This is a genomic window from Nocardiopsis sp. LDBS0036 (assembly GCF_041228755.1).
Classification (GTDB): Bacteria; Actinomycetota; Actinomycetes; order Streptosporangiales; family Streptosporangiaceae; genus Nocardiopsis; species Nocardiopsis dassonvillei.
Genome location: NZ_CP141103.1, coordinates 3,556,027 through 4,478,772 on the forward strand (window position 1 = coordinate 3,556,027; position 922,746 = coordinate 4,478,772).

Annotated in this window: 782 protein-coding genes, 16 tRNA genes, 6 rRNA genes, 1 other RNA gene, 4 pseudogenes and 1 CRISPR repeat array (2 of these 810 cut by a window edge); of the genes and pseudogenes, 380 read left to right on the forward strand and 429 right to left on the reverse strand. The window is 72.2% G+C overall.

Annotated elements, in window-relative coordinates; all coding sequences use genetic code 11:
- Positions 1-52 carry the beginning of an ABC transporter ATP-binding protein gene (locus UIS43_RS14940; protein WP_370010388.1) on the reverse strand. 1,154 nt of this gene lie to the left of the window's left edge, so 52 of the gene's 1,206 nt are visible here — the first part of the coding sequence; it begins with the start codon at positions 50-52; its stop codon lies beyond the left edge, outside the window.
- A 207-nt stretch (positions 53-259) separates the two neighbouring features.
- On the opposite strand from UIS43_RS14940, the gene UIS43_RS14945 reads away from it, so the two are divergent.
- Positions 260-454 carry a DUF1918 domain-containing protein gene (locus tag UIS43_RS14945; protein WP_013155254.1) on the forward strand — a complete coding sequence of 65 codons (195 nt, stop codon included), beginning with the start codon at positions 260-262 and terminating at the stop codon, positions 452-454.
- Between the two features lie 311 nt (positions 455-765).
- On the opposite strand, the gene UIS43_RS14950 is transcribed toward UIS43_RS14945, so the two are convergent.
- The 4 genes from UIS43_RS14950 to UIS43_RS14965 form a co-directional block, all read right to left on the reverse strand.
- Positions 766-1,257 (reverse strand): FBP domain-containing protein, encoded by a 492-nt coding sequence (locus tag UIS43_RS14950; RefSeq protein ID WP_370010391.1) that lies wholly within the window; start codon positions 1,255-1,257, stop codon positions 766-768.
- Between the two features lie 225 nt (positions 1,258-1,482).
- A complete protein-coding gene (locus UIS43_RS14955; protein ID WP_071622840.1) occupies positions 1,483-2,064 on the reverse strand; it encodes a GNAT family N-acetyltransferase in 582 nt (193 codons plus the stop codon).
- 303 nt (positions 2,065-2,367) lie between these two features.
- Entirely contained in the window at positions 2,368-2,571 is a 204-nt protein-coding gene (locus UIS43_RS14960; RefSeq protein WP_013155257.1) for a hypothetical protein, read from the reverse strand.
- A gap of 62 nt (positions 2,572-2,633) precedes the next feature.
- On the reverse strand, positions 2,634-3,002 hold the full coding sequence (locus tag UIS43_RS14965; protein WP_013155258.1) for a multidrug efflux SMR transporter: 369 nt from the start codon (positions 3,000-3,002) through the stop codon (positions 2,634-2,636).
- Positions 3,003-3,173: 171 nt separating this feature from the next.
- Between UIS43_RS14965 and UIS43_RS14970 the strand changes: the two genes are divergently transcribed.
- The 4 genes from UIS43_RS14970 (at position 3,174) to UIS43_RS14985 (ending at position 5,669) form a co-directional block, all read left to right on the forward strand.
- Complete coding sequence (locus UIS43_RS14970) at positions 3,174-3,500, forward strand: multidrug efflux SMR transporter (RefSeq protein ID WP_370010394.1); 327 nt, start codon at positions 3,174-3,176, stop codon at positions 3,498-3,500.
- 81 nt (positions 3,501-3,581) lie between these two features.
- A complete protein-coding gene (locus UIS43_RS14975) occupies positions 3,582-4,151 on the forward strand; it encodes a TetR/AcrR family transcriptional regulator (protein ID WP_013155260.1) in 570 nt (189 codons plus the stop codon).
- Between the two features lie 212 nt (positions 4,152-4,363).
- Entirely contained in the window at positions 4,364-5,230 is an 867-nt protein-coding gene (locus UIS43_RS14980) for an LLM class F420-dependent oxidoreductase (protein WP_370010396.1), read from the forward strand.
- Positions 5,231-5,321: 91 nt separating this feature from the next.
- The gene (locus UIS43_RS14985) at positions 5,322-5,669 is read left to right on the forward strand and encodes a hypothetical protein (protein ID WP_370010398.1); all 348 of its coding nucleotides are present in this window, start codon (positions 5,322-5,324) and stop codon (positions 5,667-5,669) included.
- 117 nt (positions 5,670-5,786) lie between these two features.
- Here UIS43_RS14985 and UIS43_RS14990 read toward each other — a convergent pair whose 3' ends face one another.
- The 8 genes from UIS43_RS14990 to UIS43_RS15025 all read right to left on the reverse strand — a co-directional run bounded on the left by UIS43_RS14990 (position 5,787) and on the right by UIS43_RS15025 (position 12,202).
- Entirely contained in the window at positions 5,787-6,191 is a 405-nt protein-coding gene (locus UIS43_RS14990; RefSeq protein ID WP_370010401.1) for a four-helix bundle copper-binding protein, read from the reverse strand.
- Between the two features lie 151 nt (positions 6,192-6,342).
- Entirely contained in the window at positions 6,343-6,996 is a 654-nt protein-coding gene (locus tag UIS43_RS14995) for a DUF305 domain-containing protein (RefSeq protein WP_370010403.1), read from the reverse strand.
- Positions 6,997-7,113: 117 nt separating this feature from the next.
- A complete protein-coding gene (locus tag UIS43_RS15000) occupies positions 7,114-7,611 on the reverse strand; it encodes a DUF6153 family protein (protein WP_117198564.1) in 498 nt (165 codons plus the stop codon).
- A gap of 288 nt (positions 7,612-7,899) precedes the next feature.
- Entirely contained in the window at positions 7,900-8,373 is a 474-nt protein-coding gene (locus tag UIS43_RS15005; RefSeq protein ID WP_013155266.1) for an SRPBCC family protein, read from the reverse strand.
- A gap of 4 nt (positions 8,374-8,377) precedes the next feature.
- The gene (locus UIS43_RS15010) at positions 8,378-8,638 is read right to left on the reverse strand and encodes an acyl carrier protein (protein ID WP_013155267.1); all 261 of its coding nucleotides are present in this window, start codon (positions 8,636-8,638) and stop codon (positions 8,378-8,380) included.
- Positions 8,639-8,758: 120 nt separating this feature from the next.
- Positions 8,759-9,970 (reverse strand): beta-ketoacyl synthase N-terminal-like domain-containing protein, encoded by a 1,212-nt coding sequence (locus tag UIS43_RS15015; RefSeq protein ID WP_071622845.1) that lies wholly within the window; start codon positions 9,968-9,970, stop codon positions 8,759-8,761.
- Positions 9,967-11,235 (reverse strand): beta-ketoacyl synthase, encoded by a 1,269-nt coding sequence (locus UIS43_RS15020; protein ID WP_370010408.1) that lies wholly within the window; start codon positions 11,233-11,235, stop codon positions 9,967-9,969. Before UIS43_RS15020 ends, UIS43_RS15015 begins: the two co-directional genes overlap by 4 nt.
- A 301-nt stretch (positions 11,236-11,536) precedes the next feature.
- The gene (locus UIS43_RS15025; RefSeq protein ID WP_370010411.1) at positions 11,537-12,202 is read right to left on the reverse strand and encodes an HNH endonuclease family protein; all 666 of its coding nucleotides are present in this window, start codon (positions 12,200-12,202) and stop codon (positions 11,537-11,539) included.
- Positions 12,203-12,698: 496 nt separating this feature from the next.
- Here UIS43_RS15025 and UIS43_RS15030 point away from each other — a divergent pair, with 496 nt between their 5' ends.
- From UIS43_RS15030 to UIS43_RS15040, 3 genes are read left to right on the forward strand one after another with little or no spacing between them, the layout of a single operon-like run.
- Positions 12,699-13,805: an iron ABC transporter permease gene (locus UIS43_RS15030; protein WP_013155272.1), complete on the forward strand. Its 1,107-nt coding sequence runs from the start codon at positions 12,699-12,701 to the stop codon at positions 13,803-13,805.
- Positions 13,805-14,593 (forward strand): ABC transporter ATP-binding protein, encoded by a 789-nt coding sequence (locus UIS43_RS15035; RefSeq protein ID WP_117197876.1) that lies wholly within the window; start codon positions 13,805-13,807, stop codon positions 14,591-14,593. The genes UIS43_RS15030 and UIS43_RS15035 overlap by 1 nt, the downstream gene beginning before the upstream one ends.
- Positions 14,590-15,609, forward strand: a complete 1,020-nt coding sequence (locus UIS43_RS15040; protein WP_370010415.1) for an ABC transporter substrate-binding protein — start codon at positions 14,590-14,592, stop codon at positions 15,607-15,609. Before UIS43_RS15035 ends, UIS43_RS15040 begins: the two co-directional genes overlap by 4 nt.
- A 174-nt stretch (positions 15,610-15,783) precedes the next feature.
- Here UIS43_RS15040 and UIS43_RS15045 read toward each other — a convergent pair whose 3' ends face one another.
- Both UIS43_RS15045 and betT read right to left on the reverse strand, forming a co-directional pair.
- Positions 15,784-17,940 carry a discoidin domain-containing protein gene (locus UIS43_RS15045; protein WP_370010418.1) on the reverse strand — a complete coding sequence of 719 codons (2,157 nt, stop codon included), beginning with the start codon at positions 17,938-17,940 and terminating at the stop codon, positions 15,784-15,786.
- A gap of 299 nt (positions 17,941-18,239) precedes the next feature.
- A complete protein-coding gene (betT, locus tag UIS43_RS15050) occupies positions 18,240-20,402 on the reverse strand; it encodes a choline BCCT transporter BetT (RefSeq protein ID WP_370010421.1) in 2,163 nt (720 codons plus the stop codon).
- Between the two features lie 748 nt (positions 20,403-21,150).
- On the opposite strand from betT, the gene UIS43_RS15055 reads away from it, so the two are divergent.
- Positions 21,151-21,702: a lytic polysaccharide monooxygenase auxiliary activity family 9 protein gene (locus UIS43_RS15055; protein WP_013155277.1), complete on the forward strand. Its 552-nt coding sequence runs from the start codon at positions 21,151-21,153 to the stop codon at positions 21,700-21,702.
- 179 nt (positions 21,703-21,881) lie between these two features.
- Here UIS43_RS15055 and UIS43_RS15060 read toward each other — a convergent pair whose 3' ends face one another.
- From UIS43_RS15060 to UIS43_RS15070, 3 genes are all read right to left on the reverse strand, one after another.
- A complete protein-coding gene (locus UIS43_RS15060) occupies positions 21,882-22,820 on the reverse strand; it encodes a MerR family transcriptional regulator (protein WP_370013252.1) in 939 nt (312 codons plus the stop codon).
- Positions 22,821-23,029: 209 nt separating this feature from the next.
- Positions 23,030-23,572 (reverse strand): dihydrofolate reductase family protein, encoded by a 543-nt coding sequence (locus tag UIS43_RS15065; RefSeq protein WP_071622850.1) that lies wholly within the window; start codon positions 23,570-23,572, stop codon positions 23,030-23,032.
- 234 nt (positions 23,573-23,806) lie between these two features.
- Positions 23,807-24,478, reverse strand: coding sequence for a TetR/AcrR family transcriptional regulator C-terminal domain-containing protein (locus tag UIS43_RS15070; protein ID WP_013155280.1), 672 nt, complete (start codon positions 24,476-24,478; stop codon positions 23,807-23,809).
- Between the two features lie 51 nt (positions 24,479-24,529).
- Between UIS43_RS15070 and UIS43_RS15075 the strand changes: the two genes are divergently transcribed.
- Positions 24,530-25,423, forward strand: a complete 894-nt coding sequence (locus UIS43_RS15075; RefSeq protein ID WP_370010424.1) for a CPBP family intramembrane glutamic endopeptidase — start codon at positions 24,530-24,532, stop codon at positions 25,421-25,423.
- Between the two features lie 130 nt (positions 25,424-25,553).
- Here the strand turns inward: UIS43_RS15075 and UIS43_RS15080 are convergent, their stop codons facing one another.
- A complete protein-coding gene (locus UIS43_RS15080) occupies positions 25,554-26,186 on the reverse strand; it encodes an NAD(P)H-dependent oxidoreductase (protein ID WP_013155282.1) in 633 nt (210 codons plus the stop codon).
- 141 nt (positions 26,187-26,327) lie between these two features.
- Between UIS43_RS15080 and UIS43_RS15085 the strand changes: the two genes are divergently transcribed.
- Entirely contained in the window at positions 26,328-26,945 is a 618-nt protein-coding gene (locus UIS43_RS15085) for a TetR/AcrR family transcriptional regulator (protein WP_013155283.1), read from the forward strand.
- 11 nt (positions 26,946-26,956) lie between these two features.
- On the opposite strand, the gene UIS43_RS15090 is transcribed toward UIS43_RS15085, so the two are convergent.
- Together UIS43_RS15090 and UIS43_RS15095 are read right to left on the reverse strand one after the other, a co-directional pair.
- Positions 26,957-28,054, reverse strand: a complete 1,098-nt coding sequence (locus UIS43_RS15090; RefSeq protein WP_370010426.1) for a lysostaphin resistance A-like protein — start codon at positions 28,052-28,054, stop codon at positions 26,957-26,959.
- A 261-nt stretch (positions 28,055-28,315) separates the two neighbouring features.
- A complete protein-coding gene (locus UIS43_RS15095; RefSeq protein WP_370010428.1) occupies positions 28,316-29,419 on the reverse strand; it encodes an alkene reductase in 1,104 nt (367 codons plus the stop codon).
- Between the two features lie 61 nt (positions 29,420-29,480).
- Here UIS43_RS15095 and UIS43_RS15100 point away from each other — a divergent pair, with 61 nt between their 5' ends.
- Positions 29,481-29,873: a MerR family transcriptional regulator gene (locus UIS43_RS15100; protein WP_071622857.1), complete on the forward strand. Its 393-nt coding sequence runs from the start codon at positions 29,481-29,483 to the stop codon at positions 29,871-29,873.
- Between the two features lie 182 nt (positions 29,874-30,055).
- Here the strand turns inward: UIS43_RS15100 and UIS43_RS15105 are convergent, their stop codons facing one another.
- Positions 30,056-30,943, reverse strand: a complete 888-nt coding sequence (locus UIS43_RS15105; RefSeq protein ID WP_370010430.1) for a LysR family transcriptional regulator — start codon at positions 30,941-30,943, stop codon at positions 30,056-30,058.
- Positions 30,944-31,051: 108 nt separating this feature from the next.
- Between UIS43_RS15105 and UIS43_RS15110 the strand changes: the two genes are divergently transcribed.
- Positions 31,052-31,507, forward strand: a complete 456-nt coding sequence (locus tag UIS43_RS15110) for a PACE efflux transporter (protein WP_232238533.1) — start codon at positions 31,052-31,054, stop codon at positions 31,505-31,507.
- A gap of 143 nt (positions 31,508-31,650) precedes the next feature.
- Here the strand turns inward: UIS43_RS15110 and UIS43_RS15115 are convergent, their stop codons facing one another.
- Positions 31,651-32,820, reverse strand: a complete 1,170-nt coding sequence (locus UIS43_RS15115; protein WP_370010432.1) for a DUF418 domain-containing protein — start codon at positions 32,818-32,820, stop codon at positions 31,651-31,653.
- A 288-nt stretch (positions 32,821-33,108) separates the two neighbouring features.
- On the opposite strand from UIS43_RS15115, the gene UIS43_RS15120 reads away from it, so the two are divergent.
- The 3 genes from UIS43_RS15120 (at position 33,109) to UIS43_RS15130 (ending at position 35,674) form a co-directional block, all read left to right on the forward strand.
- Positions 33,109-34,140, forward strand: coding sequence for a GntR family transcriptional regulator (locus UIS43_RS15120; protein WP_370010434.1), 1,032 nt, complete (start codon positions 33,109-33,111; stop codon positions 34,138-34,140).
- 325 nt (positions 34,141-34,465) lie between these two features.
- Positions 34,466-35,170: an AAA family ATPase gene (locus tag UIS43_RS15125; protein WP_071622864.1), complete on the forward strand. Its 705-nt coding sequence runs from the start codon at positions 34,466-34,468 to the stop codon at positions 35,168-35,170.
- 156 nt (positions 35,171-35,326) lie between these two features.
- Entirely contained in the window at positions 35,327-35,674 is a 348-nt protein-coding gene (locus UIS43_RS15130) for a VOC family protein (RefSeq protein WP_117199162.1), read from the forward strand.
- On the opposite strand, the gene UIS43_RS15135 is transcribed toward UIS43_RS15130, so the two are convergent.
- From UIS43_RS15135 to UIS43_RS15150, 4 genes are all read right to left on the reverse strand, one after another.
- Positions 35,652-36,320, reverse strand: coding sequence for a hypothetical protein (locus tag UIS43_RS15135; protein WP_370010437.1), 669 nt, complete (start codon positions 36,318-36,320; stop codon positions 35,652-35,654). The genes UIS43_RS15130 and UIS43_RS15135 overlap by 23 nt on opposite strands.
- 418 nt (positions 36,321-36,738) lie before the next feature.
- Positions 36,739-37,452, reverse strand: a complete 714-nt coding sequence (locus UIS43_RS15140; RefSeq protein WP_013155294.1) for a hypothetical protein — start codon at positions 37,450-37,452, stop codon at positions 36,739-36,741.
- A 620-nt stretch (positions 37,453-38,072) separates the two neighbouring features.
- Positions 38,073-39,008: an NADP-dependent oxidoreductase gene (locus UIS43_RS15145; protein WP_370010439.1), complete on the reverse strand. Its 936-nt coding sequence runs from the start codon at positions 39,006-39,008 to the stop codon at positions 38,073-38,075.
- An 81-nt stretch (positions 39,009-39,089) separates the two neighbouring features.
- Complete coding sequence (locus tag UIS43_RS15150) at positions 39,090-39,968, reverse strand: class III extradiol ring-cleavage dioxygenase (protein ID WP_370010441.1); 879 nt, start codon at positions 39,966-39,968, stop codon at positions 39,090-39,092.
- Positions 39,969-40,090: 122 nt separating this feature from the next.
- Between UIS43_RS15150 and UIS43_RS15155 the strand changes: the two genes are divergently transcribed.
- Entirely contained in the window at positions 40,091-40,561 is a 471-nt protein-coding gene (locus UIS43_RS15155) for a MarR family winged helix-turn-helix transcriptional regulator (RefSeq protein ID WP_370010443.1), read from the forward strand.
- Positions 40,562-40,972: 411 nt separating this feature from the next.
- Here UIS43_RS15155 and UIS43_RS15160 read toward each other — a convergent pair.
- A tRNA-Thr gene (locus tag UIS43_RS15160) sits at positions 40,973-41,045 on the reverse strand.
- A 264-nt stretch (positions 41,046-41,309) separates the two neighbouring features.
- Here UIS43_RS15160 and fdhA point away from each other — a divergent pair.
- Complete coding sequence (fdhA, locus tag UIS43_RS15165) at positions 41,310-42,530, forward strand: formaldehyde dehydrogenase, glutathione-independent (RefSeq protein ID WP_013155298.1); 1,221 nt, start codon at positions 41,310-41,312, stop codon at positions 42,528-42,530.
- A 102-nt stretch (positions 42,531-42,632) separates the two neighbouring features.
- Here the strand turns inward: fdhA and UIS43_RS15170 are convergent, their stop codons facing one another.
- Positions 42,633-43,976, reverse strand: coding sequence for an MFS transporter (locus UIS43_RS15170; RefSeq protein WP_358453805.1), 1,344 nt, complete (start codon positions 43,974-43,976; stop codon positions 42,633-42,635).
- A 138-nt stretch (positions 43,977-44,114) separates the two neighbouring features.
- Between UIS43_RS15170 and UIS43_RS15175 the strand changes: the two genes are divergently transcribed.
- The 3 genes from UIS43_RS15175 to UIS43_RS15185 all read left to right on the forward strand — a co-directional run bounded on the left by UIS43_RS15175 (position 44,115) and on the right by UIS43_RS15185 (position 46,395).
- Positions 44,115-44,678, forward strand: coding sequence for a TetR/AcrR family transcriptional regulator (locus tag UIS43_RS15175; RefSeq protein WP_370010446.1), 564 nt, complete (start codon positions 44,115-44,117; stop codon positions 44,676-44,678).
- Between the two features lie 140 nt (positions 44,679-44,818).
- Positions 44,819-45,427 (forward strand): DUF3887 domain-containing protein, encoded by a 609-nt coding sequence (locus UIS43_RS15180; protein ID WP_049800322.1) that lies wholly within the window; start codon positions 44,819-44,821, stop codon positions 45,425-45,427.
- A gap of 53 nt (positions 45,428-45,480) precedes the next feature.
- Positions 45,481-46,395, forward strand: coding sequence for a lysostaphin resistance A-like protein (locus UIS43_RS15185; protein WP_370010449.1), 915 nt, complete (start codon positions 45,481-45,483; stop codon positions 46,393-46,395).
- A 92-nt stretch (positions 46,396-46,487) separates the two neighbouring features.
- Here UIS43_RS15185 and UIS43_RS15190 read toward each other — a convergent pair whose 3' ends face one another.
- Positions 46,488-56,231 (reverse strand): amino acid adenylation domain-containing protein, encoded by a 9,744-nt coding sequence (locus tag UIS43_RS15190; protein ID WP_370010452.1) that lies wholly within the window; start codon positions 56,229-56,231, stop codon positions 46,488-46,490.
- A gap of 1,187 nt (positions 56,232-57,418) precedes the next feature.
- Between UIS43_RS15190 and UIS43_RS15195 the strand changes: the two genes are divergently transcribed.
- Genes UIS43_RS15195 through UIS43_RS15205 form a run of 3 tightly spaced genes read left to right on the forward strand, consistent with a single transcriptional unit; the run spans position 57,419 to position 66,802 of the window.
- On the forward strand, positions 57,419-58,768 hold the full coding sequence (locus UIS43_RS15195) for a serine hydrolase domain-containing protein (RefSeq protein WP_370010455.1): 1,350 nt from the start codon (positions 57,419-57,421) through the stop codon (positions 58,766-58,768).
- 37 nt (positions 58,769-58,805) lie between these two features.
- Complete coding sequence (locus UIS43_RS15200) at positions 58,806-66,539, forward strand: amino acid adenylation domain-containing protein (protein WP_370010457.1); 7,734 nt, start codon at positions 58,806-58,808, stop codon at positions 66,537-66,539.
- Between the two features lie 53 nt (positions 66,540-66,592).
- Positions 66,593-66,802, forward strand: a complete 210-nt coding sequence (locus UIS43_RS15205; RefSeq protein WP_013155306.1) for an MbtH family protein — start codon at positions 66,593-66,595, stop codon at positions 66,800-66,802.
- Between the two features lie 39 nt (positions 66,803-66,841).
- Here UIS43_RS15205 and UIS43_RS15210 read toward each other — a convergent pair whose 3' ends face one another.
- From UIS43_RS15210 to cysS, 4 genes are all read right to left on the reverse strand, one after another.
- Entirely contained in the window at positions 66,842-67,864 is a 1,023-nt protein-coding gene (locus tag UIS43_RS15210) for a DNA topoisomerase IB (protein WP_370010460.1), read from the reverse strand.
- A 52-nt stretch (positions 67,865-67,916) separates the two neighbouring features.
- Entirely contained in the window at positions 67,917-68,207 is a 291-nt protein-coding gene (locus UIS43_RS15215) for a hypothetical protein (protein ID WP_358453787.1), read from the reverse strand.
- Between the two features lie 133 nt (positions 68,208-68,340).
- Positions 68,341-69,303, reverse strand: a complete 963-nt coding sequence (gene rlmB, locus UIS43_RS15220) for a 23S rRNA (guanosine(2251)-2'-O)-methyltransferase RlmB (protein WP_013155309.1) — start codon at positions 69,301-69,303, stop codon at positions 68,341-68,343.
- A 133-nt stretch (positions 69,304-69,436) separates the two neighbouring features.
- Complete coding sequence (cysS, locus tag UIS43_RS15225) at positions 69,437-70,840, reverse strand: cysteine--tRNA ligase (RefSeq protein WP_013155310.1); 1,404 nt, start codon at positions 70,838-70,840, stop codon at positions 69,437-69,439.
- Between the two features lie 292 nt (positions 70,841-71,132).
- Between cysS and UIS43_RS15230 the strand changes: the two genes are divergently transcribed.
- Positions 71,133-73,334, forward strand: coding sequence for a DUF2637 domain-containing protein (locus UIS43_RS15230; protein WP_370010464.1), 2,202 nt, complete (start codon positions 71,133-71,135; stop codon positions 73,332-73,334).
- 276 nt (positions 73,335-73,610) lie between these two features.
- Here the strand turns inward: UIS43_RS15230 and UIS43_RS15235 are convergent, their stop codons facing one another.
- Positions 73,611-74,414: an SDR family oxidoreductase gene (locus UIS43_RS15235; protein ID WP_370010466.1), complete on the reverse strand. Its 804-nt coding sequence runs from the start codon at positions 74,412-74,414 to the stop codon at positions 73,611-73,613.
- Positions 74,415-74,500: 86 nt separating this feature from the next.
- Between UIS43_RS15235 and UIS43_RS15240 the strand changes: the two genes are divergently transcribed.
- A complete protein-coding gene (locus UIS43_RS15240; RefSeq protein WP_117198532.1) occupies positions 74,501-75,274 on the forward strand; it encodes a helix-turn-helix transcriptional regulator in 774 nt (257 codons plus the stop codon).
- A 16-nt stretch (positions 75,275-75,290) separates the two neighbouring features.
- Here UIS43_RS15240 and ispF read toward each other — a convergent pair whose 3' ends face one another.
- The 3 genes from ispF to phoU form a co-directional block, all read right to left on the reverse strand.
- Complete coding sequence (gene ispF / locus UIS43_RS15245; RefSeq protein WP_013155314.1) at positions 75,291-75,761, reverse strand: 2-C-methyl-D-erythritol 2,4-cyclodiphosphate synthase; 471 nt, start codon at positions 75,759-75,761, stop codon at positions 75,291-75,293.
- A gap of 33 nt (positions 75,762-75,794) precedes the next feature.
- Entirely contained in the window at positions 75,795-76,277 is a 483-nt protein-coding gene (locus tag UIS43_RS15250; protein ID WP_013155315.1) for a CarD family transcriptional regulator, read from the reverse strand.
- 591 nt (positions 76,278-76,868) lie between these two features.
- Positions 76,869-77,531 carry a phosphate signaling complex protein PhoU gene (gene phoU, locus UIS43_RS15255; RefSeq protein ID WP_013155316.1) on the reverse strand — a complete coding sequence of 221 codons (663 nt, stop codon included), beginning with the start codon at positions 77,529-77,531 and terminating at the stop codon, positions 76,869-76,871.
- A 124-nt stretch (positions 77,532-77,655) separates the two neighbouring features.
- Between phoU and UIS43_RS15260 the strand changes: the two genes are divergently transcribed.
- Positions 77,656-78,855: a cell wall metabolism sensor histidine kinase WalK gene (locus tag UIS43_RS15260; RefSeq protein ID WP_041552912.1), complete on the forward strand. Its 1,200-nt coding sequence runs from the start codon at positions 77,656-77,658 to the stop codon at positions 78,853-78,855.
- Positions 78,852-79,547 (forward strand): response regulator transcription factor, encoded by a 696-nt coding sequence (locus tag UIS43_RS15265; protein ID WP_013155318.1) that lies wholly within the window; start codon positions 78,852-78,854, stop codon positions 79,545-79,547. Before UIS43_RS15260 ends, UIS43_RS15265 begins: the two co-directional genes overlap by 4 nt.
- 84 nt (positions 79,548-79,631) lie before the next feature.
- Here UIS43_RS15265 and dtd read toward each other — a convergent pair whose 3' ends face one another.
- Positions 79,632-80,057 carry a D-aminoacyl-tRNA deacylase gene (dtd, locus tag UIS43_RS15270; RefSeq protein ID WP_013155319.1) on the reverse strand — a complete coding sequence of 142 codons (426 nt, stop codon included), beginning with the start codon at positions 80,055-80,057 and terminating at the stop codon, positions 79,632-79,634.
- Between the two features lie 29 nt (positions 80,058-80,086).
- A complete protein-coding gene (locus UIS43_RS15275) occupies positions 80,087-81,928 on the reverse strand; it encodes a DUF2207 domain-containing protein (RefSeq protein ID WP_071622902.1) in 1,842 nt (613 codons plus the stop codon).
- A gap of 153 nt (positions 81,929-82,081) precedes the next feature.
- Between UIS43_RS15275 and UIS43_RS15280 the strand changes: the two genes are divergently transcribed.
- Positions 82,082-82,975, forward strand: coding sequence for a neutral zinc metallopeptidase (locus UIS43_RS15280; protein WP_071623280.1), 894 nt, complete (start codon positions 82,082-82,084; stop codon positions 82,973-82,975).
- Between the two features lie 75 nt (positions 82,976-83,050).
- The gene (locus UIS43_RS15285) at positions 83,051-84,046 is read left to right on the forward strand and encodes a neutral zinc metallopeptidase (protein ID WP_370010473.1); all 996 of its coding nucleotides are present in this window, start codon (positions 83,051-83,053) and stop codon (positions 84,044-84,046) included.
- A 188-nt stretch (positions 84,047-84,234) separates the two neighbouring features.
- Here the strand turns inward: UIS43_RS15285 and UIS43_RS15290 are convergent, their stop codons facing one another.
- The gene (locus UIS43_RS15290) at positions 84,235-85,194 is read right to left on the reverse strand and encodes a hypothetical protein (protein WP_019607739.1); all 960 of its coding nucleotides are present in this window, start codon (positions 85,192-85,194) and stop codon (positions 84,235-84,237) included.
- 165 nt (positions 85,195-85,359) lie between these two features.
- On the opposite strand from UIS43_RS15290, the gene UIS43_RS15295 reads away from it, so the two are divergent.
- The gene (locus UIS43_RS15295; protein ID WP_370010476.1) at positions 85,360-85,953 is read left to right on the forward strand and encodes a TetR/AcrR family transcriptional regulator; all 594 of its coding nucleotides are present in this window, start codon (positions 85,360-85,362) and stop codon (positions 85,951-85,953) included.
- 199 nt (positions 85,954-86,152) lie between these two features.
- On the forward strand, positions 86,153-88,651 hold the full coding sequence (locus UIS43_RS15300) for a hypothetical protein (protein ID WP_370013253.1): 2,499 nt from the start codon (positions 86,153-86,155) through the stop codon (positions 88,649-88,651).
- A 13-nt stretch (positions 88,652-88,664) separates the two neighbouring features.
- Here the strand turns inward: UIS43_RS15300 and UIS43_RS15305 are convergent, their stop codons facing one another.
- The 4 genes from UIS43_RS15305 to UIS43_RS15320 form a co-directional block, all read right to left on the reverse strand.
- Positions 88,665-88,964 carry a DUF2516 family protein gene (locus UIS43_RS15305; RefSeq protein ID WP_013155326.1) on the reverse strand — a complete coding sequence of 100 codons (300 nt, stop codon included), beginning with the start codon at positions 88,962-88,964 and terminating at the stop codon, positions 88,665-88,667.
- Between the two features lie 166 nt (positions 88,965-89,130).
- Positions 89,131-90,075, reverse strand: a complete 945-nt coding sequence (locus UIS43_RS15310; protein ID WP_013155327.1) for a M56 family metallopeptidase — start codon at positions 90,073-90,075, stop codon at positions 89,131-89,133.
- A gap of 5 nt (positions 90,076-90,080) precedes the next feature.
- Positions 90,081-90,443 (reverse strand): BlaI/MecI/CopY family transcriptional regulator, encoded by a 363-nt coding sequence (locus UIS43_RS15315; RefSeq protein ID WP_013155328.1) that lies wholly within the window; start codon positions 90,441-90,443, stop codon positions 90,081-90,083.
- A 332-nt stretch (positions 90,444-90,775) separates the two neighbouring features.
- The gene (locus tag UIS43_RS15320; RefSeq protein ID WP_370010481.1) at positions 90,776-92,083 is read right to left on the reverse strand and encodes a deoxyribodipyrimidine photo-lyase; all 1,308 of its coding nucleotides are present in this window, start codon (positions 92,081-92,083) and stop codon (positions 90,776-90,778) included.
- A 93-nt stretch (positions 92,084-92,176) separates the two neighbouring features.
- Between UIS43_RS15320 and UIS43_RS15325 the strand changes: the two genes are divergently transcribed.
- From UIS43_RS15325 to UIS43_RS15345, 5 genes are all read left to right on the forward strand, one after another.
- Positions 92,177-93,160: a DUF523 and DUF1722 domain-containing protein gene (locus tag UIS43_RS15325; RefSeq protein ID WP_013155330.1), complete on the forward strand. Its 984-nt coding sequence runs from the start codon at positions 92,177-92,179 to the stop codon at positions 93,158-93,160.
- Positions 93,161-93,280: 120 nt separating this feature from the next.
- Positions 93,281-94,267, forward strand: a complete 987-nt coding sequence (locus tag UIS43_RS15330; protein WP_013155331.1) for an alpha/beta hydrolase family protein — start codon at positions 93,281-93,283, stop codon at positions 94,265-94,267.
- A 118-nt stretch (positions 94,268-94,385) separates the two neighbouring features.
- Positions 94,386-95,666 carry a D-inositol-3-phosphate glycosyltransferase gene (gene mshA, locus UIS43_RS15335; protein WP_370013254.1) on the forward strand — a complete coding sequence of 427 codons (1,281 nt, stop codon included), beginning with the start codon at positions 94,386-94,388 and terminating at the stop codon, positions 95,664-95,666.
- Entirely contained in the window at positions 95,657-96,202 is a 546-nt protein-coding gene (locus UIS43_RS15340; RefSeq protein WP_232051598.1) for a YbjN domain-containing protein, read from the forward strand. Before mshA ends, UIS43_RS15340 begins: the two co-directional genes overlap by 10 nt.
- A gap of 80 nt (positions 96,203-96,282) precedes the next feature.
- Complete coding sequence (locus tag UIS43_RS15345) at positions 96,283-97,029, forward strand: phosphoglyceromutase (RefSeq protein ID WP_013155334.1); 747 nt, start codon at positions 96,283-96,285, stop codon at positions 97,027-97,029.
- A gap of 301 nt (positions 97,030-97,330) precedes the next feature.
- Here UIS43_RS15345 and UIS43_RS15350 read toward each other — a convergent pair whose 3' ends face one another.
- Together UIS43_RS15350 and UIS43_RS15355 are read right to left on the reverse strand one after the other, a co-directional pair.
- Complete coding sequence (locus UIS43_RS15350; RefSeq protein ID WP_026338071.1) at positions 97,331-97,693, reverse strand: DsrE family protein; 363 nt, start codon at positions 97,691-97,693, stop codon at positions 97,331-97,333.
- A gap of 14 nt (positions 97,694-97,707) precedes the next feature.
- The gene (locus UIS43_RS15355) at positions 97,708-98,481 is read right to left on the reverse strand and encodes a GIDE domain-containing protein (protein WP_117198279.1); all 774 of its coding nucleotides are present in this window, start codon (positions 98,479-98,481) and stop codon (positions 97,708-97,710) included.
- Between the two features lie 209 nt (positions 98,482-98,690).
- Between UIS43_RS15355 and UIS43_RS15360 the strand changes: the two genes are divergently transcribed.
- Together UIS43_RS15360 and UIS43_RS15365 are read left to right on the forward strand one after the other, a co-directional pair.
- A complete protein-coding gene (locus tag UIS43_RS15360) occupies positions 98,691-99,227 on the forward strand; it encodes an FABP family protein (RefSeq protein WP_013155337.1) in 537 nt (178 codons plus the stop codon).
- Positions 99,228-99,561: 334 nt separating this feature from the next.
- Positions 99,562-100,584, forward strand: a complete 1,023-nt coding sequence (locus UIS43_RS15365; protein ID WP_013155338.1) for a folate-binding protein YgfZ — start codon at positions 99,562-99,564, stop codon at positions 100,582-100,584.
- Here UIS43_RS15365 and UIS43_RS15370 read toward each other — a convergent pair.
- The gene (locus tag UIS43_RS15370) at positions 100,581-101,285 is read right to left on the reverse strand and encodes a DUF4352 domain-containing protein (protein ID WP_370010487.1); all 705 of its coding nucleotides are present in this window, start codon (positions 101,283-101,285) and stop codon (positions 100,581-100,583) included. The genes UIS43_RS15365 and UIS43_RS15370 overlap by 4 nt on opposite strands.
- Positions 101,286-101,424: 139 nt before the next feature.
- On the opposite strand from UIS43_RS15370, the gene UIS43_RS15375 reads away from it, so the two are divergent.
- Positions 101,425-101,793: a type II toxin-antitoxin system RelE/ParE family toxin gene (locus tag UIS43_RS15375; RefSeq protein WP_358412333.1), complete on the forward strand. Its 369-nt coding sequence runs from the start codon at positions 101,425-101,427 to the stop codon at positions 101,791-101,793.
- Positions 101,790-102,197 (forward strand): helix-turn-helix domain-containing protein, encoded by a 408-nt coding sequence (locus tag UIS43_RS15380; protein ID WP_358412331.1) that lies wholly within the window; start codon positions 101,790-101,792, stop codon positions 102,195-102,197. Before UIS43_RS15375 ends, UIS43_RS15380 begins: the two co-directional genes overlap by 4 nt.
- Before the next feature lie 44 nt (positions 102,198-102,241).
- Here the strand turns inward: UIS43_RS15380 and UIS43_RS15385 are convergent, their stop codons facing one another.
- The 10 genes from UIS43_RS15385 to UIS43_RS15430 form a co-directional block, all read right to left on the reverse strand.
- Positions 102,242-103,162 carry an NADP-dependent oxidoreductase gene (locus tag UIS43_RS15385; protein ID WP_071622910.1) on the reverse strand — a complete coding sequence of 307 codons (921 nt, stop codon included), beginning with the start codon at positions 103,160-103,162 and terminating at the stop codon, positions 102,242-102,244.
- 95 nt (positions 103,163-103,257) lie between these two features.
- Positions 103,258-103,968, reverse strand: coding sequence for a type 1 glutamine amidotransferase (locus UIS43_RS15390; protein ID WP_013155343.1), 711 nt, complete (start codon positions 103,966-103,968; stop codon positions 103,258-103,260).
- A gap of 10 nt (positions 103,969-103,978) precedes the next feature.
- On the reverse strand, positions 103,979-105,235 hold the full coding sequence (locus UIS43_RS15395) for a MurT ligase domain-containing protein (protein WP_013155344.1): 1,257 nt from the start codon (positions 105,233-105,235) through the stop codon (positions 103,979-103,981).
- 91 nt (positions 105,236-105,326) lie between these two features.
- Positions 105,327-107,477 (reverse strand): hypothetical protein, encoded by a 2,151-nt coding sequence (locus UIS43_RS15400; protein WP_013155345.1) that lies wholly within the window; start codon positions 107,475-107,477, stop codon positions 105,327-105,329.
- 812 nt (positions 107,478-108,289) lie between these two features.
- The gene (locus tag UIS43_RS15405) at positions 108,290-108,595 is read right to left on the reverse strand and encodes a DUF1416 domain-containing protein (protein WP_013155346.1); all 306 of its coding nucleotides are present in this window, start codon (positions 108,593-108,595) and stop codon (positions 108,290-108,292) included.
- On the reverse strand, positions 108,592-109,437 hold the full coding sequence (locus tag UIS43_RS15410) for a sulfurtransferase (protein WP_013155347.1): 846 nt from the start codon (positions 109,435-109,437) through the stop codon (positions 108,592-108,594). The genes UIS43_RS15405 and UIS43_RS15410 overlap by 4 nt, the downstream gene beginning before the upstream one ends.
- Before the next feature lie 435 nt (positions 109,438-109,872).
- Positions 109,873-109,959 (reverse strand): putative leader peptide, encoded by an 87-nt coding sequence (locus UIS43_RS15415; protein ID WP_352231633.1) that lies wholly within the window; start codon positions 109,957-109,959, stop codon positions 109,873-109,875.
- A gap of 96 nt (positions 109,960-110,055) precedes the next feature.
- On the reverse strand, positions 110,056-110,394 hold the full coding sequence (locus tag UIS43_RS15420; RefSeq protein ID WP_370010493.1) for a TlpA family protein disulfide reductase: 339 nt from the start codon (positions 110,392-110,394) through the stop codon (positions 110,056-110,058).
- A 180-nt stretch (positions 110,395-110,574) separates the two neighbouring features.
- Positions 110,575-111,273: a DUF2993 domain-containing protein gene (locus UIS43_RS15425; RefSeq protein ID WP_013155349.1), complete on the reverse strand. Its 699-nt coding sequence runs from the start codon at positions 111,271-111,273 to the stop codon at positions 110,575-110,577.
- Between the two features lie 251 nt (positions 111,274-111,524).
- The gene (locus UIS43_RS15430) at positions 111,525-112,670 is read right to left on the reverse strand and encodes a putative quinol monooxygenase (protein ID WP_370010496.1); all 1,146 of its coding nucleotides are present in this window, start codon (positions 112,668-112,670) and stop codon (positions 111,525-111,527) included.
- Between the two features lie 247 nt (positions 112,671-112,917).
- On the opposite strand from UIS43_RS15430, the gene UIS43_RS15435 reads away from it, so the two are divergent.
- Positions 112,918-113,706: an HAD family phosphatase gene (locus UIS43_RS15435; protein ID WP_013155351.1), complete on the forward strand. Its 789-nt coding sequence runs from the start codon at positions 112,918-112,920 to the stop codon at positions 113,704-113,706.
- A gap of 291 nt (positions 113,707-113,997) precedes the next feature.
- On the opposite strand, the gene UIS43_RS15440 is transcribed toward UIS43_RS15435, so the two are convergent.
- The 7 genes from UIS43_RS15440 to UIS43_RS15470 all read right to left on the reverse strand — a co-directional run bounded on the left by UIS43_RS15440 (position 113,998) and on the right by UIS43_RS15470 (position 120,391).
- Positions 113,998-114,936: an NAD-dependent epimerase/dehydratase family protein gene (locus UIS43_RS15440; RefSeq protein WP_013155352.1), complete on the reverse strand. Its 939-nt coding sequence runs from the start codon at positions 114,934-114,936 to the stop codon at positions 113,998-114,000.
- Between the two features lie 226 nt (positions 114,937-115,162).
- A complete protein-coding gene (locus tag UIS43_RS15445) occupies positions 115,163-115,261 on the reverse strand; it encodes a 30S ribosomal protein bS22 (RefSeq protein ID WP_013155353.1) in 99 nt (32 codons plus the stop codon).
- Between the two features lie 223 nt (positions 115,262-115,484).
- On the reverse strand, positions 115,485-116,120 hold the full coding sequence (locus tag UIS43_RS15450; protein ID WP_013155354.1) for a histidine phosphatase family protein: 636 nt from the start codon (positions 116,118-116,120) through the stop codon (positions 115,485-115,487).
- Between the two features lie 55 nt (positions 116,121-116,175).
- Positions 116,176-117,471 carry a glutamate-1-semialdehyde 2,1-aminomutase gene (hemL, locus tag UIS43_RS15455; protein ID WP_071622913.1) on the reverse strand — a complete coding sequence of 432 codons (1,296 nt, stop codon included), beginning with the start codon at positions 117,469-117,471 and terminating at the stop codon, positions 116,176-116,178.
- 111 nt (positions 117,472-117,582) lie between these two features.
- A complete protein-coding gene (locus UIS43_RS15460) occupies positions 117,583-118,155 on the reverse strand; it encodes an RloB family protein (protein ID WP_370010499.1) in 573 nt (190 codons plus the stop codon).
- The gene (locus UIS43_RS15465) at positions 118,152-119,558 is read right to left on the reverse strand and encodes an ATP/GTP-binding protein (RefSeq protein WP_370010500.1); all 1,407 of its coding nucleotides are present in this window, start codon (positions 119,556-119,558) and stop codon (positions 118,152-118,154) included. The genes UIS43_RS15460 and UIS43_RS15465 overlap by 4 nt, the downstream gene beginning before the upstream one ends.
- Positions 119,559-119,701: 143 nt before the next feature.
- Entirely contained in the window at positions 119,702-120,391 is a 690-nt protein-coding gene (locus UIS43_RS15470) for a phosphatase PAP2 family protein (protein ID WP_094804989.1), read from the reverse strand.
- Positions 120,392-120,679: 288 nt separating this feature from the next.
- Here UIS43_RS15470 and rraA point away from each other — a divergent pair, with 288 nt between their 5' ends.
- Positions 120,680-121,168, forward strand: a complete 489-nt coding sequence (rraA, locus tag UIS43_RS15475; protein ID WP_013155359.1) for a ribonuclease E activity regulator RraA — start codon at positions 120,680-120,682, stop codon at positions 121,166-121,168.
- 172 nt (positions 121,169-121,340) lie between these two features.
- Here the strand turns inward: rraA and UIS43_RS15480 are convergent, their stop codons facing one another.
- Positions 121,341-122,045 carry a hypothetical protein gene (locus UIS43_RS15480; protein ID WP_117199178.1) on the reverse strand — a complete coding sequence of 235 codons (705 nt, stop codon included), beginning with the start codon at positions 122,043-122,045 and terminating at the stop codon, positions 121,341-121,343.
- A gap of 198 nt (positions 122,046-122,243) precedes the next feature.
- On the opposite strand from UIS43_RS15480, the gene UIS43_RS15485 reads away from it, so the two are divergent.
- The 3 genes from UIS43_RS15485 (at position 122,244) to map (ending at position 125,255) form a co-directional block, all read left to right on the forward strand.
- Complete coding sequence (locus UIS43_RS15485) at positions 122,244-123,587, forward strand: sensor histidine kinase (RefSeq protein WP_041552918.1); 1,344 nt, start codon at positions 122,244-122,246, stop codon at positions 123,585-123,587.
- On the forward strand, positions 123,584-124,261 hold the full coding sequence (locus UIS43_RS15490; protein WP_370010506.1) for a response regulator: 678 nt from the start codon (positions 123,584-123,586) through the stop codon (positions 124,259-124,261). Before UIS43_RS15485 ends, UIS43_RS15490 begins: the two co-directional genes overlap by 4 nt.
- A gap of 223 nt (positions 124,262-124,484) precedes the next feature.
- A complete protein-coding gene (gene map / locus UIS43_RS15495; protein ID WP_370010508.1) occupies positions 124,485-125,255 on the forward strand; it encodes a type I methionyl aminopeptidase in 771 nt (256 codons plus the stop codon).
- 64 nt (positions 125,256-125,319) lie between these two features.
- Here map and UIS43_RS15500 read toward each other — a convergent pair whose 3' ends face one another.
- The 8 genes from UIS43_RS15500 to UIS43_RS15535 form a co-directional block, all read right to left on the reverse strand.
- Positions 125,320-125,973, reverse strand: coding sequence for a bifunctional DNA primase/polymerase (locus UIS43_RS15500; protein ID WP_013155364.1), 654 nt, complete (start codon positions 125,971-125,973; stop codon positions 125,320-125,322).
- Positions 125,974-126,072: 99 nt separating this feature from the next.
- The gene (gene hemB, locus UIS43_RS15505; protein WP_013155365.1) at positions 126,073-127,071 is read right to left on the reverse strand and encodes a porphobilinogen synthase; all 999 of its coding nucleotides are present in this window, start codon (positions 127,069-127,071) and stop codon (positions 126,073-126,075) included.
- A 47-nt stretch (positions 127,072-127,118) separates the two neighbouring features.
- Positions 127,119-128,807, reverse strand: coding sequence for a bifunctional uroporphyrinogen-III C-methyltransferase/uroporphyrinogen-III synthase (locus UIS43_RS15510; protein ID WP_013155366.1), 1,689 nt, complete (start codon positions 128,805-128,807; stop codon positions 127,119-127,121).
- A 99-nt stretch (positions 128,808-128,906) separates the two neighbouring features.
- Positions 128,907-129,914, reverse strand: coding sequence for a hydroxymethylbilane synthase (gene hemC / locus UIS43_RS15515; RefSeq protein WP_013155367.1), 1,008 nt, complete (start codon positions 129,912-129,914; stop codon positions 128,907-128,909).
- On the reverse strand, positions 129,911-131,416 hold the full coding sequence (locus tag UIS43_RS15520) for a glutamyl-tRNA reductase (protein ID WP_013155368.1): 1,506 nt from the start codon (positions 131,414-131,416) through the stop codon (positions 129,911-129,913). The genes hemC and UIS43_RS15520 overlap by 4 nt, the downstream gene beginning before the upstream one ends.
- Positions 131,417-131,554: 138 nt before the next feature.
- The gene (locus UIS43_RS15525) at positions 131,555-132,250 is read right to left on the reverse strand and encodes a redox-sensing transcriptional repressor Rex (protein ID WP_013155369.1); all 696 of its coding nucleotides are present in this window, start codon (positions 132,248-132,250) and stop codon (positions 131,555-131,557) included.
- A 414-nt stretch (positions 132,251-132,664) separates the two neighbouring features.
- Positions 132,665-132,931: a glutaredoxin family protein gene (locus UIS43_RS15530; protein ID WP_013155370.1), complete on the reverse strand. Its 267-nt coding sequence runs from the start codon at positions 132,929-132,931 to the stop codon at positions 132,665-132,667.
- A 33-nt stretch (positions 132,932-132,964) separates the two neighbouring features.
- Entirely contained in the window at positions 132,965-133,222 is a 258-nt protein-coding gene (locus tag UIS43_RS15535) for a MoaD/ThiS family protein (protein ID WP_013155371.1), read from the reverse strand.
- A 107-nt stretch (positions 133,223-133,329) separates the two neighbouring features.
- Between UIS43_RS15535 and UIS43_RS15540 the strand changes: the two genes are divergently transcribed.
- The 9 genes from UIS43_RS15540 to UIS43_RS15580 all read left to right on the forward strand — a co-directional run bounded on the left by UIS43_RS15540 (position 133,330) and on the right by UIS43_RS15580 (position 141,911).
- Positions 133,330-134,097, forward strand: a complete 768-nt coding sequence (locus UIS43_RS15540) for a response regulator transcription factor (protein WP_013155372.1) — start codon at positions 133,330-133,332, stop codon at positions 134,095-134,097.
- Between the two features lie 323 nt (positions 134,098-134,420).
- On the forward strand, positions 134,421-135,485 hold the full coding sequence (locus UIS43_RS15545; protein WP_071622919.1) for a hypothetical protein: 1,065 nt from the start codon (positions 134,421-134,423) through the stop codon (positions 135,483-135,485).
- 143 nt (positions 135,486-135,628) lie between these two features.
- Positions 135,629-136,621 carry a mycothiol synthase gene (gene mshD / locus UIS43_RS15550; protein WP_358169663.1) on the forward strand — a complete coding sequence of 331 codons (993 nt, stop codon included), beginning with the start codon at positions 135,629-135,631 and terminating at the stop codon, positions 136,619-136,621.
- Positions 136,622-136,949: 328 nt separating this feature from the next.
- A complete protein-coding gene (gene pstC / locus UIS43_RS15555; RefSeq protein WP_013155375.1) occupies positions 136,950-137,912 on the forward strand; it encodes a phosphate ABC transporter permease subunit PstC in 963 nt (320 codons plus the stop codon).
- Positions 137,912-138,991, forward strand: a complete 1,080-nt coding sequence (pstA, locus tag UIS43_RS15560) for a phosphate ABC transporter permease PstA (RefSeq protein ID WP_013155376.1) — start codon at positions 137,912-137,914, stop codon at positions 138,989-138,991. Before pstC ends, pstA begins: the two co-directional genes overlap by 1 nt.
- Positions 138,992-139,047: 56 nt before the next feature.
- Entirely contained in the window at positions 139,048-139,827 is a 780-nt protein-coding gene (gene pstB / locus UIS43_RS15565; protein WP_370010515.1) for a phosphate ABC transporter ATP-binding protein PstB, read from the forward strand.
- 323 nt (positions 139,828-140,150) lie between these two features.
- A complete protein-coding gene (locus tag UIS43_RS15570; protein WP_013155378.1) occupies positions 140,151-141,116 on the forward strand; it encodes a nucleoside hydrolase in 966 nt (321 codons plus the stop codon).
- Between the two features lie 118 nt (positions 141,117-141,234).
- On the forward strand, positions 141,235-141,585 hold the full coding sequence (locus tag UIS43_RS15575) for a type II toxin-antitoxin system RelE/ParE family toxin (RefSeq protein ID WP_370010518.1): 351 nt from the start codon (positions 141,235-141,237) through the stop codon (positions 141,583-141,585).
- Entirely contained in the window at positions 141,585-141,911 is a 327-nt protein-coding gene (locus UIS43_RS15580; RefSeq protein ID WP_013155380.1) for a helix-turn-helix domain-containing protein, read from the forward strand. The genes UIS43_RS15575 and UIS43_RS15580 overlap by 1 nt, the downstream gene beginning before the upstream one ends.
- Before the next feature lie 190 nt (positions 141,912-142,101).
- Here the strand turns inward: UIS43_RS15580 and UIS43_RS15585 are convergent, their stop codons facing one another.
- Entirely contained in the window at positions 142,102-142,719 is a 618-nt protein-coding gene (locus tag UIS43_RS15585; protein WP_013155381.1) for a DUF47 domain-containing protein, read from the reverse strand.
- A 424-nt stretch (positions 142,720-143,143) separates the two neighbouring features.
- Between UIS43_RS15585 and UIS43_RS15590 the strand changes: the two genes are divergently transcribed.
- The 3 genes from UIS43_RS15590 to purM all read left to right on the forward strand — a co-directional run bounded on the left by UIS43_RS15590 (position 143,144) and on the right by purM (position 146,293).
- Positions 143,144-143,620, forward strand: a complete 477-nt coding sequence (locus tag UIS43_RS15590; protein WP_013155382.1) for a sterol carrier family protein — start codon at positions 143,144-143,146, stop codon at positions 143,618-143,620.
- A 9-nt stretch (positions 143,621-143,629) separates the two neighbouring features.
- On the forward strand, positions 143,630-145,126 hold the full coding sequence (purF, locus tag UIS43_RS15595) for an amidophosphoribosyltransferase (protein ID WP_071622923.1): 1,497 nt from the start codon (positions 143,630-143,632) through the stop codon (positions 145,124-145,126).
- Positions 145,127-145,228: 102 nt separating this feature from the next.
- Positions 145,229-146,293 carry a phosphoribosylformylglycinamidine cyclo-ligase gene (purM, locus tag UIS43_RS15600; RefSeq protein ID WP_358169667.1) on the forward strand — a complete coding sequence of 355 codons (1,065 nt, stop codon included), beginning with the start codon at positions 145,229-145,231 and terminating at the stop codon, positions 146,291-146,293.
- Between the two features lie 210 nt (positions 146,294-146,503).
- On the opposite strand, the gene UIS43_RS15605 is transcribed toward purM, so the two are convergent.
- Positions 146,504-146,731, reverse strand: a complete 228-nt coding sequence (locus UIS43_RS15605) for a DUF3073 domain-containing protein (protein WP_013155385.1) — start codon at positions 146,729-146,731, stop codon at positions 146,504-146,506.
- 233 nt (positions 146,732-146,964) lie between these two features.
- Here UIS43_RS15605 and UIS43_RS15610 point away from each other — a divergent pair, with 233 nt between their 5' ends.
- Both UIS43_RS15610 and bldC read left to right on the forward strand, forming a co-directional pair.
- Positions 146,965-147,816 (forward strand): hypothetical protein, encoded by an 852-nt coding sequence (locus UIS43_RS15610; RefSeq protein ID WP_036552281.1) that lies wholly within the window; start codon positions 146,965-146,967, stop codon positions 147,814-147,816.
- 704 nt (positions 147,817-148,520) lie between these two features.
- Positions 148,521-148,724: a developmental transcriptional regulator BldC gene (gene bldC / locus UIS43_RS15615; RefSeq protein WP_013155387.1), complete on the forward strand. Its 204-nt coding sequence runs from the start codon at positions 148,521-148,523 to the stop codon at positions 148,722-148,724.
- 257 nt (positions 148,725-148,981) lie between these two features.
- Here the strand turns inward: bldC and UIS43_RS15620 are convergent, their stop codons facing one another.
- Positions 148,982-150,367, reverse strand: coding sequence for a hypothetical protein (locus UIS43_RS15620; RefSeq protein WP_232238544.1), 1,386 nt, complete (start codon positions 150,365-150,367; stop codon positions 148,982-148,984).
- Between the two features lie 409 nt (positions 150,368-150,776).
- A complete protein-coding gene (locus tag UIS43_RS15625) occupies positions 150,777-152,003 on the reverse strand; it encodes an LPXTG cell wall anchor domain-containing protein (protein ID WP_370010524.1) in 1,227 nt (408 codons plus the stop codon).
- Between the two features lie 558 nt (positions 152,004-152,561).
- Here UIS43_RS15625 and UIS43_RS15630 point away from each other — a divergent pair.
- The 4 genes from UIS43_RS15630 (at position 152,562) to UIS43_RS15645 (ending at position 155,766) form a co-directional block, all read left to right on the forward strand.
- Complete coding sequence (locus tag UIS43_RS15630) at positions 152,562-153,452, forward strand: N-acetylmuramoyl-L-alanine amidase (RefSeq protein ID WP_013155390.1); 891 nt, start codon at positions 152,562-152,564, stop codon at positions 153,450-153,452.
- A 100-nt stretch (positions 153,453-153,552) separates the two neighbouring features.
- On the forward strand, positions 153,553-153,879 hold the full coding sequence (locus tag UIS43_RS15635; protein WP_013155391.1) for a hypothetical protein: 327 nt from the start codon (positions 153,553-153,555) through the stop codon (positions 153,877-153,879).
- A gap of 30 nt (positions 153,880-153,909) precedes the next feature.
- Positions 153,910-154,611, forward strand: coding sequence for a DivIVA domain-containing protein (locus tag UIS43_RS15640; protein ID WP_013155392.1), 702 nt, complete (start codon positions 153,910-153,912; stop codon positions 154,609-154,611).
- 237 nt (positions 154,612-154,848) lie between these two features.
- Positions 154,849-155,766 carry a M48 family metallopeptidase gene (locus UIS43_RS15645; protein WP_013155393.1) on the forward strand — a complete coding sequence of 306 codons (918 nt, stop codon included), beginning with the start codon at positions 154,849-154,851 and terminating at the stop codon, positions 155,764-155,766.
- Between the two features lie 70 nt (positions 155,767-155,836).
- On the opposite strand, the gene UIS43_RS15650 is transcribed toward UIS43_RS15645, so the two are convergent.
- From UIS43_RS15650 to UIS43_RS15720, 15 genes are all read right to left on the reverse strand, one after another.
- Positions 155,837-156,097, reverse strand: coding sequence for a DUF6504 family protein (locus UIS43_RS15650; protein WP_013155394.1), 261 nt, complete (start codon positions 156,095-156,097; stop codon positions 155,837-155,839).
- 80 nt (positions 156,098-156,177) lie between these two features.
- Positions 156,178-156,507, reverse strand: a complete 330-nt coding sequence (locus UIS43_RS15655) for a DUF6221 family protein (RefSeq protein ID WP_013155395.1) — start codon at positions 156,505-156,507, stop codon at positions 156,178-156,180.
- A gap of 199 nt (positions 156,508-156,706) precedes the next feature.
- Complete coding sequence (locus tag UIS43_RS15660) at positions 156,707-157,552, reverse strand: glutamate ABC transporter substrate-binding protein (RefSeq protein WP_013155396.1); 846 nt, start codon at positions 157,550-157,552, stop codon at positions 156,707-156,709.
- Positions 157,553-157,620: 68 nt separating this feature from the next.
- Entirely contained in the window at positions 157,621-159,222 is a 1,602-nt protein-coding gene (locus UIS43_RS15665) for a hypothetical protein (protein ID WP_071622926.1), read from the reverse strand.
- A gap of 6 nt (positions 159,223-159,228) precedes the next feature.
- Positions 159,229-159,939 carry an FHA domain-containing protein gene (locus UIS43_RS15670; RefSeq protein ID WP_013155398.1) on the reverse strand — a complete coding sequence of 237 codons (711 nt, stop codon included), beginning with the start codon at positions 159,937-159,939 and terminating at the stop codon, positions 159,229-159,231.
- Between the two features lie 9 nt (positions 159,940-159,948).
- Entirely contained in the window at positions 159,949-161,301 is a 1,353-nt protein-coding gene (locus UIS43_RS15675) for a VWA domain-containing protein (protein WP_370010529.1), read from the reverse strand.
- Positions 161,285-162,697 (reverse strand): PP2C family serine/threonine-protein phosphatase, encoded by a 1,413-nt coding sequence (locus UIS43_RS15680; protein ID WP_013155400.1) that lies wholly within the window; start codon positions 162,695-162,697, stop codon positions 161,285-161,287. The genes UIS43_RS15675 and UIS43_RS15680 overlap by 17 nt, the downstream gene beginning before the upstream one ends.
- A 17-nt stretch (positions 162,698-162,714) precedes the next feature.
- Positions 162,715-165,060 (reverse strand): serine/threonine-protein kinase, encoded by a 2,346-nt coding sequence (locus UIS43_RS15685; protein WP_071622929.1) that lies wholly within the window; start codon positions 165,058-165,060, stop codon positions 162,715-162,717.
- Positions 165,057-166,325, reverse strand: a complete 1,269-nt coding sequence (locus UIS43_RS15690) for a hypothetical protein (RefSeq protein ID WP_370013255.1) — start codon at positions 166,323-166,325, stop codon at positions 165,057-165,059. Before UIS43_RS15690 ends, UIS43_RS15685 begins: the two co-directional genes overlap by 4 nt.
- Before the next feature lie 275 nt (positions 166,326-166,600).
- Positions 166,601-167,140 carry an AAA family ATPase gene (locus UIS43_RS15695; protein WP_358453725.1) on the reverse strand — a complete coding sequence of 180 codons (540 nt, stop codon included), beginning with the start codon at positions 167,138-167,140 and terminating at the stop codon, positions 166,601-166,603.
- 256 nt (positions 167,141-167,396) lie between these two features.
- Positions 167,397-168,542: a macrolide family glycosyltransferase gene (locus UIS43_RS15700; protein WP_197724925.1), complete on the reverse strand. Its 1,146-nt coding sequence runs from the start codon at positions 168,540-168,542 to the stop codon at positions 167,397-167,399.
- A gap of 461 nt (positions 168,543-169,003) precedes the next feature.
- Positions 169,004-169,855 carry an HdeD family acid-resistance protein gene (locus UIS43_RS15705; RefSeq protein WP_013155405.1) on the reverse strand — a complete coding sequence of 284 codons (852 nt, stop codon included), beginning with the start codon at positions 169,853-169,855 and terminating at the stop codon, positions 169,004-169,006.
- A gap of 231 nt (positions 169,856-170,086) precedes the next feature.
- Positions 170,087-171,376: a citrate synthase gene (locus UIS43_RS15710; protein WP_013155406.1), complete on the reverse strand. Its 1,290-nt coding sequence runs from the start codon at positions 171,374-171,376 to the stop codon at positions 170,087-170,089.
- An 807-nt stretch (positions 171,377-172,183) separates the two neighbouring features.
- Positions 172,184-173,809: a peptide chain release factor 3 gene (locus tag UIS43_RS15715; RefSeq protein ID WP_013155407.1), complete on the reverse strand. Its 1,626-nt coding sequence runs from the start codon at positions 173,807-173,809 to the stop codon at positions 172,184-172,186.
- A 104-nt stretch (positions 173,810-173,913) separates the two neighbouring features.
- Positions 173,914-174,672 carry a TetR/AcrR family transcriptional regulator gene (locus tag UIS43_RS15720; protein ID WP_071622931.1) on the reverse strand — a complete coding sequence of 253 codons (759 nt, stop codon included), beginning with the start codon at positions 174,670-174,672 and terminating at the stop codon, positions 173,914-173,916.
- 147 nt (positions 174,673-174,819) lie between these two features.
- Between UIS43_RS15720 and UIS43_RS15725 the strand changes: the two genes are divergently transcribed.
- Complete coding sequence (locus UIS43_RS15725) at positions 174,820-175,974, forward strand: acyl-CoA dehydrogenase family protein (protein ID WP_370010531.1); 1,155 nt, start codon at positions 174,820-174,822, stop codon at positions 175,972-175,974.
- 226 nt (positions 175,975-176,200) lie between these two features.
- Here UIS43_RS15725 and UIS43_RS15730 read toward each other — a convergent pair whose 3' ends face one another.
- Positions 176,201-177,013 carry an NAD-dependent epimerase/dehydratase family protein gene (locus UIS43_RS15730; protein ID WP_013155410.1) on the reverse strand — a complete coding sequence of 271 codons (813 nt, stop codon included), beginning with the start codon at positions 177,011-177,013 and terminating at the stop codon, positions 176,201-176,203.
- Between the two features lie 88 nt (positions 177,014-177,101).
- Entirely contained in the window at positions 177,102-177,341 is a 240-nt protein-coding gene (locus UIS43_RS15735; protein ID WP_041552921.1) for a hypothetical protein, read from the reverse strand.
- A 161-nt stretch (positions 177,342-177,502) separates the two neighbouring features.
- Between UIS43_RS15735 and UIS43_RS15740 the strand changes: the two genes are divergently transcribed.
- From UIS43_RS15740 to UIS43_RS15750, 3 genes are all read left to right on the forward strand, one after another.
- The gene (locus tag UIS43_RS15740; protein ID WP_041552923.1) at positions 177,503-178,654 is read left to right on the forward strand and encodes a sensor histidine kinase; all 1,152 of its coding nucleotides are present in this window, start codon (positions 177,503-177,505) and stop codon (positions 178,652-178,654) included.
- Positions 178,633-179,331: a response regulator transcription factor gene (locus UIS43_RS15745; protein WP_026338057.1), complete on the forward strand. Its 699-nt coding sequence runs from the start codon at positions 178,633-178,635 to the stop codon at positions 179,329-179,331. The genes UIS43_RS15740 and UIS43_RS15745 overlap by 22 nt, the downstream gene beginning before the upstream one ends.
- A 145-nt stretch (positions 179,332-179,476) precedes the next feature.
- On the forward strand, positions 179,477-180,403 hold the full coding sequence (locus UIS43_RS15750) for a glutaminase (protein ID WP_013155414.1): 927 nt from the start codon (positions 179,477-179,479) through the stop codon (positions 180,401-180,403).
- 13 nt (positions 180,404-180,416) lie between these two features.
- Here UIS43_RS15750 and UIS43_RS15755 read toward each other — a convergent pair whose 3' ends face one another.
- The 11 genes from UIS43_RS15755 to UIS43_RS15805 form a co-directional block, all read right to left on the reverse strand.
- Positions 180,417-182,108: a serine/threonine-protein kinase gene (locus tag UIS43_RS15755; RefSeq protein ID WP_071622932.1), complete on the reverse strand. Its 1,692-nt coding sequence runs from the start codon at positions 182,106-182,108 to the stop codon at positions 180,417-180,419.
- Between the two features lie 330 nt (positions 182,109-182,438).
- Positions 182,439-183,698, reverse strand: coding sequence for a cytochrome P450 (locus UIS43_RS15760; RefSeq protein WP_370013256.1), 1,260 nt, complete (start codon positions 183,696-183,698; stop codon positions 182,439-182,441).
- 374 nt (positions 183,699-184,072) lie between these two features.
- Positions 184,073-186,361: a heavy metal translocating P-type ATPase gene (locus UIS43_RS15765; RefSeq protein WP_370010534.1), complete on the reverse strand. Its 2,289-nt coding sequence runs from the start codon at positions 186,359-186,361 to the stop codon at positions 184,073-184,075.
- 178 nt (positions 186,362-186,539) lie between these two features.
- On the reverse strand, positions 186,540-186,755 hold the full coding sequence (locus tag UIS43_RS15770) for a heavy-metal-associated domain-containing protein (RefSeq protein WP_013155418.1): 216 nt from the start codon (positions 186,753-186,755) through the stop codon (positions 186,540-186,542).
- A 370-nt stretch (positions 186,756-187,125) separates the two neighbouring features.
- Entirely contained in the window at positions 187,126-187,725 is a 600-nt protein-coding gene (locus UIS43_RS15775) for a GNAT family N-acetyltransferase (protein ID WP_013155419.1), read from the reverse strand.
- Positions 187,726-187,978: 253 nt separating this feature from the next.
- The gene (locus tag UIS43_RS15780; RefSeq protein WP_013155420.1) at positions 187,979-189,472 is read right to left on the reverse strand and encodes a sodium:alanine symporter family protein; all 1,494 of its coding nucleotides are present in this window, start codon (positions 189,470-189,472) and stop codon (positions 187,979-187,981) included.
- A gap of 162 nt (positions 189,473-189,634) precedes the next feature.
- Positions 189,635-189,922, reverse strand: a complete 288-nt coding sequence (locus UIS43_RS15785) for a GNAT family N-acetyltransferase (protein ID WP_013155421.1) — start codon at positions 189,920-189,922, stop codon at positions 189,635-189,637.
- Positions 189,923-190,212: 290 nt separating this feature from the next.
- Positions 190,213-190,965 carry a respiratory nitrate reductase subunit gamma gene (narI, locus tag UIS43_RS15790; protein WP_013155422.1) on the reverse strand — a complete coding sequence of 251 codons (753 nt, stop codon included), beginning with the start codon at positions 190,963-190,965 and terminating at the stop codon, positions 190,213-190,215.
- The gene (gene narJ / locus UIS43_RS15795; protein ID WP_013155423.1) at positions 190,962-191,696 is read right to left on the reverse strand and encodes a nitrate reductase molybdenum cofactor assembly chaperone; all 735 of its coding nucleotides are present in this window, start codon (positions 191,694-191,696) and stop codon (positions 190,962-190,964) included. The genes narI and narJ overlap by 4 nt, the downstream gene beginning before the upstream one ends.
- Positions 191,693-193,459, reverse strand: a complete 1,767-nt coding sequence (gene narH, locus UIS43_RS15800; RefSeq protein ID WP_370010539.1) for a nitrate reductase subunit beta — start codon at positions 193,457-193,459, stop codon at positions 191,693-191,695. Before narH ends, narJ begins: the two co-directional genes overlap by 4 nt.
- Complete coding sequence (locus UIS43_RS15805) at positions 193,459-197,136, reverse strand: nitrate reductase subunit alpha (protein WP_370010542.1); 3,678 nt, start codon at positions 197,134-197,136, stop codon at positions 193,459-193,461. Before UIS43_RS15805 ends, narH begins: the two co-directional genes overlap by 1 nt.
- A 162-nt stretch (positions 197,137-197,298) precedes the next feature.
- Here UIS43_RS15805 and UIS43_RS15810 point away from each other — a divergent pair, with 162 nt between their 5' ends.
- Positions 197,299-198,495: a nitrate/nitrite transporter gene (locus UIS43_RS15810; protein ID WP_071622936.1), complete on the forward strand. Its 1,197-nt coding sequence runs from the start codon at positions 197,299-197,301 to the stop codon at positions 198,493-198,495.
- 332 nt (positions 198,496-198,827) lie between these two features.
- Here UIS43_RS15810 and UIS43_RS15815 read toward each other — a convergent pair whose 3' ends face one another.
- Positions 198,828-199,559 carry an rRNA methyltransferase gene (locus UIS43_RS15815; RefSeq protein WP_013155427.1) on the reverse strand — a complete coding sequence of 244 codons (732 nt, stop codon included), beginning with the start codon at positions 199,557-199,559 and terminating at the stop codon, positions 198,828-198,830.
- An 82-nt stretch (positions 199,560-199,641) separates the two neighbouring features.
- Positions 199,642-199,716: transfer RNA gene (locus UIS43_RS15820), tRNA-Asp, on the reverse strand.
- 96 nt (positions 199,717-199,812) lie between these two features.
- Between UIS43_RS15820 and UIS43_RS15825 the strand changes: the two genes are divergently transcribed.
- Positions 199,813-200,229 (forward strand): RNA-binding S4 domain-containing protein, encoded by a 417-nt coding sequence (locus UIS43_RS15825; RefSeq protein WP_370010546.1) that lies wholly within the window; start codon positions 199,813-199,815, stop codon positions 200,227-200,229.
- A gap of 183 nt (positions 200,230-200,412) precedes the next feature.
- Here the strand turns inward: UIS43_RS15825 and UIS43_RS15830 are convergent, their stop codons facing one another.
- The 6 genes from UIS43_RS15830 to UIS43_RS15855 form a co-directional block, all read right to left on the reverse strand.
- Positions 200,413-201,222, reverse strand: a complete 810-nt coding sequence (locus UIS43_RS15830; RefSeq protein ID WP_174546463.1) for an alpha/beta fold hydrolase — start codon at positions 201,220-201,222, stop codon at positions 200,413-200,415.
- A gap of 133 nt (positions 201,223-201,355) precedes the next feature.
- Positions 201,356-201,571 carry a hypothetical protein gene (locus UIS43_RS15835; protein WP_013155430.1) on the reverse strand — a complete coding sequence of 72 codons (216 nt, stop codon included), beginning with the start codon at positions 201,569-201,571 and terminating at the stop codon, positions 201,356-201,358.
- Positions 201,572-201,817: 246 nt separating this feature from the next.
- Positions 201,818-201,891: transfer RNA gene (locus UIS43_RS15840), tRNA-Phe, on the reverse strand.
- A 25-nt stretch (positions 201,892-201,916) separates the two neighbouring features.
- Positions 201,917-201,991: transfer RNA gene (locus UIS43_RS15845), tRNA-Asp, on the reverse strand.
- An 88-nt stretch (positions 201,992-202,079) separates the two neighbouring features.
- Positions 202,080-202,152: transfer RNA gene (locus UIS43_RS15850), tRNA-Glu, on the reverse strand.
- 96 nt (positions 202,153-202,248) lie between these two features.
- Positions 202,249-203,793, reverse strand: a complete 1,545-nt coding sequence (locus tag UIS43_RS15855; protein WP_013155454.1) for a metallophosphoesterase — start codon at positions 203,791-203,793, stop codon at positions 202,249-202,251.
- Between the two features lie 97 nt (positions 203,794-203,890).
- On the opposite strand from UIS43_RS15855, the gene UIS43_RS15860 reads away from it, so the two are divergent.
- Both UIS43_RS15860 and UIS43_RS15865 read left to right on the forward strand, forming a co-directional pair.
- On the forward strand, positions 203,891-204,241 hold the full coding sequence (locus UIS43_RS15860) for a metallopeptidase family protein (protein ID WP_013155455.1): 351 nt from the start codon (positions 203,891-203,893) through the stop codon (positions 204,239-204,241).
- 334 nt (positions 204,242-204,575) lie between these two features.
- Positions 204,576-205,880: an MFS transporter gene (locus UIS43_RS15865; protein ID WP_013155456.1), complete on the forward strand. Its 1,305-nt coding sequence runs from the start codon at positions 204,576-204,578 to the stop codon at positions 205,878-205,880.
- A 137-nt stretch (positions 205,881-206,017) separates the two neighbouring features.
- Here the strand turns inward: UIS43_RS15865 and UIS43_RS15870 are convergent, their stop codons facing one another.
- The 3 genes from UIS43_RS15870 to UIS43_RS15880 form a co-directional block, all read right to left on the reverse strand.
- Positions 206,018-206,278 (reverse strand): PspC domain-containing protein, encoded by a 261-nt coding sequence (locus UIS43_RS15870; protein ID WP_013155458.1) that lies wholly within the window; start codon positions 206,276-206,278, stop codon positions 206,018-206,020.
- A 289-nt stretch (positions 206,279-206,567) separates the two neighbouring features.
- Positions 206,568-207,182, reverse strand: a complete 615-nt coding sequence (locus UIS43_RS15875; RefSeq protein ID WP_013155459.1) for a TetR/AcrR family transcriptional regulator — start codon at positions 207,180-207,182, stop codon at positions 206,568-206,570.
- Positions 207,183-207,370: 188 nt separating this feature from the next.
- Positions 207,371-207,757, reverse strand: coding sequence for a PPOX class F420-dependent oxidoreductase (locus UIS43_RS15880; RefSeq protein ID WP_013155460.1), 387 nt, complete (start codon positions 207,755-207,757; stop codon positions 207,371-207,373).
- A gap of 271 nt (positions 207,758-208,028) precedes the next feature.
- On the opposite strand from UIS43_RS15880, the gene UIS43_RS15885 reads away from it, so the two are divergent.
- Together UIS43_RS15885 and UIS43_RS15890 are read left to right on the forward strand one after the other, a co-directional pair.
- Positions 208,029-208,523, forward strand: a complete 495-nt coding sequence (locus UIS43_RS15885) for a GbsR/MarR family transcriptional regulator (protein ID WP_013155461.1) — start codon at positions 208,029-208,031, stop codon at positions 208,521-208,523.
- Positions 208,520-209,392: an alpha/beta fold hydrolase gene (locus UIS43_RS15890; protein ID WP_013155462.1), complete on the forward strand. Its 873-nt coding sequence runs from the start codon at positions 208,520-208,522 to the stop codon at positions 209,390-209,392. The genes UIS43_RS15885 and UIS43_RS15890 overlap by 4 nt, the downstream gene beginning before the upstream one ends.
- Before the next feature lie 220 nt (positions 209,393-209,612).
- Here the strand turns inward: UIS43_RS15890 and UIS43_RS15895 are convergent, their stop codons facing one another.
- The 3 genes from UIS43_RS15895 to UIS43_RS15905 form a co-directional block, all read right to left on the reverse strand.
- The gene (locus UIS43_RS15895) at positions 209,613-210,884 is read right to left on the reverse strand and encodes a pyroglutamyl peptidase (RefSeq protein WP_370010554.1); all 1,272 of its coding nucleotides are present in this window, start codon (positions 210,882-210,884) and stop codon (positions 209,613-209,615) included.
- Positions 210,885-211,156: 272 nt separating this feature from the next.
- A complete protein-coding gene (locus UIS43_RS15900; RefSeq protein ID WP_358169701.1) occupies positions 211,157-211,723 on the reverse strand; it encodes an NAD(P)H-dependent oxidoreductase in 567 nt (188 codons plus the stop codon).
- A 126-nt stretch (positions 211,724-211,849) separates the two neighbouring features.
- Positions 211,850-212,458 carry a TetR/AcrR family transcriptional regulator gene (locus UIS43_RS15905; RefSeq protein ID WP_013155465.1) on the reverse strand — a complete coding sequence of 203 codons (609 nt, stop codon included), beginning with the start codon at positions 212,456-212,458 and terminating at the stop codon, positions 211,850-211,852.
- A 227-nt stretch (positions 212,459-212,685) separates the two neighbouring features.
- Here UIS43_RS15905 and UIS43_RS15910 point away from each other — a divergent pair, with 227 nt between their 5' ends.
- Positions 212,686-213,801: an FAD-dependent monooxygenase gene (locus UIS43_RS15910; RefSeq protein ID WP_358169703.1), complete on the forward strand. Its 1,116-nt coding sequence runs from the start codon at positions 212,686-212,688 to the stop codon at positions 213,799-213,801.
- A 62-nt stretch (positions 213,802-213,863) separates the two neighbouring features.
- Positions 213,864-215,327, forward strand: a complete 1,464-nt coding sequence (locus UIS43_RS15915) for an MFS transporter (RefSeq protein ID WP_071622955.1) — start codon at positions 213,864-213,866, stop codon at positions 215,325-215,327.
- 168 nt (positions 215,328-215,495) lie between these two features.
- Here the strand turns inward: UIS43_RS15915 and UIS43_RS15920 are convergent, their stop codons facing one another.
- Complete coding sequence (locus tag UIS43_RS15920; RefSeq protein WP_370010559.1) at positions 215,496-215,984, reverse strand: MarR family winged helix-turn-helix transcriptional regulator; 489 nt, start codon at positions 215,982-215,984, stop codon at positions 215,496-215,498.
- A 145-nt stretch (positions 215,985-216,129) separates the two neighbouring features.
- Here UIS43_RS15920 and UIS43_RS15925 point away from each other — a divergent pair, with 145 nt between their 5' ends.
- Entirely contained in the window at positions 216,130-216,555 is a 426-nt protein-coding gene (locus UIS43_RS15925) for a Rid family hydrolase (protein WP_013155469.1), read from the forward strand.
- Between the two features lie 480 nt (positions 216,556-217,035).
- Here UIS43_RS15925 and UIS43_RS15930 read toward each other — a convergent pair whose 3' ends face one another.
- The gene (locus UIS43_RS15930) at positions 217,036-217,896 is read right to left on the reverse strand and encodes an enoyl-CoA hydratase/isomerase family protein (protein WP_013155470.1); all 861 of its coding nucleotides are present in this window, start codon (positions 217,894-217,896) and stop codon (positions 217,036-217,038) included.
- 156 nt (positions 217,897-218,052) lie between these two features.
- On the opposite strand from UIS43_RS15930, the gene UIS43_RS15935 reads away from it, so the two are divergent.
- Positions 218,053-218,670, forward strand: coding sequence for a TetR family transcriptional regulator (locus tag UIS43_RS15935; protein WP_013155471.1), 618 nt, complete (start codon positions 218,053-218,055; stop codon positions 218,668-218,670).
- A gap of 411 nt (positions 218,671-219,081) precedes the next feature.
- Here UIS43_RS15935 and UIS43_RS15940 read toward each other — a convergent pair whose 3' ends face one another.
- The 3 genes from UIS43_RS15940 to UIS43_RS15950 all read right to left on the reverse strand — a co-directional run bounded on the left by UIS43_RS15940 (position 219,082) and on the right by UIS43_RS15950 (position 222,012).
- On the reverse strand, positions 219,082-220,470 hold the full coding sequence (locus UIS43_RS15940; protein WP_358453699.1) for a DEAD/DEAH box helicase: 1,389 nt from the start codon (positions 220,468-220,470) through the stop codon (positions 219,082-219,084).
- 241 nt (positions 220,471-220,711) lie between these two features.
- Positions 220,712-220,915: a cold-shock protein gene (locus UIS43_RS15945; RefSeq protein ID WP_013155473.1), complete on the reverse strand. Its 204-nt coding sequence runs from the start codon at positions 220,913-220,915 to the stop codon at positions 220,712-220,714.
- Between the two features lie 461 nt (positions 220,916-221,376).
- The gene (locus tag UIS43_RS15950; protein WP_013155474.1) at positions 221,377-222,012 is read right to left on the reverse strand and encodes a TetR/AcrR family transcriptional regulator; all 636 of its coding nucleotides are present in this window, start codon (positions 222,010-222,012) and stop codon (positions 221,377-221,379) included.
- A gap of 109 nt (positions 222,013-222,121) precedes the next feature.
- On the opposite strand from UIS43_RS15950, the gene UIS43_RS15955 reads away from it, so the two are divergent.
- The 5 genes from UIS43_RS15955 (at position 222,122) to UIS43_RS15975 (ending at position 226,866) form a co-directional block, all read left to right on the forward strand.
- Positions 222,122-222,904, forward strand: coding sequence for an SDR family NAD(P)-dependent oxidoreductase (locus UIS43_RS15955; RefSeq protein WP_013155475.1), 783 nt, complete (start codon positions 222,122-222,124; stop codon positions 222,902-222,904).
- 276 nt (positions 222,905-223,180) lie between these two features.
- A complete protein-coding gene (locus tag UIS43_RS15960; protein ID WP_370010567.1) occupies positions 223,181-223,615 on the forward strand; it encodes a lasso peptide biosynthesis B2 protein in 435 nt (144 codons plus the stop codon).
- Positions 223,612-224,187 (forward strand): GNAT family N-acetyltransferase, encoded by a 576-nt coding sequence (locus UIS43_RS15965; protein ID WP_370010570.1) that lies wholly within the window; start codon positions 223,612-223,614, stop codon positions 224,185-224,187. Before UIS43_RS15960 ends, UIS43_RS15965 begins: the two co-directional genes overlap by 4 nt.
- A 667-nt stretch (positions 224,188-224,854) precedes the next feature.
- Positions 224,855-226,393: a pentapeptide repeat-containing protein gene (locus UIS43_RS15970; RefSeq protein WP_370010573.1), complete on the forward strand. Its 1,539-nt coding sequence runs from the start codon at positions 224,855-224,857 to the stop codon at positions 226,391-226,393.
- Between the two features lie 212 nt (positions 226,394-226,605).
- Positions 226,606-226,866, forward strand: a complete 261-nt coding sequence (locus tag UIS43_RS15975) for a hypothetical protein (protein ID WP_370010576.1) — start codon at positions 226,606-226,608, stop codon at positions 226,864-226,866.
- A 353-nt stretch (positions 226,867-227,219) separates the two neighbouring features.
- Here the strand turns inward: UIS43_RS15975 and UIS43_RS15980 are convergent, their stop codons facing one another.
- The 3 genes from UIS43_RS15980 to UIS43_RS15990 form a co-directional block, all read right to left on the reverse strand.
- The gene (locus UIS43_RS15980) at positions 227,220-227,837 is read right to left on the reverse strand and encodes a hypothetical protein (protein WP_370010579.1); all 618 of its coding nucleotides are present in this window, start codon (positions 227,835-227,837) and stop codon (positions 227,220-227,222) included.
- A gap of 309 nt (positions 227,838-228,146) precedes the next feature.
- Positions 228,147-228,329 (reverse strand): DUF397 domain-containing protein, encoded by a 183-nt coding sequence (locus UIS43_RS15985; protein ID WP_370010581.1) that lies wholly within the window; start codon positions 228,327-228,329, stop codon positions 228,147-228,149.
- Complete coding sequence (locus UIS43_RS15990) at positions 228,322-229,149, reverse strand: helix-turn-helix domain-containing protein (RefSeq protein WP_370010584.1); 828 nt, start codon at positions 229,147-229,149, stop codon at positions 228,322-228,324. Before UIS43_RS15990 ends, UIS43_RS15985 begins: the two co-directional genes overlap by 8 nt.
- 181 nt (positions 229,150-229,330) lie before the next feature.
- Here UIS43_RS15990 and UIS43_RS15995 point away from each other — a divergent pair, with 181 nt between their 5' ends.
- From UIS43_RS15995 to UIS43_RS16030, 8 genes are all read left to right on the forward strand, one after another.
- Positions 229,331-229,834 carry an ATP-binding protein gene (locus tag UIS43_RS15995; protein ID WP_370010586.1) on the forward strand — a complete coding sequence of 168 codons (504 nt, stop codon included), beginning with the start codon at positions 229,331-229,333 and terminating at the stop codon, positions 229,832-229,834.
- Between the two features lie 1,003 nt (positions 229,835-230,837).
- Positions 230,838-231,677 carry a replication-relaxation family protein gene (locus UIS43_RS16000; RefSeq protein ID WP_370010588.1) on the forward strand — a complete coding sequence of 280 codons (840 nt, stop codon included), beginning with the start codon at positions 230,838-230,840 and terminating at the stop codon, positions 231,675-231,677.
- Positions 231,678-233,005: 1,328 nt separating this feature from the next.
- Positions 233,006-234,478 (forward strand): tyrosine-type recombinase/integrase, encoded by a 1,473-nt coding sequence (locus UIS43_RS16005; RefSeq protein WP_370010590.1) that lies wholly within the window; start codon positions 233,006-233,008, stop codon positions 234,476-234,478.
- Positions 234,479-234,757: 279 nt separating this feature from the next.
- Positions 234,758-234,830: transfer RNA gene (locus tag UIS43_RS16010), tRNA-Lys, on the forward strand.
- A gap of 911 nt (positions 234,831-235,741) precedes the next feature.
- Positions 235,742-236,038: a lactococcin 972 family bacteriocin gene (locus UIS43_RS16015; protein WP_370010592.1), complete on the forward strand. Its 297-nt coding sequence runs from the start codon at positions 235,742-235,744 to the stop codon at positions 236,036-236,038.
- A gap of 124 nt (positions 236,039-236,162) precedes the next feature.
- Positions 236,163-238,232, forward strand: coding sequence for a bacteriocin-associated integral membrane family protein (locus tag UIS43_RS16020; protein WP_370010594.1), 2,070 nt, complete (start codon positions 236,163-236,165; stop codon positions 238,230-238,232).
- A gap of 30 nt (positions 238,233-238,262) precedes the next feature.
- On the forward strand, positions 238,263-238,931 hold the full coding sequence (locus UIS43_RS16025) for an ATP-binding cassette domain-containing protein (protein WP_370010596.1): 669 nt from the start codon (positions 238,263-238,265) through the stop codon (positions 238,929-238,931).
- 568 nt (positions 238,932-239,499) lie between these two features.
- Positions 239,500-241,587 (forward strand): hypothetical protein, encoded by a 2,088-nt coding sequence (locus tag UIS43_RS16030; RefSeq protein WP_370010598.1) that lies wholly within the window; start codon positions 239,500-239,502, stop codon positions 241,585-241,587.
- Between the two features lie 550 nt (positions 241,588-242,137).
- Here the strand turns inward: UIS43_RS16030 and UIS43_RS16035 are convergent.
- Positions 242,138-243,046, reverse strand: coding sequence for a metalloregulator ArsR/SmtB family transcription factor (locus UIS43_RS16035; protein WP_083555326.1), 909 nt, complete (start codon positions 243,044-243,046; stop codon positions 242,138-242,140).
- Positions 243,047-243,134: 88 nt separating this feature from the next.
- Here UIS43_RS16035 and UIS43_RS16040 point away from each other — a divergent pair, with 88 nt between their 5' ends.
- Positions 243,135-244,463 carry an FAD-dependent oxidoreductase gene (locus tag UIS43_RS16040; RefSeq protein WP_370010601.1) on the forward strand — a complete coding sequence of 443 codons (1,329 nt, stop codon included), beginning with the start codon at positions 243,135-243,137 and terminating at the stop codon, positions 244,461-244,463.
- Between the two features lie 7 nt (positions 244,464-244,470).
- On the opposite strand, the gene arsB is transcribed toward UIS43_RS16040, so the two are convergent.
- Entirely contained in the window at positions 244,471-245,553 is a 1,083-nt protein-coding gene (arsB, locus tag UIS43_RS16045; protein WP_071622971.1) for an ACR3 family arsenite efflux transporter, read from the reverse strand.
- Entirely contained in the window at positions 245,553-245,837 is a 285-nt protein-coding gene (locus UIS43_RS16050; RefSeq protein ID WP_197724927.1) for a helix-turn-helix transcriptional regulator, read from the reverse strand. The genes arsB and UIS43_RS16050 overlap by 1 nt, the downstream gene beginning before the upstream one ends.
- A 233-nt stretch (positions 245,838-246,070) precedes the next feature.
- On the opposite strand from UIS43_RS16050, the gene UIS43_RS16055 reads away from it, so the two are divergent.
- Together UIS43_RS16055 and UIS43_RS16060 are read left to right on the forward strand one after the other, a co-directional pair.
- Positions 246,071-246,490: an arsenate reductase ArsC gene (locus UIS43_RS16055; protein WP_370010605.1), complete on the forward strand. Its 420-nt coding sequence runs from the start codon at positions 246,071-246,073 to the stop codon at positions 246,488-246,490.
- A gap of 581 nt (positions 246,491-247,071) precedes the next feature.
- Positions 247,072-248,232, forward strand: a complete 1,161-nt coding sequence (locus UIS43_RS16060; protein WP_013155495.1) for an undecaprenyl-diphosphate phosphatase — start codon at positions 247,072-247,074, stop codon at positions 248,230-248,232.
- Positions 248,233-248,365: 133 nt separating this feature from the next.
- Here the strand turns inward: UIS43_RS16060 and UIS43_RS16065 are convergent, their stop codons facing one another.
- Positions 248,366-248,620: a hypothetical protein gene (locus UIS43_RS16065; protein ID WP_013155496.1), complete on the reverse strand. Its 255-nt coding sequence runs from the start codon at positions 248,618-248,620 to the stop codon at positions 248,366-248,368.
- A gap of 479 nt (positions 248,621-249,099) precedes the next feature.
- Between UIS43_RS16065 and UIS43_RS16070 the strand changes: the two genes are divergently transcribed.
- The 9 genes from UIS43_RS16070 to nhaA all read left to right on the forward strand — a co-directional run bounded on the left by UIS43_RS16070 (position 249,100) and on the right by nhaA (position 259,401).
- Positions 249,100-249,537 (forward strand): hypothetical protein, encoded by a 438-nt coding sequence (locus UIS43_RS16070; protein ID WP_013155497.1) that lies wholly within the window; start codon positions 249,100-249,102, stop codon positions 249,535-249,537.
- A 505-nt stretch (positions 249,538-250,042) separates the two neighbouring features.
- On the forward strand, positions 250,043-250,846 hold the full coding sequence (locus UIS43_RS16075; RefSeq protein WP_013155498.1) for an ABC transporter ATP-binding protein: 804 nt from the start codon (positions 250,043-250,045) through the stop codon (positions 250,844-250,846).
- Positions 250,847-250,860: 14 nt separating this feature from the next.
- A complete protein-coding gene (locus UIS43_RS16080) occupies positions 250,861-251,706 on the forward strand; it encodes an ABC transporter permease (RefSeq protein WP_013155499.1) in 846 nt (281 codons plus the stop codon).
- Positions 251,707-251,716: 10 nt separating this feature from the next.
- Positions 251,717-252,826: an ABC transporter substrate-binding protein gene (locus UIS43_RS16085; RefSeq protein WP_013155500.1), complete on the forward strand. Its 1,110-nt coding sequence runs from the start codon at positions 251,717-251,719 to the stop codon at positions 252,824-252,826.
- 141 nt (positions 252,827-252,967) lie between these two features.
- A complete protein-coding gene (locus UIS43_RS16090) occupies positions 252,968-254,062 on the forward strand; it encodes an LLM class flavin-dependent oxidoreductase (protein WP_071622972.1) in 1,095 nt (364 codons plus the stop codon).
- A gap of 264 nt (positions 254,063-254,326) precedes the next feature.
- Positions 254,327-254,662 carry a DUF2795 domain-containing protein gene (locus tag UIS43_RS16095; protein ID WP_013155502.1) on the forward strand — a complete coding sequence of 112 codons (336 nt, stop codon included), beginning with the start codon at positions 254,327-254,329 and terminating at the stop codon, positions 254,660-254,662.
- Positions 254,663-254,810: 148 nt separating this feature from the next.
- Positions 254,811-256,265, forward strand: a complete 1,455-nt coding sequence (locus tag UIS43_RS16100; RefSeq protein ID WP_370010609.1) for a PucR family transcriptional regulator — start codon at positions 254,811-254,813, stop codon at positions 256,263-256,265.
- Between the two features lie 343 nt (positions 256,266-256,608).
- Entirely contained in the window at positions 256,609-257,925 is a 1,317-nt protein-coding gene (locus tag UIS43_RS16105) for an MFS transporter (protein WP_013155504.1), read from the forward strand.
- Positions 257,926-258,132: 207 nt separating this feature from the next.
- Positions 258,133-259,401: a Na+/H+ antiporter NhaA gene (nhaA, locus tag UIS43_RS16110; protein ID WP_117199597.1), complete on the forward strand. Its 1,269-nt coding sequence runs from the start codon at positions 258,133-258,135 to the stop codon at positions 259,399-259,401.
- 161 nt (positions 259,402-259,562) lie between these two features.
- On the opposite strand, the gene UIS43_RS16115 is transcribed toward nhaA, so the two are convergent.
- A complete protein-coding gene (locus UIS43_RS16115; protein ID WP_013155506.1) occupies positions 259,563-261,113 on the reverse strand; it encodes a DASS family sodium-coupled anion symporter in 1,551 nt (516 codons plus the stop codon).
- 246 nt (positions 261,114-261,359) lie between these two features.
- Between UIS43_RS16115 and UIS43_RS16120 the strand changes: the two genes are divergently transcribed.
- Positions 261,360-262,304: a TAXI family TRAP transporter solute-binding subunit gene (locus tag UIS43_RS16120; protein ID WP_049800327.1), complete on the forward strand. Its 945-nt coding sequence runs from the start codon at positions 261,360-261,362 to the stop codon at positions 262,302-262,304.
- Between the two features lie 19 nt (positions 262,305-262,323).
- Here the strand turns inward: UIS43_RS16120 and UIS43_RS16125 are convergent, their stop codons facing one another.
- Together UIS43_RS16125 and UIS43_RS16130 are read right to left on the reverse strand one after the other, a co-directional pair.
- The gene (locus tag UIS43_RS16125; protein WP_071622975.1) at positions 262,324-263,709 is read right to left on the reverse strand and encodes a HAMP domain-containing sensor histidine kinase; all 1,386 of its coding nucleotides are present in this window, start codon (positions 263,707-263,709) and stop codon (positions 262,324-262,326) included.
- A 4-nt stretch (positions 263,710-263,713) separates the two neighbouring features.
- Complete coding sequence (locus UIS43_RS16130; RefSeq protein WP_013155509.1) at positions 263,714-264,391, reverse strand: response regulator transcription factor; 678 nt, start codon at positions 264,389-264,391, stop codon at positions 263,714-263,716.
- A gap of 820 nt (positions 264,392-265,211) precedes the next feature.
- On the opposite strand from UIS43_RS16130, the gene UIS43_RS16135 reads away from it, so the two are divergent.
- Positions 265,212-265,409 (forward strand): DUF397 domain-containing protein, encoded by a 198-nt coding sequence (locus UIS43_RS16135; protein ID WP_019607629.1) that lies wholly within the window; start codon positions 265,212-265,214, stop codon positions 265,407-265,409.
- Positions 265,410-265,453: 44 nt separating this feature from the next.
- On the opposite strand, the gene fxsT (UIS43_RS16140) is transcribed toward UIS43_RS16135, so the two are convergent.
- From fxsT (UIS43_RS16140) to UIS43_RS16165, 6 genes are all read right to left on the reverse strand, one after another.
- Complete coding sequence (fxsT, locus tag UIS43_RS16140) at positions 265,454-269,983, reverse strand: FxSxx-COOH system tetratricopeptide repeat protein (RefSeq protein WP_370010616.1); 4,530 nt, start codon at positions 269,981-269,983, stop codon at positions 265,454-265,456.
- Complete coding sequence (locus UIS43_RS16145; RefSeq protein ID WP_013155512.1) at positions 269,980-271,158, reverse strand: AAA family ATPase; 1,179 nt, start codon at positions 271,156-271,158, stop codon at positions 269,980-269,982. Before UIS43_RS16145 ends, fxsT (UIS43_RS16140) begins: the two co-directional genes overlap by 4 nt.
- Entirely contained in the window at positions 271,155-272,774 is a 1,620-nt protein-coding gene (locus tag UIS43_RS16150) for a hypothetical protein (protein ID WP_013155513.1), read from the reverse strand. Before UIS43_RS16150 ends, UIS43_RS16145 begins: the two co-directional genes overlap by 4 nt.
- Positions 272,771-273,706: a serine protease gene (locus tag UIS43_RS16155; protein WP_370010619.1), complete on the reverse strand. Its 936-nt coding sequence runs from the start codon at positions 273,704-273,706 to the stop codon at positions 272,771-272,773. Before UIS43_RS16155 ends, UIS43_RS16150 begins: the two co-directional genes overlap by 4 nt.
- Before the next feature lie 241 nt (positions 273,707-273,947).
- Positions 273,948-274,388, reverse strand: coding sequence for a DoxX family protein (locus tag UIS43_RS16160; protein ID WP_013155515.1), 441 nt, complete (start codon positions 274,386-274,388; stop codon positions 273,948-273,950).
- Positions 274,389-274,576: 188 nt separating this feature from the next.
- The gene (locus UIS43_RS16165; RefSeq protein WP_013155516.1) at positions 274,577-275,083 is read right to left on the reverse strand and encodes a MarR family winged helix-turn-helix transcriptional regulator; all 507 of its coding nucleotides are present in this window, start codon (positions 275,081-275,083) and stop codon (positions 274,577-274,579) included.
- A 430-nt stretch (positions 275,084-275,513) separates the two neighbouring features.
- Here UIS43_RS16165 and UIS43_RS16170 point away from each other — a divergent pair, with 430 nt between their 5' ends.
- The 3 genes from UIS43_RS16170 to UIS43_RS16180 all read left to right on the forward strand — a co-directional run bounded on the left by UIS43_RS16170 (position 275,514) and on the right by UIS43_RS16180 (position 278,055).
- Positions 275,514-276,083, forward strand: a complete 570-nt coding sequence (locus UIS43_RS16170; protein ID WP_370010623.1) for an NADAR family protein — start codon at positions 275,514-275,516, stop codon at positions 276,081-276,083.
- 669 nt (positions 276,084-276,752) lie between these two features.
- Positions 276,753-276,995, forward strand: a complete 243-nt coding sequence (locus UIS43_RS16175; RefSeq protein WP_013155518.1) for a hypothetical protein — start codon at positions 276,753-276,755, stop codon at positions 276,993-276,995.
- A gap of 409 nt (positions 276,996-277,404) precedes the next feature.
- Positions 277,405-278,055, forward strand: coding sequence for a TetR/AcrR family transcriptional regulator (locus UIS43_RS16180; RefSeq protein ID WP_117199598.1), 651 nt, complete (start codon positions 277,405-277,407; stop codon positions 278,053-278,055).
- Positions 278,056-278,165: 110 nt separating this feature from the next.
- Here the strand turns inward: UIS43_RS16180 and UIS43_RS16185 are convergent, their stop codons facing one another.
- The gene (locus UIS43_RS16185) at positions 278,166-279,470 is read right to left on the reverse strand and encodes an Ig-like domain-containing protein (RefSeq protein ID WP_013155520.1); all 1,305 of its coding nucleotides are present in this window, start codon (positions 279,468-279,470) and stop codon (positions 278,166-278,168) included.
- Between the two features lie 310 nt (positions 279,471-279,780).
- Between UIS43_RS16185 and UIS43_RS16190 the strand changes: the two genes are divergently transcribed.
- Both UIS43_RS16190 and UIS43_RS16195 read left to right on the forward strand, forming a co-directional pair.
- On the forward strand, positions 279,781-280,104 hold the full coding sequence (locus tag UIS43_RS16190; protein WP_013155521.1) for a multidrug efflux SMR transporter: 324 nt from the start codon (positions 279,781-279,783) through the stop codon (positions 280,102-280,104).
- Between the two features lie 32 nt (positions 280,105-280,136).
- Positions 280,137-280,715, forward strand: a complete 579-nt coding sequence (locus tag UIS43_RS16195; protein WP_370013257.1) for a TetR/AcrR family transcriptional regulator — start codon at positions 280,137-280,139, stop codon at positions 280,713-280,715.
- On the opposite strand, the gene UIS43_RS16200 is transcribed toward UIS43_RS16195, so the two are convergent.
- Positions 280,654-281,508 carry a helix-turn-helix domain-containing protein gene (locus UIS43_RS16200; protein ID WP_232051602.1) on the reverse strand — a complete coding sequence of 285 codons (855 nt, stop codon included), beginning with the start codon at positions 281,506-281,508 and terminating at the stop codon, positions 280,654-280,656. The two genes, UIS43_RS16195 and UIS43_RS16200, sit on opposite strands and share 62 nt — an antisense overlap.
- A 121-nt stretch (positions 281,509-281,629) precedes the next feature.
- Between UIS43_RS16200 and UIS43_RS16205 the strand changes: the two genes are divergently transcribed.
- Entirely contained in the window at positions 281,630-282,181 is a 552-nt protein-coding gene (locus UIS43_RS16205; RefSeq protein ID WP_013155524.1) for a TIGR03086 family metal-binding protein, read from the forward strand.
- Positions 282,182-282,641: 460 nt separating this feature from the next.
- On the opposite strand, the gene dacB is transcribed toward UIS43_RS16205, so the two are convergent.
- The 5 genes from dacB to UIS43_RS16230 all read right to left on the reverse strand — a co-directional run bounded on the left by dacB (position 282,642) and on the right by UIS43_RS16230 (position 290,572).
- Positions 282,642-284,180: a D-alanyl-D-alanine carboxypeptidase/D-alanyl-D-alanine-endopeptidase gene (gene dacB, locus UIS43_RS16210; RefSeq protein WP_041552938.1), complete on the reverse strand. Its 1,539-nt coding sequence runs from the start codon at positions 284,178-284,180 to the stop codon at positions 282,642-282,644.
- Positions 284,181-284,652: 472 nt separating this feature from the next.
- Entirely contained in the window at positions 284,653-286,863 is a 2,211-nt protein-coding gene (locus tag UIS43_RS16215) for an ABC transporter ATP-binding protein (protein WP_013155526.1), read from the reverse strand.
- The gene (locus tag UIS43_RS16220; RefSeq protein ID WP_013155527.1) at positions 286,860-287,780 is read right to left on the reverse strand and encodes an ABC transporter permease; all 921 of its coding nucleotides are present in this window, start codon (positions 287,778-287,780) and stop codon (positions 286,860-286,862) included. The genes UIS43_RS16215 and UIS43_RS16220 overlap by 4 nt, the downstream gene beginning before the upstream one ends.
- A complete protein-coding gene (locus UIS43_RS16225) occupies positions 287,773-288,783 on the reverse strand; it encodes an ABC transporter permease (protein ID WP_013155528.1) in 1,011 nt (336 codons plus the stop codon). The genes UIS43_RS16220 and UIS43_RS16225 overlap by 8 nt, the downstream gene beginning before the upstream one ends.
- Positions 288,784-288,868: 85 nt before the next feature.
- The gene (locus UIS43_RS16230) at positions 288,869-290,572 is read right to left on the reverse strand and encodes an ABC transporter family substrate-binding protein (RefSeq protein ID WP_013155529.1); all 1,704 of its coding nucleotides are present in this window, start codon (positions 290,570-290,572) and stop codon (positions 288,869-288,871) included.
- A gap of 665 nt (positions 290,573-291,237) precedes the next feature.
- Here UIS43_RS16230 and UIS43_RS16235 point away from each other — a divergent pair.
- Both UIS43_RS16235 and UIS43_RS16240 read left to right on the forward strand, forming a co-directional pair.
- Positions 291,238-291,711: a hypothetical protein gene (locus tag UIS43_RS16235; RefSeq protein WP_013155530.1), complete on the forward strand. Its 474-nt coding sequence runs from the start codon at positions 291,238-291,240 to the stop codon at positions 291,709-291,711.
- A gap of 199 nt (positions 291,712-291,910) precedes the next feature.
- A complete protein-coding gene (locus tag UIS43_RS16240) occupies positions 291,911-292,525 on the forward strand; it encodes a rhomboid family intramembrane serine protease (protein WP_026338049.1) in 615 nt (204 codons plus the stop codon).
- 141 nt (positions 292,526-292,666) lie between these two features.
- Here the strand turns inward: UIS43_RS16240 and UIS43_RS16245 are convergent, their stop codons facing one another.
- The 4 genes from UIS43_RS16245 to dcd form a co-directional block, all read right to left on the reverse strand.
- On the reverse strand, positions 292,667-293,599 hold the full coding sequence (locus UIS43_RS16245; protein ID WP_013155532.1) for a glycine betaine ABC transporter substrate-binding protein: 933 nt from the start codon (positions 293,597-293,599) through the stop codon (positions 292,667-292,669).
- A gap of 60 nt (positions 293,600-293,659) precedes the next feature.
- Positions 293,660-294,889 (reverse strand): proline/glycine betaine ABC transporter permease, encoded by a 1,230-nt coding sequence (locus UIS43_RS16250; protein WP_013155533.1) that lies wholly within the window; start codon positions 294,887-294,889, stop codon positions 293,660-293,662.
- On the reverse strand, positions 294,886-295,884 hold the full coding sequence (locus UIS43_RS16255) for a glycine betaine/L-proline ABC transporter ATP-binding protein (protein WP_041552940.1): 999 nt from the start codon (positions 295,882-295,884) through the stop codon (positions 294,886-294,888). The genes UIS43_RS16250 and UIS43_RS16255 overlap by 4 nt, the downstream gene beginning before the upstream one ends.
- A gap of 433 nt (positions 295,885-296,317) precedes the next feature.
- Positions 296,318-296,908: a dCTP deaminase gene (dcd, locus tag UIS43_RS16260; protein ID WP_013155535.1), complete on the reverse strand. Its 591-nt coding sequence runs from the start codon at positions 296,906-296,908 to the stop codon at positions 296,318-296,320.
- A gap of 139 nt (positions 296,909-297,047) precedes the next feature.
- Between dcd and UIS43_RS16265 the strand changes: the two genes are divergently transcribed.
- Positions 297,048-297,121, forward strand: a tRNA-Gly gene (locus UIS43_RS16265).
- Between the two features lie 135 nt (positions 297,122-297,256).
- On the opposite strand, the gene UIS43_RS16270 is transcribed toward UIS43_RS16265, so the two are convergent.
- The 8 genes from UIS43_RS16270 to UIS43_RS16305 form a co-directional block, all read right to left on the reverse strand.
- Entirely contained in the window at positions 297,257-297,751 is a 495-nt protein-coding gene (locus UIS43_RS16270) for a Pycsar system effector family protein (protein ID WP_157983579.1), read from the reverse strand.
- Between the two features lie 68 nt (positions 297,752-297,819).
- Positions 297,820-298,935 carry a hypothetical protein gene (locus UIS43_RS16275; RefSeq protein WP_370010632.1) on the reverse strand — a complete coding sequence of 372 codons (1,116 nt, stop codon included), beginning with the start codon at positions 298,933-298,935 and terminating at the stop codon, positions 297,820-297,822.
- The gene (locus tag UIS43_RS16280; protein WP_370010635.1) at positions 298,925-300,280 is read right to left on the reverse strand and encodes a hypothetical protein; all 1,356 of its coding nucleotides are present in this window, start codon (positions 300,278-300,280) and stop codon (positions 298,925-298,927) included. Before UIS43_RS16280 ends, UIS43_RS16275 begins: the two co-directional genes overlap by 11 nt.
- Positions 300,277-301,551, reverse strand: coding sequence for an OmpA family protein (locus tag UIS43_RS16285; RefSeq protein ID WP_370010638.1), 1,275 nt, complete (start codon positions 301,549-301,551; stop codon positions 300,277-300,279). The genes UIS43_RS16280 and UIS43_RS16285 overlap by 4 nt, the downstream gene beginning before the upstream one ends.
- A gap of 57 nt (positions 301,552-301,608) precedes the next feature.
- Complete coding sequence (locus UIS43_RS16290; RefSeq protein ID WP_370010641.1) at positions 301,609-302,646, reverse strand: hypothetical protein; 1,038 nt, start codon at positions 302,644-302,646, stop codon at positions 301,609-301,611.
- Between the two features lie 31 nt (positions 302,647-302,677).
- Entirely contained in the window at positions 302,678-305,053 is a 2,376-nt protein-coding gene (locus UIS43_RS16295) for a hypothetical protein (RefSeq protein ID WP_370010643.1), read from the reverse strand.
- 11 nt (positions 305,054-305,064) lie between these two features.
- Positions 305,065-305,790, reverse strand: a complete 726-nt coding sequence (locus UIS43_RS16300) for a hypothetical protein (protein WP_117199483.1) — start codon at positions 305,788-305,790, stop codon at positions 305,065-305,067.
- 121 nt (positions 305,791-305,911) lie between these two features.
- Positions 305,912-306,607, reverse strand: coding sequence for a Crp/Fnr family transcriptional regulator (locus UIS43_RS16305; protein WP_198662552.1), 696 nt, complete (start codon positions 306,605-306,607; stop codon positions 305,912-305,914).
- Positions 306,608-307,091: 484 nt separating this feature from the next.
- Here UIS43_RS16305 and UIS43_RS16310 point away from each other — a divergent pair, with 484 nt between their 5' ends.
- Together UIS43_RS16310 and UIS43_RS16315 are read left to right on the forward strand one after the other, a co-directional pair.
- Entirely contained in the window at positions 307,092-307,319 is a 228-nt protein-coding gene (locus tag UIS43_RS16310) for a hypothetical protein (RefSeq protein WP_071622992.1), read from the forward strand.
- Positions 307,320-307,372: 53 nt separating this feature from the next.
- Positions 307,373-307,681, forward strand: a complete 309-nt coding sequence (locus tag UIS43_RS16315; protein WP_370010646.1) for a hypothetical protein — start codon at positions 307,373-307,375, stop codon at positions 307,679-307,681.
- Between the two features lie 106 nt (positions 307,682-307,787).
- On the opposite strand, the gene UIS43_RS16320 is transcribed toward UIS43_RS16315, so the two are convergent.
- The 3 genes from UIS43_RS16320 to UIS43_RS16330 all read right to left on the reverse strand — a co-directional run bounded on the left by UIS43_RS16320 (position 307,788) and on the right by UIS43_RS16330 (position 310,852).
- Positions 307,788-308,774, reverse strand: a complete 987-nt coding sequence (locus tag UIS43_RS16320; protein ID WP_013155540.1) for a hypothetical protein — start codon at positions 308,772-308,774, stop codon at positions 307,788-307,790.
- Positions 308,775-308,920: 146 nt separating this feature from the next.
- Positions 308,921-309,886, reverse strand: a complete 966-nt coding sequence (locus tag UIS43_RS16325; RefSeq protein ID WP_370010649.1) for a response regulator transcription factor — start codon at positions 309,884-309,886, stop codon at positions 308,921-308,923.
- Between the two features lie 237 nt (positions 309,887-310,123).
- A complete protein-coding gene (locus tag UIS43_RS16330) occupies positions 310,124-310,852 on the reverse strand; it encodes a PepSY domain-containing protein (protein WP_370013258.1) in 729 nt (242 codons plus the stop codon).
- A gap of 172 nt (positions 310,853-311,024) precedes the next feature.
- On the opposite strand from UIS43_RS16330, the gene UIS43_RS16335 reads away from it, so the two are divergent.
- The 4 genes from UIS43_RS16335 (at position 311,025) to UIS43_RS16350 (ending at position 314,759) form a co-directional block, all read left to right on the forward strand.
- Positions 311,025-311,690 (forward strand): response regulator transcription factor, encoded by a 666-nt coding sequence (locus tag UIS43_RS16335; RefSeq protein ID WP_013155543.1) that lies wholly within the window; start codon positions 311,025-311,027, stop codon positions 311,688-311,690.
- The gene (locus tag UIS43_RS16340) at positions 311,687-313,060 is read left to right on the forward strand and encodes an ATP-binding protein (RefSeq protein ID WP_370010652.1); all 1,374 of its coding nucleotides are present in this window, start codon (positions 311,687-311,689) and stop codon (positions 313,058-313,060) included. Before UIS43_RS16335 ends, UIS43_RS16340 begins: the two co-directional genes overlap by 4 nt.
- A 359-nt stretch (positions 313,061-313,419) precedes the next feature.
- The gene (locus UIS43_RS16345; RefSeq protein WP_013155545.1) at positions 313,420-314,127 is read left to right on the forward strand and encodes a hypothetical protein; all 708 of its coding nucleotides are present in this window, start codon (positions 313,420-313,422) and stop codon (positions 314,125-314,127) included.
- Positions 314,128-314,177: 50 nt separating this feature from the next.
- Positions 314,178-314,759, forward strand: coding sequence for a hypothetical protein (locus UIS43_RS16350; RefSeq protein WP_370010655.1), 582 nt, complete (start codon positions 314,178-314,180; stop codon positions 314,757-314,759).
- A 173-nt stretch (positions 314,760-314,932) separates the two neighbouring features.
- Here UIS43_RS16350 and UIS43_RS16355 read toward each other — a convergent pair whose 3' ends face one another.
- Positions 314,933-315,589, reverse strand: a complete 657-nt coding sequence (locus UIS43_RS16355; protein ID WP_370010657.1) for an NAD(P)H oxidoreductase — start codon at positions 315,587-315,589, stop codon at positions 314,933-314,935.
- A gap of 81 nt (positions 315,590-315,670) precedes the next feature.
- Between UIS43_RS16355 and UIS43_RS16360 the strand changes: the two genes are divergently transcribed.
- A complete protein-coding gene (locus UIS43_RS16360) occupies positions 315,671-316,726 on the forward strand; it encodes an AraC family transcriptional regulator (RefSeq protein ID WP_370010659.1) in 1,056 nt (351 codons plus the stop codon).
- Positions 316,727-316,909: 183 nt separating this feature from the next.
- On the opposite strand, the gene UIS43_RS16365 is transcribed toward UIS43_RS16360, so the two are convergent.
- Both UIS43_RS16365 and UIS43_RS16370 read right to left on the reverse strand, forming a co-directional pair.
- Positions 316,910-318,010 (reverse strand): cytochrome P450, encoded by a 1,101-nt coding sequence (locus tag UIS43_RS16365; RefSeq protein ID WP_071622996.1) that lies wholly within the window; start codon positions 318,008-318,010, stop codon positions 316,910-316,912.
- Complete coding sequence (locus tag UIS43_RS16370; protein ID WP_370010662.1) at positions 317,992-319,320, reverse strand: cytochrome P450; 1,329 nt, start codon at positions 319,318-319,320, stop codon at positions 317,992-317,994. The genes UIS43_RS16365 and UIS43_RS16370 overlap by 19 nt, the downstream gene beginning before the upstream one ends.
- 259 nt (positions 319,321-319,579) lie before the next feature.
- Between UIS43_RS16370 and UIS43_RS16375 the strand changes: the two genes are divergently transcribed.
- Both UIS43_RS16375 and UIS43_RS16380 read left to right on the forward strand, forming a co-directional pair.
- Positions 319,580-320,329 (forward strand): hypothetical protein, encoded by a 750-nt coding sequence (locus UIS43_RS16375; RefSeq protein ID WP_013155551.1) that lies wholly within the window; start codon positions 319,580-319,582, stop codon positions 320,327-320,329.
- A 223-nt stretch (positions 320,330-320,552) separates the two neighbouring features.
- Positions 320,553-323,147: a glycoside hydrolase family 9 protein gene (locus UIS43_RS16380; RefSeq protein ID WP_370010664.1), complete on the forward strand. Its 2,595-nt coding sequence runs from the start codon at positions 320,553-320,555 to the stop codon at positions 323,145-323,147.
- A 147-nt stretch (positions 323,148-323,294) separates the two neighbouring features.
- On the opposite strand, the gene UIS43_RS16385 is transcribed toward UIS43_RS16380, so the two are convergent.
- The 4 genes from UIS43_RS16385 to UIS43_RS16400 form a co-directional block, all read right to left on the reverse strand.
- Positions 323,295-324,146, reverse strand: coding sequence for a DUF1206 domain-containing protein (locus UIS43_RS16385; protein ID WP_370010666.1), 852 nt, complete (start codon positions 324,144-324,146; stop codon positions 323,295-323,297).
- A gap of 291 nt (positions 324,147-324,437) precedes the next feature.
- Positions 324,438-325,556, reverse strand: coding sequence for a sorbosone dehydrogenase family protein (locus UIS43_RS16390; RefSeq protein ID WP_370010668.1), 1,119 nt, complete (start codon positions 325,554-325,556; stop codon positions 324,438-324,440).
- 31 nt (positions 325,557-325,587) lie between these two features.
- Complete coding sequence (locus UIS43_RS16395; protein ID WP_071623000.1) at positions 325,588-326,763, reverse strand: aromatic acid exporter family protein; 1,176 nt, start codon at positions 326,761-326,763, stop codon at positions 325,588-325,590.
- Complete coding sequence (locus UIS43_RS16400) at positions 326,745-327,527, reverse strand: alpha/beta fold hydrolase (RefSeq protein WP_013155556.1); 783 nt, start codon at positions 327,525-327,527, stop codon at positions 326,745-326,747. Before UIS43_RS16400 ends, UIS43_RS16395 begins: the two co-directional genes overlap by 19 nt.
- 234 nt (positions 327,528-327,761) lie before the next feature.
- On the opposite strand from UIS43_RS16400, the gene UIS43_RS16405 reads away from it, so the two are divergent.
- On the forward strand, positions 327,762-328,388 hold the full coding sequence (locus UIS43_RS16405) for a hypothetical protein (RefSeq protein WP_370010670.1): 627 nt from the start codon (positions 327,762-327,764) through the stop codon (positions 328,386-328,388).
- A 106-nt stretch (positions 328,389-328,494) separates the two neighbouring features.
- Here the strand turns inward: UIS43_RS16405 and UIS43_RS16410 are convergent, their stop codons facing one another.
- Both UIS43_RS16410 and UIS43_RS16415 read right to left on the reverse strand, forming a co-directional pair.
- A complete protein-coding gene (locus UIS43_RS16410) occupies positions 328,495-329,025 on the reverse strand; it encodes a DUF1360 domain-containing protein (RefSeq protein ID WP_013155558.1) in 531 nt (176 codons plus the stop codon).
- Positions 329,018-330,889 (reverse strand): glycoside hydrolase family 15 protein, encoded by a 1,872-nt coding sequence (locus tag UIS43_RS16415; RefSeq protein WP_370010673.1) that lies wholly within the window; start codon positions 330,887-330,889, stop codon positions 329,018-329,020. Before UIS43_RS16415 ends, UIS43_RS16410 begins: the two co-directional genes overlap by 8 nt.
- A gap of 155 nt (positions 330,890-331,044) precedes the next feature.
- Between UIS43_RS16415 and UIS43_RS16420 the strand changes: the two genes are divergently transcribed.
- Entirely contained in the window at positions 331,045-332,097 is a 1,053-nt protein-coding gene (locus tag UIS43_RS16420; RefSeq protein ID WP_013155560.1) for an SDR family oxidoreductase, read from the forward strand.
- Positions 332,098-332,130: 33 nt separating this feature from the next.
- Positions 332,131-332,496 carry a DUF3140 domain-containing protein gene (locus UIS43_RS16425; protein ID WP_013155561.1) on the forward strand — a complete coding sequence of 122 codons (366 nt, stop codon included), beginning with the start codon at positions 332,131-332,133 and terminating at the stop codon, positions 332,494-332,496.
- 94 nt (positions 332,497-332,590) lie between these two features.
- On the opposite strand, the gene UIS43_RS16430 is transcribed toward UIS43_RS16425, so the two are convergent.
- Entirely contained in the window at positions 332,591-333,976 is a 1,386-nt protein-coding gene (locus UIS43_RS16430; protein WP_370010676.1) for an MFS transporter, read from the reverse strand.
- A gap of 346 nt (positions 333,977-334,322) precedes the next feature.
- On the opposite strand from UIS43_RS16430, the gene UIS43_RS16435 reads away from it, so the two are divergent.
- Together UIS43_RS16435 and UIS43_RS16440 are read left to right on the forward strand one after the other, a co-directional pair.
- Complete coding sequence (locus tag UIS43_RS16435) at positions 334,323-334,910, forward strand: hypothetical protein (protein ID WP_370010678.1); 588 nt, start codon at positions 334,323-334,325, stop codon at positions 334,908-334,910.
- On the forward strand, positions 334,907-335,149 hold the full coding sequence (locus UIS43_RS16440; RefSeq protein ID WP_370010681.1) for a hypothetical protein: 243 nt from the start codon (positions 334,907-334,909) through the stop codon (positions 335,147-335,149). The genes UIS43_RS16435 and UIS43_RS16440 overlap by 4 nt, the downstream gene beginning before the upstream one ends.
- A 6-nt stretch (positions 335,150-335,155) precedes the next feature.
- Here UIS43_RS16440 and UIS43_RS16445 read toward each other — a convergent pair whose 3' ends face one another.
- The 13 genes from UIS43_RS16445 to UIS43_RS16505 form a co-directional block, all read right to left on the reverse strand.
- Positions 335,156-335,809, reverse strand: coding sequence for a hypothetical protein (locus UIS43_RS16445; RefSeq protein WP_370010683.1), 654 nt, complete (start codon positions 335,807-335,809; stop codon positions 335,156-335,158).
- A gap of 101 nt (positions 335,810-335,910) precedes the next feature.
- Positions 335,911-336,492, reverse strand: a complete 582-nt coding sequence (locus tag UIS43_RS16450; protein ID WP_370010685.1) for a pentapeptide repeat-containing protein — start codon at positions 336,490-336,492, stop codon at positions 335,911-335,913.
- 57 nt (positions 336,493-336,549) lie between these two features.
- Entirely contained in the window at positions 336,550-337,506 is a 957-nt protein-coding gene (locus tag UIS43_RS16455) for a hypothetical protein (protein ID WP_370010688.1), read from the reverse strand.
- 30 nt (positions 337,507-337,536) lie between these two features.
- A complete protein-coding gene (locus UIS43_RS16460; RefSeq protein ID WP_370010691.1) occupies positions 337,537-337,971 on the reverse strand; it encodes a hypothetical protein in 435 nt (144 codons plus the stop codon).
- A 139-nt stretch (positions 337,972-338,110) separates the two neighbouring features.
- Complete coding sequence (locus UIS43_RS16465; protein ID WP_370010693.1) at positions 338,111-340,939, reverse strand: hypothetical protein; 2,829 nt, start codon at positions 340,937-340,939, stop codon at positions 338,111-338,113.
- Positions 340,940-340,996: 57 nt separating this feature from the next.
- The gene (locus UIS43_RS16470; protein ID WP_013155569.1) at positions 340,997-341,332 is read right to left on the reverse strand and encodes a DUF6507 family protein; all 336 of its coding nucleotides are present in this window, start codon (positions 341,330-341,332) and stop codon (positions 340,997-340,999) included.
- Complete coding sequence (locus UIS43_RS16475; protein ID WP_370010697.1) at positions 341,329-341,646, reverse strand: cell envelope biogenesis protein TolA; 318 nt, start codon at positions 341,644-341,646, stop codon at positions 341,329-341,331. The genes UIS43_RS16470 and UIS43_RS16475 overlap by 4 nt, the downstream gene beginning before the upstream one ends.
- A 236-nt stretch (positions 341,647-341,882) precedes the next feature.
- The gene (locus tag UIS43_RS16480; RefSeq protein WP_370010700.1) at positions 341,883-343,304 is read right to left on the reverse strand and encodes a DUF6177 family protein; all 1,422 of its coding nucleotides are present in this window, start codon (positions 343,302-343,304) and stop codon (positions 341,883-341,885) included.
- Between the two features lie 60 nt (positions 343,305-343,364).
- Complete coding sequence (locus tag UIS43_RS16485; protein ID WP_013155572.1) at positions 343,365-344,537, reverse strand: VWA domain-containing protein; 1,173 nt, start codon at positions 344,535-344,537, stop codon at positions 343,365-343,367.
- Positions 344,534-347,029, reverse strand: a complete 2,496-nt coding sequence (locus UIS43_RS16490) for a DUF5682 family protein (RefSeq protein WP_071623005.1) — start codon at positions 347,027-347,029, stop codon at positions 344,534-344,536. Before UIS43_RS16490 ends, UIS43_RS16485 begins: the two co-directional genes overlap by 4 nt.
- Entirely contained in the window at positions 347,029-348,144 is a 1,116-nt protein-coding gene (locus UIS43_RS16495; protein ID WP_013155574.1) for an AAA family ATPase, read from the reverse strand. Before UIS43_RS16495 ends, UIS43_RS16490 begins: the two co-directional genes overlap by 1 nt.
- Positions 348,141-349,643 (reverse strand): DUF5691 domain-containing protein, encoded by a 1,503-nt coding sequence (locus UIS43_RS16500; RefSeq protein ID WP_358171932.1) that lies wholly within the window; start codon positions 349,641-349,643, stop codon positions 348,141-348,143. Before UIS43_RS16500 ends, UIS43_RS16495 begins: the two co-directional genes overlap by 4 nt.
- Positions 349,640-350,887: an SWIM zinc finger family protein gene (locus tag UIS43_RS16505; RefSeq protein WP_013155576.1), complete on the reverse strand. Its 1,248-nt coding sequence runs from the start codon at positions 350,885-350,887 to the stop codon at positions 349,640-349,642. Before UIS43_RS16505 ends, UIS43_RS16500 begins: the two co-directional genes overlap by 4 nt.
- A gap of 387 nt (positions 350,888-351,274) precedes the next feature.
- Between UIS43_RS16505 and UIS43_RS16510 the strand changes: the two genes are divergently transcribed.
- Positions 351,275-352,618 (forward strand): cytochrome P450, encoded by a 1,344-nt coding sequence (locus UIS43_RS16510; protein ID WP_370010704.1) that lies wholly within the window; start codon positions 351,275-351,277, stop codon positions 352,616-352,618.
- A 237-nt stretch (positions 352,619-352,855) separates the two neighbouring features.
- On the opposite strand, the gene UIS43_RS16515 is transcribed toward UIS43_RS16510, so the two are convergent.
- Together UIS43_RS16515 and UIS43_RS16520 are read right to left on the reverse strand one after the other, a co-directional pair.
- On the reverse strand, positions 352,856-353,821 hold the full coding sequence (locus tag UIS43_RS16515; protein ID WP_013155578.1) for a TIGR03557 family F420-dependent LLM class oxidoreductase: 966 nt from the start codon (positions 353,819-353,821) through the stop codon (positions 352,856-352,858).
- Positions 353,822-353,876: 55 nt separating this feature from the next.
- The gene (locus UIS43_RS16520) at positions 353,877-355,985 is read right to left on the reverse strand and encodes a catalase (protein WP_370010706.1); all 2,109 of its coding nucleotides are present in this window, start codon (positions 355,983-355,985) and stop codon (positions 353,877-353,879) included.
- 287 nt (positions 355,986-356,272) lie between these two features.
- Here UIS43_RS16520 and UIS43_RS16525 point away from each other — a divergent pair, with 287 nt between their 5' ends.
- Complete coding sequence (locus UIS43_RS16525) at positions 356,273-357,127, forward strand: SDR family oxidoreductase (protein WP_013155580.1); 855 nt, start codon at positions 356,273-356,275, stop codon at positions 357,125-357,127.
- A 233-nt stretch (positions 357,128-357,360) separates the two neighbouring features.
- Here UIS43_RS16525 and UIS43_RS16530 read toward each other — a convergent pair whose 3' ends face one another.
- Positions 357,361-357,771, reverse strand: coding sequence for a ChaB family protein (locus UIS43_RS16530; protein ID WP_174547560.1), 411 nt, complete (start codon positions 357,769-357,771; stop codon positions 357,361-357,363).
- A gap of 438 nt (positions 357,772-358,209) precedes the next feature.
- Between UIS43_RS16530 and UIS43_RS16535 the strand changes: the two genes are divergently transcribed.
- On the forward strand, positions 358,210-359,145 hold the full coding sequence (locus tag UIS43_RS16535) for an alpha/beta hydrolase family protein (protein ID WP_370010709.1): 936 nt from the start codon (positions 358,210-358,212) through the stop codon (positions 359,143-359,145).
- A gap of 506 nt (positions 359,146-359,651) precedes the next feature.
- On the opposite strand, the gene UIS43_RS16540 is transcribed toward UIS43_RS16535, so the two are convergent.
- From UIS43_RS16540 to UIS43_RS16570, 7 genes are all read right to left on the reverse strand, one after another.
- Positions 359,652-360,947, reverse strand: a complete 1,296-nt coding sequence (locus tag UIS43_RS16540; protein WP_370010711.1) for a DUF222 domain-containing protein — start codon at positions 360,945-360,947, stop codon at positions 359,652-359,654.
- A gap of 864 nt (positions 360,948-361,811) precedes the next feature.
- Complete coding sequence (locus UIS43_RS16545; RefSeq protein WP_013155584.1) at positions 361,812-363,137, reverse strand: ABC transporter substrate-binding protein; 1,326 nt, start codon at positions 363,135-363,137, stop codon at positions 361,812-361,814.
- A gap of 65 nt (positions 363,138-363,202) precedes the next feature.
- Positions 363,203-364,294, reverse strand: a complete 1,092-nt coding sequence (locus UIS43_RS16550; RefSeq protein WP_370010714.1) for a branched-chain amino acid ABC transporter permease — start codon at positions 364,292-364,294, stop codon at positions 363,203-363,205.
- Between the two features lie 2 nt (positions 364,295-364,296).
- Positions 364,297-365,148, reverse strand: coding sequence for a branched-chain amino acid ABC transporter permease (locus UIS43_RS16555; RefSeq protein ID WP_013155586.1), 852 nt, complete (start codon positions 365,146-365,148; stop codon positions 364,297-364,299).
- Positions 365,149-365,160: 12 nt separating this feature from the next.
- Complete coding sequence (locus tag UIS43_RS16560) at positions 365,161-365,880, reverse strand: ABC transporter ATP-binding protein (RefSeq protein WP_370010716.1); 720 nt, start codon at positions 365,878-365,880, stop codon at positions 365,161-365,163.
- The gene (locus tag UIS43_RS16565) at positions 365,877-366,779 is read right to left on the reverse strand and encodes an ABC transporter ATP-binding protein (protein WP_013155588.1); all 903 of its coding nucleotides are present in this window, start codon (positions 366,777-366,779) and stop codon (positions 365,877-365,879) included. The genes UIS43_RS16560 and UIS43_RS16565 overlap by 4 nt, the downstream gene beginning before the upstream one ends.
- Before the next feature lie 85 nt (positions 366,780-366,864).
- Positions 366,865-369,747, reverse strand: a complete 2,883-nt coding sequence (locus UIS43_RS16570; protein ID WP_370013259.1) for an AAA family ATPase — start codon at positions 369,745-369,747, stop codon at positions 366,865-366,867.
- Between the two features lie 383 nt (positions 369,748-370,130).
- On the opposite strand from UIS43_RS16570, the gene UIS43_RS16575 reads away from it, so the two are divergent.
- Complete coding sequence (locus UIS43_RS16575; RefSeq protein ID WP_370010719.1) at positions 370,131-371,303, forward strand: glutamate--cysteine ligase; 1,173 nt, start codon at positions 370,131-370,133, stop codon at positions 371,301-371,303.
- 218 nt (positions 371,304-371,521) lie between these two features.
- Here the strand turns inward: UIS43_RS16575 and UIS43_RS16580 are convergent, their stop codons facing one another.
- Both UIS43_RS16580 and UIS43_RS16585 read right to left on the reverse strand, forming a co-directional pair.
- The gene (locus UIS43_RS16580) at positions 371,522-372,586 is read right to left on the reverse strand and encodes a carbohydrate kinase (RefSeq protein ID WP_117199013.1); all 1,065 of its coding nucleotides are present in this window, start codon (positions 372,584-372,586) and stop codon (positions 371,522-371,524) included.
- Positions 372,583-373,866 (reverse strand): AGE family epimerase/isomerase, encoded by a 1,284-nt coding sequence (locus tag UIS43_RS16585; protein WP_370010721.1) that lies wholly within the window; start codon positions 373,864-373,866, stop codon positions 372,583-372,585. Before UIS43_RS16585 ends, UIS43_RS16580 begins: the two co-directional genes overlap by 4 nt.
- A 270-nt stretch (positions 373,867-374,136) precedes the next feature.
- Here UIS43_RS16585 and UIS43_RS16590 point away from each other — a divergent pair, with 270 nt between their 5' ends.
- Positions 374,137-374,976, forward strand: a complete 840-nt coding sequence (locus UIS43_RS16590; RefSeq protein ID WP_071623016.1) for an SDR family oxidoreductase — start codon at positions 374,137-374,139, stop codon at positions 374,974-374,976.
- 10 nt (positions 374,977-374,986) lie between these two features.
- On the opposite strand, the gene UIS43_RS16595 is transcribed toward UIS43_RS16590, so the two are convergent.
- From UIS43_RS16595 to putP, 5 genes are all read right to left on the reverse strand, one after another.
- Positions 374,987-375,847: an alpha/beta fold hydrolase gene (locus tag UIS43_RS16595; protein ID WP_013155593.1), complete on the reverse strand. Its 861-nt coding sequence runs from the start codon at positions 375,845-375,847 to the stop codon at positions 374,987-374,989.
- Between the two features lie 113 nt (positions 375,848-375,960).
- Complete coding sequence (locus UIS43_RS16600; RefSeq protein ID WP_013155594.1) at positions 375,961-377,289, reverse strand: acyltransferase; 1,329 nt, start codon at positions 377,287-377,289, stop codon at positions 375,961-375,963.
- A gap of 694 nt (positions 377,290-377,983) precedes the next feature.
- Positions 377,984-378,814: an ammonia-dependent NAD(+) synthetase gene (gene nadE, locus UIS43_RS16605; RefSeq protein WP_013155595.1), complete on the reverse strand. Its 831-nt coding sequence runs from the start codon at positions 378,812-378,814 to the stop codon at positions 377,984-377,986.
- Between the two features lie 175 nt (positions 378,815-378,989).
- Positions 378,990-379,574: a putative glycolipid-binding domain-containing protein gene (locus tag UIS43_RS16610; RefSeq protein WP_013155596.1), complete on the reverse strand. Its 585-nt coding sequence runs from the start codon at positions 379,572-379,574 to the stop codon at positions 378,990-378,992.
- Positions 379,575-379,697: 123 nt separating this feature from the next.
- The gene (gene putP, locus UIS43_RS16615) at positions 379,698-381,260 is read right to left on the reverse strand and encodes a sodium/proline symporter PutP (RefSeq protein ID WP_013155597.1); all 1,563 of its coding nucleotides are present in this window, start codon (positions 381,258-381,260) and stop codon (positions 379,698-379,700) included.
- Positions 381,261-381,698: 438 nt separating this feature from the next.
- On the opposite strand from putP, the gene UIS43_RS16620 reads away from it, so the two are divergent.
- Together UIS43_RS16620 and fxsT (UIS43_RS16625) are read left to right on the forward strand one after the other, a co-directional pair.
- Entirely contained in the window at positions 381,699-383,579 is a 1,881-nt protein-coding gene (locus tag UIS43_RS16620) for a serine protease (protein WP_232051604.1), read from the forward strand.
- A 268-nt stretch (positions 383,580-383,847) separates the two neighbouring features.
- Entirely contained in the window at positions 383,848-387,633 is a 3,786-nt protein-coding gene (gene fxsT / locus UIS43_RS16625; protein WP_013155599.1) for an FxSxx-COOH system tetratricopeptide repeat protein, read from the forward strand.
- A gap of 202 nt (positions 387,634-387,835) precedes the next feature.
- On the opposite strand, the gene UIS43_RS16630 is transcribed toward fxsT (UIS43_RS16625), so the two are convergent.
- Entirely contained in the window at positions 387,836-388,051 is a 216-nt protein-coding gene (locus UIS43_RS16630; RefSeq protein ID WP_013155600.1) for a DUF397 domain-containing protein, read from the reverse strand.
- Between the two features lie 146 nt (positions 388,052-388,197).
- Here UIS43_RS16630 and UIS43_RS16635 point away from each other — a divergent pair, with 146 nt between their 5' ends.
- Positions 388,198-388,518 carry a CU044_2847 family protein gene (locus UIS43_RS16635; protein WP_019608803.1) on the forward strand — a complete coding sequence of 107 codons (321 nt, stop codon included), beginning with the start codon at positions 388,198-388,200 and terminating at the stop codon, positions 388,516-388,518.
- A gap of 105 nt (positions 388,519-388,623) precedes the next feature.
- Here the strand turns inward: UIS43_RS16635 and UIS43_RS16640 are convergent, their stop codons facing one another.
- From UIS43_RS16640 to UIS43_RS16660, 5 genes are all read right to left on the reverse strand, one after another.
- Positions 388,624-389,706, reverse strand: a complete 1,083-nt coding sequence (locus UIS43_RS16640; protein ID WP_013155602.1) for a ribonucleotide-diphosphate reductase subunit beta — start codon at positions 389,704-389,706, stop codon at positions 388,624-388,626.
- Positions 389,707-389,860: 154 nt separating this feature from the next.
- Entirely contained in the window at positions 389,861-392,422 is a 2,562-nt protein-coding gene (locus UIS43_RS16645) for a ribonucleoside-diphosphate reductase subunit alpha (protein WP_041552950.1), read from the reverse strand.
- A gap of 768 nt (positions 392,423-393,190) precedes the next feature.
- The gene (locus tag UIS43_RS16650) at positions 393,191-393,763 is read right to left on the reverse strand and encodes a hypothetical protein (protein ID WP_071623020.1); all 573 of its coding nucleotides are present in this window, start codon (positions 393,761-393,763) and stop codon (positions 393,191-393,193) included.
- A gap of 29 nt (positions 393,764-393,792) precedes the next feature.
- Positions 393,793-395,517: an NYN domain-containing protein gene (locus UIS43_RS16655; protein WP_013155604.1), complete on the reverse strand. Its 1,725-nt coding sequence runs from the start codon at positions 395,515-395,517 to the stop codon at positions 393,793-393,795.
- Positions 395,518-395,714: 197 nt separating this feature from the next.
- On the reverse strand, positions 395,715-398,546 hold the full coding sequence (locus UIS43_RS16660; RefSeq protein ID WP_370010729.1) for a sigma-70 family RNA polymerase sigma factor: 2,832 nt from the start codon (positions 398,544-398,546) through the stop codon (positions 395,715-395,717).
- 200 nt (positions 398,547-398,746) lie between these two features.
- Here UIS43_RS16660 and UIS43_RS16665 point away from each other — a divergent pair, with 200 nt between their 5' ends.
- Positions 398,747-399,490 carry a hypothetical protein gene (locus UIS43_RS16665; RefSeq protein WP_019608807.1) on the forward strand — a complete coding sequence of 248 codons (744 nt, stop codon included), beginning with the start codon at positions 398,747-398,749 and terminating at the stop codon, positions 399,488-399,490.
- A gap of 263 nt (positions 399,491-399,753) precedes the next feature.
- On the opposite strand, the gene UIS43_RS16670 is transcribed toward UIS43_RS16665, so the two are convergent.
- The 6 genes from UIS43_RS16670 to UIS43_RS16695 all read right to left on the reverse strand — a co-directional run bounded on the left by UIS43_RS16670 (position 399,754) and on the right by UIS43_RS16695 (position 406,427).
- The gene (locus tag UIS43_RS16670) at positions 399,754-400,866 is read right to left on the reverse strand and encodes a hypothetical protein (protein ID WP_370010733.1); all 1,113 of its coding nucleotides are present in this window, start codon (positions 400,864-400,866) and stop codon (positions 399,754-399,756) included.
- A 1,481-nt stretch (positions 400,867-402,347) separates the two neighbouring features.
- Positions 402,348-403,286 carry an ATPase gene (locus UIS43_RS16675; RefSeq protein WP_358456537.1) on the reverse strand — a complete coding sequence of 313 codons (939 nt, stop codon included), beginning with the start codon at positions 403,284-403,286 and terminating at the stop codon, positions 402,348-402,350.
- Positions 403,287-403,297: 11 nt separating this feature from the next.
- Positions 403,298-404,623, reverse strand: coding sequence for a type VII secretion integral membrane protein EccD (eccD, locus tag UIS43_RS16680; protein WP_013155610.1), 1,326 nt, complete (start codon positions 404,621-404,623; stop codon positions 403,298-403,300).
- Between the two features lie 124 nt (positions 404,624-404,747).
- The gene (locus UIS43_RS16685; protein WP_013155611.1) at positions 404,748-405,725 is read right to left on the reverse strand and encodes a TNT domain-containing protein; all 978 of its coding nucleotides are present in this window, start codon (positions 405,723-405,725) and stop codon (positions 404,748-404,750) included.
- A gap of 47 nt (positions 405,726-405,772) precedes the next feature.
- Positions 405,773-406,069, reverse strand: a complete 297-nt coding sequence (locus UIS43_RS16690) for a pore-forming ESAT-6 family protein (RefSeq protein WP_013155612.1) — start codon at positions 406,067-406,069, stop codon at positions 405,773-405,775.
- A gap of 28 nt (positions 406,070-406,097) precedes the next feature.
- Complete coding sequence (locus UIS43_RS16695) at positions 406,098-406,427, reverse strand: hypothetical protein (protein ID WP_013155613.1); 330 nt, start codon at positions 406,425-406,427, stop codon at positions 406,098-406,100.
- A gap of 626 nt (positions 406,428-407,053) precedes the next feature.
- Between UIS43_RS16695 and UIS43_RS16700 the strand changes: the two genes are divergently transcribed.
- The 7 genes from UIS43_RS16700 to UIS43_RS16730 all read left to right on the forward strand — a co-directional run bounded on the left by UIS43_RS16700 (position 407,054) and on the right by UIS43_RS16730 (position 419,041).
- On the forward strand, positions 407,054-407,431 hold the full coding sequence (locus UIS43_RS16700) for a DUF6507 family protein (RefSeq protein WP_013155614.1): 378 nt from the start codon (positions 407,054-407,056) through the stop codon (positions 407,429-407,431).
- A 260-nt stretch (positions 407,432-407,691) separates the two neighbouring features.
- Positions 407,692-410,760: a hypothetical protein gene (locus UIS43_RS16705; protein WP_370010739.1), complete on the forward strand. Its 3,069-nt coding sequence runs from the start codon at positions 407,692-407,694 to the stop codon at positions 410,758-410,760.
- Complete coding sequence (locus tag UIS43_RS16710) at positions 410,757-411,644, forward strand: immunity 49 family protein (protein ID WP_013155616.1); 888 nt, start codon at positions 410,757-410,759, stop codon at positions 411,642-411,644. Before UIS43_RS16705 ends, UIS43_RS16710 begins: the two co-directional genes overlap by 4 nt.
- A gap of 117 nt (positions 411,645-411,761) precedes the next feature.
- Positions 411,762-413,195, forward strand: coding sequence for a DUF6177 family protein (locus UIS43_RS16715; protein ID WP_117197980.1), 1,434 nt, complete (start codon positions 411,762-411,764; stop codon positions 413,193-413,195).
- Positions 413,196-413,344: 149 nt separating this feature from the next.
- Positions 413,345-417,343 (forward strand): type VII secretion protein EccC, encoded by a 3,999-nt coding sequence (locus UIS43_RS16720; RefSeq protein ID WP_013155618.1) that lies wholly within the window; start codon positions 413,345-413,347, stop codon positions 417,341-417,343.
- A 184-nt stretch (positions 417,344-417,527) separates the two neighbouring features.
- Positions 417,528-418,271, forward strand: a complete 744-nt coding sequence (locus UIS43_RS16725) for an RDD family protein (RefSeq protein WP_013155619.1) — start codon at positions 417,528-417,530, stop codon at positions 418,269-418,271.
- A gap of 173 nt (positions 418,272-418,444) precedes the next feature.
- Positions 418,445-419,041, forward strand: a complete 597-nt coding sequence (locus tag UIS43_RS16730) for a hypothetical protein (RefSeq protein WP_071623025.1) — start codon at positions 418,445-418,447, stop codon at positions 419,039-419,041.
- Between the two features lie 29 nt (positions 419,042-419,070).
- Here the strand turns inward: UIS43_RS16730 and UIS43_RS16735 are convergent, their stop codons facing one another.
- The 3 genes from UIS43_RS16735 to cutA all read right to left on the reverse strand — a co-directional run bounded on the left by UIS43_RS16735 (position 419,071) and on the right by cutA (position 420,811).
- Positions 419,071-419,727, reverse strand: coding sequence for a GNAT family N-acetyltransferase (locus tag UIS43_RS16735; protein WP_019608815.1), 657 nt, complete (start codon positions 419,725-419,727; stop codon positions 419,071-419,073).
- A 152-nt stretch (positions 419,728-419,879) separates the two neighbouring features.
- Positions 419,880-420,473, reverse strand: coding sequence for a hypothetical protein (locus UIS43_RS16740; RefSeq protein ID WP_013155622.1), 594 nt, complete (start codon positions 420,471-420,473; stop codon positions 419,880-419,882).
- Complete coding sequence (gene cutA, locus UIS43_RS16745; RefSeq protein ID WP_013155623.1) at positions 420,470-420,811, reverse strand: divalent-cation tolerance protein CutA; 342 nt, start codon at positions 420,809-420,811, stop codon at positions 420,470-420,472. Before cutA ends, UIS43_RS16740 begins: the two co-directional genes overlap by 4 nt.
- 68 nt (positions 420,812-420,879) lie before the next feature.
- On the opposite strand from cutA, the gene pyrE reads away from it, so the two are divergent.
- On the forward strand, positions 420,880-421,413 hold the full coding sequence (gene pyrE / locus UIS43_RS16750) for an orotate phosphoribosyltransferase (protein ID WP_013155624.1): 534 nt from the start codon (positions 420,880-420,882) through the stop codon (positions 421,411-421,413).
- An 86-nt stretch (positions 421,414-421,499) separates the two neighbouring features.
- Here pyrE and UIS43_RS16755 read toward each other — a convergent pair whose 3' ends face one another.
- Positions 421,500-421,886 carry a RodZ domain-containing protein gene (locus tag UIS43_RS16755; protein ID WP_041552952.1) on the reverse strand — a complete coding sequence of 129 codons (387 nt, stop codon included), beginning with the start codon at positions 421,884-421,886 and terminating at the stop codon, positions 421,500-421,502.
- A 407-nt stretch (positions 421,887-422,293) separates the two neighbouring features.
- Between UIS43_RS16755 and fbaA the strand changes: the two genes are divergently transcribed.
- From fbaA to UIS43_RS16795, 8 genes are all read left to right on the forward strand, one after another.
- On the forward strand, positions 422,294-423,316 hold the full coding sequence (gene fbaA / locus UIS43_RS16760; RefSeq protein ID WP_013155626.1) for a class II fructose-bisphosphate aldolase: 1,023 nt from the start codon (positions 422,294-422,296) through the stop codon (positions 423,314-423,316).
- A 988-nt stretch (positions 423,317-424,304) separates the two neighbouring features.
- A complete protein-coding gene (locus UIS43_RS16765; protein WP_013155627.1) occupies positions 424,305-424,721 on the forward strand; it encodes a DUF3151 domain-containing protein in 417 nt (138 codons plus the stop codon).
- Positions 424,722-424,970: 249 nt separating this feature from the next.
- Positions 424,971-426,254: an adenylosuccinate synthase gene (locus UIS43_RS16770; RefSeq protein ID WP_013155628.1), complete on the forward strand. Its 1,284-nt coding sequence runs from the start codon at positions 424,971-424,973 to the stop codon at positions 426,252-426,254.
- A 41-nt stretch (positions 426,255-426,295) separates the two neighbouring features.
- The gene (gene purD / locus UIS43_RS16775) at positions 426,296-427,546 is read left to right on the forward strand and encodes a phosphoribosylamine--glycine ligase (protein WP_013155629.1); all 1,251 of its coding nucleotides are present in this window, start codon (positions 426,296-426,298) and stop codon (positions 427,544-427,546) included.
- 175 nt (positions 427,547-427,721) lie between these two features.
- Positions 427,722-428,627, forward strand: coding sequence for a phosphoribosylaminoimidazolesuccinocarboxamide synthase (locus UIS43_RS16780; RefSeq protein ID WP_013155630.1), 906 nt, complete (start codon positions 427,722-427,724; stop codon positions 428,625-428,627).
- A gap of 376 nt (positions 428,628-429,003) precedes the next feature.
- Positions 429,004-430,299, forward strand: a complete 1,296-nt coding sequence (murA, locus tag UIS43_RS16785) for a UDP-N-acetylglucosamine 1-carboxyvinyltransferase (protein WP_013155631.1) — start codon at positions 429,004-429,006, stop codon at positions 430,297-430,299.
- A gap of 251 nt (positions 430,300-430,550) precedes the next feature.
- Positions 430,551-431,816, forward strand: a complete 1,266-nt coding sequence (locus UIS43_RS16790) for a hypothetical protein (protein ID WP_013155632.1) — start codon at positions 430,551-430,553, stop codon at positions 431,814-431,816.
- Between the two features lie 579 nt (positions 431,817-432,395).
- Positions 432,396-433,088: a hypothetical protein gene (locus UIS43_RS16795; protein WP_370010750.1), complete on the forward strand. Its 693-nt coding sequence runs from the start codon at positions 432,396-432,398 to the stop codon at positions 433,086-433,088.
- Between the two features lie 252 nt (positions 433,089-433,340).
- Here the strand turns inward: UIS43_RS16795 and UIS43_RS16800 are convergent, their stop codons facing one another.
- Both UIS43_RS16800 and hisC read right to left on the reverse strand, forming a co-directional pair.
- Positions 433,341-434,336 carry a hypothetical protein gene (locus UIS43_RS16800; RefSeq protein WP_013155634.1) on the reverse strand — a complete coding sequence of 332 codons (996 nt, stop codon included), beginning with the start codon at positions 434,334-434,336 and terminating at the stop codon, positions 433,341-433,343.
- Positions 434,337-434,391: 55 nt separating this feature from the next.
- Positions 434,392-435,471, reverse strand: coding sequence for a histidinol-phosphate transaminase (gene hisC, locus UIS43_RS16805; protein WP_013155635.1), 1,080 nt, complete (start codon positions 435,469-435,471; stop codon positions 434,392-434,394).
- 213 nt (positions 435,472-435,684) lie between these two features.
- Between hisC and UIS43_RS16810 the strand changes: the two genes are divergently transcribed.
- Positions 435,685-436,368, forward strand: a complete 684-nt coding sequence (locus UIS43_RS16810; protein ID WP_081461771.1) for a hypothetical protein — start codon at positions 435,685-435,687, stop codon at positions 436,366-436,368.
- A gap of 124 nt (positions 436,369-436,492) precedes the next feature.
- On the opposite strand, the gene UIS43_RS16815 is transcribed toward UIS43_RS16810, so the two are convergent.
- Together UIS43_RS16815 and UIS43_RS16820 are read right to left on the reverse strand one after the other, a co-directional pair.
- A complete protein-coding gene (locus UIS43_RS16815; RefSeq protein ID WP_071623026.1) occupies positions 436,493-437,641 on the reverse strand; it encodes a MauE/DoxX family redox-associated membrane protein in 1,149 nt (382 codons plus the stop codon).
- Between the two features lie 3 nt (positions 437,642-437,644).
- Positions 437,645-438,616, reverse strand: a complete 972-nt coding sequence (locus tag UIS43_RS16820; protein ID WP_036552661.1) for a hypothetical protein — start codon at positions 438,614-438,616, stop codon at positions 437,645-437,647.
- A gap of 529 nt (positions 438,617-439,145) precedes the next feature.
- Here UIS43_RS16820 and UIS43_RS16825 point away from each other — a divergent pair.
- A complete protein-coding gene (locus UIS43_RS16825) occupies positions 439,146-439,673 on the forward strand; it encodes a SigE family RNA polymerase sigma factor (protein WP_019608831.1) in 528 nt (175 codons plus the stop codon).
- 137 nt (positions 439,674-439,810) lie between these two features.
- Positions 439,811-439,899 (forward strand) — tRNA-Ser (locus tag UIS43_RS16830).
- Positions 439,900-440,084: 185 nt separating this feature from the next.
- Here the strand turns inward: UIS43_RS16830 and UIS43_RS16835 are convergent.
- Complete coding sequence (locus UIS43_RS16835) at positions 440,085-440,786, reverse strand: GntR family transcriptional regulator (protein WP_013155640.1); 702 nt, start codon at positions 440,784-440,786, stop codon at positions 440,085-440,087.
- A 115-nt stretch (positions 440,787-440,901) separates the two neighbouring features.
- On the opposite strand from UIS43_RS16835, the gene UIS43_RS16840 reads away from it, so the two are divergent.
- Positions 440,902-442,068 (forward strand): enolase C-terminal domain-like protein, encoded by a 1,167-nt coding sequence (locus tag UIS43_RS16840; protein WP_013155641.1) that lies wholly within the window; start codon positions 440,902-440,904, stop codon positions 442,066-442,068.
- 241 nt (positions 442,069-442,309) lie between these two features.
- Positions 442,310-443,983 (forward strand): DASS family sodium-coupled anion symporter, encoded by a 1,674-nt coding sequence (locus tag UIS43_RS16845; RefSeq protein ID WP_071623027.1) that lies wholly within the window; start codon positions 442,310-442,312, stop codon positions 443,981-443,983.
- 66 nt (positions 443,984-444,049) lie between these two features.
- On the opposite strand, the gene UIS43_RS16850 is transcribed toward UIS43_RS16845, so the two are convergent.
- From UIS43_RS16850 to UIS43_RS16870, 5 genes are all read right to left on the reverse strand, one after another.
- Entirely contained in the window at positions 444,050-445,114 is a 1,065-nt protein-coding gene (locus UIS43_RS16850) for a HEAT repeat domain-containing protein (protein WP_013155643.1), read from the reverse strand.
- Complete coding sequence (locus tag UIS43_RS16855) at positions 445,108-445,890, reverse strand: HEAT repeat domain-containing protein (protein WP_117198496.1); 783 nt, start codon at positions 445,888-445,890, stop codon at positions 445,108-445,110. Before UIS43_RS16855 ends, UIS43_RS16850 begins: the two co-directional genes overlap by 7 nt.
- A gap of 209 nt (positions 445,891-446,099) precedes the next feature.
- Complete coding sequence (locus tag UIS43_RS16860; RefSeq protein ID WP_013155645.1) at positions 446,100-446,759, reverse strand: response regulator transcription factor; 660 nt, start codon at positions 446,757-446,759, stop codon at positions 446,100-446,102.
- Positions 446,756-447,919: a sensor histidine kinase gene (locus UIS43_RS16865; RefSeq protein WP_013155646.1), complete on the reverse strand. Its 1,164-nt coding sequence runs from the start codon at positions 447,917-447,919 to the stop codon at positions 446,756-446,758. Before UIS43_RS16865 ends, UIS43_RS16860 begins: the two co-directional genes overlap by 4 nt.
- Positions 447,916-448,752, reverse strand: a complete 837-nt coding sequence (locus UIS43_RS16870) for a CPBP family intramembrane glutamic endopeptidase (protein ID WP_013155647.1) — start codon at positions 448,750-448,752, stop codon at positions 447,916-447,918. Before UIS43_RS16870 ends, UIS43_RS16865 begins: the two co-directional genes overlap by 4 nt.
- Positions 448,753-449,276: 524 nt before the next feature.
- Here UIS43_RS16870 and UIS43_RS16875 point away from each other — a divergent pair.
- A complete protein-coding gene (locus UIS43_RS16875) occupies positions 449,277-450,194 on the forward strand; it encodes an alpha/beta fold hydrolase (protein WP_370010762.1) in 918 nt (305 codons plus the stop codon).
- Positions 450,195-450,369: 175 nt separating this feature from the next.
- Here UIS43_RS16875 and UIS43_RS16880 read toward each other — a convergent pair whose 3' ends face one another.
- The 5 genes from UIS43_RS16880 to UIS43_RS16900 all read right to left on the reverse strand — a co-directional run bounded on the left by UIS43_RS16880 (position 450,370) and on the right by UIS43_RS16900 (position 455,574).
- On the reverse strand, positions 450,370-451,194 hold the full coding sequence (locus UIS43_RS16880; protein WP_013155649.1) for an SDR family NAD(P)-dependent oxidoreductase: 825 nt from the start codon (positions 451,192-451,194) through the stop codon (positions 450,370-450,372).
- A gap of 13 nt (positions 451,195-451,207) precedes the next feature.
- Entirely contained in the window at positions 451,208-452,530 is a 1,323-nt protein-coding gene (locus tag UIS43_RS16885; RefSeq protein WP_013155650.1) for an MFS transporter, read from the reverse strand.
- Positions 452,531-452,752: 222 nt separating this feature from the next.
- Positions 452,753-454,231 carry an FAD-dependent oxidoreductase gene (locus UIS43_RS16890; protein ID WP_370010767.1) on the reverse strand — a complete coding sequence of 493 codons (1,479 nt, stop codon included), beginning with the start codon at positions 454,229-454,231 and terminating at the stop codon, positions 452,753-452,755.
- Entirely contained in the window at positions 454,224-455,057 is an 834-nt protein-coding gene (locus tag UIS43_RS16895; protein WP_013155652.1) for an SDR family NAD(P)-dependent oxidoreductase, read from the reverse strand. The genes UIS43_RS16890 and UIS43_RS16895 overlap by 8 nt, the downstream gene beginning before the upstream one ends.
- Before the next feature lie 103 nt (positions 455,058-455,160).
- Positions 455,161-455,574: a nuclear transport factor 2 family protein gene (locus UIS43_RS16900; RefSeq protein WP_013155653.1), complete on the reverse strand. Its 414-nt coding sequence runs from the start codon at positions 455,572-455,574 to the stop codon at positions 455,161-455,163.
- Between the two features lie 120 nt (positions 455,575-455,694).
- On the opposite strand from UIS43_RS16900, the gene UIS43_RS16905 reads away from it, so the two are divergent.
- From UIS43_RS16905 to UIS43_RS16915, 3 genes are all read left to right on the forward strand, one after another.
- Entirely contained in the window at positions 455,695-456,399 is a 705-nt protein-coding gene (locus tag UIS43_RS16905; RefSeq protein ID WP_013155654.1) for an IclR family transcriptional regulator, read from the forward strand.
- Positions 456,400-456,740: 341 nt separating this feature from the next.
- Positions 456,741-459,119, forward strand: a complete 2,379-nt coding sequence (locus UIS43_RS16910; RefSeq protein ID WP_198048818.1) for a molybdopterin oxidoreductase family protein — start codon at positions 456,741-456,743, stop codon at positions 459,117-459,119.
- Positions 459,116-459,589 (forward strand): hypothetical protein, encoded by a 474-nt coding sequence (locus UIS43_RS16915; RefSeq protein ID WP_013155656.1) that lies wholly within the window; start codon positions 459,116-459,118, stop codon positions 459,587-459,589. The genes UIS43_RS16910 and UIS43_RS16915 overlap by 4 nt, the downstream gene beginning before the upstream one ends.
- 79 nt (positions 459,590-459,668) lie before the next feature.
- Here the strand turns inward: UIS43_RS16915 and UIS43_RS16920 are convergent, their stop codons facing one another.
- On the reverse strand, positions 459,669-460,925 hold the full coding sequence (locus UIS43_RS16920) for an FAD-dependent oxidoreductase (protein ID WP_370010773.1): 1,257 nt from the start codon (positions 460,923-460,925) through the stop codon (positions 459,669-459,671).
- Between the two features lie 356 nt (positions 460,926-461,281).
- Between UIS43_RS16920 and UIS43_RS16925 the strand changes: the two genes are divergently transcribed.
- Entirely contained in the window at positions 461,282-462,871 is a 1,590-nt protein-coding gene (locus tag UIS43_RS16925) for an FAD-binding oxidoreductase (protein WP_370010775.1), read from the forward strand.
- 102 nt (positions 462,872-462,973) lie between these two features.
- On the opposite strand, the gene UIS43_RS16930 is transcribed toward UIS43_RS16925, so the two are convergent.
- On the reverse strand, positions 462,974-463,633 hold the full coding sequence (locus tag UIS43_RS16930) for a hypothetical protein (protein ID WP_370010778.1): 660 nt from the start codon (positions 463,631-463,633) through the stop codon (positions 462,974-462,976).
- A 67-nt stretch (positions 463,634-463,700) separates the two neighbouring features.
- Positions 463,701-464,150, reverse strand: coding sequence for a L,D-transpeptidase (locus UIS43_RS16935; RefSeq protein WP_370010780.1), 450 nt, complete (start codon positions 464,148-464,150; stop codon positions 463,701-463,703).
- Between UIS43_RS16935 and UIS43_RS16940 the strand changes: the two genes are divergently transcribed.
- Positions 464,142-464,279 (forward strand): hypothetical protein, encoded by a 138-nt coding sequence (locus UIS43_RS16940; protein ID WP_370010783.1) that lies wholly within the window; start codon positions 464,142-464,144, stop codon positions 464,277-464,279. The genes UIS43_RS16935 and UIS43_RS16940 overlap by 9 nt on opposite strands.
- 161 nt (positions 464,280-464,440) lie before the next feature.
- On the opposite strand, the gene UIS43_RS16945 is transcribed toward UIS43_RS16940, so the two are convergent.
- Together UIS43_RS16945 and UIS43_RS16950 are read right to left on the reverse strand one after the other, a co-directional pair.
- The gene (locus tag UIS43_RS16945; protein ID WP_370010786.1) at positions 464,441-464,833 is read right to left on the reverse strand and encodes a hypothetical protein; all 393 of its coding nucleotides are present in this window, start codon (positions 464,831-464,833) and stop codon (positions 464,441-464,443) included.
- A gap of 68 nt (positions 464,834-464,901) precedes the next feature.
- A complete protein-coding gene (locus UIS43_RS16950) occupies positions 464,902-465,639 on the reverse strand; it encodes a L,D-transpeptidase (RefSeq protein ID WP_370010789.1) in 738 nt (245 codons plus the stop codon).
- A 234-nt stretch (positions 465,640-465,873) separates the two neighbouring features.
- Between UIS43_RS16950 and UIS43_RS16955 the strand changes: the two genes are divergently transcribed.
- The 5 genes from UIS43_RS16955 (at position 465,874) to UIS43_RS16975 (ending at position 470,867) form a co-directional block, all read left to right on the forward strand.
- Positions 465,874-466,578 (forward strand): response regulator transcription factor, encoded by a 705-nt coding sequence (locus tag UIS43_RS16955; protein ID WP_013155663.1) that lies wholly within the window; start codon positions 465,874-465,876, stop codon positions 466,576-466,578.
- Positions 466,562-468,757, forward strand: coding sequence for an ATP-binding protein (locus UIS43_RS16960; RefSeq protein WP_370010794.1), 2,196 nt, complete (start codon positions 466,562-466,564; stop codon positions 468,755-468,757). The genes UIS43_RS16955 and UIS43_RS16960 overlap by 17 nt, the downstream gene beginning before the upstream one ends.
- 216 nt (positions 468,758-468,973) lie before the next feature.
- On the forward strand, positions 468,974-469,648 hold the full coding sequence (locus tag UIS43_RS16965; protein WP_370010796.1) for a hypothetical protein: 675 nt from the start codon (positions 468,974-468,976) through the stop codon (positions 469,646-469,648).
- Positions 469,645-470,268 (forward strand): sensor domain-containing protein, encoded by a 624-nt coding sequence (locus UIS43_RS16970; RefSeq protein WP_370010798.1) that lies wholly within the window; start codon positions 469,645-469,647, stop codon positions 470,266-470,268. Before UIS43_RS16965 ends, UIS43_RS16970 begins: the two co-directional genes overlap by 4 nt.
- On the forward strand, positions 470,265-470,867 hold the full coding sequence (locus tag UIS43_RS16975) for a hypothetical protein (protein WP_071623042.1): 603 nt from the start codon (positions 470,265-470,267) through the stop codon (positions 470,865-470,867). The genes UIS43_RS16970 and UIS43_RS16975 overlap by 4 nt, the downstream gene beginning before the upstream one ends.
- Positions 470,868-470,871: 4 nt before the next feature.
- Here the strand turns inward: UIS43_RS16975 and UIS43_RS16980 are convergent, their stop codons facing one another.
- From UIS43_RS16980 to UIS43_RS17010, 7 genes are all read right to left on the reverse strand, one after another.
- Complete coding sequence (locus UIS43_RS16980; RefSeq protein ID WP_358169472.1) at positions 470,872-471,702, reverse strand: ABC transporter permease; 831 nt, start codon at positions 471,700-471,702, stop codon at positions 470,872-470,874.
- Complete coding sequence (locus tag UIS43_RS16985) at positions 471,699-472,889, reverse strand: ATP-binding cassette domain-containing protein (protein WP_370010800.1); 1,191 nt, start codon at positions 472,887-472,889, stop codon at positions 471,699-471,701. Before UIS43_RS16985 ends, UIS43_RS16980 begins: the two co-directional genes overlap by 4 nt.
- A 147-nt stretch (positions 472,890-473,036) precedes the next feature.
- On the reverse strand, positions 473,037-473,270 hold the full coding sequence (locus tag UIS43_RS16990; RefSeq protein WP_094805139.1) for a BldC family transcriptional regulator: 234 nt from the start codon (positions 473,268-473,270) through the stop codon (positions 473,037-473,039).
- A 110-nt stretch (positions 473,271-473,380) separates the two neighbouring features.
- Entirely contained in the window at positions 473,381-473,656 is a 276-nt protein-coding gene (locus UIS43_RS16995) for a hypothetical protein (protein ID WP_013155670.1), read from the reverse strand.
- Positions 473,653-473,901, reverse strand: coding sequence for a hypothetical protein (locus tag UIS43_RS17000; RefSeq protein WP_232238560.1), 249 nt, complete (start codon positions 473,899-473,901; stop codon positions 473,653-473,655). The genes UIS43_RS16995 and UIS43_RS17000 overlap by 4 nt, the downstream gene beginning before the upstream one ends.
- Complete coding sequence (locus UIS43_RS17005; RefSeq protein WP_370010803.1) at positions 473,901-474,062, reverse strand: hypothetical protein; 162 nt, start codon at positions 474,060-474,062, stop codon at positions 473,901-473,903. Before UIS43_RS17005 ends, UIS43_RS17000 begins: the two co-directional genes overlap by 1 nt.
- Positions 474,059-474,496 (reverse strand): hypothetical protein, encoded by a 438-nt coding sequence (locus UIS43_RS17010; protein ID WP_370010805.1) that lies wholly within the window; start codon positions 474,494-474,496, stop codon positions 474,059-474,061. Before UIS43_RS17010 ends, UIS43_RS17005 begins: the two co-directional genes overlap by 4 nt.
- 182 nt (positions 474,497-474,678) lie before the next feature.
- On the opposite strand from UIS43_RS17010, the gene UIS43_RS17015 reads away from it, so the two are divergent.
- From UIS43_RS17015 to UIS43_RS17030, 4 genes are all read left to right on the forward strand, one after another.
- Complete coding sequence (locus UIS43_RS17015; protein ID WP_174546143.1) at positions 474,679-475,515, forward strand: helix-turn-helix transcriptional regulator; 837 nt, start codon at positions 474,679-474,681, stop codon at positions 475,513-475,515.
- 6 nt (positions 475,516-475,521) lie between these two features.
- Positions 475,522-475,713 (forward strand): DUF397 domain-containing protein, encoded by a 192-nt coding sequence (locus tag UIS43_RS17020; RefSeq protein WP_174546144.1) that lies wholly within the window; start codon positions 475,522-475,524, stop codon positions 475,711-475,713.
- A gap of 68 nt (positions 475,714-475,781) precedes the next feature.
- Positions 475,782-476,299: direct repeats of the CRISPR family, unit length 27 nt; unit sequence GGACCATCCCCGCGTGCGCGGGGAGCA.
- Between the two features lie 345 nt (positions 476,300-476,644).
- The gene (locus UIS43_RS17025; RefSeq protein ID WP_370010808.1) at positions 476,645-478,411 is read left to right on the forward strand and encodes an ABC transporter ATP-binding protein; all 1,767 of its coding nucleotides are present in this window, start codon (positions 476,645-476,647) and stop codon (positions 478,409-478,411) included.
- Between the two features lie 125 nt (positions 478,412-478,536).
- Positions 478,537-480,288, forward strand: coding sequence for an ABC transporter ATP-binding protein (locus tag UIS43_RS17030; protein ID WP_370013260.1), 1,752 nt, complete (start codon positions 478,537-478,539; stop codon positions 480,286-480,288).
- A gap of 120 nt (positions 480,289-480,408) precedes the next feature.
- On the opposite strand, the gene UIS43_RS17035 is transcribed toward UIS43_RS17030, so the two are convergent.
- The 3 genes from UIS43_RS17035 to UIS43_RS17045 are packed head-to-tail and all read right to left on the reverse strand — an operon-like array spanning position 480,409 to position 482,937.
- Positions 480,409-481,200: an ABC transporter permease gene (locus UIS43_RS17035; RefSeq protein WP_370010810.1), complete on the reverse strand. Its 792-nt coding sequence runs from the start codon at positions 481,198-481,200 to the stop codon at positions 480,409-480,411.
- 10 nt (positions 481,201-481,210) lie between these two features.
- On the reverse strand, positions 481,211-481,990 hold the full coding sequence (locus tag UIS43_RS17040) for an ABC transporter permease (RefSeq protein ID WP_370010811.1): 780 nt from the start codon (positions 481,988-481,990) through the stop codon (positions 481,211-481,213).
- Positions 481,987-482,937 (reverse strand): ATP-binding cassette domain-containing protein, encoded by a 951-nt coding sequence (locus UIS43_RS17045; protein ID WP_370010813.1) that lies wholly within the window; start codon positions 482,935-482,937, stop codon positions 481,987-481,989. The genes UIS43_RS17040 and UIS43_RS17045 overlap by 4 nt, the downstream gene beginning before the upstream one ends.
- 238 nt (positions 482,938-483,175) lie before the next feature.
- On the opposite strand from UIS43_RS17045, the gene UIS43_RS17050 reads away from it, so the two are divergent.
- On the forward strand, positions 483,176-483,739 hold the full coding sequence (locus tag UIS43_RS17050; protein ID WP_071623047.1) for a DNA-3-methyladenine glycosylase I: 564 nt from the start codon (positions 483,176-483,178) through the stop codon (positions 483,737-483,739).
- A gap of 109 nt (positions 483,740-483,848) precedes the next feature.
- Here the strand turns inward: UIS43_RS17050 and UIS43_RS17055 are convergent, their stop codons facing one another.
- The gene (locus UIS43_RS17055; protein WP_370010815.1) at positions 483,849-485,459 is read right to left on the reverse strand and encodes an ABC-F family ATP-binding cassette domain-containing protein; all 1,611 of its coding nucleotides are present in this window, start codon (positions 485,457-485,459) and stop codon (positions 483,849-483,851) included.
- Between the two features lie 154 nt (positions 485,460-485,613).
- Here UIS43_RS17055 and UIS43_RS17060 point away from each other — a divergent pair, with 154 nt between their 5' ends.
- The 3 genes from UIS43_RS17060 (at position 485,614) to UIS43_RS17070 (ending at position 488,384) form a co-directional block, all read left to right on the forward strand.
- Positions 485,614-486,231 carry a TetR/AcrR family transcriptional regulator gene (locus UIS43_RS17060; RefSeq protein ID WP_370010817.1) on the forward strand — a complete coding sequence of 206 codons (618 nt, stop codon included), beginning with the start codon at positions 485,614-485,616 and terminating at the stop codon, positions 486,229-486,231.
- 260 nt (positions 486,232-486,491) lie between these two features.
- Positions 486,492-487,316 (forward strand): NAD(P)H-binding protein, encoded by an 825-nt coding sequence (locus UIS43_RS17065; protein WP_071623050.1) that lies wholly within the window; start codon positions 486,492-486,494, stop codon positions 487,314-487,316.
- A 288-nt stretch (positions 487,317-487,604) separates the two neighbouring features.
- Positions 487,605-488,384 carry a TetR/AcrR family transcriptional regulator gene (locus UIS43_RS17070; RefSeq protein WP_013155680.1) on the forward strand — a complete coding sequence of 260 codons (780 nt, stop codon included), beginning with the start codon at positions 487,605-487,607 and terminating at the stop codon, positions 488,382-488,384.
- Positions 488,385-488,481: 97 nt separating this feature from the next.
- Here the strand turns inward: UIS43_RS17070 and UIS43_RS17075 are convergent, their stop codons facing one another.
- The 3 genes from UIS43_RS17075 to UIS43_RS17085 form a co-directional block, all read right to left on the reverse strand.
- Positions 488,482-489,174 (reverse strand): LuxR C-terminal-related transcriptional regulator, encoded by a 693-nt coding sequence (locus UIS43_RS17075; protein WP_210745652.1) that lies wholly within the window; start codon positions 489,172-489,174, stop codon positions 488,482-488,484.
- A 372-nt stretch (positions 489,175-489,546) separates the two neighbouring features.
- A complete protein-coding gene (locus tag UIS43_RS17080; RefSeq protein WP_071623052.1) occupies positions 489,547-490,755 on the reverse strand; it encodes a cytochrome P450 in 1,209 nt (402 codons plus the stop codon).
- Between the two features lie 31 nt (positions 490,756-490,786).
- Positions 490,787-491,728 (reverse strand): hypothetical protein, encoded by a 942-nt coding sequence (locus tag UIS43_RS17085; RefSeq protein WP_013155683.1) that lies wholly within the window; start codon positions 491,726-491,728, stop codon positions 490,787-490,789.
- Positions 491,729-492,032: 304 nt separating this feature from the next.
- Here UIS43_RS17085 and UIS43_RS17090 point away from each other — a divergent pair, with 304 nt between their 5' ends.
- A complete protein-coding gene (locus UIS43_RS17090; protein ID WP_013155684.1) occupies positions 492,033-492,758 on the forward strand; it encodes a class I SAM-dependent methyltransferase in 726 nt (241 codons plus the stop codon).
- A 144-nt stretch (positions 492,759-492,902) separates the two neighbouring features.
- Here the strand turns inward: UIS43_RS17090 and UIS43_RS17095 are convergent, their stop codons facing one another.
- The 6 genes from UIS43_RS17095 to rfbH form a co-directional block, all read right to left on the reverse strand.
- Positions 492,903-496,559: an ABC transporter ATP-binding protein gene (locus UIS43_RS17095; protein ID WP_071623053.1), complete on the reverse strand. Its 3,657-nt coding sequence runs from the start codon at positions 496,557-496,559 to the stop codon at positions 492,903-492,905.
- The gene (locus UIS43_RS17100) at positions 496,559-497,716 is read right to left on the reverse strand and encodes a lanthionine synthetase C family protein (RefSeq protein ID WP_013155686.1); all 1,158 of its coding nucleotides are present in this window, start codon (positions 497,714-497,716) and stop codon (positions 496,559-496,561) included. The genes UIS43_RS17095 and UIS43_RS17100 overlap by 1 nt, the downstream gene beginning before the upstream one ends.
- The gene (locus UIS43_RS17105) at positions 497,713-500,676 is read right to left on the reverse strand and encodes a thiopeptide-type bacteriocin biosynthesis protein (protein WP_370010820.1); all 2,964 of its coding nucleotides are present in this window, start codon (positions 500,674-500,676) and stop codon (positions 497,713-497,715) included. The genes UIS43_RS17100 and UIS43_RS17105 overlap by 4 nt, the downstream gene beginning before the upstream one ends.
- Positions 500,673-501,701 carry an LLM class flavin-dependent oxidoreductase gene (locus UIS43_RS17110; RefSeq protein WP_370010822.1) on the reverse strand — a complete coding sequence of 343 codons (1,029 nt, stop codon included), beginning with the start codon at positions 501,699-501,701 and terminating at the stop codon, positions 500,673-500,675. Before UIS43_RS17110 ends, UIS43_RS17105 begins: the two co-directional genes overlap by 4 nt.
- 214 nt (positions 501,702-501,915) lie before the next feature.
- Positions 501,916-502,095 (reverse strand): hypothetical protein, encoded by a 180-nt coding sequence (locus UIS43_RS17115; protein WP_013155689.1) that lies wholly within the window; start codon positions 502,093-502,095, stop codon positions 501,916-501,918.
- 452 nt (positions 502,096-502,547) lie between these two features.
- Complete coding sequence (rfbH, locus tag UIS43_RS17120) at positions 502,548-503,870, reverse strand: lipopolysaccharide biosynthesis protein RfbH (protein WP_071623055.1); 1,323 nt, start codon at positions 503,868-503,870, stop codon at positions 502,548-502,550.
- 278 nt (positions 503,871-504,148) lie between these two features.
- On the opposite strand from rfbH, the gene UIS43_RS17125 reads away from it, so the two are divergent.
- Positions 504,149-505,144, forward strand: a complete 996-nt coding sequence (locus UIS43_RS17125) for a Gfo/Idh/MocA family protein (protein ID WP_013155691.1) — start codon at positions 504,149-504,151, stop codon at positions 505,142-505,144.
- Between the two features lie 18 nt (positions 505,145-505,162).
- Here the strand turns inward: UIS43_RS17125 and UIS43_RS17130 are convergent, their stop codons facing one another.
- Positions 505,163-506,416, reverse strand: a complete 1,254-nt coding sequence (locus tag UIS43_RS17130; protein WP_370010825.1) for an activator-dependent family glycosyltransferase — start codon at positions 506,414-506,416, stop codon at positions 505,163-505,165.
- Positions 506,417-506,622: 206 nt separating this feature from the next.
- On the opposite strand from UIS43_RS17130, the gene UIS43_RS17135 reads away from it, so the two are divergent.
- From UIS43_RS17135 to UIS43_RS17150, 4 genes are all read left to right on the forward strand, one after another.
- Complete coding sequence (locus tag UIS43_RS17135) at positions 506,623-507,897, forward strand: activator-dependent family glycosyltransferase (protein WP_370010828.1); 1,275 nt, start codon at positions 506,623-506,625, stop codon at positions 507,895-507,897.
- 190 nt (positions 507,898-508,087) lie between these two features.
- A complete protein-coding gene (locus tag UIS43_RS17140; protein ID WP_013155694.1) occupies positions 508,088-509,023 on the forward strand; it encodes an ABC transporter ATP-binding protein in 936 nt (311 codons plus the stop codon).
- A gap of 2 nt (positions 509,024-509,025) precedes the next feature.
- Positions 509,026-510,219 carry an ABC transporter permease subunit gene (locus UIS43_RS17145; protein WP_071623058.1) on the forward strand — a complete coding sequence of 398 codons (1,194 nt, stop codon included), beginning with the start codon at positions 509,026-509,028 and terminating at the stop codon, positions 510,217-510,219.
- Positions 510,216-511,367, forward strand: a complete 1,152-nt coding sequence (locus tag UIS43_RS17150; protein ID WP_013155696.1) for an ABC transporter permease — start codon at positions 510,216-510,218, stop codon at positions 511,365-511,367. The genes UIS43_RS17145 and UIS43_RS17150 overlap by 4 nt, the downstream gene beginning before the upstream one ends.
- 108 nt (positions 511,368-511,475) lie before the next feature.
- Here the strand turns inward: UIS43_RS17150 and UIS43_RS17155 are convergent, their stop codons facing one another.
- Positions 511,476-511,580 carry a hypothetical protein gene (locus UIS43_RS17155; RefSeq protein WP_013155697.1) on the reverse strand — a complete coding sequence of 35 codons (105 nt, stop codon included), beginning with the start codon at positions 511,578-511,580 and terminating at the stop codon, positions 511,476-511,478.
- 571 nt (positions 511,581-512,151) lie between these two features.
- Here UIS43_RS17155 and UIS43_RS17160 point away from each other — a divergent pair.
- Positions 512,152-512,583: a hypothetical protein gene (locus UIS43_RS17160; RefSeq protein ID WP_117199594.1), complete on the forward strand. Its 432-nt coding sequence runs from the start codon at positions 512,152-512,154 to the stop codon at positions 512,581-512,583.
- 40 nt (positions 512,584-512,623) lie between these two features.
- The gene (locus UIS43_RS17165; protein ID WP_013155699.1) at positions 512,624-512,908 is read left to right on the forward strand and encodes a hypothetical protein; all 285 of its coding nucleotides are present in this window, start codon (positions 512,624-512,626) and stop codon (positions 512,906-512,908) included.
- A gap of 52 nt (positions 512,909-512,960) precedes the next feature.
- Here the strand turns inward: UIS43_RS17165 and UIS43_RS17170 are convergent, their stop codons facing one another.
- The 4 genes from UIS43_RS17170 to UIS43_RS17185 all read right to left on the reverse strand — a co-directional run bounded on the left by UIS43_RS17170 (position 512,961) and on the right by UIS43_RS17185 (position 517,627).
- Entirely contained in the window at positions 512,961-514,247 is a 1,287-nt protein-coding gene (locus UIS43_RS17170; protein WP_071623060.1) for an activator-dependent family glycosyltransferase, read from the reverse strand.
- A gap of 46 nt (positions 514,248-514,293) precedes the next feature.
- A complete protein-coding gene (locus UIS43_RS17175; protein WP_117199550.1) occupies positions 514,294-515,670 on the reverse strand; it encodes an NDP-hexose 2,3-dehydratase family protein in 1,377 nt (458 codons plus the stop codon).
- A complete protein-coding gene (locus UIS43_RS17180) occupies positions 515,667-516,779 on the reverse strand; it encodes a DegT/DnrJ/EryC1/StrS aminotransferase family protein (protein ID WP_019611587.1) in 1,113 nt (370 codons plus the stop codon). The genes UIS43_RS17175 and UIS43_RS17180 overlap by 4 nt, the downstream gene beginning before the upstream one ends.
- Positions 516,780-516,973: 194 nt before the next feature.
- The gene (locus tag UIS43_RS17185) at positions 516,974-517,627 is read right to left on the reverse strand and encodes an LmbU family transcriptional regulator (RefSeq protein WP_013155703.1); all 654 of its coding nucleotides are present in this window, start codon (positions 517,625-517,627) and stop codon (positions 516,974-516,976) included.
- A gap of 649 nt (positions 517,628-518,276) precedes the next feature.
- On the opposite strand from UIS43_RS17185, the gene UIS43_RS17190 reads away from it, so the two are divergent.
- On the forward strand, positions 518,277-519,566 hold the full coding sequence (locus UIS43_RS17190) for an activator-dependent family glycosyltransferase (protein WP_370010834.1): 1,290 nt from the start codon (positions 518,277-518,279) through the stop codon (positions 519,564-519,566).
- Here the strand turns inward: UIS43_RS17190 and UIS43_RS17195 are convergent.
- From UIS43_RS17195 to UIS43_RS17205, 3 genes are all read right to left on the reverse strand, one after another.
- The gene (locus UIS43_RS17195) at positions 519,553-520,779 is read right to left on the reverse strand and encodes a class I SAM-dependent methyltransferase (protein ID WP_013155705.1); all 1,227 of its coding nucleotides are present in this window, start codon (positions 520,777-520,779) and stop codon (positions 519,553-519,555) included. The two genes, UIS43_RS17190 and UIS43_RS17195, sit on opposite strands and share 14 nt — an antisense overlap.
- A gap of 98 nt (positions 520,780-520,877) precedes the next feature.
- Entirely contained in the window at positions 520,878-521,861 is a 984-nt protein-coding gene (locus UIS43_RS17200; protein WP_013155706.1) for an NAD(P)-dependent oxidoreductase, read from the reverse strand.
- Positions 521,862-521,865: 4 nt separating this feature from the next.
- Positions 521,866-523,218, reverse strand: a complete 1,353-nt coding sequence (locus tag UIS43_RS17205) for a nucleotide sugar dehydrogenase (protein WP_013155707.1) — start codon at positions 523,216-523,218, stop codon at positions 521,866-521,868.
- 419 nt (positions 523,219-523,637) lie between these two features.
- Between UIS43_RS17205 and UIS43_RS17210 the strand changes: the two genes are divergently transcribed.
- Positions 523,638-524,897, forward strand: coding sequence for an activator-dependent family glycosyltransferase (locus UIS43_RS17210; protein ID WP_370010838.1), 1,260 nt, complete (start codon positions 523,638-523,640; stop codon positions 524,895-524,897).
- Between the two features lie 73 nt (positions 524,898-524,970).
- Here the strand turns inward: UIS43_RS17210 and UIS43_RS17215 are convergent, their stop codons facing one another.
- The gene (locus UIS43_RS17215) at positions 524,971-526,245 is read right to left on the reverse strand and encodes an activator-dependent family glycosyltransferase (RefSeq protein ID WP_071623064.1); all 1,275 of its coding nucleotides are present in this window, start codon (positions 526,243-526,245) and stop codon (positions 524,971-524,973) included.
- 337 nt (positions 526,246-526,582) lie between these two features.
- Here UIS43_RS17215 and UIS43_RS17220 point away from each other — a divergent pair, with 337 nt between their 5' ends.
- Positions 526,583-527,569, forward strand: coding sequence for an aldo/keto reductase (locus UIS43_RS17220; protein ID WP_013155710.1), 987 nt, complete (start codon positions 526,583-526,585; stop codon positions 527,567-527,569).
- 20 nt (positions 527,570-527,589) lie between these two features.
- Here UIS43_RS17220 and UIS43_RS17225 read toward each other — a convergent pair whose 3' ends face one another.
- The 8 genes from UIS43_RS17225 to rfbA all read right to left on the reverse strand — a co-directional run bounded on the left by UIS43_RS17225 (position 527,590) and on the right by rfbA (position 536,289).
- Positions 527,590-527,865, reverse strand: a complete 276-nt coding sequence (locus tag UIS43_RS17225) for a phosphopantetheine-binding protein (RefSeq protein WP_071623065.1) — start codon at positions 527,863-527,865, stop codon at positions 527,590-527,592.
- Positions 527,862-529,349: an amino acid adenylation domain-containing protein gene (locus UIS43_RS17230; RefSeq protein WP_013155712.1), complete on the reverse strand. Its 1,488-nt coding sequence runs from the start codon at positions 529,347-529,349 to the stop codon at positions 527,862-527,864. The genes UIS43_RS17225 and UIS43_RS17230 overlap by 4 nt, the downstream gene beginning before the upstream one ends.
- Entirely contained in the window at positions 529,346-530,491 is a 1,146-nt protein-coding gene (locus UIS43_RS17235; protein ID WP_358169505.1) for an acyl-CoA dehydrogenase family protein, read from the reverse strand. Before UIS43_RS17235 ends, UIS43_RS17230 begins: the two co-directional genes overlap by 4 nt.
- A 15-nt stretch (positions 530,492-530,506) precedes the next feature.
- Positions 530,507-531,547, reverse strand: a complete 1,041-nt coding sequence (locus tag UIS43_RS17240; RefSeq protein ID WP_370010843.1) for a ketoacyl-ACP synthase III family protein — start codon at positions 531,545-531,547, stop codon at positions 530,507-530,509.
- A gap of 134 nt (positions 531,548-531,681) precedes the next feature.
- Positions 531,682-533,181: an aromatic amino acid lyase gene (locus tag UIS43_RS17245; protein WP_370010846.1), complete on the reverse strand. Its 1,500-nt coding sequence runs from the start codon at positions 533,179-533,181 to the stop codon at positions 531,682-531,684.
- A complete protein-coding gene (locus UIS43_RS17250) occupies positions 533,178-534,290 on the reverse strand; it encodes a class I adenylate-forming enzyme family protein (protein WP_013155716.1) in 1,113 nt (370 codons plus the stop codon). The genes UIS43_RS17245 and UIS43_RS17250 overlap by 4 nt, the downstream gene beginning before the upstream one ends.
- Before the next feature lie 113 nt (positions 534,291-534,403).
- Positions 534,404-535,396, reverse strand: coding sequence for a dTDP-glucose 4,6-dehydratase (rfbB, locus tag UIS43_RS17255; protein ID WP_013155717.1), 993 nt, complete (start codon positions 535,394-535,396; stop codon positions 534,404-534,406).
- Complete coding sequence (gene rfbA, locus UIS43_RS17260; protein ID WP_013155718.1) at positions 535,393-536,289, reverse strand: glucose-1-phosphate thymidylyltransferase RfbA; 897 nt, start codon at positions 536,287-536,289, stop codon at positions 535,393-535,395. The genes rfbB and rfbA overlap by 4 nt, the downstream gene beginning before the upstream one ends.
- Positions 536,290-536,623: 334 nt before the next feature.
- Here rfbA and UIS43_RS17265 point away from each other — a divergent pair, with 334 nt between their 5' ends.
- Positions 536,624-537,832: a nucleotide disphospho-sugar-binding domain-containing protein gene (locus UIS43_RS17265; RefSeq protein WP_049800332.1), complete on the forward strand. Its 1,209-nt coding sequence runs from the start codon at positions 536,624-536,626 to the stop codon at positions 537,830-537,832.
- A 22-nt stretch (positions 537,833-537,854) separates the two neighbouring features.
- On the opposite strand, the gene UIS43_RS17270 is transcribed toward UIS43_RS17265, so the two are convergent.
- Together UIS43_RS17270 and UIS43_RS17275 are read right to left on the reverse strand one after the other, a co-directional pair.
- The gene (locus tag UIS43_RS17270; protein ID WP_370010851.1) at positions 537,855-539,105 is read right to left on the reverse strand and encodes an activator-dependent family glycosyltransferase; all 1,251 of its coding nucleotides are present in this window, start codon (positions 539,103-539,105) and stop codon (positions 537,855-537,857) included.
- A 43-nt stretch (positions 539,106-539,148) separates the two neighbouring features.
- Entirely contained in the window at positions 539,149-539,685 is a 537-nt protein-coding gene (locus tag UIS43_RS17275; protein ID WP_232051606.1) for an N-acetyltransferase, read from the reverse strand.
- A gap of 384 nt (positions 539,686-540,069) precedes the next feature.
- On the opposite strand from UIS43_RS17275, the gene UIS43_RS17280 reads away from it, so the two are divergent.
- From UIS43_RS17280 to UIS43_RS17290, 3 genes are all read left to right on the forward strand, one after another.
- On the forward strand, positions 540,070-540,651 hold the full coding sequence (locus tag UIS43_RS17280; protein ID WP_013155723.1) for a GNAT family N-acetyltransferase: 582 nt from the start codon (positions 540,070-540,072) through the stop codon (positions 540,649-540,651).
- Between the two features lie 62 nt (positions 540,652-540,713).
- Complete coding sequence (gene lanKC / locus UIS43_RS17285) at positions 540,714-543,233, forward strand: class III lanthionine synthetase LanKC (RefSeq protein WP_370010853.1); 2,520 nt, start codon at positions 540,714-540,716, stop codon at positions 543,231-543,233.
- 81 nt (positions 543,234-543,314) lie between these two features.
- Positions 543,315-544,040, forward strand: a complete 726-nt coding sequence (locus tag UIS43_RS17290) for a class I SAM-dependent methyltransferase (protein ID WP_013155725.1) — start codon at positions 543,315-543,317, stop codon at positions 544,038-544,040.
- Between the two features lie 6 nt (positions 544,041-544,046).
- On the opposite strand, the gene UIS43_RS17295 is transcribed toward UIS43_RS17290, so the two are convergent.
- From UIS43_RS17295 to UIS43_RS17320, 6 genes and pseudogenes are all read right to left on the reverse strand, one after another.
- Entirely contained in the window at positions 544,047-544,433 is a 387-nt protein-coding gene (locus UIS43_RS17295) for a DUF4429 domain-containing protein (protein WP_370010856.1), read from the reverse strand.
- A gap of 128 nt (positions 544,434-544,561) precedes the next feature.
- Positions 544,562-544,810 (reverse strand): annotated as a pseudogene (locus UIS43_RS17300) (DUF4429 domain-containing protein); the annotation flags it as partial.
- Between the two features lie 22 nt (positions 544,811-544,832).
- Positions 544,833-545,837, reverse strand: coding sequence for an ATP-binding cassette domain-containing protein (locus tag UIS43_RS17305; protein ID WP_358169516.1), 1,005 nt, complete (start codon positions 545,835-545,837; stop codon positions 544,833-544,835).
- A gap of 73 nt (positions 545,838-545,910) precedes the next feature.
- Positions 545,911-546,468: a GNAT family protein gene (locus UIS43_RS17310; RefSeq protein ID WP_013155728.1), complete on the reverse strand. Its 558-nt coding sequence runs from the start codon at positions 546,466-546,468 to the stop codon at positions 545,911-545,913.
- A gap of 100 nt (positions 546,469-546,568) precedes the next feature.
- Positions 546,569-546,667, reverse strand: a complete 99-nt coding sequence (locus UIS43_RS17315; RefSeq protein ID WP_232532409.1) for a SapB/AmfS family lantipeptide — start codon at positions 546,665-546,667, stop codon at positions 546,569-546,571.
- 184 nt (positions 546,668-546,851) lie between these two features.
- Entirely contained in the window at positions 546,852-546,974 is a 123-nt protein-coding gene (locus tag UIS43_RS17320) for a hypothetical protein (RefSeq protein ID WP_013155730.1), read from the reverse strand.
- 316 nt (positions 546,975-547,290) lie between these two features.
- Here UIS43_RS17320 and UIS43_RS17325 point away from each other — a divergent pair, with 316 nt between their 5' ends.
- A complete protein-coding gene (locus UIS43_RS17325; protein WP_013155731.1) occupies positions 547,291-547,893 on the forward strand; it encodes a GNAT family N-acetyltransferase in 603 nt (200 codons plus the stop codon).
- Positions 547,894-547,942: 49 nt separating this feature from the next.
- On the forward strand, positions 547,943-548,800 hold the full coding sequence (locus UIS43_RS17330; RefSeq protein WP_013155732.1) for an ABC transporter permease: 858 nt from the start codon (positions 547,943-547,945) through the stop codon (positions 548,798-548,800).
- Between the two features lie 40 nt (positions 548,801-548,840).
- On the opposite strand, the gene eda is transcribed toward UIS43_RS17330, so the two are convergent.
- The 3 genes from eda to zwf form a co-directional block, all read right to left on the reverse strand.
- Positions 548,841-549,473 (reverse strand): bifunctional 4-hydroxy-2-oxoglutarate aldolase/2-dehydro-3-deoxy-phosphogluconate aldolase, encoded by a 633-nt coding sequence (gene eda, locus UIS43_RS17335; protein ID WP_370010861.1) that lies wholly within the window; start codon positions 549,471-549,473, stop codon positions 548,841-548,843.
- A gap of 473 nt (positions 549,474-549,946) precedes the next feature.
- Positions 549,947-551,797 (reverse strand): phosphogluconate dehydratase, encoded by a 1,851-nt coding sequence (edd, locus tag UIS43_RS17340; protein WP_071623072.1) that lies wholly within the window; start codon positions 551,795-551,797, stop codon positions 549,947-549,949.
- Positions 551,794-553,272, reverse strand: coding sequence for a glucose-6-phosphate dehydrogenase (gene zwf / locus UIS43_RS17345; protein WP_013155735.1), 1,479 nt, complete (start codon positions 553,270-553,272; stop codon positions 551,794-551,796). The genes edd and zwf overlap by 4 nt, the downstream gene beginning before the upstream one ends.
- Positions 553,273-553,482: 210 nt before the next feature.
- On the opposite strand from zwf, the gene UIS43_RS17350 reads away from it, so the two are divergent.
- The 3 genes from UIS43_RS17350 (at position 553,483) to UIS43_RS17360 (ending at position 558,000) form a co-directional block, all read left to right on the forward strand.
- Positions 553,483-554,670: an ROK family protein gene (locus tag UIS43_RS17350; protein ID WP_013155736.1), complete on the forward strand. Its 1,188-nt coding sequence runs from the start codon at positions 553,483-553,485 to the stop codon at positions 554,668-554,670.
- 448 nt (positions 554,671-555,118) lie between these two features.
- A complete protein-coding gene (locus UIS43_RS17355; RefSeq protein ID WP_071623073.1) occupies positions 555,119-555,787 on the forward strand; it encodes a hypothetical protein in 669 nt (222 codons plus the stop codon).
- 458 nt (positions 555,788-556,245) lie between these two features.
- Positions 556,246-558,000, forward strand: a complete 1,755-nt coding sequence (locus UIS43_RS17360) for an LCP family protein (RefSeq protein WP_370010866.1) — start codon at positions 556,246-556,248, stop codon at positions 557,998-558,000.
- Between the two features lie 353 nt (positions 558,001-558,353).
- Here the strand turns inward: UIS43_RS17360 and UIS43_RS17365 are convergent, their stop codons facing one another.
- Positions 558,354-559,682: a hypothetical protein gene (locus UIS43_RS17365; protein WP_358169523.1), complete on the reverse strand. Its 1,329-nt coding sequence runs from the start codon at positions 559,680-559,682 to the stop codon at positions 558,354-558,356.
- Positions 559,683-560,035: 353 nt separating this feature from the next.
- On the reverse strand, positions 560,036-561,016 hold the full coding sequence (locus UIS43_RS17370; RefSeq protein WP_071623076.1) for a hypothetical protein: 981 nt from the start codon (positions 561,014-561,016) through the stop codon (positions 560,036-560,038).
- Positions 561,017-561,329: 313 nt separating this feature from the next.
- On the opposite strand from UIS43_RS17370, the gene UIS43_RS17375 reads away from it, so the two are divergent.
- The gene (locus tag UIS43_RS17375) at positions 561,330-563,075 is read left to right on the forward strand and encodes a GAF domain-containing protein (protein ID WP_370010868.1); all 1,746 of its coding nucleotides are present in this window, start codon (positions 561,330-561,332) and stop codon (positions 563,073-563,075) included.
- Between the two features lie 135 nt (positions 563,076-563,210).
- On the opposite strand, the gene UIS43_RS17380 is transcribed toward UIS43_RS17375, so the two are convergent.
- The 3 genes from UIS43_RS17380 to UIS43_RS17390 form a co-directional block, all read right to left on the reverse strand.
- Positions 563,211-563,882, reverse strand: a complete 672-nt coding sequence (locus UIS43_RS17380) for a response regulator transcription factor (protein ID WP_013155741.1) — start codon at positions 563,880-563,882, stop codon at positions 563,211-563,213.
- Positions 563,883-564,090: 208 nt separating this feature from the next.
- The gene (locus UIS43_RS17385; RefSeq protein WP_370010870.1) at positions 564,091-565,605 is read right to left on the reverse strand and encodes an amidase; all 1,515 of its coding nucleotides are present in this window, start codon (positions 565,603-565,605) and stop codon (positions 564,091-564,093) included.
- A gap of 29 nt (positions 565,606-565,634) precedes the next feature.
- Positions 565,635-566,654 (reverse strand): D-2-hydroxyacid dehydrogenase, encoded by a 1,020-nt coding sequence (locus UIS43_RS17390; protein ID WP_370010871.1) that lies wholly within the window; start codon positions 566,652-566,654, stop codon positions 565,635-565,637.
- A 302-nt stretch (positions 566,655-566,956) separates the two neighbouring features.
- Here UIS43_RS17390 and UIS43_RS17395 point away from each other — a divergent pair, with 302 nt between their 5' ends.
- The 4 genes from UIS43_RS17395 (at position 566,957) to UIS43_RS17410 (ending at position 569,877) form a co-directional block, all read left to right on the forward strand.
- The gene (locus UIS43_RS17395) at positions 566,957-567,439 is read left to right on the forward strand and encodes a DUF3830 family protein (RefSeq protein ID WP_013155744.1); all 483 of its coding nucleotides are present in this window, start codon (positions 566,957-566,959) and stop codon (positions 567,437-567,439) included.
- A gap of 116 nt (positions 567,440-567,555) precedes the next feature.
- Positions 567,556-568,356, forward strand: coding sequence for an Asp/Glu racemase (locus UIS43_RS17400; protein ID WP_370010873.1), 801 nt, complete (start codon positions 567,556-567,558; stop codon positions 568,354-568,356).
- A 30-nt stretch (positions 568,357-568,386) separates the two neighbouring features.
- A complete protein-coding gene (locus UIS43_RS17405) occupies positions 568,387-569,139 on the forward strand; it encodes a maleate cis-trans isomerase (RefSeq protein WP_370010875.1) in 753 nt (250 codons plus the stop codon).
- Between the two features lie 54 nt (positions 569,140-569,193).
- Positions 569,194-569,877 carry a GntR family transcriptional regulator gene (locus tag UIS43_RS17410; protein ID WP_013155747.1) on the forward strand — a complete coding sequence of 228 codons (684 nt, stop codon included), beginning with the start codon at positions 569,194-569,196 and terminating at the stop codon, positions 569,875-569,877.
- 237 nt (positions 569,878-570,114) lie between these two features.
- Here UIS43_RS17410 and UIS43_RS17415 read toward each other — a convergent pair whose 3' ends face one another.
- Both UIS43_RS17415 and UIS43_RS17420 read right to left on the reverse strand, forming a co-directional pair.
- Positions 570,115-570,291 (reverse strand): antitoxin VbhA family protein, encoded by a 177-nt coding sequence (locus tag UIS43_RS17415; protein WP_013155748.1) that lies wholly within the window; start codon positions 570,289-570,291, stop codon positions 570,115-570,117.
- A gap of 65 nt (positions 570,292-570,356) precedes the next feature.
- A complete protein-coding gene (locus UIS43_RS17420) occupies positions 570,357-571,820 on the reverse strand; it encodes an NAD-dependent succinate-semialdehyde dehydrogenase (RefSeq protein ID WP_013155749.1) in 1,464 nt (487 codons plus the stop codon).
- A gap of 146 nt (positions 571,821-571,966) precedes the next feature.
- Between UIS43_RS17420 and UIS43_RS17425 the strand changes: the two genes are divergently transcribed.
- From UIS43_RS17425 to UIS43_RS17445, 5 genes are all read left to right on the forward strand, one after another.
- Positions 571,967-573,223 carry an aspartate aminotransferase family protein gene (locus UIS43_RS17425; RefSeq protein WP_013155750.1) on the forward strand — a complete coding sequence of 419 codons (1,257 nt, stop codon included), beginning with the start codon at positions 571,967-571,969 and terminating at the stop codon, positions 573,221-573,223.
- Positions 573,224-573,373: 150 nt separating this feature from the next.
- The gene (locus UIS43_RS17430) at positions 573,374-574,555 is read left to right on the forward strand and encodes a hypothetical protein (protein WP_013155751.1); all 1,182 of its coding nucleotides are present in this window, start codon (positions 573,374-573,376) and stop codon (positions 574,553-574,555) included.
- Between the two features lie 384 nt (positions 574,556-574,939).
- Positions 574,940-576,121: a glycoside hydrolase family 64 protein gene (locus tag UIS43_RS17435; protein ID WP_013155752.1), complete on the forward strand. Its 1,182-nt coding sequence runs from the start codon at positions 574,940-574,942 to the stop codon at positions 576,119-576,121.
- 87 nt (positions 576,122-576,208) lie between these two features.
- Complete coding sequence (locus UIS43_RS17440) at positions 576,209-577,144, forward strand: glycoside hydrolase family 16 protein (protein WP_013155753.1); 936 nt, start codon at positions 576,209-576,211, stop codon at positions 577,142-577,144.
- Between the two features lie 201 nt (positions 577,145-577,345).
- A tRNA-Arg gene (locus UIS43_RS17445) sits at positions 577,346-577,421 on the forward strand.
- Between the two features lie 164 nt (positions 577,422-577,585).
- Here the strand turns inward: UIS43_RS17445 and UIS43_RS17450 are convergent.
- Positions 577,586-578,158, reverse strand: a complete 573-nt coding sequence (locus UIS43_RS17450; protein WP_013155754.1) for a DUF4232 domain-containing protein — start codon at positions 578,156-578,158, stop codon at positions 577,586-577,588.
- 427 nt (positions 578,159-578,585) lie between these two features.
- On the opposite strand from UIS43_RS17450, the gene UIS43_RS17455 reads away from it, so the two are divergent.
- Positions 578,586-579,842 (forward strand): FAD-binding protein, encoded by a 1,257-nt coding sequence (locus UIS43_RS17455; protein ID WP_370010879.1) that lies wholly within the window; start codon positions 578,586-578,588, stop codon positions 579,840-579,842.
- Positions 579,843-579,908: 66 nt separating this feature from the next.
- On the opposite strand, the gene UIS43_RS17460 is transcribed toward UIS43_RS17455, so the two are convergent.
- The 3 genes from UIS43_RS17460 to UIS43_RS17470 all read right to left on the reverse strand — a co-directional run bounded on the left by UIS43_RS17460 (position 579,909) and on the right by UIS43_RS17470 (position 583,691).
- Positions 579,909-581,612 (reverse strand): choice-of-anchor I family protein, encoded by a 1,704-nt coding sequence (locus tag UIS43_RS17460; protein WP_013155756.1) that lies wholly within the window; start codon positions 581,610-581,612, stop codon positions 579,909-579,911.
- A 479-nt stretch (positions 581,613-582,091) separates the two neighbouring features.
- Positions 582,092-582,505 (reverse strand): hypothetical protein, encoded by a 414-nt coding sequence (locus tag UIS43_RS17465; protein WP_013155757.1) that lies wholly within the window; start codon positions 582,503-582,505, stop codon positions 582,092-582,094.
- A gap of 427 nt (positions 582,506-582,932) precedes the next feature.
- Entirely contained in the window at positions 582,933-583,691 is a 759-nt protein-coding gene (locus UIS43_RS17470; protein ID WP_013155758.1) for a protein phosphatase 2C domain-containing protein, read from the reverse strand.
- Positions 583,692-584,100: 409 nt separating this feature from the next.
- Here UIS43_RS17470 and UIS43_RS17475 point away from each other — a divergent pair, with 409 nt between their 5' ends.
- Positions 584,101-585,645 (forward strand): stealth conserved region 3 domain-containing protein, encoded by a 1,545-nt coding sequence (locus UIS43_RS17475; RefSeq protein ID WP_370010882.1) that lies wholly within the window; start codon positions 584,101-584,103, stop codon positions 585,643-585,645.
- Positions 585,646-585,702: 57 nt separating this feature from the next.
- On the opposite strand, the gene UIS43_RS17480 is transcribed toward UIS43_RS17475, so the two are convergent.
- Entirely contained in the window at positions 585,703-586,440 is a 738-nt protein-coding gene (locus UIS43_RS17480) for a L,D-transpeptidase family protein (RefSeq protein WP_117198224.1), read from the reverse strand.
- 264 nt (positions 586,441-586,704) lie between these two features.
- Entirely contained in the window at positions 586,705-587,790 is a 1,086-nt protein-coding gene (locus tag UIS43_RS17485) for an ACT domain-containing protein (protein WP_071623082.1), read from the reverse strand.
- A gap of 349 nt (positions 587,791-588,139) precedes the next feature.
- On the opposite strand from UIS43_RS17485, the gene UIS43_RS17490 reads away from it, so the two are divergent.
- The gene (locus UIS43_RS17490) at positions 588,140-588,574 is read left to right on the forward strand and encodes a hypothetical protein (protein ID WP_370010885.1); all 435 of its coding nucleotides are present in this window, start codon (positions 588,140-588,142) and stop codon (positions 588,572-588,574) included.
- Between the two features lie 18 nt (positions 588,575-588,592).
- Here the strand turns inward: UIS43_RS17490 and UIS43_RS17495 are convergent, their stop codons facing one another.
- Both UIS43_RS17495 and UIS43_RS17500 read right to left on the reverse strand, forming a co-directional pair.
- Positions 588,593-589,150, reverse strand: coding sequence for a hypothetical protein (locus tag UIS43_RS17495; RefSeq protein WP_013155762.1), 558 nt, complete (start codon positions 589,148-589,150; stop codon positions 588,593-588,595).
- The gene (locus UIS43_RS17500; protein WP_013155763.1) at positions 589,141-589,689 is read right to left on the reverse strand and encodes an RNA polymerase sigma factor; all 549 of its coding nucleotides are present in this window, start codon (positions 589,687-589,689) and stop codon (positions 589,141-589,143) included. The genes UIS43_RS17495 and UIS43_RS17500 overlap by 10 nt, the downstream gene beginning before the upstream one ends.
- 209 nt (positions 589,690-589,898) lie before the next feature.
- On the opposite strand from UIS43_RS17500, the gene UIS43_RS17505 reads away from it, so the two are divergent.
- The 10 genes from UIS43_RS17505 (at position 589,899) to UIS43_RS17550 (ending at position 597,114) form a co-directional block, all read left to right on the forward strand.
- Positions 589,899-590,090 (forward strand): hypothetical protein, encoded by a 192-nt coding sequence (locus UIS43_RS17505; protein WP_370010888.1) that lies wholly within the window; start codon positions 589,899-589,901, stop codon positions 590,088-590,090.
- Between the two features lie 173 nt (positions 590,091-590,263).
- Positions 590,264-590,767, forward strand: coding sequence for an Asp23/Gls24 family envelope stress response protein (locus UIS43_RS17510; protein ID WP_370010890.1), 504 nt, complete (start codon positions 590,264-590,266; stop codon positions 590,765-590,767).
- 54 nt (positions 590,768-590,821) lie between these two features.
- On the forward strand, positions 590,822-591,007 hold the full coding sequence (locus tag UIS43_RS17515) for a hypothetical protein (protein WP_013155766.1): 186 nt from the start codon (positions 590,822-590,824) through the stop codon (positions 591,005-591,007).
- The gene (locus UIS43_RS17520; protein ID WP_013155767.1) at positions 591,004-591,486 is read left to right on the forward strand and encodes an Asp23/Gls24 family envelope stress response protein; all 483 of its coding nucleotides are present in this window, start codon (positions 591,004-591,006) and stop codon (positions 591,484-591,486) included. The genes UIS43_RS17515 and UIS43_RS17520 overlap by 4 nt, the downstream gene beginning before the upstream one ends.
- A 19-nt stretch (positions 591,487-591,505) precedes the next feature.
- On the forward strand, positions 591,506-592,144 hold the full coding sequence (locus UIS43_RS17525) for a DUF6286 domain-containing protein (protein WP_370010893.1): 639 nt from the start codon (positions 591,506-591,508) through the stop codon (positions 592,142-592,144).
- A 2-nt stretch (positions 592,145-592,146) separates the two neighbouring features.
- Complete coding sequence (locus tag UIS43_RS17530; protein WP_358456144.1) at positions 592,147-592,953, forward strand: hypothetical protein; 807 nt, start codon at positions 592,147-592,149, stop codon at positions 592,951-592,953.
- A gap of 483 nt (positions 592,954-593,436) precedes the next feature.
- Positions 593,437-594,237: an ABC-2 family transporter protein gene (locus UIS43_RS17535; RefSeq protein WP_013155770.1), complete on the forward strand. Its 801-nt coding sequence runs from the start codon at positions 593,437-593,439 to the stop codon at positions 594,235-594,237.
- Positions 594,230-595,066: an ABC transporter permease gene (locus UIS43_RS17540; RefSeq protein WP_013155771.1), complete on the forward strand. Its 837-nt coding sequence runs from the start codon at positions 594,230-594,232 to the stop codon at positions 595,064-595,066. Before UIS43_RS17535 ends, UIS43_RS17540 begins: the two co-directional genes overlap by 8 nt.
- Before the next feature lie 2 nt (positions 595,067-595,068).
- Complete coding sequence (locus UIS43_RS17545) at positions 595,069-596,061, forward strand: ATP-binding cassette domain-containing protein (protein ID WP_013155772.1); 993 nt, start codon at positions 595,069-595,071, stop codon at positions 596,059-596,061.
- Positions 596,062-596,205: 144 nt separating this feature from the next.
- Positions 596,206-597,114 carry a DMT family transporter gene (locus UIS43_RS17550; protein ID WP_013155773.1) on the forward strand — a complete coding sequence of 303 codons (909 nt, stop codon included), beginning with the start codon at positions 596,206-596,208 and terminating at the stop codon, positions 597,112-597,114.
- A 28-nt stretch (positions 597,115-597,142) separates the two neighbouring features.
- Here the strand turns inward: UIS43_RS17550 and UIS43_RS17555 are convergent, their stop codons facing one another.
- Both UIS43_RS17555 and UIS43_RS17560 read right to left on the reverse strand, forming a co-directional pair.
- Positions 597,143-598,357, reverse strand: coding sequence for an ATP-binding protein (locus UIS43_RS17555; protein WP_013155774.1), 1,215 nt, complete (start codon positions 598,355-598,357; stop codon positions 597,143-597,145).
- Between the two features lie 10 nt (positions 598,358-598,367).
- Complete coding sequence (locus UIS43_RS17560; protein WP_013155775.1) at positions 598,368-599,024, reverse strand: response regulator transcription factor; 657 nt, start codon at positions 599,022-599,024, stop codon at positions 598,368-598,370.
- 198 nt (positions 599,025-599,222) lie between these two features.
- Here UIS43_RS17560 and UIS43_RS17565 point away from each other — a divergent pair, with 198 nt between their 5' ends.
- The 15 genes from UIS43_RS17565 to UIS43_RS17635 all read left to right on the forward strand — a co-directional run bounded on the left by UIS43_RS17565 (position 599,223) and on the right by UIS43_RS17635 (position 614,725).
- Complete coding sequence (locus UIS43_RS17565; RefSeq protein ID WP_358169540.1) at positions 599,223-599,744, forward strand: hypothetical protein; 522 nt, start codon at positions 599,223-599,225, stop codon at positions 599,742-599,744.
- A complete protein-coding gene (locus UIS43_RS17570) occupies positions 599,741-600,871 on the forward strand; it encodes a peptidoglycan-binding protein (protein WP_013155777.1) in 1,131 nt (376 codons plus the stop codon). Before UIS43_RS17565 ends, UIS43_RS17570 begins: the two co-directional genes overlap by 4 nt.
- Entirely contained in the window at positions 600,868-601,650 is a 783-nt protein-coding gene (locus tag UIS43_RS17575) for an ABC transporter ATP-binding protein (RefSeq protein ID WP_013155778.1), read from the forward strand. The genes UIS43_RS17570 and UIS43_RS17575 overlap by 4 nt, the downstream gene beginning before the upstream one ends.
- Before the next feature lie 212 nt (positions 601,651-601,862).
- On the forward strand, positions 601,863-603,038 hold the full coding sequence (locus UIS43_RS17580) for an ABC transporter permease (protein WP_210746056.1): 1,176 nt from the start codon (positions 601,863-601,865) through the stop codon (positions 603,036-603,038).
- Positions 603,039-603,572: 534 nt separating this feature from the next.
- Positions 603,573-604,157 carry a hypothetical protein gene (locus UIS43_RS17585; RefSeq protein ID WP_013155780.1) on the forward strand — a complete coding sequence of 195 codons (585 nt, stop codon included), beginning with the start codon at positions 603,573-603,575 and terminating at the stop codon, positions 604,155-604,157.
- Between the two features lie 107 nt (positions 604,158-604,264).
- Complete coding sequence (locus UIS43_RS17590) at positions 604,265-605,734, forward strand: PepSY-associated TM helix domain-containing protein (RefSeq protein ID WP_370010900.1); 1,470 nt, start codon at positions 604,265-604,267, stop codon at positions 605,732-605,734.
- Between the two features lie 144 nt (positions 605,735-605,878).
- Positions 605,879-606,268, forward strand: coding sequence for a hypothetical protein (locus UIS43_RS17595; RefSeq protein ID WP_370010901.1), 390 nt, complete (start codon positions 605,879-605,881; stop codon positions 606,266-606,268).
- Positions 606,258-607,862 (forward strand): ATP-binding protein, encoded by a 1,605-nt coding sequence (locus UIS43_RS17600; protein ID WP_013155783.1) that lies wholly within the window; start codon positions 606,258-606,260, stop codon positions 607,860-607,862. Before UIS43_RS17595 ends, UIS43_RS17600 begins: the two co-directional genes overlap by 11 nt.
- On the forward strand, positions 607,859-608,518 hold the full coding sequence (locus tag UIS43_RS17605) for a response regulator transcription factor (RefSeq protein WP_013155784.1): 660 nt from the start codon (positions 607,859-607,861) through the stop codon (positions 608,516-608,518). Before UIS43_RS17600 ends, UIS43_RS17605 begins: the two co-directional genes overlap by 4 nt.
- Positions 608,519-608,931: 413 nt before the next feature.
- Positions 608,932-609,540, forward strand: a complete 609-nt coding sequence (locus tag UIS43_RS17610) for a DUF4956 domain-containing protein (RefSeq protein ID WP_013155785.1) — start codon at positions 608,932-608,934, stop codon at positions 609,538-609,540.
- A gap of 50 nt (positions 609,541-609,590) precedes the next feature.
- A complete protein-coding gene (locus tag UIS43_RS17615; protein ID WP_013155786.1) occupies positions 609,591-610,451 on the forward strand; it encodes a polyphosphate polymerase domain-containing protein in 861 nt (286 codons plus the stop codon).
- 160 nt (positions 610,452-610,611) lie between these two features.
- Positions 610,612-611,151, forward strand: a complete 540-nt coding sequence (locus tag UIS43_RS17620; protein ID WP_013155787.1) for an AAA family ATPase — start codon at positions 610,612-610,614, stop codon at positions 611,149-611,151.
- A 406-nt stretch (positions 611,152-611,557) separates the two neighbouring features.
- Positions 611,558-612,880, forward strand: coding sequence for a serine hydrolase (locus UIS43_RS17625; RefSeq protein ID WP_071623087.1), 1,323 nt, complete (start codon positions 611,558-611,560; stop codon positions 612,878-612,880).
- 322 nt (positions 612,881-613,202) lie between these two features.
- A complete protein-coding gene (locus tag UIS43_RS17630; RefSeq protein ID WP_370010905.1) occupies positions 613,203-613,778 on the forward strand; it encodes a hypothetical protein in 576 nt (191 codons plus the stop codon).
- A gap of 59 nt (positions 613,779-613,837) precedes the next feature.
- Positions 613,838-614,725 (forward strand): hypothetical protein, encoded by an 888-nt coding sequence (locus tag UIS43_RS17635; RefSeq protein WP_071623089.1) that lies wholly within the window; start codon positions 613,838-613,840, stop codon positions 614,723-614,725.
- A gap of 184 nt (positions 614,726-614,909) precedes the next feature.
- Here the strand turns inward: UIS43_RS17635 and UIS43_RS17640 are convergent, their stop codons facing one another.
- Entirely contained in the window at positions 614,910-616,856 is a 1,947-nt protein-coding gene (locus tag UIS43_RS17640; RefSeq protein ID WP_358169553.1) for a heavy metal translocating P-type ATPase, read from the reverse strand.
- Between the two features lie 33 nt (positions 616,857-616,889).
- On the opposite strand from UIS43_RS17640, the gene UIS43_RS17645 reads away from it, so the two are divergent.
- Together UIS43_RS17645 and UIS43_RS17650 are read left to right on the forward strand one after the other, a co-directional pair.
- Complete coding sequence (locus UIS43_RS17645; protein WP_126625023.1) at positions 616,890-617,087, forward strand: hypothetical protein; 198 nt, start codon at positions 616,890-616,892, stop codon at positions 617,085-617,087.
- A gap of 442 nt (positions 617,088-617,529) precedes the next feature.
- Positions 617,530-618,042: an SRPBCC family protein gene (locus UIS43_RS17650; RefSeq protein WP_013155792.1), complete on the forward strand. Its 513-nt coding sequence runs from the start codon at positions 617,530-617,532 to the stop codon at positions 618,040-618,042.
- A 190-nt stretch (positions 618,043-618,232) separates the two neighbouring features.
- Here UIS43_RS17650 and UIS43_RS17655 read toward each other — a convergent pair whose 3' ends face one another.
- A complete protein-coding gene (locus UIS43_RS17655) occupies positions 618,233-618,997 on the reverse strand; it encodes a phosphatase PAP2 family protein (RefSeq protein ID WP_013155793.1) in 765 nt (254 codons plus the stop codon).
- A 773-nt stretch (positions 618,998-619,770) separates the two neighbouring features.
- Here UIS43_RS17655 and UIS43_RS17660 point away from each other — a divergent pair.
- The 4 genes from UIS43_RS17660 (at position 619,771) to UIS43_RS17675 (ending at position 624,407) form a co-directional block, all read left to right on the forward strand.
- The gene (locus tag UIS43_RS17660; RefSeq protein ID WP_013155794.1) at positions 619,771-620,448 is read left to right on the forward strand and encodes a GntR family transcriptional regulator; all 678 of its coding nucleotides are present in this window, start codon (positions 619,771-619,773) and stop codon (positions 620,446-620,448) included.
- Positions 620,449-620,945: 497 nt separating this feature from the next.
- Positions 620,946-622,055, forward strand: coding sequence for a pyruvate dehydrogenase (acetyl-transferring) E1 component subunit alpha (pdhA, locus tag UIS43_RS17665; RefSeq protein WP_019609478.1), 1,110 nt, complete (start codon positions 620,946-620,948; stop codon positions 622,053-622,055).
- Between the two features lie 13 nt (positions 622,056-622,068).
- Entirely contained in the window at positions 622,069-623,082 is a 1,014-nt protein-coding gene (locus tag UIS43_RS17670) for an alpha-ketoacid dehydrogenase subunit beta (protein WP_013155796.1), read from the forward strand.
- Between the two features lie 14 nt (positions 623,083-623,096).
- Positions 623,097-624,407, forward strand: coding sequence for a dihydrolipoamide acetyltransferase family protein (locus UIS43_RS17675; RefSeq protein ID WP_013155797.1), 1,311 nt, complete (start codon positions 623,097-623,099; stop codon positions 624,405-624,407).
- Positions 624,408-624,891: 484 nt separating this feature from the next.
- Here UIS43_RS17675 and UIS43_RS17680 read toward each other — a convergent pair whose 3' ends face one another.
- Positions 624,892-625,065, reverse strand: a complete 174-nt coding sequence (locus UIS43_RS17680) for a hypothetical protein (protein ID WP_013155798.1) — start codon at positions 625,063-625,065, stop codon at positions 624,892-624,894.
- A 286-nt stretch (positions 625,066-625,351) separates the two neighbouring features.
- Between UIS43_RS17680 and UIS43_RS17685 the strand changes: the two genes are divergently transcribed.
- Positions 625,352-626,131, forward strand: coding sequence for a cupin domain-containing protein (locus UIS43_RS17685; protein WP_041552977.1), 780 nt, complete (start codon positions 625,352-625,354; stop codon positions 626,129-626,131).
- 2 nt (positions 626,132-626,133) lie between these two features.
- Here the strand turns inward: UIS43_RS17685 and UIS43_RS17690 are convergent, their stop codons facing one another.
- Positions 626,134-626,781, reverse strand: a complete 648-nt coding sequence (locus UIS43_RS17690) for a hypothetical protein (protein WP_013155800.1) — start codon at positions 626,779-626,781, stop codon at positions 626,134-626,136.
- Between the two features lie 194 nt (positions 626,782-626,975).
- Positions 626,976-627,323, reverse strand: a complete 348-nt coding sequence (locus tag UIS43_RS17695) for a PLD nuclease N-terminal domain-containing protein (protein ID WP_013155801.1) — start codon at positions 627,321-627,323, stop codon at positions 626,976-626,978.
- Between the two features lie 364 nt (positions 627,324-627,687).
- Here UIS43_RS17695 and UIS43_RS17700 point away from each other — a divergent pair, with 364 nt between their 5' ends.
- The gene (locus UIS43_RS17700) at positions 627,688-628,431 is read left to right on the forward strand and encodes a GntR family transcriptional regulator (protein ID WP_013155802.1); all 744 of its coding nucleotides are present in this window, start codon (positions 627,688-627,690) and stop codon (positions 628,429-628,431) included.
- A gap of 213 nt (positions 628,432-628,644) precedes the next feature.
- Here the strand turns inward: UIS43_RS17700 and UIS43_RS17705 are convergent, their stop codons facing one another.
- The 4 genes from UIS43_RS17705 to UIS43_RS17720 all read right to left on the reverse strand — a co-directional run bounded on the left by UIS43_RS17705 (position 628,645) and on the right by UIS43_RS17720 (position 632,365).
- Entirely contained in the window at positions 628,645-629,706 is a 1,062-nt protein-coding gene (locus UIS43_RS17705; RefSeq protein ID WP_013155803.1) for an aspartate-semialdehyde dehydrogenase, read from the reverse strand.
- Positions 629,703-630,974 carry an aspartate kinase gene (locus UIS43_RS17710; protein WP_013155804.1) on the reverse strand — a complete coding sequence of 424 codons (1,272 nt, stop codon included), beginning with the start codon at positions 630,972-630,974 and terminating at the stop codon, positions 629,703-629,705. The genes UIS43_RS17705 and UIS43_RS17710 overlap by 4 nt, the downstream gene beginning before the upstream one ends.
- Before the next feature lie 202 nt (positions 630,975-631,176).
- Positions 631,177-631,776 (reverse strand): recombination mediator RecR, encoded by a 600-nt coding sequence (recR, locus tag UIS43_RS17715; RefSeq protein WP_013155805.1) that lies wholly within the window; start codon positions 631,774-631,776, stop codon positions 631,177-631,179.
- A gap of 241 nt (positions 631,777-632,017) precedes the next feature.
- The gene (locus UIS43_RS17720) at positions 632,018-632,365 is read right to left on the reverse strand and encodes a YbaB/EbfC family nucleoid-associated protein (RefSeq protein WP_017562872.1); all 348 of its coding nucleotides are present in this window, start codon (positions 632,363-632,365) and stop codon (positions 632,018-632,020) included.
- Positions 632,366-632,784: 419 nt separating this feature from the next.
- Here UIS43_RS17720 and UIS43_RS17725 point away from each other — a divergent pair, with 419 nt between their 5' ends.
- Entirely contained in the window at positions 632,785-634,050 is a 1,266-nt protein-coding gene (locus UIS43_RS17725) for a methyltransferase domain-containing protein (RefSeq protein WP_358169583.1), read from the forward strand.
- A gap of 194 nt (positions 634,051-634,244) precedes the next feature.
- On the opposite strand, the gene UIS43_RS17730 is transcribed toward UIS43_RS17725, so the two are convergent.
- Entirely contained in the window at positions 634,245-634,460 is a 216-nt protein-coding gene (locus UIS43_RS17730; RefSeq protein ID WP_013155808.1) for a DUF6243 family protein, read from the reverse strand.
- Between the two features lie 118 nt (positions 634,461-634,578).
- Between UIS43_RS17730 and UIS43_RS17735 the strand changes: the two genes are divergently transcribed.
- A complete protein-coding gene (locus tag UIS43_RS17735; RefSeq protein WP_013155809.1) occupies positions 634,579-635,205 on the forward strand; it encodes a TetR/AcrR family transcriptional regulator in 627 nt (208 codons plus the stop codon).
- Positions 635,206-635,396: 191 nt separating this feature from the next.
- Here UIS43_RS17735 and UIS43_RS17740 read toward each other — a convergent pair whose 3' ends face one another.
- Both UIS43_RS17740 and ffs read right to left on the reverse strand, forming a co-directional pair.
- A complete protein-coding gene (locus UIS43_RS17740) occupies positions 635,397-637,595 on the reverse strand; it encodes a DNA polymerase III subunit gamma and tau (protein ID WP_013155810.1) in 2,199 nt (732 codons plus the stop codon).
- A 108-nt stretch (positions 637,596-637,703) separates the two neighbouring features.
- An RNA gene (gene ffs / locus UIS43_RS17745) (signal recognition particle sRNA small type) lies at positions 637,704-637,799 on the reverse strand.
- A 231-nt stretch (positions 637,800-638,030) separates the two neighbouring features.
- Between ffs and UIS43_RS17750 the strand changes: the two genes are divergently transcribed.
- Complete coding sequence (locus UIS43_RS17750) at positions 638,031-639,389, forward strand: DUF2252 domain-containing protein (RefSeq protein WP_370010911.1); 1,359 nt, start codon at positions 638,031-638,033, stop codon at positions 639,387-639,389.
- 102 nt (positions 639,390-639,491) lie between these two features.
- Positions 639,492-639,576, forward strand: a tRNA-Ser gene (locus tag UIS43_RS17755).
- A gap of 79 nt (positions 639,577-639,655) precedes the next feature.
- Here the strand turns inward: UIS43_RS17755 and UIS43_RS17760 are convergent.
- Positions 639,656-639,967, reverse strand: a complete 312-nt coding sequence (locus UIS43_RS17760; protein WP_041552984.1) for a tyrosine-type recombinase/integrase — start codon at positions 639,965-639,967, stop codon at positions 639,656-639,658.
- A gap of 171 nt (positions 639,968-640,138) precedes the next feature.
- Here UIS43_RS17760 and UIS43_RS17765 point away from each other — a divergent pair, with 171 nt between their 5' ends.
- From UIS43_RS17765 to UIS43_RS17775, 3 genes are all read left to right on the forward strand, one after another.
- Positions 640,139-642,148, forward strand: coding sequence for an NADPH-dependent 2,4-dienoyl-CoA reductase (locus UIS43_RS17765; RefSeq protein ID WP_013155812.1), 2,010 nt, complete (start codon positions 640,139-640,141; stop codon positions 642,146-642,148).
- Between the two features lie 120 nt (positions 642,149-642,268).
- Complete coding sequence (locus tag UIS43_RS17770; RefSeq protein WP_013155813.1) at positions 642,269-643,126, forward strand: Rieske (2Fe-2S) protein; 858 nt, start codon at positions 642,269-642,271, stop codon at positions 643,124-643,126.
- Positions 643,127-643,164: 38 nt separating this feature from the next.
- The gene (locus UIS43_RS17775; RefSeq protein WP_013155814.1) at positions 643,165-643,719 is read left to right on the forward strand and encodes a PadR family transcriptional regulator; all 555 of its coding nucleotides are present in this window, start codon (positions 643,165-643,167) and stop codon (positions 643,717-643,719) included.
- 21 nt (positions 643,720-643,740) lie between these two features.
- Here UIS43_RS17775 and UIS43_RS17780 read toward each other — a convergent pair whose 3' ends face one another.
- Both UIS43_RS17780 and UIS43_RS17785 read right to left on the reverse strand, forming a co-directional pair.
- Positions 643,741-645,006: an ROK family transcriptional regulator gene (locus UIS43_RS17780; protein ID WP_232051610.1), complete on the reverse strand. Its 1,266-nt coding sequence runs from the start codon at positions 645,004-645,006 to the stop codon at positions 643,741-643,743.
- 182 nt (positions 645,007-645,188) lie between these two features.
- The gene (locus tag UIS43_RS17785) at positions 645,189-647,372 is read right to left on the reverse strand and encodes an alpha-galactosidase (protein ID WP_081461773.1); all 2,184 of its coding nucleotides are present in this window, start codon (positions 647,370-647,372) and stop codon (positions 645,189-645,191) included.
- 172 nt (positions 647,373-647,544) lie between these two features.
- Here UIS43_RS17785 and UIS43_RS17790 point away from each other — a divergent pair, with 172 nt between their 5' ends.
- The gene (locus tag UIS43_RS17790) at positions 647,545-650,019 is read left to right on the forward strand and encodes a glycoside hydrolase family 2 protein (protein WP_013155817.1); all 2,475 of its coding nucleotides are present in this window, start codon (positions 647,545-647,547) and stop codon (positions 650,017-650,019) included.
- Positions 650,019-650,879 (forward strand): LacI family DNA-binding transcriptional regulator, encoded by an 861-nt coding sequence (locus UIS43_RS17795; RefSeq protein ID WP_013155818.1) that lies wholly within the window; start codon positions 650,019-650,021, stop codon positions 650,877-650,879. The genes UIS43_RS17790 and UIS43_RS17795 overlap by 1 nt, the downstream gene beginning before the upstream one ends.
- A 243-nt stretch (positions 650,880-651,122) precedes the next feature.
- On the opposite strand, the gene UIS43_RS17800 is transcribed toward UIS43_RS17795, so the two are convergent.
- The 4 genes from UIS43_RS17800 to UIS43_RS17815 form a co-directional block, all read right to left on the reverse strand.
- Positions 651,123-651,207: transfer RNA gene (locus UIS43_RS17800), tRNA-Ser, on the reverse strand.
- 10 nt (positions 651,208-651,217) lie between these two features.
- Positions 651,218-651,700: a nucleoside deaminase gene (locus UIS43_RS17805; protein WP_013155819.1), complete on the reverse strand. Its 483-nt coding sequence runs from the start codon at positions 651,698-651,700 to the stop codon at positions 651,218-651,220.
- Complete coding sequence (locus tag UIS43_RS17810; protein WP_013155820.1) at positions 651,697-652,185, reverse strand: tRNA adenosine deaminase-associated protein; 489 nt, start codon at positions 652,183-652,185, stop codon at positions 651,697-651,699. Before UIS43_RS17810 ends, UIS43_RS17805 begins: the two co-directional genes overlap by 4 nt.
- 44 nt (positions 652,186-652,229) lie before the next feature.
- Positions 652,230-652,730 (reverse strand): tRNA adenosine deaminase-associated protein, encoded by a 501-nt coding sequence (locus UIS43_RS17815; protein ID WP_013155821.1) that lies wholly within the window; start codon positions 652,728-652,730, stop codon positions 652,230-652,232.
- 323 nt (positions 652,731-653,053) lie between these two features.
- Between UIS43_RS17815 and upp the strand changes: the two genes are divergently transcribed.
- From upp to UIS43_RS17845, 6 genes are all read left to right on the forward strand, one after another.
- Positions 653,054-653,707, forward strand: coding sequence for a uracil phosphoribosyltransferase (gene upp / locus UIS43_RS17820; protein ID WP_013155822.1), 654 nt, complete (start codon positions 653,054-653,056; stop codon positions 653,705-653,707).
- A 412-nt stretch (positions 653,708-654,119) separates the two neighbouring features.
- Positions 654,120-654,353 carry a hypothetical protein gene (locus UIS43_RS17825; protein ID WP_013155823.1) on the forward strand — a complete coding sequence of 78 codons (234 nt, stop codon included), beginning with the start codon at positions 654,120-654,122 and terminating at the stop codon, positions 654,351-654,353.
- A 308-nt stretch (positions 654,354-654,661) separates the two neighbouring features.
- Positions 654,662-654,823, forward strand: a complete 162-nt coding sequence (locus tag UIS43_RS17830; RefSeq protein WP_013155824.1) for a hypothetical protein — start codon at positions 654,662-654,664, stop codon at positions 654,821-654,823.
- Between the two features lie 18 nt (positions 654,824-654,841).
- Positions 654,842-655,351 carry a PH domain-containing protein gene (locus UIS43_RS17835; RefSeq protein WP_013155825.1) on the forward strand — a complete coding sequence of 170 codons (510 nt, stop codon included), beginning with the start codon at positions 654,842-654,844 and terminating at the stop codon, positions 655,349-655,351.
- A gap of 439 nt (positions 655,352-655,790) precedes the next feature.
- On the forward strand, positions 655,791-656,021 hold the full coding sequence (locus tag UIS43_RS17840; protein WP_013155826.1) for a hypothetical protein: 231 nt from the start codon (positions 655,791-655,793) through the stop codon (positions 656,019-656,021).
- A gap of 623 nt (positions 656,022-656,644) precedes the next feature.
- Complete coding sequence (locus UIS43_RS17845; RefSeq protein ID WP_013155827.1) at positions 656,645-658,300, forward strand: TlrC/CarA/OleB/SrmB family ABC-F type ribosomal protection protein; 1,656 nt, start codon at positions 656,645-656,647, stop codon at positions 658,298-658,300.
- A 102-nt stretch (positions 658,301-658,402) separates the two neighbouring features.
- Here UIS43_RS17845 and dnaB read toward each other — a convergent pair whose 3' ends face one another.
- Complete coding sequence (gene dnaB / locus UIS43_RS17850) at positions 658,403-661,000, reverse strand: replicative DNA helicase (protein WP_013155828.1); 2,598 nt, start codon at positions 660,998-661,000, stop codon at positions 658,403-658,405.
- Between the two features lie 347 nt (positions 661,001-661,347).
- Between dnaB and UIS43_RS17855 the strand changes: the two genes are divergently transcribed.
- Positions 661,348-662,697 (forward strand): MATE family efflux transporter, encoded by a 1,350-nt coding sequence (locus UIS43_RS17855; protein WP_013155829.1) that lies wholly within the window; start codon positions 661,348-661,350, stop codon positions 662,695-662,697.
- Positions 662,698-662,764: 67 nt separating this feature from the next.
- Here UIS43_RS17855 and UIS43_RS17860 read toward each other — a convergent pair whose 3' ends face one another.
- The 6 genes from UIS43_RS17860 to UIS43_RS17885 all read right to left on the reverse strand — a co-directional run bounded on the left by UIS43_RS17860 (position 662,765) and on the right by UIS43_RS17885 (position 668,848).
- Positions 662,765-663,598, reverse strand: a complete 834-nt coding sequence (locus UIS43_RS17860; RefSeq protein WP_198662514.1) for a peptidoglycan recognition family protein — start codon at positions 663,596-663,598, stop codon at positions 662,765-662,767.
- Positions 663,599-663,855: 257 nt separating this feature from the next.
- The gene (gene rplI, locus UIS43_RS17865; RefSeq protein WP_013155831.1) at positions 663,856-664,302 is read right to left on the reverse strand and encodes a 50S ribosomal protein L9; all 447 of its coding nucleotides are present in this window, start codon (positions 664,300-664,302) and stop codon (positions 663,856-663,858) included.
- Positions 664,303-664,329: 27 nt separating this feature from the next.
- A complete protein-coding gene (gene rpsR, locus UIS43_RS17870) occupies positions 664,330-664,566 on the reverse strand; it encodes a 30S ribosomal protein S18 (protein WP_013155832.1) in 237 nt (78 codons plus the stop codon).
- A 99-nt stretch (positions 664,567-664,665) separates the two neighbouring features.
- The gene (locus UIS43_RS17875) at positions 664,666-665,253 is read right to left on the reverse strand and encodes a single-stranded DNA-binding protein (RefSeq protein ID WP_013155833.1); all 588 of its coding nucleotides are present in this window, start codon (positions 665,251-665,253) and stop codon (positions 664,666-664,668) included.
- 128 nt (positions 665,254-665,381) lie between these two features.
- Positions 665,382-665,672: a 30S ribosomal protein S6 gene (rpsF, locus tag UIS43_RS17880; protein WP_013155834.1), complete on the reverse strand. Its 291-nt coding sequence runs from the start codon at positions 665,670-665,672 to the stop codon at positions 665,382-665,384.
- Positions 665,673-665,911: 239 nt separating this feature from the next.
- Entirely contained in the window at positions 665,912-668,848 is a 2,937-nt protein-coding gene (locus UIS43_RS17885) for a transglycosylase domain-containing protein (protein ID WP_370010926.1), read from the reverse strand.
- A gap of 956 nt (positions 668,849-669,804) precedes the next feature.
- Between UIS43_RS17885 and UIS43_RS17890 the strand changes: the two genes are divergently transcribed.
- The 3 genes from UIS43_RS17890 (at position 669,805) to UIS43_RS17900 (ending at position 673,101) form a co-directional block, all read left to right on the forward strand.
- Positions 669,805-670,896, forward strand: coding sequence for an inositol-3-phosphate synthase (locus tag UIS43_RS17890; protein ID WP_013155836.1), 1,092 nt, complete (start codon positions 669,805-669,807; stop codon positions 670,894-670,896).
- 88 nt (positions 670,897-670,984) lie between these two features.
- On the forward strand, positions 670,985-672,280 hold the full coding sequence (locus UIS43_RS17895) for an MFS transporter (protein WP_071623099.1): 1,296 nt from the start codon (positions 670,985-670,987) through the stop codon (positions 672,278-672,280).
- A gap of 95 nt (positions 672,281-672,375) precedes the next feature.
- Positions 672,376-673,101 carry a bifunctional 2-polyprenyl-6-hydroxyphenol methylase/3-demethylubiquinol 3-O-methyltransferase UbiG gene (locus tag UIS43_RS17900; RefSeq protein ID WP_013155838.1) on the forward strand — a complete coding sequence of 242 codons (726 nt, stop codon included), beginning with the start codon at positions 672,376-672,378 and terminating at the stop codon, positions 673,099-673,101.
- Between the two features lie 3 nt (positions 673,102-673,104).
- On the opposite strand, the gene UIS43_RS17905 is transcribed toward UIS43_RS17900, so the two are convergent.
- Positions 673,105-674,604 (reverse strand): CCA tRNA nucleotidyltransferase, encoded by a 1,500-nt coding sequence (locus tag UIS43_RS17905; RefSeq protein WP_094805222.1) that lies wholly within the window; start codon positions 674,602-674,604, stop codon positions 673,105-673,107.
- 346 nt (positions 674,605-674,950) lie between these two features.
- Here UIS43_RS17905 and UIS43_RS17910 point away from each other — a divergent pair, with 346 nt between their 5' ends.
- The 6 genes from UIS43_RS17910 (at position 674,951) to UIS43_RS17935 (ending at position 684,982) form a co-directional block, all read left to right on the forward strand.
- Positions 674,951-677,563: a hypothetical protein gene (locus tag UIS43_RS17910; protein WP_370013261.1), complete on the forward strand. Its 2,613-nt coding sequence runs from the start codon at positions 674,951-674,953 to the stop codon at positions 677,561-677,563.
- 177 nt (positions 677,564-677,740) lie between these two features.
- Entirely contained in the window at positions 677,741-679,567 is a 1,827-nt protein-coding gene (murJ, locus tag UIS43_RS17915; RefSeq protein ID WP_370010930.1) for a murein biosynthesis integral membrane protein MurJ, read from the forward strand.
- A gap of 159 nt (positions 679,568-679,726) precedes the next feature.
- Positions 679,727-681,511 (forward strand): murein biosynthesis integral membrane protein MurJ, encoded by a 1,785-nt coding sequence (gene murJ / locus UIS43_RS17920; protein WP_041553282.1) that lies wholly within the window; start codon positions 679,727-679,729, stop codon positions 681,509-681,511.
- Positions 681,512-681,790: 279 nt separating this feature from the next.
- Positions 681,791-683,431, forward strand: coding sequence for a protein kinase family protein (locus tag UIS43_RS17925; RefSeq protein ID WP_370010932.1), 1,641 nt, complete (start codon positions 681,791-681,793; stop codon positions 683,429-683,431).
- A gap of 22 nt (positions 683,432-683,453) precedes the next feature.
- Positions 683,454-684,080, forward strand: coding sequence for an RNA polymerase sigma factor SigM (gene sigM, locus UIS43_RS17930; protein WP_013155845.1), 627 nt, complete (start codon positions 683,454-683,456; stop codon positions 684,078-684,080).
- Positions 684,077-684,982 (forward strand): hypothetical protein, encoded by a 906-nt coding sequence (locus UIS43_RS17935; protein WP_358169570.1) that lies wholly within the window; start codon positions 684,077-684,079, stop codon positions 684,980-684,982. Before sigM ends, UIS43_RS17935 begins: the two co-directional genes overlap by 4 nt.
- Positions 684,983-685,076: 94 nt before the next feature.
- Here the strand turns inward: UIS43_RS17935 and UIS43_RS17940 are convergent, their stop codons facing one another.
- Together UIS43_RS17940 and UIS43_RS17945 are read right to left on the reverse strand one after the other, a co-directional pair.
- Positions 685,077-685,781 carry a response regulator transcription factor gene (locus UIS43_RS17940; protein ID WP_013155847.1) on the reverse strand — a complete coding sequence of 235 codons (705 nt, stop codon included), beginning with the start codon at positions 685,779-685,781 and terminating at the stop codon, positions 685,077-685,079.
- The gene (locus UIS43_RS17945; protein WP_370010936.1) at positions 685,778-686,926 is read right to left on the reverse strand and encodes a sensor histidine kinase; all 1,149 of its coding nucleotides are present in this window, start codon (positions 686,924-686,926) and stop codon (positions 685,778-685,780) included. The genes UIS43_RS17940 and UIS43_RS17945 overlap by 4 nt, the downstream gene beginning before the upstream one ends.
- A 465-nt stretch (positions 686,927-687,391) precedes the next feature.
- Here UIS43_RS17945 and trxB point away from each other — a divergent pair, with 465 nt between their 5' ends.
- Both trxB and trxA read left to right on the forward strand, forming a co-directional pair.
- Positions 687,392-688,324, forward strand: coding sequence for a thioredoxin-disulfide reductase (gene trxB, locus UIS43_RS17950; RefSeq protein WP_013155849.1), 933 nt, complete (start codon positions 687,392-687,394; stop codon positions 688,322-688,324).
- Positions 688,325-688,415: 91 nt separating this feature from the next.
- The gene (gene trxA, locus UIS43_RS17955) at positions 688,416-688,739 is read left to right on the forward strand and encodes a thioredoxin (RefSeq protein ID WP_013155850.1); all 324 of its coding nucleotides are present in this window, start codon (positions 688,416-688,418) and stop codon (positions 688,737-688,739) included.
- Positions 688,740-688,882: 143 nt separating this feature from the next.
- On the opposite strand, the gene UIS43_RS17960 is transcribed toward trxA, so the two are convergent.
- The 8 genes from UIS43_RS17960 to rpmH all read right to left on the reverse strand — a co-directional run bounded on the left by UIS43_RS17960 (position 688,883) and on the right by rpmH (position 694,472).
- A complete protein-coding gene (locus UIS43_RS17960) occupies positions 688,883-689,821 on the reverse strand; it encodes a ParB/RepB/Spo0J family partition protein (RefSeq protein WP_041553283.1) in 939 nt (312 codons plus the stop codon).
- 28 nt (positions 689,822-689,849) lie between these two features.
- Positions 689,850-690,665, reverse strand: a complete 816-nt coding sequence (locus tag UIS43_RS17965) for a ParA family protein (protein WP_049800333.1) — start codon at positions 690,663-690,665, stop codon at positions 689,850-689,852.
- Positions 690,666-690,799: 134 nt separating this feature from the next.
- Positions 690,800-691,510, reverse strand: coding sequence for a 16S rRNA (guanine(527)-N(7))-methyltransferase RsmG (gene rsmG / locus UIS43_RS17970; protein ID WP_071623105.1), 711 nt, complete (start codon positions 691,508-691,510; stop codon positions 690,800-690,802).
- 340 nt (positions 691,511-691,850) lie between these two features.
- A complete protein-coding gene (locus UIS43_RS17975) occupies positions 691,851-692,339 on the reverse strand; it encodes a R3H domain-containing nucleic acid-binding protein (protein ID WP_013155854.1) in 489 nt (162 codons plus the stop codon).
- A 137-nt stretch (positions 692,340-692,476) separates the two neighbouring features.
- On the reverse strand, positions 692,477-693,421 hold the full coding sequence (gene yidC, locus UIS43_RS17980; RefSeq protein WP_013155855.1) for a membrane protein insertase YidC: 945 nt from the start codon (positions 693,419-693,421) through the stop codon (positions 692,477-692,479).
- 28 nt (positions 693,422-693,449) lie between these two features.
- On the reverse strand, positions 693,450-693,764 hold the full coding sequence (yidD, locus tag UIS43_RS17985) for a membrane protein insertion efficiency factor YidD (protein ID WP_026338384.1): 315 nt from the start codon (positions 693,762-693,764) through the stop codon (positions 693,450-693,452).
- Positions 693,761-694,234 (reverse strand): ribonuclease P protein component, encoded by a 474-nt coding sequence (gene rnpA, locus UIS43_RS17990; protein ID WP_071623106.1) that lies wholly within the window; start codon positions 694,232-694,234, stop codon positions 693,761-693,763. The genes yidD and rnpA overlap by 4 nt, the downstream gene beginning before the upstream one ends.
- A 94-nt stretch (positions 694,235-694,328) precedes the next feature.
- Positions 694,329-694,472: a 50S ribosomal protein L34 gene (rpmH, locus tag UIS43_RS17995; RefSeq protein ID WP_013155858.1), complete on the reverse strand. Its 144-nt coding sequence runs from the start codon at positions 694,470-694,472 to the stop codon at positions 694,329-694,331.
- A gap of 819 nt (positions 694,473-695,291) precedes the next feature.
- Here rpmH and dnaA point away from each other — a divergent pair.
- The 10 genes from dnaA to UIS43_RS18045 all read left to right on the forward strand — a co-directional run bounded on the left by dnaA (position 695,292) and on the right by UIS43_RS18045 (position 709,035).
- On the forward strand, positions 695,292-697,223 hold the full coding sequence (gene dnaA, locus UIS43_RS18000) for a chromosomal replication initiator protein DnaA (protein ID WP_041552117.1): 1,932 nt from the start codon (positions 695,292-695,294) through the stop codon (positions 697,221-697,223).
- Between the two features lie 1,114 nt (positions 697,224-698,337).
- The gene (gene dnaN, locus UIS43_RS18005; protein WP_019609535.1) at positions 698,338-699,477 is read left to right on the forward strand and encodes a DNA polymerase III subunit beta; all 1,140 of its coding nucleotides are present in this window, start codon (positions 698,338-698,340) and stop codon (positions 699,475-699,477) included.
- Between the two features lie 98 nt (positions 699,478-699,575).
- On the forward strand, positions 699,576-700,475 hold the full coding sequence (gene gnd / locus UIS43_RS18010) for a phosphogluconate dehydrogenase (NAD(+)-dependent, decarboxylating) (RefSeq protein WP_370010945.1): 900 nt from the start codon (positions 699,576-699,578) through the stop codon (positions 700,473-700,475).
- A 92-nt stretch (positions 700,476-700,567) separates the two neighbouring features.
- Positions 700,568-701,701 carry a DNA replication/repair protein RecF gene (recF, locus tag UIS43_RS18015; protein WP_013151064.1) on the forward strand — a complete coding sequence of 378 codons (1,134 nt, stop codon included), beginning with the start codon at positions 700,568-700,570 and terminating at the stop codon, positions 701,699-701,701.
- 79 nt (positions 701,702-701,780) lie between these two features.
- Positions 701,781-702,254: a DUF721 domain-containing protein gene (locus UIS43_RS18020; protein WP_174546430.1), complete on the forward strand. Its 474-nt coding sequence runs from the start codon at positions 701,781-701,783 to the stop codon at positions 702,252-702,254.
- Positions 702,255-702,721: 467 nt separating this feature from the next.
- Positions 702,722-704,659: a DNA topoisomerase (ATP-hydrolyzing) subunit B gene (gene gyrB / locus UIS43_RS18025; RefSeq protein WP_013151066.1), complete on the forward strand. Its 1,938-nt coding sequence runs from the start codon at positions 702,722-702,724 to the stop codon at positions 704,657-704,659.
- Positions 704,660-704,820: 161 nt separating this feature from the next.
- The gene (gene gyrA, locus UIS43_RS18030; RefSeq protein WP_198662471.1) at positions 704,821-707,433 is read left to right on the forward strand and encodes a DNA gyrase subunit A; all 2,613 of its coding nucleotides are present in this window, start codon (positions 704,821-704,823) and stop codon (positions 707,431-707,433) included.
- A gap of 111 nt (positions 707,434-707,544) precedes the next feature.
- Positions 707,545-708,303, forward strand: coding sequence for a DUF3566 domain-containing protein (locus UIS43_RS18035; protein ID WP_013151068.1), 759 nt, complete (start codon positions 707,545-707,547; stop codon positions 708,301-708,303).
- A 182-nt stretch (positions 708,304-708,485) separates the two neighbouring features.
- Positions 708,486-708,559: transfer RNA gene (locus UIS43_RS18040), tRNA-Ile, on the forward strand.
- 260 nt (positions 708,560-708,819) lie between these two features.
- A complete protein-coding gene (locus tag UIS43_RS18045; protein ID WP_071620927.1) occupies positions 708,820-709,035 on the forward strand; it encodes a hypothetical protein in 216 nt (71 codons plus the stop codon).
- A 285-nt stretch (positions 709,036-709,320) separates the two neighbouring features.
- Here UIS43_RS18045 and UIS43_RS18050 read toward each other — a convergent pair whose 3' ends face one another.
- The 3 genes from UIS43_RS18050 to UIS43_RS18060 are packed head-to-tail and all read right to left on the reverse strand — an operon-like array spanning position 709,321 to position 713,614.
- On the reverse strand, positions 709,321-710,742 hold the full coding sequence (locus tag UIS43_RS18050) for an extracellular solute-binding protein (RefSeq protein WP_071620928.1): 1,422 nt from the start codon (positions 710,740-710,742) through the stop codon (positions 709,321-709,323).
- Positions 710,739-713,294, reverse strand: coding sequence for a trypsin-like peptidase domain-containing protein (locus tag UIS43_RS18055; protein ID WP_370010949.1), 2,556 nt, complete (start codon positions 713,292-713,294; stop codon positions 710,739-710,741). Before UIS43_RS18055 ends, UIS43_RS18050 begins: the two co-directional genes overlap by 4 nt.
- The gene (locus tag UIS43_RS18060; RefSeq protein WP_370010951.1) at positions 713,294-713,614 is read right to left on the reverse strand and encodes a trypco2 family protein; all 321 of its coding nucleotides are present in this window, start codon (positions 713,612-713,614) and stop codon (positions 713,294-713,296) included. The genes UIS43_RS18055 and UIS43_RS18060 overlap by 1 nt, the downstream gene beginning before the upstream one ends.
- A 525-nt stretch (positions 713,615-714,139) precedes the next feature.
- Between UIS43_RS18060 and UIS43_RS18065 the strand changes: the two genes are divergently transcribed.
- The gene (locus UIS43_RS18065) at positions 714,140-715,510 is read left to right on the forward strand and encodes an MFS transporter (RefSeq protein ID WP_013151075.1); all 1,371 of its coding nucleotides are present in this window, start codon (positions 714,140-714,142) and stop codon (positions 715,508-715,510) included.
- Positions 715,511-715,830: 320 nt separating this feature from the next.
- Here the strand turns inward: UIS43_RS18065 and UIS43_RS18070 are convergent, their stop codons facing one another.
- Positions 715,831-717,630: a thiamine pyrophosphate-requiring protein gene (locus UIS43_RS18070; protein WP_013151076.1), complete on the reverse strand. Its 1,800-nt coding sequence runs from the start codon at positions 717,628-717,630 to the stop codon at positions 715,831-715,833.
- A gap of 413 nt (positions 717,631-718,043) precedes the next feature.
- On the opposite strand from UIS43_RS18070, the gene UIS43_RS18075 reads away from it, so the two are divergent.
- A complete protein-coding gene (locus tag UIS43_RS18075; protein ID WP_013151077.1) occupies positions 718,044-718,508 on the forward strand; it encodes a DUF4383 domain-containing protein in 465 nt (154 codons plus the stop codon).
- A 161-nt stretch (positions 718,509-718,669) separates the two neighbouring features.
- On the opposite strand, the gene UIS43_RS18080 is transcribed toward UIS43_RS18075, so the two are convergent.
- Both UIS43_RS18080 and UIS43_RS18085 read right to left on the reverse strand, forming a co-directional pair.
- A complete protein-coding gene (locus UIS43_RS18080; RefSeq protein WP_013151078.1) occupies positions 718,670-719,137 on the reverse strand; it encodes a hypothetical protein in 468 nt (155 codons plus the stop codon).
- A gap of 10 nt (positions 719,138-719,147) precedes the next feature.
- Positions 719,148-720,806, reverse strand: coding sequence for a catalase (locus UIS43_RS18085; protein ID WP_013151079.1), 1,659 nt, complete (start codon positions 720,804-720,806; stop codon positions 719,148-719,150).
- 364 nt (positions 720,807-721,170) lie between these two features.
- Here UIS43_RS18085 and fdh point away from each other — a divergent pair, with 364 nt between their 5' ends.
- The 3 genes from fdh to nrfD are packed head-to-tail and all read left to right on the forward strand — an operon-like array spanning position 721,171 to position 726,412.
- Positions 721,171-724,425: a formate dehydrogenase gene (gene fdh, locus UIS43_RS18090; protein WP_370010955.1), complete on the forward strand. Its 3,255-nt coding sequence runs from the start codon at positions 721,171-721,173 to the stop codon at positions 724,423-724,425.
- The gene (locus UIS43_RS18095; protein WP_019609550.1) at positions 724,422-725,312 is read left to right on the forward strand and encodes a 4Fe-4S dicluster domain-containing protein; all 891 of its coding nucleotides are present in this window, start codon (positions 724,422-724,424) and stop codon (positions 725,310-725,312) included. Before fdh ends, UIS43_RS18095 begins: the two co-directional genes overlap by 4 nt.
- Positions 725,312-726,412 carry an NrfD/PsrC family molybdoenzyme membrane anchor subunit gene (gene nrfD / locus UIS43_RS18100; protein ID WP_013151082.1) on the forward strand — a complete coding sequence of 367 codons (1,101 nt, stop codon included), beginning with the start codon at positions 725,312-725,314 and terminating at the stop codon, positions 726,410-726,412. Before UIS43_RS18095 ends, nrfD begins: the two co-directional genes overlap by 1 nt.
- Before the next feature lie 92 nt (positions 726,413-726,504).
- Here the strand turns inward: nrfD and UIS43_RS18105 are convergent, their stop codons facing one another.
- A complete protein-coding gene (locus UIS43_RS18105; RefSeq protein WP_013151083.1) occupies positions 726,505-727,002 on the reverse strand; it encodes a phosphoribosyltransferase in 498 nt (165 codons plus the stop codon).
- 281 nt (positions 727,003-727,283) lie between these two features.
- Here UIS43_RS18105 and pdhA (UIS43_RS18110) point away from each other — a divergent pair, with 281 nt between their 5' ends.
- Genes pdhA (UIS43_RS18110) through UIS43_RS18120 form a run of 3 tightly spaced genes read left to right on the forward strand, consistent with a single transcriptional unit; the run spans position 727,284 to position 730,760 of the window.
- Positions 727,284-728,369, forward strand: coding sequence for a pyruvate dehydrogenase (acetyl-transferring) E1 component subunit alpha (pdhA, locus tag UIS43_RS18110; RefSeq protein ID WP_013151084.1), 1,086 nt, complete (start codon positions 727,284-727,286; stop codon positions 728,367-728,369).
- Between the two features lies 1 nt (position 728,370).
- A complete protein-coding gene (locus UIS43_RS18115; protein ID WP_013151085.1) occupies positions 728,371-729,363 on the forward strand; it encodes an alpha-ketoacid dehydrogenase subunit beta in 993 nt (330 codons plus the stop codon).
- Positions 729,360-730,760, forward strand: coding sequence for a dihydrolipoamide acetyltransferase family protein (locus UIS43_RS18120; protein ID WP_370010960.1), 1,401 nt, complete (start codon positions 729,360-729,362; stop codon positions 730,758-730,760). The genes UIS43_RS18115 and UIS43_RS18120 overlap by 4 nt, the downstream gene beginning before the upstream one ends.
- Positions 730,761-730,947: 187 nt before the next feature.
- Here the strand turns inward: UIS43_RS18120 and UIS43_RS18125 are convergent, their stop codons facing one another.
- Together UIS43_RS18125 and UIS43_RS18130 are read right to left on the reverse strand one after the other, a co-directional pair.
- Positions 730,948-732,105, reverse strand: coding sequence for a M20 family metallopeptidase (locus tag UIS43_RS18125; RefSeq protein ID WP_370010962.1), 1,158 nt, complete (start codon positions 732,103-732,105; stop codon positions 730,948-730,950).
- A gap of 57 nt (positions 732,106-732,162) precedes the next feature.
- Positions 732,163-733,683, reverse strand: coding sequence for an AbgT family transporter (locus UIS43_RS18130; protein WP_370013262.1), 1,521 nt, complete (start codon positions 733,681-733,683; stop codon positions 732,163-732,165).
- 202 nt (positions 733,684-733,885) lie between these two features.
- Here UIS43_RS18130 and UIS43_RS18135 point away from each other — a divergent pair, with 202 nt between their 5' ends.
- Complete coding sequence (locus UIS43_RS18135; protein WP_370013263.1) at positions 733,886-734,917, forward strand: Lrp/AsnC family transcriptional regulator; 1,032 nt, start codon at positions 733,886-733,888, stop codon at positions 734,915-734,917.
- Positions 734,918-735,226: 309 nt separating this feature from the next.
- Here UIS43_RS18135 and paaZ read toward each other — a convergent pair whose 3' ends face one another.
- A complete protein-coding gene (gene paaZ, locus UIS43_RS18140) occupies positions 735,227-737,263 on the reverse strand; it encodes a phenylacetic acid degradation bifunctional protein PaaZ (RefSeq protein ID WP_013151090.1) in 2,037 nt (678 codons plus the stop codon).
- Between the two features lie 259 nt (positions 737,264-737,522).
- On the opposite strand from paaZ, the gene UIS43_RS18145 reads away from it, so the two are divergent.
- Positions 737,523-738,116: an RNA polymerase sigma factor gene (locus UIS43_RS18145; RefSeq protein ID WP_013151091.1), complete on the forward strand. Its 594-nt coding sequence runs from the start codon at positions 737,523-737,525 to the stop codon at positions 738,114-738,116.
- Positions 738,113-739,210 (forward strand): CU044_5270 family protein, encoded by a 1,098-nt coding sequence (locus tag UIS43_RS18150; protein WP_370010965.1) that lies wholly within the window; start codon positions 738,113-738,115, stop codon positions 739,208-739,210. The genes UIS43_RS18145 and UIS43_RS18150 overlap by 4 nt, the downstream gene beginning before the upstream one ends.
- 195 nt (positions 739,211-739,405) lie before the next feature.
- On the opposite strand, the gene UIS43_RS18155 is transcribed toward UIS43_RS18150, so the two are convergent.
- A complete protein-coding gene (locus UIS43_RS18155; RefSeq protein ID WP_019609561.1) occupies positions 739,406-739,924 on the reverse strand; it encodes a YbaK/EbsC family protein in 519 nt (172 codons plus the stop codon).
- A 78-nt stretch (positions 739,925-740,002) separates the two neighbouring features.
- The gene (locus tag UIS43_RS18160) at positions 740,003-740,965 is read right to left on the reverse strand and encodes an ADP-ribosylglycohydrolase family protein (RefSeq protein WP_370010969.1); all 963 of its coding nucleotides are present in this window, start codon (positions 740,963-740,965) and stop codon (positions 740,003-740,005) included.
- A gap of 121 nt (positions 740,966-741,086) precedes the next feature.
- On the opposite strand from UIS43_RS18160, the gene UIS43_RS18165 reads away from it, so the two are divergent.
- On the forward strand, positions 741,087-742,940 hold the full coding sequence (locus UIS43_RS18165; protein ID WP_370010972.1) for a PASTA domain-containing protein: 1,854 nt from the start codon (positions 741,087-741,089) through the stop codon (positions 742,938-742,940).
- Between the two features lie 108 nt (positions 742,941-743,048).
- On the opposite strand, the gene UIS43_RS18170 is transcribed toward UIS43_RS18165, so the two are convergent.
- Positions 743,049-743,891 (reverse strand): SDR family oxidoreductase, encoded by an 843-nt coding sequence (locus UIS43_RS18170; RefSeq protein WP_013151096.1) that lies wholly within the window; start codon positions 743,889-743,891, stop codon positions 743,049-743,051.
- A 288-nt stretch (positions 743,892-744,179) separates the two neighbouring features.
- Here UIS43_RS18170 and UIS43_RS18175 point away from each other — a divergent pair, with 288 nt between their 5' ends.
- The 6 genes from UIS43_RS18175 to UIS43_RS18200 are packed head-to-tail and all read left to right on the forward strand — an operon-like array spanning position 744,180 to position 749,862.
- Positions 744,180-745,361, forward strand: a complete 1,182-nt coding sequence (locus tag UIS43_RS18175; protein ID WP_370010976.1) for an ABC transporter substrate-binding protein — start codon at positions 744,180-744,182, stop codon at positions 745,359-745,361.
- 2 nt (positions 745,362-745,363) lie between these two features.
- The gene (locus tag UIS43_RS18180) at positions 745,364-746,209 is read left to right on the forward strand and encodes an ABC transporter ATP-binding protein (protein ID WP_370010979.1); all 846 of its coding nucleotides are present in this window, start codon (positions 745,364-745,366) and stop codon (positions 746,207-746,209) included.
- Positions 746,206-746,946: an ABC transporter ATP-binding protein gene (locus UIS43_RS18185; protein ID WP_013151099.1), complete on the forward strand. Its 741-nt coding sequence runs from the start codon at positions 746,206-746,208 to the stop codon at positions 746,944-746,946. Before UIS43_RS18180 ends, UIS43_RS18185 begins: the two co-directional genes overlap by 4 nt.
- A complete protein-coding gene (locus tag UIS43_RS18190) occupies positions 746,943-747,842 on the forward strand; it encodes a branched-chain amino acid ABC transporter permease (RefSeq protein ID WP_071620941.1) in 900 nt (299 codons plus the stop codon). Before UIS43_RS18185 ends, UIS43_RS18190 begins: the two co-directional genes overlap by 4 nt.
- Positions 747,842-748,966 (forward strand): branched-chain amino acid ABC transporter permease, encoded by a 1,125-nt coding sequence (locus tag UIS43_RS18195; protein ID WP_117198771.1) that lies wholly within the window; start codon positions 747,842-747,844, stop codon positions 748,964-748,966. The genes UIS43_RS18190 and UIS43_RS18195 overlap by 1 nt, the downstream gene beginning before the upstream one ends.
- Positions 748,963-749,862: an alpha/beta hydrolase gene (locus UIS43_RS18200; RefSeq protein WP_358171619.1), complete on the forward strand. Its 900-nt coding sequence runs from the start codon at positions 748,963-748,965 to the stop codon at positions 749,860-749,862. The genes UIS43_RS18195 and UIS43_RS18200 overlap by 4 nt, the downstream gene beginning before the upstream one ends.
- Positions 749,863-750,256: 394 nt before the next feature.
- Here UIS43_RS18200 and UIS43_RS18205 read toward each other — a convergent pair whose 3' ends face one another.
- Positions 750,257-751,066 (reverse strand): SDR family oxidoreductase, encoded by an 810-nt coding sequence (locus tag UIS43_RS18205; protein WP_370010985.1) that lies wholly within the window; start codon positions 751,064-751,066, stop codon positions 750,257-750,259.
- A 14-nt stretch (positions 751,067-751,080) separates the two neighbouring features.
- On the opposite strand from UIS43_RS18205, the gene UIS43_RS18210 reads away from it, so the two are divergent.
- Positions 751,081-751,509 carry a MarR family winged helix-turn-helix transcriptional regulator gene (locus UIS43_RS18210; RefSeq protein ID WP_071620944.1) on the forward strand — a complete coding sequence of 143 codons (429 nt, stop codon included), beginning with the start codon at positions 751,081-751,083 and terminating at the stop codon, positions 751,507-751,509.
- 89 nt (positions 751,510-751,598) lie between these two features.
- Here the strand turns inward: UIS43_RS18210 and UIS43_RS18215 are convergent, their stop codons facing one another.
- Entirely contained in the window at positions 751,599-753,596 is a 1,998-nt protein-coding gene (locus UIS43_RS18215; protein WP_013151105.1) for a GAF domain-containing protein, read from the reverse strand.
- The gene (locus tag UIS43_RS18220; RefSeq protein ID WP_013151106.1) at positions 753,581-754,414 is read right to left on the reverse strand and encodes a 3-hydroxybutyrate dehydrogenase; all 834 of its coding nucleotides are present in this window, start codon (positions 754,412-754,414) and stop codon (positions 753,581-753,583) included. The genes UIS43_RS18215 and UIS43_RS18220 overlap by 16 nt, the downstream gene beginning before the upstream one ends.
- 224 nt (positions 754,415-754,638) lie before the next feature.
- On the opposite strand from UIS43_RS18220, the gene UIS43_RS18225 reads away from it, so the two are divergent.
- Positions 754,639-755,892, forward strand: a complete 1,254-nt coding sequence (locus tag UIS43_RS18225) for a PHB depolymerase family esterase (RefSeq protein ID WP_370010989.1) — start codon at positions 754,639-754,641, stop codon at positions 755,890-755,892.
- Here the strand turns inward: UIS43_RS18225 and UIS43_RS18230 are convergent.
- From UIS43_RS18230 to UIS43_RS18255, 6 genes are all read right to left on the reverse strand, one after another.
- Positions 755,889-756,122 carry a hypothetical protein gene (locus tag UIS43_RS18230; RefSeq protein ID WP_019609576.1) on the reverse strand — a complete coding sequence of 78 codons (234 nt, stop codon included), beginning with the start codon at positions 756,120-756,122 and terminating at the stop codon, positions 755,889-755,891. The two genes, UIS43_RS18225 and UIS43_RS18230, sit on opposite strands and share 4 nt — an antisense overlap.
- Before the next feature lie 206 nt (positions 756,123-756,328).
- Complete coding sequence (locus UIS43_RS18235) at positions 756,329-756,823, reverse strand: MarR family winged helix-turn-helix transcriptional regulator (protein ID WP_013151109.1); 495 nt, start codon at positions 756,821-756,823, stop codon at positions 756,329-756,331.
- A gap of 435 nt (positions 756,824-757,258) precedes the next feature.
- Positions 757,259-758,899 carry an AMP-binding protein gene (locus UIS43_RS18240; protein WP_013151110.1) on the reverse strand — a complete coding sequence of 547 codons (1,641 nt, stop codon included), beginning with the start codon at positions 758,897-758,899 and terminating at the stop codon, positions 757,259-757,261.
- 257 nt (positions 758,900-759,156) lie between these two features.
- On the reverse strand, positions 759,157-759,828 hold the full coding sequence (locus UIS43_RS18245; protein ID WP_013151111.1) for a hypothetical protein: 672 nt from the start codon (positions 759,826-759,828) through the stop codon (positions 759,157-759,159).
- Positions 759,829-759,992: 164 nt separating this feature from the next.
- Positions 759,993-760,361, reverse strand: a complete 369-nt coding sequence (locus UIS43_RS18250; RefSeq protein ID WP_013151112.1) for a DUF6114 domain-containing protein — start codon at positions 760,359-760,361, stop codon at positions 759,993-759,995.
- Between the two features lie 71 nt (positions 760,362-760,432).
- Complete coding sequence (locus UIS43_RS18255; protein ID WP_013151113.1) at positions 760,433-761,053, reverse strand: DUF6230 family protein; 621 nt, start codon at positions 761,051-761,053, stop codon at positions 760,433-760,435.
- Between the two features lie 957 nt (positions 761,054-762,010).
- Here UIS43_RS18255 and UIS43_RS18260 point away from each other — a divergent pair.
- The 3 genes from UIS43_RS18260 (at position 762,011) to rrf (UIS43_RS18270) (ending at position 767,168) form a co-directional block, all read left to right on the forward strand.
- A 16S ribosomal RNA gene (locus UIS43_RS18260) occupies positions 762,011-763,543 on the forward strand.
- 317 nt (positions 763,544-763,860) lie between these two features.
- A 23S ribosomal RNA gene (locus UIS43_RS18265) occupies positions 763,861-766,956 on the forward strand.
- A 96-nt stretch (positions 766,957-767,052) separates the two neighbouring features.
- A 5S ribosomal RNA gene (gene rrf / locus UIS43_RS18270) occupies positions 767,053-767,168 on the forward strand.
- The 16S, 23S and 5S rRNA genes sit together here, the layout of an rRNA operon.
- A 999-nt stretch (positions 767,169-768,167) precedes the next feature.
- Here rrf (UIS43_RS18270) and UIS43_RS18275 read toward each other — a convergent pair.
- Positions 768,168-768,476, reverse strand: a complete 309-nt coding sequence (locus UIS43_RS18275) for a hypothetical protein (RefSeq protein WP_013156224.1) — start codon at positions 768,474-768,476, stop codon at positions 768,168-768,170.
- A gap of 777 nt (positions 768,477-769,253) precedes the next feature.
- Here UIS43_RS18275 and UIS43_RS18280 point away from each other — a divergent pair.
- From UIS43_RS18280 to UIS43_RS18300, 5 genes and pseudogenes are all read left to right on the forward strand, one after another.
- Positions 769,254-770,111: a helix-turn-helix domain-containing protein gene (locus UIS43_RS18280; protein ID WP_370010994.1), complete on the forward strand. Its 858-nt coding sequence runs from the start codon at positions 769,254-769,256 to the stop codon at positions 770,109-770,111.
- A gap of 183 nt (positions 770,112-770,294) precedes the next feature.
- The gene (locus UIS43_RS18285; RefSeq protein WP_014912962.1) at positions 770,295-770,417 is read left to right on the forward strand and encodes a DLW-39 family protein; all 123 of its coding nucleotides are present in this window, start codon (positions 770,295-770,297) and stop codon (positions 770,415-770,417) included.
- A gap of 260 nt (positions 770,418-770,677) precedes the next feature.
- Positions 770,678-770,750, forward strand: a tRNA-Ala gene (locus tag UIS43_RS18290).
- Between the two features lie 903 nt (positions 770,751-771,653).
- Positions 771,654-771,947 (forward strand): annotated as a pseudogene (locus UIS43_RS18295) (WhiB family transcriptional regulator); the annotation flags it as partial.
- A 377-nt stretch (positions 771,948-772,324) separates the two neighbouring features.
- The gene (locus tag UIS43_RS18300) at positions 772,325-772,966 is read left to right on the forward strand and encodes a DUF1707 and DUF4870 domain-containing protein (RefSeq protein ID WP_013156228.1); all 642 of its coding nucleotides are present in this window, start codon (positions 772,325-772,327) and stop codon (positions 772,964-772,966) included.
- A gap of 249 nt (positions 772,967-773,215) precedes the next feature.
- On the opposite strand, the gene UIS43_RS18305 is transcribed toward UIS43_RS18300, so the two are convergent.
- On the reverse strand, positions 773,216-773,848 hold the full coding sequence (locus UIS43_RS18305; protein WP_013156229.1) for a hypothetical protein: 633 nt from the start codon (positions 773,846-773,848) through the stop codon (positions 773,216-773,218).
- A gap of 405 nt (positions 773,849-774,253) precedes the next feature.
- Between UIS43_RS18305 and UIS43_RS18310 the strand changes: the two genes are divergently transcribed.
- Both UIS43_RS18310 and UIS43_RS18315 read left to right on the forward strand, forming a co-directional pair.
- Complete coding sequence (locus UIS43_RS18310) at positions 774,254-774,778, forward strand: peptidylprolyl isomerase (RefSeq protein ID WP_013156230.1); 525 nt, start codon at positions 774,254-774,256, stop codon at positions 774,776-774,778.
- Positions 774,779-774,815: 37 nt separating this feature from the next.
- Positions 774,816-775,736: a rhomboid family intramembrane serine protease gene (locus UIS43_RS18315; protein WP_013156231.1), complete on the forward strand. Its 921-nt coding sequence runs from the start codon at positions 774,816-774,818 to the stop codon at positions 775,734-775,736.
- Positions 775,737-776,026: 290 nt separating this feature from the next.
- Here UIS43_RS18315 and UIS43_RS18320 read toward each other — a convergent pair whose 3' ends face one another.
- The 8 genes from UIS43_RS18320 to UIS43_RS18355 form a co-directional block, all read right to left on the reverse strand.
- On the reverse strand, positions 776,027-776,281 hold the full coding sequence (locus tag UIS43_RS18320) for a cell division protein CrgA (protein WP_013156232.1): 255 nt from the start codon (positions 776,279-776,281) through the stop codon (positions 776,027-776,029).
- 350 nt (positions 776,282-776,631) lie between these two features.
- Complete coding sequence (pknB, locus tag UIS43_RS18325) at positions 776,632-778,473, reverse strand: Stk1 family PASTA domain-containing Ser/Thr kinase (RefSeq protein ID WP_370010999.1); 1,842 nt, start codon at positions 778,471-778,473, stop codon at positions 776,632-776,634.
- Positions 778,474-778,551: 78 nt separating this feature from the next.
- On the reverse strand, positions 778,552-780,063 hold the full coding sequence (locus UIS43_RS18330) for a protein kinase (RefSeq protein ID WP_370011001.1): 1,512 nt from the start codon (positions 780,061-780,063) through the stop codon (positions 778,552-778,554).
- Positions 780,063-781,517, reverse strand: a complete 1,455-nt coding sequence (locus UIS43_RS18335) for a penicillin-binding protein 2 (RefSeq protein WP_013156235.1) — start codon at positions 781,515-781,517, stop codon at positions 780,063-780,065. Before UIS43_RS18335 ends, UIS43_RS18330 begins: the two co-directional genes overlap by 1 nt.
- Entirely contained in the window at positions 781,514-782,923 is a 1,410-nt protein-coding gene (locus UIS43_RS18340) for an FtsW/RodA/SpoVE family cell cycle protein (RefSeq protein WP_117198755.1), read from the reverse strand. The genes UIS43_RS18335 and UIS43_RS18340 overlap by 4 nt, the downstream gene beginning before the upstream one ends.
- A gap of 6 nt (positions 782,924-782,929) precedes the next feature.
- Entirely contained in the window at positions 782,930-784,279 is a 1,350-nt protein-coding gene (locus UIS43_RS18345) for a Stp1/IreP family PP2C-type Ser/Thr phosphatase (RefSeq protein WP_117198754.1), read from the reverse strand.
- A complete protein-coding gene (locus UIS43_RS18350) occupies positions 784,276-784,830 on the reverse strand; it encodes an FHA domain-containing protein (RefSeq protein WP_026338579.1) in 555 nt (184 codons plus the stop codon). The genes UIS43_RS18345 and UIS43_RS18350 overlap by 4 nt, the downstream gene beginning before the upstream one ends.
- A gap of 209 nt (positions 784,831-785,039) precedes the next feature.
- A complete protein-coding gene (locus UIS43_RS18355; protein ID WP_026338580.1) occupies positions 785,040-785,801 on the reverse strand; it encodes a DUF3662 and FHA domain-containing protein in 762 nt (253 codons plus the stop codon).
- 235 nt (positions 785,802-786,036) lie between these two features.
- Here UIS43_RS18355 and UIS43_RS18360 point away from each other — a divergent pair.
- Positions 786,037-786,119, forward strand: a tRNA-Leu gene (locus UIS43_RS18360).
- 542 nt (positions 786,120-786,661) lie between these two features.
- Here the strand turns inward: UIS43_RS18360 and UIS43_RS18365 are convergent.
- From UIS43_RS18365 to UIS43_RS18405, 9 genes are all read right to left on the reverse strand, one after another.
- Positions 786,662-787,405 (reverse strand): cupin domain-containing protein, encoded by a 744-nt coding sequence (locus UIS43_RS18365; protein WP_013156240.1) that lies wholly within the window; start codon positions 787,403-787,405, stop codon positions 786,662-786,664.
- On the reverse strand, positions 787,402-788,424 hold the full coding sequence (locus tag UIS43_RS18370) for a PmoA family protein (RefSeq protein WP_013156241.1): 1,023 nt from the start codon (positions 788,422-788,424) through the stop codon (positions 787,402-787,404). Before UIS43_RS18370 ends, UIS43_RS18365 begins: the two co-directional genes overlap by 4 nt.
- A 49-nt stretch (positions 788,425-788,473) precedes the next feature.
- Positions 788,474-790,360, reverse strand: coding sequence for an ABC transporter substrate-binding protein (locus tag UIS43_RS18375; RefSeq protein ID WP_041553515.1), 1,887 nt, complete (start codon positions 790,358-790,360; stop codon positions 788,474-788,476).
- 65 nt (positions 790,361-790,425) lie between these two features.
- Positions 790,426-791,583, reverse strand: a complete 1,158-nt coding sequence (locus UIS43_RS18380) for an ABC transporter ATP-binding protein (RefSeq protein ID WP_013156243.1) — start codon at positions 791,581-791,583, stop codon at positions 790,426-790,428.
- On the reverse strand, positions 791,573-792,658 hold the full coding sequence (locus UIS43_RS18385; RefSeq protein WP_071620951.1) for an ABC transporter ATP-binding protein: 1,086 nt from the start codon (positions 792,656-792,658) through the stop codon (positions 791,573-791,575). Before UIS43_RS18385 ends, UIS43_RS18380 begins: the two co-directional genes overlap by 11 nt.
- A 5-nt stretch (positions 792,659-792,663) precedes the next feature.
- Positions 792,664-793,842, reverse strand: coding sequence for an ABC transporter permease (locus UIS43_RS18390; RefSeq protein WP_013156245.1), 1,179 nt, complete (start codon positions 793,840-793,842; stop codon positions 792,664-792,666).
- Positions 793,843-793,845: 3 nt separating this feature from the next.
- The gene (locus UIS43_RS18395; protein WP_013156246.1) at positions 793,846-794,847 is read right to left on the reverse strand and encodes an ABC transporter permease; all 1,002 of its coding nucleotides are present in this window, start codon (positions 794,845-794,847) and stop codon (positions 793,846-793,848) included.
- 76 nt (positions 794,848-794,923) lie between these two features.
- Entirely contained in the window at positions 794,924-796,039 is a 1,116-nt protein-coding gene (locus tag UIS43_RS18400) for a Gfo/Idh/MocA family protein (protein WP_013156247.1), read from the reverse strand.
- A 135-nt stretch (positions 796,040-796,174) separates the two neighbouring features.
- Positions 796,175-798,595: a beta-glucosidase gene (locus UIS43_RS18405; RefSeq protein WP_370011010.1), complete on the reverse strand. Its 2,421-nt coding sequence runs from the start codon at positions 798,593-798,595 to the stop codon at positions 796,175-796,177.
- A gap of 350 nt (positions 798,596-798,945) precedes the next feature.
- Here UIS43_RS18405 and UIS43_RS18410 point away from each other — a divergent pair, with 350 nt between their 5' ends.
- On the forward strand, positions 798,946-799,569 hold the full coding sequence (locus tag UIS43_RS18410) for a TenA family protein (protein ID WP_013156249.1): 624 nt from the start codon (positions 798,946-798,948) through the stop codon (positions 799,567-799,569).
- Positions 799,570-799,831: 262 nt separating this feature from the next.
- Here UIS43_RS18410 and UIS43_RS18415 read toward each other — a convergent pair whose 3' ends face one another.
- Complete coding sequence (locus UIS43_RS18415; protein WP_358171333.1) at positions 799,832-800,365, reverse strand: SSI family serine proteinase inhibitor; 534 nt, start codon at positions 800,363-800,365, stop codon at positions 799,832-799,834.
- A gap of 77 nt (positions 800,366-800,442) precedes the next feature.
- Between UIS43_RS18415 and UIS43_RS18420 the strand changes: the two genes are divergently transcribed.
- The 7 genes from UIS43_RS18420 to pheA all read left to right on the forward strand — a co-directional run bounded on the left by UIS43_RS18420 (position 800,443) and on the right by pheA (position 807,209).
- A complete protein-coding gene (locus UIS43_RS18420) occupies positions 800,443-800,775 on the forward strand; it encodes a rhodanese-like domain-containing protein (RefSeq protein ID WP_013156251.1) in 333 nt (110 codons plus the stop codon).
- A gap of 74 nt (positions 800,776-800,849) precedes the next feature.
- The gene (locus UIS43_RS18425; protein WP_358456577.1) at positions 800,850-802,835 is read left to right on the forward strand and encodes a PAS domain S-box protein; all 1,986 of its coding nucleotides are present in this window, start codon (positions 800,850-800,852) and stop codon (positions 802,833-802,835) included.
- Between the two features lie 124 nt (positions 802,836-802,959).
- Complete coding sequence (locus UIS43_RS18430; protein ID WP_071620956.1) at positions 802,960-803,574, forward strand: ATP-binding protein; 615 nt, start codon at positions 802,960-802,962, stop codon at positions 803,572-803,574.
- 109 nt (positions 803,575-803,683) lie between these two features.
- Positions 803,684-804,040, forward strand: a complete 357-nt coding sequence (locus tag UIS43_RS18435) for an STAS domain-containing protein (RefSeq protein WP_370011015.1) — start codon at positions 803,684-803,686, stop codon at positions 804,038-804,040.
- An 11-nt stretch (positions 804,041-804,051) separates the two neighbouring features.
- Positions 804,052-804,900 carry a glycosyltransferase gene (locus UIS43_RS18440; protein WP_370011016.1) on the forward strand — a complete coding sequence of 283 codons (849 nt, stop codon included), beginning with the start codon at positions 804,052-804,054 and terminating at the stop codon, positions 804,898-804,900.
- 36 nt (positions 804,901-804,936) lie between these two features.
- Positions 804,937-806,160 carry a DUF4446 family protein gene (locus UIS43_RS18445; protein WP_358171337.1) on the forward strand — a complete coding sequence of 408 codons (1,224 nt, stop codon included), beginning with the start codon at positions 804,937-804,939 and terminating at the stop codon, positions 806,158-806,160.
- A 101-nt stretch (positions 806,161-806,261) separates the two neighbouring features.
- The gene (gene pheA, locus UIS43_RS18450; protein WP_013156257.1) at positions 806,262-807,209 is read left to right on the forward strand and encodes a prephenate dehydratase; all 948 of its coding nucleotides are present in this window, start codon (positions 806,262-806,264) and stop codon (positions 807,207-807,209) included.
- Positions 807,210-807,354: 145 nt separating this feature from the next.
- Here pheA and UIS43_RS18455 read toward each other — a convergent pair whose 3' ends face one another.
- A complete protein-coding gene (locus UIS43_RS18455) occupies positions 807,355-807,528 on the reverse strand; it encodes a hypothetical protein (protein WP_013156258.1) in 174 nt (57 codons plus the stop codon).
- Between the two features lie 111 nt (positions 807,529-807,639).
- On the opposite strand from UIS43_RS18455, the gene serS reads away from it, so the two are divergent.
- Positions 807,640-808,911 (forward strand): serine--tRNA ligase, encoded by a 1,272-nt coding sequence (gene serS, locus UIS43_RS18460; protein ID WP_370011019.1) that lies wholly within the window; start codon positions 807,640-807,642, stop codon positions 808,909-808,911.
- A 99-nt stretch (positions 808,912-809,010) separates the two neighbouring features.
- On the opposite strand, the gene UIS43_RS18465 is transcribed toward serS, so the two are convergent.
- Both UIS43_RS18465 and UIS43_RS18470 read right to left on the reverse strand, forming a co-directional pair.
- Positions 809,011-809,556 carry a bacterial proteasome activator family protein gene (locus UIS43_RS18465; RefSeq protein WP_370011021.1) on the reverse strand — a complete coding sequence of 182 codons (546 nt, stop codon included), beginning with the start codon at positions 809,554-809,556 and terminating at the stop codon, positions 809,011-809,013.
- Between the two features lie 33 nt (positions 809,557-809,589).
- On the reverse strand, positions 809,590-810,564 hold the full coding sequence (locus tag UIS43_RS18470) for an NAD(P)H-quinone oxidoreductase (protein WP_013156261.1): 975 nt from the start codon (positions 810,562-810,564) through the stop codon (positions 809,590-809,592).
- A gap of 180 nt (positions 810,565-810,744) precedes the next feature.
- Here UIS43_RS18470 and UIS43_RS18475 point away from each other — a divergent pair, with 180 nt between their 5' ends.
- The 3 genes from UIS43_RS18475 (at position 810,745) to UIS43_RS18485 (ending at position 814,919) form a co-directional block, all read left to right on the forward strand.
- Positions 810,745-812,841, forward strand: a complete 2,097-nt coding sequence (locus UIS43_RS18475; protein ID WP_013156262.1) for a MinD/ParA family protein — start codon at positions 810,745-810,747, stop codon at positions 812,839-812,841.
- A gap of 94 nt (positions 812,842-812,935) precedes the next feature.
- The gene (locus UIS43_RS18480) at positions 812,936-813,844 is read left to right on the forward strand and encodes a universal stress protein (RefSeq protein ID WP_370011024.1); all 909 of its coding nucleotides are present in this window, start codon (positions 812,936-812,938) and stop codon (positions 813,842-813,844) included.
- Between the two features lie 148 nt (positions 813,845-813,992).
- Positions 813,993-814,919 (forward strand): universal stress protein, encoded by a 927-nt coding sequence (locus UIS43_RS18485; protein ID WP_013156264.1) that lies wholly within the window; start codon positions 813,993-813,995, stop codon positions 814,917-814,919.
- A gap of 52 nt (positions 814,920-814,971) precedes the next feature.
- On the opposite strand, the gene UIS43_RS18490 is transcribed toward UIS43_RS18485, so the two are convergent.
- Positions 814,972-815,346, reverse strand: a complete 375-nt coding sequence (locus tag UIS43_RS18490) for a VOC family protein (RefSeq protein WP_019610596.1) — start codon at positions 815,344-815,346, stop codon at positions 814,972-814,974.
- A 991-nt stretch (positions 815,347-816,337) separates the two neighbouring features.
- Between UIS43_RS18490 and UIS43_RS18495 the strand changes: the two genes are divergently transcribed.
- On the forward strand, positions 816,338-817,657 hold the full coding sequence (locus UIS43_RS18495) for a hypothetical protein (protein ID WP_370011028.1): 1,320 nt from the start codon (positions 816,338-816,340) through the stop codon (positions 817,655-817,657).
- A 36-nt stretch (positions 817,658-817,693) separates the two neighbouring features.
- Here UIS43_RS18495 and UIS43_RS18500 read toward each other — a convergent pair whose 3' ends face one another.
- The gene (locus tag UIS43_RS18500; protein WP_370011030.1) at positions 817,694-818,149 is read right to left on the reverse strand and encodes an NUDIX hydrolase; all 456 of its coding nucleotides are present in this window, start codon (positions 818,147-818,149) and stop codon (positions 817,694-817,696) included.
- Positions 818,150-818,179: 30 nt separating this feature from the next.
- Here UIS43_RS18500 and UIS43_RS18505 point away from each other — a divergent pair, with 30 nt between their 5' ends.
- The 10 genes from UIS43_RS18505 (at position 818,180) to UIS43_RS18550 (ending at position 826,898) form a co-directional block, all read left to right on the forward strand.
- Entirely contained in the window at positions 818,180-818,959 is a 780-nt protein-coding gene (locus UIS43_RS18505; protein ID WP_370011032.1) for a GntR family transcriptional regulator, read from the forward strand.
- 540 nt (positions 818,960-819,499) lie between these two features.
- Positions 819,500-819,823: a hypothetical protein gene (locus UIS43_RS18510; protein WP_370011033.1), complete on the forward strand. Its 324-nt coding sequence runs from the start codon at positions 819,500-819,502 to the stop codon at positions 819,821-819,823.
- On the forward strand, positions 819,820-820,251 hold the full coding sequence (locus tag UIS43_RS18515) for a hypothetical protein (RefSeq protein ID WP_370011036.1): 432 nt from the start codon (positions 819,820-819,822) through the stop codon (positions 820,249-820,251). Before UIS43_RS18510 ends, UIS43_RS18515 begins: the two co-directional genes overlap by 4 nt.
- A gap of 226 nt (positions 820,252-820,477) precedes the next feature.
- Positions 820,478-821,218 (forward strand): GntR family transcriptional regulator, encoded by a 741-nt coding sequence (locus UIS43_RS18520; RefSeq protein ID WP_370011038.1) that lies wholly within the window; start codon positions 820,478-820,480, stop codon positions 821,216-821,218.
- A gap of 116 nt (positions 821,219-821,334) precedes the next feature.
- A complete protein-coding gene (locus tag UIS43_RS18525; RefSeq protein ID WP_370011040.1) occupies positions 821,335-821,745 on the forward strand; it encodes a plasmid replication, integration and excision activator in 411 nt (136 codons plus the stop codon).
- Between the two features lie 95 nt (positions 821,746-821,840).
- On the forward strand, positions 821,841-822,095 hold the full coding sequence (locus tag UIS43_RS18530; protein WP_370011043.1) for a hypothetical protein: 255 nt from the start codon (positions 821,841-821,843) through the stop codon (positions 822,093-822,095).
- Entirely contained in the window at positions 822,092-823,513 is a 1,422-nt protein-coding gene (locus tag UIS43_RS18535; protein WP_370011045.1) for an FtsK/SpoIIIE domain-containing protein, read from the forward strand. The genes UIS43_RS18530 and UIS43_RS18535 overlap by 4 nt, the downstream gene beginning before the upstream one ends.
- 256 nt (positions 823,514-823,769) lie before the next feature.
- The gene (locus tag UIS43_RS18540) at positions 823,770-825,470 is read left to right on the forward strand and encodes a replication initiator (protein ID WP_370011047.1); all 1,701 of its coding nucleotides are present in this window, start codon (positions 823,770-823,772) and stop codon (positions 825,468-825,470) included.
- Entirely contained in the window at positions 825,467-825,676 is a 210-nt protein-coding gene (locus UIS43_RS18545; RefSeq protein WP_017568422.1) for an AlpA family transcriptional regulator, read from the forward strand. Before UIS43_RS18540 ends, UIS43_RS18545 begins: the two co-directional genes overlap by 4 nt.
- A gap of 22 nt (positions 825,677-825,698) precedes the next feature.
- A complete protein-coding gene (locus UIS43_RS18550) occupies positions 825,699-826,898 on the forward strand; it encodes a tyrosine-type recombinase/integrase (RefSeq protein ID WP_370011049.1) in 1,200 nt (399 codons plus the stop codon).
- 123 nt (positions 826,899-827,021) lie between these two features.
- Here the strand turns inward: UIS43_RS18550 and UIS43_RS18555 are convergent.
- Positions 827,022-827,110 (reverse strand) — tRNA-Ser (locus UIS43_RS18555).
- Positions 827,111-827,254: 144 nt separating this feature from the next.
- On the opposite strand from UIS43_RS18555, the gene UIS43_RS18560 reads away from it, so the two are divergent.
- Both UIS43_RS18560 and dnaN (UIS43_RS18565) read left to right on the forward strand, forming a co-directional pair.
- A complete protein-coding gene (locus UIS43_RS18560; RefSeq protein WP_370013264.1) occupies positions 827,255-827,713 on the forward strand; it encodes a hotdog fold domain-containing protein in 459 nt (152 codons plus the stop codon).
- Between the two features lie 259 nt (positions 827,714-827,972).
- Positions 827,973-829,115: a DNA polymerase III subunit beta gene (gene dnaN / locus UIS43_RS18565; RefSeq protein ID WP_232051733.1), complete on the forward strand. Its 1,143-nt coding sequence runs from the start codon at positions 827,973-827,975 to the stop codon at positions 829,113-829,115.
- Between the two features lie 211 nt (positions 829,116-829,326).
- Here dnaN (UIS43_RS18565) and UIS43_RS18570 read toward each other — a convergent pair whose 3' ends face one another.
- From UIS43_RS18570 to UIS43_RS18580, 3 genes are all read right to left on the reverse strand, one after another.
- Positions 829,327-830,130 carry a DUF2786 domain-containing protein gene (locus tag UIS43_RS18570; protein WP_013156283.1) on the reverse strand — a complete coding sequence of 268 codons (804 nt, stop codon included), beginning with the start codon at positions 830,128-830,130 and terminating at the stop codon, positions 829,327-829,329.
- 87 nt (positions 830,131-830,217) lie between these two features.
- Complete coding sequence (locus UIS43_RS18575; RefSeq protein ID WP_013156284.1) at positions 830,218-830,637, reverse strand: hypothetical protein; 420 nt, start codon at positions 830,635-830,637, stop codon at positions 830,218-830,220.
- 182 nt (positions 830,638-830,819) lie between these two features.
- The gene (locus tag UIS43_RS18580) at positions 830,820-831,332 is read right to left on the reverse strand and encodes an NUDIX hydrolase (protein ID WP_013156285.1); all 513 of its coding nucleotides are present in this window, start codon (positions 831,330-831,332) and stop codon (positions 830,820-830,822) included.
- Positions 831,333-832,197: 865 nt separating this feature from the next.
- Between UIS43_RS18580 and UIS43_RS18585 the strand changes: the two genes are divergently transcribed.
- Positions 832,198-832,374: a hypothetical protein gene (locus UIS43_RS18585; protein ID WP_167539520.1), complete on the forward strand. Its 177-nt coding sequence runs from the start codon at positions 832,198-832,200 to the stop codon at positions 832,372-832,374.
- Between the two features lie 132 nt (positions 832,375-832,506).
- On the forward strand, positions 832,507-835,497 hold the full coding sequence (locus tag UIS43_RS18590) for a BTAD domain-containing putative transcriptional regulator (RefSeq protein ID WP_304598500.1): 2,991 nt from the start codon (positions 832,507-832,509) through the stop codon (positions 835,495-835,497).
- Positions 835,498-835,506: 9 nt separating this feature from the next.
- Here UIS43_RS18590 and UIS43_RS18595 read toward each other — a convergent pair whose 3' ends face one another.
- Positions 835,507-836,364, reverse strand: a complete 858-nt coding sequence (locus UIS43_RS18595) for an oxygenase MpaB family protein (RefSeq protein WP_071620971.1) — start codon at positions 836,362-836,364, stop codon at positions 835,507-835,509.
- A gap of 197 nt (positions 836,365-836,561) precedes the next feature.
- On the reverse strand, positions 836,562-837,617 hold the full coding sequence (locus UIS43_RS18600) for a DUF4037 domain-containing protein (RefSeq protein ID WP_370011055.1): 1,056 nt from the start codon (positions 837,615-837,617) through the stop codon (positions 836,562-836,564).
- Between the two features lie 546 nt (positions 837,618-838,163).
- On the opposite strand from UIS43_RS18600, the gene UIS43_RS18605 reads away from it, so the two are divergent.
- Together UIS43_RS18605 and UIS43_RS18610 are read left to right on the forward strand one after the other, a co-directional pair.
- Positions 838,164-838,682 (forward strand): lytic polysaccharide monooxygenase auxiliary activity family 9 protein, encoded by a 519-nt coding sequence (locus tag UIS43_RS18605; protein WP_013156290.1) that lies wholly within the window; start codon positions 838,164-838,166, stop codon positions 838,680-838,682.
- A 252-nt stretch (positions 838,683-838,934) separates the two neighbouring features.
- Positions 838,935-840,476: a serine hydrolase domain-containing protein gene (locus UIS43_RS18610; RefSeq protein WP_358456568.1), complete on the forward strand. Its 1,542-nt coding sequence runs from the start codon at positions 838,935-838,937 to the stop codon at positions 840,474-840,476.
- Between the two features lie 230 nt (positions 840,477-840,706).
- Here UIS43_RS18610 and UIS43_RS18615 read toward each other — a convergent pair.
- Together UIS43_RS18615 and UIS43_RS18620 are read right to left on the reverse strand one after the other, a co-directional pair.
- Positions 840,707-840,780: transfer RNA gene (locus UIS43_RS18615), tRNA-Pro, on the reverse strand.
- A 73-nt stretch (positions 840,781-840,853) separates the two neighbouring features.
- Positions 840,854-841,774, reverse strand: a complete 921-nt coding sequence (locus UIS43_RS18620) for a metallophosphoesterase (protein WP_013156292.1) — start codon at positions 841,772-841,774, stop codon at positions 840,854-840,856.
- Positions 841,775-841,933: 159 nt separating this feature from the next.
- Here UIS43_RS18620 and UIS43_RS18625 point away from each other — a divergent pair, with 159 nt between their 5' ends.
- Complete coding sequence (locus tag UIS43_RS18625; RefSeq protein ID WP_013156293.1) at positions 841,934-842,389, forward strand: GatB/YqeY domain-containing protein; 456 nt, start codon at positions 841,934-841,936, stop codon at positions 842,387-842,389.
- A 113-nt stretch (positions 842,390-842,502) separates the two neighbouring features.
- On the opposite strand, the gene UIS43_RS18630 is transcribed toward UIS43_RS18625, so the two are convergent.
- A complete protein-coding gene (locus UIS43_RS18630) occupies positions 842,503-844,872 on the reverse strand; it encodes a penicillin-binding protein (protein ID WP_013156294.1) in 2,370 nt (789 codons plus the stop codon).
- Between the two features lie 439 nt (positions 844,873-845,311).
- Between UIS43_RS18630 and UIS43_RS18635 the strand changes: the two genes are divergently transcribed.
- Positions 845,312-845,635, forward strand: coding sequence for a WhiB family transcriptional regulator (locus UIS43_RS18635; protein ID WP_013156295.1), 324 nt, complete (start codon positions 845,312-845,314; stop codon positions 845,633-845,635).
- Between the two features lie 14 nt (positions 845,636-845,649).
- Here the strand turns inward: UIS43_RS18635 and UIS43_RS18640 are convergent, their stop codons facing one another.
- Positions 845,650-846,795, reverse strand: coding sequence for an ArsA family ATPase (locus UIS43_RS18640; protein ID WP_013156296.1), 1,146 nt, complete (start codon positions 846,793-846,795; stop codon positions 845,650-845,652).
- Positions 846,792-847,838 (reverse strand): ArsA-related P-loop ATPase, encoded by a 1,047-nt coding sequence (locus UIS43_RS18645; RefSeq protein WP_071620987.1) that lies wholly within the window; start codon positions 847,836-847,838, stop codon positions 846,792-846,794. Before UIS43_RS18645 ends, UIS43_RS18640 begins: the two co-directional genes overlap by 4 nt.
- 151 nt (positions 847,839-847,989) lie before the next feature.
- On the opposite strand from UIS43_RS18645, the gene UIS43_RS18650 reads away from it, so the two are divergent.
- From UIS43_RS18650 to UIS43_RS18665, 4 genes are all read left to right on the forward strand, one after another.
- Positions 847,990-848,163 carry a DUF4177 domain-containing protein gene (locus tag UIS43_RS18650; RefSeq protein ID WP_013156298.1) on the forward strand — a complete coding sequence of 58 codons (174 nt, stop codon included), beginning with the start codon at positions 847,990-847,992 and terminating at the stop codon, positions 848,161-848,163.
- A complete protein-coding gene (locus UIS43_RS18655; protein ID WP_013156299.1) occupies positions 848,163-848,624 on the forward strand; it encodes a RidA family protein in 462 nt (153 codons plus the stop codon). The genes UIS43_RS18650 and UIS43_RS18655 overlap by 1 nt, the downstream gene beginning before the upstream one ends.
- Positions 848,625-848,695: 71 nt before the next feature.
- A complete protein-coding gene (locus tag UIS43_RS18660; protein WP_013156300.1) occupies positions 848,696-849,589 on the forward strand; it encodes an NUDIX hydrolase in 894 nt (297 codons plus the stop codon).
- 81 nt (positions 849,590-849,670) lie between these two features.
- Positions 849,671-850,477 carry an MBL fold metallo-hydrolase gene (locus tag UIS43_RS18665; protein ID WP_013156301.1) on the forward strand — a complete coding sequence of 269 codons (807 nt, stop codon included), beginning with the start codon at positions 849,671-849,673 and terminating at the stop codon, positions 850,475-850,477.
- A 209-nt stretch (positions 850,478-850,686) separates the two neighbouring features.
- On the opposite strand, the gene UIS43_RS18670 is transcribed toward UIS43_RS18665, so the two are convergent.
- Positions 850,687-851,361, reverse strand: coding sequence for a Crp/Fnr family transcriptional regulator (locus UIS43_RS18670; RefSeq protein ID WP_174545788.1), 675 nt, complete (start codon positions 851,359-851,361; stop codon positions 850,687-850,689).
- A 301-nt stretch (positions 851,362-851,662) separates the two neighbouring features.
- On the opposite strand from UIS43_RS18670, the gene nth reads away from it, so the two are divergent.
- From nth to UIS43_RS18685, 3 genes are all read left to right on the forward strand, one after another.
- Entirely contained in the window at positions 851,663-852,409 is a 747-nt protein-coding gene (gene nth / locus UIS43_RS18675; protein ID WP_013156303.1) for an endonuclease III, read from the forward strand.
- Between the two features lie 369 nt (positions 852,410-852,778).
- On the forward strand, positions 852,779-853,432 hold the full coding sequence (locus UIS43_RS18680) for a CoA pyrophosphatase (RefSeq protein WP_013156304.1): 654 nt from the start codon (positions 852,779-852,781) through the stop codon (positions 853,430-853,432).
- Between the two features lie 21 nt (positions 853,433-853,453).
- Complete coding sequence (locus UIS43_RS18685) at positions 853,454-854,632, forward strand: MarP family serine protease (protein WP_013156305.1); 1,179 nt, start codon at positions 853,454-853,456, stop codon at positions 854,630-854,632.
- Positions 854,633-854,907: 275 nt separating this feature from the next.
- Here UIS43_RS18685 and UIS43_RS18690 read toward each other — a convergent pair whose 3' ends face one another.
- Complete coding sequence (locus UIS43_RS18690; protein WP_013156306.1) at positions 854,908-855,456, reverse strand: ATP-binding protein; 549 nt, start codon at positions 855,454-855,456, stop codon at positions 854,908-854,910.
- 13 nt (positions 855,457-855,469) lie between these two features.
- Positions 855,470-855,817, reverse strand: coding sequence for an STAS domain-containing protein (locus UIS43_RS18695; protein ID WP_013156307.1), 348 nt, complete (start codon positions 855,815-855,817; stop codon positions 855,470-855,472).
- Positions 855,818-856,050: 233 nt separating this feature from the next.
- On the opposite strand from UIS43_RS18695, the gene UIS43_RS18700 reads away from it, so the two are divergent.
- From UIS43_RS18700 to UIS43_RS18720, 5 genes are all read left to right on the forward strand, one after another.
- Positions 856,051-858,345, forward strand: a complete 2,295-nt coding sequence (locus tag UIS43_RS18700) for a DEAD/DEAH box helicase (RefSeq protein WP_370011063.1) — start codon at positions 856,051-856,053, stop codon at positions 858,343-858,345.
- Between the two features lie 155 nt (positions 858,346-858,500).
- Positions 858,501-858,710: a DUF4244 domain-containing protein gene (locus UIS43_RS18705; protein ID WP_358171372.1), complete on the forward strand. Its 210-nt coding sequence runs from the start codon at positions 858,501-858,503 to the stop codon at positions 858,708-858,710.
- Positions 858,688-859,038 carry a TadE family type IV pilus minor pilin gene (locus UIS43_RS18710; RefSeq protein WP_081461789.1) on the forward strand — a complete coding sequence of 117 codons (351 nt, stop codon included), beginning with the start codon at positions 858,688-858,690 and terminating at the stop codon, positions 859,036-859,038. Before UIS43_RS18705 ends, UIS43_RS18710 begins: the two co-directional genes overlap by 23 nt.
- Positions 859,039-859,043: 5 nt before the next feature.
- Complete coding sequence (locus UIS43_RS18715; protein ID WP_013156311.1) at positions 859,044-859,400, forward strand: Rv3654c family TadE-like protein; 357 nt, start codon at positions 859,044-859,046, stop codon at positions 859,398-859,400.
- 407 nt (positions 859,401-859,807) lie between these two features.
- Complete coding sequence (locus UIS43_RS18720; protein ID WP_210745552.1) at positions 859,808-860,053, forward strand: hypothetical protein; 246 nt, start codon at positions 859,808-859,810, stop codon at positions 860,051-860,053.
- Positions 860,054-860,093: 40 nt separating this feature from the next.
- Here the strand turns inward: UIS43_RS18720 and UIS43_RS18725 are convergent, their stop codons facing one another.
- The 5 genes from UIS43_RS18725 to UIS43_RS18745 all read right to left on the reverse strand — a co-directional run bounded on the left by UIS43_RS18725 (position 860,094) and on the right by UIS43_RS18745 (position 866,209).
- Positions 860,094-860,804, reverse strand: coding sequence for a type II secretion system F family protein (locus UIS43_RS18725; RefSeq protein WP_013156313.1), 711 nt, complete (start codon positions 860,802-860,804; stop codon positions 860,094-860,096).
- Between the two features lie 332 nt (positions 860,805-861,136).
- The gene (locus tag UIS43_RS18730; RefSeq protein WP_041553436.1) at positions 861,137-861,817 is read right to left on the reverse strand and encodes a type II secretion system F family protein; all 681 of its coding nucleotides are present in this window, start codon (positions 861,815-861,817) and stop codon (positions 861,137-861,139) included.
- The gene (locus UIS43_RS18735; protein WP_013156315.1) at positions 861,802-862,953 is read right to left on the reverse strand and encodes a TadA family conjugal transfer-associated ATPase; all 1,152 of its coding nucleotides are present in this window, start codon (positions 862,951-862,953) and stop codon (positions 861,802-861,804) included. The genes UIS43_RS18730 and UIS43_RS18735 overlap by 16 nt, the downstream gene beginning before the upstream one ends.
- Positions 862,950-864,323 (reverse strand): septum site-determining protein Ssd, encoded by a 1,374-nt coding sequence (gene ssd, locus UIS43_RS18740; protein WP_370011069.1) that lies wholly within the window; start codon positions 864,321-864,323, stop codon positions 862,950-862,952. The genes UIS43_RS18735 and ssd overlap by 4 nt, the downstream gene beginning before the upstream one ends.
- A gap of 1,073 nt (positions 864,324-865,396) precedes the next feature.
- The gene (locus UIS43_RS18745; protein WP_041553438.1) at positions 865,397-866,209 is read right to left on the reverse strand and encodes a hypothetical protein; all 813 of its coding nucleotides are present in this window, start codon (positions 866,207-866,209) and stop codon (positions 865,397-865,399) included.
- Between the two features lie 242 nt (positions 866,210-866,451).
- On the opposite strand from UIS43_RS18745, the gene acs reads away from it, so the two are divergent.
- From acs to rrf (UIS43_RS18790), 9 genes and pseudogenes are all read left to right on the forward strand, one after another.
- Positions 866,452-868,422 carry an acetate--CoA ligase gene (gene acs / locus UIS43_RS18750; protein ID WP_013156318.1) on the forward strand — a complete coding sequence of 657 codons (1,971 nt, stop codon included), beginning with the start codon at positions 866,452-866,454 and terminating at the stop codon, positions 868,420-868,422.
- A 238-nt stretch (positions 868,423-868,660) separates the two neighbouring features.
- Positions 868,661-869,137 (forward strand): phage holin family protein, encoded by a 477-nt coding sequence (locus UIS43_RS18755; RefSeq protein ID WP_370011073.1) that lies wholly within the window; start codon positions 868,661-868,663, stop codon positions 869,135-869,137.
- 114 nt (positions 869,138-869,251) lie between these two features.
- Positions 869,252-870,001: pseudogene (locus UIS43_RS18760) on the forward strand (alpha/beta fold hydrolase); the annotation flags it as partial.
- A 96-nt stretch (positions 870,002-870,097) separates the two neighbouring features.
- A complete protein-coding gene (locus tag UIS43_RS18765) occupies positions 870,098-870,631 on the forward strand; it encodes a DUF309 domain-containing protein (RefSeq protein ID WP_232051734.1) in 534 nt (177 codons plus the stop codon).
- Positions 870,632-871,238: 607 nt separating this feature from the next.
- On the forward strand, positions 871,239-873,659 hold the full coding sequence (locus UIS43_RS18770) for a sodium-translocating pyrophosphatase (protein WP_370011075.1): 2,421 nt from the start codon (positions 871,239-871,241) through the stop codon (positions 873,657-873,659).
- Between the two features lie 201 nt (positions 873,660-873,860).
- Complete coding sequence (locus UIS43_RS18775) at positions 873,861-874,334, forward strand: histidine phosphatase family protein (RefSeq protein ID WP_358456555.1); 474 nt, start codon at positions 873,861-873,863, stop codon at positions 874,332-874,334.
- Between the two features lie 579 nt (positions 874,335-874,913).
- Positions 874,914-876,446: ribosomal RNA gene (locus UIS43_RS18780) — 16S ribosomal RNA — on the forward strand.
- A 331-nt stretch (positions 876,447-876,777) separates the two neighbouring features.
- Positions 876,778-879,871: ribosomal RNA gene (locus tag UIS43_RS18785) — 23S ribosomal RNA — on the forward strand.
- A 103-nt stretch (positions 879,872-879,974) separates the two neighbouring features.
- Positions 879,975-880,090 (forward strand): 5S ribosomal RNA (gene rrf, locus UIS43_RS18790).
- A 283-nt stretch (positions 880,091-880,373) separates the two neighbouring features.
- On the opposite strand, the gene serB is transcribed toward rrf (UIS43_RS18790), so the two are convergent.
- Together serB and UIS43_RS18800 are read right to left on the reverse strand one after the other, a co-directional pair.
- Entirely contained in the window at positions 880,374-881,633 is a 1,260-nt protein-coding gene (gene serB / locus UIS43_RS18795) for a phosphoserine phosphatase SerB (protein WP_071623112.1), read from the reverse strand.
- 101 nt (positions 881,634-881,734) lie between these two features.
- Positions 881,735-882,388, reverse strand: a complete 654-nt coding sequence (locus UIS43_RS18800; protein WP_013156324.1) for a DUF1707 domain-containing protein — start codon at positions 882,386-882,388, stop codon at positions 881,735-881,737.
- A gap of 368 nt (positions 882,389-882,756) precedes the next feature.
- On the opposite strand from UIS43_RS18800, the gene UIS43_RS18805 reads away from it, so the two are divergent.
- Positions 882,757-884,334, forward strand: a complete 1,578-nt coding sequence (locus UIS43_RS18805) for a serine hydrolase (RefSeq protein WP_013156325.1) — start codon at positions 882,757-882,759, stop codon at positions 884,332-884,334.
- A 107-nt stretch (positions 884,335-884,441) separates the two neighbouring features.
- On the opposite strand, the gene UIS43_RS18810 is transcribed toward UIS43_RS18805, so the two are convergent.
- Positions 884,442-885,221, reverse strand: a complete 780-nt coding sequence (locus UIS43_RS18810; RefSeq protein WP_013156326.1) for a hypothetical protein — start codon at positions 885,219-885,221, stop codon at positions 884,442-884,444.
- A 56-nt stretch (positions 885,222-885,277) separates the two neighbouring features.
- Between UIS43_RS18810 and UIS43_RS18815 the strand changes: the two genes are divergently transcribed.
- From UIS43_RS18815 to UIS43_RS18825, 3 genes are all read left to right on the forward strand, one after another.
- Positions 885,278-886,063 carry an ABC transporter ATP-binding protein gene (locus UIS43_RS18815; protein WP_013156327.1) on the forward strand — a complete coding sequence of 262 codons (786 nt, stop codon included), beginning with the start codon at positions 885,278-885,280 and terminating at the stop codon, positions 886,061-886,063.
- Between the two features lie 403 nt (positions 886,064-886,466).
- Complete coding sequence (locus UIS43_RS18820) at positions 886,467-887,390, forward strand: SPFH domain-containing protein (protein WP_013156328.1); 924 nt, start codon at positions 886,467-886,469, stop codon at positions 887,388-887,390.
- A gap of 209 nt (positions 887,391-887,599) precedes the next feature.
- Positions 887,600-888,358: a sulfite exporter TauE/SafE family protein gene (locus UIS43_RS18825; RefSeq protein ID WP_013156329.1), complete on the forward strand. Its 759-nt coding sequence runs from the start codon at positions 887,600-887,602 to the stop codon at positions 888,356-888,358.
- An 82-nt stretch (positions 888,359-888,440) separates the two neighbouring features.
- Here UIS43_RS18825 and UIS43_RS18830 read toward each other — a convergent pair whose 3' ends face one another.
- From UIS43_RS18830 to UIS43_RS18840, 3 genes are all read right to left on the reverse strand, one after another.
- On the reverse strand, positions 888,441-889,064 hold the full coding sequence (locus UIS43_RS18830; protein WP_013156330.1) for an HD domain-containing protein: 624 nt from the start codon (positions 889,062-889,064) through the stop codon (positions 888,441-888,443).
- Between the two features lie 211 nt (positions 889,065-889,275).
- On the reverse strand, positions 889,276-890,145 hold the full coding sequence (locus UIS43_RS18835; RefSeq protein ID WP_013156331.1) for a S9 family peptidase: 870 nt from the start codon (positions 890,143-890,145) through the stop codon (positions 889,276-889,278).
- Positions 890,139-890,729, reverse strand: coding sequence for a TetR/AcrR family transcriptional regulator (locus tag UIS43_RS18840; protein WP_013156332.1), 591 nt, complete (start codon positions 890,727-890,729; stop codon positions 890,139-890,141). The genes UIS43_RS18835 and UIS43_RS18840 overlap by 7 nt, the downstream gene beginning before the upstream one ends.
- 402 nt (positions 890,730-891,131) lie before the next feature.
- On the opposite strand from UIS43_RS18840, the gene UIS43_RS18845 reads away from it, so the two are divergent.
- Entirely contained in the window at positions 891,132-892,589 is a 1,458-nt protein-coding gene (locus tag UIS43_RS18845) for an aldehyde dehydrogenase (NADP(+)) (protein ID WP_071620995.1), read from the forward strand.
- 235 nt (positions 892,590-892,824) lie between these two features.
- On the opposite strand, the gene UIS43_RS18850 is transcribed toward UIS43_RS18845, so the two are convergent.
- On the reverse strand, positions 892,825-893,424 hold the full coding sequence (locus UIS43_RS18850) for a hypothetical protein (RefSeq protein WP_370011085.1): 600 nt from the start codon (positions 893,422-893,424) through the stop codon (positions 892,825-892,827).
- A 145-nt stretch (positions 893,425-893,569) separates the two neighbouring features.
- Here UIS43_RS18850 and add point away from each other — a divergent pair, with 145 nt between their 5' ends.
- The 4 genes from add to UIS43_RS18870 all read left to right on the forward strand — a co-directional run bounded on the left by add (position 893,570) and on the right by UIS43_RS18870 (position 898,610).
- The gene (add, locus tag UIS43_RS18855) at positions 893,570-894,628 is read left to right on the forward strand and encodes an adenosine deaminase (RefSeq protein ID WP_071620997.1); all 1,059 of its coding nucleotides are present in this window, start codon (positions 893,570-893,572) and stop codon (positions 894,626-894,628) included.
- A 728-nt stretch (positions 894,629-895,356) separates the two neighbouring features.
- Positions 895,357-896,403, forward strand: a complete 1,047-nt coding sequence (locus UIS43_RS18860; RefSeq protein WP_013156336.1) for a chaplin — start codon at positions 895,357-895,359, stop codon at positions 896,401-896,403.
- A 211-nt stretch (positions 896,404-896,614) separates the two neighbouring features.
- Positions 896,615-897,616 (forward strand): SURF1 family protein, encoded by a 1,002-nt coding sequence (locus UIS43_RS18865; protein ID WP_041553442.1) that lies wholly within the window; start codon positions 896,615-896,617, stop codon positions 897,614-897,616.
- Between the two features lie 112 nt (positions 897,617-897,728).
- Positions 897,729-898,610: a class I SAM-dependent methyltransferase gene (locus UIS43_RS18870; RefSeq protein ID WP_013156338.1), complete on the forward strand. Its 882-nt coding sequence runs from the start codon at positions 897,729-897,731 to the stop codon at positions 898,608-898,610.
- On the opposite strand, the gene UIS43_RS18875 is transcribed toward UIS43_RS18870, so the two are convergent.
- A complete protein-coding gene (locus UIS43_RS18875) occupies positions 898,607-899,155 on the reverse strand; it encodes an RNA 2'-phosphotransferase (protein WP_013156339.1) in 549 nt (182 codons plus the stop codon). The genes UIS43_RS18870 and UIS43_RS18875 overlap by 4 nt on opposite strands.
- A 275-nt stretch (positions 899,156-899,430) precedes the next feature.
- Between UIS43_RS18875 and UIS43_RS18880 the strand changes: the two are divergent.
- The 3 genes and pseudogenes from UIS43_RS18880 to UIS43_RS18890 all read left to right on the forward strand — a co-directional run bounded on the left by UIS43_RS18880 (position 899,431) and on the right by UIS43_RS18890 (position 901,247).
- Positions 899,431-899,887, forward strand: a pseudogene (locus UIS43_RS18880) (N-acetyltransferase family protein).
- A gap of 100 nt (positions 899,888-899,987) precedes the next feature.
- On the forward strand, positions 899,988-900,239 hold the full coding sequence (locus UIS43_RS18885) for a Smr/MutS family protein (protein ID WP_013156341.1): 252 nt from the start codon (positions 899,988-899,990) through the stop codon (positions 900,237-900,239).
- A 210-nt stretch (positions 900,240-900,449) separates the two neighbouring features.
- Complete coding sequence (locus tag UIS43_RS18890) at positions 900,450-901,247, forward strand: VOC family protein (RefSeq protein ID WP_071621001.1); 798 nt, start codon at positions 900,450-900,452, stop codon at positions 901,245-901,247.
- A gap of 64 nt (positions 901,248-901,311) precedes the next feature.
- Here the strand turns inward: UIS43_RS18890 and UIS43_RS18895 are convergent, their stop codons facing one another.
- The 3 genes from UIS43_RS18895 to UIS43_RS18905 all read right to left on the reverse strand — a co-directional run bounded on the left by UIS43_RS18895 (position 901,312) and on the right by UIS43_RS18905 (position 904,905).
- Positions 901,312-902,883: a long-chain-fatty-acid--CoA ligase gene (locus tag UIS43_RS18895; protein ID WP_013156343.1), complete on the reverse strand. Its 1,572-nt coding sequence runs from the start codon at positions 902,881-902,883 to the stop codon at positions 901,312-901,314.
- Between the two features lie 135 nt (positions 902,884-903,018).
- Positions 903,019-904,020 (reverse strand): amidohydrolase family protein, encoded by a 1,002-nt coding sequence (locus UIS43_RS18900; RefSeq protein ID WP_013156344.1) that lies wholly within the window; start codon positions 904,018-904,020, stop codon positions 903,019-903,021.
- Between the two features lie 45 nt (positions 904,021-904,065).
- A complete protein-coding gene (locus UIS43_RS18905) occupies positions 904,066-904,905 on the reverse strand; it encodes an EamA family transporter (protein WP_370011091.1) in 840 nt (279 codons plus the stop codon).
- Between the two features lie 385 nt (positions 904,906-905,290).
- Between UIS43_RS18905 and UIS43_RS18910 the strand changes: the two genes are divergently transcribed.
- Positions 905,291-905,587 carry a DUF4287 domain-containing protein gene (locus tag UIS43_RS18910; RefSeq protein ID WP_013156346.1) on the forward strand — a complete coding sequence of 99 codons (297 nt, stop codon included), beginning with the start codon at positions 905,291-905,293 and terminating at the stop codon, positions 905,585-905,587.
- Positions 905,588-906,128: 541 nt separating this feature from the next.
- Complete coding sequence (locus tag UIS43_RS18915) at positions 906,129-907,421, forward strand: MFS transporter (protein WP_013156347.1); 1,293 nt, start codon at positions 906,129-906,131, stop codon at positions 907,419-907,421.
- Positions 907,422-907,576: 155 nt separating this feature from the next.
- Here the strand turns inward: UIS43_RS18915 and UIS43_RS18920 are convergent, their stop codons facing one another.
- The 4 genes from UIS43_RS18920 to UIS43_RS18935 all read right to left on the reverse strand — a co-directional run bounded on the left by UIS43_RS18920 (position 907,577) and on the right by UIS43_RS18935 (position 911,542).
- Positions 907,577-908,317 carry an anti-sigma factor domain-containing protein gene (locus UIS43_RS18920; protein ID WP_013156348.1) on the reverse strand — a complete coding sequence of 247 codons (741 nt, stop codon included), beginning with the start codon at positions 908,315-908,317 and terminating at the stop codon, positions 907,577-907,579.
- Positions 908,314-908,925 carry a sigma-70 family RNA polymerase sigma factor gene (locus UIS43_RS18925; protein ID WP_013156349.1) on the reverse strand — a complete coding sequence of 204 codons (612 nt, stop codon included), beginning with the start codon at positions 908,923-908,925 and terminating at the stop codon, positions 908,314-908,316. Before UIS43_RS18925 ends, UIS43_RS18920 begins: the two co-directional genes overlap by 4 nt.
- A 255-nt stretch (positions 908,926-909,180) precedes the next feature.
- Positions 909,181-909,828: a fasciclin domain-containing protein gene (locus UIS43_RS18930; RefSeq protein ID WP_013156350.1), complete on the reverse strand. Its 648-nt coding sequence runs from the start codon at positions 909,826-909,828 to the stop codon at positions 909,181-909,183.
- A gap of 76 nt (positions 909,829-909,904) precedes the next feature.
- Complete coding sequence (locus UIS43_RS18935) at positions 909,905-911,542, reverse strand: molybdopterin-dependent oxidoreductase (RefSeq protein ID WP_071621004.1); 1,638 nt, start codon at positions 911,540-911,542, stop codon at positions 909,905-909,907.
- Positions 911,543-911,903: 361 nt separating this feature from the next.
- Between UIS43_RS18935 and UIS43_RS18940 the strand changes: the two genes are divergently transcribed.
- The gene (locus UIS43_RS18940) at positions 911,904-913,508 is read left to right on the forward strand and encodes an OmpA family protein (RefSeq protein WP_013156352.1); all 1,605 of its coding nucleotides are present in this window, start codon (positions 911,904-911,906) and stop codon (positions 913,506-913,508) included.
- Between the two features lie 231 nt (positions 913,509-913,739).
- Here the strand turns inward: UIS43_RS18940 and UIS43_RS18945 are convergent, their stop codons facing one another.
- From UIS43_RS18945 to UIS43_RS18965, 5 genes are all read right to left on the reverse strand, one after another.
- Positions 913,740-914,453 carry a hypothetical protein gene (locus tag UIS43_RS18945; protein ID WP_013156353.1) on the reverse strand — a complete coding sequence of 238 codons (714 nt, stop codon included), beginning with the start codon at positions 914,451-914,453 and terminating at the stop codon, positions 913,740-913,742.
- Positions 914,454-914,639: 186 nt separating this feature from the next.
- Positions 914,640-916,043 carry a dihydrolipoyl dehydrogenase gene (gene lpdA / locus UIS43_RS18950; protein ID WP_013156354.1) on the reverse strand — a complete coding sequence of 468 codons (1,404 nt, stop codon included), beginning with the start codon at positions 916,041-916,043 and terminating at the stop codon, positions 914,640-914,642.
- Between the two features lie 212 nt (positions 916,044-916,255).
- Positions 916,256-917,257 (reverse strand): VTT domain-containing protein, encoded by a 1,002-nt coding sequence (locus UIS43_RS18955; RefSeq protein WP_370011098.1) that lies wholly within the window; start codon positions 917,255-917,257, stop codon positions 916,256-916,258.
- Positions 917,258-917,471: 214 nt separating this feature from the next.
- On the reverse strand, positions 917,472-919,445 hold the full coding sequence (locus UIS43_RS18960) for a hypothetical protein (protein ID WP_013156356.1): 1,974 nt from the start codon (positions 919,443-919,445) through the stop codon (positions 917,472-917,474).
- Positions 919,446-919,563: 118 nt separating this feature from the next.
- Positions 919,564-920,679 carry a winged helix DNA-binding domain-containing protein gene (locus tag UIS43_RS18965; protein ID WP_117198895.1) on the reverse strand — a complete coding sequence of 372 codons (1,116 nt, stop codon included), beginning with the start codon at positions 920,677-920,679 and terminating at the stop codon, positions 919,564-919,566.
- Between the two features lie 204 nt (positions 920,680-920,883).
- On the opposite strand from UIS43_RS18965, the gene UIS43_RS18970 reads away from it, so the two are divergent.
- Positions 920,884-921,480 carry a GNAT family N-acetyltransferase gene (locus UIS43_RS18970; RefSeq protein WP_013156358.1) on the forward strand — a complete coding sequence of 199 codons (597 nt, stop codon included), beginning with the start codon at positions 920,884-920,886 and terminating at the stop codon, positions 921,478-921,480.
- A 247-nt stretch (positions 921,481-921,727) separates the two neighbouring features.
- Positions 921,728-922,375, forward strand: a complete 648-nt coding sequence (locus UIS43_RS18975) for a hypothetical protein (RefSeq protein WP_370011102.1) — start codon at positions 921,728-921,730, stop codon at positions 922,373-922,375.
- Positions 922,376-922,487: 112 nt separating this feature from the next.
- Here UIS43_RS18975 and UIS43_RS18980 read toward each other — a convergent pair whose 3' ends face one another.
- A protein-coding gene (locus tag UIS43_RS18980) for a trehalase-like domain-containing protein (protein WP_013156360.1) crosses the window boundary here: on the reverse strand, positions 922,488-922,746 show its 3' portion. 2,102 nt of this gene lie beyond the right edge of the window; 259 of the gene's 2,361 nt are visible here — the last part of the coding sequence; its start codon lies beyond the right edge, outside the window; its stop codon occupies positions 922,488-922,490.

Genomic DNA, 922,746 nt, shown 5'->3' on the forward strand with positions numbered 1-922,746 from the left:
CCACCGCCGTCCTCCCCCCGTAGCGTTTGGTCAGTTCGCGCACCGTGAGCACGGTTTCCCCTCTCTTCCGCTCTCGTGGTGCACCACGCTAGGAAGAGGGGCCCCGGGCCCACATCTGTGGTTCGTCGGGGACCGGATACGCACTTGTGCCTACCCGGCGCCGCCGGGAGCCGTCTCGCTGGGGGCCGTTTCGCCGGACCGGCGTTTCGGGTAGGTCCCGTGGGTGACGGCCAACCGGTCGAACGGGGGGGGAGAGGTCATGCGGGCGTCCATCGGCGACTACGTGCGTACGCACGGGGTCGTGAGCACCGAGGGTCAGCACGTCGGGGAGATCGTGGAGGTACGCGGCGCCGACGACGGGCCGCCGTACGTGGTGCGGTTCCCCGACGGGGAGGAACGGCTCGTCTACCCCGGGCCGGAGACGGTGGTGGAGCCCCGGCACCCGGTGGACTGAGGGGCACCGGAGGGGCGGTCGGGTCACCCGGAACGGACGAGCCGAGGGGAAGCCCGCTGGGCTGAGGGGAACCGGAGGAGCCGACCGGACCACCAGGGACGCCCCGGGCGTCCGGCCGGGCGGGACGGCCCGCCCGTCGGACCCCTGTGAGCGACCGGGGCGGTCAGGGCCGCCGGGACGGCACAGACGCCCCGGTTCTGGGGGCCGAACCCGGTGACGGCCCGCGACACGGCGGGCACACAGGACGGCGGCGGGCGTGACGCCCGCCGCCGTGGTGTCCGTGGCCGTGGTGGCCGGGGTCTACGTGCTGGTCAGGCCGACAACCGGTCCAGGAAGCCGCCCAGGTTGGTCGAGGCGCGGGCGATCTGCTCGTCCACGGTGAGGGACTCCTCGAACCGCCCGCCCGGCTCCGGCTGCTTCTTCCCGCGGATGTACAGCGAGCAGGCGAAGTCGGTGCACATGTACAGCCCCACCGTGCTGCCGTCCTGATCGGCGCGCCTGGCCTTGGGCGCGGCCAGCAGGGCCACGCCCCGCCCGGGGTGGGTGGTCAGGCACACCGAGCACACGCTCCGGCGCAGCCCGACGCGGGCGTTCGACAGCCGGAAGGCCACGCCCACGAGCCGGTCGCCGCGCTCGGTGACCAGGTAGGCGCGTTCGTGCGCGGTGTGGTCGCGCCAGCCGAGGAAGTCCAGGTCCTCCCACGGGCGCCGGTCCAGGTCGCGCGGCAGCGAGAGCCGCTGTGCCTCCCCCTTCGAGCAGTTCACGAACGACGTGCGGATGTCCCGCTCAGTCAAAGCTCTCATGAGGGGGACGCTAACGCCGCAGGTCGGACCCGGGCAACGTTTTTACGGCGCGGCGTACCGCGCCCGCGCGGACCGGAACTCCCGCGCCGCCGGGCGTCCGGCACGCTCCGCCCCGACCGCACCGTGCTCCGCGTGACCCGTCCCACCCCCACCGACCGCTCCCCGGCGCGGTTCGGCCGTCCCGTGCCCACGGCCAGTGGGCTGGCACCTCGCGCACCCGCCGTCTCAGGGGCGTCTGATCAGGTAGAGCGCGAAGGGCTCTCCCCCGTGGCGGATCTCGCGCGCGTAGCCGAAACCGAGCCGTTCCATGACCGCGCGGGAACGGAGGTTGTGCACCTCGGTGAAGGAGACCACCTCGTCCGCGCCGAGGTCGTGGAAGGCGAATTCCAGCCCCGCGCGGCCGATCTCGCTGGCGTAGCCGAGCCCCCAGAAGCACTCGCGGACCGCCCAGCCGACCTCCAGGCACCACAGGGAGTCCACCACGGCGCGGGACAGGCCGCCGCGCCCCACCAGCTCGCCGGTCCACCGGTCGTGCGCGATCCACTTGTGGACGCCGTCGGTCTCCCAGGCCCGTTCCATGTGCAGGGCGCTCTCCCAGGCCTCCCCCCGCGTCCACCTGCCGCCGTACCAGCGGGCGACGCCGGGGTCCCGGTGCAGCCGCCACAGTTCGCGGGCGTGCTCGGGTCCGATGGGGTCCAGGCGCAGCCTCCGCGTGACGCGGACGCCGGAAGGCCCCCGAGGTCCGGCCGGGCCGTCCTGGGTCCCCGGCGGAGCGCCGCGGCGGTGTCCGCGGTCGGAGCCGGTCACGGATGCTCCAGCCGGGTGCGGGCGCCGGACGGGGCGGGGTCTCGGTCTCCGGGTCGGTCGCCGGGCGCACGGAGGAGGGCCCCGTGCGCACCGGGCGTCCTCCCAGCCGTACCGCGTGCGTCCCGGTGCACGTCGCAGGGGTTGTCCGCCGCACCGCGCACGTCCCCGTGCGCCCTCTCCGCTCCCACACGGGAAAGTCTAGGTTCCGACCCTCCCGTACGGCCGTCACCGCCGTGTACTGGGACTTTCCCGTTATCCGCGGGCACTCGGCGCGTGATGTCCCCTCCCGGCGCCGACCGGACGTCAGTCCCGCTGGAAGAGGCGCGCCGTGTACAGGACCGCGCCGGAGGCCAGCCCGGCCAGGGCCAGCGAGGCCGCGAACGAGGCGGCTTCGAGCACGAAGCCGGAGAGTTCGACCGTCTCGGCCAGGAATCGGCGCGAGGCCTGGCGTGAGAGGACGAACACGGCCACGAAGACGACGAAGGAGACGACCGAGGAGACCTTCACCGGAGTGTTCCGGGGCGTTGGAGAGGAGGCATGCGGGCCATCCTAGGACGCGCCGCCCCCGGTCACTCCCCTGGCCCGGGGGTCGGCCCCGCGGCGGCCCGCTCCCCCTCCTCCCGCCCGCCCATCTGGAGGAACGCCGTGCCGACGGTCACCAGCAGCAGACCGCCCACCCGCGGCCAGGTGAGCGCCTCCCCGAGCAGGGCCACGCCCAGGGCCGCCACGGCGGCCACGCCCAGCGCCGTCCACAGGCCGTAGGCCACCCCGACGGGCATCCCGTGCCGCAGCGCGAGGGAGAAGAGGTAGTAGGCCGCCACCACGCTGACGACCGCCAGCACCGTGGGGACCGGGGCGGTGAAGCCGTCCGAGGCACGGGTCGCGAACGCCCCGAGTACCTCGGTCACGACGGTCGCGACCAGGAAGAACCAGGCCATGGCGTACCCCTCCGCATCACGGGACCCATGCGCCCCGAATTTATATGAACGATAGTTCAACTTATATCCCATGGATCTGAAATCGATCAATGCTGCCTTGGCCGGAACTAGTTGAACTATCGTTCGTTTTGTGTGAGGCTCTGCTCCGACGCGAAACATCTGGGAGGAAGCATGCTGCTCGCCTACGCCCTCCTCGCCGGGACCGTGGCCCTGGAGGTGGTCGGAGCCCTCGCCACGCGCTACTCCGACGGGTTCACCCGGCTGCTGCCGACGGCGCTGACGGTCGCCTCTGCCCTGGGCGCCTACTACCTGTTCTCACTGGCCCTCCTCGAAGGGCTCGACCTCGGGTTCGCCTACGCCGTCTGGGCCGCCGCGGGCGTCGTCGCCGTCACGCTGGCCGGCTCCCTCCTCCTCGGCGACCGGCTGACGCGCACCCAGTCCGCGGGCATCGGACTCGCGACCCTCGGGGTGGTGTTGTTGCAGCTCGGAGCGGCCTGAGGCCCGTCGCCCGCCCGCACGCCGGGAGCGCGCGCTGCTAGACTCCAGCGAGCCGAGCAGCACGCGGCCCTGGAGGCGGAGATGACGCGAACGACCGGTGCGCGGGTCGACGGACGCCGCGCCCGGGGCGAACGCAAACGGGAGGCGATCATCGCCGCGGCCCTGCGCGTCATCGAACGCGACGGGGTCTCCGGGGCCACCCACCGCACGGTCGCCGGGGAGGCCGGGGTGCCCGCGAGTTCGGTGGCCTACTACTTCGCCACCCTGGACGACCTGCTCGTGGCCGCCCTGACCGTGGCCTCGGACTCCTACATCGCCCAGCTGCGCCGGGTCATGGACGCCGACGGCGACGACCTCGCGACCCTGGCACAGCTCATCGCCGAGGCCGCCGGGCCCGACCGCCGCCGCGCCCTGGCCGAACGGGAGCTGACGCTGCTCGCCGCGCGCCGCCCCGCGCTGCGCCCCATGGCCCTGCGCTGGCGGCAGACCCTCACCGAGATCGCCCGGCGCCACACCGACGATCCGGTCGCGGTGGAGGCCTTCCCCTCGGTGTCGGACGGGTTGTGCGCGCGCGTGCTGCTGGGAGGGGACACCCCCACCGTGGGCGAGATCGAGGCCGTCCTGCGCCACACCCTGGGCGTCCGGCGCTGACCGCGCGACCCGAACACCACGCGCCCCGGCGCCCCGATTCCGCCTTGGGCGCCACACGCACCCGAAACCGCCCGCCCGCCTCGGGCACCGCACCCCGGCGCCGTTCCGGAAGACCCCGGTCCCGGGCCGTGTCACACACAGGCACGCACGGGGCGCAGGCAGCAGACTGGGCCCGTCCGGGACCCTCCGGGCACGCGTCGAGGAGGACACGCATGGAACTCGGTATGCACGTCGCCGACTTCACCTGGGACGGCGGAACGCCCGCCATCGGCCCCGCGCTCGCCGGCACCGCCCGCGCCGCCGAGGCCGCGGGCGTCTCGCGGCTCACGGTGATGGACCACTTCTGGCAGATGGGCGGGGACATCGGCCCGCAGGAGAACGCCATGCTGGAGGCGTACACCACCCTGGGCTTCCTGGCCGCGCACACCGACCGGGTCCTCCTGCACACCCTGGTCACGGGGACCGTGTACCGCGAACCGGGTGTGCTGGCCAAGCAGATCAGCACCCTGGACACGCTGTCCGGCGGACGCGCCGGGCTGGGCATCGGGGCCGCCTGGTACGCCGACGAGGCGCACGGCCTGGGTATCCCGTTCCCGTCCACGGCGGAGCGGTTCGAGCGCCTGGAGGAGACGGTCCAGATCTGCCTCCAGATGTGGGGCGGGGACGAGGGCCCCTACCGGGGCAGGCACCACACGCTGGAGCGCACCCTCAACTCGCCGCAGAACATCTCCACACCGCACCCGTACCTGATGATCGGCGGCGGCGGGGAGCGCAAGACGCTGCGCATGGTCGCCCAGTACGCGGACGCGTGCAACATCTTCGGCGGCCCGGACGCGGCGCACAAGCTCGACGTGCTCCGGCGGCACTGCGAGGACCTGGGGCGCGACTACGACCGGATCGAGAGGACCACGACCTTCTCCGTCACCCCCGACACCACGCGGGACGCGCTGGTCCGTCGGTTGCTGGAGCTGGCCGCGACCGGGCTCTCGGTCGCCTACGTGTACGGCCAGGGGTTCTCCGACCCCCGCCGCGCGGTCGAGCTGCTCGGCTCCGTCCTGCCGGAGGTCGCGGAGGCCTGAACCGGGCGGTTCCGGCACCCGTGCCGGAAATCCGCGTGCGGAGCGGGGCCGCGGCGCGTACCGTCGGGGGCTCGACCACAGGGGGTGGCACATGGCGGACGGACCGCGCGTCTTCGAGGTCCTGGTGCCCGGATACGACAGCCTCGACGAGGTGCTCGCGCTCCAGGAGCCGGTGGCGCGGCTCCTGTGCCCCGACCCGTCGCACACGGGCCCGTGCGAGGTGCCCTGGAGTCTGGGTCCGCGCACGGAAGAGGAGCAGGACGACCCCGTGGGGACCGGCCACACGGTCGTCGCGGGCCTCCACGCCACCCGGGCCGGGGCGGAGGAGATCGCGGCGCGGATCGGGGCGGAGCTGGGGCGCACCGCCCATCTGGTCGAGGCCGATCCGGGCGACCACGAGGAACTCGTCGAGCAGTACCGGGCCCGGGGCCGCCGTTGAGCGCAGGGGCCGCGACGGCCCCAGCGGCGCGCCCTGCCCCGAAGGCCGCGACGCGCCCCCCCCACGGGCGGCCCGGCCCGCCGTCCGGACGGTCCGGAACCGCCTTCCGGGCAGGGGTCAGAGCGTGTCGATCAGCTCACGGCACGCCCGCTCGCAGTGTCGGCACGCCTCCGCGCACACCCGGCAGTGGTCGTGCATCGAGGCGTGCTGTTCGCACTCGTCGGCGCAGGTCTTGCAGGCCTGCGCGCAGGCCTCCAGGACCGCGCGGGTCAGATTGGCGTCGTAACCGGTGTGACGCGAGAGCACCCGGCCGGTGGTCTCGCACTGGTCGGCGCAGTCGAGGTCGGTGCGGACGCACTTGACGAGGTCGGCGACCCCGTCCTCGCTCAGACAGGCGTCCGCGCAGGCGGTACAGGCCTGGGCGCACTCGAAGCACGCCTCGATGCAGGCCCGCAGCCTCTCGCGGTCCACCCCGCCCAGGTCCTTGGGATAGGTCTCCAGCATCCGGCTCGCCACGCTCATGGCGTTCCCCCTCGGCGTCGTGCGGCGCCGGGGGCGGGCGCCCCCGGCCCTGGTCCGCACTCCCACTAACCGGCGGGCGCCGGGGCAAACCCGGGGGGAGGGCCGCGGCGGGCGCCGGGTGGTCCCGGCGCCCGCCGCGGGTCGGGCCGGGTCAGTGACCGCCGTGGTCCCCCTCGGCGTCCTGTCCGGAACCGCCCTGTCCGGTGCCGTCCTCCCCGGAGCCGCCACCTCGGCCGAGCATCGCCTCCATCTCCTCGATCTCGGCCTCCTGGGCGTCGACGACCTCCCGGGCCAGCTCACCGGCCTCGGGATCGACGCCGTTCTCCAGCTGGTCCTCGGCCATCCGGACCGCGCCCCGGTGGTGGGCGATCATCAGCTCCAGGAACAGCGTGTCGAAGGCCTCCCCCTCGGCCCGCTCCAGCTCCGCCATCTGCTCCTCGGTCATCATCCCGGACATGCCGTGGTGCTCCCCGTCGCCCTCGGGCTCGACCCCCCAGGCGTCCAGCATCCCCCGGAGCTGTTCGATCTCGGGCCCCTGGGCGGCCTCGATCTCGGCCGCGAGGGCCGCGACCTCCTCCCCCGCCCGGTCCTCGGCGAGCCGGGACATCTCCACGGCCTGCTCGTGGTGGGGGATCATCATCCGGGCGAACACGACGTCGGCGTCGTTGAACTCGGCCGCCGACTGCTCGGCGGACCCGGGCGCGGGGTCGGGGGCCTCCCCGCCGCCGCAGGAGGCGAGGAACAGGGCGGCGGCCAGTGCCGCCGGAGCCGCCGGGAACGCGCGGGTACGGAACTGCGTGGTCATCGTCGGTCCTTCTTCATGGCTTCTTCGCGCATGGCGCGGGGCGCCACGGCGAGGTGAACAGGGCTCGGGACCGGGTGTCGGGGCGCGTGGGGCCACCGCACCACCCGGGAGGGGCGTCTACACCCTCAGCACCTGTAACTTCGCCAGACACGGGGGTTCGGGCGGCGCGACGCGCACCGCCCGCCGGAGCGTCGGGGACGGCGGCCTCGGCAGCGCTCCCGGCCAGGGGAGGAAGACCACGGCGGCCAGCCCGACGAGGGCGGCCACCAGGGCGGCCACCGCCAGGCACATCGTCGTCGGGTCGGTGACGGGGGAGGCGGCGTGCGCGTCCGGGTCGGAGTACCCGCCCGCGGCGGCGTGCGCCTCCGGAACGGGGGCGGCGTGCGCACCGGCCTCGGACGCGGCGTGGGCCGCAGGAGCGGCCCGCTCCTCCGGAACGGGATCGGCGTGCGCCACGACCGAGGCGGTGGAGACGGGAGAGGCGTGCTCCGTGTCCGTGGACGCGTGCCCCAGGGTGTGCATTCCCGCCACACCGAGCAGCACGGACACCAGGAGCAGCATCCGCACCCAGGCCAGGCCGGGGTGCGCGGAGCGCCCGCGCGCGGCCCTGCCCACGGCTCCCACCGTGGGCGCCGCGCCACGCGGAAGGAGCGGTGGGACAAGGGCGTACGTGCTCGCCACCAGCGTCTCCTCCCCTCGCCTCCGCCGCGCACGGCGGGTTCCGTCCGGGGTCCGGGATCCCGTCCGGACCGACTCCACCAGGGTAGGGCCGCCCTCCGGAGGTCCCCGACCGCCCCCGCCCTACCCCCTTACCCCTAACGGGTGAAGGCGGCCGCGGCCGCCCCCGAGCGCTGCGCACGGGGGCGGCCGCGGTCACGGCGGGCACCGGTCAGCGGGCGCCGCTCAGGTGGTGACCTCCTCCATCCGGGCCCGCGCCGCCGCCTCGACGTTCCTCTTGATGTGCTCCATCTCGGTCGGAACGTTCTGGTTGTACTTGACGGTCATCTGCTCGTCGTCGAAGGGCGCGTCGGGCCTCATGGCGAACTGGTAGCTCCAGGTCAGCCGCACGCCCTCCGGAACCTGCTCGTAGTTCCAGTGGATCCGCACGTACTCGAAGCCCTCGGTCTGGACGCGGTGGGACCACGCCTCCCCCGCCTCGCGGTCCACGGTGCGCTCGGACACCCAGCTCCACACGCGCCCCTGCTTGTCGGGTTGCTTGGTGACGCGGAAGCGCGTGGTGTCGCCGTCCTGCTCCAGGATCTCCACCGAGGAGTGCCAGGTGAAGATCTGGGGCCAGGAGGCGACGTCGTTGGTCAGCTCCCAGACGAAGTCGTAGGGCGCGTCGATGACGACGCTGTGCTCGATGCTTCCGGGCACGGGATCACATTCCTTTCGCGGGGGCCGCGACGCCCCCGTTGACGAGGGTGGACAGCACTGCAGGGGAGGGTGACGCCTCGGCGTCCGCCCCGAGCTTGCGGCCGACACGGCGCTCGATCTCGGCGACGATGCCCATGACGCCCAGGGAGTCGATCCCCAGTTCGTCGAAGGTGCTCGCGGAGGCGGTGGCGGCGTCGGTCCGGACACCGGCGCAGGCGGACATGAGTTCCACCAGCTCCTCCATCTCGATGTGTCTGTCGGGCATGGGTCTCCTCGGAATCTCGTGTGTCGGTTCGGGTCCCGGTGCGCGTGCCGTGTCAGGTGCCGGTCCGCGTGCCGGGTGCGGGTCTGTTCGTCGGCCTGGCTCGGGTCAGACCGACGCGGGTCAGACCGGGTCGGGGCGGGTCAGGACGACGGCGGAGTTGCCGCCGCCCAGGCCGCGCGACAGGACCAGCGCGGTGCGCAGGCGCGCGGCGCGCGGCACCCGCACGACCAGGTCCAGTCCGCTGGGCGCGTCGGGGACGTTGGGTGTGGGCGGTACGACCTGGTGTTCCAGGCTCAGGACGGCGGCGGCCACGTCCAGCGCGCCCGACCCGGCGTAGGCGCGTCCGAAGCCGGTCTTGGGCGCGGTGACGGCCACCCCGCCGGGGAACAGCTCGCGCAGCACGGCGGCCTCGTCGGCGTCGGCCTTGGGCGTGCCCACCGCGTCGGCGAAGACCACGTCCACGTCCTCGGGGGCGACGGCGGCCCGGCGCATCGCCTCCCGGGCCGCGTGCAGGAGTCCGGCACCGCCCGGGTCGAACGATCCGACCCCGCCGAAGGTGCTCGCGTGCCCCGCGACCCGGGCCCGGATCCTGGCGCCGCGCGCCCGCGCGGCGGCCTCGTCCTCCACCACGGCGACGGCCGCGCCCTCGGCCGGGACGTGGCCGACCGCCCCCTCGGTGAAGGGGAGGTAGGCCGTGCGGGGGTCCTCGCCGCGGCTGAGGACCTCGGCGCCCGCGTGGCAGGCCAGTGCGAACGGGGAGCCGATCGGGGCCTCGCTTCCGCCGACCAGCATCGCGGAGGTCCCGCGCCGCAGGGCCCGTTCGCTCTGGCCCAGGGCGTCGAGCATGCCCGGCTCGTCGGTGACCAGCACCCCGCACATGCCCTTGAGGCCGTTGCTGATGGAGATCTGTCCGGTGCTCGCCGCGTAGAACCAGGCGATGGACTGGTAGGGGCCGACGTGGTCGGGGCCCCTGCTCCACAGGGCCTCGATCTCGCGCTGGCCGAACTCCACGCCGCCCGTGCAGCTGCAGATCAGCACGCCGACCGCGTAGGGGTCGGCGGCGGGGTCCAGCCCAGAGTCGCGCAGGGCCTCGCCGGCCGCGACCATCGCGAACCAGCTGAAGGCGTCGGTCTGGACGACGTAGCGGCCGTCGAGGTGGTCGTGCGGGTCGAAGCCGGGGATCTTCCCGCCCACGCGCACGTGGAAGCCGTCGGTGTCGAAGTCGGGGATCGGCGCGAGGAGCGATCGCCCCTCCCGGACCGCCTCCCAGTACTCCGGGACGCCCACCCCGGCGGGTGAGACCGTGCCGAGTCCGGTGATGACCGTGCTCATACGCGCACCTCGCTGCCCCGGTCGAGGACGACGGCGGACTGGAAGCCGCCGAAGCCGCTGCCCACGGAGAGCACCACGTCGGTGCGCCGCTCGCGCGCGGTCACCGGCACGTAGTCCAGGTCGCACTCGGGGTCGGGCGTGCTCAGGTTGGCGGTCGGCGGCACGACGCCGGTGTCCATGGTCAGCACGCAGGCGGCCAGTTCGATGGAGCCGATCGCGCCCAGCGAGTGCCCCACCATCGACTTGATGGAGGACATGGTCACCCGCCGCGCGTGCTCGCCCAGGGAGCGCTTGACGGCGTCGGTCTCGTGGCGGTCGTTCTGCACGGTGCCCGATCCGTGGGCGTTGACGTAGTCCACGTCGGTGGCCGGGCGCCGCGCCTGGTCCAGGGCGGTGGTGATGGCCCGCGCCATCTCCTGCCCCTCGCGGCGCAGGCCGGTCATGTGGAAGGCGTTGCCGTGGTTGGCGAAGCCCGCCACCCGGCAGCGGATCCGCGCGCCCCGGCGGCGGGCGATCGAGGCCTCCTCCAGGATGAGGACGGCCGCGCCCTCGCCCATGACGAAGCCGTTGCGCTCGCGGTCGAAGGGCCGGGAGGCCCGCGCGGGGTCGTCGTTGCTGTCCGAGGTCGCCCTGATGGCGTCGAAGCAGGCCATGGCGATGGGCGAGATCGGCGACTCGGCCGCTCCCGCGACGACCACGTCGGCGAGGTCGTCCTCGATGGCCTGGGCGGCGTAGCCGACGGCGTCCAGGCCGGACGTGCAGCCGGTGGAGACCGTGCGCACCGGTCCGCGCGCGCCGACCAGTTCGGCGATCTCCCCGGACAGGGCGCTGGGCGTCACCGCCCGGTACAGGTGGGGCGAGGCGGCCTCGGGGTCGACGACCCAGTCGGCGCCGCCCCGGCTCATCTGGACGTAGTCCCTCTCCAGGCGGGTGGTGCCGCCGACCGCCGTCCCCATGCTCACGCCCACGCGCCAGGGCGAGACCTCGGACAGGGGCGGGGCGCTGTCGGCCAACGCCTCGGCGGTGGCGACGGCGGCGAACTGCACGTACCTGTCCATGCGTTCGGCCTGGTGCTCGTCCAGTCCGTGCGCGGCGGGGTCGAAGTCGACCTCGGCGGCGATCCGGGAGCGGAAGTCGGACGCGTCGAACAGGGTGACGTGGCGGGTGGCTGTGCGTCCCGCGGTGAGCATCTCCCAGAACGCGGACGCGCCGATCGCTCCGGGCGCCACCACGCCGATGCCGGTGACGACGGCCTCGCGTCTCACTGCGCCTCCCCGGGGAGGTCGCGGGCCCGGCTCAGGTCCAGGGCGGAGGCCGCTCGCGCGGCCTCCGCGGGGTTGTGACAGGGCAGGGTCATGCGGTGTTTCCTCCACATGGTCTGAGGGATGCAGAGAACGCGGCTTTCCTTTTCACGTTCGGTAGCGTGTGTATCACGCTGAGCCAACCCTCTCGGCGATGAACGCGCTCCCACGCGCCACCTGGCCAGCCAGCTTCCGTCTCCCGGGCGCGCCCCGGCCCGGGCGCGCTCCGCCGGACCCCGCGCTGGCCGCCTCCGCCCCGGGCGGGTCAGGCCGCCTCCGCCTCGACCACGGCGTCGGGGCACTCCGCGGCGAGGGCGACGAGCGCCTCGTGCTCGGCCGGGTCCACCGTCAGGGCCCAGCGGACCTTGACCGTGGTCCACTCGGTGACGTACCGGCAGTGCGCCTCCGCCGAGGCGGGCAGCCACTGCGCGGGGTCCTTGTCGGCCTTGGAGCGGTTCTGCGCCGCGGTGACCGCCACCAGGGCGACCGGTTCGCCCATGTCGTTGGCGTAGTCGCGGCGGCGGTCGGTGGTCCACTCCGAGGCGCCCGAGTCCCAGGCCTCGGCCAGGGGCACCATGTGGTCGATGTCCAGGGCGCGGGCCTCGGTGTGCGCGCGCCCGTCGTAGTAGGACTCCCACTGTCCGCCGCTCAGGCGGCACCGCTCATCGACCTCGGGCATGACGACGGCCTCCTCGATCAGGACCTCGGCGCGGGTGTTGCAGCCGTCGCGGTCGGTGTCGGCCCAGTGCGGGAACAGGGAGCGGTCGTATCCCTGCCGGTTCTCGTCGGTGACGGGAAGGCCGGCGACGGCGACGGCGAGCGGGACCGCCTCGGCGGCGTGCGCGGCGGCGGGCGCCGGTGCGGTGACGGGCGCCAGCACGGCGGCGGACAGGACGGCGGCGGCGGCGGCGGTGCCCACGGTGGCGCGCACGCGAGCCTCCTTCGGGTTCGACTACGGGTCGCAATCGTTCGTTTCCGGAGAGTGCACACGGGTAACCCGCGGGCGGCCCGTCCCGCCGCTGACCGCAGGGCGCACCAGGGCGATACGGGAGAGTCCGGCGCATCGGCGCACCGGAATCGGCTCTGCCGTCCACAGCCTTCCGGTCAGGCGCTATCGACCGAACCCGAGACGGGGGCCGTTGCCGCCCGTTCCGGCCCGCGACCGGCGGCGGGACGCCCTCCGCCCACGTCGGGGCCCCGCGATCCCGCGGAGACGTCCGCAGCGCGCACCCGCCCCGGAGGACGGCCCCGCGCGCACGCCCGAGCCGGTTTCGGACAAAGGGGTCGCCGTGTGCACACATCCGCCCCCGGCCGTTCCGACGGAACCGACTTTGCCCTAATATGAAAACCATTATCGTTTTTGCTGACCCAGCGGGAGGAGAAACCAGGTGAGGCACGTGTCCCTCCCGCCTGGCAGGACGCGCCCGATGCCCGACGACGCGGCACCCGACGGCGCGGCGTCCGGGCGGACCGGCCCGGCCGGGGTCAGATGGCTGGCCACACGGGCGGGCACGGCCACCGCCGCGGTCGTCCTCGGCGTCCTCCTCGCGGTCTCCGCGGTGCTGGCCATCGGCCTGGGATCGGCGGTGGTCCCCCCGGCCGAGACGGTGCGCTACCTGTGGGCGGCCCTGAGCGGCGGCGTGATCCAGGCAGACGAGGTGGTCCGCTACCAGATCATCTGGCAGATCCGCACCCCCCGGGTCCTGCTTGCCGCCGTCGTCGGGGCCGGTCTGGGGGTCGTGGGCGTGGCCGTCCAGGCCATGGTCCGCAACGCCCTCGCCGACCCCTACATCCTGGGGGTCTCCTCGGGCGCCTCCGTCGGCGCGGTACTGGTCAGCGTGCTGGGCGCACTGTCCGCGCTCGGTATCCACGCGGTCTCCGCCGGGGCCTTCCTGGGCGCGCTGGGCGCGACGCTGCTCGTCCACCTCGTCGCCCGCTCCCCCACGGGGGTCACCCCCCTGCGCCTGGTGCTCACCGGGGTGGCGCTCTCCTTCGGCTTCCAGGCCGTGATGAGCGTGATCGTCTACCTGGCGCCGAGCAGCGAGGCCACCGCCACCGTGCTCTTCTGGACCATGGGGAGCTTCGGCGCGGCCACCTGGAGCTCCCTGCCCGTGGTGGCCGTCGTGGTGGTCCTGGGCATCCTCGTGCTGCGCGGCCTCGCGCGCCCGCTCGACGTGCTGGCCCTGGGCGACGAGACCTCGGCGAGCCTGGGAGTGGACGCGGCCGGGCAGCGCAGGGTCCTGTTCGCGGTGACCGCGGTCATGACCGGGGCCATGGTCGCCGTCAGCGGCGCGATCGGCTTCGTCGGCCTGGTCATCCCCCACATCGTGCGGATCGCGGTGGGCGCCGACCACCGGCGCGTGCTCACCGTCGCCCCGCTGCTGGGCGCGCTCCTCATGGTCTGGGTGGACCTCTTCTCCCGCGTGGTGGTGGCCCCGCGCGAACTCCCCCTGGGCGTCATCACCGCCCTGATCGGCGTACCGGTGTTCCTCGGTCTCATGCGCCGCCGCGGCTACCTGTTCGGAGGACGATGATGGACCTGCGCCTGGACGGGCTGTCCGTCGAGCTCGGCGGCGCCCGGATCGTGGAGAGCCTCTCCCTGGACGTGCCCGCGGGACAGGTCGTGGGGCTGGTGGGCCCCAACGGCTCGGGCAAGTCCACGGCCCTGCGCTGCGTCTACCGGGCGCTGCGCCCCAGCGGCGGGACCGTGTGGGTCGGGGACGAGGACCTGTCCTCCCTGAGCCTGCGCCGGAGCGCCCAGCGGGTGGCCGCCCTGACCCAGGAGAGCGGCAGCGACCTCGACTTCACGGTGGAGGAGGTCGTCGCCCTGGGGCGCGCCCCGCACCTGCGCGGCAACCAGCCGCTCGACGCGCGCGAGCGCGACCTGTGCCGCCGGGCCATGGAGCGCCTGGAGGTGGCCCACCTGGCCCACAGGGGCGTCATGGAGCTGTCCGGGGGCGAGCGCCAGCGGGTGCTGGTGGCCCGCGCCCTGGTCCAGGAGCCCAGCGTGCTGGTCCTGGACGAGCCCACCAACCACCTGGACATCCGCCACCAGATCGCGCTGCTGTCCCTGCTCCGGGACTCGGGGCTCACCGTCCTGGTGGTCCTGCACGACCTCAACCTGGCCGCGGCGGCCTGCGACCGGATCGGTGTGCTCCACGAGGGCCGACTGGTGGCCGCGGGCGCTCCCGACCAGGTCCTGACCCCCGCCCTGCTCCTGGAGGTCTTCGGCATCGAGGCCTCCGTCGTCCCCCATCCCCTGACCGGGGACCCCCAGCTGCTGTACCGGCTGCTCCCCGCCGTCGAGAAAGGCCTCCAGTGACACACCGGACACCCCTCGGGACCCGCGCGTCCCACCGCTCGCTGCTGCCCCTGACCGCTGTGGCCGTCCTGGTCGCCGGGTGCGGAGCCCAGGTCGAGGAAGGGCAGGAGGCCTCGGCCGCGGGCACGGTCACCGTGCAGCGGTGCGGCGAGGAGATGGAGTACACCACCCCGCAGCGCGTCGTGGCCTACGAGGCCGGGAGCGCCGACAAGCTGTTCGCCCTCGGCCTCACCGACCACGTGCACGGGTACGTGATGCCCCCCGCCAACCCGCCGGTGGAGGAGTCGCCCTGGGCCGAGGAGTACGCCCGGGTGGAGTTCCTCAGCGACGACCTGCTCAACCGGGAGCTCGTCGTGGACGCCGGGGCCGACCTCGTCGTCGCCGGGTGGAACTCCGGGTTCAGCGAGGAGCGGGGCATCACCCCCGAGATCCTGGACGGTCTCGGCATCCAGAGCTTCATGCACACCGAGTCCTGCTTCAACTACCCGGGGCACCCCGAGGAGGTCACCCCCTTCGAGGGCCTGTACACCGACCTGGAGCGGCTGGGCCGGATCTTCGGGGTCGAGGACCGCGCCGGGGAGCTCGTCACCGACTACCGGGCGCGGGTGGCCGCCGTGGAGGAGCAGGCCCCCGCCGGCGACCCGGTCCCCGTGTTCCTCTACGACTCGGGCACCGACCAGCCCTTCACCGCGGGCAGCCAGGTCCCGCCCAACGACATCATCAGCCGCGCGGGCGGGGAGAACATCTTCGCCGGCCTCGACGAGCGCTGGACCCAGGTCGGCTGGGAGGCGGTGGTGGAGGCCGAGCCGGAGGTCATCATCATCCTCGACTACGGCGACCAGCCCGCGCAGGAGAAGATCGACTTCCTGACCTCGTTCCCCGCGATGGCCGAGGTCCCGGCGGTGGTCGAGGAGAACTTCTTCGTCCTGGACTACAACGAGGGCATCTCCGGTCCGCGCAACATCGACGGCCTGGAGAAGTTCGCCGAGTACCTGCGCGGTCTGGAACAGGGCTGATCCGCGCCCGCCCGCGCCGCTCCCCCTGTCCCGGGACGGCGCGGGCGGGCGCGCATCGGTCTGCGGGGACCGTCTGGAGGACCTCCGCGCCCGGGGACGGCGCGGGCGGGCACGGGTCGCTCAGCGGCGGCCGCGGCGGACCGGGGCCCGGCCGGAGCCCCCGGACGCGGCGGGTCAGTCCGCGCTCTGGGTCCGGCGCACCGCCTCCCCCGCGGCGGACGTGAGGCCGCGCGGGGTGAACGCCACCTCCCGGGCGCGGGCCGGGGTGACCACCTCGCGCAGCGCGGGGTCGGTGAGCAGGACCACCGGGGCGATCCGGTTCGGCTCCAGGGGGTACCACCCGGACAGGGCCCCCTCGACGGCGGCCCAGGCCTCGTCGGTGGCGCCGCGGGCGGCCAGCTCGCGGGCCGTGTCCAGGGCGCGCTCGAAGGCGGGCGGCTCCGGCAGCCGGCGGGAGGCCAGCCACTCCCGCCGCTCGGTCCCGCCGGAGGGGATGTCGAGGCCGGGCACGGCCCCGGCCAGGGCGCGTTCGGCGTAGGCCGCGCCGCCGGGGGTGTCCAGACCGGCGCTGTGCAGGTAGAGCGGCACCGCCTCGGCCTCGATCCGCCCGGTGCCGACCTCGGCGACCACGTGGGGGCGGTGCAGCAGGCCGCGCAGCCTGTGGTGCGCCCCCCGCACGTCGAGGAAGGCCGCGAGGACGACTTCGAGGTAGGCGGCGGCGCCCGATCCCTTCTCCCTGGCCCGGCGCAGGGCGTTCAGCGCCTCCTCCACCCGGCCCTCCAGCGCGGCGCGGCGGCCCCGGGCCAGGAGTTCGAGCGCTCCCTCCGGGTGCACCGGACGCCCCTCCGCACCGAGCAGCTCCTCGAACGAGGCGCGTTCGGCGGCCACGAGGTCGGCGAAGGAGCGGTGGCGCTCCCCCGGGCCGGGGTTCCAGCTCGACCAGGTGTAGGCGGCCCACTCCCCGTCGGGGGAGACGTCGCCCGCGTCCAGCACCCAGTCCTGGGCGTCCCCTTCGGCCGAGACCAGCAGCAGCGGTCCGACGGGTCCGCCCTCCCCCGCCACGAGGGACTCGTCCACACCGCACTCGTCCTCCAGGTCGGCCGCCCAGCCGACGGCGGCGGTGGAGCGCAGGCCGTACACGAACGCGCTCGCGGGCCCCCAGCCGTCGGAGGCCTCCAGGAAGGCGCGGTAACCGGGCGGGAGCCGCCTGCCGAGCCGCTCCTCCAGCTCCGCGATCCGCTCCTCGGGTGCGCCGTCGCAGCCCAGCCAGGAGGCGGCGCGCTGCTCCGCGGTGGTCCCGGGGAGTTCCTCCTCGGTCAGGACCCGCAGCATGTCCGCGCTGTACCCGGCCAGGTAGGCCCGCCACTGCTCGGCGGTGGCCGGGACGCGGGCCGGCAGGTCCTGAGCTATCCCCCCGTACGGGGAGGGCGCGCCGCCCGCCGTGTAGCGGTGTCCGTCGAACGCCTCGTAGGTGCGGCCCTCGGAGAAGAAGCGCACCCGGTTGAGCTGGATCTCGGAGCCGCCGCAGTTGCCGGTGATCTCCAGCCGCAGGTGCCGGTAGGGGGTGTCCGCGGCCGGGTCGGTGACGTGGAAGTCGCGGGCGTGGTGGCGGCCGGGGAAGAACTCGTCGGAACGGGTGTCGAGCGTGACCCAGGTCCGGCCGTCCGCCGACCCCTTGAGCGCCCAGTTCCGGGGGTCGCGGTCGGCGAAGTCGTTGGCGGAGACCAGGACGTAGTGCCGGACGCTGACGGGTTCGGCCATGGTGAACTCCAGCCAGTCGGCGTCGCGCCAGCTCAGCCACTTGGAGGAGGTGTCGTCGAGGAGGTTGGCGGCGACCTCGCCCGCCCGCGTGTGCTCGTTGCCCGCCCGCACCTCGCGCACCCCGCCGGTGACCTCCTCCCCGCTACCGGCCTCCTCCAGGGCGATGGTGCGCAGGGCGACCGCACCGCCGCCGCCCTCGCGGTCGGCCCAGGTGACCCGCGCGGCCGGGGAGCCGCCGTCCTCGATGAGCAGCCGCAGTTCCTCCTCCCCGTCCGCGCCCTCGACGCCGAACCTGTGGACGGGGCGGTCGGTGAGCCGCTCCACCAGCCGTCCCCGCCAGGCGTGGGACGCGCCGTCCGCGGTGGTCCGCGTGCCGGTGAACGCGGTCATGCCGGGTTCGAACCCGACCACCGCCTCCGCGCCGTCGAGGTCGCGCCAGCCGAGCTGGGCCAACGGCACGGCCCCGCCGGGTTCGAACCCGACCACCAGCCGGTGGTCGGCCAGCCACTCCCCCGTCCGGGCCCGCTGCCGTTCGGTGCGGAAGACGCGGACGGTCGGGTGCTCGTGCATGAAGGCTCCTACGGTGAGGGGGTTCGGGGAGGGCGGCCGGGGGCGCCGCCCGCGGATCCGCGAAGAGGCTACGCGTGCGGCCCGACATTTCGGATGTCACTCGGACGCCTCCCGGGCACCGCTCCCAGCCGTGCGGACCGCCCCGTCCGTCGTGGTCTCGCGCCCGTGGCGGGGTCCGACCGCCCGGACTCGCTCCAGGCACAGGATCACCGCAGGTCAAAACCCTTGCGTCACACCAGCTGTGCCACACCGGCGACGCTTCCGGCCGGACCGGATCCGGTACCCGCCGGCGAACGCTCTCAGCGCTCCTCGGTGTCCTGGACGTCGGCGGTGCCCGGCCCGTGGTCGGGAAGCGCGGAGCCCGAGGTCGCCTCCCGGTGCAGCCGCAGGAACTCCAGGTGCCGCTCGTACTCGTCGAGGATGTTGCCGATGAGCTGCTCCTTGGTGTAGCCCATCACGTCGTAGCCCTGGCTGCCCTCGGTGAGGTAGACCTCGAAGCGCACGTAGGTGTCGTGCTCGGCGAGCGAGCGCATGGCGAACGCGGGGGTGGGCACCTCCATCGGCCACACCCGGTAGCTGAACTCCTCCTCCTCGCCCATCGGCGCCCGCAGCTCCAGGTAGGCGATGCCGACGGCCTCGTCCACCCCCTCGCTCACCGACGCCTCCGCGCCGTGTTCGCGCAGCTCCTCGGCGACGTCCCGGAACGCCGGGCGGCACACGTCGCGGACGAACCGCTCGGCCGCCCGCCTGCCGGGGAAGCTCACCGCCCGCTTGATCCGCTGCCGCCAGTTGCGTTCGGGCCCCCGCCGGTCGGCCGCGGTCCGGTCCGACAGCGACGAGGACAGGGTGGTCCGGAAGGCGTCCTTGCGGAACTTCTCGACCCGCAGCGCCTTGAACAGGCCCCACATGATCACGAACATCACGAACGAGAACGGCAGGCCCATGATGATGGTCGCGCTGGTCAGCGTGTCCACCCCGCCGACCAGGAGCATGGCGAGGGTGAGCAGGCCGGTGGCCGCCGACCAGAAGACGCGCAGCCACGGGGCGGCGTCGGTGAGCGGCGTCGGCAGGTGGGAGCTGAGGTTGCCCATCACCAGCGCGCCGGAGTCGGCGGAGGTGACGTAGAAGAGCAGTCCGACGACCGTGGCCAGCCCGGCGCTGAACAGGACGCCCGGGTACTGCGCGAGCAGCGCGTAGAAGCCCTGTTCGGGGTGGTTCATGGTGGTCTCGCCGAACGCGGCGCCGCCCTCGCGCACGACGCTCAGCGCGCTGTTGCCGAAGAAGGACAGGAAGGTCAGCGTGAACAGGAGGGGGACCACCAGCGTCGCCGCCACGAACTGCCGGATGGTGCGTCCGCGCGAGATCCGGGCGAGGAACATCCCCACGAACGGAGCCCAGGCGATCCACCAGGCCCAGAAGAACAGCGTCCAGGCGTTGAGCCAGTCGGTCGGCGGGTCGTAGGCGAAGGTGTTCAGCGTCATGGAGGGGAAGCGGCTGAGGTAGTCGCCGATGTTGAGGACGAGGGCGTTGAGCAGGTAGAGGGGGTCCTCGAAGACCAGCACGTACAGCATCAGGACGACGGCGAGCACGACGTTGATCTCGGACAGCCGCCGGATGCCCCGGTCCACGCCCGCCACCGCCGACATCGTGGCCACGAGCACGGCGACGATGATCAGGCCGAGCTGGGCCGCGACGCCCTCGGGGACGCCGAAGAGGAAGTTGAGCCCGTAGTTGAGCTGCACGACGCCGATGCCGAGCGACACGGAGATGCCGAAGATCGTGCCGATGACGGCCGCCAGGTCGACCGCGTCGCCGACCGGGCCGTGGATGCGCCTGCCGATCAGCGGGTACAGGGCCGAGCGGATGGCCAGGGGCAGGTGGTAGCGGAAGGAGAAGTAGCCCAGGGCCATGCCCATCAGCGCGTACATCGCCCACCCGGTCACGCCGTAGTGGAAGAGCGTCCACACCACGGCCTGCCGCGCCGCCTCGACGGTCTGCGCGTCGCCCTCGGGCGGCGCCAGGTAGTGGCTGACCGGCCCGGAGACGGAGAAGAACAGCAGGTCGATGCCGATGCCCGCCGCGAACAGCATGGCCGCCCAGGCGAACACCCCGTAGTCGGGCTTGGAGTGCTGGGGGCCGAGCTTGACCCTGCCGTAGCGGGAGAGCGCGATGACCACCACGAACCCGAGGTAGAGGGTGGTGGCGAGGAAGTAGTACCAGCCGAACACCTCGGTGATCCACGTCACGACGGCGCCGATGGTGTTCCCGGCGTGCGTGGGCGCGACGATCGCCCAGACCGAGAGCGCGACGATCAGCGCGGACGAGCCGTAGAACACGACCGGTTTGAGGCGGCTCGGACCGCGCTCCGCCTCCTCGGGGGTCTCCGGTCCGGTTTCCGGCTCCGGCTCGGCTTCCGGCTCCGGTTCGCGGTCCGGACGGTGCTGCCCTCCGTCGGTGGCCACCGTTTCACCTCTCGTTCGTGCGGTACCGGAAGTGGCTCCCCGGGGGCGGTGCCGACGGGACGCGGATCACCGGATTACGGGATTCAGACATTCCACGGCGCCATCTTCACGGATCGTCCGTCCGTGGGCGGGCACCCCACCAACGGCGGCGTGGCGCGGGCGCGGCGGCGCGCGGACGGCTGGCCGGGGGCGTCGGCGGCGGTCGGAGCGCAGGCCGGGTGCGGCGGGCGGGCCCGGGAACCGAGTCGAACGCGGTGCCGAAACCCGTGGGCGGACCCGGTTCCGGGCAAGGAGAGGGAAGGAAACAGTGGCCTCCAGGTGAGGTCTAATGCCGCCTCCCCGCCGCACCGGGATTGGTCCACCTCCGGCCGGTGCGGACCACACACGCGGCGGGGCCGGGTCCTTCCAGCTCCCGTCCCCCCGTGTTCGGCGGCCCCTCCCGTACCGCCCGCCGAACGGCCCCGACCGGTCCTGCGGCCGGTCCGGTCGGCCCCCGCACCCGGCCGCGGCCGGGAGACCCGACTCCTCGTCACGGTCCGCTTACCGGCTTCCCCTAGCGGGAAACCCCTGTTCCAGAGGGACTCCGGACGCCGCGTCCCCAGGGACTCGACGCCCGCGGCCCTCCCCCGCAGTCACGAGCGCTCGCCTTCGCCCCGGGCAGGTACCGGCCCGGGTCTCCCCCGACGGATTCCCGCTACCGTCCCGGCCCTGCGCGCCGGGGCGCGATCCATGACCGAAGGACCCGCACATGCTGAACCGCAAGTCCGACACCCCCCGCCCCCGCAACCGGCACCGGCTCCGCACCGCGGCGGCGCTGGCCGCCGCCACCACCCTGTTCCTCGGCCTCATGCCCGCGGGCACGGCCAACGCCCACGGCTACATCTCCAACCCGATGAGCCGCCAGGCCCAGTGCGCCGCGGGCATCGTCCAGTGCGGCGGCATCCAGTGGGAGCCGCAGAGCGTGGAGGGCCCCAAGGGGCTCATGCAGTGCAACGGCGGCGTCGGCCGCTTCGCCGAGCTGAACGACAACAGCCGGGGCTGGCGGGTGACCGACGTCGGCCGCGTCCAGACCTTCGAGTGGACCATCACGGCCGCGCACTCCACCTCCACCTGGGAGTACTTCATCGGCAACCACCGTGTGGCCGTGTTCAACGACCACGGCGCCCGTCCGCCGTGGTCGTTCAGCCACACCGTGGACCTGTCGGGGTACAGCGGACGGCACACGCTGCTGGCCAGGTGGAACGTCGCCGACACCGGTAACGCCTTCTACGCCTGCGTGGACGTCAACATCCGCGCCTAGCGGCGCGGAGGCCGGTGGGCCCGCCCGGTCCGGCGGATCGCACGGCGTCCGCGACGCCGCCGCCGGGCCCGGGCGGGCCGCGTTCCCCCGGTCCCGGCGGGCGGCTCAGAACCGGTGGGCCCCTTGCCGGGCGCGGTCGCGGGCCCTCTCCACCCCCGGACCGGCGTCCGGGCCGTGCCTCAGGCGGCGGGTGAGTCCCGGGCGGACAGTTCCCCGGCCAGTTCCATACAGCGCTGCCGGGCCGGGGAGAAGTCGTAGGGCATCTTGCCGAAGGCTTCGAACGCGCTCATGGAGCCCGGCTCCCGACTGCCGGAGCCGGGGTCGGCCTCGTCATCGGCGGGAGCGGGGTGCAGAGCGTCCCAGGCGTCGAAGAGGGCGTCGTCCTCCTCCCCCAGGCCCGACTCCTCGATGACGGCGTGCAGGGTGCTTTCGAAGGCGTGCCGTTCGGCGGCCACCCGGGCCACCCGCGGATCATCGACGGCGACGCTGTCGTCGAGCGCCTCCTCGGCGTCATCGAGGCGGTCGGACTCCTCCCGCAGAGCGGGACGCGTGGCCAGGGCGATGAAGCGGCCGGCCCGGACGGCCGCGCCGAGCGGGCCGAAGACCCGCTCGGTGACCAGCAGATCGTCCAGGTCCGCCTGGCGCAGGGAGCCCTCGGGCAGGCTCTTGAGGCGCTGGGTGACGAAGTCGGAGAGCAGGCCCATACGGCTGCCTTCGGTGCGCATCCGCCGCACGGCGGCCCGCTGCCGCCGCAGTTCCGCCTCCTGATCGGCGAGGCTCTCCTCCAACCGCTCCAGGATGCCCGCGATACCGTCTGCGCCGTCGGCGTCGGCGTCGGCGTCGGCGTCGGCGTCGGCGTCGGCGTCGGCGGAAGCCGTGCCGGTGGTGAAGGAGTCGCGGATGTCGTCCAGGGCGATCCCGGCGTCGGCCATCCTGCGGATCCACAGCAGGCGGATCATGTCCTCGTACCCGTAGCGGCGGCGGCCGTCGACGCCCCGCTCGGGCTCGGGGAGCAGGCCGATCTCGTGGTAGTGGCGGATCGCCCGCGGCGTGCTGCCGACGAAGGCCGCCGCGTCGCCGATCTTGACCCGGCGGGGCGGCGTGAAGGACAGGGGCATGAGCAGGGTGGCTTTCCTCAGGGGACCGGGACGTGGGTCCACCAGACCACATGCCGCTACGGAAGGTGCAACCCCGCGCACCGCCCCGCGCCGGTGCCGGGGAACACGCCCCTCCTCCGTGACGAGCGCGGGGCCGTTCGGTCACCACCGTGCGGGGCGCGCACGGGAGCCCGAACCCGGAACAGGGCCCAGCTGTCGAAGAGCCGCGCCTACTTCCGCACGCGGAAGCGCAGCGTCGTGACGGCGCCGGACTGGGTGTTGCCGAAAGGCTCCAGATCGATCCTGCCGAGGCCCGGGGGCGTGAAGCGGACGCCGTCGCCGAGCAGCACCGGCAGGACGTACACCAGGATCTCGTCGACGAGCCCGCGCCGCAGGCACTGGGCGGCCACGTCCGCGCCGAGGATCTCCAGGTTCCTGTCGCCCGCGGCACCGCGTGCCGTGGCGACGGCCTCTTCGAGTCCGCAGGTGAGGAAGGTGACGGTGGGGTCCGGCTCTTCGGGGGGCTCGTGGGTGAGGACGAACTGCGGTCCCCCGTCGTAGGCGGTGCCCTGGTCGGGCATGCGTTTGGCGACCTCGTAGGTGCCGCGGCCGACGAGCATGGCGCCCGTGGCCGCCATGACCTCCGGGACCGCGTCCGCGGTCAGGTACTCCGAGATCCAGTCCATCGCGTGGCCGGGACCGGCGATGAAGCCGTCCAGTGACATCGCCCTGTTCACGACCACTCTGCCGGTGCCGATGCCCACGTCACTCATCCGTCTTCTCCAAGGATTCCGGCGGCCCGGAGCCGAATCCTAGCCCGGGCGGCGGGAGGGGCGAGGGCGGAAGCCGCACGCGTGTCCGCGGCGGCCCGACGCGAACGGCCGGCGTCCGGCCGCGCCGGCCGCGCGGCGTCGGGGACGTGCCCGGGTACGGAGTGAACAGCACGTCGGGGGCGCCCTCGGTCCCGGGCCGCGTGGCCGGCCCGGCGACCGTTCGCGGCCACCGCGCTAGGACCCGCGCCGCGCCCTGATGCCCGCCAGGATCAGGTCCAGCGTCTGGTCGAAGTAGGTGTTCTCCACGGCCAGGGCGTCCGCCTCCGAGACCGCGGCGGCGACGGCCTCCTCGTGCTCCTGTTCGCGGTCGGACTTCATCGCGCGCATGGCGACGGCGGAGGTGGCCGCGCCGAGGATCTGGTTCGACACCGCCCGGATGGCGACCGCCTGCGCCTCCCCGCCCCCGCCGTACTCCCCCAGCGCCTCGATGATGCGCCTCGACAGGGCGACGGCGTTCGGGCCGATCAGCGGCCGGGAGCCCGCGAACTCGGCCGCCCAGGTGTGCGCGGTCAGGGCCGCGTAGAACCGCAGGGCGGTCTCCTTGAGCGCCTCGTCCCAGGGGGCGTCCGGGGGCGGCGGCACGGAGGCGGCCCCGGCCAGGATCTCGTCCACGGCCAGGTCCACCAGGTCCTCCCGGCGTTCCACGTACCAGTACAGGCTGGTGGCGTGCACCCCGAGTTCGGCGGCGACCTTGCGCATGGTCAGCGAGGACGCCCCCTCGCGGTCGAGCAGGTCGATGGTCGCGGCGACGATGCGTTCGCGGCTGAGGGCGGGCTGGGACCGGCGTCGGCGCTGCGGGCGGTGGAAGACGCTGTCGAACTGCTGGTCGGATCCTGAGGTTGCCATGTCCAACAGGATACTGGGAATCCTACGTTGTAGGTTTCTATCCAACAGTGTATGTTTCTCGGCATGGCTACCGACAGCTCCCTCACGAGCCCCCAGACCTCCGTCCCCTCCGAGTTCCACGCCGAGGCCCCCGACCGGTCCCGCACGACGGTCGCCGACCCCCGCGGCCTCACCGCCTTCCTCGTGATCGCCTTCGCCTTCTCCTGGACCGCCTGGTGGCTCGGCACGCGCCTGCTCGGCGGCGCCGACCCGATGCCCGCCGTGATCGTCGGCAGCTTCGGGCCGATGGTGGCCGCGGCCGTCGTCACCGCGGCCACCCAGGGCCGCAAGGGCGTGGGCGCGCTCTTCCGGCGCCACTCCCTCCGGCGCAGGGGCGGCGTCATGCCCTATCTGATCACCGTGCTGGTGGTCCTGGCCCTCGCGGGCTCCGCCGCGATCCAGGTGTACCTGGGCCAGTCGACCCTGGACGAGGCCCAGCTGTGGGCGGCGCTGCCGACCCTGCCCGTCCAGTTCCTGGTCATCGCGCTGGTCGGCGGCGGCAACGAGGAGCTGGGCTGGCGGGGCTTCGCGCTGCCCCGCCTCCAGGGCGTGCTCTCCCCGCTGGCCGCGAACGTGCTGCTCGGCGCGGTCTGGGCGATGTGGCACGCCCCCCTGTTCGCCATGCCCGGCACGCTCCAGGCGCAGATGTACTTCCCCGCCTACGCCCTGCTCTGCGTCGGGTTCACGGTGGTCCTCGGCCACGTCTTCAACTCCGCCCGCGGCGGCGTGGTCGCCGCGATCGTCACCCACGCCGCGATCAACGTCGTCTCGGGCGTCAAGGCCGTGGCCGTGGGCGACCCGGCGAGCGCGCCCGAGGTCGCCATGGTCGCCCTGCTCGCGGTGCTCCTCGCGGTCTGCACCCGCGGCCGCCTGGGACTGCGCCGTTCCGACGGCACCCGGGGTTAGTCCCGGCGGGAGCCCCAGCACACCTCAGGAACCCGGACGAACGCCGCCCGGGGCCGCCGAGAACACGGATCACGTGGTCGGCGGCCCCGGGCGGGCTCGGTGTCGGGGCGGTCGGTGATGACCGGGGCCCTCAGCGCGCGGCGAGCGCCCGACCGGCCTCGCTGGCGCTGACCAGGGCCCGGTCGTGCTCCTGCTGGGCGAGGTCCTTGAGGGACTCCATGCCCGGCGTGGTCGCGGCCAGGGTGAGTTCGCGCTTGATGAGGGTCAGGTCCGCCTGCCAGATGTCGCCGACGACGCGCTCCAGGTAGGGGGTGGAGTGGTCCCAGCCCTCGCGGGGGGTGCCGGGGCCGTAGCCGCCGCCCAGGGTGGTGGCCAGCACGGTGGGGGTGTCCTTCAGCAGCGGGGTGGTGGCGCCCGCGCCCGCGATGACCAGGTCGGCCCAGGCCTTGAAGTGCTGGGAGACGCCGAAGTTGTACAGCGGCACGGCCAGGACCACCGCGTCGGCCTCCTGGAGTTCGGCGGCCAGTTCGGCCGCCAGGGCCAGAGCCCGGACCTGTTCGGGCGTGCGGTCGGCCTCGTCCGTTCCGGCGCCGATGGTGGCCAGGGCCCAGGCGTCGGCGGGCAGCGGGTCGGTGCCCAGGTGGCGGCGGTTGACGGCGCCCCGCGGGTGGGCGGCGGCCCATTCGGCCTCGACCCGGTCGGCGATCTCGGCGCTGCAGGAGACGGTCGGCAGGATGCTGGCGTCCAGACGGAACAGGTTCATCGGGCTCTTCCCCCAAGGGTGTTCGGGTTCGCGGTATGCGGAGCACGGCCACACGGCCGGACGGTCCAGCTGTCCGGGTGACCCTCGCACCACTATAAACGGACTTTACCCCGCTTAGTGTTCCCGAGGTAGATTGTCCGTGTGACTTCGCCCCTGGTGCCCTTCGGGAAGGAGCGCGGCGAACGCGCGGACGCCGCGCGCAACCGCGAACGCCTGCTGGAGACAGCCCGCGCGATGATCGCCGAACACGGAACACGGCAGGTGACCATGGACGGCCTCGCCGAACGCGCGGGGCTGGGCAAGGGCACCGTCTTCCGCCGCTTCGGCAGTCGCGCGGGCATCTTCGTGGCCCTGCTCGAAGACGCCGAGCACCGCTTCCAGGAACAGGTGCTGTCCGGACCGCCGCCGCTGGGACCGGGCGCCGACCCCGCCGAGCGCCTGGTCGCCTACGGGTGCGCCCGCATCCCCTTCCTGCTGGAGCACCACGCGATCGCCCGGGCCGCCGTGGACCGCTCCCTGCCGGTACCGGCGGGCGCTGTCGGTATGACCCAGCCCCACATCCGCATGCTCCTGGGCCTGGCCGGTCTGCCCGCGGACCGGGTGTACGGCCTCTCCGTGCAGCTGACCGCCGCGTTGGAGGGTCCTCTCGTGCTGTACATGTCGACGGACGAGGTCGCCGCCCCTCCTCCGGAGCCGGACGCCCCCAACCCCCTGATCGACGGCTGGAGGTTCCTCGTCGAACGCCTCCTCGGGGACTGACCGGCCACTCCTCACCTCACGGTTGGGACCCACCCGGGCCGCGCGTCCGGCTGGACCCGGGCGGACCGCGTGTCCGGCTGGGTTCGCAAGGGCCCGGGGGTCAGGGCCGGTCCCGTCCGGCGCGTACGCAGGAACACCACGAGCGCGATCACGACGGCGGTGACGGCGGGCACGAGCATGATGGGCGACCCGGTGCCCGCCGACCGGTCCATGACGGAGGCGCCGAGGTCGATCTGCAGGACGATGCAGATGAGGAAGGTGAGCGTGTTGAGCAGCCCGTGGATGACGATCGGGATCTCGATCCCGCCGGTGCGCCAGGTGATGACGGCCAGGCTGAGGGAGAGCAGGAAGTACCAGATGTTGATCCACGGGTCACCCGCGCCGTGGATGGTCGTGAACAGCAGGCTGGAGACGACGACGGCGAGGACCAGTCCCACCCGCGGCCCGCGGCTCCAGCTCCCGGCGACCTGGAAGGCCAGCCCGCGCAGGCCGTACTCCTCACCGGCCGCCTGGAGGGGGACCAGCAGCAGGGTGAGGACGAACATGGCGACCAGATCGGCGAGGGGCCAGTCCTTCTGAACGGGGGGTGTCCAGACGTTCATGACGGTGACGGCGATCAGCCAGAAGGGGCCGATGAACAGCAGCGCCCGGCCGAGCACTCCGAATCGGAAGCGCGAGAGCACCGAGTGCTGGGAGGCCCCCCTGACTCCGTAGAGCAGCCGCTGGATGAGCATGCTCAACGGGATGAGCATGGCGAGTCCGAGCATGCCCGAGGCGTGGTAGACCGGCGTGTAGTCGGTGCCGCCCGCCGCCGGGTTGGTCCTGCCCATCTGCCCGTCCATGAACGCGGAGGCCTCGGCGAAGGCGTAGCTGATGGCGAACAGCCCCACGAGCAGGAGCACGATCGCGAGGACGCCGCGCAGGACGCGGCGCTTGTCCCCGGCGAGCATGCGGTGGTACTCCACCCCCGGCGGGACGGGACGCGGGCCCCGGCGGCGCGAACGGTGCCCGGACGGACCGGCTGACGGGTCCGCGTCCGGAGCGGGAAGGAAGGCGTCGGTCGGCGGAGGGGCCGACCAGGCGTGGTGACGGTCGTCGTTGGGGTTCATGCTCCCGAACCTAGGCCGGAGCAGTTCTGTCACTGAGTGTCACCGGTCACGGGTTTTCCGCGCACTCCGCACGGGACGGGCATGACGGATGTCATGCGCCGACGGAGTCCGTGACCCGACCAGGCGACCGGTGACGGGCGCACAGGCCCGACGGCCGCCCCGCCAAGGTCCGTCACCGTCGCGGAGCCGGGCGGTCGGGCGACTGGGCACCGGGCCAGTCGGGCGCGGGACAGCCGGACACGGGGACGGCCGGGGACAGGATCAGCCGCCCAGTGCCGGGTAGTCCGTGTAGCCGGTGGCCCCGCCCACGTACATCAGGTACCTGTCGCGCACCGGGTTGACCGGCGCCCCGGTGCGGATGCGCTCGACCAGGTCGGGGTTGGCCAGGAAGGGCCGGCCCAGGGCGACCAGGTCGGCCCCGGCCCGGAGCATGCGCTCGGCGGCGTCCCGACCGCCGTCCGCGGGAATCTCCCCGCCGGGCAGCACCGGGTTGCCGATCAGGGTGCGCGACCAGCGTGAGCGGATCCGCTTCCACACGGAACTGTCGGGGTCGGCGAAGGCCACGTGCAGGTACACGGGCCCCAACGCGTCCAGGCGGGTGGTCAGTTCCGGGTAGAGGGCGGCGATGTCCTCGTCGGTCTCCGCGATGCCGTTGGCGGTGTTGCCCGGGGAGACGCGCACGCCGACGCGGTCGGGACCGACCTCCGCGACGACGGCTTGGACCACCTCCAGGACGAAGCGCATCCGGTTCTCGGGAGCGCCGCCGTAGGCGTCCCGGCGCCGGTTGGTGCCCGGGGTCAGGAACTGGTGGAGGAGGTAGCCGTTGGCGGCGTGCACCTCCACGCCCAGGAACCCGGCCTCCACGGCCCGGCGGGCGGCGGAGGCGAAGTCGGCGACGGTGGTGGCGATGTCGTCCCGGCCCATCTGCCGGGGCGTCACCGCGGGCTGGCGTCCGCCGGGGGTGTGGATGGTCCCGGGCAGGGCGATCGGTGAGGGCGCCAGCGGGGTCAGGCCGCTGGTGTCGGGGTGGCCGACACGGCCGCCGTGCTGGATCTGGGCGAACATGCGCCCGCCCGCCTCGGCCACGCGTCGGTTGACCCGCCGCCAGCCCTCGGTGTGCTCGGGGCGGTACAGGGCGGCGATGTCGGGGTAGGTGCGCCCGACCCTGCTGGGCGTGGAGGCCTCGGCGATGATCAGACCGGCCGAGGCCCGCTGGGCGTAGTACTCGGCCATGAGCTCGCTCGGGGTACCCGAGGGCTCGGCGCGGTTGCGGGTCATGGGGGCGATCACGAGCCGGTTGGGCAGGTCGGTGCCGGCGAGGCGCGCGGGGCTGAGAAGCGGGGAGGCTGTTTCCTTGGCGTTCATGCGGATACCGTAGGAGTTGACACCAATGTCAGATTCAAGCGCGAGGAACGTGAGGTGCGTCATGCGCATCGGTGAGCTGGCCCGGCGCAGCGGGGTGAGCCCGCGTTCGCTGCGCTACTACGAGCAGCAGGGCCTGTTGGCCTCCGAGCGCACCCCGGGCGGGCACCGCGAGTACGCCGAGGCCGCGGTGGACCGGGTGGTGCGGATCCAGGAGCTGTACGCGGCGGGGCTGTGCAGCGCCAAGATCGTGACGCTGCTGCCGTGCATGCGCGACGCCGACGGCGGGCCAGCGGCCACGGCCGACGCCCACCTGGTCCGCGAGCTGAGGACCGAGCGCGAGCGCATCGACCGGATGATCGCGGACCTGCGGCGTTCCCGGGAGCTGCTCGACGACGTCATCGCCTCCGCCGAGGGCGACGAGACCGAGGAGGGTTCCCTCACCGGCCGCCGCTGACTGAACTTCCCGCCCGCGGACGCCGGAAGCTCGGCGGGGATCGGCGGGGAAGCCCGGCCCGTCGCGGTCACGGCCCGCTGGCATCGAATCCGTCCGCCCCGCCCGAGGGCTCGGCGAAGCGCTCCCCGACCACGCGCTGGAGGCGGTTCCCGTTCCCCGTGCCGGACCCCGCTTCCGGCCGGTCAGCGGTGGTCGCGGCTCATCAGCGCGACGACCTCCCCGGCGGCCCGGCGCAGCGGCCTCCTGCGCAGCCACACCAGGTGCACCGGCATCGCCAACCCGTTCTTGAGGTTGACGAACTCCAGCACCCTCACCCTCCCGGCCGCGACCGCCTGCCGCACCTCCCCCAGGGGCAGGTTGGCCCATCCCGCGCCGCGTTCCACGAGCCCCAGCGCGGCCTCCACCGAGTCCACGTGCCACCGGGCGTCGGAGACCAGGAGCCGACGATCGGCGACCGCGTCGTCGGGACCGGCGACCACGATCTGGCGGCTGGCGCCGAGGTCCTCCAGGCGCCGCAGGTCGGCGGGCAGGCCGGGGGTGTCCGCGGTGGCCGAGACCACCGCCACGAAGACCTCGTCGGTCACGTTGGTGAAGACCTCCTCCCGGTCCACGTCCGGGGCCGCGGCCAGCAGCGCCAGGTCGGCCCGCTCCCGGTGCAGCATCTCCCGGACCCCGTCCTGGGGCGCCCGGAGCAGGTTCACGCGCAGCAGGGGGTAGCGGTCGCCGACCCGGGCCAGGGCGTCCAGCAGGTCCCGGTCCGGAACACCGGCGGCCACGGCGACGGTGAGCGTGCTCTCCAGGTCCCGCGACAGCTCCACGGCGTGGACCTGCAACAGCCGCAGTCTGCTGGCGACGGACCGTGCATGGGGCACCAGGGCCAGGGCCCGCGGGGTGGGCACCGCCTCGCGGCGCGACCGGTCGAACAGGGGGTAGCCGAGTTCGGCCTCGATGTTGGCGATGCCCATGCTCACGGCGGAGGGCACCCGGCGCAGCGCGCGGGCCGCGCCGGAGAAGGAGCCGTGGTCGACCACGGCCAGGAACAGCTCGATGCCGTCGCTGGAGAGAGCCATACAATTGTCAGCTTTTCTGAAGGGACCTGACTTTTCTGTTCAGTAGTCCTGAATATAACGTCTTCCCCCGTTGACCGACGGAACGGGAGTGTGTGTGCTGTGCAAGGTGTGAAGCGCAAGCTGGTCTACGTGGGCGGATACGAGATCCTGGGGCTCGCGGTGGGCACCGCGGTGATGTCCCTGCTGACGGGCGAGTCACCGGCCACCACCGGACCCCTGGCGCTCATGATCACCTGTGTGGCGACGGTGTGGAACCTGGTCTTCAACTACCTGTTCGAGGCGTGGGAGCGGCGCCAGCGCGACCGCACGCGCACCGTGCGCCGGCGCGTCCTGCACGCGGTGGGCTTTCAGCTGACCCTGGTGTGCTTCCTGATCCCGCTCATCGCGTGGTGGCTGGAGATCACGCTGTTGCAGGCGTTCGTGCTGGACCTGGTGTTCATCGTCTACATCCCGTTCTACACCTTCGCCTACAACTGGGCGTTCGACAGGATCTTCGGCGTTCCCAGCTCGGCGGTGAACGAGGTCGGGCAGGAGGAGCGGGTCGGTTCCGGGCGTTCTGACTGAGGCACGCCCGTCGCACGCGCGCACGCGGAACCTGTACCGGTGGCCTCCTTTCGGCGAGCCGTCTTCCGGAGCCGTCGACACCGCCGCGGGGCCGGTCGGAGGAGGAATCCGCCGACCGGCCCCGCCCGGGAGGGCCGGACAGTTCAGCGCGACCCGTAGGTGAGGCGGCGCAGCGCCACCTCGGCGGGTCCGCGCACGCCCCGGCGGCGCATGAGGTCGGCGAGCAGCACCGTGGCCAGCCACACGGCCACCGCGACGCCCGCGCCGACGGCGGGCGACGTCATGTGCAGGTCGAGCGTGTAGGAGGAGAACAGCACGGCCCAGGCCACGGACTGGGCCAGGTAGAAGGTCATGGAGCGCTGTCCGAGCGCGGCCAGGGCGTCGGTCACCGGCCCCTCTCGGCCCGTGAGGCGGACCGCGACCAGGGCGATGAGCGCGGCGTAGCCCAGCGCGCCCGCGTAGCCGCTCACCTGGTGCAGTGCCGTGGCGGCGACGAGGTCCCCGGTCGTGGCGCCGGTCCACACCTCCGCCTTGTCCAGGGCCAGGGGGAGGCCGCCCAGCGCCGCCAGGGGGATGCCCGCGAACGCGGTGGCGCGCAGCAGCCGCAGGTGCTCGTGGGGCCGCTCCAGGATCCGGTGCCGGGCCGCGAGGACACCGATCAGGAACGGGACGAGCGTGCTGGCGAACATCACCACGGCCAGGACCGAGAACAGGGTCACCCGGAAGAGGAGTTCGTCCGCGAACCCGTCGGGCATCAGCGGCATGCCCTGTCCTGTCACGGTGTCCTCGGCGGCGATCAGGGCGTGCACGGCCGCGGCCACGGGCAGCCAGGCCGCCGCCAGGATCACCAGGGTCCGGTCGCGCAACCGCAGGACGCCCACCAGGGCCAGCGTCACCAGGCCGTAGACGGCCAGGATGTCGGCGGGGAAGAGCAGCACCGTGTGCGCCAGACCGAAGGCGACCATCCACAGGCCGCGTCGGCGCAGCAGGCCGCGGGTCCGGGGCCAGTCCTGCCCCTGTTGGCCGCGGCGGCGGTGGATCCGGGCCAGGCCGTACCCGAACAGGGCAGCGAACATGGGGTAGCTGCGCAGGTCGACGAACATGACCGTGGCCGCGGTGGTGAGCTGGTCGGCGGGGTTGGGAGCGCCCTGCGGGCCGCCGATGAACACGGTGAACAGGTGCGTGTGGGCGAGCGCGATGAACAGCAGCATGACGCCGCGGGCCAGGTCCGGGGCCAGGGAGCGGCGGTCGAGCGGGAGCGGGTGGTCGGGGGCCGGAGCCGTGCGGGGCTCCGGGGTGGACGTGTGGGACATGGTGGCCTCCGAAAGGGCCGTGGGCTCCGATGGACGGCGTACGCGCCGAGGCGCGCACCGGGACGCACGTCGGAGCGACGCACTGCGCGTACAACGTATACACAGCACACCCCCTGTCGCAAACCCTTCAAAGTGCAGATTTAAGACCAACAGCACTAGTGCACATGCCTAGTGCACCAGGGATCGAAAGGGGCTCCCCCGGGTCACCCCAGCGCCTTCGACGAGGCAGCCTGGACCCCGCCGTGCACTAGTACACTCGGAGTAGCGCGACAGGAGCGGAAGGGGTCAGTGGTGTCCACGACCGGAAAAAAGGAACTGCCGCCCTACGCGCGGGTCGTCACCGACATCCGCGCGCGCATCGGCTCCGGTGAGCTGCGACCGGGCGAACGGGTGCCCTCCACCCGGGAGATCATGCGCGAGTGGGGGGTGGCCATGGCCACCGCCACCAAGGCGCTGGCCGCCCTGCGCCAGGAGGGCCTGGTCGAGGCGGTGCGCGGAGTGGGCACCCTCGTGCGCGGCGCACCCGCCTCCGCACCGGAGCCGCAGAAGCCCCAGCGGCAGCGGGAACGCCCGCGTCCGGCGCGGACGGAAGACCCGGAAAGCCACCGTCCGGCCGCCGAGACCGGCGGCCTCGCCCGGGAGGCCATCGTGCGGGCCGCGATCACCATCGCCGACGCCGAGGGGATCGACGGCCTGTCCATGCGCAGGGTCGCCACCCAGCTGGGGGTGAGCACCATGGCCCTGTACCGCCACGTCGCGAACAAGGACGCACTGGTGACGGCGATGATCGACCAGGTCTACACCGAGCACGCCCTGCCCGACCCGCCGCCCGCAGACTGGCGCGAGGCGCTCGAACTGGCGCTGCTGACGGAGTGGGGCATCTACCGGGCACACCCCTGGGCCGTCCAGTTGACCCCGCTCGCCGGAGCGGTCCAGTCGCCCGGGCTGGTGCAGAACGCCGAGTGGATGATGCGGGTGATCACCGGCCAGGGGCGCTCGCCGGACGAGGCCATGGCGATCCTCACCTTCGTGTCCGCCTACACCTCCGGCATGGCCCTCCAGGGCACGCGCGCGGTAGTGGAGGGGTACGAGTCCGGGATGGACGCCGAGCACTGGTGGAGGTCCCGGGGCGAGGAGTTCCTGCGGATCGCCGAGCAGGGCGGGTTCCCCCTGACGTTCAGCGTCTCGGGGCCGACCGACGTGCACGCGATCTTCGAACTCGGCATGAAACACCTGCTGGACGGGCTCACGCCGCTGATCGAATCGGGAGGCCGACCCGCGGGCGGGGGCCTCGCGGGTCCGACGGGCACACCCCGGTGAGCCCGCGAAGGGGTCCCGACGGGCGTCCCGCGAGCGCCGCGGGGTACACCTGAACACGGGGGGATTCCTACCTGTGCGACACCGTGGACGACCGCTTCCGCCCGGCCCGCGGCGGCAACCCGGCCGACGAGAGGAACCGGAGGCGTTCCGAGGTGGCGGCATCACTACAATCACCAGCGGTCCGACAACGCGATCGGCGGTCCTCCCGCCCTCCGCGGCACCAACCTCTCAGGTAAGTGCACAGCAGCGCCATGACGTCGGTGACGCGGCCGCTGTGGAGCCGCACCCCACCGGCGCCCAGGTCGGCTTTGAGGAGCTACCGAAGATGTCCCAGGGTCTGGTGCGGTACGCACCCTCGGTGAACGACGCGAGGGTGCGCGGGGCGGTCTACCCCCGACGCTCCCTGGTGGTGGTCACCGGGGTGCCCGGCGCCGGCAAGAGCACGCTGCTGCGGCGGCTGTTCGGTCTGCGCGGGGACGAGGACCGGACCGTAATCGCCGCGGACGGTGTGCGGGTGATCGACTCGCTGCAGTCGCGCTACCGGCTCCGGGCGCTGCTCGGCCGCGCCCCCTACCCGCTGTGGCGCTGGGTGGTGCACGTACTGCACCTGGCCCGGGTGGCCGCGGCGCTGCGCGGCGGCCCCGTGGTGGTGCACGAGTGCGGGACCCGGCGCTCGGTCCGCGTGCTGCTCGCCCTGCTCTGCCGACTGCGCCGGTACGAGGTCCACGTGCTGATGATCGACGCCACCCCGCAGGAGGCCCGGAGCGGGCAGGCCGCCCGGGGCCGGCGGGTGACCGCGCGCAGCCACCGGACGCACTCGCGGCGCTGGCGGCGGCTGCGCGCGGCCACCCGGCGCGGGCCGAGGGCGTTCGCGCCGGGCGCGCGCAGCCTGCTCGCACTCGACCGGCGCCGGGCGCGGGAGCTGGCCTGGATCCGCTTCGGTTCCGGCCCGGTCGCCCGCGGTCCCCTACGCACCGCGGAGGAACCACCACCCGCCCAGATCGAACGCGTGATGTCCGGTACCCCGTGACCCCGGCCGGTCGGCTTCGCCTCCGCGCGTGCGTGGTCCGGAGGGGCGGAGCGTCCCCCGCCCCGGCCGTCACGGAAAAGCGCTTGCGGCGGTGGTTGCACCGTAGTACCTGTGGGAGCGTCCCGGAGGCAGGTTCGTTCCCACCTGGAGTCGTCGATGGCCGTTCGCCGCGTGGTGCCCGACATTCGGTCGGAGGCGCTGCGGGAGAGCCGGGAGTTCTACGGCCTGCTGGGCTTCGAGGAGGTCATGAACCACGGTTGGATCATGACGCTCGCCTCCCCGTCCTCTCCGGCCGCACAGGTCAGCTTCGTGACCGATGACAAGACCGGCCTGGTCGTCCCCGACATGAGTGTCGAGGTGGACGACGTGGACGCGGCCTACGCGGCCGTGCGGGACAGCGGCGCGGAGATCATCCACCCTCTGCAGGACGAGGAGTGGGGCGTGCGACGGTTCTTCGTCCGCGACCCCAACGGCCGGGTGGTCAACGTCCTGGACCACCACTGACAGCACCCCACACACCCGTCCGCCAGTACGGCACACCCCACTCCCGGGCGACCGTGGCCAGGGAGACGCCCTCCAGGCGGGTGCGGCCGATGATCTCGGCCTCGTCCGGGGTGATCACGTCGTGGCGGGCAGCCCGGCAGAGGACCGTGTCCGGCGTTCCGGTGGGGACGATGGCGGTGACGGGCGGTTCGGCCATGAGGAGCGGCTGACGCAGCGCGGCGGTCCGGGCCCGAAGGCCCGCGCGCTGGGCGCGGCAGCGCAGCGCCCAGTGCAGGCGGTGCCAGGCGGTGTCGGCCTCACGGACGGCGTGGACGAAGCCCGCGAGGAGCTCCTCCTCCACCTCCTCGACGGTGCGCGGGTCCAGGCCCCGGCACAGGCGGCGGGCGCAGGTGCGCAGCGCGGGCATGGCGAAGCCGATCGCGGCGACCATCCACTCCTCGCGGTCCTGTGCGCGCACGACCAGGTTCCGCCAGACGTCGTCGCGCGAGCGGCGGTCGGTGGTGCGGTCCAGGAGTGCGGCGCGCAGCTCGACCGGGGTGGTGGGAGGGGTGTCGGTGGCGGGGACGAGCTGCGCCGCGAGGTCGGCGACATCGAGGTCGAGGAGCTGGAACTCCCTCTCGGCGCGGTTGAGCGGTTCGGTCGTCATGGGTCTGTTCCCTTCGCGGGCCGTGTCGGTGATGACGCGGACCAGGAAAGGAAGCCCGGCTGACGGCGGGCGCACGGAGGGCTCACGGTCGGCGAGCGGAAGGTGGGCGGGGTGCTGGCGGGGAGCTGACACGAGGCGCGCGGATGCGGGGGTGGGGCGGGCGGACTCTTCTCAGCGGCTGTCCGCTGACAGCACCGGAAACAGGCTCCGGCCAGGGATGACAGCGTTGGCGGGAGTGCTGACAGCGGGAGCGTCAGGTGCTGTCAGCGTCCGCCTTGGCCGAACCACGACCGAATTTCCGAGAGCGGCGAATGGGCGATGCGCTGACAAGGGCACCCTGTTCTCGCCCGTGGCTGGCGCCGCGTAGCCACGTCTACTGGAGACGCTCCGGGCGCACCTCGTAAGGGGGCGGCATCGCTCAGGCCTCCCGCAACTGGTCGATCTCTCCCTGGAGTTGCTGAATCAAGGCGATCATTTCGCCGCGGCTCAGGTCGTAATTGCTCTTGATCCTCCAGGTTCGTTTCATCTGCTGCTTCGCGTCCTCCTTGGCCTCGGGGGTGGTGGCGGCTTCAGCCGCCCGCATGTATGCGGCTGCGGCGCGGTTGGCGGTCCCTCGAAGGGTCTCGAAGATCACTACCTCGGGGGTTTCCGGGTCGTTCAGGGTGGTGTTGTCCACGGTCGTCTCCTCTTGTCGGGGGGCGCGGACGCGCAGGGTCTTTCCGTCATGTGCCGCGTACTCTCCGGGCGCGATGAGTTCGCCGTCAGCCAGGGCGATGCCGGTCAGGTCGAGTTCGGTGAACGCCAGCACCGGCAGGCGGCGGATGAGGGCGGCTGCTGTGGTCTGGTCCACCAACACCGCCAGCAGGTTCTTGTGGTGCGTCAGCCCCTGGGGGCCCTCGACGGCAGCACGGGTGCGGGTCACTCCCCAATGGGCGCGAGCTTCGCGCACCCCCTGCCCTCTCACAGGTGCCAGTCCGGCCTCGGCCAGGAGGCCGGGTGGAACCAAAGCTCCGTCGGGATTCCCGCTGTCGGTGATGACGAGGATGCCGCCGGTGTCGTGCACCCATGCCATGCGGCGTCCCAGGGTGTCGCGGACTCGGTCCGACGGCAGGTACTGCGTTCGGGTGTCCATCCCGCCCCTCTATTGTGTCCCTAGCCCTACACAAAAAGTGTAGGCCCATGTACACAATTCGTCGAGGGGGAATCAACTCCGTTCTGGACCTTCGGGCTCCAGGCCACTGCGGGCGCGGTTCTGCTCTTCTGGGACCGAGCCGCCACCGGCCGGGGCCCCGACCGCGAGGCCTGCGTTGCCCGGTGAGCCGCTGGGTCCAACGCCCACTGCGGAAGCCGCTCAGCGTCCCCCCGAGATCCACAGCTCGGTCGCGGCACCTGCTGCTCGTGAGCAGCACACTCGATCTCCGCCTGCTCGGCACGGGCCTGGGCCACGTCGGCCTCGATCGCCTCTTGCTGCACACGCGCGGCCGCCGCCTGCGCCCGCTCCTGCTGGGCCGGCACCTGGACCAGCTCAGAGCTCGCGCGCGCCCACTGCTGCTCGACAGCCCCGCGGCTGGTGCCCTGGCGCAGCAGCACCCCCGGGAGGTCTGTCGCAACCAGTCGACGACTCCGGCTCCCGGCGCAGCTCCTGCGCGCGCTGGCCCGCTTCGGCCGGTGCGGCGTGCGGGTGCGGCCGCCGCCGGACTTCCGGGCCGCCCGCCGGCGGGAGCGAACGGCGGGCGGCCCGGTCGGGTGAGGTCAGCGAACGAGCACGACGGTCTTACCGGGCAGTCGCCCGGTGGCCGCGTCCTCGTGCACGGCGGCCAGCTCGGCCATCGGGCGGTGCGCGGCGACGTGGAGCCGGAGCCTCCCGGCGTCCACCTTGGCGACGAGGTCGGCCAGCTGGGTCCCGTCGCTGCGGACCCACAGGCTCGCGCTGCGCACCTTCCGGTCGGGGTCCTCGGGAACCGGGCCGGCAGTGCTGGCGGCGACCCCGCCGTCGGCCACGTAGTCCGTCAGCCGCGCGAGCTCCTCCGGGGAGAGGCGCACGTGGTTCACCACGACCTGGAACGGACCACCCGCGGCGGCCGGGCCCGCGGCGAGGTCGAGGGGGCCGACGACCCGGTCCGCGCCGTAGCTCCGAAGGCGGTCGGCGTGCTGCGGCGCGTCCACCGCGGTCACGTGCGCTCCGGCGTCGACCGCGAGCTGCACCACCAGGCTGCCCACCGCGCCCCCCGCCCCGTTGACCAGGACGCTCTGGCCGGGCTTGAGCTCGGCGAGTTCGAAGGCCGTCTGCCAGGCCGCCAGGCCGGTCAGCGGCAGCGCCGCGGCGTCGACCAGCTCGATCGTCCGGGGCGCCGGGGCCAGGGACCCGGCAGGGGCGAGGGCGTACTCGGCGGCCCCGCCGGCGGAGTCGAGGGGCAGCATCGCCACGACCCGGTCGCCGACCTCCAGGCCCGTCACGTCCGCGCCGAGTTCGGCGACGGTGCCCGCCAGGTCGATCCCCGGCACGTACGGGAGGGTCATCGGGATCATCTCGGCCAGGATGCCGGCGCGGATGTGGTCGTCGACCGGGTTGAACGACGTGGCCGCCACCCGCACCAGCACCTGCCCGGGGCCGGGGACCGGACGGTCGACGTCCTCGTGGCGCAGGACCTCGCTGCCGCCGAACTCGTGGAAACGGACTGCCTTCATGACACTTTCCTCCAGGGTGTGTTGAACGTCGTCGCCCGGGGACGGGCGAACGGGGGTGAGGGTGGAGCGCGTCGGGGGCGCTCAGGTCAGGCGCACCGACCGGGTGGAGTTGCCCATCACCATGCGGTCGATGGCGCTCACGGCGCTGCCGGGGTCGTCGGCGGCACCGACGGCGCACAGCAGAGGGACGAAGTGATCGGCCGTCGGATGGGCGACCGCGGCGCCGGGTGCCTTGACGCGGTAGTCGACGAGGGCGTCGGCGTCGCCCCGGGAGAGGGCGTCGACGGCCCATGCGTCGAAGGCCGCGGTGGCGGCGACGAGCTCCGGCTGGCGGAAGACGGCGAAACTGTGCGTCATGAAGCCCGAGCCGAGGACGAGGACGCCTTCTTCTCGCAGGGGCCGCAGGCGTGATCCGAGTTCGAGCAGGGCGCCGGGGTCCAGGCCGGGCATCGACAGCTGCACGACCGGGACGTCGGCGGCGGGGTACATGGCCATGAGCGGGATGAAGGCGCCGTGGTCGAGGCCGCGGTCGGCGAACTCGTGTACCGGTGTCGTGCCCAGCAGGCCCGTGAGCCGCCGGGCCAGGTCGGTGGCGTCCGGGGTCGCGTAGGGCAGGGTCTTGTAGCGGGGGTGGAAGCCGCTGAAGTCGTAGTGGAGCGGGACGCCCGCCGCGGCTCCGGATATCGCGACCGGTGCCTGTTCCCAGTGGGCCGAGACGACGACGATGGCCCGGGGTTTGGGCATCGACTGGGCCCAGTCGAAGAGGTCGCCGAGCCACTGCGGATCGTCGAGGGTGAACGGTGCGCCGTGGCTGACGAAGAGGCTGGGCATGGGCCCGCCGGAGGGGGTCCACACCCGCTGGCCGCGCGCCTGCGGCAGGACCCGGGCGAGGAGGTCGTCGTACGCCGCGGCCGGTGCGCGCGTCGGCGAGGGGGGACCCAGGCTGCTCTCGGTGGTCATCAGAACCAGCTCCTTCACTTGCCCAAGCAAGTGTTTTTACTTGCCTTGGCAAGTGAAAGGTAGCCCATATTGAGTTGCCTGGGCAAGTGATCCGAGTTGCCCGGGCAAGTATGATGAAGCCCATGGACACTCAACCCTGGCTCGACGACGACCAGCAGGACCTGTGGCAGGCGCTGCTCACGGTCGTCATCGCCCTCCCAGCGGCCCTCGACCGCCAACTGCAGCGGGAGGCGGGTATCTCCAACTTCGAGTACGGGGTTCTGGCCCGGTTGTCCATGGCCGACGAGGCCACCATGCGGCTCAGCGACCTGGCCCGGCTCTGCGACAGCACCCTGCCCCGCCTGTCGAAGGTGATGGACCGGTTCGAGGCACGTGACTGGGTCATGCGCCGGTCCGACCCCGGCGACGGCCGGTACACCCTCGCCACCCTGACCGGCGCCGGTCGGCAGAAGCTCGTCGAGAGCGCACCGGAACACGTCGCGCAGGTGAAGCGGCTTGTGTTCGATCCGCTCAGCGCGGCCCAGCGCCGCCACCTCGGGACCGCGCTCACCCGCATCGCCGCCACCGTGCGCCGGGAGCTCGAAGGAGGCTGAGCGTCCTCCTCGGGCGGGCCCCCGTCAGCTCCGCGACGCCGTGATGCGGTGCTCGGGGAAGGTACGGCCGTCCATAGCAGGGCGCGAATCTCGGCGGGGGCGGTGCGCGCCAGCGCGCCGGAAGCGGGCCCGTCCGCCGGACGCACGGGGGCGGGCGCCAGCTCCTGGAGCATGTCAGCGCTCTTGTCAGCGTCGTTGTCGAAGCGGACATGGATGCCCGTGGGTTGATCGCCTGTCAGCAGGTGATCGGTGGCGAACCGGAGCACGGCGCCGGTGTACGACACGAGGGGGGCGCCGTCGCGCCCGTCCTCGGACGGACGGAGGTCTGCGTGTAGGCGATCGCTCTCGGGGCGGGCAGGCCGCCCCGGCGACGCGGCTGACCGGACATCTCCCCAGGTCAGAACGTGTGAGAGCCAGCGAGGGGACTTGAACCCCTAACCTATCGCTTACAAGGCGATTGCTCTGCCAATTGAGCTACGCTGGCGGGCTGCCGCGACCGTGGTCCCGGCTGCGTCCCTGGGAAATGGTACCGGTTCAGATACCGCCCGGCCTACTCGGATACGCCGGTGCGGACGAATCGCCGCCCCGGCCGCCGCTCTGCCGGCCGACGACCCCCTCCCCCGCGCTGACTGCGCACCCCGATCCGGCAAAGAAGTCCGGATGCGGTCCGGCGCCCGGTTACCGCCCGCCCCGACCGGAAACCACAGGGGAAAGTGCCCCCTCCCGGGGGCGGAGAGGTGGGAAGGACATGACCGGCAACAGGGGTGTGGTGTACAGGGGAGCGGGCCGGGTCGAGGTCGAGGACGTCGACTACCCCGAGTTCGTCATCAAGGACGGCCCCGGGGTCAACCCGGCGAACGTCGGACGCAAGGTGCCGCACGGGGCGATCCTGAAGGTCGTCGCCACCAACATCTGCGGAAGCGACCAGCACATGGTGCGGGGGCGCACCACCGCGCCGGAAGGGCTGGTCCTGGGCCACGAGATCACCGGCGAGGTGGTCGAGACCGGACCCGGCGTGGAGTTCGTCAAGGTCGGCGACCTCGTCTCGGTCCCGTTCAACATCTCCTGCGGGCGCTGCCGCAACTGCAAGGCGCGGCGCACGGAGATCTGCCTGAACGTGAACCCGGACCGGCCGGGCTCGGCCTACGGCTACGTCGACATGGGCGGCTGGGTCGGCGGGCAGGCCAGGTACGCGCTCGTGCCCTACGCGGACTGGAACCTCCTCGTGTTCCCCGACCGCGACCAGGCGTTGGAGAAGATCCTGGACCTGACGATGCTCTCGGACATCTTCCCGACCGGCTACCACGGCTGCGTCACCGCGGGCGTGGGCGTGGGGTCGAGCGTCTACGTCGCGGGGGCCGGGCCCGTCGGGCTGGCCGCCGCCGCGTCGGCCCGACTGCTCGGCGCGGCGGTGGTGATCGTCGCGGACATGAAGGAGGAGCGGCTGGCGCAGGCCCGCAGCTTCGGGTGCGAGACGGTGAACGTGGCCGAGGGGGACCTGGCCGGGCAGATCGAGCGGATCCTGGGCGTCCCCGAGGTGGACTGCGCGGTGGACGCGGTCGGCTTCGAGGCGCACGGGACGGGAGAGGGAGCCTCGAAGGAGGCGCCCGCCAGCGTGCTCAACACCGCGATGGACGTGACCAGGGCCGGAGGGTCCATCGGGATCCCGGGCCTGTACGTGACCGGCGACCCCGGCGCGTCCGACGAGGCCGCCAAGGAGGGCTCCCTGTCGGTCCGGATCGGGTTGGGCTGGTCGAAGTCGCACGCCTTCTTCACCGGCCAGTGCCCGGTCATGAAGTACCACCGGGAGCTGATGGAGGCGATCCTCCACGACCGGGTGCGCATCGCCGAGGCGGTCAACGCCGTGGCGATCCCGCTGGAGGAGGCCCCCGAGGGGTACCGGGCCTTCGACGAGGGTGCGGCCAGCAAGTACGTGCTCGACCCGAACAACTACCTCGGCACGCGCTGACGCGCCGGGAGGTTCAGGGCCCGCGGGCGACGAGCGGGGTGAGGCCGCGCGGGCAACGAGCGGGGTGAGGCCGCGCGGGCGGCGAGCGGGGCGGGAACGGGCTCAGGCCCGTTCTGCCTCCGCACCGCCCTGCCCGGTCCCCGCGCCGTCCCGATCGGCTCCCGTACCGCTCCCTGCGGTCTCCGCACTGCCCCGATCGGTCCCCGCACCACTCCCCTCGGCTTCCGTACCGCCCCCTCCGGCTCCAGCACTGTCCTCTTCGGCCCGCGCGCCCACCGCCCGGCGCGGACGGGCCGCCGGGCTGAGGAACCCGGCGAACGCCACGAGGAGCAGGGGCACGACCAGGGCCGTACGCAACCCGTACGCCTCTCCCAGCAGGCCGAGCACGGGCGGCCCGACCAGGAACGCGACGTAGCCGAGCGTCGCCACCAGGGAGACCCGGGCCGCGGAGTCGGGCCCGGAGTCCCCGGCCGCCGACAGTGCCACGGGGAAGCCCAGCGAGGCGCCCAGTCCCCACAGGACCACGGCCGCCGCCGCCAGGGCCGGGCTGTCCGCACCGGCCACCAGCCCCATGCCCGCCACCCCGGCCAGCGCGCTCGCGCCGAGCACGCGGGCCCTGCCGAAGCGCGCCAGGAAGTAGCCCCCGGCGAAGCGCCCGACCGTCATCGACGCGGCGAAGACGGCGTAGACCATCGACCCCAGGGCCGGGGCGAAGCCGTGGCCGTCGACCATGATCAGCGGGAGCCAGTCGTTGGCGGTGCCCTCGGCCAGGGCCATCGCGAGCACGATGAGGCCGATCAGCACCAGGCGCGTGTCCTTCCACAGCGCGCGCCCGCCGCCCGTGCCCTCCTGCCCGGAGGCGCGCGGGAGCGCCCTGCCGGTGCCGGGGGGCAGGGAGCCGAAGAGCGCCGCCGCGACCGCCAGGGTCAGGACGCCCATCGCCGCCAGGTGCCACGCCACGGGGAACCCGACCGCGGTGAGCGCCATGCCGACGAGGGCGCCGATCACGGTTCCCAGGCTGAAGAAGCCGTGCATGCGCGGCAGCAGCGGCTCGGCCATGACCCGCTCGACGTCGGCTCCCTCGATGTTCATGGCGATCTCCCCTGCGCCCATGCCCAGCCCGAAGAGGAACAGGCCGAACGCGACGACGAGGGCGGTCGACAGGCCCGCGCCCAGACCGATGACGGGCAGGCTCCCCAGCATCGCGGCGGTCCCGGCCACGATGACCGGCCGTGCGCCCAGGCGGGCGACGACCGCCCCCGACCCGAGGACGCCGATCATCGAACCGATCGAGAGGCCGAACAGGACGAACCCCATCTCGGCGGTGGAGGCGCCCAGCGCGTCGCGGATGGCGGGGGTGCGCGTGACCCAGGACGAGATCCCCAGCCCGGGCAGGAGGAACAGGACGCACAGCGCGAGGCGCCGACGGCCCACGGCGGTTCCCATGAAGGGCTCCCAGTGGAGTGGCGGTCAGTAGTGTGTACAAAAGTACACACTTGTGGACCCGGGCGCCACGGGCGCGGACGGGGGCGGCCGCGTACCAGAATGGCCGTGGACGCAGGGCTCCGAGGCCGGAAGGGGAACATGGCCGGAACCAGGCGGGTGGCCAACGACCCGCGACGCAAGGAGCGCATCCTCGCCGCGGCGCTGGAGGTGATCGCCGAGCGCGGTGTGCACAGGACCACGCACCGGGCGATCGCCGAGCGCGCCTCGGTGCCTCTGGGCTCGCTCACCTACCACTTCGACGGCCTGTCCGCGATCCTGGAGCAGGCGTTCACGCACCTGGCGGGGACCATGTCGGAGTACTACGCGCACCGGCTCGCGGCGGCGCGCGACCGCGCCGAGGCGTGCGAGGCCGTGGCCGACCTCATCTGCGGGCCCGAGTACGCCACGCCCCACCAGTTCGCGCTGCTCTTCGAGATGTACTCCTACGCCAACCACGACGAGGCGGTCCGCAGGGCCGCGCGCGCGTGGATGGACGTCAGCCGCGCCTCCCTGTCCGCGCACTTTCCCCCAGAGGCGTGCCGCGCGCTGGACGCCCTGGTCGAGGGGTGGTCGCTGCACCGCCACTTCGAGCGCGACGAGGGCACACCGGACCGCGCGGTGGTCCTGGCGGCGGTGACCGCCGTCGCCGACCGGCTCGGCTGACCGGCGCCCCGGTCCTTCGGGCCGGGCGGGTGAAGGCGATGGCCTCCTCGCCCGCGCGGTGGGAGCGCGGCGGTCCGCGGTTACGGAACAGGCGGGACAGCGGCTGGCGCACGCCCCACTTGTAAAGCTATAGTTTACGAATGCAAGCTAGCTTGACAGAGGCGTTGCGGGTGTTGAAAGCGCGCACGGAGGCGTTCCTCGCGTCACGCGTCCTGACGAGGGACGACGACTGGACCGACTCGATCAGGCGCGCCGTGAGCATGCAGACGGCCGCCGATGACGTCGTGCGTGCCGTCGTACAACAGGCCCGGCAGAACGGTGCCACGTGGCAGGTCGTCGGTGACGCGCTCGGCGTGAGCCGACAGGCAGCGTTCCAGCGCTACGGCAAACCGATCGATCCAAGGACAGGAGAACCGATGAACACCACGCCGCTACCCGGCGTCGCCGAACTGGCCGCCTCGGTGATCGAGGACCTCGCGTCCGGGCGATGGTCGCGTGTCACCGAGCGGTTCGATCCGACCATGCGCGATGGCCTGTCAGAGGACGCGCTCGCCGCCGCGTGGGCGCAGATCGTCGGCCTGGCGGGAGCTTTCGAGGGGCATGGGGAGCCGGAGGTCACCCGGGCCGGCGACGTGACGATAACGAACACGCCGCTCTCGTTGGAGGCGGGCGACTACACGGCACGGATCGCGTTCCGCGACGACCGGACCATCGCCGGTCTGCACATCCTCGAAGGGCGGACGCCGTGACCGCCGCGTCCCCGCCCGGACCGAACACGCCCACGACCCGGGACGGAACCCGCATGAGCGGCCGCGACCTGCGGTCCATCGGGGTGTTCACCGCCCTGGCGTTCGCACTCGCCTGGCTCTTCGCGCTCCCGCTCTGGTTCGGTGACGGGCTCTCCGAACCCTGGTTCCCGCTCGTGGCCACCGCCACGATGACGACCCCCGCGATCGCCGCCCTCGTCGTCGTGTTCTTCGTGGAGCGGCCGCGGCGGAAGGCGTGGACGCTCGGGCTGTGGCCGTTGACGCCGGTCCGCAGACTGCTCGGCTACGCGGCGCTGGGGATCGTCGTGCCCATCGCTCTCGTCCTGGCGGCGCTCCCTGTCGGCGCGCTGCTCGGGGTCTATCCGGCCGACTTCGCGCACTTCTCGGCGTTCCGGCAGGTCCTCGACGAGCAGGCCGGAACGGCCGGAATCCCGATACCGGTCGGCGCGCTCATCGCCATCCAGCTCGCCGCACTCCCCATGGCCGCGTTCATCAACCTCATCCCGGCGCTCGGGGAGGAACTCGGATGGCGCGGATGGCTGCTCCCGAAACTGATGCCGCTCGGTACGCTCCCCGCCCTCCTGGTCATGGGAGTCGTCTGGGGCCTCTGGCACGCTCCGCTCATCCTCCTGGGGTACAACTACCCGGACGCGCCGGGCTGGGTCGGCGTGGCCGCGATGGTCGTCATGTGCGTCCTGGTCGGCGCGGTCTTCGGCTGGCTGCGGCTGCGATCGGGATCGGTGTGGCCCGCGGCCCTCGCCCACGCCGCGTTCAACGGGGCGGGCGGGACCTACCTCCTCTTCGCCGAAGCGGGCGAGCACGTCGACACCACGCAGGCCACGATCCTGGGCTGGAGCGGGTGGATCGTGCCGCTCGTACTCGTCGCGGTCCTGATCGCCACGGGACAGTTCTCCTCCGCGAAGCACCCGTCCGCCCCGCCGCCGGGGTAGCGGGCCCCCGCCGGACCGAGCCGCGCACCGGGTGACCCCGTCAGCAGAGGGACCGCCCGGGCGCCGCCGGTCGGCGGCGCCCGGGCCCCGCGTCACATCTGTTCCAGCAGCACGTCCTCCACCGCCTCGGCGTAGGCGCGCACCGTCTGGTGGTCGAACAGCAGCCGGGTGGGCACCGTGACGTCCAGCAGGCGTTCGACCTCGCGCACCACCTGGAGGCTGCGCACCGAGTCACCGCCGATGTCGAAGAAGTTGTCGTCGCGGCCGATGCGCTCCAGCCCCAGGGTGCGCCCCCACACCTCGGCCACGGCCTCCTCGGTGGGGGTGCTCGGCTCGACGTGGACGGGCGCGGCGGCGCGCGCCCAGGCGGGTTCGGGCAGGCGGGCCCGGTCCACCTTGCCGTTGGCGTTGAGCGGCAGCGCCTCCAGCGCGGTGACGGCCGCGGGCACCATGTAGGCGGGCAGTTCGCGGGACAGTCGCTCGCGCACCAGCTCCGCGTCCACCTCCCCTCCGGTGACGTAGGCGACGAGCTGGCGTCCGCCGGTGGGTGCCTCGGCCACGAGCACCACGGCCTGGGCTACCCCGGGCCCACGGAGCAGGGCGGCCTCCACCTCGCCCGTCTCGATGCGGAACCCGCGCAGCTTCACCTGGCCGTCCGCGCGTCCCACGAAGACCAGGCGCCCCTCGGCGGACCAGCGCACCAGGTCGCCGGTGCGGTAGAGCCGCCCGCCGTCTCCGAAGGGGTCGGCCACGAAGCGCTCGGCGGTCAGGCCGGGCTGGCCGTCGTAGCCGCGCGCCGTCCCCGGCCCGGACAGGTACAGCTCGCCCACCCCGCCGGGCGGGACCGGGCGCAGGGCGCCGTCCAGGACGTGGGCGCCGGTGGCGTCCATGGGGCGGCCGATCGGGCAGTGCCCGGCGTCGGCCTCCTCCGCGCTGAGCGGGGTGCACGTGGCGAAGGTGGTGGCCTCGGTGGGCCCGTACACGTGCACCAGCTTTGTGTCGGGGCACGTCCGGCGCACGCGGGCGAGGGAGGCCGGGTCGGCGGCCTCCCCGCCGGTCCACAGCTCGCGCAGCCCCGCGAAGCACTCCGGGTCCTGCTGCGCGAAGAGGTTGAACAGGGCGGTGGTGAGGAAGACCGCGCTGACCCCGTGCCGGGCGGTGTGCTCGCGCAGGGCGTCGGCGGAGACCGGCCCGTCGGCCACCACCGCGGTTCCGCCGTTGAGCAGCGGCACCCAGACCTCGTAGGTGGCGGCGTCGAAGGCGTGCGGGGAGTGGAACAGCACCCTGTCGTGGCCCTCGCGCCAGCGGGAGTCGGCGCTGAGGGCGACCACGGCCCGGTGGTCGACCACCACGCCCTTGGGCGTGCCCGTGGAGCCCGAGGTGAACATGACGTAGGCGGCGGTGTGCCCGTGCACCGGACCCCGGCGGGCACCGGCCCCGCCCCCGGCGGTCGTACTCGTACCGGCTCCGGTCCCCGCGTCGACACCAGGACCCGCGTCCCCACCGACATCAGCGGTCGCACCGACCCCGGTTCCCGCACCAGTGGTCACACCCGGGCCGCCGTCCGCACCACCGACAGCATCAGCCCCGGCACCAGCACCAGCACCAGCACCAGCACCAGCACCAGCACCAGACAGCGTGCCGTCCGCGGCGTAGCCCACCACCATCTCCATGTCCGCGCAGCGGTCGGCCATGCCGGGATCGGCCACGGCCACGCGCGCGCCCAGCGCGCGGGCCAGGGAGGCGACCCGCTCCGCCGGAACGGTCTCGTGCAGCGGCGCGTAGGCGGCCCCCGTGCGCAGGACGCCGAGCATGGCGGCCACCACCCGCGGCGAACGCGGCATGAGCAGCAGCACCCGGGATTCCGCGCCCACGCCCAGCGCGGCCAGGCGGTCGGCGACCCGGTCGGCCTCGGCGTCCAGCTCGGCGTAGGTCCACTCGCCGTCCGCGCCGGCCAGGGCGGTCGCCTCGGGGTGACGGGCGGCCCGCTCGGCGAACAGGCCGGTGACGGTGGCGGCGGGCGGCTCCTCGCCGCCCCCGTCGGCCAGGGCCAGGGAGCGGGCCGGGTCGGCCCCGGCCACCCGGCCCAGGGGGCGTTCGGGGTCCTCGGTGAGCGAGACCAGGATGCGCTCCAGGTCGCCCAGCAGGCGATCCGCGGTCCCGGCGTCGAAGCACGCCGGGTCGTGCCCCAAGACCAGGCGCAGCCCGTCGGAGGCGTAGGCGCTCAGCGCGAGCGGGTAGTTGGTGGCCTCCACCGCGTTGACGAATCGGACCCGCAGCCCGTGTTCGGCGGCGGCGGCCTCGTCCACGGGGTAGTTCTCGAACACCACGACGCTGTCGAAGAGCGGGGTGTCCCCGGGCAGGCCCGCCTCGGCCTGCACGCGCGCCAGCGACAGGTGGTCCTGGGCCCGTGAGCGCGCCTGGTCCTCCTGGAGGCGGCGCAGCCACCGCGCCACGGGCTCGGTGGGGTCCACGGCCACGCGCACGGGCAGGGTGTTGATGAACAGGCCCACCGCGGCCTCGACCCCGGGCATGTCGTCGGGGCGTCCCGAGGTGGTCGCGCCGAAGACCACGTCGGCCCGCCCCGAGTACGCGGACAGGAGCAGGGCCCACGCGCCCTGGACCACGGCGTTGACGGTCAGGCCGTGGGCGCGGGCGAAGGCGTGCACGGCCCCGGCCCGCTCCGGCGCGAGGACGGCCTGGCTCCGGGCGCTGGAGCGGGCGGCGCGCAGGGCGGCGGGCGGCCGGTCGTAGGGCAGCGGCGTGGGCTCCGTGACGCCCTCCAGCACGCCCCGCCAGAAGGCGTGCCCCTCCTCGGCGTCGCGTCCGGCCAGGCGGCGCAGGTACTCCCGGAAGTCGGGGCGCGCGGCCGGGACGCCGCCCCGGTAGGCGGCCAGGACGTCCTCCATGACCAGGGGCAGGCTCCACCCGTCCAGGACGAGGTGGTGGAAGGTCCACACCAGGCGCACGGAGGCGTCGCCGGTGCGCAGCAGGGCCACCCGCAGGAGCGGGTCGCGGACGGGGTCCACGCCCCGGGCGGCGTCCTCGGCCAGGTGGTCGGCCAGGGCACGCTCGCGCTCCTCCTCCGCCGCGCCGCGCAGGTCCAGGTGTGCCACCTCGACGGGGACGGCGCGGTGCACGAGCAGGACCGGTTCGGACAGCCCCTCCCAGGCCACGCGGGCGCGCAGGACGGGGGTGGCCGCGACCACCCGCCGCCAGGCGCGGCCCAGGGCCCCGGGGTCGTCCACGCCGCCCAGGTCCACGACCACCTGCTCCAGGTAGGAGCCGGAGTCGGGCTCCAGGGCGGAGTGGAAGAACATGCCCTGCTGCATGGGGGTGAGCGGCCACACGTCCTGGACGTCGCGGCCGTCGCCGACGAGGCGGTCCACCTCGTCCTGCTCCAGGCGCACGAGCGGGAAGTCGGAGGGGGTGGCCCCGCCGTGGGCGGGGTCCAGGCAGTGCTCCACCAGCGCGGCGAGTTCGGCGGCCATGGCCTCGGCGAGGCGGCGCACGGTGGCCGTGCCGTGGACGGTGGTGGCGTGGTACCAGTCGAAGACCAGGCGTTCGCCCTCGAAGCGGCCCACCACCTCGACCAGGTGGGCGCGCTCCTCGTCCGGGGAGTGCTCGCCGCCGGGGTTGAGCCGCATCGCGGTGTGCAGGGCGCCCCGGCCGGGGTCGGTGTCGAAGCGGCCCAGGTAGTTGAAGCTCACGCCGGGCGCGGGGTCGCGTTCCAGACGGGCCCGCTGTTCGGGCGTGCCCAGGTGGCGCAGGGCGCCGTAGCCCAGGCCGTTGCCGGGGACCGCGCGCAGCATCTCCTTGGTGGCGCGGATCCGCTCGGTCCGGTCGGGTCGGCCGGTGAGCACGACGGGGAACACGGTGGTGAACCAGCCCACGGTGCGTGAGGTGTCCAGGTCCTCGAACAGGTCCTCGCGGCCGTGCCCCTCCAGGTCCACGGGCACGCGCGCGGAGCCGGTCCACTCGCACAGCACCCGGCCCAGGGCGGACAGCAGCAGGTCGTTGACGCGGGTGCGGAAGGCCGCGGGCGCCTCGGCCAGCAGGCGGCGGGTGTCCTCCTCGGACAGCCCGGCGGTGACCACCTCCTGGTCGCGCACCAGGCCGTTGCCCCGGCCGGGGTGGTCGCGGGGCGGTTCGGCGCGGGTGGCGGCGACCTCGGCCCAGGTGTCGAGTTCGGCGTCGAAGGCCCCCTCGGCGGTGTGCCGGGCCAGGCGGTCGGCCCACACGGAGAAGGGTGTGGTGCGCGGCCCCGGGTCCACGGGCGCGCCCTCGGCGGCCTGGCGGTAGGCGGTGGCCAGGTCCTCCAGCAGCACCCTCCAGGACACCCCGTCCACGACGAGGTGGTGGGCGGTCAGCAGCAGCCGGGAGCCCTCGGGGCCGGAGTCGAGCAGGACGGCGGCGAAGACGGGGCCTCGGGCCAGGTCGAGGCCGCGGTGGGCGGCCCGGATGCTCTCCTCGGCCAGGTCGCGGGCCCGTCCGGGTTCGTGCCCGGACAGGTCGACCACGCTCAGCGGCGGGGCGGCCGTGCCGGGTTCGGCCACGCGCGGGCCGTCGCCGTCGCGGCGCAGCCGCAGCATGTCGTGGTGGTCGGCGAGGGCGGCCAGGGCGGTGCGCAGGGCGCGCGGCTCCAGGGGCCGGGCGAGGTCGAGCAGCACGGACATGGCGAAGTGGTCGGGGGCCACGGGGTGGGTGCGGTCGAACCAGCCCATGACGGGCGTGGCGGTGAGCGGGCCGCTCACCGGCCCGGTGCCGGACGCGCCGGGCCGCCGCACCCGCGCCACCTCGGCCAGGGCGGCGACGCTGGGGTGGGAGAAGACGTCGCGGCTGCTCAGCTCCACACCGGCCAGGCGGGCCCGGGAGACCATCTGGATGCTGAGGATGGAGTCGCCGCCCAGGGCGAAGAAGTCGTCGTGGACGCCCACGCGCTCCACCGCCAGGACGGAGGCGAACACCTCGGCGAGGATCCGTTCGGTGTCGGTGCGGGGGGCGGTGTGCTCCCCGCCGTGCCCGGGGTCGGGCAGGGCGCGGCGGTCGACCTTGCCGTTGGCGGTCAGGGGCAGGGCGTCCAGGGCCACGACGGCGGCGGGAACCATGTAGCCGGGTAGGACGCGGACCAGGGCGCGGCGCCACTCCTCGGCGGTCTCCTCGTCCGCCTCCCCGGCCGAGGGCACGGCGTAGGCGAGGAGTCTGCGCCCGCCGCCGGGTGCGGCGCGCACGAGGGCGACGGCCTCGGCGACGCCCTCCAGGGCGAGCAGGGCGGCCTCGACCTCGCCGGGTTCGATCCGGAAGCCCCGGATCTTGACCTGGGAGTCGGCGCGGCCGACGTACTCCAGCTCCCCGGAGCCGTTCCACAGCACGAGGTCGCCGGTGCGGTAGAACCGTTCGCCGTCTCCCGCGGGGTCGGCCACGAAGCGCTCGGCGGTCAGTCCGGGGCGGCCCAGGTAGCCGCGGGCCACTCCGGCCCCGCCCACGTAGAGCTCCCCGACCGCGCCCGGGGGCACCGGGCGCAGGAGGGTGTCGAGCACCCGCGCGCGCATGCCGTCCAGGGGTGCGCCAATGGGCACGGTGCGCACCGGTTCCGCTGTGCGCGCGGCGGTGTGGTGGGCGGCGAAGGTGGTGGTCTCGGTGGGCCCGTAGCCGTTGGCGACCGCGGTGCCGGGGCAGGCCCGCAGCACCCGGTGCACGCTCGCCGGGCTGGCGGCCTCGCCCCCCGTGATGACCTCGCGCAGCGGGGCGAAGCAGGAGGGGTCCTGTGCGGCGTAGAGGTTGAACAGCGCGGCGGTGACGAAGGTCGAGGTGATCCGGTGGCGGCGGGCCAGCGCGCCGAACTCCTCGGCGCTCATGCGCCCGGGCGGCGCGACGACCACGGCCCCGCCGCGCAGCAGCGGCGTCCAGATCTCGTAGGTGGCGGCGTCGAAGGCGTGCGAGGAGTGGAAGAGCACCCGCTCGTCGCGGCCCCCGCCCCACCGGGAGTCGCGCGCCAGGGCCACCACGTCGGCGTGGGTCACCGCCACGCCCTTGGGCTCTCCGGTGGAGCCGGAGGTGTGCATGACGTAGGCCAGCGCGCGCGGGTCGGCCTCTGGCAGGGGGTCCTCGGTCCGCACGGTCGGGTAGGGGCCGTGCCCGTCCAGGACCAGTACGCGCGCGTCGGTGCCCTCGGGCAGGCGGGAGCGCGAGGCGGTGTCGGTGACGATGACGCGCGCGCCGGTGCGGGCGAGCGTCCAGGCCACGCGTTCGGCGGGGTCGTCGGGGTGGACGGGGACGTAGGCGCCCCCGGCGCGCAGCACCGCGAGCATCGCGGTGACCACGTGCGGCCCCCGCTCCAGCAGCAGGGGCACGGCGTCCTCCGTGCCGACCCCCCAGGCCCGCAGCAGGCGGGCCAGGTCGGCGGAGCGGGCGTCGAGCTCGGCGTAGGTCAGCGCGGGGAAGTCGCCGACCAGGGCCGGGGCGCGGGGGGTGCGGGCGGCCTGCTCGGCGAACGCGGCGGTCACGGAGGCGGGCGCACCCTGGGCGGGGGCGTGCTCCCAGGAGTCCAGGAGGGCGCGTTCGGCCTCGGGCCGCAGGTCCAGGGCGGCCAGGTCCAGGCCGGGGTCGGCGACGACGGCGTCGGCCAGCCGGGACAGGGAGTCGGCCAGGGCCGCCACGCGCCCGGCGTCGTACAGGTCGGTGTTGTACTCCACCGACAGGCGCAGGGCTCCGTCGCGTTCGGCGTACTCGAAGACCAGGTCGGCCAGGGCGGCGGTGCGCGGCAGGTCGACCTCCTCGGCGCGCAGGCCCTCCAGCTCCAGCCCGCCGGTGTGGGCGTTCTGGAGGACCATCAGCGCCTGGAACAGGGGGCCGCGGGCGGGGTCGCGCTCGGTGACCAGGGCGTCGACGACCCGGTCGAAGGGCATCTCGTGGGCGAGGGCGGCGTCGGCCTCGGCGCGCACCTGCCCGACGAACTCGGCAGCGGTGGTGCCCGGCCTCAGGCGCGAGCGGAGCACGACCGGGTTGACGAAGAAGCCGACCACGTCCTCCAACTGGGGGTGGTCGCGTCCGGCGGAGGCCGCGCCCAGGGCGACGTCGGCCGAGCCCGACGCGGCCGAGAGCACGGCCTGGGTCAGGGCGGCCAGGGTCGCGAAGAGCGTGGCGCCGCACGCCCCGCCCAGCGCGCGCAGGCCCCGGAGCTGGTCGGGGGTCAGGCGGGTGCGGTGCACGGCTCCGGCTGTGGTGCGCCGGGCGGGCCGGGGGCGGTCGGTGGGCACGGCCAGCGGGGGCACGTCCTCCAGGACGCGCGCCCAGTACTCCAGGCGGCGCCGGGCCTCGGGCCCCTCCCAGCGGCCCTGCTCCCAGACGGCGAAGTCGGCGTAGTCGGTCTCCGCGCGGGTGTCGGGCTCCTCACCGCGCACGGCGGCCCGGTAGTACGCGGCGAGGTCGCGGTGGAGCAGGTCGACCGACCAGCCGTCGCAGGCGATGTGGTGGGTGCTCAGGACCAGGACGTGGTCCCGCTCGTCCAGGCGCAGCAGCAGGGCGCGGGTGGGCGGCCCCGTCACGAGGTCGAAGGGGGTGTCCACCTCGCGCAGCAGGTGCCGGTGCAGCTCCCGCCCCCGGTCGGCCGGGTCGGCGGAGGGGATCTCGCGCACGGTGAGCAGGTCGGCGCGGGGTTCGCGGACGTACTGGACGGGTTCGCCGTCGACGGTGTCGTAGGTGGTGCGCAGGGCCTCGTGGCGCTGCTGGAGCAGTTCCAGGGCGCGGCCGAGCGCGGGCACGTCGAGCGGTCCGCGCAGGCGGAAGGCGCTTCCGGTGTGGTACTCGGCGCTGTCGCCGTCGAGCTGGTGCAGGAACCACAGGCGGCGCTGGGCGGCCGACAGCGGCAGCGGTCGGCCGCGCCCGGCCGGGGCGATGGGTTCCTCGCGGCGCCCGGCGTCCTCGGCCGCGGCGATGCCCTCGGGGGTGGGATGGCGGAACAGCGCGCGCGGGTCGAGGCCGGTGCCCAGGCGCTCGCCCAGGCGCCAGGCCACGCGGGCGGCGAGGATGGAGTCGCCGCCCAGGGCGAAGAAGTCGTCGCGGGCGCCGACGCGCTCCAGGCCCAGGGCCGCGGCGAACTCCTCGGCGGCGGCGCGCTCGGCGCCCTCGCGCGGCTCGACGTGGTCGGCGGCGGAGCGGACGGCGGGCGCGGGCAGGGCGCGGTGGTCGACCTTGCCGTTGGCGGTCAGGGGCAGCGCGTCCAGGGCCACGACGGCGGTGGGAACCATGTAGCCGGGCAGGCGGTCGGCCAGGCGTTCGCGCAGGGCGCCGGTGTCGGCGGTACCGACGACGTAGCCGACCAGGACGCGCGCGCCCGGGGCGTCCTCGCGGACGGTGACCAGGGCCTGGGAGACGCCGTCCTGGGCCAGTAGCGCGGCCTCGATCTCCCCGGGTTCGATCCGAAAGCCCCGGATCTTGACCTGGGAGTCGGCGCGGCCGACGTACTCCAGCAGGCCGTCGGCGTCGCGGCGCACCAGGTCGCCGGTGCGGTAGAGCCGCTCGCCGCCGCCGAGGGGGTCGGCCACGAAGCGTTCGGCGGTCAGTCCGGGGCGGCCCAGGTAGCCGCGGGCCACCCCGGTCCCGCCCACGTAGAGCTCCCCGACCGCGCCCGGCGCGACCGGAACCAGCCGGTCGTCGAGCACCCGGGCGCGCATCCCGTCGAGGGGCGTGCCTATGGGCACCGACAGCAGCGGGGGCCGGTCGCGGTCCACGGCGAAGTGCGTGGCGAAGGTGGTGGTCTCGGTGGGCCCGTAGCCGTTGGCGACCGCCGTGCCGGGGCAGGCGTCCAGCACGGCGCGGACCGCGCCGGGCGGGACGGCCTCTCCCCCGGCGATGACCTCGCGCAGCGGGGCGAAGCAGGAGGGGTCCTGGGCGGCGAACAGGTCGAACAGGGCGGCGGTGACGAAGGTGGAGGTGATCCGGTGGCGGCGGGCCAGCGCGCCGAACTCCCCGGCGGTGAGCCGCTGCGGCGGAGCGACGACCACGGCGCCGCCGCGCAGCAGCGGTACCCAGATCTCGTAGGTGGCGGCGTCGAAGGCGTGCGAGGAGTGCAGCAGCACGCGCCGGTCACGGCCGCCGCCCCAGCGGGGGTCGCGCGCCAGCGCCACCACGTCGGCGTGCGTGACCGCCACTCCCTTGGGCTCTCCGGTGGAGCCGGACGTGTGCATGACGTAGGCCAGCGCGCGGGGGTGGGGGGCGGGCAGCTCCGGTCCGGTGACACCGTTGGCGGAGCCGTCCCCGGTGGCACGGTCCCCGGTTGAGCCGCCCCCGGCGGAGTCGCCCCTGGTGGAACCGCCCACGGCCGTGCCCTCCCCGGCGACACCGTTCCGGGCCGTGCCGCCCCGTCCGTCCACTCCGGTCTCCGGGCCGCCCTCCGCGTCCAGGTCGATGATCCGGGCCAGGTCGGCCAGGCGGGCGGGCAGGCGGGGGCCGAGCGCGCGGTCGGTGAGCACCAGGCGCGCGCCGGTGCGCTCGGCGGCGGCGAGCACCCGCTCGGCGGGTTCGTCGGGGTGGACGGGCACGTAGGCGCCCCCGGCGCGCAGCACCGCGAGCATCGCGGTGACCACGTGCGGCCCCCGCTCCAGCGCGAGCAGGACGGTGCCCTCGGGTGCGAGCCCGCGGGCCAGCAGCAGGCGCGCCAGGTCGGCGGAGCGGGCGTCGAGCTCGGCGTAGGTCACCGTGGGGAAGCCGCCGAGCAGGGCCGGGGCGTCGGGGGTGCGGGCCGCCTGCGCGGCGAAGGCATCCGGGACCGAGGAGGGCGGGGCCGTGTCCGCGGGGGCGGGGACGGGACGGGTGGACTCCTGGGAGGACAGCACGTGACGGCTCCTGGCGCGTGTTCGGGAGGGAGGACGGCGGAGGGTCGGGTGTGGGGGCGGTGTGGGGGTCCGGCCGCCCGCCGCCTCGGTGGTGACGTGGCCGTCCGGCGGCGGGCGGGCGGACGCGAATCGGACCGCCATTCCCAGCGGACCGCCGGACGTCAACAGAGCGTGCCATACCGGCTTATCCAACCGGGCACTTTACCAAAAACACCTTCATCCAGATATTCCCTTCGACGACAGATAACCCCAGACCGAGCACCTTGCACCACACGGAATACTCAAGCCCCAAATCAGACAAAATAGAGCAAAAGCCATATTCAACATATCGCGCCAGCACAAAGCCATGTAAAGCGAACAAAAGCCACACAAGAGCGGAAGGTTTAGATACCGTACGGAGTGGTTAAATTACTCAAAGTAAAGGATTGGGCAATACCTGTCCACATGCGGCCATCAGGGAAATCCCTCCTCCGCCCGCAGGTCAGCCCCGTACGCACGCCCCCGACGTACGACACCGCCGAAACCACACCCCCCACCCCGGGCCCCGACGGCCGCACCCCGACGCCGCCCCACGGGAGCACACCCGCCCGGGCGGGAACATCACCGCTGCTCAGGACCTCGACAAGGCCCATACCACACCCCGGAACCCAGTACACGGGTTACTCCACAAAAGACCGAACCGCGTTCACCCGACGATCCCTTCGGCCCCGCTCCCGCCGAAGAACCGCCGTTTCAGCGACCAAAACAGCGCATACGCGAACAGGAGCACTATTGACCGCAATCCCCTCTTCACCAGCACGAACGGGTGACAAGGAACACAATCACGCGGGTAAACCCAGGCCGTTGTCGACCGACGTCCACAACGCGACACGACCATCCCATCCAAGCCTTCACCGTCCCGACCGGAAGGCGAACCCCCTGCTAACGGCGGGGATACACCGGGAAAAACACGAAGGCCTCGGTACGGGGCTAATGTCTTCACACCCCGGAAATCTCCTGGAAGGCCCGGACCGTATTCCCCGTCACCTGGTTCCCGACATATCCGAAACCCTTGCCAAGATTCGAAGCGATATGTGAGTATCCGTGGCACGTGCGGTGTACCGCCCCGTCCCCACCGAAGCGACCGGCCGCTCCCGTCCCGAGCGCCGGCCTTTCGGGTGCCCTCCGACTCCCACGAGGAGAACGTCGTGCGCGACGCCCTGTCCGACCTGCTCCGCCGGACCTCTCACCAGGCCGGCGTCCCCGGAGCCCAACTGGCGGTCTACCACCGCGGTGAGCTGCACACCTGCGCCACCGGGGTGGAGAACATCCAGACGGGGCGCCCCGTGGCGCCCGACTCGCTCTTCCCGATGGGGTCGGTGACCAAGACCGTCACCGCCGCCCTGGTCATGCAACTGGTGGAGGACGGAGACGTCGACCTCGACGCCCCGGTCCTGGACCACCTGGGCGGGTCCTCCCCCGACCACCCGCTGCGGGGCGCCACCCCCCGCCAGCTGCTCAGCCACACCGCCGGACTGGTCTCGGAGCGCTCCGAGACCGCGCCCGCGCCCTCCCTGCGCCGCTACGTCTCCTCGCTCGCGCCCGAGGACCGCGTCGCCGAGCCGGGCACGCTGTTCTCCTACTCCAACACCGGCTACGCCGTGGCGGGCCGGCTCGTGGAGACCGTCACCGGGCAGAGCTGGTGGGAGACCGTGGAGTCGCACCTGTGCGGCTCCACCGGCATGGAACTGGCGCCGGTCCTGGCGCCGCGCCCCTTCCCCACCGCCGACCTGGTCACCGGGCACGCCGTCGACGGCGCGGGCCGGGCCCACCCAGTGGGCTTCCACATCGAGCCCGCGCTGGCCCCGGCCGGGGGCCTGGCCGCCAGCGCCACCGCCCTGGCCGCCTTCGGCCGCGCCTTCCTCGACCCCGAGCACGCCGCCCTGGACGGCGAGGTCGCCGCACCGGACGTGCTGCGCGAGATGGGCCGCTCCGTGAGCGTGGCCGACCCCTTCGGCCTGGCCGACGGCTGGGGCGCCGGGTGGTCGCTGCACCTGGCCGGTGACCGCCTGTGGTACGGCCACGACGGCACCCTGGACGGCGCCACCTGCAACCTGCGCGTGGACCCCGAGGGCGGCTCGGTGGTGGCGCTGACCACCAACGCCACCACCGGCGTGACCGCCTGGGAGCACGTGGTCCGCGGCCTGCGCGAGCTGGGGGTGGACGTGGGCCACTACCGCCAGCCCGACGCCGCGGCCGAGGGCACCGCCACCGGGCCCGGCCCGGACCGCGTCACGGGGCGCTACGGCAACGGCGGCCTGGCCGCCGAGGTCGTCCCCGGCAGGGACGGGTACCGGCTGGTCATGTCCAACGGCTTCGAGGGCGCGCTGTCCACCGGCCCGGGCGGCGCCTTCCGCGTCGTCTCCGAGCGCCACGGCGGGATCACACTCAGCGGGCGCTTCCTGGCCGACCCCGCCGAGCCCCGGCGCGCCACGGCGCTCCAGTACAACGGGCGCACCCTGCGCCTGAGCGGGCTCGCCGTGGGCCCCAACGCCTGATCCACACCCTGCGCAGACGAGGACCGGCACAGCCACCATGAGCAGCGAAGCCACCGCCGACCCCACCACCGACGCCGCCCGGGCCAGGGCACGCGAGGAGGTCCTGCGCCGCCTGCGCTCGCGCGGCGGGAGCGGCCAGGACATCCCGAGCGTGCCCCGCGACCGCCCGGCCGCGCTGTCCTTCGCCCAGCAGCGGCTGTGGGTCCTGGAGCAGATGGCTCCCGGCCGCACCGACTACAACTCCGCCCTGGTGCTGAGGCTGACCGGGGACCTGGACGCCAGGGCGCTGCGGCGCTCCCTGACCGCGCTCGTGCACCGGCACGAGTCCCTGCGCACGACCTTCACCGAGGTGGACGGCGAGGGGCGCCAGGTCATCGGCGCCCCCCGCGAGGTGGAGCTGCCGGTGACCGCCGCCGGGAGCCGCGAGGAGGCCGCCGAACTGGCGACCCGCGAGTACGCCCTGCCCTTCGACCTGGAGCGCGGCCCCCTGATGCGGGCCAGGCTGCTGGCCGAGGGACCCGGCGTCCACGTGCTGGTGCTGTGCCTGCACCACATCGTCACCGACGGCTGGTCCCTGGACCTGCTGCGCACCGAACTGGACACCCTCTACCGCGCCGCCACCGCCGACCCCGGACGCGCGCCGGAATCCCTGGCCGAGGAGCTGGGCGCGCCGCCCCTCCAGTACGCCGACTACGCCGCGTGGCAGCGCACGCGCCTGGACGGCCCCGCCCTGGACCGCTCGCTGGAGTACTGGCGCCGCAGGCTCGCCGACCCGCCCGTGCTCGAACTGCCCGCCGACCGCCCGCGCCCGGCCGTGCGCGAGGGAGCGGGCGACACCCTGCCCTTCGCGCTGTCCGCACCTCTGACGGAGCGCCTCGAACGCCTGGCCGCCGACCACGGCACCCACCTGTCCACGGTGCTGCTGGCCGCGGCCCAGGTGACCGCGGCCCGCTGGAGCCGCAACCCCGACGTGGTGCTGGGCACCGTCGCCTCCGGCCGCGAGGACCGGCGGCTGCACGCGACGGCGGGCTTCTTCGTCAACACCCTGGCCGTGCGCCAGCACGTGGACGAGGAGCTGTCCTTCGGCGCGCTGCTCGACCGGACGCGCGCCGGGTTCCTCGCCGACCTCGACCACGGTGAGGTCCCCTTCGACACGGTCGTGGACGCCGTCCTGACCGAACGCGACCCCGCCGTGCCGCCGCTGGTACAGGCCGCCGTGGTCTTCCAGAGCGCCCAGGGGCCCGCGACGGGGCTGGGCGGCCTGGAGGCCGAGCCCGTGCCGGTGCGGCGCGGCCAGTCGGTCTTCGACCTGACCCTGGAGTTCCGTCCCGGCCCCGGCGGCGTCGCCGGTTCGGCCGAGTTCGACACCGCGCTCTTCGACCGCGCCACCGTGGAGCGCCTGGTCCAGGACCTGGTGCGGGTGCTGGAGAACGCCGAGGACCCCCGGCCGCTGCGCGCCGTGGCGCTGGTCGGCCCCGAGCGGGCCGGGGAGCTGGAGCGCTCCTGGACCGGGGAGCCCGGGCCCCGGCCGCGGAGCCTGCCCGAGCTGTTCGCCGAGCGGGCGCGCCTGCGCCCCGACGACCCCGCCCTGGTCGGCGCGGACCGCACCGTCTCCTTCGCCGAGGCGGACGGGCGGGCCGCGCGCCTGGCCCGGCGGCTGCGCGAACTCGGCGTGGCGCGGGGCGACCGCGTCGGCGTGTGCGTGGAGCGCGGCCCGGCCCTGGCCGAGGCCCTGCTGGGAGTGGTGTACGCGGGGGCGGTCTACGTCCCCCTGGACCCGGAGTACCCGAAGGAGCGCCTGGCCGCGATCCTCGACGACGCCGAGCCGCGCGCGGTGGTCGCCGACGCCGCGGGCGCCCGTCGCCTCCCCGGGGGCGGTCCGCTGGTGGACGCGGCCGACCCCGACGTGGACCGCGCGGAGCCGCTGCGCGAGCGCGTCCTCCCCGAGGACCCCGCCTACCTCATCTACACCTCCGGCTCCACCGGAAGGCCCAAGGGCGTCCTGGTGGCGCACCGCGGCCTGGCCGCCCTGGCCGCCTTCCAGGGCGAGCGCATGCGCGTGGGCCCCGGCTCGCGGTTGCTCCAGTTCGCCTCCCCCAGCTTCGACGCGGCCATCGCCGAGCTGGTGGTGGCGCTGCTCAACGGCGCGGCCGCCGTGCTGCTGCCGCGGCCGTCCCTGGCGGGCGAGGGCCTGCCCCGCGCCCTGCGCGAGCACCGCGTCACCCACGTGACCCTGCCGCCCGCGCTGCTGCCCGGCCTGTCCCCCGACGAGCTGGGCCCGGTGGAGCACCTGCTCGTCGCGGGCGAGGCCTGCCCCGGCGAGCAGGTCGCCCGCTTCTGCGGCGACCGGGCCGTGTACAACGGCTACGGCCCCACCGAGTCCACCGTGTGCACCACCCTCAGCGCGCCGCTGACGGACGGCGGCATCCCTCCCCTGGGCGACCCCGCGACGGGCACCCGCGTACGGGTCCTGGACCGCTGGCTGCGCCCGGTGCCCGACGGCGTCCCCGGCGAGCTCTACATCAGCGGCGACGGGCTGGCCCACGGCTACCTCAACCTGCCCGGCACCACCGCCGCGCGCTTCGTCGCCGACCCGGACGCCGAGGGCGGGCGCATGTACCGCTCCGGCGACCTGGTCCGCCGCGTCGGCGGACGGCTGGAGTTCCTCGGCCGCACCGACGACCAGGTCAAGATCCGCGGCCACCGCGTGGAGCCGGGCGAGGTCGAGCACGCCCTCACCCGCCTGCCCGGGGTCGAACGGGCCGTGGTCGTGGTCGACGGCACCGGAGCCTCGCGCCGCCTGGTCGCCTACGCCGTCCCCTCCCCCGGGCACGCCCCGACCCCCGCCGACCTGGAGCGGGCCGCCCGTGTGCTCCCCGCCTACATGGTCCCGGCGGCCTTCGTCGTGCTGGAGAGCGTCCCGGTCACCGCCAACGGCAAGACCGACCGGCGCGCCCTGCCCGCCGTGGACTGGGCCGCGCGCTCCGGCGCCGGGCACACGGCCCCGCGCAACCGCGCGGAGCGGGAGCTGGCCCGGGTGTGGTGCTCCCTGCTGGGCCTGGAGCGCGTCGGCGTGCACGACGACTTCTTCCGCGTGGGCGGCGACTCCGTCACCGGCGTGCGCGTGCTCGCCCGCGCCGCCGAGCGGCTGGGCTACCGGCCCCCGCTGCGCGCGCTGTTCGAGCGGCCCACCATCGCGGCGCTGGCCGAGCTCTACGACGGCTCCGGCGACCGCCGCGACGCGCCCGCGCGGACGGAGCGCCAGGGCCCCGCGCCCCTGTCCGCCGCCCAGCGCCGGATGTGGTTCCTGGACCAGTACTCGCCCGGAGGGTCCGGGTACAACTCCGGCGGCGCGCTGCGCCTGACCGGTGAACTGGACACCGCGGCGCTGGAGCGGGCCCTGCACGCCCTGTCCGCGCGCCACGAGGCGCTGCGCACGGTCTTCCCCTCCCGGGACGGCACGCCGCACCAGGTCGTGCTCCCCGATTCCGGTCTGCCCGTGGAGACGGTCGAGCTGGACGGCCCGCCCGGCGCCGGACGCGAGGAGCGGCTGGACGCTCTGCTGGAGGAGTTCGCCGCGCGTCCCTTCGACCTGGCCGGTGGACCCCTGACCCGGGTCCTGCTGGTGCGCGTGGACGAGGGCGACCACGTCCTCTCCGTCGCCATGCACCACATCGTCACCGACGCCTGGTCGATGTCGGTGCTCTTCGGGGACCTGGGCGCGCTCTACGAGGCCGCCCGCGAGCGGCCCGGCGTCCCGGCCGACGCGCTGCCCGGCGCCGCGGACCTGGAGCCGGTGGGCCTGCGCGCCACCGACGTGGCCGTGTGGCAGGAGGAACGGGCCCGCTCGGGCGCCTTCGAGGAACACCTGCGGTACTGGCGCGAGCAGCTCGCCGGGGTGGAGCCCCTGGCGCTGCCGACCGACCGGCCCCGGCCCGCCCGGCGGCGCGGCCTCGGCGCCGCGCGCGCCTTCGAGGTCCCCGCGCGGGTGCGCGAGGGCGTCCGCGCGCTGGAGTCCGAGCACGGCCTGACGCTGTTCATGGTGCTGGCCGCCGCCACCGCGGTGACCCTCGCCCGCCACAGCGGCCAGCGCGACCTCGTGCTGGGCACGGTGACCTCCGGGCGCGACGACGCGGCCCTGGAGAACACGGTCGGGTTCTTCGTCGACACCGTGGCCCTGCGCCTGCGGGTGGACCCCGACGCGAGCGCGGCCTCGCTGCTCGCCGACGTGCGCGAGACCGTCCTGGCCGCGTTCGAGCACGGCGAGGTGCCCTTCGACGGCGTCGTGGACGCGACCGGGCAGGAACGCGACCCCTCCCGCCCCACCCTGGTCCAGGCGCTGGTCACCCTGCGCAACACACCGGGCGCCCCCTGGAGGGTCGGCGGACTCCGCGCGCGCCCGCACGACGTCGTCCACCGGCACACCCAGTTCGACCTGACGGTGGAGTTCGCGGAGGAGGACGGGCGGCTGCTGGGCGCGGTGGAGTACGACACCGACCTGTTCGACGCCCGCACCGCCGACCGGATCGCCCACCACCTGACCGCCGTCCTCGACCTGCTCTCCCGCGCGCCCGGGGCGCCCGTGCGCTCCCTGGCCCCCGCGCCCGCCCCGGAGGAGGCCGAGGCCCTGCGGTCCTGGGGCACCGGCGCGCCCGGCCACCCCCCGGCCTCGGTGCCCGGCGTGTTCGGCGAGCGGGCGCGCGAGAACCCCGACCACCCGGCCCTGGCGGGCCCCGGCACGGCGGTGACCTACGCCGAACTGGACCGCGCCTCCGCCGCCCTGGCGGCGCGGCTGCGCTCACTGGGGGTGGGGACCGAGACGCCCGTGCCCCTGCTGCTGGAGCGGGGGCCGCACGTGGTCACCGCGATGCTCGCGGTGCTGCGCGCCGGGGGCGCCTACGTCCCCGTGCACGCCGACGACCCCGCCGAACGCGTCCGCCTGCTGGTCGCCGAGACGGGGGCGCCCTGCGCGATCACCGACACCGCCTCCGCCGACCGGGTGCCGCCGACCTGCACGGCGGTGCTGGTCGACGCCGCCGACGCCGCACCGGCCACGGACGTCGGGGCGCGTGGACTGGACGGCGCCCGCCCCGACCAGCTCGCCTACGTCATGTACACCTCCGGTTCCAGCGGCGCGCCCAAGGGCGTGGCGGTGACCCACGCCGACGTGGTGCGCCTGGCCGCGGACCGGCGCTGGTCCGGCGGGCACGCCCGGCGCACGCTCTTCCACTCCTCACACGCCTTCGACGCCGCCACCTACGAGATCTGGGCGGCGCTGCTGACCGGCGGCACCGTCGTGGTGGCCCCGCCGGGGCGCCTGGACGCGGACGGCTTCGCCGCCCTGGTGTCGGAGCACCGGGTCAGCGCCACCTTCGTCACCGCGGCGCTGTTCAACCTCTACGCCGCGCAGGACCCCTCCTGCTTCACCGGGATGGAGCAGGTCATCACCGGGGGCGAGGCGGCCAGCCCGCACGCGGTGGAGCGGGTGCGCCGCGCCTGCCCGGACACGATCGTGGCCAACGGCTACGGGCCCACCGAGACCACGACCTTCGCCGCCCACCACGCGCTGCCCCGGGAGGGCGCCACGCCCGAACCGGTGCCGATCGGCCGCCCCCTGGACGGCACCCGGCTGCACGTGCTGGACGAGCGGCTGCGGCCGGTCCCGGTGGGCGCGGTCGGCGAGCTGTACGTGGGCGGCCGGGTCACCCGCGGCTACCACGGCCGCCCCGGGCTGACCGCCGAGCGCTTCGTGGCCGACCCCTTCGGCGACGGCGGGCGGCTCTACCGCACCGGTGACCTGGTGCGCTGGAACAACTCCGGCGAACTGGAGTACACCGGCCGCGCCGACTCCCAGGTCAAGCTGCGGGGCTTTCGCATCGAACCCGGGGAGGTGGAGGCGGCCCTGCTGCGCCTGCCCGACGTGGCGCAGGCCACCGTCCAGGTGCACCGCTCCGCCTCCGGAGCGCGCGGCCTGGTCGCCTACGCGGTCCGCGCTCCGGGAGCGGACGCGGACCTGCCGGACCTGCGCGAGCGGCTGCGCCGGACCCTGCCCGACTACATGGTCCCGGGCGCCGTGGTGTTCCTGGACGCCATCCCCCTCAACGCCAACGGCAAGGTGGACCGGGCCGCCCTGCCCGAGCCCGCCGAGCCCGGGGAGCGCGCCGCCCCGGACGCGGCCCCGCGCGGCGCCGTCGAGGAGTCGCTCGCGGATATCTGGGCGGAGCTGCTGCGGGTCGCGGACGTGGGCCGCCACGACAACTTCTTCTCGCTGGGCGGCGACTCGATCCTGAGCATCCAGATGGTCTCGCGGGTGCGCGAGGCCGGATGGAACATCACCACGCGCGACGCCTTCCTGCACCAGACCGTCGCCGACCTGGCCGCCGCGGCCGAGCGGGGCGGGGCCGCGGACGGCGCGCCCGTGCGGATCCCGGTCACCGGAACCGTCCCGCCCACGCCGGTGGAGCGCTGGTTCCTGCGCACCCGCACGCGCCGCCCCGAGCACTTCGACATGTCGCTGCTGTTCGAGGCGGCCGAGGGCACCGACCCCCGGCTGTGGGCGCGGGCCGCCGACAGCCTGCCCGCGCACCACGACATGCTGCGGCTGCGGGTCACCGACACCGCGGACGGCCCGCGCGGACACCTGGACGCCGACGCGGCGCCCGGCGCCAGGGTGGTGCGCGTGGACGGCGGCGACGGGGAGCTGGAGCGGGCGGTGGAGCGCGAGGCCCTGCGCGAGCGCCCCGCCAAACGGCTCGCGGAGGGGCCCCTGTTCGAGGCGGTGGTGTTCGACCCGGGCGGGCGCCGGGCTCCGCGCGTGCTGCTGTCGGCGCACCACCTGGTGGTCGACGCCGTGTCCTGGCGGGTGCTGCTGGAGGACCTGGCCACCGCCTACGGTCAGCTGGAGCGCGGGGAGGCGGTGGACCTGGGAGCGCCCACCACCCCCTTCCCCGAGTGGGCGCGCCGCCTCGGGGACCACACCGCCCGGGGCGCCTTCGACGGGGACGCCGGGTACTGGGCCGACCTCGCGACCCGGGCCGCGGACGCCCGCCTGCCGGTGGAGCTGGACTCGGGCCCCAACGACGTGGCCTCCCAGCGGATCGTCACGGCCTCCCTGTCGGCGGAGGAGACCGAGGCGCTGCTGCGCCGGGTGCCCGGCACGCTGCGCAGCAGCATCGACGACGTGCTGCTCGGCGCGCTGGGCCGGGTGCTGACCGACTGGAGCGGCGACCCCCGCCTGCTGGTGGCCAAGGAGGGCCACGGCCGCGAGGACCTGTTCGACGACGTGGACCTGTCCCGCACGGTGGGCTGGTTCACCGCCATCCACCCGGTGCTGCTGGAGGTCCCCCCGGGCACCGGCACGGCCGAGGCGGTGGCCGCCGCCCGGGCCCAGCGGCGGGCGGCGCCGGAGGCGATCGGGTTCGGGGCGCTGCGCGAGCTGGGCGGCGACGGGGTTCCGGCTCCGCTGGCCGCGATGCCCGAACCCCAGGTGGCCTTCAACTACCTGGGGCGGTTCGGCGACCAGGACGGCGGCCCCGTGGGGCGTCTGCTGCCCCTGCCGCCGTGCGACCACGCCCCCCAGGAGGAGCGCACCGGCCTGTTCGACGTGACCGGCGGCGTCACCGGCGGGCGGCTGGAGTTCTCCTGGACCTACTCGGCCAACCGGCACCGGCCCGAGACGGTGCGGGCCCTGGCCGACGAGTACACCGAACGGCTGCGCGGCCTCGTGCGCGAGGCCGGGCGGGGGCGCGCGCGGAACCGCCGGGCGCGCTGACCGTGCCGCGCGAACGGTGCGCGGCACCCACGACGACAAGGAGACGGAACGACGTGAGCAACCCCTTCGACGACGAGGACGCCCGCTTCCTCGTGCTGGTCAACGACGAGGGCCAGCACTCCCTGTGGCCCGCGTTCGCCGAGGTGCCCCGGGGCTGGCGGGTGGCGCAGGGCGAGACCTCCCGGGCCGAGGCACTGGAGTACGTGGAGCGCGAGTGGACCGACCTGCGCCCGGCGAGCCTGATCGCCGCGCAGGAGGGCTGAACCCGCCGGGGGCGCGCGGGTCCGGCGCGCCCCCGGCCCTCAGGCGTCGCCGTTGTCGCGCAGCATGCGCAGCACCGCCTCCTCCACCCCGCCCTGGGTGGCGAGTTCGCCCGAGGACGCCTCACCGCCCAGTTCGGGCAGCGCCCCGGCGATCGTCACACCCCGCTCGTGCAGCCGGAAGACGCGGGGGTCGATGTAGGAGTCCCGGGCCACCGCCTCCGTGTTGCCCAGGTAGTCGGCCACCTCGCGGACCACGTGGGTCCTCAGCCGGGCCAGGGACCTGTCGTCCTCGGGCGGCACGGCCACCGCCACCCCGACCGCGGCCAGGACCGTCGCGTGCCAGGTGCGGAACTCCTTGACCGTGTGCTCCTCCCCGGCGACCTCGCGCAGGTAGGAGTTGAGGTCGTCGGTGTTCACGTCGTGCCAGTCGTCGCCGACGCGGTAGGCGAACAGGTCCTGCCCCGGTGAGCGGACGCGCTGGAGGCCGGAGACCACCCGGCAGATCTCGGGTTCGGCGCACTCGACGCGCTGGTCCTGGCCGGACTTTCCGGGGAACTCGAACACCACCGTGCCGCGTCTGCGGTGGACGTGCTCGCGCAGCAGGCTCGCCACCCCGTAGGAGTCGTTGCGGGCGGCGTAGGCGTCGCCCCCCGCCCGCAGGAAGCCGAGGTCGATCAGGCGGACGGCCGCGGCCAGGACGCGCTCGCGCCGCAGTCCGCGGCGGCCCAGGTGCTCGGCCAGCGTGCCGCGGATCCTGGGGAGCAGTTCGGCGAAGTCGAGCATGCGGTCGTACTTGGCCTCCTCGCTCCGGCGCCGCCACTCGGCGTGGTAGAGGTACTGGCGGCGGCCCGCGTCGTCGGTGCCGCACGCCTGGATGTGCCCCTCGGGCGAGGGGCAGATCCACACGTCGTGCCAGCCCGGGGGCACGACGAGTTCCTTGATGCGCCGGATCTGGTCGGGGTCGGTGACCGGCCTGCCGTCCGGGCCGTGGTAGCTGTGTCCGCGACCGCGACGACGCCTGGTGATCCCCGGCTCGGCCGGGTCGCTGCGCCGCAGGCTCATACCGGGGCCTCCTCACGGACGACCATGCGCGTTCCCCGGACCGTTCGCCCGGTCAGGACGGGTCCCGGCCGGGCGGGCGCTCCGGGCTCTCGGGCACCGCCCGCGCGTCGGCGGCGTCGGCGGCGTCCTCCCCGCCCTCGGGCCCGGGGTCCCGGTGCGCCTCGTCGCCTCCCTCGGCCGAGTGCAGGCGGTCCTTCAGCAGCTCCAGCACCCGCATCCGGCCGGAGTGGCTCTCCTCGTAGGCGATCAGCTCGCGCACCCGCTCCGCGGAGAGGGAGCGGACGCGTTCGTCCAGGTCCCGGAGCGAGAGGTCCTCGTAGTCGGGTACAGGAGGAGTCGCCATGCCGCCCACCCGCTTCCTCTGCGATGGTCAGGTGCAGCAGCACAGCTACCCGCGGGGCCGGAGCGGAAAACGAAAGCGCGGACCCGCCCTTCTCCGCGTGCGCGGAGCGGGACGGGTCCGGCGCGGGGCGCTGCTACCCCTTCGCGGCGGAGCGGCGGCGGGCCACCTCGTAGAGGGACACCCCGGCGGCCACGGAGGCGTTCAGCGACTCCGCGTTGCCGATCGGGATGCTCGCGACCACGTCGCAGGCCTCGCGCACCAGGCGGGACAGGCCCTTGCCCTCGGAGCCGATCACGATGACCAGCGGGCCGGTGGCCAGCTCCAGGTCCGGGATGGGGGTGTCGCCGCCGGCGTCGAGGCCGACGACGAACACGCCCTCCTTCTTGTAGCCCTCCAGCGCGCGGGTCAGGTTGGTGGCCTGGGCCACGGGCAGCCGGGCGAGGGTGCCCGCGGAGGTCTTCCAGGCGGTGAGGTTGACCCCGGCCGAGCGGCGCTCGGGGATGAGCAGGCCGTGCGCGTTGAACGCGGCGGCCGAACGCGCGATGGCGCCGAGGTTGTGCGGGTCGGTCACCCCGTCCAGGGCCACGATCAGCGCCGGGGTGTCGGACTCCAGCGCCGTGTCCAGCAGGGCCTCGGGCGCGCGGTACTGGTAGGGGCGCACCTGGAGCGCGAGCCCCTGGTGGGCCGCGCCGGGCTGGCCGTTGCTCTCGCAGCGGCGGTCCAGCTCGGTCTTGGTGACCTCCAGCACGTCCAGGCCGCGCTCACCGGCGATCCGGGCCGCCTCGTTGACGCGCTCGTCCGGGTCGAGGCTGTTGGCCAGGAACAGGCGGGTGGCGGGCATGCCGGCGCGCAGCGCCTCCACCACCGGGTTGCGCCCCACCAGCAGGTCGGAGGCGTCCGCACGGCGGCGCTCCCCCTGCTGCGGGCCCCGGGCACCGCCTCCGGAGTCGGGGCGGCGGGCGGCCCTGGCCCGCTGCTTGCCCTCGTACCAGTGCCGCTGCTCGGCGGGCAGGGTGCCGCTCTTGCCCTCCAGCGAGCGGCGGCCCTTGCCTCCGCTGCCCTTGGTCGGGCCCTTCTTGCTCTTCTTCGCCGGCATGGTCGCCGCCTCCCCGTCAGTGTCGCGGGCATGCCGGAGGCGCGTGGCATCCGGCTGGTGGAATATGGCCTGCCAACGTGAACGCGGCGGCAAACTCCCAGACTAACGCCGCCGCGCCACCGCCCGGGCCGCCTCAGTCGCGGCGCAGGTCCCAGCGCGGGCCCTCGGGGGTGTCCTCGACCACGACGCCCGCCCCCGCGAGCTGGTCGCGGATCGCGTCGGCCGCCGCGTAGTCCTTGCGGCCGCGGGCGGCCTGGCGCTGCTCCAGGGCGACCGCCACCAGGGCGTCCACGACCTCGCGCAGCCCCTGGTCCCCGCCGGTGGCCCACTGCTCCCCGAGCGGGTCCAGGCCCAGGACGCCGAGCATGGTGCGCAGCTCACCGGCGATCTCGGCGGCCTGCTCCTTGCCGCCCGCCGCCAGCGCCGTGTTGCCCTCGCGGACGTGGCCGTGCACGACGGCGAGCGCCTGGGAGACCCCGAGGTCGTCGTTGAGCGCGGACGCGAACTCCGCGGGGACGTCCGCTGCCGGGGCGACCTCGCCCAACACCTCGACGGCGCGGGTGAGGAAGCCCTCGATGCGCTGGTAGGCGGTGGCCGCCTCCTGGAGGGCGGCGTCGGAGTAGTCGATGACCGAGCGGTAGTGCACCTGGCCCAGGTAGTACCGCAGCTCGACCGGGCGCACCTTGCGCACCATCTGCGGGATGAGCAGGGAGTTGCCGAGCGACTTGCTCATCTTCTCGCCGCCGACGACGAGGAGCCCGTTGTGCAGCCAGTACTGGGCGAAGCCGTCCCCGGCCGCGCGGGACTGGGCGAGCTCGTTCTCGTGGTGCGGGAAGACCAGGTCCAGGCCGCCGCCGTGGATGTCGAAGCTGGGGCCCAGGTACTTGGTGGCCATGGCCGAGCACTCCAGGTGCCAGCCGGGGCGTCCGCGCCCCCACGGCGTGTGCCAGCTGGGCTCGCCCGGCTTGGCGCCCTTCCACAGGGCGAAGTCGCGGGGGTCGCGCTTGTCGCGGTCCGCGTCGCAGTCGGCCGACTCCACGACCTGGTCCAGGCGCTGGTTGGACAGGCCCCCGTAGGGCGGGTAGGAGCGCACGTCGAAGTAGACGTCGCCGGAGCCGTCGGAGGCGGCGTAGGCGTGGCCCGCGTCGATGAGGCGGTGCATGAGGTCGATCATCTCGGGCACGTGCCCGGTGGCCCGCGGCTCGACGGTGGGCGGCAGGCAGCCCAGGATCTCGTACGCGTGCGTGAAGGCGCGCTGGTTGCGCTCGCTGACCTGCCACCACGGCACGCCCTCGTCCGACGCGACCCGGATGATCTTGTCGTCGATGTCGGTGACGTTGCGGCAGAAGGTGACGTCGTACCCCAGGTGCGTCAACCAGCGGCGCAGGATGTCGAAGTTCACCCCGGAGCGGATGTGCCCGATGTGCGGGGGTGCCTGCACCGTGGCACCACACAGGTACAGGGAGGCGGCCCCCTCGCGCAGCGGGACGAACTCGCGGACCTGTCGGGCACTGGTGTCGTAGAAGCGCAGACTCACGTTGTCAAGCGTATCCCCTTTCCCCTCGCGACGACGTCACAAACCAGGGACTCCCAGGTGGGAGAAGCCCTCCCGGACATCCCCAAGTGCGTATATGTGATTGGCCGTATTCGGACACACGAGGTGTGAGATAACCCTGACCGGAAGTCCGTTCCCAGGGTTCTCCCGAGCGCCACTCCCTGCATATTCCGACAGAACGACACAGAACGCCTGGGGACGGCCCGTCTGGTAGCGACCATAATCAGCCGGAATCTCGTGTTCGCGGCACCGCCTGGACTACGCTGCGAAGGCGATGGCCCCTTACAACAACGCCCCCGAGTCAGGGACACGGAACGGTAGGCCCGCAGCAGGTCGCGGCGCGGGAGCCGGTGCTCTCGTCGGCGGCGGCCTGTTCGTCGGCCTCATCGCCCTGTGCGCCCTCGTCATCTCCTACAACGGCATCTTCCAGTTCGCCGAGTACGGCGGCCACGAGGGCAGCCCCCTCGCCCACGTGTTCCCGGTGACCTACACCCTGCTGCTGATGATGGCGTGCTGGGTGAGCTACCTGCTGCGCGGAGCGCCTCCGCGCGAGCGGCTCTGGGTCGACCTGGTGCTGATCCCGGTGCTGGTCCTGTTCGCCGCGACGGCGATGCTGATGAGCAGCCTGGGACTCGTCGAGCGGGTGCACCAGGGGGTCGCCAACGTGATCGTGGCGGTGGCGCCGCTCGCGGCGCTGCTGGTGGCCTTCCTGCTGTGGATGACCCTGCGCGCGCACATGCGCAGGCGCCGCCGCTCACGGATGGCGAGGCCGCGTCCGGCGGACGACCCCACGACCGTGCTGCACGCCCGCACCGCGGTCCCCCCGCGCGGGGACACCGCTCCCCTGTCCGTCCCGGAGGGCGGCACGCTCCGGACGCGGCTGCTGCGCCTGGGCTCCGACGACCGGGACGAGGACGAGAAGGAGACCGAGGCGTTCGCGCCCGTCGGCCGCCCCGGCCGGGACGAGGGCCGCAGGGCCGGGGACGGCCGGGACGAGGACAGGTGGGACCAGGGCCGCCGGGACGACGAGGACCCGGGGTCCGCCGGGGTCCCGGAGACCTCGGGAGGGTCCGGGGAGTTCGCGCGGCCGGAGGATGCCGAGGAGCGGCGGGAGCGCCGGGGGGACCCCGAACCCGACGCCGTCTGGGACCGGGACGAGGCGGGCCGAGACGGGGACGGCTGGGACGACGAGGAGTTCGCCGCCGAGCCGCTGCCCGTGGCCGGGACCGACGCACCGCGTTCCGGCACCGGGAACGACCGGGACGGCCGGGACGACTGGGACGGGATCGAGGCGTCCGTGCCGACGGTGCGCCTGCCCCGGCGCTCGCGGGACGGGCACAACCCGATCAAGCGGGCGGCCGAGGAGACCCCGGTGGTGCCCGGCGCGGCCGCACCCGCCGACGACGAACCGGAACCGGAAACGGCGCCGGAGCCGGTCGCGGTGGGCCCCGACCACCTGGCCGACGAGGGTTTCGAGCACGAGCCGCCCTTCGGCGACCCGGTGTCGGACGAGGCCGACGCCCCGCCGGTGGCCGCGGAGCACGAGCCGGAGCCGCACGTGGAGCCCGAGCGCCATGTGCGGCCGGAGCCGGAGACCGGGGCCGCCACGGTCTTCGAACCGGAGCCCGAACCGGTGGAGGAGCCCGCGGAACCCCGGCGGGAGCCCGCCCCCGCCGTGGCGCCCGAGCCGGTGGCGGACGCACCGTCCGAGCCGGACCCCGTGGCGGGGACCGAGGACGCGCGGGCCGGGTCCGTGCCGGAGTCCGCGCCCGTGTCGGACCCGCAGAGTACGCCGTCCGGGCCGGAGCCCGACACCGAGCCCGCGGTGGAAGCCGGACCCTCGGCGGAGCCCACCCCCGAGGACACAGCGCACTGGGAGCCGCCCGCGGACGACTCGGGCGCCCACGTCCTCGCGGACTACGTGCCGCCGGTGTGGACGCCGCCGGAGGACGACGCCTCCCCCTTCGCGGAGGAGTCCCGGGAGCCGGAGCCGACCCCCGTGCTGGACCACGACACCGGCCCCACGGTGCGGGCGGCGTTCCGGATCGGCGAGGCCCCGGTGGAGGCGGCGCCCCCCTCGGACGCACCCGTGGAGCCCGCGCCGAGGCTGGAGGAGGCCTGGGCCTGGTACGAGTCCGATGAGGACCGGTTCCCTGAGAAGGATCCGCTCCAGGAGCCGGAACCGCTCGGGGATCCCGAACCCTCCGCGACCGACGCCGACCTCCCGCCCGAGGCGGAGGAGCTTCCCCCGGCGGTCCGGGAGGAGGACGAGGACGGGCGGCTCCCCTCCTCCCCGGAGCCCCCGGCCGGGCCCGCGCCCGGTGCCGGGCGTCCCGCTCCGGAGCGGCGCAGACCCCACACACCGGTGGAGAAGCGCCCCATGGTGCTCAAGCCGCCGCGTCCGCCGCTGCCGGACTTCACGTCGGGTCCGCCCTCGCGGCGCGTACGCAGCGAACCGCTCCGCCCGGACGAGTAGGAACGGCGGGTAGGCGCGCCCGGCGGACGGGTCGGGCAGACACACGACGGGGCTGTGCACAGGTTGTGCACAGCCCCGAAGCCGTTCTGGTGCCCCCGGCCGCCACGGCCTGGCCTGAAGACAAGGGGGCCCTCGGAGACCGCCGACACCGTGCTGCCCCGGATCACTCCGGCCCCTCCGGGCCCCGAACCCAAGCCCTCGAAGCCCACCGGGGAACGCCCGACGGCGGCACACCCGACCACGGCGCACCTCCCCCGCCACCGCGGGCGCCCGCCCTCAGATGATCTGCTCGGTCGGCAGGATCGTGATCTCGGTCAGGTTCACGTGCCTGGGCACGGACGCCACGAAGGAGACCGTCTCGGCGACGTCCTCGGACCGCAGCACGTCGATCTGCTCGATGAGGTCCGCCATGAGCTTCGAGGCGTCCGGGTCGGTGACGTGGTCGGGCAGCTCGGTGTCCACCATGCCGGGCTCGATGGTGCACACGCGGACCCGCTTGCGCCCCAGCTCCGTGCGCAGCAGCCGCGACAGCTGGGTGACGTAGGCCTTGGTCGCCGAGTAGACCTGGAACTTCTCCAGGACCCGCACCGCGGCGATCGAGGAGGTCGTGATCAGGTCGGCGGGCCGTCCCGCCGCGGCCGCGGCCTCCAACGAGCCGACGAAGGCCTGGATCGTGTTCATGACGCCGACCACGTTGGTGTCGAGCTGGGTGTCCCAGTCGTCCACCGCCAGGTCGGTGATCCCCGAGATGAGCTGGACCCCCGCGTTGGCGAAGACCAGGTCGACGGGCCCGAGCCCGTCCTCGATCCGCCGGGCGGCGGCCAGGACGGCCGCGCGGTCCGTGACGTCGGTCGGCAGCGCCAGGGCCGTGCCGCCGTTCGCGCGGATCCGCTCCTGGAGCGCTTCGAGCCGGTCGCCCCGGCGGGCGATCAGCGCGACCTTCGCTCCCAGCTCGGCGAACCGGAGCGCGGTCGCCTCGCCGATGCCGCTGGAGGCACCCGTGACGACGGCGACCCGGCCGGTGAGCGGCGTGCCGGAGACGACCTGTGCGGTGGGCTGAGTGTTCGCTGTGGTGTTCATGTCCACCATGCTCGGGCCGCGGCGCCGGATGAGGGAGGCTGCGACGCGGCCCCCCTCATCCGGCGCCCGGCTCCTAGACTCCACCCATGGCGAAGACGGAATTGGGCGAGTTCCTGCGCACTCGCCGCGCGAAGGTCACGCCGGACGCCCTCGGTCTCCCCTCGGGCGGCCACCGCCGGGTTCCGGGACTGCGGCGTGAGGAGGTCGCCCAGGACGCCGGGCTCAGCGTCGACTACTACCGGCGCCTCGAACAGGGCAGGGAACCCCGTCCCTCGGAGCCGGTGCTGGCGGCGCTGTCGGCGACCCTGCGGCTGAGCCGGGCCGAGGAGGGGCACCTGTACGCGCTCGCCGGTGTGGCGCGGCGGCTGGACGAGGAGGCGACGGTGCGCCCCGTCCCGACCGAGCTGCTCACCCTCCTCGACTCCTGGCAGGAGGCCGGGGCCATCGTGCTCGACCCCGTGCTCGACGTCATCGCCATGAACCACCGGGCGCGGGACCTGTTCCGCGGATTCGCCGACACCGCGAACCTGCTGGAGATGGTCATGCTCGACCCCGAGGGGCCGCGGTTCTTCGTGGAGTGGGAGGCGGCGGCGGAGGCCACCGTGGCGAACCTGCGCGCCAGCGCCGACTTCAGCCGCACACCGGCGAGGCTCACCGAACTCCTGGAGACGCTCCGCAGCGGCAGCCCCGCGTTTCCCGACCTCTGGGCCAGGCACGACGTACAGCCCAAGACCCACGAGACCAAACTGCTGCGCCACCCGGAGCGGGGACCGCTGACGGTGGACTTCCACGCCTTCAACGTCGCCAGCGCCCCCGGCTACCAGCTGCTCGTCTACCAGGAGCGCGGACGCGCGTCGTGACGGGGCCGCCCGGGTCTCAGCCCGCGGCCACGCACAGGGCCGTGGCCACGGCCGCGATGCCCTCTCCGCGGCCGGTGAGGCCCAGACCGTCGGTCGTGGTCGCCGAGATGCTCACGGGCGCTCCCACGACCTCCGAGAGCGTCTTTTCGGCCTCCGCGCGGCGCGGCGCGAACTTGGGGCGGTTGCTGATGATCTGGACGGCCACGTTGCCGATCTCGAAACCGGCCGCGCGCACGCGCGCCGCGGTCTCGGTGAGCAGGGCCGCTCCGGAGGCGCCTTTCCAGCGCGGTTCCGAAGTGCCGAAGTTGGATCCCAGATCGCCGAGTCCGCAGGCGGACAACAGCGCGTCACACGCCGCGTGGGCGGCGACATCGCCGTCGGAATGGCCGCTGACGCCATCCTCTCCCGGCCATTCCAAACCGGCCAGAAAAAGGGTGCGCCCAGGAGAAAACGGGTGGACGTCTGTTCCGACGCCCACCCGAGGCATATTCGTCATCAATTACGTGATTTCAGAACCGGTTCAGGTAGTGAGAACCTCGTCGAGGAGGGCCTCGGCCTTGTCCTCGTTGGTCTTTTCCGCGAGGGCGAGTTCGCTGACGAGGATCTGCCGCGCCTTGGCCAGCATCCGCTTCTCGCCGGCGGACAGGCCGCGCTCCTTGTCCCGGCGCCAGAGGTCCCGAACCACCTCGGCGACCTTGTTCACGTCACCCGAGGCCAGCTTCTCCAGGTTGGCCTTGTAGCGCCTGGACCAGTTGGTGGGCTCCTCGGTGTGCGGCGCGCGAAGCACCTCGAAGACCTTGTCCAGGCCCTCCTGCCCCACCACGTCGCGAACGCCGACGTCCTCGGCATTCGCGGCGGGCACGCGCACCGTCAGATCGCCCTTGTCGACCCTCAGAACGAGGTAGATTCTGTCCTCGCCCTTAATGTTGCGCGTCTCGATCGCTTCAATACGAGCAGCCCCATGATGGGGGTAGACAACAGTGTCGCCGACCTTGAAAGCCATGTGACAGGTACCCCTTCCGCTACCACAAGGATACCACGAATCTGTGACTTAACGTACCTATTAGGTTTGCGAACACGCAGGTCAGGCCCCACTTTTCAGGGCTTGACAAAGTGTACCCGAGGCCTGCTGCGCACCTGGTCAGACCCTGTACGGAAGGGCTTGCGGACGCCGTGTCCGCCCCTTCACCGGAGCTTGGGAAGGGCGTTACGGACACGCCCGAGAAGCCTTCCGGGAGGGGCCGGAGCGACGGATCTCACGGTGCCGGGTCGACTGGCGCACGTCGTCCGCGAGAGCCCCCGACGACCCGCCGGAACGGCCGCCGCGGGGTCCGCCTCCGGCCGCCGCGCAGCCCGTTCGGGCCGGTCGGCCGCCCGTGTCCCCGCCCCGGCCAGGCACCGCGCGCTCCGGCGCGGCGCCGGGGGCACCCGCGGTTCGGACGCCCGAGGGGGACGCGTCTGCGTGGCGAAGAGGCGGGCCCGGCCCGCGAGCGGCGTACGGCCCGGCAGGTCCGGGCCCGCGCGACCGCCCCGGGCGTACGGAGTGACCGTCGAGGGGACCGCGGCCGGCTTCCCGGAGGGCTCCTCTCCGGGCTCAGCCCTCGGGGTCGTAGTCCTCGCGCTTCTCCCCCGTCACCATGTAGACGAGGTTGTCGGCGACGTGCACCGCGTGGTCGCCGAAGCGCTCGTAGAACCGGCCGACCAGGGTGACGTCCATGGTGGCCTCCACCCCGTACTCCCACCCGGGGGCGAGGATGCGCTGCAGCAGCTTGCGCCGCAGCCGGTCCATCGTGTCGTCGTCCTTGTCCAGCTCCAGGGCGGTGTCGGGGTCGCGGTCCATGATGACCTCGCCCGCCTTGGTGACCAGCAGTTCCGCCTGGTGGCCCATCTCCAGCACGATCGACCGCACCGGCTTGGGGATCGCCGAGTCGGGGTGGCGGCGCCGCGCGATCTTGGCCAGGTGGACGGCGTGGTCGCCCATCCGCTCCAGGTCGCCGCGCATGTACAGGGAGGTGATGATGGTGCGCAGGTCGGAGGCGACCGGCTGCTGCCGGGCCATCAGGCTGAACGCGGTGTCCTCGATCTCCTGGTCGAGCCGGTTGATCTGCTCGTCACCGGAGATGACCTCCTGCGCCGCGTTGATGTCACTGTCCAGCAGCGCCGTGGTCGCACGAGCGACGGCGTGCCGGGCGAGCCGCGTCATCTCGACGAGGCGTTCACTCAGGCTGTCAAGGTCCTCGTGGTAGGTATCGCGCATGGCGTCAATGCTCCCAGTGGTTGATTGAAGAGTCGGCCAAGAGTTGGTGAACGATGCAAGAACCTCGGTTGTGTCGCATGCCCTGGCCGGGTAAAGCCCCAGCCAGCACGTTTACGATCGAATCGTGCAAGGGGAACTTCTCGCCGCGGTGACCGGCATCATCGGACTCGTCACGGGCGTCGTCATCGGCGTCCTGGCCGGTCCTTTCTTCCGTACGGGTACCGCCGCACGGCAGCGGCAGGCTCCGGAGCCCGCGAACCGCGACGGCGGCGTACTGCCCTCCGGCATAGCCGAGGTGCTCTCCGCGATCCCCTCCTCCGCCGTCGTGCTGGACTCCGCCGACAGGGTCCTGCGCGCCTCCTCCGCCGCACGCGCCTTCGGCATCGTGCGGGGCGAGGAACTGGTCATAGGCGAACTCCTCACCCTGGCCCGGCAGGTACGGCGGGACGGCGTCATCCGGGAGACGGACATCGAGGTCGCCGTGCGCAAGTTCGGCCCCGACGCCACGTCCTTCGCCGTGCGGGTGGCCCCCCTGGGAGGGACCGGGCTGGTGCTGGTGCTGGCCGAGGACCAGACCGAGCACCGGCGCCTGGAGGCGGTCCGCCGCGACTTCGTCGCGAACATCTCGCACGAGCTGAAGACCCCGGTGGGCGCTTTGTCCCTGTTGGCGGAAACCGTACAGGACGCCAGTGACGACCCGGAAGCGGTGCGTCGCTTCACCGAGCGCATGCAGATCGAGGCCTCCCGGCTGACCGCGGTGATCCAGGACCTCATCACGCTCTCGCGCATCCAGGGCGCCGAGCCGATGGCCGAACCCGCCCGGGTCGACCTCGGCCCCGTCGTCGAGGAGGCGCTGGACTCGGTGCGCATGCCCGCGGACGCCAAGGGGATCGAGCTGGTCGGCAGCGGAGCCGAGGGCGTCGTGGTCATGGGCGACGAGGGGCTGCTGGGCACGGCCCTGCGCAACCTGGTCGCCAACGCCGTGGCCTACAGCCCCAAGAACACCCGGGTCGCCGTGTCCGTGGTGTTGTCCAGGTCCAGCGTGGACGTCAGCGTCGCCGACCAGGGCATAGGGATCCCGCAGCAGGACCTTGAAAGGATCTTCGAGCGGTTCTACCGTGTGGACGCCGCTCGGAGCCGGGCCACCGGAGGTACCGGTCTGGGCCTGGCGATCGTCAAGCACATCATGACCCACCACCGTGGAGAAGTGACCGTGTGGAGCAAGGAGGGGTCGGGGTCGACGTTCACTCTGCGTCTGCCCCGTTCCGAGAGCCGGGGGCCCGAGGCCGCCCGGAACACCGACCGTCAGGAGGCGGCACAGTGACGCGCGTACTCGTTGTCGAGGACGAGGAATCCTACAGCGACGCCCTGTCGTACATGCTGCGCAAGGAGGGCTTCGAGGTCGCCGTGGCGCCCACCGGGACCGTGGCGTTGGAGACCTTCGACCGTACCGGGGCCGACCTGGTGCTGCTGGACCTGATGCTGCCGGGGCTGTCGGGCACCGAGGTGTGCCGGACGCTGCGGCAGAAGTCCAACGTCCCCGTGATCATGCTCACCGCCAAGGACTCCGAGATCGACAAGGTCGTCGGTCTGGAGCTGGGCGCCGACGACTACGTGACCAAGCCCTTCTCCTCCCGCGAGCTGGTGGCCCGCATCCGCGCGGTGCTGCGCCGCCGGGGCGAGGACGAGGTCGTGCTGCCCGCCGCCCTGGAGGCCGGTCCCGTCCGGATGGACGTGGAGCGGCACGTGGTGACGGTGCGCGGCGACAACGTGCAGCTCCCCCTCAAGGAGTTCGAGCTGCTGGAGGTGCTCCTGCGCAACGCCGGGCGGGTGCTCACCAGGATGCAGCTCATCGACCGCGTGTGGGGCGCCGACTACGTCGGTGACACCAAGACCCTCGACGTGCACGTCAAGAGGCTGCGCGCCAAGATCGAGGAGGACCCCGGCAGCCCGCGCTACATCGTGACCGTCCGCGGTCTGGGCTACAAGTTCGAGCCGGTGACCGTCGACGTCTGAGGGGCACGGGATCTCTCCGGGGATTCCCCCTCCTGCGTCCTTCCCGTGTCCCGGGCCGTGGCGGCGTCCACAGCCCGGGCCCCTTCATGCCTCCAGGACGACCGTGAACGGCCCCTCGTTGGTGAGGGAGACCGACATCTTCGCGCCGAACACCCCCGTGGCCACCACGGCGCCGAGTGAGCGCAGCTCCTCGACGACCGCGTCCACGAGGGGTTCGGCGACGGGGCCGGGCGCCGCGGCCTGCCACGTGGGGCGGCGGCCCTTGCGCGCGTCGCCGTAGAGCGTGAACTGGCTGACGACGAGCAGCGGGGCGCCGGTGTCGGAGCACGACCGCTCGTCCTCCAGGATCCGCAGCGTCCACAGCTTCCTGGCGATCCTGACCGCCTCGGCGGCGGTGTCGGTGTGGGTGACCCCCACCAGCGCCATCAGGCCCGGTTCGGTGACCTGCCCGACCACCTCGCCGTCCACCGTCACCGACGCGTGCGACACGCGCTGCACGACCGCGCGCATGGTGCCTCCCCCTCGTGGTCTGCGGCGGCCTACCGCCGCTGGAACTGGTTGAGCGCCCGCAGCCGCCGGGCGTTGGTGATGATGCCGGTCAGCGTCACCACGAACGTGGTGATGGAGTCCGCGAAGTCCTCGATCCGCCACTCCCTCGGCCCCGTGTACCAGGCCAGGCCGTCACCGGTCAGCTCCTCGGGGGTCAGGTCGGTGAGCGCGGCCGAGGCCAGGATGTTGGCCCAGTGGTCGACGTCGTCGAAGATCACCGCGTAGGGCAGGTAGCGCGAGTACAGCTCCACCCGCTGCCCCGGGGGCGCGGTCGCCGAGCGCGGGCTCAGCAGGTAGTCGCGGAAGCCCACCGTGTGCGCGTACACCGAGCTGCCCAGGGCGGTCTTGGCGGGCATGTACTGCGCGCCCGCCGTGACGGCGGCGCCCGCGATGATGACGGCCAGCCCGGTGAACGCCGCGCTGGTGAAGACCGCCAGGACGCCGGTCAGGAGCACGCCCGCGGCCGTCACCGCCATGCCGACGGCGCTCCAGCGGCCGCGCACCTGGCTGGGCGAGCGGGCGAACCACTTCAGCCGCACCATGTCCCGGTACAGCTCCTCGCGCACGCGGTCGATGCGCGCCGGGAAGTCCGGGGAGGTGCGGGGCGAGCCGACCTGGGACAGGCGCACGGTCGGGCGCCCGCCGAAGAGCGCGTCCAGCAGAAGCCACTCGTAGGAGCGGAGGGTGTCCTCCGGGGGGCCGTCCAGGCGCACCAGCCGCCAGTCCACGGACGTGAAGTGCTCGTGCGGCAGTTCCTCCAGGCGCACGTAGCCGCGCACCGCGAGGTCGACCACGGCACCGGTGAGGTCGGTGATGTCCACGGTCTCGTTGACGAGCGTGCCGATCTGTCCGGGGTGCACGTCGTCGGGCGGGGTGAACCGCAGGCGTCCGTGCTCGCCCTCGGCCACCGGGGCGTGGTCTCCGGCCGAGGCCTCGTCGCGCAGGGCGCGCTCGTCGCGGCCCCGGACGCGGATCAGCACCACCAGGCCGCCCAGGAGCACCGCCAGCAGCAGTCCGAACACGCTGGCGGTGGCCGGGGTGACCGCGAACGCGGAGGCCAGGGACCAGCGGCGGGTGAGGATGGGTTCGCCCTCGGCGGTGCCGGGCGGGTAGTTGACGACGATGTCGAGCCGGTCGCTGGGCTCCATGTCGGCCTGGAGGAAGTGGGCCACGCCCGCGTCGGCGCCCATGTCGGAGGCCGTGCAGTACATGGCGCTGCGCGGCTCCCCGGCCAGGCAGGACAGCGCCCCGGGCGGCAGGGGCGCGGTGACGGTCACGTCGGTGGTCTCCACGGTGTGGCTGTAGGCGCCCACGGCCCGCCACTCCATCTGGACGCCCTGGGAGACCTCGCTCACGGTTCCGCTCACCCGGTAGGAGAGCACGACCCCGGAGGTGGCCTCGGTGGGGATCTCCACGGACAGGGAGCCGTCGTCCCTGCTCACCCGGGCGTCCAGGGCGTCGCCGTCCAGGTCGGTGGCCCGCACACCGGTGACCTCGAACTTCCGGTCGTACTCGGTGTCGTAGAGCATCGTCTCGGTCAGGGAGCGGGTGAAGGTGGCCGGGGCGCCGCCGGAGAAGGAGATGGTCTCCTCGCCGTGGAGGACGCCCGCGTGGTCGAGTTCGAGGCGGACGTCGTTGGTGATGACCGGGGCCGACCGGTCGCTGGCCGCCGCCACGGAGCCCCCCGGTACTGTGGGAGCCGGTGCCGCTGGCGTCGCGGCGTGGGCCTCCCCACCCGGCCACGCGACGACAAGCGCCGTGACCAGTGAGGACAACACGAAGACGGCCGTCGCGACCGCGACGGCCGGGCGCCAGGAGCCAACCCACCACATGTCGCGAGAGCCTATCCGGTCCCCCGGTGCACCGTTCCCCCCGGGCACGGCGGCCGACGTCGTGCCCCGGTGCCGCGGGGAGCTGCCGTGGTGAGCCGCAGACCCGTCCGGGGACCGGATTTCTGGCCCGAGGACCCCGGGTTCCTCCAGCGGATGGGCCTCGGGGTCACGCTCACGCTGGGCACCGGGGCGGCCGCGGTGGGGTTCACCGGTTTCCTGGCCATCTCCGCCGCCCTGCACCCCTCCGAGCCCGCGTGGTCGCACCCGGTGGCCTCCGCGGACCTGGCGACGGGCGGGTCGGGCGGAGCCTCGGCGGCCGAGGAGCCGCTGACCGCCTCGGGCCGGGGCGACCCGCTCACCGACAACCCGCTGTACCGGATCGGCGAGCTGGGCGAGATCACCTGCGAGGTGCCCGAGCTGGACGAGAAGGACGCGGAGTCGGTGGAGGCGTTCGTCCACGAGATCGCCGACTGCCTGGACACGGCGTGGGGCTCCTACTTCGCCGAGGCGGGCCTGGAGTTCACCTCCCCCAACCGCGTGTACTGGCACACCGCCGGGAACAGCCCGTGCGGCGCGTTCCCCAGCGAGGGCACCGCGGCCTTCTACTGCCAGGCCAACCAGGGCCTGTACCTGGGCGTGGAGGACATCGTGGCGGCCTCAGGCGGCAGCGACAAGCCCGAGGCGTACACGTTCCTGCTCAGCCACGAGTACGGGCACCACGTGCAGGGGCAGTCGCGCATCCTGGCGCGGTTCCACAGCGAGCGTGCGGGCGCCGACGAGGCGGAGGCCGACGAGCTGACCAGGCGCAACGAGCTCCAGGCCAACTGCCTGGGCGGGGTCTTCCTGGGCGCCTCGCGCGAGGACCTGGGCCTCGGCGGGTCCGAGCGGGAGAATATCCTCGACGACGTCGGGCTGCGCTCCGACTGGGGTGACGAGCACACCCACGGTTCGGCCGCCAACGGCCGCCTGTGGACGGCGCACGGCATGGACCGCAGGGATCCGGCCGCGTGCAACACGTGGAACGCTCCCGAGGAGCTGGTGCGGTGAGGCGCTCCGGGGGGCACGGTCAGGTGCCGGGCGGGTCCGGCCCGGCCACGGTGACGACAGGGCGGGCGGACAGGGGTGTACGCAGGGTTCGGTAGGTCGCCGGCGTCCGCGGCTCGCCGCGCCGACCGCCGGGTGTTCGGTCTGGTGACCGCCCTCATGGTGGTGCTGCTGGCGCTGGCGCTGTTGTCGTGGACCACCGCCGGCGAGGACGGTCCCCCGCCCGGGGCCGCGCCGGACGCGACCGTCCCGCAGACGGACGCCGACTCCGACGACAAGCCCGGTCAGGCCCCCTCCGGCATGGCGGGCGGGCAGGGGCTTTCGGAGCGGTTCGGCGCCCAGGAGCGTCCGTCGGGGTACCAGGCCCTGGTCGCCAACCCGCTGTACGAGACCGGGCGGCTGAGCCCGCGCCCGTGTCCGGTGCCGGAGCTGGACGTGGAGGACCCCGAGTCGATGGAGGGCTTCCTGCACACGGTCGCGGACTGCCTGGACGACGCCTGGCGGACCCAGTTCCTGCGCGCGGGCATTCCCTTCACCCCTCCGGAGCGGGTGTTCTGGGACGAACCCGGGATCAGCCCGTGCCGCGCCTACCCGTCGCGCGCGGGCGCGTTCTACTGCCGGGCGAGCACGAGCATCTACATCGGCACCGCGGACGTGGTGGACAAGTGGAACGGCGCCACGGAGAGCGTGGTGTACGCGTCCCTGCTGGCCCATGAGTACGGCCACCACGTGCAGGGGGAGTCGGGGCTGCTGGAGTACTACCACGGGCAGCGCCAACTGGAGGACGGCGTGCTGGAGCGCAACGCGTGGACGCGCCGCGGCGAGCTCCAGGCGAACTGCCTGGCGGGCGTGTTCATGGGGTCGGTCCGGGTGAGCTACCCCCTGGACGAGGGGGACGTGGAGACGCTGCTGGACGACGCCGCCGCCACCGCCGACCGCGAGGACGGCGAGGAGGAGGAGCGCACGCACGGGTCGGTGGACAACAGCGTGGCGTGGACCCGGACCGGTCTGGAGGAGCAGAGGCCGGGGGCGTGCAACACCTGGGACGTGGCGGACGAGTCGCTGGTGCACTGAGGGGGATCCGCCCCGCAGGAACGGGGCCGCGGACTGCGCCCTCCGGGCCCGGGCGGATACGGCGGCCGGGGCCGCCGGGGCCCCGGCGCGCGTGATCCGCACCGGGCGGCCGACCACGCGCGCGTTCGGCCCCGCCGCGGCACGCACGGGTGCCGGGGGCGGGGCCCCGGGACGCGTCCCGGCCGGGCCTACCGGGACTCGACCCTTCCGAGCGGGTCGGGGCCGCCCGTCAGCGCGTCGCACGCCGCAGGCCAGGCGGGGTCCCCGGGGCGGAACCGGTCGCGCAGGTAGGCCCAGGTGAGCCGCTGGACTGCGGACACCCGCTCGGGGTTCTCGTCCGTGGTCTCGGCGACGTCGTACCCGGAGACCCCGCCGAGCCCGTGCTCCGCGCCGAACAGGGTGAACAGCGTCTTGGGGCCGGGGGCGAGGAGGTAGGGGTCGACGTGCCACTCCGGGCCGCGGACGGTCAGGTGGGCGGAGTCGTCCCTGTCCCCGGCGACCACGAGCGCGGGTGTGGTCATCGTGGAGAAGTCCGTGGTCAGGAAGAACGGCCAGTCCCGGGCCGTGGATTCGGTGAGGGAGTCGCCGCCTCCGCCGGGCGCGGCGAGGAGCACGCCCGCCGTGATCCGGGGCTCGGACAGGTCCACCACCTTTCCGTCGTGCGGGTCGGTGAGCCGGGCGCCCAGCAGCAGGCTCGCGGTGTGCCCGCCCATCGAGTGCCCGGCCACGGCGACCCTGCTCCGGTCCAGGCGTCCGGAGAGCCCGGGGACGGCGGCCTCGATCTCGTCGAGCCGGTCCAGGACGCGCGTCATGTCCTCGGCCCGCGACCGCCAGTACAGCGGCGCCTCGGGGGTGTCGGGGTCCAGGTCCAGCGTCCTCGAACTCAGGTGGGTGGGCTGGATCACCGCGAATCCGTGGGCCGCCCAGAAGTTGGCGAGGGGCGCGTAGCCGTTCAGCGAGGACAGGTGGTGGGAGGGGCCGTGGCCGTGTGAGAGGAGGACGATCGGCAGCTCGCCGCCGGTCACGGGCACGGAGACCCGCACCTCCAGGTCCACGGCGCGGTCGGGCGTCGGCAGCACGACCGGACTGACCGAGAGGACGGGTGCGGCGGGGCTGACGGCGTCGGCCGTGCGCGTCGGTGCGCTCATGGTGCGTTTTCCCTTCGGCGGCCCGCGCGGCCGGTCCTCTCGGATCGGCGGCGGGCAGGGCGGGCGGAAGTGTCCCGTCGCAGCTAGACTGCAAGCGGAGCACTGTTCCTCTTAATATACGGAGCATTGTTCCGTTTTGCAACGGCCACCGGAAGGAGAGCGTGTATGCCCAGCACAGGGGGGTCGGGAGAGGTGCCGGCCCGCGGCAGGCGGGCCGACGCGGTGCGCAACCAGCAGAAGCTGCTCACCGCCGCCGCCGCGGTGTTCGTCACCTCCGGAGTCGACGCGCCGATCCGGGAGATCGCGGCCCGGGCGGGGGTCGGGATGGGGACGATCTACCGCCACTTCCCCACACGGGCGGACCTGGTCGTCGCCGTCTACCGCCACCAGGTCGAGGCCTGCGCCGAGGCCGGCCCGAGGCTGCTGGCCGAGGCCGCGTCCCCGTTCGCCGCGCTCCGCGCGTGGGTGGACCTGTTCGTCGACTTCCTGGTCACCAAGCACGGGCTGGCCGGTGCGATGCGGTCGGACAGCGGCGGCTTCGAGGCCCTGCACGCCTACTTCCTCGACCGCCTGGTGCCCGTCTGCACGACCTTGCTCGACGCCGCGGTCGAGGCCGGGGAGATCGGGCCCGGCACGCGGGCCTACGAGCTGATGCGCGGCATCGGCAACCTCTGCGTCGGCAGCGACGACCCCCGCTACGACCCGCGCCGACTGGTCGAACTGCTCCTGCGGGGACTGCGGCAGCCACAGCCCTCCTGAGGTCGGCGGACGGCACGTGCCCGGGAGCGCCCGTGGGCCCCGTCCCGTACGCGGCGTGTCCTCACGTGCGGGTCCTCCGCGCGCCCGGGGGAGGCGCCTCCCCGGGGTGCCGCCTCCCCAGGACGGAGTTCCCCCGGCGTTGTCCACAGGTTCGAAGTACCGCTGTCGCGCGGATACGGAGCGTGGCAGGATGCTTCGTATGTCGGACCTCGCCGAACCCCTCAGCCCGTACGAGCCCGAACCGACCTCCCCCGCTCCCCACTCCCCCGAGCCCTCCCCCGACGACGCCACTCCACCGCCCGTCCCGACCGGCCCCGGCTCCCCCGCGTGCGAGCGGGTCGAGCTGCGCGTACACGGCGTCAGCGGCGGCCAGGCCGAGGAACTGCTGGACGTCGAACCCGCGATGCGCGTGGGCGGCGACCGCCTGGCGGGGTTCTTCCGCTGGCGCCGCGAGTCCGACACCAAGACCCTTCCGGGCGTGCGCCGGGAGATCTTCGCCTGGGGCAACCTCACCTCCGGACGCTCCTCCCGGGCGTTCTGGCTGCTGCTGCTGCCGTTCATGCTCGTCAACGTGGCGTACTGGATGCGGCCCGGGCGGATGGACCGCGACCCCGCGGGGGCGCGGCTGCTGGCCAACAACGCCTACGGCGGGAGCGTGCGGCTGCTGGCGCTGTCCCTGACGGTGCTCATCACCCTGGCCGCGGCGGGGATCGGCATGGACCTGGTGGCCTGGCAGTGCGCCTCCGGCCAGGGCGAGGAGTGCGTGCGGGCCCGCCCCTGGCTGGCCTTCCTGGGCTCGCCCTCCTCGGTGCTGTCCGCGCCGGGCCCGGCCCTGCTGGTGGGCACGGTGCTGCCGGTGGCGCTGATCGTGGTGCTGTGGCTGCTGTCGCGGCGCACGGCCGCCGACTACGAGGTCGTGGAGAGCCCGATACCGCCCCGCCCCAGCGCCGCCGCCCCGCTGAGCCACAAGGGTTTCTGGCGCAACAGCGAGACCATGGCCCGGCTGCGCTCGGCGCACATCTCGGCGGCCCTGGGCACGGTGGCCGCCCTGCTGGTCGTACCGGCGCTGCGGCACGACCTGGGCCCGGCGACGGCGGGTCCGCCCGACGGGTCGGGGCCGTGGATCGTCGGCGCCCTCCTGGCCGCCCTGCTGGCGGCGGTGGTCACCCTGAGCACCCTGAGCGTGCTGGTCCCGGGCACCGACCCGCGCTGGAACGCCCGGGCCGACCGGATCTGCCGCCTGCTGCGCGACGCCACCCTGGTCCTGGGGCTGGCGGTGGCCGCGTACGCGCTCTGGCCCCGCCCGGAGTGGACGGCGTCGGGGCGGCTGCCCGGCAACGGGGCGATCCTCAACACGCTGTTCGCGGTCCAGGCGGCCCTGGTGCTGGTGATGCTGGCGGCGGCGCTGTTCCTGTTCGCCGCCGACCGCTCCCACGGCGGCGCGGCGATGCGCGGCCTCGCGGGCCCGGCCACGGCGGCCCTGGGCGCCCTGCTCGGCGGCGGTTTCTCGGCCGCGCTCGTCTACCAGGGGTCGCTGGCGCTGAGCGGCTGCGGTTCCCTGGCCACCCCCGAGGTGGACTGCCTGCCGCTGTCGGTACCGGCCGCCTACTCCTGGCTCCAGCTGGCGTTCGCGTTGGAGGCGGCCATCGCGCTGGTCGTGGTGGGGGTGCTGGCGCTGCTGCTGCGCCGCGACACCCGGTCGCACCTGGCGGGGGTCACCGAGGACTACGCGCGCAGCGTGCGCGACCGCCGCACCTGGGACATCGCCCACGCGCGGGCGATGGGCCGGATGACGGAGGTGCTGCCGTGGGTGCTGGCGGCCTTCCTGCTCCCGGTGGTGGCGCTGGGCGTGCTCGTGCTGTCCTCCACGCTCTCGGGGCACCTGGCGGCGGGTCCGGCCTCGGTGACGACGGCCGTGTCGGACGCGGCCGCCGTGCCCGGCGAGGTACGGGGGTTCGCCCAGGGGACGGTGTCGGGGCTGATCGGCGTCGGCTCCCTGCTGGGCGGCGCCGCCCTGGTGGCGCTGGCGTGGATCGGACGCAGCGCCTACCGCGACCGGCCCACGCGGCAGGCGGTCGGCTCGGTGTGGGACGTGGGCACGTTCTGGCCCCGGGCGGCCCACCCGCTGGCGCCGCCCTCCTACGCGGAGCGGGCCGTGCCCCAGCTGTGCGCCCGGGTGGCCCTGCTGTGCCGGGAGGGCACCGACGTGGTGCTGTCGGGACACTCACAGGGCTCGGTGCTGGCGGCGGCCACGGTCTGGCAGCTGCCCACCGACTGCCTGGGCCGGATCGCGCTCATCACGCACGGCTCACCGCTGGACCGCCTGTACGCCCGCTACTTCCCGGCCTACTTCGGGCCGGGACCGTTCGCGGACCTGCGGGAGCGGGTGACGGACTGGCGCAACCTGTGGCGGGTCACCGACGCGATCGCCGGGCCGGTCCGGACGCTCGACTCCTCCGGCGGATCCCGGAGCACGCGCGTGGTGGAGCGGGCCGAGCCCCTGCCGGACCCGCGCTCCTACGACGCCCTGCCCGGCGAGGCCAGACGCCCGGAGATCCTGGGCCACTCCTACTACACGGGCGACCCCGCCTACTCCGCGGAGCTGCGGCGGGTGCTGGACGGCATGGAGGCGCAGGCACGGCGTGAGGCCTCCTCCGGGAGCACGGGGCACGAGGCCCCGGCCGGAAGCACGGGATGAGACCTGGGGAGGCCTACCAGGGGCCGTAGGGGCCGTTGTTGCTGTTGCCGCCCACGCCCTTGACCGCCGGACGCACGTCCAGCAGGAAGACGAGGGTGGCGACCAGGCCGAGGATGACGAACATCCCGCGGCCGGAGAACACGGCCAGCAGCGAGAGCGCCGTGGCGACACCGGTGAGGATGACCCACAGCTTCTTGGTCTGCTTGTCCATCAGTTCGAAGGCCGCGGCCGGCGTGCGGACCGCCTCGATCAGCGCGTACAGACTCGCCACGAAGGTGACTAGATAGATGGCGTGCCAGATCAGTCCGAACAAAACGCACACTCCCGACGACGTTCCGAGCGGGGAGTCCGCCCGCTCTCCACCGTAAACGGATGGGACGCGTTGATCGTGCCCGCGGAGGCGGGTGTCACACACGCGCCGGGATCGCGGTCGGCGGCGGCAGCGGGCCGCGCGCGGGCGCGACCGGCGGCCGGGAGGGTCACAGCGGGATGTGCCAGAGGCAGGTGACCGCGGCCAGCAGGAAGGCGGAACCGCCCATGATGAAGGCGCCCGCGTGGTAGGGCAGTTCGTTGTCGGGGTGCAGGAGGCGGTTGACCCGCCGCATCACCCCGGGTTCGGCGTCGGGCACGGCCGCCATCGCCCCGGCGGGCACCGGGGCCGGTCCGGCGGCGCCGAAGCGCAGCAGCGCCATGGCCAGCTCGCGCGAGGAGCTCTTGCGCCGGGCCTGGTCGTCGGCGCACATCTCGATGAGCAGCGCCACGCTCTCGTAGTAGGTGCGGACCAGGCGGAACCGCGGGAAGGCGCGCTTGAGCGAGGAGAAGGGCAGCAGCACGAGGTCGTGGCGCTGGCGCAGGTGGGCGTGCTCGTGGGCCAGGACGGCGGCCAGCTCGCGGTTGTCCAGGACCGCCAGGGCCCCGGCGCTGATGACCACCTGCGAGCGCAGCACGCCAGGAAGGCAGTACGCGGCGGCGGCCGGGTGGTCGAGCACGCGGGCGCCGGGCACGTCGGGGTGCTCGCTGGCGATGAGTTCGAGGAGGTCGTGGTGGCGTCGGCGGACGCGGACCACGTGCAGGAAGGAGGAGACCAGGCCGTAGAAGAGCACCAGGGTCAGCACGACGGCCAGGACCACGGCCACGATGTGGCTGACGCCCTCAAGTCCCTGGGAGAGTTCGGCGAGCAGCAGCTCACCGGTCACGATGTCCGTGGCCAGGGCCATGGAGCCCCCGGCCGCGCCGAGCTGGTAGGAGGAGAGCCCGAAGGCCAGCAGCGCGCCGATGGTGGACACGCCCCAGGCGAGCCCGAGTGCCTGCCAGGTGATCACGGCCGTGTAGGGCCCCCGCGAGGGCCACTTGGCCCGGTGGAGGCCTTCCATCGCGATGAGACAGCAGACCGCGACGAGGGTGAGAAGTGCGGCACTGACCATACGGACTAGTTCCTTGGCTGCTCGGTTTCCGCGAGTGCGCGCCGGAGCGCTTCAGCCTGCTCGCCGTCCATGGACTGGACGAAGGCGGCCAGGGCGGCGTCGCGGTCCCCGGTCTGTCCGAGAGCGTCGAACATCAACTCGGAGACGTATGCCTCACGGCTGGCTGCCGGGCGGTAGCGCCACGCGCGACCCTCACGTGCCCGGGTGACGACCTTCTTCTTGGCGAGCCTGTCGAGCACGGTCATGACGGTCGTGTGCGCCAGGTCGCGCTCGGCCAGAGCCTTGCCGACCTCACGAACCGTCATTGGTTCGTTCCGTGACCACAGTACATCCATCACCGCGCGCTCAAGTTCGCCAAGCCGATTCATACCCGTGATTCTACTTGGGGTCGTACTACCCGTTGTCGTACCCCCAGGTTAAATCCTCATCGCCTACGGGACAAGGGATACCGGCCCCGGAACGGGGTGGGATCGGCCTCCCCCGCACCCGGCCCGAGGCCCCCTGGGCGACGGCCCCGGAGGGTGCTCCCCGAGACCGGAGCGGCCCTGGTCACGCCCCCGCGCACGCGCCTGGAAGCGGGACCGGGCACCGCCCGCCGAACGGGGCGGAGGCGACGGTCACGCGCCCGCGCGCGCCCGGGTTCCGGCGGACCGACGGCCGATCCGGCGGGACACGTGTCCGCGCCGGGTCCGGCGGCGGGTCAGCCCCAGTGGCCGGGGTCGGCGATCGGTGCCGGGTAACCGGGGGGCGGGTGCTCCTCCCGCCAGGGCGTGTGTGCGCGCCCGCCCGGGAGATCGGCCAGTTCGGGCAGGTAGCGGCGGACGTACACGCCCTCGGGGTCGAACCTGCGGGCCTGGCGCAGCGGGTTGAACGCCCTGTTGGGCCGGGTGTCGTTGCCCGTGCCCGCGACCCACTGCCAGTTGCCGTAGTTGTTGGCCACGTCCCCGTCCACGAGGTGGGCGTGGAAGTGGTCGGCGCCCTCGCGCCAGTGCACGCGCAGGGTCCGGGTGAGGAACGCCGCGGTGATCATGCGCGCCCGGTTGTGCACGAACCCCTCGCGCAGCAGCTGGCGCATTCCTGCGTCCACGACCGGAACGCCGGTCCGCCCCCGCTTCCAGGCGTCGAGGGCGTCGGGGTCCTCGCGCCATTTCCTGTCCCGGGGCCGGTAGTCGCGGACGTTCACCGCCGGGAAGGCAGCGGTGACCTGGTGGTGGAAGTCGCGCCAGGCGAGCTGGCGGACGAACGCCCCTCCCCCGGGCAGGGGTGAGGCGGCCAGGGCGGCCTCCAGCGGTGACAGGCAGCCCAGGCGCAGGTCGGCGGACAGGTGAGAGGTGGCCGCGCCCGGCAGGTCGTCGTGCCGGTCGGGGTAGGCCGCCAGCCCGGACGACAGCCAGGCGTCCAGGCGCTCGCGGGCCGCGCGCTCCCCTCCCCGCGGCAGGTCCTCGGCGAGCGCGCCCAGACCGTCCGTCCCGCGTCCGGGCAGCTCGCCGGGCCGGACCCCCTCGGGCAGGACCACACGGTCCGGCGGCGCGGCCGGATCGCGCCACGCGGCGGCCTCCCAGGCCTTCCAGTAGGGCGTGAACACCTTGTAGTGGTCGCCGCCCGCCGGGGTGACCTCCCCCGGCGGGACCACGGTGAGCCCCGGGAAGGCCCGCACGGTCAGGCCGGTCGCGCGCAGGCGTCGCGCGCGTCGCGCGGCGAGGGAGCTGACGCCGTCGGTGACGTGGACGGTGTCGGCCCCGCTGGCCCGGGCCAGGGCGGCGACCTCACGGACGGTGTCGCCCCGGAGGAGGACCAGGTCGGCGCCGCGCTCGCGCAGTGCGGCCCTCAGGTCGGCGAGGGCTTCGGCGAGCAGGGCGGCTCGGTTGCGGGCGGACCGGCCGGCCACCGCGGGGTCCAGCACGAAGACCGGCAGGGTCGGGCCGGGGCGCTCGACCGCGGCGGCCAGGGCGGGGTGGTCGTGGACGCGGAGGTCCTGTGTGAACAGGACGATGGTGGCGGACGCCAACCGGCACTCCTTCACTGGACGTGTTCGCGTGGACACTCTAGATCCTTCGGGGAAAAGCCGGTGCTCAGGGCGCTGACCGGGTAGGAGGGTCGCATGACCACACGGCTTCCTCCGCTGCCCGACACGCCGGTCCGCCCCAGGGTCGGGGTGTCCAGCTGCCTGCTCGGCGCTCCGGTCCGCTACAACGGCGGGCACTCACGTTCGCGTTTCCTCACCGACGAGCTCGACCGGCACGTGGACTGGCTGCCGGTCTGCCCGGAGGCGGAGATCGGCCTGGGCGTCCCGCGCCCCACCCTGCGCCTGCAGCGCCGGGAGGGGCTGGACCGGGTGGTCTCCAGCGCGGACGGCGCCGACCGCACCGAGGAGCTGGCCGAGGTCGCCGACCACCACCTGGCCCAGCTGCGCCACCTGGACGGGTACGTGCTCAAGAACAAGTCGCCCAGTTGCGGCCTGTTCGCCCTGCCCGTGTTCGACCAGGGCGGCGGCCGGGTGGACGGCAGGGGCCGTGGCGCCTTCGCCCAGCGGCTCACCGAGCTGCTGCCCTCCCTTCCGGTGGAGGAGCAGGGCCGCCTGATGGACCCCGTGCTGCGCGAGCTGTTCGCCCAGCGCGTCTTCGCGCACGCGCGGCTGCGCCACCTGTGGGAGTCGGACTGGCGTCCGCGCGACCTGGTGGCGTTCCACAGCCGCCAGAAGCTCCAGCTGATGTCGCACTCCCCGGAGGGCTACCGGGAGACGGGAAGGATCGTGGCCCGCGCGGGCGCAGACGACCCCGAGGAGGTCCGGGCGGCCTACACCGACGCCTTCCACCGGGCGATGGCCGTGCGGCCGAGCCGGGGCAAGCACGTCAACGCCCTCCAGCACGCCTTCGGGATGCTGAGCGCGCTGCTGGACGACGCCCGCAGGCACGACCTGCTGGGGGCGATCGAGGACTACCGGCGGGAGCAGGTGCCGCTGAGCGTCCCGGTGGCGCTGCTGCGCCACCACTGCGCGGCGGAGGACGTCGAGTGGGCCCGCGACCAGACCTACCTGCGCCCGTACCCGGACGACCTCCGGCTGCGGCACGCCGTCACGGTCTGATCACGGGGAGAGGGGCGATTTCCCCCCGAGTTGTGCCCGAAGACACATGACCGGTTACACTCAGTGATATTCCTCCGGTCCCCCGACAGGGTGCCGCTGACCCGACCCTGAGGTTTCGGTGTGTTCGCGTCCTTCTTCCGGCGGGTCTTCGTGCTCGTCTCCTCCTGCGTGGTCGCCACGGCAGCCGCCACGCTGGCCACGGTCCCGCCCGAGGAACTGACGGAGCGGCTCGAACCCGACCCGGGCCCCGAGCCCCGACTGGCCCACAGCAGGACGCTGCTCTCCCCGATCCAGGGGCCCTCCGCGCCCCTGCCGCGTCCCGGTCAGGTCTCGGCCTGCGCCGCACCCGGCAGGGACGAGGTCGTCACCCTGCCCGACACCGGCGCCCCCGAGGGCGGCCGTCCCCTGTGGATCCGGCGCCCCTCGGGCCCCGACAGCGCGGACCTGCCCGTGCTCTACCTGCTGCACGGGTCGGCCTCCACCCACGAGACGCTCATGGACGAGGACGTCGGCGCGCTCCTGGACCGGCAGATGTGCCGTTCGGGGGTCGAGTTCGTCATCGCCGCCCCCTACGGCCAGGAGAGCGGGGGAGCCACCACCGAGTGGGGCGACGCCGCCGACGGGGGGTTCGCGCTGGAGAGCTTCGTCACCGGCGCGGCCGTGGAGGCCGTCGAGGGCGAGCACACGCGCCCCCGTGCGCTGCGCGCCGTCGGCGGGTTCTCCATGGGCGGGTACGGGGCGGCGGCGCTGGCGCTGCGCCACCCCGACCTCTACACCCAGGTGGTGTCCTGGGCCGGGTACTTCCGGGTGGACGACCCGTACGGCGTCTTCGGCGGCGACACCGGGCCGCACTCCCCCGACCGGCTGCTCGGTTCGCAGGGGGTGCGCGACCTCAGGTTCATGCTGGTGGAGGGCACCGAGGACCACACACCGCTCCAGCGGGGCAGCATCCACGGGGAGGCCGAGCGCTTCGCCGGCCTGCTCACCGAACGCGGTATGACGGTCGCCACGCTCCACCCGCACGGGGGCCACGACTTCACGACCTGGAAGCGCTCCTTCCCCGACGCCGTGGACTTCCTGGTCTCGGGCTGGAGTTCCGCACCGTAGGTCACGCGGTGTGCGCACCCGGCCCCCTCGGACGGAGCGGCGGGGAACAGTGTGTACCTTCGTCGCTGTTGACGACAGCGGCTGCGCACACGACCTGAAGGGACCCCCGGTGTCTGGAATCGTTGAGCAGACGGCGGTCCCGTCCCGGGTGGCTACCGTCAGTCTGCACACCTCCCCGCTCGACCAGCCCGGCACCGGCGACGCCGGAGGCATGAACGTGTACGTGGTCGAGGTGGCCCGGCGCATGGCCGAACGCGGCGTGGCCGTGGACGTGTTCACCCGCGCGACCCGGGCCGACCTTCCGCCGGTGGTGGAGCTGGCCCCGGGCGTGAACGTGCGGCACGTGCCCGCGGGGCCCTACGGCCGCCTGGACAAGAACACCCTCGCCGAGCACCTGTGTCCGTTCATCTTCGGGATGCTGCGGGCCGAGGCGCAGAACGAACCCGACCACTACGACCTCGTGCACGGGCACTACTGGCTGTCCGGCCAGGCCGGTGTGGTGGCCGCCCGCCGCTGGGGCGTGCCCCTGGTGCAGTCCATGCACACCATGGCCCGGGTGAAGAACGCCTCCCTGGCCGACGGCGACGAGCCCGAGCCCGAGGCCCGGTTGCGCGGGGAGGACCAGCTGGTCCGCCAGGCCGACCGGCTCATCGCCAACACCGACGACGAGGCCCGCCAGCTCCGGGAGCACTACGGCGCCCGCGACGGCCAGATCAGCGTCATCCCCCCGGGTGTGGACCTGGAGGTGTTCAGCCCCGGTTCGCGCCGGGACGCGCTGGCGCGGATCGGACTGCCCGCGGGCACCGAACTCCTGCTGTTCGTGGGGCGCGTGCAGCGGTTGAAGGCCCCCGACGTGCTCATCCGGGCCGCCGCCGCGCTGCTGGAGCGCGACCCCTCACTGCGTTCGCGCCTGGTGGTGGGCGTGGTCGGCGGCCTGTCGGGCGGCGGGATGCGCGAGCCCGGCCTGCTCACCGACCTGGCCCGCTCCCTGGGCGTGGCGGACGTGGTGCGGATCGAGCCGCCGCAGACCCGCGAGCGTCTGGCCGACTACTACCGCGCGGCCGCGGTGACCGTGGTGCCGTCCTACTCCGAGTCGTTCGGCCTGGTGGCGGTGGAGTCCCAGGCGTGCGGCACCCCGGTCCTGGCCGCGCGCGTGGGCGGCCTGACCACGGCCGTGGCCGACGGGGTGTCCGGTGTCCTGGTACGGGGGCACAACCCGGACGACTACGCGGCCGAACTGCACCGGATGATCGCCGAACCGGCGTGGCGTGCCAAGCTGGCGATGGCGGCGCCCGAGCACGCCGCCACCCTGGGCTGGTCGCGGACCGTCGACGAACTGCTGGACGTGTACCGGGCGTGCACCGCCCCCCGGGCGCTGCCCCTGGCGGCGTGCCGGTGACCGAGGAGGAGGGGAAGTACGAGGTGGACAGGGACGCTGCCCGCGACGCCGCGGCCAAGGCGGTCTCCTCGGCCGTGGCGGAGGCCGAGCTGGAGGTGGAGCGCCCCCGCGAGGGGTCGTTCCTGGTCACCCTGCCGGGGAAGGCCAAGCTCAAGACCCTGGTGTGGCTGGAGGTGGGGCCGCACAGCCTCACCCTGACGTCGTTCTTCTGCCGTCAGCCCGACGAGAACCACGCCGACTTCTACCTGTGGCTGATGCGCCGCAGCGCCGACATGTACGGGATGGCCTTCGTCGCGGACGAGGTCGGCGACGTCTACATCCGCGGCCGCCTGCCGCTGGAGGGCGTCACCCCCGACGAGGTCGACCGGCTGCTGGGGTGCGTGCTCACCTACTCGGACGAGAACTTCAACGGCGCGCTGGAGCGCGGGTTCGCGTCGGCCATCCGCAAGGAGTGGCGCTGGCGTGCCGAGCGCGGCCACGACATGCGCAATCTGCGGGCGTTCGCGCACCTGGTCGAGCCCCGGGACGAGGGATAGGGCGGCCCGGTCGCGGCCGCTCCCCCGCAAGGGGCGGGCGGACGCCCGAGCGCGGTGCCCGGGTGGCTAGGCTTGCCCCCATGGGAACTCTGGTACTGCTGCGACACGGTGAGAGCGTCTGGAACGCGAAGGGCCTGTTCACCGGCTGGGTGGACGTGGACCTGTCCGCGACGGGCGAGGAGGAGGCCCGCCGGGGCGGCGAGCTGCTCAAGGAGGCCGGCGTACGGCCGGACGTGGTCTACACCTCCCTGCTCAAGCGCGCGATCCGCACCGCGAACCTCGCCCTGGAGACCGCCGACCTGCACTGGCTGCCGGTCGAGCGCACCTGGCGCCTCAACGAGCGCCACTACGGCGCCCTGCAGGGCAAGGACAAGGCGCAGACGCGCGAGGAGTACGGCGAAGAGCAGTTCATGATCTGGCGCCGCTCCTACGACACCCCGCCGCCGCCCATCGCGGACGACGACACCTACTCGCAGGCCGGTGACGCCCGCTACGGCGAACTGCCGCCGGAGCTGCTGCCGCGCACCGAGTGCCTCAAGGACGTGCTGGACCGCGCCCTGCCGTACTGGTACGACTCGATCGTGCCGGACCTGGCCGCGGGCAAGACCGTGCTGGTCGCCGCGCACGGCAACTCGCTGCGTGCGCTGGTCAAGCACCTGGACGGCGTCAGCGACGCCGACATCGCCGGGCTGAACATCCCGACGGGCATCCCGCTGCGCTACGACCTGGACGACCAGTTCAAGCCGACCAACCCCGGCGGCACCTACCTCGACCCGGAGGCGGCCAAGTCCGCCATCGAGGCCGTCGCCAACCAGGGCAAGAAGTAACGCCCGCCCGATCCCGTCGCCGTGCCCGCGCCGCCTCCGGTGGTGCGGGCACTGTGCTGCCGGGGGCCGGGCAGGACGTGGACCGCGTGGGGCGCCGTCGGGAGTCGCGCGGGGTGTGGGCGAGTACCGCGTGGGGAGCGGACGAGGGCCGGGCGGAGCGCCTCCGGAGGCCGCGTGGGGCGCGGGCCGCGTGAGGGCATGGCGGTGCGGGCGGAGGCGCGGCCTCCCCCTTTACCACGCTAGGTCTCGGAGGAGGGGCCGCGCCAGAGCCGTTCGCGGCCTGTGGACAACGCTCCCCGCCTCAGTAGACGAGGGCCTGCGCGCCGTCCTGGACGGCCTCCTCGACGAAGGACGGCGCCCCGGCGATGCGCACGCCCCGGATCAGGTCGTCCCCGGTCAGGTCGCGTCGGGCGGCGCACTGGGTGCACACCGTCACCCGGCCCGCGGCGAGCACCGCGTCGAGCAGGTCCTTGAGGGGGGCCGCGTGCGGGAGGGAGAACCGCTCGGCGCGGCCGGGGACCGCGAACCACGCCGACTCACCGGTCAGCCAGAGGGAGACCCCGACGCCGCTGGCCAGGGCGGCGGCGGCCACCGTGAACGCCTGGTTGCACCGCTCGGGGTCGTCCTCCCCGGCGGTGACCTTGATCACCAAGGAACGAGACATGCCCGTCAGCCTACTCAGAGCGCCGCGGCGGTCAGCACGGCGCCCGCGATCGAGCAGACCGCGAGGGCGATGGTGAGCGCGAGGGCCTCGGTGCGGCGCGGGGAGACCCGCACCGGCTGGTCTTCCACACCGTGCTCGATGCTGAGCGTCCCGTCCTCGGGGGCGGCCAGGACCACGCGGCCCTCGCGCACCTGGACCCGGCCCGTGACACGGATGCGGGCGCCCGGCCGGATCACCCACTCGCGGTACTCGAACTCGATGGTCTCGCCCCGGAAGACGCCCGAGATGCGGCCGCGCACGCGGGGTAGCAGGTCGTCCGCGGGTGAGGCCACACCCGGCTGCGGACGCCCCACCACGCGCTTGAGGCACAGCTCGGCGCCGCGCGGCTCGGTGTCGCCCGGGTCGACGAAGATCCGGTCGCCGTCGCCGGGGCGACCCTCGGCGACGATGCCGAACAGGTCCTCGGAACCGTAGTCGGCGATGGAGTCGCAGGCCCGTTCGCGGACCGCGCCCTCGGACGGGTCGCGGTTGAGCGGCCAGTAGTGGCGCAGCACCTCGTGGCCGTGCCAGACGCACTCGGCACCGGCCAGGCCGGAGGAGATGGGACCGTCGGGACCGGGAGCGGCGACACCGGTGAGCGTGACCCGCTGCCCCTCCCTGGCCGCCAGCACGCCCGGGCGCAGCTGGGCCAGTCCCCGCTGACGCAGCCAGCGCCGCAGGGCGATCAGGGTCAGGGGGAGGAGGACCACCGCGGCCACGAGCAGCGCCGAACCGATCACCAGTAACACAGGCCGCCCCTTTGGAGAACACGTCGGAGGTCTAGGCGCGGTCGGCAGAACACGCCCCGTGGCCGCACCGCGCTGCTGACAATCTTTACCAGTTCTCCGGGAAAGCGGGGCCAATTGGGCATGTCCAGACCGGGGCCGGGGAGTGGCGGAGGCCACGGTGCGCCGTCGGCGGTCACCGCCGCCTCCAGCCGCCGCTACGCTCTGGGGATATGGACGCTGAGGTACACCCCGATCTGGCGAAACTGTCCTTCCTGCTCGGCCGTTGGGAGGGCGTGGGCGTCGCCGGTTACGCCGACGTGGAGGAGTTCCAGTTCGGCCAGGAGATCGAGTTCGCGCACAACGCGGGCCTGCCCTACCTGACCTTCACGAGCCGGGCCTGGCGGATGAACCCGGAGGGCACCCGCGGTGAGCTGGTCACCGAGGAGTCGGGCTACTGGCGGGTGCGGCCCGAGACGGGCGCGGAGCCCAAGGAGGGTGAGCCCGTCGTGCACCTGGAGGTGCTGATCGCGCACCCCGAGGGCTTCAACGAGGTGTACCTGGGCAACGTGTTCGCGAACCGGGTGGAGATGTCCACCGACGCGGTGGTGCACACCGAGACCGGGATCGACGCGACCGCCTCGCACCGGCTGTACGGCCTGTTCGGCGACAACCGGGAGACGCTGGGGTACGCCTGGGACCTGGCGGCGCGCGGCCACGGCCTGCGCTCGTACATGTCGGCGCAGCTCAAGAGGGTCGGCTCGAAGTAGTCGGGGCCGAGTGGCCGGGGCCGGTCCGGGCATGGGCAGACCCCGGGCTGCTCCCGCCGCTGGGGCGGGGCCGGTCGGACGAGTTCCGGCGGCCCGGGGTCCGGGTGTCCGTCTGGGATTCGCTGCGAACGACGTCGCGCGAACGCGAGCGTCGTCCTAGCGGACGGCCACCTCGCCAGTCCTAAGATCAACCATCTCTTGGACCACCTCCTTTCTTGCGTGCCTCCGACACTACGTCCCGCTCCGGAGGCGGGGCAAATGTTTTTTCTGTGCGCGAAACCGCAGGTGGGGACGGCGTTTCCGCTCCCTTGGCAGGCCGACTAGTCTCGCTGGTATGACTTCGCCGCTGCTGAGCACACCGGGCGCCGTGAGCGCCGAGTCCCCCGACACCGGAGTCGCCGCGCACTACGGCGACCCCGCGCACGAGGGACGCGCCGCCGAACGTTCGAGCGCGTGGGTCGACCGGAGCAACCGGGGCGTGGTGCGGGTGACCGGCCCCGACCGCCTGGGCTGGCTCAACGACCTCACCAGCCAGCTGACCCGGGGCCTGGCCCCGGGCACCGCCACCGAGGCGCTGGTCCTGGACACCAAGGGACACCTGCGGCACCACCTGTCGCTGGTGGACGACGGCGAGGCCACCTGGATCCACACCGAGCCGGGGGACGGCCCGGAGCTGGCGGGGTTCCTCGACTCGATGCGGTTCATGCTGCGTGTCGAGGTGGAGGACCTGAGCGGTTCCCACGCGGTGCTGAGCGTGCTCGGTCCGGACCGCGCCAAGGCCGTGGAGGCCGCGTCGCTCGGTGACGTGACCGCGCGCGCGGTCGAGGGCGAGACCGACCTGTTCGTGCCCGCCGAACGGCTCGTCGGGGCCGCGGAGGCGCTCACGGCGGCCGGGGCGCGCCCGGCGGGCATGTGGGCCTACGAGGCGAACCGGATCGCGGAGCACCGGGTGCGCGCGGGTCTGGACACCGACGACCGCACCATCCCGCACGAGGTGGACTGGGTGGGCCGCGCGGTGCACCTGGAGAAGGGCTGCTACCCGGGCCAGGAGACGGTGGCGCGGGTGCACAACCTGGGCCGTCCGCCGCGCCGTCTGGTCATGCTGCACCTGGACGGCACCGCCGAGCGCCTGCCGCAGGTGGGGGCCGCCATCGAGCTGGACGGGCGGTCCGTGGGCCGGGTGGGCACGTCGGCCCGCCACCACGAGCTGGGGCCGATCGCCCTGGGCGTGGTCAAGCGCTCGGCCCCCACCGACGCCGACCTGGTGGTGGACGGCATCGCCGCCGGTCAGGAGGTCGTGGTCGACCCGGACACGGGCGCCAACGCCAAGATCGAGCTGCGCCGCCGTCCGCGTTAATTCGGTTCGAGGAGGCTACGTCCGCCGATGTGGACCTCGGCGAACTCGGTCCCGGTCGGCGCCAGGAACAGGATGTGGGTGGTGACGCTCTCCCCGGGGTTGATCTCGTCCCAGAAGTAGTCCCACGCCACGACGATCTCGGCGTCGACGTCGTTGGCGTACTCCAGGCCCTCGGTGGTCACGCCGATGGTCCCGTAGGTGTCGAAGACCGCGGGCTCGGAGCCCTGGTTGGTGACGTCGAGCCGGTAGACGTGGTACTCGGAGTCCGGGGGCGCGACGGCGGAGGCCCCCATCCCGTCGGTGACGGTGGTGTCGGTGTAGGCCGTCTCCACCTCCACCAGGAAGGTGTCGAAGACGGCGGAGGCCCCGGTGTAGGACTCCGGCGGCACCGGCTGCGGATCGGACTCCGCCCCGCCCCCGGGCGGCTCCTCCTGCTCGGGTCCCGGGTCCGGCGGGGCCGGGTCCGGCACGGAGGGACCCGGCGCTGAGGGATCCGGTGTGGCGGGCTCCTGGGCGGTACCGGGCTCCGGCTCCGACTGTTCCAGGACCAGCCGGGCCTCGGGGAGCGGGGCGCGCTCCAGCGAGACCACGGTGGCCACGCACCCGGCTCCGGCCAGGATGACGGCGACGGGTGCGACCAGGGCCCGTACGACGGAGCCGGGCCCTCTGGACGGTGGTGGGTGACGGCCTCTACTACTCATGCTGGTGTGACGCACGGCACCCGTGGTTCATTCCACCCCGAGGCGCCTTCTCCCTGGTCAACCGCCAGGCAGCCCTGCCCAGTCAGCACTTTTCCCGTTCCACCCCACTGGACATAAGAACATCGTTATGTTCTCCTGTATGTGGAAGATCTTCATGCTGGAGCCCGTCGAAGAGTGGTTTTTCAAGATCACTCAGGATGACCCGGTCACGGCAAAGCTGGTTCTGAACGCTCTGGAGCACCTACAGAACAGGGGCCCACGAGAGGGTCGCCCCCTCGTGGACAAGATCAAGGGAAGCCGAATACACAACCTCAAAGAGCTCCGCCCAGGATCCTCCAAGAACACCGAGGTCCGCATGCTCTTCGTCTTCGACCCCGATCGACAAGCGGTGTTCCTTGTAGCGGGCGACAAGTCGGGTCAGTGGGACAGCTGGTACCGAAAGAACATCCCGCTTGCGGAGAAGCGTTACCGGGACTACTTGGACAATCGAGAGGACGATCGCCGATGAGGGCGCGCAACTGGCTGGAGATCAAAGCCGAAGCGGAACAACTCAACCCCTGGCTCACGTCGCCGGAGGCGAACGTCATCGCGGAGGAGGACACAGCCCGGATCGAAGCCGAGCGTCAGGGTTACGCGCTCTCCTCCCTGCGCAAGGAGAGCGGGAGGACCCAGAAGGAGGTCGCCCAGATCATGGGGGTGAGTCAGGCACGGATCTCCCAGATCGAGCACGGGCGGATCGACAGCCTGGAACTCCTGCGGTCCTACATCAGCGCCATCGGTGGCGAACTGCACCTGAGGGTCGACCAGGGTCCGCTGAGCGTCACGCTCGACATCCCCGGAAGCGACGCCGCTGCCGCGACTGGAACCGGGGAGGATGTCGACGCCTCCGCGGGCGAGCGAGACGCCGCGTGAGGACGACGGGCCCGGCCGGTGCGGCCGGGCCCGTCGGGGACTGGTCAGACGGTGAGGACGATCTTTCCCCGGGTGCGTCCGGCCTGGCTCAGGCGCCAGGCCTCGGCCGCCTCGGACAGCGGGAACTCGCGGTCCACGTGCACGGTGAGCCTGCCGTCGTCGGCCAGGTGTGCCAGCTCGGCGAGGTCCTCGGAGTCAGGGCGCACCCACAGCCAGTGCCCGCCCAGTTCCTGGACGCTCGGGTCCGCGATGGACACGATCCGCGTGGGACCGCCCGTCAGCGGCACCGGCTCCTGGACCACTCCCCCGCCGACGAAGTCGAGCACCGCGTCGACGCCGTCCGGGGCCAGTGCCCGGACGCGGTCGACGAGGCCGTCCCCGTAGACCACGGGTTCGGCGCCCAGGGACCGCAGGAAGTCGTGGTTGCGCTCGCTGGCGGTACCGATGACGCGTGCGCCGCGGGCGACGGCGATCTGGACGCCGAACGCTCCGACGCCGCCCGCCGCGGCGTGGACGAGCACCGTGTCACCGGAGCCGACCCCCGCCCGTTCGACGGACTGGAGGGCGGTGAGGCCCGCCAGCGGGACACCGGCGCTCTCCTGCCAGCTCAGCGACCGCGGCTTGGGCGCGAGCATGCGCACGCTGGCCGACACCAGCTCGGCGTAGGTGCCGTTCTTGGCCCAGTCCTTGCGGGCGTAGCCGTAGACCTCGTCACCGACCTGGTACTCGTGCGCGTCGGGTCCGACCGCCTCGACGACACCGGCGACGTCCCAGCCGGGGATGAGCGGGAAGTCCGTCTCGAAGAGGGCGTCCAGGCCGCCCGCCGCGAGCTTCCAGTCCACGGGGTTGACCCCCGCGGCCCGTACCCGGATGAGGACCTCGCTCGGGGCGACCTTCGGGTCGGGAAGGTCCACCAGGGCGAGGTCGTCGGCCGATCCGTACTGCTGTAGTGCGATTGCCTTCATGCACACAACAGCGGTCGCGTCCCGGAGTTCATTCCGTGCGAAAGGACACGGAGGGCCCGACGGGGCTCACCCGTCGGGCCCTCCGGGACGCGGTGTCAGCGCATCGCGGCGGCGAGGCGCTCGTCGTGCAGGCGCTCCCCCCAGGAGGGGGCGAGCGGGGCCACCTGGCCCACGCGCCAGCGCAGCAGGAGGTCGGCCAGCTGCGGGTTGCGCGGCAGGGCGGGGCCGTGCAGGTAGGTGCCCAGCACCTGGCCCTGGTAGGCGCCCTCGGTGCGGTCGTCGTTGCCGATGCCGCGCACCGTGGTGGACAGCGGCCGGGCCGAGGGGCCGATGGCCGTGCGGCCCTGGTGGTTCTCGAAGCCGGTGATCCGGCCCACACCCAGGGCCGGGTCCACGTCCGCGACGATCTCGCCGACGGCGCGGGTCTGGCCGCGGCCGCTGCGGATGTCGAGGATGCCCACGCCGGGGAGCGGGTTGGCCTCGTCGTCGCCGTAGGTCTCGCCGATGATCTGGTACCCGGCGCACACCGCGAAGACGCAGGCGCCGCGGGCGGCGGCGCGGGCCAGGCCGCCGTCGGCGCGCAGGCGCTCGGCGGCCAGGATCTGCGGCCGGTCCTCGCCGCCGCCGAGCAGGTAGATGTCGCCCTGCTCGGGGACGGAGTCGCTGGAGTGGACGTGCACGATCTCGGTGGGGATGCCGCGCAGTTCGGCGCGGCGCTTGAGGATCAGGACGTTGCCCTGGTCCCCGTAGGTGCTCAGCAGATCGGGGTAGATCCACACGATCCGCAGGGCGCTGGTGTTCGTCATGGGTGTCTCCCTACTGGACGCGGCCGTACGCCGTGCGGATCTGCTGGAAGGCGGTGTAGTTGGCGATGAGGTCGACCTTGGTGATGCCCGGCTGGTCGGCCTTGATGCGGCCCAGGACCTCGTCGACCCGGTCGGCCACCTCGAACCGCACGCCGTCGGTCTCCAGGCGCAGCGCGAGGTCGGTGCGGCGCTCGCCCATGACGAACACGCGGCGTCCGCGCAGGACGGTGTAGTCCACGTCCCACAGCCAGGAGGTGTCCTTGCCGTCGGGGACCTGCGCGTTGACCGAGAGGATCACCGGGGTGTGGGGCGGGTCGAGGACGGCGAAGGACTCCAGCCATCCGGCGGGGTTCTTGGAGAGCAGCAGCCGCACCTCGACGCCCATGGTCACCACGGAGGTGTAGCGGCCCGCGACGGAGGTGATCTCGCGCAGCCGCTCCACGGTGCGCTCGGGGTGGATGCCGTACCCGGCGGCGGTGGCCGCGGCGATCGCGGCGTTGGAGCGGTTGGCGTCACCGGGCAGGTTCAGCCGCAGCTTGATGCTCTGGCCCTCCGGGGTGAGGAGGGAGTCGGAGGCGTTGTCCACCGCCCAGGTGGTCGCGGGGCGGGCCAGTCCGCACTCGGGGCAGGCCCAGTGCGGGTCCACGTCGCGCTTGAGGTGGCCGCCGCACTCGGGGCAGCACCAGGAGTCCTCCTTCCAGCGCTGTCCCGCGGACACCCAGGTGGCGTTGGGCGCGCCCAGGCCCGCCCAGGCCACGAGCGGGTCGTCGGCGTTGGCGATGACGTGGGCGTTGCTCTTGCCCAGCGCGAGGCGCCACTTCTTGGCGAGCAGGTTGATCTCGGAGGCGCGGTCCATCTGGTCGCGGCTGAGGTTCATCAGCACCACGAACGCGGGCTGCGTGGCGAGCAGCACCTGCGGGAGGTACTTCTCGTCCACCTCCAGCACGCCGTTGACGGCGGACTGGTTGTTCGACAGAGCCGTGATGTGCCCGGTGGGCATGTTCGCGCCGTGCTCGTTGGTGGCCACGTCGCCGAACTCGCGCAGGGCGTGCGAGATGAGCCTGGTGGTGGTGGTCTTGCCGTTGGTGGCGCTGACCAGGGCGAGCCTGCGGCCCCGGGCGAGCTTGGCGAGCAGGTCGGGTTCGACCTTGAGCGCCACCCGGCCGCCGATGACGGAGCCGTCTCCGCGTCCGGTGGCACGGGACAGGCTGGCCGCGCTCCTTCCCAGAACCGATGCCAGTTGGGCGCGCAGGGGAAGCTCGCTCATCTACTCTCCAGTAAGTGCTGGACCACCCGCGCCGTTCGCTCCTGGGAGGCGGCGGGCGGTGTGTCGGGCCAAGCCTAGTGTCCACCCGGGGTCAGACCCGCCAGTCCAACCTCTCGGGCGGCGGTCCCAGGTTGGGCGGCACCCCGTCCTCCACTGCCCCCGTGGGCGCGGGAGCCCCGCCCGCGGCGGCGGTGCCGTCGGGTGTGTCGGTCAGGGCGTCGGGGTCCGCGGTCGGGACCCGGGGGCGGACGCCTCCGGTACCGCGCCCCCTCGCGGCCGCGGCCGCGGCGCCACCGCCTCCAACGCCCGGTGTGTCACCGGTGTTCCGGGAGTCGTCCACCGTGGCGAGTGTGGCTGTGGACAGGGTGAGGATACCCGGGTTGGTGTCGGCCAGCACGGGACCGTCGGCGGTCAGGACCACGGCCGCCGTGGCGGGGAGTCCGCGCAGCGACTCGGCGTCCAGGCCGCAGGGGCGCCCGGGTGCCGCGCCGTCGTCCCCGGTACCGGCGGACCCGCCGGTGCCGGCCTCCTGAAGGGTGGCCCGCCCCCACGCGGTGGCGGATCTCACATGGCGGACGAGGTCCAGGGGCGCGACCGCCGCCGCGGCGTTGCGGATCACCGCGCCGGACTCGGTGTGCGGGGAGGGGAAGAACCGGTCGTCGGCCTCCACCTCGGCGTCGGGGTCCTCCGGCTCGCCCGTGGCCGCGCCGCCCACGGCCCCGCCGACCGCCTCGGTGAGGCGGTGCACCCGCAGCCCGCCGGGGTCGTGCCCGGCGACACCGGGCGCCGCGGCCACGGAGCGTTCGACGGCCTCCGCCGAACCCCCGTCCTGACGCATCACCACCGGCAGGCAGGCGGGGTCGGCGAACCGGGCGAGCGCGGCGGGGACGGCCGTGCGGAACATCAGGACGACCTCCACCCCGCCGTCGGCCGCCGCGGCGAGGACCTGGTCGATCTCCCCCTCGGGGAGGGACTCGGCGCCGCAGACCACGACGGTGCGGGTGCGGTCCGGGCGCACGCGGGGGCGTCTGCCGTCGGCGTTCCTGGGCTCGGGCGCCTCCAGCAGCTCGCTGAGCGCGGACACGGCGTAGGTGCCGTAGACGCGCGCGGCGGTCTCACCGGAGGCCCGGTCGGTGGAGATGATCTTGACCTGCGCGTAGTCGTTGTCGTCCGCCCGGGTGCCGACGGCCTCGAAGGGGCTCAGGCGGCGCTCCAGCTCCCAGGCCCGCTCCCCGATGCGCGGCCCGTCGCCGCAGCGCTCGCGCACCCGGGCCCGCTGCCCCGGCGTGAGCAGGGCGAGCGCGGGGTCGTCCTCGGCCGCGTCCTCCTCCGGGGTGAGCAGGGCGCGCAGGCCGCCGATGAGTTCGGCGATCCCCGCGTGCGGCCCCAGGACCTCCAGGAGGCGCAGCAGGAGCGTCTCGTCGGCGTCGGCCTCCGCGGTGCCGCCGGAGGCGGACGCGACCGCGGAGAGGATGCGCGCGCGCTGGCCCGCGTCCAGGTTGGTGCCCAGGGTCATCCGGGGCAGGTCGGCGGGGAGCACCCACCTGCGCGGGGCGACGGCGCAGCGGCGGGCCAACCGGACGAGTTCGCGGGCCACGGAGTGCCCGGTGAGGTCGACCACGGTGAGGTCGCCGCCCTCGCGCAGCCGGGAGACCCCGACGGTGGCGAGCAGCGCCGACCATCCGGCGTCGTCGCCGCCCACCACGACGACGGTGCCCCTGTCGGCGGGGACGGTCACCCCGTACCAGAGCGGCTGCGCCTCGTAGGCCCGCGAGGCCGCCTGCCACTCGGTGTACCTGCGGGCGTGCTCGTGCTGTTGTTCGCGCAGGATCCGGTCGCGCTCGTCGCGTTCGGCGGCCAGGCGCTCCCTGGCCCTTTCCAACCGGGCTGCGACGACCTGGCGGCTCTGGACGAGGGCGAAGGCGATCGGCGCGGCGATGGCGGCGCAGGCGAACACGCCGCCGAGGGCGAAGCTGCCGGGAAGGATGCGCAGGGTCCACAGCAGCGGCAGCAGCAGGGTAAGGAGGCAGAGCCCGGCCAGGGCGAAGTACAGGGGCCGGTTGGTCTGGGCCTCGCTGTCGCGCTGGGCGGCGATCCACTCCTCGCTGACGGTCTCGGCGTCGGCCGGGGTCGGCCGCCGCGGGGCCGGCCCGGGAGGCGGCAGGAGCACGGCGTGCCGCCAGCCGACGTAGGTACGTCCGGCCTCTCCTCGGGACGCTCCTCCCGAACGGGGGTTGGGCACCGTCCGAACACCTCCTGACCGGCCGTCGCGGGGGGCGGCCGGGGATTCGATCACGCGGGGCTCCGGGCCGGGCCGGAGCGTGGGCGGAATGCCGTCACCCGCCCGCCGCGCTCGTCACGGCCCCGCCGGAACCGGTCACGGGCACGGGAGGGTGCCGGTGGGCGCGGGTGGAGTGGCCGTCGATCTCAGTCAAGCAGCAGCGCGCACCGCTTTCCAGCCCCGCCCCGGACCTGTGGAAAACGCGTCGCGAACCCGGTGGAGGCTGAGGGGTCACGCGACCCGGCTCCTGCTCCCGGAGGGCCGCGCGACGAGGGGCGCACGGACGGTGCGCGCCCCTTCCCGGCGCCGGTGGCGTGAGCCGCCGTGTCAGCGCCTCCCCGGGGGCAGGGGAAGGGGGACAGAAGAAGAGAGGACGCCCCCCTTCCGAGGAGTGACCCCCCATTCCCGAGGTCTACCTGTACGCCGCGCTTCTCGCCCTGATGGTCGTCGTCCTGGCCATGTTGATCGTGTCCGCGGTCATGAGCCGCCGGTGGCGCCGCCGCAACGGACGCCCGCTCTGGCCGCCCTCCGCCTCGTGCGCGGAGGAGGGGATGTGGTCCGGGGCGGACCGGGAACAGCGGCGCAGGGTCGCAAGAGCGGTGCGGCGGGGCCCCGGCCCACTCCCCCGCCCCGTCCTCCGTCAGCCCCGTGCCCGCCTCGGGAATCCGAGGGCCGCCCCCGGGACGGACGGGGTCCGCAACGGCGCGGGGCGCCGGTGCCGGACGGTCTCCCGTCGGCACCGGCGCCCCGTACGCCTGAGGTCGCCCGGCCGTCTAGGCCTGCACCTGGAGGTCGATGACCTTGCCCACCTCGGCCTGCACCGCGTACTCGCCGGTGAAGCCCTTCGAGGCGAGGACGCGCACCTTCCAGGAGCCGTCAGCGGCGAAGAAGCGGAATGTGCCCTCCTCGCCGGTGGCCACCTCTCCGACGAAGTCGTCGGAGTCGTTCAGCAGGCGGGCGTAGGCCCCGCTCAGCGGCTGTCCGTCACGGGTGACCGTGCCCTGGATGACCGCCTGGTTCCCGGCGTCGACGTCGGCGAGGGCGACCCCGCCGACCGGCGCTCCGCAGCTGTCGCTCACTTGGCCTCGGCCTCCCCCAGCTCGACCGGGACGCCCACGAGGGAGCCGTACTCGGTCCACGAGCCGTCGTAGTTCTTGACGTTCTCCAGGCCCAGGATCTCGTGCAGGGCGAACCAGGTGTGCGAGGAGCGCTCGCCGATCCGGCAGTAGGCGATGATGTCCTTGTCCAGGTCCACGCCCGCGCCGGTGTAGAGCTCGCGCAGCTCGTCGGCGGTCTTGAAGGTGCCGTCCTCGTTGGCCGTCTTGGCCCACGGGATGTTGCGCGCGGTCGGGATGTGGCCCGGGCGCTGCGAGGTCTCCTGCGGCAGGTGCGCGGGAGCGAGCAGCTTGCCGGTGAACTCGTCGGGCGAGCGCACGTCGACCAGGTCCTTGGTGCCGATGGCCTGCACGACCTCGTCGCGGAAGGCGCGGATCGAGGCGTCCTGCTCCTGGGCGGTGTACTGGGTGGCGGCCCGCTCGGGGACCTCCTTGACGAGCTCGCGGGAGTCGAGCTCCCACTTCTTGCGGCCGCCGTCCAGCAGGCGGACGTTGGTGTGGCCGTAGAGCTTGAAGTACCAGTACGCGTAGGCGGCGAACCAGTTGTTGTTGCCGCCGTACAGGATGACCTGGTCGTCGTTGCCGATGCCCTTGGCGGACAGCAGCTTCTCGAAACCGGTGCGGTCCACGAAGTCGCGGCGGACCGGGTCCTGGAGGTCCGTCTTCCAGTCGATCTTGACGGCGCCGGGGATGTGGCCCTTGTCGTACGCGGACGTGTCCTCGTCGACCTCGACCAGGACCACGTCGGCGTCGTCCAGGTGAGCTTCCACCCAGTCGGCGTCCACGAGGACGTCGGAGCGGCTCATGGGGAACCTCCTGTGTTTCTTGTGCGGTGTCGCGTGTGCGGGTCGGTGCTCCCGGGGGCTGCCGTCCCGGGAGCGGGGGATGTGGAAAGTCTGCGGAGTGGTGCGGGGCTCCCGGTTCCGGCACGGGCCGGGGCCGCCGGACGTGCTCCCACGGGTCGGGGCACGCCGGACCCCGGGCGTACGGGGAACGCGGACAGCGGGCTGCGGAGCGGTTGCCGGACCCTCCCGACCACCGCGCCCGCGCAGGACGGAGGACGGCGGCCGAGGACGCGAAGGTCGGCGGCTGCCGGGGCTCCGGCTGGTACGGAAGTGGTCAGGGCAGGCGCGAGGCGCTGCCCGTGAGGGTCGACCCGCATGTGTGCTGTCCCCAGATGCGTACACGGAAGAGGAGAACCAGTCGCACGGAGGGGGCGTGGGCTCCGGGGCCCGTCCGCCCTAGGGACACAGACAGAGCGCGGTGGCGACGCGGCAGAAGTCCACTGCCCGTCGCTTCGTCAGATACGCGCTCGTCAAAGAGGTCACACCGGAGACGCTACAGGCCCCGTTACGCGTTTGTCACTGGTGGCCTGGATCACAGAGATGTCGTCCGCGTCGGTGCGGCGTCCCCGGGGAGGCCGTTCAGAGGACGGCAGCGCCGATCGCGGCGATCACGTCCGCCTTGCGGGGCTGGCCCGCCGCCCGGCGCACCACGCGGCCGGAGGCGTCCAGGACCAGGACGGTGGGGGTGCCCGTGACGTCCATGCGGCGGACGAGGTCGAGACGGGACTCGGCGTCCACCTCCACGTGCGCGACGCCGCCGACCATGCCCGCGACCTCGTCGAGGACGCGCCGGGTGGCCCGGCAGGGCTGGCAGAAGGCGGTGGAGAACTGCACGAGGGTGGCCCGCTCCCCCAACGGGGCGCCGACCTCCTCCGCGGTGAGCACGTCGCCCGCCGCGTCCGCGTCCTGTCGCGCCATGACGCTTCCCCTCCCCTTGCGTGTCCTCTTCCCCGGTCCTCCCGCCGCCGCTCCCGGTGCGCGGGCCGCCCGTCGGCCCGGTGCGGTCCGCGCCCCGGTGGCGGGCGTGCGCTCCGGCCCCGCGGCCGTACCGTCCGGCGAGGACCGCGGCGGCGCCGCCGCGGGCGGCCGGGGCCGGCCTCAGACCGCGTCGGCGCCCATGAGCGGAACGTCCGAGCCGGTACCGGTGACCCGCAGGCCGCTGGAGGTGGCCTCCATCTCGGTGACGGTCAGGCCGAACGGCAGCTGCGGGGCCTGGGCGCTGAACGTGAGCATGGTCGCGGCCATGCCGCTGAGGTCGACGGGGGCGTCGCCCACCTGGACGTCGACGGGGGTGACGGTCACGGTGTCGCCCTCGACGGAGAACTCGCCGCCCGCGTTGACGGAGGTGCTGATGCCGAACTCGGGGAACGCCAGCTCACCGGTGATACGGGGCTGGCCGCCCTCGGTCGTGATGGTGATGCCCTCGGGGAGGTAGGCGTTGAAGAAGGAGTAGGGGACGGTGAAGGAGCCGTCCAGCTGCCCCGCCACCACGGTCGGCTGGTTGAGCAGGTCCGCGGGGGGCGCGTCGACCTCGGTGGCGGTGACGTCGATCTGCTCGACGGTGATGCTGTCCATGGTGGCCGAGGCGGCGGTGATGTTGACCTCGGAGTAGGTGCCGCCGACGGCCTGCGGCAGGAAGGCCCAGCCCTCGATGGACACCTCCGGCTCCTCGGCCATCTGGAGCCGCTGGGCCAGCTGGCTCGCGACCATGTTCTGCGCGAAGCTGCGTGCCCCGATGTCGGCCGCAACCACCGCGACCGCCAGGAGGATCAGGAGAACGACGAGAAACTTACGCATCGGAGATCCCAGCACACTTTCTTTCGTTCCGGCGCGCTCTCGGCTGGGTCATCCCGCCGGTCGTGGTCACACGCCATCGGCGCCCGACGGGCGCCGGTCATGGAAACCTGTCGGAAAGGCTACTTCACCACAGGTTGGACGCCCGGGGCCTTCCACCGGTTTGTCCCGACTGGACAACTAGACCGGTTCGAGACCTCTCGCGGGGCGAAAAGGGGCGCCACGGCCCCGTCCACGGGCCTTGCGGGCCCTGCTCAGCGGGGCATCAGCATGGCGGCGAGGCCGTCGCTGGCCGCCGCGCCCGCGAGGGAGAGTTCGATCACGTTGGTGGCGACCACGTGCTGGGGGCTGAGGCGGGCGAACTCCAGGACGTGCGGCTGCTGCTCGTGCTCCTCCTGCGCCAGCTCGTCGCGGTACATCGCGTAGACGATGCGCTGGAGCGGCGCGCTGGGCACCGTGTGGCAGGCGAACAGCAGCGTGTCCGGCTCGCTGTGGGAGACCTGGGCGACGAGGGCGTCGGCGATGCGGTCGAAACCCGGGCCCTGGCCGTCGGCGAGCGTGTAGATGGTGATGACGCCGCGCAGTTTGCTGGGCGGCGCCTGGCGGACCGGCGGACCGTCGTAGTAGTCGTCGTAGGGATCGGCTTGGCGACGCTTGCGGCGCACGGGCTCCTCCGGGAGTTCGTCGTCGGGGTCCGCGCCCCCGTCGTCGTAGTCGTCGTAGTAGTCGTCATCGTCGTCGTAGGGGTCGCGGCGCGGGCGCGCGGCCATGGCGGCGGCCCCCCACAGCGCGGCGACGGAGCCGAGCATCAGCAGCGGCCCCCCGAAGCCGAGGCCGAAACGGCCGACCACGACGGAGAGCAGTGCGGCCAGGCCGACCAGCCCCAGCACCGTCAGGTCGGTGCGGCGGTGGTCGGAGGCGCGCCTGGCGACCGCGACGAGCGCCGTGACGAGGAAGACCGCGACGAGGACCTGCGCGAGGTTGACGAGCGAGCGCGGGATGAGGTCGTAGTGGTCGCCCATGGCGGGGTAGGAGGCGTCGAAACGGGTGCCCACCCGGTCGACGGACAGCACCACCAGGGGGACGATGGTGAACGCGCTGAGGAACAGCCGCGAGGTGAACCGGCCGCGGGGCGAGCGGACGCCGTACTCCAGCGCGCCCCAGGCCATGTAGAGCGGGCCCAGGAGGCTGATGCCGATATGCAGCAGCCGGAAGGTGATCCCGCCGAAGTCGAACATCGCGCCGATCACGGCCGCGCTGAGGCCGACCGTCGTACCCAGTGCGGCGACGAGCCATCCGACCGTGGCCACACTGGGACGGCGCTGGGCGTACGCGGCGAGCGCGGCGGTGGCGCTCCAGCCCACCAACGCGCTTATGAATGCCAGTCCTACCGTCACCATCCCGACAATGATGCTGCACGTTAGCGGGTGGATGTGCACTAGATGCAGATTCGGGGGGCCAGTGCGGGCGGCGATCCCGCAGAGTGGAGGCCACAACGGGGATTTACACTGTGATCTTCATCACCGGGTTTGCCGCCGCATCCCAGGGGCCCCACCCTGCCCGCGGGTGGCCGTAGGCTCGCACTACGCGGGGAGCGCCGCCCCGACACCGAAGGGCCGCTTCCCCCACCCAAGCCAGGAGAGAACCGTGTCACACGACGCCGTGTCCCCGAACGCGCGCGGGGCCGCCTTCTTCGACGTGGACAACACCCTGATGCGGGGTGCGTCGATCTACCACTTCGCCCGGGGCCTGGCCTCCCGGGACCTGTTCACCACCCGCGACCTGATGCGGTTCGCGTGGGGGCAGACGGTGTTCCGGGTGACCGGCAGCGAGCAGCCCGAGCACATCAACGCCGCGCGTGAGGCCGCGCTGGCGTTCGTGGCCGGACACGACGTGAACGATCTGGTGGCGCTCTGCGAGGAGATCTACGACGACACCATGGCCGACAGGATCTGGGAGGGCACCCGGGCGCTCGTCCAGGGGCACCTGGACGCCGGGCGGCCGGTGTGGCTGGTGACCGCGACGCCGGTGGAGCTGGCCCAGATCATCCGGCGGCGGCTGGGCCTGACCGGTGCTCTGGGCACCGAGGCCGAGTGCGTCGACGGGGTGTACACGGGACGGTTGAACGGGGACCTGCTGCACGGTCCGGCCAAGGCCGTGGCGGTGCGCGCCCTCGCCCACAGGGAGGGGTGGGACCTGGCGTCCTGCTCCGCCTACAGCGACTCCTCCAACGACCTGCCGCTGCTGTCCCTGGTGGGGCGTCCGCACGCGGTCAACCCGGACACCGACCTGCGCAGGTACGCCCGCACGCACGGGTGGCCGGTGCACGACTTCCGGCGGCACCGGAACGCGCTGCGGGTGGCCGTCCCGGCCGCCGTGGGCGCGGTCGCCGGTGCCGTGGCGCTGCGCGCGGTCAGACAGAGACGGACCGGCTGAACCGGGCCGGAAGGGCTGGACACCGGAACCGAACGGCCGGGGCGCCCGGTCGGGTCGGGTGACCGCACGGGCGGGACGCCAGTGCCGTCGAGGGGCCGCCACATGGGGCGGGCCCGGGACCGGGGTTGTCCACAGGCCACGCGCGGGCGTGGCGCCGGCGGGCGACCGCCTGGTGGAATGGATCAAGGGGGCCCAGGGGCCCGGAACGCCTCATGCTGCCCGCAAAGCCCTCAGATGCACTTTCCGGGCGTTTTGCACTGTGGGCCGCACCCAGGGCCGACCGGAGACCCCTCAGCGTCCCAGCGTGGCCCTGGCGAGGGCGAGCACGTGGACAGGCCGCAGACCGCCTCCGCGCGAGGACGTACCGCGGCGGCTGCCCGCGTAGGTCTCGAAGGCCTCCACCGAGCTGTAGGCGGGCGACCAGTCCAGCACCCGCTCCAGGGAGTCGGTGCGCATACCCGAGGTGTTGAGGCCCGCGCGCACGGCGCGGGAGGTGCTGGAGCTCGCGTAGTCGATCCGGCCGTGCTTGGCCAGGCCGCGCAGCACCCGCAGGCCGCGCGCCGGGACGGGGAGCCGCTGGCCGCCGACGCGGCGCAGGCAGTGCGAGAGGCGGACCGAGTCCTCGCCCGCCACGTCGAAGAACCCGGTGCCGTCGCTGAGCGCCATGCGCACCAGCGCCTCGGCGCCGTCGTCCTCGTGCAGGAACTGCACGTCGGGGTCGCTGCCGAGCACGGTGGGCACGAACCGCGAGTCCAGGTAACGCGTGAGCGGGGTGCTCACGGAGGGGCCGATGAGGTTGGCGAACCGCAGAACGGCCACCGACAGGTCGGGGCGGCGGCGCTGGAGGCCGCGGGTGTGCCGCTCGACCTCGGCCGCGTCGTCGGCGTCCAGGGTGGCGCTGGACCGCACCACCAGGCGCCGGACGGTGGTGGAGCGCTGGGCCGCGCCGAGCACCCGCATGGTGCCCAGGACGTTGTCCTCGCGGTTGGGACGGCCCGCGGTGTCCAGGCCCAGGTGCAGGACGAGTTCGGCGCCGGAGTCGGCGACGATCCTGTCCAGGCTCCCGTCGTGCAGGTCGACATGGGCGTACTCGACCCCCGGCGTGTCCGTGGGCGGCGGCGAGGAGTCGGCGCCGATCACCCGGCGGACCCCGGGCTCCTCGCTCAGGGTCTGCGCGACCCTGGCGGCCAGGGGTGTGGAAACCCCGGTGACGAGTACGACACGAACCATGGCGACACGTTCCTTGGGAGGAGACGGGAGCTGTTCCGGCAGGCCCGCGGACCGTTCACCCCCGGGGGTGAACCGGCGACCGCGACCCGTGAGACACAACAGCGCCTCACCCAGAAAATTCCATTGCTCCGGCAAAGGCCGGGCAAGGACGGCGGTGTCTCCGCGTCCGGGGCGTGCCTGGAGCGCGCCCGCGCCCGCGGAGAGACGACGTTCGCCGCTACCGGTCCTACTTCTTGTTGCGACGCGCGACACGCGTGCGCTTGAGCAGCTTGCGGTGCTTCTTCTTCGCCATCCGCTTGCGGCGCTTCTTGATGACGGAACCCATGGGATCACCTTCTCGCTGACGGAGGTTACGGACATGCCGCACCGCTGGGCGGTGGAAACCGGCAAGGGGCTCGGATGCGGTCACCGGAGCCGTTCGGACACCGGCGTGCCCGGGCCCGGATCGGCCGGTGCGACCGGGGTGGTGTCCCCCGGGTCCGGCGCTGGAGAGCGCGCACCTACCGCACCCGAAGGCCCAGCTTACCGTTACGGGTGCGCGCTCCGGGTCACGCCCCGGGAAGTGCGGGCTCGTCCTTGTACAGGACGGCGGCGGGTTCCGCGTAGCTGACGCTGGTCAGCCGCTGGTCGCTGAAGGTCAGCGACGTCACGCTCGCCAGGTTGCACTCGCGCAGGTCGGGACGGTGCCAGAGGCGTTTGCCCTCGGCCGCGCGACGGGTCATCCAGATCGGCAGCTGGTGGCTGACGCACACGGCCTCGCGGCCCCACGCCGCCCGGCGGGCGATCTTGACGGCCTCCACCATGCGCGTGACGATCTCGGAGTAGGGCTCGCCCCACGACGGCAGGAACGGGTTGTACACCCGGCTGAACACACGGGGATCGCGCACCGACCGCCGCGACAGGCTCATCCCCTCGAACTTGTTGGCCGCCTCGATGAGCCGGTCGTCCAGGGTGACGGGCAGGTCCGTCGCCTTCTGGAGGGGCACGGCGGTCTCCTGGGTGCGGTCCAGCGGCGAGGAGAACAGCGCCGCGATGTCGTGGCCCTCGAACCACTCCGCGGTCATCTCCGCCATCCGCTGGCCCCGGTCGCTGAGGTGGAAGCCGGGGAGCCTTCCGTAGAGCACCTTGCCGGGGTTGTACACCTCTCCGTGTCGCAGCAGGTGCACGACGGTGGTCGTCGTCATCGTGAGTGTCTTTCCTTCGGGGTCGTGGGCGTCGGGGCTGTACCGGCCCTGGGCGTCAGCCCTGGGCCTCGGCCGCGGCGCGGGCCGCCCTGGGCAGCGCCGAGACCACCCGGTCCACGGCGGCGTCGTCGTGCGCGGCGGAGAAGAACCAGGCCTCGAAGGCGGCGGGCGGCAGGTACACGCCCTGGTCGAGCATGGCGTGGAAGAACGCGGAGAAGACCGCGGTGTCGGTGGTGCGCGCGGTGTCGAAGTCGACGGCCTCCTGGTCGGTGAAGAACACCGTGAAGAGGTTGCCGCCGTTCTGGAGCCGGTGGACGACCCCGGCCTCGCCGAGCGCCTTGGAGACCTCGGCCGCCACCCGGGCGGAGACCTCGTCGATGCGGGCGTAGACCTCGGGGGTGGCCCCCCGCAGTGTGGCCAGGCCGGCGGCGGTGGCAAGCGGGTTCCCGGACAGGGTGCCCGCCTGGTAGACGGGACCGTTCGGCGCGAGGCGGTCCATGATCTCGGCGCGTCCGCCGAACGCGGCGGCGGGCAGGCCGCCGCCCATGACCTTGCCGAAGGTCATGAGGTCGGGGGCGACGCCCTCCAGGCCGAACCAGCCCGAGGCGCTGACGCGGAAGCCGGTGAGGACCTCGTCGAGGATGAGGAGGGCGCCGTTGGCGTGCGCGATCTCCTTGATCCGGGCGTTGAACCCGTCCCGGGGTGCGACGACGCCCATGTTGGCGGGGCAGGCCTCGGCGATCACGCAGGCGATCTCGTCGCCGTGCTCGGCGAAGGCTCGCTCGACGGCCTCGGGGTCGTTGTAGGGCAGCACGAGGGTGTCGGCGGCGCTGGCCCCGGTCACGCCCGGGGAGTCGGGCAGGGCGAAGGTGGCCAGGCCCGAACCGGCGGAGGCCAGGAGGGCGTCGACGTGGCCGTGGTAGTTGCCCGCGAACTTGACGATCTTGCTGCGCCCGGTGAAGCCGCGCGCGAGGCGGATCGCGGACATGGTGGCCTCGGTGCCGGAGTTGACGAGGCGGACCTTCTCCACCGGGGTGCGCTCGACGATCAGCTCGGCCAGCTCGACCTCGCCGGGGGTCGGCGCGCCGTAGGAGGTCCCGGCGTCGACCGCGCCGTGGAGGGCCTCGACGACGGCGGGGGCCGCGTGGCCGAGGATCAGCGGCCCCCACGAGCACACGAGGTCGACGTACTGGCGGCCGTCGGCGTCGGTGAGGTAGGGGCCCTCGCCCCTGACGAAGAAGGGCGGGGTGCCGCCGACGGCGCCGAAGGCGCGGACGGGGGAGTTCACGCCACCCGGCACGACGGCGGAGGCACGCTGGAAAAGCTCTGCTGAAGTCTGTTGAGTACCCACCTCACCAGTGTGTCAGCTGTGTCCGGTACCAGGACCATGACCCGCCCCGCGTCGGCCGAGGACCCGGCGTCGGCGCCTGGACCGGTGTCGGGGTCAGGGGCGGTGTCGGGGTCAGGGGCGGATCAGAGCACGGACCAGCTGGTGGATCCGTGTGCTGGGGTCGCCCGTCGGCGGCAGGCGCTCGGCGCGCTCGCAGGCCTCCTGGAGGCCGTGGGCGAAGTCCTCGAAGCGGGTCCCGCCCTTGTTCCACCTCGGCAGGAGCGCCCTGAGCTCCTTCTCGGCACTGGCCCCGGTGACGAGTGCGGACCGGTGGTCCCTCAGGTGGAGGATGAGCCAGGTCTCGAAGGTGGGGGTGGAGGGAGCGGCCTCGACCCCCTCCCGCACGGCGGACGCCACGAGCGCGGCGACGTCCTCTCCGTCGGTGTCGAACACCGCCCAGCGCTCGGTGCAGTCGTCCCGCTCCGCCTCGGCCGCGCTCCTGACCACGATCTCGCGCTGGGGATGTTTGGCCTTGCGGGCGTGGACGGTGTGCAGCCGCACGTCCGGGTGCTTCTTCATCGTGTCGAAGTAGCGCTTCTCGGTCTCGCCCTCGCAGACCACGAGGTAGACGCGCTTCTCCTCGCGATGCGGCCTGCGGCGGTCGAGACTCGTCTCCCTCTGCTCCCTCTTGCGCCTCTTGCTCACGGGGCGGCTTCCTCCGACTCCCGTGACTGCTCTCGCCGGTGCAGGGCGTCCCGGAACAGTTCGTCGTCCACGTCCGGAACCGCGCCGTAGCGGCCCGTGAGGTAGCGCCGGGCGCGGTTGTCGTCCCCCCGGGGCTTGAAGTCGCTGAGCGGGTAGAGCGAGGTACGTCCCCGGTCGTCCTTGTCCACGAACCAGATGTGGTCGCGCTTGAGGACCTCCTCACCGCGTACACGTCCGAGCAGGGCCGCGTCGTGGCTGGTGAAGATCAGTTGGGCGCCCTTGGGATTGTGCTCCTCGTCCTGGAAGAGGGAGATGACCTTGGCGGAGAGATAGGGGTGGAGGCTGGCGTCGATCTCGTCGACCACGAGGGCTCCGCCCGTTTCCAGTACACGCTGGGCGTCGAAGCCGATCGTGGCGAACGCCCTGGTTCCCAGGGATTCCTCCTCCCAGAGGAGGGGCGTAGCGTTTTCTGTGCCCTGATGGCGGAAGAGGAGGGTGGATCGGCCGTGCCTGAGAAGGGTGCGCAGACTCGCCTCGAAGGCCGACGTTCCACTAGGGCCGAGCTTGGTCTGAGATCTGTCCCCGTCCTGGTCTCCTTTGAGCAGCCTCCGGGCCAACGCTCGCGTATATGGGTCGCGGAACCTTTCCTCATCGGAGGAGGAGTCCCTAGCAGAGGCGGTCCGTCCCATGGAGTCGAGATGGTCGTGGCTGAGTTCCACCGTTTCGATACCCGTGTCAGCGGACTTCAGAAGACGGCTGAGATCCGCCATGTGTGCCTCGGAGGCGCTTCCCTCACGCAACCACGCTGGATGGCCCGGCCCCCGCTCGGTGGCGGACACCAGACTCTCGGAGAACCAGCGGTAGACCGGTTCCACCTCCGCGTTCGAGGCGCGGGCGGCGACGGTGAGGAAGAGGACGTTCCGACCGGTGATCTCCTTGACCTGGCGCAGTTTCCCCGAGGTCTGGTCACCGAAGGAGAACTCCTCCCCCTCACGCTCGAACACGACGCGTCTGCGCTGTCTGGGGTAGCTGTACAACCACTCCTCCACGACCCGCTCGTCATCGACCCCGAATCCGTAGGTGTGGCGGACACCGTCGATCACGAGGTCGACCACGAACGTGGAGGGCTCCTCCCGGGTGTCCGCGCTCAACTTGAAGGGGTGGCGCTGGATTCCGCTCCCAGGCTCGTTGTGGCTCATCGACCACCGGACGGTGTCCCGCATGAAGGAGAGCGCGTCCAGCAGGTTCGACTTGCCCGAGGCGTTGGCCCCGAAGATCCCCGCGACCGTGGTGGCCTCCCAGCCGGCCTCCTGCGGGCGGGCGTCGTCGTAGACGGGAGTGAGCAGGAGCTGTTGTTCCTCACGGATGGACTTGTGGTTCTCGACGCGGAAACTCAGCAGCATCGCGGCACTCTCCCCGGAAGTCGAGCGGCTTCACCGCTTTTCGCGCGGAAAAACCACACGTGACAAGCATGCCATGAGGTCCTGCCCCGCACACGCGTGTGCCCCGCCCCCGGGGGACAGGGACGGGGCACACGGAAGCCGACTCAGTGCCGGGCGGCGTAACCGTCCCGGGCGGGGGCGTCGGGCGGGGGCGGCGCGCCCGCGTCCGAGGCGGCCGGGGTATCCGGCCGCTCGGCGCGCACCAGCGGGCGCAGGCGGTCGTTGCGGGCGAGCAGCTCCACGAGGGCGGTCATCGGGCGGGAGGCGGCCAGGGAGACCAGGGCCGCGACGGTGGCGCCGACGAGGAGGCCGACCGTGACGTCGTGCGGGTAGTGGGCGCCGACGAAGACCCGGGAGAAGGCCTCCAGGACGGCGAGCAGCACGGCGAGGACGGCGATGCGGCGCCAGGCCAGGATGAGCGCCGCGGCGGCGGCGCCCGCGATCGCGGCGTGGTTGCTCGGGAAGGACCAGTCGCCGAGCGGGTCGCAGGTGGCGATCGTGGTCAGGTCGGTCATGGCCTGGCAGGGGCGCATCTGCTCGAAGAACGTCTTCACCGTGCGGCTGACCATGTAGGCGACGACGGTGGCGACGGGAGCGAACAGGGCCAGGCCGACCAGACGGGAGTCCACGGAGCGGGCGCGCCACCAGGCGGCGAGGAAGAGGACGGCGAACACTCCGAGGAAGAGGTCGGTGCCCACGTAGGCGACGCTCTGCACCCAGGGGTCCAGGTCCGCCGTGAACTCGATCAGGGCCCGGGACCAGGCAGCGCTGACGGCGAGGATCTCAGAGACCATCTCTCTCCATTGGGTCGTTCAGGGGGGAGGGTCGCGCGCAGGGGGGAGGTTCTGGGCGACGCCCCGTCCGAAGGTGACGGGGATCCCATGATTCGGTGACAGGAAAGGCTTCATCCTGTCATCAACCGGGGCTTTCCGGGCCCGCGAAACGGCCGTATCGACGAAAGAGACGGAGGGCACCGACGAAGGAGACGCCGTGCCGCCCGAGAGGTCTGGCGTACCGATGAGTAGCTTGGGGGTGTCCACCCTCCCGGCGGCACCCATCCGCCCTCCCGAGACGGAGCCCCGATGACCTCGCACTTCACCACCGCGGACCTCATCGACGACCACGGCGACACCCTGCGCAGCTGCTCCACGCAGTTCCGCCAGTTCGGGGGGCGCGCGGTGTTCTCCGGCCGGATCCGCACCGTCCGCTGCCACGAGGACAACGGCCTGGTCAAGCAGGTCCTCAACACCCCGGGCGACGGCGCGGTCCTGGTGGTGGACGGCGGCGGCTCGCTGCGGTCGGCCCTGATGGGCGACATGATCGCCGAGGCGGCCGTGGCCAACGGCTGGGCCGGAACCGTGATCTTCGGCGCGGTCCGCGACACCCGCGCCCTGGGCGGGCTGGACCTGGGCGTGAAGGCGCTGGGCTCCAACCCCCGCAAGTCCCTCAAGGACGCCGCCGGTCGCCTTGACGTGCCCGTGACCTTCGGCGACGTCACGTTCGTACCGGGAGAGTGGCTCTACAGCGACGAGGACGGCGTGGTGGTGAACGCCGAGGAGATCGGGCTCTGACGCGGGGCCAAGCGGAGGAGAACGGAGGAGGTCGCGGGGATGACCTCCCCGGCGACATCCCCGGAGCCTCCCCAGTGCGCCTCCGGCACCTCCCGCCGAACCCTCGGACACCCCCGCGGGCTCCGAGGCCTTCCGCGTGCCCGGCCGCACCCGCCCCTGCCCGCCCTGCGCCTCAGGCCCGACCGCGCAGGAGCGGAAGCACCACGGCCGCGCACATCGCGGGGAGCAGCAGCAGCGGGACGAGGAGCCACGCCAGCATGTGGTCGACGAACAGGACGACCGCCGCCTGCGCCGAACCGACCAGCACGAAACCGGTTCTCATGAGGCGGTGCGCGGCCGACCACCAGCGGACGAGGGGCCTGTCGTGGTCCGCCCCGGGCTCCGGCGCGGGCAGGACGACGCCGACACCGACCAGGAACAGGCCGGTCGCCACGCCCAGCACCCGGCTGATCGGGAGGTCCCACCCGGCCTGGCCCAGGACGAGCACTCCGTGCGTCACGAGCAGGAACAGGGACAGCAGGCCCAGGAGGGCGCTCATGCCCCGCGCGGCGTTCCGTGCCTTCGGCGCCGCCGGTAGACCCAGCGCGTCCTGGAGGCCGTTCTGGAGACGGGTTCCGAAGACCACCGCGGCCGACAGCACGACCGCCAGGAGGCCGGTCGTCAGGGGCAGGGCCAGCGCGAGCACCGCCCGGGGGACCGTGTCGGGGGTGCCGTCCAGGTTGGTCCGTCCGCTGAGCACCGTCCCCGGCAGATCGGGCCAGGCCGTCCAGGAGACGAGGGCCATGAGGACGACCGAGGCCGCCGTGACGAGAATTCCCGCGAGGGGAATGCGGGGCCTTTCCACATTCTCCTCCACCGGGTTGTCCGTGCCGTTCATTCCGTTTCTTCCTCTCCCTCGCCGTTCTCGTGGCACAACAGTAGGAAAAGGAGTTTCGGAACCGCATCGACCGCGAGGCACGGTGCGGTCACTCGGTTCGCGGACACCGGACATGCCTGAGGTCATGGCGCGAACATGCCACTGACCATGACCTCCTCCGGCGGTCCGCGCGGAACCGTTCCGACTACGCTCGGAAGAATGCGCACCCCCGGCTCCCCGACCGACCCGTCCTCCTGGGTCACGCTGCACGAGAACCGTCCGCCCCGCGTTCTGGAACTGCTGTTCTGGGGCGCGGTGGCACTCACCCTCGGCCTTTACGCGCTGCTGTTCCTGAGCGGCCAGATGCGTTTCCACGGCGGCGACCCGGTCGCCAACACCGCCGTGCTCGTCAGCGTCGGCGTCCTGCTGCTCTGCTGCGCGCTGTGGCCGTTCCTGGCGTGGTCCCCGGTGTCCCCGTGGCCGCGCAGGGCCGTCAGCGCCGTCTTCCTCGCCCTCACCGTGCTCTGCATGCTCAGCAGCAACCACACGACCTTCCTGCTGTTGTGCGTGGGCACCATGAACGCGGTGGCCGTGTTCGGGCTTCCGGGCGGCGTCGGCTACGGCTCCGCCGTGCTCGTGTTCAGCGTCGGTCTGACCCTGGTGGTCCCCGACCTGCCGTTCGCGGTGGGGCTGTTCGCCGGGGTGATCCTGCTGTTCATCGTGGCGGCGTCGGGAACGGTGTTCCTCGGCCTGACCGTGGCCGCGCGGCGGGCCGAGCACACACGGGAGCTCCTGGCCGCGCTGGAGGAGGCCCACGGGGAGCTGCGACGCCGCTCCGATCGCATCCGCGAGCTCACCGTGGCGGAGGAGCGCGCCCGCATGTCCCGGGAGATGCACGACAGCACCGGCCACTACCTGACCGCGCTCACCATGTCGCTGTCGAACGCGCTGCGCTTTCGCACCGCACGGCCCGACTCGGCGTGGGAGGAGGTGCGACAGGCCCGCGAACTCGCCCGGGAGGCGCTCACCGACACCCGGCGCTGGGTGCGCGCGCTGCGCCCCCTGGGGTTGGAGGGGCGCGCGGGGCTGGCCGCGATGCGGGCGATGGCGGCCTCCTTCGACGGCGGGGGCGTCCGGATCAGGTTCGCCGTCACCGGCGACGGGGTCTGGCCCGACCTGTCGGAGGAGGCCGAGCTGGTCTGCTACCGGGCGCTCCAGGAGGGCCTGACCAACGCCATGCGCCACTCGGGCGCCGACCTGATCGAGGTGGAGGTGCTGACCCGCGCCGAGGGGGTCGCGGTCACGGTGACCGACAACGGCGGCGGCGCGGGGAAGGAGGCGGTGCGCGCGGGGTTCGGGCTGCGGGGTCTGTCCGAACGGGTCGCGGCCGTCGGCGGGACGATGCTCAGCGGCAACGTGTGCGCGGCCGACCGGGCGCGGGAGGCCGCGACACCGGGGAGCACGCCCCCGGCGGATACCCTCGGCTTCCGGCTCCGCGCGGAGGTCCCCGCGCGCGCCGGTACGCGGGAGACTGTTCCCGGCACGGCGGGGGGCACCACATGACCACTGTTTCGGTCCTGATCGTCGACGACCAGATCCTGATGCGGCAGGGCCTGCGCAAACTGCTGGAGATCGAGGAGGGCGTCGACGTCGTCGGCGACGCCGCGGACGGCGTCGAGGCCCTGGAGTTCCTCTCGGCCGCCGACCCGCTCCCGGACGTGGCCCTGGTGGACGCCCGCATGCCGCGCATGGACGGGGTGGCCCTCATCGGGCGGATGCGCGCGGAGTACCCGGACGTGCCCGCCCTGGTGCTGACCACGTTCGACGACGACGAACTGGTCTTCGGCGGTCTGCGGGCCGGAGCGCGCGGCTACCTGCTCAAGGACGTGCCGCCGGAGGAACTGGTGGCGGCGATCCGCCGCGTCGCCCGGGGTGAGACCGTTCTCGGCGGTCCGGCGGCCGAGCTCCTGGTCGCCGCGCTCGGCGAAGGCCCCTCCACCGTCCCCGCGGCGGACCCGCCCCGCCCGCCAGGGCACGGGGAGGCGCCCCGGTTGTCGGAGCGCGAGGAGGAGGTGGCCCGCCTCGTCGGCACGGGCGCCACCAACCGGGAGGTCGCGCGTGCCCTGTTCATCACCGAGGGCACCGCCAAGAACCACGTCACGAGCATCCTGCGCAAGCTGGGGCTGCGCGACCGCACCCGGCTCGCCCTGTGGGTACGGGAGCGCCGGGGCGACTAGGGCCCGTTCCCGAACGCCGAACGGACCCGGTCCCTTGAAGGCCCTCCGACGCGTGCGCCGGGCGCGGCCCGGACGTTGAGCGCCCCTCGCGGGCGCGGAAGGCCGCCGGAACGCTGTCCGCGCTCGTCCTCCGGCGAAGTGACCGGCGGTCCGGCCGTGACCCCACCCCCAGAACCGGTATAGTATGGCCGGTATAGTTATTGGTTGCGTGAGAGGCCGCCGCATGATCGAGATCCTGAAACCCGCCGAACTCGCCCGAGCCAAGGACGCGGGCGCCCTGGTCGCCCACATCCTCCGGACGGCACGGAGCCGCGCCATGGTCGGCACCAACCTCCTGGACATCGACCGGTGGGCCCGGGAGATGATCGCCGAGGCCGGAGCGCAGTCCTGCTACGTCGACTACGCGCCGTCCTTCGGGCGCGGGCCGTTCGGCCACTACATCTGCACGGCCGTCAACGACGCCGTGCTCCACGGACTGCCCCACGACTACGCGCTCGCCGACGGCGACCTGCTCACACTCGACCTCGCCGTCTCCCTGGGCGGGGTCGCCGCGGACTCCGCCGTCAGCTTCGTCGTGGGCGAGTCGAGGCCCGCCGAGAGCGTCGCGATGATCCGTGCGACCGAACGCGCGCTGGAGGCGGGGATCGCCGCCGCCCGGCCCGGGGCCCGCGTCGGCGACATCTCCCACGCCATCGGCTCGGTCCTCAGCGCGGCGGGGTACCCGATCAACACCGAGTTCGGCGGTCACGGCATCGGGTCGACGATGCACCAGGACCCGCACGTGGCCAACACCGGACAGCCCGGACGCGGCTACAAGCTGCGCCCCGGCCTGATGCTCGCCCTGGAGCCGTGGGTCATGGCGGACACCGACGAGCTGGTCACCGACGCCGACGGGTGGACGCTGCGCAGCGCGACGGGCTGCCGGACGGCGCACAGCGAGCACACGATCGCCATCACCCACGAGGGGGCCGAGATCCTCACCCTGCCCAGGTAGGAGTCCGACCGCCGCTCGCTCGCCCGAGCGGTACCGCCACCGGTACGCCCGGCGCGCCCCGGGGTCAGGCGGGGAACTCCTCGCTCGCGTCGGCGAGGATGTCGAGCACCACGATCGGGTCGGGCAGCACCACGGCCCCGTCCTCGGCGCGCGGCGGGCGGATCCAGGTGACCCGGTCGCCGGAGGGCAGCAGCGAGGGGGCTCCGAGCACGAAGCTGTCCCGGCAGTGCCAGCGCAGCCCCGGCATCTCCTCCACGGCCTCGGGCACGCAGTCCAGGTGGCAGGACCACCACTCGTCCTCGTCCACCGGCGAACGGGTGGCCACGAAGAACAGGTAGCGCGAGGACTCCACCGCCGCGACCGGGCCCGCGGGAACGCCCGAGCGGCCCATGCGCGCCAGCGCCATCACACCCGCCTCACGGGGGACGTCGAACACGTCGAAGACCCGCCCCGTGGGCAGGATGATGTTCGCGTCGGGGGTGGCCGTCCACCACCGCCGGATGGTGTCGGTGTCGGTGCTGGCCTCCACGCCCCAGGCCATCGTCACCGGGTGCGCCGCCGGGTCCGGGCAGCCCATCCGGTCGCAGCTGCACGCGCGGTCCTGCCCCGGTGAGGTGCCGCGCGCCACCGGCCAGCCCAGCTCGGCGTAGCCCAGAGCGGCGTCCAGCATGCTGGCCGCCGCATGGCGGCGCTTACGTCGGTACAGAACCTCGGCCATGGAGCCTCCCCGGTGTTCGCTCGTGTTCCAGGCGCGGCCTCGCCGTCGTGGGAGGCCCTGCGCCCGGGGACCGCGACCGGGGCGAGGGGCCTGGTCGCGCTACCGCAGCAGGCGGGCGGCCTCGGTCGCCCAGTAGGTGAGGATCTGCTCGGCCCCGGCCCTGCGGTAGGAGGTCAGTGTCTCCACGATGGCCCGCTCGCGGTCGATCCAGCCCCGCTCCGCGGCCGCCTCGATCATCGCGTACTCGCCGCTGACCTGGTAGGCCGACACGGGTACCGGGGAGGCCTCGGCCACCTTGGCCACGATGTCGAGGTAGGCCAGGCCGGGTTTGACCATCACCATGTCCGCGCCCTCGGCGACGTCCAGTGCCACCTCGCGCAGCGCCTCGCGCGCGTTGGCGGGGTCCTGCTGGTAGCCGGAGCGGTCGCCGAACTGCGGCGCGCCCTCCGCGGCCTCGCGGAAGGGGCCGTAGAACGCCGACGCGTACTTGGCGGCGTAGGCCAGGATGGGCACCTGCTGGTGCCCGGTGCGGTCCAGCCCGGCGCGGATCGCCGCGACCTGGCCGTCCATCATGCCGCTGGGCGCCACCACGGCGGCGCCCGCCTCGGCCTGGGCGGCGGCCACGGACGCGTACCGCTCCAGGGTGAGGTCGTTGTCGACGTGCCCGTCCACCTCCAGCGGGCCGCAGTGGCCGTGGTCGGTGTACTCGCACAGGCACAGGTCGGCCATCACCACGAGGTCGTCGCCGACCTCGGCGGACAGGTCGCGCAGGGCGGCCTGGACGATCCCCTCGGGGTCGTCGGCGGCCGAGCCGTGCGCGTCCTTGTGCGCGGGGATGCCGAACAGCATCAGCCCGCCCACTCCGGCGGCGGCCGCCTCGTGGGCCGCCTTGCGCAGGCTGTCACGCGTGTGCTGCACCTGGCCGGGCATCGAGGAGACGGCGACCGGCTCGGTGATGCCCTCCTTGACGAACATCGGCAGGACGAGGTTCTCGGGGCGGACCCGGGTCTCGGCGACCAGGCGGCGCAGCGCCGGACCGCGGCGCAGGCGGCGCGGCCGGACCACGGGGAAGGCGGCGTCGTTGCTGGAGGCGTTCATCACGGGGCTCCCGGGAAAGGTTCGTGCGTCGGTGGCGGTGTGGTCTCTCAGAGCTTGCGGCGGCGACCGCGTCTCTTCTGACTGGGCTTGAGGACGGGCTTGCCCGCCTCGACCGCCTCGCGCCTCTTCTCGGCACCGTACTCCGAAAGGGCCTGTGCGAGGGCGGAAACCGAGGCTTTGGGCGCCACGACGTCGACGCGCAGGCCGAACTCGATCGCGGTCCTCTCCGTCTCGGGACCGATGACGGCGATGACGGTGGTGTTGTGCGGCTTGCCCGCGATCCCCACCAGGTTGCGCACCGTGGAGGAGGACGTGAACAGCACCGCGTCGAAGCCGCCGCCCTTGATCGCCTCCCGGACGGGCGCGGGCGGGGGCGCGGCGCGCACGGTGCGGTAGGCGGTGACGTCGTCGACCTCCCAGCCGAGCTTGTCCAGCCCGGCGGACAGGGTCTCGGTGGCGATGTCGGCGCGCGGCAGCAGGACCCGCTCGATCGGGTCGATCTCGGCGTCGTAGGGCGGCCACACCGAGACCAGGCCCGAGCTGGACTGCTCCTCCTCGGGCGGGGCCAGGTCGGGCTGGATGCCGAACTCGCGCACGGCGCGCGCGGTGGCCTCGCCGACGACGGCGACCTTGACCCCGGCGAACGCGCGCGCGTCCAGGCCGTAGGACTCCAGGCGCTCCCGGATGGCGCGGACCGCGTTGACGGAGGTGAAGGCCACCCACTGGTAGCGGCCGGTGACCAGGCCGCGGACGGCGCGCTCCATCTGCTGCGGGGTGCGCGGCGGCTCCACGGAGATGGTGGGCACCTCCTCGGGCACCGCGCCGTAGCCGCGCAGCTGGTCGGACAGGGCCGCGGCCTGCTCCTTGGTGCGGGGCACCAGGACGCGCCAGCCGAACAGCGGACGGCTCTCGTACCAGGACAGCTCGGGGTGGCGGCCCGCGGCGGGGCCGACGACCATCAGCGCGGGCGCGGTGACGTGGTGGCCCTTGGCGTCCTTGGACTTGAGGTCGGCGACGAGCCGCCCCAGGGTCGAGGAGACCGTGGTCTGACGGGTGGTGCCGCCCGCGCGCACGACCGCGACCGGGGTCGAGGCGGGCCGCCCTCCGGCGATGAGGGTCTTGCACAGCACGTCGAAGCCGGGTCCCTGGTGCTCGACCGGCTCACCGGCGGGCGCGTCGCCGCCCATGACGACCAGGGTGGCGCCGCTGGCGGCGGCCTCGTGCCAGTCGACCCCTCCCCCGCCGTGCGCGCGGGCGTTGAGCACGCGCACCTCGGGGCTGTCCGCGTCCAGCAGCGGCACGCCCGCGAAGGTCGGCACGGAGGTGATCGCGGAGACGCCGGGGGCGACCTCGACCTCGACCCCGGCCTCGTGGCAGGCGGAGACCAGTTCGGCGCCGCGGCAGCCGAAGAACGGGTCGCCGGAGTAGAGGCGGACCACCCGCTGCCCGTCGCGGGCGCGCGCCACCGCCAGGGCGTTGACGTCGCCGCCGCACTCGCCCGCCTCGATCACGGAGACGTCCTCGGAGCAGTGGGAGAGGAGTTCGGCGCGAAAGCCCGAGAGCTCCTCGGCGGCGGGCTCGCGCAGGGTGATGACCACGTCGGCGTGGCTCAGCAGCTCGGCGCCGCGCAGGGTGAGCAGGTCGGCGCCGCCCGGACCGGAACCGACCAGGGCGACGTGCCCGGCCCGCGCTGCGGCGCGCGGCTCCTCCGGCTGGGGGTTGGCGTTGGCGTTCACGTACTGGCTCCTCTGTGTGGGTCGCCGCGCCCCGGTGTGCGGCGCCGGGGGCGGCGGTACGGCGGGCCCAGGCCGAGGAGGCCCGCCGACTGCTCCTGCTTAGGGCGTGTCCCTCTCGGCGAAGGCCTCGGCCACGATGCGGTCGGCTCCCTCGGCGATCATCTGGCGGGCCAGGTCCCGGCCGAGCGCGGTGGCGGCGGCCAGGTCCCCGGGCGAGGCGAGGTCGGCGGCGCGCTCGCGGCGCACGGCCTCGGCCCCGTCGGTGGCGACCACGGCGGCGCGCAGGCGCAGGCGGCCCGTCTCGGCGTCGTACTGGGCGTAGGCGCCGACCGGGGCGGCGCAACCGGCCTCCAGTTCGGAGAGCACGGTGCGCTCGGCGACGACCTCGGCGCGAGTGGCGGGGTGGTCGACCGAGGCCAGGTAGGCGAGGTCGCCGTCGAGGCGCTCGACGGAGCACTCGACGGCGAGGGCGCCCTGGCCGGGCGCAGGCAGCATCTGCTCGGGCTCGAAGACCTCGGTGACGTCCTCGGTGCGTCCCACGCGGCCGAGTCCGGCGTAGGCCAGGACGACGGCGTCCAGCTCTCCGGAGGCGACCTTGCCCAGACGGGTCTCGGCGTTGCCGCGGATCGGGACGTAGACCAGGTCCGGGCGCAGCGCGGCGAGCTGGGCGACCCGGCGCGGGGAGCCGGTGCCGATCCTGGCCCCCGCGGGCAGGTCGGCGAACTTCAGCCCGTCGCGCGCGCACAGGGCGTCGCGCGGGTCGTCGCGCTCGGGGATCGCGGCCAGCACGAGCCCCTCGGCGGGCGTGGTGGGCAGGTCCTTGAGCGAGTGGACGGCGAAGTCGACGGTGCCCGCGTGGAGCTCGTCGCGCAGGGCGTTGACGAACACGCCGGTGCCGCCGAGCTGGGTCAGGTGCGCCTTGGTGACGTCGCCGAAGCTGGTGATCAGCTCCAGCTCGATCACCCTGCCGGTGCGCGCGGTGATGGCGTCGGCGACCATGCGCGACTGGCTGGTGGCCATGGTGCTGCGGCGGGTGCCGAGCCTGGCCGGGGCGCCGTGGTCGGGTGCTCCGTCGGCGGTCGTGCCGTGGGAGGGCGTGCCGGTCATGACTTCTCCTGTGCGGTCCGTGCCGCGGTGGCGGTGCCCTCGGGGGCGGTGAGCGCCTCGGGGCTTCCGGGGTCGAGTGCGAAGAGTTCTCTCAGTGCCGCCTCGTAGGACTCCCCGTCCGGTGCGGCGGCCAGTTCCTTGACGCGCACGGTCGGTCTGTGCAGGAGCTTGTCGGCGACGCGGCGCATGGCGCGGCTGATCTCCTCGCGCGTGCGGTCGTCGAGGTCGGCGGGCAGGCGGCCGTGCAGGCGCGACAGCTCGGCGTCCACCACGTCCCTGGCCTGGGCGCGCAGGGCGACGACGGTGGGGGTCACCTGGTGGGCGCGGCGGACCGCGCGGAACTCGGTGACCTCCTCGTCGACGATGCCGCGCACGAGGGTGAGGGCGCTGTCGCGGCCGGTGTCGGCTCCGGGAGCGGTGGCGGCGGCCTGGCGCAGGTCCTCGATGTCGACCAGGCGCACGCCGGGCAGCTCGCGCACGGCCGGGTCGATGTCGCGGGGCAGCGCGAGGTCGAGGAAGACCAGGGGCCGCGTGCGCCCGGCGGTGGCGGCGGCCACGGCCTCGGCGGTCAGGACCAGGCCCTGGGCTCCGGTGCAGGAGATGACGAGGTCCACCTCGGCCAGGACCCCGGCGGCGTCGGCGAAGGGGACGGCGCGGGCCTCGACGGTGTCGTAGGCCTCGGTGAGGCACTCGGCCAGGCGCGCGGCCCGGTCGAAGGTGCGGTTGGCCACGACGACCGCCTCGGCGCCCTGGCGGGAGACGGTGTTGGCGGACAGGGCGCTCATGGATCCGGCGCCGAGGACGAGGACGCGCACGCCCGTGAGGGGGCCGTGCGCGGGCCGGGCGAGCCCGGGCGCGTCGGCGGTGTCGCCCGGGACCGCGGACATGGGGCAGCCCGCGGGGGGCAGCGAACCCACGGTCTGGGCGGTCTGGAGGGCGGTGGTCTGGGGAGCGCCGGTCGGGCCGAGCCCGAGGCCGCCGGAGGCGACGGTGAGGCCGAAGCTGACCATGTCGGCGCCCGCGTGGTCGAGGTGGGTCTCGGTGTGGGCGCGCTTGCCCACGCGCAGGGCGCGCTGGCCGAGGTCGTTGAGGACGCGGCCGACGGAACCGGTCTCCTGGCCCTCCTTGAGGGCGTCGCGCACCTGGCCGAGGATCTGTCCCTCGCCGAGGACCATGGAGTCGAGCCCGCAGGTGACGGAGAACAGGTGCTGGACCGCGCGGTCCTCGTAGTGGACGTAGAGGTGCTCGGAGAGCTCTCCGAGGGGGACGCCGGTGTGCCAGGAGAGGAGTTCGGTGATGGCCGAGACGCCGCCGTGGAAGGCCGAGACGTCGGCGTAGACCTCGGTGCGGTTGCAGGTGGAGACCACCATGACCTCGTTGACGGGCTCGGAGCCGACCATCTCGGCGACCGCGTTGGCGCGGGTCTCCCCGTTCAGCGCGACACGTTCGAGGAGCGCCACCGGCGAACTCCGATGGCTCAACCCCACGGCCAGGACACTCATCCGCACTACTCCTATGCAGGCACCACACAGCGTCTTCGTATGCCCCGGCGGCGGCCAGACCGCCGGAGGCGCGGCGCACGCTCGCTCATCGCCCACCGCTCATGCGGGCCTCGCGGCCCGGATCGTCCATCCCTCAGGTCACGTCAGCTCCAGTCCCGCGCGTTCCGCGCCGCGGCCGTCGCCATCGGCCCTGCGCTGCGCGTGGAAGGCGAGGATCTGGAGTTCGATGGACAAGTCGACCTTACGCACATCGACTCCGTCCGGCACATTGAGTACGACCGGCGCGAAGTTGAGGATGCTGGCCACCCCCGCCTCGACGAAGCGCGTCGCCACGCCCTGCGCGGAGACCGCCGGTGTCGTGATGACACCGATGGAAACCCTCTCTGAACGGACAACCTCCTCCAGGTTGTCAATATGCCTCACGTCCAGGGAGGCGACACTCTGCCCCACCATCGCCGGGTCCGCGTCGAGCAGCGCCGCGATACGGAACCCGCGGGTCCCGAACCCCCCGTAGTTGGCCAGTGCGCGGCCCAGGTTGCCTATCCCGGCGATGGCCACGGCCCAGTCCTGGGTGAGACCAAGCTCACGCGAGATCTGGTAGACGAGGTACTCCACCTCGTAACCCACGCCACGCGTCCCGTAGGACCCGAGGTGGGACAGATCCTTGCGCAGCTTGGCGGAGTTCACACCGGCGGCGGAGGCGAGGTCCTCGGAGGAGACGGTGAGGGTGCCGCGGTCCTGGAGGGTCTGGAGGGCCCGCAGGTAGACGGGGAGCCGGGCCACGGTGGCCTCCGGGATGCCCCTCTCCCGGGGCCGTGGTGGACGACTGGTCACAGGCGGGCGCTCCTGGTCGGCGGGCGGGCGCGGGAGGCGGTCCGGGCGGGAGGCGGGCCGCCGGGACCGGCGCGGGGAGCGGACGGGCTGCTGCCGCCGCGCCCCTCGGGCGTGTCTTGGAGTACCTAGATTACGCGCTTGTGAAAGCACGCACAAAGTGGGGCCCGCTGTGACGGCGGGCTCATAAGTTCCCACCGGCAAGGGCCTTGGCGCCCCCGTGGAAACCTCCGGTGCGTACGCCGGCAATTCGGGACAACCAAAGACCGTCATATGTGCATATTTGTGGGCACAGTCGTAGTTTTCGGGCTTACTCAGCTCTCCGGAGGAGCCGTCCCGTGAGAGCGGCCGGAAACGTTTTCGCCCATCGCCCGGGCCGCTGACCGCACATCCCCCGGAGAACCGACGAAAACCCCTTCAGCCGCCCAGGGCGGAGCGCAGGCGGTCCTCGCCCACCCTCCAGAAGTCGTGGCGCCGCCCGTCCACGAACGTCACCGGGATCTTGTCCCAGTACTCCTCGCGCTCGTCCGCGCCGACCTCGTCGAGCTGGCGCACCGCCCGGCTGGCGCCGAGTTCGTCCGTGACCCGCTCGATGACCCCCCAGGCGTCCTCGCACAGGTGGCATCCCGGCTTGCCGAGCATCACCACGCGCGCCTGGCCCGCCCACTGGGGTGTTTCCGCCATGTTCCCCTCCTGTTTCCGGAGCCGTACGGCCCCTCAGCCTCCCGCGAAGGGCGGTAGGACCTCGATCACAGTGCCGTCCGCGACCGGCACGTCACCGTGCGCTCTGCGCCCGACCGGCCGCTCGTCGACCAGCAGCGAGGAGGATCCGAGTACGCGCTGGAAGCGGTCGTCCGGGTGCAGCCGACACGCCGCCTCCAGAGCCTCCGCGAGCGTGGCGGCCCCGACCGTTTCCTCGGCGGTTCCGGCGGCCTCCTTGGCCGCCGCCCAGTACCTGATAGTGCACTTCGCCATCCGTTGATTATCCTTGGTGTTGCTCGGAGGCGACGAATTGGACATCTTCACCGGGGGCAATGGCGCCTTCGATCGCCCGCACAGAGCGGGGTGACGAGAAGAGACGCATGAGCCATCTGCTGCTGTTGACGAACTCGAACGAACCGTCCGACCACGTACTGCCCGCCCTCGGTCTCCTTCTGCACTCGGTGCGGGTGGCGCCGGCGGAGGCGGGGGCCCTACTGGCGTCGAACGCGGGCGGCGGCTCCGGCGCGCCGGTCGACGCCATCCTGGTGGACGCGCGGACCGACCTCGCCGCGGCCCGCAACTTCTGCCGCCTGCTCGACACCACGGGCCTGGACTGCCCGCTGATGGTGATCCTGACCGAGGGCGGCGTCGCGGCGCTGACCCCCGACTGGCAGGTGAACGACTTCATCCTGTCCACCGCCGGTCCCGCGGAGGTCGAGGCGCGCCTGCGGCTGGCCGTGGGGTCGGCCGAGGCCGGGACGGACGACCCCGACGAGATCCGCAGGGGCGATCTCGTCATCGACGAGGCCACCTACATCGCGCGGCTGCGCGGCCGCATCCTCGACCTCACCTTCAAGGAGTTCGAACTGCTCAAGTTCCTGGCGCAGCACCCCGGCCGGGTGTTCACCCGGGCGCAGCTGCTCCAGGAGGTGTGGGGCTACGACTACTTCGGCGGCACCCGCACCATCGACGTCCACGTGCGGCGCCTGCGCGCCAAGCTGGGCTCGGAGTACGAGTCGCTGATCGGCACGGTGCGCAACGTGGGCTACCGCTTCGTGCCCGACCCGGTCGCCAAGGCGCCCTCGGCCGTGCCGGAGGGGGTCGACGCGCCGCCCGCCGCGCGCTCCGCCGAGCCCAGCGCGACCTAGGGCGGCACGCGGGGAGCCGCCTCCCTCCGCCCGAGGACCACCCCGGGGCGCCCGCGCGGGCGCCCCGGAGTCGTTTCCGGACACCCGGGGACCCGGCGCTTCCGCGTCCACCGCCGCGGGCCCCACCCACCGCGTTCCAGGGGCCGACCGTCCCGCGGGCGAACGGTGTGAGAACGGGCGTCCGAACACTCGTGTTCGACGGCCCCAGGTCCTAAGATCGTGTGGGCACCCCCACGCCGGGACGTCAGGCGCGGCGAAACTCCCCGCGAGCGGGTGCGCAGAAGCTGCCTTGGCGCGCCATCCGCGAGGAGGAGAACGCCCCGATGCCCACGAACGCCGCGAGACCCCCGCTCACCCCCGGACGCCGTCGCACGGCCATCGCCCTGGGGGCCGTCTTCGTCGGTTCCAGCCTGGTCGCCGCCATGTCCCCGGCCCACGCCGAGCCGAGCCCCTCCGCGTCCGCCTCCCCGGCGCCCTCCACACCGCCGTCCTCCCCGGAGCCGGACCCGTCTGCTGTCGTCTCCTTCGAGCGGGACTCCGACGAGGTGAAGTTGGGCGACTCCGCGGTCAACCCCCTCACCGCGACCAACACCGGCGACGCCAGCGTCTGCCTGCTGGCGATGAGCGTGGACACCGGCGGGTTCGGCGTCAGGGGGTTCACGCCCCAGGAGGTCGCCCCCGGTCAGGAGGCGTCCGCCGGAGAGGTCACCGGCGCGACCCGCGAGCGGGCCGAGGTCACGGCCACCCTCACCTACGCGCTCGCGCAGGAGGGCGTCGCGTGCGCGGCCCTGGAGCCCGCGAGCACGCACACCGTCGCCACCGGCACGTGGACGGTCTCGATCGCCAGGCCCGAGCCCACCACTCCCCCGGAGCAGACCGGGGAACCCACGGACGAGCCCACCGAGACCGAGGAGCCGGACGACACCACGAGCCCCTCCGACACGCCCCGCCCCGACCCCACCCGTGACGACGACCGCGGGGGGAACTCCGGCGGCGGTTCGGGCGGTTCGGGCGGTTCGGGCGGCGGCGGGTCCGGCGGCTCCGGTGGCGCGCCCCGCTCCTCCGGCCGTGTGGACGACGTGCCCACCAGCGACGTGCCCACCACCCGCGACAGCTTCCCGGACCTGCCCAGCGACGAGGCGGCCCTGCCCGGGGTCGTGCCCGGCGCGGAGAACCTCGCCGAGCTGCCCACGGTGACCCCCGGCGCGCAGGACGACGACCTCGACGGGACCGAGGTGGCCGCCGACCACAGCGACCTGGGGCCGAACATGGCCCCGGCGGTGCTGCTCGCCGCGTTCCTCCTCGCTCTGCTGCTCGCGGCCCCGCTCGCACCGGTGCGGCGCGTCCGCGTCGGCGGCGGCTACCAGGGCAGGCGCCGCAGGAAGTAGGACGTCCCGGAGCCGTTCCCCGGCGGCCCCGCCACCGGGGACGGCACCGGCGACACGTGGATCAGGGCAGCTACCAGGACAAACATCTCACCTGCCGTGGCTGACAGAAGTCTTGCCGTCGCCCCGTCGTAGGCTTTCGGTCCATGGACACCCCGCTAGTCACCGATGACCTGGACCGGACCCTGGCCGAACAGGTGCTGACGCTCGCCGAGGCCGCGCGCGCGGCCGACGGCGTCGCACCGCTGTCGGAGCACACCCTGCTCCGCGTCAGACACGGCGCCCCCTCGGGGAGCAGCCGCTTCCACCTGGTCCTGGAGGACGGGCGCGCGGTCGGCTTCGCCTTCGTGGAGCGCGTCGCGGGCGAGCCCGACTCCGGAGAGGTCGTCGTCCACCCCGACCACCGCGGACGCGGGCACGGAACCGCCCTGCTGCACTCGGTGGACCGGGACGCCGGGCCGGACGGGGTCCGCGTGTGGGCGCACGGGCGCACCCCGCAGGCGGTGTCGGTGGCGCGGGAGGACGGCTGGACCGCCGTCCGCGAACTCCACAAGATGCGGATGCCGCTGCGCGACATCGCCGGGGACGAGCCGGGCGGCCCCTGGGAGGCGCCCGAGCTGCCCGAGCCCGAGCTGCGGCCCGAGGTGGCCGAACGGGTCCGGCTGCGCCCCTTCGTCGTGGGCCAGGACGAGCAGGCGTGGCTGGCCGCCAACGCGCGGGCGTTCGCCGACCACCCCGAGCAGGGCCAGCTCACCCTGGACGACCTGCTCCAGCGCGAGGTGGAGGACTGGTTCGACCCGGACGGCTTCTTCCTGGCCACCGCCAAGGACGGCGGGGTGGCCGCGTTCCACTGGACCAAGACCCACGCCGACGGCGCCGGGCTCACCGACGGCGAGCCGGTGGGCGAGGTCTACGTGGTGGGCGTGGACCCCGAGTGGCAGGGCAGCGGACTCGGCCGGGCCCTGACCCTGGCGGGTCTGCGGCACCTGCGCGACGCCGGTCTGCCGTGGGTCCACCTGTACGTGGACGGCGACAACGAGGCGGCGGTGCGGCTGTACGAGTCGCTCGGATTCGCCATGTGGGACACCGACGTGATGTACGCGCCGCCGAGGGACGACGCCCCCCGCCCGAACGTGTGACCTGTCACATTCACCGGGCAATCCCCGGGCCGCCACGGGAGTGCGACACCTCGTTCATCTTCCGTTCATCTTGTTTGGGACAACTGGTCACCTGTTGCACCTACCTTCACATTCGGCGCAGCACGGCCACCCTCCACCACGGACCGTGGCGCGGTGACCGGCGATCGCCCCAGTACGGGACGCGGAGGGGACCTCGGCGGGGAGACATCCCCCGACCGGCGGGAGAACCACGCGTCGCAGGGAACACACCAGGCACGCAGAAGGTGCACGGAACGCACCGCACCATCCGGGCGACCCGCCCCGAAACCTTCCGAACCGGAGCCAACCCATGACGACCACGGACGCCCCCGAGGCGGCACCGCCGCCCACGGGCAAGCGCCGGATCGGCGACGTCGCCTTCGCCGGGCTCGCCCGAGGCTCGGGCATCCTGATCCTGCTGATCCTCGCCGGTGTCGCCGCCTTCCTGCTCGTGCAGGCCTGGCCGTCCCTGACCGCGAACACGGTGAACTTCCTCACCAGCACGGAGTGGGACCCCAACGTCCGCGAGGAACCCGCGTTCGGTGTCGCCGCCCTGGCGTTCGGCACCGTCCTGGCCGCGGCCATCGCGCTGCTGCTGGCCACCCCGGTGGCGATCGGGATCGCGCTGTTCATCGTCTTCTACGCGCCGCGCAGGCTCGCCTCGGTACTCGGCTACCTGGTGGACCTGCTGGCCGCCATCCCCAGCGTCGTCTACGGCCTGTGGGGCATCGGCTTCCTCGCGCCGGAGCTGGTCCCCGTCTACCAGGCGCTGACGCGCTACCTGGGCTGGATCCCGCTGTTCCAGGGCCCCGCCTCCACCTCGGCCCGCACCATCCTCACCGCGGGCGTGGTGCTGGCCGTCATGATCCTGCCGATCATCACCGCTATGGCGCGCGACGTGTTCCACCAGACCCCGCAGGGGCACCGCGAGGCCGCCCTGGCCATGGGCGCCACCCGCTGGGAGATGATCCGCCTGGCCGTGCTGCCCTTCGGCAGATCCGGCGTGGTGGGCGGCGCCATGCTCGGCCTGGGCCGCGCCCTGGGCGAGACCATGGCCGTCGCGATGATCCTGTCCCCCTCCCTCATCGTCTCCTGGAACCTGTTGCAGAGCGGCAACCAGACCATCGCCGCGCACATCGCCCTCCAGTACCCCGAGGCCACCGGGTACGGCGTCTCCGCGCTGATCGCCGCCGGGCTGGTCCTGTTCGCGATCACCCTCGTCGTCAACATGGGCGCGCGCTACGTCGTGACCCGGGGGAGCAAGGAGTCTTGATGGACACGACGACCACGCAGCCTCCCGGCCCCGAAGCGGGCTCCACCGCGACCGACCTGCGCCGCGGCTCCCTGCCGCAGCACTTCCCCGCCGCCCTGCTGGCCTCCTCCGCCGCCGTGGTGGCCGGGGTCCTGCTGGCCTTCTCGTCCTTCGGGTTCCTGCTGTGGGGCCTGCTCACCGCCGCCGCGTACGTGGTGATCGTCGTGACGGCCTCCGCCCGCGTCGAGGGCGGCCGCAAGGCCAAGGACCGGCTGGTCACCTCGCTGGTCTACCTGTGCTTCCTGCTGGCGATGCTGCCGCTGGTGTCGGTGCTGTGGACGGTGCTGAGCAACGGCATCGTCCGGTTCGACGCCTACTTCCTCACGGTGTCCATGAACGGCGTCCTGCCGAGCATGGACGCGGGAGGCGTGTACCACGCGATCGTGGGCACCCTGGCGATCACCGGCATGGCCACGCTCATCTCGGTGCCCATCGGCGTGATGACCGCCGTGTACCTCGTGGAGTACGCCGAGGGCCGCATGAAGCGGATCATCGTGTTCTTCGTCGACGTCATGACGGGCATCCCGTCGATCGTCGCCGGACTGTTCGTGGTGGCGCTGTGGATGATCCTGTTCGGCCCGGGCCGGACCAACGGCGCGGCGGGCGCGATCGCGCTGGCGGTGCTGATGATCCCGGTCGTGGTGCGCTCCAGCGAGGAGATGCTGCGGCTGGTGCCGCAGGACCTGCGTGAGGCCTCCTACGCCCTGGGGGTGCCCAAGTGGCGGACGATCACCAAGGTGGTGCTGCCCACCTCCGCGGCCGGCCTGACCACAGGAATCATGCTCGCCATCGCCCGCGTTATCGGAGAGACGGCTCCCCTGATCCTCACCACGGGGTCGTCCGCGGTGTCGATCAACTGGAACCTGTTCGACGGGCAGATGATGAACCTCCCGGTGTTCATCTACTCGCAGGTCCGCATGGGCGGCGCCGTCAACTACGAGAGGGCCTGGGCGGCGGCGCTGACCCTGATCCTGGTGGTGATGCTGCTGTTCTTCCTGGCCCGCATGATCGGCCGCCTGTTCGCGCCGAAGGCCCGTTGACCCCTACACACACCGCCCACGCCCCGCGCGCGGAGCAGATTCACGAGGAACTTCCAGTGGCGAAACGTATCGACGTCTCCGGTCTCCACGTCTACTACGGCGACTTCAAGGCCGTGGAGGACGTGTCGATGACCATCGAGCCGCGGTCGGTGACGGCGTTCATCGGATCGTCGGGCTGCGGCAAGTCCACCTTCCTGCGGACCCTCAACCGGATGCACGAGGTGACCCCGGGAGCCCGCGTCCAGGGCAAGGTGCTCCTGGACGACCTGGACATCTACGGGCCCGACGTGGACCCGGTCATGGTGCGCAGCGAGGTCGGGATGGTCTTCCAGAAGGCCAACCCGTTCCCGACGATGTCGATCTACGACAACGTCATCGCCGGTGCCCGCCTCAACAACCGGCGGATGAACAAGTCCGAGGCGGACGAGCTGGTGGAGGGTTCGCTGCGCGGCGCGAACCTGTGGGAGGAGGTCAAGGACCGGCTGAACAAGCCCGGTTCGGGCCTCTCCGGCGGGCAGCAGCAGCGGCTGTGCATCGCCCGCGCCACCGCGGTCAAGCCGTCGGTGCTGCTGATGGACGAGCCGTGCTCGGCGCTGGACCCGATCTCGACCCTGGCGATCGAGGACCTCATCCACCAGCTCAAGGAGAACTACACGATCGTCATCGTGACGCACAACATGCAGCAGGCCGCGCGTGTGTCCGACCGGACGGCGTTCTTCAACCTGTCGGCTCCGGGCAAGCCGGGCAAGCTCATCGAGATGGGCGAGACGAACCAGATGTTCACCCGGCCGGAGAAGAAGGAGACCGAGAACTATATCACCGGTCGGTTCGGCTAAACCGCTGCTGATACCCCTCTGACCAGGGACGACCGGTGATCGGGTGGTCGCTTCGGCTAAACCGCTGCTGATACCCCTCTGACCAGGGACGACCGGTGATCGGGTGGTCGCTTCGGCTAAACCGTCACCCGGACCCTTCCCGACCAGGGACGACCGGTGATCGGGTGGTCGCTTCGGCTAAACCGTCACCCGGACCCTTCCCGACCAGGGACGACCGGTGATCGGGTGGTCGCTTCGGCTAGACCGCTGCTAGTACCCCTGGGATGACCGGTGGGCGAGTGACCGCGGGAGGCCCCCGCGGACGAGAGAACACGAGGACAGGCGTGACCACACCGCTGGTGATCGACACCGACACCGCGCAGGACGACTGCGTGGCCCTCCTCATCGGGCTGCTGGACCCTGAGGCGGACCTGCGCGCCATCACCATGGTCGCGGGGAACGTCGGCTTCGACCAGCAGGTGCGCAACGCCTTCCTGACCCTCAGCGTGGCCGGTCGCCTGGGCGAGGTGCCGGTGTACCTGGGCTGCCGCCGTCCGCTCGTGCGCCCGTGGGTGAGCGCGGAGAACGTGCACGGCGACGGGTCGGGGGGCCTGTCCATGGACGTCTCCGGGCTGGAGACCGAGCGCGAGCACGCGGCGGACGCCCTGGTCCGGCTGGCCGCGGAGAACCCCGGCGAGCTGTCGATCGTGGCGATCGGGCCGCTGACCAACATCGCGATGGCGGCCGCCAAGGACCCCGACTTCGCCCGCAACGTCGGCGCCCTCTACGTCATGGGCGGGTCCAACAACGGCCGCGGCAACATCACCGCCGCCGCGGAGTTCAACTTCTACGTGGACCCGGAGTCGGCCAAGGCCGTGTTCGCGGCGGGCTTCGAGATCACCGTGGTCCCCTGGGACCCTCTGACGCTGCGCCAGGCGGTGTTCGGCCAGGAGCGGCTGGACGCCCTCGCCGCCCTCGGCACGCCGCTGTCGGACTTCTTCGGGCGCGTGTGCGCGGCGACGCTGGAGTTCGACCGCAGCGTGGGCATCGACGGCACCACCCACCCCGACTCCCTGACCGCCGCGGTGCTGCTCCACCCGGAGCTGGTGCGCCGCTCCGCGCGCTACCACGTGGACGTGGAGACCGCCGGGGAACTGACCCGCGGCTACTCGGCCATGTCCTGGGGCGTGCACGGGCTGGAGGCGAACGCGACGGTGATCGAGGAGATCGACGCCGACGGGTTCTTCGACCACCTCGCCGGGCTGCTGTCCCGACGCACCGTTCCGAACCGGACCGTCACCGGCCTGTAGCTTCCGACCTCCGGCTGCCCGGCACCTGACGGACACCTTCTCCATGCCATGTGCCACGGATCCATAACATCCGCACGAACGCGGAACACCGCACCGCCACGCTCATAGCATCGATGCTATGAGCTGGGGTAGCATCGAACTGGAGCCGGAAGTCGAGCTGTGGCTGGAGGCGCTGTCTGACGAGGAATGGGCGCAGGCCATGTTCCACCTGGACCTCCTTGAGTCCCGCGGAGTCGGCTTGGGGTTCCCCTACACGAGCCAACTGGACGGCAAACCGCGGGAACTGCGCTTCTACTGCGGTGGGCAGCGGGTGCGCGTCACCTACTACATCGCGGGCGAGCGACGCATCATCATGCTGACCGTGTTCCGCAAGACCCGGGCGCGCGAGTCAGCCGAGGTCAGGCGGGCGACGAGGGCCATGAACGAGTGTCTGCGCGCCGGTCACACCGTCGACGGCGAGGAGGAATGATGAGTACCTCACCGAGAAGGACCCTGTCCGAACTGAAGTCGTCCGAGCGCTTCGACCGGCCCGGAGTCCGAGAGGCCTACGAACTCACCCGGCTGCGTTTCGAACTGGCTGAGACCGTCCGGCTGCGGCGGGAGCAGCTCGGCTGGTCCCAAGCCGAACTCGGGCGCCGGGCGGGCATGCCCCAGTCCAGCATCGCCCGTTTCGAGCACGGTGGCACGGAGCCGACACTGCCCACACTGGAGCGCATCGCCGAAGCCCTGGGGCTGGTTCTGCGGGTACGGATGGAAACCCCTACGGAACAGGAACCCGACTCCAGCGCCGCGTAGATCGTTCACACCACCGGGCACCGTCCCGAACCGGACCGTCACCGGCCTGTGAACCCGTCCCCTCGGCCCCGGCCGGGACGAGGGGTGTGCGCGGCAGGGCGACGGGACGCTCCAGCGGCCCCCGGGGGCTTCGGCGTGCGAGGGGGCACGCCCGCCCGCCGCCGGCCCCCACGGGGCGGTCCGGGGAGCCTCAGCCGTTCTTGACGACGATGGTCTCCACCGTGTTCGCGACGTGCTCGAACGCGTCCGCGGCGGTCTCCAGCTCCTCGATGACGTCCTTGAGCTTGAGGACCGTCAGGGCGTCGTACTCCCCGCTGAAGAGGCGGGCCAGGAGCTTGCGGTAGATGCGGTCGGCCTGGTTCTCCAGCTGGTTGATCTCGATCCAGTACCGGGTCAGGTCCTCCAGCGTGCGCAGGCGGGGCATCGCCTCGGCGGTCAGCTCGGCGGCGCGCTCCAGCACCTCGATCTGGTCGATGATCCCCTTGGGGAGGCGCTCCAGGCCGTACAGGCCGATGAGGTCGACGGCGGCCTCCATGGAATCCATCACGTCGTCCAGGTTCGAGGCCAGACGGTAGATGTCCTCCCGGTGGATGGGTGTCCCCGAGCTCTTGTTGAGGCGTCGCATGATCGCGTGGGTGGCGTCGTCACCCGCGTGCTCGCAGGCGCGCATCTTCTCGGTGATGGCCTCGCGGTCGGCGCCGTCACTCATCAGCTCCACCAGCAGGCGAGCCGCGATGACCAGGTTGTTCGCCGAGTCGGTGAACATCTCGTAGTAACTGTCATCACGCGGGCGCAAGCGCAGGCGCACGTCGTTCTCCCGATGGTGCGGTGGTGTTCCTTGGTGGATGTTAAGCGCGTCGGCCAGTTGGTCCGGCGCGGCCGGGCTGGGCGGCGCCGGTCCGGCGCCGAGGGGTTGGGCTGGCACGGGCTTAGTCACCGCTTATTCATCTGGTGGTGCCGCCGCGTGGAACACCCTGGGGGTGCGGGGTCCATCGCAATCCTCCCAATCTCGACAACACCGGGACGGTTCGGGACGCTACCGTGTCCCGCTCCCGCTGGCCAGCGTCGCGCTGAGACAGGAATCACCCAATCGAGCGGAGACCGGTGGACAGTTCCACCGGGGTTCTTCGATGTCCACCTTCGGTCTATTTGGCCGCAATAACAAGTACCCCCTCCGTTCAACGGGCCGATCACCCGGCCACGCCGCGGTTCGGGCCCGTAGGCTCACCTCCATGCCTTCCGCCCTGAGCGCGAGCGCCGTGCGGCGCCTCCGCGCGTCCCTGGACGAACAGCTCTCCGAACTGGGAGAGGCCCCCTTCGAGGGGAACGACGAGGCCGCAGTGGCCGCCTGCGCCGAGGCCGTGCTGCGCGCCGGGGAGCCCGTGCGCGCGGCCCTCAAGGCCGCGGTGCGGGGCACCCTGGCGGTGCTCGCGGACCGTGCTCCCGGTCACAGCCTGGAGGTGCGCGTACCGCCGTACGGCGCCGTGCAGGCCGTCGAGGGGCCCCGCCACACCCGCGGCACACCGCCGGGCGTCGTCGAGACCGACCCTCTCACCTGGCTGCGCGTGGCCACCGGCCGCACCCCCTGGGAACAGGCGGTGTCGGAGCACCTGGTGCGGGCCAGCGGCGTGCGCTCCGACCTGTCCGGACACCTGCCCCTGTGGCCGGTACCTCCCCCGGGTGGTGCCCGGCCGACGGCCAGGCACTAAGCTGTGGGTGTGTCGTACTCCGACGGCCGGCTCACCATGGATCTCGATCCGCTCGAACGCGGCCCGCAGGACGCCTGCGGTGTCTTCGGGGTCTGGGCGCCCGGCGAAGAAGTCAGCAAGCTCACCTACTTCGGCCTCTACGCTCTGCAACACCGCGGTCAGGAGTCCGCGGGCATAGCGTTGAGCGACGGGGAACGGATCGTCGTCTACAAGGACATGGGACTCGTCTCCCAGGTCTTCAACGAGGCGACCCTGGACTCCCTGCGCGGCCACCTCGCGATCGGCCACTGCCGCTACTCCACCACCGGGTCGCCGGTGTGGGAGAACGCACAGCCGACCTTCTACACGGCGCGCGAGGGGGGTCTGGCGCTCGGCCACAACGGCAACCTGATCAACACCCCGGAACTGGCGGCGATGCTGCCCGACACGCGCCGGGGGGCCACCACCGACACCGAGGTCCTCACCAACCTGCTGGCCGAGCGGGCCAGGAGCGGCAGTTCCGTGGAGGACGCCGCCCTCGAACTGCTCCCGCAGGTCAGGGGCGCCTTCTCCCTGGTGTTCATGGACGAGGACACCCTGTACGCGGCGCGCGATCCCCAGGGCATCCGCCCGTTCGTGCTGGGCCGCCTGGGCGAGACCTCCGGCGCGGGCGGCTGGGTGGTCGCCAGCGAGACCGCCGCCCTGGACATCGTGGGCGCCAAGGTCGTGCGCGAGATCGAACCGGGCGAGCTCCTCACCATCGACGAGCGCGGGGTCCGTTCGCGGCGCTTCGCGCCCGCACGCCGCAAGGGCTGCCTGTTCGAGTACGTCTACCTGGCCCGCCCCGACACCACCATCGCGGGCCGCAACGTCAACTCCACCCGTGTGGAGGTGGGCCGCCGCCTGGCCAAGGAGCACCCGGTGGAGGCCGACCTGGTCATCCCGGTGCCCGAGTCCGGCACGCCCGCCGCGGTCGGTTACGCCGAGGCCAGCGGCATCCCCTTCGCCCAGGGCCTGGTGAAGAACTCCTACGTGGGGCGTACCTTCATCCAGCCCAGCCAGACCCTGCGCCAGCTGGGCATCCGGCTCAAGCTCAACCCGCTGCGCGACGTCATCGAGGGCCGCCGCCTGGTGGTCGTGGACGACTCCATCGTGCGCGGCAACACCCAGCGGGCCCTGGTGCGGATGCTGCGCGACGCGGGCGCTGCCGAGGTGCACGTGCGCATCTCCAGCCCGCCCGTGCTGTGGCCCTGCTACTACGGCATCGACTTCGCCACGCGCGCCGAGCTCATCGCGGCGAACATGTCCGTGGACGAGATCGCCGCCTCGGTCAACGCCGACTCCCTGGCCTACGTGGACCTCGACGAGCTCATCGCCGCGTCGGAGGTGCCCAAGGACAACCTGTGCCGGGCCTGTTTCGACGGCGTGTACCCGATCGAGGTGCGCGACGACGCCCGGGGCAAGTACCTGCTGGAGAAGTCCTGCGGCACGCCCGAGGGATCGACGCTGGCCACCAGCGACAAGTAGTCCGCCGCCGGGCCCGCACGGGCCCGCGCGGCGGCTCCGCCGTGCCCTGGGAGGGGAGGCGGGGACCGCACCACCAAGCGACACAGCACGAGGAGAACTGGCGTGGCAGCCGAAAGCACGGGGACGTCGGGCGCGTACGCGGCCGCCGGGGTGGACATCGCCGCCGGCGAGCGCGCCGTCGACCTGATGAAGCGCCACGTGGCGCGCACCCGCAGGCCCGAGCAGGTGACCGACGCCAGCGGCTTCGCGGGCCTGTTCCGGCTCGACACGAACAAGTACAAGGACCCGGTCCTGGCGACCTCCACCGACGGCGTGGGCACCAAGGTGATGCTCGCCCAGCAGATGGACCGGCACGACACGATCGGCATCGACCTGGTGGCGATGGTCGTCGACGACCTCGTGGTCAGCGGCGCCGAGCCCCTGTTCATGACCGACTACGTCGCCTGCGGCGCGGTGGTGCCCGAGCGCATCGCCGAGATCGTCGGCGGCATCGCCGAGGGCTGCCACCAGGCGGGCTGCGCGCTGGTCGGCGGTGAGACCGCCGAGCACCCGGGCGCCATGGAGCCGGACGAGTACGACCTGGCCGGTGCGGGCACCGGCGTGGTGGAGGGCGACGCGATCCTGGGCCAGGACCGGGTCCGCGAGGGCGACGCCGTCATCGCGATGGGCTCCTCGGGCCCGCACTCCAACGGCTACTCGCTCGTCCGCAGCATCGTGGACCGGGCGGACCTGGACCTGTTCGCGCACGTCCCCGAGCTGGACGGGGTGCTGGGCGAAGTGCTGCTCACCCCGACCCGGGTGTACGCCAAGGACTGCGTGGCGCTGACCGCGGCAGTGGAGGTACACGCCTACGCGCACATCACCGGCGGCGGGCTGGCGGCCAACCTGGCGCGCTCACTGCCCGACCACCTGGACGCGGAGCTGGACCGCTCCACCTGGGCACCCGCCCCCGTGTTCGGCTACCTGGCCGACAAGGGGAGCGTGGGCCGGGAGGACATGGAGGCCACGTTCAACATGGGTGTGGGCATGGCGGCGATCGTCGCGGCGGACGACGCCGAGCGCGCCCTGCGGGTACTGTCCGACCGCGGCGTCCCGGCCTGGCGGCTGGGCACGGTGACGGCCGGTTCGGGACGGGCCGTCCTGACCGGCGAGTACCGCGGCGCGTGAGGAGCGGACGCGAACATAGCCGGTGCGAACCACCGCAGTGGTTCGCACCGGCTATATCCACCTGTCCGCTACGGCTCCCGGGTGCGGGAGCCGTGACCGCCACAGGTCAGCGGTTGTTGTCCGAGCGACCTGAAGGTCTCGGTCTGCCGGGTACCGGCCCTACCGGGTACCGGTCCTGCTGGATACCGGTGCTGCCGGGTACTCCGGGTACTACTTGTCCGAGTCCGAGTACTTGTCGGCAAGATCCGCGTAGCGGTCGACCAGGTCGTCGTGAGAATCCGCGTAGGAATCATCCGGACCCGACGGCCCGGAGGGAGACCCCTCGTCCTCAGCGACACCCAGCTCCGACCGCAGCCGCTCAAGGTCGGTCCCGCCGGAGCTGTACTTGAGCTTCCGGGCGACCTTCTGCTGCTTGGCCTTGGCTCGGCCGCGCCCCATTGGCTCGACCCCCTCAACGATTGGGTTCCGACGAACCCCAGATCACTTACAAACCCGCACTATCGGGCTGACGGCCGTCAAACGCGACTGACGACAGGCGCCAGCTTACGTACACACACAACCGTACCTGGTCGGCCCCCGTCGTGCCTACGCCACCCGGGTGTGACGGATGTGGTGAGCGCACGTAACGGCGGCCGCACAGGCTACCCGTGGTGAGTGCCACAGACAACGATATGTGCCACGATGCGTTCGTGCTGCCCTACACCGCCTATCTCCGCGTCTACCAGCCGATCAACGCCTTCTCTCCGTACGAGCGCGGTTACTGGGAGGAGTACGCCGCCTCCCCCGACCGGCCCCGGCGGATCAACGCGCTGGCGGCGGAGCACGCCGAGAGCCTGAGCCGCCTGGTGGCCACGCCCCCGGTGGTGGCGCCGGCGGAGGAGAGCCGCAACGCCTACCTGCGGCGGGTGAACGAGCGGCTGTACGTCTGCCCCTGGCAGACCCGGCTGCGCTCATGGCGGGCCTTCACGGAGTTCACCAGCACGATGCCGGTGGGGGTGAGCACGGCGTTCGTGCCCGTGGACGAGGCGGAGCGGGCGGAGGAGGAGTACCGCGAGTGGCGGGACTCGGGCGCGCTGGTGCGGCCGGGGATCCTGTCGAGCAACTGGACCGTGCCGATCCCCTGGTTCGTGCCCTTCGAGGCCCAGGAGCGGTGCCTGGTGCTGTCGGCGAACTCCACCCGGACCCTGCTGTACCTGACACGGACCTCGCTGGCCCTGAGGCGGCTGGAGCAGACGGCGGCGGTGCTGCGCGAGCACATCGGCGAGCACGCGGTGTCGGCCGCCACCGAGCAGCTGACGGACTGGCTGACGCTGACCGCGCACCCCGACTCGCTGCTGGAGCTGGACTACGGCGGGCTGCCGCACCTCCTCAGCGACGACCACCTCGGCGAGGACCACTCGGTGGCGGAGGTGGCCGGGGCGATCGAGGCCCTGGCGACGGGGGACGGTCGGCGCGTGGTGGAGCTGCGCGAGAGGCTCACGCGGCGCTGGAGGTCGGTACGCGCACTGGAGCACGCCAACTGAGGGTTACGGTGTCACCACGTTTTCGTGGACACCCACCGCCTTCTGTCGTCATCCGAAAGGGCGGACACGTGCGCGCCACGCCGGTTACCAACCTGGTACACCAGGTTTCTCGCTCTTCCTCCGCCATCTTTTCGCACGTGACAAGGGTGCGAGCCCGGACGTCGTCCGCGCACGACATCAAGAGTCGTGAAACTGGGCATAACGCCCGATAGGGATCGGCGTAGACTGTAGCCAAACGATCACAGAGCGCACCCTCAGTAACCAGGAAACCCTTGTCACGCGGGGAATCCGCGCGACCCGACCGTCAGCCGAAGCACACGGCGCCCCTCCCCCGCCGGTCCGCCTTCTCCCCCGCACGCGAACCGCCCACCGAGGGCCAAAGGCGCCGCCACGCTCCACGGAGCCGGGTTTCGGTCAGGCAGCCGTAGCACTTCGGGCACTCCGCATCGAGAAAAACGAGGCCGGAGAACGAAGTTTTGACCGAATACGCCACATGCCACTAAACGTGTCGCTAGAATCACTTAGCGTGACGCGGCCACGGGCGGCTTTCTTTGGCCTCCCACGTGCAAAGTTGCTTGGAGTGGTCGTACAATCACCTCGGGTGATGCCAATATAGACCTAGAGGGAATATTGGACATCCGGGCCAAGTGCCAGGATTAAGGCTCAAGGATCGGCACACAGATCCAGGAGGAGAGGCCGTACACATGTCAACTCGCACGCCCGAGGCGGAGCCCCTGTTGACCCCCGCCGAGGTTGCCACCATGTTCCGTGTGGACCCCAAGACCGTGACACGCTGGGCGAAGGCGGGCAAGCTGACCTCGATCCGCACCTTGGGCGGACACCGCCGCTACCGCGAGACCGAAGTCCGCGCCCTGCTGGCCGGAATCCCCAGCCAGCGTACGGAGTGATCTCCCCTGTCTGCGCCGATTCCGGGGGGAACGGTCGGACGGGCTCCGGCCGCTGACAGCGGCTGACAAAGGTCGAGGGCGGGTCTTCCCACAGGAGGCCCGCCTTCCGCGTGTCCGGGCGCCGAGGGGCGGCGGGCCCGGACGTTCCCACCGGACGGGCCCTCCGCCCGGGGCCGTGTGAGGACATCCAGCGAAGCCGGGCACACGGATGCCCGGGCACGCGGTGGAGCCGGGCGGCGGGTCCCGGAGGGCGCCGGCTAGAAGTCCTCGATCCGGTCGTCCATGGCGGTGGTGCGGTCGCGGGCCAGGAAGGTGGCGGCCGCGCCGCCGCCGACCGCCACCACCGCGGCGGTGATCAGCGCGGCGAGCGAGCTGCCCGTGGTCGCCAGGCGGTCGTCGTCCCCGGCGGCCTCCTCCGGCCGCGGCGACTCCTCCTCGGGGTCGCCCTTGTCGCCCGGGAAGGGCGGGGTGGTCGCGGCGTAGGTGGACCCGAGCGCCCACGCGTCGGCGAAGTCCACCGCGAAGCCCCTCTCCTGGCCGACCTCTCCGACCTGCACCCACACGGTCATCCAGCTTCGGCTCCCCCGCCCGTCCCAGTCCTCGTCCTGGTCCCGGAAGGTGGTCTCGTTGGCCTCGAAGCGGATGCGGACCGGCACCTCCAGGGCCACGTCCCCGTCCTCGTCGAAGACCTCCAGGACCTCCGCCACCACGGTCCCGTCGGCGTTCTTGCCCAGCGGCCCGGCGGAGACGCCGAACGCGGTCAGGTCGCCGTGCGCGAAGGTCGTCTCGGTCACGCCGTCGTACCCGGCGGTGGCCGTGGCGGTCACGTCGGCGAGGGTGAACTCCACGGCGTTGCCGTCGGTGGACACCGTCTCGGCGGCGGCCCCGTCGAGGAGGAGCACGTCCCCGGCCGCGCTCGGGGAGGAGCCGGAGGGACTGGGGGACGCGCCCTCCTGCGGTTCGTGCCGGGGGGCGTCGGAGGGCTCCTCGCTCGCCTGGGCCGCGTCCTGGTCCCCCGTGTCCGCGGGGGTGTCCCCGTCGCCCCCCGAGCCCCCGTTCGCGGTTCCCCCGTCGGCGGGGTCCCCGCCCGAGGGGGTTTTGTCGTCCGCTCCGCCACCCGTGTCGCCGCCCGTGCTGCCCGCGCCGTCCGTGCCGTCGCCGCCGGTGCCGTCTGGCGAGGGCTCGTCCCGGAAGGGGGTGCCCTCCGAGGACGGTTCGGCCTCCGGGGAGGGGGACGGCTGCGCGGAGGGCTCGGGCAGGTCCACCTCCGGCGGCACGTCGATCAGCCCCTGGGCGGCGAGGTCGGCGACCTCCATCCGGAAGGAGGCGGTCCGCACGGTGGAGGCGGCGCGCGCGCTGTCGGCGTCGACCACGGTGTGGCTCTCGCCGTCGATCTCCAGGTAGGCGGCCATCGGCCCGAAGAGGTCCTCCGCCGCGGCGCTGCCCTCGGTCTCGCCGCCGAATCCGGTGGCGGTGGAGTAGCCGGTGACCACGTCGCCGTCGGCCACCCAGGCCTGTGCGTTGCCCCAGACGAGCTGGTCGGCGGCGGCGGGGAGCGCGGGCACGGCGCCCAGCACTCCGAGAGCGACGAACAGGACGCCGCCGCGGACGAGGCGGCGCGCGGTCAGCTTGGCGGGAGACACCACAACACTCCTGTTGTATGCGGGGGATGTCCGACCCTGGGGTCGGCCCGTGACCGCCGCGAACGGCGGACAGGGTTGCCCGGCCGACCTGAGACGGCCGGTCGCGGTGTGCGGGGCGGATCGTGTCGGGGCCTTCCCACCCCGGGAAGGTGACTCTGTGTCGGGCGGTGTGTGCGGGCGCCCTACGGCGAGCCTAACCTCTGGATCACGAAACGGAAACCGTTCGCCGTGGGCCGATCGGCCGGTGCGCGGGCGCCGACCACCGGTCAACGGAGGCCGCCGCCGCGAAGTTCCGGACGCCCCGGGAGGCAGCGGAAGCGGTGCCGGGCGGAAGGCTCCGGACAACGGAAACGGCCCCGGGGAACGTGTCCCCGGGGCCGGGTCGGCTCAGCCGACGCCAAGCGCGTGCCTAGCCCTCGCTGGTCTCCGCGGCGGAGTCAGCGGTGTTCTTCCTGCGGCGCGCGAAGTACGCGGCCAGACCGCCACCGGCGGCGATCGCGGCACCGGCCGCGATCAGACCGGCGATCGGGCTGCCGGTCTGGGCCAGGGACTCGGCGTTCTCCAGCTTCTCCGGCTGCGGCTTCTTCTCGGTCTTGTCCTCGGGGTGGGTGGGCGCGGGCTTGTCGTCGCCGTCGTCACCGCCGTTGTCACCGTTGCCCTGCTCGAAGACACCGACGCTGGCGAGGCTCTCGGCCAGGTCCACGTAGTGGAAGGGGGCCTCGGCGCCGTCGACGGTGAAGGACACCGCGAAGCCGGTGTAGGCGTCGTTCCAGGTGACGCCGTTCTCCTCGTCGCTGTACTCCTCGACGTGCTCGTACGACTGGATGTCGATCAGAACGGTGATCTGCTCACCGCTGTCGAGGGTGACGACCTCCGGGTAGGAGATGTCGGCGACGTCGGCGCTGTGGGAGACCTCGCCGTCCCAGCTCTGGGTGGTCGTGGTGGTCACACCGGACAGGGTGGCGTCGAGGACGATCTCTTCCGAGCCGCTGACCAGCTCGGTGCTCTCCTCGTCCAGAACCAGGGTCTCGGGCTCGGAGACGGTCGCGGGGTCGGTTTCGGGGGCCGGGCTGGTCTCCGGCGCCTCCGGGGCGTCGGTCCCGCCGCCTGTGTCCTCGCCGCCGGTCTCACCGCCACCGGTGTTCTCGTCACCGCCGGTCTCACCGCCCTCGCCGCCGGTACCGCCGTCCTCGGGCTGGCCGTCGTCGACGCCGGGCTCGGTCTCCTCGCCCTCGGGGGCCGGGGACTCCTCGGCCTCGGTCTCCTCGGTCTCCTCCGTGACCTCGGACTCCTCGTCGAGGTTCTCCTCGACGATTTCCTCGACATCGGAGACGGTGAGCTGGACGCGGGCGGTGTCCACGGTGGCCGTGGCGGTGACGCCGTCACCGCCGACCGTGGCGCTGCTGGTGCCGGAGAAGGTCAGCCAGCTGCCGATGGAACCGGAGTAGCTGTTGGTGGTCGTGCCGTCGTAGCTGACGGCGACGCCCTCCCAGTTGCCGACGGAGGCGTAGGCCCAGCCGTAGTACTCGGTCTCGGCCGCGGCGGGGAGAGCCGTGGCGATGCTGAGCGCGCCGAGAGCGGCGAAAGCCGCTCCGCCCTGGAGAATGCGACGCGCGGTAACGCGAGTGTTCTTCAAGTCAATCCTCTTCGGATCGGCCGCAGTCCGCACTGGTCAGACTGCTCTGGATACGCGCGCCACCGGCCGACCGTGGGGGAAGTCGTGGGAACACAGGGCGCGAACCAGGATCGGATGGGGGATGGCGGGAGCACACAGAAAGCTCACTGCCAGCGGAAACAGGAGGGCGCGGTCGCGACCACCGGACGGAGGAGGCGCGGGAACCGGGCCGTGGAGTACTTCCGATTTCCTAACCCAGACCTTACATCCCCACAAAGGACGAATTCTCCCGAAGCCCATCACGAAAAGATCACAGGGAAAGAACCCCTCACTCTGAGCGACACCACAATTCTCTGCGGAAGTTTTTCTCGGAACCGGTAAACCGAACACCGTATGTCGCGTCTTACAAGGGAAGCGCGTCCCCGAGGAATGCCTTTGACCCGCCCGGGGCCGCGCCCCGGGTGACGGGCGGCACACCCCCGGGCGGGGCCCGCTCCCGTCAGCCGCGGCCTCCCCCCGCGCCCCACCGCCGCACGTCCGGGGTGACGCCCGGGCCCCCGGAGCGGCTAGGTTGTGGGCATGCCCGTCTCCGCACCGTCAGGGCCCCGGAGCCGCGCCACCCGCGCCCTGTCACTCGCCTCCGTCCTCCTCCTCACCGCCGTCGCCTGCTCGACGACGCCCGGGGCGCCCCCCGGCAGCGACCCCACCGCCGCCCTCCCCCTCCCCGGACCGCAGGACGGCGCCGACGGTGACGACCGCGAGGCACCCGGGGGCGGGGAGCAGGAGGGCCCGCCTCCGGGCCAGGGCCCCCTCGGCGACAGCGTCGTGGTCATCGACCCCGGCCACAACGGCGGCAACGCCGCCGCCCCCGACGAGATCAACGCGATGGTCCCCGCCGGACCGAACGAGAAGGCCTGCGACACCGTCGGCACCGAGACCGCGAGCGGCTACGCCGAGCACGAGTTCAACTGGCAGCTGTCCGTGCTGGTCAAGGAGAGGCTGGAGGCCGACGGCGCCACGGTCGTCCTCACCCGCGAGGACAACGGCGGGGTCGGGCCGTGCATCGACGAGCGCGCGGGCATCGGTAACGAGGAGGGGGCCGACGCGGCCGTGTCCCTGCACGCCGACGGCGGCCCCGAGACCGGTCGCGGGTTCCACGTGATCATGCCGGGCGAGGTCGAGGGCTTCACCGACGACATCACCGAGTCCTCCCGGCTGCTCGGTGAGGACATCCACCGCGCGTACCTGGAGGGGAGCGGCGTCCCCACCGCCGACTACCTCGCGGACGAGGGCCTGGACGTGCGCACCGACCTGGGCGGGCTGAACATGTCCGACGTGCCCAAGGTGTTCCTGGAGACGGGCAACATGCGCAACCCCGAGGACGCGGCGCTCATGGAGGATCCCGCGTGGCGGGAGCGGGCCGCCGACGCCATCGCGCAGGGCCTGGCCCTCTACCTCATGCGGGGCTGAGGGAGGGCGGACGGCGCGACGGCCCGCCCCGGGCGTCCACACCCGGCCACAACTCCCGCCGCTGTGGCGGAGGCCGCTCCCCCGCGGGCATAATGCGCCCATGACGTCCCCCGCCCCGCGCCCCCTCCCCTTCCCCGGTTTCGACATCGTCCTGCGCGGCTTCGACCGCCACCAGGTGGACGACCTCGTCCACCGGGCCTCCTCCACGCTGACCGCCCTCACCGGCGGCCCCGTCCTCACCGACGAGGACGGGCGGGCCCTCGACCGGCCCTCCGCGCCGGCGCCCGACCCCATCACCTCCGCGGAACTGGCCGACGCCCCGGTGGACCTGGTCCTGCGCGGGTACGACCGCTCCCAGGTGAAGGACCTCCTGTCCCGCCTCGTGGAGCTGCTGGCCGAGGCCGAATCACACACGACCCGGGGATAAGACAGCCCTGCGAACCTCGTCAACTGCACAATGGGGACCATGCCTCTGACACCGGCGGACATCCGCGAAAAGAAGTTCCACACGGTGCGTCTGCGCCCGGGGTACAACGAGGAGGACGTCGACGCGCTCCTCGACCGGATCGAGGCGACGCTCGTCGCCCTGGAGGGCGGCCCGAGCACGGGCGCGCTCATCACGGCCGACGAGGTGCGCAACTCGCGGTTCCGCACCACGAGACTCAGCCCGGGCTACCGGGAGGACGAGGTCGACGACTTCCTCGACCTCGTGGTCGCCGACCTGGCCGGCCGCGGCCTCGGCCGCGCCCGGGACCAGTCGCCGCCCCGCCCCGGCGCGGCGGGCGCCTCCGCGCGGCCGCGGCACCAGCGGCCCGGTCCCGACGCGGGCCCGGACGCGCCGTGGCGGCAGGAGGGCCCGCCCCGGCCGCCGCGGCGTTCCGGGATGACCCCGAGGGACGTCCGGGAGAAGCAGTTCGCCACCACCCGGCTGACCACGGGTTACAACGAGCAGGAGGTCGACGACTTCCTGGACCGGGCCGAGTTCACGCTGGACGTCCTCCAGCAGGGGCGGCCGGACCGGGCCACGCTCACCGCCGCCGAGGTGGAGCGGATCCAGTTCAGCACCACGCGCGCGCGGCCGGGGTACGACCCGGCGCAGGTGGACCACTTCCTGGACCTGCTCGCCGAGGAGCTGCGCGGGTACGAGCAGCCGCACTGACGGTGACTCCGGGTGAGGGACCCGGTCTGAACGGACGACCGCGGGCCGCGTACGAACCGGGCCTCGGCGACGGCCCCGGACGCGTTCGCGCCTGTCGGGCCGGGGTGGAGGGGCCACCGGCCACGGACACGCCGTAGCGCACACTCCCCATTTTCAGGACAGCGGAAAGTAATATTTGGACACAGGAAGTAGTCATCCCCCCGCTGTCCCGCAGACCGCGCCCCGAGGGGAGGCAGGATGTCCCACGCGATGCCGCCGGAGGGGCGCGCCACCGCATGTCCGGCGCACGGCGCGCCCGACCGCTGCTCCGACGCCGACGGCGGCCCCAGAACCCGTTCCAGGGAGGGGCTGCGGGTGCTCGGCGCCGACGAGGAGGTCGTCCCGGCCTCCGCCCACCCGTGGGAGGCCCCGCTCCTGGCCGCGTGCGTGGGCGCCACTCTGCTGACGGCGGCGGGACTGGCCCACGCGGTGTGGTCGCTGACGGGGTCGTGGCTGTGGGCGGCCGCCGCCCTGGCGGTGGTGCCCGCCGTGTACTGGCAGGCGCGGGGGCTGCTGTACGCCCGGCGCAGGGCGGAGTCGGTGAAGATCTCGCCCACGCAGTTCCCCGAGGCGCACCGGATGGTGGTGGCGCTGGCCGCCGAGACGGGGCTGCCCCGGACGCCGGAGGCCTACGTGCGGGTGGGGCCGCGCCGCTGGGGGACCGACGCCGCCGGGCACGGGCTGCGCCGGTACCTGGTGCTGTCGGACGACCTGTTCGGCCCGTGCGGCCGGGTCCGCGACCCCGAGGCGCTGGCCTTCCTGGTCGCGCACCAGCTGGGGCACGTGGCGGCCGGGCACACCGGTTTCTGGCGGCGGACGGCGGCGCTGGGAGGGGAACTGGTCCCGGGGCTGGGGGCCGCGCTGTCGCGGGCCATGGAGTACACGGCCGACAACCACGCCTACGCGCACGTCCCCGAGGGCGCCCACTCGGTGCGCGTCCTCGCCGGGGGCGGCAACCTGTACACGCGGGTGAACATGGGCGAGATGGCGGACCGCGCGCGCACCGACCGGGGCTGCTCGCTGCTGCTCTACCACCTGCTGACCCGCCGACCGGGCAACACCCGCCGCATGGCCGCCCTGCGCGACCGCACCCGGCGCGGCCGGGTCTTCCTCTAGACCACCCCTCCGGGCACCGGCTCCCGCCCGCCCGGCGGGGTCCGCTCGACGGCGCCGGGCGGGCTCCGGATCAGTTCCAGTGGCGGCGCATGGTCCAGCGGTCGGAGGCGAGGTCGCGGGTGATGTCGATGATGCTCGGCTCCCCCGTGTCGGACTCGGCCGAGACGCGGAGCAGGTGGATCTGCGTGGCCGGGACGCCGGGCGTGCCCGGGCGGGCGGGCCAGTCCCCGATGACCCTGCGGACCCGGTAGGCACGGCCGCGCCAGGTGAACTGGGCGGGGGTCCCGCCCTCGGTGGAACGGACGTCGATCTGCTCGTTCAGAAGACTCACCCCGCCAGCTTATCGAACACCAGTTCGAACAAGTCAAGCGTCGGCGGCCCGTGTCGGGGACCCCGCCGGCGACAGGCGGGTCAGTCCGCCCAGGACCGGTCGTACTCGGGGTGGTTCCGGTACACACCGGCGAGGTACTTGACCGCCAGCCGCCAGGCCAACAGCTCCGACCAGGGGTCGCCGCCGGCGCCGCGCCGGGCCTCGGGGAGGGGGCCCGCGCCGCCGGGGGCCACGAGGGGTTCGAGGTCGCGCATACCCGCCCGGTGCGCCTCGGCGTACCCGCGGACGATCTTGCGTTTGGCCGCGACCTCCGCCAGCGCACGGTCACGGCCGCGGGTTCCCGCGGGGACGGCCTCCGACGCGCGCTCGTCCTCGTCCAGACGCGCGTTGAGGAACTCGACGATGGTCAACGGACAACTCCCATCCTGTCCACCACTGCCCCGGTACTGGGTGCAGGACCCGTACCCGCGCCGGGCCGCCCCGGCGACGGCCCGGCGCGGAGCGGGGCTCCTCCGTCCGGTTCCGGCCACGGGCCCCCGCTCCGGCCTTTCGCCCCCCCCCCCCCCCGCGCCCCCGCACCCGCCCGCGGGCGCACCACGTTCCCGGACCTCACGTCGGATCGCAGCCCTCGAACTGGGGCACGCTCGTCACCACGAGCTGGGGGTTGATCCCGCCGAACCAGTGCTCCAGCAGCTCCTCGGCGGTGCCGTCCTGGTACATCTGGCTGATGGCCCTGTTGACGGCCTCACAGGCGCGCACGTCGCCGTGGGGCAGGCCGACGCCGTACTTCTCGTCGGTGAAGGGGTTGTTGACGAACCGGAAGGCGTCGGGCTCCTCGGCCAGGAACCCGGCCAGGATCAGGTTGTCGGTGGAGACGGCGTCCACCTCCCCCGCGCGCAGGGCGTCGATGCAGGCGCTGTAGCTGGGCGCCTCCCTCTGCTCGATGCCGATGCCCAGGCCCTCGCTGATGCGGACGGCGGAGTAGGAGCCCTCCCCCTGGCAGACGCTGCGGTCCTCCAGGTCGCGCACCCCCCGGACGTCGGTGTCCTCGGCGCGCACCAGCACGTCCTGCTTGGCGACGTAGTAGGGGCCGCCGAAGGTGACCTGGGTCTTGCGGGCGGGGGTGATGGAGTAGGTGGCCACGACCATGTCCACCTCGCCGCTGATCAGCTTCTCCTCGCGGTCGGCGGAGGTGACGCCGGTCACCTCCACGTCCTCGGCGGCGAAGCCGAGCCTGTCGGCGATGTAGAACGCCACGTCCACGTCGAAGCCGGTGATGCCGCCGCTGCCGTCCTCCAGCCCCAGGTTGGGCTGGTCGGTCTTGACGCCGACGGTCAGCGTGTCGGCGTCCAGGAGCGACTCCTCCTCGCCCAGCACCGCTGAGCAGGCGGGCAGCCCGATCACCGCCGCGGCGGCCAGGGCGGCCGCGGCGGCGCGCCCGTGTCGAAACCTCATCGGCCTGTTCCTCGTCTCTCGGGGGGTGCGGATCCGGGTGGGGGTGGACTCGGGGCGGGAGGCCGGACTCAGCGGTACTCGGCCAGACGGGGGCGGACCCCGAGGACGAGCAGGACCAGCAGCAGGGCCGTCGCGGCGGGCAGCAGCCACGTCCAGGGGGTGAGCGCCGCGTCAGCGCGTCCGATGCCCGCGTCGAACGCCTCCTCGTGCAGGTCGGTCAGCTCCGCCAGCGCGGCCTCGTAGGTCTGGAAGGCGCCGTCCTCGGAGTGCGCGACGCCCATGCGGACCCCGACGGCCCCCGCCAGGTCCCCCTCCTCGGCGGCCGAACGCAGCGCCCGGTCCTCCGCCTGGAGGGCGTTGTAGGACTCCAGCACCTCGGCGAGCGCGCCCTCCTGCCCCGGCAGCAGCGTGTCCTGGGCCCGCTGGCCCAGGTAGCCGAGCGTGCCCGGGTCCTCGGGGTCGGAGCCGTCCGATCCCGGCAGCTCCGGGTAGGCGGCGACCACGCCCTCGATCTGACCGTAGTACGCGTCCAGGTTGCTGGCCGGGCGGTACAGCACCTGCTGCGCCCGCTCCAGGTACACCAGTTCGTAGTTGTCGGCCATGTCCCGGTCGAGCAGGTAGCGGCTCTGGTCCGCCTGCATGTCGGTGGAGATGGCCCCGGCCCGGGACAGCGCCATGGCCGCGTCCAGCCCCTCCTCCTTGGCGTCGCGTTGGTGCCCGCCGCTGACGGTCAGGACGAGGACCACCCCGCCGGTGAGCAGGACTGCGACCGCCGTGGCGGCCAGCAGCGGCGCGCTGAACCGGCGCCGGAACCGCACGCGCAGGTACAGCTGGAGGCCGAGCAGCGCGGCGACGGTGACCGTGCCGACCGCGCCCACCCAGAGCATGCCGAGCGCGACGGAGGACTGCCCCTCCTCGTGGTTGGCGCGCACGTTCGCCGACGCGTCCAGCCCCAGGTTGAACGCCTTGGGCAGCAGTTCGGCGTGCATCAGCCGCGTGGCCTCGCCGTAGGCCTCCAGGGCCGCCCCGTCCACCCGGCCGGGCGGGGCCTGTGCCTCGTCGTTGAGCAGCCGCGCCTCTCTGGCGAGCTGCTCGTAGGCGCCCATCCCGTTCAGGACCGCCTCGACGTTGCGCTCCTCCACGCTGTCGCCCTCGGTCAGCGATGCCGCTTCGAGCAGGGCCTCGTTGGCCCGTGCCCGGCTCGCCTCGTACCCTTCCAGGGCGTCCTCGCGGCCCGAGCCCAGGCCGTGGTCGGTGCCCATGAGCAGCACGTCGGCCACGCGGGCGTCCATGTCCGCGAGCGCCAGGTACAGGTCGGTGGTGGCCAGTGCCTGGGGACCGGCGTCGTCCCCGAGCACGCGCAGGCCGTCGCGGGCCTGGCCGAGGGTGGCGGTCGCCGAGCCGAGCAGTCCGAGGACGGCCAGCACGCACACCGAGGACAGCAGCCACACCCGAGCCGGGGTGGTGCCGGCCCAGCGGCGGAGCCCGGAGACCCGTTCACGGGCGCCGTGCCCGCTCCGCCCGCGTCGGGGCGGGCGGGCGCCCTCGCGGTCGGGCGCCGGGGCCCGCGGGGGCTGGCCGCCCGGCACCGCCGGGAGCGCGCCGTGCGGGGCCTCCGGCGGCCTGGTCCCGGTCCCGTGCGGGGCCCGGTCGGGGGTGGGGGGCGTCAACGGGGTTCACCCCTTCTGGAGGATGATGACGGTCCATGCGCCGACGTAGATCCGGTCGCTGTCATTCAGGGGAACCTCCACGTTGGGGGCGATGGGGTTGGCGGTCCCGTTGACCGTGGTGCCGTTGGTCGAGCCCGGGTCGAGGATGGCCCAGGTGCCGCCGGGTTTGGCGACGAGGATCGCGTGGACGTGGGAGATGGCCGGGTCGCCGCCGGGACCGCCCAGGTCGATCTCGGGTGTGAAGCCGCGCGTGGCGCTGCGCCGTCCGATGTGCACCCTGTCCCCGGTGAGCGGCACCCGGCGCTGCGCGCTGCCCTTGGGGAAGGAGATCTGGTCGGGGTCGAGCATGCCCTGGTGGACCATGTACTGGTAGTAGGCGGGGTCGGCGACGACGACCGCGCGCCAGCGCGCTCCCGCCCGCCCTTCGTCGGCGCGGGCGCGCCGGTGGTCCTCGGAGCGCGAGGCGAAGTCGTATCCGCACTCCTCGCAGAACCGGCCCGCGCGGTAGGTGCCGCACTCGGGGCAGGGGCCTCCCCTGGGAGGGGTCACCGGGCGCGGCGGCGCGGGGGGCCGCGACGGGGCCACGGGGGGTGTGGGCGGTGTCGGATGGCGCTGCGACGGGGGCCGCGACGCGGGGGAGTAGGCCTGGAGGCGCAGCCCGCAGACGTCGCAGAAGTCGGTCGCCGTGGAGCGGTGCCCGGAAGGGCAACTCGGCATGGGTCCCTCCTACCCGGGTGTGGGGGCACCGCCGGCGTCCGGCCCGCTCTGCCGCGGCCGGGTCCGTACGGTCCGGGTCGAGTTGGTGTCCAGGGTCATCTCGTCGACCTTGCTGACACCGGGCTTGAGCCGGACGGTTCCGGTGACGGGGTCGGCCACGTCGACGACCCTGCCGAGGAGCCTCGCGGTCTCCTCGTTGCCCGACTCGTGGGCGAGTGCGACGGCGCGGCCGAGCCGCGTGGTGGCGGTGTCGTCGTCGCCGTCGCGACGGGCCGCGAGCCCGTCCTGGATGGCCCGGGCCAGTTCGACCTGGCCGGTGTAGTGGGCCACGCGGGGGTTGATCTCGGTGGCGCGGGCCTCGTCGGCGGTCCACTCCGCGAGGATGTTGCCCGAGGCCAGGACCTGGTCCTCGGCTCCGGCGGTCCCGGGGAGCACCACGCGCACCCATCCGGCGCGCAGCTGGCGGCCGGGGACGCCGGGCGGCACCTGGACGCACACGTGGTAGTCGCGGCTCTCGGTGCCCCAGGACCCCGTGGGGTAGTCGCCCGACTGGGGCACGCGCTCCACGCCGCGGCCGGTGAGGTCGCTGACGGTGGGGGCGACCTGCTTGACGTGGCGGACGACGGCGTTCTGGGGCGTCCACAGCCGCAGCACCACGTCGGCGACGGTCTTGCCCATGGAGGCCTGCGCCATCGCCCGGAAGTCGGCCACCATGTCGGCGGGGTCGGCGATGATGCCGGGGCCTCCGCCGAGCAGGGCGGAGTCGATCCGGCGCAGCTCCTCGACCCTCCAGCCGGTGCCCACGCCCCGGCAGTCGCAGACGAAGGAGCCCGCGACGCGGTCGAGCGCCTGCCCGAAGACCGCGGCGGGCTCGTTGTTCTGGCCGTCGGTGAGCAGGGTGGCGTGCTTGATGCCGCCCTCCACGGTCGCGAACAGCTCGGCGGCCCGGACGAGCCAGGAACCCATGCGGGTGCCGCCGTCGGCGCGCAGTCCGCCGATCGCCTCCGCGGCCTCGGCGCGGGTGACGGCGTCGGCCCGCACCATCCGCCCGCCTCCCTCGGGGAAGAGCACGGAGGCGTCGCTGTGCCCGGCGACCACCGCGAAGTGGACGCCCTCGCGCAGGACGCCCACGGCGGCGCGGGCGGCCTGCTTGGCCGCGTCGATCTTGGCGCCGTACATCGAGCCGGAGGTGTCCACGATGATCACCTCGGCGGCGCGCACCGAGTCCCCCACCACCACGGAGCCGGTGGAGGTGACGCTGACGATCGCGTGCACCTCGCGTCCGCCCACCGGCAGGAGGACGTTCTGGTCGACCTCGATCCGGAAGCCCGGTTCGGCCGCGCGCTCAGTCGTGTCGGGCACGGGGACCCCCAGCGGGCACGGGAACGATCACGACGGTGATGTTGTCCTTGCCGCCCGCCTCCAGGGCGAGGTCGACGTAGGCGCGCGCGGCCTCGTGGGGTCTGGCCCCCGCCCCCGGGACGGCGTCGGTGAGCGCCTGCGCCTCGGGGAAGTAGTTCCACAGGCCGTCGCTGCACAGCACGACCGCGCCGGGGCCGGTCGGGGTCACGGTGGAGATGTGGGCGTCGATCTCGCCGGAGTCGGCGCCCATCCACGCGACGAGGGCGTGGGCGTTGGAGGAGCGCATCGCCTCCTCGCGGGAGAGCGCCCCCATCTGCACCATCGCCTCGCTCCAGGAGTCGTCCCTGGTCAGCAGGGCCGAAGCGCTGGAAGTGGGGCCTCCGGAGAGCCAGTAGGCGCGGCTGTCGCCGACCCAGCCGACGGTGACGGTGCCCGCGGCGGGGTCGTAGACCGCCGACACGAAGGTGCACGCGGGCGCGGAGCGGGGCGAGTCGGCGATCCCGGCGACCGCCTCGGCGGCCCGGATCATCGCCGCGCCGGTGGCCTCGCGGGGGTCGGCGCCCTGGCTGACGCGCTCGGCGAGGACGGCCACTCCGGTCTCGGCGGTGACGCGGGAGGCCTCGTCCGAGCGCGGCGAGCTGGACACCCCGTCGCAGACCACGGCGCAGACCACGCCGGGTGCGCGGGGGTGGTCGGCGTCGATCACACGGATCGCCATGGCGTCCTCGTTGCGCCTGTGCCGCAGCCCGCGGTCGCTGACGCCGACGGCGGCGCGCGTGCGCACCTCGACGTGGTCGCGCCCGGTGGGCTGGAGGAGGCCGCACCGCTCGCAGTAGCCGTCGCTGACCGCTCCGGGGCACCACGCGCACAGGCCGGGGTTGGCGGGCCGCACCGGGTTGCTCCCGGTGGCGGGCGGCGGCCAGTCGGGGACGGCCTCCGGCTGGGCGGCCGGGGGCGCGGAGGACGCGAACGAGGGCAGGCTGTCCCGGCGTATCGGCTGGGTGACCATGGAGTCGGCCGCGTGCGGGGCGGAGTCGGGCAGCGCCTGCGGCGCGGGCGCGTCCCGCCCGCCCGTGTCGAGGGACCGCAGGCTCACCTGCGGAGCCGTGGGTGCGCCGTCGTCGGGCACCAGGCCGGGACGCGCGTCGGCGCCGGGCGACACGGCACCGGACGGACCCGGGGCTCCCCCGTTCCGCGCGCCGCCGTCGGCCCCGTCCCGGGACCACCCGCCGGGCGGTACCGCACCGGCCAGGCTCGCCTGCGGGGCGGTGGGCATGCTGTCGGGGTGCCCCGCGTTCTCCGCGCCCTCGGGGAGGGGGCGTCCGCACCCCTCGCAGAAGGCGTCCTCCGTGGACACCCTGTCCGAGCAGGCGGGGCAGGTCCGCACCTTGGTCATCGCCGTTCCCTCGTTCCTCACAGCAGCGTCACGGGGCGTAGGGAGTTGGCCCTGTCGACGAGCTCATAGCGTTCCGACGGCGCGACGGCGCGCTGGGCAAGCGCGCGGTAGCGGCGCTCCAGGTTGGCCCGCACACCGTTCTCGGTGAACGGGGCGCCGAGGAGCTCCTCCCCCGCCGGCGCCCCCGCACCCGCGCCGAGCCAGCCCAGGGCCGACTCCAGGACCCGTACCGCCAGGCGGTCGGCGGACTCGCCGTCCAGGCCGATCCGCTCCAGGCGCCGTCCGGCCTGCACGAAGTCGGCGGCCCCGGTGCCCTGGTGGTGCGCCGCGAGCACGGCGATCAGCGCGGTCTGGGCGTGGACGTGCAGCCGCGACAGCTCCGGGACCGTGTCCAGGACGGCGGTGGCAGCGGCACGGTCCCCCTGGACCAGGCGGATGCGGGCCAGGCCGAACGCGGCGCTGACGAAGGAGCGGTCGGTGTTCCAGACCGCCCGGAACAGGCGGGCGGCGGTCTCGTGCTCGCCGGTCCGTTCGCAGGCCAGGGCCAGTGCGAGCTTGGGCGCGAGTTCCCCGGGCAGGTGGTCGTACAGCTCGTCGAAGTGGTCGCGGGCGTCGCGGAACCGGCCGGTGCTCAGCTCGGCGACGGCCAGGTACCACATGGTGCGCCAGTCGCCCGGGACCACTTCGCTGAACCGCTGGAGGACGTCCATGGCCTCGCCCTGGCGTCCGACGGTGACGAGCGCGCGGACCAGCATCAGCAGGGTCTCGGGGGTGGGCGAGGGCATGGCGCGCAGCGCGGGGACGAGTTCCTCGGGCGGCAGGGTCTGGAAACCGCGCAGGTGCTGGGCGGCCGGGTCGGACTGGTCGATGAGGGGCGCGGGCAGCAGCGCCGCCGCGTCGGTGGGCGGGGGCGCGAGGAGCATGCGGTCGGCGTTGTGGGCGCCGGGGTCGGGTCGGGCGGCGGGGTTCTCCGCGCCGAACAGGGTCGAGGGGGCGGGGTGCGGCGTTCCCTCCAGGTCGGAGAGCACCTCGCGCAGGACGCCGGTGAGCTGGTCGGCCATGTCCTCGGCGTCGTGGAAGCGCAGTTCGGGTTCGCTGTGCGTGGCGCGGCGCAGCAGCCGGTCGAAGGACGGGTGGCGCTGGAGCAGCGGCACGGTCTCCCTCGGCGGGATGCTGTGCGGGTGGTCGCGCATGAAGCTGAAGCGGAAGCTGAGCACGGCCAGGGCGCGGCCGACCGAGTACAGGTCGGCGCTGACCGTGGGGCCGGGGCCGCGCAGCTCCTCCTCGGGCACCCGGTACCCGGGCGTGGTGTAGACGGGGCTGACGGTGTCGTCCATGCGCCGCACGCCGCCCAGGTCGATCAGCTTGATCTGCTCCTCGCTCTGGATGACGTTGTCGGGTTTGAAGTCGCAGTAGAGCAGGCCCCTGGAGTGCAGGTAGCCCAGCGCCCGCAGGACCTCCAGGCCGTAGGCGATGACCTGGTCCGGGGGCAGGACGGCGTCGGGGTCGTCCTCCCGGCGCTCGATGAGCAGCTCGCGCAGGGACTTGCCGCCCACGTACTCCATGACGATGTGGCCGCCGGGGATGCCGGTGCGCGGGTCGGGGTGCTGGGAGAAGTTGATGATCTTGACGATGTTGGGGTGCTCGACCTCGGAGAGGAACGCGCGCTCGGCGGCGGCCGCCTTGTGCGCCTCGGCGTCACCGGCGTTGAGCAGGCCCTTGAGGACCACCCAGCGGTCGTTGACGTTGCGGTCCCGGGCCAGGTAGATCCAGCCGAGGCCGCCGTGGGCCAGACAGCCGAGCACCTCGTACTGGCCGCCGACCAGGTCCCCGGGGGAGAGCTTGGGCGTGAAGGAGAACTGGGTCCCGCACTTGCGGCAGAAGCCCTCGGTGCGCCCGGGCTGGTCGCCCTGGGTGCGGCCGACCCGCTCCCCGCAGTTGCCGCAGAAGCGGTTCTTCTCCGCGACGACGGGGTTGTCCATGACGGCTTCGGAGGGGTCCCGGTAGGGGACGAGGGGCACCTGGACCATGCCCATGCCGAGCATGCCGCGGGAGGAGCGGCGGCTGCCGCGTCCGGCGCCGCTGACGCTGGCGCCCGAGGTCGCGGAGACACTGCCGGGACCGGAGCGCCCCGAGAGCCTGACGTTGCCGGAGAGGGGGTGGGAGTGGACGGGGTCGCCGCTGAGGGGGTTGGCGGAGGAGTTCGCGCCGAGGGAGGGCTGCGGGCCGGAGGTCGGCGGCGCGGGCCGCTGCCGGGGAGCGGGGCCGTCCGGAGGCCGTACGTCCGCGGGGGCCATGCCGCACACGCCGCAGAAACCGTCCTCGACCCGGCCGGGGCAGCCGGGGACCGTGCACTTCGTCATCTGTTCACACCACCATCGCTCTCGCCCTCTGACGCGTCCGGGCCCGGTGTGGTTCTGTTCACAGCGGAATCGGTTCCGCCGAGTTCCTGGAGCGCGCGCTGGTACGCGGAGAGGGCGACCGTGGCCGCGCGCAGGTCGCAGGGCGCGGTCCACAGCTCCCAGTGCGCCGTGCTGTGGAGACGGGTCAGCCGCGGGTCCTCGGCGACGCCGATCCGGACCGAGCGGGAGCGGTAGGCGTCCAGGCGTCCGCGCAGTTCGGCTCGGCGCTCCAGGAGGCCGGTGAGGTTGGCCTCGCGTTCCCGGGCGTCGTCGGCCGCCTCGCGGACGGCGCGCTGGACCTCGCCCAGGCGGGCGCCGAGTTCGCGCCACCGGCCCCGGCCGCGCAGGTCGTCCATGGCGTCGATGTGCGCCCGCAGCGCGGGGACGGGGTCGGGCACGTCGACCGCGGCGGGCGAGGAGACCTTGGCGACCACCTGTTCGCGCAGCGCGCGGGCGCGCTCCACGGCCTTGCCGACGTCGTCGATGGCGAAGCCGAGCCGCTCGACGCTCTCGCCGTAGGAGTCGCGCATGCGCAGGGCGTCGCGGAGCTCGCCGCGCACGCGTTCCAGCCGCAGGCGCAGCCGTTCGAGGGAGGACGTGTCCACACGGCCGTCCTCGACGAGCGCGAGGGGGTCGCGGCGGACGGTGGCGCCGACCGCGGCCAGGTCCACGCGCAGTGACTCGTACTCGTCCTCGGCGAGCTCCACCATGTCGGAGAGGGTGCCGATCTCGTGCCACATGGCGTCGAGTTCGCCCAGGCGCGGGTGGAGGGCGTCCCAGGCCGTCTCGGCGGCCGAGATGACCTCGGTGGCCTCCTCGTAGTCGGCGGACATGCGGGCGACGGCGGCGGCGAGGGTGACCGACTCCCGTCCGGTGTGGAGCAGCCCGCGCTCGTGCAGCGGGACCTCGCCGGCGGGCAGGGGTACGGAGCCGCCGTTGAGCAGGGAGGTCAGGGCGGCCTGGTCCTCGGGGCCCTCCGCGCGGTCCCGGATCCGACCCGCCCTGTCGACGACGCGGCGGAAGGCATCGTAGACCGTCCACAGGCTGCGGATGCGCCCGCTGGCGTGCTCCCAGCGCCGCCGGGTGCGCCCGACGAGGTCGGCCCCCTGGAGCATGCGGTGGCTGACGTGGCCGTCCAGGTCAGCGAGGTTGAGGGAGATCCTGTCGGCCTCACCGCGCACACGGTTGAGCGCGTGGTCGATGCCCTCCCAGCTCATGGGCGGCATGCTCGCCCCGGACGCCCTGGCCACCTGCCGCCTTCCTCCCCGGCGTCCACGCACGCTCCCCGCAGCCGTCTGGGGCGTGGACGGTCAATGGTCCTTTACCTAGACAAGAGTCTGGCCCCCGCTTTCGCGAACTACAAGAGAAAGCCCGGTTTACGGCCATGAACGGCCACTGGTGCCCCGTTCACGGTCCAGAAGGCGCATCGTATGACAGAGGCTTCGTTTTATCACTCCCGTCACTCCCGTCGCTTCGGGCTCTCCCGTCGCGGTTTCGGCGGTCAGGTCCCGCCCAGGGCCTCCAGGACGAAGCGGGCCCGTTCGGCGACCGGCACGCGCGGCAGCTCCACCAATTCGTAGCCGCACGCCGGGTAGGCCTCGGTCATCGCCCGGTGGGTGCGCTCGGCCTCCTCCGGGGACTGGTGGCGCTCGGCGTCTCCGGTGAAGATCTCCGGCCAGGGCGGGGCCACGAAGACCCGGCGGTGGTAGCGGAACCGGCGGGCCGCCTCGGTGACGTGTCCGGGGACCGGAAGGCCGCGCAGGCGGAGGTAGCCCACCAGGTCGGGGACGCCGCGGTCGCAGAAGACGGGGCCGGGCAGGGACGAGGCCTCGCGGTGCGAGCGCATCTCCCACGAGAGCATGAGTTCGGCGAACAGGGCGTCGTCGCGCCAGGCCAGGCCCCGGCCGCCGATCTCGCGCTGGTCGCGGATGACGGCGCGCCCCGCCTCCGGGGTGCGCGCGTAACCGAGCGAGGCCAGGTGGTCGATCAGGGTGGTCTTGCCCGATCCCGGGCCTCCGGTGACGACGACGAGGTGGTCCATGGTGCTCCGTTCGGGGACGGGGCCGGGCGGGGCCCGCCGTGTCGGCCCCGCCCGGCCCGGTGGTCGCGACGCGTCGCCGCGGTACGGGGGTGCCGGTCCCCGGCGAGGGGACCGGCCACGGCCTCGGCGTCCGCGCCGGCGCGGCCCGGGTACGCCGATCCGCTTCCGGCGGATCGGCGGGGCGCCCGGCCGGGGTGTCCCGGCCGGGGTGTCCCGGCCGGGCGCCCTCCGGGGCTGGGCGTCGGCCGGACCCGGCTCAGGCGGGCAGTTCCGCCTCGACCAGGTCGGCCGCGTAGGAGGTACCGCTGGCCTGGAGCCGGGCGCTGACCTCGGCGAGGCGGCGGGCGACCCCGGGGTCGGCGGTCAGCTCCAGCAGGGCCGAGCGCAGCCGCTCCGCGCTGGCCTCCCCGGTGTCGATCCTCCGGGCGACGCCGAGTTCCACCAGTCGGTCGGCGTTGTCGAACTGGTCGACGGCCTGCGGGACGGCGATCATCGGCACCCCCGTGTAGAGGCCCTCGCTGGAGCCGCCCATACCGGCGTGGGTGACGAAGGCGTCGGCCTGGCGCAGGACGGCCAGCTGCGGCACCCACGTGTGCACCTCGACGTTGCCCGGCACCTCCCCCAGCTCGGCGGGGTCCACGTACTTGCCGATCTGGAGCACCACGTGCCAGCCGGGCAGGTCCCCGAAGGCCTCCAGGCAGGCGCGGTAGAACCCCGGCTGGTTGGTGAACGCCGACCCCAGGGAGACCAGCAGGACGTTGTCGGCGTCCGCCGGACGGGTCCATTCGCCCTGGTCGGCCCGGTCACCCAGGCACGGCCCCACGAAGGTCACCGTCTCGGCCACGGTGTCGGCGAAGGGCTGCATCTCGCGTGGGATCAGCGCCAGCGCCCGCTCCGGCACCCCGGCGAAGGAGGAGTGGTCGAGACCGGTGACGCCGTTGTCGGCGAGCCAGGCGTCGAGCTTGGCGTAGTGCTCCTCGGCCCCGGGCTGGGCGCGCAGCCACTTCAGGACGGTGTCCTCGTAGTCGGCCCAGGCCACGTAGGTGGGCGAGAGCTGCACGGAGGGGATGTCCCAGTTGACGGAGAGGACCCGGGCGGCGAACCCCGAGATGTCGTACAGGAACAGGTCGGGACGGTCTCCGTCGTAGGCGGCGCGCAGGGCGGGCAGCTGGTTGATCGCCTCGTCCAGGAAGATGTCCATGCCCTTGACCGGGTCGTCCGGCCAGGTGCCGTCGCCGGTGGGCAGGATGGTGGAGTAGGGGACGAGTTCGGCCCCGACGCCGGTGATGGTGTCGGCCAGCAGGGGGTCGTTGGCGTAGGTGACCCGGTGGCCCCGGTCCACCAGCTCGCGGATGACCTCCAGGCTGGGCAGGACGTGGCTCACGGTGGGGGTGCCGACCATGGCGATGTGGGCGCGGCGGTTCAAGGTGTTTCTCCAGACGGGGGTGTTCACGGGTAGGGCGGAGGGCACCGGGCCCCGTGGCGGGGCGGGTGCGCCGCGGCGGCGGTGACGCCTGTCGCTAGCCGTAGATCTGGAGGTGCATGCGCGCCATGGTAGCCAGGCGTCGAGGGATCGCGCACCTGCTTTTCGGCGCGGTCCCGTGGCCCCGGCGAAGCACTCCTTTCCACGCGGTCCCGTGGATCCGGAGAAGCGCCCCGTGGCCTTGGGGCGGCTAGCGTGGCCGTCTCCGTCAGCGCCGTCCGCCTCACAGGCCCGGCGCCGAACCGCCCCGGCCGCCGGGAAGCCGCGCGGCCCGCCCGCGCCCGCACCGGGTCCGGCCCGACCACCCCGTGGACGCGGTTCCGCCTGCGGCGCCCGGTACCCGCGCGGGACCCGGCGTCCGTCCGGTGGGCCGAGGGGCCTCAGCGGAGCTCGTCGGGGCCGCCCTCGTCACCCGGGGCCCGGTGTCTGCCGCCCGGCCGGTCGTCCCAGCCGCCGCGGTCGTCCCTGTCGTCCCACCGGCCCTGATCGTCCCCCCGGTCCGCGGAGTCGCGCTCACCCCAGCGGTCCAGGTCGTCGTCGTGGGAGGCGCGGTCGGCCCGGTCGGCGCGGTCCTCCAGGAGGTCGCCGGGGCGGGTTCCGCGGTCGTACGGCTCCTCGGGTTCCTCGGGCTCGCCGAGACCGGCGAAGGCGGGCGAGTCCTCCGGGGGCAGGAAGGCCTCGGCCGCGCCCCGGAGACGGAACCCGGCCACGGCCATGACCGCGCCGAAGATGACCGCGTACATCGCGATCACGAACATGATGGCCTGCGCGCCCTCCAGCGGCCAGAACCACAGCAGGAGCCCGAAGACGACCGAGAGCGCCCCGACGAAGACCAACAGCCACTCGGAGCTGATGTGCGCCCGCAGGCGGATGGCGGTGACGATCTCGGCCACACCCGTGACCACGGCCCAGACGCCGACGACGAACACGAGCGCGACGATCGCCGCGACCGGCCAGAAGAGGGCGATCACCCCCAGGACGGCGCTGAGGACCGCCTGGACGACCAGCGGCAGCCGGGCGCCGACCGACGAGCGGTAGGCCGCGTACCCGAGGGCCGCGGCGTCGACCAGCGCGTAGACGCCGAAGACGATCGCCAGGACCACCAGCGTCTTGCCCGGCCAGACCAGCGCGACCAGACCGAAGAGGACCGCGGCGACCCCCCGTAGGACCACCAGCCACCAGTTCCGGCTCAGCTCACCGAGCAGGTCACCGGCCCACGCGTACCTGACCATCGTCGCCCCCTCCCGCACACGGCCCCGTCCGGTAACCGCACCCTGCCCCTTCCCCCGATGTCGCACACGGACGACAGCGATCCGCAAAATGCGGGAAAAGGCAGCCCGTAGCGGTCATACCCGGGCGTGCGGAGGGCCGAACAGCGCGGACACGGCTGTGGAGAACGCACGGGAGCGCCCGCCCCGTCTGACGCGGGCGGGCGCTCCTGTGTGCTCCGGGGGTGTGCCTGCTTACCCCTGGCCGGGGAGCCGGCGCTCGGCGGAGCCGACGTAGTGCTGGCGCGGGCGCGCGATCCGGAAGGCCGGGTCGCGCAGCTGCTCGCGGTAGTGGGCGATCCAGCCGGGCAGGCGGCCGATGGCGAACAACACGGTGAACATGTTGGTCGGGAAGCCCATGGTGCGGTAGATGACGCCGGTGTAGAAGTCGACGTTCGGGTAGAGCTTGCGCTCGGTGAAGTAGGAGTCGGCGAGCGCGGCGGCCTCGAGCTTGAGGGCGAGCGCGAACAGCTCGTCCGGGTTCTCGTCGCGGTCGAGGATCTGGCTGGCCAGAACCTTGATCTCCTTGCTGCGCGGGTCGAAGTTCTTGTAGACCCGGTGCCCGAAGCCCATGAGGCGCATCTCGCGGGCCTTGACCTTCTCCAGGAAGTCCTCGATGGAGATGCCCGAGTCGCGGATCTCCTCCAGCATCTCCAGGACGGCCTGGTTGGCGCCGCCGTGGGACGGGCCGGAGAGGGCGTTGATGCCCGAGGCCACGCTGGCGTAGATGTCGGCCTTCGAGGAGCCGACGACGCGTACGGTGGCGGTGGAGCAGTTGAGCTCGTGGTCGGCGTGCAGCACCAGCAGCATGCCGACGGCCTGGTTGAACAGGTCGCCCAGCTCGCTGTCGGCGTGGACGTCGCCGAAGGTCATCCGGATGAAGTTGTCGACGTAGTCGAGCGAGCTGTCCGGGCCGATCGGCTTCTCGCCGATCGAGTTGCGGTAGATGCGGGCCGCGATCGTCGGCAGCTTGGCCAACAGCCGGATCGTGGCGAGCTCCACCTGGTCCTCGTCGCCGGGGTCGACGCTGTCGTCGTAGTAGGCGGCGAGGGTGTTCACGGCGCTGGCCATGAGGGACATGGGGTGGCCGTTGCGGGGCATCGCGTCGATGAGCGCGCCCATGTCGGCCGGGATGTCGGCGTTGTCGCGCAGCTTGTCGGCGAACTCCTTGAGCTGGTCCGCGTCGGGCAGCTCGCCGTAGATCACCAGGTAGGCGACCTCGATGAAGGTCGCGCCCACGGCGAGGTCCTCGATCGGGTACCCGCGATAGCGCAGGATCCCGGCGGCCCCGTCGATGTAGGTGATCTCCGAGCTACACGAAGCGGTGTTGCCGAACCCCGGGTCCAGGGTCGTCATCCCCGTCGACCCCAGCAGGGTCTTCAGCTCGATGGTGCGCTCACCCTCGGTACCGGTGAACACCGGCAGCTTCAGCACGCCGCCCTCGTAGTGGAGCTCCACCGTGCGCTCTTTGTCGTCTTCGCTCATGCCCGAGGTCAACCTTTCCAGGCGGGGGATACGTGAGGTGCGTCATACGCGGGGCGGTCCGCCGCCACGTTCCTGCTTCACTCGTTATTGTTCTGTTTTGTTAAACGACAGTTAAGCAAAAGCATATAAGTTTCACCGATTCACGAACAGGTGACATGCAACACATACCCACACGTGCACTGAATTACCGCCAGGTGAAGATTTACAAACTTTGCCAGCCGTCGATTACTTCGTGATCGCCCTGAGACGTCGCAGACGGAACCGGGAGGTCCTCCCGGCGCCCCGCTGCCTCCTTGTACCGGTCCCCTGGGCGGTCCGACATCCGCCCGAACCCTCCCCCTTCGGCCTGTCCTTCACAGAAGTGGACAGAGCTGGACGAAGCTCGGTGCGGCCGGGTGTCCGAACACGCCCTAGTGGCCTTCCCTCAGGGTACCTTCGCGCTGTTCACGGGGCCTGAGGCGGGGTGCCCGCGCGCTGGTGATCTTGGCCTCTGCCTGGGCCCCGGGGATCACGGCGACCCCGGCGACCGCGGCGAAGCGGGCCCGTCGTGGCAACGGACTGTGCGTGCGCCACGGGAGTTCACACCCGGCGGGCGCACAGCTCCTCCGCACCGCCGGGACGCCCTCCGGGAGGCGTTCCGCGAAGCGCCCAATTTCCCCGGGATCCGGACCCCGGTAACGACAGCGGGTAACCGATATTCACCCGGGGTAAACGGCCCGGGCGTGCTTTGCCGTAAAGGGCGGCGGCCCGGACCGAAGGAACCGGTCCGGGCCGCGGCGCGGCCGGGGGGCCTCGCCGCCCGGGGCCTCACTCGGCCTCGTCGACGCCTCCGGCCAGCAACGGCTCCATGAACAGCGTCGGGTGGTCGCGCTCGATCACCCTCAGACGCCACTTGTTGTGCACCAGCACCAGAAGCTCGCCGTCGCCCCGTCGCCGCAGCACCTCCGCGCCCGACAGGGCGTGCAGGGCGGGAGCCGACTCGGCGTCGGTGCGCCGCGCCACGGAGTAGTCCAGCGGCGAGGCCTCGATCGGGGCCCGGAACTCGTGCTCCATGCGGTGCTTGACCACGTCGAACTGGAGGGGGCCCACCGCCGCGAGCACCGGCGCCTGCTCACCGCGCACGTCCGAGGACAGCACCTGCACCACGCCCTCGGCGTCCATCTGGGCGATGCCGCGCTGGAACTGCTTGTACTTGCTCGCGTCCTTGGCCCGCGCCACCACGAAGTGCTCGGGGGCGAAGCTCGGGATCGGCGGGTAGGACACCTTGGGGCCGTCGTAGAGGGTGTCGCCCACGGCCAGCGCCTGGGCGTTGACCAGCGCGATCACGTCTCCGGGGTAGGCCGTCTCGATGGTGGTGCGGTCGGATCCGAACACCGCCTGGGTGTACTTGGTGGCGAACGGACGCCCCGTGGGCGCGTGGGTGAGCACCATGCCGCGGTCGAAGCGGCCCGAGCTGATGCGCACGAAGGCCATCCGGTCCCGGTGGTTCTTGTCCATGTTGGCCTGCATCTTGAACACCTGGCCCGAGAACGGGTCGGCCACGGCGCGCGGGCGCTCGCGGTCGTCCTCCTTGGGCCCGGGGGCCGGGGCCAGGCCCACCACGGCCTCCAGCAGCTGACCGACCCCGAAGTTGGGCAGCGCGGCGCCGAAGAGCACCGGGGAGGACTCCCCCGCCAGGAAGGACTCGGCGTCGAAGTCGGCGCCCAGCGCCTCCAGCAGCTCGATCTCCTCCTGGGCCTGGACCCAGGCGTCGGCCTCCACCTCGGCGGCGCGCTCGGGCTCCAGCACCTCCTCGATGGCCTTGTGGGCCCCTCCCGGGGTGCGCGACATCTTGGTGTAGACGCCCTCGCGGCGGTCGATGAGGCCGCGGAAGTCCCCGGCGATGCCCACCGGCCAGTTCATCGGGGTGGGGCGCAGCCCGATGCGCTGCTCGATCTCGTCCAGCAGCTCCAGGGGCTCGCGGCCGGGGCGGTCCCACTTGTTGACGAAGGTGATGACCGGCATCTTCCGGGCCCGGCACACGTCGAAGAGCTTGAGCGTCTGCGGCTCCAGGCCCTTGGCCGAGTCCAGCAGCATGATCGCGCAGTCCACCGCGGACAGCACCCGGTAGGTGTCCTCGGAGAAGTCGGCGTGGCCGGGGGTGTCCACCAGGTTGAGTACCCGGTCGTCGTAGTCGATGCGCAGCGCGGCGGAGGTGATGGAGATGCCGCGGTCCTGCTCCATCTCCATCCAGTCCGAGGTCACGCCCTTGCGGTCGCCCTTGCCGTGCACGGCGCCCGCCGAGGAGATCGCGGCGGCGTGCAGCGCCAGGGCCTCGGTCAGGGTGGACTTTCCGGCGTCGGGGTGGGAGATCACCGCGAACGTCCGCCGCCGGGAGGCCTCGCGTACGACCTCAGACTCCTGCTTGGTGGCGCCCGCCGTGTCCACGCTCATTTCCGCTGTCCGATCCGCCTCGTGTGACTACCCGTTTCCCGGCCCACCAGCCTACGCTCGTCGGAGCGCCGCCCCGACCGCGCGGGCCCGGCCCCTCGGACTCCCTACGCCTTCGCGGGTCCCTCGGCCCCTTCCACCCTCTCCGGTCCCTCGGGCCCCTCGGACTCCCGGACGGCCTCGGCGACACGGCGGAGCAGCTCCTCCCGGCCGGTGCCACCGGGGTAGACCGCCACGAGCACCCGGTCGCGCCGAGGCTCCGGCGCGGTGCGCAGCATCGGCTCGGCGGCCCGGCGGACGAACTCCATGGCCTCGTCGAAGCGCGCCCACACCTCTCGGACGTCCTGTTCCGGGCCGCGCAGCCACCCGCGCAGGACGTGGTTGTGCGCCGCGATGAGCGACGCCGCCACCACCCCGGCGGCCAGCGAGCGGTCAGCGCCTCCCCCGCGCCGCGCCAGGTAGCGGCTGAAGGCGGCCTGGTAGCGGGCGGTCATCGCCACCTCCCGGTCGCGCAGGCGGGCGTGGGCGCGGACCAGGCGGTAGCGGGGCACGGTGATCTCCGGATCGCCCAGGTACCCCTGGAGCACCAGCCGGGTGGCGGAGAGGACCGACGTCAGCGGGTCGTCCGGGGAGGCCTCCAGGAAGCCCTCGACCGTGGCGAACAACTCGTCGTGCTCGGCGAAGAGGATGTCCTCCTTCGAGCCGAAGCGGCGGAACAGGCTGCGTCGGCTCACGCCCGTGGCCGCGGCGATCTGGTCCATCGTCGTGGCCTCGAAGCCGTCCCCGGTGAACAGCCGCACCGCGGCCAGCACCACAGCGCGGGTGTCCCCGCGCGCCTGACCGCCCCGGCCTCCCGAGTTCTCCATGGGCCGCACCCCCTTCGTCCGGTGTCTGGGAGGGCTGTGCGCCCCCATCTGTGTACTTCATCCCTTCCACCCCCTATCCTGGCACTGGATGCCAACGAATGGCACGCGGTGCCATCTCCCGGGACCGCCGCCAGGGGAGGAATGCAGATGAGCGACTTCGACCTGTTCAGGACCACCGAGGATCACGAGGAGCTGCGCGAGGCCGTACGCTCCGTCGCCGAGGACAAGATCGCCCCGCACGCGGCGGAGGTGGACGAGAGGAGCGCCTTCCCCCAGGACGCCCTCGACGCGCTGGTGGCCACGGACTTCCACGCCCCGCACATCGCCGAGGAGTACGACGGTGTGGGCGCCGACGCCCTGGCCACCTGCATCGTCATCGAGGAGGTCGCCCGCGTGTGCGCCTCCTCCTCCCTGATCCCCGCCGTCAACAAGCTCGGCACCATGCCGCTGATCCTGGGCGCCTCCGAGGAGGTCAAGCGGCGCTACCTGCCCGAGGTGGCCAGCGGCGAGGCGATGTTCTCCTACGGCCTGTCCGAGCGCGAGGCCGGTTCCGACACCGCGAGCATGCGCACCCAGGCCGTCGCCGACGGCGACGGCTGGATCCTCAACGGCCAGAAGTCCTGGATCACCAACGCCGGGGTCAGCAAGTACTACACGGTGCTGGCGGTGACCGACCCCGAGGGCGCGCGCGGCCGCAACGTCTCCGCCTTCGTGCTGCACGCCGACGACGAGGGCTTCACGCTGGGCGAGCCCGAGCGCAAGCTCGGCATCAAGGGCTCCCCCACCCGCGAGCTGTTCTTCGACAACGTGCGCGTCCCCGGCGACCGCATCGTCGGCGCCCCGGGCGAGGGCCTCAAGATCGCGCTGCGCACCCTGGACCACACCCGCGTCACCATCGGCGCGCAGGCCGTCGGCATCGCGCAGGGCGCGCTGGACCAGGCGGTGGCCTACGTCAAGGAGCGCAAGCAGTTCGGCAGGCACATCGCCGACTTCCAGGGCGTGCAGTTCATGCTCGCCGACATGGCGATGAAGCTGGAGACCGCGCGGCAGATGGTCTACGTGGCCGCCGCCAAGTCCGAGCGCGGCGACGACGACCTGCCGTTCTACGGCGCCGCCGCCAAGTGCTTCGCCTCCGACGCCGCCATGGAGATCACCACCGACGCCGTGCAGCTCCTGGGCGGCGCGGGCTACGTGAAGGACTTCCCCCTGGAACGCATGATGCGCGACGCCAAGATCACCCAGATCTACGAGGGCACCAACCAGATCCAGCGCATGGTGATGGCCCGCCAGCTGCTCAAGTAGAGGCCCGGGAACACGGGAAGACCCTGCTCACGGCCGGTCTCCGCGGAGACGCGGGCCGTGGGGCGGGGTCTTTCCGTGCGGTGCGCCGTGCCCTCGCGCGAGCCCGCCGGAAGCGGGCTGTTCCGGCCGTGCTCCGCCGGGAGCGCGCGGGCCCCGTCCCACCGCGCGCCGGTCGCCCGGCGCGCGGCCGGGGCCGCGTGGGGGCCCGGCTCTCAGGAGCGGGAGGTCAGAGCGTGGCCTCGCGGACGAAGCGGCCCAGCGGGATGGGGTCGCGGCCGAGCGCCGCGCGCACGTCCTCGGTGACCTCGGCCGCCCTGCCCCGGACCGCGGCGGCGAAGCGCTCGTTGAGGGTGTCGATGAAGCGGTCGTTCCACCCCCGGTCCGCGGCGCGGAAGTAGAAGCCCGCCTCGTCGACGGCCTTGAACCGCCACACCGGGCTCTCGGTGCCCCGGGTCTGCTTGACCACCTCGCGGAAGGTGAGCGGCTGCGGTCCCGTGAGCGTGTACTCCCTGCCGCTGTGGTCGTCCAGCAGGGCCGCGACGGCGGCGTCGGCCACGTCGCGGGCGTCCACGAAGCTGACCTCGGTCCTCTTCTTGACCGGCAGTTCGAGGCGGCCGTTGCGCGAGCGCGCCAGACCGGCGAACATCCCCTCGGTGAAGTCCTGGAAGAGCCAGTTGGACCGCAGCACGGTCCACCGGCCGAACAGGTCCCTGGCCCGCAGCTCGGCGACGCGCTGGTCGGAGTCCGACGGCGCGTACTCGCTGCCCATGGCGGTCAGGACCACGGCGTTGACGGCCCCGGCCGCGGCGGCCCTCTCCAGGAACCCGGCGACCCGGTCGCCCAGCGCGCTCCCGACCGGTGTCACCACGAGGACGTTCTTGACGCCGTCGAGGATCTCGTCCCAGTTGGAGGTGTCGGTCCAGTCCAGACGGGTCTTCGAGGTGCGGGACGCGCCCGTCGCGGGCAGGCCGCGACTCCTCAGCTGGGTGAGGACGCGGCGGCCCACCATTCCGGTGGCTCCGGTGACCAGAGTGCTCATCGTCTACAAGGTACCGACGCGCGGACCGGACGCGAACCGTCCTCGCCGCGTCGGGCCCGGCGCGGACCCGCGCGGACCGGTCCCGTCCTCAGGCCCGGCTCCGCGGCCGCCGCGCCTCCATCCCCAGGGCCAGGACGGCGCCGACGGCGGCCACGGCCAGGTTGGCGAGCACCTCGTGGCCCTCGAAGGCCGCCACGCGGGGCACGACGAAGCGGTTGAACGAGTTGAGGACCACACCCAGGAACGGCTGGTACCAGAGGTGGTCGACGGCGCCGCTGACACCGACGAGGACGAGCAGGACGCCGACGCCCTGGATGACCTTGCGCATACCCCCGACGCTAGAGCCAGGGCGCGCGCGGCGCATCGGCCGACCGTCCAGCCCCGACCGGGCGCGCGTCGGCCGAACGGCCGAGGGCGCTCGTCCCGCGCCCCGCCCGCTCCCGCCCTCCGGGAACGGTCCCGAACGTAGACTGCACGGCGATGAACGCTATGGCCGGGCGGTGCGGCGCGCGCGACTGGATCGTGGACTCCTCCATCTTCCTGATCGCCCTCCTCTCCGTACTGATGAACGCCGCCGAGTTCCCCCACCTGCCCGTCCGGGAACCGGTCCTGCCCGTGTGGCTCAAGGCCGCCGACGCGGCCCTCTCCCTGCTGGCCTGCCTGGCGCTGTGGTGGCGGCGGCGCTGGCCGGTCCAGATCGCCGTCGTGCTCGTCCTGTACTCCGCCGTCTCCGGTCTGGCCTCGGGCGCGATGCTCATCGCCCTGTTCTCCCTGGCCGTGCGCCGCCCGCCCCGCACCAGCCTGGCGGTGTACGGGCTGAGCGTGGGCGCCTCGCTCGTGCACGCCGCGCTGTGGCCCGACCCGCACGCCCCGTTCCTGGTGATCCTCCTGCTGGGGGCCGCCCTCCAGGGCGCCGTGACCGGCTGGGGGCTCACCGTCCAGCACCGGCGCGAGCTGGTGGAGTCGCTGCGAGACCGGGCCCTGCACGCCGAGACGGAGGCGCAGCTGCGCGCCGAGCACGCCCAGCACCAGGTCCGCGAGGCCATGGCCCGCGAGATCCACGACGTGCTCGGGCACCGGCTGTCGCTGCTGAGCGTGCACGCGGGCGCCCTGGAGTACCGGCCCGACGCCCCCGCCGAGGAGGTGGCCCGGTCGGCGAAGGTGATCCGCGAGAGCGCCCACCAGGCCCTCCAGGACCTGCGGGAGGTGATCGGCGTGCTGCGCGCGCCCGTCGGGGAGCTGCCGCAGCCGACCATGGCCGACCTGCGGCAGCTGGTGGAGGAGGCCGACGAGGCCGGGACCCGGGTGGAGTTCGTGCAGGAGTGCGCCGGGACGGTCCCCGAGCGCACCGGGCGCACCGCCTACCGGATCGTCCAGGAGGGGCTGACGAACGTGCGCAAGCACGCCCCGGGCGCCACCACGCGCGTACTGGTCCGGGGAGCCCCGGGCGACGGCCTGCTGGTGGAGGTGGGCAACGACCCCTCCCCCGGCGCCCCTCCCGCGGCGTCGGGCGGGGACGGCGACGGCCAGGGCCTGGTCGGGCTCGCCGAGCGGGTGTCCCTGGCCTCGGGGCGGCTGGAGCACGGCCCGGACGGTCGGGGTGGCTGGCGGCTGGCGGCATGGCTACCGTGGCCGACATGAGCGAGACGGAGCGGGAGATCGGGGTCGTGCTCGTCGATGACGACGCGCTGGTCCGGGTCGGCCTGGTGATGATGATGGGCGGCGCGCCCGACATCCGGGTGCTGGCCGAGGCCGAGGACGGGAGCGCGGTGGTCGACCTGGTGGCGCGCCACTCCCCCGACGTGGTCCTGATGGACATCCGGATGCCGACGGTGGACGGGCTGACCGCCACCGAGCGGCTGCGGGCCCTGGAGAACCCGCCGGAGGTGCTGGTGCTGACCACCTTCGACGCCGACGAGCACGTGCTGCGCGCGCTGCGGGCGGGCGCGGCCGGGTTCCTGCTCAAGGACACCCCTCCGGCGGAGATCGTGGAGTCGGTGCGCCAGGTGTCCCGGGGCATGTCGGTGCTCTCCCCGGCGGTGACGCGGCGGCTGGTCGAACGGGTGGGCGCCAACGACCGCGGCGAGCGGGCCCTGCGTGCGCGCGAGCGGCTCTCGGCGCTCAACGGCCGGGAGTTGGAGGTGGCCGTGGCGGTCGGCGAGGGCCGGTCCAACGCCGACATCGCCTCGGCCCTGTTCCTGAGCGTGCCGACGGTCAAGACGCACGTGTCGAGCATCCTCACCAAGCTCGGGCTCAACAACCGCGTCCAGGTGGCGCTGCTCGTGCACGACGCCCAGCTCCTGGACGGGAGGGGCTGACCCGCCTTCCGCCGCCTCCGCGGCCGTCCAGCGCCGCCTCACGGCCCCCTCCCGCCCCTCCGCGGCCGTCCCGAGCCATGCCCTGGCCCGTCCTGGGTAGCCGGGGGGTGAAGGGACACCGACACGGAAGGGGGCTGCGGCCGAGGTGAGTGACCGCGACGACTACGCAGAGGTGCTCGACGCCGTCATGGAGAGGGTGCGGTCGCACATCGGCGAGGGCCGGGTCGCCGACTACATCCCCGAACTGGCCAACGTGGACCCGGACGAGTTCGGGTTCGCCGTGGCCACGGTGGACGGCGACCTGTACAGCGTCGGCGACCACTCCCGCACGCGCTTCTCCATGCAGAGCATCACCAAGGTGTTCACCCTGGCGCTGGTGATGAGCAGGTCCGGGGACAGCGTGTGGAAGCGGGTCCACCGGGAGCCCTCGGGCAACTCCTTCAACTCCCTGTACCAGCTGGAGTTCGAGAGCGGTGTGCCCCGCAACCCGATGATCAACCCGGGCGCGCTCATCGTCACCGACCAGCTGCTGTCCGACACCGGGGACGCCGTCGGCGCCCTGGGGGAGCTGCTGTGCGCGGAGACGGGCGACCCCGACCTGCACACGGACAACCTGGTGGCGCGCTCGGAGGACGAGCACGGCGACCGCAACCGGTCGCTGGCCTACCTCATGTCGAGCTTCGGCAACATGCGCAACCCGGTGCCGGAGGTTCTGGACCACTACTTCCGGCAGTGCGCGATCACCGTCAGCTGTGAGGAGCTGGCCCGGGTGGGGCTGCTGCTGGCGCGCCACGGCAGGCGGGCGGACGGCTCCCAGCTGCTCAGCCGCTCCGACGCGCGCCGCGTCATGGCGGTGATGCTCACCTGCGGCACCTACGACGCCGCGGGCGAGTTCGCCTACCGTGTCGGCCTGCCCTGCAAGAGCGGGGTGGGCGGCGGCATCCTCGCGATCGTGCCGGGGCGCTGCTCCGTGGCGGCGTGGGGACCCGGCCTGGACGCCAAGGGCAACTCGGTGACGGCGGCGCTGGCTCTGGAGGCCTTCACCGACATCACCAACTGCTCCGTGTTCTGAGCGCTCCGACCGCTCAGTCGTCCCGGTCGGCCGGTTCGAAGCTGCGGGACATGTGGTCCAGCAGCGCCCGGTTCTGCTCGGGGTCGTCGTTGTCGGCGACCAGGAACAGGGCGTAGCCGATGTCCTCGGTGTGGAAGCCGCGGTTGACGGCGTGCATGTCGCCGTTGCCGAAGGTGAACTCCCAGTCGGCGGCGCTGACGTAGTCCTCCGCCCAGTCGGCCTCCACGTCCTCGATGCCGATCAACTCGTAGCCGCTGAAGTTGTTGCTGCCGACGGGCTCGAACTCGCGCCAGTCGTCCCCGGCGTCGGGGTTGGGGTCGTCGGTCTGGTCCACCAGCAGGTAGCCGCCGTCGGGGTTGCGGAAGTAGACCATGTGGCCCTCGCGCTCGACGTTCCAGCCCTCGGGGACGTCCACGGAGAAGCCGCTGGGGTCCTCGTGGCGGGTGAGGGGCCCCCAGACCTCCTCCACGCCGCCCTCGTCCCGCTCTTCCTCCGACTCCTCGTCCGAGGGCTGCGCGGACTCCCGCGGCGTCTCCTCGGCAGCGGACGCGCTCTCCTCGGCGGGGGGCTCCGACGCCTCCGCGCCGGGGTCGGCGGCGGCCTCCTGGCCCGAGCCGTCGACCAGCCCGGTGTCGGCCCCGCCCGAGCGGTTCATGCTCACCAGGAGGCTGGTGGTGGCGCCCGCGACGAGGAGCACGAACACGGCGGCGGCGACCAGCAGCGTCCGCCGGACGGAACCGGGGCGCCCCTCACGGCGGGGGGCGGCCGGGCCGGGGGCCAGCGGTTCGGCGCGGACGGCCGCCTCCGCGACCTCCTCCGGCTCCGGCGCGGGCACGGTGGCGACCATCGTGGGGGCGACCGTCTCGGGGGTGTCGTCCGCGTCCCGGATCTCGCGCAGCAGGGCGCGCACCTCGCCGACCGACGGCCGGTCCTCCGGGCGCTTCTCGCACAGGGCCTCCAGGACCGGGCGCAGCGGACCGGCGTTGACCGGCTCGGGCAGGTCCTGGGTGACGATGGCGGTCAGCGTCGCCATCGGGGTCGGCCGTTCGAAGGGCAGGGTGCCCTCGACCGCCTGGTAGAGGGTGACGCCCAGGGCCCACATGTCCGAGGCCGGGGTGGCCGAGTGCCCGTGCGCGACCTCCGGGGCCAGGTAGCTCGGCGAGCCGATCAGCAGCCCGGTGCTGGTCAGGTGGGTGGCGCCGTCCAGGTGGGCGATGCCGAAGTCGGTCAGGACCGCGCGGTCGTTGCCCGCGATGAGCACGTTGCCCGGCTTGATGTCGCGGTGCACGATGCCGCGGGCGTGCGCCTCGGCCAGCCCCGCCGCCATCTGCTCGCCGATCCCGGCGGCCCGCCGGACCGGCAGCGCGCCCTCGTCGCGGACGAGGTCGCCCAGGGAGGGGCCGCGGACCAGCTCCATGACGATCCACGGACGGCCGTCCTCCTCGGCCACGTCGAACACCGTGATGATGGCGGGGTGGCTGAGCTGCGCCGCGCTGCGCGCCTCGCGCAGCATGCGGGTGCGCAGCACCTCGACCTCGTGCGGGGGCAGGTTCGGCGGTGTGGTCAGCTCCTTGACGGCGACCGGCCGGTCCAGGAGGGTGTCGGTGCCCTGCCAGACCCGCCCCATGCCTCCGGAGCCGATGACCTCGTCCAGACGGTACCGGTTGACCAGGAGGCGACGGGGGTCGGCTTCGGAACTGTTCATGAAGGCGCTGTTCCTCTGTGCGGAGGGGCGGTGCGGGGAGTACGGGGCGCGGCTGAGGAGGGGCCCCTGGGCGTTAGCGAGTCTAGGATCCCCCGGCCACTGTTGGCGCTCCCCGCCACGGTGTCATGTGTCTTCCCCGGGTGCGGGGCGTTCGGGCGCACGCCCCTGACATGGGCGGATTCCGCCGGGGGCTCCGCGCCGCGCCGGAGCGGCGGGACGGGGATCACCGGGCGTGTCCGTCCGACCCGCGCCGCACGGACGCGTGCGGGGGGCGGCGTCGGCCCTCGCCGCCCCCGGGTCGTCGGGCGACACGGGCGCGCGGGGGCCGCCTCAGGACCCGCGCAGCAGCCGCGCCAGGAGGTTCGGCAGGGACGACCGGCCGCCGGGGGCCCGATGACCGGGCCCGGGCGCGTCGGCCGGGAGCGCCGCCGCCCCGGGCCCGCGGGGCGGGGGCTCCTGCGGGGGGAACTCCACGGGGAGCCGGACGGGGGACCAGGACAGGGCCGACAGCCGCCAGCGCAGCTGGTCGGGCGGGACGGCCAGGCGCAGTCCGGGCAGGCGGGTGAGCAGGACGCGCACCGCGACGCCGACGACGGTGGTCGCCTCCTCGATGGCGGGGCACCGGTGCGGCCCCGCGCCCCAGGCCACGTGCGCCCGGTTGGCGGTCTCCTCCATCCGCTCGGCGTTCTCCCGGGCGAAGAAGTGGTTCGCCGCGGCGAAGGCCATCAGCACGGGGGACCCGGCCCCGATCACCCGGCCGTCGTCCAGGGGCACGTCCACACGCGGGTAGAGGACGGGGAAGTTGGTGATCGGCGGGTCCCGCCACAGCACGCGGTCGAGGGTCTCGGCCAGGGAGGCGTCGGAGGGCGGGGGCGCGCCGGGCCCGGAGGGTCCGGTCAGGCAGGCGCGCAGGACCGCGTCGATCAGGTGCGCGGTCGGCTCGTTGGCGGCGGCGACCAGCAGGAGCTGCATGACCGCCTCCTCGTCGCTGAGGGCGGCGCGGTGCCGGATCATCCGCGTGGTGAGGTCGTCGGCGGGTTCGCGGCGCCTGGCCGCCACCGCCTCCGACAGCACCCGCTCGGCCTCCGCCCCGGACCTCTGCGCGTCCACGCCGAGCCACAGGTCGCGCACGGCGGCGGCCAAGCGCGTGCCCTGCTCCTCGTCGAGGCCGAGGAGGTCGTTCATGACCAGCGGCGGCAGCACGCGCGCGTACTCGCCGAGGAGTTCGGCCCGCCCCCGCGCGCGGAACTGGTCGATGAGCCGGTCGGCGTAGCGGCTGGTGGTCCGGCGCAGGCGTTCGGCGCCGACGCCGCCGAGGACGTCGGTGAGGACCCCGCGGTAGCGCTCGTGCTCCGCGCCGTCCACGTACAGGGCGCTGGCGCGGGGGGCCAGCATCGGTGTCAGCGCGGAGCCCGGGCCGACCCGCCCCTCGCTGAGGTCGCGCCACAACCTGGAGTCGTGGCTGAACGCGGTGGTGTCCCGGGACCAGGAGATGAGGGTGGCGTAGTCGGTGACCAGCCATCCGTGCACGCCGGGTTCGATCTCGACCGGGACCACGGGCCCGTGGTCGGCGCGCATCCCGGCGTACACGGAGTAGGGGTCGGGGTGCGGCTCGTTGCGGTGCAGCGCGGCTCGGGGACATCCAGAGGACACGGGTACCTCGGTTGGGGGGATCGGGTACGGGCTGGTCCGCGCCCCCCACGCGGGAGGTCGGGGGCGGGGGGACTCGGCGGCCGGGGCGGGGACCGCGCGTGCGGGAGCGTACGGGCACGGCGTCGCGCGGGCACGCCCGGACCGTGCGGCCTCGCGCAACCCTAGCGGCCCGCCCCGGACGGGCGCGAGACCCGCCCCCGCGTCCTCCGCAGAGGCGGAGGGCCCCTCGGGACCGAGACGGCCCCCACGACCGGGGGGAGGGACGCGGATGCTCCCCGCGCCCCTCCCCCCTCCGTCCTCCGGTACGCCGGTCAGGAGTCGGCGGCCCCGTCCCGCGCCAGCGGGCGGAACCGGCGCAGCCGCTGGCTGTTGCTGACGACGAAGACGCTGGAGAAGGCCATGGCGGCTCCGGCGATCATGGGGTTGAGCAGCCCCGCCGCCGCCAGCGGGATCGCGGCGGCGTTGTAGGCGAAGGCCCAGAACAGGTTGCCCTTGATGGTGCTGAGGGTCCTGCGGGAGAGGCGGATGGCGTCGGCGGCGGCGCGCAGGTCGCCGCGCACCAGGGTCAGGTCGCTGGCCTCGATGGCCACGTCCGTCCCCGTGCCCATCGCCAGCCCCAGGTCCGCCTGGGCCAGGGCGGCGGCGTCGTTGACCCCGTCGCCGACCATCGCCACCGTGCGCCCCTCGCCCTGCAACCGCTGCACGACCTCGACCTTGTCGCGGGGCAGGACCTCGGCGACCACCTCGTCGATGCCGACCTGGTCAGCCACCGCACGGGCCACCGCACGGTTGTCCCCGGTGAGCAGGATCGGGGTGAGCCCCAGCTCGCGGAACCTGCGCACGGCCTCGGCGCTGGTGGGCTTGACCGTGTCGGCGACCACCAGCACGCCCCGGACGCGGCCCTCCCAGCCCACCGCCACGGCGGTGCGGCCCTCCGCCTCGGCGTCGGCGAGGGCGGCGGCCAGCCGCTCGGGCAGAACGGCGCCGTCCTCCTCCAGCAGCGCGACCCGGCCGACGGCCACGGCGCGGCCCCCGACGGTCCCCCGGACTCCCAGGCCCTCGGCGTTGGCGAAGTCCCCGGGGGACGGGAGCGCGCCCACGCGGTCGGCGGCCCCGGCGGCGACCGCCCGCGCGATGGGGTGCTCGGAGGCGTTCTCCAGCGCCCCGGCCAGGCGCAGGACCTCGTCCTCGTCCTCGCCCTCGGCGGTGAACACGCCGGTCAGGGTCATCCGGCCGGTGGTGACGGTGCCGGTCTTGTCCAGCACGACCGTGTCCACGCGCCGGGTGTCCTCCAGCACCTCGGGGCCCTTGATGAGGATGCCCAGCTGGGCGCCGCGCCCGGTGCCCACCATCAGGGCCATGGGCGTGGCCAGGCCCAGGGCGCACGGGCAGGCGATGATGAGCACCGCGACCGCGGCGGTGAAGGCGGTCGGGGCGGACGCCCCCAGCACGAGCCAGACGACGAGCGTGGCGAGCGCGACGAGGATGGCGATCGGGACGAAGACCCCGGAGACGCGGTCGGCCAGGCGCTGGACCTCGGCCTTGCCGTTCTGGGCCTCCTCCACCAGGCGCGCCATCTGGGCGAGCTGGGTGTCCGAGCCGACCCGGGTGGCGCGCACGACGAGGCGCCCGCCCGCGTTGACGGTCGCGCCGACCACGGAGTCGCCGGGGGCGACCTCCACCGGCACCGACTCACCGGTGAGCATGCTCATGTCCACGGCGGAGGTGCCCTCCTCCACCACGCCGTCGGTGGCCACCTTCTCCCCCGGCCGGACGAGGAAGCGGTCGCCGACGACGAGCCGGTCCACGGGCACCGACTCCTGTCGGGAGTCCGCGCCGCGCAGGACGGTGGCCTCCCTGACCCCGAGTTCGAGCAGGGCGCGCAGGGCGGCGCCCGCGCGCCTCTTGGAGCGGGCCTCGAAGTACTTGCCGAGGAGGATGAAGGTGGTGACCCCGGCGGCCACCTCCAGGTAGATGTTGCCCGACCCGTCGCCGCGGGCGACGGTGAACTCGAAGGGGTGGGTCATCCCCGGCATGCCCGCGGTCCCGAGGAACAGCGCGTACAGCGACCACAGGAACGCCGCCGACACCCCGAGGGAGACCAGCGTGTCCATGGTGGCGCTGCCCAGCCTGAGGTTCTTCCAGGCGGCGACGTGGAAGGGCAGCGCGCCCCAGACGACCACGGGCGCGGCCAGGGTCAGCGAGGCCCACTGCCAGTGGGTGAACTGCAGGGCGGGGATCATCGCCATCGCGATGACCGGTACCGACAGGACCGCGCTGACGATCACCCGGTCGCGCAGCGCGCGGGTGGGGTCGGCGGGTTCCGCGGCGTCCTCGGCCGCCTCCGGTTCGGTCCGGGGGACGGTGGCGGTGTAGCCCGCCTTCTCGACCTGGGCGACGAGGTCCTCCACCGGGGTGGGCGTGCCGTCGAAGGAGACGCGGGCCCTCTCGGTGGCGAAGTTGACGGTGGCGGTGACCCCGTCGAGCTTGTTGAGCCGTTTCTCGACCCGGTTGGCGCAGGCGGCACAGGTCATGCCGCCGATGTCCAGTTCGACCGGTGCGGTGTCGGCCCGGCCCGCCGCGGCTGCGCTGCTGCTCATAGCCCTTCCTCGGTCCTCCGTGACGTCCCCGTGCTCTCGTGGACGGTCCTGCGCTCCGGGGCCGGGCGGCCCCGGAGCCCGGTGCGGGCGGACGTCCCGCCCGCGCGCCGGAACTCCCCCGCGGGCCGGGGTCGGCGGTGCGCCGTTCCCGTCCGGACCGCGGGGTCCGGTGTGCGCGTCAGCCGCGCACCTCGTACCCGGCCTCGTCGATGGCGGCGCGGACCGACGCGTCGTCGACCGGGCCGTCGCTGGTGACGGTCACCTTCTTGCTGTCGAGGTCGACCTTGACGTCGGTGACCCCCGCGACCCCGCTGACCTCCTCGGTGACGGAGTTGACGCAGTGTCCGCAGCTCATGCCGTCAACGGTGTAAACAGCGGTGCTGGTGGCAGCCATTTCGCCTCCTGGGGCATGTGTGCTGTACCGGTCCTGCTGGGACCGGTCTCCGATGCACTCAACATACCCCTTGGGGGTATGGTGCTGTCAAATGTCCGCCGAGCGCGCCGCCCCCGGAAACGACGAAGGCCCCCGCACGCGACGTGCGGGGACCTCGGGCGGCGGCCACGGGGACCGGGGAGGCGTTCGGCGCCCCGGCGGGCGGTCCGGATACCCTCCCCCCGTTCTCCGGGGGCGGCCCGTGTTCGGACCGGAGAGCGGGGCGGCGGGTGGACCGGACTGCGCGCGGCGGGGCGGCCGGAAGCTGGAAGGGGGACGGGGGGTCGGGGGCGGGACGCGGATCAGGAAAAGGGGAAAGAGGAGACGGGGACTACTCGGTTTTGAGTTCCAGGCGGGCGACCACGCGTTCGCTCACGTGGTGGTTGTTCAGCGTGAACCCCGCCCTGCGGAACATCTCCACCGTCCCCGTGTAGACCTCGGCGCTGGGCGCCCGCCCTCCGGCGGTGTCCACCGGATAGGCCTCCAGGACGCGCGCGCCGTTGGCCCGGGCGTACTCGATCGCCCCGTCCAGCAGGCGGCTGCCCAGGCCGCGCCTGCGCCGACGGGGCGGGAGCCAGAAGCAGACCAGCGACCACACGCCGGGCTCACGGGGATCGGCCGGGCGCAGGGACCGCGACCGCGACAACCGGATGAAGTCCTCCCGGGGTGCCACGGACACCCACCCGCAGGGGCCGTCCTCGTCGTAGGCGAGCAGGCCGGGCACCCGCCCGTCCAGGGTCAGGCGCCGCAGCTCCTCCTTGTTGTCCACACCGCGCTGGGAGCGGTCGCAGGAGGTGCTCGCCGTGTGGTCCTTGGCCCGCCTCCGGAAGAAGGTGCACCAGCAGTGCCCGTAGGCTCCGGTCGGTCCGAACAGGTTCTCCAGGTCTTCCCACCGCTCGGCGGTGGCGGGCTCGATTGAGACGATGGACATCGGACTCCCTCGACGAGACACACGGGCCGCCACAACTGTGATCCAGCACACTAGCGATTATTCGCCGTGACCGAAAGAACACAGATGCACTGAAAAGCCTTACCTGGTGGGTTCTGTCATCTAATGACCCGTTGAAGACGCCGGTGGGGCGGGGGATGCGTTCTCCCCCGCCCCACCGGCGAACGGACCGGAACCCCGTCCGGGGCACGGGACGGCTCGGGGCCCGTGCGGCGCGGGCCCCGACCAGCGGCCCTCAGACCTTGTCGGTCTCGGCCGCAGCCTCCCTCTCCCTGGGCTCCCAGCACTCCACTCCGCGCAGGTCGGGCAGCCGGTCCCGCGTGAACACGGGGTCGATGCCCTGGCGCCGCTGGTCGTTGTAGTCCTTGAGCACCCGTGCCGCGATCGCGGCCAGCGGTGTGATGGCCACGAGGTTGATCAGCGCCATCATGCCCATGGTCGTGTCCGCCAGCGTCCAGACCAGGTCGATCGAGCCCAGCGAGCCGAGGAAGCTGGCCACGAGGAAGACGATCTTGTAGCCGAGCATGACGCGCCGGTCGGCGGTCAGGTACTCCAGGTTCGATTCGCCGTAGTAGTAGTTGCCCAGCACCGACGTGAACGCGACCAGGAGGATGATCAGCGTCATCAGGTGCAGCGCCCAGGGGCCCAGGGCCTCGGTGACCGCGATCTGGGTGAGGTCGCCCTCCAGCTCCCGCTCGGAGCCGCCCTCGTAGCCGATGAGGATGATGAAGGCCGTGATGGAGCAGACCACGAGGGTGTCGAAGTAGACGCCGAGGGTCTGCACCAGGCCCTGCTTGGCGGGGTGGGTGACGGCGGCGCTGGCCGCGGCGTTGGGAGCCGATCCCAGGCCCGCCTCGTTGGAGAACATGCCCCGGCGCACGCCCTGGATGATCACCGTGCCCAGACCGGCGGCGGCGAACTCGCGGATGCCGAAGGCGTGCTCGAAGATGAGCGCGAACATCCCGGGGACGCGCTCGAAGTTCATCCCCACGATGATGACGCCCATGATCAGGTAGATCAGCGCGAAGGCCGGGATCAGCGCCTGCGCGGTGTTGGCGATCCTGCGCACGCCGCCGAAGATCACCATCGCGGTGACCGCCACGAGCACGACCCCGACCGCGGCCGACAGCCCCAGGCCCGCGTCCACGTTCATGTTCTGGGCGGAGTTGGTGACGGCCCCGGCGATGGTGTTGCTCTGCACGGCGTTGAAGACCATCGGGAAGGTCAGGATGAGGACGATGGCGAAGAGCACGCCCATCCAGCGCTGGCCCAGGCCCTTCTCCATGTAGTAGGCCGGTCCGCCCCGGTAGCCGGTGGAGTCCCTGACCTTGTAGAGCTGGGCCAGGGTGGACTCGACGAAGCTGGCCGCGCAGACCACGATCGCCATCGTCCACATCCAGAAGACGGCGCCCGGGCCGCCCAGGGAGATGGCGACGGCCACGCCGACGATGTTGCCCGTGCCGATGCGGGCCGCGGCCGAGATCATGAACGCCTGGATGGAGGAGACCGCCTTGCCCCCGTCAGGAGCGGTCTCGGGCTTGCTCTTGAGCACCCGGAACATCTCCGGGAGCATCCGGATCTGGACGGCGCCCGTCCGGACGGTGAGGTAGAGGCTCACCACCACGAGGAGCGGGATCAGGATCCAGGACCAGAAGAAGTCGTTGTTGAACGTCGCGATGGCGTCTGTCAGACGCGCGTCCAGGGTTGGCGCTTGGTCGGCAGGCAACACGGGGAGGGGCTCCTTCGCTCCATAAAAGGACAACCGCTCCCACATACCCCTGAAGTACGCAGAATCACCATCCGGGACATGCCGTGCCCGGATGGTGATGTCCCCGTTATCCGCCTCCGGTCCGCGGAGCCGCCCCGGAGGACCCCGCGCGCGGCCGCGGGCTCAGCCCTCGTGGACCAGGTCGGCGTAGGACGGGTTCTTCTTGAGGTAGGCCCGCGCGAAGGGGCAGATCGGCACGATCTTGAGCCCCCGCGACCGGATGTGGTCCAGGGAGTCGCGCATGAGGCGGCTCGCCACACCCTTGCCCTCGAAGGAGGGGTCGACCTCCACGTGCGGCAGGGCGTACACGCCCTTGTCGATCAGGTGGTAGGCGGAGAACCCCACCACCGCCCCGTCCGCGCTCACCTCGTAGCGCGAGCGCTCCGGAACGTCGACGACCGTCAGGTCCATGGCACTCTCTCCCACTCCCCGTGTTCGCGCACGCGGTGTGCGCGGGCCAATGACCACGTTCCCACACATAACCGCCGCGCACACCCCGGTCACGCGGTGACCGTCCGTGACCGGGACGGGCCGCGGTCCGCCCGGACCGCCCCGGCCGGACGGGCGGCCCGGGCCATACGGGGCCCGAGCCACACAGGCGGCCGGGTCACACGGCGGGCCGCACGGACGGCCTCGGCGTCACGGGAGACCGGACCGCACGAGAGACCGGGCCGCACTGGCGGGCCGCACGGGCGGCCGGGTCACCAGCCCCGGCGGGCGGGCCGCTCCGCCTGCCCCGAGGCGGTCGGGTACCGGTCCCGCGTGCGGTAGACGACGTAGGGACGGAAGAGGTAGCCGATCGGCGCGCTGAACGCGTGCACCAGGCGGGTGAAGGGCAGCAGGGCGAACAGCCCCAGGCCGACGAGGGCGTGCAGCTTGTACGGGGCCTCGGCGGCGGACATCGCCGCGACGTCGGGCTGGAGCACCCAGATGGAGCGGAACCACGGCGACACCGTCCGCCGGTAGTCCTGGGTGTGCCCGCCCGCCACCTCCACCCCGGCGAAGTAGGCGGTCATGCCCAGCCCGGTGACGATGGCCAGGACCAGCACCAGGTACATCAGCTTGTCGTTGCGCGTGGTGGCGCTGAACACCGGCCCCGTCGTGCGGCGGCGCCAGATCAGCAGGACGATCCCGCCGAGCGTGCACACCCCCGCCACCAGCCCGAGCGACAGGGCGGTGACGTGGTAGACGGTGTCGGACACCCCGAGCGCCCGGGTCCAGCCCTCGGGCACGAGCAGCCCCACCGCGTGGCCGCCGATCACCAGGAGCAGGCCGATGTGGAACAGGGGGCTGCCGATCCGCAGCAGCCTGGACTCGTACAGCTCCGACGAACGGGTGGTCCAGCCGAACCGGTCGTACCGGTACCGCCAGACGAGGCCGCCCACCACCAGGACGAGGACCGCGTAGGGCAGGACGCCCCACAGCAGCAGGTCGAGCGCGCCGTACCCGTTCACCGCTCCTCCCGGTCGTACCCGGGGGCCTCGGTCCGCGGCAGCGGCGCCCGCACCCCGTACGGTTCCAGGCCCACGTCCTCGGCGGGCGGCCCCTGGGCCGCGAGCCTGCGCACGGCTTCCAGGTCCCCGCGCTCCTGGGCGGGCAGGGTCATGCGGACCGCGTCCACGATCCGCGCGTAGGGCGTGCCGTGGTCGTGCAGGGTCCGGGCCATCAGCTCCAGACCCGGCCGGAAGCGCAGCAGCAGGGCCTCGCCCGCGCGCGCGTCGCCCCGGGCCGCGAACTCCAGGACCACCGCCAGGTGGTCGGGCAGCTCGCGGTTCTCCACCCGCCACCCGGCCTCGGCGTAGACGCGCTTGATCTCGGCCAGGGCGTGCCCCCTGCGGCGGGTGTCGCCGTCGGTGTAGTAGGTCATGTGCAGGGTCCTGCGCCTGCGCAGGTCGAACACGTCCACGTAGTGCTCGCACAGCTCCAGTTCGGAGACGGTGGAGGCGTGGTCGCAGAACTCCTGGAGCGCCGCGCGCACCCCTCCCCTCGGCAGCTCGGCGACCGCGCGGGCTACCAGCGGCAGGCGTTCGAAGAAGGCCTGGTCGGGGTAGCCGAGCAGGACCGAGGCGGCCTGGTGGGTGACCGCCACGCGGTGCGCCCGGCGGATGGCGCGCGCCTCCCCCAACCAGCCCGTACCGCTCCGTACCGTCCCGTCCGCTCCCCCTGCGTCAGCGGTGGTGCTCATCCTCTCCCCCTCCTCGGCGGCGCGGTCTCGCCGCCACCGCCGCCTTCGTCGTCACCACCCCGTCGGGGTGGGAAGAGCCCTGCGGGTCGGCCGTTGCCGTCCCAGTTGAGGAGGTTGACCCGGCCGCTCGTGTCCGCCTGGGAGTCGCTGGTCTGGCGGGTGCGCAGGGCGTGGAAGTTCTCCACGGTCGCCGCCTGGGGCTGCCCGGAGGCCTCGCCGAAGGGCACGCCCCCGCCCATGCCGCCCATGCCCGGCCCGCCCTCGAAGTCGAGGCTGCACCCGATCTCGTCGATGACCCCGCGGTCGGCCTCGTCCACCCCGTAGGCGGTGGGGATGACGTAGCGCTCGTCGTACTTGGCCAGGGCCAGGAGCCGGTACATGTCCTCGATCTCGGTGCCGGTCATCCCGACGGAGGCGGCGATGGAGTCGTCGCGCTCCCGGCCCAGGTTGATCCGGCGCATGTGGGAGCGCATGGCCGCGAGCCGCCGCAGGACCAGGTCCACGGGGCCGGTGTCGCCCGCGGTGAACAGCTCGGCCAGGTACTCCACGGGGATGCGCAGGGTGTCGATGGCGGCGAAGAGGTTGTCGGCGTCCTCGCCGTCGTGCCCGGTGGAGGAGAGCGCGTCCACCACCGGCGACAGCGGCGGGATGTACCAGACCATCGGCATCGTGCGGTACTCCGGGTGCAGCGGCAGCGCCACCCGGAAGCGCTTGGCCAGCGCGTAGACCGGGGAGCGGGCGGCCGACTCCACCCAGCGGTCGGGGATGCCGTCGCGTCGGGCCGCGGCGCGCACGGCCGGGTCGGTGGGATCGAGGAACACGTCGAGCTGGGCGCGGTACAGGTCCCTCTCGTCCGCCACCGACGCCGCCTCGCGGACCCGGTCGGCGTCGTAGAGGACCACGCCCAGGTAGCGCAGCCGCCCCACGCACGTCTCGGAGCAGACGGTGGGCATGCCCACCTCCACCCGCGGGTAGCAGAACGTGCACTTCTCGGCCTTGCCCGTCTTGTGGTTGAAGTAGACCTTCTTGTAGGGGCAGCCGGTGACGCACATGCGCCAGCCCCGGCAGCGGTCCTGGTCGACCAGGATGATGCCGTCCTCGACCCGCTTGTACAGGGCGCCGCTGGGGCAGGCGGCCACGCACGACGGGTTGAGGCAGTGCTCGCAGATGCGCGGCAGGTAGAACATGAAGGTCTCCTCGAAGGAGAACCGCACCTTGTCGCCGAGCCTGCGCACGATCGGGTCCCGCCGGGTCAGCTCCGGTCCGCCGCCGAGGTCGTCGTCCCAGTTGGCGCTCCAGCTGACCTTCATGGGCTCGCCGGTGAGCGCCGACCGGGGCTCGGCCACCGGGAAGTCGTCGCCCAGGGGCGCGTTGGTCAGCGTCTCGTAGTCGTAGGTCCAGGGCTCGTAGTAGTCCTGGAGGGAGGGCATCACCGGGTTGGCGAAGATGGTGGCCAGCCGTTTGAGCCGCCCGCCCGCGCGGGGCTTGAGCCGCCCCCTGGCGTCGAGGACCCAGCCGCCCTTCCAGCGCTCCTGGTCCTGGTAGGTGCGCGGGTAGCCCTGCCCGGGCCGAGTCTCGACGTTGTTGAACCACACGTACTCGACGCCGCTGCGGTTGGTCCAGGCCTGCTTGCAGGTGACCGAGCACGTGTGGCAGCCGATGCACTTGTCCAGGTTCATCACCATGGCGACCTGCGCCATGACCCTGCCGACCGGCTGCTCCCCTCCGGAGCCGCCGGTCCCGCCGCCGTGGGCCTGTGCCATCAGTAACGCACCTCCGTGGTCCGCTTGCGCACGACGGTGACCTCGTCGCGCTGGTTGCCGGTCGGGCCGAGGTAGTTGAAGGCGTAGGAGAGCTGCGCGTAGCCGCCGATGAGGTGGGTGGGCTTGACCAGCAGGCGCGTGAGCGAGTTGTGGATGCCGCCGCGCCTGCCGGTGGTCTCGGACTTGGGCACGTCGATGGTGCGCTCCTGGACGTGGTACATGTACACGGTTCCGGCGGGCATCCGGTGCGAGACCACCAGCCGCGCCACCACCACGCCGTTGCGGTTGACCGCCTCCACCCAGTCGTTGTCGGCGGCGCCGATCGCCTCGGCGTCGGCGGGGCTCATCCAGATCGTGGGGCCGCCGCGGGAGAGGGTCTGGAGCAGCAGGTTGTCCTGGTACTCGGAGTGGATCGACCACTTGGAGTGCGGGGTCAGGTAGCGCACGACCACCTCGCGCTGGCCGGTCGGGCCGAGGCGGGGCTCGCCGAACAGGCGGCTGATGTCGAGCGGCGGCCGGTAGACGGGCAGGGCCTCGCCGAACTCGTGCATCCAGTCGTGGTCGAGGTAGAAGTGCTGGCGGCCGGTGAGGGTGTGCCAGGGCTTGTCGTGCTCGACGTTGATGGTGAACGGCGAGTACCGGCGGTCGGGGGCCTCCTTGCCCGACCACTCCGGGCTGGAGCCCACCGCCGTGGGACCCCGGCTCGCGTCGGAGAAGACCACCCGGCGCTCGGCGGCCTGGTGGATCAGCTCGTCCATGTCGGTGCCGGTGCGCTCGGCCAGGAGGCGGAAGCCCTGCGCGGCCAGGCGGCCGTTGCTGGTGCCGGACAGCGCCAGGATCATCTCGCAGGCCTTGACGTCGGTGTCCAGGGAGGGGCGTCCGTCGGTGACCCCGCCCCGGACGGCGCCGTTGCGCTGGCGCAGCCACTCCACCTCCCGGTCCGGGGTGAAGGACACGCCCTTGACCGGCAGCCCCTTGGACTCGGCCAGAGGTCCCAGGGCGGCCAGCTTCTGCGCGACCTCGGAGTAGTTGCGGCGCACGGGCACGACGGCGGGCATGGTCCGGCCGGGGACGGGCCGCACGCCCTCCGCCTTCCAGTCCGGCGGGACGCCGTGCGGCTGGGCCAGCTCGCCGGGGGTGTCGTGCTGGTGGGGTACGGCCACCAGGTCGGTGACCTCGTCCAGGTGGTCGGCGGCCAGCGCGCTGAACGCCTTCGCCAGGGCGTGGAAGGCGTCGAAGTCGGTGCGGGTCTCCCAGGGCGGGTCGATGGCCGGGTTGAACGAGTGCACGTAGGGGTGCATGTCCGTGGTGGACAGGTCGTACTTCTCGTACCAGGTCGCGGCGGGCAGCACGATGTCGGACAGCAGGGTCGTGCTGGTCATCCGGAAGTCGATGGACAGCAGCAGGTCGAGCTTGCCCTCGGGGACCTCCTCTCGCCAGGTGACGTCGGCGGGCCGGTCCGCGGGCCCGGCGGGTTCGGCCAGCAGGTTGGAGCGGGTGCCGAGCAGGTGCTTGAGGAAGTACTCGTTGCCCTTGGCCGAGGAGCCGAACAGGTTGGACCGCCACACGGTGAGGACCCGGGGCCAGTTGGCGGGGGCGTCGGGGTCCTCGGCGGCGAAGCGCAGGTCACCGCTGTGGAGCTGGTCGGCGACGTACTCCGCGGGGTCCTGCCCGCGCTCGCGCGCCTCGCGTCCCAGGTCGATCGGGTTGCGGTCGAAGGTCGGGTAGGAGGGCATCCACCCCATGCGGGCCGATGCGGCGACCAGGTCGGCGGTGTGCTGGCCGCGCACCCGCCCCGGGCCGAGCGGCGAGGCGAGGGCGTCGGCGCGGTAGGTGTCGTAGCGCCACTGGTCGGTGTGCAGGTACCAGTAGGAGGTTCCGGCCATGAAGCGCTGCGGCCGGGTCCAGTCCGCGGCGGAGGCGAACGCGGCCCACCCCGCGGAGGTGCGGCACTTCTCCTGGCCGACGTAGTGGGCCCAGCCGCCGCCGTTGACGCCCTGGCAGCCGGTGAGCAGCAGCAGGGACAGGAAGGCGCGGTAGGCGTTCTCGCCGTGGAACCACTGGTTGGTGCCCGCGCCGAGGATGATCATGGCCCGGCCGCCGGACTCCTCGGCGGTGGCGGCGAACTCGCGGGCGATGCGGGCCGCCCGGTCGGCGGGTACCCCGGTGAGTTCGGCCTGCCAGGCGGGCGTGCAGGGCTCGGCGGCGTCGTCGTATCCGGTGGGCCAGGTGCCGGGCAGGTCGTGCCGGTGCACCCCGTAGTGGGCCAGGACCAGGTCGAAGACGGTGGTGACGAGGCGTCCGCCGACCCTGCGGACCGGGACGCCGCGGGTGAGTACCCCGGCCGTGCCGCCGGGGGTGTCGAAGCGGTTCAGGGCGACCTCGGCGGCCTCCCCGCCCTCCGCGTAGAGGGTGAGGGCGGGGACGCGGCCCTCCAGGTCCAGGTTCCACCGTCCGGTCCCGGCCTCGCCCCAGCGGTGGCCGACGGTGCCGTTGGGCGCGACGGGGGCGTCCTCGCCCTCCGGCCAGAACACCGGCTTCCACTCGGCGTTCTCCCCCGTGTCCCCCAGGTCGGCGGCGGTGAGGAACTTGCCGGGGACGAGGCGGCCGTCGCGGCTGTCCAGGGCCACCAGGAACGGCAGGTCGGTGTAGCGGCGCACGTAGTCGTCGAAGCGCGGCGTGGTGCGGTCGACGAACCGCTCCTTGAGGATCACGTGCCCCATGGCCATCGCCAGGGCCCCGTCCGTGCCCGGGTGGGGAGCCAGCCACTCGTCGGCGAACTTGGTGGCGTCGCTGTAGTCCGGGGAGACGACCACCACCTTCTGGCCCCGGTAGCGGGCCTCGGCCATCCAGTGGGCGTCGGGGGTGCGGGTGACGGGGACGTTGGAGCCCCACAGCACCAGGTAGGCGGCGTCCCACCAGTCACCGGACTCGGGGACGTCGGTCTGGTCGCCGAACACCTGCGGCGAGGCCACGGGCAGATCGGCGTACCAGTCGTAGAAGGACAGCATGGAGCCGCCGAGCAGGTTCACGAAGCGCGCGCCCACGCCGTGGGAGACCATCGACATCGCGGGGATCGGCGAGAACCCGGCGACGCGGTCCGGTCCGTACCTGCGGATGGTGAGCACGTGCGCGGCGGCGGCGATCTCCAGGGCCTCGTCCCAGGTGATCCGGACCAGCCCGCCCTTGCCCCGGGCCCGCTGGTAGCGGGCCCGCCGGTCGAGGTCGGTGGTGATCTCCTCCCAGGCCGCCACCGGGTCGCCCAGACGGGCGCGCGCCTCGCGGTACATCCGCACGAGAACGCCGCGCGCGTAGGGATAGCGGACACGGGTGGGCGAATAGGTGTACCAGGAGAAGGCGGCGCCGCGCGGACATCCGCGCGGTTCGTATTCGGGGCGGTCCGGGCCGACCGATGGATAGTCGGTGGCCTGCGTTTCCCAGGTGATGATTCCGTCCTTGACGTAAACGTCCCAGGAACACGAGCCCGTGCAGTTCACGCCGTGCGTGGAACGGACCACGCGGTCGTGGCTCCACCGGTCGCGGTAGAAGGAGTCGCCCTGGCGGCCACCCTTCCTGACCTGGGCGCGGTCGCCGTCCAGCGGCTCGGAGCGGGTGAGGTGGTTGCCCAGCGCCAGAAGGGCGTTCCCCGCGCCGCCTTTTTTGCTTTCCGCCGCCATACGGACAACACCCCATTTACCGTTCCTTGGCCCCCAGCGGGGACGCCGGGCCAGAACCCACTGCATTCCGCCAACAAATATGCCTTCTCCGGCGCGAAAAAGACGCATCCCACACCGGATCGGGTGACAATCGCCTGGAACGGCGGAGGAAGGAATGCGCATATGCGTACGGAATCGGGAAAAAGGGTGTCGCGCCGCGGCACGGCGGGCGGCAACCTCGCGTTGGCCACGGCGGCGTTCACGCTCACCTTCTGGGCGTGGAACCTCATCGGCCCCCTGTCGCGCACCTACACCGAGAACCTGGGGCTGACGCCCACGCAGACCTCGATCCTGGTGGCCTTCCCGGTGCTGGTGGGGGCGTTGGGGCGCATCCCCGTGGGCGCGCTGACCGACCGCTACGGCGGGCGGCTGATGTTCACGGCCCTGTGCTTCGCGAGCATCGTGCCGACGTTCCTGGTGGGGGTCTCGGGCGACTCCTACGGGATGCTGCTGCTGTGGGGATTCGTCCTCGGCGTCGCCGGGACGTCGTTCGCGGTCGGCATCCCGTTCGTGAACGCGTGGTACCCGGCGAACCGGCGCGGGTTCGCGACGGGCGTGTTCGGCGCGGGGATGGGCGGCACCGCCCTGTCGTCCTTCCTCACCCCCCGGCTGGTGGGCGCGGTGGGGCTGTTCACCACCCACCTGCTGCTGTGCGCGGCGCTGGCGGTCATGGGCGTGGTGATGTGGCTGATGTGCCGGGACTCGCCGGACTGGCGGCCGCGCACGGAGCCCGCGCTGCCGCGCATGGGGGAGGCCGTGCGGCTGCGGGCGACCTGGCAGGCGTCGCTGCTGTACGCGGTCGCCTTCGGCGGTTTCGTGGCCTTCTCGACCTACCTGCCGACGCTGCTGACGCTGGCCTACGACTACGCGCAGACCGCCGCGGGTCTGCGCACCGCCGGGTTCGCGGTGGCGGCCGTGGCGGCCCGGCCGGTCGGCGGCGTCCTGTCGGACCGGATCGGCCCGGTGCGGGTGTGCCTGATCTCGTTCCTCGGCACCTGCGTGTTCGCGGTCGTGCTGGCCCTGCACCCGCCCGCGGAGTTCCCGGCCGGTGCCGCGTTCGTGCTGATCGCGCTGTCGCTGGGTTTGGGCACCGGTGCCGTGTTCGCGCTGGTGGCCAAGCTGGTGGAGCCGTCGAGGGTGGGCACGGTCACGGGCCTGGTCGGTGCGGCCGGCGGGCTGGGCGGCTACTTCCCGCCGCTGCTCATGGGGGCGGTGTACCAGGCGACCGGGGCCTACACGCTGGGCTTCGTACTGTTGGCGGCGGTCGCCCTGGCGGTGGCCCTGTACACCTGGCGGGCCTTCGCCCACGTGCGGGGATGAGGCGGCCGGAAGCGACCCCGGTCGTCAGGACGCCCCGCGCCGCGCCGGGGAGCCGCCCCACGAGACCGGGAAGCGGAGGCCGCGCGCGGAAGCGGGTGGGCCCGCGCGCAAGCGGTCAGGGAGCCACACGGAAGCGATGGGCACCGCACGGGAGCGAGCGGGCCCCGCGTGGAATCGGGTGGGCACCGCGGCGTTCGTCCACAGCCTGTGGACGAACGCCGCGACCGGAAGGGACGGGGCCCGGGTGACCGCGAAGACTCGCAGGCCCCGACCAGCCGCCACCGCGGGTCGGGAACCCCGTGTCACCCCAGCGACGGTTCCGGCGGTCCGGCTCAGGGCGCGATGTCGCGGGCGCGCACCAGCACCGCGGCCCGGTTGCCCACCTTCACCCGCTCCAGCGCGCGCACGCCCTCGGGCAGGGAGACCCGCCGGGTGCGGGCGGTCACCACCACGACGGCGTGCTCGGGCAGCACCCGGCCCAGGGAGGCCAGCAGCCCCCGCATCGGCTCACCGGCGCCGCCGGGAACGTTCCCCTCCCACCGCGTCATCTCGCCGTAGGGCACGTCCGTCACCACCAGGTCGGCTTCCACGCCCTCCTCCAGGGAGAACACGTCGGCCACGGCCGCCTCGTGGGGCAGGTCGCCGCCCTGCGCGGCCAGCCCCGCCGCCAGATCGCGGGCGGCCTCGGCGCGCTCCACGAAGGCCACGCGGCCGAAGTCCCGGGCGGAGCGGCGCAGCTCCTCCTCGCGTTCGGCGAGCCCCTCGGCGGTCAGCAGCCGGAGGTTGCGCGCGGCCAGGGCGACCGCGTCGGCGTCCACGTCGGTGGCCCGGACACCGGTGAGCAGGTCGCGGTGGAGCAGGCCCAGCACCGTCGCCAGGTACCCGCTGCCGCAGCACGGGTCCCACAGGCGGACGGGCTCCCCTCCGGTGTGCACCATCGCGCGCTGGAACAGCTCACTGGCCAGCCGCACCGGAAAACCCGGAAAGCCCGGCGCGGACCGCAGCACGTGTCCGCCCGCCAGGGCCGAATGGTCGGTCCGCTCGACGGCGTACCGGTAACCCAAGGTCCCTCATGCCCTTCCGTGTCCGTGTCGGCCGCAGAACGCCGAAGGCCCGGTGTCTGATCGACACCGGGCCTCCATCATGCGGTCCTGACGGGATTTGAACCCGCGGCCTCCACCTTGACAGGGTGGCGAGCACTCCTAACTGCTCCACAGGACCTCGCTGCATGAACAACTCTAGCGCGACTTCGGAGTGCTTCGTACCGGCGGCCGCCTAGAGTGGCGGGAAACGCCCCGGAGAGTGGAAGGAACCGGCGTGAACGAGTTCTCGGCACCCCTGCCGTCGGGCCCGGAGAGCACCCGGGTCGACCGCTGGCTGTGGGCGGTACGCCTCACGAAGACGCGCTCGGACGCGGCCCAGGCCTGCCGGGGCGGGCACGTGCGGGTCAACGAGCGCCCGGCCAAACCCGCCACCACGGTCAAGGCCGGCGACGAGGTGCGCGTCCGGCTGCACGGGACCACGCGCACGGTCGATGTGGGCCATGTCATCGAGAAGCGCGTGAGCGCGCCGATCGCCGCGCGCTGCTACACCGACAGGACGCCGACGCCTCCGCCGCAGGCGACCACGCCCGTCATCAGGCGCGACCGGGGAGCCGGACGGCCGACCAAGCGCGACCGCCGCATGCTGGACAGGCTGCGCAGCGACTTCCCGCCGGGTCCGCCCGCTCCGTAGCGCACGGTCGGCGAATGCGGTCGGCGGCCCTGGCCGGCGGAAACGGGCGCGGTCGGCGGGAACGTCCGCGCCCGGGGTCCGGACCCCGCCGACCGGTCCCGCCGACCGGTCCCGCCGGCCGGTCCCGCCGACCGGTCCCGCCGGCCGGTCCCGCCGACCGGTCCCGCTGACCGGCCCCACCGGTCAGTCCCGCGCGGGAAGCGGGTGCTCCGCCAGGAAGTCCAGCACCTCGCGCGTGGCCTTGGCCGCGTCCTCGTGCAGGTAGCCGTGGCGCATGCCGGGCAGGACCAGCAGCCGGGCATCGGGGACGCGCTCCGCCAGCAGGGCGGCGTTGCCGACCGGGGTGAGGACGTCGTCCTCACCGTGCACGACCAGCGTCGGCGCCTGGATGGAGGGCAGCAGGTCCCAGCCGTCGTAGCCCGAGCTGGCGCCGAAGTGCAGGCGCTGGGCGCGCAGCGGTCCGCGAGGCAGGACGCGGGTGACCGTGTCGGGGTGGGCGGCGGCCCACTCGGGGCCGTAGAAGAGTTCGGCGATCAGGTCGCGCCCCTCGGCCGTACTGGCCCGGCGCAGCGCGAGGGTGGCCGACCTCGGGCGTTCCACCTCGTTGCTCCCGCCCGGCGCCGTGGAGCCCAGCACGAGCGCGCCGAGGCGTCCGGGCCGGGTGGCCGCGAAGGTCTGGGCGACCTTCCCGCCCATGGAGAACCCGTAGACGTGCGTGCGGGGGATGTCCAGGGCGTCCAGGACGGTGAGGGCGTCGTCCACGAACAGGCCGAAGGTGTAGGGCTCGTCCAGGGGCGCGTCGCTGCCGCCGGTCCCCCGGAAGTCCATCCGCACGACCCTGTGGCGCCGGGCCAGGTCGGCGTGCACCCCGTCCCACATCTCGTGGTCGAGGGACTGCCCGTTGAGGAGCAGGAGCGGGTCGCCCTGCCCGAGGACGTCGTACCAGATCCGGGTTCCGTCAGCTGCGGTCACGTGGCTCACGGGTCCGGACACTACCCGAGGAGCCCCGCGCACGCCGTGGTCGGCGTCACCCCGCCGCAAGGGCGTTCCGTACGCTCGGGGCGCGGTGCCCGGGACGGTCCCGACCCTCCGCCGCCCCCGAGCACGGGTTCAGGCGGTGCGCGGGTCAGTCGAAGGTCAGAGGCCGGGGTGTGAAGGAGAAGGTGTGCGGGTCCGGGTCCGCGTCCGGGTACTGCGGCTTGTCCTCCCCGAAGAAGGACGCGAAACGCAGGACCCCTCCCGGCGCCTCGTGCGCGCCCCGAGCGAAGTCGGCCACGTCGGTGTTGCCCGTGGAGAGGTTGGCGTCGACGTAGTAGACCATGTCCAGGCCCGTGCGGAACACCGTCTCCTCACGGGGACGGGGGTTCCTTTCTACGCACTGCCTGCGACGCTCTGGGGTCGCGAACCCTGGAAATCAGGAAGACCCGTACTTCGGAACTCCCGGAGTACGGGACTTCGCGGGAGGGCACGAGCATGCGGCGGGCAGCCACCGGGGACCGCCGCCGTCCACCGACGACCACCGACCAACGCAAAGGCCCCGCCGCCTGCTTCCGCAGGTGGCGGGGCCTTTTTGCATGTCTGCTTGGAGTGGCTAGGGGCGGGGTCGAACCGCCGACCTTCCGCTTTTCAGGCGGACGCTCGTACCAACTGAGCTACCTAGCCGCACTCGCCGATCTCTCGGCGACGGCGGTCCTGACGGGATTTGAACCCGCGGCCTCCACCTTGACAGGGTGGCGAGCACTCCTAACTGCTCCACAGGACCTTGTTCAGTTGTCGCACCGGGCCTGGGCCCCGTGCTCTCGCTGCGGTTCTCATTCTGCCAGATGTCCGGGAGTGCTCGAACCGCCTCGTACCCCCAACGGGATTCGAACCCGCGCTACCGCCTTGAAAGGGCGGCGTCCTAGGCCGCTAGACGATGGGGGCCCGTGTGACACGTCAAGCATAGGGGAGATTCGCAACCAACACCAAAGTGATAAGCGCGGCCAGTCGTCACCTCCTCCACCTGCGCTGACGCGCGGGTCAGGGAGTCCGCTGCCCGTCGCCGGCCTCCTCTGCGGGTTCCTCCTCCGGTTCCTCGGAGGGTTCGCCCACCGGGCGCTGCGGGTCGGTCTCGATGTGCCGCTCGACCTGTGCCGACGTCAGCCCGATGCCGCCCAGGTCGATGTCGTCGCGGGCCTGGAGGCGCCCGGTCTCGGCGTCGAAGTACAGCACCGACGCCTGGTAGGGGGTCGGGCGGCCGGGCCCGTGGTCCAGCCCGCGCAGACCGGCCCCTCCGGTGGACCCCTGCACGAGGAACCTGGTGCCCAGGTCGGTCAGCTCGGTGGACCTCAGGTGGTCGTCGCCCGTCAGCACCAGCGGCACCACCCCGTCGAAGGCCTCCGCCTGCGTGCGCGTGTGCATGACGACCACGTCCACGTCCTCGCGGGAGTCGACCACCTCCCCGGCCTCCTCCTCGCCCCGGGCGGCCACCTCGGAGGCGTCGGGGTTGAGCCGGGTCGCGTCCGGGACGTAGCGGGGGTCCCCCGACCCGTAGAAGGTCAGGCCGCCCACCTCCTGGACCTCGCCGTCCAGCACGACGGCGTTCTCCTGCGCCGCGACCGCGCGCTGCGTCCCCATGGAGTCGTGTCGGCCGCGCACCCACACGTACGGCACGTCCAGTTCGCCGATCTCGTCGGCGAAGGCGTCCTCGGCCGCGCTCCCCCGGTCGGTGAGGTCGCCCGAGTCCACGACCATGTCCGCCCCGTACTGCTCCCGGAGCGTGCGGATGATGCTCCACGAGGCCGGGTTCAGCTGGATGTCGGACACGTGCAGCACGGTGATGACCGACTCGTCCTTCTCGTACACGGGGAGGGTGGAGGTCGCCTCGTAGATCATCGCGACGTTGCCGACCAGTCCGGCCAGCTGTTCCTGGTACTGGCTGAACCGGCCCACCACCTCCTCCGCGCTGCCCACCACCTGCGGGGCACCCGCGATCAGCCCGGTGTAACGGGGCTCGGCGATGGCGCTGGGGTTGAAGGTGTTGGCGGCCACGGCCCCGGAGGCCACGAGCACGCCCAGCGACACCAGGGCGCTGGCCAGGGCCCGCCACACGTCGCGGAAGAGCAGCAGCCCCACCACGGCGGCCCCCAGGGCCGCGGCGAGCACCGCGCGCACCAGCAGGCCGATCACACCGGCGCGCAGGTCGGAACCGATCCCCGCGGCCATGCGGTTGATCGCCTCGGGGTCGGCGAACACCTCCTCGGCCGCGGACAGCCGGATGTTGGAGATCCTCGCCTCCAGCTTGATCGGGGCGCTGTGGGTGTCGAAGGCCAGCTGCCCCAGCGGGGCCACGTCGACGACCGTCTCACCCCGCCACTGGGGGCTCAGGCTCATCGTGACGTCCGCGGGACCGATGGGGGTGACCACCTGGCCGCCCAGGGCCAGGCCCAGCCAGCCGCCGACCAGGCCCGCGACGACGACGCACCCCCACCGCCACGCGCGGCCGGAGCGCAGCCGGTCGAAGGTGCCGCGGAGCCGTCGGAGGGCTCCGCGAAGGTCGTATCCGCGGATCGCTTCCCAAGACAACACACCCCCATCATGCCCCTCCCGGGGAGACGTTCCCGTGTTTCATCCCCTTCGAGAGTGTTATGTCGCTTCCGGCGCGTCGCGGGGAGGCAGCACAATGGCAGGTGTGGTGGAACTGACGCGCAGGGACTTCGAGGAACTGGTCGCCGACGCCCTCGACCAGATCCCGCCCGAGCTGGCGCAGCTCATGGACAACGTGGTGATCACCGTCGAGGACGAGTCGCCGGAGGGGCTGCTCGGCCTGTACGAGGGCATCCCGTTGACCGAGCGGGGCGACTCCTACTTCGGTGTGCTCCCGGACCAGATCTTCATCTACCGGCGCAACATCTGCGCCTTCTGCGAGACCCCCGAGCAGGTGGTGGAGGAGGTGCTCGTGACAGTGGTCCACGAGATCGCCCACCACTTCGGGATCGACGACTCCCGTCTGACCGAGCTCGGCTGGGGCTGAGCCCGGGACTCCCCCGGCCCCCAGCCCCCGGGTCGCGGTCTCCTTCGAATCACGCTTTTCGTCACTCTTCGCACATGTGAATCCACATTATGCTCACCAACAACATTCCGGCACAGCGGTACGTCTCCGCGCGCACGCGCCGCGAGCAGTGGAAACAATCCGTCCAAGGCGACCTGACAACACGGACGAATCCACCCGGCATTCCTTACCCACAGCAACGAATCAGACACGAATTTCCCCAAACGGCTTGCGACGAAGCTCACCATCCGGAACTGTTGGTTATTGGGACACGACACAGCGTGATTACAACCCTGTAACAGTAAGGGAGTGCCGGGTGGCCAATCCGCGCCTCGACAACACACCTGACAACGGAGACCACGAGTCTTCGAGCGCCCCCAACAACGACGACTGGCGGAGCAGCTACCGCGACGTCATGGCGATCGCCGAGTTCCGGTCCGTCTGGCTCGCCCACGCGCTCTCGGTGATCGGCACGAACCTGCTGAACATCGCCACCAGCGTGCTCGTCTTCCAGATCACCGGCTCCGCGCTGGCCGCGGGCGTCACCCTTGCCCTGACCTTCCTGCCCCCGGTCATCAGCCCCCTCATCTCCGGACTCGCCGACCTCCTGCCGCGCCGCCGCGTCATGATCGCCTGCGACCTCGCGCGCGCGGCCGTGATCGTGCTCATCGGCATCCCCGGCATGCCGATCTGGGCCGTCTGGATACTGCTCTTCTGCTCGGTGGTGCCGTCGGTCCCCTTCGCCGCGGCCCGCGCCGCGATGATGGCCGAGATCGTCCAGGGCGAGCGCTACGTCGCCAGCACGGCCATCATCCAGCTCACCTCGCAGCTGGGCATGCTCGCCGGTCTGGTCGCCGGCGGCCTGATCGTCGCCGCCATCGGCCCCAACATCGCCGTGATGTCGACCGGCGTCCTCTTCGTGCTGTCCGCGCTGGTCGTGCTGCTGGGTGTGGCCGCGCGTCCGGCTCCCCGGGGGGAGCGGTCGGAACGCCCGGGGTTCGTCGCCATGACCCGCGACGGGGCCAAGCTGGTCTTCGCCGACCGCAGGCTGCGCACCCTGGCGCTGCTCGCCTGGCTCGCCGGCCTGTACGGCATCCCCTACGGGCTCGCCAACCCGATGGCCGAGGAGATCGGCGCCGGAGCGGCGGCGGCCGGGTTCATCATGGCGGGCTCGGCGATCGGCGGGTTCGTCGGCGGGTTCGTCCTGACCCGGTTCGTCCCGCCGCCCGTCCGCATGCGCCTGCTCGGCCCGCTGGCCGTCCTGGCCTCGGCGCCGCTGCTGCTGTGGCTGACCGAACCGCCGCTGTGGCTGATGGTGTCCGCCCTCGCGCTCTGCGGCGTCGCGGGCTCCTACCAGTTCGTGGCCAACGCGGCGTTCGTGCTGTGCGTGCCCAAGGAGGGCCGCAGTCTGGCCTTCGGGCTGGTCGCGGCCGGGCTCCAGGCCGCCCAGGGCGTGGGCATCCTGGTCGCCGGGTTCTTCGCCGAGAAGTTCGGCACCGGTGTCGTCATCGCCGCGGCCGGCGCCCTCGGCGTGGTCTGCGCGCTGCTCCTGGCCCTGCCGTGGTCGCGGATGGCCGGCGAGACCATCGACCGGATGAACGCGACCGGGGGCGGCGCCTAGGACCCCCAGCGCACCGTGTCCCTAGCGCTCCTCGCCGCGCTCCGCGGGGGCTTCGCGGGTCTGCTCGACCTCGCGCTCCTCCCGCGGGGTGCGCAGCTCGCGTCGCTTCCAACCCGGTTGTGCTCTGAGGGTCCACATCAGCTCTGGCTCGGCTTTCCCTGGAAGTTGCGGATGATCTGCTCCAGCAAGGAGCGCTTCTCGTTCTCGGCCGGCATGATCAGCCAGGCCAGGATGTAGACGAAGACGCCGCTGAACCCGAGGACCGTCAGGACCACGAAGACCAGGCGGACCAGCGTGGAGTCGACGTTGAGGAACTCGGCGATCCCCCCGCAGACGCCGGCGAGGTAGCGGTCGCTCCCACTGCGTCGGAAGCGCTTGCTCTGGAAGTTCTGGTTCATGTCTCCACCCTGCCCCCTCGTGACGACGATTCCCATCCGGGACAGCCCTGGGCGTCCCCTGACATCCCCCCGAGCCCCCGGAAGGGGCCGGGCACGGGGTGCCGGCCCGCCCCGCAGGGGTTGGACGCGGACCGGGGCGCACGGCGTTCCGGCCGGGCGCTGAGGCGTGGGGCACACCGCGGGCGCGGACCGTGCCGCCGGAGGGGTCGGGCCCGGATCCCGGATCGGGGTCCGGCCCCGGGATCCGGGCGCGGAGCCGGGCGACGCGGGGTTCGGGCGAGGGCCCCGATCAGTCAGCGGTCCCGGACCGCCCGTAGACCTCGCCCAGGAAGCGGAAGTCGGTGCGAAGGCTGGCGCGGACGTCCGACGCCTCCTCGTTCTCCGAGAAGCGCAGACGCCTCATGGTGTGGCGCATCACCGCCATGGCCGCCGCCGCGACCACGACCGAGCGGTCGTCCTCGGCGGGGACGCCGGTCCGCTCGGCGATGGTGGCGGCGAGCTCCGTCTCCACGGTGTGGAAGCGGGCGAGCACCCTGGGGACGAGCTGGGGCTCGCGGTCCATGAGCTGTTTGCGCAGGCGCATGTCGTCGCGCTGGGTGTCGAGGTCGTCGGTGCTGACCAGGAACGCGATCAGCATGGTGATGAGGTCCTCGACGAAGTCACCGGTGGGGCCGCCCTCCGCGAACTGCCTGCGCATGTCCTCGTCGGGGCACCGCGGGACCTCGCCCAGGAGGGCGTCCTCCTTGGTGGCGAAGTAGTTGAAGAACGTCCGGGTGGAGACGTCGGCCTCGGCAGCGATCTCCTCGACGGTCACGTTCTCCAGGCCGCGCTCCAGCGTGAGGCGGACGGCCGCGTCCTGGAGGGCACGGCGCGTGGCCTGCTTCTTGCGTTCGCGAAGCCCCAATGGTCCTCTCCCGTACAAGGTAGATCCTTGCAGTCCATGCAAAGTTTCCCACAAGTATCCCCCAGGAACGGCGAACACGCGCGCCGGAGGGCGCGCCCCCGCCGGGGGGCGGGGCCGCGCCCGTGTCCGGGGGCGTGTTCGGGGGTGCCGCCCGTCGCGCAGCAGGGTACGCGTCCGCCGAGCACGCCCTAGCGGCCGACGAAGCGCTCCGGCCGGACGTAGACGATGACACGCTCCTCGTCGGGGCTGTCCCACGGGTAGGGGGTTCCGAGGTACTTCTGCGCCATCTCGTTGATGAAGGCCTTGTCCGGGTCCTCCTCCACCCGGTCGACCACGCCGCGGACCTCGACGTACATGTAGGGGTCGTCGGGGTCGGTGGCCGAGACCGAGATCCGGCCGTCGCGCCTGAGGTTCTGGAGCTTCTGCCGCGTCGTGGTCTGGCTGAACCTGAGGAACTCGCCGTCCCAGTCGATCCACACGGGGCTGGACTGGGGGGAGCCGTCCGGGCCGAGCGTGGCCACGTGTCCGAACGCCGGTTTGCGCAGGACCGCCTGCTGCTTCTCCGAGAACGCCATGTCACTCCTTGTCGTCGGTTGACGCCGATGGTCTCGAGTACACCAACACGCCCCGCGGCGGACGCGGAGACGCGCCCGAGTCGGACGGACCGTATCGGAGAACGCCCCGGGGCCCGGGGACCGACCGGTGTCCCGACGGCTCGGGACCGCCGGGAGGGCCCGCGGTCCCGGCCGCTTCCGCGCTCCCCCGCAGGGCCGCGGCCCGTCGCGACCGCGCCCTCGCGGCATCCTTTCATTGCAGTTGTTACTGCAATGACTGTAATATCGTCGTATGAGCGAACCACCGGGCGAACCCCCAGAGGACGAACTGGCCTTCGTCGACGAGGTCGCCGTGTTCTTCGAGCACGAGGGCCTTCCCCTCATCGCCGGGCGCGTCGTCGGCTGGCTGCTGATCTGCGATCCACCGGAACAGAGCGCCGCCCAGCTCGCACAGACCCTCCAGGTCAGCCGCAGCTCCATCAGCAGCGCCACGCGCCTGCTCACCCCCAGCGGCCTGGTCGAGGGAGTGCGCAGGCGCGGGCAGCGTCAGGAGTACTTCCGCATCGCCGCGAACGGCTGGAGCCGGATGCTGGAGCGCCGGTACGCCCAGACGGCCGCTTTTCGCGAGGTCACCGAGCGCGGGCTCAGCATGCTCCGGGAGGCCCCGGACGAGCGCCGCGAACGCCTGGCCAACGTCCACGAACTCTACGGATTCCTGGAGTCCGAGCTGCCCCCGCTCTTCTCGCGGTGGCGGAGCGAACGCGAGAGGAGCGATCGGCACCCGTGAACCCTCCGCCGTCGGACCCCTTCCCCCGCGTCAGCGTCGAGCAGCCCGAGGGCGCCCTCAGCGTCATCACCGCGGGGCGGGGCACGAGCACCGTTCTGCTGCTGAGCGGCGCCGGCCTGGACAACGCCCTGCTGAGCTGGCGCCACATGATCCCGGCCCTGGCCCCCGACCACAGGGTCCTCGCCCTGGACTGGCCCAAGCAGGGGCACAGCAGGCCCTGGAACGGCACCGCCGACCACACCCGGATGCTCGCATGCGTCACCGCGGTCCTGGACCGCTTCGAGGTCGAACGAGCCTCCCTGGTGGGCCTGTCGCAGGGCGGCGCGATCGCCCTGGCCTACGCCATCGACCACTCCGAACGGGTGGACCGGCTCGTCGCCCTGGCTCCGGCCGGGATCATCTCGTTCCCTCCCCTGGCGCACCAGCTGCTGTGGCTGACCGCCAGGAGCCGCCTGCTCAACCGCACACTACCCACGTGGCTGTTCCGCAGCCGCGAGAGGGTGGCCCGGTTCGCGCGCACCAGCCTGTTCGCGGGTCCGGTCGACGACTTCGACGACATCGTCGGGGAGATCATGCCCGAGGTCCGGGCCAACGGCGCGGGCTCCTCCGACTGGCAGAACGCCTCCATCGGCCCGTGGCGGATGAACGTGGACCTGCGCCCCCGTCTGGGCGAGATCCGCTGCCCCACCCTGTTCGTCCAGGGGGACCGGGACGTCGGCGTGCACCCCAGGCACACCGTGGCCGCCGCGAAACGGGTTCCCCGTTCCCGCCTGGAGATGCTGGAGGGCCACGGGCACTGGGTCAACCGTCAGTCGCCCGAGCGGGTCAACGCGCTGGTGCGCGACTTCCTCACCGGACCGGGAGCCTGACCGGACCGGCCACGCCGACGCCCGTTCCCCACGGTACGCCTGCCAACCCCCGGACTCCCGGCCACGGGGCGGCGGCGCGAGCGCCCGAAGCGCCCCGCCGCCGAACCCCGCGGGGGCCGCCGGGGCCCGCCGGAGCGCCGTGTCCGGCTACGGGACGGCCGGGCCCCAAACGGACGACGCGGTGGTGGGAGCGCGCCGGGGAAGGCCCGCTCCCCGGGCCTCACCCGCGGACGGCGGCCGCGACGATGTCCTCGACCTGACCGACGATCGCCGCGCGGTTCCGCTCGAACTCGGGGTCGGTGACGCCGTCGCCGGGACCGAAGTCCAGGACCGGGGTGTGCACGTGACCGGCGGGGATGTCCAGGCCGGTGGCGTCGCGCAGCAGGGTGTTGCGGTAGGCGATCTCGTTGGAGAGGTAGTCGCCTCCGCCTCCGGCCCGCGCCTCGGAGCCGGGCGTGGGCCCGTCCACGCGCACCACCGGTTCGGTCCCGCCCTCGGGGATCTCGGTCACCGTGGTGTTGTCGACCACGGGGAACGGCGCGCCGCTGGTCTGCTCGACGATCGCGGGGTGGTCGAGGGAGGAGTCCGACCACTGCGGCTGCGGCGTGACGGTGGGGACGCCGTCGGGGACGGGGACCATCTCCTCCGTGCCGACCGACTCGTTGTCCGCGGCGCCACCGCGCCAGGCGCCGTTGTGGGCCTCCAGGTCGAACCGGCCCGGTCGGCCCTGGCTGACGGTGATGACCGTGTCGGCCGGCCGGTCGCCGGTGTAGTGCGGCAGGAGGGCCTCCTCGACCATGCCGTCGGTGAAGTCGCGCCAGCGCACCGGGAAGAGCATGGTCTCCACGACCGCGACCCCGGCGTCGGTCTCGATCACCGCCCCGTCCAGGGCGAGGGCGGCCGCGCCGGAGGGGTTGGCCTGGCGGATGTCGTTGTCGAGGCGGAACGGGTCGAACCCGGTCACGACGACGTGGAGGGCCTCGGGCTCCCCGGGGACCTCGGCGAAGTGGGTGTCGTCGTGGCCGCGGGAGCGGCGGTCCATGTCGGCCACGAGCCCGGCGCGGTCGGCCTCGCTCAGCTCGAAGTCCGGCTGCCAGCGGTTGAGGGCCGAGGTCATGGCGAGCCGGGCCCAGTAGACCGGACGGTCGTCCCCGGCGCTCAGGCTCCCCTCGACCCTCGCGTTGCCCTGGACCCGGTCCACCGCCTCGCGCCAGAGCGCGTCGCCGTGGCGTTCGACGACCGCGCTCGCCTCCTCCGGGCCCGACGCCGCGCACAGTTCCCGCGTGAAGCGGTCCACGGTCATGACGAACCCGGATCTGCGCAGGATCTCCTGCGGGACCTCCTCGGTGACCCGCGCCTCCTCGACGGTGGCGCCGTCCCGGCTGAGGCAGCCGGTCGTCTGCTCGGCCTGGGCCGGGGCGCCCAGGGCGAGGACGGGGGCGGCGATGAGCGCCGACGCCGCGATGCGGGGGATGGTCTGGTGGATGCGCACGCTGGCTTCACTCCGTAGTTCGATGTGTTGGACGAGAGGGGGGAAGTAGGAGGTTCCCTGTTTCACAGGAGTCACACCGCCCCCACGTCTCGGACAGGACCGGTCGGCGGCGCCTGCCGCGTCCGTGCGCGGGTCGGGGCGGGTCAGGTCGGAGCGCGCGCGGGACACCGGTCCGGGCGGCTGGAGCGCGCCGTTCACGCCCACGGTCAGCGGGGCGGGTCCGGCCCGGGGCGCGACGGCCCGCCGCCCGCGGAGCGGACGGAGGAGCGGGGTTACTCCAGGAGCGGGGCCGCCGCCTGTTTCCGCCGGGAGTAGGAGAGCGCCGTGGCCATCTCGTCCATGGCCAGCCGGACCCGCTCCAGCACCGCCGGATCACGGAACTCACCACGGGAGTCCACCCGGCTGGGGGCCCCGGAGACCGTGACCGAGTCGACCAGGACGCTCCCCATCAGGGTCAGCGTGGGAATCAGCGCGAGGTGGCCGCGCATACCGCCCGCCTGTCCCGGTGACGCGCTCATGAGGAGGGTCGGCTTCCCGGCGAGCCCTCCGGAGCCGACCAGCCAGTCCATGGCGTTCTTGGTGGCCCCGGAGGGGCCGTGCGCGTACTCGGGGGTCGCGATGATCACGCCTTCGGCCCGGTCGGCGCAGGACCGGAACCTCGTGACGACCTCCGGCAGGTCCCCGTCGTCGTCCAGGTCGGGGTTGAACAGGGGCAGGCGTCCGGCCAGGTCACCGCCGACCACGGAGACGTCGGGGTTGCTGCGGCCCGCCAGGCGCAGCAGTGCGGCGTTGTGGGAGTTCCGGCGCAGGCTGCCGCAGATACCCAGTACCGCCCACATGGCCGCTCCCCCGATCCGAAGTCATCCGCACAGTACCTCCCGAAGCCCCGGCGTGTGCGCGGAAGCCACCGGAGACGGCGGATCGGGGATCCGGCCCTCCCCGCCGCCCCGGGCCGGTCGCGCGCCTCAGCCGTGCGGGGCCGTGGCGCGGATACCGGCGAGGACCACGGCGACGATGCGCTCGGCGTCCGCGCGGGTGAACGCGCGCAGGCCGCGGTTGAGGATGAGGTGCACCGGGCCGGAGATCATCTCGCCGAGGAAGGCGCTGTCGACCGGGGGCAGCTCACCCCGCTCGACCGCGGTGTCCACCCGCCGCCGCATGACGGCCACGCGCTGGTCGAGGACCCTGGACAGCGCCTGCCGGACGGCGGGGCTCTGGTGGGCGGGCTGGACGGCCTGTTCGAGCGTCCGGCCGAAAGGCGTCTCCAGGCCACCGGCGAGGCCCATCAGGAAGTCCGCCAGGTCCCGGTGGAGGTCACCGGTGTCGGCGACCGACGCGAGGTTCTCGGCGTAGCTCAGTACGGCGTCGACGACCAGCTCCTCGCGGTCGGGCCAGTTGCGGTAGACGCTGGTCTTGTGCACACCGGCGCGCTCGGCGACCTCCTCGTAGCGGAAGCCCACGACGCCGTCGCGCGCGACGAGCTCGGCGGTCGCGGTGAGGACCCGCGCCCGCACCCGCGCGTTGCGGCCGCCGGGGCGCCGTGCGGGCGGCCGGTCAGCGGTCCCGTCGGCCATCTCCACGCCCACCTCCTGTTCTCTGCTCGGGTGCCGATTGTCGCCAGGCGCGGCATTGCGGTGCAAGCCGACCGTGGGTAGGCTTTCTTAAAGCAACAAATAGTTGCTTTAGTTGCCAGGTACCGCGACCCTTGCGCCGACCGCGCTGCCGCGCCCCCTCCCCTGCTCCGGAGCACCGCCACCCATCCGACCGGCACGTCCGCCCAGACCCACCTGGAGCACATCCCGTGAACATCCTCGTCTCCGGAGCCGGTATCGCCGGCCTCGCCGCCGCGCGTGAACTCGGCACCCGCGGCCACGACGTCACCGTCGTCGAGTACGACCACGGCCTCCGCCTCGCGGGCACACCCATCGACATCCGCGGTGACGCGGTCCGAACCGTGGAGAGGATGGGCCTGCTCGCCGAGATCCGGAAGCGACGGCTGCGGATGACCGAGTCCACCTGGTTCGTCGACGGCGGCGGCGAACCGGTGGGCCGCATCCCCATCGCCCAGATCAGCGACTCCGACGACGACATCGAGATCCTCCGCGAGGACCTCGTGCGCGTCCTCGCCGACGCGCTCCCCGGCACCGCGGCGATCCGTTTCGGCGACTCGATCGCGGAGCTGGCCGACGGCGGCGACGGTGTCGGAGTGCGCTTCGCCTCCGGTCGAACCGGGCGGTACGACCTCGTGCTCGGTGCCGACGGCCAGCACTCCGCGGTACGCAGGCTGGTGTTCGGGCCCGAGGAGGACTACCTCCGCCACCTCGGTGTCTACATCGCGCTCGCCGCCCTGCCCGGCGAGGCCCGGTCCGAGGGCGTCAACTCGATACACAACGTCCCCAGCCGAATGGCGGGCACCTTCTGGTACAAGGACAGGGCCGTCGCGGTCTTCCAGTTCCGCTCGGAACCGCTCGACTACGACCGCCACGACCTGGACGCCCAGAAGAAGATCGTCATCGACGCCTTCGCCGGGCACCGGTCGTGGAGGATCCCGGAGCTGCTCGACGCGGTCCGAGCCGACCCCGGCTTCTTCTTCGACTCCGCGAGCCAGATCCACCTGCCCTCCTGGCACCGCGGCCGCGTCGCCCTCGTCGGCGACGCCGGGTACAGCCCGGCCTTCCTCTCCGGCCGGGGCACCTCACTCGCGCTCACCGGCGCGCACATCCTCGCCGAGGAACTCGACCGGTGCGGCGGCGACCACACCGCCGCGTTCGAGCGGTACGAGGTCCGGCAGCGCCCCTACGTCACCTTCGCCCAGGCCAGCGTCGACCGCGGCCGCGACCGCATACTGCCGACCAGCTGGGCCGCCATCGCCGCCCGCGACGAGGCCCTGCGGGCAGCGGACACCGGCACACGCTGAACCCCGACGCGAGGAGTTCCCGACCCCTGACGCGCCGGAAAGGCGCGCTGGAGAGGATAGATGTGAAGGACACGCCGGAAGAGTCCGCTGCCGACACCCCGGAGCACCGATGGAGCGGGCGACTCGTCCTCTGGGTCGCCGTTCTCATCCTCGCCAACGTCCTGGCCGACGTGGCCATCGCCTCCCCCCTGCTGGTCCTGCCCCAACTGCTGGAGCACTTCGACACCGACCAGGCCGCGTGGCTGAACGCGAGCGCGATGCTGGCCGGGGCCATCTGGTCGCCGCTGCTCGCGAAGAGCTCCGACGTCTTCGGCAAGCGGCGGCTGCTCGTCGTCACGCTGGTGACCGCGTGCGCGGGCGCGCTGGTCTGCCTCGTCGCCCCCAACGTCTGGATCTTCCTGGTGGGGCGCTTCCTCCAGGGGGCAGCCCTGGCCGCGATCTTCATCACGGTCGCCCTCGTACTCCAGATCTGCGCCCCGCGGGTGGCCATGCCCGTGATCGGGCTCGTGACGTCGGGATCGGCGATCGTCGGGATCATCGAACCGTTCGTGATGGTGCCGGTCATCGACCTGTTCGGCTACCGCAGCGTGTTCGTCGTGGCGGCGCTGCTCGCCGCGGCGGCCGCGCTCTGCGTGCGTGCCCTCATCCCGGAGTCGCCGGTCCGCGGCGCCGGCCGGATCGACGTGGGCGGGGCGCTCCTGCTGGGCGGCGGCCTCGGCTCCGTGCTCGCCTACGTCAGCCTCGGCGGAGACGCCGGGTGGCTGTCCGCGGGCATGGTCGTGCTGCTGGCGGCCGGTGTCGCCGCGTTGGCCGGTTGGGCGGTCCTGGCCCTGCGGATCGCCGAACCCATCATCGACATCCGGGCCCTCAGCCGACCGGTCCTGCTGACGCTGCTGGCCCTGGTCCTGGCCGCGGGCTCCTTCCGGAGCATGCTCCAACTGACGAGCATCGTCGCCCAGGTGCCTCCCGAGCTGGGACTCGGCTACGGGTTGGGCGACGGAGGCGCGGTGGCGGTCCTGCTCGCCGCGCCCTCGCTCGGCATCATGGTCGGCGGCACCCTCGCCGGATGGGTCGCGGGGCGGTTCGGCGCCGCACGGCCCCTCCTCGCCGCCATCGCCGTCGGTGCGGCGGCGACCCTCATGATGCTCGTCGGCGTGTCGGTCCTGCCGCTGGCGGTCGCCTGCGGGGCCCTGGTCGGCATGGCCGCCGGCGCGATCTCGACGTCCGGCTACAACCTGGCGACCAGCCTGGCACCGCCGGAACGGCAGGGCACGGTCTCCGGCCTGGTGTCGGTCATGTTCGCCCTCGGCTCGGTCGTCTTCAGCTTCGCCGGAGGCGAACTCCTCAAGGCCACCCAGATCCCCGGGGTCGTGGCCGACGGCGCCCCGGTGAGCACGGCGACCGGCGTGTACCTCTACGTCCTGACGGCCGGGGTGCTCTTCGTCCTCGCCGCGGTGCCCGCGGGCATGGTGGTGCGCGGCGGGCGCGCGGCGCCCGCGCCGGTCACGGCCGGGGCGCCGTCGTAGCGTTCGGGTGCCCTGTCCGGTTCCCGGGCGGCCGGGGACCGGACAGGGCCGGGTGGAGCCGGGCAGGGCCGAGCGGGACCGGGTGGGGGACGTACTCCGGTGCGGGCGGGCCGACTCGCCGCCCCCGCACGGGCCCGACCGTCCCGGGTCGTGGCACGGGAACGGCTGTCAGCCGAGGCCGTCGGGGACGATGCCGAGTTTTTCCGCGATGCGGGCGAGGGCCTTCAGGTCGGTCGTGTTGAGCGGGTCGAGGATGGTGCGGCGCACGGAGCGCAGGTGCGTGGGCGCCGCCGAGCGCACGAGGTCGAGGCCGACGTCGGTGAGTTCGGCGAGGGTGTAGCGGCCGTCGTCCGGGTCGGGTGTCCGCACGACCCAGCCGCGCTGTTCACAGCGTTTGACGACGTTGGACAGACGGGAGAGCGAACCGCTGGCGAGAAAGGCGAGCTCCCCCATCCGCAGCCTGCGCCCCGGGGCCTCGGAGAGGTGGCTGAGCGCGAGGTACTCGAACAGGGTGAGGCCGTTCTCCTGCCGCAGCGGTGACTCCAGCTTGCCGGGCAGCAGCAGGACGAGGGAGACCAGGCCCGTCCACGCCGCCTTCTCCTGTTCGTCGAGCCACCGCGGCTCCTCGTCGTCCCCGTGCCCGTGTGTGCCGCTCATGGGCCCTTCCGTGTCGCTCATGGAGCCGTCCCGCCCTTCCGGCGAATCCCGTCATCACTTGACGCTTGAAGTCATTGCTTGCTACTGTCACTTTACGCTTGAAGTCATCGAAGGGGAAACGCACCCCTGCGGAAGAAGGAGCATCATGAGCACCGTCACCTTCGGCATCGCTCCGGGCTACGGCGAGAAGCTGCACGCGGCCCTCGGCTACAGCGGGGCCGTCCGCGTCGGCGACCGGGTCGAGATCTCAGGCCAGGCCGGAGTGGACGACGACCTGGCCGTCCCCGACTCGCTGGAGGACGAGATCGTCCAGGCCTTCGACAACGTGGAGAGCACGCTCGCCACGGTCGGCGCGACCTGGAAGGACGTCATCCACGTCAACTCGTACCACAAGGTCGCGCCGGGGGACGACGTCATCGGCGACGACCACAACAGGGTCATGGCCGAGCAGTTCCGCCGCCGCCTCGGCGGCCGTGCGCCGATCTGGACCGAGACCGGCGTCACCGTCCTCGGCCTCGCCGCGATGCGCGTGGAGATCCGCGTCACCGCCATCGTCGGCTCCGGGAGCTGAACCACCACTGTTCCGTGGCGGTCTCATCGCAGGTCGGCGAGGCACGGACCGAGTCCGGCATGTACCGGCTCCGGTGGTGACAGCCAGGTGAATGGCCTGGGTGGCGTTCCGGCCGCCCGGGAGGCAGGACCGCGCATCGGTCCCAGAGCGGCTCGGCCGGCCATGATGGGAGCACGGGCACGGGCCTCCTCGGCGATCACGGGGTGCCAGCGGCTCCATGGTCGACGGGACCCGTGCCCGCTCGGCCGCCCGCCTTCCCGACCGCGCCAGTTCGCGCGGCCGACAGCGCTTCCGAACCTACGGCTGCTTACGCCGTCCGCTCCCCTGCCCGCCGTTTCCGGCGCTTCGGCCGGTCGTGTTCCCGACAGTGCCCGGTGAACCGGGGCGGTCGGCCCGACCACTCGGGAACACGCGTGCCGGCAACGGCTGAGGAGCTCCTCTCACGGGGCCTCTGCGCACGGATGGCGAGAGCTTGGGCGCTCAGATGCTGTTGGCGATGCGCTCGTGGTCCCGTTCGCCCTCGCGGGTCTGGATACCAGCGGCGAGCAGCTTGTGGGCGAGCTCGGTGACCTCATCGCCGAACGCGGCGACCAGACCCTCGTTCTCAACGGCGTAGGCCGCACGCGGAATCGGCTGCGCGACCGCGTCGACCGCAGCCTTCGTCATGGGGATCACCTCCGCCCGGAGGCCGGCGATCCGTCGGGCGAGGGTGTCCACGAAGGGATCGAGTTCTGCGGCGGGCAGGGCACGGTTGATCAGGCCGTACCGTTCCGCGAGCTCCGCGCCCACGAGCTCTGCGCCGAGGATGAGCTCCAGCGCGCGGGCCCTTCCCGCCAGCCGCGTCATGTTCACCGTGCCACCGCCTCCGGGGAGGATCCCCATCAAGGACTCCGGCTGGCCCTGACCCGACTCGCCGATCGCCGCGAACCGCATGTCCAGGTACATGAAGAACTCGTTGCCCGCGCCGCGCGCGAAGCCCGCGAGCTTGCCGATAGTGACCTGCGGCAGCGAGCGGACCTCCTCGCTCATCGCCTGGAGGATGTTCAGGCCTTCCGGGACGGTCGAGCCCGGTGCGGCCGCGATCGCGGCGCGGGTGGCTGCGGGCAGCGCGTCGGGGTCGGTGAGGTAGGCCATGTCACCGTGCGCGACGAAGAACTCCGGGTCAGCGCTCTCGAAGACGATGACGCGGACGTCGGCGTCATCCCGCACACGCGCGACGAACGCCCGGAGTGACGACAGGAGGACCGCGTCCATCAGGTTGAGCGGCGGGTGATCGATTTTCACCGTCGCGACCCCGTCCGAGACGTCGATCGTCAGGGCGGGAAGGTCCTTGTAGCTCATGAAGTGGCTCCATGTACGCGTGTAAGGGACGGCCTGCGGCCAGGCCGCCGACCGGGGACCGCGTCGCGAATCCCAGTATCGAGGGTGACACTGGGTGTCAGACTAGAAACCTGGATTCAAAGAAGCAAGCGAGTGTGTCGGAGTACACTCGTCCCCATGAGCGCAGCGCCAAGCGGTACCCGTGAGATCAGCCGCCACGCGGTGCGAGCAGAGCTGGCTCGCGTCGCGTTCAACCGCTTCTGCCTCACCGGCTTCGACCAGGTCACCTTCACCGACCTCTCCGAAGCCGCCGGGGTGTCGCGGAGCACCTTCCTGCGCTACTTCGGCACCAAGGAAGACGTGGTCCTGTTCGTCTTCGACCCTGTCGGTGGCGTCATCGCCGACGCACTCGATGCCGAACGGGCCGACCGGAACGACTGGAGCAGATTGCGCAACGCCCTGGAGTCAGCCGTGAGGTTCCTCGTGCGCGACGTCCAGGAGCTCGTGACGATCCTCGGCCTCATCGAGCGGACCCCGGCCCTGTGCGCGCGCCTCCGCGAGAAGCAGGCTGCATGGCGCCCGGAGATCGTCGCCCGACTGCAGAAGACGACCTCCTCGGCCGACGGGTCGTCGGTCGTCGCCGAAGTGCGCGTGGCGGCGGCGCTCGAGATCCTGTGGATCGTCCTCGGGCAGTGGAGCGCGAGCGAAGGCCGAGAGGACCTCGGCAACCTGCTGGACACCGCGTTCGCCGCCTTCTCGGCCCCGGCACGCCAGCAGACGGACACTCCGTCGTAAAGGGCCGAAGCGGCGGCTTTCCCGGCGGTGCCGAAGCAGCCGAAAGGAGTGATCGGCCCGGCGGCAGTGATCGCGTCGTCGGAGCCCAGCCCAGGCCGCGGGTGCAGGAGACCGCCCCGTGCCCCCCCGTCCCGGAACAGCCGAGCAACCACTGGGCACCTCCTGCGAACGGCGGGGCGCGGGTCGAATCCGCCGGTTCTCAGCACCGCCCGTTTCCGGCTGCCTCAGAATCCGGGAACCCGATTCCGAAGAACGCGGCACACCGGCGGTGACGGCGGGGACGCGGTGCGGCCCACACGACCCCGGGGCAGGGACCAGCCTTTTTCCGGACGTGGGCGGGCATCCGCGACTTGGAGAACCAGCACGACGGGGCCCGGGAGCGTCCTACTCCCGGGCCCCGTCGTGGTCGGGTCAGCGGCGCGGTCGGCGTGCCGCGGCACCACGGTGCCGCCGCTCCCGCGAGCCCCCGGCAGGCACGGCGACCGGTACGCCCGAGGGCTCACGCGCTCCGGTCACCCTGGTCAGCTCCACGTCCTGGGCGTCCACCCGCGCGGTGTGCGCGTCGATCCGGGCCCGGCTCATCAGCCGGGTCATGTCGCGCCGCTGGCTGGGCAGCACGAGCGTGACCACGCTGCCCGTCTCGCCCGCGCGCGCGGTGCGTCCGCCCCGGTGCAGGTAGTCCTTGTGGTCGGTGGGCGGGTCGATGTTGACCACCAGGTCCAGCCCGTCCACGTGGATGCCGCGCGCGGCGACGTTGGTGGCGACCAGCGCGGTCACGGCGCCCCTCTTGAACTGGTCGAGGGTGCGGGTGCGCTGGGGCTGGGACCGCCCGCCGTGCAGCGGCGCGGCGAGGACCCCGTTGGCCAGCAGGTGCTCGGCCATCCGGTCCACGGCGCGCTTGGTGTCCAGGAACATGATCACCCGACCGTCGCGGGCCGCGATCCGGGTCACGACGTCCTGCTTGTCGGCGTGCGACACGTGCATGACGTGGTGCTCCATGGTGGAGACCGCGCCCTCGGACAGGTCGACCGAGTGGACCACCGGGTCGTTCAGGAACCGGCGGACCAGGGTGTCGACGTTGCGGTCCAGGGTGGCCGAGAACAGCATGCGTCGACCGTCGGCCGGAACCTGCTGGAGAATCGCGGTGACCTGCGGCATGAAGCCCATGTCGGTCATCTGGTCGGCCTCGTCCAGGACGGTGACCTCAACCTGGTCCAGAACACAGTCGCCGCGCTCCATCAGGTCGCGCAGGCGGCCCGGGGTGGCCACGACCAGCTCCACGCCCTGACGCAGGGCGCGGGACTGGCGGCTGATGGGCATGCCGCCCACCACGGTCGTCGCGTGCACCCCCACCGACCGCGCGTAGGGCGCCAGTGCGTCGGCCACCTGCTGGGCCAGCTCACGGGTGGGTGCGAGCACCACGGCCAGGGGGCGCCGGGGCTCGGCCTTGCGCCCGTCGAGCTGGGCGAGCAGAGCCAGTCCGAAGGCCAGGGTCTTGCCCGAACCGGTCCGGCTGCGGCCCAGGACGTCGCGTCCGGCCAGGGAGTTCGGCAGGGTGGCCGCCTGGATCTCGGACGGGACCGTCAGCCCCTGCCGGGTCAGGGTCCGCTTCAACGGTGCGGGCATGTCCAGCGCCTCGAAGGACTCCACCGGCGGGAGCGCTGGGGTGATGCTGACCGGGAGGGCGAACTCCCCGGAAGGACCGCCGGACCGGGGGTGTCCGGGCGTGCGGGGGCGCTGACGGCCGTATCCCCGGGAGGGACGACCGCGGCTGGTGTCGGTGCGGTGCGGATAACTCATGTGAGGCCTTTCGCCAGCGGCGCTCGCCGGGCGGGAGGCCTTTCGACCTCGCAGGGGGAAACCGGAGTACGCCGGATAAGTAATGCGGGTTTCCGCGCTCGTCCGGAGGACTCCGGGGCGCGGTGGACGCCGGTGCCGTTCGGGGGGTGACGGCTGGAAAACCGGGCGGAGAAAAAGGAAAAGCGGCAGGGGCCCAGCGCCCTGAGGGCGGGCCCCTGCCGCAGGAGGAGCGTCGGCTCCCCTAGACCAGGGTGATGTTCTCGGCCTGGGGACCCTTGGCCCCCGCCACGGCGTCGAACTGCACGGCCTGGCCCTCGGCCAGCTCGCGGTAGCCCGTGGCCTGGATGTTCGAGTAGTGGGCGAAGACGTCGGGGCCGCCGCCGTCCTGCTCGATGAAGCCGAAGCCCTTTTCGCCGTTGAACCACTTGACCGTACCGGTCGCCATAGGGATACCTCTCGTTCGGAGCATGAAGAAAACCGCGGATGACGATTTTCCCGTCACCGCGGTGATCGCCCGAAGAGATGGAGTCCATCGGGGTTCACGACTGCAACTCCTTAGAACCTATCACACAGGAATCCCCCTGTCCCGGAAAAGCGGTGTGCCGCAGGACACCGAAATGCGTAGTACAGGGGTTAGAGGAAATGTGTTGTGGCCGAAGTATTTTTTCTAGGCCGGGAAAACTCAGATCCTGTTTTCGGGAAATCCCCAGGCCGCCCCGCCCGACCCGGCGCCGGGTGGCCGCCCGTCGGGCACGGGAGTTGGGCACAGGCCACGGCCAGATCCGCCCGTTTTTCCGCGATCACCACCGCGCCCCTCTTCGCCCCCGGCGTTCGTCGCGGTGCCGGTCCGGTCGGAGCAACGTTGCCGACCCGCCGACCGGCCTTCACGCGCCGCGCACGGCTGCTTCAGCCGGTGGTGTTCGCCGCGCCGTATCTGGCCTCCATCATCAGTACGGCCTCGTCCACGACGCGTGCCATCGATGCGTCGTCAGGCGACCAGTCGATGAGCAGCATCCGGGGCCAGAAGACGTAGTTGGAGATCATCCCGAGGAACTGGGTCGCCGCCAGTTCCGTGTCGTCCAGCTTGGCCGTGCCCAGGGCGTTCTCGGCGTCGAGATAGCGGCGCACCGAGTCGAAGTAGGGCATCTTGCCGCGCTCGAAATGGGCTTCGCCCAACTCGGGGAAGCGCGGCAGTTCGGCAATGACGATGCGGAAGAGGGCCGCCATGCCGGGCTGGGCGAGGAGGGTGACGTACCGGCGGCCGATCGCCGTCAGGCCCGCCCGCAGGTCGCCCGTCGGCGGGCGGAGGTCTCCGTCGTCCTCAACCGTCCAGGACTCCGTCACGATCGCGTCGAACAGAGCCGCCTTGGTCGGGAACTGCTTGAACAGAGTCGCCTTCGACACCCCGGCCGCCTCGGCGACCTTGGCCAGTGAGGTGCCGGCGTACCCGGCGTCGAGGAACAGTCGGGTGGCGGCCTTGATGATGGCCGCCCGCTTCTGCTCGGCGACGCGCCGGTGGTAGGGCGAGGGCTCCGTCGTCATGGGCGCCACTCTACGCGAGGCGAGCCACTTGACTCACCACCCGTCATGTACGTAGCTTTGGCGAGGCGAGTCACTCGACTCACCATTGTTTCGCAGGGAGGACCGCGTCATGGGACGCTTCGACAAGCAGACCGTTCTCGTCACCGGCGGCACTGGCGGGCAGGGGGCCAGCCACGTTCGGGCCTACCACGAGGAGGGGGCGAACGTTGTCATCGCCGCGCTCTCCGAAGGGCCTGGCAAGGAGCTCGCCGCCGAACTCGGCGAGCGGGCACTGTTCGTTCGTCTGGACGTCACCGACGAGGACGCCTGGGCGGCGGCGGTCACCGAGACCGAACGCCGGTTCGGTCCGATCGGGATCCTGGTCAACAACGCCGGCGTCCAGAACCCCGCGGTGCCGATCGAGGCCACCGAACGGCGGGTCTGGGACCGCGTACTCGACGTCAACCTCACCGGCACGTTTCTCGGCACCAAGACCGTGACCCCGTCACTGCGCCGCAACGGCGGCGGAGTGATCGTCAACATCGCCTCCACGATGGCCCACGCCGGCACCTCGCTCTACGCGCCGTACGTCGCCAGCAAGTGGGCGTTGCGCGGGCTCACCAGGACCGCCGCGCTGGAGCTGGGTCGAGACGGCATCCGGGTCAACTCCATCCACCCCGGCGTCATCTCCACCCCGTTGGTCAACGAACCGATCGCCGGTCAGCCGCCCATCGCCGACTTCTACTCGCCCGAGCCGTACGCCATCCCCCGAATGGGAACCCCGGCCGACATCACCGCACTCCTCCTCTACCTCACCTCGGCCGACGCCTCGTTCGTCACGGGCTCGGAGTTCGTCGCGGACGGCGGGCTCCTGCTCGGCCCCGCCCTGCAACCCGACACGGCGGCAGCCTGACCGAATCGCCAGCCGCCCCGAACGGCCCCGCTTCCTCACCGACACCACGGCGAGGCGCACACGCCCAGGACGTGGACGAAGAGGTCCGGTTAGGTTCCTGCGGGGCCCGGTGGCATGCGGTTAACAGGGTGCGGACATTGTTCGCGCTCGCGGCGGTGCGCAGCCGGGTGTTCCCCTATTCCAGGGATGGTGGTGCTGTCCGCGAACCCGGTCCCCGGTTCACCGCCCGTCCCGGGGCGGCGTTGGGAGGCGAGCTGGGGTGTGCAGGAACTCCCGATGGGATTCACCGAGTTCCCCAGGGTCGCGTTCTCCCGGATGATCGTCGCTTCTGGAGCGCTGCTCATGGTCCTCACGAACGCGCGGATCGGACCACGTCGCTCTCGCATGAACCGTATGGTCCGCCTCGCGCAGAACGTCTCGAAGTTCGGCCGTCGTCCTGCCACCACGGCCGAAGCCGCCGAAGTCGTCCACGCGGTGCGGCGGCTCGGCCTGTTCTCGCCCGTGCGGGTCGCCTGCTTGGAAGAATCGGTGGCCGCGGCACTGGCCCTGGCCCTCCTCGGACGCGGCGTGCACTGGTGCCACGGCGTGATCGCCGACCCCATTCGTCTGCACGCCTGGATCGAGGCGGAGGGGCGCCCGGTGGCCGAACCCGACAGCACACGGCGGTGCACGACACTGCTGACCATCCCAACAGCGGAGGAGACCACGTGAGCGACCCCCTGATCTGGCTGCGCGGCGACAAAGCCGGAATCGGCCCGCTGCGCGCCGACCTCGTGGAGGAGTACTGGAAGTGGGAGCAGTCGATCCCCACCATCGTCGGCTACAACCGGCAGACCCCGCAGCCGTTGGAGTCCACGCGGGAGATCCTCGTGGAGGGCTACGGTCGCGCCTCGGGTAGGGAACTGCGGTTCACCGTCTACGACCTGACCGGGGAGAGCCCGTGCCCGGTTGGCCTGGCCCAGGTCTACATCGACCAGATGCGGCGCAACGGCGAGTACGTGGTGGCCCTGGGCGAGTCCCGGGGCAGGGGCGTGGGCACCGAGGCCACTCGGCTGGTGCTGGACTACGCCTTCCACGTGACCAACCTGAGGTGCGTGTACCTGACCGTCATCGAGCCCAACGCCGGGGCGATCCGCGCCTACGAGAAGGCGGGGTTCAAGCGGCAGGGGATGCGGCGCAACTCCAACCAGTGGCTGGGCGAGACCGTCAACGAGGTGCTGATGGACGCCATCCCCGAGGAGTTCGAGGGTCCCTCACTCGTCAAGGCCCAGTTCCGGATGTGAACCTCCGGTGCCCGCTGTGCTCGGCGAGCGTATGCGTCCGTGGGGTGCGGGCCGTGACCAGCGGACTTCGGACCGACCGAGGAGATAGGGACCGCTCTGAGTGGGTTCGGGCGGGCTGTCGCTCCGGCGAGTCGGAGGCCGAAGAGCAGCCAGCGGAGCAACCCCACGCCCCGGGAACGAGAAAACCCCAGGGCGAGGACCTCGAAAATAGCCTCTGAACTGGGGTTTTGCGGGTAGGCCCCCAGGGGCTCGAACCCTGAACCCACGGATTAAAAGTCCGCGTGCGTGCGGGCAGAACGTCCCGTTATATAGAGGTTTGTTCCGGCCCGTCCGGTCGGCAGTGTCTCGGTGCGTGCCACCGGAGACCACCGCGTGTCACCCCGTCCCGGAACAGCCGAGCAATCACCGAGCATTTCCTACGGTCAGCAAGGCACGGAACAAATCTGTTGGTGACTCGAGCTGTCCTCACAGCAGACAGCAGCTCAGGTATTTGAGTTCGGTAAGTGAACCTTGTCGGCGGCCAGACAGACGGATCCGGACATGACGCAGCTACCCGTGCAACGTCGCGTTGCGCGGGGGCTTCCGTGATACTGCGATGACCTCAGGCGGGGGCCTACCGCCCAACGGCTTGTAGCAACCCTCCTCGACCCCGTCTAACGTGGCGAGCATGCGTTCACCCACCCCCCGTCAGTGGTCCAGCATCGCCCTCGCCACCACGGCATTGCTCGCGCTCACCGCCACCGCCCGACCCCTGCTCGCCTTCCTGTGGGACTTGCTTCCCCCAGACCTGCCTGTGGAACGAATTCTTCTCGGGGTAAGCCTGGTGGTCGTTCTGACGGTGGCCGTGGTGTCGATTCTCCTGGAGATCCAGAGTCGGACCTCGTTTCACCTGTGGTCGCTGATCTTTGCCGCATGGGCGGTGGCCATTGGAGCGGTGGCAGCGATGGTGCTCCTTATCTGGCTCGTGCTGGGAGCCCCTGGGCTTGATCGGCCCACCGACCTGTCCCCCCGGGCCCTGGACGCCATTGCCACGCGAGCCTTTGCCGTCGTCGCGGGCCTGGGTGGTGTGGCGCTGTTGGTCATCCATTACCGGCGCCAACGCACCAGCGAACAGGGAGAACAGCGCGAGATGGCCAGACTGTTCACTGAAAGCTTTGACGCAGCCAGTGAGAAGTTGGGCAGTGAGCACGCCACCGTGCGTCTGGCAGGAGTGTATGCCCTGGCGCGGTTAGCGGACGAGGCACCCGCGGGCCGGGACGACCTGGTGCAGATGATCATCGATGTGCTGTGCGCCTACCTGCGTATGCCCTACATCCCTGCGCCTGCCCCACTGCCTGAGGGAGCCACCGATGAACAGTCTCTTGAGCATCACGATCATGAGCTAAGGTTCGCCTCCTTCCAGGAAGTGCGCCACACCATCATCCGTGTCATCGGCGACCGTCTGCATGAGGACACCCGCTGGCGCGGACGAAACTACGACTTTACTGGAGTGGTTTTCGACGGTGGAGATTTCAACCGTGCCCACTTCACTACCGGCAAGGTGAGCTTCCGCCGTGCGCATTTCGCCAGCGGCACAGTGAGCTTCTACCAGACACACTTCTCCGGAGCCCGGGTGAGCTTCACGGGGGCAAAATTCACCGGAGCCGAAATCGACTTCACCGAGGCGGATTTCTCCGCAGGCACAGTGTCCTTCCTCAACGCTGAGTTCACACATGGCACGGTAAATTTCCGCCATGCCAGATTTACCGGCGCAGCAGTGGGCTTTCAGGAAGCGAAGGTCCTAGGAGCTGAAGTCAGCTTCTTCGGGGCGCATTTCGCCGATGGCGATTTGCTGTGGGCTGGCGCGAAACTCACCGGAGGTACAATCGCCTTCAACCTCTCGGTCTTCTGCGGGGCCAAGGTGGACTTTACCAGCACCCAGATCACCAGAGGCGAGTTGAACTTCGGATCTGCGCTCTTCAATGAGGGTGTTCTGGACCTTCGGTACACGAGCGTCTCCGGAGGAGTTATCACCTTCTTCTGGGCCAAGTTCTCCGGTACTGACGTGATCTTGCATCCAGCGGAGTTCCTCGGCGGCACAGTGGACTTCCGGGATTCGGAAGGAACGTGCCCTTTCAGTCTTGTTGAGGCGCAGAAGCGAGCCGCACCAGGCATCCTGCTCCTTCCCCAAGCGTGGAGCCCATCTGCGCGGTCATCTGAACGCTGAACTGCGGTTTTCTTGGCGCCAACAGCCAGGGGTTGCCTTTCCGGGAATCTGTAGTAACATACTTAGTATCAGCAAATGAGCATTCAGGGCGCGCCATGCGCCCTATTTTTAGTTCCCGCCCCAGAGGTGGGTTTTTGCTCGCAGAATCAGAGAATTCTTCCAAGAAGGAAGGACTTCGTCATGCCCAGAAACAAGCGAAAAGGAGATTGCGTATGGAAATTCAAAGCAACGACGATGGCCGCGACGCATCGGACCGAACCAGCAGGAAGGGGCGGCGGGAAGTACTGGTGCATTGGACAAAGCTCCTGGCTCCCTCCGCCATCCTCCTCATCAGGTTCGCCCTGCCGGGAGAGCTTCCAGTGATGTTGGAGGAATCAGGGGAAGTGCTGGATATCCTGCTCTCTCTAAGGGTCCTGGTGAAATACTGGCAGGCGAAGCGGACTCCCCGATGGGATACAGGAGAGAAAGGATGACCGAACACTATTTGTGGACCGGTGTTTTTTTCTCACACCTCTAAGGAAATTGTGCCCCGCCTGATCTTCAGGCGGGGCAACCCATGGGCTTGGTTTAATCATTTCTGGGTTTCTCCGATTCCGGCTCGGAACCGGGGTAGGCGCCGTCAAACGTGCCCGACTGCCAGCCTCGTGGACAGCCGTGGTCGTCTTCGACGACAAGGAGCAGGTCCCTCGTCCGGAGCGAAGACGGTCTCAGCACGTGCGGCCGGATCGCTCGTTCGCGCAGCTTAGGCGGGTACTTCCTCGGTGCCGCCATGTCTCTCATCCTTCCCAGGTTTGAGAGTCTCCATCACACCCGGCACGAGACACCCCTACAACGGTGGAATCTGGTTAACGAAATAGCCTATGACGCCACCGATAACACCACCAATAAGTAGCAAAAGAACGTCCTTTCGGTGGCGCTCCCACCACGTAGGTCGCTGAGAGCGGGGAGCGTTGACCAGTACCGTTTTCAGCGACACAGGAAGCCTCCAGGTGCGCACACCAACGGCAAATGAAACGAGAAGCGCGAAAGCAGTCATAATACTGACAGATACAACATCGTCAGAGTTATCAGCACTCCCCCACAGAAACAATATGGACAGAAAGAATGCTCCCCCGCCTAGTAGCAGAGCACTGATAAAACGCCGGACTGCATAACCGGCAGGCAGGGGATGAGAACCGCACACGGTGGCAATTTGCTGCATGGCTCCGCGCGCGGCGTTGTCAGGCTCTTCGACAAGCACGCGGGCTTCGGTGGGTCCGATGAGCAGTTGCAGGGACGTGGTACCACGGCGTCCAGTGATGGTCAGGCGTTGAAGGCGCTCGGGGCCGCCAGCCGCGGCGAAGCGGGCGAAAGCTTCGGGGGCTGTTCCAGTGGTTCCGCGGTCGTCATGGAAGTCAATCTCGACATTGCCGCATTCGTCGCGGATGATGCGGGCAGCCTCCACGAGTTCCTCACGGTAAAGCCAAGCAAGGTGTAGGTGGGTCTCGATACGACGGGGCCGAGAGTGGGAGAGGACGGCCTTCCCCGCTTGGTCCTCTTCTTCAGGCTGGCGTGTGTCCATAGACCGGTGATACCGCATGCCTCATGCGGTGTCTGCCATACCTCAGCCCTGACAGCCGGTAAGCCAACTTACCGGGGCCCAGAACCGGTCGATACCGGGACGGACCACTCCAGATCGCTAGACCAATCCGAGAGCCCGGATTGGTCTACCCCTGGCCTACGGAAACGCGAGTCCATTACCGCTAGAGGGTTGCTATCTGTTCCTGTCCGCCCGGGCAAGGGAGACGAGGAAGGCGCCCCAGGCAGCCGAGGTGAAGACGAGCTGGCCCCGCGAGCGGTTCTGGGTGTCACGCACATCCGCGCCAGTGCTGTGCTCACGGACCTCGACGCACTCGTTGTTGCCGCCGCTGTAGGACGACTTGTGCCACTCAGTCACCGTTGATCCTCTTCATCTCGTTACGGATGGTCCTTAGCGTCTCATCTGGTCCCCAAGCCACACCCTGCAAGGCCGCGAACCACATCCGGTAACGGCCCACCTCGTTGGTCGCGGTGATGATCTGACCCTGGTGTGCCGACTCCACGTAGACCACCTCGGGCTGGTCAGACGAGGTGATGACCCGGAAGGGGCCGTTGTTGCCCGCGTGGCGCGGCTCGTCCACCGGAACCACCAGCAGGTTGACGCGCTCCCTCTCCACCAGGTCCACCACGTATGCGAGCTGTTCGAGCTGCACCTGGGCCGAACCGTAGCGGCGCATGAGCAGGGACTGATCCACCACGAGCCAGATGACCGGAGAGAGCGCCTTGGCCATCTGCTGCGCCCTACGGGCCCTTTGCTGGGCGCGCTCAGCGAGTTCGCTCGCGGACAACCAGGGAGCACCGTAGCGGATCACGGCTCGCGAGTAGGCCTCGGTCTGGAGATACACCGGGAACACCAGCGCCTGGTACTCGTACAGGGCATCGGCCGCGTGGGTGCGCTCGGCGACCTCGTGCAGCCACGCCCGCCGTCCCGAGCCCGTCAGCTCCTCCCACAGCCGCTCCAGGCGTCCACCGCCGTGCAGTGTCTCGTCGAGGGCTCGGCGCAGCCAGGGCTTGGCGACGGCCTTGCCTGTCTCGAGGTCGGAGACGTGGGAGTTGCTGATGGCCGTGCCGCGCTGGCTGATACGGCGCGCGACGGTCTCCTGGGTCAGTTCGGCCTCGTTTCGGAGCCTGCGCAGCTCGCGCCCGAATGCCTTCAAGGTGCGTTCGTCAGGGGTCATGCGCTCATGTGACCACATCACAACATGTGCCGTGGAGGGATTCCAGAAGGTTCCAGAGGCCTCTGGAAGATTCACGGGTTATCCGGGCACGCTTACGGATCCTTTTTCCCGGACCGCATCCTGTCGTTACGGTCTCACTTACGGCGACTACGGCCACGGCGAAAGGACCCGGTGGAAATCCATGACCCCGGCTCAGGCTTCTTCCTCGCTCGACCTGCCCAGGCGCATCCGCCACACCGACCCCGACACCAGCGGCCTGGTCTGCGGGCCGGATCCCCACCACGTGCGGGCCGCGCGCCGGTGGGCGATGCAGGCCACCAGGACCACACCCGGTGCGGCCCACCCGCTGCTGGTGTCCCTGGCTGAGCTGCACGCCAACGCCCTCAAGCACACCGCATCCGGGCTTCCAGGAGGCCGGGTGAGGATCGAGATCCAGCGGCGCCCGCGCCTGTTCCTGCTCCGTGTCACCGACGACGGCCCCAAACCGGGCGCGCAGGCCACCGTGCCCGTCGCGCCTGCCGCATTCGATGCAGGGGAGAGCGAACTCGTGCTGGCCGAAGGTGGATACGGCCTGGCATTGGTGGACGCCCTGGCCCTGTACTGGGACTTCTCCACAAGCGCGGGAGGGCCGTTGACGGTTCGTGCCGCTTTCGACCGTTCCGGTCGGACCCGCCTGCCGCTGTGACTCGAACGCGGTGATGTTTCCCAGCGGCAGGTGTTGAAGAACCTCGCTTATCCAAGCGAACATCGACCAGCCCAGCGGAAGCGGCACCAATTTCCGCAGCAAAAAGGGCTATTTGTGCGCTTTATGTGGTGTGGGTGGGAAGCGCAGTTTCGGGTGCCATGCGACCCCGGCTCCAATGACACCCGCCCGCTCCGCACAGGAACGACAGAAGACATGGAGGCGCCCCGGCCCGGTGTTCGCACCACCAGGCCAGGGCTGAATCCCCACCTGAAGCAACCAGGAGGAGATCGTGGAGAAGCCTAGCGGTCGGCACCGCAAACCCGTCCGAGGATGGGCACAGCAGGTGCGGTGGCTGTTCGGCGCGGTACTGGCCGCGCTGCTGTGCAGTGCGGTGGACGCGCGCCAGGAACGACGCCCACTACCCTCACCTCGCAGCAGCAGCAGCACACGAGAGCAGATGAGGCCCCTACCGCGCGTCAGGAACGCTGTGCCTGAAGCGCGGGGCCCACGGCCGGGAAGCGCTCCGTCCCCAGCACAGCACACACACCCGATTTCGGGGCCGGTGCGGGTACCGCGTCCTCGTCGCCCTCACCCTTGCGAGCAGGGCTGGTGCGTCGATGACGACGGAGTGCGCGGAGTGCGCCCCTACCTGTTCCACCACCCAGGCGGAGTACCCGACCGCAGGGAGCGGGTCGCGGTCGTGAAGAAGTCGGGAGAGTTCGATGAGTTGGCCGCTGCGGTGAGGACCTGGCTGGACATCCGCCGCTGAGCAACCCGCTTTCACCTCGGGGCGGCGCCACGCACGTGGCGCCGCCCCAAGGACGTTGGCGGGGGGGGCGGTGTGTCCACTGAACCCGTTCTGAACCTGTTCTGAACCCGAAGTGAACCCCCTCCCGGGGGCTGAACCCGGAAAAGTTCTTCCCTCGGGTGTCGCATCCGCGCTTGCACGGTCTTCATCAGGGAGTTCAAAGCACCAAACCGCGACCGCTCCGGGAGGGCATGCGTGAGCGACTACACCAAGACACTGATCCACCTCGCGCCCCGAATCACCAGCCGCGACCGCCAGATCCTGGCCGGACTCTGGGAACACCGAGTGATGACCACCCACCACCTGCACCGCATCTACTTCCCCGACGCCGGACCACGCCGCGCCCGCTCACGCCTGCTCACCCTGTACCGCTACGGGGTCCTCAACCGCTTCCGCCGCCACGCCCACGACCGCAACACCCCCGACCACTGGGTCCTGACCCCCACCGGCGCCGTCCTTCTCGCCCTGCACCAGGGCAAGGAACCCGACGCGCTGAAGTTCCGCGCCGACCGCGCCCTGGCCGTGGCCCACTCACCCCAGCTGGACCACATGCTGGGCCTGGCCCAGACCCGGGTCGACTTCCTGGACAGCGCCCGCCAGTGCGGCGCCCAGGTGGAGCAGTGGCTCGGTGAACGCGAGTGCGAACGCCGCTACGGCTACGACGTGCGCCCCGACGCCCAGGTGAGGTGGAACCAGGACGGGGTGCGTCTAACGGCGTTCGTGGAGTACGACACCGGCTCCGAGTCCCTGACCCAGCTCAAGAACAAGATGCGCGGCTACAAACGCCTGACCCGCTACCGCACCCCCGCCGCAGTGGTGCTGTTCGCCCTCCACTCCACCGAGCGCGAGAAGAACGCGGCACAGAAACTGGCCGAAGACTGCACCGACCGCGTCGGGGTGTACCTGACCACCCACCAGCAACTGGCGACCCCGGGAGCGGGAGCACGGATCTGGCGTTCGGCCACCAACCCCCGCATCGTCGCCCTGCACGAGATCGCCCGCACCTACCCCACGGCCCAGGAGACCGAGTGGTGAACCCCAAAGCGCGGTGAACCTTCGGGCCGATGGGTGGGCCTATGACAGGGCCAATGCCTACTCCACCCGCCCGTCCGCGTGGGGGTCCGGCCTTGGGTGGACCACCCCTGAGAACAGTCACAGTGCAGGTCGGCCGGGCTTGGGGGTGGTCCACCGGCCGCCCCGGCTGTCTACCCAAGGAGGTAGTCCTCTTCACGTGGGGCGGGCGGCGCCCCGTGGTGTGCGGGGGCGCGAACGCCCCCGCACACCCTCAACACCAAGCCACCACCCACCACAACGGCCCCGTCTCCTCTGCTCCTCCTCTGCTGGAAGCTCTTGTCCCTCTGTTGCTTCTGGTCTTGCCTGTACTGCTCGGTGGTGGCGCAGCGGCGCGGTCAAGATCACCCAGCAGGCCCAGGAGGACGGCGGCGCGTCTGCTCTTCTCACACGACCCTCGTGCGATGGCGCGGACCAGCTTCGCGCCCGGTCGGGCGAGTGGAGGCGGCGCTGCGAGGGCGCGACCTCGCAGCCACAGCTTCGGAGCCGATGTCGCATCCGCGGTGGCGGGTGTCTTCTTTGGGGTTCATCAGGGTGAGAACACCCATCGCACGGGGTCAGGTCAGATGCCGTGCGGTGGGGCCCTGGGCGGATCGTGACCGATTACGAAAGGGCGGACATGGGGGACATGCGACGACGGGCACCGTTGGGGAGCCGGGGGCCGTTGGTGGGCGACGTGACGGCCCGAACCCCGGGCTCGCGCCCCACGGGCGGTGATGGTGCGTCGGGCGCGGACGGGCCGTCTGACGGCCCCACAGGGGGCAGCGTCACCCGTACCACCGGGTGCGTCGTCGGGACGAAACCGGTGGGACTGACAGGGGTTTCCTGTGCTCCTGAACGTGAAAACGGCATACCGCCCGAAACGGGTGGGCGAACAAATGGGGAGCGTGAAACCGCTGGGAGATTCATCGAATCCGCTTGCACTACTCGGCGAGGTCGAGCGTGGATGCATGGTACCCCGCCACACGCGGGGCCGCGCACCACATCCGCGCAGGTCAGAGATGACGAGGAGGTGAACAAGGTGGACATGAGTCCTTCGCCCGTGCTGGGTGAGGTGAGCCGGTTGCCGCTGGTGCTGGACCCGGTCACCGCCGGACACCTTCTCCGGATGGGCCGCTCAACGGTCTACCGCCACCTTCAGGAGGGCACGTTCCCCGCGCCCTCCTATCGAGCGGGGCGATCGTGGTACATCCCGACCTCAGGAGTGCTTCTCCACCTGGGGATCGACCTCACCGCCCTGTCGGGGTGCTGTGGGTGCGGTGCGCGTCGCGACGAACACCAGGAGGCCGACGTTGGCCGCTCGTGAAGGAACCACGTTCAAACGCTGCGGATGCCGCGACCCCAGGACCAACAAGCTCCTGGGCACCACGTGCCCACTACTGCGCCGCCGCACCGGGGCCTGGAGCTCCACCCACGGCAGGTGGGGCTACCAGGTCGAACTTCCGCCCACCATCGACGGAAAGCGGCGCCAAGCCCGCCGTATCGGTCTCACCAGCCAGGAGGACGCCCTGGAAGCGCTCCAGCACATCCGCTCCCTGCTCGACCTCGCCGAAGACGACACCGAAACACTCCTACAGATCGCTGACGTGATCCAGGGCTCCATCAAAGCCCGCGCTCCCCTACCGAACCTGCGCGAGGTACAGCGGCGCATCAGCGTCGGGGTGGACGTACGCACCGAGGTACCCACCCTCGAGCAGTGGCTACAGGAATGGTTGCGAGACAAGCCCGGCCTGACGGAGAACACCCGACGCTCCTACGCCGGCCACATCCGCAACCACCTCACCCCGCACCTGGGCAAGGTCCGGGTGGACAAACTCCAGTCCCGTCACGTGGAGGCGATGTTCACCGCGATCGAGGAGGCCAACACCCACACCCTGGAGTGCCGCGAGGCCGACGACGCGACCGTGCGGGCCTCGGTGAAGGGCAAACGAGTGGTGTCGCTGACCACCAAGCACCGCATCCGCGCGACCTTGCGCAGCGCCCTGTCCGACGCGGTGCGCCGCCCCGATCTTCCGGTCACGGTCAACGCCGCCTCCCACGCCCGCCTGCCCACCTGTCCTCGTAAGAAGCCGCTGGTGTGGACACCGGACCGGGTGAGGCAGTGGGAGAAGGACGGCACTGTTCCCGGGGAGGTGATGATCTGGACGCCCGAGCAGACCACGCGTTTCCTAGTCCACGCCCGCAAGTACACCTGGCTGTATCCGCTGTTCCACCTGATCGCGGTCAAAGGTCTGCGGCGCGGTGAGGCGGTCGGGCTCCCGTGGGCCAACACCCGCCTGACCGACGCCGAGATCGACATCCGTACCCAGATCGTCCAACTCGGCTGGGAAACCCGCACCTGCACACCCAAAAGCGTGGCCGGGGAACGCACCATCACCCTGGACGCCGACACCGTCCGGGTTCTGCGCGCTTGGCGGCGCCACCAGTTGGAGGCCAAACTCGCCGCAGGCCCGCAGTGGAAGGACACCTGGCTGGTGTTCACCCGCCAGGACGGCACTGCCTGGCACCCGGCCCAGGCCACCGACTGGTTCTCCCGCATCGCCCACGCGGCGGGCCTGCCGCCGATCAGCCTGCACGGGCTGCGCCACGGGGCGGCGTCGATGAGCCTGGCCGCCGGGGTAGACGTCAAGGTGGTCTCGGCCGAACTCGGCCACGCCACCACCCACTTCACCCAGAACACCTACCAGACCGTGTTCCCCGACGTGGCCAAGGCCGCCGCCGAGGCCACCGCGGCCATGCTCAAACCCGCCACCAGCAGGGCGTAGCCACCAGTGCATCACCGGCCCCCGCTCGGGCCAACGGCACCATCGCCCGAGCGGGGGCCTTGCGTGCCGAGCCGAGAAGGTGCCGTCCAAGCGAGGCGGTGTTGGTGTGCTCGGTGGTGGCTCCGCTGTCACCAGCCTGCCTTCCCAGGCAGAGTGCGGGTATGTGCGAGCGGTGGGTAGCTTCGGGTTCTGGTGGGGTGTACCAGCCACCGAGAACCCGTATGGCTACGGTAGAGTTGGCTCCGGCGACGGCCAGGACCACACTCCGAGCCGTATCGCGGGCCTCTAGCTCAATTGGCAGAGCAACGGACTTTTAATCCGTGGGTTCAGGGTTCGAGCCCCTGGGGGCCTACCCTCACTATCTTTGGACACCCAAAGGTTTGTTTACTCCGGGTACCACTCTGAGGCATACCTGAGCAGCATGGTTTCTGCAAATCGCAGAGTCACCGCAACAAAATTTCCCCTGAGAGACCGACTCAATAACAGGGTTCACTTTCCAAATTTCAATGCCCTACAGCAACGCCTTCTTCTCATCCACCCCGGCGACACATCCCTCGCCCGATCCGTCTCGTACGTTGCAAGACGAGGTGCGACGGAAGTTAGGAAGCCCTCCTTCCGGGCAGCAGTGGGCAAGCGGAAGAAGCATGGACACTGATTCAAGCATATGAGGGACCAGCGGATGAGCTAAGCACCTCCCATGCCGCTCGCTGAGACCTAAGCAGCTCACTCAAGGCCTGCTATCCGGAAGACGGATCATTCGAACGACGTGGCTTCACCATGCTCGGCTTCCAGCAGGCTCCGTAGAACTGCGACCTGGCGATCCAGGCTTTCTTTTCACGCGACCCCGGTTGCGTCCGACTGCACCGCGTAGCCTGAGCTTTGCCTTCGCTCCTCCAGGTGCCGTTAAGCACACATACAGGCCCAGTTCAATGTGATGTAGAACACAGACCGCGTTTGTTCATGTCCGAAACCCCCCTGTGGGCCACGAATGGGAGGGACCAGTTCGCCAACCAGCGAATTCTCTCCTCCTCCACGAGAGCAATGTTAATTGCATCACACCTTGGATGTGCAGTGGTTTTTTCAGGACTATTGGCATTGACCAGCCACGATGGCAGTGGAGCACCAAAGGTTCTTAACACACCAACCGATAGGAGATGCTTCGTAGCATGGTAAAAAAATCCATGCCAGACTGCCGGTGCTTGATCCCGTTAGGCACCAAGCACCAAATTCCCCCTTTCCCCCTAAAATTAAGGAAAGCTGCTGATGAGCAAGCTGGTCCGCCGATTCGTTGCCCCGGTCCTGGTCGCCATGGCCCTCGCTGGTGGCGCTGCCACCGCTGCCTCTGCCACCATTACCTACCCCCCGGAGGGCGGCACTTGGGACCACGGTTGGAACGTCAACCGCGTGTGGTCCAACTACCTGCACCAGAACATCTGCCACGGTTCCACGGCAGTCGGACAGACTACTGTTAGTCGAACTGCCAGCGCCGGCAACTGGTCTCTCGCCGACGCTCGTGTGAAGCTCGCCGGAAACAAGGCATACTACCGGACTTCTTGCTAATAAACACACCCTTCTGAAATCTGAGGGGTTACTCTGAAGCGGGCCTGGCGACAGATTTCTGGCGCCAGGCCCGGACGATTTCCGTTACTAGGAATATCAGAAAAACCATATGCTTAACCGCAGCATGAAATTCATTTCCGCAGCATTTTTGCTACTCTCGGCAACCTTGGCTTTTATTGTGGTGAGGGAGCTTGATGAGGTCATCCCCGACGAGAATGCCGCAATCATATGGGTTCGAGAAACCGACGGGAGCGTCTCCAGAGAAGATATTGTTCGGTCCATCAATCAATTTTCCCAAGAGCATCAGGTAAATGTCGCCCTTGAAGCCCCTGATTTGAAAAATCCCGGCGGCTTGCGCCACCTTTACCTGGCTTCAGGAGATCCAAGCCACTCCAGCAGTTCCTGGATCGAGGAGGGGTACCCAGATTTTTCACACTCCTTCCGAACCAAGGTTCACCCTTTTGACGAATCTGAAGAACTCGACCTTCGCGGGTACTACTATGTATTCGGAGACCAGAACGAAGCACTTTCCTTCCGAGACACCTTGTCTAATTCCGGGTTGCACGGAGATGTCGCCTCACAGGATGAAGTAGTTACTTGGGTTAAAATCATCCAGGGGAGGACGCTTTTCGCAGCACTTATCGGTGCTGTTCTATGTGGGATCGTAGCTGCAGGTTCTGGCGTACTCCTGAATGCTCGTTCCTATGCAGTACTTCGCCTGCAAGGAATGTCATTTGGAAAAATACTCCTTCGCGACCTTAGGCAAATGGTCAGTTTTGTGCTGGCCTCAGCCTCGGTCACCATAACCGGATTCGTTATTCTTCTTTACTTCTACAACGGATTGGCGCGGTTCTCCCTACTTCTCACCATCGCATCATTCTACCTGGCCATACTCATCGCCTTTAGTTTTTTTGCGCACGGAGTCACGCTCGCTTTCCTCCACCGTGCGGAAATCCTTCCATCTTTGAAGGGAAAAATACCTTCAAGGATTGCCATTATGGCTGCGTATTGTGTTCGCATACCAGCATTGGCCCTAGTTCTCATTTTTACGAGCGGATTGGTCCTCTCTTTCCAGAACCTCCAGGAGCAACGTGTCGGCCAAGAACGTTTCTCCGAAGTCGCAGGGTTTTCCCGAATACACTTGACCGGCAGCGCCAGTGAACTCCAGGAAGCAGGGACAGAAGAGGAAGTAGGCGAGTGGCTGCGAGACACTGACGCAAACGGAGAGCTGCTCATTTCCTTTCCAGAAGAGGGAATTTCTATTCTTCCCCAGGGAACGACGGAACGGCCTGAATTTCAGCTACTCGTTGTGAACGAAACCTATCTGGAAAATACCTCCATCCTGGACCCCATTGGAAACACTTATGGGGCACACCAGGACGATAACGAGGTACGCATTCTAGTTCCCGAGTCCCTAGCCACCTATGAACCTGAGATTCGAGAGGGAGCCCAATCTTGGGTTTTCGATTTCCAGGGCAGAGATAATCCCGACCTAGATGCGGATATTCAATCTCTTCCCATGAAAGACGGCCAGTCGATTTTCACCTATGGGGCAGTAGGAATCGGACCCATGGGGACTTCTCCTTTCCTTCAGGATCCGGTAATTCTTGCACTTCCCAACGGATCCGATATTCTGCACCCCAGGAGCTATTTTAGCTACGCAACGACGGGTGCAGTCATTTTTCCTGAACCGAGTGTCATTGAGAATAGCGCAGCAGACGCAGCGATTTACCAGTATGTCAATAGTGTTCAGCCTATCGCACAACAGGCGGCGGACACCTACCGAGACCTTGCTGCGCAGATGAGGCTAGAAGCATTCAATCTCATGGCAGGAACACTCGTACTTTTCGTTACAGGAATCACGGTGTGTATCGTCCATACTCGCAAGGAAGCCCAGAGGATATTCGCCAGACATATCAGTGGTTGGACATTCTGGGCAACTCATCGGTCGATCATCACCATCGAACTCCTTCTAGCCGTTGCTTTCACCGGATGGGCTACGGTTCGCTCACTGGAAAATTTGTCTACAATCAGAGATCCCATGAGCGCCCCTTCCATGAACACGACTGCTGAGGTCGTCTCCGCCGAACCGGTGATCGCAGCATCGATCTCTGTCCTGGGGTTCGCCCTGGTATTCTCAGCGCTGGTTTTCTTTCACCGAAGGATCGTTCGAGAGGGCGCTTCGGAGTCCTGAGTAGGGTTAACAAGAGGAAGGCATTAATATATGATTTACGTTGAAAGGCTCAGTAAATCTTTCGGCAGGCGGACCCTGTGGTCAGATTTGGACCTCACAATCCCTTCTGGGCAGATGACAGCTTTCGTGGGACCCAGCGGTGCAGGAAAATCTACACTCCTTAACTGCATAGGGCTGCTCGAGTCGGTAGATACAGGCCGTATCGTATTTAAAGAAAAAGACCTTACCCGACTGAGCACTTCCGGAAGGCGTCGGTTCCGGCGCGACACCCTCGGATATCTTTTCCAGAATTATGCTCTGGTCGAGAACGCAACGGTGGAAGCAAATCTTGATATAGCCAAAAATGCAGGATCTCGATTGACCCTGCGCCGACGTATCGACTACCGAGAAGTATTGGAGCACGTAGGCCTGGCCGGGCGCTCCAAAGAAAAAGTTCACCACCTCAGCGGAGGTGAACAGCAGCGAGTGGCACTAGCTCGCCTCATGGTCAAGCGACCGGCCATCGTGCTTGCTGACGAGCCGACCGGAGCTTTGGACGAGGCCAACACTCGTATGGTAATCAACGTGCTTCGAGAAATGAGCGACCAAGGGTGCGCGGTAGTGATTGCCACACACGATGACAGGGTCAGGGACAGCTGTGACAAGACTTTTTCGGTGGATACTCGGGAAATGAGCTCCGTGTCCACCGTTGGCTCATAAGCCAAATCGGACAGCAGCCTTCGGGGTTCAATAAAAAAGCTCCGGAGGCTCATAGCAGAGGGCTTCTCCTTTGTGCCTGCTGTCGGCATTTCCGACCCAGCGCTATTGCCCTGCTGGGTCGGAGCTGCCTCACGCAGCAGACAACGGATCATGGCATCAATCACCTCTGAGGGTTGCCAGCACGGTCTCAGAAGTAACCTTGCATGCGAGGCCGATGAGTCCCCGTGGGTGACCGAACGACCAGTTCATCACGGTCAGCGATGCCGGAAGACCGTATCCGCTGTATCTTTTCGGGCGGCGAGAGCGTTCCGCTGTGCTCCAAGGTCAGCCACGGAACAATCCTGTAACTGAGTCGGACATCCCCAGGTGGAAGGCCATGGGCGCCGGTGACATCAACGTGCGTCGACGGTAGCCGTTTCCAGGTAGGCTACGATGACCCCCGCAGCTCGATCAGGCGTGAGAACAATCGTCCACCCCTTCATGCCGAGAAGCTGAGCATCAGCGAAACAGTTCACCATTCGGACTCGTTCCGCTCACACCATCACCCTCCTCCTCCTAGAAGAAACCCATGCCGATCCGCGGTATCGCTTTCGCACACACGGCCTTTCTCCTGCTCTCCGCACTCCTGTCGTTCCTGGTCGCCAGAGAGCTTTTGGAAGCCACGCCGGCCCCCGAGGCGACGCTCGTGCAGGTGCAGGGCGGCAACACGGCCGCCGAGCAGAACGGTGTCTCGGAGGCGATCGTGTCCTTCGCTGAGGAACACAGGGTGAATATCGCCCTGGAAACCGCCGATGTGCGCGATCCAGGAGGTCTACGCCATCTCCACATAGCCGTGGGGAACCCCGAACAGCCCGGCGCTTCCTGGCTCGACGAAGGCTATCCCGGCCTCTCCTTGGACCATCGGACCGAGGTCCACCCGTGGAACGAGGCAGCTGAACTGGATCCGCGCGGCACCTACCACCTCTTCGGCGAGGAAGGCAGCGCGACGGCCTTCCTCGACGCCATGTCCGTGTACGGGCTGGACGGTTACGTCGCTCCGGAGTACCAGACGGTCGAGTGGTTCGAGATCGTCCGGGACGCCGCCCTGTTCGACGCCTTCACCGTCGCCCTCCTGTGCGGAGTGATCGGTATCGCCACCAGCGTGCTGCTCAACGCCCGTTCCTACGCCGTCCTGCGCTTGCACGGCATGTCGCCGTCCCGAATCCTTCTGCGTGACCTGAGGCAGCTGGCACCGTACTGGTCGGCTGTCACTGTGATCACCGCGATGCTCATGACGGCGCTCCTCTACGTCCACGGAGCGCTGCCGCGTTGGGGGCTGCTCCTGGAAGTGGCCCTGTTCTACCTCTCGGCGTTCAGCGCCGCAGGGGTCGTCGCACACGTCGCCGCGCTGGCTCTGGTGCACGCCACCGACGTCCTTCCTGCCCTCAAGGGCCGGCTGGCCGTGCGGCTGGCCACTGTCTCCACCTACGCCGTCCGCGTTCCAGCCCTGGTCCTCGTCCTCGGTCTGATGGCGAGCCTGGCCCTGAGCCTTCAGGTTCTCCAAGGCCAGCGCCAAGCCCACGAAGCCTTCACCGAGGCCGGTGACATCTCCCGGTTCCACTTCTCCCAGTCGGCGGACGAATTGCAGGGGCAGGAGACGACACAGGCGTTCGGTGAGTCGCTCCGTGCTCTGGACGAGCAGGGGCGGCTTCTCCTCGCGGCTCCCGGCGAGAGCGGTTCCATCCTGCGTACAACGGCCGTGCCCGAGGACCTGACCCTGATCGTCGTCAACGACACGTACCTGCGACGGCATCCCGTCCTGGATCCCGAGGGGAGACCGTACGGCCCCTCCACCGGCAGCGATGAGGTGCGTGTACTGGTCCCCGAGACCCACGCCGACCTGACGGCCGTTCTCCAGGAGGAGGTCGGACTGTGGCTGCGTGAGTCCTGGGAGACGAACGACGGCGTACCCCCGCGTACCCGGGTGGATACGGCACCCAGCCAGGCCGGGCAACAGTTGTTCACCTACGGCGCCACACCCCTGGGAACCCAGAACGACGTGCCCTTCGCCCGGGATCCCGTGATCGTCGCCGTACCCAACGGCTCCGCGGCCCTGCACCCCTTCGTCCACTACCACTCCTACGCCACCATGGGCGCGGCCCTCCCCCTCGACCGGGAGGGTGCCCTCGAGGTCGTGGAGGAGCAGGAACTGTCCGCCTACGTCGACAGCGTCCAACCGGTGGCGCTGGCCGCCGCCGATGAATACCGGGAGGTCTCCGCCCAGGTCCGCATGGAAGCAGCGACCCTCATCGCCGCGTTCTGCGTCCTCCTCGTCACCGGAATCACCGTATGCGTCGTGCACGCCCGGGCACACGGCCAACTGGTCCTGGCCCGACACCTCCACGGTTGGCGTTTCCTGACCACGCACCGGTCGCTGGTGACTTTGGAAGTAGTACTCGCTGTCTTCTTCGTCGGGTGGGCTGTGTGGAACACGATGGGGAATCTGGCGTTCTTCGATGCCTCGTCGGCGGCGGTTCCGAGTGACACCGCCATGCGAGCCGTGGTCGTGGAGCCCTTCATGGCGTCGGGGATCTCCGTGACGAGCTTGGGGCTGATGGTGGCGGTGCTGGCGCTCTTCCACCGCCGTATCGTTCGTGAGTCCTCGGCTGCCGCATAGAGGTGGAGGCACAGGCGAGGCTGAAGAGCGCACATGGAGCGAAACCCAGGTGGAATGGGCACCCGATTTGTCCAGAGCACCGGCCCTGACCTGCGGGTTTGTCGCGGGCAAGCGGTGGAATCACGCTTATTAAAAGTCCGTTGCTCTGCCAATTGAGCTAGAGGCCCGCGATACGGCTCGGAGCATGGTCCCAGCCATCGCCGGAGCCAACTCTACCGCAGCCATACGGGCTCTGGACGGCCGGTACACCCGGCGGGGCAAGGGCTTACCCCCCGATCGGCGGACCCTGGCCGACGGGTCCCCGCGACGGAACCGCGCGCTGACGTGGAGCACACCCACGCGACAGGGGAGTCCGCCGGTTTCCCGGCACCACGCGCACCTTCCGCCCCAACACGAGCGCGGTGTCGTGCCCGAGCCCGGCCGCGACCACTTGGGCTACCGCGGCTACGGCATAGGCACGGCCCTCCGGCAGGGCCCCGTGCGCCCCGTCACGGAGCGGTGGCGATCGTGCGTCTCACCCAACCGCTCTCACCGCTCCGCACTGGCGGGATCAGGCCGGCGGGCAGCCCGAACCGTCGGCGCAGGGGACCTCGCCGGGCCCGGCGCCCTCCTCCGGGCGCCGCCGCTCCAGCAGGACGGTGTCGCGCCAGATCCCGTGGTGGCGGGCGACGCGCTCGCGCACGCCCACGGTGCGGTAGCCCGCCTGGTGGTGCAGGGCCAGGCTGGCGCGGTTCTCGGGGAAGATCGAGGTCTGGAGCGTCCACAGCCCCGCCGTGTCGGCCTCGGTGACCTGCCGGTACAGCAGCGCCTTGCCCACGCCCCGGCCGCGCGCGTCCTCGGCGACGTAGACCGAGGTCTCGGCCACCCCGGCGTAGACCTCGCGGGCGGAGACGGGTGAGGCGGCGGCCCAGCCGACGACGCGGCCGCCCGACTCGGCCACCCAGCGGTGCCCGGGCGTCCACCGGTCCTTCAGCGCGTCCGCTCCGGGGACCTCGGTCTCGAAGGTGGCGTGGCCGCTGGCGATGCCCTGGGCGTAGATCTCCCGGACCGCGTCCAGGTCGGCGTCGGCCATGGCGCGGGTGGTGACGTCGGCGGGCAGGTCGGTGGGGCAGCACGGGCGGGCGTTGAGCATGCCCATCACCGCGTCGGCGGCGTGCGGCAGGCCGGTGCAGCAGGCGGGGTTGACCGCGACCCGGGTGGAGGTGCCCGCCTTGGTGAGGGTCACGAACCCGACCTCGGCGAGCTTGCGCAGGTGGTGGGAGACGGTGGGCTGGCGGACCTCCACCATCTCGGCGAGCTGGCCCACGCTGACCGAGCCGGGGGTGGTGGCGATGGCGTGCAGGAGCCGGACGCGCATGGGCTCGGCCAGGCAGGCGAACCAGGCGGCGTAGGTCTCGGCGTCAGTGGCGGGGAGGAGGCCGCCTTCGCGCTCGGGCGTCGTCACAGTCATGGCACCCATTATCGACGAAGATCTATGGTTGCGTCCATCGACTTCCGTCGATAGAGTCCCGATCCATAGACGCCAGTCAATGAAAGAGGAGGGCGTCATGGACGCACAACGTCCGGTCGTGGTGATCGGCGCCGGTCCGGTGGGACTCGCGGCCGCGGCGGAGCTGGTCGCGCGCGACCTGCCGGTCCTGGTCCTGGAGAAGGGCGATCGAGCCGGTGCCGCCGTGTCCGAATGGGGCCACGTGCGCCTGTTCTCGATGTGGCGCGACCTGGTCGGCCCGGCCGCGGAGAAGCTGCTCACCGCCACCGGTTGGCGGCGTCCGGACGACGCGGGCTACCCGACCGGCCGCGAGTGGGTCGAGGCCTACCTCGCTCCCCTGGCCGGGGCCTTGGGCGAACGGGTCCGCTTCGGCGCCGAGGTGACCGGTGTGAGCCGCATGGGCCGGGACCGGGTCGTGGACGCCGGGCGCGGAGAGCAGCCCTTCACCGTGCGCCTTCGCACCGACCGGGGCGAGGAGCGGATCCTGGCCCGCGCGGTGGTCGACGCCTCCGGCACCTGGGGCACGCCCAACCCGGTGGGCGGCGACGGGCTGCCCGCGCTGGGCGAGTCGACGGCCGCCGAGCACGTCTCGTACCGCATTCCCGACACCGCCAGCCCAGCCGGACGGGCCCGGTACGCGGGTCGGACCACGGCGGTCGTCGGCAAGGGGCACTCGGCGCTGACCGCCCTGGTCGGCCTGGCCGCGTTGGCCGGGGAGGAACCCGGCACCGAGGCGGTGTGGGTGCTGCGCCGGGAGGAGATCGGCGATGCCTTCGGCGGTGGCGCGGCCGACCAGCTGGCCGCGCGCGGCGCGCTCGGCCAGCGCGCCCGCGACGCCGTGGAAGCCGGGCACATTCGAGTGGTCACCGGGTTCCGTACCGCCGGGGTCCGCACGGAACAGGACGGACGCCTCGTGCTGGCCGACGAGGAGGGCCGCGAGCTGGAGCCCGTGGACGAGGTGGTCGCCCTCACCGGATTCCGTCCCGACCTGTCCTTCCTGTCCGAGATCCGCCTGGGCCTGGACAGCACCCTCCAGGCGCCGGTGGAACTCGCCCCGCTCATCGACCCCAACGTGCACTCCTGCGGCACCGTCTACCCCCACGGCGCCGCCGAGCTCTCCCATCCTGAGGAGGGGTTCTTCCTGGCCGGGATGAAGTCCTACGGGCGCGCCCCGACCTTCCTGGCCCTGACCGGCTACGAACAGGTCCGCAGCATCGCCGCCCATCTGGCCGGGGACCGCGAGGCGGCCGCCCGCGTGGAGCTGGTCCTGCCCGAGACGGGGGTGTGCAGCGGCGGAGGCCTGCCCGAGGAGCCGGACGCGGCGGCCGACAGCGGCGGCTGCTGCGGCCCCGCGCCCGAGGCCGCGCGGGAGTCCGCGGCGCGGTAGGCGCTCCCTACCTCCGCTCCGGGGCGAAGCGCCTGCGCCAGGCCAGGGACACGTACACCAGGGCGATGAGCACGGGCACCTCGATCAGCGGGCCCACCACCCCGGCCAGGGCCTGGCCCGAGGTGACGCCGAAGGTCGCGATCGCGACCGCGATGGCCAGCTCGAAGTTGTTGCCCGCCGCCGTGAAGGCCAGCGTCGCGGTGCGGTCGTAGTCCATCCCGACCGCCTTGCCGAAGGCGAAGGTGCCGAACCACATGAGGGCGAAGTAGGCCAGCAGCGGCACCGCGATGCGCGCCACGTCCAGCGGTTGGCTGGTGATCCGGTCCCCCTGGAGGGCGAACAGCAGGACGATGGTGAACAGCAGCCCGTACAGCGCCCATGGGCCGATCCGGGGCAGGAAGGCCGACTCGTAGCGCTCGCGGCCGATCCTCCGCTCGCCGATCCGGCGGGTGAGGAACCCCGCCATGAGGGGGATTCCGAGGAAGACCACGACGTTCAGGGCGATGGTCCAAGGGGAGACATCGAGTCCGTCGGTGTCCAGGCCCAGCCACCCGGGCAGCAGGTCCAGGTAGAACCAGCCCAGCAGGCCGAAGACCAGCACCTGGAAGACCGAGTTCAGCGCGACCAGCACCGCGGCGGCCTCGCGGTTGCCACAGGCCAGGTCGTTCCAGATGATGACCATCGCGATGCAGCGCGCCAGGCCGACGATGATCAGGCCGGTGCGGTACTCGGGCAGGTCGGCCAGGAAGATCCAGGCCAGCGCGAACATCACCGCGGGGCCGACGAGCCAGTTGATCACCAGGGAGGTGACCAGCAGCCGGGTGTCGCGGGTGACGGTGTCCAGACGGTCGTAGCGGACCTTGGCCAGCACCGGGTACATCATGACCAGCAGGCCGAGCGCGATGGGCAGGGAGATCCCGCCGACCTCCATGGCGGCCAGGAGTTCGTTCAGCCCCGGGACCAGGCGTCCCAGACCCAGGCCGACGGCCATGGCGAGCAGGATCCACACCGCGAGGAACCGGTCGAGGAACGACAGTCTCGCGACGACGGACCCACCCGTACCACTGGTGGTCCTGTCGGTCGAGGCCATCAGCAGGGCCTCCTGTTCGCGGCGGCTCCGCTGGTACGGGCGGTGGCGGCGAGCCCGGCCAGGGCCCCGGAGAGGTCCTCGATCCGGTCCGGGCGCAGCCGGTAGTAGGTGAACCGGCCGCAGGGCTCGGTCTCCACCACCCCCGCCTCGCGCAGGATCCGCAGGTGGTTGGACAGGTTGGTCTGGCGCGCCCCGGTCTCCTCGACCAGGTGCGTCGTACACAGGGTCTCCCGGGCGAGCAGGGTCACGATCCGCAGCCGGAGCGGGTCTCCCAGCGCCCTCATGAGGTCAGTGTCGACTGATATCAGCATACGCTGATATTATCCTGTCGGTTGTCGCCGACAAGCCCGTCGGACGCCCTCCCCTTCTCCCGGGAACCCGTTTCTCCCGGGGAACGCGGTCCGCGTCCGGTCCGGCGCCCTCCGCCCCCGCACGGACCCGATTCCCCTCCGGCCGCGCGGAGTCCGGTTCCCCGCGGCGTCCGTCCACCACCGAAACGAAGCAGAGGCGAGTGACCGTGACCAGTTCCGACAAGCCGTCCGTCCTGTTCGTGTGCGTCCACAACGCGGGCCGCTCCCAGATGGCCGCCGCCTGGCTGTCCCATCTGGCCGGGGACCGCGTGGAGGTCCGCTCCGCCGGGTCCGCGCCCGCCGACGCGCTCAACCCCGCCGTGGTCGAGGCCATGGCCGAGGTCGGCGTGGACATCACCGACCAGCACCCCAAGATCCTCACCACCGAGGCCGTCGAGGCCTCCGACGTGTGCGTGACCATGGGCTGCGGCGACACCTGCCCCGTCTTCCCGGGCAAGCGCTACCTGGACTGGTTCCTGCCCGACCCCGCCGGTCAGGGCGTGGCCGCCGTCCGACCCATCCGCGACGAGATCAGAAGGCGCGTCGAGGAGCTGATCGGGGAGCTCTCCCCGGGCGCGCGGCCGTAGGGTCGTTCGGCGCACCCGGCCGCCGCGGTCCGGGACTCCCCCGGGTGCGCGGCCGCAGGACGTGCCCACGCCGGGCGGTCCCGGAGGGCCGCCGACGCCCTCCTGGAAACCCCCGCCGAGCGTTCCCGAGGCACGTCGGCACCGCGTAATGAGGCGCGCACGTGAACTGCGCCCAACGGCGATCGGTACGAAGGCCAAAGGCTTGGCCGCGCTCCCCGGCCGCGCCCGGAGAGGTCGCCGTGTCCGCCACCCGTGGCCTCCCGCGGGGAAGGCGCGTTTCACCGACCGCCCTCCCGAACCGTCCGCGGGCCGGGAAACCCCCAGCGCGGTTCCCCCTCCGGTGCGCAGGGCGGTCGCCGACCGGGCGGCCCCGTGCTCCCTCCGCACGCGTGTTCGCACCCTCCCGGCAGCGGAGGCGGAACGGCGTCGCCTCGGCCCCCGGTGATGCCACGCCGACCCGGAGACCTCAGTAAGCTTCGTGGGCCACCCCCTTTTCCCCGAGCGCGCCCCCGCCGTGCCCTGTCCACCGTCGCCGTGTCCCGCCGAGGGAGGCGACCGAAGCAGCTGGAGCAGACTCTGCCGTGTCCCTCTTCGAAGCAGTCATCCTTGGCCTCGTCCAGGGACTGACCGAGTTCCTACCGATCTCCTCCAGCGGACACCTGCGCGTGGTGTCGGCCTTCTTCGGCTGGCCCGACCCCGGCGCCGCCTTCACCGCCGTCAGCCAGATCGGCACCGAGCTGGCCGTGGTGATCTACTTCCGCCAGAGGGTCTGGGCGATCCTGTCCACGTGGACCAGGTCGCTGTTCAACCGCGAACTGCGCAGCGACATCAACGCGCGCATGGGCTGGTACGTGATCCTCGGCTCCGTCCCCATCGTGGTCCTGGGCCTGCTCCTGGAGGAGCAGATCGACAGCGTCTTCCGCGACCTGCGCCTGATCGCGCTGAACCTCATCATCTTCGGCGTGGTCCTCGGCATCGTCGACCGGTACTCGCGCAAGCACCGCACCCTGGAGGACCTCAACGTCTCCCGGGGCATGACCTTCGGTCTGTTCCAGGCGCTCGCCCTCGTCCCGGGCGTCTCCCGGTCGGGCGGCACCGTCACCGGCGGGATGCTGCTCGGCTTCAAGCGCGCGGACGCGGCCGAGTACGCCTTCCTGCTGGCGCTGCCCGCCGTCTTCGGCTCGGGTCTGTACAAGCTGACCGACATCGGTGAGAACGAGTACGCCGGGTGGGGCGCCACCATCGTGGGCACGCTCATCGCGGGCGTCGTCGGCTTCATCGTCATCGCCTGGCTGATGCGCTTCATCTCCACGCACAGCTTCATGCCGTTCGTCTACTACCGCGTGGGCCTGGGCATCCTCATCCTGGCCCTGGTGAGCTGGGGCGCGCTCGACCCGCAGGGCGGCGCGGGCGCGCAGCCCGCCGAGAGCGAGATCGTCAGCGAGCAGGAGACGCCGGGGGAGGAGTCCGAACCCGAGACCGACACCGAGGCCGACGCCGGGACCGGCCCGTCCTCCGAGACGGCCACGGAACCGTCCGAGGAGCCCTCCGAGCAGGCCGTCCCGACCGTCGACCCGGTCACCGGCTGGGAGATCGACCCCGAGGTGGGGCTGCCCCGCAACCCCGAGACCGGGCTCTACCACGACTCGGACCTGGGCATGGACGTGGACTACGACCCGGTCACCGGCCTGGCCACCAACCCGGTGACCGGTGAGACCTACGACCCCAAGGCGGCCGGTTAGGGGTTTCCACCCCCGAAGGCCAGGGCACGCGGCGGAAGCAGGGCTCCGCGCCGGGGCCCGCCGCCCGGGGACACGGTGTTCCGACACCCGAAGACACAGCAGGGGACCGGCGGATGTCCGCCGGTCCCCTCCGTCATCCGCCGAGGCCCTGAACGGCGGTGTCCAGCCGCCGCGCGAGGGCCTCGGTCTCCTCCGGCCCCGGCCGCGCGCCGCCGCGCTCCTCCAACAGGTCCGCGCGGCCGATCACGCGCAGCGCCCCCGCGTAGCGCGGACCGTCGAGGTCGGCCTCCTCGACGACGTCGGCCCGGCCCTCGTGGACGACCAGCACGGGGTCTCCGTTCTGCGTGCTCAGCAGCCGAGCCACGTGCTCGGCACGGACGATCTCCACCGCCGCCTCCTCGTGCTCCTCGTGGGACGCCTGTCATCCCCGACTGCCCGGGGACGGCCGAGGTGAACATGGCGGTCGCCCAGTGCACCGCGTAAATCGCAGTCCCCGCACATATCATCATCAGGTGAACAACGGCTGACAGCGGTCCGCTGTGTGGACCCGCGCACCGCGAACTGGAGCCGTCCAACCGCGTTCTCCCGCGCAATTACCGGGATATCCCTTCCCGTCACCCGCTTCGACCAGGGGATACGTTCAGGGCCGCGCTCCCCGGGGACGGCGCGCGGACGACCGGCGCGCCGGAAGGCCCTACCGGAACGGGACTTCGGTCACGAGTTCGCTCCGGGAAAGGCCGATGTGAAGCACAACACGGGAGCTTCCCACAAAACCGCAGGTCACGGCGTCGATACTGTCTCCGACCTGGAGCGCGCCGAGGCAAGCGCGATGCCGCTGGGGCCCATGTGCACTAAAGTTTCCTTGCTATGGGGCATTCAGCGAGAAGTCCGTCATCGGGGGACATAATCCGATCGACCCGGGAGGGTAATCCCGAGCTCACCAGGGCGCTCTCCGCGTACCTGGGGGTCGAGCTCGCCCCCCGGGAGTTCACCCTCGCGGACGGGACCCGGGTCGGGGTCGACTGCGCCGACGACGGTCAGCCGACCGTCCTCGCCCAGTTCTCGCCCCTGCACGGGCCGATGAAGTCGGCCCAGCGCAACAAGGTCATCGCGGACGCCTTCAAACTGGCCTGGCTGCGGGACCAGCACTTCCCGGACGCACGTCCGCTCGTGGTGCTGGGCGAGCCCCTCGCCAAGCTCTTCGGGCGCGGCGCGTGGCTGCCCGTGGCCTTCGCCTCGCACCAGATCACGGTCGCCCTCGTTGACGACCGTCTCAGGATTCGGGCACTCGATATCAGTATGTGATCAACACTTCATAACGCGTTAATCAGCAATCCCTAACGTTTGACACGTCAAGATTCCCGCGGGCCGTCGCCATGCTTGCTTCCACCCGCTCTCCATCGAAGGTCCTCGGGCACCCGTGTCCGAGGACAGCCATCTGGAGGGTGTCCCATGGGCCTTCCCCATGCGGTCGTCGTCGCAAGCAGTGCCGTCAAAGCAAGCACTGTCGGCCCGCACACCGCCGCGTCCCCCAGCGGCTCCGCCACGCGTTCCGCGGCGCTCCCGTCGTGCTTCGCACCCCGTTCCGGCTCCGTGCCGCCCGGCCCCCTCCTCGGTCGATGACGCCACACCCCTGTGACCTGCGCGCCCGTTTTCGCCCCTCCAGCACCCATTCACCGCCAGGACACGTTGTGCAATCATCCGATCACACATCCCGAGGAGAAGGTATGGCACGTCCAGCACGGCCGGAGACGGGCCCGGGGCCCGCGGCCCGGCGCACCGAACACACGTACCGAAGGCGGGACGCCGCGTGAGCGACGACCGTATCGAAGTACGCGGACTCAGCAAGACCTACGAGGGCGGTGACCCGCACCGGCCCGCGCTCGACCGCATCGACCTGGACATCCCCCGAGGCGAGTTCGTCAGCCTCATCGGCCCCAGCGGCTGCGGCAAGTCCACGCTGCTGCGGGTGATCGCCGGGCTGGAGGGCCACGACAGCGGTGACGTCACCGTCTTCGGCTCCACGCCCAAGCGCATGTGCGAGGCCAAGGCCGTGGGCCTGGTCCCGCAGACCCCCGCCCTGCTGCCGTGGCTGAACGTGCGGCGCAACATCTCCCTGCCCTCGCGGGTCAACCGCCGGGCGGGCAGGGGCAGCGAGGACCCGGACCAGCTGCTGCGCATGGTCGGCCTGGACGACTCCGCCCGCAAGTACCCCCACGAGCTGTCCGGCGGCATGCAGCAGCGCGTGGCGATCGCCCGCGCCTTCGGTCTGCGGCCCGACCTGCTCCTGATGGACGAGCCCTTCTCCGCGCTGGACGAGTTCACGCGCGAGGCGCTCCAACTCCAGCTCCTGAACATGTGGGAGCGCATGTCCACGACGGTCGTGTTCGTCACCCACTCGGTGCGCGAGGCGGTCACGCTCTCCGACCGCATCGTCGTGATGTCGGCCCGGCCCGGCCGGGTGCACGAGGTGCTGCCCGTCGACCTGCCCCGCCCCCGCGACAAGGCCGTGGTGACCGGACCCCACATGCACGCCCTGGAGGACCGGGTCCGCGCGTCCCTCCAGTCCGCGTGGGAGGCCGGAGCCGCCCCCGACGACCTCGTTCCGCTGTGAGAGGAGGAGAGACCATGGCCACCAGCACACCCGTCCGGCCCCGCCCCGAGGGCGAGGCCTCCCCGAAGCGCGGTGCCGCGCGCCGGCGCCGCTTCGGCCTCAGGCTCAGCGTGTGGCTGCCCACCGCCGTGGCGGTGGTGATCGTCGGCTTCGCCTGGTCGGCGACCGCCGAGGACCAGCCCTACCTCCTGCCTCCGCTGGCGGAGGTCGGGGGGATCCTGGTCGAGGATCCGCTGCTGTTCGTGAACAACGCCTGGGCCACCCTCAGCATCGCCCTGACGGGCGTGGCCTTCGGCGCGGGCACCGCGTTCGTCCTGGCCCTGCTGATGTCGGAGATCCCGCTGCTGCGGCGCGCGATCATGCCGCTCGCCGTCATCCTGAACGTGACCCCGGTCATCGCGATCGCCCCCGCCCTGGTGGTGGCGTTCGGCTTCGGCATGACCCCCAAGGTCATCGTCACCGCGATCATCACGTTCTTCCCGGTGCTCATCAACGTGACCACGGGGCTGCGGTCGGTCTCCCGGCCCGTCCTGCACGTCTTCTCCACCCTGCACGCCTCCCGCCTGGAGGTGCTGCTCCGGCTGCGTATCCCCAGCAGCCTCCCCTACACCCTCGCCGCTCTGCGGGTGGTGTTTCCCCTGTCCATCGTGGGCGCCGTGGTCGCGGAGTTCGTCGCCGCCGGATCCTCAAGCGGGCTCGGCACGATGATCCGCAACTCGGCCGCGACCGCCCGGTTGGAGTACGTCTACGCGGCCGTCGCCTGTCTGGCCGTCATGGGCGTGCTGATGCTCGCACTCATCACCGTCCTCGAACGCAGACTGCTGTTCTGGCACGAGTCCCAGCAGCGCACCACCTCCTAAGGAACCCCCAATGACCAATCCGCCCCACCGCCCCAGTCCCCGGCGCCGACGCTCCCTCGCGGCGGCCGCCGCGGCATCGGTCCTCCTCCTCACCGCCGCGTGCAGCGGAGGGGATGCGGCCGAGGAGGACACCCAGGTCGCCACCGTCATCGACGAGGAGCGCTGCCAGACCAACCGCGACGCCGGCACGGTCACCTACATCACCGGTTACCAGTACCAGGCCTCGGTCTCCATCCTGGAGGCCGTCGCCGCGGACGCCCTCGGCTACTTCGAGGCCGTCTGCCTGGACGTGGAGATCCAGCCCGGCAGCGGTGACACCATCGGCAACTCCCAGCTCGTGTCGGCCGGCACCGCCCACTTCACCTCGCTGGGCAACGAGGCCGAGGTCCTCCAGGCCAACGACGCCGGACACGAGGTCATCGGCGTCTCCACCTACGGGCACGTCCCGATCGCCAGCCTGCTCACCGGCACCGGCATCGAGGAGCTCAAGGACCTGGAGGGCACCACCCTCGGCCACAAGGGCATGCTCCCCGCGCCGCTGGAGGCCATGCTCGTCGCCGACGGCGTGGACATGGACTCCATCGACATCGTCGAGGTCGGCTACGACCCCAGCGTGCTGCCGCGCGACCAGGTGCAGGCGCTCACCGCGTTCCGCTCCAACGAGCCCTTCCTCCTGTCCGACATGGGCGAGGAGTACAACGAGTGGCTCCCCGAGAACTACGGGGTCGTGGGCTCGTTCGGCGTGATGGCCACCAACCCCACGTGGGCCGAGGAGAACCCGACGGTCGTCGAGGACTACCTGCGCGCGATCGCCAAGGCCTTCGAGTACTGCCAGGACAACGGCGAGGAGTGCGTCGGCTACGCCGCCGAGCTGGCCGAGGCCGGATACGACACCGAGCACAACCTGCGGATCTGGAACTCCGAGCAGGAGCTGGTGACGGCCTCCACGCCCGACGACTCCACCCCTGGCTACATCGACCTGAGCCTGACCGAGGCCGAGGGCCAGACCCTCGTCGACAACGGCCAGCTGGACGAGCTGCCCGACGTGGAGCCCCTGTTCGACCCCCGCTACCTGGAGGCCGTGCACGTGGCGACCGAGGTGTCCTGGCCGTCCGAGTAGGACCGGGCACAGCCCACACAGCAGGACCGCGCGGACAGCGCCGCGCACCGAGCGCCCACAGCGCCTGGGCGCGGCGCACAGACCGCGCTGCGCACGGGCGACCGCAGTGAGCGGCGCCCGAGAGTGAATGAGGAGCCAAGGATGGCAGCAGAAGGCGGGCCACAGGCCGCCGAAACCGAGTACGGCATCTTCCTGCCCATCGGCAACGGGGGGTGGATCGTCTCGGAGACCGCACCGCACCCCGAGGCGACGTACGAGTACAACAAGAAGGCCGCGGTCCTCGCCGACGCCTACGGACTCGACTTCGTCATGTCCATGGGCAAGTGGCGCGGCTACGACGGCGCGACCGACCACTGGGGGCGCACCCTGGAGTCGATCACGATGATGTCGGGGCTCGCGGAGGCCACCGAGCACGTCAAGGTGTGGGCGACCGTCCACACGAACCTGTTCCACCCGGCCCTCGCCGCCAAGATGTACACCACCCTCCAGGACATCAGCGGCGGACGCGCCGGGATGAACATCGTGGTGGGCTCCTACGTGGACGAGTTCGCCCAGATGGGCCTGTGGCGCGAGGACATCGGCCACGGTGACCGCTACCGGTACACCGAGGAGTGGACCAGCGTCCTCAAGCGGTTGTGGACCGAGGACTCGGTCACCCACGACGGCGAGTTCTTCAAGCTCGACGACTGCCGCTCGCGGCCGCACCCCGCTCCGGCGCCGACCCTGATCAGCGCGGGCCGCTCCGACACGGGCCTGAACTTCCAGGCGCGCCACTGCGACGGCTCGTTCCTGACCGCGGAGGACCTGCCCGGCCTGCGCGACGCCAGCCGCGACGTCAAGGAGCGCGCCCAGAAGGAGGGGCGCAGCATCAAGACGTACTCGATGCTGACCGTCGTCATGGACGACACCGACGCCGCGGCCGAGGAGCGGCGGCTGGAGTACGGGCGCGGCGCGGACATCGACGCGCTGGTCAACATGAAGCGGTCCTGGGGCCTGCCCCTGGACAAGGCCCTGTCGCTGACCTCCGAGCGGCCCGAGGACGAGGCGTTCCAGACGCCGTTCGTGACCGGGTCCCCCGAGACGGTGGCCGGACGCATCCGCGAGATCGTGGAGTACGCCGAGCTCGACGGTCTGATGCTGATCTTCCCGGACTACCACGCCGACCTCGCGGCGTTCGGTGAGAAGGTCATGCCGCTGCTGCGCCCCGCCGGGGGAACGGCCGCGGAACAGGGCTGAGGCCCTACGCCGCGGACGCCCGCGGCGGTCGACGCGCGGTCGCTGCGGTGCGAGACGCCCCCGCTCGGGGTTTCGCACCGTGGTGACCTGGGGCCGCGGCGCCCCGCCGGACGCCGCGCCCGGCCCGGCCGCGCTCCCCCCCCGCGACGATTGGGCTTCCCTCCGACCGGGTAGGCGCCCCCAGTGTCCTCGCAGGTCGGGCGGCACACCCCCGGTGACCGGGGCGCAGACGCCCGGCCCTCGCACGAGTCGGAGGGACTGACGATGAGCGTCAAGCGTGGCATCGAGGGGCTACAGGACGTCCTGGGGGAAGTGGACTTCCCGGCGGACAAGGACCGGATCGTGACGCACGCCCTGGACGCGGGCGCCGACGAGGAACTGCTCAGCGCTCTGCGGGCGATGCCGCCCGCCCAGTACAACGAGGCCAACGAGGTGCTGCGCTCGGTGCCCCTGCCCCGCTCCGAGACGGACTCGCACACCGAGTCCGCCCGCGCGCAGCTGCGCAGGGAGCACACGAAGCCCGGCATGGCCGAGTCGATGAAGGAGAGCCGCCCGGTCAACCCCATCGAGGAGGAGCTGGGCGAGAACCGCAAGTCCTGAGGCCCCGAGCCGTGGTCCCGGCGCTCTGACGGGCCCCGGGGCCCTTTCGTGCGCGGGCTGGGAGCGGTCGCGGGTCCGCGGCGTCCGGTGCTCCGGGAAAAGGCGCACAATGGTCCTACCCGTGCGAGAAGACCCCCGGAGTGCGACCGTGAGCGAGACCGGCCTGACCGTCAAGGCCCTGCTGAAGGCACTGGACAAGGCCGTCCACGGACTCGCCGCCGCGCCCCGGGGGCTCGGGGGCGTGGTCCGCTCGGTGGTCGTGGCCGGGGACGGCGCGCCCATACCCGCCGGTGCGCTGGTCGTCGTCCCGCCCGGGGAGGCCGCCGCCCTGGCCGCGCGTCCCGGGCAGCTGGCCGCCAGCGCCGTGGCGGCCGTGGACGGGGACGCCGACGGGCTGCGCGGTCTGGGCCTGCCCGTGCTCTGCGTGGACCCCGCCGTGGGCACCGGCGAGTTCGCCGCCCTGGCCCGGTCGGTCCTGGAGGCGGCCGCCACCGACACCGGCCACGGCGACCTGTTCTCCCTGGCCCAGACCGTCGCGACCCTGACCGGCGGCATCGTCAGCATCGAGGACGCCGCCGGTCAGGTCCTGGCCTACTCCGCCTCCGGCGAGGGGGCCGACGAGCTGCGCAGGCAGACCATCCTCGGCCGCGGCTGCCCGGAGTCGTTCCTGGCGCACCTGCGCGAGTGGGGCGTCAACGAGCGGATACGGGACGGCGAGGTGGTCGAGGTCGCCGAACGCCCCGACCTGGACGCCGCGCGCCGCCTGGTGGTGGGGATACAGGCGGGCGAGCGCGCGCTCGGCACCATCTGGGTGCAGGTGGGCGGCAGGCCCCTCGCGCGGACCAGTCCCCAGGTTCTGCGCGGCGCGGCGCGCCTGGCCGCGCTGCACGTCATGCGCGCCCACAGCGAGGCGCGCAGCACCGGGCGCGACACCGACGCCCTCGCCCGCCACCTGGGCGCCGACCCCACGACGCCGGTGGCGGTGGTCGCGCTCGCCCTTCGGGAGGGGGAGGTCGACCCGCCCTGGCGGCTGGACCAGGCCGCGGAGATCACGTCGGTGTACGCGGCGGCCTACCGCCGCGAGGCCCTGGTCATCCCGGCCTGCGGCCTGCTGTACGTGCTGGTCCCCGCGCCCTCCGGGCAGGCGCCCACCGCGTGGACGCGGGAGCTGGTGTCGGTGCTGCGCGAGAACCTGGGCACGCCCGTCCAGGCGGCGGTGGCGGGAGTGGCGCCGAGGATGCGCGCGGTGCCGTCGCTGAAGAAGGTCGCCAGCCGCGCCCTGGAGGTGGTCGCGGACCGCCCCGAGCGGCTGGTGACCGCGTTCGAGGAGGTCCGTTCCTCGGTGGTGCTGCGCGAGCTGTTCGACGCCCTGGCCGACCGCCCCGGGCTGCGCGACGACCGGCTCGACGCCCTCGACGACGAGCAGCGCCGCTCCCTGTCCGCCTACCTGGACGCCTTCGGCGACGTGTCCGGGGCTGCTGAGCGGCTGCACGTGCACCCCAACACGCTGCGGCACCGGATCAGGCGGATCCGCGAGCTCACCGGACTCGACCTGGACGACGCCGACCAGAGGCTCCTGGCCACGCTCACGCTGCGGGCGTGAGCCGCGGGCCGCGTTCGCCGCCGCGGCGTCCCCCCGGCGGCGGCGCTCCGCCCCGGCGCGGTCTCCGTGCGCCTCCCGTCGGCGTCGCGCCGGTCCCTCCCAGGACACCGGCCGTTCCCTCCATGGTCGCGGTACGGCTCCCGCCAGGTCTCCGGCCGGTCACGGCCACCCGGCCGACGCGCCCCGGCGGGGCCGGATTGTCCGAAGCGACACCGCTCCGCCGCCCATGTCGTCCGTTCGCACAACGGTGGCGCACGCCACCCGCGTCTAGGCTCCCGGCAATGTACGCAGGCCACGCCCCTCGGCCCGCGCGATCCCCGACACCCCACCAGGAGCCCTGCACATGAGTGTGGACACCGCACAGGCTCGGCCGCCGAGGGCCAAGGTCCTCATCGCCAGCCTGACCGGAAGCACGATCGAGTGGTTCGACTTCTTCCTCTACGGCACCGCCGCCGCCCTCGTCTTCGACGAGCTGTTCTTCCCCTCGGACGACCCGTTCGTCTCGCTGATGCTGTCGTACCTGACCTTCTCGCTGACGTTCTTCATCCGTCCGCTGGGCGGCGTGGTCTTCTCCCACATCGGTGACCGGATCGGCCGCAAGAGGACCCTGATCATCACGCTGACCCTCATGGGCGGCGCGACCATGCTCATCGGCCTGCTGCCGACCTACGACAGCGTCGGGATCCTCGCCCCGATCCTGCTCGTCGTGCTGCGGATCATCCAGGGCCTGGGCATCGGCGGCGAGTGGGGCGGCGCCCTGCTGCTCGCCTACGAGTACGCGCCCGAGAACCGGCGCGGCCTCTTCGGCAGCGTGCCGCAGATGGGCATCACCTCGGGCATGCTGCTGGCCAGCCTGGTGCTGACCCTGATGTCGCTGCTGCCCGACGACCAGTTCGCGACGTGGGGCTGGCGCGTGCCGTTCGTCGGCAGCGTCCTGCTGGTGCTGCTGGGACTGTGGATCCGCTCGGGGATCGACGAGACCCCCTCGTTCAGGAAGGCCAAGGAGGAGGGCGAGGTCGCCGAACTGCCGGTGGTGGAGACCTTCCGGTTCCACTGGCGGGCCGTGCTGGTCGCCGTCGGCGCCAAGGTCGTGGAGACCGCCCCCTTCTACATCTTCGGCACCTTCGTGGTGAGCTACGCGACGGGCACGCTGTCCTTCGACAACACCTCCGCGCTCAACGCCGTGACCGTCGGGGCGATCGTGGCCACCGTGTGCATCCCGATCGCCGGACGCCTGTCGGACACCTTCGGCAGGCAGCGGGTGTACCTGGTCGGCGCGGTGCTGCTGGCCCTGTTCATCGCGCCCTACTTCCTCATGCTGGGTACCGGCAGCACGCTGATGCTGGTCCTGGCGACCGTGATCGGGCTGGGCGTCCTGTGGGCACCGGTCACCGCCACCATCGGCACCCTGTGCTCGGAGATCTTCTCCACCCGGGTGCGCTACACGGGCGTCACCCTGGGTTACCAGATCGGCGCGGCGGCCGCGGGCGGCACCGCCCCGCTGATCGCCACCTGGCTGCTGTCGCGGTTCGACAACTCGTGGGTTCCGGTCGCGGGCTACCTGGTTCTCACCGCGGTGGTGTCCATCGTCGCCGTGGCGCTGGCCGGGCGGGCCTCCAACGCCGAGGAGAGGCACCTGGCGGCCTCCGAGAAGGGCTGACGCGCGCCCTCACCGGGCGCACGGCGTGAGGGGGCGGCGTCGACCGCCCCCTCCCCGGCCTCCTCCGCCCCGGAACGGACACATGGCCCCTGGGCTGGACATTCATCCCATCTTCCGCCAGCATGGGCGAGGCGCGCGCCCGCGCCTAGGTGTGCCGGGAAGACTGGTCGGCGAGTCCCTGTCAGTCGTACGCCCGGAAAGTTGCACATGAGCATCGACCCGATTCTGCGCTCCGAGCGCCACGGCCCGCTCTCACGGTTGGCCGACACCCTGCGCAGCGACAGCGTCGGCGGCTTCCTGCTGATCGGCGCCGCGATCCTCGCCCTCGTCTGGATCAACTCGCCCTTCGGCGATGTCTACGAGAACCTGCGGGCGGTCACCTTCGGGCCCGAGTCGCTGCACCTGAACCTGTCCCTGGAGACCTGGGCCGCCGACGGCCTCCTGGCGATCTTCTTCTTCGTCGTCGGCAACGAGCTCAAGCAGGAGTTCGTCCACGGGGAGCTGCGAGACCCCCGCCGGGCCATGCTGCCGATCGTCGCGGCGATCTGCGGCATGATCGTGCCCGCCGCCATCTACGCCGCGATCAACTTCACCTCGCCCGACACCCTCCACGGGTGGGGCATCCCGATGGCGACCGACATCGCCTTCGCCCTCGCGATCCTCGCGGTGATCGGCCGGGGACTGCCGCCCGCGCTGCGGACCTTCCTGCTGACGCTGGCGATCGTGGACGACCTCGGCGCGATCATCGTCATCGCGGTCTTCTACACGTCCGGCATCAACTTCGTGGCCCTGCTGGCCGCCGCCGCGGGCCTGGCGGTCTTCTGGTACCTCCAGCGCGGCAAGGGCCTGGCCGCCAGGCTCAACGCGTCGGTGGTCCCCAACTGGCTGGTCTACGTGCCCCTGGCCCTGGTGATCTGGGTCCTGGTCCACGAGAGCGGCGTGCACGCGACCATCGCGGGTGTGGCCATGGGCCTGCTGATGCGCACCAACAAGCTGCCCGGCGAGCACCACGACCCGAGCCACGGCGTGGAGCAGCTGCTGCGCCCCTGGTCCGCGGGACTGGCCCTGCCGATCTTCGCCTTCTTCTCCGCGGGCGTGGTCTTCGACGGCTTCGGCGAGGTCCTCACCGACACGGCCGCGCTGGGCATCCTCGCGGGCCTGGTCGTCGGCAAGGTGATCGGCATCGCGGGCGGCTCGTGGCTGACCACCAAGGTGACCAGGGCCGAGCTCAACCCCAGCCTGAAGTGGATCGACATCGTCGGCATGTCGCAGCTGGCCGGTATCGGGTTCACCGTGTCGCTGCTGATCAGTGAGCTGACGTTCGCCGACGACCCGGGGCACCTGGCGCACGCCAAGACGGGCGTGCTGGTGGCCTCCGCCATCGCGACGCTGCTGGCGACGGTGATCCTGGGTGCGAGGGCGCGGCACTACCGGAAGCTGGAACGCCAGAGCACGGCGGGCGCGGACTCCGAGTAGGAACACGGCGGCGGCCCGTCTCCCCCGAGCGGGGAGGCGGGCCGCCGTCGTGTGACACGGGGGCGGGCCCCGCGGCGGGGCCCGCCCCCCGGGCCGCCCGGCAACGCAGAAACGGGCGGCCCCCCAAAACCACAGGGGGCCGCCCGCGACGCGTGGTACTCCTACACGCTGACTCCCAGGAACCAGGTCACCACGGTGTACATCGCGGCCAGGATCAGGAACAGCGCGATGAGGTTGAGCCACACGCCGCCGCGCATCATCTGGCCGATCCGCACGTGGCCGGAGCCGAAGACGATCGCGTTGGGCGGTGTGGCCACCGGGAGCATGAAGGCCATGGTCGCGGCCAGGGCCACCGGGATCACCAGGGACAGGATGTCGATCTGCATGCCCACCGCGACGCCGCCGAGGATGGGCAGGAAGGTGGCCGCGGTGGCGGTGTTGCTGGTGAGTTCGGTCAGGAAGAGGACCAGCCCGGCCGCGACCAGGATCAGCACCCAGGTGGGCACGCCCTCCAGGACGGCGACCTGGCCGCCGATCCAGGTGCTCAGGCCGGACGCGGTGAACTGCCCCGAGATGGCCAGACCGCCGCCGAACAGGAGCAGGACGCCCCACGGCAGCTGCACGGCGGTCTCCCAGTCCAGCAGGCGGGTCCCGCGCTCGACCGGGATCAGGAACAGCAGGACCGCCACGGTCATCGCGATCCCGGCGTCGCTGACGCTGGACAGCCACGGGAGGAAGTTGTCGGCCAGGACCGGGACGAAGATCCAGGAGAGCGCCGCGAAGGCGAAGACCGCGAGCACGAGCTTCTCGCCGCGCGCCATCGGGCCCATCTCAGCGAGCTCGGAGCGGATGAGGGCCTGGGCGCCCTCCACCTTCTTGACCTGTGGCGGGAAGATCTTGATCAGCACGAACCAGGCGATGAGCAGGAAGACGGCGGCCAGCGGCAGGCCGACCAGCATCCACTCGCCGAAGCCGATGTGGATGTCGTGGGCGTCGGCGAGGTAGCCGACCATCAGCACGTTGGGCGGCGTGCCGATGATGGTGGCCACCGAGCCGATGGAGGACGAGTAGGCGATGCCGAGCATGAGCGCGGTGGCGAAGTTCGCGTCGGTCCTGCCATCGCGGAACTGGGTGATCAGCGTGATCACCGACAGGCCCACGGGGAGCATCATCACGGCGGTGGCGGTGTTGGACACCCACATCGTGATGAACCCGGTGGCGATCATGAAGCCGCCGACCAGCCCCGCGGTGTTGGAGCCCACCTTGGAGACGATGACCAGGGCGATCCGCTTGTGCAGGTTCCACTTCTGCATCGCCAGGGCGAGCATGAAGCCGCCCATGAACAGGAAGATGGTGTCCGACCCGTAGGAGGAGGCGACGTCCCCGACGGGGGTGCCCTCCAGCAGGAGGGGGAAGAGCACCAGCGGCAGCAGGGAGGCGACCGGGATCGGGATCGCCTCGGTGGCCCACCAGATGGCGATGAAGGCGGTCACCGCGGCCACCGCGCGGCCGTTGGCCGACAGGACCGTCTCGCCGTCCTCGCCGTCGACGACGGGCATCGGCATGTCCGGCATGAGGAAGTAGACCAGGAGCCCGACCAGCGGGCCCGCGATCAGGCCGATCACGCGCGAGGGCGGGGTGCCCCTGGCGACTCTGCCGTCCTGCGTGGGGGATGCGGTGTCGGGCGCGTCGACACCCTTCTCGGACGCCATGGAATCCTCCTGTTGTGGGTCACCGGGAAGTGACACTGGGCTTACCGTCGGGTTTCTCCCCGATTACCCCGAATTGATACAGCGATGGTGTGGGTCTCTTTCTCGCGTGTTCAAGGTCTCAAGGAAGATTTGAGATTCCTCTGACATTTCGGAACCTTGGGTCGTCGCCTTGGCACGAAAGGTGACCACGCGCAAGGTGTGACCTGGGGGTCTGAACCGCCGTCCTCCCTCGCCTAAGCTGCGGGTATGCATGGACCGAACCGGCGCACCGCCCTGAGGGGAGCCGCCGGCGTGTTCATCACGGCCGCGCTGGGCGGCTGCTCGTGGCGCGAACCCTCCACCGCTCCGGCGTCGCTCGTCGTGGCCACGGGCCCGGCCGGGGCCGTCTACCGGGAGATCGGCTCGGAGATCGCGGGGCTGCTGGACGCCCGGTTCCCCGACATCCGGGTGGAGGCCGTCGAGACCGGCGCCTCGCACGACAACCTGCTGCTCATCGAGTCGGGCGAGGCCCACCTGGGTCTGACCAGCCTCGACGCGGTCCTGGCCGACGAGGAGGCCGACACCGGCCCCTTCCGCGCGATCGGGCGCCTCTACGACAGCTTCCTGCACCTCATGGTCCTGGACGCCTCCCCCGTGCGCTCCCTGTCCGACCTGGAGGGCCGCCGCGTCTCGGTGGGGGCGGTCAACTCCGGCACCGAGTTCACCGTCGCGCAGGCCGCCGAGGAGACCGGACTGGCCATGGAGACGGTGCGCCTGGACCAGGCGGCCTCCGCCGACGCCCTGGCCCGTGGGGAGATCGACGCGATGTTCTCCCTGACCGGACTGCCCACGCCCGCGGTCGCCGACCTGGCCCGTGAGCACGTGACGCGCCTGGTCGACCTCGGGGACGTCGCCTCCGCCATGGCCGAGGCCCACCCCGAGAGGTACTTCCCGGCCACCATCCCGGCGACCACCTACGAGGGCGTGCCCGCCTGCCCCACCCTGTCCATCCCCAACCTGCTGCTGTGCGCCGCCGACCTGCCGGACGACCTGGCCTACTCCGTCACCGACACCGTCTACACCGGCGCCGCGCGGATCGCCGACTCCCGTCCCGAGGCGGCGCAGATCAACGTGCGCACCGGCATCTCGACCGGCGTGGTCCCCCTCCACCCCGGCGCCGCGCGCTGGTACCGGGACAACAAGCCCTCCTGAGGCCCTCCCCGACGAGGGCTCAGTCCGCCGACGGCAGCGTGATGGTCACGCCGAACCCGGGCCGCTCGCCGGGCAGGCCCTCGCCCAGCGCCAGTTCCCCTCCGGCCTCGCGGACCAGGTCGGAGACGATCGCCAGCCCCATGCCGGTCCCCTCGGTGTTCTGATGACGGGGAGAGCGCCAGAAGCGGTCCAGGGCCGCGCCGCGCTCCTCCTCCGGGAGCCCCTCCCCGTCGTCGAGCACGCTGATCCGCGCGGGGTCGCCCGCCGAACCCCGCACCTGCACCCGTGTCCCCCCGGACAGGCGCAGGGCGTTGCTCACCAGTTCGTCGAGGATGCTGCCCAGGCCCCCGGCCGGGGCGCAGACCCGCAGCCCGGCGGGGACGTGCACGGTCACGGTGATCCCCCGGGCCTGGCCCAGGGCGCGCCAGCGCTCCACCCGGGTCTCCAGCAGCTCGGGGACGTCCACGGCCTCGGTGCCGGTGACGCTCTCCAGGCGCGTCGCGGCCAGCAGGGAGTTGAGCATCCGGTGCATGAACGTGGTCTCGTCCACGGCCACGGCGTGCGCCTCCCTGGCCTCCTCCGAGCCGAGGTAGGGCGCGAGGTTCTCCACCGCCAGGCGCAGGCTCGCCAGGGGGTTGCGCAGCTGGTGGGAGGCGTCGGAGACGAAGGAGCGCTGACGCTCCAGGGCCCTGCGCACCACGTCGACCATCGTGTTGAAGGACTCGGTGAGGCGGCGCAGCTCCGGAGGTCCCTGCTCGGCGTCCACCCGCACGTCCAGGTCCCCCGAGGCGACGGCGGTGGTCGCGGCGTCGAGTCGGCCGATGGGGCGCAGGACCCAGCGCGACAGCGGCAGCGAGGCCGCCACCAGGAGCGCCAGGGGCACCAGGCTGAGCAGGGCGAGCCATCCCCACGAGCCGAGGATGTCGGCGCCGAGCCGGTCGGTGGGGGCGGCGACGATGACCGCCCCCGTCACCTCGCTGTCGCGGCCGATGGGCTCGGCGACCACGAGGGGGTCGGACTCCCAGGGCCAGACCGTGGTCGGAGGGGCCGGGCGCTCCCCGGCCAGGGCGATGGTGAGGGCCTCCGGCGCGGCCAGTTCCGCGAGCACGTCGCGCTGGTGAGCCGTGCTGCCGGACCCGGCGATGATCTCTCCGTCGGGGGCCACCACGACCACCGGGATGCCGTAGAGCGCCTCGTAACGGGCCATCTCCTGGAGGAGCGCCTCCGTGCGGTCGGCCTCCAGCGCGGTGCGGGCCAGGGCGGCGAAGCGGCCCGCGTCCCCGAGGCGGTCGACGTAGACCTGCTGGGTCAGCTGCTGGGCGATGACCGTCCCCAGGGGGATGACCGCCGAGGCGACCAGGACGAACGCGGCGGGGAGCAGGATGGTGAGCAGTCTGCGGAGCACGGGCTCAGGACCGGTCGAGGAGGTAGCCGACACCGCGCACGGTGCGGATCTGCACGGCCCGGCCGAGCTTGGCGCGCAGCGAGCCGATGTGGGTGTCCAGGGTCCGGGAGGAGGTCTCCCAGGCCGTGCCCCACACCTGGTCGAGGATCTGGTCGCGGGCGACCACCGACGGGGAGCGGGAGGCCAGGAGTGCGAGCAGGTCGAACTCCTTGCGGGTCAGCTGGAGTTCGGCGCCGCCGACGCTGGCCGCGCGGGAGCCGGGGTCCACGGTGAGCTCGCCGATCCTGACCGCGGGCTCCTCCTCCGCGGCCTCGGCCCGCGCGGCGCGGGTGCGGCGCAGGACCGCGTCGATGCGGGCGAGGAGTTCGGCGACGCCGAAGGGCTTGACCACGTAGTCGTCGGCTCCGGCCCGCAGGCCGCGCACACGGTCGCGCTCCTCGCTGCGGGCCGTGACGGCGATGATCGCGGTCTGCGGGCGGTCGCGGAGCTTGCGGAGCAGGTCGATGCCGTCGGCGTCGGGGAGGCCGAGGTCGAGGAGGACGACGTCGGCGGGCGGGGCGCTCAGGGCCCGTTCGGCGGTGGCGACCCTCTGGACGTCGAAGGACGCCGCCCGCAGGGCGGTCACCAGTCCGCGGGCGACCCGGTCGTCGTCCTCGACCACGAGAATGCGCATGTCCAGCATGTTAGGCAGTGTTCGCCCCGGTCACGGCACACCGCCGGGGCGCTCCCCGGCACCGGACGCTGCTCCCGGCCCCCGCGGGACGGGTCCGCCGCCCGTCGGCGGCGCGGCACGGAGTTCCGTGCGGGCGGGCCCGGCCGCCATTTCCACGGACATAAGCGGTCATAACGCCAGAGACGGAATTGCGTCCGCACCGGGGCACCCGCTTCCCCCGAAGCACACGGGGCGACTGCGGAGCGGTCCGCCCCGGGCACAACATCCTGACCCCGAGCCGCAACGGAAACGAAAAGGGATCGGAGTCACGAGCCGCCGACACCCGCCCTTTTCCCGCACGCGCTTTTCGGCGGGCCGGAGAGGGGGTAATCGCCTCTTCGCCACGCGGCCTCTCTCCGGCCGATCTTCTCACGCCCTTCCCGGTAGGCGTCCGCTCCCGCCCTCCGGGCGGAGCCGGGCCCGCAAAGCCCGCGGGCACGGGCTTTGCGCGCGCTGGCCCGGGAAGGGCCCGCGGCGGCGGCGCCCCGGCGGGCACAGCACGGTCCCGGCGCCCGCGAAACCGAAGTGGAACCGCTTCCCGGCATATCATTCGCGTCTTTTTCCGGGCCATCCGGAGAACGGCCGCGCCCGGACAACATGAACACCACTCCAGTGGGCATGTACAAGTCGGCGCCTGTGACCAACCGAATACATAACTGAACCGGAGTCGGACCCGATCGCACTTTCAGAACTGCTCGGGAAACAGGAGCGACCAATGGTGGAACTGGGAGAATCGAGGCCGCCGCGTGCGTAGCGACAACCAGCGGGGACAGAGCGGACGGGAGTGCCCGTGAGAGGGCTGGGACACGAACCCGGTCGGTGGCGGAAGTCGAGCTACAGCGGTGGCGGCAACGGCGACTGCGTCGAGGCCGTCCTGGGCGCGCCGCGGACGGTCGGCCTGCGCGACTCCACGCACCCCGACCGCGCGGCGCTCGCCCTGCCCGCGCACCAGTGGGCCGCGCTGCTCCGGCTCGCCGGGCGCCGCTGAACGCCGCGGTCGGCCCGGGGAGCGCGGCCCCGGACCGCGACCGGTCACATCTGGGCGAGGTAGATGTCGGCGTCCCCCCGCACGGTCCTGCGGAGGCTGAGCGTGGCGGGGTGGTCCGACCCCATCACCTCGCGGTAGCCGTCCTCCACGGCGACGAACTCGGCCTCGACGTCCTCGCCCTGGGCCCTGCGGTCCACGAGCAGGTTGCGGCGGGCCAGCAGGGCCAGCGGATGCGGGGCCCCCAGCGCCTCCTCGCAGCCGCGCAGCGCCTCCTCGTCCCGTTCCCGGGCACCGGCCACGTCGCCCATGAGGAAGTGGTCGTTGGCCAGGTTCACCAGGCAGGCCAGGGTGCTGGGGTGGTGGGCGCCGAGCCGGTCCAGGAACAGCTCCAGGGAGCGCTCGTCCAGCTGGCGGGCCTCGGCCGCCCTGCCCAGGCGGCGCAGGATGATCGCCCGGTTGACGTCCGCCGCGCCCACGTAGGGGTGGCGTTCGCCCAGGAGCTTGACGTAGCGCTCCCCCGTGGTCTGGGCCAGCTCCAGCGCCTCGTCGTGCTGGTTGACCGCGCTCAGGGACATGGAGTGCACCAGAGCGGCGTACATGGTCTCGTTGTCGTCCACGCCGTGCTTGACCCGGAAGCGCTGCCAGGCGCGCTCCGACAGTGCGAGCGCCTCCCGGTGGTGGCCGACGCGCCGGCGCATGACGGCCAGCGTCCGCTGGTTGCGCAGGACGCGGTTGTCGTCCTCCCCGATCAGGCCGATGGCCCGCTCGACCTGGTGGGCCTGGATCTCCTCGGCCTCCCGGTAGCGGCCCTTCTCCATCAGGGCCTCGGCGTAGCCGTTGTTGGTGCCCAGGGTGCGCGGGTGGTCCGGGCCGAAGACGGCCTCCAGCCGGGCCAGCGTGTCGCGGTACTGGTCGGCGGCCGACTCCGGGTCGCCGCTGAGCAGGAGGTTGAAGGCGCGGAAGTGGGCGGTGACCAGGGTGTGCGGGTCGTCCTCGCCGAAGAGGCGCACCCGGCGGTGGTAGGCGTCGGCCGCGGCCGTCAGCGAGTCGCGGAACCGGCCCAGGAAGCGCAGGGTGCGGATGTACTCGATCTCCGCCTCCAGGGTCTCGGAGTCCCCGGGGTTCTGCGTCTCGCGCAGGGTGCCCAGGGTGGCCTCGCACAGCGCGAGGGCCTGCTCCAGGTACCCCTGCCCGCGCATCGCCGTGGAGATCTGGATCGCCATGCCCAGGGTGGAGGGGTGGTTCTCGCCCAGTTGCAGGCGCCACCACTCGTGGGCGGTCTCGCCCAGGCGGCGGGCCTCGTCGAACTCCTGGCGCAGCACGGCGACCCGGCACATCTGCACCACCAGGTTGCGCGCCCAGGGGTCGGTGCAGTTCCACAGTTCGGAGGCCCACACGTGCGGCAGCAGCTCGGTGTAGCGCTCGGAGGCGTCCACGGCCACCACCTGGAGGTCGTTGCGGCCCAGCAGCTGGTGGGCGCAGTGGCGCATCTCCTCGCGCTCCTCGTCGCTCATCGGCGCCTGGACGGCGCGCTGCACCAGCCGGTGCAGGGAGACCGTGTTGCGCTGGTGGTCGATGTGGGCGAGGCTGTTGCGCCCGATGTCGCGGATCGCCATGCCGAGCCTGGCCGGGTCCTCCAGGGCGCCGCGCAGCTCCGCGGGGCCCTCGATGCCCCGGGCGAAGTTGAACAGCGTCCGGGGGATGGGCGCCGTCGACATGAAGGAGCAGAGCTGGAGCAGCTGGAGCGCCGCCGGGTTGGTGGTGGCCAGCCGGTCCAGGGACACGTTCCAGGCGGCGGCGACGGCCACCGGGTAGGCGCTGTCCACCGGGCGCAGGAGGTCGAGCATCTCCTGGCTCTTCTCGGCGAACTGGCGCAGGTACTCCTCGGTGGCCATCCCGCTCTCGTGCAGCCACACGGCGGCCTGGTTGAGGGCCAGCGGCAGGTCGCCCAGCTCGTGCGCCAGCTGGTCGGCCTCCTCGGTGGTCAGCGACGCGGGTCCGCGCCGTTTCAGCAGCTCGATGCTCTCCGCCCGGTCGAACTCGCGGACGGAGAGGTAGGCGTCGCCGCCCCGCACCGTCCAGCTGGAGTCCCGAGAAGTGATGATCACGTGGCCCTCGCCCCCGACAGGAAGATACTGATCCAGTTCGGACCGGGCCTGCGCGTTGTCGAAGACGAGGAGCCAGCGCGGATAGTCCACGCCCTGGCGCAGTGCCTCCAGGACGTTCTCCAGGACGTGTCCGCTGCCCGCGCCCGCGCTGTCCAGCCTGAGCCTGGACGCGAGGACGGAGAAGCTCTCCCTCAGCTGGTTGCTGTGGGCCGCGGGGATCCAGCAGATGAGGTCGTAGTCGGACGCGTACCGGTACAGGTACTCCTTGGCGAGCTCGGTCTTGCCGACCCCCGACATCCCGTTGAGGGCGGTGATGACCTGGCGCCGCCCCTTCAGGAGCTGTCCCCTCAGCGCGGAGAGGAGTTCCTCCCGGCCGGTGAAGGCGCTGTTGCGGCGCGGAACCTGGACCCAGACCGCGTTGAGCGGTCGGCCACTCATGGACGATCGGGACGTACGACCGCTGGACTGGCCGCCAGATTCTTGCATCATATCCTCATTTGACAGTTTTGTGGCCATATGAGTTTCTTTCCCCGACCGTTCAGAAAAGGGTGCTCTGTTCCGCGCCTTCCAGCCGTTGTTCCCGCCCACACGCGCAGATCCGGAAACCTTCGGTAATACTAGACCAGCGGGCGACGGCGTACCCGCCTCATGCGTTTCTTCCGCACCGCGGGTCGCACCCGTCCCGGAGATATCGGCGTATTCCCTGATGGGCGCGGCATAACGTCGGGTGAGGGCCGCGCTCTCCACCGCCGGGAGCATGGAATTCGCCCAGTGGTGGGACAGCCGCGTCCTTTTCGGGAAGTCGTCGTTCCCGCCCCGCAGCATCAGGCGCAGGGCGTCGAACCAGGGGTCCACCCGGCGCAGGCGCTCCGCCGCCAGGCCCAGCACCCGGCGGATGTCGGAGACCCGGCCGCCCAGCGACAGCAGGGCCCTCCGGACCCCCGGGCGGAAGTCCCACCCGACCGGCCCGTCCTCCTCCCCCCCGCCGCCCCCGCGCACCAGCCCGCTGAAGAAGACCTCCGTCAGCTCCGAGGGCGTGGTGCGGCCGAGCACGTCCTCGCAGACCGCCTCCACCAGACGCGGGTCCAGCGGCACGGCGGCCAGGGCCACCGCCAGGTCGAACGCCTCGGGACTGGCCAGCTGCCGGAAGCGCCGCGCCTCCCGTTCGGCGTCGAAGGCGGGTTCCCCGGCGTCCGGAGCCTCGGCGGGGGCGGGGTCCTCTCCCGCGGGGAACCGCGCGGTGTGCGCCCACAGGCGTCCGGGGCCCCTGCCCATCGCGAAGACCGCCCAGTCGCGGATCGTCCGGGGATCCAGCGTCAGCACCGGCACGAGCACCCCCGGCTCGCGCTTGTCCTCCTCCGGGTCGGTGAGGGTGCGCTCCCGCGCGTACCGGGTGTTCGCGGCGCAGGGACCGGCGGCCCGGGGCGCGGCCAGCTCCATGGGGACGGTGGCGATGGCGCCGCGCCGCCACAGGAGGGGCTGGAGCAGGTGGAGGATCGCGACCGCGCCGCGGTCCGCGGCCTCGGCGACCCAGTCCTGGAAGCCGCGGTCGCGCCAGGCGCCGCCGAGCCCGTCGGTGAGGAACAGGACCACGTGCGCGCGGCCGCCGCCGAGGCGGCCGGGGCGTCCGTGGCCGTCGCGCAGCCTGGGGACGCCGGGGCGCGCGGAGTCGAAGTACAGGGAGGCGACCTCGCGGAAGATCCCGCCGGAGCGCGCGAGCCGGACGAACTCGGCGGCCAGGCCGCGCTGGAAGGCCATGGTGACGCCGTCGTCGACGAGGAGGGTCAGGTTGACCGCCCGTTCCCGGCGCGCGCACGGCCGCGGCACCACCGGGACGCCGGCGCCCTCGCGCTCGTCCTCGGACCAGTGGAGGCTGTCCAGGAGCGAGCGCGCGTAGTTGCGCGCGGTGCCCTCCGGGTCGACGCCGTCCGGCCGCCCACGGGGTTCGGTCAGGTGGAAGGGACCCAGTGCGGCGACCAGTTCCTGGCGCCGTTCCAGGACCGGCTGGACGAACCCGGGGGGCTCCGTCGGCGACCCGCCGTCCCCCGGGTCCCGGTGCGGCCACGGGGGCGTCCCCTCACCGCTGTGCGGCGGGGCCGGGGCCCGCCCACGGGGCACGCGCCCGGCGGCGGAACCGCCCCCGCCGGCGGGGAGCCCCGGGGACCGGGCGGTCCCGGTGTCCGTGCCGGGCGCAGGGGAGGACCGCTCGGTCCCCGGCGCGTCCGTCCCCGTCCCGGCCTCCACCGGGGGCGGACCGGAACCGGCGGCCTCCCCGGGCGGCGGACCGTCGGCGGGCGGCGCCGTGAAGATCGGGCGGTCGCGGCGCGCGGCCTCGGCACGCGCCTGGAGGGCCGCCAGGTGGAGCGCGTCCGCCCACTCCGTGGGCGTGAGGCCACCCGGGGAACCGCCCGACCGGTCGCCGGAGCCCCGGGGGCGGTCGTCCCCCGGCTGGTGCGCGGGGCTCATCCCGGGGTTTCCGTGAGGCGGTGCCAGAGCAGGTCGGAGAGGTGGCGGACCTGCTCGGGCCCCGGCTCGCCCCGTCCCATGGCGCCGACCAGGTGCACGGCGTTGAGCAGCTGGTCCACGGCGAGTCCGTGGCCGTCGGCGCTCCTGCGCAGGAACTCGGTGACCAGGGTCCGCGTGCCGGTGGGCGGGTCGCCGTCGAAGTGCCCGGCCACGGCGGCCACCAGCTCGTCCTCGTCCGGCAGCCCCATCCGGACCGGGATGCAGCGGCGCAGGAAGGCGGGCGGCAGGTCCCGGTCGTCGTTGCAGGTCACCACCGTGACGGGAAAGGCCGAGCACAGGACCTCGCCGCGTTCGACCGCCGCCGTACGGCCGGGGTCGTCGGTGGCCACCCGGATCCTCCCGGCCACGTTGGCCAGTCGGCCCAGCTCGGGGACGGTGTAGCCGCCGTTCTCGAACAGGTCGAGCAGGTCGCCGGGCAGGTCGAAGTCGCCCAGGTCGAAGTCGTCGACCAGGAGCACGCGGGGCAGCCGGGTGGGCAGGAAGGCGGTGCCCAGGGGTCCCAGGGTGAGGTAGCGGCCGATCGACTCGGCGCTGCTGCGCAGGTGGGCGTCGGCCTCCGTGCCGTCGGCGCTCGCGTAGCGGCGGTCCCGGGCGCCCAGGGCCCGGTTGCGGGCGTTCTCCAGGTTGAGGTCGTGGATCTGGGTGAGGGGGTCGTAGGCGTACAGGCCGTCGCGCACGGTGCTGCGGCTGGTGACGGCCCAGCGCAGGACGCGGCCCAGGCCCAGCTCGCGGGAGATCTGGTGGGCGAGGCTGGACTTGCCGATCCCGGGCGGGCCCACCAGCAGCAGGGGGCGGCGCAGGCAGATGGCCGCGTTGACCTTGTCCAGCAGCTGGCGGCGGTGCGGCCCCAGGGGAATGGGGAAGCTCCAGGGCCGGACGGGGCCCAGGTGGCGCTCGCTCTCGGCGGCGGGGCTCCCGGCCCGCGGCCCCGGGTCGTAGAACGGGGGGTCCGCGCCGGTTTCGTCGGGGTCCGGCCCGCCGCCGTAGGTGCGCCACCGGGGAGGCGGGGGGAGCTGGGCGGCGAGGTCCAGGTGCGGGCGGGGCTGACCTGTGCCGTGGAAGATCCACCACTCCGGCGCGGAGCTGGTCGATCCGGGTTCGGCTGGTGTGGTCATGGCAGGCCCTTCGAGCCGCGCCCAAGGGGGGCTGTCGGATGCTGTGGGGGGGTCATCGGTCTGGGGGCGGGCAGAACCGGAAGGGTGTCGTGGTAGAAGACGGCGACCTCGAAGCTTTCTTCGATGTACCCGGTATCGTCCGGGGAAACGCATCCGGAACGCGATTGGTGGAGCGCCTTGGGAAGCGCTCGTATTCTTTCGGGTGGCACCATTACCTCCCGCCCCACCTTCCCCAGATTGAGCCACGGACTTGCTCCAGGACCATTGTCGGTGGAACGCCAGATCACGACCGGAACCCCGATCATGAGCGCCGACCAGACCGACATGTGGCATTCATCCAGATGGGAGGGAACGGAGAGGGCGACGATCCTGTCGTCCTGGAGCCTTTCGACCAGGGGTTCGCGGTAGGTCCGTCCGCCCCTGCGCCTCCTCTGCCCGGCCTCGTGCGCGGTGTCCAGGTGCAGGACCTCGCACGCGCTCGCGAGCCCCTCCCACCGGCGGGCGCAGGTACGCCGGGCCTGCGCGGTGTCGCCGCGCGCGGGGTCCACCAGCTCCTCCGCCCGGTAGACCACCTGGGCCCGCGCGCCGAGCCTGCGGTCGCCCTCACCGGCCTCCTGCCAGCGCTCGGCCTCCAGGCGGCGGAGCAGGTCCAGCCGTGCGACCAGCTCGACCCGCACGCCCTCGTGGTACCCCGTGCGGTGGTCCACCTCCAGCAGGGTGAGCAGGCCGCCGACGTGGGCGCCGATGCGCTCGGCCTCCATGTGCGGGGTGTGGCCGTGGCCGCAGAAGTCGGGGGCCCTGCCCCGTCTCTCGCTGAGCACCGTCCAGTACTCGACGTCGTAGCGGTCCCGGCTCCGGCCCTGGGTGACGTGCACGACGAGCCGGGCCGGCGCGCGCGTGCCGGGCGGCGCGGCCGCGCCCTCGCGCCGCCCGCCGCCCCAGAGCAGGAGCAGGTCGGCGCAGTCGCGCAGCGGGACGGCGCAGGGCAGCAGGGCGCAGAAGACCCGCAGCGGGAGTTCGACGCCCTCGGGCACGGTCATCTCGGCCAGGTCCACGAGCCGGTCCCAGGCCGTGTGCGGCGGCGCCTCGGCCGGGGCGAGCTGGTCGGTCCGGGCGGTCTCGAAGGCCTCGGCGACCAGGTCCGGGGAGTGCCCCGCCAGCTCCCGGCGGACGAGGGCGACGTCGGCGTCGGTGGTTCCCTCGGGCAGGAGGCGGTACAGCTGCTCCCACTCCTCGGCGTGGACCAGCGGCTCCGCGGCCCGGGCCGCCGCCAGCGAGCTGCGGCCGCGCTCCTCCAGGTAGAGGATCCAGCGCACGAGGCAGCCCAGGCGCACCTGCTCCCGGCACAGGCGTACCAGGTGGCGGGCGAACTCGACCGGTGAACCCTCCAGGCGCAGGTTGCGGCGGACCCGCGTCGGCAGCTGGTAGGCCAACTGCTCGCGCGCGTCCGGGAGGAGGACGCACCGGAGCGCGCAGAGGGCGTCGACCAGGTCCTCCACACCGCCGTCGGCCGGGAAAGGCCGTCCGGCGCCCTCCGGGAGGAGCCGTCCGCCCTCCGATGGCGGACGCCCTCCGATCGGGGCCTGGCCCCCCGCCGTGGCCGTCGTCTCGCTCACCCGGGCGGGCTCCCCAGGAGCGGGGCCGCGGCCTCGCGGACCCGGAGCATCCCCGCGCTCCCGTCCTCCCTCGCGTCGAGGAGGGCGAGCACCTCGTCGAGGATCCCGTACTCACCGTGGGCGAGGGCGACCAGCTGCGCGGCGAAGGAGAGCAGGTCCTGGTCGGCGCGGAGCCTGCGGCGCAGGCGGGGGTCGAGCGCGACGTACAGGTCCAGGCGCAGGTCGGGCAGGAGCAGCGTGCGCAGATCGGTCATCGCCCTGGCGGTACGCGTGAGCGCCTCCCGTTCGCCGTTCGCCGCCGCGCCCGCGGCGGTCCGCTCGGTCGGCCACACCCGGGGGATCGCCTCCATCGGAATCATCCAGCCCGCCCTGCCGCTGCCGGTCGCCTCGCAGAGCAGACCGAGGAGGGCGTTCCCCCTCTCCTCTCGGACGCCGCTGCCGCTGAAGCCGGGCAGGACGGTGAACCCCGCGCGGGAGTCGACGTCGATCTGGACGTAGCCGAAGCGGCTGCCCCCGGTACCGGTGGCCCGGCCGGTCACCCACAGGCCGGTCTCGGCGCGGGGGAAGCCGAGGACGCGGACCCGGTCGCCGACGCGGTACCGGGCGGGGACGGCGGGAGGGACCGGGGCGGGCTGGTCCAGGCGCAGCACCGCCGCGTCCCAGGGCGCGGCCTCCTCCCACCACCAGCCGTCGGCGACGACCGTGGCGGCGGCCTCCCAGCCGGGGAGGCCGCGCGGAGCGTCCAGGCGTACGGCGGCGCCGGGTCCGGCGGGGACGCCGGACCCGGCGAGGGCCTCGCGGACGACGTGCGCGCAGGTGATCGCGTATCCGGATGCGACCAGTACCGCGGCTCCGTGCAGGGCCGTGCCGCCGCGGTCGGTGACGCGCAACTGCCAGTCGGGGGCGAGGGGGCGGGGGGCCAGGTGGGACACGGCGCTCCCGTTCGGCGGGCGGGGCACACGGGACGGGCCCGAACGCGCGGTCCCGCTCAGTGTTTCGGGTGCACCGAATTCTACCTGTCGTTCATGAAAATGTGTTGTCGTGAAGGAGAGCGAAAGATTTGAGTGTTTTTCTTGAGGTATAGGTGAATTTAGATAAACAAGTTAAGAAAAGGGGGTTATGTGCGGTACCCGGGCCGTCCGCCTCCGGCGACGGACGGCCCGGACGCGCTGGTCAGGAGGCCGGTACCGGTTCAGGGGTCCGACGGCGGGGGCGACCCCACGGCATGAGGCGGTCCACGGAGAGGCGGCCGCCCGTGAACCCGAGGGCCAGGGCGACGGCGCCGAGGACGAGCACGAACTCGAAGCCGCCGACCAGCGGGTCGCCGACGTGGGCGAAGAAGTAGGCGCCGGCCATCATGAAGGCCAGGAGGATCCCGGCCAGGGGCAGGGCGAACCCGACGATGAGGGCCAGCCCGGCGCCCACCTCGATGCTCGCCCCCAGGAGGGCGGCGAACTGCGGGAAGGGGATCCCCATGGACGCGAAGCCCTGGGCGGTGCCGTCGAGGTCGGACATCTTCGGCCAACCGTGCGCGATGAAGACGACGCCGACCACGACTCTGGCGAGCAGCGCGACGACGTCCCCCACGCGGGACATGAGCGGATTCTCGGTCATAGCGGTTCCTGTTCCTGTGAGCGGGTAACCCAGGAGGAGGTCGTGGCCTCGCACCGTTGCTTGAGACTACAACCTTTTCCTGGGAAAGCAGATGATAGTACGCATCCACCCGGACACATAGAGTGCCAACGAGGGATATTTCTCCCCCATGGCGTCCGCCCTGGTGAGAGCCGACAACAGAACGCGGCTCAGTCCCGGCGCACCGTACCGGTCGGCCCCGTGTACCGCGGCTCCTCGCCCCCGGGGTCGAGCACGCCGAGCATGGACTCCGCGATCCCCCGCAGCTGCTTGACCTGGTCGCCGGTGAGCGCGTCGAAGAGCACGCGCCGGACCTCGTGCACGTGGCCCGGCGCCGCCTCGCGCAGCACGGCCGCCCCCTCCGGGGTGAGCTCGGCCAGGGTGGTGCGCCGGTCTCCCGGGCGCTTGGACCTGCGGACCAGGCCGTCCGCCTCCAGGCGGGCGACCGCGTGCGAGAGGCGGCTGGGCGAGGAGCGCAGCCGCCTGGCCAGCTCGGTCATCGTCATCACGCGCTCGGGCGCCTCGGACAGCTTCACCAGGATCTGGTAGTAGGCGTGGGACATGCCGGAGTCCTGTCTGAGCTGCCGGTCCAGCGCCCCGTCCAGCAGGTGGACGGCGGCCAGGAAGGCCCGCCACGTCTGCTGTTCGTCCTCGTCGAGCCACCGCGTCTCGGCCATCGGGCCCGTGCCCCCAGGGGTAACTTGAGAGTTCAACTGTGTTCTGGTCAAATATCCATCTTCCAGGCATAGGAGAGCGGCCACGGCACAGCGGCCGAGGCGCGTCCCGACCCCGTGCCTCAGCCGCGGGGCGTCGCCGCCGGCGGACGACACCGGGTGGACCCGCCAGCCGGTCGACCGGTCCTGCGGCCTCACCCGCCCGAGTGCGGTCCTCCGGTGTCTGCGCACTCGAAGGACGCTCCGTCCACCGTCGGCGCCACGGCGGACGGGGGCCCTCTGACCTAAGGCTCCTGGGGTTTCCCGCAACGCTACTACGGAGTCACATACGCCGCCCCGGGTACGCACCGCCCTCGTTCGAGGCCCCCGTACCGGGCCGCCGCACGCCCGCCCGGCGCCGCGCGTGTCGGTACCGCTTGGGACACTCTCCCCCATGACGGACACACGCGATCCCGCGGACGCGCGCACGGTCGAGGAGCTGGTGGCCTCGGCGGGCGGAGCCGAGTACCTGTGCTTCTGGGGCCACCAGCCGCCCGCCTCCGGAGGCGTGTCGGCGAGCTGCCTGTCGCAGTGGTGGCCCGCCGACTTCACGGTGGAGGGGGTCGGCTACCGCACCGTGGAGCACTACATGATGGCCGCCAAGGCCCGCCTGTTCGGCGACGCCGAGGCCGAGGAGCGGATCCTCGCGGCGGGCCACCCCCGGGACGCCAAGGTGATCGGCCGCCAGGTGCGCGGCTTCGACGAGCGCGAGTGGGAGGCGGCCCGCTTCGGGATCGTGGTCGAGGGCGGCCTCGGCAAGTTCGGCCAGAACCCGGAGCTGCGCGAGTTCCTGCTCGGCACCGGCGGACGGGTGCTGGTGGAGGCCAGCCCCCGCGACCGGGTGTGGGGCATCGGACTGGGCGCCGAGAACGACGACGCGCGGGTCCCCGAGCGCTGGCGGGGCCTCAATCTGCTGGGGTTCGCCCTGATGGAGACCCGGGCCCGCCTGGCCGCGGCCCGGTGACGCCGGGTCCGGCCTCCGCCGGACCCGCGCGGCCGGGATCGCCGCGGTCGGACCCACGAGCGGACGGGACCCGGGGCACGGGTTCGCGCTCACCACGGGCGGGAGCCGCGGGACCGGCGCCACCGCCGCGCCGCGGCTGACCCGTGAGGGCGCCGACGTCGCCCACCCGGCCGGTCCGGGCGGCCGGTTCGTCACGGGCACAAGCGTGAACGGTGGGCTCAATGCCTGAACCCGGGCCGGGGCGCGCCGGAGCCGCGTGCGTTCCGGCCCTTCGGGCTCCCGCCACCTCCGCTGGCGCGTCAAAAAAGACGTATCGTGCGTGGTGTGTAGTTATCGTGTGCTTTTTCCGAATCGCATCCCGCGATCACCGTCGGATCACCCGGATTTCATCCGCCGTATCCGCGGTTACGGCTCCGGTGTGCTCACGACAGGAGTAGAGTCCACAACGCGGACAGCATGGTGCTTCCGGCACCGCACCCGTTCTTTGGGGCACTCCGGGTCTCGGCGTTCCCGCCGCCACCCGTCAGACGCTCGCGCGGCCCGACCACGTACGCCCGCCGCACGCTCCGGGAGACCGGTTCACCCACGCGCACCCGCCGGTGCCGCGCGCGGTCCGGGAACGCACCGTCCTTCTTCCATCCAGGACGAACCACACTCCAGGGACTTCCCATGGCCTATTACCGCATCCAGTTGCGCGACGGCTCCAACCACACGCTCCAGGCGGTGCGCATGCGCACCGACGCACGCAGCCTCTACCTGGAGGAGCGCACCGCCGGGGCGTGGACCGAGGTGTTCTCGAACCCGATCACGGAGGTGGAGCGCGTCCAGCGCCGCTTCACCGAGAACGACGGCACGTGGACCTGGCTCAGCGAGCGCCTGCCCGCCCCCGTCGGCGGGGTCCGCGCCTGGTGAGGCCCCGGCCGGGCGGAGGGATCCGCCCGGCCCCGGGCCCGCCGCGGAGCGGTCGATGGCGCCCCCGGGGGATGGCGGTCCCGCCCGAACTCCGCAGGCGTCCCGGCCCTCCGCTTCCCGTTCCCTGTCGGGTCCTTCCGCTGACGTGCCCTGAACAGGCGCCCACTCCCGGTACGGCGCGCACGGGGGCCGCGCACGAGCCCACCGGCGGAAGCCGGGCGCCGCGGGTGTGAGGGTCCGAAGCCGTGGTCCCCCGGTCCCGTGGCGCACGCCCCCTGGACCGAAACCCCTCTTACTTAACATTCATTAAGGAGGAGGGAGGGGAAAGCTGGATACCGTGGACGGCGGGTCCCCGCCCCCCGCATGGGCCCGGAGTACCCGACGGGGTACAGGAAGTGGAGAGACCAGGATGAGCGAGACGACCCCGGCGCCGGACACCCGCGCCTCCTCCGGCTCCGAGGCGCCAGCGCCGCGGAGGCGGGTGAACCGGCGCGAGCAGATCCTGCGCACGGCGGCCGACGTGTTCGCCTCGCAGGGCTTCCACAACACCTCGCTGGCCGACATCGCGGCGACGCTCAACATCACCCCGGCGGGGGTCCTGCACCACTTCGGCTCCAAGACCGACCTGCTCACCGCGGTCCTGGAGCTGCGCGACGACACCGACCCGGCGCCGGAGGGCAGCCGGATGCTGGACCACCTGGTGTCGACCGCCGAGCGCAACGCCGAGCGGCCGGGGACCACGCAGCTGTACGCGGTGCTGTCGGCGGAGAGCGCCACCGACGGGCACCCGGCGCAGGACTGGTTCCGGGACCGCTACACCGTGCTGCGCGGGGAGATCGGGAACGCCGTGCTGGACCGGCTCGGGCCGGGGCACCGGGAGGCCGCGGACACCCCGGGGCCGGACGGGCACACCCCGGCGGAGGCCGCGGCGTCGGCGGTCATCGCCGTGATGGACGGGCTCCAGGTGCAGTGGCTCCTCGACCCGGGTGCCGTGGACATGGCCGCCGTCACCGAGCTGGTGATCGACTCCGTGGTGGCCCGGCTGTCCCGGCAGGACTGACCGGGCGGGCGCCCGGCGCGGGAAGGCCGTCTCCCGCGGGGACCGCGGAACGCCGAAGGGGCGCCCGGAACCGCGCGGTTCCGGGCGCCCCTTCGGCGTTGGGCGGGCGGTTACTGCTCGCCGTGGACGGAGCCGGGGGTGCCCGAACCGTCGGTCACCTGCGGCTCGCCGGTCGCGCTCTCGGCCAGCCACTCGTCCCAGGACATCTGCCAGAAGCCCCAGCCGTTGTTCCACTCCAGCTCGCGGTCGGTACCGGTGGTCTCCAGGACGTCGCCCATGAGGGTGTTCTCGAAGATCCAGCGGGCGTCGTCCATGCGCAGGTTGGTGCAGCCGTTGGAGGTGTTGGCGCTGCCGATGTTGCCGTTGTAGGAGGCCTCGTGCAGGAACTCGCCGCTGTCACTGGTGCGGACCGCGTACTGCACGTCCACGTTGTAGGCGCCGGGGGTGCCCTCGGGGATGCCCACGGTGGAGGAGTCCATGGTCATCTGCTCGTAGCGCTGCATGAGCACGTGGGTGCCGGAGGTCGTGGTGTCGAAGCGGCGGCTGGCCTTGCCGTTGCTCACCTCGATGGTGCGGTCGTGCTCACCGTCGATGTTGACGACCAGCTCGTGGTCGGGCACGTGCATGGTCATGATCAGCTCGCGGCCGACCTCGAAGTCGATGCGGTGGTTCTCCACGCCGTAGACGCCCTCGGAGGCCTCGACGCCGGCGAGGCGCAGGTCGACGCTCACGGACTGGTGGGGCTCCCAGTACTCCTCGGGCCGGAACACGGCCATCGTGTCGGTCTCCCAGTTCCAGGCGCCCTGGACGCCCTGCTCGGAGATGACCTCCATGGAGTTCTCGACCTGCGCCTTGTTGGTCACCGGCAGGTCGAAGTTGATGACGATCGGCATGCCCACGCCGACGGTGTCACCGGAGACGGGCCAGTTGGAGGCCAGTTCCAGGCGCTGTCCGGCGACCGCCTCCAGGGTGGTGAACTCCTGGACGACCTCGGTCTCCTCACCGGCGTCGTTCTCGGCGGTCGCGGTGACCACGACCTCCGCGCCGGGGCGCAGGTTCCAGTCGCTGACCCACTCGGTCGCGTCACCGTTGAGGGTGCCGGTCATGGCGTAGAGGTCGGCCTCCTGCGCCTCGCCCTCGCCCTCCGCCGCGGCCTCGGTGGCGACGACCTGCTCCACCTGGACGTCCGTGATGACACCGCTCTCCGCGGTGACCCGGATGGGGGAGTTGGGCGCGACCTCCTCGGCACCGTTCTCGGGAGTGATCACCAGCTCCGCGGGATCGGCGCTGGCCGCGTCGGTACCGCCGCCCTGGGTTTCGGCCTCACCCGACGTGCAGGCCGTGGCGGCCAGCGCCAGCGCTGCCAGTCCGATACCGAAACGACGCGCCACCGCCGGAGGTGTCTTGCCCGTCACGTCTGGTTACCTCCATGTCATGCCTGAAACGCCATCCACGCAAGTAAGACGCACACCCACCGAAAAGGTTCTGAAATCTCATGCATCGGTATAGAGCGGTTATCTGGGGCGTGGGACGTGGGGGACGCCGGAACCGAAGACGATACACCCCGGGGGTACACCTCGATTCCCTACGGGTATGAGGTTACGGCCACCCGTAACTCGCCTTGGACGCCGGGTTGGCCCTGCGCCTAGAATCTTGTCCGAACGCTCAGGTTTCTTCTCCGGAGGAACCTGGTCAAACGCTCAGTTCTCCGTCGGGAGGAACGCCGTGCCGTGGCTCTGGCTGGCCGGAGCGATCATCGCCGAGGTGATCGCCACCACCTCGCTCAAGCTCTCCGAGGGCTTCAGCCGACCGCTGCCCTCGGTCGTCGTGGTGGTCGGTTACGTCGGGGCCTTCCTCATGCTCAGCCAGTCCCTCACCCGGGGCATCAACCTCGGCGTGGCCTACGGCGTGTGGGCGGCCGTGGGCATCGCGCTGGTCGCGGTGATCGGCACACTGCTCTTCGGCGAGTCGCTCACCTGGGTCCAGATCGGCGGAATCGCGCTGATCATCGCGGGGGTCATGGCCCTGGAACTGGGCGGGCGGCACTGAACGGCCACGACACGGCGGCCGTCGGCGAGGGCATCGCCGACGGGCGCAGACGCAAGGGCGAGCGGCGCCGCCGACAGCTCTTGGACGCCACCATGCGCGTCATCGAACGCGACGGTGTGGCGGCGGTCAGCCAGCGGCGCGTGGCCACCGAGGCCGGGGTGCCGCCCAGCACCGTCACCTATTACCACGCGACCGTCGACGACCTGCTCGTGGACACCCTGACCCGGGTCAACGACACCTACGTGGCCGCGCTGGCCGCCGTGCCCGAGGACGCGGACGCGGCCCTGCGCGCCCTCGCCGGGATGATCGCGGTGGGCTCGGGCCCCGCACGGGCCCAGGTGATGGCCGAGTGCGAACTGTTCCTGCTCGCCGCGCGCCGCCCGGCCCTGCGCCCGCAGACCGAGCGCTGGAACCGGGCCGTGGACGCCTTCCTCGCGCCCTACCTCCCCCGCCCGGAGGACCGCGCGGGCGTGGGCGCCGCCGTCGACGGCCTGTTCGTGCGGGCCTGCGCCGACCCTGAGCTGACGCCCGAGGACGTGTACCGCACGCTCAGCCGCCTGGTGTCGCGCGTGCCGCGTAGCGCGCGGGAGGGGTCCCCAGAACGGCGGTGAACTCCCTGGTCAGGTGGGACTGGTCGCTGAACCCGAGTTCGGCGGCCAGGCTCCCCCAGTCGGGCGCCGCGCCCTTCCTGGCCCGCTCGGCGGCCTCGTAGAGCCGGTACCTGCGGATGACCGCCTTGGGGCTCAGGCCGACGTGGTCGGCGAAGCGGCGCTGGAGCAGCCGCACGCCCATCCCCTCGCGCCGGGCGAGCCCGGACACGTTGACCACCGAGGGGTCGGCGGCCACCCGCTCCACGACGTCGCGCGTGTCCTCGGCCGGGTGACGGTACGCGGGGAGCAGCCCGGCCAGGGCGCGGTCGACCGCGGCCATGAGGTCGAGGGGATCGGACGTCTCGGACGCCAACGCGCCGTCGGGCGCCCCGCGCCCGTCGGCACCGGGAACCCCTCCCCTGCCGGGGGCCCCGAAGACCTCCGACGCGGGGAGACCGGCGTCCACGATCGTGTTCATGGGCCTGCCGAGGAACGGACGGAACCCCGCGGGCCGGAACATCACCCCGAGCGCCCAGCCCTCGCCCTCCAGGCGGCGCTCGGTCACCTCGGTGGTCGGGCCGTACACCGTCGCGGTCCCACCGGTGAACACCAGGTTCACGACGGGGTGGGCCAGGACCCGCTGGGTGTGCGGCTCGCGGCCGGTCAGGTTCCACGAGGTCAGCCAGTAGCGGTCCACAAAGCGGGCCACCCGCTCCGAGGGAGCGTGTCGGTCCAGGCGGAACCGGGTCAGCCCGGCGTCCGGGTCGAGGATGCCGCGCGCGTCCCCCTCCACCCCCACGGAGTACGGTCTCACGGCTCCAGGGTAGTCCTCCGCCTCCGAACACACGTGCGGTTCGTCGTGTTTGTTCAAGACGGCGCCCGGTCGAGGGGGTGAGGATGGCGGACACCGAGACACACCCGAGGGGAACACGATCATGAGCGACATCTCCGAGCGCTACGCCCGCCTGTCCGAGGACTTCGCCGGGACGGTGGCGGCCGTCCCCGCCGACCGCTGGTCGTCGGCGTCCCCCTGCGAGGGGTGGGACGCCCGCGACGTGGTCCGCCACGTCGTGGACACCCAGGGCATGTTCCTCGGCCTGGTCGGCCGCGAACTGGGTGACATCCCCTCCGTGGACGAGGACCCCCGCGCCGCCTGGGACGCCGCCCGAGCGGTGGTCCAGGCCGACCTGGACGACCCGCGGCGCGCGAACACCGAATTCGACGGGTTCTTCGGCCGCACCACCTTCGCCGAGGCGGTGGACCGGTTCCTCGGCTTCGACCTCGTGGTGCACCGCTGGGACCTGGCCCGGGCCACCGGCCTGGACGAGCGCCTGGACCCCGGCGACGTCCGGTGGGCGCACGAGGCCACCGCACCCTTCGGGGAGCAGCTGCGCGGGAACAACGTCTGCGGGCCCGAGCTCACCCCGCCCGAGGGCGCCGACGACCAGACCCGGTTCCTGGCCTTCGTCGGCCGCCGCGCCTGGTAGCGGCCCCGGGCTCCCCCGCCCCGGGGACCGGTGCGGGCCCGTCCCGGGGAGGCGGCCGGGCCGGGCCGCCCCGGGCGACCCGGCCCTGGGGCGGCACACGGGCAGGGACGGCAGCCGGGCGGTTTTCCCGCTGAAGCAGGACACGATCGGAACGCTCTCCTTCCGGGGCTCCGCGCGTGCGGAGTATGCGGTCAGGGGGTGCGACGCGGATCGTGTGCTGCGGGGAGGCGGCGTCGTCCACTCCCACTATGCCGCCTTCGGAGCCGAAGCGGCGGAGTACGTCCACACCTGTGGAAAACCCGGAGGGCCACGGGGAGTCCCCGTGGCCCTCCGGCCGGGTCTTCGCGCCTCACGCGCGGACGCCGTTGAGCGCGATCGCGCCGCCCGCGTGTCCCGCGCGACCTGTGCCTCACGCGCTGACGGCACGGCCCGGCGGCCGTGCCGTCAGCAGGTCAGCGGATCAGCAGGTCAGCTCCCAGGAGCACTCCAGCTCACCGCCGGGCTCGCTCGGCGCGCTCTGGGACCGGACGCTCACGGGCGCCTGGTGGCCCAGGTACTCGGCCAGCCGGACGGCGATCGCGTCCTGCACCGGCGTGGGGGCCGGGCCGCCGTAGCCGTTGTTGACGACGCTGAACGCCAGCCCGTCGCCGCCCCCCTGCCCGGCCACGTATCCGGACAGCGCGCTGATGCCCGTCATGGTGCCGGTCTTGGCGGAGACGACGCCCGCGGCCGCGGTGCCGCCCATGCGGAACCGCAGGGTTCCCCCGGTGAACGGGTCGCTCTCGCCCGCCAGCGGCAGCGAGTCCGCCCAGACCCCGTGCCAGGACGCGTCGCGCGTGCTCACGAGCAGGTCCACGACCGTGTCGGAGGTGACCAGGTTGCCCCGGGACAGGCCCGAGCCGTCGTTGAGGACGAGGTCGGAGGTGTCCACCCCCAGCCCGGCCAGGGACCGCTCGACACCGGTCAGCCCGGCGTCCCAGCTGCCCTCGCCCGCGACCTCCTGGCCGATGCTCTTGACGAGCATCTCGGCGTGGCCGTTGTTGCTGAACTTCATGAAGGGGACGAGGATCTCCGCCAGCTCGGGGGACTCGTGGTCTGCCACCAGCCGGGCGCCGTGGCGTCCCCGACCGGGCGCCTCGCCGAACTCCACGCCGCCCTCGACGGTGACGCCGTGCCGCTCCAGCGCCTGCGCGAAGAGGTGCCCGGCCAGGCCCGCGGGCTCGTCCACGGTGCGCAGGGCGGTCACGGGGGCGGCGTCGGCCGGGATCGTGCCGGTCACCGTGATGGTGTTGGTCCCCACGGGCCGGTCGACGACCACGCTGCTGGTGCCGCCCGGAGGGCCGGTCACGGCCTGGTTGTCGAGTTCGGCGTAGCCCTCGGCGGCGCCCAGGTCCACGGTGGCGGGCGCACCCGCCGCGCCGGGGGTGACCACGACCTCGGTCACGCCGGTGTCGTAGCGCTCCCCGTGGGCGACGGTGAGGGCCGAGATCTGCGCGGAGTAGGCGTAGGGCTCGTCCTCGGGCCACCAGTCGTCCACGAGGCGCTGGGAGTCGAACCAGGTGTCGTCGGCGAGGACGTCGCCCCGCACGGTCCTGACCCCGGAGGCGGCCACGTCGGCGGCCAGCGCGTCCAGATCCTGCTCGGACAGGGTGGGGTCGCCGCCGCCCACCAGGTACAGGTCCTCCACGGAGCGCCGCTGCCTGTGGCCCTCGGCCACGACCTCGGTGGAGAAGGTGTGGTCGGCGCCCAGGACGTCCAGGGCGGCCGCCGCGGTGAACAGCTTCATGTTGGAGGCGGGCACCAGCTGCTCCCCGCTGTCGCGCGAGTACAGCACCGCGCCGGTGGCGGGGTCGGTGACGGTCACCCCGGACACCCCTCCCTCCAGGGACGGGTCCGCCAGGAGGGCGTCGATGTCCGCGCGCAGGTCGGTCAGGCGCTCCTCGGCTGCCGCCGGGTCGGCGTGGGCCGGGAGTGCGCCCAGCGGCGCCGCGACGAGCACGGGGACGGTCGCGAGGGCCGCGGTCCAGGCGGCGCGTCGCCGGACCGGGGCACGGCGCCTCCCGACCGGGGGTTCACTGGAAGCGGTGGGGGTTCTCAACGGTGTGTCTCCTAGCGGTCACGGACACGAAGGGGCACCGCACCCTAACCCGCTACGGATCCCCGGCACCAGCACCCCGGGCGCGGGTCGGACACGGGAGGGGCGCGTGGGGACGTCTAAGCCCCAGGTGACACATGTGCACCTAAATCCGCTACGGAGAAAATCGTCCGGTTTCGGCCTCCTTCCCCGGCGCGGCGGGGGGACGCGGCATCCGACAGCGGTGTGTGCCCGGCCCCGGAGCGGACCCCGGGCACCGGGCCCCTTCCGCCGCCGCGTGCGGCGCGAACGGCGAACGGGCCGGTGCCGGGGGCGCACTCCCCCGGCACCGGCCCGTCACGGCCGCCGCGCCCGGATCACCCGGACGGCGCCCCGGTCAGAACAGTTCCCTGGCCCGCGAGTAGTGGCAGGCGTCCAGGTGGCCCGCCCCCCGGTCCATCAGTTCCGGCGGCTCCTCCACGCACTTGGCGCGCTCGCCCTCCGACAGCTCGTTCGCGAACTTCGGGCACCGGGTCCGGAACCGGCAGCCCGAGGGCGGGTCGGCGGGGCTGGGCACGTCGCCGGTGACGACGATCCGCTCCCGGGTCCGCTCCTTGACCGGGTCCGGCAGGGGGATCGCCGAGATCAGCGCCTGCGTGTACGGGTGCGAGGGCGCCCCGAACAGCTCCGCCGTCGTCCCCGTCTCCACGATCTTGCCGAGGTACATCACGGCCACCCGGTCGGCGATGTGCTTGACCACCGACAGGTCGTGCGAGACGAACAGGTACGACAGGCCCAGGTCGTCCTGGAGGTCCTCCAGCAGGTTGATCACGCCCGCCTGGATGGACACGTCCAGCGCCGAGACCGGCTCGTCCAGGATGAGCACCTTGGGGTTGAGCGCCAGCGCGCGGGCGATGCCGATGCGCTGGCGCTGGCCGCCCGAGAACTCGTGCGGGTAGCGCGAGCCGTGCTCGGCGTTGAGCCCCACCAGGTCCAGCAGCTCCCTGACCCGCTTCTTGGCGGTGCCGTTGCCCTGGCCGTGGATCCGCAGCGGCTCGGCGATGATGTCCGAGACCGTCATGCGCGGGTCCAGGGAGGCGAACGGGTCCTGGAAGACCAGCTGGAGGTCGCGGCGCAGCGGCCGCATCTGCCGCGGGGACAGCGTGTGCAGCGGCTGCCCCATGTAGCTGACCTCGCCCGAGGTCTGCCTGATCAGCTGGAGCATGAGGCGGGCGGTGGTGGACTTGCCGCACCCGGACTCGCCGACCAGGGCGAGGGTCTCGTGCTCGCGCAGCTCCAGGGAGACCCCGGAGACCGCCTGCACCTCGCCGATCCTGCGCCGCAGGAGGCCCTTGGAGCGGATGGGGAAGTTCTTGACCAGGTCCTTGACGGTCAGGATGGCCTCACGGGGTCCCCCGTCCGCGGGGGCGGCGGTCTCCGCGCCGATCTGGGCGCGCGCCTCCTGCGCCTGCTTCTCGGCCTCCTCGACCTCCGTTACGGTCTCGGCCTCCACCGCCGTCCCCCGGAACAGGTCGGCGGGGGCGGCGCCCCCCAGCTCCTCGCTGAAGTGGCAGGCCGCCGTGTGCGCGGAGGTGTCCGTCACCGGCACGCGCACCCGCTCCCCGTCTCCGCCGACCGCGAGCAGGAGGGGCTCCTGCTCGCGGCACAGGTCCCGGGCCATCGGGCAGCGCGGCGAGAACGCGCAACCGGTGGGCAGGGAGAGCAGGGAGGGCGGGGTGCCCACGATGGGGGTGAGCCGCTCGTGGCGGTCCTCGTCCAGGCGGGGCAGCGACCCCAGCAGACCGAGGGCGTAGGGCATCCGTGGGCGGTAGAAGACCTCCTCCACGGGGCCCATCTCCACGAGGCGGCCGCCGTACATCACGCCGATCCTGTCGACGTGCCCGGCCACCACGCCGAGGTCGTGGGTGATCAGCACCAGGGCGGCGCCGGTCTCCTTGCGGGCCGCCTCCAGCGCCTCCAGGACCTGGGCCTGGACGGTCACGTCCAGGGCCGTGGTCGGCTCGTCGGCGATGATGACGTCCGGCTCGTTGGCCATCGCGATGGCGATCACCACGCGCTGGCGCATGCCGCCCGACAGCTCGTGCGGGTACTGCTTGATCCGCTGCTCGGGACTGGGGATCCCCACCAGCTCCAGCAGCTCCAGCGCCCGGGCCATCGCCGCCTTCTTGCCCACCTTGCGGTGGGCCAGGACGGCCTCGGCGATCTGGTAGCCGACGGTGTAGACGGGGTTCAGCGAGGTCAGCGGGTCCTGGAAGATCATCGCGATCTTGTTGCCGCGGACCTTGCTGATCTGCGCGTCCTTGAGGCCGATGACCTCCTGTCCCAGCACCTTGGCCGAGCCCTCGACGCGGGCGTTCTTGGGCAGCAGCCCCATGATCGCCATCGAGGTCACGGACTTGCCCGATCCGGACTCGCCCACGATCCCCAGCGCCTCGCCCCGGCGCAGGACGTAGGACACCTCGCGCACGGCGGGCAGCGGCCCGTCGTCGGAGGGGAAGGTGACGCTGAGGTCGCTGACCTCCAGGACCACGTCGCCGGTCCCGGCCGGGGCGGTCTCCTCGTTGCTCATCTGGTCAGTCGTGGTCATCGCCGCACCATGGTCTGTCGTGGGTCGAGGGCGTCGCGCAGCCCGTCGCCGATGAAGTTGATCGTCAGGCAGATCACCAGCAGCAGCAGGCCCGGCGGGTAGAACAGCCAGGGCCTGGTGGAGACGGCCGTGCGCGCGTCGCTGATCATCTGGCCGAGCGAGATGTCGGGGGGCTGGATGCCGAACTGGAGGAAGGACATGCCCGCCTCCAGCAGGATCGCCACCGCGATCAGCAGCGTGGCGGCGACGATGATCGGCCCGGCCGCGTTGGGCAGCAGGTGGCGGACGATGATCCACCCGGGCGAGGCCCCCGCGGCCTTGGCCGCCTCCACGAACTCCTGCTCGCGCAGGGACAGGACCACGCTGCGCACCACGCGGGCGATCTGCGCCCACGAGAAGAAGCCGATGATGAGGGCCACCGCGTACCAGGTGGTCCCGGCGCGGGCGTTGCCCGCGATCGCGGCGACCATCACCAGCAGGGGCACGATCATGAACACGTCGGCCACGCGCATCATGAGCGCGTCGATCCGGCCGCCGTAGTAACCGGCCGTGGCGCCCCACAGGGAGCCGATGACGGTGCCCATGACCGACACCGTGAACGCCACCTTGAGCGTCTGCTGGGCGCCGCGCATGAGCTGGCCCAGGACGTCGTGCCCGGCGGTGGTGGTGCCCAGCGGGTGGTCCGCGTTGGGCGGCACGCTCGGCGGGATCTCCAGGTGGACGGTGTGGTCCCACCTCCACAGGAGCGGGCCCACGAAGGCGGCCAGGACGACGACCACCAGGACGACCAGGCTGATCATGGCGGCCCGGTGGCGCAGGAACCGGGACAGGATCATCTGGAACTGGGTGCGTTCGGCACCTCCGACGCTCTCGGCGTCGGCGCTCCGCGGCGCCTGGGGCGCCCTCTTCTCACTCATAGCGAATCCTCGGGTCGAGCACGCCGTACAGGAGGTCGGCGATGAGGTTGGCCACGATGACCATGACACCGCTGAGCAGCAGCCACGCCATCAGCGCGTACGAGTCGTTCTTCTCGACCGCGGTGATGAAGAACTCGCCCAGGCCGCGCCACTGGAAGACGCGTTCGGTCAGGACCGCGCCGTCGATGATCCCGGCGATGCCGACGGCGACCACCGTGGTCAGCGGGATGAGGGCCGTGCGCAACGCGTGGCGCCGGATGACGACGCGGTTGGGCAGGCCCTTGGCGCGTGCCAGGCGGACGTAGTCGCTGTTGAGCACCTCGAGCATGGAGGTCCGCTGGTACCGGCTCCACGAGGCGAAGCTGGTCAGCATCAGCACGATCGTGGGCAGGGTCATGTAGGCGAAGGCGTTGGTGACGAGCCCCCAGAAGTCCTCGCCCTGTGCCTGGTAGACGCCGTCGCCGATCGTGGCGAGGACCTGGTCGCCCACCAGGTCGTTGAAGCTGACACCGGCCTGCTGCATGATGCCCGCGAACCAGAAGACGGGCATGGACAGGGCCAGGAAGCCGATGAACGTGAGCGTGTAGTCGAGCTTGGAGTACTGGCGCATGGCGCTGACGACGCCGGCCAGGACGGCCAGGCCCAGCGCGAAGACCATGGACGCGCCCACCAGGCGCAGGGTGGTGCCCAGCCGCTCGGCGATGTTGGCGCCGATGTCGTAGCTGTTGCTCTGCGTGGAGGGGCCGAACTCGCCCTGGAGGAGTCCGATGTCCCCGTTGCCGCCGATGCCGGTGATCCAGAGCCAGTAGCGCTCGGGCATGGACCGGTCGAGGTAGAGCCGCTCCTCCTGGAGCTGGATGACCGAGGGGTCCGGGGGCGGCTGCTGCATCCTGAGCTCTGTCAGGGGATCACCGGAGACGTCGATCAGGACGAAGGTGAGCACGGACGCGAGGATCAGGATGGGTATCGCGCCCAGGACGCGCCGCACCGTGTAAACGAGCATGAGTGTGATCCTTCAGGGGTGGACGAGGACCAGCCCGGGCCCGGGAGGTTCTCCCGGGCCCGGGCCACGGGCCTTGTGCCGCGAACTACTCGGCGAGGTCCCACTCACCGATGTTGTAGGTGGCGCGGTAGCTGGACTGGAGGTTGTCCTCGACGTTGGCGAGCCTGTCGTTCACGAAGAAGTAGTTGGGCTCGGCCACGATCGGCAGGACGTAGGCGTCCGGGACCACGGCGGCCACGGCGGCGTTGGCGTGCTCGGCCGCCTCGTCCAGGTTGGCGGCCGTCGCGGTGGCCTCGGCGTGCTCGTCCACCTCGTCGTTGGAGTAGCCGCCGAAGTTGCTGGTGCTCTCGGAGTGCCAGAACTGCTCGGGGCTGGAGGCGAAGTACGGGCTGCCGCTCCAGCCGAACTGGACGATGTCGTAGTCCTGCTCGGCCAGCATCGTGCCCAGGTCGTCGGTCATCTCGATGGTGGTCTCGATGCCGATCTCGGCGAGCTGGGCCTGGATCAGCTGCACGGAGTTGTTGCGGATGACGGTGTCGGTGCTGCGCAGGCGGAACGGGCCGACCTGCTCGCCGTCGAGCATGAGGGTGTCCCCGTCGAGCTCGTAACCGGCCTCCTCCAGGATCGCGGTGGCGGCCTCGACGTCGCCGCTGCCCTGCCCGGACTCGGAGACGAGGTCCTCGAAGTACTCGCTGTCGCTGCCGAAGATGTGGTTGTTCTTCAGCTCGTACTCGGGGTATCCGGCCTCGAAGTTGCGGCTGGCGATCTCGTCGCGGTTGATCGCGGTGAACACGGCCCTGCGGAGCTCGACGTCCGAGAGCCACTCGTTCTCGGTGTTGATGTCGATGTGCTCCCAGATGTTGCCCTCGCCGATGGTGAGCGTGGCGGTCTCCATCCCCTGGAGCTGGGTGATGATGTCCTCGCTGTACTGCGCGGGGTTGGCGCCGTCGATCTCGCCGTTCTGGAAGGCGGGGATGAAGGTGCCCTCGTCGGTGTTGTACGGCATGATGATGCGGTCGAGCGCGGGCTGCGTCTCACCGAACCACTCGGGGTTGGGCTCCTTGACGACCTGGTTCTCCAGGTCGCCGTCCACGATCTGGTAGGGGCCGCCGGACCACTCGGGGCGCGTCTCGTGCAGCCAGGCGTAGTACTCGCCGAGCTGCGCGGGGTCGTCGACGTCCCAGCCGTTCTCCTCGGCCAGGTGCGCCGGGTAGAAGCCGCCGCCAACGCTGTGCGCGTCGAACATGCCCATCCACTCGGGGTTGGACAGGCCCTCCTTGAGGGTGAAGGTCGCGGTCTTGCCGTCGACCTCGACCTCCTCGACCATGTCGGCGCCGGTGGTGCCGCGGGAGTCGCAGGTGTCGCAGTAGCCCTCGGTGGGGGACGCCGACATCATCATGGTGACCCGCAGGTCCTCGCCGGTCATCGGCGTGCCGTCGTTCCACACGGCGTCCTCGGCGAGGGTGAAGCTGAACTGGAACGGACCCTCGTCGGGATTGTCGTTGATGAGGGTGGGCTCCTCGGCGAGGACGTCCATGTCGTACTCGTACGTCGCGTCGGGCTGGTACTGCCCGGTGAAGGGCACGACGCCGGAGAGTGCCTGGATGACGTAGACGCTGCCTCCGGCGCTACTGATGGCTCCCCAGGCGGCGGGAAGGCTGTTGATCACCCATGTGACCTCCTTCTCCTGCTCGCCTTCGCCACCACCGCCGCCGCTGCAGGCGGTCAGCACCATCAAAGCGGAGGTGCCCGCCGCGGCGAGCGCGAGCGTCTTCCTTCGTTTGTGCATCAGTTACACCCTTGATCACTAATACGAGCCGAACCTCGGGGTTGTGTGGTTCGCACACGCCCCGCAGAACTAGGCGATTAGTCGATCAGAAGACCATTGAGCGAAATGTCTGTATAGCCCTACTGCTGGATTCGTGACCCATCCGCAACCGGTTCGCGCCCATCGCACCGGGCCGCCGACACAAAGTCCATACCCCGCCCAGACATGAGGGTCACCGCAGGTCAGAGCCCGAACCCAGGAGAACGGACCCTCTCTCCGGATTCGGACAAGCCAGAAATACATTGCGGGCTAGTTACGTCGGCGAACAACGGCTAAGGTAAAGTAAACGTCGTTTAACTACCCGAACGTCCCAAATGACTACACAGAGGAAAACGGACAAAAGTCCCCAAAGTACACATATAATCCCGAATGTTCGCGACGGCCCCCCGTTCGCCTTCATGGCGACTCCCACAGGAAACAGAATGCAACAAACATAGGATGACGTGATGTTAATCAGACACAAGCGCCCTAACCCCTCAGGCAGGTGCAGACCACACCAGGCAGGTACGGAAATCCACAGCTCCGGTTGTCCGAAACCACCGTCCACGCGCCGCCGGAGCCGATAGGGTTTTGAACGGCGATTGCCGTCATCCCACCCGCGGTGCCCACTGAGAGAGGCTTGTGCCGTGTCCGAAACAGTCCGCCTGGTCTGCCCCGTAGGCCGCAAGCACCTGGAGCTGTGGGGCGGCTACGGTCTGGTGGCTCTCGGCGCCCTGGCGATCGCGGTCGACGTCTCGCACTGGGCCAACATCACCCTCGGCGTCCTCCTGGCCCTCATGGGCGCCGCCCTGGCCGCGCACGGCCACATGATCAAGGCGCCCGTCCTGGAGGTCTCCGACGGCGAGTTCCGCTACCAGCGGGGCCGCTACATCGTGCGCGTGCCCTTCCACGACATCGGCTCCTACTACGTGCTGCCGGGCCGCATCCGCTCCCTGGGCCTGTACGACAACGCCGGGCGCCCCAAGCGCTTCCCCTCGCTCCAGAGCCGCCGCACCTCGCGTGCCTACCTTCCGCTGACCGGGATGACCAGCCCGGCCCGGGTCGAGTCCTTCATGGCGGTGGCGGGCATCCCGCCGCGCGGGCGCTCCCTGACGTCCTGAGCGCGGCGGCCGCTCCCCCGGGGCGCGCGCCCACCCCTCCCGAGGTCCGCCCCCTGCCGGGGGCCGCGACCCCCTCCTCCGCGCGGAGCGGCACCACTCGCGCCGACCCGCCGCGACATATCCCGACACTTCGGGCAATTACCCACCACGCCCCGTACGGACATACCGCCGCAAGGCAGTGTCCTCTACTCTCGATGGGGTGAAGCAGTCCAGAATCACCGCCATCCTGACCGTAGCGGGGATGCTCGCGGCCATGTGGGTCTTCGAGATCCTCGACAGCTTCGTGCTCCTCGGAAGGCTCGACCAGCAGTACGGTCTGCGCGCCTGGGACCTCCAGGGGCCCTGGACCGTGTTCACCGCGCCGTTCATGCACGGGAACCTGGAACACCTCATCGGCAACTCGCTGCCGTTCCTCGTGCTGGGCTCGCTCGTCGCGTTCAGCGGCCTGGGGCGGTTCCTGCTCACCACGCTGATCATCATCCTGGTCAGCGGTGTGGGCGTGTGGCTGTTCAGCTCACCGTTCTCCCTCACCGTGGGCGCCAGCGGCCTGGTCTTCGGTTACTTCGGCTACACGGTCCTGCGCGGGATCGTCGAGCGCAAGACCATCGACATCGTCATCATGATCTGCGTGGTCCTCTTCTACGGGACGATGATCTGGGGGGTCCTGCCCCAGTACCCCGGCGTCTCGTGGCAGGCGCACCTCTTCGGGTTCGTCGGCGGCATGCTCGCGGCCTACCTGCTGCCCAGACGGGAGCGCCGCAGGCAGCTCGACCAGGGCTACGGAGGCGCCCAGGGCGGCTACTACGCGCCCTGACGGCACGTCCGGGGCCGCGTGCGTGCGGCCTCCGGGAACGCGGACGGGCCGCCCCCTCGGGGACGGCCCGTTCTCGTGTGCGCGGTACCGGAGTGCTCTCCGGGGCCGGTGCGCGTGCGGGGGAAACCGCCCCGCGCGCCTCTAGAACTCCAGGCCCTCGGCGTCCCCGCCCAGGGTGCGCTCCAGGAACTCGGGGTTCTCCGCGAGCCAGGCGCGGGCGCCCGCCTCCGGGTCGTCCTGGTGCTCCTGGAGGGTCTGGACCTCCAGGGTGGCCAGCTCGTCATCGCTGAGCTGGAAGCTCTCCAGCCAACCGGTGAGCTCGGGGTACTCCTCACCGAAGCCGTCACGGCCGACGGCGTGGATGGTCTCCGCGTCGCCCATCAGGCCCTCGGGGTCCTCCAGGTCCTTCAGGTCGTACTGGGCGTAGGCCGGGTGGGGACGCCACAGGGTCACCACGATGGGCTCCTCCTCGGTGATCGCCGAGTCGAGCTCGGCGAGCATCGCGGCGGTGGAGGAGGTGACCAGCTCGAAGTCCCCGTCCAGGCCGTAGCCCGGCATGGCCTCCTCCTGGGTGACGCGGGTCAGCCCGGCGCCCGGGTCGATGCCCACGATCCGGCCGCCCAGCTCGTCGGCGTGGTCGGTCAGGTCGGAGATGCTGTTGACGTCCTCCATGTAGGAGGGCACGGTGATGGTCAGCTTGGCGTTGTCGTACCAGGCGCCGAGGTCCTCCAGCTGGTCCCCGTAGTCCTCCCAGTAGTCGGCGTGCGTCACCGGCAGCCAGGTGTCGAGGAACAGGTCGACGTCGCCGTTGGCCGCGCCCTGGTACATCGGGGCGACGTCCACGTCGGTGATCGTGACGTCGTAGCCCTTCTCCTCCAGGATGGCCTGCCACATGTGCGTGACGGCGATGCCCTCCTCCCAGGCGATCAGCGCGATGTTGATCTCCTTGGCGTCCTCGCCGCCCTCCTCCGGGCCGGTCAGGCTCTCACCGCCACCGCCGCCGCAGGCGGTCAGGAGGAGCGCGGCGCTCATGCCGGCGGCGGAGAGGGCCGTCATGCGCTTACGGCTGTACATCGTGGGGTTCCTTCCCTCGGGGAATTCGGTGTGCGGGGCTGGACGGGGCGGGCACGCCGCTCAGGCGGCCGACGCGGCCGCGCGCGGGCTGTTGCGGGTGACGGCCGCGGTCAGGCGGTCGAGGAAGATCGCCAGGATGACCACGGCGATACCGGCCTCGAAACCGAGGGCGCCGTCGTTGCGGGTGATGCCCTGGTAGACCTCGCTGCCCAGGCCGCCCGCGCCGACCATGCCCGCGATGACGACCATCGACAGTCCGAGCATGATGACCTGGTTGACCCCGGCCATGATGGTGGGCAGGGCCAGCGGCAGCTGGATGCCGGTGAGGACCTTGGTCGGGGAGGCGCCGAAGGACTCGCCCGCCTCCACCAGCTCCTTGTCGATCTGGCGGATGCCCAGCTCGGTCAGGCGGACGCCGGGCGGCATCGCGAACACGATGGTGGCGACCACGCCGGGGACGGCGCCGATGGAGAAGAAGAAGATCGCCGGGATCAGGTACACGAACGCGGGCAGCGTCTGCATCAGGTCCAGGACCGGCTTGACGATCTTGCTGACCAGGTCGTTGTAGGCGGCCAGGACGCCGATCGGGATCGCGATGACCACGGCGATGGCGCTGGCCACGAGGACGAGGCCGAGCGTGTCCATGGCGTTGGTCCACTGGCCGACCGAGGCCACCAGGGTGAGGGCGATCAGGCCGAACAGGCCCATGCGCCACCCGGCCACCGAGAGCGCCAGAAGGCTCAGCAGCAGGATCATCAGCAGTGCCCCGGGCCGGGTCACCAGCATCGGGAGCACGAGCCAGCCGAGCAGGACCAGCACGAGCCAGCCGCCCGCGACGACGCCGGTGCGCACCCGGGTGCCCCGGTCGAGCACGCCCAGGACGGTGACCGCGACCAGGAAGACCAGCGAGATGCAGAAGTAGGCGTCCACGTACTGCTGGTCGAACAGGTTCATCGCCCACAGGAAGAGCTGCGGCGGCAGGCTGTTGACGATGGTGTTGCCGAGCGCGAACTGCGCGTGCAGCACGTAGAGCAGCGAGACCGCGGCGACGATCACCACCAGCGGCAGCCGCCGGCGGCGCAGCAGCGGAACGGCGATGATCACGGCGGCCACGAAGGCGAGCTGTCCGGCGGCCGGCTCGGTGAAGAAGCCGGACAGGGCGCTCACGGCCCAGCGGATGAACTCGCCTACGGCGTCGAAGAAGAGGCCGAAGGTGCTCTTGAGCCAGGCGTTGAGTGCCTCGAAGCCGTCACCGATCGGCAGGGACGGCGGAAAGTCAACGGGTGTCACGGGGTCTCCTTCCCGCCCGCGAGCGCGGCCAGTACGGAGTTGCGGGTCACCGTGCCGAGCACGGTGCCGTCCTCGTCGACCACGCGGAGGCGGTCGGAGGCGGCCGCGCTGGCGTACAGGTCGGCGACCAGGGTGTCGGCGCCGACCTCGGGCGCCGAGGAGTCGGCCGCGGGGGCGCTCGGGTCGAGCACCGACGCGGCGGTGAGCACGCGGGTGCGGTCGACGTCCTCGATGAAGCGCTCGACGTAGTCGTTGGCGGGCGCGCTGAGGATCTCCTGCGCGCTGCCGATCTGGGCGACGCGGCCGTCCCGCAGCACGCAGATCCGGTCACCGAGGCGCATGGCCTCGTTGAGGTCGTGCGTGATGAAGACGATGGTCTTGCCCAGGCTCTTCTGGAGTTCTAGGAGCTGGGTCTGCATGTCCCGCCGGATGAGCGGGTCGAGGGCGCTGAACGCCTCGTCCATGAGGATGATGTCGGTGTCGGCGGCCAGTGCCCTGGCCAGGCCCACACGCTGCTGCATGCCTCCGGAGAGCTGGTGCGGGAGCTTGTCCTCCCAACCGCCGAGCCCCACGAGTTCGAGGGTCTCCCCCGCCCTGCGGCTCCGCTCGGCGCGGGACAGGCCCCGCAGTTCCAGGCCGTAGGCGGCGTTCTCCAGGACCGTGCGGTGCGGCAGGAGCGCGAAGTGCTGGAAGACCATGCTGATCTTCTCGCCCCGCAGCTTCAGGAGGCTCTTCCTGCTGAGCGCGGTGATGTCCACGCCGTCGACCTCGACCGTCCCCGCGGTGGGTTCCAGGAGGCCGTTGAGCATCCGGATCAGGGTGGACTTCCCCGATCCGGACAGGCCCATGACGACGAAGATCTCGCCCGGTTCGACCTCGAAGGACACGTCGATGACGGCGGCCGTCACGTCGAGGTCGGCGATGGTGTCACGGTGGCTGCCGTCCGAGAGCCGCCCGACGGCGGCTCTGGACTGTCTGCCGAACACCTTGTACAAGTGGTCTGCGCGTACTGCTGGCACGGTCTCCTCTAGGGGGCTGTCCCGACCGCGAGGCGTGCCGGGGCAACAGTTCCGCCCCATCGCCGACCCGCGGTTCCCACAGGTAGTCGGCGTGCGCGGAGCCCCCTTGCGCGCCCCTCATCAGGGCGGAACCGCTACCTGGTTCACGTCGGGGCGCAACCTTACCGAGGTGTGTACGTACAGTTCAGGCGCTAAGTAACCACCAAATAACATGTTTAAACGTCGTAAAAACGGTCCGCCGACCTGTGGCAGCGGATGCCGGAGCCCCGAAAGGCTCCTTTGTGATTTACACCACACACGGAAAGATAGTGACCTTAGTCACATACTAGTGACAGGGGGATCAAACGACAGTCCGTGTCCGCTCAGGACCGTACCGTAAACAAAACGCCCTGTCTGCCCCCGGTCCCGGCTAGACGCTCTCCGGGCTGATCGGGGTGCGGATGAAGTTCTGGTGGGACCTGGACGGCGTCGGCCCCCGCTGCCCCTGGTAACGCGATCCGTAGCCCGCGGAGCCGTAGGGGTGCTCGGCCGGGGAGGACAGGCGGAACATGCACAGCTGGCCGATCTTCATGCCCGGGTAGAGCTTGATCGGCAGGGTGGCCACGTTGGACAGCTCCAGCGTGACGTGCCCGGAGAAGCCCGGATCGATGAACCCGGCCGTGGAGTGGGTGAGCAGTCCCAGGCGCCCCAGAGAGCTCTTGCCCTCCAGGCGGCTCGCGATGTCGTCCGGGAGGCTGACGACCTCGTAGGTGGACGCGAGCACGAACTCGCCCGGGTGCAGGACGAACGCGTCCTCACCGTCGGTCTCGACCAGCCGGGTGAGGTCCGGTTGCTCGGCCGAGGGGTCGATGTGCGGGTACTTGTGGTTCTCGAACACCCGGAAGAAGCGGTCCAGCCGGACGTCGATGCTGGAGGGTTGGACGAGGCCGGGGTCGAAGGGGTCGATCCTGACCCGCCCGGCGTCGATTTCGGACCTGATATCGCGATCGGAGAGCAGCACGGTCCGAACCTACCGCCTGGGGCAACGCAGCGTAGCGGCGATCCCCGCCCGGGTGGCGGTCCGCGCCGAGTTGCCCACCCGCCCCGGAGTTGGGCTAGGATGGCATCCGTTGCCAGCCGGGTTCTTCCGGCGGTGCCGCGCGGATGTAGTTCAATGGTAGAACTTCAGCTTCCCAAGCTGATAACGCGGGTTCGATTCCCGTCATCCGCTCCACGCAGCGCAAGGCCAGGTAGATCGGTGAAAACCGAACACCTGGCCTCACGCGTTTCTGGAGGTCCGTACGGGCCGCGTGCCCGTTACGTGCCACACGCGCGGACGCCGACCTCAGCGCCTGATCGGCTCGCGAGGTTATAGCAACTGCACCAGCCCGGCCGCCAGATGTCCCATGACAGCAGTCGCCATGGACACGGTCCCAATCTGGATCAATCGGTACTTGCGGACGGTGATCGCTGACAATGTCTTCACCTGTGTGACCAACCGTTGGAGTTCCATGGTGCTCGACCAGCGCAGTGCCTGTTCGAGCCGGTTCTCCCGGTCAGCTCGCAACACGTCACCGTAAAACCGGATCAAGTCGGGGTGCGCCACGACCGTGTGGTCACTGGTCTTGGGAAAGACCGCCAGCGTGAACGCCGCCATGGCGCACACACCCGCCGCTGAGCCGATCCACCACAGGACCGCCCCGAAGGAGCTCAGCTCCGCCGGGGTCCACCGCCCGTCCAGCACTGCTCCCGACAGGACACCGGTGGCGATACCCACGGCAGCGAAGAGGATCGCCGCCTTCTGGTCGGCCCTGACGATCTCGGCGCGGGTATCGGACAGGAGAGCGGACGTGTAGCGGCGCACGTCATCCTCGGCCGCGTCCCTTCGCCAGGACCACCAACGCGCAGGGGCCGCGTGGACACCCGACATGGTCAGGCACCGCCTTGGACAGGGCCCGGGGCGGGAGCCATGGCGTCGAACCGCGTTCCCAGTACCGACGGGTGGTAGCGGGCCAGACACCGCACAGCGGTGGCGCTGTTACCCAAGAAGGCCAGGTTGGACACGTTGGCGGCGAGTTCCGAACCCTCCATCGTGGGTGATTCCGAGCCCAGGCGCCCCAGCGCCTCGACGAGGAGTTCCCCGTTATCGGACTTGGGGTCGGCGACACGGTGGCATTCGTGGAGGACACGCTCCCACGCCTGGGTGTGCGCCAAGAGCGCACGCCCTGCCCGCTCGCGCCGCACACGGACCCTGCGGCGGGCGGCCGCCGACCGCAGGGCACCGACGACGCCGTCCCACGGACGCGTGGCGGACGTCCTTCGACCGTTCGAGGAAGCCGATCGGTGGTGGCGTATCTGTGCCGGCAGGACGGTGAACACAGCGGCGGCGGTCAGAACCCCGGCGGTGACCTCCGGCAGAGGGCGGACCGGTGTCGCCCCCACGACCGCCACGACCCACATGACGGGCCAGGACACCACGATCACGCACACGAACAGGTAGACGAGGATCCCGGCCCTGCTGCGTGTGCGGCCCCCGGTACGGGCGTGGCCCCCACCGGATGCGACCAGGGAGGAGCCGGCCGTGAGCCATACGGTCGCCAACAAGAGGCCGGGAAGGTAGCCCAGCGGAGCCCAGGCAAGTTCGACGCCGAGTCCCGTGACCAGCAGATCAGCGCCCGACTGGGCGAGCAGCACCAACAGCAGCGTTGCGGAGACCGTCCACACGAGCGCGGACCGCACGCGTCGCGGTGGGGGCTGCGTGTCGTCTCCCGGCCGCGATGGGTCGTCCGCCACCGGCATGGGAGAGGGTCCCAGGTCCTGTGGCAGGAGCCACTTCTGGACAGGGGAGTCGTAGGGTCGGGCGACGTGCGCGAGGCTGGGGAGACGGTGGGCGTCGGCGAGACGGTCCAGCGCGGCACGGGTCTTCCAGTACGTGTCCGTCAGTTGGCGCGCGTCCTGGGCGATGCGGTAGCGGTGCCCGGCGAGCTCCCCGACAGGAGCAGTGCGGGCGGTGGGACCGGGGGTGACGGTCGCGGTGTCAGACGGCATCGGAGTGCTCCCTCGGGTCCGAAGCGGGTACGGGTAGATCGTCACGGAGCTGGGCCACCAACTCCTCGTATCTCTGTCGCAGCGGGGAAGGGTCGTGGAAGCGGATGAACCGCCAGGCCTCGTCGAGGACACCGATGTCGGGATCGGGCTGCCGGAGTCCGTCGAAGCGTTGGAACGCGTCGGCACCGGGAGGCCCGACAGGCGCCTTCTCACCGTCCTCCTCGGCCCGGGTCCGGGGCGCTGGGGCCTCGGGGCCGTGCATCCCGTGGCGATGGCGGGACACCAGGATGTAGGAGTCCCAGGCCCGGTCGGTCTCTTCCCGGGCCACCCCTTGGAGAGCGGCGCACTTGGAACGCATGTCGCTGTGGGCGGTGTCGAGCTCGGCGAGCGCGTCGAGGGCCTTGCGGCACTGCTCCTCGAAGACATGGATCTCGGCGTCGAGGCGGCGCCTGGCCTTCTTCATCTTCGCGGCGTACGGGTTGTGCACCAGCGACTCCAGGAGCACGGCGCCGAGCGCCAGTGTGACGATGAGGAGGATCACGTCGGGTTCCGCGAGGATGATCGGCATCCCCTCCTGGGAACCGGCCCGATAGGCGGCGAGCATGCCGAAGACGTTCGCCATCCACATGATCGCGATGACGCCGACGAGCGCCTTGAGCCAGCCGGGCCCGCGGTTGACGGCACGTCCCGCCGCCTGGCGCAGCCGCCAGTGCCATGGAGCCGGGTCCTCCCTGCCTGGCCCGGTGGCCGCGCGAGCGGGCGCGGAGCGGATGTCCCACACGGCTTCGGCGAGCAGGCGTCCGCATGCCCACAGGACGACGGCCAGGAGCATCCCGAGGCACAGACCGAGGGCGCCATGCCACTCCCCGGGCTCGACTCTCAACAGGTCGAGGGCGACCTCGTAGAGGAACCACGTCTCGATCGCGGCGATCATCAGCACCGCCACGACGGCGATGAGACGGTAGTACAAAGGTGGCGCCTGCCTGCTCTTGGCGGGGATTCCCGAGAAGTCGCGTTCGAGGTCGGCGATGTACTCGTTCGCCTCGACCAGACGACGCCGACGGTGGAAGGACGCCATCTCCTCCAGTGCCCCCTGGACACGTCGACGGGCGCTGATCACGCCCCCGCGCAGCCAGCGGACGTCGGCCTCCCGGTTGACCAGAGTCCGTGTGGCGTTCCTGGCCGCACGTAGGAGGACCGCGCCTTCGAGGTTGTTGACCTTCCGGGGGTCGGGTTCATGGGGAAAGTGGCCGTCGTCGTTCGGAGGGACGTTGTGCCCGTATCTGTCGGGGTGGAGGGGATCGAGGTTGTCGTCGGGGTTGTAGGGGAAATCGTCGTCGTTCATGTCCGGTCTCCGTCGTACTCCAGGACGACCCGCCGGTTCTCCCGCGCGCACACGGGGTCGAGGAGCCGCCCGTTGTCGTCGTAGTCGCCCGTGCAGGAGGGTTCACGGCTTCCGCGTCCGTGCGCGGTGACGTCCGTGAAACCGCGGGCGGTCAGCTCAGCCGCCACGGCCCGGGAGCGGCGTAGGGAGAGGTCATCGTTGTAGGAATCGCTGCCCTTGGAGTCGGTGTGTCCGATGACGGTGATGGGCGCCGTGCGATCCGGTCGACGCTCGGCGACCTCGTCGAGGACCGTCTCCGCGCTGTCCCGGAGTTCGGCCGAGTCGAAGTCGAACAGCATGGCCGCGGGGATCTCCTCCCGGTCGGGTTCACTCGGTTTCGGTTTTGGGAGCACCACCTCCGGATCCTCGACCGGGTCGCCGTCGGTGGGAACAGTGGTCTCCGTCGTAGCGGACTCACCGGGTGCGGTCGCGCATGGCCGTGACCCGTCGTGGATGTCGCACACGGTGTTCCAGAAGTCCTCGATGAGGGGGAGTTGACGGTTGTCGAGTTCGGCCGCGGGCGCGGGTTGAAGCACGACGTTCACCTCGATACCGCCCAGACCGTCCTCAGGGGTCTCTCCGGAGGCCACGCAGCCCTCGGACAGTTCCTCGTCGGTCAGCTCCAGGTCGAAGTAGCGGTTCATGTCCAGGCAGCCGACGTTGACGAGACCGTCGGTGAAGACGTGGAGCGATCGGGTCGCGCCGTCGCCGGTGGTGGCGAAGCGCCGCGCCCCGGTGGTAACCCCGGTGAGGACGTCGCTTCCCTCGGTGGCGGCGGGGCTCGGTGGGTTGGCGCCGAGGAACTCTTCCAGGCACTCACGGAACAGCTTCGCCTGGTTGGAACGGCCGTGCTCAGATCCCACCACTCGGGGCACGAGCAGGCGGTTGAGCTGGAACTTCGGTGTCTCCTGCGCGCCGCCGAAGTATCCGACGGACAGGAGTCGATCTCCGTTCGTACCGTAGAAGTCGTCGTGCTCGACGATCTCGGCCACGGAGGACGAGAAGTCGGGCATCTCGCCCGCGCCGTTGGCCATCGAGGCGCTGGTGTCGATCATGAAGACGAGTTCCGCGGTGACCTCGTCGGTGTTGCCCGAGTCCGGTAGGACCTCGCCGAGGCGGGAGTCGCAGTCGTTGTCGAGCGGCACGTCGGCGGGACCGCTCCAACAACCCGTCAGCATCAGGCTCAGGATGAGAGCCGCTGGGGCCAGCGGTGCTCGTGGGGGGCCAGTCATCGGAATCCTCCGTGGTGAGATGAGCGCCGCGCTCCCTGAAGGGGGTAGGGGCGCGGGTCAGGACCTGGTGTGGGACGGGGGTGGGTCGGGGACGCGGTTCTCCTCGGCCACGTGGTCGATCTGCTCCACTGGCACACCCAGGTGCAGGAGGACCTGCCGGAGCGCCCGGTCGTGACCGAACGCGAAATCGACGAGGTTGGCCTCGTTGTTGCGGCCGATGATGGCCTGCAGGTCCCGCACGAACCTTCGTCCCTCCGCCTGTCGCTGGTTGAGGGCCGTCTGGAGGACACGGGAGGCGTCCTTGCCGTTCGTCTGCGCCACTTTCAGCGCCTGTCCGGCCAGCCACGAGACACGTTCCTCACTGACGTCTCCCATCTGGCGCATGGTGTCGAGGAACAACTCCAGCCAGGCCTGTCGCATCTCCTGCAGGTGCCTCACCTGGAGCATGGCCAGAGCGTGGTCTCCGGCGGCCTTGGTCAGGCGCATGGAGACAGCCTGTTGCTGGGCACGCACCTCGGGACACACGTCCACCCAGGTGTGCACGGTGGCGTGGACGAGGTACTTGTCATTGGCCGAGACGTGCGCGGGGATCCCCGTCGTGGCCGGCGGTGTCGTTCGTTCATAGCGTCGTGACCGCAGCTGGTCGTTGAGGTTTTCCTCGAGTTCCGGTGCCTGGTGCGGCAGGTACCGTCGACTCAGGTTCCGGATCACACCGGAGATCTCCGCGCGGATCGTTCGATTGCGCCTCTCGACGTAGTCCTCCACGGACTCCTGCCAGGCACGGTGGACGTCGGGGTCGTCGTGCGTCAGATGGGCGTGCCAGCGCACACGGGCCTTGATCCGGAAGGTGAAGCCCTCCCCCTTGGCGGGAGGGTCGACGGAGAACAGGTTGTCCCGTGGAGCCATGACCGAGGTGGACATGGATCCTTCCTTGCGGATCCACTGGTGCACCTCGTCGCCGTCGACGAGGATCGCCCTCCGGTCGGTGATGCGGTCCAGGACGTGTCGGACGGGTGTCGAGGAGTCGTTCGAGGTCCGGCGACGGAACCGGGGGAAAGGCCACCACCACGAGCGACCACTGGTGTGGGGAGACATGGGAACTGCCTTTCTGCGTCGAGGGTTCGCCTCATGCCGGTGTCGGCGACGTCCGCCCTGCGCCGTTCCGGCGCTCGCGGATGATCGTGTAGAGGGAGAGCCGTTCCTTGAGCTTTCGGTCCGGATCCGACCTGATGCGTTCGAGGAGGGTGTCGATACACGCGCGGGCGGCGGGGTTCGCCGCGTCGTCCGGGTACCGGGCCTCCCAGTCGTCGAGGACGGTCCACGCCGGGCTCAGGTCATCGTTGCCTCGCAGCGCGTCGAGCCACAGGTCGTGAACGCCCTCGACGGTGTCCACCGCGGAGGCGGGTGTGACACCGTAGGTGTCGGGGTCTGCGACGACCGCCGCCAGCCACTCCACCAGTGCGAAGTCGCGCCCTCGGGAACCGTCCTGGCACCGGGTGGGCAGCTGGGCGATCTTCAGGAGCGTGCGCACCGCCACAGGGCGCAGGCACGGGCGGTGGTCGTCGCCGTGCCACGTCACGAGGTGATGCAGGGCCATGGCCCGTGCAAGGGGGGAGTCCCCGTCGAAGGCTTCCACGACCGCGCTCTCCACGAACTGGTCCAGGCGTCCGACCACCCCGGTCACCGGGCCGAACGTCCTCCTCGTCCCACTCCGACCGACCTCCGATGCCGCCATATCGATCGCCGGGAACGACTTCTCGGGGTACCGAACGGCGATGCTGGTTCCGTAGGCGGTGAGGGCGTAGAGCAGCTTCCAGGAGGAACCGCTGCTGCTCCACCGCTCGAGCAGGTCGAAGGCTCGGGCGACCTGGCTGCCCTCGACGACGAGCATCTCGATGATCCACGCCGCCATGAGCGGCAGGTGCGGGGCGAAGTCGTCGGCCGAGGACTCCTCGCATGTGGTGATCCAGTGTTTGAGGACCTGTTCCTCCACGATGGCGAAGTCGTGTGCGGCGATCCGGCCGATCGCCTGCGCCGCGTCGATGCGAACACGTGGGTCGGACGACGTCTCGCACAGGTGCACGAGCCACTTCAGGAAGGGCCCGCGGGAGAGCTCGTACTCGGTCCACGCGACGTCGAGGACGGCACTCCACAATCGCGGTTGCCGAAGCCGTAGCGTGCGCTCGGAGAGCCCATCATCCGGCTCGGAGGTCCGCTCGCCCAACCGCACATGCGGCAGGCGGTGGTCCAGTCGACGCTCGAAGATGCGACGGCGCTGCGCACGGCTGCCGAACTCGACATGGACGAGACGCTCGGCGAGATCCCCCGCCTCCGAGACGACCGTCGTCAGCGTGTGTCCGTCCAGGACGGCCGAGCTGATGACGTAGGCCTGGTCCACCGGTGCGTGCCGGTGATCCAGTCCCCGCAGCAGGTCGCGGGCACGCTGGAGGAGCATCTCATCGCGGTTCTTCTCGAGGAGATCCGCGAGACGTTTCAGCCAGTCCGGCTCTTCCCGATCGGATTGGTCCTTGACGAACCACGCCGTGCGGGCCGCCTCGCCCGGGGACTCGATCGAGTCGAGGCAGTCCTTGATCCTCGTCTGGGCGCGGACACGATCGAGGAGTGCACCGGCCGCGTCCTCTCCACCGACGTAGTGGGACAGGTGGCTGTGGAGTACCCGGAGGAGTTTCGGAGCGGTGTGTCGGACGAGGAGGGAACGCCATCTGGCCGGAACGTCCTCGTCGTCGATGATGACCACCAGGTGGGAGTGCTGTGTCTCGAGGAGGGACTTGACGCGTACCATCTCGTCGTCTTCCCAGGGCCACGCCCGACGGGCGGAGCGCACGAGGTAGTGGGAGGCGTCCGTGCCGGGGGCCGAGAGTTCCGACAGCAGCTTCTCGGGCGCGACCCGTATCACCGGGTTGCCGTGATCAACGGAACGGAGGGCGATGATCGCCGAGGTCGTGCGTCCGGTCTCGGGATCACCGTGGAGGACGGCCACCCGTTCGTTGTCGAAGGCACTGGTGAGCCGTTGGAGGGTGCCGCCGTCGACGTGGACGTCTTGGAGGAAGTCGATCTGCTCCTCGGGGACGGCCGTACCGTCCCCGCCCGTGTCCGACATCGTCGTGATGTTGAAGACCGTGTCGCCGTGGTGGTCGCCGCCGTAGGCGTTGCCCATGCCTCGGGCGTCGACGCGGACCCCACCGAGACGGAAACGCTTGTTGCGGTAGTCCCGGCGTTGGCGCTCCCGGTTCTGGGAACGGGGGTCGACGCTGGACTCCCATACGTTCTCGCTGGGCTCCGGGTCGGGCTCTTCGGACGAGAGGTCGTCGTCACCGTCGTGCGAAAAGGCGTCGGAGCCCTCGGGGGGAAGGGCGTCCGACTCATCGGCACGGGGACCTGCGGTCAGGGGAGTGTTCTGCCCGCTCTCGGGTGCGGTCGTGGTCGGGGACACCGGGAGCGCGATCGCCGCGTCTTCGGGAGATGAGGGGAGTTCTGACATGTCGCGCTCTTCTAGCCGTGGGTGGTGAACGTGGTGTCACCGTGGTGGTCGCCGCCGTAGGCATTGCCGGTACCGCTGTGATGGACGACGGACCGTTGCGGGGAAGGAGCTGTGTGGTCGGTCGTGTCGTCAGGCGCGCGGTGCCCTGCACGAGTCGTGGAATCGTCGCTGACGTGGACCCACGCCGTGGTCTGGAAGTCCTTGTTGGCGAGCTGGTGCCTGTTGAATGTGAACCGGTACAGGTCCTCCTGCCCGTGTACGACGACATCGCTGTAGATCGAGTCGGAGACGGCGACGACGAACGGCGCACCGGGATGGGAGGTCAAAGCCGCGCGCAGGGCGTCGGAGTCGCGCATCCTGCACACGGCGTTGACGGCGTTTCCGATGAAGCCGAATTCGCCGACGGCGATGTTCCCCTGGTCGATCGCGATGCGAAGGCGCAGCCGGTACTCCTTGTTACGGCTCTTGTTGTAGTGGTGGAGGGCGGTGGACAGACCGCGAATGAAGTTCGAGATGGCCGTGGCCTCGATCGTGCCCGGAGGGAGGACGGCAACTTCTCCGTCACCTTGGGGCTGACGGTCCCAGTCGACCCGGTCGAGGTCGCCGTGTTCGTCCACGTGGTCGAGGACCTCTCGCAAGCCTCTCTGGACCTCCTTCATGCCGTCGAAGGAACGGCTGCTGTAGCCTTCGGCGTCGACAGCGATGGTCAGGCGGCGCTGTGGCACGTTCACGTCCATGTATGTCCTTTCTCGTCCGGACAGCGGTCATCGCACGCGGGGCCGGCAGGCGCCGCGTGATGCCATGTTCGGGAGAACCGGAGGGAAAGACCTCGTATTAGTAGGAGATCTTGCGGTTCGATCAGAAATCGGGGGGAAGCTCAGCGAGTTTCAGCAGAGCGTCACGGTCGAGCACCGTGAAAGTGCGGTAGCCGGTCAGGATGACCTTCCGGAAGCGCAGGTCCGTGAGGGCCTTGGAGACGGCCGCCTCGGAAGCACCGGTGATGGAGGCTAGTTCCGGCTGCGAGATGCGGAGGGCGACCGCGACGCCCTCCGGTGTACTGACCCCGTGATCCCGTACGAGGCGGAGAATGACCCGCGCCAGCCGGGCCTGGACGTCGTGGCTGCCGTAGTCGACGATCTTGTCGGTCGCTGAGCGCAGCTTCGCCGAGATCGACGCGCTGATGGACCGGGATGCTGCCGGATGGGCGTCCAAGAAGGCGTGGAACTCCGCTGCGGTCACCAACCGTGTGGTGGCGGGACCCGCCGTCTGTGCCGTGGCCATCCGCGGACTGCCGTCCATCCCGGCGAGTTCACCGACCAGGTCACCGCCCGAGCGCACGGCCAGGAGGACCTCGCGGCCGGAGTAGGACGTCGTCGTGATCTTCACGTAGCCGTGGAGGATCACGAAGACGTGTGTGGAGTGTTCGCCGTGGTTCAGGAGCACATCTCCGGGCGCGTGGTCGGTGCGCCTACCGAGTCGAAGGAGAGCATCACGATCGGGGGAGCTGAGCAGCGACAGCGCGGAGTTGGACGGCCACGGCTCTCCCTGGCGCATACGTCTCCTCAGAGTGAGTGCCTGTCTGATCGGGGATCGCTGCCATCCGTTCATGGGGTGTGAGCGCGAAATCCCAGCACCGACTTTTGTACTACACCCTATGACCCGATAAAGGACCAACCAGAGAACTCGTCGAGGTGATTAGAAATGATGCAGGTGGGAGCGTTGGAGGTAAGACCGATGTCACCGGAGGGGAAGCGAATTAGGACGGGGGGACATGTTTTTTGATGAGCCCATGACCCCACGACCCTGGTTCTTCGGGCATGGACGCCGCCTAAGCGGATTGTAACCTTTCACCGTTTTATCCCAAAGGTGTGGTATCTGCGTCGAAGCGATACGGGGCGGACGCACACGCCGTGGTCGGCGACCTGTTCGGCCGCCTCCCGTGGCAGCGGTTGCGCGAGGCGTTCGTCCCGGGTGGACTTAACGGTAGGCGTCGGCATCAAGCCGCCTCCACAACCACGGAGCGGGAGACCCCCACCCCATGCAGCCCGAGCGACCGCCGCTGCGGCCCCTGGTAGGGCTGATCGTCGTATTCGCGTCGCACGTCGTCCTCGTGGTGACGCCACCGGCCTTCGGCGGCAGGCCGTACGGGATGACCGTCGCGTGGGCGATCATCGTGGTGTTCGCGGTCATCGTGTACCGGAAGCTGTGGGCCCAGTACCGCACCTGCCGGGAGGATCCTCCGACCGAGGAGGAACCCGGGCCGTAGGCCCCTGCCCCGCGGCGGGTACGATGCCCTCCCGATCGTAGGAGGCGACGCGTATGGCACTGGTCCGCAGGGGTTCCCGCCGCATCACCGTGGACGGCACCGGCTACCGGTGGCGCGTACGGCGTCGGCCGACCTACGCCCAGGGCCTCTGCGAGTCACCCATGACCTTCGCCGTGGAACTGGCGGAGGAGCCGGGGCAGACCCTCGTGGTCGCCACCCGGCACCCGCACCCGGGATCCTGGCTGTCGGTCGACCCTCCCGTTCCCGTGACCCCGGGCGTCGTCTCCACCGCCATCCGAAACGCTCTCGCCCAGGGGTGGTCCCCGGCCTCCCCCGGGTCGGCCCACCACACGAAGCTCTAGAGCGCGAACACCGCGCCCGGCGCGGGCCCCGTTCAAGGACGGCCCCCGGTGTGCGAAGCGGCTTCGCGCGGCAGGAGACGTCTCCGTGTTCTGTGCGCACCCACCCTCAGGCCGGTGACGCGGACCCGGACGGCGACGCGGCCGTGACGGCCGAACGCCTCCACGCGAGCGCCACCAGCCCAGCGGCCACACCCACGCACACGACCTGCCCCACCAGGCCGAAGACGCTGTACCCGTGCACCCCGAACTGGATCATGAACCCCGCCCAGCAGTAGGTCGCCACGGCGCCCGCGACGGCGGCCAGGGTGTGGCGGACCGTCCAGCCCGCGCGGCCCGAGCTGACGAGGAGCACCGCGCCCGCGGTGAGCGCCAGGGCGAACATCACCGCGAGTGTGACCGCGGCCGGGACCACCCCGTTCTCCTGGACGAGGATGAAGCCGCTGCCGCACACCAGCGCCACGGCCGCCAGGGCGAGGGGGTGGGGCACGCGGCCGTCCCGGGCCCGACCGGGTCGCAGGAGCAGTCCGCACACCACGCAGGCCGCCACCAGGGCCAGCACCACGGCGACCTGCGCGGGAGAGGCGAAGAACCGGTAGGTGTAGTAGTTGCCGAGCCCGAGCAGCGTGCCGCCCAGGAGGTAGACCACGACCACGGCCACGGTGCCCGGCACCCGCAGCCAGGGCTCGCGGGCACGGGCGGGGAAGAGGAGTTCGACCAGCACGATCGGCACCAGGATGCTCCACACGCTGTGGATGCCGACGACGTAGGACGACCACACCGGGCTGGTGCCCAACTCGGGCGTCCAGCCGTACTCCAGCAGCCCCAGTCCGAGGTACTCACGGTTGAAGAGGGTCCCCAGCACGATGCCCTCCTCGATGAGGCCGTAGCCGACGGCCAGGGCGAACATGGTGGGGTAGCCGCGCCCCAGCCGGCGGGTCACCTCGCGGATGAGCAGGGCGCCCCCGCCGTACAACAGGACGAGCGGAAGCAGCATGAAGGCCCATGTGGAGGGCTCGGGCGTGATGTTTCCCAGGAGGTACTCGCCGACGAACGGGGAGAGCACCAGCAGGACCAGTGGCGGGATGAGGCGCATGACGGCCTTTCACGTCGGTGAACAGGGCGGATGTCACCGAAGTTAGGGACCCGGAGCGGGCGCTTCCAGGGCCGCGGGGCCGATCGCGACGAACGGACCGCCCCACGGGGCCGTGTCACGACGAAAGTCGCACCGGGCCCGGCGCCTCAGCCGAACCACCGGGCGGCCATCAGGGCGAGCTGGGTGCGGTTGCCGCAGTCGAAACGGCGCATCATCCGGGACACGTGCCCCTTGACGGTGGCCTCGCTCAGGTAGAGCTCGCGGGCGATCCGCGCGTTGGAGGCGCCCGTGGTCAGCAGGCGCGCGATCTCGCCCTCGCGCTCCGACAGGGTCGGCCTCTCCACCCTGTCGGGTTCGGGGGCCTCCTGTTCCCCCTCCGCTCCGGCGTCCGCCACGTCGATGCGCACGGTCAGCCTCGGCCCGGAGGCGGCGCCGGGCACGTTGAGCCCCTGTAGTGCGACCGTGCGCAGGTCGCGTGCCTGGGCCGCGGCGGTCGCGTCGCGCGCGGCCGTCAACATGCTCTCCGCCCGCAGCGCCACCAGGAGAAGCGCCTGCCGGGCGTCCCCCGTGTCGGCCCCGGTCGAGATCGGCGGGACGACGGGGCGCGACAGCCTGTCCCGGCGTGCCTCGTTGAGCCGCTGCACGGTGGCCACCAGGGCACCGCCCAGGACCGGAACCGACGAGGCGAGCAGGCTCGGCACCAGGGGGGCTCCGCCCTGCGCGGTGACGACCGCCGACACGGCCGCGGCCGCCGACGACAGCGCCACACCGGACACCAGCTCGGTCATGCTCCGGGCCCGGCGCACGAGGTTGAGGGTGCCGAAGGCGAGCGCCAGGACGGTCCAGGGAACCGCGCCCAGCCGCAGCAGTTCGCGCAGGGCGGGTTCGAGGGCGATGCCCAGGGTCACGACCGCGACCACGCCGGTCACCACCGCGGAACGGCCGGTGAGCCGCCAGCCCAGCGCGGTGGCGCCCAGTTGCACGAGGGTCGAGGCCAGGACGACGGCGGCGGCGTGGGGCGCGATCAGCAGACCCGCCGCGCCGCCGAGCAGGGCGGCGGCGGCCAGCACGAGGGCGGGCAGGCCGGTTTCCCATCGACTCGGGTCGGTCACGGGACCGATCCTAGGGCGGGTCCGCCGCCGATCGCGGGTCCGTTCCCGTTCCCGTATCCGTCCCGCCGTGCGCAGCCCCGTAGGAGCCAAGCCGCCGATCACGGGTCCGTCCCCGTCCCTCCCCACCGCGCGACGCCCCGCGAGCGCGAAAGGGTCGGCGCCTCGGACGCGGCCTGCCCCGACCGCGCCCGAGGCGCCGACCCCCGACGGTCCCGCACGGGACGCGCCCCGCGGCCGTCAGTCCTCGGCGCGCACGTCCACGGCCTCGCCCGCGGCGTCGAGGATGACGTCGTACTCCTGACCGTCGGCGCCGCGCACCTCGGCCTCCCAGCCGTCCCAGCCGTCCTCGTCCTGGCGCTCGACGTCCACGGTGGTCGCGCCCTCGCCGACCGCGGCGGCGGCGTTGGCGGAGACCGTCTCGCGGTCGGCCGCGGCCTGCTCACCGGTGTTCTGCCAGGGGGCGGGGCCCCCGTCGGTGTCGCGGAAGGCCGTGCCGTTGACGGTGAACACGTCGGCGTCGTCGCGGTCCTCGCCCTCGTCGTCATCGTCGTCCTCGTAGCGCACGCCCAGGGTGACCTCGGTGCCCTCCAGGCCGCGCAGCTCGTCCAGGAGCGGCTCGACGGTGCCGTTGCCGTCGAAGTCCTCCAGCTCGGGGTTGGTCAGCAGCCACTCCTCCGGACCGAAGTCGACCTCGACCCCGGACACGGACCAGTCGTCGACGTCGTCCCCGGCGCGCAGCTCGCCCACGAGCTGCTCCAGCCCGTCGACCGTCCGGGTCGAGGGCTCGCTCTGCTGCGACTGCCCGTTCCCGCCCGTCTCGGAGTCGGCCCCGGCGGTGACGCCGGTGAGCGCGATCGGGGCCACCTGCTGCTCGGGGTCGCCGGCGACCAGGTAGCCGACCGTGCCCACGGCCAGCAGCCCGGCGGCCGCGGCGGAGGAGAGGATGATGATGGTCTTGGTCTGCATCGCGGATCCCTTGCTCACATGCTCGAAGGTCTGTGTACCACCCAGCATGCGGCGGCGCGATGATGGCGGCATGAGGTCCACATGAGGGTCTTCTTCATGTTGCGCTCAGGGACGGTTCAGCGGCCTCCGCCAGGGTGGGAGGCGACACGGGGAAACGGGGAGGGGCACGGCCTTGGCGATTCTGGTGGTGGAGGACGAGGAGGGGATCGTCTCCTTCGTGCGGCGCGGGCTGGAGACGGCCGGTTACCAGGTGCTCACCGCAGCCGACGGGATCGACGGGCTGACGATGGCCCTGTCGTCGGACGTCGATCTCGTCGTCTTGGACCTGGGGCTGCCGGGGATCCCGGGTGAGGAGGTGCTGCGGCGGCTGCGCGCGCGCCGCCCCTCGGTGCCGGTGATCGTGCTCACCGCCAAGGACGCCGTGAGCGACCGGGTCGCCAACCTCGACGCCGGGGCCGACGACTACATGGTCAAGCCGTTCAGCGTGAGCGAGCTGCTGGCCCGCGTGCGGGCCCGGCTGCGCGGCGGCGGCCAGGAACGCGGCGACGTGCTGGCCGCGGGCGGTGTGGTGCTCGACCTCGGGGCGCGCACCGCCTCGGTGGAGGGTCGCACCGTCAACCTGTCGGCACGTGAGTTCGCGCTGCTGGAGGTGCTCATCCGCCATCCGACGCAGGTCTTCTCCCGGCCCCAGCTGCTGGACCGGGTCTGGGGCTACGACTTCGACGGCGCCTCCAACGTGGTGGAGGTCTACGTCAGCCAGCTGCGCCGCAAGCTCGGCAGCGAGCGCATCCAGACGGTCCGCGGCGCCGGGTACCGGCTCGGGGACGGCGCACGGTGAGCCTCACCGGCCGGGTGGTCCTGCGGTCGCTGCTGGTCATGGCCCTGGTCATCGGCGGTGTCGCCCTGCTCACCTACGAACTGGTGCGCGTGTCGGGCCTGGCCGACATCGACCACCTGCTGCGCGAGGAGTCGGCGCTGGTCGGCGACGCCCTCGACGGGCGGCTGCCCGCCGCCGCCGGACTCGACGGCGTGGTCTCGGGCCCGGAGGCCGAGCGCGCCGCTCGCCAGGCGCTCGCCGTACGCCCCAGCGGAGCCCGCCACGTGACGCTGGTGACCGTCAACGACGTGCGGTTGCAGAGCACCGGGGGCCCCTCGCGCGTCGCGGGCCTCATGCGCGGCGGCGACGCCCCCGGGCCCGAACCCGGGACCCTGCGCACGCTCGACACCGACGCGGGCCCGCTCCGGGTGCTCGACACCCGGGTCGTGGACGACGCCGGTGACACCCTGGCCGTGGTCACCGTCGCCGCCCCGCTCGACTCCACCCGGGACGCGGCGGCCACCGTCCTGCTGGGGGCCGGTCTCGCCGGGGTGATCGGCGTGGTCGGCGGAGGAGTCGTGCTGTGGCTGGTCGTGCGGCGCACCCTGGGTCCCGTGCGGGAGGTCTCCGACGCCGCCAAGGCCATCTCGCCGGCCGACCTCGCCACCCGCGTCCCGGTGCCCGCCACCCGCGACGAGATCGCCGAACTGGCCACCGAGATCAACCAGATGCTGACCCGCATCGAGCAGGCCGACAGCAACCGGCGCCGGTACCTGGCCGCGATCTCCCACGAGGTGCGCACCCCTCTCTCCGTCGCCGAGGGGCACCTGGAACTGCTGGGCACCGCGGAGGCGGCGGTCGTGCGCGCCGAACTCGGCCGCCTGCGCCGTGTGCTGGAGGACCTCATGGCGGTGGCCCGCGGCGGCGACGAGATCGACGTCCGCGTCGAGGCCGTGTTCCTGCCCGACCTGTTCCACGACGTGCGGGCCCGGCTCGACGCCCTGCCGCACGCCGACGCCGTCACCCTGGAGGAGCCGCCGCCGGACGTCCTGCTCGGCGACCAGTCACGCCTGGAGCAGTGCCTGGCCAACCTCACCGCCAACGCCGTCGACCACAACCCGCCCGGCACCCGCGCCACCGTGACCGCCCGCGGAGGCGAGGACACGATCACCCTCACCGTGACCGACGACGGCCCGGGGATCAGCGCCGAGGTGCTCCCCCACGTGTTCGAACCGTTCGTCACCACGCGCACCACCGGATCGGGGCGCACCTCGGGGCTCGGCCTGTCGGTCGTGCGCTCCCTGGTCGAGGCCCAGGGCGGTGAGGTGGGCATCGACAGCGGCCCCTCCGGCACCGTCGTCAGGATCACCCTCCCGCGTGCCACGCCCTGACCGGTCTCGCGCGGGGCCGGGACCACGCGTCCGGCGACCCGGGGCGCATTCGCTGTTCACACGGGTCCTCCGGGGGAATTCCCCTTCGCCGCGAACCCTTCACCACGAAGGGCGGAAACGGGGAATCCCCCGGAAACGAAGAACGCTTTCCGGAGCGGACGCCCCCTCCGCTCCGGCGCGCGGGGCCCACCGGCGCACACTCCGCGGGGAGGCCGTAATCCCCGCCTTCCGTGATAGTCTCGTAATATCGCCGCAACGCCCCTCACCTGCGCGTACGCCCGTTACGGGCCCCTGACCCGACCGTGGCCGAGTTTTGGGCGGGCCTTGGGGGGCAGTGCGATATGGCAGGAGGTGCTCCGATGGAGACCGGAACAATTGTCATCATCGCCTTAGTGGTGGTGGTCGTCATCGCCGGAGGAATCGCGATCGCCGCGCGGTCCTCGATCCTTCCGGCCCGGCGCACCGCCCGGCTGAAGAAGCGTTTCGGCGCCGAGTACGACCGCGCCGTGGAGGTCCACGGCAACAGGACGGCCGCCGAGAACGACCTGTCCGAGAGGCTCCGCCGCCGCGACAACATGAGGCTCCGCGAGCTGAGCGACCAGCAGCGCGTGGCTCACACCGAGACGTGGGCCGCGGTGCAGCAGGAGTTCGTCGACGACCCCGTCCGCGCCGTCCGCGACGCCCGCGGACTGGTGGAGGCCATCATGGCGGACCGCGGCTACCCCGGCCCCGCGTCCGCGGCCGACAGTGAAGCGGCCTTCGACCAGCGCCTCGACGACCTGTCGGTGGACCACTCCGCCGCGGTCACCGGGTTCCGCCGCGCGCACGCCACCGGAAGCTCCGCCGAGGCGGGTCGGAGCGGCACCGAGCACCTGCGCGAGGAACTGGTGTCCTACCGCGATCTGGTGGAGTCCCTGCTGGGCGGCCTGCCGACGGCCGACGGCACGACGAACCGGAGCCCGGGCGCGGGGCGGACCGCTGTCGACCACACCGCTCCGGCCGCGGGCACGGAGCGCACCGCTGTGGAGCGGCCGCGCCGGGAGAGGGGACCGGAGGCGGGTCTGTGACCGGCCCCGGCAGCTTCTCCGCGAGGAACCGACGACACGAGGAGGCGGACATGGTGGAACGCGTACCCGGCCCCGGCACGAGCCGGGAGACCGAATCGGACCAGTACCGGGCGCGGACGCCCGGAACCGGGACCGGCCCCCGTACCGCGGAGCCGGTGACCGTCGACGCCGAGGTGAACGACCCCGGACGCGGGACCGGCCCCGGACCCACCGGTGCTCCCGGTCCCGACCGCACGGATCCCGTCGGCGGTGACCACACCGGCCCCGCCGGACACGCCAGGCCGGGCGGACGCGGAACCGCGCCGGGCCGGGTGCCGGAGCAGCCCGGCGCCGGAGCGGACCGCCCGGGCCCGGCGGACGGGCCCCGGACGCGGGGCGCGAAGCTGGAACGCGTCCGGGAGCGCTGGAACGCGACGCAGGGCAAGTTCGTCGACGACCCCCACGGCGCCGTGCGCGAGGCCGACGCGCTGGCGGCGGAGGTCGCCGACGCCGTGGTCGCGGAGATCGAGGAGCGCCGCTCCGCGCTGCGCTCCGCGTGGAACGAGGGAGAGGGCACGGACACGGAGTCGCTCCGGGTGGCCCTGCGCGACTACCGCTCCTTCGTGGAACACCTGGTCAACACCAACACCTGACGGCGTGCGGACGCCGCGAGCCGTCCCGGGAGGGGCCGCCCACCGCCGAGCGCGGGGGCGGCCCCTCCCGTCGCGCGTCCGCCGCTCGCCCCCCGACGGGGCCCGTACGCGGGTCCCCGTCCCCCGGCCGGAGCCCGCGCGGGCTCCACCGGAAGCGGTCAGCGGTGGTCGGCTCATCCGGCGACGAGCTTGTCGACCGCCGCCTCGGCCTCGGCGAACAGCTTCTGGTAGTGGCGCCCCCGGGCCGCACCGGACAGGTCCTGGGCCTCGCTGTCGAACAGCGCGGCCGTGTGGACGTCGAAGATCCCGCAGTACTCCGAGATCCCCCGGCGCAGGGGTCCGTCGAGCAGGTCGAGCACCAGGTCCGCGTTCTGCTCCCCCTCGGCGAGCCCCGCCAGGCCCAGCCACAGCATCCGCTTGCCCGCCATGGGGGACCTGCTGCGGCCGTACGCGAGGCCGTAGTTCCACACGCGGTCGATCCAGCCCTTGAGCAGGGCCGGCAGCCCGTACCACCACACGGGGAAGACGGGGACGATGAGTTCGGCGGCGTGGACGCGGCGGATGTGGGCGTGCACCTCGTCGGAGTAGACCTTGTCCCGGTTGCCGTAGTCGGGCTCGTCGGCCTCGCTGTTGCGGGGGTCGAACCCCTCGGCGTGCAGGTCGAGCAGGTCGACGCGATACCCGGCCGCCTCCAGGCGCGCCGCGGCCCGTGCGGCCACGGCGGCGGTCAGGGAGTCCGGACGGTGGTGGGCGAACACGACCAGGGCGGTGCGTCCGGTCGGCGTGAGGGGCTCGGAGGTCTCGGAAGCTGCGAAGGGCTCTTGGTTCATGGATCCAGTACAGACCAGCGGGCGTGGACGTTCCATAGCTGAAAAGCTGCGTTTCTTTGGCGTGCGTCTACACTCGTTCCCATGGACCCTTTGAGCGACATGCTCAGCGGCATCCGCTCCGCCGGAGCCTCCGTCAGCCAGGCCTCGCTGGAACCGCCCTGGACGATCCGCTTCACCGGCGGCGCGCCGCTGACCATGCTGACGGTGATCAGCGGCGGCGGTTCGGTGGTCATGTCCGACGGGACGGCCCTCGCGATCAGCGCGGGCGACACCGCGCTCGTGCGCGGCCCCGACCCCTTCCACCTCGCGGACAGCCCCGCCTCGCCGCGCCGCCCCCACCGGGACCACGAGATCGACTGCCTCGACCCGGACTCCGGGGGCGGGCCGGTCAGCGCTCACCCGGTCGGTCTCCCCCGGCTCGACGGCCTCCGGGACGGCGGCCCCGGCGGCGGACTCCCCACCGGGCTCCCGGACGGCGGCCTCCCCGACGGGGCTCCCGAGGGCGCCACCACCCTCCTCGTCGCCGCCTACCGGGCCACCCGGAGCCGCCACGAGCGGCTGCTGCGCACCCTGCCGCGCACGCTGGTCCTCACCGAGGACGCCGAGAGCGTCTTCTGGCTCGAAGCGGCGAGGGACGCCCTGTCCCGGCGCCACCTCCCGGGCGGCCAGGCCCTGGTCGACCGCGTCGTGGACATGGGGCTGGTGTGCAGCCTGGCCTGCTGGTTCGAGCAGGAGGGCGCCGACGCCCCGGCCTGGTACCGGGGGGCCGTGGACCCGGTGACCGGTCCCGCTCTGGAGGCCGTCCACCGGCGTCCGCACGAGCCATGGACGGTGGGCGCGCTGGCCGCCCGGGCGGGGGTGTCGCGCGCGCTGTTCGCCAAGCGCTTCACCGAGGTCGTGGGCCAGTCGCCCCTGGGCTACCTGACCGAGTGGCGGATGTACACCGCCGAGGAGCTGCTGTCGGACCCCGACCTGAGCGTGGCGAAGGTGGCCGGGGCCGTGGGCTACGCCGACCCCTCCTCGTTCAGCACGGCCTTCAAACGGCTGCGGGGGCTGAGCCCGCGCGAGTTCCGCCTGCGGAACCTGCTGCCCGAGACCGGCACCGCCCCTGGAACCGGCGCCGGGTCCAGCCCCTGACCCGGGCCCGGATCGGGGCCGGAACCCGCTTCCGGCCCCGATCCGGAACCCCAACCGACCCCGGGGACCACGTCCGTCCCGGAGGCCGCACGGGTCCTGGGACCGCCCACGAACCGGGGAGCACACCCAAGCCGGGAGCCGTACCCGGCCCGGGGCCGCGACCGCTCCCCGGGCCGGACGGACTCAGCCCCAGACGACGGGGAGCGCGGCCCGACCGCTCGCCACGATGGACGGGGCCTGCTCCACCTCCGCCCCCTCGGCCAGGCGCAGGTCCGGGAAGCGCGTGAAGAGCGCCTCCAGCGCGGTCACGCCCTCCAGCCGGGCCAGCCCCGCGCCCAGGCAGAAGTGCGGACCGTGCGAGAAGGCCAGGTGCCCCCGCTGCTCCCTCCGCAGGTCGAAGGCGTGCGCGTCCTCGCCGTGGCGCCCCGGGTCGCGCCCCGCCGCGCCGAAGCCCATGAGCAGCGCCTCCCCCGCGGGCACGCGCGTGCCCGCCAGGGTGACGTCCTCGGCCGTGTAGCGCAGCGGCAGGTACTGGATGCTGGCGTCCCAGCGCAGGGTCTCCTCGACCGCGTCGGCCCAGGAGGCGCCGCCGGACCGCACCAGCTCCAGCTGGTCCCGGTGGGTGAGCAGCGCGTGCACGGCGTTGGTGATGAGGTTCATCGTGGTCTCGTAGCCCGCGCCGATCATGAGGATCAGCGTCCACACCAGTTCGGTGTGGGAGAGCCGCTCGTCGCCCTCCGCCCGCGCCTGGAGCAGCGCGCTGGTGAGGTCGTCGCCCGGCTCACGGGACTTGCGCTCGGCCAGCTCCGCCAGGAAGGCCTGCATGTCGGCGTTGGTCCGTGCCGCCACCTCCGGGGTGGTGGTCGCGTCGAAGACCCGGTGCATCAGGGTGTGGAGGGTGCCGCGGTGCTCCGCCCCGACCCCGAACAGCTCGGAGATGACCGTCATGGGCAGCGGCAGCGACAGCGCCGCCTTGAGGTCCACCGGTCCCGGCCCGGCGGCGGCGAGGCCGTCGAGCAGTTCGGCGGTGATCTCGGTGATCCTCGGGCGCAGCTCCTCCACCCGGCGCGGGGTGAACGCCTGTGAGACCAGGGTCCGCAGGCGCCGGTGGCGGTCGCCGTCCGCGGTGAGCATGTTGTCCGGGGCCACCCAGGAGATCAGCGGCCAGTCCATGGGGATCTCGCCCTGCGCCCACGCCCGCCAGTGCCGCGCCTCCTTGCGCACGCCGGGGTGGGCGAGGGCCTCCATGATGACGTCGTGGCCGGTCAGCGCCCGAACAACCACGCCACCAGTGATCTCAACCTCGACGACGGGGCCGCGGTCGCGAAGTCCGGCTGTCTGTCGGTGGAGGTCGTAGGGGTGGAGGACGGGGATGTCTGCTGCCATGGCGGTGTTCCCTTCGGGGAGTCGGGCGGAAATTCCACGGGGAGTTCGGCCAGGGCCCGCGCGAACGGGGAGACGCGCCAGCGCGGGGCCGGGTCGGTCACGCGCAGGCCGCGCAGGCGCCTGGTGAGGACCTCCACGCCGACCTGGGCCATGGCCTGGGCGAACCCGTGGGCCGGGCAGCGGTGCGGACCGACCCCGAAGGCCAGGTGGGCGCGGGTGACGTGCTCGATGTCGGGTCCGTTCTCGGCCATCGCGCTGTGGGCCGCGGCGTAGCCGAGGAGGATGGGCTCGCCCTTGCGGATGACCCGTCCGCCGCTGATCTCCACGTCGCGCACCGGGTAGAGGACCGGGTAGTTGGTGATGGGCGGCTCGCGCCACAGGACCTGCTCGACCACCTCGTCGATCCCGACGAGGGCGCCGTTGAGGGCCCGGCTCACCTCGGGGTCGGTGAGGATCGTGTGCGTGGCGGCCGCGATGAGGTTGGCGGTCGGCTCGGCGCCGGCGCCGATGGTCACGACGAGCTGGTGCAGCATCTCCTCGTCGGTGAGCCCCGCCCGGTGCTGGAGCAGCCAGGTGGTGATGTCCTCCCCCGGCGACGCGTGCTTGTGCGAGATGGCGTCGGACAGGGCGCGCTCGTACTCGGCGTTGGCGCGCACGACGTCGTTGCCGTCCCACAGGTCCACGAGCGAGGTCAGGACGCGCTCGCCGACCTCGCGCGAGAAGCCGAACAGGTCGCAGAGCACCAGCAGCGGCAGCAGGCGGGCGTACTCGGACACCAGCTCCGCGCTGCCGCGTTCGACGAAGGCGTCGATGAGGCTGTCGGCGTGGCGGCGGGTGCTCTCGCCGACACGGCTCTCGGGCACTCGGCCCAGGGAGTCGACCACCGACCGCTTGAGGCGGGCGTGGGCGTCGTCGTCGGCGAAGAGCAGGTTGGGGCGGTAGGCCATCATCGCGGCCACGGGGGCGTCGTCGGGGACGCGCCCCTCGGACCAGTCGAGCCAGAGCCGGGAGTCGCGCCGGAAGGTGCGGCTGTCCCTGCACCAGGCCGTGATGAGGGCGTAGTCGGCGACCACCCAGGCGCTGATCCCTGGGGAGATCTCGGCGGGGAAGACGGAGCCGTGTTCCTTGGTCATCCGCGCGTAGACGTCGTGCGGGTCGGCGTGGAACTCGGGGGCGTGGAGTTCGGCGTAGGGGCAGCGGGAAGCCAACGTTTTCCTGTTCTACAGGGGGGTTCGAGAGCCGCGCCAGTCTAGTACCGCGACATGTCCGTCGTTCCTTCCGTCCCATCCGTTCCACCCCCGCGGAACGGAGGGAGCGCCCGCCCTCCTCCCGGAGTCCCGGAGGTGCCCGGTCAGCGGCGCGAGTTGTAGCATCGTGGCCGGATTCCTCCCCCCTGCAACCCGCTCCTCCGGTCCCGGCGAAGGCCGCGCGGCGGGGCTTCCTCGACACACACGGGAACGGACGTTCATGGACGCTGAAGACACCCAGGTCATGACCAGGACGGGTGAGTTCACCAGCACCACCCTGAGCTGGGAGACCTCGGTCCGGGGTCGGGTCGCGGCGGCGGTCGACCGCCTCTCCGGGCCGCTGTCCGACCTGCTGGAGCGCGACGCCAACGACGGCGACACCCGCATGCTCGTCGCCGACTTCTTCAGCGTCGGCCTGAACTTCAGCAAGTACCAGGACATGACCACCCAGTACCGGACCAGCGGGGACTCGATCGACTACGCGATCGTGCTGGACGGCAAGCTGTTCGCGCCGGTGGAGGTGCGCCGGGTCGGCCAGGAGCTCGACCAGCGCAACATCCAGGTGTCCCGGCGCCTGGCCGTCGAGGAGGGCGCCGAGTGGGTGATCCTCACCAACGGCCGCCTCTGGAAGGTCTACCACCTGCGCCCCGACGAGGGCGGCGGCAACCGGCCGGTGGAGGTCATCGACGTCGACCTCACCGACGCCGACGCCTACCAGCGCAACATCGACGCCCTGTTCCACATCACCCGCGAGGCCGTCGACCGCGGTCGGCTGGACACCCTGCGCGGGTGGAAGGAGGCCGTCGAGGCGGCCCCCGTCGCCGAGGTGCTGCGCAGCGACGCCGTGGTGGACGCGGTCCGCGCGCAGCTGCGCGCCGCCACGGGCCACCTGGGGCACACGGGCGACGCCGACGAGGTGCGCCGCGCCCTGGTCGAGGAGGTCATCGCGCCGGGTCTGCTCAAGGACTGACCCCGGTGGCGGGCCCGGCTCCCCCGGGGGCCGGGCCCGCCCGCGTTCACCCCGCGCCGCTGTTCACCGGTTTCACTCCGGGCTGCTTGCACCTCCTGCGCCGTCCGCTGGTTCGTGCGTTTGCCCCCATTGACAGCTGTGATACACGACACAACAATGGTCATACTATTGGGAGCGCTCCCAGTGCTTCCGGCCGCTTACCCCCCAGCGGAAGGACCCCCCGTTGAGTCCGGCACGAAGAAACCGCGCGGCGGCGCTCGGCGCCGCAGCCGCACTCGGCACGAGTCTCCTCGTCGCCTCCCCCGCCCAGGCCGACGACGAACCGGTCGAGCAGATCACCAACGGCGACTTCTCCGACGGCACCACCGGTTGGTGGGCGACCGAGGGGATCGACCTCGCCGTCAGCGAGGACGGAGCCCTGTGCGTCGCGGTCCCCGGCGGCACCAGCGACCCGTGGGACCAGATCGTCGGCCAGAACGACATCCCCCTCGTGGCGGGGGAGTCCTACTCCCTCACGTTCACCGCCTCCGGCGCCGACGGCCTGCCCGTCCGCGCGCTGGTCCAGGAGCCCGTCGACCCCTGGCGCACCGAACTGGACGAGCGCCCCGTGCTCACGCCGACGGCGACCGGCTACGAGTACGTCTTCACCGCGTCGGCCGAGATGGCCGACGCCCAGCTCGCCTTCCAGATCGGCGGGGCCGAGGAGGACTGGACGTTCTGCCTGGACGACGTGTCGCTGCTCGGCGGCGCCGAACCACCGGTCTACGAACCCGACACCGGCCCGCGCGTCCGCGTCAACCAGGTCGGCTACCTCCCGCAGGGCCCCAAGAACGCCACCGTGGTCACCGACGCCGAGGAGGCCCTGCCCTGGCGGCTGGCCGACGCCGGGGGCGCGGTCGTGGCCGAGGGCGACACCGTGCCGTACGGCCTGGACGAGTCCTCCGGGCAGAACGTGCACACCGTCGACTTCAGCGGCTTCACCGGGACGGGCGAGGGCTACACCCTGACCGCCGACGGCGAGACCAGCCACCCCTTCGGCATCACCGCCGACCCCTACGCCGCCCTGGCCACGGACGCACTGGACTTCTACTACACCCAGCGCAGCGGTATCGAGATCCTCGACGAACTCGCCCCCGGGTACGGGCGCGAGGCCGGGCACGCGGGCGTGGAGCCCAACCAGGGCGACACCGACGTCACCTGCCACCCCTCAGCCCCGTGCGACTACTCGCTCGACGTGTCCGGCGGCTGGTACGACGCGGGCGACCACGGCAAGTACGTGGTGAACGGCGGCATCTCCGTCCACCAGCTGATGAGCGTCTACGAGCGCGCGCACACCGCGCCCACCGGCGACCCCGCCCGGGTCGCCGACTCCACCCTGTCCGTCCCCGAGCGGGACAACGGCGTGCCGGACGTCCTGGACGAGGCCCGCTGGGAGATGGAGTTCCTGCTGTCCATGCGGGTCCCCGAGGGCGAGGAGCTCGCGGGGATGGCCCACCACAAGGTCCACGACGAGCGCTGGACCGGCCTGCCCCTGCTGCCCTCCGAGGACCCCCAGCCCCGCTACCTGCACCCGCCGTCGACGGCGGCCACGCTGAACCTGGCCGCGACCGCCGCCCAGTGCTCCCGCGTGTTCGCCCCCTACGACGCCGACTTCGCCGCGACCTGCCTGGAGGCGGCCGAGACCGCCTGGGACGCCGCGGTGGCCGAACCCGAGCGCTACGCGACCGTCGGCGGCGAGGGCGGCGGCGCCTACGACGACGACAACGTGGCCGACGAGTTCTACTGGGCCGCCGCGGAGCTGTACCTGGCTACCGGGCACGGGGACTACGAGGAGGCGGTGGTCTCGTCCGAGCTGCACACCGCCGACGTGTTCACCTCCGCCGGGTTCGACTGGCGCTGGACGGCCCCCCTGGGCCGCCTCCAGCTCGCCACCGTGCCGAGCGGGCTCGACGGGCGCGACGAGGTCCGCGCCTCCGTCGTGGAGGGGGCCGAGCAGTACCTGGCCGACGTCTCGGAGCACCCCTACGGACTGGCCTACGACCCCGAGGGCGGGGTCTTCGCCTGGGGCTCCAACAACCTCGTGCTCAACAACATGGTGGTGATGGCCAGCGCCTACGACATCGGCGGCGACACGCGCTTCCGCGACGCGGTCCTGGAGGGCATGGACTACATCCTGGGACGCAACGCCCTCAACCAGTCGTACGTGACCGGGTACGGCGAGAACGACGCGGTCAACCAGCACAGCCGCTGGTACGCCCACCAGCTCGACCCGCGCCTGCCCAACCCGCCCGAGGGCACCCTGTCCGGCGGGCCCAACTCCGACACCGGCACCTGGGACCCGGTCGCCCAGTCCAACCTGGACGGGTGCGCCCCCCAGTTCTGCTACATCGACCACATCGACTCGTGGGCGACCAACGAGCTGACCATCAACTGGAACTCCACGCTGGCCTGGGTGTCCGGATTCGTCGCCGACCAGGGCGACGCCTCCCTGCCCGCCGGCTCCTCCTGCGAGGTGGACTACGTGGTCCACGGCGAGTGGCACGACCGCTTCAACACCCAGGTGACCGTCCGCAACACGGGTGACGAGCCCGTGAACGGCTGGAAGCTGGTGTGGTCCTTCCCCGGCGGCCAGACCGTGGAGCGCCACTGGAGCAGCGCGCTGGAGCAGGCCGGGCACGCGGTGACCGCCGTGAACGCGGACTGGAACGGGACCATCGAGCCCGGCGACGAGGTGACGTTCGGCTTCATCGGCACCCTGGCGTCCGGGGCGAACGCCGTGCCCGCGAGGTTCGCCCTCAACGGTTCGGTCTGTAGCTGACCCGTGGGCGGGGCGACGACGGCGCGCCCGCCCACGCCGTAGGACCCCCTTGGAGGACGGGGCCCCTCAGGAGAGCGTGGGGCCCCGTCCGTATGTCCGGGGAGGGGAGGCGGTCCGGCGCGCTGGGGGGAGGGCGGTGTCCTCCGGTCAGCGCTGCCAGCGCGCCTGGCAGAAGCAGTAGGCGCCGTAGAGGGCCACGCCCAGGGCGACGGCCACCAGCGCCCAGGGGCCGGCCGGGGTCTGGGAGAAGGCCCGCAGCGCGCCGTCCAGCCCGACCGCCTGGTCCTTGTCGAAGGCGATCGCGGCCTGGAGGAAGAAGACGCCGACGGCGGCCAGGACCAGGCCCTGGGTGCCGATGCCGAGCACGCCGACGGTGACGACGGCCCTGCGCCGCCGCGGTGCGAGAGCGCCGAGCGCCAGCTCCTGCGTGAAGCGGCGGGTCACCGCCTTCCAGATCTGGTACAGGCCCACGGCGATCACGCCGCAGCCCACCGCGCCGACGGCGAACCGGCCGAAGGGCAGCGCCATGACCTGTGCCGTCAGCGCCTCCGACCGGCTGTCCTGGGACCGGGTCGACCCCTGCCCCAGCAGGAAGCCCGCGATGCTGGAGGCCAGCACGGCGTAGACCACCGCGCGGGACCCGGAGGCGATGCGCTTGGTGGCCCTCTCCAACCCCACGGCGGCGTAGACCGCCTGCCACACGGTGAGTCCCACCAGCCCCGCCGCCGCGACCCAGAGCAGCAGCATGCCGCCGGTGTTCTGGGCGACGAGCTGGAGGGCGCCGCTGTTGTCCGCCTCCTGGCCGCCGCTGTCGCCGAAGGCGATGCGCAGGGCGAGGTAGCCGATGATGAGGTAGAGCAGGCCCGTGGCGGCGAAGCCCACGCCCGCGAGCCTGCGCAGCCAGGTGCTGTGGGCCGCCTGGCGTCCCGCGCGTCGGCCCGCCGCCCGGGCGTCCTTCTCGGAGCGCCGCGCCTTACCTGGTAAGTCTGAGGAGGACATGTCCGGCCCGTGCCCGCGAGGAGGGCGCGAAAACGGATGTTTACCGTTAATACTCCCTTTTGTGCTGTTCAGCGACGTGGAATCCCTCCGGGACGCCCGTGCGGGACGACGGGTTGACGCGCGGCGTTCCCGGTGCGCCGACACGAACGCGAAGCACCGGGTCCCGGGGGAGACAGCGTGGAACAGCGCGGACCGGCCCGGGACGGCACGGACGCCGGGTCCCTCGTGGAACACCGGATCCCGCCCGGGAGCGCGGGCACGCACACCGGGTGGGCGGGGCGGCCGCAGCGCCTACTCCAGCGGCACCCGCAGGATCCTGTCGCCTCCCTCGGCCGGTTCCCCGACCCCGTCGAGGTTGCTGGTGGCCAGCCACAGCGCGTCGCCGCCGGGTGCGGTCACCACCGTGCGCAGGCGGCCGTACTCCCCCTGGTGGTGGTCCACGGGTTCGCCCACGCCGCCGTCACCGGCGAGCGGCACCTCCCACAGGCGTTCGCCGCGCAGCGCCGCCACCCACAGGGAACCGCCCGCGACCGCCGCGCCGCTGGGCGAGGCCTCCGCGGGCCTCCACGTCAGCAGGGGGTCGACGTACTCGTCGCCTCCCCCTGCGCCCTCCACCTCGGGCCAGCCGTAGTTGCCGCCCGGTTCGATCAGGTTGACCTCGTCGAACTCGTTCTGCCCGAACTCGGTGGCGTACAGGTTCCCCTCGTCGTCCCACGCCAGCCCCTGGACGTTGCGGTGGCCGTAGCTGTAGACCGGGTTGCCGAAGGGGTTGTCCGGCGCCGGGTCCCCGTCGGCGGTGATCCGCAGGATCTTGCCGCCCAGCGAGCCGGTGTCCTGGGACAGCCCCTGCTGGCCCGCGTCCCCGGTGCCGACGTACAGCAGGCCGTCGGGGCCGAACTCGATCCGGCCGCCGTTGTGGTAGGAGGCGGAGGGGATGCCGTCGAGGACGACCTCGGTGTCCCCGAAGCCCCCGCCGTCGGGGGCGTACTCCAGACGGCTGATCCGGTTGTCGGAGGCCGCGGTGTGGTAGGCGTACACGTACGGTTCCCCGGGGAAGTCCGGGTCCACGGCCAGCCCCAGCAGACCGCCCTCACCGTTCGGCGCGGCCCCCTCGACGGTGCCGACGCCGGTGACCGAGCCGTCGGGGGACACGCGCACGACCTCCGCCGAGTCGCGCTGGGCGACCAGGGCCGAGCCGTCGGGGAGGAAGGCCAGCCCCCACGGCGCCTCCAGGCCCGCGGCGACCTCCCCGGGCCGGCCGGGGTCGGCACCGGCGGAGCCGTCCTGTCCACCCGCCCCGTCCCCCTCCGCGCCGGTGGTCCCCTGGGCGCCGCACCCGGCGAGGAGGACGAGGGAGCCGAGGACGGCGGCGGCACGGAGCGCCGCGCTCGCGCGCGCTGAAGGTTCCATGCCGCTTCCCTTCCCCCCGGCACCGCCGTCGTCACCCCGCCGTAGCGCCCGGCGTCCCCTCCTCGCTGTTCTCGTGCCCCTCCCGCAACTCCTCGAACAGTCGTTCCAGGTCGGTGAGGAGCGCGCTGTGCACGGGCCAGCGTTCGGAGTCCCAGTCCTCGCTCATGTGCTCCCGCGCCCGGTCGATGCGCCGGAGCCCCTCCTCCAGACAGGAGTCGAGGTCGGCGGAGACGGTGTCGCGCTCGGGTTCCCCGGCCTCGTGGAGGGCGTCGAAGGCGTCCGCCGCCGCGTCCAGGAGCGGGGCGAACTCGCGGAGGAAGGCGTCGCTCGGCTCGGGGAAGCGCGACCGCCCCTCCTTCGCGGTCCTCAGGGTGCGGACGAGGGACTGGAGGTGGCGCGCGGACCGGCCCAGGGCGAGGATCCAGCCGTAGTAGGCCTTCGGCGCCCTCTTCGGCGAGGGACCGGTCAGGAGCCGCCGCGGGTTCAGGCGCGCCCGGTACTCCTGTTGGGAGACCGACTCCCGGGCGTTGCGCTCGGTGTTGTCGAACCCCTGGGCGACCCGCGCCCAGTAGCCGACGTCCCCGAGCCCCTCATCGCCCCCGCGGAGCGCCTCGGCCATCTCCCGGCTGAGGTCGCGCAGGCCGTCCGCGAAGTCGAACACGGCGCTCTCGGCGTCGCGGAAGCGGATGGCGGGCGCGAAGACCGTGTTCGTCACGACCGCGGCCCCGGCCCCCACCAGCACCATGAGCAGCAGGGTTCCCATGTCCGTGAGGCTGCCCGCGGTACCTCCCGCGAGCGCGAACGACGCCACCACGGGTATCTGCTTGCCCTGGTCGCCGAAGACCGTGAACTGCCCCGCGATCATCGCGACGAACACGGCCAGGGCGAAGAACCACACGTTGAGCCCGACGGTGAGCCCGGTCAGGCCCGCGATCAGGGCGCCCAGGAAGACCGCGGGGACGTAGCGCAGGGACTGGAGCACCGACCCGTACACGCTGGGCCGCACCACCAGCAGGGCGGAGAAGGGGGCGAAACCGATCTGGGACGAGCCCCCCAGGAGGGTGCCCACGAGCCAGGCTCCGGTGGAGGCGATGACGCACTTGGCGACGATGACCGCGGTCTCGCGCTCGTAGCCGCGCCGCTCGACGATCCGGCGCAGCACCTCGCGGGCGTTGGCCGCGGTCCTCCTCACACGTTCGGCGACCACTCGGCCCCCGCCCTCCGGTCCCGTGCCGTCTCCCGAACGAACTCCCCGACCAGGTCGGCGACCCGGCCGGGGGCGGCGGCGGTGAGCGCGTGGGGCTGTCCGGGCAGGGTCACGAGCCGCCCCCGGGGCAGCAGCCGGGCGGCCTCCCGCGCCCAGGGAGCGGGGCAGAGGGGGTCCCTGCCCCCGCGCAGGACCAGGGTCGGCTGCCCCACCCTCGGCAGGACCGTCTCGATCCGGTGCTCGCGGCTGGCCAGAAGACTGCGGACGTCCCTGCGCACCCCAGCGTCCCAGTAGTCGGCGACGACGGAGCGGATCACCGAGAGGTCCTCGCGCGTGGCGTCGCGCAGCAGGCGCGCGGCCAGTTCGGGCAGCGAGCGCGCCCCGGGGTCCGTCGTGGGCCCGGCCAGCACGAGCGACCCCACCTCGTCGGGCGCGCGCACCGCGGCCTCGGCGACCACCTGCGTTCCGAGGGAGAGCCCGAGCAGGCAGGGCCGCTCGATCCCGCGGACGCGGAGCCACGCGAGGAGGGAGTCCGCGAGTCCGGTGACCGTGGGCGCGTGGTCGGGTGCGGTGCTCGCGCCGAACCCCGGCAGGTCGACGGCCCAGGCGGGCGTCCTTCCCTCCAGGGCCCTGACCACGGGCAGCGTCTGGCGTGAGGAGATCCCCGCGCCGTGCACGCAGACCACCGGCGGCCCCTGTCCGGGTACGTGCCACCAGGCCATCGACGCGCGTCCGACCCCGTCCGTGCCCCTGAGGGCCTCCATGCCTACCCCCGAACGACCTCCTCGGCACCGGTCATGTGGTCGCCACAACTACCCAGGGCCCCCGCCTTCAACCCACTCCCCGTCGAGGCGTGTGGAGACGCCGCGGGGCGGTCAGGGAGGTACACGCAAGGGTGTGCGCGCGAAGGGAGCCAGGTGATGGGCAGGAAGTCGGATTCGCCTCCGAAGCACCCGTGGTTGAGGGGGGCCGTGCGGGGTGTCGCGGGTGCGATGGCCATGAGCGGTATGCGGCAGGTGGAGGTCGGAGCGGGGTTCGTGCGGCGCACACCGCCCGAGGCCGTCCTGGCGGAGGGCGTGCCCGCCCTGCTGGAGAGCGTTCCCCCGGAGCGGAGGAAGGCCGCGATCGAGCTGGCGCACTGGGGGTACGGGGCGGCGGCGGGTACCGTCTTCGCGCTGCTGCCGCGCCGGGTGAGGCGGTGGCGGCTGGCCGGCCCGGTCTTCGGGGTGGCGGTCTGGAGCGCGTACGAGCTGGCCGTCGCCCCCGCGCTCGGCCTCGCCCACGCGCGCGGGCACCGGCCCCGGGAGCGGTGGGCGTTCCTGTTCGACCACGTGGTCTTCGGGCTCATGGTCGGGGAGGCGCCCGAGAGCGTGGTGGCCGGAACCGGCGGCTCCGGGGACGACGCGCAGGAGGGGTGCTGCTGCGGGGGCCACGGGAGTGCCGGGGGCCGTGGGGACCACCGGGGACGCCGAGGGCGCGGGGGCCGCCGGAGCCGCCGGGAGCACGGGGGACACGGGAACCACTGCGGTCACGGCGACCACGGGCACCACGGGGACGACCACGGCTCCGAGGTTCACGGTGACCGCGGGAAGCACGGGGGGCGGGGAAAGCGACACCGGCCCTGACGGCGGGGAGGCGGGGGCGGGCGACCGATCGGTCGCCCGCCCCCGCCTCTACGGCGTGCTCGGCGGACTCCGGCCCGGGGCGGTGTCCGGGACCAGGACGGAGGCGCTACTCCTGGGCCTTCTGGAGGCGCACGTACGCCAGCTGGAGCCAGTCGGACACGGCCACGGCGCTGAACACCGCCCCGGTCCCCCGGGTCACACCGGGCGCGAACACCAGGCCGAAGGCGTAGGCCGTGGCGATCCACTGCGCGGTGCAGAACGGGCAGGTGATCAGCTCACCGACCGCCCGGCGTGCACCCTGGCCGCGTACCTCCTCGGCCAGCTCGGCCGGGGCCGAGACCCCCTGGAAGCGGGTGAAGAACGCCCGGAGCGGGCTGGTGACCGCGTCCTTGGCCAGCATCCGCGACAGCTTGTGCGTGGTCAGCCCCATCAGCGCCAGGTCCCACGGCCCCACGCTCTCGGCCCTGCGCCTGCCCCGGAACCGGCGCGCGGCGAGCAGCCCGACTCCCACCAGGGCCAGGTAGCCCGAGGCCACGGCCGTGTACCCGAAGAGGGGCTGGTCGCTGTCGCCCCGGTAGGCCTCCGCCTCCTCCTGGATCGTCTCCTTGATGTCCCCGGTGGTGTTGTGGTCAGCCATCTGCTCCAGTCCTCCTTCGTCGTGTCGCGCCGCTCGACCTGTCGCGCACCCACGAGTGCAGCGCCTCCCCGTCCCCCGCCTGGTCGAGGTTGACGGCCGCCTCGATCAGCGCGAGGTGGGTGAAGGCCTGGGGGAAGTTGCCCAGCATGGTGCCGTCGGCGGCCATCTCCTCCGCGTGCAGGCCGAGCTCTCCCGAGCTCCCGCACAGTTCCTCGAACCTCCGCCGCGCCTCCTCGGTCCGCCCGGCGAGCACCAGGGCGGAGACCATGTCGAAGGAGCAGAGGAGGAAGGCGCCCTCCGGGGTGCCCAGTCCGTCGTCGGTCGTCCCGGGGTCGTACCTGTGGACGAGCCCGCCCTCCCCGCCCAGCTCCGCGTCCACCCGTTCCAGGGTCGCGAGCACGCGCGGGTCGGTCCCCTCCAGGAAGCCCAGGAGCGGGATCCGCAGCAGCGACCCGTCCACGTGGGACGAGCAGTAGGACTGCGTGAAGGTCCCGGCCTCCGCGTCGTAGCCCCGGTCCAGGACCTCCTGGCGCACGGCGTCCAGCTCCTTGCGCCACTTGTCCAGCGGGACGTCCCCGCCCGCCTTGCCGGACTCGGTGGCCAGCTGGATCCCGCGGTCCAGGCACACCCAGGCGTAGACCTTGGAACTCGTCCAGTGCCGCGGCCGCGACCGCACCTCCCACATGCCCTCGTCCGGCTCGCGCCAGACCCGGCACGCCGCGTCGACCATCGAGGAGAGCTGTTCGACGTCCCCGCGCCCGAGCCCGCCGGTGGCCTCCTCGTAGGACAGCGCGGCGTCGAGCACGTGCCCGTACACGTCCAGCTGGTGCTGTGAGTAGGCGTCGTTGCCGACGCGGACCGGCCTGGACCCGGCGTGTCCGGCGAGGTGGTCCAGGGTCTCCTCCTCAGGCGGCGGCTGTTCGTCGACCGCCTGCACCGGGGGGACCCAGTCGATCGGCTGACCGCACATGCGCAGCAGGAAGCGCAGGTAGTGCCCCGCCTCCTCGGCGTGCCCGAGCCGAAGGAAGGCCAGGACGACGAGCGCGGCGTCGCGGTGCCAGACGTAGCGGTAGTCCCAGTTGCGCGGGCCTCCCGGCCACTCGGGCAGGGACGTGGTGGGTGCGGCGATGAGGGCGCCGCTCTCCTCGTGGAGCAGACCGCGCAGGGTGAGGGCGCTGCGGCGCACGTGCGTGGCGCCGACCCCGTCGTAGTCGGTCCGGCCGGACCACTCCCGCCAGGCGTCCAGGGTCTCCCGCATCAGCGCCCGGCCCTCCCCCAGTCCGACGCGGCGCCCGCCCTCCAGGTAGTCCAGGGCGAACACGGCGGTGTCCCCCTCGGCCAGCTCCACGCGGTACTCCGGCACGCCGTCCCGCGCGAGCGCGGGCGCGGGCGAACCCGACAGCATCGGCCCCGAGGCCTCGCGCAGTCCGCCGTCCACCCGCTCCCACACGGGTTCGGCACGCGCGAAGTCGGGTCTGGCGTCGAGCCGCGAGCGCACGGACGTGCTCCCGGAGCGGCACTCGACGACCCGTAGGAGGAGACCCTGCCGGTACAGGCCCGCCCCGCCCTCCTCCGGCCTTCGCACCGCGAGCAGGTCGCGGACGGCCACCTCGGTGTCCGTACCCCGCCAGAGCGTCTCCAGGACGAGCGTGTCGTCGACGTAGGCGCGTCCGGCCGGGCTCGCCCCCTCGACCTCCAGGGTCCATCCGCCTCCGCGCGGGTCCAGGATCCCCGAGACGAGGGCGGGCCCGTCGAACCGGGGAACGCACAGCCAGTCGACGGTGCCGTCGGGTGTGGTGAGCGCGGCGGTGTGGCAGTCCGAGAGGAAGCCGTGGTCGCCGATGCTCGCGGTGCCCTGCGCCATCCGCACCTCCGAGTCGTGTCGTGTTCCCGGGAACCCCTCATGTGCGACTGCCCCGGGGCGCACCCGGCGAAACGACAGCTCAGAAGCTTGCCGCGGCACGTACATACCGGGCGGCGCTCCCGGGTAGCGGAGGGTGCGAAGGGCCGGAAGCGGCCGTGTCGACCCGTGTGGGGGTGGCCGAGGTGGCCGGGAGACCTAACGGCCGGATCGCGGTGGTCAGCGGAGCCAGCGCGGGCGTCGGAAGGGCGACCGCGCGCGAGTTCGCCCGGCGGGGGTACACCGTCGCGCTGCTCGCGCGGGGGCAGGCGGGGCTGGAGGCCGCCGCGGAGGAGGCCCGCGCCGAGGGCGTGGCCGCGCTGCCGCTGCGGGTGGACGTGAGTGACGCCGAGGCGGTGCGCGGGGCCCTGGCCCAGGTCGAGTCGGAGCTGGGACCGGTGGACGTGTGGGTCAACTGCGTGCTCGCCACGGTCATCTCCCCGTTCATGGAGGTGGAGCCGGAGGAGTACCGCCGGGTCACCGACGTCTGCTACCACGGCTACGTCTACGGCACCCAGGCCGCCCTGGAGCGCATGCTGCCCCGGGACAGGGGGGTGATCGTGCAGGTCGGGTCGGCCCTGGCCTACCGCGGCATTCCCCTGCAGGCGGCGTACTGCGGTGCCAAGCACGCGATACGCGGGTTCACCGACTCCGTCCGCGCCGAGCTGATCCACCGCGGATCGGGCGTCCGGGTGACGGAGGTGCACCTGCCCGCGGTGAACACCCCGCAGTTCACCTGGACGCGCGCGCACCTGGACGGCCGCCGCCCGCGCCCCGTGGCCCCCGTGTACCAGCCGGAGGTCGCGGCCCGGGCGATCGTCTGGGGTGCCGAGCACCCGAGGCGGCGCCGGTACTGGGTGGGGGTCTCGACGGTGGCCACCGTCCTGGGCCAGCGGTTCGCACCGAGGGTGCTCGACTGGCAGCTGGGGCTCACCGGACGCAAGAGCCAGGTGCGCGACGCCCACCCGCCCGCGCGCGACAACCTGTTCCGTCCCCTGGACGGCGAGCACGACTTCGGCGCGCACGGCGAGTTCGACGACGAGTCGCGCGAGTCCAGCCTGCTCCAGGAACTGAGTCAGCGGCGGAGCACCGTGGCCCTGCTGGGCGCCGCGGGGTTCGCGGTGGGGGCCGCGGGCTACGCGGTCGCACGGGGAGCGCACCGGCGGCCCTGAACAGCGACGAAGCCGAAACCGAGGGGGAAGAGCATGGCCGAGCACGATCCCGCCGTGGACGAGGCGTGGGAGGAGTTCCACGCGGTGGTGAACATGACCGGGGAGCAGCTGCGCGAGTGGCTGCTCACGAACGCCTCGGGCGAGGACGCCTTCCGCACCGAGCCGGGGCACACGGTGTCCCGGAGGGGCGAGGCGGTCGTGAACCTGCTGAACAAACGCCGCGTGGACGTGACGGAGTCCGACGTCGAGCTGATGCGTGAGGTGACCGAGTACGTCCGCGGCCAGCTCGCGGACCCGCACCGCGAGGACGCGCGGTGGCGGCACCGGCTGATGTCGGTGGGACACGACCCGCTCAGCCCCGACTCGGCGCGCCCCGACGAGGAGGACCTCGCCGGGTAGCGGTCACCGCGAGGCCGGGGCGGGCGCGGACGCCCGCCCCGGCGCGCGTCGGCACCCGACCGCGAACCCGCCGGTCGGCCGCGGACGGGACGGCTCAGCGAAGGGGCGGGCCGTGCGGTTCCGTTGTCCTCCTTCTTCCGAGGGACCAGGCCGCGGCCGCCGCCAGGACGGCGAGTCCGCCCAGGACCGGGCCCACGACGTGGAACGCGTCCGTGAACCGCTCGCCCTCCAGGCGTCCCCCGGTGAGCGCGGCCAGGAGTGCCCCGACCGCGGCGAGGGCGACCGTCTCCACGGTGATCCGGGAGGCGTTGAACACCCCGGCCGCGACGCCCGTCCGCTCGGCGGGCACCGCACCCATGGCCATTCCGTCCACGACGCCGTTGGTGAGGCCCACCCCGGCTCCGACCAGCAGGAACGGCAGGAGCAGCCGCCACGGTGTGGCGTCGGGCCCCAGCGCGAGCAGCCCCGTGGCCCCGGCGGCGCACAGCAGCAGGGCGCCGACCACGACCGCGGTGTGGGGCAGGCGCGCGGCCAGTTCCGCGCCCGGGGCGGGCAGCAGGAGGGTGGGCAGCGTGAGCATCAGCAGCCACAGCCCGGCCTGACCGGCGCCCAGCCCCACCACGGCGATCAGGTACGACGGCAGGTACACGAGCAGGGGCACGAGCACCGCCATGAACGCGGCGGCGGCCAGGGCGTGGGCGACGAACCGGCGGTTGGCCAGCAGGACCAGGTCCACCAGGGGGTCGCTGGCCCGGCGTTCGACGAGCACGAAGGCGATCGCCAGAGCCGCGACCAGGGCCAGCCCCGCGAGCACCGTCGGCAGGCCGCGCGCGGGTCCCTCCACCAGGACGGCGATCGAGGCGAGCAGTGCCGAGGTGAACAGGACGGCTCCGAGCCGGTCCACGGGCCTGCCCGTGCCGCGCGCGGCGGGCAGGAGGGGCACGAGGAGGAGGACGAGCCCGGCCACGGCGGCCGGGGAGGCGAACGCGGCCCGCCAGCCGAGGTTCTCGACGAGCAGTCCGGCCACGGCCGGGCCGAACGCGGTACCGGCGCCCAGCACCGTGCCCAGCAGGCCGAAGGCCCGGGCCCGCGCGGGGCCCTCGAAGGCCGCGGCGATCATCGAACTGCCGCCGGCGACCGCCGCCGCGGCGCCGACGCCGCCCGCCGCGCGCAGCAGGATCAGGGCGGTGGCGTCCCGGACGAGCAGGCACAGCAGACCGCTGGCGCAGAACAGGGCGAGGCCGAAGGCGTAGACCCGGCGGCGGCCGACCGCGTCGGCGACCGACCCCGCGCACACGAGGAAGGCGGCGAAGCAGGCGTTGTAGGAGTTGACGACCCACTGGGCGGCGGTCAGCGTGGCGCCGAGTTCGGCCTGGACGGCGGGCAGGGCCGCCGAGGCGCCGGTGATGGCCAGCGGGAAGGTGAGCGTGGAGAGCAGGACGGCGAGGAGGAGTATCCCGCCGCGGTCGCGTGTGGACAAGAGGGGCTCCGTGGCATCGGAAAGGCGGAGCCGGGCAGCACGCGGTACCGCACCGGCGTGGTCGCTGATGCGGCGGGAGGACTCTGGGGTCGGCCGCCGCTAGGCGGCCGCGTCATCCGATTCGGGCACGGGCGGGAGCCTAACCGGTTCCCGGTGGTCCGGGCCAGCGGTTTTCCGCGCCGAGGACAGAACCAGAAGGGCGCAGGCGAGGGAGTATGGCCGCGTCGCCTTCGCCCGGGTGCCAGGCAGGTCATGCGTCCGCCGTCACCCTGACCTGGATCCGCGCGGATTCTCTGCTGGAGTACGTCGGCGGGGACGACCGGCGCCGTCCATGAGGAGAAGGCTCGTGTCCAATGTCTATACGAACTTCCTGCGTGTCATCCCCCGGCCTGGCCGGAGGATCGAGCGCTGCGAGGCCGAAGAGGTCATCGGCCGAGTGCTCAACGGGCGCGGCTCCTACAACGTCCCGGTGACGGTTCGACTGACAGCCGGCGGAAGTCTTCTCGACATCCAGGCCGGATGCGGGAAGAACCCCGGCTTCTACGACTTCTGGGACAAGCACCATGGCCGATACACCTGTATGTGGGAACGGTTCTTCGACGATGGCGGCCTCCAGGACACCATCACCTACCACGGGCAGGAAGGGGGAACCGATCACGGTGTGTTCTGGTACGGGTTCGACGAGGTCCGCGTTCTAGGAGCCGCCGAGCACCTTCCCGACCTCGGTGTGCCGTTCGTCCACTGGAAACCGTTCGGTGACGGTGCCTGGCGCGCCGACGTCAGCGGCCGCTACCAGACCGGAAACGACCGGACCGACATCGAGAAGGCGGGACCGTGTTCGATGAAGGTCGAGTGGAACCCACGGTCATGGACGTGGCTCCTGGCGGTCTCGCCACACCGACGACTCCCAGCCGCTGGAACGCGGAAATCGTGAGGATGGAGCCGAGCGGGCTGCACGGCTTCGTGGAGCGTGGCCACCACGGCACCGCGAAGGGGTCGCGCGCGGAGCGCGTGGAACTCCTCTGGCGCGGACGCGTGGTGCACCGGGCGCAGATGGAGTACGAAACCGACTTCGATGAGTACGCGTGGGAGCAGCGCAGCGCCGACGACTGGGACAACTGCCTGGACCCGGACTACCTCGCGAGCATGCGGATGTACGGGCCAGGGAGTTGACGCGGCTCAGGCGAGCCTGTCGGTGAGGTCGGGAGCCAGACCGTCCACGATCTCGTAGGGTTCGGGAGCACGGATACCGTAGCCGTCCACAGCACCGAAGTAGGTGGGTTCTCCCGGGTTCGTGGCCGCATGCAAGGTGGACTCGACCTCTTTCAGAGCCGCTGCGAGCCGGGGTGCGTTGGCCGCGTGCACCTCCGGGTGGGGGACGCCGGAAAAGGCGTGGTGTGCCCAGACGTCATGGTGAACGGCCGCCTCCACCGAAACGTCCTCGAACAGCGGCATGGTCTCCAGGAGGACGAGGTCCGCTTCTGTGTGAACGTTTCCCCGAGCGTCCGTCCAGACACCCCCGCCGCGTGTCCGCAGCAGCTTGACCCGTGCGTCGGGGGCGTCCCGCGGACGGGAGGCCAGGAGGCGCTGCGCGTACTCAGGCGTGTCGATGGCCCCGGCAACCGGAACAGTCCGGTGGGCATCGGGCCCACGGCTCTGCGGATGCTCCCAGCAGACCTCGACGGATTCGACCTTCAGCAACCCACGGCGGTCAAGGATCCCGGCGACGGCTGCCAGCGTGGAGAGGCAGTGGAAGACATCTGCGTTCTCACCTGTGTCGACGAACCACTCCCACGAACCAACAGCCTCGGGAGCCCTGAGGAGTTCAGACATCAGTTCCATCCCGGAGCCTGACACTTGGCTTCGTGAACACTCTCTTCTGGCTTGCCATCCACCAGAAAACCAGACCGGAGAACCAATTGTTCCCCCTACGGTCAAGCGATAGTGCATCCGTCGCCGATTACAACTCTCACGTCCGGCGCCCCGTTGTCCCGGAACCATTCGACTAGCTCTGGCCCACCGATGATGCGGGGCTCGCTTTCCGTGCCGACGTCCACGGTCCCCCTGACCCAGCCACCGGCTCCGGTCACTGTGCACCCGAGGACCTTGGCCTCCTTGAAGACAGTGGTTCCGGAAGCTTCACCCGGACCTAACCACACGCTTGACAGATCTGATCCACGCAGGTCCGTCTCGTGCATCCATGCTGCGTTGAGGTATGCCTCCCTGAAGCAGGAGCCGAAAATTTCGGAACGGTAGAACTTCGCTCCGACGAACGAGGCCTTGGTGAAGTCAGTTCCCCGCGCCTCGCACTCCGAGAGGTCGGCCTTGCGGAAGCTTGCTCCGACGAACTTCGAATTGTTGAGTACAGCCGCACTGAGTTCCGACTTCGAGAAGTCACATCCGTTGAACACGCTCCCGCTGAGATCCGCCTGAACAAAACACAGGTATCTCATGGGGGTTCCCGACAGGTCAGCACCTCGCAGATCCATCCCGGACGCCCCCGACTCCTCATTCATCGAGCGTCTGCTGGAGAGCGCTCGTTGCTCCGACAACGCGTCCGCGAACGCGGCGGTCTACCTGCCCGTCCCGGCGCTGACAGCCGTGTCCCACCACCAGTGGCCAGCGGGAACGCCCCCGGGGACCACGGGCGCGGCACCGTATGCGCCGGACAGGTTCGCCCGGAGCTCCTCGTCGGTGTCGTCGATGTCCTCGGCGTCCAGCAGGGTGAACGTCAGGCTGCCGAGATAGGTCTCGAACAGGTTCTCCAGGGCCGAGCGGTACAGGCAGGCCCCGTACCAGCCCTCGTCCGCGGACATGAGCGCGTAGTCGTCGGTCTGGCCGAGGCAGGCGTTGAGTTCACCGGCTCGGGCCGTGACGAGTTCGGCGACGCTGAGCCGCTGGTTGTCGGAGGGCGCCCCCTCACGGAGCCTCGCCCCCCACAGGAGGAGGAGGGGCCGGTCGAAAGGGATCTGCTCGTCCGCCAGGTCGGATACGGCCTGGGAGAGCAGGTCTCGCCCGGTCCCGTTGAAGGCGTGCACCGGCTCGGTGGGAGGTGTTGGCCAGCCGTAGGCCTCCAGATGCGTCTGCCCGTCGGTCTCCACACGCACCCGTGCCGACAGCGTCACGGTCGCCAAGCCGGTCTCGGGCGCATGCCGGTGGAAGACCAGGACGCGGGACCCGTCGGAGTCCGTCGTGTCGCTGACCACGGAACCCTCTCGCACGGTGGCGGACGCCGACGCGTGGTAGGCGCGGATGGGCGTGCCGTCACGGCGTTCAGCGGAGGGCAGTTCGTGCAGGCGGCGTTTGGTCTGCGTCGCCGCGTTGACGGGAGAGTCGAACGTCAGCATGTCGGCACGGGCACGGAGTGTCTCGCGCACGGCGGACGGGGCCGCGCCGGGTTCGACCCGTACCCCGGCGCGCCCGAGCGCCGCTATCGCGGCCAGGTCCCGGTCCAGGCTCCGCCGCACCAGGCCGGGGTCAGCGAGCAGCCGCTCGGCAGAAATTTCTCCTGGGGTGCGGTCAGAAGGCATGGGAACTCCAAAGCTGTAGAGAACGTTCGGTCACGGCGGTTCCGTCTCCTCATAGTGACGCCTCCAGTGCCGTTCCGCTTCGCTCATGTCCTGGCGTTTGGGCGCGCGCCACCACCAGTGCGACTCGGGTACCCAGTCAGGAATCTCATCTTCACGAAAGGGCGGCGCACTCTCCGATGCATCCTCAAGGGACTCGTCGATGTCTTCGATTTCCGACCGAAGGTGAATCCTCTCAAATTTTTCCCAAGGAACAAAGTGATCATTGAGGATCTGAAGCAGCGATCGGCGAGAACAGGCCTCGTCAAAACCGTCCATGCTGCCGCGCTCAGCATACTGACCCGTGTCATAGATAAAATCTACAAACCCAAGGGAATTACTTTCCCGCTCCAGAAGCTCCCGAATTCTGAGCTTAAATATCTGCAGCTCTTCATTTGGAATAGCATTATTTTGGAGAACTTCATGCAAGCGCCGCAGAAGAGAGAGCGACCGACTGACGCCGCTTACGTTCCTCTCCCCGGCGGAACTTTCCAGCCGGAGCACTATACATCTCATGATATCGCGAGGGTCACTCGATTTTTCCTTATTTTCTACATCTGAACCCACTCTACTTCCCCCCATAGGTTGCCATGACTACTCTTCCATCCTCCCTCACATACAATATAGCCTTCATGTAGACAGGCTCCCCCGTTTTTGTATTCAATACATAGCTTCCATCTGCATCCAGCTTCGGCCTAGCAAATACGAACTTTCGGGAACCGTTTTCTTCAACCCTCGAATCAATGACCTCCCCGCTTCTGATCGTCACTTCCGCGCTGTTGAGGTAGTCACGTACCGGATTCCCCGTCCTCTCTGCACTGGGGAGCTCGTTCGCATGTTTACGAGAGTGGTAGGCCGCCGAAGTCTCATGCCCCATCTCGATATCCCCAGCGCGCTCGCGGATATGCTGCTCCATCTGAGCAGTGGTCAATTCTGGGTCAATATAGGCATGTCCGTGCGGACGCATTTCATTGACGACGTCATGGTCTTGGCGGAGCCGTGCGTCCATGTCCAATTCCAGGACCTCCGCAGCCGCCGGCATACGCGCTTCTCCCTTGGACATTCCCTCCGCCATGAGAGACTTGACCAGCTCATCGAAGGTTGCCTTGTAGTACTCATATCGATAGGCGAATTCTCGCCCATTTTCTGCGCCATCGAAAGAAAAACGTGTAGCCGGACCGTGGAGTTCCGACTTCACTCGCTTATGGAAATTTTGGTCAAGTGCGCCGAATACTCGGTCCCACCCGTCGTCGCCTTCGCTTTGCCCACCGATGAGGTGGTCGATCTCTGCGTCTGTGAGCCCTCCGAGACTGAGCTCTTCCGAGAGGGTCTTACCGTTTTTAAGTTTCTTCTCGGAGGACGGGTCGTCAGTACCGTTCCGGGATCCTTGGTCCCCCTGGGACGGTGTCTCCGCATCTTCGGGACGGGTCCCTGGTGTTTCGTTCCCTGTCTCTCCAGCTCCGGAACTCGAAGGAGTGTCTGATTCTGGGTCAGAAGCACCATGAGCTCCATCGTCGTCGGGGCTTTCCCCCTGGCCATCATCGCCACCGGTACCGGTGCGGTCGTTGGGGGGCTCGTCGCCACCGCCGCCACCGCCACCGGCGGCGGGCTCGGAACGCTCCGCCTCCGGCTCCTCGCGCGGGCCACCCGTGCCCTCTCCCGCATCGCTCCGGTCGCTCTCGTCGTCCTCGTCACGACGCGGGGGACGCTGTTCGGGGTCGTCCTCGGCGCGGGGCGCGTCGGTGTCGCCGCGCTGGGACTCGCCCTCCGGACGCGGCGTCGGGGCCGGGGCGCCGGGCCTCTCCTCGGGCCCTCCCGGTACCTCCGTGTCCTCCTCGTCAGAACGCCGCGGAGTGTCCTCGTCGCCCGGTCGGTTCCGGGGGGTGCCGCTGTCCTGGGGCTGCGGCGCGGGCGGGTTCTGCGAGGGCCGGTCCCCGCCGCCGTCGGGCACGGGGGTGGTCGGGGTGGAGGCGGGCGGGCGGTACCGGTCGGGGTCCAGCAGTGAGTTGTTCAGCATGGTGAGCGGGTTCTCGAAGCGCTCCCCCGTGGGACGCTGCCCCTCCCCGGCGCCCGGCAGCGGACTGCTGGGCCAGCCCCGCGTTCCCGCTCCGCCCCTCGACGTGAAGCTGTCCGAGCCCGAGCCCGAGCCCGAGCCCGAACCCCCGCCGGAACCCGAGCCGGAGCCGTCGAACTCCGCGTCACCCGAACCCCCGGGGGCGTCCATGGAGCTGACCACCCCCGCCCCGGCGATGATCTTGAGAGCCTTGAGGGGCAACCCGACGGTCATCAGCGCGGCGTTGGCGCCGATGGTGGTGTTGGAGTAGGCGACGCCGTCGTCCCGCGTGGACCAGGCGGTGTGCCCCTCCCAAATCTCGGTGAGGCTGCCCCAGGCGTTGCCGGTCCACCGGTCCCATCCGGCGCCCCAGCCCTCCTGGCCGCCCTCGCCCGGCTCCCACAACCACCCGTGTTCGTCGTGGACACCAACCAGGGTGGCCGTGTCCATCCACGCGTCGCCCCAGGCCGCCGTGGCGTTGTCCCAGCGGCCCCGCGGATCGAACCGCCACCCGTTGTCGGGGTGCCAGAACCCGAGCTTGGACGTCAGCCCCACCGCCGTCCCCCACAGGAAGTCGGTGGCCCCCGTGTCCCACAGCGCCTGGCCGATGGGATTGCCCCAGTCCATCAGGGAGGGGTGGAACTCGCTGCCCGCCCACGCGGCGAAGTCGTTGATGTTGCTGTTGACGCCCTCGAAACTCAGGGCGTTCTCCAGCGACAGGTCGCGCTCACCGGCGTCGGTGGGCAGCCCGTAGACCAGCGCTCCGTCCCCGGCGGCCTGGTCCGGGGACACGTAGGCGGGGCCGCCGAAGGTCGCCGAGATCCGGGTGGCGCAGGCGTTCTCTGCCTCGTTGAACGTGGACCAGGCCGTGTTGACCGCGTCCTTGATGCGGATGTTCTCCGCCAGCGCCCACTCGTCGGTCTCGTCGTCCTTGTTCAGCCACCACACCTTCTTGTCGTGGTTGGCGTTCCACAGGCTCTGGGCGTCGATCCGCAGGGTGTTGAGCGAACCGCGCGCGGTCGTGGCCGCCTCGGCCAGGTCCTCCAGCGCGCTGGCGACGGTGGCGAGGTCGCTCTGGATGCCCTCTCCCCGGGTGAGGACGGGGTCCATCGCGGCGAAGAGCGTCTCGCTCTCCGGTGCGCTGTAGTGGGCCTGGAGCCCTCCCCAGGTGGAGGACATGTCCTCGGCCCCGCCGAAGAGGTCCTGCCCGCCGGTGCGCAGGGTCTGGGCCGCGTAGTTGAGGGACCAGACGTCGGTGAGGGGGTAGGGGATGGTGTCGGGGTCGATGAGCGTGAACGGGTTGGGGTCCACGCCGTTCTGGGGCTCGGTGGGCTCGAAACTCACCAGGGGGCCTTCCGTGGGGGCGGGGCGGGGGTGTCGGGGGTGCGGGGGCGCGTCGGGTCAGAGGTCGAGGTTCTCGCCGGTGCCCGCCTGGCTCTGGGCTTCGGCGGCCATCTCCTCCTGGCCCTGGTTGTAGGCCAGCGTGGCGTCGTTGGCGCCCTGCAGGCACGACAGGGCGCGGGTGAACATGGCGTCGGTCTCGCCGGTGAAGTGCTCGAAGAACCCGGACAGGGCGGCCTCCACGGGCGGGCTCTTGGCGTTGGTCAGCGCCATCTCGATCCCGTCGGCGGTGGAGTCGATGGTGTCGGAGAACCCGCCTCCTTCGAGACCGAGCTGGTCGCCCAGGTCACCCAGGACCAGCGAGACCCCGTAGACGTCGATGTTCCACCGGCTCATCGGCTCTCCTTTCCGGGGGTGTCAGCGGCGAACCGGTGCGCGTGGAACAGCGCCCCGGCCCCGGCCTCCGGGGCTTCGGCGGCGTGAACGCGGGCCTCGGCCGTGCTCTGCTCCGCGACGCGGGCCCGCAGCAGCTCCAGCGAGGCGCGCACGCCCTCGACCGCCCTGGCCCTGCGTTCCCGCACGGGCCTAGGGAAGGCCGCGTCCGGCTCCTTGAGGACCACGATCCCGTCGGTGGGCGCCGGGTCCCGCGGTCCGGCGACAGCGGCGTTCCCGTCCGACTCGTCCGACGGCTCCACCAGTTCGAACTTCATCCGGTCGCTGCCCTCCCTCGTCGACTCCGCGGTCCGCCTGGCGGACTCCAACAGCAGTATGCGCGTATGGAGTGACGTTCCACGATCGGTCCCGGTTCCGCGGGAGACCCCGCTCCGGCGGTGGTCAGGCGCGGGGTCACCGGCCGAGCCGAGCGGAACACGCAGGTGGGAACAGTGAAAGTGACGTGCGTCACTACCGCTCCGGAAAAGGGCGACGGGACTCCCCCAGGAAAGGCTCAGCCCCTCTTCGCGGAGGCCGCGAACAGGTACTCCGTCTGCCTCCGCATGAGGTCCAGGGCGCGCAGGGGCGCCACCGCGTCCTCCACCACCGGGTACCAGACCGCCCGGGCCCCGTCCGCGCCGACGAGCGTGCCCGGGATCGGCCCCGCCTGGGCGCGGCCGGTCCCGATCCGGCGCAGCCGGTCCGGCCCGACCGCGAGCCCGACCGGGACCGCGGGCCCCGCCCACACCGGCGCGTAGGTGACATCGGCGCGCCCGGGGACGCGGCGTACGCGCAACCCGTCCAGCAGCCCCTCGGCCGCCAACGCCTCCACCAGGGCCGGAAACGCGTCGGAGGGCACGGCGTCCCCGTTCTCGAACCCGGCCACCACCGACACCCGCTCCAGGACCCTGCTCCCGCGCCGGGCCAGGTGGAGCTGTCCGGCGAAGGGGCGCCCCCCGCCCAGCGGACCCGACAGGTACAGGATCGAGGGCCTGGATCCGCGTTCACGCACGTGACCGGCCATCCGGTCGCGGTCCCAGGCCATGAGCGCGGGCTCGTGCGGACCCCACGCCGACGGCGCGGTCCCCGCCACGTGCTCGGAGACGACCTCCGCCACGCGGCCCAGGTCCGGGGTGAAGGGGTCGCCGTGGAGCACGGACACGTCCACCACGATCTGCGTTCCGGCGCTCTCGGTGTCGTCCGCGAGGAACCCCGAAACCGGCTCGGCGTCCGGATGCCCGGCCGCCCACGCCAGCCCGGCCGGTTCCCTGTCCGCGCGGAACCCCTGCTCGTCGTCCCAGCGCACGGGCAGGCCGGTGATGCCGTCGTAGTGGCCGCCGTCCTCGCCCCGCACCACCCAGCGCCCCAGCGTCCCGGCCGCGAAGGTGCGTACCGCGTAGGTCAGACGGGCGGTGGGCGGGGTGAGCACCTGGAGCGTCCTCTCCCCGACGTGCGTGGCCACCGCGTCGCTGAGCCAGGACGAGAACGGCACCACCGCCCGGTCCTGGGCGACCAGGAGCGCCCCGGTCGCGGTGCGTTCGACCGCCGGGTGCTCCGACTCCTCCCACAGCCCGAAGTCGGCCCGCCCCGAGGTCCACACCGCCCCGCCGAGCCGCAGCGCGAGCCCGTCGGCGAACCGGTGCGCCACCTCCCGCCCCCGCTCGTCGGGGCGGGCGCGCGTCTCCACCCACCAGAAGGTCTCCGGCAGGCCCGCCACGACCTCCGGCCCCAGCAGGCGCACGACCGCGTCCGAACGCTCCACCGGCTGTCCGGGTTCGAGGGTGGCCAGCAGGTGGTCGTCCCCGTCGCGGATCTGCAGGACACGGGTGTCGCCGTGCCAGTGCAGCCGCAGCTCGGGGTCCACTCCTCCCAGGGCGTGGACGACCGCCTTCTCGTCGGGCTCGTCGGCGACCAGGGCCACCACGTCGTAGCTCAACGGCTCTCCTGAGGGGGGTCGGGGGGCGGGCGGGGACCGCCACGGCCCCGCCCGCCCGGATCAGGCGTCCTGGTGCTTCTCGACCCAGGACGTGAGGGGTTGCCCCTGGATGGCCGCCGCCATCAGCTCGGGGAACATGTCGGGGGTGCAGGCGAACGCGGGCACCCCCATCTCGGCGAGCGCGGACGCGTTCTGTCGATCGTAGAACGGCGCGCCCTCGTCCGACAGCGCCAGCAGCACCACCACCTGGACCCCGGCCGCCTGCATCGCGGCCACCCTCCTCAGCATCTCCGCTCGGACACCGCCCTCGTACAGGTCGCTGATCAGCACGAAGACCGAGTCGTTCGGCTTGGTGATGAGCCCCTGGCAGTAGGCGATGGCCTTGTTGATGTGCGTGCCGCCGCCCAGCTGCGTGCCGAACAGCACCTCGACCGGATCGGTCAGCTGCTCGGTCAGGTCCACCACCGCGGTGTCGAACACGACCAGCGACGTGCGCAGGGTCTTCATCGAGGCCAGCACCGCGCCGAACACGCTCGCGTAGACCACCGAGGAGGCCATCGAACCGCTCTGGTCGATCGCCAGCACCACGTCCTTCTGCACGCCCCGGCTGCGGCGGCCGTACCCCACCAGGGTCTGCGGCACGATCGTGTTGTGCTCGGGCAGGTAGTGGGCCAGGTTGCGGCGGATGGTGGCGTTCCAGTCGATGTCGGCCACCCGGCGCGGCCGGTGGGTGCGGGACGACCGGTCGATCGCCCCCTGCACCAGGGACCGCGTCTTCTGCGCCACGCGCCGCTCCAGGTCGTCCACCACGCGGCGCACCACCGCGCGGGCCGACTCGCGGGCCTGGTCGGGCATCACCCGGTTGAGGGACAGCAGGGTCCCCACCAGGTGCACGTCCGGCTCGACGGCCTCCATCATCTCCGGCTCCAGGAGGAGCTGGTGCAGCCCCAGCCGGTCCATGGCGTCCTTCTGCATCACCTGCACCACGGAGGACGGGAAGTACTCGCGGATGTCGCCCAGCCAGCGCGCCACGCGGGGGGCCGAGCCGCCGAGCCCGGCGGAGCGCTGGGCGCTGGTCCTGCCGGGGCCGACGCTGTCGTAGAGCGCCTCCAGGGCCCCGTCCATCCCCTGGTCGGCGGCGCTGAGGCCGGAGGCGCCGACCCCGCCGGAGCACTGCGCCTCCCGGCCCAGCACGAGCCTCCAGCGGCGCTCCCGCTCGTCCACGGCGTTCATGTGCGCACCTTTCCGTCGGTGAGGATGGCCAGCGCGGTGGCCAGGGCCGGGGCCGCGCGCCGGGTGTCCACGTCCACGCGGGCCGGGGCGGCCCGGTCGGCGGCGGGCGCCGTCCCGAGCCGCAGGGCGGCCGAGCCGATCTCCTGGCGCTCGGGGCCGTTGAAGGCCCCGAAGGTGCGCCGCAGCAGCGGCAGCACCGCGGTGAAGCGCTCCTCGGGCAGGGAGAGCAGCCAGGTGTCGATCAGCCCGAGCAGCCGGTCGTCGTGCACCAGGATCAGCCCGCTGCCCTGGAGGAACCCCTCCAGCCAGGCCGCGGCCGAGGCGGGTTCGACGCCCGGGGACATCGCCAAACCGAGGCGGCGGCGCAGTTCGTCGGCGTCCACGAGCCCGGAGTCGGACAGGATCCGGTTGACCCGGCCGGCGATGCGGCCGGGCAGGGTGTCGCGTACGGCCAGGGCGGTCAGGGCCGCCGTCCAGGCCTGGGCGCCCTCCCCGCCGAGGAGGGTGGCGGCGCCCTGCGTGGCGTCGATCTGCCGGACGAACCGCTCCGCAGCGTCGTCGTCCAGGCCGTGCACGGCCGGTGCCAGCCCGACGCACACCCGTCGCAGGATCTGCTCGGCCACCGTGCTCAGGTAGGCGCTGTCGGTGCCGCGCACGTCCCCGTAGCGGGCGGAGCGGGCCAGCGGCGGCAGCGCCTCCATCAGGTGGGTGACGTCGCTGTCGGTGGCCGCGCGGTCGGTGAGCAGGGACAGCACGCGGGGCAGGGCCCCGCCCAGGTCCGCGAACAGGCACTGCTCGGTGAGGGAGGTCAGCGCGGGCAGGGCCGCGTCCTCGGCGAGGTCGGCCACCCGGGCCGTGGCCGCCGAGGCGACGGTGGTGCCCCACCGGCTGGCCTCGATCAGCGCCACGTCCATGTCGGGGTCCCAGCGCAGCCGCCACGACTCCCGGAAGGTGCCCTTCTGCCCTCCGTCGGGGGTGCGCGGAACGCCCCACTCGACGCCGAGCAGCCGCAGCCGGTGCAGCAGCACGCTGCGTTCGCGCTGGCTGTCCTTGCGCAGGTCCAGGTCGAGGTCGCTGTCGAAGGGCTCGGCCTTGAGCCGCAGGCGCTTGCGGATCGCGATGAGGTCGCGCTGGAGCGGGACCATGGGCGTGGACGGGGGCACCGAGCCCATCCGCTCGCCGACGGCCATCCGGCGGTGGACGAGGGCGGCCCGGGTGGGCTCGCCCTCGCACAGGACGGCCGTGAGCGCCTCGGCCACCTCGTCGAGTCCGGCGAGCGGCCGCCCGCGCAGCACGGCGAGGCTCTCGGCCAGCCGCACGCCCTCGATGACGTGGGACGAGGACACCGCCAGCCCCTCCTCGCGGAGCATGCGGGCGGCGTCGGTCAGCCACCGGTGCACCGGGAGGTCGGGCGCGGTGAACAGGTGGTGGTACCAGCCGGGGGCGGCGACCCCGGCGCCGTAACCGCTGGAGGCGGCCAGGCGCCCGTGGGTCCAGGGCACCCAGGTGGCGGTGACCTTCGCCTTGGGCAGGCCCTTGAGCAGGGCGGTGTCGTCCTTGACCGAGTAGTCGGCCAGGTCGCGCAGGGCGGGGGCGTGCCAGGCGCCGCAGACCACGGCGATCCGCTCGTGGCCCTCCTTGAGGGTGGCGCGCAGGGTCTGGCGCATGTACGCCTCCCGGCGCGCGTCGCGCTCCGTCTCGGGGCCGGACTCGGCGCGGACGGCGGCCATGGCGTCGGCGATCGCCGGGAACGGGGAGGGCTCCCCGTCCCGGCGCTGCTCGATGACGTCGTCCCACCAGCGCTCGGCGTCGTCGTAGCCCGCCGCCTCGGCGAGCACCCCCAGGGGGTCCAGCCGGATCCGCTCCGGCTCGCCGACCTCGCCGCCGTCCGTCCCGTCAGCGGCCTCCGGGGTCCCGGCCCCGTCGGTCCCGCCGCTTCCCTCTGCCGCGACAGCCGCACCGGCTCCGGCCGCCTCGGGGTTCCCGGCAGCCTCCTCGGCCCCCGGGTCCTCTGAGTCACCCTCCGTGCGGGCGCTCTCCTCCTCGGCCCGGCGCCGCTCCTCGGCCTCGGCGACGCGCTCGGCCAGGGTGTTCGCGGCGGGCAGGTCGCAAAAGCGCACCCGCACGTCGTTCTCCACCGCGTAGCGCAGGGCCTCCCACTCGGGGGAGAAGCTGGCGAAGGGCCAGAACGCCCACCCGTCGCCCTCCGCCACCCTCAACGGTCGCGCTCCGCGCGCAGTCTTTTCCTTACCGTCACCCGCTCTCGGTTCGTCCCCCTTGGGGGTGTCGGCGAGGTAGGCCAGCAGCGCCACCGGCGGCTCCAGCTCGCCCACCAGCGAGGTGAGGGCGTCCGCCTCCGGCGGTCCCTCGATCAGCACGGCGTCGGGTTTGATCTCCTCCAGCGCCGCCCGGACGGCCCGGGCCGACCCCGGGCCGTGGTGCCGCACGCCCAGGACGTGCAGCCCGCTCGTGTCCAGTCGGGGCCGACCCATCAGGCGCCCACCTCGCGGCAGGCGCGGTAGAACTCGCCCCAGCCGTCGCGCCCGCGCGCGACGGTCTCCAGGTACTCGCGCCACACCACGCCGTCGGACACCCGGTCCTGGACGACGGCGCCCTGGATGCCCGCGGCCACGTCGGCCGGGCGCAGCTGCCCGTCGCCGAAGTGGGCGGCCAGCGCGATGCCGTTGGTGATCACCGAGATCGCCTCGGCGGTGCTCAGCGTGCCGCTGGGCGACTTGACCTTGGTGCCGTTGTCCTCGGTCACCCCCGAGCGCAGCTCACGGAAGACGGTGACCACCCGCCGGATCTCGGTGAGGCTGGTGGGCACCTCGGGCAGGTCCAGGGCGCGGCCGAGCTGCTCCACCCGCTGGGTGACGATGCGGACCTCGTCCTCGGCGCTGTCGGGGACGGGCAGCACCACGGTGTTGAACCGGCGGCGCAGCGCGCTGGACAGGTCGTTGACGCCGCGGTCGCGGTCGTTGGCGGTGGCGATGATGTTGAAGCCGCGCTGGGCCTGCACCTCGACGCCCAGCTCGGCCACCGGCAGGGCCTTCTCCGACAGCACGGTGATGAGGCCGTCCTGCACGTCGGAGGGCATGCGGGTGAGCTCCTCGATGCGACCGATGGAGCCGCGCGACATGGCGGTCATCACCGGGCTGGGCACGAGGGCCGCCTCGGAGGGGCCCTCGGCGAGCAGCCGGGCGTAGTTCCAGCCGTAGCGGACGGCCTCCTCGGAGGTTCCGGCGGTGCCCTGGACGAGCAGCGTGGAGTCGCCGGAGATCGCGGCGGCCAGGTGTTCGGACAGCCAGGTCTTGGCGGTGCCGGGGACGCCGATGAGCAGCAGGGCGCGGTCGGTGGCCAGGGTGGCCACGGCGACCTCGACGACGCGGCGGGCGCCGATGTACTTGGCGCTGATCTCGGTGCCGTCGGACAGGGTGGTGCCCAGCAGGTACTGGGTGACCGCCCACGGGGAGAGCTTCCAGCCCGGGGGCCGCTGCCGGTCGTCGGCCTTGGCCAGCGCCTCCAGCTCGGCGGCGTAGGTCTGCTCCGCGTGCGGGCGCAGGGCCTGGGCGGCGTCGGTGCCGATGGAGGGGGTGGAGGTGGTCAACTGAGCTCCCTGTGCATGTCGAGTCGGAACCGGAGGGTGTCCCGGAGCCGGAGGTAGGCGTCGCCGGAGGCGTCGTTGTACGGAGGGGTCTGGTGGAGGTCGGTGAGGTGCCCGGGGGGCATGTGCACGGCCGCGGCCTCGCAGAGCAGCCGGTAGCCGTGGTAGTCCTTCTTGCGGTCCTTGGCGTGCAGGCGCGCGACGACCCGCGCGCTCAGCTCGGGGGTCCAGGGGCCGGGCGTGTCGCGGAGCTGCTCGCCCCAGCGGTTGAGGGAGGCCTTGTCGGTCAGGACGCCGTCGGCGTACGCGCAGCGCTCCTCGACCGGCAGCAGTTCCAGCAGCCTGCTCGTCTGGAACCCCGGTCCCGTGCCCCGCGAACCGAGGAACTCCAGGACGGCCCTGGCCCACTCCACGTTCCGCTGGACGACGACGGCGTTGACCAGGGCGCCCACCAGACGGGCGTTCTGCACGGCCTCCCGGTTCGCCGCCTCGAAGATGTCGGCGGGTTCGGCGCCCAGCAGCCCGGGCCACACGTCCAGCGGCGCGTGGGTGAGCAGCGCCCACAGCCGCTCGGCCCGCTCGTGCGCGTTCTCGTCGTCCTTGGAGGGCGCGGCCAGCGCCAGGTCGCGGTGGACGGCGGCGTCGCGGGTGCGGACGGGGTCCACCCACAGGGCGCCGTCCTCCCTGAGCGAGGCGTGCGCGCGGACGTGACCGCGCAGCCGCTCGGCGTGCGCGCTGTCGGGCAGCCGGGTGAGCAGGGACAGCGCGATCCCGCGCACGTTGGCGCTGCGGTCGTCCAGAGCCCGGTCGAGGAAGTCCGCGTCCGCCGGGCCGAGCCCGGTGGCGAAGGTCTCCAGCAGGCGGCGGCGCAGGTCCGCCTTGGCCAGGTTGGTCCAGACGGCGGCCAGCAGCTCGCGGGCGCGGTCGGGGTCGGTGGCGCGCAGCGCGGCGAGCGCGCGGCGGCGCTCTCCCGGGGTGCCGCAGCCCCAGTCGCGCTCGCTGAACCGGTCGGCGTGGACCGACTCGGCCAGCATGTAGGACCAGGCGGGGTTGAGCCCGGCCAGCCAGTGGCCGCGTGTGCCGACCGCGGCCGCGAGCGCGGGGCGCAGCTCGCTGTCGCGGGCGCCCTGGTCGAGGAGGGCGGGAACGCTGGAGTGCGCGACGCGCCGCCCCGAGGCGGCCACCAGCTCCAGCCACTCGGGGAGGAGTTCGGTCCGTCCCGTGAGGATGTCCTCCAGCCGGTTGGTGGCGGCCTGTCCGGTCTCGGGGCGCTCGTCCTCGGCGCCGGGCTCGACGGGCTCGACGCCGGTGACGGGGGTGTACCCGGCGGCGCGGCGGACGGCGATCAGGGCCGCCCGGTCCAGGAGGGCGACGGAGTCCTCGTCCTCGGGGGTGGGGGGCAGGTCGGGGGTGTCGGGGACGGAGCGCTTGGAGGTGCCGACCAGGGCCGTGGAGACCAGGCGGTCCCAGGAGTCCACGGCGGCGAGGGGGTCGGGGGTCACAGGGAGACCGCCTTTCCGTTCCGGTCCCACACGGTGATGGGGGTGAGTCCCGTCGCGGGCGACCACTCGGCGGCGACGGTGGAGGGGTGGCCGCCGGTGACCGCGAGGAGGCGCCAGGGCTCGGGGGAGGCCAGGGGCAGCGCGTGGCCCTCGGTGTCGGTGAGGTACCACCGGCCGTCGTGGGCGGGGGCGGCGCGGTCGAGCACGACCGGCCAGGTGTCGCGCCAGGGGTCCTCGGCGAGGGAGGCGGCGAAGGCGTCGAGGGCCTGCGTGACCGTACCGCCCTCGGGCGGGGCCGCCTCGGTCGTGGTGCCGTCGCCGACGGGGGCGACCCGGTGGCCGTCGGGGTAGAAGGCGAACTCGGCCTCCACGTCGGTGCCGGCCCGGAAGGGGGTGGTGGGCGCCTGGCCGGATCGGGCGAAGGCCAGGTACAGGGCCACGCGCCCGGTCGCGGTGCCGCGCAGCCACAGGCGGCGCACGCGCATGTCGGCTTCGAGGGCGGGGGCGTCGTGCCAGCCCAGGACCCGCCAGGTGTCGCGGACGCGCTCACCGCCGGCGAGGACGTCCTCGGCCTTGACGGTGATGCCCACCCGGGAGCGGACGGCGCCGCGGACGCGCTCGTCGAGGGCGTCGCCCGCCCGGTAGCCGTTGACCAGCAGGTGGAGGAGGCCGAGCCGTTCGAGCATCCGCTCGGGCCAGCTGTCCCCGCGCGCCGCGGAGGGCAGCTGGGAGACGAGGGAGGCCGCGCCGCCCGCCTTGGCGTCCACGAGCCGCTTGGCCATGCGGTCCCAGTGGTCGTAGCCGTGCTTGGGCACCTCGGCCAGCCCGGTGTCGACCTGGTCGCGCAGCCAGAGGCCGAGTTCGTCGACCCCGGCCCGGACCGCCTCCTCCCTCCTGCGCAGGGTCGCGGCCGCCCGTTCGGGGTCGGCGGGGGCCGCCGGGCTGTTGGCCTTCTCCTGGCGGGCGGCCCTTCCGGAGAGCCACTTGGCCACCCACTCGGGCCGCTCCTCCCGGTCGGCCACGCTGTCCTGGGTCCACAGGGCCAGCAGGCCCAGGACGTGCTTGCAGGGAATCTTGCGGCTGGGGCAGCTGCACTTGTAGGCGGTCCCGCCCGCGCCGTCCAGGTGGACGGCGGCCAGGTAGGGCTTGGAACCGCTGCCCTTGCACTCGCCCCAGACGGCGGAGGTGCCGCCGGAGGGGGCGGCGACCGCTCCGCGCTCGGGCCAGGACGACTCCTTGGCCACCTTCAGGGCGGCCTTGCGGGAGGAGGCGTCCGGAGCCAGAGCCCATACGTCGTCGGTACTCCATCGATCGCTCACACAGAGAACACTACGGACTCCCTATGACAAAAAGCGGCCTTTTCGAACCTTCTTGCGAACGCCCGTGGAACTGTCGCATCCCCGTGGCAGACTCCGGCCGCGGAGCGGCTCCGCCCGGCGCGCGACCCCGGGTTCCGGCGCTCGGGAGCCCCAGAAAAAGTGCGCCTTAATACCATTTACCACTAATACGCGAGCGCCCTTTCTCCGCCGTGTTGAAAAAAGAGCGCGGCCCCTTCTACAATGAGCGATCCCGCTTCTCCCCTCCGTCACCGCACCGGCACACCATCTCCCCGAAGAGAAGGACTCGGTTCGTTGACGACCACACGGCTGTACGGCACCACACCCGCCACCGGACGCGACGGCCTCTGGGCCGCGCTGCGCGAACGCCACGGACCCGTGGCCCCGGTCGAACTGGAGACCGGCGTACGGGCCTGGCTTCTGCTGGGCTACCACGAGAACCTCGCCGTGTTACAGAACCAGCACCTCTTCTCGCGCGACACCCGCCGCTGGCGCGAGGTGGTCGAGGGGCGCGTCGACCTCGCCTGCGCCCGGCCCGCGCTGTCCTGGCGCCCCAACGCCCTGTACGCCGACGGGGCCGAGCACACCCGGCTGCGCTCGGCCATCGCGGACAGCCTGGCCAGGGTGGACATGAACGCCACCGCCCGCACGATCCGGCGGATCGCCGACGAACTCATCGACTCCTTCGTCGCCGACGGCAGGGCCGACCTCATCTCCGAGTACGCCAACCCCCTGCCCGTGCTCGTGGTCAACAGCCTGTACGGGCTCTCCGACAGCTACGGGTACATGCTGGGCGACCTCACGTCCATCGTCTTCAGCGAGAACGCCGAACGCGCCGAGGACGCCGTCGGCCGCATCCACCAGTACTTCTCCGAACTGGTGGCCCGCAAGCGCAGGATCCCCGGTCAGGACCTGGTGTCGTGGATGCTGGAGCACCCCGCGGGGCTGAGCGACCACGAGGTCGCGCACCAGGCCGCGCTCATCAACAATTCGAGCCACCAGACCACCACACACCTCATCGGTAACACGATGCGCACTCTGTTCACCGACGAGGCGGTCCGCGCCGCCTACACGGACGCGCAGATGACCGTCCACGAACTGCTCGACCACGTGATGTGGACCGACACGCCCTTCCAGATCCTGCCCGCCCGGATCGCCCTCCAGGACATGCGCATCGGCGACGTCGACATCCGCGCGGGCGACGCCCTGCTGATCGGCTTCGACGCCGCCCACCGCGATCCGGCCGTCCACTCCGACCAGGCGGGGGGCAGCCGGGCCCACCTGATGTTCGGCGCCGGGCCGCACGCCTGTCCGGCCCGCGAACTGGCCCGGCTGACCGCCACGATCGCGGTCACCGCGCTCCAGGAGCGCCTGGGCGGGCTCCGGCTCGCCGTGGAGCCGGAGGACCTGCGCTGGGTCCCGTCGCCGTTCCTGCGGGGGTTGCGCGAACTCCCGGTGGTCTTCACCCCGGGCGAGCCCCTCGCCCTCGGCCCCCGGGAGGGCGCCGGAAGGGGCGGCTCCGGAGGGGACGGGCAGTCGGAGGCCGGGGCGCGCGGGGGGAGCCGGGGCGACAGCGACGAGGGCCACGAGGACGACCTCCTCAGCCGTCTGCTCGCCTGGTGGCGCGGACGGAGTTGACCCCGCCGCGGCGTCGGGTCCTGGCGTCGGCGGCGCGGGCGCGAGCACCGCGCCCCGCGCGGCGCTCCGTCGAGCCCGTGCGCGACCCGGGCCGCGTCCACGTGGTGCCCGGACCACGAGGGCCTCCACGGAAGCGCGGAGGGAGCCGTGTTCGTCCACGACTCCCTCCGCGGGTACGCCCGGTCCGTGTGAGGGGCCCGGCCCCGGACGGCGCCCGTCCAGCGGGCACCGCCGGGGCTAACCGGCGCCCATCGCCCGGATCGGTCCGGCCAGCTCCCGCTCGAAGAAGCCGAAGAACCCCTCCGGGTCGGGTCCGGCGTTGATCAGGCACAGGTGGTCGAACCCCGCGGAGGCGAACTCCCGCACCACCTCCAGGTGCCGGTCCGGGTCCGGCCCGTACGCGAAGACGTCGCGCATCGCGTCCCTGCCGATCAGGGCGGTGGCCGCCTCGAAGTTCACCGGGTTGGGCAGTTCGGCCTGCACCTTCCACCCGGTGAGCGCGAAGCGGAACAGCTCGCGCGCCGACTCCAGGGCGTCGCCCTCGTTGGTCGCCCACGCCAGCGGCACCTCGGCGTAGCGGGGGCCGGAGCCGCCGTTGTCCTCGTAGACCCGGTTGAGCGCCTTGCTCGGCTCGGTGCAGAACAGTCCGTCACCCGACTCGGCGGCCAGCAGGGCGGCCTCCTCGCCGCCCGCGGCCACGACGATCGGCGGCGCCTCCTCGGGCAGGTCGAAGACCCGGGCGTCCTCCAGGGTCAGGTATTTGCCGTCGTAGGAGTGGTAGCCGCCCGACCACAGCAGGCGGATGATCTGGATCGCCTCGCGCAGCATCTCGTGGCGCCGGGTGGCGTTGGGCCACCCCTGGCCCACCACGTGCTCGTTGAGGCGCTCCCCCGACCCCAGTCCGAGCGTGAACCGCCCCTCGGACAGGATGGCCGTGGTGGCCGCCGCCTGCGCGACGATCGCCGGGTGCACCCGCAGGATCGGGCATGTGACACCGGTGGCCAGCTCGACGCTGTCGGTGCGTTCGGCGATGGCGGCGAGCATCGACCACACGAACCCGGAGTGGCCGTGGCTGTACAGCCACGGGTGGAAGTGGTCGCTGATCTCCACGAAGTCGAACCCGGCCTGTTCGGCGCGGACCGCCTGCTCCACGATCTCGCGGGGGCCGAAACCCTCGGCGAAGAGCTTGTAGCCCACCTTCATCGCGTCTGTTCTCCCTTCACTCCGTCTTCGCTACGTGTCAGTCGCTCCCCCGCCGTCAGGCGGGCACGGACGCCGTCGGCCGGTCCCAGAACCGGTGCCCGCCCAGCAGCCTCGTGAACTCGGCGACGCCGTCCTCACCCGCGTCCGGCGAGGCGACCACGCCCAGTTCCACCCGCAGGGCGTCCACGGGCCCGGTCAGCTCCTCCGGCAGCGGCGGGGCGAGCAGCTCCGTCCCCGCGCCGACCGCGGCCACCGGCTTGTGGTGCTTGTACGCCTCCAGCACGAAGTGCCGCGCGAGCCCGTCGCCCGCCAGCGTCCGTGCGGCGTCGGGACCGCCGGTCACCACGACCGCGTCGTAGAGCACCGAGGAGACGGTCGGGTAGGCCCGGTCGACGGTCACGACGCCGCCCCGCGAGGTGCGGACCGCGCCGTCGGCGGCCGCGAGGAGTTCGACCACGGCACCGGCCCCGATCAGGGGCTCGCGGAACGCGTCGACGGCGGCCTCGTCCACGCCGTCCGCGACCAGGACGGCCACCTTGCGGCCGACGACGGAGCCGAACGCCGTGTTGAGCTGGCTCAGGGCGGGCGAGGAGCGGCCGTGGTTGGGCGTGGCCTCCCGCTCCGGCGGCTCGACGCCGATCCCCTCCGCGACCCGGACGGACAGCCCGTGGTCCACGTGGTTGAGGTTGGCCACCACCCGCTGGCGCACCTCCAGCTCCTCGCACTTGCCCAGCTCGAAGCGGAAGGCCTCCACCACGTGCTCGCGCTCCCAGTCGGCGAGGCTGTTGTAGAAGAGCGTGGCCTGGGAGTAGTGGTCGGCGAAGCTCTCGCTGCGGACCCGGATCTTGTCGCCCTCGACCTTCTCCGTGTAGTGGCGGTAGACGCCCTCCCCGTGCGCCAGGGCCGGGCAGCCGCCGCCCAGGCTGTTGGGGTGGTAGGAGGTCCCGCCCCGGTGCACGCGGTGCTGGGCGAAGCCGTCCCGCTGGTTGTTGCTCACCGGGGCCACCGGACGGTTGATCGGGATCTGCTGGAAGTTGGAGCCGCCGAGGCGCAGCAGCTGGGTGTCCAGGTAGGAGAAGTTGCGGGCCTGGAGCAGCGGATCGTTGGTGAAGTCGATGCCCGGGACCACGTTGGCGGTGTGGAAGGCCACCTGCTCCGTCTCCGCGAAGAAGTTGTCCGGGTTCCGGTTCAGGGTCAGCTTTCCGATCGGACGGACCGGAACCTGCTCCTCGGGGATGATCTTGGTGGCGTCCAGCAGGTCGAAGTCGAAGGCGTGCTCGTCCTCCTCCGGCACCAGCTGCACGCCCAGCTCCCACTCCGGGTACTGGCCGCGCTCGATGGCCTCCCACAGGTCGCGCCGGTTGAAGTCGGGGTCCTTGCCCTGGACGCGCTGCGCCTCGTCCCAGACCAGCGAGTGCGTGCCGAGCAGGGGCCTCCAGTGGAACTTGACGAAGGTGCCCCGGCCCTCGGCGCTGACGAACCGGAACGTGTGGACGCCGAAGCCCTGCATCGTCCGGTAGCTGCGCGGGATCGCCCGGTCCGACATCAGCCACATCATCATGTGCGTGGTCTCGGGCTGCAGGCCCACGAAGTCCCAGAGGGTGTCGTGCGCGGACTGCGCCTGGGGGATCTCGTTGTGGGGCTCGGGCTTGACCGCGTGGACGAAGTCGGGGAACTTGACGCCGTCCTGGATGAAGAAGACCGGCATGTTGTTGCCGACGAGGTCGTAGTTGCCCTCCTCGGTGTAGAACTTCACCGCGAACCCGCGCACGTCGCGCACCGTGTCGGCGGATCCGCGCGACCCGGCGACCGTGGAGAAGCGGACGAAGACCGGCGTGGTGACGTCGGGGCCGCTCAGGAAGTGGGCCGCGGTCAGCTCGGAGAGCCCCTCGTAGGGGCGGAAGTGGCCGTAGGCGCCCGCGCCGCGCGCGTGCACCACCCGTTCGGGGATCCGCTCGTGGTCGAAGTGGGTGATCTTCTCCCGGGCGTGGAAGTCCTCCAGCAGTGTGGGGCCGCGCGCCCCGGCCCGGAGCGAGTTGTCGGTGTCGCCCACCCGGACGCCGGTCTCGGTGGTCAGGGGCTGGTCGGAGTCGGTCCTGACCGCGTCGAGCTGGCGGTCCTTGGCGTCGCGCCCCTCGCTTCCCCCACGTCCTTCAGTGCTCACAGCAGGCCTCCGTCGATCTGCGGGTACCACGTGCCGGGGTCTCCCCCCGGTTCCACCTGACCGACGCCCGTTCGGGGCAAACGTCGTTGACCGCCTTTTGGAGCGGCGTTCACCGCGGTGCCGTCCGGGCCGGGACGACCCGCGCCGGGCCCGAGTCAGCGGGGGCGAACGGGGTAGGGGCGGGCACGCGGAAGGACCGCCCGGGCACGCCCGGGCGCACAGCGCGGGACGCCCCGGACGGATTCCGGGCCGGGCCCGCGGAACCGAAACGACAGGGGGAGACGACCATGTCCGAGACTTCGCCTCCGGCGCAGAGCCAGCCCTACCCCGGCCGGACCGAGCCGATGGATCCGCAGCCCAGGGACGAGATGCGCGGCTACGAGGGCCGCGGCCTGCTGAAGGGGAAGCGGGCGCTGATCACCGGGGCCGACTCCGGGATCGGCCGCGCCGTCGCCGTGGCCTTCGCCAAGGAGGGGGCCGACATCGTCTTCGGCTACCTCAGCGAGGACGCCGACGCCCAGCACACGGTGGGGCTGGTCCAGGAGCAGGGGCGCAAGGCGGTGGGCGTACGCGGCGACCTGGCCGACGAGTCCTTCTGCGCCCACCTGGTGAACCGCGCGGTCGAGGAGCTGGGCGGGATCGACATCCTGGTCGAGCACGCCGCGACCCAGGCGCCGGTGGACGACTTCACCGACCTGAGCACCGAGCAGCTGCGCCGCACGTTCGACGTCAACGTGATGGGGGTGTTCTGGACCGTCCGCGAGGCGCTGGAGCACATCCCCGAGGGCGGTTCGATCATCATCACGGGGTCCATCAACGGCCTGCGCGGCAACAAGTCGCTGATCGACTACGCGTCCAGCAAGGCCGCGGTGATGAACCTGTCGCACTCGCTGGCGCAGACGCTCATGGACCGGGGCATCCGGGTCAACTGCGTGGCCCCCGGTCCGGTGTGGACGCCGCTCATCCCCTCCACGCTGGGGGAGAAGGGCGCGGAGGGCTTCGGCAAGCAGTCGCCCATGGGACGGGCCGCGGACCCGGACGAGATCGCGCCCTCCTACGTCTTCTTCGCCAGCGAACGGCTGTCGTCGTACTACACCGGCGAGACCCTGGCCCCGACCGGCGGGGAGATCCAGGCGAGCTGAGCCGGGGGAGGGGGCGGGGCCGCGGTTCCCGTCCCCTCCCACGCCCGGCGGCCAGGGGGGGCGGCCACGGGCCCGGGGGGCGCTGGCGCCCGGCTGGTCCGCCCGGCTCGCCCGCCCTCCCCGCACGTGCCTTCACGACGTGTGCCTTCCCAACGCAGGAAGAAGCCCCTCCCGGATGGAGCTCGGGAGGGGCTGCCTGGGATGAGCCGACGGCGTGTCCGGCCGGGATGGCGTCAGGAGCGCGCCTTGGCGGTGCGGCGGTCGTTCTCCTTGCGCAGCGCCTCGACCAACTGGTCCTTGTTCATGTTCGAGCGCCCCTGGACGCCGAGCTTCTTCGCCTGCTCGTAGAGGTGCTCCTTGCTGGCGTTGGCGTCCACTCCCCCGGCGGTCTTCTTGTCCTTACCGCGTCCGCGCGCGGCCTTGGGGTTGGACGCCTGCTCGTCCGAGGGGCCCGAGCGCTGCTTGGGCACCCAGCGGTCGCCCTGCTTCTCGAATTCGTGCTTGACCGCCGCGAAGGCGACGCGGTGTGCGCGCTCGCCCTCCCCGTACTCCTCCACAGCGGAGTCGTGCGCCTTGATCCAGGTGCGTTGGGCCTTCTTCGGAGACCGCTGGAGGGTCGACGGAAGTTCGCTTGCACCGGGCATGGTCATCACTCCCTCGTCGTGCGCCTACACGGTCCGCCTGCCCGGGGAGGGACCGCCAAAACACCGCGGCCCGCCGGTGCGGCGAGGGGTCGGGACGCCGGTGCTACGGGAACCGGTGCCCCGAGGGCACCACGAGCGCACCCGGGTCACCGGGTGGCCGCACGTCCCCCTCTCCCCCCGCGAGCTGGGCTCCGTCACTACTGGTGATTCAACGGATGCACGTTTACCGAAACGACACCATAGTGAATCCACGGCCGAAGGGAGCCGGTCACCCGGCCCCCTCCTCCGCCACCGAGAGGCGGGGCGGCCACCGCCGACCACTGCGGGTGCCCATATGGTTACCTTACGGTAATGTCGGCTTTCCCCCCACGGGAGACCCTTGGTCCGCGAACACCGCGAGGTGCGCGGATTCCCGCTGCACGAGAAAAAGGAAAAACCGTGCGAACATACCCCCTTTCCCCCGAAGAGACCGACGGCGCACAACACGGCCCCCGCTCCCGCGTGGCCCGGTTCGCCGCCCGCGCGGGTATGACCCTGGCGCTCACCGCCGGGCTGACCGGCGTCGTCGTCTCCCCGGCCCAGGCCGCCAACCCGTACGAGCGCGGCCCCGCGCCGACCGAGTCGAGCGTCACCGCCGAGGAGGGCTACTTCGACACCGACGAAGAGAGCGTGTCCTCGCTGGTGAGCGGGTTCGGCGGCGGCACGATCTACTACCCCACCGACACCAGCGAGGGAACGTTCGGCGGCGTCGTCATCGCGCCCGGCTACACGGCGAGCCAGTCCTCGATGGCGTGGATGGGCCACCGGATCGCCTCGCAGGGCTTCGTGGTGTTCACGATCGACACCAACACCCGCTACGACCAGCCCGACAGCCGGGGACGCCAGATCGAGGCCGCCCTGGACTACCTGGTCGACGACAGCGACGTGTCCGACCAGGTGGACGGCGACCGCCTGGCCGTCATGGGCCACTCGATGGGCGGCGGCGGCACGCTCGCGGCCGCCGAGGACCGGCCGGAGTTGCGCGCGGCGATTCCGCTGACCCCCTGGCACCTCCGGAAGGACTGGTCGGACGTCGAGGTGCCCACGATGATCATCGGCGCGGAGAACGACAGCATCGCGTCGGTCAACTCGCACTCCATCCCGTTCTACGAGAGCCTGGACGGCGACCTGGAGCGCGCCTACCTGGAGCTGGAGGGCGCGAGCCACTTCGCGCCCAACCTCTCCAACACGATCATCGCCAGGTACAGCATCTCCTGGCTCAAGCGCTTCGTCGACGAGGACGAGCGCTACGAGCAGTTCCTGTGCCCGCCGCCCGACACCGGGTTCTTCTCCGACTTCTCGGACTACCGGGACTCCTGCCCGCACATCACCTGACCCCGCACCGGCGCCGCGGGGCCGCTCCGGCCCCGTGGTCTCCGGAACCGCGACACGGCGGCGGCCCGGCGGACCCTCCCCCGGGCCGCCGCCCGTGTGTTCGGGCAGGAAGGCCGTCCTCACCGACGAGCACGGACGGGAACACCGTCCACGGGCTCCGGTCAACGCGCAAGCCGAGGGTGGTGTCGTTGGCGGTGGTTGTGGCTGTGGCGGCACCAAAGGCGGCGGGTGTCCGGGGACTCCGATCAACGCCCTGGTTGCGGGTGGTGGCCGAAGGCAGCGGCACCAGCTGCCGCGAAGTGGCCCGGGAGGGTGACCAACGGTCGGCCTTCGCGCGTGGTGGAGCTCTGCTGCGTTGGCACCAAAGGCAGCGGGGCTGTCGGGCCTCGGGCAGCGGTACCGGCCCCCGGGGCGGGGGCGGGCGACGGTGGCAGCGACCACGGTGGGCACGGGGCCCGGGCTGCCTGTCGGGCGCGGGCATGCCGGGGACCGGCACGACCCGGGGGTCATTCCCGGAGTGGGGGAACCGGAATCCTGGCGGGCGGATGGTGCCGTTCCCGCTGTCGGTGTGTGCGCAGTTCGCGTTGGTACTTGGCCCGGTTGTGCGGCCCGCACAACGGTTGCAGGTTGGCGACCACGGTGCGCCCTCCTCGGGAGAACGACTGCACGTGGTCGGCCTGGCACAACGCCACCGGTACCTCACATCCGCCCGGGTGGGCGCAGGTGGCGTGTCCGTGGAAGGCGGCGGTGCGTTGGCGGGTTGAGGCCAGGCGGCGGCTGTGGCCCACATCCAACACCTGCCCGGTGGGCGGGGCGGTGAGCATCCGCACCACCTCAGAATCGGCGGCCAGTTCGTGCACCAGCCCGACCGGAATCACTCGACCGTGCTTGTCCAACGCGGGCCTTTCCTGACCCTGAGCGTCCAGGTAGGTCTGCACGGGCACCACGATGCGGATCTGCGCCAACGGAGCCGGAGCGTTGTCACATCCGGTGTGGGTGGTGGCGAAACGCAGCGCCGCGATGAGCGCGTCGTGCTCACGCTGGGACCGGGACCGGGTGTCGTCCTCGCTGGGTGGGGTGGTGAAGGTGTCGATGGCCGCGCGCACGACCAACGCATCCCCAGACCCACCCCAGGCCTGGAGTTGGTAGCTGCCCTGGAACGTGTCATGGACCGTCAGTCCACGGGCGGCATGGGCGGCTTCGTGGTCGCGGTCCAGGCGGTGGGGGTCCAAACGGTAGGCGACCTGGCGGGCCACCGACTGGAGCTGGTTGACCGACAACGCAGGCCGCTCCGCCTTGGCCGCCACCAGAGCCGCTTCGAACCCCTCCCGGTACTCCCCCTCATCGGGAAAGTGGTCCTCATCGCGGGTCTGGACGGCCTTGTCAGTGGCCTTGGCGATCGCCACCGCCTCACCCAACACCACCCTGCCCTCAGCTACTGCTTGGGCAGTGGCGGGCAACGTCTCCTCCTGCACGTGCTGGGCCAAACGAGCCAAATCCTTGGCCTGGGCAGTGGGGACCTTGCAGCGATGGGTGATCCACTTGTCCAACGTGCTGTAGCCGCTGTAACGGGCGACCTCACCACGTGCGTACAGGCGCGCCATCTGTGCCAACGCCTGATAGCGGATCTGGTCCAGCTGCGCCCACAGCGCCGCGATCTCCTCAGCGGCGGCCTCGTCGGCCCCGGGTGGCACCTCGGCGTTCAACGCCTGGTGGATGATCTCGCGCGCACCGGCCAGCGCGGCCACGGCCGGGGAACATTCCCCGGGGGCCGCCTCGGGCGCTGCGGTCGTCATCTCCATGCTTCTTATTATAGGCCAGCGTCCGCCATTTCTCCACTATTCACAGCATCAATGGCTGACTTTCTTTCCGGAGACTGCTTTTGCTTCTTCTGCCACAATTAGACCGGACTCAAAAGGCGTCCGAAAATGTGGCCCAGAATGTCACCTTAGCCTTGGCGCGATCGTCGCCCGCGCTGACCACGGGGGCCGGGGTCGTTGCCCGAGGCTGGAGGGCCTGCTTGCCGTTGGTGCCGACGCAGCAGAGCCCGGCCATCCGTACACCCTGGGCGTTGGTCGCCCTCCGGTGGCCGCTCACGCCTTTGGTGCCGCTGTTCGTCCGATGCCCAACCCTTCACCGGCCCCGACCGCTCTCCGCCGTCCGTACCCTTTCGCGGCAGCTGGCGCGCTTTCGTTGCCGCCAGAAACCCCCGACAGGAATGGCGTAGGGAGGGGCCCTGAAGACGGCCCCTCCCTACCCCTCAATTCATTACCCCCGTTGAGCACAGGGCGCTTAAGGGCACACCAAAACCTCCGTGGGTGGGATCCCCCCTATTTCCAGGAAACCATCCCCAGCCCACCCGCGACCAGCCCCGATGTGCGCCTGTGGAAAACGCGGCCTTACAAAGACCGCCCCACTCATGGAGAGCACCGACCCGCAGTGACCATCCACTCGCGGAGACCACCGATTCGCAGTGACCACCGATCCGCAGTGACCACCGTCCCGCGGGGACCACCACTCTCCGAACCCATCCGAGTTCCTCCGAGTTCCTCCGAGTTCCTCCGGACCCATCCGAGTCCCTCCGAACCCACCCGGGCCCGTCCAAGTCCATCGGACTCATCCGAAACCATCCGAACCCGTCCGGACCCATCCAGACCCATCCGAGCTCAGTCGTGGAAGACCAGCTCGTCCGGGCCGAGGGCCGTGAAGTCGGCCTCCTCGATGGGGCCGCCCTCGCGGTCGGTCACACGGGGCTCCTGGACCATCTCGATGCTGCCGCCCGACTCGTACCGGACGACGTAGACGCCCTGGTGGCCGCCGTGGTCACCGTCTCCGGAGGCGAAGGGGACGGGGCTGGGGCCCTGCCACTCCTGGGACTCCAGGGCGTCGACGAGCGACTGGCGGGTGAGGTCCTCGCCCGCCGACCTGAGAGCCTGGGCGAACATGACGGCCTGGGTCATGCCGAAGACGTGCGTGTTGGTGATCGTGCCGCCCTCCCCGTACTCCTCGTACACGTCGATGAAGAACCGGGCCCACTCGTCGTCCTCGTCCTCCACGCGCGGCATGTAGCTCGTGATGAGCATGCCTTCGAGGAACTCGTCGGCGGGCACGCCCTCGGCGTCGGTGTCCTGCGTGAACTCCGCCAGCAGGCCCTGGAGGGTGGCGGTGTCGCCGCCGATGCTGGAGACCACCCACTGGGGCTCATAGCCGATGCTGGCCGCCTCCAGCATGCCGAGCGCGACGAACGCCGGGATGCAGGAGCACACGACCACCTCGGCCCCGGTGCGCTCCAGTTCGGCGATCTGGGCGCTGAGGTCGGGCACCTCGGACTCGTAGTGCTCCCGGGCCACGACCTCGTCGCCGAGGTACTGGTCGAGCCCGGTCTGGGAGTCCTCGCCGACGTCGTCGTTCTGGAACAGGTAGCCGACGCTCTGGTCGGGGAAGTTCGCCGCGATGTACTCGCCCTGGATCTTCGCCTCCTTGGTGTAGTCGGTCTGCCAGCCGTAGGTCAGCGGGTGCTCGTCGGGGTTGTTCCACGCCAGGGCGCCCGAGGACGGGAAGACGTCGGGCACGCCCTCCTCGTTGAGGTAGTCGAGGACGCTGCTGTGCGTGGGCGTGCCCAGACCGCCCACCATCGCGAAGATCTCGTCCTCGATGACCAGCTGCCGGGTCACGTCGATCGTCCGCGCGGGGTCGTAGGCGTCGTCCTCGACCCGGTAGTCGATCTCGCGCCCGTTCACGCCGCCCTGGGCGTTGACGTACTCGAACACGGCGCGGGCGCCCTGGGAGACCGCGAGGTAGCCGGGGGCCGCGGGCCCGGTCAGGGGCTGGTGGGAGCCGATGACGACGGCGTCGTCGGTGACGCCGGTGGAGACGTTCAGGTCGACCTCGGAGCCCTCGGTGACCTCACCGGCGCCGGTGCAGGCCGTCGCCAGCATCGTCAGGGCCAGGGAGGCCGCCAGGGCGGCCCGGGTTCCGCTGCGGTTGCGCATGGGGTTCTCCTTCTCGGGGGGTGGGGGGTGGAGCGGTGCCGGGCGGGCGGGCGCCCCGGCACCGACTAGCGGGGTCCGGACCCGGCGGGTCCGAGGCGTGCGGTCAGGCGCTGGAGCGCGCCGTGGATTCCCAGGGGCCAGAAGCGCAGGACGAGGATGAGGACCACTCCGAAGAACACGATCGGGAGGTTGTTCTCCGCGTCGCGGCTCAGGCCCAGGGCTCCGGCCAGGTCGGAGACCCAGACCTCCAGGTAGACGATGGCGACCGCGGCCCACAGCGCACCCCACAGGCTGCCGATGCCGCCCAGGACGAGGGCCGCGAGCAGGGTCAGCGACAGCGCGAGGGTGAAGGTGCTGGGGGTCGCGGTGCCGAGCACGTAGGCCTGGAGACCGCCCGCGAGGCCGCCCGTCGCCGAGGCGATGACGAACGCGACCACCTTCGTCGTGCCGACCGGGATCCCGGCCATGGCGGCCGCGGTCTCGTCGTCGCGGATGGCGCGCATGCGGCGGCCCAGGCGGCCGGTGGAGACGGTGGCCAGCACGGCCAGGCCGATCACCACGGCGGTCCACACGACCAGGGCCTTCCACTCGCTGTCGGTGACCAGGCCCTGGAGGAGGGGCGGCGCGCCCGCCGTGCGGATGTTGAGGCCGTTGCTGCCGCCGAGGAGCTCGTGGTAGCGGTGGGTGAGCCCGGGCAGGCCGACCGCGAGGATGAGGGTGGCCCCCGCCAGGTAGGGGCCGTGCAGGCGTGCCGTGGCCGCGCCGACCGCGATCCCGGCGACGGCGGAGGCCCCCGCGATGAGCAGCAGGTTCACCGCCAGGGGGAGCATGGGCTGGTACAGGACCAGCAGAGCCATCGTGTAGGCGCCGATCATCATGAACGCGCCGTGGCCGAGGGACACCTGGCCGCTGCCGCCGACGAGCAGTTGCAGCCCGGCGACGGCCAGCATGGTGTAGCCGACGGCGGCCACGCGCAGCGCCGTGAGGTCTCCGGTGGCCAGCAGCAGCGCGGTGACGGCGGCGAGTCCGAGGCCGGCCAGGAGCAGGTGGCGCAGCGGCGCGGGCAGCGCGCGCCACCGGCCGCCGGAGGCGGCGGACGGGTTCGGGGGGTGGGGGGCGGCGGCGCGCTCCGCGCGCTGCCGGGTGGGTGAGGGCATCGCTACACCTTTCGCGCGGCCGGGCGGGACAGGATGCCGTCGGGGCGCACGCTCAGCACCGCGACGACGATGACGAGGGCGGCGAGGGTGGCCAGCTCGGGCCCGGCGTAGCCGGACACGTAGGACATACCGAGGCCGATGAGCATCCCCCCGAGGACGGCGCCGAACGGGTTGTCCAGGCCGCCGATGACGGCGGCGGTGATGCCGTAGACGAACACGGCGTCGAACACGTTCGGGGAGATGAACGGCGGTCCGGCGAGCATGCCCGCCAGGGCGCCGATGAAGGAGGCGATCGCCCACCCCGCGGTGAGCATCAGGCCCACCCGCACGCCGCTGAGCCGGGCGGCCTCGGGGTGGAAGGCGGCGGCGCGCATGCGCAGGCCCAGGGGGGTGAACCGGTACAGGGCGAACAGGAGCAGCGCGACGGCTCCGACCGACACCAGGGCGAACACGTTGGCGGGCGAGAAGCGGCCCACGTAGCTGAACGCGTAGCCGAACCCGTGCTGCTCGTTGCCCCAGACCATCCCGACCAGCCCCTGGACGACCAGGAGGAGGCCGAGGGTGACGATGATGGCGTTGAGCTGGGAGACGCGGGCGATGGGCCGGATGACGAACCGCTCGACCAGCGCGCCCGCGGCCAGGCCCGCGGTGAGCGCGGCGGCGAAGCCGAGCCAGTACGAGCCGGTGAGCTGGGTGACGGTGTAGGCCGTGTAGACCGCGACCAGGGCGAGCGCGGGCTGGGCGAAGTTCACCAGGCGGGTGGCCTGGTAGATGATCACCAGGGACAGCGCCAGCGCCGCGTAGGCCGCCCCGGACGCCAGCCCGTTGAGGGTCAGGTTGATGAAGTGGGTCATGCGGGGACTCCTCTAAAAGCCCAGGTAGGCGTGGCGCGTGCGGTCGTCGGAGAGCAGGTCGGCGGAGGCGCCCCCGACCGCGACGCGCCCCTGGTTGAGGACGAACCCGGTCTCGGTGACCGACAGCGCCCCGGCCGCGTTCTGCTCGACCAGGACGACGGTGAGCCCGGTGCGGTCGCGCAGGTCGCGCAGGAGGGTGAAGATCTGCCTGGTGACCAGGGGTGCGAGGCCCAATGAGGGCTCGTCGAGCAGCAGCACCCGGGGCCGGGCCATGAGGGCGCGGCCGATGGCGAGCATCTGGCGCTCGCCCCCGGAGAGGGTGCTGGCGGGCCTGGCGCGCCGCTCGGCCAGGGGTGGGAAGAGCTCCAGGACCTCGCCCATGGCGGAGTCGCGGCGGCGGTCGGACCGCCACAGCCCGCCCAGGCGCAGGTTCTCCTCGACGGTGAGTTCGACGATGACGCCGCCGCCCTCGGGGACGTGGGCGAGGCCGCGGGTGATGACCTTCTCGGCGGGCAGGCCGGTGATGTCCTCGCCGTCGAGCAGGACGCGCCCGGAGGCGGCCGGGTGGAGGCCGGTGAGGGTGCGCAGCAGGGTGGTCTTGCCCGCTCCATTGGCGCCGAGGACGGCGCACACGCCCTTGGCCGGGACGGTGAGGGACACGCGGTCCAGGGCGCGGACGGCTCCGTAGGAGGCGCTGAGCTCCTCGACGGTCAGCAGGGGCGGGGCGGTCATCGGGCGGCTCCGTTCGCGTCGCCGGGACCGGCGGCGGGGGTGTCCGTGGGGGCGGCGGCCGTGGCTCGGGCCGGGGTTCCCGTGTCCCGGCCGGGCGCGTCCGCGGGGGTGTCCTCGGGTGCGTCCGCGGGGGTGCCGAGGTAGGCCTGGGTGACGAGGGGGTCGGCCTGGACCTCGGCGGGGGTGCCGGTGGAGATGACCCGGCCGAAGTTCAGCACGACGATGTGGTCGCAGACCCGCATGACCAGGTCCATGTGGTGCTCGACGAGGACGACGGCCATGTCCCGGCTGAAGCCGCGGATCCGGTCGGCGAGGGCGTCGATCTGCGCTCCGGACAGCCCGCTGGCGGGTTCGTCGAGCAGGAGGAGTTCGGGTTCGCCGACGCAGGCGCGCGCGAGGGCGACCTGCTTCTGCACGCCGTAGGGCAGGGTGGCGGGCAGCCGGTGGGCGTGCTCGGCGACCCCGAAGCGCTCCAGGGCGGCCAGGGCGCGCCCGCGCAGCTCACGTTCGTCGCGGTGGTGCCGTCCCAGCCCGGTGAGCAGTGAGAACGGGCCTCCGGAGGCGAGGCGGTCGGCCCCGGCGACGACGTTGTCCAGGACCGTCATCATCGGGAAGAGGTTGAGGCCCTGGAAGGTCCGGGCGATACCGGCGCGGGCGAGGTGGTGGGGGCGGCGGCCGGGCGGCGGGGCGCCCTTCCAGGTGATGGTCCCGGCGGTGGGGCGCAGGACGCCGGACAGGACGTTGAACAGGGTGGTCTTGCCCGCTCCGTTGGGGCCGATGAGGCCGACGACGGACCCGGGCGCGACCCGGAGTCCGACGCCGTCGAGCGCGGTGAGGCCCCCGAAGCGCACGGTCACCCCGTCAGCGCTCAGGAGGTGCTCCGTTGCGGTCGTCGTCATGGGCTGCCTTTCTCTTCGACCGGAGGCGTACCGACCAGTTGGTATGAGGGGGGTGTCCGGCGGCGCCTCGACCGTCGGCCCGGGGTCAGTTGAACAGGCGGGCCAGGTCCACGCGGGACCTGATGTTGAGCTTGCGGAAGATGCCGCGCAGGTGGTGCTCGACCGTGCGCGGGCTGATGAACATGTGGGCGGCCACCTCGCGGTTGGTGGCCCCCTCGGCGACCAGCCGGGCGATCTGCTGCTGTTGCGCGGTCAGCTCGCTGGTGGAGACGGGGTCGGGGCCGCGTTCGGCGGTCCCGATCGCGCGCAGCTCGGCGCGGGTCTGGCGCACCCACAGCCGCGCCCCGAAGCGTTCGAAGGACTCCAGCGCGTTGTACAGGTGCTCGCGGGCCCGGCCGGGCATGCGGGCCCGGCGCAGGTGGGCGCCGAACAGCAGCTGGGTGCGCGCGTGCTCGACGTCGTCGTCGCCGCAGGCCCGGTGCAGGGCCAGCGCGTTCTCGAAGTGGTCGCATGCCTCGTCGCCCGCGGCCAGCAGGCCCGAGCCCCGGGCGGCCAGCGCCAGCGTGCTCGGGCTGCCCACCGACTCGGCCCAGCGCCGGTACCCGGCCAGGGAGGTGCGCGCCCACTCGGTCTCGCCCATGCGGGTCGCCGCCTCCACGAAGTGCGGGGCGGTGAGCAGCCGCATGGTGGGGTGGCCGTGCCCTGGGGCGGCGTGGACCAGGGCGCGCAGCCGGAAGAACGCCTCCGCGGCGTTGCCCCGGGACAGCTCCAGGACGGCCAGTGCCCACGCCGACAGGGCGGCGGCGAGGCCGAGGCTGTTCTCCCCCGCCTGGGCGGCGACCGCGCGCGCCCGGATGCGGCAGGTGTCCACGTCTCCCTGGATGGCGGCGATCATCGCCAGGGACGCCAGGTGCTGGGTGGCCCACACGGTCTGGCCGGTCTCGCGGGAGACCCGCAGGCCGGTCAGGGCGGTCCCCGCGGCCGAGGGGAAGCGCCCGCTCCAGAACTCGGAGAAGACCAGGAAGCCCAGCGCGGCGGGCAGGGTGGCCCGTTCGCCGCGCAGGCGGCCGACCTCGACGGCGCGCGAGGTCACCGAGCGCACGAACGGCGCGTCGCCCAGGCGCAGGCCGCTGATGCCCGCCCAGACCAGTTCGGAGGGCTTGGCGATCGCGGCCAGCCCGGTGGCCTCGCGCAGCAGCGGGGTGGAGCCGGGGTAGTCGCCGCGGAAGGAGACCGCGCACCCCTCCAGGAAGGACGCGACCATGCGCATCGGCGCCGGGTCGTCCGGGCCGACCAGGGGCAGGGCCAGTTCGGCGGCCCGGCCGTGGCGGACGGCGTCCCCGGCGAGGGAGGCGGCGTCGGCCGAGCGCACGAGGGCGCGCAGGGCCAGGAAGCGGTCGTGGGGGATGAGTTCGCGGCCTACGGTGAGCAGGCGTTCGGCGACGTCCATGGCGTTCTCGCCGCGCATGGCGATCTGGGCGTCGATGAGGTCGGAGGTCGCCCGCCGCCGGTCCGTCACCGCCAGGGGGCGCGCCCGCGCGAGCAGCCGGGTGGCGCGCGCCGAGCTCCCGGCCATGTAGGCCTCGTAGGAGGCCGTGTTCAGTCGGCAGGCGCGCTCGTCGGGGTCGGGGCACAGGTCGGCGGCGCGCTCGTAGGCGTGGGAGGCGGCGAGGCGGCCCTCGATCCGCTTGACGCGCCGGGCGGCGGCGGTGGCGGCTTCGGCGAGCCCGGCGTCGGGCGCGTCGGCCCCCGAGGCGGTGTGGCGGACGAACTCGGCGGGCGAGAGTTCGGGGTCGCAGGCGCGGGCCAGGGCCCGGTGCGCGGCGCGCAGTCGCCCGGCGGGGGCGTCCTGGGCGATGGCCTCGCGCGCCAGGGGGTCGGTGAAGACGACGGTGTCGCCCTCCACCCGCACCAGGCCGCGCTCCTCGGCGGGTTCGAGGTCGGTGACGGTCGGTCCGGGGCCGGTGGTGTTCGGTCCGGGTTCCTCGCAGGCCTCCAGCAGCCGGTGGACGCGGGGCTCGTCGCCGAGGGCGGCGAGCAGCAGCAGGCGGCGGGTCCGCTCGGGGAGATCGCGGTAGGGGGCGAGGAAGCCGGCGCGCAGGCGGCCGGGCAGGCGCGGCGGGGCGGGGAGGGGTTCCTCGCCCAGGAGCTGGGCCCGGGACAGCCCCCGCAGGAGGCCGAGGACGGCGGCGGGGTTGCCGTGGGCGGCGCGGACCAGGGCGGAGCGCACGGCGGAGGCCGGGGTGACCGGGGCCCTGTCGGTGAGGATGTCGTGGACCGCCCGCTCCTCCAGTGGCGCGAGCGGGAGTTCGGTGACACCGGGGACGAGGGCGTCGGGAGGGGGCTCGGCGTCGGCCTCGGGCACGCGGGCCCCGGCGGGCTTGCCGCGGCCCTCGCGCGCGGTGAGGACGGCGGCGACGGGGGTTCCGGCGAGGCGCCGCGCGACGAAGGCCAGGGCGTCCAGCGAGGGCGCGTCGAGCCGGTCGGCGTCGTCCACGCACAGCAGGAGGGGGCGGTCGGCCGCGGCGCGGGAGAGCAGTTCGACCAGGCCGGTGTAGAGGGCGAGCCGGTCGGCGTCGGCGACCGCTCCCCGGGTCAGGGCGTCGCGGAGCAGGCCGCGCCGGGGCTCGGGAAGGCGCTCGGTCTCCTCCGCGAGGGGGCGGAGGAGGCGCTGGAGCCCGGCCAGGGGCAGGTCCGCCTCGTCGGCGACCCCGTCCGCGCGGAGCACGGTGAAACCACCCGCGGACCCGCTCAGGTGCTCCAGGAGCGCCGTCTTGCCGCGCCCGGGGCCTCCGGAGAGGAGCAGGGAGGCGCCCCGGCGGGACCGCGCGTCGTCCAGGGCGTCGGAGAGGGCCCGCTGCTCCGTGTCGCGACCCCGGAGGCGGGTGACGGGGGGTTGTGTGTTCCTGCCAGTCACGTGCACACATTCGCACAGCGGGCCCCCGACGCGGCAGGTGCGGGCGACCACACTGGTCGTTTCACCGATGCTCACCCGGAGTCGCACGCGACGTGCGTGACGGGCCTGGGTTGGGGTACTCGCGGTACTCACGGGACGGGTGCGCGGGCAGGGCATCACGGTGCCCACCTGGGTTTCCGTGGTCGGGGAAAGTGACGGGGCTCACCCTTCCGGGGGTCCCGCGCCGCCCCGGCTCCCACGCGGGCCGGGAGCAGGGTTATCAAGCCGTAACGTGCGCGCAACGACACACCCGCGATACCGGCAAACGGGACAAAAGATCACATGGATAGCTTTTTATCTTCTTCAGGACACTGTCGCGACCGCCCCCGACGGGGATATCCAGTCCGGGACGCCCCGTGAGGGAGCGCCCCTACGGCAGGGAGGGACCGACGCCCATGGAGAACCGCTCCACGGCAGCACACGACACGCGGCGGCCGGTGTCCGCCGGCACCCGCACCGGCAACCGCACCGTGCCCCCGACCTTCGGCGTCGAGGAGGAGTTCTTCGTCGTCGACCCCGGCACCCGCCTCATCCTGTCGCGGGCGCCCGAGGTGCTCGCCAACACCCGCGTCCTGGGCGACCACCTGTGCGGTGAGTTCTCCCGCGCGCAGGTGGAGGCCAACAGCCCGGTGTGCGACGACGCGGGCGAGGCCCTGCGCTTCCTGCGCGCGGCGCGCGGGGAGCTGGACCGCGCCGCGGGCGCGGCCGGGCTCGCCGTCGTCGCCTCCGGCACCGCCGTCCTGGGCGATCCGGCCTCGGTGGGGACCAGTGAGGGGCGCCGCTACGCCGACATCACCGCGCACTTCGGCGCGCTGCGCGAGTCGCACGTGGTGTGCGGCTGCCACGTGCACGTGGGCGTCCCCGACCGGGAGACCGCCGTGGCCGTGGGCAACCACCTGCGCCGGTGGCTGCCGTTCCTGGTGGCGCTGTCGGCGAACTCGCCGTTCCACGCCGGACGCGACACCGGCTACTCCAGCTGGCGCACGGTCGCCTGGAACCGGCTGCCCTCGGCCGGCCCTCCCCCGTTCCTGCGCTCCCTGGCCGAGCACGAGCAGGCGGTGCGGGCGCTCTCCGACTCCGGGGCGATCCTGGACCGGCGGATGGTCTACTGGGACGTCCGCCTCTCCGACCACCTGCCCACGCTGGAGATCCGGGTGAGCGACGTGGCCGCCACCGCCGAGGAGGCGCTGCTGCTGGCCCTGCTGGTCCGCGGCCTGACCGGTCGCGCGCTCGCCGACGTGCTCTACGGGGTCCCCGCGCCCGCCATCCCCGACCAGGCGCTGCGGGCCGCCGTGTGGCGGGCCGCCCGGGACGGGTTGGAGGGCGTGGTGCCCGACCCGCTGACCGGTGAGGCGCTGCCCGGGCACGCGGCCGCCGAACGGCTGCTGCACGCCGCGATGCCCGGCCTGCTGGCCAACGGCGACGCCGACCTGGCCTCCTCGCTGCTCGACCGGGTGCGGGCGGCCGGGAGCGGGGCCGCCCGCCAGCGCGCGGTGTACGCCCGGCGGGGCAGACTCGCCGACGTGGTGGACCGCCTCGTGGTCCAGACGAGGGAGGGCCTCGTCTGAGGAGGGCGGGCCGCCGTTGTCCACAGGGGCTACCGCCCGCCCCGGATCCGCGGTTTCCTGGATACGGGGGGTCCCCAGGGCCCTCCCACGTCGTGCTGCCCGCGTCCGGCCACCGGCTCCGGCAGCCCCGCCGGGCAGCCGCTCCCGGAGGCCGCTCGGAGCGCCCGAAGGCGGCCGGGACCACCACTGCACCCCGGAGCGCCCCAAGGCGGCCGGGGCTACCGCCGGGCCAGCTCCCCCGGGCTTCCCGGGTCCCCGGGGCTCCCGTCCACGCCCGCCACCTCGGCCATGGTGGGCGGGTTCGCCCCCTCCCGGGTCACCGTGACCGCGGCGACCGAGACCGCGAACCCCAGCAGGGCCTCCAGGTCCGCCTCGTCCAGTCCGGCGAGGCGGGCCCGCGGGTCCTCCCCCAGCCGGTCGTGACGGTCCAGCCAGTTCAGCAGGGCGCCCATGAAGGAGTCGCCCGCGCCCACGGTGTCGGCCACCTCGGTCCTGGGCGCGGCCACCGCCACCTCCTCGCCCCGGCAGACCGCCAGGGCCCCGTCGGCGCCCATGGTCACCACCACCAGCACCGGGCCCAGCGCGGCGACGGCGTGGGCCGCCCGGACCGGGGACAGGTCCGGGTACAGGAACGCCAGGTCCTCGTCGCTCGCCTTCACCAGGTGCGCCTGCGCGGCGTGGCGCAGGGCCAGCGCCCGCGCGGTGACGGGGTCGCCGATGACGTCGTGGCGGATGTTGGGGTCCAGGGTGAGCGTCACCCGCCCGCGCCCGTGCTCGCGGCGCAGCATCGCCTCGATCAGGGTGGCGCCGGGCTCGCGGAACAGCGCTATCGACGCGGCGTGCAGCGCGCGGACCCCCGGTTCCAGCTCCTCGGGCAGCTCCCCCGTCCGCCAGCGCCAGTCGGCGGCGTCGTCCATGCGGAAGTCGTAGCGGGCCGACCCGTCCCGGCCGAGCGTGGCCAGGGCCAGCGCCGTCGGCTCCCGGGCCGGGAGCAGTCCCGCCGGGTCCAGCCCCTCCCCGAGCAGGCGCTCGCGGATCAGCTCGCCGAAGCCGTCCGCGCCGATCCGCGCGAGCAGCCGCGTGGGCGTGCCCAGCCGGGCCGCCGCCACCGCCGTGTTGGCCGGACCTCCGCCGGGCGCCGCCTTGAGCACGTCGGGGCCGTGGGACGTGGGCAATAGGTCCATGACGTTCTCGCCCACCACGACGAGGCGGGGGGAGGACCCGGCCCCCGCGGTCCCTCCGGCCGGGGCGCCCTGCGCGTCCCCTGTGTTGTCGGCGGTCACGCGTTTCCTCCGGAGTCGTGGTCGGTGCCGGGCAGGAGGGCGGCCGCGATGGAGGCCGACAGCCCGATCTGGGGCAGGAGTGCCGCCTGGTAGGCGTGGTAGACGTCCGGTTTGCCCGGCCACACGCTCGCGGCCGGGCGGTTGTCCGGGTCCAGTTCGTGGTACCAGCTGCCGCGTTCGCGGTCCACGTGGTACCGGTCGGCGTAGGCCCACCAGCGTTCGTGCAGGTCGGCGTAGGTGGCCACGCCGGTGTGCTCCCCCAGCGCCCAGGCTGCCATGGCGGCCTCGGCCACCACCCAGTGCATGCGCTCGCGCACGACCGGCCGGTCCTGCCAGTCGAGGGTGTAGACGAACCCCTCGGCGCCGTCGACGGCCCAGCCGCGCCGGACGGCGTGGTCGAACAGCGCCTCGGCGTCGGTGCGCAGCCACGCGGGGACGGGGTCGCCCGCACGGCTCAGCGCGACCTCCAGGTGGACCAGCAGGCGCGCCCATTCGAGCAGGTGGCCGGTGGTGCTCCCGAAGGGCCGGAAGGGGTGGTCGGGCCGGTCCCGGTTGTAGTCCGGGACGGGCTTCCAGTCGGAGGTGAAGTGCTCGGGCAGGCGCCAGTCGTGCTCGGCGGCCACGCCATGGATCAGGCGTTCGGCGACGGAGAGCGCGCGGCGGGCCCACACGGCGTCGCCGGTGGCATCGGCCGCGGCCAGGAAGGCCTCCACGGCGTGCATGTTGCTGTTGGCGCCCCGGTAGTCCTCGGTGGCGGTCCACCCGCTGTCCCAGCTCTCGCGCAGGGCGCCCGCGGACTCCTCCCAGAAGCGCTCCTCGACGACCCGCAGCGCGTCGTCGAGCAGCTCACGCGCTCCCGGGCGACCGGCGAGGGTGGCGCTGGAGGCGGCCAGGACCACGAACGCGTGCTCGTAGGCCGACTTGCGCGGCAGCTCATGGGAGCGCTCCCGGGGAGTGTTCCCCCCGGTGTCGTCCGGCACCCGGTCGAACCAGCCGCCGTCCCGGGCGTCGCGCAGGGGGCCCGTCGCCAGGGACGCCACACCGTGGTCGGCCAGCCGTCCGGCGTCGGCCTCCCCCCGCAGGTGGGCCAGGGAGAACACGTGCGTCATCCGCGCGGTGATCCAGGCGGCGGCGGGCCGGTCCCGCTCCACACGCCCGTCCGCGTCGAGCCAGCCGAAGCCGTCGGACACGGCGGATCCCGCGGCGAAGCCGTACAGCCGCCGCTCCTCCTCGCGCAGCCACTCGGGCAGGCCCGGGGCCGGTCGTGTCGATGGTGTCAATCCACTGCCTCCTCAAGGCGTCGGTGAGCGGGTCCACGGTATCCCGCGAACTCGACACCGCGGTAGACCGGGGAGCCCGGTCAACAGAACACACCATCGTTCCCGGGACAGAACATTCCGGACACGCGGCTCCGGAGGGCACGCGGCTCCGGAGGAAGGCCGAAAAACCGGGTGCGCCGCCCCACCCCTTCTGCCAGAGTCGCCCCGGCACCGCCCGGACCCGCGGCGGGGCCGGCTCCCCGTCCGTCCACGGCAGAAGGCAGGCCCGCCATGGCCCACTCCGGCCCCTCCCCCGAACACCCCGGCCGGGACGCCCTGTCCCGCGACCCCCTGCCCCTGCGCGGCAGGACCGCCCTGGTCACCGGCGCGAGCAGGCGCGGCGGCATCGGCTACGCCGTCGCCCGCCGCCTCGCCGCGTACGGCGCCTCGGTGATGGTCCACCACCACCAGCCGCACGACGCGGAGCTGCCCTGGGGCAGCGACGACCTCACCGCCGTGCTCGACGGCGTGCGCGAGGTGCTCGGCGACCCCGCCGCCCGCGTGGCCGACGTCGGCGCGGACATGGCCGACCCCGACGCGCCCCGGCGGGTGGTGGAGGCGACCGTGGCCGAGTTCGGGCACCTGGACGTCCTGGTGGCCAACCACGCGCGCAACGGCGGCGACGCGACGCTGGCCGAGGTGACCCTGGAGATGCTCGACGGGCACTGGGCGGTCGACGCCCGCGCGCCGATCCTGCTCGCCCAGGCCTTCGCGGCGCGGCACGACGGTCGCCCCGGAGGCCGGGTGCTGTTCATGACCTCCGGGCAGATCCGCGGGGCGATGCCCGGCGAGGTGGCGTACGCGTCGGCCAAGGCGGTCCTGGCCCAGATCACCCCGACCGTCGCCGCCGAGCTGGGCCCGCGCGGCATCACCGTGAACGCCGTCGACCCCGGCCCGGTGCAGACCGGCTACATCGACGGGGACCTCATGCGCCGCGTCCTGCCCGGCTTCCCGGCCGGGCGGGTGGGCCTGCCCGACGACCCGGCCAGGCTGCTGGCCTGGCTGACCACCGACGAGGCCTCGTGGGTGACCGGCCAGGTGATCAGCACCGACGGCGGTTTCAGCTGCTAGGGGTCCGGGCTCAGTCCGGGGGACCGGGTTTGGTCACCCGCCCGGCCGCGTTGCGCGCGGCGGCCTTGGCGCTCCCCAGGTCGGCGGCGCGGCAGGTCCACCGGACGTGCTCGGCGGCCGTGACCGGGTCGTCGGCCATGGGGATGTGCCCGCTGCCGATCAGCGAGACCATGCGCGCGTTGGGCACCCGGTGGTGGGCGTGCGCGGCGCTGGACGGCAGCAGCGTCCGGTCGCGGTCGCCCCAGGCGATGGTGACCGGGCACTCGATCGGCCGTGCCGTGAAGACGTACTCGGCGATGCGCGGCACGAGCCGGATGTAGGGCGAGCCCTGCTGGAGGCCCCGGACGCTGAACCGGGTCGCCTTGGCCTCGGGCGTCGAGGGGTCGCCGCGCAGCGCGATCCGCGCGGCCGTCCTGGCCGGGGCGGTGTTGGCCAGGCGCTCCTTGACCGGCATCGGGACGCGCGCGGCCAGGCGGGAGAGCGCGCCGACCCCGCGTATCGCGCACCGGGCGAGCCTGTCGGAGAACCCCGCCGGGGAGAACACCGTCACGGACGCGGCCAGCCCCCGGACCCCCAGTTCGAGGGCGATCGATCCGCCGAGCGAGTTGCCCGCCAGGTGCGGGCGCTCCAGCCCGTGCAGGCGGCAGAACGCCTCGATGTCGTCGGTCAGGGTGAGGACGTCGTAGGGCTCGTCGGGGCCGGGCCCCGGTGAGGCGCCGAACCCCGGCAGGTCCACGCAGACGACGCGGTAGTCGGCGGAGAGCCGCCGCATCACGGCGGTCCAGCTCTGGCGGCGGTCCCCGAGTCCGTGGAGGAGGACCAGGGGGCGGCCGCTCCCCCGTTCTTCGAAGGCGATACGTGTCGGGTCCATGTCCTTCGGTCTACCCGATACGGGGACCGGTAGCGCCCCTGGCTCGCGGGCACCGGGGCGTGCGGCCGGGCCGGGCGCCGCGAACGGGGGCGCCCCGCCCGGCCGCGAGGCGGTCAGCTCCTCCGGGGAGCCCGAGTCAGCACCACGCCCGACAGCACCGCGAGCAGTCCGAGCACCGGTCCCATGCCGAGCCCCAGGCCGGACACCGTCAGCAGCAGCATCCCGCCGCCGACCAGCGCCGCGGCGGCCAGGACGCGGACCATGCCCGGGGAACCGCTCAGCACCTTCGGCGGGTTCTCGAACCGCACCGCCCAGTGCGCCAGCGGCACGATCAGGGGCACCAGGACCACCAGCCCCAGCACGCCCCACAGCACCCACAGGCCCGTCAGCGGCTCGGGGGTGTCGATCCCCAGGCCGAACACCAGCACGCCCGCCACCACGCTGAGCGGCAGCATGTGCCACAGGTAGACCGTCATCAGCTGCGGGCAGATCCGGTCCAGCAGACGCGCCGGGCCCGGGCGCTCGGACCAGGCGCTGATCCGCTCGCGCAGCAGCACCGCGACGCCGATCTGCAGCGCGCCCATGGCGGCGAGCACCAGGGTGGGCGGGGACACGTTGGAGGACTCCGTGGCGAACACGCCCGTCATGTTGAGCGAGTAGGGGCCGAACGTCGTCAGGGCCAGCGCGGCGGCCGCGCCGCCCGCCACCATCCCCGCGGCGTAGCGCAGGCGGATCGTCCCCGTCGCGTAGCGGAACCCCAGCTGGTGCACGCCCAGCCACACGAAGGCCACGTTGAGGTAGCCGACCCAGTCCGCGCCGGTGGAGAAGCGGGTCAGGTCCACGGCCGCGGCGGCGGCCAGCAGGGCGATCGGGACCCACCAGCCGAAGAGCTCCTGGGCCCGGAACAGCAGCGGGGTGGACACGACCACCAGCACGTACACGGCGAGGAACCACAGCACCATGCCCGCGGCCTCGGCGCCCACCAGGACGGCCTGGGCCGGTGCGCCGCCCAGGACCAGCAGGTGGGAGGCGACGATCCACAGGGCCGCCAGCGGCACCACCGGCCAGGCGAGTCTGCGCAGTCTGCGCGCGAACCAGTCCGAGGCGGACATGCCCCGGCCCGAGGCCGAGCGCCAGCTGATCAGGTTGGCCGCGCCCCCGACGAAGAAGATCAGCGGCATGACCTGGACGACCCACGTCAGCACGAAGCCGCCCTCGGTGGACAGGACGCTGCCCGCCTCGAGGGACCCGGGCTCGTGGACGAGGACCGGCAGCCACCAGTGCTGCATGACCACCAGGGCCATCACGAACAGCCGGATGACGTCCAGGAACCTGTCCCTGCCCGCCCCGGGCCGCGGTGTCCGCGGAGAGGGCAGGAGGACGGTACTGGAGGCGTACGCCGACGACGTGCCTCCGCCTTCGTTCTCGACGGTCACGGTCATCGGTCGCTCCTTGGTCTACCCCGTACGCGTGTGCGTCCCCGGACGCGGTGGTGCGCGGGGGGCCGTGTGGCCGGGATCAGGGGGTGGCGACGCGTTCTCGAACGCGCCCGGTGGCGTGGCCGCGTCAGCTCAACTGTCGGCGACGCGTGGTAAACGAGAGTAGGTCCGGCCGGGTGGTGGCCGCGATGGATCTGGCGCCCCTCTCCGAGGGGCGGTTGGCCCGACCATGGAAGGTGGTGCCTGCACCACCGCGCGTCAGCGCACGGCGGATCGGGGACCGTTCTCCCCCGGGCGGAGGGCGCGGAAGCGCCGAACGTGCTCCGGGAAGTCCGAGGGAGTTCCCGCACACGGTACCCCGCGAGACGGCGTGCACGAAACCCTTGGGGAAGGTCCGTGTGCGGAGACGGAACAGCTGTCCGGAGCGGTCGGGCCGTGCGGCACCGGCGTGAGGACCCCGGGCACGAGCGGAAACGGCGGCTGGGGCGTCAGCGGAGCCGACACCCTGAGCGGAGGCGGGACCGGCGCCCCGTGCGGGCCCGCTCCGGCCCTGTGACCGGGAAGTCCACCGGCCCGGCCGCGTACGCCGTGGTCTTGTACCCGCGGCGGGTCCGGAGCGTCGAACCCCGCTGCGGGTACAGGACCACCGCGGGTCAGAACCCCTCGCGTCACACAGGCGACGTTTCCGGTCGCGGTGTCAGGGAGCGGTGGGCAGCGCGCGCTTGTGGGCGGTGACGCGGTACCGGTCGACCAGCGCGGTCTCCACGTGCCCGGGCACCGGCAGGCCCTCCAGGAAGTCGTCGATCTGGTCGTAGGTCAGGCCGAGCGCCTCCTCGTCCGGCTTCTGCGGGGAGAGCGTCTCCAGGTCGGCGGTGGGCACCTTGCGCACCAGGTCCTCCGGAGCGCCCAGCTCGGCGGCGACCGCGCGCACCCGGCGCTTGGTCAGCCCGGTCAGCGGCACGAGGTCCGCGCCGCCGTCGCCGTACTTGGTGAAGAAGCCGGTGACCGCCTCGGCCGCGTGGTCGGTGCCGACCACCAGTCCGCGCAGGCCGCCCGCGACCGCGTACTGGGCGATCATCCGCTGCCGCGCCTTGACGTTGCCGAGGACGAAGTCCGCCGAGGACTCGCTGGCGTAGGTCATCCCGGCGGCGGCCAGGGAGTCGGCCATGGCGTCGCTGGCGGGCCCGACGTCCACGGTGAGGCAGCGCTCGGGGGCCGTGAACTCGACGGAGCGGGCCGCGTCCTCCTCGTCCTTCTGCTCGCCGTAGGGCAGTCGCATGGCGACGTACTCGCACTCGTGTCCGTTCTCGCGGGCCCGGTCCACCGCCAGGCGGCACAGGCGTCCGGCCGTGAGCGAGTCCACGCCGCCGCTGATGCCCAGGACCAGCGCGGTGGAGCCGGTGCTGATCAGCCGCTCGGCGAGGAAGGCCACACGGCGTTCGATCTCGACGCGCGCGTCGAAGTGCTCGGGCACTGCGAGGTCGCGGATGATCTCGCGACGGGCCTGGCTCAGCTCGGTGTCGGTCACTGCGGTCCCCCGTGGGTGTGGTGCGTGTGCCCGCCGATTATCGCCTGTCCCGTGTTCGGGGACGAGTCCGGGGAGCGTCCGGGACCGGAAGCGGCGGTGGAGGGGCGCGGTCTCGGAGCCGGGGGAAGGGAACGCAGGGCGGGCGGAGAGGGGCTGCGCGGGGCCCGGGGCGGCCTCAGGTGTCCGTGCGCAGGCGGCGGGCGAAGCGCTCGTAGTCGACGACCACGCCGTCGCCGTCCACCGACAGCCGGTACTCGCCGTGCAGGGGGTCGCGGTAGGTGTAGCGCTCCAGGCCGTCCTCGGCGGGGTGGCGGGTGTAGCGCTGCCTGACCCGGCGCACGCGCAGGGAGGGGATGTCGATCCAGACCACCGCGATGTCGCGGTACTCGCCCGGGCGCAGGCCGAGGCGGCGGATGGGCAGGGTGTTGGTGAGCGGGGTGGCGGCGACGTCCACGTCCAGGCAGCCCACCAGTCCGGGCAGGGGGACGCCGTCGGGTCCGGTCCAGTGGCCTCCGTGGGCGTCGAGCGTGACCGACTCCAGGCCCTGGGAGGAGAGGACCTCGGCGTACACCCGCCGGGTCGTCCACGCCAGGTCGGTGCGGACGCTGAAACGGGTGAAGAACCGCTCCTCGCCCACGACGACGGTCTCCCCGGCCTCCAGGCGGTAGCCGTCGGGCTCGGGGAGGAGCGCGCCCAGCCCGAGCCCCTCGGGGACGTCGGTCCGGGCCCACACGGCCGGGTGTTCCGTCAGTGACGACATGTCACCGTTCTACCGTTCCGGGGTCGGGCGCGCCAGAGCGGCCCTGGGGCCCGCACCGCGGACTCGGCGGGGCGGGGAGGCCGGGGCGGTCACCGCCCCGGCCGTCGCCGGTACGGCCGCCGGTCAGACCCGTGCGGCCTCTCCCGGGGCGGAGCCGGTCCCGCGGATCTCCGCCTCGACCCGGTCGAAGTCGCTCTCCATCTGCGGGGTGACCCTGGCCAGGCCGTTGAAGACGAGGATGGCGGCGACGCTGAGGACCACGGCCGGGACCATGGCGTACAGGCCGGTGCCGAAGAAGTTGGCGTCGAGGACGTCCCACACGATCGCGGTGGTGCCGCCCGCGATCATGCCCGCGAGCGCGCCGGACCAGCTCATGCGCTTCCAGAACACGGAGAGCACCAGGATCGGGCCGAAGCCCGCGCCGAACCCGGCCCAGGCGTAGCCGACCAGGTCCATCACCGACTGGTCGCCCCACAGGGCGATGGCCGCGGCGCCGAGGGCGACGGCGACCACGGTGACGCGGCTGATCCACAGCAGCCTCCCGGGGTCGGCGTCGCGGTCCACGAAGGCCCGGTAGCCGTCCTCGGTGAGCGCGGACGCGGCGACCAGCAGCTGGGAGTCGGCGGTGCTCATGACGGCGGCGAGGATGGCGGCGAGCAGCAGACCGGCGACCAGCGGGTGGGTCAGGGCCTCGATCAGGAGCGGGAAGACCTGCTCGGAGTTCTCCAGCGGGGTGTCGAAGTAGGCGACGCCGATGAAGCCGACCAGCACGGCCAGGGCCATGGCGGTGACCGCCCAGACCACGCTGATGACGGCGGCCTTGGGGATGTCGCGGACCGAGCGGATGCCCATGTAGCGGGACAGGATGTGCGGCTGGCCGAAGTAGCCGAAGCCCCAGGCCAGGCCGGAGACGATGACCACCCAGCCGAGGGTGTCGGTGCTCACCCACTGGCCGAGCTCGGCGTCCAGGGCGGTGCCGCCTACGGCCGACAGCAGCCCGTCGCTCTTGTCGGACACGCCCTCGGTCAGCCCGGCGAAACCGCCGAGCGCGGTGACCGCCATGACGGGGACGGCCAGCAGGGCGATCCACATCATCGCCGCCTGCACCACGTCGGTGTAGGACACCGCGAGGAAGCCGCCGAGCACGGTGTAGAGCACCACGATGCCCACGCCGATGGCGATGGCGGGGCCCGGGCTCAGTCCGAAGACCTGGTCGAACAGGGCGGCCATGGCGACGAGCCCGGAGGCGACGTAGAAGAAGTAGAAGACGATGATGAGCACCGCCGACACCCCGCGCAGCAGCCGTGTGGGGTCGTTGAAGCGGTTCTCTAGAAAGGAGGAGAGGGTCAGGGAGTCGGAGTCGCCCCCCGAGCGGGCGTCGGTCACGCGCTCGGTGTACACGCGCAGGCGGGGCGCGAGGAGGATCCAGCTTCCGGCGAAGCCGCAGGCCAGGCCGACCGCGATCCAGGCCTCGCCCAGACCGGAGACGTAGATGGCGCCGGGCAGTCCGAGCAGCAGCCACCCGCTGAAGTCGCTGGCGTTGGCGCTCAGACCCGCCACCCAGCTGTTGAGCTGTCTGCCGCCGAGCACGAAGTCCGACTGCGAGACAGTGAGCTTGTAGGCCCACAGGCCGATGGCCACCATGGCGGCGAGGTAGACGCCGAAGGTCGCGACGGACCAGAGCATGGACTCGTCCAAGACCCTGCCCTCCCTTCTCCTGAGCGCGCGGGCACGAGCCTTACGCGCTGTTCGTGGATATTGCGGGGGATCATTGCCCCGTGTCCGGCAAGTCACAACACCCGTGCGTGGAACAACACCGCTTTGAGACCTCGGCGAGTCCTCCGCCGAGAGCCGCCGCCCGCCGGACCGCGCCCGGGTACTGGTGTTCGTCGGATCGCGTAGAGGCGGGCGGCCCTCCCGTTCCGAACCTTTTGTGACGCGCGTCACGAACGCCTCGGGTGCCGGAGCCCGTGCGCCCCGGTCCCCACGTGGAGATCCATGATCCCCTTCCGTCACACGGAACACTCGCGGCACTCTGTTCCCGGCGCTCCGGCGCCTCCTGGTTCACCGCTGTCCGAGGGGGAACTGTTCCGGGCAAAGTGGATGTCAGAGAGGTCCCCGAACGTGGCCACCCCCCATACCCCGCGCGGCCTACAGCCCAACGAGCCGTCATGGCAGATGCGGGTGCTCGACCAGTACGGCACCGTGGGCGGTGCCGTGCTCCTGTCCCCCGGCCTCCTGGTCACGTGCGCGCACGTCGTCAACGCCGCGCTCGGCCTCCACGGGGAGAAGGAGGAGCACCCGGGCCCGCTCGCCACCGTGCGCCTGCGGTCCTTCGACGACCGGGTGTGGGAGGCCTCCGTCGACACCCGGCTGTGGTCGGCGGGCCCCGACAGCCGCGACCTGGCCGTGCTGAGGCTGCGGGACGCGGGCCCCGACACCTCCTTCCCCGTGCTGCGGGAGTGCGCGAGCCTGGAGCCGCAGCAGCCCCTGTACACGGCGGGCTACCCGGAGGGCATGCGTTCCCTCCAGGCCCCGCTCGTCTGCCAGGGGCCCGGCGGGCCCACCGGGGTCACCCACCAGGTCGAGACCCCCACCTCACAGCCGGTGCGGATCACCGGCGGGTTCAGCGGCTGCGCCGTGCGCACCGGGACGGGCGAGCTGGTGGGGATCATGCAGAAGACCCACCACTACGTCTGGAACGACCCCGACCGGCCCTCCGGCATCGCGTTCATCCTCCCGGTGGAGGAGCTCGTCGGCGAGCGCGACGACGGCGAGGTCGTCTCCGCGCAGCGCCTGGCCGACGAGTCCCTGTGCGGCAGGGAGGCCTACGACAGGCTGCACGACCTGCTGGACTCGGTCCCCCTGGACGCTGTCCCGCCGGAGGACCTGCTGAGCCCCGCCGAGGCGCGCAAGGCCAGGCGGCACGGCGCGGGCACGACCGCCTGGCGGGTCCTCACCGCGCTGTGGGACCTGGTCCCGCCCGTCGGCGAGCCGCCGCCCCGGGTCGCCTGGGTGCACCACGTCTACCAGGAGATCCGGCACCAGCGGCCGCTCCCGCCCGCGGTGTGGTCCTGGATCCGGCAGGAGGCCGGGCCGATGGGGCGCGACTGGGAGGAGGCCCTGACCCGTGACCGGGACCGGCGGCTGCTCCGGCGCAGGGAGCCGGACGCGCCCGCGGCGCCCTCCGGCCACCGCGACGAGCGTCCGCCCGACACGGTGGTGCTCTTCGAGCTGGAGCCGGTGACCGGCGGCTACCGGCTCTCGCACCGGATCGCCCACCGGGGCGAGAGGGACGATCCGCTGCCCCAGGGCACGAGGCTGGTCGGCGAACCGCAGATCTGCGACGAGATCGCCGACCTCATGGGCGAGGCCACCATGCAGAGGCTGGTCACGCCCAACGAGGAGTCGCTGCGGCTGCGCGTCCTGCTGCCCAGGGACCTGCTGCACCTGAACCCGGGCCAGGCCAGCCCCCACCGCGACCTGCTGGAGTACGCGCCGCCGCTGTGCACCATGTACGAGATCGTGTACCACGTCCGCGAGCGGGTGCGGTTACCGCACTACCTGGGGGTTCCCCCCGACAGGTGGCGCCTGCGCTGCGAACGGCAGACGGCCAGCCCCCTGGTGGAGGACCGCAACGTGCTCGCCTCCTGGAAACAGGAGGTGAGCGAGGTGGCGATCGCCCTCTCCGACCAGAACGTGACCGTGTGCGTCACCGACTCCGACAACAGCGATGTGGAGCACGTCTACGACTCCGCCCTCTACTGGGGAATTCCCACCATCATCAGGGGGCCCAGAAAGGCGGTGACCGCCTTCCTTGAGGAACTCCTGGACCGGGAACCCGATTCGCGGGTGCGCATCTCCGGACTCGCCCGCCACCTGCGTGACAGCGCGAGAAGGAGTTCGCAGGCCAGGGAGATCGCGATCATTCATGACATCTTCGGCGACGCCCTCCTCCAGGAGACGCCCGGGGAGCCCGCGGGCCCTGAGAGACCGGGCGTCTGAGGGATCATGGAAGGAGTCCCCGACCGGACGGCCCGCTGCGCGCCGAACGTCCGCCCACCCGGGACGCCACGATTTCCGGCGTTCCCCAGGAGAGAAAATCCCGGGAGGAGAAAACCGCTGGCAGCGGACCTATCGGCACCGAGGCTGCGCCTTTCTTGGTTAGGATCGTTCTGGTCGGGCGGCTACGCCGGGGAAAAACTCACCGGCGCCCCCGGGGGACGCGGTTCACCGAACCGGATACAAAGTCCACTATGAGGACGAAAACGACATGGATGAACTGTCGCACAGGTATCGCAACGTACTCGACAACCTGACAGGCGGACCGTCCCGCCTGGCCGTCCTCGTCGACTCCTCCCCCCTGATGGGCCTGCACACGGCCGGCGTCGCGGCCCTGACCGGGGAGGCCGAGCGGGCGGGGGCCACGGTCGTCCGCTTCCACCCCGGCCACGCCGTGCACGCGCCGCAGCTCGGCGGCGCCGAGGCGGCCGTCCTCGTCACCGACACCCTGGACCGGAGCTGGCGCCAGCCGAGGCTGCGCGCCTGGATCGCCGAACTCGCCGCCCGGCTCCCCACCGCCGTCCTGCACCTCCTGGACCGCTCCGTGTGGCCGGAGGGCCCGCTCACGCCGCGACCGATGCGCATGACGGCCCCGTTCCCCGCCTCCCCCGCCTCGTGGGCCTTCGCGCGCGCCCCGGACGAGGCCTCCGCCCCCGGCCTCCCCGCGGACGCGGCGGTGCTGCCGGTTCTGGAGTGCGAGCCGGAGGCCCTCGCGGAGTGGGCCTCGGTGGTGGACGGCCGACCGGGCGCGTGGGAGGCCGACGTGTGCGTCCTCCCGCCCGGCGGCGCGCGCCCGCCCAGCGCCGTCCCCTGGGAACCCGACCCGGTGTCGCGCTTCCTGTCCCACGCCTCGCGCGGGGCCCGCGAGCTCGCGGTACGCCTCACCCAGGCGCCCGTCAACCTCCCCGTCGCGGAGCTGATCCAGCGCAACATCCCCCACGCGCCCCGCGACGGACGCCTCGCCGTCACCGAGATCGCCGAGGTCTTCGGCGGCGAGCTGATGGACCCGACTCTGCCGCCCGGCGACCTGCACGACCCGGCCGCCACCGCCCTGGAGTTCCTGCCCGGGGTCCGCAGGGACCTGCTCGGCAGGTTCGGCGACCTCAGCGTCATGCGGTCGGTGTACTACTCGCTGGGCATCGAGTTCAAGGACTCCGCACGGATCTACCAGTGGCTGGCCCGGATCGAGACCGGAGCCCCCCTCGTGCCCTCGCTCGACGGGGAGGAGGGCCTGGCCGCGGCCGTGCTCCCCGCGCTGTCCGAGATGCCCGGCGAGTACCGCCGCTTCGCCGGGCACCTGCGCGCCGCGCTGGAGGGGGACTCCGCCCCCGCGGTCCCGGGCGGCGCCACCGCTCCCTCCGCCACCGACCGCCGCACGCCCGCCGCCCCCCGAGAGGAACCGAGTCCGACCGTGACCGACACCCGCGCCTCCGAGACCGAATCCGCCCCCTCGGAGCCCACCATCCCGCGCTCCCGGAGGCGCCAGTCCCGGACCCGGCCCCTGGCCAAGCTCCGCGGCGTGCCTCCGCACAACCTCAACTTCACGGGGCGCGAGAAGATCCTCGAACGCGTCCACGGTCTGCTGGAGGAGTCCTCGGGCGGGATCTACCTGCTGTCGGGCGGGGGCGGCATCGGCAAGACCCAGATCGCCACCGAGTACGCTCACCGGTACCGGGACAGCTACGACCTGATCTGGTGGGTCCCCGCCAACAGCCCCGCCGACATCCAGCAGTCCTACATGCACCTGGCCCGGCACCTGGGCCTGGCCGAGGACGGCGGCAACCTGGAGAAGACCGCCCAGCGCGTCCGGGACGTGCTGGAGAGCGACCCCGAGGTGGGGCGCTGGCTCCTCATCCTGGACGACGTCTCCAACCTGGACCAGCTGGGCGGGGGCGAACTTCCGACCGACGGCCCCGGCGACATCATCATCACCTCCCGCGACCAGAGCTGGATCCCCAGCGGGCGCAGCGAGGGTTCGGTCGTGCCGAGCCTGACCCCGCAGGAGAGCGTCGCGCTGCTCCGCAAGGTCTGCCCCCAGGGGCTGGAGGACGACGATGACGCCCTCCGGATCGCCGAGCGCCTGGAGCACCTGCCCCTGGCGCTGGCGCAGGTCGGCGCCTACCTGCGCGACTCCCTGATGAGCGTCGAGGACTTCCTCCAGCTGATCCAGGACAAGTTCGACGACCTGGTCACGCACGTGGAGTCGGAGGACCTGTACCCCCTGCCGCTGGCCGCCGCCTGGAACATGCAGCTCGACGACCTGAGGCGCGGCACCGGGGGCGACCGCGCGCTCAAGCGGATGGTCCGCGAGTTCGTCCAGCTGTGCTCGTTCTTCGGCCCCCGCCCGCTGGCGCGCACCCTCTTCCACCGGGCCCGGGGCCTGAGCGCCAACCCCGAGCTGGCGCAGATCCTGGGCAACGAGATGGCCCTGTCCCGGGTGCTGCGCTACGTGAGCAGGCACAGCCTCGCCGAGTTCGACCGGTCCAAGCACACCTTCCAGATGCACGTCACCTTCCAGACCGTCGTGCAGAGCACGCTCGGCGACGAGGAGCGGGTGCGCTACCGGGACCTGGCCCACCGCCTGCTGGCGCAGAGCGACCCCCTCGGCCCCGAGCTGCCGCAGAACTGGCCCGAGTACCAGCTGCTGCTGACCCACGTGACCGCCTCCGAGGCGTGGCGCAGCCACGACCCGCAGGTCCGCGGCCTCGTCCACAACGTGATCGTGTACCTGGTGGAGACGGGCAACGACGACGCGACGCTGGAGCTGGCGGACCGCGCCATCGAGGCCTGGTACGACGACATCCCGCAGCGGTTCCAGGTCCAGCTGCTGCGCGCCAGGGTCCTGCGCCTGCGGGGCGACAACGAGGTCGCCCTCGCCGAGGCGGAGCGGATGTACGCCGAGCAGTCGGAGCTGGAGGGCCCCGAGAGCGAGGAGGCCCTGGAGGCGCGGCGGGCCCGGGCCATCGCGCTGAGCAACCTCGGCCACTACGACGAGGCCCTGGCCATGTTCGAGGACATCCACCGGACCAGGACCGCGCTGTTCACCGAGGACGACGAGAACACCCTGGTCATCGCGCACGACATCGGGGACTGCCTGCGCCGTCTGGGCCGCTTCCAGGACGCCCTGGACCTGGACCGCCGCACCCTCGAACAGCGCAAGTACCTGTTCGGGTCGAACGGCATCCCGACCCTGCGCTCCCGGCTGTCGGTCGGACTCGGCCTCATGGCCCTCGGACACCTGGAGGAGGCCCGGGAGGCCCTGGAGGACTGCCAGCGGCGCTTCGAGGCCACCGAGGCGGACGCCAGCGCGCACACCTCGGAGATCCCGATCTTCCTCTCCGTGGTCAACCGCAGGCTCGGCGCCCACGGGTCGGCCCTGGAACTGTCCCAGCGGGCAGTGGACGCCAACACCTCGCGCCACCGGCCGCACTCCCGGGTGACACTGCACGTCAACAGCATCCACATGGTGAACCTGGCCTTCGCCGAGCGGGTGGCCGAGGCCAAGAGCCTGGCCGACGACCTCCTGGAGCACATGGACGCCGTGTACTCCGGCCGCCACCTCTTCCCGTGGGCCTCACGGGCCAACGCGGCGATCGTGCTGCGGATGGCGGGCGAGTACGAGCGGGCGTACGCGCTCGACGTCGAGGCCCGGCAGGAGATCCTGCGGCTCTTCCCGGACGCGCGGATCACCGTCGCCGCGGTCGAGGTGAACCTGGGCAGCGACCTGTTCGCCCTGGGGCGGCTCAAGGAGGCCCGGGCCCAGGACGCGGCCAGTGTGGAGCTGTGCCGGGAGGTCCTCGGCGAGCACAACCTCTTCCTGACCACCGCCCGGCGCAACCTGCTGATCAGCCGCCGGGCACTGGGCGAGGACGTCCGGGAGGAGTGGGCGGCCCTGCGCGACCACTACACCGCCCGGTTCGGCCCGGACCACCGGTTCGTGACCACGATGGCGGAGTACGCCCGGCTGGACACCGACATCGTCCCGGTCCGGACCTGAGGCCGGAGACCGCCGCGCGGCACCCCGGACCGCTCTCCGGGGTGTCGGGACGTGCCTGAACACGGTGCCGTCAGGGCGTCGGCGCGCCCCGGGGAGAGTCGGGGAATCCCTTTCCCGTGTCCGGGCCGGGAGGGAAAGGGGAGTCGGGGAACGGCGCCCCCTTTGCCGTCCCGGAAATATCCGGGACCGGTTTCCGGGGTTCTCAGGACAGGGACGCCAGCAGCGACAGCCACTCGCCGGCGCCGAACCGCAGCGTGTGCCCGTCCGGATGGTGGGAGTCGCGGAACAGGATCCGGCCCGGTTCCCCCAGGGAGGCCTCGCAGCACGAACCCGCGTCCGAAGACATCGACGACTTGCGCCACCCGGTACCGTCGCGTCCGTCGCGCCAGCGGGCACGCGCGTCGTTTCGCCCGGTCATAACTGGTTCGCCCCACCGTTTCCTCCGCACGGACGGCAGCGGAATCTCGTCTTTTGCGGACACTTCCCAGTATTTTACTTTCCGAGCTCTCCCACAGGAATAGCTTTACCCCTCGCCAAGGAACGTATGAGGTCAAAGTGAACAAAGTGATCGACTTCGTCACCGACGACGGCACCGTGGTCAGTATCGAGTCCGTACCCGCCCGGCGGGAGGGGGCCGCCAACGTCTCCAGGAGGTCCGAGGAGGCCACCGGCGACAGGCGGCTCGACGACGTCCTGCTGCGGATCCGCAAGGTCGCCGAGGCGGTGTCCGGGCAGTTGCGGGAACTGTCCTCCTCCTCGCTCGCCCCCTCCGAGACCGAGGTGGAGTTCGGGGTGAGCGTGACCGCCGAGGCCGGGGCCGTGGTCGTCAAGGGGAGCGCGGAGGCCACCTTCAACGTCAGGATGACCTGGTCGGACAAGGGCTGAGCGCACACGGCGGTGGCCCGGGTCGCGCGCCACGACCCGGGCCACCGCCGGTGGGGAGGAAGCCCTCCGGCCCCTGCGGTCCCGGTCAGGGGACCCAGGGCCCCACTAGTCCCAGTCCAGGCCGCCGCCGGTCTGGTACTCGATGACGCGGGTCTCGAAGAAGTTCTTCTCCTTCTGGAGGTCCATCATCTCGCTCATCCACGGGAACGGGTTCTCCGTCTCACCGAAGATGGGCGCCAGGCCGATCTGCTCGGCGCGGCGGTCGGTGATGAAGTGCATGTACTTCTCGCACAGCTCCGCGTTGAGGCCGAGCACGCCGCGCGGCATGGTCTCGCGGCCGTAGGCCACCTCCAGCTCGCAGGCCTCGGTGAGCATCTGCCGGACCTCGGCCTGGAACTCCTCGCTCCACAGGTGCGGGTTCTCGATCTTGATCTGGTTGATCACGTCGATGCCGAAGTTCAGGTGGATCGACTCGTCGCGCAGGATGTACTGGTACTGCTCGGCGATGCCGACCATCTTGTTGCGGCGGCCCAGCGACAGGATCTGCGCGAAGCCGGTGTAGAACCACATGCCCTCGAAGATCACGTAGAAGGCCACGAGGTCGCGCAGGAAGGCCTGGTCGGCCTCCGGGGTGCCCGTGCGGAACTCGGGGTTCTCCAGGTTCTGCGTGTACTTGAGCGCCCAGGCGTCCTTGGCGGTGATCGAGGGGACCTCGCGGTACATGTTGAAGAGCTCGCCCTCGTCCAGGCCGAGGCTCTCGCAGATGTACTGGAAGGTGTGGGTGTGCACCGCCTCCTCGAAGGCCTGGCGCAGCAGGTACTGGCGGCACTCGGGGTTGGTGAGCTGCCGGTACACGGCCAGCACGATGTTGTTGGCCACCAGCGACTCGGCGGTGGCGAAGAAGCCGAGGTTGCGCTTGAGCATGAGGCGCTCGTCCTCGGTCAGCCCGTCCCTGGACTTCCACAGCGCGATGTCGGCCTGCATGGCGACCTCGGTGGGCATCCAGTGGTTGTTGCAGCCCGCGAGGTACTTCTCCCACGCCCACGTGTACTTGAGGGGGAGCAGCTGGTTGACGTCGGCGCGGGCGTTGATCATCGCCTTGTCGTCGACGTTGACGCGCTCGGCGTCGCGCTCGATCTCACCGAGGCCGCTGGTGGCGCTCGCGCTGTTCTCGGAAACTGCGGTCATGCTGGGGTTTTTCCGTTCTCCGGACGTACCGGAAGAGTCGTGGCTGGGTGAAGGGGACGGACGCCTCCGCGGCCCGGGGCCCGCCGGAGGGCGGGGGCGGCGTCATGCCGCCCCCGCCCTCCGGTCGCCGCACGGGGGTGCGCGGCCGCCGGTGCTACTGGCAGGCCTCGCACTCGGGGTCGTCGATCGAGCAGGCCTGGCCGTCGATGATCTCGAACTCGTCCTCGTCGGCCGCGCCGCCGGTGACGGGCTGCGGGTTCGGGGACGGGCTGGGCGCGGGGCTCGGCGCCGGGGCCGGGCTCGGCGCGGGCGAGGCGACCGGGGCCGCGGGGGTCGCGGCGACCGCGTTGAGGCGGCCGTCGGTGCCCTTGAGCGTGCTCTTCTCCACGTGGGTGGCGCTCTGCGAACGCAGGTAGTAGGTGGTCTTGAGACCGGAGCGCCACGCGCGGCGGTACAGCGAGTCCAGCTTCCTGCCGCTGGGGGCCGCCATGTACAGGTTCAGCGACTGGGCCTGGTCGATCCACTTCTGGCGGCGCGAACCGGCGTCCACCAGCCACTCGGGGTCGACCTCGAACGCGGTGGCGTAGAGGGCCTTGAGGTCGGCCGGGACGCGGTCGATGGCGCCGAGGCTGCCGTCGTGCATCTTCAGCGCGGAGACCATGTCGTCGTCCCACAGGCCGCGGGCCTTGAGGTCGCGCACCAGGTAGGGGTTGACCACGGTGAAGTCGCCGGACATGTTCGACTTGACGTACAGGTTGCGGTAGACCGGCTCGATCGACTGGCTCACGCCGGTGATGTTGGCGATGGTCGCGGTCGGGGCGATGGCCATGACGTTGGAGTTGCGCATGCCCGTGGTCTTGACGCGCTCGCGCAGCGAGTCCCAGTCCAGGGTCTCGCCCCGGTCCATGTCCAGGTCGCCGTCGCGCGACTCGGCCAGCAGGCGCAGCGAGTCGATCGGCAGCACGCCCCGGCTCCACAGGGAGCCCTCGAAGCTCTCGTAGGAGCCGCGCTCGGCGGCCAGCTCCATGGAGGCCTCGATGGCGTAGTAGCTGATCAGCTCCATGCTCTCGTCGGCGAAGGAGACCGCGCCGTCGGAGGCGAAGGGCGTGCGCAGCTTGAACAGCGCGTCCTGGAAGCCCATGAGGCCCAGGCCCACCGGGCGGTGGCGCATGTTCGCGCGGCGCGCCTCGGGGATCGTGTAGAAGTTCACGTCGATGACGTTGTCGAGCATGCGCACGGCGGTGCGGACGGTGCGGCGCAGGCGCTCGGCGTCCAGGCCGTCCGGGCCCACGTGCTGGGCCAGGTTGACCGAGCCCAGGTTGCAGACCGCGACCTCGTCGGCGCTGGTGTTCAGCGTGATCTCGGTGCACAGGTTGGAGGAGTGCACCACGCCGACGTGCTGCTGCGGCGAGCGCAGGTTGGACGGGTCCTTGAAGGTGATCCACGGGTGCCCGGTCTCGAACAGCATGGTCAGCATGCGCCGCCACAGGTCGACGGCCGGGAGGGTCTTGGAGACCTTGATCCGGCCCGCCGCGGCCTCGGCCTCGTAGTGGGCGTAGGCCTCGGCGAACTCGGCGCCGTACTTGTCGTGCAGGTCGGGGACCTCGTCCGGCGAGAACAGGGTCCAGCTGCCGCCCTGCTCCACGCGCTGCATGAACAGGTCCGGAACCCAGTTCGCGGTGTTCATGTCGTGGGTGCGGCGGCGCTCGTCACCGGTGTTCTTGCGGAGGTCGAGGAACTCCTCGATGTCGATGTGCCAGGTCTCCAGGTAGGCGCACACCGCGCCCTTGCGCTTGCCGCCCTGGTTGACCGCGACGGCGGTGTCGTTGGCGATCTTCAGGAACGGCACGACGCCCTGGCTCTTGCCGTTGGTGCCGCGGATGTGCGAGCCCAGGCCGCGCACCGGGGTCCAGTCGTTGCCGAGGCCGCCGGAGTACTTGGACAGCATCGCGTTGTTGCTGATGCCGTGGAAGATGGCCTGGAGGTCGTCGCCCACGGTGGTGAGGAAGCAGGAGGACAGCTGCGCCCGCACGGTGCCCGAGTTGAACAGGGTGGGCGTGGAGGCCATGAAGTCGAACGAGGACAGCAGCTCGTAGAACTCGATGGCGCGGGCCTCGCGGTCGTCCTCGTTGAGGGCCAGACCCATGGCCACGCGCATGAAGAACGCCTGCGGCAGCTCGTAGCGGACCTCGTCGCTGTGCAGGAAGTAGCGGTCGTAGAGGGTCTGGATGCCCAGGAAGGTGAACTGCTCGTCGCGCTCGGGGCGCAGCGCGGCGCCCAGGCGGGCCAGGTCGAACTTGGCCAGCGCCGGGTCGAGCTGGCCGAGGTCGATGCCGCGTCCGACGTAGGCGGCGAGGTAGGCGGCGTAGCGCTCGCCCATCTCGGACTGGCCGGCGGCGTCGGGGGCGCCGCTGATGAAGGTGAGGGCCTCGCGGCGCAGCTTGTCCAGCAGCAGGCGGGCGGCCACGTAGGAGTAGTCCGGGTCGACCTCCACGAAGCTGCGGGCGGCCATGACCAGGGCGAGTTCCACCTCGGCGTCGGAGATGCCGGGGTAGAAGCCGCGACGGGCCTCGGTGAGGACCTTCTCCGCCGAAACACCGGTGAGCCGCGCACAGGCCTCGGCTACGACGTGCTCGATCCGGTCGACGGCGGCAGGGGGGTTGCCGTCCTTGCTGGACCGAACGGATGCGGGCACGGCCTCGACGTCAAGGGTCATACAGCGGCTCCAACCTCGATAGAAGAGTCCCGGCGGGGAGGGGACGAGAAGCGAGGGTCGCGCGGCGCTCCCGGCGGACCGGCGCACTGGGTGCGCGCGGTCGTCCGGCCGGCGGGCCGCGGCGGCTCGTTCTCGAAGCCCCGTCGTCGGCACACACTCAGGTGTGCATCACCGGTGGCGGGTGGGCGGGGACCACGGCACCGGGGTTCCGCGGGGGTTCCCGGTACCTGTGACGGCCTCTTCTTCCACTCACCGCTGCGGGGACGGCCCGGCTCGTACCGGGTCCCCTCTGCCTCACCCCGAGGGGTGAACCACCAGCGGGAGAGATACTACATCTAGGGGATGGTGCGTTGGAACACCGCAAGATGATGGCGTGTCATCGATTTCTCAGGTTCTTCGACGATTGTCGAACACACCCTGGGGGCGTGGTATGAGGGGCTCTGGGAGGCCCGTCGGCGCGGGGGCTGAGCGCCCCGTCGGGGCGGCCCTGAGGCGGCCCGACACAGCCTAGGTCGTCGCCGGGGGCGCCCGCACCCGACCCTGCCCGTGCCGCCGCCCCAGTCGGCCCGCAACGCCCGCGCACGGGGGCCGCACGGCTCCGCGGAACCTGGCGTACCCGATCCTGCGGCCGCGGCCTCGGGGCGTCGCGGAAAAGCACTCCGGGCGGAGTCGGCCCGGGCGTGTCGCGGCCCCCGGGAGGGAAACGTCGGAAACCTCACTCACCGGGGTCGGCGCGGGCCGCGGGGGCGGGCGAGCCCGGCGCGGCCCTCACCCGGCGTCGAGCCGCCGGTCCAGGGCGTCCTCGTCCAGGCCCAGGTCGACGCGGACGCGGAACCGGATCCGCAGCAGCTCCAGCAGCAGGTCGTGGACGTAGGGCGAGGCGTCCAGGCCGAGGAAGCGGTGCGCGCCGACCGTGGCCCACCGCTCGGCGCCCTCCAGGTCGTCGTGCGCGTACAGCGCCTCGGCAACGTGGATGTAGGTCTGGAGCCCCGGGGGTCGCTCGCTCTCCAGGCGTTCGAGGTGGGCGTAGGCCGTCCCGACCTCGTTCAGTTGCAGCAGCGCACCGGCGCTGAGGGCGCGCGCGTCGATCACCGTGGGGCCGCCGTCGTCGATCGCCCTCTGGTAGGCCGAGCAGGCGCGCTCGAACTCCTGGGCGATCTCCCACTGCTCCCCCGCGCGCACGAACAGCTCCGCGCGGGAGATCTCGCTTCCGGCGTCGACCCGGTTGGCCAGGTCCATGAGCTGGGCGGCGACCCGTCCGTGCTCACCGGACCGGACGGCGTGGAATTCCAAACGGTCGAGTTCTGCCGTCGTCACGTGGGTCAACCGCATCGCCCTCATCACCTACTCGCACTCCCCGCGCAAGGATCTCAGGGCCTGGCACGCTCCAGTGCCTGCCAGAACCCCTGGCGCAGTCCGTCCCGGACCTCGTCACGCAACAGGTGGTCGATCGGCAGCGAGGAACCCTGGAGCAGACGCGCCTCCAGGTCGGAGGGCATCCGGGGCCTGCGGGCGAGGACGGCCTCGACCCACAGGGCGGGCGCCTCGCGGGCGATCGACTCCGCGAAGTCGTTCCCTTCTTTGCGCGCAACATGCACCGCTTCGTCAACGGTATGCGTGGCGGGACGCGTCTGCTGGGGATATCCAGGACTGGGACGCGGTTCCCGGTAGTCGCCGGCGGCGAACCGGCTGTCTTGTTCGGGACCAGTAGGCTGCGGTCCCCCGTAGGAGGGGGCCGCCCCACCGCGTTGGGCGGTGTCAGTTTCCGTACTGGTCCCATAGGTAGGGTTTGCGTCGTTCGCACCCCCGAAGCCGGGGTTGTCCCCCGGGCCGAACCTGGGGTCCTGGGGCGGGGCGCTCCTCTGCGGTGGCGCGTGCCCCGGTTGCCCGTGCCCCGGCTGCCCGCCGTGCTGGCCCGGCTGGCCGTGCTGGCCCGGCTGCAGGGACTGCCCCTCCTGGGAGAAGGAGCGCTGCGGCCCGGTCCCGCCGGCGAAGGACTGCTGTGGCCCGGTCCCGCCGGCGAAGGACTGCTGCGGCCCCGTCATGTGCTGCTGCGGGGGCGGTGCCTGTCTCGCCGGAAGCCCGTAGCCCGTCTGGTCGGCCCCGCGCAGCGACTGGTGCCCCCCGGTGACGGGGTAGCCCCCCTGGCCGCCCGGCGCCGGGTGCCCCCCGGTCATCGAGGCGCCCGGATAGGCGCTGTTGCCGCCCACGTTCGGCGGGACCTGGCCGCCGGAGGGGAACCCGTTGGCGTCGATCGGGCCGGACTGCTGGTTGTCCGTGTTCGGCCCGGCCAGGTGGTCCCCGCCGCCGCGCTGCTGGGCGAGGGACCTGCGCATGGCGCGCAGCTGGTCCATGGCGCTGCCCTGGGGGGCGGGCTGTCCGCCGGTTCCGGCGAACATCGCCTCCAGGCCCACGGCGGACGAGGAGGCCGCCTCCACCCGGCTGCCGCCGGGCTGCGCCGTCGCGACGGGCTGCCTGGGGGTCTCGGGCGCCGAGCGGGCGCGGCCGTTGGAGAACGGCGTGGTGGTCTTGGCAGCGGTCTCCTGGGCGGCGCCGCCGCTGGAGAGCAGGTTGACGTGCGGGCGCAGGTGGCCCGCGCCGATCTCGATGAGGTCGTCGCACTCGCGGCGCAGGGCCCGGGAGATGGTCCAGTTGCCCTCGACGGAGACGTGCACGACCGTGACGCGCACGCCCATGTCCTGTACGTCGGCCACGACCGGCGCCATGTCCTCGTCCCCGCTGACCAGGACGGCGTCGCACAGGACGCCGGTACGGGCCAGCGTGGTGAGGTCGCGCTGGACGTAGCTCTCGACGCCCTCGCGGCGGCCGGGCCTTATCCGCGCGCCGCGGAACTTGATACCGGGGATGTCGGCGATGCCGTCCTGCTCCTGGGTCCGCCGGTCGTCGGCGACCGCCTCGTACCAGTAGCAGCGCAGGAGCGGCAGGCCGGTGCGGTCCCGCGCGACCTCGTTGAGGAACTGGACGAGACCGGTGTAGTCCCAGGAGACGGAGTCCCGGTTGCGGGTTCCGTGCACTGCCATCGCGCCGTCCGCGAGAAGGTACCCCGCGTCAACGAACAACGCGCAGCGGTCCACTGGCACCGACCCCCTTCCCTGTTGTCTCTGGGCCATGTCCATGACCGGGCCACAGCCTAGCCAAGTCTGTCTGGTTTTGCGTGCCCCTTCTGAACACACAGAGTTATTGGACTGCTACTCACAGGCGGTTTTCCGGAGGGCCCCGTGGCTCCGAAGCGGCCGGACAGGCCCGGACGGGGCGGGTGGAAGCCCGTACCTCAACTACGCATGGGGGCCGTCAGGACCACTGCCCCCACCATCACGGCGTCCTGTTCGGTCAGGATTCGGATGTCCGTTTCTCGGCCAAGTACTGAGTCGAATCGGACCACGTCGGTGCCGAACGCGAGCGGGTCGCCGACCGCGCCGCGGGCCGAGCCGGTGAACGCGTTGTCCGTCCGCCCGTAGCCGCCGACCGGCTCCGCCGCCGCGCCGTCCACGGTCACCCGGTCCCCGCCCAGGTCGGGGTCGCCCTCCCAGGCCACCACGTCGATCCGGGCGGGTACGGCGGCGGGCAGCAGGCCCGACACCGCGAAGGGGCCGCCCCCGCCGCCGTGGAAGGAGACCCGGGTGTCGTCGAGGACCATCACCTGGTTGCGGGTGCCCACCCGGGGGTCCTCCAGCACGACCACGAGGCTCCAGCCCGCGTAGTGGCCGCGGCCCTCGCTCACGGGGGCGTCGCCGACCCACCACTGGCCGCCGCCCTGGGCCCGCACCAGGTCCGTGACCTCGGCGAACGCCTGGTAGGCGGGGTAGCCGGGCAGCTCGGCGACACGGTTGCTGGTGGCCTCGACGGTGCGGTAGTCCGTCATGCCCGGTCCCCTGACCCGGACGGAGGGGGCGTCGGGGGTCCCGGTCCCGGAGAAGTAGAGCCCCGCCCAGCGCACCCCGCCGCCCTCGGGGAGTTCCCAGGTCGCCGAACTGGAGGAGGTGGTGGAGGGGTCGTCGTCGGCGTCCAGCGGGACCATCGTCCAGTGGTCGTTGTCCAGGCGCGGCCCCTGGCGCAGCCTGGCCCGGGCGCAGGGGCCGTCCTGGGCCTCGGGAGCGCCGTGGAACCCGGGGCCGTCCTGCGCCCGGGGAGCGTTCTGTGCCTCGGAGGCGCCGTGGGACCCGGGGGCGTGGTGGGCCACCGTCGCCGGGCCGTGGCCGCCGTGCCGCGCCACGCCTTCGGAGAACGGTCCGCGCGCCGTTTCCGTGGGCACGTTGTTGTCCGGCGCGCCCACCGTCCCGTCAGGAGCCCCTTCGCCCTCTTCCCGGCCAGGGACCGCATCCTCCTCCATGGTCGCCTCGGCTTCCGGCGGCTCCGGTCTCGGGGACGCGGGGGCGCCCGGAGCGGGGGAGGACTCCGTGCCCGGCTCGGTCCCGGGACCCTGCGGACGCGGGTCGGGGACGTCCGGGGCGTACGGCCAGTCCCACCACGGCCACGGCCAGCGACCCCTCGGCTCCGGTTCGACGCAGGTCATCAGGGCGTTGCCGACGCTCTCCGCGCGTACCCGGCCCGCGGTGGCGTAGCGGGCCGTGACGCCCTCCGCGCTCACGCCCCGCTCCCCCGTCGCCTCGGCGGTCACGCCCGCGGCGGACACCGACACCGTCGCCGGAACCCCGACCTCGGCGTCCGGGGCCACGCGCACGTCGATGAACTGGGTGCCGTCCTCCCCCGCCGCCATCCCCGGGTGGGCGCAGCGGCCGCCCCCGCTGCCCGCGGAACAGCTCCAGTCGCCGTGTCCCACCGCCCTGGGAAGCGCGTTTCCCGCACCGCCGGAGGAGACCATCTCCACGCCCGGCGGCAGGGTGAGCTGGGCGACGACCTCCTCGGCCGCGCCGCCGCCGATGTTGCGCACGTCCAGGACCATGATCCCCTCGCTGCCCGGGAGCAGGGAGCCGACCGGGTCGATCCCCGCGGCGAACCGCGGCCCGGGCTCCTGCGCCACCTCCTCCTCCGGCACGTCGGCGGGCGGCACCGCCGGGACCGGCTCGGCGGGCTCGGGCCGCTCGTCCGCGTCGGGGCGCGGCCGGTCGCTGGCCGGAGGAGAGGGCCACGGCGCGTCCGGAGCGGGCTCGGGCTCGTCCGGAGCGGTCGGCGCCGGAGGCTGCTCCCACGGGGCCGCCGCCGGGGGCGGCTGCTGTTCGGGAAGCGGTTCCGGCGCGCTGGTCAGGGCCAGGGCGACCGCGACCGCCACACCGGCCGCCGCCGTGCCTCCGGCCACCGCCTGCTGCTGGCGGCGCGACATCCTCCCCCACCAGGCGCCCCCGGCGGGGGTGGCGGAGAGGTAGCCCGCCGCCCCCGCGCCCGCCACCAGCGGCAGGACGACCCCGCGCAGGCCGACGTTGACGTCGGTCAGCTCGGCGTAGACCGCGCGGCAGTCGGCGCAGCCGTCCATGTGCCGGTCGACCTTGGCGGTGTCGCGCCTGGACAGCCCCTCCCTGACGTGGGCGCCGAGCAGTCCGAGGGTCGGGCGGCAGGCCTCGGCGGCGTTCCCGCCCGCCAGGTGCATCTGGAGGTAGGCCTGCCGCAGCCCCTCCCGCGCCCGGTAGGCGAGGGCGGCGACGCCGTTCGGCTTCATGCCGAGCACGTCCGCGACCTCGGCCGGTTTGGCCCCCTCGATCTCGGTGTGCCAGAGCACCGACTGCCAGCGCTCGGGGAGCGAGAGGAAGGCCCGGGCGATGAGGGAGCGCTCCAGCCCTTCGAGCGCGGGATCGACGAAGGGCTGGCCGGGGACGAGGCTCTCCATGTCGTCGGTGACGACCTGGCGCCTCTCCCCGCGTCCCCGGTCGTAGGCGGCGTTGCGGACGGCGGTGAGCAGGTAGGGGCGGAAGGAGTCCTGCGGGCCCCCTCCTCGCTGGATGACGCTGAGCACGCGGGTGAACGCCTCGGCGGCGGCGTCCTCCACCTCCGCCTCGCCGCGCAGCAGTTGCCGGGCCAGTCCGCGCGCCGCCGCGGCATGGCGCTCGTAGAGGGTGGCGTAGGCGCCGGTGTCGCCGTCCCGCACCCACTGAATCAACTCACCGTCACCGACCAGAGTCTCTGTGTGATCGTCGGGGACGTCGTTCACCCGGCGTCCTTTCTGGGGAGTGTGCGCCGCGGTCCGGGGAGGAGCCCCGGTCCGGCGCTGGAGGACACGTGCTCGAAAAATATCCCGCATTCGCGTCACAGCCGCCACCGATCTCCGTAATCAGGGGTGAGGGAGGACGGAACGCGCCGAGCGGACGCGGACCCGCCTCCGCGACAGGACCGACCGACGGGAGCGGCGCCATGGGAGATGCCGAGGTGAGGACCGGGACGCGGGACCGTACCGCCCGTGCCCGGGAACTGCGCGCGCCGTGGGGCCGGCGGAGCCGGGAGGCGGGGTGGGACCCGCCCGAGAGCTGGTGGACGCCCGCCGTGGACGCGGTGTGCGGGGCCTTCGCGGCGGGGGACGACCTGGCCGGCCCCTGCGGGCTCCTGGGCGGGGCGCGGGCGCGTTCGGGGGTGGGGATCGGGCAGAGCCTGGACGACCTGTCGGCGTTCACGTCGGTGGCGGGGTGGCGGAGCCCGCCGCCGGTCCTGGTCCGGGCGCTGGCCGAGGGGTGGGCGGACGCGGGGCGCGGGTGGCAGACCTGCCAGGACCCGCTGACCGGCCTGGCCACCGCGGAGTACCTGCGGACCCGGCTCGGTGAGCTGTACCGGCACACCGGCGACGGGGCGCCGCCCGCCTCGGGGCACCGGCTCGTGGTCGTGGCGCTGGATCCGGGGATCGACCCGTGGCGGCGCACCGCGCGGTTGATCGTGCTCGGCCACGAACTGCGCGGGTTCTTCACGCGCGGGGAGTCGGTGTGCCTGCTGGCCCGGGGTCGGATCGCGGTGGTGGCCCCCGAGTCCGCGGACCTGGACCGCGAACTGGACGCGCTGCGCCGGGGGACCTGCTGGGAGCACGGGGCGGCCGTGTGGACGGTGCCCCTGCCCGCCAGCCACGGGGAGGCGTTGTCCCTGGTCGGGGGGTTGGAGGACAGGAGATGACCTGAGGACGCCGTCCCAGCGCCGCGAGGCCCCGGCCCGAGCGGCCCGGCGCGGGACGGCAGAGCCGACCGGACCGGTGCTTCGCCGAGGGGACGGACCCGGACGGTCGGCGCCCGCCGGACCGGGTTGTCCGGGTCCTCTGGCCCGCGCAAGGGCGGCCCGTGGACCGGACCGGCGGATGGGGGGTGCCGTACGGCGTCCCCGGAGGCGCGTCCGCAAGGGGAGGCGGGCGCGCCTCCCCCTGCTGTCACCCGACCGCGGGTTCACCCCAGGTTGAGGCGTCCTCCGGTCACCGCGAAGACGGCCCGGCGCCAGGGGGAGGCCGGGACGCTTTTCACCGCGGCGATCCTCTGCTCGTATCCGCCCTGGACCGGGGTGCGCCCGTCGCCCACGGCATCGATCCAGGACTCGATGCCCAGTGCCCGGGGGTCCTGTGCCGGAGGGTCCTGCGCGGGGACCTCAGTGGGCGGGGCGTACGGGGTCGGGGCGTACGAGGTCGGCGGGTCCGGGCGGTCCCCGGTGCGCGGGACGCCCTGATCGGGTTCCGGCCGCCCCACACCCGCGTAGGGTGCGGCCGGAATGTCCGCGAACCCGGTGGGCCCCAGTGGCCGGTCGCCGTAGGCGGGGTAGGCAGCGCCCTGCTCCGGCTCCCGGGCTCCGGGAGGAGCGGACTCCTGCCCGGCGCCCGGTGAGGAACGCTCGGCGGCCGCCGCGGAACCGGCCTCCCCCGGCGCGGGTCCGCTGACAGCGGTGCCCGCCTCGAGGGGAGCGCCGGTGGGCTGGGCGGGGTCGGTGGGTCCGGAGTCCTCGGCCAGGGCCTCTCCCGCTCCCGTGCCCGGCACGGACGTGCCGGAACCGGGAGCGCTGTGGGAGACGGCTCCTCCACCGGTGTCGGAGGAGTCGGCCTCCCCGGACCCGCGAGCGCCGTCGGATTCGGGCCCGGCTGGCCGGATGCCCGTGCCCGCGACGGGGGCGGCCGTCTCCGAGGAGTCGGCCGGGTCCGCCTCCACGGGCGGCGGAGCCTGGACGCGCACGGTGTCCGTGTCGGGGCGCACGGGTTCGGGGACCCCGAGGGAGGACTCGGTCTCCTCCGGGCCGCCGGGTTCCGCGGCCTCCGGCTCGGGTGCGAACGGGGAGACGCCCTGGTACAGCGGGGAGCCGTGTTCCTGTGCGGCCTCGGGGGCGGTAGGGGCGGGTGGGGTCTCCGAGGCCGTTGAGGACTCCGGTGAGTCCGGTTCCTCCCCGGTCCGCGGGGCCTCCCTGCCCTCCTCCCGCATCTTGCGGGCGCGCCGGTCGGCGCCCATGACCAGGAAGACGTCCGTCTCCTCCGCGTCCGGGTCCGGTGAGTCCTCCTCGCCTCCGGGGTTGACGGTCACGGGGTCCGCCGGGCGCGGCGGACCGACCCGCCGGGGCTCGCGGGTCGCGCCGGGAGGTACCGGCGGGCGCGACGCCTCGGAGGCGGAGGTCGTACCGAACCAGGCGCGGGCGGGCGGGACCTCCTCGCGGGGCCGGGAGTCCGAAGACGTGCCCTCGTGCGGCGGGGCTTCCTGTCCGCCCGGCGGTCTCCGGCTGCCCGGCCGCTCCCGCTCGCCGGGCGGCTCCTGGTCGCGCGGCGGTTCCGGCCGCGGGGCGGGCGACGGGTTCGCGGGAGGCGCCGGTGGCGCGGCGGGAGGAGCGGCCGACGCGCTCCGGTCCACGGGCACGGCCGGGTCCGGCTGCGGCTGCCATGGCGCCTGCTGTTCCGGAGGCTGCGGCCACTGCGGGGGCCGCGGCCACGATGCCCGCTGTTCCGGCGGGCTCTGCGCGGGACCGGGCCCGTACTGCTGGGGTCGCTGAGGCTGCTGGGGTTGCTCGGGAGGCGCCGGAGGCTGCTGGGTCGGCGGTGCGGGCATGGGCGTCCCCGACAGGAAGGCCTCGGCTACCGAGTCCTGCGCGAAGGTGCGCGGCGTCGCCGTTCCACCGGGCGGGGTGGGGGGCCGTTGCGGGCCCGAGTGGCCCGCCCAGGGCGCGTTGGGGCCGGTGGGCTCGTACGGCCTCGGCGGCTCGACGGCGTAGGGCGTCGGAGGAAGCGCCCCCTGTCCCGGATAGCCCGGCGCGCCGCCGGGCGGGGTGCCCTGGCCGTGTCCGGGCGCGTCGGAGAACCAGCCGCCGGGCGGGGCTGGTTGGGGGCCGCTGGGCCCGCCCTGCTGGCCATACGCGTACTGCGGACCGCTGGGAAAGCCCTGGTCGGCGGCGGGCCGCTGAGGCCCGCTGGGAGCGCCTTGCGGACCACGGGGGTGCTGCCCGCCCGGAGAGACCTGCGGACCGCTCGGCGCGGCGCCTCCACCCGGAAAACCCTGACCAGCGGCAGGCCGCTGAGGCCCGCTCGGCGCAGCGTTGGCGCCCCCCTGCCGGCCGTACGGGTGCGCCGTTCCCCGACCCGGGTACGGCGTGTGCGGGAAGGGCCGCTGGCCGCCGGACGGCTCGCCCCGCCCCGGTTCCGGCCACCGTGCGGCGTCCTGACCGGCGGCGGTCTCCGATCCGCTCGGGACGGCCTCCCCTCCCGGGAAGCCCTGACCGGCGGCGGGCCGCTGCGGACCGCTCGGCGCCGCGCCGCTCCCCCGCTGCCCGGCGTCGTGGCCGCCGGACGGCGCGGGCTGGCCGTGCACCGGCCCGGGGTGCCGTCCCGGTTCCCCCCACGGCGCCTGCCGCCGACCTCTTTGGTCGGGACCCCCGTGCACGGGAGCCCCCGGTTGCCAGCCGGTCGGGTTCCCGGCGTCCGGCGGCGCGTCCGGGTTCCCCCGTCCGTCGTGCTCCTCCCGGGTCTCCTGCTCCCCGGGAGGGGTCCCCCGTTCCGGTTCGGGTCGCTGCTCCACGGCTACTCCCCTCCTTCGACGCGCGTCCGGACCGGCCCGGCGCCGTCCACCGAACGGTCCAGCGCCTCGGCGGCCACCAGCTGAACGGTCCGGTGGGTGGCCTCACCGATGAACCCGGGGCGTACGACCGTGCCCTGGGCCAGGTGCCGGTCGTGCGGCAGGACGATGACGCCCGCGCCGCTCTCGGCGATGATCCCGGTCGTGCGTGCCACGTCGAACCCCGGGTCCTCACGCCGCCGCTCGTCGAAGACGACCACCACGGTCCGCCGTACCTCGTCCTGTCTGCCGTCCGCGACCAGCAGGTCCAGCTCGCGCCCGACCCGGATCGCGGCCTCCCTGGTCGCGCGGACCACGCGCACCCGTGCGTGGGCGGCCCCGCCGACGGCCTCCACGAACGCACCGCCCGACTCCCCGGCCACGAGGGTCACCCCGAAGAAGCGCGAGATCGGCAGCAGCCCGGACATGTAGGCCCCGGCCCCGCCCGGGGCGGCCCGCACCGTCCACAGGCGCTCGTTGGCCTCGCCGAGACTGGCGCGCACCGACTCGAAACCGGTGGGGTCCACCCCGTCCAGGTCGCCGGGCTCGTCCAGGCCCAGCCGCTCGGCCAGGGACGGCGCCCGACCGGTGGCGTCCACGGCCAGCACCCGGTCGTGGCGGAAGTGCGCCAGCGAGCGGGCGACCAGCGCGGTCACCACCGACGCGTCGGCGCCCGACCCCAGGTCGTCCACGACGATCCGGCGCCCGGTCGAGGTGGGGCGCTGCAACCGCCTCCCCAGCTCGATGGTGTCGGCCACCTCGTCCGCCGCCCGGAACGGGCGCAGCGCCGCCCGGCCGACGCGGCGCACCCAGCCGTCACCGCGCACCGGCCGCGTCCCGGAGGCGGCCGAAGCGGCTCCGGCCGGAGAGGCCCCGCCCGGGGCCCGCGTCTGTGAGGCGTTCATCGTCCCCCCGTTCAGAAGGTCGTGAGGAGGCGCTGGAAGGTGCCGAACGCGCCGATCGCCAGGGGCACCAGCACGACGACGGCGACCGCCTCGAACCTGCTGGTGACACCGCGCAGCCGCGCCCGCACGTGCTCGGGCTGCTCGATCGACAGCACGACCGCGGGGACGGCCGACACCGCGACCGCGATCCCCAGCGCGGGCCACACCCCCCAGGGCACGGCCTCGGCCCAGGAGAGGAGGAAGGCCACCAGCACCACGAGGCTCGCGGCGATGAGCACCGACTTCTGCGCGACCAGCGGGAACAGCCGGGCGCGGCTGGCCACCACCAGGGCCAGCACCACCGACAGCCCCGCCGTCCACCAGTCGAAGTGGGTGGCCAGGCCGATCCCCGCCGTGGCCGCGGACACCGCCACCGCGATCGTGGCGATCACCAGGCTCCGGTGGGCTCCCGCCACCGAGGTGAGCACGTCGCTCCGGGTCACCGCCTCCCCGGAGCTGCGCCGGTCGTCCAGGACCGCCAGCCCGGAGAACATCAGCGCCAGGCGGAGCAGCAGGCTCAGCAGCACCACGCAGGCCACCGCCATGATGACGGCGATCTGGTAGGTGGGCAGGCCCAGCGCCGCGCCCACCGACCACACGACCGCCAGGGCGAGTCCGACCCCGCCACCGGTCAGGCCGCCCCGGCCCAGTCCCGACGTGAGCCCGAGCAGCAGGACCAGTCCCGCGACCAGGGCGGCGCCGCCGCCCCAGCGGGCCCACTCGGGCCAGCCGAGCTGGTCGCAGGCCAGCCACAGGACCAGTCCGCCGACCGCGGTGCCGCTGATCGCCAGGGCCGTGCCCAGGGGCTCCCGCCAGGTCGGGCCGATCGACGCGCCCACCGCAACCAGCACGGCGGCGACCACGGCCAGGCCGACGAGGCCGCCGTTGCCGGAGAAGTACCCCTGCACGATCCAGGCCGCGCCCACGGCGAGGGCGACGAGGGAGACGGTGGCGGTCCAGCGGGCCGCCACCGGGTTCCAGCGCCCCTGGTGGTCGTCCAGGGCCATCGAGACCGCCTCGGGGACCTCGTGCACCACCGGGGCGGGCACCGGTTCCTCCGCCCGGACCAGCCGCAGCACCGCGCCGTCGGTGATCTGCCGTTCCGCGAGCGTGGTGTCGCCCTCCAGGACGATCCCGGAGGCGGTCACCAGGTGCCGCAGTTTGGCGGGGTTCTCCACCTGGTCGCCGAGGAGGTCGAGCACCTCGGGCATGAGCGCGCCCACGGGTTCGCTCGCGGGCAGGACGGCGTCGACCCTGCGCTCCTCGCCGACGAGGGTCACGCGGCTCCAAGCGGTCATTGCCTTCCCATCCTCGCTCCTGCGTCACCGGTGGCCCTGGCCACCGCTCTCGGGTCCGGGGTCCGGGCCCCGGAATTCGGTCGTGCCCTCCAGCCGGACGGTGTGGAGGCTTGCGTCGGCGCCCCTAGCCGGGCACGTCGCTGACGGCGATGCGCTCCAGGTAGCCGTTGCCGATGAGCCAGCGGATCGTCGGAACGGTGGGTACCTCGGTGAACCCGGCCGTGTCGAGGGTGAAGCGGACGCCGCCGCCGGGGTGCCCCCCGTTCGCGGGGGCGCTGGTCGCGCTCACCTGGAAGGGGTGGATGACCCGGTAGCGGTGGTAGAGGTCCTCGCCGTCGGGAGCGGTGCGGGCGTGGTCGGGCAGACCGCGTTCCCCGAAGGCGGTCCCGTCGGGGAACAGGTAGCGGCCGCTCTCCTGGCCGAAGGCGTCCACGACGTCGCCGACCGCGAGTCCGTGCAGGTAGGAGCCGCCGCTGCGCTCCTGAAGGCTCTCGCGCACCGTGGTGACCAGCTCCGCCGTGGCCTCGGCGGTCTGCCTCTCCTCGGCCTGGGTGAGGACGGTCGGTTCGGGCTCGGTGGTGGCCAGTTCCTGGTAGAGCCAGCGGGCCGCCTCGTCCTCGGTGGTGAACTCGGGTCCGGGGCGGCCCTGGTCGAAGTCCATGACGGCGGCGGACAGGTAGCCCTCCGCGTCCTGGCTGAGCAGGTAGTAGCTGTCGAGGGTTCCGGGCTCGGGACGGGGGTCGCCCGGGAGCACGTACAGGCTCTCGGGGACCCCGGCGGCGTCCAGCTCCCCGCGCAGGTCGTCGAGCGTGACCTGCGCGCCGACCCAGTCGCCCGGAATGGGCGGGACGGCGTTGTTGGCCGGTCCCGACGCCTGCTGTTCCTGCTCCACCCGCTGGGTGCTGAGCTGGTTGCTGACGAAGGACCAGCCGACGGTGCCGCCGCAGATGACCGCGGCGAGGCAGGCGCTGATCGCCACCTTGCCGAAGTTCTCGTCCAGGCGGCGCCTGGTGCGCTGGCCGCCGAAGAGCACCGCCTCGCGCAGGCGCTGTCGGCGCACGGCGACGGACTCCAGCAGCTGACTGTCGTAGTCGCGTGCCAACCGTGCTCCTCACTGCCTCTCGTGCGTGTCCCGTACCTCGGGTGCGGTCAGATGTTCATGACCGCGCTGTTGGCGCGGCTGAGGGTCTCCTGGGCGGTGGAGTCGTTGGTGGACAGCGTCTCGCGCACGAGCCGGATGATCTCGCGGACCTCGTTACCGGCGTTGTGCCACTTGAGCTCCTTGGCGCTGTACTCCTCGGACACGCCGGTGGCCTCGAACTCGGCCATGGCCTGGCTGACGTCGGTGTCGTGCTCGCCGATCAGGGTCTCGAGGCGGTTGGTGATCGACTGGATGTTGCCCTGGACCTCCTGGGAGGCACCGAGGTCGTAGGCGTTGTTGCTCATGGATGCTCCTTACCGGGGGGTCGGGGGGTCAGCGGAACTTGGCGGCGTCGAAGTTGGCCGAGCCCATGCTCTGGTTCGCGTCGTCGGCCATGGTCTGGTCACCGGTGACGAACGCGGTGTTCATGCCGGTCTGGCCCTCCTGGATGGAGCCGAGGCCCGCGCGCAGGTCCGCGGTGATGCCGTCGGCCCTGAGCTTGAAGGAGTCGAACGCGGCCTTGCCCGCGCCGTCGAACTTGCCGGACAGGGGCTCGGCGGCCTGGACGAGTTGCTGGATGAGGCTGCTCAGCTCGTCACCGGTGGTGCCGGTGCTCTGGGACAGGGTGGTCAGGGTGCTGTCGCCGATCTGCCAACGTGACAACTTTTCACCTGCTTTCCTCGGGGGTCCTCGCGAGGCTGTTCGCCTCCCGTGGGGGAGGACGCACGCGGAGTGCCCGTGGTTCGGGAGAAGATCCGCGACCGGGCAACGGACTGGATCCCCCCATAGGGGAGGATCTGCATCATACAAGTGGCCTCTGACGTAGGCACAGGGATGATCCGCGCCTGTGGACGACGGCCGGTGAACGGCGCGGACCCCTCCGGCGGACCGGCCTGGCCCGCTCACCCGCCGGGGCCTTCGGGGCGGGCGCCCGGACGCGACTGCTCCCCTTCCCGCCGTCGGCGCGTGGCCGTATCCGGCCAATCCGAACGAGGTACCGGCACCGGCCGAAGCCCCTGCCGGCACCCGGCCGCGGCTCCGACCGCCCCCGCGGGGCCCGGTGACCGCCCCGCGGCGTGCGCGCGGCCCCCGCCCGGCCCGGTGCCGCTCGGGAGAACGGGGGTTTCCCGCTCCGCGGTCCCGGTGAAACCTTCAGCGGGGAACGGGCGTCAGACCCTGGTGTCCGCGCCGCACGCGCGGGCCGGGGGCGGTACCGCGCCACCGGTCCCGCTCCCGGCGGCCGGGGCCCGGCGGCGCCCCGGACCCGCACGGCACGAAAGGAGCACCACGTGTCCCAGTGGAACATCCAACCCGCCGCGGTGGGCGGCGTACTGACGACCGTCGCCGGACACCTCGGCGAGGAGGGCGGCGGCGACGGCCTCATCGGTGTCATGCAGAAGGTCGAGGAGCACCTCGTCGACTCCGGCGACTACGCCAGGAGCCCCGTCATCGGCATGGCCCTCGGCGAGTTCGCCGAGCACTACTTCGCGATCATGAGCGAGATGGCGGGCCTGACCGTCTCCGCCGTCTCCGGTGCCAGCGAGGCCACCACCCACTACGTCGAGGGCGACCTCGACATGGCCGCGGAGTCCCAGGCCAGCGCCGGGGTCATCCCCGAACCGGAGCCGGAGCCCGCCCCCAGGGGCGGCCGCCACCTGGCAGTCTGACCGCCGGACCCCGGGCGCACGGCACCGCCCCGGCCCGTCCCCCTCCGCACGAACCCCGGCGCCGCCCGGCCCCCACGGCGCCACGTCCCCCCTATCCGTCATCCGCACACCGGTGCACCGCCCCTGCCCGGTCCACCGGGACCGCGCACCGTCCCCCCGGACGCGCGCGGCCCCGCCCCACGACATGTACGGCACCTGGGAAGCGCCACGGCCCCGGCCCCCGCCCGCGGCGTCCCGGCACACAGGTAACGGTGACGACCTTGTCCGACGAAGGCCTGATCGACCCCAGCGCGTTCCCCATCCCCGACACCCTCACCTACCTCCTGGACTCGGCGGCGGCCAAGCTCAAGGCCGACGGGACCGACCTGACCGACACCGCGGGTGACATCACCGGCGCGTGGGCGGGCCTGGACGGCATCTACTCCGCACCCGAGTCCGCGACGCTGTTCAACGTCCTGAACCCGCTCACCGGGGACGCCGACGAGGTGTCGTCGGCGCTCTCCAGCGCCTCCGACGCGCTGATCGACTTCGCCGAGAAGACGCGCGACATCAAGGACCGCTGGTACACGCTGCGCAGCGACTCCTACGCCTTCCTCCAGAGCATCGACTACGGGCGTGACGAGGACTGGGACGAGGGCAGCGGCATGCTCTGGTGGAAGGAGGAGAGCCCCAAGGTCGCCGAGCACAACGCCCTGCTCGATCGGGCCGCCGCGCTCAAGCACGAGTTCGAGGAGGCCGAGCGCACGTGCGCGAACGCCATCACCGCGCTCTTCGGCGGCACCACCTTCATCGCCCAGAGGGCCGACGGCAGCGTCACCCCGGGCGCGGGCGAGTTCGTCTACGGTTTCGACGCGCCCCTCGAAGGCGTCGAGATGGAGTGGGGAGCCCCCCAGACCAGCGACTACGCCTGGTACACCGACGCCACGGACGCCGTCGGGGACTACGTGGTCGGCATGGCCGAGGACCTCGGCGGCATGGTCGGGGCGCACGGCCCCGAGGGCTGGTTCTCCGGTTCGTGGGGCGACAACCTCTGGGACTACTGGGGCGGCACCGTGGAGGGCCTCGGCTCCCTGGTGGGCGCGTCCCGGGACGAGAACGGCAACTGGGGCTGGTCCCTGGAGACCGCCGGGAACGCCTGGAAGGAGGCGGCCCACTCGGTGGTCCCGTGGCGGGAGTGGGGCGACCGGCCCTGGTACGTCATCGGGACCGCGGCGCTCAACATCGGCGCCACGGTGGGCGGCGCCCTGCTGACCGCCACCGGCGTGGGCGCGGTCGTCGGCGTCCCGCTCCTGGCCTGGCGCGGGTCGCGGATCCTGGACGGGGTCAACGGCGGCCGTGCGGACGCCGACCTGCCCGACGGCGGCGGGGTGGACCTCCAGACCCTCATGTCGCGCGTGCCCAGCTTCGGCGACGGGTCCATCCAGCCGGTGGACCTCAGCAGGCTCGCCGACCTGGATCTGGACCAGGGCGAGTTCGGCCGGATGACCGACGCCCTGCAACGGCTCAACGACCTCGACGGAGGCGACGGCGCCTCCCCCGACCGGCCCGGCAACAGCGACAACCGCACGGTCCCGGTCGACGACGCCGACGGGGTCGGCGGCGACAACGGGTCCGCGCCGCGCGCGAACACCGCGCCCGGGGACGAGCCCGAGGCCGCGGAGCGGCGCGGGTCCTCGGACCGGGACCGCGACGACGCGGAGGGCGACGGCGCCGACCAGGACGCCGAGGAGCCGACCTATCCGACCACCGAGCTGCTCGACTCCAGCCAGGACTTCCTCGACGGCGTCGACCCCGAGTCCGTCCGGGGCCTGCGCGAGGGGATGGACGGCCAGGAGAACGACTGGGTGACCTCGCAGGTACCCGACGACGTCTCCTCGGTCAACGACACCCCGGTCCAGCGCTACGAGTCCGAGCCCTCCCGCGTGGAGGCCGGGAACGAGCGCCCCGAGGAACTCGTCCTCGCGGGCCGGGGAGAGCACGAGATCGCGGAGGGGGCGGACGGCGAGCGCGTCGACGCCCGCCACGACACCACGGTCGACAACAGTGCGGGTGGAACGACGTCCCTCGACAGCCCGCGCGGAGGCACGACGGTCATCGAGACCGACTCCGGCCGCGGCGGTTCCGGCGGCGGCACGGGCGGTGGCGGCACCGGCGACGGACCGCCGCACTCGCCCGACCCCGGCGGCGGGAACGGTTCCGGACCGGACGATCCCCTCGACGGCGACAGCGGTGACGGCGGCGGCGGTGACGAAGACCTGCCGAGCAACGTCCAGGACCTGGCCAACCACCGCTGGGGTGACACCCCCGAGGGCAGGAAACGCTTCTACCAGCACTTCCAGGACCTGCTGAACGACCGCTCCAACGGGGTGTTCGACCGGTTCTACCAGGACAACGGCTACCGCAGGAGCCGGTTCACGAAGGTGGGTCCCGAGGAGATCCCCCTCCCCAAGCTGACCTGGGACAAGCACAACGGCCGGTGGATCGTCCAGGAGACCCTTCCCGCCGCGGACCCGCCGGACTACAAGGGAGACGTGAACAAGCGCGACGCGCTCGTCTCACGGGATCCCGCGAACGACGGCTACACCTACCTCGACGAGCTCGCGGAGAGGCGGCGCAGCGCCATCACCGCGGACGGCACCGCGGGCACCAGGCTCCAGGCGCTGGAGGCGCGGTACAAGGAGCACCTCGACGCGGGCGGCAGCGTTCCCCGGGACCTCGCCGCGGCCAGGGAGGTCTACGCCGAGCGGCACACCGACATGCTCAGGGCCTCGGAGGGCTTCGGCGAGGCGACGGCCGACATCGCGATCCTCGACCAGTTCGACGGCACACACCCGGCCCTCGACTCGGCGGGCAGGCCGGTCCTGGACGAGAACGGCGACCCCGTCAACAAGCCCAGGGTCACCGAGCAGATCACCCTGCCCGACACCTCCCCCCGCAACGGGAACCACCAGTTCGACCAGGTCTGGCGCACGGAGGACGGCGGGCTCGTCGTCGTCGAGGCCAAGAGCAGTACGGACACCCAGCTCGGCACGCGCTTGGCCGAGGTTCCGAACAGCACGCCGGTCAGGGTGTCCCAGGGAACGAGGGCGTATCTGGAGTCCATTCTGGAGAGCATGCGGGAACGCGGGGAAAGCGACGCCAGAAACGCGTTCACCGAGGAGGACCTGGCCGACGAGATCCAGGCCGCTCTGGAGAACGGCAAGCTCCACTACGTCGAGGTCAAGGGCAATCCCATCACCAATTACGATGACCAGGGCCAAATCCTGGATTCCCGGAGCGAAGGTTACTCCTTCCGAGAATTCGACCTGGACCGGAGGGCAGGACGTTGACGTACCGCATCGAGAGCCACCGAATCGACAACCCCGCCTACCGGATCAAGGAGAAGCAGTTCCAGGAGAAGCGGGTCAAGAAGATCGACGACCTCTCCCGGCACCCCGAGTCCATCGGCACGACCTCGTCCACCGTGTACCGGTACGCGAAGATCGCCCTCACCCTGGACCCCGAGGGCGGGAAACTGGAGACCTGGGAGGCCTGGGCCGCCGCCATGCAGGTCTTCAACGCCGTCTTCGACCTCAGCACCGCTCCCGAGGGTGCCCGGGTCCAGTGCGTGATCGACCACGAGGTCCGCGACCTCACCGCCACCGGACCGGGCCACTTCACCAACGCCGGGAACTGGGAGACCGCGTTCTTCCTCGCCGTCACCTGCCGCGACGAGAAGCGCTGGCGCAGGCTCTGCGAGGTCCCGGTCGACCTGCTGCGCGAGGCCGGGGAGCGGGGCGGCATCCAGCACAACGAGTACGTCTACCACTGGGTCGCCGCGCTCCAGGCGTTCGTGCTCAACCGGCCCGGCCTGGCCGACCACCTCGCCAGGGCCATGGAACTGTCCGACCCCCGCAACGGGGCCTTCGGCGGCGACACGCTCGACAGGATCGTCTTCCCCCAGATGAACGCCTTCCGGTTCTTCGCCGCCAACGACGCCGACGGGTTCAACAGGGCCCTGGCCGAAGGGCTCACCGCCTTCCGCGATCACTACACCGCCACCGCCGAAAGCGCCGAGGACGTGCACGGCGTCGTCCCCCTGGGGCTGCTCGCCCTGGCCTGCTGGGCTCACGACCGCGGCCACCACCACCCCGAGTTCACGCTGGAGGTGGAGTCGGGCTACCTGCCCAAGTACCTCCTCGACGGCGGCTGGGTCGGGGAGTTCCCCACCTGACGCCGACCGGGGCCACCCACCCGCCCGGGAAAACGGGGCCCGGGGGCGAACCTCGCGGACGCCCCCGGGATCCCACCCTCCCAGTACCGCCCTCCCCCGGAGTGTTGAGGAGATCCCTTGAGCCACGACGCGGTCGCCCTTCTGGCCAGCCCTCCCGACCGGCGCGCCCTGACCAAGGCCCTGGTCGCCGCCGGACCCGACCTCCGGGTGCGGTTCGCGGCCGACGGCGCCGTGGTCGAACTGCTCGACGCCGGGGGCCGCCTGGTCGCCGCCATGCAGGCGGCCCAGCGCCTGGCCCTGTCAGCCGAGGCCGAACGGCTCCTGTCCGACGGCATGGTCGACGACCTGCCCGCCCAGCCCTACTGGGTGGAGGCGCGCGGCGCCGAACTCGCGGACACCGACACCGCCGGGGCCGTCGGCCGCTTCGTCCGCGACCTCGCGGACCGGCTCGGCGGCGTCGTGTGGGAGCCCGAGCCGCGGCTCTCCCGCGGCGACGCCTTCCTGGACGGCTCCACCGACCACCCCGCCGTCACCGCCCGCACCGACAGGGCCGTGGTCGTGGTGCAGGACCGCCCCCTGGTCCCCATGTCCCCCTGGCTCGTGGACACCGTCGCCGCCCACGGGCGCGAGGGCCTGCGCCTCCAGGTCGTCACCCCCTCCACCAGCCGCCTCACCCACGCACTGCACTCGGTGCTGGCCGACCCCACCGCCCGCTGGGTGGTCCAGGCCCCCGACGGCGCCTACTACGACGGGTTCTCCGGGGTGCCCCTGGTCTGGGACGAACGGGAGGCCTTCGTCCTGGACCGGAGCGCCCGGGCCGAGGACGGGCCGCACGAGGCGTTCCGCGCCCGGGCCGAGGATGTGGAGGGGACCGGCTCCCACCTGCTCGTCGAACTGAAGGCGGAGCACCCCGCCGACAACGGCCTGGTCCTGGGCGAGGCCGCCGAACTGCTCGCCGAGCGCCTGGGCGGCCGCGCCCCCGCGCTCTGGGGCACCAGCGAGCCCCTCCCCCAGGAATGGAACCGGGCGGCGCTGACCCGGCTGTGCCGCGAACGCGCGCCCGGGCAGACCTGGTTCGTGTTCACCGGCCCTCCCGAGGGCGTGCGCGAGGAGGGTGTGCTCCCCTTCTGCGGCACCCAGCGGGTGATGCGCACCGCGCACGGGGTGCGTGAGAGCGTCTCGTTCGCGGTGGCCCGGCCCGCGGGCGAGGAGCACGACCTGGACGCGTTGTCGTCGGTGGTCCGTACACTCACCGAACGCGATGTGCTGCGGACCATGACGGTGCGGCGCGCGGCCGGGCGGCCGGACCTGACCCACGAGCCCCGCTGGTGCGGCCTCCCCCTGCCGGTCGGCCTGGCCGTGGGGGTGGAGGGCGTCTCCTCGATCGGCACCGACCGGGCGCTGTCCGCTCCGGTGCGCGGGGTGCCGTTCGGCCCGCCGCTCACGCCCTCGGTCTGGTACCGGGTCGGGGACGGCACCGAGCCGGACGGCTGGCAGCGCTTCCGCGAGCTCATGGACCACCTGCACCCCGACGGGGCCCGCGCGGGCTGACCCGCGGCCGCGGCCGTGCACGCGGCCGGGCGCCGACCGGAGCCGCCGGTACGCGAAAAGCCCCTCCGACACCGTCTTCGATAGGATTTTTCCGCCCCCGCGCAGCCCCGCGCCCTCGTCTTCCCATCCCTGCGCCGAGAGGAAAGCCGATGAGCCTTCGCGTCGTGCACCGGCCGACACGAACCGTCCATCCCACTCCGGTGCAGGAACCGCACGAGGTGGAGGCCCCGCCGACCCTGCCCGACGGCAACGCCCAGGGCAACCCGCTGATGACCATCCTGCCGATGGTCGGCATGCTGGCGTCGATGACCATCATGATGGTCATGCGCAACCCGGCCTTCATCGCGCTGGGCGGCGTCCTCCTCGTGGTGGCCCTCCTCGCCGCCGTGGTCATGCTCTTCTCCCGGCGCGGCCAGGTCGCCCGGCAGCGCCGCAACCAGCGCGAGCTGTACCTGCAGTACCTGGAGGAACTGCGCGAGGAGCTCACCGCCTGGGAGCAGGGCACCCGCGCCCACGCCCGGCTGCTCGACCCGCCGCCCGAGGCCCTGTACGACGTCATCCGCGACCCCACCCGGCTCTGGGAGCGCCGCCGCAGGCACCGCGACTTCCTGCGGGTGCGGGTGGGCACCGGCCTGACCGAGGGCCGCCCCCTGCGGCTCGCCGAGCAGGGCACCGCCCTCATGCCCACCGACCCGTTCATGCTCTCCGAGGCGCAGGCCGCCATCCGGCGGTTCGCCTCGGTCCCCGAGATGCCGCTGACCCTGCCCCTGGACATGGCCGGGAACGTCAGCGTGATCGGCGAGCGCGAGGACGTGATGCGCGTGGTGCGCGCCCTCGCCGCCCAGTTCGGCGCCTTCCACGCCCCCGAGGACGCCGGGTTGGCGGTGTCCTACCCCGCGGACAGGGCCGAGGACTGGTCCTGGCTGCCGTGGCTGCCCCAGGTCCTGGACCCGCAGCGCCGCGAGGGCGGCGCCGCCGTCCGCCTGATCGCCCCCGACCCGGTCAAGCTGGGCGGCCTGCTCGCGGACGAACTGCGCTCGCGCACCGACTTCGCCTCCGAGGTCCGCCGGGGCATGGGCAAGCGCGAGGCGTACCGGATGCTGCGCAGGCTCCTGGTCGTCCACGACACCCACGGCGACGTGGCCGCCGAGCTGGTCCGGCCCGACCACGCCGTGGACCCCGTCGACCTGGGCGTGACCGTGCTGCACCTGGTGTCCCGCCAGATCGACGAGCCCAGCGACGTGAACGTGCGCGTCACGGTCACCGGCGACCAGGTCCGCGTCGAGGAGCTGCGCGGCGCCGACCCCGTGGTCACCACCGGCACCGTGGACGACGTCTCCGACGCCACCCTCACCGGCCTGGCCCGCATGCTGGCCCCGCTGCGCCTGTCCCCGGAGTCGATCGAGGAGACGGCGCAGGAGGGCGGCAGCGTCGACTTCCCCGCGATGATGGGCGTCCAGGACCCCGGTTCCATGGACGTGCCGCGCCTGTGGGCGCCGCGCAGCGAGCGGGCGTTCCTGCGCGTGCCCATCGGTGTGGACGACATGGGCCAGCCCGTGGTGCTGGACCTCAAGGAGTCCGCGCAGCTGGGCATGGGACCGCACGGCCTGTGCGTGGGCGCCACCGGTTCGGGCAAGAGCGAGATGCTGCGCACCCTCGTGCTGGCGCTGGCCGCCTCGCACCCGCCCGAGCGGGTGAGCATGGTCCTGGTCGACTACAAGGGCGGCGCCACGTTCGCCCCGTTCGAGGACATGCCGCACGTGGCCGGGGTGATCACCAACCTGGAGGACGACGCCGCGCTGATCGAGCGCGTGTACGCGAGCCTGTCCGGCGAGGTGCAGCGCCGCCAGCAGGTGCTGCGCGACGCCGGGAACGTGTCCAACATCGGCGACTACACCTACAAGCGCGAGCACGACCCGAGCCTGCCGCCGCTGCCGCACCTGCTGGTGATCATCGACGAGTTCGGCGAGCTGCTCACCGCACGCCCCGACTTCATCGAGCTGTTCCTGTCCATCGGCCGCATCGGGCGCAGCATCGGCGTGCACCTGCTGCTGTCCAGCCAGCGCATCGAGGGCGGCAAGCTGCGCGGCCTGGACACCTACCTGTCCTACCGGCTGGGTCTGCGCACCTTCTCCGAGGAGGAGAGCCGCACCGTCCTCAACACCCCCGACGCCTTCCACCTGCCCTCCCTGCCCGGGTTCGGCTACCTGAAGGTGGACACCAGCGTCTACCAGCGCTTCAAGGCGGGGTACGTCTCCGGCGCCTACCGCGGCCCGGTGGCGGAGGAGGAGCCCACCGAGGGCACCCCGTCGGTGCGCCGCTACACCGCCTACAACGCCGACGCCGAGCCTGTGGAGGCCGCGGCCTCCGGGTCCTCCGGCGAGGACGTGCCCATGCCCTCCCGCACGGTGGGCCCGACCCTGCTGGACGTGATGGTCGGCCAGTTCGGCAGGCACGGCGAGCGGACCCGGGAGATCTGGCTGCCGCCCCTGCCGTCCGCGACCACGCTTGACGCGGTGGCGGGCGAGCCGGAGGAGAGCGACCGCGGGCTGCGGCTGCCCGGCGGGCACGAGGCGATGCGCGTGCCGCTCGGCCTGCTGGACGACGCCACCAAGCAGTGGCAGGGCGTGTGGAAGCTCGACCTGACCGCGTCCGGCGGCCACGCCGCGATCATCGGCGGCCCGCAGAGCGGCAAGACCACCCTGCTGCGCACGCTGGTGCTGTCGCTGGCGCTCACGCACACCCCCGCCCAGGCGGCCGTGTACTGCCTGGACCTCATGGGCGGCGGCATGCAGTCCCTGGCGGCGCTGCCGCACGTGGGCGGCGTGGCGGTGCGCACCGACGCCGAGCGGGTGCGCCGCACGGTGGAGGAGGTCCAGGGCATGCTCGAACACCGCCAGACGGTGTTCCGCGAGCGCGGGATCGACTCGGTCGCCCAGCTGCGCCGGATGCACGCGCGCGGCGAGGTCCCCGAGCTGGCCAGCGCCGACGTGGTGTTCGTCGTGGACGGTTTCGGCGCGCTGCGCAAGGACTTCGAGGACATCGACCCGATCGTGACCGAGCTGCTCCAGCGCGGCGGCGGGTTCGGCGTCCACGTGGTGGCCGGGATGCTGCGCTGGAACGACGTGCGCATCGCCGCCCAGTCCAACTTCGGGCAGAAGGTGGAGCTGCACCTCAACGACGCCTCGGACTCCACGATCGACCGCAAGCTCTCGGAGACGATCAGCGCCAGGACCCCCGGTCGGGTGCTGACCGACGGCGAGCTGTTCGGCCAGGCGGCGCTGCCCCGGTTCGACGGGGTGGCCGACAACGACAACCTGGGCGAGGTCGTGGAGAAGGCCGTGCGCGCGGTGGACCGGGCCTGGCGGGGCACGCGTGCGCCCCAGGTGCGGATCCTGCCGCACCGGCTGTCCGCCCGGACCCTGCCCACGGCGGAGTCCGAGCCCAAGGCGGTGCCGATCGGCGTGGACGAGCGCGCCCTGGAACCGGTGCTGCTCGACCTGTTCGAGCGGGACCAGAACCTGCTCGTCATGGGCGACGGGGAGTGCGGCAAGACCAACCTGCTGCGGCTGGTCGCCGAGGGCCTCGTGGCGCGCTACTCCTCCGACGAGGTGGTGTTCGCCGTGATGGACCCGCGCCGGACCCTGCGGGGCGTGGTGCCCGAGGAGTACATGGGCGGGTACGCGAGCAACCCCCGCGTGTGCGCGGGGCTGGCGGGCGGCGTGGCCAAGGAGGTCGAGGGCCGCCTGCCCGAGGACGGGGACGTGGACTCCCTGGAACCGGGCTCGTTCAAGGGTCCGCGCATCGTGGTGCTCGCCGACGACTACGACGTGCTCACCACGGCGGGCCAGAAGCCGCTGGCGCCGTTCGTCCCGTTCGTGCCCAACGGCCGCGACATCGGCCTGCACTTCGTGGTGGCGCGCCGGGTGGCCGGTGCGGGGCGCGGGATGTACGACCCGCTGGTGCAGGCCATGCGCGAGATCGGCACGAGCGCCCTGGTGATGTCCGGCGACCGGAGCGAGGGCCAGATCCTGCCCCGGGTCTACGCGGCCAGCCAGCCCCCCGGGCGCGGCAAGTGGGTGACCCGCGGCGGTTCGTCGCGGCTGGTGCAGACCGCGCTGCGCGAGCCGCACGAGGAGCGGCCGTGACGGCACCGGCCGCTGTCGGGGGGCGGGAGTAGAGTACGGGCGCGCTTCGGGGGATCGCGGACAGCCGGTGTTCTCCCGAACCGCGCCCGTGTCCACGGCATCGGACAGAACGCACGCCACGGCCCCCCGCTCCGTGGCGCCCCGACGCCCCCGAAAGCACCTGACGACATTCGGCAGGAGAGCCATGCAGCCCCCGCAGCAGCCCGCCGGTGGACAGCCGGAGCACGGTTCCCCGTACGCGGGGTACGACGTCCAGCCCGCCTACCAGGACCCCTACGCGCCGTCCGGGTACCAGGTCCCGCCCGCGCCCGCGTATGCGGCGCCGCCGCAGCCCTCCATGTACCCCCCGCCCCACCAGACCCCTTACGCGCACGGTCATCAGGGCTACTACCCCCCGCCGCAGAACTGGCTTCCGCCGGCCCTCACCGACCCCGGACACTGGAACCCGGACAACCCCGAGGTCGGCCGCGCCGAGATGGGGGTGCGCTTCGTGGCCAGGATGGTCGACACGTTCGTCGTCGGCTGCGTCTGGTACGCGATGATGGTGCTGGGAGTCATCGTCAGCGTGATCATCGGCGGCGGCGAGATGGACGGCGGCGGCCCCGGCGAGATCGCCTTCATGGTGACCGCCGTCTTCAACTTCTTCCTGCTGTCCATCGTGGTGGAGGCGCTCCAGGTCCGCCTGTGGGGACGGTCGGTCGGCAAGATCCTGCTGGGTCTGTGGGTGGTGCGCTCCGACGGCGGCGGAAGGGTCAAGCTCGGTCGCGCGTTCGTGCGTGCGCTGCTCTACTCGCCGGGCATGAACCCGGTCAACTGGATCCTGCCCTGGTCGATCACCAACGTCCTGTGGCCCCTGCGTGACAAGAGGACCCGCAAGTGCCTCCACGACAAGGCGGCGGGCACTGTGGTCGTCCAGGTCCGCCGGTAGGTTCCGTCCGGGCCGCACGCTCACGCGAGGGCTGGGGCCGGAGCGGGACCGGGTCGCGGCTTGCCTCGCCGAACGAACACGCTGCGTGGTGCTGCGACTCGGGGGAGGAGCAGCGGGACGAACGGCCAGGAAACACCCTTGGACCCGGACTCGCCCGCTGGTACCTTCGCTCGATGACGCGGTTCGTGGGATCCCTCATCGGCGCGGGCTTCGGCCTCGCCTTCGTCCTGGCCAACTCCGGGCCGCCGCTCGACCCCACCCTCGCCTCCGTGCTGCGGGTGTTCGCGGTCGCGGCGCTCGTCGGGGTGGTCGTGCTGGCGGTGGTCACGGGCCGCGGGTCCGGTCCCGCCGCGGATCCCGAGCCCGGCCCCGAGGGGCCGCGGATGCGGTTCGACGCCTTCTACGGCGTGGTCGTGCTGCTGGAGGCGGTCCTGCTCTTCGGCGGCATCCAGGTGCTGCGCGCCCTGGACGCGCCCGTGCAGGCCAACGTCGCCTGGATCGCCCTCGCCGTCGGTCTGCACTTCCTCCCGCTGGCCCGGCACTGGCGTACCCGCTCGCTCCTGGCCGTCGCCGCCTACATGTCGGTGCTCGGCGCCGCGGGACTGGCGATGGCCCTCACCGGGCGCCCCGACTGGGTGCCCCTCGTCAGCGGCGTGGTCACCGGGCTGGGCATGCTGACCGGCCTCCTGGTCGGCCTGCTGGTCCCCCTCGTGACCGTGCGCGGGTCCGGCCCGGCCGCCGCCGGCACCGCGTCGGCCCCCTCGCCGTAGACGCGGGGCCGACGCTCCCGCGCCCGCTGCTAGGCCTCGGACCCGTCCAGCCCGAAGAACGGCAGACACGGCTCCAGGCCCGTCACGGTGACCGGGACCGTGCGGTGCTCCGCCCAGTCCCGCCTGGTCAGCCGGTAGTGGTTCTTCACCACCCGCTCACCCCTGACCTCGATCAGGTCGAACCCGTTCCCGCGGTACCCCAGGCGCTCGCAGACCCGCTCCGAGGCGGTGTTGCCCTCGAACACCGACGACACCGCCGCCACGGCGCCCAGCCCCTCGAAGGCCAGGTGCAGCACGGCGGCGCGCATCTCGGTGCCGATCCCCCTGCCCTGGTGGGCCCTTCCGAGCCACGATCCGGTGCCGACCTGGCGCGTGACCGCGAAGTCGCGCGCCCGCATGTCCTGGATGCCCACCACGGCGCCCTCGTGGACCACGACGAGGTTGAGCCCCCAGTCCTGCGGCTTCCACGAGGCGAGGGTCCCCAGGTTGTGCTGTATCACCCCGAGGGCGAGCTCGTCCGGCGGCTGGTCGGTCCACGGTACGACGAAGGGCATGGTGTCCGGGTCGTGGACGCCCTCCACCGCGACCTCGGCCAGCTGGCCGAGGTCGTCGAAGGACGGGAGCCGCAGTTCGAGGCGGGGTGTGGTCAGCCGCAGGCCCAGAGGCGGGAAGTGGTCGGTGATCATGCGCCGATTCTCCGCAGCCCGCCCCGCGGTGTCACCCGGTTTTCCCACCGCCGCACCGTGCCCGGCCCGCCACCGTGCGCCCTGCTCATGGCGCCGCCCGGGAGGCACCGGCCGCCCGGGGGCCGAAGCGCCGACCCGGGCGACGCGGCGTCTCAGGAGCCGCCGCGCAGCTCCACCAGCAGCGCTGCCAGGGCCTCGGACGCCTCCTCCGGGGCCGCCTCGCGCACGCTCCAACCGCGCAGCCGCGCCAGGCGGGCCGCGTGGCGCAGGCCCGGATCGGTGAGCAGGTAGCCGCACGGCGCGTCCGGCCAGTCGGAGACCGTCGGCAGCGGCTCGGTCCGGTAACCGGCGGGCTCCCCGGGCGGGATCGCCGTGTCCGGGACCGCGCCCTCGGGGCTCTGCGTCCTCGCGACGTCCGCGCGGGTGGGGCCGCCCGGCTGGGGCAGGAACGCGTCCACCAGCACGTAGCCGAACACCGGCCGGTGCGCCGCCCGCTGGGCCGCGCCCACGGCGCCCAGCAGCGGTCCGGCGCCGCCCTCGGCGACGAGCGCGGTCGGCGCGTCGGGCGCGACCAGGCGGTTGACCTCCAGGCTGGCGCGGGCGACGTAGCGGGCCGCGTGCGGCGGGTGCTCGTCGCCGCCCACCTCGGGGCGGACGGCGGTGATGCCGTACCCGGCCAGCCGGTCGGCCAGGCCGGGCAGCCTCGTGGGTTCGCCGAGGGTCGGGGGGAGCAGGACGGCGATCACGCGGAGGTGCCTCCCCGGGTCTCGTCGCGCACCCACTCCAGGTAGGCGGGGTTGCCACCGGTGACGGGCACTGCGACGACCTCGGGAACGTCGTAGGGGTGGACCTCGCCGATGTGCGCGGTGAGCTCGTCCAGCCGGTCGGCGGCGGTCTTGACCACCACCATCCACTCCTCGTCGGCCTGGACCCGGCCCTCCCAGCGGTAGAAGCTGGTGACGGGCCCGCTCACCTGCGCACAGGCCGCCAGCCTGTGCTCGACCACCGACCGCGCCAGCCGTTCGGCGCCGTCCCTGCTGTCGACGGTGGTCTCCACCCGGACCGTGTCCCCGGACTGCGGCATGGCCGTCCCTCCCACCGGGGGTGATGCGGTGCGCCCGCGTCCCGTCCGGTGTTCTAGGCTCACTGATCATGAGCGAACGTGATGAACTCCTGCGTCAGATCAACGATAAGGCGGTCGTGCGCGGCAAGGTGACCCTGTCCTCGGGCATGGAGGCCGACTACTACGTCGATCTGCGCCGGGTGACCCTGGACGGGAAGGCCGCGCCGCTGGTCGGCTCGGTCATGTTGGACAACGTCGCGGACCTGGAGTTCGACGCGGTCGGCGGCCTGACGCTGGGCGCGGACCCGGTGGCCACCGCCATGCTGCACGCCGCGCACGCGCGCGGGCGCACGCTGGACGCCTTCGTGGTGCGCAAGGCGGGCAAGGCGCACGGCCTCCAGAAGCGGATCGAGGGGGCCGACGTGCGCGGGCGGCGCGTGCTCGCCCTGGAGGACACCTCCACCACCGGCGGCTCCGTGCTGACGGCCGTGGAGGCGCTGCGCGAGGCGGGCGCCGAGGTGGTGGCGGTCGCGCTGATCCTGGACCGGGGCGCGCGCGAGCGGGTCACCGAGGAGGGTCTGGAGTACCGGGCGGTGTACGGGGTCTCCGACCTGGATGTCTAGCACGCGCGGCCGCGGGGCGCCGCGGGGCGTTCCGGCGGCCCGTGCCCGGGGGCGGGTGCGCCGCCGGGGTTCGTGCCCGGGCGGCCTCAGCCGTCCTGCGGGTCGATCGTGAAGCTGAAGCCGGGTTCGCGGTCGGAGATGTCGCGCTCGTCGCCGTCGACGAAGACCTCGACGGCGGCGGGGTCGCCGATGGTGACCTCCAGGCCCTCGGCGGCGGTCGCGTAGTTGACCGACTGGCCCTGGCTCATGTTCTGGTCCATCAGCACGTCGCCGCCGGGGATGCGGACGAAGACGTCGCTGGACTCGCCGACGACGCGGACGTACAGGACGCCCATGTTGCTCGGCTCCGTGCTCTCGCCCGCCGTCTCCGAGGCGGTGGCGCTCACGCTGGTGCCGGGGAGGGAGCGGTACAGGAAGAAACCGCCCAGGGCCAGGAGCGTCACCAGGAGCACGACGGCTCCGACGATGGCCATCACCTGGCCAACGCCGCGAGGATCATTCCTATGCCTTCCCACGGCGTTGAATGTAGCGCGTATCACGGCAAAAAGCGACAGCAGCCGCATGGAAGACCCCCGTCCCCCACAATTCCGTCACAAGGGGGATGAAGGGGTCACTCTCCGTCGTCCCGGGTGCGCGGAGCCCGGGCGCCGACCCCCGCCAGCTGCGGCTACACCGACAACCTCGGGCAATTTGGTCTAGACCTTTTCAAGGGCTCCGGGTATTCGGGATACTTGGGTGACACCTGGTGGACACACACGGACGCACGGCCCGAGGGCCGCCGCCCCCCGACGTCCGTCTCCACCGGGGCAACGCACGTGGGGTGCCGTCGGCGTGATACCGGCGGCCGCTCGCTCCAGGCCGAATCCAGGGAGAGTCAAGCATGCCCATCGCCAGCCCCGAGGTCTACACCGAGATGCTGAGCCGCGCGAAGTCCGAGGGCTTCGCCTACCCGGCCATCAACGTGACCTCCAGCCAGACGCTGCACGCCGCCCTGCGCGGCTTCGCCGAGGCCGAAAGCGACGGCATCGTCCAGATTTCCACCGGTGGCGCGGAGTTCCTGTCCGGCGCCACGGTCAAGGACATGGTCACCGGCTCGGTCGCCTTCGCCGAGTTCGCCCGCGTCGTGGCCGAGAAGTACTCGGTGAACATCGCCCTCCACACCGACCACTGCCCCAAGAACAAGCTCGACGGCTTCGTCCGCCCGCTGCTGGAGATCTCCAAGGAGCGCGTGGCCAAGGGCCAGGAGCCGCTGTTCCAGTCCCACATGTGGGACGGCTCGGCGGTCGAGCTGGAGGAGAACCTCCAGATCGCCGAGGAGCTGCTGGCCGCCTCCAAGGCCGCGCGGACGATCCTGGAGATCGAGGTGGGCGTCGTCGGCGGCGAGGAGGACGGCATCGTCGGCGAGATCAACGAGAAGCTCTACACCACGCCGAACGACGCCCTGCGCACCGCCGAGGTGCTGGGCCTGGGCGAGAAGGGCTACTACCTGACGGCCCTGACCTTCGGCAACGTGCACGGCTCCTACAAGCCGGGCTTCGTCAAGCTGCGCCCGGAGGTGCTCAAGAAGGCCCAGGAGGCCGTCGCCGAGAAGTACGGCCGGGCCAAGGCGTTCGACTTCGTCTTCCACGGCGGCTCCGGCTCCACCATGGAGGAGATCCACGAGGCCATCGAGTACGGCGTGGTGAAGATGAACGTCGACACCGACACGCAGTACGCCTACACCCGCCCCGTGGTCGACCACATCATGAAGAACTACGACGGTGTGCTGAAGATCGACGGCGAGATCGGCAACAAGAAGGCCTACGACCCCCGCGCCTACGGCAAGGCGGCCGAGGCCGGCATGGCCGCCCGCGTGGTGGAGGCCGCCCAGCACCTGAAGTCCGCGGGCAACAGGATGAAGTAGTCGCGGCCCGCCACCGGTTCGGTGGTCCGCGCACGGTGCCCGGCGGCCTCGGCCGCCGGGCACCGTGTTTTCCGGGGGCCGTGCGCGCGGCCGGGCACCGCGCTCTCCCGGAGAGCACGTTCTCCCGACCCCCTCGCCTCGCACAACAAACCATCCCCAAATACCCGCAACACCGTTTTCCAGTTATCCACAGCCCCGTTTCGCGAAGGGGTGCCCGGGAATCATCCTGAACGCGCGCAACCCCCTCCCAGCGGAATGCGGGAAAGCGAAGGGCGGGAACAGCGCCGCCCGAATCATCGCGGACGGAGTGTTCGCCGCGGGAACCGTACTCGTCGGGGTTTCCACGGCCGCAGCGGCGTAGGCCGGGAGCGGGTCGCGGCGGCCCCGTCCTCGTCAGCGTGCGTGCTCGCCGCCAGCGCCCACCGCATCCGGGAACTCCGTCCACGGCCCCGGTCCGCGCACCGGATGCGGCGGCACGGTGACCCCCGCCGTCCAGGTCCGCGCACGGCCCCGTCTGGCCCGACAAGGCGGTGGCCGAGGCCGGGCGCAACGGTTTCGGAAACGGCTGTCCGCGCGCCGGCGGAACCCGCGACGGCAACGGCGCCTATTTCACCGGGACCCGCGGTTCCAGCGGCGACGAACTGTCCTCCGGGCGGGTCAGCCGATACTGACCGAACACGCGGACCCCGCGCTTCTCGGCCCCGCCGGTGTCGGCGGGCGCGGTCGCACCGGCCGTCGCCGTGGCGGCCCCAGGGGCGCACGCCGCGCGTCCACCGGCGTGCGGAGGCGGCGCAGGAGTGACGGGGAGCGCTGGGAGGGGCCGTGCCGGGGTGGGACGCGCCGGGGCACCGCGGGGACCGGAGCGCGGGGATCACCTGGAGGGGGCGGGGGCGGCGAAAGCGCGCGGAGGCGGCGGAGCGGAGGGAGCACCGCGGAGGTGACGCGGAACCCTCCGGCGGACCCGGCCGTCCGGTGGCAGGATGGGGCCATGAACCTGCACCAGAACCTGCTCAACGAGCCGCCCGAGACGCGTCTGGCCGACAACCCCGAGGCCCGCGAGGCCCTCGCCTCGGCCGACGACCCCACGCCGGTCGCCGGGCGCTTCCCGGAGTACTCCGCCGCGTGGGCGCGGCTGGCCGAGCTGGCCCTGGCCGACGGCCAGCCGGTGACCGCCTACGCCTACGCCCGGACCGGCTACCACCGCGGCCTGGACCAGCTGCGCCGCTCGGGGTGGAAGGGCCACGGCCCGATCCCCTGGGAGCACGAGCCCAACCAGGGCTTCCTGCGGGCGCTGCACGCCCTGGGCAGGGCTTCGGCGGAGATCGGCGACACCGACGAGGCCGAGCGCTGCGCCACCTTCCTGCGCGAGTCCAGTGCCGAGGCCGACAAGGCGCTCAACGGCTGACACGCCCGCCTGCCGGGCGCCGGGCCGTCCGGGATCCGTACGGGTTCCGGACGGCCCGTCCACGCCTCGGAGACCCTGGGGTCGGCGGGGCCCGTGTGTCGCACGTGCCCCAGTGCCCCACTTAACCCGGATGCCCTGGTCGTGTACCCTCAATACGCAACGGCCCCTGTCGCAGCCTTGCGCCAGGGGTTTTCCGTGTTCGGGGCCGGAAAGCCCCGGGTCAGGTGTCGAGCGAAGAGGTAGAGACCAATGCCGGCGATCACGCTCGTGGGTGCCCAGTGGGGCGACGAGGGCAAGGGCAAGGCGACCGACCTTGTCGGCGACCGCGTGGACTACGTGGTGCGCTACCAGGGCGGGAACAACGCCGGGCACACCGTGGTCATCGGCGACCAGAAGTACGCCCTGCACCTGCTGCCCTCGGGCATCCTGTCCCCGAACGTGGTGCCGGTCATCGCCAACGGCGTCGTCATCGACCCGGGCGTGCTGCTGGAGGAGCTGCGCGGTCTCAACGAGCGCGGCGTGGACACGTCCCGCCTGCTCATCTCGGCGAACGCGCACCTGATCATGCCCTACCACCGGGCACTGGACAAGGTCAGCGAGCGCTTCCTCGGTAAGGGCAAGATCGGCACCACCGGGCGCGGCATCGGCCCGACCTACGCCGACAAGGTCTCCCGCCAGGGCGTGCGCGTCCAGGACATGTTCGACCCCAAGATCCTGCGCAAGAAGATCGAGCTGGCCCTGCACGACAAGAACCAGCTGCTCACCAAGGTGTACAACCGGCGCGGCCTGGAGGCCGAACCGATCATCGAGGAGTACCTGGGCTACGCCGAGCAGCTGCGCCCCTACGTCGCCGACACCTCCCTGATCCTCAACAAGGCGCTCGACGAGGGCAAGACGGTGTACCTGGAGGGCTCGCAGGGCACCCTGCTGGACATCGACCACGGCACCTACCCGTTCGTGACGTCCTCCTCCCCCACCTCGGGCGGCGCGGCGGCCGGGTCCGGCATCGGCCCCACCCGCATCACCAAGGTCGTGGGCATCCTCAAGGCCTACACCACCCGCGTGGGCTCGGGCCCGTTCCCCACCGAGCTGCTCGACGAGCAGGGCGAGTGGCTGCGCACCCAGGGCGGCGAGTACGGCGTCACCACCGGCCGCAACCGCCGCTGCGGCTGGTTCGACGCGCCCATCGCGCGCTACGCCACGCGGATCAACGGCGTCACGGACTTCTTCCTCACCAAGCTCGACGTGCTCACCGGCCTGGAGCGCATCCCCGTGTGCGTGGCCTACGAGGTCGACGGCGTCCGCCACGACGAGATCCCGATGACCCAGACCGACTTCCACCACGCGAAGCCCGTCTACGAGTACCTCGACGGCTGGTCCGAGGACATCACCGGCGTCCGGACGTTCGACGAACTCCCCAAGAACGCGCAGGCCTACGTGCGTACCCTTGAGGAGATGGCGGGGGCCCCGATCTCCGCCATCGGTGTCGGACCCGGCCGCGACGAGACGCTCCAACTGCGCTCCCTGGTCTGACCCCCCGTCTGTCCGCCTTCAACACGAAGAGGCCCCCAGTAGTGAAAGCCCTCGTTCTCGGCGGCGGAGGCCGCGAGCACGCTCTGGTCCGCGCCCTGTCCCTGGACCCGGGTGTCACCAGCATCCACAGCGCCCCGGGCAACCCCGGCATCTCGGAGCTGGCCGAGAACCACGTGCTCAACGTGACCGACGGCCTGGCCGTCACCGAGCTGGCCGCGCGCATCCGCGCCGAGCTGGTCGTCATCGGACCGGAGGCCCCGCTGGTCTCCGGTGTGGCGGACGCCCTGCGCGACCGGGGCATCCCGGTGTTCGGCCCCGACCAGGAGGCCGCACGCCTGGAGGGCTCCAAGGCCTTCGCCAAGGAGGTCATGGAGGCCGCCGGGGTGCCCACCGCCAAGGCGCGGGTGTGCAGGACCGCCAGCCAGGTGTCCGAGGCCCTCGACGAGTTCGGCACGCCCTACGTGGTCAAGAACGACGGCCTGGCCGCGGGCAAGGGCGTCGTGGTGACCGAGGACCGCGCCCTCGCCGAGCAGCACGCCCGGGAGTGCGGCCGCGTGGTCATCGAGGAGTTCCTCGACGGCCCCGAGGTGTCCCTCTTCGTGCTGAGCGACGGGCTGCACGCCCTGCCGCTGCTGCCCGCCCAGGACTTCAAGCGCGCCTACGACGGCGACCAGGGCCCCAACACGGGCGGCATGGGCGCGTACGCGCCGCTGCCGTGGGCCCCGGCGGGCCTGGTGGACGAGGTGATGGAGTCGGTCGTGCGGCCGACCCTGGTGGAGATGAACCGGCGCGGCAAGCGCTACCAGGGCCTGCTGTACGTGGGGCTGGCGCTCACGTCGCGGGGTCCGCGCGTGGTGGAGTTCAACGCCCGGTTCGGCGACCCGGAGACCCAGGTGGTCCTGGACAGGCTGGCCACCCCGATCGGCGCCGTCCTCCAGGCCACCGACACCGGCGGCCTGGGGGGCATCGGCTCCCTCCAGTGGAAGTCGGGCGCCGCGGTCACCGTGGTGGTCGCCGCCGAGAACTACCCGGGCGACCCGGTCAAGGGCGACGTCATCGGCGGCCTGGACCAGGCCAACGCGATGGAGGGCGCGTACGTGCTGCACGCGGGCACCGACTGGGAGGGCTCGGGCGGCGTCAAGGCGAGCGGAGGCCGGGTGCTCAACGTGGTCGGCACCGGGATCGACCTGCGCCAGGCGCGCGAGCGGGCCTACGAGGCCGTGGCGCGCATCGAGCTGCGCGGCTCGTTCCACCGCACCGACATCGCCGAGCGCGCCGCGGCCGAACTGTAGCGGGGTGCGGGCACGCCTGCGGGCGGGCGTGCCCAGGGCATCCCGATGGGGAGGGGGTTCGAGGCCCCCTTTCCAAGTCCATCACGGACCGGGGCACGTTCCACAGCCCCTTCCCGAACCTGTGGACAACCCGCCCGGCGCCGCTCGGCCGCCGGTGCGTAGGAGAGGGGAAGCCATGAGCGGTTTCGTCGTCAGGCCCGAACCCGTCCGGGTCGAGGGGCTCACCCACCTGCACACCGGCAAGGTGCGCGAGCTGTACGCCGCGGCCGACGGGTCGCTGGTGATGGTCGCCAGCGACCGCGTGTCGGCCTACGACTGGGTGCTGCCCACCGAGATCCCCGGCAAGGGGCGGCTGCTCACCCAGCTGTCCCTGTGGTGGTTCGACCAGTTGGGCGGCCTGGTGCCCAACCACGTCGTGTCCGACGTCCTTCCGGAGGGAGCCCCCGCCGACTGGGCGGGGAGGACCCTGGTGTGCCGCAGGCTGGACATGGTGCCGGTGGAGTGCGTGGCGCGCGGCTACCTGACCGGTTCCGGCCTGGAGGAGTACCGGGCGGACGGCACCGTGTGCGGGATCGCGCTGCCCGACGGGCTGGTCGACGGCTCCGAGCTGCCCGAGCCGATCTTCACCCCGGCGACCAAGGCCGAGGTGGGCGACCACGACGAGAACGTCTCCTTCGAGGCCGTCGCCGCCGCGCACGGGGCCGGGCTGGCCGCCGAGCTGCGCGACCTCACCCTGCGCGTGTACGGGCGCGGCCGGGAGCTGGCGCGGGAGCGCGGCATCATCCTCGCCGACACCAAGTTCGAGTACGGGCGCGACGCTTCGGGGGAGCTGGTGCTGGCCGACGAGGTGTTCACCCCCGACTCCTCCCGCTACTGGCCCGCCGACACGTGGGCGCCGGGCGGGCCGCAGACCTCCTTCGACAAGCAGGTCCTGCGGGACTGGCTGCGCTCGCCGGAGTCCGGGTGGGACCGCGCCTCGGAGACGCCGCCGCCGGAACTGCCCGAACACGTGGTGCAGCGCACTCTTGACCGTTACGTGGAGATCTACGAGCGTCTGACCGGGACGAAGCCCGCCCTGTGAGGCACCGCGCGGGAGTGATTCGACGCACGCGACCGCCGATTCGCGTCCAGGAGCACGTATGGTGGTGACGTTGTGCGGGTCACCGGAGGCGGGTGAACAACCATACGCACGGCATCCCCGGTCTTTCCCGTTGGCGGAATACCTCTTTGGCCGTTTGGCGGGACTCCATCCCCCGATCTGCGGGTATACCACGTCCTGGACCGGTACATGCGAACGGGTGCTATAGAGTTCTCGCGAACACCGGTTCACTGGCCGCGCAGGTCACACGCATGATGTCGCAACGTTCCAGGGGAAACCCGCGTCTCATACGCACACAGGCGAAGCCCGACGAGGGTGACCTTTTTTCCACATCTGCCTCACAAAGGAGCACATGAGCATGGGCCAGGAGGTTCGTTACCGCGTCCGCGGCGGACGCCCCCTCAGTGGAACGGCGTTCATCCAAGGCGCGAAGAACGCCGTCCTGCCGATGATCGGGGCCGCCCTCCTCGCGGCCAGGGGCCGTACGGTGCTGCGGAATGTTCCGGTCATCGAGGACGTCTACCGAGCTCTGGAGCTCGCCGAGCACGTGGGTGCCAAGGTCGAGTTCCACGAGGCCGAGCGCACCGTCGTCATCGACGCGTCCAACCTCAACGACCCCGAGCGGGCCGTCCTGCCCGCCGAGATCGCGGCCCGTTTCCGCGGCTCCGTGCTCTTCGTTCCGGCGCTGATGCACCGCACCGGCCGCGCCCGCATCGAGGGCGTCGGCGGATGCAACCTGGGCAGCCGCAACCTGGACTTCCACTACCGGGGCTTCGCGCGCCTGGGCGCCGAGGTCACCGAGGACCCCGAGCGCAACCACATCAACGTCGAGGCCAGCAACCTCCGCGGCGGCCGCCTGTACCTGGACACTCCGTCCCACACGGGCACCGAGAACCTCATCATGGCCGCGGTCCTGGCCCCGGGCACCACCGTGATCGAGCACGCGGCCCTGGAGCCCGAGGTCATCGACGTCATCGACTTCCTGAGCGCCATGGGCGCCAAGATCAGCGGCGGCGGCACGGGCTTCATCACCGTCGAGGGTGTCAAGGAACTCACCGCGGTCGAGCACACCATCATGTCCGACCGCATCGACGCGGGCGTGTTCGCGATGACCGTCGCCGCCACCGGCGGTGAGGTCAGCCTCGTGGGCGCCCAGCTGGACCACCTGGGCGTGGCCCGCTGGAAGATGGAGCAGATGGGCGTGGGCTTCTCCCAGGAGGGCGCCGTCCTGCACGTCCACCGGGACCCCTCGGTGCCGCTGCGGCCGATCAACGCCGTGACCTCGCCGTTCCCGGGCTTCGCCACCGACCTCCAGTCCCCGCTGATGGCCCTGGCCACCCTGGCCGAGGGTGAGAGCTACATCCACGAGGCCATCTACGACGGCCGGTTCGCCCTGGCCGACGAGCTCACCAAGATGGGCGCCAAGATCGAGGTGGAGGGCACCCGCGCGATCGTGCACGGCACCACCAACCTGCGCGGCACCGAGGTCATCGCCCACGACCTGCGCACCGGTGCGGCCCTGGTCCTCGCCGGACTGGTCGCCGAAGGTGAGACAATCGTGGCGCCCGGCTATCTGGTGGACCGCGGTCACGCTCAGTTCGCGACCCGGCTCGCTGCGCTAGGCGCTGACGTGGAGCGCGTCGTCGTCTCGTAGGGAGCCGAAAGCGCAGTTCAAGCCGGGGTGGGAGCCCGCCTCCCACCCGGGCTTTCGGCGTTGATATGGAAAACGATCTTCTTTGGCCCCGCACAATGGGTACGATCTCGGCAATCATGCCGTGACAGAGATCGGGTCGGGAAACCAGTGGGCGCACATAGTGAAGAGCGTGGAATGGTAGCGGGGAGCAACCCGAGGTGAGTGCCCAGCGTACTGGCGATTTGACGATCGGCGTCATAGGACCCCATGAGGTGGTCGAACGGGTCATGCTCATGGGTCCGGGGTCCACGGGACCCCTCAACGCCAGACTCATCGCCGCCGCGTACCGAGATGAGCAAGAGGCGACGGACAAGGTCGTCAGGCTGGGTTCGGCGATCGACGCGTACCTGTTCGCCAGCCCTGTCCCCTACGAGTTCGCGCGCAAGGCCGGTGTGCTGACGATGCCCGCCACCTTCGTGCCTCTCGGCGGGGCGAGCCTGCACGAGGCCCTGCTCCGGGCGACCCTGGACGAGCGCTACGACCCGACCAGAGCCAGTCTGGACGTGCTCAGCCGCGCCGACGTGGTGGAGGCCTACTCCGAGGTCGACCTGCCCGTGGACGGGATCCACGTGCACGAGGAGCTCACCAACACCGCGCAGCTCACGTCCTTCCACGAGGGGCTGTGGCGCCGCAAGGCCACCAAGATGGCCATCACCTGCGTGCGCGGGGTCGCCGAGCGCCTGGAGGCCATCGGCGTGCCGGTGGTCCGGCTGCGGCCCACCAACGCGGGTGTGCGCAGCGCCCTGCAGACCGCGGGTCTGCTGGGGGCGCACCACCGCCTGGAGGAGGCCCAGCTGGGCGTCGTGGTGGTGGACGTGCCCACCCTGCGGGACTCGACACGGCGTTCGACGCCCCGGTACTGGCGGGAGGAGCTGCGGCTGTCCCTGCACCGGCTGCTGCTCCAGGAGGCCCACCGGATCAACGCCACGGCGCACCGGTTGGACGACCATTCGTTCATGGTGACCGCGACTCGCGGATCGCTCGTGACCGCGACCGAGGGTTTCCGGCAGCCGCCGTTCGTGGAGCGGATCAAGGCGGAGCTGGGGATCGCGATCGAGGTCGGCATCGGCATGGGGCGGACCACCCAGGACGCCGAGGCCCACGCCCGGGCCGCGCTGAACCGCGCCCAGGCGTCGCGGCAGAGCTTCGCGGTGGACCGCGAGGGCCGTTCCCTGGTGCCCGCCCAGCGCGCGCCCGCGCGGCAGTCCTCCGAACCGCTGCGGACCAAGGGACGCGAGACGCTGATTCGGCTTTCGGAGAAGATCGCCGAGGAGGACGGACCGCTGGTGGTCGACGCGGAGAACGCCGGGCGGATGCTCGGTGTCACCTCCCGGACCGCGCGCCGGCTGCTGCGGACCCTGGTGGAGGAGGGGCTGGCGTGGCCGCTGCCGCCCAACAGGACCCTCCAGCCGGGCCGTCCCCGCCAGCTGTACCGGCTGATCGTGGAGAAGCTCGACAAGGACGCCGCGGGCAAGTAGCCGACGGCCGGCGCCGAGCCGCACGAGCGCCTGTGAGACGCGTGGAAGCGTCGGACGGGGGCGCTCCCGACCCAGGGGGCGCCCCCGTCCTTGTGCGCGGCTGTGCGGCCGTGTGAGCGGCGCGTGAGCGTGCGCGGGTCGGCGGGCGGCGGTTCGGCGTGCGCGGGGACGGCCGATTCGGCGTCCCCCGGGGGCCGCTCCAGCGTCCGTGGGCGAGCGGGTCCGAGCGGCGAAGGTCGGCTGGGCCTGCGTGAGGCGGCGTGCGCGAACCGTGGAGGCCGGTTCGGCGTGCGCGGGTCGGCATGCGTGAGTAGCGGAGGCCGGTTCGGCGTGCGCGGGGCGAGCGGTGGGGGCCGGCCGGGCGGTGGTGCGCGGTTGTCCACAGGCTGTGGAAGCCGGTTGTCCGCCGGACGGGCGCGCTGGGATCCTGGAACACGGGGGCGCCGCACGGCGGCCACGGCGGACCGCAGCGCCCCCGAATCGAGGTTAACCCCGCCCCGCCTGCCCCCACCAGCCACCGTCCACAGGCTGTGGATAATTCCGGTGACCCGCGACCGCCCGCCTGACAGGCTTGCGCGCATGGACGACCACGAGGACCACGACGGCGGCGGCAGCGCTCCGGGCAACAGGAGCGACGACAACAAAAGCGGCGGCGGCAGCGCTCCGGGCAACAGGAGCGACGACAACAAAAGCGGCGGCGGCAGCGCTCCGGACAGCGGAAGCGGTAACGGCAGCGGCGACGCCGGGACCGGGCGCCAACGCCTCCTCCTCATCGGAGGCGGCTCGGGGACCGGCAAGACCACGGTCGGCTGGGAGGTCTCCGTCATCCTCCAGCGGCGCGGAATCGCCCACTGCGTCCTGGAGGGCGACCACATGGACCAGGTGCATCCGGCCCCGCCCGGCGACCCCCGCCGGGGCGGGATCACCGAACGCAACGTCGCGGCTGTCTGGGCCAACTACGCGGCCCTCGGCCACCGCCGCCTCGTCTACACCAACACCGTCAGCGTGCTGGAGGAGGACATGCTCCGCCGCGCCATGGGCGGCGGGGACATCGGGGTGACCCGGATCCTGCTCACGGCGGGCGAGGCCACCGTGCGCGCACGCCTGGCGGTGCGCGAGACCGGCTCGCAGCTGCTCCCCCACGTCGAACGCAGCCTGAGGACGGCCGTGCGCCTGGACGCCGAGGCGCCCGCGGGGACCGTGCGCGTGGCGACGGACGGCCGTACCGTCGAGGAGGTCGCCGCCCGGGTCGTGGCCGCCACCGGCTGGTGAACCCCGAGCCCCGAGCACCGCAGACCGGTGAATCCCGGACCCCGCCGACTGGTGAACCCCGGGCCCGCCGCGGTCGGCCGCACGGGTCACCGGCACCCTCCGGCCGGACGCCGCGCGGCTCCCGGGCCGCCCGCGGGCCGAGCGCCTCGCGGACCCCGCCGACCGTCCCCCGGGCCGCGGCCGGGGGAACGCGCGTCCTCGTCCACAGCCTGTGGACAACCTTCGGCCGCGCGGCGGCAGGGCCCCGAGGACCTACACCGGGGCCTCCGGAACTCCCACGCCTGACCGTTCCGCGCACCACCGCGCGGTGTCCCGCAGGGAGGGGCGGCCCCGCGCCGTGTCGAGCCGCCGGACCACCTCGGCGAGCAGCCGCTCACAGCGCACCGACGACACCTCTCCCAGGCGGGGCAGCACGTCGCGCACCAGCACGGCCTCCGCCTCCTCCCACGACCGGGCGCGGGCCAGCGCCCACAGCAGGCTCACCGCGGCGTGGAACACGAACCGGCCGCCCCCGTCCGCCTCCTCCGCTCCCGCGGACCGTCCGTCCGCCCGGACCAGTTCCACCGTCCGGGCGAAGGACTCGGCGGCCGTGCCCGGCTCACCGGCGTCGGCGCTGACCATGGCCAGGTGCCAGGTGACCTCCGCCTCGGTCAGCCACCACGTCCATGCCGGATCGCCCCGGCGCGGCCCCTCCAGGTAACGGCTGAGGGTCTCCCCGAGCAGCTTCCGTGCCCGGGTTCGCTCGCCCTCCTGGGCCACGGCACGCGCCAGCCGCAGGGTGAACAGGGTGCGCACGCTCCCCGCCGTTCCCGCCGCCAGCGCCGCCTCGCACACCCGCCGGGCCTCGGTCGGCCGCCACAGGTGGACGTCCTGCATCGCCAGCTGGCTGAGCGCGAAGTACTCCATGGAGAGGTCGCCCGCCCCGCGCGCGGCGTCCAGCGCCGTCAGGGTCATCCGCCGGGACAGGCGCTGGCGCTCGGCGTCGAAGGCCACCCAGCCGGTGACCTGGTGCAGTTCGGCGGTCGCGGCGAGCACGTCCGCCGAGTCGGGCAGACGCGTGCGGACCGCCCCTCGGGCGCGGGCCGCGGCGCGCGCCGCGGCGTCCACGGTGTCGCGGGCGCCGTACCGGGTGTCCAGGGCGACGACGCGCGCGCTGACCGAGCGGACCGCCTCGGCTGCCCGCTCCGGCGACGCCCGGAGTTCCAGCGCCTCTGCAAGCCCGACCGTCTCAGAACCCGCAGGAGCCACCACCCGGTCCCCCGCACCGCCCCTGTGGACCGTGCGGGGAACCGGCGCCGTCGGACTAACGGCGCTTGCCGTAGGAGGTGGCCACGGCCAGGAACGCGTCGTTCTCCTCGGGGGTGCCCAGGCTCACCCGGGCGCCCTCCCCCGCGAACGGGCGCACGGAGACGCCCTCACGCGCGCACGCCTCGGCGAAGTCGAGCGTGTCCTCGTCCACCCGAAGCCACACGAAGTTGGCCTCGGTCGGCGGGACCGTCCACCCGGACGCGATGAGCGCGTCGCGCACCCGCCCGCGCTCCTCGACGGTGGCGGCCACGCGCTCCAGCAGCTCCCCCTCGGCGGCCAGGGAGGCGATCCCGGCGGCCTGGGCGAGGTGGTTCACCGCGAACGGGACGAGGGTCTTGCGGACCGCGGCGGTCACCGGGGGGTGCCCCACGAGGAAGCCCAGGCGTACGGCGGCGAGCCCGTAGGCCTTGGAGAAGGTGCGCAGCACGGCGACGTTGGGCCGGTCGCGGTACAGGGAGACGCCGTCGGGCACCCGCGGGTCGCGCACGTACTCGCGGTAGGCCTCGTCCAGGACCACCAGGACGCTCTCGGGGATCCGGTCCAGGAAGGCGACCAGCTCCTCCTCGCGCACGGTGGTGCCGGTGGGGTTGTTGGGGTTGCACACGAGCACCATGCGGGTGTCCTCGGTGACCGCGTCTGCGATCGCGTCGAGGTCGTGCGTCTCGTCCCGGAGCGGGACCCGCACCGAGGTGACCCCCGCCAGTTCGGCGAGCAGCGGGTAGGCCTCGAAGGAGCGCCAGGCGTAGACGACCTCGGCGCCGGGCTCTCCGACGGCTTCGAGCAGCTGCTGGAGCAGGCCCACCGAACCGGCGCCCAGGGCGAGGTGCTCCTCGGGGACGTCGAGGCGGCGGGCGAGCGCGGAGGTGAGCTCGGCGGCGCCCGGGTCCGGGTAGCGGTTGAGTTCGGCCGCGGCCACGGCGATGGCCTCACGCACCGACGGGAGCGGCCCGTAGGGGCTCTCGTTGGAGGACAGCTTGACCGAACGCCCGTCGGGACCGACGACCTTCCTGCCCGGCTTGTAGGGCGGGATGCTCTCCAGCACCGACCGCAGATATGGCGATTTCGACTCCGACACCGTTGTCCTTCCTCAATACTTTGTGCTAACCCCGCGACACGCTCAGCGACATCGCGTCCGGGTCGGTCACCGCTCCCAGCGGAAATATCGCACAAACGAGGAGATATCACCATGCACTTGCGTCCTTGCCCCCCGAACTCGGCACGGATCGACGCTGGTCAGCTCTCCGGGCCGCGCGAGAGGCGAGGACTCATCCGGTCATTGGCCCTTCCCGTGGCCGTGCCCGTCGCGGTCCTGCTGAGCGCGTGCGGTGGCGGCGCCGCCGAACAGCCCGCCGACCCCGGCGCCGAGGCCGCGGAGGCGCTGCACGAGGCGCAGCCCCTGCACGTCCGCGACGCCACCTTCGTGTCCGGGAGCAGCGAGCGCGGCACCTACTCCGAGCTTGCCACAGTGCGCTACAGCGAGCAGGTGCGGGCCGCCGCCGAACTCGACAAGCCCGAGTGCCTGGACGCCGCCAACCAGTGGGCCGCCCTGGACGGGGTGCGCGACTCCCCCGCCTCCGTGGCGGCCTACGAGTGGCCCGAGGGCGCGGTCACGCACATGCTGGTGCGGTTGGACGAGGCCACGGCGGTGGAGGCGCTGTCCGCCACGCCGCCGCGGAGCTGCGACGAGTACACCGCCTCCTACGAGGACGGCACCTCGTCCGAGTACAGCGTCAGAGACCTGGAGGACGTGCCGCGGATCGGTGACGAGTCGCGGGCCTTCGCCGTCGAGGTGGAGTCCGGGGAGGACAGGAGCCGCATGGTCAGCCTCATGTACCGCAACGGCGACCTCGTCGGCAGCACGTCCGTCCTCGGGGACGGTGAGCTGGAGGACTACGAGACGATGCTCGTGGAGTTCAGCGAGGCCGCCGTGGAGCGGCAGCGGCAGATGCTCGGGTCGGGGGCCGACCGCTGACCACCGGAGCGGCTCCCCGCCCGGATCCAAACCGGGCACCAAGCAGGAGCCGGGGTCACGTCCGGACCGGGTTCGCGGCGCCGCCGCCGACGGGCCCCGGAGGCCGGGGCCCGTCGGCGCGCCCTCATCCGGCCGGGGTCGGTTCGCGCCCGCCCCGATCCGTCCCGCCGGTGCCCTGCTCCGCGGCGCCCTGCTCCGCCGCGTCCCGGCCGACCTCCTCGCGCCCGCTCGGACCGCGCTGTCCCGGAACGCGTTCGCCCTGGACGTCGCCCTCCCGAACGCCTTCGTCCCGGGCGCTCTCGTCGGATCCGCCCGCGACGAGGTCCCACACGGCGGAGCGTTCCCGGGCGGTCCGAAGGCTCAGCTCGGCCCTGGCCTCGTCGTGCCGCCACGCGTCCCGTCGGGCCGCCTCCCCCGGGTGGAGGAGCTTGCGCGGCGGGCCGGTCAGCTCGATGCGGGTGACCGCGCCGAAGGAGGCGACCACCGCTCCGCTCTCGCGGTCGACCAGGGCCGCGCGCACCGCGGTGCCGCGCCTGCCCCCGGCCCTGACCGCGTACACCACGTCGACCCGGCGGCCGTGCCGTACGCCGTCGTAGCGCAGGAACCTCCAGCAGCCCTGACGCCACACGTCCTCGGGTTCGGTCCCGAGCATCACCGGTTCGTTGACGCGCCACACATCGCTGCGGCGCAGGGTCCGCACGGTGCGGCGCAGCGGAACCTCGCGCAGCGCGCAGGGCTCCTCGTGCAGGGTGCGCGCGGCCGAGGTGCGCAGTTCGGGGCTCAGCAGGGCCAGGAGCAGCAGTTCGGCGCCCAGGACCCCGGCGTGCAGCGGGGTCGGCGGGGCGACCGCCTCCCAGCCCGCGGGTTCCAGGCCGAGCGTGGACAGCGCGGCGGCCGACAGCAGTCCGGCCCGGGCCAGCGTCCGCCAGCCGATCGGCGCCTGGCTCAGCCCGCCGAAGCAGCCGCAGCCCGCCTCGGGGTCGCGTCTGCGGATCACCACCAGGACCACGACCGAGACGGCGAACACGACCGCGGTCAGCGCCCGCACCGCCTCGCCCGACAGGCCGGTCAGTCCGAGCAGGCCGAGCGCCAGCGCGGCCTCCAGCAGGCCGGTGCCGACCGTGGACGCCCGGCGCAGCCGCTCGGGCGCCAGGACGGCCAGGCCCGTGGCGGCCGCCCGACTGGTGGTCTTGGCGACGGCTCCGACCAGGAGCAGCACCGCCAGGAGCGGTAGCTGCACCTCGCGGGCCGCCTCGACGATCTCCGGGAGCATCGGTCATCCCTCCCCGTCGTGGACGGTGACGGTCGCGTTGAAGCAGCCGTCCTCCAGCCGCCCGCCGAGGGCGACGAAGCCGGTCATGGTGAGGGAGGCCAGCCGTCCCGCGCTCTGGCCTCCGCAGGAGGAGCACAGGTCGCACAGCCAGCTGTCTGCCGCGGCGCAGTCGACCACGGGAAGCGCCGCGGACTCGTGCGTGCAGTCGTTGCGCAGGCTCAGGGTCGCCCCGGTGGACAGCAGCGGCAGCGGGACGCAGGAGGTGCGCCGGTCGCAGGGCCCGTCGTGGCCGACGGGGTCGAGCGCCGGGTAGGCGATCCCGTCGACGTGGGCGCGCGGGTCCACGTGGGAGGAGCGGCCCCACGCCGGGTCGTACCAGGTGGCGACGCCGCTCAGCGTGGTGGCGCGCCGACGCGTGGGCGGCCGGTGCGGTGTGGCGCCGAGCGGGTAGGGCGGCTGGGTCGTGGCGGGGCGCACGGCCCGTACGGCCCCCTCCTCCCAGACTCCGACGGCGTCGAAGACGTAGCCGGGTTCCAGCCGCGGGTGGCGGACGGAGATCCGGCCCGAGGTGCGGTAGGGCAGCACGACGGTCTGGCGCGGGCGCCCGTGCCCGGGGTCGATCTCCAGGGTGTCGCCGTCGCGGCTGACGATGACGCCGGTGGCGCGGGCGGCCTGGGCCCACACGCGTGCGGCGATGGGGTGGCCGCCGGGTACGCGCAGCACCACGGCGTCGTCACCGGGGCGGAGTTCGCCCGGGCCGACCTCCCCGCCCCGCCAGAACACGGTGGAGCGGTCGTACATGAAGTGCTCCTCGCCGCCCGGCACGGCCAGGCAGAGAATGCGGGCGTTGGCGCTGACGACCACGCCGCGCGCGACGCGGTGCCCGAGCGGCGTGGGTTCGGGTGCGCTCGCGGCGCCAAGCACCGCGGCTGTGAACCTTCTGCGGTCCCGTCCGATCTCGGTGGTCACTGACATCTCGACTGAGCCCCCTCACCAGTACGACTCGTCGCTTCGTCCCCGTTGTCCAGACATGTTCTCGATGCCGCGGCCCCGAACGACGCGTGGGGCACCCCATGGAACCAGAGAGCGGATTCCGCGCACACCGGGCTTCGCACATCGGGCGACTCGGGATCGCCCCACCACAGCCTGTCGTTACAAAGCTACGCATAGAACCCATAAATCTAGAAAGATTCATAAACACCCACAAGATCCCCCAAAACACAGGGGTTCCCGTTCGGTCGGCCCCTCTTTCCCCCGCCAGCGGGACCGGTCCGCGCGGCGAGGCCCGGCGAGCGGAACCGGCCCGTGCCACGGGCTTGTCGGCCGTCGGCGCCGCGACTCGCCGGGGCCGGTATTCGGACACGGAAGCAGGCCGGCCACCTGCGGTTTTCCGGCGGTCCGTTTGTCGGCGCGTGGGACACACGTGCCTGGATGTTTGCGTTGGCTGTGTGAGAGTTAGAAGGGAGGAACACGACGAAAGCCCACGCAGCGCCCGTGAAGGTCGGTGGTCGGCGTGACAGGGACGACCCGGACGCCCCGGTACGACGAGTTCAGCCACTACGTGGCCGAACGCGGACCGGTCCTGCTCCGGATGGCCCGGTCGCTGACGGGCAGCCACGCCGACGCCGAGGACCTGCTCCAGGCGGCGCTGGTCAAGACCTTCCTCGCCTGGGACCGGATCACCAACCCGAAGGCGCGCGACGGGTACGTGCGCAGGGCCATGGTGAACACGCAGATCTCCGAGTGGCGGCGCAACCGGCTGGACGTCTACCCGACCGACGAGATCCCCGAGCAGCGCGTGGACGACCCCACCTGGCGCAGCGACCTCGCGGACGTGGTGGAGCGCGCCATCGACCGCCTGCCCGACCGGCAGCGGACCACGGTGGTGCTGCGCTACTACGACGACCTCACCGAGGCGCAGATCGCCGAGCGGATGGGGGTGACGCTCGGCACGGTGAAGAGCACGCTGTCCCGCGCCGTGGACAAGCTGCGCCTGGACGCCGACCTCATCATCGAGCGCACCGTCGGCTGACCCCGTGGACCCGCCCGGCCCCTAACCGCATCAGCAGTGCGGCGCCCTCCCCGGCACCGCCTCCACCGGTCACGGGGGCGCGGCGGGGCCTTCGTTTTGCGCAACCGTCCGTGGTGTCTGTAGGCTTGTCCCAGCCAGGAGGATTCGCCTAGTCAGGTCTATGGCGCCGCACTGCTAATGCGGTTTGGGTTTACGCCCATCCGGGGTTCAAATCCCCGATCCTCCGCGCTCCGACCTGGGGCTTCTCACATCGCGGGAGCGAGAGAAGCCCCGGGTCTTTTTCGTGCCCGGGGGCGGTCGGCACAGGACCCGTGCCGACCGCGCACGCCGACCACCGCCCCGGCCGCTGGCGCGCGTCGGCGGGGCGCGGAGTTGCGTTGCGCGGTCGTGGGGCCGGTACTCCGGGCGCTCTCAGGCCGAACGCCCGGCGATGGGGTGGTAGGCGCGCTCCCTGCCTTCGAGGGTGTCCGTGACCACGGCTCCGAGGCTGTTGCGGATGTGGGAGCGCACCAGCCCGGCCGCGGCGGCGCCGTCGCCGACGGCGACGAGCTCCAGGATCTCGTGGTGCTGGTTGAGGTCGAGGGTGCGCGGCTCGGCGCCCGCGGGCAGTTCCAGGCCGATCCGCCGGTACCGGTCGGCCTTGTCCCACAGGTCGTCCAGGAGCCTGGTCATCACGCTGTTGTGCGAGGCGGCGTAGATCGCCCGGTGGAAGGCCCGGTGCGCCGCGATGGCCTCCTCCCCCCAGGTACGGGTGACCGGCAGGAGTTCGTCGGCGGCCGCCCTCATCGCGGCGATGTCGCGTTCGGTGCGGCGCAGCGCGGCCAGTTCGGTGGCGGAGGGCTCCAGCGAGAAACGGGCCTCCAGCAGTTCGCGGGCCTCGGTGGCGCTCATGGGCGCCACCCGGACGTCCCGGTGGGTGTCCATCACGACCCAGTCCTCGCTGGCCAGCCGCCTGATCGCCTCGCGCAGGGGCGTGATGCTCATCCCCATCTCCTCCGCCAGTTCGTACTGCGGCAGGCGTGAGCCCGGGGCGAGCTCACCGGAGGTGATGCGGCGGCGCAGCTCGGTGTAGGCCAGCCCGCCCTTGCTGGAGAAGACGTTCGCGCCGGTCATCGTGACCTCTCTCACCAAATTCCCGCTCACGGTCTTGTGACCCCCGTCTCGGCCAGTATAGGCTCCGCATAACTTATAAGGGTCTTATAAGATCAAGTTCGGCAGGAAGGGACCCATGCGAATCGTTTCCGCCCACGTCGGCACCATCCCGATCAGCTCGTCGATGCGCAACGCGTACATCGACTTCAGCAGGATGGACTGCACGATCCTGGCGCTGGTCAGTGACGTGGTGGTCGACGGCAGGCCCCTGGTGGGTTACGGCTTCAACTCCAACGGCCGGTACAACGCCACGGCCATCCTGAACGAGCGGATGCTGCCGCGGCTGCGCGAAGCCGCCCCGGAGGATCTGCTGGACGAGAACGGCGAACTCTCGCCCGCCCGGGCGTGGGACGTCATGATGCGCAACGAGAAGCCGGGCGGACACGGTGAACGCTCCGTCGCCGTCGGCGTGGTGGACATGGCGCTGCACGACCTCGCCGCCAAGGCCGCGGGAGTGCCGCTGTACCGGTGGATCTCCGACCACTACGGCGACGGCGACCCGGACGGGGACGTCTTCGTCTACGCCGCCGGCGGCTACTACGCGCCCGGCAAGACCCTGGAGGACCTCCAGGACGAGATGCGGGGCTTCCTCGACGCCGGGTACGAGGTCGTCAAGATGAAGATCGGCGGCGCCGACCTGTCCGAGGACCTCCGGCGCATCGAGGCGGTCATCGACGTCCTGGGCGGCGACGGGTCCCGGCTGATGGTGGACGTCAACGGCAAGTTCGACCTGCGGACCGCGCTGGAGTACGGCCGGGCCATCGACCGGTACGGCCTCTTCTGGTACGAGGAGGTCGGCGACCCGCTGGACTACGCCCTGAACGCGACGCTGTCGGAGGACTACCGCAACCCCATCGCGACCGGCGAGAACCTGTTCTCCCTCCAGGACGCCCGGAACCTGATCCGCTACGGCGGGATGCGCCCGGACCGCGACTTCGTCCAGGTCGACCCGGCGCTGAGCTACGGGCTGACGGAGTACCGCCGGGTCCTGGACATGCTCGCCCGGCACGGCTGGTCCTCCCGCCGGTGCATCCCGCACGGCGGGCACCAGTTCTCGCTGCACATCGCCGCGGCCCTCAAGCTCGGCGGCAACGAGTCCTACCCCGGGGAGTTCCAGCCCACGGGCGGCTTCGCCGACGAGGCTGTGGTCACCCGCGGTCGTGTGGCGCCGGGTGACCTCCCGGGCATCGGGCTCGAAGGCAAGGCGAAGTTCTACGAGGTCCTGCGGGGCCTGCACGGCTGACCGCCCGGGACGGGCGGCTCCCGCGACGGTCGCGGACACGGGAGCCGCCCGCGCACGAGCGCTCCGAGGCGGCGTGAACGGCCACCCGGCACACGGCGACCGGCGACGGTCCCCCCTTGTTTCCCTCGCGGAGTCCCCACGGCCGCGCTCCCCTCGCGGCCGATGCCGATCCGCGTACCCCCCGAACCGGTCCTTCGCCCCGCTCCGCGCCGGGCGGGGGGCCAGAAGAAGGTGCAGCACAATGGCAACCTCTTACCCGTACCCCCTGTGGGAGAGCCTGTGGGCGTCGCACAGGGAGGTGAAAGGACTCCTGACGTTCTCCAGGCGCGGGAGGCCGTCACGGACCGAACCGGTGGCCTCCGGCGACGGCCCCTCCGCCGCCCATGACGGCCCCGAGGCCGCGGGACCGGCCGCGGAGTCCGGTGGTCCCGGCCCCGGCTACACTCCCGCGCGCGTCACCGGGCTGGTGCTCGGTCCGCTGCTGTTCGCGCTGACGCTCGTGTTCTTCGAACCCGAGGGGCTCTCGTCGGCGGGGCGGGCGGTCCTGGCCACCACCCTCTGGGTCGCGACCTGGTGGATCACCGAGGCGATACCCATCCCGGTCACGTCCCTGCTCCCGGTCGCGCTCCTGCCGCTGACCGGCGCGCTGGAGGGCGACGCCGTGGTCGCGGCGTACGGCAACGACATCATCTTCCTGTTCCTGGGAGGGTTCTCGCTCGCGATCGCGATGGAGAAGTGGAACCTCCACCAGCGCATCGCCCTCGCGATCGTCGCGGCGATCGGTACGAGTCCGCGCCGCATCGTCCTCGGCTTCATGGTCGCGACGGGCTTCCTGTCGATGTGGGTCTCCAACACGGCCGCCACGATGATGATGATCCCCGTCGGCCTGGCGGTCGTGTACCAGGCATCCCGTTCGCTGCGGGGCGGGGAGTTCGCCGACGACCTGCCCAGGTTCGAGAAGTCCGTCGTCTTCGGTATCGGCTACGCGGCCACCATCGGCGGTCTCGGCACGCTCATCGGGACACCTCCGCTCGCCGTTCTCGCGGCGACCTCCGGGGAGCTCTTCGGCGAGAGCGTCTCGTTCGGCGGGTGGATGGTGTTCGGGGTTCCGATCGCCGTCGTCCTCCTCGCCCTCGCGTGGTTCTACCTGACGGGCGTCAAACTCAGGGTCCGGTTCAGGCAGCTTCCCGGAGGCAGGGAGATCATCCGGGAGGAGAGGAGGTCCCTCGGCCGGATGTCCACCGAGGAGAAGCTCGTGCTCGGCGTCTTCCTCGGCACGGCCTTCATGTGGGTGACCCGGTCGTTCCTGTGGGAGGACCTCCTTCCGGGGATCAGCGACGGGGTGATCGCGATCGTCGCGACGGTGGTCCTGTTCACGCTGCCGACCCGCGGTGCCCGGGAGAGGAGGATCCTCCAGTGGGAGGACTCCAAGAAGATCCCGTGGGGGATCCTCCTGCTGTTCGGCGGCGGGCTGGCCATCGCCGCGGGGTTCGTCGACACCGGCCTCTCCGCGTGGATCGGCGAGCAGCTGCGCGTGCTCGACGGGGTCGACGTGATCCTGACCATCGTCATCGCCACCGCGCTCGTGCTGTTCCTGACGGAGATCACCTCGAACGCCGCGACGGCGACGATGATCCTCCCGGTCATGGCGGCCCTCGCGGTCTCCCTGAACATCCACCCGTACGCGCTGATGGTCCCCTGCGCGATGGCCGCGAACTGCGCGTTCATGCTCCCCGTGGGCACCCCTCCGAACGCGATCATGTTCGGCACCGGCAGGGTGACGATCATGGAGATGGTCAGGAGCGGGTTCTGGCTGAACGTCATCGCCCTCGCCCTCGTGGTCGCGGGGACGCTGTTCCTGCTGCCGCCGTTGTGGGGGATCGACCTGATGACCCTTCCCGCCGGATTCCGGTGAGCGGTGCGTCCGGTTCCGGCGGAGCGCCTCCGGGACCGGACGCACAGGCGTCCCGGCGGCGCGCTCTCAGGGGTCCCCGTCGGCCCGGTCCTCCCCTTCCCCGAGGGACCGGTCCTCCTCGGGGGACCGCTCCCGGAGGGTCCCGGCGAGGGCCGAGGCGACGAGGGCGACGGCGCGGTCCTCGTCCCGGGTCAGTCGGTCCAGGATCCCGCGCACGGCGGCTCCCCCGATCTCGACCAGCGCCTGGACGAGACGGATCCGTGTCGCGGAGTCCGCGCCGGGTGCGGCGAGTTCGTCGGCCAGGGCGGTCGTGATCCGGTCCGCGCACCCGGGGTCCCGGGACAGTCCTCCCAGCGCCTCCGCCGCCTCCACGTCCCTGGAGCCGTCGACCACCATGCCGACCAGCGCGGGTACGGCCTCGGCCGCGCCGTACCCGCCCAGGGCCAGGGCGGCGTGCCCGCGCACCACGGGGTCCGGGTCCCCGAGGGCGTCCGCGAGCACCGCGGTGACCTCCGGGGCCTCTGGCATCCCGGCGACCGCCAGCACCGCGCGCCGCCGGACGTCGGGGTCCTGCGACCGCGCACCGGCCGCCAGAGTCGCCACGCCGTCGCCGCCCGACCGGGCGAGCGCCCAGCGCAGGGCGCCCGCGACGTGGGGGTCGGACTCGGTCAGGACCGCCCCGGCCAGCAGTTCGGCGGAAGCCGACGCGTCCCCCGGCCGGGACAGGACGGCCTGCTGTCTGCGCGCGGCGCTGGTCGCGTCGAGCCCCCGCATGAGCTCGACGACGCTCAGGACGTCCTGCCAGTCGGCGGGCTCCGACGCGTCGATCGCGCGGAGCCGGTCGAGCAGTTCCCGCTCCCGGGCCAACCGCTCCTGCGTCCACCGGATGAGGTCGTCCACCAGGGCTGACGGTGTGAAGGCCGGGTCCTCCAGAGCCCGCCCGATCTGCCGGAGCGAGAGCCCGAGGGTCCGCAGGCTCTCCACCTGGAAGATCCTGCGGACGTCCTCGTCGGAGTACTCGCGGTAGCCGCCGGCGGTACGGCCCGTCGGCCTCACCAGCCCCAGGGCGTCGTAGTGGCGGAGCATCCGGGTGCTCACCCCGGAGCGGCGGGCCACGTCACCGATCAGCAATCCGCGTCCTCCGCGTCCTCGACGGCCCCTGCCTCCTTGGAGGCCTCCGGCACCCCTGTGCCCGCCGACGCGACCGCGGCGGCGGCAGCGGCGGCTCGTTCCGGGCCGAGTGTGACCACGCGTCCGGCCTCCTCGACGGCGGCGTCGAAACCGCTCTCCGGATCCTGCCGGAGCAGCTCGGTGGCGCGGGCGTGCGCCGCCACCGCAGGGTCGGGGTCCTCCGCGGCCCTCTCCAGGGCGGGCACGATCACGTCGCCGAGGTCGACGAGGGCCCGGCTCAGGCTCAGCCGCACATCGCGGTCGCCGCGACCGAGTTGGAGGACCAGTTCGCCGGCCAGGCCGCTCCTCTGCTCATCGTCGTCGGGCGCGAGGGCGACCGCGACGCGCCACGCGGTCCGCGCGACCTGGTCGCTGGCGTCGCGCAGCATGTCGCGGGTGATCCAGGCCCACGTGCTCCTGTCGCCGATCTTGGAGAGCAGGTGCAGGGCCTGGCTGCGTGCCTGGGCGCGCTCGGAGACGAGCTCCCGGCGGATCCGTGGCAGGGTGCTCTCCGCCGGGAGGCGGGTCAGCGCCCAGGACAGCATGTCCCGTACGAAGAAGTCGGGCTCGACCGCGCACCGCTCGACGAGCGGCTCCAGGAGCGAGGGGTCGGGGTTCGACCCGGCCGCCAGGGCCGCCTGGAGCCGGACCGACGTGTCCCTGGCGGACAGGGCGTCGGCGACGCGGGCGTTCTTCGGGGTCGTGTTGGCAGCGTTGATCGGGACCACCTCCTGCACCCGAGTGAAGACCCTGTCACCGTGTCAAGGTCAAGCCCGCGACCGGCGCGCGGGGAAGTCCGACGGTCGCGGCACCGGTCCGGTCTCCCCGCACGGGCCGGGACCTCCGCCGCGCGTGTGCCCCCGCCCCGCCGCGGAGCACGGGACCGGGGTGCGCGGCCGTCCGCGGATCCCGGCGCCCGCCCGCCGGTCGGGGTGTGCGCCGGGGGTCAGGTCACCAGCCCCTGCCGGTAGGCGTAGACCACGGCCTGGACGCGGTCGCGCAGGTCGAGTTTGGTCAGGATGCGCGAGACGAACGTCTTCACGGTCTCCTGGCTGATGAACAGGCTCGCGGCGATCTCGCCGTTGGACAGGCCGTTGGCGATCAGGCGCAGGACCTCCAGCTCGCGGGGGGTCAGCCGGGCGTCGGCCGCGGCGGCGTCGGGGGGCCGGATCCGGGCGGCGTACCTGCCCACCAGCTGTCGTGTGACCTCGGGGTCCAGCAGGGCCGCGCCGGTGGACACGGTGCGGATGCCGTGCAGCAGCTGGGCCGGGGGCGCGTCCTTGAGCAGGAACCCGCTGGCGCCCGCGCGCAGCGCCTCGTAGACGTACTCGTCGAGGTTGAACGTCGTGACCACCAGGACCTTGACGGGACGGTCCACCCCGGCCCCGGCCAGGCGCCGGGTGGCCTCGATGCCGTCGAGCACGGGCATGCGCACGTCCATCACCACGACGTCGGGGCGCAGCCGCTCGGCGAGTTCGACGGCGGCCGCTCCGTCCCCGCACTCGCCGGCGACCTCCAGGTCGGGTTGGGCGTCGATGATGGTGACGAGGCCGGTGCGGATCAGCACCTGGTCGTCGCAGACCAGGACCCGGATCGGCGCGCTCATGCCCGGTCGCCCACCGGGGCGTGCGCGGGGATGCGGGCGTGGACGGCGAATCCCCCGCCCTCGCGCGGGCCAGCGGTGAAGTCGCCGCCCAGGACCTCGACGCGTTCGCGCAGGCCGACCAGGCCCCGCCCGCTTCCGCCGGGGGAGACGCCCGGGGGCCCGGCGTGGTCGGTGCTGACGTTCACGGTGATCTCCTCGGGGCGGTGGCGCACCCGCACGGTGGTGGGGCTTCCGTGCGCGTACTTGAGGGCGTTGGTCAGGGCCTCCTGCACGACGCGGTGCGCGACGAGGTCGGCGCTGCCGCGTGAGGAGGCCGGGGTGCCCTCCTCGCTGAACTCCACCGGCTGCCCGGCCCGGCGCGTCTGCTCCACCACGGTGAGCAGCCCTTCGTCGGAGGCGGGGACGGGGGTGGAGTGGTCGGGGTTGAGCAGGTCGAGCAGGTGGCGCAGGTCGGTGATGGCCCGCCTGCCGGTGTCGGTGACCGCGGTCAGGGTCTGGTCGAGCCGGTCGGGCGCGGAGGTCAGGTAGCGCGCCGACTCGGCCTGCACGACCATGGCGGTCACGTGGTGGGTCACGACGTCGTGGAGTTCGCGGGCGATGCGGGTGCGTTCGGCGGTGCGGGTGGCCTCGGCGACGAGGCGGCGGCGTTCGGCCTCGGCGAGGCGGGTGGAGCGCAGCCATGCCCCGACCCCCCAGGCCAGGGCCAGCGCCCCGTAGAACGTCACGTACCCGGCCGGGGTCTCACCCGTTCCGAGCCGGTCCACCCCGACCGAGAGCACCACGTAGGCGGCCGAGGCCACGAGCACGGTGGTCCACCGGTACCGGTGGACGTGGGCGCCGGCGCTCACCAGCGCGATGGGCAGCGCGGTGCCCGCGAACAGGTGGTAACCGTTGAGCTGGTCGAGGGCGAAGCCGCTCGCCACCAGTGCCAGGGTCAGGATCGGCCACCGCCGCCGCCCGGCCAGGGGCAGCGACTGGAGGGCGATCGCGACCAGGCCCAGGGCGTCGAGGGGGCGGTCGGCCACCCCGCCGAACTCGGTCCCCTGCCCGTGCAGTGACGGGATGAGCGAGGCGGTCAGGAGCAGCAGCCCCAGGGGCAGGTCCCGGAGGGTGACGTCGAGTCGCTGCCACAGTTCGGGGAGCCGCCGGAGACTGGTCACTGGGGCAGTGTAGTGGTGGCGGCGGGACGCTCGCCGCGCCGGCGGACGGGGACGATCCGGTCGCGGCGGCGGGCGATCCACATGAGGACCACGGTGACGATGACGCAGAACACCACGGAGTACATGCTGCCTTCGGGGCCGAAGTCGCCGCCGGTGATGATCGTGGGGCCCGAGATGGTGACGTCCAGCAGTCCCTGGGGGGTGTCGCTGCCCGAGACCGCGGTGCTGAAGATGGCGGATCCGGCGATGTTCCAGCCGAAGTGCAGGCCGATGGGCAGCCACAGGCTGCGGGTGGCGATGTAGGCGGCGGTGAGCATGCCGCCGGCCTCGATGGCGATGGCGAGGGCGCCCCACAGGGTGGCGTGCGGGTTGATCAGGTGCACCAGGCCGAAGGCCAGGCCGGTCAGTGCGAGGGCGATCCAGCTGCCGGTGCGCTCCTCGATGATGCGGAACAGCACGCCGCGCCACATCAGCTCCTCGGTCACCGCGACGGCGGCCATGAAGCCGACCAGTCCCAGGGCGCTCATCGGAGAGCCCAGGCCGTTGACCTGGTAGCCGCCGAGGAAGACGATGTTGACGATGACCAGGGCGAACAGTCCGACGCCGAGGAGGGTGCCCCAGCTGGTGGCGGAGGCGGCGCCCTTCCAGTCCAGTTCGGTCACGGTTCGGCGCTCGGTGCGGCGCACCACCCACCGGTAGACGAACACCGAGGCCACGGCGACCAGGAGGCCCAGGACCAGGGAGACCAAGGGGACGTCCTGGAACGCCATGACTCCCTGTGCGCCGATGAAGGCGACCGCGGCGACGGCCAGGAGCTGCCAGACAAGTCTCATCGAAATTCCTTCGTAGGGGGTTTCGCGTCTGGGAGAAACGCTACGGAGCGGGGTGGTGCGCGGTCGTCACCGTGGAGAGGACACCTGCGCGTAGCTCGCACGGGGGACACGGGCGCGCGGGGCGGACCTTCGCCGGTCCACTCCGGTGCGCGGCCCGCGCCCGTCCGCGGCGGTGGACGGTCCCCCGGAGGCGGCGGCGGGGCGCGTCCCGGCGCTCCGGGCACGCCCACGCGGCCCGGGAGGGGCGCGTCGTCACAGGTGGACGGGGCCCGCCCCCGCGCGGGGGCGGGGCGGGGAGCCCGGTGCGGGCCAACGGGTGCCGCCCGGGTCGGCGGCGGGAGCCGTCCCCCGCGGGAGCCACACGCGGGTGTCCCTCCGTGCGGTGACGACCCGGGCGCCGCCGCGTCCGTAGGTTCTTCCCCAGCCGCGGAGTCCCGGCCCGCGGGAGCGGGGCCGAGGCCCTCTCCCCCGGCCCCGCGGCACCACTCGACGCCCCCGTCCCGATTCCCTCGTTGGAGGCCCCGATGTCGCGTTCCTTCCGGACGACCGCCCTGACCGCACTGTGCCTGGCCGTGGCCGGGACCGGCCTCGTCGGGTGCTCCGACGTGCGGTCCGGTCTGGAGGAGGTGGAGTCCGGCCTGGAGTCGGCCGCGGAGGACGTGATGACCGACGGGGAGCTGTTCACCGGGACCAAGACGCTCGACGTCGAGGGCGGTTCCCTGAACGTCTCCTGCTCCGGCGCCCCGGCCGGCGAACGGCCGGTCATCGTCCTCATGGCCGGGATGGGCGACGGCCTGGACACCATGGCCGACCTCCAGGGGACCCTGGGCGAGGGGGACCGGGTCTGCTCCTACGACCGGTTCGGCGAGGGCGGGAGCGACCAGCCGCCCGGCCCCCAGAGCGTCGCCGACGCCGGGCGGACCCTGACCGCCGTCCTGGACGACGTCGCCGGTGACGGACCGGTCGTCCTGGTCGGCCACTCGCTGGGCGGGCTGATCGCCGCCCGCTACGCCCCCGACCACCAGGACCGGGTCAGGGGCCTGGTGCTGCTGGACGCCACGTCACCGACGATGCTCGACGACATCAACGAGGTGATCCCCGAGTCGGCGACCGGCCCGGGCGCCGAGGTGCGCGCGCAGAACCTCGCGGTGTTCCGGGGCGAGAACCCCGAGAGCATCGTCATCGACAGCGACGCGGAGGTCCGCTCGGCCGGGGACATCCCGACGGAGGTCATCCAGCACGGGGTCCGGTACCTCGGTGAGATCCCCGAGTACGGCGCCGAACTGGAGCGCGTGTGGGCCGAGGGCCAGGAGCGGTGGCTCCAGGTGTCCGGTGAGAGCCGGCTCAGCACCGCCGAGGAGAGCGGCCACCACATCCACGTCGACCAGCCCGAACTCGCCGTCGAGGCCATCCGGCGCGTCACCGACCGGGCCGCCGCCTGACGGCGCCTGCGCGGCGCGGGCGTGGTGCACCGGCCCGCGGTCCGGAGTCCGCGCGTGCGGACCCCGGACCGCGGGCCGGTCCCGGAGGCGCCGGGGGTCACCGAAGCCCCGCGCTCCGGGAACCGGGGAGGCGCACCTGGACGGTGGGCGCCTCCCCGGAGTCGTGTCCGGACACTCAGACGGGCCCCTCCCGCAGGCCCGAGGTGATCCGGTGGTAGAGGCCGCCGGAGGTCAGGCCGCCGTCGACGACCAGTTCGGCCCCCGTCACGTACCGGGAGGCCTCCGACAGCAGGAACAGCACCACGTCGGCGACCTCCCCGGGTTCGGCCACCCGGCCGGCGGGCACCGAGCGCAGGCTCTCCTCGACGAAGTCGTCGGTCCCCGAGCGCAGCAGCGGGGTGTCCACCAGCCCGGGGTGCAGGGAGTTCACCCGCACGCCCCAGGACGCGAACTCCAGCGCGCCCACCTTGCTCAGGCCGCGCACGCCCCACTTGCTCGCGCCGTAGGAGGCGGAGAAGTAGCCGGTCATCCCGGCGATGGAGGACACGTTGACCACCGACGCCGACCCCGACGCGCGCAGCAGCGGGGCCATGGACCGCATGCCGTAGAACACGCTGGACAGGTTGACGTCGAGCACGCGGCGCCAGTCCTCGTCCGTGGTGTCGGCGATCCCGAAGCGGTGGCTGACCCCGGCGTTGTTGACCAGCCCGTCCAGGCGTCCGCCGTCCTCCTCCGCGATCCGGTCGCGCAGGCGCGCCCAGTCGTCCGGGTCGGCGGCGTCCAGGCGGGCGAACCGGGCCGTCGCGCCCAGCTCACCGATCTGGCGGGCCGTGTCCTCGCCCCGCTCCGCGTCCAGGTCGGCCACCCAGACCCGGGCGCCCTCGCGTCCCAGTGCCAGGGCCTCGGCCCTGCCCATGCCGCCCGCGGCGCCGGTCACCAGGACGACGCGTCCGGCCAGTCCGTGTCCGGTTCCGCCGCTCGTCGCGTCCGCTGTGCGCATGTGCCTTCTCCTCTCAGTCGATCGGCAGTTCGGTGCCGCGGGTCTCGGTGACGAACAGGACGGCCACCAGCGTCACCAGGGCGGTGAGGACGAAGTAGCCCGCGGGAGCCAGCGGCTGGCCGGTGGCGCTGATCAGCCAGGTCGCGACGAAGGGCGCGGTGCCGCCCAGGAGCGTGTTGGTGACGTTGTTGCCGAGCGCGATCCCGCTGTAGCGGGTGGAGGCGCCCAGCATCTCGGCGTAGGTGACGAACGAGGCGCCGTTGACGACCGAGACGCACACGAACAGCGCCGTCTGGCCCACGATCGCGGCCCAGGCCGGGCCGGCGGACATCATCATGAACATCGGGAAGCCCAGGAGCGCGGCCCCGACGCTGCCGATGAGGATGACCTTCTTGCGGCCGATGGTGTCGGCCAGGTAGCCCGAGAGCGGCAGCGTCGCGGCGCCGACGACCATGGCGACCGAGGTCGAGGCGAAGGCCAGCTGGGCGGAGTGCCCGGCCGTGGTCTGGAGGTAGGTGGCCGCGTACACCGAGACGATGTAGTAGCCGCCGGTGATCACCGCGCCCAGGCCGATGATCTTCAGCACGGACCGCCAGTTGGTGACCAGCAGGGTCCGGATCGGCATGCGCTCGGTCTCGCCCTTGTCCTCCAGCTGCTTGAACTGCGGGGTGTCGTCCAGGTGGCTGCGGATGTAGAGGCCGATGACGCCGATGGGCAGGCTGAGCAGGAACGGCAGGCGCCACGCCCAGTCCAGCATCTGCTGCTCGGTGAAGACCGTGGTGAAGGTGAGCGCCACCAGCGAGGCGAACAGCGAGCCGAAGTAGGTGCCCGAGTTGACCAGGGAGGTCTGGGTGGCCCGCCAGCGGGCCGGGGCGGACTCGGCCACGAAGGCGTTGGCCCCGCCGAGTTCGCCGCCCGCGGCGAAGCCCTGGACGCAGCGGCACAGGACCAGCAGGACGGTCGCCCAGACGCCGAGCGTGTAGTAGTTGGGCAGCACGCCGATGGCCGCGGTGGCCAGGACCATCAGCAGGATGGTCCAGGACAGGGCCCGCTTGCGCCCGTAGCGGTCCCCGATGTGGCCGAAGAGGATGCCGCCGGGCACGCGCATGAAGAACGCGACGGCGAACGCGGCGAACGTGCCCAGCAGGGCCGCCGTCGGGTCCTCCGAGACGAAGAAGAGCATCGCCACGAACGTGGCCATGTAGCCGTAGATGCCGAAGTCGTAGTACTCGACGACGGTGCCGATGACCGCCGCGCGGATGACCTTGATCCGCGACTGGAAGCCCGCCTCCGGCGCCGGTGCGGGCCCGGACGCCGACTGCTGGTGGAGTGACATGCTGCCTCCCTGGGGAGAGGATCGGATCGGTGTGTGCGCCGCCCGATCCCGTGGTCGTGGGGGATGGCGGGGGGCCGGGGCGCGTGCTGCCGACTGCCGGGAGGGCGGTGGGGGCCGTGCGCCGAGGGGGCCGCGTGAAGCGTCCGGTGCGGTGGGGCGGAAGGTGCGGGACGGGTGCGCCTCAGGACACCCGCCCCGAGGCGTGTCCGGTGGCGCCGCCCGTCACGCGACGGGACGCGTCGGCCGGGCGGTTCCCCTCCGTGCGCCCGCCGCTCCCCGACCGGCGATGCGGCCCATGGTGAGGGCGTTGGCGACCGCGTTGCCGCCGCCGACGTAGCGGGGACCGAGGACTCCGGCGCCCGCCTCGCCCGCGGCGAAGAGCCCGGGGACCGCGGTCCCGGTGCGGTCGCGCACGGCGGCGGCGGAGTCGATCTCCAGACCGGCGTGCGTGCAGACGATCTCGGCCGGCAGCACGCGGGCCGCGTAGTACGGAGCGGTGTCCAGGGGCTCGGGGTCGGCCTGCGCCCCCTTGCCGCGCAGGGTCAGGTGGCGCAGGAAGTCCGGGTCCCGCCCGTTCGGCAGCTGGGAGTTCCAGGTCCGCACCGTGGTGAGCAGCGCGGCCTCGGACACCCCCATGAGGGCGGCCAGTTCCTCCAGGGTGTCGGCGCGCAGGGTGCGGCCCGCGTCGGCCTCCTCGGTGACGCGTTCGGGCGTCCAGTCCGCGTACCCGGCGGGCAGCGAGGCCCGGGCGCGGTCGTCGAACACGCACCACGCGGAGCCGCCCTGGGCGTCGATGATGCCGGTGGAGACTGCGTAGGAGGCGTCCTCGTCCATGAAGCGGCGCCCGGCCCCGTTGACGTACACGCGCGAGAGCGGCGGGAACCCCGACTGCCAGTGGTGCTGGCGTTGGAAGTAGACGGTGGGCATCCGCAGCCCCCAGCCCGCGCCGGTCACGGAGGCCCCCACCTGTTCGGCGAAGCGCAGGTGGTCGCCCCGGCTGCCGGGCGCGGCCACGACGAACGCGTGTTCGCCCGCCTCCAGGGCGTCCGGGTAGTACTCCTTGAGCAGTTCGGGGTCCTGGGCCAGGCCTCCGGTGGCGACCACCACGGCGTTCGCGCGGACGGTGACGCCGTCGGCGACGACGCCGCGCACCCGGCCGTCCTCGAACAGCAGGTGCCGCACCCGGGTGTTGAGCACGGTCTCGACCCCGAGGCGGCGGCAGGCCGCGGCGAGCACCTGGACCAGACCGAGCCCCTGGTCGGCGGGGACGTGGGCGCGCCAGACGTCCTCGACCCCGGCCCGGGTCAGGCCGGGCATGTGCGCGTTGGTGGAGGTCCGGGCCGGGAACCCGGCGCCCAGTCCGATGAGCCACTCCAGGGTGGGTCCGGCGTTCTCGCAGAAGGCGCGGACCAGCCCGGGTTCGAGCATCCACTGGTTGAGGTCCATGTAGTGCTGGTAGAAGCGCTCGGCGCTGTCCTCCACGCCCGCGCCGCGCTGGACGCTGGTCGCGGCGGCGGTGAAGAGCCCCGCCGAGAGCTGGGTGGAGCCGCCCAGTTCGGACTCGGACTCGAACAGCAGGACGCGCGCGCCCTCCTCGGCGGCGGTGACGGCCGCGGCGAGCCCGGCCCCTCCCCCGCCGATGACGACGACGTCGGCGGTCTCCTCGTCCTCGTGGTCGTGCCGGCCGACGTGCTCAGACATGGCGGGAACCCCCGTCGACGGCGATGCTGTGCCCGGTCACGTAGCGGCTGCTGTCGGAGAGCAGGAAGAGCAGGACGCCGACGACCTCCTCGGGGGAGCCGACCCGGTGCAGCGGCACGTTGTCCAGGGCGGCGGCCAGGGCCTCGGGGTCGTCCTGGAGCCAGCGCGTCATCTCGGTGTCGATGAAGCCGGGGGCGATGGAGTTGACGCGCAGCCCCCTGTCGCCCAGCTCGACGGCGAGGGACTCGGTCAGGTGGGCGACGGCGGCCTTGGACGCGCAGTAGGCGGCGCGGCCCCGGCGCACGCGCACCGCCGACACCGAGGACATGTTGACGATGACGCCGCCGGGCCGCATGCGGCGGGCGGCGGCCTGGGCGCCGTGCAGGACCCCCTGGACGTTGACGTCGAGGACGGTGGACATCTGCTCGGCGGTGATCTCGCCGACGGCGGCGTACGGGAAGACCCCGGCGTTGTTGACCCAGTAGTCGAGGGAGCCGAACTCGTCGACGGCGGCGCGGGCGAGGTCGTCGTGCTGCTCGGGCACGACCACGTCGACGCGGCGGGGGGCGACCCGGCCGGGCCTCTCGTGCAGAGCGCCGTCGGCCAGGTCGCGGTTGATCTCGTCGGCGACCCGCTTCATGTCGACGTCGTTGATGTCGGCCGCGACGACGTTGACGCCGCGGGTGGCCAGGGCTGCGGCGAAGCTGCGGCCCATGCCGCGCGCCGCCCCGGTGACGACCGCGGTGCGGCCGGCCATCTCGGGGTGGACGGCCTCCATCACGCGGTGGACGACGCGGGCGGGGCCGGTGCCCTCGTGCTGGGTCATGGTGTGCGGCCTTTCCTTGGGTGGGACGGGACCGGGGTCGCGGGTCCGGATCTGGTGGGGAGCGGGTGCGGTGGGTCCGGGTGCGGTCGGGCGCGGCCGGGGTTCAGGCGGTGTCGTCGCGCCGGACGTCCCGGCGCGCGATGCGCCAGTCCTGCCCGTCGCGGACCAGCCGGTCGCTGACGGTGGTGAACCTCAGGATTGCGGTGTCGCCCGTCACACGGGTGCCGATGACCTGAAGATAGGCGCTGACCTGCGCCTGTGTGGTGTCCGCGGACTCCACGAAGAGGTTGGTGACCACGTGGCGGCGCACCTCGCCCGCCTCCCGGGCCGCGTGCGCGAAGTCCTCGGCGAAGGCCCGCAGGCGGTCGCGCCCCACGACCGGCGCGGGATAGGTCGGCGAGTGGAACTCGCCGTCGGGGGTGAAGGTCCGGGCCCAGGCGTCGGCGTGGCCGCCGTCGATCAGGTGGGACTGGCGCGCGTAGAGCTGGTGGATGCCGGTGACCAGCGAACCGTCCATGACCTTCCCCCCATGTGTGCGATAATCGCACTAGGTGTGCAATTAAGGCTTAACGTATGTGTCACACATCACCTGCGTCAAGAGGCGGGAGGTGTATCTTCGCGGTGCGAGAGGAGCCAGATGCCCGAGACACCGGCCGACAGGCCCAACACCCGCACGTCCAAGACCCTGCACAACGGGATCGAGGTGTTGGAGCTGCTCAGCCGCAGTCCGCACGGACTGTCGCTCACCGAGATCGCCGAGGGGGTGGGCGTGCACCGCACGGTCGCCCACCGGCTGGTGCGCACGCTGGAGGAGCACCGGCTGTGCAAACGCGGTCCCTTCAAGCGCATCACCCTGGGGCCGGGGCTGGTCGCGCTGGCCGAGTCGGTGGAGGCGGACCTGCGCCAGGTCGCCGGTCCGGTCCTGGCCGAGCTGGCCGAGTCGCAGGGGGCCACCGCGCACCTCGTCGTCCCCGAGGGCGAGGATGAGGCGCGCGCCCTGATGGTGGTGGAACCGCGCCGGGCCACGGCCCACATCGCCTTCCGGACCGGGCGGGTCGATCCCATCGACAAGGGGTCGGCCGGGCTGGCCCTGCTCGCGGCCATGCCTCCCCGGCCCGGGGAGCGCGAGGAGGTCGCCCTGGCCCGCGAGCGGGGCTACGCCGTCTCCCACGCCGAGGTGACCAACGCGGTGACCGGGGTGTCGGCGGCGGTGGTCGGGAGGAGTTCCGATCCGGTGGCCAGCGTCGGCGTCTCACTCCTGGAGCTGGACGACCCCGCCCCCTTCGGCGCCGCCGTGCGGGAGGCGGCCGGTCGGATCGCCGGGATGGTGCACCTGCCCTGAGCCGGGACCGGGCGGGACCTGCCGGACCTTTTCCCCTGGCCGCGACCGGGACGTCCTGACGCACGCCTGTTTCCCCGACACCGGGTCTGGCTCACTGGGTTGCTCGTTACCGCTTCAGTGATCCACCTGATGAGCAACCCGGTGAGCCACCGTCTGCCCCTCCGGCCACGGCCGGGGCGGGGCCGGATCCCGCGCCGTTTACGCGTTTGCGCCCCGGGTAGCGGCGTTCACGCGTTTCGGCCGCACGGGAAGGGGTGGTGTCGGTGCCGTCCAGGGACAGGATCGCCGAACCATGGGGGTCGCGCACCCCGTACGGGCCCGGCCAGGAATGGCCGACCAGAGTGGACAGCCACCTGGCCGAGGGGGTGGACCCCGGCCAGGTGGACCGCTGGGTGCGGTCCGCGTCGATCCTGCACTCCAACGGCGACGCGCTCGACATCGCGGTCAAGGACGACCGGATCGTGGGGGTGCGGGGCCGCGAGGGCGACCGGGTCAACCACGGGCGCCTGGGCCCCAAGGACCTCTACGGGTGGCAGGCCAACCACTCACCCGACCGGCTCACCCGGCCCCTGGTGCGCCGGGACGGCGAGCTGGTCGAGACCGACTGGGACACCGCGATGGACCTGGTCGTGCGGCGCAGCGGGGAACTGCTCGACGAGCAGGGCCCGAGCGCGATCGGCTTCTACACCAGCGGACAGCTCTTCCTGGAGGAGTACTACACGCTCGCCGCCATCGGGCACGGCGCCATCGGCACCAACCACATGGACGGCAACACCCGGCTGTGCACGGCCACCGCCGCCGCCGCGCTCAAGGAGTCGTTCGGCTGCGACGGACAGCCCGGCTCCTACACCGACATCGACCACGCCGACGTCATCGCCCTCTACGGCCACAACATGGCCGAGACCCAGACGGTGCTGTGGACGCGCGTGCTCGACCGGTTGGCCGGGCCCAACCCGCCCCGGATCCTGTGCGTCGACCCCCGCCCGACCCCGGTGGCGCGCGAGGCGACGCTGCACCTGGCCCCGCTGCCGGGGACCAACGTCGCGCTGATGAACGGCATCCTGCACGAGATCATCCGGCGGGACATGGTCGACCACGACTACGTCGAGGCCCACACGGTCGGCTACGACTCCCTGGTCGCGGAGGTGGAGGGATACCCGCCCGAGCGCGCGGCCGGGATCTGCGGGGTCCCGGCGGAGCGGATCCGCGAGGCCGCCGCGCTCCTGGGCGACGCCGAGCGGCTGTTGTCGACCGTGCTCCAGGGCTTCTACCAGTCGCACCAGGCGACCGCCGCGTCCGTGCAGGTCAACAACATCCACCTGGTCCGCGGCATGCTCGGCAGGCCGGGCGCGGGCGTCCTCCAGATGAACGGGCAGCCCACGGCGGAGAACACGCGCGAGTGCGGCGCCGACGGCGACCTCACGGGCTTTCGCAACTGGAGCAACGACGAGCACATCAGCGACCTCGCCGCGGTGTGGAACCTCGACCCGATGCGGATCCCGCACTACGCGCCGCCCACGCACGCGATGCAGATCATGCGGTACGCCGAGAAGGGGTCGATCCGGTTCCTGTGGGTCAGCGCCACCAACCCGGCGGTGTCGCTGCCCGAGCTGGCGCGGATCCGCTCGGTGCTCGCCCGGGAGGGGCTGTTCCTGGTGGTGCAGGACATCTTCCTGACCGAGACGGCCGAACTCGCCGACGTGGTGCTGCCCGCCGCGACCTGGGGCGAGAAGACGGGCACGTTCACCAACACCGACCGCACCGTCCACCTGTCCGACAAGGCCGTCGAGCCGCCCGGCGAGGCACGGTCGGACCTGGACATCTTCCTGGACTACGCCCGGCGGATGGACTTCCGCGACAACGACGGTGCGCCGTTCCCCCAGTGGCACGACCCCGAGTCGGCCTTCGAGGCGTGGAAGGAGGCCACCGCCGGACGGCCGTGCGACTACACCGGCCTCACCTACGGCAGGCTGCGCGGCGGCAGCGGCGTGCAGTGGCCCTGCAACGACCAGAACCCGGACGGCACCGAGCGCCTGTACGCCGACGGCCGGTTCTGGGCTGCGCCCGACCAGTGCGAGAGCTACGGCCGCGACCTGGTCACCGGGGCGCCGCTGGAGCCGACCGAGTACAAGGCGATGAACCCCGAGGGCCGGGCGATCATCAAGGCCGCCGAGTACCTGCCGCCGCACGAGGAGCCGAGCGGGGAGTACCCCTTCGCGCTCATCACCGGCCGCACGCTCTACCACTTCCACACGCGCACCAAGACCGGGCGCTCACCCCAGTTGCAACGGGCGGCCCCCGAGGTCTGGGTGGAGGTCTCCCCCTCCGACGCCCGGGAGGCCGGGATCTGCGAGGGCGATCCCGTCGAGGTGGCCTCGCCGCGCGGGGTGGTCCGGGCGCGGGCGCGGATCAGCGGCATCCGCCCCGGGGTGCTGTTCGTCCCGTTCCACTACGGCTACTGGGACAGGCACGCCGACGGCGGCTCCCCCGACCGGGACCGGGCGGCCAACGAGACGACCGTCACCGACTGGGACCCGGTGTCCAAACAGCCCCTGTTCAAGACCGCGGCGGCCCGGCTGCGTCCCCTCGGCCGCGGGGACGGCGCACCGGCGCCCGCGCCGACGACGACCGCGTCCCGGCCGGTCGGCGACGGGGTGCCCGAGACCGTGGGCGGCCCCGACGCCGCCTCCGGGGAACACGTCACCGGAGGTGCGCGATGAGGATCACCGTGGCCCTGCGCGAACTGCACGACGCCGAGAGCGCCCTGGCCGGGGAACTGCTCAGGATCGCCGAGCGGCACGAGGAGGAGCAGGAGATCCACCACGTGGCCCGGGACCTGGTCCGCTGGTCGCGCGAGCACGTGCGGGAGATCTCCGAGGCCGGTGCCCGCTACGGCCTGGACCTCGGGGAGCCGGAACCGGAGAACCCGGACCCGCCCACCGAGGAGGCGGGCGAGCTGCCGGGGGACGGCTCCGACCCCGACCTGCTGCTCCTGGCGGACCTGCGTCGGCTGTACCGCATGGCGGCGGGTGTGTCCCTGGACTGGGACCTGCTCGGGCAGGGCGCGCAGGTGACCGCGGACGCCGAGCTGCTGGCGCTCACCAAGCGGTGCCACCCGCAGTCGCTGCGGCAGATGAGCTGGGCCGACGCGATGCTCAAGACGGTCTCGCCGCAGATCCTGGCCACCTGAAGGGCGTGCGGGTCCGTTCCGCGTGCCCGTCACGGCCGGGGCGTTCCTCAGCGTCCCGTGCGCCGCTCCGCCGCCGGGCTCACCGCCCGGCGAGGTCGGCCAGGACCGCGGCGGCGGCCCGCCCCCCGCTGACCAGGGCGCCCTGGAGCGAGGGCGTGTCGCGGTGGTCGCCCGCGACGTAGAGGCCCTCCTCCAGGCGGACCGGACGGCGCAGGTCGCCCAGGGGCGGCGGCGCCGCGGGCAGGGCGTCGGGCACGTGCACCGTCTCCAGGTGTTCCCAGTCCCCGTCTCGCGTGCCCAGGATCCCGGCGGCCTCCGCCCGCACCTCGGCCTCCGGGGGCTGGTGGGGTCCCACCGTGGAGGAGGCGATCAGCGCCCGGCCGGGCGGGGCGTAGGACGGGGCGGTGGCCGTCAGCACCATGACGCTGCTCAGCCTGGTCCCGCTGCGCCGGGAGCGCCCGTCCACGTGCAGGAGCGGGTCGTCGTCGGGTCCGGCGGGACGGGAGTGGTAGTAGGTGGTGGCGGGGTTGAGCACCGGCGCGGGCAGCGAGGGCAGGAGCTTGGACACCGCTCCCGGACCGACCGCGACCACGACGGCGCGGGCGTGGACGGTGCCCGCCTCGGTGCGCACCAGCCCCGGCGCCACCTCGTGCGCGGGCGTCCCCAGAAGGAACCGCGCGCTTCCGGCGCGCGCCGCGAGCTGGTCGGAGACGGCCTGGATCCCCGCCTCCGGAACGGCCAGCCGCCCCCGCGCGAAGCTGCGCCAGACCAGGTCGTTGACCCTGCTGGACGTGCCCAGGGACTCGTCCAGGAAGACGCCGGTCAGGAAGGGGCGCACCAGGGTGTTCACGGCCCGTTTGCCCAGGCCGAGGCGGCGCAGCGCGGTGAGGGTGTCGGTCTCGGGCCGGGCCTTGATCCGGTCGGCCGGTTCGAGGGCGTCCGCGGCCACGGCGCGCAGCAGGCGGAAGAGGTCGGAGGGGCGGACGAGCGATCCGGACAGCAGGGACAGCGACGACAACGCCCCGGAGGGCGACGGGCGCAGCCGCAGCAGCCCCCGGTCGGTGCGCACGGCCATCCCCTTGGGGAAGGACCGCAGTCGCAGGGCGTCCAGGTCCAGGCGGCGGCGCACGGCCGGGTAGGCGGTGTTGAGGATCTGGAAGCCGCGGTCGAGCACATAGCCGTCCCGCACGTCGCTGCGGACGCGTCCCCCCACGGACTCCCCGGCCTCCACGACGGTCACGTCGAGCCCGGCGGCGGCCAGGTCGGCGGCGGCGGCCAGTCCGGCCATGCCCGCCCCCACGACCACGGCGTCGCAGCGCTGCGGCAGATCAGTCATGGCGCCAGAGTAGGCCAGCCGCCCGCGCCCGGCCCGGACGCGAACCGGCGAGCCGCGCGGGGCCCCGCCGGTCGCCCGTGGGGCTCCAGGGGGACTGGAACGGTGACAGGAGGCCGGAGGGGTTCCAGGAGGGCTCAAGGGTTCCGGGAACTCGGATGCCGCAGAGGGGATTCCTCCGGCTCCGCCCCTGGTCAGGGGCGCGTATGCACGAAAAGCCTTTTCGGCGACCGGCCCTCACCCCTTACGGGCCGCCATCACCGTCCGTAACCACGCAGGGCGCATCGGTCGCTTTTCGCATCCGATCACGCCGGGTAACCCCAAGGCGTCTCGTTGTCCTCGCAGCTCAGGCGGCTCACATGTCCCACAGCCACGGCATTCCTCCCCTGACCACCGTCAAGCCCTCCGACAAGCGCTACCCAGCCCTCGACCGGGGGTTCAACCAGCGTTGGATCGCCCGTCCCGACTACGTGCGGTTGGTGGCCACACCCGAGGGCGCCGCCCGCGCCCTGTCCGAGGCGGTCAACCGGACGACCGCGGACCTGGACCGCACACGGATCACCGTGCGCTCGGGCGGCCACTGCTACGAGGACTTCGTCTGCGGCGACGACGTCCGCGTGATCCTGGACGTCAGCCCCATGTGCGGGATCGGCTACGACCCCGGACTGGAGGCGTACTGCGTGGAGGCGGGCGCCACCAACTGGCACGCCTACAGCCACCTGTATCCGCTCAGCGGGAAGGCCCTGCCGGGCGGGTCCTGCTACTCGGTCGGCATGGGCGGGCACATCACCGGGGGCGGCTACGGTCTGCTCTCCCGCCAGTACGGGCTCACCGTGGACTACCTGTACGCGGTGGAGGTGGCGGTGGTGCGCCCCGACCGCTCGGTCGAACTCGTCCTGGCCACCCGGGACGACCCCGACCCCGACCGCCGGGAGCTGCTGTGGGCGCACACCGGGGGCGGCGGCGGGAACTTCGGGATCGTCACCCGGTTCTGGTTCCGCGACCTGCCCGAACCCCCGTCGAACGTGCTGCTCAGCGGCCTCTCGTGGAAGTGGTCGGACTTCACCAAGGACGACTTCGCCGCCCTGGTCACGGCGTACGGCGAGTACTTCCGCGACCACCAGGACCCGGACGAGGCGTCCGGCAGGCTCTTCGCGCTGCTCAAGCTCAACCACGTCAGCAACGGGGAGATCGGCCTCGTCGCCCAGGTCGACGCCGACGACCCCGAGGGCGGGCGGGCCATGGAGGAGTTCCTGGACGCCGTCGACGGCCGGATCGCACCGGAGTCCGGACAGATGACGACCCCCATGGGGGAGCACCCCGCGGTCCAGGGCATGCAGACCCCCCGGAAGCTGCCCTGGCTGACGGCCACCCAGGTACTCAACGGCTCCGGCGAGAACCAGTGCGGCAAGTACAAGTCGGCCTACCTGCGCAAACCCTTCAGCGCGGCGCAGATCGAGGCCATGTGGGCCTATCTGGGCAAGGAGCACTACACCGACTACGTCAACAAGGAGGCCCTGATCCAGGTCGACTCCTACGGCGGGGCCGTCAACCAGCCGCCGGTGGACACCGCCGTGCCCCAGCGCGACTCCGTGCTCAAGGTGCAGTACCAGGTCTACTGGAAGCGCACCGAGCCGGAGTCAGCCGTGGCCGGGCACCTGGCGTGGATCCGCGACGTCTACCGCAAGACGTTCGCGTCCACCGGCGGGGTCCCCGTGATCGGAGACGCCACCGACGGGTGCTACGTCAACTACCCGGACGTCGACCTGAGCGACCCGGCCTGGAACACCTCGAAGGACCGCTGGTCGAAGCTCTACTACAAGGACTCCTACCCCCGGCTCCAGCGGGTGAAGGAGCGGTGGGACCCGCTCAACGTGTTCCGGCACCGGCAGTCGGTCGAACTCCCCGCGTCGGCGGGCGATGCCGGTCAGGGCTCCGGATCCTCCTGAGCCGGGGCGCACGGAGAGGGCCCGCCGCGTGTGCGGCGGGCCCCGCCCCCGCGGTGTCACCCCGTGCTCGCCACGGGGTGACACCGGTCGTGGATCAGCCGGTCAGCCGATGTAGGTCGGGTACGCGGGCTCCTCCTCCGGCCGAACCGGGTCGGAGGTCGCGGTGGGGTAGTCGGGGGTCGCGGTGGGGTCCACCGGGCACTCGGCCGAGTCGGGAATCGCAGTGGGGTAGTCGGAGGTAGAGGTGGGGTACTCCGGGTTCTCGGTGGGGTAGTCGGGGACCTCGGTCGGGTAGTCGGGGACCTCGGTCGGGTAGCCGGGGTCCTCAGAGGGGTACTCGGGAACCTCGATCGGGTAACCGGGGTCCTCGGTCGGGTAGCCGGGGTCCTCAGAGGGGTACTCGGGAACCTCGATCGGGTAACCGGGGTCCTCGGTCGGGTAACCGGGGTCCTCGGTCGGGTAGCCGGGGTCCTCAGAGGGGTACTCGGGAACCTCGATCGGGTAACCGGGGTCCTCGGTCGGGTACTCGGGGACCTCGGTCGGATAGTCGGGGATCTCGGTCGGGTACTCGGGAATCGCGGTGGGGTCCACCGGGCACTCAGCCGAGTCGGGAATCGCAGTGGGGTACTCGGACTCGGGAACTGCGGTGGGGTAGTCGGGGGTCGCGGTGGGGTAGACCGCGTCGTCGGCCCAGGCGGGGGATCCGCCGAACAGGGCGGCGGCCGCGAAACCAGCGACGATCAGGTGGTGCTTCAGACGCATGGCAGTCCTCGTGTGTGGTCCGTGTGCGCGGGATACCGTCCCGCGCGGCGATCCGGAGACGGTCGGCTCAGCCGGAGATCTCGACCGGGGTGCCGATCGGCGGGTTCTCGGCCATCCAGGTGATGTCCTCGTTGGAGACCGGACACGCCCGTGGCTGACCTGGCGACCCAGGGCGTCCTCGTCGTTGGTGCCGCTGGCCGGGCCTGCCCGCGAACGTCTCCAACGTCTCGGAGAACCCGCTCAGGCCGAAGGCGTAGACCCCGTAGGGTCCCTCCGGATCCGGTGGCTGGAGCAGCTCGGGAAAATAGTAATGGCCCTCGGGGGTGGGGGTTTCGCCCTCTCCCGCGCCGTTCACTCCGGTACGCACCTCCTCGCCCCCGTCGAAGACGGTGAACGTGAAGTCGCCGGTGTCGACCTCCATGCGGTACTCCGTGGTGACCAGCGACACCTCGTCGCGCTCGACCAGGAACGCGCGTTCCACCCCGAAGTCGTTCGGACTCGCGAGGGTGTGCAACATCTCCCCGCCGCCGGGCTCGGCGTGGACGTCGACCCCGTCGCCAAGAACCGTCGCGTTCTCCACGCCCTCGACGCCGTTACCGGCGGCGTCGAGGGCGCCTCCTCCGACTCCGGTTCGTCGGCCGGGTGAAGCCCCTGAGGGGACGACCGGCGACCGGCGACCGGGCACGCAACCCGTGCACGCGCAGGAGGCACAGGGCCGGGGCACGCGAAGGGGCCCGCCGCGTGCGCGGCGGGCCCCGCCCCCGCGGTGCCACCCCGTGCGCGCCACGGGGTGACACCGGTCGTGGATCAGCCGGTGTAGTTCGGGTCCGCGGGCATGGGGACGGGGGCCCCGGCCTCCTCGATCTCCCGCTCGCGGTCCCGCTGCTCCTGCTCGGCCGCCTCGTCCTCCTCGGCCGGGGAGGGCTCCTCAGCGGGCGGCGTGGACTCCTCCCCCGGCTGGGCCGGGTCGTCGCACGGCTCGGCCCCCGCACCGGGCGCCCACCCGCCGGACTCCTCGGACGGGGCACCGGCACCGGACTCCTCGGCGGGCGGCGCGGGCTCCTGGGAGGGGTCCACCACGCACTCGGCCGGAGCCGGGGCCGCGGAGGGGGCGATCGAGTCGTCGGCCCAGGCGGGGGATCCGCCGAACAGGGCGGCGGCCGCGAAACCGGCGACGATCAGGTAGTTCTTCAGACGCATGTCGGTCCTCGTGTGTGGGTTCGTGTGCGCGGGATACCGTCCCGCGCGGCGGTCCGGAGCCGGTCGCCTCAGCCGGAGATCTCGACCGGGGTGCCGATCGGCAGGTTCTCGGCCATCCAGGTGATGTCCTCGTTGGAGACCCGGACGCACCCGTGGCTGACCTCGCGTCCCAGGGCGTCCTCGTCGTTGGTGCCGTGCACGGCGAGCTGGCCGGGCCCGCCGGCGAACGTCTCCAACGTCTCGGAGAACCCGCTCAGGCCGAAGGCGTAGACCCCGTAGGGCCCCTCCGGATCCGGCGGCTGGAGCAGCTCGGTGAAGTAGTAGCGGCCCTCGGGGGTGGGGGTCTCGCCCTCCCCCGTGCCGATCACTCCGGTGCGCACCTCCTCGTCCCCGTCGAAGACGGTGAACGCGAAGTCGCCGGTGTCGACCTCCACGCGGTACTCCGTGGAGGTCAGCCACACGTCGTCGCTCCTCACCCAGCCCGTGCTGCCGTTCGGTCGGACCGGCAGCAGGACCTGGAGCCACTCGTCCTCGTTGCGCTCGACGAGGAACGCACGCTCCACCCCGAAGTCGTTCGGACTCGCGAGGGTGTGCAGCACCTCCTCGCCGCCGGGCTCGGTGTGGACGTCGATCCCGTCGCCGACGACCGTCGCGATCTCCACGCCCTCGACGCCGTTGCCGGCGGCGTCGACGGGCGCCTCCTCCGACGCCGGTTCGTCGGCCGTGGCGGACGAGCAGGCCGTGAGCGCTACCAGGGCAGCGGCGGCCGCGAGGGACGTCAGAGCCCGGGTGGGGCTTACGGGCATCGTTGGGCGCATGGGGTTTCCGTCCGGCTTCGTTCGGGGAGGCGTCCGGCGTGCTCGCGCTCCGGACGACAACGAACACTGGCCGACGAATGTGAAGAACCCGTGTGCCCGTCGTGTGGGACCTGTGTGGTGACCTGCGGGGGCTCCACCGGCCCGCTCCGGCGCCCTCGCGCGCACGCGTACGATCGAGCCGCACCGAGGCCCGACCGGGCCGGAAGCCGATCGGAGGTCACCGTGTGCGCGCATGTGCTGGTCGCCGAGGACGACGTCAACCAGGCCGACCTGATCCGGCGCTACCTGGAGCACGAGGGGCACTTCGTCCGCGTCGTGCACGACGGGCGCGCGGCGGTCGCGGCGCACCACCGGGACCGCCCCGACCTGGTCGTCCTCGACGTGATGATGCCGGTCATGAGCGGACTCGACGCGTGCCGGGCCCTGCGGGCGGAGTCCGACGTGGCGGTGCTGATGCTCACCGCCCGCTCCACCGAGGAGGACCTGCTCACCGGGCTCGACCTGGGCGCGGACGACTACGTGACCAAGCCCTACAGCCCGCGTGAGCTGATGGCGCGGGTGCGCACGCTGCTGCGCCGCTCGCGCAGGGACCCCGACGACGCGGACCGGGTGCTGCGCGCGGGACCGGTCGCGGTGGACCCGTCGCGCCACGCGGTGCGGGTGGACGGGGTCCCGGTCACGTGCACGCCCGCCGAGTTCCAGCTGCTCGCCGCGCTCGCCGCCCAGCCGGGCCGGGTCCTGACGCGCGCCCAGCTGTTGGAGCACATCCACGGCATGAGCCGGTTCATCACCGAGCGCACCATCGACGTACACGTGAAGAACCTGCGCCGGAAGCTGGAGCCGGACCCGCGCAGGCCGGTGCGGCTGGTCACCGTGTACGGCGTGGGCTACAAGCTCGTCGGGAAGACCGATGACCGGTCGGCGTAGGGGCGCGCTGCGGCACAGCCTGCTGGCGCGCCTGCTGGCGAGCTCGGTCCTGGTGGCGGTCTGCTCGATCTTCGCGACGGCGTGGCTGGCGGTGCAGAGGACGTCGGAGTCGCTCACCGTGCAGCAGGGGGAGACCCTGGCCGTGGACACCCGCATCCACGACACGCTCGTCGCCTACGCCGCCGCCCACCCCGGGTGGGACGGCGTGGGCGAGACGGTGGGGCGCCTGTCCGAGGAGACGGGGCGGCGGATCGTCCTGACCACCGAGAACCGCGGACTGGTCGCGGACTCGGCCCAGGAGGCCCGGCCGCTTCCGCCGCGGACGACCTCGGTGGTCGATCCGCTGGCGGTGGACGTCACCCTCGCCTCCGACGTCACCGGGCGCATCGACCCCCGCGCGGTGGGGCCGTTCGCGCTGCCGGAGACGGAGCGGATCCGGCTGGCCGAGATCGCGGAGAACACCGCCGACTGCCTGCGCGACCTGTACGGGTTCACGGTGGAGGTGGAGGCCGGGCCGAGCGGACGCCCCGCCGTCACCGTGGCCCAGGCGAACCGGTACGCGTGGCTGGACTGCGGGCTGGAGAGGCTGGAGGAGCCGACCGACGGCGAGCGGGAGGCGCTGGAGGAGCTGAACGGCCTGGTCAGGACCTGCCTGGGCGTGGAGGCTCCCGAGGACGCGGAGGCGGAGTACCGGATGGACGGGGCCCTCGGGGTTCCCGTGGCGCTGCCCTACGGTGCGCCCGAGGATCCCACGGGGTTCGCGACGGACTCCGGGGGCTTCGCGGACGAGGCCCGCGCCCCGCGCGATCCCTCGGCGCCCGGGGAGGAGGCGGTCGCTCCCGGGGAGGTGCCGGACGACCCCGGCGGCGAGGAACCCGTGCCCGTGGAACCGTCCGAGGAGGTCCGGGACCCGGCCGGGGGCTCGGGCGAGCCTCCTGTTCAGGACGGACCGGCGCCGGTGGAGCAGTCGCCGTGGTCCCCGGAACCCGCGGAGGACCAGCCCCCGGGAACGGTTTCCGCGGAGACGGGCGGCTGGGGGTCCGGGGCGCCTCCCGAGCCGCCGCGCTTCGACGCGCGCACCTCCGCGTGCCTGGACTCCGCCCGGCGCGAGCAGCTGGACCCCTACGTGGCCCCGGCGGCGCTGCTGTTCACCGACGACCCCGAGGCGGAGGCGTCGGGCGTCGTGCCGCTGACCGGCGAGGGCCTGGTTCGGGTGTTCGGCGTGGTGCTGCTGGTACTGGTGCTGACGGTGGTGGTGAGCGTGGCGGTGTCCACGCGGCTCGTCCGCCCGGTGCGCGCGCTCACCGACGCGGTGCGGCGGATGCGGGAGGGGCGGGGGGACTCGCGGGTGGAGGTGCGCGACTCCGGTGAGCTGGGCCAGCTGGCGGACGCGTTCAACGAGATGGCTGAGCACCTGGAGCGGTTGGAGAAGCAGCGCCGGGCGATGGTCAGCGACGTCTCGCACGAACTGCGGACGCCGCTGAGCAACCTGCGCGGCTGGCTGGAGGCGGCCCAGGACGGGGTAGCCGACCTGGACCGGGAGCGGATGGGGATGCTGGTCGGCGAGACGCTGCTGCTCCAGGACATCGTCGACGACCTCCAGGACCTGGCGCTGGCGGACGCGGGCAAGCTGCGGCTGTCCCCGGAGCCGGTGGACGCCGGGGCGCTCGTGGAGCAGGTGGTGGACAGCCAGCGGCTGAGGGCCGCCGGGGCCGGACTGCGGCTGGTGGCGGAGGCCGGGGACGAGGCCGGGCATGAGGCCGGGGACGTGGTGGTCGTCGCCGACCGGACCCGGCTGGTGCAGGTGGTCGGGAACCTGCTGGGGAACGCGCTGCGGCACACCCCGGCGCCCGGAACGGTGACCGTGCGGGCGCGCCGCTCGGGCGGGGAGGCGGTCGTCGAGGTGGCCGACACCGGTGTGGGCATCCCGGCGGAGGACCTGCCGCACGTGTTCGACCGGTTCTGGCGGGCGGACAAGTCGCGCAACCGGCGTACGGGAGGGAGCGGGCTGGGGCTGGCCATCGTGCGCAACCTGGTGGAGCTGCACGGAGGGTCGGTGGCGGTGGAGAGCGTCGTCGGTGAGGGGACGACGTTCACGGTGCGGCTGCCGTTGGAGGGACCGCGAGGGGTGGAGGAACCGGAATGGCCCGAGGGATCGGAGTGGCTGTCGGAGGACTGAGGGGGTGCGGAGAGCTGAGGGGGTCACGCCGTTAACCGCCGGGGCCGGAAAGCGGAGCCCAGCGCGGCAGCCGGTGACGGTGGACCGTACATGGAAACGCGTGCCCGGCCGAAGGCGGCCACGCCGCGCCCGGAATGCCCTGTCTCGTCTAGGATTCGGGCAGGCGCGGCACCGGCCCGACCGCGCTTCCCCCTGCCCCGGGCCCGTGGAGGATGCGTGCACCAGCCCCCCAACGTCCGCCGCCCGAGTTACACGGACCTGTACGGTCCGAGGTTCGGCGCGATGATGGTCTGCTGGATCACGTCCTTCCTGCTCCTCGTCATTCTTGTGGTGGTGAAGGGCCTCCATGTCGTCATGGGGGATCTCGCCTGGTTCGGCGTGGCCCCCGCCTGGGCGGACGCCGCCGCAACCTTCTCCGACACACTCGGGACCGCCTTGTTGGTCCCTCTTCCCCTGCTCAACGTCCTCGCTCTGTTTCTCACCGCCTCCTTGGACGCGGTGCACCCGAAGAACCTGCCTCCATGGGCAACGCGCGAACAACTGCGTGAGGCGCGGGTCCTGTCGAGCAACGCCGTCATGGGCGGTGACCCCTGGACGAACTTCCTCGCGCGTGTCCACGCCGGAGTCCACCTCAGGTCCTTCGGTTGGGTGTTGCCCCGTTGGGGGCTGGTCAGCTATCTCGTCCTGAACGGGCTGATGATCGGCAACGGTGTGTTCCTGCTCGTTCTAGGGTTCCGGCACGAGGACCCCGCCCTCATAGCGATAGGTCTGAACAACATTTCGCTCTTCGCCGGGTTCGCCGTCTTCGCTCTGGCTCTCAGGGCCCGGCGCCAGCACATGCGCGCCTTCTGCGACCTCTACGACGCGGCCCAGAGACGGACGGTCCGATGAACCAGCAGCGTCCTTCCCTGTTCCTCCGTATCCGTGTCTACGCCCACCGGAACCCACGTGGTTACGCGATCCGCGCCGGCCTCGCCGGCGGCCTCTTCTTCGGTGCGTTCACGGGGCTCTTCTGGGCCTTCTTCCTCCAGTCCGTCGGGGACAGCGCCGTGTGGGCCCTTCCGTTCGGGGCGGTTTCGGGGGCCCTCTTCGGCGTTTTCATGGCCGTGGTCATCGTCAGATCGCTTCCTTCGACCCCTCTGCCTCCAGGCACCGACCGGGCGGGGATGCGCGAGGCCGCGCGACTGGTCCGCGGCGGAGTCCCCGGTGCCGATCCCCTGGTCAACCAGATCGCCCGACACCAGGCCGAGGCGGTTCTGCGGCAGCAGTACTGGCCGAAGACCATGTCCGCCATCTTCGGCATGGGACTAGCGCTGAACCTGTGGTCGGCAACGATGAGCACCACCGGCCTCGGGCTCTGGGGCAACGTCGTGGGCCTCGTGGTGTTCCCCCTCATGCTGTTCGTGGCGATGCCGCTCACCGCACGCCAACGCAGACGGGCCCGGGCCTTCCTCACCGTGTTGGAGGAAGGCCCGGGCCCGAACCCGGACGACGGAAAGACGAACCGATGAACCAGCAGCGTCCTTCCCTCTCCTACCGCTTGCGTCTGTACGCCCACCAGAACCCGCAGCGGTACGCGGTTCGCTCCGGGGTCTTCGGCGGCATCTTCTTCGGCTGCTTCACGGCGCTCTTCTTCGCGTTCTTCCTTCTGGTCGTCGGGAGCAGCGCGCTGTGGGCCTTGTTGATCGGTGGTCTCTCGGGAATCGTCTTCGGGCTGGTCATGGGGGTGTTCGCCAGGCGGATGATTCCCGAGGAGCTTCTCCCGGACGTCAGCAACGCCCGCTTGCGCGCGGCCGGTCGGCTGGTTCGCAGCGGGGTTCCCGGAGCCGATCCTGAGATCAACCAGATCGCCCGGCACCAGGCCAAGGCGGTCCTGAGAGCGCCCTACTGGCCGAAGACCATGGTTGCGCTCTTCGGTCTGGGCTTCGCGTTGAACCTGGGGGTGGCGTTCACCGATCCCGGACCTTTGACCTGGGCCCGCGTCGTGAACCTCGCTGTGCCCGCCCTCGCGTTGTTCGTGCTGGCGCCGCTCATCGTCCGCAACCGCAGGCGGGCCCGGGCCTTCCTCGCCGCGTTGGAGGAGGACCCGGGCCCGCGCCCGGACGCCTGAGCCCTCAGCGGCCGAGCGCCCGGAACCGCCGTACGCACAGCGGGAAGAAGACCGCTGTGAGCACCAGCGGCCAGACCACGGCCATGAGCACCGCGTTCTGCGCGATCCAGCTCTCCCCGCCCCACCCCGGGTTGCCGAACAGCTCCCGGGTGGCGGCGACCGTGGACGACAGCGGGTTCCAGTCCGCGACCGCGCCCAGCCACACCGGCATGGACGCCGTCGCCACGAAGGCGTTGGACAGGAAGCCCAGCGGGAACTCCAGCATGTGCACGGCCCCGAGGGCGCCCTCGCCCCGCACGGCCAGGCCCACGTAGACGCCGACCCACACCAGCGAGAAGCGCAGCAGCAGGAGCAGCCCGATCCCGGCGGCGGCCTCACCGGTGCCGCCGTTCCACTGCCACCCCACCAGTAGACCGCACAGGACCAGCAGGACCAGGGTGATCGCCGACCGGAGCATGTCCGCCGCGCACCGGCCCACCACGACGGCCGAGGGCGCCATGGGCATGGAGCGGAACCGGTCGGTGACCCCGCGCGCGGCGTCCTGGGACACGGCGGTGACCGTCTCGCCCACCCCGAAGACCATCGCCATGGCGAACATGCCGGGCATCAGGAACTCCCGGTAGTCCCCGCCGCCGGGCACGGTCATCGCCCCGCCGAACAGGAACCCGAACATCAGCACCATGACCACGGGGAACAGCAGTCCCGCGACGAGCTGACCGGGCTGGCGCAGCCAGTGCACGACGTCGCGCCGGGCGATGGTCCACCCGTCCGCCAGCGCCCAGCGCAGCCGGTCGGCGGGCGCGGACACCGCGCCCTGGATGACGGTGTCGTTCATCGGCTCTCCCCCACTCGGTCGTCGCTGTCCTCGTGCTCTCCGCGCTCGCCGTGGTCCCCGCGGTCACCGCGTTCCCCGCGAACGTCGTGACCGTCACCGCCACCGGCGTCGCGGTCACCTCCGTCACTGACGTCACGGCCGCCACCGTCGTCACTGACGTCACCGCCGTTACCGGCTTCACCGACGCCCTCACGGCCACGGCGGTCCCCGTGGCCGTCGCGGTCGCCGCGGTCGCCTCGGTCCTCATGACCGCCGGTCAGATGCAGGAAGACCTCGTCCAGGGTCGGACGGCGCAGCGCGACGTCCTCCACCTCGATCTCCTCCTCCTCCAGCGCCCTCACCACCTCGGTGAGGGCCGCGACCCGGTTCCGAACACCGACGCCGATCCGACGCGCGTCGGCCTCGACCTCGGGCCGCTCTCCGCTCACCCGGCCGATGAGGGCGGTGGCCCGGTCCAGCGCGGCGACGTCGTGGAGCACCACGTCGAGCCGGTCGCCGCCCAGCTGGGACTTGAGCTCCTCCGGCGTGCCCTCGGCGACGACGCGGCCGGAGTCGACCACCGAGATCCGGTCCGCCAGTTGGTCGGCCTCCTCCAGGTACTGGGTGGTGAGCAGCACCGTGGTGTCGCCCGCCACCAGGGCGCGGACGGCGTTCCACACCTCGTTGCGGCCCCGGGGGTCGAGTCCGACGGTGGGCTCGTCCAGGAACAGCACGGGCGGGGACAGGATCATGCTCGCGGCCAGGTCCAGGCGTCGGCGCATGCCGCCGGAGTAGGCGCTGACCGGCTTGCGTCCGGTGTCGGCCAGGCGGAAGCGTTCCAGCAGCTCGTCGGCCCGCGCGGCGGCGCGCCGGGCGCCCAGGTGGTAGAGGCGGCCGAACATCTCCAGGTTCTGCCGTCCGCTGAGCACCTCGTCCACGGCGGCGTTCTGGCCCACCAGTCCGATACTCCGGCGGACCGCGTCCCCCTGGGAGGCCACGTCGTACCCGGCGACGCGCGCGGTGCCCTCATCCGCGCGCAGCAGCGTGGCCAGGACGCGTACGGCGGTGGTCTTGCCCGCGCCGTTGGGGCCGAGCAGCCCGCACACGCTGCCCGCGGGCACGTCCAGGTCGAACCCGCGCAGCGCCCAGCTCTTCCCGTAGCGCTTGCCCAGACCGCGCGCGGTGATCGCGCCTCCGGTCGTGTTCACAGCGTTCCCCTCTCCACGCTTGTCGTACGCCGTACAGTACGGCCTACGATCCAGGGAACACAAGGGGATCGGAGATAATTCCGTACGGCGTACAGAATCTTTTTCCCGGGCCGGACACGCGGTGTCGGCTCCGCCGTGTGCGCGGGTTCAGGTGGTGGGCGGCTGGTCGATCCAGAGCAGTCGGCGGACCTCGGCCGGGTCGAAGCGGAGGTGGCCGCCGGGGGTGCGCACCACGGGGATGCGCCCCTGTGCGACCCACCGGTTCACGGTCCTGGGGTTGACCCTGAACATGTCGCCCACCTCGGCCACGGTGAGCAGGTAAACGGGCAGGTCGGCATGGGATGCGTGGGGCTTGCGGGGTGCGTGGGGTGTGTTGGGCACGGTTGTCCTTCGTCGGGGGTGGAGGCGGGGCGAGAAGCAGGAGGTGACAGGAGGTGAAGGGTGGAGGGTCGCGCGCCGGGAGGCTCGGGGCCGCCCGGCGCGCGACCGGTTCAGGGAGTGCGCTGCCGGGGGATGACCGGTGGCTTCTCCAGCGGTGACCTCCACACGACCGGGTGGAGGCGGTGGTGCTCCCAGGGGGTGCGGCACACGCGAACCTGTGTGCCCTGCTGGGCTCCGTAGACCTCCTCGTGCTGCCAGGTCGAGCCCAGGTAGCGGACCCTTACCCCGTGGGCGCGCGCCCAGGCGTGCAGGGCCTCCCTGCTCTCGACCTCGCGCACCTCGAACACGGTCCTCGGTTCGCGGCGCGGCTCGGGTACGGCGGTCATGGCTCACGTCCCGGCCGTTGACCGGACTCGCTCAACTCGCGGGCGGCCTGCTGAGCCAGGCGGGCGAGCTTCTCCAGGGCGGCGACCCGCGCGGCGCGGCCGTGCGCGCTCCAGCCCGGGGAGAGGTCGACGTGGCAGGCGGCCACGGCCAGGGAGGCGAGGGAGCCGGAACCGTTGGCCTCGCGGCACAGGCGGACGTCGTCGCACGTCAGGTCCGTGACGGTGACGGCGGTGGTCGCGGACATCATCGCTTCGCCTCCCGGAGTACCTGGTGCGCGGCGGCGCGCACGATCGGGAGGGCGCCCGTGGCGACGCTGACCCATGCCGTGGGGAGCACGGTCAGGAAGGGACGGGTGCGGCGGCTGCGGCTGCGGCTGCGGCGCGACCGGAAGGCGAGGGAGTTCACGCCCGCACCCCCTCGAAGGTTCGGGCGGCCTGAATGGCTTGGGTTGTCTGGGCGGTCTGGGCGGTGTGCCACTGGCGGACCACGGCGGCGAGGTCGGTGAGGTCGTCGGACGGACGCGGGCGTGGGAGCGGCACGGCTGGGGCGATGACGTGCAGGAGGTCGCCGCCGAGGTGGTCGGGGGCGGGTCGCTTGTCTGCTCGTTTCTGCTCCCATGCCCGGTAGTAGGACGGGATGAGGTCGCGCTCCACCGGGGGTTCGACGGGCTCCGGAGGAGGGGGCGGCGGGTCCTGCCACTCCCAGCGGCGGCGCACGGGCGGGCGGCTGCGCGGGGCTTGGATTCGAGCGGGAGGTGGCGCGGACCGCGTGTGGCGGCCCTGGGCGGGCGGGGCTACCGCCCGCCACAGCATCACGAAGAACTGGATCAGGTATCGCACGAGGCGACTCCTCTCGGCTGCCGGGTGGGAAGCCCGGCAAGGACTGAGTAACCTCATGATGCAACTAGGATTCCAAGTTTTCAAGGTTGGGATTCCTAGTTGTACGCTTACGCCCGATATCCAGTTACAGGATTCCTAAAATGTCCCTCTCTGACCGACGACGATCTACGATCAGGGGCATCATGGCCACCAGGTACTCGCCAACCATCCGACGACGTCGCCTGTCCGCTGAGCTGCGACGCATCCGCCAAGCCGCGCGCATGACCAGTGAGGAAGTCGCGAAGGCCGCCGAGCTGTCCAAGTCGACGTACTCCAACATCGAGTCCGGCCTCAAGCAGCGCCCGAAGCTCCCGGAAATCCGCGCCATTCTGAACGCCTGCGGGCTGTCACCCGGCCGCGAGTACGAGGAGATCCTCGACCTGTGCCGCCAGTCCCTCGAACGCGGCTGGTGGAACCGGTACCGAGACGTCCTGGCCGCGAGATATGTGGGCTTCGAGACCGAGGCCAACGCGATCTCCACGTGGGAACCTGTGGTCCTGCCCGGCCTGCTCCAGGTGCCGGGCTACATAGAAGTCATCGCCCAAGCCGCGCTGGCCCAGCCAGAGGACATCCGACGCGCCATCGACGCGCGCATGACCCGACAGCGCATCCTGGACGATGAGGACGCACCGGAACTGTGGGCCATCTTTGACGAGACCGCACTTCTGAGGCTGGAGCAGCACCCGATGGTGCGCCAGGAGCAGATCCGGCACCTGCTGGAGATGGCCGAGCACCCGAATGTGACACTCCAGGTGACGCGCGCGACCCAGCTCAACGCGGGAAGCGGAGGCCCCTTCGTGATCCTGGAGTTCCCCGAATCGGTCGATCCCACGGTGGTCTATTTGGAAACGGACACCGATGGGATCTACTTGGAGGAGCCCGACGAGATCGCCCGCTACAGAAACCTGATGAACCACCTGCGCCTGGCCGCTCTCCGTCCCGGCGAGACGATCGACCACCTTCGACAGATGATCGAGTAGAAGACCATGACCTCAGTTCCCACACCGCTCAACTTCCGCAAGTCGAGCTACAGTCAGCCCACCTCCGGCAACTGCGTCGAGGTCGCGGAAACCGGCACCGGGGCCGCCGTCCGTGACACGCAGAACCGTCACCTCGGTCACCTGGAGGCGCCCTCAGCCGAGTGGGCAGCGTTTCTCACCAGCGTCCGTTCCCGGTAACACGCGTAAAGGGGCCGCTAGCGTTCTCCGCTGGCGGCCCCTTCTCAGTTCCTACAAAACCTGCTCACTGGACCATCCCCGCGTGTGCGGGGAGCAGGGGGGGCGTCCGGCAGTGCGGACGGCGGACCGAAGGACCATCCCCGCGTGCGCGGGGAGCACAAACAACACACGCAACAGTACGTTGATGTAATGGGACCATCCCCGCGTGCGCGGGGAGCAGCATCTTGCGCCGGGCGATGACCGGGTCCCCGGGGGACCATCCCCGCGTGCGCGGGGAGCAGACCGTCACCAAGTCGGCGGTGTTCAAGGGCCTGGGACCATCCCCGCGTGCGCGGGGAGCAGCTGGCGCTCCACGGGGCCCATCTGGCGGGCCAGGGACCATCCCCGCGTGCGCGGGGAGCAGGGTGCTAAGAACGGGGCCGTTATTGACCGGCTGGGACCATCCCCGCGTGCGCGGGGAGCAGGCTCGGCGTGGCCCGCGCCACCGCCCAGAGCCGGGACCATCCCCGCGTGCGCGGGGAGCAGCGACCGTCCCGGTAGACCTCCGCGCGCTACCAGGGACCATCCCCGCGTGCGCGGGGAGCAGACTCGCTGAACTGGGAATTTACCAGCGGCAAGCAGCCAAATTTCCAACTTCCCGAGAAACAGACATTTCACCCACAAAGCCGAGTCCGAACCATCCCATGGTTCCACACACGGGACCGGCACACTCGCCCAGCTGGACGGGATCGCGGATAGGCGCTCTTGCTCCTCTTGCGAGTTTTGTTACTGGTGTTCCCGGTGTTATTGGAGAGGTTTCACGGACACGGAAAAAGGCACTCCCCGGAGTTTTCCACAGAAGTAGGAGGTGCCTTCCGGCGCGACGGCGGTCCTGTTTTCATGAAGGGGAAAGAGCGAGAACCGCTGATCCGACGATCCGAACGGAGGCCCCGTGACCGGTACCGAGGCGGCGCCCGCCCCCCGCACGTCCGCCGCCGCGACCGGCCCGCGTCCGCGCGTGCCCGACCCCGGCACACCGGACGCCCGGGGCCCCTGGCGCTACCTGTGGTGGCTCATCGCCTCCCAACCATGGCGAGTGCTGGCCGGAGCCTTCTGGGGAACCGTCTGGATGACCGGCCTCATGGTGACCCCCTACCTCCTCTCCCGCGCCGTGGACGACGGCCTGCGGGCCGGGGACCGGGGCTCCCTCCTGCTGTGGGCGGGCGCGCTGGCGGGCGCGGGGATCCTCAACGCGGCCGTGTCGATCATGCGGCACCGCACCATGACGCTCGTGCGGATGGACGCCTCGCTGCGGACCATGCGTGTGGTGGCCAGACACGCGGCCCGGCTGGGCGCGACGCTGCCCCGGCGGCTCTCCTCCGGGGAGCTGTCCACCATCCAGGTCCTCGACGTGGGCCGGATCGCGCAGATGCTCACCATGACCGGTCCGGGGGTCGGCTCGGTGATCGCCTACGCGTCGGTCGCCGTCCTGCTCCTGACCGTGTCCCCTCTACTGGCGGCGGTCGTGCTGGTCGGCGTACCCCTGCTCGTCCTCACCCTGGGACCGCTGCTGCGCGGCCTGCGCGGCGGACAGAGCGGCTACCGGGAACGGGAGGGACTGCTGACCGCCCTGGCGGGTGACATCGTGGCCGGGCTGCGCGTGCTGTCCGGCATCGGCGGCAGGGACCGGTTCGCCGCCCGGTACCGGGAGCGCTCGGCCTCGCTGCTGCGCCAGGGGCACCGGCTCGGCGCGACCAACAGCTGGTTCGAGGCGGTCAGCTCCTGCCTGCCGGTGGTCTTCCTGGCGGCCGTCACCTGGATCGCCGCCCGGCTCGCGGTGTCCGGGGAGATCACCGTGGGGGAGGTGGTCGCCGTGTACGGCTACGTGGCCGTGCTCATCATGCCGGTGTTCTTCCTGGTGGAGGCGGCCAGCGACCTCACCCACGGCCACGTGTCGCTGGAACGGGTGGTGCGGGTGCTGCGGTCCGGGCCCGATCTGTCGGAGGGCGGCGGCGCGGCTCCCCCGGAGGGGCCCGCCGAACTGGTGGACCCCGGGAGCGGAACGCGGGTGCCGCCGGGGTCGATGACCACCCTGGTGTCGCTCCGTTCCGGGGACGCGGCGCTGGTCGTGGACCGGCTGGGCCGCTACACCGACTCCGACGCCACCTGGGGCGGTGTGCCGCTGCGCGACATGGACGTGGAGCGGGTGCGCGACCGCGTCCTGGTCGGCGACAACGATTCGTACCTGTTCGCCGGTCCGCTGCGCGAGGTGGTCGCGGTGCACGGCGGCCGCACCGACGAGGAGGTCATGGAAGCGCTGCGGACGGCCGGGGCGCTGGACGTGGTCTCGTCCCTGCCCGACGGGCTGGACTCGGCGGTGGAGGAGCAGGGCCGCAACCTGTCCGGCGGGCAGCGCCAGCGGGTACGGCTGGCCCGCGCGGTCCTGGCCGAACCGGAGGTGCTGCTACTGGTCGAACCCACCTCGGCGGTGGACGCGCACACCGAGGCCCTGGTCGCGGCCCGGCTGTACGAGGCGCGCGAAGGGCTCACCACCGTGGTCGCGAGCACCTCGCCGCTGCTGCTGGCGCGGGCGGACCGGGTGGTGCTGCTGGACGAGGGGCGGGCGGTGGCGGTGGGCACGCACGGGGAGCTGGTGGCCACGCGGCCGGACTACCGGGAGCTGGTCCTGCGCGGAGCGGACGAGGGGAGCCGGTCGTGAGCACCGAGACAGGGAAGGGCACAGAGACCGGCGGGAGCGCGGACGCCGGAAAGGAGAGCGGGACCGTCGCAGGAGTGGGAGCCGAGTCGGGCACGGGAACCGGGCGGGTCGGCGGCGGGCACGGGATGCGCGCCGGGGAGGAGGAACGGCTGCCGGTGGCGGAGCCCGCCCAGGCGCGTCGGGACGCCTGGCGGCTGGTGTCGGCCGACCGGGCGGGACTGACCGCGACGCTCGTGCTGACCTGCCTGGCCAGTGCGGCCGGGCTGGCCGGGCCCTACCTGCTGGGCCGGATCATCGACCTCCTGGAGGCCGGGCGGGCCACCGTCGCGGCGGTCGACGGGCTGGCCGCCGCCGTCCTGGCCTGCGCGCTGGCTCAGCTGGTGCTGACCCGGTACGCGCGGCTGGGCGCGTTCCGCTTCGCGGAGCGGGCGCTGGCGCGGCTGCGCGAGGAGTTCGTGGACCGGGCCCTGGCCCTGCCCGCCCGGGTGGTGGAGCGGTCGGGCACCGGGGACCTCACCAACCGGGCGTCCGGCGACATGGGGGTGATCGCGACGACCCTGCGCAGCGCGGCCCCCGACGTGTTCCCGGGCCTGTTGCAGATCCTCTTCCTGCTGGCCGCGGTGTTCTGGCTCAGCCCGTCCCTGGGCGTGCTGGTCCTGGTGGTGGTGCCTCCGCTCTGGTGGGCGCTGCGCTGGTACCTGCGCCGGTCGCGCGCCGCCTACCTGGCGGAGGGGGCGGCCACCTCGACCGCGCTGGCGGGGGTGACCGCCACCGCCGAGGGCGGGCGCACCGTGGAGGCGCTGGGGCTGCGCCGGGAGCGGGTGGCCCGTACCGACCGCGACACCCTGGAGCTGTACGGGGCGCGACGCCGCACCCTGCGCCTGAGATCGGTGCTGTTCCCCGTCGCCGACGCCGCGTTCTCCCTGCCCGCCGTGGTGGTGCTGCTCGGCGGCGGTCTGCTCCACCTGGAGGGCGGGGTGAGCCTGGGAGTGGTGGTGACCTGTTGCCTCTACATGCGGCAGATGGAGGAGCCCGCCAGCGGGATCATGTACTGGGTGGAGCAGTTGCAGCGGGGCGGGGCGTCGTTCGCACGGGTGCGCGGCGTGGGGCGGGTGGCGGCTCCGGTGTGCGCGGCCCCGACACCCGCCGACGACCGGATCGAGGTCCGCGGCGCCCGCTACGCCTACGTGACGGGAACGGACGTCCTGCGCGGGATCGACCTGACGGTGCGGCCCGGTGAACGGCTGGCGGTCGTGGGGCCCTCGGGGGCGGGCAAGACCACCCTGGGGCGGCTGCTGGCCGGGGTGGACGCGCCGGACTCGGGGAGCGTGCTGGTGGGCGGGGTGCCCGTGGCCGACCTGGGCCCGGAGGAGCTGCGCCGCCGCATCGTCCTGGTCGATCAGGAGCACCACGTGTTCGCGGGGACGCTGCGCGAGAACCTGGCCCTGGCCTCGGAGGAGGCCGACGACGCCGACCTGCTGTCCGCGCTGGAGGCGGTGGACGCGGACTGGCCGCGGGAGCTGCCGGAGGGGCTGGACACCCAGCTGGGCGCGGGCGGCACGGCGCTGGACGCCGCGGCGGCACAGCAGCTTGCCCTGGCCCGGGTGGTGCTGGCCGACCCGCACACGGTGGTGCTCGACGAGGCCACCTCGCTGCTGGACCCCACCACCGCCCGGGCCGCGGAGCGCTCCCTCGCGGCGGTGCTGGAGGGCAGGACGGTGATCGCGATCGCGCACCGGCTGCACACCGCGCACGACGCCGACCGGGTGGCGGTGGTGGAGGACGGCCGGATCACCGAACTGGGCGGCCACGACGAACTGGTGGGCGCGGGCGGCGCCTACGCGGCCCTGTGGAGATCCTGGCACGGCACCGCCTGAACCCCCCGGACGCAGCGGTCCTTCGCGGTCGGACGGAGCGGCTCACCCGCTCGGCAGGCGGGGCGGGCCCCGGTGTCGGCCAGCGTCCGGGACGCCTCGCCCGGGACCGGAGGGTCCGTGTCAGTCGAGGACGCTCCTTCCGGCGCGGGCACGGGCGAACACCAGACGGAAGGAGAAGAAGGCCGCCGTGAACCAGACCAGGGCCGCCAACACCATCGCACCCAGCGCCGTCAGGACCTGGACGGCGGTACCGCCGCCCTCCACCAGCCGGACCGCCTCCAGGCCGTGGGTGGCGGGCACCGCCTGGGCTATCCACCGGACCGGGGCGGGCCAGTACTCCAGCGGCACCATCGCCCCGCAGAACGCGGTGACGTAGAGGGTGGCGATGGTGCTGATGACGTTGCGCGCCTCGGAGAAGACCAGCGCGACCGACCCCAGGAGCAGGGTCATGCAGTAACTGCTCAGCGCGGTCAGCGCCGCGACGCCCACCAGGACCGGCACCTGCCACGGCTCCCAGACCACCCCGAAGAAGGGTGGTACGGCCAGCAGGGCGATCGACGTGGTGACGGTCGCGGAGGCGGGCCACTGGAGGCTGCGGCCGAAGAAGAACAGGCCGGGTTCGACCGGGGAGGCCGCCAGCAGACCCAGCGTTCCCTGGTGCTTGTCCCAGCAGGTCGAGGCGGTGGCCAGCATCGTCTCGGACACGCAGATGAGCACCGCGGCGCCGAGGACGACGTAGGCGGTGAACTCGGGGTCACCGACCAGGACCCCGACCAGGCTGTAGAAGACCACCTGGGTCAGCAGCCGGACCAGCCATCCGAAGAGCCAGGTCCGCCAGGTGTAGACGAAGGACATGTCGGCGCGGGCCAGGACGGCGGCCCGGCGGACCGTGGTGGCGGCGTGCGTGATCACGGCTTCCCCCTCAGATCCGGGACAGGGTTCCCTCGGCGCGGGCGCGCCGGAGGAAGCGGACGAGGGTGGCCGATCCGAAGGCCAGGGCCAGTGCGCCCAGGAGCACCACCGCGGCCAGCCGCGGCGCGACCGACTCCACCGGTCCGGGTTCGAGCGCGTCGCGCATCAGGTCCGCTCCCCAGGAGAGGTAGAGCACCCGGCTCAGGCCCTCCAACCAGCCGGGGAAGAGCGCCACCGGGACCATCACGCCGCTGAGCAGGAACACCGGCATGGACAGGGTGTTCTGCACGATCCGGGCCCCGGGCGCGGCGATGAACAGCGCCGAGAGCGCCGTCGCCGTGGCCGCGGTGGACAGGGCGGTCGCCACGGCCGCGAGCACGAACACCACTGGGTGGTGGACCGTGACCCAGAAGCCGAAGAGCAGCCCGGCCACGCCGACGGACAGCGCGAAGGCGGGAACGGAGACCAGCATCGCGCCGCACAGGCGGCCGAAGACCAGCATCGGGACGGACACCGGCGAGGCCACCAGGGGCTCCAGGCGGCCGTTGTCCCGGTCGTCGCTGATCATCTCCCCGGCGAACATCAGCGCCGCGGTCCACAGGGTCATCAGCGTGGGCGCCACCACCGTGTAGGAGGCCAGGTCCGTACGGCCGGAGTACAGGACCATCGACAGGAAGACGGCGGTGAAGAAGGGCACTCCGACCAGGGCGAAGTAGCTGTCCACGCTCCCGGCCATCCGCCGGGTCTGGAAGGAGAAGCCCAGGCCGAAGCCGAGCGCGAGGGACCTCACGTGTCCACCGCCATACCCCGGTCCCCGACCAGGTGCAGGTAGACCTCCTCCAGGCTCGGGTGGCTCCGCGACACGTCGCCGATCCCGGCCTCCACCAGGACGCGCAGCACGGCGAGTGTGGCGTCGGGGTCGTCGGTCTCCACACGGATCCCGGCGCCGTCCGCCTCCTGAACCGACACCACGCCGGGCAGGGCCGCCAGCCGCTCCCGCAGGGGGCCGGGCACGCCGCGGGCGTCCACCCGCTCGTAGGAGGAGACCAGGCGACCGACGGTCTCGGGGCTCTCGGTGAGCACCAGGCCGCCCTGGTCGATGAGGGACACCCGGTCGCTGAGCGCCGCCGCCTCGGCCATGTCGTGGGTGGTCATGAGGATGGTGCGTCCGCCGCTGCGCAGTTCCGCGACCAGCGCCCGGAAGTCACGGGCGGCCACCGGGTCCATGCCGACCGTGGGTTCGTCCAGGATGAGCACACCGGGGTCGGAGACCAGGCCGCGCGCCAGGTGGAGGCGCTGCTTCATGCCCCGGGAGAAGGCGCCGACGCGCTCGTCCGCCCGGTCGGCCAGGCCCATCCGCTCCAGGAGTTCGTCCACCCGACCGCGCCGACGGGCGCCCCGGAGGCCGTACACCCCGGCCCAGAAGGTGAGGTTCTGCCGGGCGGTGAGCCGGTCGTAGGCGCCCTTGTCGCCGCCGAACACGATGCCGAGGGAGTTCCGCACCCTGGCGGTGTCGGTGACCACGTCGTGGCCGAGTACCCGGACGGTGCCGGAGGTGGGCAGCAGCACGGTGGAGATGATCTTGCACAGCGTGGTCTTGCCCGCGCCGTTGGGGCCGAGGAGGCCGTGCACCTCGCCCTCGGGGACCTCCAGGCTGACGCCGCGCAGCGCCTCCAGTTCCTCACCTCCCCCGCGCCGGTAGACACGTCTGAGGTTCGTGATCTCCAGAGCACTCACGTGCGCTGACCTCCGGGGGGTCGGGGGAGGCGCGCGGAGCCGGGTACGGCGCCGACACCAGATATCTCTACGTCGAGATACCTTGCTCATCCTAGGTGACGGACCGATCCTCGCGCGTGTCCGGTTCCGGCCACAAGGGACTTTGCGCCCCCGTGCCCCGACCGGAGGTCGCGTCCGGACTGTCTCCGACCTGCGGCACCATGGAGGCGACCACCGCCGCCGGCCCCGAGGAGCTGCCATGTCCGACCAGCGCTGTGCCTGGGCACGGGGGTCCTCCGAGCTGATGCGGGACTACCACGACCACGAGTGGGGCAGGCCCTCCCGCGACGACGCGCACCTGTTCGAGATGCTCGTCCTGGAGGGCGCGCAGGCCGGGTTGTCCTGGTCCACCGTGCTCAACAAGCGGGAGAACTACCGGCGGGCCCTGGAGGGCTTCGACCGGGAGCGGATCGCGGAGTACGGCCAGGAGGACACCGACCGGCTCCTCCAAGACGCCGGGATCATCCGCAACCGGCTCAAGGTGGCCTCGCTCCCCCGCAACGCCCGGGCCTTCGGGGACGTGCGCGAGGAGTACGGCACCTTCGCGGCCTACCTGTGGGGCTGGGTGGACGGAACGCCCGTGGTCAACCGCTTCACCGAACCCTCCGAGGTCCCGGTGAGCACCCCGCTGTCGGACCGGGTCAGCAGGGACCTGAGGAAGCGCGGCTTCACCTTCGTGGGCACCACCATCGTCTACTCCTACCTCCAGGCCGTGGGCGTGGTCGACGACCACCTGGTCGCCTGCCCGGCCAAGCCCGCCTGACCGCCGCCGACCGCTCCGACCGCGGCCCGACCATGGCCCGGCCGCGGCTCGGCGTCGGCTCGGTGACGAGGCAGCGGCGGGGCGTCGACGCCCCGCCGCCGTCCCCCCGTCAGTCGGCCCCGGACACCTCCACCGGGGCGTGACCGCGCTCGGTCCGCCACCAGCGGCCCACCCCGACCTCGCGCAGGAACGCGTGGTCGTGGCTGGCCACCAGCAGGGCACCCCGGTAGTCCGCGAGGGCCTCGGCCAGCTGCCGCTGGCTGTCCAGGTCGAGGCTGTTGGTGGGCTCGTCCAGCACCAGCAGCCGGGGAGGCTCGTCCGCCAGCAGCAGCCGGGCCAGCGCCACCCGGAACCGCTCGCCGCCGGAGAGGTCGCCCGCCCTCTGGTCCACCCGGTCCCCGCGGATGAGGAAGCGGGCCAGACCGGCCCGCACCCGGTGCGGCGTGGCGGAGGGCGCCGCCGCGCGCACGTTGTCGAGCACGCTCAGGCCGTCGTCCAGCACGTCCAGCCGCTGCGGAAGGTAGCCGATCCGGTCGGCGGCGTGCACCACCTCGGCCTGCGGGTGGCGCCCCCGGCCGACCACGGCCCGCAGCAGGGTGGTCTTGCCGGACCCGTTGGGCCCGACCAGCGCCACCCGTTCGGGCCCGCGCAGGTACAGCCGCCCGCCGCCCGGAGTGCCCAGCTCCAGGACGCCGTGTCCGGCCGGGACCCCGGTGCCGGGCAGGGCGACGCGGATGGCGTCGTCGTCGCGGACGGCGTCCTCCGCCCGGCCCAGCTCCTCCCTGGCCCCGACCAGCTTGGCCTCCTGCATGACGCGGTGCTTGCCCGCCGCCACCTGGGCGTCGCGCTTGCGCTGCTTCATGACCACGCGGGGCTCGCGCTTGGTGTCGTACATCTTCTTGCCGTAACGCACCCGCCTGGCCAGCTTGACCTGGGCGTCGGCGAGCTGGCGCTTCTCGCGGCGCACGTCGGCCTCGGCCACGCGCACCATGCGCCGGGCCGCCTCCTGCTCGGCGGCGAGCTGCTCGGTGTAGGCGGAGTAGTTGCCGCCCCACACGCGCACCCTCCCTTCCCGGAGTTCGGCGATCTGGTCGACGCGTTCCAGGAGTTCGCGGTCGTGGCTGACCACGACGAGCACCCCCTGCCAGGACGCGACCGCGTCGTGGAGCCGCTCCCGGGCGCGGCGGTCCAGGTTGTTGGTGGGCTCGTCCAGCAGGGTGACGGCGGGGCGGCGCAGCGCCAGCCCCGCGAGCGCGACCAGCACGGCCTCCCCTCCGGAGAGGGTGCCGACGGGGCGGTCCAGCGGGGCGTCCCCCGTCAGGGCGACGCCGAACCGTTCGAGCTGGGCCAGGGCGCGTTCCTCCACGTCCCAGTCCTCGCCGACGGCGGCGAAGTTCGCCTCGGTGGCCTCGCCCGCCTCGATGGCGTGCAGCGCGGCGCGGGCCCGGTCGACGCCCAGCAGTTCGGCGACGGTGCGGCCGGTGTCCAGGGTCAGTCCCTGGTCCAGGTAGCCGACGTCGCCGTCCACGGACACCGTGCCCGACGCCGGGGTCAGCCGCCCCGCGACGAGGCGGAGCAGGGTGGACTTGCCGCTGCCGTTGCGGCCGACCAGCCCGGTCCGCCCGGTGCCGAAGGCGGCGTCCAGACCGGTCAGGACGGGCGTGCCGTCGGGCCAGGCGAAGGACAGTCCCGCGCAGACGACGGAGAAGGCGGAAGACATGCGGACCTCTCGATGGTGGTGGAGAACTGCCGGGGACCCTGGGTGCGGCGGAATCGGTCCATCGTGATCTCCTCCTTCGAGAGGGCTTGATGCGACTATTGTCGCGATAAGGAGCATGGCACATGAAGACAGCAAATGCAACTAGAGTTGCGTTATGACCTCTGACACGGAAACCCCGGGCGCCGCGAGACCCGGCGGCCGCACCGCGCGCAACACCGCCGCCGTACTCCAGGCCACCCTCGACGAGCTGGGCGAACACGGCTACGCAGGACTCACCGCCGAACGCGTCGCCACCCGCTCCGGCGTGCACAAGGCCACCGTCTACCGCCGCTGGGGAGGAGTGGACGGACTCCTGTCCGCGGCGCTGGAGTGGTCCACCACCCGCGACTGGGAACCCGAGCGCACCGGCTCCCTGCGCACCGACCTGCGGGCCCTCAACGCGACCGTGCTGCACGGCTTCACCGAGGCCCCCGAGGGCGCGATGTCCGCGGCCTCCATCGCGGCCGCCTTCGCCTCCCCGCGCGTGGCCGGGGCACTGCGCGTGTTCATGGCCGACCGCCACGCGCGCGCCGCCGTCCTGGTGACCGAGGCCGTCGCCCGGGGCGAGGCCCCCGAGGGCACCGACGCCGAGGAGGTGGTGCGCTCGGCGATCGCACCGGTCTACTACCGCCTCTTCGTCAGCCGCGAACCCGTCACGTCCGCCGACCTGGACCTGGCCGCCCTGGTCACCGCCGAGGCCGCCGCCCGGGGCGCCTTCGTCCGCAGGTCCTGAACCCGGCGCCGCCCCAGCGCCCCGGACCGAACGCGGGAGAGCCCGCCGCCCGGGGCGCCTTCCGCATGCCCTGAACCCGGCCCGGACGCGGAATCGCCGAGGCGGGCCCGGTGTCCGGCCCAGGCGGGCAGGAAAGCACGGCACCGCCCGCGGACCCCCTGCTCCCCCGGGCACCGCGCCTCCTCTTGCACACCGTTCCCGTACACCGTACTGTACGACTTACGGAAAACCTGGATCCCCCACTGCACGGATGGAGAGCCATGACCTTCCTCGTCGCCGGAGCCACCGGCAACGTCGGCCGCCACGTCGTCGGGCAGCTGCTCGGCGCCGGACACCCCGTACGCGCGCTGACCCGCTCCCCCGACCGGGCCCGCCTGCCCGAGGGCGCGCAGGTCGTCGGCGGCGACCTCACCGACCCGGACGGCCTCGCCCCGCACCTCGAAGGGGTCACGGGGCTGCACCTGATCACCTTCGGCGGGGACGACTACAGCCCCCTCACCTCGGCGCCGCGCCTGGTCGAACTCGCCGAGAAGGCGGGCGTGCGCAGGGTGTCGGTGCTGTGCGACTTCTACCCGGGACCTGTGGAGGAGGCCCTGGCCGCGAGCGGCCTGGCCTGGACCCTGCTCCAGCCGGTCGAGTTCATGGCCAACACCCTGGAATGGGCCGGCTCCGTGCGCGCGGAGGGCGTGGTCCGCGAGGCGCGCACCGCGCCCAGCGCCCTGGTCCACGAGGCCGACATCGCCTCCGTCGCGGTCACCGCCCTCACCGGGGACGGTCACGGCGGCCGCGCCTACCCCCTCACCGGCCCCGAGGCGCTGACCCCGGCGGAGCGGGTGGCCGTGCTCTCGCGCGGGATCGGCCGCGAGGTCGGGCTGGTCCGCCTCACCCTGGAGGAGGAGGCCGAGCGGCTGCGCGCCCTGGGCCACGACGAGGAGTACGTGGCCTTCGGCCTCCAGCTGGCCACCGACCCGCCCGAGGTCGGCACCAGGGTCCAGGACACCGTCGAGCGGGTCACGGGCAGGCCCGCGCGCACCTTCGCCGAGTGGGTCGGGGAGAACGCGGACGCCTTCCGCCCGCGGTCCTGACCGCGGGACGACGGTCTCGGTGACATTCCCAGCGGGCACCTTCCGCCCACGGGCTTGACCGGGCGGGGCCCTTGACGGGTCCGGCAGCTCGGGCGGACGCCTTCCGCCCGCGGGACCGACCCGCGGACCGCCGCGTCCGGCCGGGGCGCCCCCCCCCCGGCCGGACGCGGTCCGGCCCTCCCGAACCCCCCGACGCCCCGGCCTCCCCCGCGACGCCGCGCAGCGGGGCGTGCGCCCGTGGAACACGCCCTAGACTGGCCGGACACCGGACCGAGAGCAGGACGGCCGATGCCCACGCAGTACACCAAGAGCGGCGACCCCGCGCGCAGTCTCGCCCTGCTGTGGCGGACCCAGGAGCCCGTCAGCCGCCGCAACAAACCGGACCTGAGCGTGGACCGGATCGTTGCCGTGGCCTCGGAGATGGCCGACAACGAAGGTCTCGCCGCGCTGTCCATGCGCAAGGTCGCCGAACGCCTGGGCGTGGGGACCATGTCCCTGTACACCTACGTCCCCGGCAAGGGCGAGCTGGTCGACCTCATGCTCGACGCCGCCTACGCCGACATGTACGCGGACGGCGAGCGCCCCGAGCACTGGCGCGAACGGCTGAGCGCGGTCGCGTACGCGAACTGGCGGCTGCTCCTGCGCCACCCCTGGATGCTCCAGACCCCGCGGGGCCGCCTCCTGGGCCCCCACCTCATCGCCAAGTACGAGTACGAGCTGTCCGCCGTGGACGGCCTGGGACTGTCCGACGTCGAGATGGACTCCACGGTCAGCCTGGTCAACAGCTACGCGGAGGGCGCCGCCAGCCAGGCCGCGGCGGTCAGCGAGACCGAACGGGCCACGGGGATGACGGACGGCCAGTGGTGGAGCACCCACGGCCCGCTGCTCGCGGCGTTCACACGGGACAGCGACTACCCGCTCGCCTCACGGGTGGGCAGCACGGTGGGCAGGGAGCACAGGACGGTCTACTCGTCCGACCACGAGTTCGCGTTCGGCCTCGAACGCGTCCTGGACGGCGTCCGGGTCCTGGTGGAGTCGCGCTCCGCCCGGGGCGCCGAGGGGTCCTGAGGACCGGAGCACCCGGGGTCAGGGGGTCGCGCGGCGGCCCTCCGCCGGCACCGCGCGTCTGGACTGCCGTTCCGCCCGCCTCCGGCGGCGGGCGCCGTTAGAGCACCGCGTCCCTGCCACGGACCGGGACGAGTCCGCTCCGGAAGGCCCAGACCACCAGCTGGACGCGGTTGCGCAGCCCCCGCTTGGCGAGGACGCTGGACACGTGTGACTTGATGGTCGTCTCGGAGAGGCCGAGGACCCCGGCGATCTCCGCGTTGCTGGCGCCGGTGGCGACCAGCGCGACCACGTCCTTCTCGCGGTCGGTGAACTGCTCCTTCCAGCACGAGTCCGGGTCGTCCGCCCCGACGCACACCGCCGCCTCGTAGCGGACGAACTCCTCCACGACCGTGCCGACCACGGCCGGGTCGAGCACGGTGTGCCCCTCCCGGAGCGAGCGCACGGCGTCGGTGATGACGGACATGTCGCTTCCGGTGAGGATGTAGCCGCAGGCGCCGGCCCGCAGGCAGCTGACGAGGTTGTCCCTGTCGCTGGGCACCGCCAGGGCGAGGACGCGAACGCGGGGGTCGTCCAGCTCCGAGAGCTCGCGGACCACCTCGTTCCCCCTCTCCCCCAGCGCCGCCATGTCGACGACGGCCACGTCGGGACGGAGCTGCCGCGCCCTGGCCACCGCCACTCGCAGGTCGCCGGTCGTTCCGACCACCTTGATGTCTTGTGTCGCTTCGAAGGCCGTACACAGTCCCAGCCTCACTACGTCCTGGTCACCGATAATCAGTACGCGGGTAATCAGTGGACCTGTCCCCTTTTCGTGCGAAACCTCCGGGGTGTGGGGGCGGGGGAACCCGGGGTTGTCCATTGGAAAGAAGCCAGCCGTTCTTAAATCCCCGATCCCCTACGGACAAACCCTTCGCCCATGGCCGCATGTGGCCATCGGAGAATAAAACCGAAAAAAACGGTCACGGCCCGTGTCCGCCGATCACCGAGGTCCGAGCATTGCGCCGGGATCCTCATTTCCCCGTTCTGCGGACAAACGCGTCCAAGCAGGCCCCGCCGTGCCCGGCGGCTTCAACCCGTAACCATTTCCTTTTCCATAGGAGATCGCCGTGGGTATCGGACGGGGAATTCCCCTCTTTTTGGAATCCCGTCCCTGAAGGCCGGCTCCTCACTCGCCCCAGGCGACCGGAAGGGAGTGCACCCCGTAGACCGCGGAGCTGTCGCGCATACGAACGCTGTTCGGCGGGACGGCCAGGCGCAGGTCCGGTATCCGCCGGAACAGCGTGCCGTACCCCAGCCGCAGTTCCGTCCGGGCCAGCTGGTGGCCCAGGCAGTGGTGGGCGCCCAGGCCGAAGGCCAGGTGCATGGGGCGCTCCCGCCCCGGGTCGAGCACGTCGGGGCCGGGAAAGGCCCGCGGGTCGCGGTTGGCGGCGGCCAGGGAGACCACGACCGCCTCCCCCGCCCGGACGAGCTCCCCGCGCACCTCCAGGTCCTCGCGGGCCACCCGCATCGCCCCGAACTGCATGATCGTCAGATAGCGCAGCAGCTCGTCCACCAGCCGCGTCATCGGCTTCGGGTCGGTAGCGGTGAGCGCCCCGCGCCACGGTCCGGGATGGGTGAGCAGGGCGAACGCGCCCAGGGCGAGCATGCTCGCCGTCGTCTCGTGCCCGGCGACCAGCAGCAGGAAGGCCATCGCCGCGACCTCCTCGTCCGTCAGGTCCGGGGCGTCCAGCAACCCGCTGAGCAGGTCCTCCCCCGGTTCGCGGCGCTTGCGGCGCACCAGGTCGGCCAGGAAGGCGTTGAGGTCGGCGAGCGCCGCCGAGACCCGTTCCCGGGGCTGTCCCACGTCGAAGGCGACCGCCGTGTCGCGCTGGAACCGCTCGCGCTCCCCGTAGGGCACACCGAGCAGCTCGCAGATGACCAGCGACGGCACGGGCAGGGCGTAGTCGGTCACCAGGTCGGCGGGCGCGCCCGCCGAGAGCATGCGCTCCACGTGCTCCTCGGCGATCTCCCCGATGCGCGACTCCAGCAGGAGCATCCGCCGCCGGGTGAACTGCCCGGCCAGGCGCCTGCGGTAGCGGGTGTGCTCGGGCGCGTCCATCCGCACGAAGAAGCCGGGCGCCGCGGGAGGCGCCGGGGCCTGCCCCGGCGGCGGGACGCGGATGTCCTGCCGCGCGCTGAAGCGCTGGTCCACCAGGACGTCGCAGGCCAACTCGTAGTCGGTCACGAGCCACCCCCGCGTCCCGTCGGGCAGGGCCAGCCGGGTGATCGGCGACCTCTCACGCAGTTCGGCGAAGCGGGGCGGCGGGTCCAGGGCGTGCTCGCGTGCGGTGGGCAGGCTCACGGGGCACGCCGACGGTGTCGGGGCGTCGGCCATGGACGTGCTCCTCTCGTCGCGGGACCCGCGCTCACGGGCGCGCGGACGCCCCGGCGTGGGCGGCGGCCATCGCGGTGACCAGGGTCGTGTGGTAGCAGGTGCGGAAGACGTAGGCGGTGGCCCGCTCCCCCGTGCGCCCGGCCAGGACCCCGGCGTCGAAGGGCGGACCGGGCAGGGAGCCGTCGGGGCGCTGGGCCCGGGCCAGCCGGTCCCAGGCCCGCCGCTCCAGCGCGGACGGCACCCCTCCGGCGATCCGCGCGCACAGGAGCAGTTCGGCGGTCAGGTCCAGATGGTCCTCGTCCAGGTAGGCGCGCAGCAGGCCGTCGAGCACGCGCCCCATGCGCGCGGCGTCCCCCGGCAGCGGCCGTGCCCCGAAGTCGGTGGCGTACAGGACGGCGTGGGTGACCCCGTAGGCGTCGTACTCGCCGGTGCCGCCCGCGTGCTCGGCCACGCAGGCGTCGTAGAGCGGCGCGGTGCCGGGCAGGTCCGCGGGGGCGGCGAGCCCGGCCAGGTCGAGGATGTGGCGCAGTTCCAGGGCCAGGACCGGCGAGGCCCCGGCGCCGGGGGGCCGCGGGGGCCGCCGCTCGGCCAGGGCCCGCGCGTCGGCGAGGGGCCCGTCCGCCGGACGGCCCAGGTCGGCGAGCAGCGCCGCCGTCCACAGCCGGTAGGGCGGGTTCTCGCCCTCCCCGCCGGGGGCGGTCGCGGCGACCGCGTCCCGGGCCAGCTCCGCGGCGGCGCGCTCCAGTCCCGCGGCTCCGGGCGGGGCCGGATCCGTCCGGCGCAGGAGGCGGCAGAGCATGAGCAGCTCCATGACGGTGGCCCCGGCGAAGTCGCGCGGCGGGAAGTGGTCGTCCCAGCGCGGCCCGAACCACTCCGCGTGGTCGGTGAGCCAGGCCAGGGCCGCGTCCAGGACGCCGGAGGCGGTGCTCGCGTCCGTCCGGGCCGTCGTGCCCGTCCCGCCGGTGGCGGCCATCGGTCCTCCCCGTCGCGTGCCGGGCGGGTCCCGGCGGTCCCCTCTTCCCTGCCGACGCTCCCGACCCTAGGTCGGCCCCGCTCACGGCGCTTCGGTCCGGAGGAGGAAATACGCGCCCCTCCCGCGGACCGGCCGGAGCCGTCCGGACGACGGAACCTCCTACCTGGGGAGGAGGATGCGCGAGAATGTCCGGGAATCGCGCCGCGAAGGGCGTCGTGAAGCGGTGTGGGGCCCCGGGTCGCGGGTAGGTTGAAGCGCGCGTTCACGCAGAGCGACCATCGAGCGACACTGGAGTGGGGACGGTATGGGAGACATCGACCTGGCGCTGATCGGGGACCTGTACCGCAGGTACCGGGACCCCCTGGCGAAGGTCCGGGACGCGCAGCGCGAGTTCCTCCGCCGCACGCGCGGGCGGATGACGCCGCAGCTGGACGACCTGGAGGCGGAGATCACCTACCTGCTGCTGCGCGAGACGCGGCCGGACACGGTGATGGAGCTGGGGACCTTCCACGGCTGGTCCACCACGTGGATCCTGTCCGCGCTGCGCGACAACGGCGGGGGGACGCTGCACTCCTTCGACATCGTGGACAACGTGGTGGCGAACGTGCCCTCCGAGCTGTCCCTGGGGCGGTGGGAGTTCCACAAGGGCGACATCCGCGAGAACATGTCCCAGGTCCCCGAGGGGATCGGGTACCTGTTCGTGGACGCCGCGCACAACGGCCGGTTCGCCAGGTGGTACCTGGAGTCGCTGTTCCCGCGCGTGGCCCCGGGAACGCCGGTCAGCGTCCACGACGTCTTCCACGGCAAGCGCGCCCTGCCCTTCACCGAGGGCGCCGTGGTGCTGTCGTGGCTGCGCGAGAACGGCACGGACTTCTTCACCCCCTCCCGCAAGAAGGCCCCCGCGCCCTACACCGCCCTCCTGGAGCTGCGGGAGGAGCTGGGGCTGGGCGAGCCCGTGCGCACCAGCACGGACAACCCGATGATCTACTTCCGGATGCCGGAGCACCGGGGCGCCCGGACCGGGAACTGAAACTCCCGCGCCGGGCCGGGGCCCCGGGGCGGCGCCCGCAGCACCGCCAGGTGGCGGGGTCCACACCGGTCGGGATCCCGGATCGCGCCCGCCGGTGACACCACGGGACGGCGGAGCATCCGCGCCGGGCGGGGCCTCCCGGTCTCAGACCGGCACGGGCCCCGCCCCGCTGCTCCGCCACAACCGGGCGTAGGCGCCCCCCGACGCCGACAGCTCCGCGTGCGTGCCCGTCTCGACCACCCGGCCGCCGTCGAGCACCGCGATCCGGTCCGCGCGGGCGGCCGTCGCCAGGCTGTGGGTGACCACGAAGGTCGTCCTCCCCCGGGACAGGCGTTCCATCGCCGTCAGCACGGCGCGCTCGGTGCCCGGGTCCAGCCCCGCGGAGGGCTCGTCCAGCAGCAGCACGTCGGGGTCCACCAGCTGCGCCCGCGCCAGCGCGACGAGCTGGCGCTGCCCGGTGGACAGGCCGCGCCCGCGCTCGCCGACCGGATGGCGCAGCCCCCGGGGCAGGGCCGACACGGCGTCCAGGGCGCCGACCGCGCGCACGGCCTCCTCCACCTCGCGGTCGCCGGCCCCGGGGCGTCCGTAGCGCACGTTGTCGGCGACGGTCCCGGTGAACAGGTGGGGCTCCTGGGGGACCACCCCGAGTCTGCGCCGGTGCTCGGCCGGGTCGAGGTCGCGCACGTCCGTCCCGTCCACCAGGACCGCGCCCCGGTCGGGGTCGTGGAAGCGGGCGATGAGCCTGACCACGGTGGACTTCCCGGCGCCGGTCTCGCCGACCAGCGCCACGGTCTCGCCCGGGTCGGCGGACAGGGTGACGTCGGCCAGGGCGGGCCCGCCCGCGCCGGGGTAGGCGAAGCCGACCCCCTCCAGGCGCACCCGGCCGCCGCCCCGCCGGACCGGTGCGGGGACCGCGCGCCGGGAGGCCGCGGCGGTGGGCGGCGTGCGCAGCAGTCCGCCGATGCGGTCCACGCCCACGCGCGCCTGCTGGTAGCTGTCGAAGACCACCGACAGCTGCTGGAACGGGGCGTAGAACATCCCCAGGTAGAGCAGGAACGCGGTCAGGACGCCCACCGACAGGGTGCCCTCCGCCACCCGGTACGCGCCCGCACCGAGGACGGCGGCGGTGGACACGTCCCCGAGCAGGGTGACGAACGGGAAGTACAGGGCGATGTGGCGCTGGGCGGTCAGCCTGGTCCTGCGGTAGCGGTCGGACAGGGCGGCGAAGCGCTCGCTCGCGCCGTCCTCGGCCCCGGCCGCCTGGGACTCGCGGGCCCCCGCCACCTGTTCCTGGAGGTCGGCGTTGACCTCCCCGATCCGCTCCCGGGACAGGTGGTAGGCCAGCGACACGCAGCGGCGGAAGTACAGGGTCGCGGCGAGCAGCACCGGCAGGACCGCCAGGGCGACCAGGGCCAGGCCCGGGTCCAGCACCAGCATCGCCACGACCATCCCCAGCACGGTGGCGCCGTTGACCACGACGATGGTCAGCCCGCTCTCCACGAACGTGGACAGCGCGGTGACGTCGGTGGTCATGCGGGTCATGGTCCCGCCGCCGCGCTCGCGCTCGTGGAAGTCCACGCCGAGCCGGTGCAGGTGCCGGAAGACGCGCAGGCGCAGGGCGTACAGGGCGCTCTCCCCGGTCCGGGTGACCACGCGGGGCTGGAGGGCCAGGACCCACCAGTTGACCGCCACCAGGGCCAGGGCCGCCGCGCCCACGGCCGCGACCACGCCCGCGTCGCCGGGGGCGACGCCCCGGTCCAGGCCCCAGCGCAGCACGACGGGCAGGGCGGTGGTGGCCAGGGCGTCGGCCAGGACCAGCAGGACGGCGAGGGCCAGCAGTGCCCGGACGGGGGCCAGCACCCGGCGGACGCCGAAGCGCGTTCCGGGCTCCTCCGGCGGCGTGCGGTCCAGGCGCTCGGCGGGGCGGTCGTCGGCGGCGGGCAGCGCGGCCTCGTCGGGGTCGGCCGCCTCCGGCACGGGTTCGGGCCACAGGGGGGAGCCGCCGCCCCCGGGGGCCGGGGCCGGTTCCTCGACGCCGCCCCCGTCCCCGGCGCACAGCCGCGCGAAGAGCGGGCAGCGCCGGGTCAGTTCCGCCTCGGTGCCCACGTCCACCACCCGGCCGCCGTCGAGCACCGCGATCCGGTCGGCGAGGGCGAGGGTGGACCTGCGGTGGGCCACGAGCAGGACGGTGCGGTCGGCGGTGACGTCGGCGAGCGTGGCGACCATGGCGGCCTCGGTGGAGGCGTCCACGGCCGAGGTGGCGTCGTCCAGCACCAGGACGCGGGGGTCGCCCAGGAGCGTGCGGGCCAGGGCCACGCGCTGGCGCTGGCCGCCGGACAGGGTCAGGCCGCGCTCGCCCACGGGGGTGTCGTAGCCGTCGGGGAGCGCGCGGACGAAGCCGTCGGCCCCGGCGGCGCGGGCCGCCGCGCGGACCTGCTCGCGGGTGGCGTGCGGGCGTCCGTACGCGATGTTGTCGGCGACCGAGCCGGAGAACAGGAACGGCTCCTCGAAGGCCACGCCGACCGCGGCGCGCAGCGAGCGCAGGCGAAGCGAGCGCACGTCCACCGCGCCGCCGGGAGGGCCGATCCGCACGGCGCCGCCGGTGGTGTCGTAGAAGCGCGGCAGCAGCAGCGAGACGGTGGACTTGCCCGACCCGGAGGGGCCGACCAGCGCCAGGGTCTCGCCCGGGCGCACGCTCAGGGACAGCCCGTCGAGCACGGTGGAGTCGCGGGTGTAGCCGAAGCGCACGCCGTCCAGCTCCACGCCGACCGGCCCCTCGGGCACGTCGGCGGCGTCGGGCGCGTCGGTGACGTCGGGGCGGGAGTCGGCGAGGTCGAACACGCGCAGGGCCGCGGGCCGCACGAGCTGGGCGCTCATGACCAGGTTGGACAGGGACGCCGACGGCGCGGTGAGGGTGACCATGTACCCGGAGAAGGCGACGAGGGCGCCCAGGGACACCTCGCCGCGCGCGACCAGCCACGCGCCGACCACCAGCACCGCGGCCTGGCCGAGGTAGGGCAGCACGCCGAGGGTGGCGCTGGGGGCCGCCTGCATGCGGGCCACCCGCATGCGCTCGCCGAACAGGCGGGCGGCGAGGTCGGCCAGACGCCGGGTCTCGCGCTCCTCCTGCCCGAAGGCCTTGACGACGCGGACGCCGGTCACGGTCTCCTCGACGTGCTGGGCGATCTCGGCGGTGCGGCGCTGCACGGCCATGGTCGCGGGCGGCATGCGCCTGCTCACGCGCGCCGTCACCACGACGAAGGAGACCACGACGGCCGCGGCCACGACGGTGAGCACGGGGGAGAGCCACAGCATCGCCGAGAAGGCGAACACGATGAGCACGAGGCCGCCCAGGGCCTGCGGCGCGGTGGCCAGCAGCCCCTGGACCAGTTGCAGGTCGGTGCCCGCGCGCGACATCACCTGGCCGGTGCGCAGGGTGTCCTGTTTGCCGCCGTCGAGACGCTGGACCGAGTCGAACACGGCCGTGCGCAGGTCGTGCTGGACGCCCAGGGCCAGCTTGCCGGACAGGAACTGGCGGGCGAACGCCCCGGCGAACTGGAGCGCGGCGGCTCCCAGCAGGGCGAGGGCGAGCACGCCGATCCGGTCCGTGCGCCCCTGGACCGCGTCGTCCACGGCGATCTGGGCGGCCAGCGGGGCCAGCGCGGTCAGCCCGGTCCCCAGGACGGCCGCCGCGGCCACCCCTGCGGCCAGCCCCGGGTGGCGGCGGCAGGCGGACAGCAGCCGCAGGACCCAGTGGCGGTCCCGGGCTGCGGGCGCTTCGGTCGGCGGGGAGCCGGGCATCAGACCTCCGGTGTGACGGGGCGCGCCAGGACGAGCTGCTCCCACGCGGGCCGCGCCCCGGTGGCCGCGTACAGCAGTGCCAGGGCCACGCCCGCGTCCCCTTCGAGGAAGGAGGCGTCGCGGATCATCCCGGCGGGGTTGAAGTAGGTCAGCGGCCCTTCGGCGCGCCGCTCGGCGAGCCAGCCGGTCCAGCGCCGGACGCACTCCAGCCCCTCGGGCAGGCCGTGGTCGTCGTGGGCTCGGCGGCCGAACCAGACCAGTCCGGCGGCGCCGTGGCACACGCACCCGTCCGTGATCCCGCAGTCCCGCTCGGGCCGGGTGGCGACCGCCGAAGCGGTGGCGCGGGCCAGGTCGGCGTCGCGCGGGTCCCCGGTGACCCCGGCGGCCGCGGTCAGCGCCAGGGCGATACCGGGGTCCCCCGAGCACCAGGTGGCGCGGGCGGGCGTGTAGCGCGTCTCGACGCGGTGCGGGAAGACGGCGTGGGAGAAGTCGCCGCGCTGGGCGCGCAGCCAGCGCACGGAGTCGTCGAGCAGCGGGCGTGCGCGCGGGGCGGCGGCCGTCCCGGCGGCCGAGGCGAGGTAGGACACCAGTCCGGCGGTGCCGTGGGCGGCGCCGAGCACCCGGCAGCCCGCGGACTGGTCGGCGCGGCGCGCCGGGGAGTCGCCCAGGCGCAGGAACAGGCCGTCGCCGTCGCGTTCGGCGCGCTCCTCGACCACGTCCAGGACGCCGGAGGTGGCCTTGTCGCGGAACCCGGCGTCGGGGTGGGCCAGGGCGTAGGCGCCCAGGCCCAGCACGCCCATGGGCAGGTCGACCTCGCCCTCGGCGGGGTAGTCGGCGATCCACCGCAGGACGGCGTCGTCCACGGCGCCCAGTCCGGACGGCTCGGTGCCGCGCTCCCGGGCGAGCCGGAGCGCGGTCCACCCGGCCTGGGCGGCGCCCCGGTAGAGCCAGGGGCCGGTGCCGCCGCCGGAGCGCAGCAGGCCCATCGCCTCGTGGAAGGCGTCCTCCGCGCGGTGGTCCTCGCCGAGGGCTCGGGCGAACTCCATCCGGGCCACGGCCTGGTCCAGCAGCAGCGGGAACGTGGGGTTCTCGCGCACCTGGGCGTCCATGTCGTCCAGGAACCGTCGCGCCAGGTCCAGTGTGTCCGCGTCGTTCATCGTTTCCTGCCCTCCAGTGCGTGCAGACGGCGCAGGTGGCGCCGGGCGAGTTCGTGCGCCAGGTACTCCATGCGCACCGCGTCGAAGGCGAAGGTCCGGTTCAGGTGCAGGTGCAGCGCCGACCCGAACACCGACCACCGGTCGCGGGTCCCGGTCCCGGGCTCCAGCGCGGCGGCCAGCGCGCCCAGGGCCTTGGCCACGCCCTCGTCGGGGCGGACCCCCTCCAGGTGGGCGCGCAGGGCGGCCTCGTGCGTGCGGGCGAACTTGCCGAGGCGGTTGCCCTCGCGGGTGGGGGCCACGTCCAGACCGCCCTGGCACGCGCGCAGGAACTCCTCGCGCTCGTCGAAGGCGGCGAACAGCTCGGTGCACCAGTGGGTGACGTCGGCGACCGCCCGGTAGAGGCGGGCCGACTCGTCGGCCAGCTCCGGCAGCGCGGCGGCGACGCGGTCGCTGGAGGCGGTGAACAGCCCCTCGGCCGCCCGCAGGCCCTCTGTGCCGCCGTAGCGCGCCACCTCGGGCACGTACTCGTCCAGGACGACCCTGCTGACCAGGCCCTCGGCGGCCAGCCGGGCCCCGAGGGCGTCCACGGCGGTCAGCACGCCGGGCCGCGCGGCGGGTTCGGCCGGGCGGACCCGCACCCGCACGTGGTAGCCGTCCCCGTCCTGGTAGCGGAGGAAGAACCACTGGTCGGCCTCACCGGCGGCGCGCAGGTCCGAGGAGAGCCGGTGGGCGCGCGCCACCACCTGGTCGGCGGTGGCGTGCCCGCAGTACAGGCGCGCGTAGATCCAGGCCCGGCCGTGTCCGCGGTCCAGGACGGCCGTCCCCGCGCCGGTGCCGGGCGGCTCGCGCAGGACGGGCCCGGTGGGCACGACCACCTCGGCGACGTGGCCCCCGCCGGGGCCGCGCACGGCGGGCGCCTCGGCCTGGGGCATCTCCACGAAAGCGGTGTCGCGTTCGCCGGCGCGTGCCAGGGCGGCGCGCACCGAGGCGTCCTCGCGCAGGTCCACGGGGAGCACGTGGTCGTACTCGCCGGTGCCCACCCAGGTGCGCCCGCCCAGGCCGGGCAGGCGGTCGCGCAGCGCGGCGGCCGGGGAGGGCGCGGACAGGACCGCGGCGACGTCCCCGGGGCGCAGCAGCCAGCGCTCGGGGGTGACCACGACCCGGCCGCAGGTGACGCGGGGCAGGTGGGGCAGACGGGCCAGCGGGCCCCACGACCAGCCCGCTCCGCCGGACGTGGCCAGGTGGCCCAGCACCGCGTAGACCGGGTCCAGGCCGTGGAAGTCGACGTTGTGGGCGGTGTTGAGCTCCACGAGGACGGGTCGGCCGGTGCGGGCGTCGCGCAGGCGGAAGCCGTCCGGGCACAGGCGCAGGAGCAGCCGGTCCAGGTGCAGGGTGCCCGCGTGGGCGCCGGTCAGGGCGATGGTCTCGTCCAGCACGCGGGGGCGCACCAGGACGTTGCCGATGCGTCCGCCCGGGTGGTAGACGAGTTCGGCGTGGAGGGGGTTCCGCGCGGGGTCCGCGGCTCCGTGCCGCCCGCGGGCGCGGTCGACCTGCTCCCGGACGCGGTCGGCGACGGCGGGGCGGTGGAGGCCGAACCGGGCCACCAGGGCGTGGGGGGCGCGGCCGACCCCGCCGACGAGCATGCTGTGCGGTCCGTCGTGGGAGGAGGGGTCGGCGTCGCCGAGCAGGACGGCCAGCAGCGCGCGGGAGCCGTCGGTGTCGGACTCGGGCAGGTGGGCGATGTCCACGGAGCCGCCGTCGAGGTGGCCGCCGTCGGCGGTCCAGCGTCCGAGCAGGTCGAGCAGCTCGGGGTTGACGGTGGGTTCGGCGGGGCGGGAACCGGCGCGCAGGCCCGCCCTGGCGGCGAGTTCGGAGGCGCCGCGCCGAGCGGGCCGCAGCACGCCCGACTCCAGGTCCAGCGCGCTCAGCAGCGGCACCTCGGCGTCCTCGAAGCGCTGGGCGAAGGCGGCGCGGAAGGAGGCCATGTCGAAGCCTGGGCCGCCGCCGGGGGAGGAGAGGGCGGTGAGGCGGCGCACGGCGGAGCGCAGGTCGGCGACGGTGCGCCGGTCCAGGCTGGCGGCGCGCATGGCGAGTTCGGGGTGCAGGTCGAAGCGTTCGGCGTACCTGGTCCGGGCCAGGGCGGGCGCGTGGTCGGCGGCTCGGTCCCAGGCGGTGTCGAGACGGTCGCGCAGCCCCGGCTCGAAGGGGCGCTCCCCTGCGGCGTCGGCCAGCAGGACGCGCACGGCGGCGGCCCGGTCGCGGTCGCCGACGGCGTCCAGGAGGCGCACGGCCCGGTCGGCGGGCTCGTCACCGGGGGCGATCAGGCCGTCGGAGGGCTGGAGCAGGCCCCTGTCCCTCAGTCCGCGCACGAAGGCGCGCAGGCGGTCGGGCTCCCCGCCGGGCAGCCGCTCGGAGAGCGCTTCGGCGAGGTCGTCGGCGCTCATCTCGGCGCCGCCGAGGACCTCCAGGGCGGTGTCGATGGCCTCGGTGCGCCGAACGCTCACCACGGCCGCGGTGGCGTCGCCCGGAGCGGCGAAGCGCACGGCGGAGGGACCGACGCCGGCCAGGGGGTTGAGCCGCAGGGGGACGTGGTCGGGGTCGGCGTCGGCGAGGGCGTCGGCGACCGTCTCCTCCAGGGCGCGCACGTCCACGCGTACCCGCACGCGGTGCCGGTCGCGCCGGTCGGTCTCCAGGTCGCGGCGGTCCCCGACCGACAGCGGCGCGGTTCCGGCGAACAGCCCGTAGGGGGTGGCGCGCCCGCCCATGCGCGCGAGGTAGCGCAGCAGGGTGGCGCGGGCGCGCTCCTCGGACGCGGACGCGGTGCGCAGGTGGGGGTCGGCGGCCAGGTCGACGGCCATGGCGGCGACGGGGTCGTGGACGTCGCCCGCGGCGACCATGCGGGCGGACTCCTCGACGCTGAGCAGGGGGACGCGGACCAGGCCGAAGTCCGGCCCGCTCACCGGGCACCGCTCCCCGTGGCGGCGGTCGCGGAGGGGGCGGCCCCGTCGGAGCGCGCGGTGTCGCCGGTGGGTACGGCGTTCCCGGCGGGGACGGTTCCGACGGGAGGGGCCGCGGCCCCGGCGGGGGAGGCCGCGCGGCGGCGCACGGCGGCGAAGACCTCCTCCACGGCGCGCAGGTGGTCCTCGGGATCGCTGGACAGCTCGGTGACGACCGCCTCGTCGGCGCCGGTGATGGCCAGGACGCGGTGGACCGCTTCGGCGCACTGGTCGGCCGTGCCCGCGCAGTTGACCCGCACGCCCTGGCGCAGGCTGTCGGCGCGCGCCGTGGCGGGGTCGTCGTTGGCGACCAGGGCCAGGGCCACGGCCGTGCGCCCGCCGGGATGGGCCGCCCGGTAGGCCCTGAGCGTGCTGACGCAGGCGTCCACGTCGGTGTTGAAGAACAGGGCGTGGCAGTAGTGGGTGCCGGTCCTGGCCGCGATCTCGGCGGAGCGGTTCCCGGCGCCGTGCGACCAGAGCTGGAACCCGGTGTCCACCGGATCGATCCACTCCGCGCCCCCGCGCAGGAGGGCGACGGTCGCGTCGATGACGGCGCCGACGTCCTCACCGCGCTCGCGCAGGTGGGCCAGGTCCTCGGCCGCTCCCCCGCTCACGTCGCCCCGGCCGAACCCGACGTCGAGGCGGTCGGGACAGAAGTGCGCGGCGGCGGCGACGTCCTCGGCGGTCAGGTGGGGGTCGCGGATCCTGGACAGCGTGACGGCGGTGCCCACCCGCACGCGCCGGGTGTGGCTGCCCAGGACGGCGGCCAGCAGCAGCGGGTTGGTGCTGGGCACGCCGGAGGCGTGGTGCTCGGGCAGCCAGACGCGGCTGTAGCCCAGCCGCTCTGCGAGCAGGGCCGAGGCGAAGGCGGTGTCGCGCTTGTCCCGGACGGGTCGGCCCTCGGTCAGGTCGAGGTACTCCAGCAGGCCCAGCGGCGGCGCGGCGTCCAGCGGCGTCTCCTCGCGGTCCTGCGCTGTGTCGTCGTGCATGGGGGACTGCCTCCTCGGCCGGGTCCGCGCCCGCGGCGCCGCGCTCGCGGAAGGTACGGAAAACACCTGTGGATGCGCCGCGGGGCGGCGGTCGCCGGGCGACCGCCGCCCCGGGCGTGGTCGTGCCGGGCCGCGGTGGATCAGGGACGGGGTTCCACCGTTACGGACGGCCGAGTGCCGCCCACGGCCTCTGTGGGGACTGCGGGTCCACCCCCTAGCAGGAGATGGTGTTGGCGCTCGGGCAGGGGGTGCCCCAGCAGGTGGTGCCGAAGGTGATCGGGCCGGGGGCCTCGGCGCCGCTGTTCTCGACGGACTGGCCCGAGCCCGGGGTCTCGAAGGTCTCGGCGTCGACGTCGAGGTTGATCTCGGGGCGGCTGCTGGCGGAAGTGGCCATGGGGAATGCCTTTCTCGACTCAGGGCGACCGTTTTGTCGGTAACGCCTGACGTGAAATACACATTAGGCTCCGGCCGCGCAGCGGTCTTCATTCACGCGGACCATTTTCCCTTCCTCCTTCAGGACGAATTCACGGCCTTCCGCGGGACGACCCCCCGCCCCCGGGGTGGGGGGTCGCGCAAAGGAGGCACCCACCCGAAGGAGGGGCGCGAATGCCCGCGTTCCGGGAAACGGACCCGCTTCCACCTGCGTTTCTCCCTGACCCACCCGACACGACGACTGCGGCGCGGTCACCCGCGTCCGGGGCCGCACCGCCCCGTGTCTCCGCCCCGGGGAGGAGGTGCGCCGACCCGAGACCAAAGCCCCGGATAACAGCAAAAAGTCATGCGAATACCCCGAAAAATGAGGAAACCCCGGCCGCCGAGACGGCGGCCGGGGTGCACGGCACCGCGTCAGAAGACGCCCTTGTGCCGCTCCTTGACGAACTCGGTGACCGAGGAGACCACGTAGTCGATCATCTCGTCCGTGAGCCCGGGGTAGACCCCGGTCCAGAAGGTCCGCTCCGTGGCGGTGTCGCTGTTCTCCAGCTCTCCGGACACGCGGTGCGGCCGGTCCAGGTAGGCGGGGTGCCGGGTCAGGTTGCCCGCGAAGAGCAGGCGGGTGCCGATCCGCCGGGACTCCAGGAAGTGGACCAGCTCGGCCCGGTCGAACGGCGCCCCGGGGTCCACGGTGACCACGAAGCCGAACCAGCTCGGATCGCTGTTGGGCGTGGCCTCCGGCAGGATCAGGCCCGGAAGCCCGTCCAGCCCCTCCCGCATCCGGCGCCAGTTGCGGCGCCGGGCCTCGCCGAAGGAGTCGAGCTTGTCGAGCTGGCTCAGCCCGAGCGCCGCCTGGAGGTCGGTCCCCTTCAGGTTGTAGCCCACGTGGGAGAACGTGTACTTGTGGTCGTAGCCGGGGGGCAGGGTCCCGAGCTGGTAGCTGAAGCGCTTGCGGCAGGTGTCGCTCTCACCGGGCTCGCACCAGCAGTCCCGCCCCCAGTCGCGCATGGACTCCACCACACGGGCCAGCATGAGGTTGGACGTGAGCACGCAGCCGCCCTCGCCCATGGTGAGGTGGTGCGCCGGGTAGAAGCTGACCGTCGACAGGTCGCCGAAGGAGCCCGTCACCTGCCCGTCGTAGAGGGAGCCCACGGCGTCGCAGTTGTCCTCGATCAGGAACAGGTCGCGCTCCTCGGCCAGGCGCGCCATCTCCCGCGCCTCGAACGGGTTGCCCAGCGCGTGGGCGATCATGATCGCCCGGGTACGGGGGCCGATGGCCCGTTCCACCCTTTCGACCGTGGTGTTGTACGTGCGCAGCTCGATGTCCACGAACACGGGCACGAGCCCGTTCTGGAGGATCGGGTTGACGGTCGTCGGGAACCCGGCGGCGACCGTGACGACCTCGTCGCCGGGGCGCAGCCGCTGGTCCTCCAGCAGGTGCGAGGTCAGGGAGGACAGCGCGAGCAGGTTGGCCGAGGAGCCGGAGTTCGTGAGGTGGGCCTTGCGCCTTCCGAGCCTGCGGGCGAACGCGGACTCGAAGCGGCGTGCGCTGGGGCCCGCCGCGATGCGCATGTCGAGGGCGGCCGCGACCAGGGCCACCCTGTCCTCCTCGTCCAGGACCGCCCCGGAGGGCCAGATCTCCGTCACACCCGGAACGAACTCGCGTTCGGTGCGGGTGGACCGGTGGTGCTCACGGACCGCATCGAGAACCGCCGCCGCCTCGTCACTCGTCGCCATACGTGGTACTTCCCTCCTGGGCTCGCGGCCCGGACGGGAGCGGACCCCTCCGACCGCTTCCGCGGACACCGGACCCTCCCGGCCTCCGGGCCCGGGTACAGCGCCGAAAGAATAGGGGAAGCGCCGCGCGGCACCACCCCCGCCAGGAGGGGGTCCCCCCTCCGGCGCGGACGGCGGCGCCCCGCCCGCCGCGGCTCTGGCAGTATGGCCGCGCCGAGTCCGTGGCCGGCTGCCGCCGCCACCGGTGTCTCGGCAGCGGTCGACACGAGGGAGGTCGTGTGTCCTCGACGCTCGGGGGTACGGGAGCGCCGGTACGGCTCGGACTGGTCGGCTGCGCCGACATCGCCTGGAGGCGCGTTCTGCCCGCCGTGGCGGTGACGCCCTCGGTGGAGCTCGTCGCCGTGGCCAGCCGCGACCCCGCCAAGGCGCGCGGGTTCGCCGAGCGCTTCGGCTGCGAGGCCGTCACCGGCTACGCCGACCTGCTCGCGCGTCCGGACCTGGACGCCGTGTACATGCCGCTCCCGGTGGGGCTGCGGCACGAATGGGTGGGCCGGGCCCTGGAGGCCGGGCTCCACGTCCTGTCCGAGAAGCCCCTGACCGTCGGTGGGCGGACCTCGGCCGAGCTGGTCGCCGAGGCCGGTCGGCGCGGTCTGACCGTCATGGAGAACTTCGCCTTCCGGCACCACTCCCAGCACCACGAGCTGAGGCGGCTGCTGCAACACGGCGCGGCGGGGCGCACGCGCGCGCTGATGTGCGAGTTCGGCGTGCCGGCGCGCGCTCCGGGGGACATCAGGCACGACCCGGCGCTGGGCGGCGGCGCGCTGCTCGACGTGGGCGTGTACCCGCTGGGCCTGGCCCAGTTCCTGTTGGGTGACGACCTCCGCGTGCGCGGCGCCTTCCTGGACCACGCGCCGGACACGGGGGTGGACACGCGGGGTTCGGTGCTGCTCTCGGGTCCGGGCGGGGTGGCGGTGCAGCTCGGGTTCGGCTTCGGGATGCACTACCGCAACACCTACACCGTCTGGGGGGAGAAGGGGACCCTGCGGCTGGACCGGGCCTTCACACCGCCCGAGACGCTGCGCCCCACCCTGGAACTGCGCACGGACGAGGGGGCCGAGGACCTGTCCCTGGAGGCCGACCACCAGTTCCGCAACCTGTTGACGGCGTTCGCGGACGGTGTGCGGGGGCGGGCGGCCGTGGACACGGCGCCGGTCCTGGCCCTCGCCGGCCTGGTCGAACGCGTCCGCGAGGCCGCCGCCCACTCCCCGGTCTGAGCGCGTGCGCGCCGGGTGTCAGCCCCCCGCCCGGCGGACGAGCGCGTCGGCGAGGTCGGCCGGAGAGGGCATCGCGCGCATCGCCTCGCGCACGCGCGCGGTGCCCCGGGCCAGGGCGGGGTCCTCCAGAAGCCGGGAGACCGCCGTGCTGACGTCCCCGGCGGTCATGGTCCGGTGGGGGACGGAGACGGCCGCGTCCCGCGCGGCGAGCATGTCGGCGAGCATCGGATCGTCGAACCAGCTGGGGACGATGACCTGCGGCACGCCCGCGTCCAGTCCCGTGAGCACGGTCCCCCACCCCCCGTGGTCGACCATGGCGGCGCAGGTGGGGGCCAGGGCGTGCAGGGGGACGTACTCGACCAGGCGGGCGTTGCCGGGGACGGTGCCGAGCTTGGCCTGTTCGCGGGCGGGCAGGGTGGCCACGACCTCCACGTCCAGCTCGGCCAGACCCTCCAGGAGGTCCCGGAACACGTCCCCGCCCCGGTCCTGGCCCATGAGGGTGGTGCCCAGGGTGACGCAGACCCGGGGGCGGGTGGGGGGTGTGCGCAGCCAGTGGGGGACGACGGCGCGTCCGTTGTAGGGCACGTAGCGCACCGGCAGGTACTCCAGGTGCGCGGGCGTGTCCACCCGCAGGGACGCGGGGACCTGCTCGACGGTGGCCTGGCCGTGGACCAGGGTCTCGGAGAAGTCCACGCCGTACCGGGCCGCCCTGGTCCCCAGCCACGCGGCCAGGGGGTCCTCCCGCTGTGAGGCGGGCTGCTCGCCCATCCGCGCCAGGAAGCGCGCGCGGGTGCGGGCGAAGATGTCGGCCCCCCACAGGTAGCGCACGTGCGCGGCCCCGCACGCCTCGGCGGCGATCGCCCCGGAGAAGCTCACCGAACCCCAGACCACCAGCTCGGGACGCCACTCGCGGCAGAAGGCGACCAGGTCGTCGACCATGGGGTCGTTGACCATCCGCCACCACCACGGCACCACACGGCGGTAGCCCTCCAGCAGGTACTCCCAGGGAACCCGCTCGTAGGGGTCGGTGACGCGGCCGAACAGCGGGACGTCGTCGAGGGTGTCGTGGAGGTCGAAGGCCTTCATCGTGCGCCAGAAGGCGTGGTCCCTGCCGACGGCGGTGAAGGGCAGGCCCGCCCCCGCCGCGACGGGCTCCAGCGCGGGCTGGCTGGCCACCCGCACCTCGTGGCCCGCGGCGCGCAGCGCCCACGCCAACGGGACCATGCCGAGGAAGTGCGGCTTCTCCGCGGCCGCGGCCAAGAGCACACGCATGTCCCGTCCCCTCCTCGAAACGCGTCGGAAGACTAGGGGAGGACGCGTCGGCCCGTCCAACCCCGGTCGGCGCCGGACCGCGCACGCGCCGCCTCCGCCCCCTCGCCCGGAGCTGGTAGACATGGCGCTTCCGCCGGAGCGGCCCCCGCTCCGCGCCCTCCACACCTCGGTGCCCCCACCGACCAACGACCCCCAGGAGAGCGACCGTGCGCGTCGTCGTGGCGTCCCTCGCCGAGAAGACGAACTTCCTGAGCCTGGTGCCCCTGGCGTGGGCGCTGCGCGCCGCCGGGCACGAGGTGCGGGTGGCCAGCCAGCCCGCGCTGGAGCCCGTGGTGCGGGAGACGGGAGTGCCGTTCGTCGCGGTGGGGCGCGACCACGGGTTCTGGCGCCATCTCACCGCCCGGTCCTCCTTCGACGGGATGCGGGGAGGCGTCCCCCTCTTCTCCGTGTACGGCCGGGGCGGGCCGGAGGGCTCCTGGGAGGAGACCCTGGAGGAGTACCGGCAGGTCGTCACCTGGTGGTGGCGGATGGTCAACGACCCCATGGTCGACGACCTGGTCGCCCTCTGCCGCGAGTGGCGCCCCGACCTGGTCGTGTGGGAGCCCATCACCTTCTCCGGGGCGATCGCCGCCGAGGCCTGCGGGGCCGCGCACGTGCGCTATCCCTGGGGCGCGGACGTGTTCGGCGCCGTACGCGCGCGCTTCCTGGCGCGGATGGGCGAACAGCCCGCCTCACGGCGCGAGGACCCCCTGGCCGCGTGGCTGGGGACCAGGGCGGCCCGGTACGGCGTGGACTTCTCCGAGACCCTGGTCCACGGCCAGGCCACCGTCGAGCAGGTCCCCGCGTCCCTGCGGGTGGACACGCCCGCGCACCTGGAGTACCTGCCGGTGCGCTACGTGCCCTACAACGGACGCGCCGTCGTCCCCGAATGGCTGCGCACACCCCCCACCCGCCCCCGGGTGGCCCTGTGTCTGGGCACCAGCACGGCGGCGTGGCTGGGCAGGTTCGGGGTGGACGTGGCCACGGTTCTGGAGGGTCTGGCCGAGCTGGACGTGGAGGTGGTGGCCACCCTGCCCGCCAGTGAGCAGGCCAAGCTCGGCGCCGTCCCCGGCAACGCCCGCCTGGTCGAGTACGTGCCCCTGCACGCCCTGGCCCCCACCTGCGCCGCCATGATCACCCACGGCGGGACGGGCACCGTCCTGACCGGTCTGGTCCACGGGGTCCCGCAGCTCGTCTCGCCCCGGCCCACCTTCGACGAACCCCTGCTGGCCTCGTCGGTCGCGGCCGAGGGCGCGGCGCTGGTCGTGGACCCCGACCGCATGGACGCCGCCACCGTCACCGCCGGCGTACGCGCCCTCCTCGAAGACCCCCGCCACACAAGCGCCGCCCGCGCCCTGCGCGCACGCATGGACGCCATGCCCACCCCCGCCGACCTCGCCCACACCCTCACCGCGCGCCGGCCCGCATTCCGAAGCAAATGAAACCAGGCCGAAACGCCACATCGAAAACAACCGGAACATAAACGGACACTTTCTGTGGTTCACTGGCCCGGACCGCGGAACGCCACGGAGAAAAGGCGGCGCGGAAAGGGCGCGGCCGCGTCGGGGAGGAACGCGCGAAACAGCCGACCGCCCGGCGGACCGCGAAGGCACAGAGGAGCGAGGAGGGCCCGTGCCCATCCTGGAAGTCCAAGGAGTGAGCAAGAGATATGGGAAGAACCTGGCGGTCGACGACGTCAGCTTCTTTATCGACGAGGGGGAGACCTACGGCCTGCTGGGACCCAACGGAGCGGGCAAGTCCACCACGATCGGCATGATCACCGGCATCCTGAGCCGGGACGCCGGAACGATCCTCGTGGACGGCGTCGAGCACAGCGTCACGAACAGGAAAAGCAAGTCCCTCATCGGGTTCGTCCCCCAGGAACTCGCCCTCTACCACGACCTCAGCGCACGCGACAATCTGCGTTTCTTCGCGCGCATGTACGGGCTCTCCTCCTCACAGGCGCGCAGCCGGACGGAGGAGGTCCTGGAAACAGTCGGCCTCTCCGAGCGCGCCGGTGAGGCCGTATCCAAATTCTCCGGAGGAATGGCCCGAAGGCTCAATATCGGCCTCGGACTACTCAACAACCCGAGACTCCTCATCCTCGACGAACCGACGGTCGGCGTGGACCCCCAGAGCCGCAACTCCATCCTGGAGAGCGTGGACGCCCTGACGCGGGGCGGCGTCTCCGTGCTCTACACGACGCACTACATGGAGGAGGCAGAACGCCTCTGCGACCGCGTCGGCATCATCGAGGGCGGCCGCATCCGCGCCGAGGGCACGCAACGCGAACTGGTCGCCCAGGTGGGCGAGGACGACACGGTCCTGGTCACCCTGGACTCCCCCGGCGAGAGGCTGCTCGGCGCCCTGCGCGCGCTGGACCGCGTGGACGAGGCGACCTGCGAGGGGAACCGGATCAGGCTCCTGACGCCCGACGCCCGGGACGTCCTGCCCCGCATCCTCGACACCCTGACGCAGGAGGGCGCCGGCATCAGGTCGGTCGAGGTCCAGGAGCCGGATCTGGAAGCCGTCTTCCTGCGCCTGACCGGGAAGGGACTCCGGGAGTAGCCATGGCGAACGGAACCAACGCCCTCTCCATGACCGCGGCCATCGTCGCCAAGGACGTGCGCCAGCGGCTGCGGGACGGCAGCCTGCTGGTCTTCGGGCTGCTCCTGCCGCTCGGGGTGGCCTTCTTCTTCAACATGCTGCTCGGCGACGGGACGTCCCAGGGGACGAGCTCGGAGTACGTGGTCGTCGACGGCGACTCCGGATCGCTCGGCGAGGGCTTCGTCGACGAGGCGCTGCGCCCCCTGGAGGACGACGGGGTGCTGGAGCTGTCCGAGGCCGGTTCCGAGCGCGAGGCGCGCGAGGCGGTCGAGGCGGGGGCCGCCGACGCGGCCTTCCTCATCCCCGAGGACTTCACCGAGTCGCTGGAGGCGGGCGAGGACGCGGTCCTCACCGTCGTCGGCGACGCCGACTCCCCCGTGGCCACCCACATCGCCCGGGAGATCGGCCGCGCCTACGCCACCGAGCACCACCGCATCCGACTCGCGATCGCCACCGGCTTCGACTCCGAACCCGACCCGGCCGCCGCGGCCCGGCTCCTGGAGGAGGCGGAGACGGCGGCGCCGCCGCTGACGGTGGTCGAGGACGCGGACCTGGAGTGGCGGGAGCTGGGCACCGCCACCTACTACTCGGCCTCCATGGCGTTCTTCTTCGTCTTCTTCGCGGCGATGTTCAGCGTCACCAGCATCTTCGACGAGAAGGCGGGCGGGACCCTGGCGCGCCTCCTGGCCAGCCCGATCCCGCGGGGGGCGATCCTGGTCGCGAAGCTCTCCAGCGGACTGCTCATCGGCCTGGCGAACATGGCGGTCCTGGCCGTCGCGACGACCCTGTTCTTCGGCGCCGACTGGGGCGACCCGCTGGGCGCGGCGGCGCTGATCACCACGGGCGTGCTGGCCGTCATCGGGCTCACCGCCGCCGTGGCGAGCTTCGCGCGCAGCTCGGAACAGGCCGCCAACTGGCTCTCGGTCCTGGCGATGCTGCTCGGAGCGTTCGGTGGAGCGCTGTTCCCGATCTCGCAGCTCAACGCGCTGGCGGTCGTCAGCTACCTGACCCCCCACCGGTGGTTCCTGCTCGGCCTGGGCGAGCTCTCGGCGGGAGGCGTCGGCTCGGTCCTCCTGCCGTGCGCGGTCCTGCTCGCGCTCGGCCTCGCCGGCTCGACCGTCGCGCTGTTCCGTATGGGACGGATGGTGAACTCATGAAATCGCTGACCATCGGCGTCCTCAACGTACGCCGCGTCTTCCGCGACCGGACGAACATCTTCTTCGTCCTGCTGCTCCCCTTCCTGATGGTCTTCATGATGGGGCTGATGTACGGGGAGGGGAAACCGGTCCTGGGCGTCGTCGCGCCTTCCGGCGGAGGGCTCGCCGAGCGCCTCGTGGGCGCTCTGGAGGAGGACGAGCGCATCGACGTCCTGCGTCTGGACGAGACGGAGATGCGCGACCTGGTGGAGGCCGGGGACGTCCAGGCGGGCCTGGTGGTCCCGGACGACTACGGGGACCTGGTGCGCGACGGCGGGCAGGTCGAGCTGGAGCTCGTCACACGCGGCAACGACTGGGCCGCCGCGGACGTGGGGACCTGGGTCCGCTCCGTGGTGGCGCAGGAGTCGGCGCTGCTGAGCACCGCCCGGGTCACGGAGAGCGTCCGCGACGACGGGTTCGAGGAGCGCCTGGCGGACGCGGAGGAGACCGAGGTGTCCGGCGTCCGGGTGGAGGTGGTCACCGCGGGTGAGGCCACGTTCCCCGAGGGCGTCTCCTCGCACAGCCTGGCGGCCCCCCCGCTGCTGCTGCTCTACACCTTCATCACGGCGCTGACGACGTCGCTGGGCATCGTCCAGGCCAGGCGTTCGGGGGTCCTGCGGCGCCTGTACGCCTCCCCCACCTCGGCGGGGTCCATCGTCCTCGGCGAGGCGCTGGGCAGGTTCCTCATCGCCCTGACACAGGCCCTGCTGATCCTCTTCGGGTCGGCCCTGCTGTTCGGAGTCGCGTGGGGGAACCTGTTCGCCACCTCGCTGGTGGTGACCGCGTTCTGCCTGGTCAGCAGCGGTGCTTCGCTACTGCTCGGCAGTCTGGCGAGGACCGAGGGCGGCGCGTTGGCGGCGGCGGTGGGCATCAGCCTCGGGGCGGGCGCGCTCGGCGGCACCATGCTCCCGCTGGAGTCCTTCGGCGACACCATGACCACCATCGCGTTCCTGACCCCGCACGCCTGGGGCTACGACGCGTTCAGCGCGCTGGTCCGCGACCAGGCCTCACTCGTGGACGTGCTCCCGCACGTGGGAGTGCTCCTCGGGTACGCCGCCGTCCTCCTGGCGCTGGGCGTCTGGCGCTTCCGCGCCGCGGTCACCAGGTAGGCGGGCCCCGGCGGGGTGCCGCGCCCGGCGTGGCCGGACGCGGCACCCCTTCTCCGGGGGCGGCGGCGGATCAGGCGGACCGGTCCGTCACCGCCCGGTGGGGAGGCGTCAGCTGCAGCTCACGAGGCTGGCACCGCTGTTGAGGAAGGCGCCCTCCTCAACGAGGGTCTCCGCCTCCAGGGACTGCAGGTCGAGAACGTCGCTCACGGCCATTTCTTCACCTTTCAGGAGAAAGGAATCCCGGGCTGCCCGAGGCATTCGTCCCGGGCCCGCACCGCGATCCGACCCGGCTTTGTGCCAGGGTCGTCTCACGATAACAGCGCCCGCCCCGCCGCTTCCTTCCCATATCCGAGATCCCCTTTCCCCGAGTCCGGGAAAATTGACGGCGGCCCCGCGGCGGGGAATGGCGGGCGCACCTGGCGGGATGCGGCGGGAGCCGGGGCGGTGCGGCCCGGCCGCGGGGGCGGAACCGCCCGTACCTGCCAGAACGGAGCCCTCCAGGCGGCTAAGGTAACCGGAGCCGCCCCGCCTGTCCCGCTGGCGGGACAGGCGGCGGGAACCCCCGATACGCCCCCATTCCCTCCGTCCCCGTTTTCGGGAATCCTCCCCCTTCCGGCGCACGGCAGGAACGGAACGGCTGCGAACCGACAAAAAGTTGAGGCAGGAGAGCGTGCCAGAAAATACCGTGGAAACACGCAGAGTCAGGCTCCGACCGGTTGAGAACCTGGGCGCGGCCGCCGCCGTCAGCGCATTGGCGGAGAGGGGCGTCCCCGAATTCCCGGGAATGGACGACCTCGTCAGGCCGCTCCCCCGCGACGCCGAGGACGCGGCGGAGCAGTTCCTCGCCGTCGCCCCCTCCACCGGCGCCGTCCTGGGGTTCTGTTCGCTCTCGCGCCTGGACCGGGAGGAGCGGTGGGTCCAGGTGGACGTGGTCGTGGACGAGGGGGCCAACGCCGTCGGCATCGCGTTGGAGGCCACGGTGCTGACCGTGGACCGCGCCTTCCGCGCGTGGCCGGTGGACGAGGTCCGCTTCTGGTCCGTCGGCGAGCGGGCGAACGGCCTGCGCGACCATCCGACCATGGTGACCGAGTCGGAGCCCCCGCGGCGGCCCCCGGGCCTGGAGTCCGCCTCCCACTTCGTCATCCAGCGCGAGCGCTGGGAACGCTACGGCGCCAAGTTCGTCCAGCGCCTCTCCCAGGGGCCCGACGCGGGCTGAGGACGCCACCCCACCACACCAGAGAAGAGGTTCGGCAACGATGGCCGCAGTAGACCAGAGCGAGATCCTGTCCCAGATCAAGGTCCAGGCGATGACCGTCCTGATGTTCACGTCGAACGAGCCCCAGTTCGACCTCCCCGAGCCCTCGCAGACGAGCGACCTGGACTCGTTCTCGATCGTGCAGCTCGTGCTGGCCCTGGAGGACGTCTACAACGTGTCCCTCCTGGAGGACATGTCGGAGTTCACCGGCAGCAGCTTCGAGGACCTGGCCGGGTTCGTGGCGGAGAGGATCCGTGAGCAGAAGGGGGCGCCCGACAGGGCGTGACCCCGGCGGGAACGCCGTGTCCGCCGCCGTAGCGGACACGGCGTTCCCGTTCTCAGGCGCTTCGGCCCTCGGCGGCCAGCTCCTCCAGCACCGGGACGAGTCCGGCCGGGCTGGTCATCCCGTGCGCCCTGTCGCGGAGCACGCGCGCGCCCTCGGCGAAGCGGGGCTCGTCGAGCAGGCGTCCGACCTGGAGGGCGACCTCCCCGCCGGTCATCCCGGCCCCCGCCAGCGCGAGGCCCGCCCCCAACCCGGTGATCCGCTCGGCGAGCAGCGGTTCGTCGAAGACGTACTGGGCCATGGAGAACTCGGGGAGGACGAGCTGCGGGACACCGTGGAACACCGCGGTGCAGAAGGTCCCGGCTCCCCCGTGGTGGACCACCGCGTCGCAGTGGGGCATGAGCGCGTGCAACGGCACGTGCTCCACCACCCGGACGTTGTCCGGCAGGGTTCCGGCCCGCGCGCTCTGCTCGGCGGACAGGGTGGCGACGACCTCCACGTCCAGTCCGGCGACCGACTCCAGCAGCTCCGCGAGGGGCAGCCGGTAGCGGTCGTCGAACTTCTCCGGCACGGCCGAGCCGAGGGTCAGGCAGACCCGCCTGCGCCCGCCCGGGGAGCGCAGCCAGTCGGGCACCACCGCGGTCCCGTTGTAGGGCACGTAGCGCAGGGGGATGTGGCGCACGCCCTCCTCGGGGTCCAGGCGCACACCCGGCGGATAGGGGTCCAGGGTGGCCTGGCCCCGGACCAGGTCCTCGGAGAAGTCGGCGCCCACGCGCCGGGCGCTGCGCTCCAGCCAGTCGGCGAGGGGGTCCTCGCGGTCGGCGGCGGGCAGCGCGGCGGCGCGCTCCAGGAACCGGCGGCGGGTGCGGGAGAACACGTCCAGCCCCCACAGGACCCGGACGTGCGCCGCGCCCGAGGCCCGTGCCGCCACCGGCGCGGCGAAGGTGGTCGGCTCCCACAGGACCAGGTCGGGGCGCCACGAGCGGCACAGGTCGGTGAGGTCGTCCAGCATGGGCGTGTTGACCGGATGCCACCACAGCCGGACGAACTCGCGGTAGCCGTCGAGCAGGTAGTCCCAGCCCAGCGCCTCCGGATCGCTCCTGGTCATGTCGAAGCCCCGGCTGTCGCCGAAGCCCAGGCCCTTCAACGTGGTCAGCAGCTGGTGGAAGAGGTGGTCCCGGCCCACCTGGACGGCGGGCAGCCCGGTGCGCGCCGCGACGGGGACCAGCGCGGGCTGGCTGGCCACCCGCACCTCGTGCCCGGCGGCGCGCAGAGCCCACGCCTGCGGGATGAGGCCCAGCAGATGGGTCTTCTCCGCCTGGCTGACGACGAGCACGCGCATGTGCGGTACTTCCTCCCGGTCGGGCCGGGCGGGGCGCGCCCCGCCCTCAGCCCAGGGTGTGCAGGCAGACGAGGAGGGTCCTCGCCTCGATGTTGAGGTAGTGGCCGTGCCGGACCAGCTCCATGAGCTGGGCGACGGTGACCCAGAGGAAGTCCGGGGGGACCTCCGCGGGCAGGTCCGGATCGGCTTCGACGATCCGGTACCTGGTCTGGGCGTGGTGGAAGCGCCCGCCCTCCTCCGAGAGCAGGGCGTCGTAGCGCACGCGGTGGTCCGGCGGCGACTCCGCCTGGGCGGCGAAGGGCTCCGGGCGGCCCAGCGCCTCCGCCGAGGCCGAGTACTGCACCGTCGGGGTGATCTCGACGCGGTCGAGGGTCCCCGGTTCGGCGCGTGCCCGGACCAGGACGTGGAGCACGCCGCCGATCTCGCGCACCAGGAAGGCGGCGAACCCGTGCCTCTCGGGGGCGAGCAGCGGCTGCGTCCAGGACGCGACCTCGCGGATGCGCGCCGAGACCGAGACCATGATGATCCGGAACCCGGGGCCGCCGGAGATCTCGTCCCCGGTCCTGCGCCACCCCTCGGCCCGGGGCAGCGGCAGCAGCTCGGAGCGCCAGTCCACGACCGTCTTGGCCTCGGTGAACCAGCTGACCACACCGGTCATCGGATGCAGCGAGCCGTCCCCGTAGGAGCGCGCGAGCGCCCGCTCGAAGGGGTCCGCGGGCTCCGGCCCCTCCCCCCGGGTCACCGGCAGACAGGACAGCACCGTGCGGGCGTCCATGTTGACGAGGTTGTCCCGGCGCAGCATCCCGTGGATCTGCCGGAGCGTGAACCACCGGTAGTCCTCGTGCTCGGGGACGTCCTCGTCGGGGCCCACCTCGACGACGATGTTGCGGTTGTGCTTGCGCCAGAACCACTCGCCCTGCTCGGACTGGAGCACGTCCACCAGGACCCGGCCGCGGCGCGGAGCGCGGAAGTACTCCACGTAGGGGGTGGCCCGGCCTCCGTGGACCCCCGTGTAGTTGCTGCGCGTGGCCTGCACGGTGGGCGAGATCTGGCGGAGGTTGACGTTGCCGGGCTCGAACTTGGCCTGCATCAGGAAGTGGGGCACCCCGTCGAACTCCTTGACCAGGATGCCCAGGATGCCGATCTCCGGCTGGTCGATGACCGGCTGGTGCACCACCGCACCGCCGGAGGCCACGCGCAGCCCCCGGACGGAGAAGAAGCCGCCGCTCTCGTGGACGAGGTCCCCGGTCCCGGCGGAGAAGGACCAGCTGCGCGTGTGGTCGAAGCCGACCCGCTCGACGGAGAGCAGTTCGTGCCGGGGCCTGCTCTCCCACCACCGGGCGAACTCGGCGTCGGACACCAGCGGTACCGCCCGGTCCGACGCCGAGAGCGCGAACCGGGCTCCGTCCCCGGAACCGGTCACAGCCTGGCCAGGGTCTTGGTCAGGGCCTCGATGATCCGGTCCTGCTCCTGCCGGGGCAGCGAGGGGTACATCGGCAGCGAGAAGATCTCGTGGGCCAGCTTCTCGGTCACCGGCAGACTCCCGGTCTCGTAGCCCAGGTGGGCGAAGCCGGACATCGTGTGGACGGGCCACGGGTAGCTGACGTTGAGCGCGACGTCGTGGGCCTTCATCTCCTCGATGATCCGGTCCCGCTCGGGGTGGCGGACCACGTAGAGGTAGTAGGCGTGCTCGTTCCCGGGCGCCGTCGCGGGCAGGACCAGGTCCGTGTCGGCGAGCGCCTCGTCGTAGGCGCGGGCCACCGCCCTGCGGCCCTCGATGTACTCGTCCAGGCGGCCGAGCTTGCGGCGCAGGATCTCCGCGTGGACCTCGTCGAGCCTGCTGTTCTGCCCGTTCGGCGTGACGACGTAGTAGCGCTCCTGGTCCATGCCGTAGTAGCGCAGGCGCCGGAGGGCGGCGTCGACCTCCGGGTCGTTGGTGATCGTCGCGCCCGCGTGGCCGTAGGCGCCGAGGATCTTCGTCGGGTAGAAGGAGAAGGCGGCGGCGTGGCCCATGGAGCCCGCCACGCGCCCGTGGTGGGTGGCTCCGTGCGCCTGGGCGCAGTCCTCCAGGACGACCAGGCCGTGCTCGGCGGCCAGCGCCTCCAGCGGGGCCATGTCCACGCACTGCCCGTACAGGTGGACCGGCAGGATGCAGCGCGTGCGCTCGGTGATCGCCGCGGCGACCTGGTCCACACGCATGAGGTAGGTGTCCGGGTCGATGTCGACGAAGACCGGGCGCGCCCCCACCAGGTCGATGGCCAGGACCGTGGGCGCGGCCGTGTTCGACACGGTGATGACCTCGTCGCCCTCACCGACGCCCAGGGCGCGCAGGGCGAGCACGATGGCGTTGGTGCCGTTGTCGACGCCTGCGCAGTGCGCCACGCCGTGGTACTGGGCGAACTCCTCCTCGAAGGCCACCAGGGAGGGGCCCCAGATCAGCTTCCCCGACTTGAACACCTTGTCCACGGCGTCGAGGATGTCCTCCCTTTCCTTCTCGTACTCCTCCAGGTAGCCCCAGACATAGGTCGTCATGTGTTCCTCCGTTTTCAGGTCGCCCGCGGCCGGGAGAACCGGGCGCCTGGATCGTGTCAGCAAGGGTGGCCCCCGCGCGGCGACCACCCGGCTCCGTACCGGTTTCCGGCACACCAGAAGAATCGCCGACGGGGGTTTTCCCACGGGGGGAGTCAAAATAAACGGCGGGGCCGTAACGGACCCGGGGTCTCGGCTCAGCCGACCTCAATCATTTTCTTGGCAGCCATGTCCAAGGCCTTGGAAGCCCACTCCGGGAAACTCATACCAGAACTCTCGGCGGCTTCCTGCCATTGCCTCTTCCGCTCCGGGTTAATGGCGACCTGAACGTATATGGTCTCCCGTGCGGGGTCCACTCCCCGGGCCTTGAGGCGGATGCGGCGGCGGAGCTCGTTACGGGACCAGCGGCCCGCCTCGGCCTCGGCCAACCAGCGTTCCTGCTCCTCCTCCGGGAGGCCGCACACCTCGGCGTGGTGCTGGAAGCTCAGCTTCTCGCGGCGCCGGGCGGGGACGAACTTCCTGGCGACCCAGGCGTAGTTGCGCAGGGTCTGGTAGTCGAGGGAGGTCTTCTCGATCGCGCGCTTGTACCGCTGGGGGTAGTTCTCCTGGCCGTAGATGAGCCAGTCCCCGAGCCACCAGGCGGACGCGTCGGAGATGACGAAGATGTGCTGTCCCCAGCGCTCCCAGTCGACCATGGCCATGCCGTCGGGCAGGTGGAGGCTCGTTCTGCGGGTGGGGTTGCCCGAGGCGCCCCGTCGGCCGCCCGAGTCCGCGGCGGACCGGCTCCGTCTGGCTTCGGGGACCTTCGCCTGGGGGCTGGCGTGGCTGTCCGGATTCATCACTGCTTCCATGTGGGTCCCCTTATCGACCTTCCTGAGAGGGCAAGAGAACTCAGCGCTCGGGCCAGGATCAGTCGTCTTGTAAGACAAGGTGGTCTGATATCGGTAAGAGGGCTCACTGCGCATGTTCGCGGGTTGTGCGGACAAGGGTCCGGGCACACGTCGACGCCGGGTTCATGGGAGCACACGTGAAAAGGGGAACGGTCGACGGAAGTCGATCCTCAACCCCTCAGCGCAGATATGCGGTGAGCACAGAACGGACACAGTCTTCAAACTGGTTTAAAGAGGTCAAGAAATCAACTGGAGCCTGAAGACCCTCCCTGGCCGATGCCGCAGCGAAACCGGTCGTGGATAACCGGCGATAACCAGTCCGTCAACATGGCCGGTATCGGTCAACGCCGTTCGTAAAGCAGCGTATGAGATAGCTGAGCGTACAGGCAACCCCCTGATTATTAAGCACTTTGTGCTAGGCGGCGCACACGGTAAGTCGCGCAGGTGGGACGCCAAACCGCGGGCCCCGACTCGACGACACGCGGCCCGACCGGTGCTCACTCTCGGCGACGGAGCCCGGACGCAAGGAGGAAGGTCATGTGAGAAAAGGTTTTACTAATTCCTTCGAAACCCTCGCCCTAGCATTTCTGACAGATCGTGAGGATCTCCGGTGCGTATCTTGTTCGCAACGTTCTCCGAGAAGACCCACTTCATCGGGATGACCCCCCTGGCATGGGCGCTGCGCGCAGCCGGGCACGAGGTGCGCGTCGCCAGCCAGCCCGAACTCGCGCCGACGGTGGCCGCGACCGGGCTGCCGTTCGTCGCCGCGGGGTCGGACCACGTGCTCCCCCAGGTGATCGCCTGGGTCGGGCGCATGGCGCGGGACATGCGCCCCGACTTCGACATGATGCGCGTGGCGGCTCCGGAGGTCCCCTCCGGGGAGGAGCTGCGGGCCGCCTACCGCGACGTGCTGGTGCCGCTGTGGTGGAAGATCGTCAACGACCCGATGCTGGAGGACCTGGTCGCCTTCTGCCGCGAGTGGCGCCCCGACCTGGTCGTGTGGGAGCCCATCACCTTCTCCGCGGCGATCGCCGCGGAGGCGTGCGGTGCGGCGCACGTGCGCTTCCTGTGGAGCCTGGACCTGTTCGCCGCGATGCGCGAACAGTACCTGCGCCACATGGAACGACAGCCCCCACAGGAACGCGACGACCCCCTCGCCGCATGGCTGGGCGACCGCGCCGCCCGCCACGGCGTCGACTTCTCCGAAACCCTCGTCCGCGGCCAGGCCACCCTGGACTACCTGCCCGCCTCCCTGGGCGTGCCCGCCCCCACCGGAGCCCGCCGCCTGCCCATCCGCTACGTGCCCTACAACGGACGCGCCGTCGTCCCCGACTGGCTGCGCACACCCCCCACCCGCCCCCGCGTCTGCCTCAGCCTCGGGACGACGGCCACCCAGCGCCTGGGCGGCTACACGGTCGACGTCGCGACCCTCCTGGAGGGCCTGGCCGACCTGGACGTGGAGGTCGTGGCCACCCTGCCCGCCCGCGAGCAGGAGAAGCTGGGCGCCGTCCCCGACAACGCCCGCCTGGTCGAGTACGTCCCCCTGCACGCCCTGACCCCCACCTGCGCAGCCATGATCACCCACGGCGGGGCGGGCACCGTGATGTCCGGCCTGGTGCACGGGGTCCCGCAGTCGGCCGTGCCGCACCACATGTACGACGAGCCCCTGCTGGCCTCACTGGTGGCCGCGCAGGGCTCGGGGGTGGTCGTGGACCCCGCCCGGGTCACCCCCGAGGCCGTCCGGGAGAGCACCCGGAGGCTGCTGGAGGACCCCTCCCACGCCGAGGCGGCGCGACGCCTGCGCGGGGAGGTGGACGCCATGCCCTCCCCCGCCGAGGTCGCGCGCCGGCTGGCGCGGGCCGCGGGGGAGGGCGGGCGGGTGGACCTCACACGGTGGTGACGTCCGGGACGTAGTGGATCCAGCGTCCCCCGGCCTCGCGGAACCCCTCCTCCTTGGCCATGATCTCCTCGGCGTGGTTCCAGGCCAGCAGGAGGGCGCGGTCGGGGTAGGAGGCCGTGAACGCGCCGTGGTCGCGCACCGGCACGTGGGAGCCCGGCGTCAGGCGCCCCTGCTTGGCCGGCGTGGTGTCGCAGACGAACTCCAGCAGGTCGGGGCCGATCCCGCAGAAGTTGAGCACGGTCGCGCTCTTGGCGGTGGCGCCGTAGCCCACCACGCGCAGGCCCTGGTCGCGCAGCGAGCGCAGTTCCTCCACGAGCCGGTCGCAGTTGCCCCGCACCCGGTCCGCGAAGGAGGCCAGCGACTCCGGGGAGGTCAGCTCCCGCTTCCTCTCCTCCTCCAGGATCGCCTCCACGGCGGGGGAGGCGGCCCGGGAGCCCTCGCGTGCCAGGGTGTAGCGCAGCTCGCCCCCGTGCGTGGGCAGACGCTCGACGTCGACCAGCTCCAGGCCGAACCTGCGCGCCATGTTGCGCACGGAGGAGGCGGTGAACAGGAAGAAGTGCTCGTCGTAGAACTGGTCGAAGGACGCCTTCTCGCTCACGTCACCGAAGTAGGGGTCCTCGAAGACGAACACGCCCCCGGGGGACAGCAGCTCCCCGATCCCCTCCAGTACCGAGTCCACGTAGGGGATGTGGCAGAAGGTGTTGGCCGCGTAGACGACGTCGGCGGGCCCGTCCTCGGCCAGGATCTCCAGGGCCGTCGCCTTCTCGAAGAAGGCGTTGCGCACGCGCACGCCCTTGCCGCGGGCGACCTCGGCCACGGCTCCGGAGGGCTCCATCCCGAGGTGGCGCACGCCCGCGCGGGCCACCGTCTCCAGCATGACGCCGTCGTTGCACCCCAGCTCGACCACGAAGGGGTCGGAGCCGGTCAGGTGCTCCGCGAGGAGCTTCTCGGCGGTCGCCTCGAAGTGGGAGCGCATCACGGTGGAGCCCGAGGAGTAGTACGGGTACCCCTCGTGGAACATGCGTTCCCGGGGCACCTCCTCCATCAACTGCACCATCTGGCAGTCCGGGCAGAGCCCGACCGCGAGGCGGTAGAAGAACTCCTCGCTCGTGTCGTCGGGCGCCCGGAAGGCGTCGGACAGCGGCTGGCGGCCGAAGTCCATGAACTGGGTGACCGTTCCTTCGCAGACACGGCACGTGGTGGTGGGGACCAACCTCAACTCCTCGGCTTCTCACGGACGTCGTCGGACGGGCGCGCCGGACTCGGCGGCCCGGGCGCGGACGGGGCGGTGGCGCACCGGCCGCGGCGGGGTCAGCCGGTGGTGTTCTCCGGCTGTTCGAGCCACCAGGGGTTCTCCTCGGCCCACTCGATGGTCCGGGCGACCCCCTCCCGCAGCGAGGTGGTGCTCTTCCAGCCCAGGAGCGAGCGGATCTTCCCCGCGTCGGGGATGCGCCGGTCCAGGTCCTGGTAGGAGTGCCCGAACCTGTCGCGCGTGTCGATCGAGGTCGGGACGACCTTGCCGCCGGTCAGCTCCACGATCAGGTCCACGGCCTCGCGGATGGTGACCTCGTCCGAGCTGCCGACGTTGAAGCACTCGCCGTCCGCCTCCGGACGGGTGCCGATCTGGACCGTCGCCTCGACGGCGTCGTCGATGTAGGTGAAGCTGCGGGTCTGGCCGCCCTCGTCGTAGACGACGGGGGGCTCGCCGCGCAGGGCGCGGTGGAGGCTGCGGCTGACGAGGAAGGCGGGGCGCTGGCGCGGCCCGTAGAGGTTGAAGTAGCGGACGATGGAGGCGTTGAGCCCCCGGCCCATGTAGCCGAACGTCAGGTGCTCGGCCAGGGCCTTGCTGGAGGAGTAGCTCCACCTGCTCGCCGAGGTCGTGCCGAGGACCCGGTCGGCGTCCTCCTTCCAGGGGACGTCGGGGTTCTTGCCGAACACCTCGCTGGTGCTGGCGAAGACCACCTTGGCCCCGGCGCGCTCGGCCAGGTCCAGGACGTTGCGCGTCCCCGTGAAGTTGACGTCGATGACCTCCATGGGGGACTCCAGGTACCGGTCCACCCCCACCACGGCGGCGAGGTGGTAGACCACGTCCACGCCCCCGCGGATCGCCTTGGCGAGCTGCTCGGAGGAGCTGACGCTGCCCCGGACGTACTCGACCTCCTTCCATGAGGGGGCGGGCGCGGGCCGGGCCCCCCTCGTGTCGAAGACCACGACCTCGTCGCCCCTGGCGAGGAGCCGGTCGACGAGGTGGCTTCCGACGAAGCCGTTCCCTCCGGTCACTACGGCGCGTGCCACGTGTCTACCGTCCGATCCCTCGGTAGGTGAAACCGAGCCCCGTCAGGGACTCGACGGTCTGGTCGTCGAAGTGGGCCCTGCCGTCCAGGAGGAGGCACTCCCGCGCCGTGAGGCGGCGCAGGGCCGCCATGTCCAGTGCGGCGAACTCGTCGTGCCAGGCGAGCACGGCGAGGCAGTGGGCCCCGGTCGCGGCCGCCTCCGCCGAGGGGGAGGGCTCCAGGCCGAACGTCTTGCGGACCTCGTCCGGGTCGGCGAGCGGGTCGAACACCGCCACGTCGGCCCCGGCGTCGCGCAGCGCGGCGACCACGGGCAGGGTCGGCGTGGACCTCAGGTCGCCGGTGTTGTTCTTGAAGGACAGCCCGATCACGGCCACGCGGGCCCGCTCGGCGGGGGTTCCCAGCGCGTCCAGCCCCTCGGTGACGAGCCCCGCGACGTAGCCGGGCATCGCGTCGTTGGCGCCGCGGGCCGAGACGACGGTTCCCAGGTGCACGCCCCTGTCCCGGGCGGAGCGCCACAGCATCCAGGGGTCCTTGGTCAGGCAGGAGCCTCCGACCCCGACCCCCGGGGAGAGGACGTTGATGGTCCCTCCGCCCTTGGGCACCTCGTTGGTGGCGGCGATGACCTCCATCGCGTCCACCCCGATCGACGTGCAGAAGCGGGCCAGCTCGTTGGCCAGGGCGATGTTGTGGTCGATCCACCAGTTGTTGAGGAGCTTGACCGTCTCGGCGGCCTCCATGGAGGAGCAGACGACGGTCCGCACGCCGAGCCGGGACTCCCAGAACCTCGCGGCGGCGGCCCCGCTCTCCGCGTCCCACCCGCCGACGACCACGGGCAGCTCCCGGATCTCCGCCAGGGCGTTGCCCTGCGACAGCCGCTCGGGGCAGAAGGCCAGACCGAAGTCCTCGCCGCACGTCAGCCCGCCGCTCTCCAGCAGGGGGACGACGAGATCACGGGTCGTGCCCGGGGGGACCGTGCTCTTGAAGACGAGGAGCTGCCCGCGGCGCAGGTGGCGGCCCGCCTCGGCGGCCGCGCTCCTGATCTGGGTCTCGACGAGGGTGCCGTCCTCCCGGACCGGCGTGCCGACCGCGACGACGACCACGTCCGCCGAGGAGATCGCGGAGTAGTCGGTCGTGGCGCGCAGGCGCCCGGCGTCCCGCCCCCGGGCCACCAGTTCGGGCAGTCCGGGCTCCTTGAGGTGGCAGCGGCCCGCCTCCATCTCCTCGACCGGGTGGGCGTCCACGTCGACGCCCACGACGTTCACCCCGTTGGACGCCAGGCTGGCGGCCACGCACGACCCCACGTACCCCAGGCCGACGACCGAGACGGTGATCTCCTCCCGGTCCAGCAGGAAACGCATACGATCTCCATTCGACTCTCAGCCCGGCGCTACAGGGAAAACAGGTCCGGAGGGACCTTGACGAGAAAAGTCGGGTTCCGTACCCGGCCATTCACCTGGCCCGGAGGCCGGATTCTCCCACTCTTTCTTCACTACTTCCCGTGGCCAGGGACGCACGGGGCAACATCGAGGGAATCATCGTCGGAATCGGAACAGCCAGCTTCTCTACAATCCCCTTTGTCGAGGACAGATAAAGCACCGGCCGGATCGGCTGGGCAATGATATCCGCGCGGAAGCGGCTCTTGGCAAACCCGGTTGCGCGGTGATTGGACCGCCCGCCGGAAAGGTAACAGGCCCGCCACCGGGGGCGGCGGAACCGGGAGCGCCCCGGTTCCCGACCCGGTGCGCGGGACCGCACACGAAGGACGGAGGCGACGGCCGTGCGCGTGCTGATCGCGACGCAGGCGGAGCGGACCCACTTCCTAGGGCTGGTGCCCCTGGCGTGGGCGCTGCGCGCCGCGGGCCACGAGGTCCGGGTGGCCAGCCAGCCCGAACTGGAGACGGTGGTCACCGGGACGGGCCTGCCCTTCTCCCCCGTGGGCAGGGACCACCTCCTGCGCAGGGTCATGCGGCAGTACCACGCGATGACCGGCGGGGAGGACGACGACTTCGACATGGCCGAGGACCGTGACGAGGTCCTGACCTGGTACTACCTCCTGGAGGGCTACCGCCTGACCGTGCAGTGGTGGTGGCGGATGGTCAACGACCCCATGGTCGACGACCTGGTCGCCCTCTGCCGCGAGTGGCGCCCCCACCTGGTCGTGTGGGAGCCCATCACCTTCTCCGGGGCGATCGCCGCCGAGGCCTGCGGGGCCGCGCACGTGCGCTACCTGTGGGGGGCCGACATCTTCGCCCGCACCCGCGCGCGCTTCCTGGCGCGGATGGGCGAGCAGCCCGCCTCACAGCGGGAGGACCCCCTGGCCGCGTGGCTGGGGACCAGGGCGGCCCGGTACGGGGTGGACTTCTCCGAGTCCCTGGTCCACGGCCAGGCCACCGTCGAGCAGGTCCCCGCGTCCCTGCGGGTGGACACGCCCGCGCACCTGGAGTACCTGCCGGTGCGCTACGTGCCCTACAACGGACGCGCCGTCGTCCCCGAATGGCTGCGCACACAACCCGACCGCCCCCGGATCGGACTCAGCCTCGGGACCAGCGCGAACGAGTGGTACGGCGGTCACCGGGTCTCCGCCGGGGAGATCCTGGAGGGTCTGGCCGAGCTGGACGTGGAGGTGGTGGCCACCCTGCCCGCCAGTGAGCAGGCCAAGCTCGGCGCCGTCCCCGGCAACGCCCGCCTGGTCGAGTACGTGCCCCTGCACGCCCTGGCCCCCACCTGCGCCGCCATGATCACCCACGGCGGCCCCGGCACCGTCCTGACCGGCCTCGCCCACGGAGTCCCCCAACTCCTGTCACCCAACGCGCACATGTTCGACACGGTCCTGCTGTCCGGGCTGGTGGAGGAGGCCGGGGCGGGCAGGGTCGTGGACCCCGACCGCCTGGACGCCGCCACCGTCGCCGCAGGCGTGCGCACCCTCCTGGAGGACCCCCGCCACACAAGCGCCGCCCGCGCCCTGCGCGCACGCATGGACGCCATGCCCACCCCCGCCGACCTCGCCCACACCCTCACCGGCCTCACCCGCACCTGAACACGGACCGCGGGAGGAGCACTCAGACACCGCCGCCACGGGGCACCCGTTGTCCCGCTGGCGGGACCGTCCCTCAGACGGAGGCGCCCAGACCCTCCAGGACGCGGGGCAGGCCGCGCACCGCCTCCGCGGGCGAGGGCATGGCGGCCATCTCCCCGCGCAGGCGCCGCGCCGCCTCGGCGTGGGAGGGGTCCTCCAGCAGGCGCCGGGTCGCGTCGCGGACGCTGTCGGCCCCCGCCTCGCCCGACGGCACCACCAGCCCGGCCCCCTCCCGCTCCACCAGCCGTGCGAGCAGGGGGGCGTCGAGGCGGGGGCCGGGGACGAGGAGCTGGGGGACGCCGTGGGAGAGCCCGGAGCACAGGGTCCCCGGCCCCGCGTGGGTGATCATGACGTCGCAGGTGGGGGCCAGGACGTGCAGGGGGGCGTACCCCACCAGCCGCACGTTGTCCGGGACCGCGCCGAGTGCGGCCTCCTCCTCGGGGGGCAGGGTCGCGACCACCTCCGCGTCCAGTTCGCCGAGGCCGCGCACCACCTCGGCCAGGGAGAACGTGTGCCCGCCGAACCACTCAGTCGTGCTGCTCCCCACGCTGAGGCAGACGCGGGGGCGGGTGGGGGGTGTGCGCAGCCAGTCGGGGACGACGGCGCGTCCGTTGTAGGGCACGTAGCGGATGGGCAGGCGGCGGGCTCCGGTGGGGGCGGGCACGCCCAGGGAGGCGGGCAGGTAGTCCAGGGTGGCCTGGCCGCGGACGAGGGTTTCGGAGAAGTCGACGCCGTGGCGGGCGGCGCGGTCGCCCAGCCATGCGGCGAGGGGGTCGTCGCGTTCCTGTGGGGGCTGTCGTTCCATGTGGCGCAGGTACTGTTCGCGCATCGCGGCGAACAGGTCCAGGCTCCACAGGAAGCGCACGTGCGCCGCACCGCACGCCTCCGCGGCGACGGGGGCCGCGAACGTCGTCGCCTCCCACACGACCAGGTCGGGGCGCCACTCGCGGCAGAAGGCGACCAGGTCCTCCAGCATCGGGTCGTTCACCATGCGCCACCACCAGGCCGCGGTGTCGCGCAGGCCCCAGCGCATCTCGTCCCAGGACAGGTCGCCGGGCCAGCTCTCCCCCACGTCGAACAGCCCCGGGGCGTCGCCCTCGCCCCACTGCGTCACCAGCTCGAACCGCTCGCGCAGCAGGTGGTCCCGCCCGACCGGGACGGCGGGCAGACCCGCACTCCTCAGGAACCCCGCCAGTCCGGGCTGGCTGGCGACGCGCACCTCGTGCCCGGCGGCGCGCAGCGCCCACGCCAGGGACACCATGCCGATGAAGTGCGTCTTCTCCGCGTAGGAGGCGAGTAGTACACGCAAGGGGTCATCTCCCAGATGGAGGGCCGAACCCGCTTCCGGGACCGGGGCGGGCGCCGCGCGGCTCGGCGGCGGAGGAGGGGCCCTTGGCCGCGTCGAGTTCACGGGGCCCGGGATACGGTGCCATTCGTCCGCCGGGAGCGGGTCGGTCCCGGCCCGAATCCGCCGGACCGGAGCATACCGGCGCGGCCTTTCCCCGGAACGTGGAAGCCTTCCCCCGACGGCCTTTCCTGCTCCGGAAAAGTGGCGGCCTACCCGTGGGCTTCTTCAGCGGATGAGAGCTCCGTCCGACCCCGAGTCCCGTTTTCTCCGCGAGAGACACCATGAAACAGGGGAGAGAATGCAGTACACACGCCTTGGCCGGACCGCTCTTGAGGTCAGCCGGCTCTGCCTGGGAACGCTGAATTTCGGCGTGAACACCCCGAGGGACGAGAGTTTCGCGATGATGGACAGGGCCCTCTCCCACGGCGTCAACTTCTTCGACACCGCCAACCACTACGGATGGCAGGTCCACAAGGGCATGACCGAGGAGCTCATCGGCGAGTGGTTCGGCAGGGGCGGCGGACGTCGCGAACGCTCCATCGTGGCCACCAAGGTCTTCAACCCGATGAGCGACTGGCCCAACGACCGCGGCCTGTCGGCCCGCCACATCATCGCCTCGTGCGAGGGGTCCCTGCGGCGGCTGGGCACCGACTGGATCGACCTCTTCCAGATGCACCACGTGGACCGCAACGCGCCGTGGGAGGAGGTCTGGCAGGCGATGGAGATCCTGGTCCACCAGGGCAAGGTCCGCTACGTCGGCTCCTCCAACTTCGCGGGCTGGCACCTGGCGGCGGCGCAGGAGGCCGCCAACCGCAGGAACTTCCTCGGCCTGGTCTCCGAGCAGTGCGCCTACAACCTGGTGACGCGCCACGTGGAGCTGGAGGTGCTCCCCGCGGCGCAGGCGTACGGCATCGGGGTCCTGACCTGGTCGCCCCTGCACGGCGGCCTGCTCGGCGGCGCCATCCGCAAGCTGCGCGAGGGCACCGCGGTCAAGACGGTCAAGAGCCGGGCGATGCAGGCGCTGGAGGAGCGGCGCGAGACGATCGCCGCCTACGAGGACCTGTGCGACGAGATCGGCAGGGACCCCGCCGAACTGTCCATCGCCTGGGTCCTGTCACGCCCGGAGGTGCACTCGACGATCGTCGGGCCGCGCACCCTGGAGCAGTTCGACGGGGCGCTGCGGGCCCTGGAGACGGGGCTCGGCGAGGGGGACGGCGAACGGATCGACGCCCTGTTCCCCCCGGTCGGCAAGGGCGGCCCCGCCCCCGAGGCGTGGTCCTGGTGACCCCGGGGGGCCGTGGCCGCTCAGGCCTCCCCGGTCCTCCCGGCGCACAGCATCGCCGCGATGCTGCGGACGTCGGTGAACGCGCGGGGGTCGATCCTCTCGGCCCGGATCCGCACGCCCAGGCCGGTGTGGATGTGGTTCATCAGGACGGCGGTGTTGAGGGAGGTGAGCACACCCCACTCCCGCAGCGGTGAGTCCTCGGTCAGCTCGCCGTGGGGGTCGCCGTCCAGGAACCGGTCGCGGACGAAGAGCAGGAGGAGTTCCCGCACCTCCTGCTCGCTGGCGTCCTTCGTCACGTGTTCTCCCTCCGCTCCGGAGCACGCGCCCACCGGGCGAGCTCCAGTCTGTCGGTCTTGCCGTTGGGTGTGCGCGGCAGCGCCTCGGTGAAGCGCACCGCGTCCGGGATCATGTAGGCGGGCAGGTGCCGCGAGGCGTGGCGCTTGAGCCCCAGCACTCCCAGCCGGGCGCCCCTCCTCAGGACGGCGAACGCCGTGATGGCCGCCGTGACCCCGCTCCCGGTCACCACGACGGCCGCCTCCTCGACGTCCGGGCTGCGCTCCAGCGCCGCCTCCACCGCCCCCGGCTCGACGCGGTACCCGCGGACCTTGGCCATGTGGTCGCGGCGCCCCAGGAACTCGAACACGCCGTCCTCGCGCACGCGTGCCAGGTCGCCCGTGGCGTAGGGGCCCTCCACGGGCGGCGCCCCCCAGTAGCCGAGCATCACCGTGGGACCGTCCACCACCAGTTCTCCGGCCTCGCCCGGAGCCGCGGGTCCGCCCGTGTCCGCGCGCACCCAGACGCGGTTGCCCGCGGTGGCCCGGCCGATGGGCAGCGGCCTCCCGTCCTCCAGGTCGGCGGGCACCACCTCGTGGAAGGTGCACGCGTTGGTCTCGGTGGGTCCGTACAGGTTGAGCAGCCGTGCGGGGCTCCACTCCGCCAGGCGCCGGGCGTACTCCGGAGGGAGCGCCTCCCCGGCGAAGAGCACGGCGCGCAGGGCCGGAGGCGGGGGCCGGTCGGCGAGCCCGCCGTCGCGGATCATCAGCACCAGCGCCGAGGGCACGGAGTACCAGACGGTCACGCCCTCGCTGTGGACGAGGTCCACGAGCAGGTCGGGCGCGAAGGAGTACCCCTCGGGGATCAGCGTGACCGACGCCCCCGCGCTGAAGGCGGTGTACAGGTCCAGGACCGACAGGTCGAAGGTGAGCGAGGCGTGGTTGGCGAAGCGGTCCCCCGGCCCCGCGTCCAGCTCCCCGCGGGCCCACTCCACGAAGGCCAGGGCGCCCGCGTGGCTCACCGTCACACCCTTGGGCCTGCCGGTGGACCCCGAGGTGTAGAGCACGTAGGCGGGCGCGTCCGCGGGCGCGGTGCAGGCGGGGACCGGCCCGCTCCGCGCCGGAGGGGCGTCGATGTCGAGGAACGCCGTGTCCGCGCCGAGGCGTCCGCGCAACCGCTCCAGGTCCGCGGCGGCGGCGCAGACCACACGCGGTCGGCAGTCCCCGGCGATCCGCAGGACGTGGTCCGGCGGCATGGCGCCGCTGGCCGGAACATGGACGGCCCCCGTCCGGAGCACCGCCTGGGACGCGGCGACGGCGCGCAGGCCCTTCTCCGCCCAGACCAGGACGCGCTCGCCGGGGCCCGCGCCCAGCGCCGCCAGGTCGGCGGCCATGGCGTCGGCCTCCGCGTCCAGCTCCGCGTAGGTCAGCTCCCGGCCCCCGCAGCGCAGCGCGGTGCGCTCGGGCGCCTCGCGCGCGGACCGGCGGACCAGGTCCTGGAGGTTCACAGGCCCTCCCCCCGGGCGATGATCTCGCGCTGGATCTCGCTCGTGCCCGAGACGAGGGTGCCGGGCAGGGCGTCGCGCAGCCGCTGCTCCATCCCCGTGCCGACGAGGTAGCCGGAGGAGCCGAAGAGCTGCACGGCGTCGAGCCCGTTGGCCACGGCCGCCTCGGTGACCGCGACCTTGGCCAGGGAGACGGCGGTGTCGGCCTCCGGCCTGGCCCGGTCGAGCAGCCAGCAGGCGCGGTAGAGCAGGAGGCGGGCGCCCTCCAGCCTCTGGCGCATCGCGGCCACCCGGTGCGAGACCGCCTGGAACTCGCTGATCGGCCGCCCGAACTGCCTGCGGCCGCGCACGTGCGCCGCGACCCTGCCCATCTGGTCCTCCATGGCGCCCAGGTAGATCGCCGGGAGGCAGGCCCGCTCCCAGGCCATGGAGAACTGGAAGACCGCGTTCCCCTGCCCCTCGGCGCCCAGCCTGAGCGAGGCGGGCACGCGGCAGCCGGAGAAGGTCACCGGCGCCGCCGCGCAGGCGTGCAGTCCCGCCTTGCGCAGTGTCGGGCCGACGGTGACCCCGGCCGTGCCGCGCGGCACGGCGAACGCGGTGACGCCGAAGAAGCCCGCCGACGGGTCGGTGACCGCGTAGGCGACCAGGACGTCGGCCTCGGCCGCGTTGCTCACGAAGGACTTGGTCCCGTCGAGCACGTAGCCCCCGTCCTCCGGCCGGGCCGTGGTCGCCATGGCGTTGACGTCGGAGCCCGCGCCCTCCTCGGTCGCGGCGTTGCCCGCGACCAGTTCCCCGCCGGCCATGCCCCGGAGCAGGTCGGTGACCTCCGGGCCGCGGCCGAACTCGCTCATGGGGACGCCGCAGGCCAGCAGGTGGGCGGCCACCGCGAAGGGCAGACCGGCGTCGGGGCAGGCCGAACCGAGGGCTTCCAGGGCGAGGGCGGTGTCGAGCGCGCCGAGCCCGCCGCCGCCCACGGAGGCGGGCAGGCACGCACCGGTCAGTCCGGCCTCGGCCGCGGTCCGCCACTCCTCGCGGGTCAGCGGCTGGTCGTGTTCGCGGGGCGGGGCCCCGCCGAGGCGGTCCCGGACGAGCGCGGCGACGCGCTCACCCCTCTCCCGCTGCCCGGGGGTCGGGTCGAAGTCCACGGTGTCCCTTCCGTCTCAGGAGCCGGACGGGGGTTCGGCGACCCTCACCACGGCGCAGGAGACCGTCATCCCCGATCCGAGTCCGCCCAGGATGACGTGGTCCCCCGGCCCGACCTCGCCCTCGTCCATGAGGTGGCGCAGGCCGATGAAGGGGTCGGCCGCGCCGATGTGCCCGATGGTGCGGCCGTGTTCCCACGTGGAGCGCTCCATCGGCAGGCCGAGGACCTCCATCCAGCGGTGCTCCACCGCCTCGGGGCCCAGGTTGCCGAAGGCCGCCCGGGAGATGTCCCCGAAACCCACCCCGGCCTCGGCCAGGGTCCGGCCCACCAGCAGCATCATCTTCTTCTGGAGGGTGAACCAGGCGATGTTCACCTCCGGGTCCCGCTCGCCCTGCCGGGCGTGGTCACGGGCCCTGGCCCGGAAGTCGAGGAGCGAGCCGGTGGTCGCCGCGGGCGGGAAGTCCGGCTCACCCGAGCGGTGGTGCTGCTCCAGCTCGGGGACGACCATCGACCCCACCGCGAGCACCCGCGCGGGTCCGGGGCGCCGGCCGAGGAGGACGGAGCAGGCGCCGTCGCCCAGTACGAAGGCGCCCGACCGCCACCGGTCGACGCCCGGGGTGCCGAAGTTGTCCGCGGCGACGAGGAGCGCCGTCGCGTCCTCGGGCGCCTCCCTCAGGTGGGGGACGCACAGCTCCATGGCGGTGAACAGGGCGTTGCACCCCTGGCGCACCTCGGCGGCGATGACGTCGCCGCGGACCAGGTGGTGCTGGAGGTGGTACTGGGGGAACCAGCCGTCCGGGCCCTGGTGCCAGGTGTCGGCGTACAGCAGGACACGCACGTCGTCCGGGCTGGCCCCGGCCCGCTCGAAGGCCTCGCGGGCGCTGCGCAGCGCCATCTCCGGCGCGGGCAGGTCGTCGGCCACGGCGGCGCCGACCATGTCGTGCACGGCGGCCTCCTCCGCCGTCGTGAGGCCCCGTTCGACCGCGGACCGCACGCTCACCCGGGTCTCGGGCAGGTACACGCCGAGGCCGCGGATCCATAGTTCTGGCGTCTTCAAGGGGAACCCTTCCTGTCCGGTCGCGGCGGGCGGCCGGGGCCCGCCCGGATGCGCGCCCGGTCGGCGGCGCGCCCCCGGACCGGGGCGCGGGACGAAGGTAGCGAAGGGCCGGAGCGCGCCCGCCCCGGCCGCCGTCACAGCTCAGGCAGGGGCCACCGGCCGGCTCTGCGGGCGGCCTCCTCGGCCAGGGCGTCGCGCACGGCCCGCACCTCGGCGGCCAGGGGGCGGTCGCGGTCCAGCGGCGGGCTGAGCTCGGCGATCCGGGCCCACGGCCCCGCCTCCTCGGACCGGCCCGAGAGCGCGGCGAGCTGCGCCAGGCCCACGCCGAGCGAACCGACGACGAGCCAGGCCAGCTCGATCGCCTGGGCCACGGAGTTGGCGCCGTTCAGCGCCATCGGCACGTGGTCCTGGTTGCCGTTGTTGCAGGGCAGGGCGGTGAGGCTGGCGGGCGTCACGAGCTGGCGGATGCGCGAGACGAACGAGGTGGCGCTCACCTGGACCCCGGCCAGACCGCTGCCCGCGCCGGGCCGGGGGGTGAGCATGGGGGGCAGGCCCCCGTTGGTCTCCGAGGCGCAGAGCAGGGAGAGCTGCCGGTCGGCCAGGTAGGCGACCTGCTGGAGGGCCAGGCCGATCTGGTCCGAGCACAACCCCACCGGCATCGCGTGGAAGTTGCCCCCGTGCAGGACCTCGTCACCGTGGCTGACCGGGTTGTCGGTGGTCCCGACCGCCTCGCGCAGCAGGATGCGCGAGGCGGCGGAGAGCTGGTCCAGGACCGCGCCCAGCACCTGCGGCGCGCACCGCAGGCTGTAGGGCTCCTGGAGGGGTCGCGAGGGCGCGCGCTCGGCTCCGGCGGGCAGGTCGGACCTGATCCAGGCCGCGACCGCGGTCTGGCCCGCCTGTCCCCGGGCCTCGGCGACACCGTGCGCGTACGCCTGGGGGTTGGCCCCCAGCAGGTCCGCCATCCGCGCCGTCATCATCGCCGAGGCGCGCACGACGTCCTCGACCTGCTGGTGGTTGTGCAGGGTCACCGCGAGGCTGACCCCGCTGCCGTTGACGAAGGAGAGGGCCTCGCGGGCGCTCCAGCGCACGGGGGCGGCGCCCAGTCGGGCGAGGGCCTCGTCGGCGGGCACGCGGGACCACCGGCCGGGGCCGTCGGACACCCACGCCTCCCCCTGCCCGGCGAAGGCCAGGGCGGCGCTGGCCAGGGGCTGGAGGTCGCCGCTCGCGCTGACGGTGCCCTCCCGCGGGATGACGGGTGTGAAGCCCCGGTTCCACAGGCCGACGAGCTCCTGCCAGAAGTCGACCGAGACCGCCGAGTAGCCCCGGCGCATGCTGGTGAGGCGCAGCGCGACCACGAGCCTGCTGACCTCGGGCGGGAGCGGCTCGCCCTGGGCGCTGCCGAGGTGGGAGATGAGCCCCTCCCCCTGCTCGCCCGCGGACTCCGCCGCGGGGAAGGCCACGAGCGGGCCGAAGCCGCGCGTGACGCCGTAGACGTCGGCGCCCTCGGCCAGGTGCTTGGCCATGGTCGTGGCGCTGGCGCGCATGCGCGAGAGGTCCTCCTCGGTCCATCCGATGCGCGCGTCCGGTTCGGCCTGGCGGAGGACCTCGGCCAGGCTGCTCGGCGTAGGCGTCAACTGTCCACTCCTTCGGGGCGGGCGCGCGTCGGCTGCACGCGCCGTAGTTTGCCTGTCTCGGAGCGGTCGATCCGCTCCACCGCGCACACCCTCCGGGGGCGGTACGCGATCTGGTCCAGGGCCCGCGCCATCTCGTCGGCGCCCGGGACGCCGTTCTCCCCCGGTACGACCAGCAGGTCGAAGTGCTCCCCCGTCAGGGGGTCGCGCACCGGGACGCAGGCGAGGTCCTCGCATTCCAGGGCGCCGGCCAGGGTCTCCTCCATGGCGTCCAGGTCCAGGCGGCGGCCGTTGACGTTGACCAGCCGGGTCCTGCGCCCGGCGAAACCGAAACCGCGCTCCCCCACGCGGACCACGTGGTCGTCCATGCGGCACTCGGGGCCCGCCGTCCCGTCCTGGGGGCGGGCCAGACGGGGGCTGCGCACCACCAGGGGCGCCTCCGCCGCCGGGGCGGCGGGCCCGCCGCCGAACTCGACGTCGGGGAAGAGGCGCCACGGCGGGTCGTTGGGACCCCACACCCGGTGGGCGACGCCGCCGGTCTCCGTGGACCCGAAGATCTCCACCAGGCTCGCCCGGTCCCCCAGACCGGCCATCAGGTCCACCGCGCTCTGCGGCAGGACCGCCGTGCTGTGCACGAAGGCCAGGTGCTCGGCGGAGGCGAGCCACTCCCGGCGCTGCCGCAGGATGCGGAAGGTCCAGGGGATGGCCATCACCGCCCAGCGGCGGCCGTCCACCGGCGGGAGCGGCGCGAACTGGGAGACGTACCAGACCGGCACGCCCAGGTAGGCGGGCACCAGCACGCTGGCGAGCATGCCGTAGACGTGCCGGGGCGGGGCGAAGGACAGGACCGCCTCCGGGCGGTGGCCGACCACCAGGTCGGCGAGCAGACGGGCCTCGTCCATGAGCTGCTCACGGGTGCGGAACCAGGACCGCGGCCGCCCCGTGCTCCCCGAGGTGAAGAACTCCGTCTCGGGCGGGAGGAGTTCGGCGAACAACCGGTCGACCGGTTCGTCCGCCTCGTCCCAGCGCACCGTCCACGGGCGCTCGGTGAGTTCGGGGGCCCTGGGCAGCTTCGCCATGAGGTCGCCGGGGGTCAGCTCGTCAACCGCCACGTGAGTCCTGATCCGATCGTGGTCGTGTCCCGGACCGGTCCGGGAGCTGTGCGGATGGGGCGCGCCCGCGGGTCGGTGTCCCGCCGGCGGGACGCGGCCCGGGGCGGAGCCCGTCAGTCGTCCTGCTGGGGGAGGCGCTTCTTCAGCGGCTCCCACCACGCGCGGTTCTCCGTGTACCAGGCGACGGTGCGGGCCAGCCCCTCCTCGAAGGAGACGGAGGGGCGGTACCCGAGCCTGGTCTCGGCCTTGGAGCCGTCCACGGAGTAGCGGCGGTCGTGGCCCTTGCGGTCGGCCACGAAGCGGATCATCGAGCCGTCGTGGCCGAGCAGTTCCAGGAGCGCCTCGGTGACCTCCAGGTTCCGCTTCCCGACCGAGCCGCCGATGTTGTAGACCTCGCCGGGCTCGCCGTGCTCGGCCGCCAGGGCGAGGGCGTCGCAGTGGTCGTCCACGTGGACCCACTCCCTGACGTTGCCGCCGTCCCCGTAGAGGGGGACCGGGACGCCGTCCAGGAGGTTCGTCACGAAGAGGGGGATCATCTTCTCGGGGAACTGGAAGGGCCCGTAGTTGTTGGCGCAGCGGGTCACGCAGACGCGCATCCCGTAGGTCCGGTGGAAGGACCGCGCCAGCAGGTCCGAGGCGCTCTTGGAGGCCGAGTAGGGGGAGTTCGGCTCCAGGGGGTCGGTCTCGACCCAGGACCCCGTGCTGAGGGTTCCGTAGACCTCGTCGGTGGAGACGAGGACGAAGTTCTCCACGCCCTCGTTGAGCGCGCTGTCCAGCAGGTGGAACGTGCCCACGACGTTGGTGCGCACGAAGCACCCCGCGTCGGAGATGGAGCGGTCGACGTGGGTCTCGGCGGCGCAGTGGACCACGGTCGAGACCCCGCGCATGAGGCCGCGGACGAGCTGCTCGTCGCAGACGTCCCCCTGGACGAACGTCATCCGGGGGTGGTCGGCCACGGAGGCGAGGCTCTCCGTGGTGCCCGCGTAGGTCAGTTTGTCCAGGACCACGACCTCGGCGTCCGCGAAGCGCGGATAAACGCCTGCGAGCACGCGCCTGACGAAGTTCGAACCGATGAATCCGGCTCCACCGGTGACCAGGATCTTCATACGCCCGCACCCTGCCATACCCCGGCCGCCCGGCGGGCGGCCTCCATGACGTACTCGCCGTAAGGCGAATTCTGCATTTCCTCCCCAAGGCGATAGCACTCATCGGCCCCGATGAAGCCCATGCGCAATGCGATCTCCTCAAGACAGGCGACTCGGACTCCGGATTCCCGGGCCATGGTGGACACGTACCGGCCCCCCTCCAGCAGGGATTCCTCCGTGCCGAGGTCGAGCCACGTTATCTCGTTCCCCATGGTCACGAGTTCGGCTCTGCCCATTTCCAGATAGGCGCGGTTGACATCGGTGATCTCGAGTTCTCCGCGCCCGGACGGCTCGATCCGCTCAGCGATGTCTACCACGTCCTGGTCATAGAAATAAAGCCCGGTCACCGCGTAGTCCGACTCCGGCTCGGAGGGCTTCTCCACCAGGGAGACGAACCTGCCCTTTTCGCCGAAGCCCGCCACGGCGTAATGCCGGGGGTCGCTCACCTTGCACCCGAACAGCGTGCAGCCGGAAGTGGAGGCTGCGGCCCTGCCGAGGAGGTCCGGAAACCCTTCGCCGTGAAATATGTTGTCGCCCAGGACTAGGGCGCTACGGGTTCCGCGAATGTGGTCCCGCCCGATGAGGAGCGCCTCGGCTATACCCCTGGGCTCTTTCTGGACCGCGTATTCGATCTCTATTCCCAGATGGCCGCCGTCACCCAGGGCCTGCTGGATGAGGGGGAGGCTCTCTGCGTTCGATATCACCATGATCTCCCGGATTCCGGCCATCATGAGCACGGAAACCGGATAGTAGAACATCGGCTTGTCATAAACCGGGAAAAGGTGCTTGGAGACGCTTCGCGTGGTGGGGAATAGGCGGCTCCCAGTACCGCCTGCCAGCACAATGCCTTTCATGGTGACTCCCAACGGTGGCCGAACATCGATATTGCTGGGCAAGCACACCACGGATGCGACGTGGTGCTTTGGTCAGCGGCCTGGACCCGGCACTCGGTGCTAGGCTCTCCGAACCTCTCCCGAAGGAATCCTCACAACAGTACCGTCACGCTGCCTCGGGAGAGGAGAACAGTCCGGAGTGCAGCACCCGCAATGAACATGGCGCGGGCCGGACTTGTCAAGGATCGATGTCGGCTTTCACTCCTCGGAACATCGGGTCATCGAAATCTCGGAAGTGGGGAACACGTTGCGAATCGTCGTCGCGGCTTACGCGGACAAAGCTTATTTCTTTAGCATGGTGCCGACGGCGTGGGCACTGCGCGCCGCCGGGCACGAGGTCCGGATCGTCACCCAGCCCTCCATGACCGAGGCCGCGGCGGAGACGGGCCTGACCGTGGTCCCGGTCGGCGGCGACCACACCCTGGCCGAGGTGCTGGCCCACGCCCGCGATCAGCAGGGCGAGTCGATCTTCGACCTGGCCGAGGAGCGGCCGGAGATGCTGGTGCCGGAGAAACTGCACCACGCCTACGAGGAGTACGTCACCTGGTGGTGGAAGCTCGTCAACGAGCCGATGGAGCGGGACCTGGTCGCCTTCTGCCGCGAGTGGCGCCCCGACCTCGTGCTGTGGGAGCCCAACACCTACTCCGCGGCGATCGCCGCGGAGGCGTGCGGCGCCGCGCACGGGCGGTTCCTGTGGAGCGTGGACCTCTTCTCGCGCATGCGGCGCCTGTACCTGGGGGCCGCCGACGCCACCCCCGGACCCGACCCGCTCAGGAGCTGGCTGGAGGAGAGCGCGGACCGGCACGGGGTGGCGTTCTCCGAGGACCTCGTACTCGGCCAGTTCTCCGTCCACCAGATCCCGGAGGCGCTGCGGCCGCGCGAACTGGAGAAGACGGGCACCCACCTGAGCGTGCGCCCGGTTCCCTACGCCGGAAGCGCCGTTCTGCCCTCCTGGGCACGGGCCGGGTCCGAGCGGCGGCGCGTCCTGGTGGACTGGGGGTCCTGGAGCAGGACGGCCGAGGGCGCCGCCGCCCTGGTGGACGTCATCGACGCCTGCGCCGAGATCGGCGCCGAGGCCGTCGTCCTCTCCCCCGCCTCCCGCAGGGACTCCCTGCCCGCCCTGCCCGAGGACGTGGTGGTGACCGACTCGGGGGCGGCCCACATGCTCATGGGCTCCGGCTCGCTGATCGTCCACGGCGGCGGCTTCGACGTGTGCTGCAACGCCGTGGTCGAGGGACTGCCGCAGCTGGTCGTGCTCAACACCGAGCAGTTCGACGCCGCTCCGCTCTCGCGGGCGCTCCGGGAGCGCGGGGCCGCGCGCGTACTGGCGGTGGAGGAGGTCCTCACCCGGGGCGTGGACGACCTCCTCACGGAGCTCCTGGACAGCGGGGAGGTACGCGCGGCGGCCGGGCTGGTGCGCGACGAGGCCCTGGCCGTGCCCGCCCCGGACCAGGTGGTGCCGGAGCTGGAGCGCATCGCGGCGGCCCGTGGCGGCGGCGTCTGAGTGCTCCTCCCGCGGTCCGTGTTCAGGTGCGGGTGAGGCCGGCGAGGGTGTGGGCGAGGTCGGCGGGGGTGGGCATGGCGTCCATGCGTGCGCGCAGGGCGCGGGCGGCGCTTGTGTGGCGGGGGTCCTCCAGGAGGGTGCGCACGCCTGCGGCGACGGTGGCGGCGTCCAGGCGGTCGGGGTCCACGACCCTGCCCGCCCCGGCCTCCTCCACCAGCCCCGCGAGGACCGGGATGTCGAACATCCGGGCGTTGGGTGACAGGAGTTGGGGGACTCCGTGGGCGAGGCCGGTCAGGACGGTGCCGGGGCCGCCGTGGGTGACCATGGCGGCGCAGGTGGGGGCCAGGGCGTGCAGGGGGACGTACTCGACCAGGCGGGCGTTGCCGGGGACGGCGCCGAGCTTGGCCTGCTCACTGGCGGGCAGGGTGGCCACCACCTCCACGTCCAGCTCGGCCAGACCCTCCAGGAGGGTCGCGACGTCGACCGTGTAGCCGCCCAGGCGCAACGCCGCCGTCGTGCCGAGGCTGAGTCCGATCCGGGGGCGGTCGGGTTGTGTGCGCAGCCAGTGGGGGACGACGGCGCGTCCGTTGTAGGGCACGTAGCGCACCGGCAGGTACTCCAGGTGCGCGGGCGTGTCCACCCGCAGGGACGCGGGGACCTGCTCGACGGTGGCCTGGCCGTGGACCAGGGTCTCGGAGAAGTCCACGCCGTACCGGGCCGCCCTGGTCCCCAGCCACGCGGCCAGGGGGTCCTCCCGCTGTGAGGCGGGCTGCTCGCCCATCCGCGCCAGGAAGGTCCGGCGGACCCTGCTGAACAGGTCCACGCTCCACAGGTGGCGCACGTGTGCGGCACCGCACGCCTGGGCCGCCACGGGGGCGGCGTAGGTGGACGGCTCCCACACGACCAGGTGGGGGCGCCACTCGCGGCAGAGGGCGACCAGGTCGTCGAACATGGGGTCGTTGACCGTCCGCCACCACCAGGTGACCACCCCGCGGTAGCCCTGGAGGAGGTGGTCCCAGGTCAGGACCTCGTCGCGGTCCTCGGCCATGTCGAAGTCCAGGTGCCGGTCCGCCCGGCCGTCCCGGCTGATCCTGGCGAAGTGGTGGTCGCGGCCCACGGCGGTGAAGGGCAGCCCCGCCCCCGCCGCGACGGACTCCAGATGGGGCTGGCTGGCCACCCGGACCTCGTGGCCCGCGGCGCGCAGCGCCCACGCCAGGGGCACCAGCCCCAGGAAGTGGGTCCGCTCCGCCTGCGTCGCGAACAGCACCCTCATCCCGGCGCTCCCCGCCGGAGGGGACCCGTCCTCGGGGCCGCGCTCACGCCGCCCTCCCGGCCGCCGCGTCCCGGACGTAACCGGCCCCGTCCGCGTCCCACGCCTCCCGGTAGACGGCGAAGATCCGCGCCGAGCGCAGCCGTTCGCCGTCGAGCACGTACTCGGAGAGCGTCCCCTCCCGGTGCACCTCGACGCCGCTCGCCCGCAGGGCGGGCAGCCCGCTGTCGACCACCCAGAAGTAGACCTTCCGGATGTTCCACATCGCGAAGGCGTAGTTCACGGCGAGGGCGTGGGCGTGGGCCACGCCCTCTGAGCCCAGTACCTCCGGGTCCGCGGCCACGGAGCACTTGACATAGCGCCCCAGCGGATTGAGGGAGTGGAGGGAGGCGTAGCCCCCGACCCTTCCCGACCCCGGTTCCTCCACGAGGAACTGCGCGGCCACGCCCTCGAACTCCTTGGGCCACAGGGACGCGAAGACGTCCCTGCTGGGAAGGCCCCCCAGCCCGTGCCGCGAGAGCTCGTCGTGGACCGCCTCCCCCGACCTCTCCGCCGTGGAGGCGAACCTGACGGCGCGCGTCACGATATGCGGAAACACGATCTCCTGCACCACATCTCCCGTCGCCCCGAACGGGGCAGAGAAAAGCGCTGTGAAGAATGGATTTCTCCACAGCGCATCAGAGGAATCAGCTGCAACCGACGTAGCTGAGACCGCTGTTCAGCAGAACGGCTTCATCGAGGACGGTGTCCATCTCCTGAAGGGACAGAACGTCAGAGAGAACCATGGCTGGCCTCCTTTCCTTCGCGTGGGCCGACACTGGCGGGACAGAACCTAGGACAATTCCTCCGGCTCGACAAGAAGGCGGACCGGACCGGGGCCCCGGACGCGGCGGCTGTCCCGCCGGCGGGACGCCGCGCGGCGGGAGGGGGGATCCGCGCCTCGGCGCGGACACTAGGGTGTGGCGCCATGCTCACACTGCACCTGGAGACCCCGCGTATCAGGTTCGGTCCCATCGCCCCGGAGAAGGTCGGAGAACTCTACGACCTCCTCGTGGAACTGGGCCTGGAAAGCCTTCCGTCACGAGACGCCTTCATCGAGTCCTACCACTCGGTGGCCAAGCGCTTCGTCGACGTATTCGAGATCCAATTCCGCAGTACGGGCGAGGTCCTCGGTTTCGCGTCGATTCGCGAACACGATCCGGCGGGGCACGTGAAACTGGGCATCTTCATGCGCACGGACCGTCTTCCCGTGGGTGTGGGGGCCGAGTCCATGATGATGCTCGTCAACTACGCCTTCGCCCACTGGGATTACCTGCGGAAGGTATACGTTCTGACGACGGACGCGAGTCTGGGGAAATTCGGTTCGGCGCTCGCCACCACCCCCCGGGAGGCGTCCCTCCCCCGGCACGTCTACTTCCAGGGCCGTTTGTGGGACCTGCACTTCTACTCGGTCTCCCGCGCCGCCTGGACCGCCAAAGGGGCGCCCATCCTCGACCGGATCGCGCGCGGACCGCGTTCGAGACGGTCCGAGGGCCCGGACCGCGGCTGAGCCGCCGCCCGCGAGCCGGACGCAGCACCCGCCACACCGCCCATCCCGGAGGGAAGCCCCCCATGCTCGACCTGGTCGAGATGTACACGCTCGCGGACCCGTTGTTCTTCGAGGAGCCGAGCAGGCTCACGGACGACTCCCCCAACGCCCTCGTGGCCCCGGCGGACCTCTCCGTCACGAGGCTGGACCCGCCCCCGGGTTGGCGGCGCGAGCGCGACGGCCTGTGGCACGTCGTCTCCCCGGAGGCTCCGGACCTGCCCGAGCAGGGATGGAAGATCCACGTCTCGGCGACCGTGGACAACGCGGACGCGGTCTGCCGCGAGGTGTGGGACCACTGCACGGAGCACGGCCTGGTGTTCAAGTACCTGCTGAACAGGAACATCCTGGTCGCGGCCAACACCAAGTACGCCCCCCGGGCCTCCAGCGGCAAGCTGCTCACCGTCTACCCCCGCGACGAGGAGGAGCTGGAACGGACCCTGCACGCGCTCTCCGCGCGCGTGGGAGGGCAGCCGGGCCCCTACGTCCTGAGCGACCTGCGGTGGGATCGGGGGCCCCTGCACGTCAGATACGGCGCCTTCCGCCAGATGTGGTGCCTCGACGAGCACGGTTCCCGGGTCCCGGCGCTGCGCGACCCCGACGGAGCGCTGGTGCCGGACCGCCGGCTGCCCTCGTTCACCCCGCCTCCCTGGGTGGTGCTCCCCTCCTTCCTCCAGCCGCACCTCGACGCCCGCTCCACCGGGGAGCGCGTGCCCTACCTCATCGACAGGGCCCTGCACTTCTCCAACGGCGGAGGGATCTACCTGGGACGCCGCGAGGAGGACGGGACCCGGGTCGTGCTCAAGGAGGCCCGTCCCCACGCCGGGCTCGACCGCGAGCTGCGCGACGCGGTGTCCCGCCAGACACGGGAGGAGGAGAACCTGCGGCGTCTGGACGGGGTGCCCGGCGTGCCCCGGTTCCTGGACAGCTTCACCCTGGGCGGCCACCGCTTCCTGGTCCAGGAGTACAAGGAGGGCCGGACCCTGGGCTCCTGGTGCGCCGTGCACCACCCCGGCGTCACCGAGGCGTACGCCGACGCCGACTCCCTCGCCGCCTTCACCGGGCGCGCCCTGCGCATCCTGGGCCGGTTGGAGGCCATCCTCGACGCCGTCCACGACCGCGGCCTGGTCTTCGCGGACCTGCACGCCAACAACGTGCTGGTGGACGAGGACGACGAGGTCTGCCTGATCGACTACGAACTGGCCTTCGACGCGAAGAGGGAGGGGCACCGGGCGCCGCTCGGAGCCCCCGGGTTCGCCAGCGCCGACCGGGTCGGCACCGCGGTCGACCGGTACGCCCTGGCCGCGACCCGCCTGTCGGTCTTCCTGCCCTTCTCCCGGATCACCGCCCTGTCTCCGCACAAGGCCGCGGAGCTGGTGGACGTGCTCCGCGAGCTCTACCCCGTCCCCCGCGAGTGGGCCGACGAGATCGAGCGCGAACTGGTCCCGGAGCGCCCGGAGGAGGCCCCCGGGCGCCCGCCCGTGTCCCTCGGCTCCGTCGCGGCGGGCATCACCGCCTCCGCGACCCCGGAGCGGACCGACCGGCTGTTCCCCGGGGACCTCCAGCAGTTCCTCTCCGGCGGTTACGGCGTGGCCCACGGCGCGGCCGGTGTCCTGTGGGCGCTGGAGCGCGCGGGCGGGGACCGCTTCCCGGAGCACGAGGAGTGGCTGGTCTCCGCCGCGCGGCGGCTGCGCTCCCCCGGCCAGGGCTTCTACGACGGCGTCAGCGGCCTGGCCTACGTCCTGGACCACCTCGGCCACCGCGACGAGGCCGACGACCTGCTGGAGCGCCACGCCGGGGACGAGTGCGGCGGGATCTCCCTCTTCTCCGGCATGGCGGGCGTGTGCGCCGCGCTGGTCCACCTCTCCCGGGGCGGCGCGGGCGACGCGCGCATGACCCGCGCCCTCGCCCTGGGCGGGCGGCTCTCGGAGGCGGTCGCGGAGGCGGAGGCGGCCACGGAGCCCCCGAGGCCCGGACGCGCGGGGCTCATGCGGGGATGGAGCGGCGTGGCCCTGGCCCTGCTGAACCTGTACCGGGCGACGGGGGACGGCCTCTGGCTCGACACCGCGGCGCGGGCCCTGCACCTGGACCTGGACCAGTGCGTCTCGGCCCCGGACGGCACCCTGCTGGTACGCGACCGCGGGGCGCGGGCCCTGCCCAACATCGACGCCGGGGGGCTGGGCGTCGCCCTGGTCGTCAAGGAGTTCCTGGAGCACCGCGAGGACGGGCGCTGCGCCGAGAGCCTCCCCGCGCTGACCCGTTCGTGCCACACCCTGCTGTACGCCCAGGCGGACCTGTTCCACGGCAAGGCGGGCCAGGTGGCGGCGCTGGCCCGGCTGGGCGGAGCGCCCGAGGCGCTGCGCTCCCGGATCGCCGAACTGGAGTGGTACGCCCTGCCCTTCCGGGGGCAGACCGCCTTCCACGGCGGCCGGGTGCCGCGGCTGTCGATGGACCTGGCCACGGGCGGAGCGGGCGTACTCCTCGCCCTGGCCGCCGCCGAGGGGGGCGGCCGGCCGTTCCTCCCCTTCTTCTCCGAGGCCCCCTAGGCCGCGGAACCGGACCGGACGGTCCGCGGCCGGGGCGTCAGGCGCCCCGGGTCCGCCGACCATGGACGAAGGACCGATCGGATGTACGACACCTACTACGCCGCCGTCTACGACGCGGTGATGATCCACCGGGGCAAGGACTACGCCGCCGAGGCCGACCGGATCGGCGAGATCGTCCGGGAGCGGCGGCCCGGCTCCGCCTCGCTGCTGGACGTGGCGTGCGGGACGGGCCTGCACCTGCGCGCGTTCGCGGAGCGCTTCGACGAGGTGGCGGGCCTGGACGGGTCGCGGGAGATGCTGGCGCTGGCCCGGGCGCGCGTCCCGGGCCTGCGGACCTGGTGCTCGGACCTGCGGGAGACGGCGCTGGAGGCGCGTTTCGACGCCATCACCTACCTGTTCGCCGTCCCGCACCTGGAGTCGGAGGCGGAACTGGCCGCCGTGGTCCGGTCCCTCGCGGACCACCTGAACCCGGGAGGGCTCCTCCTCCTGGAACCCTGGATCGGCCCGGACGGTTTCACGCCCGGGTACGTCTCACGGGACGTGGTGGAGGACGGCGACCGCACGATCATGCGCCTGTCCCACTCCGCCTCCGTGCCCGGGCGGCGCGACCGGATGTCGATCGTCGTGCACTACGCCGTGGCCGACCCCGCGGAGGGGCTGCGCCACGCCACCGAGTCGACGGAGATGTCCCTGTTCACCCCGGAGCAGTACGCGGCGGCCTTCGAGGGGGCCGGGTGCGAGGCCGAGCACCTGAGGACCGAACCGTTCGCGCACGGGCTGTGGGTGGCCCGGCGCCGCGACGGCTGATCCGGCTCAGCGCTCCTCCCCCTCCGGCAGCGCGCGCCGGGCGGAGCCCCCGAGTTCCCCCCGCCGCGCCGACGGGTGGGGGAGCCGCGCGGCCACTGCCGTGGCCACCGCGGCCGTGGTCCCGCCCTCGTAGTCGCGGCCCCACTGGCTCCAGTGGACGGAGAAGGGGTCGTACCGGGGCTCGGTGCGGTCGCCGCGGCCGTCCGCCGTCACGAACCTCAGGCTGCCGTCGTGGCCGCCCGCCACGGAGGTCCACCGCACCTCGGCGATGTCCTCCAGCGCGAGCTGCTGGGGGCCCGCCGCGCGTTTGGCCGCCTCCGCCTTCCAGTTGGGCCTGATGTAGACGTGGGTCCCGTCGAAGACGACGGACGCGTCACCCGCTTCGGAACGCACCGGAGCCCCGGGGGCCCCGACCAGGTACCGGTCCGGGGCGCTCTCGGGGGCAGGGCGGCGAGCTCCTCGGTGACGGTCTCGGCGAAGTACTCGGCCACCAGGACGCGGGAGCGGCCGACCCTGAGCTGGTACGGATCGCCCCTGCGGGCCAACAGGCCCCGGGTGACCTCGGTGAAGGGGTCGGCGCCCGGGCGGAGGTGCACCCGCAGGGTCCCGCCTCCGCGCCGGGGTTCGAGGACGACGCCCGCCAGCGCGGGCAGCGGCAGCGAGACCACGCCCAGGGCACGGCGCAGCTGGTGGGACCTGCGGCCCGGAGTGATCCACACGGCCGCGCCGTCGAAGGACCACGAGCCGTCGCGCGCGCTTACCTCAGCCATGCCGTCATCGTAGGGGGAGAGGTCACCGCCCGGCCCCCTCGACGGAGGGCTCGGCCCCCCGGCCGCGCTCCTCCGCGGGGGTGTTGATGCCCCGGCCGGTGTGGGCGAGGAAGACGTCGTCCAACGAGGGCGACCTGACCTGAACCGACGTGATCTCGGTGTCCGCCTCGGCGAACAGACGGGGGACGAACCGGCGCCCGTCGGCCACCGTGAACCAGACGGTGTCGCCCTCGACCACCGGGGCCGTGTCCAGGATCGACCGGAGCCGCTCGCAGAGCGCCCCGGGGTCGCGCGCGACGATCTCCACGCGGTCCCGCCCGATCCCCGCCTTGAGTTCGGCGGGGCTGCCGACCGTGACGATCCCACCGCCGTCGATGATGGCGATGCGGCCGCAGTTCTCCGCCTCCTCCAGGTAGTGCGTGGTCATGAGCACGGTGACGCCCTCGCGCTCGTTGAGCTCCCTGACCCGGTCCCAGATGGCCTCCCTGGAGCGGGGGTCGAGCCCGGCGGTCGGCTCGTCCAGGAACAGCAGGCGCGGACCGTGCAGCAGCCCCCTGGCGATCTCCAACCGTCGCCGCATACCGCCGGAGTAGGTTCCCGCGAGCCTCTCCCGGTCCTCCCACAGGCCCACGTCCCGCAGGGCCCGGGAGACCCTCTCGTCGACCTCCCCCGGGGGCACCCCGTAGATCTCCGCGTGGAACCTGAGGTTGTACCAACCCGTCAGGTAGCGGTCGAGGGTCTGCTCCTGGAACACCAGGCCGATGCTGCGGCGCACGTCGGGCCGCTCCCGGACGATGTCGAAACCCGCGATCGAGCCCGTCCCGGAGGTCGGTGTGACCAGGGTCGAGAGCATGCCGATCAGCGTGGACTTGCCCGCTCCGTTGGGCCCGAGGAGGCCGAACAGCTCGCCGGGGGCCACGTCCAGGTCCACCCCCCTGACGGCCTCGACCTCACCGAAGCGCTTGGTCAGTCCGCGCGCGCGGACCATGGCCCGCGGGCCGGAGCCGTTCACCGACGTGTTCTCCAACAGTCCTCCGTACGTAGGGCGCCCCGTGTCGGGCGCGCGGACGCGGGCGCCCCGGCCCCGCGGGCCGGGACCCTCACGCGGGGTCCGCCCGGCCGACGCGCCCGTCGACGAAACCGGTCCCGGTCCGCTCCCACGCGTCCCGGTAGACCGCGAAGACGCGGGCCGTGCGCAGTGTGCCCCCGACGAGCACGTACTCGGGCAGGGAGCCCTCCAGCCGGACCTCGACCCCGGTGCGGCGCAACGCGGAGGGGTCCTCCTCCAGGGTCCACAGGTAGAGCTTCCTGAGGTTCCACATGGAGAACGCGTAGTTGACGGTGAGCGCGTGGGCGTCGGTGGCGCCCCGCGGTCCCAGGACCGCCTCGTCCGCCGCCAGGGAGCAGCAGCCGTGACGCGCCTGGAAGTTGAACCCGTGCAGGGAGGCGTAGCCCGCGACGCGCCCGGAGCCCGGGACGCGCACGAGGAACTGCGCGCCGACCTGGTCGTACACGCCCGGCCACAGGGCCTCGAACACCTCGCGTCCGGGCACTCCGGCCACGCCGTGCCCGACGAGTTCGTCGTACACCCTGCCACCCCTCCTGGTGTCGGTGGGGTCGAGCACGGCGTCGGCGGAGCCGGTGTGGGGGAAGATCATCGGACACGACCTCTCGCGGGCCGGGTCGTACACGCCCGGCCGGACGTCGGGGAGAGCGCCGCGGAGCAGGACGCCTCCGCGGCGCTCCCGTGGGGGGGGACTAGGCGGGGCGGACGATCACGTCACCGCTGCATCCGACGAGGCTGAGTCCGCTGTTCAGCATGGTGCTCTCGTCGACAGCGATCTCGAAACCCTGCAAATCGAGAACGTCGGAAAGGGGCATGTTCCCTCCTCGGAAGAGAATGGACGGGGGTGCCGGCACGAAAGGAACATAGAAGAACTCGGGACCACCCACAAGAGAGGTTCCCGCGCTCTCCCGAACAGCTCCCGTCCTCCTTTGGTGGGATCATCGGCAGAACCCCTTCCGCATGGCGCGCCAGGCCTCAGGCAGGCCTGACGATGACGTCGCCGCTGCAGCCGACATAGCTCAGACCGCTGTTGAGGAGGGCCTCCGCCTCCAACCGCACGCCCAGGGACTGGAGGGAGAGGACATCGGAAATGATCATGGTTCGACCTTTCTCGGATGCTTTTCCGACAGGACTCGCCAGAACCTAGGCAAGGGTTTCCGCGGGCGCAAGGGAAAGGCACGGAACCGCACGTCCCGCCGGCGGGACGTTTACGCGCGCGAGGCCCGCGGACCCTTCCCGGACGCGCGACGCCCTTTCTCGGGATTTCACGCGAGGACGTTCAGGGGCTTTCTCCCGCCCTTCCGCGCCGGTCACGCCATGGGAGCGCTCCCACAACCGGGGGCGCGTGCAAGGATGGCCTCTCCCCCGGGCTGCCACGCCCGACGGTCCCACGGAAAGGCCAGGGCAGTCGGCGATGATCCCCCTCCACCTCGAAACCCCCCGTGTCCGGTTCCGCCCCATCGGGGAGGACAACGTCCTCGGGCTGTACCAACTGCTGCTGAGGCTCGGGATCGAGACGCTCCCGGCCCGGGACAGCTTCGAGTCGTCCTTCAGGGCGCTGGACGGTTCGGACGTCACCGTGCTCCAGATCGAGGCCGCCGGGAGCGGCGAGGTCCTGGGGTTCGCCTCGGTCCGCGAGCGCAGCCCGGCCGGACACGTGAAGATCGGCATCTTCATGGACCCGGACGGACTCGCCGTGGGGGTCGGCGCCGAATCCATGATGCTCCTCGTCAACTACGCGTTCGCGCGCTGGGACGACATCAGGAAGGTGTACGCGCTGACCACGGACGCGAGCCTCATGCACTTCGGTTCGGCGCTGTTCGCCACGCCCAGGGAGGCGACGCTCCCCGGCCACGTCTACTTCCGGGGACGGCTGTGGGACCTGCACTACTACTCGGTCTCCCGGGACCACTGGCTCCAGACGGGGGCCCGGCTCCTCGCGCGCATCACCGGGGGCCGGTCGCGACGGGAGGGCGGCCCGGTGGGGATCGGCTCCGCGCCGGTCTGGACCGAGTAACGGGCGCCCGGACCGACCACCCACCACCACGAGCAAGGACAAGGACCAGATGACGGCCACGCGACGGCGCCCGCTCCCCACCTCGCCCTTCGGGCTCGGCCACGACCTGCGCACGGTCCGGGTCGTGCTCAAGCGCGACCTCTTCCGCTTCGTCCACGACGTCAGCCGGGGCGTGGCGATGCTGCTCCAGTCGGTGATGTGGCTGTTCGTCATCGGGGTGGGCTTCGGCTCCCTCATCCCGAGGGGCGAGGACGACCTCCCGCTGACCGCCGTGATGTTCCCGGGCGTGGTCGTCATGACCGTCATGGGGACGGCGGTGTCCGCCGCGGCGACCATCGTCACCGACCGCGAGGTCGGCTTCCTGCGCGGAATGCTCGTCGCCCCGGCCAAGCGCTCCGCGCTGATCCTGGGCAAGATCCTCTCGGGCGCGGTCCTGGCCACCCTCCAGGCCAGCATCATCCTGGCGGTGGCCGGCCTGGCGGGCGTGCCCTACGCGCCGGGGCTGATGCTGACCCTGTTCGGGCTCACCTTCCTGGTGGCGCTGACCGCGTCGGCGGTGGGCGTCCTCATCGCGATCTCGGTCCGGGGCAGTGAGGCGTTCATGGGGATGGCCCAGCTGGTCATCTCCCCGCTGGTCCTGCTGTCGGGCGCCATGTTCCCCATCGGGAACCTCCCCTCCTGGCTCACCGCGATCACACTGGTCAATCCCGTCACCTACGTCGTCGACCCCATGCGCCAGGCGGTCTTCGCCCACCTGGACACCTCACCGGAGACCGAGGCGCTGTTCAACCCCGGCATCTCCTGGTTCGGTTGGCAGATCCCCTGGGCGGCCGAGGTCGCCCTCGTGGCGGGCGTGGGCGTCCTGCTGGTCTGGCTGACGGTGGTCAGGTTCGGCGACTCCGAGTAGGAGGCGCCCCGGCCCCGCCGGGGCCGGGGCGCGGGCGGCGCTACAGGGCGGCGGCCTCCCTGGCCAGACCGGTGATCCGCTCCCACTCCCCCGCCGCCACCAGGTCGGCCGGGGTCAGCCAACTGCCGCCCACGCAGCCCACGTTGGGCAGGGCCAGGTAGGTGGGGGCCGACGCGACGGTGATGCCGCCGGTGGGGCAGAACCGCACCTGGGGCAGGGGCCCCGCCAGCGACTTCAGGAACGCCGCGCCGCCCGAGGCCTCGGCCGGGAAGAACTTCATCTCCGTCACCCCGCGCTCCAGGAGCGCCAGGGCCTCGGACACGGTGCCCACGCCGGGCAGGAAGGGCAGGCCCGTGTCGGACATGGCCGACGCCAGCCCGTCGGTGCACCCGGGGCTGACCAGGAAGCGCGCGCCCGCCCTGGCGGCCGCGGCCGCCTGGGCGGGGGCGGCCACGGTGCCCGCGCCGACCACGGCCTCGGGCACCTCGGCCGCGATCCGCTCGATGGCCTCCAGCGCGGCCGGGGTCCGCAGGGTCACCTCGATGCCCGGCAGGCCGCCCGCCACCAGCGCGCGGGCCAGCGGCACGGCGGCCTCGGCCTCCGAGACGACCACCACCGGCATCACCGGGGCCAGGTCGAGGATGTCGGCGCCCGAACGGGGGTTCGTCGTCATCTGAATCCTTTCGAGAAAACTCTGGCCTTCAGGCCAGAGAGGAATCGGGCTCCTGCGGAGCGGGACGGTCAACGGTCGTGCGCCCCCGGGCGAATCACCATCCACCAAAATCACCGAACCCGCCAACCACCACTCGAACCGGTGATAGCTTGCTTCGCGTCGGCTCAGACGAGAACCACATCCGGGCCTCCTACTGCCGGGCTGGCAGAAAGTCAGGTCTGTGGAGCTGATGTAAGACCGATGGGCGGCACCCCGTCCCCCGCCGTTAGTTCGGGTCGGCAACCGGCTACGAAGCAGAAAGCTCAACCCGCGAGGGAAGAATCTCCCCGCTTCAGCTGGGAGAGAAGTCAAGTCGTGTTCTCTCCAGGATCGGTCGAAGGTCTGGGGCGGGCGCGCCGCGGCCGCGGGGGCGTGCGGGGCGGATGTCCGCCGCGCGCCCCGGGCCGGTCCCCCGGCGCGCCCGGGTCGGCGGTTCAGGATCCGAAGACCCCGGCGCCCTTCTCCGCGGGGCCGACCGCGCCGCGCAGGGCCGCGAAGAGCTCCCGGCCGGTACCGGTGGCGGAGTCCACGGTGGGACGGGCGGGCTCGCGGCCGGTCAGGTCGGCCAGCACCTCCAGTGTGCCCGTGGTGGCGTCCAGGAGGATGGGGTCGCCGTCGCGGACGTAGGCCAGCGCGCCGCCCGCCTCGGCCTCGGGGGACACGTGGATGGCGGCGGGCACCTTGCCCGAGGCGCCCGACATGCGGCCGTCGGTCACCAGCGCCACCTTCTGGCCCCGGTCCTGGAGCACGGCCAGCGGCGGCGTGAGCTTGTGCAGCTCGGGCATGCCGTTGGCGCGCGGCCCCTGGAAGCGGACCACCGCGACGAAGTCGCCGGTCAGCTCCCCGGCGGCGAACGCCTCCTGGAGTTCGGCCTGGTCGCCGAAGACGCGGGCCGGCGCCTCCACCACGTGCCGCTCCGGCGCGACCGCGGAGACCTTGATGACGGCGCGGCCCAGGTTGCCCGACAGCATGCGCAGGCCGCCGTCGGGGGCGAAGGGGTCGTCCGTGCCGCGCAGGACGGAGGTGTCGCCGCTCTCCTTGGGCCCGTCGACCCAGGTCAGCTCGCCCCCGTCCAGGCTCGGGACCTGCCGGTAGCGGCCCAGGCCCTCGCCCATCAGGGTGCGCACGTCCTCGTGGAGCAGTCCGGCGTCCAGCAGGGAGCCGATCAGGTGGGCCATGCCGCCCGCCTCGTGGAACTGGTTCACGTCGGCGGCGCCGTTGGGGTACATGCGGGTGAGCAGCGGCACCACCTCGGAGAGGTCGGCGAAGTCGTCCCAGGTCAGCTCGATACCGGCGGCGCGGGCGATGGCGACCAGGTGCAGGGTGTGGTTGCTGGAGCCGCCGGTGGCCAGCAGGGCGACCACGGCGTTGACGACGGCCCGCTCGTCGACCTGGCGGCCGACGGGGTTGTAGGAGTCGCCCAGGGCGGTGCGGGCGAGCACGCTGCGCCCGGCCTCGGCGGTCAGGGCCTCGCGCAGCGGGGTGCCCGGCTGCTCGAAGCTGGCCCCGGCCAGGTGCAGGCCCATGACCTCCATGAGCATCTGGTTGGAGTTGGCGGTGCCGTAGAAGGTGCAGGTGCCGGGCGAGTGGTAGGCGGCGGACTCGGCCTGGAGCAGCTCGCGGCGGCCCACCTGGCCCTCGGCGAAGCGCTGGCGCACGCGGGCCTTGTCCTTGTTGGGCAGGCCCGAGGGCATGGGTCCGGCGGGCACGAACGCCACCGGCAGGTGGCCGAAGGACAGGGCGCCGATCAGCAGGCCCGGCACGATCTTGTCGCACACGCCGAGCATCAGCGCGCCGTCGAACATGTCGTGGGACAGGGCCACGGCGGTGGCCATCGCGATGACGTCCCGGCTGAACAGGGACAGCTCCATGCCCGCGCGGCCCTGGGTGATGCCGTCGCACATGGCGGGCACGCCCCCGGCGAACTGGGCGACGCCGCCCGCCTCGGCCACGGCGGCCTTGATCACGGCCGGGTAGGACTCCAGCGGCTGGTGCGCGGAGAGCATGTCGTTGTAGGCGGAGACGATCGCCAGGTTGGGCGTGACGTCGCCGGACAGCTTGAGCTTGTCCGAGACGCCGCAGGCCGCGAACCCGTGGGCGAGGTTGGCGCAGCCCAGGGCGGAGCGGGCGGGGCCCTCGGCCGCCGCCGCGTCGATCCGCGCCAGGTAGGCGGACCGGGTGTCGGCGCTGCGCTCGGCGAGGCGCCGGGTGACGTCTGCGACGACGGGGTGGACGGCGGGTCCGTACCCTGCGTTGTCGGCGTCGTCGGGGATGTGCGCGGTCATCGGGGTCGCTCCTCTTCGTACCACGTACGGCCTGTTCGGCCGATGAGCCGGTGCGCGCCCGCGGGGCCGGCGCTTCCGGCTGGATAGGTCTCGGGGGTGGTGCTCAGGCCGTTCCACGCCTCGATGACGGGGTCCACCCAGCGCCAGGCGGCCTCGACCTCGTCGCGGCGCATGAAGAGGGTGGAGTCACCGGCCAGGACGTCCGTCAGCAGCCGCTCGTAGGCCTCGGGCGAGCGGGTGGCGAAGGTGTCGGCGAAGCTGAGCTCCAGCGGGGCGGGCCGCAGCCGCAGCGCTCCGGCGCCGGGCGTCTTGGCCAGCATGGTCAGGTGTATGCCCTCGTCCGGCTGGAGCCGGATCACGAGGCTGCCCGCGCCGGGCAGGTTGGTGCCGGGGAAGATCGTGTGCGGCACCTCGCGGAAGCGGATGACGATCTCCGAGCGGGCGTGCGACATGCGCTTGCCGGTGCGCAGGTAGAAGGGCACTCCCGCCCAGCGCCAGTTGGCCACCTCGGCGCGCAGGGCCACGAAGGTCTCGGTGTCGCTGAGGGCCGGTCCGCCGGGCTCGTCGAGGTAGCCGAGCACCTCCGAGCCGTGGACGGAGCCGCGTCCGTACTGGCCGCGCACGGTGTCCTCGGCGACGCGGTCCCCGGTGAGGGGGCGCAGCGATTGGAGGACCTTGAGCTTCTCGTCGCGGACGGAGTCGCGGTCGTAGCTGGCCGGGGGTTCCATGGCGGTCAGGCACAGCAGCTGGAGCAGGTGGTTCTGGACCATGTCGCGCATGGCGCCGGAGGTGTCGTAGTAGCCCCGGCGCCCGCCGACGCCGACGGTCTCGGCGGCGGTGATCTGGACGTGGTCGATCCAGCGGGAGTTCCACAGGGGTTCGAGGAAGACGTTGGCGAAGCGCAGCACCAGCAGGTTCTGCACCGTCTCCTTGCCCAGGTAGTGGTCGATGCGGTAGATGCGCGACTCGTCGAAGACCGCCCCCACCGCGTCGTTGACGGCGCGGGAGGAGGCCAGGTCGCGGCCCAGGGGCTTCTCCATGACCACGCGGGAGTCGGGGGTGACGAGCCCGGCGTCGTCCAGGCCGCGGCAGATCGCGCCGGAGATCATCGGCGGGACGGCGAGGTAGAAGACGCGGTCGCGGCCGGGGGCCAGGGCGGCGGTGAGGTCGTCCCAGCCCGAGGGGTCGCCGCCGACGTCCACGGTGACGTGGGAGAGGCGCTCCAGGAACCGGTGGAGCACGTCGGGCTCGGCGACCTGGACGGCGTGGTGACCGCGGACCGCCGAGGCGGCCTTGTCCCTGAGGTCGGCGTCGGTGAGGCCGTCGCGCGAGACGGCGACGACGCGGGTCCCCCCGTCCAGGTGGCCGTCGCGGTCCAGCAGGTACAGGGAGGGGAGGAGTTTGCGCATGGACAGGTCGCCGGTACCCCCGAAGACCACCAGGTCGGTGGCACGGGACGCGGACTGCTGCGGCATCTTCGGTCTGCTCCAGCGGGGAGGGAAGGGGATGGGGAGCGGGGGGCGGAGTGTGACGCAGGCGGGGGGCGCGGGGAGGCGGCGCGGACGCGCGGGACGTCCGGCCCTTTGAGCCTAAACCCGACTATGGTAAAAAACCAAGCACACTTGAGAACAATTATTTACATAACCTCCCAGCCTTCCCGTCGTAACCTCATGGTTGAATGAGCTATGGCCAGAACCCCCGGACGCCTGTCCTCTGCTGCCACCAGCGGCCACATCCTGGAGCTCATCCGCTCCGGAACCGCGACCAGCCGCTCCGAGATCGGCCGGGTCACGGGCCTGTCCCGTCCCTCCGTCGCCCTGCGGGTCACCGAGCTGATCGGCGGCGGGCTCGTCACCGAGGGCACCGGCGCGGTCTCCAGCGGCGGACGGCCGCCCACCCTGCTGGAGTTCAACGCCGCCAGCGGCCTCATCCTCACCAGCGCCCTGGGCATGGTCCGCAGCCAGGCCGCCGTGTGCGACCTCGACGGCGAGGTCCTCGTGCGCACGCCGGGCTCGCCCGCGATGGAACAGGGCCCCGACGCCACCCTCCCCTGGCTGCTGGACACCTGGTCGGAGCAGATCGCCTCGCTCGGCCGCGACCCCGGTGACGTGCGCGGCGTGGGCATCGGCCTGCCCGGCACCGTCGAGTTCCACGCGGGCCGCGCCGACGACCGCCCCTTCCTCGGCAAGTGGGCGGGCGTGGCGCTGGCCCCGCTGGTCGCCGAGCGCTTCCCGGTGCCGGTGATGGTGGACAACGACGTGAACGTGATGGCGCTCGGCGAGCACATCGCGGGCGGGCACGGGCACCCCGACGACATGGTGTTCGTGAAGGCCTCCACGGGGATCGGCGCGGGTCTGCTGTCCGGCGGGCGGCTGCTGCGCGGTTCGCTGGGCGCCGCCGGGGAGATCGGGCACATCCCGGTGCGCGGCGCGGGCGGGCTCCCGTGCCGCTGCGGCAACACCGACTGCCTGGAGGCGGTCGCGGGCGGGCGGCGGCTGCTGGAGAGCGCCGCCGAACAGGGGTGCCGGGCACGGACGCTCAAGGACCTGGTGGCGCTGGCCTCGGGGGGCGACCCGGTGGCCGTCACCCTGGTCCGGGAGGCGGGGCGCAGACTGGGTGAAGCGCTCGCGGGGGCGGTGAACCTGCTCAACCCCGAGGTGATCGTGCTGGGCGGCGACCTGGCCGAGGCCTACGACCACCTGGTGGCGGGCGTGCGCGAGGTGGTGTTCCAGCAGTGCACCGCCCTGGCCACCCGTCAGCTGCGCGTCGTGGCCAGCTCCCTGTGGGACGAGGCGGGCGTGCGCGGCTGCGCGGCCATGGTGACCGAGGAGATCCTGTCGCCGGAGGCGGTGAACAAGCTCCTGGCGGGTTGAGGGCGATGCCGTGGGCCCTGGGGGGCGGCGCCGGCCCCTGGCAGCCGCGGCGGCGGAGGTGCCGGGTGGCCGCTGGTGAGACCGAGGCGGCGTAGGACCGGCGGGGCCGTGCGCCCCGTGGCGGACCGTTCCCGGGCGCGCGCCGGACCCCTCCTTCGTCCACAGGCTGTGGACGGGGAAGTTACCTCCGCGCCTGACCGGGAATCCTCGCACGGGAGGGGCCCTTGCTCCCCTCCAGCGACCGCCGCGACCCGCGACCGAGCCGTGCCCCCGCGCTCACCCCGCCGACCTGCGACGACGCGTTCTTCGGCGCGCACTCACCCCGCACCCGCACTTGACAACCGCCCTCGGCGTGACGAATAGTCACCGAGCATCACCCCCGCCCCGCACACCTCTGTCACCCCTGTGGCCGCGCCCGTGCGGACCCCCGCCCGGAAAGGTCCCCGCCGTGTTCCCAGAGAACCCCCTCGCACTGATCCTGTTGGGCGCCGGAATCAGCCTGGTCACCAGCGTCGTCGTCACCGCCGTCCAGGCCCGCCTGGTCAGGCGCGACGCCATCCGCACCTCCTCCCGCGCCTCCGCGCGCACCCTCACCAGCGCCTTCATCGCCGAACGCGACTCCGTCGACGGCGGCGACAGCTTCCTCGCCGAGGCGGAGCTGACCGTCATGTCCATGACCGACCGCAAGACGCGGGACCGGCTGCGCGACGTCATCCGCCTGCTGCGCGAGCGGGCCCTGCCGGAGATCGAGGAGCTCAGCGGGGTCAGGTCCGAGCGCTCCCGCCAGCTGCTGTGCGACCACGCCCTGGAGGTGCTCGGCGCGCACCTGCGTTCCGAGAAGCTGCCCGAGGTGCCCGCCGCGGTCCGCAAGATGCTGTCCGTGGAGGAGGAGGCGCTGAGCATCCACTCCGGCGAGACGCCTCGTCCCGCCGAGCCCATCACCAAGAGCGCGGTCACCCCGCGCCCCCGGCACACCGGCGCCAAGCCCGCGTCCCCGGCCCGCAAGCCCGCCAAGAGCACGGCCAAGACCCCCTCCAAGCCCGCGGCGAAGGGCGGGCGCTCCTCCTCCGCGACCGCGGAGGAGCCCGCCAAGGAGAGCGCCTTCTGGGACGACTGACCCGGCCCTGCTCCGCTGACCGCCCGCCGTCCCCGCTCAGGGGCGCGGGCGGTCAGCGTCTGCACCGACAGAGACCGGACATAGGCGTTTCAAGCGGACAAGCCGGGGAAAGTCAGGCGGACAGACTCCAGGAGACGACCACGGGGGCTGAGGAATTGTGCGGCGCAATTGCGGTCAGGCCCCCCGCCCATGGACAACCCGCGCGCGCGGACGGGAAGAACTTGACCTAGGATCTCTGGCACGCACGCGTTTTCCGTGCCCTCGGCCGCACCCGCTTCCCGGTGCTGCCGGTGCCCCGCGGGCCGCCCCCGAATCCCCAGGAGGCCCCGGATCCGGCGACCGCCCGCCGCTGACGTTCCGCGCGTTCCCCGCCCTCCCCCGAACTCGGACGCGTGTCCCTCCGGCCCGGCGTCCGACCGTTGGCACGTCCCGCCGTCCGAACTCACCGAGATTGCACGATGCCCGCTGATGAGAAGCCCTCTGCCTCCGGCAGGGACCACACACCAGACGACAGGCCCGAGGACGGCTCCACACCCCGATCAGGGACCGAGAACACCGGCGACGACGCGGCGGGTGGGGACAACACCACCGCGTCCGAGACCGGGGCTGACGGAACCGGCCGGGCCCACGAGTCGGACGAGACCGAGGGGGCGGAGGAGGTCGGAAAGGCAGAAGAGGCCCCCAACACCGGTGTGACATCGGACACCGGAGGCGCCCAGGAGACGCAGCAGGCCCAGGAGACCCCGGAGGCTGACGAGCCTGCCGGTGCCGGGGAGGCTGCCGAGGCTGGCGACACCCGAAAGTCCACCGGTACCGAAGGGGCCACCGAGACCGAGAAGGTCACCGGAGACGAGAAGGCCGTTGAGGCCGAGGAGGCCACTGCGGAACCAGCGGCTGGATCCGCCGCCGGGGACGAAGAGCGCACTGGGACCAAGGCGCCCTCAGAGGCCGGTGGGGCTGGTGCCCCAGCCGGAGCCGCCGGGACCGGGGAGTCCGGAGAGACCGCGGAGACCGCTGGGGCCGCCCCGACCGCCGCTCCCGTCCGCACGAAGCGCCGCCGGACCGGCAGGATCCTGGTCTGGGTCGCCGCGAGCCTGGTCCTCGTCCTGGCCGCCGGGGTCGGCACCGCCTACGGCTACTACCGCTCGCTGCGCTCGGACATGGTCCAGTACGACATCGACGGGCTGCTCAAGGAGGAGGACCGGCCCGAGAGGATCAACGACTCCGTCAACATCCTCTTCATGGGCACCGACGGCTACGAGGAGGGCAGCACCGCCTACTCGACGGAGTTCGAGGGCGAGCGTTCGGACTCGATCATGCTGGCGCACATCTCACCCGAGAGCCGGGTGTCGGTGATCAGCTTCCCCCGCGACTCGCTGGTGGCCCTGCCCGACTGCGACCCCTACGGAGAAACCGAGGGCACGCCCGGCTACTTCGGCATGATCAACGCCGCGATGTACCACGGCGGACCGCCCTGCGTGGTCAGCACCATCGAGTCGCTGAGCGACGTCCGCATCGACCACTTCGTGCACCTCAGCTTCATGAGCTTCCGGGACGTGGTGGACGCCATCGGCGGCGTGGACATGTGCATTCCCGAGCCGATGGAGGACAGCCGGTCCAAGCTCGACCTCGACGCGGGCCAGCAGACCCTCGACGGCGACGAGGCGCTGTCGTTCGTCCGGGCCCGCTACGAGATCGGCGACGGCGGCGACATCGGCCGCATCGACCGCCAGCAGATGTTCCTCGCGGCCCTGGCCGACCAGGTGACCAGAAACGACGTGATCACCGACCCGGGCAGGCTCAACGCCGTTCTGCGCGCGGTGGCCGAGCACAGCGCCACGGACAGCGCCCTCACGTTCGACCGGATGCTGTCGATCGCCGTGACCCTGGCGGACGTGGAGCTGACCGACATCGAGTTCCACACCGTGCCCTGGTACCAGGCGCCCTCCAACCCCAACCGGGTCCTGTGGTACGAGGACCAGGCCGAGGAGCTGTTCACCGCCGTGCGCGAGGACCGGCCCCTGCCCCTCACGATGGCCGACGAGGCGCCCGTTCCCCAGGACCCGCCCGGGGCCTCGCCCTCCCCGGCGGACGAGGAGGTCGCGGAGGCCTCCCCGGATGACGAGCCCGCCCGTCCGGGCGTGGGACGCGACGCCACCTCCAACCCGTGCTCCGACGGCCTGGGCTACGGCACCGGGGACGAGATGGAATAAGGCGCCCCGGAGGGGCCTCTGAGACCCCCGGAGCTTTCCGGGATCTCAGAGGCCCCTCCGCCGCTCCTCCAGTGCCTTCCGGAACGCCGAGGGGCCCCGGGACCGGTACGCGAAGTCGTACCGGCCCCGGGGCCCCTTGCGTGTTCCCGGGAACTCCGGGCACGAAGGACCGCGGTTCCGGCCCCCCCGGTCCGGAACCGCGGTCGGGCCTCGGGCGGCGGAGACTCCGCCCTCCGCCGGTACGCGCCTGGAACCCCCACAGTTCCGTTCGGCGCCCCTCAGCGGAGGTGGTCCCGCTCACCGCCCGAGGCTCGTGCGCCCGCCACGACCGGCGGGCGCACGTTCCAGGGAGGTCAGGCGATGCTGTCGGGCAGCAGGTTCAGCTGGCTGGTGTCCACCCGGGGCTGGCCCAGGTCGGGCATGCCGTCCACGCCCACCAGGTCGTTGCCCACGAAGTCGCCGGAGGGGTCGAGCTGCGTCGTGCGGACCGCGTCGACGGCGAGGTCGGCCACGTCCGAGACCTCGGGAGCGGCGGCCATGGGCAGGGTGCCCTCGGGCAGGGGCAGCAGGTCGGCCGAGGCGTCGGCGACGGTCTGGGGCAGCGAGGAGGTGCCCGCGGACATGGGCAGCGTCACGTCGTCGGACAGCACCAGGTCGGAGACCAGGTCGGCGGCGCCGCCGGTCAGGTCGGTGTTCTGGCCGTTGATGGGGCCGGCGGGGGTGTCCGCGGCGGCCAGGGGAAGGGTGTCCCCGGACGCGGGCAGGGTGGCGTCCAGGCTGCTCAGGTCGGTACCGACCTCGTGCGTGCCCCGCTCGACCGACGAGCCCAGCTGGTTGAGGCCGGTGCCGACCGTCTCCCTGGTGTCCTGGAGGGACAGGGAGGACTCCGGGTGCGACAGCGGCAGGGTGCCGCCGCCCGCCCCGCCACCGACACCGCCGAGCAGGCCGCCCACGAGGTCCGTACCGCCCAGCCCCGTGGAACCGCCGCCCAGCAGACCGGACAGCGGGTCGCCCGACACCGGACCCGAGGCCAGCTGCTCCGTGGAGGCGTGGCTCAGCGGCAGCGTACTGCCGCCGGTGTCCAGGCCCACGCCTTCGAGCAGGTCGGTTCCCCCCAGCAGTGTGGACAGCGGGTCGCCCGACACCGGCCCCGAGGCCAACTGCTCCGTGGAGGCGTGCGACAGCGGCAGGGTGCCGCCGCCCGCCCCGCCACCGACACCGCCGAGCAGGCCGCCCAGGAGGTCCGTACCGCCCAGCAGACCGGACAGCGGGTCACCCGACACCGGGCTCGCGGTGCCCGACAGGGGCAGCGTCTCGCTGACGGTGTCCAGCTCCAGCGGACCGACGTTGGTGGCGTTCTCCTCCCCCGCCCGGATCGGGGTGTCGGTGGAGACGGCGTTCCCGGCGACCGGGCCGAGGGGCTGGTCCGGGGCGGACTGGCGACGCACGTCGGGCTGGGCGGAGATCTGACCGGGCTCGACCTTGACCAGCTCGCCCAGGGGCGTGGAGACGCCCTCCGTCAGCGGCGCCGGAACCTGGCTGCCCAGGTCGTTCAGCGCGAGCCCGTCCGTGGCGCCGCCGAGGACGTCGGCCCCGGCGATCCCGGCGCCGAGGGCGACGAAACCCGCGGTGCTGGCGGCCACCAGCAGGGTCCTGGCAGAGGTGCGAGCGGTGTTGAACATGTCGTGTGTCCTTCCGGAATGTGGTCTGTGGCTCTCGCGTGGACGGCGTTCGTGTGCGCTTCCCGCCGTCCGACGGTTCCGCTCCCCTGGCCGGGGGGAGGGGTTCCGCTCTGGTCCGGGCTTTCCGGTGGGAGAGCCCGCCGCGCCTGGAGGGAGCGGTGCGGCTCTACCGGTCATCAGTCGTGGATCTGGCTGGCCACTGACTGACGTGAACCTCGCCGTCGAGGTGCGCGGCTCACGTCAACCCCCAGAGGAGTCCGGTTCCTCACCCACCGTGATCGGTCGGAGGCGCTGCGGCTCTGGGAAGGGGCGTGCCAGGAGGGGTCGCTGGGCGACCGGCTGGAAGGGGGCCGCTAGTCGGGCGAGAAGGTCGGCTCGTCCGCGGACTCGGCGGGGACCGCGAGCAGGACGCGCCGGGCGGCCTGGAGCTGGCCGGGCGCCGGTGCCGGGGCACCGGTGGTGGTCAGGTAGCCCGCGACGGCGGGGACGCCGATGGGAGCGCCCTGGGCGGAGCCCGAGGCGGAGCCGTTCAGCCCGGAGGGCGTGGCGACCGGGTCGGAGACCAGGCGCGCGGGAGCGTTCTCCGCGGCCGGGTCGGCGTGCGCCCGGACGGCGCCCGCGGTGGCTCCGGTGACGGCCGGGACGAAGTGCGTGACGACCTCGGCGGGGACGGGCGGTACCGCGGAACCGCTCCCGGTTCCGGTCCGCTCGTCCGTGTCGGCCGGGGTCGCGGACGGATCCTGCGTCCGCGGCTCGGTGCCGGAGGCGTCGTCCTCGTCGAGGTACTCCTCGACCGGCTCGGTCACCCCGTGCACGGTGTCGCGGATCTGCCGGGCCACCTCGGGGGTCTCGGGCACGTCGCCGCGGGAGACCCCGGCGGACCCGTCGAGGACCATCCGCGTGGTGTTCTCCCCGACCGCGGACACGGCGCCGACCAGCGGGTCGTCGATCCTGGCGGTCATCGGGACGGAGGCGCCGGCGTCCGGGCGGTCCCCGGAGTCGGAGCCGCCCGCGTCCGTCCGCGCGGCGCCGGCCTGCCCGGAGCCGTTCCGGCCCGGGCCTTCGCGACCGTGAGCGGCCCGCTCCGCCTCCGGCCGCTCCGCGACCGCCTGTGCGGCGGGTGCCCGCACGCTCGCGGCGACGGAGGCGGCCTGGTGCACGAGGGTGCCGGTCGCCCCCTCCTCCTGCGCCCGCACGGGGTCGGAGGCCGTCAGCCACGCGGTGACCACGAGGCCGCAGACCAGGGCTGCGAGCAGCAGCGCCCGCCGCACCGGCGCGGGGAGCACGGCGGAACGGGCGCCGGCGGCGCTCGTGAGACCGTGGACTCCAGACACCGGGGGTTCCTCTCCACCGTGGGGCGAGAACCGACACGCGGGGGCGGTCGGGGCCGGTCGCGCCGCACCGGGCGGCGCCTTCCAGCCGGGGGACGGGAGGTCACAAGGGCCTCGTCGCGTCCGCTGATCGCGACGTTAGCATGAATTAGACGACCGGAACCCCGAATCCACAGGAATTCCCGCCCATCCGGAACCGGCCCCTGAACAGCAAGATGTGGCAAACCGGGGAAAAACCAACGACAATTCGACTATTACGCCCGAGGAAACGCGCATTGCCACAACGCCGACCGGCTCTGCGGAGGTTGACGGACACATGACTGAGATCCCCCAGAGCTCCTCCCTGTCCCCCCACAGCGTGGACGAACTGCTGGACGAGGTGCGCTCACTGGACCCGCGCATGTCCGCGCACGGCCGGGTGCACTCGCTGCTCCAGGCCGTCCTGGCCATCGGCGGTGACCTCGACCTGGCGACCGTGCTGCGCAGACTGACCGAGGCGGCGGCACAGCTGACCGGCGCCCGGTACGCGGGCCTGGGAGTGATGGACGAGGACGGGGGCTTCAGCGAGTTCATCCCCGTGGGCCTGAGCGAGGAACAGGCCCGGCGCGTCACCGGCTTCCCCCACGGCAAGGGCGTCCTGGGCGTGCCCCTGAACGAGCGCGCGTCACTGCGCCTGGCCGACCTGCGCGAGCACCCCGACTTCGAGGGCTTCCCCGAGGGCCACCCGCACATGGGCAGCTTCCTCGGCGTCCCCATCCAGGTGCGCGACGAGGTCTTCGGCAACCTCTACCTCACCGAGAAGGCCCGGGGCGCGGAGTTCGACGAGGACGACGAGGCGGTGGTGACCGCGCTGGCCACCGCCGCGGGCATGGCCATCGAGAACGCGCGCCTGTACGAGGAGGCGCGGCTGCGCGAGCGGTGGCTGGCCGCGTCCACCGAGGTCACCACCCGCCTGCTGTCGGGCGCCGACACCTCCGAGGTGCTCGCCCACATGGCCGCGCAGGCCCGGGAGATCGGCGGCGCGGACACGGCCGTGATCATGCTCCCCGACCCCCGCGCCCGAGGGCACCTGTTCGCGGAGATCGCGGACGGGCCCATCGCCCAGGAGGTCCTGGGGACGCCGGTGGAGATCCACGGCTCCGCGTGCGGGTGGGTGTACGAGTCGGGAGAGGCCCTGAGCGTCCCCGACCTGAGCCGGGCGAACTGCCCCATGCTCGCCCATCGCGGTTACGCCTCGGGCCTGGTGGTGCCCCTGGGCACCCCGGGGAACACGCGCGGGGTACTGCTCCTGGGCAAGCTGTCCGACCGCGCCCCGTTCACCGCGGCGGTACGCCGCATGCTGCACGGGTTCTCGGTGCAGGCGGCGGTGGCCCTGGAGCTGGCCGAGGCGCGGCGCGACACCGAGCGCCTGGCGGTGCTGGAGGAACGCGACCGGATCGCCAAGGACCTGCACGACGTGGTGATCCAGCGCCTGTTCGCCTCGGCGATGACGCTGATGAGCACGCTGCGGCTGATCACCTCACCCGAGGCCGAGGAGCGGGTGCAGCGGACCATCGACGAACTCGACGGAACCATCCGCGAGATCCGCTCGACGATCTTCGCGCTCCAGAACCCGCCGAGCCGCAGGGACACGTCGCTGCGCGGGCGCATCCTGAAACTGGCCGAGAACACCGCGCACAGCCTGGGGTGCCACCCCGGGGTGAGCCTGGACGGGCCGATCGACGCGTCCGTGCCCGACGACATCGGCGAGCAGCTGCTCGCGGTGCTCGGCGAGGGACTGACCAACGTGGCGCGGCACGCGCGCGCGACGGAGGTGCACGTGTCGGTGGCGGTGGAGGAGGCCGCGCACACCGGGCGCCCCACCACCCTGACCCTGACGGTGACCGACAACGGCGTGGGCCTGCCCGAGCACGGACGGCGCAGCGGTCTGCGCAACCTGGAGCAGCGGGCCAAGGCCCTGGGCGGCGGTTTCACCGCGCGCGGGAGTGAGGGCGGGGGCACGGTGCTGGTGTGGCGGGTGCCCCTGCGAGACGACGCCGTTCCGCCCCCGGACAGTTTCTGAGGGATCCGGTCCCACGGTCCCCGAGCCACCGCGCGGTCGCCGGGGCCCGTGGGACCACCGGGGCTGCGGAGACCATCGGGACCGCCGTGACCGGCCCGGTGGCCCGGCCCGCCGGGGCGGGCCGGGCAGCCGTGGTCAGTACCGGCGGCCGCGCAGTTCGGCGACGAGCACGGCGGCCTGCGTGCGGCGCTTGAGGTCCAGTTTGGACAGCAGGGCGGACACGTAGTTCTTGACGGTCTTCTCCGCCAGGTACAGGCGCTCGCCGATCTGCCGGTTGGTCATCCCCTCGCCGATGAGGTCGAGGATCTGCCGCTCCTGCGGGGTCAGCTCGGCCAGCGGGTCCGGCTCGGCCTGGGCGCCGCGCAGCCGCTCCAGCATCGCGCCGGTGCTGCCCGAGTCCAGCAGCGAGCCGCCCGAGGCCACCGTGCGAACCGCCCCGACCAGGTCGGCGCCGTGGATCTGTTTGAGCACGTACCCGGCCGCTCCGGCCATGACGGCGTCGTACAGGGCGTCCTCGTCGGCGAACGAGGTCAGCATCAGGCAGGCGATCTCGGGGTGGTCCGAGCGGATCTCCCGGCACACCTGCACGCCCGACCCGCCCGGCAGCCGCACGTCCAGGACCGCGACGTCGGGCAGCACCACGGGGATCCGCGACAGCGCCTGTTCGGCCGTCCCGGCCTCACCGACGACGGTCATGTCGTCCTCGGTCTCCAGCAGGGCGGCCACCCCCCGGCGGACCACCTCGTGGTCGTCTACCAGGAACACCCTGATCCGCTTGCGAACGCCCTCGGCTCCACCACCCGGCATCGGCCCATCCTCATCCCTGCGTCACCGCGATCAGACACCGCTCCGATGAAGACGGTAATACGTGCGGAGGCCCGCGCGCGGGCCCTTAGGCACCGAACTCCTCGGACGAAGGTCCTACAAACGGACAATTCTCCTCATCTTCGGAGCAAAGCACCTGATCGCAGCGGGTGTGCGCATGATTCCCACGAGCCACGGAACCTCTCGGAATTCACGGCCTCCGGTCCGCCCAGGGACGGGCGAGCTCGAACGCGCGGCAGGCCGCCAGCACCCGGGCGTCGGCGTGCCGGGGCCCGACCGCCTGGAGGCCCACCGGCAGCCCCGCCGCCGTGAAACCGCACGGCACGCTCGCCGCGGGCTGCTGGGTCATGTTGAACGGGTAGCTGAACCCCGCCCACGAGGTCCACCGCTCCCCCGCCAGCCGCGGCGGCGACTCCAGCCCCGCCTCGAACGCCGCGATCGGCATCGACGGGGTGAGCAGCAGGTCGTAGGCGTCGTGGAAGCGGCCCATCCGGGCGCCCATCTCCATCCGCAGCGCCATCGCGGTCAGGTAGTCCTGCGCCGAGTAGGTCAGCCCCTCCTCGACGATCTCCCGCAGGCCGGGGTCGAGCAGGTCCCGCTGGCGGTCCGTGAGCCGGTCCGTGGCCTTGGCCGCACCGGAGTACCACAGCACGTGGAACTCCTCCCGGGAGTCGGGCAGACCGGGGTCGGCCTCCTCCACCCGGGCGCCCAGCGCCTCGAACACGGCCACCGCGTCGGCGACCGCCGCGGCCACCTCCGGGTCCACGTCCAGACCGCCCAGGGTGGGGCTGTAGGCGATCCGCATGCCCCGCACCAGCCGCTCGGCGTCGGTGCGCAGGCGCACGTCGCCGAGGCCGGGCGCGGGCGCCGCCAGCGCGGCCCAGTCGCGCGCGTCGGGCTGGGCCATGACCTCCAGCATCAGCGCCATGTCACCCACCGTGCGGGCCAGCGGCCCGGTGTGCGCGAGCGACCCGAAGGGGCTGGCCGGGTAGTGCGGCACCAGGCCCCACGTGGGCTTGATCCCGCACACGCCGGTGAAGCTGGCCGGGATGCGGATCGAACCGCCCCCGTCGGTCCCGGTGGACAGCGGGGCCATCCCGGCCGCGACGGCCGCCGCGGACCCGCCGCTGGAGCCGCCCGGCGTGGTGGACAGGTCCCACGGGTTGCGGGTGACGCCGGTGAGCGGGCCGTCGGTGACGCCCTTCCACGCCAGCTCGGGCGTGGTCGTCTTGCCGACGAACACCGCGCCGCTCTCGCGCAGCCGGGCCACCGCCGGGGAGTCCTCGTCCCACGGACCCTCCTGGGAGCTGGTGACCGAGCCCTTCAGGGTGGGCCACCCGCGGGTGAGGTGGACGTCCTTGACCGAGACCGGCACCCCGTCCAGGGCCCCGGAGGGCTCGCCGCGCCGCCACCGCTCGGCGGAGGCGCGGGCGGCCTCGCGGGCCTCGTCCGGGCGCACCAGGCAGAACGCGTTGAGCGCCGGGTTGTCCCGCTCGATGCGCTCCAGCACGGAGTCGACGGCCTCCACCGGGGAGAGCTTCCCGGCGGCGTAGGCCGCGAGCAGCCGCTCGGCGGACAGGTCGGCCGGTGCGGAGGGCCCGCCGGCGCGCGCCTGCGGAACCGCGGCCGCCCCCGGGGCGCCCTCGGCCGCGCCGACGTCCGCGTTCGCGTCCTCGGTCCCGGCCCGGTCGGAACGGATCGTCACTTCAGCCTCCCGTGTCACGCCATCAGGGGTCAGCCGGGCACGTAGCCGCGGCTCTTGTCGACCACGTTGAGCAGTTCCCGCCCGTCCAGGTAACGGGCGAGGTTGTCGAGGAACAGGTCCATGAGGTCATCGCGCCAGCCGACGACGTCGCCCGACATGTGCGGCGAGACCACCGACCCGGGCAGCCCCCACAGCGGGGAGACCGCCTTGAGGGGCTCGTCCTCGAACACGTCCAGTGCGGCGCCCGCGATGACGCGGTGCTCCAGGGCCGCGGCCAGGTCGGCCTCGACCACGATGGGGCCGCGCGCCACGTTGACCAGTCGCGCGGTGGGTTTCATCAGCCCCAGGAAGCGGCGGTCGACCAGTCCCCGGGTGGCGTCGGTGAGCGGGGCGGCGATCACCACGTAGTCGGCCTCGGGGAGTTCGCCGGCCAGGGTCGGGGCGCCGTCGGCGCCGCGTTCGGCCAGGCTGGACTCGGCCACGGTGCCGAAGTCGGGGTCGCCTTCCCGCGCGCGGCTGCCGGAGGCGCGCACGCGCATGCCCACGGCCGTCAGCTTGCGGGCGATGTGGCGGCCGATCGGCCCGGTCCCGACCACGAGGGCCCGCCTGCCGGACACGCGCTCGGTCTCCCTGTGCTCCCAGCGGTGCTCGCGCTGGTGCTCCCAGGTCTGCTGGAAGCCCTTGGCGAAGGCGATGACCTGGCCGAGCACGTACTCGGCGATGGGCTCGTCGAAGACCCCGCGCGAGTTGGTGACCACCGCCGGGCTCTCCACCAGGCCGGGGAACATGAGGTTGTCCACCCCGGCGGTGGCGGCGTGCACCCAGGACAGGGAGTCGGCCTTGGGCCAGGCGGAGGCCAGCGCCTCGGTGAACAGGTCCCACACCAGCAGCGCGTGCGCCCCGGGCAGCCTGGCGGGAAGCTCGTCGGCGGTGGTGTAGACGACCTCGCCGAGGCGGGGATGGTCGTCCATCCGCTCGCGGCCGGGCGGGAGGTCGTCTCCGTGGAGGACGAGGAGTCTCGGTCGGTCGGGCGGGATGAGGCTGTTCACGGGCGTGCACTCTCCGGTTGGCGACGGTGGTTCAGAGAGGTCGTCGGGGACGGATCGCCCTGCACGGGAAACGCTAGGGAGCCCACATAGGATTGTCAACAATCCTCAAATCGACTGTTCCCCCCGAAACCCGGGCCTCCCCCACCACCTCTGACCTGCCCGGGATACCCACTCGCACCGGGGTTATTGCCGCATCCGGGTTGTGGACCCTAGGATTGTCAACAATCAACACCCCCGGCGCCGGGGGTGTTCCCGCAGGTCCCGCTGCCCGACGTCGAAGGGACTACCCGTTGCCCCGGTACATGACCATCACCCTGCCCAGGCGCGGGGTCTCCTGCGTCGCCGAACTCCTGGACAAGGACGCGCCCCGCACCTGTGAGGCGGTCTGGAACGCCCTGCCGCAGGGCGACGCGGTCCAGCACGCCAAGTACGCGCGCAACGAGGTCTACACGATGGTGCCGCGGTTCGCCGAGGACGAGCCCGGCCAGGAGAACCCCACCGTCACCCCGATCCCCGGCGACGTCGTCTACTTCTCCTTCGACGGGGGCATGCTCGACCGCGCCTTCAAGGAGGACAAGGGGATCGGCCACCTGCCCGGGGTCATCGACCTCGCCCTCTTCTACGGGCGCAACAACCTGCTCCTCAACGGCGACGTCGGCTGGGTGCCCGGCAACGTCTTCGCCACCGTCGTCGAGAACCTGCCCGCCATGGCCGAGGCCTGCAACGACGTCTGGCGCTCGGGCAGCGTCGGCGAGCGGCTGGTGTACGAGCGCCTGGAGCGCTGACCGGCCCGCGGGCCACCACGACCGCGCCCACGGGCGGCCCTCGGGCCCCCGGCGCGGAGCGACCGCGTCCCCGCGGGGACGGCAACGACAACACACATCCGGGAGGTGAGTGACCGATGCGGACCGACGGAGAGCACACGAACGGCACCGGCGCGCAGCAGCAGGTCGTCGAACTGGCCGCGAGCACGCGGACGCCGTGGCAGGCGGGAGTCGGCGTCATCGCGCCCTACGACTTCGCGCTCGACCGCGAACTCTGGCGCTGGACGCCCGACGACGTCTCACTGCACGTCACGCGGTTGCCGTACGTACACGTACCGGTGACGGTCGACCAGGCCGCCGCCCTGTGCCGGGAGGAGCACGTGGCCCCGGCGGTCCGCGCGCTGCTCGCCCCCGAGCCCCTGGCCATCGGGTACGCGTGCGCCTCGGGCAGCTTCGTGCACGGCGCCCGGGGCGAGCGGCGCCTGCACGGGGCCATGGTGGACGCCGGGGCGCCCGCCGCCGTCACCACGTCCGGGGCGCTGGTCCAGGCCCTGGAGGCGCTCGGCGCCGACCGGATCGCCGTCGTCACGCCCTACGTGGACAGCGTGACCGACCGGCTCCTGGCCTACCTCTCCGAGCACCGCGTCGCCGTGACCTCCAGCGTGGGGCTGGGCCTGCTCAGCCACATCTGGCGGGTGACCTACGCCGAGGTGTCCGAGGCGGTGCACTCGGTGGACCGCCCCGACGCCCAGGCCGTGTTCATCAGCTGCACCAACGTGCTCACCTACGACATCATCGCGCCCCTGGAACGCGAGCTGGGCAAACCGGTGATCGCGGCCAACCAGGTGACCATGTGGGCCGTGATGAGGGCCGCGGGCCGCCAGGCCGTGGCCCACGGACAGAGCCTGATCGACGTCGCCGCACCGAGTGCCGCGTGATGCGCGGGACGTGACGCAAAGGAGGGCCACATGAACCGCGTCGGATTCCTCTACCCCGGGTTCAGCGCCGAGGACGACTACAAGGCCTTCGAGGGCCTGCTCGGAGGGGGCGTCGAACTCCCCGTGGTGCACACGCTCATGCGCGAGGACGCCCACCGCGTGGACGCCCTGCTCGACGTCGGCGGCGAGGACGTGCTCGCCAGGGGCGCCCAGGAGCTGGCCATGATGGAGGTGGAGGCCGCGGTGTGGGCCTGCACCAGCGGCAGCTTCGTGTTCGGCTGGGAGGGCGCCCGCAGGCAGGTCGAGGGGGTGCGCCGGCACGCGGGCGCTCCGTCGTCGAGCACCTCGTTCGCCTTCGTGCACGCGCTGAGCCAGCTGCGCGTCTCGCGGGTGGCGATCGCCGCCACCTACCCCGACGACGTCGCCCAGAGGTTCGTGGAGTTCCTCACCGAGGCGGGGGTGACCGTGCTGTCGCTGGCCAGCCACGGCATCGCCACCGCCGCCGAGGTCGGCGACCTGGACCCCGACGACGTCCTGGACTTCGTCATCTCCAACGACCACCAGCGCGCCGAGGCCGTCCTGGTGCCGGACACCGCCCTGCACAGCGCCCACCTCATCGAACCCCTGGAGGCGCTGCTCGGCAAGACCGTGCTCACCGCCAACCAGGTGAGCGTGTGGGAGGGTCTGCGCCTGGCGGGGGCGACCGCGGGCCGGGGCTCCGGACCGGGCATGCTGTTCCGCTCGGGTTCGGCCGCGGTCAACAGCGTCCTGGCGCCCCGTTAACCTCGACGACGCGCCCGCCGCGCGTCCCGTCCCCGATCCGAGAGGAGGGCGGCCATGCCCGCCCCAGGCCAGCTCAGACCCGTGCCCCGGCGTTCCACCGCCGAACTGATCGCCGACCAGCTGCGGTCCGCGATCATGTACGGCTCGCTCGCGCCGGGTGACCAGCTCGGCGAGTCCGAGCTGGCGGGTCAGCTCGGGGTGAGCCGCGGCCCCCTGAGAGAGGCGATGCAGCGCCTGGTGCAGGAGGGGCTGCTGCGCAGCGAACGGCACAGGGGGCTGTTCGTGCGCGAACTCACGCCCGCGGACGTGCGCGACGTCTACGTGGCCCGGCTCGCCGTCGAGCGGACCGCGTGCGAGCTGATCATGCGCGGCAACCGGGGCGAGGCCGTCGCCCGCCTCACCCCGGCCGTGGAGCGGCTCGCCGCCGCGGCGGCGGGCCGCGACCGCAACGCCATGAGCGACGCCGACCAGGCCTTCCACCAGACCCTCGTCAGCTGCGCGGGCAACAGCCGCCTGGAGCGCATGGCGCAGACGCTGCTGGTGGAGACCCGGATGTGCCTCACGGTGATGCAGGACGTGTACCCGGAGCCGGAGGAGCTCCTGGACGAGCACCGCCGCATCCTGGACGCGATCGTGGACGGGGCGGAGGAGGAGCTGCTGCGCCTGATCGAGGCGCACATGGTGGACACGGTCGAGCGCATCAACGGCGAGGGCGGGGAGTCCGTCCCCGAGGCATAGGACGCCCGCGGAACACGGACGCGCCCGTGCCGGTGCGCGGCGCCGACGCCCGGAGTGCCCCTGGGCACGGTCGTGCCGTGCCGCCGCCCGGCGCCGACGCCCGACCCGCGCTGGCCGGAAACGTCACCGGTGTGACGCAAGGGGCCTGAACTGCGTCTTAGCCGATGTCGGCGCTCGAACCCCGCTATGAGTACGAGATCACGGCGAACAGGATCGCGGGGCGCCGCGTCGCCTCCGTCACTCCCGCAGCCGGTACCTGGCCAGGATGCGCTCCCTGGCCTCCTCGAAGCTCATCTCACCGCGTGCGATCCGCTCCAGGTCCGCCCGCGCCTCCGGCGACGGTTCACCGCCCGCCGCCCTGACGGAGGCCAGAGCGGCGGCGGTGTCACCGTCGTCGGGGATCCGTGTGCCCATGGGGCGAGCGTAGGCGGTGCCGCGCCCGAGGCACAGTCGAACCTCCGGATCGCCCGGATATCCGGTCAGATTCCGCCGATGCCGACGTACTTGGTCTCCAGGAACTCGTCGATGCCGACCCGGCCGCCCTCGCGGCCCAGACCGGAGTGCTTGACCCCGCCGAAGGGCGCGGCCGGGTTGGAGACCACGCCCTGGTTGAGGCCGACCATGCCGGTCTCCAGGTTCTCGCTGACCCGCAGCGCCCGGTTGAGGTCGCGGGTGTAGACGTAGCTGACCAGTCCGTACTCGGTGTCGTTGGCGGCCCGCAGCACCTCGTCCTCCGTCTCGAAGGGCAGCACGGGGGCCACCGGGCCGAAGATCTCGGTGGTGGACAGCTCGGCCTCGAAGGGCACGTCGGCGAGCACGGTGGGCTTGTAGAAGTGGCCCGGACCGTCGCCGGGGCCGCCGCCGACCAGCACGCGGGCGCCCTTGCCGACGGCGTCGTCCACCAGGCCCTGCACCTTGTCGCGGGCCTTGTCGTCGATGAGCGGGCCCACGTCGACGCCCTCGTCCACGCCGCGGCCCAGGCGCAGCGCGCCCATGCGGCGGCTGAGGCGCTCGGCGAACTCCTCGGCGATGCCCGCCTGGGCGTAGATGCGGTTGGCGGCGGTGCAGGCCTCGCCGATGTTGCGCATCTTGGCGAGCATCGCGCCGTCCACGGCGGCGTCCATGTCGGCGTCGTCGAAGACCAGGAAGGGCGCGTTGCCGCCCAGCTCCATGGAGGTGCGCAGAACCTGCCCGGCGCTCTGTTCGAGGAGCTTGCGGCCCACGGCGGTGGAGCCGGTGAAGGAGACCTTGCGGATGCGGCCGTCGCTGAGCAGGGGCTCGGTGACCGAGCCCGGATCCGTGGTGGGGATGACGCTGAGGACGCCCTCGGGGAGCCCGGCCTCGGAGAGGATGCCCGCCAGCGCGAGGGCGGACAGGGGCGTCTGGTGGGCGGGCTTGAGGATCATGGTGCACCCCGCGGCGATGGCGGGGCCGATCTTGCGGGTGCCCATCGCCATGGGGAAGTTCCAGGGGGTGATGAGCATGCAGGGGCCGACCGCCTGGCGCATGACCAGGAAGCGGGACTTGCCGTCGGGGGAGGTGGAGAACCCTCCCTCGATGCGCACGGCCTCCTCCGAGAACCAGCGCAGGAACTCGGCGGCGTAGGCGATCTCGCCCCGGGCCTCGGCGAGGGGCTTGCCCATCTCCAGGGTCATCAGGACCGCCAGGTCCTCCCGGCGCTCCATGAGCAGCTCGTAGCCCCGGTACAGGATCTCGCCGCGGTCCCGGGGCGCCGTGCGCATCCAGTCGGCCTGGGCCCGGTGCGCCGCGTCCAGGGCGTCGAGCGCGTCCTCCTTCCCCGCGTCCGCGACCTCGCAGAGCACCTCACGGGTGGAGGGGTCCTCCACCTCGAAGGCGTTCCCGGAGGCGGCGTCGCGCCACGTCCCGCCGATGAACAGCCTCTTGTCCACCTGCGCGACGACCCGTGCTTCCTGATCCGACATGTTCGCTACTCCCCGGTCGAGATTCGGCCTGTGGTCAGAACTGCCCAACGTGCGCCCACTGGACACCGTCGCCGCACGGATGTTTCCATAGCAGCGTCGATTGTCAACAATCCTACGGAACACGCGACACGGAATCGAGGCCACGCATGGCGGAGCTCTCCCCGATCCTCAAGCAGGCGACACCGGTCGTCGCCGCCCGAGGCGAGGGCGCCTACATCTACGACGAGGACGACCGCCGCTATCTCGACTTCACCGCCGGCATCGGCGTCACCAGCACCGGCCACTGCCACCCCCGCGTCGTGGCCGCCGCGCGGGAGCAGGTGGGGACCCTGGTCCACGGCCAGTACACCACCGTGATGCACCGGCCGCTGCTGCGGCTCACCGAGCGGCTGGGCGAAGTGCTGCCCGCCGGGCTCGACCGGCTGTTCTACGTGAACTCGGGCAGCGAGGCCGTCGAGGCCGCCCTGCGGCTGGCCCGGCAGGCGACCGGTCGGCAGAACGTCATCGTGTTCCAGGGGTCCTTCCACGGGCGCACCATGGGCGCCGCGTCGCTGACCACGTCCGGGGTCAAGATCCGCGCGGGCATCGGCCCGCTGATGCCCGGCGTGGTGGTCTCGCCGTTCCCCTACGCCTACCGGCTGGGCGTGTCCGAGGCCGACGCGGTCGCGTACGCGCTGCGCGAGCTGGACTACCTGTTCGCCACGGTGACCTCGCCCAGGGACACCGCCGCCGTGTTCATCGAGCCGGTGCTGGGCGAGGGCGGCTACGTGCCGGTGCCCTCGGCCTTCCTCCAGGGGCTGCGCGAGCGCGCGGACCGGCACGGGTTCCTGCTGGTCGCGGACGAGGTGCAGACCGGCTTCGGGCGCACGGGCACGTTCTGGGGCCACGAGCCCTCGGGCATCCGGCCGGACGTGGTCATCACCGCCAAGGGGCTGGCCAGCGGCTTCCCGCTGTCGGCGATCGCCGCCCCCGCCGCGATCATGGAGAAGGCCTGGCCCGGCTCCCAGGGCGGGACCTACGGCGGCAACGCGGTGTCCTGCGCCGCCGCCCTGGCCACCCTGGACGTGATCCAGGAGGAGGGCCTGGTGGAGAACGCCGCGCGCATGGGCGAGCGGCTGCGCCTGGGCCTGGAGAAGGTGGCGGAGGCCAACCCGGTCATCGGCGACGTGCGCGGCCGGGGGCTGATGCTCGGCAACGAGTTCACCGCCGCCGACGGCTCGCCGGACGGCGCCACCGCGCTGCGCGCCCAGCAGGCCGCGGCCCGGCACGGACTCCTGCTGCTCACCTGCGCCCCCGAGGGGAACGTGGTGCGGATGATCCCGCCGCTCATCGTCGACGGCGACCAGGTCGACAGCGCGGTGTCGCTGTGGGCCGCCGCCGTGGAGGAGGCCGTCGCGGGCTGAGGCGAGATTCGTGACCACCGCCCCGGTACGGATTCCGTGCCGGGGCGGTAACGTGCGGTACGGACTCCCCGAGAAACCGCGCGTCCGAAACGCGTGTCCGAAACGGAGGGGGCCGAGCGCGGCGAACCGCACGCGAGAGGAGCCGAACCAGTGTCGGACAGCCGGTGGAAGGTCGCGGACAGCACGGGTGGGGGCGCACGTCCCGTCCTGGACCCCTCACTGCCTCCCCGCCTCGCCGGAAGACTCCGGAAGCATCTGCCCTTCCTGCGCTCGAAGCGGGCCTGGGCCAGGCAGCCCCGGTTCCCCAACCGGACGCGCATGGCGGCGGCCGGGACCGCGGTGGCCGCGCTGAGCCTCCTCTGGGCGCTGGCCAGCGGTCCCCTCCTGGTGTGGTCGGTCCCTCTGTACTTCCTGGGCCTGCTGGTGCAGGCCGCGGCCGTGGGCGCCGCCGGACTCGCCGTCACCCGTGTGCGCCCGCGGTCCCTACTGCCGCGGTGGCTGTCGCGGACCTCCCGGCGCCGGTCCTGGCAGGCGTTCTCCCTGGCCTTCGTGCCCGCGACCCTGACGAGCTGGTTCCTCGCACTGGCGGGGCCGGAGTGGGCCTTCAACCTCTACTGGTTCGTGCCGGGCGCGGTGTACGCGGCCGCCGCCCTGTGGGCGGGGTGGTGGTGGCCCCGGGGCGACCGGCTGGCGGCGGCCCACGCGGACCGCTACCTGGTGCCCGCGAACCTCGGTCGGCAGGGCGCCCGCCTGCTGCTGGACGTGCAGAGGACGATCGGGACCGTCGAGGAGGCCGACCTGCGGCTGGGCGACTCCTTCGACGCGGCCCAGCCCCTGTCGGTCCTGCGCGCCGAGGAGTGGCGGATCGCCTCGCTGCTGCACCGGCACGAGCGGATCAGGGAGGAGTACGTGGCGGACTCCCTCGACGCCGTCTCCGACCGGGTGCTCGCCGTGCTGGACCAGCAGCACGAGCGCCACGAGGCCGTGTACCGGGAGCTGGCGGCCCGGGTGGACGCGATCCGCGACTACGGGGCGTCCGTCGAGGAGGCCCTGGCCGCGCACACCGAGTGGGAGCAGGTGCAGAGGGTCGAGGAGCGCCAGCGCGAGCTGGACCTGCTCCTCGTCCAGGTGGACTCCGACGGCGGCAACGCCGACCGGCTGCACGGCGAGGCCCTGAACGCGCGCGCCGTCAGGGAGACCAGGGACGAACTGATCGACCGGATGCTGGAGGCGGGCCGTTCCCTGGAGGCCGGGGCCGTCGTTCCGGTCGAGTCGGCCGTGCTGGCCGGGGCCGCCGTGCCGACGGAGCCCGCCGAGGGCGCGAGGGCGTAGACCGGGGGCTGTGCGGACGGGGACGGCGAAGCCCCGGACCGGGGTCCCGGTCGGTGCGGGCCGGACGGCGGTGCGGTGCCGGGCCCCTTCCGTCCCGTTCGGTAGGGGGAGCGAGTCCGCGCGCCAGCTCCTTCCGGCGGAGCGCGGCCCCCGTGAACCGCCGCCCACCAGGGGGAGAACTTCTGTGGACGCCCATCCGCCGAAAATGTTCACCCACAGAACCGAAAATCATTCGGATCGAGAGTGACATAAGTCACATGGCAACTTTGTTACCAGTAAGAACACGAAAACGTCGCGGACGGATCGTGACCACGGGTTGACGCGACGCTTCAACGGTCGTCAGATTGGGCGCGTCTTACCAGCCCCTCCAGTGAGGCGACCCCCATGATCGACCGAAGACTGTTCCTCGGCGGCGCATCGCTCGCCACCGTCAGCACCCTGCTCGTCACGACCGGTTGCTCCCGTGCGGAGAGCAACGGCGAACTCACCTCGGGCGGCTCTCAGGCCGGCGCCCTTCCGGTGAGGGTCACCAACGAGACCGGGACCTTCCCCGACAGCGAGATCCGCGCCTACATCGTGGGAACCGACCTGACCACGAACACGCAGTCCTGGGTCGACGCCAGCGGCGTCGCGCACCCGGTCGCGGAGTCCGACAACACCGACGACGGGTTCACCGACTACTCGATCCCGCTGGACTCGGTCAGCGAGCTGTCCCTGCCGTTCATGTCCGGCCGGGTGTACTTCGCCCTCGGCGGCAAGCTCCGGTTCAAGGTCGTCACCGACGGCAACGGCAGGCCCGCGCTCCAGTACCCGGCGGGCTGGGTCGAGTCCGACCCCAGCCACGGGGTGCTCCACGACACCGTGGAGTTCACCCACAACGAGACCGGCATGTACTGCAACACCAGCATGGTGGACCAGTTCAGCGTGCCGCTGGCCATCCGCCTCCAGGGCGAGGCCGACCAGACCACCGGCACGTTCGAGCCGGGCGGCCGCGACGCGGTCTTCGCCACGCTCTCCGCCGACCCCGTCTTCTCGTCGCTCGTGCTGAGCGAGGGAGAACTCGTCATCGCCCCCGGGCACGGGCTGGACGCCGGACTGTTCCCGGCCGACTACTACGACTCCTACATCGACCAGGTCTGGGAGCGCTACAGCACCACCGACCTGCGCGTCACCACCAACGCCGGGACCTTCACCGGCCGCGTGGACGGCTCGGGCAACCTGGTCTTCGACGGCGGCGTGGCCCCGATCCCCAAGCCCTCCACCCGCGACGTCTTCTTCTGCGACGGCGCCCTGGCGGCCCCCAACGACGGCATCACCGGTCCGGTGGCCGCGATCCTGGGCGCGGCGTTCAACCGCTCGACGCTGCTGGACACCGCCGAGCACCCGGTCACCGACCCCGCGGCGTTCTACAACCACGAGACCACCAACCGCTACGCGGCGGTCTTCCACGAGAACACCGTGGACGGCAAGGCCTACGGCTTCGCCTTCGACGACGTGTCGAATTTCGCCTCCTACGTCCAGGACCACGCGCCGGTGTCCCTCGACGTGACACTGACCGCGTTCTAGCGCCTCCCGGGCCGGGCCCTCCAGGACCGGAGGCCCCGGCCCAGCCCCTGCTCCCGGCTGTTCCTCCCCGAAACCGAGGTGTTCCCCGTGCCCACCCGCATCCGCCCCGGCCGCATCGCCCTGGCCTGCGCCGTCGCACTCCCCCTGACCGCCTGCGCGGCGGGCTCCCCCGTCGAGGTCGAGACCGTCGCCGACCAGACCTCCGCGTCGTGCGGCCTGTTCTTCGACGACTTCGACTACACCGGCCCCGACGACCCGGCCCTGCGCGGCCAGGGCTGGAACGTCCGCAGCTGGCCCGGCGGCCCCGGCGTGCCCGGCGCGTCCTGGGACGCCGACAACATCTCCTTCGCCGAGGAGAGCGGCGACTCCCTGCTGCGCCTGACCTCGACCACGGACGGCACCCCGGCGGGTACCAGCCAGGCCGAGCTGACCTTCGGCGAGGAGAAGTTCCACGAGGGGACCTACGCCGCCAAGGTCAAGTTCTCCGACGCCCCGGTCTCCGGCCAGGACGGCGACACCGTGCTCCAGACCTTCTACACGATCACGCCCCTGGCCTACGACAACGATCCCGCCTACAGCGAGCTCGACTTCGAGTACCTGCCCAACTCGGGCTGGGGCGCCCCGGCGGAGGCCATGTACCTGACCTCGTACCACACCTACCAGCGCGACCCCTGGGTCGCGGACAACACCAGCGACGTGGTGAACCGCTCCTTCGACGGATGGCGCGACCTGGTGGTCCAGGTGACGGACGGCGTGGTCCGCTACTACGTGGACACGCACCTGGTGGCCGAGCACAGCGGGAAGTACTACCCCTCGTCGCCGATGTCGATCAACTTCAACCAGTGGTTCGTGGACATGAGCGGCCACACCGGCGGCCCGAGCACCTACGTGCAGGACGTGGACTGGGTGTACCACCAGCAGGGCGAGTCCGTGGCGCCCGAGGAGGTCAACCGGCGCGTGGGCGCGCAGCGCGACGCCGGTGTCTCCCGCGTCGACGGGGTCGCCCTCGGCGGAACCTGCTGACGCCCCGGCCCTCCCTCCCGGACGGCGGCTCCGACAACGCGCGAGCGCGTCGGGGCCGCCGTCCCGCCGTTCCGGGCCGCCCGGCGGACGGGGACCGGCATGACCGGTCGCACACTCACAAAACGGTTCGAGGCCCTCTGACACCGTGATAGAGTCAAAGACGTCGCCAGGGAGACCGGGCGACACACAACTGAACAACCTGCACTCGTAGCTCAATGGATAGAGCATCTGACTACGGATCAGAAGGTTGGGGGTTCGAGTCCTCCCGAGTGCGCCACCTTGAGACAGTGGAGAAACCGCCGGACCCGCACACCACACGGGCCCGGCGGTTTCTTCTGTGCTGCCCGGGGTCGAGGGGCGGGATCCTCGTCGGAGGCCTTCGTTCCAGGTGTCCTACCCGGAGCGGCCCGGCCGCCGGGACCGGGCCGCCGCCGGGCCGGGTCAGGCCGGGGTGATCTCGGAGACCGTCGACGCGCCCATGTCCGGGTTGGCGCAGACGCGGTCGTTTCCACCCGTGGGCACGTAGGCGGCGCCCTCGTCGTTCTGGAGGAACAGGTGGGCCCCGGCCACCTCGGTGGGGCTGCACTCCTCGGGGTCGTAGACCTCCGGGTTGGGGCGGGACACGGTCACCGTGGCCGCGTCACCCGGGTACAGCGCGAAGACGCCGCCGCCCTGGCCCTCGACCTGCGCGTCGGCCCCGATCCGGTTGCCCTCGGAGTCGCCCCAGTACATGTTCGCGGCGGAGGGGTACATGGTGCACGCCACGTCGTCCTGGGGGTCGAGCGGTTCCTGCTTGACCAGCTCGAACTCGACGTGGACGGTACCGGCCGCGCCCTCGCGCGCGGTCTCGGAGATCTCGAAGTCCGCCGCGGTGCAGTCGCGGACGCTCATGGTCCCCGCACTGGAGTCGGCGTCCTCCGCGACCGCGGGCGCGGACGCGAGCAGGAGGGCGGGCAGCGACACCGCGCCCAGGGCCGCGACTCGGACCGAACCCGTGCGAAATGCGCTCGTCATGGCGAACATCCCCCTCATTGCGTGTTCCGTCTGTCGACGTCGATCCATGCTCGACTACGGGTGGTACGACGTCGGTTCCCCCTGTGTCGTTCTCTCCCGAAAGCGATTTAAACAACGTTTACCTATGTCATGCCGACAGACGGCGTCGAGGCACCCCGGCGCACCGGGGCCTCGAACCCCCGCCGGGAGGCCCGGAACGCCGCCAGGCGGCCCGGGGGCTGGCACAGCCCGGGTTCGCGCCGACCCGCGCGACTTCCCGACGACGCGCCCCGACGGCCAACGGCGCGGAAGGCCCGAAGACCCATGGCGCGGTCCCCCGGGCGAACCGGGCGAAGGGCCGCCCGGCTATCCTCCGGAAGGCCGCCTGCCGTGGCGGCGCCCGGGAACCGGAGACCGTACACCGCCCGCCCCCACCCACGGAGCGCCCATGTCAGCACCGAACGCGCGGACCACCAACTGGGCGGGCAACGTGACCTTCGGCAGCCCGCGGGTCCACCGGCCCCGGACACTGGACGAACTGCGCCGCGTCGTCCGCGACAGCCCGCGGATCCGCGCCCTGGGCAGCGGCCACTCCTTCAACCTCGTCGCCGACTCCGACGCCGACCTGGTGCGCCTGGACGGACTGCCCGCGGAGGCGGAGATCGACCCCGAGGGGCGGACCGTCACCGTCACCGCCGGCACCCGCTACGCCGAACTGGTCACCGCGCTGCACGGGCGGGGGTTCGCGCTGGCGAACCTGGCGTCGCTGCCGCACATCTCGGTCGCGGGCTCGTGCGCGACCGGCACCCACGGCTCCGGGGACGGCCAGCGCTGCCTGTCCGCCGCCGTGCGCGCGGTGCAGCTCCTGGGCCCCGACGGCGACCTGGGCTGGCTGAGCCGCGACGCGGACCCGGAGGTCCTCCCCGGCGCGGTGGTCGCGCTGGGCGCGCTCGGCGTCGTCACCCGGCTCTCCCTGGAGATCGAACCGGCGTTCACGATGACCCAGCGGGTCCGCGTCGGGGTGGCCCTGGACGAGGTGGCCGACCACGTCGACGACGTGTTCGGCGCGGCCTACAGCGTCAGCCTGTTCACCGACTGGCTCGGGGAGGGCTCCGTGTGGCTCAAGCAGCGGACCGACCGCCCCGAGGGCGCCTGGAGGGGCGGTCGGCCCGCGTCCGGGCCGGTGCACCCCGTCCCGGGGATGCCTCCGGAGCCCAGCACGGAGCAGATGGGGGTCGTCGGCCCCTGGCACGAGCGGCTCCCGCACTTCCGTCCCGAGCTGGAGCCGAGCGCGGGCAGGGAGTTGCAGTCCGAGTTCTACGTGCCGCGCGAGGCCGCGGGCGCCGCGTTCACCGCCCTTCGCGGGATCGGGCACCTGCTCGCCCCGGCGCTGTACGTCGCGGAGGTGCGCACGGTGCGCGCGGACGACCTGTGGCTGAGCCCCGCCCACGGCCGGGACTGCGTCACCTTCCACTTCACGTGGCTGCCGGACCCGCGGGCCGTGGCCCCGGTCCTGGCGGCCGTGGAGGAGCGCCTCCTGCCGCTGGGCGCCCGCCCCCACTGGGGCAAGCTCACCGCGATGGACCCGGCCGACATCACCGCCCGGTACGAGCGCGCGGCGGACTTCGAACGCCTCACACGCGCGCTCGACCCGGGCGGGAAGTTCCGCAACGCCTTCACCGACGCGCTCTTCCCCCGCGGGTGAGACCGGGCCCGCGGCGGCGGTCCGCCTCGCCGGGCCCCGACGAGGCGGCCCGGCGGCGGAGCGCGGTCAGGCCGGGTCGACCCGGTACAGGGTGGTCGTTCCGGACACCTCGTTGGCCACGGCCAGCATCGGCACGCCCCGGATCGGCGAGTCCGAGGCGCTGATGAAGGCCAGGCCCTCCGCGCCGAGGTCGCCCGCCTCGCCAGTGCCGGGCTCGGCGGTGAAGTCGCGGTTGTTGAGGTACTGCACGAAGGACGCCTCGCGGGGGTCGGTGACGTCGTAGACCATCACGCCGCTCACCCGCTCCAGGCCCACGAACGCGTAGGTGCGGCCCGCCACCTCGCCGAGCACGACCCCCTCGGGCTCGGGGCCCTTGTCGTCGCTGCGGTTGTCGAAGGCGTTCTCCGCGTGGTTGGAGTTGAAGAACTCCGGATCGGCCTCGGCGGTGATCCGCTCGAAGTCCGACCCGGAGTCGAAGAGCAGCTCGCCCTCGGTGGTGAAGATCGAGAACGAGCGCCCGCCGAACGCGTACACGTCCTCGTAGCAGCTGCCGTCCTCGCGCAGACCCTCGGCGGCGGTGACCGTGAGCCTGCCCATGTTGGCCTCGTCGAGCAGTTCCCCGGTGCTGTCGACGCCCAGGTCGTTGTCGGCCAGGAACTCCCGCAGGCGCGGGGAGTCCTCGCACAGCGGGGTCTCCTCGGCCAGGTCGCCCAGGCGCGTCTCCTCGGAGTAGCCGTCCCAGTCGCGGGTGTCGCCCTCGTTCGCGGTGACCATCAGGGTCTGGCCGCGCCAGCGGTAGGTGTCGAACCCGTCGGGCTGGTACATGCCGTACACCGGCCAGTTGGCGAGGCGGATGCCGTCGTCCCGGTTCGACACGTCCAGCTCGTTGCCGGGCTCCATGTGGTCCTTGAGGCCCAGGGGCACGATGTCGGTGAACTCGGCGGTGCGCAGGTCCAGCAGCGCGACGGCGTTGGCCTCCTGGAGCACCACCTGGGCGCTGTAGGCGGTGTCCGCGGAGATGTACTCCGGTTCCAGGTTGCGCGCCACCCGGCCCGGGGTGCCCGGTTCGCCGGTGGACAGGTCCGGCCCGAACACCCGCACCCCCGAGGGCAGCTCCCGCTCCCCGTCCCAGGCACGGAAGTCGGCGGTGCGCACGTCGTCCTGGGTGAGGGCGGCGGGCCTGCGGTTCACGCGGATGACGCTCACCGAGCCCTCGGGGTCGACCGAGTAGTCGTCGCTGGGCTCCCCCTCGTTGGCCACCAGCAGCAGCCTGCCCTCGGGCGTGAAGGCGGCCATGTCCGGCAGGGCGCCGACCCGGACCGCGTTGAGCGCGGTGCCGTCGGTGTCGTAGAAGACCACCCAGCCGTCGTCGGTGCGGTCGGGTGCCTCCACCGCCACGGCCACGGTGTCGCCGTGGACCGCCACGGAGTTGGCGACCGCGCCCTCCGGCACCACCGAGCCGTCGGCCGCCCCGACCCCGGGCGTGCGCAGGTCGAACAGCTTGGCGGGGGCCGCGGGGTCGGAGACGTCGAGCACCTCCACGGTGGCGGCCAGGGCGTTGACCACGTACAGGCGCTGGGTGCGCGGGTCGTGGGCGACGATCTCCGCCGCCGCCTCGTCGAAGGAGCCGGTGCGGTAGCTGCCCAGTGCGGACAGTTCGACGCCGCCGCGCCCGCCCTCGCGGGGCTCCTGCCGCTCCGCGTGTGCGGGGGCCGCCGTACCGGTGAGGGCGACGGCGAGGGACACCGCGACCGCCGTGGTCTTGCGCATACGTGCTTCCTGAGGGCTCCGGGGGAATGGGCGCGGTCACGCCCGCGCCGAAGCCAACCAGGGGCGGACGAGATCGGGCTGAACGCCCGGTGGCGCGGGAGTGAAGGCGGGTGGCGACCGGTCCGAGGCGGCGGGGCCCGACGGGAGGGGGCCGCAGGCTTCGGACACGGGCGACCCGTGGCCGGACGGAGAACCGGGCGCTCGCGTGCCAGCGCCGTGACGGCGGCCGTCCTCCGGAGACCCTATCGGCCGCGGGAATGTGCTTGACGCCGTCCTACCTGTGGAAATTCCGCGCGCATGATGCCAAATCGGCGCATTGGCACACCGGCGCATCGGAGAAATCCGCGAAAAAAGCCGCGGGCACGTGTCCGAACGGCACGGGAAAAGGGTGCGGCGCGGGTTCGACGGGTGTCGGGCCCCGGAGGCGGCGGATGCGGCGGGGACGCCGGGAAAAGCCGGGAGGGAAAGTCCCGGAGAACTCAGTGACCGGCCGACCGGAGCCTGTGCCAGGCGGTCGTCCAGCGCTGGCGCTCGGCGGCGTCCTCACCGGCGCAGGCGGTCACGAAGGCCATCAGGAACACGTACCGGGGCAGCTGGGTCCCCTCCAGGACGTCGCGGAAGGTGGTCGCCCGTACCGCTCCCCCGCACAGGTACTCCAGCTCCAGGTAGGACCAGTCGCCCGCCCAGACGAGGTAGCGGCGCATGACCAGCAGGAACTCCGCAGGCGTCTCGGCGTCCAGGGGGTTGGGCCGACCCTCGTAGCCGTCCAGGGCGCGGACGGTCGGGTGGCGCTCGACGGCGGAGCTGGGAGTCGTGAGGACCCGGTCGAGCCAGCTGGTGCGACCGAGGGACCGGTTCGGTCCGGTGGGTTCGAGGACGCCCGTGGTGGTCACACCTTCTCCTTTTCACCGGTCGAAATCGACGTCGCGGGGGTTCTCTCGTACGCGTCGCGCCTGTTCGGCGCACACGTGAGCAGGGGGGTGGAGAGAACGACGAAGGCCGGATACCAGCTGTTGTGGGGAGAACTCCGGCGCTTCGGTTACGGAGAAACCTACCGGATGAACACGGAACGCGAAAGCGCCTGGCGGCACGGTTTCGGAGAGGCGTTGGTCTCCCTCGTGTGTGACGTCGCCGCCACCGCTTCCACTGCTGTGTGCTTTTACCGCAAAGGACAACAAAGGACATCTGGAACACCGAGCAAAACGTCCCCCATGACGGTAGTGCCCGAAACGCGACCACCTGGGACGTCAGGAGGGAAGCCCCCGGGTTCACCAGATTAACTTGTCCGAATAGGCAATTTAAGGGTGACCGTAACCAGGGTCACGGTGTCCACGCCAGCACTGTGGCGTCGTCGCTCCCCTTGCCGCGCGGATGACGGAGCCGGTCGGGGTCGGCGGCCTCCAGTCCGCGCACCCGGTCCAGCAGGGCGCGCGGTCCCCTGTCCGAAACCAGGGCGAAGGCCCGGTCCCAATCCAGGTCCCCGAAGAGGTCCACCACCCGGCTCGCCCCGTCGGTCATGGCGGTGAAGCGCCCGAGGGGCAGGGTTCCGGTCAGCGCCTCCTCGGCCGCCCGGGGGTGCGCCCCCGCCGTCCAGAAACCCCCGGGAACGTTGCGGTACGCGCGGATGGCGTTCCAGGGGCTCCCCCGACGGGCCAGGTCGCCCCTGAGGTCGTCCAGACGGGTGTCGGTGAGCACGCGCACCCCGCCCCCGCCCTCCACCAGCAGCACGGAGTCGGACAGCACCAGGTACTCCAGCGCGTCGGAGCCCGCCCTGACCGCCACGACCGTGGCGGACGGGCTCTCCTGGTTGGCCAGGTCGCAGGTGTGCGCGTGCAGGGCGGAGGCCGTCGCGATCGCCTCGGCCAGGGCCTCGCGCAGGGGGAGTCCCGTGTCGGCCCCGGCCAGCAGCAGCGCGCCGAGCCGCCGGGTGTACCAGGCCACCCCGTGGGAGCAGCCCGTCTCCACGTCCCGCGGCGCGCTCGCCCCGTCCAGGAGGACCGCGCTGGTCGCTGTCGCCGCGGCGAAGTCCTCGTTGGGTCGGCCGGGGTCACCCGGCTCCGTGGCGACGTGGAAGGGCACTCCCGGACCTCCCGTTCATGGACGGCGCGTCTGTCGTGGGCACCGCGGCCCCGCCCCGGAGACACGATGACCGCTCCTTACCCCAGGAAGTTACACCTATGGAAAGCACATCTTTCGGGTAGGTGAACGATTCAGTACTTTTCTTGAGACGGCCGACATCGCACGGCCCGACTCCGGCAAGGACGCGAGCAGGAGAAGCACCCCCCGCGACGAAAGCGGGGACCCGCACCCGCAAGGACCAGAACAGGAACCAGAAGATGACAACGGGATGGATCACCCCATGTGGAATATTCCCTACTATTTTCGGAGAGCCAGGCGAATACTCAGGAGAATGGTTCCGGTCCCGGTCAGGAAGGTGCTCTTCCTTCCCGTCTCATGGAGGCACCGGAGGAGGGACCCGGAACTCACCGTGTCGACCTACCGGCACGAACCCGTCCTCGCACGGCGCTGGTCCGGTCTCTTCGACACCGAGGACTTCGTCGCCCGGCAGACGAACCGCTTCGCCGACCTCCTGCGTGAACGGGGGATCGACTACTTCTTCTCCCGGTCCAACGGCGTGTACCACCGTTCGGTCGCCGTGTCCGAGGAGGACAGGGCCGAGGTCCTGTCGGTCCTCGCCTCCCGCTACAGCCTCCACGGCTCGTACGTGAGGACTCCGGTCGGGTACCGGCCCCTGTCCCCGCTCCGGCTGCGCCGGCTCCGCCGCGCCCCGGTGATCCGGCTCGGGGAGCACGTCGTCGGCGACCGGGGCCCCGCGGTCGTCGGCCCCGCCCACGGCTTCACCGTGGAGTTCTGGCAGGAGGGCGAGCGGTTCCTCGCCTCCCCCGACCACGAGGAGAGGCTCGACCGGCTCCGGGTCGTGGCCCCCGAACACGTCCTGCGGGAGTCGCTCATCGCGCCGCAGCCCAACCCGGTGAGCGAGGTGATCCCCGGAAAGGCCCGGAAGACCGCCGAGGTCAGGGTCGGGGACCGGACCCATCCGACTCTGGACGCCTTCACCTGGGAACTCGCCACCGACCTCACCTTCGCGATCGACGCCGTCTACACCTGGGTCGACGGGGCCGACGAGGCCTGGCGCGCCAGGCGCGACGCCCACCTCGGGGCGAACGCCCCGGCCAACCCGCACTCCGCCTCCGACTCCCGCTACACCAGCCGGGACGAACTCCTCTACTCCCTGCGCTCGCTGGAGATGTTCGCCCCCTTCGTACGCAACGTCTACATCGTCACCGACGGCCAGACGCCACCGTGGCTGGACACCGGCCATCCGCGGGTACGGGTGGTGGACCACACCGAGATCTTCGCTGACCCGTCGGTTCTCCCGGTGTTCAACTCACACGCCATCGAGTCGCAGCTGCACCACATCGAGGGCCTGGCCGAGCACTACCTGTACCTCAACGACGACGTGTTCTTCGGTCGGCCCGTGTCCCCCTCCCTCTTCTTCCACCCCAACGGGCTCGTGAAGCTGAACCCCTCCCCCTACCGCTTCGGCCTGGGCGAGGTCAGCGAGGAGGACCAGCCCGTGGACGCCGCCGCCAAGCGCAACGGCGCGCTGCTGGAGAAGCACTTCGGCAAGGTGCCCGTGTCCAAGTTCAAGCACACGCCCATCCCGCAGCGCCGGTCGGTGGTCGAGGAACTGGAGGAGAGGTTCCCCGAGATCTTCACGCGGACGGCGGCGTCGCGGTTCCGGCACCCGGACGACCACTCCGTGCCGTCGTCCCTGCACCACTACTACGCGCTGTTCACGGGCAGGGCGGTGATGGGCGGCCTGCGTTACACCTACCTCAACCTGGCCGACCTGGACGCGGTGCGGTACCGGACCGAGTCCCTGCTGGCCCAGCGCGACTTCGACGCCTTCTGCGTGAACGACACCACGGAACCGGGCGAGGAGGCCGAGAGGCACGTCGACGGGTTCCTCGGCGACTACTTCCCCTTCAGGAGCAGTTTCGAGACATGAGGGGTCGCGACGAGATGGGGACGGGGCGGCCCGGCCGCGACCGGGCCGCCCCCGGGGTCAGCGCACCAGGACGGTGGTGTGCACGTCGATGTTGCCGCTCTCCCAGAGCCAGTCCATCGCGGCCAGGCTCACCCGGGCGCACCCGTGGGAGGCGGGCTGGGCCGGGACGACCGGGTACCCGTGCACGGCGATGCCGCCGTTGAAGTACTTCGGTCTGTACAGCGCACCGTAGGGACCGGGGTCCCAGGCGTCGACCTCGCGGAAGACGGTGTAGGTGCCGGTCGGGGTGGTGGCGATCCGCTCGGTGCCGTCCGAGGACTCGTAGGGCTGACCGGATCCGGTGGAGGTGTTGAGGACGCGCTCCACCTCGCCGCCGGAGACCACCAGCAACAGCTGCCGGTCCAGGTCGATCTCCAGCAGGTCGCCGGAGGTGCTCTGGGCCTCGGGGAGCACGCCCTCGGCGAGGGCGGCGCGGGTGGCGGGGCCCACGACGCCGTCGCGGGCGATCCCGGCGGCCTTCTGGAGCGCCACGACGGCCTGCTCGGTGTGGAAGCCGAACTGGCCGTCCACGCCGTCGATCCAGTAGCCCAGTTCGGCGAGGCGCTCCTGGACGGCGCTCACCCCGGCTCCGGAGCTGCCCTGGCGCAGTTCCGGTCCGGTGCTGACCGAGGTCGGTGCGGCGTGCGCGGCCGGGGCCGCCACGGCGGCGCCCAGGATCAGGGCGAACGCCGCCGCCACGGCCAGGAGGAGGGTGTGCTTCGGGTGCGGTGTCAGGAGGAATCGGGGGGTTGCCATACGTCCTCCTTACCCACCCGGCGCGCGGTTCTCCCCGCCCCGCGGAACCTGTGGACAACTCTCGTCTCCGTGTGCGGGCGGACGTGCGCGGACGCGCTGGCGGTTTCTCGGGCCGCGCGCCCGGCGCGACGACACGCGGACGCCGACGGTGGGCCGCCGCCGAACCCGAGGCCCCCGGCACCGGTCGTCACGGGCGCCTCCCACCACGCGCTCGGCGCGCGGGGTCCGGGGCGCGTCCCGGACCCGGGACGCGCCCGACCGGGTTCAGCGCCTCCCGGGTCCCGGGCCGTGCGAACGCGCGTGCAGGGACGAGGCGACGTGGGCCAGGGCCCGGCACCGGGCGAACTCCACGGCGGTGAAGGGGATGACCTCCCGGCGGACGGTCAGGACGCCGCCGTCGGGTGCCGGAAGGGTCATCACCGTGCCGGACAGGTCCTCGCGGACCGTTCCGGCGGGCGGTTCGGCGGTGTGCTCCACGGCCCGCGCCGAGGCCAGGGAGAGCAGCGAGCGCTCCAGCGTGGTCGCCCCGGTGACCAGGGCGCTGACCAGGGCGAGCGTGCGGCTGGTGGTGTCGCTGAGCTCGTGGACGTCGGCGCGGCGCACGGCGGCCTCGCGTCCGCCCGCCTCCCGTACGGCGGTGTACAGGTCGCCCTCTCCCACGTGCGCGGGAGCGCTGACGAAGAACTCGTCCACGGCGTCCGGCCCCGCCGGGTGCACCTGCATGAGCCGGATGTCGATCCCGAGGGCGGCGAACCGCGCGGTGAGCGCGGCCAGGCCGCCGGGCACGTCGGCGACCGTCGCGCGGACGCTCCACAGCAGGTCGTCGGACGGGGCGCGCACCGGTTCCCCACCCGCCGGGGAACCGGCCGACGCCGGGGCTCCCTCCCCGGTCGAGGGGGCGCTTCGGAAGGATCCGCCGCCGGCCGACCCGGCGTTCCCGGGCGACTCAGCGTTCCCGGGCAGCCCGGCGCTCCCGGGCAGCGCCGTGTCCTCGGATGTCCCGGTGCCACGGGACGCACCGTCGCCGCCGGTCAGCCCGCCGTTCGCGTACGGGCCGGTACCCGTGGGCGGCCCGGCGCTCCCGGACGCGTTCACCGCTCCGGAGCCCCTGGGCGGCCGGGGAGCGGACGCGGCCTTGTGGCGGCGCCACCGGTGGACCGCGGAGACCGCGAGCAGCAGCAGTCCCACGGTGATCAGGACGCGGACGCCCGCGTCGCTGTGCCCGAGGGAGAGCACCACCAGGTGCGCCGCACCGGCGGCGAGGAGCAGGGTGCCCAGGTCGAGTGCCTCGCGGCCGAAGAAGCCGTGGCGGTGGTCGTCGGTTCCGTGCTGTCCTTCGGAAACGTCCATGGGACCGAAGATCCCAGGGCGACGTTGCGCCCGTTCGCCCCCACGTGAAGGACCGGTAACGACGGAGGGTGACTCTGGCCACTCCGACGGTACGCGCACGTCCCCGAAGCGGTCGCGCCCGGAGGCGGACGGCTCCCGGCGGGGACCGGGAAACGGCTGCCGCACCGGCCTTCCCGCGACCGCGACGCTCTCAGAAAGCCCGCCCGAGCAGCAGGGACGTCGGCCGTCCCGGCTTCGCGCACACGGAATGTGCCGTGCCGCACAGCGCTTCTACCGTGAGGTGGAACGGCACCGGTGTGTCCTCCCCATGACGACATCCTCCCGTTGGACGCCTTCCGTCCACAGACGCATGGAGCACACGGAACACATGAAGCGCGACGTGACCAGGACCGAACCGCAGAACAGGGCCCGCGGTCCGCACCCGCGAACGACGAGCGGCTCCGAGGCGCCGGTGCGCACACTGCGCGCCCGGCCCCCGCTGCCCCTCCTGGTCACCGGGGCCGTCGCCTCCCTGGTGGCCCTCCTGGCGACCGCCGAGATCACCGCCACCCTGGTGGGCAGTCCGCTGCACCACCACGCGTGGATCTGGTTCGACACCCACGGCCACGACCAGCTCTGGGCGACCCCCGAGACGATGCTCGCGTCCGCGCTGCTCATGTCCATGGGACTGACCGTCGTCGTGCTCGCGCTCGTTCCCGCGCGCGGCGACTGGCTGGCGCTGTGCGACGACGGGGTCCGGCCCGCCGACGGCGTGCCCGGCCTGCGCCGCGAGGCGGAGGAGTAGGCGCCGACGGCTCCGCCCTCACCGTCCCGGGGCAGGATCGTCCAGGTCGACGACATCGATGTCCAGGCGGGCGACGGGCAGGCCGAGCCGCTGTTCGGCCAGGGAGCGCATGGCGCGTCGGGCGGCGTCGGCGGCGTCCGGGATGGGGAAGCCGACGGCGACCCGCGCCGTGGCCCGGACGGAGAGGCCCTCGCGGGTCTGCTCGACGCGGCAGCGGCCGACCACGACCCCTGGAACGGACTCGACGGAGGTCCGGAGCATGGCCGCCACGGCCGACTCCCTGACCTCGGTGCCGCCGGGGCCGGAGCCGCTCAGGACGATCGTCCCCTCCGAGCGGCGCTCGGCGCGCACCACGCGCATGACGTCCGTGAGCAGCCCGGGAGGTGCGGTGACCTCCTCCTCGTCGTCCCGGCGCACCGCTTCGACGAGTGGACGCAGCTCACCCGCCTCCGCCCGGCAGTGCTCGCAGGAGGACTCGTGCTCGGTGAGCCGACCGGCCAGCAGGTCCCTCAGGAGTGCGTCCACCGAGGTCCCGCAGGGCAGTCGGTCGTGGTCGTCGGACGGGTCTACCGCCATGGCTCAAGCGCCTCCACGAGATGGGTACGCGCGCGGTGAATACGTCCACGCACAGCGGTCGGGGTCGTGTCGACGATCTCCGCTATCTCTTCATAGCCCAATCCTTCCATTTCGCGCAGAACCCAGCAGATCCGCTGCGGGGGCGGCAACCCCGACAGCGCTTCGAGCAGCGCCTCGCGCAGGTCGCCCGCGAGCGTCTCCCCCGCCGGTCCGGGTTCCCTCGCCTCCAACCGTTCGTCGTCCTCCACCGGTTCCACCGGCCTGCGGGCCCGCAGCATGTTCAGGGCGCGCCGTCCCACGATGCGGTTGAGCCAGGCGGGGAAGCTCTGCGGGTCGGCGAGTTCGGGAAGCCTGCGCCACGCGGTGATCAGGGCCTCCTGGGCCGCGTCGCGCGCGTCGGCGGGATCGCGCAGCACACGCAGGGCGATCCGGTAGACGGTGTCCTGGTGCCGACGGACGAGGTCCTCGAACGCCCTGTCGTCCCCGTCCTGGGCGCGCTCCACGAGCACGCTCTCCGGAAGTGCGGTTTCCCTGTGCATCGTCGCCGCGGCCACCCCTCCCCGTACACGAGCACAGAGAAACTACCCCAGGTTCGTGCCGAACACGGCAGCCCCGCACCCGTGCCTCCCCCACACTAGTAGTGACACAGGTCACACGATGATGGCCGTGAGCCGACGGCCCTTCCCCGTGTCCTCCCCTGTGACGGCGCCACGACGGGTGACGCCGAGCGAGCGAGGAGAGCACCGCCATGGGAGAGATCAGGTTCGGCCTCAGGAGGACGGCCGCCAGGCGCGCCGCCGAGAGGGCCGCACTGGCCGGGCCCCCGCCCCTGGCCCGCGCACCCGGCGCCGCGCCGGAGCACGCCCGGACCGGCGGCCGGGACGTGGTGGTGGACGCGGCGGCCCGTTTCACGGCCTCCTCGCGCGACCACGGGCGATAGAGGCCACGACACCGCCGCAGGAGGAGTCGGCGGCGCCGCTCGGGGAAGACCGACAGTCCAGCTCAGAGCGGCCCCGACGGCCCCGTCCGAAGGACCGGCGGACGGACCCGCCCACGGCGGGACGCCCGTTTCCGCCCCTGACCGAACACCCGACAACGCAAGGAGAACCGACCATGGCCGCGAAGAGCGCCCAGAGCAGTGAACTCGTCCCCGCCGAGCTGCGCGAGGCGGGCAGCACGAGCAGCGTCCCCGTGCGCGCCCAGCACTCCCACGAGCTGAACACCGACACCGGGCGCACCTCGATCGCCGACCACGTGGTCGCCAAGATCGCCGGTATGGCCGCCCGGGAGGTCCGGGGCGTCCACCACATGGGCGGCGGGGCCGGGCGCGCCTTCGACGCCGTCCGCGAGCGCATCCCCGGTTCCACCTCCACCAGCACCGCGGCGCGCGGCGTGGCCGTGGAGGTCGGCGAGCGCCAGGCCGCGGTGGACATCAACCTCGTCGTCGAGTACGGCGTCTCGATCCCCGACCTGGCGGCCGTCGTGCGGCGCAACGTCATCTCCGGTGTGGAGCGGATGACCGGCCTGGAGGTCACGGAGGTCAACGTGACCGTGGACGACATCCACCTGCCGGACGAGGAGGAGAGCCGTTCCGCCGCCGAGCCGAGGGTCAGGTGACGGCGGAGCGGACAGCGGCACACCGGCAGACACGACGTGAGGGAGTGAGGACCCATGTGGTCGATCGTCGGACTCGCCTTCGGGGCGGTCCTCGGCCTCGCCGCCGCCTTCGGGGGCTTCGGGGCCTTCCTCCTGGTCCTGCTCCTGGGAGCCGCGGGCTTCCTGGCGGGGAGGGCCTACGAGGGCGAGGTCGACTTCGCCGAGCTGTTCACGCGCCGTGAGCGCGGTGGTCGCCTGTGAGCGCCGCCGAGGCCTCCCCGGGGAGCCGCGGACCGGCCCCCGGGGAGGACGCCGCGGGGAGCGGGGCGTCGGTGGAGGCCGCCGGAGCACCCGGCGCGCGTGCGCGGTCCGGCGCCGAGCCGGACCGGCACGCGCCCCGGGTGCCGCCCGAGGAGCGCGGCACCACGGTCGTGTCCGACCGGGCGGTCCGCCGCCTGGCGTGCGCGGCAGCCGCCGAGCACCGGTCCACCCGTCCCCTGGGCGACCGGCTGGGCGGGCTGGTGGGTGAGGGCCACAAGGCCCGCGCCGAGGTGCGCCGGGGCGGCTCCCGCGTGGGGCTGCGCCTGGAGATCGCCGTCGCCTACCCCTCCCCGCTCGCCCGCACCGCCGAGGAGGTCCGCGCGCACGTGGCCGCCACGGTGGAGAACCTGACCGGGCTGACCGTCCACAGCACCGACATCGAGATCGTCGAACTCGTACCCGCGCCGCGGGTGCGCTGAGCCATCGGAGGAAGCGGAGATGACTTCCCTCCAGGAGGAGGCGCGGACCCACGAGGCGTCCGCGGACCCGGGCGGCCCCCCGCCCGGGGGTCGGCGCGGGGACCGCGGGGCCCGGCGGACCGCGGTGAGGGTCTTCCGGCCCCGGCGGACGCTGCCCGCCGTCGTGGTCGCCACCTCGGTGGCGGTGGTCTCCGGGCTGGTGCTCGCCGTGATCACCGCGAGCATCGTCGGCGCGCCCGCGCCGTTCCCCGCGGTGGACGGCATGGCCGCCCGCGCCGCCACGGTCCCGTGGGAGGCGCCCGAGACCATGCTGGCCTCGGGTGTCGCCGCCACCCTGGGCCTGACGCTGCTGACCGCGGCGTCGCTGCCCGGGTACGGCGGCCACCTGGTCCTGCGCACCGACGACCGCGACATGGCCGTGGGCCTGTCCCGGCGGGCGCTGCGCGACCTCCTCGCCGTCTCGGCGCGCGGGGTGGACGGTGTCCGCGGCGCCCGGGTTCGGGTGGGCCGCCGCACGGTGCGGGTGCGGGCGCGCACGCACATACGCGGCGCCCACTGGCTGAGGCGGGACGTGGACGCGGCCGTGCGCCGGAGGCTGGAGGAACTCGTTCCGGTCCGCACTCCGGGGGTCCGCGTCCGGGTGCGGGAGGAGGCGTGAGCATGGACGGACAGCGATCCGCACCGGAGCCGGACCCGTCCGGCACCGACACGGGCGGCACGGGCGCGGGCAGCGCCGAAACGGGCAGGACGAGCGCGGGCGGGACCGCCCCGGGCACGACCGACAAGGGCGCGGCGGTCTCCGACACGACCGGCACCGGTACGACACGCGCCGACGCGCCCCGCCGGGACTCTCCGACCCGGTCCACGATCCGGGGCTTCCCCCACCGCCGCAGCAGGAGGACCGCGCGGGGCAACCGGCTCGGGCTGTTCCTCACGGGCCTGGTGCTCCTGGTCGGCGGCGCGGCCGGACTCGCCGTCGGCGGCGGCCTGTTCGGCGACGGCCCCGCCGCCGCCACGCTGACCGGCCTCGAACCGGTGGCACGGGCCCTGGCCTGGCCCTGGACACCCCATGCCGCGGCGGCGGTCGCACTGGTGCTCACCGTGCTGGCCGTGCGCTGGCTCCTGGTCCAGGGCCGCGCCCACCGCCCGCGCAGGCTGCTCGTGGGCGCGGACACGGCGGCGGGGCGGACCGAGGTGTCGCCGTCCGCCGCCGGGAACGCCCTGGTCGCCCAGCTCAGCGCGCACCCGCGCGTGGTCCGTGGCAGGGCGAGGTTCACCGGGTCCGCTCGGGAGCCGCGCCTGTGGCTCGACCTGGTGCTGACCGAGGACGCCGATCCCGTGGAGGTGTGGCACGCCTGCCGGGACGAGGGGGTCGGCTCCCTGCGCGAGTCCCTGGAACTGGAGCGGCTGCCCACCGTCGTGCGCATGTCGGCCTCGGGGCGCAGCGGGGGCAGAGACCTCGCCTGACCCCGTCCGCCCCACTGGGGGAACGGAAGCCGGGCCCCGCCTGGCCCGTACGCCCCGCTGGACACACGTGGGTGAGGACCCCGCCCGTCCCGCACCCCGCTGAGGGGAGGCGGGCGCGGACACCTCACCCGCCCCGCACCCCCGCCGAGGGGGCGGGAGCGAGAACCCCGCCTGGTCCGTGCGTCCCCGTTGAGGGGAGGGGGCGTGACCGGGCGGGCGACGGAGGCGGCGCGGTCCGCCGGTACAAGGGGAGACACCGGCGTGACCCCGCCTCCGTCATCACATGCGCGTTCCGCGCGCCCGGCCCGCGCCGCGATCGGGACCGGCGGCGGCCCCGCGTGTGCTATCTTCGCCACTCGCGGCGACCCGGACCTGAGCCCCGTGCGTCAGGGACGTGCCGGACCCCCGTGTCTCCCCCGGCCCCCGGTGTCGAGACCGGTAGTTCACCACCTGCACGTCTCGACACACCAGGAGTCCACGCCCGTGCGCGTCTACTTCGCGGTGTACGCCCGAGGGCTGCACCGCTACTCCACCTACCGCGCGGCCACGATCGCCGGGATCCTCACCAACTCCGTCTTCGGCACGATCAACGCCACCGTCATGCTCGCCCTGTTCGCGGCGCGCCCCGAGATCAACGGCTACGACGCCGGGGACGCCGTCACCCAGGTGTTCGTCAGCCAGGGCCTGATCGGCATGGTCGCCATCATGGGCCCGCCCCTGGAGCTGGGTGAGCGGGTGCGCTCGGGCGCCGTGGGCACCGACCTGCTGCGGCCGGTCTCCCTCCAGGGCTGGTGGCTGGCCGAGGACCTCGGCCGGGCCACGTTCAACCTGGTCTTCCGCGGGGTGCCCACGTTCGCGGTGGGGATGGTGCTGTTCGACCTGGACCTGCCCGGCGACCCGCTCCGCTGGGCCGCCGTCCTGCTGTCCGCCGTACTGGCCACGCTGGTCTCGTTCGGGCTGCGCTACCTGTACGAACTGGCCGGGTTCTGGCTCCTGGACTCCAGCGGGATCTGGGCGGTGGCCGGGCTGCTCGGCCCGGTGGCCGCCGGGATGCTACTGCCGCTCACCCTGTTCCCCCCGGCGCTGGCCGACACCCTGCGGCTGCTGCCGTGGGCGTCGATGGTCCAGATCCCCGCCGAGATCATGCTCGGCAAGGACACCCTGCCGGGCGGCGCCGTGCTCGGCGGGCTGGCCCTCCAGGCGTGGTGGGCCGCCGCTCTGTTCGGCCTGGGCGCGTGGCTCACCGCCCGCGCGACCCGCAGGGTGGTGGTCCAGGGTGGCTGACCTGATCTCCCGCGCCCGCGGGTCCGTGGCCTGGCCGCTGCGCGCCTACCTGCTGCTGGCCTGGACCTGGTGCCGGGCCCTGGCCCAGTACCCGACCTCGCTGGTGCTGATGACCCTGGCGACCTCGGTGGGGGTGTTCGCCGAGATCGGCGCCGTCCTCGTCGTGTTCGGCCACGCCGGACGGCTGGCGGGGTTCGACCTCGCCGAGGGGCTGCTCATCGCCGGACTGGCCGCGACCGCCTTCGCCTGGGCGGACATGATCCTGGGCAACGTCGAGCGGCTGGGGGAGCACATCCGCACCGGATCGCTCGACGTGATGCTGGTGCGCCCGGTGCCGCCGCTGGTGCAGATGGCGACGGACCGGTTCGCGCCGCGCCGCCTGGGCCGGATCGTTCCGGGCTCGGTCGTGGTCGTCTTCGCCCTGGCCGCGTGCGACATCGACTGGACCCCCGGCAGGGTGCTGATGCTGCCCGTGCTGCTGACCTCGGGGACCGCGATCTGCTGCGCGGTCTGGGTCATCGGGGCGTGCCTCCAGTTCCTCGTCGCCGACGCCCGGGAGGCGGCCAACTCGGTCACCTACGGCGGGCAGGCCCTCACCGAGTACCCGCTGGCCATCTACGGCCGCGACCTCGTGCGGGCGGTGACCTTCGTGCTGCCGCTCGCCTTCGTCACCTGGCAGCCCGTCCTGTACCTGCTCGACCGCCCCGACCCGACGGGGCTGCCGGACGCCCTGCGCCACGCCACACCCCTCGTCGCCGTCGTCCTGTGCCTGGTCGCCGCCGCCTGCTGGCGCTTCGGGCTGCGCCACTACCGATCCTCCGGGAGCTGAGCATGACCTCCGTCCGCGAGTCCGACGCGTCCGCCGCCGAACCGATCATCGAGGCCGTCGGCCTGGGCCGCGACTTCGTCCTGTCCGAGGGGCCGTTCCTGCGGCGCAGGCGGCGCACCGTCAGCGCCGTGCGCGACGTGAACCTCACCGTGCGGCCCGGCGAGATCGTCGGTTACCTGGGCCCCAACGGCGCCGGGAAGAGCAGCACCATGAAGATGCTCACCGGCATCCTCACCCCCTCCTCCGGACACCTGCGGGTGACCGGCCTGGAGCCCTCCCGCCAGCGGACGAGGCTGGCGGGCCGGATCGGCGTGGTGTTCGGCCAGCGCACCACCCTGTGGTGGGACCTGCCGCTGCGGGACAGCCTGGAGCTGACCCGGCACATGTACCGCGTTCCGGCCGCCGACCACGCCCGCCGCCTGGCCGAGATGACCGAACTCCTCGAACTCGGGCCGTTCCTGGCCACCCCGGTGCGCCAGCTCAGCCTGGGCCAGCGCATGCGCGGCGACCTCACCGCGGCGTTGCTGCACGGCCCCCGGCTGCTGGTGTTGGATGAGCCGACCATCGGTTTGGACGTGGTCAGCAAGTCGAGCATCCGCGAGTTCCTGCTGCGGCTCAACGCCGAGGAGGGCACGACCATCCTGCTGACCACGCACGACCTGGGCGACGTGGAGCGCCTGTGCGAGCGGGTGGTGGTCATCGACCGGGGGAGCCTGGCCTACGACGGTGATCTGGACGGGCTGCGCGCGAGCGTGCCGGCGCCGCGCGTGCTGGTCGTGGACCTGGCCGAGCCCGCCCCGGACATCGAGGTGGAGGGCGGCCGGTGCGTGCGCGTGGACGGCCCGCGCCAGTGGCTGGAACTGTCGGAGAACCCGGCGGCGGTGATCGCCCGCGTCGCCCAGCGGCACGAGGTGGTCGACCTGACCCTGCGCGAGCCCGACATCGAGGGCGTGGTGGCCGCGCTGTACCGGGGGTCGGCCGTCGGCGGCGTCTGAGGGGTCGGCCGGAGGCGCCGCCGGCGCGCCCCTGCGCGAACCGCTTCTCCGCCGGGGTCCCCGTTCGGTCGGAAAACCCGTGCTGACCGGGGTTTCCCGGCCCCCGCGGCGAACCTGGCCCGGGACGGCGGGATCATCGCTGTCATGGAAACAGGCGTGGTGTCGGGGATCGTGTTCGCGCTGCTCTCGTGTGCGGCCTACACGGCCGCCGCGGTGGCCCAGCGCAGGTTGGCGGTACGGGTGGCAGGGCCGCTCACCGGCGGTGGGCAGCTCGCGGCCCTGCTGCGGCACCCGCTGTGGTGGCTCTCGCTGCTGTTCAACGGGGGCCGGGCCGGTTTCCAGGTGGCGGCGGTGAGCAACGCGCCGCTGACCGTGGTGCAGCCGCTGGGCGTGCTGGTGCTGGTGTTCGGCATCCCGTGGTCGGCCCGGCTGGGCGGGCGGCGGGTCACCCGCGAGGAGTGGCGGGGCGCGGCGTTCACCTCTCTGGCACTGGGCGTGCTGCTGGTGGTGACGGTGACCGGCGGTCAGGGCGGTGTCCTCGACGACACCGGCTCGGTGGTGGTCGGCGGCGGTACGACCGCGCTCCTGCTGGCGACCGCGTGGGCGGCGGGACGGGTCCGTTCGGCGGCCTGGCGAAGCTACCTGCTGGCGGGCGCGGCGGGTGTGGCCTTCGGTGTCTCCTCGGCCACGGTCAAGACGGCGGTGGCGGTCATCGGGGAGACCGGCGCGGTCGGGCTGGTGCACGCGTCCTCGCTGGCCACTCCCGTGATCGCGGTGCTCGGGCTGTTCCTGGCCCAGGCCGCCTACCAGGGCATGGAGCTGGGCGCCCCGCTGGGGATCACCACCTTCGCCAACCCCGTCTCCGCCACGGTGGTGGGCGTGGCCTTCATGGGCGAGACCTACGCGGGCGGGTGGATCGGCGGCGCGGTCGCGGTGGTGTGCGCCCTGTTGGCGGCGTACGGGATCCGGCTGCTCACGGTTCCGCAGGGTCCGGCCCCCGCGCCGGAGCCGGAGGGGCGGCGGGAGTCCGAAAGCGTGACCGGGGAGCACTGATCGATCGGCGGACCCGGCGGACCGGGGCTCAGCCCCCGGCGGCCGGGAACCCGACCGTCACCACCAGTCCCCCGCCCGGGCGCGCGCGGGCCTCGGCCCGCGCGCCGTGGGCGGAGGCGATCGAGCGGACGATGGCCAGGCCCAGGCCGCTGCCGGGCCGCGCGGTGCGCAACCGGGCGTCGCCGCCCCGGTGGAAGGGCTCGAACAGGCTCTCGGGGTCGGTGACGTTCCCGCCCGTGTTGGCCACCCTCAGCACGGTGCGACCGGCCGCCGTGCGCACCCGCGCCTCGACCCACCCGCCCGGGACGTTGTAGCGGACCGCGTTGTCCACCAGGTTGCGCACGAGGTGCTCCAGCAGGACCGGATCCCCCTCCACCTCCGCGGCCGCGAGGTCGGTCCGCAGGTCGACCCCGGCCTCCCGCGCGTCGCGTTCGAGCAGCGCCGATGCGTTCTCCGCCGCCCCGGCCAGGTCCACGGGCTCGGTGCGGGCGAGGCCGCGGTCGGAGCGGGCGAGCAGGAGCAGCCCCGCGATGAGGAGTTCGCTGCGGTCCACCGAGTCCAGCACGCGGGTGAACGCGGGCCTGAGGTCCTCGGGGACCCGGCCCTGCGACAGCGGTACCTCCACGGCGGCCTTCTGGACCGCCAGCGGGGTGCGCAGCTCGTGTGAGGCGTTGGCGACGAACCGCCGCTGCGCGTCGAAGGCCCGCTCCAGCCGGGAGAGCATCCCGTCGAAGGTGTCGCCGAGCTCCCGGAACTCGTCGTCGGGACCGGTCAGCGCCAGCCTGCTGTGCAGGTCGCGCTCGGAGATGCGGCGGGCCGTCTCGGTGACCGCGTGCAGCCTGCGCATCGGCCTGCCCGCGATCAGCCACCCGGCCAGGGCCGCCAGGGCGGCGACGGCCACCAGCACGGCGACCGACGTGGTCAGCAGGTCGGAGAGCACACCGTCCTGGTAGTCGACCAGCGGACTCGTCGGCCCGGACGCCCTCTCCACCTCATCGAACGGCCCCGCCGACTCCACGAGCTCGGCGGGCCCGACGGCGATGGAGGGCTCCCCTCCGTCCCCCGAGGCGACGATGGTCGCGGCCAGGTCGACGCCCCGGGCCTCCAGACTGGCGGAGACCATCGCGTAGTTGGCCCCGAGCAGCACCGCCCCGCCCGCGGCGAAGACGGCGGTGTAGACCAGGGTCAGCCTGGCGCGCAGGGTGAGCCCGGCCCTGGCCCCGCCGCCCCTCCCCCTCCCCATGGACCGCACGTCAGACCCGGTACCCGTGGCCGGGGACTGTCCGGATCACCGGCGGATCCCCGAGTTTGCGGCGCAGTCCGTGCACCACGACCTTGAGCACGCCGCTGAACGGGTCCAAGTGGGCGTCCCAGACCTTCTCGACGAGGTGGGTCGTGCTCACCGGGGCGCCGTCCGCGCGCAGCAGCTCCTCCAGCACGCCCAGCTCCTTGGGGGAGAGGGAGAGCTCTCGGCCCTCGCGGAAGGCGGTGCGGCGGTTGGTGTCGACCACCAGCCCGGCCCGGGACAGCCGCGGGCGCGCGCCCGGGCGGGACCGGCGCCCCAGCGCGCGGACCCGCGCCAGCAGTTCCGCGTAGGCGAAGGGCTTGGCTAGGTAGTCGTCGGCGCCCAGGTCCAGACCCTCGACCCGGTCGTCCAGACCCCCGGCCGCAGTAAGCATGAGCACGCGGGCCTCGACGCCGGGGGCCTCGACCACCCGCGCGCACACCTGGTCTCCGTGCAGGACCGGCAGGTCCCGGTCCAGGACGATGACGTCGTAGCCGTGCACGCAGGCCATCTCCAGGCCCGTGTCGCCGTCGTGGCACACGTCCACGGCCATGCCCTCCCCGCGCAGCCCCTCGGCGACGGTCTCGGCCAGCGCCGGTTCGTCCTCCACCACCAGGACCCTCATGCGTCCCCCTCGCTCACGGCCCGCACCCCGATGGCGGCGCCCCGGACCAGCACTACCGTCCCGGCGGTTAGGCGGAGGTTAACCCCGCCGGACTCCGCGGCCCTAACCGGCGGCTAACCCGGGCTCCGCTGACATGGGCCGTGCGACACGCAGGAGAGGTGCCGGACGGGGCACCCCCACGGGACAGGAGTGATCGACATGCGCGTGACAGCGGGCCCCCTCGTCGGGGCGGCACTGGCCGGACTGCTGCTGACCGGCTGCGGAGCCCTCGACGGCGGTGAGTCCGGCGGTGGCGGCGCCGAGGGAGGCGAGGAGACGTCCGCGGAGGAGGCCAGGCTGGAATTCGCCGAGTGCATGCGCGACAACGGCCACGAGATGCCCGACCCCGAGCCCGACTCCGAGGGCGGCGTCGCCTTCGCCCTGCCCGAGGCCGACCAGGAGGGGTTCAAGGAGGCGTTGGAGGCCTGCGAGGAGCACCTCCCGGTGGACGAGGACGCCCCCGACCAGCAGGAAGTGTTCGAGCAGGACCTGAAGATGGCCGAGTGCCTGCGGGAGAACGGGATCGACATCCCCGACCCCAGGCCCGGTGAGAGCCTGACGCTGCCCGTGGACCCGGAGGACGACGAGCACACCGAGGCGTTGACCACCTGTTCCGAGGATGTCTTCGGAGAGGGCGGCGGCTTCGGCGGCACCACCGGGGCCGGAGGAGGGAACTCGTGAGCGCCGACACCGCGCTCCTCCCCGAGGAGGAGCGGGAGGAGGAGCGGCCGCCCCGCCGCTGGTTCGGTCCGCTGTGGCTGGGCGCGGCGCTGCTCACCCTCGTGCTCCTGTGCGTCGTGGCGTGGGCGGCCGTGCGAGGACTGCCGGGGGGGTCCGCGGACGGTGAGGCTCCCGACCCCGGACCGACGGCGCGGATCGAACGCACCACGCTGCTGCGCGAGGAGAACCTCGACGGCGCCCTGGGGTACGCGGGCGGGGGCACGTTCTTCGCCCGCTCCGACGGCGTGGTCACCCGGCTGCCCGGGGTGGGCTCCGAGCTGACCGCGGGTGACCTCGCCTGGGAGATCGACGGCAGGCCCACGGTCCTGCTGCGCGGGGACAGGCCCGCCTACCGGCCGCTGGAACCGGGGAGCAGCGGCGAGGACGTGCGCCAGTTCGAGCGGGCGCTGGCCGAACTGGGCTACTCGGGCTTCACCGTGGACGACGAGTACACGTGGCTGACCGCCGAGGCCGTCCGTCGCTGGCAGGACGACACCGAGGGCATGGAGGTCACCGGCGAGGTGCACCCCTCCCAGATCTGGTACACGTCCGGCGCGGTGCGGGTGACCGGGCACGAGGTGGACGTCAGCGCGGGCGTCGCGCCCGCGACGGCGCTGCTGACCACCAGTTCCACCCGCCAGGTCGTGCGTGTGGACCTGGCCGTCGGCGACCGCGACCTGCTCACCGAGGACGCCGGGGTCACCGTCCAACTGCCCGGCGGGGAGAGCGTCGCCGGAGTGGTGGAGAGCGTCGGCACCGTCGCCAGCGTCGAGGAGGGCGAGGAGGGCGCGGGCGGGGGCGGCGACCCCACCGTGGAGGTGGTCATCGACCTGGAGGAGGACCCCGCGGGCTTCCTCGACCAGGCACCGGTCACCGTGGTCGCCCGCGGGGAGTCGCGGGAGGACGTGCTGGCCGCGCCGGTGGGCGCGCTGATCGCGCTGCCCGGGGACCGCTACGGACTGTCCGTGGTGGACGCGGACGGCACCGTGCGCGACGTGCCGGTGGAGACGGGCTGGTTCTCGGACGGCCGGGTGGAGGTCAGCGGCGAGGGGATCGGCGAGGGCACCGAGGTGGTGGTCCCCGAATGAACGCGGCCGAGTTCACCGGGGTGAGCCGCCACTACCCCGGCGGTGTACGGGCCCTGGACGGGGTGGACCTGGTCGTGGGCCGCGGCGAGATGCTGGCGATCGTGGGCCCCTCGGGCTCGGGCAAGTCCACCCTGCTCAACCTGCTCGGCACCCTGGACGCGCCGACCTCGGGCACGGTGCGCGTGTTCGGGCACGATGTGGGGTCCCTGCGCGACGACGAGCTGTCCGCGCTGCGGGCACGCTCGGTCGGTTTCGTCTTCCAGCAGTTCCACCTGGCGCCCAACGTGCGGGCCGTGGACAACGTGGCCGAGGGCCTGCTGTACTCCGGCGCGTCCAGACGCGAGCGCGGGCGCCGTGCGCTGCGGGCGCTGGAGCGCGTCGGGCTGACCGACCGCGCCGGCCACCGGCCGCACGAGCTGTCCGGCGGGCAGAGGCAGCGCGTGGCGATCGCCCGCGCTGTGGCCTCCTCCCCCCGGATGCTGCTGGCCGACGAGCCGACCGGGGCTCTGGACTCGGCCTCGGGCGCGGCCGTGATGGAACTGCTCGGCGAGCTGCACCGGGACGGGGTGACCGTGGTCGTGATCACGCACGACAGGGAGTTGGCCGCGGGTCTGCCGAGACGGGTGGAGGTGCACGACGGCCGGATCGTCGCCGACTCCGGTCGCCCGGTCCCGGTGGACACGGGTGCCGACGGCGCGGCGGGGACGGACGGCTCCGCGCGGCCCCGCGACGCGGCGCGGACGGGCTCCGCAGGACCCCGGGCCAAGGGGGTCCGGTGAGGGGGCGGGACAGGGAGGACGCGGTGGAGGCTCCGCGCGCGGGAGGCGCGGAGAGGGAGCCGGGCGGGGAGGGCCCGGGAAGGGGTCTGTGGGCAGGGCGGCGCGAGCGGGGCCCGGTACGGGGTCCTCGGGCACCGTGGAGCGGACGCGGACCGGGCGCCGTGCGGAGTTCGCGGGCGCGGCGGCGCGGGCCGGGCCTCCGACCGGCCAGGTTGTCCGTCTCCGACCGGCTGCGGACCGGGGCGAGCGGCCTGCGTGCCCGGCCGACGCGGGTGGTGCTGTCCGCCCTGGGCATCGCCATCGGGATCGCGGCCATGGTCGCGGTGGTGGGCGTCTCGGAGTCCGGCAGGGCCGAGCTGGACGCCCGGATCGGACGCCTGGGCACCAACATGCTGACCGTCGCCCCGGGCAGCGACCTGTTCGGCGGCACCGCCGTGCTCCCGCCCGAGGCCAAGGGCCGGATCGACCGTATGCCGGAGGTGGAGCGCTCCGCCCAGGTGGAGATGGTGAAGGGGGCAGGCGTCTACCGGAGCGACCTCGTCCCCGAGGGCGAGTCCGGGGGGATCGCCGCGTACGGCGTGGAACCGGGCCTCCTGGACACACTGCGCGCCCGGGTGGACGAAGGCGTGTGGCTGAACCCGGCCACCACCGACCACCCGTCGGTCGTGCTGGGGCGGGACGCGGCCGCGAGGCTGGGCGTTACCCGGGTCACCCCGGACACCCTGGTGCTGGTCGGGGACGAGTACTTCGCCGTCGTCGGCATCCTGGACGCGGTGGAACTGGCCCCCGAGCTGGACAACGCGGTGCTGGTCGGCCAGGAGGTGGCCGAGAGCCTGCTCGGCGCTCGCGGTGAGGCCTCCACGATCTACGTGCGCCTGGCCCCCGATCGGGTCGCGGACGCACGATCGCTGGTCGGGCGCAACGCCAACCCGGAAAACCCCAACGAGGTGAGGGTGTCGCGCCCCTCGGACGCGCTGGAGGCGCAGCGGGCCGCCGACCAGACCCTCAACGGGCTGCTGCTGGGACTGGGCGGGATCTCCCTGCTGGTGGGCGGGGTGGGGGTGGCCAACACCATGGTCATCTCGGTCCTGGAACGTCGCGGGGAGATCGGGCTGCGCCGGGCCCTGGGCGCCACACGCCGCGACATCCGGACGCAGTTCCTGGTCGAGGCGGTCGTGCTCTCGGCCCTGGGCGGCGCGGCCGGGAGCGTGCTCGGCGTCCTGACGACGCTGGTCTACGCGGTCCTGCGGAGCTGGCCGTTCGCCGTGCCCTGGTGGGCGGGGGCCGGGGCCCTGGCGGCGACGGTCGTCATCGGTGCGGTGGCTGGCCTGGTGCCCGCGCTGCGCGCGGCGGCGCAGCACCCGACCGAGGCGCTCGGTTCCGCCTGACCCCGTGGCGCCGCCGTGGTGCCGCGCCCGACCGCAGACAGCGGTCGGGCGCGGCCATTGCGTTGGCGGCATGAGGCTGACCACCGGACGTTTTCCGTTGACCTGAAGGTGACGAAACCCGTTGCGTAGCCGATCGTGATTTCGTTGCGTTGTTTCGTCACCAGAAAACGCGTTCAGCCACGCCCTGCCGAGCGCCCGCACGGCGGCCCGGCCGACCGACCGGGGCGGTGCCCGCCGGGGTGCCCCGCACCGGTGGCCGCTCCGGTCGGGTGAAGGCCGGTGAATCCCGGGGCCGCACGGCGCTGGGCGCGGGTCGAGGACGAGCGGGCGGTCCGGCATACGCGGTGCGACCGGTCGAGGCACCCGCGGAGAACGCGACCACGCGCGCGGCACCGCCGGGGAGTACCACCACGCGTGCGGCGCGATCGGGCCGCGCCCTGACGGGAACCGCGACCGGACGTGCGCGCACCGTTATGGGAACGCTCCCAGAAAGGGGGATGGGCACCCTCTGAAAACTGGGGGATACTGACCGCCATGGCCGGTACGGTCCCGCTCCGACTGCCGCGCGCCACGGTGTTCGCCGCGGTGTGCACGGGTGTGTCCTCCACCGGCCACGTCCTGGCCTCCGGACACGCGGTGTCGCCGCTCGGCCTCGCGGCGGGGTTCGTCCTCGTCCTCGCCGTCGCCCACGGGCTCTTCCGCTCCGAGCAGCGCCTCGGCCCCCTCGTCGCGACGACGCTGTGGGGACAGACCGCCCTGCACCTGCTGTTCGCGGTCGCGTCGCCGGGCGGCTCCGCGCCGCACGGCGACGCCCACGCGGCCGGTTCCGGGGCACTGGCCGGAGCCGGGGTCGGGCCGGGCATGCTCCTCGCCCACGCCGCCGCCGGGGTGGTGTGCGCGTGGTGGCTGCGCCAGGGAGAGCGGGCGGTCCTCGCCCTCGTCGACCTCGTGCGCTCCCTGTTCCACGGCCTGCTGGTCCTCGCCTCGGCCCCCGGCGTTCCCGCGCGCGGCGGACCCGCGCGGCTCCGCCGACGCACGCCGCTCCGGCACGGCGTCGTCCTCCTGTTCCTGCGGCACGTCCGGATCCTGCGCGGACCGCCCGCGGCCTTCCTGTCCTGAGCCATCCGCCGGTGCCGCCAGCGCCCGGCCTCCACCGACACGTCGGTGCCCCAGGCGTGCCCGCACCCCCCGGGCCGCCCCGAACCAGACCCAGGAAGGTCGCCCCCATGACGTCCCATGCCCCCGACCGGCTCGACTCCCCCGAGACGCCTCCTCCGGACCGCCGCTCCCCCGTCTGGGCGGCCCTGCGCCAACTCCTCCTACGCCTGCACTTCTACGCCGGAGTCCTCGTCGCGCCGTTCATCGCCGTGGCCGCCCTCACCGGACTGCTGTACGCGTACGCGCCGCAGCTGGAGCAGGTGCTCTACGCCGACCAGCTCCGCGTCACCCCCGGCGACAGCGCGCTGCCCCTCCAGGAACAGGTGGACACCGCGGTCGCGGCACGTCCCGAGGGAACGCTGAGCGCCGTGCGCCCGGGCACGGCCCCCGACGAGAGCACCCGCGTCCTGCTGGACGTGGAGGGGCTCCCCGAGAGCTACCGGCTCGCCGTCTTCGTCGACCCCTACAACGGCGAGGTCCTCGGCGAGACGACCAGCTACGGCAGCAGCGGCGCGCTGCCCGTGCGGTCGTGGCTGTCCGAACTCCACCGTCACCTGCACCTGGGTGAGTTCGGCCGCCTGTACGGCGAACTCGCCGCGAGCTGGCTGTGGGTGGTCGCTCTGGGCGGGGTCGTGCTGTGGACCGCGCGCCGGCGCAAGGCCCGCCGCCTGCGCCGCACCCTGCTGCCCGAGCCCTCCGCCAAGGGGCGGAACCGGACCATGTCCTGGCACGGGTCGCTCGGCATCTGGGCCGTAGTCGGCCTGCTGATGGTGTCCGCCACCGGACTGACCTGGTCCCGGTTCGCCGGGGCCAACGTGACCGACATGCGGGTGGCCCTCGGCTGGACCACGCCGTCGCTGTCGGCGCCCGCCCCGTCGGAGCACGCGGACCACGAGGAGCAGGCGGACCACGCGGGGCACGAGGACCACGGCGGGCACGGCGACCACGCGGACCACGGCGCGGCCGGACAGGACGTGGACCTGGACACGGTCCTGGCGTCCGTGCACGCCGCGGGGATCGACGGCCCGATGGAGATCTCGGTGCCCGTGGAGGAGGGCGCGCCCTTCACCGTCCAGGGAACCGGGCGGAGCTGGCCCGTGCACCAGGACGCGGCGGCCGTGGACGCGACGAGCGGCGAGGTGGTCGAGGAGCTGCGGTTCGAGGACCATCCCTTCGTCGCCAAGATGGCCACGTGGGGGATCGCCTTCCACATGGGTCTGCTGTTCGGCCTGCCGAACCAGCTCCTGCTGACGGGGATCGCCCTGTCCGCGCTCTTCCTCGTGTTCTGGGGCTATCGGATGTGGTGGCTGCGCCGCCCGACCCGGGACACCGCGTTCGCCATGGGACGGCCGCTCGCCCCGCGCGGGACCTGGCGGGGGCTGCCGTGGTGGTGCCTGGCCCTGGTCGCCGCGGCGGCGGTGGGCGTCGGCCTGTTCCTGCCGGTGTTCGGGGTCTCCCTGCTGGCCTTCCTCGTGGTGGACGCGGCCCTGGGCCTGCGGCGCGGGCGCACGCGCTCGGAGTCCGTCCCGAAGCCGTGACCGCGCCACCGGGACCGGACGCACCCGACGCGTCCGGTCCCGGCGGGTCCGGTCGTCCGCGCCGGACCGCCGACGGGCGCGGATGAAGGATTCCTCATGTTCGTTTCATCTCGTATTCCCCCGCGCCCGGAAGGCTCGGGGAGTATGAGATCACCACTGTTGTTGCTGTTAGCGGGCACCGTCGCGACCCTCCTGGTCGCGGGGGCGGTCCTGGTGTGGGCGATGCCCGAGCGCACCCCGGACACCGCCGCCCCGGGTGAGGTCGTGGTCGGGGAGTCCCCCGGCGCCAGCCCCGCCCCTCCCTCCGACGAGGACGTCGTCCCTCCCCCGCCGCCGATCACCGACCACGACGGCGACGGGACCCCCGACGCCGAGGACCCCGACCACTCCGAGGCGTCGGCCGAGCCCTCGCCGCCCCCCTCCTCGATTCCGAGCCAGACCCCCGCCCCCACCTGCGGTAACGGCGACGGCGATGATGATGACGACTGCGACGACGACAACGACGACAACGAGGGCGGCGACGATGACGACTGAGGGTCGTTTCGACGGGGACGCCCCGACCGAGGACCTCAGCGGCGTGGTCGGCGGGAACTCCTGGAGCGCGTCCGCGCACACCGACGTGAACTCCACCATGGTCATGAGGGGACCCCAGCCGGAGGTGCCGCAGAAGCGGCGCATCCCCGCCAGACTCCTCATCATGGCCTGGGTCGTCCTGCTGATGGCCGCCGTCCTCGTCCTGGTCAACATCCTCACCTGGAGCGCGCTCACCGCGCGCAACGACGAGCGCGTGGACGGGGCGCTGTCCCAGGAGATCGGCGAGTTCCAGGAGTTCGCCGCCGTGGGCGTGGACCCGAACACGGGTGAACCCTTCACCGACGTCTCCACCCTCATCCGGCTCCACCTGGCACGCCAGTACCCCGACCGGGCCGAGATCCTGTTCGGCTGGGTGGAGGAGTCGGCCTCCGGCGGCGGCGCGGGCGGCGCCCCGGACGCCGCGGCCCAGCCCGGACGCATCCGCCAGGGCCAGGAGCCGCCCTTCGACGTGTCCGCGGATCCCGCGATGGTCGCGGAGGTCCTGGAGGCGTCCAGCGCCCGCGGCACCCTGGACACCCCCGCCGGTCCGATGCGGTGGGAGAAGATCCGCGCCCTGCCCCCGGGCGGCGGCACCGACGCCGAGGGCGCGGGGTGGTTCGTCATCGGCTACTTCACCGAGGCCGACGAGGACACGGTCACCTCCACCACGCAGACGATCGCGCTGGTCAGCCTGGCCGGGCTGATCGCCGCGAGCACCGCGGCCTGGTGGGTGGCGGGACGCTTCCTCGCGCCCGTGCGCCTGGTCCGGCAGACGGCCGCGCACATCACCGAGGAGGACCTGACCCGGCGCATCGACGTGTCCGGTCGGGACGACATCGCCGCGCTCGCCGAGCAGTTCAACAGCATGCTGGACCGGCTGGAGGGCGCCTTCACCGCCCAGCGGCAGTTCGTGGACGACGCCGGGCACGAGCTGCGCACGCCCATCACCATCGTGCGCGGCCACCTGGAGCTGATGGGCGACGACCCCGAGGAGCGGCGCGAGGTCCTGCGCCTGGTCACCGACGAGCTGGACCGCATGAGCCGGATCGTGGAGGACCTGCTGCTGCTCGCCAAGGCCCAGCAGCCCGACTTCCTGCGCGAGGAGGAGGTGTCCCTGGCCGAGCTGACCAGCGACATCGACGCCAAGGTGCGCAGGCTCGGCGACCGCGACTGGCGACTGGAGTCGCTGGCCGAGGGGGTCGCCCGGCTCGACCCGCAGCGCGTCACCCAGGCCGTGGTGCAGCTGGCCGCCAACGCGGTGCGGCACACCGCGCCGGGATCCACACTGCGTGTGGGCTCGGGGTTCAGCGGCGACGACGTGCTGTTCTGGGTCTCCGACCAGGGGCCCGGCATCCCGGCCGAGGAGCACGGCCGGATCTTCGAGCGCTTCTCGCGGGGCAGCGGGGCGGCCAGGGGGGACCGGGGCGCCGGTCTGGGCCTGGCCATCGTCCGCGCCATCGCCGAGGCCCATCACGGACGGGTGGACCTGCGCTCCGCGCCGGGCGTCGGTTCGACGTTCACCCTCGTCATCCCCACCGGAAAGAGGTACGTGTGAGTCGCATCCTCATCGTCGAGGACGAGGAGCGGATCGCCTCGTTCGTCCGCAAGGGCCTGGACGCCAGCGGGTTCACCACCACCGTGGTGGGCACGGGGGCGGAGGCCGTGGACTACGCGGTGACCGGCGGGTTCGACCTGATGCTGCTGGACCTGGGCCTGCCGGACACCGACGGGTTCGACGTGCTGCGGCGCGTGCGCTCGCTGGGCGTGGACATCCCCGTGGTCATCCTGACCGCGCGCGACGGCGTGCGGGACACGGTGACCGGCCTGGAGATCGGGGCCGACGACTACGTCACCAAACCGTTCCGGTTCGAGGAACTGCTGGCCCGGGTGCGGCTGCGGATGCGCAACGAGCGTCCGACCGAGCTGACGGTGCTGCGCGCGGGCGGCCTGGCCCTGGACCTGCGCACGCGGCGGGTGGCGGTGGAGGGGACGTCCGTGGACCTGACCGCGCGCGAGTTCTCCCTGCTGGAGCTGCTGATGCGGCACCCGGGCCAGGTGCTCACCAGGCAGCAGATGCTGTCGCACGTGTGGGGCTACGACTACGACCCCGGGTCGAACGTGGTGGACGTGTTCGTGCGGGCGCTGCGCCGCAAGGTGGGCGCGGAGCGGATCGTGACCGTGCGCGGGATGGGCTACCGGTTGACCGGGTGAGACGGGCGGCCCTGTGCTGACCCGGGTGGTCCGGACTGCCCTGCACACCGGGTGACCCGCGTGCTCCGGGTGGTCCTGTGCTGACCCGCGTGGCCTGCGTGACCTGCGTGAGCCGGACGGCCCGGGCCATGCGTGACCGGCGTGACACGGAGGACCCGGACGGCCCGGGCCACGAGCGGCCCGCGTGGTACGGACGGCCCGGAGCGGCCCGGTGTGCCCCCGGATGACCGGGGCGCTCCGGGTCGGCGGGGCCCCGGTGTGCGGCGGGCGATGTTCTGGTGACGAGGGGGCGGGGGTGTCGGTGACGCCCCCGCCCCCTCGTCCATGTCGCGGATGACCGACGCGTGACAAACATGAGGGTTCCCTCATCCACTCCTCATGGGTTCCTCACCGCCCGTCCAGAGGATGAACGCATGTTCTGGTTCGCGCTGGCGGTCAACACGACCGCGATCATCGTCCTGTCCTACGCCATCTACTTCCGCCGCCACGGGCGCCGCGACCTGCTGCTGGCCTACGTGGCGCTCAACACCGGCATCTTCGCCGTGGTGTCCATGCTGACCAACCAGGAGGTCGGCCTGGCCGTCGGCTTCGGTCTGTTCGGCGTGCTGTCGATCCTGCGCCTGCGGTCGGACCTCATCAGCCAGGGCGAGATCGGCTACTACTTCACGGCGATCGCCCTGGGCCTGGTCAACGCGGTGGCGGCCCCGATGCCCTGGGTGCTGCTGGGCCTCAACGCCCTGCTGCTCACCGGCATGTACGCGGCCGACCACCCGCGTCTGCTCTCGCGGCACGAGCGCCGCATCCTGACCCTGGACGTGGTGCACGAGGACTCCGTGGCCCTGCGCCAGGACCTGGAGGCCCGGCTGCGCGGCCGGGTCACGAAGATCGAGGTCACCGAGGTCGACTACGTGCGCGACCTGATGGTCGTGGACGTGCGGTTCCAAGCGCCCCGGATCGCGTCGGTCCCGGGCTCCGGGCGCGGGTTCGGGCATGGCTTCACCTCCGTGACGGGACGCCGATGAGCACGGCCGCCCCCGCCCCTGCGGAAGCCCCCGCCACCGTGGAGAGACCCATGACCCTGGACGCCCTCGGTCCCGTGGAAACGCCCGCTCCGGTGGACGTTCCCTCCCCGGTCCTGGCGGCGCTGCGCCCGATGTCGCTCGCCGAGATCAACGAGCGCGCCGCCCTGGTGACCCGGACCTGCCGCAAGTACCTGGTGCCCGTCGAGCTGCTGGAACCGCTGTTCGCGGCCGCCGGGGACCGGTTCGGGGTGCTGACCATCGACGGGCAGCGGGACTTCCAGTACTCGTCCACCTACTTCGACACTCCCGACCTGCGGACCTTCCACGACCACCGCCAGGGGCGGCGGGTGCGCTTCAAGGCCCGGACGCGCACGTACGTGGACACGGGGACGCGCATGTTCGAGATCAAGCTCAAGGGCGCGCGCGGGATCACCGACAAGACCCGGATCGCCTACACGGGGCCGCCGGACCGGATGACCCCCGAGGCCCGGCGGTTCCTGGACGACACCCTGCTCTCGTACGGCATCGAGGCGCCCGACGTGCTGGCGGCCAGCGCGGTGACCGACTACCGGCGCACGACGGTGGTGGCCTTCTCGGGTGAGGAGCGGGTGACGGTGGACACCGGCCTGGTCGGCTACCGGGCGGGCTGGTCGGTGCGGATGCGCCCGGATGCGGTGCTGCTGGAGATCAAGACGCGCGGCGGGCTCACCGCGACCGAGCGCAGGCTGCACGAGCACGGGGTCCGGGAGGCGCGGTTCACCAAGTACGGGGCGACGGTGGCCGCTCTGGAGCCCGGGCTGCGGGGCAACCGGTGGCACCGGGCGATGGGCGCGTGCCTGGACCACCCGGCGCCGTGCGCCCTGGAGCGGGCGCGGGTGGGTGCGGCGCCCGCTCTCCGGCGGAACCGTTGACGGGCACGGGAACCCGCACCGTCCGGGTCCGCCGGGCGGCCGACGGCCCGTCACCCCGCGTCTCGGGGCGCCGTCCCCTCCGTCCCCGCACGGAAAATCCGGATGCGCTCCCCGCCCCCGGTCTGTGACCATGTCCACCGAACGACGGAGGGAGGCCGGGATGCGGGACCAGGACGGGTGTCTGATCCTCTCGGGAATGCCCGGAGCCGGAAAGTCGACGGTGGCTCCGCTGGTGGCCGCACGGTATCCGCGTGCGGCCCACATCAGCGGGGACGTTCTGTCCTACATGGTCGTCCAGGGACGCGTCGGCTTCAACGGGCGGCCCGCGGAGGAGGCGCGGCGCCAGCTGCGGCTGTGCGTGCGCAACATGTGCGACCTGGCGGCCAACTTCGCCGACAACGGCGTCTTCCCGGTCGTCGAGTACACCATCGACAACCGCCGGATGCTGGACGCCATGGTGGAGATGCTGCGGCCCAGGCCGGTCATGTTCGTCGCCCTGTTCCCGCCCCTGGAGGTGTGCCGGCGGCGCAACGCCACGCGCGACCCCGGGCACCGCGTCGACTTCGACTTCGCGCCGCACTACCGGGCGATGCGGGAGGACCTGGGCGGAGTCGGCTGGTGGTTGGACACCGCGGCCCTCACCCCGGAGGAGACCGCCGACCTGATCCGCGCCCGCGCGCACGAGGAGGCGCTCCTCTGACGGAGCGCTACCGACGCCCCGGAGCCCGCCCGCGCGATGAATGGCGCCAGCCCCGCCCCGGGAATGGACGGAGCCTCCGGACCTTTTTCCGCGACAATCCGTTGACCGGGTTCCGCGCCTTTTCCGGGCACCGCGCAGCCGCCCCCCGGCGATCGCCGCGACCTTCGAGAACGCGAGCCGACACGGAGAAGTCTCAGGTCACGACCGCGATCCGGCTCCTGACAGCCTTCGTGAAACGGCGCCCCGAAGCGAACACGGCTCCCGCGTTCTCACATTTGCCGCCACGGCCGAACGTGTGTAGCGTTCCCCTGCCGAACCACAGGCGCCAAAAGACACAGAAATTCTTTGCGCATACCGCGAATACCCCTGTCGGAAATACCCCCTGCCATTCTTCCCCGGAGGTTCCGTGTTCCCTCGTGCCGCCCGCCTCAGCGGTGCCCGCGCCGACTCCCGCAGCGCCCTCGGACTGCCCGGAGGCGTGTCGCGACGCCGCATGCTCACCCTGACCGGCACCGCCGGGGCCGCCGCGGCCGCGGGCGCCCTGGGCGCGGCGCCCGTCTCCGCGGCCGAGCGCACCTGGCGGGTCACGGGTGAGGACGTGGCTCCCCTCGCGCACTTCGACAGCGTGATGAAGGACTACATGCAGGCGCGCGGGATCACCGCGGGCTCGCTGGCCGTGGCGCGGAACGGCAGGCTGTCCCTGGCCCGCGGGTACACGTGGGGCGACGACAGCGTCGCGACCACCGGCGTGACCGACGTCTTCCGGATCGCGAGCCTGAGCAAGCCCGTCGCCGGGACGGCGGCCATGCGCCTGGCCCAGGAGGGCGAACTCGACCTGGACGCGCCGCTGGCCGACCTGGTCGACCTCTCGCCCCTGGCGGGGAAGACGGCCGACCCGCGCTTGGGCGAGGTCACGGTGCGGCGGGCCCTGCAACACCTCGGCGGCTGGGACAGGGACCTCTCCTTCGACCCGCTGTGGAACACCATCGCGATCTCCCGCGAGATGGGCGTCGACCTGCCGCTGGGCAGGAGCGAGGTCATCGCCTACACGAGCGGGATGGAGCTCGACCACGCCCCCGGAACGCGGTACGCCTACAGCAACTACGGCTACCTGCTGGTCTCCGAGGCGATCGCCGCGGTCACGGGGAGGTCCTACGAGGACCACGTGGTCTCCGATGTCCTCGGCGCGGTGGACATCGCGCGCATGCGTGCCGGGCGTTCCCTGTCCGCGGACCAGGAGGGCGAGGTCGGGTACGACTCGAAGTACACGGTGACCTCCGCCCTGGACTCCTCGGGCGCGCAGGTCCCCTACCCCTACGGCGGGTTCAACCTGGAGATCCAGCTCGGCAACGGGGGCTGGGTCGCCTCCGCCGCGGACCTGGCGCGGTTCTGCACCATCTACGACACGCCCGAGGCCGCCGGGGTGCTCACCCCGGACTCGATCTCCACGGTGTTCGAGCAGCCCGAGACGGGCGGCGGCGCCACGCACTACGGCCTGGGCTGGTCGGTGCGTCCGACCGGCAGCGGCGAGAACACGTGGCACACCGGGAGCATGCCGGGCACCTACACGTTCCTGGCGCGCAGCAACGGCTACACCGTCGTGGCGCTCTTCAACCGGCGCGACGAGGGCGACGCGCTGAACTGGGGCGAGATCGACCCGAAGCTGTGGGACGCGGTGAACGAGGTGGGCACCTGGCCCACCGAGGACCTCACGCCGATCTACTTCTGAGGCCGGGCGGGTCCCCGGGGCGGATCGGCCGGGGGCCTCCCGACACCTCGTGCACGAATACTTTCAATTCCGGCATGAGGGATTTTTTGGATGGGGCCAGTATTTCATGCTGGCCCCTTTCTCATACCCGCTGATCTGGCACGACAGAACCGGAACGAACTTTTTCCGGCCGCTTCGCGGGAAACGTGCTCCGCCCGAACAGGCGTGCCCTAATCTGGCTGCGACCACACAACTGAACCCACACGATGACCCCGCAACGGTTGACTGCCGTTCGGGGCCGTGGCCAGCAACTTCCACCTCTTTAGACACAAGGATTGCCAGCATGCGCCAGTTTAGCGCTGCCCTTCTCAGCCGTGCCCTCGGCCCGCTGATCGCCTTCCTCTCCGCACCCTGCGGACGCCACTCCACGGTGGCCGGTCGCCGCCGACGCCGCTCCACCCGCGTGCGACGCTACGTCCCCGCCCCTCCCCCGGCCCCGCTTCCGCATCCCCGCCTGACTCCGCCCGACGCGCCCTTTCCGGCCGAGGACGTCGCCCTGGTCAGGCCCTACTTCACCGCCCACGAGCGCTCGCGCGCCGCCGCGTCCGGCGTTCCCGTGCCCCGCGTCCCGGCACCCCGTGTTCCCGAACTCCACGCTCCTGTGCCCCGGATCCCCGCCGCGCCAAGGGGTCCCGAACTCGCCTCCGAGACGGAGGAGGTCCGGCGCGCGTTCGCCCTCGTCCAGGAACGCGCCGCCGCCCTGCGCCAGCAGTGGAAGGACGACCCCGGCGGCGATCTGCTCGGTGAACCCGCGCCCCGTTTCGGGGTGGTCGGGGCCGCCGGGCCCCGGGGGCGGGACGCGTTCTCCGGCCTGCCGCACACCCGGCCCGCCCGCCAGCGCCAGGCCGTACCCGCGTGACCCCAACCCCGACAGCCCCGACAGCCCCGACAGCCCCGACAGCCCCGACAAGGAGACGTATGCCCAGCCGAGCCCACGAGATCCCTCTACGGATCATCCAGAACCAACCAGCCCTGGCCTCAGTGCTACTCAAGGAGTCCTTGGGATTCGACGTCCCCCACCACACCGAGGCGCTGCCCACCACCTCAGTTCTCACCAACTGTGACCCGAAGGAACTCAACAGCGACGGAGCCACACTGCTACGCGACGGGAACCGCAACGTGCTGGCGGTCGTCGTGGAACGCCAGCACGATCGGGACAAGGAGAAGCGGGCGAGCTGGCCCGCTTACCTGGTCAACCTGCACGTCCGTCTGGAGTGCCCCGCCGTGCTCGTAGTCCTGTGCCCTGACGACGCTATGGCGCGATGGTGCGCCAAACCCATCAGCATCGGTCATCCCGACTTCGTGCTGAGGCCGTTGGTGATCGGCCCTGGCAACACTCCCGTCGTCACCGATGTGGAGCGGGCACGCGCGATGCCCGAACTCGCGGTGCTGTCGGCCTACGCCCACGGGGACACCGATTCGCGCACCCTGAAAACGGTGGTGGAGGCGCTCGACTCCACTGCTCCGAAGAACCGCACGTTCTACTATGACTACGTACTGGCCGGTCTCCAGGAGGCCGCCCGGAAGGAGTTGGAGGGCTTGATGGCCTTGGACACCTACAAGTGGCAGAGCGACTTCGCCCGCAAGTACGTCGGTATGGGCCGGGAAGAAGGCCGAGAGGAGGGTCGTGAGGAGGGTCGCGCGGCCGAAGCGGCGAACAGCGTCCTGCTCTTCCTCGACGCACGCGGCCTGACCGTCCCCGACGAGGTCCGCCAGCGCGTCAGTTCCTGCACCGACCTGGAGACCCTGCGCATGTGGGCCCGTCGCGCCAGCGAGGTCGAGCGCGCTGAGGACATCTTCGGCTGACACGCCCGCGACCAGCGCAAAGGTTTCACGTGAAACCTCGCTGAGCTGCGGGAACGAGGCAGCCACCGTCCCGTATCCGATCGGGACGGTGGCCTGTCGCGATGTCCCTCCCGCTACCGGAGGGGCGCCGCGATCCCCCAGAGATTACCGGGTCCGGTTCCGCCGTCGACGGGACCTTCGCCCCTCAGGAGGAGTTGCTCAGGTCCACCCGGCGCAGCAGCTGGGCGTTGAGCGCCACGATGATCGTGGACAGGCTCATCAGCACCGCTCCCACGGCCGGGGCGAGCACGATCCCGACCGGGGCCAGCACCCCGGCGGCCAGCGGGACGGCGACGACGTTGTACCCGGCGGCCCACACGAGGTTCTGCACCATCTTTCGGTAACCGGCCGCCGACAGCCCGCGGACCGCCACCACGCCGCGCGGGTCGTCCGAGGCCAGCACGACCCCGGCGGACTCGATCGCCACGTCGGTGCCCGCGCCGATCGCGATGCCGACGTCCGCCCTGGCCAGGGCGGGCGCGTCGTTCACACCGTCGCCGACCATCGCCACCCGGTTCCCCCTCGACTGGAGGTCGCGGACCACGGCGTCCTTCTGGTCGGGCAGGACCTGGGCGAAGACCTCGTCCAGGCCGAGCCGCTCGGCCACGGCGTCGGCCACGTTGCGGGCGTCGCCGGTCACCATCGCGACGCGCACGCCCCGCTCCTGGAGCCGCCGGACGGCCTCGGCCGACTCGGGGCGGACCTCGTCGGCCAGCGCCAGGGCACCGGCCACCCCGCCGTCCACGACCACGTGCAGCACCGTCGCGCCGCGCTCGCGCCAGGGACCGGTGCGTCCGGCCAGGTCGTCCGGCTCGGTGAGGCCGAGCGACTCCAGCAGGGCCGGGCCGCCCACCTGCACGTCGGAGCCCTCGACCGAGGCGCGGACACCGCGCCCGGTCAGCGACCGGAAGCCGGTGGCGGCGGGCACCGCGCCCGCCTCCCGCGCCGCCCGGACGATCGCCCTGGCGAGCGGGTGCTCGGAGTCGGCCTCGACCGCACCGGCCAGGGCCAGCACCCGCTCGGAGGCGTGCCCGGAGGCGGCGGAGGTGTCGGTGACGGCGGGGGCGCCCTTGGTCAGGGTGCCGGTCTTGTCGAAGAGCACGGTGTCCACGAGGCGGGTGCGCTCCAGGGCCATGCGGTCCTTGACCAGGATGCCGTTGCGGGCGGAGACGGCCGTGGAGATCGCGATGACCAGCGGGATGGCCAGCCCCAGGGCGTGCGGGCAGGCGATGACCAGGACGGTCACGGTGCGTTCGACGGCCTCGGTGACCTCGCCGAACAGGGTCCACACGGCGGCCGTGAGCACGGCGGCGACCAGGGCGAACCAGAACAGGAGGGCGGCGGCCCGGTCGGCCAGCGCCTGCGAGCGCGAACGGGACTCCTGCGCCTCGCTGACGAGCCGCTGGATACCGGCCAGGGCCGTGTCCTCGCCGACGGCGTCGACGCGGACCCGGACGGCGGAGTCGGTGGCGACGGTCCCGGCGACGACACGGTCGCCCTCGGAACGGGTGACCGCGCGGGACTCACCGGTGATCATCGACTCGTCCATGGCGGCGCCGCCCTCGACCACGGTGCCGTCGGCCGGGACGCGCCCGCCGGAGCGCACCAGAACGGTGTCGCCGGTGCGCAGGTCGGCGAGGCCCACCTCCTCGACCCCGCCGTCGGCGCCGACCCTCTCGGCGCGGTCGGGCAGGAGCGCGGCCAGGGCCTCCAGGGCACCGGACGCCTGGCCGAGGGCGCGCATCTCCAGCCAGTGGCCGAGGAGCATGACCACGACCAGCAGGACCAGTTCCCACCAGAAGTCGAGTTCCATGCCCACCACGCCGAACGTGGCGAGCACGCTGGAGCCGAAGGCGACGGTGATCGCCATGGCGACCAGGGTCATCATGCCGGGCCTGCGCTCGCGGAGCTCGCCGACGACACCGGAGAGGAAGGGCCAGCCGCCGTAGAGGTAGACGACCGTGCCGAGGACCGGCGGCACCCAGGTCAGCGCGGAGGGGACCTGGTAGCCGAGCCAGCCGGAGACCATGTGGCTGGTGAGGACCACGGGAACGCTGAGCAGCAGGCTCCACCAGAAGCGGGTCCGGAACATCGCGGCGTGGTCCCCATGGCCACCGTGACCCCCATGACCGCTGTGGCCACCGTGACCGGCGTGCTCACCGTGTCCGGGGGCGTCCCCGTCACCGGCGTGCTCATCGGCGCTGCTGGGACCTTGGCGATCCCCGTGGCTGGAGCGCTCACCATGCCCCGGAGCACCGGCGTGAGCCGTGTGCGTGCCGTGACTGGCGTGCCCCTCATGCCCCTCGTGTGTCTCATGAGCTGAGGGGTCCGTGTACCCGGCACGCTCCTCGGAGCTCTCGTCCCGCCCCCGGCCCCGGTCTCCTCCGTGGCCGTGCGGTCCCTGTCCACCTGCGGTCATGTCGTTCTCCCCCTCACTCTCGCAACATACCCCTTGGGGGTATCCAAGGGACGGATGTCCACCCCGTCGGCGTGTCACTACAAGCAATATACCCCCAAGGGGTATTTCTACAAGGGATGACGGTTCATTCCCCGTTCCGGAACCGGCATCTCCCGCCACGGCCGCCGCCCCGCCGGAGGGAACGGGACAGTCCGCGCCCGACCCCGAGCCCGGATGTCCAGCACGGCGCCACCCGACACGGCGCCTCCACAGCACCCCGCGGACAGCGCCGCCCCGCACGACACCGCCCGGGTTCCCTGCCGGGGCGCCGGGGTAGGCCGATGCCGAGTGGACCTGGAGGGACACCATGGCCGGACACGAGATCGACGAACGCGGGCTCCTGAGCGGACCGAACACCACCGAACGCCCCCGGACCACGAGCACCGCGGTCTACACGGCCCACTTCGACGCGCCGCCCGACCGGGTCTTCGCGTTCTGCACGAGCCGGTCGGGCCTGGAGGACTCCATGCCCGGCGGGGTACGCGTCCTGCGCTGGCCCGAGGCGGGCTTCGCCGAGGGCGAGACGATGGTGATGCGCTGGCGCCTGGCCGGGCTCCTCCCCGTACGCTGGGTCGGCGTCATCGACTCCTTCGAGGAGGGCGACCACTTCACCGACCTCCAGCTGCGCGGTATGTTCCGGTACTTCCGGCACACGCACACGACGGCGCCCGAGGGGGCCGGGACCGCCTACACGGACCGGGTGGAATTCGCCAGCCTCTTCGGTCCCATTGTGGACAGAACCGTACTAAGGTTTGTGATGGACCGGATGTTCCTGCAACGTCTGGCCCGCATGCGGGAACTGGTGGAGGCCGGAGCCTGACCGCGGGGAGCCCTTCCGGCTTCCCCACGTCGGTTCCACGGACCCGCCAGCGCCCCCACCAGCACGTACGCGGAGGCGTCGACACGTCGGCGCACCCGGCCCCGTCCCGGACGGGCGTCGGGACCGCGGACACGCGCGGCGCCCGCCGGACCGGGTCCGACGGGCGCGGTGCCACGGGCGGGAGAGCGGCTCAGTCCCTCGCGGGAAGCGCGCCGTCCCCCTCGCCGTACCAGGGCCACCACTGCGTGGTGCGCCCGGACGGGATCATCCGGTCCAGCCGGATGGTCACCCTCAGTGCGAAACCGCCCGCGACCATCCCCGCCATCAGATCCGTGAACCAGTGGAAGTGCAGGTAGATCGAGACGATGGACTGGAGCAGGGCGATGCCGACGATGCAGTACGCCAGGCGCCGGATGATGTGCGGCCGGGCCGCCCCGAACCGGATGATCAGGAAGAGCACCAGGCCGTAGATGAGGATCGCGTTCGCCCCGTGCCCGGACGGGAAGGCCACGTTGCCCGGCCCCATGAAGAAGTCGGGGTTGAAGTTCTTGGCGTGTCCCCGGTTGATGGCCAGCTTCATCACCGACACCAGGGACATCATCCCCACGACGCCGACCGCGCCCAGCACGATCGGACGCCAGCTGCGATGCCAGTAGGCCAGCTGGAGCGCGGTGACGCCCAGGACCGGCAGCGCGACCGCACGGGAGGCGACGGTGTCCGGCCACAGGATCATGGGTTCGCGAAGCGTGTCCCAGTAGGGCCGGGGCAGCTCGTTCAGGAAGTTGTCGACCGGGTGCAGCGGTCCCGCGGCCAGCATCGTCATGACGAGCAGGGCCACGGCGAGCATGATGGCGACGCGGTCCGACGCGATACCCCACGCGATCTCGCTCACACTGGGCCAGCGGACCGGGCGCACGACGGGCCGCCCAGGGTCGTACACGGTGGTACGCACCATGGGGATCGGCCCGCTGTAGGGTCCCGGGAGCGGTGTCGCCCGCTCTTGCCTGTCGTGTGGCTCGGTCAACTGCCTCGCCCGTGGATGTCGTCGTGTCCTCGAAGAGTGCGTCATGTGCTCAGTGCTGTCTCACACGTCGTGGGCTTGCCTGTGGCACTTGTGAAGCGTGGGGGACGGGCTAGCCGTGGTTACTGGAACTGATCTGACGTCCTCAGCGCCGACTCGGGGTGGACATGACGGAGAGTTCACTACTCTCCGCCCACTCCGTTCGACGGCCGGTCCTTCGGACTGGTTCACTACGTCGTGACCGGCCTCTGGGCAGGATCGGCGTCCGAGGAACAAGGGGTGTCGACAGTGGCGTCTACGGTGCGCCTGGTGCTCGGCCCGAACCAGTCGGCGCGGACCGCTTGAGCGCGGGTGAAGGCGGCGCGGGTCGGGGCGCCTCATCGAACTCCTCGTCGTTACGTGCGTCACGCTCCGTACAGCTTTGTGTGAATATTGCCGACAGATGAGCCTACCCGGACAGTTCCCCCTGTCGGTGGTGTGGTGGCCCACGTACGTTCGCCGCCACCTCGGACTTTGCCCCAAGCCCCGACACTGGACGTTGGCGGTTCACCGCCATGCGACCTGTTCGTGAGCCTTCCGTTAGCGGTTCGAGGCCTGCTGTCCGGTTGACCCGCGGGTGTGTGGCACTCTTCAAGGAGTTTGTACGACGCTGAGTGAGCCGGTCCGCGCACGGGCCGTGTGCTGGACGTGGAACGGAAGGGCTCTGGATGGTCGACCTGCCCCAGCTGCCGGATGATCCCTCCAAGCTGGCTCGCGAGCCGCTCAGGGAGCAGATCCGGCAGGTACTGGTCGAGGGCCTGCTGTCCGGTCGCTGGCAGCCCGGAGAGCGGATCGTGGAACGCCGCGTCGCCACGGAGCTGAGGGTGAGCCAGGCCCCGGTGCGCGAGGCGCTGCGCGAGCTGGAGACCCTGCGCCTGATCGAGACCGTCCCCAACAAGGGCGCCCGGGTGCGGGCCTTCGGGGTCCAGGACATGGCGGAGATCTACCCCGTGCGCGCCGGACTGGAGCTGGTCGCGGCGCAGTTGGCCGCGCCCCGGCTGGCCGAGGACCCCTCCCCCCTGGAGCGGGAGGTGGAGGCGCTCCAGCGGGCGACCGCCCAGGGCGACGTGTCCGAGCAGATCCGGCACAGCGTGGAGTTCCACCGCGAGGTCGTGCGCGCCGCCCACAACAGCGTGCTGCTGCACACCTGGGAGTCTCTGGGCGTGGAGGTGTGGACCGCGCTGTCGGTGCGCTGGCTGAACATGGAGCTGCACGCCAAGGCCGCCGACCACGCCCAGATCACGCGCGCCTTCATCGAGGGCGACCCCTCGGTGGGGCAGATGCTCAGCGACCACGTGCTCAACTACGTGGAGGCGGCGCTGAAGTCCCACGAGAGCGCCCGCTGACCCCTGGCCCCTCCGCCGCCCGACGCCACCGGCCCGTGGGAGCGCGGTGACCTGCCCCGTCGCACCGAAACCGGACCTTCTGGCATAGAGTTGTATTGATCGATCATCGATCAGACCGTAGAGTGTGCGCGACACACATCACACACGAGCGGACCCCTCCCGGGCAAGCGGAGTCGTTCATCCGGCCGGTGGACGAACCCGTGCGACCGGCACCGCCGCGCCGGGCCACGGACGCATACGCCGGTGCAGACCGGGAAGCAATGCGGCAGGGGTTCTGCGGACAACTGCACACGAGACCCCACCAGCGCTTCGTGTCCGGGGGAGGACGAGCCACCTCCCCCGGGACGCGCCCCGCAACAGCCACAGAGCGCCGCCACCGCATGAGCCGGGTGGCTGCGCACGCCACGGTCGCACCCGACAGCGCGGCCACGGCGGGCCTGGCACCCCGGTCCACAGACCCGGGGCCCCAGGCCTTCTCGTACGTAGAAAGGCACACCATGGCTGACACGGCCAAGCCGAAGGGCCGCCCCGCCAGGTCCTCAGGGACCCGGCGGCGCACCACCCGCAAGGACACCTCCCCCGGCCTCGCTGACGAGAAGCCCGACACCCTGCTCGACTACTACCGCCAGATGCTGTTCATCCGGCGGTTCGAGGAGCGCACGGCCCAGGCCTACACCCAGGCCAGGATCGGCGGCTACTGTCACCTCAACCTCGGCGAGGAGGCCACGGTCGTCGGCCTGATGACCGCCCTCCAGGAGCGCGACTACCTGTTCACGAACTACCGTGACCACGGGTACGCGATCGGCAAGGGCATGGACCCCAAGCGGGTCATGGCCGAGCTCTACGGGCGCGTCGACGGCGTGTCCAAGGGCTGGGGCGGCTCGATGCACATGTACGACACCGAGACCCGCATGCTCGGCGGCTACGGCATCGTCGGCGGCCAGCTGCCGCTGGCCGCCGGCGCCGCGCTGGCCGTCTCCTACCGGGGCGGCGACGAGGTCGTCATGTGCCAGATGGGCGACGGCACCACCAACATCGGCGCCTGGCACGAGACGCTCAACATCGCCAAGCTGTGGAACCTGCCGATCGTCTTCGTGGTGATCAACAACTTCACCGGCATGGGCACCACGGTCGAGATGTCCTCCGCCGAGCCCGAGCTGTACAAGCGCGGCTCCGCCTTCCGCATCGAGGGCGAGCGCGTGGACGGCCGCGACGTGCTCGCGGTCCGCGACACCGCGTCCAGGCTCATCGAGCGCGCCCGCGAGGAGCAGACCCCGTTCCTGCTGGAGGCGTGGAGCTACCGGATGAAGGGCCACTCCGTGGTCGACCCGGCCAAGTACCGCACCGACGAGCAGAAGGACGAGGCGCGGTCGGAGGAGAACGACCCGATCGCCCTGTTCGAGGCCAGGCTCACCGAGGAGGGCCTCCTCACCGACGAGCTGCGCGAGGAGATCGCCGCCTCCGTCAAGGCCGAGGTGACCGAGGCCGCGGACTTCGCCGAGAACAGCCCGCACCCGGAGGTCTCCACCCTCTTCGACTACACCTACGCCACCCCGGTGCCCAACGAGTCCACCCGCATGCCCGCCGACCCGGTGTTCGCGGAGTAGGGAAGGAACCCACATGTCTGTGATCACTTACCGCCAGGCTCTGCGGGACACCCTTCGCGCCGAGATGGTCCGCGACGAGAACGTCCTCGTCATGGGCGAGGAGATCGGCGTCTTCGAGGGCTCCTACAAGATCACCGAGGGCCTGCTCAAGGAGTTCGGCCCGCGCAGGGTCAAGGACACCCCGATCGCCGAGGAGGGCTTCGTCGGCGCCGCCGTCGGCGCGGCCATGCTGGGCCTGCGCCCGGTCGTCGAGCTGATGACGATCAACTTCTCGCTGATCGCCATCGACCAGATCATCAACCACGCCGCCAAGATCTACGGCATGTTCGGCGGACAGACGAGCGTGCCCATGGTCATCCGCACGCCCGGCGGCGGCGGCCAGCAGCTCGGCGCCACGCACTCGCAGAACATCGAGCTGTTCTACTCGTTCATCCCCGGCCTGAAGGTGCTCGCTCCCAGCACCCCGGCCGAGGCCTCGCAGATGCTGCGCGCGGCGATCCGAGACGACGACCCGGTCCTGTTCCTGGAGAACCTGGGCCTGTACAACTCCAAGGGCGAGGTCCCCGACGACTACGCCGAGCCGGAGAACGACACCGTCGCCACGATCGGCCGCGCCAAGGTCACCCGCGAGGGCAGCGACATCACCCTCATCGGTTACTCCCGGATGGCCATGGTCGCGACCCAGGTCGCCGAGAAGCTGGCCGAGGAGGACATCGACGTCGAGGTCGTCGACCTGCGCAGCCTGCGCCCGCTGGACCGCCAGACCTTCGTGGACTCGGTCAAGAAGACCGGCTCCGCTGTGATCTGCGAGGACGACTGGCTGACCTACGGGATCGGCGCGGAGATCGCCGCCTCGATCCAGGAGGGCGCCTTCGACTACCTCGACGCCCCGGTCCGCCGGGTGGCGATGGCGGAGGTCCCCATGCCCTACGCCAAGCCGCTGGAGACGGCGGCCCTGCCGTCGGTCGAGTCGATCAGCACCGCCATCAAGGAGACCCTGAGCGCCGTCGGCAAACGGGTCGGGTAGAGGGAGTTTCAAGCATGAGCGAGATCCAGATGCCGCGCCTCTCCGACACCATGGAGGAAGGCGTCATCAGCACGTGGGTCAAGAACGTGGGCGACAAGGTCGCCTCCGGTGACGTCCTGGTCGAGATCGAGACCGACAAGGCCGTCATGGAGTACGAGGCCTACGAGGACGGCTACCTGGTCAAGCAGTCCGTCTCCGAGGGCGAGACGGTGCCGATCGGCGCGGTCATCGGCGTGATCGCCGACTCCCCGGACGCGGTACCCGAGGACTCCGGCGACGGCGGCTCGGAGCCCGAGGCCGCGCCCGCCGAGGAGGAGCAGGGCGAGAAGGCGGAGGAGATCCAGGAGGCCGCCGAGGGCACCGAGGCCGAGAGCGCCGGGGAGTCCGCCGCCTCCTCCGGCGATGGGGCCGCGCGCCCGCGCACCTCCCCGCTGGCCCGGCGTCTGGCCAAGGAGTACGGCCTGGACATCAACAGGATCCAGGGGTCGGGCCCCAAGGGCCGGATCGTGCGCGCCGACATCGAGGCCGCCCGGGAAGGCGGTGCCGCCGAGCAGGCCGCACCCGCCGCGCAGCCCAAGGAGGAGGCCAAGCCCGCCGCGGAGAAGGCGGCGACCGCTCCCGCCTTCGACGACGGCCGCGCCTCCGAGGAGCTCAAGGTCAGCAACGTGCGCAAGGTGATCGCGCGCCGCCTGACCGAGAGCAAGCAGACGGTGCCGCACTTCTACCTGCGCCGCACGATCGACGCCGAGGCGCTCAAGGCCTTCCGCGCGCAGATCAACGAGCAGCTGTCCAGCACGGGCGTGAAGGTCAGCTTCAACGACCTGATCGTCAAGGCCAGCGCGACGGCGCTGAAGCTGCACCCGGCGGTGAACACCTCGTGGGTGGACGACAAGCTGCTCCAGCACCACCGGGTCAACGTCGGCGTGGCCGTGGCCGTGGACGCCGGGCTCGTGGTGCCGGTGCTGCACGACACCGACAAGGCGACGCTGTCGGAGATCTCCACGCGCACGCGCGAGCTGGCGGGCAAGGCCCGTGACGGCAAGCTCAAGCCGCAGGAGATGAGCGGCGGCACGTTCAGCGTGTCCAACCTGGGCATGTTCGGCGTGGACAGCTTCTCCGCGGTGATCAACCCGCCGGAGGCGGCCATCCTCGCGGTCGGCGCGATGCGCCAGGAGCCGGTGGTCGTGGACGGCGAGGTCGTCGTGCGCAACCGGATCTCCCTGGAGCTGTCGGTGGACCACCGCGCGGTGGACGGCGCCGTGGGCGCCGCGTTCCTCAAGGACCTCGCGGAGATCCTGGAAGAGCCGATGCGGATCATCCTGTAGCGTCCGGCGCTCGGTACACGCGACGCCCCGGCCGGGAACGGCCGGGGCGTCCGTCGTTCCCGGACCCGTGCGTCCGGCCCGTCGTTTCCGGGCGGGCGCGGCGGATTCCGTCCACAGCCTGTGGACAAGTGGACGCGAGGACAAGTGGACGCGGAGACATGCCGACGAGTCGACACGGCGACGAACCGACAGGGTGACAGAGTGACAGGGCGGCGCCCTCACCGCTCCGACACCGGAGGTCCCGGCGTGGCGGCCACCGCTGTCCACAGGCTGTGGACAGCCGAACGAGTGAGCGGGCGGGCGAACGGGCGAGAGGACACGTCACCAGGGAGGCATGGCGAAGACCTGGCCGAGAAGGGACCCGCCCGCGACGGCCGCGCCGTAGGACGGCACCCGCCGGCCGGACTGGCGGAACCGTCCACGCAAGCGACGGCCCCTGGGTCCGCCGAGCACCTCCCGCATGCGCGGGTCGCGGTGACGGCGGTCATCGGAGGTCCTCACTGCCGCACAGGGCCACCGTCTCGACCAGTTCGCCGCCGAACCCGGCCAGGTCGGTGCGCACGTCGGCTCGGGCGGCGGACGTCCGGGAGAGGGTCCCGGGGAAGGTCCGGGCCCTCCACCGGGGAACGGTGGGCGACGCCTGCGGCACAATGGACATGTCGACAGCTCGCTTTCTGGTCGTTCGCTGGTCGGTTGTCGGCCTGCTCTGGGGGTGTGAGTGCACCCGCCAGGGCCTTTTCGTTCGTCCGCCCCCAGCGGGCGGCGTGCTGGGCGGCCGGGCCCGGGGACGGAGCCGCCCTCACCCGGAGCCAGCGCCACACCTCACCGCACTTCCTCCAGGCAGCGGAGACGACGGCGGACCTGTGATCCGCCCGTTCGCGCGCTTCGTCCACAGCCTGTGGACAACGGGACCGCCTCGCCCCGACTGGTATACGGTCGGCCTCATGCCCCACGTGCTGCACATGACCGAACTCGAACGCTGGGCCTCCGGCAGCGGTGACGTCGAGGCCGACTCCCTGCGCACGCAGGGGTTCGTGCACGCCTCGCCGGACGAGCCCACCCTGCTCGCGGTGGCCAACGCCTTCTACACCGGCGCCTCCGAACAGCTGGTCGCCCTCGTCGTGGACACCGACGCGGTCGGCTGCGAGGTGCGCTGGGAGGCCGCCGAGCCCGCCCCGCCGCCGGGCACGGGGGACGACGTCCTCTTCCCGCACGTGTACGGGCCGATCCCCCGAGCAGCCGTGACGGGCGTGCGCTACCTGCGCCGCGACCCCTCGGGCCGCTACACCGGCGCCGAGGAGCGGCCCGCCACGGCCGAGGCGCTGAACCTGCTGCCGCACCCCGAGGGCGGCTGGTACCGGCAGACCTGGCACAGCGGCGTCACCGTGCACCCGGAGGGCTACCCGGGACCGCGGTCCACCGCCACCGGCATCCACTTCCTGCTCGGCCCCGGGGAGGAGTCGCGCTGGCACCGGGTGCGCTCCGACGAGGTGTGGGTGTTCAACCGGGGCGGGCCCCTGGTGCTGGAGTACGGCGGCACGGGAGGGGCGCCCGAGCCCGACGGACAGGTGACCCTGGGCTCGGGGATCGAGCGGGGAGAACGCCTCCAGGCGGTGGTCCCGGCCGGTACCTGGCAGGCCGCCCGCCCGCTGGGCGGCGGGGAGGCACTGGTCAGCTGCTTCGTCTCCCCCGGTTTCGACTTCGCCGACTTCGAGGCGGTCTGACCTCACCCGACCCTCTCGCGGACGCGGTCGGCGAGGTCCCCGTCGCGCGCGATCCGGGCCAGCCCGGCCGCCAGGCGCGCGACCTCGTCGCCCTCCACGAGCTTGGCGAGCTTGCCGCCGTCCTCCGGCAGTCCGACCTTCTTGGCCCCGCCCAGCACGTACTTGTCGGTGTAGGGCCGCAGCCAGGGCCACACCGCCTGGACCTCCCGGCAGAACATCACGGCGCCCGTCGGCCCGATGCCGGAGAACTCCCGGACCATCGCCTCCACCCGGCTCGCCCGGTGCTCGGAGCGCTCCCCGAGTCTGCGCAGGTCGCCCTGGTACTCCTCGCGCACCCGGTCGACGCACTCGCCCAGCCGGGTGGCGGTGCTCTCGTCGTAGCGCACGTAGTGCCCGCGCCCCAGCGCGTCCACGCGGTCCTGCCAGCTGAGCGAGGCCATACCGTCGGGGGTCGTGCCGCCCGCCTCGTTGAGCTCACGGGCGGCGGCGATCGCGATCCGCGCCGAGATGCGCGCGGACAGCAGGTTGACCAGCACCAGCAGCTGCCACAGCGCTGAGGGTCTGTCCGCCATCCGGAGCCCGGCCTCGGCGGCGAGGGTCGTCCCCGCCTCGTCCACCACGGCGCGGGCGACGTCGGCGTTCCTGGCCATCTCCCGGTCCCCTTCCAGGTGTGGTCGGATGCGTCCTGGTACAGGGCTGATACCCGGCCGGAGGGCGCTGACGCGGTTGTCCACAGGGCTGTGTACAACCCTTCCCTCCCGGCGCCGGACACGGGAGAGCCCCGGATCCGGGTCCCATCCCGGTTCCGGGGCTCCCCTCCCCGCCGCGGCGCCCGGCGCCGGGCTCAGGCGTGGCTCAGTCCGTTGCGGTGGGGCGGCGCGTCGCTGTGCTGGCCGACGCTGGTCGGGATCGTGTGGCGCGCCTTCCCCTTGTCGATGCCGAGGAAGCGGTTGAGGTGGCCCTTGCGGCCCACCACGAACCAGGCGATCGCCCCGAACAGCGGGAACCAGAGGATGAAGATGACCCACAGCAGCTTGCCGCCCGCGGAGGTGTCGCGGTCGACCAGCGCCGAGATGACCGCGGCGAGGAGCAGGACCAGCAGCGCCAGGCCCACGAGCGCCAGGACCACTCCGAAGATCCCGCTCATCCAGGTGACGGCCGTGTCCGCGCGGTCCGCGAGGTTCGTGATCATGGTCTCCCCCAACAAGGCACACTCCCTATTGTTACGCAGAGTAACCTTTTGAGCGGGGGATCCCGTGGCGCTTCCGGTTTTCGGGCGTTTCCACTACGCAAGGACCGGATTCCGTTTCCGTGGTGACTTTCCGAACTCACGTCACTACTTTCAGGTAATTCCACCTGTCAGGCCCTCGCGCTGCTTTACTGGGAACCATGGGCGAGCTTCGGCGATCTGGCAGGTTCACTCCCCTTCTCCCTCCCGGGTCCCCCACCGCAGACGGTGGCGGCCCCGGCACCCGCGACCACGGCGTCCCCGTCCCACTGGCCAAGCGCAGAGACCAACGGGCGACGGGAGGCCGCACGGCCGAGGCCCGGTGACCGTGGGCAGGCAACCCAGGTACCTCTGGCTGGCGGAACAGCTGCGCGGGCCGATACTGAGCGGAGAACTGCCGCCCGGCACGCGTCTGCCCTCCCGGACCCGGCTGGCGCGCTCCTACCGGGTCAGCGAGCAGATCTCCCGCACCGCGCTCCGACTCCTGGTCACCGAGGGCCTGGTCGAGTCCAGGCCCGGCTCCGGGTACTACGTGCGCACCGTCCCCGAACTCTTCCGGATCTGCCGGACCGACTCCTCCTCCGGCTCCGGCCTGGGGCGGCTCAGCCGCGAGTCGATCGGCACCGAGCAGGAGCAGTGCGCGCCGCCGCTGAGCCTGCGGCTGCGGCTGCGCGAGGGGGAACCGGTGTACCGCACCACCTCACGCGGGCTGTCCTCGGAACTGCCCATCACCCTGCACCGGTCCTGGGAGCCCGCGTCCCTTACGGCGGGCACCCTGCGCACCCCCTTCGACAGCTCGCCCGGCAGCGGACTGCTCGAACGGCTCAGCGCGGCGGGCCACCCGGTGGACCGGGTGGTGGAGGAGGTGGGCGTCCGCGCGCTGCGCGACTCCGAGGCCTCCCTGCTCGGGTCGGCGCCGGGGATACCCGTGCTGGTGGTGGAGCGCACCCATTTCAGCGGCAACCGGCCGGTGGAGACCTCCGACCTCATCGGCTCGTCCGAGCAGTGTCGACTCCTCTACAAACTGACACTGGCCCGGCCCCGCCGCGTCGGCGACCCGCGGCGGTACTGACCCGGGCCCGCGCGGGTGCGGCGCTCCGGGACGGGCACCCGGGCACCGCCCCCGGGCACGCGTGAGGGCGGCGGCCCCTCCCGGAGGAGGGGGCCGCCGCCCTCATCGCCCACCGGCCGCCGCGCCGGTACGGACACCACCGGACGCCCGCTCCGCCCAACCGTTCCCCGTCACGCGGAGTGACCGGCTGGAGTCGCCCGGCGGTGTGCGCGGTCAGGCCCGGGTGAACTCCCCGGCCACGACCTCGGCGATCTGCGCCGTGTTGAGCGCGGCGCCCTTGCGCAGGTTGTCACCGCACAGGAACAGGTCCAGCGACTTCGGGTCGTCCAGCGACTGCCGGATGCGGCCGACCCAGGTCGGGTCGGTGCCCACGACGTCGGCCGGGGTCGGGAACTCGCCGTTGGCCGGGTCGTCCTGGACCCGCACGCCCTCCGCGGAGCCGAGCAGCTCGCGGGCGGCGTCGGCGGGCACCTCCTCGGCGAAGGACGCGTGCACGACCAGCGAGTGGGTGGTGATCACGGGGACGCGGACGCAGGTGGCCGAGACGCGCAGGTCGGGCAGGCCCAGGATCTTGCGGGACTCGTTGCGGACCTTGAGCTCCTCCGAGGACCAGCCGCCGTCCTTGAGCGAACCCGCCCACGGAACGACGTTGTAGGCCAGCGGCGCCGGGAACGGCCCCAGCTCGCCGACGGCGGCGCGCACGTCGCCCGCGGTGTCGCCCAGGCTGCGGTCGGCACCGGCCTTGGCCATCTGGTCGCGCAGGGTGTCGATGCCCTCCTGGCCGGCGCCGGAGGCGGCCTGGTAGGAGGAGACCACCAGGTCGGTGACGCCGTAGGCGCGGTGCAGGGCGCCGATGGCCACGATCATCGACAGGGTGGTGCAGTTGGGGTTGCTGATGATGCCGCGCGGGCGGTTGCGGACCTGGTCCGCGTTGACCTCGGGCACCACGAGCGGGACGTCGGGGTCCATGCGGAACGCGCCGGAGTTGTCGACGGCGACCGCGCCGCGGGCGGCGGCGATCGGCGCCCACTCCTTGGACACCTCGTCGGGGACGTCGAACATGGCGACGTCCACGCCGTCGAAGACCTCGGGGGCCAGGGCCTGGACCACGACGTCCTCGCCGCGCACGCGCAGGACCTTGCCCGCGCTGCGCGGGGAGGCGACGAGGCGGATCTCGCCCCAGACGTTCTCGCGCTGGGTCAGGATGTCCAGCATCACGGTGCCGACGGCGCCGGTGGCGCCGACGACGGCGAGGGTGGGAAGACGGTTGCTCATCGGCCGGTACCTCCGTAGACGACAGCCTCGACCTGGTCGGCGTCGAGCTGGAACTCGCTGTGGGCGGCGCGGACGGCCGCGTCGATCTGGTCCTCCTCGACGATCACCGAGATGCGGATCTCCGAGGTGGAGATCATCTCGACGTTGGTGCTCGAACCGGCGATCGCGTCGAAGAAGCGGGCGGTGACACCCGGGTAGGAGCGCATGCCCGCGCCGATCAGCGACACCTTGCCGATCTTGTCGTCGTAGCGCAGGGACTCGAACCCGACCTTGTCCTGCACCTTCTTGAGCGCGGCGACGGCCTCCTTGCCGAAGTCCTTGGGGACCGTGAAGGAGATGTCGGTGCGCGAGGTGGAGACCGCCGACACGTTCTGGACGATCATGTCGATGTTGATCTCGGCGTCGGCCAGGGCCCGGAAGATCGTCGCGGCCTCGCCGACCTTGTCGGGCACGCCGACGACGGTGATCTTGGCTTCGCTCCGGTCGTGAGAGACACCGGAGATGATCGGCTGTTCCATGCCTTCGCTTTCCTCGACTTCCGGGACGACCCAGGTCCCCGGCTTCTGGCTGAAAGATGAACGGACGTGAAGGGGGATGTTGTACTGACGCGCGTACTCGACACAGCGCAGGTGCAGGATCTTGGTCCCGGACGCCGCCATCTCCAGCATCTCCTCGTAGGAGATCTGGGGGATGCGCTGGGCGCTCGGCACGATGCGCGGGTCGGCGGTGAACACACCGTCGACGTCGCTGTAGATCTCACAGGCGTCGGCCTCCAGGGCGGCGGCCAGCGCGACGGCGGTGGTGTCGGAGCCGCCCCGGCCCAGGGACGTGATGTCCTTGGTGTCCTGGGAGACGCCCTGGAACCCGGCGACGATGCAGATCGCGCCCTCGCCCACGGCCTCCTGGATCCGGCCCGGGGTCACGTCGATGATCTTGGCGTTGCCGTGCAGCGACGTGGTGATCACACCGGCCTGGGAACCGGTGAAGGACCTGGCTTCGAACCCCAGGTTCTCGATGGCCATCGCCACGAGTGCCATGGACATGCGCTCGCCCGCGGTGACCAGCATGTCCAGTTCGCGGGCCGGCGGCATCGGGCTGACCTGCTCGGCCAGGTCCAGGAGTTCGTCGGTGGTGTCGCCCATGGCCGAGACCACGACGACGACGTCATATCCCGCCTTTTTCTGAGCGACGATCCGCTGGGCTACTCGCTTGATGGCTTCCGCGTCTGCCACGGAAGACCCACCGTACTTCTGCACGATTAGGGCCACGATCGATGCTCCTGAGGAGTTGGGATCAAGACAATGAAATGGAGTGTAGCCACAGACGTCCTCGCCTAGCCCATCTGACCTGCGACGGGAGGGCGTGGCGTCTTGACACACCGGCGATGGGGCTTACCCGGTCAGGCGGAGGTTACTCGTGTTTCGCGCGGATGAACGGCGAATGTGAGTTAGAACTCCAGGGCGCGACGCGCTAGAACTCCAGGCTGCGGCGGCCCTCGAAGGCACGACCGAGGGTGACCTCGTCGGCGTACTCCAGGTCGCCGCCCACGGGCAGGCCACTGGCCAGACGGGTCACCTTCAACCCCATGGGTTTGACCAGCCGCGCCAGATAGGTCGCGGTGGCCTCCCCTTCCAGGTTGGGATCCGTGGCCAGGATCAGCTCCGTCACCTGGCCGTCGGCCAGGCGGGTCATGAGTTCCTTGATGCGCAGGTCGTCGGGGCCCACACCCTCGATGGGGCTGATAGCGCCGCCCAGGACGTGGTAGCGGCCCCGGAACTCGCGGGTGCGCTCGATGGCGACGACGTCCTTGGACTCCTCGACCACGCAGATGATGGCGGGGTCGCGGCGGACGTCGCGGCAGATGCGGCACTGGTCCTCTTCGGCGACGTTGCCGCAGACCGAGCAGAAGCGCACCTTCTCCTTGACCTCGACGAGCGCGCTGACGAGGCGTTTGACGTCGGCGTGCTCGGCGGACAGGAGGTGGAAGGCGATGCGCTGCGCGCTTTTCGGACCGACGCCGGGCAGCCGCCCGAGCTCGTCGATCAGATTCTGCACCGCGCCTTCGTACATCGCCTACCCATCAGTGACGGACCGGGTCTGTCGGGGCGGTCCGCATCCCCACCCCCCACCGTATCCGGCGCGGCGGACTCGCGCGTACGCGCGGGCCCGCCTGACCGGTTCCCGGGGCCGCTCCCCGGTTCCGGGAACGACGGCGGGAACAGCGGGAGCGGCCCCGGTGCCGGTCCGCAGACCTCCCGGTGCCGGTCCGCGGACCGGCACCGGGAGGTCCGTGCGGCTGCCGCGGGCCGGGCTAGAAACCGGGGAGGCCGGGCATGCCGCCGGGCATCCCGCCGCCGCCCAGGCCCTCGGCGAGCGGGCCCATCTTCTCCTGCTGGAGCCGCTCCACCTGCGCCTCGGCGTCGCGGATGGCCGCCAGGACCAGGTCCGCGACGGTCTGGGCGCTCTCGGCGGGATCGGCCGGGTCGATCGCCTCGGGGGCGACGGTCACGTCCTCGACCTGTCCGCGCCCACTCAGCTTGACCTTGACCAGGCCGCCGCCGGAGGTGCCCTCGACCTCGGCGTCCTCCAGCGCCTGCTGGGCCTCCACGAGCTGCTGCTGCATCTGCTGGGCCTGCTGGAGCAGGGCCTGCATGTCCATTCCGCCAGGGTTCACGGCCGTCTCCTCGCCGCACTCTTGGTGCTGGTTCTCGCTGTCGTGTCGCTGTTGCTGTGAGCGTAACCGGTCATCAGCGAACATGCGGGCGGGCCCGTCGGCGGCGGGAGGAGGCGGACCGGGCCGCCGGGACCGGGCGGTGCTGACCGGTGCGCACGCCGGGCTCCGGGAGGACCCATCCGGCCCCGCGCGGACTCCTCCGCGACGGGGCGGGGCCGCACGGCGGAGGACGCCACGCCCGCCGGTAGGACGACTCTCCCGAAAGGGCACCTACCAGGAGCGAGAACCAAGAGTGGCGCTAACATCACTCTCGGTTGGAAAGGTGTTCTGCGGGGCACAAAAGTCCCGGTAGTGCCCTCGGGCACCACCGGTAACGCTGAGAGCCACGGGGGAGTGAGGACGTGTTGACCGCCAGAGAGCGCCACTCGGCGCTGGTCGAGGCGATGGTCGCGGACGGCACGCTGACCGACGCCGCCCTCACCGACACGTTCCGGTCGGTGCCCAGACACCGGTTCGTCCCCGAGACGGGCGCGCTGACCGCGCACGGGACCGCCCTCAACGCCAACAGCAACCCCGAGCGGTGGCTCGCGGCCGTGTACACCGACAACGCCATCGTGACCCGGGTCGAGGGCCCCGACCCGTCCGCGTACCGGGAGGCGCCCGACCCCCGGGCCCCCGGGTTCCGGGCGCCCGGCGAACAGGAGCCGGAGCCCCGGGAGCAGCGCGCCCACGACGACCGGGAGTCCGTCCCCTGGAGCCGTGGGCCGGAAGGCCCGGGCCCCGGGGAACGGGCGGAGGCGGCGACCTCGTCCGTCTCGGCGCCCCGGGTCCTGGCCCGCCTGCTGGAGCTGTCCGACCTCGCCAACGGGCAGAGGGTCCTGGAGGTGGGCACCGGCACCGGCTGGAACACCGCCCTGCTGGCGCACCGGCTCGGCGACAGCGCCGTCACGTCCGTGGAGACCGACCCGCGCCTGGCCGGGGTCGCCCGCGAGGCCCTGCGCGCCGAGGGCTACTCCCCCGCCGTCCACCTGGCCGACGGCTACTACGGCTACCCGCCCGGCGCCCCCTACGACCGGATCACCTCGACCTGCGGCGTGCGCCGTGTGCCGCCCGCGTGGGTGGAGCAGCTGCGCCCCGACGGCCTGGTGGTGTGCCCGTGGGGGCTGTTGGAGGGGGCCGGGGTGATCGCCCGCGTGGAGTGCCCCGGGGACGGCTCGGCCCGGGCGAGCTTCCACGGCGGTGTGGGGTTCGTGCCGCTGAGGACCCCCGACGCCCAGCCCCGCCCGGTACGGGACTCGGGACAGCAGCCCGACGAGTACCGGCTCACGCAGACCGACCCCGTGGCACCGCTGATGACCTTCCCGTCGGCGTTCGCGCTGTCGGTGATGGTGCCGGGCTGGCGGGTGCGGCGGCGGTGGATCGGCACAGGGTCGGGCGTGTGGGTGTTCGACCGGAGCGGCGCCTCGTGGGTGCGCGTGTACCCCTACGGCACCTCGTGGATGATCGAGCAGGGCGGACCGAGGAGCATCTGGGACGAGTTCGAGGAGGCCCTGGAGCTCTGGAAGCGTTTGGGCGCGCCCGATCCGGACCGCTTCGGACTCTCGGTGGGCGCCGACGGCACGCACCGGGTGTGGTTGGACTCACCCGACGGACACGGCTGGACGGTGTGACCGCGGCGGGGCGCGGACGCCGGGATCCGGCTCCGGGAGGCGGGCTCCGGGTGAGGACGCGGGGAGCGGATGCCGGGTGCGCACGGCGCAGGCGCACCGGCGCGTACGGCGGGACCGCGCCGGTGGCGCACCGCGAGGGATCGCGCGGGGCGCGCGGACGCCGACGGCCCTCTCGGAGGAGGGCCGCCGCGCGTTCACGCCTCGCCCTGGGCGCCTTCGGCCTTCTCGGACGCCGCGTCCGCGTCCTTGCCCTGCTTCTCGCGGAGCTTGCGCAGCAGCTCCTGCTTGCGCTCCACGGCGTCGTCGCTGGGGCCGCCACGGCCGCCGCCCTTGCCTCCGCGAAGCGCGGAGCGCGAGACGGTGTTGCGCTGTCCGCCCATGCCCAGAAGATTGTCGCTGTTCCTGCCCACGCGGACCTCCTTTCCCTCCAGGCGAGGCGAAACGCCTCGCCAAGTCGATCCGACCTCCGTAGGATATCGGCACCAAGACGATACGTCTCGTCATTTTTCAGCGGTTAACGTGGCAGGTATGGCAGAGAACACCGCACAGGGAGAGACCAGGGTCCGCCGCGGTCCCGACCCCCGACGCCGCAGCGAACGCGCGCGGCGCGCCATCGTCGACGCCGCCACCGAGCTGATGGGCGAGGTCGGCTACGCCAGGCTCACGATGGAGGCGATCGCCGCCAGGGCCAGGGTCGGCAAGCAGACCATCTACCGCTGGTGGCCGTCCAAGGCGGCCGTGGTCCTGGACGTGTTCACCGCGCTGACCGGCGGGGTCGCCGGTGAGCCCCTGCCCGACACCGGCGACCTGGCCGAGGACATGCGGACGGTGCTCCGCGCCACGGCGGACGAGTTCCGCATCCCGGAGATGGACCGGACCACGCGCGCGTTCACCGTCGAGCTCCAGCACGATCCCGCCTTCGCCGAGGTCGTCCAGGAACGCCTGCTGGGCCCGAACGCGCGGGTGTTCGAGGACCGGCTGCGCTCCGCCGTGGCGGCGGGCGAGGTGGACCCGGAGATCGACCTGCGGCTGGCCACGGAGCTGTTCCTCGGACCGTTCCACCAGCGCTGGCTGCTGCGCACCGGGCCGCTCACGCACGAGTACGTGGACGAGCTCGTGGACACGGTACTGCGCGCGCTGCGCCCCCGGGACTGACTCCGCGGACCGCCGAAACGCTCCCGCCGCGGATGGTCCCGCTCCCAGAGGCACTGCCGGCGGCCCGCCGTGCTCCCGGGAGCGAGATCACCGGTGAGGAGGCTCCCGCACGCCACACCGTCAACGGTCGGCGCACCGGCCCCGGGGAGCCCGGCCCGCCAACGGCGGACGCGTGACCTGGTGGCGGGAACCTAGAGGGACGGGTCCGGGGCCTCGTGCTCGATCTCGTCGATGATCCGGCCGCCGAGCTCGGACTCGATCAGCCCGGCGCCCGACGTTCCCGAGGCGCTGGGAGGCCTGGAGTCCCCCGCTCCTGCGGGGGCGCCTGCGGAGGCGGCTCCGGCGGGCGGCGCCGCCGTCTCGGGCCGCGGCGGGGCGGGCTGGGGGGGCGGGGCCTGCTCGACCGCGGGCGAGGAGTCGCCGTACTCGGGCGGCGGCGCGGCGGCCGCGTCCTCGTAGGGGTCGGGCGGCGGTTCCTGGAGTCCGGTGACGATGCGGTCCGGCGGCGGCCCGGTCGGCGCGGACTCCGGTGCGGGGTCCGGGGCCGGAGCGGGTTGCGGGGTCTGCGCGGGGCTCGGGCCGGAGGCCGCCTGCGGCGCGGGTTCGGGCGCCCCGGACCGCACGGGTTCGGCGGAGGGCGCGTCCCACCCGGCGGGCTCGGCCGGGCGCGCGGGCTCGGGCCTGCGCGCGGGGGCGGCGGAGGCCGCGGCGGCGCTGCCCGCGGCGGCGACGCGCACCTCCATGCCCAGGACCTGCTGGATCGCGGCGGCCACCACCTGGTCGCTGCCGCTGTTGCTGAAGCCCTTGGCCTCGTTGGGCCGGGAGAAGCCGAGCAGGACGGCGTTGCCCTCCACACCGACCGGACGGACGTCGCTGCCGCTCAGCACCATCCAGGTGAACCGGCGGCGGCCCTTGACCGCCTCCAGGATCTGCGGCCAGGCGCCCTGCACGCGCCCCAGGTCCAAGGATCCGCCGGACGCCGCGGGCGCCTGGCTCCGCGCGGGGGCGGCCTGCCGGGCCGGGACGTCCCAGCCGGCGGGCTCGGAGCGCTGCTGTGCCGGGGCCGGGGCGGCGGGGGCCTCCACAGGGGCCGGAGCGACCGACGGGGCCGGAGCCGCGGCGGCGCGCACGGGTTCGGAGGGCACCACCGGGGAGGCCGGGGTGACCGGCGCGGGAGCGGGAGCGGGGGCGGGCTGGACCGGCGCGGCGGAAGGGGCGACGGCACCGGAGGCGATCCGGCGCTCCATCTGCTCCAGGCGGGCCAGCAGGGCCAGGCCCTGGTCGCCGTCGGCGGCTGGGAGAAGCACCCGCGAGCACATGAGTTCCAGCAGCAGACGGGGCGCGGTGGCGCCGCGCATCTCGGTCAGGCCCTGGTTGAGGATGTCGGCCGCGCGGCTCAGCTCGGCCGGGCCCAGACGCGCGGCCTGGTCCTTCATCCGCTCCGTCGCCTCCGGGTCGACGTTGACCAGGCCCTTGTCCAGGGCGTCGGGCACGGCGGCCAGGACGACCAGGTCGCGGAAGCGCTCCAGCAGGTCCGTGGTGAACCGGCGCGGGTCGAGTCCGCCCTCCACCACGCGGTCGATCAGGCCGAACACGGCGGCGCCGTCACGGGCGCCGAGCGCGTCGACCATCTCGCCGAGCAGACTGGAGTCGGTGTAACCCAGCAGGGAGACGGCGCCCTCCCGGGTGATGCCGCCCTCGTCCGAACCGGCGATGAGCTGGTCCAGCACCGAGAGCGTGTCGCGCGCCGAGCCCGCGCCCGCGCGCACGACCAGCGGCAGCGCGGCCGGGTCGTAGGAGACGCCCTCCTCCTTGAGCAGGTCCTCCATGAGTTCCTTGAGGGTGCTCGGCGGGATCAGGCGGAACGGGTAGTGGTGGGTCCGCGAGCGGATCGTGCCGATGACCTTCTCGGGCTCGGTGGTCGCGAACACGAACTTCAGGTGCGGCGGGGGCTCCTCGACCAGCTTGAGGAGGGCGTTGAAGCCCTCCCGGGTCACCATGTGCGCCTCGTCGATGATGTAGATCTTGTAGCGCGAGTTGACCGGGGAGAAGAAGGCGCGTTCGCGCAGGTCGCGGGCGTCGTCCACACCGCCGTGGGAGGCGGCGTCGATCTCGATGACGTCGATGCTGCCGCCGCCGTCGGGGGCCAGGGCGACGCAGGAGTCGCAGGTGCCGCAGGGGTCGGGGGTGGGGCCCTCGGCGCAGTTGAGGGAGCGGGCCAGGATGCGGGCGCTGGTGGTCTTGCCGCAGCCGCGCGGGCCGCTGAACAGGTAGGCGTGGTTGATCCGTCCGCTGCGCAGCGCCTGGCGCAGCGGGTCCGTCACGTGTTCCTGGCCACGCACCTCGCCGAACGTCGCGGGCCGGTACTTGCGGTACAGCGCGATGCTCACGGTGTGATTCCTCCCCTGGTCCCTGCCACGTGTCCATTCAACCCGCGGGCGGTGACAGCTCGCGCCGGTTGACGAGGACCGGGAGGGGTTCGACCGGGCCGGAGAAAGACAAAGGACCCCCCGCGCACCCGCCAGAGCCCATTTATCCTTGCTGCCTTCCGGCCCTGGGGAGGTTCATAGGGTGACGCCGCACGAGGGGTCTGCCCCGAGTGTATCCGAACCCCGGACCGCTCGGGCAACCCGCGCCCCGCCCCCTCCCCGGGGGCGCGTCGCCCTCCGGAGCGGGACGTCCTCCGGAGCAGGCCGCCCCCCCCGGAGCGGGCCGCCCTCCGGAACACGGAAATCGGGCGGAACGCGCCTCCCGGACCGGGCGTCTCATCTCGGGCACAGGGCCCACGGGGCCTGGACCGGCACACACGTAACCTCTCAGAGATCATGGACGGCATGGGCATGCTCGACCGGCTCGATTCCACCGACAGCTCCGCGGAGCGCCGCGACCTCATCGTCGCCACGCTGGAGAACGCCTTCTCGGACCTGATGTCCGCCGACCCGGCGGCGTTCCGCGTCAAGTTCCGCAAGATGGCGGCCAACCCGTTCGCCTTCTACCGGGGCAGCGCCGCGCTCTTCTACGACGACGTCTCGGGCATGGACGACCCCTGGGCCGACGAACGCACCTCGCGGGTGTGGATCCAGGGTGATCTGCACGCGGAGAACTTCGGCACCTACATGGACTCCACCGGGCGGCTGGTGTTCGACGTCAACGACTTCGACGAGGCCTACCTCGGCCACTTCACCTGGGACGTGCTCAGGTTCGCGGCCAGCATCGGGGTCATGGGCTGGCAGAAGGCCCTGTCCGACAAGGACATCAGCGCGCTCCTGCCGCACTACGTCGACGCCTACATCGCCCAGGTGCGCGAGTTCGCGACGACGGGCAACGACTCGGAGTTCTCGCTCAAGCTGGGCAACACCGACGGCACCGTGCACGACGTGCTCCAGAAGACCCGGCTCAACAGCCGCGCCGAGATGCTGTCGTCCATGACGACCCGCGACGGGTACACCCGCCGCTTCGCCGAGGGCCCCCGGGCCCGCCGCCTGGACGACGCCGAGCGGGAACGGGTCCTGGCCGCCTACGAGGCCTACCTGGGCACCATCCCCGAGGACCGGCGGTACGCGTCGATCAACTACGCGGTCAAGGACGTGGTGGGCAGCGGCGGCTTCGGGATCGGCTCGGCGGGGCTGCCCGCCTACACCCTGCTCATCGAGGGCCAGTCGGAGGCCTGGGACAACGACATCGTGCTGTCCATGAAGCAGGGCAACGTGGCGGCGCCCTCGCGTGTGGTGACCGACCAGCGCATCATGGACCACTTCCAGCACCACGGGCACCGCACCGCGATGTCCCAGCGGGCGCTCCAGGCGCACGCGGACCCGCTGCTGGGCCACACCGAGATGGGCGGCGTGGGCTTCGTGGTGAGCGAGGTCTCCCCCTACACCAACGACCTGGACTGGGACGACCTCACCGAGCCCGCGGAGATCGCGCCGGTGCTGGACTACCTGGGGCGCGCCACCGCCAAGGCGCACTGCGTGTCCGACTCGCACGCGGACGCCACGCTCGTGCGCGGTCAGACCGAGGAGGCGGTCATGGCGGTGCTCGACGGCCGCGAGGCGGAGTTCACGCGGTGGTGCGTGGACTTCGCGCACCGGTACGCGGCCCAGACCCGGGCCGACTACTCGCTGTTCGTGGACGCCTTCCGCAACAACGCCATCAGCGCGGTGAGGTCCAGCCGGGACCTGTGACCCGGGATCGGGGAGCCCGGCTCCGGGGCCGTCCGGAGGGCCCCGGGAGGGGCCGCGAAAACCTGTTCAGAGCACCCCGTGACGGCATGTAGAGTTGTTCGCGGAGGATTCGCCTAGTGGCCTAGGGCGCACGCTTGGAAAGCGTGTTGGTGGCAACGCCTCAGGGGTTCGAATCCCCTATCCTCCGCGGCGGCTAGCAGCCGAAACGAAAGGCCCCGACCGGACACCGGTCGGGGCCTTCGTCGTTGGTGGTCTCATTCTTGGTCTCAGTTGGCCGCGGCGGGACCACCCTCCCCCTCCCGGGGAGCCTCCCAGATCAACCCACCGACACGGTCGGCGGCGTCCGCGCGGACCTCGTCCACCACGTGCTGGTAGCGCTTCGCCATCGCGGAGGAGGACCACCCCATGATCCCCATCATCGCCCTCTCCGGAACCTCCAGGATGAGCAGCACGGTCGCGGCGGTGTGCCGGGCGTCGTGCAGCCGCGCCTCCCGCAGCCCGGCCTCCCGCAGCAGGGCCTTCCACTCGTGGTGGTCGGTGTTGGGGCTGAGCGGCCGGCCGAACTCGTCGGCGAACACCCAGCCGCCTCCTCCCACAGGCCCCCGGCGGCCCCACGTTCCCGTTCCCGGCTGATCCGACCCCGCTCCCCCGGTACACGAGGTGCGCCCGCGACCCTTTTTGCAACTTGTTGCATAATGAGTGCGGGCCGACCGGACACCGGCCCGCGAGGCACCGCGCGAGGAGACGACATGGGCGACTACCCCCACCTGCTGGAACCGCTGGACCTGGGCTTCACCACCCTCGCCAACCGCGTGGTCATGGGCTCCATGCACCTGGGCCTGGAGGAGGCGCCGGGCGGCTTCGAGCGGATGGCCGCCTTCTACGCCGAGCGCGCCCGGGGCGGCGTCGGCCTCATCGTCACCGGCGGCATCGCACCCAACCCCGAGGGCGCCACCTACAAGGGCGCCGCGAAGATGACCACTGAGGCGGAGGCCGAGGAGCACCGCGTGGTCACCGCGGCGGTGCACCGCGAGGGCGGGCGCATCGCCATGCAGATCCTGCACACCGGCCGCTACGCCTTCAACGAGGACTCCGTGGCGCCGAGCGCGATCCAGGCCCCCATCAGCGCCTTCACACCCCGGGCGCTCACCGGCGACGAGGTCGAGCGCACCATCGAGGACTTCGTCCGCGCCGCCGAACTGGCCAGGCTCGCCGGGTACGACGGCGTGGAGATCATGGGCTCCGAGGGGTACCTGATCAACCAGTTCGTCGCCCGGGCCACCAACAGGCGCGAGGACGATTGGGGCGGCTCCTTCGAGAACCGCATGCGCTTCCCCGTGGAGATCGTGCGGCGCGTGCGCGAACGCGTCGGCGCCGACTTCATCGTGGTCTACCGGCTGTCCATGCTCGACCTGGTGCCCGGCGGCTCCACGTTCGACGAGGTGGTCCGGCTGGCGAAGGCCGTGGAGGAGGCCGGGGCGACCATCATCAACACCGGCATCGGTTGGCACGAGGCGCGCATCCCCACCATCGCCACGTCCGTTCCGCGCGGCGCCTACAGCTGGGTGACCCGCAGGCTCCGGGGCCGGGTGTCCGTGCCGCTCGTCGCGGTCAACCGCATCAACACCCCCGAGGTGGCCGAGGCGATCCTGGCCGGGGGCGACGCCGACATGGTCTCCCTGGCCCGCCCCTTCCTGGCCGACCCCGACTTCGTCGCCAAGGCCGCGGCGGGCACCCCCGAGCAGATCAACACCTGCATCGGCTGCAACCAGGCCTGCCTGGACCACACGTTCAGCCTGAAGACCAGCTCCTGCCTGGTGAACCCGCGCGCCTGCCACGAGACCGAACTCGTGCTCTCCCCCACCCGCCTGCGCAGGAGGGTGGCCGTCGTGGGCGCCGGACCCGCCGGGCTCGCCTGCTCCGTGTCCGCCGCCGAGCGCGGGCACGAGGTCACGCTGTTCGACGCGGCCGGGGAGATCGGCGGCCAGCTGAACCTGGCCCGCCGCGTACCGGGCAAGCAGGAGTTCGACGAGACCCTGCGCTACTACCGGGTCCAGCTCGACCGGCACGGGGTGGACGTGCGGCTGGGCGCCCGGGTGGGGGCCGCCGACCTGGAGGGCTACGACGAGGTCGTGCTCGCCACCGGCGTCACCCCGCGCGTGCCGGGGATCCCGGGCGTGGACCACCCCAAGGTGGTGGGCTACGCGGACGTCCTGCGCGGGAGCGTCGAGGTCGGCGAACGCGTGGCGGTCATCGGCGCGGGCGGCATCGGCTTCGACGTGGCCGCCTTCCTCACCGACGGCGGGGGCGACGTCGACACCGGGGAGTTCCTGCGCAGGTGGGGCGTGGACACCGACCCCGCCTCCAGGGGCGGCCTCGGCGAGCCCCGGCGTCCGGCGTCGCCGCGCACCGTGCACCTGGTCCAGCGCAGGGCCGGCAAGGTCGGTGCGGGCCTGGGCAGGACCACGGGGTGGATCCACCGGCTGGAGCTGCGCCACCGCGGCGTGGAGACGGTCGCGGGGGCCGAGTACGACCGGATCGACGACGAGGGCCTGCACCTGACCGTCGACGGGGAGAAGCGCGTGCTCGACGTGGACACCGTCGTGGTGTGCGCGGGCCAGGAGCCGCTCCGGGACCTCGCCGACGAGCTGACCGCCTCGGGCCGTGCGGTCCACCTGATCGGCGGCGCCGACGAGGCGGCCGAGCTCGACGCCAAGCGGGCGATCGACCAGGGCACCCGCCTGGCCGCCGCGCTGTGACACCCGCCCCGGCCTCCCCGGCGCAAGGGTCCGGGGAGGCCGGGGAAAGCCGGGTTCAAGGATCCGCGCGGCTCCGGGTCCCGTGAGTGACACGCGCGCGCCCCGGGTAGCCGCACCACCATGAGAATCGGTGAACGCATCCGCCGGATCGAACGCGACGAGCAGCTCGACCCCGCGGTCTCCAGCATGAAGAGCCTGGCCGAACGGATCCCGTCCGGCACCGTCCGCGACATGCTGCACGGGGTCCAGCTCGGGCACCCCGTCCACCCGATCCTGGTGCAGCTGCCCCTCGGTACGTGGATGGCGGCGGTCCTGCTGGACTCGCTGCCCGGGGACCACCGACGCAGCGCGCACGCGCTGGTCAACGCCGGGCTGGTCACGACCCTGCCCGCCGTGGTGAGCGGCCTGGCGGACTGGTCGCAGCAGCACGAGCGCCAGCAGCGCGTGGGCGTGGTCCACGCGGCGACCAACGGCGTCGGCACCCTGCTGTTCGGCGCCTCCTCGCTGGCCCGGGCCCGCGGTCGCCAGGGCTGGGGGAGGTTCCTCGCGCTGGTCGGCGTGGGCGTGGTCGGCCTGAGCGGGTCCCTGGGCGGGCACATGGCCTACTACCGGTCGGCGGGTGCCAACAGCGCCGACCACCTGGTCGACCTGCTGCCCGGGGGCTGGCACGACCTCGGCCCGCTGGACGGGTTCGACGACGGCGGGCTCGGCGGGGGCGACGTGGCGGGCGTCCCGGTCCTGGTGGCGCGGACTGGCGGCTCCGTGAGCGCGATGCTGGGCACGTGTCCGCACATGGGCGCGCCCCTGGCCGAGGGTGAGCGGGTGGACGGGTGCGTGCGCTGCCCCTGGCACGGCAGCGAGTTCCGCCTGGACGACGGGACGGTGGTCCACGGGCCCGCGACCGCTCCGCCGCAGGTCCTGGACGCGTCGGTCGTGGAGGGCCGGGTGATGGTCCGCCTGCCCGAGTCCGCCCCGTGACGGAACGCGGCTCCCGCGACGCTGCCTAGAATGCGCCCATGTCCCTGCCCCACGCCATCCTGACCGCCCTGCTGGAGAAGCCCTCGTCCGGCCTGGAGCTGGCCCGGCGCTTCGACCGCTCGATCGGGTACTTCTGGTCGGCCACCCACCAGCAGATCTACCGGGAGCTGGGCAAGCTGGAGCGGGCGGCGCTGATCCGGGCGCTGGCGACGGACGGGCCGACCCGCGGAGGGCGCAAGGAGTACGAGGTGCTGCCCGCGGGACGTGAGGAGCTGGAGCGCTGGGTGGACCTGCGCGAGGACCCCAGGGCCTCCCGCGACCCGCTGCCGCTGCGACTGCGCGCCGCCGGGGTGGTGGGCGTGCGCGGCCTGGTTCCGGAACTGCGCCGCCACCGCGACCTGCACCTGCTGCGACTGGAGGAGTACCGCGGGTTCGAGCGGCGCGACTACCCGGACGGGCCCGCCACCGAACGGGAGCGGGTCCAGCGCCTGGTGCTGCTCGGCGGCATCGACGTGGAGGCCGGGTGGGTGGCGTGGTTGACCCGCGCCGTCGAGGAGCTGGAGGACGCCGGGGAGGGCGCCCCGGACGCCTGACCGCGTCGGCCCGCTGGACTCTCAGTCCCAGTCCGCCCCGGACTCCGACAGGTTCTCGGGCAGACGCAGCCCGGGGCGCAGCGGAACCAGTTGGCCCTGCAGGACCATGGCCGCCGCGCCGATGGCGGGCGCGGTCGCGGCCGACGTGGACATGCGCACCTCGACAGGGTGGGCGGCGCGGGCGAAGAAGGCCCGGTCCAACTCCTCCTGGATGACGGGCAGGTAGACCGACCCCGCCGCGGCCAGGCTCGGACCGGTCAGCACCAGCAGGTCCAGGTCCATCAGGTTGGCCAGCGTGCGGACCGCCACGGCCAGGTGGCGCGCGGAGCGGTCCAGCAGGGCGCGGGCGGTGGGCTGGCCCAGGCGGGCCGCGCGGACCACGGCGGTGAACTCCGCGCCCACCGACGGCCGGACCGGGCCGCCCTCCCGGGTGAGGCCGGCGGCGCGGGCGAGGTCCCCGTCGGCACGGGCGGCCGCCACGACGGCGGCCGGACCGGCGACCGCCTCGGCGCACCCGCGTCCGCCGCACCAGCACAGCGGCCCGTCCACGTCCAGGCACACGTGCCCGACCTCCCCGGCGTTGCCGCTGGCCCCGTGGTAGGGGATGCCGTTGACCAGGACCCCGGCGCCGACGCCGGTGGCCATGTACACGGCGGCGAAGATGGACGACCCGCCGACCACGCCGGACCAGTACTCGCCGAGGGCGGCGGCGGTCGCGTCGTTGCCGGGGACCACGGGCAGGCCGACCGCGTCCTCCAGTTCCCCGGCCGCGGGGTAGTCGGCCCAGTGCCGCAGCGAGGGGTGCCGGTGGAGCCCGCCGGTCGGGGCGACCAGCCCGACGCCGAGCACCCGTTCGCGGTCCACCCCGGCGCCCTCCACCAGGGCTTCCACCTGGCGGGACATGCGGGAGGTGGTCTCGGCGGGGTCCTCGTCCCGGTTCACCCCGGCGCGGGTCATCCGGGAGACCACGGCGCCGGTGAGGTCGATGAGGGCGTAGGTGATGCCGATGGGGTCGATGTGGACGCCCACGGCGTAGCGCGACTCCCGGTTGAGCCGGAGGAGGACGCGCGGCTTGCCGCCGGTGGACTCGGCGCGCCCGGTCTCCAGGACCAGGCCGTCGTCGATGAGCCTGCGGACGACGGTGGAGATGGTGGCGCCCGTGAACCCGGTGGCCTCCACCAGTCCCACGCGGCTGATCGTGCCCGCGGCGCGGATGACGTCGAGGACCGCCGCCCTGCTCGTCGTGTGCGGAATCGCCCGTGACGGCCCGCCCAATGCCACCTCCATCCGGTCACGTCGCGCCCGCGCGCGGGGACCCGCCCCTCCGCGTCCGGCGGGCGGGCGTGGGCCAAGTGTCGCGCCCGCGCGCGGGGACGGCAACCCGGCTCCCCGGCCGGGCTCCCTCCTCCGTGCCGTGCCCGTGGAGGACGGCACGCGCGGTGCCCTCCCGAGCCGGGCCGGGGCCGGGTTCAGAGCCGGGTGGCGCGCACCAGGACCAGCCGTTCCGGGAAGAGCACCGGCGCCTGGAGGCCCGCGCGCTCCAGCGCCGCGCCCCTGACGCGGACGCCCTCGGGGGTCCACCAGGGCAGCGGCACCCCCCACCGGTGCGCGTTGCCGTCGGGCACGTCCCCGGGCGCCTGCGGGCGGACCCGGTAGACCGCCTCCGGGCGCAGGCCCGGCAACCGGACGGGCCCGGTCGGGTACAGCTCCGAGGTTCCCGTGGCGACGATCGCGTAGAGCGCCTCGGAACCGTCCTCGGCGACCACCCCGTGCACCCGGACCGCCGGGTCCGGGTGGTCGCCGTGCACGGCGGTCCCCGTGTGCAGCAGGCCGCGCAGCTCCTTGTACAGCTCCACCCACTCCCGCAGGCGGGCCAGGTCGGCGGGGTCGGCGCGGGTGAGGTCCCATTCGATCCCGAAGTGCCCGAACAGGGCGGTCCCGGCCCGGAAGTCGACGGTGTGGCGGCGGTCGGTGGTGTGCGCGGTGCCCGCCCCCACGTGGGTGCCCATCAGCTCCAGCGGGACGAGCGCGTTGGTCCACCGCTGGATGTCCTGCCGCTCCAGGGCGTCGATGCAGTCGGAGACCCACACGCGGTCGGTGCGCTCCAGCACCCCCAGGTCCACCCGTCCGCCGCCGGACGAACAGGACTCGATCTCCACAGCCGGGTGGCGGCGGCGCAGTTCGTCCATCAGCCGGTACACCGCCAGGGTCTGGCCGTGGACCCCGGCCCGCCCGGTCGGCCGGTGCCCCGCGTCGACCAGGTCCCGGTTGTGGTCCCACTTGAGGTAGGAGACCGGGTAGGCGGACAGCAGGTCGTCCAGGCGCTCCAGGACGTACGCGAACGCCTCCGGACGGGCCAGGTCGAGCACCTGCTGGGAGCGCGCCGGCCGGGGCAGCCGGTCGCCCGCGGCCATGATCCAGTCCGGGTGCGCGCGGGCCAGGTCGGAGTCCTCGTTGACCATCTCCGGCTCCACCCACAGCCCGAACTGCATGCCGAGCCCGGTGACGTGGTCGGTGAGCGGGCCCAGCCCGTCCGGCCACACCTCGTCGGAGACGTACCAGTCGCCGAGGCCGCGCCGGTCGTCGCGGCGCGAGCCGAACCAGCCGTCGTCGAGCACGAACCGCTCGGCGCCCACGCGGGCGGCGGCGTCGGCCAGCTCGCGCAGCCGGTCGAGGCCGTGGTCGAAGTAGACGGCCTCCCAGGTGTTGACGACCACCGGGCGCGGGGTGGAGGGGTGGTGCGGGCGCGAGCGCAGGTGCCGGTGGAAGCGGGCGGAGACCTCGTCCAGCCCGTGCCCGTGCGAGCCGTACTGCCACGGGGTGGTGTAGGACTCCCCCTCGGCCAGCACGACCTCCCCGGAGAGCAGCAGCTCGCCCGAACCCAGCAGGGACACCGCGTGGTAGGTGCGCTCGGCGAAGGTGCGGTGGTTGCCCGACCAGGCCGTGTGCACGGCCCACACCTCGCCGGAGCGGTTGCCGGAGCCGTGCGTCCCCGCGGCCAGCAGGTGGGCCGCGTCGTAACCGGTGCGCCCGGTACGGTTCTCGCGCACCCGCAGGCCCTGGGTGAAGGCGGTCCGCTGCGGGCTGCGCTCGCGCATGTGGCGCCCGCCGAAGTCGAGCAGCTCGACCGCCTCGGCCGGGACGGGGAGGACGAGGTTGACGGCGTCCACGGCGAAGGGGGACGCGGCCCCGTTGGTGACGGTGGCTCGCTGGCGGACCAGGCCCGAGGGGGTCAGCTCGACCACGAGGTCCAGGGAGAGCCCGGCCCGGGCGTCCTCGGCGCGTACGGTCAGGCGCCCGCCCGCCGGGGAGCGGTGCTCCACCGCGGACTCGCGCACGCGGAAGGCGGTGGAGAAGTCGGCGCCGCCCCGGTTGCCGACCAGGCCCGGCGTGCCGAGCCAGCCGGCGGACTGCTCGGGGAGCACGGCCACCTCCACCGGCCCGTCCACGGAGAACCCGATGGGCTGCGGGCTCAGCGCCAGGCGCAGGTCGTCCAGCTCCCCGCGGGAGAGGTCGCCCAGGTCCGAACCCCAGTGCAGGACCCGGGGCAGGGTCTGGCCGGTCAGGTCCAGCAGGAGGCTCACCCCGGCGGCGCGCAGGTGGGGGAGGTCGGAGCCGCCGGAGAGGGGGCGGTGCGATGCCACGGTCGCCACGTCCTTCGTGGTCGGGAACAGGGTTGACTTACTTTGTTCGGAAAAGTAAGAATCCCCGAGGTGGCTGGTTCGCGCAAGAGGGACCGCCACCCCACGACGACCGCGACGCCCCGCGGAGCGCGCTCCGCGGACACGCCGGACGTCCCCGCCCCCGAAGCCCCGAGAGGCACAGATGATCCGTCACACCCTGCACGACGGCTGGCGGCTGTCCGCGACGAGCGGGCCCGTCCCGGAGAACGTCGCGGGCCGCACCGTCCCCGCCCAGGTCCCGGGGAGCACCCACCTGGACCTGCTGGCCGCCGGGCTGATCCCCGAGCCCTACCTGGACAGCAACGAGACCGAGCTGGCCTGGATGCACCGCGCGGGCTGGCGCTACTCCCTCACGTTCGAGGCCGACGCGGTCGAGGACGGCGAACGCGTCGACCTGGCCTTCGACGGCCTGGACACGGTGGCCACCGTGGAGCTCAACGGCACCGTGCTCGGCACCACCGCCAACATGCACCGCGGGTACCGCTTCGACGTGCGCGACACGCTGCGCGCCGGGGCCAACGAGCTCGTGGTCGTCTTCCGGTCCGCGCTGGAGTACGCCGAGGAGGTCCGCGGGGAACTCGGCGAGCGGCCGCACACCAACACGCACCCGTACAACATGGTCCGCAAGATGGCCTGCTCCTTCGGCTGGGACTGGGGGCCCGACCTCCAGACCGCCGGCATCTGGAAGCCCGTGCGCCTGGAGCGGTGGCGCACCGCCCGCCTCTCCCAGGTACGCCCGCTAGTCACCGTCGGCGAGGACGGCACCGGCCGGGTGGAGGTGCACGCCGACGTCGAGTGGTCCGGGAGCGCTCCCGGTCCCGGTCTGGTCCTGTCCGCCGAGGTCGCCGGTGCGCGGGCCACCGCCGACGTGGCGCCCGGCGCGGAGGGCGGCGTGGTCGTGGTCGAGGTGCCCGACGCCCGCCTGTGGTGGCCGGTCGGCCACGGCGACCAGCCCCTGTACGACCTGTCCGTCACCCTGACCGCGGACGGGCGGGCCGAGCCGCTGGGCTCGGAGGACCGCCGCGTGGGCTTTCGCACCATCACCGTGGACACCACGCCCGACGAGCACGGCACCCCCTTCACCGTCGTGGTCAACGGCAAGCCGATCTTCGTCAAGGGCGCCAACTGGATCCCCGACGACCACTTCCTCACCAGGATCACGCGCGAGCGCCTGGCCCGGCGCGTGGACCAGACCGTCGGCGCGCACATGAACATGCTGCGCGTGTGGGGCGGCGGGATCTACGAGAGCGAGGACTTCTACGACGTCTGCGACGAGCGCGGCGTCCTCGTGTGGCAGGACTTCCTCCTGGCCTGCGCCGCCTACCCCGAGGAGGAGCCGCTGTGGGGTGAGTTCGAGGCCGAGGCCCGGGAGAACGTCGCGCGCCTGACCTCGCACGCCTCGCTGGCCCTGTGGAACGGCGGCAACGAGAACCTCTGGGGCTTCATGGACTGGGGCTGGCAGGAGCGGCTCGGGGACCGGACCTGGGGTTACGGCTACTACACCGACCTCTTCCCCCGCGTCGTGGCCGAGCTCGACCCCACCCGGTTCTACGCCGACGGCAGCCCCTACACCCCGGGGTACGCCCCGAAGGAGGTCCACCCCAACGACGAGGCGCACGGCACGCGCCACGAGTGGACCGTGTGGAACCAGACCGACTACCGGGCCTACCAGGACCACGTGCCCCGGTTCTGCTCCGAGTTCGGCTTCCAGGGTCCGCCCACCTGGGCCACCCTCACCGACTGGGTGCACGACGAGCCCCTCACGCCCACCTCGCCCGCCTTCCTGCTGCACCAGAAGGCCGAGGACGGCAACGGCAAGCTCGCCCGGGGCCTGTCCGCCCACCTGCCCACGCCGAGGAGCTTCGAGGACTGGCACTGGGCCACCCAGCTCAACCAGGCCCGCGCGGTGGCGTTCGGCGTCGAGCACTTCCGGTCCTGGTGGCCGCGCACCGCGGGCGCCCTGGTCTGGCAGATCAACGACTGCTGGCCGGTCACCTCCTGGGCGGCCGTGGACGGCGAGGAGCGTCCCAAGCCGCTCTGGTACGGGCTGCGCCGCGCCTACGCGCCGCGCCTGCTCACCGTCCAGCCCCGGGACGGGCGGCTGGTGCTGGTGGCCGTCAACGACACCGACGAGGCCTGGTCGGAGCCGGTCAGCGCGCAGCGCCAGACCTTCGGGGGCGAGGTGCTGCACACCGCTAGGATCGAGCTGGCCGTACCGCCCCGTTCCGCGGCGGAGTTCGACCTGGCACGGGAGCTGCTCGCGGCCGGGGACGCGAAGGAGGAGGTGCTCGTGGCCACGACCCGCGACGCCCGCCTCGTGCGGCCCTTCCGCGAGGACGTCCACCTGTCCTACGACCCCGACGCGCTGACCGCCGTCGCCGCGCCCGTGGAGGGCGGCTACCGGGTGGAGGTGCGCGCCTCGTCCTTCGCCAGGGACGTCTCCGTCCTGGCCGACCGGGTGGCCCCCGACGCCGAGGTGGACGACATGCTCGTGGACCTGCTGGCCGGGGAGACGCACAGCTTCCTGGTGCGCACCGACGCGGAGGTGGACCCGACGGCGCTGACCGCCGCCCCCGTCCTGCGCTCGGCCAACTCCCTGCGCGCGCGGCGGGCCTGATGGACGGGTCCGGGACCGGAGGCGCGGTCGGGCTGGTCCTGGCCAGGCCGCGCCGCCTGCTGAGCGCCGAGCCCTTCTTCATGGAGTTCATCGCCGGGATCGAGGAGCGGATGGCCGAGCGCGACATGTCGGTCCTGCTGCACCTGGTGACCGGCCGGGAGGCCGAGCTGGCCGCCTACCGCCGGTGGGCGGAGCGGCGGCTGGTGGACGCGGTCGTGGTGGTCAACCCGACCGAGGGGGACGAGCGCCCCGCCGTGCTGCGCGAGCTGGGCCTGCCCGCCGTGGTCGCGGGCAGCCCGGTCCCGGACCCCGCCACGCCCACCGTCCTGACCGACCACGTGTCCCCGGTCCGGACGGCGCTGGAACGCCTGCTGGAACTGGGCCACCGGCGCGTCGCCCGGGTGAGCGGGCCGGTCGAGCTGCTGCACACACGCGCCCGCACGGAGGCCCTCGCGGAGGGCTGCCGAGCGGCCGGGATCCCCGCTCCGGTGGTCCTGGAGGGCGACTACTCCCACGAGGCGGGCGCCCGGCTCACCGCGGAGCTGCTCAAACGGGAGGACCCGCCGACCGCGGTCCTGTACGACAACGACGTGATGGCGGTGGCCGGGCTGGAGGCCGCCCGCGGCCTGGGCGTGCGGGTCCCCGGGCAGCTGAGCCTGGTGGCCTGGGACGACTCGACCCTGTGCCGCCTGGCCGAGCCCGCGCTCACCACCATGAGCGTGGACGTGTACCGGTACGGGGTCGCGGTCGCGGAGTCGGCCCTGGAGTGCGCCGACGGGGCGGCCGTGGCGGAGCGGTGGTCGCCGGCGGCGCGCTTCGTAGCCCGGGGCAGCACCGGCCCGGCACCCGCCGGGGAGTAACCGCACCGGCCCGTCGCCACGGCGGCTTGTCGGTCTGTCGACGGGGCGACCTGTCGACAGGCCGACAAGTCGTTCAGGGGCCGCACTCCGGCCGCCGGACCCTGCCCTGGCCGACGGAACCCGATCAGGGAAACGCGAAGGGCCGGTTGCTCCGCGCCGCGCACACCGTGCGTCGGCTCGGACCAACCGGCCCTCGCTACCTCTACCGGCCGGACGCTCACCCGCGTGAGCATCGGCCTCGTGCGGTGGAGGAGGGATTTGAACCCTCGAAGGGTTGCCCCTTACCCGCTTTCGAGGCGGGCGCCATCGGCCACTAGGCGACTCCACCGCGAGACACTCTACCGGATACGGCGCCGTGCGAAAAACCGGCTCAGGAGATCGGAGCACCTGTCCGAGAGCTCCCGCGGCACCAGGTCCGGCGGAACGACCTCCGGGCGGTGGTTGAGGCGGGGGTCGCGGACCGCGTCCCACACCGACCCGGCCGCGCCCGCCTTGGCGTCCCTCGCCCCGTAGACCAGCCGGTCCACGCGGGAGAGCACCGTCGCGCCCGCGCACATCGTGCAGGGTTCGAGGGTGACCACCAGGGTGCAGCCGCCCAGCCGCCACTCGCCTCGCGCGCGTGCGGCGGCCCGCAGCGCCAGCACCTCGGCGTGCGCGGTGGGGTCGCCGGTGGCCTCGCGCTCGTTGCGCCCGGTGCCCAGGACGGCGCCGTCGGCGTCCAGCACGACCGCGCCCACCGGCACGTCGCCCGTCTCCAAGGCGGCCTCGCCCTCGGCGATCGCCGCGCGCAGCGCGGCGTCGAGGACGTCCCGTCCGATCACAGCCTCATGCCGTCGAGGATCTCGGCGAAGCCCGCGCGCTCGGCCACCACGGCCAGGACGTCGCTGGGCAGGACCCCGCCGCCGACGGACAGGGAGCGCAACTCCTCCTCGGTCAGGCCCAGGTCGGAGAGCAGGCCCCCGTCGCCGTCGGGCCGCGGGTCGGGCCGGGCTCCGGCGCTCTCGGAGGGCGGCGGCGCGCCCAGCCCCCCGGCCTCGGACAGCACCGAGGCCAGCGGGTGGTCGTGCACCACCCGCGCGTCGGAGAGGTACACGCGCGGCTCGCCGCCGTCGTCGTCGGCGCGCACGATGGCGAACCACTCGTCGTCGGCCTCCACCAGCAGGATCGAGACCTCGCTGCCCCGGTCGGTCGCGAAGTCGAGCATCAGTTCGGTGACGTCGTCGATGACGTCCACGTCCCCGAGTTCGACCTCGGTTCCCCGCCACGTCCTCCCGTTGGGAGCGAAGACCGCTGCGAAGGTCGACACCGCGTGCTCTCCTGTTCGCCCGGATGCTCTTCTAGAGCAGGTCCTTACCCCATACCGTCCAGTACACGCTGGAAGGACTGGGCGAATCCCAGCCGCTCGGACACGCTGGCCAGCACCTCGTCGGGGTACAGGTCCAGATCGCCCGCCAGGGCGCCCAGCTCCATCTCGTCCAGTCCGAGGTCGGCCACGATGGACAGGTCGCCCGCGGGCAGCACCTGGTCCAGGTCGTCGTCGTCCGGCTGGTCGATGTCCAGGTAGTCCAGGACGTCCCGGGCCACCTGCCAGTCCACGGACGCGGTCACGTCGGACAGGAAGAGGGAGACGTCCTCACCGTAGACGCGCACGATGATGAAGAAGTCGTCGCCGACCGAGACCAGACCGAGGGAGCCGCTGATGCTCGGCTGCTGGCGCAGGGCGTGGATCAGCCCCTTGAGGTCGTGCGTCAGGGTCACGGGGAGCAGGTCGACGTCCCAGTACTCCTCTTCCCTGTACGCGATGGCCGCGAAGTCGCCCGAGTCGTCGTCACCATGATCGAGCACTGTCATCGTCACCCCAACCCGGCCGGTGTATCGGTGCGGACGAAGGAATCCCGGATCGCCCGTGCGAGTGACATGGTAACGATCACTCCGGTGCCACCGTCCCCCTTGGTCCGCGTCATTCCGGACCACGCTCTCATGAGAACCGGATCCCCGCTGCCCCTCCGCCGCTCCCACGCCCCCCGGGAGGCCCCGGCCGCGCGGCCGCGCCGGTCCGGAGCGGGGACCGCGCGGCCCTCGGCGCCTCCGGTCCGGTGAATGCGCGCGGTTAGACTCGGGCAGGCCTCCTCCCCAGCCACCGTCTTGTTGTCCCAGCTCAACCGGAGAACGCTTTGGAAACCCTGGTCGTCGACCACCCCCTGGTCGCGCACAAACTGACCACCCTGCGCGACGTGGGTACCGACTCCCCGACCTTCCGGCGCCTGACCGACGAGTTGGTGACCCTGCTCGCCTACGAGGCGACCCGGGACGTCCGAGTGACGGACGTCACCATCCGGACCCCGCTCGTGGAGACCACCGGAACGCAGCTGACACGTCCCACGCCGCTCGTGGTGCCGATCCTGCGCGCGGGCCTGGGCATGCTCGACGGGATGACCCGCCTGCTGCCCACCGCCGAGGTCGGCTTCCTGGGGATGGCCCGCGACGAGGACACCCTCCAGCCCGCCACCTACGCCGACCGGCTGCCGCAGGACCTGTCCGGCCGCCAGTGCTACGTGCTGGACCCGATGCTGGCCACCGGCGGCACCCTGGCCGCCGCGCTCAGGCTCCTGGTGGAGCGGGGCGCCGACCACATCACCGCGATCTGTCTGCTCGCCGCCCCCGAGGGCCTGACCGCGGTGGAGCACAGGCTCGCCGAGGAACTGGACCCCGACCACGGCGCGACCCTGCGCGTGGTGACGGCCGCGGTGGACGAGCGGCTCAACGAGCAGGGCTTCATCCTGCCGGGGCTGGGCGACGCGGGCGACCGCCTCTACGGCTGCGCCTGAGACACATCCGCCCCATCCACCCCCAGCGCCCACCGGATCACGGTTGGGCGCTTTTTCGGCTCTTTTTGCTACCGGAGGAATGAACGACCGAAAACCGGGCATGCCTGCAGCCGACTCCCCCGTCCGCCCAGGTGGACACGGCGAGCCGGCGCAAGCGCCGACACGGTTTTGCATTAGCCGAATTCATTTCGAGACGGTAATGTAACAGAGAGGAGTGAAGATGGTTCTCGCACGCCCGTAAGCGGAGACCAGCCGGACCGAAACACCCCTCGCCCCTAGACCCCTCATCATCAGCCCGCTGACACCGCACGCCCGCGCCTCCTCCGGCGCGACGCTTCGTCCACCCTCCAGCGGCTACCGAAAGATCCCGGAAGAACACACAGCGCGACCCCCGTAGCCCCCAAGGAGTGAGATGACCGAGAACCCCTCCACCTCGACCGCCCGCGACTCTCGCTTCGAACCGGTGCGGAGCCGGTTGGCCGAGGAGTTCTCCGAGGTGCACCACACCTCCACCGTCACGCGGTGCGTGGACGCGGCGCGGCACGGCGCCGAGGACGTGACCGGCAAGGCCACCCCCGAGCTCGTGGAGCGGATCGCCCGACAGCACCTCCAGGTGCTCGCGCTGGCCTTCGCCGAGCAGTCCTAGCGGATCCGAGCAGGTCCTACCGAGGTTTTCGGCCTGTCCGAACTCCGGTGACCTGGACAGGGGGCTATGAATTACCCCCTTATATCCAGCAGTGTCCTTAATGTCATAGTCCTCAGCGGACCTGAACCACATTCCGGACCACCAATCACTGGGTTACCAACACCACCGGAACCGGACACAGCCCGCATGCGAGGAAGGTCCGACATACCGCCACGCCGAGGGTGCGCCCCAGGCTTTACGGGCATGATGGTCGGTGCGACAATCACTGCTGGGTTGGTGGGTCAGGTGGATTCCAAGGGGAGTCAGTCGTGGCGAAGTTGAAAAAATGGGGCGGCTACGCGCTCATCGCTTTCGTGGCGTTCTATCTGTTCACACAGCCGGAAAGCGCTGCGGGGGTCATCGAGAGCGCTCTGGGCGGTCTGATGGGGGGCGCGGAGTCGATGTCCCGTTTCGTCAACGCGCTCCTGTAACCGGAACGGTCGGGTGGCATGCGGCTCGTAGCGTCGAGTAACAGCGCTCCTGCGTCGGTCAACCGCTACCTCCTGCCGCACGAGCAGGACGTGGTGACCATCCGTCGGCACCCCGCGGTGCTGATCGGTCCGGTCGGAGCGGTCCTCGGCGCGCTGATCCTCGCCGGGATCCTCAGCAACACCTCCATCGCCGACAGCGCAGCGACGCTGGCGATCATCTGGTGGGTGTGGCTGCTGGTGTTGGTGTGGTTCGTGTGGCGGGTAGCGGAGTGGTCGGTGGACTACTTCGTCATCACCTCCGCACGACTCCTGCTGACCACCGGCCTGATCGTCCGGCAGGTGAACATGATGCCGCTGGGCAAGGTCACCGACATGAGGTTCGAGCGGACCCTGCTGGGCCGCTTCCTCGGTTACGGGACCTTCGTGATGGAGTCGGCCGGTCAGGACCAGGCCCTGAGCCGGATCGACTTCATCCCCTACCCGGAGCAGCTCTACCTGGAGGTCGTGGGGCTCATCTTCAAGGAGTGACCGCCGCGCCTCAAGGCCCACGCGGAGCACCCGCCGTCCCGGCGGGTGCTCTCGCTGTGTTCGGGCCCCTGCCGGGCGGGCGGTAGGCGGTCCCCGGTGAACCGTGGCCTCCGCACACGGCCGGGCCACTCCGGTGCGGTGCCACCGCGGCGCGGCGCCGGGCGCGCGGCCGGACCGGGCGCCCCCTTCGCACTTCGTTCACCTTCCGTTCACCTTCCCTTCGGGTGACACACTCCTTTCCCCTGCGCAGGTCAGAGAACCGTCACACAGGGCATTCGTCACATCACGCATAGAACCCCCCGACCTGGGCATGTCTCCAAACAGGCCTCACACGGAGGCCGAGCCCCCGATGGACCGAGCCCGCGAGCTCCAGCGAATTGACTCGAAGGTGAACGTACGGTTAACTTGGGGCATCTGAAACGGAAACGAGGAGGGTCCCATGGCGCGCAGGACGGACCGTGCACCCCACCCCACTCGGTTCTCGACGACCCGTCGGCGCATCCGCCTCTCGGCTGGGACCAACCGCCTCTCCGGTCTCGCGACCGAGCCGGTCAACGTCCCGCAGCCCCGCGAGGACGCCGACGCGACGACGTCGGGACACCCGATCATGCACTGGGTGCTGGTGACCGACGACAAGGGTCGGAGCCGCCCCGAGGTCCGCTGGCTCTAGCCAGCGGCTCGAACGAAGGCCTCCCCGCCGGATCCTCCGGACGGGGAGGCCTTCGTCATGGGCCCCGCGGCCGACCGCGCCCTCCGTACGGGCGGGTCCGGTCCGTGAAGGGCCGCACCGGGTCCGGCGCACGGGTGCGCGGCGGACCGAAGCGAGCACAGGGGGCCGCCCCGCGGGGCGGCCCCCTCGTCCTGTGCGGAGTCCGCGCGGGGCCTCCCGGCGACGCCCTCCTGGTGCCACGTCCCTTTGTCGACAAATCGGCTTGACCATAAAGAGCAAAGTGGTTAGCCATTACAGGGCCTCTGGTACCCCGAACACCGTGATGTCGGTCTCACGGATGTCCGCTTGACGACCAAGAAAACGAGACGTATCGTCTTCCCCATGAGGCTGATCTTCCTGTAGTCCCGCGTCCGACGCCCGAGCCGCCGCCAGCGCCCAGTGCCGCACGGCGACCTCCCCACGCTCCCCGGCGTCGCCGTACCGCGGTCGACCACGGAAGGCCTCACCGTTCCCTTTTCTCGGACCCGCGCCATCGCCGCGCCCTGTCCGAAACCCGGAACGCCAGCGCCCCACCGTCGATCCGCGGCTCCTCTCCCAGCCACACCGCAGATCAGGAGGCGCGCATGCTCACCGCCCGAGTACGAGCACAGTCCCAGCTCACCCTCAACGACATCACCCACCGCTACGGCGACCACACCGTGCTCGACCGTGTCACCCTCACCATCAGCCCCGGCGAGCGCGTCGGGATCATCGGCGACAACGGCTCGGGCAAGAGCACGCTGCTGCGCCTGCTCGCCGGGGAGGAGGAGCCCACCAACGGCGACCTCACGGTCCGGGCTCCGGGAGGAACCGGCTACCTGCCGCAGACCCTGGAGGCGGTGGGGGTCTCCACCGGCACCGTCGGCGACGCGATCGACTCCGCCCTGGCCGTCCTGCGCGACATGGAGGCGCGCCTGCGCGCGGCGGAGAGCACGCTCGGCTCGGCCACCCCGGAGGAGCTGGACGCCTACGGCGACCTGCTGGCCCGGTTCGAGGCGCGCGGCGGCTACGACGCCGACGCGCGCGTCGACGCCGGACTGCACGGGCTGGGCCTTCCCGGCCTGGACCGCGACCGCCCGCTGAGGACCCTCTCCGGCGGGGAGCGCTCGCGCCTGGCCCTGGCCGCGATGCTGGCGGCCTCGCCCGAACTGCTCCTGTTGGACGAGCCCACCAACGACCTGGACGACCGCGCGGTCGCCTGGTTGGAGGACCGGCTCCGCCGCCACCGGGGCACGGTCGTGGCCGTCACCCACGATCGGGCGTTCCTGGCCAACGTGACCGACACCGTCCTGGAGGTCGACCACGACCTGCGCCGGATCCACCGTTACGGCAACGGCTACGACGGGTTCCTGGCCGCGAAGGCCTCGGCCAGGGCCCGGTGGATCCGCGAGTACGAGGAGTGGAGGGCCGACCTGGCCCGGCAGCGCAGGCTGGCCGAGAACAGCATCGCGGCCCTGAAGGCCATCCCGCGCAAGATGGAGAAGGCCGCGTTCGGCCACGGGGCGTTCAAGATGCGGGGGGCCGCGCACGGTTCCATGGGCCGCGTCCGCAACGCCAAGGAGAGGGTGGAGAGGCTGACCGCCGACCCGGTGGCGCCGCCGCCGGTACCGCTGCGGATGACCGCCGGGTTCACCGGATCCCGCACCGGTGAGAGCGCTCCGGCCGCCTCGCTGGAGGGGGTCCGGGTGGACCACCGCCTGGAGGTGCCCTGCCTGGACCTCGCTCCGGGCGAACGCGTGCTGGTCACCGGGCCGAACGGGGCGGGCAAGACCACCCTGCTCCGGCTCCTGTCCGGGGACGCGGTCCCCGACGAGGGGCGGGTTTCGGTCCCCGGCCGGGTGGGTTACCTGCGTCAGGAGGACGGTTCCTTCGCCGCCGGACAGACCGTGCTCGGCGCCTACGCCGCGGGGCGGCCCGGGTTCGCCGAGGACCACCGGGACGAGCTCGCCTCGCTCGGGCTGTTCCGGCCCGGGGAGCTGGACCAGCCGGTGGCGTCCCTGTCGGTGGGCCAGCGCCGCAGGATCGAGGTCGCCCGGCTGACGTCGGGTGCCTACGACCTGCTGCTCCTGGACGAGCCGACCAACCACCTCTCCCCCGGTCTCGTGGAGGACCTGGAGGAGGCGCTGACACGTTACGAGGGCACGCTGGTGGTCGTCACCCACGACCGCAGGACCCGACAGCGCTTCACCGGCCGCCACCTGGAACTACGGGAGGGGATCGTGGTCAGCGACTCCGTGTGAAGCGGACGTAGCGCTTTGTCGACAAATCGGCTTGACCATAAACCGCTATTACGACTAGCCGATATTCGGGGCCCGCCGCGCGGCGGGCCCCGAAGCACCGGTCTAGCCGGGTGCCATGTCGACGAACCGGCTGTAGTGGCCCTGGAAGGCCACGGTCACGTCCGCCGTGGGGCCGTTGCGGTGCTTGGCCACGATGATGTCCGCCTCGCCCGCGCGCGGCGACTCCTTGTCGTGCACGTCCTCGCGGTAGAGCAGGATGACCATGTCCGCGTCCTGCTCGATCGATCCGCTCTCACGGAGGTCGGACACCTGCGGGCGTTTGTCGGTGCGCTGCTCGGGGCCTCGGTTCAGCTGGGAGAGCGCCACCACCGGGACCTCCAGCTCCTTGGCCAGGAGCTTGAGCGACCGGGACATCTCCGAGACCTCCTGCTGACGGCTCTCCACCCGGCCGGGCGAGCTCATCAGCTGGAGGTAGTCGACGATGACCAGCTTGAGGTCGTGCTGCTGCTTGAGCCGCCGGCACTTGGCCCGGATCTCCATCATCGACATGTTCGGGGAGTCGTCGATGAACAGGGGCGCGTTGGCCACCTCGCCCATGCGCCTGGCCAGGCGGGTCCAGTCCTCGTCGGTCATCAGACCCGAGCGCATGGTGTGCAGGGGCACCCGGGCCTCCGCCGACAGCAGGCGCATGACGATCTCGTTGCGCCCCATCTCCAGGCTGAAGAAGACCGCGGTCATGTCGTGCTTGATGGACGCCGCACGCGCGAAATCCAGGGCCAGCGTCGAGTTGTGGGTGGGGACCATCGACCGGGTGGCCAGGAACAGGTGGTCCGGGTGGTCCACCTGGACGCAGCGGACCGGAACGCTCTCCACCGGTCGCACCTCGGTGACGAACCGGGAGCCGATCCGTGCGTAACCTCGGTCGGCGCCGCGCTCCCGGTGCGCACGCCTCTTGCGTGCGAGTCGGAAGACCTCGCTCCTGGAGCCGAAGGTGACCGTGTAGCAGGTCGACGATTCCTCCGACCGGCCGCCGACCCGCCTGGTCGACATCCCGGTGCGGTACCCCAGGCTGTGCGCCAGTTCCCGGAAGCCGTTCGCCAGGCGCTGGCTGGTGACCGCGAACTGCACGGAGCCGGTGGCGTTCACCGTGCCGTCCGTGTCCAGCAGACCGGCGAGGAGGGCGCGCCGCTGGTCGGCCGAGGCGCGCAGGTACTCCTGGGGGATGTGCTTGTTCCCCAGAACCCCGAGGGTGCGCAACCGCGCCTGGACACTGCCGTGGCTGGTGACGCACTCACGGCACCGGAGCTGACCGAAGCAGGGGCGCCCGCAGTCGACGCAGGAGGTGTGCGGCACAGGATCGGAGACGAAGCGCGCCTTGCCCCCGCACGACTGCCCACAGCTGCGCACGTGAGGCAGGGAGGGCACGAACTCCGTTCCGCACACCACGCACTCACGGGCCGTGGGCGTGGTGTCCTCCTCCGGCAGGAAGACACCATAGGTCATGCCGGTGGAGCCGACCGGCTTGGTCACGAGTCCCTCGGCCTCGATGTTGAGCAGGACCTCGGGGTCCGTGCTGGTGACCCGGGCGGCGGCGGAGGCTCCGTCACCGAGCCAGGCGCCGAGGAAGTAGGGCGGCAGGGGGAGGTCGCGTTCGGGCAGCTCGATGGCCTCCGCGTTGACCACCGAGTGGTTCAGCCTGCGGTCGGCGGTCTCCGTACGCAGGGTCCGGGCGATCTCCCTGGTGGTCCTCACCTCGGGCAGCACACGGGGAACCGTGCCCCGGGCCTCGGCCTCCCGGGCCGCGCGCCGCGAGGCCCGCGTGTGGGTCAGCCACTGGTGGTCGCCGTCGGCGACGACGGTGGTGCCGTCGTCGAACACGACCTCGAAGCAGGGCCGCCCGGTCATGACCTCGGTGGCGGCCACCACCCGGGTGGGTGTCCCGTCGGCGGCGATCAGCTCGGTGCCGACCTCCACCTCCCCCATGGTGGTCCATCCGCCGGGTGTCGGCAGGGGCGTGTCCAGGGCCAGCGCCTTGCCAACGGCCGGGCGGGCGGCGATGATGACCATCTGGCCGGGGTGGAGGCCGTTGGTGAGGGCGTCGAAGTCGGCGAAGCCGGTGGGCACGCCGGTCATGGTCCCGTCGTTGGCGCCGATCGCCTCGATCTCGTCCAGGGCGCCCGGCATGATGTCGGCGAGCGCGACGTAGTCCTCGCCGGTGCGCTTCTCCGCGACCTTGTAGATCTCGGCCTGGGCGTGGTCGACCAGGTCGTCCACCTCGCCGTCCCCGGCGTAGCCGATCTGGGCGATGCGGGTGCCCACCTCGACCAGGCGGCGCAGGACCGCGCGGTCGGAGACGATCTTGGCGTAGTAGCCCGCGTTGGCCGCGGTCGGGATGGCCTCGGTGAGGGTGTGCAGGTAGAGGGCGCCGCCGACCCGGGTGGCCTCGCCGCGCTTGGTCAGCTCGGCGTTGACCGAGATGGCGTCCACGGGCTCGCCGCGGGAGAAGAGGTCGACGATGCTCTCGTAGATGATCTGGTGCGCGGGGCGGTAGAAGTCGGCGGAGCGGATGATCTCCACGACCTGCGTGATGGCGTCCTTGGACAGCAGCATGCCGCCGAGCACGCTCTGCTCGGCCTGGATGTCGTGGGGCGGGGTGCGCTCGTATCCGCCTTCTTCAGGTGGCTGCTCAGCGACACTCACGAACGCTCCCCCGGGACGGTACTTCCGTCGACCCGGGAACGGGCCGACCCTTCCAGGATGCCCCATGGCGGACGCCGGAGGCGCCTCGACCGGAGGTTGTGGACACGTCCCCTACCACCATGTCCGGTGCCCCGCAGGGCATCCCGAACCGGGGTTGTGCACATCACCTGTGGATAACTTTGTCACGACCGCTGCATATAGCCTTTGACCTGCCAAAACGCAGGATGCAGTCAGGGGGTGCAAGATGCCTCACAGGGCGTGTTTCCACAAGTTATCCACAGGCTTCAGCCGGGGTGTGGATAACTCCACACCCGCGTAGAACGCGTGTCCGATACTGTGTGCTGGTCATGCCACAACTGCTTTCGGCCGCCCCTTTCCGGCACCGCCACGACCGCGAGATCCTCGCCCTGGCGGTCCCGACGTTCTTCGCGCTCATCAGCGAGCCGCTGTTCCTGCTCACCGACTCCGCGATCGTCGGCACGCTGGGCACCGAGGCGCTCGGCGGCCTGGGCGTGGCCGGGCAGGTGCTGCTCACGCTCGTGGCCGTCTGCGTCTTCCTCGCCTACGGCACCACCGCGGCGGTCTCGCGCAGGTTCGGCGCGGGCGACGTCCCCGGGGGCGTGCGGGACGGCGTGGACGGGCTGTGGCTCGCGGTCCTGCTGGGTCTCGCCGCCGTCGCGATCGGCTGGCCGCTCGGCCCGGTGATGGTGGAGGCGCTGGGCGCCTCGCCGGACGTGGCGCCCCACGCCCTGACCTATCTGCGCATCAGCCTGCTCAGTACGCCGTTCCTGCTCATCGTCATGGCGGGCACCGGTGTGCTGCGCGGCCTCCAGGACGCCCGGACCCCGCTGGTGGTGGCGGTCTGCTCCTACGTCGCCAACGCGGTGCTGTGCTCGGTGTTCGTGCTGGTCCTGGACTGGGGCATCGCGGGTTCGGCCTGGTCGACGGTGCTCGCCCAGGGCGGGGGCGCGTTCTGGTACGTGATGACGATCGCGCGCGCGGCCCGGCGCGAGGGCGTGTCGCTCATGCCCACGACGGCGGGCCTGCGCGCCTCGGCCTCGGCGGGGTTCGCCCTGTTCCTGCGCAGCGTGTCGATGCGCGTGGTGGCCCTGGTGACCACGGCGGTGGCGGCCCGGCTGGGCGACGCGTCGATCGCCGCGCACCAGGTGAGCCACAACATCTGGGCGCTGCTGGTGTTCGCCATGGACGCGATCGCCATCGCTGGGCAGTCCATCGTGGGCCGCTACCTGGGCGCGGGGGACGTCCAGGGCACCCGGGACGCCACGCGGCGCATGGTGGAGTGGGGCGTGGGACTGGGCCTGGTCTTCATGGCGGTGGTGTTCCTGGCGCTGCCGTGGGCGTGGATCCCGTTCACCTCCGACCCCGAGGTGCGGGTCCTGATCACGGCCTCGCTGGTGGTGGTCGCGCTGTTGCAGCCGCTGAGCGGGGTGACCATGGTGCTGGACGGCGTGCTGATGGGCGCCGGGGACCAGCGCTACCTGGCGTGGGCGTCCCTGTGGACGATGCTGGTCTTCCTGCCGTTCGCCCTGGTCCTGCCGCGGCTGGCGGACGGCCCCATGTGGGCGCTGGTGAGCCTGTGGATCGCCTTCGGGGTGTGGATCCTCGCCCGCGCGGTCACCCTCGGGTTCCGGGCCCGGAGTACGGCCTGGCTGGTCACCGGCGCGTACCGGCCCTGATCAGGGGCCCGCCACGGCGCGGCCGTGGCGGGCCCGGTTCCCGCGTCCCTCCGGTGGACCGGCGGGGTCACGTGAACGTGTCGCGCTCACCGACGGCGGGTCCGTGACTGTAGGGCCTCACCTGTTCGTCCCGCGGCACGTCGGGGTAGGTCGGCAGCTGGTCGGGCTCCGGCGCCGCGACCGCCGCCGCGCCCGGGTGGGCGAGCTGTTCCCGCATCCTGCTCCTGACGGTGGAGCGGAGCTGGGGAAGCGCCGCGTAGAGCTTGTCGCCGGGACAGCCCGTCGCGTTGAAGTCGCGGTGGCCGACGATGGCCTCGTCGGGGTCCAGCCGGTAGGCCAGGCACAGCCAGGCGCAGGTGTCGGCCAACGACTCCAACAGGAGCGCGGGCGGGGTCGCCGAGGTGTAGGTGCCCTCGTTCTCGATCCCGATCGCGTGCTCGTTGTGGTTGGCGGTGTGCGCGCCGAGCACGTGGTGTCCCGCGCTGACGGCCTGCAGGCTCTGGTCGCGCCCCTCCATGATGTGGCCGCCGCGGCTGATGGTGAACTGCTGCCCCATGTCGCTCCACCCGTTGGTGTCCATGTGGTACCGCTGGATGGAGCGCGACAGCGACGCGGCGTGCGAGGTCGAGGTGTCGGACGCGTTCGCCGTGGCGGTGTGGTGCACGACGATGTGCGTGGCCCCGCGGCGCACGACCTCGATCTTGTTCTTCGGAGCGCGCGCCCCCCAGTCGGCGCGCGTGTACACCTTGGGTCGCGTGGCCGCGGAGGCCCGGTCCACGGCGGGGATCCCGGCGATCCCGCCGAGGAGCACTCCCCCGGCGGCGAGGGCGGTCCCCCGCAGAACGGTCCTGCGGTCCACCCGTGTGTGTCGGCCCGGCTCGTCTCTTCTTTCCACGGTCATGGCTCTGCGTCCTCTCCGTGCTGGGTGGTGCAACGTACGACACCAACACAGAGAACACGATAGATTACAAAGAGTAATCAAAGGGTTGTCTGTCGGCCAGGCGTGTCAGGAGAACCGAGCGAGAACGCGGACCGCCTCCGGGGGGTCGGGCCGCGGGGGAAGCACCGGGGGTGCGACGCAGATCTCGGGGGAGCCCGGAGAAACAGCGGGGCCCCGCCTCCCGGAAGGGAGACGGGGCCCGACGTGCACGGCGTCGGTCAGGAACCGACGACGTCCAGCTTGATCGTCGCGGAGACCTCGGGGTGCAGGCGGACCTGGACCTTGTGGCTTCCGACGGCCTTGATCGGGTTCTTGATCTCGATCCGGCGCTTGTCCAGTTCGGGACCACCGGTCGCCTTGACGGCGTCGGCGATGTCCGCGGGCGTGACCGAACCGAACAGGCGGCCACCCTCGCCGGCGCGCTGCTTGAGGCGCACGGTGAGCGCGTTGACGCGGCCAGCGACCTGCTGGGCCTCGTCGAGCGTGCGGATGTCACGCGCGGAGCGCGCGCGCTGGATCAGGTCGATCTGCTTCTGACCGCCGCGCGTCCACCGGATGGCGAACCCGCGGGGCAGCAGGTAGTTGCGACCGTAGCCGTTCTTCACCTCGACGACATCGCCGGGGGCTCCGAGACCGTTGACCTCGTGGGTCAAAATCAGCTTCACGACAAAAACCTCCCTCGGATATCGCCGTTAGCGGGCGGTGCTGGTGTAGGGCAGCAGGGCCACCTCGCGCGCGTTCTTGATCGCGGTCGCGACGTCGCGCTGGTGCTGGGTGCAGTTACCCGTGACGCGGCGGGCGCGGATCTTGCCGCGCTCGGAGATGAACTTGCGGAGAAGCGTGGTGTCCTTGTAGTCGATGTAGGACTGCTTCTCCTGGCAGAAGAGGCAAACCTTCTTCTTGGGCTTGCGCGCTGCCGGCTTAGCCATCGTGGTGCTCCTTCGCAAGAGCCCCGGGGTCCTCCCGGGGATGGTCTGGTGTGGAAAGGGTCTGGCGCCTCGGGGCGCCGGACGGGGTACTCGCCGCGGTTAGAACGGGGGCTCGTCGGAGAAGCCCCCGCCTCCGCCGCCGAAGCCGCCGCCACCGCCGCCGTTGGTCGCCCACGGGTCGTCGGCCGGGGGACCGCTGCGGCCTCCGCCGCCCTGCGACCCGCCGAAGCCGCCGCCCTGGTTCCCGTAGCCGCCGCCCTGGGGCTGGCCGCCACCGAAACCACCGCCGCCGCCACCGCCGAAGCCGCCTCCGCCGCCCTGGCGCTGCGACTTGGTCACCTTGGCGGTGGCGCTGCGCAGGGCCGGGCCGACCTCGTCGACGTCGATCTCGAAGACGGTCCGCTTCTCACCCTCGCGGGTCTCGTACGAGCGCTGCTTCAGCCGGCCCTGCACGATGACGCGCATGCCGCGCTGAAGGCTCTCGGCCACGTTCTCCGCGTACTGCCGCCAGACGGTGCAGGTGAGGAACATGGACTCGCCGTCCTTCCACTCCCCCGACGCGCGGTCGAAGGTGCGGGGCGTCGAGGCCACACGGAAGTTGGCGACCGCGGCTCCACTGGGAGTGAAGCGCAGTTCAGGGTCGTCGACCAGGTTGCCGACGAGCGTGATCTGGGTTTCGCCTGCCATGGATGGGCTCCGGTTCGAGGTAGTCGGATCAGGCGGTTTCGCCTGCTCCCCCGATCATCCGCGCGACCACCGACATAACAGCCGGGGCCGGGGGTGGATCGGGGCGGGGGACGGCGGCGGTGCGCCGCCTAGTGGACCTCGGGGCGGAGCACCTTGGTGCGGAGCACGGCCTCGGCGATACCGAGCTGGCGGTCCAGCTCCTTGACCGTGGCGGGCTCGGCGGTGAGGTCGATCACCGCGTAGATGCCCTCGGCGTTCTTGTCGATGTCGTAGGCGAGACGGCGCTTGCCCCAGATGTCGACCTTCTCCACCGAGCCGCCGTCGTTGCGGACGACACCCAGGAAGTTCTCCAGCGACGGGGCGACGGTGCGCTCGTCGAGGTTGGGGTCGAGGATGATCATGAGTTCGTAACGACGCATAGGCGTACGTTCCTCCTCTGGACTGTCGCGGCCATGGAATCTCCATAGCAGGAGGGCAGGAGTCCGGGACGGGTTCCGCGCCGCGGGGGCGGGCGTCGCGCGGACTCTGAGCCATACGGGACCCAAGATTACCAGCAGCCGCACACCTTCCGGTGCGGCCTGTGGACGGAGCCCGGGTACACGCGAAGGGGGCCGGTGCGCTCCGCGCGCACCGGCCCCCTCGCCCCTCCGGGACCGGGTCAGTCGTTCCGGCCGAGGATCACCAACCTTCCGGGCTCGCCGCCGGTGTTGGTCGTCCTCCCGAAGATCCCGCCGCCCTGCTCCCCGCCGTCCTGCTCGGGGTCGGAGGCCTCACCGCTGGGATCGGTGTCCTCGCAGGCGGGCTGGCCCCAGCCACCGCACTCCTCCTGGTCCCCCGAGCCGGGGCTCTCCGGGCAGTCCCGGCCCCACCCGGGCTCACAGGGCTCATCGGTCTGCTGGTCCTGGCACTCCGGGGAGTCCGGCATGGACGGGTCGCACTCCGCCGGGCTCTCGCTCGGGGACTCCTCGACCGAGGGCTCGTCGCTCGGCTCGTCGCTCTCCTCGGCGCTCGGGGAGGGCGTGGGCACGAAGCTCTGCTCCGTACCGACGTAGGCGGGCGGCGGGAACTGCGCCGGTTCGACGCCCTCCATGGCGGTCGTCATGAACTCGCGCCACACGTTGGCCGAGGTGGTGCCACCGAAGATCTCCCCCGCGGTCTGGCCGTCGAACTCCAGGGCCTGGTTGGCGTCCGCGCGGCTCAGGCCCACCGCGGCGACGAGCTGCGGCGTGTATCCCACGAACCACGCGGAGACCGCGTCGCTGGAGGTACCGGTCTTGCCCGCGACGGGGCGCCCGTCGGGCAGCGCCGCCTGGTCGCCACCGCCGCCGGGCTCGACGACCTGGGTCATGGCGTAGGTGACGTCGGCCGCGACGTCCGCGGTGACCACCTGCTCACCGTTCTCCAGCAGGTCGGCGTCGTCGGGCGGGATGACCTGGCCGTCGGAGGTGCGCAGCTCGGTGACCATGTGCGCCGGACGGTGCACGCCCCCGGCGGCGAAGGTGGAGTAGCCCTCGGCCTGGTCCAGCGCGCTCACCTGGTGGGTGCCCAGCGCGATGAGCGGGCCCTGGGCGGAGGTCGTGGTCTGCTCCTCGGCCACACCGGCCTGGACCGCGAGCTCGTCCACCGCGGCCGGGGTCATCTGCACCGCCAGCTCCACGAACGGGGTGTTGATCGACTGGGCGGTGGACTGGATCAGGTTGACCGGACCCCAGCTCCTGCCGCCCGCGTTGATGACCTCGCTCTGCAGCCCCGGGAACTCCTGGGGGGAGTCGCCGTCGAACGTGCTGTTGAGGCTGATGCCGTTCTCCAGCGCGGTGGCGAGCACGTAGGGCTTGTAGGACGAGCCCGCCTGCGTCCGGTGGGTCAGCGAGTTGTTGACGTCCTCGACCACGTTGTCGCCCCCGTGGAAGGCGACGATCTGCCCCGTGGCGGGGTCGACCGCGGTCAGGCCCATCATCGTGTCCTCGGGGGTGTTCGGCAGGACGTCGAAGGAGCTGCGCGCGGCGTCCATGAGCACGGGGTCCAGCGAGGTCTGCACGACGAAGCCCTGGGTGGCGATGTCCTGGGCGGTGATCCCGGAGTAGCGCTCCTCGATCTCCTGGACGACCGCCTGGCGGACGTAGTCGAACTTGGGGTCGTACTCCTGCTCCTCCTCGCCCTCCTCGGTGCCGTACGGGACGAGCTCGGGGATCTCCAGGGCCTCGGCCTCGGCCCTGGGCAGGCCGAGGTCGGGGTCCTCCTCGTGCATGAGCGCCAGCTGGTTCTGCACGTAGGGCCAGCGCTCCTCGTTGAGGTAGGTCCTGGTCCAGTCGCCCATCTCGCCCTGGAAGTTGCTGGGCATCTGGATGATGATGCCCAGGAAGGCGCCCTCGGCGTCGGTCAGCTCGTCCAGGTCCTTGCCGAAGTAGGACTGGGCGGCCATCTGGATGCCCATGGCGTTGCGGCCGAAGTAGATGGTGTTGAGGTAGGTGGAGAGGATCTCCTCCTTCTCCATCTGCTGGTTGAGCTTGATGGAGATGAAGATCTCGCGGATCTTGCGGATGTACTGGTTCTCGATCTCCAGGTCGCTGTAGTAGTTCCGCGCCATCTGCTGGGTGATGGTGGAACCGCCGCCCGCCTCGCCGCCGGAGAGGAGGGCGCGCCCGATCCCGGAGATGCTGATGCCGGGGTCGGTGTAGAAGGTGCGCTGCTCGGCGGCGAGCACACCGTTGATGACCGTCTGCGGGATGTCCTCGCTCTGGACCTCGACCCGCCTGACCTCGCCCGTGGTGACCGCGACCTCGGGCTCGGCGTCGCCCTCCGGAGCCCACATGATCTGGGTGGCGGACAGGTTGGCGTCCGACTTGGCCTCGAGCTCGTTCACGTTGGGGGCCATGGCGTACAGGATCGCGAAGGCGGCCACGCCGCCGATGATCATCAGGCCGAAGACGGCCAGGGCGGGTTTCCACGCCTTGGACAGGAAGCGCTTGAACCAGGGGCGGTCGTCCGGCTCCTCGTCGCGGGAGCGGCGCCGGCCGCCTCCCCGGCCTCCTCTGCCGCCGCCGGCGGCGGCGCGGGAGCCGCGGCCCGGGGCTCGCCGCCCCTCGGAGCGGGCGGCGTTCTCACGGTCACGGCCGCGGTCGCGGGGGTCGCGGGGGTCGCGGTCCCGGGGGTCGCGCGGTCCGGAACCGGCCGCCCTGCGGCGGCCGCGGGGGTCCTCGTCCGGGCGGCGGCGCTGTCCCTCGGAACGGTGACCGGAGCGCTCGCCGTCCTGGGGCCGCCGGGGGCGCTCGCCCTCGGGGCGGCGGCGGGGGCGGTCACCGTCGGCGGGGGCGCGGCGCTGTCCCTCCGGGCGGCGGGGGCGGTCGCCCTCGGAGCGGCGGCGGCCCTCGGAACGGGCATCCTGCTCCGGGGGGCGTCGGCGGCGCGGGCGCTCGGGCCCGGTGTCGTCCCCCCAGAAGCCGTCACCGGCGTCCGGGCGGCGGCGGCCTCCGGAGGGTTCGTCCCGGGGCGGGCCGTCGGCCCGGCGTCGTCCGCCGCCGCCGCGCGAGCCGTCGGCCGGGCCGTCGGCCCGGCGACGGCCGCCATCGGCGTTCCGTCGTCGTTCGGTACTCACGTGGTCCTCGATTGCCTCTCACGGCCGGTCGGCCTGACGATTCCTTGGTGGAAACGGGGGGACGGTCCCCCTGGGGGATCGGTGATCCGCGACCTGCTTCTCGCGACGACTGCGTGGACCGGACCGGCGTGGCCGTGTCCAACGCTGTGCCTGTCGTTCAAGGCTTGATAAAGGACGCCCGAAGGCGCGCGGGGGTTTTCACACAGGTCGCGAAGACGTAAGCCGCTTCTTCCTCCTGGTCGTTGGCCTGCGGGAGCGACAGCCCTCGGTGCTCGGTGCCTACGGAAACGCCGCCGCGGCAGGGGCTGGGTCCGGGGGCTCTACCGGCTACGCACGCAAATCACAGGTCACGTTAGAGCGATCGAACGGTATAGCACAACCCACGCGCGAGGTTATCGCGCGTCTTGGGACACCTGGCCATGTTTCGCCGGGAACCGCCCGTCGTGCCAGTTCAGAGCGGGCAAACCGAACGCCGGCGAGTCGGCCGGGCGTCGACCCGCCCGAGAAGTGTTCGGTGTCGGCGCTGGTAGGGATGGGTGTGTGAGATTTTCCCCGCAGGACTCCGGAGGTTCACGGACGGCGGTCGTAGCCCGGACGCACGCGCGCGGACACGTGTCACAGGTCTGGCATGCGGGCCCGCGGGTGGGCGGAGATAGAGTCAGAACTGAACAAAACAGCCAGACATGCATGTTCCCCCCGCGGTTCCCGGTCGCGGGACGCGAACCGTGCCCTGGCCGTCCGCAGAGGACGGCACGGAGGGCACGGGGACCGCGCGCGCCGGACACCGACCACCGAGGGCGGTGCGGGGCGGCGGGTGGGAACAGAAACGCCGTGTGCGCTGCTGACCACATACGGGAAACGAACGCGTGGCGACGGGACCCGGAACCGCCGTCGGCGCGGTCCCGTCGTCGTGCGCCGTGGAATCCATGTTCGCGAACAAGAAGGAGCAAGGACCAATGGGTTCGGTACGTGTAGCCGTCGTGGGCGTCGGCAACTGTGCGGCGTCGCTCGTCCAGGGCGTGCACTACTACAAGGACGCCAACCCCGAGTCCCGGGTACCAGGCCTGATGCACGTGCAGTTCGGCCCGTACCACGTGCGCGACATCGAGTTCGTCGCAGCCTTCGACGTGGACGCCAAGAAGGTCGGCCACGACCTCGCCGACGCCATCACGGCCAGCGAGAACAACACCGTCAAGATCTGCGACGTGCCGCCGACCGGCGTCACCGTCATGCGCGGACCGACCTACGACGGGCTCGGCAAGTACTACCGCGAGGTCATCCAGGAGTCCCCCGAGGACGCGGTGGACGTGGTCGCGGCGCTCAAGGCCAGCAAGGCCGACGTGCTCGTGTCCTACCTCCCGGTGGGCTCGGAGGAGGCGGGCAAGTTCTACGCCCAGTGCGCGATCGACGCGGGCGTGGCCTTCGTCAACGCCCTGCCGGTGTTCATCGCCTCCGACCCCGAGTGGGCCGAGAAGTTCACCAGAGCGGGTGTGCCGATCATCGGCGACGACATCAAGTCGCAGATCGGCGCGACCATCACCCACCGCGTGCTGTCCAAGCTGTTCGAGGACCGCGGCGTGATCGTGGACCGCACGTACCAGCTCAACTTCGGCGGCAACATGGACTTCAAGAACATGTTGGAGCGCGACCGCCTGGAGTCCAAGAAGATCTCCAAGACCCAGTCCGTCACCTCCCAGATCCCGCACGAGCTGAAGGCAGGCTCGGTGCACATCGGCCCGTCGGACCACGTGCCGTGGCTGGACGACCGCAAGTGGGCCTACATCCGCCTTGAGGGGCGCGCGTTCGGCGACGTGCCGCTGAACCTGGAGTACAAGCTGGAGGTCTGGGACTCCCCCAACTCCGCGGGCATCATCATCGACGCGGTCCGCGCCGCCAAGATCGCCAAGGACCGCGGCATGGGCGGCCCGATCCTGGCCCCGTCCTCCTACTTCATGAAGTCCCCGCCCGAGCAGTACAGCGACGCCGAGGCGCACGAGAAGGTCGAGCAGTTCATCGCCTCGGGCCAGCACGACGGCGCCGACGAGTAGAGCGCTCCTGAGGGCGGTCCCGGCGCACGGCCGGGCCCGCTCCTCCCCGGGGCCGCCCCGGCCCCGGGCACGGCCTACCCTTGGTGCCGTGTCCTTCTTCGGTGATCTGCGCGTGGTCCTGCGGGGGCCCCGGTTCCGCCGCCTGTTCGGCACCCGGCTGGTGGCGCAGTTCTCCGACGGGGTGTACCAGGCCGGGCTGGCGGGCTTCGTCTTCTTCACCCCCGAGCAGCACACCAGTGCGGGCGCCGTCGCCGCGGCCTTCGCGGTGCTGCTCCTTCCGTTCTCGGTGGTGGCGCCGTTCGCCGGGGTCCTGATCGACAGGTGGCCCCGGCGCCAGATCCTGCTGCTGTCCTCCCTGGCCAAGGCGGCGCTCGCGGTGGCGAGCGCGTTCCTGGTGGCACGGGGCGAGAGCCCCGCCTTCCTCCTCACCGCGCTCCTGGTGCTGAGCGTCAACCGCTTCTTCCTGTCCGGGCTGTCCGCCGGACTGCCCTACGTGGTGGCCCGGGACAAGCTGATGATGGCCAACGCGGTCACGCCCACCAGCGGTACCGCGGCGAGCTTCCTGGGCGCGGGGGCGGGCGCCGCGATCGGGCTGCTCGGCGGCGAGGACGCCCTGGGCACCGGGCTCATCCTGTCCATGGCCGCGCTCGGCTTCGCCGGGGCGGCGCTGGTCTCCCTCACCCTGGGCCACGACGAGCTGGGACCGCACCTGGAGCGGGAACCGGACGAGGTCGCGGCGGCCGTGCGCAACGTGGTGCGGGGCATGGTCTCGGGGGTGCGCCACCTCTGGGCGCGCCCGGAGGCCCGCGACGCGCTGCTCACGATCGGCGGCCACCGGGTGCTGTTCGGGATCTCCACGCTGCTGACGCTGCTGCTGTACAACAACACCTTCACCGGCGGCGGTGTGGCCGGACTGGCCGGTTTCTCGGTGGCGATGGGCCTGTCGGGGGCGGGGTTCCTGGTGGGCGCGGTGGCCACGCCGTGGGCGACCGCCCGGATGGCCCCGGGGGCGTGGATCGCGCTGCAGCTGGCAGCGGCGTCGGCGGTCCTGGTGGTGTTCGGACTGCCCTTCTCACCCGTGCTCTTCCCCGTGGCCGCGTTCGCGCTGGGCTTCGTCTCCCAGGGGGTCAAGGTCACCGTCGACACGTTGGTTCAGCGACATGTCGACGACGCGTTCCGGGGGCGGGTGTTCTCGGTGTACGACGTGCTGTTCAACGCCACGTTCGTCCTGGGCGCGGCGCTGGCCGCCGCGCTGGTCCCGCCGTCCGGGGTGAACCCCGCGGTGGTCGTCGCGATGGCCGCGGCCTACCTGGTGATGGGCGCCGCCTGGGTCGTGCGCGGGCGCCGCGCCAGCGCCGCCGAGGCGGAGCGCGAGGTCGCGTAGCGCCCTGTCGACCTGGCGACACATCGACACGTCACCATGTCGTCACGTGTTGTAGTGTCCACGGGGAGACTTGTCGACAGCGGGGATGGTCCTCCATGAACACCGGTGACGCACTGTGCGACGCCTCCAGCGCCTTCGGGCCGCGGGGGGTGGTCAAGCGCGTCGGGGCGGTGACCCGGCAGCTGCCCGTCCGCGGCGACCGCCTGCTCGACGTGGGCTGCGGCGACGGCACCTACACGGTCGAACTGGCCGGGGGCTACGTGCGCGTGGACGCGATCGACCTCGAACCCGAGCGGCTCAACGCGTTCGCCGGGCGCATCGCGGGCACCGGGCTGGAGGACCGGATCGGCATCCACAAGATGTCCGCCGACGCGCTGGCCTTCGACGCCAACACCTTCGACCGCGTGACCGCGTTCGAGGTGGTCGAGCACGTCGATGACCTGGAGGGCGCCCTGCGCGAGGTCCGCCGGGTCCTCAAGCCGGGCGGCGCGTTCTCCCTGACCACGCCCAACCGCTGGTTCCCCTTCGAGACCCACGGCGTGCTGTGGGGCGGCCGGCGCCGCTCGGCGCTGACCGCGCCCTTCCTGCCCTGGGTCGGACCCCTGCACGCGCGCATGTCGGACGCGCGCGCGTTCACCACCCAGCAGATGGGCCGACTGCTGCGGGGAGCAGGGCTGCGCGTGCGCGCCATCGACTACCTGATGCCGCCGTTCGACCGCCGCACCACGGCGTTGCAGACCCTGTCCGACACCCTGGAGGACACCCCGCTGCGCGTGTTCGGCATGGCCATGGCGGTCACGGCGGTCAAGCCGGGCCGCTGACCCTCACAGGTGCTCGGCCGCCCAGGCGCGCAGCTCCTCGGTCGCGGCCTCCCTGCCCATCGGGCCGTTCTCCAGGCGCAGCTCCAGCAGGAAGCGGTACGCGCGGCCGACCACGGGACCCGGCTTGACCCCCAGGATCTCCTGGATCTCGTTGCCGTCCAGGTCCGGGCGGATGCGGTCCAGCTCCTCCTGCTCGGCGAGCAGCTCGATGCGCCGCTCGATGTCGTCGTAGGAGCGCGCCAGCGCCGCCGCCTTGCGGCGGTTGCGGGTGGTGCAGTCGGCACGGGTGAGGATGTGCAGCCGCTCCAGCTGCGAACCGGCGTCGCGGGCGTACCGGCGGACCGCGGAGTCGGTCCACTCGCCCCTGCCGTAGCCGTGGAACCTCAGGTGCAGTTCGACCAGGGTGCTGACGTCGGACACCACGTCCTTGGGGAAGCGCAGCGCGGTGAGCCTCTTGCGGCTCATCGAGGCGCCCACCACCTCGTGGTGGTGGAAGGTCACCCGCCCCCCGGACTCGAAGGCGCGCGTCTTGGGCTTGCCGACGTCGTGCAGCAGCGCGGCCAGGCGCAGCACCAGGTCGGGCTCGTGGCCCCGCTTCTCCTCCAGCTCGATCGCCTGGTCCAGGACGGTGAGCGAGTGCTCGTAGACGTCCTTGTGCCGGTGGTGCTCGTCGATCTCCAGGCGCAGCTTGGGGATCTCCGGGAGCACGTACCGGGCGATGCCCAGGTCCACCATGAGCTCGATGCCGCGGTGCGGGTCGGGGCTGAGCATGAGCTTGGTCAGCTCGTCGCGGACGCGCTCGGCGGAGACGATGGAGAGCCGGTCGGCCATGTCCCGGGCGGCCTCGGCCACCTCGGGAGCCAGGGTGAAGCCGAGCTGGGCGGCGAAGCGGACCGCGCGCATGATGCGCAGCGGGTCGTCGCTGAAGGAGTCCTCGGGCCTGCCGGGGGTGCGCAGCACCTTGGCCCGCAGGTCGGCCAGGCCGCCGAACGGGTCGACGAACTCCAGGCCGGGCAGGCGCACCGCCATGGCGTTGACGGTGAAGTCGCGGCGCAGCAGGTCGTCGTGGATGTCGGTGCCGTAGGCCACCTCGGGCTTGCGGGACTTGGGCGAGTAGGACTCGCTGCGGTAGGTGGTGACCTCCAGCTGGAGGCCCTTCTTGCGCAGGCCCACGGTGCCGAAGTCGATGCCGACGGTCCACACGGAGTCGGCCCAGCCGTCCACGAGCTCCAGGATGCGCTGGGGCACCGCGTCCGTGGTCAGGTCCACGTCGTTGGCCGGCCTGCCCAGGAGGGCGTCGCGCACCGGTCCGCCGACGAGGGCGAGCTGCTGGCCGTGCGCGGCGAAGCGCTCGCCGAGTTCCTCCGAGACGGTCGGGAAGGAGTCCGCCAACGCCGTGACCGCGGCGCGCTGCGCACCGGTCAGCGCGCCCGCACCTGTCGCGTCCCCGGCGTCCGGCTGCTGGGCGGCGTCGTTCTCCCGCGAAAACTCTGTGTTCGGCACACCACGAGACTAGGCGGCGCCCGAAGCAAACCGCGAATCGTCCCCGCCCCCGGTACCGGGCCGTACACGGATCGGCGGTCCGCCGCCGTTCGGCGGGGAACCCGGTTTCCCCACACACGCCGCGCGACGGCCGCGACCCGACTCCACGCACGGGGAAGGCGGTATCTTCGAGGGAAGTGGTAGGACGCCCCGGTTGCCCCGCGTCCACCCGACCCGCGTACGCCGTGTGCGCCGTGCGGGTACTTCCGACCGTCCCCCCGCACCGCGTCACCGGCGGGACGGCCACCTGGACCCGAGTCAGGAAACCGGTCAAGCGTTGCGTCGATTTGTCTCCGCGACGGTGGTCATGGCCTTCACCACCGCGCTGCTTCCGATACCGGCCACGTCCGCGAACGCGGAGCAGACGGCCGATCCGCTCGTCGTCGAGCGCGTCACACCGGACGCGGCCGACGAGGACAGCACCCTGCGGGTCGTCGGCGAGGTGACCAACACCACCTCCGAGGACCTGAGCGACGTCAGCGTGCGGCTCAGCTACTCGCGGCACCCCTTCAGCGACCGCGGCGAGCTGGACGAGTTCGCCTCGGGAGAGGGCTGGCAGCCCGACGCGCCGGGGCCCGACGAGGAGGTCGCCGCGGAACTGGCCCCCGAGGCCAGCGCCGAGTACTCCCTGAGCGTGCCGGTCGAGGACCTCGACCTGGACTCCTACGGCGTCTACCCGCTGGTCGTCGAGGCCGTGGACGGGGGCGGCCGGGTCATCGGCTCCCAGTACACCTTCCTCCCCTACACGGGCGGGGACGACGTCCCCTCCGTGGACATCGCCTGGGTGTGGCCGCTGATGGCGTCGCCCCAGCGCGCGGACGAGGACACCTTCCTCGACGACGACCTGCACTCGTCGGTCGCCGCCGACGGCCGCCTGGGCCGCCTGCTGGCCGCGGGGGCGCAGGCGCCGGTGTCCTTCGAGGCCGGGGAGGAGGACCTGGTCGAGCTGCTGGGCCTGAACGAGGAGTCCGAGGAGCCCTCGGAGGGCACGGCCACCGCGGAGGAGACCGCGGAGGCCCTCCCCACGGAGGAGGCCACCGGCGAGGGCGCGGAGAACGCGGAGGACGAGGACGAGTCCGCCGAGGAGGCCACCGAGCGCACCGGGGGGGTCCCGGTCACCTGGGCCGTGGACCCCGGCACGCTCGACGACGTCCTGCGCATGGCCTCCTCCGGGCACGCGGTCGTGGAGGACCCCCTCGCGGTGCCCGCCGAGTCCGAGCCGGTGCGGCACGAGGTCGAGGCCAGCGAGGCGGCCCAGGTGTGGCTGCGCGAGGCTCGCCGCGTGCTGGCCGCCGACCACGTCGTGGCCACCCCCTACGCCCGGGCCGACCTGGCCGCCCTGCTGCGGAACGACATGGGCTCCGACGCCGAGGAGGCCCTGAGGGTCGGCCAGGAGGCGGTCCTGCGCGCGCTGGAGACGGAGGCCGACGAGACCTTCGCCCTGCCCCCCGGCGGCCTGATGGACCGGGGCGTCCACCAGCTGCTCGCCTCGCACGGCGCGACCCGCTTCCTGCTCGACGAGAGGGCCCTGCCCGCCGTGTCCTGGCTGTCCACGACCCCCACCGCGCAGGCCCCGCTCCCCGCGCCGGAGGAGGAGGCGTCCGAGGAGCCGTTCGCCCTGGTCGCCGACCAGGGCATCACCGACGTGCTGTCCATGCCCACCGGGAAGCCGGGCCAGTCCGAGCTCGCGCTCCAGCGCTTCGCCGCCGAGACGGCGATGATCGCGGGCGAGAACGCCGGGGGCGGCCGGGTGGTCGTCGCCTCACCGGAGCCGGACTGGAACCCCGACGCCGAGTTCGCCCGGGGCGTGCTGGCCGCCTCCGAGGACCTGCCGTGGCTGTCCCCCCGGAGCCTGGACGAGGTCGAGCTGCCCGACGCCGGTGAGCGCGAGCGGACCCGCCGGTCCCTGACCTACCCCGACAGCGCCTACGGGGAGGAGCTCAGCTCCACCTACCTGGAGCTGATCGAGGACGTGAGCCGGGACGTGCGCCTGTTCAACAGCGTCCTGGTCGGCGACAGCGACCCGCTCCGCCCGGCGCTGCTGCGCCTGGAGTCGGTGTACTGGCGGGAGGAGGAGGCCATGGCGGGCGCCACCCGCTCCCTGGTCGCCCAGGACGTGCAGGACCGCATGAACGACGTGCGGGTCATCCCCGGCGAGCCGGTCACCCTGGCCAGCCGGACCGGCACCACCGGTGTCCTGGTCGCCAACGACCTGGAGGACGAGACCGTCTTCGTGAACCTGTCGGTCTTCTCCGAGAACTCCGACCGCCTGAGCGTGGGCGAGTACAACCACTCCTTCGAGCTGGAGCCGGGCACCAGGACCACGGTGTACATCCCGCTGTCGGCCCGGGTCAACGGCCGCACGGTCCTCAACGTGGGGCTGCAGAACTCCGAAGGCGAGCCGATCAGCAGCCAGGACGTCGAGATCCCGGTGAACGCCACCGGTCTGGGCACCCAGGCGCTGGCCATCAGCGGTATCGGCCTGCTGATCCTCGTCGCGGCCCTGGCCCCGCGCGCGCTGCGCAAGTGGGCCCGCAGCAAGGCCGCCGCGGCCGCCTCCGAAACCTCCGGGACCGCCGAGGCGCCCGAGGCCGCGGAGGCCTCCGGAACCGCCTCCGGGGCGGACCGGGACGGCGCGAACACCGAGGGCTCCGCGGGCGTCCCACACTCCGGGGCAACACCCTCCGAGGACCCGTCCGGGAGCACCTCCTCCGCGACGGACCGCGACACCGCCTCGGACACTGCCGGGGGCCCCTCCCCCGCGAAGGACGCCTCCCCCGCCGGGGAGGCCGCCCCGGACGGGGAGGCGGACGGAGCCGAGGACACCGAGCGGCCGGAGGACCACTCCGGCCACGAGAAAGCCGACTCCCCAGCCGCGGCGGGCGGCGCGGAGCGGGACCGCGACGGCACGGGCACGTGACCCAGCGGTTCCGGAGAGGGTGACATGGCTCCCTACCGACAGGACGCCATGTCGACACACCCGCACGTCTCCATGTCGGCGCACGCGGTCCGCACCCGCGTGGCCGACCCGCGGACGCCGGACCACGGCGCCGCGGCCGGACATTCCCCAGTCGGACGAAAGGAAGCCTGATCCACGGTGGTCACCGACTCTTCGAACGGCGGCGGGAAGCACCGCCGACGCCCCCAGCCGCAAGCCCCGGTCCCGAGCGCGGTCCGTCCCGAGAGCGGCCCCGCGCCCACCTTCGAGGAGGGTGATGTGCCGGGTCCCGTCACCGACACCGCCCCCGGGTCCGGAGGGGACTCCGGCGGCGGCTCCGACCGGGGCGGGGACGCCGGGTCGGGCGGCGGCGGCATGATGCGCTCCAGCGCCATCATGGCCGTGGGCACCCTGGCCTCCCGGATCACCGGCTTCGCCCGCACCATCGTGCTCGGCGCCGCCATCGGCACCCACCTGCTCGGTGACGCCTACCACACGGCGCACACGATCCCCTTCATCCTCAACGACCTGCTCATCGGCGGGCTGATGGCCAGCGTCATCATCCCCTTCCTGGTCAAGCGGCGAAAGCGCGACGCGGACGGCGGCAAGGCCACCGAGGACCGGCTGTTCACCACCACGCTGCTGGCGCTGCTGCTGCTCACCGCGGTCGCGATCGCGGCCGCCGAGTTCCTCATCTGGCTCTACGGCTCCCGGTTCACGCCGATCCAGTTCGACGCCTCGGTCTACCTCGCGCGGTACCTGCTGGCGCAGATCTTCTTCGTGGGCATGAGCGGCCTGCTGAGCGCCATGCTCAACACCCGCAACCGGTTCGGCGCGGCCGTGTGGGCCCCGGTGCTGAACAACCTCGTCATCATGAGCGTGGCGGCCGTGTTCCTGTGGGTGGCCGGTCCGGGCCGCACCCCCGAGACCGTCACCGACGGCCAGCTGACCCTGCTGGGCGCGGGCACCGCGGCCGGTATGGCGCTCCAGGCCGTCGTGCTGTTCGCGGCCCTGTCCCGCACCGGCTACCGCTGGCGGCCCCGCCTGGACCTGCGCGGCTCCGGGCTCGGCGACGCCGTGCGCACCGCCGGGTGGATGATGCTCTACACCCTGCTCACCCAGGCCGGACTGTGGATCACCACCAACATCGCCAACGCCGCGAACGTGGCGAGCATCAGGGAGGGCCTGGACGTCGGCGCGGGCATCAGCGCCTACAACCTGGCGTACCAGCTCTTCCAGCTGCCGTACGCGATCATCGCGGTCTCCCTCATCACCGTGCTGCTGCCCCGGATGAGCGCCCACGCCGACGACCACGACTGGGACGCGGTCCGCGCGGACTTCTCCCGCACCCTGCGCGTCTCCGCGTTCGTGCTGGTTCCGACCGCCTTCGCGGTGGCGATGTTCGCCGAGCCGCTGTCCGTCCTGGCCTTCGCGCGCGGGTCCATCTCGGTGGACGACGCGGAGAGCATCGGCCAGATCCTCGCGGTCATGTCGCTGGGGCTGGTGCCCTTCACCGTGTTCCAGCTCATGCTGCGCGTGTTCTTCGCCATGGGCGACACCCGCACCCCCGCGATGCTCGGCCTCGCCAACCTGGCCGTGCACAGCGCCCTGGCGCTGACGTCCTACCTGGTGCTTCCGCCGAACCTGGTGGTCGTGGGCGTGGCCGCGGGCTTCATGATCTCGTTCCTGTCCGGGCTGACCATCGCCGGAATCGTGCTGAGCCGGCGCATCGGGGGGCTTGACGGCAAGCACGTCATTGGCACATTGTTGCGCCTGCACCTGGCCGCCGTCCCGAGCATCGCGGCCGGCCTCGGTGTGCTCTGGGCCTTCGACACCTACGTCGGCCCCGGCCTGGCCACCTACATCGGCGCCCCGGCCGCCGGATGCGTCCTGGGCGCGCTGCTCTTCCTGGGATGCGCGCGGCTGCTGCGCGTCCCGGAGCTGACCGGTGCCGTGGAACTGATCCGCGCCCGGCTGCGTCGTTGATGCCGTGACCCCCCTCCCCCGGCTCTGCCCCGCCGAGGCCCCGAAGCCGCCCGAACGAGAGTGAAGGACAGCACGACGGTGTCCAGCGAGCTGCCGCAGCGGACGTCCCCCGGGGACGCCGAGCCGCCCGACGGGAACAGAACCCGTCGGCGGCCCGCCATGGTGATGCCGGAGGACGTGCTCGACACCTACGAGCGCGAGGAGCCGGGCACCGAGCCCGAGACCGGACTGCACACGCTCCGGGACCCGAGCGACATCGGCGACGTGGGCACCGCCGACCGCCTGGAGGACGGCGACGAGATCGGCGGTACCTCCCACACGGCGCCGGGCAACCTCGCCCGGTCGAGCGCGATCATGGCGCTGGGCACCATCGTCTCCCGTGTCACGGGCTTCGTGCGCACCATCATCCTGGCGGCGGCGATCGGCACCCAGCTGCTGGGCGACGCCTACCAGACGGCGGGCATGGTCCCGTACATGGTCTACGACCTGCTCATCGGCGGGTTGCTGGCCAGCGTGTTCGTGCCGTTCCTGGTCAAGCGGCGCAAGCTGGACGCCGACGGGGGCGACGGCGTCGAGCAGCGCCTGGTCACCCTGATGCTGCTGGTGCTGTTCGCCCTCACGCTGGTGTCGGTGCTGGTCGCGGAGTGGTTCATCCGCATCTACGCGGGCGGGTTCTCCGGGGCCCAGTACGAGGTCTCCGTCGTCCTGGCCCGGTACCTGGTCACGCAGATCTTCTTCATCGGCGCCAGCGGGCTGGCCAGCGCGATGCTCAACGCGCGCAACAGGTTCGGCGCGCCCATGTGGGCGCCGGTGCTGAACAACGTGGTCATCATCGGCGTCTGCGTGTGGTTCCTGAACCTGGCCGGTCCCGGGCGCACCCCCGAGACCGTCACCGACGGCCAGCTGATGCTGCTGGGGCTGGGCACCGCCCTGGGGCAGGTGGTCCAGGCCGCCGTCCTGGTGTGGGCGCTGGCCGCGGCGGGCTTCCGATGGCGCCCGCGCCTGGACCTGCGGGGCTCGGGCCTGGGCGAGGCGGCCGGAGCCGCCTCGTGGATGATGCTCTACATCGTCGTCGCGCAGGTGGGGGCGCTGGTCTCCACCAACGTGGCCACCCGCGCGGGCGCCCTGGCCGCCGACGCGGGCTTCGAGTCCGGCGCGGGCATCGCGGCGTACAAGTTCGCGTCGATGCTCTTCCAGCTCCCGTACGCGGTCATCGCCGTCTCGGTGATCACCGCGCTGCTGCCCAGGATGAGCGAGCACGTGGCCGCGGGCCGCAAGGACCAGGTGCGCAGCGACTTCTCACGCGGTTTCCGCCTGTCCTCGGTGCTGATCGCGCCGCTCTCGGTCGCGATGATCGTCTTCGCGATCCCGTTCTGCGTGCTGATCTACGCGCAGGGCAGCACGAGTGCCGAGGACGCGGCCGCCATCGGGCGCATCCTCATGGTCTTCTGCGTGATGCTGATCCCGTTCACGCTCTTCCAGCTCCAGATGCGCGTGTTCTACGCTCTGGGCGACACCCGGACCCCGGCCCTGGTGTCGATCCCCTCCGAGATCGCCCACGCGACCACGGCGATCGGCCTGCTGTTCCTCGTGGAACCGCAGCACGTCGTGGTGTGGCTTCCCGTACCGTACGGCCTGTACTACGTCGTCGGTTCCGTCATCATGTGGTACATGCTGCACCGGCGGCTCAACGGCCTGGACGGGCGCCGGACCGCGGCCACGCTGCTCCGGCTGCACCTGGCCGCCGCCCCGTCCGCGGCCTTCGGGGTGGCGATGATCTACCTCTTCCGGGACCTGCCGGGCGAGGTCTGGCCGGGTCTGGCGGCGATGGCGGCGGGAGGCGCCGTCGGAGCCGTGCTGTTCGTGGTGACCGCAAAGCTCCTCAAAGTGACAGAAGTCACATCCTTCCTCGATTTGCTCAAAACCCGGTTGCGACGCCGCTGATCACCAGGAATAGCTGAGATTGAGCGGACCCGCTCCGTTACGCACCGGAAGGTGGCCGAGTATCCGTTGTCCTCCGAAGATGCTGTTCACGCGTCCTAGCATGGACAGGCATCGCTTTACCGCTACCGCATTGTTCAACCGAACTGCCCGAAGGGAGGCTGGGGACAGCAGGCAGGGCCGACGGACCCCTCGCGCGCACCCCGTACCGCTCCGGTCCGCAGACGGCCAGGGAGCGCGGACGCACGCGAAACCACGGCACTGGCACCCGTCACTCCCATCATGAGCACCTTCCTCATCGAACCCGGTGCGAAGCTGGCCAACCGCTACCGCCTAGACCAAGTGGTGAGCGAGACCGGCGGCGCCACACGCTGGAAGGCCACCGACGAGACGCTCGCGCGTCCCGTGGCGGTGTGGACCTTCGCCGAGGGCTTCCCGCGCACCTCCGAGGTCGTGCGCGCCGCCCGGGCCACGAGCCGCATTCCCGACGCCCGCGTCACGCAGGTCTTCGACGCCGACGACTCCTCCCCCGTCCCCTACGTGGTCGAGGAGTGGGTCATCGGCTCCTCCCTGGCCGACCTCCTCGCGCAGGGCCCCATGGAGCCCGAGCGCGCCGCCGGGCTGGTCGCCGAGGCCGCCGAGGCGATCGCCGCCGCGCACGCCGGAGGCCTTCACCACCTGTGCCTGACCCCGAGCAAGCTCATGTGGAGCAGCGGCGGCGCGGTCAAGGTGACCGGCATCGGTGTGGACGCCGCCCTGCTGGGCGCCGGCAACCCCGACCCCGCGGCCACCGACGCCCAGGGGCTGGGAAACCTGCTCTACGCGGCGCTCACCGGGCACTGGCCCGGCGGCCCGCAGAGCGGCCTGCCCGCCGCACCCGAGGGTCCCGCGGGCCCCTACCCTCCCCACCACATCCGCCAGGGCGTCACCGAACCCCTGGGCACCATCACCACGCGCGCCGCCCTGCCGCAGCTCGCGGGGCAGCTGGTGCCCGGACCGCCCATCGCCTCGCCGGCCGACTTCTGCGCGGCCATGGCCGAGGTGCCCCGGCTCATCCCCCTGCCCGTCACCCAGGCCGAGTCGGCCCCGCCCGTGCCCGGGACCTCCCGGCGCACCGGCGAGTTCGACAGCACCGGCCCGCGCCGCGGCCCTCGCGGTACCCGTGGCGGGGCCGCGGGCGCACGGGACGACCAGGAGGCGCGCCACGGTTCCGTCGGACGGACGGGATCCTCCTCGCGGGGCGGCGGCTCCGTCCGGGGCGGCTCCGAGGTGCGTGAGCGGCAGGGCCCCTCCCGGATGGAGCAGCGGACCGCGCGCACGCAGCCCTCGCTCCGCAAGATCCTGATCGGCGTGGCGGCCCTGGTGCTGTTCGCCGGTGTGGTCGTCGGCGCCTGGACGGTCGGGACGATGTTCAGCGCGGGCGGAGGCGAGGAGGCCCCGCCCGAGGGCGGCGGCGGCCAGGCCTCGGACGGCGGCGGGGAGGTGGAGCTGAGCCCGCTGGAGATCCAGGGGTCACGCGGCCTCAACCCGCACGGCAACACCGACGAGCACTCGGACAAGGCGGGCCGCGCCCACGACGGGGACACCGCCACCGAGTGGAACACCCAGGGCTACAGGGACCCGCTCAGCGACATCAAGCCCGGCGTCGGACTCCAGCTCGACCTCGGCGCCGTCCACGAGGTCCACGAGGTGGACCTCAACCTCGGCGGCAGCGGCTACGAGTTCCAGATCCTGGCCGGCGAGAGCGACTCGGACAGCGAGACCGGTTACGAGGTCGTCGGATCGGGCACGGGCGGCTCCCAGGTCGTCACCCTCGACGAACCGGTCGAGGCCCGCTACGTCGTGGTCTGGTTCACCGAGCTGGCCGGGTCCGGCGAGTGGAGGGGCACGGTCTACGAGGCCGAGGTACGAGGGGTCGAGTAGCGGAGTACGTGATCGGGTACTGATGGACGCGGTCCAGGAGCTTCCTGACCGGGAGCTGTTGACGAGGCACGCTCAGGGCGACGACCAGGCCTTCGCGGTCCTGGTGCGTCGGCACCGCGAGCGCCTTTGGGCTGTCGCCGTGCGCATGATGGGCGACCGCGAGGAGGCCTCCGACGCCCTCCAGGACGCGTTCCTGTCCGCGTTCCGCGCCGCCGACCGCTTCCGCGGTGAGGCGCAGGTGAGCACGTGGCTGCACCGGATCGTGGTGAACGCCTGCCACGACCGGCTGCGCCGCCGCAAGGTGCGCCCGGCCACCCCGACCGAGGACGAGACCCTGGACGTCATGTCCAACGAGCGTCTCGGCCGCTCGGGAGGGGGGCCGGACCACGCCTCGCAGACCGAGACGCGCCTGGACGTCAACGCCGCGCTGGACCTGCTCCCGCTGGACCAGCGCATGGCGCTGACCCTCGTGGACATGCTCGGCTACCGGGTGGAGGAGGCCGCGCAGATCCTCGACGTGGCGTCGGGGACGGTCAAGAGCAGGTGTGCGCGAGGTCGCGCCAGACTTCTCCCGTCGCTGGCCCATCTGAGGAACCCTCGACAGGCCGGAGACGTCACAACTGGGAGAGGAGGTGCCAACCCATCGTGACGTCCCATCCAGACGTGGAGGCACTCGCCTTCTTCGCCGAGGAGCTCCTGGAGCCCGACGAGGAACGCACCGTCGCAGCCCACATAGACACCTGCGCGACCTGCGCGACGACCCTGGGAGAACTCACCGGGGTGTCCGAGGCGCTGGCCGCCGCACCGGTTCCCGCCCTGCCCCGGGACGTGGCCGACCTCCTCGACCAGCGCGTCGCGGAGGCGGCGCGCGAGCGCGCGGCGGGCGCGGTCGGTACGGAGGACGCCGCGCCGCCGCAGACCGGGGGCGCCCCGGTACCCGGCGGCGCCACGGTGACCCCTCTCCCACGCCGGCCCCGGAGCGGGCGGAGCCTGAGCAGGGCCCGGCTGATGATGCTGGCCGCCGCCGCGGCGGTCGTCGTGGGGGGCGGCGGCGCGGCCCTGTTCAACGGCGTGCTCACCCCGGGCGGTCAGGGCGGGGAGACCGGTGTCGCGGCCCCGCTGGCGGAGAACGGCCAGGAGAACGCCCCGGACACGGCGCAGTCCTACACGCCTCAGGTGGTGCGGAGCGGGACCGTCTACACCGAGGCGGCCCTGGCCGAGCAGGCCGCCCGGACGCTCGACCTGTCCCCCGTGGGCGGGACCGGTGCCGCAGGCGGAGGCGAACCCGGAGGGGGCGTGGAGACCGCCCCCCTGGCCGTCCAGGCGGCTCCCCCCGGCGTGCAGGAGTGCGTGGTGCTCCTCGGTGAGGAGTTCGGCGGGCACTTCACCCTGGTCGACGACGCCCGCTACGGCGACGGGGAGTCCCCCGCGTGGGTGCTGTTCTCCCCCCGGGGCGAGCGGTTCGAGGTGTACGTGGTCGACCCGGCCTGTGCCCAGGGCGGCGACCCCGGCCAGAACGTCCTCGCCCAGGAGACCGTCCGGGCACCCTGACCGCTCCGGGCCCGTGTCCGCCCGACGCCGTGTCCCTTTGACGCCGTGTCGACATGTCGCCGGGACGGGGCCGGAGCCGCCTGCGGGCGTACGCTCACCGGCCCGGGCGGACCAGGCCCGTCTCGTAGGCGACCACCACCAGGCCGACCCGGTCGCGGACTCCGAGCTTGGCCAGGAGGCGCCCCACGTGGGTGCGCGCGGTCGCCGGGCTCAGGTGGAGCGCGGCGCCGATCTCCTGGTTCGACATACCGCGTCCGACCAGCGCGAGCACGTCGCGCTCCCGGCCGGTGAGCACGTCCAGCCGGGAGGCGCTACCGGGGGCGACCGCGGTGTCGGCGAGGCGCTCGATCACCCTGCGGGTGACCCCCGGCGAGAGCAGGGCGTCCCCCGCCGCCACGGTGCGGACCGCGTCCCGCAACTGCCGCGGACCAGCGTCCTTGAGCAGGAAGCCGGAGGCGCCCAGCCGCAACGCGGTGAACACGTTGTCGTCCTCGCCGAACGTGGTGAGCACGACCACCCGGACCCCGTGGTCCGTCGACGTGTCGACATGTGCGTTTGTGGACCTCCCGGGCGCGGGGCCGCCGCGGCGTCCCAGCTCGCGGAGCACCGCCAGGCCGTCCATCACGGGCATCTGGAGGTCGAGCAGGACCACGTCGGGGCGGTGGCGGTCGATGTCCACGAGCGCCTCGCGGCCGTTCTGGGACTCGGCCACCACCTCGATCCCCTCGTCGCGCTCCAGCAGCGCGCGCACCCCGGTGCGGACGAGGGGTTGGTCGTCCACGAGCAGGACCCGGATCACCGGTCGTCCCCGAGCGGCAGCAGCGCACGCACCCCGAACCCGCCGCCGGGCCGGGGCGCGGCCTCCACCGATCCGCCGACCAGGCGCACCCGTTCGCGCATCCCCGCCAGCCCGCTGCCCCCGGGGGACGCGACCGGCACGGCCGTCCCCTCGTCGGTCACCGTCACGTCGAGCATCCCGTCCCTCCTGGAGAAGGCCACCCGCGCCCGGGGGGCGCGCGCGTGGCGCAGCGTGTTCGTCAGCGCCTCCTGGACGATCCGGTAGGCGGTCGCGTCCACCATCCCGGGCACCTCGCCGGGAGCGGGAACCCCGGTCACCTCCACGTCCACCCCGGCCGCGCGCACCGTCGCCACGAGTTCGTCCAGGTGCGCGAGGGAGGAGACCCGGTCGCCGCCGGGGTCGGCCTCGCGCAGCGCGCGCACGGTGGCCCGCAGCTCGCTCAGACCCGCCCGCGAGGCCCTGGCCACGTGATCCAGCTCGGCTCGCGCGACGGGCACGTCCGCCGGGTCGTCGTCCAGGGCCTCCGCGGCCACCGCCGCGTGCAGGGACACCACGGAGAGGTGGTGCCCCACGGCGTCGTGCAGGTCGCGGGCGATACGGGTGCGTTCGAGCGCCTGGCGCTCGGCCGCCTCGGACTCGCGCGCCTGCCGGTCGAGGACCTCGATCCGCACGCGCTGGTGCTCGGCCCGGCGCCGCTGCCACTGCACGTGGCCCAGGGCCGTGGCCGCGCCCATGACGGCCACCGTGGTGGGCAGCTCGTACCCCAGGAGGTAGGCGGGGTCCTGCCCCTGCTGCAACCGGGTGAACGTGGAGACCAGGACCAGCGCGGCGGCCAGGCCCACCGACCACAGGGTGCGTCCCGCCTCCGCGGCCGAGTACAGCGCTGCGGCCACCGGGACGGCCAGGCCGATGACGGGCAGCTGGAGCACGTAGTTGGCGACGACCAGGACCGAGGTGGCGACCAGGACCGCGACCGGTCGGCGGCGCCGGACCAGCATGAGCGCGCCGAGGACCCCGGCCACCCCGTACCCGAGCGGCAGGTTCCCCGTGTCGCTGACGTCGGAGGCGACCGCGATCGCCACCACGGCGAAGACGGCGAACCCGAAGAGCGCGTCGACCACGACGCCCCGGCGGTCACTGGGCATGCGGCGATTCTACGGACCCGGCCCCGTGGCGGCACGGGACCGGTTGTCCTCGTCGCCGTCCTCCGGGTGGCCGCCGTCCTGGCCCTGAACGCCCCGTGGGGGCTCGCGGCGGGCGCGGTCGCCCTGGGGGTGCGGTCGGCCCTGGACGGCCGCCAGCGGCGCCCCTGAGGGTTCCCGACCGCCCTCGGGGACGCGCGTTCTCCCGGGGCCGTCCCGCGCCTCCCGGCCGTTCCCCCGCTCCCGGTGTCCCCGCCCGCCGCGCGGGCGCCGGCCGGCCGCCGACGGGCTCTCCCGGGGAGGGGCCCGAAGGGTGCGCGGCACCGCCTCCTACGCATACCCCGCCCCCGTAACCTGGGGCGATGTCCCGAAGGGAATGCCCTGCGCCTACCATCGGTTGTGCTAACCAACTTCCCCTGAGGTCACACGGCGTGGCCAGGGCAGCGACTGTGTGAAGGGCCAACGAGCGTGAGTGACGTCCGCAATGTCATCATCATCGGTTCCGGACCGGCGGGGTACACCGCCGCCGTGTACGCCGCCCGTGCCGAGCTGCGACCCCTGGTGTTCGAGGGTTCCATCACCGCCGGCGGCGCGCTGATGAACACCACCGAGGTCGAGAACTTCCCCGGTTTCCCCGACGGTGTCATGGGCCCCGACCTCATGGACCACATGCGCAAGCAGGCGGAGCGGTTCGGCGCCGAGCTGGTGCCGGAGGACGTCACCGAGGTCGACCTCACCAAGCCGGTCAAGGAGGTCGTCGCGGGCGGTGAGACCTTCCTCGCGCACACGGTCATCCTCGCCACCGGCTCCGGCTACCGCGAGCTGGGCGTCCCCGGCGAGAAGGAGCTGTCCGGGCGCGGCACCTCCTGGTGCGCCACCTGCGACGGCTTCTTCTTCCGCGACCAGGACATCGCGGTGGTCGGCGGCGGCGACACCGCCATGGAGGAGGCCCTGTTCCTCACCCGGTTCGCGAGGTCGGTGACCGTCATCCACCGCCGCGACCAGCTGCGCGCCAGCCGCATCATGGCCGAGCGCGCGCACGCCAACGACAAGATCACCTTCCTCTGGAACTCGGCGGTCACCGAGGTCCTGGGCGAGGAGCGCGTCTCCGGCCTCAAGGTGCTCGACACCCAGACCGGCGAGACCAGCACCCTGGACGTGACCGGCCTGTTCGTCGCGATCGGCCACGACCCGCGCGTGGACCTGTTCGACAAGCAGATCGAGCTGGACGAAGAGGGCTACGTCAAGGTGGACTTCCCGTCCACGCGGACCAACCTGGAGGGCGTCTTCGCCGCGGGCGACGTCGTCGACCACCAGTACCGGCAGGCGATCACCGCCGCGGGAACCGGCTGCTCCGCCGCCCTGGACGCCGAGCGCTACCTCGCCGCGCGCGGCAACTAGAGGCGGCTGGCCCCAGGGCCCGATCCCGGGGCCGCCGCCACCGACTCCCCCCTCGCCCCCCTGCCCCGGACACGTCGAACCAAGGAGAACCATGTCCGCTGTCAAGCACGTCACCGACGCCACCTTCAAGGAGGAGGTCCTCTCCAGCGACAAGCCCGTCCTGGTGGACTTCTGGGCCGACTGGTGCGGCCCGTGCAAGCAGATGGCCCCGGTCCTGGACAAGCTGGCCGACGAGTACGGCGACAAGATCGAGGTCGTCAAGCTCAACACCGACCAGAACCCGGAGACGCCGCGCTCCTACAACGTGCTGTCCCTGCCGACGATGAACCTCTACAAGGACGGCGAGGTCGTCAAGCAGATCATCGGCGCCAAGCCCAAGCGCGTCCTGGAGAAGGAGCTCGCGGAGTTCCTGTAACCCGGAACCCGCCGCACCTGCGGCTCCTCCGCAGGCCGGTACGGCGAAGGGCCCCCGAGATCCCTGGGATCTCGGGGGCCCTTCGCCGTACCGGGGCCCCTTCGGCGGTGATGTTTCACGTGAAACATCACCGCCGAAGGGGGCTAGCCCATCTGGCTGATGATGCGCTCCAGGTCCTCGTGCGTCGCGAACTCCACGACGATCCTGCCCTTGCGCTTGCCCATGTTGACCTTCACCGTGGTGTCCAGCCGGTCGGAGAGACGGGAGGCCCACTCCTCGACCTGGGGAGGGTTGGCGGTCCGGGTGGGGGCACGGCGGACCCTCTCCTCCTCGGGCTCCTCCCTCAGGGCCACCATCTCCTCCAGGGAGCGGACCGAGATGCCCTCCTCCACCACCCGGGCGGCGAGGCGGTCCTGGAGGTCGGGGTCCTCGACCTTCAACAGCGTCCGCGCGTGCCCGGCGCTGAGCACACCCGCGGCCACGCGCGTCTGCACCTTGGGCGGGAGGGTGAGCAGCCGCAGGGTGTTGGTGATGTGCGAACGGGACCGGCCGATCCGCTGGGCCAGCTCCCCGTGGGTGGCGCCGAAGTCGTCCAGCAGCTGCTTGTAGGCGGCCGCCTCCTCCAGGGGGGTGAGCTCCTGCCGGTGCAGGTTCTCCAGGAGCGCGTCGCGCAGCAGCTCGTCGTCGTCGGTACTGCGGACGATGGCGGGGACGCGGGTGAGCCCCGCCTCCTTGCTGGCCCGCATCCGGCGCTCGCCCATGATGAGTTCGTACCGGGGGCCGTCCTCACCCTCCAGCTTGCGCACGACGATGGGCTGGAGCAGGCCGACCTCGCTGATCGAGTCCCGCAGCTCCTCCAGGGCCTGGTCGTCGAAGTACTTCCGCGGCTGGCGGGGGTTGGGGATGATCGAGCTGAGCTCGACCTCCTCCAGGTACGTCCCGTCGGGCAGGGCTTCCACCCGTGGCTCGACGGGCTGGGTCTCCTCCTCGGAGACGGTGACGGGGGCGGGGGCGGGGGCCGCGGGCCCCTGTGGGATGAGCGCCCCCAGTCCCTTGCCCAGTCCGCGCCGCTGCTGGCTCACCGGCACCTCCACACTCCTCTTCCGCTTGTCAGACCTTGGCCCTGTGGGCGATCTCCCGGGCGGCTTCCAGGTAGGCCACCGCACCGGTGGAAGCCGGGTCGTACGTCATCACCGACTGGCCGTAACTGGGCGCCTCGGACACCCGGACGCTCCGGGGGATCAGCGTCTCCAGGACGGTGTCCCCGAAGTGCGAGCGCACCTCGTCGGCCACCTGCTGGGAGAGCCTGGTCCGGCCGTCGTACATCGTCAGCAGGATGGTGCTGACCGCCAGCCCCGGGTTCAGGTGGGACTGGACGAGCTCCACGTTGCGCAGCAGCTGCCCCAGACCCTCCAGGGCGTAGTACTCGCACTGGATCGGGATCATGACCTCGTCGCACGCCACCATCGCGTTGACCGTCAGCAGGCCGAGCGAGGGCGGGCAGTCGATGAGGATGTAGTCCAGGTCCGAGGTGTCGTAGGCGGCGAAGGCCCGCTTGAGCCGGGCCTCGCGCGCGACGAGCGAGACCAGTTCGATCTCGGCGCCCGCCAGGTCGATGGTCGCCGGGGCGCACCAGAGGTTGGGGATCTCCGGGACCGGCTGGGCGAGCTTGCGGATCTCCTCGTCCTCCACCAGGCAGTGGTAGATGGACCGGGTCTGGTTGTCGCGCTCCATGCTGAGGGCGGTGGACGCGTTGCCCTGCGGGTCGAGGTCGACCACGAGGACGCGCTGTCCGTGCATCGCCAGGGCGGCCGCGATGTTGACCGTCGTGGTGGTCTTGCCGACGCCGCCCTTCTGGTTGGCCACACTGATCACCCGGCATTCCTTGGGCCGGGGCCAGATGTCGTCGGGCCCGCGAACCGCCATGGCCTCGTGGGCCGCACGGGCGAGCGGAGTGTCGGGAACCCCGGACGGTGTTTCACGTGAAACATCGAGCAGGTCTCCGTAGGAGGATGTTTCACGTGAAACACCGGGGTTGTCGGATGGGTTCACGAAGGAGTTCACCTCTTCCGTCCGCGCTTCTTCTTGCCGCCGCGCGCCTTCGGCGCGGGCGGACCACCGGTCACCGTGACGCGAACGACCGTGGTAGCGGGATCGACTTTACCCCGCCCCACCCTGATCACATCGCTAACGCTGGGCCGCAGTTTCGAAACGTCTTCCTTCGCGGCGGCCAGTTCGGCCTCCGCCTGCTCCCCCTTGAGCGCCAGCAGGCTGCCGCCCTCGCGCAGGAGGGGCAGGGACCACCCGGCGAGCCGGCTGAGGGGAGCGACCGCGCGGGCGGTGACGAAGTCGGTGTAGACCTCGCCGTGCGCCTCCTCGGCACGGCCGCGCCGCACCTCCACGTTGGGCAGCTCCAGGATTTCCACGGCCTCGTTGAGGAAGACCGTCCGGCGCAGCAGCGGCTCCAGCAGCACCATGCGGATGTCGGGGCGCAGCAGGCCGAGCACCAGACCGGGCAGCCCGGCGCCCGAGCCGACGTCCACCACCTCCGCGCCCTCGGGAAGCAGCTCCTCCACGACGGCGCAGTTGATGAGGTGCCGCTCCCACAGGCGGGGGACCTCGCGCGGACCGATCAGGCCCCGGCGCACCCCGTCGTCGGCGAGCAGTTCGGCGTAGCGCCGCGCCGTCGGCAGGGAGGTGCCGAAGACCGCCTCCGCCTCCGCCGGGGGAGCGGGGAGCGCGGCGCCGGGCTCCTCAGTGCCCGAGGTCATCGGTCACCACCTGTGAACTCGTCCATCATCACTTCCATGTCGGTTCGCCACGGCGTCCGCGCACACGGCGGGACCGGTGGGCGAAGGGGGACGCGCAGCGGCGCGGAGAAAAGGGATCCACCCTGAATCCTACGCGCGGGAGGACACCGCGGTTTCACGTGAAACATCCACGGCCCCCGCTTCTGCCTTCCCGGTCCGCGGCCCGGCCACACATGGCGAGAAGTCGACAGAGCCACATGCCGACACGGCGAGGGGGTCCACACGGCAGGAGCCGGGTACAAGCGGAGGGGGTGGCGATGTTTCACGTGAAACATCGCCACCCCCTCCGGGGTGTCCGCGCCTAGGGGGCGGGCCGCACCACCACGTAGCGGTGGGGCTCCTCCCCCTCCGACTCGCTGTGCAGACCGGCGGCGGCCACCGCGTCGTGCACGACCTTGCGCTCGAACGGGGTCATCGGCTCCAGGGGCTGGGTCTGGCCGGTCTCCTTGGCCTTGTTGGCGGCGTCCGTCCCGACCTGGAAGAGCACCTTGCGGCGGTCCTCGCGGTACCCGCCGATGTCCAGCATCAGGCGGCTGCGCTCACCGGTGGCCCGGTGCACCGCCAGCCGGGTGAGCTCCTGGAGGGCCTCCAGGACCTCGCCCTTCTCCCCGATCAACTCGTCGAGGGTGGCACCGACGACGGAGACCATCGCGCGGTCGCCCTCGACGTCCATGTCGATGTCGCCGTCGAAGTCCGCGATGTCGAGGAGTCCCTCGATGTAGTCCGCGGCGATGTCGCCCTCGTTCTCCAGGGCCTCGACATCGATTCCGGCCTCAGGCGCCTCAGCCACCGCTACGCCACCGCTCTCTTCCTCGCTACTTGCCACAGCGATCCCGTCTCCTCATCCCTCACGCCCTGGCCGCCGTACGCCTCAGGGGCAGTGTCGCCTGCGCACTCGAACGCCTTCTCGGCCGGGAGCCGCAGAACCTAGCGCGGACCACCACCGGCCCGCTTGGAACGCGGCTGCTTCCTCGGCTGCTTGCGTTCGATCTTAGGCTGTTCCTTCGGCTCAGGAGCGGATTCCGCCGCCTTCTTTCGGCTGAGCATGCCCTTGGCGGAACCGTTGGCGGAGGCACCGCTCTTGGCCTTGGCCTCGTCCTGGCCGGGGGCCGGCTGCCTGCTGTAGAGGAAGTGCTGCTGCCCCATGGTCCAGACGTTGGAGGTGACCCAGTAGACCAGCACACCCACGGGCATCATGAGACCGAAGAGCCCGAACAGGGGCGCCATGTACATCATGATCTTCTGGGTCTGCATCATGGGGTTGTCGGGCATCTGGGAGACGCTGCGCTTCATGCTCTGGCGCATGGTGAGGAACGTCGTCGTACCCATGATCACGCAGGCGATCGCGATGATGACCTTGGCCATGATCGGGTCGGACGCGCCGAGCGCGAGGAGCTCCTCGGGAGTGCTGTTGAACTGGGCCGCGACGGGCGCCTCGAAGATGAGCGCCGCACGCGCGCTCTCCACCAGCTCCGGGGTGAAGTTGTACTGGGCGTTGCCCTCGGCGACGCTGCGCAGCACGCTGAAGAGCGCGAAGAAGACCGGCATCTGCAGGAGGAGCGGCAGGCAACCCATGATCGGGTTGGTGCCGCTCTCCTGGTAGAGCTTCATGGACTCCCGCTGCAAGCGCTCCTTGTCGTGCTTGTAGCGCTCGCGGAGCTTCAGGATCTTGGGCTGGATGTCCTGCATCTTGCGCTGCGTGTTCATCTGCTTGACGAACAGCGGCACCAGCAGGAGCCGCATGAGCACGGTGAGCAGGACGATCGACAGGCCCCAGGCCCAGCCGCTGTCCGTGTCGAGGCCGATGTAGGTCAGACCCGAGTGGATCTGGACCAAGATCCAGCCGACGATGTTGTAAAGCCAGTCCAGCACCGGCCAACTCCTATGTGATTCGCTTCAGCTACTGGTCCCCGGGAGGGGTTCCGGTGTGGCCGGCTCCGCCCGCAGACTCCTCGGACTCCCCGTTCCGGCGCCCCCTGGGCGGCGGAACCGGATCAAGCCCCCCCGGATTGAAGGGGTGGCAACGGGCGATACGCCGGGCTCCCAGCCACAACCCGTACAGAGCTCCGTGCACGCGCAGCGCCTCGACGGCGTACGCGCTGCACGAGGGGTAGAAACGGCAGACCGGGGGGAAGAGCGGGCTGATGAAGCGCTGGTAACCCCGGATGGGCAGGATCAACACGCGCGCGAACACCGTCGGTCTGTGCTCGGTCATCGGCCCCACCGCTCTCCGCCCTCGTCCGGGCGTCGGTTCCCTGCTGTCTCGCGCACCGCGGGATCGGCCACCGGGGGCCGAGGCCGGCCCCGGCCGGACCGGCGGCGCGACGACGTCCCGCGGGGGCGCGTCGCCGCGGCGATCGCGCTGTCGAGTTGGGCGGCCAGGTCCTCGTGCCGCGCGGTGGCGGCGGCGGGTCGGGCGCGCACTACAAGCAGGCTACCGTTTGGCAGAACAGCCAACCGAGACCGCATCAGGTGGCGCAGTCTGCGCTGTACGCGCTTGCGCACCACCGCTCCCCCGACCGCCTTGCTGACCACGAACCCGACCCGCGGGGGGTCGGCGTCCGCGATACCGGAGGGCGGGGGGAGGTAGACGACGCCCAGGCAGTCCCTGGACGCGCGCCGTCCCGAACGCATGACGGAGCCGAACTCGGCGCTGTGGCGCATCCGGTTCCTCGGCGAGAGCATCGGCTTCCTTCGTGCTTCGGTACTTCTCCCACGACAAAGGGACCGGCCGGCGAGAAGGCCGGACGGTCCCGAAGGGCTTGGTGCTGGGCGTGGCCTAGTGGCTCACGGTCAGCGCCGCGCGCCCCTTGCGACGGCGCGAGGCGATGATGGCGCGACCGGCGCGCGTACGCATGCGCAGCCGGAAGCCGTGGACCTTCGCGCGACGCCGGTTGTTCGGCTGGTACGTACGCTTGCTCACTACTGGCTCCAGGGGCGTGTCAGGATAAGTACTACGACAGACCCCCAGGATATGCGGGGCCTACGGGTGCATGAGCCGTGGCCGCGCCTCCGTGCGAACACGGGCACAGGCAGATCGTCGGCATAAGCATAAAGAAGATACGACCTGGTCCGGCCGGGGTCAAATCGGGCCTGTGGACGGCGGTTACACGCGTCCGGCCTGGCCCCTCCCCTCCCCGCCTCCGCGCTCGCTCACGGACGGTCGGCGCGGAACCCGCACCCGCCTCTCCCCCGCCCTGTGGACGACTCGTCGTCCACAGGCGTGTGAGACTTCCACACCCCCCCGGCGTCTGTGGATAACCTCAGCCTGTGGATAACTTGCCCCTCGCACCGGCCGGCGCTCCCCCGATGCCGGGAACAGCCCTCTTGCACACCTTCTGATCTGCACATTGTGGATAACTCTGCGCTGTGCGCGGAGATCTGCCATCCTGTGGACAAGCCTGTGGAAAACCTGTGGACAACCTCCTGAAGCTGTGGATACCGGGGTTGTGGCCGCAGAGGCGCAGCTCAGGGGGCAGTGAAGTTATCCACAGGCACATAACCACCCAAACAAGCTGTTTTCGCCCCCTCACCCGACCCGGCACCGCCGCGGGAGGAGGACAATGGGAAGTCGCTCCCTGCGGCCCCAGGTGCCGCGGGCGCCCGCCCGACCGACACGCCACGGGCTTCGCCGTGGTCACCACGTCCCCTTCCGTCCCCCACTCCGCACCGCACAGACCCGTACCGAAGGGACAAGCACCCATGGCAGGTCGTCTTGGCTGACGCGCAGGTCAACCTCGCAGTGGTCTGGTCCAGCGTCCTGGACGGGATCGACAACGACTCCCTTCCCGCGCACCAGCGCGCATGGCTGCCGCAGACCCGTCCGCTGGGCCTGATCGAGGACACCGCGCTCATCGCGGCGCCCAACGAGTTCACCAAGAAGGTGCTGGAGACACGCCTGTACCCGGCGATCAGCAAGGCGCTCTCCGCCCACCTGGGCCGGGAGATCCGGGTCGCGGTGACGGTCGACCCGACCGCGGTGCCGACCCCGCCGCCCACCCCGACGCCGCCCGCCGCTCCGGGGCCGCAGGGCCCGCGCAGCGTGGAGGGGCACACCGCGCCCGCCTTCTCCCCCGTCGTGCCGGGCACCGCCCCCGGCCCGACCCGGCCGACGGCTCCCCCGGCGGCGCCCGCGGACGCCCAGCGGGCCGTGACCGGCTCCCGGGGACAGCACGCGCGTCCGGCAGCCGAGGCGGCCGAGCAGCCCGCACCGTGGCCCTCGGCCCCCGCTCCGGCCCCGGAGCAGGCCGACCTGCTGGGACCCACGCCCCCGGCCGACCACCCCTCCCCCACCGACGAGGCGCCGCACACGGTCCGCGACGCGCCCGCGCCCTGGGTCCAGCAGACCTTCGCCTCCCCCCAGGAGACGCCCACCGCGCCCCCGCTGTGGGAGCAGCCCTCGGCGCTGGAGCGGCCGCAGGAGCCCGCGGGGTGGCGGCAGCAGTCCTGGACGGAACCGGAGTGGGACCGGCCCAACCGCTGGGAGACCCCGCGGGAGGAGGCGCCCGCGCCGGGGGCGGAGGCGGCCGAGGAGGCCGCGCAGCCCGCTCCGGAGGCCGTGGAGGCCCCTGTGGAGGACGAGGCCCCGAAGGCCCCCTCCTCTCCCCCGGGGCGCTCGCAGGAGGTCCCGCCGGGCGAGCACGCGCGCCTGAACCCGAAGTACACCTTCGACACCTTCGTCATCGGCTCCAGCAACCGCTTCGCGCACGCGGCGTCGGTGGCGGCCGCCGAGGCTCCGGCCAAGGCCTACAACCCGCTGTTCATCCACGGCGGTTCGGGGCTGGGCAAGACCCACCTGCTGCACGCCATCGGGCACTACACGCACCGCCTCTACGAGGGTTCGCGGGTGCGGTACGTCAGCTCGGAGGAGTTCACCAACGAGTTCATCAACTCGATCCGGGACGGCAAGGCGGACGGGTTCCGCCGCCGGTACCGCGACATCGACGTGCTCCTGGTGGACGACATCCAGTTCCTGGAGAACAAGGAGCAGACGCAGGAGGAGTTCTTCCACACCTTCAACACGCTGCACAACTCCGACAAGCAGATCGTCATCTCCAGCGACCGGCCGCCCAAGCAGCTGACCACGCTGGAGGACCGGATGCGCAGCCGGTTCGAGTGGGGCCTGCTCACCGACGTCCAGCCGCCCGAGCTGGAGACCCGGATCGCCATCCTGCGCAAGAAGGCCGCGCAGGAGGGGCTGGCGGCCCCTCCCGAGGTGCTGGAGTTCATCGCGAGCAAGATCTCCACCAACATCCGGGAACTGGAGGGCGCGCTGATCCGCGTGACCGCCTTCGCCAGCCTGAACCGGCAGTCGGTGGACCTGGACCTGACCAGCCAGGTGCTGCGGGACCTGGTGCCCAGCACGGAGGTCCCCGAGGTCACGGCGGGGGCGATCATGTCCCAGACGGCCGCCTACTTCGGCCTGACGGTCGAGGACCTGTGCGGGACCTCGCGCTCCCGGGTGCTGGTGACCGCCCGGCAGATCGCCATGTACCTGTGCCGGGAGCTGACCGAGCTGTCCCTGCCCAAGATCGGGCAGCAGTTCGGCCGCGACCACACCACGGTCATGCACGCCGAGCGCAAGGTCCGCGGGCTGATGGCCGAGCGCCGGTCCATCTACAACCAGGTGCACGAGCTCACCAGCCGGATCAAGGACCAGCCCTCGCTGACCTGATCCACAGACTGTGCACGAGCCGCGGGGCGGCCCCCGGGACGGGGGCCGCCCCGCGGCGTCCGGTCCGCGGCCCGCGGCGGTGTGTCGGCCTGTGGACACGGCCACCTGTCGACACGGCCCCAAGGCGACGCAGTCACAAGGCGGCACACGTTATCCACAGGGCCCCACCACGCCTGCGGCCGAGTTATCCACAGGCTTGTGCGCACGAACGCCCGCCTCTGGAGGGGTTCGCCGCCTCTGCCGACCTCCGGACGGGTTCGTGCCCGGCACGCCCTGTTCTCCCTGTTTCCCAGGCCTTCCGGGGCCGCTGTTGCCCTTCCCACACCTGGTCGGAGGCCTCCGCGCCGGTGTTCGGCGCGCGGAAGGGGGAACTCCCCTGTGGACAAACCTGTGCACAGACCCTTTGTCGGGGTTCGGGTGTTCTGTGGAGGGGCTCGGAAAAAAATTTTGGCGCTCTCTCGCCCAAGTTATCCACAGGAGGGGGGTCAAATCTGTGGACAACCCTGTGGACAACCTGTGGAAAAGCGCGCCGAGCCTGTGGGTAACCACCCCTGTCCCTGTGGACGCGGCGGTGGGTCATCCGATGACTGAACCACCGATCCTTGTGGAGAACCTGGGGAAAACCTGTGGACGAAGCTGTGGACGGAGTGTGGAAAACCTGGGGACGGCTTCGTTCGTCCACAGGCGGGCCAAGTTACCCACAGGGTTACCCACAGGACCTGTGGACAAAAATTCGCAGGTTGACCTGCGAAAACAAGGGTTATCCACACTATCCACAGGCCCTACTACTACTGCGCACCTTCATTAACCAAGATGTGGCTTCACAACCGCTCCGCGGAAAATCTGTGGACAACTCTCCGAGACAGGCGCGACGACAGCCCGGTGCTGAGCTGTCAGCGGCAGCGGGTGAATCCGGGTAACGTGTGGTCTCGCCCCTGTCCTCCGCCGCCCGCATCCGAGCGGTGACCCCGTACGGGATCCGAGACAGCTCCCGGCGCCACCGGCGCGGCCTCCACAGCCCTGTGGACGGAGCCCTCGGTGGACCCACAGATCCACGAGCTGCAACGTTGAGGCTTCGACCGGCACGCCGGTCGTGCGGAAAGTGAGTCGGAAAGTGAAGTTCCGGGTCGAACGCGACGTACTGGCCGAGGCGGTCGCCTGGACCGCGCGCACACTCCCGACGCGCCCCTCGGTGCCGGTGCTCGTCGGCATCCTGCTGGAGGCCGGTGAGTTCGACGGCCGCCAGCAGCTGCGCCTGTCCGGCTTCGACTACGAGGTCTCCACCCAGGCCGCGGTGGACGTCGAGGTCGAGGAGCCGGGCACGGTCCTGGTCACCGGTAAGCTCCTGGCCGAGATCACCCGCAACCTCCCCGCGCAGCCCGTGGAGATCTCCACCGACGGCGCCAAGGTCGTCGTCACCGGCGGCAGCGCGAAGTTCACCCTGACCACCATGCCGGTGGAGGACTACCCCACGCTCCCGGAGATGCCCGGTGTGAGCGGGACCGTCGGCAGCGACGCCTTCGCCGCCGCGGTCAGCCAGGTGGCCGTGGCCGCCGGGCGCGACGACACCCTGCCGATGCTCACCGGCGTGCGCGTCGAGATCGAGGGCGAGACCATCACGCTCGCCTCCACCGACCGCTACCGCCTGGCCGTGCGCGAGTTCACCTGGAAGCCGGAGAACCCCGACCTGTCCGCGGTCGCGCTGGTCCCGGCCAAGACCCTCCACGACACCGCCAAGTCGCTCACCTCGGGCGCCGAGGTCTCGATCGCCCTCTCGGACGGCGGCTCCGGCGAGGGCATGATCGGCTTCGAGGGCGGCGGCCGCCGCACCACGACCCGCCTGCTCGACGGCGAGTTCCCCAAGTACCGGGCGCTGCTGCCGGACACCTTCAACTCGGTGGCCGAGGTCAGCCGCTCCGAGTTCGTCGAGGCGGTCAAGCGCGTCTCGCTGGTCGCCGAACGCAACACCCCGCTGCGGCTGTCCTTCAGCCAGGGCCAGCTGGTCCTGGAGGCGGGCACCGGCGAGGAGGCGCAGGCGGTCGAGGTCCTGGAGGCCGACCTGGACGGCGACGACATCCAGATCGCCTTCAACTCCGGGTTCCTCCTGGACGGGCTCGGCGCCATCGGCACCGACGTGGCCCGCCTGCACTTCACCACCTCGACCAAGCCGTCGATCCTGACCGGCAAGCCCGCGGAGGAGGGTTCCTCCCCCGAGTACCGCTACCTGATCATGCCGGTGCGTCAGCCGGGCTGATCCGCGGCCGGTTCGATTGACTGGCACCTGCCGGATCCGGTCCGCGACCCGGGTCGGCCGGCGTCCATCCACAGGCGGCGAAGGGGAGCAGAGCAACCATGCAGCTCGGAATGATCGGTCTCGGCAAGATGGGCGGCAACATGGCCGCCCGGCTGCGGGAGAAGGGCCACGAGGTCGTCGGGTACGACGTCGCCTCGCCGGAGCGCGACGTCGACACCCTGGTCGGACTGGTCGAACGGCTGGCCGCCCCCCGGGTGGTCTGGGTGATGGTCCCCGCGGGCGACCCCACGGCCGCGACCATCGCCGAACTGGGCGAACTCCTGGACGAGGGAGACCTCGTCATCGAGGGGGGCAACTCCCACTACGCGGACGACCGCGTCCGCGCCAAGGCGCTGGCGGAGAAGGGCGTCGGCTACCTCGACGTCGGTGTCAGCGGCGGTGTCTGGGGCCGCCAGAACGGCTACGGCATCATGGTCGGCGGCCCGGCCGAGGAGGTCGCGAAGGCCCGCCCGGTCTTCGACTCCCTCGTGCCCGAGGAGGGCGTGGGCTTCGTCCACGCCGGAGCGGTCGGCGCAGGACACTTCGTCAAGATGGTCCACAACGGCATCGAGTACGGCATGATGCAGGCCTTCGGCGAGGGCTACGAGCTCATGGTCGCCTCCGGCCTCGTGGACGACGTCCCCGGCACGTTCGAGAGCTGGCGCGAGGGCACCGTGGTGCGCTCCTGGCTGCTGGACCTGCTCTCGCGGGCCCTGGAGGAGGACCCCGAGCTGTCGCGCCTGCGCGGCTACGCCGAGGACTCCGGCGAGGGCCGCTGGACCGTCCAGGCCGCCGTGGACCTCGCGGTCCCGGCCCCGGCGATCACCTCCTCCCTGTACGCGCGGTTCGCCTCCCGCCAGGACGACAGCCCGGCGATGAAGGTCGTGGCGGCCCTGCGCAACCAGTTCGGCGGGCACGCCGTGCACCGCGCCGAGACCTCCGACGACATCGACGTCTGAGGCGTCCTCCCCCGACCCGGGGACGCAGCCCACGGGCCGTCCCCGGGAGCGCCCCCTTCCCCCGACCGCCGCCGCCCCAGGAGGAAGGCCGGATGTACGTATCCCACCTGCAACTGGCCGACTTCCGGTCCTACCGCGAGGCCCTCGTGGAGATGGGCCCCGGCGTGAGCGTGTTCGTCGGCGCCAACGGCCAGGGCAAGACCAATCTGGTCGAGGCGATCGGCTACGTGGCCACCCTCGGCAGCCACCGGGTCTCCTCCGACACCCCGCTGGTCCGCCAGGGCGCCCCCCGCGCGATCGTCCGGGCCAAGGTGGTGCGCGACGAGCGGTCCATGGTCGTGGACCTGGAGCTCAACCCCGGCAGGGCCAACCGGGCCCGGATCAACCAGGCGCCCGCGGGCCGTCCGCGCGAGGTCCTGGGGATCCTGCGCACCGTGCTCTTCGCCCCGGAGGACCTGGCCCTGGTCAAGGGCGACCCCGGCGAGCGGCGCCGGTTCCTGGACGACCTGCTGGTGGCGCGCGCGCCCCGGATGGCGGGTGTGCGCTCGGACTACGACCGGGTGCTCAAGCAGCGCAACGCCCTGCTCAAGTCGGCCTCCGGCCGGATGTTCCGCCAGCGCTCGGCGCCCGACCTGAGCACGCTGGAGGTGTGGGACTCCCACCTGGCGGAGACGGGCGCGGAGCTGCTGGCGGCGCGGCTGGAGCTGGTGGAGGAGCTGCGCCCGAGGATCGCCGAGGCCTACGCCGGGCTGACCGACTCCGGGGGCCCGGCCGTCCCCGACTACCGCAGCGGCGCGGTCCCCGAGGGGGTCGAACCGCCGACCGGCCGTCCACAGCTTGTGGAAACCCTGCGCGCGGCCATGGCCGAGGCCCGCGACCGCGAGCTCCAGCGCGGCGTCAGCCTGGTGGGCCCGCACCGCGACGACCTGGTCCTGCGACTGGGCGGGATGCCCGCCAAGGGCTACGCCAGCCAGGGCGAGTCCTGGTCGTACGCCCTCTCGCTCAAGCTGGCCGCCTTCGACCTGCTGCGCTCCGACGGAGACGACCCGGTGCTGATCCTGGACGACGTGTTCGCCGAGCTGGACAGCGAGCGCCGCCGCAGGCTGGCCGAGCGCGTCGGCGACGCCGAACAGGTCCTGGTGACCGCGGCCGTGCCCGAGGACATCCCCAAGGAGCTGGACGGGGCCCGGTTCGGCGTGCGCGAGGGGGGCGTCGCGGGTGAGTGAGCGTTATCCACACCCTGTGGACCGGGGATCGGCCTCCGGCGCGGCCGACCACGGCGGCGGAGGACTGCGTCCACAGCCTGTGGACGGGGCGCGGCGTCCGTCGGAGCCGGGGCCGTCGGCTCCCCCGGCCCCGACGGGGGCCGACCTGGCCCGCCAGGCGCTCGCGCGCGCCCGGGCCGAGGCCAAGGACCGCGGCGCGGTGCCCCGAGGCCTCCAGCGCTCGCGTCGGCGTGGCCGGTTGCGGTCACGCAACGAGCCCCAGATGTTCGGTGAGGCCGTGCGCACGTGGCTGATCGAGCACGGCTGGCAGGAGCAGGTGGCCATCGGCGGCGTGTTCGGCCGCTGGGCGGATATCGTGGGCGATTTCAACGCGGAACACCTGCGTCCGGAGAGCTATTCGGACGGGGAACTGGTCGTGGTGGCCGATTCGCCCACCATGGCGGCCCACGCGCGAGCGATGGTGCGCGATCTCATGCGCCGTCTCAACGAGGAGCTGGGCGACGGCACGGTCGTCGCCATCAAGGTCCGCGGACCCGGTTTCCGGCGCCGCTGAGGCGCGCCCGCCCGGGCCGCGGGGCCGGGGTGCCCGTTTCCTCCACTTTCGCGGCTTGTGGATATCCCCAGGTGAACGCCGTTCCGGAGGGTGTCCGGCGCGGCCGGGGAGGGGCTCCGGGCCGCCCCGGGGCCGCCGGTCGCCGCAGGCGGCACTCAACCGCACCGGGACTTGCGCGCAGCCCCTCCCGCGTGTAGGGAGTCGTCTCCCTCCCTGAACGTTCGTTGTGAGGCGGCACAGGGCCGCCAATGCCACTTTGTCGCACCGTGCGGGGTATCATGGAGACGGTTCTTCAGACGCCTGTAGCCGGTCCCACGCCCCCAGAAGAGGGTGGGCGGACGGCCCCTGTGGCGAACGGTGATCCCCCAGGTGTCGCGGCACGCAGACCCTCCCGATCACCGTGTCACGGGTGACCGTCGCCGCTCGGCCGCGGTCGGCAGGCGTCCCCAGCAGGAGGGTGTTCCCACTTGGCCTACGACGCAGGTTCAATCACGGTTCTGGAGGGGCTTGAGGCGGTCCGCAAGCGCCCCGGAATGTACATCGGTTCCACAGGGGAGCGGGGCCTGCACCACCTGGTCTACGAGGTGGTCGACAACTCCGTCGACGAGGCGCTGGCGGGCCACGCCGACGCCATCGAGGTGACCCTGCTGGCCGACGGCGGCGTGTGCGTGGCCGACAACGGCCGCGGCATCCCCACCGACCTCCACCCGGTGGAGAAGCGCCCCGCCGTCGAGGTCGTCCTCACCACGCTGCACGCGGGCGGCAAGTTCGACGGCAAGTCCTACGCGGTCTCCGGCGGCCTGCACGGCGTCGGCGTCTCCGTCGTCAACGCGCTGTCCACCGCGCTGGAGGTGGAGATCCGCCTCCACGGGCACGTGTGGCGCCAGCGCTACGAGATGACCGCGCCCACCGGCGAACTCGTCAAGGGCGAGAGCACCGACGAGACCGGCACCCAGATCACCTTCTGGCCGGACGGCGACATCTTCGAGACCACCACGTTCTCCTTCGAGACGCTCGCCCGCCGCATGCAGGAGATGGCCTTCCTCAACAAGGGGCTGTCCATCACCATCCGCGACGAGCGGCCCGAGCACACCGACGGCGGACCGACGGTCAACACCTTCCACTACGACGAGGGGCTGTCGGACTACGTCCGCCACATCAACGCCAAGAAGGAGCCGGCGCACGCGTCGATCATCTCCTTCGAGGAGGAGGGCGAGGGGATCTCGGTCGAGATCGCCATGCAGTGGAACCAGTCCTACACCTCCTCCGTGCACACCTTCGCCAACACCATCAACACGGCTGAGGGCGGCACGCACGAGGAGGGCTTCCGCTCCGCGCTGACCACCCTGGTCAACCGGTACGCCCGCGACCAGAAGCTGCTGCGCGAGAAGGACGACAACCTCACCGGCGACGACATCCGCGAGGGTCTGACCGCCATCATCTCGGTCAAGCTGGCCGACCCGCAGTTCGAGGGCCAGACCAAGACCAAGCTGGGCAACACCGAGGCCAAGTCCTTCGTCCAGAAGGTCACCAACGAGCACCTGCGCGACTGGTTCGAGCGCAACCCCGGCGAGGCCAAGGACATCGTGTCCAAGGCCAGCCAGGCCGCCCGCGCGCGCGTGGCCGCCCGCCAGGCGCGCGACCTGACCCGCCGCAAGACCCTTCTGGAGACCACCTCCCTCCCGGGCAAGCTGTCGGACTGCCAGTCCACCAACCCGGAGGAGTGCGAGGTCTACATCGTCGAGGGCGACTCGGCCGGCGGCTCCGCCAAGGGCGGCCGCAACCCTCACAACCAGGCCATCCTGCCCATCCGGGGCAAGATCCTCAACGTCGAGAAGTCGCGCATCGACCGCATCCTCAAGAACGCGGAGGTCCAGGCGATCATCACCGCCCTGGGCACCGGCATCCACGAGGAGTTCGACGCCGAGAAGCTGCGGTACCACAAGGTCATCCTGATGGCCGACGCCGACGTCGACGGCCAGCACATCCGCACGCTGCTGCTCACCCTGCTGTTCCGCTTCATGAAGCCGCTGGTCGAGGCCGGGAACGTCTACCTGGCCGCGCCGCCGCTGTACAAGATCAAGTGGGACCAGAAGGGCAGCGACGCCAGCTACGCCTTCTCCGACGCCGAGCGCGACCGGGTCATCGAGGCCGGGATCGCCCAGGGCAAGAGGGACCCGCGCCCGCGCGACATGGTGCAGCGCTTCAAGGGTCTGGGCGAGATGAACGCCAACGAGCTGTGGGACACCACGATGGACCCGGACCGCCGCGTCCTGCTCCAGGTCAGCCTGGAGGACGCGGCCCAGGCCGACGAACTGTTCAGCGTGCTCATGGGTGAGGACGTCGAGTCGCGGCGCGCCTTCATCCAGCGCAACGCCAAGGACGTCCGCTTCCTGGACATCTAGGCGGTGTCTTCCGGACCTCCGCCCCGCTCCGGTCCGTGTTCGGACGCCCGAACCGACCCCCGCGAGCGGAGGCCGGTCCGAGAGGCACAGCCTGGGCCCCGAGGACCCGGGCCCCGCTCCCACCCGTGCTCAAGCAAGCTTCGTAGAAGGGACCGACATCCGTGACGGATGCGAACAACCCCGACGCCCCTGAGGGCGGGGACTCCACTGTGGAGGCCCCGCCGCGCGTGACCGACCGGATCGAGCCCGTCGACATCCAGGTCGAGATGCAGCGCAGCTACCTCGACTACGCGATGTCCGTCATCGTCGGCCGCGCCCTGCCCGACGTGCGCGACGGCCTCAAGCCGGTCCACCAGCGCGTGCTCTACGCGATGTACGACGGCGGCTACCGTCCCGACCGCGGCTACTTCAAGTGCGCCCGCGTCGTCGGCGACGTCATGGGCAACTACCACCCGCACGGTGACAGCGCCATCTACGACACCCTGGTGCGCCTGGCGCAGTGGTGGTCCATGCGGATGCCGCTGGTCGACCCCAACGGCAACTTCGGCTCGGCGGGCAACGACCCGGCCGCCGCCATGCGCTACACCGAGTGCAAGCTCGCGCCGCTGGCCATGGAGATGCTCCGGGACATCGACAAGGACACCGTCGACTTCCGGCCCAACTACGACGGCCGCTCCTCCGAGCCCGTCGTGCTGCCCGCCCGCTTCCCGAACCTGCTGGTCAACGGCTCCTCGGGCATCGCGGTCGGCATGGCCACCAACATCCCGCCGCACAACCTGCGCGAGGTCGCCGACGGCGTCAACTGGTACCTCGACAACCCCGAGGCGCAGGACGAGGAGCTGCTCGACGCGCTCATCGCACGCGTCAAGGGCCCCGACTTCCCCACCCGCGGGCTCATCGTCGGCAAGCGCGGCATCGAGGAGGCGTACCGGACCGGGCGCGGCTCCATCACCATGCGCGCCGTGGTCGAGGTGGAGGAGGACAAGCGGGGCCGCCAGACCCTGGTCGTCACCGAGCTGCCCTACCAGGTCAACCCGGACAACCTCGCGCTCAAGATCGCCGACCTGGTCAAGGACGGCAAGATCACCGGCATCGCCGACGTGCGCGACGAGAGCAGCGGCCGCACCGGACAGCGCCTGGTCATCGTGCTCAAGCGCGACGCCGTCGCCAAGGTCGTGCTGAACAACCTCTACAAGCACACGCAGCTCCAGGAGACCTTCGGCGCGAACATGCTCGCGCTGGTCGACGGGGTGCCGCGCACCCTGCGCCTGGACCAGATGATCCGGCACTGGGTCAAGCACCAGGTCGAGGTCATCGTCCGCCGGACCCGGTACCTGCTGCGCAAGGCCGAGGAGCGGGCGCACATCCTGCGCGCGCTGCTGCGGGCCATGGACCGCATCGACGAGGTCATCAACCTCATCCGGGCCAGCGCCTCCGCGGACCAGGCCCGCACCGGCCTGATGGACCTGCTGGAGATCGACGACATCCAGGCCCGCGCCATCCTCGACATGCAGCTGCGCAAGCTCGCCGCCCTGGAGCGCAACGCCCTGACGGCCGAGTACGACGAGCTCATGGCGCAGATCGCCGACTACAACGACATCCTCGAATCGGACACGCGCCAGCGGAGCATCATCCGCGAGGAGCTCGGCGAGATCGTGGAGAAGTACGGCGACGAGCGGCGCACGCACATCATCCCCTTCGAGGGCGACATGCGCATGGAGGACTTCATCGCCGAGGAGGACGTGGTCGTCACGATCTCCCGCGGTGGATACGCCAAGCGCACGCGCATCGACAACTACCGCGCCCAGAAGCGCGGCGGCAAGGGCGTGCGCGGGGCCCAGCTCAAGCAGGACGACATCGTCCAGCACTTCTTCGTCACCACCACCCACAACTGGATCCTGTGCTTCACCAACCAGGGCCGGGTGTACCGCACGAAGGCCTACGAGCTGCCCGAGGCCGCCCGCGACGCGCGCGGCCAGCACGTGGCGAACCTGCTCCCGTTCCAGCCGGGCGAGGAGATCGCGCAGATCATGGCGCTGCGCGACTACGAGGCCGCCCCGTACCTGGTGCTCGCCACCCGTGAGGGCCTGGTCAAGAAGTCCCGTCTGGAGGACTTCGACTCGGCGCGCGCGGCGGGCATCATCGCGATCAACCTGCGCGAGGGCGACGAGCTGATCGCCGCCCGGCTGGTCTTCCCCGACGACGACCTGCTGCTGATCTCCAGCGACGCCCAGGCGATCCGGTTCCCGGCCTCCGACGAGTCGCTGCGCCCCATGGGCCGCGCCACCAGCGGCGTGATCGGCATGCGGTTCCTGGAGGACGACTACCTGCTGAGCATGGACGTCATCCGGCCCGGCGACGGCTCCACGGACGTCCTGGTCACCACCGAGAACGGCTACGCCAAGCGCACCCCGTCCGACCAGTACCCGGTGCAGAACCGCGGCGGCAAGGGCGTGCTGACGGCCAAGGTGGTGGAGGCCCGCGGCAAGCTGGTGGGCGCCCTGATGATCGACCCCGAGGTGGACGAGGTCTTCGCGATCACCTCCGCTGGCGGTGTCATCCGCACCGGTGCCGACGAGGTCAAGCGGTCCGGCCGCACGACCATGGGCGTCCGGCTGATGAACCTGGCCAAGGGCAACAAGATCGTGGCCGTGGCGCGCAACGCCGAGGCCGCCGAGGAGGAGGCCGTCGAGACGGCCGAGGACGCGGGTGAAGCGGCCGCCGACACGGCCGAGGACGTGAACGCGAACGCCGAAGGCAACCCGGAGGCCTAGACTTCGCGTTAGGCCCCATATGGGCCGCGGGGTTCGTTTTGCGCGGACCCCGCGGACACCCTGGTCGCGCCAATCACCCGTTCTCAAGGAAAGTCCAGCGGTAACGTTTCTATGTCTGACAACCAGCGGAACACCACCACGAACGAAACCGACCCGGACACGGCGGAGACCGCCCGGGACGGGGACGTGGAGACGACCGAGAAGGACACGGCAGAAGCGGGGGCCGCCGTGACCACCGAGGTCGGCGACAAGGCCGAGGCGGCGACGGGCGCCACCGAGGCCGGCACGGCCGAGGAGTCCGGCGAGGAGTCGGGGAGCAAGCCCGGCGACGAGGACGAGGGCTCCGCCGACAAGGCGGACACCGGGTCCGGGACCGCCGCCGGACCGGCCGGATCCGTGGCGGAGGACCGCGCCGAAGCGGGGGGAACGCCAGTGTCCGAATCGAAGACCTCGGTGCCTGAGGGTCCGAGCGCCGTGAAGGCCAGCCTGTCCAGCCGTAAGGCACACCTGTCGGTCTCCCGTGTGGAGCCGTGGTCGGTGATGAAGTTCAGCTTCGTCGTCTCCCTGGTGTGCTTCATCATCCTGTTCGTGGCGATCGCGGTGATCTACGCGACGCTGTCGATGCTGGGTGTCTTCGACGAGCTGACCAACATGCTCACGGCGCTCCTGGAGGGCGACGGGACCGAGGACGAGCTCGGCCTCGACCCGGCCTCCTGGTTCTCGCCGGGCCGCGTCCTGGGGTACACCGGCGTGGTCGGCGCGCTGAACATCGTGCTGATCACCGCCCTGTCCACGGTGGGCGCCATGCTGTACAACCTCGTCGCCGACCTGGTCGGCGGCATCGACGTGACGCTGTCCGAGGCCGAGTAGCACCGCCGTGAGGGCCCGGCCCCCGCTGGGGCCGGGCCCTCACGCGTTGGTTCGGAGCACTTCCGCACCCGGGTAAAATGGGAGGTGGAAAGGGACGCGTGCGCCGCGTCCCGCCTCGCGTCCGCCCCGGATCACCGGTTCGCCCCGGTCCCGCCGATGCGGTAGAGTTCCACACGCAGCAAGGGCGTATAGCTCAGTCGGTTAGAGCGCATCCCTGATAAGGATGAGGCCCCAGGTTCAAGTCCTGGTACGCCCACACACGAGAAGGCTCCCCACGGGGGGCCTTTTCTCATGTCCGCGCGTCACACGTGCGTCGGCGCCCGAGGCGCGGCCCGGCCGGGCACCGTGTCCCCGTGTCGACAACGGGCCGTGTCGACCTGTCGACTCGTGTGCCCGTCGACTCGGGGACGCTGGTGCGATCAGGGCACCTGTAGGATGCGGCGCACCGGGAGGGCGTCGTCACCTCCGCCCCGGAGCGCGGGACGCGGGAGGCCTCCAGAGCGAGGACGGAGAAGCGTGGCCACGACCTTCGACTACCAGCTTCCGTTCCACATCAACCAGGTGTGGAACATGCTCCCCCACTCCGTGTCGCGCACCAAGGGGGCCTCGGGCCCGGGGAACCCGGTGCCCGGCGCCGGTTACCGCTACGCCTTCTCCACCGGCATGAGCCTGCTCACCCGGGGGTTCAACGTGTACGTCGACCTCTTCCCCATCCCCGGGGCACGCGCATGAGGGTGACGCCCAGCATGAAGTTCGGCGTCGTCGACTGGGGCGAGGGCGGCGAGGTCGCCGCCAGCCTGCACCACCACCTCGGCAACATGCTCCAGATCCAGGTCAACCAGGGCTACGGCCGGGGCGGGCGGTAGGGCCCGCGACGGAACCGGTCGACGGAACGGGCGCCGCCCGGCTCCGCCGCCGCGCCCGGTCGAGCCGGGAAGAGGCTCCGGGTCGACGTGTCGACTCGTGCACGTGTCGATTCATGTACCTGTCGACCCGGGGACCTGCCGCCCGGGGCCGTCAGCCGCACGTGCTGACCCTCCCGGCGAGCGCGGCGTTGAGCTCGCACACCATGTCCTCGGGGTGCGGGTCGGTCGAGCCCGGGCGGATCTGCGTGTCCACGTGGTCCCGCAGCACCTCGCTCACGTACGGGTAGTAGGGGGTGCGCGGCCGCAGCAGTCCCTCGCCGACGGCGTCGCGCAGCTCCTCCCAGTACCGCACGTCCCGGTCCTCGGCGTCGCTCAGCCGGTAGCCGCTGCCGCGGGCGGGGAGCAGACCGGCCTCCCGGAACTCCGCCTGGACCTCCTGCCCGGTCATGGCCGCGACCAGGCTCCAGGCCTCGTCCCGGTGCGGCGACTCCCCGGTGACCGCCAGGCTGTTGCCGCCGAGCACGGCCGCGGGCAGCCGGAGCACCCCGAACGCGGGGTCGCCGCCCCCGGCCTCCCCCGCCCAGCCGACCCAGCGCAGCCCCTCCCGGAGCGTCTCGGCGCTCTCGGAGTCGGCCTGGAGCTGGGGCACGACCCGGGGCCAGTGGCGCATGAACACCACCTCGCCGCCGCGGAACCGGTTCAGGCTCTCGGTCTCGGTCTCCTCCAGGGCCGCGCGCGGGATGACACCCCCGGCCTCGGGCTCCAGCCCCGCCTCCAGCACCTCCAGGCCCTGGAACTCGCCGCTCGCACCGGCGGACGTGACACAGCCGTCCTCCGCCCCGCCGCCGTCCGCCCCGTCCGACCCGTGGAAGGTCCCCCGGCTGTCCGCCTCCAGACCGGGATGCCCGCCGAGGACGAACTCCAGGGCGTTGACGGTCAGGCCCTCGTAGTCGCCGAACTGGCCCGTGTACCCGTGCTCCAGGCCGTGCTCGTCGCGTACCTCGTCCGCGAGGCCGAGCAGCCCGCGCCAGCCGTCCTCCTCGATCCGGGCGGTGACCTCCTCGGGGCCGACCAGGTCGGCGCGGTAGTAGAGCAGGCCCACGTCCATGTGGAACGGCACCGCCCGCGCCCGGCCCTCGTAGCACACCGCGTCCCGGGCGCGGCCCAGGAAGCCGTTCCACGCCAGCGGGCCGTCTCCGCCGGTGTCCACCTCCGCCAGCCAGCCGCGTTCGTGGAACTCCGGCACCCACTGGTTGTCGAGGAGGAGGACGTCGTAGGCCGCCGGGTCGGCCTGCATCGCCACGACCATCTGCGAGCGCTGCTCGTCCGCCCGGGGCGAGAGCCACCGGACGTCGACCTCCCACCCCTCGTTCTCCGCCTCCCAGCGCTCGATGAGCCGCGTGTACACCCCGCCCCCGCCCGTGTCCTCCGTGGCGGTGACGTCAACGGGGAGGGCGACGCGCAGGACCCGTTCGTCCCGCTCGCCCCGTGCGTCGCAGGCGGCGGAGCCCAGCAGCAGGAGCGACAGGAGCGCGCACACGACCGGCCGCGGCGGCCTCGGGCGGGCCCTCACGGCGTCGCCGTCCTGGTCCCGGCCACGATGCCGTAGACGACCTGTTCGAGTTCGTCGGCGCGCGGGTGGTGGCACTCGGCCCCCGCGCCCGCCAGCCGGCTGAGCAGCCCGTCCCCGCCGCACCCCTCGTCGCCCACGGACACCACGTGCACCCGCACGCGCTCGTCGAGGTCCTCCAGCACGGCGGCCACGTCGTCCGCCCGCGCGCCGCCGCGCGGCTCGGGGAGGGCGACGCCGTCGGTGAGGACGACCAGGGCGCAGGCGCCGGGCTCCCCCGGACGGTCGGCGCAGGACTCCAGTTCCTCGGCGCCGTCGCGGACGGCGTCGGCCAGCGGGGTGGCCGGGAACTCGGCGCTCAGCGCGTCGATCGCCTCGCGCGCCGACTCCTCCCTGCGCGCGTCCATGCCCGGTTCCGGGGGCAGGACGCGTTCCTGGCCGGTGACGTCGTTGCCCGGTCCGCCCTCGGGAAAGGTCCAGACCCCCACGGTGTCCTGCTCCCCCAGGAGGCCGACGGCGGTCCGGGCCAGCTGTTGCGCGGTCGCCAGCCGGGTGCCGCCCGTGCCGGGGCCGCTCATGGAGTCGGAGCGGTCGACCACGAGCAGGACCTCGACCGGGGTGCGGGAGCGCTCCTGCTGCCGCAGCCCGGACTCCAGCCGCTCCCGCCACTCCCCGTCCTGACGGGCCGAGTTGAGGTGTGTGACCTCCATCAGGGACCGCTCCGCATCCTCGCCGATCATGGCGCCCTCCACCGTCCGGTAGCCCTGGAAGGCCGTTGTCTCCCGGGGGTGCCGCATCCACTCCCCGAACGCCTCCGCCTCCCGTTCGACCCCGTCGCCGCCCCAGTCCAGCCGTACGAACGGGTGGTCCAGGCCGGGCGTCTCGGAGAAGTAGACGGGGACCAGGGGCTCGTCCGGTTCCTCGCCCGTCGGCCCGCACCCGGGGCCCAGCTGCGCGCCCGTGTTGTAGGCGTTGATCGCGTACTCGGTGCTGAACACCCCGACGGAGGCGGGGTCGGCGCTCCCGCCGCGCAGCGCGCACAGCAGGCCGAGGTTGCCCTCGGCGTCGAGCCCGGCCGAGGTCGCGCGGGCCTCCGCGATCTGGATCTCCTCGGCGCCCCCGTCCCCGTACGCGGAGTACAGGGCCTCGGTCTGGATCAGCGCCGAGACCGAGGCCTCCGGTGAGGGGCGGGCCAGGAGGAGCCCGGCCTCCGCCGCCGCGGCCGTGCAGACGACGAGGTTCGAACGCGCTCCGCCCGGGTCGGTCCCGGAACAGGCGGGGACCTCGCCCGCGGACTCGGGCAGCCCCAGCACCACGGGTGTGAGCCTGGTGGCGCTCCCCTCCCCCGTCTCCAGGCCGGGCGCGTCACCCGGATCCCCGCGCAGCAGGGCGACGTCCGCGCTGGAGTCCGGCAGCCACACGTGCGGGCGGGGCCCCGCCCGCAGGTCGGTCCACCCCTCGCGCAGCAGCTCGCGCGTCCGCGCGGCCCCGCCCGCGACGGTGACGCTGACGCGCACGGGTACGCACCCGCTCCTCTCGTCCCGGCCGCCGACGTGGGCGGAGAAGTCGTCGGCGGCCCGCTGGACGACGGCGTGCTGGTCCGGGGTGGTGAGCACGGTGAGCTCGGTGGGCGGGGCGCACTGGAGGCCCAGCCCCAGGTGGCCGTTGGCCCGCAGCCAGTACACGCCGTTCGGGACCAGGGTGAGCAGCGCGACGGCGGCGACGGCCAGGGGCCACACCGGTCGCCCGGCACCACGGCGCTCCCGCATCCCGGCCGTGGCACGGCTCCTCCGGGCGGGGACGGCCGCCGTCCCCGCCCGCGTGCCGTGACCGCGCCGTTCCCGGACGGCCACCGCGAGCGTGTGCGGAAGCCTGCGCAGGGAGGAGAGCCGGGCGCGGACGAAACGCCTGGCGGTGTTGCGCGCCGCGCGCGGGAGGTCCACCGGGACGAGCCACGGCTCCGTCCCCGCGTCCTCCCTGACCAGGCGCCGGAAGTCCTTATCGCGGGCGAACCGCGTGGACCGGCGGGCGATCAGGTCCCCGTTGCGCCGGTCGTGGTCGACGATGACGCCCACCAGCCGTTCCCTGACGAACACGGCGGTGCCGGAGGCCCCCTTCCACGACACGTCGTTGCCGTACTCCCGCTGGACGTCGAGCCGGAGGTCCTTCCTGACCATGCCGTCCCACGGGCTGAGGGTCCCCCGCAGGTCCTTCAGGTCGCGGCCCCCGTCGTTGGCCGCGAGGTCGGGGTAGCCGAGCGAACGGTACGGCTGCGGTTCGTCCGCCGAGAGCTTCCCCCAGCGCACGGAGGGGTGGGACCGCGGCTCCTCCAGCCGCAGCAGGGCGACGTCCGTGCTCCGGTCCGACCAGACGACGGAGCACCGCAGGAAACCGCTCGGCCGGTCGGCTCCCAGGCGCACGTCGACACGCTCGTGGCCGTCGAGCACATGGGCCGCGGTGAGGACGAGGGAGGGCCCGACGAGGTAGCCGGTCCCTCCCCTGGAGGCGGCCCCGGCCCTGGCGACGCGGACGTCCGCGACACACCTCGGGTCCATCAGTCCAGGTCCCTGCGGTCCTCCCAGACCGCTCCGCTATCAGAGGCGATCGCGAGTTTCCTTCCGTCCGCGTCGGTCAGGGCGAGCTTCAGCGTGATCCGGTGCGTGTCCTTGCGGCCGGCCTTGCCCTCGGCGTTGAGGGAGAGCACACCGAAGCGCACACCGGCCTTCCCGGCTCCCTCATGGTGCGCCTCCAGGAGGAGTTCGACCTCGGCCTCGACGATCTCGATGCCGATCTCGTGGCCCTCCCCCTTCCGGCGCGCGGCGGCGAGCTCCCGGCGCAGTTCGTCGATGGCCTGGGACAGTCCGATGGTGAGCACCTGATGACTCCCTGGGGGGCGTTTCGTCGTGGGGACGGCGGGAACAGAGCCGTGGTCTACGTCACAGGACGGGTGTGGTAGTCAGTTTTCCACGCCGGTCCGTCGCTAACCGGGTGTTTTTCGCTGTACACGACCGCTCTCGGGCGGAGCGCCCCGCTTCTCCCTGCTCACGGCCCCTTCCGCCCCGAAACGGATTCGGCGGTATGTCGACTCGTCGATCCGCCGACATGTCGTCCGCCCGGCGCCGAGCTGTGGCTGGTCACGAGCCGCGAGCCACCGACAGTGCCATTCATCTAACCGACCGTTCGGTCAGGACATAGCTTTCGAGCTGCGAAAAGTAGGTCCCGGTGTAGAAAGTGCCTTGAGTCACATGACATGGTGTCCTGGGGCTCAGTCCGGTGTCGGACATGTCCTTCCTGTCGCTTGTGCGTCTGGAGGGACGGGTGGTTGTCACCGTGGCTGCCGATACCGAGAGCCCACGAGCGGAATCCGACCTCCGGTCGGTAGAGAACATACGGAGCACCAATGGCAACTTCCGACTCGACGGCCCCAGGGCCGGGCGGCGCGATCGAGACCAGGGAGCGGCGGCGCGTCCTCGCCGGGACCATGGTCGGCACCACCATCGAGTGGTACGACTTCTTCATCTACGCGCAGGCCGCCGGCCTCGTGCTCGCCCCCCTGTTCCTGTCGCCGCTGACCGAGGACAGCCCGGGGCTGGCCCAGGTCCTGTCCTTCGCGACCATCGGCATCTCCTTCCTCTTCCGGCCGCTCGGCGCGATCGTCGCGGGCGCCCTCGGAGACAGGTTCGGCCGCAAGCGCGTGCTCGTGGCGACCCTGGTCATGATGGGGCTCGCCACCTGCCTGATCGGCCTGCTGCCCACCTACGCCCAGATCGGCGTGGCCGCGCCCGTCCTGCTGATCATCCTGCGCATCCTCCAGGGCTTCTCGGCGGGCGGCGAGTGGGGCGGCGCGGCACTGATGTCGGTGGAGCACGCACCGGTCGACAAGCGCGGCTTCTTCGGCGCCTACCCGCAGATCGGAGTCCCCTGCGGCATGATCCTGGCGACCTTCGTCGTCTGGGTGATCACCGCGGCCATCGGCCCGGAGGCGTTCCTGGAGTGGGGCTGGCGCATCCCCTTCCTCCTGTCCTTCCTGCTGATCATCATCGGCCACCTCATCCGCAAGTCCGTGGAGGAGTCCCCGGTCTTCAAGCTCATGCAGGCGCGCAAGGCCGAGACCTCCGCCCCGCTGGGCCGACTGTTCCGCGAGCACACCCGTGAGGTCGTCCTCTCCGCGCTGATCTTCATCGCCAACAACGCCGCCGGGTACCTCGTCATCGCCTACCTGGCGACCTACGCCTCCCGGCCGGTCGAGGAGTTCGGCCTCGGCATGGACCGCGGCCCCGTGCTCCTGGCGACCACCCTCGCCTCGTTCGGCTGGCTCATCTCCACGCTCTACGGCGGCATCCTGAGCGACAAGCTCGGCCGGGTGCGGACCTTCCAGCTCGGCTACGTGCTGCTGGCCGCCTGGTCCGTGCCGATGTGGTTCATGGTCGACACCGGCAACATCTACCTGTACTTCGCGGGCGTCTTCATCTTCACGCTCACCCTGGGCCTGAGCTACGGCCCCCAGTCGGCGCTGTACGCGGAGATGTTCCCGGCCGAGGTCCGCTACTCCGGCGTGTCCATCGGCTACGCCCTCGGCGCGATCCTCGGCGGCGCCTTCGCGCCCATGATCGCCGAGCTGCTGCTCACCGAGACCGGCGCCTCGTGGTCGATCGGCGTCTACATCGTCGTGGCCTGCGCGGTCTCCTTCCTCGGGGTCACCCTGGTGAAGGAGCCCAAGGGCGTGGACCTGTACGCGGACGGCACCAGGCCGAACGCGGTCGGCAAGTAGGCGGCGTCGGGGCGGCGGACCGGTCCGCCGCCCCGACCTCTGTCGCCTTGTCGCTCCGTCGCCTTGTCGACCCGCCGCGGTCGGGGCGCGGTCACCGCCCCCGCGACTCCGCGCGCTGGCGCGCCGGGTCCCGTCGCCCAGCAGGGCGGCGAAGCGGGCGCCGGAGTCGGACCCGGGCAGGCACAGCCGGTCCACGCTCCCGTCCCCGCCGTCCAGCGCCGACGTCTGCATGCCACCCAGAAGCGCGTGGTCCTCGATGGGCGGAGCCACGCCCTGCCCCCCGTCCACGACCGGATCGGGCGCCCCTCCCCGCTCCCGTGTCAGCGGCCTCCCCGCCCGTCTCCCGGCAGGAACTCCTGTGCCTTCGACACGACGCCCCGCTTGACCACGGACCACGCCTCGGGGTCGCCCTTGGCCAGGGCCTTGGCCACGCTCTCCATCTGGTCGAGCGTCGCGTGCGGCGGGATCGGCGGGACGGCGGGGTCGGTGACGAACTCGACCACGCAGGGCCGGTCCGCCGACAGCGCCCGCTGCCAGGCGTCGCGCACGTCGGAGGGGTCGTCCACCTTGATCCCCCTCAGGCCGATGCTCTCGGCGAACCCGGCGTAGGGGAAGTCGGGGATCCGCTGCGAGGGGAGGAACTGCGGCGCTCCGCCCATCGCGCGCAGTTCCCAGGTCACCTGGTTGAGGTCGCGGTTGTTGAGGACGGCGACGACCACCCGCGGGTCCTCCCACTCCCTCCAGTAGTGGCCGATGGTGATCAGCTCGTTGATGCCGCTCATCTGCATGGCGCCGTCCCCCACGAGCGCGACCACCGGCCTGTCGGGGTGGGCGAACTTCGCCCCCGTGGCGTAGGGGACGCCGGGGCACATCGTGGCCAGCGTGCCCGACAGCGTTCCGCGCATGCCCTCGCGGAACACCAGGTGGCGCGCGTACCAGTTGGCCGCCGAACCGGAGTCCGCGGTCACCATCACGTCGTCGGGCAGCAGCGGGGACAGCTCGTGGAAGACGCGCTCGGGGTTGACCGGGTCGGCGTCCACGTGGGCGCGCCGTTCGAGGACCCGCCTCCACCGCGCGACGCCGTCCTCGACCTTCTCCCGCCAGGAGCGGTCGGTCTTGCGCTCCACGAGCGGCAGCAGCATCCGCAGCGTCTGCGCGGAGTCGCCGACCAGGTTGCACTCGAACGGGTAGCGCATGCCGACCATGGTCGGGTCGATGTCGATCTGCACGGCGCGCGCCTGGTCGAACTCGGGCAGGAACTGGCTGTACGGGAAGCTGGATCCCACCACGAGCAGGGTGTCGCAGTCCCGCATCATCTCGTAGGAGGGCCGGGTGCCGAGCAGCCCGATCGACCCGGTCACGAAGGGCAGGTCGTCGGGGAGCACGTCCTTGCCCAGCAGCGCCTTGGCCACCCCGGCGCCGAGCCTGTCGGCCATCTCGACGACGGCGTCCGCCGCTCCCCTGGCCCCCTGTCCGACCAGCATGGCGACGCGCTCACCGGAGTTGAGGATCTCGGCGGCCTCGGCCAGCCCCTCCGGGGACGGCGTGGACCGCGGGGAGGGGAGGCCGAGGCTGGAGGGCACCATCTTGAACTCGTGCTCGGGCGGCGAGTACTCCAGGTCCTGGACGTCGGCGGGGATGATGACCGCTGTGACCGTGCGCCTGCTCGCGGCGATCCGGATCGCCCGGTCCAGCACGTTGGGCAGCTGCTCGGGGACGGTCACCATCTGGAGGTAGTCGCTGGCCACGTCCTTGTACAGCGACATCAGGTCGACCTCCTGCTGGTAGGAGCCGCCCATCGCGCTGCGCGCGGTCTGGCCGAGGATGGCCACCACCGGCACGTGGTCGAGCTTGGCGTCGTAGAGGCCGTTCAGCAGGTGGATGGCGCCGGGACCCGACGTGGCCGCGCACACCCCCACCCGGCCGGAGAACTTGGCGTACCCCGTGGCCTCGAAGGCCGCCAGTTCCTCGTGCCGTGACTGGATGAAGCGGGGCCGGTCGTCGGCCCGCTCCCACGCGGCGAGCAGGCCGTTGATGCCGTCGCCCGCGTAGGAGAAGACGCGGTCGACCCCCCACTCGCGCAGACGCTTCAGTACGTGGTCGGACACCAGTTCCGCCATGACCGCTTCCCTCCCGGGTTCGACGCCGTCGGTCGGCACCGTTCCCGCGGCGCCGCGTCCGCCGCGTGCGGAGGCCTCGCCCCACCGGCTCGCGGCCCCCGGTCCACCGCGGGAGTGCCTCGCTGGCGCGACTACCCCGACTCCCGCGTCCGCACTCACCGCGCGGGCGGCGTTCCCGCACGTCCCGCTCCCGCGCTCCGGCCACCGTTCCTCTGCTCCGGCCACCGCTCCCCCGCGCCGCGGGTCGGACGTTCGTCCGCGCCCGGGACCGGTCGGCGGTGTGCGGCGGCCGGGGTCGGCGGACGCCGCCGACCGCCAGCGTGAGTGATGCGCATCACATCGGGTAATGGTTCACCACCAGCCCCTTGCGTCACAGGGACTTATGAAACGGACGCAACACGGTGGAGGTAACCATGTCCAACAGGACATCGACCCAGGGCGTGACCAGGGTTCCCGGAAAGCCGATCCGCCTCGCCGCGCTCATCTACGGCATCGTCTTCCTGCTGGTGGGCGTGCTCGGCTTCATCCCCGGAGTGACCACCAACTACGACCAGATGCAGTTCGCCGGGCACCACTCCGAGGCCCTGCTGCTGGGGCTCTTCCAGGTGTCCATCCTGCACAACCTGCTCCACCTGGTCCTCGGCGTGGCCGGGGTGGCGATGGCGCGCACCGCCGGTCTGGCGCGCGTCTACCTCATCGGCGGCGGTCTGGCCTACCTGGTGCTGTGGCTCTACGGCCTGCTGGTCGGGTCCGACGACCCGGCGAACTTCGTGCCGCTCAACAACGCCGACAACTGGCTGCACCTCTTCCTGGGACTGAGCATGATCGCGCTCGGGATCATCCTGGCGCCCTCCCGGCGCGACCGGGTCAGGCGCTGACGCGCCCGAAAGGACCCCGCGCGGAGCGGGGACGGTGCGACGACGGCCGCCGCCTCCCGGGAGACGGCGGCCGTGTCATGCCGTACGGCCGCGCCCGCACCGGAGCCGCACACGGTCCGGCCCCGGTCCCCGAACGGGGACCGGGGCCGGACGACCGCGGGTCAGCGCCGGTCGAGCCACTCGTAGGCGGCACCGGTGGCGCAGGCGTAGACCGTGTGGTGCAGCAGGTCCACCCCGACCTCCTCGGCGCCCCACTTCCAGGCCGGGGGAGCCGTGCCCGTGGCCGGGAGGGCGACCTGCTCACCGCCCCACACCAGCGCCAGGTGCGCGGCCGCCGCAGCGGTCCCGTGCAGCCCGGCGGCGCCCAGCAGCCCGCGGACCGCCCCCCACGAGGCCCCGTAGCCCCAGTGCACCGCGGTGCTGAACCGCTGCTCGCCAGAGGGGCCCTCCGGACGCACCCCGAGCACCTTCCCGGCGGCGTCGGCGGGCGAGGTGCTGCCTCCCCTGCCGCGCAGCCTGGCCTCGACGGTGCTGGAGACCGTCATCGCCGCCGTGCCGACCACCCCCGCCAGCAGTCCCCTGCCGACGGCGGACGAGGTGTGCGCGAGGGCCCGTGCGAGCCGTTCCATCACGCCCGCCTCAGCGCTCCACCACGTGCCGCTGGTTGGGCACGCAGTGGGTCATCGTCAGCCCCGACACGTCCCGGGGGCCGTTCTTGCCCAGGTTGGCCATGCGCTGGCGCTCCCCCTCGTCCAGGGTCTGGCTCCGCAGCGGCTCCAGGTGCGCCACGTCGCCCGGGCCGATGCCCAGCCCCTCGCCGACGCGCAGCCCCAGGTCGTCGTCGACCATGAGGAAGTGCCAGACCATCCTCTCCTGGATCGGCCGGTCGCACTGGGAGAGCTGTCCGATGAAGTTGCGCACCAGGTCGTCGCGCTCCCACTCCTCCATCAGCGTGTACCGCTGCCCCGCCTGCTGGTAGTCGTTGGTGCGGGAGATGCGCTTGCGCGTCATCCGCCCCCGGATCTCCGGCCCCTGCTCGTCGTGCGTGGGGTACTGCCCCTCGCGCAGGCCGCCGTTGATGGACGGCTCGTAGTTGACGTGCGGGTTCTCGCCCCCGGAGTCCTGGTGGTAGGCCATCAGGCCGTCGCGCTGGTTGGTGCGCACGTCGGCGTTCTTGGCCTGGTTCACCGGCAGCTGGAGGTAGTTGGGCCCCACCCGGTAGCGCTGCGTGTCGCTGTAAGAGAAGGTGCGCCCGACGAGCATCTTGTCGTCGGAGAAGTCCAGGCCGTCCACGAGCACGCCGGTGCCGAAGGAGATCTGCTCGTTCTCCGCGAAGTTGTCCGACACGTTCCGGTCGAGCACGATCCGCCCCACCGCCTTGGGCGGGAAGTCCTGCTCCGGCCAGGTCTTGGTGTCGTCCAGCGGGTCGAAGTCGAGCTCGGGGTGCTCCTCGTCGCTCATCATCTGCACGAGCAGCTCCCACTCCGGGTAATCGCCACGGTCGATGGCCTCGTGCAGGTCCTTGGTCGCGTGCCCGGTCTCGTCCGCCTGGAGGTTGGCGGCGTCGGCCTCGGTCATGCTGCGCACACCCTGCTTGGGCATCCAGGTGTACTTGACCAGGACGGTCTCGCCCACGTCGTTGACCCACTTGTAGGTGTTGACGCCGAAGCCCTGCTGGTGCCGGTAGTCCGCCGGGATGCCGCGCGGGCTGAACAGGTTGACCAGCATGTGCATGCACTCGGGGGTCTGCGACATGAAGTCGAAGATGCGGTTGGGCTCCTGGCGGAAGGTCACCGGGTCCGGCTTGAGGGCGTGGATCACGTCGGGGAACTTGATGGCGTCGCGGATGAAGAACACCGCGAGGTTGTTGCCCACCAGGTCCCAGTTGCCGTCCTCGGTGTAGAACTTGATCGCGAACCCGCGCGGGTCGCGCGCGCACTCCGAGGAGTCCCTGCCGCCGATGACGGTCGAGAAGCGCAGCGCGATGTCGGTCCGCTTGCCCCTGCCCTGGAAGAGCTTGGCCCGCGTGTAGCGGCTGATCGGCTCGTCACCCCACGCGCCGTAGGACTCGAAGTAGCCGAACGCGGTCACCCCGCGCGCGTGCACCACCCGCTCCGGGATGCGCTCCCGGTCGAAGTGGCTGATCTTCTCCAGGAACTGGTAGTTCTCCAGCGTCGCGGGCCCACGCTCGCCGACCGTGCGCTGGTTCTGGTTGTCGTAGACCGGGTGTCCCTGCCGGTTCGTGAGCACCTCGCGGTCGTCTCCCGGCGCGGATCCCTGGCTGGATACGTCGGTCATGGAACTGGTCCCCCACCACGTCGTCATGATCCCTGTCCAGGTGCCCCCTGCCCATCGCCACGGCTTCGGACGCACGGCGGGGGAAGTTCTTACCAACTGGAGGGAGTACCGCAACCCTCCTCCCGCCGGGGAAGTCCGGAAAGGGGGATTTTCGGCCCTCTCCTCCCTCGGTGTTTCACGTGAAACCCCGTCCTCCGGACCGCGTCACAAAAGCCCCATGGAACCGCCACGGGCGGCGTGTCCCCGCCCGCGCGGAGTCGCGCCCGGCGCACGGTGGGGATCCGGACCCATGCTCCCCCTCGTCCGTGGGTAGCGGCAGACCTGGAGACCATCGACGGGCCCCGGGCCCGGGGCGGAGGCGAGCATGGGCGTACGCACGTGGATCGAGTCGTGGCCGGTGTACCGGCAGTTCACGGGGGGCGACCCGACGGGGCGCGGGGCCGCCGCGAAGTCCCGCCGGTCGGAGAACCTCAGGTCCCGCACCGAGGAGGCCGACCGGGTCGTGAAGTCGGTCTGCCCCTACTGCGCGGTGGGATGCGGGCAGAACGTCTACGTCAAGGACGAGAGGGTCGTCCAGATCGAGGGTGACCCGGACTCGCCGATCAGCCGCGGGCGGCTGTGCCCCAAGGGGTCGGCCAGCCTCCAGCTCACCACCGGCTCCGCGCGCGAGGAGAGGGTCCTGTACCGGCGCCCGTACGGCACCGAATGGGAGGAACTCGACCTCGACACCGCCATGCGGATGGTCGCCCACCGCGTGGTCCGCACACGCGAGCAGACCTGGGAGCGGGAGCACAAGGGGCAACAGGTGAACCGCACGCTGGGGATCGCCAGCCTCGGCGGCGCCACGCTGGACAACGAGGAGAACTACCTCATCAAGAAGCTCCTGACCTCGCTCGGCGTCGTCCAGGTGGAGAACCAGGCCCGCGTGTGCCACAGCTCCACGGTCGCCGGGCTCGGGACGTCCTTCGGGCGCGGCGGGGCGACCATGTTCCTCCAGGACCTGCAGAACTCCGACTGCATCGTCATCGAGGGCTCCAACTTCGCCGAGGCCCACCCGGTCGGCTTCCAGTGGGTCATGGAGGCCAAGGCCCGCGGCGCGGTGGTCATCCACGTCGACCCCCGGTTCAGCCGCACCAGCGCGCTCGCCGACATGCACGTGCCCATCCGCGCCGGCACCGACATCGCCTTCCTCGGCGCGATCATCAACCACGTCCTCACCGAGGAGAAGTACTTCCTCGACTACGTGCGCGCCTTCACCAACGCCGCCACGATCGTCGGCGAGGACTTCCAGGACACCGAGGACCTGGACGGCCTGTTCTCCGGCTTCTCGGAGGAGGACAAGAGCTACGACGCCAGCACCTGGAGCTACGAGGGCGCCGAGGTCGCCGCCGCCTCCGGCAACCGCAACCAGCTGTTCAGGGAGCGGCTGGAGGAGAACCTCGGCACCAGCCACTCCGGGCGGCCCGAACAGCAGGGGTCGGGCGGCGCGGTCATCCGGGAGAAGCCCAGGGAGGACCCGACGCTCACCGACCCGCGCTGCGTGTTCCAGGTCCTCAAACGCCACTACGCGCGCTACACGCCGGAGCTGGTCGAGGAGGTCTGCGGTATTCCGAAGGAGACCTTCCGGAGGGTGTGCGACCACCTCACCGAGAACTCCGGCCGGGACCGCACCAGCGCCTTCTGCTACGCCGTGGGCTGGACGCAGCACACGGTCGGCTCCCAGTACATCCGGGCCGCCTCCATCCTCCAGCTGCTGCTGGGCAACATCGGCCGCCCGGGGGGAGGCATCCAGGCGCTGCGCGGACACGCCAGCATCCAGGGCTCCAGCGACGTGCCCACCCTGTTCGACCTGCTCCCGGGCTACCTGCCGATGCCCCACGCCCACGAGGAGCAGTCCCTGGAGACCTACATCATGGCCGCCGGCAACCCCAGGAAGGGGTTCTGGGACGGGATGGAGGCCTACACCGTCAGCCTGCTCAAGGCGTGGTGGGGCGAGCACGCGACGGCCGAGAACGACTACTGCTTCGACCACCTGCCCCGGCTCACCGGCTCCCACAGCCACTACGACACCGTGATGGGGCAGATCGCCGGAAAGTGCAAGGGCTACTTCCTCATGGGCGAGAACCCCGCCGTGGGATCGGCCAACAGCAGGGCCCAGCGCATGGGCATGGCCGAACTGGACTGGCTGGTCGTGCGCGACTTCTCGCTGATCGAGAGCGCCACCTGGTGGAAGGACGGGCCGGAGATCGAGTCCGGCGAGATGCGCACCGAGGACATCGGCACCGAGGTGTTCTTCTTCCCGGCCGCCGCGCACACCGAGAAGTCGGGCACCTTCACCAACACCAACCGGCTGCTCCAGTGGCACGACCGGGCCGTGAGCCCGAGCGGTGACCAGCGCAGCGACCTGTGGTTCATGTACCACCTGGGCCGCGAGATCCGCGGTATCCTCGCCGGCTCCGAGGACCCCAAGGACCGCCCCGTCCTCGACCTCACCTGGGACTACCCCCTGGAGGAGGACGGGGAGCCCGACGCCGCCGCGGTCCTGCGCGAGATCAACGGACACGACGCCGAGGGCCGCCCGCTCACCGTCTACACCGAGCTGCGCGACGACGGGTCGACCTCGTGCGGCTGCTGGATCTACTGCGGCGTCTTCAAGGACGGGGTCAACCAGGCGGCGCGCAGGAAGCCCCACACCGAACAGGACTGGATCGCCGGGGAGTGGGCCTGGGCGTGGCCGGACAACCGGCGCGTCCTGTACAACCGCGCCTCCGCAGACGAGAACGGGGAGCCCTGGAGCCCCCGCAAGAGCCTCGTGTGGTGGGACGCGGAGCAGGGGCGCTGGGTCGGGCACGACACCCCCGACTTCGAGAACCGCAAGGCGCCCGACTACGAGCCCGAGGAGGACGCCGAGGGCGTCGCGGCGCTGACCGGTCGGGACGCCTTCATCATGCAGGCCGACGGCAAGGGGTGGCTGTACGCGCCCGCGGGCCTCAACGACGGCCCGATGCCCACGCACTACGAGCCGCAGGACACCCCGTTCGAGAACCCGCTGTACGGGCACCAGCGCAACCCGACGCGTCTGCTGTACCCGCACGAGTACAACCGGTACCACCCCGCCCCCGGCACGCCCGGGTCCGACGTCTTCCCGTACGTGGTGACGACCTACCGGCTCACCGAGCACTTCACCGCGGGCGGGATGAGCAGGTGGACGCCCTACCTGGCCGAACTCCAGCCCGAGTTCTTCTGCGAGGTGGGGCCCGAGCTGGCCGAGGAGCGCGGTCTGGAGCACGGCGGCTGGGCCACCGTCGTCACGGCGCGCAACGCCATCGAGGCCCGGGTCATGGTCACCGACCGGATGGCGCCGCTGCGGGTGCAGGGACGGGTGGTCCACCAGATCGGGATGCCCTACCACTGGGGGCCCAACGGGTACTCGACCGGGGACGCGGTCAACGAGCTGATGCCCATCGCGCTCGACCCCAACGTGCACATCCAGGAGGTCAAGGCGATCACGGCCGACATCCGGCCGGGACGCAGGCCCCGGGGCGTCGAGCGCCTCGACCTGGTGCGCGAGTACCGGGAGCGGGCCGGAATCACGGAACAGACGGGACTGGAGGTGTGAGCGTGTCCGCGGAGAGCAACGGGGACGGCAGGCACGAGAGGGTCGGCTTCTTCACCGACACGAGTGTGTGCATCGGCTGCAAGGCCTGCGAGGTCGCCTGCAAGGAGTGGAACATGGTCCCCGAGGACGGCCTGGACTTCACGTCCATGTCGTTCGACAACAGCGGTGGACTGAGCGCGGACACGTGGCGGCACGTGGCCTTCGTCGAACAGCGCGAGCCCCTGGGCCACCAGGACCCGGGCGTGGGCCGCCCCGGGGCCGTGGACCTGGGCATGCCGTCCTTCGAGCTGCCCGGCGCCGCCACGGGGGCCGACGAGCGAGGCGAGTTCCGCTGGCTGATGTCCTCGGACGTGTGCAAGCACTGCACCAGCGCCGCCTGCCTGGACGTGTGCCCGACCGGCTCGCTGTTCCGCACGGAGTTCGGCACGGTGGTGGTGCAGGAGGACATCTGCAACGGCTGCGGGTACTGCGTTCCGGCCTGCCCCTACGGGGTCATCGACAAGCGCGAGGAGGACGGCCGGGTCTGGAAGTGCACCCTGTGCTACGACCGGATCGGCGACGGCCTGGAGCCCGCCTGCGCCAAGGCCTGCCCCACCGACTCGATCCAGTTCGGCAACCTCGACGAACTGCGTGCGCGCGCGGAGGCGCGGGTGGCCGACCTGCACGAGGCCGGGGTGTCCTCCGCCCGCCTGTACGGCGAGGACCCCGACAACGGGGTGGACGGCGCGGGCGCGTTCTTCCTGCTGCTGGACGAGCCCGAGGTCTACGGGCTGCCGCCGGACCCGGTGGTGACCACCCGGGACCTGCCGTCGATGTGGCGGCACGCCGGTGTCGCGGCGGCGGCGCTGGTGGTCGGAGCGGCCGCGACGTTCGTGGGGAGGCGCTGATGAGCTCGTCGGACGTGACCAAGGAGGGCGTGCGCGGGCAACGCCCCGGACGGGAGGCCGTCACGGGGGCCGCCGACGTCGTCGGGGAGGAGCAGCGCCGCGAACACGGGGAGGGGCGGCGCAGGAAGAAGGGGCGAGGCGAGCCCACGCGGGTGCCCGACGCCGAGTTCCGCTCCTACTACGGCAAGCCGGTCCTCAACCAGATCGTGTGGAAGGCCTCCGACATCGGCGGCTACCTGTTCCTGGGCGGTCTCGCCGGGGCCTCGTCGGTGCTGGCCGCCGGCGCCGAGCTGACCGGCCGCCCGGAGCTGGCCCGCCCCCTCAAGTACACGGCTCTGGGCGCGATCTCCGGTTCGACGGCCGCGCTCATCCACGACCTGGGGCGCCCCGAGCGCTTCCTCAACATGCTGCGGGTGGTCAAGCCGACCTCGCCGATGAGCGTCGGGTCCTGGATCCTCATGACCTACGGCCCCCTGGCCGGGGTCGCGGCGGTGACCTCCGCCACCGGGTGGTTCCCGAGGATCGGTCTGGCGGCCACCCTGGGCGCCGGGGCGGTGGGGCCGCTGGTGGCCACCTACACGGCGCCGCTGGTGTGCGACACCGCGGTGCCGTCCTGGCACGACGGCTACCGGTACATGCCGTTCGTGTTCGCCTCCTCCGCGGCCGCGGCCGCGGGCGGGATGGGCCTGGTCACCGCGCCCCTGGCGCAGAGCGGTCCCGCGCGCCGCGCCGCCGTGGGCGGCGCCCTGGTGGAGACGGCGGTGTCCAGCGCCATGGAGCGCGGGATGGGGCTGTCCGGCGAGCCCTACCGGCAGGGCAGGGCGGGCGCCCTCATGCGCGCGGCCCGGACGCTCACCCTGGCCGGGGCGGCCGGCGCGGTGCTGGGCCGCCGCAGCCGGGTGGCCTCCGCGGTGAGCGGCGCCGCCCTGCTGGCCGGTTCCGCGTGCACCCGGCTGGGCGTCTTCCAGGCGGGTAAGCAGTCCGTGGCCGACCCCAAGTACACGGTGGTGCCGCAGCGCCGCAGGCTGGCCGAGCGGGAGGCGGAGCGCAGGGGCGCCGACGCGGCCGCCGTCCCGCGGGCCCGGTCGGCCGGGGACTGAGGAGCGGCCGTTCTCCTCCCCTTCCCGCGGTTCGGGCGAGGGAGGAGGACGGCCGCGCGGGGCCGTGCGGCGGTCGGGGCGGCCGGGTGCGGTCAGGCGTCGCGGACCTGGTCCGGGCGGCTGACCACCGGGGGCTCCACCGACCAGGGGAAGTTGATCCACCGGTCGGTGTGCCGCCACACGTACTCGCACTTGACCAGGGACCGCGGCTTCTCGTAGATGACCGCGCTGCGGACCTCGGCGACGTGCTCGGCGCAGAAGTCGTGGACGAGCCTGAGCGTTCTGCCGGTGTCCGCGACGTCGTCGGCGACCAGGACCCTCTTGCTGCTGAGGTCGACCGCGTTGGGCACCGGGGGGAGCATGACGGGCATGTCGAGGGTGGTGCCGACCCCGGTGTAGAACTCCACGTTCATCACGTGCAGGTTCTTCACGTCCAGCGCGTATCCCAGACCGCCCGCCACGAAGAGGCCGCCGCGCGCGATGGAGAGGATCATGTCGGGTTCGAACCCGTCGTCGGCGATCGCGTGGGCCAGGTCGCGGATCGCGGTGCCGAAGAGCCCGTAGTCCAGGTTCTCGCGCTCGTCGCTCACGAGGCCCCCTCTTTCCCGGTGGTGTGGTGTGCGCAGCGGCTCGGTACCGCCCCAGGCTAACCACCCCGGCGCCGCTTCGCGCCCGCGCGCGGACGCGGCGCGGTGGCGCGGGCCACTTGTCCACGCCGGGGGGTGTTCTGGGTCACACGGTTGGTCGTTTGGCCAGTATTCTGCGTGAAATCCTCGACGTTTTCTTGAGTTTTGCGCGGTTGTGGCGAACAGATGGCAATGAACAGCACCATGTGTCTGAACACATCTTTCTGACACAGGAGGCTGGCGCCATGGCTGATGACCGGGACCTTCTCCCCTCCGAGCAGCCGGTCCGGCTGCTCGACGAGACCGGAAGCCCGGTGGACGGGGCCGCCCTGCCGTTCCCGGACCGGGAGCGGCTGCTCGCCGCGTACACCTCCCTGGTGATCGGCCGCCGCGTCAACGACCAGGCCAGCGCCCTCGTGCGGCAGGGCCGCCTGGCCGTGTACCCCTCCTCGCACGGGCAGGAGGCCTGCCAGACGGGCGCGGCCCTGGCCCTGGCGGAGGGCGACTGGCTCTTCCCGACCTACCGCGACACCGCCGCCGTGGTCGCGCGCGGGGTGGACCCGGTGCAGGTGCTCACCCTGCTCAAGGGCGACTGGCACTCGGGCTACGACCCCTACGCGCACCGCGTGGCCCCGCAGGCCACGCCGCTGGCCACCCAGCTCCTGCACGCGGTGGGCGTCGCGCACGCCGCCCGCCTGCGCGGTGAGGACACCGTGGTTATGGCGATGTGCGGCGACGGCGCCACCAGCGAGGGCGACTTCCACGAGGCGCTGAACTTCGCGGCGGTGTTCCGGGCCCCGGTGGTCTTCTTCGTGCAGAACAACGAGTACGCCATCTCCGTCCCCCTGGCCCGCCAGACCGCCGCCCCCTCGCTCGCCCACAAGGGCGTCGGCTACGGGGTGAACGCGGAACGGGTGGACGGCAACGACACCCCCGCGGTGCTCGCCGTGCTGGACCGGGCCGTGGCCGCCGCGCGGGCGGGCGAGGGCCCCCAGCTCGTGGAGGCGCACACCTACCGCATGCAGGCGCACACCAACGCCGACGACGCCACCCGGTACCGCACCCAGGAGGAGGTCGACCCCTGGGAGGCCCGCGACCCCCTGCTGCGCATGGAGGCCTACCTCACCAGGAAGCGCGTCCTCACCAAGGCCCGCAAGGCGCGCATCGCCGAGGACGCGGAGGCCGTGGCCGCCGCCATGCGCGAGGGCGTCACCAGGGACACCGACCCCGAGCCCGCCGAACTGTTCGCGCACGTGTTCGCGACCCCCACGCCGCAGCTGGACGAGCAGGCCGCCTTCCTGGCCGACGAACTGAGCAGAGAGGGCAACTGACATGGCGACCGATCCCACCAAGCTCTCCATGGCCCAGGCCCTCAACCGGGCCCTGCGCGACGCCATGGCCGAGGACCCGGCGGTGTACGTCTTCGGCGAGGACGTCGGCCCCCTCGGCGGCGTCTTCCGCATCACCGACGGCCTCACCGCCGAGTTCGGCGAGGACCGCTGCTTCGACACCCCGCTCGCCGAGTCCGGGATCGTGGGCATGGCCGTCGGCATGGCGATGAACGGCATGCGCCCCGTGGTGGAGATGCAGTTCGACGCGTTCGCCTACCCGGCCTTCGAGCAGATCGTCAGCCACGTGGCCAAGACGCGCAACCGCACCCGCGGCCGGGTCGGGCTGCCCATGGTCATCCGCGTCCCCTACGCGGGCGGGATCGGCGGCGTCGAGCACCACTGCGACTCCTCCGAGGCCTACTACGCCCACACGCCCGGCCTGACCGTGGTCACCCCGTCCACGCCCGCCGACGCCTACTTCCTGCTGCGCGGGGCGATCGCCTCCGACGACCCGGTCGTGTTCATGGAGCCCAAGAAGCTCTACTGGGGCAAGGACGAGGTCGACCTGTCCGCGCCCGAGCCGCCCATCGGTCGCGCCGTGGTGCGCCGCCCCGGCACCGACGCCACCCTCATCGCCTACGGCCCCTCGGTGCCCACCGCGCTGGAGGCGGCCGAGGCCGCAGCCCAGGAGGGCCGCAGCCTCCAGGTGGTGGACGTGCGCTCCCTCGTCCCCTTCGACGACGCCACCGTGTGCGAGGCGGTCCGCTCCACCGGGCGCGCCGTCGTGGTCGCCGAGGCCAGCGGGTACGCCAGCGTCGCCTCGGAGATCGTCGCGCGGGTGACCGAGCGCTGCTTCCACTCCCTGGCCGCGCCGGTGCGCCGCGTCACCGGCTTCGACATCCCCTTCCCGCCGCCGAAGCTGGAGCGCTTCCAGCTCCCGGGCGTGGACCGGATCCTGGACGCCGTCGACGACCTTCAGTGGGAGGACCAGTGACGACGCAGACCTTCGACCTCCCCGACCTGGGCGAGGGGCTCACCGAGGCCGAGGTGGTGCGCTGGCTCGTGGCCGTCGGCGACACCGTGGCCGTGGACCAGCCGATCGTGGAGGTGGAGACCGCCAAGTCGATCGTGGAGGTCCCCTCCCCCTTCGCGGGCACCGTCAGCGAGCTGCACGGCGAGGAGGGCCGGGTCATGGAGGTCGGGCACCCCCTGATCAGCGTGACCGACGGTTCCGGTTCCGGGGCCGAGGCCGGGGCCGCGTCCGGTTCCGGGGCCGCCGCGAAGGCGTCGGCTGAGGGGGAGCGCTACCGCGAGGAGGAGCGCGCCGGAACGGGTTCGGGCAACGTGCTGATCGGCTACGGGACGCCGGAGGCGGCGGCCCCCGGGCGCCGTCGGCGCCCGCGTGAGCGTCCGCCCGCGCACCCGGCGCAGCCCGCCGCACCGGCCGCCACACCGGTTTCCGCAGCGCGGGCCTCCGCCGCCCCGGCCGCGCGTCCGCCGCTGGTCACCTCGCCCCTGGTGAGGCAGATGGCCCGCGAGGCGGGGCTGCGGATCTCCGAGGTTCCCGGAAGCGGCCCGGGCGGACTCATCACCCGACGTGACGTACGTGAGGCGATCGAGGCCGCGCGGGCCCCCGCCGCCGACTCCGCCGCTCCCGCCGCCGGGCCGGAGCCCGTCGCGACCGGTGGCGTGGACGCCCGCACGGGACTGGCCGAGTCCCGGCGCGTGGCCATGAGCGGGTTCCGCCGCAGCGTGGCGGCGTCGCTGTCCCGCAGCCGCAGCGAGATCCCCGAGGCGACCGTCTGGGTGGACGTGGACGCGACCGAGCTGGTGCGCCTGCGCCGGTCCGACCCCTCCGGGCCCGGCCTGATGTCCTACGTGGCGCGGTTCGTGGTCGCGGGCCTGCGCGCCCACCCCGAGCTCAACGGCAGGGTGGACGCCGAACGCGGTGAGCTGGTCCAGTACGACGGGATCAACCTGGGTCTGGCGGTGCAGACCGACCGGGGCCTGGTCGCCCCGGCCGTGCTGGGCGCGCACCGGCTCACCACGGCCGAACTGGACGGCGAGATCCGGCGGCTCACCGACGCCGCCCGGGAGGGCCGGGCCTCCCGGGCCGAGATGACCGGCGGCACCTTCACCCTCAACAACTACGGGTCGCTGCGTGTGGACGGCAGCGCCGCCATCATCAACCACCCGCAGGTGGCGATCCTGGGCCTGGGCCGGATCATGGACCGCCCGTGGGTGGTGGACGGCGAGCTGACCGTCCGCAAGATCACGCAGCTGTCGTTCGCCTTCGACCACCGCGTGTGCGACGGCGGGGCCGCCGCGGGCTTCATGCGCGTGGTCGCCGACGCCATGGAGAACCCGGCCGCGGCCATCGCCCGCCTGTAGGCCTGGACGGAGCGGGCGCCCCGGGACCCGGTGTCCCGGGGCGCCCTTCCGCGTGCCGGTCCGGCCGCCGCCGGAGCGGTCGTTCCCGCGCTTGCCGGACCGCCCCGTGTCGACTCGTCGCCATGGAGACTCATCCCCATGGCGACTCGTCCACACGTCGTCCCGGGCGGGAGCGGGCGTCGCCGCCCTACCTCCCCGCGATCCGCTCCATCAGGCCCGCCACCAGGGCGACCTGGCGCGGCGTCCCGCCGACCAGGACGTGCTCGTCGCGCGAATGCGGTCCGGCGCCCACCGCGCCCAGCCCGTCGAGCACCGGGCGGCCCAGCGCGGAGACGAAGTTGGCGTCGCTGGCCCCGCCCACCGACACCTCCTCCAGGGAGGCGCCCAGTTCCCCGGCCACCTCGCGCAGCAGGCCGAACGCCTTCTCCGAGGGCGGGTTGGGGTTCATCGGAGGGCGGTTCCACCCGCCGGTGACCCGGACCGTCACGCGCGGGTCGGCGGCGGCGAGCGCGGCCAGCCCGGCGTCCACGCGGGCCATCTCGGCGGGGTCCTGCACCCGCACGTCCACCCCGCAGCGGGCGTGCCCGGCGACGACGTTGTACCCGGTCCCCCCGGAGACCAGGCCCACGTTCACCGTGGTGCCCGCCTCCGGCGCGGACAGGGCGGTGAGCGCGGGCACGACCTGGGCCAGGGCGTGCACGGCGCTCGCCCCGGCGGCGGGGTCCAGGCCCGCGTGGGACTCCACGCCGCGCACGTCCACGTCGAAGATCCCCATGCCCTTGCGCCGGGTCTTGGGCATGCCCTCCCGGCTGGGTTCGAGGACCAGGGTCAGGTCCACGCCCTCGCTGGCCCGCTCGATGTGCGGGCGCGACGCGGGGCTGCCGATCTCCTCGTCCCCGGTGAGCAGCATCCGCACGGTGGGCCGGGGCAGGTCCAGTTCGCGCAGGAGCCGCAGAGCCCAGGCGCTCTGCACGATCCCGGCCTTCATGTCGAAGCAGCCGGGGCCGCTGAACCGGTCGCCCTCGACCGTCACCGGCCACTCGGCCAGGGTCCCGGCGGGCCAGACGGTGTCGTAGTGGCTGACGAAGAGCACGGTCCCCGCCCCGGTGCCGGGGTAGGACACCTCCAGCACGTCGCCGAAGGAGCCGCCGTCGTAGCGGACCCGGGTCTCGGGCGCGCCCAGCCGCCGGGCCAGCCACCCCTCGATGCCGTCCAGCCCGGCGGACAGCAGGTCCCTGTCGCCGCTGGGGGTCTCCAGCTCCACGAGGGCGCGCAGGTCGTCGATCATGCCGGGCAGGGCGCGCTCGGCCGCGTCCGCCAGTCTCGCGGTCACCGTCTGGCTCATCTGTCACTCTCTTCGTTGCGGTGGGCGGGGGACCCGCCCGGGGCGGGAGGGAGGCGGTCAGCGCACCGGGACACCCGGTCCCAGCGGGATGCCGAGCGTCCACCAGCCCAGGAACAGCAGGGTCCAGCCGACCAGGACGGTGAGGCACAGCGGCAGCGTCAGGGAGATCAGCGTGCCGATGCCCGCGTCCCGTCGGTAGCGCTGGAGGAAGCCCAGCGCCATGACGAAGTACGGGCTCATCGGGCTGATGACGTTGGTGCTGGAGTCGGCGATGCGGTAGACGGCCTGGGTCGTCTCGGGCGGCACGTCCAGGAGCATGAACATGGGCACGAAGACCGGCGCGATGAGGGCCCACTGCGCCGAACCGCTGGTGATGAGCAGGTTCAGCACCGTGGAGAACACGATCATGCCGAGGAAGAGCACCAGGGGGTGCACCCCCGCCGAGTCCAGCAGCGCGGCGCCGCGGATGGCCACGACCTCACCGATCCCGGTCCAGCGGAAGTAGGCGAGGAACTGCGAGGCCGCGAAGAACAGCACGACCACCGGCGCCAGGTCCCGCACTCCCGCGGTCATCGCCTCGGGGACGTCCCGCGCCGAGGCCACGGTGCCCGTGGCGCGCCCGTACACGACTCCGGCGAGCAGGAACAGGACGCCCAGCACGTAGGCGACCCCGGTGATGATCGGCGAGCCGAGGACCGTTCCGTCCTCCCCGCGCAGGGGCGAGGCCGGGGGCGCGAGCGCCGCCGCGAGGACCGCCACGGCCGCCAGCACGGTCAGCCCGGCGTTGCGCAGCCCCCGGCGCTCGGCGTCGGTGAGGGTCATGGAGCCCAGCTCCCGCGCCTCCCGGTCCCCCTCGCCGTCGCCGTCCTCGGTCAGGCCCTCGGAGCGCCTGCTCAACAGGAACTCGGTGACGAGGGTGATCAGGGCGGCGAGCACGACGGCGGAGACGACGCTGAAGAAGTAGTTGTCCAGCGCCGTGACCGTGTAGCCGGGGTCGATGATCGAGGCGGCCTCGGTGCTCAGGGCGGCCAGGAGCGCGTCGGTGGGCGTGATGAGCAGGGACGCGTTGTATCCGGCGGAGACGGAGGCGAAGGCCACGACCAGGCCGAGGACGGGGCTGCGGCCCGCGGCCTTGAAGAGCAGGGCGCCCAGCGGGATGAGCACGACGTAGGCGGCGTCGGAGGCGACGCTGCCGGTGATGCCGGTCAGCGCCACGGCGAAGGTCAGCCACCGGGCCGGGACCCTGGTGACGCTGCCGCGCAGCATCGCGTTGAGCAGGCCGCTGCGTTCGGCGACCGAGACCCCGAGCATGACCACGATGATGATCGCCAGCGGCGGGAAGGTCGCGAAGTTGTCGATCGCGTCGCCGACGATGGTCTGCACGCCCTCGGGCGAGAGCAGGCTGCGGACCGCGATGCGCTCGCCGTCCACCGGTGAGACCGCGGAGACGCCCAGCGCGTTGAGCAGGGCGCTGAGCGCGATGACGATCCCGGCCATGATCGTGAACAGCCAGAACGGGTGGGGCAGCTTGTTGCCCACCCGCTCGACCACCTGGAGGGAGCCCAGGAGCAGCCGCATCGGCAGCCTGGGGCGTGTGGAATCGGTCGTGGTCACCCGTGCTCCCCTGACGTCCGGGCGGGCTGGCGCCCCTCCCTCGCTGCGTTGACCAGTACATTGCATGTGTGGTGGATGGATATGTCAACCACCAGCGATAAAGTGGTGGAATCATTCATCTCATGCGGCATATTTGGTGACAGCGGTCTTGGTGAAGGCGGAAGCGGTGCTGGACGAACTCGACATGGACCTGGTCGCAGCCCTCCAGCTGGCGCCCCGGGCGCCGGTCAGCGCCCTGGCCGAGGCGGTGGGGAGTTCGGCGAGCACCGTGGGGCGGCGGCTCCAGCGCCTCCAGTCCGAGCGGTCCGTGCGCGTGGTCGGCCAGGTGGACTGGCCGCTGCTCTCCGACGCCCACCCGCACCACGTGTGGATCACCACCGCCCCCGGCCACTCGCGGCGGGTGGCCCGCCGCCTGGCGGAGCGGCCCGAGACGCAGTTCACGGCCGTGACCAGCGGCGGATCCGACGTCTACTGCGTCGTCCACCCCTTCCGCCGCGACCGGGCGGCGGACCTGCTCGCCGACGGGATCCCCTCGGTGGAGGGCGTGGCGGCCACACGGTCCGATCTGGTCCTGCGGGCGGTGAGCCGGGCCGACTCCTGGCGGCTGGACCGGCTCGACCCCGTGCGGTCCCGGGCACTGGACCCCTACACCGACACGGGGGAGGACGGGGCCGCGGAGGAGCCCCGTGGCCCGTTGAGCGCGCAGGAGGCGCTCGTGGTGCGGATGCTGCACCGCGACGCGCGCGCCGGTTCGGGGGAGGTCGCCCGCGCGCTCGGGGTCAGCCAGTCCACGGCCTACCGCCTCGTCCAGTCCGTGCTGGAGCGCCGCATGGTGCGCCCCCGGGTGGAGGTGGAACCCGCCCTGCTGGGCATGGGCGTGGAGGCGGTGCTGGCCCTGGAGGTCAGCCCCCGCGAGATCGGCGGAGTCGCCGACGCGCTGGGGGCGCACCCCTCGGCGCGCTACGTCTCGGTCGTGGCCGGGACCTCGTCCGTCATCCACCACGCGGTGTTCCGCGACGAGGCCGAGCTGGCCGACTTCCTCTCCGCGGACCTGGGGCGCCTCTCGGGCATCACGGGCCTGCGGGTCTCGGTGGTGCTGGACGTGCTGCGCCGCTACTGGACTGCGCGCGAGGGCGCGCGGCTCGGGCCGCCCGGCCCGTCGGCGCTGCTGGACGGGGAGCCGTCCGCCGGGGAGTGAACGGCCGCCTCCGGGGCCGCGCACTCCTCCGACCGGTTCACGGGCCGCCCGCCGGAGGAGTGCGCGCGGCTTCCCCGCGCGCACCGCGGCGCCCGCCGGGAGCCCCGGCACACACGACGGCGCCCCCGGCCACGCCACCGCCGGGGGCACCGCCTGTCGGTGAGGTCGACATGTCCGTTCGCCGCCGTGCCCGCTCACTGCTGCGCCACCTGACGACGTGTCCGTTTGACGACATACCTGTTCGGCGACCTGTCCACTCACCGGCACACCCGCGCACGGACGCGTCCGCGCGCGGGAGCGCAGACGCGCCTACCCCTCCCCGCCCTTGGCGACCAGCGTGAGCACGTCGTAGGTGGCCACGGCCTCGCCGTCCTGGTCGGTGACCAGGGCGTCCCAGCGCACCTCGCCGTAGTCGGCGTTCGTGCGCGGGGTGATCTGCTTGGCGGTCAGCGTCACCCGGATGGTGGCGTCCTCCTTCACCGGGGTGAGGAAGCGCAGGTTGTCCACGCCGAAGTTGGCGAGCACCGGGCCCGGGGCCGGGTCCACGAACAGGCCCGCCGCCAGTGACACCACCAGGTAGCCGTGCGCCACGATCCCGCCGAACAGCGGGTTGGCGGCGGCGGCCTCCTCGTCGGTGTGCGCGTAGAACGTGTCGCCGGTGAACTCGGCGAAGTGGTCGATGTCGGCCCGGGTGACGGTGCGCTCCGCCGACCGGATCGTGTCGCCGATCCGCAGCTGGGACAGGTCCTTGCGGAACGGGTGCACGTCGCCCACGGTCCGCTCGGAGCCGGTGGTCCAGTGGCCGGTGATCGCGGTGACCATGTCCGGCGGGGCCTGCACGGCGGTGCGCTGCATGTGGTGCTTGACGCCGCGCACGCCGCCCATCTCCTCGCCGCCGCCCGCGCGGCCGGGTCCGCCGTGCACCAGCACGGGCAGCGGGGAGCCGTGGCCGGTGGACTCCTTGGCGTCGTCGCGGTTGAGCACCAGGATGCGCCCGTGCCAGGGCGCCAGCCCCAGGACGACCTCGCGCGCCACGTCCGGGTCGCGGGTGACGAGCGACCCCACCAGGCTGCCGCTGCCCCGGGCGGCCAGCTCCACGGCCTCGGCGACGCCGTCGTAGGTGATCACGGTGCTGACGGGGCCGAAGGCCTCCACCTCGTGCGGCTCCCGGGCGCCGGGCTCGGCGCGCAGCAGGATCGGGGACATGAACGCGCCCGACTCGTCGTCGGCCCCGGCGACCTCCACACTCTCCGGGTCGCCGTAGACGAGCTCGCTGGTGGCGCGCAGGGCCTTGACCGCCTTGCGGACCTCCTCGCGCTGGTCGAGCGAGACCAGGGCGCCCATCCGCGTGTCCGGGTGGTCGGCCGCGCCGACCACCACCCTGGCCAGGCGTTCGGTCAGGGCCCCGGTGACGGCCTCCGCCATCGACGCGGGCACGATGACGCGGCGGATGGCGGTGCACTTCTGCCCGGCCTTGACGGTCATCTCGGTGACGACCTGCTTGACGTACAGGTCGAACTCGGGGTCCTCCTCGGTCACGTCCGGGCCGAGGATCGAGCAGTTGAGGGAGTCGGCCTCGACGTTGAGCTGCACGCCTCCGCTGACCACGTTGGGGTGGTTGCGCAGGATGGCGCCGGTGGCGGCGGACCCCGTGAAGCCCACGACGTCCTGCGGACCCAGGGCGTCGAGCAGTCCCCGGTGGCTGCCGACGAGGAGCTGGAGGGAGCCCTCGGGCAGCAGGCCCGACTCGACCATGCGCCGCACGACCGCGACGGTGAGGTAGGCGGTCTGCCCGGCGGGCTTGACGATGCTGGGCATCCCCGCGAGGAAGGCGGGGGCGAACTTCTCCAGCATGCCCCACACCGGGAAGTTGAAGGCGTTGATCTGCACGGCCACGCCCGGTCGGGACGTGTACACGTGCTGGCCCACGAACGTGCCCTGCCTGCCGAGCGGCTCCAGGGGCCCGTCCAGGATGACGGTGGAGTTGGGCAGCTCGCGGCGGCCCTTGCTGGAGAAGCTGAAGAGCGTGCCGAAACCGCCGTCCACGTCCACGGCGGTGTCCCGTGCGGTCGCGCCGGTCCGGTGGGAGAGGGCGTAGAACTCCTCCTTGTACCCCGTCAGGTGCTTGGCGACCTCCTTGAGGATGTTCGCGCGCTGGTGGAAGGTGAGCGCTCGCAGCGCGGGGCCGCCGACGGTCCGCGCGTGGTCGACCATCCCCGCGACGTCGGGGCCGTCGGACGAGATCCGTGCGACGGTCTCCCCGGTGTTCGCGTCGGCCAGGGGCGCGCCCTCGTCCGCGGGGGTGAACCATGCTCCCCGCGCGTAGCTCTGGAGTGTTTCGGGCACCGGACGGTCCTCTCCTCGGGCTGTGCTCTCTGACGAACAGTATTACAGACCGATCGGTCAGTAAATAGCCCCGGTAGAGCTGCGCCGCCTCCCACCTGCCCTTTTTCCCGTTTTCCACAGGCCCGCGCGAAGGGCTGGGTCAGGCCCCCGGCTCACCGGCGGGAGAACCCGTGCGCCCGCGCGCGCAAACCCCGGTCCGACGCTGTAATACGGAGGCCCCGCCGGACAGAAGGGGGTGAGACCGCACGGAAGGAAGTCGATGAGCAGTGAGGACACGGACACGGAGGAACCCGCGAAGAGCGAGTTCACCCGGTTCTTCGAGCGCTACCACGGCGACGTGTACCGATACGCCGTGCGCCGCCTGGGCCCGGACCTCGCGGACGACGTCGCCGCCGAGACCTTCGGCGTCGCCTGGCGCAGGTACGACCGCCTGCCCAAGGACCAGCCCCTGCCCTGGCTCTACGGGGTGGCGCGCAACGTCATCCGGACCCGGCTGCGCGGCGAGCGCCGCCGAGGCGAGGTGCTCGGCGCCGGGGTCGCCGCAGACGCCCCCGGCACGGCCGACACCGTCCGCCAGGTGGAGGAGCGGGACGCCGCGCTGCGCGCCCTGGACCGGCTCAGCGCCACCGACCGCGAACTGGTGATGCTCCTGGCCTGGGAGGGCCTGGAACCGGCCGAGGCGGCCCGGGTCCTGGGCTGCACCACCGCCACCGTGCGCGTGCGCCTGCACCGGGCCCGCCGCCGGATCGAGCGCTTCCTGGACTCCTCGCCCCCGGCCGGCCGGGACCAGCCCCCACCGCGTCCGGCTACGCCGGGCCCCACGCACGTCCGAGTTCCCGTGGAGGAGAAGTGAACAGTAACCCCGCCAGCCGCGGCTCGCGCGGCGACACCGAAGCCGTGCGCGGGATGCTCGCCGCGCACGACCCCGCGGCCTCCGTCCGCCCCGACCCCGCGGCCCGCGACCTCGCCAGGATCGAGGCGATCGCCTCGGGCGACCGCCTCCGGGGCCGCGGCCTGACCCCCCGGCGCACCGCCCCGCGCCTGGCGCTGGGCGCCGCCGCCGCGTTCACCGCCGTGGCAGTGCTCGGAACCCTGGGCTGGAACTCCGTCCAGCCCGCGTACGCCGGTCCGCCCCCCGCGCCGCTGGAGGTCCCCCTGGCCGCCGACGCGCCCGCGGGCCGCGAGCACCTCCTCGCCCTGGCGGAGGCCGCCGAGGAGCAGCCCCCGCCGCCCGCCGGGGGAGAAGTCGCCTACGTGCACACCGCGGAGTGGACTCTCACCTACTCCCAGGACGCCGACACCGGCGAGGCGGGCTGGGGCGTCCTGCCGACGGACGAGCAGGTCTGGCGCACCCCGCACCGGTCCGGGCGCAGCGTCTCCACCCCGAGCCTCCCCGAGCACGGGGGCGGTGACCCCGCCCCGCTCCGGTGGCTCTTCGAGAGCGGGCCCGAGGAGTTCGAGTGGGGCGGCGGCGAGGGCGGGAACGGCATGTTCTTCACCTTGGAGCCCGACAGCCTCTCCGCGGACCCGGACCAGCTCGCCGAGCAGCTCCTGGCGGTCGGCGGCCGGGCCTCCGGGGCCACGCGGGACCCCTCCCCCGCGGTCGGGCTCGTGTACGCCCTCCAGTTGCTGTACGAGGAGGCCCCGGTCGGCCCCGACGTGCAGGCCGCCGCGCTGCGCGCGCTCGCCGGGCAGGAGGACGTGCGGTACGCGGGCACGGCCAGGGACCGCGAAGGGCGCGAGGGCGAGCTGTTCCTGGTCGAGGAGGACGCCGGGGACGGCATCGTCCTGGAGCGCAGGATCATGTTCGACGCCGACACGGGCACGCCGCTCTACCACGAGACGGTCGCCGTGGAGTCGCCCGGGGAGGAGGGGCTGCCGAGGGTGAACAACTACACCGTGCTGGTGGAGACCGCCTGGGTGGCGGAGGTCGGCGCCGCCCCCTGACCGGCGCTCCCGGCGCCGGGAGCGGCACCGGACGCACACCCCCCGGTACCAGCTCGGAACCAGCCGCAAACCGGGGCGGAGCACGCCGAAACCACACATCGATTTGTCGACATTCGTACCCGCACGGCGATGAATCCGCATGTGGACGTGTCGACACGCGGCCGGGCGCCCCGCCCGGCCGCGTGTCCGCTCCCCCTACCTGGTCAGCGCCAGGACCTCGGCGCCCGGCAGGTCCGCGAGCAGCTTGCCCGGCACCAGCAGCTTGGAGCGGCGCACCCCGCTGCCCACCACGACCTCGGCCTCGGCGGCGACCGCCTCGTCCACCAGGACCGGCCACCCCTGCGGCAGGCCGAGCGGCGTGATGCCGCCGTACTCCATCCCGGTCAGCCCGGTGGCCTCGTCCATCGGCGCGAACGAGATCTTGCGGGCGCCGAGGCGGCGGCGGACGACCCCGTTGACGTCGGCGCGCTGGGTGGCCAGCACCATGCACGCCGCGTAGGACACCTCGCCGCCGCGCCTGGCCGCGACCACCACGCAGTTCGCGCTGGTCGCCAGGGGCATCCCGTACCGTTCGCAGAACTGCGCCGTGTCCGCGAGCTCCGGGTCGATCGGCGCCACCCGTGCGTCCTCACGGCCGCGCACCGCGGCCAGGACCGGGTCGGCCAGCAGCTCCGGGTGCTCGTCCGCACGTACCCAGTTCAGCCCATCGGACATGGCACACCTCGATGTCGTCGTGAAGGTCGTTCGGAGGGGGTCCTCCGACGAGGGGACACCGCCAGGCTAACCGCCGCCTCAGTGGCGCCCGGCGATCCGCAGCGCCAGTTCGGCCAGGTCCCCGGCCCGGTAGCCGGGCCACCCGTGCACCGCCTCCAGGTACTCCCCCGGGATCGCGCCCGCGCCCCACCGGGCGCCGAGCAGCGCCCCGGCGATCGCGGCCACGGTGTCGGTGTCGTCGCCCGCGCGCACGGCGGCCCGCAGCGCCGGGGCGAACCCGTCCGGCTCGCGCACCACGGCCGACCACGCCGCCTGGAGGGCGGTGACCACGAACCCGTTGGGGCTGAAGGCCCGCGGCGGGCGCTCCTCGGCCTCGTCCAGCCGCGCCGCCCACGCTGCGCGCCGCTCGGGCGGCAGCAGCTCCAGGCCCGCGCGCACGCCCGCCAGGTCGCCGTGCGCGACCGCGTGCCGGATCCCCTCGCACCACAGCACGCAGGCCTCGGAGGCCAGCGGGTCGCCGTGGGTGAGGCGGCTGTAGCGGTCGGCCGCCGCGGCCAGGCCCTCCGGGTCGTCCGGGTAGGCCAGGGCCAGCGGCCCCGTGCGCATGAGCGACCCGTTGCCCGCGCTCGGCACCCCCTCGGCGAAGCGCTCCGCCGCGACCCGCTCCATCACCTCGGCCACCTCCGGACGCCGGTAGGCGTGCCCGGCGCGGCCCATCACCCACGCCGTCTGGTTGCCGATGTCGGTGGCGCCCTCGTTCCTCCAGCGCAGGAAGGCGTCCGCGGTGTGCCGCAGCGCCTCCGCCGACAGCGGGTCCCCGTGCTCGCGCAGGGCCTCGGCGATGCACACGGCCATCTGGGTGTCGTCGGAGTACTCGCCCGGGGCGTAGGGACCCAGGCCGCCGCCGACCATCTCCGGGACCCGGTCCTCCGAGAGCGGCGGACCGAACTCGTAGGGAACGCCCAGGGCGTCGCCGCACGCGGCGCCGAGCAGGACGCCCGCCGCGCGGTCCTCGCGGGTTCCGGGGGAGGGGAGGTGCACAGGGGCCTCACAACGTTTCGGTACCAGGGATGCTGCGAGTCGACCCTACTGTTCGGCGCATGTCCGCATATGACCCGGGAACGTGGGATTCGGAAGGGTGCGGGGGAATAGAATCCGTGCCATGGAGACCCCCACTCCCGATCCCCTCTTCGGCATCACGCTGCACGAGCGCTACATCCTCGGAAAGCGGCTGCGCAGCGGCGCCTCGGGAACCGTCCACGTCGCACACGACCTCGGCGGCGACCAGACCGTCACGGTCACCGTGCTGCACCCCTGGCTGGTGGGCGACCACGGTGCCGTGCACGCGTTCCTGGACCGCGCCCAGACCCTGGAGGGCCTGTCCCACCCGGGGATCGCCCGGGTCCTCGGCCACGGCCGCGACGGCGAGCACGTGTACGCGGTCGGCGAGTACCTGTCGGGGCACACCCTCGCGGAGGCGCTGGGCGAGGGCGGCGGGGGGCTGCGCTACCCGGTGCAGGCGGCGCTGGCCATCGTGGCCGGGACGCTCACCGCGCTCGACGCCGCCCACGGCGCGGGCGTCGTGCACGGCGCGCTCGACCCCCACACGGTCGTGGTGGACGGTGAGGGAGGGGTGCGGGTCACCGGTTTCCCCCTGCTCTTCGACGCCGAGGAGGACGCCGGTCCCGAGACCCGTACCGACGTGCACGCCGTCGGGCGGCTCCTGTACACGCTGTTGACCGGGGTGCCCGCGGACCCGGAGGCCCGGCCGCTGCGGCCCTCGGCCGTCATCCCCGGCCTGCCGTCCGACCTGGACATGCTGGTCGCCAACGCCACCGACCCCAACCCGCGCTACCGCCCGCGCGACGCGGGCCAGTACCTCACCGTGGTCGAACAGGTGCTGCGGTCGCTGTCCGGGGCCCCGGTGAACCCCGCCGACGTCGACACCCGGCCCATCCCGGTGATCACCGACGCCCCGCCGGAGCGAGGGGAGGAGCGCGCCGCACCGGTCCCGCCGTGGCGGCGCGTCCCCGTGCTGGTCACCGCGGGCGTCCTGGTCCTGGTCCTGTTCGCGGCCGGGTGGGCGCTGGTCCCGGACGACCGCGTCGCGCTGCCCGACCTCGTGGGCGCCTCCAGCGAGCAGGCCGAGGAGCGGCTGGCCGGGCTCGGCATGGACCTGGCCGTGCGCTTCGAGGACGCCTACAGCGACACCGTCGGAGCCGGAGCGGTCGCCGACAGCACGCCCGCGCCCGGCAGCGACGTGGCGCGGGGAGCCGAGGTCCTGCTGCACGTCTCCACCGGGCCGCGGTACTCCGGGGTTCCCGACGTGGTCGGCGGCACCGAGAACGAGGCGCGCGAGACCCTGCGCCAGGCCGGGTTCACCGGTATCGAGATCGTCCAGGAGCACTCCCCCGACCAGCCCCCGGGCACCGTCCTGTCCACCGAGCCCGCGGCGGGCGAGGAGGGCGACCGCGAGGAGCCGGTCGTGCTCAGCGTGAGCGAGGGCGTCATCGTCCCCACGCTGATCGGCATGGGCCAGGAGGAGGCCGCGACCGCCCTGGCCGGGCTCGGCCTGGTCGTACAGGTCACCGAGGAGCACCACGACACCGCGCCCGTCGGCGAGGTCAGCGGGCAGGCCCCCGAACCCGGCACGATCCTGCCGGAGGAGGCCGCCGTCTCCCTCACCGTCTCCCTCGGCCCCGAGCCGGAGGAGGAAGAGGAGGAGTCCGAGGAGGAGGCCTCCCCCTCCGACGAGGACGACCCCCGCGTCGACGAGGGGGAACAGGACGGCCGGGGCGACCAGGACGGCTGGGGCGGCCGGGGCGATGACGACGACCGCGGACGCGGGGACGGCGGCGGCTCCTGCGACGCCCCGCAGTGGAACGGGGGCACCGTGTACGACACCGGTGACCGCGTCCAGCACGATGGCCGTGAGTACGAGGCGCGCTGGTGGATCCAGGGCTACCCGCCGAGCGGCGACCAGTGGGGCGTGTGGGAGGACAAGGGCTCCTGCTGAGGAGTGCCGCCGCCCCGTGCCGGGGCGTTCCCGGTCCCTGCGGCGGTCGGACCCGGCGCCCGCCACCGGGCCGCCCGGCGCGACGCGTGCCGGGCACGGGGCCCGGGGTCAGACCGACGCGCCCGCGGTGAAGTGCGCGGCACGTTCGCGCGCCCACGCGCGGAAGGTCAGCGCGGGCCGGCCGGTGACCGCCTCGACGTCCCCCGAGACCGGCTCGGGGGTGTCGACGAGGGAGGCCCAGTAGGCGAGCCCGGCGGTGGCGAAGTCGGCGCCCATGCTCTCGGCGATCTCGGCGCGGGCCTCCTCCTCGGGCTGCTCCTCCCAGCGCACCGGCTGTCCCGTCTCCTCCCCGAGGATCCGCACCTGCTCGGCCTGGGTCAGCGACTCGGGTCCGGTCACCGTGTAGGCCCTGCCCGCGTGCCCCTCGTCCAGCAGGGCCCGCACGGCGACCGCCGCGACGTCGCGCTCGTGGACCAGCGAGCGCGAGGCCAGGCCGTGGGGGGCGCGGACCGCTCCGGCGCGGACCTGCTCGGCCCAGACCAGGGTGTTGGCGGCCATGCCCGTGACGCGCAGGAAGGTCCACTCCCGCCCGGAGGCGCGCACTGCGGCCTCCACCCTCCCCCACACGCTGTCGGCGTCCTCCCCGGCCGCGACCGCCGAGAAGTAGACGACCCGGCGCACGTGCCCGGTCAGGGCCGCCACCGTCTCCTCGATCCCCTCGGTGCCGTACCCCGGCCAGAGCAGGTACGCCCCTGTCGCGCCCTCGGCGGCGGCGGACACGGCTCCGGGGTCGGTGATGTCTCCCCCGACGACCTCGACGCCCTCGGGCAGCCGCGCCCTCCCCGGATCCCGCACGAGCGCCCGCACGGCGACCCCCTCCGCGAGCAGCCCCGCCACCACGTGGCGGCCGGTGTTGCCCGTGGCCCCGGTGACCAGGATCGTCTCGGCCATGGTTCTTCTCCCGTTCGCTACGGCGGCCCGGACCCCGGTCCGGGCGGGCGCCGGCGCGGCGCCCGGAGGCCACTCTTCTACCTCAATAAATATTGAGGTCAAGGGGGAGGAGCGGAGCTCGTGCGGCCGCGCGGCGCGTGTGGGCTCCCCGTACACCGATCCGGGGCCGAATGTATGTGCCCGCTACATGTGAAACGGATCACTCCGGTTCTACCTTCGGGTTGGCACCCCATCCCCCCAGCTCGGGCGGTTGTGTCGGACAGGCGGGTGCCGACTGGAGGAACAGTGATGCGCAAGACCCCCCTGACCGCCGCCTCCTGCGCGGTCGTCCTCGCCGTGACCGCCTGCGGAACCCCCGGCGAGGCCGCCGGGGGAGGCGAGGACGCGCCCGTCAGGGTCGGCATCGTCTACTCCGCCACCGGCCCCCTGGCCACCTACGGCGAGCAGTACCGGCAGGGCTTCGAGGCCGGACTCGACCACGCCACCGGCGGGACGATGGAGATCGACGGCCGCCCGATCGAGGTCGAGTACATGGACGACGCAGGCGACCCCACGAAGGCGGTCACGGCCACCCGCGACCTCATCGGCACCGGCCACGACATCATCGCCGGGTCCACCGCCTCCGGCATCGCCGTCCAGGTCGCCCCGCTCGCCGAGCAGAACGACATCCTCTTCATCTCCGGATCCGCCGCCACCGACGCCGTCACCGGCGTCAACGACCACACCTTCCGCTCCGGGCGCCAGACCTACCAGGACATCCTCACCGCCGGAACCTTCATGGACGACCCCGAGGGCGCGGACGTCCTGGTCCTGGCCCAGCAGAACGCCTTCGGCCAGGACAACGTCGCCGCCGTCACCGACGTCCTCGGGGCAGAGGGGGCCGACGTCGACAGCGTCCTGGCCCCGCCGGAGACCACCGACCTCACCCCGTTCGCCGAGCAGGTCAGCCGGGCCGAACCCGACCTGGTCTTCGTCGCCTGGGCGGGCGAGACCGCCTCCGCCATGTGGCGGGCACTGGACCAGCAGGGCATCCTCGACTCCACCGAGGTCGTCACCGGACTGGACATCAAGCCGTCCTACCCGGTCTTCGGCGAGGCGGGCGGCCGCATCTCGTTCCTCTCCCACTACTTCGACGGCGCCTCCGACACCGAACTGGCCCGGACCATGAAGGAGTCCGTCGAGGAGGCGGGCGGCACCGTGGACCTCTTCACCCCCGACGGGTTCACCGCCGCGCAGATGGTCGTGCACGCCGCCGGGGCCGGGGACGAAGTCCGGGAGCGCATCGACGCCCTGGAGGGCTGGACCTTCGACGGCGTCAAGGGTGAGCTCACCATCCGCCCCGAGGACCACGCCCTCCTCCAGCCCATGTACCAGGTCGAACTGGTCGGCGAGGGCGAGGGCGAGGACGCCCACCCCGAACTGGTCGCGGAGATCCCCGCCGCGGACGTCGAGCCCGCGGTCGCGGAGTAGGCATGGCCACCGGACCCACCGGACCCACCAGACCCACCGAGCCCGCCGGACCCACCGGGACCGCGGTCGCCGAGGCCGTCGCCGCTCCCCCCGCCCCCGGCGCCGTCCCGGTCCTGGCCCTGGAGAACCTGACCTGGTCGGTCGGCGGCGCCCTCATCGTCGACGACGTCACCATGGCCGTGGACGAGGGAGAGTTCGTCGCACTCATCGGCCCCAACGGCGCGGGCAAGACCTCCCTGTTCAACCTGGTCTCCGGTCTCACCCGGCCCACCGGCGGCCGTGTCCGCCTCGCCGGGACCGACGTCACCCGCCACGCGCCCCACCGCCGCGCCCGGCTCGGCATGGGCCGCACCTTCCAGACCTCCAGCGTCTTCGGCGACCTCACCGTCGGCGCCAACGTCGGCCTGGCCGTCCAGGCCCGCACCGGGGAGTCGCGCCGCTTCTGGCGCCCGGCCACCCCCGACGGCGGACCCGGGGCCACCGCCGCCCTGGACCTGGTCCGCCTCTCCCACCGGGCCGACGCCCTCGCGGGCGACCTGTCCCACGGCGACAAGCGCAAGCTCGAACTCGCCCTCCTCCTGGCCCGCCGCCCCCGCCTCATCCTCCTGGACGAGCCCATGGCCGGGGTCAGCGCCGGGGAGGTCGGCGAACTCACCACCGTCATCCGGGACGTGCACCGCGAACAGGGCTGCACGGTCCTCATGGTCGAACACCACATGGAGGTGCTCCTCGACATGGCCGACCGCCTGGCCGTGATGCACCACGGCGCGCTGCTGGCCCTCACCGACCCGGACTCGGCCATGGCCGACCCCGAGGTGCAGGCCGCCTACCTCGGGGACGGGGCGTGAGCGCCGGGGGGCCGCTGCTGGAGGCGGCCGACCTGCACGTGTGGATCGAGGGCTCGCACATCCTCCAGGGCGTGTCCCTCACCGTGCCCGGCCGGGGCGTCACCGCGCTCCTGGGCCGCAACGGCGTCGGCAAGACCACCACAGTCAAGGCGCTGCTCGGCCTGGTGCCCCGCACCGGCCGGGTGTCCTTCGACGGCGCGGACATCACCGCCCGCCCCACGCACGCCATCGTCACCATGGGCATCGGCTACGTGCCCGAGGAGCGCGGCGTCTTCTCCGCGCTCACCGTCGCCGAGAACCTGCGCCTGGCCGAGCGACGCCCCGGCCAACCGCGCTACGGCCTCGTCCACGAGCTGTTCCCCGAACTCCGCGAACGGGCCGACCAGCCCGCGGGCACCCTGTCCGGCGGCCAGCAGCAGATGCTCGCCATCGGCCGCGCCCTGCTCAACGACAACAAACTCCTCATCGTGGACGAGCCCACCAAGGGCCTCGCCCCCCGCATCGTCCGCGAGGTCGCCGACGCCGTCGCCCGCGCCGCCGAACAGGTGCCGGTCCTGCTCGTGGAGCAGAACCCGTCCCTGGTCCGGCGGGTGGCCGAACGGGCCGTGGTGCTCGACGCGGGCCGCGTGACCCACACCGGGCCCGCCCTGGAACTGCTCGACGACGCCGACCGCGTCCGCGAACTGCTGGGCGTCTCCCGCGCCGCCGCCGGAACCGAAGGGAGGCGGACCGCGTGAGCACCGTCGTCCTGCTCGCCATCACCGGGCTCGGCCTGGGAGCCCTGTACTTCCTCATCGCCTCCGGGCTCTCGCTCATCTTCGGCCTGATGGACGTGCTGAACTTCGCCCACGGCGCCTTCCTCGCCCTCGGCGCCTACGGCACGTGGTGGGCCGCCGGGCACCTGCCCGGGGCCGGGACGGACGGGTTCGGCTTCCTGCTCGCCGTCGCCTTCGGCGTCGGCGCGGGCACCCTGGCCGCCACCCTGGTCGAACTCTGCGTCATCCGACCGCTCTACGGCAGGCACCGCGAGCAGATCCTCGCCACGGTCGGCCTCAGCCTGGCCGTCCCCGCGCTCATCCAGGCGGTCTGGGGAGCCGACCCGCTCACCTTCCCCAAGCCCGAACTGGTGAGCGGCACCGCGGCGGTCCTCGGCGTGAACATCCCCCGGGACCGGTTCCTGCTCATCCTGGCCGCCGCCGCCGTGTTCGCGGCCCTGTGGCTGTTCAACTCGCGCACCCGCTACGGGCTCGTCGTCCGGGCGGGCGTGCAGGACCGCGCCATGGTCACCGCGCTGGGCATCGACGTGCGCAGGTCGTTCACGCTGGTGTTCGCCATCGGCGGCGCCGCCGCGGCACTGGCCGGGGCCCTGGGCGGACTGTACTTCGGCGTGGTCACCCCCACCCAGGGGATGTCCCTGCTGGTCTTCGCCTTCATCGTCGTGGTGATCGGCGGCACCGCCTCGCTCACGGGCTGCGCGATCGCCGCCGTCGCGGTCGGACTCATCCAGCAGTTCGCCAACTACTACACCGTCGCCGGGCTCGGCGACATCGCCGTGGTCATCGTCCTGGCGCTCGTGCTGCTCACCAGGCAGGGCGGTCTGACCGCGAAGAAGTCAGCGGAGAGGGTGGCATGATGACCGACACCGACGTGGCCACCCGGTCCTCCCGGGGCCCCGAGTCCCCCGGAGCGGCCTCCGGGGGGAGCGCGCGCGGGCGCCGCCTGCCCCGCTGGGCGGTCCCGGTCGCCGTCCTGGCGGTGGCGCTCTGCCTGCCCTTCTCCACCCTGCGGATCCCGGTGCTGTTCGAGGGCGCCCTCAACAGCCCGCCGACCCTGCACCTGCTGGCGTTCTGCCTGGTCTTCGGCGGCCTGGCCACCAGCTACGACCTGCTGTACGGCAGGGTGGGCCTGCTCTCCTTCGGCCACGCCCTCTACTTCGCCTGCGGTGCCTACACCGCCGCCCTGCTCATGCGGGTGGTCGAACTCCCGCTCCTGTGGGCGGCGCCGGTCGCCGTCGTGGGCGGCACCCTGCTGTCCCTGCTCCTCGGCGCGGTCTCGCTGCGGGTCAACGGCATCGCCCTGGCCATGGTCACCCTCGCCTTCGCCCAGGCCGGGTCGATCCTCGTCTCCCGAGACCCCGGACGCCTGACCGGCGGCGAGGAGGGGCTGTCCCTCGACACCGACAGGGTCCCGGACGCGTTCGTGGGCGTGGCCAACACCGTCAACCTGTACTGGGCGGCCGTCGCCTTCGCCGCGTTCTCCGTCGGCGTGGTGTGGTGGCTGACCTCCTCCCCCGTCGGCCGCGTCTGGCGGGGCATCCGCGCCAACGAGCAGCGCGTCGCCGTCCTCGGGGTCAACCCCTACCCCTACAAGCTGGCGGCGTTCACCGTCGGAGGCGGCCTGGCCTCCCTGGGCGGTGTCGCCTACCTCCTCGTCACCGGGGGCGTCACCCCCGGCATCACCACCGCCGAGTTCACCCTCACCCTGCTGGTCATGGTGGCCCTGGGCGGCGCGGGCACCCGCTGGGGGCCGCTGCTGGGCGCCGCCCTGTACACCTACGCCGACCACCGCCTCCTCCAGCTGGGCGGCTCCGAGGCCTTCGCCGCCCTGCCCGCGTGGATCGCCGCGCCGCTGTCCCAGCCCCTGTTCATCCTCGGCACGCTGTTCGTGCTGATGGTGTTCTTCTTCCCCGGCGGTCTCGTCGCCCTCCCCGGGCGCGTCCGCTCGGCCCTACGCGACAGGAAGGCCGCACGGACATGACCGACGTCTGGACCGACGGGGACGAGTACACCGTCCCCGTCCCCGGAGGAGACCTCGCCGTCACCCGCTGGGGCGGCCGTTCCACGACCCCCGTCCTGGCCGTCCACGGCATCACCGCCAACGGCCACTCGTTCGCCCGCGTGGCCGCGGAGCTGGACGGGACCGGCCTGATCGCCCCCGACCTGCGCGGACGCGGCCTCAGCGGACACCTGGGCGGTCCGCGCGGGCTGGTCGCGCACGCCGACGACATGATCGCCGTGCTCGACGCCCACGGGGTGGGGGCGACCGTCCTGGTCGGCCACTCCATGGGCGCGTTCGTGGCCTGCCTGGCCGCCGTCCGCCACCCCGACCGGGTGTCGGGGCTGCTGCTGGTCGACGGCGGGTACGGGCTGCCCGTCCCGCCGGGGACCGACATCGACACCGTGCTCGGGCCCGCCACGGCCCGTCTGCGCATGACCTTCGAGGGCCCCGACCACTACCGGGAGTTCTGGCGGGGGCATCCGGCCTTCGCCGGGCGCTGGAACACCTGGACCGACCGCTACGTCCTGCGCGACCTGGTGGGGGAACCGCCCGCCATGCGCTCGGCCTGCGACGAGGAGGCCGTGCGCGCGGACGGGGCCCAGGTCCTGGCCGACCCGGACGCGCTCGGCGCCGTCCACCGGCTGCCCTGCCCCGCCCGCCTGCTGTGGACGGCGCGGGGGCTCCTGGACGACAGTCCGGGGCTGTACACGCCCGAGCGCCTCGCCGGGCTGCCCGAGGGCGTGGTGACCGTCGAGCTGCCCGACGACAACCACTACAGCCCGCTGTTCTCCCCGACCGCCGGTCTGGTCGCCGAGCACGTCCGCGCGCTGGTCAGGGCCGTCGCCCCCGGTGTTCCTCGGCGGTCGGCTCGGTAGGTCCTTCGGGGTCGACCGCGGAGGCGGGGCCGCGCCTGGTCGGATGCCGGGGGCGGCGAGGTGGAGTCGGCAGGCGCGGTCCAGTGCGTCCGCGGGGGTGCCTGCGGCGCTGCCGGTGGTCAGCGGGGAGTCTTCGCAGCGGTCTCTGCTGGCCAGGCAGAGGGGGGAGCCCCACCTGCCGACGGCGCCCGCATAGCGCAGCCGCATCAGCTTGTCCCGTGCGCCATGGGCCGGTCCCGCCTCGACGTACCTCGATCGGCCTGTCCGCCCCGCCTGTTGCCGCTGTCCGTCCACTCACCCTGCGTGCTGCCGAGCGCGAGCGGCTGGAACTGATGGCCTACGGCCACAAGACTGAGTACCGGCTGCGGATGCGCGCGCGGGCTGCCAGGGCACCTCAGAACAGGCCGCCGCTTGCGTGGATGGTCTGGCCGTTGATCCACGCGCCCTCGTCCGAGACCAGGAACGCGACCACCGATGCGATGTCGGCCGGCTCGCCCAGGCGGCCGAGGGGCGTCTGGCTACGGATGGACGCGGCCACGTCAGCCGGCATCTGAGCTTGCAGGGCCTCGGTGCGGGTAGCGCCGGGCAACACGCTGTTCACCGTGATCCCGCGCGGTCCGAGCTCGTGTGCCGCCGTCCGGGCCAGTTGCTCAGCTGCCGCTTTACTCGCGGCGTAGAGGCCCGCGCCGGGATGCGCCACGACGGTCGCACCGCTGGAGATCACGACGACCCGCCCACCGTGGCGCATGTGGAGTACGGCCTCCTTCAGGGCTCTGAAGACGGGCCGGGTGTTGATGGCGAAGTGCAGATCCAAGTCCTCGTCCGTGGCATCCGCCAGGGACGTGGGGCGCGCCATCCCCGTATTGCTGACGAGGACATCCAGCCCGCCGTACTCCGCGACGGCCGCCTCGACCAGGGAGCTCAGCTGCGTCGCGTCGCGCACATCGGCTCGCACCGCGGTGGCCCGTCCGCCCGCACGCTCGACGGCGGCCACGGCGTCTTTCGCCGCGACCGCGTCCGAGTGGTAGTTGACGATCACCCGCGCTCCATCCGCCCCCAACCGTTCGGCGACAGCGCGCCCGATCCCCCGGGACGCTCCCGTCACGACCGCGACCTTGCTGTTCATGCGTATGCCCGAGCCTCTCGAAAGGTGATGATGTCGATAGGTGAGATGCTCTCCTAAATTATCGATGAAGTCAATCATCTAGACTGTCCCCCATGACCTCGCATGCCCTTGCCGCCGCCGTGACCACGCTGCACCGCGAGGCCGCCGCCCTCTACGCGCTCATCGGGCGCGAGTTCGGCCTGACCACTCAGCAGGCCCAGCTGCTGTGCGTCCTGACTTCCGATCGGCCGTCCTTCAGCGAACTGGCCGCCACTCTCGGCTGCGACAGGACCAATGTCACCGGCATGATCGACCGGCTGGAGAGGCGGGGGCTGCTGGCGAGGGAGCGCGACAGCGAGGACCGCAGGGTGCATCGCGTAACGGCCACCCAGGAGGGCGAACAGCTGATCGCGCGCCTACGGGATCGCTTCGCCGAATCGGTCGCCGACCGGTTCAGCCGTCTCACACCCGAGGAACATGACCGCCTCGCCGCCCTGGCGACCGCACTCACCCCCGGAACAGCACCGAACTCGAAACACTGATGGCCCTGGTCGGCGAACCGGCCGCTCCACGCCACCCCCTGCGGCGCACCGCCGCTGTGCGCTCCACGGGCGCGGGGTTCGCGGCCCGCTCAACCGCCGTTCTGGTCGCCCAGCAGGTCCACGCCCCGGTCCAGCAGGCCGTGCAGGTGCAGGGCCAGCTGGAGCTCCAGCGCCCGGCCGGGACGCTGCCAGTCCGCCCCGATCAGCTGACCGATCCGCTCCAGGCGCTGCGCCACCGTGTTCACGTGGATGTGCAGGTCCTCCTTGGCGCGCGACAGGTTGCCCCCGGCGGCGAAGTACGCCCGCAGAGTCTCCACCAGCAGCGTTCCCCGCCTGGCGTCGTACTCCAGCAGCGGCCCGAGCGTCGCCGACACGAACCCCGGCACGTCCCGGTCCTGGCTCAGCAGCAGCCCCGAGAACCCCAGGTCCCCCGTGGTCGCCACGTCCCCCTCCCGTCCCAGCGCACGCAGCGTCTGGAGGCACCGGGCCGCCTCGGCGAACGCGTCCCCGAACGAGGCCGGACCGGCCGTCGGACCGGCCAGCCCCGCCGTCACGGGGCCGTTCACCGCACCCGACAGCTCGTCGGCCACCCGTCGGCCCACCGCCGACGGGTCCCTCCCGGGCAGCGCCAGCACCAGGCGGCCCGACCGGCTCCCGGCCAGTCCCCCGGTGGTCTCCGCGACGTGGGTCGCCGCCGAGCGCAACCGCCCCGGGTCCCCGCCCGGGGCCTCGGCCACCACCAGCACGTGCGGCGCGTCCAGGTCCGCGTGCAGCAGCGCGGCCCGCTGGCGCAGCGAAACCGGATCGCGCGCGGGCACCTCCAACAGCTCGTCCAGCAGGTCCCCGCGCAGCCTGTGCTCGGTCTCGCTCACCGAACGCCGGATGAGCAGCAGCAGCGCCGTCACCATCGCCGACCGCTCCAGGACGCGCTGGTCGGTGGAGTCCAGCTCCACCCCGCGCAGCACCAGCGTTCCCAGCGGCTCGGTCCCGGCCGCCGCCGTCGCCACCCACGCCCGGCCCGCCCGCACCGCGCGGCCGCTGGCCAGCGACGAGCGCACCGCCTCGGCCAGGTCCCCGTCGCCCGCGTCCCACGGGACGCCCTCCCGCACCACACCCTCCGGGCTGGCGGTCACCGAGGAGTCCGAGGTCGCGTCGTGGATCAGCACCGTGCCGCCCAGCACCTCGGCCACCGCCGCCGCGACCTCGCGCACGCCGCCGCCCCGCAGCACCAGGTCGGTCAACCGGTCGTGCGCCGCCGCCGACCGCTCCACCGACGCCGTGTGCCGCTGCAACCGCTCGTTGACGGTGTGCAGCTCGTCCAGGGCACGCCGGGTGTCGTCGATGAGGTTCGCGCTGTCGATCGCGATCGCCGCGTGCGCGGCCAGCGACGACAGCAGCGCCACCTCCGAGTGGGCGAAGGGGCGCTCGCGCCGGTTGGCGGCGAACAGCACGCCCACGTCGCGTCCGTTCATCTTCAGCGGCACGCCCAGGATGGCCACCAGGCCTTCGTCGCGCACCGCGTGGTCGATGTTCTCCGCGTGCGTGAACCGGGGATCGGCGAAGTAGTTCGCCGTCACGTACGGCAGGGCCGTGGTCGCCACCAGCCCGCCCAACCCCTTGCCCGGGGCCAGCCGCAACCGCTGGAACGCCGCCGACACCGACCCCGACGTCACCCGCATGTACGTGCCGCCCGCCTCCGGGTCGCTCAGCGTCAGGTACGCGGTGTCGGTGCCCAGCAGGTTGCGGGCCCGCTCCACGATCGCCTGGAGCACCTGGTCCAGACTGCGCATGCCCGCCAGGTCGTTGGCGGTCTCGAACAGCGCGCCCAGTTCCGACTCGCGCCGCCGCCGGTCGCGCATCACCGACCGCACCCGCAGCGCCGTCATCTTCGCGGCCTCCAGGGCGGCGACCACCTCCGGGTCGTCCCCGCGCGCCCGCGCGCGCAGCACCGGGCGCTCGTACTCCACGGCCGGGGCGTCGCGCAGCAGCAGGTCCAGGAACAGGGCCTGGCCGTCGGCGCCCGCGGCGCCGTCGTCGGCGGGGACACCGGTCGAACCGGACGTGGTGGTGTTCAGCTCGCGCTCCATGCTCCGTCCACGGGCAGGGAGGCGCCGTTGACGAACGACGCGTCCTCACCGCACAGGTAGGCGACCAGCTCGGCGACCTCGGAGGGCTCGATCAGCCGCTTGAGCGGGCTCCGGGCCAGCAGGACCTCCGAGAGCACCCGCTCCTCCGGAATGCCGTGCGCCGCCGCCTGGTCGGCGATCTGCCTCTCCACCAGCGGGGTGCGCACGTATCCGGGGTTCACACAGTTGGAGGTCACCCCGTGTGCGGCGCCCTCCAGGGCCACCACCTTCGAGAAGCCCTCCAGGCCGTGCTTGGCGGTCACGTAGGCCGACTTGTAGGCCGAGGCGCGCAGCCCGTGCACCGAGGAGATGTTGACGACGCGGCCCCACCCCCGTGCGTACATGTGGGGCAGGGCGCCGCGCACCACGCGGAACGGCGACTCGACCATGAGACGAAGGATGAGGGAGAAACGCTCCGGAGGGAAGTCCTGGACGGGCGCGACCGTCTGGACGCCCGCGTTGTTGACCACGACGTCCGCGCCCCGCGCGGCCTCCTCGGCGGCGTCCAGGTCGGTCAGATCCAGCTCCACCGCCTCGCCGACGCCCCGGTCGGCCAGTTCGTCCAGGGCCCGCCCGTCGAGGTCGACCATCCGGACCCGGGCTCCGGCGTCCGCCAGGCGCAGGGCGCACGCCCTGCCGATGCCGCTGGCCGCACCGGTCACCAGCGCGGTCCTTCCGGTGAGGTCGACCCGGGTGGTGCGGGGGTTCCCCGCCGTTCCGGGAACGGGGGGCCGGGTGGCCTGCCGCGCCGTGCCCGACGGGAACTCGTGCGTCGTCATGGAAGCAAACTAGGCGCGCCTCCGCGAGCGGGGGATAGGGGCACCGGACACACCCCCGGGCTCGGACATGTGCCCCGCGCCCATGGGCCGGAGGACGGCTGTGGGTTCCCCACTGGCGGCGGAGGTGTGATCGCTGTCTCCGCTACATGTTGTGTGGATCACATCAGGGCTAGGCTCCCGGCCAGATCCCCCGCTCACCGACCGGATCACCGGAGGCACCCCCCATGGACTCCACGGCACCACCCGCCAGCCGTCCCCTGCCAGCGACCGCCCTCTCCCTCACCGCGACCCTGGCCACCGTGGCCGTCATGGTCGCCGCCCTGCTGATCGCTCTGGCCCCGCGCGCCTCGGCGGCCACACTCACCCCGGTGCCCTCGTTCGGCGCCAACCCCGGCAACCTGGCGATGCACTCCTACGTTCCCGACGGCCTGCCCGCCGACGCGCCCCTGGTCGTGCTCCTGCACGGCTGCGCGCAGAACGCCGCCGCCTACCACGACCACTCCGGGTGGGCCGGGTACGCCGACGAGCACGGCTTCGCCCTCGTCTACCCCGAGCAGAGGCCGGCCAACAACGCCACCGGCTGCTTCAACTGGTTCCAGCCGGGAGACACCGCGCGCGACTCCGGCGAGGCCAGGTCGGTCCGCTCCATGGTCGGGCACGCCGTGTCCGCCCACGGCCTGGACGCCGACCGGGTGTACGTCTCCGGGCTCTCCGCCGGAGGCGCCATGGCGGGAGAACTCCTCGCCGCCTACCCCGACCTGTTCGCCGGGGGCAGCGTCGTCGCGGGAATCCCCGTGGGCTGCGCCAGCGGCATGATCGACGCCTTCGGCTGCATGAACCCCGGAAAGACGAGGAACCCGCAGCAGTGGGGCGACGAGGTCCGCGCCCAGAACCCCGGGTGGGACGGGCCCTGGCCGCGCGTCGCCGTCTGGCACGGCACCGCCGACACCACGGTCGACCCCGCCAACGGCGAGGCGGTCGCGAGCCAGTGGACGAACGTCCACGGGCTGTCCGGCGCCCCCGACGCCACCGAGCGGCTGCCGGGCTCCACCACCGCCGCCTACCACGGCGGAGACGCGGCCACCGCGGCCGTCGCCCACTACACGGTCTCCGGCATGGGCCACGGCACCCCCGTCGACCCGTCCGCGGGCTGCGGCACCGCGGGCGCCTACTTCCTCGACACCGTCTGCTCGACCGGGTACACCGTCGACTTCTGGGGCATCGGCGACGGAGGCGGCCCCGGCCCGGACCCCACGGACCCGCCCACGGAGGAGCCGACCGACCCGCCGACCGGGCCGGGGACGTGCGTGAGGGACAGCAACTACGACCACGTGTCGGCGGGCCGCGCCGTCCAGCGCTCCGGGCTGGTCTACGCGGTCGGCTCCGGCGACGCGCTCGGCCTGTGGAACGTCTTCGTCACCACGTCGCTCACCGAGACCTCACCGGGCCACTGGGAGCACACGCCCGGAGGCTGCTAGGACCCGTTCCCGCCGCGTGCCAGGCGCCCGAAGTGGCTCACCGCCGCGCCCAGCGCGAAGTGCGCGGCCTGGTGCTCGGTCATCGGGACCACCCCTGCCGGGACGGTCACCCGGAAGGGGAACTCCTCGTCCGGCCGGATGCGGAAGTCGTCAATCACTCCCTGGGACAGGAGCATGGTCAGTGCCTCGCGGACCTGCCCACTGCGGTTGTCTGACGCCCAGATCGACATGTCCCCAACCCTAGCCCGGCGGCGGTCCACCCTCGGGGGGAACGGCGAACACCCCCCGGGCCGACGACGGATACGGGCGGGCCGCGACCGCGACCCGCCCGTGCTCCGGAGGACGGACACGACCCCCGTGGTGTCCGTCCCCGCCGCCCGCCGCTGCCGTCCGTCGTCCCCCGACGGCGGACGCGGCGGACGGAGTCCGTCGCGCCTCAGCCGCCCTCGGGCAGCTGGGCCTGTCCCGCGAGAACGTTCGCGGTCAGGCGGCGCAGCGCCAGCCTGGTGGCCTCGAACTCCTCCTCGGGGAGGTCGATGACCCTCCCGATCGCCTCCGGAATCCCCTCGGCGCGCGCCCTGAGCCGCCCGCCCTCCTCGGTGAGGGCGACGAGGACGGAGCGCTCGTCCCGCGGGTCACGCCCCCGGACCAGCAGCCCCCGGGCCTCCAGCCGCTTGAGCAGCGGTGTGAGGGTCCCGTAGTCCAGCTGGAGTACGGAGCCGAAGTCCTTCACCCAGCACTCGCCGCGCTCCCAGAGGAGCATCATCACCAGGTACTGGGGATAGGTCAGCCCCAACGGCTCCAGCAGGGGCCGGTACAGGTTGGTGACCGCACGCGACGCCGCGTAGAGGGCGAAGCACATCTGCTCGTCTACTGCGGGAAGGGAGAAGCCGCCCGCGGGGGCGGGGGTTCGGTCGGCCATCGCCACCATCGTAGTTACCCGGCGCCCGATTTCCAAAGCCCGCAATTACCTTGCGTGCAAAGAAAAGTGGTACCGCGTCCCCCAGGTGTGCCGCACGGGGTCGTCGCAGGTCGGAAGGGGCGCCGGTGCCGCGCACCCGAGTCCCCGCCGTCACACGGGACCGCCGCGCGGGAACGGCGCGCGTTCACGGAAGGCGGCGCGCCCCGACGGACGCCAGCAGCGCGGTGCCCCCCCACCCACATCCGTCTCCGCACCCGCATCTGTCCCCCCACGCGCACCCGGCTGTCCCGGCGCCCGCGCGTCCGGCCGGGCGGTCACGCACTCCATCCGCGTGGCGTCTCCCGCACCCGGATTTGCGGCCCGGGCGGTCACGCACTCCACCCGCGCGGTGCCCCGCTGCCCGCACCCGTGCGTCCGGCCCGGGCGGGCACCAACCCCACCGACCTATCCGCGCTCCTCCCGACGGGGCAGCAGGCGCTTGACCACCTTGCCCGTGGCGTTGCGCGGCAGCTCGTCCACGACCACCACGTCGCGCGGCACCGAGAACCGCCCGAGCACCCGCCGCACGTGCGTCCGCACCTGATTCGGATCCACGCCCCGGCCCTCGTGCGGCACCACGTACGCCGCGAACCGCTGCCCGAACTCCTCGTCGGGCACACCCGTCACCACGACCTCACGCACCTCGGGAAGCGTCACGATCGCCTCCTCGACCGGCCGGGGGAACACGTTCTCCCCGCCCGAGACGATCATGTCGTCGTCCCGGCCCGCCACGTGCAGCAGCCCGTTCGCGTCCACGTGACCCCGGTCGCCGGTCTCCATCAACCCGTCCGCGACCCTCCTGCTCCGCCCGTCCGTGTAGCCGTCGAAGAGCATGTCGTTGCCGACGTGGATCGACCCCTCCGTCCCCGGAGGCACCTCCACCCCGCCGGGGTCCAGGACCGCGATCCGCGTCCCCAGGGGCGGACGGCCCGCCGTCGTCGGGGACAGCCGCATCTCCCCGGGAGTCGCGATCGTCGCCCACGACACCTCGGTCGACCCGTACAGGTTGTAGAGCACGTCCCCGAACGCGTCCATGAAACCCGTGATCAGCTGCGGGCTCATCGCCGAGCCGCTGCACGCCACGATCCGCAGCGACGACGTGTCGTACCGCTCGCGCGTGGACCGGGGCAGGTCCATGATCCGCCGCAGCATCACCGGCACCGCGAACAGCGCGGTGCACCGCTCCTCCTGGACCGTGCGCAGAGCGTCCTCCGGCTCGAACAGCCGCCTCATCACCAACGTCGCCCGCATCGACATGCCCAGCTGCACACCCGCCAGCCCCCACGTGTGGAAGATCGGCGCCGACACCAGGATGCGGTCCGAGGACCGCAGCGGGATGCGCGACAGCACCGACGCCGCGTCCTGCGGCCCCCTCGGAGTGGGCCTCCGCGCCCCCTTGGGCGCGCCCGTCGTCCCCGACGTCAGCACGACCAGACGGCCGGGGCGCTCCGGCGGCTCCGGATCGGACTCCGAGACCTCCCGCGCCCGCCACGGCACCCCCGGGCCCCCGTCGGAGGGCTCCCCCCAGGCCGTCACCCGCACGACACCGGGATCGAGCTCGGCGCACATCCCCTCGAACTCGGCGTCGGCGACGACCACCGACACCCCGTTGCCCCCCACGGCCGCGGCCAGCTGGCCCGCCGACAGCCCCGTGTTCAGCAGCACGGTGTCGGCGCCCAAGCGCCCGCAGGCCACCATCGTCTGCACGAAACCGCTGTGGTTGCGGCACAGCACGCCCACGCGCGCACCCGCGCCCACACCCGCGCGGCGCAGGTCCCTGGCCAGCTCGCGGCCGCGCAGGTCCATCTCGCGGAAGGTCGTGGGGCCCAGCTCGTCGACGACCGCGACGGCGTCGGGCACGCGCTCGTTCGCGGCGGCGTAGCCCCCGGCGATCGTGGCGCCCCACGTGCGCAGCGCGCGGAGCTGACGGACGACCCTGTCGGGACGTCCCGGGCTGAGCACACCGGCGCGGACGAGCACCCGCACCGTTTCCAGGACGTGTCGCGTGCGGGAGGTGGCGTGCGGGCCTTCGGCGTTGGGCGCCATGGTGTCTCCGGGAGCTGACGGGGACGGGCGAAGCGTTCCGCGCCTCACCGGGGAGCCTTCGCCGCGTGACTCCCCGGAAGTACTGCGACCGTAGGCGAGGAACCCCCGCCGTTTCTCCGTCCCCGGATGAGTCCCCGCCGGCGCGCGGTTGTCACCCCCGTACGAAGGACGGATGCGCGCGAACCCCTCGGGCACCGCGGCGGGGCCGCCGCGCGCACCGCACGGCGGCCCCGGGCAGCTGCCACGGTCGGTGGGGGCTAGCCGGTCACGGTGATGGGCGAGGACGGGGCGTCGGCGTTGGTCACCTCGTAGACCGCCTCGAAGGGGGCCTGCGTCGCGCTGGTCGGGCAGCCGAACCCGCCCGTCACCTCGACCGGGGCCGCGGTGTCGAAGGCCAGGGTCGAGGCGGGGGAGCCGTTGGTCCACGTGCCGCCGATGGCGGCGGCCGCGTCAGGGCTGACCGTCGCGGTGCACGAGGCCAGGCCGCTCGTGGTCACCACGATGCCCCCGGCCGGGATCACCATGGTGCCGACGGTCGGTGACCCGTGCTGCATGGTCATCTCCCACACGGGATCGGCCACGGTGACCGTCGCGGACACGAAGGGGACGTTGGTCGAGCAGTCCGTGAAGTCCGGCGCGTTGATGGTCGAGGAGACCGCGCCACCGGGGTTGTGGTTGCCGGGAGCCGTGGGAACCAGGTTGTTCCCGTTGCCCGGAGAGGTGGACGACGCGTCGCAGGTCACCACGACGCTGCCGGCGGTGAAGGTGGCGCTGCCGCTCAGAGCGGCCTCGAAGGCCGCCCCGGCGGGCGTCACCGTGGTCGGACCCTGCTGGGCGGAGGCGCTACCGCCCCAGGCCAGGGCCAGGACACCCGCCGCAGCCGTCGCCAGGAGGGCGCGGGCGGGGGATATCGGTCGCGGAACCGACATGGGTACTCCTTGTGTGTGGCGGCCGGACGGCACACGGATGCGCCGCACGGCGGGGTCGGGGGGTTGTACGCGCCGAATCGGTAGACGTGGTTTTCCTGTGGCCTCCGGGAACACACGGGCCCGTGACGCTCTCCGCGCGTGTCCCCGGTGGTACGGGGGCCGGTTCAGTCCCCGGCTCGGGTGTCCGGAGGGGCCTCCACGCCCTCCTCCTCCCGGCGCCTCCGTCGTCGTCCCCTCCGCCGGGGCGGCCGGGCGACCGGCCGCCAGGAGAAGGCCAGTCCGCCACCGGCCAGCGCCAGCAGGGTGCCGACCACCAGACCGCCCAGGTTGGACAGGATGAGCGCGCCCAGACCGAGGAACCCGGCCAGCGAACCGGTGATGACGTGCTGGTTCGGGGTGAACCAGGTGACCAGGCCCAGAACGGCGAGCATGCCGCCGAACATCAGCGAGGAGACCCCGCCGACACCGGTCTGGATCATCAGCTCCACCGGCATCGCGACGAGCGAGGCCATGACGGCGCCGGAGAGGATCATCAGGAGCCCTCCCGCGAAGGGGCGGCGCTTGCGCCATCCGCGCCAGCGCGCGCCCGCGCTCCGCGACGGCTTCAGAAGCACTCGTCGTCCCCCATGCTGATGCCCAAGCTCAGGCCGGAGAGACGGAAGGTCCCGGCGCTGGCGGCCCTGGCTGTCTGCTCCAGGTCCTCGATCACGATGGTGTCGGACTGCATGCCGAACAGGTCGTCGAACCCCCGCGACCCCTGCGGGCCCTGGTCGAGGGTGCCCGCGTCGCGGCCGATCTCGATGTCCTCGAACGAGGCGTTGCCGTCCATCTGCGACATGTCGATCACCAGGTTCTCCGCGACGACCGGGGTGCCCCGGTCACCGGCGGTCAGCCGGAGCGAGATCTGTCCGACGATGGGGAACTCGGTCAGGACCGACTGGCACAGCCCCTGGATCTCGGCCTCGCGGATCCCGGCGACGGCCACCGGCACGGCCTCCTCGCGGACCGTCTGGTCCAGCCAGCCGTACTGGACGAAGCCCTCGCCGTTCAGCTCCTCCGCGGAGATCTTGAAGTCCTGACCGGAGACGGTGAAGGAGGCGGCGAGGGCGCCCTGAGCCATGGCGACCAGGATGCCGCCCACGGCCGCGCCCGCCGGGATCGAGAAGAGCGCGAAGCGCTTCCAGCTGGTGTGGCTCTCGGGGGTGTCGGGGGATGTGGTGTCCATGCATGTCCTTCCGTGGGTGCATGGCCGCGCTGCGCCTGCCGTCCCCCCGAACCTTCGGCACGCGGCCTGGTCGCGGTCGTCCCCGTCCCTCGGGGCGCCGGACCAGAGTCCGTTCCGGTAACGCTGCACATCATGTATTGCATCCGGGGGGATTTCAAGGGCCTTCTTCGAACTTTCCCGCCTTTTCCGATTTTCACGCCAAACACGGGTGTGGCACCGTTAAGAGCCGACCTGAGCTGCGCAAACGCGCGAATGTGCTTGTCGGGGACGAGGTGTGGCATTTGGCTGTGAGCGCTCTTTGTCATTCCGGTGAGCGTTCTTCCGCACCGGCCTTCTCAGCCGGGTGAGTCGTCGGTGCCCACTCCAGCCCGCCCGCGCCCGGGTGCGCGCGTGAGGCGATGTGTGAGCGGCGACACGTGGGCTGCGGTTTGCTCGGTGTTCACGAGGGGGGTAGTGTTCTCCGAGTCGCCACGGGACGGCGAGCGGCCTTCGGGCCGACTCGGAACCGGACCGGGTCCGGCGGCACCCTCCTTCCTCTCAACCGAACCGGTTCGAGCACCGCTCTGCATCGGCTAGGCTTCGGGAGGCGCTTCCAAGGAAACACGGAAGCGAAACAGGAAACGGGCTTTACCCCGATCAGAAACACCCCGAACCGCCGATTTGGCGGGGCGCGGAACACCTGATAAAGTAAAGACACAACAAAGCGGAAACGCACAACGCCTTCGACGGAAAAGCTCACAGCAGCTTGTACACGAAGAGCGGTTGTTTCTTGAGAACTCAACAGCGCGTGTTTGATTTTCTTTAAGCCATGTTTGTTTTGGCCCCGTCACACAGAACCACTCGGTTCGTGTGCGGAGGTTCCTTTGATTAGCCGGGGTAACCCGGTTGGTCAGGATTACTTCTAGGTTTACCCGCCCAGACGGCTCCTTCGGGGGACGCGGGTCGGGTTGAGTGACCTTTATGGAGAGTTTGATCCTGGCTCAGGACGAACGCTGGCGGCGTGCTTAACACATGCAAGTCGAGCGGTAAGGCCCTTCGGGGTACACGAGCGGCGAACGGGTGAGTAACACGTGAGCAACCTGCCCCTGACTCTGGGATAAGCGGTGGAAACGCCGTCTAATACCGGATACGACCCGCCACCTCATGGTGGAGGGTGGAAAGTTTTTCGGTCAGGGATGGGCTCGCGGCCTATCAGCTTGTTGGTGGGGTAACGGCCTACCAAGGCGATTACGGGTAGCCGGCCTGAGAGGGCGACCGGCCACACTGGGACTGAGACACGGCCCAGACTCCTGCGGGAGGCAGCAGTGGGGAATATTGCGCAATGGGCGAAAGCCTGACGCAGCGACGCCGCGTGGGGGATGACGGCCTTCGGGTTGTAAACCTCTTTTACCACCAACGCAGGCTTCCAGTTCTCTGGAGGTTGACGGTAGGTGGGGAATAAGGACCGGCTAACTACGTGCCAGCAGCCGCGGTAATACGTAGGGTCCGAGCGTTGTCCGGAATTATTGGGCGTAAAGAGCTCGTAGGCGGCGTGTCGCGTCTGCTGTGAAAGACCGGGGCTTAACTCCGGTTCTGCAGTGGATACGGGCATGCTAGAGGTAGGTAGGGGAGACTGGAATTCCTGGTGTAGCGGTGAAATGCGCAGATATCAGGAGGAACACCGGTGGCGAAGGCGGGTCTCTGGGCCTTACCTGACGCTGAGGAGCGAAAGCATGGGGAGCGAACAGGATTAGATACCCTGGTAGTCCATGCCGTAAACGTTGGGCGCTAGGTGTGGGGACTTTCCACGGTTTCCGCGCCGTAGCTAACGCATTAAGCGCCCCGCCTGGGGAGTACGGCCGCAAGGCTAAAACTCAAAGGAATTGACGGGGGCCCGCACAAGCGGCGGAGCATGTTGCTTAATTCGACGCAACGCGAAGAACCTTACCAAGGTTTGACATCACCCGTGGACTCGCAGAGATGTGAGGTCATTTAGTTGGCGGGTGACAGGTGGTGCATGGCTGTCGTCAGCTCGTGTCGTGAGATGTTGGGTTAAGTCCCGCAACGAGCGCAACCCTTGTTCCATGTTGCCAGCACGTAATGGTGGGGACTCATGGGAGACTGCCGGGGTCAACTCGGAGGAAGGTGGGGATGACGTCAAGTCATCATGCCCCTTATGTCTTGGGCTGCAAACATGCTACAATGGCCGGTACAATGGGCGTGCGATACCGTAAGGTGGAGCGAATCCCTAAAAGCCGGTCTCAGTTCGGATTGGGGTCTGCAACTCGACCCCATGAAGGTGGAGTCGCTAGTAATCGCGGATCAGCAACGCCGCGGTGAATACGTTCCCGGGCCTTGTACACACCGCCCGTCACGTCATGAAAGTCGGCAACACCCGAAACTTGCGGCCTAACCCCTTGTGGGAGGGAGTGAGTGAAGGTGGGGCTGGCGATTGGGACGAAGTCGTAACAAGGTAGCCGTACCGGAAGGTGCGGCTGGATCACCTCCTTTCTAAGGAGTCTTTACAGGTCGGCATTACTTCTACAGCCGGCCGGACTCGAAAGTGGACCCGGCATCCTTCGGGGTGTTTGGGAGTGGCTGAAGATAGATCGAACTTGACCTCGGGCGACTAGAAGCGTCCGGGGGCGCGCTGTTGGGTGTCTGAGGAAACAACCTCTGCTCCGTAGGGAGTGGGTGTTGGTTCCCGCGGACCGTCTCCGAGAACTCTCGGGTCCTTGCCGTTGTGGTTGGGGATGTGAGTGGTGTTGGGGTATGCGGTTGGTGTTTTGATTTGTGAATAGTGTGCGCGAGCATCTTATTATCTGTAGTGGCCAAGTGATAGTGGCACACGGTGGATGCCTTGGCACCAGGCGCCGATGAAGGACGTGGGAGGCCGCGATAGGCCACGGGGAGCTGTCAACCGAGCTGTGATCCGTGGGTGTCCGAATGGGGAAACCTAGCCCGAGTTGTGTCGGGTTGCCGCCATCTGAATGTATAGGGTGGTTGGTGGTGACGCGGGGAAGTGAAACATCTCAGTACCCGCAGGAAGAGTAAACAACAGTGATTCTCCTAGTAGTGGTGAGCGAACGGGGAAGAGGCTAAACCGTAGGCGTGTGATAGACGGCAGTCGTTGCGTTTGCGGGGTTGTGGGACATATCTGTTCAGGTCTGCCGGCCTGGAGCGTTGATGTCGGTGTTAGTTGAAACCGTTGGGAAGCGGTACCGGAGTGGGTGAGAGTCCCGTAGATGAAGGTACCGGCTAGACGTTGATGTGTTCCCGAGTAGCGCGGAGCCCGTGAAAGTCCGTGTGAATCTGGCAGGACCACCTGCTAAGCCAAAATACGTCCTGGTGACCGATAGTGCACTAGTACCGTGAGGGAAAGGTGAAAAGTGCCCCGGTGAGGGGTCGTGAAATAGTACCTGAAACCGTGTGCTGTCAAGCCGTCAGAGCTGAAGCTTGTCTTTGGTGATGGCGTGCCTTTTGAAGAATGAGCCTGCGAGTCATGGTGTGTGGCGAGGTTAACCCGGGTGGGGTAGCCGTAGGGAAACCGAGTCTGAATAGGGCGATTTGAGTCGCATGCTGTGGACCCGAAGCGGAGTGATCTACCCATGTCCAGGGTGAAGCGGGGGTAAGACCTCGTGGAGGCCCGAACCCACCAGGGTTGAAAACCTGGGGGATGAGGTGTGGGTAGGGGTGAAAGGCCAATCAAACTCCGTGATAGCTGGTTCTCCCCGAAATGCATTTAGGTGCAGCGTCGCGTGTTTCTTGCTGGAGGTAGAGCTACTGTTTGGCTGATGGGCCCGACAAGGTTACTGACGTCAGACAAACTCCGAATGCCGGTTAAGTGAAGCGTGGCAGTGAGACTGCGGGGGATAAGCTTCGTAGTCGAGAGGGAAACAGCCCAGATCATCAGCTAAGGCCCCTAAGCGTGTGCTAAGTGGGAAAGGTTGTGGAGTTGCTGAGACAACCAGGAGGTTGGCTTAGAAGCAGCCATCCTTTAAAGAGTGCGTAATAGCTCACTGGTCAAGTGGTTCTGCGCCGATAATGTAGCGGGGCTAAAGCACACCGCCGAAGCTGTGAAGCTCAAGACTAGTTTCTTGGGTTGGTAGGGGAGCGTCGTGCGTCCGGTGAAGCTGCCGAGTGATCGTGTGGTGGAGGGCGTGCGAGTGAGAATGCAGGCATGAGTAGCGATAGCAACGTGAGAAACGTTGCCGCCGATTGACTAAGGGTTCCTGGGGCAGGTTAATCCGCCCAGGGTGAGTCTGGACCTAAGGCGAGGCCGACAGGCGTAGTCGATGGATAACGGGTTGATATTCCCGTACCCGTGCACGAGCGTCCAGTACTGAATCAGGTGATGCTAACCACGCTGGTGGTCTTGGGTCCCTTCGGGGAGCTTTGACTTACTGGTCTGGGAACCGAGCTTGTAGTAGGTAAGTGATGGGGTGACGCAGGAGGGTAGCTCTACCCGGCGGTGGTTGTCCGGGGGTAAGCGTGTAGGCTGAGAGGTTGGCAAATCCGCCTCTTATATGAGCTGAGACGTGATGCCGAGCCGTTTTTGGTGAAGTGAGTGATCCCATGCTGTCGAGAAAAGCCTCTAGCGAGTTCGTGTGTGGCCAGTACCCTAAACCGACGCAGGTGGTCAGGTAGAGAATACCGAGGCGTTCGGGTGAACCATGGTTAAGGAACTCGGCAAATTGTCCCCGTAACTTTGGGAGAAGGGGAGCCCTGTCTGGTGACGGATCTTGCATCCTGAGCTGGGTGGGGTCGCAGATAGCGGGGGGAAGCGACTGTTTATTAAAAACACAGGTCCGTGCGAAGTCGTAAGACGCTGTATACGGACTGACGCCTGCCCGGTGCTGGAACGTTAAGAGGACTGGTTAGTGGGGGTTCGCCCCTGCGAAGCTGGGAATCTAAGCGCCAGTAAACGGCGGTGGTAACTATAACCATCCTAAGGTAGCGAAATTCCTTGTCGGGTAAGTTCCGACCTGCACGAATGGCGTAACGACTTCCCCACTGTCTCAACCATGGGCCCGGTGAAATTGCACTACGAGTAAAGATGCTCGTTTCGCGCAGCAGGACGGAAAGACCCCGGGACCTTCACTATAGCTTGACATTGGTGTTTGGGATGGTTTGTGTAGGATAGGTGGGAGCCGGTGAAGCTGTCACGCTAGTGGCGGTGGAGGCGTTGGTGAAATACCACTCTGACTGTTTCGGGCATCTAACTTTGGACCGTGATCCGGTTCGGGGACAGTGTCTGGTGGGTAGTTTAACTGGGGCGGTTGCCTCCCAAAGAGTAACGGAGGCGCCCAAAGGTTCCCTCAGCCTGGTTGGTAATCAGGTGTTGAGTGTAAGTGCACAAGGGAGCTTGACTGTGAGACGGACGTGTCGAGCAGGAGCGAAAGCTGGGACTAGTGATCCGGCACCGGCGTGTGGAAGCGGTGTCGCTCAACGGCTAAAAGGTACCCCGGGGATAACAGGCTGATCTTCCCCAAGAGTCCATATCGACGGGATGGTTTGGCACCTCGATGTCGGCTCGTCGCATCCTGGGGCTGGAGTTGGTCCCAAGGGTTGGGCTGTTCGCCCATTAAAGCGGCACGCGAGCTGGGTTTAGAACGTCGTGAGACAGTTCGGTCCCTATCCGCTGTGCGCGTTGGAGACTTGAGAAGGGCTGTCCCTAGTACGAGAGGACCGGGACGGACGAACCTCTGGTGTGCCAGTTGTCCTGCCAAGGGCATGGCTGGTTGGCTACGTTCGGGAGGGATAACCGCTGAAAGCATCTAAGCGGGAAGCTTGCTTCGAGATGAGGTCTCCTGCCTCCTTGAGGGGGTAAGGCTCCCTATAGACGATGGGGTTGATAGGCCGGGTGTGGAAGCCTTGTGAGGGGTGGAGCTGACCGGTACTAATAGGCCGAGGGCTTGTCCGCTGCAGATAATTGGATGTTCGCGCACACTTTTCACGGGATTTTTCCGCCGTGGACGACTCCCCTTGGTGGGTTGAGTTGTTTGGGGTGGTGTGGTTTCCGTGGTGGTTATTGCTGGAGGGTCACACCCGGTCTCTTTCCGAACCCGGTCGTTAAGTCTCTTTGCGCTGATGGTACTGCCCTGTGGTGGGGTGGGAGAGTAGGTCGCTGCCACGGTTTTTCGTTGGGGGGGGTCGCCTGTGGGCGGCCCCCCTCTTTTTGTGGTGGGGGTGGGGTGCCTGCAAGGCGACCCCTTCCCCCTCTTTTTTGTGGTGGTGTTTGTGCGTTTGTGAACGCGGGGGTGGGCGTGTGGGGGTGCGGGTTCCTGGGTGGGCCCCCTGTTTCCAGTCAACCGGGTGCGGGGGTGGCGGTGCCAGAGCGTCTCGCGTCCTGTGGACAACCCACACCAGTAGTCCCCCCCCGCTGGGAGACGCACGGACTGACACTGCGCCCCAGGAGGCGGGGCATGGCACGTTTCCGCTACCGGGACCACGGGTCAGGACGGGGAGCGGACTCTCGTCACGGCGCAGACGGCCGCAGGGCGTGCTCGTCCTCCGCGCCGGCCCCGACAACAGGCACGACAGGGAGCGCAAGCCGGAGGCGCGAGTCACGGAGGCCCCTTCTCGGCGCACGCTGAACACCGCGGTCACGGCCTCGTCGTGCGCCTGGGGGTGAGAGGGGCGGGGGACCCGCGTCGGGGACAGCCTCTGGTCAGTCCTCGTCGGCTTCCGGAATGTCGATGAGCTGCCGCAGCAGCGCAAAGAAGTCTTCTTCGCTCATCGCCGACCAGTCCACGTACTCGTTCATGGTCTGCGATTTTCCCCAACCCGGGGCTGATAAGCCTGTGTTCGCCGTATTGGTTCGGGAAGTCTCGGTTAACGAGGCGTTAGCGCAGGTGGACGGCTTGGTCCCCGAAGGCTTGGGATTCCCGCCGGATCGCCCGAAGGACCTACCGGATCACACTCACGACCTCAGCCGAAAGAAACCGAAACTGTCCCCGACCGCTCCCACCGCGGGGCGGACAGGACGTACGGGACGCCGGGACGCGACGCGGGAACGGCGCGACGCGGGAACGGTCGGCCGTCCGGCAGCACGTTCGACACCACGTCAGCCGGGCGTTCGCCCCGGCTCCGCTCTCCACTTCCGGCGGTGCCTCGGAACACCCCCGACAGGGCCTCAGACGCGCTGCTGGAGCGCTCCCCGGCAATCGGGGCACCGGCACCGCTTGTTGTACCCGGTGACGGTCCCGTGCGGCAGGGAGGGGTCGCGCTGCTCGGTGAGCGTGAAGTCGAGCTGGTCGCCGAAGGCCGTGAGGATGCGGCCGGTCGAGAAGACCTGGGCCGGGCTGACGTCGAGTTCGGCCGCGGCCTCGTCGATGTGCTTCCCCATCCGGAGTTTCGCGATGAGACGGGAGCGCGTGCTCGGCGGCATCTCCGCCTCCGCGTTCGCGATCAGCTGCTCGGCGTCGTCAATGGGGTAGCTCATGGGTTTCCTCTATGTGTATGGTTACGCCCGCCGAAGCAGGCACCTCAAGCATCGTACGCGGTTTCTCCACGCTGGCATCAAGGTGAGACATACAGGACAGGAGTAAGCAGGCGGCTCTCCCGTCCCTGAAGTCACTGCTCCCTGGAGTCACCGCGGCCGCGGCTCTCAGGCCACCGCTCCGCTGAGGACACCGGGTCCGCCGGATCGCGGCCCTGGGCCAGGCGGACAGATCCGGGCGCCAGCGGTCACGGCCTGCCCCGAATTTTCGGCCGTGTTCTGGGAACCCGAATCTCGCGAAGGTCCCGGGAACCGGCGGCTGGTGTGATTCCTGGTGCGCTTGCCTGGTGCGCTTGTTATTACTGGTATCCCTGTTGTTCCCGTTGCTCCTGTTTCTCAAGTGCCCGGGCAAACATCCTTACATCCCCTCCTTCAGCTTTCCACGTCTTTTCCGTCACTCGTCTTCGCCCCCACCCCTGTTCTGCTCACGCCTTCGCCGCCACTTCCCGTTCCGTTTCCTTCCCCAGCTCCGCACCCCTGCCACCCCCCGGGACCTCGTCCGCCTTCGACACCGCTTCACCCTCCCGCCAATCCCCCTCCGGGGCTCCCCCGGTCCCGGCCCTCATGACGAAAGACGGGTTTGCCGTTCCACCGCCCGGGTTTTCGCCCTCCGTAATGCATCGAATCGGCAGCTGTTTTCTAGAAACTCATTGCTAGATGCTAGGTGGCGTGTTTCGCTGGTGGTACACCTCCGCCACTCTGCGTCATGGGATCATCGTTATGACCAGCCCCACGGTCCGTCGTCGACGGCTGTCCGCCGAACTCCGCCGCCACCGCGTACGGGCGGGTATGACCCTCAGCGACGTCGCGGACGAGCTGGAGTGGTCCCCGGCCAAGCTCGGACACATCGAGACCGGCATCCGCAAGTGGCCGTCGGTCATGGAGATCTCCGCCCTCCTGCGCCTGTACGGCGTCACCGGAGGGCAGCGGGAGGCCATCCTGACCCTCGTCCGGGAGTCGCGCCTGCGCCCCTGGTGGACCGAGTACGAGGACGTCCTGTCCTCCGCGTACGTGGGCAACGAGGCGGGCGCCGTCTCCGTGCAGTCCTACGCGGGCATACTCGTCCCCGACCTCCTCCAGGTGCCCGACTACACCGCGGCGGTGGCGCGGGCCCTGGGCCACGGCGAGCGCACCGTCGAACGCATGGTGGCCGCCTACCTCAAGCGCCAGGAGGTCCTGGACCACGGCGGCCCCGACCTCGGTTCCTCCGGAAGCCTCGTCCGCTACCACGCCATCGTCGAGGAGGACGCCCTCCAGCGGGTGTCCGGGAACCGAGAACTGCTGCGTGCGCAGACCAGCCGCATCGTGGAGTTGGCCACCGGGTCCGATCGGGTGACGGTCCAGCTGCTGCCGACCTCGGCGGGCCCGCACCCCGGCGTCGCCGGGCCCTTCTCCGTCCTGGAGTTCGACGAGGACGAGGCCGCCCTGGCCTACGTCGAGGCCACCCAGGGCGGCTCCATCGTGGAGGCGGAGGAGTCGGTCGCGGTCTGCAAGAGGGTGTGGTCCGAACTCACGCGGATCGCTGCTTCTCCGCAGGCCAGCCTGGGTGTTCTCCGTCGGATGGCGCTGCTGACCTGAGGCCTCGCTCGCGCTCCTCACGTATCGGGCTCAGAAGTTGGTGGAAATCGGTCCACTGTGGCGGGGACCGCTCCCGACGGCTTGCTAGTCTGCTTGGTGACAACCTCATAAAGTTCTCCGCGGAGCCCCCGTCCCGGACGGGAGCCCGCGTTGACGCACCGGATCAACGAAAGGGTCCAGACAGTGAAGAAGATCATCGTTCTGGCGCTGGTGGCCCTCGGGGCTTTCGCCGTCTACCGCAAGATCCAGGCGGACCGCGCCGAGCTCGACCTGTGGACCGAGGCCACGGCGGCCAGCGAGAGCTGACCGGCGGGTCTCCTGGCCGCCCTGCGCGGCCGTGGAGCTTCCACAGGGCGAACCGGGGACCGGCGAAAGCCGTCCCGGCCCGCTCGTGAGTGACACGAAGACGTGGGTGGGCCGATGATCCCGAGGTGCGACCCACGGCTTTGTGCTGCTCCCGAGCTGCGAACCGTGGCTTCGTGCGCGGGATCCCGGCCGGGTGAGCGGGACCGCCCTCCGATGAAGGTATGCTCTCCAGAGTGACCAGGGCTCGCGCCCGGGTTCATGGGGCCATAGCTCAGCTGGCAGAGCGCCGGTTTTGCATACCGGAGGTCAGGGGTTCGACTCCCCTTGGCTCCACCCAGGAAAAGCGCGGATCAGGCGTTGTGACGGGGACTCCCTACGGGGGTCCCCGTTTTCTGTTGCGGGTGGCCGGACCGGACGCGGGCCGTGCGGCGGCGGAGCGCGTCGTCTCGGCGAGGCCCCGGGGGCACCCCTTCCCGCGGTCTCCGGGAGCCCGCGGGAGTCCACGCGGCGAGCCGCTCGCGGACCCGGCCGGCTCCGCGCCGCGCTCTGGCCGGAGGGTCTTGCGGCCCTCCCGTGCGGGCTGCGCGGCTCTCGGAAGATACGTCACGAAAAAGCGGAATGGGCGTTTCGCGTCAACCCGTAAAGACTCTTCCGCCGCCGAAGTCCACGGAACTGCTTTTGTTACTATTCGGTAGTTCCGGTTCGTCCGTCAAGGTGGGAAATGGGGGGCGGGTGCGGTCGCACGGTTCGTACGACCGAGGGGTCCGTATAGCCCGTTCGGGTGACATGGATGACGCAGAGTCCACTTCGCCCGGTCGCGTCCGGGTACCCGGTCCCACCGGTCAGGCGCTATGAATCCGCAGGTCATCACCCGTGTAATGGAAAGTCGGGGTGGTGTCTTCACGTCTTCGCGCAGCGGGCTCGCCTCTACCATATGCAGTTACTCTGCGTGTGTGTATGATGACACTTCCCCTTAGTGCAATGGTCCTACTGGGCCATATGAGAAATAGGCCTCTTGGGGTCTGTTGGTGAACTGGGACGAACCGTAGTTTCGACACCAGCGACAACGAGGAAGACAGCGCGCCGAAACGATCGACCCCCGAAGACGAGCCTGGCGGCCCCCGCCCGGCCTCGTGACACCGTCCTCGGATCGGTTCGCTTCTCCTCACCCGCCGGCGGTCGCGCCAGCCGGCGGATTCCGATCACCACACATGCTGATCTTGGGAGTGGGGCAACATGTGGAATGAGAAGATGGCGGCCCGTGCCAAATGCCGCGAGATCGACCCGGACGCGCTGTTCGTGCAGGGTGCTGCGCAGAACCGCGCCAAACTGATCTGCCGGGGCTGTCCGGTCCGGACGCAATGCCTGGCGGAGGCGTTGGACAGCCGTATCGAGTTCGGTGTCTGGGGAGGCATGACCGAACGCGAGCGCCGCGCCCTGCTGCGTCGGCGCAAGGACGTCACCAACTGGTACGAACTGCTCACCAGCGCCGAGCGCCAGTACGAGCGGGAGCAGGCCGAGCAGGAGCCCCCGACCTCTCCGATCCCGGCCGCGGCTCCGGCCCTGGCCTCCTGCCCCGACCCGGAACCGACGCCGGCTCCGGACCCGGCCAGGGTCGTCGCGCCGGTCCCGACCGGGATGCCCTCCGCCGTCGCCGCCCGGTGACGACGGGCTCCCGGGGAGGGGAGCCCCAGCGGCCCGGGGCCTTGGGCCCCGGAGGCCCGGCGGCCTGACAGCCGGGAACCCGACAGACGAAAGTCGATGCGGCCTCCACCGAAAGGGGGAGGACCGGATCAGGGGAGGATCAGGGACGGCCCCGATAGCCGTGGCCGTTCCTATGGCGCATCATGAGGGGAGTACGGCCGATCCGTGCCGTACTCCCGTCGCCGTTGGGAGTGGGAGTGGCTGTGCAGGACCCTCAGTATCCGGCGAGGCGCCCCTGGGAACCGCAGGCCAGGCCGCAGATCCGCCTCACCGACGCCGAACGCGACGCCGCGATCACGGTTCTCCAGGAGGCCTTCGGCCGCGGCCAGCTCGACGAGGAGGAGCTCGACGAGCGCACCGACAGGGCCATGCGGGCCAAGTTCGGGGCCGACCTGGTCCCCCTCACCGAGGACCTGGGCGTCACCCCGGCGGGGACGCCCCGGGCGGCCCCCGGCCCGTCCGGCCGGTTCACCGGCCCGGGAGGCCGCCAGAGGACCGACTCACGTGAGCCCCTGCCGAGCACCCCGGTCGACCGGGTCGTGGCCGCGGTCGGGCACGCGGGGAACTACTTCCTCCCCGTCATCGCGCCCCTCCTGCTCCTCCTCGTGAGCGACAGGATCTCGCCCTACGTGCGGCGCCAGGCCATGGAGTCGCTCAACTTCCAGCTCTTCTGCGTCATCGCCGGACTCACGAGCCTGGCCCTGTTCTGGCTCGTCGCGCCCCTGCTGGTGACGCTGGCGGTCGCCCTGGGCTGGGCGATCCTCCCGGTCGTCGCCAGCATCTCCAGCCTCTTGGGCAACGACTGGCGCTACCCCCTGATCCTGCGCGTCCTCAAGGACTCCTGAGGGCCCGGCCGGAGGCGGGTCGGGGCGGTCGGGGCACCGCCTCCGAACGCCCCGGAGCCGCCGCTGTGGACCGCACGGACGCCCCGGAGCCGGGCGCGGCGGTCCACGCTCATCCCGCCCGCGGACACACCCCCCGACACGACGAAGCCGGGACGGAAGGAATCCGTCCCGGCGGAGGGAGGGTAGCCAGTCCGGGGGCGGGGTCTCCCCCGCACGGCACGGCTGTCCGTCTCTCGTCGCTCCCCGCGATCAGCCCTGGTGGCCGGGCTTGCCGTTCTCCTTGGCCCGGTTCTCGCCCGCGGCGGTGCGAACGGTCTCCTTGGTCTTGTTCTTCGCGGTCTTGGCCGCCTTGGCGGTCTCCTCCACGGCCTCCGTGGCCTTCTCCGCCGTCGCCGAGGCCCGCTCCTCCAGGTTCTCCCGCGTCTCGCGGACCTGGTCGCGCGCCTGGTCCAGGTGCTCCTGCCACTCGGCGTCCTGGGCCGCCTGGCGCATGCGGACCAGCGAGTACACGACGATGCCGCCGACCACGGCGGCGCCGCCGATCAGGACCCCCCGGGGAACCCGGCGGTTGCCCCGCCGGAGCAGCATGAGCCCGCGGCGACCCGGGTTCGGGTCCACGCGGTGGGCGGCCGCGGTGAGCACCTCGGCGACCCGCGGTGCCACGGTGTCCTCCACGCGCAGCGCGGCGTTCTCCAGCCGGGGTGCGGTCCAGCCGCGCGCCTGGAGGAGCTTCAGAGCGGCCTGGTCGCGTGCCTGGTCGGCGTACGGACCAAACCGTTCGGCCTGTTCCCGGGCTTTCTCCCGGGCCATGCCCTGCAGACGAGCCAAGCTCGCCTCAGTCTCTTTCTTGCGTGCCTTGAGTCGCTTGGAAGAGGTAGGCACGTCGTCAGCTCCTTCGGTCGTTCACCGGTTCTGCGGTCTCCACCCGGTGCGGCCGACGCTCGACTCCACACGGATGGTTTCTCCGTCGTCCTTACCCGTTACCCGGGTGTTATCTCAACATACGTCCTCTCCGTGTGTGATCTTCGTTTCGACACCGGCCGAGGGTTTTTCTCCTGTCCGCCCGCCGCGAACGGCGGGCCCGGGAGGAGGGGAGACCACCCTCCGGGGTCGGTCGGGTGCCCGGGGTGAGAGGGGTCCGTCCCGAAGCGGACGGAGTCCCGGACGCGGTGGGCGCGGGACCGGCGAGCTGCCCGGACGCAGCGCGACCGCGGCGGATCCAGGACGAGCCCGGGGGACGGACGGGTAACGTGAGCACGTAAACGAAGTCGACCGAAAGGCACGTAGGTGTCCGACTCCACGGCTCAGCCCACCGCGCGGCTGAACACCTCCAAGGGAACCATTGTCATCAGGCTGTTCGAGAAGGAGGCGCCGGAGACGGTCGCCAACTTCATCGGTCTGGCCGAGGGCTCGAAGCAGTGGGTGGACCCCACCACGGGCAAGCCCTCCAACAGCAGCCTCTACGAGGGCACGATCTTCCACCGCGTCATCGACGGTTTCATGATCCAGGGCGGCGACCCGCTCGGCACCGGCCGCGGCGGCCCCGGCTACAAGTTCAAGGACGAGATCCACCCGAACCTGCGCTTCGACCGTCCGTTCCTGCTGGCCATGGCCAACGCGGGCCCCGGCACCAACGGCTCGCAGTTCTTCGTCACCGTGGACAAGCCGTACTGGCTCGACGGCCGCCACACCATCTTCGGCGAGGTCGTCGAGGGGGACGACGTGGTCACCGCGATCTCCCAGGTCGAGACCGACTCCCAGGACCGTCCCCGCGAGGACGTGGTGATCAACAGCGTCGAGATCACCCGATAGCGGTGACGGCGCCCCGGCTCCGAGGAGGAACCCGCCCATGACCGCATCCCCACCGCCGTCCGGAGCGGCTCCGGAGCCGGAGCGCCCGGCCCCGCGCACCTGCTACCGCCACCCCGACAGGGAGACGGGGGTCAGCTGCAGCAGGTGCGAGCGGCCGATCTGCCCGGACTGCATGGTCGAGGCGTCCGTGGGCTTCCAGTGCCCCGGGTGCGTCTCGGAGGGGAACCGCGGGGTGCGCCGGGCCAGGACCGCCTTCGGGGGCAGGGCCGTCGCCAAGCCGTACGTCACCTGGACGATCCTCGGCATGATGGCGGCCGGGTTCCTCGCCCAGCTGGGTACGTCCACCCCGATCGGGCAGGCGGGCGCCTCGCCGCTGGTCTGGGAGTTCGCCATGCTCGGCATCGGCCGGGTCGAGGACGGAACCCTGCTCGGGGTGCTCCCGGGCGAGTGGTACCGGCTCCTCACGGCCGCGTTCCTGCACGGCAGCATCTTCCACCTGCTGTTCAACGGGTACGCCATGTACCTGCTGGGAACGCAGCTGGAGCGCTGGCTGGGACACGTCCGCTTCCTGACCCTGTGGGTGCTCGGCGCGTTCGCGGGATCGGTGCTCAGCCTCCTGGCGGAGCCCAACCAGTTCTCGGTCGGCGCCTCCGGAGCGATCTTCGCCCTGTTCGGGGCGGTGCTCGTCATCGGCAGGCGGCTGCGCCTGGACCTGCGCATGATCGGCGTCCTGCTGGTGGTCAACCTCGTGCTGACCTTCGTGGTCCCCAACATCTCGTGGACCGCGCACATCGGCGGGCTGGTCGCCGGGCTCGCGCTCGGCGCCGTGTTCGCCTACCTGCCCGGCAGGTCCGCCGGAAACCGTGCCCGTACGGTCACGCACGTCCTGCTGGCGGCGGCGTTCGCCGCCCTGCTCGTGGCCCTGGTGGTCACGGCGCCGCTGATCATCCTCCGCTGACGGCGGAGAGGCCGGGGCCCGGAGGAGCCCTCCTCCGGGCCCCGCGTCCGCGGACACCCCCGCGCCGCCAAGGGGCCGTGCGACGACTCCTCCCGGCCCCGGAGGACATCCCCGCGCGGCCTCCGGCCCCCTGTGTGCGGGCATGCCGAAGGGAGCTACCCACAGCCTGTGGATAACTCTGTGGAAAACCCGTGTCGTTGCTGTTCACCCGGGTGCGGACATGCCAGTGGAGAGCACCCGGAGGAGGGTCCGCCGTCGTCGCCGGGCGATCCGACCGCCCGGCCGGGGGGTCAGTGCCAGCGCGTGGACAGGATGACGGCCACGATGATGCCGCTGAAGCCGATCAGCAGGTTCCAGTTCTGCCAGTCCTGCATGTAGGGGATCTGGCTGCCCGCGATGTAGTAGACGGCGATCCACAGGATGCCCAGCGTGAAGAAGCCGAGCATCGCCGGTGCCAGCCAGCGCGGACTGACCTTGGGCTTCTCCTTCGAAGGAGGCGGTGTGTAGACGGCCTTCTTCTTGCGATCGCTGCGGGACTTGGGCACGGTCGCTGCTCCAGTACGTGGGGCGGGTTCCTGAACGAGAACACAGTCTACGCCCCGGGGGGAGCCCCCGTCACCGGCGGGACGTACCGGATCCGCGTCGGGTTCCGGAGGCGCCGGGTCGTGCTCCCAGGCGGCCGGGTGCTCCCCCGCCGCCCCTCGGCCTCGCGGGGGACGGGAGCCGACTCCCGTCGATGCGGGCCGCAGCTCCCCCGGGCTGTGCGGGGGCGACCCCGTACGGTCCGGGGCCCACGTCCACGGCGGGTGTCCTCCGCCCTGGACGTGCCCCGCACACGACGGCGGGCCGCCCCGTGCCCTCGCACGGAAGCGGCCCGCCGTCACGCCCTGTCCGTTCAGTCCCTGCGCATGGACGGGAACTCGAAGCCGCCGTCGTCGCCGCCGGGCGGGGTCTGGCCCCCGTCCTCACCGCCGGGAGGGGTCTCCCCGCCCTCACCCGGAGGGGACTCGCCGCCGTCGTCGCCGTCCGACGGCCCCTGCGTGGCCGGTTCGGTGGCGAGCACGACGTTCACCGTGCTCCCGGGCGCCACGTTCTGCCCCGACCCCGGGTCCTGCCGGATGACCGTGCCGACCGGGCCCTCCGTGCTCGGCTCCTCGGAGAAGGAGGCGCTCAGGTCCCTCTGCGCCAGCGCCGACTCCGCGCCGTCGCGGGTCATGCCGACCAGGTCGGGCACCTGTACCTGGTTGGGTCCGGAGGAGATCAGCAGCGTGATGTCGGTGTCCGGCGCGACCGCCTCCCCGGCGGCCGGGTCGGTGCCGATCGCCTGGCCCTCGGGCACGCTGTCGTCCGCCCTCTGTTCGGAGGTGACGTTCTCGAAGCCCGCGTCGTTCAGGGTGCCGGTCGCGTCGGACTCGGACTGGCCCTGCACGGACGGGATCTCCAGGGCGTCCGGGCCGCTGGAGACGTACAGGACGATCTCCTCGTCCACCGGGATCTCGTCGCCGGCGGGCGGGTCGGTCTCGATGACCTGGCCCTCCTCGACGTCCTCGCTCGCCTGCTGCTCCGGGGTGACGTTCTCGAAGCCCGCCTCGCTCAGGGAGGACTGGGCCTCCGCGACGGTGGACCCCGCCACGTCCGGTACCGCGGCGGTCTGCGTCTCGGGATCCCCTCCCCCCAGGTTCATCAGCACGAACACCAGGATCAGGGAGGCGACCACGCCGACGCCCAGAAGGACCCACAGCGCGGTCTTGCCGCGGCCGTCCTTCCCGCGGTCGTCGTAGCGGTCGTCGTAGTCGTCGTCGTAATCGTCGTAGTCGTCGTACCGCTCGGCGGGCGCGGGCGGCATCGCCGTCGTGGCGCCGGCGGCGGCCATGGCCATGGTGCCCGCCTGGGTGGGCATCCCGGCCAGGCCGCGCTGGATGTCGGCGCGCATCTCGGCCGCGTTCTGGTACCGCTCCTCGCGGTTCTTGGTCATCGCCCGGAGGGTGACGTCCTCCAGCCAATGGGGGATCTGGGGGTCGATCTCGCTCGGCGGGACCGGCTCCTCCCGCACGTGCTGGTAGGCGATCGAGACGGGCGAGTCGCCCGTGAACGGCGGACGGCCGGTGAGCAGCTCGTAGAGCACGCAGCCGGTGGAGTAGATGTCGCTGCGCGGGTCCACCCGCTCGCCGCGCGCCTGCTCCGGGGACAGGTACTGGGCGGTACCGATCACCTGGGAGGCCTGCGTCATCGTCGCCTGGTTGTCGTCCATGGACCGGGCGATGCCGAAGTCCATCACCTTGACGTCGGCGTTGCGGGTCAGCATCACGTTCGCGGGCTTGATGTCGCGGTGGACGATCCCGTTGTCGTGGCTGTACTCCAGCGCCTTGAGGATGCCGTCGACCAGCTCCGCCGAGCGCTCCGGCAGGAGGCGGCGGTCGTCGTCCAGCAGCTCCTTCAGGGTCCGCCCGTCCACGTACTCCATGACGATGTAGGGGATGGACACCCCGTCGATCATGTCCTCGCCGGTGTCGTACACCGCGATGATGGCCGGGTGGTTCAGGGAGGCGGCGGACTGCGCCTCCCGTCTGAACCTGGCCTGGAAGACGTGGTCGCGAGCCATGTCGTGTCGGAGGGTCTTGATGGCGACGAGTCGGTCGAGACGCAGGTCGCGTGCGCGGTAGACCTCGGCCATGCCGCCGCGCCCGACGATGGTGTCGAGCTCGTAGCGTCCGCCGAGGAGCCGGGGCTGGGACATGTCGTGTAGTGATCCTCGTGTCTTCCGGAGGCCGCCCGCGGGCCGCCGCCTACCCTGAACGTCTCTCGCTCACGGTCTCTAGGTGGTGCCTACTTCTTCTCCGCCGCCGTTTCCGCCGCCGTTGTTACCGCCACTGCCGTCGTCACCGCCGTTGTTTCCCCCGCCGTTGTTCGGCGGGGGCTCCGGGGTCTCACCCGTGCCGGGGTCGGGCGGAGGGCTCTGGCCGCCCTCGGAGTCGTCGTCCTCACCGTCTTCGGGGGCGTCGCTCTCCTCGGCGTCCTCGTCCGGGGAGGGGCTCGGACTCCCCACCGGGTCCTGCGGCTGCGTATTCCAGCCGGTGTCGCCCTCCGGGGCCACGGGGACGTCCGCCGGGGCGGACTCCACGGGCTCCTCGGTCTCCTCCGGAGAGGAGGAAGGGCTCGCCGCGGGAGGGTCGACGGTGTCGCGCATGTTGCCCACCTCGGACCTCCCGTTGGACAGGAATCCGGCCACCACCGCGGCCGCGATGATGATCGCCGCGGCCGCGGCCGCGAGGATCACGGGCACGCTGACGCGGCGGCGCCGCTCCGGTGCCCCGGCCAGCCTAGCCGACGCGTCCTCCTGACCGGCGGCGGTCGGCTGCCCCCCGGTCCGGTACGCCATCGAGCCGGAGCCGGGTCCGGGTCCGGTCACCGCTCCCACCACGGCGGTCTGCGCCATCCCCTGGAACCCGGTGGAGGGTGTGGGCGGACCGGTTCCGGCGTTGGAGCGGATCACCGCGGCCGTGTGCGCGACCTCGCTGGCCGACGCGGGCCGCTCCTCGGGCTCCTTCAACAGGAGGGAGGACACCAGGTGGTTGACGTCGTCGGGCACGTCCTCGGGCAGTTCCGGCGGCTCGTCGCGGGTGTGCGCCAGGGCCAGCGCCACCGGGGTGTCGCCGGTGAACGGCGGTGTTCCGGCCAGGCACTCGTAGGCCACCACGCCGAGGGCGTACAGGTCCGAGGAGGAGGTCGCGGGCCTGCCCGAGGCCTGCTCGGGGGAGATGTACTGGGCGGTGCCCATGACCATGCCGGTCTGGGTGAGGGTGACCGACATGTCGCCGCGGGCGATGCCGAAGTCGGTCAGCTTGAGCTGGCCGTCCGGGGTGACCAGCAGATTGCCCGGCTTGATGTCGCGGTGCACCACGCCGCGCGCGTGCGCGGCGGCCAGGGCCTTGGCCGCCTGGTACACGAAGTCCAGGGTCTGGTCCGCGCTGAGGTGGCCCTGCTCGCGCAGGACCTGCGAGAGCGGTTCGCCGACCACGAGTTCCATGATCAGGAAGGCGCGGCCGTTCTCCTCGCCGTAGTCGTAGACCTGGGCGATCCCGGGGTGGGAGAGGCCGGCGGTGATCCGGCCCTCGGTGCGGAACCGTTCCCTCGCCGTGGGCTCGGCCATCTGGGAGGGGTGCAGCAGCTTGACCGCCACGGGCCGGTTGAGCAGGGTGTCGGTGGCCTTCCAGACCGTGCCCATGCCACCGGAGCCCACCTGCTCCTCCAGGCGGTAACGGTCGCTCAGAACGGTCCCGGTGAGGTCACCGGGACCGTTCTGGGAAGACGGTTCGTAGGCGCTCACTACTGAACCACTGCCTCCATCATCTGCCGGGCGATCGGCGCGGCCAGCTCGTTGCCGCTGCCGCCGCCGTACTCGACCACGACCGCGACCGCGACCTGCGGGTCGTCAGCCGGGGCGAAACCGATGAACCAGTTGTGGGTGGGGCTTCCGTCACCGGTCTCGGCGGTACCGGTCTTGCCCGCGACCTCCATGCCGGAGATGGCCGCGTTGGTACCCGAGCCGCCCGGGCCGGTCACCAGGGTCATCATCTCGGTGAGGGACTCGGCCGTGCTGGCGCTGACCGCCTGCGAGTAGCTCTCCGGGCTGGTCTGGGTGACCACGGACAGGTCCGAGTCGCGCACGGTGTCCACCGCGTAGGGCTTCATGACCTCACCCGAGTTGGCCACGCCCGCGGCGACCATCGCCATCTGGAGCGGGGTCGCCTGCACGTTGGACTGGCCGATGCCGGCGCGGCCCAGGATGTTGCGGTCGGTCTCCACCGGAGCGCTGCTCGGGATCACCGACAGCGGGACCGTCAACTCCTCCTCGCGGTTGAACCCGAAGGCGGTGGCCTGCTCCGACAGGGCCTCTCCGCCCATCTCGATGGCCCAGTTGGCCATCGAGGTGTTGCAGGAGATCTGGATCGAGTGCGCCAGGGTGTCGGGCTGGCCGCCGTTGCAGGTCCCGCCCGGGGTGGCGTTGGGCAGCGTGCCGCCCAGCTCCAGCACGTCGGGCGCCTCCTGGGTCGTCTCCGGGGTGGCGCCCAGGTGCTCCATGGCCGCCGCGGCGGTCACCACCTTGAACGTCGAGCCCGGCGGGTAGAACTCGTGGAGGGCCCGGTTGAGCAGCGGCTTGCGCGGGTCGGCCTCCAGCTCCGTGTAGTTGGTCACGGCCGCGTCGATGTCGGTGATGCTGACGACCTCGTTGGCGTCGTAGGACGGGTAGGACACCGCGCCCAGGATCGCCCCGGTGCTGGGGTCGAGCGCCACGGCCGCGCCGTTCTTGTCGCCCAGGCCCTGGAAGGCCTCGTAGCCCGCCTGCTGCACCTCCGGGTCCAGGGTGAGCTGGACCTGGGCGCCCTCGGGCTCGCGGCCGGTGATGATGTCGCGGAAGTTGCGCACCGCCAGCCGGTCGTCGCTGCCGTCGAGCAGCGAGTTCTCGGTGAGTTCGATGCCCGAGGCGCCGTAGGTGCGGAAGGAGCCGACGATCGGCGTGTACAGGCCGCCGCCCTCGTACATGCGCTGGAACTCCGCGGGCTCACCCTCGCCGGCGATGTTGTCCGAGTAGGCCACGTTGTCGTCCGCGACCAGGATGGGGCCGCGGGCCTCGCTGAGCCGTTCGGTGAACTGGCGCCGGTTGAGCGGGTCGTCCTTGATCGCCTGCGCCTGGAAGCCCTGGAGCCAGGTGACGTTGGCCATCAGGATCAGGATCAGGACGAAGGCGAAGATGCTGAGTCTGCGGATCGGTGTGTTCATCGTCGGATCACCTGTGTCGCGCCCTCGTCCTGGATGGCCTGCGGTGCTGGGCGCCTGGCGTTGTCACTGATGCGGAGCAGGATCCCCATCATGATCCAGTTCGCCAGCAGCGCGGAACCGCCCGCCGCCATGAAGGGCGTGGTCGAGCCGGTCAGCGGGATCACCCGGGTCAGGCCGCCCAGGACGATGAAGACCTGGTAGGCGAGAAGGAAGGCGACACCGCTGGCCAGCAGCTTGTTGAACGCGCCGGTGGTCGCGAGCGCCATGCGCATGCCGCGCTCCACCAACAGGCCGAGCACCATGAGGATGGCGAGCAGGCCGGTCAGGCCCAGCTCCTCGCCGATCGTGGCGAGGATGAGGTCGCTGTCGGCGGCGAAGGTGTCGTACAGGGCCCCCGCGCCGATGCCGGTGCCGAAGAGGCCGCCGTAGGCCATGCCCACCAGCCCCTCCACCAGCTGCTGGCTACCGCCGACCGCCTCGTACACCTCCTGGTCGAAGGCGTTGAGCCAGATGTTGACGCGGGCCTGGACGTGCCAGAAGAGCAGGTAGGCCACGAACGCCCCGGCCGCGAACAGGAGCAGGCCGATGGTCACCCACGAGGAGCGCTGGGTGGCCACGTACAGCATCGCCAGGAACGTGCCGAAGAGCAGCAGCGAGGTGCCCAGGTCGCGCAGGAGCACCAGCATGCCGATGGCCAGCACCCAGCCGACCAGGATCGGTGCCAGGTCGCGCGCCCGGGGCAGTTCGATGAGCGTGAAGCGGCCGATCTTGATCGGCTTGCCGACGATCTGGAGCACCTGGCGTTTGCTCATCAGATAGGACGCCAGGAAGATCACCAGGGCGATCTTGGCGAACTCCGACGGCTGCATGGTGAACGGCCCGATGCCGATCCACAGCCGGGCGCCGTACACCTCCTGGCCCAGGCCGGGGATGATCGGCAGGGCGAGGAGGATGATCGCGACCAGGCCGCTGACGTAGGTGTAGCGCTGGAGGACCCTGGGGTCCTTGAGGAAGATGATGATGAGGAAGCACAGGACCAGGCCGATCGCCGTCCACATCAGCTGCGAGCCGACCCCGGCGCGCTCGATGTCCTCGGCCTCGCCCGCCTGGATCCGCCAGATCATCGCCACGCCGATGCCGTTGAGGAACAGCGCACAGGGCAGGATCAGCGGGTCGGCGTAGGGCGCCACGAAGCGCATCGCCACGTGCGCGGCGGCGGACAGGGCCGCGAAGGTCAGGCCCACCGTCCACATCGCGCCGGGGACCTGGCCGTTGAGGTTGACGCCCGCGATCGCGATGCCCGCCATGGTGATGACGATGGCGAAGAGGATGAGGACCAGTTCGGCGTTGCGCCTCTTGACGGGTGGCAGCGCGGTGGGCGCCTCGGGTTCGGAAGCCTTACTCACGCGGGCTCACCCGGACCCTTCCCCGGTCCGGGCCCCGGCCGTACCCTCGCTCAGCACGTCCACGCTCGCCCGGGCGTCGTCCAGGCTCTCCGCGGGCAGGGTGTTCTCCACCGATCCGCGGTCGGCCTCCGAGAGCGAGTCCAGGGTGATCCCGGTCTCCTCCACCTCCTCCGACAGGCTGAAGCCCGCGATGTCGGTGTTGATGCCCTGGTAGATGCTGACGGTGTCCCCCGAGGGGGAGGGGCCCACGTAGTACTGGCTGTTCACGTAGCGGCTGCCGAAGTAGTACGTGGCCCCCGCGACGACGGCGACCACGACCAGGAACACCAGCACCATCGGCCACCAGCGCCTGCGGCGGTACTCGGGTTCGGGACGGCCCCGCCGGTCGGCCGGCGGGGCCTCGTAGTCGTCGTAGTCGCCGTTGTAGGACTCCTGGTAGGCGCCGCCCGAGGCGTAGGCGTCCGGGCCGGGCTCGTCACGGACGGGGTCCATCTCGGCGGTGTCGCCGGATCCCCCGCGCAGTTCCTGCGCCCGTCTGGCGGGTGTGTCGTTGCCCTGGTCGACGTTCTCGCGGCGCTGGTCCGCGGCGCCGACCACCTGGGAGGCGCGGGTGGGCCCCTCGCTGTCGGTCTCGGCCTCGATGACGTCGGCGACGACCGCGGTGATGTTGTCCGGGCCGCCGCCGCGGATGGCCAGCTCGATGAGCTTCTTGGCCGCGCTGCGCGGGTCGGCCTCGGTGGCGAGGGTCTCGTGGATGGTCTTCTTGCTGACCACGCCGGAGAGCCCGTCGGAGCAGAGCAGGTAGCGGTCGCCCGCCTTGGCCTCGCTGATGGAGATGTCGGGGTCGACCGGGCTCTTGCCGTCCAGGGCGCGCAGGATGAGGGAGCGCTGCGGGTGGGTGGCGACCTCCTCCTCGGTGATCTTGCCCTCGTCCACCAGGGTCTGCACCAGGGTGTGGTCGTGGGTGATCTGCTCGAAGCGGGGGCCGCGCATGAGGTAGGCGCGGGAGTCGCCGATGTGGATGAGCGCCACCCGCGGACCGGCCCAGAGCATGGCCGTCAGGGTGGTGCCCATGTTCTCCAGCTGGGGCTCCTCCATGATCCTGCGCGACAGGGAGGCGTTGGCCTGCTCGACGGCGCGCTGGAGCACCTCGGCCATCTCGTCGGACCGGGGCGGCTCGGAGTCGAGGCGGCGGATCGAGGAGATCGCGATGGAGCTGGCCACCTCGCCGCCGGCGTAACCGCCCATGCCGTCGGCGACCGCGAGGAGGTTCTGGCCGGCGTAGCCGGAGTCTTCGTTGCCTTCGCGGAGGCATCCTACGTCGGAGTACGCCGCGTATCGGAGAGCGATTGTCATTTGCGCAGTTCCAGGACGGTTTTGCCGATACGGATGGGCTGTCCCACCGTGATGGGCTGGGGGCGGTTCAGCTTCTGCTGGCCGAGGTAGGTGCCGTTCGTCGAGTTCAGGTCCTCCACGAACCAGCGGCCGTTGTCGGAGTAGACGCGTGCGTGGCGGCCGGACGCGTAGTCGTCGGTGATGACGAGGGTGGAGTCCGGAGCGCGTCCGATGAGGATGGGCTGCGACGCGAGGTCGACGCTGGTGCCCTTGAGCGACCCCTGGGTGACGACCAGGGCCGTGGGCTCGTTCCGGCGCGCGCGGGGCGGCCGGGCGGGCTGCGCCGACGAGTACGACGGGGAGGGGTCCCGGTCCCGGCGCGGCGCCGCCGGGCGCGGTTTCCTCCGGGGCTTCTTCTTGGAGCCGAAGAGATCCGTGCGGATCACACCGATCGCGGTGAGGACGAACAGCCAAAGCCCCGCGAGATACACGATCTTGATCAGTATGAGGGTCAAGTTGGACATCGAACTGCTCTTCAGCCCCTGTCGTGCTTCGGCCGGGATGGCGGTCATCTGCGCCGCCACCATGTCTGCCCACCTTCGGGTCGGTGAGTCTCGAGGTCGCTGGACGCGGCCTGCGGCCGCGGCCATTGTGCCCGATCGGTCAGGTCTTCGCGGAGACTACCCTCCCGGCCGGATATCCGACAGCGGGCCTGAGCCCGGCCCGCCCCTTGTCAGACGCCCGCGGAACCGCGTTGGTTTTCTGGTTCCACCGCGGGACGTCAGTCGCGGCGGAACGTCATGGTGGTGCGGCCGAGGCTGATCCTGCTGCCGTCCACCAGGCGGGCCTGCCTGACCTGCTGTCCGTTGACGAAGGTCCCGTTCGTCGAGCCCTTGTCCACGAGGATGGCCTCGTCGCCGTCCAGCCGGATCTCCACGTGGTGGCGGGAGACGCCGTTGTCGACCAGGCGCAGGTCGCAGTCGGTGCCGCGGCCCAGGAGGGTGACCGGGGTGGTCAGCTCGAAGGACTGCTGCATCCCGTGGCTGGCGATGGCGCCCTCGGCGGCGGCGCCGCCGGGGGAGATCAGCAGGCGCGGACGCCCGGCCTGCTGCTGGCCCCCGCTCGGCCCGGGATCGCCGACGGGCTGGCGGACCTCGCCGTCCTTGCCGACCATGGTGCCGCGCACGACGCCGGAGCGGATGCGGAAGCGGCCGGTCTTGAGGCCTTCGTCGGACCTGAAGTGCACGCGGACCGGCCCGACGAAGGAGTAGCCCTGCTCCGTCGCGTAGTCGCGTGCCAGCTTGGACAGCTCCTGCCCCAGGCTGTCGGCGTAGACTTCGAGGCGCTCCTTGTCGCTGGTGGCCAGCTCGACGATGAAGTCGTTCGGGACCAGGGTGCGGCCCTGGGCGACGATGGCCGCCCGCTCGTCCATCTCACGCTGGACGGCGCTCGCCACCTCGACCGGTTGGAGCTCGGACTTGAAGGCCATCGCGAAGGTGCCTTCGATCATGCCCTCAAGCCTGCGCTCGAAGCGTTGGAGCACTCCCACGAGGTACCTCCCTTTGTACTCCACTTCGTATGTGTAGACGATCGTAACCGGGTAAAGGTGCCCCTGGTTTCAGGCGCACCCCCGGGACGGCCGCCCGGGGCCCCGGACCGGTGGTCCGAAAAGCGTGTGCGACCCACCTTCAGACCGTGCTAGCCTTATGCATGTCGCCAGGGGGAAACGGCCGAAAAGCCCGGTTCACCTGGCAACACAACTGAATGGCATGTCACTCGGGCGGGTGGCGGAACGGTAGACGCGCACGGTTCAGGTCCGTGTGTCCGAAAGGATGTGAGGGTTCAAATCCCTCCTCGCCCACGTTGCGCGGGTTGCTGCTCGCTAGCCTTCGGCTAGCTCGCGGCAGCCCGCGGTCTGTTTTCCGGGGGACGACCCCCGTACCCCCGGCTGGCGCGGATCGCTGCTCGCCAACCTTCGGCCAGCTCGCGGCAGCCCGCGGTCTGTTTTCCGGGGGACGACCCCCGTACCCCCGGCTGGCGCGGATCGCTGCTCGCCAACCTTCGGCCAGCTCGCGGCAGCCCGCGATCAGTCTTCCGGGGCACAACCCCTTCGTACCCCGGTGGAGGCAGGATACCCGGCGGGGGCCGATCGACCGCTCCACCGGGTTCCCGCGCGCTCCGGCTCCCCACCTGGTGGAGACGGTGCCGAACCCGGTCGCGGCGCCGTCGGCACGTGCTTCGTCGGCAGGAGGGCCCGGGCCGCTGAGCAGGCGTTCGGCCCTCAGCCGCCTTCCCGGCCCGGTCCCGCGGACGCACCGGGAGCGCACCACGGGCCGGAACCGGGCGGCGCCATCCCCCGGCCCCGGCACCCGTGTCGTCAGCTCCGCTCCTCCCCCTCTCCCCTCAGTCGGCCCTCCTCGCCCCGTCGAGGTCCCACACCCGCAGGTGCCCGCACATGCCGTTGCGCAGCGGACCGGGAGGGGAGTCGGCGGTGTAGACGGCCGAATCGGTGAGGTGTTCCCCGTCACCCCGGCCCAGCGCCTCCAGGTGCCGCACGGTGGTCCCCGCCTGGTGGACCGGGCCCCTGCCGACGTGGTGGCGCCATCCGGCGGCCCGGTCCCGGACCAGCTCCGTGGCGGCCCGGTACAGCCCCTTCAGCGCGTCCGGCCCCTCCCGCTCCACCCGCTCCCGCAGCTCCAGGTAGCCCTCCACGGCGAGGTCCCGGCGTTCCCGGGCCGCCCGCTCGGCCGAGGTGACGGCCAGGGGCAGCACGGTGGCCCGCCGGTAGGCGTCCGGGTCGGCCAGGACCCGGCCCGGGTAGGTGAGCACGGCGTCGCCCGACTCCGGCAGACCGGCGTTCTGCATGACGACCAGGATCTCCAGGTCGCCGCTGTCGTTGACCAGCCGGTGCACGGTCCCCGGTGTGAACCACAGCAGGCTGCCGGGCCGCAGCGGGGTCCGCTGGAACCCCGCGCCGCTCAGGGTCTCCAGCACGCCCTCGCCCCGGAGCACCACGTAGCCCTCCGCCGACGCGGTGTGCAGGTGGGGCGAGCCCCCGGCGCGACCGTCGACGGCGGGCCAGGCGTAGACCCGCAGGTGGGAGACGGCGGTGCCGCCGGGGAACCCGGGCACGCGCGGGGCGTTCACCGCTCCTCCCCGCCGGAGCCCCCGACCGTGCCGCCGCCGGAGCCCGCCTCGGCGGCCGCGTCCTCCAGTTCGCCCAGGCCGAGGTCGGCCAGGGCCCTGGCCCCCTCCGCGCCCCGCTCCCCGTCGGCGACGACGACCGCGTACCGGTAGGCGAGGGAGCCCCCCGCGGGGACGGTCACCACCTCGTCGAAGAAGGGCGCCGGGCACACGCAGGCGAAGATCCCGCTGCGCACGAACCACTTCACGGGGTGGCCGGGGTTGTCGGGGGCGTCGGCGAAGACCAGGGTCGAAGCCCCGTCCGTGCCGTCGTGGCGGCCGGTGAAGGCCAACCAGGGCGACCGCGCACCCATGAGGTCGTCGTCGCCCTCCCGCCCCTCCGCGTAGGCGCGGCCCCCGCTGAAGGAGCGGGGGCCGCGCCAGAACAGACCCCCGTACCCGGCGTTGGGCCGCCCCTCCGTGGTGGGGCTGCCGAAGGGGACCTCCTCCTCCGTCAGGTTGGTGAAGGAGGTCGTGAACACCATCGTCCAGGCCCCCCGGTCGGGGGCCGCGGTGAACCGCAGCCCCCGCCGCTCGGAGAACCAGGTCTCGCCCTGCTCGGTCACCCACTCCAGCCGTTCGCCTATCGAGACCCGTTCCGGTGAGGCCTCGATCCGATCGAAGGAGCGGTGCTCTGTCGAGCCGTCGTTGGCGAGCTGCCGGTACCCCGCGTCCCGGAGGTAGGTCGGGCCGCCCCAGAAGTTGGCCGTCCCGACGTTGGGCAGGGACCACGCGATCCCCTTGTGCCACACGTGGTCGTGCGGCCGGTACAGGCTGACGGTGTCCCCGCCCAGGGTGCGGACCGGGTGGAGGTAGGGGCGCGGCGACTCCAGCTGCGCGTCCCAGGGCCGGTACACGTAGCGGACGAGTTCGCCGCCGTCGTGGGTCAGGCGCAGCGAGCGCCCCTGTTCGTGGACCAGCCCCAGGCCGCTCCGGACGGGTTCTCCGCCGCCTGCCGTGGTCGCCGTGGTGTGCGCGGACATGTCCTTGTCCCTTCTGTCGCCTCTGTCGCCGTGGGGGAGGGCGCGGCCGTCACTCCTCGATGAAGTACTGCTCGGGGTTGGTCGGCCCGGGGTCGTTGTAGTTGCCGGAGGAGGGCATCGACCCGGGCACGTTGTGGAAGTCGTCCGCGACGATCCCGTAGCCGGTCGGGCTCAGGCTGACGCCCATCGCGTAGAACCGCTCCTGGGAGACCGACAGGAACTCGCGCATCAGCTCCTCGCGGGCCCCGGGGTCGGGCTCGGCCTGGACGGCGTCGTACAGCTCCAGGTGTTCGCGCACGTCGGCGGGCGGCTCCTGGGAGCGCGGGTCCTCGCCGTCGGAGACGTACCACTGGGCCCACGGGATGGCGAAGTTGGACTCCCCGCTCTGGGTGGGCGCGTACCAGCGGGGGTCGTACATCGCGTCCATCATGCCGTTGTCGCCCGACCACACGTTGGCGTCGTGCTCGTTGTTCTCCCGGCGGGTCTGCCACAGCGAGCGGTCCTCGGTGTTGAGCTCCACGTCGATGTCCAGCTCCTGCCAGAAGCCGACGACCATCTCCATCGAGTCCACGATGTCGGGGCGAAAGTCCGTGGGCACCGACAGCGTGAAGCGCACCGTCTCGCCGCGCGGGCTCGTGCGGAAGCCGTCGGAGTCGCGTTCGTCGTAGCCCGCCTCGTCGAGGATCCCGTTGGCCAGGTCCGGGTCGTACTCGGTGTACTGCTTGGCCAGCTCCTCGTTGTGGAAGGGGCTGTCCTCGCGGGGCGCGCCCTGCCAGGGCTCGCCCTGTTCGCGGTAGACGACGTCGATGATGTCCTGGCGGTTGACGGCGTGTGAGAGCGCCACCCGGAAGTCGCGGTCGTTGAAGGTCTCGCGCAGCTCCTCGTCCTCGTGGGTGAGGTTGAGGGAGATCATCGCGGTGTTCATCTCGGCGGGCCGCAGCTCGAAGAAGTCGTAGCCGCCCGACTCGCGCGCCTCGGCCAGGGTGGGCCTGTTCTCCAGGGTGTTGAAGTGCCGCGAGTGCATGTCGAACTCGCCGTTGAGCGCCCTGACCAGCATGACCTCCTCGTCCGGGAGGATGTCGAAGACGACCCGGTCGATGTAGGGGAGCTGGTTGCCCTCGGTGTCCACCTTCCAGTAGTAGGGGTTGCGCTCCAGCACCATCCGCCCGGAGTCGGCCAGCGGCTCCACGACCCGCCACGGGTACATGGTGGGGATGTCGGGGTTCTGCCAGTACCGGGAGCTGTCGATCACGCCCGCCTCGGCCTCGAACATCTCGACCCAGTCGGCGTACCCCTCCTCCTCGGCCAGCTCGTCGGCGTCGGGGTTGTACTCGATGTGGAACCGCTCCAGGTAGTGCTTGGGCTTGGTCACCACCTGGTACTGGAGGAGGTCGTACCCGGCCCACAGGGCGTCGGGCTCGTCGAAGGTGATGGTGAAGGTCCGCTCGTCCACCTTCTCGGCGGTGCCGGGATCGGCGGCCGCGACCGGCGTCAGCGCCTCGTTGTTGAAGATGTCGTTGAAGGCGAACACGACGTCGTCGGAGGTGAACGGCTCGCCGTCGGACCAGCGCAGGCCCGCGCGCAGGGTGAAGGTCAGCTCGGTGGCGTCCTCGTTGTACTCCCAGGACTCGGCGAGGTTGGGGATCACCTCCTGCCACTCCGGGTCCCAGCGGGTGAGGTTCTCGTAGCCCACGGTCCTGCCGAGCCAGGGCCAGTCGCCCACGCCGAGGATGGCGCTGTTCCACTCGCCGCCGTACACGCCGACGCGGTCGTGGGGCTCCACCACCAGCGGCTCGTCGGGCAGCCGCTCCTCCAGCGGGGGCAGGTCGCCCGACTCCACGAGGGCGGTGAGCATCGGCGCCTCGCCGGTGCCCTCCACCCGTTCGCCCTCCTCGACCTCGGGATCGAGGGAGAAGAAGGTGCACCCGGCGGTCACCACGACCGCCGCCGCTCCCGCGGCGGCGCCCAGCCACCGCCTCGCGCCGCCTGGCGTTCGTCGTCTCATGATTCCTGCTCCTGCCTCGTGGGGGGTTCCCGCGTCGCGCGGGCCGGGGGACCGGTGGTCGCGGTGCCGGGCGCGGAGTCCGCGGTGATCCCGGCCAGGTCGAGTTCCCCGGCGTGGTGGCACGCCACCGTGCGGCCGGGCGCGACGGTGCGCGGCGCGGGCTCCTCGGCGGCGCACAGGCCGGTGGCGTACCGGCACCGGGGGTGGAAGGGGCAGCCGGACGGCGGCCGCGAGGGGTCGGGCACCTCGCCGGTGAGCCGGACGCGCTCGCGGGTGCCGCGCAGCCGCGGGTCGGGGATGGGCACCGCGGAGATCAGCGCCTCGGTGTAGGGGTGCCTCGGCCGCCCGAACAGCTCGTCGGTGGGCGCGACCTCCACGATCCGGCCGAGGTACATCACCGCGACCCGGTCGCACACGTGCTCGACCACCGACAGGTCGTGCGAGACGAACAGGTAGGTCAGGCCCAGGTCGTCCTGGAGGTCCTGGAGGAGGTTGAGGATCTGCGAGCGCACGGAGGTGTCCAGGGCGCTGACCGCCTCGTCGGCCACGACCAGGCGCGGGCCCGGGACCAGGGCGCGGGCGATGGCCACCCGCTGGCGCTGGCCCCCGGAGAACGCGTGCGGGTGGCGGCGCAGGTGGTCGGGGTGCAGCCCCACCCGTTCCATGACCTCGCGCACGCGCGCCTCCAGCTCCTGTCCGCGCAGCCCCAGCAGCATCCGCAGCGGCTCGCCGACGATGTCGCGCAGGGTCATCCGGGGGTTGAGGGAGGACTGCGGGTCCTGGAAGACCATCCGCACCTCCCGCCGGTAGGCGGCGGTGTCGCCGCGGGGCAGCGCCAGGGCCTCCAGGACGCGGCCGTCGGAGGCGCGGTAGCGGATCTCCCCCGAGGCCTCCGGGCGGGCCCGCATGACGCTCGAACCCAGGGTGGTCTTGCCGCACCCGGACTCCCCGACCAGGCCGAGGGTCTCGCCCGGGTACACGTCCAGGTCCACCCCGGCCACGGCCCGCACGTGACGGGGGCCGCGCCGCGAGCGTCCGCGCACGGGGTAGTCCACCCGCAGGCCGCGGATGCTCAGGACGGGTTCGGCCGGGGTGGCGGACGCGGGTCCGCGCGGCGCGGGGTCCGGCGTCGCGGCCGGTGTCTCAGTCGGCATCGACGGTCTCCTCGCTGGTCGGTTCGGCGCCCGCGCCGCCTGGGGCCGGGACGCCGCCCTCCAGGAGGCAGCGCACCCGGCGGCCGGGGCCGGGGGCGGTGACCGGGGGGACGGTGGTGTCGCACAGCCCCTCCACGGCCTGGGGGCAGCGGGTGCGGAACACGCAGCCGGTGGGCTGGCTCCCGGGGTCGGGGATGGCGCCCCGGATGGTGGGCAGGCGGCGTGAGCGGGCCGCGCCGATCCGGGGGACCGCCTCCAGCAGGGCGCGGGTGTAGGGGTGGCGGGGGTCGTGGAAGATCTCGTCCACCGGCCCCTGCTCGACCACCGTGCCCAGGTACATGACGGCGACCTCGTCGGCGATCTCCGCGACCACGCCCATGTCGTGGGTGATGAAGAGCAGGCCCATGCCGGTGTCGCGGCGCAGGTCGGCGAACAGGTCGAGGATCTGTGCCTGGGTGGTCACGTCCAGCGCGGTGGTGGGCTCGTCGGCGATGAGCACGCGCGGCCCGCACGCCAGGGCCGCCGCGATCATGACCCGCTGGCGCATCCCGCCGGAGAGCTGGAAGGGGTAGGAGTCCACGACGCGTCCGGCGCCGGGGACCCGCACGCGTTCGAGCAGGTCCACGGAGCGTTCGCGGGCCTCACGGCGGGACACGCGGTGGTGCACGCGCAGGGACTCGCCGATCTGGTTGCCGACGGTGTGCACCAGGGACAGCGAGGACATGGGCTCCTGGAAGACCATGGCCACCTCGCGGCCGCGCACCGCGCGGATCTCCCTGCCGGTGGGGTGCAGGGCGGCCAGGTCCACGGGCTGCCCGCCCCCCTGTTCCGGGTGCAGCAGGATCCGGCCTCCCACCACCTCGCCGGGCGGCTCCACCAGCCGCAGCACCGAGCGGGCCATGGCGCTCTTGCCGCAGCCGCTCTCGCCGACCACGCACAGCGTGCTGCCCCGGCGGACCGCCAGGTCCACCCCGTCCACGGCGCGCACCACGGCGTCGTCGGTGGTGAAGTGGGTCCGAAGGCCCCGGATGTCCAGGACCACGTCGTCGCGGGTCTGGGCCGCCACGGCGGCCACCTCCCTCACCTGTACGGGTCGGCGGCGTCGCGGACGCCGTCGCCGACGAAGTTGAGCACCAGCACCGCCACCGTCACCGCGGCCCCGGGCAGCAGCAGCCAGGGGGCGCCCGCGATCGAGTGGATGTTCTGCGCCTCCTGGAGCAGGACGCCCCAGCTCACGACCGGCGCCTGCAGACCCAGGCCCAGGAAGGACAGTGAGGTCTCGGCCAGGATCATGAACGGCACGGCCAGGGTCAGCGAGGCGATGATGTGGCTGGCGAAGGACGGCAGCATGTGGCGGGCGATGACCCGCCCGGTGCCGCAGCCGTCCAGCCGGGCGGCCGTCACGAAGTCCTCCTGGCGCAGCGACAGGAACCGGCCGCGCACCACGCGTGCCAGGTCGGTCCAGCCGATGAGCGACAGGAGCACGGTGATGGCGACGTAGGTCTGCACCGACCCCCACTCGCGGGGGACGGCGGCGGACAGGCCCATCCACAGCGGGATCGTCGGGATGGACATCAGGAACTCGATGACGCGCTGGATGGCGTTGTCCACGCGCCCGCCCAGGTAGCCGGACAGACCGCCGAGCACGAGTCCCAGGACGAAGGACAGCGCGACCCCGGCCAGGCCGATGGACATCGACACCCGGGTGCCGTAGACGATCCGGGATGCCATGTCGCGGCCGTTGCGGTCGGCGCCCAGGAAGTAGACCTCCTGGTCCGGGTCGCTGGCGCCGATCAGGTGGACGTCCGAGGGGATCAGGCCCCACATCTCGTAGGGCTCGCCGCGCACGAACAGGCCGACCGGGATCTTCACGGACTCGTCGACGGTGTAGGTGTTGGCGAGCGTCTCGGGGTCGCGTTCCACCTGGTAGCCGTACACGTACATGCCCAGGTCGAACCCGTCGGAGGTGTCCACGACGCGCAGCGTCTGCGGCGGGGCGTAGGTGCGATCGGCGTTGTAGGCGCCCGGTGTGCTGGGCGCGACGAACTCGGAGAACACCGACACCAGGACCAGCGCGCACAGCACGAGCGCACCGGTGACGGCCAGCTTGTTGCGGCGGAAGCGCCGCCAGACGAGCACCCGCTGGGGCGCCTCGCCCCGCGGGTCCGCGGCTGCCGGGGCCTCGGGGCCCCCGGGTCCGGCGGCGGTGGCGCCCCGGGGCTCCTCGGGGGGCGGGGGGCGGTCGGGCAGGGCTGCCATGGGTCACACCCTCTCGACGTGGTGGTGGCGGATGCGCGGGTCCCACCAGGCCAGCAGCAGGTCGGACAGCAGGGTGCCGACGACCGTCAGCACGCCGAGGACGAGGATGAAGCTCCCGGCCAGGTACATGTCCTGGTTGCGCAGGGCCTCCACCAGCAGCGGGCCGGTCGTCTCCAGGCTCAGCACGATGGAGACCATCACCTCTCCGCCCACGAGCGTGGGCAGGATCCAGCCGATGGTGCTGATGAAGGGGCTGAGCGCCATGCGCACGGGGTACTTGAGGATGACCCGCCACTCGGGCAGGCCCCTGGCCCGGGCCGTGGTGACGTAGGGCTTGCGCAGCTCGTCCAGGAGGTTGGCGCGCAGCACGCGCACGAGCGCGGCCGTGCCCGCGGTGCCGATGATGAGCACCGGTATCCACAGGTTGGACACCACGTCCAGGACCTTGCCCAGGTTCCAGGCGGCGTCGGCGTACTCGCGCGAGACGATGCCGCCCACGCTCTGTCCGAAGTAGCGGAAGGACACCCAGGCGAAGATCAGCGCGAGCATGAAGTTCGGCGTGGCCAGGCCGACGAACCCGACGAACGTCACCGCGTAGTCGCCCAGCGAGTACTGGCGGACCGCCGAGTACACCCCGATCGGGAAGGCGATCGCCCAGCTCAGCAGCAGGGTGACCAGGGCCAGTGCCAGGGTGAGGCCGATCCGGTCCCACATCAGGTCGGCCACCTCGCGGTGGTACTGGAAGGACTGGCCGAAGTCGCCCCGCAGGACGATCCCCGAGATCCAGTTCCAGTACTGGACGAGGAAGGGGTCGTCGAGTCCGTACCTCTCCTCCAGGGCGCGGATCTGGGCGCCGTCCACGCCCTGCCCCTGCGCGGACAGCTCGGCGATGTAGGCGGTGAGGAAGTCGCCCGGGGGCAGCTGGATGACCAGGAACGCGACCAGCGAGATCGCGAACAGGGTCGGGACCATGTACAGCAGGCGGCGGATCACGTAGCGGCGCACGGCGTCCCCCTCGGCTCGGGCGGCGGGCGGTGACCGTCCGGGCGGCCCCCGGGGCCGCGCACCTGCGGGCGCGGCCTCACCACCGGACCGCCCCGCCGTCCATGCGCGCGTGGAACGGCGACTCCGGCCCGAGGTCGGCGGGGGCGACGGGCCGCCCCTCGAAGGCGGAGGCGTAGACCCCGGCGACCAGGCGCATCGTCCGCAGCGACTCGGCGGAGGACACGGGCGGGGCGGTGCCCTCGCGCAGCGCCTCCAGCACCCGGGCGATCTGTGCGCGGTGCCCGCTGTCGGTCCCGTGCTCCCCCGCCTCCCAGGCGGCCGTGACCTCCTGCTCGAACCCCGGGGCCGGGGTGACGCGCCAGTTCCCGTCGCCGTAGCCGTACAGGTGGACCAGCTCGACGGTCGCCCGTTCGAAGTCGATCCGGATCCGGCTCTCCTCCCGCGGGGAGACCAGGCTGTTGACCACGCTGGCCACCGCCCCGTTGGCGAAGTCCACCCGGGCCAGGGAGACGTCCTCGGTCTCGACGTCGCGCGCCTGGCGGCGGGCGACCGCCGACACCTCCGTCCACGGGCCCAGCAGGAAGAGCAGCAGGTCCATCTGGTGGATGCCGTGCCCCATGGTCGGGCCGCCGCCCTCGGTCTCCCACCTGCCGCGCCAGGGCACGTCGAAGTACTCCTGGGGTCGGAACCACGTCGTGTGGCAGGACGCCACCAGGGGCCGCCCCAGCACACCGGCCTCCGACAGCGCCCGCACCCGGCGGGCGCCCGAGCCGAAGCGGTGCTGGAACACCGTGGCCATCCACGGACCGCGACCGCCCCCCTCGGCCGCCGCCATCGCCTCCGCCTCGGCCAGGCTCAGCGCCGGCGGCTTCTCCACCAGCACGGAGGCGCCCGCGCCCAGGCAGGCCTCCGCCTGGGACCGGTGCAGGCCGGGCGGTGTGCACACGTGCACCAGTTCCGGACGCTCCCGGTCCAGCATCGCGGCCAGGTCGGTGTACCCGGCCGGGACCGCGAAGCGGGAGCGGAACGCGTCCAGGGCGCGGGTGTCGACGTCGACGGCGGCGACGACCTCGGCCCGGTCCGGAAGGGACAACAGCGCCTCCGCGTGGAAGCGGGCGATGTTCCCGGTTCCCACGAGAGCGACGCGGACCGGGCCCGCGGGCGGACCTGCGGTCGGGGAGGGGGTGCTCATGTGTGGTCGTCTCCTCTGTCAGGGGGGTACGGGGGGTGGAGGAGTGCTCGGCCGGGAGGGGCCGCGGCCGTGGTGGTAAGCGCTTGCTCAACGGGCGCGGGCGGAGGCCGCGGGCGGGGCCGCGGCTCCCGCTGCTCAGCCGCCTGTGGCGACCTCCTCCCGGTCGGCCCCGCCGGACTGGTCGACGGGGTCGAGCTGGACCCCGCAGGCCAGGCGCCGGGTGTGGTCCACGACGCGCGTGGGCCCGGTGAGCAGGACCGGCACGGTGTGCCGGACGTCCTCGCTGGACGCGGACAGCAGCAGCTCCAGGCGGCCGGGCTCGACGACGCGCCGCCCGTCCGGACCGGTGTAGGAGGCCAGGTCGGCGTGGACGGAGAAGTCCACCGCCCGGGCCTCCCCGGCCTCCAGGTGCACCCGCGCGTAGCCGACCAGCTGTCTGCGGGGCCTGGCCACCTGGGCGACGGGGTCGTGCAGGTAGAGCTGGACGACCTCGGTCCCGGCGGAGCCGCCGACGTTGCGGACGGTGCAGCCGACGGTGACCTCGCCGTCGGTGCCCACCCGGGTGGTCTCCTCCGGGCGGACGGCGCCCGCGTCCACGCGCGGGTCCTCCCAGACGAACCGGGTGTAGGACAGGCCGTGGCCGAAGGGGTGGCGCGGGGTCGGGTCCACCGAGCTGACCTCGCTGCGGTGGGCCAGGTCGGGGCCGAGGTAGGTGACGGGCTGGCCGCCGGAGGAACGCGGCACGGACACCGGCAGGCGCCCGCTGGGGTTGACCCGGCCCGAGAGCACCCCCGCCACGGCGGGCATGCCCTCCTCGCCGGGCAGGAAGGCCTGGACGACGGCGGCCAGCCGGTCGGCGACCGGGCCCAGCGCGTAGGGCCGTCCGGACACCACCACCGCGACCACGGGGGTGCCGGTGTCGGCCAGGGCCTCCAGGAGCTCCTGCTGGACCCCGGGCAGGCGCAGGTCCTCGACGTCGCAGCCCTCGCCGGAGGTACCCCTGCCGAACAGGTCGGAGCGGTCGCCCACCACGGCCACGCACACCCGGGCGCGTGCGGCCGCCGACACGGCCTCGGCGAAGCCTTCGGTGGAGTCGCCGTCCACGGAGCACCCGGCGCGGTGCTCGACGCGGACGCCGGGCAGTTCGGCGCCCAGGGACTCCAGCAGGGTGGGTATCTCCACGCCGACGGCGGTGCCGGGGTGGCGCCTGCCCACGTGGGCGGGGAAGGAGTAGCAGCCGAGCACGGCGTCGGCGGTGTCGGCGAGCGGGCCGACCAGGGCCAGGTCCCCGGTGTCGGCCAGGGGGAGCGCGTCGTCGGTGTTGGAGAGCAGGACCACCGAGCGCTCGGCGAGCTCGCGGGCCAGCGCGCGGTGTTCGGCGGGGTCCAGGTCCACGGGGACGGCGGGGTCCTCGGGCTCCGGGGACCAGCCGGCGTCGAGCAGGCCCAGCTGGCACTTCTGCGCCAGCACGCGCCGGGCGGCCCGGTCGACCAGCTCCTCGGGCACCTCGCCCGAGCGGACCAGGGCGGTGAGCCGGTCGCCGTAGCAGTGCACGGTGGGCAGTTCGACGTCCACGCCCGCGGTCAGGGCCAGGGCGCCGGCCCGCTCGGCGGAGTCGGCGACGCGGTGCAGGGTCTGGAGGAAGGCGACGCCGAAGTAGTCGGCCACCACGGTGCCCTCGAAGCCCCACTGGTCCCGCAGCAGGCCGGTGAGCAGGCGCGTGTCCGCGGCGGCGGGCACTCCGTCGTTGTCGTTGTAGGCGGACATGACCGACCCGGCGCCTCCGTCGCGCACGGCCATCTCGAAGGGGGGCAGCAGGACGTCGGCGAACTCGCGCGGACCGATCGAGACCGGCGCGAGGTTGCGGCCGCCGCGGGAGGCCGAGTAGCCCGTGAAGTGCTTGAGGGTGGCCACGATCCCGGCGGACTGGAGGCCGCGCACGTAGGCGGTGCCCACGGTCGCCACGAGGTGGGGGTCCTCGCCGATGGTCTCCTCGGTGCGGCCCCAGCGCGGGTCGCGGGACACGTCCAGCACGGGGGCCAGGCCCTGGTGGACGCCGACCCGGCGCATGCTCGCGCCGATCTGCGCGGCCATCCGCTCGACCAGGTCGGGGTCGAAGCTGGCGCCCCAGGCCAGGGGGACCGGGTAGATCGTCGCGGTCCAGGCGGCGAACCCGGCCAGGCACTCCTCGTGGGCCAGGGCCGGGACGCCGAACCGGTTGGCGGCCATGATCTCCCGCTGGCTGCGGGCCAGCGACGCCCGGCCGGCGGCGGGGTCGACCGGGGCGGTGCCGAAGGGTCGGGTGAGCTGGCCGAGACCGTGCTCGATGACCTTCTCCCAGGCGGGGGGTTCCTGGGTGAGGTCGTGCTGGTGCGGTGCGACGGCCTCGCCGGAGGCGTCCGCGCTCACCCACACACCGTGAAGCTGGGCGACCTTCTCCTCCAGGGTCATCGATCCCAGCAGTCGCTCGACGCGCGTCGCGTCGGGGAGGGAGGGGTCGCGCCAACCGTCGTCGGCGGCCTCCCGGTCCGCGACGTGTTCCGAGGGTCCGGTCATGTGGGTGGGCCTTTCTGTGCTCAGTGGGGATGCGGGAACGTGGTGTGTCCGGATGGTGGCTCGCGCGCCATGGAGCTCCGAAACTTTCGAAACTAATATCGAAACTTACTGACGGAGAATGTACGTAGTCGCGATAGGCAGGTCAACCCCTGTGGGAGATATAGGTCACAAGGAGGCGGTAGCCTGCGGCGCCGAAAAGAGCGTCCGCGAGCTGCGGAGAAGGGGTTTCGTCAGGCGCGTCCAGGGGAACCCGAAAAGGCTCGAAACTTTCGGAAAAGCGACCGGGGCCCGCCGTTCGGGTCTTCCGGGCCGCCCGGAGACCCCGAAGGGGCTGATGGGACACTTCGGGCGTGGGAATTCTCGAACGACTCCATGAGATCGGGCGGCCGCTGGTCGCCGAGCAGCTGGCGCACCCGACCGTCGCCGGGATCGCCCGGGGCGACCTGGACGATCGCGCCTTCCGGTACTGGCTGGAGCAGGACCACCTCTACCTGCTCGACTACGCGCGGGCCTTCTCCCGGCTGGCCTGGCAGGCCCCCGACGGGCACCTCGCCGACCTGGTGGGCATCGCGCACAGCACCCTCAACGAGGAACTGGAACTGCACCGCTCCCTGTCCGGGGAGTTCGGCGCCGACCTGACCACCCGGGACAAGGGCCCGGCGTGCGCGGCCTACACCGCCTGGCTGCTCGACGCCGCCGCCGACTACCGCGACGGGCTCGCCGCGGTGTACCCGTGCATGTGGGGCTACAACCAGCTCGGGCTGGCGCTCGCCGCGAGCCGCCCGGAGGAGCCGCGCTACCGCCGGTGGGTCGACACCTACGCCGACCCGGAGTTCACCGCCCTCACCGAGCACTACGGGCGGATGCTGGAGGAGGCCGCCCCGGAGCCCGCGCGCGCCGAGCGCCTCTTCCTGGAGGGCATGCGCCACGAGGTCGCCTTCTGGGACACGCCCCACACCGCGCGCACCGCCTGAACCGCGCGCGCACGCGACGGAGGGCCCGCGGTTGTCCACAGCACGCAGAACGTTCTGGTGCCGCTTGTTGGCGAGCGCCTAACCTTGGTTCGGGGAGCCAGGTTCCTCCGGCGGGCGCCCCGCACGCCCCCGTGTCCATGGTCTCCCGGTCGGCTCTTCGGAGGCGTCCCCCCTCCGCTGCCTGTGGACAAACGGCGCACGCGCGACGGGGAGCCGGGCGGCGCGGCCCGGCTCCCCGCTCTGCCGTCGGGTACCGCCCCCGTCAGGGGTTGAGCACCGTGGACAGGGTCTCGAAGCGCTCGATCTCGCAGCCGTTGCGCTTGTTGAACTCGGTGTCGACCTCGGTCCCGCCGACGTGCCCGGTCACGTGGACGACCTCGGGGCCGCCCACCTGCATCGTGCACATCATGTCGGAGGTGTCGCCGCTGCTGAAGGGGCCGGCGCCGACCTCCTCGATCTCGGCGCAGGCCGCCTCGGGGTCGGGGTGGTCGCCGCCCGCGGGGGAGCAGGTGAGGGTCCACACCCCCTCCTCGTAGCCCTCCGCGGGCTCCAGGCCCTCGTCCCCGCTGAGGGTGCGTTCGATGGTGAGGCTGGTCTCGGCCTCCCCGCCGCCGGACTCCCCCGGGGACGGGGAGGCCGCGTCGGAGGGAGAGGCGGAGGGGCTGGTGTCGTCGGGTGCGGACTCGGGTGCGTTCACCCCGGCGGGCTCGTTGCCACAGGCCGTGAGGAGCAGGCCGAGGGCTGCGAGGGCGGCGAGGCGGACCGGCAGGGCCATCGCGAAGGTGTGCTGAGCCATACAGTTCGGACGCGGGGGGTTCCCGACGGGTTCCCCGCTTCTCACTTTTTTCGGAGTACACGGATACAGGGGGTCACATGTTCGGCAGCGGTGTTCCGGAGGCCAACGCCACCGAGGTGCCCGAGGGCGCCTACCTCCTCGACGTCCGCGAGGACGACGAGTGGAACGCGGGCCACGCGCCCGACGCGACGCACATCCCGCTCGGCCAGCTCAACCAGCGCGCGGGTGAGATCCCGCGCGACCAGCGGGTCTACGTCGTCTGCCGCGTGGGCGGCCGCTCGGCGCAGGCCGTCGCGGCGATGAACCAGGCAGGGTGGGACGCGGTCAACGTCTCCGGCGGCATGCAGGCCTGGCAGCACGCCGGACGCGACATGGCCGCGGAGGGCGGCGTGGAGCCCCGGGTGATCTAGCGCGCCGGAGCCGATTTGGCTCCGATTGCGCAAAGCCCTGCCCCCGGGCCGCTTCCGGGTGGCACTATGACGTCGTGAGTTCCGAGCGCGCGCCCCTCAGCGCCGAAGCCGTGCTGGCCGCCTCAGCGGACGCGGTGGTCTGCGTCGACAGCGAACTCCGAGTCACCCTCTGGAACCCGGCCGCCGAGCGGTTGTTCGGTTGGCGTGCGGAGGAGGTGCTCGGGGGCGAGCTGCCGATCGTCCCCGCCGAGCTGAGGGCCGAGCACGGCGCGGTGCTCGAACACGTGCGCGCCGGAACCCCGCTGTCCATCCACACCCGCCGGGTGCGCAGGGACGGCGGGGTCGTCGACGTGCGGATCAACACCAACCGGGTGCCCGACGCCGACGGCGGCGTGGCCGGGTGGGTGCTCAACCTCTACCCCTCCGACAGCGACGTGCAGGCCCGCTCCTCGGCGATGGAGCGGGCCCGTCTCGTGCGGCGGCTCACCGACGTGGTCGTCGACATCAACGCCGACCTCAGCCTCAAGACCGTGCTCGACCGCATCTCCCGCGGCATCACCGAGCTCACCGGGGCGGACGCGGGCGGCTTCGTCCTGCTCAACGAGGACCGCGTGGAGCTGGTCAGCATCTCGGAGCTGTCGGAGGACCTCCAGGGGTTCAGCTCGGCGCTGGACGACAGCCTGTTCGGCGAGCTGCTGCGCAGCGGCAAGTCCGTGCTGCTGGCCAACGAGGACACCCGCGGCCTCCAGGACCTGGTCTGGGCCGACCTGCCCGGGCTGCACACCATCGCGCTGGGCGTGTCCAACGTGCACGGCCGCCCCTACGGCGCCCTGTACGCGCTCTACAGCCAGCGCAAGGTCGGGCACGTGGAGCTGGAGCTGCTCGAACTGCTCGCCGCGCACGCCGGGGTGGCGATCGGCAACGCGCTGGCCTACGAGGAGCTCAACCGCCAGCGCGTCCACGAGCAGGCCGTGGCCGACTCCAGCGCCGACGGGATCGCCGTGCTCGACTTCGGCGGCCGGGTGCGCAAGTGGAACCGGTCGGCGGTGGAGCTCACCGGTTACACGGCCGAGGTGATGGAGGGGCGCCACCCGCCCTTCCCGCTGCCCGCCTGCCACGGCCAGCCCGTCAAGCACAAGCTCCGCGACGGCCGCTGGCTGGAGATCCTGATGGCGCAGATCCCGCGCACCCACGAGTGGGTGGTGGACTTTCGCGACATCACCGCGCAGAAGGCCATGGAGGACGAGCGGGAGGAGTTCCTGGCCACGAGCGGGCACGAGCTGCGCACCCCCATCACCGTCATCCACGGCTACGCCACCACGCTCCTGCGCAAGTGGTCCCGGCTCAGCCCGGACTCGCAGTACCAGGCCGTCGGCACCATCGCGGAGCGCTCCTCGGCCCTGGCCGCGCTGGTGGACCGGCTCCAGCTGGGCTCGGACGTCGCCCGCGGCGAGATGCGGGTCGGCCGCGACCGGTTCGACCTGCCCGAGGTGCTGCGGCAGGCGGTCAGCGCCTTCCGCCCTCTGTCCGATCGGCACGACGTCACCCTGGACGACCTGCCCGACCTACCGCACACGGCGGGCGACCCGCTGGCCACGGGCATGATCATGGACCAGCTGCTGGACAACGCCCTCAAGTTCTCGCCCCGGGGCGGGGCCGTGCGCGTGAGCGCGCGGGAGGAGGGCGACGCCGTCGCGGTCATGGTCGACGACGAGGGCGTGGGGCTGCGTCAGGGCGACGAGGAGCGGATCTTCGACCGCTTCGTGCAGTCCGGGGTGCGCGGTGAGGAGTCCCGCTTCGGCGGACTCGGGCTCGGCCTCTACATCGTGCGCCAGCTGGCCAGGGACCAGGGCGGCGACGTCACCGCGCAGCGCCTGGAGCGCGGCACGCGCATGCGGTTCACCGTGCCGCTGCACTCCGGGGAGGATCCGGAGCCCTCTCCACGCGGCGAACCGCTCCACAGGCAACCTGAGTCCCAGGAAACAACAAAAACCTCACCAACCCCTGAACCCCTGTCCCGTCAGCGATCCCCGCGCCGACGTGCGAGTCGTACGCCGTGATTCACCCCGCGGTGGGTTTCCTTCCGAGGTGAACGGGGCATTTCCACCCCTGGTGGAATTCGCTGGCACACATCGGGCGGGTTCCGGACGGCCCGAGAAAGCACCAACGCGCAGGGATTTCGACGTGTCAGGAGACCACACCCCACTCGACGCGGGGGACAGCCCGCACAAGGTCGAGCGGAGCGTCACGCTCCCCCACACCCCCGCCACCGTGGCCGGTGCCAGGCAGCGGCTCTGCCGCGACCTCCGCGCCATGCGGATCAGCGAGGAGTGCGTGGACGACGCGGCCCTCGTCCTCAGCGAACTCGTCAGCAACGCCCTCCGCCACGCCCGCCCCCTGCCCACCCCCGAGAACCCCGAGGACAGCGTCGGCGTGTCCTGGCGGGCCGAGGTGGACCGCGGCTCGGGGGCGTGCGGCTGGGTGGAGATCGCCGTCCGCGACGGCGGATCCAGCACCATGCCCCGGGTGGCCCGGCCCTCGATCTCCGGCCTGGGCGGCCGGGGCCTGGGCATCGTCCAGTCCCTGTCCGGCCGCTGGGGCACCGAGATGGACGCGACCACCACCACGGTGTGGGCGGTCCTGGAGATCCCCGCCGAGGGCTCGGCCGCCGAGGAGGAGGACACGGCCCGGGGACTCCCGGAGGGTTTCGGGGCGAGCTCGTACCCGGACGCCGCCGACGTCGTCGAGCTGCGGCTGGGCGTCGCGGAGGACACCAGGGCCCGCAGCGCCCTGCTCTGAGGGAGGCCGCCGCGCGGCGGCGCCGCCACCGGCGGAGGAACGTCACCGATGTCGCGAAACACCGCCAACGAGGTGGCCCGGCGCTGGTGGGGCCGCTACAGTCACGACTGTGGAGTTGAAGATATCAAGCCGGTCTCAGCAAGACGTCGCGGTGGTAACCGTTGGCGGTGAGATCGACCTGTACACGGCGCCCCAGTTGCGTGACGAGCTCATCGGAGCCCTGGAGGACGGGGCGCGACGGCTGGTCGTCGACATGTCGCGGGTGGAGTTCTGCGACTCGACCGGCATCAGCGTGCTGCTCTCCGCCATGAAGCGCTCCCGCGACAAGGACGGCGATCTGGAACTCGTGGCTCCGAGGCCCGCGGTGACCAAGGTCCTGGAGGTCACCGGGCTCGACGCGGTGTTCGTCATCCACCCCGATCTCGACGCGTTGCCGGTGGCCGCGGGAACCGGCACCGCCCACTAGACGGGACACGCGTGCTTCGTGGGGAGGGCTCCGGTCCCGAGGGGGCCGCGATCGCCGTGGTCATCGCCGCCAAGGACGAGGCGGTGCGCGTGGGCAGCACCGTCGAGGCCGCCCGCGCACTGCCCGGGGTGGACCTGGTCGTCGTGGTCGACGACGGCTCCGCCGACCGCACGGCCGAACTCGCGCTCGACGCCGGGGCCCGGGTGATCAGGCACAGCCGCAACCGCGGCAAGGGGGCCGCGATGGAGACGGGCGCGGAGGGCGTCCGGCTCATCGAGGAGCACGAGGCGGGGGACGGGTCCCCGCGCTCCCCCCGACACCTGCTGTTCCTGGACGCCGACCTGGAGGCGACCGCCGCGGAGGCGGCGCCGCTCGTCGAACCGGTCCGCGACGGCAAGGCCGACATGACCATCGCCCTCTTCCCCGCGACCCGCATGCGCCTGGGCGGCCACGGGTTCGTGGTGCGCCTCGCGCGCGGCGGCGTCCGCAAGGCCACCGGGTGGGAGCCCGAGCAGCCCCTCAACGGCCAGCGCTGCCTCACGCGCTCGGCCTTCGAGGCGGCCAGGCCGCTGGCCCCCGGCTTCGGCGTGGAGACCGGCCTGACCATCGACGTGCTGCGGGCGGGCTACCGGGTGCTGGAGGTGGAGGTGCCGCTGGAGCACCGGGCCACCGGCACCGACCTGCGCGCGCAGCTGCACCGTGCCCACCAGTTCGCGGACGTGGCCCGTGCCCTGGCGGTGCGCGAGCTGCGGCCCACCGTGCGGCGCGGGTGGGAGCGGACCCGTGAGCGCACACGCACGGCGGGACGGCAACTGTCCCGCAAAATCGGGCACATGACTTGGAGAAACCGCCCGAAGTAGCCACATGGGTGCAGTGTGTAGCTATACGCTCGCTCCGTGTTCACTACGATCCTGGCTTTGACGGGAATGCTCTCGGGACTGGGCGCGCTCGCCCTCGGCTGGCACGCGCTGTCCAGGACCCGTGCGGTCGGCAGCGAGTCCCAGGCACTCGCCCAGCGGGCGGCCGCGGTCAGCGCCTCGGGCGTGGACCCCTTCGCCGTGCGCGACGTGGCGGTGCTCCACTACGACGCCCTGGAGGAGATGTCGGGCGCCCGCTCCTTCTCCCTGGCGCTGCTCAACAGCGAGGGTGACGGCGTCGTCGTCACCTCCATCAACGGGCGCACCGAGTCGCGCACCTACGCCAAGGCGGTGGTGGGCGGGGAGTGCGACACCCTGCTCAGCCCGGAGGAGTACCGGGTCGTCCGGTCGGCACGCCTGGGGGAGGGCGTCGGCGCCGCCGCGACCGCGGGAGGCCCCCCGGCGCGGGCGGCTTCCTCCGCCGGGGGCCGGCCGGTGACTCCGTCCGCGCCTCGGGAGGAGCCCGGGTCCCCGTCAGCCCGGGACGAGGAGCGGGGCGCGCGTGAGGGCGCGGAGGCGGTTGACGAGGGATCGGACCGGGAGCGGCGCGAGGCCCACCCGGCAGCCTCAACCGGTACGGGCGACTCGGCTGCCCGGACCGCCTCGGCCGCTCCGACAACCTCAGCCGTCCCGTCCGTCGCGGACGACGGTCGGGAGGACGTGGAAGACGCTCCGGCAGCCTCAGTCGCCCCGAACGGCACGGGCACGACCCGGGAGAACGCGGAACCGGCTCCGGCGGGCCCGTCAGCACGGACGGCCCGCGCCACCGAGCCCGTCGCGGATGACAGCCGAGAGGCTTCCGAGGTCATGCCGGCCTCAACCGGCACGGGAGTCTCGGCCGTCCGGCCCGCCTCAACCGCTCCGGCAGCCTCGTTCAACCCGGCAGTCCCGGGCGGCGGCCGGGAGGAGCAGGAGCCCCGCGGCCTCGTCTCCGTGATCCGCAGGACCATCGGGCGCGCCGGCGCCGACCGTCGGCCCCCCGTCCAGGCCGTGCGGTCGGGTGTCGGAGCGGCGAGGCCCATCGCCTCCGCCAACGTCACGGTGCGGCCGGGGCCCTCCGCCGCCGCGGCGGGGAGCACGGGGACTTCGGCCACCGGGACCGCGACGGCCGCCGAGCCGCGCCCGGAGGCCCCGACCGACGAGGGGACCGGCGGGGAGGGCACCCGGGAGGCGGAGGCCCCCGCGCCGGAGGCGCGCGGGTGACCGCTCCGACGCGGCCCGGACTCCGGCCCGGCCCCGGCCCCGGGCCCGCGTCGTGTCCCGAACCGCCGCCCCCGGCGCACCGGTCCGTATAGCCTGGTGTTATGCCCAACCGCTACGCCTACCTCGGCCCCGAGGGCACCTTCACCGAAGCCGCACTGCGCAACCTGCGTCCGGACGCGCCCGACGAGGCCCGCGTTCCCTGCGAGGGGGTAGCCGCGGTCTTCGACGCGGTCCGCTCCGGCGCGGTCGACGGCGGAGTCGTCCCCCTGGAGAACTCGGTCGAGGGCGGTGTCACCGCGACCATCGCCGAACTCGTCAACGGCGACCCGCTCCTCGTCACCGGCGAGACCGCGGTCCCGGTCGAGTTCTCCCTGTTCGCGCGGGGCGGGACGGTGCTGGAGGACGTCAAGCGGGTGGCCACCCACCCCCACGCCCTCGCCCAGTGCCGGGGCTGGCTCTCCCGCAACCTGCCCGACGCGGACACGCACACCGTCTCCTCCACGGCCGCCGCCGCGCGCGCCGTCTCCGAGCCCGGCGCGCCCTACGACGCGGCCATCTGCGCCGTGATCGCCGGGGAGCGCTACGGCCTGCACGCCCTGGCCTCCGGTATCGGCGACCGCTCCGACGCGGCCACCCGCTTCATCTACCTGTCCCGGCCCGGCGTCCTGCCCGGGCCCACCGGAGCCGACCTGACCTCGCTCGTCGCCTTCATCGCCGACGACCACCCCGGTGCCCTGATCGAGGTGCTCAACCAGTTCGCCGTGCGCGGGGTCAACCTCACCCGGCTGGAGTCGCGCCCCACCGGCGACCGGCTCGGCAGCTACTGCTTCTGCATCGACGCCGAGGGACACGTGGCCGAGGCCCGGGTCGGCGAGGCCCTCATGGGCATCCGGCGGGTGTGCCGGGACGTGCGCTTCCTGGGCAGCTACCCGCGCAGCGGCCGGACCACCGAGAACGACCCGCCGCTGCGGCCCCGACCGGCCACCGACGCCGACTTCGCCGAGGCCGAGCAGTGGCTGGCGCGCATCCGCGCCGGTCAGGTCGACTGAGGCCGGGGTCCGGCTCCGCGAACGGCTCTCCTCGCCGTAGCGCGTGGGCGCGGGCGGCCCCGACCGCTGGCCGCCCGCCCCGCCCGGCCCCCGGGTTCCCGCTCCCCAGGCCTGTCGGCCTCCGGGTCCCCGGGAGCGGCGCTCCTCAGACCCGGGCCGCCTCCCTCGGGGCGCCCCGGCGGACCTCCTCCCCCGCGTCCGCGCGGTCCAGCTCCAGGCACAGCGCCAGCCTCAGCGCGAAGTCCTCAGGACGCGTCGCCCCCAACACCTCCAGCACGCACGCGAGCTCCTCCGCGGTCATCTCGTTCAACGGCTTCACGATCGTCCCCCTCCTCGGTCTTTCATAAGAATGACGAGGTCACCGGGCATCCATGACGCGGTTGCGGAAAAGATGTCGGGAGGATGGAGCCCGGACGGTAACCTGCAAGACGTGATCGACCTTCGCGCTCTTCGAGAAGACCCCGAACGACTCCGCGCCTCGCAGCGGGCACGGGGGGAGGACCCCTCCGTCGCCGACCGCCTGCTCGGGCTCGACGCCGACCGCCGTTCCGCGCTGTCCCGGTTCGAGACCCTGCGCGCCGAGCAGAAGAGCGTGGGCAGGTCCGTCTCCAAGGCCTCCCCGGAGGAGCGCGAGGAACTCCTGACCCGCGCCAAGGCGCTGGCCGCCGAGGTCAAGGAGGCCGAGGCCGAGGCCGGCCGCCTCGCCGACGAGCTGGACGCCCTCCTGTCCGGCGTGCCCAACCTCGTGGAGGAGGGCGCGCCCGAGGGCGGCGTGGACGACTTCAGGATTCTGGAGACCGTCGGCACCCCGCGCTCGTTCGACTTCACCCCGCGCGACCACCTGGAGCTGGGCGAGATGCTCGGCGCCATCGACATGGAGCGGGGCGCCAAGGTCTCCGGGGCCCGGTTCTACTTCCTCACCGGCGTGGGCGCCCAGCTGGAGCTGGCGCTGCTCAACATGGCCATGAACCAGGCCGTCCAGGCGGGCTTCACGCCGATGATCCCGCCGGTGCTGGTGCGGCCCGAGACCATGGAGGGCACCGGTTTCCTCGGCGCGCACGCCGACGAGGTCTACCACCTGCCCGCCGACGACCTCTACCTCGTGGGCACCTCCGAGGTGCCGCTGGCCGGGTACCACTCGGGGGAGATCCTGCCCGCCGACGCCCTGCCCAACCGCTACATCGGCTGGTCGCCGTGCTTCCGCCGCGAGGCGGGCTCCTACGGCAAGGACACCCGCGGCATCATCCGCGTCCACCAGTTCAACAAGGTGGAGATGTTCGTCTACACCCACCCCGACCAGGCGCACGAGGAGCACAAGAGGCTGCTCGCCTGGGAGCGGGAGATGCTGGACAAGCTGGAGCTGCCCTACCGCGTGGTGGACATCGCCGGCGGCGACCTGGGCACCAGCGCCGCCCGCAAGTACGACTGCGAGGCGTGGGTCCCCACCCAGGAGACCTACCGGGAGCTGACCTCCACCTCCAACTGCACCGAGTTCCAGGCCCGCCGCCTCAACGTGCGGTTCCGGGACGAGGACGGCAAGCCCCGCTTCGCCGCCACCCTGAACGGCACGCTGGCCACCACCCGCTGGATCGTCGCCATCCTGGAGAACCACCAGCGCGAGGACGGCTCCGTGGTGGTCCCCGAGGCGCTGCGCCCCTACCTGGGCCGCGACGTCCTGGCGCCGATCGCCAAGGGCAGGTAGGCGCCCGGCCCCCGGTATCCGGACACCCGGGACCGGCGGCCCCGGCACCGGACACGCGAGGAGCCCGCCCCCGGCCGGGGGCGGGCTCCTCGCTCGGTGCTACAGGTACGGACCGGAGCCGTGCCGCTCCTCGTCCAGGCCGCCGGGGGTGCCAGGCCCCTGGGCCTGAAGACCCGCGATGCCGGGCGGCAGGGCCTTGCGCATGTTCTCCAGCTGGGCGCGGGCCGCCATCTGCTGGGCGAACAGGGTGGTCTGGATGCCGTGGAACAGCCCCTCCAGCCAGCCCACCAGCTGCGCCTGCGCGATGCGCAGCTCGGCGTCGCTGGGGGCCGCGCCCTCAGCGAACGGCAGGGTCAGCCGCTCCAGCTCCTCGATCAGCTCGGGGGCCAGACCGTCCTCCAGCTCCTTGATGGACGAGGTGTGGATCTCCTTGAGCCTGGCCCGGCTCGCCTCGTCCAGCGGAGCGGCCTTGACCTCCTCCAGGAGCTGCCGGATCATGCTGCCGATCCGCATCACCTTGGCGGGCTGCTCCACCATGTCGGCGAGGGTGCGCGGCTCCTCCGCGCCCTCCTCGCCGTCCCCGTCGCGGTCGGTTCCCATGACCAGGATCCGAGCCTGCTCGTCCGGGTTCTCTGCGCTGCTCATCAGTCCCCTTACGTGGATGTCACCGGCACGCCGTCAACGGGGAAGAAGGATCTTTCCGGTGTGCGCGCTCGTTTCCATGACGCGGTGCGCCTCCGCCGCGTTCCGCATCGGGACCGAGCGGTCGACGACGGGGCGGACGACTCCCTGTTCTACCAACGGCCACACCTGCTCGAGTACTCCCGAGACGATGGCCGCTTTCTCCTCCAGGGGGCGGGAACGCAGGGTCGTCGCGTGGACGGAGAGCCTCTTCGCGAGCATACGCCCCAGATCGGCCTCGGCGCGGCGCCCGCCCATCAGCGCGATGATCACCAGGCGGCCGTTGGTGGCCAGTGAGCGCAGGTTGGCGTCCAGGTAGGAGCCGCCCATGATGTCGAGGACGAGGTCGGCGCCGCCCGCCTCGCGCATGCGCTCGGTGAAGTCCTCCTCCTTGTAGTTGATGAGGATCTCCGCGCCCAGTTCACGGCAGCGCTCCAGCTTCTCCCGGCTGCCCGCCGTGACCGCCACCCGGGCGCCCAGGGCGCGGGCGAACTGGACCGCGAAGGTGCCGATGCCGCTGCCGCCGCCGTGGACCAGGACGGTCTCCCCGGCGCGCAGGCCGCCGACCATCACCAGGTTGGACCAGACGGTGCAGGCCACCTCGGGCAGCGCGGCGGCCTCCACCAGGTCCACGCCCTCGGGGACCGGCAGCAGCTGGCCCACCGGGACGGCGACCTTCTCGGCGTAGCCGCCCCCGGACAGCAGGGCGCACACCCGGTCGCCCACGGACCAGCCCGAGTCCTCGGTGCCGGGGCCGAGCGCGGCGACGGTGCCCGAGCACTCCAGCCCGGGGTACTCGGAGGCGCCGGGCGGGGGCGGGTAGTTGCCCTGGCGCTGGGAGACGTCGGCCCGGTTGGCCGCGCTCGCGGCCACGTCCACCAGGACCTCCCCCTCGCCGGGGACGGGGTCGGGAACCTCGGTCCAGGCCAGGACCTCGGGTCCGCCCGGTTCACTGATACGGATCGCGTGCATGAGCCAGACAGTACCCGGGGAGGTTCCTCGGCAGGCAACGGATTCCTCTGTTCACCTGCTCGTAAGGATGCTTCGGTGGGGCCGGGCGGGTAAGAGTGATCCCAGGGAGCGGATCCCGTCTCTTCCCCGCTGGGGTATCCCTCCCTCCACAGCACGCCCCCTTCAAGCAGGAGAACTCCGGTGGCACACCAGGAACACAACGGGTCGGGTCGAAGCTCTGAGACGGGCCCCGGACCCGCGGCCGGGGAGCACGTCGAACCGGACCGCTCGGCGGGTGACCCGGAGGAGTACGACCCGGACGCCGCCGCGCCGGGGCCGACCGCGCCCGAGCCCTCGCCCCACGACCAGTGGTTCGGCGGCTTCGAGGGCGAGGCGCCGCCTCCGCCGCCCTACGCCAGGCTGCCCGAGGACACACCGCTGCCGGGCGCGGGGCACCATACGCCGTCCCCGCCGGGCGGAGCGGGTGGGGCGGAGGCGGTAGGCGGGGAGCTGGAGAGGTCGGCCTCCGGTGACCCCGAGCCTTCGGGGCTTTCCGCTGTCCCCGAACCGGAGGGCCTGCCGGAGGAACCCGAGACCGAGGTTCTTCCGCCCTCTTCCGTGACTTCTGAGCCTTCTAGCGCTCCTGGGATTTTTGGTCCTCCTGAGACTCCTGAGGACTCCGGCGTTCCCGGGTCTTCCGGAACGTCCAGGCCTCTGCTGCCCCCGCGGGCCTCCGGGGCCTCGGAGTTCCTGGCGGGTTCGGAGGCTGCCGAGACCGCCGCCGCTGCCGAGGACGACGCCGACACCGAAGACGGCGAGGAGGAGGGCACGGTCCGCCTAGTGCCGGGGGCCGCGCGCAGACGCCCGCAGCGCCCCCAGCGGCAGCGCCTCCAGCGCCCCACCCGTCCGGGCGAGGACCCGCTGGCGCCCCGCAGGCCGCGCCGCGACCCCGACGTGCCCGAACCGGAGCAGCTGCCTCCCCTGGAGAACGAGCGCGACGACGCGCACGGCGGACCGCGGACCACGGGACCGGTTCCGACGGGGACGGAGACGGGATCTGGTCCGACGGGATCGGGTCCGTTCTCCTTCCGGGGGCCCGGTTCGAGCCCCGTCCGGGGACCGGGGGACAACGGGCCCGGCCCGGACTCCGGTCCCCGATCCGCGCGGGACACGGGGTTGGGCGCGTGGCTGGGCGAGGACTCCGGCCCGTTCCGGTCCGCGCCGCCACCGGGCGAGCCCGTCCGTCCGGCACCGCTCCGGACCCCCGAGCCGCCGTCCGCGCTCACCGGGCCCCGGGCCGACCTCGCGCCGCCACCGCCCCCGCCCGCTCCCCAGGGTTCACCGGACCGGCGCCCCGAACAGGAGCGGCAGACCTCCGACGCGCTCAACGCGGCCACCCTCGTGCGCAACCGGCGCCAGGGCCCCAGCGGCGGGTGGCGCCGGGCCGTGCACGCCGCCACCCTGGGACTGGTCAACCCGGGGGAGTCGGCCAAGGTGCTGCGCCAGCGCGAACTGGTGGCCCGCGCGAGCACACCCGTGGCGGCCGGACACCACCGGGTGGCCGTGCTCAGCCTCAAGGGCGGGGTCGGCAAGACGACCACCACGGTCGCCCTCGGCGCGACGCTGGCCTCCCTGCGCGGCGACCGGGTGCTCGCGGTGGACGCCAACCCCGACCGCGGCACGCTGTCGGACAAGGTGCGGCTGGAGACCGCGGCGACCATCCGCGACCTGCTCAACGAGCGCCACCTGGTGTCGCGCTACGCCGACATCCGCGGGTTCACCTCGCAGGCGCCCAGCCGACTGGAGATCCTGGCCTCCGACCGCGACCCTGCGGTCTCCGAGGCCTTCAGCGACGCCGACTACCGGGAGGTCGCCCGGATCGTCGAGCACTTCTACTCCATCTGCATCACCGACTGCGGCACCGGTCTGCTGCACTCGGCGATGCGCGGGGTGCTGGGGCTGGCCGACCAGGTCGTCCTGGTCAGCTCGGCTTCCGTGGACGGGGCCCGCAGCGCCAGCGCCACCCTGGACTGGCTGGAGGCGCACGGCCACGGCTCCCTCGTCCGCAACGCCGTGGTGGTGCTGTCGATGGTGCGCTCCGACAGCAAGAGCAGCGTGGATCTGAACCGGCTGGAGGAGCACTTCGCCGGGCGGTGCCGCGACGTGGTGCGGGTGCCCTGGGACGGGCACCTGGAGGAGGGCGCGGAGGTGGACCTCGAACGGCTCGCCCCCGCCACGCGGGACGCCTACCTCCAGCTGGCCGCGTCGGTCGGGGAGGCGTTCGCCTGGCAGAGGTGACCACGGGCGCGGTGCGCGGCCCCTTCCTCCACCCCGCCCCGTTTTCCGGAGCCCGCTTTCGGACAGGGGAAGGACGAGGGGGAAGGGGTTGGGGATGAACACACAGGAACGCCCGCCCGCGGTCGTGGTCGGCGTGGACGGCACGCCCGCCTCCCACGCCGCCCTGGTCTGGGCGACCGAGGAGGCGGCCAGGCGCGGCACACAGCTGCGGATCGTGCACGGCCTCGGGATGCCGGTGGTGATCGGCGCCTACGGGGCGGCCGGGCGCGTGGCCGTCGAGGACCAGCGGGAGGCGGGGCACGACCTGCTCACCGCGGGCGCCGCGTACGCGCACCGTGCCCGGCCCGGCCTGGACGTGGTGACCGTCCTGGCGCCGGAGGACGCGCCCGCGGTCCTGCTCAACGACGCCCTGCCCGAGGACGTCGTCGTGGTGGGGTCGCGGGGCCTGGGCGGGGTCCGGGCGATCATGCTGGGCTCGGTCAGCGTGCGCGCCTCCTCCCACGCACCCTGTCCCGTGGTGGTCGTCCCCGACCAGGAGAGGCCGCCGCCGCGGCGCGGCCGCGTCGTGGCGGGCGTGGACGGGTCCGAGTCCTCCCGCCGCGCGCTGCGCTTCGCCCTCCACGAGGCGCTGGTGAGCGGCTCGGAGGTCGTGGTGGTCAACAGCTGGGAGGTGCCGCTTCCCGCGGACACCGGGTCGCTGGCCGCCGACGCCCGGGCCCTGCACGAGGAGGCGTTCGACCGCCGGTCCGAGGAGATCGTCGCGGGCCTGCTCGCGGAGGTGGTCGACGAGAGGACCGAGCACCTGGAGATCAGCGCGGTCCGGACGCAGGCCAACCCCGTGGACGCCCTCCTGGAGGCGGGACGGGAAGCGGACCTGCTGGTGGTGGGCTCGCGCGGACGCGGAGGAGTACGGGGGCTGGTGATGGGTTCGGTCAGCCAGGGGGTGCTGCGGCACGCGCCGGTGCCCGTGGCCGTCCTCCCGCCGCTGTCGGAGGACGAGTGACCGGCGGGGAGGGGCGGACGAGCGGGAGGAAGGGCCCGGGGGAGAAGAGCGGTTCGGGAAGAGCGGGCGGCCCGACGCGGAGCCGCGCCGTTCCGGGGGACGGCCGCCCTCCCCGGCGATGATGGACAGCGTTACCAAGGGGGGAACCATGCCAAGCAACGAGGAGCACTCGCCCAGGGTCGTGGTCGGCGTCGACGGCTCCGACCACTCGCGGGCGGCGCTGGAGTGGGCGGCCGCCGAGGCGGAGCGCAGGGGCGTGCCGCTGCGTGCCGTCCACGCGCTGGGAATGCCGCTGATCGTGTCGGCCGGCTCCGTGCCCGCCCGCTTCGACCCCACCGCGGAGATCTCGGACCAGGCCGACGAGGTGCTCACCAAGGCCGCGGAGCACGTGCGCCGTGTCCGGCCGTCGGTGACGGTGGAGACCGAGACCGCCCTGGAGGAGCCGCCGCTGGCGCTGCTGAGCCACAGCCGGACGCACGACGTGCTCGTGCTCGGCACACGGGGCCTGGGCACGTTCGCGTCGGTGTTCGTGGGCTCGGTGAGCATCCGCGTGGCCGCCCAGGCGGCCTGCCCGGTCGTGGTGGTGCCCTCGCACGGGGGCAGCCCCGCGACGACCTCGCTCGGCCGGGTCGTGGTCGGCGTGGACGGTTCCAGGAACGCCCGCCGGGCGCTGCGCCTGGCCGTGGACCTGGTGCGGGAGAGCGGCGGCGAACTCGTCGTGGTCAACAGCTGGGAGGTGCCCTACCCCTACGACCCGATCGCGATGACCTCCATGGGATACGAGCCCCAGGAGAAGCTGTTCGACCGCAAGTCCGAGGAGCTGGTGGGCGAGATGCTGCTCGACGTCACCGGCAGGCGGCGCGAGGACCTCGACTTCGAGGTCAGCGTGGTGCGCACCCAGGACAGCCCGGTCAACGCGCTGATCGGGGCCGCCGAGGGGGCCGACGCGATCGTGGTGGGCTCCCGGGGCCGGGGGAGCGTGCGCGGACTGCTCCTGGGCTCGGTCAGCCAGGGCGTGCTGCACCACTCCGAGATCCCGGTGGTGATCCTTCCGCACCACGCCGAGGAGGAGTAGCCGGGGACACCGGTCCGGGCGCCCCCGGGCGGGTTCAGGCGCCTTCGCGGGTTCAGACGCCCTCGGCGGCGTACTCCAGGCAGAACGGGTGCCCGGCGGGGTCGGCGTAGACCCGGAACAGGTCGCGGGGGTCGTCCTCGGCGACCGCGAGCCTGCGCGCCCCGAGCGCCAGCACGCGCTCCTCGGCCGCCTCGATGTCCTCCACCCAGACGTCGAGGTGCGCCTGCTGGGGCCGCTCGGGGTCCGGCCACGCCGGGGCCTTGTGGTCGGGCGCGTGCTGGAAGGCGAGCCGCGGCCACTCCTCCCCGACCACAACCCAGTGCTCCTCGCGCTTGGTGACGGGGAGCCCGAGCAGTTCGGCGTAGAAGTCCGCGAGCGCGCCGGGGTCGGGGCAGTCCAGGGCGATGGTGTGCAGTCGTCCGATCATGGTTTGCACCCTGCCCAGCAGCATCGGAACGATGCGGCGACATGTCGACACGTCACCAGGGCGGTCGGGCACTGGTTGGTTGGCGAGGGCTTTCCGTCGAACTCCCCGCGCAGGGGCCGGAGGGCTCTGGGCAGAGCCGAGGGCCGGTGGGGTCAGGGAATGTGAGCTTGCGGAATCCCGTCGCGTTGGGTGCCTTAACCATCTGTCGACAAAACGACGAATCGGCTGGTAGTCGGCCACGGGGGACATGCTCCTTTCCCGCCGTCCGCTTCCGCCCCCACGACACCAGGACCGGCCCCGATCCCGGAAACGCCGGGGGCAGGTGGGCCCGGGCCCACCTGCCCCCGGTCACTGCGGAGGGTGTGGGATTTGAACCCACGAAGTCCCGTTGTGCCGAGGGGTCCTGACGACCTGTCGACAAACCGACGAAACGCCTTGTGACCTGCGCGGATGTTCCGAGGGCTTCCCAGCGCTTCCGGCCCCTTCTCAGAGCCATGTGCGATGAATGTGCGATGCGGTGGGGTGCGTTGCTGTGGCCCTTGCGGGCACGGATGTGCCCCGGGGCTTGGTCGGCGTAGCGTGCGTGGGCTAGGCCGTGTTCATTTTGCTCACCTCAACCACGACTACAGCAACCATATGGAACCAAGTACCACGGTTTCGGGCCGAGGTGCCCGTCAGCGCTGAAGTCGGTCCCCCAAGACGGTCGTAGCCCGCTGACGGGCGCCTCGGGACAGGTGAGCACATCCGTCCGTTTCGGGACCAAAAGCTCTGACATACGCGCAGGTCATCGGGCACGATGGCCTGACTCGGTCAGTTCTGGCCCCCGCTCTGTCGGGCTTGTCCGAGAGAAGTCATCTGGTGTGCGGCCTATGGGCGCGCTCGGGACCGGGCGGCAGCCCGCAGCCCGAGCGGCGGCCGAAGGCCGCTGCGACGGCGCTTGCGCCGTCGCCTTGATCCCATACAGGCCAACTCGGCAATTTTTAGGAGAATCGTGGTCGAGATTATTTCTTGGAGTGACCTTTCTAGCCTTATGGAACGGTTCTATAGCCCAAAGGGATTGAATAATCCTGACAAGGAGAACTCGCTGCGTCTTGAATGCGATGCGGACTCGATAGAAATCTTTAATTCCGACGATGAGAAAGTGTTTTCGCTGACGCTGGAAGAGTACTCGAATAGTCTAAACCTCCTTGAGGATGTGGGCATTGCTAATGGAAGCGACCTTTTTTGGGGGGAGTCATGTGAGATACACACAAGGATGCACTCTAGGTTTCCTGGGTCTGCCGCCAAGAATATTTTTGGCGAGCGGGTGATGGATAAAGAGAACGGCCTAACCTATGAGTTTGGCGAACCAAGTGTGGCTTATGCTCTGTATAAAATAAGCTATTTCCAAAGTGGCGGATATAAAGTTGGACCATTGATGGATTACCCGTCGGCGATTCGCTTGGGTGGTCCCCGCGCTAAGCTGGCTCGGCCTGGGGAAGGTTCTGCTTACTTTCTCCCGTACGGGAATTCAAAAACGCTTCGTATTTCAGCTGAAAAGCCTAGGTCCAGTGAAAGTTTCTATAACTTCGCTAATTCTTTTCTTTTTCAGGTGGCCTACACTTTTGATGTCGCGCTCATCCCTTCTATGGGTTTCGACTACTTGCTACGTTCAGGTAGGTTTGTGAGGCTGCGTAGGGGCGGGTCTCAAAGTACCATGGAGGCTCCTCTCAGGTCCTACAACAAGACCCTGGTGCATAATTATCAGCTGGCAATTGCAGCAGAGAATCCATTTTTGGAGTTTGTATCCTACTATCAGATAATGGAACATTTTTTCGAGCAAGTTTTCTCGGACCATGTTGTTAATATGGTAAGAGAAGAAATTTCTAGTCCGAACTTTTCTCTGAAGCGAAAAGTAGATGTTAGATCGCTGGTCAAGAAGATCGAGAGGGCGAGTTACCAGAGGCGGGAGGATGGGGGTGGAAATGAGACCAAGGCGATCGGACTAGTCTTGGAAAAGTATGTCGATGTTGATAGGCTAAGAGAGGATATCGCTAAGTTCGAGAACTCACTTATTAAATATTATGAAGAGAACTCTGTTCCTTTTTCCGGAGGGGTAACAATACCGTTCTCGGGCGGGGATAGGAAAAAAATTATTGGAGCCATGGGGAAAAGGATATATGACACTAGGAATGCTCTTGTTCATGCAAAGGAGGGTGGTAAGCCGCGATTTCTTCCTTTCAAGGATGATGGTGATTTGGCGCGTGAGGTTCCTATGATGAGACTTATTGCAGAGCAAGTTTTGATTGGCGAGGGGGATCTCCTGAGGTAAAGTTGATCGTTTTTCGGATCTCGCCCGGTGGTATTGCTATTTATTTTCGGACAATTTTATTCCGTCATGGCTTCGGATATGGGTTTTGTTTGGCTCTAGCGCGTCGAGGAGGCGAATTGCGTATACTGATCCCATGTGCTTTGTGATCTCCTCAGGCCCTAGCCACTTAACGGCGGTTGCCTCACTCGTGGGCCGTTCCTTGCCTCTGGAGGGCGTGCAGCGGAAAACGAGTGCGATGATTCCGCGGGCCATGTTCTTGTAGACGCCGGTGAGCTGATCCACTTCGACGTGGACGCCAGTCTCCTCCAAGACCTCCCGGGCAACCCCCTCTTCCGGGGTCTCGTCCAGTTCCAGCACTCCGCCCGGTGGCTCCCAGTTGCCGTTGTCCCTGCGCTTGATCACCAGCATCCGCCCGTCCTCGCGGATGACGGCTCCCGCCACGGACACGGAGTGCAGCGGCGTTGACGGCTTGTCTCCGGTGCTGTTACTCATGTGCAGGAGCATAGGAGGAACAGAAGGACTATGGCGAGCACTGTAGGGGCGCGGTCCGCGAAGCCCCGGTACCTCCAGATCGCGGACGACATCGAAGAGCAGATCAGAGCCGGGCGGTTGGCTCCTGCTGAGGAGATCCCGAGTGAGACCGCGTTGATGGAGCGCTACGGCGTCTCCTCGGGCACGGTCCGCAAGGCCGTGGCCCAACTCCGCACGATCGGTCTGGTGGAGACCTACCAGGGCAAAGGGTCCTTCGTGAAGTCTCGGCCCCCGGTCACTCGCAAGTCCTCCGACCGCTTCCGGCGCTCACACCGCCGTGCGGGCAAGGCGGCCTACATCGCCGAGACCGAACAGGCCGGGGTCAAGCCCACAGTCCAGGTCCTCTCCATCGGGCCCGTTCCCGCTCCCGCCGAGATCGCTGAGCGCCTGGGCGTGGACGAGGGCGACAAGGTGCTTGCCCGCCGCCGCCTCTACTTCAGCGACGGCACCCCCACCGAGGAAGCGACGTCCTATCTCCCGTGGGACGTGGCGCGGGACATCCCCGAACTCTTCGAGGAGAACCCTGGCGGCGGTGGCATCTACGCCCGGTTGGAGGAACACGGGCACGAGTTCGCCGAGTACACCGAAACCGTGCGGGCGCGTCTGGCCACCAAGCAGGAGGCAAGTGCACTGAGCCTGAGTCCCGGCTCCGCGATCATCCACCTGACGCGCAACGCCGTGACGACGGTCGGCCGTGTGGTGGAGGTGTGCGACACGATCATGGCCGCCGACCAGTTCGTGCTCGACTACCGCATCCCCGCCACGGACTGAGGCACCCGCTCCCTGCCTCCTCGGGCAAGTTTCTGTGCTCCACAGGGTTGACTCATGTACATGAGTGAGGCAACCTAATCTCACAACTCATATACATGAGTGCATGTGACGGTCTCATGTATAGGGGATGTTCTGTAGTCCGTTGGCGTGAGCGGCGCACTGGCCACCTGGCGAAGCGGCGCGGCCACCCGTCCCCCTGGAGCGTGCTTGGTGGATGCCGCCGTCTCTGATCCGAAGCGGTGCAGGTCCTGTCGTGGACGCGGACGCAAAACCGTCCGTTCTCGGCGCTTGGTAGTGCTGCGCTCCTCGACCACACGGGAACCGGCGACACGCGTCGTGGCGTGCACCGCGTGCCGGGGGACCGGTACGGACTCCTGACACACAAGGGCGGAGAAGGTTCCTGCCGGATGGCTACCGGTCATCGGAGCAACCGCCTACAGACAACTGACCCCCGCGACGCGGGCTAGGCATCCGGGGGCGCGGCCAACCTGAGGAAAGCAGGCTGACGTGAGCGACCTTATCGCCCTGATTCGGGCTTGGGTGACTCTGATTCGACCGAAACGACACGGCAGGCACCACCGCACCGGCCCCCGGGCCTACTACCTGCCCGCACCCGCGCGGGCGGAGCTGTGGCCCGCACCGGCCCCCATCGTGATGGACACGGGCGACCCCCGCGCCTACTCCCTCCAACGCGGCCCCTACACCCACCTGGAGCACCGGCGCCGCGCCCAGCGGGCCGAACGGGACCGGAGGGGGATCGATCTGCTGGTGCAGATCGCGCGTTCGACTCCCGCCCTCGACGACATGGCCGAGTTGCGTGACCTGGTGCGCACGGCCATCGCGGTCGGGGCGGTGCGGCGATGACCACCGAACCCTCTGCGCCGATCGCCGACCGGGAGACCCTGACCGCGTGGGCGCGGGAACAGGGCGTGCGGGTGCGGATCTCCTCCGAGGACTGGGACTCCATCACCTACGAAGCCCTCTCCACCGGCCCGGACGGAACCCCGCTGGTGGAGCGGTACCGGTGCGTGCTGCCCGCGTCCCTCGCGCTGCGGCGTCTGCGGCTGACCTACGTCGTCGGGCTCTGCCACGACGCGGGCGGGGCGGCGTGCAACCATGTCCGCCGGGTCGTGCCCCCGGTGCTCTCGGCCTCCGAGTCGGCCGCCCGCCATGACGTGGCGCTGGTCGCGGCGGCACTGGTGGAGTCCGAGCGCCGGGAGGTGTGCGGGGCGACGGTGGACAACCTGACCGTGTACACCGTGCAGCGTGCCCAGGACTGGCAACCCTTCTGAGGGGCCTTCCCTCGGCGCTTCTGTGACCCCCGCGTGCCCTGATGTCTCTTCGAGACCACGGGGCCCAGGGCACGCGGGCTCCTTCTTCGCGGCGATGTGCACGCCTGGGGTGTGCTTCCCGCCGTGTCCTCTGACCAGTGGTGGGGGTTCATATGTGCCCCCACCTGCTGACAGAGACGACCGAGAACAGTAAGCTACTCGACCATACGAGTACTAGAGTCACCAGGTGGACATCATGTCGAGTCTGGAGTTCGCTCCGCCCAAGTACGTGCAGATCGTGCGGGCTATCCAAGAGCGCATCGAGGACGGTACCTATCCGGTGGGGGAGATGCTTCCCTCCGAGTCGCGGATGGTGCGCGAGTTCGGGGCCGGGCGCTCCACGGTCGTGCGGGCCTTGCAGATCCTGAGCATGCAGGGGTGGATCGACCGCGAACACGGGCGCGGGTCCTTCGTGCGCGGCGTCCCGCAACAGGGCTCCGAACGCTCCCACGCGGGGGCCAGCGCCTTCGACGCCTCCGAGGAGGCCAAGCGCAACCGCATCCTGACCGCCGGACGCGCCCCGGCCTCCGCCGCCGTGGCCGAGGCGATCGGTGTGCCCGAGGGTTCCCCGGCGATCATGCGTCAACGCCTGGTCCTGGACGAGGGCGAACCGAGTGAGCTGGTCACCCTGTGGTTCCCCCTGGACGTGGCCGAGGGAACCGACCTGGGCGAGACGCAGCCGATCAGCATCGGCGCACGCGAACACGTGCAGATGGTCAAGCAGCTCCGGCCCTCCAAGGTCGTCGAACGGCTCTGCGCACGCCTGGCCACCGACGTTGAACGCGAACCACTGGGGCTGGATGAGGGCACTCCGGTCCTGGGCATCACCGCACGGATACTCGATGCCTCCGGGGGCGTGATCGCCGTCGCTGAGGTGGTGCTCCCCGGTGACCTGCACGAACTGGAGGACTCCTACCCGGCCGTGTAGACGCGGCTCCAAGACCGGCCACAGATCCACTTGTCCGGACGAGTGTGGCCGGTTATTCTTAGGCTCCACTCGACCGATCAAGTAGTTGAGTGAACATCACAAGGAAGGTTGATCAGATGGCTATTCAGGGTGCGTTGCCGGTGGCGTTCGGGACGGTGTTCCCGCATGGTGCGTTCGCGTTGGGGGTGGAAGCGATCACCGATTTCGAGACCAAGCGGCCCCAGCTCGATAAGGACAGCGGGTTGCCGTTGTGGGCGGTGGACGTGATCGACGCCGACCCCGAGGCGCGGGGCAAGGCCAAGTCGGTGAAGGTCAAGGTCGCCGCCGAGGTGTGCCCGACCCTGCCGGACGAGGTCCCGGGGCTGCCGTTCCGGCCGATCGAGTTCGAGGCGATGGCGGTCATGCCCTACGTGGACGACTCCGGCCGTCGCCCCCGGGTGGCCTACTCGCTGCGCGCCCGGGGTGTGAAGGCTCCCGCCGGTGCCACTGGCGGTCGTCGCGCTCCGGCTGCGAAGGATGCCGCCTGACTCCCATGTAAGCGGGGCGGCCTGGTGCTGGAACACCTCGGCCGCCCCTGAATCCCTCCTGCGACTGCGAAATCTCAGAAGAGGTGTCTCCAAGTATGTCCGATTACCCCCGTGACCTGTCCGGGTTGAGCGGCCCGGAGCTGGTCCGTCTGCTGCTGGACGCGACCAACCCCCCGCCCACCACTGACATCGAGCGCGCGGAGTTCTTCGACTTCAAGGCCCGGGTGTTCGCCACCCTGGCCGATCGGGAGGAGAACCCCACCGCCGCGACCTTCGCCGCCCGTGCTCGTGCTGACCGTGACCGGCTCCTGGCCCAGATCGAGAACGAGAACGGCGGTGGCCAGCGATGATGCGCCAACCCAAGGTGGGGGCCGCTCAGTCCTCCCCGACCCTGCCGACCCCGGCGCAGGGGGTGCGGTGGACGACCCCGATCGTGGAAACCCCCGGGATCGTCGTGCTGGCCTCCTGGATCTGGCGGCTGGTCCGCTTCCTTGTCACCCTGCCGTTCCGGTTCCCCGTCATGGTCGCCTGCCTGGCCGCCTCGGCGGGGGCCTGGTGGTGGTTCGACTGGATCGGCCTCACCTCACTGTGGGGCGCGGCTGCGGTGGTGGCCCTCATCTGGTGGCGGACCTGGCCGGACTCCTACCGCGCCTGCGTCGCCCTGCGTGTGCTGGCGTGGTGGCGGCACCTGTTCGTGTACCGGCGGCACTGGCAGCCGGTGTTGGTGATCTCGGGTCTGGCCGAGTCCTACCAGGAACGCCGCTACCTCCCGCGTATCCGCCGGGTTCGGTGCAACTCCTGGGCCGACTACGTCCGGGTGTCTCTGGTCGCTGGAACCTCTCCGGCCGACTTCGAGCACCGTGTGGCCGAGTTGGCGCACGGGTTCGCCGCACCCTCCTGCCGCGTGGTGGTCAACGGTCCCCGGGACATTACGTTGGAGTTCCCCCGCCACGACACCTTGGCCGAACCCCTCGACGCCTTCCCGATGACCCACCACGTAGACCTCAACGCCCTTCCCGTGGGACGACGCGAGGACGGTTCCCCGTGGCTGCTGCGCCTGCACGGAACCCACGTGCTCGTGGTCGGGGTGACCGGGGCCGGCAAGGGATCGGTGATCTGGTCCACCATCCGCGCCATGCTCCCCGCCCTGGCCAACGGCACCGCGCAGGTGTGGGCGATCGACCCCAAGCGCATGGAGCTGGCCTACGGCCGCGACCTGTTCACCCGCTACGCGGATACCGGCGAATCCGCGGTGGCACTGCTCGAAAAGGCAGTAGCGCAGATGCAGGAGCGCGCCGAACGCTACGCGGGCAAACAGCGCTCCCACGTGGCCACGGTCGATGACCCGTTCGTGGTGGTGCTGCTCGATGAGGTGGCGTTCCTGACCGCCTACCACCCGGATCGGGACGTGCGCCGTCGCGCGGAGAACGCGATCGCCACGTTGACCTCGCAGGGGCGTTCGGTCGGCTTCGCGGTCCTGGCGGCGTTGCAGGACCCGCGCAAGGAGGTCATGAACCTGCGCAACCTCTTCCCGGACAAGGTCGCCCTGCGCCTGGACGAGGCGTCCCAGGTGGACATGGTCCTTGGCGAGGGAGCACGCGAACGCGGGGCGGAAGCCCACCTGATCGACCCTGCCTTGCCGGGGGTGGCCTACGTCCGCCTGGAAGGCTTCCCGGCCCCGGTGCGAGTGCGGGCCGCCTACGTCTCGGACGAGGACATCACCGCCATGGCCGAGGGCTACGGCGTGGGTTCTTGGAAGGCCGAGTGATGAGCAAGGTATTCGCGTCGGGCCTCGATGTAGACACGCCTTTCCTGAACCACTCGGACTGTGCTGACTATGGCCCAGAGCGCCGCTATGACCAGGGCACCCGGCCGTCCGACCATGTACAGAGCGTGGACGCCCAGGAAGACCAGGATGATATTCGCGGCAAGGAGAACTGCCCACACGGTGAGAGGCCACTTGCGTGGTGGTTGGGGTTCCATGCGGTGGGGGCCTTCCGCTCTGTGGTTGTGGGGGTGGGCTGATGCCGACGCCTACCGGTAAGACAACCCGGGCCGAACGCCTCGCGCAACCGCTGGCCCGTGAGGTGGCCGAACAGGTCGCCGCCGACCACGGGGTGTGCATCCGCCCGGTGTCCCTTCGACGCACGAACCTCGCCACCGGTGCCACCGAGGTCATCGACGTGCCGTGCGGGTCCACCCTGGAATCCCGGTGCCCGGCCTGCGCCAAGAGGAAGCGCAGCCTTCGCCGCTCCCAGTGTGAAGAGGGCTGGCACCTGGCCACTGAACCCGTGGTGGAACCCGACCCGCCCACCGAACAGCAACGGGCCTGGGTGGAACAGCGTGCGATGGTCACCGCCGAACGGGACCGCCTCGCCGCCACGGGATCAGCCTCGGCCGAGGAACTGTCCGCGCTGGATGCGGCGATCGCGGACCTGGACGAGGAGATCACCGCCTCCGGGCTACGCGGTTCGGTCACCCGCTCCGCTTCGTCCTCGTCGGGGTCGCGTCGGGTGCGCTCGACCAAACGCCGTCAGGACGTGCCCGACCTGCCCAAGCGACCCATGACGAGGAAGACGGTCGGGCGGGCCTTCACCGATCCTGCCTCGGGGAAGGTGTTCCGTCCGTCGCTGTTCATCACGCTGACGTTGGATTCCTACGGGCGGGTGCGCTCGGACGGAACCCCGGTCGATCCCTCGACGTATGACTACCGGCGTGCGGCTCGGGACACGCTCCACTTCTCCAAGCTGGTGGATCGGTTCGTGCAGAACCTTCGCCGCGTGGCGGGGTTCGATGTGCAGTACTTCGCGGCCGTGGAGCCCCAACGCCGCCTGGCCCCGCATCTGCACATGGCCACACGCGGCACCATCCCTCGGGCGGAGCTGCGCCAGATCGCCGCCGCGACCTACCACCAGGTGTGGTGGCCTGCCGCCGACCGCGTCGTCTTCGAGGGTGACCACCTGCCGGTGTGGGACGAGGACAACGACACCTACCTCGACCCGACCACCGGGGAAGTCCTGCCCACGTGGGATGAGGCGCTGGATGAGCTGGACGCCGACCCGGACGCCGAACCCTTCCACGTGGTGCGGTTCGGGAAACAGGTGGACGCCAAAGGGGTCGTAGCTGGCTCGGAGGACGCCGCCCGGTGTGTGCGCTACCTGGCCAAGTACCTGACCAAGGACATCGCCGACTGCCACCAGGTGGAGACCACCCGACAGGAACAGCACGTGGACCGGCTCCTCGACGCCCTGCGCTTCGAGCCGTGCTCGCCCCGGTGCTCCAACTGGCTGCGCTACGGCATCCAACCGGACGAGGCCAAGGCCGGACAGCGCCCCGGGTTCTGCCGGTCCAAAGCTCATCGCCGCGAACACCTGGGCTACGCGGGCCGCCGCGTCCTGGTCTCGCGCAAGTGGTCGGGAAAGACCCTGGCCGACCACAAGGCGGACCGACTCGCCTGGGTCCTCAACGCCCTCGGAATTAACGGCGTTAATAGCGACCCCGCCAACGAGGGCCAGGCGGACGAGGACAACCCGCGTCCCCCGGTGCTGGCCTCGGTCGCCTCGGGCTCCTTCGAGTGGGAGTTGGCCCGTCCCACCGACCCCGACGTGGCCCCTCGGGAGCAACGCCTTCTCCGCGCGGTGGGCGAAGCACTCAAACGCCGCGCGCAGCTCGACGCGGCACGGCGGAACGATCTTTCGGCAATCCACGGAAGCAGGACGGCATGAGTGCGACGACGGCGATCCCGGCCGTTCCGGAACAGCGTCGGGACCACGGCCTGTGGTCGGTGAAGGACACGGCCTCCTTCCTGCGCGTTCCGCCCAAGACGCTCTACGAGTGGCGCTACAGGGGCGACGGTCCGCCCTCCCACCGCGTCGGCCGGTACGTGCGCTACGTGCCCGCCGAGGTCCACGCCTGGGTCCTGGCCCAGTAACCCACGGAAAGGAGACACCCCCATGGCTCGCGCGTGGGTCTACGACCGCACCAAGGACAGGGCGTATACGGAGGCGGTGAGCAAGGCCAAGGCGTCCAAGCGCACTCCGCCCGGCCGGTGGTGGGTCCGCTACTACGACCCCTCCGGGAGGATCAAGAGCGGCGGCGTCTTCCAGAAGAAGCCGGACGCGGAGAAGAAGCGGACCGAGATCGAGAACAGCCTTCACGAGGGCTCCTACCGCAACCCCCACGACGCCAAGGTCACCGTGGCGGAGATGGCGGAGAAGTGGCTCATCACCCGCACGGACATCAAACGGTCCACGTGGTGGCAGTACCGGGCGGTCCTGGACAACCACGTGTTGCCGCGCTGGGGGGACCTGCGCCTCTCGGCAGTCCACGCCGAGGACGTGGCCGTGTGGGTGGCCCGTCTCCAGAAGCCCCGGGACGAGGGCGGTGGCAACCTGGGGGCCTCCCAGACCCGGCACGCGCACGTCGTGCTGTCCATGGTCCTGGGCTGGTGCGTCCCCCGGCGCATCCCCTTCAACCCGGCCAAGGGCGTACCGCTGCCCAAGCCCAGCGAGGCCGAACACGTCTACCTCGACCACGCCCAGGTGGAGGCGCTGGCCGACGCCTCCCTGACGCTGCGCACCAAGTACGGGCAGGAACTCGCCTCGGCCAGGGTGAGCCGGGCGCTCGTCCTGCTCCTGGCCTACACCGGCATGCGGTGGAGTGAGGCCGCCGCACTGCGCGTGGGACGGGTGGACCTGGACCGGCGGCGGGTCCGGGTGGTCGTGACCTTCGCCGAGGTGGACGGCAGGCTCGTCGAACAGCCTCCGAAGAACGGCAGGTTCCGGACCGTGCCGGTTCCCCGGTCCCTCGTCCCCGAACTGCGGCCCTTCGTGGAGGGACGTCCGGTTGACGCGCTGGTCTTCACCACCAGGCGGGACGCTCCGCTGCGCATCCGGAACTGGCGCAACCGTGAGTTCGCCCTGGCGGTGAGGGCGGCCGGGCTCGACGGCATGGGGCTGACCCCCCACAAGCTCCGGCACACCGCCGCGTCGCTCGCCATCGCGGCCGGTGCGGACGTCAAGGTCGTGCAGGCCATGCTCGGCCACAAGACGGCGACCATGACCCTGGACCGGTACGGGCACCTGTTCCCCGACCGCCTGGACGAGGTGGCCGACGCGATGGACGCCGCCCGTCGGCGGGTCCTCGCCGCCTGACCGGTGAACGGCGAAGGCCGGTGGCTCCCCGGGCCGTGTGCGATGAATGTGCTACGGGCCCGGACCACCGGCCTTCGCCGTGTTCCGTGGAAGCCTCCCACCTGGGGAAACTCCCTCGTTCTGCGGAGGGTGTGGGATTTGAACCCACGAAGTCCCGTCAAGGACTTGGTGCTTTTCAAGAGCACTGCACTCGGCCGCTATGCGAACCCTCCCCGCGGAGAGCGAATCTCCGCCACGTCATGGTAGCCCACACCCCTCCGCCCGCGCGGCCCGCCCGGGAACACGTTTGCGTCCACCGACATCCGTGGGGTGGCGCCTATAGGTTACCCGGCAGTAACATGAGCGCCATGGCACACATGAACCCCGAGACGGCGGAAGCGGTCAAGGCCGGTTTCCTGGCCGCGGTCCCCTTCGTCCGGACCCTCGGCCTGACCTTCACCGAGCTGGACCACGGGCGCGCCGTCATGCGCCTGCCCGACAACGCGGACCACCACAACCACGTCGGCGGCCCCCACGCGGGCGCCATGTTCACCCTGGCCGAGTCCGCCTCCGGCGCCATCATCATCGGCACCTTCGGCGACCAGCTCGACCGCGCCGTACCCCTGCCGACCACCTCCACGATCGACTTCCTCAAGGTCGCGACGGGCGACCTGACCGCCGAGGCCGTCCTGGGCCGTCCGCGCGAGGAGATCATCGCCGAGCTGGACGAGGGCAGGCGCCCCGAGTTCCCCATCGACGTCGAGCTGCGCACCGAGGACGGCACCGTCACCGGTCGCATGAGCATCACCTGGACCCTGCGCCCCAACCGCAAGTAGAGCCACTGGAGACACAACCGTCACGTTCCCGGCCGGGCCCGCTCGCGTTCGGTGCCCGGCCGGAACCCTCGGCGCTGTCGGCCCCGCCCCGTCCCCGGCCCCTGCCCCCCGCGGGCCGCGCCCGGTCAGCGCTTCGCGACGCCTTCTCCCAGGTCGGGCCGTGCCCACGGTCGCGTTCGAAGGGGGGCGAATGTCGTCACCGCTGGGTACGTTGTCGGCAACGACAGCGCTACGAGGAGGCCTCACCGTGAAACTTCGAGTGGACCGCGACGCGTTCGCCGAGGCGGTCGCCTGGACGGCCCGGGCCCTCCCCACACGGCCCGCCGTCCCGGTGCTCTCGGGGATCCGCATGGAGCTCTCCCCGGACGGCGCCTCCCTGCACCTGTCGGGGTTCGACTACGAGGTCTCCACCCGCGCCTCGGTGGACGTCCTCTCCGAGGAGCCCGGCGCCGCCCTCGTCCCCGGCCGCCTCCTGGCCGAGATCGTGCGCAACCTGCCGTCCGGCTCCGTGCACATCGACAGCGACGGCCCCAAGCTGCGCATCGTCGGCGGCGCCGCGCGCTTCACCCTCATCACCATGCCGCTGGAGGACTACCCCACCCTGCCCGGCATGCCCGGACGCATCGGCTCCGTCGCCGCGGACGCCTTCGCGGCGGCCGTGCGCCAGGTGGCCCCGGCGGCCAGCCGCGACGACACCCTGCCCATGCTCACCGGCGTCTACCTCGACTTCAGCGGCGACACCCTGAGCCTGGTCGCCACCGACCGCTACCGCATCGCCGTGCGCGAACTGTGGTGGAGCCCCGAGGACCAGGGCCTGGACGCGGCCGCCCTGGTGCCCGCGCGCACGCTGAGCGACACCGTGCGCGGTCTGCTCACCAAGTCCAACGTGGACATCGCCCTGTCCACGGCCAGCGGAGGCGAGGGCGTCAGCCTCTCCCCGGGCGAGGGCATGATCGGCTTCGAGAACGGCGAGCGCCGCACCACCACCCGGCTGATCGACAGCGAGTTCGTCAAGTACGCCGCCTGGTTCCCCAAGGAGTTCTCCGCGCGCGCCGAGGTGGCCGTCACGCCCCTGGCGGAGGCGGTCAAGCGCGTGGCGCTGGTCGCCGACCGCAACACCCCGCTGCGGCTGGCCTTCTCCGAGGGCGAGGTCGTGCTGGAGGCGGGGTCGGGAGAGGACGCCCAGGCCGTGGAGGCGATCGAGGTCGGCTACGAGGGTGAGCCCCTGCGGTTGGCCTTCCGTCCCGACTACCTCATGGACGGGCTGGCGGGTGTGGAGACCGACACCGCCTACCTCAACTTCACCGAGCCGACCAAACCCGCCGTGTTCACCGACGTGCCGGCCAAGGAGGGGGAGAACCCCTCCTTCCGTTACCTGGTTCAGCCTTTGCGGGTGTCCTGATAAGAGGTTATGGACCCATTCTCAACCGGGCCGCCACCTTATCCACAGAGTTATCCACAGGAGGCCGTTCTTCCTGTGGATAACCCCGGGTAATCGTCCCCGGGAACACCAGAACCGCCCCGGTTGAACTCTCGCATTTCCCCTCTGACATGCGAGAACAACAATCGGGGCGGTTCTGTGCACAGCCTGTGGACAACTTCGCGGAGGGGGCCTACTCGCTCTCGTTCAGCGCGGACGAACCACCGCTCCCCACCGGCGTGTCCAGCCCCAGTTCGGCCTGGCGCCCCCGCCGGTAGCCCGCCCGGTACCCCGCGGCGCTGTGCGTGCGCTCGGGCCGGTGCTTGCGCAGCTGCGGGAACTGCTTCTGGAACTCCTCGCTCACCCGGTGCACGTCGTTGAGCAGCACCAGCTCCGCGCCGCGGGAGGCGTCCACGCTCTCCCCAGACCCGCCCGAGCCGCCCGGCGAGGCCATCTCCTGCAACCGCGCGCGGAACTCGCGGATGCGCTCGGCCACCGCCTGCCCGTAGGCGCGCACGAACGACCGGTAGTAGCGCTTGCGCTCGGTCTCCAGCTCCGAGCGCGTGTAGTTGCGCAGCTCCCGGATGTCGGCCACGTGCGACGAACTCATGAACTTCGCCGAGGCCTCCATCTGCATGGAGATCGACGGCAGCAGCATACGCAGCGCGTCCAGCGCGCTCACCGTGCCCACGAGGATCATGACGCGTTCGGTGTTCTCGGAGTTGTTGCCCCGTACCGCGGACTGGCAGCCGTAGGCCGCGGAGATGTCGGCCAGTGCGCGCACCCGTGCCTTGCCGTGGCCCCCCACCCCCGAGACGGTGTAGTCCATGCGGCTGATCGCGTCCGGCGCCTCGCCCCTCTCGGCGCGGGCCTCGGCCTCCGCGATCGCGTGGCGGGTCATCAGCTCGGCGGCCTTGGCGGTGAACGCCTGGCTCTCGGCATCAGTAACCGCGGGGTCCTCCGCCATGCGGAGGAGCCCGCGGACCCGCTCGACCATCTTCTGACGAGCAGATTCAGTCATCGGCGCCCGGTTGTCTCCCCTAGGTGAGTATCTGCCTTCCACCATCGGCGGAAGATACCGAGCCTAGGCGTTCTTGTTGCCGACCACCATCGCGATGAGGCCAACGGTGATCCAGATCGCCGCCGCGACGAACAACCCGCCGAACAGACCGCCGATGATCGAGCCGGTGAAGATGCTGACGAGGGCGTACCCCGCGCCGCCGATTCCGGCGGGCACGGCCGCGTACCGGAACGGGTAGGTGGCGGCGTAGCGCCTGCCCCGGCGGTCGGCCTTGCGGCTCATCACGCCGCCCACACCGCCGATCAGTGAGAAGAAGACCACCGCCGCGGTCAGACCGGAGGCGATCGCGCCCAGGCCCGAGCCCAGGTTGAGGAGGAAGAAGAGGGCACCGCCGGCGGCACCCCCCAGCACCGAGGTGGTCCAGGGCCAGATCATCGTCGCCGAGGCGACGGGAGTGAATGCGTTACCGCGCTCCAGCGTCATGTCCACTGCTCCAGTCGAATAGCGTGACGACCGCTCTGCGCCGGGCCGTCCCCTCCAGCATGCGGGGCCGGAGCCCGGAGCGCATCAGGGATCCGCCCCTGACATTCCCCCGAGACCGCCCTCCGGCACCCCGCCCGGACTCCCGACGGGTGCGCGGAAGGCCCCCGCGCAGGGTCCAACGCTCAACCGGTCGCGGAAGTGCCCGGACCGCCGCCGTTCTCCGAGAAGGCCGAGACCAGGTTCGCGTGCAGGTGCGGCCACGCGGCGCGGAACGGCGGCAGCAGCGGGAGCGAGTCGGCGGAGTCCACCGGCACCCAGCGCACCTCCTTGCTCTCGGAGTTGCCCGGCCGGAACGGCGTCAGCCCCGGCAGGCTCGCCATGAACGTGTCGTAACGCCACACGGTCAGGTCCTCCTCGTGGACGCCGAGGAGGCTGTACCCGTCCAGGTCGCCCTCGACCTCCTCCTCGAACTCGCGCACGGCGGCCTCCAGGGGTGTCTCGTCCCGGTTGCGGGCGCCCCCGGGGATGCCCCAGGTGCCCCCCATGTGGGTCCAGCCCGCCCGGTGCTGGAGCAGCACGTGGCCCGCTCCGGCGGCGTCGGTGGCGTACAGCAGCAGTCCGGCCGCGCCGTAGATCCCCCACCTGCGGGTTCCGTCCGGCAGGCTCACCCAGCCGTTTCCGTCGCCCTCCAGCATCACGTCCTCCAACTTCGCGCCCTCCGGGACCGCCGCTGCCGTCCGATCGGCATGCTCCCTAGCAACCTATGGCCCGACACCGGGCTCGCGCAGCCCTCCTCCCGGTGTACGTGCCCGGCGCCACAGGGAGTTCCCGGCGGAGGGCGCGCCCACCCGGGACCTCGTGGCCGTTCGAGCGTGTCGGGATCTCCGAAGGGGCGCCGGTCCCGGGGGAGCGTCCGGGACACGGATGGGGGAAGAACGCGAGAGGTACGAAAAGCTTCGCAAGGGAACGCCTGTCGCGTCCGGGGCGCGGGCCTTCCGGGGGACGGGAACAAGCTTGCCCTCCTGAGTCCGGGAATTTTCCGGATTTCGGCGATGAGGGGAACGTTTGGTTTATCCCCGTCGTTTTCCGGAAGGTTGGAGAGGAAGCGGAATCCGGCCCCGCGGAGGGCGTTCTCCCCGATCGAAGGCGCGCCCCCGGACGGCGGGCGCGTGGTGCGTGACGGCCGCCGCACACCAGGTGCACGGGCTCTGACCGTCCGCAACCGGCCAATCGCTGGCCCCGGCGGACTCCGGCGGTCCATGATGGCGCGGCCCCCGAACCGCCGCCGCCACACCGATTTCAGCGCTGAAAGAAGACTGAAAGCGGAGTGGAAGAGGATCTCTCTAGTGTGGAACACGTTCGACGCGTTCGGACCCGCGAGAGGACGGCTCGCGGGTCCGACACAGTGCGACGTTCGTTGGACACATGCCACCCGTGGTGTGCTTTGAGGCGGAACCCGCCACGGGTGGCCAGTCCGCCGGAAGGCGGGGTCCGTTGATGCTTCGTAGACGTAGGGCTACCTTGCGGCTCTACGCGAGTGCCGTGAGAAGAGGAGTCCGAGTGCCGAAGATGCTGACCGTGGACGAGGAGTTCGAGGCGATCGTCGCCGGCGACCTCCGCGAGGTGCGCGCGGACAAGATGCAGCCCTACCAGGAGCCGGACCCCTCGAAGCCGGTCCCGGCCGCGCCGCCCGTCGAGAGCGCGCCCGCCGAGAAGAAGTCCGCTGAGGAGAAGTAACTCCTTTTTCGGGTAGTCCAACGGTCACTCCGAGTACCTGCGTGGAGGGGGGTACTCGGAGCCGTTGGCATGTCCGTATTCCCTATTTCCGGCCAATGGCCCTTGCTAGGGTTGCTGATTGTGGAATTCGGCGTGCTTGGCCCCATTACCGTCTGGTCCGACGGCCGACCTGTTCCGGTCGGCGGTCCGCGCCAGCGCTGTGTGCTGGGCGCGCTGCTGGTGCACCTGGGGCGCGAAGTCACCATCGACCAACTCATCGGTTACCTCTGGAGCGACGATCCGCCCCGTACCGCCCGGTCGGTGATCCAGGTCCAGATATCCCACCTGCGCCGCAGCCTCCCCGGTACCATCGCCACCACCCCCGGCGGGTACACCCTCGACGTCGACGCTGACTCCGTCGACCTGCACCGCTTCCGCAGGCTCCGGGACCGGGCCGCCGCGGCCGAGCCCAAGACCGCGGTCGACATGCTGGAACAGGCGCTGGAGTGCTGGCGCGGAGTCCCCTTCTCCGGTGTCGGCTCCGAGTACCTGGACTACACCGTCGTCGCCCCCCTCCGGGAGGAGCGCTGGTCCTGCGTCGTGGCCTGGGCCACCCACGCGCTGGAACTGGGCAGGCACGCCGACGTGGTCTCCCGGCTGACGTCCCTGGTCAGCGAGGAGCCCTTCAGGGAGCGGCTGCACCACCTGCTCATCACGGCCCTGTGGCGCGACAACGAACGGGCCAGGGCGCTCTCCGTCTACGAGGAGTTCCGGGCCAGGCTGGCCGACGAGCTGGGTGTCGACCCCGGTCCGGAACTGGTCGCCCTGCACACCCGGATCCTCCAGGAGGACTTCTCGGAGGAGGGGCCGCAGGACCTGTCGTCCGGGGAGCCGGGAACGCGTTTCGTGGTCCGCAACGACCTCCCGCGGGACCTGCCGGACTTCACCGGACGCCAGGAGTCCCTGCGGCGGTTGGACGAGGTGGCCCGTACCGGAGACGACCGCGCCCAGGTCTGCGTCATCACGGGCAGCGGCGGCGAGGGCAAGACGACCACAGCGGTCCGCTTCGGCTATGAGGCGGCCGGGCGCTACCCCGACGGACAGCTGTTCATCGACCTGTACGGGTACACGACCGACAGGGAGCCTCTCGACGCCATGTCCGCGCTGGGCGCCCTGCTGCGCGCGGTCGGCGTCGAGCCCGAGGCCGTGCCCGAGTCCCTCGAAGAGCGCGCGGCGCTGTGGCGGGCCACCCTCATGGGGCGCAGGGTCCTGGTCATCCTCGACAACGCGTTCAGCTATGCCCAGGTCAGCCCGCTCCTCTCCTCCTCGCCGGGGTCGATGACCCTCATCACGACCCGCAACGAACTCTCCGGGCTCAGCGGCGCCCGCTTCCTCTCCCTGGGGGTGTTCGACGAGAGCTCCTCCCTGGAGCTGCTCGGACGCGTCCTGGGAGAGGACCGCGTACAGCGCGAACCGGACCAGGCCCGGGAGATCATCCGGATCTGCGGTGGCCTCCCCCTCGCCCTGCGCGTGGTGGCGGGACGGATGCTCAGCCGTCCCAGGTGGTCGTTCGCGCACGTCGCCCGCCGACTCGGTGAGCAGAACCGGAAGTTCCGCGAACTCCAGGTCGAGGGGCAGAGCGTCGAGGCCGCCATCGACCTGTCCTTCCAGAGCCTCAACCGGGACCAGAGCAGGACCTTCCTCCTGCTGGGTCTGATGATCGGCAGCACGATCGACCTCGGCGGCGCGGCCGCCCTCCTGGACATGACGGTGGAGGACGCGGACGACATACTCCAGGAGCTGGTCGGGGTGTGCCTGCTGGAGGAGCCCCAGGGGGACGTGTACCGCCTGCACGACCTCATCGGGGCCTTCTCCCGGGATCGTGCGGCCATGCTGCTGGACGCCGGGGAGATCGAGGCCGCGAAGCTCCGTCTGGCGGAGCAGTACATGGCCACGGCACAGCACGCCGCCGACCTCCTGGGTCCGCGCGCGCACGACGACGAGATCGACGTGAGCCGGGGTTACCGCACCGAACTGTCGGGGAGGGAGGACGCCGAGAACTGGTTCACCCTGCACCAGGAGAACCTCGCGGAGACGATCGAGTACTTCGCCTCGCACGGCAACGGCGAGTACGCCTGGCGTATGGCGGACGCGGTGTGGCGTTTCTACGCCCTCCACGGCCAGATGGGCCTGCTGATCAGTTCCCACCAGCGGGCACTCCAGATCAGCGACAAGCAGGGGAACCGGCGCGGGCGCGCGGTGACCCTCATCGGGCTGGGCATCGCCCACTGCCTCTCGGGGCGCTTCGACGAGTCGCTCGCCTTCCTCACCGAGGCCCGGGAACTGCTGACCGCGATCCACGACAGCAGGGGGATCATCCGGGCCCTGGCCAACCTGGGGATGGTCTACGAGCGCGTCGGCCGTCTCGCTGACGCGGCGGAGTCCATCCAGGGTGTGCTGGACTACGCGGTCCAGCTGGGCGACACCCGCCTGGAGGCGTTGCAGTGGGGCAACCTCGCCGTCCTGAAACAGACGCTCGGCGCGTACACGGAGGCTCTCCACTGTGCCCAGCAGTCCATGGAGAAGGCCGTGGGCGAGGGCCAGAAGGTGACCCGGTCCCACGCCAAACGGGTCATGGGGGAGGCCCGCACCGGGCTCGGAGAGCTGGACGCGGCCTTCGCCGACCTGAACGAGGCCCTGGAGCTGTCACACGAGCTGCGCCTGGTGGGCAACCAGGTCTACATCCACAACTCCCTGGGGCTGGCCCACCGGGCCGCGGAGCAGTGGGAGCGGGCGATCGAGTCCCACACCACGGCACTGGACCTGGCCGAGCAGCACGGGCGCCGCAGTGGTGACGCCGAGATCCGCGTCGACCTGGGGATGACCTACGCGGCCGCCGGACGCCACCGCGAGGCGCTGTCCGAGCTGGAGGGGGCCCACGCCATCGCGGTGGAGCGCGGCGAGCGCCACATGGTCGCCCGCGCCGCGCTCGCCCTCGGACGCCTGCCCGCACCGGTCATGGCCGCGGACCGGGCCCGGGGGTTCCTCGGCGAGGCCGAGGAGATCTTCACCGAGTTGGGGCTGGCCGAGGCGGAACAGGCCAGGAAGGCCCTGAAGGACCACCCGCCCGCGTCCCTCGGCTGACGGCCGAGGTCAGTCCCGGCCGACGGTTCCCCCCGCCCCGCGGCGCGGCGCCGCACCGGGTTCCGAACGGCGCCGCGGCGGCCCCAGCCAGCGCGGCCCCAGGGTTCCGCGCCGCATGGTCCACAGGCACAGCGTGGCGGGCAGGACGCGCACCGGCCGGGGAACGTAGGGGTACACCGCGCGGGTCGTCCGCACGATCCGGTCGAAGCGGCGCTGGCGCGCCGGCGACCACGGGATCGCGAACCGCTCGCGCAGGTCGGGCGGAAGCAGCCCGCCGGTGAGCAGGAGCTGGACCCGCATCAGCGGGCGCAGGGGCGCGCTCGCCGGGTGGAACAGCTGCCCGGTGATGGCGCGGGCCTCCTCGCCCACGTCCAGCAGGGCCAGGGCGCCGTCCCAGTAGGCGGCGAACTCCTCGGGGGACGCCGGCCACTTCTCCTCGGGCAGGCCCAGGGCGGTGGCGAACGCCGACGCCTCGCGCAGGTGCAGGGCGCGGTCCTCCTCGCCGAGTTCGCCGAACACCATCGCGTGCAGTCGCGAGGCGGTCTGGAACAGGGTGGCGGCCACCCACAGCAGGAGGTCGTCGTCCAGGGCCCGGTACCCGGGGCCGTTCACCTTGCGGTGCAGCGCCCGCACGATGGCGTGCAGGCGCCTCCTCTCCTCCTCGGTGCCGTAGACCGTGCCGTACACGAAGTAGAGGGTGCCGAGCAGCCGGTCGAACGGCCGGGAGGAGAAGTCGCTGTGGTCGTGCACCCCGCGGGCGACGCCGGGGTGGGCGATCTGGAGCAGGACGGCGTACCCCGCGCCGCCGAGGACGCAGGCCTCCGCGCTGATCCGTCGCAGAGGTGATCGGTCGGACGGTCTGCCCATGCCTGGGATCGTACGGCACCCGCCCGCGCGGGCGGGAGGGCCGCGCCCTCGTGGGCGTGCCCGCGGTGACGGGGCGGGCCGGGCGTGTGCGGGACCCGAAGAGGGACGGGGGAACCCGTCCACGGGATGGTTCCCACCCGTCCGCGCCGCGACGGTCACGGACGTGGACGGGGGCGCTCCGTCGGCTGGGACGCGGCTCACGGCCCCAGGGCGCGGAACATCTCCGGCCGGGTCAGCGCGTCGGTGTTGTCCGCGAACTGGTCGACCGAGCCCACCGGCGGCCGCGCGGCCAGTCCGGGGTCGGTGATCCCCGCCAGCAGGGCACGGGCGAACCGGGCCGCGTCCAGCACCGGCCAGGGGCGCTCGTGGAACGGTCGGGGCCGGGTGTCCAGGGCGGCGGCGAGGCCGGTCCGGTTCTGCCGGTCGGCCACCAGGGAGGACGCCTCGGCCAGGGCCGCGGCGTCCGCGTCCAGCGCCCGTTCCAGGAGCGGGGTCAGCTCCGCCGCCCCGGGCAGGCGGGCGAAGGCGCTTCCCAGCCACTTGGAGTAGGGCGGGTAGCGGCGCTCCAGCAGCAGCGCCAGGCGCATGAGGTCGCGGACCACCCGGGCCGCGACCACCCGCGAGCCCAGGCGGTCGCCCACCTCCGCGCAGCGGCCGACGAACGCCTCCTCCTGGGACACGCGCTGCCACTGGCAGGCCAGCACGTACCGCCACACGTCGTCCGGGTACCAGGCCAGGCGCTCCCTGGCCCGTGTGAGCGCGCCGACGCCGTCGTGGAAGACGGCTCCGCCCACCACCTCGGCCAGCCGCTGGGTGGGTGTGGCGAGCCAGTCGGCGGTCCCCGTCCCCTCCCCCGGGTCGAAGCCGAGTCGGCCCCGCAGCCATTCGCCGGATCCGCTGACCTCCACCCGGTGGCGGCCGCCGGGCGCGTCGGCGTCGGGCCGCCAGGTCTGGGGAGGGCCGCCGTTGGGGCCGAACCGGACCGGCCAGCCGCGCACCCGCTCGGGCAGGCCCTCGGCGAGCAGCGCCAGCGCGCGGTCGCGCTCATCGGGTTCGTCCACGAAGACCTGGAGCCGCGGGCCCCAGCCGTGGTCGGTGGAGCGCTCGGTGTCCAGTCCGAGGACCTCGGACCCGGCGCCGAGCAGCGCGGCGGCGTGCGCGACCGGCCCGGGCCCGCGGGCGAGCAGGGGCGCGACCGCGTCCGTGTACAGGGCCCGGGACAGTTCCAGGCCGGGGAGGAAGACCGGGGTCACGCCCGAGAGCCTAGGGTCCGACCTCCGCACGCGGCCACGCGTTTTCCGGCGCGGGGGCCCGCCGCCGCTGGACCGCGTCGGAGCGGGGGTAAGGGAAATCTATCCATCTGGTTAGGACCGCTCCAGGAGCGGGTCGAAGGGCCGATGGTCCACAACGTTTTACGACAGACCGGGGATCGCTACTGTAAGGTGTCTTTCCAGTTCGCGGCGCAAATGACCGGGGAAGTGTCGTCAGTACCAGTGCCGGAATGCGTTCGCCCGGTCGGGCCTTCGGCGCGGTGGTACGCGGTCCCCCAGCACAGCAGGGGTATTGACGTGTAGTGACAGGGTCTTTACGGTCTACCGACAACAGGTGGAAGGAAATTCCGGGGACGCCCGGAATGGCCGGGACAACGACGTCCGGTGTCCGCGGGGGAAATATCCGAGCCCCCACGGACGCACTCCACTTCCTGGGCCGGAAACGGTCCGGGTCACCCCGCTACGAATCCCCCGCACCGCGCCGCGAGGCCGGACGGGATCGTGACCCGAAGAGAAGGGCCCCGTTCAATGAAGACCCGCAGAAGGATCCGCTCCGCCTCAGCCGTCGCCGCGGCCACCGCTCTGATCTTCACCCTCATGCCCGCCAGCGCGGCCAGCGCGCACGGCTACGTATCGGCGCCCATGAGCCGCCAGGCGCAGTGCGCCGCGGGCATGGTCGAGTGCGGCGGCATCCAGTGGGAGCCGCAGAGCGTGGAGGGCCCCAAGGGCCTGATGAGCTGTTCCGGCGGCAACTCCCGGTTCTCCGAGCTCGACGACGACAACCACGGCTGGCACGTCACCCAGGTCGGCACCTCGGTGAACTTCACCTGGACCCTGACCGTCACGCACGCCACCGCCAACTGGGAGTACTTCATCGGCGGACACCGCGTCGCCAACTTCGACGACGGCGGGGCGCGGCCGAACTCGACCGTCCAGCACAACGTGGACCTGTCCGGCTACAACGGCCGCCACACGATCCTGGCCCGCTGGAACGTCGCCGACACCGGCAACGCCTTCTACGCCTGCGTGGACGTGAACATCCGCTAGCGACCCGACGCCTCCCCGGCCCGGCCCCCCGCACCCGGGCCGGGGTCGCGGCGTTCCCGGCCCGCAAGGCCCCCTGCCCGCCCCCGGGCACGACGAAGGCCGGTCCCGTAGGACCGGCCTTCGTGCTGGTCGGGGTGGGCCCTGCCCCACCTCCGGAACGGGGCACACCCGTAGTGCTCCGCCGCGGTCCGCGGCCGTAGGTTCGGGCGAGCCCGGATCACCGACGACCCGGCCGGAGACGAGGAGACCCGAGTGACCGCGTCCGACCCCTCTGCCCGACACCGTCCGCGCGGACCGCGACGGTGGGCGATCACGGCACTGACCGCCGTCCTCGTCACCGTCGGCGCGGCCGCCCTCGCTCCGCGCCCCTACGAGCTCGGCGCGGAGTCCGACGGGGACACGGAGCTGGTCGAGCGCGTGCGCGGGGGGATCGCCGACACCACGGGGTACCACGGCCTGTCGGTCGCGCTGGTGGAGACGGACGGGGACGGGGGGCTCCACGTGCGCACGGCGGGGCTGGGCAGCACCGGGGCCGACGGGGAACCGGTGGGGGAACACACCCGGTTCGGCTCCGCGTCGGTCGCCAAGGTGCTGCCCGGCATGCTGCTCGCCGACATGGTGGACCGCGGTGAACTCGCTCCGCACGCCCGGGTCGGCGATCTCCTGGAAGACGTCGACTTCGCCGATCCCGTACTCGCCGGCGTCACGGTGGAGGAGCTGGCTACGCACACCGCGGGCCTCTCCAGGGAGGAGACCAGCCTGCTCCAGACGTTGTGGCAGTTCGCGGCCAAACGCCACCCGGATCCGCCCGGGTCGGTCGAGGAGTTCCTGCGGACCGTGGCGGAGGACGTGCGGGTCGATCCCGCGATGCGAGGCGGCAACCACTACTCCAACACCGGGATCGACCTGCTCGGGCACGCCCTGGCGGCGCACGCCGGGACCAGTTACGCCCAGCTCGTCCAAGAACGGATCCTCGACCCGTTGGGGATGGAGGACAGCGCGATCCGGACCACCGGTGACGGTGCCCCCTTCCAGGTGCACAACGCCGATCTCGGGCGCCCCCTCGTCCCGGAGGGCTCGGAGGCCTCCGGCCCGTCGGGAGGGCTGGTCACGACCGCGGGCGACCTCGGCCTGCTCCTGGCGTCGGTGATGGAGGGCACCGCCCCGGGGGCCGCGGCCGTGCGTCCCGTGGCGCCGGGGGACGTCGAGCGCCGCGAACAGGGCCTCGGCTGGTACGTGGAGACGCTGGGAGGGGTGCCGATCACCGGCCACGGCGGCAACGCCACGACCAACGGCCACACGGCGTGGATCGGTTACACCGGTGACCGGGGAGCCGTGGTCCTGTCCAACACGCACCGGTTCAGCGAGGACATCGGCATCCGCCTGCTCGGTGTCGACGAACCGAGCCCCGACAACGCGGCGGGCGAGAGGATCTACGCGACCGCGACGGTCCTGCTCGCTCTCACCCCCGGTCTCCTCGCCCTGGGGTTCGCCTCACGGCGGCGCCCCGGCCGCTGGTGGCGCCGTCCCACCGACCGCCTGGGGCTGGTGTCCCACTGGGCCGGCGGCGCCACGGCGCTCACGTACGCGTTCCTCGCCGGGTTCTGGCATCTGGTGACCCCGTGGGCGTGGGTCGCGGGTCTGCTCCTCCTGGCCGCCGCCGTCCTGGTGGGGGCGTACCGGTGGCCGCGACTCCCGACCGCGAGGGGCGCCCGGCCGTGGGTGCGGTGGTCGCTGACGGCTCCCGTCGCCGCGGGGAGCGCGGTCATCCTCGTCCTGCTGGCCTCGGTCTAGCGGAGGCGGGGCGGCGGTCGGTCCGGTCGGGTCGGGGCCACGGGGACCGCAGGAACGAAGGCGCCCAGCGCGTGAACCCGGGCTCCCGCTTCTGACGCAACGGTGACGCACGGAAGCCGACAGGCCGAGGGTTCCGGCCCTGTGCGCTGGGGGAGCGGACCGTAGGGGGGAGCACTGGACCCGGGAAAACGAAGAACGGGTGCCCACCTGTGTGGACACCCGTTCCTTTGTCGGGGTGGCGGGATTTGAACCCACGACCTCTTCGTCCCGAACGAAGCGCGCTGCCAAGCTGCGCTACACCCCGAAGCAACGTCCACAAGTCTAGCGGACGCCCGGGAGTGCTCGCGCACGGTTTCCGATCGGAGCGCCGAGGGGGGTCAGGAGGAGGCCACGAGGTCCAGCAGGGAGGCCTCCGGGCGGCAGCAGAACCGCACCGGGGCGTACGGGGAGGTGCCCAGGCCGCCGGACACGTGCAGCCACGCGTCCCCGTACTCGTGCAGACCCCAGGCCCGCCTGCGGTCGATCCCGCAGTTGGTGACCAGGGTCCCGTAGAACGGCAGGCACAGCTGGCCGCCGTGCGTGTGCCCGGCCAGGAGCAGCTGGTAGCCGTCGGCCGCGAACCGGTCCAGGTTGGACGGCTCCGGCGAGTGCAGCACGCCCAGACGCAGGTCCGCCGACGGGTCGGCCGGTCCGGCGACCTCCTCGTACCTGTCCAGCTTGATGTGCGAGTCGTGCACCCCGGCCAGGGCGACGTCGAGTCCGCCCGCCTTCAGCCCGCCCCTGCGGTTGTTCAGGTCCAGCCACCCGGACGCGGACATGGCCTCGCCCAGCTCGCGCCAGGGCAGGTCCGGGGTCCGGCGCTTGTTGTAGTCGTTCTTGCTGGTCCGCCACAGGTAGCGGGCCGGGTTCTTCGGCTGCGGCGAGAACAGGTCGTTGGACCCGTACACGAACGCGCCCGGCCGGTCCAGCAGGGGCCCCAGGGCCTTCGTGAACGGTCCCACCGCGTCCGGGTGCGCCAGCGAGTCGCCCGTGTTGACCACGAGGTCCGGCTCGTGGGCCTCCAGCCCCCGGATCCACTCGATGAGCATCTTCCGGTCGGGTGTCAGGTGCGCGTCGGACAGGTGCAGGATCCGCAGCCGCGGGCTGCCCGGGGGCAGCAGGGGCAGCTCGTAGCGGCGCAGCCGGAACCAGTTGCGCTCGATGACCGAGGCGTAGACCAGTCCCGCCGCTCCGACGGCGCCCGTGATCGCGGCCGCGCGCCCCACCCGGCGCAGGATTCGTCTGTTGTCGGCGCCCATCGCCCTCCTTCGTCGTCACAGAGATCGTCGCAGATCCACGGAGCACGCGTGTGCGAATCCCCCGTCGCGGGCCGCCGGGCCGGTGTGAGCCGCGTCCGCGCGGCGTCCGCGCGCGCAAACCGTTGGTGACCCCGCGGCGCCCCGCCGTAGGATCGGCTCATGTCCGAACTCAAAGCCCGTCTCAAGAACGACCTGACCACCGCCATCAAGGCGCGCGACAAGGTGCGTACCGGCACCCTGCGCATGGTCCTGGCCGCCATCTCCACCGAGGAGGCCGCCGGCAGCACCTCGCGTTCCCTCGGAGACGACGAGATCACCCGTCTGCTCACCCGGGAGGCCAAGAAGCGCCGCGAGGCCGCCGAGGCGTTCGACAAGGGCGACCGGCCCGAGCAGGCCGCGGCCGAGCGGGCCGAGAGCGAGGTCATCTCCGACTACCTGCCCAAGCAGCTCACCGACGAGGAGCTGTCGTCGCTGGTGGCCGAGGCCGTCACCGAGACCGGAGCCGAGGGCCCCCGCGCCATGGGCCAGGTCATGAAGGTCGTCAACCCCAAGATCGCCGGCCGGGCCGAGGGCGCCCGCGTGGCCGCCGAGGTCAAGCGCCAGCTCGCCGGATGACCTGACCCGGCCAGACCGGGCCCGGCCTGGTCCGACTGTGCGCCACCCGCGAACGGCGGGGAACGCGAAGGGGCGGCGGTGTACGCACCGCCGCCCCTCTCACGTGCCGGGCCTCAGTCGTCCTCCCGGCCGGGGGAGTTCGACGCGGGCGCGACCGGGAACCAGTCCTCGTCGTCCTCCGGCCCGCTGGCGGTCCCGCCGCCGCTGCTGAGGAACACGTTGACCGTGGCCCCCTCCGGCAGCCGCGTCCCCGGGTCCGGGTTGACCGCGGCCACAGTGCCCTCGGGCTCGGGGGAGCGGACCCGGGTCGCGGACACGTTCGCCGTGTAGCCCGCGGCCTCCAGGACGCTCACCGCCTCCTGCTCGGACCGGCCGATCACGTCCGGCACGCCGCCGTCGTCGCTGGCCGGGCTGGCCTCCTCCTCCGTGCGCGGAGCCGATGTGGAGCCGAACTGCGACGGCGGCGACGGCAGCTGCTCGACGTCCAGGCCCTCGTGGGCGCCGCGCATGGTCTCCTGCCAGATCGGGCCCGGGATCGTCGCCCCGTACACCACCCCGTAGTACCGGTCGCCGATGGTGACGTTGCGCAGCGGGTACTGCTGCGGGCCGCGCGGGTCGCCGACGAAGACCGCACCGGCCATCTGCGGGGTGAACCCGGCGAACCAGGCCGCGGCCGAGCCGTCGGTGGTACCGGTCTTGCCCGCCGCCGGACGGCCGATGCCCAGGGAGGCCGCGGTGCCGCCGTTGAAGGGCTGCTCCAGCAGGTAGCTGACCCCGTCGGCCACCTCCTCGTCGATCACCCGCTCGCACTCGGGCTCGATCTCGATCGTCTCGTGCGCGTGCTGGTCGATGATCTTGGTGATGGCCTGCGGCTCGCACAGGATCCCGCCCGAGGCGAAGACCGAGTAGGCGTTGGCCACCCGCAGCGGGGAGACCTCCTCGCTGCCCAGCGTGAAGCTGCTGTTGGCCAGCGAGCGCTCGTTCTCGGTGAACAGCGTGCCGTCCGCGCGCCGCAGCCCCAGGTTCTCGGCCATCTCCATCACGTCGCAGAAGCCCACCCGCGCCTGGAGCTGGGCGAAGTAGGTGTTGGACGAGGCCCTCGTCCCGGTCATCATGTTGTGCGTGGTGTTGGAGTTGGTGTCGCCGGAGTTGCTGGGGGACCAGGGACTCAGGGTCCCGCCGTTACAGCTGCGCTGCCCGGAGACGGTCACGCTGGCCGGTGAGTTGAACGAGGTGCCGAACGGCATCCCCTCGGCCAGCGCCGCCGCCAGCGTGAACGCCTTGAACGTGGAACCCGCCTGGAAGCCGCTGCTGCCGCCCCGGTCCGCGTCGGTGGCGAAGTTGATGGAGGTCTCGCCGAGCTTGCTCTCGTCGGGCCCGTAGTTGCGGCTCTGCACCATGCCCAGGATGTGGCCGGTGCCCGGCTGGATGACCACCTCGGCGGCCACCTTGCGGGACTCGTTCTCGCGCGGGACCCACTCGTCCACGGCCTCCTGCGCCGACACCTGGGTCTGCGGGTCGAGCGTGGTGTGGATCTGGAGTCCGGCGGTGCGCAGCCAGCGCGCCCGCTCGGTCTCGTTCTGGCCGAAGCGCTCGTCCTTCTCGATCTCCTGGACCACGTAGTCGCAGAAGAACGGCTGGTCGCTGGGCACGCAGCCGTTGGGCGGGGTGGAGATCTCCACCTCCATCGGGACCTGCTTGGCCTCCTCGGCCTCCGCCTCGGTGATCGCGCCGGTGGCCACCATGCGGTCGAGCACGACGTTGCGGCGGTCGGTGGTCTGCTCGGGGAAGAAGCGGGGATTGTAGAGGTAGGGGTAGCGCACCAGGCCCGCGATGGTGGCGGCCTGGTGCAGCTCCAGGTCGCTGGCGGGCACCTGGAAGAAGTGCTGCGCGGCGGACTCGACCCCGTAGGCGCCGTCGCTGAAGTAGGCGATGTTGAGGTAGCCCTCGAGGATCTCGTCCTTGGTCATCCGCTGTTCCAGGGCGACGGCGTAGCGCAGCTCCCGGATCTTGCGGGCGATCGTCGTCTCGGAGGCCTCCTCCAGCTCCTCCTGGGTGGTGGCCGCCTCGATCTGGACGTTCTTGACGTACTGCTGGGTGATGGAGGACGCGCCCTGGGTGTCGCCGCTGAGCGTGCGGAGCGCGGCGCGCAGCGTGCCCGACACGTCCATGCCGCCGTGCTCGTAGAAGTGGGCGTCCTCGATGGCGAGGATGGCGTCGATCATGACCGGCGAGACGTCCTCGATCTCGACGAGCTCGCGGTTCTGGTCGAAGATCTCCGCGATGACGCCGCCCTCGCTGTCATAGATCGTCGATCTCTGAGGAGGCGGCGGAGTCTCCAGATTGCTGGGCATCTCCAGGAAGCCGCTGGCCACGTTGCGCGCCGTGATGCCCAGTCCCCCGACGGCGGGGAGCGCGAGAGCGGCGACGAGGAGTCCAGCGACGACGCCGACGCCGACCAGTTGGCTGATTCTTTGAAGCAATGTCCCCTGACCCACCCCATCAGACTAGGTGACCACGTACGTGCGAAGTGGTCCGATGTGGAACGGATAGTGCGCGAACGCGCGGAAATGACCCGCGTACCGCGGGCTGTGCCCCCATGCCATCTTTTCATGCCTATCGCCGGCCGGGCACTGACCGGTTCGGCGGCGCGGCACGCCCACCCCGTCCGATGCGGAGAGCCACCGGGCCCCCACGCAATGGCCCGAGCGGGCCATATTGGTGAGACGTGAGGGGGGTCCATCAGGTTCTGTTGGCGCGGCGAACGAATCCGTAACTTCTAGGCAACAGGGGTGGGCGTCGACCACCGCACCCCACGCGGCAGCGGGAGCCCACGGTGTTCCCCTCCGGCCGGGGCACGCGCGTGCCCCGGACACCGGATCCGCTGGCGCGGGGACCGGGTGCGCACAGGGGAGTAGAGGCATGTGGACCGACCAGTGGACGACCAGGGCGCTGTGCCGGCGGGTGGACCCCGACGCGCTGTTCGTCCAGGGCGCGGCGCAGCACCGCGCCAAACTCATCTGCCAGGAGTGCCCGGTACGCACCGACTGCCTGACCGACGCCCTCGACAACCGGGTCGAGTTCGGCGTCTGGGGCGGCATGACCGAACGCGAGCGCCGCGCCCTGCTGCGCAAGCACCCCGGCGTCACCAGCTGGGGGCCGCTCCTGGAGGAGGCCCGCAGGGAGGGTGGCGTCGACCTCGCCAGCTACGCGGCCGAGCACGCCGAGCGCACCTCTGCGGCCTGAGCGCTGACAGCGCCCTACCGGCCCCGGCCCGCCAGCTCCTCGCCGACGTCGCGCAGCCCCGCCAGGTCGTGCACGTCCTCCGGCAGGGCGGCCACCTCGGCCACGCGCACGCCGCCGTGCTCCGCCAGCAGGGCGTCCCGCAGCCGGACCTCGCGTCCGCGCGTGCGGACCCTCTCCGCGTGCAGCCGCAGGGCCGCCGAGGCCGGCGTCCGCGTGCCCGAGCGCTCCAGCGCCTCCGCAGCGGCGACCGCCTCGCGCACGTCCAGGGACCCGCCCGCCCCCTCGGGCAGCGGATGCGTCCGGTTGACCACCAGCCCGGCCAGCGGCATGGCGTCGGTGGCCAGCCGCTCCACGAAGTAGGCCGCCTCGCGCATCGCGTCCGTGTCCGGCACGGCCACCACCACGAAGGCCGTCCCCGGAGCCTGGAGCAACCGGTAGGTGCGCTCCGCGCGCTTCTGGAAACCGCCGAACACCGTGTCGAACGCGGCGACGAAGGACCGCAGGTCGTCGAGGAGCTGGGCTCCCACGACCTTGCTGATCGCCGAGGTCACCAGGTTGAACCCGGCGCCGAGCAGCCGGAAGGCCCCCGTGCTGGCCGGGGCGCTCAGGAAGCGGATCAGCCGCCCGTCCAGGAAGCGGCCGAGCCGCTTGGGCGCGTCCAGGAAGTCCAGCGCGGACCGGCTGGGCGGGGTGTCCACCACGATCAGGTCCCAGTCCCCCGACTGGCGCAGCTGGCCCAGCTTCTCCATGGCCATGTACTCCTGCGTGCCCGAGAAGCTCGTGGAGAGGGTCTGGTAGAAGGGGTTGGCCAGGATCTGCCGGGCCCGCTCGGGGTCCGCGTGCTCCCTGACGACCTCGTCGAAGGTCCGCTTCATGTCGAGCATCATCGCGTGCAGGCTGCCGCCCGACCCCTCCGGCAGCGGGACCGGACGCGGTGTGTCGTCCAACGACTCCAGCCCGAGGGACTGGGCCAGCCGCCGCGCCGGGTCCACGGTGATCACCACGGCCCGCCGCCCGCGTTCGGCGGCGCGCAGCCCCAGCGCCGCGGCCGTCGTGGTCTTGCCGACCCCGCCCGCGCCGCAGCACACGATGATCCGCGTACCGGGGTCGTCCACGAGGGCGTCCACGTCCAGGCGTCCGGCCCCCACCGCCGCGCTCACAACCGCACCCCCTGCCCGACCAGCCGCCGCGCCAGGGAGTCCAGCGCGGCGCGGTCCACACCGCCCTCCAGCAGCGGCAGTTCCAGCAGCGGGCGGCCCAGCCCCTCCAGGTCCGAACGCATCCGGCGCTCCAGCCGCACCCGCAGGGCGTGGGCGCGCAGTTCTCCGGCCAGTGCCGCCGCGAGTTCCCGCGCGTCATCCAGACGCGCCTCCTTCAGCCCGGCGGCCAGCGCGTCCAGGTCCGTCTCCCCCTCCGCCGCGGCGGCCAGGTCGGCCTCGTCCAGCAGCGGCCGCCGCACCATGTTCACCAGCACCGCGCCCACGTTGAGCCCCAGCCCGCCGACCTCGGCGATCCCGTCCCGGGTCTCCTGGACGGGCATCTCCTCCAGCAGGGACACGAAGTGCACCCGGGTCTGCCCCGAGCGGATGACCTCCATGACCCGGTCGGCGTGGTTGCGGATCGGTCCCACGCGGGCCAGCCCGGCCACCTCGGAGTTCACGTTGAGGAACTGGGCGATCCGGCCGGTGGGCGGCGCGTCCATCACCACCGCGTCGTAGTGGAAGGGGGCCGTCGGCGCGCCCTCGGCGGACCTGCGGCGGCCGCCCCGGCGGCGCCGCACAGCCTCGGTGGCCTTGCCGGTGAGCAGGACGTCGCGCAGCCCGGGGGCGATGGTGGTGGCGAAGTCCACGGCGCCCAGCCGGTTCAGCGCCTGGCCCGCCCGGCGCATCCCGTAGAACATCTCCAGGTACTCCAGCAGCGCCGCCTCGGCGTCGGCCGCCAGCACGCTCACGCTGCCGCCGCCGGGCGCGGCCATCATCTCCCGCTCCTCGTAGGGCAGCGGCGGGCTGCCGAGGAGGGTGGCGACGCCCTGGCGGCCCTCCACCTCGACCAGGAGCACTCTCGCGCCGCCAGAGGCCAGCGCCAGCGCCAGCGCGGCGGCGGCCGTGGTCTTGCCGGTCCCGCCCTTGCCGGTGACGATGTGCAGTCGTGCTCCCGCGCAGGCCTCCCCCGGAGGCTTCGGTCCGTGCTCGCTCTCGCTCACTCCAGGCAGTCTATGCGGGCGTTCCAAGCGGCGTCGGGAGCGGTGCCGCGGTGGGCGCGGGAGGGCACGCGGATGAGTAAGGTGGCGGCGTTGACGTGCGGCGCCCCGCCGTGGGGCGGTCCGCCGGTGAGCGAGCAAGGGTGAGGGACGCATGAGCAAGTGGGAGTACCAGACGGTGGCGCTGCTGTCGCACGCCACCAAGCAGATCCTGGACAACTGGGGCGCCGACGGCTGGGAGCTCGTCTCCGTCGTGCCCGCTCCGCTGCCGGAGGGCACCGACCCCCGCAACCAGCAGTACGTCGCGTACATGAAGCGGGAGCTGTGATGGCCACCCCCGAGGAGCGGATCGCCGAGCTGGGTCTGACCCTGCCCGAGGTGGCCGCGCCGGTCGCGTCGTACACGCCCGCGGTGCGCAGCGGCGACCACGTCTACGTGTCCGGCCAGCTGCCGTTCGTGGACGGGAAGCTCCCCACTACGGGCAAGGTCGGCGCCGAGGTCACCCCGGAGACGGCCAAGGAGCTGGCCGCGCGGTGCGCGCTGAACGCGGTGGCCGCGGTGCGCGCCGAGATCGGCGAGCTGTCCGGCGTGGTCCGCGTGGTCAAGGTGGGCGGCTTCGTGGCCAGCACCCCCGACTTCACGGGACAGCCCGGCGTGGTGAACGGGGCCAGCGACCTGCTGGCCGAGATCTTCGGCGCCGCCGGTGTGCACGCGCGCGCCGCCGTGGGCGTGGCCGCCCTGCCGTTGGACGCGCCGGTCGAGGTTGAGATGATCGTCGAGGTCCGCTGAGCGGGTCGCCCTCTTCCGGTGCGGTGACCCCCTTTTCGCGGCGCTCTGTCCCCGAGGAGGAGGGTACGCCGATGCGCGACGTCCCGGCAGGCGACGGCACCGGGAACGGGGGCGCGGCGCCGGGCGGCTCCGCGCCGGGCGGCGCCGTCGAGCCCCGCCCGGCCGCCACGGTCATGCTCCTGCGCCCCCGCGGCGGTGTCCGGGACGGGGGCGCGGACGGCCCCATGGAGGTCCTGCTCATGCGCAGGGTCCGCTCCATGGGGTTCGCCCCGGGCGCCTACGTCTTCCCCGGCGGCGGGGTGGACGCGCGCGACGCCGACGGCGACCTGCCCTGGACCGGCCCCGGCCCCGAGGAATGGGCGCGCACGCTGGGCACCGACGTGCGCACGGCCCGGGCGCTGGTGTGCGCCGCGGTCCGCGAGACCTTCGAGGAGACCGGCGTCCTGCTGGCCAGCGAACCCGGGCGCGCGGGCGGGGAGGCCATCACCCTCGACACCTCCTCCGAGGAGTGGGAGCGGGACCGGCTGGGACTGATCGACCGCTCCCACTCCTTCACCGAGGTCCTGGCCCGGCGCGGCCTCGTGCTCCGCTCGGAGTGGCTGCGCGCGTGGTCGCGCTGGATCACCCCGAGGGCCGAGCCGCGCCGCTACGACACCTGGTTCTTCGCGGCCGAGCTGCCTCCGGGGCAGGCCTCGCGCGACGTGGGCGGCGAGGCCGACCTCACCCGGTGGACCGACCCCGCCGCCGTCCACGGCGAGTGGGAGGCGGGTCGGATGCCGATGCTCCCGCCCACGGTCGTGAACTGCGCCGAACTCGCGGACTGCCGGACCCTCCGGGGAGTACGGGAGGCCCGACGGGATATCGTCCCCATTGAGCCGGTTGTCCGGGAGGTCGGCGGCCAGTTGCGCGTCTTCGTGCCGAACGGGGTGGACTACCCTCTCCCGAAACCCGACGCGACTCCCTGAGGAGCCGCCGGGCAGCGGGGCCGCGCGTGCCGGAGGCCCCGGCCGCTCCCCGGTCCGGTTCGGCGAGCGAAGCGAGGTGCGATGAGGATCGACGGTTCCGGGACACTGCGCGCCAGCTGCGTGCTGTGCCCCAATCCCGGCCCGATGACGCTGGAGGGCACCAACACCTGGATCCTGCGGGAGCCGGGCGCGCGCGGGGTCGTGGTCGTCGACCCCGGCCCCCACGACGAGCGCCACCTGGAGCGCGTGGCGCGGACCGTGCAGGAGCAGGGCGCCCAGGTGCTGATGGCCGTGGTGACCCACCGCCACCCCGACCACGGGGAGGGCGCCCGGTACTTCTCGGAGCTGACCGGTGCCCCCGTGCACGCGGTCGATCCGGGGACCAGGGTCGGCGGACGCGGCCTGTCCGACGGAGAGGTCCTGGAGGCCGACGGCCTTCGGGTACGGGTGATCGCCACCCCCGGCCACACCGAGGACTCCGTCTGCCTGATGGTGGAGGCGGACAACACCATCCTGACCGGCGACACCGTCCTGGGCCACGGCACCACGGTGATCGACGGCGACGACGGGCTGGGCCCCTACATGGAGTCGCTGTACCGGCTGCGCTCCCTCGTGCGCGAGCACGACGTGCGCACCCTGCTGCCCGGCCACGGCCCGATCATCACGGCCCCGGCGACGGTGCTGGACTCCTACGTCGACCACCGCGAGTCGCGCCTGGGGCAGGTCCTGGACGCGGTGCGCGCGGGGGCGGCCGGGGTCGAGCAGATCGTCGACCGCGTCTACCCCGACGTCACCGAGCAGATCCGGTTCGCGGCGGCCTCGTCGGTGCGCGCCCAGCTGCGCTACCTCGCGGCGCGCGGCGAACTCCCCGAGGGCGTCGAGAACTAGTCGGCGAGCGCTCTCCCGGCCCCGGGCCCGGTTCGTGGCGGCCCCCCGGACCCGGGGGCACCGGGAACCGGGCCCGGGGCCGGCTCCGGACACGGCTGTGGCCGCCCACCCGGCAGGGGGGAGCGGCCACACAGCGTTCAGGCCCGGGGAGCCCCGGCACGGGGCGCGAACGTCAGCGCCCCCGGGAGTCCCCGCCCGAGGGACACGGTCTAGCGGGCCCGGCGGCGCATCCGCTCGACGTCGAGCAGGACGACGGCCTTGGCCTCGATCCGCAGCCAGCCGCGCAGGGCGAACTCGGCGAGGGCCTTGTTGACCGTCTCACGGGAGGCGCCGACCAGCTGGGCGAGCTCCTCCTGGGTGAGGTCGTGGTGGACGTGCAGTCCGTCCTCGCCCTCCTTGCCGAACTTGTCGGCCAGCTCCAGCAGAGCCTTGGCGACGCGGCCGGGCACGTCGGTGAAGACGAGGTCGGCCATCACGTCGTTGGTCCGGCGCAGGCGGGCGGCCAGCGCCTTGAGCAGCTGGAGCGACACCTGCGGGCGGCTGGACAGGAACGGGCGCAGGTCGTCGTGGCCCAGTCCCGCGAGCACCGAGTCGGTGACCGCGACGGCGCTCGCGGTGCGCGGGCGCGGGTCGAACAGCGACAGCTCGCCGAACATCTCGCTGGGGCCGAGCACCCCGAGCAGGTTCTCGCGGCCGTCCACGGCCGTGCGGGTCAGCTTCACCTTCCCGCTGAGGATGACGTACAGGCGGTCGCCCTCGTCGCCCTCGCTGAACAGGGTCTGGCCGCGGCCGAGACGCACCTCGTTCACCGAGGAGCGGAGTGCGGCCGTGTCCTCCTCGTCCAGCGCCTCGAACAGAGGGGCCTTCCGCAGCACCTCGTTGATCTCGTCCACCACACGTCCTCCTAAAACCTGACCGCCAACAGTGTGACGTATATCGCACCCGGGTGTGAAACCAGGTCGTGATCCCGGCTTGTCCGCCGAGAGACAACTGCCCACAACAGCCGACGTCAGCCCCTGCGATCCTAGCCGTCATCAGTTCTGTACCAGGGCTGTCCGCGCCGCGCCACCGGACATTGGTTACATAGCCCCGTCCGCCGACAGTGGCGCGGACCCGCTCGCGACGGCCGCGTGAGCACGGCCGCCGGGCCGCGGTCCGCCCCGTCACCGGGACGCCTACCCTGTGATGATGCCCCGTGACACACCAGACGCGACCGAGCCGACGACCACGCCCACCGGTGAGAGCCGGCTCGCGCTGGTCCGCCGCGCCCGCAGGATGTACCGGGAACTCATCGAGCTGTACCCGGACGCCCACTGCGAGCTGAACTTCACGACCCCCCTGGAGCTGCTGGTCGCGACGATCCTGTCCGCCCAGTGCACGGACAAGCGGGTCAACCAGGTCACCCCCGCCCTCTTCGCCCGTTACCCCGACGCGGAGGGCTACGCCTCGGCGCGGCGGGAGGAGCTGGAGGAGATGATCCGCTCGACCGGCTTCTTCCGGGCCAAGGCCAACAGCCTCATCGGGCTCGGGCAGGAACTGTGCGAACGGCACGGTGGAGAGGTTCCGAGGAAACTCTCCGACCTGGTCAAACTACCCGGTGTAGGGCGAAAGACCGCAAACGTACTGCTCGGTAACGCCTTCGATGTGCCCGGTATCACTGTTGACACCCATTTCGGGCGGCTCGTCCGTCGTTTCGGGTGGACCGACGAGGAGGACCCGGTCAAGGTCGAGCACGAGATCGGCGCGCTCTTCCCGCGCCGGGACTGGACGATGCTCTCCCACCGCGTCATCTGGCACGGCCGCCGGGTCTGCCACTCCCGCAAGCCCGCGTGCGGGGCCTGCGGCCTGGCCCGTCTGTGCCCCTCCTTCGGAGAGGGGCCCACGGACACCGCCACCGCGACCAAGCTGCTGCGGATGCGCTCCTTCTCCTGAGACCCACGGGGGCCGGCCGCCCGGGTGCGCGGCGTGCGGACCCGGGCGGGCGCCCCGTACCGGCGCCCGGTCGTACAGGGGCGGCCGGGCGCGCATCGGGAGCAGGCGCCGGAGGTTTGTACCCTGATCACGTGAGTGTGCGCACATCGTCCCCGTCGCGGGCGTCCCAATCCGCGGCGCCCCGTGCGACGCCGGTACCCCCGCCCGTCGGCGCCGGAGGAGGTCCGACGACGTGACGACTCCCCGGGAACGACGCGCTCCCCCGCGCGGCGCTCCCCCGGGCGCGGGCCCCGCGGCCCCGCGAGGAGCCCGGCGCACGGCCCCTTCGACCCACCGACGGCGCGACGACTCCCGGAACAGGTTCCCCGCATGAACTCGATCCCGCTCTGGCTGGCCGCGCTCGCGGACGCCGCCGAGACGATGACCGTGCCGCCGCCCATGCGGCCGCCCGCCGAGGGAGGGCGCGAGTCCGCCGTCCTCGTCCTCTTCGGGGAGGGGCCCAGGGGCCCCGACCTCCTCCTCATCCAGCGCAGCGAGGGGCTGCGCCGCCACGCCGGACAGCCCGCCTTCCCCGGCGGCCGGATCGAGCCCTCCGACGCCTCCCCGGAGGCCGCGGCGCTGCGCGAGGCCGCCGAGGAGACCGGACTCCTCCCCGAGGGGGTCGACGTCGTCGGCCGCCTCCCCGAGCTGTACCTGAGCTTCAGCGACTTCCGGGTGGCGCCCGTCCTGGGCTGGTGGCGCGAGCCCAGCGAGGTGCGGCCGACCGACCTGGGCGAGGTCGCCGCGGTCTCCCGCGTGCCCGTCGCCGACCTCGCCGACCCGGCCAACCGGGTCAAGGTGCGCTACGGGGGCGGGCCCCGCTGGGGGCCCGGCTTCCGGGTGGAGGGGATGCTCGTGTGGGGCTTCACCGGCGCGGTGATCGACAGCCTGCTCGCCCTGGGCGGCTGGGAACTTCCCTGGCGCGACGAGGGTCTCACCGAAGTGTTCGAAGCAACCCCGCAGGGCCTGCGGCCGGTCGGTTAGCGCTCACTCTTGGAGGGCAATGTGCTCGACGTGATCCTGGTCGTCCTGTTGCTGCTGTTCGCGGTGACGGGGTACCGACAGGGTTTCATCGTCGGTGTCTTCAGCTTCGCGGGCTTCGTCGGAGGGGGCGTCCTCGCCGCCCTGACGGCCCCGGCACCCATCCAGGCGTGGGTGGAGGACCCCGGCAGGCAGGCGCTACTGGCGATCGCCGTGGTGTTCCTGTCCGCGGCGCTCGGCCAGTTCCTGCTCTCCTACCTGGGCACCTTCGTCCGCAACAAGGTGACGTGGGACTCGGCGCGGGTCCTGGACGCCATCGGCGGCGCCCTGATCAGCGGGCTCTCGGTGCTGCTCGTGGCCTGGTTCATCGGCAGCACGGTGGCCAACTCGGCGCTGCCGTTCGTCGCGGGCCAGGTCAGGGACTCGCGCATCCTCCACTCGGTGGACACGCTGATGCCCGAGGCCGCCCACAGCGGGTTCTCCACGTTCCGCCGGATCGTGGACCAGAGCGCCTTCCCGCAGGTGTTCAGCGGCCTGGGCACCGGTGAGCTGGCCGAGGTGGCGCCGCCGGACCCCGACGTGCTCACCACCCCGGAGCTGATCGAGTCGAGCCGCAGCGTGGTGAAGGTGCTGGGCACCGCGCCCTCGTGCCAGCGCCGCGTGGAGGGGACCGGCTTCGCCTACGCGGAGGACCGGATCATGACCAACGCGCACGTGGTCGCCGGGGTCACCGACGACCTGCGGGTGGTCACCCGGGAGGGCTACCAGCTCGACGCCACGCTGGTGCTCTTCGACGCCCAGCAGGACCTGGCCGTGCTGCACGTGCCGGGCCTGGACCTGGAACCGCTGGAGTTCACCTACGAGGCCCCGCAGGGCGGTGACGCGGTCGTGGCGGGCTTCCCGCGCAACAGCGGCTTCACGGCCGTCCCGGCGCGCGTCCGCGCCCGCCAGACGGCGCAGGGGCCGGACTTCTACCACTCCCAGCAGGTGAGCCGGGAGATCTACCAGGTGCGCGCCGTGGTGCGCCCGGGCAACTCCGGCGGCCCGCTGCTGTCGCCGGACGGCACCGTGTACGGGGTGGTCTTCGCCGCCGCCACGAACGAGCCCGAGACGGGTTACGTGCTCACCGCCGACGAGGTCGCGGAGAACGCCCAGAGCGGCCTGGAGAACGACGAGCAGGTCTCCTCCCAGGCCTGCGACTGATCGCGTGGCTGCGTTGTCCACAGGCCGGATCCGGGGCTTTCGGGGGCGCGCGGGAGGCGGTTGACTGGATGTACAGGGGGCCCGGGGGCACGGTCGGCACCGTGCTGCCCGCCTTCGCCCCGGGGCCCGCGCCCGCCCCGGGGCCCGCGCCTGCGTCGGCGCAGGACTCGCGGCCGCGCCGGGCCTCCCGGCGTGACGGGCGGCCCGTGACACACCGAGGGCGCCTCCCCGCGGGGAGGCGCCCTCGTGAGCGTTCGGACACCGGCCCGGCGACCCTAGTTGGAACTCGGGTCGGGCGAGTGCTCCGTGGCCAGCGGCCAGCTCATCCGCACCACGGTCCCCCGGTCGCTGGGGTCGATCTTCACCTCGTCGGCCAGACCCGTGATGACCGCCAGGCCCAGCCCCGGGGAGAACCCGGAGATCCCGCCGGGAGGGGTGTCCTCACCGTCCAGGAAGAGCCCGTCGAGCAGGGACGGGTTGGCGGGCTCCTCCGTGTCCTTGGCCGGGGCACGGTCGGAGACGACGACCTCGAAACGTTGCGTCGCGCTCCCGTTGGCGCGCAGGATGCTGCTCGTGGCGTCGGTGCGGGACTCCGACGCCGGATCAGGCCCGCTGCCGTCGATCAACTGGAGCAGGATCGGCTGTGTGGGGCAGTGCAGCTTGTGCGCCGCCACCGCCCGGGAACACGCCTCACCGACCGCCAGCCTGATCTCGTCGATCGCTGAGGCGGCGATACCCGCCCGCCGTGCGACGGTGGCGGCCATGAGCCGCGCCGTGCGCACGTGAGCGGGGAGCGCGCTGATCGTGAGCGTGATGGTTGCCATCGCTCGCTCGGGGCTACTTCGCGGAACGCTTGTCGATGGCTTCCTGCACCGAGTCGTGGATGCCGAAGACCTTGGTCAGACCGGTGATCCGGAAGATCTTCAGGATGCGCTCCTGGGTGCAGACCAGGTCGAGGGTCCCGTCGTGGGCCCGGACGCGCTTGAGCCCGCCCACGAGCACACCGAGGCCCGTCGAGTCCAGGAACTCCACCTTCTCCATGTTGACCACGAGGTGGAAGTTGCCCTTGTTGACCAGGTCGATCAGCAGCTCGCGGAGCCGGGGCGCGGTATAGACATCGATCTCACCCTCAACGACGACGATCTCGGTGTCGCCCTCGGTGTAATGATCAAGCTTCAAGTCCACTAGTCCTCCAGCGCCGAACCGCGAAAAACGCGAATGATCTCTGCCGGGCGTTACCCCACCAGCACGCATTCAACCACGCGTGTCGAGTGCGTCTTCCTGTGATGCACAGAAAAACCGTGACACCGCGCCACTGTTCCCCCGGATGTCACACTGAAACCAATGTCCCAGTGCTCCACCCTTGGGTGAGAGGCGCCTGCGGGCCTCGAACGCGTACCACTGAGGAGGGGTCTCGGATGAGGCGACCGGAGCCCGTGCTTCCCGGTGTGTGGCGTGACGATACCCGGTACCCACAGGTGACCCACATCGAGCACGTGGCCCGCAACGACGGGGTGAGCGGGGAGTGGCCGGTGTGGACCGCGCCCCACCTGGTCGAACGGCTCGCCGACAGGGGGATCACGGGACCGTGGTCCCACCAGGCCGAAGCCGCCGACCTCGCACGTTCGGGCCGTGATGTGATCATAGCCACGGGTACCGCCTCGGGAAAGTCACTCGCCTTCCTCCTACCCGCTGCGGACGCGATTGACGCGGGCGGAACCGTGCTCTACCTCTCCCCGACCAAGGCGCTCGCCCAGGACCAGCTGCGGTGGATAACGGACCTCTCCCTGCCGGGGATGCGGACAGCCGTCTATGACGGCGACACCCCGGCCGAGGAGCGCTCCTGGGTGCGCGAGCACGGCAACTACGTGCTCACCAACCCGGACATGCTGCACCACGGCATCCTGCCCCGCCACGGGGCGTGGGCGCGCTTCCTGCGTCGGCTGCGCTACGTGGTGATCGACGAGGCGCACCGATACCGGGGGGTTTTCGGCTCGCACGTCGCGCAGATCCTGCGTCGGCTGCGCCGCGTGTGCGCCCGCTACCGGTCGCGTCCGGTGTTCGTGCTCGCCTCGGCCACCTCCGGCAGCCCCGCCGAGAGCGCCGCCCGGCTGACCGGCGTGCCCGTCACGGCGGTCAGCCGGGACGGTTCCCCGCGTCCGGGGATGTCCGTGGCGCTGGTGGAGCCGGAGTTGACCGACCTGACCGGCGAGCACGGGGCGCCGATCCGCAGGACGGCGCCCTCGCAGGCCGCCGAGATGCTCGCCGACCTGGTCCGCGACGGTGTGCGCACCCTGGTGTTCGTCCGCTCCCGGCAGGGTGCGGAGGTGGTCGCGCTGACCACCCAGCGCCTGCTGGCCGAGCGCGGCGACCACGTCCTGGCCGGGAGGGTGGCCGCCTACCGGGGCGGATACCTGGCCTCGGAGCGCCGGGAGCTGGAGGAGGCCCTGCGCTCGGGGGAGATCCTCGGCCTGGCCAGCACCAACGCCCTGGAGCTGGGGGTGGACATCAGCGGTCTGGACGCGGTGCTCATCGCCGGGTGGCCGGGAACCCTCGCGTCACTGTGGCAGCAGGCGGGCCGTGCCGGACGGCGCGGGGAGGACGCGCTGGCGGTGTTCATCGCCCGTGACGACCCTTTGGACACCTACCTGGCGCACCACCCGGAGGCCATTTTCGGCCGGTCCGTAGAAGCGACCGTCCTCGATCCGGAAAACCCGCACATCCTGGGGCCGCACCTGTGCGCGGCCGCCCAGGAGCTGCCGATCACCAAGGACGACTTCGTTCTCTTCGGAGCGACGACCGAGGAGCGGCTCGCCGAACTCGTCGAACGCCGCCTGCTGCGAAGGCGTCCACGGGGCTGGTTCTGGACGAGTAACGAGCGGGCCAGCGACCTAGCCGATATCCGCGGGTCGGGCGGGCCTCCCGTACAGATCGTCGACACCGGGAGCGGCCAGCTGCTCGGCGAGGTCGACGAGCCCGCCGCCCACGGCACCGTCCACCCCGGCGCGGTGTACCTGCACCAGGGGTACACGTACCTGGTCGACGACCTCGACCTCGACGAGGGCGTCGCCCTGGTCCACCCGGCGGAGCCGCCCTACAGCACCTGGGCGCGCGACACCACCGACATCACGGTCCGGTCGGTGCTGCGCCAGGAGGAGTGGCCGAGCGGGGCCACCGTGTACTTCGGCGAGGTGCAGGTGGTGCGCCAGGTGGTCGGGTTCCTGCGCAGGGACGTGCGCACCGGTTCGGTCCTGGGGGAGCAGTCGCTGGACCTGCCCGAGCGCACCCTCGACACCCGCGCGGTGTGGTGGACGCTGCCCGCCGAGGGCGAGGAGCGGCTGCGCCGGGAGGACGTGGGGCTGCTGGGCGCCGCCCACGCCGCCGAGCACGCCGCGATCGGGCTGCTGCCGCTGCTGGCGACCTGCGACCGCTGGGACATCGGCGGGGTGTCCACCTCCGTGCACGGTGACACCGGCAGGCTGACGGTGTTCGTCTACGACGGGTACGAGGGCGGCGCGGGCTTCGCCGAACGGGGGTACGCGGCGGCGCGCGAGTGGCTGTCCGCGACCCGCGCGGCCATCGCCGACTGCGAGTGCGACCAGGGCTGCCCGTCATGCATCCAGTCGCCCAAGTGCGGTAACGGCAACGAGCCGTTGAGCAAGGCCGGCGCGCTGCGCCTGCTCGACGAGGTCCTCGCGGACGGCGAGGACTGACGGCCGGGACGAGGCCGTCCACAGCCTGTGGACGAAGTGCGGGGGCGCGGAGGGAGTTATCCACAGGCTGGGGAAGGGGCTTTCGCGTCGGCTCCGGCCCGCCGAACCTGGAGGAAGAGGGCCGGAGCAGACGGCCCCCCACCAGGAAGGCCGCCATGTCCGCTCCCGTGCCCATGCCCCCTCCCGCGTCCCCGCCCACCGCCGCGCCGTCCCCGGCGGACGCCGGGATGACGACCTCCGAGTACGCCTTCTGCACCATCGCGGCGGTCGCCTTCGCCGGGGTCCTCTACGCCGTGCTCACCAGCGGTGCGGTCGAGGACGTCCTCACCGATCTCGTGGTCAATGCGCTCGGCTCGGGTTTTTGACCGGGGCTCGGCCACCGCGGAGGCGGCGATGGTGCTGCCCTCCCTGCTGCTCGTCCTGGCCGTGGCCCTCGGTGCCGTCCAGGCCGCGTCGGCCCAGCTCTCCTGCGCCGACGCGGCGCGCCTGGGCGCCCGGGCGCTGGCCCGCGGCGAACCCCACGACCGCGCCCGCTCCCTGGCGCTGACCGCCGCTCCCGACGGAGCCGACGTGCACCTGTCCGAGGACGGGGGCATGGCCCGCGTCACCGTACGGGCGCGACTCCTGTTCGGCCCGGGGGTCTCCCTGCCGGTGGACGGCAGCGCCGCCGTCCCCCTCGAACCCGGGAGCTGACCCCGGTGCGCTCAGACTCCGGTTCCGCCACCGTCTGGTGGGTCGCCCTGGGGGCGCTGCTCTGGTTCGTCACCCTCGCCGTCCTCGCGACCTCCGCGGCGCGGCTCGACCGCGACCGCGCCACCACCGCGGCCGACCTGGCCGCACTCGCTGCCGCCGCCGAGGCCGTCCACGGAACGGAACGGGCCTGCGCGCGGGCCCGCGACACCGCCGAGGCCAACCGCGCCTCCCTCGAATCCTGCGTCCTCACCGGCTCCACCGCCGAGGTGGTGGTCGCGGTCTCCTCGTCCCTCATCGAACGGCCTGTCCGGGCGCGCTCCCTGGCCGGACCGGCCGCCGTCTCCTCCGAGGAAGTGGAATGAGTCCTGCCCCCGTCTCCGTGCTGATGTGCGCCCTCCTGCTGGGAGCCCCCGCCCAGCCCGGGGGCGCACCGCCCTGCCCCGCCTCGCCCGCGCCACAGATCACAGATCCCCTCGGTGTCGACCACTCCGGTGTTTCCATCGCTCCCGAGAACTCCGCGCACGCCGCTGGTTCCGCCGGTCTCACCCACGCCCTTGGACCCCAAGGTAGAACGGGCGCTACCGGTGTAGAGGATCCGGCCTCCTCCAACGGGCCCACCGAGGCCGCGCGCTCCGATGACCCCCTCCGCTCCGACGAACCCGTCGGCTTCGGAGCCCTCGAGAACTCCGGCCGAACGGCCCCTTCCGCCGGTCCCGAGCGGTGCGCCGAACCGTCACCGGTCCCCGCCTCCCCGGAACCGTCCCGCCCCGTGCGGAAGAGCCCACGCGACGCGACGGACGCGCCCTCGCCCCTCAGCGAACCGGTGGTGTACCGCACGGCCGCAGCCCCGACCCCGACCGGTACGGCGTTGCGGATCGTCGGCAACGTCTCGACCGGAATCCTGGTGCTGCTGTGCGTCGTGGTGCCGGTGCTGCGCCTGTCCGTGGGCTGGCCCCGCTTCCCCGTCCCCTACGAGGGCCAGCGGCGGCGCGGCTCCCGGGACGGGCAACCCTGACCGCCACCGCGCCGCCGCACACGCGACCGGGCCCGGGACCTCAACCGCCCAGGGCCCGGGACAGCAGCTCGGCGGCCATCGGCACGATGCCGATCAGCACGAACGCGGGCAGGAAGCACAGACCCAGGGGCGCCACCACCAGCACGCCCAGCCGCTCCAGCCGTGCCGTCCCCCGGGCCCGCAGGGTCCGGCGCAGATCGACCGCGTGCCGGTCCAGGAGGTCGGCCACCGGTGCCCCGGTGTCGGCGGCCCGGGCCAGGTCGCGCCCCACCGGGACGAGGGGCTCGGGCAGCGCCGGGCGCCGCCAGGCCTCGGCGGGAGCGGCGCCCAGGCGCAGTTGTTCGGCCACCGCGGCCAGTTCCTCCCCCAGCCTTCCCCGCGTCGCCCGGGACACCGCAGTGAGGCAGGCGGGCACCGTCGCCCCGGCGCGGATGCCCGAGGCGAGCAGACCGATCACCACGGGCAGGTCGGCGGTCACCGGCAGCCGTTGAGAACGGGAACCGGCGCTCCTGCGGGCGCGCACCCACAGGGCGGCGCACACCCCGGCCACGACGAGGCCCCCGACCGCGCCGAACAGGGCCACCGCGACGGTCAGCGCGAACGCCCCCGCCAGGGTCGGCCCCAGCAGGCGGACCGGCAGCCCCGGCCCGGCCGGAGCACGGGAGGGCGGACGCAGTCCGCGCGCCGTTCCCCCGCCCAGCAGTACCCACACACACGCGGCTCCCAGAACCGCGGCGACCGTCAGGAACATCCGTCCTCCCTCTTCTTCCTCGCGCTGCGCCACCGCGGCCGGAGCGATGCCGACCGTGGCCAGTCGTCCCTCCCCGGGCCCGGCTCGACGGCCGACGCCCAGGCCCTGGGCCCGAATTCCGAGTCGGGCTCCCGACCGGGGCACCCGGACGGGCCTCCGGTCAGTTCCCCGGTCGAGGCCCCGGACCTGCTGGACAGGCGTCCGACCCAGATCTCCGGACCGGAGACCGCTGCCGGGGTACCCGGGCCAGGCCTCCGGCCGAGGCGTTCCGACGGGCATCCGTCAGTCCCCCGGACGGGGTCCGCCGTCCGCGTCCCGTTGCCCGGGTCCTGTCAGGGAAAGGCGGTCGCCGAGCGCACCATGCGCAGCGTCCACCAGGTCCCGAGAGCGTCCAGGGCCACCCCGCCCACCAGGCAGGCCAACCCCAGCGGCGTGGTGAACAGGAACACCAGCGGCGATCCGCCCAGGCCCGAGGACAACAGCAGTCCGACGGCGGGCAGGGCGGCCAGCACGATCGCGGTGGTGCGCGGACCGGTGGTGCGCGCGGCGGCCTCCGTGCGCTGCTCCTCCTGCTCGGTGAGGTTCGCGGCCAGGGCGTCCACCACCTCGGCCAGACCCGCCCCGGTGTCCGCGGCCACCTCCCAGCACACCGCCAGGTAGGCCAGTGCCCACAGGTCCGGTTCGCGTTCGGCCTCGCGGCGCAACGACGCCGCGTCGGTCAGGGAGCCCACCAGCGGGCCCGCCTCGGCGGCGGAGATCCGCAGGGCCTCCTCCGGCGGCTGCCCGGCGCGCAGTTCGGCGGCCAGCACCCGGCACAGCACCACCACCGCGGCGCGGCGCCGGGCGCCCTCACCGGCACGGGCCGCCAGCGCCCGCCAGTCCACGGACCACGACACCGGCCGCCGGGGCCGGGGAAGGAGGGACGCCAACCGGCTGCGCCGCGCCCCGGGGACCAGGCACAGCAGCACCAGGCCTCCCGAACAGGCCGCCAGTGCGGTCACCACCGGCGCCACCCCCCGCCCAGCCGGGCGGCCACCTCGTCCGCCCCGGCGTGTTCCCGGCGGCTGCCGTCGGGACCGAAGGACACCGCCGGCACCGCCTCCACCAGCCCGTCCGAACCGCGTCTGAGCACCCGCAGCTCGGCCAGGCGCCGCCCGCCGGAGTCCCGGACCAGGTGCACGACCATGACCCTGGTGGCGGCCAGCTGGCTGTGCACGGCGGCCCGGTCCAGTCCGGCCGCGCACCCCAGCGCCTCCACCCGGGCGGGCACGTCGCCCGCGCCGTTGGCGTGCAGGGTCCCCGCGCCGCCCTCGTGCCCGGTGTTCAGAGCGCCCAGCAAGGACACGATCTCCGGCCCGCGCGCCTCGCCGACCACCAGCCGGTCCGGACGCATCCGCAGCGCCTGCCGGACCAGGGTCTCCAGCGACACCTCGCCGCTGCCCTCGATGTTGGGCGGACGGGTCTGGAGGCGGACCACGTGCGGATGCTCGGGCCGCAGCTCGGGGGAGTCCTCGGCCAGGACGATCCGCTCCCCCGGGTCCACCAGGGAGAGCAGGCACGACAGCAGCGTGGTCTTGCCCGTGCCGGTGCCCCCGCTGACCAGGAACGGCACCCGCGAGGCCACCAGGGACCGCAGCAGCTCGGCCCCGCACGGGGTGACCGTCCCCCGCCGGGCCAACCGCTCCAGGGTGAACACCCGCCGGGGAGGCAGCCGCAGCGACACGCACGCCCCGGCGGGCGCCACCGGCGGCAGCACCGCGTGCAGCCGCGCGCCGCTGGGAAGCCGGGCGTCCACGTAGGGCACGGCCGCGTCCAACCGTCTCCCCGCCTGCGCCGCCAGCCGCTGGGCCAGTCGGCGCACCGCGTCCGCCGACTCGAAGCGCACCCCGGCCCGGCGCAGGCCTCCGCCGTCGTCCACCCACACCTCGTCGGGACCGTTGACGAGGATGTCGGTGACCCCCGACGTCATGAGCTCCTCCAGCGGCCCCGCCCCCGACAGGTCGGCGGCCAGACGGCGGGTCATGGACAGCACCTCGGTGTCGCCCAGCAGACCTCCCTCGGCGCGCAGCGCCGCAGCGACGCTCGACGGGCTCACCGGCACCCCGGACGCCACCAGGCGGTTGCGCACGGCCTCCACCAGGGGGCTCACCGGACCTCCTCCAGCGCGGGCAGGCCCGCGACGACCCGGTCGGCGAACCGGGCCAGGGGCGAACGGGGATGGCGGGCGGGCACGTCCCCCGCGGCCAGCGACCGGGCCAGCCCCGGCTCGGACGGCAGATCCGCGCCCAGGTCCACCTTCAAGGCCCTGGACACCACGTCCGCGCTCAGTTCGCCCCGGGCGCCGCGCACCACCAGCCGCACGGTCCGCGTCTCCCCACGCAGCCGGGCGACCGTCCTGGTCGCCGCCACCACCGAGGGCACGTCCGCCGGGACGACCAGCAGTACCAGGTCGGATCGGTTCAGGAACACGGTGGTGGCCGGGTCGAAGGAGCGCGGCAGGTCGGCCACCACCAGGTCGGTGCCGTCCCTGGCCGAGGACAGGACCGCGCGCACGGCACCCACCGGCAGGGGGCCGGTCGGCTCCGGGCCGCGCGTCCAGGTCAGCACCGACACCCGGGAGGTCCCCGGCAGTCCGGCGCGCAGGTCGCGCCAGCGCACCCGGCCGCGCCTGCGCAGCAGGTCGCCCCAGCCGGTCCACCGCTCGGGACCGGGGGAGGGGCCCCGGTCGCACCCGAGGTAGACGTCGGGGCCGCACCCGAACGGGTCGGCGTCCAGCAGGGCGGTGGAGCGTCCGGCGCGCTCACCGGCCAGGGCGAGGGCCACCGCGAGCAGGCTGGCCCCGGCACCGCCCCGGCCGCCGACCACCGACACCGTGGGCGCCGGAGCCCGGCCGGGGGAGGACGCCCTCGCGAGCAGGTCGACCAGCAGCGCCTCGTCCCGGGGCAGCAGGAGCACGCGCGCCTCCCGGAACCCCCGCGGGGACCCCTCCCCGGCGGCGTCCGAGGCCGGGGCCTCCAGGGGAACGCCCGACCGGTGCCCGGCCACGCGCATGTCCGAGGTCGGGTGCTCCGCGGCGAGGTCCGGCCGGTACGCCTCCGCTGGGGCGTCCGGCGAGGAGCGCCCCGCGGGAGTGCCCGGCCGGTACGCCTCCTCCGGACCGCCCGGAGGGGAGCCCTGCGCGTGGGCGCCCGGCCGGTACCGGTCCGGGGGGACGCGCGGCCGGGGCACCGCGGCGACCGGGGGCGCGTCCCCCTCCCCCGAAGGGTCCCCGCCGGCGTCGGCCTCCCGGGGATCCCGGGTCACGACCACGTGGCGGCCCGGCGGAGGGTCGGCGGCCCGCAGGAGCGCGCGCAGGTCGGCGCCGATCACGACGAGCGGGGCGCGCGGCCACAGACTCAGCGCCCGGTCGGGCGTGTGGGCGACGGTGACCTCGGTGGAGGCGGCGGTGGCCAGCCTGAGGAGGTCGTCGAGGAGGAGGGGGTCTGCGGTCGCGAGCAGGGGCCGGTGCTGGGCGTCCATGGGACCTCCCGGGTCGAGGGGCTTTCCTCGACCTTCGCCGACCGGGCACGACGGCGAAAGCCCCGATTCGAAGCTGTGGACAACGTCGGCGGGGCTCGGATCGGCGAGGGGAGGCCGGGCGTCGCGCAGATGGGCGGACCGGTTCGGCTGTGGCCTGGTGTGTCCGCGACCCGGATCAGCCGGGTCCGGGTTCGTTCGCGGTCCGGTTCACCTGGCGGGCGGGATGCGTATACGGGGGCGGATACGCACCCCCGCCCGACAGGCGAGATGAGCGGACGCGGGGACTCGCCTTCACAGGGGGAGAAGGCCGCCACGCGGGGTTGCCGGTCCCGGGGGGTGAGGACCGGGTCCGCTCTCTGGTGAGGGTCGGCGAAGAGACGTGCTCTCGCGACCACCGGAAGGCACACGGACGTCATTCGGCGAAGAGGGATACCACCGGAACGCGAAATGGGGCGCGTACGGCGGAGGCGCGAAGCGGGCGGCCCGCCCTCTTGGGAACGACGGGACAGACGTTACCACGCAGAGTTCCGTATCGGTTCTGGAATCAAGGGCAAAAATTCGGGTCAACCGCCTTTTCGTCGCCGGAACATCGGCGTAGAAAGAAAGCAGTCGGTGGCTGAGAACCACCCCGACACGACAACCGGGAACCCACGCGCCACTTGGCCCCGTGAGGCCCGTCTAGATCGGACAGGCTGATGTCCTGCCTGGTCAGGCTAGGGAAATGGACGCCTGCTAACCCGGCGGAACGTGTCGGAGGCGGCGCCCCGGGAGACAGGACGGGGCGCCGTTCGTCCTGTGCGCACGCAAGGGCCGTGCCGCCCCCGCCCCCTTGTGGAACCGGCAAGCGTGATCGAACCGATACTCTTCCTGAACCTACCGGTCGGTAAATAACCGATTAGTGTTCAACATTTCGGTCGCGCACAGTTGCCGACCGTCAAAAGTTGTTGTCCTTTCCCGGCTTCTCCGCGCGCCTCGCGCACCTCCGCGTACCACCGAGGCCTCCGGCCCGTCCGTGCGCCTCGCGCGCCCCGGGCGCTTTCGAGACCTCCGGCCCGGAAGCCGGCGCCCCGCGCTCAGCCGCGCTTGAGGGCCTCACAGGTGGCCAGCGAGTCCTGCGCCCCCGCGCGGACCGCGCGGCAGCAGTACGCCACCCACCCGGCGACGCCCTCCGGGGTGCCGCCCATGTACCCGCGCAGCGCCGGCCCGTACTCGTCCCGCAGCGTCCGGTGGCCGAGCTCGGAGGGCACCAGCGACTTGGGGTCCAGACCCCGCTCCACCAGCGTCAACCGTTCGGCCGCGCGCGCCACCAGACCGTCGCCCCACCCGAACGGACGGACCGCCATCAGCTCCCCGTGCACCAGGGCCGACATCACCAGCGCGGGCACCGACGTGCGCGCGCCCAGCAGCGAGTACAGGCCCTCCAGCCTGGCCATCGCGGTCTCCGGAGCCGGGGCCGGGCCCAGCCCCAGGGGGTCCTCGACGCGTTCCCCGGCCCTGCGGGGACGGCCCAGCGCGTCCGCGGACACCGCGTCCGCCGCGGCCAGCGTGTGCAGCCGGGCCAGGGCCTGGCGCGGAGCCCTCGGCCAGGTGTCCACCAGGCTCCCCAGCTCTCCGGATACCCGAAGCGCGCCCTTGACGCGCGTGTCGTACACGTGCCCCTCGCGGATCTCCTCCATCGAGACCTCGGCGCCCTCCAGCGCCGCCGACGCGACCGCGCCGCGCAGCGCGGACTCCATGGACACGTCGCTGCTGCGGCGGCGCAGCACGCGGTGGCCCAACAGACGGTCGACCAGGGTCCGCGTCTCGGCGACCGCGTCGGCCACACCGGGCAGCTCGGCGATCCGGGCCAACGGGTCGGACACGGGGGAAGAAGTCGGTTCGCTCACGGAAAACAACACTACGCGCCGGTAACCCGGGCGGCCCACACCGGCGGGCCGGGTCGGCGGCCCGCGCCGACGACAGCGCGCGAACCGTTCCCCGCGACCGCTCGTCGCGGCAGGGCGACCGTTCGCCGCCCGTTCGTCGCGCGCCCGGCCTTCCCCGCCGCTGGACGCCACCCCGCCTGTTCACGGGGTATCGCACGACATGATTAATTGGGTGTGAACCAGCCTACGTAAGGAGAATCACAGTGGCCGACAGCACTCCCGCGAGCCAGGAGACACTGTCCAACCTTCTCCACGAGACGCGCAGCTTCCCTCCCCCGGAGGCGCTCGCCGCCGACGCCAACGTCAAGGCCGACGCCTACGCCAGGGCCGACGAGGACCGTCTCGGTTTCTGGGAGGAGCAGGCCCGCAGGCTCCAGTGGGAACAGCCCTGGGACACCGCCCTGGAGTGGAATCCGCCCTTCGCCAAGTGGTTCGTCGGCGGGAGGATCAACGCCTCCGTCAACTGCGTGGACCGGCACGTGGCCAACGGCCTCGGCGACCGGGTCGCCTACCACTGGGAGGGCGAGCCCGGCGACACCCGCACCATCACCTACGCCGAGCTCAAGGACCTGGTCTCCCAGGCGGCCAACGCCATGACCGGACTCGGCGTGCGCAAGGGCGACCGCGTCGCCATCTACATGCCGATGATCCCCGAGACCGTCGTGGCCATGCTCGCCTGCGCCCGTCTCGGCGCCGTCCACATGGTCGTGTTCGGCGGCTTCTCCGTGGACGCCCTGGGCCAGCGCCTCGACGACAGCCAGGCCAAGCTCGTGGTCACCGCCGACGGAGGCTACCGCCGCGGCAAGGCCAGCGCCCTCAAGCCCGCCGTGGACGCCGCCGTCGCCGACCGCCCCGCGGTCGAGAACGTCCTCGTCGTCCGCCGCACCGGCCAGGACGTCGAGTGGACCGACCGCGACGTGTGGTGGCACGACGTCGTGGAGTCCCAGAGCACCGAGCACACGCCCGAGGCGCACGACGCCGAGGACCCGCTGTACATCATGTACACCAGCGGCACCACGGCCAAGCCCAAGGGCATCCTGCACACCACCGGCGGCTACCTCACCCAGGTCGCCTACACCCACTGGGCGGTCTTCGACCTCAAGCCCGAGACCGACGTCTACTGGTGCGCCGCCGACATCGGCTGGGTCACCGGCCACTCCTACATCGTCTACGGCCCGCTCGCCAACGCGGCCACCACCGTCCTGTACGAGGGCACCCCGGACACCCCGCACAAGGGCCGCTTCTGGGAGATCATCGAGAAGTACAAGGTCACCATCGCCTACATGGCCCCCACGGCGATCCGCACCTTCATGAAGTGGGGCGACGACATCCCCGCCAAGTTCGACCTGTCCAGCCTGCGCGTCATCGGCTCGGTGGGCGAGCCCATCAACCCCGAGGCCTACGTCTGGTACCGCAAGAACATCGGCGGCGACCGCACTCCGGTCGTGGACACCTGGTGGCAGACCGAGACCGGCGCCGTCATGGTCAGCCCCCTGCCGGGCGTGACCTCCGGCAAGCCCGGCGCGGCCATGCGGGCCATCCCCGGCATCGTCGCCGACGTCGTGGACGAGCAGGGCGAGTCCGTCCCCGACGGCGAGGGCGGCTTCATCGTCATCCGCGAGCCGTGGCCGTCCATGCTCCGCGGGATCTGGGGCGACCCCCAGCGCTACAAGGACACCTACTGGTCGCGCTTCGAGGGCCTGTACTTCCCCGGCGACGGCGCCAAGAAGGACGCCGACGGCGACCTGTGGCTGCTGGGCCGCGTGGACGACGTCATGCTCGTCTCCGGCCACAACATCTCCACCACCGAGGTCGAGTCCGCGCTGGTCTCCCACCCGCGCGTGGCGGAGGCCGCGGTCGTCGGCGCCACCGACAAGGTCACCGGCCAGGCCATCGTCGGCTTCGTGATCCTGCGCGGCGGCGAGGAGGAGGTCCCCGAGGACCTGGTCCAGGAACTGCGCAACCACGTCGGCACCTCGCTCGGCCCGATCGCCAAGCCCGCCCGCCTCCTGGCGGTGCCCGAGCTGCCCAAGACCCGCTCGGGCAAGATCATGCGGCGCCTGCTGCGCGACATCGCCGAGAACCGGGCCGTCGGCGACACCTCCACGCTCACCGACTCCTCGATCATGGAGGTCATCGCCAAGCAGCTGCCCTCCGCCAAGCGGGAGGACTGAGCCGAGGGGCCCGCGCGGGCCCCTCGGCCACCGGTGAACGGCGCCCCGGTCCGGGGCGCCGTTCGCTGTCTCCCCTCCCTCCCCCCGCCTTCCCCGGTCCGGGGACCCGCGCCCGCCGCCCGTGCGACCGGAGGCGGCGGCGCCGTTGTGCGTGCCGTGAGAGACGTCCGAGACGGGGTATGTGCGAGGATGCGGAGGATCATCCGTGCGTTCGGACCGAGAGAAGGGAACCTCCACGATGGCGGAGAAGCCGGGTACCGGTGAACCTGGCGCCACCAGGGACACCGACCGTTCGATCAGCGAACTGGTCTCAGAGGCCACGGGCAACATCTCCCGTCTGGTCAGCCTGGAGATCAAGCTGGCCAAGCTGGAGGCCAAGGCCGACGCGGCCAAGATCGGCAAGGGCGTGGCCGGTTTCGCCGTGGTCGGGGTCCTCGCCCACATCTTCGTCATCCTCCTCTCGGTGACCGGGGCCTTCGTCCTGTACGAGGTCGCCGGGCTCCCCGGCTGGGCCAGCTTCGGCATCGTCACCCTCGTCTACCTGCTGCTCGCCGCGGCCGTCGCGCTGTACGCGATCGCCACCCTGCGCAAGCGGGAGGGCCTCCAGCGCACCGCGCTGACCACCTCGCGCTTCGCCGGCATCCTGCGCGGCGACATCCGCCCGCCCTCGAACGCCGTCGAGACCGCCGAGGCGTCCGCTCCCGCGGCCCGGTAGGCCCGCGCGTTGTTGGACGACTCGGCCGCCTACGTCGACGGCCCCTGGACCCACAGGACCGTCAGCGCGGCGGGGGCCCGGTTCCACGTCGCCGAGGCCGGTGACGGGCCGCTGGTGCTCCTCCTCCACGGCTTCCCCCAGTTCTGGTGGGCCTGGCGCGCCCAACTGACCGCGCTCGCCGACGCCGGTTACCGCGCGGTCGCCGCGGACCTGCGCGGCTACGGCGCCAGCGACAAGACCCCGCGCGGCTACGACCTCGTCACCCTCGCCCAGGACGCCGCCGGACTGGTCCGCGCCCTCGGCTCACGGGACGCGGCCGTGGTCGGGCACGGCCTGGGCGGCCTCGTCGCCTGGACGATGACCGCCTACCACCCCGGCACCGTGCGCGCCCTGGCCGCGGTGTCGTCGCCGCACCCGCTGCGAGCGGCCCGCGTCCTGGCCTCCGGCGGTCCCGGCGTCCGCCACATGCTCCGGGCACAGCTGCCGATCCTCCCCGAGCACCGGCTCCTGAGCGACGGGTGCGAACGCGTGGGCGACCTGCTCCGGGAGTGGTCGGGCCCCGGCTGGCCCGACACCGAGGCCGAGGAGCACTACCGCCGCGCCTTCGCCATCCCCAAGGTCTCCCACTGCTCCCTGGAGAGCCACCGCTGGATCTTCCGGTCGCGGTGGCGCACGGACGGACTCCGCTACGACGCGCGGATGCGCCGTGCTCCCGTGCGCGTCCCCGTCCTCCAGCTCCACGGGACCCTCGACCCGGTGTGCCCGCCCGGACCGGCACGCGCCTCACGGGGCGTGGTGACGGGGCCCTACCGTTGGAGGCAGGTCCACGGCGCGGGACACTTCCCGCACGAGGAACGACCGGAGGAGGTCTCCCGCGCGCTCGTCGAGTGGCTCGCGGAGGTCTCGGCGGTGAGGCGGACGGAGTCCTCGCAGGCGAGGGGGAACGGCGGTGAGGCACTGATGGCGACGGAGACCGCGGACGGGCACCGGGAGTCCGGGGGCCGAGGAGGCGGGCGGGACCGCAACGAGACCGGGCAGGCGCAGAACCAGCGCCCCCGGGACCGGTACGGGCGCCCGATGCCGCACGGGAGCCGGGGCGAGGTGGAGCGGGTCCCCGACGACGCCGAGTTCTCCGCGGAGGAAGGTCTGGAGGAGGCCCAGCGGCTGCTCGACCAGGGGTACGCTTTCACCGCCCACGAGGTCCTCGAAGCCGTGTGGAAGTCCGCGCCCGACCCCGAGCGGGAACTGTGGCGCGGCCTCGCCCAGACGGCCGTGGGGGTCACCCACGCGCAGCGCGGCAACATGGTCGGCGCGGCACGTCTGCTGAGGCGGGGCGCGGACCGCGTGGAGCCGTTCGGGCCGGACGCCCCCCACGGGGTGGACGTGGCGGGGGTGGCGGCGTTCGCCCGCGCCCTGGCCGACGACCTCGACGCCGGGCGCGCCCGCCCGGGTGACGGGATCGACCCTTCGGGGATGCGCCTGCTCGGCGGGTAACCGCCGAGAAGCGTGTCCTCCGGCCGACGCGGCAGGCGCTCTTCGGTCGTGGGCGCACGCGCCCGCGACTCCCGCCGCGGACCGGTGGCGGACCCCGCGGAGGGCCCCGTGGCACCAGCACTTCCTGTGACTAGTGAGGTCTGTGTGGCCTGCGGGGCCGATTCACTTTTTGTGGGCTTATGCACGCTTTAGCGTTAACATCGCATTGCGGCATTATGAGATGTTATATAAGCTGCATATCACTGAAAAAGGCATTTATCCTTTTCCTGAGATCACCGGAAGATCACATCTTCGGATTTTCTTGAGGAATGGCGGGCTCGGCTCTCACCTTTCTTTGTCGCCGTGCGTAGACTCCCCGGATCACCGCCCGTGAACACGTGGCACGGGCGGTACGCACCACAACCAAAGGTGGCACCGCTTCGACCCCGCCAAGCGTGCCGTCGAGCCAGCTCAGGCTCCTTCCGGACGGCGGTACGTCCACGACCGCGAGGACCGGCGCCCACAGGGCGAGCCGTTCCGCGCGTTCTCCCGTGGACGGGGCCGAAAAGGTCGTGCCCGTCTCAAGGAGGACGGATTGTCTGGGCTCAACCTCGCCGCTGAAGGCGGCATGGCCCTATCACTGGCAGGCACCGACTTCACCCTCGTCATCATCGTCATGGTGGTGGCCCTTCTGGCACTCGCCGTCGCGGGCGTGCTGGTACGTGAGGTCCTCGCCGCAGGGCAGGGCACAGAGCGAATGCGCGGCATCGCGCTCGCGGTGCAGGAAGGAGCGGCGGCCTACCTCAAACGACAGTTCCGCACCCTCGCGGTCTTCGTCGTCCTCATCCCGCTCCTGCTGCTCCTGCTCCCGGCCGACTCGTGGGCCATCGCGATCGGCCGGTCGGTCTTCTTCGCCCTCGGCGCCCTGCTGTCGGCGGCGACCGGATTCATCGGCATGTGGCTCGCCGTGCGCGGCAACGTCCGGGTCGCCGCGGCCGCCCGGGGCGGTGACGACGCCTCCAACCGCACCGCCATGCGCATCGCCTTCCGGACCGGCGGAGTGGCGGGCATGATCACCGTCGGCCTCGGCCTGTTCGGCGCGGCCCTCGTCGTCCTCCTCTACCGGGGCGACGCCCCCATCGTCCTGGAGGGCTTCGGCTTCGGCGCGGCCCTCCTCGCCATGTTCATGCGCGTGGGCGGCGGCATCTTCACCAAGGCCGCCGACGTCGGCGCCGACCTCGTCGGCAAGGTCGAGCAGGGCATCCCCGAGGACGACCCCCGCAACGCCGCCACCATCGCCGACAACGTCGGCGACAACGTGGGTGACTGCGCCGGCATGGCCGCGGACCTGTTCGAGTCCTACGCGGTCGTGCTCGTCGCCTCGCTGATCCTCGGCCGCGTCGCCTTCGGCACCGAGGGACTGGTGTTCCCGCTCCTCGTCCCCATGATCGGCGTGCTCACCGCCATCGTCGGCATCTTCCTGGTCGCCCCCCGCGCCAGGGACAAGACGGCGATGTCGGCGATCAACCGCGGGTTCTTCATCTCCGCGGCGATCTCCGCCGCGCTCGTCGTCGGCACCGCCTTCTGGTACCTGCCCTCCAGCTTCGACCAGCTCTCCGGCGTCAGCCCGCAGGTCCTGGCCGAGATCGAGGAGGCCGGGACCAACCCGGACCCGAGGATCCTCGCGGTCGCGGCGGTCCTCATCGGCCTCGTGCTCGCCGCCGCCATCCAGCTGCTCACCGGCTACTTCACCGAGACCGACCGGCGCCCCGTCCGCGAGATCGGCGACAGCTCCGAGACCGGCGCGGCGACCGTCATCCTCTCCGGCATCTCCGTCGGCCTGGAGTCGGCCGTCTACTCCGCCCTCCTCATCGCCGGAGCCGTCTACGCCGCGTTCCTGCTCGGCGGCGGCTCCATCACCCTGAGCCTGTTCGCCGTCGCCCTCGCCGGAACCGGCCTGCTCACCACCGTCGGCATCATCGTGGCGATGGACACCTTCGGCCCCGTCTCCGACAACGCCCAGGGCATCGCGGAGATGTCCGGCGACGTGGAGGGCCCGGGCGCGGAGATCCTCACCGGGCTCGACGCCGTCGGCAACACCACCAAGGCCATCACCAAGGGCATCGCGATCGCGACCGCGGTCCTGGCCGCGACCGCGCTCTTCGGCGCCTTCCGCACCTCCGTGCAGGCCCAGCTCGGCGACGCCGACGAGGCGTTCTCGCTCTCACTGGACCAGCCCGACGTGCTCGTCGGCGTCATCATCGGCGCCAGCGTGGTGTTCTTCTTCTCCGGGCTCGCCATCATGGCGGTCGGCCGGGCGGCGGGTCGCGTGGTCATGGAGGTGCGCGACCAGTTCCGCACCCGTCCGGGGATCATGGACGGCACGGAGAAGCCCGAGTACGCGCGCGTGGTCGACATCTGCACCAAGGACTCGCTGCGGGAGCTGGTCACCCCGGGCCTGCTGGCCGTCCTCGCGCCGATCGCGGTCGGCTTCGCCCTCGGCTACGCCCCGCTCGGCGCGTTCCTGGGCGGCGCCATCGCCGCGGGCGTGCTCATGGCCGTCTTCCTGTCCAACTCGGGCGGTGCCTGGGACAACGCCAAGAAGCTCGTCGAGGACGGCCACCACGGCGGCAAGGGCTCGGAGGCCCACGCCGCCACGGTCATCGGCGACACGGTCGGCGACCCCTTCAAGGACACCGCGGGTCCCGCCATCAACCCCCTGCTCAAGGTGATGAACCTCGTCGCCCTGATCGTGGCGCCCAGCGTGGTGATCTACGCCGACAACGTCGTCCTGCGGGCGGGGATCGCGGTGGCGGCCGTCGCCGTGCTCGTCGGCGCCATCCTGTGGTCCAAGCGCCGCGGGGGAGGCACCGAGACCGACCTCGCCGAGACCGGCGGCCGGTCCGCGCCCAAGGGCGCCCCGGAGACCGGAGGCGGAGCCCCGCCGAAGGGTGAGGTCTCCCCTGCCGGGGACGGCGGTGTCGGCGGGGACGCCGCGGACGGCGCCGACGACCGCAAGGAGGAGGCCCGCGCCGGAGAGGGGAAGTAGGTAGGGAGCACCGACCTCCGCGGCCGCCCGGGTAGCCCCCGGGCGGCCGCGCCCGTGTGGGAGCGGGGCCTAACCTGGGAACACAGCCGAGCGAGCGAAGGGGTGGTTCCCGGTGTCCGGGATGAAGGGACTGTTCGTCATCGTGGGTGCCATGGTGGCGTTCATCGTGGCCCTCTCCGTCGTCGCGACGGCGGTCTCCCCGTGAGCGGCGCGCGGAGGCTGCTGCTGATGCGGCACGCCCAGGCCGAGAACGGGTTCGAGGACTTCGAACGCGGTCTCACCGACCGGGGCCGGAGCCAGGCCGAGGCGGTCGGCCGCCTGCTCGCCGAGCGGGGGTACGTGCCCGACCACGTCATCTGCTCCGCGGCCAGGCGAACGCGGCAGACGCTGGACGGTGTGCTCGGGGCCATGGAAGCGGGGGTCCGCCCGGAGGTGGACTACTCCGAGGCGGCGTACTCGGCTGGGGTGGACACACTCCTGGAGCTGGTGAACCAGGTGGATCCCGACGCGGGGACGGTCCTGGTCGTCGCGCACAACCCGACGGTGGCCCAGCTGGCCGGCGCCTTCCTGGGGAATCCGGTTGCCTATCCACCGGCCACGGTCGCGGTCGTCGAGCTGGAGGTGGAGTGGCTCTACGCCGCCCCGGGAACCGGTTCCGGCACACTGCTGAACTAGTGTGACCCACGACACGTCAACTTCGAGTTGCCGGACCCCCGGGCCGCGGGTAATGTACTCCGAGTCGCCACCGAACGGCCCAGGGCCGCGAGGGGCTGCGACACCCTTCCGAGCGAAACGAACGCGATTTTCTGCGGGCGTGCCGGATACCCCTCCTTCCTCCGAATCACCGTTCCGAGCACTGCTTCGGTGCGGGTAGGCTCGGAGGGCGCTTCCAGGGAAACACGGAAGCGAAACAGGAAACGGGCTTTACCCCGATCAGAAACACCCCGAACCGCCGATTTGGCGGGGCGCGGAACACCTGATAAAGTAAAGACACAACAAAGCGGAAACGCACAACGCCTTCGGTGGAAAAGCTCACAGCAGCTTGTACACGAAGAGCGGTTGTTTCTTGAGAACTCAACAGCGCGTGTTTGATTTTCTTTAAGCCATGTTTGTTTTGGCCCCGTCACACAGAACCACTCGGTTCGTGTGCGGAGGTTCCTTTGATTAGCCGGGGTGACCCGGTTGGTCAGGATTACTTCTAGGTTTACCCGCCCAGACGGCTCCTTCGGGGGACGCGGGTCGGGTTGAGTGACCTTTATGGAGAGTTTGATCCTGGCTCAGGACGAACGCTGGCGGCGTGCTTAACACATGCAAGTCGAGCGGTAAGGCCCTTCGGGGTACACGAGCGGCGAACGGGTGAGTAACACGTGAGCAACCTGCCCCTGACTCTGGGATAAGCGGTGGAAACGCCGTCTAATACCGGATACGACCCGCCACCTCATGGTGGAGGGTGGAAAGTTTTTCGGTCAGGGATGGGCTCGCGGCCTATCAGCTTGTTGGTGGGGTAACGGCCTACCAAGGCGATTACGGGTAGCCGGCCTGAGAGGGCGACCGGCCACACTGGGACTGAGACACGGCCCAGACTCCTGCGGGAGGCAGCAGTGGGGAATATTGCGCAATGGGCGAAAGCCTGACGCAGCGACGCCGCGTGGGGGATGACGGCCTTCGGGTTGTAAACCTCTTTTACCACCAACGCAGGCTTCCAGTTCTCTGGAGGTTGACGGTAGGTGGGGAATAAGGACCGGCTAACTACGTGCCAGCAGCCGCGGTAATACGTAGGGTCCGAGCGTTGTCCGGAATTATTGGGCGTAAAGAGCTCGTAGGCGGCGTGTCGCGTCTGCTGTGAAAGACCGGGGCTTAACTCCGGTTCTGCAGTGGATACGGGCATGCTAGAGGTAGGTAGGGGAGACTGGAATTCCTGGTGTAGCGGTGAAATGCGCAGATATCAGGAGGAACACCGGTGGCGAAGGCGGGTCTCTGGGCCTTACCTGACGCTGAGGAGCGAAAGCATGGGGAGCGAACAGGATTAGATACCCTGGTAGTCCATGCCGTAAACGTTGGGCGCTAGGTGTGGGGACTTTCCACGGTTTCCGCGCCGTAGCTAACGCATTAAGCGCCCCGCCTGGGGAGTACGGCCGCAAGGCTAAAACTCAAAGGAATTGACGGGGGCCCGCACAAGCGGCGGAGCATGTTGCTTAATTCGACGCAACGCGAAGAACCTTACCAAGGTTTGACATCACCCGTGGACTCGCAGAGATGTGAGGTCATTTAGTTGGCGGGTGACAGGTGGTGCATGGCTGTCGTCAGCTCGTGTCGTGAGATGTTGGGTTAAGTCCCGCAACGAGCGCAACCCTTGTTCCATGTTGCCAGCACGTAATGGTGGGGACTCATGGGAGACTGCCGGGGTCAACTCGGAGGAAGGTGGGGATGACGTCAAGTCATCATGCCCCTTATGTCTTGGGCTGCAAACATGCTACAATGGCCGGTACAATGGGCGTGCGATACCGTAAGGTGGAGCGAATCCCTAAAAGCCGGTCTCAGTTCGGATTGGGGTCTGCAACTCGACCCCATGAAGGTGGAGTCGCTAGTAATCGCGGATCAGCAACGCCGCGGTGAATACGTTCCCGGGCCTTGTACACACCGCCCGTCACGTCATGAAAGTCGGCAACACCCGAAACTTGCGGCCTAACCCCTTGTGGGAGGGAGTGAGTGAAGGTGGGGCTGGCGATTGGGACGAAGTCGTAACAAGGTAGCCGTACCGGAAGGTGCGGCTGGATCACCTCCTTTCTAAGGAGTCTTTACAGGTCGGCATTACTTCTACAGCCGGCCGGACTCGAAAGTGGACCTGGTGCTGCGTGCAGTATCCAGGATGGCTCAAAGACAAATTGAACTTGACCTCGGGCGACTAGAAGCGTCCGGGGGCGCGCTGTTGGGTGTCTGAGGAAGCAACCTCCGGCCTGGGTCCTTTGGGGTCTGGTCGGGTGTTGGTTCCCGCGGACCGCCTCTGAGAACTCTCAGTGTCGTCAGGACGAGGATCCTGGTGGTGTGAGTGGTGTTGGGGTATGCGGTTGGTGTTTTGATTTGTGAATAGTGTGCGCGAGCATCTTATTATCTGTAGTGGCCAAGTGATAGTGGCACACGGTGGATGCCTTGGCACCAGGCGCCGATGAAGGACGTGGGAGGCCGCGATAGGCCACGGGGAGCTGTCAACCGAGCTGTGATCCGTGGGTGTCCGAATGGGGAAACCTAGCCCGAGTTGTGTCGGGTTGCCGCCATCTGAATGTATAGGGTGGTTGGTGGTGACGCGGGGAAGTGAAACATCTCAGTACCCGCAGGAAGAGTAAACAACAGTGATTCTCCTAGTAGTGGTGAGCGAACGGGGAAGAGGCTAAACCGTAGGCGTGTGATAGACGGCAGTCGTTGCGTTTGCGGGGTTGTGGGACATATCTGTTCAGGTCTGCCGGCCTGGAGCGTTGATGTCGGTGTTAGTTGAAACCGTTGGGAAGCGGTACCGGAGTGGGTGAGAGTCCCGTAGATGAAGGTACCGGCTAGACGTTGATGTGTTCCCGAGTAGCGCGGAGCCCGTGAAAGTCCGTGTGAATCTGGCAGGACCACCTGCTAAGCCAAAATACGTCCTGGTGACCGATAGTGCACTAGTACCGTGAGGGAAAGGTGAAAAGTGCCCCGGTGAGGGGTCGTGAAATAGTACCTGAAACCGTGTGCTGTCAAGCCGTCAGAGCTGAAGCTTGTCTTTGGTGATGGCGTGCCTTTTGAAGAATGAGCCTGCGAGTCATGGTGTGTGGCGAGGTTAACCCGGGTGGGGTAGCCGTAGGGAAACCGAGTCTGAATAGGGCGATTTGAGTCGCATGCTGTGGACCCGAAGCGGAGTGATCTACCCATGTCCAGGGTGAAGCGGGGGTAAGACCTCGTGGAGGCCCGAACCCACCAGGGTTGAAAACCTGGGGGATGAGGTGTGGGTAGGGGTGAAAGGCCAATCAAACTCCGTGATAGCTGGTTCTCCCCGAAATGCATTTAGGTGCAGCGTCGCGTGTTTCTTGCTGGAGGTAGAGCTACTGTTTGGCTGATGGGCCCGACAAGGTTACTGACGTCAGACAAACTCCGAATGCCGGTTAAGTGAAGCGTGGCAGTGAGACTGCGGGGGATAAGCTTCGTAGTCGAGAGGGAAACAGCCCAGATCATCAGCTAAGGCCCCTAAGCGTGTGCTAAGTGGGAAAGGTTGTGGAGTTGCTGAGACAACCAGGAGGTTGGCTTAGAAGCAGCCATCCTTTAAAGAGTGCGTAATAGCTCACTGGTCAAGTGGTTCTGCGCCGATAATGTAGCGGGGCTAAAGCACACCGCCGAAGCTGTGAAGCTCACACGCATGTGTGGGTTGGTAGGGGAGCGTCGTGCGTCCGGTGAAGCTGCCGAGTGATCGTGTGGTGGAGGGCGTGCGAGTGAGAATGCAGGCATGAGTAGCGATAGCAACGTGAGAAACGTTGCCGCCGATTGACTAAGGGTTCCTGGGGCAGGTTAATCCGCCCAGGGTGAGTCTGGACCTAAGGCGAGGCCGACAGGCGTAGTCGATGGATAACGGGTTGATATTCCCGTACCCGTGCACGAGCGTCCAGTACTGAATCAGGTGATGCTAACCACGCTGGTGGTCTTGGGTCCCTTCGGGGAGCTTTGACTTACTGGTCTGGGAACCGAGCTTGTAGTAGGTAAGTGATGGGGTGACGCAGGAGGGTAGCTCTACCCGGCGGTGGTTGTCCGGGGGTAAGCGTGTAGGCTGAGAGGTTGGCAAATCCGCCTCTTATATGAGCTGAGACGTGATGCCGAGCCGTTTTTGGTGAAGTGAGTGATCCCATGCTGTCGAGAAAAGCCTCTAGCGAGTTCGTGTGTGGCCAGTACCCTAAACCGACGCAGGTGGTCAGGTAGAGAATACCGAGGCGTTCGGGTGAACCATGGTTAAGGAACTCGGCAAATTGTCCCCGTAACTTTGGGAGAAGGGGAGCCCTGTCTGGTGACGGATCTTGCATCCTGAGCTGGGTGGGGTCGCAGATAGCGGGGGGAAGCGACTGTTTATTAAAAACACAGGTCCGTGCGAAGTCGTAAGACGCTGTATACGGACTGACGCCTGCCCGGTGCTGGAACGTTAAGAGGACTGGTTAGTGGGGGTTCGCCCCTGCGAAGCTGGGAATCTAAGCGCCAGTAAACGGCGGTGGTAACTATAACCATCCTAAGGTAGCGAAATTCCTTGTCGGGTAAGTTCCGACCTGCACGAATGGCGTAACGACTTCCCCACTGTCTCAACCATGGGCCCGGTGAAATTGCACTACGAGTAAAGATGCTCGTTTCGCGCAGCAGGACGGAAAGACCCCGGGACCTTCACTATAGCTTGACATTGGTGTTTGGGATGGTTTGTGTAGGATAGGTGGGAGCCGGTGAAGCTGTCACGCTAGTGGCGGTGGAGGCGTTGGTGAAATACCACTCTGACTGTTTCGGGCATCTAACTTTGGACCGTGATCCGGTTCGGGGACAGTGTCTGGTGGGTAGTTTAACTGGGGCGGTTGCCTCCCAAAGAGTAACGGAGGCGCCCAAAGGTTCCCTCAGCCTGGTTGGTAATCAGGTGTTGAGTGTAAGTGCACAAGGGAGCTTGACTGTGAGACGGACGTGTCGAGCAGGAGCGAAAGCTGGGACTAGTGATCCGGCACCGGCGTGTGGAAGCGGTGTCGCTCAACGGCTAAAAGGTACCCCGGGGATAACAGGCTGATCTTCCCCAAGAGTCCATATCGACGGGATGGTTTGGCACCTCGATGTCGGCTCGTCGCATCCTGGGGCTGGAGTTGGTCCCAAGGGTTGGGCTGTTCGCCCATTAAAGCGGCACGCGAGCTGGGTTTAGAACGTCGTGAGACAGTTCGGTCCCTATCCGCTGTGCGCGTTGGAGACTTGAGAAGGGCTGTCCCTAGTACGAGAGGACCGGGACGGACGAACCTCTGGTGTGCCAGTTGTCCTGCCAAGGGCATGGCTGGTTGGCTACGTTCGGGAGGGATAACCGCTGAAAGCATCTAAGCGGGAAGCTTGCTTCGAGATGAGGTCTCCTGCCTCCTTGAGGGGGTAAGGCTCCCTATAGACGATGGGGTTGATAGGCCGGGTGTGGAAGCCTTGTGAGGGGTGGAGCTGACCGGTACTAATAGGCCGAGGGCTTGTCCGCTGCAGATAATTGGATGTTCGCGCACACTTTTCACGGAGCTTGCTGCTCACTGTGATTCCCTGTCCTTTGGGGTGGGTGGAGTTGGGTGGGTGGTGTGTGGTTTCCGTGGTGGTTATTGCTGGAGGGTCACACCCGGTCTCTTTCCGAACCCGGTCGTTAAGTCTCTTTGCGCTGATGGTACTGCCCTGTGGTGGGGTGGGAGAGTAGGTCGCTGCCACGGTTTTTCGTTGGGGGGGTCGCCTGTGGGCGGCCCCCCTCTTTGTTTTTGTGTGGGGGTGGGGTGCCTGCAAGGCGACCTGTCCCTCTTTTTTGTGGTGGTGTTTGTGCGTTTGTGAACGCGGGGGTGGGCGTGTGGGGGTGCGGGTTCCTGGGTGGGCCCCCTGTTTCCAGTCAACCGGGTGCGGGGGTGGCGGTGCCAGAGCGTCTCGCGTCCTGTGGACAAAAGGCCCCGTTCCCGGGTGTGGGAGCGGGGCCTGGTGGTTCCGGGGAGCCAGCCGGAGACGTCAGTCGTGCGGCACCGAATCCGACACCGGATCGATCTGGTCCCGCATGTCCGCGGCCTCGATCTCCTCCCGGGTGATTCCGAGGATGAACGCGATCGTGTCCAGGTAGGGCACGCTCACCGAGGTGTCGGCCTGCTGCCGCACGACCGGCTTGGCGTTGAACGCCACGCCCAGCCCCGCCGCCTGCAGCATGTCCAGGTCGTTCGCGCCGTCGCCCACGGCCACGGTCTGCTCCAGGGGCACACCGGCCTCCGCGGCGAACCGCTCCAGGGTGGTCGCCTTGCCCTTGCGGTCGATGATCGGCCCCACCAGTTCGCCGGTGAGCTTGCCGTCGACGATCTCCAGGGTGTTCGCGGCGGCGTAGTCCAACCCGAGGCGCTCCACGAGCACGTCCGTGAACTGGGTGAAGCCGCCGCTGACGATCCCGCACTCGTACCCCAGGCGCTTCAGGGTGCGGACCAGCGTCCTGGCGCCCGGTGTCAGCTGGATCTCCTCGCACACCTTGGGAATGGCGGAGGCGTCCAGGCCCCTCAGCAGCATCACCCGGCGGCGCAGCGACTCCTCGAAGTCCAGCTCGCCGCGCATGGCCTCCTCGGTGACCCGGGCGACCTCGTCCGCGCATCCGGCGTGCGCGGCCAGCAGCTCGATGACCTCGCCCTGGATCAGCGTGGAGTCCACGTCCATGACGATGAGGTGCTTGGCCCGCCGGTGCAGGCCGCTGGGCTGCACGGCCACGTCCACCCCCTGGGTGGACCCCTCCATGGCGAGTTCGGCGCGCAGCTGGTCGGCGTCACCGCCGGAGATCTCCATCTCCACGGAGGTCACCGGGAAGCTGGACAGCCGCTCGATCCGGTCGATGTTCGCGCCCGCGCGCGCGACGCACGAGGTGAGGGCGCCCAGGGCGCCGGGACGCAGCGGGTCGGCCAGGACGGTCACGTGCAGCCGGTCGTGGACGACCGCCTTCACGCGGCCGTTGTCCTTCCCTCCGCTCTTGCCGTAGCCGACCTCCATGTCGAGGTCGATGGCGGTCTTGTCGAGCGCGTTGCGGACCTCCTCGAAGACCCGCGAGGGACTCACACCGGGAGCCACCCGCTCGTCCACCTCCAGGACCGCGCCCAGCACGAGGCGGCCCGCGAGGACCACCTGTTCCAGGTCGGCGATGGTCACCGGAAAGACGGAGAGGGTGCTCAGCAGACGAGCACTGATGCCCGGACGGTCGTGGCCGGTCACCGTCACCAACAGCGTGGATTTCTCATTCATGGCGGTGTCCACGGTACTCGGCCGTCCCGGAGGGGCGTCGCGCAGGGCTGACCCTTTTCCCAGCTAGTTCACTATGTGGACAGCTGTAGGCGCGACGTACGTCACCTGTCCTTCCGACTCTTCTTCTTTCGCTTGGGGCCCTTGGCCTTGACGTCCACCCCGCCCAGCATGCAGGTTCCCGTCAGACGGACGACCGGGGCGTTCGGATCGGTGACCTGGTCCGTTCCGTGCAGATCGGCGCCGCCCAGGATCCCGGACGTGTTGTTGATCACCCTGACCCCGTGGGGCACGACGATGTCCACTCCGCCCATGATCACCGCGACCTGGATGGTCACCTCGTGCTGGCTGAGCACAGCCTCGCGCAGGTCCAGTTCCACCCCGCCGCACAGCACGGACACGTTCGTGCGCGGCTCGACCAGCCAGCGGCCCTTGCGCTCGCAGCCGCCGAACACCGCGACCAGGTTCTCCGAGCCCTTGCTCTGTCCGGCCAGGTCACGCGCCTCGCTGCCCAGGATCTCCATGCCGCTGGGCGCGTCGGAACGCCGTTCCATCGACGCGTAGTCGTACCCGTGGCCGGGCGCGGGCAGGTCCTCCACGATGGGTCCGAGCTCGCCCATGGTCTTGGCCCTGTAGAGGGTGTCCAGTCGCTCCTCGTGCTCGACCGGTGTCAGCCGCCCCTCGGCCAGGGCCTCGCGCAGCCGCTCGGCAACCTTGTCCCGGTCCGCGTCGGAGGCTCGGATGTGCTCGGGCTGCATGATGACGGGTCTCCTCGTTCCTTCCGTGGGGCCGGGGATCCGGCCGACCACACAACCAGTATCGGTATTCTCCGCCTTCCCGGGATCAGGTAACGCCCCTGGCCCGACCCCGAGAATTCCGTTCCCCGTCCCAGGGTGTTCCCGCCCCCCTCCAGAGTGGCCCGCGAGAGCACGCGGAACAACCCCCGCCCCGTCCCTGCTCAACGCCTCAGCGTCCGACCGGCCGCGGGTCCGGCCGGACGCGTGCCGGGACCGGGCACGGGACCGCGGGGTGGTGCGCACCGCAGGGCCGCGGTGGCGGGGACCCCAGGACGGTTCCGGGGCCCGCACCATGGAGGGCGCCCCGCCGCCCTCCCTAGCGTGGCCGCATGACTCCCGACCCACACGCCCGTCCCCGCCCAGATCCACTCCCGGGACGGGTTCCACACCCGGGGCCACGCGGCGGACACCGCGTCCTCAGCGTCCTGGGAGCCGCCGCGCTGCTGCTCCTGCACGCGGCCCCCGCCTCCGCCGAACCCCTGCGGACCCCGGCCCCCGCCGCGGTCGACGCCCTCGTGGAGGAGTACCGGGAGGCCACCGGCCTTCCCGGCGCGGCGGTGGTCCTGACCCACGGCACGGAGGTCGTCCACGCGCAGGGGTACGGCACCACCCCCGGCGGGGAGCCCGTCACCGAGCGCACACCCATGGCCGTGGCCTCGGTGAGCAAGTCCTTCACCGCGCTGGCGGTCCTCCAGCTGGTCGAGGCGGGAGAGCTCGGCCTGGACGACCCGCTGCGGGAGCACCTGCCCGAGTTCACGATGGCCGACCCCCGCGCGGCGCGGATCACCGTCCGCCAGCTGCTCGACCAGACCTCCGGCATGTCCGACTCCGAGTTCGCCTCCTACAGCCGGGGCCGGAGCACCCTCACCCTGCGCCAGTCCGTCGAGGACCTGCGCGACGCGGGTCTGGCCGCCGAACCCGGCACCCGGTGGGAGTACCACAACCCCAACTTCCAGGTCGCCGCCCGCCTGGTCGAGGTGGTCGGCGGGCGGTCCTTCGCCGACCACCTGGACGAGCGGGTCCTCTCGCCGCTGGGGATGGACGACACCACCACCGTCGACACCGACCTCGACCTGCCGTCCGGCGCGCGCGGCCACATCAGCGTGCTCGGACTCCCGTTCCCGGCGGACGAACCCCCCGGGTTCGGCAACGGCTCGGGCGGCGTCATCAGCACCGCCGCGGACATGGGCGCGTGGCTCGTCGCCCACAACAACGGCGGTCGGGGCCCCGGCGGGGAACGGATCCTGTCCGAGGAGGGGATCGAGGCCCTGCACACCCCCTCGCCGGTCTCCGGGGGCTCCTACGCCCTGGGGTGGTCGACGGACGAGACCGGTTCGGGGGCGCCGGTGGTCGAGCACAGCGGCAACCTGATGACCGCCACCGCGCACCAGGCGCTGCTGCCCGAGAGCGGTCACGGTGTGGCGGTCATGGCCAACAGCGGGTCGGCGGGCAGCGGCGCCTCCGCCCTGGCCGCCGCGCTCGTGGAGCTGATCGACTCCGGGCGTGCGCCCGTACCGCCGACGGGAACGCTGGTGCTGGTCGCGGACGCCGTCCTGCTCGCCCTGGGCGCCGCCGCCGTACCGCTCGCCTGGCGCGGCGTCCGGCGCGCGGGTGACTGGGCCCGCGCACGCGGGGGGCGCCCGTGGTGGGCCGCGGCGGCGCGCCTGCTGCCCTGCACCGCGCCGCCGCTGCTGCTGGCGGTCCTGCACGAGGTGGTCGGGTGGCTCTACCGGGGCAGGGACGTGGCGTGGTTCCAGGTGCCCTACCTCTTCACGTCCTTCTGGGCGGCCCTCGCCCTACTCGCCCTGGCCTGTGCGACGGTCGCCTCGGTCCGCGTCGTCCGTCTGGTGTCGGTGCGCCGTGGAACAGGCGGTACCGGCGGGAGAGCGGAGCGCGCGTCGGGCTGAGCGACCGGGGCCGCCCGGTCGCCCGGGGGCGGGCACGGTCGTCCCGGCTTCCCGTTCGTTCCCGGACCGGGATCCCGTGCTCGCCTCCCGGCCGCTCCCGGGTCCGCTCAGCGCCCCGGAACGCCCCGGTCGGACGGGTCGATCGCCCCGTGCGCGGCCACCAGGGCCCTGCGCACCGCCGCGTCGAGCCTGCGCAGCCCCTCGGAGCGGGCCGTGGCCTGGTGGGCGGTCAGTCCCCGTCCCGACGACGGCTCGGCCAGCTCCACCACCCCGGCCAGCCGTGCAGCCTGCTCCGCCACACGGTGCGCCCGGGGCGGGTACCCGCGCGCCAGCGAGGGCGGGCCGCCGTCCAGTTCGCCCAGTCTTCGGTGCACGTCCGGTGCGAACGGGGCGACGTCGTCCACGCCCTCCATGGCCCGGGCGGCCTCGATGAGGGCGAGCTTCAGCGCCTGCTCCGCCTCGGCCAGGCCGGGTACCTGCGGCAGTGCGTCGTTCGCCGGATACGGTGTCCACGAAACGCCCACATAGGATGAACCACGCCGGTCGGCGGAGGGCACCAGGCCCACCTGCCGGTCGGCGAGCCGCACCAGCACCCCCTCCCGCGCCTCGACGGCGGCCTGGTTGAGTTCCTTGGGGCCCACGAGCCCGAGGGGATCGCCCCAGGTGGGCAGGGCCAACCGGAAGGCGGACAGCCCCAGGCCGCGCAGCCGTGTCAGTGCGGCCCGCAGCGGTACGCCGCTGTCGAAGGGCAGGTCCACTGCCGGTACTGTCCCGATCAGGTTGGGACCACCGCGCCGCTCGACGGCGTCGACGGCCTCGTCGAGGCCGACGTGTCCGGCCAGCCAGGCGTTGCCCCAGGCGACGAGTGGTGCGGACGAGAGATGCATTGCTTCAGGGTAGGGCGGCCCGTGCACCGGCGTGGGACGTGACGTGAGGGAGGACGATGGACGGGCGTGTTCTGGGCCTGAGCGGGGTCACGGTGCGGAGGGGCGACGCCCATCTGCTGGACGGGGTGGACTGGACGGTCCTGGAGGGCGAGCGCTGGGTCGTCCTGGGCCCCAACGGTGCGGGCAAGACCACACTGCTCAACGTGGCCTACAGCCAGACGCACCCGACCGCGGGCGAGGTGGAGATCCTCGGTGAGCGGCTGGGCCGGGTGGACGTGTTCGAGCTGCGTCCGCTCATCGGCTACGCGGGCGCCTCGGTGGCGTCGCGGATCGAGGAGGGCACCGAGGTCCTCGACATCGTGCTGAGCGCCGCCTACGGCTACGTGGGCCGCTTCCGCGAGGAGTACGGGAACCCGGACTACGGCCGCGCCCGCGCCCTGCTGGGTCACTGGGGCGTCGCCGACCTGGCCGACCGCCGGTTCCACACCCTCTCCGAGGGCGAGCGCAAGCGCGTGCTCATCGCCCGTGCGCTGATGTCGGACCCGGAACTGCTGCTCCTGGACGAGCCCGCCGCCGGGCTGGACCTGGGCGGCCGTGAGGACCTGGTGCGCCGTCTGGGGAGCCTGGCCCGCAACGAGGCCGCGCCCGCGCTGGTGGTGGTGTCCCACCACGTGGAGGAGATCCCCGCAGGGACCACGCACGCCCTGCTGCTGCGCGGGGGTTCGGTGGTGCAGGCCGGTCCGATCGACGGGGTCCTGACCGCGGACCACCTGTCGGAGACCTTCGGGCTCGCGCTGAAGGTGGAGAGGGACGGCGAGCGCTGGAGCGCCCGGGCGGTCTGAGGGTCCGGGCCGCCTGGGGGCTGGCGGCACGGGTGCGCCGGAGTCCGTCCGGGCGGATGCCCCGGCCCGGGCCCCGGGCGTGCGGACACCCGGCCCTCCGGGCAGGTGTTCCGTCCGTGCGTATGAGCCCCGACGACAGATTCCCTCTTATTGGATTGCATTAACGGAGCAAATGTATTGACCATAAACAGTGTTTCTGTCCGGATGTGGTCGCCCCGGCGCATATGGGGTAGCGTCAGCGGACGGTGAGCGGATCGCTCCATTTCGGCGCGCTTTATGATCTTCGGGTGGGCGGGGCCGCCGGGTGCGGTCCGTGCCCGCCTGTCACCCCCGTCTGGAGATCCGGAGCTGCCCAGATGCCGATACCGAATGACGTCCTCCGTCCGGAAACCGGGGCGGCCCCATGACCATGATCATCATCGTGGCGCTTTTCGTCGCGGTTCTTCTGCTCGTCTTCTGGCGGAGCGTGCGTATCGTCCCGCACTCGATGGAGGACGTCGTCGAGCGTTTCGGTAAGTTCCACCGGACGTTGAGCTCGGGTTTCAACATCGTCATCCCCGGTGTGGACCACGTGCGCGAACGCATCGACCGCCGCGTCCAGGTCGTGAGCTTCCCGCCGCAGTCGGCCATCACCGAGGACAACCTCGCGGTCGAGGTCGACTCGGCGGTCTACATCAGGGTCGTGGACGCCTACCGGGCCACCTACGAGGTGGCCAACTTCATCCAGGCCGTCGAGCAGCTGACCCTGGCCACGCTGCGCAACGTCATCGGCGGCATGAACCTGGAGGGGACGCTCACCTCCCGGGACGCGATCAACCGCGAGCTGAAGGCCGTGCTGGACGAGGCCACCAGCGACTGGGGCATCGAGATCAGCCGCATCGAGCTCAAGGGCATCGAGCCGCCGTCCTCCGTGCAGGAGGCGATGGAGATGCAGATGCGCGCCGACCGCGAGAAGCGCGCCCAGCTGCTCAGCGCCGAGGGCGAGAAGCAGTCCGCGGTCCTGCGCGCCGAGGGTGAGCGCTCGGCCGCGGTGCTGCGGGCCAGGGGCGCGGCCGAGGCGCAGGCGCTCACCTCCAAGGCCGACGCCGAGGCACAGACCACCCGGGCCCGCGGTGAGGCCGACGCCATCCACATGGTGTTCAAGGCCCTGCACACCAGCCGGGTCGACCCGGACGTGCTGGCCTACCACTACCTCCAGAAGCTCCCGGAGATCGCCCGGGGCGACGCCAACAAGGTGTGGGTCGTCCCGGCCGAGATGGGCCAGGCGCTCAAGGGGGTCAGCGCCGCGTTCGACCGGCTGCGCGACGACGTGGTCCGGGCCCCCTGACCCGGCTCCGCCGCCCGGCCGCCCGCCCGCCCCGCGAACCGGTTCCGCGGCGTCGGACCGGCTGACTGAGGGCCGGACCGCGAGGGCCCGAGCCCGGTCCAGTACCGGGCTCGGGCCCTCCGCGTATCCCGGCATGATCATCCGATGACCCGCTCTCGTAGTCTGTTGTCGTCCTCGACCGTCGGGGGCGGACAGGGAGAGCTGGGCGGATGGAACTCTGGGAGGCGGCGGTCATCCTTCTCGCCGGTGTGGCGGCCGGCGGGATCAACGCCATCGCGGGGTCGGGGACGCTGTTCACCTTCCCCGTGCTCCTGGCGCTCGGCTACCCGCCGATCACGGCGACCGTCTCCAACAGCATCGGCCTGGCCCCCGGGACGCTCAGCGGCACCATCGCCTACCGCCGGGAGCTGGCGGGCCAGCGCGCCCGCATCCTCCGGCTGGGCAGCATGTCCTTCCTCGGAGCGGTGACCGGCGCCCTGCTGCTGATCTACCTGCCTCCGGGCGTGTTCGAGGCCGTGGTGCCGTTCATGATCGGCCTCGCCTGCGTGCTGATCGTCCTCCAGCCGCGCATCACCCGGTGGGTCCGCTCGCGCAGGCCCGCCCACAGGGACGGCGGCCCTCTGCTGCCGCTGGGCGCCTACGCGACCGGCGCCTACGGCGGCTACTTCGCCGCCGCCCAGGGGATCATCCTCATGAGCATCCTGGGCACCGCCCTGGACGAGGAGATCCAGCGGCTCAACGCCCTGAAGAACATGCTCGCCACCATCGTCAACACCACGGCCTCGGTGTTCTACATCGTCCTGGCCGAGCCCGCCTGGCCGGTGGTCGGCCTCATCGCCTGCGGGACCATCATCGGCGGGTACCTGGGCGGAAGGTTCGGGCGCAAGCTCAGCCCGGCCGCCCTGCGGGTGTGCCTGGTCCTGGTGGGACTGTCCGCCGCGGTCCAGATCATCATGGGCCGGGTCTGACCCCGCCCCGCCGATCCCCTCGCATGGACCCGCCGCCCTCCGCGACGCCCCGTGAGAGGGCTTCGCGCCGGGCCCCGTCGGGTCAGGTCCGGAAGTACCCGCGGCGGTCGGCGTCGTCCACCAGGGCGGTCGCGTAGGCGCCCAGCGCCTCCGACCCCTCCTGGATCAGTTTGACCTTCTCCATCACCTGCGCCCGGGTGATCCCGAAGCGCACCCACGTGCCGCCCTCGTTGTGCCAGTTGGCGAGCATGGGCGAGAGCCGGTCGACCGCGCGGGCGAACCGCGCCTCGGCGGTGGCGCGCGCCTCGAACTCCTCCCACAGCTCGCGGGCCCGCTCGGCCTGGTCCTCGGGCAGGAGGGGGAAGATGCGGTCGGCCGCGGCCCGCTCGCGCTCCGCCTGGGTCCGGGAGTTGACGGTGTCGAAGAGGAAGGTGTCCCCGGCGTCGATCTCGACGATGTCGTGGAGGACCAGCATCTCGACAACGCGGTCGATGTCGGTGCCCTCGGGCGCGTACTCGGCGAAGGTGCGGGCTGACAGGGCCAGGTGCCAGGAGTGCTCGGCCGAGTTCTCCCGCCGGGAGCCGTCCACCAGGAGGGACTGCCGCAGGATGCGCTTGAGTTTGTCGGCTTCCAGAAGGAAGCGGAGTTGCGCGTTCAACCGCTCGTTGTCGACCCCGCTGGCAAAGACCGGTGCCGGTTCCGTCACGTGGTTCGCCCTCCTGAAGGATGAGTCGAAACGGTCAGGTGGGCCGCTCTGCGCGGCCGCCACTGGATGATCCCATGGAACGCGCACCAGCTGTCGCGGCGGCGTCCGTTGAGGGGACGCCGGAGGAGGTGCCAGGGTGCACCCGGTGAACGGGGGGTTTCGCACCGGACCGGAAAGCGGACGAAGCGCCCGGCGGGGCCCGCCGGAGCCCCTACTCGGCCGTCCGGACCTGGTCGGAAGACCTGAGGTGCTGGTGGAACCACTCGGTCAGCGCCCGGTCGGTGAGGACGCCGGCCGGGGTGAGCGGGCCGGGTCGCAGGCCCGGCTCCGGACCGATGGCGTGGGCCAGGTCGGGGACCACGATGTGACGGAGCGCATGTTCGGGTGCGTGGGCCGCCACGGCGTCGTGCAGCGACCGGCCGTGCTCGGGGGGCACGACCTCGTCCCGGCTCCCGCTGACGACGAGCAGGGGGACGCGGTCGCGGGAGACCTCCTCGGCGCGGGCGCCGAAGTCCAGCCAGTCGCGGGTGCTCAGGGCCTGCTCGGTCCACTCGTAGGCCGTGCCGGTGCGCCGCTCCCGCGCGGCGATGACCAGGGCGGGGTCCACGACCGGGTTGACGACGGCGGCGGCGCCGACGGGCAGGCGCCCCTCGGCCAGGGTGAGCAGGACGGCCGCGGCGCCGGCGCCCACGCCGACCAGCCCGACGGGCGCGTCGGTGACGGGGAAGGCGGCGCGCAGTTCGGCGGTGACGCGGTGGAGCTCGGCGGCGGCCTCCTCCACCACCGGGCCGAACAGTTCGACGAGGTAGTCGCGCTCGCCGCGCCGGTTGATCTCGGCGACGCCGCCCTCGGGGAGCCGGGCCCCGAACAGGGGCAGGCCCAGGTAGACCCGCCAGGCCGGGAGCGGGGCCATGGGCACGGTTCCGGCCAGGGCGGCCTCGGCCCGGGGAGGCTCGAAGGCGTGCAGGCCCAGCACGAGCGGGGCCGGGACGTCACCGCTGGCGGGCGGAAGGGCCAGGAAGGGCACTCCGGCGGCCGTTCCGGTGACGGGCCGGGAGAGGGTGCCGGCGTCGGCTACCACGGATGGTCGCCTCCGTTGCGTTGGGAGAAGTGGGACAGGTAACTGCTGACCAGGTGCTTGGCCTCGCGGACGAGCGCGGGGTCGCCCTCGGGGTCGTCGCGGAAGGCGAGCTTGAGCACGGCGTCCGCGGCCTCGACGGCGACGTCGATGGCCCGGTCGAGTTCCTCATTGTCGGGGATGCCTGTGACAGAGACGATGATCCTGCGCAGGCGGATGGAGATGACGCGGTTGTTGTCGGCGCCTCCGTTGAGGAGGCGTGTGTCGACGATGTCACCGAAGTGCAGGCTGCGGAAGCCCGGCACGTGGCGGTGCATGTCGATGTACTCGTCGACCACCGCGTCCACGGCCAGGGTCCAGTGGCTGAAGGAGGCGTCGGCGAGGCGCTCGGTGACGCGCGTGCCGAACTGGTCGAGGAAGCGCAGACCGAGGGCCTGGGTGATGGCCTTCTTGTCCGGGAAGAACTGGTAGACGGAGCCGATGGCGACCCCGGCGCGCTCGGCGATCCTGGTCGTGGAGAGGTTGTCGTAGCCGACCTCGTCGAGGAGTTCGGCGCAGCAGTCGAGCATGCGCTGGACCCTGAGCATGCTGCGCTGCTGGGCGGGCAGCCTCCGCAGCGGCGCCTGCGCGAAGGCGAGTTCGTCGTGGGCGACGCTGGCTCGTCCACGGCCCTCGCGTGACGCGTGGTCGCTTCCCGTGCTGCCTGGGGAGCGTCGTGACCGCGGGGGTGTTGAGCTTCGGGAGTTTGTCGTCACAGCTTCTATGATGCCTTTCCGGAATCACCTGGTTCCGGGGAAATTCCAGTTTCGTTCCACCGCCCCTCCCAGAGCGGGGCCAGCGGTCCGCAGCGGGGGGAGCTCCGGCCGGGGGCTCCCGGACGCTGCGTGCGCGGAGCGCGCCCCGCGTTTGGATAGCGCTTTCCTGTTCGGCTCTGGCATGGTTGGATCAGGGCCGACGCAGCGTACACACCCTCCTGGAGGCTGAGAGCCATGACCACCGCCCCGGACACCACGCCGGAGGAACTCGACGCCGTGATGGAACGGGCCGCCGCGGCGGCGCCGCTCCTGGCCGCGCTCACCCCGGGCGAGCGCGCCGGGCTGCTGCGCGCCGTCGCCGACGCCCTGGACGGCGCGGCCGACGAGCTCGTGCCGATCGCGATGGAGGAGGCGCACTACCCCGAGGCGCGCTGCCGGGGGGAGCTGGGCCGCACCACCTTCCAGCTGCGCCTGTTCGCCGAGACCCTGGAGGAGGGCTCCTACCTGGAGGCCGCCGTGGACCCGGCCGACCCCGACTGGGGCACCCCGCGCCCGGACGTGCGCCGCCTGCTGGTCCCGCTGGGGCCGGTGGTGGTGTTCGGGGCGAGCAACTTCCCGTTCGCGTTCGCCACGGCCGGAGGCGACAGCGCCTCCGCCCTGGCCGCCGGATGCCCCGTGGTCGTCAAGGCCCACCCCGGGCACCTCCGGCTCGCCCGGCGCACCGCGGAGATCGTGGTCGCGGCGCTCGACGGCGCCGGGGCGCCCGAGGGCGGTTTCGCCCTGGTCGAGGGGGTGGAGACGGGCAAACGCGCGGTCACCCACCCGCTCACCCGGGCCGTGGGCTTCACCGGGTCCATCCCCGGCGGGCGGGCCCTGTTCGACCTGGCGGTCTCGCGACCGGACCCGATCCCCTTCTACGGGGAGCTCGGCAGCGTGAACCCGGTGTTCGTCACCCGCGCTGCCGCCGCCGCGCGCGGCGACGAGATCCTGGGCGGGTACGCGGACTCGGCCACCATGGGCTCGGGCCAGTTCTGTACCAAGCCCGGCGTGCTGTTCGTGCCGGAGGAGACCAAGCTCGACGCCCTCGTCGCCGACTTCGGCGGGCGCGCCGCCGCCCCGCTGCTCAACGAGCGGGTCTCCGAGGGCTTCGTGCGCGGGCTGGACGCCCTGAGCGCCCACCCGGCCACCGAGGTGCTGGTCCAGGGCGTGCGCACCGGTGACGACTGGACCCCGTCCCTGCTGCGCACCGACCTGGACTCCCTGCTGGAGAACGCCGAGACCCTCCTGGAGGAGTGCTTCGGCCCGGCGACGCTCGTGGTCACCTACCCCGACGAGCGGCGGCTGCTGGAGGCGGCCGGGGTGTTCGGCGGCCAGCTCACCGTGACCGTGCACGGCGAGGAGGACGACGAGATCGCGCCCGCGCTGCTGGCGCTGGGCGCGTCCCTGGCCGGACGGGTGCTCTGGAACAGCTGGCCTACCGGGGTGGCGGTCACCCACGCCATGACCCACGGCGGCCCCTACCCGGCCACCACCGCGCCGCTGCACACGTCGGTGGGCACCACGGCGGTCCGTCGCTTCCTGCGCCCGGTCACCTACCAGTCGGTGCCGCAGTCGCTGCTGCCCCGGGAGCTGCGCGACGACAACCCGCTGGGCGTGCCGCGCCGCGTGAACGGCGCCGCTCCCTCCGCCTGACCAACTCGCCGGGCGCGTCGGCCGACGCGCCCGGCGAGTGCCGTGCCCGGCGGGTGCGCCGTCGGTGGTCCGACCGCGGACGTGCCGGACGCGGCTTCGGGGGTCCGTGTGCGGCGGGGGCCGGCCCCCGGGCCGGCACAGGGGCGAAGGAGCACGCCGAGGGGACGTGCCGGGCCGCCTTCCGGAGCGGTCGGCGCGTCGTACGCGGAGTCGTGAGGGGCGCGGTGAGCGGGTCCTAGGAGCGCCGTCCTCCGGCGGCGTAGTGGTCGTAGGCGTCGCGGACCGCCTCGGCGCAACGCCTGTCCCGAGCCGCCATGGACGGGTGGAGGAACACGAACAGCACGTTGCACAGGAGGGTGAAGAGGAGCCACCCGGTCTCCACGGAGAGGCCCTCCGTGGACAGCCACCACACCAGGAATCCTGCCTGTACGCACGACACCGCCGCCCAGATGGCGGACGTGCGGCGGGGGAACCGGATTCCGTACTCCCTCAGTTTTCGTTCGGCCATGATCCGGGCCAGCCAGTTGGTCCCGGGGTCGGGACACAGCACCCCCTCCGCCACCAGCTTCTCGGCCATGGCCAGCCGGTACGGATCGGCGTCGGGCGGCAGGGGGACGTCACCGAAGGAGCGGCGCGTCCCCCGGGCTGCCAGTTCACCGGCGAGCGCGGTCGCCCCGACGACCAGGGCCAGCCCGGCGCCGGAGTAGGCGAGGAACCGCTCGGGGGTGTCCGCGAGGTGGGCGGTCGGGATCAGACAGATCAGCCACAGGGCGAGGAGGACGGCGCCGAAGGCCACGTAGGGAGCGAGGCGCGGACTGGTCTGCGCGCGGAACACGGCGGTGCTCGACGGGGGACGCGGAGACCGCGGCGGGGGCTGGGGGATCACCTCCTCACCGTATCCGGGCCCGCTTCTGACGGACGGCTGTGAACTTGACCGGCAGGGGCTTGGGGCGGCTCCCCGGCACGCGTAACTTGTCGCCATGCACACACACTCCACGCCTCCCGACGTCGAGGCGCTCATCCGGGACCTGCCCAAGGTGGAGCTGCACGTCCACCTGGAGGGGTCGATGCCCGCCGACACACTGTTCGACCTCGCCCGCAGGCACGGCGTCACCGACGTCCCCGACACCCTGGAGGCGCTCCGGGACTGGTACGTCTTCACCGACTTCCCGCACTTCGTCGAGGTCTACCTCGCCTCGGTCGCGACCCTGCGCGAGGAGCAGGACTTCGCACTCCTGGCCTCGGCGGTCGCCGAACGCCTGGCCGCGCAGAACGTGCGCTATGCCGAGATGCACGTCAGCCTCTACACCCACCTGATGCGCGGGGTGCCCGCCCGCGTGGTCTTCGACGGCATCGAGGAGGCTCGCCGCGCGGCCGAGAGCCGGCACGGCATCCAGCTGCGGTGGATCCCCGACTTCCCCGCCGACTTCGGCCTGGAGAGCGCGGAGGCCACCGTGGAGGCGGTCCTGCGCGACGCGCCGCCCAGCGTCGTCGGCTTCGGCGTCGGCGGAGTGGAGACCCCGCTGGAGCAGTACGCCGGGGTGTTCGGCAGGGCGCGGGCCGCCGGACTGGCCAGCCTGCCGCACGCCGGTGAGCACGGCGGTCCCGAGCGGGTACGCGAGGCCCTGGACGCGCTCGGCGCCGAGCGCATCGGCCACGGCATCGACTCCATGCGCGACGAGGCGCTGGTCGGCCGCCTGGCGGAGGGGCGGATCCCGGTGGACGTCAGCCCCACCTCCAACGTGTGCACCCGCGCCGTGGCCGAGCTGGGCGACCACCCGCTGCCCCGCATGCTGGAGGCCGGTCTGCTGGTCACCCTCAACACCGACGACCCGACCATGTTCGGCACCGACCTGAACGGCGAGTACCGTGCCGCGCACGCCCTGGGCCTGGACGCCGCCGACCTGGTCGGGCTCGCCGCGAACGGCGTGCACGCCTCCTACCTGGGCGCGGCCCGCCGCCACGCGCTGCTGGCCGAGATCGGCGAGGTCGCCGCGCGCCACGGCGTCGACCCGGTGAGGGTCGCGGCGCTGCGCTAGCGTCCTGGCCGGAGCTGCCGCCGGTGTGACGTGCGGGTCCGCGAACGGCCGCCGTGGTCCCAGGCGGGTGAGGACGGGTTGCATGCACGTTCCGGTGGGCGGGGGAAGCGGGGCATGTCCTGATGAGCGGGACGCACCTCACACGCTTCCGGCGGTCGCGCCCTCCGGGCGGTACGGCGCCGCCGGCGGGGCTCCGTGGGTATTCCCTTTTTCCGGCTTTTCGCCCACAAGGGAATTATCTTTGCACGGGAGGGAAAACCCGGCACGGGGTTTCGGGCGTCAAGGGGTGGCTTGGGTGCGAATCTGCGAAGTTGCTTAGTAGGTTCGGTTCTGGGGTTTACCGGGAAAATTTTCTTTTCCTGTGGCAACATGGAGTAGGTGTCCATAAGCAAGGGGTAGTCAATGGGGCATGCTGCGAGCTGCTCTTATGACTCCGTGTAGCAAATCTGTTGCGGACTGTACTTATACTGGGGAAGAGTATTTTCCGAAAACGCCTGCGAGCCTTCGGTGGCTTGCTAACGTTTCGGTCCGTCGGCGGTTCCGCGAACTTTCGAACCGCGACTTCACACATGCGGGTCGCCCCGCCGCCACGCAGTCTTCTCTGCTGGCGGACCCGCACCGCCGTGGACAGCCGGACCCGCGAGACGACGCGGGCACCGGTCCCGTCGCGGACCAGCGTCGCAACGGCGCGATCCCCGAGCCGTACCCGTGAAAGGTCACCTCCGCACATGCGCAACACACTCCGTTACTCCTTCGCCACCGTCATGACCGCCGGGCTGGTCGTGGCGCCCGTGGCGGCGGCCTTCGCCGACACCACCACCAGCGGCTCCGGCGGGATCGGCAGCGGGAACCAGGTCGTCGTGCCCGTGGACGTCGAAGCCGAGCTGTGCGGCAACTCGATCGCGATCCTCGGCATCTCCAGCGCCACGTGCACCCAGGTCTCGGAGGTCCTCTACGAGGCCAGCGGCCAGGGCGGGGCCTCCACGGACGGCTCCGGCGGTGTGGCCAGCGGCAACCAGATCATCGTCCCCGTGGACGCCGCCATCGACGCCTGCGGCAACGCGGCCGCGGTCGGCGGCATCAGCCAGGCCGAGTGCGTCGAGGTGGTCGAGGTCCTGGAGGAGGAGAGCGCCGACGCGCCCACCACCAGGACCGACGGCTCCGGCGGTGTGGCCAGCGGCAACCAGATCATCGTCCCCGTGGACGCCGCCATCAACGTCTGCGGCAACTCGGTGGCCGTCCTGGGCGGCTCCAGCGCCAAGTGCACCACCATCATCAACATCATCCAGGCCTCCCCCGAGAACGAGGGCGCCCCCGACGCCGCCACCAGCGGCGCGGGCGGGATCGGCAGCGGCAACCAGGTCGTGGTCCCGGTGGACGCGGCCGTCGACATCTGCGGCAACGCCGTGTCCGTGCTCGGCCTGGCCGAGGGCTCCTGCATGGAGATCATCTCCGAGGAGGAGCGGCCGGAGGAGCCCGGCGAGGAGAAGCCCGAGGAGCCCGGCCAGCCCGAGGAGGAGAAGCCGGAGGAGGAGCAGCCCGAGGAGCCGGGTGAGGAGAAGCCCGAGGAGCCCCGCGAGGAGGACAAGGGCGAGGACGACTCCAGCACCGGCGAGGAGCCGACCGAGCCCCAGGCCGACGAGCAGCTCCCCGTGACCGGTGGCGCCCTGGCCGGTCTGGTCGCCGCGGGCGTCGCCGCGGTCGGCGCGGGCGGTGCCGGGCTGTACTTCGCCCGCAAGCGCAAGGCCGCCGCCGTGACCGGCGACGACGAGTAGCACGGTCGGGGGACCCGGGTTCCCCGACCACACACGCGGGGCCGCCGGTGACCGGCGGCCCCGTTCGCGTGCGGACCGCCGGAGGGGCGCGGCCGGCGGCGGTCGGCCCCGACCGCGGCGGCGGGCCCGGTCAGGCGGGCCGAGGGCCGCGCGGTGCGGGGAGGCGAGGGGCGGTGCGAGGCGGCCGGAGGAGTCTCATAACCTCGAAGACGTGCTCAAAGTCCTGTTCTCGCAACGCATGCTGGCCTTCCACGTGCTGGTGCTGGTGCTGGTGCCCAGCTTCGTCTGGCTGGGCTTCTGGCAGCTGGACCGGGCCGGGCAGCGCGGCGCGGCGGTCGACCTCCAGCAGTCCAACCTCGCCGCCGACCCCGTGCCGGTGGCCGAGCTGACCCGGGTCGGCGAGGACGTCGACCCCGGCGACCGCTGGCGCACCGTCGAGGCCGCCGGCACCTGGGACACCGAGCACGAGCTGCTGCTGCGCAACCGCGACGGCTCCGGGGGCGTGGGCTTCCACGTGCTGACCCCGCTGGTCACCGAGGAGGGGACCGCGGTCCTGGTCAACCGCGGATGGGTCGAGCGCGGCGAGACCGCCCTCGACCAGCCGGAGGTGCCGCCCGCGCCCGAGGGCGCCGTGGAGGTGGCCGGGCGCCTCCACTACTCCGAGACCGAGGAGAACACCGGGCTGCGCAACCGCGACGACCTGCCCGAGGGGCAGCTGATGATGGTCGACGTGGACCAGATCGCCGCGGACCTGCCCTACCCCGTCTACGGCGGGTACGTCGACCTGACCCGCCAGGACCCGATGCCGGAGGCGGCGCCCGAGCCGGTCGTCCTGCACGAGGAGGACGCGGGGATGAGCGCGTCCTACGCCGTGCAGTGGTGGGTGTTCGCCGTCGTCGCCGTGGGCGGATGGGTCTTCCTCGTCCGCCGTGAGATCCGGGACGCCCGCGAGGCCGGGGCGGGGGAGTCCGGTGAGGCCGGGGAGGCCGCAGGGTCTGCGGAGACCGCCGGGGCCATGGAGCCCGGTGAGACCGTGGAGGTCGCCGGGGCTGCTGAGACCGTGGAGTCCGGTGCGACAGCCGATGCCGCGCAGCCTTCCGAGTCCGCCGAGACCACCGAGGCCGTGGAGTCCGGCCGGAGTTCCAAGGGGCCTGAGGGGTCCGGCGAGGACTCCGGTGCGACCGCGGGCACGGGCAGGCCCGGGAGCGCCTAGCCCGGGGACGCGTCCGGTACGACCACGGGGTTTCTGTCTCCGGGACCCGACCGAGAAAGCGTGTGGGCGTCCGGGCCCCGTGCGCGCCCGCCCTTCTGGGAGGCTGGGGCCCATGAACGACGACGGCTATCCGGATCCCGGGCGCGTGGCGCGCCGCACCGTGGACGCCGAGGAGAGCGCCCGCGCCGGACGCCGGTGGTGGGACGGCGCGGCCGACGCCTACCAGGCCGAGCACGGGGACTTCCTCGGCGACGCCGAGTTCGTGTGGTGCCCGGAGGGCCTGACCGAGGCCGGGGCGCGCCTGCTCGGCGGCCCGGAGGACCTCCTGCGGGCCCGGATCCTGGAGGTGGGCTGCGGCGCGGGCCAGTGCGGGCGGTGGCTGCGCGCCCAGGGGGTGCGCGAGGTGGTCGGGTTCGACCTGTCCTTCCGACAGCTCCAGCATTCGCGCAGGATCGACGCGGGGACCGGGCACGCGCTCGCGGCCGTGCAGGCCGACGCCCAGCGGCTGCCGTTCGCCGACTCCGCCTTCGACGTGGTGTTCTCCTCCTTCGGGGCCTTCCCGTTCGTGCCCTCGGCCGACGACGCCCTGGCCGAGGCCGCGCGGGTGCTCAGGCCCGGCGGGCGGCTGGTGTTCTCGGTGACCCATCCGGTCCGGTGGAGCTTCCCGGACGACCCCGGAGAGGACGGGTTCACCGTGAACCAGTCCTACTTCGACCGCCGCGCCTACGTGGAGGAGGACGACGGCGGGGACGCGGTCTACGTGGAGCACCACCACACGGTGGGCGACTGGGTGCGCGGGATCGCCCGCGCGGGCCTGGTGCTGCGGGACATGGTCGAACCGGAGTGGCCCGAGGGGCTCGACCGGGTGTGGGGCGGCTGGGGGCCGGTGCGCGGCCGGTTGATCCCCGGCACCGCGATCTTCTCGGCGGTCCGGCCCCGAGTTCCTGACGGAGCGGGAGGGCGGCGCCCCGGCGCTGCGGTGCTGCGCCCCTAGACGGGCTCGCCGAGGTACTCCGGGGGCACGGCGGGTACCAGCCACACTCCGTTGCCGGTGACCCGGAAGACGTGGCCGTCGCCGTGCATGCGTCCGGAGGCGACGGTGAGGACCACCGGCGCGCCACGCCGGGCGCCCACCCGGCGGGCGGTCGCGGTGTCGGGGGACAGGTGGACGTCGTGCCGCCGCATCGGTCGCAGCCCCTCAGCGGTGATGGCGGGCAGGAGCCGGCCCACGGTGCCGTGGTAGAGCAGGGCGGGGGGCGTGCTCGGCTCCAGCCCCAGGTCGACGCGGACGGAGTGGCCCTGCTGGGCGCGGATGCGGGTGCCGTCCGGGCTCAGGACGAAGCGCTTCTTGTCGTTGGTGTCGACGACCTCCTGGAGGGCCGCGCGGCTGAGGCGCACTCCAGCCCTTCTGCAGCCCGCGAGGAGTTCGTCCACCCCGGCCCACCCCCGCGGGTCGAGCCGCACCCCCACACGGGCGGGGTCGTGGCGGAGCACGCGCGACAGCAACTTGGAGGCGCGTACGAGTTCTCTCCGGTCCATGGTTCCGATGATCCCCGCCGGGCCTCCGGAGGGGCCAGGGCTTTTCGGTCAGGTACCGGGGCGGTGCCCGGACGGCGAAAAACCCCTGGCGCAGGTGTGCACGGAGGAGGCAGGAACGGGTGAGCGGAGCGCGCCGGTCCCGGAGCGGGGGTCCGGGCGCCCCTGAGCGGTTTCCCGTACCCAGAGTGGGCGGGTCCGCGAAGGCGGTTCGCGGACCCGTCGGCGGGTATTGCCGGACCCGGAACACCCCTCCGACGACGAGCAGGAGCCCCCGCGTGACCGACGTCCGTGTCCGGACCGCCCTCCCCTCCGACCACCCGCGCATCCTGGCGGTCTGCGACGACTGGTGGGGGGCGCCCCGTGGCGCACATCCTCCCCCGGCTCTTCCTCGACCACTTCCACACCACCAGCCTCATCGCCGAGGCGGAGGGGGAGCTGGCGGGCTTCCTGATCGGCTTCCCCTCGCCGTCCGTGCCCGAGGAGGCGTACGTGCACTTCGCCGGGGTGGCCCCGGGACACCGCAGGACGGGGCTCGCGAACGGGCTGTACCGGCGCTTCACGGACGGGGCGCGGGAGCGCGGGTGCACGGTCGTGCGCGCGGTCACCTCCCCCGCCAACGAGCGCTCGATCGCCTTCCACCGCGCCCACGGCTTCACCGTCACCGGACCGCACGCCGACTACGAGGGGCCGGGCGCGGACCGGGTGGTCTTCACCCTGCGCCTCGGGCCGTGACGCGGGACGCCGCGAGCACCGGAGGAGGAGGCCGCGCCGCGGCCCCGGCGCGCGGTCCCGCGACGCGTATGATCCGGCTACCGGACGCGGAGGAGGCACGGTGCGGCTCAAACTCGACCTGCACGACATCTTCAACAAGGGACGGGACATCGACCGGGCCCTCAACGACATCATGGACGAGGCCGAGCGCACGGGCGCCAAGAGCATCGAGATCATCCCCGGCAAGGGGTCCGGGCAGCTCAAGAAGCGGGTGCTGCGCTTCCTCGACCGCAAGGACGTCAAGGCCCGCTACCACCGGGTCGAGAAGGACTCCAAGAACTTCGGGCGCCTGTTCGTGCACTTCAGGCACTGAGCGCGTCAGTGCCGTGGCCGGAGGCGGGTCGGCGCGCGCGGAGCCGCCGGGCCCGGACGTCCCCGTACCCCTCGGCGGGAGCGCCGCGTCCCGCCCGCGGACGGGCTCGGCAACGGCGAGTTGTGTGAGTCTTTGCCCCTCCGATCCCCGGAACCTCCCTCACCAGGGAAGGAACCGAAGGGTGGTGTGCCGTCACGGAGAGGGACAGCGATGATCAGTACGGATTTCACACCCGGGTCGCCCTGCTGGGTCGAGGTGTCCTCACCCGACGTCGAGGCCTCGACAGCCTTCTACGGGCACGTGTTCGGCTGGAGCGCCGAGACGCACATCCGGCAGCTGGAGGGCTACAAGTTCCTGTGCGCTGAGGGGCTCGCCGCGGCGGGGGTCAGCCCGGTCATGGGGGAGAGCGACCACCCCTCCTGGACCGTGTACTTCGCCGACTCCGACATCGAGGACACCATCACACGGGTGGAGCGGCTGGGCGGCACCCTCCTGGTGGAGCCGTTCGACATCTTCGACCTGGGCCGTCAGGCGCTGTTCCGCGACCCCCAGGGCGCCTCCTTCGGCGTCTGGCGGGGGGAGATGTACCTCGGTCTGGTGGGGCGGGTCAACAGCCTCTGCTGGGTGGAGCTGCGGACCACCGACGCGCGTGGCGCGGCCGAGTTCTACACCGGGGTCTTCAAGTGGGACCTCAGCCCGTTCGACCCGTCCCTCGGAGGGGAGGAGGTCGGCGGGTACACGGTCCTGCGCCCCGCGGGCACCGGTGACGAGCGCACCCACGGGGGCATCCTGCAGGCGGGTCCCGGGGACAGGGGCCGGTTCGGCGGGGAGGAGGACTGGCACCCGGTGTTCGCTGTGGCCGACTGCGAAGCCGTCGCGGAGAGGGTCGTGGCCGCGGGCGGACACGTGCACTCCGAGCCGGAGAACATCTCGGGCGTGGGACGCCGCATGGTCTGCTCCGACCCCTTCCAGGCCGGGTTCGTCCTGCTCAACTGGCCGCCCGCGTGACACTGACGCCGCCCGGCCGGGGCCCGCGCCCTGCGGGGGCGCGGGCCCGGCCTGAACCCGGCGGCTACTGCCGCGACACCGCGGACGCGCCCCCGCGCAGCACGAACTTCTGGATCTTGCCGGTGGCCGTCTTGGGAAGCTGCTCCACGAACTCCACCTGTGTGGGCGCCTTGAAGTGCGCCAGGTTGTCGCGGGCGAAGGCGATCAGCTCCTCCTCCGTGGCCGCGGCGCCCTCGCGCAGCACCACGGACGCCTTCGGCGACTCGCCCCAGCGCTCGTGCGGCACGCCCACGACGGCCGCCTCCAGCACGGCCGGGTGCCGCAGCAGGACCCCCTCCACCTCGACGGACGAGATGTTCTCCCCGCCGGAGATGATGACGTCCTTGATCCGGTCCTGGATCTCCACGTACCCGTCCGGGTGGGTGACCGCCGCGTCGCCGGTGTGGAACCAGCCGTCGCCCATGGCCTTCCGAGTGGCCTCCGGGTCGTTGTAGTAGCCCTTCATCACCACGTTCCCGCGCACGGTGATCTCCCCGACCGTCGTGCCGTCCCAGGGCACCTCGACGCCGTCGGCGTCCACCACCCGCAGCTCGCCGGAGGTGATCAGCTCGACCCCCTGGCGTGCCTTGACGGCGGCGCGGTCGCGCGGGGACAGGCCGCCGTGCTCGGCGCGCGGCTCGCACACGGTGATGAACGGCGTGGTCTCGGTCAGCCCGTAGACATGGGTGACGGTCCACCCGAAACCGTCCTCCAGGCGCTCGATGGTGTCGGCGGCGGGCGAGGCCCCGGCCGTCACCACGTGCACGCCGGACGGAACCTCGCCGCGCACCTCCTCGGGGGCGTTGGACAGCATGATCAGCACGGTGGGGGCCGCGCACAGCCAGGTGACCCCCTCGGAGCGGATCAGTTCGTACACGGTGGCCGGGTCCATCGCGGGCAGGCACACGTGGGCGGCGGCCGCGGCGGTCACCGTCCACGTGTAGGTCCAGCCGTTGGCGTGGAACATCGGCAGCGTCCACAGGTACCGGTCGTCGATGCCGATCCGCAGGTGGAGGAGGGTGCCCACCGAGTTCATGTACGCGTTGCGGTGGGTGATCATGACGCCCTTGGGCCGGGCCGTGGTCCCGCTGGTGTAGTTGATGGTCAGCAGGTCGGTCTCGTCGATCTCGGGACGGGTGTAGTCCGCCGTGGACTGCGCGACGAGGGTCTCGTAGTCCTCCCAACCGGGGCGCGCCCCCTCCAGGGCGACGAACCGCTCCACGTCCGGCATCTGGTCGCGGACGCCGTCCACGGCGTCGAGCTGGTCGGCGTGCACGCACAGGACCCGGGCCCCGGAGTGGTTGACGATGTAGACGAAGTCGTCCGCCGACAGCCGGAAGTTGACCGGTACCAGCACCGCGCCGAGCTGCGGCACGGCGTAGAAGGACTCCAGCTGGGCGTGGGTGTTGGGGGAGATGTAGGCGACGCGGTCGCCCTTGGAGACCCCCATGTTCTGGAGGGCGCGGGACCAGCGGTCGCAGCGGTCGAAGAACTCCTCGTAGGTGAGCCGGAGGCCACGGTCCACCACCGCCTCGCGCCGGGGGTGCAGTCTTCGGGTGCGGCGGGCGAACTCCAGGGGAGTCAGGGCGAGTTCCATGGTGCCGGGTGCCTTTCCGCGTCGGTGATGGTGGGCGGTGGTCGGGGCGGCGGAGGCCGAAGACGGCCGCCCCACGACCACCATCACCGGACGGCCGTCGGCTGTCCAGCACTGGTTGCCGGAAGCCGGTGGCCCTCAGAGCCCGAACAGCCGGGCGGCGTTGCCGTACAGGACGTCCCGCAGCCAGTCATCGCCCAGGTCGAGCCGGGCCAGGGCCCGGAGCTGTTCGAGGTAGGGGTGGGGGATGTTCGGGAAGTCCGTGCCGAACAGGATCCGGTCCGCGACGCCCTTCAGGCGGGGCACCTCCTGGTCGGGGAAGGGCGCCCAGTCCTTGGAGAACTCGGTGAACACCATCGTGGTGTCCAGGTGGACGCGCTCGTGGTCCTCGGCCAGGTCCAGGAACGCGCGGTAGTCGGGGGCCCCGGCGTGGGCGATGACCGCGGTGAGCCCGGGGTGGGCGCGCAGGGTCTCGGCGAAGGGTTCGGGGCCGGTGAAGGGTCCCGCCTCGGGGCTCGAACCGCAGTGGACCACCACCGGCGTGCCCGCGTCCGCGATCAGCCCCCACACGTCGGCCAGCAGCGGGTCGCGCGGGTCGTAGCGGCCGACCTGGAGGTGTGCCTTGAACACGCGGGTACCCGCCTCCAGCGCCGAGGCCACGTAGTCCCGGGCCTCCGGCTCGGGGTAGAAGGTGGCGCTGCGCAGGCAGTCGGGGTTGCGGTCGGCGAAGTCGCCCGCCCAGTCGTTGAGCCAGGCGGCCATGCCGGGGCGGTGCGGGTAGGAGAGGGCGGTGAAGCGCCGGACCCCGAAGCCCCGGAGCAGGGACAGGCGTTCGTCCTCGTCGAAGCGGTAGGTGATCGGCCACAGGCCGCCGAGGGCGTCGAAGTGGGCCCACACCTTGCGCAGCACGTTGTCGGGCATGAAGTGCGTGTGGACGTCGATGAGCCCGGGGAGCCCCAGGTCCTGCCAGACCGCGCGTACGGCGGCGGACTCGGGCCCGTGGTCGGGCGCGGGCTCCGCCGGGTGGGGGGAGCCGGGGCCGGTTCCGGAACCGGTGTCGGTGTCGGTGTCAGTGGCGGTAGCGGTGGCGGCGGTGTCCGTCGCGGTGGTGGACCCGGAGGGGGTCGAGGCTCGTGTCACGCCGGAAACGATACGGGTAAGCGCTGGTCAGAGTCATGAAGACGCTCAGAAAGCCAGGAGGAGAATTCCGGTCACGACGATGACGGAGGCGGCGACCCGCACCGGGCCGAACCGCTCCCCGAACAGCAGTGCGCCCAGCACCGCGGCGAAGACGATGCTCGTCTCGCGCAGCGCGGCGACGCCCGCGACCGCGCCGGTCAGCTGCGCCCACAGCACGAGCCCGTAGGCGACCGCGCTGACCACGCCGCCCAGGAGTCCGAACTTCCAGACCGGCTTGAGCTGGTGTGGAAGTGCGCCTCGGCGGGTGAACACCGCCACCACGAAGAACACCGGTCCCTGAAGGAACATGAGCCACGTGATGTAGCCCAGCGGATCCTGGGTGAGGCGGACCCCGTGGGCGTCGACCACGGTGTAGACGGCGATGCTGACGCCGGTGGCGAAGGCCGCCAGCAGCGCGGGGAGCTGTGCGCGGGAGGGCCGGCCGCCCGCGAACACCAGCGTCGTCAGCCCGGCGGAGACGACCAGGACCCCGGCCAGGTCGGACGGGGGCATCGACTCGCCGAGCAGGAGGATGCCGGTCAGGGCGACCACCCACGGCGCCGTGCCGCGTGCCATCGGGTACACCTGGCCGAACTCGCCGGTCCGGTAGGAGGCCATCAGCAGGCTCATGTACAGCAGGTGGGTGGCGAGGGAGGCGAGCAGGACCGGCCAGGCCTCGCGCGGGGGCGGTCCCACGACCGGGAGCAGGGGCAGGGCGGCGAGCATTCCGCCGAGGCCGATCAGGGCGAACCCGAGCAGGCGGTCGGTGATGGAGTGGGCGATCGCGTTCCAGCCCGCGTGCAGCAGCGCCGCGAGCAGGACCACGGCCACGACCCACGGCGTCATGGGGTGGAGACGGGCATCGGGGGCGGAAGGGGCATCCGGCAAGGCTAGGCGGTTGTCCACAGACCGGGGAGCGCGGGGTGGTGCCGGGACCGCGGTGGGCATACCTGTCATGGGGGACGTGTTCCACGGCGCGGAGGCCGGGCGCCCCCATCAACAGCATGCCCCTCCCGGGAGCCGTCCACCACCCCGCTGTCACGCCTGTGGACAACCCTCCTGAGCCCGCGCGCTTGGCCTCCTGACTTCGCGTGCTCCGGCCCCCGCGCTCCAGCCCCGCGCGCCTGCGGCCCCCGCGCGCCTGCGGCCCGCCTCGGAGACCGGTGCCGCTGCCGCCGGAATGTCGCAGGCGCGCGTGAGTATCGGGACCTGTCCAGTCGAGGAGGCCCCCATGTCGTTCCAGGCTTATCTGGATGCCGTCGAGGACAAGACCGGTCTGACCCCGCGCACGCTGGTCGACCGCGCCAGGGAGAAGGGCTACGACGACCCTTCGGTCAAGGCGGGCGCCATCGTCCAGTGGCTGGCCGAGGACTACGGTCTGGGGCGCGGCCACGCGATGGCCCTGGTCCACGTCATCAAGAAGGGCCCGCGGATCAGCGCCAAGCACGTGGGCACCACCGGTACCCATCGGGACGCCTCCACCGAGCTCTGGCTCGACGGCAAGGCGACCAGACCACAGACGGTCTGAGTCCGGGTGCCCCCGCGAGCCCCCGCACGGCCGGACGTCACGCAGACCTCGTCCGGCCGAGCGGACCCCGAAGCCGCCCTGGCCGGAATCCCCCGGCCCAAAGCCCCCTGGCCGAATTCGGCCACCTCCTCCATGTGCACCGCGACAGCCTTCCGCGCCCCTCCCCGCCGTCGTCGCTGGCAGCCGTTCCCCGCTCCCGTTCACCCCAGTCAACTCACCTTTCACGCAGAACCCGACGCGTTCCACGTCCCACTCCTGCCGCGCACCGGCTCATCCCGGATCGAACTGACAAGGGATCCACGTTTCCCCTGTTCAGGGCATACGAGAAGCCGGGAGATGAGCCACACGCGCCCCAAAACACCCTTGCGTGACGCGGGGTCTACACCACTCCCGGAGTGGATTTTCCAGGTGTTCTCCACCGTGCGGAGTACAGAACCAACAAAGCTCACTAATGCGGGCAATGCGCGCATAATTACGGAATGAGAACCACACCCTCCGACAGGCCCGCCGCGCGGGCCCGCGGACGGGGCAGACGATCGCGATGACGGCGGAACAGGAACGCCCGTCCCGGTCACCCGGCCGGACCCCGCCGGTCCACAGCGCGGAACAGCTCGTCCCCCTCACCCGCAACCGCGACTTCCAGGTGCTCTGGACCAGCCGGTTCCTCGCGGGACTGGGCAAGGAGAGCGGCGAGATCGCCTACCCCCTCCTCGCCCTCCTCCTCGCGGAATCGGCGGCGCAGGCGGGCGTCATCGGAGCGGCCCAGGTCACCACGGCCATGGTCACCGCCGTCCTCGGCGGTTCGCTCGCCGACCGGACCAACCGCCGCACGGTGCTGCTGTGCTGCGACCTCGGACGGCTTACGCTGCTCTCCCTCTTCACCGTCCTCCTGCTCACCGGGAACGTCACGTTCACCGTCATCGTGGGCGTCGCGGTCGGCTCCGCAGCGCTGATGGGCGTCTCCAACCCCGTCGCGATGGCCTCCGTCAAGCAGCTGGTTCCGGCCTCACAGACGGCCGAGGCCTCCGCCCAGAACCAGATCCGCCTCTTCAGCACCACCGCCCTCGGCGGACCCTTCGCCGGAACCCTGTTCGGCGTGGGCCGGGCCTTCCCCTTCGCCGCCGAGGCCCTCGCCTACCTGGTGTCGGCGGCCCTGGTGCTGCTCATCCGCCGCCCCATGCAGGCCCACCCGACCGGCGCGCGCGGACCGTGGACCCTGCGCGAGGCGGTCAGCGGGTTCACCGTGCTGGCCAGGCACCCGATCCTGCGGCCGATGATCTTGTGGATCGTCGGGTTCAACCTCACCTACACCCAGACGGGCGCCTTCCTGGCCCTCATCGCCACCGCCCAGAGCCAGGGCGCCAGCCACCTCCAGACCGGGATGACCGTCTCCCTGGCCGGGTCCGGCGGCCTGCTCGGCGCGCTCTGCGCCGGGGCGGTCGTCAGGCGGGTGCGGCCCTCGGCCATCTTCCTGGTCGCGGCCTGGGCCGCCCCGGTGTGCGCTCTGGGGCTGCTGTTCGCACCCAACGTGATGTTCCTCGGGGCGCTGGTGGGCTGCGTGTTCGCCATCGTGCCCTGCGTGAACGCCGTGTTCCACGGTTACGTCGCGGTGTCGGTCAGCGACCGCTACCAGGGCCGCGTCCTGGGCGCCGTCACGTTCATGGCGCTGGTGTCGCAGCCGGTGGGCATCCTCGGCATCGGGGTGATCTTCGACCACGCCGGACCCGCCTGGGTGTTCCTGACGATGGCGCTGGTCTCGGCGCTCGCCGCCCTGTTCAGCCTCTCCCCGGTCATGCGCGACCTGCCCCGGCCCGAGGAGGTGGCCGTGGCCTGACCGCGGCCCCGCCCCCCGAAGGGGCCGAGCGGTCAGGCCACGGCCGGTCGGGTGCCCGGACCGCCGCCCGGGGGATGAGGGGCCGGTCACCGGTCATCCGATGACCGAAGGAGAACCGGTCGCCGCCCGGCCGGGAGCCGAACGGCGACCGGCCCTCAGCCCTCGAAGGGCATCGCCATGAGCGGATCGGAGGTGGGCTGTTCGGAGCCGCCCTCGGGCTCGACGGTGACGGCCACGCCCCCGGTCGCCTCGTCCTGCGGCGCGGCCAGGACCGGGAGCACGAAGCCCGACTCGTCCACGGAGAGCACCCCGGCCGAGTAGACGCTGCCGTCGTCACGGGTCAGCCAGAGCTGGTAGTCCTCGTCCTCCAGCCGCTCCAGTCCGTGGGCGCTGAACACCAGCCGTCCGCTGCTCTCGGAGTGCACCACCGTCACGGACACGCCCTCCATGGGCTGGGCCGTGGTGTGGTCGGCGTCGGGGTCGGAGAGCACCGCCGCGATCTGCCGTTCGTTCTCCCGCAGGTCCCGCACCTGGCGCACCTGGTCGATGACGACCGCGCCCAGCGCGACCATGACGGCCAGGCAGGCGGCCAGCACCAGTCCCAGGCCCCGGGTCCAGCGCCCCGGACGCGGCACCGGCAGGCGTTCGGGAGCGGGGGCGAGCTGGCGGGTGCGCGCGACCTCCTCCAGTACGCGCTCGCGCAGTTCGGCGGGCGGCGTACCGGCGGCCGCGGTGCCCAGGAGGGCGACGGTCTCGGTGAAACCGCGCGTCTCCTGTACACAGGAGTCGCATTCGGCCAGGTGGTCCTCGAACCGCACGCTCTCGCTCGGCGACAGGGCGCCCAGGGCGTAGGCGCCCGAGAGGATGTGCGGATCCTGGCCCAGTGTCCTCCTCACCACTCCACCCCCAAGCAGTCCCGCAGCCGGATCAGGCCGTCGCGCATCCGCGTCTTCACGGTGCCCAACGGCGTCGAAAGCAGGCGGGCCACCTCACGATAGGTGTATCCGCCGTAGTAGGCCAGACGTACGGACTGGCCCTGGAGTTCGGTCAGGGTCTCCAGACAGCGGCGCACCCGCTCGCGCTCCAGACGGTTCGTGGCCTCCTCGGCCACCTCGTCGTAGGGGCGCTGAGTGCTCGCCGCCGCCACCCTGGCCTCCCGGTCGGTGGCGGCCTGCTCGGAGCGCACCCGGTCCACCGCCCGGCGGTGCGCGAGCGTCATCACCCACGCCTGGGGGCTGCCGCGCCGCTCGTCGTAACGGCAGGCGGTGCGCCACACCTCCACCATCACCTCCTGGGCGACCTCCTCGGACTGGGCGGGGTCGCGCAGCACACGGCGGACGAGCCCGTACACCGACGGGATGACCAGGTCGTACACCTCGCCGAACGCGCTCTCCTCACCCCGGGCCACTTGGCGGAGCAGCTCCGTGAGCCGCTGGGCCGGCGGAACCGGAGGCTCCGCCTCCGCCCCGCGGGGGCCCCGGGGTATCGCGGCGTGCTCGTCCATCCGCTCCTCTTCCTGGTGGTCCTGCGCTGCTCGCCTCGTCCGTGCGCCGGGCGGGTCCGGGTGTGCCCCGAAGGACCCCGACCCCTTCAGAGTCGCACGTCAGCCGTGCCGTCGCCCGGCTGTTCTTCCGTAGCGCGCCCGGCGGGGCTCCATGGACACCATGGAGCCCCGCCGGGCGCGGGTGCGGTGGCGGGGTCCCGGACGGCCCGGCGTCAACGCTCGGACCGCCCGGGGGTCGCACCGTGCCGGAGGCCGTTAGGCGGGCATCAGCACGCCGTCGATGATGTACACCGTGGCGTTGGCCGTCTGCACGTTGCCGCAGATGACGGCCGCCTCGCCGTTCACCGTGAACTCCTCGCCGGAGCCCTCGGTGGTGACCTCTCCGCCCTGGAGCGAGGTGAACGTGCCGTCCTCCAGGTCGGCCGGGGTCTGGCGGCCCTCGACCACGTGGTAGGTCAGCACCTCGGTCAGCTGCTCCTGGTCGGCCAGCAGCGCGTCGAGGTCCTCCTGCGGGATCGCCTCGAACGCGGGGTCGGCCGGGGCGAAGACCGTGATGTCCTCGGCCGAGTTGAGCGTGTCCACCAGGTCCGCCTCGGTCACGGCCGTCACCAGCGTGGACAGCACCGGGTTGTTGGACGCGGCGGTGGCGACCGGGTCGTCCGCCATGCCCTCGAAGCTGCCCTCGCCGTCGGCGGGCACCTCGGCGCAGCCGGAACCGAAGTTCTCGCCCGCCATCTCGGTGGTGCCCTCCTCGCCGCCCATGCCGCCGCTCTCGGACTCGGTCGCGGTGGGGGTCTCCTCGGCGGCCTCCTCCCCGCCGCCCATGTCGCCGCCACAGGCGGTCAGACCGAAGGCGAGCGCGGCAGCGGCGGCCGTGATGGTGAGGCTGTTCTTGCGGACCATTGTTTGCTCCTTCAACTTGGTTAACTTCTGTTTGCTCACGTCACCGACTTGCGCCGGTGTTGGTCGAGGGGTGCGTCTACTCGGCGGTGAACCGGATGCTGTGCCAGCCGGTGGCGCCGTCGGGCACGGGATCCACCCGTTCGGCGGGCTGGGTGAACCCGGTGGCGTCGGTGGCCCGGACCTCCACGGAGTGCTGGCCGGGTTCGACGGTGGTCTCGGCCACCCACTGGACCCAGGTGTCGACGCCGGGGACCTCGGCGAGTTCGGCCCGCCGCCACTCGCCCCCGTCCACGCGCACCTCCACGGCGTCGATCCCGCGGTGCTGGGCCCAGGCCACTCCGGCCAGGACGACCTCTCCGGCGTCCACCCGGCTCAGGGGCGCGGGCACGTCCACGCGGGACATGGTCTTGACGGGGGCGCGCACGGCCCAGCCGCGCTGCGCCCAGTAGGCCCGCTCGTCGGCGAAGCGGGTCAGCTTGATGTCGGTGACCCACTTGGTGGCGCTGACGAACCCGTAGAGGCCGGGGACGACCATGCGCGCCGGGTAGCCGTGCACGTGGGGGAGGGGTTCTCCGTTCATGCCTACGGCCAGGAGCGCGTCGCGACCGTCCATGACGACCTCGGTCGGCGTGCCGCAGGTCCAGCCGTCGTCGGAGGTGCTGAGGATCTGGTCCGCGCCGGACCGCACACCCGCCCGCCGCAGCAGGTCGGCCAGGGGGAAGCCCAGCCAGCGGGTGTTGCCCGCGAGGTCGCCGCCGACCTGGTTCGACACGCACGTCATGGTGATGTCGGCCTCGACGAGCTCCTCGGCGAGCAGTTCGTCCATGTCGATCTCGAAGGGGCGGTCCACCATCCCGTGCACCCTCAGCGTCCAGCGGGTGGAGTCCAGCCGGGGAATGGTGAGGGCGGTGTCGATCCGGTAGAACTCCCGGTTGGGCGTGGTGAAGGGGGTCAGCCCCGGAACGCCCAGTTCGGTCGCGGCGGGCAGCGGCGGCAGCGGGTTCGCCGCCGCGGGAAGGGCGAGGGCGGAGCGCGAGCCCGCGCCTCCGCCGAGGGTCGGCAGCAGGCGTCCGAGGACACCGGCGGCGCCGGACACGGCCAGGACGCCCGCCGCGGTCAGCACGAAACCGCGTCTGCCCGGGCCCCGGTCCGGTCCGGCCTCGGGAGGAGCCCCCTCCGCGCCCGCCGGTGTCCTCGGACCGCCCACCCCCTGTGGTCCGGGGTCCGCCTCGGGCCGGAGCGTCCCGCGCGCGCCGCGCACCAGGAGCACCAGGGCCAGAGCCCCCGCGACCGCCCCGACGAGCACGGGCACCGGGGTACCCGGGTCGTCGGAGCGGTGCGGAAGCACGGCGGCCAGCCCGACCGCGGTGAACACCGCCAACCCCGTGTACCCGACGACGGGCCGCCGGAGCGACGCCGTGCCGAGTACGGCCCCGACACCCAGGAGGACGACGATGATCCCGGCCACGAGCACGACCTTGTCGGCTCTGCCCAGCAGGTCGATCGCCGCCTCCACCAGGGAGGGCGGTGTGGTGTCGACGACCGTGTCGCCGACGGCGACCACCGGAGACACGGTGCGGAGCAGTCCTGCGGCCAGCTCGGCGGTGCCCAGTGAGGCGCCGACCGTGAGCAGCCCCACGACCGATCCGACGACGACCCGTCGCCTGTCGCGTGGCGGGGTGTTCCCGCGTGTCTCGGTGGTCACGTCGGTCATTCGGGGCCGACGCGGGGGCGGATGGGTGTTTCCGCGGAATTTTTTTCGTACCGCGCGAGAAAGCCCGTGACCTGCGGTGACGCGGGGCCGTCGGCGACCGCGGGAGCGTTGTCCGTTGCCCGTCACCCGTCCGGGGCGCCCCCGCCGCCCGTCAGGGACTCCTCCGGGCCCCGCTCCCGGAACCCGTTCGAGGCCCGTCCGGGACCCGTCCGGGGCTTTCGCGCCGACCGGATCGCCCCGCACCGGGCACCGGCCGCCAAGCGGACGTAACCCGCCAACAGCGGGCAGGGCGGTCGGTTCCGCCCCGCGGGTGCAGGAGGATGTTGCCCGTACGTCTCCTCAACGATCGGAGTTCCCCCACATGGCGAGGAAGTCGCCCCTACCCCTGGTCGCGCTGGCGGTCTCGGGCAGCCTCCTGCTCAGCGGCTGCACGGTCACCGAGGGGGTGTCCGACTGGTGGTCCGAGACCTTCGGAAACGCGTCGGGCCCGCCCGAGGTCAGGGAGGAGTTCCCCTACGTCCGTGAGGGCCGCATCTTCCAGGACACCGGCCGGGACAACGAGATGCGCTTCGCCGTCACCGGCCTGGAGCGCACCGACGAGTACACCGTCATGTACTACGAGGTCACCTACCTCGACGAGTTCACCGGGCCCAACCGGAACATGAGCATGGCCCACACCCTCGTCGATCCGCTCACCGGCCGCGTCTACCGGCAGTTCCTGGACGGGGAGGGCCTCAAGTACGGCTCCGAGAGCCCCAACCAGGACGGCCTCTACCCGGTCCACGACGGGGTCACCAACGAGTACGTGCGCTACTTCCCGCGACTGCCCGACGAGGTCCGGCAGGTCACGTTCGTCGGCAGCGGGCTCGGGGCCATGACCGGCATCCCGGTCGTGGACGTGGAGGAGGAGCGGGCCGACCCGCAGGACCCCAACGGGGCCGACCACCTCACCCCGGACGACCCGCCGCCGAGCGGGGAGAACCTCACCTTCGCCAACCGACGCCCGGACGCGGACGCCGTGGCCGACGAGGGCTGGGTGCAGAGCTTCGTGGACTCCGAGATCGCCTCCACCACCCGCGACGGCGACCGGGAGATCATCTCCCTGCACTCCGACGTCATGTTCGAGTTCGACCGCTCGGACCTGACCTCCGAGGCCGAGGACGTGGTGCGGCGCGCGGCCACCAGCCTGGCCCGCAACGTCGATCCCGACGAGCCCGTCATCACCGTCATCGGCCACACCGACAGCATCGGCGACGACGCCTACAACGACAACCTGTCGGTGCAGAGGGCCGAGAGCGTGCGTGACCTGCTCGCCGAGGAGCTGGGCACCGACTACACCCTTGAGGTGGAGGGCCGCGGCGAGCACGAGCCGATCGCCCGCGAGGGCGGCCCCGACGACGACGAGGCGCGGGCGCGCAACCGGCGGGTGGAGTTCTCCTACGTCTTCGACACCACCGTGGAGGCCACGGAGGAAGAGGAGTACGACGACGACGCCCTGGGCGCGGCCCAGCGCAACGTCACCTGGCCCGCGCCCTACGACGACGACCCAGGATCCGTGGTGGCCGAGGGCGAGCTGGACGGGGTGCGCCTGGAGGTCTACCCGCTGCGCCGCGACGGCGCGTACGTCATCGGCACCGTGGCGCTGACCAACACCACCGACGAGCCGACCATGCCCGACATGGGCGGGCAGGAGGCCGTCCAGGCGGGCGGCCCCGAGCAGTTCAACAAGGGCACGCTCGGCGGCTTCCAGCTGCTGGAGCCGGAGAGCGGCCTGGTGCGCTACGTGGCCCAGATGGACTTCGGCGAGGGGCGCTACAGCAGCTTCGCCGAGGAGGTCCACATGCTCCAGCCCGACAACACCTACAGCCTGGTCGCGGTCTTCCCCGCGCCGCCGGTGGACGTGGAGGAGCTGACCCTGCGGGCGGGCCCGTTCGGTGAGTTCGAGGAGATCCCCGTGGAGTACTAGGGTCCGTTTTCCGAATGCCCTCCCGTGCCGCTGGGGGTCGACGAGGCGTCCGGCGGGGTTCTGGAGGCCCGGAGGAGGCGTCCGAGGAACGGGGACGTCGACGTAGGGCCGACAGCCCAGGGGAGCCGCCCCGGGCCCCGTGCCCGGGGAACGGGGCCCGGGGCGCGGGGAGCGCCCGGACACGCGAGGGGGCCGCCCACCGGCGGCCCCCTCGGTCGTTCGCGTCGCGGGTCAGCCCCGGATGCGCTCGGCGGCCAGCAAGACCACCCGCTCCAGGTCCTCGCGCGGCACCTCCTCGCCGTAGGCGATGGCGGTGACGTACAGCTCGTCGGGCAGCGCCAGGTACAGGTGGCGGCTGGAGCCGTCCACGGTGCCCACGTACTCCAGGTCGCCGCCCAGGGAGTCGGACTCCTCGGTGTGGTAGGTGTCCACGTCCACGTCGATGTCCACCTCCCAGTTCATCTGCTCCTGCTCCCCGGGCACCCGCACCACGTCCGGGTTGGTGCTCGGGTCGGCGTTGAGGGTGAACACCAGCGTGAACGAGGAGGCGCCGGGTCCGGTGCTCCCGTCGCTGAACGAGCACACGACCTGCTCGGCGCCGTCGACGCCCTCCACCTCACCGACCTCCTCGGTGAGCACCTGCCCCGGGGCCAGCTCGCCGACCACCTCCGCGGCGCCGGCGGCCGCGCACGACTCGGGCAGCCCGTACTCCGGCGCGGCCTGCTCCGGCTGCTCCTCCTCGGGGCCGGGCGAGGCCCCGGCCTCCTGCTCCGGCGCCTCATCACCGTCCCCGAAGGGCAGGTCCACGCCGTCTCCGAAGGACAGGTCCATCTCGAACTCGTCGAGGTCGATCACGCCGAAGCCGACGAGGGCGAACCCGCCGACGACGGCGACGGCGGCGGCCGTGCCCAGGCACGACAGGGGAGTGGACGGGATCAGGCGCATGGATGGCTTTCGGTCGGGGGAGCGCCGGAGTTCGGGGTGGGGATCCGGCGGGGACACACGAAACTTAGCAAGTCCGCGGAGCGCCCGTGGCAGGGGTCGCGGCCCGCCTCCGACGGGCGGCGCCCCCACGGGTACGGCGCGGCCCCGCCGCCCTCCCGGGGCGGCGGGGCCGAGGGCGCCGGTGCGTCACATGTTGATCATGTGACCGGCCAGGCCGTGCACGGCCTCCTTGACCGCCTCGCTGAGCGTGGGGTGCGCGTGGATGTTGCGCGCCACCTCGTGCACGGTCAGGTCCCACTGCTGGGCCAGGGTCAGCTCGGGCAGCAGCTCGGTCACGTCCGGGCCGATCATGTGCGCGCCGAGGAACTCCCCGTACTTGCCGTCGGAGAGGATCTTGACGAAACCGCGCGTGTCCCCGAGGCCGTGGGCCTTGCCGTTGGCCATGAACGGGAACTTGGCGACCTGGACGTCGAAGCCCGCCTCCCGCGCCTCCTTCTCGCTGTAGCCGAAGCTGGCGATCTGCGGCTGGCAGTAGGTGGCGCGCGGGATGAACCGGTAGTCGATCTCCTGGGTCTCGGCGCCCGCGATGGTCTCCGCGGCGACGATGCCCATGGCCTCGGCGGTGTGGGCCAGCATCAGCTTGGCGGTGACGTCGCCGATCGCGAAGATGTGCGGGACGTTGGTGCGCCCCCGGGAGTCGATGCCGATCGCGCCCCGGTCGGTCAGCTCGACGCCGGTCTTCTCCAGGCCGTAGCCCTCCACGTTGGGGGCGAAGCCGATGGCCTGGAGGAGCTTGTCGGCCTCCAGGGTCTGCTCCTTGCCGCCGCCGCTGACGGTGACGCGCACGCCCTCGCCGGTGTCCTCGACCGACTCCACGCGGGTGGAGGTCATCACCTTGACGCCCAGCTTCTTGTAGGCGCGGCCCAGCTCCTTGGAGACCTCCTCGTCCTCGGTGGGCACGAGGCGGTCGAGGAACTCCACGATCGTCACGTCCACGCCGTAGTTGGCCAGGACGTAGGCGAACTCGACGCCGATGGCGCCCGCGCCGGCGATGACGATGCTCTCCGGCAGGGTGTCGGTGAGGATCTGCTCCTCGTAGGTGACGACCCGCTCGGACAGCTCGGTACCGGGCAGCAGCTTGGTGGAGGAGCCCGCCGCGATCACCGCGTGGTCGAAGGTGACGGTCTCGGTGGCGCCGTCCTCACCGCTGACCTCGACGGTGTGGTCGTCGGTGAAGGTGCCCCGGCCGTTCAGCTCGGTGATCTTGTTCTTCTTCATCAGGTAGTGGACGCCCTTGACCCGGCCGTCCGCCACCTCGCGGCTGCGGCTGTGCGCCTTGCCGAAGTCGAACTCCACCTTGCCGTCGACCTTGATGCCGAAGAAGTCGGCCTCGTTCTGGAACAGGTGGGCGAGTTCGGCGTTGCGCAGCAGCGCCTTGGAGGGGATGCAGCCCACGTTGAGGCAGACCCCGCCCCAGTACTTCTCCTCGATGACGGCGGTCTTCAGTCCGAGCTGGGCGGCGCGGATGGCGGTCACGTAGCCGCCGGGGCCCGCGCCGAGAACCACCAGATCGAAGTGTCGCTGTCCCATGACGGGATCTCCTTGAGTGTGTTTGTGACGCACCCAGCGCAGTCGGCTTGCCCGGGTTGTCGGATTGCCGAACGCCAGCCTAGTCGGGTGCCCCCGGCGCGTGGGTGACCAGCCGCTTCCTTCACGGTACTTTCCGTGGAAGCGCCTGGTCGCAGCGGGTCGCGCGCGTTCGGCGGCGGGAGGCCCCGGTCCGCGGTGCCGGTCCCGCGGTGTCAGTCCCGCGGGTCCCGCGCCCTCTCGTCGCCCCGCACCGCCCCGGCCCTCTCTACGGCCTCGGCTTCCTCCGCGGTCCCTGCTTCCTCTGCCGCCCCGGCCCCGTCTGCGGTCGCGGCCTCCTCGGCGGCCTTGGCCCTCTTCTGCGCGCGGTTCTGCTTGAACACGGGGACGAAGGCCATGACGACGACGATGGCCAGGGTGAACCAGAGGGCGTACCTGTCGACCAGCAGGACGATGTCGACCCCGGTCTGGCCCGCCGCGTAGCCGACCGAGGCCACGGACGCGGTGAGGACCAGTGCCCCGAGGGCGTCCAGCAGGAGGAAGGGCACCAGGCGCATCCCGGTCCAGCCCGCGATGACGAGGACGAACACGGTGGGAACGCCCGGCAGGTAGCTGAGGATGAGTGCGACCGGCATGATCCAGGGGTTCATGTCCTGTGCCCGGTCGGCGAAGCGCTGCGCCCTGTCACCCGGCGCGATGAGGTTGACGAAACCGCGGCCCCAGCGCCTGCCGACCCACCAGAACAGCCAGTCGATCTTCACCTTGCCGACGACTCCCGCGACCACGACCAGCCACAGGGGGATCTCCCCGATCCGCGCGAACGCCGCGGCCGCGCCGACCGCCGCGTTGCTGCCGGTGACGAACTCCAGCAGGACCGGGTGGTGGGCGATCAGGAAGGGCTTGACCGGCGTCAGCGCCATGAAGAAGAGGGGAACGCCGACGAAGGCGGCCATCAGCGCCTTGTCCTGCCGGGTCGCCCTGCCCTCCCAGGGCTTGATCGCGCGCAGGGCGGCCCGGGCCTCCTCCTTCTTCGCCTCCCTCTCGGCGGCCTTGCGCTCCTCCGCGGACATGGGTGCGCCGTCCGCGCGCGGGGAGTCCTCACCGGCGGGCGCGGTCCCGGACGCGGATCCGGTTCCGGCCTCGGACCCGGGCCCGGAACCCGTTCCGGCTCCGGACTCGGCGTCGGTGCCGGGGCGGTCGCTGTTCAACGTCGTCATACCCCCAAGCTTGGCCGACCGGGGAGGCCCGCCCCCAGACGCAGGAGTCACCGGGTCGGTGTGAGAGCCGCCTGTGTCGCGGCATGACACCTGTCATACGGCGGTACCGGCACGGGGCCCGGGTCGGCGGTCCCGAGCACGTACCCCGGACCCGTGACCGTCACCCGGTCCGCGGCCGGAAACGCCCTTCCCGGCCGGGCGCCGCGGGCCGTGCTCAGTCGGACGAACCGGGAGGCGCGGGCCACTTCCAGCCCGGAGCCCACGCCCAGCTGTCCGAGACGCCCGGCGGCATGGGCGGCAGCAGACGGGCGCCGGGGCGTTTGTCGTCGCCGTGGCCCCCGGAGTCCGCCGTGTCCTCCGCCTCCGCCGGATCCGTCGCGTCCAGGGGGCGGGCCGGGCCCGCCGCCCGGCTCTCCGGAGCCTCCGGCTGCCCCCAGGCGCCCAACGGGTCCTCCGGGGCCGCGGGGTTCCAGGACCGGTCCGGGCCCGTCCGGCCCGCCTGCCCCATGTGCTCCTCGGGTTCCGCGGGGGGCCGGGAGTCCAGCGGCTCGGGGCTGCGCCACTCGCTGATCGGCTCCGCGCCGCTCCAGGAGTTCTCCGAAGCGGCCAGGGGCCAGGGCCGGGCCCGGTCCGTGCTCTCGTCGGCCTCCGTGGGGGTCCGGAAGCCCAGCGGCTCGGGACTGCGCCACTCGCTCATCGGCTCCGCCGTGCCCCAGGAGTCCGGTTCCTCCACCGCTCCTCCGGACCGCCAGGGCTCCCGCGGACCCGAGAGCGGGTCCGAGAAGGGGTCCGAAAGCGGGTCCCCGGCCAGGGGGGCCTCCGGCGGCTCCGCACGCGTGCGGGAGGGCAGCGGGTCGGCGGCCCACGGGTGCGGTTCGGGCGCTTCGGTCCCCGGGGACCCGTCCCGGTCCTGCGACGGGGTCTCCCACGGATCCGGCGGGGACTGCGGTTCCGCGGCCGCGGCGCCGGTCTCCCCGGGAAGCGGGTCGTCGTCGGCCTCCGGTTCCAGCGACCGGAAGGAGGCCGACATCGGACCCGAGTCCACCTCGGCGAAGTGCGCGGCCACACCGAAGTGGCGGGGCGCCTGCGTCCGGTGGGTCCCGGTCTCGTCGTGCTCGATCGGCGGCGCCATCGGATGGCGCACCGAACCGGCCATGTGGATCCGCGTCCACCACGCGGCCGCGTCCTCGTGGCGCAGCTCCTCCAGCACCTCCAGCGACCCCGGGATGTGCGGGTGCCTGCGCCCCGCACGCCAGGAGTGGCTGAGCGACTGCGGCTCCAGCACCAGCACCCGCGTGCCGTCGACCAGCGGGATGTCCCCGGGAAGGGCCTCGTTGCCCACCCACGTGCCGTCGCCGCCGACCAGGTCCCACTCGCCGCGCACCACGTCCGCCAGCGGGTCCACCGGCGCGTCCAGGCAGGCGGCGGTCCATCGGGGGTCGGGCCGGGTGCCGGGCACCAGCCGCCCCTCCTTGCCGATCAGCGCGTCCGCGAGCAGCGTGTGCAGCTGGAAGTTGTCGCCGATCCCGTCGAAGCGCACCTGGAAGCCCCGGCGCGAGGTCCGGTCCAGCACCAGGAGCGTGCTCGCCTCCGCCATCCGCAGAAGTTCGTTCACCTCGACGAACTCGCTGAGCTGCGTGGACAGCGCGTGCACGATCTGGGTCAGCCCCTCCAGGGCGCTGGAGTCGGCGCGCACGGCCGCCCGTACCCCGGGGTCGCCCAGCATGGCCTTGGCGGCCAGCCCGTAGCGCAGGGACGTCCACCAGCCCACGGTGGCCAACGGGGCGTTCTCCCCGAGGACCTCCTCGACGCGCTGCTCGTCGGCCGCCGACACGTCGTTGGGCGCGGGCAGCTGTCCGCCGCCGGTCTTGTCCCACGCGTGCATGAAGGCCACTGCGGCCTGACCGTAACTTCCCAGCTGGCGCAGCACCTCCAGCCCCACCTGTCCCGCGGGCGCTCCGGCCTCCACGAGGGCGCCGGCCAGGACGGCGAGGTCGGCCGCGATCCCGGCGACGGGTTCACTGTCGCCCAGAACCGGGGCCAGCGCCTCCATGGCGATGGCGAGTTCTTCGACGGGCACCTGGGAGGACAGCCGGAACACGTCGTGCACGGCCGCCGGAAACGCGGGTGCCTGGCTGGCTGCGGTGTCGAGCACGCGTTGGAACGCGGCACGGAACTCATCGGTCACCTGTGAATCCTTCCATACCCACACGTAGTGTCCGTGGTCCGGTCACATGCGCCGATGTCGGACACCGAAAGGATCCCGCCGGAGAGGACCCGCCCGCGTCCACCGGGACGTGCGGCGGTCAGGCGGGCGACGCGAACCGGACCTCGTGCGCGTCGCGCTCCGGTGCCAGGAAGGCCAGCAGCCGCAGCCCCTCGGCCTCCGCCTCCTCGCGGTCGGCGGCCCCGATCGGCCGGAACGGCGTCACCTCCACGGCCGCCGTCCCCCCGGCGCGGACCACCTTCCAGGAGCCGCGCACCTCGCCGTCCACGAGCACCGTCGCGGGCGGCATCCCGTTGCGGGAGGCGAGCCGCTTCAGGTCCTCGCCGGAGAGTATCCGGCCGCGGTCGGCGTGGCCGCGCAGCACGTTGTCGAAGTCGTAGAGGAAGCGGACCGGCGCCGGGACGTCCGGGCCGGGGCGCGGGGCGTCGGGGAGGTCGAACAGCTCGGCGCCGTCCTCGCCGCGCAGGACCACGAGGCGCTCGCGCAGGCGGTCGACCACCGCGCGCAGCCGGGTCAGCCCCGACCAGGCCTGCACGTCCTTCACGGTGGCCGGTCCGAACGCGGCCAGGTAGCGCAGCACGAGCGCCTCCGGATCGGGCTCGGCGTCCATGGCCAGCCCGGTCCAGGTGTCGGCGGGCGCGAACGCGGGCGGTCCGGAGGAGCCCCACACCCCGCGCGGGGGTATCTGGACGACGGGCAGCAGGGAGCGCGCCGCGTAGGACAGGTCGTCGCCGGGAACCCCGGGCCACCGCTCGGCCAGGCGTGCGCCCAGCTCGCCGGGGGTCAGCGGCTCCTTCACCAGCAGGGCGCGCCCGGCGTCCGCCACGGCGTCCAGGTCGGTCCCGGCGAGGGCCTTCCCGTGGCCGCTGTGCGCCAGGCCGCGGGCGATGACGGGCTGGACCGTGGGGCGCAGCGCGCGGAAGTCCTCGGGGGTGACCAGGTGCAGGGTGCCGCGCATGAGGGTGGCGCGGACGAGTTCGCCGTCGGTGAGCTGGCGGCCGACATCCTCGGGGGAGGGGTCCTCGATCCGGTTCTGGAGTCCGACGTACCAGGTGTGCGTGGTCTGCGCCTGGAGGCCGACCAGGTGGGAGACGACCTCGGTCACCGGCCGGTCCACGCGCCGCAGGAGGAACTGGCGGGCGAGGGTGGCGCGGCCCAGCGCACGCCGGGAGAGGACGGTGTCGGTGGCGGCCATCGCTCGGTTCCTCCAGGATTGCCGGTCGGTGGGGGCACACTACCGGTCGGGTCCGACAGGCGGGCGTCGCGCGCGGGGCGGCCCAGTGCGTCCCCGGACGGCGGGCGGGGCGTCGGCTGTGTGGGGTACCCCACTCGACGGGCGGCCCGAGGGGCGACACTACAATCCGCAACGGACATAACGCCGTACACCGGAGGAGTGCCCATGTCGTGGTCCGAGCAGTCGCGTGTCCGGTTGGAGAACGAGCACGTGCTGCTCACCCCCCTGGTGGAGACGGATCGCGAGGGGTGGCGTGAACAGGCCATGGACTCCGACATCTGGACGCACTTCGTGGCCCGTGTGGACGACGAGGCGAGCTTCGTCCGGTTCTTCTACTCCTACCTGGCCGCCAGCGACGGCGGAGAGCGCTCCACGTTCACCGTCACCGACAAGGCGAGCGGGCGCATCGCGGGCAGCATGAGCTACGGGCACATGTCCGAGCCCGACCTGCGGCTGGAGATCGGCAGCTCCTGGCTGGGGCGCGACTTCCGGGGCCGGGGAGTCAACCACTGGTCCAAGTACCTGCTGCTGCGGCACGCCTTCGAGGAGATGGGCGCCGAGCGGGTCGAGTTCAAGACCGACGTGCTCAACGAGCGGGCCCGGCGCGGTCTGCGCTCCATCGGCGCCACGGAGGAGGGTGTCCTGCGCAGCTACAACGTCATGCCGGGCGGGCGCCGCCGGGACGCCGTGTACTACTCGGTGCTGCGCAACGAGTGGCCGGGCGTGCGCGAGCGCCTGGAGGAGGGCCCGCGCTTCCGGTGAGGCCCGCGTCGGCGGCGGACGGGCTCGCCCGTGCCCGAACCGGCGGATGGTTAGGACGCCTGACGAAGGGAAGACATCACCCTCAACACCGCCCCCCGGTGTCACGGGCGGCTCCCGTCCCCTGGGAGCCGCCCGCCCTGCGGGCACGGGTTCCGCCCGGGAGGGAACCGTTCCCGCCCCGCGGAAGTCGTAGACCCGAAACATCCTTCGTCCCGCTCACGACCCCGACCGGGAAGGCGTCTCCCCCGTGAACCCCCACACCCCCGCACCCCCGATGCCCGGCACGCTCAAGGCGGTCCGCGTCATCCTCGTCATCAGGATCGTGCTCGCCGTCGTCCTCTACTCCCTGGCCCTGGTCGGCCTCGTCGCCCTCGTCGACCTGCCCAGCGCGCAGGTCGAGGCGGAGATGGGCATGGGCGTGGGCGGACTCGCGGCCATCCTGGTCTACGGCCTCGCCCTCACGGCCTTCGAGGCCTACGTCGTGATCGCCCTGAAGAAGGGCGGGGCCAGAGCGCGCACACTCGTGCTCGTGGTCGTGGGCCTGGGGCTCGCCAGCGCGCTCCTCAACCTGCTCAGCGACGCCTCCAACCCGGCCGTGGGCGTGATCCTGATGGTCGTCATCGTGATCCTCGTCCGCACCGAGAGCGCCCAGGAGTGGTTCCGCGTGACCGACCCCGGGTACCGGCCCCTGCCGGGCGGATACCCCGGCCGGGGCGGTCACCCGGGCCACCCGGGTCACGGCGGACACCTCGACAACGGCGGACAGCCGGGCCACCCCGGTCACCCGGGCCAGCCGGGCTACGGGGGGCAGCCGGGCCACCCCGGCCCCGGCGGGTACCCGAACCAGCCCGGCCCCGGTGGCCACCCCGGCCAGACGGGTCCCACCGGTCACTGAGCGGCCCCGCCCGACACCGCGGGTCCCTCCCCATGGCGAAGGGGCGTCCGCGGACCCGCTCCCACGGCCCTCACGGGCCGGGGAGCGCGCCGCGGACGCCCCTTGGGGTCCTTCAGAGGCGGTCGAGCAGCTGGGCGCAGCGGATCAGGCCCAGGTGCGAGTACGCCTGCGGGTGGTTGCCCAGCGCCCGCTCGGTGACCGGGTCGAACTCCTCCGGGATGAGCCCGGTCGGTCCGGCGCAGTCCACCAGGTGCTTGAACAGCTCGTCCGCCTCCGCGCGGCGGCCGGTCAGCAGGTACGCCTCGATCAGCCACGCGGTGCACAGGTGGAAGCCGCCCTCGCCGCCCGGCAGGCCGTCGTCGCGGTGGTAC

Bases quoted from the DNA above. Each gene is read 5' to 3' on its own strand.
- UIS43_RS15250 (WP_013155315.1), bottom strand. From the start codon at position 76,277: ATGGCTTTCAAGGTCGGCGACACTGTTGTCTACCCCCATCATGGGGCT.
- UIS43_RS18255 (WP_013151113.1), bottom strand. From the start codon at position 761,053: ATGGACACCACATCCCCCGACACCCCCGAGAGCCACACCAGCTGGAAG.
- UIS43_RS18175 (WP_370010976.1), top strand. From the start codon at position 744,180: ATGCGCAAGACCCCCCTGACCGCCGCCTCCTGCGCGGTCGTCCTCGCC.
- UIS43_RS16290 (WP_370010641.1), bottom strand. From the start codon at position 302,646: ATGTCTCCCCACACCAGTGGTCGCTCGTGGTGGTGGCCTTTCCCCCGG.
- UIS43_RS18480 (WP_370011024.1), top strand. From the start codon at position 812,936: ATGAACACACAGGAACGCCCGCCCGCGGTCGTGGTCGGCGTGGACGGC.
- UIS43_RS15215 (WP_358453787.1), bottom strand. From the start codon at position 68,207: ATGGCGACTCCTCCTGTACCCGACTACGAGGACCTCTCGCTCCGGGAC.
- UIS43_RS17495 (WP_013155762.1), bottom strand. From the start codon at position 589,150: ATGGCGGTAGACCCGTCCGACGACCACGACCGACTGCCCTGCGGGACC.
- UIS43_RS17655 (WP_013155793.1), bottom strand. From the start codon at position 618,997: ATGGTGCGTACCACCGTGTACGACCCTGGGCGGCCCGTCGTGCGCCCG.
- UIS43_RS15045 (WP_370010418.1), bottom strand. From the start codon at position 17,940: ATGCACGAGCACCCGACCGTCCGCGTCTTCCGCACCGAACGGCAGCGG.
- pstA (WP_013155376.1), top strand. From the start codon at position 137,912: ATGGACACGACGACCACGCAGCCTCCCGGCCCCGAAGCGGGCTCCACC.
- UIS43_RS15660 (WP_013155396.1), bottom strand. From the start codon at position 157,552: ATGAGGTTTCGACACGGGCGCGCCGCCGCGGCCGCCCTGGCCGCCGCG.
- UIS43_RS14975 (WP_013155260.1), top strand. From the start codon at position 3,582: ATGACGCGAACGACCGGTGCGCGGGTCGACGGACGCCGCGCCCGGGGC.
- UIS43_RS17560 (WP_013155775.1), bottom strand. From the start codon at position 599,024: ATGAGGGTCCTGGTGGTGGAGGACGAACCGGCGCTGGCCGAGACCGTC.
- UIS43_RS17205 (WP_013155707.1), bottom strand. From the start codon at position 523,218: ATGCGTTTCCTGCTGGACCGGGAGGAGATCACCGTCTCGGTCGTCGGC.
- UIS43_RS15990 (WP_370010584.1), bottom strand. From the start codon at position 229,149: ATGACCCCTGACGAACGCACCTTGAAGGCATTCGGGCGCGAGCTGCGC.
- UIS43_RS17050 (WP_071623047.1), top strand. From the start codon at position 483,176: ATGTCCGACCAGCGCTGTGCCTGGGCACGGGGGTCCTCCGAGCTGATG.
- UIS43_RS15410 (WP_013155347.1), bottom strand. From the start codon at position 109,437: ATGAGCCGCTCCGACGTCCTCGTGGACGCCGACTGGGTGGAAGCTCAC.
- UIS43_RS18465 (WP_370011021.1), bottom strand. From the start codon at position 809,556: ATGAGCAGCGCAGAGAACCCGGACGAGCAGGCTCGGATCCTGGTCATG.
- UIS43_RS16600 (WP_013155594.1), bottom strand. From the start codon at position 377,289: ATGACCGTGACCGTCGAGAACGAAGGCGGAGGCACGTCGTCGGCGTAC.
- UIS43_RS17095 (WP_071623053.1), bottom strand. From the start codon at position 496,559: ATGCCCGGCTCCCCGCCGACCGAAGCGCCCGCAGCCCGGGACCGCCAC.
- UIS43_RS16925 (WP_370010775.1), top strand. From the start codon at position 461,282: ATGTCCCACAGCCACGGCATTCCTCCCCTGACCACCGTCAAGCCCTCC.
- UIS43_RS17585 (WP_013155780.1), top strand. From the start codon at position 603,573: ATGGCCGGTACGGTCCCGCTCCGACTGCCGCGCGCCACGGTGTTCGCC.
- rfbB (WP_013155717.1), bottom strand. From the start codon at position 535,396: ATGAAGATCCTGGTCACCGGTGGAGCCGGATTCATCGGTTCGAACTTC.
- UIS43_RS17845 (WP_013155827.1), top strand. From the start codon at position 656,645: ATGCTCACCGCCCGAGTACGAGCACAGTCCCAGCTCACCCTCAACGAC.
- UIS43_RS17610 (WP_013155785.1), top strand. From the start codon at position 608,932: ATGTTCTGGTTCGCGCTGGCGGTCAACACGACCGCGATCATCGTCCTG.
- arsB (WP_071622971.1), bottom strand. From the start codon at position 245,553: ATGGCCTCGACCGACAGGACCACCAGTGGTACGGGTGGGTCCGTCGTC.
- UIS43_RS16565 (WP_013155588.1), bottom strand. From the start codon at position 366,779: ATGACGACGACCGCAACGGAGCACCTCCTGAGCGCTGACGGGGTGACC.
- UIS43_RS18280 (WP_370010994.1), top strand. From the start codon at position 769,254: ATGACCAGCCCCACGGTCCGTCGTCGACGGCTGTCCGCCGAACTCCGC.
- UIS43_RS17330 (WP_013155732.1), top strand. From the start codon at position 547,943: ATGACGGCCACGCGACGGCGCCCGCTCCCCACCTCGCCCTTCGGGCTC.
- UIS43_RS16540 (WP_370010711.1), bottom strand. From the start codon at position 360,947: ATGGAGATGACGACCGCAGCGCCCGAGGCGGCCCCCGGGGAATGTTCC.
- UIS43_RS15365 (WP_013155338.1), top strand. From the start codon at position 99,562: ATGACTTCGCCGCTGCTGAGCACACCGGGCGCCGTGAGCGCCGAGTCC.
- UIS43_RS18035 (WP_013151068.1), top strand. From the start codon at position 707,545: ATGTCTGACAACCAGCGGAACACCACCACGAACGAAACCGACCCGGAC.
- UIS43_RS15070 (WP_013155280.1), bottom strand. From the start codon at position 24,478: ATGGCAACCTCAGGATCCGACCAGCAGTTCGACAGCGTCTTCCACCGC.
- UIS43_RS17750 (WP_370010911.1), top strand. From the start codon at position 638,031: ATGGACGGCATGGGCATGCTCGACCGGCTCGATTCCACCGACAGCTCC.
- UIS43_RS18315 (WP_013156231.1), top strand. From the start codon at position 774,816: ATGACCGCATCCCCACCGCCGTCCGGAGCGGCTCCGGAGCCGGAGCGC.
- UIS43_RS16900 (WP_013155653.1), bottom strand. From the start codon at position 455,574: ATGGACGGTTCGCTGGTCACCGGCATCCACCAGCTCTACGCGCGCCAG.
- UIS43_RS17645 (WP_126625023.1), top strand. From the start codon at position 616,890: ATGACCGCTGTGGCCACCGTGACCGGCGTGCTCACCGTGTCCGGGGGC.
- UIS43_RS17660 (WP_013155794.1), top strand. From the start codon at position 619,771: ATGGTCGACCTGCCCCAGCTGCCGGATGATCCCTCCAAGCTGGCTCGC.
- UIS43_RS15450 (WP_013155354.1), bottom strand. From the start codon at position 116,120: ATGACGACGACCACCGTCGTGCACCTGCTGCGACACGGAGAGGTGTAC.
- UIS43_RS16080 (WP_013155499.1), top strand. From the start codon at position 250,861: ATGGCCACCAGCACACCCGTCCGGCCCCGCCCCGAGGGCGAGGCCTCC.
- UIS43_RS15390 (WP_013155343.1), bottom strand. From the start codon at position 103,968: ATGACGAACACCAGCGCCCTGCGGATCGTGTGGATCTACCCCGATCTG.
- UIS43_RS16305 (WP_198662552.1), bottom strand. From the start codon at position 306,607: ATGCGCCAGGGAGAGCCGTGGCCGTCCAACTCCGCGCTGTCGCTGCTC.
- UIS43_RS18145 (WP_013151091.1), top strand. From the start codon at position 737,523: ATGAGCAGTGAGGACACGGACACGGAGGAACCCGCGAAGAGCGAGTTC.
- UIS43_RS16640 (WP_013155602.1), bottom strand. From the start codon at position 389,706: ATGACCGCAGTTTCCGAGAACAGCGCGAGCGCCACCAGCGGCCTCGGT.
- UIS43_RS17060 (WP_370010817.1), top strand. From the start codon at position 485,614: ATGACCTCTGACACGGAAACCCCGGGCGCCGCGAGACCCGGCGGCCGC.
- UIS43_RS17545 (WP_013155772.1), top strand. From the start codon at position 595,069: ATGACCTCCGTCCGCGAGTCCGACGCGTCCGCCGCCGAACCGATCATC.
- UIS43_RS15290 (WP_019607739.1), bottom strand. From the start codon at position 85,194: ATGAGCGCACCGACGCGCACGGCCGACGCCGTCAGCCCCGCCGCACCC.
- UIS43_RS18710 (WP_081461789.1), top strand. From the start codon at position 858,688: ATGCGCTCGGCTCGGGTTTTTGACCGGGGCTCGGCCACCGCGGAGGCG.
- UIS43_RS15920 (WP_370010559.1), bottom strand. From the start codon at position 215,984: ATGAGCGGCACACACGGGCACGGGGACGACGAGGAGCCGCGGTGGCTC.
- rnpA (WP_071623106.1), bottom strand. From the start codon at position 694,234: ATGCTCTCGCCGAGGAACCGGATGCGCCACAGCGCCGAGTTCGGCTCC.
- UIS43_RS16835 (WP_013155640.1), bottom strand. From the start codon at position 440,786: ATGACCGGCGCGAACGTCTTCTCCAGCAAGGGCGGGCTGGCCTACACC.
- UIS43_RS15310 (WP_013155327.1), bottom strand. From the start codon at position 90,075: ATGGTCAGTGCCGCACTTCTCACCCTCGTCGCGGTCTGCTGTCTCATC.
- UIS43_RS18690 (WP_013156306.1), bottom strand. From the start codon at position 855,456: ATGGCAACCATCACGCTCACGATCAGCGCGCTCCCCGCTCACGTGCGC.
- UIS43_RS16665 (WP_019608807.1), top strand. From the start codon at position 398,747: ATGGGAGATGCCGAGGTGAGGACCGGGACGCGGGACCGTACCGCCCGT.
- UIS43_RS17690 (WP_013155800.1), bottom strand. From the start codon at position 626,781: ATGGCCAGGAACGCCGACGTCGCCCGCGCCGTGGTGGACGAGGCGGGG.
- rfbH (WP_071623055.1), bottom strand. From the start codon at position 503,870: ATGGCGACGAGTGACGAGGCGGCGGCGGTTCTCGATGCGGTCCGTGAG.
- UIS43_RS16860 (WP_013155645.1), bottom strand. From the start codon at position 446,759: ATGAGCGCGCCGATCCGGGTCCTGGTCTGCGACGACCAGGTGCTGATC.
- UIS43_RS17640 (WP_358169553.1), bottom strand. From the start codon at position 616,856: ATGTTCCGGACCCGCTTCTGGTGGAGCCTGCTGCTCAGCGTTCCCGTG.
- UIS43_RS18400 (WP_013156247.1), bottom strand. From the start codon at position 796,039: ATGAGCACCCCCTCCCCGACCGCAGGTCCGCCCGCGGGCCCGGTCCGC.
- UIS43_RS17825 (WP_013155823.1), top strand. From the start codon at position 654,120: ATGACCGAGAACCCCTCCACCTCGACCGCCCGCGACTCTCGCTTCGAA.
- UIS43_RS18955 (WP_370011098.1), bottom strand. From the start codon at position 917,257: ATGACGACGTTGAACAGCGACCGCCCCGGCACCGACGCCGAGTCCGGA.
- UIS43_RS18910 (WP_013156346.1), top strand. From the start codon at position 905,291: ATGTCGTTCCAGGCTTATCTGGATGCCGTCGAGGACAAGACCGGTCTG.
- UIS43_RS15590 (WP_013155382.1), top strand. From the start codon at position 143,144: ATGCCTTCCGCCCTGAGCGCGAGCGCCGTGCGGCGCCTCCGCGCGTCC.
- UIS43_RS15370 (WP_370010487.1), bottom strand. From the start codon at position 101,285: ATGAGTAGTAGAGGCCGTCACCCACCACCGTCCAGAGGGCCCGGCTCC.
- UIS43_RS18800 (WP_013156324.1), bottom strand. From the start codon at position 882,388: ATGCAGCCCGAGCACATCCGAGCCTCCGACGCGGACCGGGACAAGGTT.
- UIS43_RS15860 (WP_013155455.1), top strand. From the start codon at position 203,891: ATGGCAGGTGTGGTGGAACTGACGCGCAGGGACTTCGAGGAACTGGTC.
- UIS43_RS17855 (WP_013155829.1), top strand. From the start codon at position 661,348: ATGCCACAACTGCTTTCGGCCGCCCCTTTCCGGCACCGCCACGACCGC.
- UIS43_RS14965 (WP_013155258.1), bottom strand. From the start codon at position 3,002: ATGGCCTGGTTCTTCCTGGTCGCGACCGTCGTGACCGAGGTACTCGGG.
- UIS43_RS15115 (WP_370010432.1), bottom strand. From the start codon at position 32,820: ATGTCCCACACGTCCACCCCGGAGCCCCGCACGGCTCCGGCCCCCGAC.
- UIS43_RS15470 (WP_094804989.1), bottom strand. From the start codon at position 120,391: ATGGTCTCTGAGATCCTCGCCGTCAGCGCTGCCTGGTCCCGGGCCCTG.
- pdhA (WP_013151084.1), top strand. From the start codon at position 727,284: ATGGCTGATGACCGGGACCTTCTCCCCTCCGAGCAGCCGGTCCGGCTG.
- UIS43_RS15440 (WP_013155352.1), bottom strand. From the start codon at position 114,936: ATGGTTCGTGTCGTACTCGTCACCGGGGTTTCCACACCCCTGGCCGCC.
- UIS43_RS16895 (WP_013155652.1), bottom strand. From the start codon at position 455,057: ATGACCCAGCACGAGGGCACCGGCCCCGCCCGCGTCGTCCACCGCGTG.
- UIS43_RS18485 (WP_013156264.1), top strand. From the start codon at position 813,993: ATGCCAAGCAACGAGGAGCACTCGCCCAGGGTCGTGGTCGGCGTCGAC.
- UIS43_RS17460 (WP_013155756.1), bottom strand. From the start codon at position 581,612: ATGCGCAAGACCACGGCGGTCGCGGTGTCCCTCGCCGTCGCCCTCACC.
- UIS43_RS17395 (WP_013155744.1), top strand. From the start codon at position 566,957: ATGACCATCACCCTGCCCAGGCGCGGGGTCTCCTGCGTCGCCGAACTC.
- UIS43_RS16630 (WP_013155600.1), bottom strand. From the start codon at position 388,051: ATGACCGGGCGAAACGACGCGCGTGCCCGCTGGCGCGACGGACGCGAC.
- UIS43_RS15210 (WP_370010460.1), bottom strand. From the start codon at position 67,864: ATGAGCCTGCGGCGCAGCGACCCGGCCGAGCCGGGGATCACCAGGCGT.
- UIS43_RS16030 (WP_370010598.1), top strand. From the start codon at position 239,500: ATGCCGATCCGCGGTATCGCTTTCGCACACACGGCCTTTCTCCTGCTC.
- UIS43_RS18245 (WP_013151111.1), bottom strand. From the start codon at position 759,828: ATGTCGGTTCCGCGACCGATATCCCCCGCCCGCGCCCTCCTGGCGACG.
- UIS43_RS18370 (WP_013156241.1), bottom strand. From the start codon at position 788,424: ATGTCCGCGCACACCACGGCGACCACGGCAGGCGGCGGAGAACCCGTC.
- UIS43_RS16180 (WP_117199598.1), top strand. From the start codon at position 277,405: ATGAGCGAGACGACCCCGGCGCCGGACACCCGCGCCTCCTCCGGCTCC.
- UIS43_RS16410 (WP_013155558.1), bottom strand. From the start codon at position 329,025: ATGGCTGACCACAACACCACCGGGGACATCAAGGAGACGATCCAGGAG.
- UIS43_RS15360 (WP_013155337.1), top strand. From the start codon at position 98,691: ATGGACGCTGAGGTACACCCCGATCTGGCGAAACTGTCCTTCCTGCTC.
- UIS43_RS16595 (WP_013155593.1), bottom strand. From the start codon at position 375,847: ATGGACCCGACACGTATCGCCTTCGAAGAACGGGGGAGCGGCCGCCCC.
- UIS43_RS16730 (WP_071623025.1), top strand. From the start codon at position 418,445: ATGACGCGGTTCGTGGGATCCCTCATCGGCGCGGGCTTCGGCCTCGCC.
- UIS43_RS18345 (WP_117198754.1), bottom strand. From the start codon at position 784,279: ATGACAATCGCTCTCCGATACGCGGCGTACTCCGACGTAGGATGCCTC.
- murA (WP_013155631.1), top strand. From the start codon at position 429,004: ATGGGCCAGGAGGTTCGTTACCGCGTCCGCGGCGGACGCCCCCTCAGT.
- UIS43_RS18230 (WP_019609576.1), bottom strand. From the start codon at position 756,122: ATGTCGATCTGGGCGTCAGACAACCGCAGTGGGCAGGTCCGCGAGGCA.
- UIS43_RS15500 (WP_013155364.1), bottom strand. From the start codon at position 125,973: ATGGCCGAGGTTCTGTACCGACGTAAGCGCCGCCATGCGGCGGCCAGC.
- UIS43_RS15740 (WP_041552923.1), top strand. From the start codon at position 177,503: ATGGCCGGGCGGTGCGGCGCGCGCGACTGGATCGTGGACTCCTCCATC.
- UIS43_RS14995 (WP_370010403.1), bottom strand. From the start codon at position 6,996: ATGACCACGCAGTTCCGTACCCGCGCGTTCCCGGCGGCTCCGGCGGCA.
- UIS43_RS16375 (WP_013155551.1), top strand. From the start codon at position 319,580: ATGGACGCTGAAGACACCCAGGTCATGACCAGGACGGGTGAGTTCACC.
- fxsT (WP_370010616.1), bottom strand. From the start codon at position 269,983: ATGAGCCCCGCGCACCAGCCGGGGGACGACCGCCCCCGGGGCTCCGGC.
- UIS43_RS16085 (WP_013155500.1), top strand. From the start codon at position 251,717: ATGACCAATCCGCCCCACCGCCCCAGTCCCCGGCGCCGACGCTCCCTC.
- UIS43_RS17680 (WP_013155798.1), bottom strand. From the start codon at position 625,065: ATGTCCATTGTGCCGCAGGCGTCGCCCACCGTTCCCCGGTGGAGGGCC.
- UIS43_RS17550 (WP_013155773.1), top strand. From the start codon at position 596,206: ATGGAAACAGGCGTGGTGTCGGGGATCGTGTTCGCGCTGCTCTCGTGT.
- UIS43_RS17100 (WP_013155686.1), bottom strand. From the start codon at position 497,716: ATGAACGACGCGGACACACTGGACCTGGCGCGACGGTTCCTGGACGAC.
- UIS43_RS16950 (WP_370010789.1), bottom strand. From the start codon at position 465,639: ATGCCCGTAAGCCCCACCCGGGCTCTGACGTCCCTCGCGGCCGCCGCT.
- UIS43_RS17265 (WP_049800332.1), top strand. From the start codon at position 536,624: ATGGTGCCGACGGCGTGGGCACTGCGCGCCGCCGGGCACGAGGTCCGG.
- UIS43_RS18660 (WP_013156300.1), top strand. From the start codon at position 848,696: ATGCGCGACGTCCCGGCAGGCGACGGCACCGGGAACGGGGGCGCGGCG.
- edd (WP_071623072.1), bottom strand. From the start codon at position 551,797: ATGACCGCGCACATCCCCGACGACGCCGACAACGCAGGGTACGGACCC.
- UIS43_RS17455 (WP_370010879.1), top strand. From the start codon at position 578,586: ATGTCAGCACCGAACGCGCGGACCACCAACTGGGCGGGCAACGTGACC.
- UIS43_RS16720 (WP_013155618.1), top strand. From the start codon at position 413,345: ATGAGCCTTCGCGTCGTGCACCGGCCGACACGAACCGTCCATCCCACT.
- UIS43_RS15315 (WP_013155328.1), bottom strand. From the start codon at position 90,443: ATGAATCGGCTTGGCGAACTTGAGCGCGCGGTGATGGATGTACTGTGG.
- rraA (WP_013155359.1), top strand. From the start codon at position 120,680: ATGACCTCGCACTTCACCACCGCGGACCTCATCGACGACCACGGCGAC.
- UIS43_RS16525 (WP_013155580.1), top strand. From the start codon at position 356,273: ATGTCCGAGACTTCGCCTCCGGCGCAGAGCCAGCCCTACCCCGGCCGG.
- UIS43_RS16320 (WP_013155540.1), bottom strand. From the start codon at position 308,774: ATGCGCCTCATCCCGCCACTGGTCCTGCTGGTGCTCTCCCCGTTCGTC.
- UIS43_RS15145 (WP_370010439.1), bottom strand. From the start codon at position 39,008: ATGAAGGCAGTCCGTTTCCACGAGTTCGGCGGCAGCGAGGTCCTGCGC.
- UIS43_RS16015 (WP_370010592.1), top strand. From the start codon at position 235,742: ATGAGCAAGCTGGTCCGCCGATTCGTTGCCCCGGTCCTGGTCGCCATG.
- UIS43_RS16095 (WP_013155502.1), top strand. From the start codon at position 254,327: ATGAGCGTCAAGCGTGGCATCGAGGGGCTACAGGACGTCCTGGGGGAA.
- UIS43_RS16245 (WP_013155532.1), bottom strand. From the start codon at position 293,599: ATGTACAGCCGTAAGCGCATGACGGCCCTCTCCGCCGCCGGCATGAGC.
- UIS43_RS18250 (WP_013151112.1), bottom strand. From the start codon at position 760,361: ATGATCCTCTCCGGCGCCGTCATGGCCTCGCTCGTCGCGATGCCGGTG.
- serB (WP_071623112.1), bottom strand. From the start codon at position 881,633: ATGAATGAGAAATCCACGCTGTTGGTGACGGTGACCGGCCACGACCGT.
- UIS43_RS16345 (WP_013155545.1), top strand. From the start codon at position 313,420: ATGGAGACCGGAACAATTGTCATCATCGCCTTAGTGGTGGTGGTCGTC.
- UIS43_RS15720 (WP_071622931.1), bottom strand. From the start codon at position 174,672: ATGGAGAACTCGGGAGGCCGGGGCGGTCAGGCGCGCGGGGACACCCGC.
- rsmG (WP_071623105.1), bottom strand. From the start codon at position 691,510: ATGACCTCGGGCACTGAGGAGCCCGGCGCCGCGCTCCCCGCTCCCCCG.
- UIS43_RS18930 (WP_013156350.1), bottom strand. From the start codon at position 909,828: ATGGTCCGCAAGAACAGCCTCACCATCACGGCCGCCGCTGCCGCGCTC.
- UIS43_RS17185 (WP_013155703.1), bottom strand. From the start codon at position 517,627: ATGGAAGCAGTGATGAATCCGGACAGCCACGCCAGCCCCCAGGCGAAG.
- UIS43_RS18195 (WP_117198771.1), top strand. From the start codon at position 747,842: ATGACCGACACCGACGTGGCCACCCGGTCCTCCCGGGGCCCCGAGTCC.
- nrfD (WP_013151082.1), top strand. From the start codon at position 725,312: ATGAGCTCGTCGGACGTGACCAAGGAGGGCGTGCGCGGGCAACGCCCC.
- eccD (WP_013155610.1), bottom strand. From the start codon at position 404,623: ATGACCGCTTGGAGCCGCGTGACCCTCGTCGGCGAGGAGCGCAGGGTC.
- UIS43_RS15765 (WP_370010534.1), bottom strand. From the start codon at position 186,361: ATGAGCAGCAGCGCAGCCGCGGCGGGCCGGGCCGACACCGCACCGGTC.
- rpsR (WP_013155832.1), bottom strand. From the start codon at position 664,566: ATGGCTAAGCCGGCAGCGCGCAAGCCCAAGAAGAAGGTTTGCCTCTTC.
- UIS43_RS16645 (WP_041552950.1), bottom strand. From the start codon at position 392,422: ATGACCCTTGACGTCGAGGCCGTGCCCGCATCCGTTCGGTCCAGCAAG.
- UIS43_RS16735 (WP_019608815.1), bottom strand. From the start codon at position 419,727: ATGATCACCGACCACTTCCCGCCTCTGGGCCTGCGGCTGACCACACCC.
- UIS43_RS17015 (WP_174546143.1), top strand. From the start codon at position 474,679: ATGGCCACCAGGTACTCGCCAACCATCCGACGACGTCGCCTGTCCGCT.
- narJ (WP_013155423.1), bottom strand. From the start codon at position 191,696: ATGAGCACCACCGCTGACGCAGGGGGAGCGGACGGGACGGTACGGAGC.
- UIS43_RS17630 (WP_370010905.1), top strand. From the start codon at position 613,203: ATGCGCCAGTTTAGCGCTGCCCTTCTCAGCCGTGCCCTCGGCCCGCTG.
- UIS43_RS16610 (WP_013155596.1), bottom strand. From the start codon at position 379,574: ATGTCGTCACTGACGGAACACCCGGCCGTGTGGGCCCGGACCGACGTC.
- UIS43_RS15945 (WP_013155473.1), bottom strand. From the start codon at position 220,915: ATGGCGACCGGTACGGTCAAGTGGTTCAACGGCGAAAAGGGCTTCGGC.
- UIS43_RS15015 (WP_071622845.1), bottom strand. From the start codon at position 9,970: ATGAGCACGGTCATCACCGGACTCGGCACGGTCTCACCCGCCGGGGTG.
- UIS43_RS17875 (WP_013155833.1), bottom strand. From the start codon at position 665,253: ATGGCAGGCGAAACCCAGATCACGCTCGTCGGCAACCTGGTCGACGAC.
- trxA (WP_013155850.1), top strand. From the start codon at position 688,416: ATGTCCGCTGTCAAGCACGTCACCGACGCCACCTTCAAGGAGGAGGTC.
- UIS43_RS18390 (WP_013156245.1), bottom strand. From the start codon at position 793,842: ATGGCAGCCCTGCCCGACCGCCCCCCGCCCCCCGAGGAGCCCCGGGGC.
- UIS43_RS18350 (WP_026338579.1), bottom strand. From the start codon at position 784,830: ATGACCGCCATCCCGGCCGAAGCACGACAGGGGCTGAAGAGCAGTTCG.
- UIS43_RS15710 (WP_013155406.1), bottom strand. From the start codon at position 171,376: ATGAGCGAAGACGACAAAGAGCGCACGGTGGAGCTCCACTACGAGGGC.
- UIS43_RS15010 (WP_013155267.1), bottom strand. From the start codon at position 8,638: ATGCCCGACAGACACATCGAGATGGAGGAGCTGGTGGAACTCATGTCC.
- UIS43_RS16485 (WP_013155572.1), bottom strand. From the start codon at position 344,537: ATGAACGCCGTGGACGAGCGGGAGCGCCGCTGGAGGCTCGTGCTGGGC.
- UIS43_RS17325 (WP_013155731.1), top strand. From the start codon at position 547,291: ATGATCCCCCTCCACCTCGAAACCCCCCGTGTCCGGTTCCGCCCCATC.
- UIS43_RS18130 (WP_370013262.1), bottom strand. From the start codon at position 733,683: ATGCGGCTGCTCCTGGGCTCCCTCCAGGTGGTCGAGCGGGTGGGCAAC.
- UIS43_RS17650 (WP_013155792.1), top strand. From the start codon at position 617,530: ATGGCCGGACACGAGATCGACGAACGCGGGCTCCTGAGCGGACCGAAC.
- UIS43_RS17110 (WP_370010822.1), bottom strand. From the start codon at position 501,701: ATGCACGACGACACAGCGCAGGACCGCGAGGAGACGCCGCTGGACGCC.
- UIS43_RS16120 (WP_049800327.1), top strand. From the start codon at position 261,360: ATGCATGGACCGAACCGGCGCACCGCCCTGAGGGGAGCCGCCGGCGTG.
- UIS43_RS17435 (WP_013155752.1), top strand. From the start codon at position 574,940: ATGATCGACCGAAGACTGTTCCTCGGCGGCGCATCGCTCGCCACCGTC.
- UIS43_RS17795 (WP_013155818.1), top strand. From the start codon at position 650,019: ATGGACGGGTCCGGGACCGGAGGCGCGGTCGGGCTGGTCCTGGCCAGG.
- UIS43_RS16725 (WP_013155619.1), top strand. From the start codon at position 417,528: ATGCAGCCCCCGCAGCAGCCCGCCGGTGGACAGCCGGAGCACGGTTCC.
- UIS43_RS18530 (WP_370011043.1), top strand. From the start codon at position 821,841: ATGTCCGATTACCCCCGTGACCTGTCCGGGTTGAGCGGCCCGGAGCTG.
- UIS43_RS16215 (WP_013155526.1), bottom strand. From the start codon at position 286,863: ATGACCACGACTGACCAGATGAGCAACGAGGAGACCGCCCCGGCCGGG.
- UIS43_RS17155 (WP_013155697.1), bottom strand. From the start codon at position 511,580: ATGGCCGTGAGCGACGTTCTCGACCTGCAGTCCCTGGAGGCGGAGACC.
- UIS43_RS18905 (WP_370011091.1), bottom strand. From the start codon at position 904,905: ATGACGCCGTGGGTCGTGGCCGTGGTCCTGCTCGCGGCGCTGCTGCAC.
- UIS43_RS17130 (WP_370010825.1), bottom strand. From the start codon at position 506,416: ATGCGTGTGCTCTTGGCCGCGGCCGCGGAGAAGCCGCACTTCCTCGGC.
- UIS43_RS15380 (WP_358412331.1), top strand. From the start codon at position 101,790: ATGAGGGCGCGCAACTGGCTGGAGATCAAAGCCGAAGCGGAACAACTC.
- UIS43_RS17705 (WP_013155803.1), bottom strand. From the start codon at position 629,706: ATGAGCAACCGTCTTCCCACCCTCGCCGTCGTCGGCGCCACCGGCGCC.
- UIS43_RS18515 (WP_370011036.1), top strand. From the start codon at position 819,820: ATGACCACCGAACCCTCTGCGCCGATCGCCGACCGGGAGACCCTGACC.
- UIS43_RS18525 (WP_370011040.1), top strand. From the start codon at position 821,335: ATGGCTATTCAGGGTGCGTTGCCGGTGGCGTTCGGGACGGTGTTCCCG.
- UIS43_RS17180 (WP_019611587.1), bottom strand. From the start codon at position 516,779: ATGACGACCTATGTCTGGGGCTACCTGGAGGAGTACGAGAAGGAAAGG.
- map (WP_370010508.1), top strand. From the start codon at position 124,485: ATGATCGAGATCCTGAAACCCGCCGAACTCGCCCGAGCCAAGGACGCG.
- UIS43_RS14970 (WP_370010394.1), top strand. From the start codon at position 3,174: ATGCTGCTCGCCTACGCCCTCCTCGCCGGGACCGTGGCCCTGGAGGTG.
- UIS43_RS17515 (WP_013155766.1), top strand. From the start codon at position 590,822: ATGTGGTCGATCGTCGGACTCGCCTTCGGGGCGGTCCTCGGCCTCGCC.
- UIS43_RS15375 (WP_358412333.1), top strand. From the start codon at position 101,425: ATGTGGAAGATCTTCATGCTGGAGCCCGTCGAAGAGTGGTTTTTCAAG.
- UIS43_RS18205 (WP_370010985.1), bottom strand. From the start codon at position 751,066: ATGATTGACTTCATCGATAATTTAGGAGAGCATCTCACCTATCGACAT.
- UIS43_RS17790 (WP_013155817.1), top strand. From the start codon at position 647,545: ATGATCCGTCACACCCTGCACGACGGCTGGCGGCTGTCCGCGACGAGC.
- UIS43_RS18815 (WP_013156327.1), top strand. From the start codon at position 885,278: ATGGACGGGCGTGTTCTGGGCCTGAGCGGGGTCACGGTGCGGAGGGGC.
- UIS43_RS15640 (WP_013155392.1), top strand. From the start codon at position 153,910: ATGGGGACCATGCCTCTGACACCGGCGGACATCCGCGAAAAGAAGTTC.
- UIS43_RS18470 (WP_013156261.1), bottom strand. From the start codon at position 810,564: ATGCACGCGATCCGTATCAGTGAACCGGGCGGACCCGAGGTCCTGGCC.
- UIS43_RS16160 (WP_013155515.1), bottom strand. From the start codon at position 274,388: ATGACCGAGAATCCGCTCATGTCCCGCGTGGGGGACGTCGTCGCGCTG.
- UIS43_RS18725 (WP_013156313.1), bottom strand. From the start codon at position 860,804: ATGTTCCTGACGGTCGCCGCGGTTCTGGGAGCCGCGTGTGTGTGGGTA.
- UIS43_RS15530 (WP_013155370.1), bottom strand. From the start codon at position 132,931: ATGGCGGAAACACCCCAGTGGGCGGGCCAGGCGCGCGTGGTGATGCTC.
- UIS43_RS16400 (WP_013155556.1), bottom strand. From the start codon at position 327,527: ATGGAGGCCCTCAGGGGCACGGACGGGGTCGGACGCGCGTCGATGGCC.
- UIS43_RS17815 (WP_013155821.1), bottom strand. From the start codon at position 652,730: ATGACAGTGCTCGATCATGGTGACGACGACTCGGGCGACTTCGCGGCC.
- UIS43_RS18825 (WP_013156329.1), top strand. From the start codon at position 887,600: ATGGAACTCTGGGAGGCGGCGGTCATCCTTCTCGCCGGTGTGGCGGCC.
- UIS43_RS15350 (WP_026338071.1), bottom strand. From the start codon at position 97,693: ATGTCTCGTTCCTTGGTGATCAAGGTCACCGCCGGGGAGGACGACCCC.
- UIS43_RS15670 (WP_013155398.1), bottom strand. From the start codon at position 159,939: ATGCCGAGTTGCCCTTCCGGGCACCGCTCCACGGCGACCGACTTCTGC.
- UIS43_RS16360 (WP_370010659.1), top strand. From the start codon at position 315,671: ATGGACCCTTTGAGCGACATGCTCAGCGGCATCCGCTCCGCCGGAGCC.
- UIS43_RS15700 (WP_197724925.1), bottom strand. From the start codon at position 168,542: ATGGTCGGCACCCCCACCGTGAGCCACGTCCTGCCCAGCCTGGAGGTC.
- UIS43_RS16995 (WP_013155670.1), bottom strand. From the start codon at position 473,656: ATGACCGCCGTACCCGAGCCGCGCCGCGAACCGAGGACCGTGTTCGAG.
- UIS43_RS16385 (WP_370010666.1), bottom strand. From the start codon at position 324,146: ATGTCCTCCTCAGACTTACCAGGTAAGGCGCGGCGCTCCGAGAAGGAC.
- UIS43_RS16390 (WP_370010668.1), bottom strand. From the start codon at position 325,556: ATGGAACCTTCAGCGCGCGCGAGCGCGGCGCTCCGTGCCGCCGCCGTC.
- UIS43_RS16975 (WP_071623042.1), top strand. From the start codon at position 470,265: ATGAACCAGCAGCGTCCTTCCCTCTCCTACCGCTTGCGTCTGTACGCC.
- UIS43_RS16450 (WP_370010685.1), bottom strand. From the start codon at position 336,492: ATGAATGAGGAGTCGGGGGCGTCCGGGATGGATCTGCGAGGTGCTGAC.
- UIS43_RS18155 (WP_019609561.1), bottom strand. From the start codon at position 739,924: ATGTCCGATGGGCTGAACTGGGTACGTGCGGACGAGCACCCGGAGCTG.
- UIS43_RS18540 (WP_370011047.1), top strand. From the start codon at position 823,770: ATGCCGACGCCTACCGGTAAGACAACCCGGGCCGAACGCCTCGCGCAA.
- UIS43_RS17065 (WP_071623050.1), top strand. From the start codon at position 486,492: ATGACCTTCCTCGTCGCCGGAGCCACCGGCAACGTCGGCCGCCACGTC.
- UIS43_RS15580 (WP_013155380.1), top strand. From the start codon at position 141,585: ATGAGTACCTCACCGAGAAGGACCCTGTCCGAACTGAAGTCGTCCGAG.
- ssd (WP_370011069.1), bottom strand. From the start codon at position 864,323: ATGGACGCCCAGCACCGGCCCCTGCTCGCGACCGCAGACCCCCTCCTC.
- UIS43_RS18070 (WP_013151076.1), bottom strand. From the start codon at position 717,630: ATGGCGGAACTGGTGTCCGACCACGTACTGAAGCGTCTGCGCGAGTGG.
- UIS43_RS17685 (WP_041552977.1), top strand. From the start codon at position 625,352: ATGCCCCACGTGCTGCACATGACCGAACTCGAACGCTGGGCCTCCGGC.
- UIS43_RS17620 (WP_013155787.1), top strand. From the start codon at position 610,612: ATGCGGGACCAGGACGGGTGTCTGATCCTCTCGGGAATGCCCGGAGCC.
- UIS43_RS15325 (WP_013155330.1), top strand. From the start codon at position 92,177: ATGACCACACGGCTTCCTCCGCTGCCCGACACGCCGGTCCGCCCCAGG.
- UIS43_RS17575 (WP_013155778.1), top strand. From the start codon at position 600,868: ATGAACGCGGCCGAGTTCACCGGGGTGAGCCGCCACTACCCCGGCGGT.
- UIS43_RS15200 (WP_370010457.1), top strand. From the start codon at position 58,806: ATGAGCAGCGAAGCCACCGCCGACCCCACCACCGACGCCGCCCGGGCC.
- UIS43_RS18335 (WP_013156235.1), bottom strand. From the start codon at position 781,517: ATGAACACACCGATCCGCAGACTCAGCATCTTCGCCTTCGTCCTGATC.
- UIS43_RS18965 (WP_117198895.1), bottom strand. From the start codon at position 920,679: ATGGCCGCCACCGACACCGTCCTCTCCCGGCGTGCGCTGGGCCGCGCC.
- UIS43_RS17835 (WP_013155825.1), top strand. From the start codon at position 654,842: ATGCGGCTCGTAGCGTCGAGTAACAGCGCTCCTGCGTCGGTCAACCGC.
- UIS43_RS16070 (WP_013155497.1), top strand. From the start codon at position 249,100: ATGGGGCATTCAGCGAGAAGTCCGTCATCGGGGGACATAATCCGATCG.
- UIS43_RS15955 (WP_013155475.1), top strand. From the start codon at position 222,122: ATGGGACGCTTCGACAAGCAGACCGTTCTCGTCACCGGCGGCACTGGC.
- UIS43_RS18545 (WP_017568422.1), top strand. From the start codon at position 825,467: ATGAGTGCGACGACGGCGATCCCGGCCGTTCCGGAACAGCGTCGGGAC.
- UIS43_RS15810 (WP_071622936.1), top strand. From the start codon at position 197,299: ATGCGTACGGAATCGGGAAAAAGGGTGTCGCGCCGCGGCACGGCGGGC.
- UIS43_RS18415 (WP_358171333.1), bottom strand. From the start codon at position 800,365: ATGGCTCAGCACACCTTCGCGATGGCCCTGCCGGTCCGCCTCGCCGCC.
- UIS43_RS16845 (WP_071623027.1), top strand. From the start codon at position 442,310: ATGGCAACCTCTTACCCGTACCCCCTGTGGGAGAGCCTGTGGGCGTCG.
- UIS43_RS16225 (WP_013155528.1), bottom strand. From the start codon at position 288,783: ATGCTCGTTTACACGGTGCGGCGCGTCCTGGGCGCGATACCCATCCTG.
- UIS43_RS18655 (WP_013156299.1), top strand. From the start codon at position 848,163: ATGGCCACCCCCGAGGAGCGGATCGCCGAGCTGGGTCTGACCCTGCCC.
- UIS43_RS15280 (WP_071623280.1), top strand. From the start codon at position 82,082: ATGGGCCTCGGGGTCACGCTCACGCTGGGCACCGGGGCGGCCGCGGTG.
- UIS43_RS17890 (WP_013155836.1), top strand. From the start codon at position 669,805: ATGGGTTCGGTACGTGTAGCCGTCGTGGGCGTCGGCAACTGTGCGGCG.
- UIS43_RS17590 (WP_370010900.1), top strand. From the start codon at position 604,265: ATGACGTCCCATGCCCCCGACCGGCTCGACTCCCCCGAGACGCCTCCT.
- UIS43_RS17360 (WP_370010866.1), top strand. From the start codon at position 556,246: ATGCCCGCTGATGAGAAGCCCTCTGCCTCCGGCAGGGACCACACACCA.
- UIS43_RS15395 (WP_013155344.1), bottom strand. From the start codon at position 105,235: ATGAGCGAGCTTCCCCTGCGCGCCCAACTGGCATCGGTTCTGGGAAGG.
- UIS43_RS16915 (WP_013155656.1), top strand. From the start codon at position 459,116: ATGAGGATCACCGTGGCCCTGCGCGAACTGCACGACGCCGAGAGCGCC.
- UIS43_RS15080 (WP_013155282.1), bottom strand. From the start codon at position 26,186: ATGAACCTGTTCCGTCTGGACGCCAGCATCCTGCCGACCGTCTCCTGC.
- UIS43_RS15100 (WP_071622857.1), top strand. From the start codon at position 29,481: ATGCGCATCGGTGAGCTGGCCCGGCGCAGCGGGGTGAGCCCGCGTTCG.
- UIS43_RS18560 (WP_370013264.1), top strand. From the start codon at position 827,255: ATGAACCCCGAGACGGCGGAAGCGGTCAAGGCCGGTTTCCTGGCCGCG.
- recF (WP_013151064.1), top strand. From the start codon at position 700,568: ATGTACGTATCCCACCTGCAACTGGCCGACTTCCGGTCCTACCGCGAG.
- UIS43_RS16970 (WP_370010798.1), top strand. From the start codon at position 469,645: ATGAACCAGCAGCGTCCTTCCCTGTTCCTCCGTATCCGTGTCTACGCC.
- UIS43_RS17020 (WP_174546144.1), top strand. From the start codon at position 475,522: ATGACCTCAGTTCCCACACCGCTCAACTTCCGCAAGTCGAGCTACAGT.
- add (WP_071620997.1), top strand. From the start codon at position 893,570: ATGCACACACACTCCACGCCTCCCGACGTCGAGGCGCTCATCCGGGAC.
- UIS43_RS18125 (WP_370010962.1), bottom strand. From the start codon at position 732,105: ATGAGCCAGACGGTGACCGCGAGACTGGCGGACGCGGCCGAGCGCGCC.
- UIS43_RS17505 (WP_370010888.1), top strand. From the start codon at position 589,899: ATGGGAGAGATCAGGTTCGGCCTCAGGAGGACGGCCGCCAGGCGCGCC.
- UIS43_RS17735 (WP_013155809.1), top strand. From the start codon at position 634,579: ATGGCAGAGAACACCGCACAGGGAGAGACCAGGGTCCGCCGCGGTCCC.
- UIS43_RS16050 (WP_197724927.1), bottom strand. From the start codon at position 245,837: ATGAGGGCGCTGGGAGACCCGCTCCGGCTGCGGATCGTGACCCTGCTC.
- UIS43_RS18055 (WP_370010949.1), bottom strand. From the start codon at position 713,294: ATGGACCCGAGGTGTGTCGCGGACGTCCGCGTCGCCAGGGCCGGGGCC.
- pstC (WP_013155375.1), top strand. From the start codon at position 136,950: ATGACGACCACGGACGCCCCCGAGGCGGCACCGCCGCCCACGGGCAAG.
- UIS43_RS17860 (WP_198662514.1), bottom strand. From the start codon at position 663,598: ATGACCGTGGAAAGAAGAGACGAGCCGGGCCGACACACACGGGTGGAC.
- UIS43_RS15480 (WP_117199178.1), bottom strand. From the start codon at position 122,045: ATGAACGGCACGGACAACCCGGTGGAGGAGAATGTGGAAAGGCCCCGC.
- UIS43_RS14990 (WP_370010401.1), bottom strand. From the start codon at position 6,191: ATGAGCGTGGCGAGCCGGATGCTGGAGACCTATCCCAAGGACCTGGGC.
- UIS43_RS17375 (WP_370010868.1), top strand. From the start codon at position 561,330: ATGACTGAGATCCCCCAGAGCTCCTCCCTGTCCCCCCACAGCGTGGAC.
- UIS43_RS16980 (WP_358169472.1), bottom strand. From the start codon at position 471,702: ATGAACGACACCGTCATCCAGGGCGCGGTGTCCGCGCCCGCCGACCGG.
- UIS43_RS17500 (WP_013155763.1), bottom strand. From the start codon at position 589,689: ATGCACAGGGAAACCGCACTTCCGGAGAGCGTGCTCGTGGAGCGCGCC.
- UIS43_RS17925 (WP_370010932.1), top strand. From the start codon at position 681,791: ATGAGCACCTTCCTCATCGAACCCGGTGCGAAGCTGGCCAACCGCTAC.
- UIS43_RS17485 (WP_071623082.1), bottom strand. From the start codon at position 587,790: ATGGACGTTTCCGAAGGACAGCACGGAACCGACGACCACCGCCACGGC.
- UIS43_RS17090 (WP_013155684.1), top strand. From the start codon at position 492,033: ATGGGAGACATCGACCTGGCGCTGATCGGGGACCTGTACCGCAGGTAC.
- UIS43_RS15735 (WP_041552921.1), bottom strand. From the start codon at position 177,341: ATGCGCAAGGTCATCCAGGGCGTCGGCGTCCTGCTCGTCCTCGTCGGT.
- UIS43_RS18080 (WP_013151078.1), bottom strand. From the start codon at position 719,137: ATGGAACGGCTCGCACGGGCCCTCGCGCACACCTCGTCCGCCGTCGGC.
- UIS43_RS15725 (WP_370010531.1), top strand. From the start codon at position 174,820: ATGAGCGACTTCGACCTGTTCAGGACCACCGAGGATCACGAGGAGCTG.
- UIS43_RS18275 (WP_013156224.1), bottom strand. From the start codon at position 768,476: ATGAGCTACCCCATTGACGACGCCGAGCAGCTGATCGCGAACGCGGAG.
- UIS43_RS18580 (WP_013156285.1), bottom strand. From the start codon at position 831,332: ATGCTGGAGGGCGACGGAAACGGCTGGGTGAGCCTGCCGGACGGAACC.
- UIS43_RS15300 (WP_370013253.1), top strand. From the start codon at position 86,153: ATGTCGGACCTCGCCGAACCCCTCAGCCCGTACGAGCCCGAACCGACC.
- UIS43_RS15170 (WP_358453805.1), bottom strand. From the start codon at position 43,976: ATGGGAACCGCCGTGGGCCGTCGGCGCCTCGCGCTGTGCGTCCTGTTC.
- UIS43_RS16515 (WP_013155578.1), bottom strand. From the start codon at position 353,821: ATGAAGGTGGGCTACAAGCTCTTCGCCGAGGGTTTCGGCCCCCGCGAG.
- UIS43_RS16945 (WP_370010786.1), bottom strand. From the start codon at position 464,833: ATGCGTCTGAAGAACTACCTGATCGTCGCCGGTTTCGCGGCCGCCGCC.
- UIS43_RS18180 (WP_370010979.1), top strand. From the start codon at position 745,364: ATGGCCACCGGACCCACCGGACCCACCAGACCCACCGAGCCCGCCGGA.
- UIS43_RS17675 (WP_013155797.1), top strand. From the start codon at position 623,097: ATGAGCGAGATCCAGATGCCGCGCCTCTCCGACACCATGGAGGAAGGC.
- UIS43_RS16090 (WP_071622972.1), top strand. From the start codon at position 252,968: ATGGCAGCAGAAGGCGGGCCACAGGCCGCCGAAACCGAGTACGGCATC.
- UIS43_RS18380 (WP_013156243.1), bottom strand. From the start codon at position 791,583: ATGCCGACTGAGACACCGGCCGCGACGCCGGACCCCGCGCCGCGCGGA.
- UIS43_RS17405 (WP_370010875.1), top strand. From the start codon at position 568,387: ATGAACCGCGTCGGATTCCTCTACCCCGGGTTCAGCGCCGAGGACGAC.
- UIS43_RS15645 (WP_013155393.1), top strand. From the start codon at position 154,849: ATGTCCCACGCGATGCCGCCGGAGGGGCGCGCCACCGCATGTCCGGCG.
- UIS43_RS15545 (WP_071622919.1), top strand. From the start codon at position 134,421: ATGCCCACGAACGCCGCGAGACCCCCGCTCACCCCCGGACGCCGTCGC.
- UIS43_RS15465 (WP_370010500.1), bottom strand. From the start codon at position 119,558: ATGCTGCTGAGTTTCCGCGTCGAGAACCACAAGTCCATCCGTGAGGAA.
- UIS43_RS17765 (WP_013155812.1), top strand. From the start codon at position 640,139: ATGGGCGACTACCCCCACCTGCTGGAACCGCTGGACCTGGGCTTCACC.
- UIS43_RS17775 (WP_013155814.1), top strand. From the start codon at position 643,165: ATGTCCCTGCCCCACGCCATCCTGACCGCCCTGCTGGAGAAGCCCTCG.
- UIS43_RS16770 (WP_013155628.1), top strand. From the start codon at position 424,971: ATGCCGGCGATCACGCTCGTGGGTGCCCAGTGGGGCGACGAGGGCAAG.
- UIS43_RS15575 (WP_370010518.1), top strand. From the start codon at position 141,235: ATGAGCTGGGGTAGCATCGAACTGGAGCCGGAAGTCGAGCTGTGGCTG.
- fxsT (WP_013155599.1), top strand. From the start codon at position 383,848: ATGGATGAACTGTCGCACAGGTATCGCAACGTACTCGACAACCTGACA.
- UIS43_RS18870 (WP_013156338.1), top strand. From the start codon at position 897,729: ATGAACGACGACGGCTATCCGGATCCCGGGCGCGTGGCGCGCCGCACC.
- UIS43_RS16220 (WP_013155527.1), bottom strand. From the start codon at position 287,780: ATGAGTGAGAAGAGGGCGCCCCAGGCGCCGCGGAGCGCCGACGCCGAG.
- UIS43_RS18940 (WP_013156352.1), top strand. From the start codon at position 911,904: ATGGCGAGGAAGTCGCCCCTACCCCTGGTCGCGCTGGCGGTCTCGGGC.
- UIS43_RS17400 (WP_370010873.1), top strand. From the start codon at position 567,556: ATGCGGACCGACGGAGAGCACACGAACGGCACCGGCGCGCAGCAGCAG.
- UIS43_RS15425 (WP_013155349.1), bottom strand. From the start codon at position 111,273: ATGCGTAAGTTTCTCGTCGTTCTCCTGATCCTCCTGGCGGTCGCGGTG.
- UIS43_RS18840 (WP_013156332.1), bottom strand. From the start codon at position 890,729: ATGCTCAGGGTCCAGCGCATGCTCGACTGCTGCGCCGAACTCCTCGAC.
- UIS43_RS17720 (WP_017562872.1), bottom strand. From the start codon at position 632,365: ATGGACATGCAGGCCCTGCTCCAGCAGGCCCAGCAGATGCAGCAGCAG.
- UIS43_RS17900 (WP_013155838.1), top strand. From the start codon at position 672,376: ATGAACACCGGTGACGCACTGTGCGACGCCTCCAGCGCCTTCGGGCCG.
- UIS43_RS15175 (WP_370010446.1), top strand. From the start codon at position 44,115: ATGGCCGGAACCAGGCGGGTGGCCAACGACCCGCGACGCAAGGAGCGC.
- UIS43_RS17945 (WP_370010936.1), bottom strand. From the start codon at position 686,926: ATGCCCAGTGACCGCCGGGGCGTCGTGGTCGACGCGCTCTTCGGGTTC.
- UIS43_RS16890 (WP_370010767.1), bottom strand. From the start codon at position 454,231: ATGTCTGAGCACGTCGGCCGGCACGACCACGAGGACGAGGAGACCGCC.
- UIS43_RS16170 (WP_370010623.1), top strand. From the start codon at position 275,514: ATGACGGACACACGCGATCCCGCGGACGCGCGCACGGTCGAGGAGCTG.
- UIS43_RS17000 (WP_232238560.1), bottom strand. From the start codon at position 473,901: ATGTCCGCGACCACCGCCGTCACCGTCACGGACCTGACGTGCGACGAC.
- UIS43_RS16755 (WP_041552952.1), bottom strand. From the start codon at position 421,886: ATGGCCATCGTCGGAGCCGTCGTGCTCCTGGTGACGCTCCTGGCCCTG.
- UIS43_RS15975 (WP_370010576.1), top strand. From the start codon at position 226,606: ATGGAAATTCAAAGCAACGACGATGGCCGCGACGCATCGGACCGAACC.
- UIS43_RS17480 (WP_117198224.1), bottom strand. From the start codon at position 586,440: ATGGCAACCCCCCGATTCCTCCTGACACCGCACCCGAAGCACACCCTC.
- UIS43_RS15970 (WP_370010573.1), top strand. From the start codon at position 224,855: ATGCGTTCACCCACCCCCCGTCAGTGGTCCAGCATCGCCCTCGCCACC.
- UIS43_RS18500 (WP_370011030.1), bottom strand. From the start codon at position 818,149: ATGAGTAACAGCACCGGAGACAAGCCGTCAACGCCGCTGCACTCCGTG.
- UIS43_RS17410 (WP_013155747.1), top strand. From the start codon at position 569,194: ATGCCCGCCCCAGGCCAGCTCAGACCCGTGCCCCGGCGTTCCACCGCC.
- pyrE (WP_013155624.1), top strand. From the start codon at position 420,880: ATGAGCGAACGTGATGAACTCCTGCGTCAGATCAACGATAAGGCGGTC.
- UIS43_RS18490 (WP_019610596.1), bottom strand. From the start codon at position 815,346: ATGATCGGACGACTGCACACCATCGCCCTGGACTGCCCCGACCCCGGC.
- UIS43_RS16960 (WP_370010794.1), top strand. From the start codon at position 466,562: ATGACCGGTCGGCGTAGGGGCGCGCTGCGGCACAGCCTGCTGGCGCGC.
- lpdA (WP_013156354.1), bottom strand. From the start codon at position 916,043: ATGGGACAGCGACACTTCGATCTGGTGGTTCTCGGCGCGGGCCCCGGC.
- narH (WP_370010539.1), bottom strand. From the start codon at position 193,459: ATGGCACAGGCCCACGGCGGCGGGACCGGCGGCTCCGGAGGGGAGCAG.
- UIS43_RS16930 (WP_370010778.1), bottom strand. From the start codon at position 463,633: ATGCGTCTGAAGCACCACCTGATCGTCGCTGGTTTCGCGGCCGCCGCC.
- UIS43_RS17600 (WP_013155783.1), top strand. From the start codon at position 606,258: ATGACGACTGAGGGTCGTTTCGACGGGGACGCCCCGACCGAGGACCTC.
- UIS43_RS16115 (WP_013155506.1), bottom strand. From the start codon at position 261,113: ATGGCGTCCGAGAAGGGTGTCGACGCGCCCGACACCGCATCCCCCACG.
- UIS43_RS16555 (WP_013155586.1), bottom strand. From the start codon at position 365,148: ATGACCCACTTCATCAACCTGACCCTCAACGGGCTGGCGTCCGGGGCG.
- UIS43_RS15755 (WP_071622932.1), bottom strand. From the start codon at position 182,108: ATGAACAGTTCCGAAGCCGACCCCCGTCGCCTCCTGGTCAACCGGTAC.
- UIS43_RS17280 (WP_013155723.1), top strand. From the start codon at position 540,070: ATGCTCACACTGCACCTGGAGACCCCGCGTATCAGGTTCGGTCCCATC.
- UIS43_RS18535 (WP_370011045.1), top strand. From the start codon at position 822,092: ATGATGCGCCAACCCAAGGTGGGGGCCGCTCAGTCCTCCCCGACCCTG.
- UIS43_RS17310 (WP_013155728.1), bottom strand. From the start codon at position 546,468: ATGATCTTCCCCCACACCGGCTCCGCCGACGCCGTGCTCGACCCCACC.
- UIS43_RS18240 (WP_013151110.1), bottom strand. From the start codon at position 758,899: ATGGCGCCCAACGCCGAAGGCCCGCACGCCACCTCCCGCACGCGACAC.
- UIS43_RS15960 (WP_370010567.1), top strand. From the start codon at position 223,181: ATGGGATTCACCGAGTTCCCCAGGGTCGCGTTCTCCCGGATGATCGTC.
- UIS43_RS17510 (WP_370010890.1), top strand. From the start codon at position 590,264: ATGGCCGCGAAGAGCGCCCAGAGCAGTGAACTCGTCCCCGCCGAGCTG.
- UIS43_RS15095 (WP_370010428.1), bottom strand. From the start codon at position 29,419: ATGAACGCCAAGGAAACAGCCTCCCCGCTTCTCAGCCCCGCGCGCCTC.
- UIS43_RS16880 (WP_013155649.1), bottom strand. From the start codon at position 451,194: ATGCGCACAGCGGACGCGACGAGCGGCGGAACCGGACACGGACTGGCC.
- gnd (WP_370010945.1), top strand. From the start codon at position 699,576: ATGCAGCTCGGAATGATCGGTCTCGGCAAGATGGGCGGCAACATGGCC.
- UIS43_RS18550 (WP_370011049.1), top strand. From the start codon at position 825,699: ATGGCTCGCGCGTGGGTCTACGACCGCACCAAGGACAGGGCGTATACG.
- UIS43_RS18605 (WP_013156290.1), top strand. From the start codon at position 838,164: ATGAAGACCCGCAGAAGGATCCGCTCCGCCTCAGCCGTCGCCGCGGCC.
- UIS43_RS16350 (WP_370010655.1), top strand. From the start codon at position 314,178: ATGGTGGAACGCGTACCCGGCCCCGGCACGAGCCGGGAGACCGAATCG.
- UIS43_RS15485 (WP_041552918.1), top strand. From the start codon at position 122,244: ATGCGCACCCCCGGCTCCCCGACCGACCCGTCCTCCTGGGTCACGCTG.
- UIS43_RS17525 (WP_370010893.1), top strand. From the start codon at position 591,506: ATGACTTCCCTCCAGGAGGAGGCGCGGACCCACGAGGCGTCCGCGGAC.
- UIS43_RS17780 (WP_232051610.1), bottom strand. From the start codon at position 645,006: ATGGAGGTGGCATTGGGCGGGCCGTCACGGGCGATTCCGCACACGACG.
- UIS43_RS18200 (WP_358171619.1), top strand. From the start codon at position 748,963: ATGACCGACGTCTGGACCGACGGGGACGAGTACACCGTCCCCGTCCCC.
- UIS43_RS18220 (WP_013151106.1), bottom strand. From the start codon at position 754,414: ATGACGACGCACGAGTTCCCGTCGGGCACGGCGCGGCAGGCCACCCGG.
- UIS43_RS15730 (WP_013155410.1), bottom strand. From the start codon at position 177,013: ATGAGCACTCTGGTCACCGGAGCCACCGGAATGGTGGGCCGCCGCGTC.
- UIS43_RS16530 (WP_174547560.1), bottom strand. From the start codon at position 357,771: ATGCCCGGTGCAAGCGAACTTCCGTCGACCCTCCAGCGGTCTCCGAAG.
- UIS43_RS14950 (WP_370010391.1), bottom strand. From the start codon at position 1,257: ATGAGAGCTTTGACTGAGCGGGACATCCGCACGTCGTTCGTGAACTGC.
- UIS43_RS17490 (WP_370010885.1), top strand. From the start codon at position 588,140: ATGGAGCACACGGAACACATGAAGCGCGACGTGACCAGGACCGAACCG.
- UIS43_RS15075 (WP_370010424.1), top strand. From the start codon at position 24,530: ATGTTTCTCGGCATGGCTACCGACAGCTCCCTCACGAGCCCCCAGACC.
- UIS43_RS16690 (WP_013155612.1), bottom strand. From the start codon at position 406,069: ATGAGCAACAACGCCTACGACCTCGGTGCCTCCCAGGAGGTCCAGGGC.
- UIS43_RS16315 (WP_370010646.1), top strand. From the start codon at position 307,373: ATGGCACTGGTCCGCAGGGGTTCCCGCCGCATCACCGTGGACGGCACC.
- UIS43_RS16165 (WP_013155516.1), bottom strand. From the start codon at position 275,083: ATGGCCGAGACGCGGTGGCTCGACGAGGACGAACAGCAGACGTGGCGG.
- UIS43_RS18065 (WP_013151075.1), top strand. From the start codon at position 714,140: ATGGCAACTTCCGACTCGACGGCCCCAGGGCCGGGCGGCGCGATCGAG.
- putP (WP_013155597.1), bottom strand. From the start codon at position 381,260: ATGCTCTGGTCCGTCGCGACCTTCGGCGTCTACCTCGCCGCCATGGTG.
- UIS43_RS15900 (WP_358169701.1), bottom strand. From the start codon at position 211,723: ATGTGGGCGGTACTGGGTATCTGCGGCAGCCTGCGCCGGAACTCCCAC.
- UIS43_RS18700 (WP_370011063.1), top strand. From the start codon at position 856,051: ATGAGGCGACCGGAGCCCGTGCTTCCCGGTGTGTGGCGTGACGATACC.
- UIS43_RS15685 (WP_071622929.1), bottom strand. From the start codon at position 165,060: ATGACGAAGTGCACGGTCCCCGGCTGCCCCGGCCGGGTCGAGGACGGT.
- UIS43_RS15630 (WP_013155390.1), top strand. From the start codon at position 152,562: ATGCCCGTCTCCGCACCGTCAGGGCCCCGGAGCCGCGCCACCCGCGCC.
- UIS43_RS17615 (WP_013155786.1), top strand. From the start codon at position 609,591: ATGACCCTGGACGCCCTCGGTCCCGTGGAAACGCCCGCTCCGGTGGAC.
- sigM (WP_013155845.1), top strand. From the start codon at position 683,454: ATGGACGCGGTCCAGGAGCTTCCTGACCGGGAGCTGTTGACGAGGCAC.
- UIS43_RS15775 (WP_013155419.1), bottom strand. From the start codon at position 187,725: ATGTCCATCGTCTCAATCGAGCCCGCCACCGCCGAGCGGTGGGAAGAC.
- UIS43_RS18820 (WP_013156328.1), top strand. From the start codon at position 886,467: ATGACCATGATCATCATCGTGGCGCTTTTCGTCGCGGTTCTTCTGCTC.
- UIS43_RS17270 (WP_370010851.1), bottom strand. From the start codon at position 539,105: ATGAGGGTGCTGTTCGCGACGCAGGCGGAGCGGACCCACTTCCTGGGG.
- UIS43_RS15490 (WP_370010506.1), top strand. From the start codon at position 123,584: ATGACCACTGTTTCGGTCCTGATCGTCGACGACCAGATCCTGATGCGG.
- rlmB (WP_013155309.1), bottom strand. From the start codon at position 69,303: ATGCCGGCGAAGAAGAGCAAGAAGGGCCCGACCAAGGGCAGCGGAGGC.
- UIS43_RS16205 (WP_013155524.1), top strand. From the start codon at position 281,630: ATGAGCGACATCTCCGAGCGCTACGCCCGCCTGTCCGAGGACTTCGCC.
- UIS43_RS18805 (WP_013156325.1), top strand. From the start codon at position 882,757: ATGACTCCCGACCCACACGCCCGTCCCCGCCCAGATCCACTCCCGGGA.
- UIS43_RS18765 (WP_232051734.1), top strand. From the start codon at position 870,098: ATGGCGACGGAGACCGCGGACGGGCACCGGGAGTCCGGGGGCCGAGGA.
- UIS43_RS16310 (WP_071622992.1), top strand. From the start codon at position 307,092: ATGCAGCCCGAGCGACCGCCGCTGCGGCCCCTGGTAGGGCTGATCGTC.
- UIS43_RS17420 (WP_013155749.1), bottom strand. From the start codon at position 571,820: ATGTCGGATCAGGAAGCACGGGTCGTCGCGCAGGTGGACAAGAGGCTG.
- UIS43_RS18890 (WP_071621001.1), top strand. From the start codon at position 900,450: ATGATCAGTACGGATTTCACACCCGGGTCGCCCTGCTGGGTCGAGGTG.
- UIS43_RS15695 (WP_358453725.1), bottom strand. From the start codon at position 167,140: ATGGACCACCTCGTCGTCGTCACCGGAGGCCCGGGATCGGGCAAGACC.
- UIS43_RS17380 (WP_013155741.1), bottom strand. From the start codon at position 563,882: ATGCCGGGTGGTGGAGCCGAGGGCGTTCGCAAGCGGATCAGGGTGTTC.
- dtd (WP_013155319.1), bottom strand. From the start codon at position 80,057: ATGCGCGCGGTCGTGCAGCGCGTGTCGCACGCGTCGGTGACGGTGGAC.
- UIS43_RS15880 (WP_013155460.1), bottom strand. From the start codon at position 207,757: ATGGCGTTCTCGGAGAAGCAGCAGGCGGTCCTGCGCAAACCGGCGTTC.
- UIS43_RS18860 (WP_013156336.1), top strand. From the start codon at position 895,357: ATGCGCAACACACTCCGTTACTCCTTCGCCACCGTCATGACCGCCGGG.
- UIS43_RS17080 (WP_071623052.1), bottom strand. From the start codon at position 490,755: ATGGCCGACGCCCCGACACCGTCGGCGTGCCCCGTGAGCCTGCCCACC.
- UIS43_RS15295 (WP_370010476.1), top strand. From the start codon at position 85,360: ATGCCCAGCACAGGGGGGTCGGGAGAGGTGCCGGCCCGCGGCAGGCGG.
- eda (WP_370010861.1), bottom strand. From the start codon at position 549,473: ATGACGACGAACCCCCGTTCGGGCGCCGACATCCTCGACCTGGCCCCG.
- UIS43_RS17070 (WP_013155680.1), top strand. From the start codon at position 487,605: ATGCCCACGCAGTACACCAAGAGCGGCGACCCCGCGCGCAGTCTCGCC.
- UIS43_RS18705 (WP_358171372.1), top strand. From the start codon at position 858,501: ATGTCCGCTCCCGTGCCCATGCCCCCTCCCGCGTCCCCGCCCACCGCC.
- UIS43_RS15950 (WP_013155474.1), bottom strand. From the start codon at position 222,012: ATGACGACGGAGCCCTCGCCCTACCACCGGCGCGTCGCCGAGCAGAAG.
- nhaA (WP_117199597.1), top strand. From the start codon at position 258,133: ATGAGCATCGACCCGATTCTGCGCTCCGAGCGCCACGGCCCGCTCTCA.
- UIS43_RS15535 (WP_013155371.1), bottom strand. From the start codon at position 133,222: ATGGCGAAGTGCACTATCAGGTACTGGGCGGCGGCCAAGGAGGCCGCC.
- UIS43_RS14980 (WP_370010396.1), top strand. From the start codon at position 4,364: ATGGAACTCGGTATGCACGTCGCCGACTTCACCTGGGACGGCGGAACG.
- UIS43_RS16280 (WP_370010635.1), bottom strand. From the start codon at position 300,280: ATGAACGACGACGATTTCCCCTACAACCCCGACGACAACCTCGATCCC.
- UIS43_RS15240 (WP_117198532.1), top strand. From the start codon at position 74,501: ATGGCGAAGACGGAATTGGGCGAGTTCCTGCGCACTCGCCGCGCGAAG.
- UIS43_RS16905 (WP_013155654.1), top strand. From the start codon at position 455,695: ATGCCCGAGACACCGGCCGACAGGCCCAACACCCGCACGTCCAAGACC.
- UIS43_RS17320 (WP_013155730.1), bottom strand. From the start codon at position 546,974: ATGATCATTTCCGATGTCCTCTCCCTCCAGTCCCTGGGCGTGCGGTTG.
- hemC (WP_013155367.1), bottom strand. From the start codon at position 129,914: ATGACCGGCACGCCCTCCCACGGCACGACCGCCGACGGAGCACCCGAC.
- cutA (WP_013155623.1), bottom strand. From the start codon at position 420,811: ATGCCGCAGTCCGGGGACACGGTCCGGGTGGAGACCACCGTCGACAGC.
- UIS43_RS15770 (WP_013155418.1), bottom strand. From the start codon at position 186,755: ATGGCTGCCACCAGCACCGCTGTTTACACCGTTGACGGCATGAGCTGC.
- UIS43_RS16650 (WP_071623020.1), bottom strand. From the start codon at position 393,763: ATGAGGGCGATGCGGTTGACCCACGTGACGACGGCAGAACTCGACCGT.
- UIS43_RS18635 (WP_013156295.1), top strand. From the start codon at position 845,312: ATGTGGACCGACCAGTGGACGACCAGGGCGCTGTGCCGGCGGGTGGAC.
- UIS43_RS17160 (WP_117199594.1), top strand. From the start codon at position 512,152: ATGGACGACCTCGTCAGGCCGCTCCCCCGCGACGCCGAGGACGCGGCG.
- UIS43_RS18115 (WP_013151085.1), top strand. From the start codon at position 728,371: ATGGCGACCGATCCCACCAAGCTCTCCATGGCCCAGGCCCTCAACCGG.
- UIS43_RS17965 (WP_049800333.1), bottom strand. From the start codon at position 690,665: ATGGCGGTTCGCGGGCCCGACGACATCTGGCCCCGGCCCAAGGAATGC.
- UIS43_RS16175 (WP_013155518.1), top strand. From the start codon at position 276,753: ATGGCCTATTACCGCATCCAGTTGCGCGACGGCTCCAACCACACGCTC.
- UIS43_RS17840 (WP_013155826.1), top strand. From the start codon at position 655,791: ATGGCGCGCAGGACGGACCGTGCACCCCACCCCACTCGGTTCTCGACG.
- UIS43_RS15065 (WP_071622850.1), bottom strand. From the start codon at position 23,572: ATGAGTGACGTGGGCATCGGCACCGGCAGAGTGGTCGTGAACAGGGCG.
- UIS43_RS15235 (WP_370010466.1), bottom strand. From the start codon at position 74,414: ATGAACACCACAGCGAACACTCAGCCCACCGCACAGGTCGTCTCCGGC.
- UIS43_RS15605 (WP_013155385.1), bottom strand. From the start codon at position 146,731: ATGGGGCGCGGCCGAGCCAAGGCCAAGCAGCAGAAGGTCGCCCGGAAG.
- UIS43_RS18575 (WP_013156284.1), bottom strand. From the start codon at position 830,637: ATGACGCTGGAGCGCGGTAACGCATTCACTCCCGTCGCCTCGGCGACG.
- UIS43_RS17220 (WP_013155710.1), top strand. From the start codon at position 526,583: ATGCAGTACACACGCCTTGGCCGGACCGCTCTTGAGGTCAGCCGGCTC.
- lanKC (WP_370010853.1), top strand. From the start codon at position 540,714: ATGCTCGACCTGGTCGAGATGTACACGCTCGCGGACCCGTTGTTCTTC.
- UIS43_RS15090 (WP_370010426.1), bottom strand. From the start codon at position 28,054: ATGAACCCCAACGACGACCGTCACCACGCCTGGTCGGCCCCTCCGCCG.
- UIS43_RS17030 (WP_370013260.1), top strand. From the start codon at position 478,537: ATGCGCGCCGGGGAGGAGGAACGGCTGCCGGTGGCGGAGCCCGCCCAG.
- UIS43_RS17425 (WP_013155750.1), top strand. From the start codon at position 571,967: ATGGCGGAGCTCTCCCCGATCCTCAAGCAGGCGACACCGGTCGTCGCC.
- UIS43_RS16230 (WP_013155529.1), bottom strand. From the start codon at position 290,572: ATGCACAAACGAAGGAAGACGCTCGCGCTCGCCGCGGCGGGCACCTCC.
- UIS43_RS15540 (WP_013155372.1), top strand. From the start codon at position 133,330: ATGAGCCATCTGCTGCTGTTGACGAACTCGAACGAACCGTCCGACCAC.
- UIS43_RS16560 (WP_370010716.1), bottom strand. From the start codon at position 365,880: ATGACCGCCCCGCCCCTGCTGACCGTCGAGGAGCTCAGCGCCTCCTAC.
- UIS43_RS16815 (WP_071623026.1), bottom strand. From the start codon at position 437,641: ATGCTCCCGGAGATCGTCGAGGCGGCCCGCGAGGTGCAGCTACCGCTC.
- pknB (WP_370010999.1), bottom strand. From the start codon at position 778,473: ATGTCCCAGCCCCGGCTCCTCGGCGGACGCTACGAGCTCGACACCATC.
- UIS43_RS18595 (WP_071620971.1), bottom strand. From the start codon at position 836,364: ATGGGCAGACCGTCCGACCGATCACCTCTGCGACGGATCAGCGCGGAG.
- UIS43_RS16405 (WP_370010670.1), top strand. From the start codon at position 327,762: ATGAGCGGTATGCGGCAGGTGGAGGTCGGAGCGGGGTTCGTGCGGCGC.
- UIS43_RS15420 (WP_370010493.1), bottom strand. From the start codon at position 110,394: ATGGCGCGACAGGACGCGGACGCGGCGGGCGACGTGCTCACCGCGGAG.
- UIS43_RS16470 (WP_013155569.1), bottom strand. From the start codon at position 341,332: ATGAGCCGGTGGAACATCGACGTCTACGGGGTCTCGCTGGTCCTGGGT.
- UIS43_RS15125 (WP_071622864.1), top strand. From the start codon at position 34,466: ATGTCCCAGGGTCTGGTGCGGTACGCACCCTCGGTGAACGACGCGAGG.
- UIS43_RS15275 (WP_071622902.1), bottom strand. From the start codon at position 81,928: ATGTGGTGGGTTGGCTCCTGGCGCCCGGCCGTCGCGGTCGCGACGGCC.
- UIS43_RS18505 (WP_370011032.1), top strand. From the start codon at position 818,180: ATGGCGAGCACTGTAGGGGCGCGGTCCGCGAAGCCCCGGTACCTCCAG.
- UIS43_RS15705 (WP_013155405.1), bottom strand. From the start codon at position 169,855: ATGGTCAGGTACGCGTGGGCCGGTGACCTGCTCGGTGAGCTGAGCCGG.
- UIS43_RS15870 (WP_013155458.1), bottom strand. From the start codon at position 206,278: ATGAACCAGAACTTCCAGAGCAAGCGCTTCCGACGCAGTGGGAGCGAC.
- UIS43_RS17055 (WP_370010815.1), bottom strand. From the start codon at position 485,459: ATGTCTTCCGCCTTCTCCGTCGTCTGCGCGGGACTGTCCTTCGCCTGG.
- zwf (WP_013155735.1), bottom strand. From the start codon at position 553,272: ATGCCGCAGCAGTCCGCGTCCCGTGCCACCGACCTGGTGGTCTTCGGG.
- hemB (WP_013155365.1), bottom strand. From the start codon at position 127,071: ATGAACGCCTCCAGCAACGACGCCGCCTTCCCCGTGGTCCGGCCGCGC.
- UIS43_RS18215 (WP_013151105.1), bottom strand. From the start codon at position 753,596: ATGGAGCGCGAGCTGAACACCACCACGTCCGGTTCGACCGGTGTCCCC.
- UIS43_RS18165 (WP_370010972.1), top strand. From the start codon at position 741,087: ATGGAGACCCCCACTCCCGATCCCCTCTTCGGCATCACGCTGCACGAG.
- UIS43_RS18625 (WP_013156293.1), top strand. From the start codon at position 841,934: ATGTCCGAACTCAAAGCCCGTCTCAAGAACGACCTGACCACCGCCATC.
- UIS43_RS18810 (WP_013156326.1), bottom strand. From the start codon at position 885,221: ATGCATCTCTCGTCCGCACCACTCGTCGCCTGGGGCAACGCCTGGCTG.
- UIS43_RS18085 (WP_013151079.1), bottom strand. From the start codon at position 720,806: ATGACCGACGTATCCAGCCAGGGATCCGCGCCGGGAGACGACCGCGAG.
- UIS43_RS16295 (WP_370010643.1), bottom strand. From the start codon at position 305,053: ATGTCAGAACTCCCCTCATCTCCCGAAGACGCGGCGATCGCGCTCCCG.
- UIS43_RS18915 (WP_013156347.1), top strand. From the start codon at position 906,129: ATGACGGCGGAACAGGAACGCCCGTCCCGGTCACCCGGCCGGACCCCG.
- UIS43_RS15345 (WP_013155334.1), top strand. From the start codon at position 96,283: ATGGGAACTCTGGTACTGCTGCGACACGGTGAGAGCGTCTGGAACGCG.
- UIS43_RS18620 (WP_013156292.1), bottom strand. From the start codon at position 841,774: ATGGGCGCCGACAACAGACGAATCCTGCGCCGGGTGGGGCGCGCGGCC.
- UIS43_RS15130 (WP_117199162.1), top strand. From the start codon at position 35,327: ATGGCCGTTCGCCGCGTGGTGCCCGACATTCGGTCGGAGGCGCTGCGG.
- UIS43_RS15430 (WP_370010496.1), bottom strand. From the start codon at position 112,670: ATGGTGACGGTAGGACTGGCATTCATAAGCGCGTTGGTGGGCTGGAGC.
- mshD (WP_358169663.1), top strand. From the start codon at position 135,629: ATGGACACCCCGCTAGTCACCGATGACCTGGACCGGACCCTGGCCGAA.
- UIS43_RS17115 (WP_013155689.1), bottom strand. From the start codon at position 502,095: ATGGCCACTTCCGCCAGCAGCCGCCCCGAGATCAACCTCGACGTCGAC.
- UIS43_RS15035 (WP_117197876.1), top strand. From the start codon at position 13,805: ATGGACCTGCGCCTGGACGGGCTGTCCGTCGAGCTCGGCGGCGCCCGG.
- UIS43_RS16455 (WP_370010688.1), bottom strand. From the start codon at position 337,506: ATGCCTTCTGACCGCACCCCAGGAGAAATTTCTGCCGAGCGGCTGCTC.
- pheA (WP_013156257.1), top strand. From the start codon at position 806,262: ATGCCCAACCGCTACGCCTACCTCGGCCCCGAGGGCACCTTCACCGAA.
- UIS43_RS16575 (WP_370010719.1), top strand. From the start codon at position 370,131: ATGGAGAACCGCTCCACGGCAGCACACGACACGCGGCGGCCGGTGTCC.
- UIS43_RS16795 (WP_370010750.1), top strand. From the start codon at position 432,396: ATGGACGACCACGAGGACCACGACGGCGGCGGCAGCGCTCCGGGCAAC.
- UIS43_RS17565 (WP_358169540.1), top strand. From the start codon at position 599,223: ATGCGCGTGACAGCGGGCCCCCTCGTCGGGGCGGCACTGGCCGGACTG.
- UIS43_RS16415 (WP_370010673.1), bottom strand. From the start codon at position 330,889: ATGGCGCAGGGCACCGCGAGCATCGGCGACCACGGCTTCCTCTCGGAC.
- UIS43_RS15445 (WP_013155353.1), bottom strand. From the start codon at position 115,261: ATGGGTTCCGTCATCAAGAAGCGCCGCAAGCGGATGGCGAAGAAGAAG.
- UIS43_RS18665 (WP_013156301.1), top strand. From the start codon at position 849,671: ATGAGGATCGACGGTTCCGGGACACTGCGCGCCAGCTGCGTGCTGTGC.
- UIS43_RS15925 (WP_013155469.1), top strand. From the start codon at position 216,130: ATGAGCACCGTCACCTTCGGCATCGCTCCGGGCTACGGCGAGAAGCTG.
- UIS43_RS18650 (WP_013156298.1), top strand. From the start codon at position 847,990: ATGAGCAAGTGGGAGTACCAGACGGTGGCGCTGCTGTCGCACGCCACC.
- UIS43_RS16025 (WP_370010596.1), top strand. From the start codon at position 238,263: ATGATTTACGTTGAAAGGCTCAGTAAATCTTTCGGCAGGCGGACCCTG.
- UIS43_RS18845 (WP_071620995.1), top strand. From the start codon at position 891,132: ATGACCACCGCCCCGGACACCACGCCGGAGGAACTCGACGCCGTGATG.
- UIS43_RS16105 (WP_013155504.1), top strand. From the start codon at position 256,609: ATGAGTGTGGACACCGCACAGGCTCGGCCGCCGAGGGCCAAGGTCCTC.
- UIS43_RS17165 (WP_013155699.1), top strand. From the start codon at position 512,624: ATGGCCGCAGTAGACCAGAGCGAGATCCTGTCCCAGATCAAGGTCCAG.
- UIS43_RS15995 (WP_370010586.1), top strand. From the start codon at position 229,331: ATGACCCCGGCTCAGGCTTCTTCCTCGCTCGACCTGCCCAGGCGCATC.
- UIS43_RS15135 (WP_370010437.1), bottom strand. From the start codon at position 36,320: ATGACGACCGAACCGCTCAACCGCGCCGAGAGGGAGTTCCAGCTCCTC.
- UIS43_RS16550 (WP_370010714.1), bottom strand. From the start codon at position 364,294: ATGCCCTCACCCACCCGGCAGCGCGCGGAGCGCGCCGCCGCCCCCCAC.
- UIS43_RS18755 (WP_370011073.1), top strand. From the start codon at position 868,661: ATGGCGGAGAAGCCGGGTACCGGTGAACCTGGCGCCACCAGGGACACC.
- pdhA (WP_019609478.1), top strand. From the start codon at position 620,946: ATGGCTGACACGGCCAAGCCGAAGGGCCGCCCCGCCAGGTCCTCAGGG.
- UIS43_RS15055 (WP_013155277.1), top strand. From the start codon at position 21,151: ATGCTGAACCGCAAGTCCGACACCCCCCGCCCCCGCAACCGGCACCGG.
- UIS43_RS17910 (WP_370013261.1), top strand. From the start codon at position 674,951: ATGGCCTTCACCACCGCGCTGCTTCCGATACCGGCCACGTCCGCGAAC.
- UIS43_RS16035 (WP_083555326.1), bottom strand. From the start codon at position 243,046: ATGGGTGCCATGACTGTGACGACGCCCGAGCGCGAAGGCGGCCTCCTC.
- ispF (WP_013155314.1), bottom strand. From the start codon at position 75,761: ATGCCTCGGGTGGGCGTCGGAACAGACGTCCACCCGTTTTCTCCTGGG.
- rpsF (WP_013155834.1), bottom strand. From the start codon at position 665,672: ATGCGTCGTTACGAACTCATGATCATCCTCGACCCCAACCTCGACGAG.
- recR (WP_013155805.1), bottom strand. From the start codon at position 631,776: ATGTACGAAGGCGCGGTGCAGAATCTGATCGACGAGCTCGGGCGGCTG.
- UIS43_RS16040 (WP_370010601.1), top strand. From the start codon at position 243,135: ATGGACGCACAACGTCCGGTCGTGGTGATCGGCGCCGGTCCGGTGGGA.
- UIS43_RS14945 (WP_013155254.1), top strand. From the start codon at position 260: ATGCGGGCGTCCATCGGCGACTACGTGCGTACGCACGGGGTCGTGAGC.
- UIS43_RS16840 (WP_013155641.1), top strand. From the start codon at position 440,902: ATGCGAATCGTTTCCGCCCACGTCGGCACCATCCCGATCAGCTCGTCG.
- UIS43_RS18170 (WP_013151096.1), bottom strand. From the start codon at position 743,891: ATGGCCGAGACGATCCTGGTCACCGGGGCCACGGGCAACACCGGCCGC.
- UIS43_RS17450 (WP_013155754.1), bottom strand. From the start codon at position 578,158: ATGACGAGCGCATTTCGCACGGGTTCGGTCCGAGTCGCGGCCCTGGGC.
- UIS43_RS15610 (WP_036552281.1), top strand. From the start codon at position 146,965: ATGTGCCACGATGCGTTCGTGCTGCCCTACACCGCCTATCTCCGCGTC.
- UIS43_RS18895 (WP_013156343.1), bottom strand. From the start codon at position 902,883: ATGGAACTCGCCCTGACTCCCCTGGAGTTCGCCCGCCGCACCCGAAGA.
- UIS43_RS15030 (WP_013155272.1), top strand. From the start codon at position 12,699: ATGCCCGACGACGCGGCACCCGACGGCGCGGCGTCCGGGCGGACCGGC.
- UIS43_RS16355 (WP_370010657.1), bottom strand. From the start codon at position 315,589: ATGAACCAAGAGCCCTTCGCAGCTTCCGAGACCTCCGAGCCCCTCACG.
- murJ (WP_041553282.1), top strand. From the start codon at position 679,727: ATGGTGATGCCGGAGGACGTGCTCGACACCTACGAGCGCGAGGAGCCG.
- phoU (WP_013155316.1), bottom strand. From the start codon at position 77,531: ATGCGCGATACCTACCACGAGGACCTTGACAGCCTGAGTGAACGCCTC.
- UIS43_RS16145 (WP_013155512.1), bottom strand. From the start codon at position 271,158: ATGACCACACCAGCCGAACCCGGATCGACCAGCTCCGCGCCGGAGTGG.
- UIS43_RS15940 (WP_358453699.1), bottom strand. From the start codon at position 220,470: ATGAGTTATCCGCACCGCACCGACACCAGCCGCGGTCGTCCCTCCCGG.
- UIS43_RS15715 (WP_013155407.1), bottom strand. From the start codon at position 173,809: ATGAGCGTGGACACGGCGGGCGCCACCAAGCAGGAGTCTGAGGTCGTA.
- UIS43_RS15805 (WP_370010542.1), bottom strand. From the start codon at position 197,136: ATGGCGGCGGAAAGCAAAAAAGGCGGCGCGGGGAACGCCCTTCTGGCG.
- UIS43_RS16275 (WP_370010632.1), bottom strand. From the start codon at position 298,935: ATGCCGTCTGACACCGCGACCGTCACCCCCGGTCCCACCGCCCGCACT.
- UIS43_RS18875 (WP_013156339.1), bottom strand. From the start codon at position 899,155: ATGGACCGGAGAGAACTCGTACGCGCCTCCAAGTTGCTGTCGCGCGTG.
- UIS43_RS16885 (WP_013155650.1), bottom strand. From the start codon at position 452,530: ATGTCACTCCACCAGCAGTCGGCGTCCGGGCCCGCACCGGCGCCGGAG.
- UIS43_RS18680 (WP_013156304.1), top strand. From the start codon at position 852,779: ATGAACTCGATCCCGCTCTGGCTGGCCGCGCTCGCGGACGCCGCCGAG.
- UIS43_RS16545 (WP_013155584.1), bottom strand. From the start codon at position 363,137: ATGCGCAACCGCAGCGGAACCCGGGCCGCCCTGGCGGCCTCCCTGGCC.
- UIS43_RS18935 (WP_071621004.1), bottom strand. From the start codon at position 911,542: ATGACCGACGTGACCACCGAGACACGCGGGAACACCCCGCCACGCGAC.
- UIS43_RS16820 (WP_036552661.1), bottom strand. From the start codon at position 438,616: ATGTCAGTGACCACCGAGATCGGACGGGACCGCAGAAGGTTCACAGCC.
- UIS43_RS18570 (WP_013156283.1), bottom strand. From the start codon at position 830,130: ATGGTCGAGCGGGTCCGCGGGCTCCTCCGCATGGCGGAGGACCCCGCG.
- UIS43_RS15385 (WP_071622910.1), bottom strand. From the start codon at position 103,162: ATGAAGGCAATCGCACTACAGCAGTACGGATCGGCCGACGACCTCGCC.
- UIS43_RS16870 (WP_013155647.1), bottom strand. From the start codon at position 448,752: ATGAGACTTGTCTGGCAGCTCCTGGCCGTCGCCGCGGTCGCCTTCATC.
- UIS43_RS17145 (WP_071623058.1), top strand. From the start codon at position 509,026: ATGGCGAACGGAACCAACGCCCTCTCCATGACCGCGGCCATCGTCGCC.
- UIS43_RS17350 (WP_013155736.1), top strand. From the start codon at position 553,483: ATGGCCAGAACCCCCGGACGCCTGTCCTCTGCTGCCACCAGCGGCCAC.
- UIS43_RS16675 (WP_358456537.1), bottom strand. From the start codon at position 403,286: ATGAACGCCTCACAGACGCGGGCCCCGGGCGGGGCCTCTCCGGCCGGA.
- UIS43_RS18405 (WP_370011010.1), bottom strand. From the start codon at position 798,595: ATGACCGGACCCTCGGAACACGTCGCGGACCGGGAGGCCGCCGACGAC.
- UIS43_RS15155 (WP_370010443.1), top strand. From the start codon at position 40,091: ATGGACACTCAACCCTGGCTCGACGACGACCAGCAGGACCTGTGGCAG.
- UIS43_RS15935 (WP_013155471.1), top strand. From the start codon at position 218,053: ATGAGCGCAGCGCCAAGCGGTACCCGTGAGATCAGCCGCCACGCGGTG.
- UIS43_RS15520 (WP_013155368.1), bottom strand. From the start codon at position 131,416: ATGAGTGTCCTGGCCGTGGGGTTGAGCCATCGGAGTTCGCCGGTGGCG.
- UIS43_RS16020 (WP_370010594.1), top strand. From the start codon at position 236,163: ATGAAATTCATTTCCGCAGCATTTTTGCTACTCTCGGCAACCTTGGCT.
- UIS43_RS15150 (WP_370010441.1), bottom strand. From the start codon at position 39,968: ATGACCACCGAGAGCAGCCTGGGTCCCCCCTCGCCGACGCGCGCACCG.
- bldC (WP_013155387.1), top strand. From the start codon at position 148,521: ATGTCAACTCGCACGCCCGAGGCGGAGCCCCTGTTGACCCCCGCCGAG.
- UIS43_RS17290 (WP_013155725.1), top strand. From the start codon at position 543,315: ATGTACGACACCTACTACGCCGCCGTCTACGACGCGGTGATGATCCAC.
- UIS43_RS15185 (WP_370010449.1), top strand. From the start codon at position 45,481: ATGAGCGGCCGCGACCTGCGGTCCATCGGGGTGTTCACCGCCCTGGCG.
- UIS43_RS15060 (WP_370013252.1), bottom strand. From the start codon at position 22,820: ATGCCCCTGTCCTTCACGCCGCCCCGCCGGGTCAAGATCGGCGACGCG.
- fdhA (WP_013155298.1), top strand. From the start codon at position 41,310: ATGACCGGCAACAGGGGTGTGGTGTACAGGGGAGCGGGCCGGGTCGAG.
- rfbA (WP_013155718.1), bottom strand. From the start codon at position 536,289: ATGAAAGGCATTGTGCTGGCAGGCGGTACTGGGAGCCGCCTATTCCCC.
- UIS43_RS18210 (WP_071620944.1), top strand. From the start codon at position 751,081: ATGACCTCGCATGCCCTTGCCGCCGCCGTGACCACGCTGCACCGCGAG.
- UIS43_RS15905 (WP_013155465.1), bottom strand. From the start codon at position 212,458: ATGGCCGACGGGACCGCTGACCGGCCGCCCGCACGGCGCCCCGGCGGC.
- UIS43_RS15680 (WP_013155400.1), bottom strand. From the start codon at position 162,697: ATGACCAAGGTGCGGACCTGCCCCGCCTGCTCGGACAGGGTGTCCACG.
- UIS43_RS18925 (WP_013156349.1), bottom strand. From the start codon at position 908,925: ATGGACGAGCACGCCGCGATACCCCGGGGCCCCCGCGGGGCGGAGGCG.
- UIS43_RS16920 (WP_370010773.1), bottom strand. From the start codon at position 460,925: ATGACTGATCTGCCGCAGCGCTGCGACGCCGTGGTCGTGGGGGCGGGC.
- UIS43_RS16475 (WP_370010697.1), bottom strand. From the start codon at position 341,646: ATGAAGTTCGAACTGGTGGAGCCGTCGGACGAGTCGGACGGGAACGCC.
- UIS43_RS16285 (WP_370010638.1), bottom strand. From the start codon at position 301,551: ATGACTGGCCCCCCACGAGCACCGCTGGCCCCAGCGGCTCTCATCCTG.
- UIS43_RS17770 (WP_013155813.1), top strand. From the start codon at position 642,269: ATGAGAATCGGTGAACGCATCCGCCGGATCGAACGCGACGAGCAGCTC.
- UIS43_RS15140 (WP_013155294.1), bottom strand. From the start codon at position 37,452: ATGGACACCCGAACGCAGTACCTGCCGTCGGACCGAGTCCGCGACACC.
- UIS43_RS18225 (WP_370010989.1), top strand. From the start codon at position 754,639: ATGGACTCCACGGCACCACCCGCCAGCCGTCCCCTGCCAGCGACCGCC.
- UIS43_RS16445 (WP_370010683.1), bottom strand. From the start codon at position 335,809: ATGTCTGAACTCCTCAGGGCTCCCGAGGCTGTTGGTTCGTGGGAGTGG.
- UIS43_RS15180 (WP_049800322.1), top strand. From the start codon at position 44,819: ATGCAAGCTAGCTTGACAGAGGCGTTGCGGGTGTTGAAAGCGCGCACG.
- UIS43_RS16300 (WP_117199483.1), bottom strand. From the start codon at position 305,790: ATGGACGTGAACGTGCCACAGCGCCGCCTGACCATCGCTGTCGACGCC.
- UIS43_RS16780 (WP_013155630.1), top strand. From the start codon at position 427,722: ATGAGCGGTTTCGTCGTCAGGCCCGAACCCGTCCGGGTCGAGGGGCTC.
- UIS43_RS17635 (WP_071623089.1), top strand. From the start codon at position 613,838: ATGCCCAGCCGAGCCCACGAGATCCCTCTACGGATCATCCAGAACCAA.
- UIS43_RS17170 (WP_071623060.1), bottom strand. From the start codon at position 514,247: ATGCGCGTGCTCGTCGTCAGCCAGGCGGAGAAGACCCATCTGCTGGGC.
- UIS43_RS15105 (WP_370010430.1), bottom strand. From the start codon at position 30,943: ATGGCTCTCTCCAGCGACGGCATCGAGCTGTTCCTGGCCGTGGTCGAC.
- UIS43_RS16765 (WP_013155627.1), top strand. From the start codon at position 424,305: ATGAACCTGCACCAGAACCTGCTCAACGAGCCGCCCGAGACGCGTCTG.
- UIS43_RS15785 (WP_013155421.1), bottom strand. From the start codon at position 189,922: ATGGACCTGACGGTCGTCGACGTTCCGGAGCGCTCGCGCTACGAGGTG.
- UIS43_RS17150 (WP_013155696.1), top strand. From the start codon at position 510,216: ATGAAATCGCTGACCATCGGCGTCCTCAACGTACGCCGCGTCTTCCGC.
- UIS43_RS18420 (WP_013156251.1), top strand. From the start codon at position 800,443: ATGTTCGGCAGCGGTGTTCCGGAGGCCAACGCCACCGAGGTGCCCGAG.
- UIS43_RS18075 (WP_013151077.1), top strand. From the start codon at position 718,044: ATGTCCAACAGGACATCGACCCAGGGCGTGACCAGGGTTCCCGGAAAG.
- yidD (WP_026338384.1), bottom strand. From the start codon at position 693,764: ATGACCGAGCACAGACCGACGGTGTTCGCGCGCGTGTTGATCCTGCCC.
- UIS43_RS16935 (WP_370010780.1), bottom strand. From the start codon at position 464,150: ATGTTGCACACCCTCGCGAGTCCGAACGACTTCGGGGTGGAACGCGCG.
- UIS43_RS17555 (WP_013155774.1), bottom strand. From the start codon at position 598,357: ATGGGGAGGGGGAGGGGCGGCGGGGCCAGGGCCGGGCTCACCCTGCGC.
- UIS43_RS16425 (WP_013155561.1), top strand. From the start codon at position 332,131: ATGGCCGAGCACGATCCCGCCGTGGACGAGGCGTGGGAGGAGTTCCAC.
- UIS43_RS18235 (WP_013151109.1), bottom strand. From the start codon at position 756,823: ATGGTGGCGATGGCCGACCGAACCCCCGCCCCCGCGGGCGGCTTCTCC.
- fdh (WP_370010955.1), top strand. From the start codon at position 721,171: ATGGGCGTACGCACGTGGATCGAGTCGTGGCCGGTGTACCGGCAGTTC.
- UIS43_RS18970 (WP_013156358.1), top strand. From the start codon at position 920,884: ATGTCGTGGTCCGAGCAGTCGCGTGTCCGGTTGGAGAACGAGCACGTG.
- UIS43_RS18945 (WP_013156353.1), bottom strand. From the start codon at position 914,453: ATGCGCCTGATCCCGTCCACTCCCCTGTCGTGCCTGGGCACGGCCGCC.
- nth (WP_013156303.1), top strand. From the start codon at position 851,663: ATGATGCCCCGTGACACACCAGACGCGACCGAGCCGACGACCACGCCC.
- fbaA (WP_013155626.1), top strand. From the start codon at position 422,294: ATGCCCATCGCCAGCCCCGAGGTCTACACCGAGATGCTGAGCCGCGCG.
- UIS43_RS15230 (WP_370010464.1), top strand. From the start codon at position 71,133: ATGGCCCCTTACAACAACGCCCCCGAGTCAGGGACACGGAACGGTAGG.
- UIS43_RS15690 (WP_370013255.1), bottom strand. From the start codon at position 166,325: ATGCCGCCCATGAGCTGGGAGGGCATCGACCACGCGCTCAACCGTGTG.
- UIS43_RS16590 (WP_071623016.1), top strand. From the start codon at position 374,137: ATGGCCCACTCCGGCCCCTCCCCCGAACACCCCGGCCGGGACGCCCTG.
- UIS43_RS16130 (WP_013155509.1), bottom strand. From the start codon at position 264,391: ATGCTGGACATGCGCATTCTCGTGGTCGAGGACGACGACCGGGTCGCC.
- UIS43_RS16875 (WP_370010762.1), top strand. From the start codon at position 449,277: ATGTCGCGTTCCTTCCGGACGACCGCCCTGACCGCACTGTGCCTGGCC.
- UIS43_RS17670 (WP_013155796.1), top strand. From the start codon at position 622,069: ATGTCTGTGATCACTTACCGCCAGGCTCTGCGGGACACCCTTCGCGCC.
- UIS43_RS15745 (WP_026338057.1), top strand. From the start codon at position 178,633: ATGGCTACCGTGGCCGACATGAGCGAGACGGAGCGGGAGATCGGGGTC.
- UIS43_RS17595 (WP_370010901.1), top strand. From the start codon at position 605,879: ATGAGATCACCACTGTTGTTGCTGTTAGCGGGCACCGTCGCGACCCTC.
- UIS43_RS16330 (WP_370013258.1), bottom strand. From the start codon at position 310,852: ATGCAGACCAAGACCATCATCATCCTCTCCTCCGCCGCGGCCGCCGGG.
- UIS43_RS17695 (WP_013155801.1), bottom strand. From the start codon at position 627,323: ATGATCACGAACCTCGCGGACCGCGCGGACACGGCCGTCACCTGGATG.
- UIS43_RS17085 (WP_013155683.1), bottom strand. From the start codon at position 491,728: ATGGCCGCCACCGGCGGGACGGGCACGACGGCCCGGACGGACGCGAGC.
- UIS43_RS14985 (WP_370010398.1), top strand. From the start codon at position 5,322: ATGGCGGACGGACCGCGCGTCTTCGAGGTCCTGGTGCCCGGATACGAC.
- UIS43_RS15885 (WP_013155461.1), top strand. From the start codon at position 208,029: ATGAGCGAACCACCGGGCGAACCCCCAGAGGACGAACTGGCCTTCGTC.
- UIS43_RS17415 (WP_013155748.1), bottom strand. From the start codon at position 570,291: ATGGGCACACGGATCCCCGACGACGGTGACACCGCCGCCGCTCTGGCC.
- UIS43_RS17530 (WP_358456144.1), top strand. From the start codon at position 592,147: ATGGACGGACAGCGATCCGCACCGGAGCCGGACCCGTCCGGCACCGAC.
- UIS43_RS15930 (WP_013155470.1), bottom strand. From the start codon at position 217,896: ATGAGCTACAAGGACCTTCCCGCCCTGACGATCGACGTCTCGGACGGG.
- UIS43_RS15635 (WP_013155391.1), top strand. From the start codon at position 153,553: ATGACGTCCCCCGCCCCGCGCCCCCTCCCCTTCCCCGGTTTCGACATC.
- UIS43_RS16490 (WP_071623005.1), bottom strand. From the start codon at position 347,029: ATGGGTCGGCCCCGACTGGACACGAGCGGGCTGCACGTCCTGGGCGTG.
- UIS43_RS17365 (WP_358169523.1), bottom strand. From the start codon at position 559,682: ATGTTCAACACCGCTCGCACCTCTGCCAGGACCCTGCTGGTGGCCGCC.
- UIS43_RS18770 (WP_370011075.1), top strand. From the start codon at position 871,239: ATGGCCCTATCACTGGCAGGCACCGACTTCACCCTCGTCATCATCGTC.